The following is a 913182-nucleotide window of genomic DNA, read 5'->3' on the forward strand; positions in this document are numbered from 1 at the left end:
CTTGATGCCAACGCCGCGTTGCAAGGCTTCGCCATCAAAGTGCGGGCTACGCGGGCTCACAGCGAGGTGATCGGGCGGGAGGTCGCTTTTTGTCTCTTCAGTCATGTGCGCGCCTCTAATGTCGGATTGTCCCTACGACAACTCTGTTGATGGGGCGTGTTACGCTTGCCCTTTTGCGTGGACCGGGATACAGGCCCGCTCATACGCGCGGGAGCCACTCGGTTTCCCGCGCGGCTTCGTTCGGGCTAGCGGGCGTGGCGGAATTGGTAGACGCGCTGGTTTTAGGTACCAGTATCGAAAGATGTGGGGGTTCGAGTCCCTTCGCCCGCACCAATTCGCCGCGCTGGGGTTCGAACTCCTGATTACATTAGAAGGTTTCAATACAGTCCCCATGCAAACCAAGCAGACCAGCAACGAAGGGCTCAAGCGCGCCTACCTGATCACGATCACCGCCGCCGAGATCGCGGACAAGATCGACGCGGAGATCAAGAAGATCGCTCCGCAGGTGAAGATGCCCGGCTTCCGCCCCGGCAAGGTGCCCGCGAACCTCGTCAAGAAAATGCATGGAGAGCAGATTCACGGTCAGACCGTCAACGATGCGATTCGCGATTCGGTCGACGCTTTGATCAAGGACGAGGAACTGCGTCCCGCGATGCAGCCGAAGATCGAGCTTGGCGAAGGCTATGAAGAAGGCAAGGACGCCGAGATCACGGTTGAACTGGAAGTTCTGCCGGTCATTGAAGCGCCAAGCACCGATGGCCTGAAGCTCGAAAAGCTGGTCGTTCCGGTGACAGACGAGCAGATCGAAGAAGCGATCGGCAACATTGCAGGCCAGAACAAGAGCTACAAAGACGCCGCCAAGACCAAGAAGGCTGCCGAAGGCGATCAGCTGATCATCGATTTTGTCGGCAAACTGGACGGCGAAGAGTTCGAAGGTGGCAAGGCCGAAGACGCTCCACTGGTAATCGGGTCAGGCGCGTTCATTCCGGGCTTCGAAGAACAGCTGACCGGCGCGAAGACTGGCGATGAAAAAGTCATCACCGTCACCTTCCCAGAAGACTACCAGGCGGAAAACCTCGCCGGTAAGGAAGCGACTTTCGACATCACCGTAAAGCAGGTGAAGGTCGAAACTGACACCAAGATTGACGATGAGTTCGCCAAGAACCTCGGCCTCGATAGCCTCGAAAAACTGCAAGAGATCATGAAAGGTCAGCTGGAACAGCAGACCGCTGGTCTCACCCGCACACAGATGAAGCGCTCACTGCTTGATCAGTTGGCGGCAGGCCACGATTTTGAAGTGCCTGCGACGATGGTCGATGCCGAGTTCGAGCAGATCTGGGCCCAGTTGCAGCAAGAAGCGGCCAAGGAAGAAAATCCTGAAGACGCTCTCAAGCAGATTGAAGACGAAAAGGACGACTACAAGGCAATCGCGGAACGCCGCGTGCGGCTTGGCCTGCTCCTGTCCGAAATCGGTCAGGCGAACGGCGTCGAAGTGACGCAGCAGGAAATGCAGATGCTGGTGCAGCAAGCTGCGCAGCAATATCGCGAGGAAGATCGCGAGCGCTTCATGCAGTATATCCAGCAGGAGCCAATGGCCGCAGCTCAACTGCGCGCGCCTCTCTATGAAGACAAGGTCGTCGACTTCCTGTTCGACAAGGCCGAAGTCACCGAGCGCGAAGTGACACAGGACGAATTGCAAGCCGCAATCGAAGCTGATGAAGACGTCGAAGCGGAGAAGGCGAAAGCCAAGCCCGCTGCCAAGAAGAAGGCCCCGGCGAAAAAGCCAGCGGCTAAGAAGGCTCCAGCGAAAAAGGCTCCCGCTAAGAAGGACGAAGCCCCGGCTGAGAAGAAGGCACCAGCGAAGAAAGCTCCGGCCAAGAAACCAGCCGCCAAAAAGGCCCCGGCCAAAACCGCGGCAAAGCCAGCAGCCAAGAAAGCGCCAGCTAAAAAGGCTCCTGCCAAGAAGCCAGCGGCCAAGAAGGCGCCGGCCAAAAAGGCAGACTGATCAGTTACATCGGTTGGCGCCGTTGGGTGCTGACAGGATGAACACAGAAAAAGGCGCGGGCAGGATGACTGTCTGCGCCTTTTTCTGTGTGGCATCGGCGTCCGATGATGAGCGGTTGGGGTAGCTGCTCAATCCCAAAACTCCATGCCTCGAATTAGAAGTCCTTAACCACGAAGAGCTAAGTGTGTCTGACAACGTAAGACAGAATACCTAGGCCGGGATGGCCCGGGCGCTCAGGGGAATCTTCGAAAAATGGCAGGCTCGCGGATAGTTCAGCGGTTTGAGAATTGGCTGCAGCGCGGTTCGATCCAGTCGCAAACGGGGCGGATATTCAATCTGTTCGCGCTGCTTGTGCTGATACTCGGCGCTGTCGCCACCGTTGGCACTATTCGGATCGAGCAACGATCATCGGCGCTGTCGAATCTGACCGATGTCGCATTCCTGACCGCCCAAATGACGCGCCAGGTCACTCTGTCGAAAGACAATATGGGAGCATACCGTGCGCGCGGATACGATGCCGAAACCATCGCTTTGTCGATTGAGCAGGCTCGCAGTGCCGTCGAGATGAACAAGCAACTTCGCAAAAGCGCTGCCTCGCTTGATCCCGAATTCATTCAGCAAGTCGCTGAACTTGATGCTGGTCTGCGCAACATCGAAACGCTGCTGATCGAAGTACGCGACGCTCCACGCAGCATGGTAGAGCAGGAGTCTTTCCTCGGTCCGCGCTACGATGCGCTCGACACGACGATCGCGGACGTCGTGGCGGTGCGTGAGAAAGCGGCGACGCAAGTAGCGGAGCATTCCGGCGAGGGATTGACCCAAATCCACACGCTGATTGCTGCACTGCTTGTTGGTGTGATCGCAGCGCTCGGACTGGTGATGTTGGGTAAGAAGATCGTCTCGCGCCGAGTGGTTGAACCGATCGCTCGGATCAGCAGTGTCAGCGAACAGATCGCTGCAGGTGAAACCGATCACGACATTCCTGGCTCTACACGCGATGATGAAATTGGAACGCTCGCGAAGGCTTTGAACGTTCTCCGGCAAGTCCAGCACAAGGCGGCGGAAGAGGCTCAATTACAGCATGACCGAGAGTTGAGCCGTCAGCGTGACATTGAAGAAGAACGCGAGGAGCAGCGGCGCAAGCAGTCCGCTTTGCTCAAATCGCTGGCGGATCAGTTCGAGAAAACCGTCAGCGACGTGGCAACCGAAGTGGCGGCGACGTCGGACCAGATGCACTCGGCAGCAGTGGAATTGGCTGGCCATGTCGATGCATCATCGAGCACGGTTTCCGAAGCGAACGACAATCTCAAACAGGCGTCGGCCGGAATCACCGGGGCAGCGTCGGCGACCGACGAGTTTGCGATGTCGATCACTGAAGTCAGCCGTCAAGCCACGTCATCGTCGGAGCGTGCGCGAAAGGCCGCAGAAGCCGCGAGCAAGGCAGACGAAACAGTCGCCGGTTTGACGAATTCAGCCGACCGCATCAGCCAAATCATTGAGGTGATCGCCGGGATCGCACAGCGCACCAACCTACTTGCCCTTAACGCGTCCATCGAAGCGGCACGTGGCGGCGAAGCTGGCCGGGGGTTTGCGGTGGTCGCAAGTGAAGTGAAAGAGCTCGCGGTTCAGACCGCACGCGCGACCGAAGAGGTAGAAGTCCTGATCCGCGATATGCAGGCATCGACTGGCGAAAGCGCGACAGCTCTTGGTCAGATCGCAGAGGAAGTGGTCGCGCTCGAATCCACCGCGATAGCAATTGCGACCGCCGTCGATCAGCAGGCGGTGGCAGGCCAGGACCTTGCTCGCAGCATCGATCTGGCGGCACGCAACACTGCCACGGTTAGCGCCACCATCGATGATGTCAGTCAGGTGTCGATGACCTCGGGCACAACGGCTGCGCAGGTGCGGGAAAGCTCTGCCAATCTGTCGCAGCAATCGACCAAACTGCGCGAGCAGGTAAGTCAGTTCCTGCAGCAAGTTCGGGTCGCCTGAACGACGACGCGGCGGGGCTTAAGGCTGCGGGCTCCAAGGCTTGAATGAAGGAGTGGGCAGTTCTGCCGTCCGCGCTTTTTCATAGGCTGCGCCTGCTTTCAGAACCGCATGATCTTCCCACTTTGCGCCGAAGAAGCTGATCCCAACCGGTAGCCTTTCGATATGCCCCATCGGAACCGTCAGGTGCGGATAGCCTGCGATTGCAGCCGGACTCCCAAACCCGATTGAGCCGTTGAAGTTGTCGCCATTCACCAGATCGCTAACCCAGCTAGGACCGCGCGTCGGGGCAACAAGGAATTGGACATCGTTTTCGGCGAGCAGCTTGTCGAGCGTTTCCGGCCCAGCGATCCGCAGCGCATTGGCGAGGGCCTTTTCATAGGCTTCGCGGTCGGTGTTCGCCTCGGCAGCCTGAAAGATTCCCTGATCGAACCAGCGCATTTCGGTGTCGGCATTGGCTTTGTTGAAGGCGATCAGGTCAGCGAGGCTGCGCGGTGCAACATCCGCATCGGTCTCGTCCCCGGATCCTCCAATTGCCGGGATTGAACCGAGGTACTTGCCCATCTCCTCTCGCAGTTCGAACAGCAGAATGGTGAAGCTGTCCTCCCAAATCGCGTCGTCGATCTCAAACTCAATGTCGACCAACACGGCGCCTGCGCGTTCAAGGTCCTCTAGCGCCGTTCCGAACACAGCCTTGACATCGTCCCGATTGCCCACCTGATTGCGCATCACGCCAATGCGTACGCCTTCGAGTGAAAAGTCTGAGAGACCTTCGGTGTAGTCCGCAATGCGCGGCACTCCGATCGTGACCGGATCCGCCTCGTCTTCGCCGGCAATCGCGCTCAGCAGCAATGCCGCGTCGTATACCGTCTGCGTCATCGGCCCGGCGGTGTCCTGCGTGCTCGAAATCGGTACGACATGCGTCCGGCTGATCAAACCCACACTGGGTTTGAAACCGACAGCGCCGTTGATCGAGGCTGGACAGGTGATCGAACCGTTGGTCTCCGTTCCGATGGCGCCCCATGCCATTCCAGCTGCGACAGCCGCACCGCTGCCCGAGGACGAGCCGCAGGCGTTGCGGTCGGTTGCATGCGGGTTGCGCGTCAACCCTCCAACAGCGCTCCAACCGCTGGTCGAATCGTTCGAACGGATATTGGCCCATTCCGAAAGGTTGGCCTTGCCCAGTACCACTCCGCCGGATTTGCGCAGATTGGCAATCAGTGGCGCGTCGCGGCGGGTGAAGTTGTGCTTGAGCGCAAGGCTGCCGGCGGTGGTCGGCCATTCCTCGGTTTCGATATTATCTTTGACCAGAACGCTGCGGCCCTTGAGAATTCCGACATCGGCCATCTCCCGCGCCTTGAACCCCGCGGTGAAGGAATAAGCGATCACCGCATTGAGCCCGTTCGGCCCGCCATTGAGGGTTTCGATCGCTTCGACGCGTTTGGCCATATCCGCTTCGGCATCGAACTCGGCATGGCTTTCTGAGTGATCGGCTGACGCTGTCCCGGCGGCGAGTGCAACAGCAGCGACACTACTCAGCGAAATCATGGAAATGCGTTTCATCGCAGTGTGATCGCGGTTTTGCCCGGGCCTTGCAAGTCCGACCCCCTAAACGCTTTCGAGCTTGCACGTTTCAAACTCGGACAGGGCATCCAACAGCGATTGAATCGCTCTCCGATCTCGCGAACTGTGACAGGGTATCACGATCTGAAACCCCCTGTTGGATAGAGATGCAAGACACACATTCTGCGGCAGTCCCCGCTGCCCCCTCTCGCAAGCACTATCACGACATCGATGGCGCGCGTTCCGTTCTGATGTTCCTTTCGGTCGCGCTTCACGCCGGGACAGTTTATGCGCCCGCGCGCCCATCGATCACGAGCAATGTCGCCCGGCATGATTTCTTCGACTGGCTGATCTTCGGTCTGCACCTGTTCATCACGCCCACCTTCTTTTTCGTCGGCGGGTTCTTCGCGGTGCTACTGCTGACACGGCGCAATGCAGGCGACTTCCTGTGGAACCGTTTTCTGCGCACCGCGATTCCGCTGATTGCGATTGCGGTGACTTTCAACATGCTTGAGCACTTCCTGCGCTGGACGGACGAAGGCGGAGCAGGCGGTGTCATGACGTGGATCGCCAGTGCCGATTTTGCCGAGGTTTGGTCCTCGGGCCTGTGGCAACTGCATCTGTGGTTCTTGGTGAGCCTGATCCCGATGTTCCTGCTGGCGGCGCTGATCCACGTGATCTTGCCCGAAAACTCATTCCCGCGCCGCCTGTCGATTGCGCTTTCGGACTTCGTCGCGCGGCGGATCAGTGGCAGCGGCTGGTTTGCATTTGGCCTCATTGCCTTTGCTGCCGCGAGCACCGCCAACTACGCCGCTGCAAGCGCGGTGCCGGGTGCCTATGGACTGCTCTTCCCGGGCTTCCAGAGCTGGTACAAGCTTACAGCCGAGTTTCCGTTCTTCGTGATCGGCGTGATGGCGGCGCTTTCTCCGCGTCTGCTGTCAGCGCTGACGGAGTGGCGCTGGTGGATGCCATATGCTGCCGCCGCAGCAATCCTGTTCCAACCTTACGCATTTCCACATCAAGGCTTCGCGCTGGGCATGGTGATGTTGTTCCTCAATCAGCTCGCAATCTGGACGCTGGTTTTGTTCATACTGCAATTCTTCCATCGATACTTCAGCGAAGGCGGCCCGCGCACAGCGTGGCTCGCCGATTGCGCGCTCTCGATGTACCTATTCCACCACTGCTTCGTCTACATCTACGGCCAGATGCTGGTGAGCATCGACTGGCCGATCTGGATCGAGTTCATTTTGTTGACGCTCGCATCGGCGGCGACAGTGATTGCGATCCACGAATTGCTGGTGCGCCGCTTCGCGCTCGTGCGCCTGCTGTTCAACGGCAAGACAGACGTTGAGACGATCCGCTGCAAGCCGGGATTGCTTGGCTCGTTCTTCCCGGATCGCCGCCGAAAAGCTGCTTGATCGCGATCCATATCCCCAAGGCGAAAGGTTAAGGCCCTTGAAGATTCGTAAGGCGCGTCCGACATAGCGATACCAGACGCAAAAGGACCCCATTCATGATCGATCTGCTCGGCAATTCCGGCGACACATTCGGCTCTCAGGGCCAATTCACGACCGACCCAGAAACCGGCGCTTTGGTGCCAGTGGTGGTCGAGCAGACCAGCCGGGGTGAACGCAGCTTCGATATTTTCAGCCGCCTGCTGCGCGAACGCATTGTGTTCGTCACCGGCCAGGTCGAAGACGGCATGGCGTCGCTGATCACGGCGCAGCTGCTGTTCCTCGAGAGTGAGAACCCGTCCAAGCCGATCAGCATGTATATCAACTCGCCCGGCGGCGTGGTCACTGCCGGCATGGCGATCCACGATACGATGCAGTACATCAAGCCGCGCGTTTCGACCGTGTGCATGGGACAGGCAGCCTCGATGGGCAGCTTTCTGCTCGCCGCTGGTGAGCCGGGGATGCGCGTGGCGTTGCCCAATGCCCGCATCATGGTCCACCAGCCTTCGGGCGGCGCGCGCGGCATGGCCTCGGACATCGAGATTCAGGCCCGCGAAATCCTGCGCATCAAATCGCGGATGAACGACCTTTACGTGAAATATACCGGCCAGAGCCTTGAAGAGATTGAAAAGGCGATGGACCGCGACACCTTCCTCGAAGCGGAAGAAGCCAAAAAGTTTGGCCTCGTCGACAAAGTCTTTGAGACTCGTCCCGAAAATGAAGAATCGGACGACAAGGAAGGCTCGGGCGGCGCCCCTGAGTAAGAGTTCGAAAGCTTTGGGTGCTAAGCGGCCCAAGGCGGGACAGCGCAGCAAAGCACTGTGCTTTATCGGCCATACAGCCACGCCTTCGCAGGCGGGCTGGCCCCAAAAACGTGCGCCATGTGTTGATTCATATGGCGCGCAGGATAGAGTCACCGAATCTGGCGGGCCGGAATGCCATTCGCCCGGCTGGATTCGAGGATAGTAGGAATGACGAAATTGAGCGGATCTGACAGCAAGAGCACTCTGTATTGCAGCTTCTGCGGTAAATCGCAGCACGAAGTGCGCAAGCTGATTGCCGGACCGACCGTGTTTATTTGCGATGAGTGTGTCGAACTTTGCAACGACATCATCCGCGAAGAAACCAAAGCGGGTATTGCCGGGAAGAAAGAAGGCGAAGTTCCAACTCCGTCGGAAATCTTCGGTACGCTCAATGACTATGTGATCGGCCAGGACAGCGCCAAGCGCAATCTCTCGGTCGCGGTGCACAACCACTACAAGCGCCTAAAGCACAGCGGCAAGGCTGGCGAGGTTGAACTCGCCAAGTCGAACATCCTGCTGGTCGGTCCGACCGGTACGGGTAAGACGCTGCTCGCACAGACGCTTGCTCGCACGTTCGACGTGCCGTTCACGATGGCTGACGCGACCACGCTGACCGAAGCCGGATATGTCGGTGAAGACGTCGAAAACATCATTCTCAAGCTGCTGCAATCGTCCGACTACAATGTCGAAAAGGCGCAGCACGGCATCGTCTATATCGACGAGATCGACAAGATCACGCGCAAGGCCGAAAACCCCTCGATCACGCGCGATGTGTCGGGTGAGGGCGTGCAGCAGGCCCTGCTGAAGCTGATGGAAGGCACCACCGCCTCCGTGCCGCCGCAGGGCGGGCGCAAGCATCCGCAGCAGGAATTCCTGCAGGTCGATACGACGAACATCCTGTTCATCTGCGGCGGGGCCTTTGCCGGTCTCGACAAGATCATCGCCGACCGCCTTCAGAAACGCTCAATCGGCTTCGGCGCGCATGTCGCGGACCCAGACAAGCGCAAGGTTGGCGAACTGCTCGAAAAGAGTGAGCCGGAAGATCTGCTGAAATTCGGCCTGATCCCGGAATTCGTCGGCCGTCTGCCGGTGATCGCGACCCTGCATGACCTCGATGTCGATGCGCTGGTCACGATCCTGCAAGAGCCGAAGAACGCGCTGGTGAAGCAATATCGCCGCCTGTTCGAGCTTGAAGACGTGGAACTGAGCTTTACCGACGATGCGTTGAAAGCCATCGCCGAACGCGCAATCAAGCGCAAAACCGGCGCGCGCGGCCTGCGTTCGATCGTCGAAGGCCTGCTGCTTGATACGATGTTCGACCTTCCCGATATGGAGAATGTCAGCGAAATCGTGATCGACGGCGAAGTGGTCGAAGGCAAGAAAGACCCGATCCGCGTTGTCTCGAACGATGACGATGGCGAGAAGGAAGAGGCGGCTTAAGTGCCGCCAGGCTGATTGGTAGACCGCAACTACCTTTTTGTTTGCAGCCAGAACAGGCTTCGCAGCCCGACGGCAGAGCACATCTTTGCCGATACTCAGGGTATCAACACGCTGTCCGCGGGAACGAACCGCGATGCAGAAAATCCTCTGAGCGACGAATTGGTCGAATGGGCAGACTTTATCTTCGTGATGGAGCGACCCCACCGAAACAAGCTACAAGCGAAGTTTCGTAGAACGCTCAAGGATCAGCGCGTTATCGTTCTCGACATACCTGATGAATACGAGTTCATGGACGCACACTTGGTTCGACTACTTGAGGCCAAGATGCGGCGATGGCTGCCTATGGAGCGCTCATGAAAACAATCGGCCTTATCGGCGGTATGAGCTGGGAAAGCTCGGCGCAGTACTATGCGCTGATCAACCGCGCAGTGCGCGATCGGCTCGGTGCGCCGCATTCGGCCAAGATCGTGATGCATAGCCTCAACTTTGGCGAGATTGCTCGGTTACAGCATGATGGCGACTGGGACGCACTGGCCGACATTCTGATCGACAGCGCCGAAAGCCTCGAAGCGGCTGGCGCGGAGTGCATCGTCCTCTGCACTAACACCATGCACAAGCTCGCTGACGAGATCGAAGAAGCGAGCGCTTTGCCGTTCATCCACATCGCCGACGTCGCTGCCGACGCAATCACGCAGCAGGGCATGACCAAGGTCGCGTTGCTGGGCACAGTGTTCACGATGGAAGAGGGATTCTACCGGGAGCGTTTGACCGAGTATCACGGTCTTGATGTGATCATCCCCGAAGAGGGCGACCGGGCCGAAATCCACCGAGTGATCTACGAAGAACTGGTGGCGGGCCAGATTATCGAAGGCTCACGCGATGCCTATCGCGAAATCATCGAGCGATTGGCCGAACAGGGCGCGCAAGGGATAATCCTCGGCTGCACCGAAATCGCTCTGCTCATTAGCCAGAACGACAGTCAAGTGCCGCTGTTCGACACGACCGAAATCCACGCCGCAGCGGCAGTCGACTTCGCGCTTAGCTAAACAGTCCGTGCCAACTCAAAACCCCGCCCGGCATGGAGGAATGCCGAACGGGGTCCTGGGTAGCGCTGCCCCTAGGTGGGAGGGGGAACGGCGGGGCAGCGCAAACTGGAGAGGGGTGTAAGATCAGGCCGGCAGGAACACTCCGTCGGTCACATGGATTACGCCATTCGAGGTCTGCACGTCGGCTTGGGTGACGGCTGTGGCGCGGCCCTTGGCGTCCGTAATGATGATCTTGTCACCGGCGAGCCGTGCGGTCAGGGTGCCGCCTGCGACGGTCTTGATGGTGGCTTCGCCGCCATGCTTGTTGATCAGTTTGACGAGGTCGCCGCTGCTCACGTTACCAGCGACCGCATGGTACGTCAGGATGCCTTGCAGCGTGCCTTTGTTCTCAGGCTTCACAAGCGTTGCAACGGTTCCGTCCGGAAGCTTGGCAAAGGCGGTGTCGGTAGGAGCGAAAACTGTTAAAGGGCCAGGGCTCGACAGCGTGTCGACCAGGCCAGCGGCCTGAACGGCGGCGACTAGAGTCGTGTGGACGCCGGTGCTCACAGCGGTCTGGACAATATCGGGGCTTTGCGTTTGGGCCGCACGCTTGTGCGCGATGGCCGGAGCGGTAGCGACAGCGGCAAGACCGGTGGTCGCGGCAACAGCAGCAAAGATGGCGGCTTTAAACTTCTTGGGGGGTACAGGCATTGGTATCTCCTTATGTCTGCAAGCCCTCCCGGTCTTGCGCTGGAGCTACGCACATGCCTCCAATGCGGATGCGCAATAATTGCAAATTGTTCGAAAATTGCCTGCGCTACCCTCGGGAAAAGCGCTTGCGCCGGTCTTTAGTAAACCTGCGATCAAACCTGGCTGAATGCGCCTTCGGCTACGACCGGTCCGGCGTCTTCGCCTTCCGGTTTCCCGCCGAGCGGTTCGCGCGTGAGCACGACCTGTGAGCCATCCAGAATATTGCGCGCGACGTCTTCTGGCAGGTCCATGCTCACGACTTCGCCGGGCGCGACCACTCCGAGCGATTGCAGGTCACCTTCTGCCGGGACCAACCACAGCTCGTGGTCGTGAACGCCGTCGGGTGTCAGGCCAATCGCCGTCACGAGCATGCGCTCGCCTTCGGGCATGTAAGTCACGTCCAGCCGCAAACCGGTGTCGCCTATTGGCACCGTTGCCATCAAAGGATCAGCAGAGGCGACATTCGTGGGCGTCTCGGAAGGCGGAGCGCTACCGGGCGCAAACGTCATGACGGCCAGCGCAATTGCGGCCGCAGCCGAAGTAAACCCGGCGGTCCATTTCCACCGGCGGAGGCTGCTCTGCAATTCCACGACATTGTCGTTCGAGGCGATTGAGGCGGCGCTCGGTGCCGCGATCACATCCGCGCTGTCTTGAGCCGCAAGACGCGCTTCGATCCGCTTCCATACCTCCGCACTGGGTTCGGCACCGCCGACTTCGTCGGAAAGCGGCACAAACCAATTGTCCCACCATTCCTTGCGCCAGGCAAAGTCTTCGTCAGTCGCCAATCGCCCACGCGCGTCGAGCAATTCCTCGCCTTCGAGCAAGCCCAGCGAAAACTCCGCCGCAAGGGTCTTGTCGTCGCGGTTTTCCATCGGGTCCATGTCGTCTGTACCGCTCATTCACTCGCCTCCAGGCAAGCCCGCAGCTTCATCAGCGCGCGGCGGATCCAGCTTTTCATGGTGCCCAGCGGCACATCGGCAGCTTCGGCCAGCTGACCGTAGGTTTTGCCATCAAAAAACGCGCCGCGGATATGCTGCTGAACATTGTCATCCAGTTTGCCGAGGCAGATGTGAATTTGCGCCGAGCGCTCGGCATCGATTAGCAGAGCATCAGCAAGGGGGGCTTCGTCAGGCAAAGGCGCGGCCTCTTCGACAGGGACAGCCCCGCCGCGAACCTTGCCAGTACGCAGACGGTCGATCGCGCGGTTGCGCGCAAACGTCGCCAGCCACGAAATCGGGCTCGCGCGCTCCGGATCATACCGGTCGGCTCTCTGCCAAAGGTTTACGTACACGTCCTGCAAGGCGTCTTCTGCTTCTTTCCTGTCACCCAAGATACGAAGGCAAATGCCGAACAGTTTCACCCGAGTTGACGCATAAATCTCCTCGAGCGCTGATTTGTCGCCATCGGCCAGCCTCGCCATGGCGGCACGCAGAGCTTCGCGCGCTTCGGCGGTTGCAGGGGTCGGATGCGCAGCCATCAACAGTCGGTCCCGCACGGATCATCGTCGGTGCCGCGTTCTACCTGCAACGTCGAATGCCCGATGCCGAATTTCGCTTCGAGTGAACGGCTGATTTCGCGCAGGAATCCGTCAGAGCACGGTGCGCCCGGCATCACCAGATGCGCGGTCAGTGCCGTCTCCGTCGTCGACATTGGCCAGATATGCAAATCGTGCACCGCCTCAACCCCTTCAAGCCCTGCCAAATGACGGCGCACGTCCTCCACGTCAATGCTTGCAGGGACTGCAAGTAAGCCCATTTTCAGGCTGTCTTTGGCCAGGCCCCACGTGCCCCAGGCTATCATCGCGACAATGGCGAGGCTGACGAGCGGGTCGATCCACCACAACCCGGTGAACAGGATTACCAGTCCTGCAACGACCACACCGGCCGACACCAAAGCGTCGGCGGCCATATGCAGGTAAGCGCCTCTGATATTGAGATCTTCCTGACCGCGCATGAAGAGGAAGGCGGTGAAGGCGTTGATCGCGATGCCGATCCCAGCGACGATCACCATGACCATGCCTTGCGGCTCTTGCGGTTCGAACAGGCGGTGGAATGTTTCGAACAGGATCGCCCCGATTGCGACCGCTAGCAGCAGGGCGTTGGCCAGCGCGGCGAGGATCGTGGAGCTCTTGAAGCCGTAAGTGTAGCGGGCCGAAGGCGGTTTCTTGGCGGCAATGCTCGCCCCCCATGCGAGCAGCAGCGCCAGCACGTCGGACAGATTGTGTCCAGCATCCGCGACCAGCGCCATCGACCCGTAGAGAAATCCAAAGGTCGCCTCGACCACCACAAATGCCGTATTGAGCGCCACGCCGATGGCAAAAGCACGCCCGAAATCGGCAGGCGCATGGCTGTGACCGTGGCCATGAGCATGGTCATGACCATGATCGTGCCCGTGATGGTGTGAATGTGCGTGCCCCATTGAGGTTATTGATAAACGCAGGAATCGAGGCCGTCACGTTTCACGACGCCGATCCGCGCTTCAATCGTGTTACCGTGGCGCGCAAGCCACCCTGACGGATTCTTGACCGAGCGTTCCTTTGGCAAAGGCAGAGCGGCGGCCATGCGGCTGGCTTCGTCAGCGGAAAGGCGCGCGGCGGACTTGCCGAAGTAACGCTGCGCTCCGGCCTCTGCGCCATAAGTGCCGATCCCGGTTTCGGCGATGTTGAGATACACCTCCATGATCCGCCGTTTGCCCCAGACATTCTCGATCCAAAAGGTGAAATAGGCTTCCAGCCCTTTGCGGAAATAGCCGCCGCCCTGCCAAAGGAACACGTTCTTCGCCGTCTGCTGAGTGATGGTGGAGGCTCCGCGGATGCGTCCTCCGTTCCGATTGTTTTCGATGGCTTTTTCGATGGCTTCGGTGTCGAAACCACTATGCGAGCAGAACTTGCTGTCTTCCGCAGCGATGACCGCTGCGACGAGGTTGGGATCTATATTATCGAGGCTTTCCCAATCCTTAGTGATGCCATTCCCGTCCATCAGCATCGTCGCTGTGACGGGCACCGGCAGCCACTTAAACGCGATTACCAGCGCAAGGCTCAGCCCGATGAACCACAGGATAGCTTTGGCGAAGAGGCGTGCGGCGGTGCGGATCATGGTCAGCGAAGCATTTAGGTGCGCTTCGCGTGCTGTGCAATCATGCCCGTCTTGCAGCGCGCGCTTAGCCGTGCTTGGACGGTCACCAGACTTTTCAGGGAGTTTTTCATGCGTCTTTTCCCCACTGCCGCCGCCGTCCTCGCTCTTTCCGTAACCTCGCTAGGCGCTCCAGCATTCGCCGATGACCATGATGTCGCGCAGGCTGTCGCCGCCGATTACGACGCTTACCTTGAGCCGCTTTTCGTCCATTTCCATCAAAACCCCGAGCTGTCTTTCCTCGAAACGGCGACTGCCAAGCGCATGGCGGATGAGCTTCGCGCGGCGGGTGTCGAGGTGACTGAGAATGTCGGCGGCACGGGTGTCGTTGGCATGGTGCGCAACGGTGAAGGGCCGCTGATCCTGCTGCGCGCGGATATGGACGGCTTACCGGTGATCGAGAAATCAGGCCTCGAATACGCCTCTACCGCAATGCAAGTTGGTCAGGACGGACAGGAATATCCGGTCATGCACGCCTGCGGCCATGACGTGCATATCACGTCGATGGTTGGCACGGCGCGACGCCTGATGGCAATGAAGGATCAGTGGAGCGGCACGCTGATGTTCGTCGTCCAGCCAGCCGAAGAGCGCGTGGGCGGGGCCAAGGCGATGATCGCGGACGGTCTGTATGACCGTTTCGGCAAACCCGACTATGCGCTCGCCTTCCATGTCAACTCGGGGATGGCGACGGGCAAACTGTCGGCCTCTGAAGGGATCCAATATTCGAGCGCGGATTCGGTCGATATCACCGTTCCTGGCGTCGGCGCGCACGGCGCGAGCCCGCATCGCGGCAAGGACCCGGTCTATATCGCATCGCAGATCGTCACGGCGCTGCAATCGATCGTCAGCCGCGAGATTCAGCCACTTAGACCCGCTGTGATCACGGTAGGCTCGTTCCATGCAGGTTCGAAGCACAATATCATCTCCGACCAGGCCGCATTGCAGTTGACCGTGCGAGCAAATGACGAGGATACCCGCGCGCAGTTGCTAGCGTCGATTGAGCGGATCGCGGTCAATATCGGTAAAGCACATGGCCTGCCCGATGATCTGCCGGTGCAGGTGAGTGTGAGTGAAGGCACTCCCGTGACCAACAACGATCCCGAACTGGCGCGCCGCCTCAATGCGGTTATGAAGCGCGAACTTGGTGAGGAAACGTTCGTGCCATGGGAGCAAAAGGGCATGGGCGCGGAGGACTTTGCGTACTTCGTGACCGAGGAACTGGACGTGCCGGGTTATTACTTCTCTGTCGGGGGGACGCCGCAGGCAGCCTTTGACGCTGAAGAAGCGGGCGGTCCAGCAGTGCCTTCGCACCATTCGCCACTGTTTAAGGTGTCCCCGCGTGAGAGCGTGACGCTCGGCACGCAGGCGATGATCGCTGCGGTGCTCGATCTGGCTCCGGGGCAGTAGTGCAAGATCAGCGGCGCTGATCTCAAGCATCCGGGAGTTAGCATGATCATTGTGGCTGAAGGCATCAGCGCTGCGGGCAAGACTACATTTGCCCGGCAGTTCGGTGATGGGCGCTGGGTGCCTGAAATTCCCGTGAAGGGTGACCGACCTGGCGCCGACGCCAGCCTTGACGCCCATGCTCACTTTTGGGCGGAGCACAACGTCAGGAAGTTCCAGATGGCGCTCGCAATCGAGCGTGAGCATGGGTTCGCGATCTGCGACACTGATCCGATGAAGATCCACTATTCGTGGTGCATGGAACGGGCGGGCTTTGCGTGGCTCGACAAGTTTGCTCACGCGCGCTTGTTCGTGCGCAAGGCGATAGAAGAGCGGAGGTTGGGCTTTGCCGACCTTTATTTGGTGAAGCGGATCGATCCTATTCTCGCGCGCGCTCAGAAAGAAGGTGACGCAACCCGCCGACGCGGCAATTTCGAACAGCATCTGGCTTTACAGCCGCATCTGATCGAGTGGTTTTCAGCAGTGTCGGACGTGCTTTCGGACTGCGTAAGGTGGGAGTTTCCGGACCGCGATAATCTCTTGGCTGAAATCAAAAGCAAAGCGCCGGAGGAGAACCCCCGGCGCTTCGATGTTTCAGTATTCGACGCTCTGATCGAGCGCTTGCCAAGTTAGGTTTACGCCATTCCCGGCATCAACCGGTCTCCCGCGATCCGCTGCATCGCTTTCTGCAGCTTTTCAAACGCACGTACTTCGATCTGACGGATACGCTCGCGCGAGACGTCATAGACCTGCGACAGTTCTTCGAGCGTCTGCGGCTTTTCCGTCAGGCGACGTTCGGTCAGGATGTGCTGCTCGCGCTCATTGAGCGAGTCCATCGCCTCGACCAGCATTTCGTGCCGGACAGTCGCCTCTTCAGCGTCAGCGACCGTTTCGTCCTGCAAAGGACGATCATCGGTCAGCCAATCCTGCCATTCGCCCGACCCGTCTTCGCCATTGCGCATCGGCGTGTTGAGCGAGCCGTCGCCGCCCATCATCATCCGGCGGTTCATGTTGATCACTTCCTGCTCGGGCACGCCGAGGTCGGTTGCGATCTTCGTCACATCTTCGGGCGACAGGTCAGTGTCTTCGTAGGCCTCGAGCTGCTTCTTCATCCGGCGAAGGTTGAAGAACAGCTTTTTCTGAGCGGCGGTGGTGCCCATTTTCACGAGCGACCAGCTGCGCAGGATAAATTCCTGCATCGAGGCTTTGATCCACCACATCGCGTAAGTCGCGAGGCGGAAACCACGATCGGGCTCGAACTTCTTCACACCCTGCATCAGTCCAACATTCCCTTCGGAAATGAGGTCGCTGACGGGCAGGCCGTATCCGCGATAGCCCATCGCAATCTTGGCCACGAGCCGCAGATGGCTCGAAACCAGCTGCGCAGCGGCTTCGGGATCTTCATGTTCGGCATAACGCTTGGCGAGCATGTATTCCTGCTCGGCGGTCAGCACAGGGTATTTTTTGATTTCCGACAGATAGCGGTTGAGGCTTTGCTCGCCGCTCAGGGCCGGTACAGACGGTGACTTGCTCACTTTTTTCCTAACCTTTCTAGTGTCGACCACTCGTGCCGGACCCCTGATGGGCATCCGTCAAATCGGGCCACTTGGTTACATATACGCGAGATAGGCGCATTTGGGTGCGCTATTCATCGATTACAACGTATAAGTTCGTCGATTAGTTCCCGCATATCGGGCGGCAATGCGGCTTCGAACTTGACGGTTTCTTGTGTCAAAGGGTGAATAAATCCCAACTCCGCCGCGTGCAGCGCCTGCCTCCTAAATTGAAGCGATTTCAGCACCGATTTGAGGGGTTTGGGCGTGTTGCCGTAGACTTGATCTCCTATTAGCGCATGGCCGATTGACGCGCAGTGAACGCGCACTTGGTGGGTTCGCCCGGTTTCGAGCCTGCATTCGATCAGCGCACTCGATTCGAGCCGTTCAATCAGCTTGTAATGGGTAACCGCATGTTTGCCGCGTGAGGAATTCTTGTCGAGCACAGCCATTTTCTTGCGATTGGCGTCTGACCGACCGATTCGACCCGAGATTGTGCCTTCGGTTGGAGTAGGGTGGCCACCGCACACGGCGAGATAGCGCCGGTGGACGCTGTGCTCGGCAAATTGCGCGGCAAGCCCTTCATGCGCCGCATCGGATTTGGCGACCACCAGAAGGCCTGACGTGTCCTTGTCGATCCGGTGGACGATCCCAGGGCGGGCGACCCCGCCGATACCCGAGAGTTGGCCTCGGCAGTGATAGAGGACAGCGTTGACCAATGTGCCATCGGGATTGCCGGCCGCCGGGTGCACAACCATTCCCGCAGGCTTGTTGACCACGATCAGGTGCTCATCCTCGAAAGTGATGTCGAGGGGGATGTCCTGCGGTCTGGCTTCTGGCTCGATGGTCGCCGGGACAGTGATCGCGAAAAGCGCGCCTTCGCGGGCTTTGGCTGAGGGGGATTGGACTGGCGTCCCGTCCAGCTGCACCAGCCCCTCGGCGATCAGCGCCTGCACCCGGGCCCGCGAAAGCTCGGTCACCTCGGCCAGCGCCTTGTCGAGGCGGGCAGGGGTGGAGATCGTGCCGGTGATGATTTCCTCAGCGGACATGCTAGGGCCATGCGCGATGCTTATCGAGGTGACAAGTGGGGCAATGACCGCGATGCAGCAGGCCGCAGCATCTGCGCTTCCCAACGAGGCCTGCGGCATCCTGCTGGGCAAAAACAATCGCATCACTGGTGCAATCGAAACCCGCAACGTCCACCCAAGCCCTGCAACCCATTTCGAGATCGACCCGCAAGCGTTGATCGACGCGTACCGCGTCGAACGTGGCGGTGGCCCGGAGGTACTCGGCTACTTCCATTCACACCCTAATGGCAGGGCGGAACCATCGGACATCGATCAGGCATCGGCTGCAGGTGATGGAAAGCTCTGGGCGATCATCGCGGCAGACCGGGTGAATTTCTGGCTGGATGAACCCGAGGGATTCCGCCTGCTTTCCTACGCCATTGCAAGCGAGTAGGAGTTTGCGCATACGGTTGGCGCAACACGGTTGAAGAACGCTGAATTGGCAGCATGACGTCCGAAGGGTTTTCGGGCCTCTCAAAAAGGCCAATGTGTCAACTTCACCCTCGGAGGACGAGGAATTTTCGAGTTATGACAAGCACTTCGTCTCCACACTCAAAGTTGACACACCTGTCAACTTTGTCACGCTCAATCCAACGCGCCAATCACGGACATTCTGAATGACTTCGCAAACCGATCTCGCCGCCCTTCTTTGCTCGCGGCTCTGCCACGACATGCTCAGCCCGGTGGGCGCTCTATCCAACGGACTTGAGCTGCTCGCCGACGAACAAGACCCTGAAATGCGTGCGAAATGCGTTGAGCTGATGGAGCAAAGCGCGAAGACCAGCACCGACAAACTCAAGTTCTTCCGGCTCGCATTCGGTGCGGCTGGGGGCTTTGGCGAAGTGGTGCCGATCGAAGAAGCGCAAGATGTGATCACCGCCTTGGCTAGTGATGCCAAGGGCGTGGAGCTCAACTGGGCACTCACCGAAAACAGCCTGCCCAAACCGGCGGTGAAGGTGATGCTCAACCTCGCCCAGATCGCGCTCGATGCGCTGGTGCGCGGCGGCACGCTCGATATCGGTGCGGAAATGCGCGAGGGCAATGCCGAGATCGTCGCGCGCGCCAATGGCGAGCGGATCGCGTTCGATGAAACTATTGGTCAGGCGCTTCAGGGCGAATTGCCACCCGGTGATCTTTCCAGCCGGACCGCTGCCGCGCATATGATTGCACTGGTCGCTGAAGAGCTGGGCGGGGGGCTGCAATACAAGGTCGCCGACAACACGCTGGTGCTCGGCGCGGTCCTGCCACAGCCCGAAGGAATGATCGGATAAGTATGGATTTCAAGCCAGAGGATATCGGGCGCGGCGACCCGGATGAGCTGATCCACGCGACCCGGCTCTCCCCCAATTGCAACGAGCGCGCGCTGCCGATCACGATGGCTGTGATCCACTACACTGAAATGAAGCCGATCGAGACTGCGCTCGACAGGCTGACCGATCCCGAGGCACAGGTTAGTGCGCATTACCTCATCAGCGAGGACGGCATCGTCACCCGGCTGGTTCCAGAGGAACAGCGCGCATGGCATGCTGGTGCTTCATTCTGGCGCGGGATCAAGGATGTGAACTCGGCTTCGATCGGGATTGAGCTTGACCATCCCGGCCATGCGGGCGGCTATCGCGATTTTGCCAAGCCGCAGATCGATGCGTTGGTTCCGTTGCTGGCACGCATTGTGAAAAACTATGACATCCCTCGGGCAAACGTAGTGGCGCATTCGGACGTTGCGCCTGCGCGCAAGATCGATCCGGGTGAGTTGTTTCCGTGGGGCCGCCTGGCGGATTATGGGCTGTGCCTGCCGAAGCCCGAGAAGCTGGAACTGGGCGACCCATTCCAGAATGATGGCGCATTCATGCTGGCGCTGGAACGCTATGGCTACGACATAACCGACCCGGCGAAAGCGGTGGAAGCCTTCCAACGGCGTTGGCGGCCCGAGCTGATCGATGGACAGGTCGACCAGCAGATCGGAGCCATCCTGTTCCAGCTCTTGCTAGACCGGGACCGCGGCGTTTCACGCTGATTTTGCGTGCGCAGCGCGCCTCAGTTAACAAATGCTTACGTCACCCGGCTCGCATCTATGCTCTAAGCTTGGCGGCACAAGCGCGTTTTGCGCGATCATCCTGGGGAGGGATCTACGATGATGAACAAACTTGCGGCCGAATTTGTCGGCACATTCTGGCTGGTGTTCGGGGGATGCGGCTCAGCAGTTCTCGCCGCAGCTTTTCCGGAATTGGGAATCGGCTTTGTCGGCGTCTCGTTGGCATTCGGTCTGACCGTTCTGACTATGGCCTATGCCGTTGGCGGGATTTCGGGCGGCCACTTCAACCCGGCAGTGTCGCTGGGCTTGGCGCTCGGCAATCGGTTCAGCTGGGGCGAGCTCGTCCCTTACTGGGTTGCGCAATTGCTCGGATCGTTCACGGCTGCGGGCGTTCTGTTCGTCATTGCCAGTGGGGCACCAGATTTCGCAGCGGGCGGCTTTGCTTCGAACGGCTACGGCGAACTTTCGCCGGGCGGATTCTCGATGACGTCCGCGTTGGTCATCGAAATCGTTTTGACGGCTGGGTTCCTCATCGTGATCCTGGGGGCGACCTCTTCGAAGGCTCCCGCAGGCTTTGCGCCGATTGCGATTGGATTGGCGCTAACACTGATCCACCTGATCTCGATTCCGGTGACCAACACTTCGGTCAATCCGGCGCGGTCGACCAGTGTGGCCTTCTACGCCGAAACCGGCGCTGTGCCGCAGCTTTGGCTGTTCTGGGTCGCGCCTCTCATCGGCGCGGCGATTGGTGCCTTGGTGTGGAAACTGCTTCTCGCACCGGACGACTCGCTCGAGAACCTTGGCGGAGACGCCGAATAACTGAATTGCTGAGCCGGGGGACGCGGATATCGCGTGACCCCGGTTCAACATATAGATCACATTTCCATGTCCATCCCTTCGGCGACAACGATATCGCCGCCTAGGTTTAGGTGAGGACATGAGCTGGCCATCGCGCCGGCCTCTTCGCAGGTTTCGGCTTCGACGATGCTGATACCGTTGAAGGACGCTTCGTCTCCATGGCGCGCGACGCCATCCTTACTCGCGGTCACAGCCTGGCTGAAGGGCATGCCGGGTTCGACCAAAGCATCGCCCAATCTTGACGACCAAGCACGCCACGCTTCCATGTGTTGCTGACCTTCTTCCGGCGTCGTGGGTGGCTGCGCATTGCGGTAGATGAAGGCAAATCTTGGCATTTCAAACTCCTGCTTCGTTGGGGAGCGGCGAACTTTGCAGCGATCTAAATATGTTCAAGAACATAATTTGCGCCGTGTTAGACAGGCGGCGACTTGAACGTGGAGTGGTCGGAATGCCCTATTCGAAAGAGCACAAGCAGCAGGTCCGCGCACGGATCGTCGAAGCGGCGAGGCGCCTGTTCAACCGCCACGGCTTCGACAATGTCTCGATCGATCAGTTGATGGCGGAGGCTGGGCTGACACGCGGCGGGTTTTATTCGCATTTCGACAGCAAGGAGGCGGTGTTTGCTGCGGCCACGGCGAGTTTCCTGAACGGGCGGGGGGCTATCTGGCGCGAAGATGCAGGCGTCGATCCCACCGCCGGCCAGACCGAAATGGCGAAGCGCATGGTCGCTTCGTACCTGTCGCGTGAACATCTCGACCAAGTGGAAGATCAGTGCCCGTTGATCGCCTACGCCACGGACGTCGCGCGCGCCGGACCGCAAGTGCAGGAGAGCTATCGCGAACTGCTGGAAGGCATGGTCAGTCTGTTCGAGCACAATTTGCCGGGCGATCCGCAGGAGCGAGGCAAAAGAGCCCGCGCGCTTGCGGCGATGTGCGTCGGCGGAATGGTGATTGCGCGCGCACTGCCGGGGACTGAGACGGCGGAAGAGATCCGGCGCTCGGCGCTAGACGAAGCGATGTTGCTCTGGATGGAGCCGGCCGAGCAAGCCGCCGCCTAGCCGATGTCTTCACAAGGTCGCTGTGAGATCGTATGTGCCAAGTGTCAGGGGGCTGAGGCAGCCGCGCCCTTCGACAAGCTCAGGATGAGCGGGTTCGAAGGTCGAGGAAAGTCCGGGCTCCACGAAGCAAAGGTGGCGGGTAACGCCCGCCGGGCGCAGGCTTTCGGGTCTGTGTTCAGGGAAAGTGCCACAGAGAGTATACCGCCGATGGCGCCTAAAGCGCACAGGCAAGGGTGAAAGGGTGCGGTAAAAGCGCACCGGGGCTCTGGTAACAGCGCCCGCATGGCAAACCCCACCTGGAGCAAGACCAAATAGGGGTCCCGCGCTCGCTTAGGCGAGCAGGAGCGCTTTGCTCCGAGGAGGCCCGGGTTGGTTGCTTGAGCGGCTTGGCAACAGGTCGCCTAGATGAATGGCTGCCACCGCGCGGCTGGTCCTTTCGAGGATACCGCGCGCGGACACAGAACCCGGCTTATGACGCCCCCTGATATTTTCAAAGTATTGACCACTCAACCCCAATCTGCGTTTGTGCTTTATTCGATTGTTGATGTAGAACTTGGGGGGTGGGCATGAGCAAGTTTTTGATTGCAGCAACCGTTTTTATTTGCGTTTTTGTATCCGGTGAAGCCAACGCGGAGGACACGAATTCGAAGAGTTTAAATCAATGGATGGAAGGTGAGTTTCTAAAGTTTGCAAGAACCTGCGCTGGAAATGAGGCTGATAAAGTCAAGGTTGGTGAAGGCGAAACGGCAATTCCTCTTCAAATCGCAGAATCTAATCTACTCATTGCAAATAGAGATAAGAGTGTATCAATTGAACCAATAGACAGTGAAATAGTCCTTTTTTCTGAGGTTTTCGAGGACGCGGAGCTGACGAAAAAAGTCCAATCTCAACTCGTGACGCCTTGGATCGCAGAGGGACGGCCAATAATCTTTGACCGGTCTTCTAGCGCTGTTTTTCTAGAAGACTGTGTGTCGGTTTTTAGGACCGAAGGCCGTTTTAAATTCAATTTCGGTGCTCTAAAAAGCGCTGTCAGGGGGGCCTTTGAAAAGGATTTGGCTCAGACACAATTACTATTCGGAGGCCGGTTACAATCTCCAGTACTGGCTGGCCTCAGAGAATTGCCGACTACGCAGAGCGCTGAGAGTTCCGAGATACCGGGTCTCTTCCCAACAGCCATTTCGATATGGGATTGGTATAGACGCAACGAAGAACAGATCGGCAAGAAATTATGGGTGCGGCGAGAATTATCCGGATTTTCCCGTCGCCAAATCAGCAATCTGACCTATCAATCTTTACTCGACGCAGCTGCGCGTGTTGGAATTTCAATCCCGCTGATAAGCACCAGCGCCAAGGGCAAGGTCAAAGTAAACCGCGAGATTGATGCGGAAATCAGAAATTACACAGTGGTCTATTGGGATGAGGTTGGGGCCAGACTTCCTGACCCATCGGACTTGGTCGAATTGATTGAGGGAGATGTTTCGAAGTATACTAGTAAGATATCTGGACTACCCGAGGCGATAGCTGACGGAGAGCTGCTACAAGGCTTGTCTTTCACGGTTAGGGATGTCGGCTCGGCATGCAATGGAAGTATCTGGCAATTGGTGCCCCCATCTTCAGTGAGCAAAAACGCAGCGATTGTTTCCGGGTTAGGTGTCAGGCCAGAGGGAAACGACTGTACCTTTAGTTTCGATGCGACCCCATCGGCAGAAGCATCCTCCACTTCGGTCGTTCGTTTGGCAATCGAATCTTCAATCGGCGAAGGGGCAAATGCAGTTGCGGTAGTGATTGCGCCTCCAGTTGCAGAAGTCGCCGATTATCGAGCGGCGCTAAGCCTTTCGCGCAAAGCAAGCCCGGGGCGTCCGATAGAGGTCGCAACAGATCAAACCAGTTTCAACGCGAAATTCGCCTTTTTTGTCAATGATCGGAAGGATTGGGGGATCAAGTCTTCAGGGCACCTACCCGACCTACAGGTCCAATGCTCTGATTTAGCCGATGAACCGATTACCAACGGAACGGGCGCAACGGTAAGGGAAGTTAGTGGATTTACTCAGTTGGAGTTCGAAATGAACTCAACATTCACGGTGCCGGACATAGCGCCTGGAGGTAACGACAAAACGTTCAGTTGCGTGATGAGCGGGAGTGTCGGGCTAAGTACGTTTTCTGAAGGAGTAAGGGCTGTTCGCTTCAAGCCAATTCCTTTCGACGTAGTCAAAAAGGCGTCAGCTGCTCCAATCCAGGCCAATCCATCGGATGCGGCAGCCAATGGGGGAACATAGATCGTTCATTGAAGCGGTGTGAGGCGGTCCTCAGATGTGGGAGAATCCGCCACCGTGTCTCCTTCCGCACCCTCCGTCGGATACAACTCATCCAGCGGCCTCGACCGCCCATCAGGGCACACCAGCCGCACATGATACCGCTTCAGCCGCCGCGGTTCCGGCACGCCGCAGCTATGCGCGATGACGCCGACTTCCTTGCGCATCTGCTCCACAAAGTTCTGCACCCGCACTGCCTTATTGGTCGGATCGAGACCGCGTTGTAGTGCCGGGTCGTGGGTGGTGATGCCGGTAGGGCAGGTGTTTTTGTTGCACTTCATCGCCTGGATACAGCCGAGCGCGAACATGAAACCGCGCGCCGAGATCACAAAGTCTGCGCCTGCACATAGCGCCCAAGCGACTTCGCTGGGGGTGACGAGCTTGCCGCTAGCGACGATGCGGATGCGATCTTTCAGGCCTGCTTCGTCGCGCAGGTCGACCATCATAGGCAGCGACTCTCGCAAAGTGAGGCCAACATTGTCGATCAGCGGCATTGGTGCAGCGCCTGTCCCACCATCGCCGCTGTCGACTGTGATGAAATCAGGTGCGCTTCCCGCACCGCGCTTCTGTATTTCGGCGAACAGCTCCTGCAGCCAGCCATAGGCTCCGACAACAGTCTTGAAGCCGACCGGCTTGCCAGTGACCTCGCGAATGCGCGCAATCATGTCGAGCAGCTCGCCGATGCTGCCGATATCGGTGTGGCGGTTGGGTGAGATCGAAGCTTCGCCGACCGGGATGCCGCGGATGGCCGCGATCTCTTCATTGACCTTGGCTGCGGGCAAGATGCCGCCTTTGCCGGGCTTCGCGCCTTGTGACAGTTTAAGCTCGAACATGCGGACCTGCTCGTGCGCGGCCAATTCGCGCAACTTGTCGTCCGAAAGGTTTCCTTCCTCATCGCGCACGCCGTATTTTGCGGTGCCGATCTGGAAGACGATGTCGCAGCCCCCTTCGAGATGGTAGGGCGACAGCCCACCTTCGCCGGTGTTCATCCAGCATCCGGCCTTGGCCGCGCCGTTTGACAGCGCGCGCACCGCCGGGGTCGAAAGCGCGCCATAGCTCATGCCGGAAATGTTGAAGATCGAAGGTGCTTCATACGGCACGCGCGCCGCGCCTTCACCGATCATCATCGCGGGCGCTTTGACGGCGTCTTCCTCCAAAGTCGGCCATGGGCAGTTTACGAAAATCGGCGTACCAACTGGATCGAGATTTCGGGTCGACCCGAAGGCGACATTGGTGGACTGGTTGCGTGAGGCCTCGTTGACCCAGTCGCGCTGGGCACGATTGAAAGGCATCTCTTCGCGGTCCATGGCAAAGAAATACTGGCGGAAGAACTCACCTAGCTCGGTGAAGACGTATCGCAGCCGCCCGATCACCGGATAGTTTCGGCGCACCGTATCCGTGGTCTGGTATCGGTCGATCACGAACAGCACCACAAGCGACAGGGCCGCCAAGCCGATTACGAAAACAAATAGTGTGGTGAGCCCGCTGAAAAAGGCGGTCATGGCGTGTCCTCCCGAATTGCCTGTCGCTTGAAGATACGCGGCAGACCCCAACGGCGTTACACTGGTGCAGGCGCGCCTGCCTGTCCAGTTTCCCTCTCAAAACAAAGCCCCCGCACCGAACATTGTCGGCGCGGGGGCTTGTTTTCAAAGGTTCGCCGGGCGGGCAAACCTCGGATCAGGTGATCAGAACTTCCAGCTCATGGTGACCCGGCCCTGATTGTTGGTCAGCACGCCGCGTCCCATATCCGACGTTCCGCTGGCGCTGAGGCTGAAGCGGTTGCCAAGTGACAATTCCACTCCGGCATTGACCGAGACCCAGTCACCATCAAGCTCGTTAACGATGGAGAATGGTACGTCTGGCGCTCCGAAGAAGCTCGCGGTTACAACATCCTGCGTATCGGCAAGCTCGCGGGCATAGGCGACCGACCCGAAGGCGCTGAGCGCGCTGGTGCGACCCAGTCTGGTATCGAGCGATCCCATCAGGCCGACTTTCGAGCCAACTGATGTGAAGTCGCGTCCATGGATCGAGAGGCCGAACGCGCCAGCGCCGAACTCGTCATACCCGCCGATATCGCTGCGGACATAATCGATGCTGGCAACCGGTCCGAATTCGAAGCCCGGAACAACGTCGATCGCATAGCCGACTCGCATGCCGCCAAAGGTCTGGCGACCCTCGGCTGCACCTTGCGCGCTGCTATAGGCTAGAGCGAAGTCTCCCGAGGCGGCTCTCTCCGCGCCGTAATTCTGGCGCGAGAACCCGACATACATGTCGGCAAAACCCTGCCCGAATTGTGCCGCAGCATAAGCGGCCCCGGCGACACTGGTATCATCCGGACGGAACGCGGCCCCGGCATTTGCGCCGCTGTTGCGGATACTCGTCATCGCAAAGCCGACAGCGAAATTGTCCGAAACACGCAAGTCACTGCCGAGCGTAAGCTCGCCTGCCTGAGTGAATGCCGCCTCCTCGAATGCATTCGCGCCGGTGTTGCGCTCCTCCGCACTGGCTAGGAATGAACCGCTGACGGTGCTGAAGAAGCCAAGCTTGCCAGCATCCTGCGGGTTGGTTCCGGCAATCGCGAAGGCGGCGTTGCCTGCCGAGGAGAACCCGGCTGCCGCCTTGTTCGCGCCGCGCAGCGACAATGTCCGCTGACCCAACTGTCCGGTGAACCGCTGCGAGAAGTTGGTCGCAATGGTCGACTGGCTGAACGCGCCGACCGGTGTCAGCGATGACAGCGTCGGGACGAGGGTATCAACCCCGGCTCCGTCGATGACATCGAACAGCCCGGTGAACTCGGTGAACCGCCCTCCGAAGCGCAGGGTGTCCAGAGCCTGACCGAGAGAGCGAAGGTTCCCGAAATTCGAGAACAGATCGCTGAGCCGCACTGCATCGACAGAGACGATCACATCGCCGCCTTCAACCCGCGATTCTGCGAACAGCAGAGGCGAACGCGAGATCAGAAGCGTGTCTTCAAAGTTGCCGATGATTGAATTGGCGCTGAGCACGGTGACTTCGTCGCCGAAGCGCGGACGCCCTGTGGCACCGACGATCAAGTTGCCAGCGAGATTGGCATCGCCGGTGATCGACAGCAGATCCGAGGTGTTGCGGCGTCGTGTGAAGCGAGCATTGGCTAATAATGTGCCTTCGCTTGCCTGCACATAAGCGCCATCGACCGTGAGCGTGCCCGTGCGGAACAGACCCGCCGGAGCGACCGCACCGCCGAGGTTGAAGAACGCGTCGGTTGTGACCGTTCCTGTCCCTTCAAAGATACCGCCAAACGTCGCCACAATTCCGGCGTTCAGCGTTCCGTCGATTTTGGAAATGCCATTGAGCTGCTCGTAGCCGATGACCGTGGTGAAGTCGTACTGTCGGGGCAGCACGAAGCTGGCAAATGCATTATCAATTGTGAGTTTGTCGATCTCGACATCCATATCGACCCGGGTGCGCCCAAAGCGGTTGAGGAAGACGTCGAAATACTGCGCTGGATTTTCAAACGCCGTTCCCGGTGTACCGTCGGTGTTGTTAGGCACGAAACCGGTTGAACCCGGGCCAAGCAGCACCGAGCTTTCCGGAAGTTCGCTGCCGAAATTCGGGTCACCCGGCTGCGGACCAAACGGCGAGACGATTTCGGGGAAGTCCGAAATGTCGGTACCTGCGATAATCCCAACATTGGGCCCGGTGTCGAAGATGCCATCTTCTTCACCTTCTGGAATCGCGTTTACGAGCGTGCCAGTGCCGTCATCGATGAAGAAACCGGGATCAAGTTCCTGCGTCCAGCGATTGGGATCGGACCAACGACCCGAACCGCGCTTTGCCGAGACATATTTGTACGAGGTGTTCTGCGTGATGAACTCGAAAAAGGGATAGATCGGATTGTAGAAACTGATGTCGCCATAGGTGTTGTCGAAGCCCAACTGCTCGATCAGGAAAGAGCGGAAAAAGTTTCTGCCGCCGCTAAGAACAGCCGTGGCGACCGGGAACTCATACAGCTCATCGACGATCAGCGGTGAGCCGCTGTCACCCGGAGCGGTTGCCACTTCACGTGGCAGCGCATCGCCTTCAAACCAGTCCGTTGCGAGGATGTTGCCAAGCGAGCACGGCTCGATCCCGGCTGGTGTGATGGTGCAGCCTTCAAAGCCAAATGCGTCACGATCAGGCCAATCGAAATCGGTCCAATAATAGGTCTGAGTGATCGCGCCCAGCTCGGCTGTTGGAGCAAAGTTGGCGAAAACCGCATCGTCGAAATCTGCAAAGGATGCGACCGCGCCGAGCATGTTTTCACCCACGCGGCGAAGCAGATTGCTGCCTGCGCCCGGTCCGCCAAGGCCGGTACCGAATGAGCCGTAGCCGACCTGAACAACGTGCGTGAGCTGCGTCAGCGGCGACAGAAGAATTGGCATTGCAGGCACATCTGTGATGGGCGCATCAACCGCGATCAGCGCGATGTCGGCAAACGGGAATGGCAGTGCGCCGTTCTCGAGGTTTGCCGACGGATGAATCACAACGTCAGTGCTGGCGGCGGCACCGCCTTCTGCATAGCCGACGCCGTCAATGATCGTTGCGAAAATGCGGCTCGAAGTGTCCGGGCCGGTGCCGACAAGGATTGAGGATGGCGCTCCGGTCTCGGGCAGGCCGTAGGATTCAGAACCCCGCGAGTTGAGGCAGTGCGCTGCGGTCAGGATCGTGCGCGGATTGATGACCGTTCCGGTGCAATTCAGAGAGACACCTTGGGTCGCGTTGTCCCGAAAGAACAGCTGCACCACGGATGGCTGCGTATCTTCGGCATCAAACGAGGCTTCCAGTCCCACGTCGTCGCGGACAAAAATCTCTTGCTCAATATCATCCGTAGTAGACCCTTCGGTGATGTAGGTGTTGAGCAGCACATCGAAGTCGATATTCGGACCGAGTGCCGAACGCGGCTCTATCTGAAAGCCTGCGAAACTGTCGATCGGCGCCGCTGTCGCTGTATTGAGCTGGACCTCGGTTCTTCGTGCCCGAACAGAGGCCATATCCGGCATCGTGATCGCCGGGGCGCTCGGCTCCAGCCTGAACCCTTCAAAGCTTCCTTGCGCTTCAAGCGAAATCGACTCGCTGTCTTCTTCCGCCTCCGAAGCAAAAGCGGGCGAAGCCATCAGCCCGCCCGCAAGTCCAATTACACCAACGCTAGAGAGAATTTGCCGTTTGATCATCTGCAGCCCCTTTTCCTGACAGGATCCCAACGAGTCGGGAAGCTACAGTAAACTTAACAAAAGTCGAATCGAAATGTCTCAGAATTGGTTAATGGTTTTGAATGGCCACGGGTTAAGCTAGTTATCTTTGGTAACTAAACTCTGACAAAGTGAATGCTGTTTATTTTGAGGCGCAGGCGCAGCACTTGACGAAAACGCAATCGTTGCGTTTCGAAGCGCTTAAGAAACTGTCCTCGTCAGAGCGAGGAGCGACCTTTTGTTATTTTCTCCCGACACTTGTGTAAGAGAAGCCAGCTGCTCTCACATCGTCGGGGTTATAGATATTCCGTAGATCGACCAGCACAGGTGCTTTTGCGAGTTCTTTGACTCGTTTCAGGTCGAGCGCGCGAAATGCGTCCCATTCGGTGACGATAGCGACAACATCCGCGTTTTCAATAGCTTCATACGGATCATCGCACATCTCGACTTCGGGCATGAGTGGCTGGGCCAATTCCATGCCTTCGGGATCGTACGCAGCGATGGATACGCCCGCATCGGCCAGCGTCTGCGAGATCGCAATCGAAGGAGAATCGCGCATGTCATCGGTGTTGGGTTTGAAGGTGAGGCCCAGCAGGGCTGCCTTCTTTCCTCGTGCACCTTCAGCCCCGCCAAGTGCTTCGAGTACTTTGCGCCCCATTGCGCGCTTGCGGCTGTCGTTGGTCTTCACAACCGCTTCGACGATCCGGGTTGGGCTGTCGTAATCCTCAGCCGTCTTCAGCAGAGCAAGTGTATCCTTCGGGAAGCATGATCCACCATAGCCGGGGCCAGCATTCAGGAACTTTGAACCGATCCGGTTGTCCATCCCAATGCCGCGCGCGACGTCCTGAACATTTGCGCCAACCTTCTCGCAAAGATCAGCCATTTCGTTGATGAAAGTGATCTTTGTCGCAAGAAATGCGTTGGCGGCGTATTTGATGAGTTCGCTGGTGCGGCGCTCAGTGAACAGGATGGGCGACTCATTGAGGAACAGCGGACGATAAACCTCGCGCATGATCTCGCGGCCGAATTCGTCTTCGGCTCCGATTACGATCCGGTCGGGGCGCTTGAAATCGCCGATTGCCGCGCCTTCGCGCAGGAATTCAGGGTTCGATACGACCGTGAATTGATGGGTTGTGCCAGTGTCGCGGATGATGCGTTCCACCTCGTCGCCCGTGCCCACCGGAACGGTCGACTTGGTGACTACAACAGCTTCATTGGCCAGGCTTTCACCGACTTCGCGTGCGACTTCGTGAACAAAGGTCAGATCGGCATGGCCATCGCCGCGGCGGCTTGGCGTTCCAACCGCAATGAAAATCGCACGTGCGCCCTCGATCCCTTCGGCGAGACTTGTCGTGAACGAAAGGCGGCCCGCCTTCACATTGCTTTCGACCAGCGCATCCAGGCCCGGCTCGTAGATAGGCATGACGCCGTCCTTGAGACGATCAATCTTGCTCGCATCTTTGTCGATGCAGACCACGTCATGGCCAAAATCGGCGAAACAGGCTCCCGAAACGAGCCCGACATACCCCGAACCCACCATTGCAATCTTCATGGCGCTTTGCCCTTATTCGAACCTTAGTGTGAAACCGCGCTCTTGCGGCCTAGCGACCTCGATCGCCGTGAAATATCTCTATCTGGCCTTCATTATCACAGGCCTGCAATATCCGTTTCTGATCAGCTTCGAGAACGAGAGCGGTAAGCACACCTGACCGGAAAGCGCCAGTGTCTATGCCGATCCGGTTTCCACAATCCATCACTCGGTCGAAGATCGTGTGGCCGTGGACGACAACCTTTTCCAGAGGGCCTTCGTGGCTGAGGAAACGGTCTCGAATCCACAGCATGTCACCGCGCTTTTGCGCTTCGATCGGCACTGCGGGGTCAATGCCAGCATGCACGAACAGATAGTCGCCCGCGATGATCATCTCTTCAAAGTCGGCGATGTAGTCGCGCTCGGATTGCGGGACGATCTGCGGGAGCATCGCGAACAGTTCATCCAGCGTCATCGCGTTGAACTGCTTTTTCGAGATGCCATAGCTCATGATGGTCTCGCGGCCGCCATGTTTCAGGAAGTGACGCAGCACATCTGGCTTTTCGAATGCTTCGAGAAACATTTCTTCGTGGTTGCCAGCAAGGACCCGCACAGTCCGCTTCTCTTGCCATTCGCGGGTCCGCGCAATCACGCCCGCGCTTTCAGGACCGCGATCGACCAGATCGCCGAGCAATATCACTTCGGTTTGATGCTGCCCGCGCTGCGCATCGTCTTCTTCAATCGCAGCGAGCAGCGCGTCGTAGAGATCCAGCCGCCCATGAATATCGCCGATCACATAATAGCGCATGCCCTCAGGCACGGCGGGAAGCCGTCCTTGGGTCTTTGAGCGAAAGAGATTGCGTAATGCGTCGAGCATGGGTGTTTCTGATCAATCAATAAGGCCAAGCGCCATAGTCATGCAGCTACTGAACGGCAACTGAGCTACTTTGTGCCACACTATATGGTGCAAAAACTCCACACTGTTGATGGTTTGAAGCGGGTTGCGCAATTTCTCTTGTGCAGTGCGGCATTCTTGTGCACGATTGTTTCGCATTCGGACGAGATTGCTCACAAAGAAGCAACCGAGCGGATGTGCAGGTGGGACGAAGCAACAACACAACAAAGGAAGTTGTCATGCTAACGTCCATCCGCGGCCTCACGGCTGCAAGTCTTTCGGCTGGTCTGCTCCTCTCTGCAGCTCCCGCCTTCGCAACTGAGACCGCTTCGGAAGAATCGGCCAGTGATGCAACGATCAGCAATGATCTTTTGGTGGCTGATGCCGCCATCTCGGAATCGACCGAGAAACAGAACGAAGTCGTTCTTTCATCTTCGGCCGCTCGAACGATCGAGCCGGTCGAAGAAAGCGTTGCCAACAGCGTCGGCGGCGAAAGCGGCATTACGTTCTCCGGCAACATTGCCTTTACAACAGAATACCGGTTCCGCGGTGTTGACCTGTCGGGCGGCGATTTCGCCGTTCAAGGCGGCTTTGACCTGGGTCATTCGTCTGGACTGTATGTCGGCACTTGGGCCTCCAACCTTGATGAAGACACCGTCGGCTTCGGTTCGACCGAACTCGACATCTATGGCGGCTGGAGCGGCGATCTGACCGATGGCCTTTCGGGCGATGTCGGCGTGATCTATTACATCTACCCCAATGCGCCGACGGCTGCAGGTCCGACCGACTACATCGAATTCTATGCCTCGGTCAGCGCAAGCATTGGTCCGGTGTCTGTAACGCCGGGTATTGCCTACGCACCCGATCAGGATTCGCTCGGTAGCACCGACAACGTGTATCTCTACACTGATGTCAGCGTCGGCATTCCCGAAACTCCGCTGACGATCAACGGGCACGTGGGTTACACTGACGGCTTCCTGACCTTCACCAATGACAGCAAGGCTTTCGACTGGTCGATCAGTGCCGATGTCGCTGTTGGGCCTGCTACCCTGAGTGCAGCCTATGTCGGCGTCGAAGGTGATGCTTTGATCGATCCGGGCGGCGTATTCACTGACGATGCATTCGTCCTGACACTGAGCGCGAGCTTCTAAGCAAGCCGCAGCTGATCCATTTTTGCAGGTGGAACGAAGGCGCGGGACTGGAAGGTCTCGCGCCTTTTCGTTGTTTGGGCTTCCCAACCGCAGCATTCAATTCAGGCTGAAGTTCACTGTCGTGACCACGCGCACCTTCTTGTACGGGCTGTCCGACACGCCCCAGCCGCCACCATCACCGTCGCGCGCTTCTATTGAGAAGTAGCCCTGCGTTGCATCCTTGATCGCGCCTACACCTGCGCCCGAATCTTCGGCGAATTGCTGGGCGGAGGCGCGTGCATCGCGGGTTGCCTCGGCCACCATCTCAGGCTTGATCCCGTTGAGGCCGGTGAAGGTGTAGCTCATCCCCGATCCCTCTTCGAGAAAGACCCCGCGACCGACCAGATCGAATTGCCGTGCAACCGCCTTTTGTGCCCGCTCGATATCGTCAGAGCGCAAGGCCAGACGCTGACGCACGGTGTAAGAGGTGATCCCCCGATTGGTGCGACTCGAGACGTTGGCACCAGTGGGCTGAAGCGCGTCTTCGGGGAACCCAAGATCCTTGAAAAAGGCCTCAATCGCCTCAGTGTCGCGGCGAACCTTGGCTTGCGCTTCGCTGAGGTTCTCCGAGCTTGCCGAGTAGGAGATCGTCCAGGTTGCAAGATCGGCTGTGACATTGCGCTCAGCCAGTCCGCGAACCGTCACCGATCGCTCTGCCTCCTTGGCCCGAAGCAGTCCATCGCCAAGCAAATACCCGCCCAGTGTCATGCCGATTGCGGCAATTGCCGCCGTTCCAAACCATCGTGCCGTAGTGCTTCCGAGTGCCCGGTTGCCTGTTGCTCGTTTGATTTCGTCTTGTGTCGCTGCCTCGTTCATCGCATCCTCCAACTGATCTCAACCCTACGATGAGTTGTGCTTCAACGTCGATGAACCGTTTTTGAATTGCTGCGAGATGAACATGGTCAAATACCTCCACTCAATGATCCGGGTCACTGATCCGGACGCCACGATCGATTTCTTCAAGCTGATCGGGCTGGAGGAGGTTCGCCGCTTCGATGTTGAGGCAGGGCGGTTCACCCTGATCTTTCTTGCGGCGCCGGGTCAGGAAGGGCTGGCCGAGGTCGAGCTGACTTACAATTGGCCACCCGAAGATGGCAGCCAACCCGAAGACTATGACGGCGGGCGCAATTTCGGCCATCTCGCTTACCGGGTCGAGAATATTTACCAGACGTGTCAGCGGCTTGCCGACGCAGGCCATACGATCCACCGCCCACCGCGCGATGGTCATATGGCGTTCGTCAAATCACCCGACGGGATTTCGGTCGAGCTGCTTCAAGAGGGCAATCTCGAACCGAAGGAGCCTTGGGCCAGCATGGAAAACACCGGTAGCTGGTGATACTGCTGGTCGGATAAGCGGCGATCAGGCCTTGCTTGGCTGATTGCCCTGGTCGTCGCATTCCTCGGGTGTGTGGGTCGTCGTCAGGCGCAGGACAACAAACCCGAGGACCGCAGAAATCGCCGAGCCGGTCAGGATGCCGATTTTCGCTTCTTCGATCAGGATCGGTGTGTTCGGGAAGGCAAGGCCGCCGATGAACAGACTCATCGTGAAGCCGATCCCGCACAGGATCGATATGCCCCAGATCTCTGGCCAACTCGCACCGGCAGGCCGCGCCGCAAAGCCGATCTTGTCGACGATGTAGACGGTGGAGAAAATGCCCACCTGCTTGCCCACAACCAGGCCAGCAGCGATCGCATAGGGCAGCGGATCAAGCAACGCTTCGATACCCATGCCAGCGAACGACACGCCAGCATTGGCAAAGCCGAATACTGGCACGACGAGATACGCGCTCCAAGGGGCCAAGCCATGCTCAAGCCGTTCAAGCATCGAGTTTCCGTCGGGGCGCTGCAACGGGATCGTCAGAGCGGCCACGACGCCGGCAATTGTCGCGTGGACGCCGCTGTTGAGCACGCAGTACCATAGCACTAGCGCGAGCAGGATGTAGGGCCAGAACACGCCCACTTTCATCCGGTTCAGACCCATCATCAGCGCGACGACCACGATTGAGGCGACGAGCCACACCAACTTGATTGTCGGGGTGTAGAACACCGCAATCACCAAGACCGCACCGATATCGTCAACGATCGCCACAGTGAGCAGGAACAGCCGCAATGATGCCGGGACGCGGTTGCCGAGCAGGCCAAGAACACCCATTGCGAATGCAATGTCTGTCGCGGCGGGAATCGCCCACCCATTGGTGTACTCACCGCCGCCCGAAACCAGCATGAAGACAGCCGCTGGCGCCAGCATTCCCGCCAGTGCTGCGACCATTGGCAGGCGTCGTGCGGCAGGGTCGGCCAGCGATCCGCACACAACCTCTCGTTTAACTTCAAGTCCGACGACGAAGAAGAAGATCGCCATCAACCCGTCATTGATCCAGAGGTGCAGATCCTTGAGCTTTGGGATCGGCGTCCACGATAGCTCGCCATAAAACAGCTCGCGGTACTCGCCGGCGAGCGGGGAGTTGGCCGCCAGCATCGCTGCTGCCGCAACGATGATCAGCAGTATACCAGCGGAAGCGTCGCCTACGAACAGAGCCTTTACTGGCGCAAAGATCGAACGAACAGGCGGTGGGAGGTTAGAATTGGGATCGGACATATTGCGCGCTTCCATTTAGAAAAGTTTCCCCCGTTGCAAGCGCAATCCGGGCGCGTTAGTCTCTTTTTCGCAGGGAAGAGGGGCGCCTTGGCATTGTGGAATTTTGACGTTTGGCAGTGGCTGGTGCTGTTCCAGCATGAATTGCTCTTGTTTGCTGGGGTGTTCTTCCTGATCGGTGCGGCTGACGATCTGGCGATTGATTTCGCGTGGATATGGCTGAAGCTTCGAGGAAAGTTGTCCACGCCGATGCTGAACCGCCGCGAGTTCACCGAAAAACCGCTTTCAGGCCCTGCCGCGATTTTCATACCAGCTTGGCAAGAAGCCGATGTGATAGGCGACACGGTTGCTCATGCGCTTGATGCCTGGCCGCAACAAGGATTACGTCTCTATGTTGGCTGTTATCGCAATGACCCCAAAACCGTCGCAGCGGTAATGCGGGCCGCGCATGGTGATGCACGGCTCAGGATTGTGATCCACAACCGCAACGGGCCGAGCACCAAGGCGGATTGCCTCAACCGCCTTTACACCGCGATGCGAGATGACGAGCGGCGCATGGGCGTGTTGTTTTCATGCGTGGTCTTTCAGGACGCAGAGGACCTTGTCGATCCCGCCGCGCTTGGATTACTCGACCGTGCAATCGCCGATGGAATTGATTTTGCGCAGCTGCCGGTCGAACCGTTGGTTCAAGCCGACCGTTCGTGGTTCGGCCGGCATTTGGGCAGCCATTATTGTGAGGAATTCGCCGAAGCGCATGGCAAGGTGATGGTGGTTCGCGATGCGCTCGGCGCTGCTTTGCCCGGTGCCGGCGTAGGCTGCGCAATATCGCGCGATGCGCTGCAAAAGCTGTGTCGCCGCCGGTACGATCTGCGCCCTTTCTCCGAAGAATCGCTTACCGAAGATTACGAACTCGGGCTTGCCGTTGGTGAAAATGGCGGGACGTGCCGCTTCGTCAGAGCACGCGGCGATGATGGCCGTCTGATCGCGACTCGTGCCTATTTCCCCGCTCGGCTCGACCATGTAATCCGCCAGAAGACGCGCTGGGTGCACGGCATTGCCTTGCAGGGCTGGGACCGCGTCGGTTGGGCAACGGGGATGGTCGAGTATTGGATGCGCGCGCGTGATCGGCGAGGTCCGCTGACAGCATTGGTGCTACTGGTCGGGTACAGCTTGCTAGCGCTCACGTTGATCAGTTGGTTCGCTATCGAGCTCGGGTTCGCTGAGCCAACACCGATCTCGCCCTTGCTGACGGCTTTGCTCATAGCCAACCTGGTTGCGTTTCTCTGGCGCGCATTGTGGCGATTTGTCTGGACGTCGAGCGTCTATGGTCCGCTGGAAGGCCTCCGCGCTGTAATCCGCATACCGCTGACCAATGTCATCTCCATCATCGCAGGTCGGCGCGCAGTGTTTGCCTATGTGCGGGTGTTGATGGGGCGCGGCATCGAGTGGGATAAGACCCCGCATGTCGGGCACCCGGCGCGGACAAGTTTGAGCGGAACGGAACTGGCGTGATCGAGGAAGAAAAGCACAAACGCCGCGGTAGCCCGCTTACCATGCTCGGCCTGCTGGCCGTTGCATGGATTGGCGGCAGGGCGATGCTTTGGGAGAGCCCATTTGCACAAGTGCCTTTGGACCTTCCCGCAGCGTCCACATTCCTTGCAAAGTCGGCTGATAGCTCTGCACCGTCCCCGCTGAGGCCCGCGGCAGACAGGCTCGACTTCCCAGATCCGCTTCAGCAGATCTCGAAAAACACCTCCTTTGCGAACGCTCTGCAATATGGCGTGGAATCCTGGTCGGCGTCGCGCCGAGCTGAGCACACGCGGAATGAAAACGACAACCCGTTTCCCGTTCAGCCTCAGGTGGCCGCAGGTCATCAACTTCTGTGGCTTGCTGCGCTAGGCCATTTGCCGATGCCTCGCGCAGTCGAGGAAGCCGCGCTGTCCGGGCGTGGACAGTTTGCAACTGGTGCTTCGAGTGGGTCAGGCGACTTGCGCGCACCATTTTTTGCACGGCCTGACGGGCCAGCAGAAAAAGGCAATCTCGATCACTGGTCGCTGGACGGTTGGGCGTTCTGGCGCCAAGGATCAAACGCAACAGCAATCTCACAGGGGCGTGTTCCCATTTATGGTGCGAGCCAGGTGGGGGCGAGTTTGCGCTATCGCATTGCTCCCCAATCCAAGCGCGACCCCTTGCTCTACACTCGCGCTTACCGCGCGCTGGTGCAAAACGGAGAGAGCGAGGTCGCTGCTGGAGTCGCCGCAAAGCCCATTGGTTCGATCCCGCTGCGTGGATTTGCGGAGTTGCGCTACATCGACAATGCCTTTGGTAGCGAAGTGCGCCCGGCCGCATTTGTTGTGACCGAATTGCCGCCACAAAGCTTGCCGGGTCGATTGACGGCCGAAGCCTACGGTCAAGCAGGCTATGTCGGCGGCGATGCCTCCACTCCATTTGCTGATGGACAATTGGTGATGAGCCGAGAAGTCGCTAGCTTCGACCTCGCCTCCACCACGCCGGCTCGTCTGAGTGTCGGAGCAGGTGCATGGGGCGGGGCACAAAAAGACGCGACGCGGCTCGATATCGGCCCGACTGTGCGGATTGATCTGACCATCGGTCAGGTTCCTGCGCGGGTTTCGGTCGATTGGCGAGAGCAGGTCGCTGGCGATGCAGCGCCTGCGTCAGGCGTGGCTGCGACGCTTTCGACACGATTCTGATCCGGAACTCACAAACTGAGACCGACTGACCAGATTGCCTTTAATCGCTGAGCTTGCTGGGGTAACTGCACCGCAATGGACGTCTACCTCCCCATAGCGAATCTCTCGGTGAACGGCCTGTTCATCGTCCTGCTGGGCGGGTTGACGGGTATCCTTTCCGGTCTGTTCGGCGTGGGCGGAGGATTTCTGACCACGCCGCTGCTGATATTCTACGGCATCCCGCCAACCGTGGCCGCTGCGTCCGCTGCGACGCAGGTGACTGGGGCTAGCGTCTCCGGTGTGATTGCGCACGGCAAGCGCGGCGGGGTCGACTACCGGATGGGCATGGTGATGGTCGGCGGAGGCGTTGTTGGCGCGCTGATCGGAGCATTGTTGTTTCGCGTGCTGCAGGCGCTTGGTCAGATCGATGTCGTCATCAACATTCTTTACGTCGTCATGCTCGGCGCGATCGGGTCGTTGATGGCTCGCGAAGCACTGGACGCGCTCAGACCGAAGGAAGGCGAAGCCGCACAGCCCCGCAAACGCCGCCATCACCCTTTGATCGCGGGCCTGCCATTCCGATGGCGCTTTTATCGCTCCGGCCTCTACATCTCGCCGCTGGCGCCGCTGATCCTGGGGGTCATCGTTGGCATCCTGACGATGTTGATGGGCGTGGGCGGAGGGTTCATCCTTGTTCCGGCAATGCTCTATCTTCTCGGGATGAGCGGCAACGTTGTGGTTGGAACCTCGCTCTATCAAATCCTGTTTGTGACCATGGTCACCACTATGACTCATGCGCTTACTACCAAGGCCGTCGACATCGTGCTCGCTGGCTTGCTGCTACTCGGATCGGTGATGGGTGCACAGTTTGGTACCCAGATCGCGCTCAAAGCGCGGCCGGAAGTCTTGCGGCTGGTTCTGGCTGCCATCGTGATCGCAGTTGCGATAAGGATGCTTTGGGGCCTCGGCATCCAGCCCGACGAAATCTACACGGTCAGCCCGTTGTGATTGCCCATATGCGCCTCGCCTTCGTCTTGATTGCCGCTATTGTCCTGATGGGACAGCGTGAGCCGATCCTCGTGCCCGAAGTCAGCCAGTCGCGCATTGAGGTTCGCCAGGGTTTCACCGGCGCAAACTTGCTTCTTTACGGTGCGATCGTCGATCCGCGCGGCCCGGCTGCGGAAACCGATTACGACATCGTCGTGGTGCTCAAAGGTCCGACCGAGCCGATCCGTCTTCGCGAGAAAGAGCGTATCGCCGGGATATGGATGAATGCCGGAGCGACGGATTTTCGCTCCGCACCTTCCTTCTTTGCGGTCGCGTCCTCCCGCCCGATCGAAGAGGTCGTCGACCCGCGAACTGCTGCAATCTACGAACTTGGCACGGAATTCATCCAGCTTTCTCCAAGCGGAGTGATCGAGCCGGAAATCCAGTCGCGATTTGCGCGCGGGCTTGTCGACATGCGCCAGCGGCTTGGTCTGTATAAGCAAGATCCCGAAGGCGTTCGGATCAAGGAACGCGTCCTTTATCAAGCGCGCATCGAACTTCCCTCGAACGTTACCACCGGTCCTTACACGGCAGAAACCTTTGCGATTGCCGACGGGCGCGTGCTTGCCAGTGCGACGGCAGAGATTGAAGTCGAGAAGGTCGGGCTTGAGGGCCGCGTGGTGGAAGCGGCTGAACGATCTTCGTTCATCTACGGAGCCGTGGCGATCCTCCTGTCGCTCGGAATGGGATGGCTCGCCGGAAGGTTCTTCGCGCGGCTCTGAGCCCGCGTCAAACGGGGCCCATGCGCCTTTCGTTGACGCGATCTTAACCCCGTTATCGCTATGGCTTTTTCCGTGGGTAAGTCCCGGGCGCAAGTGTCCGGCGATGCTGCACGAGAGGGAACTAGGAACAGCACATGGGCGATCTGGGCAGTGAGAATTTCGAACGGTTTACCGGGCCGGATAAGCCTGAACGTGCCGTCGAGCTCGAAGGGCAGGAGCAGTCTAGCGAGGACCGCACTGCCGAAAACGCGCGCACGCCAATCGGTGTCGTGCTCGAGATTTCCGGTTCCGGTTCGCAAGTCGCCTTCGACCTGCCGCGCCTCAATGAGTGTATGGAGGACGACGATCCTTCAATCACCCTCGCTGGCCAGGTCGGCAGCCAGATCAAGATCCGCGTCGGCAATTCCTGGCTGCTCGCCAACGTCCGCGATCAGCGCAAGGATCGCCGCACGACCGAAGGCATCATCGCCAATATCGACTTCCTCGGTGAAGGCAGCGAAGAAAAACTGACCGGTCGCATCCACGGCTTCAAACGTGGTGTGACCCGCTATCCGACGCCGGGCGCCATGGTCTATCCCGCGACGACCAAGGACCTCGAACAGATTTACGCTAGTGATGGCCGCGCCAACATCACGATCGGCAAGGTTTTTCCGACCAAGGACATTCGCGCCGGTCTGTATGTCGACGCGATGCTGGGTAAGCACTTTGCGCTGCTGGGCTCTACTGGTACCGGTAAATCGACCAGCGCCGCGCTGATCTTGCACCGCATCTGCGAAGCCGCGCCGCAGGGTCACATCGTGATGATCGACCCGCACGGCGAGTATTCCGCAGCATTCCGCCAGACCGGCCAGATCCTCGACGTGTCGAACCTTCAGATGCCATACTGGCTGATGAACTTCGAAGAACACTGCGAAGTTCTGCTCACCAGCGACGGCAACGAACGCCAGGTCGACATGGACATTCTCGCCAAGTGTCTGCTGCACGCCCGGTCCAAGAACCGGCTGGCGGAGACGATGGGCAAGATCACCGTTGATTCGCCTATTCCGTATCTCCTGTCGGACCTCAGCAACATCATCCAGGACGAGATGGGTAAGCTCGACAAGGCGACCTCATCCGCGCCGTATATGCGGATCAAGGGCAAGCTCGAAGAGATCAAGACTGACCCGCGTTACCAGTTCATGTTCTCCGGCATGCTCGTCGGTGACACGATGGCTGACTTCATCTCCAAGGTCTTCCGCATGCCCGGTGACGGCAAGCCGATCTCAATCATCGATGTCTCCGGCGTTCCATCCGACATCACTTCGACCGTTGTCGCGGTTCTAAGCCGCCTCGTGTTCGACTTCGCCATCTGGGGCCGCGAGGAGAAGCAGCGTCCGGTACTGCTGGTCTGCGAAGAGGCGCACCGCTACGTTCCGAACGAGAAGAACTCCGATGGTTCCTCGGTTGGCCGTATTCTCAGCCGGATCGCCAAGGAAGGCCGTAAATACGGTATCTCGCTTGGCCTGATCACGCAGCGTCCGTCCGACCTTGCCGAAGGCGTGCTGTCGCAGTGCGGCACAATCATTTCCATGCGTCTCAACAACGACCGAGACCAGGCTTTCGTGAAGTCGGCCATGCCCGAAGGCTCGCGCGGCTTCCTCGACTCGATCCCGGCGCTACGCAACCGCGAATGCATCATCTGCGGCGAGGGTGTTGCCATCCCGATCCGTGTCAATTTCGACAATCTCGAAGAGCACAAACGCCCGGCATCGGAAGATCCGAGCTTCGTCGACCTGTGGAACCGCAGCGGCGGTGAAGACGAGATCGTCGAGCGGGTTGTGCTAAGGTGGCGTTCGCAGGGGTAGTGGGGATTTCCCCGAGGGCGGGCTGCGAATGGCAGCCTGCTGCGCTTCCGGTGCTCACGGACTTGTTGTCCGCTGCGCGCCGGTTCTCGCAGTCCACCATTCTCGCTCCACCCTCGCAAAAATCGTCTTTCAAAGAGCCACATTCCATGGCCTGGAATGGATCGGCCCCTGAAAAAAGGGGCCGCAAGGGCGACCGCCCGTCCGCAGCGACGCGACCTTCAGGTCGCATGAGCGAGGAGATCGCGCGCCCGGATGGGCGTGCGGAAAACAAATTACGTCCCTCGTTCATCCCCATACAGATGAATATGCAGCCGATCACTCATTCGGAAGCCGTGCTGCAAACATAGCTCGGTTAGCCATTCCTGCCGCGCACGCAGCGCTTCGCTGGTCGTGCCTTCCGGCATCAGGAACACGTGACCGGGTTTGAAGCTGTACTCACGCTGCAACGCCACCACCTCGTCCACATCCTCTGGCTCAGCGATCACGAACTTGAAGTACGCCCGCGGGTCGTTGGCGTAAAAGTCCAGCCGCTCGGGGATGAGCGCGAGTTCCGCCGCATTGCCCGAATGCGCCAGCTTGGGGCTGACATTGTATTGGTCGACCCGGACATCGACATGCGCGTTCGCCTTGGTCGTGCCGTTGGTTTCGATCTCGACTTCGATGTCGGGCAAGTGCTCCAGCATATCGGCGAGTGCACCGCTCTGCATCAAGGGTTCGCCGCCTGTGATGACCAAGCGCTTCTGCCCCAGCGCCTCAATCCGCGCCGCCACGTCTTTCGGGGCCAGCGACACCTGATTGGCCTTACGGTCATATGCGACGCCATCGCGGTGCGGGCGCCTATCCAAATCGACACCGCCTTCGAAACGCCATGTATAGGCGGTATCGCACCAGGTGCAGGCGAGGTTGCAGCGTGACAGCCGCACGAATGCGACTGGTGTGCCAGCGCTTGGCCCTTCGCCTTGCAGGCTGGCGAATATCTCCGGTCCGCCGGTGTCATCGGTGGCGAGGACTAGCGCCATATCGCACCTGCACGCGAAGTTGACACAATTGACAGACTGTCAGGCGGGTTGTTGGAGGCGCAAACCCGCAGAATTCCTCGGCAAACCCCGCAAAAAACGAAGTTGACACTTCTCCAACTTGAAACAGGGGCTGCCGCAACAATCATGCGAGCGCCATGCCACGAACGGCGCGCGTAGGAAACTCCGCCGCTAATTCGTTTCAGGCCCACTGTGCCGGGTCGAGCGCCAACAGCTCGGCCATCTGAGCATAGAGCGCTGGTTCTTCGCTTTGCATCGCCCGAGGTCGTTCGAAGAAGGTGACGATCGCTTCAGCAAAAAACTCTTCATGGTTGGTCGCACCATAGGGATCAATCAGGGTCTGCACCCCGCGTTCGACCCGTTCCACGTGGTCATTGTATGCGCTCAGCATCGCCTCTTCCCAACCAGCATAGGCCTGTCCCTTGCGCAAGATGGGGATGCCGTTCGTGTGGCCGGTCAGGGCGTCCAACTGGTGCGCGAATTCATGGATCACGACGTTGTGCCCGTCTTCCGCGTCCAGACCGCCTTGCAGTGCATGGTCCCACGACAGGATGACCGGTCCCCGCGCCCAGCTTTCGCCAAGCGTGACGTGTCTGTCTTCGTGAACGATATAGCCTTCATGGGAGTCCCGGTGCGTCAGGAAGGCAGAGGGGTAGACCAGCACGTTTCTGAGCGTGTCGTACCAGACCGGGCTGTTGACGATCAAAAGGCAGGCCTGCGCAGCGATGGAGAGCTTCATCGCCTCGCTGACCTCCAGCCCATTCTGCCCGCGGAAAGTGATCTGGTCGAGGAACAGGTTGATCTTGCCATCGAGCTTGGTCCGCAAGGGCTGGGGCAAGCGGCGCACGAGCGGCACCAGCCTCTCAATCACCGCGCGCTGTTCGGGATTGAGCGGGGTGGCCAACAGTCGCTCACGTTTCTGTCGCCGCGAATACCAGCGGTACAGCAGAAACGCGGCGATAAGCAGCGGAACAGCAAGGGCGAGCCAGGGCGACATCCCACAGACGTAAGATCACGCTCGCGGTTTTGGTAGAGGGTAGGGCCAACGGCTCCTTGCAGTTACCCCAACCGCGTCAACGCCGCCTTCAATCGCTCTACCTCGCCCGAGTGATGCGCGAAGTCGGCTTTGGCCTTCTCCACCGCTTCGGGCTTGGCCCGCTCGACAAAGTTCGCATTGCCGAGACGTCCTTCAAGCGACTTCGCTTCCTTCTCAGAGGCGGTCAGCGCCTTTTCGAGACGCGCTTTCTCCTCGGCTACATCGATGACGTCACTAACCGGGATTAGGAAGATGTCTTCTTTGGCCATGACTTGCATACAAGGCCCCAAGGCTAACGAACTTGCTGTCCCCTCGATAACGGCCTCGACGTACTCGAAACGCGCCATTCTTTGGATCGCAGCTTTGCTCCGCTTGATAGTCGATTGAGCTAAGGCACTCGCATCAATGCAAAACGCGTTCAACTTCGCGCCCGGCTGGATGCCGAGTTCGTTCTTGGCGCTGCGGACATTGGTGGTGAGGTCGATCACCCAGTCGATCGCGTCGGTCGCGTCCTTGCTGACCTCGGCGCGCGGGTTCGGCCAACTTGCCGTGATCAGGTCGTATTTGCGCTCGCCCTGCGCGTGCCACAGCTCTTCGGTAATGAAGGGCATGAACGGATGGAGCATGACCAAAATCTGGTCGAGCGCCCATCCGGCGACTTCAACAGTTTCTGAAAGTGGAGTCCAAGGCTCTCCTTCCGCTCGTGCTGAGCTTGTCGAAGTGCGAGTGGAACCGGCGCCGTTCTCGCCATCTCGCCCTTCGACAGGCTCAGGACGAACGTTGTCCTGTGAGAATACCGGCTTGATCAGCTCGAGATACCAGTCGCAGAACTTGCTCCAGGTGAATTGGTAAATCGCATTGGCCGCCGCGTCGAAGCGCAGATCGGTCATCGCTTGTTCGATCTCTTCGCAGACCTGCTGGACTTCGCCGATGATCCACTGGTTCGCAGCGAGGCGCGCTGTTGGAGCTTTGATCGTGGTGCTCTTGCCGATACCGTTGGACTGGCAGAACCGCGTCGCATTCCATAGCTTGGTGGCGAAGTTGCGGTATCCCTCGACCCGCTTTTCATCCATCTTGATGTCGCGGCCCTGGCTTTCCATCGCCGCCATGAAGAACCGCAGCGCATCTGCGCCGTACTGGTCGATCAGGCCGAGCGGATCGACGACATTGCCCTTGGACTTGGACATCTTCGCGCCATCGGCGGCGCGGACGAGGCCGTGCAGATACAGCTTCGGCCAAGGGGCCTGCCCCATATTGTACTGCCCCATCATCATCATCCGCGCATCCCAGAAGAACAGGATGTCGAAGCCTGAGATGAGCAGGTTGTTGGGGAAGTGTTTTGAGAGCAGGTCAGTGTTCTCCGCCCACTCTCCCGTTCGTGCTGAGCTTGTCGAAGCACGTGCGTCTGCGCTCGGGGCACGCCCTTCGACAGGCTCAGGACGAACGGGGCTATATTTCGCTTCCGGCCAGCCGAGTGTCGCAAACGGCCACAAGGCGGAGGAGAACCATGTGTCGAGGACGTCATTGTCCTGCGTCAGCGTGACGCCTTCGCCTGCCTGTGCCTGAGCGCCGGCTTCGTCTTCAGCGACATAGACGTTGCCGTCCGCGTCGAACCAAGCCGGAATCCGGTGCCCCCACCAAAGCTGACGGCTAACACACCATGGCTGGATGTTTTCCATCCAGTTGAAGAAGGTTTTTTCCCAGCTCTTCGGGACGATCTCGATGGTGCCGTCGCGCACGTCCTGAATCGGCTTTTGCGCGAGCTTTTCCGCATCGACATACCACTGGTCGGTCAGCCACGGCTCGATCACCACACCGCCGCGATCGCCAAACGGTGTTGCGATCTGGCGCGGTTCGGCGTCGTGCTCGACTTCCTCGCCTTTCTTGGTCTTGGCGACGTGCGGGATCAGGTAGCCCTGCTCCTTGAGCCGCTGGACCACGAGCTCGCGCGCGCCATCTTTGCCGTCTCGCTTGAAACGATGCAGGCCGATGAATTCCTCGGGCACCAGGCCATCCGCCGTCTGGCAAACGTCAGCATTGCCATCGAGCATGTTGAGCATTGCACCCGCGCTGAAACCGGCACGCTTGCCGACTTCAAAGTCGTTGAAATCATGCCCCGGCGTGATCTTCACCGCGCCTGAACCCAACTCAGGGTCAGCGTGTTCGTCGGCGACGATTTTGATGCGGCGTCCCGTGATCGGCAGCACAACTTCCTTGCCGACGACGCTCTTGTAGCGCTCATCCGACGGATGCACCGCGACCGCCATATCGGCGAGCATCGTTTCGGGACGAGTGGTGGCGACTTCGATGAAGTCACGGCCATCATCGAGAGTAACACCATCGGCCAGCGGATACTTGAAGTGCCAGAAACTGCCTGGAATGGTCTGCTGCTCGACCTCGAGATCGCTGATCGCGGTTTTCAGCTTGGGATCCCAGTTTACCAGCCGTTTGTCGCGATAGATCAGCCCGTCATTGTAGAGGTCCACGAACACCTTGAGCACCGCCTTGGTGAAGTGCTCATCCATCGTGAACTGCTCACGCGACCAGTCCATCGAACAGCCGAGCCGGCGCAGTTGGTTGGTGATGGTCCCGCCGCTTTCGGCTTTCCATTCCCACACCTTGTCGACGAATTCCTCGCGCGAATAATTGGTGCGCTTGTCCTGCTTCTCTTCAAGCTGCCGCTCGACCACCATCTGGGTCGCGATGCCCGCATGATCGGTGCCGACCACCCACAGTGCATCCTTGCCGCGCAGCCGTTCATACCGGATCACGATATCCTGCAACGTGTTGTCGAGCGCGTGGCCGATATGCAGCGAGCCCGTCACGTTCGGCGGCGGATTGACAATGGTGTACGGTTCCGCATCCGGGCGCTCGGGCCGGAAACCGCCGCTTTCCTCCCAGTGCTTGTACCATCGCGCCTCGATTTCGGCGGGGTTGAAGGTCGTGGATAGACTCATCTCTTTGCTCGCTACGCTCGCAGGCCGCGCCATCCGCTCCCTGCAAAAACCAAAAAAACCCATACAACCCCGTTTGTGCGACGCAACAACTCGTTCGGGATACTTGTGATGCGCCGAATTTCCCCGCATAGCCAAGGTGATGGATGGGTTGGCGCAATATTCGCTGGAGGAAGGCGATTCCGGGGGCTCGCGCCTGGCGCTTTCCGGCCAGATGCTCGTCTCTACGATTGGCGAGATCGATCAGGATCTGTTTGCAATCGAAGAGCGGGTTGAGGCCATTGATGTATCCGGAATCGAAGAGATCGACACGGTTGGTGCGTATATCGCCTGCCGCCTTGCCAATAGGCACGAGGCTGAGATTGTTGGCTGCACCTCGGCGGTAAGGCGCATTATCGATGCGGTCGAAGGGGCCGGGAACAAGGCCGACATGGTCCCGCCGCGCGTTCCGGTTTGGAAACGAGTACCGGTTGAAGTTGGCGAACAGATTTCGCAGCTGTTCATCGGATTTCTCGGCGTCATTGGCTTTTTCGGTCAAATCCTTCTCGGCTTTGCCAGTCTGATCCGCCACCCATCGCGCTTCCCGATGAAGGCCTTGGTGCGGCAGATGGAGCTAGTGGGAGTCTCGGCCTTACCCATCATCGGACTTATGAGTTTCCTGATCGGGGTCGTGATCGCGCAGCAGGGCGCGGTGCAGCTCGAACAGTTCGGCGCGGAAGCGCTTACGGTGAACCTCGTCGGCCGCATCACCTTGCGCGAACTCGGCGTATTGATGACCGCGATCATGGTTGCCGGCCGTTCGGGCAGCGCCTTTGCCGCGCAGATCGGTACGATGAAGCTGACCGAAGAAGTCGACGCCATGCGCACCATTGGCATCTCGCCGATTGAAGTGTTGGTGATCCCGCGCATCCTCGCTTGCACCTTCATGATGGTGCTGCTCGGCTTCTATTCCTCAGTCATCGGCATTGTCGGCGGTGCAGTCGTGGGACAATTCGCGCTTGGCATCCCGTTCTTCACGTTCCTTGAGCGGATACAGGATGTTGTCCCGGCGCATGACCTTTGGGTCGGGTTGGTCAAGGCGCCAGTATTCGGCCTGATCGTGGCGCTCGCGGGCTGCTATCACGGCATGCAGGTGCAGGGGAATTCCGAGGAAGTCGGTCGCCGCACGACGCAGGCCGTTGTCTCGGCGATCTTTGCGGTCATCGTGCTCGACGCGTTTTTCGCGGTGTTCTTCACCGAAGTGGGTTGGGGCTGAGCGATGGCGAACATCAAGAACCAGGAAGGCGAAGTCCCGCCGATTGTCGTCCAGGGGCTGGAGAACAAGTTCGGCGATTTCGCGGTTCATCAGGATCTCGACCTGACGGTCCGGACGGGCGAGATTATCGGCGTGGTTGGCGGGTCGGGCACCGGCAAATCGGTGCTGATGCGCTCCATCATCGGCCTGCAGATCCCGAGCGCCGGGCGCATTCAGGTGCTCGGACGAGACATTACCGGGATCGACCCGGACCAGAATATCGGCGTGCGCTGCCAATGGGGTGTCCTGTTTCAGGGCGGCGCGCTGTTTTCGACGCTGACTGTCGGCGAGAATGTCGAAGTCCCGCTCAAACAGTTCTATCCCGATATCGAGCCTGAATTGCGCCGCGATATCGCCCGCTACAAGGTGCTGCTTTCCGGGCTGCCCGAGGAAGCGATCGCGAAATACCCGTCCGAGCTATCGGGCGGGATGAAGAAGCGTGCCGGTCTGGCCCGCGCGCTTTCACTCGATCCCAAACTCCTTTTTCTTGACGAGCCAACCGCTGGGCTCGACCCGGTCGGAGCTGCCAAGTTTGATCGTTTGACCAAGGAGTTGCAGGAAACGCTTGGCCTGACCGTATTCCTGATCACCCACGACCTCGATACGCTTTATGAGATTTGCGACCGGGTCGCGGTGCTGGCTGACAAGCGCGTGATTGCCGTCGGCACGATCCCTGAATTGCTCGAAACCGAGCATCCGTGGATTGACGATTATTTCAATGGGCCGCGTGGACGCGCCGCACTGGGTTCGCATATGCGCGGCGAGGCCCAATAAGATGGGCGTTCGAATGGCTTACTCCATAGACAAGCGCGCCAAAGGGCGTTCATAGGAAACGGCGATGGAAACGAGAGCAAACCACCTCTGGGTCGGCTTGATCACGCTGGTGCTGCTGGCGGCGCTCGCTGCTTTTATCATCTGGATCGCCCGACTGGGGCAGGGCCAACAGAACGAATACGACATCTTCTATAAGCAATCGGTCAGCGGTCTTGCCAATGGCAGCCAGGTCTCGTTCGCCGGTGTGCCGGTCGGTCAGGTCAGCGAAATCACTTTGTCTGAAGACGATCCCGAATTCGTACGGGTGCGGGTGAAGGTGAAAGAGGACGTGCCCATCCTGGTCGGCACGACCGCTACGATCCAGGCGAGTTTCACAGGCGTTTCGACCATTCTGCTCGACGGAGCGCGCAAGGACGCGCCGCCGATCACCTGCGAGACCACTGCATGCCCCGAAGGCGCGCCTGTGATCCCGCCCAAGGATGGCGGCATCAACGCGCTGCTCAACAACGCACCGCTGCTGTTGGAGCGGCTGGCGACGCTGACCGAGAACCTCAACACACTGCTTGGCCCCGAAAACCAGGACCAGATCAGCGGCATTCTCGCCAACACCAATCGCTTGACGGACGAGTTGGCGCAGGCTGCACCGCGGCTTGAAGGGACGTTTACGGAACTCGAAGGCGCTCTGAAAGAAGCCGGCGAGGCGCTTGACGCGTTTGAGCAGGCGACGAAGACAACCGATCAATTGCTCAATCAAGAAGGGCCTGCGCTGGCAGCTGAGCTGCGCGGAACATTGGCTTCGGCCAATCAGGCCGCCGCATCGCTTGCTTCGACACTTGAGGACACACGTCCGGCAGCGCGCGCACTGCGAGAGACGACTTTGCCCGCAGCAGAGGCAACTTTGCAGGACCTGCGGACAACCAGCCGGTCGCTGCGCGCGATCACGGAAAGGCTGGAGAATGAAGGCGTGGGTGCTTTGATCGGCGGGCAGCAATTGCCCGAGTACGAGCCGGAATAGGGGCGCGAGGCAATGGATCGGTTTTTGAACACGATGAAGGCGGGCGCTCTGGGATTGGGCGCACTCACTCTAAGCGGCTGTGTGAGCCTGGGCGGCGGGGCGGAGCCGCCTGCAAGCCTGCTGACGCTCAGTTCGACTGCTGTTGCGCCTGCTGGATCGAGCGCCAGCACCGGCATCACAGAAACGGACGGCGCGATCGCTGTGCTGACACCGGAAACCCCGGCTAAGCTCAACGTTTTGCGCGTTCCAGTGACGGTCAGCGCAACCGAAATCGCCTATCTGCAAGAGGCAGTCTGGGTGGAGAAGCCCGCGCGTCTGTTTCGACGATTGCTGGGAGAAACGCTGCGAGCGCGCGGATCAACCCTGATCCTGGATAGCGACGATACGCCCAAGCTTGCGGGTCAGACGCTGCGCGGGACACTGTTCGACCTGGGTTATGATGCGGCGAGCTCTTCGGTGGTCGTCCGCTTCGATGCGATCCGCACCAGCGCCGCCGGAGTGGTTGAGACCCGGCGCTTCGAAGCGAGCGAATCTGGCGTTCTGGCCGAAGCTGCATTTGTCGGCCCTGCGCTTAACCGGACTGCCAACAAGGTGGCGGGCGAAGTGGCCGAATGGATGGCGAGGGCGCCGGCTGCACCGGCTGAACCGATTGCACCGTCAGCACCGCCGATCATGGACGAAGCTAGCTCGGAAGCCGCGCCAGCCGGGTAAACTCGCAGGCTTTCAGGAAATCGCCCTCGCGCTTGGCGCGGCGCGTCTCGGCTTCCGCATCGCGGCCCCACAAGTCGGCCTGCCATTCTTCTTCCAGGCTCGCCGCTTCCCACAAAGTCAGCGGTTCGATATCAGGCTCGAGCGCCGACAAGCCGACCACCAGCGATGCTGACAGCGACGTCATGGCTTCGATCCCGGCGAGGGTGAAGGGATCGCTCGTTTCCAGCTTCGCCCGCAACGACGTCAGCGTATCTGCGCTTTGAGGTCGGTGCATGATCCCACTGACCGGAGTGAGCCTGACACCCTCGCGCTGCTCGAACTCGGCGACAATCGGCTCCCACACCTCTTGCTGGCGAGCATAGAGCGGTTCATCGGGATCGGCGCGATATAGCAAGGTGTCGGTGTCGCCAAAGGCGGTGAGCGTCTCGGCAATAGCGGCAACATCGGGCGCGACGATATCAAGCGCATAGTCGGCCATATCGCGCATCGGCAGAGTGGTAGGGTCAAGCTTTTCACCCTGCGCGTCCCATTCCTGCGCCATGGCCTCAGCCAATGCCCGCGTCGGCAAAATTTGCTGAGCGCCCTTCACGGTCTTGATTCCGCGCTTGTCGAGCGTGACTTGCCAGCCGCCATCGACCTGGTGCGTGGCAACGTCTTTGTAAAAGCGCTTCATCACGGCTGGCCTTGTTCGCGGTCCTTTGCCTTCCAGTTCTTGGCCAGCAGTGGCGGGCCGAAGAAGAAGGCGAGCATCCCGGCGACTGCCAGCACAACGCCGAGCGCGTAGGGTGCTTCGATCAGAGCGCGGGCAATCGCGATGCCGAGGATGACGGCGGCGATCGAGCCAACCCGCACCGCGCCAAGGATGTAGTATCTTTTGGCCGCGAGGGTTTCGGCGGCATCGGGATCGAGCGGCGCGTTCACAGCAACTGCTCCAATTCTGCGACCTCATTGGCTATGGCAGTGGCCCCGGCCTGCGTTAGTTCGTGCGTCTCATGATAGCCCCATGCAACCCCGATGGACCGAACATTGGCCGCCCGTGCCATGTCGATATCGAAGGTCGTGTCGCCGATCATCACCGCTTGATCCGGCGTCGCCCCGGCTTCGAACAAGGCCGCTTCCAGCATGGCGGGGTGCGGTTTCGATGGGTGGCGGTCGGCGGTCTGGAGCGAGATGAACAGGTCGGTGAGGCCGTGTGCGGCGAGCACCGAATTCAGCCCGCGATCTGACTTCCCAGTGGCGACAGCGAGCTGCCATCCGTCCTTGTGAAGGGCGGCGAGCAGGTCGCCGATCCCGTCATATAGCGGTTCGCGAAGCAGCCCTTCCTCGCGGCGGGCAAAGTATCCGCTCTTGTAGAACTCGACGACGTTCTTTGCGTCGTTTTCACCGATGCCGGGCGAAAGCTCGCGAATCGCGACCTGCAGGCTCAGTCCGACAATCCGGCGCACATCGTTGCGGTTCGGTGCGGGCAGTTCCGCGCGTTCGAATGCCTGCACCATCGTGTCGCAGATGTCGGCTTGGCCATCGACCAGTGTGCCGTCACAATCAAAGACTGCGAGGCGGGTCACTTGTGGCCGCCTTTCGGCTTGCCGCCGCGTCCTTTGGGTCCGCCTTTCTTGGGTGGGCCCTTCTTATCCGGTCCCTTTGTGCGCGAACGCCGTTCGCCGCGCCTTTCCTTGCGGTACTGCTTCGCGTGTTGGCGTGCAGCCTGCTTCTTTTGCGCAGGCGTGCGCTCGGGCGCCTCGTCGCGCATCGGGGAGGCGTCGCTCAGGCTGAGGTCGAAACCCAGCTGCTCCATGCTCGCCGCGAAATGTTCCGGCAGCTCGGCAGTTACGTCCAGCTTGCCGCCGCCGGTCTTGGCGCCGGTCGTGTTTCGTCCCGGTTCGGAGATGATCAGGCGCCGCGCATGCAGGTGCATCTTGCGGCTGACACTGCCGGTCAGGAACGCGTCCTGTCCGCCATATTTGCCGTCGCCAACGATAGGGTGCCCAATGGCCGCCAAATGGACGCGCAATTGGTGGGTTCGCCCGGTGAGCGGTTCCAGCTCGACCCATGCGGCGCTGTTCCCGGCGCGCTCGACCACGCGGTAACGCGTCTTGGCAGGCGCGCCGTCTTCCTCGTCGACATGCATCTTCTCGCCGCCGGTGCCCGGCTGCTTGGCGAGGGGGGCGTCAATCGTGCCTTCACGCGTTTCGGGTATGCCGACCACCAGCGCCCAATAGACCTTGCGCGCGGTGCGCCCGGCGAAGCGCTTTGAGTAGGCGGCGGCGCTGCCCGGGGTGCGTGCGACCAGCAAGACACCCGACGTGTCCTTATCGAGCCGGTGCACCAGGCGCGGGCGCGGCGTGTCTTCGTCCTTGACAAAGGCATCGAGCAGCCCGTCGATATGTTTGTTGGTCTTGCTACCGCCCTGCGTCGCGAGGCCCGGAGGCTTGTTGAGGACGATCGCGGTTGGCGTCTCGCGGATCACCATGGCCTTGGCCTCGGCGATCTCGTCGGCACTCAGTTCGCGCCGCTCGCGCGGTTTCTTGCCAGTGACGTCGCCGCCCGGAGGCACACGCAGGGTCTGACCAGCAGTCAGGCGATCTTCAGGCTTCGCGCGCTTACCATCGACCCGAACTTGCCCTGTGCGAGCCCAGCGCGAGATCGTCGCAAAGCCGATCTGCGGCAGGTTACGCTTGAACCAGCGGTCGAGCCGGATGCCGTCATCGTCCTGATCGACGGTGAATTGGCGGACCTTGTCGGAAGTGGAGCGGTTCATGCAGCGGCCCTCACAATCACGAGCCCGCCATAGAGCGCGCCAAGTCCGGCCATCACCGATCCGGCCGCATAGAGAAATGCGAGCCCCATCGCGCCGCGTTGAGCCAGCAACATCAGTTCAAGGCTGAAGGCGCTGAATGTGGTGAACCCCCCAAGCAATCCGACGCCGAGCAGCAGGCGCAGCGATTCGCTGGCTCCGCCGTGCCGAGCCAGCCAACCGAACAGCAGGCCCATGGCAAGGCACCCGATCACATTTGCAGCGAAGGTCGGCCAGGGAAAGCCGTCGCTCGCTCCCGTCCAGTGCGTTACAACACGGCCCAGCTGATAGCGGCCAAGCGCGCCGGCAGCACCGCCAGCGGCGACATAAGCGGATGCGGCAAGAGGAGAGAGGGTGGTAGACATTGCGCCCCGCTCTTAGCGATGCCTTTGCGTGCTGCATAGCGCGGACAGCACTGTGCTGACCTGTCTGGTGTGGCCCAGATACAACGCGGACCGGACGCTGCAACGCACACATAACCTTGCCAATTTTACCCGTCACCGCTATACGGCACCCAGTTCGAGCGCGATCCAACAGGATTCGCGCCGATTCCAGCGTCAAATTTGCGTGCAACCCCGCACACTTAGGCGGGCTCTGTGCGTTTTGAAATGAGGTAGTGTCCGTTTATGCAAATCATGGTTCGCGATAACAACGTCGATCAAGCTCTCCGCGCGCTCAAAAAGAAGCTGCAGCGTGAGGGCGTCTATCGCGAAATGAAGCTGCGTCGCCACTACGAAAAGCCAAGCGAGAAGCGCGCCCGTGAAAAGGCTGCTGCCGTGCGCCGCGCACGTAAGCTCGAGCGCAAGCGTATGGAACGCGACGGCGTTAAGTAAGACGCCCGCGATTCAGGTGATATTCGCTTGAACGCACCCTTACGATAAGCCATCAGGGCGCGGTTCAATTCCGCGCCCTTTTGCTTGTGTGGCGCACACACCGATCAGGATAACATAATGACCGAAGTCACCCGCGTACCGATCCAGCCGATCGCCAAGGGATCGCTTACCAAGCTCTGGCTGGGCGTGATCATTGCGATACTGCTCGGCGGCAGTCTCGCCTGGGCCGCGCTGCCCAAAAGTTTTTCGATCGAAACGCTGACCGCTGGCGAAGGTGCCAATCCGCAGGTCGGCGACATGGCGTTCGTCAAATATACCGGCAAGCTGGCGGTAACTGGTGAGGTGTTCGATGAATATCAGGACATCGATCTGCCGATCCCCGATATCTTTCCGGAAGGCTCGCCCTTCCCGGTCGAAGATGGCGCGACGATCCCCGGCTTTTTCAAAGGCCTGCAGCAGATGCAGAAGGGCGGTAAGTACAACCTCTACATCCCGGCAGAGGACGCCTATGGCGAAGAGGAGCGCAACGATCCGCAGACCGGAGAAGTGCGCATTCCAGCGGGTTCCGATCTGATCTTTGAAGTCGAACTGGTCGATTTCATGACTCGGGAGGAATTCGATCGCAATCTGTCGATCCTGCAGCAGGCAATGCAGCAAATGGGACCTCCGGGCGGTCCCGGTGGACCCGGCGCTGGACCCGGTGGACCGGGCGGGCCGGGCGGACCACCTCCGGGAGGCGCTCCAACCCAGCCGCCGGGCACTCAGCCCGGACCCGCAGAGTAATCTCACAAGAAAGGGCATCCTCTCATGTCCGTAGACAAGGAAACCGTCGCCAAAATCTCAAAGCTGGCGCGGATCAAGATGACCGATGAAGAGCTTGAGCGGATGGCGCCCGAGCTCAACAACATCCTCGAATGGGTCGAGCAGCTCGGCGAGGTCGACGTTGAAGGTGTCGAGCCGATGAGTGCGGTGATCTCCAATACGCTGCGCCTTCGCGCTGACGAGGTAGATGCTGATCCCAAGACAGGCGGCGGACGGCGCGATGATGTGCTCGCGAATGCTCCTGCTGCCGAGCACGGATTTTTCGGTGTGCCGAAGGTGATCGAATAATATGACTGATCTGACCAAACTTGGCGTCAAAGCCATCCGTGACGGTGTCGCTGGCGGCGATTTCACCGCGCGTGAAGTCGCGGAAAGCTTCAACGCTGCCGTGGCTGAAGCTGCCAGTCTTAACGCCTTTATTGTAACCACGCCCGAACACGCGCTCGCCGCTGCAGACGCAGCTGACAAGGCCCGCGCCGAAGGTAAGGACCTTGGCGCGATGGGTGGTGTGCCAATCGGCATGAAGGACCTGTTCGCGACTCACGGCGTGCAGACGACCGCCGCTTCGCACATCCTCGAAGGGTTCAAGCCGCAATACGAAAGCACCGTCTCGCAGAACCTGTGGGATGCGGGTGCAGGCATGCTCGGCAAGCTCAACCTCGATCAGTTCGCGATGGGTTCGTCCAACGAGACCTCGTATTTTGGCAACGTTTCCTCGCCTTGGCAGAAAGCCGGAACGAACGCGCCGATGTCGCCCGGTGGCTCTTCGGGTGGCTCGTCCACGGCAGTGGCCGCGCGCATCGCACCGGCTGCGACCGGAACCGACACTGGCGGCTCGATCCGTCAGCCTGCGGCTTTCACCGGCATTTGCGGGATCAAGCCTACCTATGGTCGCTGCTCGCGCTGGGGCGTGGTGGCATTTGCCAGTTCGCTCGATCAGGCCGGGCCGATGGCGCGCTCTGTCGAGGATTGCGCAATCATGCTTGGCGCGATGGCGGGTTTCGATCCGAAAGATGCGACCTCGCTTCAGATAGACGTGCCCGATTGGGAAGCCGCTTTGTCGGCAGACCTCACCGGCAAGAAGGTCGGCATTCCGCGCGAATACCGTATGGAGGGCACCGATCAGGCGATCCTCGATAGCTGGGAACAGGGCAAGGCATGGCTCAAGGATGCGGGTGCGGAGATCGTCGATATCTCGCTGCCGCACACCAAATATGCGTTGCCCGCTTACTACATCATCGCGCCCGCCGAAGCGTCGTCCAACCTCGCGCGCTATGACGGCGTGCGCTACGGGCTTCGCCATCTACCCGATGGCGCGGGCTTGCAGGACATGTACGCCGAAACGCGTGAGGCAGGCTTTGGTGATGAAGTGAAGCGGCGCGTGCTGATCGGTACCTATGTGCTCTCGGCTGGCTTCTACGACGCCTATTACAATCAGGCGCAAAAGGTGCGGGCGCTTGTCGCGCGTGACTTTGAGAATGCTTGGGCGGAGTGCGACCTGATTCTCGCACCGACGACGCCGACTGCGAGCTTCCCGCTGGGCAGCCTCGATGCCGATCCGCTAACGATGTATCTGAATGACGTGTTCGCGGTCCCGGCTTCGCTGGCAGGGCTGCCCGCGATGAGCGTGCCGGCGACGCTGAACCCGGATGGCTTGCCGCTTGGCTTGCAGCTCGTCGGCAAGGCGTTTGACGAGCAGACCGTGCTCGATGCGGGCCTCGCGATCCAGCAACGCGCTGGATTCGACCACGCTCCGGAGAAGTGGTGGTAGGATGGGACAGCTCGGCCTTCATTTGCGTCTGACAGATCAAGAGTTGGCACATATTGAAGCGTTGCCAAACTCTCGGGCGATAGATGAGTACATCACCGAAGAGCTAGAAGAGGCCAAATTTAACAGCGGTGATGTCGCTGAAACCGACCGCAGTTGGGCCTATATTCACGCGGCGATGATGGGAGCTGATCCCGATGGGCCGTTGGAACGAGAGTCGAGTATTATCTCCCAGCCAGCCAAGGGATTTTTTGGCAAGCTGTTTGCAATGGGAAAGCAGGCGTCTGAGTCTTGGCGTGATACCGGTCGTGCAAAATATGTGATTATCGGCAATGAGACTTTAGTTGCCAATGATGACCACTTTTTTGGTCTGACCAGAAAAACTGATGTAGGAGCCGTGGCTTCTGCGCTCGATGATATCTCTTCTGAGGAATTGCAGCGATTGGTCGTTCAAGCGCATGAGCGATTTGAAGCAATGGGAGATGCGCAAGAATGTGCTGAGTATGCAGATTCTTGGTTTTCTGGATTGGTTGAATTCTACCGAAAGACGGCGGAGCGGAACGAGCACATACTTTTTACGGTGAGTTTTTGATGATCTTCACGGTCATCTTCGCGACCATTTTCCTCGCCGCCTTCGTCATTATCGGTGGGGTGGTGATGTATCTGTCCAAGACCATCGACCATGGCGAAGCGCGGTTCGATAGCGAGACGGGCAAGCCGCTGCGCGGGTCCGAAGACAAGCCGCCGCATGAAGGGCCGGCACGACCTGCTTCGCGGATCGAGGATGAGGGTGAGGCACCTTAGCCTTCATTCCAGCGCAAACTGGAATCCAGGGCGACTAGGTCGTACGGAAGTGGCCTGAGATCCCAGCTTGCGCTGGGATGACGATTGAAAGAAGTCACCGGATCACTCAGCCAGCCACTCCGCACCGCTTCATAGCGCTCGATTCCCTCCGTGGCATCGCCGCGCTCGCTATCGCCTATTTCCATTTGCAGGGCGACGGTTTGCTGCTCGGCAGCACATTCCATTCGCGCCTCGCCATCGCGGTCGACTTCTTCTTCGTCCTCTCGGGATTCGTCATCTTTGCCAGCTATCACGAGCGGCTCGCGCAAGGATTTTCGGCTGGGCGCTTCATGTTCCTCAGGATCGCGCGCTTGTGGCCTCTGCATGTAACAATCGTGCTCGCCTTTGTAGGGTTGGAACTCGTGCCACTGATCTTCGGCGATGGCTCGGGCGCGTTCTCCGGCAGGCGCTCGCTCGAGACGCTCCCGGCTAACCTGTTGCTGCTCCAAACCTATGTGCATCCCGAGGGAATGACATGGAACGGACCAAGCTGGTCAATCTCCGTCGAACTGGGGCTCTATGTGCTCGCCGCGATCCTGCTGAGCCGCATCCCCCGAGCCGCGCCGTTCGTATTCGCGATCCTGGCAGTGGCGGCGGGCATCACGCTCATGAGCGTCGACTGGAAGGCATATCCTGACTTCGCATTTGGAGCGACGGCGGTGCTGCGCGGGATCGGCGGGTTCGGGTTCGGAGTGCTGGCCGCCTACCTTTGGCTGCGGTTGCCGAGCGCCGCTCTGTGGCAGCGCCGAGCAGGCTGGTTGGAGCTTGCCACCGCCGCAATCGCGCTCGCGGTGATCGCCTGGCCGATGGGGATGCTCACCAACCACATCGTTTTCGCACTGATGGTGTTCGTCTTTGCCTTCGACGTCGGACCGCTTAGCCGAGGCCTCGCAATGCGCGGTTTTGTGTGGATCGGGTTGGTGTCCTATTCGATCTACTTGGTGCATCCGCTTGTCTATCGCTTCGTGTTTCCCGCGCTCGCCCTCATTGAGCGCCAAACCGGGATTGCATTGGTCGCGAGCCAAGCGAACGGACAGCTCGCCATCGCCCCGCAAGGAATAGCAGCCGAAGCCACCGCGTTGCTCTGTCTGGCTGCCGTGTTGGTTGCCGCTGGCATCGCCTATGCCTTTATCGAACGCCCCACTCGCGAGTGGTCGCGCCGCATCGCAGCAAAGCATAGCGCAGCGCGCGCAGAAGCGATTGCGCCGACCATCTGACCGAGGCTAAAGGAGCCGCATGAGCACATATACGATTCAGGGCGCGACGGGCGATTGGGAGGTTGTGATCGGCCTCGAAGTTCACGCGCAGGTCACCAGCCATTCCAAGCTGTTCAGCGGCGCTTCGACCACATTCGGCGCGGAGCCGAATTCGCAGGTCAGCCTCGTCGATGCGGCGATGCCGGGGATGCTCCCAGTGCCGAACCGCGAGTGCATCCGTCAGGCGGTGCGCACCGGTATGGCAATCGAAGCGCAAATCAATGCGTGGAGCCGGTTCGACCGCAAGAACTACTTCTACGCCGATTTGCCGCAGGGCTATCAGATCAGCCAGCTGTACCACCCGATTGTCGGCGAGGGGCAGCTGACCATAGACGCTGATGAGAAGGCCGGAATCCCCGAAGACAAGGTGATCGGGATCGAGCGCATCCATGTTGAGCAGGACGCGGGCAAGCTGATGCACGATCAGCATCCGACCATGTCCTATGTCGACCTCAACCGCAGCGGTGTCGCGCTGATGGAAATCGTCTCGCGCCCGCATATGCGCTCGCCTGCAGAGGCCGGAGCCTATGTCCGCAAGCTGCGCAGCATCCTGCGCTATGTCGGATCGTGCGACGGCAACATGGAAGAAGGCTCGATGCGCGCCGACGTCAACGTGTCTGTGCGCCGCAAGGGCACGGAAGAGCTTGGCACGCGGACCGAGACCAAGAACGTCAACTCGGTGCGCTTCGTCATGCAGGTGATCGAGTTTGAAGCCAATCGCCAGGTCGATGTGCTCGAAGGGGGCGGGACAGTCGATCAGGAAACCCGCCTGTTCGACGTTGCGACCGGCACCACCAGGACGATGCGGAGCAAGGAAGACGCGCACGATTACCGCTACTTCCCTGACCCCGATCTGCTGCCGGTGGTTCTCGAAGACGACTTCCTCGAAGAATGCCGCGCCAGCCTGCCCGAACTGCCCGATGCAAAGCGCGCGCGGTATGAGAATGAGTTGGGCCTCACGCCCTACAACGCTCGCGAATTGACCGCCGAGGTCGAGACGTTCGCGCGGTTCGAGACATTGCTGTCCGTAGCAGCGACCGTCATCGGCAAGCCCGAAGCCAAGGTCGCGACGCAGGTCGCCAACTGGGCGCTTTCGGTCGCTCCAGGTGTCGTGAAGGGGCTGGGCGACGAAGCCGACCTCACCAATTCCACACCGGAAGCGCAGGCCAAAATCCTCGCGATGCAGGACAAGGGCGAGATTTCGGGCGGTCAGGCCAAGGAAATCTACGAGATCGTCCTGAAAGAAGGCGGTGACCCTGAGACAATCGCCGATGAGAAGGGCCTCAAACAGGTCAGCGACACCGGCGCGATCGAAGCCGCCATCGACGAAATCCTCGCCAATAACGAGGACAAGGTTGAGCAGTACAAGGGCGGCAAGGACAAGCTGTTCGGCTTCTTCGTCGGTCAGACGATGAAGGCGATGCAGGGCAAGGCCAACCCGGCAGTGGTCAACCAGATTTTGAAGGACAAGCTGGGCTGACATGGCGCACGGCGTCTTTGGGGCGCGAACCACCCGCGCCACGCTGATTGCCTTGACATTGATGGCGGCGGGCTTGCTTCTGGCCGCGTGGCTGATCGTGCATCGACCCTACGCGGTGGATCCCGACGAACTGGTGCTGGTCCCGCTGTCCGAAGAGGATTCCTCCCTCGAACAGGTCGGTGACCTGCGTTACCTCGGCGGGATCGATATACCACGCCTTGGCCAGAATATCGGCGGACTCTCGGGGCTTCGCTGGGATGCCGAGAGCGGGCGTTTGCTCGCGCTGACCGACGATGCGCGTTGGGTGTGGATCGCAGTGCGCGAGCGTGATGGTCGGTTGGTCGGTATCGGCGAAGTCACGTCAGGCCCTTTGGTTGGCCTCGATGGAGAAATCCTGAGCGGCAAAGAAGCGGGCGATTCTGAAGCGCTCACTCGCAGCGCTCAGGGCGGATGGCTGGTGGCTTTCGAACGCGATCATCGGGTTTGGCGATATCCGACGTTGAGCGGGCGACCCGTTGCCACCGAGATCGATCCGATCGCGCTACTCGGAGGGTTCGAAGAGAACCGGGGTGTCGAGACATTGGCTGGGGACGAGACCGAATTCTTCCTTTGCGCCGAGCGCTGGTCGGGCCCTGACGATTCAGGTAACTGCATCCGTCAGCTGGCGGGTGCCGACCCCGAGCAGGTGATGGTTTCACCGCAAGGGGCTTTGTTCGAATTCGGGGCGACGCCTACCGATGCCGACTATGGGAGCGATGGGTCGCTCTACCTGTTGTTCCGCAGCTATTCGCCGGGCGATGGCGCTGGTGCAGAGATCGTGTTGGACAACCCAGAAGAAGGGCGGCGTGCGTTGATAACTCTGCGTCCGCCGCTCACCGTAGACAATTTCGAAGGGCTCGCGGTGCGTGAAGAAGATGAGCGCACATTTCTCTACATCGTGTCCGACGATAACTTTTCATCGAACCAGCGTACACTGCTGATGAAATTCGAGGTCATGCCCCAAAGCGAGTAGCCGTCAGCCCGCCCGCGAGTACGCCTCCTTCATCCAGCCTTTAACCTCGTCATCGAAGTCGTCCGCGCTCTCCAGCCGCACGCGGTGGCTGCACATCGCGTTATAGTTTTCGAGCCGACCCGCTGGTTCATCGCCTTTGAGCGCCAGACCGAGATCGATCCGCGTCTTGGTCGCCGGAGTGATCAGAGCGAACTGCTTCTTGCGGCGCAGGCTTACACTGGCCTTCTTGGGCGCGAGTTCCACGTCGGAGCCGAGCGATTCCGCGAACTTTACAATCTCTTCGTAAAGCGGGAGCAGGCCTGACTTCGCGCCTGAATATTGCGCCGCGACCAGATCGACCTCCTCACCGGTCTCTTTCGATTTCGACACGATCAGGTTTGCGAAACCATGCGTGACGCCATGTTCGGATTTCAGCAACTTCATGATCTCGCCGTGCTTTTCCAGCCCGCTGGCGCGGATCAGCGCCAGCCATTCGTCGAGAGTCTTGCCGGTCTTCTCCGGAATATTCGCGAGCATGGTCGCCAGCTGGTCTTCGGGTGATGCAGCCATTGGAATTCTCTCCCCTAGAGTTTCTCGATACGGTCGAATGGCCAGTTTTCGGAGCGGCTCTCTTTCGGAACGAACGGAGTGGCCAAGCCCATCAGGCCAAGCAGGAAGCGTGTGCCAAGCGAAGCCTTGCCGGTTTCGGCCACCGATTTGAGCGTGTTGACGATAAACGTTCCGCCGCGCGCCATATCGTTTTCGGTCTTGGTGCCTTTGGGCACGTTGGTCGTCACGAGCGAGAAATTGGTGCCACCGTCAACCGCCTCCAACTCATAGGTGACAGTGCAAGGTGGGTCGTCATAGCCGGTGAATTTGAACGTGTGTGAGTAGCGATGCGGCGGGTCGAATTCGAGCACTTTGCCCACCACGCTGCGGAACTTCCCGTTGGGCGTTTCCATCGCCATCACCGCACCCGGCGTCAGCTCGCCCGGTGTCCGGCACACTGACCCGAAGAAGAATGGCAGCACGGAATCGGTTTTGACCAGCTCGTTCCACACTGTCTCGATCGGCGCGGCGATGAACACCTTGTAGATCGCCCTTTCGGCAAAACTGTCTGTGGTCGTTGCGCTATCGTTCATGAATTCCCCTCCTGTTTGGCCGCTTCTTCGGCGGCGTATTTGATAGATGTCAGGCACGAGGCGAAGCTCCCGCTATAGGCGTCGAGCCAACGGTCGTAGATCCGCTGGATCGGGACCGCATTGAGATACAGTCTGCGCGACCGGCCATCCTTTTCGCTCACGATCAGGTCGGCGTCTTCGAGAACACGTAGATGCGCAATGATCGCGATCCGGCTGACATCGTATTTGCCGGCAAGCGCGCCGACCGTCAGGCCGGGCTCCTCTCGCAGGTGATCGAGAATGGACCGGCGTGTGCTGTGCGACAGCGCGCCAAAAACCTGATCCATGTCCGATTCGGTAATCATGTAATTACATAATTACATATTGAAATGTGAGTCAAGCCACATGGGTTGGGGCGCGTTTTCGGGGTGGCTATTCTTGTCCGCGTCGCCAGCCGTGACGGGTCATGCCGATGAACTTGTCGCCCACACCGCTCGCATTGCGCTCGAGGATGTCCTGCAGGCTATGCGTGTCGCCGATTGCTTCCAATCCTTCATAGGTGAAGGTCGCGCGCTGGACCTTGGGATCGCCCCAGACATGCTGAGACAGCAGCGGATTGGTGAGCGCCTGCGAGAAGGCATCGACCGCGACCATCGTTTGCAGCAGCGGGGGCAGGGGGCTGTCCTCCGCGCGGGGCTGCGCAAACAGGCCGGTGTAAAATTCCAGCCGGTCGACATCGCCGTAGAGCGCCTGCAGCTCGCTCTGAATCTTGCGGTCGGGGTTGATGTCGGACCAGTCGCGTGCGCGTTTGTGGCCGAACGCGCTTTGATATTTTACGAACGGGGCGATGCGGTTTTCGCGCGCCTGATCGACTGCGGCCTGCTCGACATCAATCAGCCAGTTCACTGTGTTGTGCAGCCCCAGCTCTGTTGCCCGGTTGGCGCTTATGTCGACAAAGGCCTGCGCCAATCCGCCATCGAGCAGCACTTGATTGTTGAGCCGCAAAGCCCCGCCAGGCTGCGCCGCCCCGGCCCACACCATCCGGTCCGGGATCAGTGAATGCCAGCGATAGAGCAGGCTGAACTCGGCGGTGATCCAGTTCGGCTTGTTCCACTTTGCCTTCCATGCGGCGGAGGGATCGGCGATCAGGCTGAGCGGCGTCGAGTTGATGTGGTTGATATACTCCTCGACCACCAGCTTGATGAACATGACCACAGTGCAGGCGCGTGCGGCGTCGAACACGCGCTCATCGTTCCAGCCGGGATTGCTGCCGGCAATTATTCCTGCAAGCCGGTTGTGCTCGCGCAGGAACAACGTGTTGAGCATACTCACCTGAGGCGCAGCATTGGCGCGGTCGCCGCCGACGGCAAACAGGGTTTCGCGCATTGTGGAAGTCGATTTGCTGATGCCCAATGGCGTATCAAGCAACGGCTGGCCGTCAGCGTCGGTGAATTCGGGATTGAAGGCGTTGCCGCCAGCCTGAAACAGCTTCAGCGGCCATTCTTCACCATCGATGATCTCAGACTTGAGCTTGCCGCGTTCTTCGGGATGTTCGGACAGGGTGCGCAGTGCGCGGACCTGTTCCACGGTTCGGCCGTAGAGCGGACACAGGTCAATCTCGTGATTGGAGGTGTTGCGTCGGCGGTCCTCAATCGTCTCGCCTGTTGCGAAATCGTTGGAGATCATCGTGCGGATGAAGCCGTCCGTCAGGTACTGCGCGAAGGCCGGAAACAGGCAGGTCGATTTGGGGCAGAGAAACTGCTCCTCACCATCGGGCACGCGGAACAGATCGGCCACGCGCTCCGAAGGCGGCAGATCGGGGATGTCTTCAGCGGGAAGGTGCCGCGCGCTGTAGCTGCGATCCGTCATACCGCGCCAACTCACGTGGTCGCTGTAGCTGCTCCAGGGGTGGGGCCGTTCGCGGGTGGCTTTGACCAGGCGTCCAATGGCGAGCCGGTTGATCCGGGTGCGCAGACCCGGAGAGAGCTTCGAAAGTCCGGCCGCAACCCGGAATGCGAATTTCTTAAAACTACTCACGATGACACTCCTTGGCCTGCGACCCGGATGTCATTTTGGCGGTAGTTTAACAGGTGCATTGCCTTGCGACAATGAAGCTGCCGAATGGGCAGAGTATCTGCGGTTAGTTTACTTGGCCTGCTTAACGAAAAGGGGCCACCAGATCACTCCGGCAGCCCCTGATTGTCTCTAAGAGAGAGTGGCTTAAGCGCGTGTGCCCGAAACAGGCATCGCACCGAAAGCGCCGGCATTGACGTTGCCGGTCAGCGTGTCGCCGTCGATGGTCGCTTCGCATTCGAGCGTCATCGGCATCGGCACGGTCATGTTCATTTTCCAGGTCAGCGTGTTGCCGTCGACCTTGCCTTCTTCAACATCCATCGAACCCATGCCGCCGGCCATGTTGCCGGAGAACGTGCCGTCGCCGTTGTCTTCAACGGTGAAAGTGCCGGCCTGATCGCCCATCGGGCTTTTGACGGTGGTGTTGTAGGTACCTGCTACAGACATTCTCTATCTCCTAATTATTCGTTCGGACCGCGGGAACGGCCCGGTGGATTGTTCGAGCCCGGTCGGTATTCCCGGCCCGCAAAACTCGCCCCGGTTGTTTACACGTGTGTCAGTGTGCATCAACCGAAATTGGCGGGTTTCACGGGTGCCGTAACGTCACTCTTCGGTAGGCAGTTCGCGGACTTCGATCGGCATGCCGAGCGCATCAAGCTGTTCTTTCACGACGCTGGCATCGCCAACCACGATCCAGACAAATTCGTCTGCGCTGATCGCTTCGCGAGCGGCCGCGTCCAAACTCTCGCGGGTTTGGCTGCTGTAACGACCGACGAGCGTTTCGTAGTAGTCGTCGGGACGGTTGTACTGGGCGTTGCTCTGCAGCGCGCGGAGCACGGCGCCCGAGGTTTCGAACCGGCCTGGCAGTTCGCCGATTTCGGCGGCGACGTTGCGGGCCAGTTCTTCTTCGGTGACACCGCTCGTGGTGAGGAATTCGCTGGTTTCGCGGATCATCTCCGCCACGGAATCCCCAGTACGGTCGGCCTGAACGCCGCCCGAAATGGCGTAAACCACCGCATTTTCACGCGCCTGCGGTCCGCCGCGCACGCCGTAGCTCCAACCCTTGGTCTCGCGCAGGTTCATGTTGAGCCGCGCGAGGAAGTTGCCGCCCAGCGAATTGTTGGCGTTGGTGAAGTCGACATAGGCTGGATCGCTTGCATCCAGACCCGTCAATTGCGCGCCGAGGATAAAGCTTTGCGGCGAGTTCGGGCGGTTGATCAGGATGATCCGGTTGCCGTTGTTCTCCGCAAGTTCGCCGAAATTCTTCTCGGCCTTGGCAGCCTCAGGGGCACTCCAGTCGCCGAACACGACATTCAGCGAATCGACGATCTCGGCCAGTGGGCGGTCGGAGATGACGAAAACATCGCCGTTGTCCGGACGGATCCAGCTGTCCTTGAACGACACCAGATCGTCGCGGCTGATCGAGCTTACGCTCTCAACAGTGCTGGTGTTGCCATAGGGGCTGTCGGCACCGAACACCTCGGGTCCAACGGCGCGGAAAGCAACGCCCTGCGGCGAGTTCATCTGCTGCTTGATCCCCGTGATCGTCTGGGTGCGCACGCGCTCAAGATCGTTCTCATTGAACGCCGGCGCGCGCACGATTTTGGACATCAGATCGAGCGACGGGGTGAGATTGTTCGAGAGGGCAGATAGCGTGAAGGTCGAGCGGTCCGCGCTGTTCCCGGTCGAAATCGATACGCCGAGCCGCTCGCGCTCTTCGGCGATTTCCTGCGAAGACATGCCTTCGACGCCTTCGTCGAACAGGTTGAGCGTGAGGCCTGCAAGACCATCCTTGCCATCCGGATCAGCGGCGTTGCCCGCATCGAAGGAAAGGGTGACATATGTCGCCGGAACCGCGTCACGCTTTGCGTAAGTGACCTTCATGCCATTGGCGAGCGTGGCGCGTTCGACATCGGGGAAGTCGAGCGTGGCCATGCTGTCAATCGCAGGCGCTGGGCGGGCCTTCGAGACAGAGATTTCTTCTGCTTCGCGATCCCGCTCGGATGCGTTCTCTTCGGTCGCTGCAACCGAGGCCGCTTCCTCGTATTGTTCCTCGCGTTCACCGGGTTCGAGCACCAGCGTAAAGTTCGGACGGGTCAGCCAGCGCTGCATGGCGGCTTTGACGTCGGCGGGGGTCAGCGTGGCGAGCACGTTGAAGTTCTTCGCATATTGCGCCGGGTTATCGGCAAGCACCTCACCGCGCGCCAGCGTTACGGCCTTACCGCCGAAGCCGCCGACCTGCTCGAGCCCGCGGATCGTTCCGGCCAGCTGGCTGGTCGCTGCGCGGCGCACTTCGTCTTCGTTCGGACCTTCCTCGATATATTCGGCGATCAGTTCATCAAGCCGCGCTTCGAGCGTTTCCAGCTCGACACCCGGTTTGAGAACCGCATTGACCAGCATAATGCCAGTGCGCTGGAAGTCGAAATTGCCGGCGGAAACGCCGACGGCGAGTTGCTCGTCGCGAACCAAAATTTCGTCGAGGCGGCTGGATGCGAGCCCGCCGAACACGCTCATGCCGATATTGAGCGCGGTCAGCTCTTCGCTGGTAATGCCCGGTGCGTGCCAGTATTTTGTGAGGCTGGTCGCCGCGACCTTGTCCGTCATTGTCGAACGCACGTCTTCGGTCAGGGTCGGGATTTCCGCCTGCGCCGGGTTGTTGACCGGACCGCGCGCGATCTCACCGAAATACTTCTCCATCATCGGACGCGCTTCGGCAGCGGAAATGTCGCCCGCGAGCACCACGGTGGCGTTGTTTGGGCCGTATTTGTCGCGGAACCAATTGCGCACGTCGTCCATCGATGCCGCATCAAGGTCCGCCATCGAACCGATCACCGAGTGGCCATAGGGGTGGCCGTCGGGGAACATCTTGTCGAGGATCTCATAAAACACGAGACCGCCCGGCTGGTTGTCGCCCTGGCGCTTCTCATTCTGGACAACGCCGCGCTGGTTATCGAGCTTCTCCTGCGTGACTGCGCCGAGCAAATAGCCCATGCGGTCGCTTTCCAGCCACAGAGCGCGTTCGAGCGCGGGGCGGGGCACTGTCTGGAAATAGTTGGTGCGGTCGAAATTGGTGGTGCCGTTGTAATCGGTCGCACCCATTTCCTGCAGGTATTGGAAATAGTCGTTCGGCGCGTTCTCCGACCCGTTGAACATCAGGTGTTCGAACAGGTGGGCGAACCCGGTCTGGCCTTCGGGCTCATCCTTCGAGCCGACATTGTACCACACGGCGACGCCAACGATTGGAGCCTTGCGGTCCTCATGGACAATCACGGTCAGACCGTTTTCAAGCTCGAATTCCTCATAGGGGATCGAAACCTGTGAGACGAGATCAGCCAGATCACCCGACGCCGATGCCTCCGCAGTGGTATGGTCATCGGCAAAGGCCGGGGCGGCTGGCACTGCCACAGCGAGGCTGAGCGCAGCGCAGATGGCAATGGGGCTGGTGGTGGCTAGGCGTAGCGACATAGGAATACTCCAGGATTTGCGACCAAGAATGGTAATTATCGTGCGCGTCCGAGCACAATGAATCAAGCTTCAATTAGCGAGCGTTGCTGACCATGTAGCGACGTTTGGCGTTGGCGAGCACATCATCGCGCCAGAAATAGGCCGGCTTCAACTGGTGGTCGACGAAGAGCTGCATCTGATCGGTGTGATGCGGACTCTCTGGCCGGGTGATGGCTGCACCGAAAGGTTGGATCGAACGCGAAAACACGCGCCCACCATCGGTCGGCCACTCGACCCACTGAATAAAGCTGTCCCCATGAACCAGGCTTAAACGCCCATCGTCGTCGACCCTCCATGTGGTTGCTGCGCGGAGTGTGTCTGATCCGCCGTCCAGCGGGAGGTCGACATCGCCGTGCCTCAGGCGGATCAGTTCGGACATGGGCGGGTCCAGCCTGCCGAAGTGCTTCATGAGGTGTTCGGCAGCCTCATCCAGTTTCACGCGTATATCGGGCCATGCGCCGTTTTGGTATTCAGCCGACATGAAATCGCGGATCAGAAGATAGGCCAGCGCATCGGCGCGGCCATTGCTGTCTGCCGTGAAATCCCATTCGAGCATTAGATCGCGCGCTTCCCCGGTCCGGCCACCCGTCGGCCCGCCATCTTTCATGCGTGGGGGGAAAGTCATCGCTTCGAGGTCCGCCATCATCCGCGCGATGTAGCCTTCGCGTTCATAGGCGGTGTCATACTTGATCCGCTCCAACGTCGCCCGATCCAGCGGACCTTCAACCTCGCTCAGCAGCTTGTAGGCACGGCGCGAACGGTTGGTCTGCTTGCGCTCGACTCCCAGCACGGGCGAGAAGTCCTCCGGCGACAGATCGCTGCCTTCGCCCGCTGCGGTGTAAGGTTCGTTATTGGCGTTGTAGATCCAGCCTGATGCTGGGTTGATCAGCTTGGGAACCTCTTCGTAAGTGACGGGGCCATCCCAGATCAGATCGCTGCGATCACCGGGCAGGATGCCGCGCCAGTTGGCTTCGACATCCTCAGGCCGGTCGGGAATTGCGGCATTGTACAGATAGACGATGTTTCCGGCCTCATCGGCATAGATGAAGTTGGTGCTGGGGATTGCCATGCGCGCCATTTGCGCCTGCCATTCCTCCAGATTGGTCGCCTTGTTGATACGGTAATAGGCATCGAGCTGGTCGATGGTGTCGATCCCGCCGTAACGGATCGCGAAATAGCCATCGTCGTTCTGGATCACCGGGCCATGCACGCTGCGCAGCACCTCGCGGCGGATCGGCAGGGTGATCGGGCCGAGCTTGACGGGCAGCGTCACAGTCTTGCGCTCAAGGTCCTTCCACTCGCCATCCAGCCGATACTGCGTCGCCGCGTCGTTCATTTCGAGTTTGTAGACATCGGCCATGTCAGGGCGGTTGACCGTGTTGGTCCAGCCGAGATGGCGATTGTGACCGAGGAAGGGGAAGGGTGATCCGGGGAAGTTGGCGCCGGTGAAGTGCCAGCCTTCCTCGCTCTCAACGCTGAATTCGTACCACGCAACCCCGCCGCGCAATGGCTGGTGCGAGTTCGAAATTAGCGTGGTCGGCCCGCCCGCGCGCTCAGGCGTCACGGCCCACGCATTCGATCCGAGCAGACCCGCTTCTTCGCCCCAAGGAAGTGGGTGTGTCCCTGTCATGGCGACTTGCTCGGCAGCATCGGTGGCAGGGTTTTCGCGCGGGAAACCGGGAATGTCCGGCCCGAACTCGCGTCGCAACGGCTCGCCTGCTACGAGCGGCTGGATCACATTGCCAAGCCCGTAAAAGAACGGCTGGCGCAGCACGAAGCCGGCAGCGACGTCCTCTCCGTTGACCGGGAACATATTGCCGAGCTTCACCTCGTCGGCATGATCTTTGGCATATTGATTGAGACCGGCGGCATAGGCCTCAAACAACGCGCGGGTGTCTTCGGGCAGGGTCGGATACTTGCGTTCTGCGGTGCCGCGCGCGTCGAGCAAATGGTAGACATAGTCGAAGGTCGCGCCTTCCTCGCCTGCAATCGCGCCATAGCGCCCGCGCGACATGGCGATCACGTCTTGCAGGGTAAAAAAGTCATCCTCGGCATGAGCAATGGCGACGCCGAACGCGACGTCCGGATCGGTCTTGCCGTAAATGTGCGGGACGCCGAATTCGTCGCGAACGATTTCGGCTTCGTAGCTGCCCCAGCTTTCCGGAGAATACTCGGCCTGCTTGGCAAAGAACGGCTCCCAAGTCGCCAATCCCACGAATACCGCGATAAGCAGCACAACCAGCGCAAATGCGCCGCGCCCCAACCATTTCAGCAATTGTCTCTCCAAACTCTCTCGGCATGGTTCATGCCGCTGCACGGGGGGCTTGGCAAGCGGATGCTCTTCAATCGTCTGGGCAGAGGTCGGCGGCGCGCTCATCAGCTACCAGCTCTGCGAGAAACTCGCGGTTGCGCTGCGTGAGTTCTGCGTTTTGATAAATATCGCTCGGGAGTTGGTACGGTGTGTTTGGCAGAACGCGGTAAAGGAAAGCTCGCAGTCTCAACCACCAAGCTCGCCCGCGAGAGGAATGCGCCGCGCCAGAAGTTTTGGAATGTGACAGCAGCTTCGTGCCCAGGCCAGGGCTGGTTGTCTGCTTGCCTGTGAGTTTCACATAGAGAGAATGCGCCTTGATATCCCAGGCGGCTGGCCGCGAGTTGAGCCTTGGTGCAGAGGCCAGTTGCTTGGGAACTGCGCGCCGCTGGTCTTCGCTGAGATTGAAAACGCGGGCGAGGGTGCGGAGATCGAACTGGGTTTGCAGCGGCAGAACAACCACGCGGTCGAACCGTTCTTGGTATATCTCGACCAGCCGCCGCAGATCGAACTGGTCGACGTTAAATACATCATCAAGCCAATGGACTTCGTGCGGCGCGGCGCGACCGTATTGCTCGTTTGAAAGGAAGAAGTCCTGCGGGCGCACATAGGCTCCGGCGCGGCAGCTGCCAGCATACAGGCTGGCTTGGAAATCGACTGGATCGCGCAGGGAAATAAGGATCGTCGTGTGCGGTCCCCAAAGCGAAAGCAGGTCGTCGGCGGCGGCTTCAAAGTGTTGGGGAAGCCAGGTGGCCAGCGCTTCATCGCTCACAAACACGCGAGCGTGCTTGACCCTGAGTTCTTCGATCTTGCGACGATCCGCAGGATCGCGGAACAGCAGGAACCGGCTCAGCCCCTCAAGCAGTTCGGGGGGATTATATTCATAGCCAGCAAGCTGCGAGACCTGCGGGAAGACGTGTCTTTGAAGCGTTGTAGTACCGGTTTTGGCCAAGCCGACATGCAGGATTTGTCGTGCTGGATCGGTCAAAGGTCGCAAGCTCCTCAAATGCGGTAGCCATTGGAATTGAAAAGGAGCTGGATGTTGCAAGTGCCTATCGGCCGCTCCAAAACTTGGCAAGTTGCCCCCTTGGCAAGCAGCCTTGCTCAACCCACCTAGTCGAGTAATACACCTACGCACGAAATTTTCGCGGCCAAGCCTTGTGTTGCTGAAATGCAACACTACTTTGAACGGGCAATTCCAATGAGGGGTCACTCATGAATCTCGAAAAGTTCACCGATCGCGCCAAGGGCTTCCTGCAGAGCGCGCAGACTGTCGCGATCCGCATGAACCATCAGCGGATTACGCCGCTGCACTTGCTCAAGGCTCTCCTCGAGGATGAAGAGGGCATGGCGGCTGGGCTGATCCAGCGCGCGGGCGGCGAAGCGACTTTGGCAGTCAGTGCGGTCGATGTGGCGCTGGGCAAGATCCCGGTCGTGACCGGTGGCGGGGCCCAGCAGACACCCGGCCTCGATAACGATGCCGTGCGCGTGCTCGATCAGGCTGAAACCATCGCCGAGAAAGCGGGCGATTCCTACGTGACGGTCGAAATGCTGCTAGTCGCTCTGGCGCTTGCTCCAGGCACGACTGGCGAAGCGATGAAGGCTGCAAGCGTGACCCCGCAAAGCCTGAACTCGGCTATCGACGATCTGCGCGGTGGGCGCAAGGCAGACAGCGCGAGCGCCGAAAGTTCGTATGATGCGATGGAGAAGTTCGCCCGCGATCTGACGCAGGCGGCGCGCGACGGTAAACTCGATCCGGTAATTGGCCGCGACGAGGAAATCCGCCGTGCGATCCAGATCCTCGCTCGCCGGACAAAGAACAACCCAGCGATGATTGGCGAACCCGGCACGGGTAAGACTGCCATTGCCGAAGGGCTGGCGCTCCGCATCGCCAATGGGGACGTGCCGGACAGCCTCAAAGGTCGCACGCTGATGAGCCTCGACATGGGTTCCCTGATTGCCGGTGCGAAATATCGCGGCGAGTTCGAAGAACGGCTGAAATCGGTGCTGGACGAGGTCAAGAATGCCGACGGCCAGATCATCCTGTTCATCGATGAGATGCACACGCTGATCGGAGCGGGCGCGAGCGAAGGCTCGATGGATGCCTCGAACTTGCTCAAGCCTGCTCTTTCGCGCGGTGAGCTGCACTGCATCGGCGCGACCACGCTCGACGAATACCAGAAGTACGTCGAGAAAGACCCGGCGCTGCAGCGGCGTTTCCAGCCGGTCTACATCGAAGAGCCTAGCGTTGAGGACACGATCAGCATCCTGCGCGGGATCAAGGACAAGTACGAGCTGCACCACGGCGTGCGGATCACCGACGGTTCGATTGTCGCGGCGGCGAAGCTGTCCGACCGTTATATTCAGAACCGGTTTCTACCCGACAAGGCCATCGACCTTATGGACGAGGCCGCATCGCGCATCCGTATGGAGGTCGAGAGCAAGCCTGAAGAGATCGACGAGCTCGACCGCCGGATCATCCAGCTCAAGATCGAGGAGTCGGCGCTCGAAAAGGAGGATGACCGTGCTTCGCGCGACCGCCTGACGTCTTTGCGCGAGGAATTGGCCAATCTCGAACAGGAAAGCGCCGAGCTTACCACGCGCTGGCAGAACGAGCGCGACAAGATCGAAGCCGAAGGCAAGATCAAGGAAGAGCTCGACCATGCGCGGCTTGAGCTTGAACAAGCCCAGCGCGAAGGCGATCTCGCCAAGGCTGGTGAGCTTTCCTACGGCACCATTCCTGATCTCGAAAAGCGCCTCGAAGCGGCAGAAGAGCTGAGCGAAGACGCCTTGCTGCGCGAAGAGGTGACCGAAGAGGATATCGCCGGCGTCGTCGCCCGCTGGACTGGTATCCCGATGGAGCGGATGCTCGAAGGCGAGCGCGAGAAGCTGCTCGACATGGAGCAAATCCTCGGCAAGCGCGTGATCGGGCAGAGCGACGCCATTGAAGCGGTGTCAAAAGCCGTGCGGCGTGCGCGCGCGGGCCTCCAAGACCCCGGCCGTCCGCTGGGAAGTTTCCTGTTCCTCGGTCCGACCGGCGTCGGCAAGACCGAGCTTACCAAGGCTCTGGCCGAATTCCTGTTTGACGACGACCAAGCGATGGTCCGCATCGATATGTCCGAATTCATGGAGAAGCACTCGGTCGCCCGGCTGATCGGCGCGCCTCCGGGCTATGTTGGTTATGACGAAGGCGGGGTTCTGACCGAAAGCGTTCGCCGTCGCCCGTATCAGGTCGTGCTGTTCGACGAGGTCGAGAAAGCGCATAGCGACGTCTTCAATGTGCTGTTGCAGGTGCTCGACGATGGGCGGCTGACTGACGGTCAGGGCCGGGTGGTCGATTTCTCGAACACACTGATCATCCTGACGTCGAACCTCGGCAGCCAGTTCCTCTCCAACCTGGGCGATGACGGCAAGGTTGCCGATGTCGAGGATCAGGTAATGGATGTGGTGCGCGGACATTTCCGGCCCGAATTCCTCAACCGGTTGGACGAGATCATCCTATTCCACCGCCTAGCGATGGAGCACATGGCACCAATCGTCGCGATCCAAGTCAAGCGCGTGCAGAAGCTGCTCGACGACCGGAAGATAACGCTCGACTTGACCGAGGCGGCGCTGCGCTGGCTCGGGCGCGTAGGCTACGATCCAGTCTACGGCGCGCGGCCGCTCAAGAGGGCAGTGCAACGCTATTTGCAGGACCCGCTGGCCGAGATGCTGCTCGAAGGAACGGTGGCAGATGGGGTCACCGTCAAAGTGGAGGAAGGTGACGGCGAATTGAGCATGAAAGTCGAATCCCCAGCGCCATAACTGACGCAGATTCGCCTTGCGCGGCAGTGAAACAATCTGAGGCCGGTGTAACCGAAGTGGCATGTGCGGCGAATTGTTGCGCCTGAAGTGCGTGTCTTATATTTTTCGCAAAGTCCGGCGTGACGCTTGTTTCGGACGTTAACGGCACCCTGTGTGAATCCCGCAACACCGGGCCGAAAAGTGCCGCGTAACTGAACGCCGCATTTACATGAAACTCTCCTCGTTGCACTAAACCTGCACCGCAGGGGCTTTGTCGCGTAACCATGAGGGATGTTTTCCGACGCAAGGGGTAATTTGCGTTTCAGGGAACAGGGTTTGGTAGCGATTAAGGCTCCGGTTGTCGCAACTGGAGTGATCATGAAAAAGTTTCACAGCAATTCGATGAAGGCGCTCGCCTTCTCGGCATCGGCGATTGCATTCGTCGTCGCCGGTCCTGTTTACGCGCAGGACGAAGGCGAAGAAGGTCAGGAACAGGCCGAAGAGGAAGAAGAGCAGGTCGAAGTGACGACCGGCGCCACCGGTCAACAGCAGTCGCAAGGCGGCATTACCGTTACCGGTTCGCGTATTGTCCGCGATACCTACAGCTCGATCTCGCCGCTTCAGGTTCTCAGCACCGAGAACCAGCAGGCAGTTGGTGCATTCGACCCGGCACAGATTCTGCAGCGCTCGGAAAGCGCCGCCGGTCAGCAGATCGACGCGACCTTCCAGGGCTTCGTTCTCGACAACGGCCCGGGTTCGCAGACGCTGAACCTTCGCGGTCTTGGTGCTGACCGTACGCTGCTCCTGCTTAACGGACGCCGACTGGCACCGTCGGGTGTGGAAGGCGCGCCGGTTAACCCCTCGCTCAACCTTATTCCTTCGACCCTGATCGATCGCTACGACCTGCTGCTTGACGGCGCGTCGTCGGTCTACGGTTCGGACGCTGTTGCTGGCGTGGGTAACCTCATCCTGCGTAAAGACTTCGACGGTCTTGAGCTTCAGGCGAACGGTAACATCAATCCAGGCGGCGCCGGCGAAGACTATGTCGTCAGTGCAGCTTGGGGCTTCAACACCGACCGTGCCTTCTTCGGCATCGGCGCTGAGTACGCCTTCCGCGACGAAGTCACTCTGGGTGATCGCGACTTCCTGTCGGGTTGTAACACCCACTACGAAATCGATCAGAATGGTAACATTCTGACCACCGGTCTACGAGACAATGCAATCGTCCGTAACCGGACGCCGGGTGTCACGGTTTCGGAGAGCGAGTGTAAAATCTCCGGCATTTCTGGCCGTACATTCATTCCGTTCACTCGTGTCGGTTCGGTCTACTTCCCGGCCAATGGCAACATTGCCAACATTCCTGGTCTGAACTTTGGTGAGTCGACCAGCTTTAGCGGCATTGATGTGGATTCGAACGGTGACGGCGTTCGCGACGTTGACTTCCAGAATGTGAACACCAACGCGGCGAACCTCGATCAGACCTTCATTTCTGAGCAGGAACTGATCAACGTCTTCGCATACGGTGAATACACTTTCCCCGGTGAAGCGAACATTACGCCCTATTTTGAAGCCAACTACAGCCGTGCGGAAATCCGACTGCCGAACACTGGCATTCCTCAGTTTTTCCCGTCGGTACCTGACCTTAACCAGTTCAACCCATGTAACTTTGTTACGGGCACCGGCGTAGACTGCCGGGCGGCGGATAACGCTCTTCAAGAGAGTGTCGATCCGGAGATCTTCACTCGCGATGTGATTATCAATGCGACTGGTGCGCCAGGTTCGGACGGCCTGCCAGATGTCAATCCGCTTTCGACTGGCTTCCCGCTGCCCATTTCGCCAATCGGCGCCATCGCGGGTGACCGGAACAATGTCGACGTGCTGCAAGAGCAGTATCGCGGCGTGTTCGGTGTACGCGGCGACCTGCCCTTCATCGGCTCAAGCTGGACCTTCGATTTCTCGGGCGTGTACTCGCGCTCGGAAGGGCGTTCGCGGCGCTTCGGTATCCGTGAAGATCGCCTCGCTCTCTCGCTTGGCCTTGACCCGACAGCCGATTTCGATGGCGACGGTATTGTCGACAACAACGGCGACGGAATTGCCGACGATTATGATCAGAACGAAGATTTCTTCGGCTTCTTCGGTGATCCGCAGTTCATCGGTGAATGTAACGCCGCTGGCCTTGCAAACCCAGACCTGGCCGATCCAGGTCTAAATGCTGGTCAGTGTGTGCCGGTTAACCTGTTCGCTCCAAGCGTTCTGACCGGTGCGATTGGCGATCTCGCTTCGCAAGCCGAGCGTGACTACATCTTCGGTGAGCGCGCGTTTGATACAACCTATGAGCAGATCATTCTGTCAGGCTTTGTCACCGGCGATCTTTTCGAACTTCCGGCTGGCCCGGTGGGCGTCGTGCTCGGTGCCGAGTGGCGCGAAGACACTATCAATTCCACGCCGAATACTGTGGCGTCGAACGGGTTGTTCTTTGCGTTCTTTAACGACAGCGGTGCATCGGGCTCTCGTACCGTGCGTGAGCTCTTCGGCGAAGTCGACATTCCGCTTCAGGCAGGCAAGCCTTGGGTTGAAGAACTGACCGTCAACGTCTCCGGTCGTCTGACCGATGACGAGTTCTACGGAACCAACGGTACGTTCTCGATCAAGGGCGGCTGGCGCCCGATCCCGTCGTTGCTGCTCAAGCTCAGCTACGGCACATCGTTCCGCGCACCGAACCTGCGTGAATTGTTCCTCGATAGCCAGTCGGGCTTCCTTACGCTGTTCGATCCATGCGCAGTTCCGGACGATGCATTTGTCGGCGGCGTCTACAATGCGGCGACCGATGATCGTGATCAATTCGTTCTCGATAACTGCATCCGCGAAGGACGCGATCCGACCCGAGCTGGTATCGATGACGAAGGTCTTGCTACTGATCAATTCTCAAGCGCAGAGATTACATCGGGCGGTGTCCTTGCCAATGGAGCAAACCTCGACCCGGAAACTTCACGCTCAATCACTACGGGCTTCGCGTTTGAGGAAACATTCGGAGACGGCTTCGATGTCGCGTTGAACTTCAACTATTACGACATCAAACTGAAGCAATCGATTATCGAGCCGGCGGCTCAGTTCATCGTCAACGACTGCTATGCCCGCGAAGAGAATGTGCGCAGCCAGTTCTGTGATCGGATCACGGTCGGAACCACTGGTCGTCTTCTGGTGTCAGATATCTTCCAGGGCTTTCTGAACCTCGATCAGGAATCGGTCCGCGGTATCGATATCAACGCCAGCTTTGGCCGCGACATCACGATTGGCAACGACGTCTTTGGCCTTGGGCTGAACCTTCGCGCCAACCACCTGATTGAACGTTCGAGCCTGTTCACGAACGATGATGGTTCGCTCCAATTCGATGATGACGCTGGCGAATTCGGCTTCCCGAGCTGGACCGGTCGTGCGACCTTCACCGTCGACTATGACGATTTCCGGTTCACCTGGCAGACTCGCTATATCGGCGAAGTCGAGCAGCAAGCCGACGGCATCGACCCGCTCGATGACGCTTTCGGTAACGAAGGAACCGGGTTCTTCGGCGATACCTGCCTCGGTGCTGGTACTGCCAATGTTGCCGGTGACGGTATTATCTGCCGTGACGTAGGTTTCGCTGAAGAATGGTTCGAGCACACCGCGTCGATCCGTTGGGACAATGGCGATTTCCGCATCATCGCAGGTGTCACCAACATCTTCGACACCGATCCGCCACTGATCGATACCAACGAAGTGTTCGGTATCTCGAACATTGCGATCGGCAACGGCTACAACCTTGATGGCCGCGAATTCTTCGCTCAGTTGCTTTACCGCTTCTGATCGGGAAACCGCGCAATTAAGCCAAAAAAGGCGGCCTCTCGCACTTGCCGAGGGGCCGCTTTTTTGTTTTATTGCGCATCAGGGGGAGACGCCGAGGAGGACGCGCGGCTCGCCACTTCATCCAATCTCATCACTCATTTCATGAGAGTCGCAATTATGAAATTACTCAAAGCACCACTGATGGCCGCAATGGTCGGCGTCAGTATCCTCGGCCTTAGCGTCGCAGCACCGTCTGAAGCGCAGGCGCAATCCAGCATACCCGTCGATGTTTGGTCGCTTCGCAATGTTGTGAATGCGGTGCAGGTGTCTCCTGATGGCAAGCACGTCCTCGTTCACATCAACCCCACAAAAGACGGCGAATATCTGCTGCAAATCTTTAGGACTGACGACCTATCTGAACCGGTACGCACGCTTGCAGCGGACCCTATGGAAATCATCTCAGCGAGATGGGTCAGCGACAACCATATTTTCGGATCGGCATGGCAAGAGGTTCGTAAACGAGTAACGCGGCCCGAAGAAAATCACCGAAGCTTCAAGGCCTATTTCTACAATCTAGAAGAAAACAAGTTCAGCACGGTTGACGGAAATTTCGGGATCGAAGGTCTGCTGCCCAATGAGCCTAACCATATTCTCATCGGGACAGGAAACGCGATTCCCGATAGCTCTGGCGTCGATCCATTCGCGGCATTTCGACCTGTTTCGTACTATAAGTTCGATTTGCGCTCAGGGTCGCGCAAGCTCGTCATCAAAGGGAACGAAAAGTATTCGAATCTGGCCTTCGATATCGATGGCAACCCTCGCTATGCCGAGGGCTATGACAACGAAACGAAGAAGCTCAGCTATTATTTCAGGCGACCAGGCGAGGGATCTTGGACGCAGTTCGGAGACGAATTTGATCTCGATGACCATGAAAACCTCTACCGCGTCCTCGGTGGCTTTCAGGGTCTAGTGGGCTTCGACGATAAGGATACGAATATCGGATACATCATCGACAACCGTGATGGTGAGGATAAGGCCGCTCTCTACAAGTTCGACTTCACATCAGGTGACTTCGGCGAAAAAATGTTCCAGGCCGAAGACTCCGACGTCATGGGAGTCCAAACGCACTCAATTCCCGGGAACAACAAGCTTGTCGCTGCAATGTACCCCGGAGCCAAGCGTGAGCGGCATTGGTTTGATGAAGAGGAAAAGGCGCTTTATGAAGCGCTAGAACAGCAAATTCCTTACGCTCACCAGATCTCGATCACCAGCCGGTCGAGGGATGGAAACACGATGATCGTTCAGAACTCCGGTCCACGTGATCCGGGCTCGTTCTGGATGGTGAAAGATGGTCAAATGGCCAAGCTGGGCAGCCGAAACCCTCTTATCAATCCCGATCAGCTTTCGGATGTTAAGTACATTCGTTACGAGGCGCGTGATGGGCGAATGATACCTGCCTATGTCACTGTTCCTAAAGGGGAAGGCCCGTTCCCGTTGGTCGTTCAGCACCACGGCGGGCCGCACGTCAACGCGGTTCAGGGTTACAATGAAATCGGGCAGATGCTGGCCAGCGCTGGTTACATGGTTCTCTACCCGCAAAACCGCATTTCAACCGGTTGGGGCAAGTCACACTTCGATGCTGGTTACGGCGAGCATGGTTTGGCGATGCAGGATGACAAGGATGACGGTGCCCTGTACCTGATTGAGCAGGGGCTTGTGGATCCTGACCGTGTGGCGTTCTATGGTTGGTCTTACGGCGGTTATGCCGCGCTTGTTGCTTCGCAGCGAGAAGACAATATCTACCAGTGCGCAATCGCAATGGCAGGGGTTTCTGATCCCGCTAAATCCTATCGCAACCGACGTGGGACAAACTCTCCCAAGGCGTTGGATGATTGGGGTAAGCGCAGAGGTATGATCGGCGTCAACCCGATTGAGGACGTGGCGAAGGCCAATATTCCGCTGCTAATGGCGCACGGTGACGTAGATTCACGGGTCCGCTACTACCACTTGAAAGACTATAAATCGGCGTTGGAAAAGGCTGGAAAAGGTTCGCTTGGCCAGTTCTTGACGCTGAAAGGTGTCGATCACAACAACCTCATGTTCGATCACCAACAGCAGCTCTACACGAAGATGCTGGACTTTCTTGCCAACGATTGCGGTCCGGGCGGCCTGTAAGCCGACCGCTCTACATCAAGTCTGTCGCATTCAGATTGCGACACAAAAGAGGGCTCGCCTGATTGGCGGGCCCTTTTCTTTGGGCGTTGGCTTTCCCGTGTAGCGGTTTGGTCCTTCGTGACCACTGGCCTGCTGAAAGGCGCATAACCGGGCGATGGCAGCCGCGCTCTGCGGATCCGATGCATGGCAATAGGATCGCTTGGTTTCCCCTCGTAAGCTAGCGTGTCGCTGCTTGCGAAGCAGTGGAAGCGTCGCATCAAACCTTTGATGCTAGTCCGGCGGGAGCGGCCGTGTTCACGCTCGGGATGGCCGTCTTTCAGGCACCGACGAAAGTCGGAGCGCCCGCGAGCTCTTGGCGTCATAGCCGAGCGATCTTCCGGGAGCGGCGAGAGATCCCGCGTGCCGACGTCATCGACGAGGATCGGTAGACCGCAGCCTCGAGTTGGGGACTGCAGTGGCCGCCGCAGGTAGACACGCTCTTTGCCCGCTCACCGAAGACACAAAAAAAGCCGCGGACCGAAGTCCGCGGCTCCTTTGTTTGGTTCGCTTACGCTTCGATTAGAAGCGGAAGTTGATCCCAGCAAACACCGTACGAGCTGTGTCGTAGATGGTCGGGAAGGTGTTACCGTTACCGAGCGGCGGACCCGAAGAGGTCGAAACCGGCGGCTGATCGTTGGTCAGGTTCAGAACACCACCACGCAGCGAAATCGTGTCGTTCAGTTCAGCGAAGAACGAGAAGTCGAGATAGTTCACTGCTGGCAGGTTGTCATCGATCTGAGGGTTGTCAGCAACGGTTTCGTTCTTGGTCCCTGAGAAATGACGCCATGCGAGCGACGCGTCGACGCCTTCAGCGCCGAGCGGTCCTTCCCATGTCACCTGAGCACGGTGGCGATATTCCGGGTTCACCGGAGCAACACAACCGTTGTTGAGGAAGCCAGCGCATTCAATCGGCGTATCACCTGGGAACGACGCGAAGTCGAACTTGTCCAGATAGGTTGCCGCATAGTCGAAACGCAGACCGCCGAGCGATCCGATATCAGTCCGGTAGTTGATCTGAACATCGATACCAGCGGTTTCGAGTTCAGCGATGTTGAGGTTGGTTTGTTGGAAACCAACACCCGGGATACCGGCGATAAGCGAGCCATTCGATGCACGCGTGATCAGATCACAGAACGTTGCATTGCCCGTCGCAAGACACTGATCAAGAGTGGTCTGAGCAGCGATACCGGCAGCGATGAAGCCATCAACAGTGATGTTGAAGTAGTCCACCGAGACCGTCAGACCCGGAATGAAGCTCGGCTCAAGCACAGCACCAAAGGTGTATGTGTCCGATTCTTCCGGGTTCAGGTTCGGGTTACCACCAGTCAGCGACTGGGTCTGGCCCGAGATAACATCAGGGACGTTACCGAACTGAGCTGCGGTCACACCAGTGTTCGCACAAGCCGCCTGCGATGCAGTCGGGAATGCCGTCGAGCATGGATCAAAGATCTGATCGCCGTTCGAGTTCACCGCCGAGTTGAGGTTTGGCAGACCAGTGTTCTGGCCCGTGTAAAGCTCAATCACGTTTGGTGCACGGACAGCGCGTTGGAACTGACCACGTAGCGTGATGTCTGACACAGGAGCCCAGGTCAGCTGCACACCGAATGCATTGGTGCTGAAGCTGTTGGTCGTGTTGTTACCCTCAGCGCTGTAATCCGAGAAACGATACTGGCCCGAAAGGGTCAGTTCCTCGAAGAACGGCTTGTCGGTGATCAACGGGATCTGAAGCTCGGTGTAGATCTCGTAGACGTTGACCGAACCAGCAACCGGAAGCGTAGCGCCGCCGACGCCGGTGAAGCCGCCGCCTGGAACCTGGCTGATCTCATCAGGGATCGATTCCAGAGTGTCTTCACGATACTCAACACCCACGAGGAAAGCGATGCCTTCGTCGGAGAGTGGTGAGCTGAAGCCATACTCGCCAAGGTCAGCCTGAACGTTGGCACCAGCGACGAGCTGCGAAGTCGAACCGATCACGATGCCGACGCCCTGGATGAAGTCCAGAGCTTCTTGCGTCACGAGGCTTTCACCATTCGGACCACGCTGGAAGATGTTGTAAGGAACACAACCACCAGATGGATCTGCACAAACAGCGTTACCGTTGCCGTCGTCAACAACATTGAATGCCTGCTGGAGGTTCGCAATGATGAAGTCGTTGGTCGAAAGCGAGCTGTCCGATGTTTCGGCATACTGACCGAACACTTCGTAAGCCCAAACGCCGTCACCGAAGTCACCACGCAGGCCGCCGACAATACGGAAGGCACTGTTTTCGAGGCGCGAGTTACGTGGACCGCCTTCGATGTTACGGTGAGAAGCGAACGCGTTCGGGATGATGACATCATTGGCGATATCGTCAGCCGAGCAGTTGAACACTTCAGTTGCCAGGTCGATGCCCGGAGTGTTCTGGATCAGTGGGTTGCCACAGTTGATCGGGTGAACACCGAACGATGCCGATTCAGCGATCTGGGCGTCGGAGAAGACGTCCGTGTAGCTGATGTCGAGGAACGCTTCCATGTTGTCGGTGATGTCATAGTGCGCACGACCGTAGAGCGTGAAACGCTCGGATGGACGCTGGAAGAAGTTCAGCGCACCAAAGTTATAGGTCTGTGCAGGTCCACCAACGAATGGAACAAGCGTGCCGTCTTCCTGCTGGAATACGTCATCGTTTACGCCGTCGCCGTTGAAGAAGTCTGCGAAGCGGCGGAAGTTGGACGAACCAACGCAGCCGGCACCGCCGAAGCTAGTTGCAGAGCCCGATTCACCAATCGTACAAGCTGAGAACGAACGGTTGTTCTGGGTAACCTGTTCACGCTTTTCGTAGTTTGCGTAGATGGTGACGTTACCACGGCCATCAGCCGTGTTGGTGCCGATCATCGCGGTGGCAGAGAACTCAACGCCGTCGATGATTGGTTCAGCAAGCGGTTGCTGTGCAGCAGCGGTTACGTTGTTGAAGAACGTATTGCCGTTGCCGGTCTGCTGGAAGTTCCCTTGGAAATCCAGCTCGATGCCTTCAAAGTCGCGCTTGAGGATGAAGTTGGCAACACCGCCAACAGCGTCCGAACCATACACAGCCGAAGCACCGCCGGTCAGAACGTCAACACGCTCGATCAGCTGGGTCGGGATAAGGTCAAGGTTTGCCGACGAAATGCTCGACGAACCGTAAGGAAGACGGCGACCGTCGATCAGTACGAGCGTACGGACTGAGCCGACACCGCGAAGGTTCAGCGTAGCGGTACCTGATGCACCGTTCGAAACTTCACCGGCCTGACCGGCAAAAACCTGCGGCAGCTGGTTGACGAGGTCTTCTACACGAACTGTACCCTGCGAACGGATCTGTTCTTGCGAAACAGACAGAACCGGGCTTGCGCCCTCAAGGTTCGGGTTCACGTTCAGACGCGAACCGGTGACCAGGATCTGGTTTTCGACGGATTCTGCTTCATCACCATCGGTGGTGACATCAGCATCCTGCGCATATGCAGGAGCCGAAGCGAGAACCAAGCCGACTGCCAACGATCCAGCGCTCAGTCGAAGCTGGTTGGAAATCTTCATATGGTTTTTTACCCTCATGACTAATGTCTTTCACCTAAACGAAAGACACGTGGCGGATGAGATTTTGCAGCTAGCGCGGGGCAAGCGGCTCAACTTCATCCAGTGCATTGGGCTAAGTCGAGGCCGAACACGCGCAGCATAGCGCGCGGATTCCGCCCAATTAGTCCCTATTTGTCGGGTTAGGCGTCTTGCCGTGCACAAGGGAAGCAATCCTAGCGCTCTTCGCGAAATTGAAATCGCGGTGTAGCAGTCGTGCAACACTGCTTAACATGTGCAATTTACCATTTGAATCCGCACAATTCGGGCATTCCTGAAAGTCGCACAGTGTTGTCTGGCAACACTTTTGGCTAACGTGTACCAACACAATTGTCGCACCTTCGATTGGAGAGAAATTGCTATGCGCACGATCAAACTGGCAGTTTGCCTTGCTGTTTGTGTCAGTCTGGTAACGGGTCCTGCAGCCGCACAGAGCGATCCGGCTGACGCGATTGGGACGCCAGAAGTGGTGGGCAAACTGTTCAAGTGCCGGGAGATCGCAGACCCGGATGAACGGCTCGCCTGTTTCGACCGCGAGGTAGCTGTCGTTTATGCTGCGCAGGAATCGCGTGAGCTTGTGATTGCCGACCGTGAACAGGTGGCCGAAGCCAAGCGCGGGCTTTTCGGGCTGAAGCTGCCCAATATCAAGCTGTTCGGTGGCGGGGATGACGACGATGACAAGGTGAACGAACTGACCGCAACGCTTACATCGGCAAGGCGTCTCGACAATGGGCGTTTTATCTTTGAGTTGGAAGATGGAGCGCGCTGGATTCAGACCGAGGACTCACCTGGGCGCAAACGCTTCAAGGCAGGTGACACGATTGTCATCAAGCGAGCCGCGCTGGGCAGTTTCAAGGCGCGGGTGAATGACAAGAGCGCAGGCAGGGTGCGCCGCCTGAATTGAGACGTTACCTGCTGAGTACAACGTCGAATACGGCTGTCATTCGCTCGCTCGTTTCGGACGCACCAAATGGTGAAGTGCCGTGGTAAAGAGTCGAAGGGAACAGCGCCAAATGCCCATGTTTGGGCTCGATCCGTGTAAGGGATGGCAGATCAAGCGATAGATCGACCGGCGGGCTGCCGAGCTCCAACCACCCCTCCTTCGCGGATTCATCCTGCGCCTCTTCGGGGACCACCAGATAGAGTGCGCTCGAGATAATGCCGTTGGGGTGGATATGCGAGGCATGGTGCGATCCGCCGCCCGTCAGCCGCACGGACCACGATCCCTGCAATTGCCAAGGCGCATCCCGGTGAGCGAGCAGGGGGTGCGCCGGATCGGCAGGTGGCAATTCCTTGCGATAGGCGTCGAGCGTGCGCCAGATTGCGCGGCGCAGGTCGGTAAAAACCTTCTCGGTCCGGTCCAGCAGCCGTCCGCGCGTCTGCGTGCCGCCGCGCACGCTCTGTCCCAAGGGCTGACCTGCTCCATCGTGCAGGCCGCGCAGCTCCGACACCGCCTGATCGATCAGGCGGTCGTTGCATTCCAGCTCGCGCATCTGGATGAGGCCATCCTGACCGTGCAGCCATTGCGCGCGCGGATTGTCCGTAAGCCTCCAAAGCATATCCAGCAGCGCCCAAGCTCCGATATCACCGGGCGTGCGCTCCAAAGCTTGATTGAGCAGGCTTTCTGCCGTTTCGAATTCGGCGCGTCTGATGCGGTGCCGCGCTTCATGCGTCAGGCGATTCAGGCTGTTGTCATCGAGGCTTGCAAAGATAGCTTCGGCACGGTCGTGATCGCCAGCTGCCCCGGCATAGACCGCTTCCAGCATGGCAAAGTGGGATTCCGCCTTGCTGGTCATGCGTGCATTGGCCGCGACCTCTGCCGCCTGTGAATCGCACCCGAACCCGGCGAGCGTCTTTGCCCACATGTCCGGAATATTGGGGTCTTGCGGGGCTTTCTTGGCGGCGCTGGCAAAATGAGATGCGAAGTCCGCATCGCCCCTAGTGTGCCGCAGTTGGGCCAGCCAGCGATGCGCTTCGGTAAAGCCGGGAGCCTGCTCTATCACCTGCTCCATGATCGTGATCGCGCCATCATGGTCGCCCAAATGGTCAAGGGCTTGAGCCTTGCCCAGCCATAGCGCGGGATTACCCTGATCGAGTTCCAGCGCCCGTTCGAAGCGTTCCAACGCTTTTGGCTCGCCGCGCTCCATCGCGACATCGGCGCGTCCAACCAGTGCCTTGGGTCGCCCCGGTTCGATCCGCAGCGCCCGATCGTACCACTTTGCCGCGTCTGCGAGGTTCGACAGCGCCCGTTCGGCATTCGCGCGGGTGGAACAATAATGCGCGTATTTGCTACCCTTCTTCTCGATCTTTCGAAGCACAGCATGCGCTTCGCGGTTGTGGCCCGCCGCGTTGAGGGCAATCGCCTGATCTACAGCGTGATCGAACTGTTTGGGTTCGAGTTTAAATGCCTTGCCGAAATGCTCGGCCGCCTCGACCGGTCGGCCCTGCATTAGTAGCACGCTGCCCCCTGCATGCCACAAGAACGCCTCTTTCGGATAAGCCTTCAGGCCGCTGCGAATGGCAGAGAGGGCGCCCACAAGATCGCCCGTCTGTGACGCGGTCGACGCCTTGCTATACCAGTCCTGCGCTGAAAGGCCGATCATGCTCGCCTGATAGCGACCGCCAATCAGCAAGGGCAAGCGCGGATGCATCGATAGTTTCGCAGACTGGTATTTTGCGAGCTTGATTTGGCTCGCGCGCTCCCATAGTCGAGTGGCAAATAGCAACGTTTACGTAAACGAGAGGATCACCCCCATGGCTACAGCTTATATTGTCGACGCCGTTCGGACTGCAGGGGGGCGCCGCGGTGGTCGTCTTGCTGGCGTCCACCCAGTTGATTTGCTCGCAAAGAGCCTCGATGCAGTCGTCGGGCGCAGCGGGATCGATCCCGAGGCCGTCGATGACGTAGTGACAGGCTGCGTAAGCCAGGCGGGCGAGCAGGCGGGCCAAGTGGGCCGCATGGGCGTTTTGGCTTCCAAGCTGTTGCCGCAATCCACTCCAGCTGTTTCGATCGACCGCCAGTGCGGTTCCTCCCAGCAAGCGATTCAGTTCGCCGCGCAGGCCGTGATGAGCGGCACTCAGGACGTTGTGATTGCCAGCGGTGTCGAAAGCATGACGCGCGTCCCGATGGGCTCGAACATGACGCTGCACATGAAGGAAGGGCTGGGCAATTACATGTCCCCCGGCGTGATGGAGAAGTACCCGAACGTCCAGTTCAGCCAGTTCATGGGCGCGCAGATGATCGCCGATAAGCATGACTTTTCGAAGGAGCAGCTCGACGAGTTTGCACTTGAGAGCCACAAGCGCGCGATCGCCGCGACTGAGGCCGGCGCGTTCGCAAACGAGATCGTTCCGGTCGAGATCGAGACGCCCGAAGGCACCGAAATGCACACGGTCGATGAAGGCATTCGCTTCGATGCGACATTGGAAGGGATCGCAGGTGTCAAGCTGCTCGCGCCCGATGGCAAGATCACTGCGGCGTCAGCCAGCCAGATCTGCGACGGTTCGAGCGCGGTGATGGTTGTCAGCGAAGAGGCACTCAAGCGTCACAACCTCACGCCGATGGCGCGCATCCATAACCTGACCGTGACGGCGGGCGACCCGGTGATCATGCTCGAAGAGCCGCTGTTCGCGACCGACCGCGCGCTTGAACGCGCTGGTATGACGATGGCTGATATCGATCTGTATGAAGTCAACGAAGCGTTCGCGCCTGTGCCTATGGCGTGGCTCAAGCATACCGGTGCTGACCCGGAGAAGCTCAATGTCCATGGCGGCGCAATCGCGCTCGGCCACCCGCTCGGCGCGTCGGGCACTAAACTGATGGCGACGCTCGTCCACGCGCTTAAGCGTCATGACAAGAAATACGGCCTGCAAACGATGTGCGAAGGCGGCGGCGTCGCCAATGTCACCATCGTTGAATCGGTCTGAACCCAATCCAAATCTGAGAGGAAAGTCTAAATGGAAGTATCTGCCAACACCCCCGCCGTCGTTACCGGCGGAGCCTCGGGCCTCGGCGCAGCAACGGCTCGCGCGCTGGCCGCCAAGGGCGCAAAAGTCGCGATCTTCGACATGAACGAAGAAAAGGGCGAGGCCATGGCTGCCGAAATCGGCGGCATCTTCTGCAAGGTCAACGTGACCAGCGATGACGATGTCGACGCAGGTTTTGCGAAGGCCCGCGAAGCACACGGTCAGGAACGGATCCTCGTCAACTGTGCAGGCATCGGCAATGCGATCAAGACCGCCAGCCGCGACAAGCAGACCGGCGAGATCAAGCACTTTCCCGTGTCTGCATTCGACTTCGTCATCCAGGTCAATCTGATCGGCACCTTCCGCTGCATCGCCAAGTCGGCAGCCGGTATGATGACGCTCGACCCAATCAATGAAGACGGCGCGCGCGGCGCGATGGTCAACACCGCTTCGGTCGCTGCCGAAGATGGTCAGATGGGCCAAGCGGCCTACTCCGCATCGAAGGGCGGCGTCGTCGGCATGACCTTGCCGATCGCGCGCGACTTGATGCGCGAAGGCATCCGCGTAAACACAATCCTGCCGGGTATCTTCGAAACCCCGCTGATGAACGCGGCCCCGCCGCAGGTGAAGGAAGCGCTCGCCGCATCCGTCCCGTTCCCCAAGCGTCTGGGCATGCCGGAAGAGTACGCCAAGCTGGCCATGACGATGATCGAGACCGGCTACTTCAACGGCGAAGACGTGCGTTTGGATGGCGCGATCCGGATGGCGCCGCGTTGATTTTTCCGCACCCCATCCGGGGTGCGATATCCTCGCTCATGCGATCAGAGATCGCATCGCGGAGTTTATCCTGAGCGGCAGGCTTGCCAGCCAGCCGAAGGGGGCGGGCGGTCGCCGTTGCGGCCCTTGGGGCCGAAGTCTCCGCTATAGTCTCAGAATTCGAAAACCCTCGCTTTTGCGGGGGTTTTCTTTTGCCGGAAGCGTGGCAACGTGGATTGCGAAGGAGAGAGACCAAGATGACCGACTACACCCAAATCCTCGTCGACAAGGCCGATGGTGTTGCCACCATCACGCTCAACCGTCCGGAGAAGATGAACGCCTACACCCGAACGATGGGGGCGGAGATCATGGCGGCGATGGATGATATCGATGCCGATGACAGCGTGCGGGCGGTGATCTTTACCGGCTCTGGCGATCGCGCATTTTGCGCTGGCGCCGATCTGACGCCCGAAGGGGGAGGGCAGGTGTTCTCCAGCGCCGATCAGGTCGAGGATCTGTCAGACGAGCGCGTACGCGATGGCGGGGGCCTGCTGACTTTGCGCCTGTTCGAGAGCAAGAAACCGTTGATCTCGGCCTGTAATGGTGTCGCTGTTGGTGTGGGCGCGACGATGCAGCTTGCCATGGACATCCGCCTCGCGAGTGACACTGCGCGCTACGGGTTTGTGTTCGCGCGGCGCGGGATTGTACCGGAGGCGGCATCGAGCTGGTTCCTCCCTCGCATCGTCGGGATCAGCCAGGCGCTCGAATGGTGTTATTCGGGTCGGGTATTCGATGCCGAAGAAGCCAAGGCGGGAGGATTGGTCCGCTCTGTCCATGCACCGGGTGATCTGATGCGTGCTGCGCAGGACCTTGCATCCGAGATCGCGCAGAATACTTCGGCCATTTCGGTAGCGATGACGCGGGCGATGATGTGGCGTCTGATGAGCGCGGATCATCCGATGGAAGCGCACAAGATCGACAGCCGCGCGATCTACACGCTGTCGCGCGGGGCCGATGCCAAGGAGGGGATCGCCAGCTTCCTCGACAAACGCAAGCCGGTCTATCCCGGCAAGGTCAGCGAAGACATGCCCGATTTCTATCCTTGGTGGGAAGCGCGCGGCTACGAGTAATCCGGGTCGGTCTTGCATTGCGGGATGGTTTCATGGGAAACCAGTTCCATGACAAGCGCCACCAATGACAATCCGGCCGCCAGCGCGGGGCAATTGGCGGGTTTTTTGCCCTACCAATTGTCCGTCGCTTCGAACGCGGTCAGCGAGCTGATTTCCGAACGATACCGCAAGCGTTTCGCGCTCAAGATCCCCGAATGGCGGGTGATGGCCGTGCTTGGCGACGCCGGGGCGGCAACTCAGCGCGACCTGACCGAAGCGACGCTGATGGACAAGGTCGCGGTGAACCGCGCTTGCAAAGTCCTGGAAGAACGCGGGCTTGTGGCGCGGGCACCCAATGCGCGCGATGGCCGCTCGCACCTGCTCGAACTGACGGGCGAGGGCAGGGCGATCCATCAGGAAGTGATGCCGCTTGCATTGCAGACGGAACGCGACCTGTTCGAGGGATTCGATGCTGCAGAGCGGGCGCAGTTCCGCGCACTGCTGGAACGGATGCGGGCCCGCGCCGCAGACCTCACCGAAGGCTAAGCACCAAGAAGCGAAACGCGCGGCTGGCGGGGATTTCCCGACCAACCGCGCGTTCCATTACCCGTCCAGGGTTAGTCGAACAGCTTAGTCGCTGAGCAGTGCGTCGTTGATCGAGCAGGCCGCTGGGCCAAGGATCACGATGAACAGCACCGGCAGAATGAACAGGATCAGCGGCACCGTCATGATCGCCGGCAGACGCGCGGCTTTTTCTTCGGCGCGCATCATGCGCTCGTTACGGAATTCCGCCGAAAGCACACGCAGTGCGCTGGCTAGCGGAGTACCGTAGCGTTCGGTCTGGACCATCGTGGTCACCACGCCTTTGACCGCTTCGAGATTGACGCGGTAGGCGAGGTTGTTGAACGCTTGTCGGCGCTCATTGAGGAACGACAGTTCAATAGCCGTGAGCGCGAACTCATCACCCAGCTCTGGATAGGCCCGGCCCAGCTCCTTGGCGACGCGGTTGAATGCGGCGTCGACGGTCAGACCAGCTTCGGCACAAATCACCAGCAGATCGAGTGCGTCCGGCAGACCCTTCTGGATCTCCAAGGTGCGCTTTGACGCCTTGTTGCTCAGGAACAGCTCTGGGCCTTTGTAACCCAGGCCGATCAGAGCAGCCATTGCCCCAAGCCGGTACATCGGGCCCCATTCCGGGAAGAAGTTGATCACATAAACGACCACAAAGCCCAGAATACCGAGGATGACCGGCAAGACCGCGCGCAGACCGATGATAAGGACTGCAAGCTCTTTGTTCCGGTAACCAGCATATGCGAGCTTTTGCTGCACGGCTTCGACCTGGCTCTGCTGCAAGACTTTCATCTTGCCGAGCTGATCTTTCACCTTGTCGGTGGTGTCGGATTTGCGCACCAGGCTCGCACGCTTTTTCGTGCCGCCGGTTATGATACCGGCTTTGAGCTGCTCGCGGCGTTCGTTAAGCGCTTCGACACGCTTGGCCATCGGGTCTTTGATCGTGACCGCGGCATAGATTGCCATGATCACTGCAAAGGCTGCCATCCCGGCCAGCACGGTGCCGACCATGACGACGTCGAAGCCGAGAAGCGTAGGGCCTGCGGGTTGTTCAAGAATCATGTCGTGTCCCCGCTTAGATTTCGAAGCTGACCATTTTGGCCATGATGCCGACGCCAATGCCCATCCAGACGAGCCCACCTAGGCCGGTCACGATCAGGCGATCGTCAGTGAAGAACCCGCCAATATAGCCCGGGTTGATCCACCAGATCATGGCGAAGACGATGAACGGCAGCGCGCCAACGATGTAGGCGGATGCTTTCGATTCCGAACTCATGGCCTTGATCTTGAGCTTCATCTGGCCGCGCTTGCGCAGCACGTCGGCAAGGTTTGAGAGCGTCTCAGCAAGGTTACCACCGGTTTCACGCTGAATGGCGAGTGTGATGCAGAAGAAGTTAAATTCTGGGATGCCGAGCCGGTCGGCAGTTTCCTGCAATGAATCTTCCATCGACTTACCGATCTTGATCCGCTCCACGATGCCTTTGAATTCAAGGCCGACCGGGCCGGGAACTTCCTGTGCGACAACAGCGAGCGTTTCCGTGACAGGCAGACCCGAACGCAAACCACGTACGAGCAATTCAATACCGTCGGGAAACTTCGAGTTGAAATCGTTGGTCCGCTTCTTGATGAAAAAGCCGACGACGAGGTGCGGAATGCCTGCACCCACCAAAACGCCTACGCCAAGCGCGAGCAAAGCGGCACCGCTCTGGATGAAGATGATCACGGCAAGAAAGAGTGCAAGGCCGAGCGATGCGTAGATATATTGCGAAACCGTCCACGGTTTGCCGGTCCGGTCCAGCCGGTTTTCCAGCGCTTCGAGACGCGAGCCTGAGCCTGCGACCTTGTGCGTTTTTGGCTTGCGCGCGGCAATCGCCTTCTTGAATTGCGATTCAACCTTGGCATCCATGCTTTCCGAATGGCGATGGACGAGGCTTTCAAGCCGGCGCTTCTGCGCCTTGCCTGCACCACTGCTGTCGAAAATCAGGTACAGAACGACGATCACGGCAAAGATCGCAATCGAAATGATCAGGGTCTGGAACATATCCATAAGGGTCGGTCCTGGTTAATCGTCGTTCAACGGGGCTGTTTATTGCGGTCTGAATGGGAAGCGGAGCGAATGCTCTGCCTCCCACGCAGCGCCTTATTCAGCCGGTTCCGCTTCGGTTTTGTCTTTCTTCGCGAGCAGCGATTTCAGATCGAACCCGCCTAGCAGCGACTTCTTCTCTTCCGTCACCGAAGACATATCGTCTTCCTCGCTGGCACCCATGATGCGCTCGCCGATCTGCTTGATTGCGGCCGTGGCCTTGCTCGAAGCATTGGCATCGACGAACACCTGGCCCAGCTTGGCCGCATTCGATGCTGCCTTGACGTCGTAAGGCACGACGAAGTCGACCTTGCGCTCGATCGAGGCTTCGAAATCGGACTTGCTGATCTCGGCCACATTAAGCTGTGCCTTGTTGGCCACGATCATCGGATGCGCGTGCGCCGCATTGGCTTTGAGCCAAGACAGGATGCGGATAGTGTCGCGGGCAGAAGCCAGCGTGAACTCGCAAGCCAGAACGACGAGGTTCACGTCGGTCAGCAGATGCGGGAAGTTGATCAGCATGTTGCGCGGCAGATCGATCACGGTCATTTCGAACGCCTGGCGGAACTCTTCCTCCAGTTGCACGAAAGCCGAACCATCGGTCATCAGCGGCTGGTTGATCGGAGCCTCTGCCGACAGGATCGACAGATTATCATTGGCGCGGATCATGGCGCGTTCGATGAACAGGCCGTCAATACGGCTTGGGTTATCGATTGCGTCGGTCAGGCCGCGGCCCGGCTCAAGGTCCAGTGCCAGCGCGCCGGTTCCAAAGTGCACGTCGAGATCGAGCAGCGCAGTCGGAGCCTGATGCTGGTCGCTGAACAGCCATGCGAGCGAGGTTGCGAGCGTCGAAGCGCCGACACCACCACGCGTCCCGACCACAGCGGTCGAAATGTGCCGCTTGACCGTTTCGCCTTCACCAGCCTTCGGCGCAGTGAAGATGGCCAGAGCCTGGTTCAGAGCATCGTGCACTTGCTGGGCCGAAAGTGGCTTCAGCAGGTAGTCGTGGATGCCGCTGGCAAGCAGATCGCGATACAGGCGCACGTCGTTGACCTGGCCCATGGCGATAACCACGGTGCCCGGCTCGCAGACTTCTGCCAGCGCGTTGATATCGTTCAGCGGATCGCCGCTTTCCGAAAGGTCGACCACGAGGATTGCCGGGCTGGCGCTGACGCTGAGCGATTGGATCGCATTGCGCAGGCCGCCTTTGTTGCACTTCTCCGGCTGCCAGCCCATTTCGATGATGACGGGACGCAGAACGTCCAGCGCGTTGTCATCGCAGATATAGGCTGCAAACGGATCGCGATTGCCGGGAAGACCGGATTTCCAGGGAGCGTTCATGGATTAGTTTCCTCCGCCTTCACTTTGTGCATCTTGCAGACCGGCAGCGCCGGTTGGTGCTGTTTCACGATAGGTCGTGATTGCCTTGTTCGAAGTTGCAACGACGTTTTCACCGCTGCCTTTCTTGCCTTCGAGCAGGTCCTGTGGATCGGCGACCATCGCAGCGAGGTTGCCGTTTACCGCGCAACCGTAGCCGGGGCTGGTCGCGTTCATGTAGTTGCTGTCGGCCTTGGCAGACCAGTCGGGGCAGCCCGGAACCGAAGCGGTCGAACGAGTGATCACCACGCGGGCTTGACCCGGCTCGATAAAACCAGCGGTCGTCGGAGCGGTTTCGCCAACGATCAAACCGTAACGACCGGCAAGGTCATTGACTGCGCTGGTCACTGCGGGATTGCCCGATGGGTTATCGACAGTAACGCGGTCGCCATAGGCAAGGCCCATCGTGTCGAACCAGCCTTTCAACCGTTGCTGTTCCGAAATCGGCAGACCGCCGCCATTGGTTTGCACATCGAACGTGTAGTTCGTGCGTTCGACCACTGCCTGCTTGTCACTGTAAAGGCTCGTATTGGTCGGCATTCCTGCACAACCCGCGACCGCGAGGCCAAGCGAGAGGGCGAGTGCGCCAGACAGCTTGCTGTATTTTGCAAAGGTCATCGTATTCACCTTTCTCACGTTAGAGGCTGAAGCCAGGAGCCGCGGCGTCTGCCGAGCGGTTCTTTTTGCGTTTCTTGCGATCGGTCCGGCGCTCGGTCGGAGCGTTATTCGGAGTGATCGCGGAAGGATCGGCATTGCTGACATCCGGTGTCGGCGCATTGCCGTCTTCACCAGCTGCTCTCGGGCCAGGGCGTTGCTCACCCGAAACGCCGGCATTGTCCTGATAGGTGATCAGCTGTTCGAACTCGTTGGCTGAGTGGTAGCCATCGGTTGGCAGCTTGATGTCCTTGGCATCGACCGGTTTCACCAGATACGGCGTCACCACGATGACCAGCTCGGTTTCGCCCTTACGGAACGAGCGCGAACGGAACAGGTTGCCCAGGATTGGAACGTCCCCAAGGCCAGGAGCCTTGTCGAGCGCATTCTGTGAGCTGTTGCTCATCAGGCCAGCGATCATGAAGCTCTGTCCTGAACCAAGTTCGACAGTCGTCTCGGTGCGGCGCACCGTCAGTGCCGGAACCTGGAAACCGTTGAGCGTGACTGCCCCCTGGGTTGTCAGTTCCGAAACTTCCGGACGTACGCGAAGCGAGATCCGACCGTTCGCGAGAACCGTCGGCGTGTAAGCGAGGCTCACACCGAACTTGCGATACTCGATCGAGACGTTGCCAAGACCTTCACTGATCGGGATCGGGAATTCACCACCCGCAAGGAACGTGGCGGTTTCGCCCGAAAGCGCTGTCAGGTTAGGCTGTGAAAGAGTGGTGACCAGACCGATGCTTTCGGACAGGTCAAGCGCGCCGAGGACGTTGACGCCAAAAAGGCGGCCAAGACCGGCGAGCGAAGTTCCACCCTGCGAGTCGATCCCCGGACCAGTGATGGTCTGCGTGAGGAAGGTGCCGTCGTCGTTTAGGACGGGAAGGCCATTGGCGCCGAGTACGAGGCGTTGCTGAGCCACGCCGGCAACACCTGAACCTGAAGAGAGCGGGCCGCCATAATTGAAGCCGTCGGCTTGACCGAGTGCACGGCCTGTGCCGATGCCTCCGCGGAAACCATTGGTTCCGTCAGCGGTGGTCAGGTTGCCGCCAATCTCGCGAAGCAGATTGCGGTTCACTTCGGCGAACTTCACCTGCAGGTTCACCTGCAGCGGAGTTGCCGTCTTCAGGCGGGTGATGACATTGGCGTCTTCGCCCAGGAATGCCTGAACCAAACGTTCTGCCTCGGCAGCATCTTCAGGAGCGCCAACCGTACCGGTCAACAGCACTGTATTGGTGCCCATAGTGGCAACGCCGATCTTGGCGTCTGGCATGGCCAGAGACATCATCTGTTCGATGCTGTCGATGTTCGACCCGACGCGGACGTTGGCCGACCAGATAACCGTACCGGCAGAGTTGCTGGCGTAGATCGTGGTCTCACCGCCGGCCCGTCCGAAGACATAGAGCTGGCGCTGCGATTTGACCTGGACATCGGCAACGTTTTCGTTGGCTACGAACACATCGGCCATAGCGCCAGGCACCGTGATCAATTGTCCGCGTCCGATCGACAGGACAACATCCTGCGATGGGCTAACGGCTTGCTGTGCGGTGGCTGTCGTAGCCGGAACCGCGGCGAGCGGTGCGGCTGCGATGCTCGCCAGCAGCAATTTGGCAGTAAGGCGTTTCATAGTCTGGCCCCCCATGGGTTTCCCATTTTCCGCTTTCACGGCGTCAAAACGTTTCGTTAGGATCGACATTTGTTGGTCCTCAGCGGATCAGTGGTCCGGTGGGTGCGCCCTGCGGCAGACCCTGGGCACCGGATGGTGCATTCACTGGAACTTGCGTCGTCGCTTTGCCGCGAGTCACCCGGACACTGGGTCCGCGGTTGACCGGAGCGGTGCTCCTTGTGGATGTCGTTGTTGATCTCCGCGAAGAGGCGCGACTTTGCTGAAGCCTCTCACGTTCCTGGATCTTAGCGTTAACTTGCGCCTTGATTTTGGCATCTTCGATGGTGCGGAACCGCGAGACATTGTATGCCGTCTGGAAGGACTTGCTTCCTTCAGTCGGACGGCTTTTCGCTGCCTCGAGAATACGCTCTTCTTCTTCAGGAGAAGCGCCATCTGGAATGACAACGTCGCCTTTAGCAATTGCGCGCTCGAGCTCTGCTTGGTTGTCGGCGAGCGAGCGCAGAACGAGACTAAGCGTTCCCATCGACTGCGCTGCCGAGACTTTTTCCGCGTACTTTGGTGTGACTTCGAGGGTCACCGTACGGAAAGCCCGAACGATCGTTTTACCGGTTTGCGGATCAGTTGCCTGCTCGGTCGACTGGTCAGTTGCGAGCACGCGAAGGTTGTTCAAGATCGTTTCGGAACCTTGAAAGTCCTTACCGAGCTCTGCGGCTTTGATGGTCTGTGTAAGAACCAGATCGACACGGTCGCCCGGAAAAATGAAGCCTCCGACACCCGTACGTGCCGACACCGGAACGGTAACAGCGCGCATGCCAGGTGAGAGAGCAGCGGCAAGGAAGCCGCGATCGCCAGGGCTCACCAGCGAACCTTGCGTAACCGGCTCACCTGCAGTGATCGGATGACGCACGACGGTGCCGAGCAGCTGATTGATGTCAGATTCGCCGTCAATGAAGTACGCGTCCTGGACAAGCTCTTCAGGCCATTGCTGATAGCCCATGGCATCAGCAGTGATGATTGTGCCGGCAGGCAGCGCACGCTGCGCAACGAGCACTTTCGGGCCAACGGGTGCAGCTTCTGCTTCAGGAGCAGCGCTTCCAGCGAACATCGTCCGTGCGGCAAAGGCAGTGCCGACCGCGATGATCAGCGCTCCAATGAGCAGAACCAGCTTCTTCCTATCCATGGCTAATCTAGCCCCCTTAAATGTGCCCTACTGTGGTTATCGGGCCGGTATGGTTGCGATGCGTACGTCCGAACTGGTTAAAATCAGGTTCATCCGACATTGCCCGAAAGCAATTCTTCCGGGATGTAGTTGGCCGCGAGGACCCACAATCCGCCGAAAGCGATCGCGACGCCGTACGGAATCGCGAGCCGTTCTTTTTGATTGAGCAGGAAATGCCAGGCGCCCATCACGATGGTCAGAACGCCGCCGGCAATCGCCATGATAATAAGCAGCTGCAAAAACGCGCCGGGTTCGATCCACAGCGCGAGTGCGGTCAACAGTTTGACGTCACCGCCGCCCATCATTCTCAAGGCAAACAGAATGGAAAGCAGTGCAAAGGCGCCAATGGCCACAGCGAACTGAAGCGCGACATCGGGCCACAGGGCCAGACCGCTGGTCCACCAGAACACTGGCGCGCCCAGGGCGATGGCAGCGTTAAGCCAGTTGTCGATCTGACGCCGCTTGATATCGGTGCAAGCCGCAAAGACCAGCGCAATTGCCAAGGCAATCAGCAGCCCGTAGTGAAGATACGTCGTAAGCATCTGGCCCCCAGAAGGTTGCCGTCCGGACGGTCCGGTCGGTCCTTGTTGAGGATCTTGCTACAGGGCAGTGCTTACCAAATAGTAACCAACACCAGCGGTCGGATATTAGGCACGTGAGCGAGAATGATATGGGCGATAACGCAGTAATGGACCGCCCGATCAACCGTCGGGCTATTCCGGAAGCAGCCACCGAAACGATCTGGCAGGCGGCCGACGGGCACACTTTGCGCCGGATCGACTGGACGGGAGCCACCGACGCTCCGCGTGGTTCAATCCTGTACCTGCCCGGGCGCGGCGACAATTACGAAAAATATCTCGAAAGCCTTGAAGAATGGCACCGTGCGGGCTGGCGCGTAACGGCGGCCGATTGGCGCGGACAGGCGGGCAGTGGCCGGCTCGGCAATGACAAGGTCACCGGCCATATCGACGATTTTTCGACGTGGATCGATGATCTGGCGCATCTGTGGGAGGCTTGGATCGCTGAGACGCCCGGACCGCATGTGCTCGCCGCGCATTCCATGGGCGGGCACCTTGTCATGCGAGCTTTGGTCGAGAAGCGCGTTGATCCCGATGCCGTATTCCTGAGCGCACCTATGCTTGGCATGAACGGCCCACCACTGCCGCTTTCGATCCTGCACGGCGTAGCGGGGATGATGACCAAGGTGGGCGATCCTTTGCGTCAGGCGTGGAAGTGGAGCGAGAAGCCAGGTGAGATGCCGGTCGATCGGATCAACCTGCTGACCCATGATCCCGACCGCTATCAGGATGAGCTGTGGTGGCGCGAGCATCGGCCTGAGCTGGTGATGGGCCCGGCAAGCTGGCGCTGGGTCGAGCGCGCCTATGCATCCTGGAGAATGCTTGAGGAGCCTGGGGCGCTGGAGGAGGTCGATGTACCTGTGCTGATTGTCTCCACCAGCTCCGACAAACTCGTGAGCCACGCTGCCAATGTGCGTGGAGCCGAGCGCCTTCCCAAAGGCGAACTCGCGGAGTTTGGCGAAGAAGCGCATCACGAGATTCTCCGTGAAGTCGATGCCGTGCGCGACCGGGCGATGGCCGCTGTGGCAGAATTCCTCGATCGCGTCGCTCCTCCCGCACCAAAGTAATGGCTGAGACGATCTACGATTTTGCTGTGATCGGTGCGGGGATGGCCGGCGCGAGCATCGCTGCCGAACTTGCTCCGCATGCTACCGTGCTCGTTCTCGAGGCCGAAGACGTGCCGGGGTATCATTCGACTGGTCGCTCAGCAGCATTCTGGGAGGAATGTTACGGAGGGCCGGGCGTGGTCCCGCTGACGCTGGCGTCTGGCGTTTTCCTGAGAGAGAACGGTTTCCTGCGACCGCGCGGCGCGCTGTATGTCGGGCGCGGCGATGACAAGGCGCAGATGGACGGTTTTGTCGAAACCTTCGCTGGAACCGGTGTGACAATCGAACGGCTGGGCCGTGAAGGTCTGGTGGAACGTGTCCCGCATATTCGCGAGGATTGGTGCGACGCGATCTGGGAGCCGGCATGTGCAGACATCGACGTGGCGGGCCTGCACCAGCACTACCTCAAAGGGCTGAAGCAAGGCGGTGCCGATTTGATTTGTCGCTCGCGCGTCGCTGGCCTCAGGCGTCATGACGGCATTTGGCAGATCGAAGCCGAAGGCGGCGCGACTCACCTTGCTGCGGCGGTCGTCAACGCTGCTGGAGCGTGGGCCGATACGCTCGCTCAGATGGCCGGAGCGCAGCCTTTGGGAATCGATCCCAAGCGGCGCACCGTCGCGCAATTGCGGGTCGAACCCGCTGCGCCTGATAATTTGCCACTAGTGCTCGACATCAACGGCGGCTTCTATTTCAAGTCCGACAATGGCCGATTGTGGCTCAGTCCGCATGACGAAATCCCGACCACACCTTGCGATGCAGCCCCCGAAGAACTCGACGTCGCGCTTGCGATCGACCGGTTCCAGAGAGTTACTGACTGGCACATAGAAGCGGTTGAGCGCCGCTGGGCGGGGCTCAGAAGCTTCGCGCCGGACCGGCTGCCTGTTTATGGACCAGACCCGGACATCGAAGGCTTCTTCTGGTTCGCGGGGCAAGGCGGATTCGGCATCCAGACCGCTCCCGCCGCTGCACGGCTTGCTTCACAGATCGCACTTGGCAATGATCCTGACGCAATGACCCGCGCGATCGATCGCCAAGCCTATGCGCCGAATCGATTTTTTACATCGCCGCAGGCGCTGACCGGCTAGCTATTGGCGGCTTGATCTGTAAGGTGCTGCACGAGTTCAGAAACTCAAATATGAGGGAGTGATACCATGGCTCACAAGTTTGAAATCTATAAAGACAAAGCCGACGAGTTCCGCGTCCGCTTCAGCTACAATTCCGAAGTGATGTTCTCGACTCAGGGCTATTCGAGCAAGTCGAGCGCGCAGAACGCCATCGATTCGATCAAGAAGAACGGTCCTGGCGCGCCGGTCGAAGACAACAGCTAAGCGGCTGCTGCCAATTCGATTTCAAGCGGGCGTGCTCTGATGAGCGCGCCCGTTTCTGTTTTGGGTTAGCCGTCTTCTTCTTCGTCGACGCGTGCCGCACTTTCCGCTGCAGCGCTGGCAAGTTGATCGACTCTCTCGTTCTCTGGGTGGCCAGAATGGCCTTTGACCCAATGCCATTCCACCTCGTGCTTGGCGACGACTTCGATCAGTTCGTGCCACAGATCGGCGTTGCGAACCGGCTTCTTGCTGGCGTTGATCCAGCCGCGACGCTGCCAACCTTCGACCCACTTTGTGATCCCGTCGATCACATATTTGCTGTCTGAATACAGGTCGACCTGGCACGGCTCGATCAGTGCGGACAGGCCGTTGATAACGGCCATCATTTCCATGCGATTATTGGTCGTGTCCGCTTCGCCGCCGGAAAGCTCTTTCTCGTGTTTGCCCATGCGCAGCAACACGCCCCAGCCACCCGGGCCGGGATTTCCTTTGCAGGCTCCATCGGTATAGATTTCGACGCGTTTCATTAACCACGCCTTTTGCGCAGAATCACTTAGGACGCAAACAGCTTGGCACCTGCTTTATCGTAAAAGTGCCATCGTGAGACGAATTGCATTGGGTCCTTGCGTGTGACCAATGCGTCATCCGGGGTGTCGAGCCAGTCTTCGGCGCGGCTGGCGACGAATCGCAGGCAGGCACCCTTGGCGATTTCCGGCAAAAGGGCGCGCTCCTCTGAAGAGAGCGTTCGCAATTCTTCGTAACCTTCCAGCAATGCCGTGCCGACTGCCGCATCATACGCATTGTTCGAATCGAAGCTCCACGCCGCATGGGTGGTGGCCAGATCGAGCGCCATCGCCCCGGTGCAGGCGAAGTAGAAATCGATCATCCCGGTCACCTGGTCGCCAAGCATCAGCACATTGTCAGGAAACAGGTCGGCATGGATTTGCGCCTGAGGCAGCGCGCTCAGCTCGAGCGCGGCGGCGGCGCGTGCGGCGTCCACCGTAGCGGGCAGTTCGGGGTTGATCGAAGCGAGCCCGGCTTTCCCGCACGCTTCCAACACCGCCAGATTCTCTCCGAATCCCATCGTGTTGGCCCGGCCCATGCCAAAATCGCCGCTCGCCAGATGCATCTGCGCTAGCGTCCAACCGACTGCGCGAGCCTGTTCAGGCGTCGGCTGGGTCGGTGACACACCCGGCAGAAACTCGATCAAGGCCACGGCTTTGCCATCCAGCATGCGGAATGCTGCGCCGTTGCGGTCGTGAATTGTGCGCGGAACAGGGCAGCCTTTGGCAGATAGATGATCGAGCAGGCCCAAGAAATAGGGCAGGTCGGTCAGTTCGATGCGCCGCTCATACATGGTGAGGATGAAGCGATCCCCGCTCGAAGCAGAACCCGTGGTCTCGATCAGCCAATTGGAATTGGAAACGCCCTCGGCAATGCCTTTGGCTGAGACCAATTCGCCCACATCATAGTGGGCGATCAGCGCCGCCAACTCTTCAGCCCCAAGATGAGTGTAAACAGCCAACGCCCCGGCCCCGTAGGTCTATTCGGTCAGCTGGCGGGGCAGCTTGAAGACCATCTTTTCCTCGGCGGCGGTGATCGTGGTCTCATGGACCTCTCGCATGCTACGTAGAGCATCCACCACTTCGCGGACCAGCACCTCAGGTGCTGATGCGCCAGCGGTCAGACCGAGTGTGTCGATACCCTCAAGCCACGCCGGATCGATATCGGAGGCGCGTTGGATCAGCTTGCCCGACGTACCCAATCGCTCGGAAACCTCGACCAGTCGCAGGGAATTGGACGAGTTTGGCGCACCGATCACTAGAACCAGGTCGCATGCCGGAGCGAGGTCTTTCACCGCCGTTTGCCGGTTCGAAGTCGCGTAACAGATGTCCTCTGCTTTCGGGCCGTGGATGCTGGGATATCGCCATTCGAGCGCAGCGATAACCTCGCGGGTGTCATCGACCGAAAGAGTAGTCTGCGTAAGATAGGCGAGCGGCTCGTCGCGATCAAAGGGAAGCTTGTCGACGTCCTCGATATGCTCAACCAGTGTCATTTGCCCCGGTTCAACCTGACCCATCGTGCCGATCACTTCAGGGTGACCTTCGTGGCCGACGAAGATGATGTGCCGACCCTTTTCGATCTGACGTTCCGCTTGACGGTGGACTTTGGAAACAAGCGGACAGGTGGCGTCGAGATAGATCATCTTGCGCCGCTCTGCCTCAGCCGGGACAGCTTTCGGCACTCCGTGTGCACTGAAAACAACCGGCGCGTCGGTGGGCACTTCGTTTAGTTCCTTGACGAAAATCGCGCCCTTCGCCTTCAGCCCTTCGACGACATATTTGTTGTGGACGATTTCGTGGCGGACATAGACCGGTGCGCCGTACCGCTCGAGCGACTTTTCGACGATCTCGATCGCCCGGTCGACCCCGGCACAAAAGCCGCGCGGTGCAGCGATCAAGAGGTTGAGCGGTGCTTTCTGGTCGGCGGTCTCGCCATCAGCGGGCTTGGAATTGGGAAAGGGCGCGTTCATATCGCACCCCCTAGCGCTTTGTTGCGCGCCTCGCTAGGGCGGGGACGCGCTGAAAACAGCGCTGGATCGATATTCGAGGACGGTTTTTTGATGATGTTTCGCACTCGTGTTCTGCCTGTAATTGCACTGGCGGCTGGCTTGGCTGGTTGCGCCAGCGAGGGTGAACTGGTGGTTGACCAGGGTGTCGGGATCACTTCGGTCCTGACCTCATGCCCGGCGGTCGGCATTCCCGACTACACCGGCGATGTCACCGTTTTCCGCGCCGCGAATGCGCCGACATTCGGCAATCTCGACATGACCGCATCGATCACCAACCTGCGTTCCACCTGCGACGATGGCGCGGTGAAGGTTTACAGCGAGGCATCGTTTGATGTGCACGCCCGGCGCACCGATGTGCGCGGTGCTCGCAGTGTGACGCTGCCCTATTTCGTTACCGTGATCCAAGGCGGCAGCGCCGTCGTGACCAAGCGAGTGGGCCAGGTCACGCTTAACTTCGCCGATGGTCAGGAACGCGCGAGCGCCAGTGCCAAGGCCGGATCCTTCGTTGACCGCGCCGCAGCATCGCTCCCCGAAGATATCCGCGAACGTATCACGCGCAAGCGACGACCGGGAGATCCCGAAGCCGCGCTGGACCCACTGGCAGCTCCCGAAGTGAAAGCCGCAATTGCGCGCACTCGCTTTGAAATGCTGATCGGGTTTCAGCTGACCGAGGATCAGCTGGCGTACAACGCGACGAGGTAGTTTTTGCGCACGCCCATCCGGGCGCGCGATTTCCTCGCTCATGCGACCTGAAGGCCGCATCGCTGCGGACGGACGGTCGCCCTTGCGAGCCTGCGGCTCGAACGGCTCAACGTCGTCCCGGGCTTGACCCGGGACCCCGCTTCCTTCTTTGCAACCGCAAACCAATGCGGAAACGCAAGAGAGTCTGATGACAAATACCAAAACACTCTACGCCGCCTATGCGGCCACCGTTGAAACCGCGCTCACTCAGCTGGTTGCCGAGGGCGAGCTGCCTGAGGGCACCAGTTTCGCCAACGTTACCGTGGAGCCGCCACGCGATGTGTCGCATGGCGATCTGGCGACCAACGCCGCGATGGTGCTCGCCAAGCCTGCCAAAACCAATCCGCGAGCGCTCGCTGAACTGATTGTCGCGAAGCTCGAGGCGGAACCGAGCATCGTCAGTGCGGAGATCGCCGGGCCGGGTTTCATCAACTTGCGACTCGATCTTGCCGCTTGGCTGGACGAATTGCAGTCGATCAATGCGCTTGGCGATGATTATGGCCGCTCGGCGATGGGGACGGGCACACGCGTCAATGTCGAATATGTCTCTGCCAACCCAACCGGACCGATGCATATGGGCCATTGCCGCGGTGCGGTGGTGGGCGATGCGCTGTCGAACCTGCTCGAATATGCAGGGCACGATGTCACGCGCGAATACTACATCAACGACGCCGGCGGGCAGGTCGATACGCTCGCCCGCTCCGCGCACCTGCGGTATCGCGAGGCGCTGGGCGAAGACATCGGCGAGATCCCCGAAGGCTACTACCCTGGCGACTATCTGAAGCCGATCGGCGAGTATCTGGCGAAGGAGCTTGGCGACAAGCACAAGGATACGCCGGAAGAGGAGTGGCTTCCGTATTTTCGCGCCGAATCGGTCGAAAAGATGATGGACCTCATCAAGTCCGATCTGGCCATGCTGGGCATTCATCACGACGTGTTCTCGTCGGAAGCCGCTTTGCACCTTGCAGGCAAGCCCGACGAGGCCGAAGCGTGGTTGCGCGAGCACGATCTCGTCTATGATGGCGTGCTCGAAGCGCCCAAGGGCAAGGCTCCGCCGGAAGACTGGGAGCCGGTCGAGCTGCCGCTGTTCCGCTCGACCAAATTCGGCGACGATCAGGATCGCCCGATTAAGAAATCCGACGGCAAATGGACCTATTTCGGGGCCGACCTCGCCTATCATATGCAAAAGGCCGAAGGCGCCGATGCGTTGATCGATATCTGGGGCGCGGATCACGCCGGCACGGTCAAGCGGATCAAGGCGGCCGTTGCGGCGCTTTCCGAAGGGAAGGGCAAACCGACACCGTTCGACGTCAAATTGGTGCAAATGGTCCAGCTGATGCGCGGCGGTGAGCCGGTAAAGATGTCCAAACGCTCCGGCAACTTCATCACTATCGCCGACATGGTCGAGGAAGTGGGCAAGGACGTTGTGCGCTTCACGATGCTGACCCGCAAACCCGAAGCGCAGATGGAATTCGACTTCGCCAAAGTGGTCGAAGCATCGAAGGATAATCCGGTCTTCTACGTCCAATATGCGCACGCGCGAATCAGGTCGACTCTGCGCAAAGCAGGTGATCTGGGTATGTCGCCGTCAACTAACATGCTTAACGATCTGGGCGATGAAGAATTGGCGCTGATCAAGCGAGCCGCGCAGTTCCCGCGCGAGATTGAAGCGGCTGCAAAGGCCCGCGAAGCGCACCGGATTGCCTTCTATCTCTACGATTTAGCCGCAGAACTCCACGCTTTCTGGAACCTCGGCAACGATTCGCCGCAAAAGCGGTTCATCGTGGAACAGGATAAGGGTTTATCCGGAGCTAGACTTTTCCTCGCCGACTCAATCGGGCAAGTTCTGCGAAATGGGCTTCGCGTGTTAGGCGTAGAGGCTGTCGAATCGATGTGATGACCGGCAGGGGGCTGGGATATTGCCACAGCCGGATAAGAAAGGACTTGGGTCAGTGATGATCGAAGCCGAGTTCGAAGAGATTGAGGATACTGGAGAAGGCGAACTCGACCTTTCCAGTGAAGACAGCCTGCCGTGGCTTGAATCCGATGAGGATGAGCATGCCGGAGGCTATGACTTCACGCAGTTCCTTGGCTTTGGAGTGATCCTGCTAGCCTTGCTAGCCGCGATGGTCGGCGGCATCTGGTTCCTGACCAATCGCGGCGGCGATGCGGCGATGGTTGCCGATGGTAGTACGATCGAAGCGCCTGAAGGCCCCTATAAAGAACGTCCTGAGGATCCGGGCGGCAAGGAATTTGCCGGAACCGGCAATGTTGCTCCCGTGGTCGGCGAAGGTCAGACGCGCGAAGGTGTGATGGCGGATTCGAATGCCGAGGGGGCTGAGTCTGGTTCGGCGACCTCGGGCACCGCGACAGCAGCCAACGGCAGCGGCTCCAACTCGGCGTCCTCAGCCTCGGCTGGCAGCGGAAACAGCGGCGCCGGTGCTTCTGCGGGCAGTAATGCTTCGTCAAGCTCGGTCGTCGGAGTGCAAGTGGGTGCCTATGGCAGCCGCGCACGTGCTGAAACCGGGTGGCAGACACTGGTCGGCAGCAGCGACGCGCTGTCCGGCGTGCGCTATCGGATCGTGAAGGGTGAGGCCGACATCGGCACCGTTTACCGGCTCCAGGCGCTCGCCAGCAATCGTGCTGCGGCAGACCAGCTTTGCAACGCGCTGAAGGCGGACGGACTGCCCTGTCAGGTAAAACCCTGATCCAGTCGGCATTCGGGGCGCTCAATCGCCCCTTTTTCCCCATAACGGAGCGTTAGCACGCTTGCTTGACCGCGCGCCCGCTGCAAGGCTCCGTACATGATTCCGGCGATTTTCGGATGTTCCGGCCCCACTCTGACGGCTGATGAGCGCGCATTCTTCCGCGAGGCGGATCCTGCGGGCTACATCCTGTTTGGCCGGAACTGCGAAAACCCTGAGCAATTGCGCGCTTTGACCGACGAGCTGCGCGCGATCCATGGCCGCGAACGCTTGCTCGTATCCATCGATCAGGAAGGCGGAAGGGTTGCGCGACTGCGCCCGCCGCATTGGTCACCCTATCCTGCGGGTGAGGCGTTCGATCTGCTCTATGCGCTGGCACCAGCCAGTGCGATTGAGGCTGCACGCGCCAATGCGACAGCCATGGCGCTCGAACTATCGGCGATGGGGATCACGGTGACATACCACCCGCCGCTCGATGTGCGCCAGCCGGGAACTACAGATGCGATCGGGGACCGCTCGTTTGGCAGCGATCCAATGCAGGTTGCTGCCATTGGACGGGCTACGCTTGACGGACTGACCGCTGGCGGCGTCACGGGTTGCATCAAACATATGCCCGGACATGGCCGCGCGACGGTCGACTCGCACAAGACCATGCCTCGGGTCGATGCGAGCGCAGACGAACTCGAAACCGATCTTGCTCCGTTCCGCACCCTCAATTCCGCGCTGATCGGAATGACCGGCCATTTGCTCTTCCCAGTCTGGGATACGGAGAACCCTGCGACGCTCTCCGAAACCATCATCCGCGACGTGATCCGGCGCGACATCGGCTTCGATGGCCTGCTCCTTACCGACGATATCGATATGGAAGCGCTGGACGGCACCGTTCCCGAACGATCAGCCCGCGCCCATGCCGCAGGCTGCGATATTGTCCTGAACTGCTGGGCCAAGATGGATCACATGCAGGGCATCTGCGACGTGCTGCCGGAAATGTCGGATGCGACCGCCGAGCGGCTTGACCGGGCGCTGGAGGGAACGCGTATCGCGCCCGCGATTGCGGGCGAACAGGCGGAATTGCTGGCCAAGCGCGACGCGCTGCTCGCTCTGACGGGAGAAGCGGCGTGAGCATGACCTCCCAAGACGACGGCTTCATGCTATCGGGAGGTGCAATGGGCGCAGGAGAACCGACAGCAGAGATGCCAGAAACCTGGCCAGCCGACGAAGTGGCGAAACCCGGTGCTAAGGCGGGCGATGAAGCGCTTTACCTCGAGCTTGATGGGTGGGAGGGGCCGCTCGATCTGCTGCTCGACCTCGCGCGGCGGCAGAAGGTCGATCTGCGCCAGATCTCGATTCTTGCGCTGGTCGATCAATACCTGACCTATATCGAGGAAGCGAAGGCACTGCGGCTTGAACTGGCCGCCGATTACCTCGTGATGGCGGCATGGCTGGCATATCTTAAATCGGCGATGCTTCTGCCAAAGGAAGAGCAGGAAGACCCGAGCCCCGAAGAATTGGCCCTCCGCCTCCAGCTGCGACTGCAACGCCTTGGCGCCATGCGCGAGGCAGCGGCGCGGCTGATGGGGCGTGATCGAACCGGGCGCGATATCTTCTTGCGCGGCAGACCGGAAGGGCTGCGGATCGACCGCAAGACGCTGTGGAAGTCGGATGCCTATTCGCTGATCCAGGCCTATGGCCAGGTGAAAGCCCGCACAGCGCCGCGTATCTATCATGTCGCAGACCGGCCGGTAATGACGCTCGACAGTGCGCTTGATCGTGTGTCGGCGATGCTCGGCGTGACGCTCGACTGGATGGATATTCGCGACTTCCTGCCGACCAATGCCGAACCGGAACTGCGCAAGTCGGCGCTCGCTTCCAGCTTTGTCGCAGCGTTGGAACTCGCGCGTTTGGGCAAGGCGGAGATTGCGCAGGAGAAGGCCTATTCGCCGCTGCGCATTCGCCGGCTCAAGCAGAGGGCGACCGCATGACCGAAAAGGTCGAAGAACCACTGGCGCCAGAGCAATCGGCCCCAGATCAATCCGCCCCAGATCAATCCGCTGACGCTATCGAGCGCGCGCTTGAGGCAACCTTGTTTGCTTCGGAAGAGCCGCTGACGGTTGATGCGCTTGCGACTCACCTCGGCGATCTCGAGAAATCGGTTGTGCGAGACGGGCTCAAGGCGCTCGAAGAACAGTACCGCCCGCGCGGGGTGCATCTGGTCGAGCGGGGCAAGCGCTGGCATTTTGAAACCGCACCCGATCTTGCGCATCTGTTGCGGCGTGAACGCGAGCAGGTTCGTCGCCTCAGCCGTGCAGCCACTGAAGTGCTGGCCATTATTGCCTACCACGAACCCGTGAGCCGAGCAGAAATCGAATCGATCCGCGGCGTGCAAACCAGCGGCGGAACACTCGACGTGCTGATGGAGGCTGGCTGGATCAAGCTCGCCGGCCGGCGCGAAGTGCCGGGACGCCCGGTGATCTACGCAACCACGCCCGAGTTCCTCGACCATTTCGGCCTTGAATCGCGCCGCGACTTGCCTGGCATCGACGAATTGCGCGCCACCGGTCTGCTCGATCCCGTCGATGATGCTCTGGAGGAGGCGATGGGCGGCGATATGGACCCCGACAATCCGCCGGATTGCGAGGCGGAATCGGACGAAAACATCGAACCTGACGCCTGATACGTACGCTGATACGAATGGGCGACTGGCGCTCGGCGCAGATCGCACCTATATTCACCACAGGTAATTGAGAGAGACTTCGCAATGGGCGGTATCGGAATTTGGCAAATCCTCATCGTGGCGCTGGTCATCCTCGTCCTGTTTGGGCGCGGGAAGATCTCCGAAATGATGGGTGATTTCGGCAAAGGCATTTCGAGCTTCAAGAAAGGCATGACCGAGGAAGAGGAAGAAGCCTCGGCTTCAACTGCTCAGATCGAAGCCCCTGCCAAAGATGTAAAACCCGCGGAGAGCACCACCAGCGAACGGAGCGATTCCGCCAACTGATCCTCTCAGGCGTAGCTGCGCGGGACCTCTCGCGCGTTCCCAACAAGGGCCCCCATGTTCGATATCGGCGCCGCTGAATTATTGGTCATCGTGATCGTCGCGGTCCTCGTGATCGGGCCGAAGGACATGCCGCTCGCCATGCGCACGGCTGGTCGGTGGATCGGCAAGGTTCGCAAGGTTTCTTCGCATTTCCGCTCGGGTATCGACACCATGGTGCGGGAGGCCGAACTTGAGGACATGGAGAAGAAGTGGAAGGCGCAGAACGAGGCGATCATGAAGAAGACCGCCATCCCTGCTGATACCAAATCGAGCGAACCGGCGATGACCGGGCCTCCTCCGATTGCCGAAAGCGTCGCGCCTGATGCCGGCCCTGACGATGCACAGGCGCCCGATCCGATGGCGGACGATCCACCACAGGCTGCTCCTACACCGACACCGAGCGAACCGACGCAATCACCCGAATTGCCGCTGCCATCACGCGGCGATGCGACGAAGCCGAGCGAATAGGCGGCGGCGATGGTGCTTGAGATCAAGGAAATCGACGAAACGCGGGCTCCTCTGCTTGATCACCTGATCGAGCTGCGCGCGCGTCTGATGCGTTCGGTTTTGGCTCTGGCGATCGGTTTCGGCGTGTGCCTCTATTTTGCCGATACGATCCTAGGCTTTCTGATCCAACCGCTGAAGGATGCTTTTCCCGAAGGGGAAGGGCAGTTGATCTTCACCAAGCTGCCCGAGCTGTTCTTCGTCGACCTGAAGGTGGCGCTGTTTGCCGGGTTCATGGTCAGCTTCCCCATCATCGCCAATCAGCTTTGGGCGTTCGTCGCGCCGGGCCTGTACGCCAAGGAGAAGAAGGCGTTCTTGCCATTCTTGATCGCGACGCCTGTTCTGTTCCTTGGCGGCGCGTCGCTGGCCTATTTTGTGGTGATGCCGACTGCGTTCCGCTTCTTCCTTGGCTTTGGCGGCATCGCTGGCGGCCTTAACGTGGAAGCGCTCCCGGCGGCTGGCGAATATCTCAATCTGGTGATGCAGTTCATCCTCGCATTCGGGATGACATTCCTTCTGCCGGTGTTGCTGATGCTGCTCCACCGGGCGGGCATCGTATCCCGTGCCCAGCTTGCCGGCGCGCGGCGCTATGTGATCGTCGGCGTGGTTGCGTTGGCTGCTATCGTTACACCGCCGGACCCCGGATCGCAGCTCATCCTGGCTGTCCCGCTGCTCCTCCTGTTCGAAGGCTCACTGCTGCTGATGCGGTTCCAGGAGGGCAAGCTCGACAAGGTCGAGGGCGAGGGCGAAGCATCGGACGAAGAATCCGACCTGACTGGAAGTGTTGAGCCCGGCGAGTAGGCTCACAATTCTCAAAGCAACAAAAAAGGGGCCCCGAACCGGAGCCCCTTTCCAATTCCAATTCGGATCAGTCTTATGGGCTGACCGCGTCGTCATCATCATCGGAGATGATGATAATGGCTGCAACCACAGCTGCGACCCCCAAGATGGTGAGAAGGATGCCACTGGTGCCTTCAAGGTTTTCGCCTTCGATCGGTGCAGATGACCGATCCAGCGAGGCTTCGGCCACGACTGGAGCTGCGGTAAGAGAAAGGGCGGCTGCCCCGAGCGCAAATGAGCGCAGTTTCATAAGTATTGCCTCCTGTTGGGGGTTTATGGTCGCTCCGAATCGGAGAATAAACCGCTCAACAAGAACAGACAACGGTTCGAAACGACTGTGAACCCCCTTTTGCCGTCAAAGTGGAGGTACATTACTAGAGCCCATGACCAGAACTCACTGGACGGGTGTCGTGCAGCGGAAGCCCGCCAAAAGAAAAGGGCCCCAAAAGAGGCCCTTTTCGAATTCAGTTTTGGTCTGACTTAGGGGCTGACTGGCTCGTCTTCATCGTCGTCGTCATCGGCAATGATGATGATACCAGCGATCACGGCTGCTGCCGCGAGGATCGCGATCAAGATGCCGTTACCTTCGAGGCTTTCACCCTCGATAGGCGCGGATGAACGGTCGAGGGTTGCCTGTGCAACGACCGGAGCCGTAACGAGAGAGATGGCTGCCGTTGCCAAGGCAGCGCTACGCAGTTTCATAGTGAGTCTCCATGTTTGAGATCTTCTTATGGTCGCTCTGCGCAGAATAAGTCGGATGAGACGTTGTGACAACCGATAGGCCAAGCGGCAGGCGGGGCCCAGCTTTGCCTCAAACCGCTTCGTCTCAATACTCTAAATTGTAACAGAATTTCGAGGCTGCCGAATCGGTGCAAAACGAATCGCCATAAAAAAAGGGGCCCCGCTAGGAGCCCCTTTGGAATTCTATGTCTGTCGGCCTTATGGGCTGACTGCGTCGTCATCGTCGCCGTCTGCAGCGATGATGATGCCGGCGATGATGGCAGCAGCTGCCAGGATCGCGATGATGATGCCCGAACCACCTTCGAGGCTTTCACCTTCGACAGGTGCCGAAGAGCGATCGAATGAGGCTTCTGCGACAGCAGGAGCAGCAGCAAGCGAGAGGGCTGCGGTTGCCAGGGCAACGTTACGCAATTTCATTTTAGTCTCCTAATTGAGCTCTTTTTTAACCGTGTTGCCGTGATGAATAGGGCACAGAGGTTGTTCTGACAACCCCAAACTTTGCATACCAATCGATCAAAGCGCGATATCGAACCGTTTCAAATCAATACTTTACGAGAACTGTGTCCATTATGCATCGATTTGGAGACACCTCGATCCTGCCAAAAATGTGCACATGCACAATATCAAGCATGGTGATTCACAAACGACTCAGTGGAAGCAACCCTTCGTTCTTTTCTTGCCTCTGACGTAATTCCATGACTGAATTATGAAAATTTCTGTCACGGATAGCGACCGAGCAACACTACGTAGCCAGCCTTAACCGCCGAGTAACGGGTTTCACTTCGCCTGCGGGACGCTCAGTTGGCGAGAACCCGCTCGCCTCCCACCCACACTTCGTGGATGCGCGTTTCGCGAATATCGCTCGGTGACGCGAGCATTGGATCGCGGTCCACGAGAAGGAAGTCCGCTCGCTCGCCCGGAACCAGACGTCCGAATCGACCATCAGCAAAGCCTGCGAAGGCGGCATCGGCAGTGAATGCCTTGAGTGCCTGCTCGCGGCTCACGGTCTCTTGTGCGCGCCAGCCCCCGAATGGCTGACCGTTCTCGTCTGTCCGGCTGATCGCGACCGCAATCCCGGCAAACACATCGGCGGGCTCGACCGGAGCGTCAGAACCAAATGCCAGCATGCCGCCGGCTTCGAGCACACTGCGCCACGCATAGGCCCCACCAAGCCTATCCGGCCCTAGCCGCGCCTCCGCCATCGTCCGGTCAGAGGTCTGGTGCAGAGGCTGCATCGAGGCGATGACGCCATGCTTGCCGAACCGCTCCAGCTCAGTGGGGTCGACGATCTGCGCGTGTTCGATCCGCCAACGCCGATCGCCTGTATAGGTGTCCGACAATTCCTCAATTGCCATGAGCACATCGGAGTTGGCCGCGTCACCGATCGCGTGAATCGCCGTCTGGAAATTCTCGAGCGCGGCGCGGCTCATCAGGTTGCGCAATTGCGCGGGCCTGAGCAGCGGAAGACCGCTCGTGCTGGGTTCATCCTCATAGGGTTGCTTGAGCGTCGCCCCGCGTGAACCCAACGCGCCGTCGAGATACAGTTTGATCCCATTGAGCCGTAGCTTGTCGTCATACAGCCACGGCGTCGGTCCGGAGCCGCCGATCAGTTCCATCGCCTCCGGACTGGTCGCGTAGGACATGATGCGGACCTTTAGCTGGCCCAGATCACCGGCGCGGCGGAAGGTCTGCCAGTTTTCGATAGAGGTGCCCATATCGGCAACAGCGGTGATGCCGTTTTCAAGCAGGATGCGCTGCGACATTGCCAGGGCGGCGTCACGATCCTTGGGACGCGGTGCCGGAACCACCGCATTGATGTAATTCTCGGCGGCATCGACAAACACGCCGGTCGCTTCACCATCGGCAGAACGGATAATACGGCCCCCTTCGGGATCGGGTGTGTCGGCATCGACGCCCGCGAGGGTGATCGCAGCGGAGTTTGCCCATCCAGCGTGGCCATCGACCCGGTTCAGCCAGACGGGGCGGTCCGAAACGACCGAGTCCAACTCGGCAGCGGTTGGGAACCGGCCCAGTCCCCATTTTTCCTGATTCCAGCCACGGCCCAGAATCCAAGGTCGGCCAGGATTCTCTTCCGCAAATTGCTTCACCTTGGCGAGCGCGTCCTCGAGCGATGACGTGTCGGACAGGTCAAGCGTCAGCGCGCCGAAACCGATCTGCAAGACGTGTACGTGCGCGTCGATCAGGCCGGGAAGCATGACCTTGCCTTCGCCGTCCATCGCAAAATCGATATCGGTCGGGCGTGCGTCGCCGCGTTCGAGAACCTGCGTGATGCGACCTTCATCGTCGAACACGATGCCGGTGAAACGCTGAACTGCGCCGTCTTCACCGATAGTGACGCCATCGACATTGTCGACGAGCGTGTCGGCGGAGGCGGGAAGGGCCGTCAGAGCGGCAAGCGCCGCCAGTGCGGAAGTGAACGTCCGGATCATGGGTTTCCTTGTCATTTCTTGATCTGAGGCAAGCGCGTGATGAGCGCGCTCGTGTCGCGGCGCCCGCCACCTTGCGCCTGCACATCGGCATAGAATTGGTCGACCAGTGCACTGATCGGTGATGACAGGCCGAGCCGTTTGGCTTCATCGAGCGCGTAGCCCAAATCCTTGCGCATCCAGTCGATGGCGAAGCCGAAATCGAACTCGCCTGCGGTCATGGTCGCCCAGCGATTGTCCATCTGCCAGCTCTGCGCCGCGCCTCCGGATATCGCTTCATAGGTCTTGTCGAGATCGAGCCCAGCCGCTTCGGCCAGCCGGATTGCTTCGGACAGGCCGCCAAGCACGCCTGCAATACACATCTGGTTTGCCATCTTGGCAGTCTGGCCTGCGCCGGTCGGTCCGACATGGACGATGGATTTGGCGTAGCATTGCATCACCGGTTCAGCGCGCGCCATGGCCTCGGCAGTTCCGCCGCACATGATCGCAAGCTGCCCGTTCTCCGCGCCAGCTTGTCCGCCGGACACAGGGGCATCGACTGCCGCAATCCCCAGCGCGCCGCACTTGGCCGCGAGCTGGCGCGCCATATCGGCGGAGACCGTTGTGTGATCGACCAACAGCGATCCCTTACGCATGGTCGTCAGCACGCCGTCGTCGCCAAGCGTCACCGCTTCCAGGTCTTCGTCGTTCCCGACGCAGGTGAAGACAATCTCAGCGTCTCTGGCCGCCGCTGCCGGGGTTGCTGCAAAAGCAACCTCCAATCCTTCGCCCGACCACCGTTCGTGCCAGCGTTCGGCGCGTTCGGGAGACCGGTTATAGGCCGTTACCATATGGCCGGCACGGGCGAGGTGGCCGGTCATCGGACCGCCCATCACGCCCAGGCCGATAAAGGCTACTCGCTTGCTTTCGCTCATGCTTGCCGCCCTAGTCATTAAAGCCCGCCTTGCCAACGCGTGTACAATCTCTTGGCAATTGCTTCGAGCCGTTGCCCTGGCGTCGCGGAGCGCCTAATCCGGCGCCCCTATGAGCACCAAACCAGCCTCAGCCGTAATGGCCAGCGAATCGACCGCGACCGTGGCCGACCTAACCATCGATGATGTGCGCGCAGCCGCTGCGCGCATCGACGGCGCGGTGGTCAAGACACCGATGATGCACTCGATTACGCTATCCGAGATCACTGGTGCAGAGGTTTGGCTCAAGTTCGAAAACCTACAATTCACCGCAGCCTATAAAGAGCGCGGGGCGCTCAATGCGCTGTTGCATCTGACCGAAGAGCAGAAACAGCGCGGTGTCATCGCGGCTTCGGCGGGCAATCACAGTCAGGGGCTTTCCTATCACGGCACCCGGCTTGGTGTGCCGGTGACCATCGTTATGCCGAAGACAACGCCCACGGTTAAGGTCATGCAGACCGAGAGCGTAGGCGGGAATGTTGTGCTTCACGGTGAGACATTCGACGAAGCCCACGCTCATGCGCGCGAACTCGAAGCCGAACGCGGGCTGACTTTCATCCACCCGTTCGACGATCCGCATGTTGCAGCTGGGCAGGGCACAACCGCGCTCGAAATGTTAGATGTTAAGCCCGACCTTGATTGCCTGGTCACCCCGATCGGTGGCGGCGGACTCATTTCCGGCATGGCAACTGTTGCGAGGGCGACCAACCCGGACATCGAAGTGGTCGGTGTGCAGGCTGGCCTGTTTCCGAGCATGTTCGCGAAGATCAAGGGTGAAGAGCGTGATTGCGGCGGCGACACTCTGGCCGAAGGGATTGCTGTCAAAAAGCCGGGCACCTTCACCAGCAAGGTAATCGCTGAAAAGGTCGATGACATCTTGCTGGTCGATGAGCCTGCGCTGGAAAAGGCGGTCGCTCTTCTGCTTCAGATCGAGAAGACCGTTGTCGAAGGCGCTGGTGCGGCGGGACTGGCGGCCGTGCTCAGCAACCCTGAGCGATTCAAAGGCAAGACCATCGGCTTGGTGCTGTGCGGCGGCAACATTGACACTCGGCTGCTCGCCAACGTTTTACTACGCGATCTCGCCCGTCAGGGTCGCCTGGCTCGCCTCCGCGTAACGCTGCAGGATCGCCCCGGTGCGCTGTTCAAGGTCATGCGCCTGTTCGACGCGCACAACGTCAATATCATCGAGATATACCACCAACGGATTTTCACGACGCTGCCGGCGAAGGGCCTGATCACCGACATCGAATGTGAGGCGCGCGATGCCGAGCAGGTCGAGCGTCTCGTCGAGGCGCTGCGAGAGAATGGTTACGCGGTGCAGATGGTTGAACTCAACTAACTCTATCCGAATCGAGATTGGTGCGGCGAAGGCTCGATTGACTAAATATCGGGTTTTTCTGCAAAAAGGGTCCAAATCGGCTCCAATCGCTGCGCCAGTTTGTGCAAACTAAGCCATTATTCACCCTGTTTTGTGGTTAAGGGTCTTTTACCGCGCAACCCGAGCAGGCATAAGAATGCCTTAACAAAAACACCCCGATTCCCCCGCGAGAGGACTCAGCCAGACCCGTGACGGCACCGATCCGCTTCCCCCGTTTCTTTGTGACCAGCCCTGCGCCGTGCCCCTATTTGCCGGGCCGCAGTGAGCGTAAGGTGTTCACCGAGCTTAAGGGTGCGCACGCGGATCAGTTGAACGAGGCATTGGGGCGTATCGGCTTTCGCCGGAGCCAAACCGTCGCCTATCGCCCGAGCTGCCTCGATTGTCAGGCCTGTGTTTCGGTCCGCGTCGTGGCGCGTGAATTCAAAGCGTCCAACACGCAGAAGCGCGATATCAAACGCAATTCCGATCTGGTCGTAACCGAATGCCGCCCTTGGGCGACCGATGAGCAGTTCGAGCTGCTGACCAAGTATCTCGGCGTGCGTCATCCCGATGGCGGAATGTCGGCGATGGATGAACTCGACTATGCTGACATGGTCGAACACACGCCTGTCACCAGCACATTGGTTGAGTATCGCGAGCCGACTGCGGATGGTTCACCGGGCAAGTTGGTAGGGGCCTGCCTGACCGATCGCCAGGGCGATGGCCTGTCGATGATCTATTCGTTTTACGACCCAACACATGAAGGGCGCGCCGGTCTGGGCAACTACATCATCCTTGATCACATTCAGCGCGCTGCTGCCGACAGTCTGCCCTATGTCTATCTCGGCTATTGGGTCGAAGGCAGCCCGCGCATGCAGTACAAGGTGCGCTATCGCCCGCTCGAAAGGCTGACTCGAGAGGGCTGGCAGCGGATGGATTGCGATGAACAGAGCCGTTTGATCGCCGCAGCGACTGCTCCGCGACAAAAACTCGATGGTACAATTGGTGGAAGCAGGGGTAAGGACGGGCAACCCGTCAAATTTTCAGCGAGCTAACCACTTTTTTGCGTAAATTCGGTTTCGTATTCGCGGCTTGTTACGCCGCGCACAGCGCGTTGCTTGCAGCGCAGGAACCTCCGCGCTCGCTTGATGAACTGATCCCCGACAGTGCAGTTGAAGACCCGGAAAGCTGGGCAGCCGATGGTGTTGACGATGTTCCGGGCGAGCCTGAGCAATCCGTTCCTGCGGAGACCGCTACCGACACAGTCGAAGCCGATGTGGAAGAAGCTCTCCGGGAAACCATCGATCCGCTTTCAAACGCTTTGGCGCTTCCAGAAACGATCCCGCTGCCCGATCCGCTTGAACCTGACCCCGAGGTCACGGCACTTACGGCAATCGACGCACCAAACCTCGTCGAATTCCCTGACCTTGCCGAAGAAGAGATCAGCAACGAGCTGGTGCTTGCATTTCCGCTGGATCAGTCGCTTTTCCCGGAACGGCGCGAATTTGTCACTCGTTTCACCGCGCTATCGAACATTGAAGCGCTCGAAACGGACGGCGATACATTGCCGCAGCTTGGTGCGCGTGCGCGCGCCGATGAGGACCTGCTGCTCGAGACCCTGCGCACCTATGGCTATTACGACGCCGAGGTAGTGCGGCAATTGTCGGGCGGCCGGCGCAATGGAGACGGCGCCGAAGCCGCGACGGATCCGCGCGTACGTTTCGATGTGATACCGGGCCAGCGCTATGTGTTCGGTGATATCGATCTTGGGTTGTTGGACGAGCTGCCCAGCCCGGACGGCGAAGAGTTTCGGAGTGTCTTCGCCATCCAGCCTGGTGACCCACTCTATGCCGACAGAATTGTCGAGCGCCGTGTCGATCTCGATTTGGCACTCGGCGAAGGCGGCTATCCGTTCGCATCGCTCGACGATCCGCAATTGGTGATCGACCACGCGCGTGTTGCAGGCGATTTGACCATGGAGGTCGATCCCGGCGGCAAATATGTCTTCGGCGCGGTCGTCAGCGACAAGCCCGAGTTCCTATCCGGCAAACACCTTGCGCGGATCGCTCGATTTGAGCCAGGCGAAACCTATCGCCGCAGCCTCGAAACCGACCTTCGCCGCGCTGTGCAGGCAACCGGTCTTGTCTCCAGCATCGCCATCGAACCACGAGAGATCACCCCGCCGCAAGGCGATGAACCAGGCCAGGTCGCGCTCGACGTTTCGCTCGAAAAGGCACCGCTTCGCACGATTTCCGGAGCCATCGGCTTCGGCACAGAGGAAGGGGTGCGGCTCGAAGCGGCGTGGGAGCATCGCAACCTGTTCCCGCCCGAAGGCGCGCTCAGGCTGCGCGGGATATTGGGCACGCGTGAGCAGCTCGGCAGCATCACGTTCCGCAAGAACAACTTCCTTGCGCGCGATCAGGTTCTGACGGTCGATGCCTATGCCAGCGATCTCGACACTGAAGCGATTGAAGCCCGCACGGTCGCGCTGCGCGGAACGTTCGAGCGCCTGTCCAATCTGCTGTTCCAGAAGGAATTGAGCTGGGCGGTCGGCGCCGAGGTACTGTGGAGCGATGAGCGCAACGCGACCTTCGTCACAGCCCAAGCGCCGCGCGAGCAATACCTCATCGCCGGTCTGTTCGGGCGCGCCACGATCGATACCAGCGATGACCTTCTCGACCCGAGCAGCGGCTTCCGGGTGACCGGCTCTTTGGCGCCCGACGTGTCGCGATCCAATGATGTGACCAGTTTCTACGTCCGTAACGGGGTCGATGCGCGGTACTATCAGTCGGTCGGCAGCACGGTGGTCGCTGCCCGTGCCAATGTGGCGAGCATCGTCGGTGCCGATACCTTCGATATCGCGCCCTCACGCCGTCTCTATGCGGGTGGTGGCAGCTCGGTGCGGGGATATGCATTCCAGGCCATCGGCCCGCGCGACGCCAATGGTGAACCTATCGGTGGACGTTCGCTGGTCGAATTCTCACTCGAAGCGCGGATCGAAACCGGCTTTCTCGACGGGGCGCTCGAAGTCGTGCCATTTGTCGATGCAGGTTCAGTATCGACAAGATCGACTCCCGACTTCGGTGTGATCCGCGTCGGCGCCGGGGTTGGGGTGCGTTACAAGACAAATTTCGGGCCGATCCGGGTCGATGTGGGCGTTCCGCTCAACCCCGATGAGTTTGACAGCCCTATCGCGGTCTATGTCAGTCTTGGTCAGGCATTCTGATGACGGAGGAAGTCGAAGCCGTCTCCGCACCTGAAGAGCAACCAGAGCGCAAGCGTAAACGGCGCTGGGCCAAACGGCTGGGCTGGGTGATCGTCATTCTCGCATTGCCATTTGTGCTGGCTGCGGCATTTCTTAGCACCCCGATTGGCAAGCGTCTCATTGCCGATCAGATCGCGCAGGTCGCGCCAGCATCGGGCTTGCGATTCGAGGTCGGACGGATTGAAGGCGACGTGTACAACACGGCGGTGCTACACGATGTCGTGGTGCTCGATCCCAAGGGTGAGTTCCTGACCATCCCCGAAGTCGCGCTGGATTGGCGTCCCCTGTCATGGCTGTGGAGCGGACTCGATATCCGTGAAGTCAGCGCGCGGCGCGGGAGGCTGTCGCGCCTGCCCGAATTGTTACCGGGAGATCCAGATGCGCCGCTGCTGCCCGATTTCGATATTCGGGTCGACAAGCTGGCCGTGGAGAACCTCGTGATTGCCGAGGGCATCGCGACAGAAGAAGCGCAGCGTGTCGATCTTTCCGCAAAGGTCGATATTCGATCGGGCAGAGCGTTTATCGAGGCCGATGGCAAGCTTGGCGCCGAAGATCGCATTGCGCTATTGCTCGACGCTGAGCCGGACGGCGACAGGTTCGATCTGGAAGTCGACTACGTTGCGCCCGCCGGGGGTGTGATTGCGGGGCTGACCGGGCTGGATGCCGGCTATGATGCAAAGATCGTGGGCGACGGCACGTGGAGCGATTGGCTCGGCCACGCGTTGGTAACCCGTTACCCGCCGACAATCGAGGCAAGCGGCGGTGAGCGCGTTGCAGCATTCCAGCTGACCAACCGCGCAGGCAACTACGGGCTGCTCGGGCAGGTCACACCTGCGCTCGACGATGGTGGATTGGTGGACCGAGCGTTTGGCGATGCGCTGTCGCTCGCTCTGACCGGGACGCTGGAAGAAAGCATGTTCGACGGCCGGATCGCAGCGGTGAGCGACGCGCTTGATGCGCGGGGTTCGGGAGCGGTGGACCTCGCGGGGAACAGCTTTGACGGGTTCTCTGTGACCGCGCTGATGCGCGATCCCGACTTGCTTGGTGGAGGCGTCACGCTGGCAAATGCGCGGCTTGAAGGCACTCTTGATGGCGCGTTCCGCGACCTCACAATTCCTCACCGACTGACCGCGTCCGAGCTCGCAATTGGTGGGGCGCTTGCGATTGAAGGTCTCGCACAGAGCAGCACTGCTCGACTGCAGGATGGAGTCTTCACCATGCCATTGCAGGTCGGCGCAGCGCGGGTGACGAGCGGGGTTGAATTGGTCGATGCGCAATTGATTGGCGGCGCACTGACGGGGACGCTTCGTTATGCCGATGGAAAGCTGACATCCGACGATGCGCGCGTCACTTTCCCCGGTCTCGCGGCAAATCTGGCATTGCGCGGCGACACCATTACCGGGGCCTATGCGGTGGCTGGGCCGGTAACTGCGAGCGGACTTGATCTCGAAGGCATCGGCAAGGCGAATGGCAATGCCAAGCTGATTGCCAAATTCGGCACGCGCATCCCGTGGAGCGTACGCGCCAATGTCGCTGGCGTGTTGACCGACGTGCGCAACGAAAGCGTCGCCACGGTCGCAGGCGAGCAACTGCGCTTCCGCGGAGCGTTCGGCATGGGCGGCAATCAGCCAATCGTCCTGCGCGATGTCGAACTGGAGAGCGATACGCTAACCGCACAGCTCGATAGCCAGATCCGCGGCGGTACGACCACGCTGGCTGGCGGCGGTCGGCATGCTGAATACGGCCCATTCACAGTCGATGCGGCATTCAATGTAGATGGCCCGCGCGCGACCTTGGTGTTCGCGGACCCGCTGCCTGCCGCTGGACTGACCGACGTGCGGGTTGCGCTTGCACCAAGCGGCAACGGGTTTGCGCTCGACGTAACGGGCGGATCGCTGCTCGGTCCGTTCGAAGGGGCGCTGGGACTGGTGCTCCCCGCCGATGCACCGACGCGGATAGATATCGACCGTCTCAGTGTTTTCCGCACCGCTGTGAGCGGCGCATTGACCCTGCGCGATGGCGGGGTTGCCGGCGGTCTCGCTTTGTCCGGAGGCGGACTCGATGGAACGCTTGCGCTGGCTCCTAACGCTGCGGGGGCGCAAGGCTTTGAACTTTCCGCAACCGCAACCCGCGCGCGCTTTGATGGACCGACAGCGCTGAGCATCGCCGATGGCGATATTTTCGCGCGCGGCACGTTTGGCGGTGAAACCAATGAGATATTTGCGGACGTCAATGGCACCGGTCTCGAGTATGGCGGGCTGAGCATCGCTTACTTCGCCGCCAAGGCAGCCATCGAAGACGGTGCGGGCAGCGTGCTGGGATCGATCGCCGGTCGCCGTACGGACCGCTTCGCACTCAAATTCGACGGAGACATCGCGCCGGAACGGATCGCGCTGTTGGCGCGCGGGGAATATGCAGGGCGCCGCATCACCATGCCCCGTCGTGCCGTGCTGACTGCGCTCGATGATGGTGGCTACAGGCTAGCGCCGAGCCAGATTGGGTTCGCCGACGGTTTCGCAATTCTCGAAGGGACGGTGGGCGGACCGCAAACTGCGATCGAGGCCAAGTTGGCCGAGATGCCGCTGCGACTGGCCGACCTCGCAGCGGGCGACTTGGGGCTTGGTGGCAAGCTGTCTGGTGTCGCAACCTACCGCCAAGGAGCAACCGGACCGCCAACTGGCAATGCCCGGCTTCGGATCGACGGGTTTAGCCGAGCTGGCCTGATCCTGTCGTCCAAGCCGATCAATGTGCTGAGCGTGATTGAGCTTGACAGCGACCGCCTAACCGCTGCCGCGCGCCTGTCTGAAGATGGGCAGCGGCTCGGGCGGCTTGATGCACGCATCACCGGGCATGGCGGCGGTAGCGACCTTGTCGGGCGGATCATGCGCGGGCGGCTTGATGCCAAGCTTGCCTATGATGGTGCAGCGGAGGCGCTGTGGCGGCTGGCAGCGATCGAGACATTCGACCTCACCGGCCCGCTGGCCGTGACCGCTCAGGCCACAGGATCGCTCAACAATCCGCGCCTGTCCGGTTCGCTCGCCAGCGATGCATTGCGGTTGCAGAGTGCCATCACGGGTACCGACGTTGCAGACATCACCGCACGTGGACGATTTGCCGGATCACGGCTGGTCCTGTCCCGCTTCGCCGGTACCCCGCGCGGCGGCGGTTCGGTTAGCGGCAGCGGGACGATTGATCTTTCCGGCATGAGCGCGACCCGCGGTCCCCAGATTGACCTGCGTGCGGCTGTCAACCGCGCGCGCATCCTCGACACTGCGGGCCTCAATGCCACGATCACGGGGCCGCTGCGGATCGTCTCCAGCGGCAGCGGCGGAACCATCGCAGGCAAGGTGCGGGTCAATCGCGCGTTCTGGCAGCTTGGCACGGCAGCCGAGGACATGAGCCTGCCGCGCATCGCGACGCGTGAGATAAACCGAGCAGAGGGCGGCGCCACTGCGCGAGGCGGCAACTCCTCATCCTGGCGCTACCTTGTAAACGCCAACGCGCCCGGCAGGATCGAAGTCGACGGCCTGGGTCTCGACAGCGAATGGGCCGCCGATATCGCTTTGCGCGGGACGGTCGACGACCCAAGGATCGGCGGCGAAGCCAGATTGGTGCGCGGCGATTATTCCTTCGCCGGTGCCCGGTTCGAACTGACGCGCGGGCGCATCAATTTCAACGAGAACGAGCCGATCGATCCGCGGCTGGACATCGCCGCCGAAACTGCGCGCAATGGCACCGATGTTACTGTGACGATTACGGGACGATCTCAGGCACCGCGTGTCGCTTTGTCTTCCGAACCCGATCTGCCGGATGAAGAGATCCTAGCGCAATTGCTGTTCGGTGGCTCGGTGACCACACTCTCGGCTACCGACGCGGTGCAATTGGCGGCGGCGCTGGCAGCGCTGCAGGGGGGCAGCGGTTTGGACCCGATTGGCAGCCTGCGGCGATCAATCGGGCTCGATCAGCTGCGTATCGTCGCCGCTGACCCGGCCATTGGGCAGAACACGGGAGTGGCGCTGGGCAAGTATCTGGGACGCCGCGTCTATGTCGAACTGGTCACGGACGGGCAGGGCTATAGCGCCACCCAGTTGGAGTACCGCGTCACGAGTTGGCTTGCGCTGCTCGGCACTGTTTCGACCATCGGAAGAGACAGCGTTCTCGCGGAGATATCGCGCGACTATTAGCGCTGGTACAATTCCGCCTCGGCCTCCCGCCGCCTGACCAAGCCTTTCATCACCCGTCCACCGGCCTTGTTCCAGCGCGCGAATTCTCGCGCAGCGCCGGAGTAGTCGAGCGCATTGTGCTTCTTAGTCAGGGTAGCGCGCGCAATCGCGCCGGTGTTGTAGTGAAAGCTGACCAGCGCATCGAATTGCGCTTGCGTCGTCGGGGTATCGCCAATCGCACGGGCCACATCGGCAGCGTAGCGCTTCAGATCGTCTGCAAGCCGTTCGTCGCATTGCGCCTGAGTCCAGACGGTGCCGGGTCCGATGCTTAAGTCTGGCTCTAATCCCTTACCAGTCGCGCCCCAGCCAATGGTCCAGGGTTCGCCTCCGGTTCCGGGGTCAGGATAGGCTTCGATCAAGCCATCGCGGCGCTTGCGGGAGCAGCCTTCAAAGGCCTTGATCAGCGCTGTTCCCGCATCGCCAATTCGCCGCGAATTGCGCGTCCTACGCGTTACCTTGGGGACCGAGACGATTGGGGCGCTGGATGCACTCGTGGTGTCCTGTGCAGGCGGGGCTGACCCTTCGAGTAGCTTGTCGATGGTGTCGTCAAGCGTTCTCACTTCAGCCTGCGTAAATCTGCGCCCGAGGATCCGTCTAATCGCGTCGAAAAGAGGGGAGCGTTCTGGTTTCGGGGAGTTGATCGGGGCATTCATTGGGGACCTCGCAAGCGGGGGAAGCGAAATTCGAGGTCGGGCAAGTAGACACAATCATGGCGAGTAGGAAAATGGTTTGGCGTGGTCCGGTCAAATCGAGCTAAAAAAACAGACCTAGCGATGCGCAGTCGATCTGATACGTTGCGCCCCATAACAGCCGGTCGCGACTGGTTTGTTTCCAATGTGATGGAGGTGTGTGGACCATGTCACGTTTTGACTTGCTTTGGGATGCCCATCCCGGGCGGGATTTTGTCTGCGATGCGACGCTGTTCGGCAATCAATGCGCGATGCGCATCGGTGTCGCTTTGCGATCGATCGGCGCGCAGCTGACCGGGCTGAAGACCTGCGTCACTTATGATCGCCGCAAATTTGCCAGCCACCAGCCGGGGCACACACGCTCGGCGCAGGAAGTCGCCAATCACTTCTACCGCGTGACCAAGGGCAAGGGGTTGGATGCCAAATCGTTCCGCATCTACACTGGCAGTATGACCGACAATATGGACACGCTGAAGGATAAGAGCGGGATGCTCTTCATCATGAATGGCTGGGGCAGCACCGACCATATCGACGTGTGGAAGGGCAATGGAACGACCGGCGAGTTGAAGGGCGGGCAGTCCGACTATTTTGGAAGGGGCTCTCAGGTATGGCTTTGGGAATTCGACTAGGCCTTCTTCTATCCTTGCCTCTGGCCGCCTGTGCTCCAGACGGGCAGGCGCAGAACGAGCAGCCAAGTGATGATGGCGCGGTGAGCGAGCCCGCAGAAGCAGCCGGGATCCAGAGTGTCGCCATCGCAGGAGTGGAGATCGAGCTGGTCGAGTTGGGCCGGACCTGCGGCGTGCTTGTCGAAGGCGAGCAGATCGAATTGAGCCTTCCGCCGCCCTGCCGTTTGCTGGCCCGGGGCAATACGGGGTCGGCGACGGTTGAGGATTATGGTGAGGCGGGCGCGGTGGTGCTGATTGCCGGGCCATTGGCGGCGCAAGGCGACTATGCGCTATCCGAAGATCGCAATCCCCAGGACCAATGCTCCCACATCGCGCAATCCTTGCTGGTCAAGGACGGTGCGGTCGTCGTGGGTGAGCCAATGGTCGAATCGTTGGGGTTCTGCAGCAATGCAGCACCCGATGAGAAATTCTATTACGGGATCGCACATCCGGAGGGTTGAGGTCGGCGCGGTGCGTTCGCCGCCTCCTATCCTCCTGACACAACATTGTCTCTTATGCCTCTGTTTCGATCGAAGCCGCCGATAGACCAAGACGAATTCGAATGGCTGCTGGCGTGCTTCGCCTGGCTGCGCACCGTCTTGAGCGATGCGGAAATCCGGCCTGAGTTCGTTTTGCCTGACAATCCCAAACTGCTGTCAGCACGCACCGGACCGGAATTGTTCGGCGCAGTGCGCGAACTTGCAGGCATGGAAGAATGGCCGTGCCGGCTAGAAAAGGTCGAAGCTGATGCTGTCGATCCGTATCAGCAGGTCGTGCGCGAAGGCAGTGCTACTTGCGGCACTTTTTCAGTCGAGAATGGTGAAGCGGTGATCCGCTATTCCTCCGCGATGCTGCGCGATCCCGATGCTCTGGCAGCGACCTTCGCGCATGAGCTCTGTCACTTCCTTTTGGTCGAAGCAGGCGATCCGCCAGGCGGCCCGGATCTGCTCGAGCATGCGACTGACTGCGCGGCAGCCTATATCGGTTTCGGGGTCTTGCTCGCCAATTCGGCGCGCACATTTGAACAATGGAGCGATGGTCAGATGTTCGGCTGGCGCTCCTCGGCGAACGGATATCTGTCGGAGCAGAGCCTTGTGACCGCCACCGCGCTTTTCTCAGCCTTGCACGGCTATGACGCGAAAGAGGCGCTGCCAGCGTTGAAGCCGTATCTGCGCGGCGACATGAAGAAAGCTTCCAAAGCCATCGCTCAAACGCACCCAGATCTGGCGGCGTCGCTTGGGGCCATAGACCTGCTTGAATGGAGCTATGGTTAGGCTCGCAACGGGATGTTCCTTGTAAAGACCTCTTGACTGACAAGAGTTCTTTACAGTAAAGACCTCTTTACAGGCACGGCGCTTGTGGAGGCGATTCGTTGGAAAACCGCTTGAAACATCACCGCGAAGGGCGCGGCTGGAGTCAGGGCGAACTTGCCCGCCGGCTCGGCGTTTCGCGGCAGACGATCAATGCGGTCGAAACCGACAAATACGATCCTTCGCTGCCACTGGCGCTGCGCATGTCGAAGCTGTTTGGCGTGAGCGTGCCCGACCTGTTTATCGATCACTGGGAACCGGAATAATGATGGCAATCGAAACGAAACGAGACCAATCGAACCTTTTGGTGCGAGCCGCAAAAGCGCTGTTGCCAGCGGTGGTCATCGGCTTTGTGGCTGGTGTAGGAATAGCGCTGGCATCCAACGCGATGGACTGGGATCTGCCCAGCCTGTTCGAACTGATACCCGACCCGCTCACCGATTGGTCGGTGATCGTGGCTGCACTTTTGGCGATCATATACATTCTGAGTGGATTGCTGGCGGCGCTGGCCACTATAATGCCTGATCGGCTGCACGAGGCGCTCGAAGTTGAGCCTGAAGATATCGAGGACCAACCCGATCTGTATCGCTGGCAGGCGGTAAGTGCGATCGGGTTGGGTCTCGCCATCGGGGTGCTTGTTCTGGCGCAGCCGCTCAACTTGCTCGCACCAATTCCTACCTTCGTGATGTTCGCCCTGTTCGTGGGGCTGGGCATCTGGGGTTATGTTCGCAGCTGGCAGGAAATGGACGAGCTGCTGAAGGCGGTTTCGGCGGAAGCCATCACGCTGGGATATTACCTGATCGTCATTTTCGGTGGCGGCTGGGCGGTGCTCGGGCACCTCGGATTGGCCGGCGGCCCCGAGTTTCTCGATTGGATATCCATTCTTTGGTCGATGATCATCGTCTCGTCGATCTGGACAATGAGCAAACGCGGAATGCTCGATAGTTCGACGACCTGAAGCGCCCCAATCACGTCAAGCAAAAGGCATTCGCGAAATGATGACCCAAGCCAACGAAAAGAACCAAATCCCGTTTATGCGCAAGCTGGTGATCCCGATGATCGCGGGTGGGCTGACGGGGTTCATTTCATCCTTCGCGATTACTTACAATATGGACGGGTGGTTCGGAGAAACGGCCAGTCTGTCCCGTCAGATCGCTGCGGTGGTTGGCGGTCTCTATATGGTGATCGCCATCGGTGTGGGCGTGGGGGCAGCATCCCCTGCGCTGGGGGAGAAGTACCTCAACACCGAAGACGCGGACGAAATCCTCGAAATGCGCAACGTGCTGCTCAATTCGGGAGCAGCCATGGCGCTGTGGGGAGCGGCTCTGATCCTGCTCGCATTCGCAGCGCCGGATGGACCGATACCAACTATGGTCGCTCTGCTTGGAGCGGTAGCAATGTTCGCCGTGGGCAGTTGGCTCGGTTGGCGCTCGCATAAAGCTTCGGACGAATTGTTTGTTGCGGTCAATATGGAGGCCACAGTCTGGGCCTATGTCAGTACGGTGATCATCGGCGGTGGCTGCATGGTCGGCGCGCATCTTGGATTGATGCCCGCGCTCGCACCGCTCGACTGGCTGACGCTCATCTATGTCGTCGGATTGGCGTCTTCATTTATTTCGACAGGACGGCGCGGGATGCTGAAGATCAAGTGACCTCACATCGCCTGGAACGCCGACGATCGCTCAATCTCTCCCGCCTGCCTTGCGGTATTCGCTCGGCGTCTTGCCGGTTTCGCGCTTGAACGCCTTGTAGAAGGAGGAGCGCGCGTTGAAGCCTGCTTCCAGCGCGATTTCCAGCACGGTCTTGTCGCTCTGCAATATCTCGGATTCAGCGGATCGTATCCGCCAGCCGTTGACGTAGTCGAAGAAGCAGGCCCCAAGCGTTTCGTTGAGTGTTTGCGAAATGTGGTTGGGCGAAACCAGCGTGTGCCGGGCTAGCTTGTTGAGCGACAGGCTGGGATCAAGATACAGCTGGTCGCGCTCCATTGCGTGTTTGATCTTGGCAGCGATGCGCTGGGCCTGGTCCTCTCCAAGAGCTGAGCGTTGATACTTTTCACCTTCAGTTTCTGGACTGGCTGGGTCAGGATCGCACAAGTCTTCATCCTCGACATAGTCGCCTTCGAAACCGGGGCGCTGCGACAGGCCGAGCAGGCCGAGCGACCAAACCAACAGCAGGAACAAGGCCGCGCCGACCTCGCGAGGCATGATTTTTACCTGACCCACATTCTGCGCCAGCAAGGTGACCAGCGCTGCGATCCATACGACTATGAAGACCGCAAGAAAGCCGAATAGCCAACCAAGCCCGCGACCTTCGTGACTGGCGAAATGCGTTTTGATCTTCGCGCGATAGTCGATCAGCCGCCGAACAATTAGAAAAAGATAGACGACCGATTGCGGCATCCAGAACAGGAACAACGCGAAGTGGAACATTCCGATCAGCGCAAATGGGACCGATAGATACCATGGCAGATTGGCGATCTCGTCGAAATACCACTTGCCTCCCGGGCTCACTGCAAACTCGAAAAGGATAACGATCAGCGCGAGAAACCCCGGCAGCAACTGCCACCAGTACCGCCGCTCCATCTGCCATGGCCGCTCGGCCGTCAGCCAGCTGATATAGAACCACAGCAGCGGCGGCATCAGCAGGTAAGCCGGCAGAGTCAGGATGTAGAAGTGGTGGAGCACGGCGGGAGCGAAAGTCTCGACCACCGGACCACCAGACGCAAAGCAGAAGATCACAAACAATCCAGCCAGCAGTAAGTGATTTGGTGAGGCAATTGCCTTTATCGACAAGACACTGATGCAGAAAATCGCCTGCGCAAGTGTCGCGACGACCAGGGCAAGCACGGTCACATCGATCAAGGCTGGTTTCCTCCCGGCTTGGTCAAGTCAGATATAGGCATGACGCCGTTCCGCCAGAAGGCGGCACTGTCCGATCCGTCAGGCGGAGACACGGATTTGTGTCCTCGCCTGCCTCAAGAGACGATCACCTCGCCTGTTTGCGCAAACCTCTTTGCATTCAAACGCAAGGAGTAAACCCATGAGAATTCCTACTATCATTGCTGCGGCGATGCTCACCGTTTCGCCGCTGTCGTTTCAAGCGGCGGCCCGGGCCCAACCTGCCAGCGTGTTATCGGCAGATGCCGAAGCATTCGAATTCCGTCTGAACACGTTCGCGGGCACATCCAAAGAACATCAGGTTCAGCGCCTGAAAGAAGGTGCTGCTGCACACTGCAGCAATATGGCTGATCGCGGTATCCAGGGATATTCGTCGCGGCGCGCATTTGTGAACGCTTGTGCCCGCATGATCGAGGGCGAGTTCATGGCTGAGGTGAAAGCGAGGGCCAGGGCAAAAGAAAAGGGCGCCCGGTTTGCCAGGCGCCCTTCTTCAAATTGATGCCCACCGTCCTCGTGCAGCGAGGCGGTAGTACGATAATAACGCCTACGCGCTGTAGTACATGTCGAATTCGACCGGAGCAGGCGTGGTTTCGAGGCGGATGACCTCTTCCCACTTCAGTTCGGCATAGGCTTCGATCTGGTCCATGGAGAACACGTCGCCCTTGAGCAGGAATTCGTTGTCTTCCTCAAGGCTTTCGAGCGCTTCACGCAAGCTGCCGCAGACGGTTGGAACTTCGGCGAGTTCTGCCGGTGGCAGGTCGTAGAGGTTCTTGTCCATGGCTTCGCCAGGGTGGATCTTGTTCTCGATCCCGTCGAGGCCAGCCATCAGCAGCGCCGAGAAGGCGAGATACGGGTTGGCGAGAGCATCCGGGAAGCGGAACTCGACGCGCTTGGCCTTTTCGCCCGCGCCATACGGAATACGGCACGATGCCGAGCGGTTGCGCGCCGAATAGGCGAGCAGCACTGGCGCTTCGAAGCCCGGAACCAGACGCTTGTAGCTGTTGGTGGTGGCGTTGGTGAAGGCGTTCACTGCCTTGGCGTGCTTGATGACACCGCCAATGTAATACAGGCAGTTTTCCGACAGACCGGCATATTCATTGCCTGCGAAAGTTGGCTTGCCGTCTTTCCAGATCGACATGTGGCTGTGCATGCCGCTGCCGTTATCTTCCTTGATCGGCTTGGGCATGAAGGTCGCGGTCTTGCCGTATGCGTGCGCGACCTGCTGCACGACATATTTGTAGACCTGCACCTGGTCGGCGGCGCGGGTCAGTGACGAATAGGTTATGCCAAGTTCATGCTGGGCAGCGGCCACCTCGTGGTGGTGCTTGTCCATGTTGAGGCCCATTTCCATCATCGTCGAGACCATCTCGCCGCGAATGTCCATCGCGCTGTCGACCGGAGCGACGGGGAAGTATCCACCCTTGGCGCGGGGACGGTGGGCCATGTTGCCCATCTCGTATTCCTTGCCGCTGTTGGTCGGCAGTTCAATATCGTCGATCGCGTAGCCTGACCCTGCATAGCCATCTTCGAAACGCACATCGTCGAACATGAAGAATTCAGGTTCCGGTCCGACATAGACGGTGTCGCCGATGCCGGTCGATGCGAGATAGGCTTCGGCGCGGGTCGCGGTCGAGCGCGGATCGCGGCCGTAAAGCTGGCCGTCCGATGGCTCCACAATGTTGCAGAACAGCGAGAGCATCGGCGTTGCGCTGAACGGGTCGATGTAAGCAGCGTCCATGTCCGGCTTCAGGATCATGTCGGATTCGTTGATGGTCTTCCAGCCTTCGATCGAAGAGCCGTCGAACATCAAACCGTCTTCCAAGGCGTCTTCGTCCATGACGCTGGCGGCCATGGTCAGGTGCTGCCATTTGCCCTTGGGATCGGTGAAGCGCAGGTCGACCCACTCGATTTCCTCGTCCTTGATCTGTTTCAGGACGTCATTCACGGTTGCCATGCTGGAGTGCCTTTTCTTTGAGTTGTGCGCGCCTGTTCGGCGAGCGGGAGAGGTTGGATGTTAGAATTCAGACAGCGTCCGCGTCGGTTTCTCCGGTGCGGATGCGCAGCGCGCTTTCGATGGCGGTGACGAAGATCTTGCCGTCGCCAATGCGCCCAGTTTGGGCGGCTGAGGCCACTGCCTCGACGACGCGGTCAGCCTGATCGTCATCGACGACGACTTCGAGTTTCACCTTTGGCAGGAAATCGACGACGTATTCAGCGCCGCGATAAAGCTCTGTATGGCCCTTTTGCCGGCCAAATCCGCGCGCTTCGGTCACGGTGATACCGGAGACACCGATTTCATGGAGCGCTTCCTTCACCTCATCGAGTTTGAAGGGTTTGATGATCGCTTCGATCTTCTTCACGTATCGTTTTTCCTGCCCCATCGACCGTTTCCGGCCGCGCGTCGCCAATTTATTGACAAAACCCTACCAAGAATCGTGCCAACGCTGGTGTTACACCGGGTTAGCCAAACCTCGCGCGGGCGCAAGGAATCGCTTGGTGTGCCTAAGGAACTAGCAACATTGTGACGCGCCGCGCAACAGTGCTCATTCAGCGAACGCGAAGTGCCTAAATTTTAGGCAGGAGAGTCGTCAGAGACGCAGTCCCGTGGTCTCGGGTAGCCCACACATAATGTTGAGATTCTGGATCGCCGCGCCCGATGCGCCTTTGCCGAGATTGTCGAGCCGCGCGATGAGGCGCGCGTTCCACCCGCCTTCATTTCCACACACGAACAACTCCATCCCATCCCAAGGATCGGGCATGCTGTTTAGTGTCAGTTCGCTTGGCGTTGCGCGGTGGAAGACTGAAACGACAGCCGAATCGGCAAAATGACCAAACAACGCGTCGCGCAGGCTCTCCGAGTGCGGGTCGGTGGACATAGCGCCTAGGTGAAGGGGAACCTCAACAAGCATCCCCCGATAGGCTGGAATGACCGAGGGCGAGAAAAGCACTCCATGGTCGAGCCCTGCGTGCCGCTGCATCTCCGGACGGTGCTTGTGAGCAAGGTCGAGGCCGTAGGTCCGATAAGCGAGATCGAATTCTTCGTTGAAACGCTCGATCAAAGCGTTCCCGCCCCCTGAAAACCCACTGACGGCGTTGCAAGTGAACGGCCAGTCGGCTGGGAGTAAATCAGCGCGGACGAGCGGCGCGACCAGCGCGAGAAACCCGGTCGGATAACACCCTGGATTGGACACAAACTGCGCCTCCGCAACTCTGTCGTGTCCGATCAATTCGGGGAACCCGTAGGTCCATCCATCAGCTACCCGGTGCGCGCTTGACGCGTCGATGATCCGTGTGTTCGAACCTTCAGCCATTTTCACCGCTTCGCGCGCTGCATCATCCGGCAGGCACAGGATCGCGATATCTGCCTCGTGCAGCGCTTCTTTACGTGCGGCCACATCCTTGCGCTGCGCGTCGCCCAGCACCAGCAGCTCGAACTCGGCTCGATCGGCGAGCCGTTCGCGGATTTCGAGGCCAGTGGTGCCTGCTGCACCGTCGATGAAAATGCGTGTTGCCATGGCGCGGGGCCTTAGCGCGGGGTTTTGAGCTAGGCCAGTTCGGTTAGCAGCAAATATCCGCTAGGCCCGTCGGGACCAAGACAGCCCCATGCCCAGTCACCAGCAATATCGAGCACTTCGAAGCGGGAGTTCGCGGCGAGTTGATGCGTCACATCACTATCATCGCGCGGCATCAAGTGGAGCGCTGCGCCATTCGAACCGATCTCGCGAACTTCGGGGATGACATAGTGCGCGGCCAGATGAGTATCGGCGAGCGCCATATGCGCGAGGTCGCCGCGCAGCGGCAACGTGCCGGGCGCAGGTTTTTCGACCGGACCTTTCAGGCCCAGTATGCCCTCCGGCATTGCATATTCAGCTGCGAGATGTGCAGCGCCGCTCATTCAAAACAATTCCTCAACCCCTGTGGTGCGGGCCGCTTATACACTGTGATGGTTTCGAGCAAGTTAGCCACGTCATGCGGGTCCCAACGCGCGAACGGTTCAGGCGTTTCCGTAACGAGCCTTTAGCATGTGCCAGCTCGCTCGCAGGCCGTAGGCCGTGCCGCCTTTGGAACGTCCTGGCTTGGGGAATGGGCGCCACGCAAAAGTGTCGAAGTGCACCCAATCGATGCCTTCACCGACAAATCGATCGAGGAACAATCCGGCGACGCTTGCGCCTGCATAGGGGTTGGAATGCGCGTTGACGATGTCGGCGATGTCAGACTTGAGATACTCGCGGTAGGCATCGGGCAATGGCAAGCGCCACGGTTCGTCATCTGCCGATTTGCCCGCGTCGATGAGTTCCTGTGCGGTTTCATCACGGCGGGTCATCATCGCCGCATAGTCCGGGCCTAGTGCGACGCGCGCCGCTCCGGTCAGCGTGGCAAAGTCGATGATCAGTTCGGGCTCTTCCTCGCTCGCCCGCGTCAGCGCATCGCCAAGGATCAACCGACCTTCTGCATCGGTGTTGTGAATCTCGACGCTCAGGCCCTGACGACTATCGAGCACATCGCCCGGGCGAAATGCCGGGCCGGAGATAGCGTTTTCGACCGCCGGGATCAGCAGGTGGAGCCGAACCTTGAGACCTGCACTCATCACCAGCCCTGCCAGCGCGATGGCATGGGCCGCACCGCCCATGTCCTTTTTCATCAACCGCATGCCGGACGCAGGCTTGATATCAAGACCGCCGGAATCGAAGCAGACGCCTTTGCCGATGATCGCCAGCACCGGAGCGTCCTTGTCGCCCCATTCGAGGTGCATGATCCGGGGAGCATGGTGCCGCGCCGCCGCGCGTCCGACCGCATGGACCATCGGATAGCCCTGCTCGAGCGCATCGCCCTTGGTCACTTTCAACTCCGCACCGTGCGCCTTGACGAGTTTTTCTACTTCGCCTTCCAGCGCGGTCGGGCCCATGTCTTCGGCGGGCGTATTTACGAGGTCGCGCACCAGCATTTCAGCCTCGGCCTCAGCGATATAACCGGGAAGACGCCCAACTTGCTCGGTCAGAAGAACTCGCGGGCCGGTCGCATTGTCATCATCGCGGTAGCGGGTGAAGCGGTAATGCGCTGTCAGCCAGCCGAATGCCGCTGCGCCGGGCTGGTGATCCACCAATCGGTAGGTGCCTTCGGGCAGTTGTTCGGACAGTGCCGCAAGGCACCAACTCGTCATATTCTTCGGGTTCGCAACGCCGCCCATCGCGAACCATTTGTCGCCATCGGGCACGATCCCGACCTGCCCGGCGTTCCCTTCGAACTTCTGCGCCGCGAGACTTGAGCGCTGGCCAGCGGAAAGTGTCTTGGCGAATTCTTCATACGCACCAGCGGTGGTGAGATGGATCGCGGTTGCGTCTTGCCCGTGATCGGGCTGGATCAGGTCGTTGATATCGGTCATCCTGCGTCCATAATCGCGCGCGTAAACTTGTCACGTCTCAATTGCAGGGGAGAGGGTGCGATGCTCGTGAGGATTCTGGCAGGGCTGGGCCTTGCGGCGATGGCGGCGTGCTCGTCGGCAAGCGAAATTGGCAACGAACTTGGTGTCGACGACAGCCAAATCGTTGTTGGTGAAGAGACAGCAGAAGAGAAACTGGAACGCAGGCTGGCGGGCGGGGCGAAAGCGCGCGAGATCGCTGTTGAAAACGACTTGATGAAGTTCAGCTACAGTTGGCCAGCCGAAGCGGTCGCCATTGCTCCGCTTGATGCAGCGATGGAGATACGCGCCAAGACCGAGCAGGAAAAGTTCGAAGCAATGACGGTTGAGGCCAAGGCCGATGCTGAGCAGTATGACTATCCGTATCGCCCCTATGACTTCTCCAAGAACTGGGCGGTTGCCGCCGATACGCCCGGCTTTCTGAGTCTAGCAGCCGCGAACTACACCTATACCGGCGGTGCGCACGGCAACTCGGTGTTCGATTCGATGATCTGGGACCGCAAGACAGAGGCTGTGATGGTGCAGACCGACATGTTCGTGTCGCCTCAAGAGCTCGGAACGGCCGTACGCGAGGATTACTGCACCGGCCTTCGAGCGAAGCAGATGGAGCGGTTGGGTTCGAGCGTTGCCAATGAAACCGGAGCTTTCGACAATTGCCCGACGCTGGACGAGTTGGTTGTGGTGGTGGGATCGTCGAATGGCGAGGCATTCGATCAGGTCGACTTGCTTGCCGCACCCTATGTGGCTGGTTCGTATGTCGAAGGTTCTTATCAGGTAACCGTTCCCGTGACTCAGGCCGTAATGCAGGCAGTGAAGCCTGAATATCGAGCGGCGTTTGCGCTCGGAAGCTGAGCCAACACCCTCTCGCATTCTTGCGAGCCATTCGCTATATGGCGCTGATGCACGAATATCAGCTCATCGACGGCGACCAGACCGTCTATCGCGACGGCACGATCAAGCTTCACACCGAGGAAGGCTTTGACGGGATGCGCAAGGCCGGACGGCTGGCCGCGACCATCCTTGATGAAGTTGCAAACCTCGTCCAGCCCGGCGTCACCACCGAAAGCATCGACACCGCGATCCGCGATATGATGCTGGATGGAGGCGCAGTGCCCGCGACGCTCGGCTATCGCGGCTACACCCATTCAAGCTGTATCTCGATCAACCACGTGATCTGCCACGGCATTCCTTCGGACAAGGTGCTGAAGGAAGGCGACATCCTCAATGTCGACGTCACGCCGTTGCTCGACGGCTGGCACGGCGACACGTCGCGGATGTTCTTTGCTGGTGAACCGCCGCTCAAGGCGAAACGGTTGGTCGATGTGACCTACGAATGCCTGATGCTTGGCATCGAAGCGGCCAAACCCGGCGCGCGCCTCGGCGATATCGGTGCGGCGATCGAAGCCCATGCCAAACAGTTCCGCTATGGCGTGGTGCGCGAGTTTTGCGGCCACGGTTTGGGCCGCCTGTTCCACGACGCCCCCGAAGTGGTCCACGCGGCCAAGGCAGGGACGGGGCCGGAGCTGAAACCCGGCATGTTCTTCACCATCGAACCGATGATCAACCTGGGTAAGCCTTGGGCGAAGGTGCTGGGCGACGGCTGGACTGCGGTGACGCGCGACAAGTCGCTGAGTGCGCAGTTTGAGCACAGCCTCGCGATTACCGAGACCGGGACCGAGATCTTTACGAAGAGCCCGACCGGACGAGACAAGCCGCCTTATTGATTTTCGCACGCCCATCCGGGCGCGCGATCCTCGCTCGATGTGCAGCAAAGCTGCACCCGCTGCGGGCGGGCAGTCACCCTTGCGGCGCTCCGCGCCGAACACTCCCTTTCATCATCCCGGACTTGATCCGGGATCGGGCCTCTTTCGCGTAGGATGAGACCATGCAACTACGAGACTTGCTTGAGAGAGCGAGCAGGGAACTTCTAATCGAGTTCGTACTCGCCGCGATCCATGGCTACACGATCATGGCGCGCGATCCTGACCTCACCGAAGACGATCGAACGATGATCAACAACCGGATACATTATTTGGTTGGGCATGCCCTATCGCTGTCGCGGCGCGAAGAATTGGACGCATGGCGTTTCGATGGAATTGTGGAGAATTTCGGTCCACTTGCCCCTTCGCTGCAAAAGCACCCCTGGGAAGTCTTGAAGAAGCTGGATCCCGGATCAAGTCCGGGATGACTTGAGAGCTAGAGAAACCAAACCGCCAAGACCGTAACCATCACGGCGATAACAACCACCGAAAACCCCAACATAGCCAAAACCGGCTTCGTCACGCTGCCCTGCGTCATCCAGTCATACCCAACCGCGATAGCCACCGTAATCGGCACCTGTACCGCAATTGCGACCGGGTCGGGCAGGTCCAACACTTGCACTACGCGGGCATAGGCGGGGGTCATCAGCGCTAGCGTGCCAATCAGCATCGCCTGCCGGTGTGCGTGGATTTCGCGCCGCCGGGCAAAGTGCAGCGATGCGAAGTAGAGCGGCAGGAACGTCACAAGCGCGGCGAGGTTCACGATGGTCACTTCGGGGCGACCAAGTTCCTCGCCGATATTGATGGAGATGATCGCGCCCGACACCGCCATCGCTGCGACAAGGGCAATCGAGGCACGGCCCAAGGCGCGGTGCATGTCCAGCCGCTGACCAGCCGCCAGCCACGCCTGGCTCGCCAGCAGTCCCAGCCACGCTGTCATCGTCACTGCATGGAACACTACCAGCAGCGTATAGCGTGCCTGCACCTCGGTATGCACCAGTGCCTTAGCCGCAAATGCGAGCAGGGTGAACGCCAGAAGCCCCTGCGCAATGCGGCTGAGCAGGAGGTTTTCCCGTCGGTGGTTTTCCGGTGCGCGCACTATTCCGTGTCTTCGCCGGGTCCCGTCTGACCGCCTGCGATCTTCCAGCCATCCTCGCGTTTGACCATGCCAACGGTCATCCAGCCGTCGAAGGCGAATTGCTCTGCGCCCGATGCATCAAACATGGCGAGGTCGAAATGGGCCGAGACCAGCGCGCTGCGCTCGCCCAGGATCGATACCTGCATGGTGTCGGTCGTCATCCGCGGTTCCATGCCCGATGCGACCAGCTCCTCGAATGATGCTGCTGCCTCATCGCCAGAGGTGTACTGCACGCCGCCACGCTCAACCCAGTGAAAGCCGGGATTGTCGTCATACATGGCTGCGACCGCGCTACTCTGACCGCTGTTGACCGCCTCGACATACTGATCAAATGCCGCTTCGGCCTCGGCTTCTGTCGCAGGAATGCTCTGCTGCGGGGCGCAATTGACCAGTAGCAGGGCTGACGCAGCGGTTGCGAGAATTCTCATAGTCAAACCTCTCTGGCGGCTCTGATGGCGGCTCCTGCCGCAAAGGGCGCGATGGCGACCAGCAGCAGGCTTATCGCACCAACGAAGCCAAGGCTTGCTTGATCCTGACGCGCGAGCGCGCCTGCGCCGAATATCAGGATCGGCAGCGCGAGCGGAATCAGCATCAGGCCCGACAGTGCCGCGCCTGCGCGTAGGCTCGCGGTGAGTGCGGCGATCATCAGACCGATTGCGGCAAGGCCGGGCGTGCCAGCGAGCAAGCCGATGAGGAGCAGATGCAAAGTGGGATTGTCGAGCGCGAGCAAAGCGGCTGCGGGGAAAGCGGCGAGAATCAGCGGCGGGCCGAAGCTGAGCCAATGCGCCAGCAGCCGTACCGCCATCATCATCTCTTCGGTCAGTCCGCGCAGCTTCAACTGGTCGAACGTGCCGAGCTCGATATCCTGCGCGACAAGCTTTTCCAGCGGCAGGATCGCCGCAAGCAGAGCCGCGATCCATACAACACCGCCACCAGTCCGTGTGAGCATCACCGGATCAGGCCCGACCGCGAACGGATACAGCATCGCGACCGCGACGAAGAACACGACAGGCAGCGCTGCACCGCCACCGGCGAAGGGGAAGAACTTGGCGAGATCGCGTTTCAGGAGCGTGCCGATCATTCCGCGTCCTCATGTGCGGGGGCAAAGTCCTCGATTGCGAGTGTCTGAAGCCCTTCGATTGCCAATGGCTGGTGCGAGGCGATCAGGGCTATTCCGCCGCCGCCGATATGCAATTGGATCAGCGCCGTGACCTGCGCAATGGCGCCTTTGTCCAGCCCGCTCAGCGGTTCGTCCAGCAGCCAGACGGGAACCCCGCGATTGAGCAAGGCGGCAAATCCTGCACGTTTGCGCTGACCTGTCGAGAGGTAGCGCACCGGCACGTCCAGCAGCGGCTCCAGTCCCAACACAGTGATCGCACCGCTCGGATCGTTGCAACCATCGACGCGCTCCCAAAAGGCGAGGGCCTTTCGAAGCGGCACATCCAGATCGAGCGCAGGCCTCTCGTCCAGCAGGCCGATAGCTCCGTCGCTGCTGCCCTTTCCCGCATAGGGGGATGTCAGCCCCGCCAGCGCACGGATTAGGGTCGTCTTGCCTGTCCCGTTCGCTCCGGTGACATGCAGCGCCTCGCCGCTCGCCAGCACAAATGAAAGTCCGCGAAACAGCAGCCGGTCGCCCCGACGGCACGCGAGGTCGGTTGAAGAAAGAGAAGGGCTTGCAGAACCTTGCATCGGCTGGTGCGTTAGGGAAAAGCGTCTCCGCTCACAACAACGCCTTACAAGGATCGATCTCCATGGTTGCTGTCCCCGAACTCACCGAAGCCGAACGCGAGCGTTTGCTGGCCGACCGTCCCGATTGGGAACTTGCTCGCGAAGGCAAGGCGATCACGCGCACGTTCCAGTTCAAGGATTTCAGTGAAGCATGGGGCTTTATGAGCCGCGTCGCGCTGATCGCCGACAGCCAGGATCACCATCCCGAATGGTTCAACGTCTACGCCAAGGTGGAGATCACCCTGACCACGCATGACGCAGGCGGATTGTCGCAGCGCGATGCAGTGATGGCCAAGGCGATTGATAGTTTGGTTTAGTTTTTTGCTGCGCCCTCAAGCGCCGGGCGCGGGCCATCCGGCCCGCTTGGCTACGCGGCATAAGCCGCGTCGGGCAGTCGCCCTCTGACTGCCGTGGCCAGGAAACAAACGGCGACGAAGTCGCCGCAAGCCCGACCGGGCGCCCGCAGCGATGCGACCTTCAGGTCGCGTGAGCGAGGAAATCGCGGCGCGGATGCGCTGCGAAAAAACAGGAATCCTACTTCCCTAACAACGCAGCTCCAGCGCGTTGTTGCTTTCGCACGCGGCCGGGCATCCAGCGTTTGGCGAAGTTGAGCTGCCTGGCGGTCTTGCCGACGAGATAGTGCAGTTCGTCACCGTGAACTGCGTCCCACACGGTTTGCGCGACCTCCTCCACGGGAGTGATTTCAAGCCCGGCGGCTTTCACACGATCGCGAACAGCCTCGTTTGACCGGCGGTTGCCGGTTCCGTCGAGCAACGGCGTTTCGATGAAGCTGGGGCAGATGGAGCAGCACTTGATCCCGTCGTCGGCCCATTCCGCATCAAGGCTTTCGGCGATCCCACGCACCGCGAACTTGGTCGCGCTGTAAACACTCATCCCACTGCCGCCCGTTATTCCGGCGGCGCTCGCGATGTTGACGAGGCTGGAATCCGGGGCGCTCTTTTGAAGGTAGGGGTAGACCGCCTGAGCGCCGTAAAGAACGCCGCGCAGATTGATATCGAGGCAGCGGTCGATCTCTTCCTTGTCTAGTTCATGCAACGGGCCGCCAGTGCCGATTCCGGCATTGTTGACCATCACATCGATCCGGCCGCCGGCTGCAGTAGCGAACGCCTCGAGCGCTACGTCCCAGGCGTCCCGGTCGCGCACGTCCAGCTTGTGCAAGTATTTGAAGCCGCCGCCGATCAGCCCGAGCGTGTCCTGCATCCCGTCCGCGTTGACGTCGGCAACACCCACGAACCAGCCGCGATCGCCGAAATGGGTCGCGACCGCTCGGCCGATACCGGATGCTCCGCCGGTTATGAATATGGAACGGCGTGTATCGTTGGCGGTCATGTGATCCCTCTCCCCGACTGCGATTGATTGGCTCGTCTAAAGAGGTGAAGCGGGCTTGTCATTCCTCTCGTTCTCAATGATTGATCCGCGAACTATGCGGCAAGCCCCTGAACATGGCTCGCACCTTCGACAATTTCGGCCGTCGACGGTTCGAGCACGTCACCCAGCGGTTCGGCCCGGCCGCCGATACATTCGGCGAGGAAGTTCTCTGCGATGGCGAAGAAAGCGATGTTGTTCGACGGCTTGGCAAAGCCGTGGCCTTCGTCAGGGTAGAGCACATAGGTCACCGGGATGCCCGCTTCCTTCATCGCGCCGACGATCTGATCGCTTTCCGCCTGCTTCACGCGCGGATCGTTCGCTCCTTGCGCGATCAGCAGCGGCTTGACGATCTTGTCCGCCTTGTAGAGCGGGCTGGCGGCTTTGAGCAACGCGAGGCCTTCTTCGGTGTCGGGATTGCCCATGCGCTCGTGGAAGATTTTCACCATCGGTGCCCAATAAGGCGGAATGGTCGAGAGCAGCGTTTCGAGGTTGGACGGGCCGACAATGTCGACGCCGCATGCGAAGGTATCTGGCGTGAATGTAAGGCCCGCGAGCGTGGCATACCCGCCATAGGACCCGCCCATGATCGCAACCTTGTCCTTGTCGGCGATGCCTTCAGCGATGGCCCACTCGACGGCATCGATCAGATCGTCGTGCATTGCGAGGCCCCACTGCTTGTTGGCAGCGTTCAGGAAGTCTTTCCCAAACCCGGTCGAGCCGCGGAAGTTCACACTCAGAACCGCATAGCCGCGATTGGCAAGCATCTGGTGGATCGAACTGAAGCCATAAGAGTCGCGCGCCCAAGGTCCGCCATGGACCATCAGAACCATTGGCACTGGCGCATCGGAGCGACCGGATGCCTCTCGGTCGCTCCCAGCCGGCAGCGTAAGGTAAGAGGGCAGGGTAAGCCCGTCACGGCTCTCGATTTCGACCGGGTGCATCGGTTGTAGCGGCGCGCCCTCAAGCTCTGGCCGGGTCTTGTAGAAAGGCGTGAGCGTTTCCGCCTTGCGATCGTAGATATAGGTCGCGGTCGAGGCGGTGAGCGGGTCGTTCCAGACAATCCAGGTCTGGTTGTCGTCGGTCCGCGAAGAGATGCCATATTCGCCCTCAAGCTGCTCGCCCAGCCAATCGAGCGAAGCTTTCAGATCGGGCTCCAGCGCGGTCCATTCGCTCTTGAGGTAATTGACCGAATAGGCCTCGACCACACCGGTTTGGCGATTGCGGATCGTGCCGCCGATATCGGCTTTGTCGTCCTCGGCGATCAGAGTTCGCTCGCCGGTTTGGGTGTCCTGCGCGAACAATGCTGCCGTGTTGCGGTCACGGCTGTCGAGCCAGTAGAGCACCGACCCGTCCGTCGTGTATCCTGCCGGGCTTGTGGTCAGCGCATCTTCCATCGCTGTAGTTTCGAAGGGCTCGTCCTCGACCACATTGTCGGTGATGCGGAAATAGTCCGTACCTCCCGCTTCGTTCTGCCGCATCGCCATGCGCAAGGTCAGCGTGTCGTCGGCCATGAACCCGGCATAACTGTCGTTTTCAAGAACCAGCGTGAGATCGCCAGTGTTGAGGTCCAGCAAATGGACGTCATGGAATTGTGGGTCGCGGTTGTTCAGGCCAATCAGGATCTTGTCCTTGATCGCGACCGAGCTGCCGACCACGTCCACCCGTGTGTTCTCGAACGGCGTCAGCGTCGTTTCCGCCAGCGTTTCGATGTCGACCCGGTAGAGTAGGTAATTCTCATCACCGCCTTTGTCCTGAATATACAGGATGCTCTTGCCATCGGGTGCCCAGAGGTATTGCGGGATCGGGCGGTCTTCGGAATGGGTGATGACCTTGGCCGCCGACTGATCATCGCGCGGGGCGAGCCAGACATTCATTACGCCACCCTCTGGTGCGAGCCAGCTTAGCCATTTGCCATCGGGGCTGATCTTCCCCTGCGAGCGTGTCGGGTTGCCGAACAGGTGGTCGCGCGGAATGAGCGGAAATGCGTCGATGGCGGTCATGATCTCTCCCTTGGGGTAGGCATGACAGCTAGTAATGAGACTGGGAATTGCAATCAGCGGCGCGGCGTCATTCCGGACTGGCGAGGAATTCCCGGACCAGATCGACAAAATGCGCCGATGCTGGCTCTCGGCCCAACAGCAAATGATTGTTGCTGTGCAGCCCCGCCAAGCGGGCATTGGGAATCCGCGCGGCAATCGAGCGGCCGGTGGCGAACGGGATCCGCAGATCGCCGCGACTGTGAACCACCAGCGTTGGGCATTGCACCTGTGCGAGCCGGTCGCGCACGTCGATGGTTGAGAACGCTTTCAAGAACCGCACCGCGTTGACCGCATTGGTCGTCTGGCGCTGGAATTCGTCGAACCAATCGAGTTCTTCCGGCAGGGCGTCGGGCATGAATGTTTGGGAGAACAGATGGCGATAGGCTGGGTTGTCGCTGCCCCAACCGGTCTCGGTCAGGACCATTACCGCCTCGCGCTCACGCACTTCGTCGGGAGTCGCAGTATGCACCCAACCGCAATCATAGGCCCCGAACAGGATTAGCTTGGAAACACGGTCGGGATGACGCGCGGCATATTCGATGGAAACCGCTGCGCCCTGACTGATCCCTAGAAGCGGAAAGCGATCAAGCCCGCTTGCATCGACGACACGTTCCAGATCCTCGACAAATTCGTCAAAGCCGATTTCACACCCATCCCAGTCTGAAAGGCCGCAGCCGCGCTCGTCATAGCGGATCACTTGGTGTGTGCGCGACAGGTCGCGGAACAGCGGGCTCCAGATCGGTGCGCCCCAATCAAGCTCCAGGTGATTGAGCCAATTCGCGGCCTTGATGAGGGGCGGGTTGGCTGGGTCGCCGATGCTTGCCCACGCAATGCCAACGCCGTCTCTCGTTTCGAGAAAGCGTATTTCCTGTTCGGGCAGGAGTTCGGCGGTATTTCCGGCTGCATCGCTATCTTCGATCTTGAATTCCGGCGGATCGATACCGGCTTCAAGAAATCTGGCTTTGAGTTCGCTGGCGAGCGCCTGCGCATCCTGCGCGCCAGTTGCGCAGTGGCGGTTTCGGAACGCACACAATGCCGCTTCGGGCGAAAACGGTGCAATCTCAATCCAGCGTTTCGACCAATAGTCCCGAATGTCCGCAGCAATCGCCAGCTCGGTTGCGAAGCGGCGGGCTAGGCGAACCTTTGCGCGTTCCAGATTGCTGCGGGCGCTTTCCAGCCAGATTGAATATTTGTGCTGGTTGGGCATCTCGCAGTCTTCAAGCAGCACACCGCTGCACGCCTGCCAAACTGCATAGGCCTCTGCCTCGCTGCAATCCGGATCGTTGGCTGCACGCGATAGGCGATCATGGTCGCTTGCCGCGTCGTCGGCCTCAAACCAGACCCCTGTGCGATCCGATCCGAGCCGTTCGGTTTCATCTTGATTCACGACTGGGCGCAGCTTGGAAAGCGACCAGCGCAGGGCAGCGAGAGGATCGTCAGGAGTGTCCCACAACAAGTCGCACAAGGACTGGCGCGAATGCGTGCCGGGCGAAAGGATCAGAAAGGCAAGCAGCGCGCGGGTTTTGCGCGAGGTCGGCATAGCGACCTCATTGCCGTCGGCGATGACGCCCAAACTGCCAATGGTGCGTATTTCAAGTGTCACTTTCACTCCGCATCACCGCCGGACGCCCAATCGTCGAGTTTCAGCCGCGGCGCGTTGTCGAGGATAGGGCGATTTGCTGCATCGCAGCAACGAAATTCAACCAATCTAACCGCAATTTCAACGCTTTTTGAGCGAAATTCCAACGCTGGTTCAAACGCTCGCTCCAACGCTTGGCACTTATCGATGGTCGGGCAGGGATGGTGTCTTGCCGGTAGGGTTGGGCCTGATCGCATCCAGCCTTCAGGCCCCGCCTTACTGACTCGGCACCCCTCGTGAAGGCAAGAAACCATCCCTGCAATCGAGACACCAATCACCTCGTCAGGGAAACCATCACATGAACAGACTCATCCTGCTTTCGAGCGCAGCTACTCTCGCCGTTTTCGCGTTTCAGCCAACCGAAGCAACAGCCACCGAATGCGCCAATGACGGAGTGGCGCCCGTCACTCCGCCAGACGACGGCGGAGTCGATCCTGAAAACACCGCGTGCGGTAGCGGCGCGGATGCATCAGGGAACAACTCGGCCAACACAGCCTTTGGCGCTGATTCGAACGCCAGCGGCAGTGGCGATGCCAACACGGCCATCGGATTTGAAGCCGATGCAAGCGAGTCGTTGGGCGGTACAGCCGTTGGCAGCCGCTCCAATGCAACCGGCCAAGATGCAGCCGCATTCGGCAGGGATAGCCTGGCTACCGGCATCGACGCGACGGCTCTCGGCCCGTTTGCAGAGGCTACTGGAGCCACTGCCATCGCAATTGGCGGCGACAGCACAGACGCTGGAGGAGCTGGCGCACAGGCCTCCGGCGACCGCGCCATCGCGATCGGCGCGGATGCTGCTGCGAGCGGAGAAGAATCGACCAGCCTGGGCGCACGGGCAGACGCTTCGAACGTGGACACTGTCGCAGTCGGCTCCGATGCTCGCGCAAGCGGGATCAATGGAGCAGCCTTCGGTGCACAGGCCAACGCGACCGGCATCAACTCGCTCGCGCTGGGATTTGACACCACCGCCAGCCAAGGCGACTCCACTGCGGTAGGCCGCGGTGCAGAGGCAACCGCCGAAGACGCAACCGCTGTCGGCGCCTTGAGCGACGCGACCGGAGTTAAAGCTATCGCTGTCGGTCTTGGTGCGCAGGCACTGGCCGATAACTCCATTGCTATCGGTACAGACGGCAATGACGCCGATGCCACTCCGGCTATCGCGGACAGTCTCAACGCTATCGCTATCGGCAGCGATACTCTGGCTTCGGGCGAATCCGCCGTCGCGCTGGGCCGCGCTGCTACGGCCACGGCCTTGAATTCTGTCGCAACCGGAGCCGGTGCGAACGCCAGCGGTGCACGGTCGGTTGCGGTTGGGAGAAGCGCAGCAGCTTCCGAAGCAGACGCGCTCGCCCTTGGCACCGAAACGGCCGCCAGCGGTGTCTCGTCGGTCGCAATCGGCAACAGAGCAAGTTCCGCGTCCGGTTTCACCATCGTTATTGGCGGAGACCAGGACGGCAATGGAACCGGAGCCAATGCAGACGGCACTGCCGGCGGCTCGGTCGTCATCGGTGCTGACGCTTCGGCAAGAAGCCTCAACGCCGTGATCATCGGTCGCCGTGCGAGCCACACTTCGGATAATGCTGTGGTCGTTGGCAACAACGCCTTTGCTCGCGGCGGTGCAGCGGTTGCGCTTGGCAGCGGAGCGAACACCAATGGCGCTTCGGCCTTGGCTGTCGGGACAAATTCCAACGCCGTTGGAGCACGAAGCATCGCCATCGGAGACGCTGATACGGATGGACAATTCGCCGTCGCGGTCGGTAACGCGGCGGAAGCCAGCGATGCACAGGCAGCCGCGTTTGGGTCGAACGCACGGGCGACGGGTGAAAACACGCTCGCACTCGGTTCCGATGTGCTCGCGTCGGGGACATCGACAATTGCTATCGGCAATGATGCGCAGGCAACGCGGCAGGGGTCGATTGCTATCGGATCGACCAACCCGAACTTGCGCGACGATCTGGAACAGGGCGCGCGGGCGACTGGTGCGCTTTCGATTGCACTCGGTACGCAGACCGTTGCGTCTGAGACCACCGCCATCGCCATCGGTTTTTCAGCGGACGGGCTTGAGGACGGCGCCACTGCGCTCGGCGCTAATGCACGAGCCGAGGCGCGCGAATCGGTGGCCATTGGTGACATTGCGCGCGCCACCGCTGAAAGATCTATCGCGCTGGGCCAGCGGACACGATCGGAGGGGGTGTCTTCAATCGCTATCGGCAGTGACGGTGACGATGACGATACCGATGGTCAACTGGGTGCGCTGGCACTTGGCACCCAAACGACTTCGCTGGGAGCCGATGCATTTTCGGCTGGAGTGAACACCACGGCTTTGGGCGCAGGCACTCAAGCGATTGGCGTTCAGTCGACTGCAGTTGGAGCAGGCGCTGGTGCTAGCGGTGTCGGGGCCCTCGCGTTTGGTGCATTCAGCCAGGCCCGCGGCAATTTCTCTACCTCGCTGGGCTTTGCGAGCTTCGCTCCGGCGCTGCAATCGACAGCCGTCGGCAGTGCGTCGCAGGCAACCGGCGAAAACGCCACAGCAATCGGTCGCCAGGCCCTGGCTCGCGCCAACCAGGCCACAGCTATCGGCAACGGCGCAACGGCAGACTTCGCTGCTTCGACTGCTGTCGGCACCGGCGCGGCGACCAATGCTGCCAATCAGGTGACGCTGGGCGGGACTGGCAGCTCGGTGAGGATCGGTGATCTCGAAGCCTCGACACTTGCCCAGCAAGGTCCGGTAGACGTGGTTACGGTCGATCAGAACGGCACGCTCGGCCGCCAGCAGGTCGCAACCGCCGCCTCGGTCCAGAACGTTCGCACCTCGCTGAATGCTCTGTCGCAGGTGTCGGACGCGCAGTTCGGCCAGCTCGAAACCAGCGTTCTCGCGCTTGATGGTCGTGTCTCCGGCCTCGAATTCCAGCTGCAGGACGTCGATCAGCGCCTGACCGGCGGCATAGCAGCCTCGATGGCGCTCGGCGGTCAGATGGTGGTTCCAGACAGCAATGTCAGCTTCAGCCTCAACGCCTCGACCTATCAGGGCGAACAGGGTTTTGCCGGATCGGTTTCGCTGCGCGCAGCCGAACGCATCTACATCTCCGCTGGCGTTGCCGGATCAACCGCTCCCGACAGCACAGGTGGACGTGTCGGCGTGGCCTTCGGGTTCTAAGCTGGAGAACGTGAGAAGCGGGCGCGCTCAGTCTTTGAGCGCGCCTGCTTTCAGAGCGCCGGATTGGCGTAGAAATGCCAAGTAAAGATCGCGATCGGGCCGCGATGCGGTCTCCAGCGTTCACCGATTTCTCTTAGCTCTTTTTCCTTCGGGCGTTCTTCGAGTTCCAGTAAGCGCTTCACGCCTTCCTGCACCGCCAGATCGCCTGCGGGCCACATATCGGCCCGGCCTTCGGCGAACAGCAGGTAAATTTCCGCTGACCAACGTCCGATGCCTTTGATCCGCGTCAGCTCTTCGATCGCTTCTTCGTCGTCTGCGGGCAGGGCCTCGAAGTCCAAATCGCCTGCATCGATAAGTTCGCAAAGCGACCGAGCGTAACCCTGTTTCTGGCGAGACAGCCCGCATGCGCGGAGTGTGTCGAAATCGCGTTTGAGCAAGCAGCCGGGTGTGAAATCCTCGCCCAATTCGGCTTCCAGCTTGTTCCACATCGAAGCCGCAGCCGCGACCGAGACTTGCTGGCCGACGATAGTGCGCAGCAACGTCTTATAGCCGCGATCCCGCAGGCGCGGTTCGGGGTAGCCAATTCGTTCAAGCTCCGCCGCAACCTTTGCGTCCTCGCTCGCAACTGCGTCCATCCCATCCTTGATCTGCTGCGCGGTAAGCCCCACGTCGTCTCCTCTTGGCAATTCTGTTAGCCCGCCCAAGCCTTGTCAGGCACTTTGGAACGTCCTAGCAGCGCCCGCGTCTTATCCCTAGCGCGCGTTCTTGCGCTCAATCATCCAAGAGGAATGAAACTCATGCCAAAGCTGGTCGTCACCAATCGCGAAGGCGAGACGAGCGAAATCGAAGTCGAAGATGGCCTGACCGTGATGGAAGCCATCCGCGACAACGGCTTTGACGAACTGCTCGCGCTGTGCGGCGGATGCTGCTCGTGTGCGACGTGCCACATCCATGTCGATGGCGGCGCAACTGACAAGCTTCCGGCGGTCAGCGAAGATGAAGACGATCTGCTCGAAAGCAGCGATCACCGCACCGAAACCTCGCGCCTGTCGTGCCAGATTCCGTTCACCGCTGAGCTTGACGGATTGAAGGTAACTATCGCGGCGGAAGATTAAAGACGCCTTTGGTGCGAGTGCTCGCATCCGCGAGCACTCCTCGGCGCTATTCCTTCACTCCGCTACGGAGCACCTGCGGAGGCGCTTGCAGGTGTGCTTCGCACGTCTGCGTCTTCGCCTTCGACTCCGCGCTTGCGGCTGCTGCGCAACCGATTGGACAAGCCTCCTTATCTGTCTGGGTAGCTGTTCTACGTTGCTGAGCGAGCCATGGCAGCCTAAATCCCGCCCATGAACATCACTCAACCTATCGGCGATACGCTCGCCCTGATTGGCAACACTCCGATTGTCCGGCTCGCCGGTCCGAGCGAGGCGGCGGGCTGTGACATTTGGGGCAAGTGCGAATTTGCCAATCCCGGTTCCAGCGTGAAGGACCGCGCGGCGCTTTTCATGATCCGCGATGCGGAAGAGCGCGGCGAGTTAAAGCCCGGGGGGACTGTGATCGAAGGCACTGCGGGGAACACCGGGATCGGTATCGCGCTGGTCGCCAACGCGCTCGGCTACAGGACGATCATCGTCATGCCGGACAATCAGTCCAAGGAAAAGATGGACACGCTTCGCGCTTTGGGCGCGGAACTGGTCCTTGTTCCGCCGACCAAATATGCCGATCCGTGCCACTTCCAGCACACTTCGCGCCGCATGGCCGACGAGACCGAAGGCGCGATCTGGGCGGGGCAATTCGACAACACCGCCAATCGCCGCGCGCATATCGATGGCACTGCAAAAGAGCTGTGGGAGCAGCTGGGCGGCAAGATCGATGGTTTCACATGCGCGGCAGGGACTGGCGGCACGATTGCCGGGGTTGGCATGGGCCTGAAAGAAAAAAACCCCGATGTCCGCATAGCTTTGACCGATCCGCACGGCGCGGCGCTCTACAATTACTACGCACATGGCGAACTGAAAGGCGAAGGCTCCTCGGTCGCCGAAGGCATTGGGCAGGGGCGAATAACCGCAAACCTCGAAGGCGCTCCGATCGACACCCAGTTCCGCATTTCCGATGAGGAAGGGCTGGAGTGGGTAGAGAAGCTGCTGCGCGATGAAGGCCTGTGCCTTGGCCTTTCCAGCGGCATTAACGTCGCGGGGGCGATTGCGCTGGGCAAGCAATTGGTCGCGGACGGCCGTGAAAACCCCCAGGTCGCGACGATCTTGTGCGACACCGGCTTTCGTTATCTTTCGACGCTCTTCAACGCTGAATGGCTCGCGTCGAAGAACCTGCCGGTCTTCGACTGGCTGGCGCAGGCGTAATCGTCCTGTTAGGTAGCCGGCATGGCCACCATCAACCCGTCTGACCGCTCCGACGAGCAGCAGCGCGAAGCCGAGCGCGACGGCGCGCCGCTCGGCGGAACCCGAGCCGAAGCCATGCAGCGCCTGCAAGTCGGCCTGTTCGGTCTGTTCAGTATGGTTCTGGTCGTGGGTGTCGCGAACATCGTCTACAACCGCGCGCAGCAGACCGAAGACAGCGCCGTACCCGAGGCTGCACCGACCACCGAGCCAACCGAAGCACCGCCGCAGCGTGATCCACTGGTCGACGCCGGTATCCTGCCCGATGTGACGACAGAGCCCGAGGCTGAAGAAGAGGCGACGACCGTTCCGGATGTCCCGGCGACCGAGGACACCGATCTGGAAGCCTCCAACGATGATCCGAAAGATCCGTAAGGTAACACTTGCCGCGCTGGCCGTATTGACGCTTTCTGCGTGTGACGAGACGCGCGATTGCGGTGGCGCGCCGGCTCAGAAAACCGAGATAGAAGGCGATTTGCCTAAGTTGGGGTTGATGACCAGCTTGCCGATCTACTGGTCGCTGGATGCAGACATTGCGAACCTGGCGCAGGGCAATGGCGAGAAGCCGTGGCAGCGCCAATTGCTCGAAAAGCAGTTCAAACTCGTTCCACTCGATACGCTGACGCCAATTCCAGGATTTTCCCCGGACGAACCCGAAACCGATCCGCTCGCCGGACTCGACCGGCTCGCAGTGATACAGCCGCGCGGCCTTTCCCCAGCGGACAATGTTGCACTGGATGAGTGGGTTCGTGCTGGCGGGCATTTGCTGATCGCGCTCGATCCGATGCTGACAGGAGATTACGACCTACCCTTGGGTGACCCGCGCCGACCGGTCGATATGGCGATGGTTCCGCCGGTTGTGTCGCGCTGGGGACTGGCGGGGGGAGTGAATCTAGGTCAGCCCAGAAAGGTGTCCTATGCGCAGTTGCCAAGCGGCTCGGTACCGCTCCTGATGTGGGGTGAGAGCCGTGTTGTTGTCGTGGATGGAGGCCTGAATGGCTGCCGGACGCACGAGAGCCTTGCTTTGGCACACTGCGACAATGTCGGAGAGGGGACCGTCACCTACCTTCATGATGCGGCAGTGTTCGAGCACGAAGAGCTTGTTGGAGAAAACGGAGAAGGGGTGAAGGCCCTTCTGAATTTTGCCTTCCAATGAGTCGCTCATCGGGGAAATCACGGGAAAACGCCGCGCGACTCCGGGGAAAATACGGGCCGCAAAGGGATTCGCACGCAAAAACAGGCAATTGGCGGGGCAAGTTCACTCCCGGCTTGGCATCAGCCTGCCGAATTCCGGGGAATCGACTGAGAGTGAAATCGCTATAAAACAACATTTTACCGCTTAATCCCTAGATTTCCCGCAAAAACCCTTGCCATCCCGCTCTCATCCCGGATATGTCCGGCTTCCATCAGACATGCCTGTTTGTGTCGCGTCGCCCATCTGGGTTGGCGCGCTGCTCCCGCTCGCGCGGGCGCAGATGGGGAAGGCGTGTCCGGTGTGGGATGTCGGCGGGATATTTCGCCGAGACGGGACTGAAGGGGATGAAAGCGCGTGTCAGCGTTTGGAGGATATAGTGGACAAGCCTATTCGCCCGCCGGCGATAAGGGCCGCTTTGTCCTGCCTCCTGCCTTCCGCAAGGCGGTGAAAGACAGCTCCGCCAACAACAAGATTCTTTGCCTCGCTGCGCATGACCGGTTCGATTGCCTCGTCGGCTTTGGCCTGTCGCGCACCGAGAAACTGCACCAGCAGCTCGACCGCGAAGAAGAGCGCGCGATTCGCCTTCAGCAGGACGATTTCGACCGCGAAGTGCGTGCACAGCAGCTGTTCGGCTTCGAGCAATTGCCGTTCGATGACAGCGGGCGGTTTGTGATGCCTGACCATTTGCGCGATCTCGGCAAGATCGATGCTGGCCTGTATTTTCAAGGCGCAGGCGATTTCTTCTTTGTTTGGAACCCTGAAGAGCTCGGCCGGATGGACGCCGCCTGGAAAGGCGCTCAGGCGACCTGCGCCAAGCTTGTTGCCGAGGCGAACGTCAAAGCCGCCCAAAAGGGATCAGGCAAAAAAGGGGGGGCGAAATGAACGCTCCCCACGTTCCTGTCCTGCTTGATGAAGTGGTTGCGGCAATGGCTCCGCAGCCCGGAATGGGCATCGTCGATGCGACCTTCGGAGCTGGCGGTTATTCGACCGCGCTGCTCGAAGCGGGCGCGCGCGTCTATGCCTTCGACCGCGATCCCACAGCGATCCGCGATGGTGCCGCTTTGGCTGCGCGCTTCGAAGGACAGCTAACGCTGCATCAAGTGCGTTTTGCTGCCATGGCCGACGAGTTGAATGCGCTCGGCGTCCAGAGTGTCGATGCTGTTGTCATGGATATCGGTGTCTCGTCGATGCAGCTCGATCAGGGTGAGCGCGGATTTGCGTTCTCGCATGACGGCCCGCTCGACATGCGCATGAGCCAGGACGGCGAGAGCGCGGCGGACTTTCTCAATTCCGCCGACGAAGCCGCGATTGCCGATGTGCTCTACGAATACGGCGAAGAGCGTCAGTCGCGCCGCGTTGCAAGGGCGATTGTGGCTGCGCGCCCGCTTGAGACGACCAGCGAACTCGCTCGGATCGTGCGCAAGGCGCTCGGCCACAAACCGCACGACAAAAAAGATCCTGCGACCCGCACATTCCAGGCGGTGCGCATCCACGTGAACGATGAGCTGGGCGAACTGCGTGCGGGTCTTGCTGCTGCCGAAGCTCTGCTGCGCGAAGGTGGTGTTCTGGCGGTGGTCAGCTTTCACAGCCTCGAGGACCGGATCGTGAAGCGCTTCCTGAAAGAAGCCTCGGGCGCCGGTCGGGCTGTTTCGCGGCATCTGCCCGGTGAAATTGCCGGTCCGCCACCAACGTTTGCCAAGGTCTCAAAGGCCATTCGTCCGAGCGACGAAGAAGTCGCGCGTAACCCGCGCGCGCGGTCATCGATCCTGCGTCACGCAGTTCGCACCGCCGCTCCAGCAGGAAAGGGTGCAGCATGATTGTCAACGGTTCACGCATGCGCCAGATCGGCTGGCTCGCGTCCCTCGGCCTGTGCCTCGGCATCTTTATGGTGCTGAGCTTCAATGTGCACGCGGTGAAGAGCGAAGTGCTGCTCGCCGAGCGCAAAATTGTGTCACTCGAGCGTGAAACGCTGCTGCTCGAAACCGAATTCCAGACCCGCGCCAGCCAGCGCCAGCTTGCGAACTGGAATGCGGTCGAATTCGGCTATGAGGCGCCGCGCGCCGATCAATACATCGATGGCCAGCGCCAGCTCGCCAGCCTCGGACAGCCGCAGGCGCCTGGAGCGCCAGCGCCGATCCGCGTGGCGCGCGCCGACACGGGTGATGACAGCGTGCCGATGCCTGCCATTGACATGGTTTCGCCCCTGACCGGAGAGCCGATCACGCTTGCCTCCGCCAATATCGAAGTCGATGCGGCAGAGACTTTCACCGACGCGTTTGGCGATTTTCTCGTCGAAGCATCACCCATTCGTGCGGCTCAGGCGCAGACATTGATCCCCGACGCTACAGCGCTGACCGACGAGGCGAGTGAATGACGGCCTATGCCGCGCAGGCGGCTGTGCCGCTCGGGCGCGTCCAGCTGGTTCATCTGCGCTACCAATCATTGCTGACCGCGCGCTGGCGCGTTCTGTGGATCGCCATCATCTTCGCTGCTGTGGCGGCGGCTGCGGTGCTGCGCATCGCGGTGCTCGGCTTTGTTGGCGGCACGCCTGATCGCGGCAGCCTTGCCGAGCAATTGCTGCCTCCGCGCGGGGAGATCACCGACCGCAATGGCGCGCCGCTAGCGCGTGCGTTTCCGGCCTATGCGATGTGGTTCGATCCCGAAGCGATGGGCGATAACGGTTCGCCGCTCGTGCGTTCTCCGCAGGATGTCGCGGCTCAGCTTAATGCGATTTTTCCCGATATGGAAACGGCGAAGACGGCGCAGCGCCTGGCCTCGGGCCGCGCTGGCTATCTGCGTCGCCGCGTCCTTCCTGAAGAAGCCAACAAGGTCTTTGAACTGGGCGAGATTGCGCTGCAATTCCCGCGCGAAAATGATCGCCACTATCCGCAAGGCTCCCTCGCCGCGCACGTGCTTGGCTATGTCGTCGAAGGCGAAGGCGGACGGCTCGGCATGGAAGAAGTGCTGAACGATCAGCTCCGCGATCCCGAACTGCGTGCGGACTCCGTCGCGCTGTCCATCGACGTTCGGGTGCAGGGCGCGCTGGAAGAAGAGTTGCGGCGCGGCATGCTGGCGACCGACGCAATCGGGGCGGCGGGCATCGTGCTGGATGTCGATACTGGTGAAGTGATGGCGCTTGCCTCGCTACCCGAATTCGATCCCAACGTGGTCGGCGCGCAGGGTGCCCCAAACGAATTCAACCGCGCCACAAACGGGGTCTACGAGCTCGGATCGACGTTCAAGCCGCTAACAGTTGCAGCGGCGATTGACGCGGGCGTGGTGCGCAACCTTTCGAAGCAATGGGACGCGAGCACAGTCGAGGTCGGCAATCGGAAGATCCGCGATCTGCATCCCAAGGGCAACACGCTCAATGTGCCTCAGGCGCTGGTCTATTCGTCCAACACCGTGACCGCGCGCGTGGCCGATCAGCTCGGCTCGGAACGATTGCAGCAGATGCTGCTCGACCTAGGCATGGACAAGCGTCCGTTCATCGAGCTGCCAGCGCGCGGCAAACCGCTATGGCCGCAGGATGCGGACAATCGCCACACCAATATGGTGATCGGCTATGGCCACAGTCTCTCGGTTACGCCTTTACATCTCGCCAGCGCCTACGCGGCAATGGTCAACGGAGGAATCTGGCGTCCGACAACCTTGCGTAAACTCGATGCCGAAGATGTTCCGCGTGGTAAGCGTGTTTTCAAAGCGTCGACGTCGGCGCGGATGCGGCAGATGCTGCGGATGATCTCGCTCTACGGGACGGGGCGCAGCGCCGATGCCAAGGGCTTCCGCGTCGGCGGCAAAACCGGTTCGGCGGAGAAACCGCGCAGAGGCGGCTATTCCAAAACCGCTCTGATCACGACCTTCGCAGCTGCGTTCCCGATGGATCGCCCACGCTATGTCGTGGTCGCGATGCTCGATGAACCGCGCGGGACGCTCGCAAGTTCCTTCCAGCGCACGGCGGCGTTCAACGCCGGTCCGGTAGTCGGACGGCTGGTGCCACGGATCGGGCCTATGCTTGGCGTGCGGCCTGACAATCGCCGCGATGTCGATATCAGCGATCTCAGATATTTGGTTGAGGGACGCAAATGAAGCTCGCGGGGCTGGCCGAGCGCGCGGGGGTGGCCTGTCCGGATGCAGAGGATGCGACCGTAACGGGCTTCGCTATCGATCATCGCAAGGTCGCGCCTGGCACAGTGTTCGGTGCGTTTCGCGGCGCGAAGTTCAATGCCGAGGATTTTATCCCGGCTGCCATCGAGTCCGGTGCGGTAGCGGTCGTGACTAGGCCGGACGTGCCCGTCAAAGGCGCAGTGCGTATTGCGAGCGAAGAGCCGCGCCGGACCTTCGCTATGCTTGCCGCGCAGTTCTTCACGCCTGTGCCGGAAATGCTGGTTGCGGTCACTGGAACCAACGGCAAGACTTCGACCGCCGAGATGACGCGCCAGATCTGGCGCATGTGCGGGGAACGGGCTGCCAGCATCGGAACGCTCGGGGTAACCACGCCTGACGGCAGTATCTCAACCGGCCTGACCACGCCCGATATCGTAACGTTCCTTAGTAATATGAGTGGCTTGGCGCGCGAGGGCGTGACCCATGTCGCCTATGAGGCGTCGAGTCACGGTCTCTCGCAATACCGCAACGAAGGGCTGCGCGTATCCGCCTGCGCCTTCACCAATTTCAGCCGCGACCATCTCGATTACCACGGTACGATGGACGAGTATTTCGCGGCCAAGATGCGCCTGTTCGACGAAGTCGTCGAGCGAGGCGCGCCAGCCATCATCTGGGACGGCGGGGAAATATGCGAGTGGACCCGCCGCGCCATCGAGCACGCAATTTCCCAAGACTTGCGTGTTCGGACAGTGGGCGAGCGAGGCGAGTTCCTCCGCCTCGCCGCCCGCGAGGCGACCCCGCTGGGGCAGACGATCAAGATCGAACATGAGGGTTGGGAACGAACCATCAAGCTGCCGCTCATCGGTGCCTATCAGGCGGCGAATGCACTGTGCGCGGCGGCCTTGGCAATATCGACAGGATCGGAACCGGCGCAGGTTTTCGACGCGGTGTCCCGGCTTCAACCGGTGCTCGGGCGCCTTGAACGCGCGGCCATCACTCCCGTCGGTGCTCCGATCTATATCGACTATGCGCATACCCCTGATGCCCTCGAAGCGGCCATCGCAGCCCTGCGTCCGCACGTGGATGAGGCGAAAGGCGGTAAGCTGATCGTGGTGTTCGGAGCAGGCGGTGATCGCGACAAAGGCAAGCGTGGGCCGATGGGAACTGCTGCAGCCTATGGCGCAGAAGTAGTGATTGTGACCGATGACAATCCACGCGGAGAGAAACCGAAGAATATCCGTGAGGCGATCTTGCGCGGCCTGGGAGAGATCGATGCGGGTGCTCGGATGGATTCCGGATTCGACATTGGAGACCGGCGAGAAGCGATCGCCAAGGCGATCGAACTCGCGGGCGAAAGCGACATCATTCTCGTGGCGGGCAAAGGCCACGAACAGGGACAGATAGTGGGATCTGGAGAGAATATGCGAGTATTGCCGTTCGACGACGTGCAGGTGGCACGCGAATGCGCTGCTGAATCTGCCAAAGGAGCGAATGCATGAACGCTCGGGCATTGTTGCAGGGGGCATTGAAAGCATGGCCGGTCGATCCACGCGATCGACTGCCGTTATCTCTTTGGTACTCCCGCGATATCGAGATCGCCACGGGTGGAACTTCCACGCATCACTTTCAGGCCGCCGGGGTCGAGATGGACTCCCGCGATGTGCGTCCGGGCGATCTGTTCGTCGCGCTGAAGGGCGAGGCGATGGATGGTCACAAATTCCTGCCGCAGGCTTTTGCCGCAGGGGCTGTCGCGGCGATCACGGATCGCCCGGTCGATTTCCCGCATGTGCTGGTCAAAGATACGACCAAGGCGCTGCACGATCTGGCCCACGCCGCGCGCGATCGCGGCGATGCCGTGCGGATCGCTGTTACCGGCTCAGTCGGAAAGACGGGGGTCAAGGAAGCGATCTTCAACGCGCTTGACCGTGCAAGCCGGGGTGGGGCGCATCGCTCGGTTCGCAGCTACAACAACCATGTCGGCGTTCCGCTCAGCCTCGCACGCCTTCCGGCCCGCGCACGCTACGGTGTGTTCGAGATGGGTATGAACCATGCGGGCGAGATCGCGCCGCTTGCGGATCACGTCCGGCCCGATGTCGCGCTGATCACAACAATTGCGCCTGCCCATATCGAGAACCTCGGCAGCATGGAGGCGATTGCCGACGAGAAATCGCAGATCTTCACCGGACTGGTCGATGGCGGCACCGCAATCATTCCAGCGGACAGCGAATACACTGCGCGAATGATCGACCATGCCCGCAAGCTGGGCGTGAAGACCGTAACATTCGGACGCAATGAAGGCGCGGATGTGCGTCTGCTTGACGCGATCCCCCGCGAGAATGGTGGGTCGTTGGTCACCGCCGATCTGGGCGATCAAAGGCTCTGCTACACCATCGCTGAACCCGGCGAGCACTGGATCACCAATTCGCTTGGCGTCATGGCGGCAGTTCGCGCGGCTGGCGGAGACTTGGCCGCAGCCGGATTAGCTTTGGCCGAAATGGGCGGGCTGAAAGGACGCGGCGCGCGGTTCGATATCGAAGTCACTGGCGGCAAGGCGCTGATGGTTGATGAAAGCTACAACGCCAACCCGGCTTCAATGCGCGCGACACTGCGGCAATTGGGTCAAACCCCCGCACATCGCAGGATCGCAGTGCTGGGCAGTATGAAGGAGCTCGGCGACTTCTCGGCGAAGTTCCACCGTCAGCTTGCCGAACCGATTGCCGAAGCGAAAATCGACCACGCGATACTAGTCGGGGACGAAATGCGAGACCTTGCGGCAGAATTGGGGAAAGACACTGGCGATTCGCTTGGCATTCCGGGCAGCTTCGCGCATTGCGAAGGGCCTGCCGAGGCGATCGCGGCGCTCGAGCAATTCGAACTCACCCATGGCGATGCGATACTTGTAAAGGGCTCCAATTCGGTTGGCCTGGGCAGGCTGGTGTCACATTTTACAAGCGCCCCAGGGTAAGCGGGGGGCAAGGGATCTGAATGCTCTACCTACTCGCCGAATGGCTGGGCTTTGAAGGCATTTTCAATCTGGTGCGTTACCAGACCTTTAGGGCTGGAGCGACGCTGGTCACGGCTTTGTTCATTGGCCTGATCATCGGGCCAAAGTTCATCAACCTGCTGCGCGTTCGGCAGGGCAAGGGGCAGCCGATCCGTGAGGATGGGCCGCAAACGCATCTGGCCAAGCGCGGCACGCCGACGATGGGCGGGCTGATGGTGATCATCGCCCTCATCCTGTCGCTGTTCATCTGGATGGACCCGCGCAATCCGCTGGTCTGGGCCTGCATCGCGGTGACGCTCGGCTTTGGCATCATTGGCTTCATGGACGACTACGACAAGGTTGCGAAGAACAGCCATGCCGGCGTGTCAGGCAAAGTGCGGCTCGCGCTCGAATTCATCGTCGCGGGCGTGGCATCCTACATCATTGTCAGCCAGATCAGCACCGATCTGTATGTCCCGTTCTTCTCCGATGTGCAGATCCCGCTCGGGCCGTTCTATTACATCTTTGCCGCGACGATCATCGTCGGGTTCGGCAACGCGGTAAACCTGACCGACGGGCTTGATGGTCTTGCGATCATGCCGGTGATTATCGCTGCTGGTACATTTGCGATCATCGCGTATCTCGTCGGGCGCTCCGACTTCAGCGAATATCTCGGCATCCCGCATGTGGTCGGCGCAGGTGAATTGGCGATCTTCTGCGCGGCGATCATGGGCGGGGGCCTCGCGTTTCTCTGGTTCAACGCACCGCCTGCTGCGGTCTTCATGGGCGACACCGGCTCGCTTGCATTGGGCGGAGCGCTGGGAGCTATCGCCGTCGCGAGCCATCACGAGATCGTGCTGCTGATCGTCGGCGGATTGTTCGTGGTCGAAACGGCCAGCGTCATCATTCAGGTTTTCTGGTTCAAGCGGACGGGCAAGCGCGTGTTCCGCATGGCCCCGATCCATCACCATTTCGAGCAGCTTGGTTGGAGCGAAAGCAAGGTTGTGATCCGGTTCTGGATCATCGCCATTGTGCTGGCGCTGGCCGGGCTGGCCACGTTGAAAGTGAGGTAATGCGCACCCGATGATCACCTCGCCCGCCTTTGCCGGAAAACGCTATGCCGTACTCGGCCTGGCGCGATCCGGCGCGGCTGCGGCAGAGGCGCTGCTGGCAAGCGGTGCCGAAGTGACCGTTTGGGATCGCCAGGACGTCGCACGTGCACCGTTTGAAGGTCGATGCAAATTGGCCGATCCGCTCGAGCTGAACCTCACGGGCTATGCGGGTGTGGTCGTTTCGCCCGGCGTGCCGCTCAACACCCATCCAATTGTCGGCCATGCTGCGCAATACGGCGTGCCTGTAATCGGCGATATCGAGCTGTTCGCACTCGCACGGCCTGACCTGCTGCCGCACAAGGTCGTCGGTATAACCGGCACCAATGGCAAGACGACGACGACCGCGCTGGTCCACCACATCCTGGAGATGGCAGGCATCCCCGCAGTGCTCGGCGGAAATATCGGTGTACCGATCATGGCGCAGGAGGCGCTTGCCCCAAATGACCAAGGCGTTGGTGTGTATGTGTTGGAGCTGTCGAGCTATCAGGTCGACCTGACCTTCAGTCTGGATTGCGATGCCGCAGCGCTGACCAATATTACTCCAGATCACCTCGATCGGTATGACGGGTTCGAAGGCTATGCTGCGTCAAAAGCGCGGCTGTTTGAAATGCAGTCGGGCGGACACTTTGCGGTCTTTGGCTTGCTGGCTGAGCCAGCCGGTGCGATCTTCCAACGTGAGCAATCCCGCCGCCTCGAAGGGCGCGCAGTGCCCGCCAACCTTGGGCGCTTCGCCGCCCAGCAATCCGAATGGCCAAGCCTGCAAGGCCCGCACAATCTCGAGAACATTGCAGTAGCAATCGCGCTGGTCGAAGAACTTGGCGTGAAGCCCGCGCAATGGGAGCACGCGCTCCCCCGTTTCCGCAACTTGCCGCACCGAATGGAGCGGGTGTGCGAGGAAAATGGTGTGCTGTTCATCAATGACAGCAAAGCCACCAACCCGGCATCGACCGCGCCTGCGCTCGCGGCTTTTCCGCCCGATCCTGCGATCAATGACGGCGCGCCGCGTGTCCACTGGATTGTCGGCGGACTGGCGAAAGAGGACGGGCTCGGCGAATGCGCTGCCCATCTCGATAAGCTTGCCGCCGCTTACACAGTTGGTGAGGCCGGGCCACGCTTTGCCGAACTGATTGAACCTCACGCCAAAGCCGAGCGCTGTGAAATGGTTAGCGAAGCGGTGAGCCGCGCCCGCGAAGCCGCGCGGCCCGGTGAAGTCGTGCTTTTCTCACCTGCTTGCGCCAGCTTTGACCAGTTCCGCGACTATGAGAAGCGCGGTGAACACTTCCGCCAACTGGTTGGAGTGATTGCTGATTGCTGTCCATTCGACGATGATGATCCGCATTTCAAGGATATCGCGGCATGAGCTTGGCAGGATCGATCACTCAGCCGCGCGCAGATGCGACATTTCATGCGCCTGTCCCTACGCGGCAAGGTTGGCGTGAGCGCACTCGCATCTGGTGGCGCGAAATCGACAAAGTTTTGCTTGGCTTCATCGTCTTGATCATGGCGATGGGTACGGCTGCGGTGCTCGCTGCGTCGCCTGCCAGCGCAGATCAGCTTTCGACTTCCGAGGTGCAACTCGACGAATTCCTGTTCCTGAAACGGCATCTGGTGTTTCAGGTGCTTGGTCTTGCACTGATGATCGGGATTTCGTTCCTGAGCCGCGAAGATGCGCGCAGGCTCGGGATCGTCATTGGGGCGGGAATGCTGTTGTTGCTGTTCCTCGTGCCCTTGATCGGGGTCGAAAAGAACGGCTCGCGACGCTGGCTCGACGTGGGGATGTCGCTGCAGCCGAGCGAATTCCTGAAACCCGGTTTTGCGATCATGGTTGCTTGGGTGCTCAGCTGGCGTTTGCGCGACCCGACATTGCCGGTGCTGACCTTTGCGACCGGCTTGATGGTGGCCATCGCCGGGTTGCTGATGCTTCAGCCTAACCTTGGCGAGACGATCCTGTTTGCCGGCATCTGGTTTGTAATGGTCCTGCTGGCCGGTGTTTCGATCCAGCGCATCAGTGTGCTGGTCGGCGGCGGATTGGTCGGGCTGACTGCGGCATATTTCCTTTATGATAATGCTCGACACCGGATCGATGGTTTCCTTGGCGGCGGCACCGCGTTCGACCAGGTCGATCTTGCCTATCGCACGCTTCTGGCAGGCGGCTGGAACGGCACAGGATTGTGGCTAGGCATTCGCAAGATGAACCTGCCGGAAGCGCACACCGATTACATTTTCTCGGTCATTGGAGAGGAGTTCGGGCTGTTGATCTGTGCTGTCGTGGTTCTGCTCTACCTCGTAACAGTCGCACGCGTGCTCATCCGGCTGGTCGATGAAGACAATCTGTTCGTGCTGCTCGCCGCGACGGGGCTGATCACGCAGTTCGGTGGGCAAGCGTTCATCAACATTCTCGTAAACCTCAAAATGTTCCCTTCGACGGGAATGACGCTGCCACTGATCAGCTATGGCGGATCGTCGACGCTGGCAGTGTGTTTCACGATCGGGCTATTGCTTGCGGTCACCCGGCGCAATCCGTTCCTGGAGCGCGAGACCCCCGGGCTGAAGGCGATTTTCGAACGTCCGAAAAGCGAGCAGAGGGAGGAGCGCGCATGAGCAGTGAGACACAGCACGTGCCAAGCGGGGCGAGCCGTCACTTCGTGCTCGCCGCTGGCGGCACTGGCGGCCATTTGATCCCGGCATTTGCGCTCGCGGTGGAGCTAGAAGCGCGAGGGCACCATGTTGCACTGATCACCGATGATCGCGGCGCGAACATTCCTGGCAAACCCGATTTTCTGACGGCGCACGTTCTGCCCGCAGGCCGGTTCGGAAAGAACCCGTTGCGCTGGATTTCGGGGGCGCGGGCAGTGCTTGAAGGGCGCAATATGGCGCTGCGTGTGTTCGATGCGTTCGAACCGAGCGCGGTTATCGGCTTTGGTGGCTATCCTGCTTTGCCAGCTCTGCTGGCTGCGACATCTGCGAATATTCCAAGCCTCGTCCATGAGCAAAACGCCGTGCTGGGCCGGGTCAACCGCCTGCTCGCGGGCCGGGTCGATGCGATCGCAACCTCGTATGACAAGGTCGACCGGCTCAAGCCCAAACACGCGGACAAGGTTCACCTCGTCGGCAATCCCGTGCGCGAAGAAGTGCTCGCCCTACGGGACGAAGATTTCCCGGCCTTCACAGAAGAAGGCCTGCTGCGCGTACTCGTGACCGGTGGCAGTCAGGGCGCTAGTATCCTGTCGGATGTCGTGCCAGATGGCCTTGCGATGCTTCCCCCGATGCTGCGCCAGCGTTTGCAGGTGACGCAGCAGTGCCGGAGCGAAGATGTCGACAAGGTGCGCGAGCGGTATTCGCAGCACGATATTCCCGCAGAACTTGGCACCTATTTCGAGGATATGCATGAGCGTCTGGCTGACACGCATCTGTTCATTGGCCGGGCGGGTGCGTCTACTATTGCCGAGCTTACCGCTGTGGGCCGTCCGGCGATCCTGATCCCGCTGCCGATTGCGACCGACGATCACCAGGCGGTCAACACTCGCGAAGTCGCCAAAGCTGGCGGCGCGCGCATGATCCGGCAAGACAATTTCACGCCCAAGGAACTCGCCAAGCAGATTCAGGCGATGGCGCAGAATCCGACCAGCCTGTCGAACGCGGCGCATGGATCGTGGAATTGCGGACGGCCCAAGGCGGCTAAGGACCTCGCTGATCTCGTCGAGAGCATGGCCGGGATCGATCTGATGGACGTGATCACCGTCGGGGAGGCCAATCCCAAAGCGGCGGAAGCGGCAACCAAGCCTCAGACGGCAGGGCGCGACGCAGCAGAGGATGCTGCTTCGTGAAGGCCCTTCGGAGTCAAAGACGGCGCATTGCGCCACCAGCTCAGGATGAACGGACACCTTTCATCGGAGAAGCCCGATGAAAGGCGTTGGCACCGATATTGGGACGATCCATTTCGTCGGCATTGGCGGGATTGGCATGTCCGGCATTGCCGAGGTGATGCACAATCTCGGCTATTCGGTGCAGGGCAGCGACCTCGCCGATGGGCCGAGTGTCGAGCGCCTGCGTGGGCGTGGGATCGAAGTGCATATCGGCCAAGCGCGTGAAAACGTCGAAGGCGTGGCCGTCGTCGTGACCTCCACGGCAGTGCGCCGGACAAATCCCGAAGTTGTCGCCGCGCTTGAAAATCGTATTCCGGTCGTGCGCCGAGCGGAGATGCTCGCCGAGCTGATGCGGCTCAAATCAACGGTCGCGGTGGCGGGCACCCACGGCAAAACCACCACGACCAGCATGATCGCGAGCTTGCTGGACAAGGGCGACGTCGATCCGACCGTCATCAATGGCGGGATTATCGAGCAATATGGCTCGAACGCGCGGCTTGGCGACAGCGACTGGATGGTGGTCGAAGCCGACGAAAGCGACGGCAGCTTTCTGCGATTGGATGGGACCATCGCGGTGGTCACGAATATCGATCCCGAACATCTCGACCATTACGGCGATTTCGACGGGGTTAAGCGCGCCTTTGTCGAGTTCATTCACAACGTGCCCTTCTATGGCGCGGCGATCCTGTGCGTCGATCATCCGGAAGTGCAGGCGGTGATTGGGCAGGTGCGTGACCGTAAGGTCGTGACCTATGGCTTCTCGCTGCAAGCCGACATTTGCGGAGTGAACATCCGCGCAATCGATGGCGGCAACACATTCGACGTGATCGTGCGCCAGCGCGGCGAGGAGGATCGCCGGATCGAAGGTGTGCACCTGCCGATGCCGGGCCGCCACAACGTCCAGAATGCACTCGCTGCGATTGCTGTGGCGATTGAAATGGGCTGCTCCGACACCGTCATCTGCGATGGGTTCGAAAGCTTCAGCGGGGTGCGCCGCCGGTTCACGAAGGTTGGCTCCGTCGATGTGGGCGGCGCAAAGGTTCAGGTGATCGACGATTATGCGCATCACCCGGTCGAGATTCAGGCCGTGCTCAGCGCAGCGCGTGAGGCAGTCGGAGGCGAGAAAGGCCGCGTGATCGCGATTGCCCAGCCGCACCGCTACACCCGGCTGAACGACCTGATGGAAGAATTCCAGACCTGCTTCAACGAAGCGGACATTGTCTACATCACTCCCGTCTACGAGGCGGGCGAAGACCCAATCGAGGGCGTTGACGCAGCAGCTCTTGTCGCTGGCCTGAAGTCGCGCGGACACCGTTCGGCGCAAACCATTGCGGGACAGGCTGAGCTAGCGCAGGCTTTGGCCAGCGAAATTCAGGCGGGCGATATCGTCGTTTGCCTCGGCGCGGGGGATATCACCCGCTGGGCCGCTGGTCTGGCGCCTGCGATTGACTCAATACGGGCGGCATGACCGACATGATGCAACCCGACGACAGCAACAATCTCGATAACGGCATGGCACCGAACTGCGCTGTTGAGGGCGAGGTCAGTGCTCCGATCCCGCTCGACGGCATTCGCGGTAAGCTGACCTGCAAGGCACCGCTCGCCAAATACGTCTGGTTCAAGAGCGGGGGCGAGGCCGATTGGCTGTTTGAGCCTGCGGACGTCGATGACCTCAGGGAATTCTGCGAGCGGCTTGGCGGCAAGTTGCCGATCATGGCTCTGGGCGTCGGGTCCAACATGATCATCCGTGATGGCGGCGTGCCCGGCGTCGTGATCAAGTTGGGCAAGCCCTTTGCCGAAGTCGAAGTGACGGGTGAGACCACGCTCAAGGCAGGAGCGGCAGCGCCTGTGAGCATCGTCTCACGCCGGGCGGCCAAGGCGGGGATCGACGGCTTGTCGTTCTTCACTGGCATTCCCGGCTCGGTCGGCGGCGTCACCAAGATGAACGGCGGGTGCTACGGACGCGAGACCTGCAATGTGCTCGTCGACTGCGATGTCATTCTGCCGGATGGGCAGTTCGTGACGCTCAGCAATGCCGATCTGCAATATTCCTATCGCCACTCGGCTTTGCCCGAAGGCGCGACTGTTGTCGAAGCCCGTTTTGAAGGCTTTCCGGGCGATCCCGACACGATCCGCGCTGAAATGGACCGCATCTCCAGCGAGCGGAAGGAATCGCAGCCGATTGGCAGTATGACTGGCGGATCGACTTTCAAGAATCCTCCGGGCCACAGTTCGTGGAAGCTGGTCGATGCCGCAGGTCTGCGCGGGTTCAAGCATGGCGGCGCACAGGTGAGCGAGAAACACGCCAACTTCCTAATCAACACCGGCAACGCCACCAGCACCGATATCGAAGGGCTAGGTGAGATCGTCCGCGAGAAGGTGTACGCGCATTCGGGCGTTCAGCTTGAATGGGAAATCAAGCGGGTGGGGCGACCGTGAGTAGCGCGAAGACCTATCACGTCGCAGTCCTGATGGGCGGCTGGGCGAATGAGCGTGAAGTCTCACTGATGAGCGGGGCTGGCATTGCCGATGCGCTTCAGATGAAGGGCCACCGCGTCACGCAAATCGATATGGGTCGCGATGTCGCGCAGCGCCTTGCCGAGGCTGCGCCCGATGTCGTGTTCAACGCGCTGCACGGCGTGCCGGGTGAAGATGGCAGCGTTCAGGGCATGCTTGATCTGATGGGGATTCCCTACACGCATTCGGGCCTCGCCACCTCTGTCATCGCGATCGACAAGCAGCTGACCAAGCAGGCGCTTGTCCCGCATGGCATTCCAATGCCCGGCGGTCGGATTGTGTCGTGCGGTGAGCTATACGAGCGCGATCCGCTGCCGCGCCCCTATGTGCTGAAGCCAGTGAACGAAGGCTCATCGGTCGGCGTTGCGATCATCACCGAGGAAAGCAATGTCGGCAATCCGATCGCGCGATCCGCCGAGGGACCATGGCAGGAATTTGATGAGCTGCTTGCCGAGCCTTTTATCAAGGGCCGCGAACTCACCACTGCCGTGATCGACGGACCCGATGGCCCGCGCGCGCTTGGAGTGACCGAGCTGATCATCGAGCACGGCTTCTACGATTACGAACACAAATACACCGAAGGCCGCACCCAGCATGTCTGCCCGGCGCAGGTCCCTTCCGAAATTGCCGCATTGTGTGAACAGTACGCAGTGAAAGCGCATGAGGTGCTCGGCTGTCACGGGACAAGCCGGACCGACTATCGCTGGGATGACGAACAGGGCGAAAACGGCCTGTTTGTGCTCGAAACCAACACGCAGCCGGGCATGACGCCGCTGAGCCTGGTGCCAGAGCAGGCCAAGCATGCCGGCATCGACTACGCCGAGCTGGTCGACATGCTCGTGCGAGAAGCATTGCGAGTGCATGGCAGTAAACCGGCAGGAGGCGCCGATGGCTAAGATCAAACGCGGCGGCAAAGGCGTAAGGCGCGCCGCCAAGGCATCGAACCGGGCCGCAGGCGCACGCCGGGCCAAGGCGAAGACCACCGGATTTGTCGACACCGTGATGGGCGTGCTGCCCTTTACCGAAGAGCAATGGAGCCGCATCTGGCTTGCGGTGATCATTGGCGGCGCGGTGGCTCTCGCCTGGGTGATCGCCAATCTCGCTGGCGTACCGGCAATGGCGCAGGCCGAGGTCGGGCGGATTGCTTCCGACGCTGGGTTTGAGGTGCGGCATGTCCGCGTAACCGGCACGACCCGGATGGATGAACGACAGGTCTATGCCCGCGCATTGGCGCAGCGCGATCGCCCGATGCCACAAGTGGAAATCGAAGCCCTTCGCGAAGAGCTGCTCGAACTGCCATGGGTCAAAGATGCACGTGTCTCAGTCCAGCTGCCGCAGACGCTCGCCATCGATATCGTCGAGCGCGAGCCGCACGCCGTTCTCGAAAAACCCGACCGTCTGATGCTAATCGATGCGAGCGGTGTCGAGCTTGAGCCGATTGCTCGCGACAAGGCTGCGGACAGGTTGCGCATTTCCGGGCCGGGTGCTGCCAAGCAGGTCGCTCCGCTCGAAACGCTGCTCGCCGCCGCACCAGCGCTTCGTCCGCAGATCGAAGCAGCCGAGTGGGTCGGCAATCGCCGCTGGAATGTCACGTTCAAGACCGGACAGGTTCTTGCCCTACCTGAAGGACGAGAAGATTCCGCCAGCGCACTGGTCAAGTTTGCCCGGATGGACGGCCAGAATCGCTTGATTGGCGGCAAGGTCGCAACCTTCGACATGCGCGCGCCGCCGCGCATCTACATGCGTGTGCCGGGTCGCGGTGACCGGATCGAATTGGCGGAGGCTGGAAGCTGATGGCAAGCAAAGCAGCTACTCGCGCCAACAAGGCCGCCGCCACGAAGGCGCGGCTTGCCAAGATTTTCGGCGCGGTCAACATTGGGTCATTTCGCATCTCGGCGATGATCATGGGCGAGACCGAAACCGGCGAATTGCTGGTGCTCGGCTCCGGCCACCGTGCAAGCCAGGGCATTAAACGCGGCTATGTCACCGACATGCGCGCCGCAACCTATGCGATCCGCGATGCGGTTGAGCGCGCGGAAAAGAACGCGGGAACCAGCGTGCAAAGCGTCTGGGTCGCGTGTTCAGGCGCGGGACTGAAAAGCAATGTTTCCAAGGTCGAAATCGACATTGGCGGTCGCCGGATCGAAGAGGAAGATGTCGAGCACCTGCTTATCGCAGCCCGCGACACGATCCAGCCCGATGGGCGCAGCGTGCTCCACGCGCAGCCTGCTTGCTACACGCTCGACGGTGCGCATGGTGTTGCCAATCCGCGCGGGCTTCATGCTGAACGCCTCGGGGTCGATGTGCACGTAATGCTCGCCGATGGCGCGCCTGTGCGCAACCTGATGGAAGCCGTGCAGAGCGCGCATCTCGAAGTTGAAGCCGTGGTCGCCGCACCGCTCGCCTCGGGCTATTCCTGCCTCAGCGAAGAAGAACGCGAACTTGGCGTCGCGCTGGTCGAAATCGGCAGTGACGTAACCAATGTCTCGGTCTTCGCGGGCGGCATGCTGCTGGGCCTGCGCGCCGTGCCAATGGGCTCGGGCGACATTACCGATGCGATCGCCAGTGCGTTCGGGATTAGACGCTACCAGGCGGAACGGCTCAAATGCGTATCAGGCTCGGCCATCGCCAGCCCCAGCGATCACCGCGAGATGATCCCGGTCAACGGCCCCAATGAAGGGTTTGGCGAGGACGGCAACAGCCCGGTCGCCCGCGGTGCCGATGATAAGAACAGGATCGCGCGCGCCGAACTGGTCTCGGTCATCACGCAGCATCTTGCGCAGCTGACCGGAGAGGTTGGCAAGGCGCTCAAGGAAATGGGTTTTTCTGGAACCCGCGCGGGTCAGGTCGTGCTCACTGGCGGGGGTGCGGAACTGGCTGGATTGGCCGAGTTTACTCAAAGCGCCTTAGGCATGCCGGTGCGCGTTGGTCGTGCGCCTTCGCTGAAGGGCCTGCCGGAGGCGCATTCGACACCGGGCTTTTCGACGCTTGCGGGACTGTGCCTCTACGCTGCCGAAGACCCCGTCGATATCCGCTCGGTCGGCGCACACTACTCAACATCGCGCGAACTAAGCGGCCCGATGGGGGCTCCATTGGCAATTGGCGGTTTGCTGAGGGCGCTGCGTCAGTATTTTTGACCCTCGGGACGTAAATTATAGTAAATAGGCCACTGTGGATAAGGAATTACGCGGGATAACCGGTCCATCGCGATTGTGTCACAAACAAGAAGACGCGAACGGTGCGGCAAACCGCGTCTGGAGGAATAGCTGATGAGCATCAATATTGGACCCGCGGCGAGCGACGAAATGCGCCCCCGGATCACAGTCGTCGGTATCGGCGGAGCAGGCGGCAACGCGATTGCCAACATGATTGCAGCCGAGATCGAAGGCGTCGACTTCGTTGTCGCGAACACGGATGCGCAGGCGCTGAGCACCAGCCCTGCTGACAAGCGGATTCAACTTGGCCCGGATATCACCGGCGGATTGGGCGCTGGCGCTCGTCCCGAAGTGGGCAAGGCGGCAGCAGAAGAAACGGTCAAGGAAATCGAAGACGCGCTGGAAGGCGTGAACATGGTCTTCATCGCCGCCGGTATGGGTGGCGGAACCGGCACAGGTGCGGCTCCTGTCATTGCCGAAGCTGCGCGGCGCAAGGGTGTGCTGACCGTCGGCGTCGTGACCAAGCCATTCCTCTTCGAAGGCACGCGCCGCATGCGCGCCGCCGAAGCCGGGATCGATGAGCTTCAGGACCACGTCGACACGCTGATCGTCATCCCCAATCAGAACCTGTTCCTCGTCGCCAAGGCGGAAACGACCTTCAAGGAAGCGTTCCAGCTCGCCGATGAAGTGCTGCAGCAGGGTGTCCGCTCGATCACCGATCTGATGGTGATGCCGGGCCTGATCAACCTCGACTTTGCCGATGTCCGCTCCGTCATGAGCGAGATGGGCAAAGCGATGATGGGCACGGGCGAAGGCGAAGGCGAGAACCGCGCGCTTGATGCCGCAGAACAGGCGATTGCCAATCCGCTGCTCGATGGTGTTTCGATGCAGGGCGCGAAGGGCGTGATCATCTCGATCATTGGCGGCGAAGATATGAAGCTGCTCGAAGTCGATGAGGCTGCGAACCATATTCGCGAGCTGGTCGATGAAGACGCGAACATCATCTGGGGTAGCGCATTCAATCCCGATCTCGATGGCAAGATCCGTGTGTCCGTGGTCGCCACTGGCATTGAGCAGAGCGCCAGCGGTGCTGTCGACACATCGACCCCGGTTTCCTTGTCCAGCGCACGTCCACCCAAGCGCCCGATCCTTGAACTCGGTGGCGAAGAACAAGCAGGCGATCCGGTCGAAGAGGAAGAAGATACTTCTCCGGCGATCCCGCCGCTGACGCCGCCAATGGCTGATGAGCCTGTTGTCGAAGAGGCCCCTGAGCCGGAACCCGAGCCTGAGGAAGAGCCAGAACCGGAGACCGCCAAGGAAGCGGAACCGTTCGATCTATCCGGCATGCAAGCGGGCGACGACATGGGCGATCACGGCGATGACGTCGACGAGATTGTCGATCCACTCGCCGGGTTGCGCGGTATCGAAGAAGACGAATCCGACGGCGAACTGCCCGAACCGGCGGATGACAGACAGTTCGGTGAGCCAGTTGGTGCGAGCGACGGATCTGAGGAAGATACTCTTGATCTCGACCCTGACTATGCTGAAGTCGATGATGCAGAAGACGACGATCTGCTCGCCAGCGCGGATCAGCTGGCCGCCGATGACCAGCAGGTCGAAGCACGCGCCGATGGTCCGCGCAAACGTCCAGTCTTGGGCGGCGGCGACGGCGATGCCGGTGCTGCAACTGGCGCGGCGGCAGGAGGAAGCACTCTTTTCGAGCGCATGGCCAATCTCTCGCGTGGCTCCGGATCAGAAGATGAAGAGGACGATGATGATGCGCCGGCACTTTCGATTCCGCGCTTCCTCGGGCGTCAGAACAACCAGTAAAGCGAAGGGCGGGGCCTCAGTTCAACCGGAGTGAGGCCCCATTCGCCCCATGTTCATCGCTGAACGGCTAGCGAGCATGCGGATTTGATCTAGCTCTGAGAGCTGCATGATACATTATCGCATTCCCGTTTTCGGTATCGCTTTGGCTTCGCTGGGCATTGTTGCGCTGCCAACCTCTGCGCTCGCGCAAAACTCCACTTCGCGCCCTGTAGTCCAACCCCTCCCGTCGCCGGAAGTCGAGCGTCTGAACACCGCGCTGAAGAAACTGGCGCGACGTCCCCGTGATCTCGATGCCTTGATCGAGGCAGGCAATGCTTCACTGCGGCTGGATGACCTTGATGCGGCGATTGGGTTCTTTGGCCGCGCGGAAGAGCTGTCGTCAGAAAATCCGCGCGTGAAGATGGGGCAGGCGGCGGTTTACCTTCGCTCGGGCCGTCCGATCGAGGCGCTCAGACTGTTTGCTGAAGCAGAAGCAGCAGGTGCGTCCTCACGCGATGTCTTGGCGGATCGCGGGCTGGCCTATGATCTCGTGGGCGATCAGACACGGGCACAGGCGACCTATCGACAAGCGCTCCGCGAAGATTCCGGCAACAGCTTGGCCACCAGGCGCTTGGCACTCAGTCAGGCGATCATGGGGGAACAGCGGGCATTCGAAGAGACGCTGCGCCCCTTGATCGACAGGCGCGAATTTGCGGCGTTTCGCGCGCGCGCATTCGGCCTCGCGATCCTCGGTGAACAGGACCGTGCTGCCGCGATCACCGATGCGGTCATGCCGCGCGACCTTGCGGCTCGCATCACGCCCTATCTCGAATTCATGCCGCGACTGACCAAGGCGCAGCAGGCTGCGGCGGCCAATCTCGGGATATTCCCGCGCGCAGCCGATATCGGGCGTGACGATCCTCGGATTGCGAATTTCGCGGCAGCGAGCACTGGAGCGACATCCGCTTCCGCAAACTTGGAAGCGGGCAATCGGTTGGAGCCTGCGGGCCAGCCGCTTGGGGAGCCGACAGCAATTCTGGGCAGCACCGCTCCTGAAACATTGACGCAGGAAGAGGCTGCGGCGGAGCTCGCTGCAGCACCCCCGACGCAGACGATTTCGGAAACCCCGTCTGTTTCTGCTCAGCCACCCAGCACGACGACTGTCGCAGTTGCCGATACCTCGCCGCAACCCGGGTTTGACCTTGCCCGGGTGGCAGGCACTGGAAGCCCGAGCTCGACCGAATCCGCCGCGGTGGTGCGAACGGGGCCGGTTCAGACCACAACGGCTTCCGCACCGCCAGCCGCGCAACCCAACTTCGCCGACGCGTTTGGCGATCTTGGCACAGGCGATCTCCCGGATGCCAAGACAGGCAGCGACGCGGTGAACATCGCTTCGATCGAAGTTCCGCGCGAAGCCCAGGTCGCTCCGGAACCGGCAGAGCCCGTGCATCCACGCCGAATCTGGGTGCAAGTGGCGACCGGCCGTGATCGCAGCGCATTGCGCTTCGATTGGCGGCGGATCACGCGCAAGGCATCGCGCCTGCTGCGCGACTACGACCCGCATGTGGTGGCTTGGGGGCAGTCCAACCGTTTGTTGGCCGGACCGGTGGAAAGCACGGGAGAGGCGCGCCGCCTGGTCAATGCGCTGGGAGAGATGGGCATCGACACTTTCTCTTACACCAGCCCTGAAGGCACAGAAATTCAGGAACTTAAGTAAGTAATTCGGTCCATCCCCGGGTTTCTTTGCACAAGCTTTGAACAAGCGAACTGGGTTCTCCCCAAGAGCCATCAGTCTTCACATTGCCAAGTATCACTCGGCCAAGGCATTTGGGCCGCGATGACTTATGTGAAAGCCCCCGCATGACCCCCCGCGAAGCAGACTTCAGCGCCAATGATGATGCCGCACCAGTCGAGATGCTCGCCGCCTTGTTCGAAGCGCGCGGATGGGCGTGCGAAGTTGTCGCCGATGACGAGATGACCGGCGAAGTCCAGGGCAGCTGGGCCAAGTACCAACTGCGCGCAATCTGGCGCAGCACCGACAATGTGCTGCAGTTCCTGTGCTTGCCCGACATCCGCGTGTCGGACGACAAGCGACAGCGGGCGTACGAGCTGCTCAGCCTTGTGAATGAGCAAATGTGGCTTGGCCATTTCGATATCTGGTCGAATGGCGACGTCCTGCTTTACCGCCATGGGGTATTGCTGGGCGATGATGGCATGCTGAGCCTCGCGCAGGCACAGGCGCTGGTCGAAACGGCGATCGATGAGTGCGACCGGTTCTACCCGGCGTTTCAATTCGTGCTGTGGGGTGACAAAAGCCCACGCGCTGCGCTCGACAGCGCGCTTGTGGATGCCGCTGGCGAGGCTTAGCACATCGCTCTGATCTGCCCGTCACGGGCATAATGAGGCGAGTATGACAGACATTCGGAAGCTTTTGATCGTTGGTCTCGGCAATATGTCGGGCGCGATGCTCGATGGGTGGCTGGCAGCCGGGCAAGACTCCATGCGGTTTGCCGCTTTGGGGCCGCGCGAGAAAACCACTCCGCAAGGCGTTGCATTCCACACCGATCCAGGTGAGGCGCAGGGTCACGACGCTGTGATGCTCGGGTTCAAGCCGTATCATCTCGGCGATGTTGCCCCGACGCTGCAAGGCGTCATCACAGGTGATGGGGTGACAATCTATTCACTGCTCGCAGGCATCACTCTGGACCAGCTCAAAACTGCATTCCCGAGCGCCAAAGCGCATGTCCGGGTGATGCCAAATTTGGCCTCCCGCATCGGGAAGTCACCGATAATCCTGGCGGAAGCGGGCTTGGAAGCAGGGGAGCGCGAAGCCGCGACAGCATTGTTCGACGATCTGGGCCAATCGGTCTGGTTGGACGACGAGACGCACTACGACCTCTGTACGGCGCTTGCCGGGTCGGGGCCGGGCTTCGTCTACCGTTTCATCGATGCGCTCGCGACGGCAGCGATTGAACTCGGCCTCGACCCGGAAAGCGCCAACAGTCTTTCGCTCGCTATGGTCGAGGGCGGGGCGTCACTCGCCGCATCGTCGGACCTGTCTCCCGCTGAATTGGCCGACCGGGTGGCCAGCCCGGGCGGTATGACCCGCGAGGGCCTAAACGTGCTCGATCATGACCAAGCCTTGCACAGATTGCTCGTCGAAACCCTGCGCGCGACGCGCGATCGCGGAGCCGCCTTGTCTGCTGGAAGCAATTGAAAGCACTTGTTAATCATAATCACTACGAAAATGAACAATTCACACCGAATTGCTGCCGGTTTCGCTTGAAAACCGCTCGAAAAACACCGATATTGCTACGCAACAGGCGCGTATTGTCGTGCCGCAATTGGAGACAAGGGATCCATCATGTCTGATTGGAAAGATTCTCAGCGCACCCAATCGAACTTCGGTTCGGTGCCGCGCGCTGGCGGAGAGGTGAGCTACGACGAAGGTCTGCGCTCCTTCATGCTCTCGATCTACAACTACATGGGCTCGGGCGTACTGCTGACCGGCATCGTCGCCCTGCTGTTCGTCAACTCGCCGCTGTTCGGCATGGCGTTCGAAGTGGTGCAGACCCCGTATGGCCGCGCGCTAGAAGCAAATATGCTGGGCTGGGCGATCAAGCTTTCGCCGCTCGTATTCATGCTGTTCTGGTGGTTCGGCGCGCAGCGTGCCAGCCAGCCGGTGTTGCAAATCGCCTTCTGGTCGTTCTGCACCGTCTTCGGCCTGTCGCTGTCGACGATCTTCGCGATCTATACCGGTGAATCGATTGCCATGGCGTTCTTCGCAGCGGCTGCTGGCTTTGCCGGTCTCAGCCTCTGGGGATACACCACCAAGAAAGACATCAGCGGTTGGGGAAGCTTCCTGATCATCGGTGCATTCGGCCTTCTGGCCGCATTCCTGATGAACGCCTTCATCTTCCAGTCGGGCATGTTCCATTTCGCGCTGAGCGCTGCGGGCGTGCTGATCTTCGCTGGTCTGACCGCCTACGACACGCAGATGCTGAAGAACCAGTACCAGTTCGTGCGCGGCACGGATCAGATGGGCCGGGCGATCATCTTCGGCGCATTCAACCTCTATCTGGACTTCATCAACCTGTTCATCATGTTGCTGCAGTTCTTCGGAAACCGCGAATAAGCGGCGTTTCCAAGCGCGGTTTGCCGCATTGGCAGGCCGGGTGACCGAAACATTCGGTGAAATCTCTTGTGCCCGGGGCGTTTCGTGCGCCTCGGGCATTTGCTTTGTCCGTGCGGCGCATTATCGCGGGAACCCTTCAGGCAAGAGCAAGCATATGCGATGCATCTTGTTCTTGGGGGGGTTAAGCGAGAGGCGGACTGGAATGAGCGCGACCAAGCACAGCACACTAAACGTGGGCACCACAATCTCGGGTAAGATGGTGAAGCGACCACCGGCGGGGCTTCGGATCCTGACTGTGGCAGTGGTCTCGGCCAGCCTTGCCGCGTGCGCCACAGTGCCGCCGCCACCTCCGCCGCCTCCCCCGCCGCCTCCGCCGCCTCCGCCGGTTGAGGTCATCCCATTCCGTCCGCTTCCACCGGGAGGCGCATCCTATGTTATGAACATCCCTGGACTTGGGGTGGACGGCAAACGCGTTACCGTGAACCGCGGGCTGAGCGATGACGAAACGGTATGGCATTTCCGCTCAGGCTGGAACGTCGCCGCGCTCAATTGCACGGCGCCACAATACGCACCGATTGCCGATGGCTACCGCGCTTACATCACCGACCACGCGCGGGCTCTCAAAGCGGTCAACGACCGGATCGACCGCGTCTATCGGAGCCGTATGGGTGCTCGCCGCGCGGGGATTATCGAGCGCGAAGGCCAGATGACGATGGTCTACAATTTCTTCGCTTTGCCACCGGCCCGTTCGGGTTTCTGCAACACTATGCTCGACCTTGCGAACCGCTGGATGACCCCGCCGGAGGCGGATCCGATCGCGTTTGCATTGAGCAACTTCCCGCTGGTTGAGGCGCCGTTCGATACCTTCTTCACCGATTATGAGCGCTATGAACGGCTCTCGGCGCAATGGGACATGAAATACGGTGCGGAATACGGTCCGTCGCAGCCGGGCTGGGTTGCGGTGCAGCAAGCCCGCGCCAATGGGAATCCCAATGTGCCGACTGTCGGAGTGAGCGATCCAGCGTCGACATTGGCGGCGCCGACTGCCGCCTCCGGCGCGGTCGCCGATCCGGAAACCGGCGTCGATGTGCCGGTCATTCCCGTGCAAGACGGTTTCGTCTCGCAGCCGGTGGTCGAGCCGATCCCAGAGAACGCGCCCGGTGATGGTACGGTTGCGGTGCCGCCGGGTGATACGGGCCCTCAGGACGAACCACCGGGCTGAGGAGGCGTTTTGTTTTTAGCTGCGCATCCGCGCCGCGATATCCTCGCTCACGCGACCTGACGGTCGGTTTGCGCTCCGCGCCGTCTTCGACTCCGCTGCGGTCGGGCAGTCGCCCTATGACTGCCGTGACCAAGCACCAAACGGCTGCGCAGCAGCCGCAAGCGCGGCCGCGCGTCGCGCCTTATGGCGCGGTAGCCAAGGGGCCGGCTGACCCCGCTGGCGCTTGAAGCCGACTAAGCAAGCTTGCGTAAGCAAGCTGGTGCGCTTAGTCGGAAAAAACGCATCGGTAACGGGAATGCGGTGAGCGCTTATGCGCAATTCCGCAGCTGTCCCTGCAACTGTAAGCGGTGAGTGTCTGTTTCGTGCGGTCCGAAAGGATCGCAGCCACTGGAGCGCCAGCTCTGGGAAGGTGAGATGCAAACGCGCTGATCCGTGAGCCAGGAGACCGACCGGAGCGTGTCGCTTGTTGCCTGGTTCAGGGATTGATCCGGCGCGAAAGGACTTTCGTTTCGAGCGACGACCATTGGCCCGTGTGGATGATCCCATGCGGGCTTGTTGTTGCTCATTCGGAAGGGATCCGAGGAATGAATTCGAAGATATTGTTATGCGGTGCGGCTGTGGTTGCGCTGAGTTTTGGTACGCCTGCGATTGCTCAGGAAGATGCGGAAGCGGCGGAGGAGCGCGTCCAGGATTACACGCCCATCATCACTAGTCCTACGCGCAGGCAAGACATAGTGGTCAGCGCGAGCCGCGCAGAAGACTTGCTCTACCCTGAAAACTACACCGGTTCGGTCACTGTAATAACCGAAGATCAAGTCGATCAGCGCCAGACCCGCGATATCGCCGATGTGCTGCGCGATGTGCCGAGCGTGGCAGTAAGCTCGGTCGCAGGCCAGACACAAATCCGTCTTCGCGGAACGGAGGCCAACCATGTTCTGGTCCTGGTCGATGGGATCGAAGTCTCCGACCCAAACAGCGGCGAGTTCGACATTGGCACTTTGCAAGCCGAGATTGGCAGCCGGTTGGAAGTCCTTCGCGGCCCGCAATCGGCGCTCTACGGCAATGACGCGATCGCGGGTGTGGTCGCTTACAATAGCGCTAGCGGGCGCAATGTGCGGGGTTTCTCGGCTCTGATCGAAGGCGGCACCAACTCGACATTCAACGGCGCTGCGCGATATGGCGCGAGCGGCGCGAACTGGGATGCTGCATTGAATGCTACAGTCGTCAGCACTGACGGCGAACCCAATGCGCGCGGCGGCACACGCGATATCGGCCGCGACAGCTATACGATCTCGGGCAAGGGCTCGGTCGAAGTTGCTGACGGTTTCGAGTTGCGGGCGGTCGCCCGCTATGTCGAGACCGAGGGTGAATTCAACGATCAGGACTTTGGCTTCGGCAGCCCTACAGTTGGGCTCGTGATCGACAGTCCTGGCAACGAGTTTGAGAACAAGGCGTTCTACGCGCTTGTTGGCGCGCGTTTCGAAGCGCTCGATGGGGCGTGGACACACGACCTCTCCGCGCAAATCGCAGATATCAACCGCAGCACCGTCGCTCCCGCCGGGTTCCCAAGCGATACCGAAAGCGACCGTTTCAAGGCCTCGTACGTGTCAGCATTCGATTTTGGCGGGAGCGATCACACGCTAACGTTCGCCGCTGACTATGAGATCGAGGGCTTCAACAACATCCTAACCTTCGATGATCGGCGCGAGATTGAGAATGTCGGGTTCGTCGGTGAGTATAGTTACTCAGGCGAGCGCTTCGATTTCGCGGCGGCTCTGCGCCACGATATCAACGACCGCTTTCAGGATGCGACGACATTTCGAGTAGGTGCGGGATTTGACGTCAGCGACACAACGCGGCTGCGCGCAGCTATCGGAACTGGGGTCAAGAATCCGACTTTTAGTGAGCTTTTCGGCTTTTTCGACGGTGTGTTCGTGGGCAATCCCGACCTGCAGCCGGAAGAATCGACCAGTTGGGAAATCGGCGTGGATCAGCGCTTCGCCGATGGCGCTGTCACGGTGTCGCTGACCTATTTCGATGCTGAGCTCGAGAACGAGATTTTCACCGCCTTCCCGGCCCCCACTTTCATCCAGACACCGGGCAATCGCACGACGGACAGCACGCAGCGCGGTGTCGAAGTTGCCGTTGCAGCCCAGCTAGGCGGCGGGTTTTCTTTCAACGGTGCCTACAGCTTCGTCGATGCCGAAGAGGATGGTGTCGAAGAAGTTCGCCGTCCAGATCACCTCGCAAGCGCAGTGTTGAACTGGGAAGCGCCGAATGATGCGTTCTCGGCCAATCTGGCGGTCCGCTACAACGGAGAGGCGATCGACTCCGATTTCACAACGGGGGCATTCCCGGCTCCGGTAACAACGCTCGACGATTACGTACTCGTCAATTTCAACGCGCGCGTGAAATTGACCGAAGGCATCAACGCGTTTGGGCGGGTCGAAAACCTGCTTGATGAGGAATACGAGCCGGTCCTCACATTTGTGGCCCCCGGTCGAACCGCACTCATCGGGATCGAAGCACGTTTCTAAACTCTCGCTTTCTGGCGGGGAAATGCATAGGTGCGTCCCATGCATTTCCTCGATCAGGCCAAAATCTATCTCAAATCGGGCGCGGGTGGGCCGGGAGCGGTCAGTTTCCGGCGCGAGAAGTATGTCGAATATGGCGGTCCCGACGGCGGCAATGGCGGCAAGGGCGGCGACATAATTTTCGAAGCGGTTCAGGGCCTCAACACGCTGATCGACTTTCGTTACGCGCAGCATTTCAAAGCCAAGCGCGGCGATCATGGTCGAGGCCGAGACCAAACCGGGGCTGGAGCTGACGATCTTGTGGTCAAGGTTCCGGTCGGCACGCAGGTACTTTCCGAGGACAAGGAAGAGGTGCTCGCCGACTTTACGGAGGTCGGCCAGCAGGTTGTGTTCCTTGAAGGCGGCTTCGGCGGGCGCGGTAATGCGTCTTACAAAAGCGCCACCAATCGCGCGCCGCGCCAGCATCAACCCGGTGAACCAGGCGAAGAAATGTGGGTCTGGTTGCGGCTCAAATTGCTCGCCGATGTCGGTTTGCTCGGTCTGCCCAATGCGGGCAAATCGACCTTCATCAACGCTGTTTCCAACGCGCAGGCCAAGGTCGGGCACTATGCCTTCACCACGCTGGTCCCGAAACTCGGCGTGGTGCGTCACAAGGCGCGCGAATTCGTGCTCGCCGACATTCCCGGTCTGATCGAAGGCGCTGCCGACGGCGCTGGAATTGGCGACAGGTTCCTCGGCCATATCGAGCGTTGCCGGGTGCTGATCCACCTCGTCGACATTGCAGGCGATGACCCGGTCGAAGCGATGCGGATAGTAGAGGATGAACTCGCTGCCTACGGCGCGGGTCTCGACGACAAGCCGCGCCTTGTCGCGCTCAACAAGCTCGATCTTGCCGATGAAGAGCTGGGCGCGGCTTTCGCTGAAGAGATGATCGCTGCCGGTGCGGAAAAGGTGTTCAACGTGTCCGGTGCGACCGGCGAGGGCATCGAACAACTGCTCGACGCTGTGCTCGGCTATCTGCCCGATCGCACTTCGACCGAGACCAAGGATGTCGAGGTCGAAAACGAAGATGAGGACGGAGGCGAATGGTCGCCGATCTGAATTCGTTAATCGATCCGGCTCAGTGCAAGCGGCTGGTTATCAAGATTGGCTCGGCACTGCTGGTGCAGGATGGCGAACCAGCTCGCGGTTGGCTCGACGCGTTGGCCCTCGACCTACGCGACCTGCGCGAACAGGGCGGGGAGGTCATCATTGTCAGTTCCGGTGCGATCGCGCTGGGTGCTGCGCGTCTTGGGCTGCCCAAAGGCGGCCGGGCGAGCCTGGCCGATGCGCAGGCAGCTGCATCCGTAGGTCAGGTAGCGCTGGCCCAGCTATGGGCGACCTCGCTTGATCGGCACGGACTGACCGCGGCGCAAATGCTGGTGACACTTGGCGACCTTGAAGACCGGCGGCGTTACCTCAACGCGGCGGCAACGATCGAGAGGTTAATCGAAACGGGCGCAGTCCCGGTCATCAATGAGAATGACAGCGTCGCAACCGAGGAAATTCGCTTCGGTGATAATGACAGGCTGGCGGCGCGCGTGGCGCAGGCGGCCAATGCCGACGCCGTGCTGCTTTTGTCCGATGTCGATGGCCTTTATGATCGCCCGCCAAGCGAGCCCGGAGCTCAGCTGATCGAGCGGGTTGAAGGGGTGACGCCTGAAATTATCGCCATGGCAGGCGAAGGATCTTCGTCGGGTTTGGGTTCAGGCGGAATGCTGGCCAAGCTGCAAGCCGCGCGGATCGCAGAGCGGGCGGGCATTGCTCTGGGATTGGTGAATGGCACGTCGGAGCGGCCAATAGCCAAGGCGCAAACGACGGGTGTCGGCACGATCTTCTTGCCCGTCAGAGCCGACAACGCGCGCAAAGCCTGGCTTGGAGGGCGTCTCGCTCCCGAAGGTGTGCTCAGCGTCGATGCCGGATGCGTAGAAGCATTGAACAATGGGGCAAGCCTGCTCGCCGCTGGGCTGACCGATATCGAGGGGGAATTTCAGCGCGGCGCGTTGGTCAGCCTCCATGGCCCGAAGGGTGAGCGGCTGGGGCAGGGGCTCGTCGAATACAGTGCCGAAGAATGCCGCGCGATCCTGGGTCTGAGGGACAGCGAGCAAGAGGCCAAGCTCGGCTATGCGCCGCGCGCAGCGGTCGTCCACCGTGATCACATGGTGCAAGGATGAGAATAGCAATCACCGGAGCGACCGGCTTTGTCGGGCAGGCAACGCTTGATGCGGCCCTCGCCAAAGGACTGACGATTAAGGCGCTGACCCGTCGCAACCAGCACGACCGCGAACGTGTCGACTGGGTGCTGGGTACGCTGGAGAACGAAGACGCATTGGCTAAGCTGGTCGATGGTGCCGACGCTGTGATCCATGTCGCTGGTTTGACCAACACGCCGGACACGAGCGAATTCGACCGCGCCAATGTGGGGGGCACGGAGCGAGTGATGGCTGCCACGCAGGCCGCCAGTGTGAAGCGCTTTGTTTTCGTCTCGTCACTCTCCGCACGCGAACCGCATCTATCCGCCTATGGCGCATCGAAAGCGCGCGCTGAGGAGCTTGTGAAGGCTAGCGATCTCGATTGGACAATCATTCGTCCGCCCGCGGTATACGGCCCGCACGACAAGGACATGTTCGAGCTGTTCCGCGCGGCGAAGTTCGGTATCGTTCCGATGCCGCCCAAGGGAAAGACTTCGATCATCCATGTCGAGGATCTGGCCCGTTTGTTGGTGGCCTTGGCGATCCCGAGCGAGGCTTCGCGCCTGACATCCGGGCAGACCTACGAGCCTTGGGACGACAATGCCTATGGTTACGAACACACCGAACTGGCCAAGATGATTGGCGAGGCTGTCGGGCGTCCTCAGATATTCGCGCCCAATGTGCCCGAACCGCTGTTGCAGTTGGGCGCGCAGATCGACCGCGCGCTGCGCGGACACAAGGCCAAGCTGACCGAAGACCGGGTTGGCTACATGGTCCACCCGGATTGGGTGTGCGACCTCAAAAAGGCTCCGCCGATATCTCTGTGGCAGGCGCATTGGTCGGGCGAGGCGGGTCTCAAGATGACGGCGGAGTGGTATAAGTCTGAGGGTTGGCTTTAGCCCCGTTCGGCGGCCGCAGGGGGCGTGCACTCCTCCGACCCATAGGCATCTGCATAGGATCGGCCCCAGCAAAAATCGAAGCGGCGGAGCACGTTGATATTTGGCGGCCAGCTCATGGTAACTACAGTGCCGTCGGGCTGGGTAAAGCTGTTGTTCTCTGGCTCTGGTACGGTTGAAAGACGCTCCATCGCGCGAGCCAGACCTTCGCGGTTCTGTCGCAGAAAGGCGATGGTTCCGTCGACGTAGTGGTTCCAGCCGAAATCTGCATCTTCATCCTGCGAAGACCGTGTGAGCTCGAAAAGCGCAATCGCTTCATTGGTTTGGCCCGCAAAGGCGCGCATCTGCCCTTCATGCCAATAGAGGATGGAGACGTGATCGCGCTTTTCGTGCCGCCATTCTCGGATCAACTCGGCCGCCTCCTCGTGGCAATCGGCCTTTGAAAGCGCGCGCCAACCACCGTCCGGTATGTCCTGGTCGAAGGCCTGACGATTGAGCGCAAGCATGGCGTCGAGATCGTAAGAGCAATCGGGAGCGGGGGCGGTGGTTTCCGCTGGCTGTGCAGCAGCAAGAAAGAGTGCAATCAGCATAATCAAGGCCTAGCGCGCAGGATATTTCTCGCAATCGATTTCGTGAAGAGGAAAAGATTCGAGACCAAAGCCTCACAGTGGTAAGTGGTTGAACGCAAGAAAGAGAGGGGGGCGGAGTGCAGGTAATAAATCAAGAATATTTTCAACGGCCGCAGGCTTTGAAGAAGGCGCGGGGCGAAAAGGTAGTCGAGATATCCGACGTCGCTACTGCAAGAGCAGAGGCGAACTCAGGCATCAAAGCGCAGCTCCTATTTAAGTTAGCGAGCAATGGTGGAATTGCGAATCCCAAGCCGGACGTCTTGTCTGCGGGGACGACTATTATCCGTTTCTCTCGCGGTCCATTCATCGACAAACTGGCAGGTGGTGAATGGTGGCTCGACATGGCGGGCAACAAATTGGTTGAATCCTATGCTGATCGGCATGGATATTCGATTCAGGAAGCGCTGAGCCGATTGTGCGCAGTTCCGCCCGAATGGAACGACATGACGCTGAAGGTCCAGTTCAAGACGCTCGCGCCGCTTTCTGTCTACAGGGGCTTTGGAAAGGACGCTTTTTACGAAGAGAGGAAAACGGGTCACGTGAAGCGTGGCAAAGTCGACTCGTTAGATGGAAGGAAAGTGGAGCAGCTTTACATCCCTGGCCTAAACCATCCCGATTTGCGACGCAGGGCGCTCATCGATCGAGGCTCCGTGCACATGCCGGCTTTCAAAAGATAGTTCGCGCCTAAAGGAACGGTTCCTCGCCTGGTTTGTGGATGCCGCATTCGGTCTTGTCCCAACCCTTCCATCGGCCTGAGCGAGGGTCTTCACCGTCGGCAACCCTGTTCGTGCAGGGTTCGCAGCCAATCGAGGGGAATCCCTGCGCGACCAGTGGGTGGCGCGGCAGTTCGTGCTCTTCGAAATAGGCCTGGATATCTTCCGCCGACCAGTCGATCAGCGGATTGATCTTCAGCCGTCCCTGCGCATCAGACGTATCGATTTCGAAGCGAGGGAGATTGGCGCGGGTTGAGGATTGAAACGCCTTCCGCCCGGTGAAACTCGCGTCATAGTTCGCTAGCGCTTTGGCAAGCGGCTTCACCTTTCGGATTTCGCAGCAGCCATCGGGATCGTACGACCAGCGCAGGCCGCTTTCATCCTTGGCGACCAGCTCTGCTTCATCGGGAGTCAGCACAACCAGATTGGTAAGACCGATCTTTTCTACCAGCTCGTCGCGGTAGGCGAGGGTCTCGGCAAAGTGCTTGCCCGTTTCAAGGAACAACACCGGAATCTTCGGGTCGATCTGCGCGATCAGATGCAACTGCACCGCGCTCTCCGCGCCAAAGCTGGAGACAACCGCGATGTCTCCCGCAAGATTGCCCTTGATCACGCCCTCAAGCATTTCGAGCGTGCTTGATCCGCGAAACATGCGGTTGAGACGCACGGCATCATGCTCGGAGAAGCGGGGGCCGGTGTCGAGCCGGTCCACGGCTCGGATATCGGAGGTGGGCTTATTCATGGCGCAATTCCTGAATTGTTTTCCGCCCGTCCGCAGCGCTCTGGTAGACATTTTCCCAGGTCGCAAAGGCGCGCTTGGCGTCTTCTTCGTCGAGTGGCTTGTCCGGGGCAAAAGCATCGAACCCGCAGCGGCGCATGTGGCTGAGCTGGTCGATCAGCACATCACCCACTGCGCGCAATTCGCCGGTGAACCCGGCTTCGCGCAGGATCCGTGCCGCTGAATAGCCGCGGCCATCGGCGAAACTGGGAAAGTTGACTTCAATCAACGCCAGACGGTCGAGGAAAGGAAGAAGCACGCGCGCATCGTCGCCCGGTTCGATCCGAACGGCGGTCGCGTTGGTCTGATCGCAGCATGAATCAACGGTGACAGCGGCGTGATCGACCACTTCATCATCGCGAAAGCGAAACTGCACTTCGTCGGGGCTGCGTCCGAGATCAGTCATACAGTGCCTCCTTGAAAGGGGCCATGCCGATGCGGCGGTACGTATCGAGGAAGCGCTCCCCGTCTTCGCGCCGTGCGAGATAGACGTCGGTGACGGTCTCGACCGCATCCACGACGCCATCTTCGTCGAAACCGGGGCCGGTAATCTTGGCGAGGCTAACATCTTCGGCTTCGCTGCCGCCGAGCGAGAGCTGGTAGTTTTCCTTGCCCTTTTTATCGACGCCGAGGATGCCGATGTGGCCCGCATGGTGGTGTCCGCAGGCGTTGATGCAGCCGGAGATTTTGAGCTTCAATTCGCCCAGTTCTTCTGTGCGTCCCTTCGCGGCGAAGTTCTCCGAAATGCGCTGCGCGACCGTGATCGAGCGTGCATTGGCAAGCGCGCAGTAATCGAGGCCGGGGCAGGCGATGATGTCTTCCACGGTATCGAGATTTGGCGCACCGAGATCGGCAGCGTCCAGTTCGGTCCAAAGCGCGTGGAGATCGGCGATCTTCACATGCGGCAGGACGATGTTCTGCGTGTGCATGACGCGCAGTTCGTCAAAGCTGTACTGCTTGGCGAGGCGAGCCATGATGCGGATTTGTTCGCCGGTCGCATCGCCGGGGATACCGCCGACGGGCTTCAGCGAAATCACCGCCGAGACATAACTGTCGTGCTTGTGGCGGACTGTGTTGCGATCGACCCATAGCGCGAAATCCGGGTCTGACAGGTCGACGGTCTTGGCGCCGTTCTCGAAGGCCGGATCGACAAAGAACGGCTTAATCCGCTCCAGCTCCTCGCGCGGTGGTTCGACGCCCTGTTCGAGCAGATGCGCAAACTCTTCTTCGACCTGACGCGTATATTCCTCTGCGCCCATTTCGTGGACGAGGATCTTGATGCGCGCCTTGTACTTGTTGTCGCGGCGGCCGTAGCGGTTGTAGACCCGCAGGCAGGCCTCGGCATAGGTAACCAGCTGTTCGAGCGGCACGAAATCGCGGATCATCGGTGCAATCATCGGGGTGCGGCCCATGCCGCCGCCGACATAGAAACGCGCACCGATCTCACCATTCTGCTCGACGATCTGAATGCCAATATCGTGCAGCCGCATCGCCGCGCGGTCTTTTTCCGCCGCGATCACAGCAATCTTGAACTTGCGGGGCAGGTAGGTGAATTCAGGATGGAAGCTCGACCATTGACGTAGCAACTCGGCGTAGGGGCGCGGATCGACCAGCTCGTCATGCGCGGCGCCAGCGAAGTGATCGGAAGAGATATTCCGGATGCAATTCCCGCTGGTCTGGATCGCGTGCATTTCGACCTTGGACAGGTCTTCAAGGATGTCGGCGGCGTCTTCCAGCTTGATCCAGTTGTACTGGATGTTCTGGCGCGTCGTGAAGTGGCCATAGCCACGGTCATACTTGTCGGCGATATCGCCCAGCGCCGTCATCTGCTCGCTGTTGAGCGTGCCATAGGGGATCGCGACGCGCAGCATGTAGGCGTGGAGCTGGAGATAGAGCCCGTTCATCAGCCGCAGCGGCTTGAACTGGTCTTCGGTCAGCTTGCCTTCGAGGCGGCGATTGGCCTGGTCGCGGAATTCCGCGACGCGGGCGTCGACCATCTTCTGGTCGTAAGTGTCATACTTGTACATGTCAGATTACCCAGTCGATGGCTTCGGGGTCTTTGGGTTTCAGCGTCAGGTCGGGCCGCACAGTCGGCCCCAGCGCGCGGACGCGGTCTTTGATATGGGCGGGGCGGACGCCGTCTTCGGTCCGGTCAGCCTCGAGCGAGTAAGGGACGTTGATGCGGCGAGCGGCTTCCTCGCGAGCGAGGATTTCCTCGGCATCGTCGCCGACATCGACTGCGTCGTTGACGTGGATCGACCATCCCTGGCCGTCCCACCATGTCACTTCGCCTGTCTTAAGGTCGTTTCCTGTCAGGATTTTCATTGAGCGGCCTCCACTGCCACTTGCGCAATTTCGACATTCTCACGCGCAGTCACGTCGCCAATGACGATCAGCGCCGGGCTTTTGATGGTATTCTCTGTGACGAGTTCGGGCAGCCCGGCGAGCAGGCCGCGCACCACGCGCATTTCAGCGCGCGCAGCGTTTTCGATCACAGCCACGGGAACGTCCGGCGCAAGGCCATCAGCCATCAGCTTTTCTGCTATTTGCGGGGCGGTTTTGACACCCATGTAAATCACAAGCGTGCGACCTTTCCCAGCGAGGCCAGACCAGTCCTGATCCGAAAGCCCTTTGCATTGGCCTGCGACAAAGCTGACGATGCTGGAAGCGTCGCGGTGGGTGAGGGCGATCTGTGAGGCGGCAGCGGCACCATTGGCGGCGCTGATACCGGGCACGATCTCAACCGAAACACCGTGCGCACGGGCCAGTTCGGCTTCTTCGCCGCCACGCCCAAAGATCAGCGGATCGCCGCCCTTGAGCCGCACCACATCGCGGCCTTTCAACGCCTCTCGCACCAACAACAGATTGATTTCATCCTGCGGCAGCGTGTGCCGCGCGCGCTGTTTGGCCACAGAGATGAACTCGGCCGATTGCGGGGCGAGATTGAGGATTTCCTGCGAAACCAGCCCGTCATGCACGACCAACTCGGCGTTCTCGAGCAGCCGCGCAGCGCGCAGGGTGAGCAAGTCGGGATCACCCGGGCCTGCGCCAACCAAATATATTGTGCCGGTATTTTCCATGGGTGCGAAATGAGCCGTGCAGGCCCGCCGCGCCAGTGAGAATGGATTTGCGGTGGCTTAGGAAAGCTTTCGTGCTGCGATCGGAACTTGCGGCAGCAGGATCACGCGCCGCAGTAATTGTCCCGGAAACGTTCGAGTTCGCCAATGATCTCGTCCATGTCCGCGCCAATGTTCCAGCTGGAGATCAGAACCATTGGCATCGACGATTTCCGCTTCTCTTCAGGCAAAAGGCTCAGAGGCCAAGGCGCAAGCGTGATGACCTCATGTTCTCTATCGAAGAACACGCTCGTCCATCGTATCCAGTTGCCATAGGATGGTTCGATCCGGCCGATCTTTGACCAAGGGATCGGGTCCTTATACTGGTAGGGCATGTAAAGCCCTTCCGCATCCAAGGTAATTGTTGGCTTTCTGCCAGGACGGCTCCGCCAAAACTGCATGAGCAATGACGCGATGATGAACATAGCGGCGATCGCAATGGCGAACCACAAAGCGTCGAGTGGCCCCTGATCGGACGTTATCACAATCGCAGCCCACATCGGGACCAGAAAGATCAGATTGGCCCAATTTATCGGGCGTTCGCGGAAAGATACCGGAACGAGGTCTTTCGGCCCTCCGGGCACAGGGTTTTGCGCATCGCGCACGTCCCCGGCTCCGAAATCGGAGTTAAGCCCGGTCCAAGTGGATGCGTCGATCTTTTGAGCCATAGCGCTGGAACACTATCACCCTACCGCTACGGCCCGGTTAACGTTGCTTGTCTAGGCTTTGCCTGCCGACATCAGCTCCACCAACTGATCGAGCTGCTTGCTGGAGCGTAAGTGCAGATCACGCTGCGGGAACGGGATTTCGATGTTGTTGTCTTTGAACAGCTGCCAGATGCGCATGTAAACGTCGGATCGGATGTTCGCGAGACCGCCCTCGGGATCGGTGATCCAGAAGCGCAGCTCGAAATTGACCGAATTGTCGCCGAATTCCATCAGATTCACGCGCGGTGCAGGGCGCTCCAGAATACGCGGAGTGTCGTCCGCCGCTTGATAAAGCAGCTTTGTCACCAGGTCCAAATCGCTGTCATAGGATACGCCAACAGGAGCCTTAACCCGCACATCCTTTGAGCTGTAGGACCAGTTGACCACCTGATTGATCATCAGGTTTTCGTTCGGGATCAGGTGCTCGGTCTGGTCACGTGTGATCACCGAAATCGCACGGATGCCGATTTTGCGGATCTGGCCCACTGCTTCGTTGCCGGCCGCATCGGTTACGGAAATGACATCGCCAGGCTTGATCGACTTGTCGAGCAACAACAGAATGCCCGAGATCAGGTTACCAAAGGTCTTCTGAAGGCCGAAACCGATGGCGAGACCGAAGGCACCGCCGAAGAAGGCGAGCGCGGTCAGGTCGATCCCGAGCAGATCTATCCCGACAAAAAAGGCGAGCGCCCAGATCGCGATTGTACTGAGCTTTTCCGCGAGCAATTTCTGTGTGCTGTCGAAACGCGAAATCCGTTTGATCAGATTGCGACTGACGCGGGTGAGCATCCAGGCTGCAGTGATGACCAGCAGGATAACACCGATGATCAGCAAGACATCGAGCGTCGATATTCGCAGATTGCCGATCTCGACCGCCCAGGTGTCGAGCGATTCCAGTAGGCCTCCAACGGTCTCACTCTGCTCAGAAACCGCGTCCTTTAGGCCCTGAGTACCTTCGACGACTTCGATTGGTTCTTCGGGCGTAGGTTCGGGTTCTGGCGGAGTTATCTCTGCCGTTTCGCCGCCTTCACTTTCCGCCGCAGTTTCTCCCTCAGCTCCTGCCCCGGCGTTCTCCGTTTCTGCTGCCGGATCGGTCGTCTCGGTTGTGCTTGCAGGCAGAGTTGCGGTCATCAATCATCCAATTTTGCGAGCGCCTGCGCCAAGTCGGCGATCAGGTCATCCGGGTCTTCAAGACCAATCGATAGGCGAATGGCGGCGCGCGCGCCAGTCTCGCTGACATTGGTTGGCGGCATAACCCCGCGATGTTGCTGCGGAAAGATCGGCAGAGCGAGGCTTTCGAACCCACCCCAGCTGTAGCCGATACCGAACAGATCGAGCGCATCGACAACGCGTCCACACGCGCCAGCATCGGTTGTATCGAGCACAAAGCTGAACAGCCCGCAGGCGCCTGTGAAGTCGCGGGCCCAGAGTGCGTGGCTCGGATCGTCGGGAAGCAGCGGGCACATCACCTGCGCGATCTGCGGCTGATCTTTCAGCCAGCTCGCGATCCGACGCGCACTTTCGGTGCCGCGTTCGAGACGGACCGCCATCGTCCTCAATCCGCGCGCGGCCAGCGCTGCATCGTCGGGCGAGACCACATGGCCAAGTTGCTGCGATGTGCGGCGCAAAGCGCGGTACCAGCGTTCCCCCGCGCTGGCTGAGCCCATCATCAGGTCCGAATGCCCGCCGATATGTTTCGACAGGCTCATCATCACGATGTCGCAGCCATGCTGAAGCCCGGCAAAGCCGAGCGAACTGGCCCAGGTGTTGTCGAGCAGGCTGACGGCACCGTGCTCCTTCGCGATGGTCGCAAGGGCAGGAATGTCACAGACTTCCATCGTCAGGCTGCCAGGACTTTCGAGCCAGACCGCGCGTACGGGCTGATCGAAAAGAGCGCGGTAGGCGTCGAGATCGAGCGGGTCGAAGAATGCGCTTTCGATCCCGAAACGCTTGAGCAGGCCCGTCGCCATCGATCGCGATGGATCGTAGGCGTTGTCGGTCATCAGCAGTCGGTCGCCGGGCTTGAGCACGGCCAGCAAGGCTCCGGCAATGGCAGCGACACCGCTCGGATAAAGCACAGTGCCATGAGCGCCCGGTTCGATCTCTGTTAGAGCGTCGGCCAGCGCCCACTGCGTTGGAGCACCGCGCCTGCCGTAGAAGAAACCGCCATCCGCGTTGCTCTTGTTGGCGTCTTTGCGCGCGGCTTCGTTCTCGTAAAGATGCGTCGAAGCGCGCCAGACCGGTGGGTTGACCACCGGGCCGGTCCATTCCTCGCGGCGACCAGCATGTGTGACGCGGGTGCCGGGTTTCAGCTTCTTTTCTTCTCCGCTCATTCCGGCCGCACCTCTTCAAGACCTTGGGCCTTGCGGGTGTCAGGATCCGCGCTCCATTCCATCCAGCTGCCATCGTACAAAGCGGTGTCGTGCTTGCCGATCAGATGCAGTGCGAAGAGCAGCACGCTGGCGGTGACGCCGCTGCCGCAGGTTGTGACGACCGGTTGATCCAGATCGACACCTGCTGCTTCGAACGCGGCACGCAATTCTGCAGTTGGTTTGAAGGTTCCGTCGGCGTTGTAGACCTGACCAAACGGCAGGTTGAGCGAGCCGGGAATGCGTCCGTTCTCACCGCCATGCACGGGGTCGATACCGGTTCCAAACACCCGGTCCGCGCCGCGCGCGTCGAGAACCTGTTCGGCCTGCGTGTCGATATTGGCGACCAGGTTGGCCTTGGTTCGGACTCGAGTGGCGGTGTTGAGCGACACGGGCGCGGCGCCTCCAAACTCCGGGAGCGTGCTTTCCATCTGGCGATCCTCGCCGCGCCACTTCGCCAATCCGCCATCGAGGATCGCGACATTTTCGAACCCATGCGCGACCAGGGTGAACCATGCGCGCGCGGAGGTTTTCACGGCGCTATCGTCATAGATCACCACCCGGTCGCTGTCGCCTACGCCTAGACCGGCGAGTGTGTCCGCCAATTGCCTCGGGGTCGGCAGGGCCTGCGGGACACTTGATGTAGTATCCACCAGTGCCGCCAGATCAAGGAAACGCGCGCCCGGAATATGTGCCGTATCGTACTCGGCCCGCGGATCGCGGCCTGCTGCGGGTAGGTGCCGTGAGGCATCGAGGATCACGAGATTAGGAGCGCCGAGATTTTCGGCGAGCCACCGGGTAGAAACCAGACTGTCCATGACAGGCGGGGTAGCGCGGCGCAGCGGACCCGCCAAGTGGTCAGGCGGTTTCGAGGCTCACTTCGCGCGCTTTCAGGCCGGGGATGCCGCCGGGAGGTGTGTCGAGCGCAATCGGATGCACCCGTGCCTGGCTTGCTGCGCTGGGTGCGCCAACGACAAAGCTGCGCTTCAGAACATGATCGCCAGCACTGACGATGCTGACATGCAGCAGCGGGATGAATAGCGGCTTTTGCCCCTGCCTGATCGCTTGCACTTCGGTAAGCGGGATCTGGAGCTGGCCGGAAATACTGCGGCTCTGATGCGGACCGATACGCTCGATTTCGCCAACCGGCTGGCCGCCAGCGATGGGCGGGGCGTTGGTCCCGCCGCGCTGCGCGCAGGTTAGCTGGGCCGAAATTTCGATATCTCGCGCTGCGCTGTCCGAACGGTTCGCGATGTCGAGCCGGTAGTCGAGCATGAACATCATCACGCTGCGGCTCGCGCTGACAATCTCCAGGGTCAGGTCAACCTCAAGCGGCGCCGCTTGAGGCGGAGCGGGCGGTTCTGCATTGTCGGTAACTGGACGGGTCGCAGCGATCGATCTGCGCACTCCGGCAGCGAGCGCCGGTGCCGGCAATGCCAGCGGTTCCTGCGCGGCGCGGCGTCTGCGCCACAGCCAAAAGGCCCCGCCGAGCAGCAGGATAAGCATCACGCCAGCAAAAGCGAGATTTCGGGTTTGGGTGAAAAAACCGTCCGTCTCGATCCACGATCCCGCGCCAGCATCGGGAAGAATATCGGTTTCGATCTGCGGACCGGCGGCCGAAGCGCCGCTTTCCGTTCCCAGCTGATCGACATCGTACCAATCGTCGGGACCGATGCTTGGTTCAGCATCGCCTTCGATCTGTGGCAGCGACGTCTCTGCGGGTGGCGCTGCGCCGGGTTGCGGTACTGACCGCTGCGATGGCGGTGCCGTTTGATCGCGCGCAGGTGCTTGACCTGCTGGTTCGCTGGATGACGTCGGCGGTGTAGGAGAAGCGACGGTGCGCGGTGTTTCCGACGTGCTCGTCTCCGGTGCCGTCGTCTCTGGCAGCGTCAGTGCCGGTGTTGGCGTGGGAGTCGGTGTCGGCGTCGGGACGGTGCGCTGTTCGGGAATGACGCGCGGTGCAATCGGAACCCCGGCGCGCTCGTCCACCGGCCCCTGCGGAGCGGGAGTTGGCGTGGGTGAGGGATCGGGCAATTGGAACCCGCCCGGCGAGCTTTGCGCATTGGCCGTTCCAGTCACCAAGGAGGCGCAGGCGAGCGCGAGCGCAAGTGCGGGGCGAGAAGGACGGGGCAGGGCGAATTCCATAGGCACGCGAGTGGATCTGGCTTTGTCAGTGTTCGGGGTCCGGATAGCACATAGATATAAGAAGCCGCGCGTCCAGTTCCTCGCTTGCAACCGTGCTTCTTTCGCGGCAACAGCGCGGCATGGAAAGCACACCTGAAAACGACCTGAATCCGGCCTTTCTCGGCAAAGACAGCCCGTTACCCGCGTCTCCGGAGGAAGCGCAGCTCGACTATGTGCCCAATCCGCGCAAGGGCTCGCTTTATCTCGTGCGATTTGTTTCGCCCGAGTTTACGTCGTTATGTCCAGTGACCAATCAGCCCGACTTTGCCCATATCGTGATCGACTATGCTCCGGGTGAGACGATAGTCGAATCCAAAAGTCTCAAGTTGTTTCTAGGTAGTTTCCGCAATCACAACGGCTTTCACGAAGATGTGACTGTAGGAATTGGGCAACGGCTTGAAGAAGAAATGCAGCCGCGTTGGCTGCGGATCGGCGGCTATTGGTATCCGCGTGGAGGCATTCCGATCGATGTATTCTGGCAGTCCGGGCCTCCGCCAGAGGGGCTGTGGCTGCCGGATCAGGGTGTGGCACCCTATCGCGGGCGTGGCTGATAGGTCACGCTGACACTAAATCAGCTGGTTAGCAGGTGATATTTAATCTCCTTTCGCCGCAAAATACTTTTCATTTCGTCGCGATAATGTATCGGTACGCCTCTGAGCGACCGGGGGGATTTCGCGCGGCAACGCGCACAACTAACTCTCCCTCAAAAAGAATTGTTTTTCATTGCCACTAAGGGGCTCTTCATGACCATCTCCTCTTCCACCAAGTTCCGCGCCGTAGGCGGCGCATCAGTGCTCGCACTTGCGGCTGGATTTTCCGGAACCGCAGCAGCGCAGGTAGCGCCTCCGACGCCGGTTGCGGCTGTGCCAAACCCGGCAACGCCCGCTGCACCTGCCAACATCGAAGAGTGCGCGCTCGTCACGACTGTCCCAGAAGTTGTATGTGCTCCGGGTACTGACCCCGATGGTTTCCAGGCGGCGTTCAACTCGATCGATCTTACGGTCGAAACGGGTTCGCAAGTTCAGGGGCAGATCAGTTTGCTAGTCGGAGTGGATGTTACTGTCGACGGTGACATCGTGGCGCCGACTTTGGGCGTTGGCCAATCCGCTATTGATGTTGGTGATGCTTCGACCGTCACCAATAACGGCTTTATCACATCGGGCACATCGTTTGATGGTATGATCGCAGCTGGTCGTGCCTCAACAGTTGTCAATAACGGCACCCTGCTGGGCGGATCGAGCGCTTCTGCTGGTATCATCGTCGACCAAGACAGCACGGTGATCAATAATGGCCTGATTGCCAATTCGCTCGGCAACTTCTTCGGTATTCTTGGAGGGCAATCGTTTGCCGAAACCGGGGTTACTGTCACCAACACGATCAATGGTCGGATCATCCTCGATTCGCAGGGCATTTTGTCTGCAGGCATCCTTCTCGGTGCGGATGCGACCATCCAGAATGATGGCCTGATTCAGACCTTTGGGGACGTCGCCAACGGGGTTCAGGTTGGCGACAATCTGAACCTTACGAATGCTGGTGTCATCTTCACGACGGGCGACAGTTCCTCCGGCGTCAACGCCGGAAACGACTCAACCGTAGTCAACACCGGTTCGGGCGACATCTTCACCTTCGGCGATAACCTCGCTTCAGTCCTGGTCGGCACCAATTCGCTGGTTCAGAACAACGGCGAAATCCTGACGCGCGGTGACAGCGCAGTCGCTGTCGTTGCAGGCGACGGCTCGACGGTCACCAACAACCCGACCGGCCAGATCGCGACCACGGGTGTGAATTCTCACGCCATCGTCGTCACTGGCAACGCGACGCTCCTAAATATCGGCGGTTTGATCCAGGCCAGCGGCACTGGCGCGAACGGTGCGATCATCACTGGCGACGCAACTGTAACCAACTCCGGCACGATCTCGACCCAAGACGGTCGCGGTCTCGACATTGCTGGCACAGCCACCATCGATAACCTCGCGGGCGGCGTCATCGGCGCTGCTGGCGGCGATGCAGTTCGGGTTAGTGGTGCTACGGCCACCATCGACAATGCCGGGCAGATTTCGGCCAATGGCGACGGAGCCTTCGGTGTCAACGCGCTGAACGTTGCGACCATCGACAACAGCGGCACCATCTCGACCACCGGCATGAACGCCGCTTCGGTTTTCACCGGCGTGACCTCGACTGTCGACAACAGCGGCACCATTTCTGCTAGCGGCAACAACTCGGTTGCTCTGGTCGTGAATGACGGTTCGACCGTGACCAACAGCGGTACGATTTCGACCATCGGTACCAATGCTGGCGCAATTGTCGGTGTGGGCGGCGTGACCATCACCAACGATGGCACGATCTCGACCCTGCTGGCTGACTCTACCGGCGTTACTGTTACTGGCGACGCGACGCTGACCAATACCGGCTCGATCGAAGCGACCACCGGTCGCGGCGTCGACATTGCCGGTGCGTCGGCGATCACCAACAGCGGCACGATCTCGGGCGGCACCGACGGCATCCGCATGAATGCCGGCACGCTGACCAACACCGGCACCATTTCCGGCGACACCGCCGTCAATGCACCGGGCGGCGTGCAGACTGTCTTCAACTTCGGCACGATCAACGGCACGACCAACGCGGTCGCGCTTGGCGCCGAAGATGACACCTTCATCAAGACCAACGACGCGGTTGAAACCGGCAACGTCGATGGCGGTGCAGGTACCGACGTGTACGCACACATCATCACCGATACGACGGACCGGACACTCGACATCACGGCGTTCGGCAACACTGTCACCAATTTCGAAGACATTCGGATTGGCTCGCAGTCGTTTGACTTCACCACATTCGCGGTGACGAACCCAATGTCAGTCGGTGTGTTCACTCTGACCGGCACTTCGGCTCAGGGCTTCACGGTTGTGAACACCGCTATCCTTGATGGCACTGTGAACGGGGGCGTTACCCTCATCACCGGTGCTGCCAATAGCATCACCACCGGCTTCACGATCACCGGCAACGGCGCGATCGTGACTACCGCCGATGGCGAGATCGGCTTTACCGGCGGAGACGACACAGTCCTCGACAATGCCGGTTCGATCACCACCAGCGGCATGAACACCGCAGGCGTTCTGGTCGGTGCCAACAGCACGGTCACCAATAGCGGCGACATCCGCTCGTCCGGCATGAATGGCGTTGCCATCGCGGCTGGCGACGGAAGCACCATTACCAATGCGGCTGGTTCGAACATCATCACCACCGGCGATGGTGGCTTCAACACTGTGATCGCGGGCAATGGCACGCTCATCAATGACGGTATCCTGTCGGCTGCTGGCGCTGGTGCGGCTGCGGTGACCATCTCTGGCGATGGCACCATCACCAACAGCGGCATCCTTGCCGCTGCCGATGGCCGCGCAATCGACATTGGCGGCGTTGGTACGGTTGCCAATACCGGCACGATCGGAGCGCGGGCTGCCAATGCAATCCGTTTCAACAGCGCAGGTTCGACGCTGACCAACGACGGCACGCTCATCACCGAAGGCGATGGCGCGACCATCGTACAGGGCACCGCGGGCACGACCGTGACCAACACCGGCACGATCACGGCCAGCGGCAACACGCTCGCAGGCCTGCTGCTTGGCACCGGTTCGACCGTGACGAACAGCGGCACGATCTCGACCACCGGCATGAGCGCCGTTGGCGTAGCGGTTGCCGACGGATCGACCATCACCAACGAAGCAGGCGGCACGGTTTCGACCACCGGAGACAATTCCGGCGCTGTCATCTTCACCGGTGGCGGCACGTTCACCAATGATGGCACGGTCAGCACCGCTGGTGCAGACGCAACCGCGCTGTTGTTCTTCGGTGAAGCCACCATCAACAACACAGGTACGATCTCAGCCGACACTGCTCGCGCAATCGACCTCGCTGCAGCCTCAACCGTCAACAATGACGGGACGATCACTGCGGCTACCGATGGCATCCGCTTCAACGCCGGATCGACGCTCAACAACCAGGCTGGAGCCACGGTTTCAGGCGACACGGGCGTAACGGGCAGCACGGGTGACGACACGGTCGTCAACTTCGGCACGATCACCGGAACTACCGCTGCGGCGGCTCTGGGTGACGGCGCGGATACGTTCCAGCAATGGACCGGCGCAGCCGTAACCGGCAATGTCGATCTTGGCGGCGGCGATGACACCTTCGTCCTCGAAGGCGCAAACTCGACCGTAGCCGGGATGATCCTTGGCGGTGCCGGCACCGATACCGCTGTTCTTGGCGGTACTCTCGACGCCGACAACCTGATGGGCTTCGAAACCAACACGCTTGGCACGCTGTTCGACCTTACCGTCAGCGGTGACCGCACGCTTAGCGGCGATGTTGTGATCGACGGTGTTGTGAACCTCGGCCTGGGTGTCGATACGCTGACCAATGATGGCACGATGACGCTGGCAACTACCGGTGTGGTCAACATTGCAACGCCGCTCGACGCAGCGCTGCTGGGTCAGACGGTCTCCGTCCTTGAAGATGGCGCTGGCTTCACCGACAATGGCGGTACGATCAACATCATCGATGATGACCTGTTGATCGATTATACCCCAATCGTCGGCTCGCTGCGCGTTCAGGTGACTGGCGTGAACCCACTCGCAGGCGTTGGCGATGCCAACTTCGCCAACTTTGGCGGTGTCATTGCTGGCGGTGTCCGCAACGGCACGATCAGCGCGGCGAACTTCGCTGCTCTGAACGCTCTGGGTAGCGCTGCCGAGTTCCAGACTGCTGCAGCCGATGCTCTGCCATCGCTCAGCGGCGGTGTCTCACGCGAGATCTTCGAAACCAGCAACGTCGCCAGCCAGGCACTGGATCGTCACCTTTCGGGTGAAGGTTCGGGCATCTGGGGTCAGATCGCCATTCGCGGTTCTGAGCAAGACGAGTTCTCGGCTTCGCAGGACGGATACGAATCCGACCAGACGATCATCACGATCGGCGGCGATTTCGCTTTGGGTGACACTGCCCGCGTTGGCCTGCTGGCAAGCTACGCCGACATCGAGGTTGAAGACTTCCAGGGCAATGTGACGCAGGAAGACACCGACGTCGAAAGCATCAAGCTGGGCGCCTACGCCGCGTGGACGCCGGTTGAGCGCGCTTTCCTCAACATGGAAATCGCCTATCTCACCGGTGAAGCTGAAAGCGCACGCACCGGGTTCTTCGGTCCGATCACTTCGGGCTACGACTTCGATGGCTTCGCAGCGCGGGTCACCGTTGGTTACGACCTGCTGCCGGATGAGAACGTGTCGCTCACGCCGAGCCTCGGCATCAACGCCGCCGACATCGGCTTCGACGATGCAAGTGAAGCAGGCGGCTTTGGCTTCCTGATTGAGCGCGGTGACGAGGTCTTCATCGAAGGTCGCGCCGGTATCGAACTGGGTGCTCAGGTCTCCGACAAGGTCGACGGCTTCATCCAGGGTACGATCATCCATGACTTCGCCGATACACCGCGGAGCTTCCGTCTGAGCTCGGCCCAACTGCCGACCTTCACTGTTGGCGCGCCAACACCGGATCAGGATCGTTTCGAACTGGCCGCCGGTGCAGATGTCCAGGTCAGCGATCAGTTCACGATCGGCCTTGGTTACCTTGGTGACTTCGGCGGTGGCTACGATGCGCACTCTGCACGGGCGACCGTGAAGATCGGCTTCTAAGCCAACTGATCAACCGAACAAAAAAGGGGCCGGCCACGCGAGTGGTCGGCCCCTTTTGTTTGCGCGCCTAGCCACCCGCTCCCTCCACCCTTCCACCCGGAGCCTACCGGGATACAATCCGGGTGGAAGGGTGGAGGGAGCGGGTGGCTAGGCCCAGGCCTATGAAGCTCTCGCCTTCATGATCGATTTGTTGCGTGCGTCCACGATGCGGAATGCCTTGAAGACCGGAAACTGATCGTCAGTCCGTCCTTCGTGACCAAGCATCCAGATCTGCTGATAGAACCAGTAGATACCGGCAAAGCCGTTGATCGCCTTCATCATCTGCAGGCTCTTCAGGAACCCCAACCAATTGGGGATCAGATCGAGGTCGTCTTCGTAGCGGGGCAGCGTTTCAAGCCCTTCCAGTAATTGCTTGGGGGCATCGGTCATGACGCATAGAGGCCTGCCAAGACCAACCACGTCTGCAGCTCCAATCTCTACCGCCTGCTCCATCGCTGCACGGGTGCGAAAGCCGCCCGTAACCATCAGCGGAACATCGACCTCCGCCTGCATCGCCTTGGCAAAGTCCACAAAATACGCCTCTCTCGCGGCTGTAGAGGGTGCGACATTCTGGGCCTCTTCGGCTTCCATGCCTTCAACACCCATCAACTTCGGCTGCTCGTATGTGCCGCCCGAAATTTCGATGAGATCGACCGAGGCTTCTTCAAGCCATTTGACCACGCTTAGGCTGTCTTCGAAATCGAAGCCGCCTTTCTGGAAGTCGGCGCTGTTGAGCTTGACCGAGATCGGGAAGCTCGGTCCAACGGCAGCCCGGACCGCACTCACCACTTCGAGCAGGATGCGTGCGCGGTTCTTGAGGCTGCCACCATACTCGTCGGTCCGCAGGTTCACGCGCGGGCTGAGGAATTGCGAGATCAAATAGCCATGTGCGGCGTGGACCTGCACGCCAGTGAAACCAGCGCCCTGACAGGCTTTCGCGGCAATTGCCCAGCGCTGCACGAGCTCCGCGATCTCGTCTATGGTCAGCGGTGTAGGCTTGCCAAATTGCCCGCCTGGCAAGGCGAGCGCGACATCTGACGAGGATTTGGGGTTGGGATTGACCAGCTTCTGGGTTTGCCGCCCCCCATGACTGATCTGCGCCCAAAGATGATTGCCATTGCGCGTCCCGGCCTCGGCCCAGCCTTTCAGCCGAGCGGCCATGTCGGCGTCCGGCTCGCGATCAATCACGACATTGCCGGGCCGTTCCAGATGATCCTTATCGATGATGACATTGCCGGTGAGCAGCATCCCCGCGCCGCCATCGGACCAGATGCCATAGAGCCGCTCAAGCTCGGGCGTCGGACGGCCATCGGGCGTTGCCAGCCCTTCGGTCATCGCCGCCTTGGAGATGCGGTTGGGTAGCACAGCACCGCAGGGGAGGGTCAGTGGTTGATGGAGGCTCACAGTTTTTCCTCAAGTAGATTGCTATTTGCAACTGATGTAGCGAACGAAATGTCGTCTGACCAGTCTCTCACCCAATTGACAGGGGAGCACGGGCCTCACCATACCTGCAAGAACATCGGGGAGCCTGTACGCCTATGAGTATTGTCGCGTTTTTCGCTGCCGCATTGGCGCTGTCAGCGCCGGCGATGAAAGCCGAGGATCCAGGACCACTGATCCTTCCGATGACCGACACAGAGCAGGCCGCGCCGGACATGCCGCCGATCCTGCCAATGCGCGATCGGGCAGACGTCATTGATCGCATCCTGGCAGAACGGCTCGAGACGATCATCCCCGCTATCATGCATGAGCAGGGCGTCGATCTGTGGCTGCTGATGTCGCGCGAATACTTTGAGGAGCCTGTGGTCGAATCCATGCTCGACGCGCGCAGCATGAGCGCGCGGCGGCGCACGATCCTGATTTTCCATGACCCAGGCGAAGGCCAGCCGGTCGAACGGCTGACGGTCAGTCGCTATGGCCTTGCCGGGCTATTCGAGCCCTCTTGGGACCCGGACGATCAACCCGACCAATGGCAGGCTGTGGCGGACATCATTGCCGCGCGTGATCCGGCGACAATCGCGGTCAACTTCTCGGACATCACGGCGTTCGGCGACGGCATGACGCTGAGCCAGTACCGGGCCATGTCAGCCAATCTGCCTGAGCAATACCGCGACCGTATCGTCTCGGGAGAGACACTGGCTGTACGTTGGCTCGAAAGCCGGACACCCTCAGAACTGGAGATATACCCCGGCATCGTTCGGATTGCGCATGCGTTGATCGGACGCGCCTTCTCGCGCGAGGTCATTACGCCCGGCGTGACTACCGCAGCTGACGTGCAGTGGTGGTATCGCGAGGAATTGGCGCGGCTCGGGCTCACCCCGTGGTTCCATCCTTCAATCGGCATTCAGCGCGAGGGCAGCGACGGTATGCTGCGCGGGGATACGGTGATCATGCCGGGCGATTTGCTGTGGACCGATTTCGGGATCACCTATCTGCGCCTGAGCACCGACACACAGCATCTCGCCTATGTCCTGAAGCCCGGCGAAACCCAGGCGCCCGAAGGCTTGAGGCGCGGGCTCGCGGCTACCAATAGGGTTCAGGATATTCTGATCGATTCGTTCAAGACGGACGTCAGCGGCAACGAAGTGCTCGCCGATGCGCGCGCGAAGGCGCTGGCAGAAGGACTCGACCCGTCGATCTATTCACATCCCATCGGTACGCATGGCCATGGTGCGGGATCGGCGATCGGGTTCTGGGACAACCAAGGCAACGATCCGCGCGCAGAATACCTGATAAGATCAGGCACGACCTGGTCGATCGAGCTGACTTCATACAGTGCAGTGCCGGAATGGGGTGGGCAGAGGGTCGACTTCCGTTCCGAGGAAGACGCCTGGTTCGATGGGCAGACGGTGCGGTTTCTCGACGGGCGGCAAACCGAGCTGACTTTGATCCCATCTGGCCAATAGGAGCATCTGAAGAAATCGGCTGCAAAGCAGCCGCTAGGTCGGAGCCGAAGTCGAAGACGCAGGCGTGCAAAGCACACCTGTAGACCGCCCGCAGCGATGCGGCCTTCAGGTCGCATGAGCGAGGAGATCGCACTCGCGGATGCGAGTGCGGAAAACAAAAAACCAAATCGAAGATTTGGTGCCGGCTGCAGGAGTCGAACCCGCGGCCTGATGATTACAAATCAACTGCTCTACCAACTGAGCTAAGCCGGCCCATTGAGCGCCAAAAGCGCTGCGCAGCGCCCGCTAGCCGCAAAACGTATCCATTGTCCAGACTTCGTCGAGCTTTCTTTGCGATCTGTCGAGCATCGACGGGGGTCTGCTTGCGATAGAAGTGCATTTGAACAAGGATGAGGCAGATCAAGGGACGGAACATGGACGAAAGCACACATCAGCAAATGCTGTTCGAGGCGAACCGGAAATCGGTGGCCGCGACATATCTCCTGTGGTTCTTCGTTGGCGTATTTGGTGCTCACCGTTTCTACGCTGGCAGCAAGAAGACCGGATTGATCCAGCTGGCGTTGCTGTTCTCGGTGATTGGTTGGCTCGTCCTGATCCCCTGGCTGCTCGCCGACCTGTTTCTGATTCCCGGTATGGTGCGCGACCGGAATATGGAGCTGATCGAAGAGATCACTTACGACCCTGCGCGGGAGGCCGAAGAACGGTTGAGCAATCCGAAAACACTTGAGGATCGCAAACGCGCGGAGATGCTTGAGGACCTGCGCCGGACCGGATTTAGCCGCAACCGTCTGGACGTATCGCGCCTGGAGCGTTGAAATCCTGACTTCTGCCGCAGGCGGGGACTACAGCGCCCCGAACGTCCACCCTTCCGTGTAAGCAATCTGTGCGGTCAGACAGCGCGGCTCCCATCGTTCAGGCTCTGGCGCGACTTTTCGCAGCCATGCAGCCGTAAGCAGCGCATCGGAGGAATGGTCGTCGACCTCGCCGATCCGGTCTACGGGTGGGCAATCGAGCACCGACAGCGCTGAATTCAAGTCCTCGAAAGTCAGCAGCTTGGTCCGGCCACCCAGCGCCGCCGTCTCCTTTGAAGCGAGCCCGGTGTAGATTTCGACGATCATCGATCCACCTTGGGTGATCCGTTTCTCGGGGATCGGGTCCATTGGCCAGACCGGCACGTGGCCCCGCAATTGGTGGAGCATCCGCATGCCGGTGAGCGAGCTTTTGCCGACCTGAGCCGCTCCAACGAGGTTGAAATTGCTCACCGGACGACATTTCTGCGCGCGCTGCGCAGTCTCGGCTTCGCGGAACCGTCCTTCTCGGCTGATCGCGCCCGGCAGGTGAAAGTGGTCGCCGACATTGTCGCGGCTATGGCGGAAATACCGCGTTGCCTGCGGGTGGCTGAGGAACCTGTTTGCGCCAAGATGCGGCTCGTCACCGCAGATATCATCGATCAACGCCCAAAGCTGTTTGGCGTTCTTCGGGCTGGCCTCCCAACCAGGGAAATAGGCACCGCAATCCTCGAACGGCAGACTGATGCCGAGATCCATGCCGACCAGCGAGTTGGCAGGCAGTTCGTCGCGCAAGATGTCGCGCACTTCGGTCCGCGAGAAGCCGCGGTCTGGCGGCTCTACCAGCACGGGCGGCCCGCCTTTGGCCTCGGCGATGGCGATGGCAATCCCCTTATGCCGTTCGCCTTTGGCACCCGACCAATCGATCGCAACGAAATGGTCGAATTCTCGCATCAATAGGTCGGGCAGGTGTTGCCGCTCGTCACGACCCAGCCGGTAGCCGAGCCAGAGACGAAGGTGTCGCGCTCATATTGCGAAAGGTCCTCCCAATCCTCGATCCGATCAAACGGAATTCCGGAAATGTGCAGGCAATCATCGCCTTCCCAGCGGTCGATCCGCCAGTCGGCCATCATCGGCATCGTCGAAGTCAAGTAAATCGGCTTGAGACCGTTTGCGTAGACGTACCAGACGCCAAAGCCTTCCAGCCCACCATATCCCGATTCCGACGATTGTAGTGCAGCCATCCTGAAACCTTCGGGAGAGAATGAAGGACGTGTGCCAGTGTCCAGAACCGTACCCGTTCCCGCCCGGTCGATCAGAGTGTAGCCGAACGCCTCATAGCCAATCCAGTTGAAGCCGATGAAGCGGTCTTTGAGGATATCGAAATCCTTGCCTTCGAACTTCCAGCTGAGATTGACGCACTCGGTCGTCCCGGCGTTGGTCGCGACAGCCATCCAATTATCCGAAGCGGCGGCGAATTCGTTCCATTCTTTTGGGAGATCGAACGACTTCTCGCTATCCCATTCGAAATCGAGCTCCTCCTGCGGAATCGCGTCGCAATAGGCCATCGAAGGCGCAGGATCGGGATGGGCCAGCGCGGGGGCGGCAATGCCAAGCACTGCCGAAGCCGCTACGACTTTCCACGCAGCTCGGATCGTCTCTTGTCCCACCATTGCATTCGCTCCCTGACCTTACGCTCGAACCCGCGTTCTACCGGCTCGTAGTAGCTCTGCGGCTCCATCCCCTCGGGCCAGTAATTGTCGCCCGAAAAACCGTCTTCGGCATTGTGATCGTAGGCATAGCCTTCGCCATAGCCAATATCTTTCATCAACTTGGTGGGGGCGTTGAGGATGTTGGCAGGCGGCATCAGGCTGCCGGTTTCGCGCGCCGATTTGAAGGCAGACTTTTGCGCGGCATAGGCAGCGTTCGATTTGGGTGCAGTGGCCAGATAAAGGCAGGCTTGCACAATAGCGAGCTCGCCTTCGGGGCTGCCGAGGAACTCATAGGCGTCTTTGGCGGCGAGGCATTGGGTGAGCGCCTGCGGATCGGCTAGTCCAATATCCTCGCTGGCGAAGCGGACGAGGCGGCGCAGCACGTAGAGTGGTTCCTCTCCGGCGGTCAGCATGCGAGCCATGTAATAGAGCGCCGCTTGCGGATCGCTCCCGCGCAGCGACTTATGCAGCGCGCTGATCAGGTTGTAGTGTCCGTCGCGATCCTTGTCATAGACGGCGACACGGCGTTGCAGGAACTGGCCGAGGCCAGCGGGATCGAGCGGCTCGGTGAGTTTGGCGTTGTAGAGCGTCTCGGCCTGACCAAGCAGGAATCTGCCGTCGCCATCCGCAGATGCGATCAGGGCAGCGCGGGCATCTTCGTCGAGGGGCAGGGGGCCTTCTAACTCCTCTCCGCGAGCAAGCAGCGCTTCCAACGCAGCATGATCGAGCCGTTCGAGGATTAGAACCTGCGCGCGGCTAAGCAGAGCAGCATTCAGCGCGAAGCTGGGGTTCTCGGTGGTGGCACCAACCAAGGTCACCGTGCCGCGCTCCACGAATGGCAGAAACCCATCCTGTTGCGCCCGGTTGAAGCGGTGGATCTCATCCACGAATAGCAGCGTTCGCTGGCCTGCCTGCGCCATCTTGTCCGCTTCGGCAAAAGCCTTCTTGAGATCAGCCACGCCAGAAAATACTGCGCTAATGGAAGTGAAGCGCATGCCAACGCTGTCGGCGAGCAGGCGCGCAATACTGGTCTTGCCGGTGCCTGGTGGTCCCCACAGGATCATGCTCGATAGCTTGCCCGCCGCCACCATTCTGCCAATCGCACCTTCGGGGCCGGTCAGATGTTCCTGGCCGATCACCTCGGACAGATCGCGCGGGCGCAGGCGATCCGCCAAGGGCGCATCCTCTAGTGCTGCATCCCTGCGCGAGGGCGCAGGGGCGTCTTCTCCAAACAGGTCTGCCATTCGTCGGATCAAATAGGCGACTGGTCAGAAATTTCCATCGCCCTCCCAAATTCGGGGTTGTATCGAAACATCTGCGATATATCTTAGTGCTATCGAAGATGCATAGATGCGTTTCTAAAGGAGAGACAGATGACCTGGAACAAAGGCCGTAAATATCGCCGCGGCAATGCGGCGTGGCAAATGTACGGACCGCTGATGGCGGCAATGGCCGCTTCCGGCGGAAAGTGGGGATCCGATTGGGGCTCTGGCTGGGGCGACGACATGCGCGATACCATGGGCGGAGGCTCTGGTGGTCGCCGGCGTCGTCGCGGACGGATGTTCGGCTCCGGAGAGCTGCGACTGGCAATGCTGGCACTGATCGCGGAGGAGCCGCGCCACGGATATGAGCTGATCAAAGCGATCGAAGACCTTACCGGCGGTGGCTACGCGCCAAGCCCGGGTGCAGTCTATCCAACACTCCAACTGCTTGAAGACGAGGGCAAGATCAAACCCGCGAAGGCCAAAGGCAAAGCCAAGGATGCCGACGCCGGAAGCAAGAAGCCGTTTGAAGCGACGAAGGATGGCAAGGCCGAACTCGAAGAACGCAAGGATGAGGTCGAAACCCTCATGGGCCGCCTCAACGAACACGGCGAACGCGCTGAGAAGGTCCGCTCACCCGACCTCTTCCGCGCCATGGGCAACCTTGCCAATGTGCTCAAGAACCGCGCCCGGGCGGGTAAACTCGATCAGGATGTGATGAACGAGATCGTCGACATTATCGACGAGGTCGCCAAGCGGATCGAGCGTATTTAGTTCGCTACTGCGCCGGGATCACCCGCTCCCTCCGCCCTCCCACCCGGATTGTATCCCGGTAGGCATTGGGTGGAAGGCCAACCACGGGAAACAGTCTCCCGGACTGTTTCCACTAATGGTCGCAGGGAGCGGGTGACCCGGTCTTCACGAACAAGAACATCGGATCGTTAATCGATTTGCCGCCGACAACTATCAGGCTTAGTCTCTCCGCATGGATCGGGTCGCACCGATGGATGGGGAGGGAAACCCATGAATAGCGCAACAAAAACGCCGAGGCACGTGTGGGTGGTAGGCGTGCTGACATTGCTTTGGAATTCAGTTGGCGGCTTCAGCTACACAATGACGCGGCTGGGCAAGCTCGCGGATCTGGGCATGAGTGAAACCGAGATCGCGTTCTTTGAGAGCAGTCCCGTCTGGTCCAACGCATTCTGGGCCCTAGGGGTGTGGGGTGCGATCGCAGGGTCGGTGCTGATCCTTCTCCGTTCACGCTTCGCGGTGCACGCAGTTGTGATCGCGATTGTCGGCCTTCTCGGATCGAATACTTATCAATACGCTATCGCAGATATTCCCGAGAGCCTGCAAAGCCCGGCGCTCACGCTCATGATCTGGGCAACGACCTTGTTCATGTTGTTCTATGCGTCTCGTATGACGCGCGCGGGCGTGCTGAGATAAATGGTTTTCCGGTAGAGCCGTAAACGAGCGGTTATGCTGCCAGTTCGGCAGCTTCTGCCGCTTGGAGCGCGTGCCGATCCTCGACCAGGCGGACATAGGTGTCCGCAACCACCTGATTGATCGCGTCCCAGCTGTATTCGCAGGCTCGTGCAGCCCCCGCTTCGCCGTGCTCCGCGCGTAGGGCGTGGTCGGTGCAATAGGGCGCGATCGCTTCGGCGTAGGCCGCCGCATCACCCGGCGGAACAAGTCTGCCGGTCTCGCCGTCATGGACGAGGCTCGATGCTCCGGTTGCGCCTGCGGCTACCACCGGCAGGCCGCAGGCCATGGCTTCCAGCGTTACATTGCCGAACGTCTCCGTGATCGACGGGTTGAAGAACACATCGCCGCTTGCGAGCGCTTGCCCCAATTCCCCGCCGGTTTTGAACCCGGCAAAGATGCCTCCGGGTAGCGCCTCTTCAAACCATCCGCGCGCTGGGCCATCCCCAATCACCAGCACCTTATGCGGCACCTGCCGCTTGCGCATTTGCACGATGGTCTCGGCAAAGACGTCGAGGCCCTTTTCCATGACCAACCGGCCGAGAAAGACGATCGCCACGTCATCATCGGCGAGGCCAAGCGAGCGGCGCCATTCGAGATCGCGCTTCTCCGGCGCAAAGATCGTGCGGTCGACACCGCGCGACCACAGGCCGATATCGTCGTGCATCTTCTGCGCGAGCAGCTCGTCGATCATGCTCTGCGACGGGGCGACCAGCGCGTCGCAGCGATTATAGAACCGCCGAAGCATCTTCACGACTAGCGGTTCCAGAAAACCTAGCTTGTAATAGCGCGGGTAGGTCTCGAACCGCGTGTGGACCGAGGCAAGCACTGGGACATCATGATCCTGCGCCCAGCGCAGCGCCGCGTGGCCCGATGGATCGGGCGACGACACATGCACGATATTGGGTTTGAACCGCGCAAGGTCCCGCTTGGCTCTCGAACCCAGTCCGGTCGGAATCCGATATTCACCGCGTCCGAACGGCATTCCAATCGACGGCGTGCCAATCAACTCACCGGTCGGCTCGAAAGCGGGTTTTTCTACCGTTGGCGAGTAGACGCGCACCTTCGCGCCTTTCTCCAGCAGCGAACCCACGAGACGATTGAGCGCCTGATTGGCCCCATCGCGGGTGTAGTTGTAATTGCCACTGAACAGCGCAATGCGGAGGTCGGAGATTTCCATTGGTCGCCCGTCTAGGCGAAACGTCGCGGAGATTCCACACTCCACCATTCTCAATTCGATCTTCATTGACTTGTTACCGTCTGGCTCTAAAGCCGCCGACGGGCCACGCGGTCCCAACGCCGCGCGTGCTCTCTGTAAGGAGAGAATACATGACTGAACGTACCCGTGGGCTCTTGCATGAGCCCCCGCTCAAGCCTGAGCGTCCGCAATTTTCCTCCGGTCCTACGGTTAAATTCCCAGGCTGGTCCCTCGACAAGCTGAAAACCGATTCGCTCGGTCGCTCGCACCGTTCGGCGCTGGCGAAAGGTCGTTTGAAATACGCGATAGACCTGACGCGCGAGCTTTTGGGCGTGCCTGACGACTATCTCGTCGGTATCATGCCCGCATCGGACACCGGCGCTCTCGAAGCGGCGATGTGGACCATGCTTGATCCCGCGCGCCCGGCCACGGTTGCGGCGTGGGAGAGCTTTGGCAATGTCTGGATTCAGGACGCGGTGAAGCAGCTCAAGCTGCCCAACTTGCAAACGCTCAGCGCCGATTATGGGGAGATCCCCGATCTCACCACAATTCCGCAGCGCAACGATGTCGTCTTCACCTGGAATGGCACAACATCGGGCGCGATGATCCCGAACACCGACTGGCTGGAGCCGGGCCGCGAGGGGATCACGATCAACGACGCCACCAGCGCCATTTTCGCGATGGAAATGGACTGGCCGAAACTCGATGCCACCACTTTCAGCTGGCAAAAGGTGATGGGCAGCGAAGCTCAGCACGGCATGCTGATCCTGTCGCCCAAAGCGGTTGAGCGGATCGAAAGCTATGATCCCGCATGGCCGCTGCCAAAGCTCTTCCGCATCAAGAAGGGCGACACAATCAACAAGGGCATCTTTGAAGGCGCAACCATCAACACGCCTTCGCTGCTGGCGACCGAAGATTATATCGCGGCGCTTGAATGGGCGAAGTCGATTGGCGGACGCAAGGCGATGTTCGAACGCGCCAACGCCAACGCCAAGATCGTGAAAGACTGGATCGAAGCAAAGCCTTGGCTGCGCAATATGGCCTCCGATCCGGCACTGCGCACGAATACTGGCGTCTGCATGATGTTCCAGGGCGACTGGTACGAAAGCCTCTCGGCTGAAGATCAGGCGGCTGTCCCGAAGAAAATCGTCAAGCTGCTCGAAGAGCGCAATGTTGGCTACGATTTCAACGGCTATCGCGACGCCCCGCCGAGTCTGCGCATCTGGTGCGGTGGCACTCTCGAGCAAGAGGACATTCAGCGCCTCCTGCCGTGGATCGAGTGGGCCTACGAGTCCGTCAAGAACGGCTGATTTTCCGGCGGCCCGCGCGCCGGGCCGCCGCTTCCTCCCCAATTTCCAGCCGACGCGCTTCTGCGATTGCGAGCTGATGCAAGGAATTCCCCATGACAAAACCCAAAGTACTCATCTCTGACAAGATGGACCCGAACGCCGCGCGCATTTTTGAAGAGCGCGGCTGCGATGTTGATGTGATCACCGGCGAAAGCCCCGAGGAATTGAAGGCCCGCATTGGTGAATATCACGGCCTCGCGATCCGCAGCTCGACCAAGGTGACGCCAGAGATTCTCGATGCAGCGACCAATCTGAGGGTCATCGGCCGGGCTGGCATCGGCGTCGACAATGTCGATATCCCTTATGCCAGCGGCAAGGGCGTTGTGGTCATGAACACCCCGTTCGGAAACTCGATCACCACTGCCGAACACGCCATTGCGATGACAATGGCGCTGGCGCGGATGATCCCGGCGGCCAACACCCGCACTCAGCAAGGCGAGTGGCCCAAGAAAGACTTCATGGGTGTCGAAGTGACCGGCAAGACCGTCGGCCTGATCGGCGCGGGCAATATCGGTTCGATCTTCGCCAGCCGCGCGCAGGGCCTGAAGATGAAGGTCATCGCTTACGATCCGTTCCTGACCGAGGACCGCGCCGTCGAAATGGGCGTCGAAAAAGTCGATCTCGACACGCTGCTGTCGCGCGCTGACTTTGTGACCCTGCACACCCCATTGACCGACGAAACCCGCAACATCCTGAGTCGTGAGCGGCTCGAAAATGCCAAGCCGGGCATTCGCATCGTGAACTGCGCGCGCGGCGGCCTGATTGACGAAGCGGCTTTGCGTGATTGCCTCGAAAGCGGGCAGGTCGCAGGCGCGGCTTTGGACGTGTTCGCTCAGGAGCCTGCGAAGGAGAACCCACTGTTCGGCGCGCCGAATTTCATCTGTACGCCCCACCTCGGTGCTTCGACGACCGAAGCGCAGGTCAATGTTGCATTGCAGGTCGCCGAGCAGATGGCCGACTATCTGGTCAATGGCGGTGTCACCAACGCACTCAACATGCCGTCGCTGTCCGCTGAAGAAGCACCTAAGCTGAAGCCTTACATGGCGCTCGCAGAAAAGCTCGGCAGCCTTGTCGGCCAGCTTGCCCACGGCAACCTGACCAAGATCAGCATCGAGCGCGAAGGCGCGGCGGCTGAGTTGAATGGCAAGCCGATCACCGGCGCTGTACTGTCCGGCTTTATGCGCCGCTATTCCGACACGGTGAATATGGTCAACGCGCCATATCTCGCCAAGGAACGCGGGCTGGAAGTCAGCGAGATCCGTCACGAGCGTGACGGTGCATTCAACACGCTGATCCGTGTCTCTGTGGAAACAGACCAAGGGACGCGTTCGGTCGCTGGCACCTTATTCGGCAATGAAGCCCCACGCTTGGTCGAGATTTTCGGCATCGGGATCGAAGCTGATCTCGCTGGCGACATGCTCTATGTGGTGAACGACGATAAGCCCGGCTTTATTGGCCGGATCGGGACGCTGCTGGGCAATCACGGCATCAATATCGGCACATTCAACCTCGGCCGCCGTGATGCTGGCGGGGAAGCGGTGCTGCTGCTGAGTCTTGATGAAGCGCTGAAGGCCGAGACCATTGCCGAGGTCGAACAGGTCGAAGGCGTCAACATGGCGAAGTCGCTCGCTTTTTGATGAATGCGTCGCCCCGGGCCCTTCGGCGCGCTCATGAGACCCTTGACCCGGGGCCGCTATCCGCACAGTCGGACGACAACTGACAGAGATCCCGGATCAGGTCCGGGATGACGGATAGATGTGATGACCCAATCAACCGACCTCCTGCCTGAAGGCCTCGAAGACCGTCTGACGCAATCGGCAGCGCGCATCACCAGCGCCATGCGTGCCTGCCTCGATGTGCTGGACGCGCATGGTTATGACCGCGTGCGCCCGCCGCTGCTCGAGTTCGAACGTTCGCTGTCGAGCCGGATGAAGGGCATTCACAGCCGCAAAATGTTCCGCTTTGTCGATCCGGCGAGCTTGCGCACGCTTGCTCTGCGTAGCGACATCACCCCGCAGATTGGGCGCATCGCAGCAACCAGCATGAAGGACGCCCCGCGTCCGCTGCGAATGGCCTATTGCGGCGACACCGCGCTGATTCAGGCAAGCCAGCTCGATCCGGCGCGTGAGCGCCTACAACTGGGCGGCGAGTTGATCGGGGCCGACACGGTGGCTGCTGCGAGTGAAATCGTGATGGTCGCGATCGAAGCGATGAAAGCGGCGGGCATGACCGGTGTATCGGTCGATTTCACGCTCCCCGATCTGGTCGACACACTGACGGCGCAGGATATGTCCATGTCTGCCGATACGGTCGAAGCAATCCGGCGAGAGCTGGATACAAAAGACGCCGGGGGCCTGAAGGCTGTCGGCGGCGAAGCCTATCTTCCACTGCTGTACGCGACCGGGCCGTTTTCAGACGCGATGGCGAAACTGCGCGAGCTCGATGCCGGCGGTGAACTCGCCACCCGGCTCGACGGGCTTGAGGCTATCGCGGGACGGATCGGTGATGCAGCGCGTATCACGCTTGATCCAACCGAGCGCTATGGCTTCGAGTACCAAAGCTGGTTCGGCTTCACGCTTTACGCCGAAGGGCTACGCGGCGCGGCTGGGCGCGGGGGAACCTACGCGATCGGCGGAAGCGAAGAGGCCGCGACGGGTTTCACTTTGTATGTGAACCGACTCGCGGAAGTGGCGCAGGATGTTGAGGCCGCCAAGACGCTATTCCTGCCGCTTGGGCATGACATAGACGCAGCGGCGCGGCTTCGCAGCGAGGGATGGCGTACCATCGCTCAATTGGCCGTAGGCGACGATCCAGCCGGGCTTGGCTGCACACACCGGCTGGAAGGTACGTCGGCCACACCGATCTAGCCAAAGAGGCTGACAAATGAGCGACAAGGCAACAACGGTTTCAATCGATCCTGATCCGCTCGCGCCCTATGCGATCGCGCCGGCCTGGCGGGTAGGCGATCTCGTATTTCTCTCCGGTCAGGCGGCCATTGCCGAAGACGGTTCGATCGTCGATGAAGCCGACTTCGATGCGCAATTGAGCCAGACCTTCGCCAACATCGAGCGCGTTCTGGAAGCGGCTGGTGCGACCATGTCAGACATCGTCAAAGTCACGATTTACCTCACGGACATGGCCAATTTTCCAAAGATCGTCGAGGCGCGAAAGCGCTACTTCACGGCGCCTTATCCCGCTGACACGACTGTCGAAGTGTCATCGCTCGCTTTGCCGGAATTGATGGTGGAAATCGACGTAATCGCGGCCGCTTAGGTCGCTGAATTAGCTAAATATTCTTGTCAGAAACGTGTCCACGGCCTGCGTCTGCACTGCGCCCGCCTCGGTGCCCAATTCACGGTTCAAGCGCCCGTGATCGGTGTTTGAGATCGCAACCGCCTCTGCCGTGGCGCCCGCGCCATCCAGAGCACCAGCAAGCATCTCGGCTTGCGCCTGTGTTTTCGCGCGTTCTTCGACGTAGAGCGCCAGCCAATTCGGTGCGTCTGCGCCGCCGACATGCGTTACGGGCGACAGAGCTGACTGCCGCGCCGGGTCTTCGCCAAAGACATCGAGATAGAGGTTGCGCGAACGTGGCTCAGCCGACGCGATGCTGCTGGCGATTTCGTATGCGCCGCTGTCCAGCAGTACGACGCCCTTGATCGCAGCGAAGGCCTCGCCAGCATATTGCGGGTCGGTTGAGACCAAGGCCGCGAGATGCGCGCCCGCGCTGTGCCCCATCAAGACGATGCGATTTGGGTCGAAGCCGATTGCGGATGCCTGTCCGCGCAGGGCCTGAATTGCCGCGCCGATATCCTTCGCTTGATCCTCGACCGGGGCGCCAGGCAGCACACGGTATCCGGTCGATGCAAAGTAGTACCCGGCGTCATTGAAATGCTTCGGTTTGGATTGGACCGCAATCTTGTGGTTGCCGAACGACCAACCGCCGCCGTGAATGAACAGGATCAGCGGCAATTCATCGACCGCATCGGCAGGCTCGTACACGTCGATCTGCTGACGCTGGTGCTGGCCATAGATGACTGTCCGACTCACCTTGGCGCTGGGCTGGAATTGTACCTGACCGCCTTCACGATTGCCGCGCCTTTCCTGCGCGCGTTTTCTGACTTCCGCCGCGCAGCTCTCCGAGAGCTGGCTGGCCTTTTCTTGCAGGCACGCGCGAATCTGAGACCGGTCGCGTCCGCACAATTCGACGATCTCACGCACGCATTCTCGCGTGGGACGATCCCCACCGCGCTGGGCAAGGATGGGGGTAGCAATCAGTGCGGTGGCGAGGCACGCAGCGAGCGTTTTGGCAAATTGGTTCATGGCGTCTCTCCATTGTCTCACTGGTCTGAACGCAGCCCGTACGCAAACCCTTTGCGCTGCCAATCGCAAAGCTGTCGCGATTTGTATCGTAAAGGCCGCCGATCCGCCTTGCCCTCGCACTCGCAACAGCCTACGCCCGCGCGGTTTGTGCGCACAGGCACTGCTTCAATCAAAGGTAGGACATGGCCAACGTCACCGTGATCGGCGCCCAGTGGGGCGATGAGGGCAAAGGCAAGATCGTCGATTGGCTTGCGAGCCGCGCCGATGCCGTGGTGCGGTTTCAGGGCGGGCACAATGCCGGCCACACGCTGGTGATCGATGGCAATGTGTTCAAGCTCTCCCTGCTGCCATCGGGCATCGTCTCGGGCACGACGAGCATGATTGGCAATGGCGTGGTGCTCGATCCATGGGCTTTGCGCGATGAAGTGCAAAAGCTCGAAGGTCAGGGCGTGCGCGTCAATGACGACAACCTTGCTGTGGCCGACAATTGTCCTCTGATCCTGCCGCTGCACCGCGATCTCGATGGTCTGCGCGAAACGGCTGCGGGCAAGGGCAAGATCGGGACTACCGGACGCGGGATTGGCCCAGCCTATGAAGACAAAGTCGGACGCCGCGCCATACGTGTGTGCGATCTGGCGCATCTCGATGATCTGGATCCGCAGCTCGACCGGCTTTGTGCGCACCATGACGCTCTGCGAGCCGGGTTCGACCAGCTACCCGTGGATCGCGAAGCATTGCTGGCCGAACTGCGCGAAATCGCTCCGTTCGTGCTTCGTTTTGCCCAGCCGGTGTGGAAGCGGTTGAAGAAGCTTCGCAAGGCGGGTGCCAAGATCCTGTTCGAAGGCGCGCAGGGCGTGCTGCTCGATGTCGATCATGGCACCTACCCCTTCGTCACCAGCTCCAACACGGTGAGCGGCACAGCGGCCGCAGGCAGCGGCCTTGGCCCGAATTCCAGCGGCTTCGTGCTCGGCATCGTGAAGGCCTACACCACCCGCGTCGGCAGCGGGCCTTTTCCGACCGAACTCGACGACGATATCGGCCAAGGAATCGGTGAGCGTGGCCATGAGTTCGGCACTGTCACGGGGCGTCAACGCCGGGTCGGCTGGTTCGATGCAGTTCTGGTGCGTCAGACCTGCTCGATCAGCGGCGTGACCGGCATCGCGCTGACCAAGATCGACGTGCTCGACGGGCTTGAGACGGTGAAGATCTGCACCGGCTACCGCCTCCACGGCAATGTCTATGACTATCTGCCGAGCCATGCCGCAGAGCAGGCCCAGGTCGAACCGATTTATGAGGAAATGGAAGGCTGGAACGAAAGCACTGTGGGTGCGCGATCCTATGCCGACCTGCCTGCCAATGCGATCAAGTATATCCAGCGCGTTCAGGAGCTGATCGAATGCCCGGTCGCGCTGGTTTCGACCAGTCCGGAGCGCGACGACACGATCCTGATGCGCGATCCGTTCGTCGACTGATCAGCCGCGAGTTTGTCAGCGAGTCCTTGCATGGGACATAGGGTCACAGGCGGAATTGTCTGAACGCGGGGAGGGCGATACAAACCTTTCTCAATGAAACGCTTGGTCGCCTCGATTGCTTTGCTTGCGGTTGCCGCTTGCGCCGGTCCGCCAAGCCAGCCTGCGAGCGAGCCAATTGTCTACCGCGCGCCCGCGGTGCGCACCCTTCCTGCCCCGGTCTCGCAGATCGCCGATTACCTGATCGTCGACAAATCGGACCGGATGCTGGTCGCCTATTCGCGGGGCCAGCCAATCCGGGTCTATTACGGGCTGCAATTCGGCGACGCGCCAATGGGCCACAAGCGCTTTGAAGGCGATGAGCGCACGCCCGAGGGTGTCTACACCATCGACACGCGTAACCCTCGCAGCAGCTTTCACCTGAGCCTGCGTATCTCCTACCCCAACCGCAACGACCGCGCCTTTGCCGCGCAATATGGTCGATCTCCGGGCGGAGACATCTTCATCCACGGTCAACCGACCGGCTATCGCGGGCCGACGCTGGGGGGTGACTGGACCGATGGCTGCATCGCGTTGACCAATGCAGAGATCGAGGAGCTGTGGAGCATCGTGCCCGACGGCACTCCGATCGAAATTCGGCAATAGGTCACTTTTCGCTTAGCCTCCCTTCGCTCAATACGGCCACCTGCACTTGCAGGCGCTTAACTTCGCTCAGCACAGTCAGCATGTTCATCCGCGCGAACATCCATTCCTTCAGGAAACCCTGCATGATCAGCAGGCCGATAGTGGTGAGCCCCCATCCGACCATGGCATCGGTGTTGGCGGCGGTGACAGCGCGAAAGAAGCAGTAGGCGAGGCCAATGCCGATTACGATGGCGATAGCAAAGCTGAACTTCGCCCAGCCGCCCAGCGGCCCTTTCCAGCTGTCTCCGATCTGCTGGAACATGCCGCGATCACTATCGAGGCTGGCCAGAAAGGCGTGATCGTCGGCATCAAGCGCAGCGGCGATCCGTTCGTCTTGAGTGTTCATACGGGTTCTCCTTCGGTGAGTTCGGTTGGTGTGTCGCTCAGTGCCGCTTTCAACTTGCGGCGGGCGTGGAACAGGCGGCTTTTGGCGGTGCCTTCGGCGATGTCCTGCACAGCGGCAATCTCGCGCAGGGTGAGACCTTCGACGAAGTGCAGGTGCGCTGCGAGGCGCTGATCCGGCGGTAGCGCCGCAAAGGCTAGTTGTAGGGCCAGACCCTCAGTCTGGGTTTCTGGCTGAACGTCTTCTGGCGAAGCACTATCATCTTCCGGCGTAGCAAACTGTGCCCTGTCCCGGATCGCACCGCGCAAATGGTCCGCACCGCGCCGATGCAGGATCGCAAAAGCGTAGGACCGGAATCGGGCAGGGTCGCGCATTCGCTTGATCCCCTTCCAGATGCCGATCCAGCATTCCTGCACCAGATCGCGCGCAATCTCCGGATCGCCGGTGTAGCGAAAAGCTGCCCGTGCCAGCCGCGCATTCCAGCGGCCATGCAGCCGTTCAAGCGCGCGCTTGTCGCCCTGCTGGATAAGCGTGACGAGCAGCTCATCGAACAGTGCTCCGGAAAGCTGAGCCGGTTCAGGGCGGGGAGAGTGCGTCATTGTGATGGTAGTCTGGCCCAATGTCCGAATGGTTCAATTCACACGGTGGAAAAGTGGGTTTAGAACTCGAATTCTTGACTTGAACTTGTTTTGTTCTACTCTCGTTCCATTCAAATTGGAGCGATTCGATGAGCGTTGCCGAAAGCGGACAAGCGGACTTTTCTTACGATGTGGCGCAGGATTCGGCTGGCTTGCCCGCCCGCGTGGCCATTTTCGCCGACCGAGCGAGCACGCGCAGCCTGATTGCCGAGGACCTTGCCGGGGCGGGGTTTCGCACGCTTGATGGCGGGGCAATCACTGTCTTGCTCGACGGGCCAATTGCGATGCTTGGCGATGTGGTGATGGTCGATTGCCCGGTGATTGACGGAGCGACGCTCGCAGCGCTGACGCGGCTTGATATGCGCGCGGCGCGTTCAGGGGCGCAGTTGATCGTCTCGACGTCGCTTGAGGCGCTCGACGATGTGTTCGCGGCGCTTGATCAGTCGAACCCGCAAATTCTGGTTCAACCGAGCCGTGCTGAGCGTGTTGTCGCGGTTGGCCGCGTGCTAGGCCATGTATCGCATGCACGTGTGCGAGAGATGACCGAGGATGACCGGCTGAAACTGCTCAGATTGTCGCAGCAGGTTGAAGCGATTGCGCAGGAGCTTGACCGGATTTCGGGCGATGAGGAGGCCGAGCACAAACGCCTCAGCGATTTCAAACAGGAGTGGCGCGGGCCGCAGGACACCGCAGCACCTTTGGGCAAACAAATCGGCCGGGCGGCCAGCCATCCACTGCCAGACCCGCGATTGGTGCGTCAGATCATTGCCAACCGTCAGGCGCGTGCGCGGTTCTTCGATGCCGAGCTATTCGCCGACCCTGCTTGGGATATGCTGCTCGACTTGACGGCAGCCCATGCCGAGCACAGCCGTGTGTCGGTGACGTCGCTCTGCATTGCGGCGGGAGTCCCGGCGACCACGGCGCTGCGCTGGGTCAAGCAAATGGTCGAAAGCGGCATCTTTGAACGGATCGCCGATTCCTCGGATAAGCGCCGCGCCTTCATCGCGCTCAGCGATCAGACGGTCGAAGCAATGGCGCGCTATTTTGCCGAGATCGAAACGCCGCTGGCGGCGGCGGCCTGAAGGATCAGTCTTCCGCTTGCCAGTCGAGGATGACGGTCAGACGGTTATGCTGAGCCGAGTCTTTCGATGCCGCGCAGTCTGGAATTGCGTTTGCATCTTTCGAACCGTTAGCCCTTGGGCATAGTTGAATGTTGCACGTGGTCCGCTCCGCATCTGCGCGGGCTCGGGCGAGGATATCTTTGGGCACTTCGCCCCGAGTGCAGACGGTATCGGCAACACCCAAGAGTCGCGATTGTTTGATCGTGAGATCGTCCGGGTCTGCGCTGGTGATCACGAATGCGTGCCATTCGGAGGATTGTTCGACCGGCGATCCAGAGGCCCAATCTTCGACCCGCTCATGTGACGCAGCGTCGAGAGGATCGAGTGCGCCGCCTTCGTGCAAAGCCTCATCAATCGCGCGGCGACGATCAGAACCATCGGGATAGGTATCGCGCAGCTTTGGTCGCGAGGTGAACAGCGCTCGCGCCAGTTTGCCGAGCGTGGGCGGTAGTATCCGCTCAAGCCGCAGCCGAACGTGCTTGGCCAACCCAGCCGATGCTCCGCCTGTCCCGACTGCGATCAACAACGGGTTGCGATCAAGAATGCTAGGTGTGGTGAAGTCGCACAGTTCGGGCCGATCGACGACGTTCACCAGCATCCCGGCGCAGCGCAGGTTGATCGCGGCCACTTCGCAAGCCTTGGCGTCGTCGTAGGCGACAAACGCGATCCGCACCCCTTCGTCGATGGCCTGCGCGGAATCGTCGATGATGATCCCGCCAGCGCGTTCGACCAATCGCCGCTTGGGCTGCGCAGCCTCGCCTTCACCCAGAACGAGCACTTTCTGCCCGTCGATCTGGTGGAACAGCGGAAGGCTTTGTAGTTCAGCCATCTGGCTGGTTCACGCAAGCCATTCAGGCACGCGTTCGGCATCCATGATCGCGCCTGCTTCGATCCGGTCGGCAACGACCGCGTATTTGTCGCCATCAACCAGCACTTCGGCGACGAAGCCGCGCGAATTATAGCTGGACGCCATGGTCGCGCCGTAAGCTCCGGCAGTGCGGAAGACGGCTAGATCACCGCTCTCAAGTTTGTCGCAGTCGCGCCCCATCGCGAAGGTATCGCCCGTCTCACAGATCGGGCCGACGATATTGGCCGTCATCTGCGCGCCGCTTGGCTCGACTGCCACGAAATCGTGATAGGCACCGTAAAGCGCTGGCCGCGCAAGGTCGTTCATCGCCGCATCGACGATAACGAACGGGTTGTTCAGCCCGCGCTTCACCCGCACCACACGGGTTAGCAAAACGCCAGCATTGCCTGCGATCACGCGGCCCGGTTCAAAGATCAGTTTGACGCCCCAGTCCTTCGTCACGCGCGCGACCATTGCGCCGTATTCCGCAGGGCTGGGGGGCTTTTCGCCGGCTTTGTACGGCACGCCAAGCCCGCCGCCGAGATCAACATGCGTGATCGTGTGGCCAGCCCCGCGCAATGCGCTGACCAGTTCACCAAGCTTTGCGAAGGCGTTTTCGAGCGGGGCAAGATCGCCCAACTGGCTGCCGATATGGACTGCTACGCCGCGCAGGTTCACGCTTGGTTTGCTCGCTAGCACCCCGAATATCTGGCCTGCCTGATCGATAGGCACGCCGAACTTGTTATCGGCCTTGCCGGTCGAAATTTTGTCATGCGTCCCGGCATCGACATCGGGGTTGATCCGAAGCGTGCACTCGGCGGTCATGCCCATTTCGGCTGCGAGTTCAGCGAGTTCGAGACCCTCTTCCTCGCTTTCGATATTGAACTGCCCGATCCCCGCTTCGAGCGCGGCCATGATCTCGGTGCGCGTCTTGCCCACGCCAGAGAACACGATCATTTCCGGTGCAATGCCTGCCGCCAGCGCGCGCCGCATCTCGCCTGCTGAAACCACGTCAGCACCATAGCCCTGCCGCTGCAGCACTTTGAGCACGGCGAGGTTAGGGTTCGACTTCACCGCAAAGGCGATCAGTTTGTCAGTCACATCAGCCAGACCGTCGCGGAATACCTGAGCATGCCGCTCCAGCGTCGCGCGCGAATAGACATAGACCGGCGTGCCAACATCTTCGGCGATGCGCGGCAGCGGTACATCCTCGGCGTGCATCACGCCGTCCTTCAGGGCAAAATGGTCCATGCTTGTGTCAGTCTATTCAGGGGGCAGGTCGAACGGATCGTCTTCACGCTCTTCAGAGCGACGACGCAATTCCACACTACGCTCGGGCGCGGCAAGGGTTTCCAGCTCAAGCAATTGCTCAGAGCTGGGTTTCTCATTGGTTCCATAGGGAGCTACCGGGAGGCTGGCGCCCTCCAGCGGGGTCAAATCCGCGCGTGAACCGCAAGCCGACAGCGCGAGGGCGCATCCTAGAAGAATAACTGTCCGCATCATCCATCCATTCCCAGCTCACCGCGAGCTTTCTCCACTTGCAGTCTTACCTGTTCCGGCGCGGTACCGCCATAGGAAGCGCGTGCGGCGACTGACGCATCGATTGACAGCGCCTTGAAAACGCGCTCATCTATCCGACCGTCGATCACCTTGAGATCACCCAAAGGCAATTCGTCGAGCGCCACACCGCGTTCTTCCGCCAGCTTCACAGCAGCCCCGGTAATGTGATGCGCCTCGCGGAATGGGATGTCGGCTTCGGTCACCAGCCAATCGGCAAGGTCGGTCGCGGTGGCATAGCCCAGTTCGGCAGCCTCGCGCATTCGCTCCGTCTTGAACGTGGCGTCGGCGATCATGCCGGTCATTGCCGCGATGCTGAGTTCCATCAGTCCTGCCGCCTCGAAAACAGGAGGTTTGTCGTCCTGCATATCCTTTGAATAGGCGAGCGGCAGGCCCTTCATCGTGATCATCAGCGACGTCGCGCAGCCGATCACTCTTCCCGCATGACCGCGCACCAGTTCGGCGGCGTCAGGATTTTTCTTCTGCGGCATGATCGAACTGCCGGTTGAGAGCGTATCAGGCATCCGGACAAAGCCGAAAGGCTGGCTAGCCCACAGGATCAGCTCCTCAGCCAGTCGCGACAGGTGCAGCGCGCATTGACTGGCAGCGAAAAGGTAATCCATCGCAAAGTCGCGGTCGGACACGGCGTCGAGCGAGTTGGCGGTCGGGCGATCGAAGCCGAGCGCTTCCGCAGTCATATCGCGATCAATCGGAAAGCCGGTCCCAGCCAATGCTGCCGAACCGAGCGGGCTTTCATTGAGGCGCACGCGCGCATCCGCTAGCCGCGAGCGATCACGCCGGATCATCTCGTAATAGGCCATCAGATGGTGTCCCAGCGTCACCGGCTGTGCGGTTTGCAAATGGGTGAAGCCAGGCATGATGCTGTCCGCGTGCTCGCCAGCGCGGTTCACCAAAGCGCGCTGTAAATCGGCGAGACCCGTATCCATCGCATCGAGCGCCTCGCGTACCCACAGCTTGAAATCGGTCGCGACCTGATCGTTGCGGCTGCGTGCGGTATGAAGGCGACCCGCCGCCGGACCTACCAACTCGGCCAGCCGCGCCTCGGTTGTCATGTGGATGTCCTCAAGGTCCCAATCCTCGGGAACGCCATCCTTCTCGTATTCGGAAGCAATGGCCGCCAGCCCATCGGAAATCGTGCGCGCGTCTCCCTCGCTGACGATTCCTTGCTTGGCGAGCATCGCCACATGCGCCTGGCTTGCAGCAATATCCTGCCGCCACAGCGCCTTGTCGAACGGGATCGAGGCATTGATTTCGCGCATGATCGCGCTAGGTCCGTCGGCGAACCTGCCGCCCCACATCTGGTTGGAGGCGCCATTATCGGAGTCTGGCATGTCCCGCTCGTTACTCATCGCTTTCGCACCGGTCCTTCTGTTGGCGGGGTGCGATACGGCCCCCGAAGAGACTTCGCAACGGGATAGCGCCACCTCGGCAGCCGATGCACCCGCACCGCCGCCCTTGCCGGGCCGTATCGTGCGCGCGCAGGCGGGAACCGAAATGCCTGAACTCAGCTTCGAAGATGCTGCTGGGAACACGCTCGCGCTCGCCGATCTCAAGGGGAAGCCGGTGCTGCTAAACCTCTGGGCGACATGGTGCGCGCCCTGCGTGGTGGAAATGCCATTGCTTGACGATCTCGCCACCGAATTGGGCGACGAGGTCAAGGTTCTCACGATTAGTCAGGACATCCGCGGCGCCGAAGTCGTCACCCCGTTCTTCGCTGAGCGCAATTTTCAGAACCTCGAACCGTGGCTCGACCCCGAGGCCGACCTCGCGGTGCAATTTACTCAGGGCGGATTGATGCCCACGACGATCCTGTTCGATGCCGAAGGCAAAGAGTTGTTTCGCGTCGCAGGCGACTACGAATGGAACAGCGAAGACGCCATTGCGGAGATCAGGGAAGCGATTTCGGGATAAGGCACGTGGTGGGCGATGACAGGCTCGAACTGCCGACCCTCTCGGTGTAAACGAGATGCTCTACCAACTGAGCTAATCGCCCCACGGCCAAGACTTCGCCGAAGCGAAGCGGTGTGCGGCATTTAGCGTGCGTTTCTTGAAAATCAATTGCTGTCTGGCCTGAAATGTCGCGTGAGGCTATCGGCGCCCTCATGAACACGCCCAATCTTACCGTCTTCGCGACCGGCGGCACCATCGCTGGCAAGGCCGATTCAGCCACGCGACACGATTATCGTCCTGGCCAGATCGGGATCGCGGAATTCCTAGGGCTGGTCGAGGAATTGGGCATCGCGGCGAATCTGACCGGCGAGCAGATCGCCAATATCGGTTCGGAGGATATGGGGCCGGAGATCTGGCAGCGGCTGCATTTGGCCATTTCCAAATCGATTGCCGATCCCGATTGCGATGGTGTGATCGTCACGCATGGTACGGATACGGTCGAAGAGACCGCGTTTCTGCTCGACCTGACGTTGCCGACAAGCAAACCTGTGGTGCTGGTTGGCGCAATGCGTCCGGCAACGGCCGTGGGCTACGATGGTTTGCGCAATTTCGCCAATGCGATGCGCGTGGCGAGCGATCCGGATGCAGCGGGGCGCGGCGTACTGGTGGTAATGGGTGACCGTGTGTTTGCGGCGCGGGACATCCGCAAGAGCCGCACGCGCGGCACCGATGCGTTTCAGGGCTTTCCGCGTGCGTCGGTGGGGTTGGTGACGCCAAGTTCGCTCGACTGGTTTGGCGCGCCGTGGCGTGTGGGTGAGGAAGCGCGGTTTCCCTTCCGAGCGGACTTGCCCGATGTGCCGATCCTGTTCGTTCACGCCGGGATGACACCGGATTATGTCGCGCGCCTCGTCACGGATGAAACGTGCGGTGTGGTTGTGTCAGGTTTGGGCGAAGGGAATATGCCAGACCCAGTGCGTCAGGCCTTGGCCGCAATGGCTGCCGAGGGAATGCCGTTGGTGCGCGCGAGCCGTCTCGATGAGGGCCTCGTCGACCGCGAACCGGAAGACGACGAAAACCGATTTGTCGCGGCGCGCGCGCTCAATCCGCAAAAAGCGCGAATTCTACTGCAAATGCTGATCGCGGCGGGAGTTTCCGATCCCGCCGCGATCCAGCGTGCTTTTGATAATCCTTAGGAGAAGAGCCCCCTCCTTTTCAAAGGAGGGGGTTGGGGGTGGTTTTGCGACCGCATGGTCGCAACCGGCCTCGGCACCACCCCACTGCGACTAGCGAGCAAGCTCGCAAGTCTCGTTGCCCCTCCTCTGAAGAGGAGGGGCGAGTCCAGCCTACCCCTGCGGCGTCACCAGGTACTTCTCGCCGGTCTTCATCTGCCGGTAATCGGTTATCGCTTCCTTGGTCAGCATCTCTTCAAGATTGACCTTCGCCTTGTAGTGCGAGGCGAATGTCGTGGTCAGATTCTGCTGCACACGTGTGCGCATCTTGATCACCGTCTCCATGCCAGCTTTCGCGAGGAACGGGGTCAGCAGCCAGCCCGAAACCGTCCATTGCAGGCCATAAGATGGCGTCAGGATAGTCGGGTTCTGCAGGTCGAGCCGTCCGTACTGATACATCTTCTTGTCCTGGTTGGACCCGTAACGCGAATACTCGTCCATCTGGGAAACAGCGACCTGCTCCATGGCTTTCAGCACATGGTCGGTGTTCTGACCGCCGCCGATCGGATCAAAGCCAAGGAACGCGCCGGTTTCGCTGATCGCCGCACGCAATTGCTTCATGTAATCGTCGTCTGACGAGTTCACGACGTACTTCGCGCCAAGGCCCTTGAGCAGGTCGACATGCTCTTGCCTGCGCACAATGTTGACCAGCTTCATCCCGTCTTCGAGGCAGATCTTGTTTAGCATCTGGCCGAGGTTGGAGGCCGCGGCGAGGTGGATGATCGCGTCGTGGCCTTCCATCTTCGCGGTTTCGACAAAGCCGAGTGCGGTCATCGGGTTCACGAAGCTGGATGCGCCAACCTCGCTCGAGTGATCGCCGAGCGGCAGGCACATCATCGCATCGGCGATGGCGTATTGGCTGAAGGCGTTGCCCGGGACGCATGCGACGCGCTGGCCCATCAGAGCCTTGGCCATATCGCCGTCACCGGTGGCGACTACGGTGCCTGCGCCTTCGTTACCCGCTGGCAGGCGCTGGCCGTGGCGAGCGCGCTGACCGGACAGGAATGGTTCGGGCATGTCGGCGACGACCTTGCCGGGAGAATACTCCGCATTGTCGAAGTCAGCGGCGCTGGTCAGGATTGCGAGGTCCGACGGGTTGATCGGCGCGCCTTCCATTTGCACCAGCACCTGATTGCCGGTCGGCGCCGGGAAAGTCTCTTCGCTGATTTCCAGAGTGAGTTTGCCGTCTGCTGAAAGCGTGGTGAAAAGCTGTTTGCCGGTTGTCATGTATCGTTCTCCAAAGAAGTTTCGTTGTTCTCTTTTTCGCGGGGTATTAGCTCGACGGCGAGGACCATGAGAGCCCAGATGGCGAGGGTTGGTTGAAGTTTGGGGACTTCGGTGATGTCGAACAGATCAACCGCAATATACGGCAGGAACGCGATGCTGACCCCGGCCATGATCGCGTTGAACAGCTTGTATTCGCTCGATCCCAGATAGAGGATCATGATGACGATCGCAGAGCTGAGGACAAGCAGCCCGATAAAGTCTCGGACCTCGACATTCTCCGCGCCAACCAGCACGAAGCCCAGCACCGCGCCAAACACGATGTTCATGCCTTCGATATTGGCCCGATACTCGCGCTGCGTGATGCGAAAGCTCGGCGGGATTTTGTACCACTTCGCCATTAGTCCCCCTCATTGCCAGAATCGGTTTCTGGATAAAACGCTTTTACGAAGTAGAGACCATGGGGCGGGGCGTTAAGACCTAATTGTTGGCGGTCGCGTGCGGCGAGGGCTTCGGCGACCCGATCGACCTCCCATGTTCCGGATCCAACGAATTTGAGGCAGCCCACCATCGAGCGGACCTGATGGTGGAGGAAGCTGCGTGCGGCGGCGTGGATGTGGATTTCCGGGCCGAATGGTCCTTCGGCCTCAACAACATCGAGCTGATCGAGCGTTTTTACTGGATCTTTCGCCTGGCATTTGACCGAGCGGAAGGTGGTGAAATCGTGGCGACCGACCAGCAATTGGGAGGCGCGTTGCATGGCCTCGACATCCAATTGCTGCGCGACCTGCCAAACCCGGTTCTTTGCCAGTGCCAGCGGCGCGCGGCGGTTGGCGATGCGGTACAGATAGCGCCGCCCGATGCAGGAAAAGCGGGCGTGCCATTCGTCCGGCACAATTGCGCAATGAGTGATCGCAATCGGATCGGGCCGGAGCTGCGCGTTCAATGCTTCGGAGAGGCGGAACGGTGTCAGGTCTTTTTCGATATCGACATGGCTGCGCATCGCCAGCGCGTGCACGCCGGTGTCGGTCCGACCGGCGCTGTTGAGCGCGATTTCCTCACCTGTGATGCGGTAGAGCGCTTCCTCGACCGTCTGCTGGACGCTCGGCCCATGCTTCTGGCGCTGCAGGCCCTGATACGGGGTGCCGTCGAATTCGAGAGTGAGCGCGAAGCGGGTCAAGCGAGAATGGTTCCCGCTTCAACCGAGCGCCCGCGCAGGAAGTCCGCAAGGTCCATCGCCGGTTTGCCAGCGCGCTGCAGACGGAGCGGACGGATCGAGCCAGACCCGCAAGCGATTGTCAGGTTGTCGTCCAGCACCGTTCCCGGCTCGTCATTTCCCTCAAACACCACCGCACGCAGCACTTTCACGCGTTCCCCGTCCAGCTCGAACCAGGCGCCGGGAAAGGGGGCCAAACCGTGCACATGTCGCACCAACTCTGCGGCAGGCTGCGACCAGTCGATCCGCGCCTCCGCCTTGTCGATCTTCGGCGCATAGGTCGCCAGCCCGTCATCCTGCGGCTGCGGCGCGTAGCCGGGAAGGTTCGCCAGCACCTCGACCATTGCGCCCGCACCAAGCTCGGCCAGTTCGGCGGTCAGTTCACCAGTGGTTTTGGTGTCTATTGGCGTGCGCACGATATGCAGCATCGGTCCGGTGTCGAGCCCCGCTTCCATTTGCATGATCGTAACCCCGGTTTCCTTATCACCCGCCATCACCGATCGGTGAATTGGCGCAGCCCCGCGCCAGCGCGGCAGGATCGAGGCGTGGATATTGAGGCAGCCGTGGGTCGGCGCATCTAGAATCGGTTGCGGAAGGATAAGGCCGTAAGCGGCCACCACCGCCACATGGGCATTCAACGCCGCGAACTCCGCCTGCGCCTCTTCATTCCGAAGCGATTTCGGGGTTCGCACCTCCACCCCAAGCTCCTCCGCCTTGGCGTGAACCGGAGATGGGCGCAGCTTCTTTCCGCGCCCGGATCGGCTAGGTGGTTGGCTGTATACGCAGGCGATCTCATGCCCCGCTTCATGCAAAGCGACCAGCGCTGGCACCGCGAAATCGGGCGTTCCCATAAAGATGATGCGCATAAGGTGAGCCAGTGAGCTTTGTGAACGGAGCGCCAGCCCCTATCTCTCCCCCCATGGCATCGCAAGAGATCGAAGCGCTTTCCGGCGCGCTGGCCCGGCTTCCGGGGCTTGGCCCGCGTTCTGCTCGGCGCGCGGTGCTGTGGCTCGTGAAGAACCGCGAACAGGCTTTGCCCGCTTTGCTCGAGGCATTGGATGCCGTGTCTGAGACGCTGGTGGAGTGCCAGACCTGCGGCAATGTCGACACTACCGACCCATGCGGCATCTGCGCCGATCCGCGCCGCGATACCAAGTCGCTGTGCGTGGTCGAGGACGTCGCCGATGTCTGGGCGCTCGACCGCGCGCGGCTGTTCCGTGGGCGGTATCACGTTTTGGGCGGGAAGCTCTCGGCGCTCGACGGGGTTGGGCCTGAGGACCTCAACATCGCCGCCCTGCTGTCGCGAGTCGAGGACGGCACGGTGGACGAGGTAGTTCTGGCCATGAACGCTACACTCGAAGGACAAACGACCGCGCACTACCTCGCCGAACGGCTGGAGCCGCATTCGGTGCGGATCACCCAACTCGCGCACGGCCTGCCCGTTGGCGGGGAACTGGACTATCTCGACGAAGGCACACTGGCGCAGGCGCTCAGAGCAAGGCGGCCGGTCGAGTAGCCAATTTCAGTAATCGAAAACGCTGGCTTGCACCGCTCGCACCGCGCCACTATTTTCGCCCCATGGCTATTCGCGAAATCCTTGAAGTGCCGGACCCCCGGCTCAAAACTGTGTCCGTTCCCGTCGAACCGTCGGAGTTCAACGCCGAGCTCAAGACGCTCGTCGATGACATGTTTGAAACCATGTACGACGCGCCGGGCATTGGCCTTGCCGCGATCCAGATCGGCGTTCCCAAGCGTGTGTTGGTGATCGACCTGCAGGAACGCGATATGGAGGCCGATCCGGTCAAGGATGAAGATGGCAATGAAAGCCAGCCGGTAATCAACGACCCGCGCGTCTTCATCAATCCGGTGATTGTCGATCCGGCCGAAGAATTGTCCACCTACGAAGAGGGCTGCCTGTCAGTCCCAGAAATCTTCGCCGACGTCGATCGCCCTGCGACCTGCACCGTCAAGTATAAGGATCTCGAGGGCATAGAGCACGAAGAAGCGCTCGAAGGTCTGCTCGCAACCTGCCTCCAGCACGAGATGGACCACCTCGAAGGCATCCTGTTCATCGATCACCTGTCGCGATTGAAGCGGCAGATGGCGCTGAAGAAGCTGAAGAAGCTGAGGGCTGCTGCTTAGGATTTTCGTTCATGATCGAATTGGACGACTTGGCTGGCGGCTTTGCGTTTCTGATCATTCTCTCGCTGTTGTTTCTGGCGATTGGTTTCCTATCGGACTCTGTGGCTAGCGACCCAAGACGCGAGGAAGTGCCACCCACAAGAGGCTCCCTTTTCCTGGGAGCATTTGGCTGGCTCTGCCTAGCTGCTGGATGGATGTATTGGGCAGTCTCTGAGTGGCGTGAAGCGACCCGCGACTGGGTTATGATTTCGCTAGCACTGGGGTGGGCACTCGTTGCGGTTTTGAACTGCGCTCGAAACGCTCGGAATGCACGAAAAATTGCCTAATTTGGGGATATCCAACAAAGTACTGGTGTTCCGCTTTTGTTCCATGCTATAAGCAACAGATGGAACAACCGATTCTCTTAATTGTGTCGCTGATCGTCGGCCTTGCACTGGGCAGCGGCGTTGTCTGGTTTGTCATGTCGAAGTCAGCGACCGATCTGCGCGAGCGGCTGGATACTCGCGAAGGCGAGTTCAAGACTGCGATTGCCGAATTGGGCGAGGCGAAGATCGAACTTTCGGCGACGTCCGAACGTGCGGCTAGGGCTGATGCGCTTGCGGGTGAATTGGACCGCGTGTGTGAAGAAAACGCTGCGTTCAAAGCCGAACGGGCCGGGTTCGCCGAACAGAAAAAGCTGCTCGAAGAATCCCGCGACAAGCTGCTCAAGGAATTTGAGAACACCGGCGCGCAGGTGCTGAGTAAGGCGCAAGAGGCGTTCCTTCGCCGCGCAGATGAGCGCTTCAAACAGTCAGAAGAAGCAGGCGAGCAGAAGATCAAGGCGCTGCTCAATCCGGTCGGCGAACGGCTCGAGAAATACGAAAAGCAGGTCGAAACGCTGGAGAAGCAGCGCGTGGATGCGTTCGGGCAATTGAACGGGCTGATCCAGTCAATGCGTGAAGGGCAGGAAGAGGTCCGGCGCGAAGCGCAGCGGCTCGGCAATTCGCTCACCAACGCTCCAAAGGCGAGGGGGCGCTGGGGCGAACGGGCATTGCAGAACGTGCTCGAACAATGCGGACTGGCAGAACACACCGATTTCCACCTTGAACAATCGATGGAAACCGATGCTGGGCGGCAACGTCCTGACGCGATCGTGAATGTGCCCGGTCAAAAACGGTTGGTTATCGACGCCAAAGTCTCGCTCAATGCCTATCAGGCCGCGTTTGAAGCCGACAATGACGAGGAACGTTCGCGTCATCTCGATCTGCACACCAAGAGCATGCGTAACCACGTCCAGACGCTCGGCTCGAAGAGCTACCAAAGTCAGTTCGACGACGCGCCTGACTACGTCGTGATGTTCGTGCCTGGCGAGCATTTTGTTGCCGCTGCGCTAGAGCACGATCCTGAACTGTGGGATTTCGCGTTCCGCAACAAGGTGCTGCTGGCTACGCCAACCAACCTCGTCGCTATTGCGCGCACCGTTGCACAGGTCTGGCGACAGGACAAAATGGCAGCTGAAGCACAAGAAATCGGTCGGATGGGCGCGGAGCTTTACGACCGTCTGCGGGTCGCTGCCGACCACATGAAGCGCGTAGGCGGCGGGCTGGAGAACGCGGTGAAGCACTACAACAGCTTCGTTGGCAGCTTTGAACGCAACGTGCTCACGTCAGGTCGCCGAATGGCGGAAAAGGGCATCGAGGTCGCCAAGGATATCGAGGAAGTACCGCTGGTCGAAGGCGCTCCGCGTTATAGTGCAAAGGATGCGGCAGAAGTCGACGCGATCGAGGATGGGCGCGAGGCGGCTGAATGAGGCTTTCGCATTTGTTGGTCGTTTCGGCGCTTTCGGTCGCTGCCTGCTCAGCCCATGCTCAACCCCCTGATCTGGTTCGCGCAGCGGCGGATGCGATTGTTGCGCAGGATGCCGCAGCGCTGGAGGCCATGCGCTTCAGCGCCTACGATCTGGATCGAAAGCCACTCACGGTGGAGGGGTTGCTTGGCCGCATTGCCCAATGCCAGAGAGTGGAGCGGCGTGGCCTAGGCCGTGAGGCCTATCCAAAAGAAATCCACTTTCAGTGCAGCGACACGCTGGAGAAACGCGGGGCGTGCGATGACGATGTTCTGATCGTCGCTCTGGACCGCGCCACCTCTCCCGACGTGTTTGCGCAATTGCGGTTCAAACGACTTGAAACGGCCGAATGTGCGTTGCCGAAACCACCGACGCCATTGATGGCTAGTTTAACTCGGGCGGAAGACTTTCCTACTTCGCCGCGCGCTGTCACCATGCGGTTCGCTCTTTCACATCGTCAGACGCCACTCGAAAGCAAGTTGGACAAGTGTCAACTTCGCTCTTTCACATCAACATTCTGAAAATACGTAGTTAATCAGGAGAATTGGAGGGTGACACGCTGTCAATTGTGTCAACTTTGCCCGTCCAACCCAGCCAGCACTTCATAGGCTAGCACCGCCCCTGCCACCGCTGCGTTTAGACTGTCCGCCCGCCCACGCATCGGCATCGTGACCCGCAGATCGCACTCAGCCTCGTAGGTCTCAGGAAGCCCTTGCGACTCGTTGCCCACCAGAATGAAACACGGGGCTTCATAGGCCGCACCGCGATAGGGCACCGCGTCACGCAGACTCGCTGCCACCAGCTGCCCCGCACCACCGCGTAGCCAAGGCAGGAAGTCCTCCCACCGCGCCTGCGCCAGCGCTTGCGTGAAAACCGCGCCCATACTCGCGCGCACCGCTTCGGCGCTGAATGGGTCGGCGCAATCGTCGATCAGGATCAGCCCGCCTGCGCCGACCGCATCGCCGGTCCGCAGCATGGTCCCAAGATTGCCCGGGTCGCGTAGCGCCTGAGCGACCAGCCAGATCGGCGCGGCTTCGCGGTCGATCTGATCCAGCGCTGTGTCCCATTCATCGAACACCCCCACGACGCTTTGCGCATTCGATTTGCCTGTGATCTTTGACAGAATATCGGGAGAAGTCTCGATCACCTCACCGCCGCCTGCGACCACCTCTGTTTCCAGACGGGTAAGCAAGTCATGCGGCTCTCGACTTTCCGACATGACCAATTGACGCAGAAGCCGCCCGCTGGTTCGTGCATCCTCGAGCAGTCGCAGTCCCTCGACCAGGAATTGCCCCGCACGCTTGCGATGCTTCTTGTCCCGCAAGCTCCGCAGATACTTGACGGTTGGATTGGAAAAGCCGGTGATGTGCTTGCGCATAGTCAGGCTCTTAGAGCGCGGGTCACTCTTCGCCAAACCCGTCTTCGATCATCGCGCCCAGTTGATCGAACGCGGCTTGGGCATCCGCGCCGCTTACGATCAATTCGATCGTGTCGCCCTTTGCTGCACCCAGCATCATGAGTCCGAGGATGGAGCCGCCCGCCGCTTCGTTGCCGTCTTTGGCAACACTCACTTTGGTGTCCCCGGACAGACTGGCGACCGCGCCGACGAACTTGGCGCTGGCTCGTGCATGAAGCCCGCGTTGATTGACGATTGTGATATGCCGGCGAAGCTCGCTCATCCGGGCGCTCAGCCTTTGCCGCCGGTGGACTTCGCCCCGGAGCTTTCTTTCGGACCACTGTCATTGCCGAGCAATTCGCTTGCGACCGTGATGTAATTGCGACCAGCCGTCTGCGCCGCCTCGACCGCTTCGACAACGCTCATCGATTTGCGCGCTCCGGCAAGGCGGATCAGCATTGGCAGGTTGATCCCCGCAATCACTTCAACGCGGCCCGTTTCGAGCAGCGAAATGGCGAGGTTGGAAGGCGTGCCGCCGAACAAATCGGTGAGCACAATCACACCGCTGCCAGCTTCGACGTCCTCGATCGCCTTTGCGATTTCGGCGCGTCGCAGCTCCATATCGTCATTCGGACCGATGCAGACAGTCGCAACACCAGCCTGAGGGCCGACGACATGCTCCATCGCTTGCACGAACTGTTCGGCCAAGCGGCCATGAGTCACCAGGATCAATCCAATCATGTGTGAAATCAGGCCCGTTAGCTCAGTTAGCGCGACGAATTGCGAGGCGATCTGGGGTCGGTGACGGTGTCAGCGTCGTTCGCGTTCGAGTTCATCGGCCGCGCGCGATCCCAGATTGCGGTGCCGGACAGTGGGCGAAAATCCGGCCTCGCGCAAGCCTTGGGCCATGCGCTCGGCGGTGAAGACCGAGCGGTGTCTCCCTCCGGTACATCCGAAAGCGACGTGGACGTATGATTTTCCCTGCGCTTGATACAGCGGCAGGAGCGCTAGCAGCAGATCGTGAATCTTCGAAAATGACGGGGCAAAGCCGGGGTCGCGCGTTATGTGTTCGCCGACTGGAGCGTCCTGGCCGGTAAGCTCACGTAAGCCATCGACCCAATGCGGGTTGTCGAGAAAGCGCATGTCGAAAACAAGGTCTGCGAGCGGCGGCATGCCTCTGGCAAAACCGAAGCTGGAGATGGTCAGCGACAAGGCTGGTGAACTGGATTCCCCAAACAGGTCGCGGACATGGCCTTGCAAGTCATTGGCGGACATGTCGCTGGTGTCGACCACTATATCGGCCCAGCGCCGCAGCGGTTCCAGCAACTCGCGTTCGGCGGAGATTCCTTCTCGCAGGGGTCGGTCTAGCGCCATTGGATGCCTGCGACGCGTCTCATTATAGCGCCGCTCGACTTCGCCTCCCGCGCAATCGAGGAACATGAACGTCACCTCGATATCTTGCCGGGTCGCCAAATCCTTCACGAGATCGATCATCTTGCCCGGAACAAAGCCCCGCGTCCGCGAATCGAATCCGATGGCGAGACGGCTTTGCTGCCCGTCGCTTTGAACCAGCAGCCGCTTGAGCAGGCGGACGGGGAAGTTGTCGATGGTCTCCCAGCCAAGGTCTTCCAAAACGTCGAGCGCGGTCGATTTTCCAGCGCCCGAAAGCCCGGTGACGAGCAGCACGCTTTGAGAGGCAGCAGAAGTTGGGACCGATTCCATGGAACGCGTTCTCGCGCTGCTAGGGTCCGAAGGGAAGGGCAATCTATGCAGTATGCACTGGTCGGTGGACGGTTAGTCGAAATTCAGTCCGTGTGTGCGGAGCGCGGCCTCCGCCCGAAGCGCGGGCGCGATTGTTCCCAGTGTGAAGCCAAGTGCTGGAATGGAAACGCCAAAAACCTCCCGCTGCATAGGTCTTTCAGGCAGCCGCTCGGCATTCTCTTCCAGGTTTATAGTCAAAGCGATGGGTGTAGGCGGCGCCACATTCATTTCGAGCAGCCCCACATTTCGGACCTCAATCAACCCGCTCGTGTTGGGAGGAGGGGCCGCAAAGACGCGATTATTGCCGCGCTCAAGACTTACCCCGTCATCACCGATTAAGTCTGCGCCCCGATCAATCAATGCGAGAGCGAGGCTGGACTTGCCGCTTCCGGGAGGACCTTCGATTATCAGAGCGCGACCCTTTATCGCGACCACGCTTACACCGAGGAGCAGTTTCTTCGCGTCGCTCACGCTGCGGGCAGTCGGAATCGCAAGCAAGCGCCGGGTTCTCCGTCTGGCCGGGCCTCTGCCGTGAGAGAGCCATCATGCGCTTCGGCAATGGCGCGGGCGATGGCCAGACCGAGGCCAGAGTGATTGCCGAAATCCTCGGCATCGGGGCGCACCGAATGGAAACGATGGAACACTTTTTCGCGCGAATCCTCTGGAATCCCCGGTCCAGAATCGCACACAAGCAAAGTCACGCATTCGCCATCATTGTCGACGATCACTTCGATCGGCGCTTCGGGTGGTGAGAACGACACAGCATTGTCGAGCAGGTTCTCGACTACCCGCTCAAGCCGTGCGCCGACCCCCATTACATTGGCCGCAAACCCGCGTGCCTTGAGCTCGATCCGGTGGTCCTGGTTTTCAGCGCGATTTTCGCGGCTGCCGACGATTGCGTTCACTAGGTCCGACAGGTCGATACGCTCGAGGGTCGCGCGCGACATTTCAGAATCAATCCGGCTCGCGTCCGATATCTCGCTGACCAACCGATCGATCCGGCGGACATCGTGGGTGGCGATCTGTTCGAGTTCGCGGCGAGTGTCGGCGTCTTTGACCTTGGGCAGCGATTCAACCGCGCTGCGCAGACTGGCAAGCGGGTTCTTGATCTCGTGCGCGACATCGGCGGCGAAGCTATCGACCGCGTCGATCCGCTGGCGCAGGGCTGTGGTCATATCCGACACAGCTCGGGCAAGCAGTCCAATCTCATCTCCGCGCGCCGGTAAGCGGGGCACCTCAACTTCACGTTCCCGGCCCTGACGAACCTTGACGGCTGCCGTTGCGAGCTGTCGCAGCGGGGTGACGATCGTGCGCGCGAGGAATAGCGAGAGCATTGCCGAGGCAAATAGAACAAGCATCACCCCGAGCCCGAGCGTGGAACGCGCGGACCGGACGCTTTCAGTGATATCCACGGCGTTGCGCACGGTGAGCAATGTCGCGCCGTTTAGGCCGACTGGCGCTGCAGCGGTGATCACCGGTGTCCCATCTTGCCAATCATACAAGGTGATCTGGCTGACTTCTTCATCGCGTGCGCGCACCAATTCCGGCCAGGCATCGGCTTGTGTTGCTTCCGGCTCGACATAGTCCGGCACGGCCTCGGCGCTGACAATCGTATCAACCGTACGATCGAGCCAACGCGCGAATTGCTGGTCCCAAGTGTCATCGCTGATGTCGTCGAATTCGAAGGCGGGTTCATCGAGCGCGAAGCTGTCGGCCCACAGTAAACCTTCAGAGTCGAACATCCGCAACCGCATGCGCTGCTCTTTGCCGATTTGCACCAGCAAGGCTTCCTGACGTTCGCGTGAGGCGCCGGCGAGTGCTTCGGCTGTAATTTGCGCTTCGATCCGCGCCATCTTGAAGCGTTCATTGATGAGCTGCGTGCGGTAGCCGTCGAGGTAGAACAATCCGCCACCCAGCAATGCGAGCGGGAGGATATTCACGATCAGAATGCGAGCGGTAAGCGAAAAGCGTCCCACGGGGCTCAGCTGCTCGCCGCCGCGCGCGACGATCGGTGCGTCGTCATCGGCGTTCGCTAGGTGCGAATTCTCAGACATCGTTGAAGCTGTAGCCCGCCCCGTAAAGCGTATCGATCGCACCGAATTCGGGATCGACCACGCGGAACTTGCGTCGCATCCGCTTGATGTGACTGTCGACCGTGCGATCATCGACGAACACATCGTCTGGGTAAGCAGCGTCCATTAGCTGGTTGCGGCTTTTGATCACGCCAGGACGGGCGGCGAGTGCTTCGAGGATCAGGAACTCAGTCACGGTCAAGCTGACTGGCCTGTCATTCCAAGTCACGTGATGGCGTGCAGGGTCCATATATAGGCGTCCGCGATCAATGCTCGGATGGACGGGCTCAATCTCTCCCGGCTCTGCACCAAAGTCTCGTCCCGGATCAGCGCGTCGCAGGATGGCCCGAATGCGCGCCAACAACAGGCGTAGACTGAACGGCTTCGCAATGTAGTCGTCTGCGCCCAGTTCAAGTCCCGCCTCTTCGTCGGCCTCGTCATCCTTGCTGGTCAGAAAGATCACCGGCAGCGGAGAGTGATCGCGAACCCGGCGGAGCAGCTCCATTCCGTCCATCTTGGGCATCTTGATGTCGAATACTGCGAGGTCCGGTGGGTTCTCGAGTAGCGCCTTCAAAGCCGTCTCCCCGTCGGAATAGAGGCGTGTGACAAACCCCTCCGCCTGAAGCGCAATGGACACGGTTGTCAGGATGTTGCGATCATCATCGACCAACGCGATCACGACCGCATCATTCCGGTCTTTCGTGTCTGACTGTGTATCCGCCATTGCGGCACTTTCCTCCCGGGATTGAACCTTCGATACGACTAGCGGCATGATCGCGCAGAAACAACGCATCGCAGGAACGCCGCGGCGCAAGGTAGCCAGCTTTCCCGATGATTCCTGCCGGGTAGGTTTGACGGAATCGGGACGTGTGGATATGCGGGCACGGCTTGGGATCAAGTGTGATTTGAGCCGCGATTTGCCCATATGTGCATACGTATGCGTATTCCGGTATTAAGCGCGCCAAATCCCTCATTTACTGATTCGCCAATCGGCTCAGGAGATCCAAATTTGACCCCCCTTGCTCATCCATTGCCCGCTCAGGGAATCGAAACCCGGGCCACTATTCACGCCAATCTGGGAACGCCCGCGCTGGTTGAGGCATCGCTCGCCGCGGATGAAGGTGCGCTGTCTAGGCATGGCGCTCTAGTAGTGGAAACGGGTGCGCATACGGGGCGCAGTGCGAAGGACAAGTTCATCGTCCGCGATGAGACGACCGAAGACACGGTGTGGTGGGGCAAGGTCAATGTTCCGATGACGCCCGATCACTTCGCCAACCTCAAGGAAGATTTTCTGAAGGCAGTCGGCGACAAGGAAACGCTGTACGTTGCCGACCTGTTTGGTGGTTCGCAGCCGGAGCACCGCGTGAATGTGCGCGTGATCAACGAGCTGGCTTGGCACAACCTGTTCATCCGCACGCTGCTCGTGCGCCCGACCACCGACGAGCTGGCAGGTTTTGCGCCGGAATACACCATCATCGACCTGCCAAGCTTCCGCGCCGATCCGGAGCGACACGGCACGCGCAGCGAGACGGTGATCGCAGTCAACTTCTCCGAGAAACTGATCCTGATCGGCGGCACCAAGTATGCCGGTGAAATGAAAAAGAGCGTCTTCGGCATCCTCAATTACCTGCTGCCGACCAAAGGCGTGATGCCGATGCACTGCTCGGCGAATATCGGCGCGGACAACAAGACGGCCGTGTTCTTCGGCCTTTCGGGCACTGGTAAGACCACGCTCAGCGCCGATGCCTCGCGCACGCTGATTGGTGATGACGAGCACGGATGGTCGGACACGGCAGTCTTCAACTTCGAAGGCGGCTGCTACGCCAAGATGATCCGCCTCAGTGAAGAGGCTGAGCCCGAGATTTACGCCACCACGCGCCGTTTCGGCACGGTGCTCGAGAATGTCGTGATGGACCCGGCCACCCGCGAACTCGATTTCGACGACAACTCGCTCGCCGAGAATACGCGCGGGGCCTATCCGATCGACTACATTCCCAACACCAGCGAGGACAATCTCGGCCCGGTCCCGGCTAATGTCGTAATGCTCACCGCCGATGCGTTTGGCGTGTTACCTCCGATTGCGCGGTTGACGCCGGAGCAGGCGATGTATCACTTCCTGTCGGGTTACACCGCCAAGGTCGCTGGCACCGAGATCGGCGTGACCGAGCCGGAAGCGACCTTCAGCACCTGTTTCGGCGCGCCGTTCATGCCGCGCCACCCAAGCGTCTATGGCAACCTCCTCAAAGAGCGCATCGCCAAGGGACAGGTGCAGTGCTGGCTGCTCAACACTGGCTGGACCGGCGGCAAATACGGTGTCGGCAACCGCATGCCGATCAAGGCGACCCGCGCGCTGCTTAACGCTGCGCTCGATGGCAATCTTGAGAATGTCGAATACCGCAAGGACGACAATTTTGGTTTCGACGTTCCTGTCCATGTGCCGGTGCTCGCCGAGCAAGGCATCGACCAGACCATCCTCGACCCGCGCCGCACTTGGGCTGACAAGGCTGGCTACGATGAAACCGCGAGCAAGCTTGTGCAGCTGTTCATCGACAACTTCGCCGAATTCGAAGCGCATGTCGATGAAGGCGTCCGGCAGGCAGCCCCGGCCAATGTTGTGGCTGCCTGACACACAATTTTACAGTTGGAGAGGAGGGCCCCGCCCGGTCAGCGAGCCGGAGCGGGGCCTTTTCTTTTTCGGCCTTTGCGACCACACTCTGCGCAATAGATTCGCGTAGAATTGAAACAACAGAAGGGACGCACTCAATGAGCATGCTCGACGGAATTCTGAAGCAGGTTGCCGGTTCACCGGACACAGTCGCAAGTCTGGCTGAAAAGGTCGGTATCGATCCTTCGATGGTCGAAAAGGGCCTGGCCGCCTTGGGTCAGTCGCAACCGGAAGATGGCGACACTGTAGAACTCGCCGCGCAGAAGACGGGCATGGACGCAGGCGCGCTCGGTTCGATCATGGAACAGATGGGCGGCGAAGGCGCGCTCGGCAGCTTTGCAGGCATGGCCGACGCTGGCGAAGGCGGCCTTGGCGGTATCATGTCGATGCTCGACCGCGATGGCGACGGCAATGCGATGGACGATATTGCCGGTATGGCATCGGGCCTGTTCGGCAAGAAATAAGCCGCGCCAACACACTTGATATCGGGGAGGGATAGGCGATGAGCCTTGCACGGATGTTGCAGCAGTCTGGCGCGATCGGCGCCATGGCCAAGGAACTTGGGATTGACGAGCAAACGGCTGGCACAGCCGCTGGCGCGCTCCTCCCCGCTATCGTCGCCGGCTTCGGTCGCAGTGCAACGGGCGGCAGCGCCACGCCTGATCCGATGGGCGGGCTCGGCGGACTTGCCGGTGCAATCCTCGGCGGCGGCGGAGGAGGCGGCGGTCTTGGCGGCGGCCTGCTCGATGCGGTGCTCGGAACCAGCCCGACCCCGACTCAGCCTGGCAACGATATTCTCGGCAATATCTTTGGCAGCAAGGATGTGAGCCGCTCGGTTGCAGGCGAAGTCTCTGCGCTGACTGGCCTCGATGAAGGTCTGCTCAAGAAGATGCTGCCTATCCTGGCCATGGCGGTCGCCGGATATATGGCCAAGCAGGCGACCGGCGGCGGTGCTTCGAGCGGCGGTCAAGGCGGGGGCGGTGCTCTCGGCGGTATCCTCGGTTCAATCGTCTCCGGAATGATGTCGCGCTGAACATCAGTGCTGCGGTCGCAGGCTGGTTGAAGTTGACACAAATGACACTGTGTCAACCGCTCCTTTCGAAGGCAAGATACTGTTATTAAATGGAAATTGATAGATTGGTGAAGTTGACACTTCTCCAACTCGGTTCCGTATTCCAGTTCACAGATTGAAAGAGCCGAGAAGAACCTAACCGGCACTCGCCGTGTAGGAAAATCTCGCGCAGATTTTCGTCATTCGGTCAGGAAGTATCCTGAGATCGCGCTTTGCAACTCGATCGGCTGACCTTCCGGCTTGTCCGACAAGAAAGCGAGCAGTCCGCGCACCTGTTCGGCCTTTTCCCCGCCATGAGGATTGCTCGCGAGTGGCTGAAGGGCTGCGCGTGCATCGGCAATCCTTCCATCATTCATATGGATCATGCCGGTGATCAGCCAGAGTTCCTGATCGAATGGCGCGAGTTCGGCGGCGCGAAAGAATGCGGCTTTGGCCTCGGCGCTCGGCACGGCACCGCGCTCTGCATAAGCTCGGTAGGTGTAGATCAATGGCGTGATATGGTCGCCTTCGATTGCCTCGAGCGCCGTCAATGGCTCCATTGCCCGCGCATAGGCCGCGTCCTTTTCAGCTTGGTCCGACGGCGCGCGAGCCTGCCGAAATCTGGCTAGTCCTGCATAAACGTAGGCGTCGCGTTGGGCCGGATCGAGGGCAATAGCTTCGTCGGCTGCAGCGATGGCGGCTTCGTCTCTGCGTGCACCATATTCAGCTTTGGCCAGAATCGTCAGTATGCCCGCTCGACCGGGATGACTTGCAGCGACGCTTCGCGCTTCCTTTGCCAGTTTCTCGGCCTGATCTGCGTCTACGCCGCGGTCCAGCGGTATGCGGACCCCCATCATCTCTTGCTCGGCAGGTTCGAGGCGACGTAGTTCCACCGGACTGATGGTGATTTCGTCCGGCTTCACGTGGAAACTCCTGCGATTTCGATCACGAAAATGCCGATTAAGCTGTCGTTCGAGCACGCCCAGATCGCCAAACGCGTCTTGTGCCGCATCGAGCGAGGATTTCCCTTTCAGCACCTGAAGCCAATACTCGCGCAATTGACCACTGCGTTCTTCGGACGTCGACAGGTAGTGGTAGAGGAGCCAGCTACGCCCGTAGAATGACGCCTTCGACTTAACAGCACGGCTGTTCAGTCTGGGCCAATCCAGATCGAGCAGCTCCCGTACGGACGTCATCTCGTCCTCTTTCCAGAAGATCGTAAAGTCCCGGCGGGATGAGGGGAGACCCAGATAGACCGAACCATCGTCGCGAAAGAATGCGGCGGAGAAGAACTCTGCTGCGCCTTCATTCATCCATAGCGGCATGGCGAACCTGTCGGTCGAACTTAGAAAGTGATGGGCGTATTCGTGCAGCAAAACGACGGTCGAAAGGTCGGGATAGCCATCCTTGTTCTTGATATCCTGCACAAACGCCACACTGCCTTCGGCGCGCGGAATGTAGAAGCCTTCAATCCCGCTTGCACCGGCCAGTCTTCGCACGTCCGCACCGGATCCGACCGCATAGACCGTGACGCGGTTTGATGGGCTGGGTGTGGCAAGATCGCGCCCGGTAAACCGCTCGAGAGCGCTGTGATAACGCTCCAGATTCTCAGCGTATAGGCGAACCTCGGCCTCGCTGCTGTCAGCGTAGATCACGAAATGATCGAAGGATGCCTCATACCATTCTGCGCGCGCGGGAGAATGGACCAGCAACATGGCGACCGCCAGAAACAAGACGGATTGGATCCGTGGAATCATGATGTGCGCGTCCCCAACGTGATGCCTGCGACCGCATCACCAAGGGTAAGTTATATTCGAAATCAGCGGCTTGGCTAGACCGTGATTGTCAAACGGCGGTTCAATCCGAACTTACCAGCGCGAAGCAGACGGCAGGCAGCTTTGTGATGAATTCAGCCATTCAGACCAAACCATTATGCCTCTTCATCTTCACCGCTATCCGCATCGTCCAACTGCTTCATCACCGTTCCGAAGTTCACACGCTGCCCATCGGGTATATCGGTCAAATAATCGATCATGGCCTGCGCCAGACTGCCCTGTTTTCCGCCATGCGGATCGGCTGCGATCGGTGCCAACAAATAGCGTGCAATGACAGTCTCGCCATCATTCGCTTTCATGCTGGCGACCTCCATCGCCAACTCTTTGTCGAACGGCGCCAGCTGCGTCGCGCGCTCAAGCGCGAACTTCGCTCCGTCCGGTGCGGCCTCGCCCCGACGAACAAAGCTGCGATAATAGTAAATGAGCGGCTGCGTGTGGTCGGATTCGAGGGCATTGAGAGCCTCGAACGGCTTCATTGCGTTTGCATAGGCTGCCGACTTGTCGCCAGCATCGGCGGCCTTGCGAAACAAAGCATAGCCTTTCTGGACATAGGCGTTCTTGACACCTTGATCAGCGGAGATGGCTTTGTCGGCGGCGGCAATTGCAGCGTCATCGTTGCCAGCATCGTATTCCGCCTCTGCCAGTGCCGCGAGCGCATGGGCATCATCCGGATATCGCGCTGCGATCTTTCGAGCTTCTTGCACAATCTCGGCGGCATCTTCATCACCGACCCCGCGCTTGGAGCGAATGATCACATCCATCATCGCGGCATGGCCGTCGCTCAGCTTGCTAGCCTGAACGGCGCCCACTGAAATGTCTTGCGAACCAAAGCGCATTCCAGACATCGAACGCTGCCGACCATAGTTCAGAAGCTCACGTTCAAGCTTGTCGAGGTCGCCGAAGATCTTTTTGCCAGCCTCAAGGCTGTCAGCGCCCGACGCGACCGCCTGCCAATAGCTCACCAATTGCCCTCTGCGCTGAGGGTTGAAGCGCAGATAATGATAGAGCAGCCAGGCCCTGCCATAAAAAGCGGTGTAGCGATTGCCGCGCTTCTCCCGGTAGAGGCCGTAATCGAGCAGTTCGCGGACCGAGACCGGAGCGGCCTGGCTGATTTCCCAAGCGCGCTCATTGTTGGGCAATCCGATATCGACCGAGCCATCATCGTTGAAGCGCGCCGAAGAGAAATACTCGGCGGACCCTTCGCTGAGCCAGCGCGGCATCGCGTGGCGTGCTGAAGAGATCAGGAAGTGGTGGGCATATTCGTGCAGAAGAATTGACCATGAACGGTCGCCTTCGAAGCCGCTAGCGCCACTGCTGCGCGAGAACCGCGTTCCAATCTGACCGCGACCGGCGTCTCTCGTCCCGAACTTGATATTAGGGACGAAGGTGACAGATCCGTTGGCGCGGGGGATGTAGAACCCGGCGACCGCCGATCGGCTCGACGCGCCATAGATGTCGCGCAGATTGTCGCGGCTGCCGACCATGTAGACAGTGAGCCGGTTTGACGGGCTGGGCACGGGCACCTTGCGTCCGCTCTCCAGCTCCATTGCGACATGGTATTTCTCGAGCATCTCCGCGAACTTCTCGAGGTCTTCGCCGCGAGAATCCGAGTAGATCACAAAGCGGTCACTTTCGGCCTTGTGCCAGGCGGCGTGCGCGGGTGAGCTGGCCAGCAGCATGGCTGCTGCAAGAACAAGTACGGAGAAAATCCGTGTAATCATGATGGTAACGTCCCCTGTGCGGTGCCTGCGACTGCATCGCTCGGGGCAAAGTATATTCAAAAAGTTGCGCTTGGCTAGATGGCCTTCTTGCTCTTCAGATCGTCGAGATATTGCCAGATTTGCGAGACGACGACTGAGCCTTCTCCAACAGCGCTCGCGACCCGTTTGACCGAACCGGCACGAACATCTCCGACGGCGAAGATTCCATCAGTGCCGGTCTCGAATGGGCTGTCCCGGCCGACTTCCTTGCCGCTTAGGACAAATCCCTTTTCGTCGGTCTCGACCAGTCCGGACAGCCAATCGGTGTTGGGGGCAGCACCGATCATGATGAACACCGCGCGCGTATCTTGCCGCCTTTCGCCGTCGGGGCCCTTGAGCGTGACCGCATCGAGCGTTGTCTCGCCATGCAGTTCAGTCATCGATGTGTTGTAGTGGATCGTGATCCGTGGGTCGGCTTCCAGTCTGCTTGAGAGGTAACTCGACATCGAGGCCGCGAGGCTGCCTGACCGAACCAGCAGATGTACATGTGCTGCGGTTCGCGACAGGTACATCGCGGCCTGTCCTGCCGAGTTGCCGCCGCCGATTACGACAACTTCGGTGTTCTTGCAGAACCGCGCTTCCATTTCTGTTGCGGCGTAATAGATGCCGTGGCCTTCAAACTCGCGCAGGCGGTCGATCGGCAGGCGCCGATACTGCACTCCGGTACTGACCAGGACAGCGCGGGCGCAGACTTCATCGGCGTCCTCGCCTTCGCCATCGAGGGTTGCGCAGAATGTGCCATCCTCACGCTTTTCGAGCCGTTCGACCCGGCGCGGCATCGCAAACTGTGTGCCAAATTTGAGCGCCTGTATCTGCCCGCGATAGGTCAGGTCGGTGCCGCTGATCCCGGTCGGGAAACCCATGTAGTTTTCGATCCGGCTGGACGTGCCCGCTTGTCCGCCGATCGCCATGTCTTCGATGACCAGCGCATCAAGCCCCTCGGAACCGGCATAGACGGCCGCCGCGACGCCAGCTGGCCCGCCGCCTACGATCAGCAGATCGAACGTGCGCTGCGAGCAGATGTCGAGATCGAGGTTGAGATATTGCGCCACTTTTCGCGGCGTCGGATTCTCCAAATTCTGTGTCTGGCCGAGAATGACGGAGGGCTGATGTCCTGTCAGGTCGCACACCGCAGCGGTCTCGCGGTCGGCGGCGTCCATATCGTAGCTTTGGAACGGGATGCGATTGCGGGATAGGAAGCGCTCCACCTCTTGCACCGCCGGGTCCCGGTCGGCGCCGATCACTTTGACCGCGCCGTTGCTGTCTTCGAATTGCTTTTTACGGCGAGCGGCGAAGACGGTGATGATGTGATCGCTGAGTTCGGGCACGCGGCTCATCAGGTCGAGCATAGCCTTGCGCGGCGCTTCGATTACGCGGGTCGGCATCGCCGCGCGCATCCTCAGATACGCGGTGGCTCCCGTTAGAAAGCCGATCTCACCCATGAACTGCGTCGGGCCGAGGGCATGTTCGAACATCCGTTCGTCGGTATACGGATCGACGACTTCGATCTCACCTTCGAGCACATAGACGAAAGTATCCATCGCTTCGCCGATTTGCGTGACGACTTCGCCGGTCTCGTAAGTGCGCTCACCGCCAATCTCGCAGATCGCATCGACATGCGCCTGCGCCAGCGGCACGCGGCGCATTGTTTCGAGATCCTGACCCAAGCCTTCCATACGCGCCTCCTGACAACCATCTTAGCGCTAGATGGGGTTAAGTTCTGGCACCTGCAATGTAGCGGCCGACCGTTTTCTCCACGACGTCTAGCGGCGCGTTTCCGCCAAGGATTACTGCGGTGTTGAACGCCTTGAAGTCATAGGCGCTGCCAAGCTCGACTTCGGCCCGCGCGCGTTGCCGCACGATTTCGCTGTGTCCGATCTTGTACGAGCACGCCTGACCCGGCCAGCTGCAATAGCGATCGACTTCGCCGGCGACTTCTTCAGGCTTCGAACCGTTGCGCTCGATGAAGAAATTGCGTGCCTGCTGACGTGACCACCGCTTGTGGTGGAGGCCGGTGTCGACAACCAGGCGGCAGGCGCGGAATGCGAGACTTTGCAGGTAACCAAGCCGTCCGACTTTAAAGTCGTCATAGGCGCCGAGCTCATCGGCCAGCTGCTCACCGTAAAGCGCCCAGCCTTCGCTGAACGCGCCAAACGCCAGGATTGAGCGGATCAGTGGCAAGCGGTTCGAATATTCGCCCTCCCACACATGTCCGGGAATGGCTTCGTGGAAGGTGAGGTCGGGGAGATCGTATTTGCGGTGCAGATCGGTGCTGCGCAGGTTGATCCAGAACCGGCCTGGAATTTGACCGTCCTTGCTGCCCGCGCCGCCATAGGCACCGGGCGCGCCTGCTTCCTCGTTGATCGGGATTCGACGCACTTCCATATTGGGATCGACCAGCTGATTGAAGGCGCGCGGCATTTCGCCTTTGATCCATTCGATGCGCTCATCGATGAATTCAAAGATTTCCGCGCGCCCCGGATCGCCTTCGGCAAACTTGTAGCGCGGGTCTTCGGATAGCGCCTGCATGCGTTCACCGACGGTCCCTGTCGTATATCCGATTTCCTTGAGGATCGGGTCCATCCGGCCATGCAGTTCGGCTAATTCTTCGAGGCCCTGATCGTGGATTTCGTCCGGGCTGAGCGAAGTGGTTGTTGAGGCGCTGGTGGACCACGCATACCATTCATCGCCGCGCGGCTGCGCCCACATTCCCGGATCGGACTTGGCGATAGCGCGCTGAGCCTTGAGTTCTGCAAGCTGACGTTGGAGCGCGGGAACCACGCGATCATTGACCATGCCGACTGCTTGCCGAGAGGAAGTGGTCGCGGCTTCCAGTTCAGACGTCAGCAATGGCGCGGCATAGGCACCGCCATTGTTTTGCGCATCCGAGATGTTCGCTTCCATCTGTGCGATGGTCTTGTCGAGAAGGAAGTCGGGCGGGACGAGGCCCATTCCTCGCGCCTCCTGAACGCGTTCGGTTTCGCCATCGAGTACGGCGCTGACTTCGTTCAGACGACCGAGATAATATTCGATGTCCTGAGTATCGCGCAGCGGCTGCGTCGCGCCAAAGAAACGCGGAAAATCGATATAGCCGCCGACATTCTGGATAATCAGATAGGGAGCGTTGCGCCAGCTGCCGACCGCGACATCGCCGTAGGGAAGTGCCATGCCTTCGACGGCCTTTGAAAACGCGCTTTCAACCACGTCGAAGCCGACCTGTTGATCGGCAGTCAGGCCGTCCTTGGGATAGGCCCGCGCTTCGGCGAGCAGCCGTGTCAGCGTGGCTTTGTAATCCGCGCGGCCTTCGGCACCCGAGGTGCCAAATGTGCCGCGCCACTGCGCATATTGGCCCGTATCGACACCAAGGCCGGTTGCGCGGCCCGGCTCATGCTTGAGCATGGCGTAGGCGAATTCATCGAGTTTGGCGTCGGCTCCGGTCAGCGCGGTCGCTGATTGTCCTGGTTCGCCCGGCGCACCATCTGCGGCATATCCAGATACGCAGCCTGGAAGCAGAGCCAATGCGGAAACGCCGCCAAGCCCGGTGAGGGCCTGACGGCGTGTAAAGTTATTCGTTGTGTCGCTCATGGTCGCGGGTGTTACCGCGCCCAAAACCCAAGTCAATCAGCCTTTGAGGTGATCCGGCACGATGCCGCCCGACTGTGCGATCTGTGCCAATACTTCCTTGTGAAGCGCAATGTTATCTTCGGCGGTGCCCGAATAGTCGGTGTTGCCCATTTCGACCGCCAATGACTTGCGGTTTTCGTAGCTCGGATCGACCTGAACGAGCGTCAGCAGGTCAGAAATCGACGTCTGCCAATTGAGCTTGTCAGCGCCCGGGATCGAACCGATGCGTGCCATCACGTCATCTTCGCTGATCCCAGCGCGCGCAGGTGCGGCGTCCGCTGCCGGTGCTGCTTCAGCAGGTGCTTCGGTGGTTGCTTCTTCGTCTTCGCCGAAGATTGCGTTGCTGATAGAGCTGAAAATTCCCATGTCGTCCCTCCATTGTGGTTATCGTTCGGATATTCGCGGGATGTTTCAATCCCATGGCGAATCCGTCAAGAGGTTCTAGCACACGGAATTGGGACTGCGCATGGATATTGTTCTTTCGATTGTGATGCTGGTGGCCTTCGCCTTGATTGCCGGGGCGTTCGCCTATTGGCGGCGGACGGGTGAGACGAAGCAGCCTGCCTTGATGGTGGTTCTGGCGCTTGTTGCGATCATCAATGTGCTGATCTGGACGCTGCCCGATGCAAGTGGGGTCTCGCCGGTAGAGCAGGTCGAATCGGCCGAGGAGGGAGGATCCCCGACCGATCCGTAGGGGCTTACTGCGGTATCTGCCAGTTCACCGAGCTGCTGAATGAGCCGGGGACCGAATTGCCGGAACTGTCCTTCGCCGGTTTGAATCGGGCGCGCTTTGTGATGAGCTGGCAAGTCGCGAGATCGAGCACATTGTGTCCGGTCGAGCCGACGACGGAGCAATTGCTAACCCGGCCAGACGCGCTGACTTCCAGATTGAACCGGGCAACACCTTCGCGGCCTTCGCGAATCCAGCGCGATTTGTAGTCCCGATCCGTGATCCAACCGCCCGGCGCGTTGCGCGGGGATGCTGCAATCGGGTCGGGCAGAGGCGGCGCGGGCGGCGCGATGCCCAGACCTGACCCTCCCACTTCAACCGGGCCCACGATCAGTTCTTGCCCAAGCGGAGGGAGCTCGCTGATTTCAATCGGCGGTCCCGGCCTAAGCTCGAACGGCGAGTCCGGAACCGTCACGACCTGCGGCGCTTGTGTGGTCGGCGTGGTTGTTGATCTCGGTGCGGGATCGGTGCGTTTGGGCGGAGGAGGTGGATCGACCGGCTTCGGCGTCACAAATATGGTGTCGGGGTTCGGCACTGCGGTTTTTGGCACGATCGTGACCGCCAGCCCCACAACGAGCAGCGCGCCGACGGCTCCTGGGATGCCAAGCGCGCCGACCATGGCGGCGGGGTTCGGGCGCCGGGATGCTGCGACATAATTCATAGCGGTGGTTCCTCTCTCTTTTTCGTCACGAGAGCGGTAGCCAGCATGAGTGTTCCAACTGGCTCCACTCTGAGGCAATGTTACAACGTCACATATGCAATGCAAGAAGTTTCGAGTTGCGGTTTGAGACCCGTTTGCGAATGCAACCGATTGAGGTTTTGGAATTTTGTTGTGAGGAGGGGGAGGGGTGTTTGCTTTTACGCAGCGCATCCGCGCTGCTTGGCTTCGCCGCATAAGCGGCGGCGGCCGGTCGGCCTTGCGATGCCGATGGCGTCGAGCCAGTACAGTCTAGCAACTGTGTCGCGGAGCACGGTTGCGCAGCAGCCGCAAGCCCAACCGGGCGCCCGCAGGCCCTTTAGGGCCGAGGAAGTCGCGCGCCCGGATGGGCGTGCGGAAAAAGAAAACAATCAAGTGATCATCAGATCACTTGATTGGACAATCCGGCGACAGGCGGAAATCGAGGTAATTGTCGACCGACGCCATCATGTCTTCCATTTCGTTTTCGAAGAAATGGTTGGCGCGCGGGATTTCGTCGTGGTGGATAGTGATGTGCTTTTGCGTACGCAGCTTGTCGACCAGCTTTTGCACCGCGCTCGGCTGCACCACCGTGTCCGCCGCACCTTGCACAAAAATGCCGCTAGCGGGGCAGGGCGCTAGGAAACTGAAATCGTACATATTCGCCGGAGGCGCAACTGAGATAAAGCCCCGTACTTCAGGGCGGCGCATCAGCAATTGCATGCCGATCAGCGCGCCGAAGGAATAGCCTGCGACCCACGTGGTCTGCGCTTCGGGGTGGATCGACTGAACCCAATCGAGCGCGCTCGCCGCATCGGAGAGTTCACCGATCCCGCTGTCGAAGCTGCCCTGGCTGCGTCCGACGCCGCGAAAGTTGAAACGCAGAACCGCGAATCCGCGATCGACGAAGGTCTTGTAGAGCCTCTGGACGATCCGATCATTCATCGTGCCACCGCCTTCGGGGTGGGGATGAAGGATCATAGCAACCGGAGCGCGCGGGCGCGGCGGCGGAGAGAAACGACCTTCGAGACGGCCTTCGGGGCCGGGAAAGATGACTGAGGGCATCGGAGTCCTTATTGATCTGGAGTGCGCAAAGTGCCTGCTGGCACCTGCGAAAGCGCGCTCTATATACGAGTCGCATTGCATTCCGCAATTTTTTAAGAATCGTTCTCATTAAGGCGCTTTTGTTCAAGCCCAAATGGCAAAACCCAAATGGCAAGACAACGCATCTATCTCGACCACGCCGCCACTTCCCCGCTGCGCCCAGAAGCGCAAGCGGCGATGGAGGAGGGCTTTCGGTTATGGGCGAACCCGTCCTCGCCCCACGCCGAAGGCCGCAAGGCAAAGGCTGCGCTGGAAGATGCCCGCGAGCGGATCAAGGCGAGCTTGGGTTGGGATGGAGAGCTGACCTTTACCTCCGGGGCGAGCGAGGCGCTTTGGATTGCGTTGAACCGTGCGAAGGTGGATCGGCGGATTGTCAGTGCGGTTGAGCATGATGCAGTGTTCCGAGCGGCACCTGATGCGGAAGTTTTCGACGAAGACGACGCGCTGAATGATCAAAGCATCCTGGCCGTTCAGCACGTGAACTCCGAAACGGGTGTGACCAATCCCGTGACGCAGATGGTTGAGACGATCAAAGCGACTGGCGCAATCACCTTATCGGACTGTGCGCAATCGGCAGACAAGCTGGACTTGCCCACTGCCGATATGCTGGTCGTCTCCGCACACAAGTTCGGCGGGCCGATTGGAATAGGCGCACTTTTGGTCAGGGACTTCAATCTGCTTGAGCCGATGGGCGGGCATGAACGCGGGTACAGGCAAGGGACCGAAAACCTGCCGGCGGCGATGGGAATGGCAGCTGCGCTAGAGGCCGGGGATTGGCAGACTTCCCGCTCGGACCGCGCAGAATTCGCGGCGCAGATCGCTGATCAGCGTCTCTCGATTGGCGAGCAGGTCGACTATATCATCGCACTCACTCACCCTTCGATAAGCGCCCAAGCCCTGCTGATCCGCCTCGATGCGATGGGCTTCGCGGTCTCCGCAGGTAGCGCGTGTTCCTCAGGCACACTGAAGAAAAGCCGGGTGCTGGATGCATTCGGTGTGCCGGACGATGTCGCATCGCGCACGATCCGGGTGAGCATCGGGTGGAACACCACGCCAGAGGATCTGGAGCGGTTCGCCGAGGCATGGAAATCGCTCACATGATCTACCTCGACTACCAAGCAACCACTCCGCTCGCACCGGAAGCCCGCGATGCCATGTTGCGTTGGCTCGATGGGCCGGAGGGGACCGGCTTCGGCAATCCGCACAGCCCGCACCGGATGGGGCGGATGGCGGCGGCGGCGGTCGAGTTGGCGCGTGACAGGGTCGCGGCGCTGTTTCCGCCCGGCGGCAAAGTGATTTTCACTGGCGGCGCGACCGAAGCGCTCAATCTGGCGATCCGCGGAACCGGCAGTGAGGGCTCCGTCTCGGTTTCGGCGATCGAGCATTCGGCGGTTCTGGATACGGCGCAGGCGCTGGGACAGGCTCATGTGCTGAACGTATCGCAAGACGGTCAGTGCAACACCAGGCAGGACGTGCCCGACGATGTGCGCCTGATCGCCGTTATGCAGGTCAACAATGAGATCGGCACCGTCCAACCGACCATCGACTGGCATCGCAAGGCAAAGGAAGCGGGCGCTCTTTTCTTGATCGATGCCGTGCAGGCCTATGGCAAGATGCCGGTGACCGAGGCCGACATGATCGCGGTTTCGGCGCACAAGTTCCACGGCCCCAAAGGCATCGGCGCGCTGTGGGTGCGTGATGGGGTGGAGTTGAACGAAGTTCAGACCGGGGGTGGACAGGAATCGGGCCTGCGCTCCGGTACGCTGTCTCCCGCGCTGATCGCCGGTTTCGGCGTCGCGGCGCAGGTCGCGGCAGAGCGCATGATGCACGATGCCGAACATGTCGAAGCGCTATGGATGCGCGCGCGCGAACTGTTTGCAGATTGGACGCTCAACGGCAGCAGCGATGCGCGCTGGCACGGCAATCTCAACATCCGCCGCGATGGCTTGGATGTGGCCCGGCTAATGAGCGAATGCCGCAACGTGATGTTTTCGGCGGGCAGCGCCTGCGCCAGCGGCTCAGGCCGCACCAGCCATGTGCTCAAGGCCATTGGGCTGACCGACCAGCAAGCCAAGAGCTCGATCCGGCTGGGGTTTGGCCGATACACGACCATGGAAGAACTTGAAAAGGCCGCTGAAACCATCAATGCTGCAGTGCAAGATCAAGGCCTGTGAGCAACGGAATGCCAGTCAAAGTCATCTTCATCGATCCGCGCGGAAACCCTGTTGAGGCGACCGGCGCACCGGGCGACAATTTGCTTCGCGTGGGACAAAGCGCCGGCCTTCCGCTCGAGGGGACCTGCGAAGGCCAAATGGCATGCTCGACATGCCATGTGATTGTCGCCGCCGAGTGGTTCGACAAATTGGCAGAGGCGAGCGAGGAAGAGGAAGACATGCTCGATTTCGCAGCGGGAGCACGGCGGACAAGCCGCCTTTCGTGCCAGATTGACCTTACCGAAGAGCTTGATGGACTTACCGTCAGTGTCCCCGCCGAAAGCGCCGACGCACGGCGGATGTAGTCCTTTGAAAAAAGGGGCTGGCTGACCGCTCGACCCCCGAAGAGCGGCCAGCCAGTGGTGGCGGGCGTTGGGGCCCAAGCGCCCACGCCCGCGAATGAGTCAGGCTTCTGCGACCTCTGCCGGGCGCGTGAACCTGCGAACCAGCCAGACGGCTCCACCAATGGGGATGGCGACTGAGCCAAGCAGGATCATGATCGCGACGAAGTAGCCGAAGATCGAACCGAGCGATCCGACAGCGCTTTGGACGGGACCCAGGAAATCGCTGCTCACAGGAATGCCGGTGTCGTAGCGCACGGTGACGCGTGAGTAGGCGACGCGGCCTTCCATTTCTTTCAGCCAGCTGCGGGCCTGATCGATCTCTTCATTGACGCGTGCAACGCTGCGTTCGGCTTCGACCAGTTCCTGAACCGTGCCTTTGCGGGTCTTGAGAACGTCGAGCAGTCGGTCGCGCAGTTCGGTGCGGGCACGCAGGCGCGCTTCGGTGTCGACCATTTGCTTCGACAGCTCATCGGATGTGATTTCGGCGGAGATCTGCTCGGCCCCTGCATCTTCCGCGTCGTCTTCAAGCAGCGCGCCGAACGCGCGGGCCTGGCGGCTGGCGACGGCCATTTTCAGGACGCCGATGACTTCGTTGGCTTCCTCGCCCGATTTATTCATGGCGAGGATCTGGCAGCTACCCGGGCCTTGCTGTTCGCACAGGCTTGCATGGCGGCGTTGCAGCGGACCAATCTCGGCTGCGGGCATCCGCCAGCGGTAATCGTAGGTGTAGGCGAGTTTGGGCATGGAGATGGGTATCTCGCCGAGTGCAGGGACGGCGGAGCCATCGGCGCTGCGGTCCATCGACGCCTCAGCAGCGGCGTCTGCGCTCGCTTCTACCGAATCTGCTGGATAGCTCTCCTCCGCGTAGTCGCCGGATTCGCTACAGGCGGCGAGGGCAAGGCATGACGCCGAAACTCCCACCAGAACCACGCTTCGCATCGAACTCTTCAAAGTCATTTGCCGCATTCTGGCCTCCTTTTTGCCATGATGTTGCCATAATTACGCCATAATTTGCCTTATTTGGCAAGTCGGACATGAAAATATCTATAAATCAGCAGGATATGACCAATCTGCCGCTTGGCCGAGGGCTGTGATTGGGGCTCAAAAGCACGAAATGTGGCAGGAATTGCGACTCGGGTGATTGATCCGCTGGCAGTGCGCCCCATTTGGTTTGGCATGATCTCCGCGCAAGACAGCCTCACCCCGCCAGCGAGCGGCCTGCGTGACCGTGTGCGCGGGTGGTTGGAATCCGCCCTGTTCGAGCGGTTCATCATCGCCGTGATCGTCATCAATGCGATCGGGCTGGGGCTCGAAACTTCGCCTGATGTCATGGCGGCAATCGGCCCCGTGGTAGAGCAGCTGGATCGGATCGCGATCACCATCTTCGTGATCGAGATCGCACTGAAACTGTTCGTCTACCGCCTCGGTTTCTTCCGCAACGGCTGGAATGTGTTCGACCTCGCCATTGTCAGCGCGGCGCTGATCCCGGCGGGCGAGCAATTCTCGGTCTTGCGTGCCCTGCGCATCTTGCGCGCCCTGCGATTGGTTTCGGTAGTCCCAAGCATGCGCAAGGTGATCGCGGGCTTGTTTCGCGCGATACCCAGCATCGGCACGGTGATCATCATGCTGCTTTTGCTGTTCTATATCAGCGCGGTGATGGCGACGAAGCTGTTCGGGGCTGCGTTCCCGGAATGGTTCGGCAGCCTTGGTGCCTCGCTCTATTCCCTGTTCCAGATCATGACGCTGGAAAGCTGGTCGATGGGCATCGTCCGGCCGGTTATGGAAGAGTACCCCTATGCCTGGGTGTTCTTCGTGCCGTTCATTCTGCTCACCAGCTTTATAGTGCTGAACCTGTTTATCGGTGTGATCGTCAACGCCATGTCTGAGGCGACCGAAGGTGAAGCCCATGACGAGCGCGAGATGATCCTGATCGAATTGCGGGGCCTGCGCGACGAGGTGAAGGCACTTCGCGAGCAAGGCGAACAACGCGCTGGTCCGTAAGCGGCAGACGAAAGCGCTTCAATCGCCCTCGGTGAAGGCCGCGCGAGTTAGGCCGTTGTTCACCAAAGGATTTGAGCGCTGATTAACCCACTGGTTTAATCGGGTTTCCAGCCCTCTCGGCTAATTCAAGCGCCAGAAAATACGGAAAAATCCGGGGGCGAGAATGAACACTTGGTCAAGAAACATCTGCGTTGCAGTGGCGCTGTGCTCAAGCAGTGCCGCGCTGGCATCCGATTCCGGCTGGACGATCTCCGAGGCTGACGGCCAGGTATCGATCATGCGCGATGACAAGGCCGTTTACGGAGCCAAGGGTACGCGCCTTCAGGTTGGCGATGTTATTCGCACCAAAAAGGCAGCGCGCGCCGTTCTGGTGCGCGGTGATGATTTCTACATCGTCGCGCCAAACAAGCAGGTGCGCATCATCAAGGTCGAAGAAGACAGCACCGCCACGAAAGTCATGAACTTCGTCGGGAATATGCTATCTTCGAACACGCAGCATTCCAGCCTGAAACGGCCCATGGAAGCTGCCGTGGTCAAGGGAATGGGCGGAGGTCTCGAAAATGGCCTCGTGCAAAATGAGGGCAAAGCGGAAGACAGCGCGGGCACCGACGACTGAGCGAGCTGGTAAATTCGCACTCGGCAGTCAGGCTCGGTGCTGTCCCAGCCAATACTCCGCATTATCTCAATTCCTGTTTGCGCGGGTTCGGGCATCGTGTGAGAACTTAACTCCCGCAGACCGAGGCCCGAGCGAGACCATTGGCTAGCCCAAACAAGCTTCTTTATCTGAACGCCGTCCGCGCCTTTGCGCTCGCCCGGTGGCGCGCATGGCGATTGCGCGACAGGGCTGCGATTGACCGTCACCACCGCCGCCAATTAGCGAAGCTTCAGCGACATGCGCTGGAGAGCTTCCCCTACTATTCCGACTGCGGCGGCCTTCGCTTTCAGGATTGGCCGGTCATCGACAAGGGCGAAATGGTTGCCAATTTTGCCGACCTCAATGTCGCGGGCGCGATGGCTGAGGAACTAAGGGACATTCTTGCGGGTGGCGGTGAACGGTTTCGCGGATACCCCATCGGCCATAGCACCGGCACCAGCGGCAATCGCGGCTACTACGTGATCAGCGATGCCGAACGGTTCCAGTGGCTCGGCACGATACTCGCCAAGACTTTGCCGGATGCGCTTTGGCGCAAACACAAGGTCGCGCTGGCTTTGCCGGGGTTGTCAACGCTGTATCGCTCCGCGTCGAGCGGCAGCCGCATCGAACTGGTGTTTTTCGACCTCGCCGACGGAGTGGAAAGCTGGGCCGATGAATTGAATGCCGCCGCACCCGATACGATTGTCGCACCGCCAAAGGTCCTGCGCTTGCTGGCTGAGCGCGGCCAATTGCCATCGCACAACATCTTCAGCGGCGCAGAGGTGCTCGACCCGATTGACCGTGCGGTGATCGAAGAGGCGACAGGGCGGATCGTCCGGCAGATTTATATGGCCACAGAGGGACTGTTCGCCGTCAGTTGCCCGCACGGCGCGCTGCATCTGGCGGAGGATGTGGTGCATTTCGAGTGGGAACAGCCGGTGCCGGGCAGCGTCTTGCAGACACCTATCGTGACCGACTTCACCCGCCGCAGCCAAGCGATGATCCGCTACCGCATGAATGATCTGGTGGAGCTTGATACTTCTCCCTGCACCTGCGGTTCGGCCTTCGCGAAGCTGCGGCGGATCGAAGGCAGGGCGGACGACATCTTTCTGCTTGAGACGAGCAATGGAGAGGTCGCGACGGTGACGCCTGACGTGGTGCGCAATGCAATCGTCGACGCCCATGCGGCTGTCCGCGATTTCCGCGCCAGGCAGGTGGCACCGTCGCGCATCGAATTGACGCTGGAGGCGCATTTGCCTCCCGATATTGACGAGATGGTTCGGGCCAAATTGATGGAGCGACTCAGCCCGTTTGGCGCGCAGCCGGATATCGTCATCGCCCGCGGTCTAGATGTTCCCTTCGACCGGAAACTCAGGCGCGTGACACGCGAGATTGAAGGATAGCGGTCCGGTCAGCACGCTTCGAGCGCGCCCAGCTAAAGATCCATCTCGGTCCGGCGCGTCTGCCCCGGTGGTGGCGGTTTGCCGCGCAGGAATGCGTCGATGAATGGCCTGACCACATCGAGCGGACCAATGCGCTTGCGGCGAGAATTGAACGCCGCGTCATTGTCCGCGACTGCTTCGAGGATCGACTTGTCCTGCGCATGCACCAGCTTGATCCAGGGATAGAGAACCCAGAACTTGATCCACGCCCACCATCGCGGACCCGGTAGGCCGACAAGGCCGTACCCTTCGACCTGGCCATTGCGCGTCGGAGTCATGTAACCCGTCATGACGAAGTTGACGCTCTTCGGGCCGTGGAATTCGACCTCTGCGACGTTTGGCGTGACAAAACGGCCGATGGATAGCGCCCTGTCCTTCTCATTCATGATCTTCGAGACGACCCCGCCCGCCTGACCTTCGCCGAAATAGCTCGCGACTAGGCCGTGTTCGTTGGTGGTCACCTCCACCGTCGTGCGATTGTTGTTCTTGACCGATCTGACGAGCTGACGGTGGACGAAAATGGTATGGGTCGGATCGAGAAAGTTTTCGAGCGCGTCAGGTAAGGGAGCGGTCACACGGCCTTTCACCGCGCGCCAGAAGGAGACCTCGGAAAAGCCCTCGTTGAGATACGGTCTCTCGCTAGTCTCGCCAATGCCGACGAAGACCAGGCCCCGCTTGACTGAGACTTTCAGCGTTTTCGCCGAGACCCTGGGAGGTGCATCGGTCAGGCACGGCATCGCGCAAAGCTCTCCCGCCCCGTTGAATTGCCAGCCGTGATAGGGGCACTCGATCCTGCCATCACGAATGCGCCCTTGAGACAGGGGCGCGCCGCGATGCGGGCAGCGGTCAACCAACGCGCGCACCTCGCCTTGCTCCAGATAGAGCGCGATCGGCATACCGTTGACCCAGCGCCGTTTGGGCTTCTTGGCCGAAAGCTCGTGCGCGCGCGCGACGACGTACCAGCCATCCAGCGCGTCCGCCTCCGACCATTCGACAACGTCAGTCTGATGCATGGTCATAGCTGGTATCTCCTCATGATCGGGACAGCGATGCGATTCAGAATCAGGGCGACACCTTTGAGTATCCAGCGGCGATATGCCGGAAGGTGATCGATGAAATAGGCCGAGTATTCGGTCACCGGCCTCGCGCCGCGCAGCCGCTTGAAATGCGATGCGCCCGCCGAGCCATTGAGGCGCAGGCCCGCTTGCAGCGCCGCATCGCAGAACAGCCATGAGGCGATGCGGTACAGCCCGTTCGATTGGGGCTGCGCGGTGTCATAACCGACAACCGGGGGAGTAAGAATGCCGCCTCGCTCCAGCGACCCTGCGACCGCTTGAATTGTCCCATCCGCGTCGCGCGCGCAGCGATACCGGATCAGCTTGTTTTCGCAGCTGAGCTGTATCCACCTCGCCGAGAATACCGGGTTCAGTTCGGAATATTTGCCGACATAGAGCATGTAATACAGCTCAGCGATCCGGGCCGCATCGGCATCGCTCATCGTGTCGATGTCTTCCACACTCAGCCCGCTGCGTTTGAGCTTTCGCAAGTCCTCTGTCGCGTTGTTGCGAGGCAACCATTGGCTTTGAAGATCATCCGTTACCCAGATTTGCCGGCTCGGGAACAGGGTCCAACCGTCACCGCGCGCTTGGTTCAATAGCTGCGGGCACGACCAGTGATCCAGAGACCTGACGGCGATGATGTGATCGGGGTAATTCGCAAGCAGCAGGGCGCGAATGGCTGGGATATCATCCCCGTTCCAGTCGCCGTGCAGGTTGGTCGAAAGCAACCAATTGTCGACATGCACAATCCGGTTGATCCGGGCGATCCGCAGCAGCCCGGCAGCAAGCCAGATCAATGGCAGCATCGCCCATTTTACGAGCCGTAGGCCGATGATCTCCAACTCCTGTCGCGCGTACAGAATGTATGCACTGTATGGCTCGCAGACATAGCTTTTGCCTTGCACACCATCGTTCACCGTAACGGGAAACACACGGCCACCAGACTGCAGCACCAGCAGTTTGGTCTCCACGTTGGGAATGAGGTCGGCAACGTTGCTGCTGGCGAGCATCCGCAGATAGGCCGCCGCCTTGGGCGAACCAGGACCTAGTTCCGAAAGCTTGTGCGGTTCTTCTGCGGGATCGAACAATTCAGGGGTCATCCAATCGGTCCCCCGTTCCATTCGATGTCGGAGGTGGTGGCCGCTGCCGGGCTCAGCGAATTGCGCAGCGCCAACAGAGTGAATCCCGCCGCATCGGCCAGACATGCCAGCGTGACGAGGGGATTGCCTTCGCGGTCGATCACATCCCGCGACGCGCGCCAGCCTGATCGCAACTGCTTCAGCTGGCCGTTCTTGATCGCCATCGGCACCCCAATCAGGGCCATGGCGGGTCCCATGTGCCTCAGCGTACCAAGCGGTGGGGCGTCGCACGCTCGCTCGCCCAAAATGGCGCTCGCCATCGACGCATCGCCATCGAAAAGATGCAGTCCGCTAACGGCGCGCGGATTGCATTCGATCAGATAGGTCTCACCCGAATGATCGCAGATCGCATCGAATGAGAGATGCCCCGACAAGCCGGTCGCAGCCGCGATCTTTGTGCTCGCGTCATAGAGTGCAGGGCTCTCCACACTCTCCAGTTGGAATGCGGCGCTGTTGCCCGAACGCCATCGCGGGCGATAGGCAGCGAAGGCCGTGACCTTGCCCCCATGCACGGCGCTCCAGGAGCAAAGTTCATCGCCTTCAATGCGTTGCTGCGCGACCCAGCGACAATCTTCGTCCGGCTGGATTTTGAGAACCTGCTTGGCGGTTGGGCCGATTAAGGTGTGCGTTGCGAAACGGGAATACTCCGGTTTGAAAACCAGTTCTTCCGGCGCAGCAAATTCAGTGGCGGATATGGGCCGGTCGAGCACCTGCGTTTCCGGCACCAAGAGTCCGGCTTCCTGCGCCAGCTGCACGAATTCCGCCTTTGAATGCAGTTGCCGCAAAGTCTCTGGCGGCGGCGCGAACACCGCATTCTCAAACCCATCCCGCTTGGCAGCTTCGGCCAGCCAGAAAACCTCTTCGCAGGTGGGAATGATCCGCGTCGCGCTGGTCTTGTCGAGCAGCCGCAAAAGCTCGCGGCGGAACTCGCCGAATGCTGTGCGGGGCGGCGGCAAGCGGTGCACGGGGAATTCCGGGCGCAGCGCGCGGGCGACCCAGGCGTGCGCGCAGTCGGCGAAATGCACCTCGCACCCGTACGCCCGCAGGCTTCGCGCAATGTCGTGGGCGACAGGTGCCCTCGCGCCGGTGACGATGACTGTCTCGCCCAACGCTCAGTCCTCGGTCGCTTCCGCAGCTCGAATTTGGCAATGGCTGGGGCTCAACCGGATTTCGGGATTGCGTAGATGCAGCTGGTGCAGTTTTTCCAGCGTGCTCCGCGTCGCGCCGACTTTGCCCAGCATGGCGCTTGAGATAGCGGGTGGCGGCATATTGCGCTCGATCGCGTCGAGCGACCACGCAGCGTCGGCCACCATGAAGTGATATCCATACGCTGCGTCGCGAATGAGCAAGCCCCAATGGCCCGGACAATGGCCGGGCAAATCAATTGCCAATAGGGAGCCATCGCCAAGGATGTCCGCGCCGTCCTCGAACGGAGCGAGGTCCGATGGCAATGAAACTAGCGGTTTCTCTTCAAAAAACTGCGCCCGGCTCGCGAAATCGGCGGGCAGCAGGGCTGGGAGAATGCCTCTGCGGGTGCTTTGCAGCCTTCCGCTGCGCTGCGCATCGGCCAGACCGGCTTTGGCGCAATGGATGACCGCGTTGGGGAAGGCATGCGTCCCGGCCATATGGTCGGCATGAAAGTGCGAAAGGACGAGATGCTGAATGTCGGCGGGATCGATTCCCCTTGCGCGGCACTGGCTTGCGGCGTCTCTCCCGTCCTCCAGTTCGACCGGGGTGGCCCAGCGATAGAACCGCTCGGGAAATGGCTCGGTCGCGGTCATGAACGCCGGGTCATATCCGGTGTCGAACAGGATCGCTCCCTCGCTGGGATGTTGCAGCAGAAAGGCGAGGGCGGGGTAGTCGACCGGTCGCCAGGTGCCACCCTTTATGGTCATGGCCTGCGGGTGCCGGCATTGCCCGGTGTGCAATATGTCGAGCTTCACGTCAGGCACTGCGCATCTCCGCCAAAGCCCAATCCACTGCCTCCAACGGGGAGAACCGGGCACGCCAATTGAGCTTTTCATGGGCCGCGGTCAGATCGAATGTCTGGCTCCACCCGAGCACCATGGCGCTGTAGCGCGTCAATCGCGGCTCCTTGCGAGAAGGTGTCAGGCGCGCCGCCCATTCCATCATGCGAGCAGCGCCGATGGCGAACATGCCGGGTATCGCGACCACTTTGAGCGGTTTGTCCAAACGGGCGAACACATGCCGCGCCAGATCGGCGAGAGGGATGGGCGTTCCGCCCGATATGTTGAACGCCTGCCCGCTGACGTTTTCGGCCTGCGCTTCGGCAGCCATAAACGCCTCTGCTGTGTCTCTCGCATCGGTCGGCTCGATCAGCGCCTTGCCTCCTCGCGGCAGAGGTAGAACCCCTTTGTTACCGGCCTGCAAGAGGCGCGGCAGCAGGGCCGTGTCATACGGGCTGATGATCGCTCGCGGGCGCAAGGCGACCGTTGCGAAACCGTCCTCTGCCGCAGCCAAAACCATTTGTTCGGCCTGATACTTGGTCGCTGCATAGCTGTTTGCAAAACTGCTTGGGAGAGGCGACTTTTCAGTCAGCCCAAACTGATCGACAGCCCGTGTGTAGATCGATGGCGTGGAGGCAAAGATGAAGCGCTGACACCCAGCGTCCTTTGCTGCTTTGAGCAATCGCTCGGTTGCGACGACATTGGCGTCGACAAAGTCCTGATGGCGGCCCCACGGGCTCGACAGTGCGGCGAGGTGAAACACCGTTTCTACGCCTCCGCACAACCCAGTCAGATCGGCGCGCGCAAGGTCGGCAGGCTCGAAAGACAAACCCGCATTGGTGAGCTCTTGCCCGATCGCTGCATTGCGGCCGGTCGCGACTACATCGCGCCCTTGCGCGTGCAGCATTGGAGCAAGGATCCGTCCCAGCCCGCCGGTCGCGCCGGTCACCAGGACACGCCGCTTCACCATCGGATAACCGACCCGCCCAGCGAGACACCCGCCGAAGTGCCGATCAGGAGCGTCTGCTCACCCGGCGTCAGCCGCTCATCCATGCGGGCGCGGTGCAATGCAAACGGCATGCTGGTGGCAATCTGGTTGCCGATATTGGCGAATATATCGACCGTTTTGCGATGCCCGTCTGCGAGGCATCTCTTGAGATGCTCCAGCGCCGCTGCGCTCGCCTGGTGAGGGACGACCAAAGACAGGCCTTCGACACTGGTACCCGCCTTGCCCAGCAATTCCTGAAGGAAGGTGGGGAAGCGGCGGCTGGTCGCGCGGAACACTTCCGGACCGTCCATCTGAAACTTTGCGCGGGCAAGGAAATCCTCGAGATCGTCGCTGGGGCGTAGCCGGGTTCCCCCGACTTCGAGCTTGCAGGCCTCCGACGCGTCGCCATAGCTGCGAAAGCTGTGGGCGATCCGGTGATGCGGGCCTTCCGCCTCAAGCGCAAACGCGGCAGCGCCATCGCCGAACAGCACCGATGCCTCCGGTTCGGAAAAGTCGAGCGCCGCAGACGCGATGTCTGCGCTGACGACAAGCGCTCGGCGCCATTCGCCGAGTGCGAACCCGGCCAATGCGCGATCGAACGCCTGCAGGAATGACAGACAGGTTGCGTTGACGTCGAAACAGGTGATCCCGCTATCGCCCAGTCCAAGCCGCCGCTGAATGAGCAGTGATGTGCCGGGAATAGGCTGCTCCATTACTCCGCAGGCTCCGATGATTACATCGATGGACGAAGGGTCCCAACCTGCTTCGTCCAGCGCCTGCTGTGCGGCCACCGCGCCCATGTAGGAACTGGTCTCGTCCTGATCAGCCCAGTGCCGCTTGACGACGCCAAAGCGTTCGGCGGTTGCGCCAGCTGCCTGACCCGTCAATTCATCGAGTTCGGATGCCGAGACTTCGCGGCGCGGCAAATATGTGCCGCTGCCCGCTATACTGAAACTTCGCGTTTCATCCATGTTCGCCACTCCCAAAACTGGAAATGCACAATATCCGAATCGGGATTGCGCATCGTGTGTCAAGGCGATAATGAACAGTGTTCAATTAAAAGTAAACACTGTTCAATTTAGGTGTATTCGAGCATGGGACGTAGATCAGACCACAGCAGCGCCGAATTGCGCGAAATTATCATCTCCGAAGCGCACCGCCAAATCAGCGAGGTCGGATTTGCCCGCTTTTCAGCCCGCGAAGTGGCGCGCCGGATCGGCTATTCGATTGGAACGATCTACAATGTCTTCGGCTCTTACGACCACCTGATGCTGGCCATAAATGGCCGCACGCTCGACATGTGGAGGAGCGCGCTCGAGACCCGCCTGGCCAATGCGGAAGAGGACAGGTTGCAGGCCGCCGTTGAAGCCTATTTCGATTTCGCGCTGCAGAACCGCCACGCCTGGACCGCAATCTACGATTTTCGCTTGCCCGATGATGCTGAAGTGCCGGACGAATACAGCGACAGGGTCCGTTCGATCATGGATGTGGTCGCGCAGCTGCTGACCGAGATCCTGCCGCAGGAGCGAGCATCCGAAGCCCAGCAGCTATCCGGCTCGCTTTTGGCAATTGTTCACGGGCATTGCTTCTTCATGCTGAGCGGGACGTTCCGGGTCTTGGGTGAGGCAGATCCGCTAAACACCTGCATGCAGCGCGTCCGGACACTGATTTAGGCCGCGTCAATTGGCGCCAAACGGCCGCGTCATGGCCAGCTTCGGTGTTGGACAAACGGTCCATATTGCCCGACCGAGGTGCTTTACCCCCATACCACACCTTGCTATCCCGCCGGAAACGGAGGGACACCAATGCTCGAGCTACAGAACGTCACCCATGTCTATGGCAACGGCACACGTGCCTTGAACGACGTCACTCTGACGATCCCCAAGGGGATGTTCGGCCTGCTCGGCCCGAATGGTGCAGGCAAGAGCACTTTGATGCGCACCGTTGCAACGCTGCAGACGCCGACTGAAGGTTCGATCAAGTTCGGCGATATCGACATTCTCGCAGAGCCTGAGAAGCTGCGCGAAACGCTCGGCTATCTGCCGCAGGACTTTGGCGTTTATCCGCGTGTTTCTGCCTATGACATGCTCGATCACATGGCGGTTCTGAAGGGCGTCGCGTCCTCTTCCGAACGCAAGGATACGGTCGAGACCTTGCTCGCCCAGACCAACCTGTGGGACGTGCGCAAGAAGGCGATTGCAGGTTTTTCCGGCGGCATGCGGCAACGCTTTGGCATAGCGCAGGCGTTGATAGGCAATCCGCAGCTCATCATCGTCGATGAACCGACCGCAGGCCTGGATCCCGAAGAACGCAACCGTTTCCTCAACCTCCTTGCTGAAATCGGTGAGAACGTTGTGGTCATTCTCTCCACCCACATCGTGGAAGACGTGTCAGACCTGTGTCCGAAAATGGCGGTCATCGTGCAAGGGGAGATCAAGCTGGAAGGCGCGCCAAAATCCTTGATAGAACTGGCCCGCGATACCGTCTGGGCGAAGACCATCGAGCGGGCCGATCTCGACCGCGTTCGCGAGACGCATGAGGTTATCTCGACGCGCCTTTTCGCAGGGCAAACCATCGTGCACGTCCTGTCGGACACCGACCCGGGAGACGGTTTTGAAAGCGTCGATGGCGGGCTTGAGGATGTCTATTTCTCAACCCTCGCGCAGTCGCGCCGCCAGACGCCCTCCGCTGCCGCAGCGGCGTAAGGAGAGCGATCATGTTCGGTAAGATCACCGCATTCGAACTGCGCTACCAGCTGCGCAATCCCGTTTTCTGGGTCGCGGCCGTCATCTTCTTCCTGCTGACCTTCGGGGCGGCAACCAGCGACGATATTCAGATCGGCAGCGGCGGCAATATAAACGCTAACAGCCCGGTTGCGATCATCCAGACTCATCTGGTGCTTACGCTGTTCTTCATGTTTGTGTCGACCGCCTTTGTAGCGAATGTGATCGTGCGTGATGATGAAAGCGGCTTCGGGCCAATGGTCCGATCGACTCAGGTCCGAAAATTCGACTATCTGATAGGCCGCTTCACCGGCGCATTTCTGGCAGCAGCGCTGGCCTTTGCGACCGTACCGCTCGCAATCTGGCTCGGTTCGCTGATGCCATGGGTCGATCCTGAGACGATCGGTCCGAACAAGCTATCATACTACGCCAGCGCATATTTCCTGTTCGCGATGCCCGGCATGTTCATGGTCTCGGCGCTGTTCTTTGCGGTCGCGACCATGACCCGTTCGATGATGTACACCTATGTGGCCGTGGTGGTTTTCCTCGTGCTGTGGACGGTGCTGATCGCGACTGTCCAAAGCCGGCCCGATCTTCAGGACACTGCCGCATTGTTCGAGCCTTTCGGGCTTGGTGCGCTGGCCAATGCCACGCAGTATTGGACCGCCGCGGAATCCAACACGCAATTGCCCGCGTTCGAAGGCGGCATTCTTGCCAACCGGATAATCTGGACCGGTTTTGCGCTTGCCATGCTTGGCGTCGCCTATTGGCGTTTCAGCTTCGCGGAAAAGGGGCTGTCCAAGCGCAAGCTACGCAAACAGGCCAAGAAACAAGAAAAGCTTGCCAAGGTCGCGCCGCGCACGGTTGAGACCCTACCCGCACTGCAACCGGACAAGAGCGCCATGGCGCGCCTGATCACCCGGACCCGGTTCGAAGTCGCTCAGGTTGTGAAGCACCCCGCGTTTTTCGTGCTGATCCTGATTGGCCTGTTCAACACCACGGGCGCGCTGTTCCTCGGCAATGATCTTTACGGCACGCCCAGCCGTCCGCTGACCTTTACCGTGATTCCCATCTTGCAGGGTGGTTTCAGTATCATCCCGGTCATCATCGCGATCTATTACGCAGGCGAACTGGTCTGGCGCGACCGGGATCGCAAGATGCACGAATTGATCGATTCCACCTCGGTTCCGGGTTGGAGTTATATGGTGCCGAAGACGATCGCCGTGGCGGTTGTGCTGTTCACCGCGATCCTCGCCAGCGTCGTCTCGGCCATGTTCGTTCAAGCGATCCGCGGTGTGACACCGGAGTTCGGTAAGTTCTTCGAATGGTATCTGCTGCCGCTGTCGGTCGACATGCTGATCCTCGCGATCTTGGCTGTCTTTGTTCAGGCGCTCAGCCCGAACAAGTTTATCGGCTGGGGCATCATGGTGATCTACATCGTGGCCACTATTGTACTGTCCAATCTCGGCTTCCAGCATCCGCTCTATCTTTACGGATCTACCGGAGGGAATCCGGTTTCCGACATCAATGGCAATGACGTTGGTAACGCGCTGGGCTGGGGACTCCGGCTCTATTGGGGTGCCGTCGCGCTTGTGCTTGCGGTTCTTGCGCATCTGCTCTGGCGGCGCGGAGCCGATGCAGCGCTGATGCCGCGTCTCAAGCGTATGCCTGCAGGATTGAAATCGTCCTCCGGCCTAGTGTTAGGCGTTGGCCTGCTGACCGCAGTCGCCAGCGGAGGGTATCTGTTCAATCAGATGAATAGGGTCGAGCAATATCGTACCTCCGATGATGGGAATGCTCAGCTCGCCGAGTACGAGAAGAAATACCTTCAATACGAAACGCTCGTCCAACCAACTGTTACTGAGGTCGACCTCACAGTCGATCTGTATCCGCAGGAGACTCGGATGGAGGCGAGGGGCCGCTATGCGATCCTCAACGACACGGACGAAGCGATCGAGGTGCTACATGTGCGCCTGCCCGATCCGAATGCCGAAATTCTCGACATCCAGGTGGGCGGGGCGGCGCTCGAAACCAATGATGATGAGTTCAAATACCGCATCTACCGGTTCGATGAACCGCTCGCGGCTGGCGCATCGACTGAACTGACATTCGAGACGCGGCGCTGGCAGCGCGGTATCCGGGCGCGGAACAATGACACGCGCCTCGTGAAGAATGGCACCTTCCTCAACAATTCGGAGTTCGCGCCGCAGATCGGAATGAACCGGTCAGGCCTGTTGCAGGACCGCTCAACCCGCCGGGAATACGACTTGCCAGCCGAGCTGCGTCCTGCGGCCCTGGGAGACGAAGCGTCACGGCAGCGCAACTATGTCGGGGCCGATTGGGTGACCGCCGATATCACGATCACGACCGATGCCGGGCAGACGCCAATCGCGCCGGGTGTTCGTGTGTCCGACGAGGTTGAAGGAGACCGGCGAACCGCGCGGTTCGTGTCGGAAAACCCGATCCTCTCGTTTTTCTCGATCCAGTCCGCTGACTATGAAATCGCCACTCGCGATGTCGATGGCGTCGAGCTGCAAGTGTATTACCACGCTGCGCATGACACCAACGTCGACCGGATGCTGGAAGGGCTGGAAAAGTCGCTCGCTTATTACCGCGCGAATTTTGGCCCGTACCAGTTCCCGCACGCACGTATCATCGAATTCCCTGGCTATGATAGTTTTGCGCAGGCCTTTGCCGGGACCATGCCCTATTCGGAGAGCATCGGCTTCGTCGCTGACTATGCCGATGAAGGCGATATCGATGCGGTGACCTATGTCGTGGCGCACGAAGTCGCGCACCAATATTGGGCGCACCAACTGATCAGCGCCGATCAACAGGGCGGCACGATCATGGTTGAGACCATGGCCCAATATTCCGCGATGATGGTGATGAAGGAGATTTATGGGGAAGACCAAATGCGGCGCTTCCTCAAATATGAGCTCGACAATTACCTCTCGGCTCGCGGCGGTGAAGTCATCGAAGAACTGCCGCTCGTGAAGGTCGAAAACCAGGGCTACATCCACTACCGCAAAGGCGCAGTGGTGATGTACCTGCTGCAGGATCGGCTGGGTGAGGAGCGCGTCAATGTGATGCTGTCTGAACTGCTCGACCGTTACCGTTTCAAGGGCCCTCCTTACGCGATCTCGACAGATCTGGTGGAAGGGTTCGAAAGCCTCGCTCGTAATGATGAAGAGCGGCAGTTGGTTGAAGATCTGCTGCGCAAGATCACACTCTACGACCTCAAAGTGGACGAGGCGGAAACCAGCGAATTGCCCGACGGGACATGGGAAACCGTGATGACGATCGAGGCGACCAAGTTCTATGCCGATGGCGAGGGCGCCGAGACCGAAGCACCGTTTTCGAACCAGATCGAAGTGGGGGCCTTCACGGCCCGTCCAGGGCTGGGAGCCTTCGACAATGCCAACGTGCTGATGATGGAGCGCCGGGCAATCGAAAGCGGCAAGCAGGAAGTCCGGATCGTGACCGAAGAGCAGCCGAGCTATGTGGGGGTCGATCCATATAACAAATACGTTGATCGCAATTCGGACGATAACGTCTTTGAGCTTGGGTGAGGTTGCTTAGAGGCACCTGGAATGGCGGTTCCAGGTGCTTCAGCCTCAAGCTTGCTGCTCCGCCAAGTCGCTTATCTGTGCTCGGTGCTTGTCAATTTCGGTGGCCTCCAGAAATGAGCCTTCGAACGAGTTGGCGGCGAGCGTCGCAATGTCTTCAATTGTCAGATCCAGCGCGTCTGCAATGGCGTGATAGTTGTCGTTGATATACCCGCCGAAATACGATGGATCGTCGGAATTGACAGTCGCCTTGATGCCCTGATCAAGCATCACTTTGACCGGGCTCTCGACGATCTCGTCGATCACGCACAGCTTCAGATTGGACAGCGGACAGACGGTGAGCGTGTAGCCATCATTCACGATCCGCTTGATCAGAGTTTCATCCTCCAGCGCGCGATTTCCATGGTCGATCCGGTCAATCTTGAGCGTGTCGAGCGCCTGCCAGACATAGTCCGGCGGCCCCTCTTCGCCAGCATGCGCAACCAGCTTGAGGCCCAATTCGCGGCATTTGGCGAACACGCGGGTGAACTTTTCTGGGGGATGCCCGACTTCGGAGGAATCCAGGCCCACTCCTGCAATTCGGTCCAGCCAAGGCTCGGCTTCAGCTAGCGTTTCAAATGCGTCCTCTTCGCTGAGATGCCGAAGGAAGCACATGATCAGTTTGTAAGTGATCCCCAGCCGCGCTTCGCCGTCGTCCAGCGCGCGAAGGATACCGCCAATCACCCGCTCGAACGGAATCCCGCGTTCGGTGTGGCCCTGAGGATCGAAGAATATCTCGACATGCTGGACATTGTCGCGGTGAACCCGCTCCAGATAGGCCATCGTCAGATCATAGAAGTCCTGCTCTTCGACCAGCACCTGCATGCCGAGGTAGTAAAGGTCGAGAAACTCCTGCAGGTTCGAAAACTGGTAGGCGGCAGAGACTTCCTCAACGCTATTGTAGGGCAGCTTCACGCCGTTGCGGCCCGCCAGCGCGAACATCATGTCGGGCTCGAGCGAACCCTCGATATGCAGATGCAGCTCTGCCTTGGGGACGGCAGCAATGAAGGCGTCTCGTTTATCGCGGTAAGCCTGATTCATTGGTTCATTCCATTTGTGTTTCGTAGCTTGAGGATTTCGTTCGCACACGGCTTGTGCTGCGCGATCTCCTCCTCGGTTAGTCCATCAATCTCGTGGGGGAAGATCAACCAGTCCTCGGTCGACCGCATATGGTAATCCGGGGTGAGCGATGTCTGGTTCTTGGACGGCTTGTAGAACACAGTCGCGATCTTGATCGTCGCGGGCGTGTTGCGCCGGCAGCGCTTTTTCAGCTCGTTGATGAACGCCTCTACCGACTTACCGGTGTCGAACACATCGTCGACGATGAGCAGCGCGTCTTCGGCGTTTAGGGTGTCTATCAGATAGCCCAGCGCATAGACCTTCACCAGACGGGCCTGCTGGCCGATGCCGGTGTAGGACGACGTCCGTATGGCGATGTGGTCGCATTCGATGCCGCGAAACTCGAGTAGCTCCTGAACCGCTATCCCGATCGGTGCTCCGCCGCGCCAGATGCCGACGATGTGAGTTGGCACAAAGCCTGACTCGACGATCTGGTTCGCCAGAGCAAAGGATAGTTCGAGCAACTCGTTGGCATCAAGGAAGGTCTTTTGTTGGTCCACGTTTCCTCCAGCGCTGTCGATCTCGCAGCTGAGCTTTCATACGCACGGTCTGCACAGAAACGTAGGTCTAATCGCCGCTCTGCCAATTCCTGTGGAAACGCCTCTCCCCCGGCGCCCGCGCGGTTGCTAAGCGCGAAGCATGTCCGATCCGACCGAAGACACCGAATCCGATCCGTTTGATGCCATCGTCGATGCGCCGTTCGATGCTGCGTTGGAAGAGCGTTATCTCGTCTATGCGCTCTCGACGATCACCGCGCGCTCGCTGCCCGATCTGCGCGATGGGTTGAAACCAGTCCACCGCCGCCTGCTGTGGACCATGCGGCAGCTGAAGCTCGATCCGTCAAATACGTTCAAGAAAAGCGCCCGCGTTGTCGGCGAGGTGATCGGCAAATATCACCCGCATGGCGACACCGCAGCTTACGATGCGATGGTGCGGCTCGCGCAGGATTTCTCGCTACGGTACCCGCTGGTCGAGGGCCAAGGGAACTTTGGCAATATCGACGGCGATAACGCCGCCGCCTATCGCTACACCGAAGCGCGCCTGACCAAGACCGCGATGCAGCTGATGGAAGGACTGGACGCAGGCACGGTCGATTTCATACCCACCTACAACGGCGAGGAAGAAGAACCCGAGCTGATGCCGGGCCTGTTCCCGAACCTGCTGGCCAATGGCGCAAGCGGGATCGCGGTGGGCATGGCGACCAACATTCCCAGCCATAACGTCGCCGAAGTGATCGATGCGACGCTGGAACTGATCGATAATCCTCATGTCGAGCACGCTCGGTTGATGGAGCTGATGCAGGGGCCGGACTTTGCGACCGGCGGACAGCTGGTCGACAGCGCCGAAGTCATTTCACACGCCTACGAGACCGGTCGGGGCAGCTTCCGTCTGCGCGGCGTGTTCCACGCTCCCGAGGCCGAAAAGGCTGAGGATCAGGCACTCGGCATCGAACGGCTCGGCGGCGGACAATGGCAGCTGGTCATATCCGAAATTCCGTATCAGGTGCAGAAGGGAAAACTGATCGAGCAGATCGCGCAGGCGATCTCGGACAAGAAGCTGCCGATCCTTGAAGACGTGCGCGATGAAAGCGACGAGACGATCCGCATCGTGCTGGTCCCGCGCAGCCGGAATGTCGATCCGGAACTGCTCAAGGAGAGCATCTTTAAGCTGACCGACATGGAGACCCGCTTCGGGCTCAACATGAACGTGCTCGACGCCAATCGCACGCCGATGGTGATGGGGCTGAAAGAGCTGCTGCAGAACTGGACGGCGGCGCAGATCGAGATCCTGCAACGCCGCACGCAGCACCGGCTCGATCAGATTGCGCGGCGGCTTGAGCTGGTTGAAGGCTACATCATCGCTTTCCTCAATCTCGACCGGATTATCGAGATTATCCGAACCGAGGACGAGCCTAAGAAGGTGATGATCAAGGAGTTCGAGCTTTCTGATCGTCAGGCCGAAGCCATCCTCGATACGCGGCTCCGGTCCCTACGCAAATTGGAAGAAATGAAGCTGCGCGATGAGAAGACCGCGCTGCTTGAAGAACAGGACGAGCTTGAGAAATTGCTCGGCAGCCCGGCTCGCCAGCGTACGCGGCTGAAGAAGGACCTGCGCACTTTGCGCAAGGACTATGCCGAGGACACCAAGCTGGGCGCGCGGCGGACGCGGATCGAGGAAGCGGCCGCGACGGTCGAGTTTTCGATGGATGCGATGATCGAAAAAGAGCCGGTGACGGTGATCCTCAGCCAGAAAGGCTGGATCCGCGCAGCCAAGGGCCACGTCGATCTGGCTCAGGAGTTCAAATACAAGGAAGGCGATGAACTCGCTTTCATCCTCCACGCGCAGACGACGGACAAGCTGCTGATCGCGGCAGGCAATGGCCGGTTCTACACGCTGGGCTGCGACAAGCTCCCCGGCGCGCGCGGCTTTGGCGAGCCGGTGCGGACCATGATCGATCTGGAGTCCGACACATCGATTGCGAAAATGCTGGTCCACAAGTCCAAAGGCAGATTGTTGCTGGCTGCCAGCAACGGCAAAGGCTTCGTTGCCGAGACCGAAGAATTGCTCGCCGAAACCCGCAAGGGCCGTCAGGTCGTCAATCTGAAAGGCGATGCGAAACTGGCGGTCATCCGCGAGATTGGCGAAGGGCATGATCACGTTGCCTGTGTGGGTGACAACCGCAAGCTGATTGTCTTCAACCTTGAGGAAATGCCAGTGATGGCGCGGGGGCAGGGCGTGATGCTCCAGCGCTACCGCGATGGAGGTCTGTCCGATGCGACGACCTTCGTTCTTGGTGAAGGGCTGAGCTGGCAGATGGGTGGATCGGGCGAGCGCACTCGCACCGAAACCGACATTCACCTTTGGAAAGTCGCACGCAGCGCTGCCGGACGCCTGCCACCGCAGGGCTTCCCCAAAAACAACCGCTTCGATTGAAGAATGGAACAAAAGAAAAGGCCGCAGACGCTATGAGCATCTGCGGCCTTTCTTAGCCGGTGAGGGCGGTTCCGATTACTCGGACGCGCCGGTCGCCGCTTGCGCGCTGGCAGCAGCAGTGGCGAGCTGTTCAACGGTGAACAAGGCTACCAGAGTGCCGCTTGCATCGACTGCGAAGTGCTCTTTCTTAAGCGCGACGGGGCCGTTTGCGCTCTCAAGCACAATTGCATCGCCGGCGAGATCTACTTCGGTGAGCGATCCAGCAGCCGAGCCGTCAGCCGAATTGACGGCTGCGCCGACCACAAGTGCGGCGTCACGCTTGGCATTCGCTTCGGCAACCTGGGCTGCCATCATTCCGTCAATCTGAGCCTTGGTGGCGTTGACGGTCCAGCCGATTTCGCGCTCTGCCAGGAGGTTGGCAGGCAGCGGTGCCTTGTGGGTTCCGGTGTCGACGGTGACGATACCATCGGCGTTGCTCTCAACGGTGCCAATCGGCGCATCGTCATTTCCGTAAACAGTCGTTCCCGCGTCTTGGGCATTTGCTGCGATCGGGGTCGCCGCGATTGCGGTGGCCAGGACAGCCAGCTTCACAAATTTCATGGGGTATTCTCTCCGATATTCAATTCAACACACCGGTGCCGCCGCAAGTGAGAGGTGCAGCACGGGATGACACGCAACCGCCCGATTAGGCAGTCTGAATGGAGTTGGCCGAGGGCGATTATCCGAAGGGCTCGGGCCAACATTTGAGCTACGCGCTGTTACCCTAATGACCGAGCAGCGCGAGAGGTTCCCTAATCAGGGGCAATTTGCATGACAACCCGGAGACCGTAGTCTGTCCCATCTGAAGACCCGCTTAACGTAAACGTCATGTGGTGCGGGAGGATTGTCGAGCAATTTCAGGGTAGTTCTTCGCTCAAAATTTGTTCAATTCTTGCTTTATCGGGAAAACCTTCGGCCACCCACCGACGCTCAACAGTTTGAAGAATTCTCGCAACTTCCGGTCCAGCGGCCACTCCGCGAGCAACGATCACACCGCCTTTGAGCGGGAAGACTGGTGGCTCCCAAGCGGCGATTTGCTGCGCGTCTGCTCCAAGAAGCAGCAAGCGGTCCGCAGCGAAAGTCGGTGTTACGGAATAGGCAAGCTCCTTCGGCTTGCTGGTGTCTTCGTCTCGCCTCTCTGCAGCGCTGATCAAACGCGCTCGCTGCGCTTTCGACAGCCGCAGCCGTGCCGCGACGATTTCGGCGATCTCGGGCGAGGGGGGCAAGAGCGCAGCCAGCCGTCTTAGCGGATCGGGCGCGAACTGCTGTGCCGCTTCGCGTTCGATCAATTCACGCATCTGCTCGACATGGCGCAGACTGGTTTCGGGCAGGACCACCCTCAAGACCGCGCGATCATGCATGCGCTCAACCGTTTCGCCCGGATCAGGCAGGGCGAGTAGCTTGAGCAGTTCATCGGCAATCCGTTCGCGGCTCAGTCCTTTGAGGGTATCGGCCATCGCAGCGCAGGCTTCTTCGGCCTCCGCATCCAGTTCCGAGCCAAACCGGGCCTGGAACCGGTAATAGCGCAGGATACGCAAGTGATCCTCCGCGATACGTTCGCGCGCATCGCCAATGAAGCGGACACGGCGGGTCTCCAGGTCTTTGGTGCCGCCGAAGTAATCCGAGATTTCGAGCGTTTCTGGGTGGGCATAGAGTGCGTTGATGGTGAAGTCGCGGCGGGCCGCGTCCTCCTGCCATTCTGTCGCAAACGCCACGGTGGCGCGGCGGCCGTCGGTGGAAACGTCGCGGCGCAGAGTGGTGACTTCTACGGTTCCTTCTTCAAGGATCGCGGTCACGGTTCCATGGTCGATCCCGGTCGGGACGGTACGAATGCCGGCATCGCGGCAAAGGTCGATTACGGTGTCGGGCGTATGCGTCGTAGCGCAGTCGATATCGTGAACTGGCAGTCCCAACAAAGTGTCTCGGACCGCGCCGCCAACCCATCGCATGTGATCCGCGCCGAGCGCCTGTTTCAGCGCCGCTAGGTCGGTACGTTTTGGCCAAGCTGCATCCTTGAGATCAGGCGACATCGCGCAACCTTTCCGGCGCAATCCGCAGCGACAGGTTGGCGATGATTGCCGCAGTCACACCCCAGATGCGGAACCCCTCATAGTCCATCTCGAGATAGTGCCGCATCGCGCCGCGCCAGAACACTTCGTTAGTCGTCCAATTGGATTTCGTCAGCAGCATTTCGAGCGGCGCTTCAAACCAAGCTTCGACTTCACTCGGGCTGGGTGTGAGGTCCAGATCGGCGGGCACAACGCCCAGTACGGGCGTAACGCAAAACCCGGTGCCGGTCTGGTATTCGTCGCTCGCGCCGATCACCCGCACGGCCTCACGGGGTAGGGCAAGCTCTTCGTCGGCCTCGCGCAAGGCGGCGGTGATGGCATCTTCGCCCGGATCGATCTTGCCGCCGGGAAAGGCGACTTGCCCCGGGTGATCGCGCATATCGCGCGGTCGCTGGGTCAGGATCACGCCGGGTTCGGGGCGATCTGTTACGGCAATCAGCACGGCGGCGGGCGTGTTGCGCCCATTCTCGGCGAAACGGGCATCGCTCATAAGCCCGTCGACGTCGCGTGCATGCCCTTCCGCATAGGCTGACGAGAGTTGCTCAAACAGGTCGCTCATGCCCCCGGTCCGCTTACCCAGACGAGATCAAGGAGAAAATCGCGCCCTGACTGGTGACCATCCAGTCATCGCCGCTTGTCTCCAGCGCGATCTCGGCCAATTGACCATAAGTCGAACGGTTGAGCCGTGCCTCACAGCCGCGCCGAACATGCAGGTAGATCGCCGGAGTTTCCGGATCACCAGCCGCGCGCAGACCGTGGTCTGGTCCAGCCACAACCAGATCATCCGTATTCAGTCGGAACGCGATCTCGCCATCGCGCATCACGCAATCGGTGGCGATGAACGCGGCATCGTCGACCTCGATGCTGAGCTTCTCGAACGGAGTGACGAGCCAATGCTGCCCGGCATCGTCGCGCGTCAGCAGGCCGGAAAAGGCGCGCACCATGGCATCGCGGCGGATCGCATCGCCTTCGTGATACCAGGTGCCATCGGCGGCAATGCGCATATGGCTTTCGCCAATCTTATCGGGTGCCCAGCCTTCGACGGGCGGCAATTTTCGCTGTGCAACCTGCTCCGCAATCTGGGCGAGTGTAAGTTCGGCGAGATAGGGTGGCGGTTCGTAAGGCATGTCTGACGAATGCGATGCCAGAACCAAACGTTCCCGCCAAGTACGTGGAAAAGATCAGTTCTCTTTATCCGCCCCAAGGCCCGAGAATGCCTTCCGCTGGCATGGCAGCAAGCGCATCGCCGCGCGCCAGCAGCCGGTGCTGCTCATAAGGTCCTGGACAACGCCATCCGCCGGTGGAAGCTGCGGAAAAGCCCCAGCGACCGTAATATTCAACATCGCCAATCAGGACTTGTGCTAGCCGCGGCTGCCCTTCGCTCACAAGCCGCGCTTCGGCGTCCAGCATCGCCGCCATCAAGCCCACGCCGAAGCCCTCACCCTGCCGCTCGGGGACAACCGCAACCGGACCAACCATGACCAGCGGAACCGGGCGCTCTTCGTGATCGATCAGCGCAATAGGCCAGCACTGGATCGTGCCGACCAGCATCTCGTTTTCGTCAAGCGCCGCGAAGCTGAGTGCGTCGAGCCAATCCATCCCGGCGCGGATGCGATAGGCGGTGCGCGCGTGACGGTCTTGACCGAACGCGCGATCAAGCAATTGCTCGATCATCGCCTGATCGACCGCCGATAGCGGGATGAGGGTTGCGGTTTCGCTCATCAGGCGGCGGTTAGGGGTGGGTTAGCGCGATGCCAACCCACTTTCTCGTCGCCGTGAAGGTTAAATACTCAACTTGAGCACACGCCCGCCGTCGCCGTCTTCAGCCACCCAGATGCTGCCGTCAGGCCCTTGCTCTACGGAGCGCAGGCGTCCGCCCACTTCGTAACGGGCGGCTTCGGTTGCGATTTCGCCGTCGATGTCGACCCGCACGAGTGCTTCGCTTGAGAGGCCGGCAATCAAGGCATCGCCTTTCCATGGGCCGAACATGTCGCCGGAATAGATGATCATGTCGCCGGGCGCGATTACCGGGGTCCAGTGCGCGGCTGGTTTCACGAAGCCATCGTCTTCGCTGTGATCCTCGATCGGGTCGCCATTGTAGTGGTTGCCATAGGAGCGTGTGGGCCAGCCATAATTGGCACCGCTCTGAACGAGGTTCAGCTCGTCGCCGCCCGCCGGGCCATGCTCGATATCCCAAAGCCGCCCGTCTGCATCCCAGTCCATCCCCAGTATGTTGCGGTGGCCATAGGACCAGATCTGCGACTCTACGTCGCCCTGATCGGCCATCGGATTGCCCTCGGCGGGGGTGCCATCCAGATTGAGGCGCACGATCGTGCCGAGGTTGTTGGTGTTGTCCTGCGCTGGATCAAGCTCCTGCCGGTCGCCGCTGGCAATGAACATGTGCTGCTCATCAGGTGAGAAAAGGATGCGGTGCGAATAGTGGCCGCGCTTTCCGGTTTTGATAGACTGGCGCCAGACGACACCAAGATCGGTGATTGCGCAGTCTTCACCAGCTTCATCGCAGGATAGTTTACCGCGACCGACGGCCGCTCCGTAATTGCCACCATCGCCGCCTTCGGCCCAGCTGAGATAGATTGTGCGGCCATCCATTGGCATTTCAGCCTCAGATTCGAGGAAGGCGACATCGCCCAATCCGCCTTGACCGCCATAGGCAACCGTCGGAGCGCCTGAGACTTCGGTGACGCTGCCGCTTGCCGTGTTCATCAATTTGAGCGTGCCCGACTTCTCGGTGACGAACAGCATCCCGGTGCCCGGCGCAAATTCGATTGCCCATGGTTCGTTGAATTCGCCCATCTCGGAGACGGTGTAATCGGGTTCACCCGCTTCGGCGCTCGCCGCGCTGTCCCCAGCATCGGCATTGGCGCAGCTTGCGAGCGCGACGGCGGAGATGGATAGGGTGATGGATGCTTTGGAGAAGTTCTTCATGTCAGGGGTAACTCCCAATCTTCAATTCGGTGCCGGGGAACTTGTCATAGGCGTGGACGAGGCCGGGCGTGGTCCGCTTGCCGGGCCGGTGGTGGCCGCTGCGGTTGTGCTGGGCAGCGACGTACCCGCAGGTCTCAACGATTCCAAGAAGCTTTCCGCCAAACGCCGCGCTGTACTCGACGAAGAAATCCGCAGGTCATGCGGTTGGGCCGTGGCGGTGGTCGAGCCGCAAGAGATCGACAGGCTCAACATCTTCTTGGCGACGATGACAGCGATGACCCGTTGCGTGGGCGAATTGGCGCAGCTCGTAGGCACGGCTCCGAATGAGGTCTTGATCGATGGAAATATGACGCCCGATGGCCGCTGCGCCGATTGGTGCTGGCCTGCGCGGGCGATTGTGGGCGGGGACGGGATCGAGCCAGCGATCAGCGCTGCCTCGATCATCGCCAAGGAGCACCGCGACCGGATTATGATCGCTGCGGCAGAGGATTACCCGCATTACGGCTGGGAGCGGAACAAAGGTTATCCCAGCGCAGAACACAAAGAGGCGCTGCGCATCCATGGGCCCACACCGCTGCACCGGCACAGCTTTGCGCCGGTGGCGCAAGCAAACCTTTTGTGAAGCGCGCTGGCTTGCCCTAAGCGCCCGCAGCAATGACCGAAGCGATTCTCCTTAGTATTGCCGGACTTGTCGGCCTCGCCATCGGTGGTGAACTGCTGGTGCGCGGTGCTGTTGGCATTGCGCAGAAGCTTGGCGTCTCGACCTTGTTCACCGGTCTGGTGATCGTCGGTTTCGCGACATCGATGCCGGAAATGGTCGCGAGCGTGCAAGCCTCGCTGGCTGGATCGCCCGAGATTGCCTGGGGCAATATCGTTGGGTCGAACCTCGCAAATACACTGCTGATCCTGGGAGTGTCGGCGCTGGTGATGCCAATCGCGCTGACCGGAACCGGACGCCGCGATGCTGTTGTGGCGCTTGGCCTGACCTTGCTCCTCTGGGCGCTCGCTGCGTCGCAATTGGGCGCGCGCTGGATCGGTTTTGTGTTTTTGGCCGGGATTATCGTCTACATTGTCTGGCGCTATCGCCATCCGGGCGGAGCTGCTGTCGACGATGATGACGATGACGAGGCGCCTGCGAACGGATTGATCGCCGGGCTACTATTTGTGGTCGGCCTCGGAATTCTAGTGGCGGGCGGCAACGCGCTCGTAACCGGTGCGATTGAGCTTGCGACCATTTTTGGAGTCAGCGAGACCGTGATCGGTCTTACGGTCGTCGCAGTCGGCACGTCGCTCCCCGAATTGGCAGCATCGATCGCAGCGGCATTGCGCAGCAAATCGGGGCTGGCGCTGGGAAATGTCGTTGGCTCGAATATCTACAACATCCTGCTCATCGGCGGGGCAACCATGAGCATCGCACCATTCGCGCTGCCACTCAGCCTCGCCGGATTGCAGATGGCGCTGCTCACCGGAAGCGCCGTGTTGCTGTTGTTGCTGCTGTGGTTTGCGAAGAGCATCGGACGGTTGATTGGGACCGCGCTGCTGGTGGCGTTTGTCGGCAACGTGGTTTTTGTGTTGGCGTAAGCCGTTGCGCCCGTAAGCGGCCGATGGCGTGCAGAAAAACAAGAACGAGTCTTTTGCGCCACACCACCCTATCTGGAGTCTCTCGGCGCGAAGCGGACTCAACATCTGGTGGAGTCACCTTTCGTTCTGCACCACGCCTCCGTTCGTTTACCATTCGCTAACCATAACCGGCGAGAATTCAGTTCTTGACGCGGAGTCCCTTTGGACTCACCCTGTGGATAACTCTGCGTGAGATTTGGTTCGGGGAATTGCTGTGAGCGTGATGGAAACTGCGAAGGTGCGGGCAAAAGGTGTTGTTAAAGCACCGGAAAAGTCGCGTGCACCGCTGCCGGTCGGGCAAATTCTCACAGGCGACTGCATCGAAGCCATGCGCTCGCTGCCCGATAATTCGGTCGACTGCGTGTTCGCCGATCCGCCTTACAATTTGCAGCTCGGCGGCGACCTGAACCGCCCCGATGGCAGTTCTGTCGACGCCGTGACTGACGAGTGGGACAAATTCTCCAGCTTCCGCGCCTATGATGAATTCACCCGCAGCTGGCTTTCCGAAGCGCGCCGCGTGCTCAAGCCTGACGGCGCCTTGTGGGTCATCGGTAGCTATCACAATATCTACCGTGTCGGCGCAATTCTGCAGGATCTCGGCTTCTGGATCCTCAACGATATCGTCTGGCGCAAGACCAATCCGATGCCGAACTTCAAAGGCACCCGCTTCACTAATGCACATGAAACGCTGATCTGGGCGAGCATGGGTGAGAAGGCGCGGTATCAATTTAACTACCGTGCAATGAAGACCTTAAATGATGAACTTCAGATGCGTTCTGATTGGGTTCTACCAATCTGCTCCGGAAATGAGCGGCTGAAAGAGAACGGCAAGAAAGCACATCCGACGCAGAAACCCGAAAGCTTGCTGTACCGCGTGCTGCTCGCCACCACCGAGCAAGGCGATGTGGTGCTCGACCCATTCTTCGGCACTGGCACGACCGGGGCTGTTGCAAAACGTCTGGGCCGCCAATGGATCGGCTGTGAGCGTGAGAGCTTTTACCGAGGCGTCGCTGAAAAGCGGATCGAGAAAGAGCTTCCGCTTGATGAAAGCGCGCTCAAGACCATGCAGAGCAAGAAGGCCGCGCCTCGCGTCGCCTTTGGTGCGCTGGTTGAAAACGGGCTGATCCCGCCAGGGACGCAGGTGTTCGACAAGAAGCGTCGCTGGGTTGCGACCGTGCGCGCCGACGGATCGCTGGAATTGGACGGCAAGACCGGATCAATCCACGGGCTTGGCAAGGACCTGCAAGAGGCACCCAGTTGCAATGGCTGGACCTTCTGGCACTATGAAAAGGGCGGGGAAGTGCTCGCGGTTGACGCCGCCCGGCAGCTCTACCTGCTCGCCAGCGAAGACTAGATTTCCCAAGCTGCTCCGACGTTTAGCCGTCAGACTAACGGCGTTGGCACAAAATTAACGCAGGCCCGGTAATTTCGGCAGCCGTCGCTCGATTGCACACCTTGCACCGAGCGCGGATGACAGGAGTATCGGACTATGTACGGCAAAATCCTTCTCGCACTTGCGACCGCACCATTGGCTGTAGCTGCAACGGCTCAGGATGTTTCGGACCAGCCCGATCGCTTTACCGTGGAAATGACGATCAGCGACAATGGTAAGGTTGTCGCCGAACAGCGCATGGTTGCTGTCGAAGGCGAACCGACTTTCATTGAAGTCGAGCCTGCCGAAGGACAATCCTACCGCGCGCAATTGTTCGTGTCTTCGGAAGCCAACGGTTTGCTCAAGACCCGATCGCACTGGAAGGCGACTTCGCCGACACTCGGCACGATCTCATTCAGCCCTATCCTGAAAGTGCAGCCGGGCGAAGCAGCGCGGATCGAACGCGGTTATGAAAGCCGTCACGTCAAGCCGCTGCGCGTGACTTACACGGTTCATCCTGTCGCTGGCTAAGCCAAGTCGCTTTTTGCGACTGATTATCGATTCAGCGGCACGTCTCGGCCCGATTGCGCCGATTTCTGCAGCGTAGGTTCATGTGCTTGACGCGAATCCGCCTGGGTTCGCCACGTCTGGGGGCATAACCTAACGTGAGGAAATCATGCAGAAACTCCGCATTACGACTCTATCCTGCGGCGCTGCCTTAGGGCTCGCCGCATTGCCGACCGCCGCTCTGGCCGATGGCCCCTATATCGGTCTCAGCGGCGGCGTAGCCCTGCCCGAAGACAGCGAAAACTCCGGGCAGATCGACGAAGCGATCCCGGCAACCGATGACTTCGGAGCGATCGCAGCAGACACGCCGCTGGCGTGGGAGACCGAGTTTGACACTGGCTTCGCGATCAGCGGGCAGGTCGGATATGCTTTCGACAATGGCCTTCGGGTCGAGCTGGAAGGTGCCTATTCCGAATACGGTGTCGACACCCATAGCGGCCTGACCGTGGGCGGCACAGATATCGACACGGTCGATTCCGCCATTCTGACACGTGGCGCTGCAGACGCGGCGAACCCCACAGTCGGCGCAGTAATCGCCGACGGGCAAGGACAGGTCTCCAATTTCGGTCTGTTCGGCAATGTATTTTACGACATCCAGACCGGCAGCGGGTTCAAGCCCTATGTCGGTGCCGGGCTCGGCTATCAGTGGGTCGATGTCGAATACTCTCCGTCCGACGTGTCCGTTGCTGACGATGATGACGGCTCGTTTGCCTATCAGTTGATGGCAGGTGCCAGCTACGAGCTATCGTCAAGCACCGAGCTCTTTGGTCAATACACTTACCGCGCCACGACCGAGGACGCCGATATCCCGCTGACGCTGCTCCCGGCAACGCTCGGGGTCGAATCTTCGCAATCGATCGTCTCGGCCGGCGTTCGGGTGAAATTCGGCGGCGATTGAATAGGCCATGCTACACTAAGGGGCCGCACAATCATGCGCGGCCCCTTTTTCGTGGAGTTTTCTCACCTCGTCATTGCGGGCGGCGCAGCGACACGGCAATCCGGCAGCTCTCGATCCCCTTTGAGGCTGTGCCCATGACCGCATCCGTTTACGTCCATCCGATTGCCTTCGCTTCCGGACCACAAGCCGAAGACGGGGCTGCTATCCGGCTCGGCGGGTCAATGGTCTACGCAAGTCGCTTTGCGCTGGTAGTGCGTGACAATGGTGAGGCGACGCAGCGCCTGCTGTTCGGCGCGCGCGGTTTCGAGGCAGCGCTTACGAGCCTCGATGCGGCGCTGGCCGAAGAGGCCCAGCAGCAATGGGCCAACCTGCAAAAGGTGCACGCGCCGCTGCAATTGGGTGAGCGGACAATCCGCTTCGATCAGCCGCAGGTGATGGGTATTCTCAACGTCACGCCCGACAGCTTTTCCGATGGCGGTGAGTTCCTCGACAAGCCTGAAGCCGGGCGCGAACACGCCGCCGCAATGCTCGAAGTGGGCGCGGCAATCATCGATATCGGCGGCGAGAGCACGCGTCCGGGCGCAGCAGCCACTTGGGAAGGCGACGAAAAAGATCGCGTGCTACCGGCGGTAGAATATTGTGCCAGCATGGGCGCTGCGATCAGCGTCGACAGCCGCCGCGCAGGCGTGCTCGAAGCGGCACTGCAAGCTGGCGCACATGTCGCCAATGACGTGTCGGCGATGCGCTATGATGATCGCACCACAGAGCTGGTCGCGAACACTGGATGCCCCGTCATTCTGATGCACGCGCCGGGGAGCGGCGATGATCTGCACGAAGGCGGCGAGTATGAAGATGTCGTCAGTGAGGTGTTCGACTTCCTAAAAGACGCGCGAGCCAAGGCCATTGCGGCGGGCATTTCTGAAGAGAAAATTGTGCTCGATCCCGGTATCGGCTTCGGCAAATCGCTGGCGGATAACCTGACGCTCATGAACTCGCTGGCGCTGTTCCATGCGCTTGGTTCGCCCTTGCTTCTTGGTGTCAGTCGCAAGCGGATGATTGGGGCTCTGTCCAATGAGGAGCCTACCGATAAACGGCTCGGTGGATCGATAGCGTTGGCGATGAAAGGCATGGAAGCGGGCATGCACATCCTGCGGGCACATGACGTCGCCGAGACGGTTCAGGCGCGCAATGTCTGGCGCGGCATGCGCGATGCGGCGTTGACAGATTTCGCGCAATTGCCGCCGCTATGACAAAAAAATTCCGGCGGCTGTAACCGGTCGCGGCAAGGGTGCGAAACAGAGTGTGACTCGCGCCTGCCCCTGACCCCCTCCAAGGCGCGAGTCTCCCTATTTCCGGGTCAAGATGGAGATTCTCCGCATGATTTCGCACGTCCGCATTCCGTCCGCACTGTTCATCACCGGTCTCGCAGCCGCGCTGCCAGGCACTGCCTTTGCCGAAGACGGCAAGACCGGCGAAGAAGGATTTTATGTCGCGGTCAAAGGCGGTGTTACATCGCCGAGTGATGAAGACTTTGACGGGATTCAGGCTCCCCAAGGCGCATCACCCGGCGTCCCGGGCGCACCTGCGGTTGTCGATCTAGAATTTGATGAAGACTTCACCTTCGCCGGTACGGTCGGTTATCGGTTCGATAAACGCGTATTCGGGATATTCCAGCCCTCGATCGAGGCAGAATACTCCTATGCTAGTCCCGACATTTCGGGTGGTTCCTTCAATGGCGGTGATCAGTCATTCAGCGGCGACCTCGACATCAACACTTTCACGATCAACTATCGTTCGGACATTCGCTGGTCGGAAACACAGCGCGTAATCCCGTACACGAGCGGCGGAATTGGTGTTGCAGACGTCGATGCACAGGTTGCCTATTTCCCGAATAACGGCGTGGCGAACGCTCCGACCTTTGCGCTATCTGGAGGGGACACTGGTTTCGTGCTGCACAACACAATCGGACTTAGCTTTCGCCTGACCGATCAGATCGATCTGGAAACTAGCGCCCGTTACCAGAGGATATCGGGAATTGATCTTGAGCGTCGTTTTATCGGCGACGGCGGAAATGATTTCAGCGCGGACGTTGGCGGTCGGTATGAAACAGTCTCAGGCTTTGCGGGCATTCGCTTCCGCTTCTGATCTTTAGACCGCCCGTCAAACGGCGAAAAATATACAGGCCCCTCCTCTGCATTAGCGGAAGAGGGGCCTTGGCGTTTGTGCGTCCGTCGCAAATTCGTCATGGAGAGCGCGCACAAGAATTGAACACGCTGATTTACGGAGTCGTCCATGCGCCGCCTTTCCCTGCTCGCCGCCACTGCCGTTATGGTCGCCGCCCCGCTGGGCGCCGAACACGAAGTCGAATTGTCGTCAGAAGACTTGCTCGCGCCGTATTACGCGAAACTCCAGTCCGAGATCGAACTGCCGGTCGCGCCTGCCAATGTCTCGATTGCGTCCGATACGGTCATCACCCGGCTAGCCTTCGGCAGCTGTAACCATCAATCGCGCTCGCAGCATATGTGGGCGCAGATCGCCGCAACCGATCCCGAGTTGTTCCTCTTCATCGGCGACAACAATTACGGCGATCAGATGTGGGCAGGCGATGCCGGCCTTGCGACGCTCCGCGCGGCCTATGCCAAGCAGGCCGAGACGCCGGAGTTGACCGATTTTCGCAGCAAAGTCCCGATGATGATCACCTGGGACGATCACGATTATGGTTTCAACGATGGCGGTGCGAGTTTCGCCTATCGCAAATGGTCTGAAACGATCTTCGAGACCTTCTGGGGGTCATCTCACGAAGTGAAGTCGCGCCCCGGTATCTATGAAAGCCGCATGTTCGGCGAAGAGGGCAAGCGCACGCAGGTCATCACGCTCGACACCCGTTTCTTCCGCTCCGACTTCGACCGGATGGCCTACACGCCAGAGCGCCCGCCGCTGGGGCCGTATGTGCCGAGCGATGATCCTTCAAAAACGATGCTGGGCGAGGCGCAATGGGAATGGCTGGCACAGGAACTCGCAAAGCCAGCCGATTTCCGCATCATCGCGTCCTCGATCCAGGTGATCACCGACGCGCATGATTACGAGAGCTGGGAAGCGCTGCCGCTGGAGCGCGCGAAGCTGTATGAGCTGCTCGCCGGGCGCGAGGAAAGCGGCATGGTGCTGCTGTCAGGCGATCGCCATGCTGGCGGGATTTATTCCGACACACCGGAAGCGGCTGGAGGCGAGCAGATTTGGGAGCTGACCAGCTCTTCGCTCAACTATTCGTTTAGCTCCACCGAGCGCAACACTGCGCGCGAACCCGATCCAAAGCGCCTGACCGATTTCATCTCGGAGGAGAACTTCGGCTTGGTCGAGATCGACTGGGACGCGCGCAGTTTCACGATGAGCATGCGCGGCAGCGAGGGTGAGACCCGCGTGACCCGCACGGTCAGCTGGTAGGCGAGCTACCCGGGCGAGGCGGCGGAGCCTGCGAGCAGGCCGCCGTCCAGCGTAAGTTCGGTTCCGGTCATATAGGCGCTGTCCTCACTCGCGAGGAACACGCAGGTCGCCGCGACTTCTTCGACGCTGCCAAACCGCTTGAGCGGCGTGTCGGCGACGAGTGCGGCCATGCGTTCTTCGCGGTCCGGCCCGTCGCCGAGCATTGGTTCCCACATCGGGGTGAGGATCGCCGCGGGGTGGACGGAATTGCAGCGAATTTTCCAACCCTGCTGCGCGGCATATAGCGCGACCGATTTGCTGTGGTTGCGGATCGCCGCCTTCGATGCTGCATAGGCTGAGGCGCCGGGAATGCCGACAAGGCCAGAGCGCGACGAGATGTTGATGATCGACCCGCTCCCCGCCTCCTTCATTGCGCGCAAAGCATAGCGACAGCCAAGGAACGTGCCATCGGTGTTGACGGCATGGACCGCGCGCCAGTCTTCGAGCGACGCGTTTTCGGGGTCGTGCGGGCTGACGCCCGCTTCGAACCCGGTAACGCCGGCATTGTTCACCATCACATCGATTTGCGGCCAGAGCTGCTGGATTGCATCCCAATCCGCCTCTTCGCGCACGTCGAGATGCGCATAGTCGCAGCCGATTTTGTCTGCCGCCGCTTGGCCTGGCGCATCGTCGATGTCGGTGAGCAGGACGGTGGCGCCTTCGGCCTGGAAAGCTTCGCAGATCGCGCGGCCAATACCGCGCGCACCGCCGGTGACCACGCAGCGCGTGTTGTTCAATTTTTGCATAAGATACCTCAAGGGTCAGATAGGAAAGGGCATCGGACAATGTGGGTCCGAAACAAGTTCCGCGACTGTGTCGCGTTTCAGCGGTTACGCTGGCCCATCTAACTAACTCCTCGAATTTCAGTATTCAGCTAGCTGTAGAGCAGCCGCCGCGTCAAGCTGCGTTGTCGATCCCAAGATCGCTGAGCTTGCGGTAGAGCGTCGAACGTCCAATCCCGAGCCTTCGCGCAACCTCGGTCATGCGGCCGCGATAATGGCCGATGGCGAGGCGGATCACGTCGGCTTCGATTTCTTCGAGCGGACGCAGATTGCCGTCTTCGGTGTAGAGCATGATGCCGACCCCGTCGTGCGAACTGGTCGATGTCATTCCGTCGGTTTCGCCGATCAGCTCCGACAATTGGGGGAAGCTGTCTGCGGTCAGGGTGTTGCCTTCGCAATAGACCGCTGAGCGGAAGAGAACGGACTGCAACTGGCGGACATTGCCCGGCCAATCATAGGCGGAGAGCAGGCTCAGCGCACTGTCCGACACCGAAAGGTGCTTGAGGCCCGGCTGTTCGCCGATGCGGCCCAGAAAATGACGGGCTAGGGCGGGAATATCGCCCGGTCGCTCGCGCAACGGAGGTAGCACGATCCGCGTGGCGGAGAGCTTGTCAGCAAGTCCGGTGTCGAAATGTCCGCCGCTCACCAATTGCTTGAGCGGGATGTTGCTTGCCGAAAGGAGCCTCACATCGACGCGAAAGCCGTGCGCAGCACCAACCGGGCGGACAATCCCGCTTTCGAGCGATTCTGCAAGGCGCTCCTGCTGTTCCTTGCCAAGTCGGTCGATCTCATCGAGCACAAGCGTGCCGCCATCGCAGTGTTGCATCGCGCCGATCTGGCGATCGAATGCTCCCGGAAAGGCATTTGGCTCGTGCCCGAACAGAACCGATTCGATTGAGTTGGGCGGAACGCTGGCGAGATTGATGATCCGCAAAGCGGTTTTGCTGCGCGGGCTCGCGGCGTGCATCGCGCGCATCAGCATTTCCTTGCCGGTGCCGCTTTCGCCTTCGATCAGAGTGTGTCCATGTCCGCGTGCGGCCTTGGCAGCCTGTGCCAGAGCGGTGCGGAATTTCGGCGCGGTGCCGATCATCGCATCAAAATCGAGGCTCGCCGACATCTTCTCGGTCAGCGGGGCGAGTTCGTTGCGCGGCGCTTCGCGGGTGGTGACAGTGCGCAGCGCCTCCATCAGGCGTTCGGGCGAGATTGGTTTGACAAGATAGTCGCTCGCACCTGCGCGCATCGCTTCGACTGCGAGAAGCGGAGAGGCGCTGGTGGTCAGCATAAGGATCGGGAGCGCCGGACGGCGTTCTTTAAGCTCTGCGATCAGAGTGCAGGCGTCGTCGCCCGGAACCCATTGATCGAGCAGGATCGCGGAAAGCTGCATGCCTTCGCGGGTTCCAAGGATCGCAATCGCGGTTTCAGCGTCGCTGGCTACAATTGTGCGCCAGCCTTCGCGCGCGGCGATGGCCGAGATCAACCGGCTTTGCGCCGGCTCATCGTCGATCAGCATAACCAGCCGCGTATCTTCGCGCGATTCCAGCTCGGACATGATCGTCGCAGCATCCTCAAACCGCCCTGGCCAATCCGTCCCAGGGTGAAACGTCGTTTTCGTTTAAGGGCTACGAGTAAAGACGGTGTTAAGGCTGTTGCGCGTGTTCGGGGGAGTTTGGGAAAACTGGCAATAGTGGAGGCTTGAAGCGCGCCTGCGCCTTCGATACGGGCATGCGCACTAGTTTTCTGGCAACCTTTTGCCGGGTCCACCGTTTGACATTCCAAAGGGGGAGATCGCGTCATGGCGACTCACGACATCGAAAAAGCTGAAAAGACGTATGGCGGTTTCATCGCCACGCTCAAATGGTCCGTGCCTTTGATCGCACTGATTACGCTTTTCGTCGTTATGCTGATTGCAGAATAAGGCAGCCAAAACACAGTGAAAATCGCCATCCTCAAGGAGCGCGCCGAGGGCGAAACGCGGGTTGCCGCGACGCCCGAAACGGCCAAGAAATTCATCGGTCTGGGCAATGAGGTTGCGGTTGAGGCGGGAGCTGGCCTCGCCGCCTCCATCACCGATGATGCGTTTTCCGATGCAGGCGCGGTGATTGGCGATGCGGCTTCGACTGTGAAGGATGCCGATATTATCCTCGGCGTTCAGGCCCCCAATGTGGCGCATCTCAAAGGTGCGAAGGCCGGGGCATGGGTCGCGGCGCTGTTCGATCCCTTCGGAGATAAGGCCCGCGTTGAGGCATATGCGAAGGCGGGTCTTGAGGCGTTGTCGATGGAGTTCATGCCGCGCATCACCCGTGCGCAGAGCATGGATGTGCTTTCCAGCCAGTCGAACCTGTCTGGCTACAAGGCCGTGCTCGCAGCGGCCGATACCTATGGCCGTGCTTTCCCGATGATGATGACGGCCGCTGGCACTGTTCAGGCGGCCAAAGCGTTCATCATGGGCGTCGGCGTCGCCGGGCTTCAGGCGATTGCGACCGCGCGGCGTCTGGGGGCTCAGGTCTCTGCCACGGATGTGAGGTCGGCCACCAAGGAGCAGATCGAAAGCCTTGGCGCAAAAGCGATTTTTGTCGAGGATGTGGCTGGCATCGAAGGTGAGGGCTCGGGCGGCTACGCGACCGAAATGAGCGACGAGTACAAGGCCGCGCAGGCCAAGCTCGTCAGCGAACACATTGCCAAGCAGGACATCGTCATCACCACCGCGCTAATCCCGGGACGCGCGGCTCCGGTGCTGATCACCGATGCACAGATCGCGACGATGAAGCCGGGCAGCGTGATCTTCGATCTCGCGGTTGCACAAGGCGGCAATGTCGAAGGCTCCAAGCCAGACGAACTGGTCGAGAAGCACGGCGTGAAGATCATCGGCTATTCGAACACGCCTGCGCATTTGCCAGCCGACAGCTCAGCGCTGTTCGCACGCAACCACTTCAACTTCCTCTCCGCCTTCTGGGACAAGGAGGCGGGCAAGCCGGAACTCGACGAAGAGATCGGCGACGCGATCCGCCTGACGAAGGGCGGGGAAGTGGTGAATGAGAGGCTGACTTCGTGAGATCGATTTTGGGGGCAATGGCGCTTGCGGTTGGGCTGGTAGGACCCGCTCACGCCGAAAAACTGTATTCAGTCTGGACGCTTGAACCGACAACTGAAATCGGGTCGGTCACTTATCAGTCTGGCGAACCCATTCTGGTCCAGAGGTTGCTACCTTATGAAGCCGTGCGATTGAAAGAACCAGCTCGCATCAAAAAGAAGAAACAACTCAACGCCAACGTGATCCTTTTCAAGGTCTATCAAGCTGATGGGCAAGCTGCCTATTGTACGTTGAAGGATCAATCGACTGGTCACACTTCGAAATCGCTGTTTATCCCTGTGCTCGATAAGCGTCCCTGCCTTGTGGACGAGGATGGTGACGGTGTCTTTGACAAACGTTTTTCTGTTTTCGACAAGTATGGCAGTGCGCTTACCCCAAGCGGCAACCTTTCTAAGGCAAAAGATCTTTACGCTCCAGCCGCTTACGAAAAGGTAGCTCCGTCGGAATTCCCAGTTTTTCGCGGTTTTTCCTTCTACCTTAAAAATCCCGAGAGCCAACGCAAACGCGAGATTGGCATCGAATACGACAATGGCCGTGGATATAATGGGTGGATGAATCGCAGCCCAGATTCTACACCAGAAATGCCAACCGCGCTGAATGTGCGCGTATCGGAAGTAACAATCCGAAACGGCTTAGGAACACTAAATGTTCAGGTCGATCCCACGGTATTCATTGTTGGAACCAGTGGTGGCACATTCTATGTGAGCGATTTGCCAGCATTCGTCGAAACAGCGAGCTAATCCATGGACTTCATCTCAATCCTCTCGATTTTCGTGCTGGCGTGTTTCGTTGGCTATTACGTGGTCTGGTCGGTTACTCCGGCACTGCACACGCCCTTGATGGCGGTGACCAATGCGATTTCCTCCGTGATTATCGTCGGTGCCCTGATTGCGGCGGCTGAGGCGGGTAGCCCGGCGGCGAAATATCTCGGCCTGTTCGGAGTGGTGCTCGCGAGCATCAATATCTTCGGCGGGTTTGCTGTGACGGAGCGAATGCTCGCAATGTACAAGAAGAAGGAGAAGTGAGGATGGGCACTTCAGCTCCTTTTTCGTCATTGCGAAGCGACGCAGTCGCTGCGGCAATCCATCATCTGCCCTCACGGCTTTTCGGTCGGTCGATGGATCGCTTCGTCGCTTCGCTTCTCGCGATGACGATGTTCTTTTCCGCCACCCCCGCTCACGCGGCAACCGGCGATACCGGCACCCCGGCATGGGCGATGCTCGCCTACCTCGCGTCAGGCGTCTTTTTCATCCTCGCACTGCGCGGGCTTTCCAGCCCCGCCACCAGCCGTGCAGGCAATCGTTATGGTATGCTCGGCATGCTGATCGCCGTGGTAACCACGCTGGTCACGCACAGCGTTGCCACCCTGCCAGAGATCGGCATCGCGATGTTCCTCGGCGGGATCATCGGTATCACGGTGGCGCGCAAGATCGCGATGACGGCGATGCCGGAACTGGTCGCAGGCTTTCACTCGCTGGTTGGCTTGGCCGCAGTTGTGGTCGGGCTTGCTGCATGGCTTGACCCGGCGTCCTTCGGTATCACCGATGCCGATGGGCAGATCCTGGTTGTCAGCCGGATTGAGCTGGGCCTTGGGATTGCCATCGGCGCGATTACATTCTCAGGCTCGGTCATCGCCTTCCTGAAACTGTCGGGCCGGATGAGCGGATCGCCGATCATGCTGCCCGGGCGGCACTTCATCAATCTGGGTACGCTTGCGGCGATCCTCGGGCTGATCGCGGCCTATGCGATGTCCGGCGCGGCAGGAGCGGGTGAGGGTCAGTTGATTATCGCCGTCACCATTCTCGCTTTCATCATCGGCTTCCTGCTCATCATCCCTATTGGCGGAGCCGATATGCCGGTCGTGGTGTCGATGCTGAACTCCTATTCCGGCTGGGCGGCGGCGGCGATGGGCTTCACGCTTGGCAACACGGCGATGATCATCACCGGCGCGCTGGTCGGTTCGTCGGGCGCGATCCTAAGCTACATCATGTGCCGCGCGATGAACCGCAGCTTCATCAGCGTGATCGCTGGCGGGTTTGGCGCGGATGATAGCGGCGGTGGCAGCGGCGAAGCCCGCGAGCAGCGCCCTTACAAGCAGGGCAGCGCGGACGATGCTGCCTTCATGCTGGAACAGGCCGAGAAGGTCATCATCATTCCCGGCTACGGCATGGCGGTGGCGCAGGCGCAGCATATCCTGCGCGAAATGGCCGACGCTCTGAAGGAAAAGGGTGTGGACGTGAAATACGCGATCCACCCCGTCGCGGGCCGCATGCCGGGCCACATGAACGTGCTCCTGGCTGAAGCCAATGTGCCATATGACGAAGTGTTCGAGCTTGAGGATATCAACTCCGAATTCGCGCAGGCTGATGTGGCCTTCATCATCGGCGCGAACGACGTGGTGAACCCGGCAGCGAAGACCGACAAATCTTCGCCGATCTATGGTATGCCGGTGTTTGACGTCGACAAGGCGAAGCAGGTGTTCTTCATCAAGCGTTCGATGGGCGGCGTCGGTTATGCAGGCGTGGATAACGACGTATTCTATATGGACCAGACAATGATGCTGCTGTCCGATGCGAAGAAGATGGTTGAGGAAATCGTCAAGGCTTTGGACTGAGCTTGTCTCTCGACTGGACTGGTGAGGGGTCGCCAGGAGGAATTACATGGCTGTCAGTGCAAACGCACGTCCGTTTCGGTTCACGGGGATTCTTGTGGCGATAGCGCTGCTCGCCGTCGGTGGATGGCTGGTGTTTCGCGACGGTGGTCTGATGAATCAGGTGACCGAGGAGCGGGTCGAGGATGCGTTGCTGGCGAAGGGGGTTCCGGTGCCCATGGCCGCGTGTATGGCGCCCAAACTCGTCGACAGGCTCAGCATTTCGCAATTGCGTAAGCTTGAAAAGCTCGGCCCAGAAGAGGGTGAGAGCCGTTTGCCGACATCACCCGGCGATGCTCTGTCTCGCCTCCGCCGGGTTGATGACGAGGCCGCAGTTGAAGCGCTGGCAGTGGTCGGCGCGCGCTGCGGTGTTGATAGCCTGATCGGGACCCTCGGGCTTTAGCCTTTCCAGCGACAAGTGCTTGCAAACCTCCCCGTGAATGCCGCACTGTGTGCGGCGAAAACGGAGGCACCTATGATCATGCGAATAGTTCCGGCTCTGCTGCTTGGTTGCGCGGTTTTGGCTCAGCCTGCCGGGGCCCAAACCGCCAAAGCCAACGCCGAGCAAGTTGGCACCGAGTTCATGGTCTTCGACGTGAGCGCCACCGAGGCAGCGAAGGCTGAGTTCCTGCGCGGCCTCGCGCTGCTGCACAACTTTGAATACGCCCGCGCCGCTGCTGCCTTTCAGGCGGCACAGGCCGCCGATCCGGACTTCGCCATGGCCTATTGGGGCGAGGCGATGACTCACAACCACCCACTCTGGGAGGAGCAGGATCGCGATGCCGCGCGGGCTATCCTTGCAAGACTTGGGGCGACGCGCGAGGCGCGCATGGACAAGGTACGTGACCCGCGCGAGGTAATGTGGTTCGACGCGGTCGAAACTCTCTATGGGGAAGGCACGAAGGAAGAGCGGGATCACCTCTACCTCGCCAAGATGCGGGTTCTGCACGAAGCCTATCCATCCGATGTGGATGCGCGCGCTTTCACAGGGCTGGCGATCCTCGGCACGTCGCACGGAGGGCGCCAGATCCCGATTTATATGGAGGCCGCTGGACTGCTCGAACCGGGTTTCATGACCCACCCGATGCACCCCGGCATCCTGCATTATCTGATCCATTCCTATGACGACCCGGTGCATGCCCCCTTGGGCGAGCGTATGGCCGAGCGTTACGCGACTGTCGCGCCAGACGCAGGGCATGCGCAGCACATGGTGAGCCACATCTTCCATGCGCTGGCGGATTGGGAGGCGTCGGAACTTGCCAATATCAATGCCGATGCGGTGGTCGATGGCCAGTTAGCCCAGCGCGGACTCGGTCCGACGTATTGCGGGCACTACAATGAATGGCTCGCCTATGCGCTGGTGCAACAGGGCAAGGATGCGAGCGCTATTGTCGATGGTTGCCGCGCCCAGGCGATCAGGCAATTGGCCGGGGATCAATCCACCGGGAAGATAGGCGCATACCGTTCGGCGACCAGCAGCTTCAGCACGATTGCGCTCTACACCGGTGTGACGAGCGGGGACTGGCCCGAAGGGTTCGATTTGCCGGAGGGGCGCTACCTTAAGACGCGGTTCGATATGGCCTATGCCGCGCTGCTTCAGTCGCGGGGCGACCACGCTGCCTCGTCGTCAGCGCTGTCTGAGATGAAGGAACTCCACGCTGCAATCCTCGCGGCGCTGCCCGAGGAAATGCCCGATGAGACCGGTCTGCAAGCCTGGAACGAGCGCATCGTCGAACAGGGTGACGCGCTGGTGCTGCTCGCATCCGGGGATACGGAGACCGGACTGGCTGCGCTGCGCACTAACGCCGAACAAGAGGTCGCGATGCCGGTGGTTTTCGGTCCGCCAGCGATCGAAAAGCCGAGTTATGAACTGTTGGGTGAGGAGCTTCTCAAGCTGGGCCGAAAGGCCGAAGCAGCCGATGCTTTCCGCGCGTCTTTGGCCTTTTCGCCCGGGCGGCTCCTGTCACTCAATGGGCTGCGCGAGGCAACGGCTCCCTAACGCCTATTGATCATACGCCCTGTCTTGCGCCACTATGCGTTTGGGAGAGGGAGACATTAATGATCCGACTGATACTTGCGGCGCTGGCGCTGATCACCGCTGCGCCCGCGCTAGCCGAGACGCATACGATTGCCGCCGGCGAAGGCGCGCAGGAACGTTTGCAGGAGGCGCTGATCCTCGCCGAGCCGGGTGACACGATCCTGCTCGAAGCGGGCCGGTTCGAGATGACCGATGGGCTCAGCCTCGATGTCGACAATGTCACGCTCAAAGGCGCGGGCATGAACGCCAGCGTGCTAGACTTCACCAATCAGGCGGGAGCGGGCGAGGGGCTGCTCGTCACATCCGACGGCGTGACCTTGCGGAATTTCGGGATCGAGAATGCCAAGGGCGACGGGATCAAATCCAAGGGTGCTGATCAGATCGTCTATCATGCGGTCCGGGTCGAATGGACCAATGGACCGGATGCTACCAACGGTGCCTACGGGATCTACCCGGTCGAGGCGCGCGATATTCTGGTGCAAGACAGTTATGTGCGCGGTGCTTCGGATGCCGGTATCTATGTCGGTCAGTCCGAGAACATCATCGTCCGGCGCAACCGCGTGGTCGAGAATGTTGCCGGGATCGAAATCGAGAACAGCAATTTTGCCGAGGTCACCGAGAACCTGACGACCAAGAATACCGGCGGCATTCTGGTGTTCGATTTGCCAGGGCTGCCCAAGGTCGGCGGCGGCTCGGTGCTCGTCGCGCGCAATGCGATCATCGACAACAACACCGATAACTTCGCACCCGAAGGCAACATCGTTGCCAGCGTTCCTGCGGGTACAGGGGTGATGGTGATGGCCAACAAAGGCGTGCAAGTGCTCGACAACGCGCTGGTCAACAATTCCACCAGCCACGTGATGCTGATCGCCTACACGCAGGACTACAATGATGATCGCTACCAGCCTCGCCCGGTCGACGTTGTGGTGCGCGGCAATATCTATGGCACAGGGGGCAACGCGCCGGACTTCCCCGGCGGCGAGCAACTGGCCGCGATGACGGGCGGCACTCTGCCGCACATCATGACCGATGGTTTGCACGAAGAACTGGCGGTTGAAGATCCGACACCAATTCTCTCGCTCGGCCTGACCCGCGTAGGCCAGCCTCTGACGGAGGTGAATCCATCGGTTATCAACCCGGTGATCGCAGGCGAAACGGAAGAGCTTCCCAAGGTTGTGCTTCCTGAAGACATGGTCGCGTCGCTCGAATGAAGGGTCCGCTGCTTACCTTTGCTGCGGCACTGACGGTGCTCGCCGGGGCGGTTTCGCACACCTCGGCGCGCTCACCCGCGTCAGTGAACGATGCCGCAATTTTTGACGGGATGCCGCGTGCGCTGTCGGAATTCCGGTTCTTCACTGTGCCGAGCAAGCAGGTTTCGACCACTGCAGTGCCGTATGAACTCAACACGCCGCTCTATTCGGACGGGGCCGAAAAGCTGCGTTTTATCTATGTGCCGAACGGAGAAGTGCTGAAGGCGGACGGAGACGGTCTGCTCGAATTCCCCGTGGGTAGCGCGATCATAAAGACGTTCGCATTCGGCGAGGGGGCGGAGCGTCAATTGATCGAGACCCGCGTGCTGCTCCACCGCGCCGATGGGTGGCTGGCGCTGCCCTATCGCTGGAATGCGGAGCAAACTGACGCGACGCTGGCTTTGGCCGGTGCGCGGCTGCCGATCACGCGCCCCGATGGCAGCGAGATCAGTTACCGCATCCCAAACAAGAATCAGTGCAAGACCTGCCACAGCAAGGACGGTGAGGTCATTCCCATCGGCCCGAAAGCGCGGAACCTCTCGCGAGAATTCCTGACGCAGCTTGTCGATGCAGAACGCATGGTCACAATCACTGAGAACGTAGACACGCTGCCCGATTGGAATGACCGCGCGCATGCCGATACAGCTAATCTTGCCCGCGCTTATCTCGACGTGAACTGCGCGCATTGCCATCAGCCGGGCGGCAGCGCGTCCAACTCCGGCCTCGACCTGCGGTGGGAGCAGGATGATCCACATGCGATCGGTATCCGGAAGCCGCCTGTTGCTGCAGGCCGTGGGTCAGGAGGACATCTCGTCTCCATCGCGCCGGGTAATCCCGATGCGTCGATCCTAATCCACCGAATGAGTTCGACTGAACCGGGTGTTGCTATGCCGGAATTGGGCAAGGGCACCGTTGACGAGGACGGCGTGGCAATGCTGCGCAAATGGATCGAAGGGATGCCTACATCGTGAAGTGGCTCATACGCATCGTACTTACGTTGGCGGCCGTACTGGTCATCGCGTTCCTCGTGTTCCGTACACCTGATACCGACGCCTCAGAGATGCGGGCCAAGTATGGCGATGAGCCTTCGCAGTTTGTAAAGCTTGCAACTGGACTTACCGTACATTTACGCGATGAGGGGCCGCGCGATGCACCTGCCATCATCCTGCTGCATGGCGCGAACAGTAGCCTTCATACTTGGGACGAATGGACCCAGAGCCTTAGTGAGGAATATCGCGTCATCCGATACGATCAGGTTGGTCATGGCCTCACAGGACCGGCACCCGATGGCGACTATTCGAAGGAGCGCTTCGTCGCGGATGTCGACGCGATAGCAAATCATTTCGGGCTCGCTAGGTTTGTTCTCGCCGGCAATTCGATGGGCGGATGGGTGTCGACTGCCTATGCTATCGAACACTCAGACCGTGTGACTGGATTGGCGCTGCTCAACGCTAGCGGCGCACCACGCAACAAGGAGGAAGAGCGGCTTTACCTCGGTGCGAAGATTGCTCAGACCCCGGTGCTGAATTCGTTGATGACGACTGTCACACCGCGCAGTCTCGTGCGGTCCAGTCTGGAAGATGCGGTCGCTGATCCTGCATCCATTTCCGACGTAGAGGTCGAACGCTACTGGGAGCTTTTGCGCTATCCCGGCAATCGCCAGGCAGTGGTTGATCGCGCAAACACCGCCCGAGGTGGTCCGTTCGATCCAGTTGATATCGCAGCTTTGCCGATGCCAGCGCTGATTATCTGGGGTGAAGAAGATCGGGTTACACCTGTAAGCGGCGCCGAATGGTATGCCGAGCATCTGGCAAACGACACCACGGTGATATATCCCGATGTGGCCCATCTTCCGATGGAAGAAGCCGCCGATGCATCAGTTGCCGACTTCAAATCGTGGCTCGCTAACCTCGAATTAACCAACCAAGACACTCAATCCGAACAATAGTCTGCCGCCTATGGACGGCGGTTCGGGTTGGTCGCTAAACCGGCGCTCTTCCCCCTTTTGGATTCGAGGAAATTCCGTGCGCAAATTGGGCCTGATCGGCGGCATGAGCTGGGTGTCGACCGGCATGTATTACGACCGCATCAACCGTATCGTGCAGAAACGCGCTGCCCCGATGGCGAGCGCGCCGATGCTGATCGAGAGCCTCGATTTCTGCCAGCTCTACGGGCTTCGCGACGACAAGGACTGGAAACGCGCGGCCGACGTCTTGTGTGAAAGCGCAAAGCGTCTGGAAGGGGCGGGGGCCGAAGCGCTCATCATCGGTGCCAACTCCATGCACAAACTCTATGATGACGTTGCTGCGGCGGTCGATATCCCGATCCTGCACATCGCCGACTATGTCGGAAAGGCGCTGAAACAGGCGGGCCACAAGAGCGCTGCGCTAATTGGTACGCGCAATGTCATGACCGAGAGTTTCTATCGTAAACGGCTGGTCGCGCACGGCATCGACCTGTTGCCCCCCAACATGGCGAACGTCGAGATGCTCGATAAGATCATCTATGAAGAGCTCATGGTCGGTAAGGTCACGCGCGATGCAGAACGCGCGATGAAGACGATCATCACCAACAAGTCTCAGGAAGGCGCCGAAGCGATTGTCCTGGCTTCGACCGAGCTGGCGCTGGTCGTCGATGTCGATGCCAATGTCCTGCCGGTGTTCGATTCCACCCGCATCCATTGCCGCGCGGCGGCGGACTGGGTGCTCGAAGAAGAAGCGGTGAATTAGTCTGCGGCCCGTCCACGCTGAAACACGTTTTGCCGAAACCTGGCATTTGTCCGGGTGTGTCCGGTCCGAGCCACGCGTAGCTGCGATGTCGGAATTTGTCATCGAAATGTAACGAGCAAGTTCCGGGTCTTCGGGTCGCACCGTTGGCCCTTGGGGCCGCTCTCACCCCACACACCCGGGAGCGGTCCCAATCAACCCTCACGATCTCAACCTGTGCAAGTTCACGTGCCAACGGCCGTGTCTGTCCACGGCTATTGGCGATTTTTGAGGTAGGTTGCCGATCTGTTCCCGTTGAGGGTGGCCAAGCGCTGACCTAACTCAAGCTGCATGACCCGCGCCCCCTACGCCGCCGATCCCGCCCAGCATGGCGGACGCGAATTTGGCGTGCAGCGCAGCAATGCAGGCGCAGAACAGCGCGGGCCGCGAAGCGATTTTCAGCGCGACCGGGACCGCATCATTCATTCGATGAGCTTCCGGCGGCTGAAATCGAAGACGCAGGTCTTCATCGCCCCCGATGGTGACCACTATCGCACCAGACTGACGCACAGCCTTGAAGTCGCGCAGATCGGGCGGGTGTTGGCACGCGCGCTTGGATTGGACGAAGATCTGACCGAAGCACTGTGCCTCGCGCATGATCTGGGCCATCCGCCGTTCGGTCATGCGGGCGAGGATGCATTGTCTGACGCGATGACGGCGCATGGCGGCTTCTGCCACAATGCTCAGGCGTTACGCACCGTGATGCGGCTTGAATCGCCCTATCCCGAACATGACGGGCTGAACCTGACATGGGACCTGCTGGAAGGCTTGGCGAAGCACAACGGACCGATCACAGAGCCGGGCTGGGCGCTGGCCGAACTCGACGCGGCCTTCCCGCTCCAATTCAGTGCCTGGCCATCTCTGGAAGCGCAGATTGCAGCGGTGTCGGACGACATTGCCTATGACAATCACGACATAGACGATGGCCTTCGTGCGGGCTTTCTGGACCTCGACGACCTGCTCGAACTGGATTTCCTCGCACAGCAGTGGCGGGCGGTCGAAAAACGCTTTCCCAATGCCCCACGAGAGCGCCAATTGCGCGAGCTTGTGCGCGATCAAATTGGCCTGATGGTCAATGATGTGCTTGAGTACACGAATGCCCAGGTCGCAGGGTACATGTCGGTCGCCGAAATTCGCGCGGCTGGCCAGCAATTGGCGGGCTTTTCGCCTGCGATGACAGAACACGAACGGGCGCTCAAGAAGTTCATGTACGACAAGCTCTATTACCATCCCGAACAGGTATCGGCAGCGACCCGGGCCCGAGATGTGGTGGCGAAGCTGTTCGCGGCCTATTCGCAGGATGCGACGCTTATGCCGAATGAGTGGCGGCAGCGCTTGCCCGCTGAACAGCCGGACCGAGCCCGTATGATCGCCGACTTCATCGCCGGCATGAGTGACCGATTTGCCATGCAGTCCTGCGCGGCAATTTATGGCGAGCAACCAAGCGGGCTCACCAATGTCTGACCGGCGGAAAGCGCTCGAATTTGGCAAGAACAAGCCGGATTTCCGGCGGAAGAATGAACGCTATTCGCCTAACGAGCAGCCTGAACCGAGCACGGTTGCGGTCAAGTTAGGCCCGACGCGAATTGGGCTGGTTGGCGCCACCGGGCTGATTGGCACGCGCGTGATCGAGATCGCCAGCGCCAGCGATGAAGCGCGGATCGTCGGCATCGCGCGGCGTGAGGCCAAACTGCCCGATGGCGCCCGGATGGAAATGTTCGTCGCGGAATCGGAAAAATGGGGTGAAGTTCTCGAAGCAGTGCAGCCGCGATCTCTGATCTGCGCTCTCGGCACGACAATGAGCAAGGTCGGCGGAGACGAAGATGCTTTCCGAGCTGTCGATCAGGACCTGATTATTGCCACCGCCGAGGCCGCCGTGGCGGCTGGAGTGCCCAACATGGTGCTGGTTAGCTCTGCGGGCGCGGACCCGATGTCGAAGAACTTCTATCTTCGCGTGAAGGGCGAAACCGAGAAACTGATCTCCAAGGTTGGGCTCAAGCGGCTGGACATTCTGCGGCCCGGTCTGCTGCGAGGCGTTCGGGAGGACGATTTCCGGCTGGTCGAAAAGCTGGCCATGGTGGCCAGCCCGATCACCGATCCGCTGCTGCCGCAAAAGTGGGCGATGTACCGATCAATCGACGCCGACCTCGTCGCAGAAGCTGCCCTGGGTCTCGGGATGCGCAAGGCTGCGGGCCGGTTCACACATGACAACGAAGGCATGAAACGCGCCGCCCGTGAATGGCGCAACGCGGTAGAGCGTCACGCTCCGAAAGAGGACTGACCGTTGGATTGGAACTTCGTTTTCAGCGCGGTCAATGTGCTGGCGCTGATTGCGTGGGTGGCGCTTATCGCTCTGCCGCGTTGGCCTGCTCTGCTTTCCGCATTGACCTATCTTGGAGTTGGTCTGCTCTGCCTGATCTATGCGATCTGTCTGATCGGCGTGCTGAGCGGGTTCATCCCGGCGGGCGAGGGCGGGGCAGACTTTACCACCATCGAAGGTGTACGCTCGATTTTCTCCAGCGATGTCGGCGTGACGATCGGCTGGACGCATTACCTCGCATTCGACCTGTTTGTTGGCTTGTGGATCGCACGCGATGCGGATGCGAAGTTCTTCTCGCGCATCGTGCAGGCACCGATATTGCTGGCGACCTTCCTCGCCGGACCGCTTGGCTTACTGATCTGGCTGATAGTGCGCGAGCCCTATGCGCGCTCCAGCGGACGACTTCGTTAAGGGGCAGGTGCACGGCCTAGCGCAAAAGAGCTTTGAGCGTGCGTGCCTCTTGGCCTAAGCCTTTGCCAACGAACCTCTTGTGGGAGAGAGCACGGCCATGGCGAACAACGCCCATCACGACTTTTTTACCTTCGACGAAATCCTGAACTTCTGGGCTGAAAAGCGCCCCGACGGCCCGGCATTTGAGCAGGAAGGCCGGATCACCTCTTATGGTGATCTTGATACGCTGACCCGTCGATTGATCGGAGTCTTCCAGTCAAAGGGGATCACCAAGGGTGACCGGATCGCTTGGCTCGGTAAGAATGAAGATAGCTACTGCATCTTCTATCTCGCTGCGGCGCGGATGGGCGCGGTGATGGTGCCAGTCGGTTGGAGGCTCGCTCCGCCGGAGATTGCGTACATCCTCAACGATACCGGCGCAAAGCTGGTGTTTGCAGGTGAGGAATTCGTCGAAACGGCGAGCGGTGTGGCTGCGGACCTTCCCGCCAAACCCGAAGTGATCAGCGTCAGCGCCGCACATTCGCTGGCTGCCTCTCAAGAGCCTACCGTCTATTCCCCGCCGACTGCGGATGAGCCAATCCTGCAGCTCTACACCTCCGGAACGACCGGCAATCCCAAAGGCGCGGTTTTATCCAACGCCAACCTGCTCGGCCTTCGCAACCCGGGCAACGAAGCGGGGTTGGAGTGGAACTTCTTTGAAGCCGATGATTGCATGCTGATCGCCATGCCCTGCGCGCATATTGGTGGCACGGGCTTGATCAACATCGGCATCGCCAACGGCATTCGGAACCTCATCCAGGCCGAGTTTACGCCCGTCGGCGTGCTGGAAGCGATTGAGAACGGTGCGACCCATCTGTTCATCGTTCCGGCTGCCTTGCAGATGGTGGTGCAGCATCCGCGTGCGGCGGAGACCGATTTCAGCCATCTCAAATACCTGATGTACGGGGCTGCGCCGATGCCGCTTGAGTTGCTCAAGCAAGCGGTGAAGACCATGCCCAATGCGGGCTTTCTGCAAGCCTACGGTATGACTGAGACCAGCGGCACGATCTCGATCCTTCCGCCGTCTGATCACGTCCTCGAAGGTAATGAGCGAATGCGCTCGGCAGGCAAAGCCGTGCCGGGGGCAGAGATAGAAGTGCGCGGACCGGATAACGCAGAAGTGCCGCGCGGCGAGATCGGCGAGGTCTGCATTAAGTCACCGTCGAACACGGCAGGCTATTGGAAGCTGCCCGAAGCCACCGCCAGCACCATCGATGACGACGGCTGGCTCCACACCGGTGATGCGGGCGTGATGGATGAGGACGGCTACGTCTACATTCAGGACCGCATTAAGGACATGATCATCTCGGGCGGCGAAAACGTCTATCCGGCGGAAGTCGAGAATGCGATCTTTGGGCACCCGGCAATTGCCGAAGTGGCGGTGATCGGTGTGCCGTCCGAGAAATGGGGCGAAGAAGTAAAAGCCTGCGTGGTCTGCAAACCGGGCTCCGAGATCGATGAAGGCGAAGTGATCGCCTATACGCGTGAACGGATTGCCGCTTTCAAGGCTCCCAAAAGCGTCGATGTGATCCCCGAAATGCCGCGCAACCCGTCAGGCAAGATCCTGCGCCGACAGCTGCGCGAACCCTACTGGGAAGGGCAGGAACGGCAGGTCAGCTAGGTGTGAAGAAGCATTCGCCAGCCACACTGCGCAATCGCGAGGCGATCCTTTCGGTCCTGCGGCACGAATTGCCTGAGTGGGGGACGGTTCTGGAGGTCGCGAGCGGGTCGGGCGAGCATGCGGTTTACTTCGCCGAGCATATGCCCGCTCTTGCCTGGCAGCCGAGCGATCCGGATTTGGAGGCTCTGGCGTCGATCAAGGCCTATCGCGCGGACTATGAAGGGGTGAACCTGCGCGAACCGGTCGCGCTTGATGCGCGCGAGGGGGAATGGCCTATAGGGCGCGCCGACGCCATCCTGTGCATCAACATGGTGCATATCAGCACGTGGCGCTCGACAATCGGGCTGTTTTACGCCGCGTCACACGTACTGAACGGTAGCGACGCGCCTTTGATCCTCTACGGTCCGTTTATTGAACAAGGAGTCAAGACGGCGCAATCGAACGTGGATTTCGACGCAGGGCTGAGGGCGCGCAACCCTGAATGGGGCATTCGCGAGGTCGAGACGCTGGAAAAGCACGCGACCTTTCGCGGTTTCAGCCGCACTGCGCGCTATGAAATGCCCGCCAACAACCTGATGCTGGTATATCGGCAGACTGGAGAGGCCGAGCCGGTGGACGACATCTTTGCTCACTTCAAGGAGTAAGGGCCGACCTCGGTCTACCGCGCATCCTGAACGTCCGCACCTTCGGTCGGAGCCTCGCTGATCACTTCTTCGCCGGTTTCTCCAACCGATTTGATGTCCTCACCGAGGCCTTTCACGGTGTTGCAGGCGGCGCTGGTCAGCGTCAGTGCGGCGAGCGCTGTGGCCATGAGTGTCTTCTTACGGATCATGGTGGTGGTATTCCTTTCAAGTAGCTGGCGCTAGCTGTCAGTAACTGAACCTGTCTTTTCGCGTGCGAGCAAACGTTCGCGATATGCGATGAGCAGCCCCGCACCAATGATGAGCGGTGCGCCGAGCCACAATGTGCTGGGCGGTGCGCGGTCAAATACGCTGTACCCATACCATGTCGCCCAGAGCAGCGATGTGTAGTCAATCAGCAGGATCACCCCCGCCGATCCAAACCGCAGCGAGCTGGTGAGCAAGATCTGGGCAAGCGCACCGCATAGCGCCATTGCAATAATGATGAGCCACGTTTCGGCCGCGTGCGCGCTCGCGAAAAAAGGCATCAAGATCAGGAATACAGGCGTCGACAACGCGGTAAACCAGAAGATGATGCTCCAGGGGCTTTCGGTTTTGTTGAGATCCTGAATCTGAAAACTGATTACCGCCACCATGGCTGCAGCGGCCAAAGCCACGAAAACGCCGAATAGGGTGATCTCTTCCCCCATACTGGTCGGCTGCATTATGACCATGACCCCGGAGAAACCGATCAGGACCGCTGCCGAACGATAAAGGCCGACGCGTTCGCCAAACATCGTCACGGCAATGACCACGGCGAAGAAAGGTGCTGTGTATGACAGCGTGGTTGCCTCAGCCAGCGGCAGCAACAGCACAGCGCCATAGACGAAGAACATGCAAAAGCCGCCAAGTGCGGCACGACCAGCATGGCTCTTGATACGATTGGTACGCAAGGTGGCCAGCTTTCCGAACAGGACCAACCCTGCTGTAATCAGAGCAAATGTAATGATCTGACGCCAGAAAAGCATCTCGACCAGGTGAACGCCGCGCTCTCCGCCCAGCTTCACCAACATTCCCATCGTCGCGAAGACCACCGCAGTGATTAATCGCAATCCAATGGCTAGCATGGGGCGAGGATTGGCGATCGAACCGTCCATTCGCGGCGCTTGAAGCAGGGGAGGGGATTGCGCAACCGGAATGGCGCTCTAAATCGCTCGCACCATGGACTTGCTGAACCAGATTGCGCTTTCAAGCGATGCTTCGATCCTTGCGATGGCAGGCGCAGCGTTTTGGGTGTTGGCCGCATTCTGCGCGCTTATGGAGCGGCGGCGCAATAAGAGCCGGTCGCTCGAGCGGCTTGAGCAAGTCGGCTGGGTCCCGTGGACCCCACTTTTCGTCGGCTGCATGATTATTGGCGGGGGGATGCTGGCAATGAGCCTGCCGGTGGTGCTTGGAAACCTATAGTAACCCTGCTCTACAAATAATCGCTTTTACGCGACAATTGCAGGCACCGCCTTTATTCAGACAGAAATATGAAATACTTCTTCTCTCGGGATAATTTCGGGGGGAATTGAAATGGCGGGCGATAGATCCAGCGAATCTGCGGCTCATGGCGAAGTAGATCCACGGCTCGAAAAGTTCGATCATGTGGTTGTTCTGATGATGGAAAATCGCTCGCTCGATAACTTGTTGGGCTTTCTGTATCCGGATGGTGTCACAGGAAATCCGATGGCGGGCAAAACGTTCGAAGGCGTTCCCGAAGATTGGTCAAACCCGGTTCCTGCGCATGCCAAGGACCAACCGCCAGACGGGAGTGGCCGGGTCTTCGTTTCCAAGACGACCGATTACAAACAGCCGTTTCCCGATCCGGGTGAGGAATACTATCACGTCAATGTTCAGCTGTTCAATCAGCCGAACACTAACGGGAAGCCGACGAATTCGCCGCCTTACAACCTGCCGCCTGAAAGGCCGCTTCCCACACCTTCAATGGATGGCTTTGTTACCGACTATATCGAAAAGCTTGGCGAGGCCGTGTCGAAGCCCAAGGACAACCCGCAAAGCTTCAAGAACTACAGCCAGATCATGCACTGCTTCGATCCCGATGCCCTGCCGGTCCTCGCCACTTTGGCCCGCGATTTTGCTGTGTTCGATCACTGGCATTGTTCGGTGCCAAGTCAGACCTGGTGCAACCGCGCATTCTGGCATGCGGGCACATCGTTCGGACGGGTCAATAACTCCCCGTTTGGCGAGTGGTTCAAGCACAATGGTGCGCCCACGATCTTCAATCAGATCAGCGATTCAAACAGCCATTTGAGCTGGAAGGTCTATCACGACACTCCCGTCGTCTCGCTGACCAACCTGATCCATTTCCACGCGCTCGACCGGCACGAGTTTCACTTTCACTCGCTCGACAAGTTCTTCCACGATTGCAAGCATGGCGAATTGCCCAGCTATTCCTTCCTGGAGCCCGACTTCATTTTCGATCACAACGATTACCATCCGTCGTCTGCGGGCTGGGATTTGATCGATGGCAAGGAAGATGTCGGCGCGGTCTTGCTCGGAGAAAGGCTGGTCGCAAAGGTCTACAACGCGGTCAAGGATTCCATGGGCAAGCCCGGTTCGAACGGGAAAGAGGGCAATACCTCCCAGAACACGCTGCTGATCATCACATTTGACGAGCATGGTGGCTGCGCTGATCATGTGCACCCGCTCACAGATATCAAGCCGCCCGATCTTGGCGACCTTGAGCATCAGGAAGGTTTCGATTTCACACGCTCTGGGATGCGTGTGCCAATGATCATGATCTCGGCCCATATCGCACCCAACACAGTCATCAACGAACCGATGATGCACACGTCGTTTCTGAATACGGTGCAGGCCAAGTGGGGCGCAGAGACTTCGCCGGATAAGTTCCCCCCGATCAGCGACCGACAACAATCGGATGGAATGTTCACCGATGTGTTTACGGCACCCGAACCGCGCCCGGCCTCAGAATGGACGCCGGTTGTGGCTCCTCCATTGCCGGAGGATGCTGTGATCGAGCGTCCTGAGGAGCCGCTTCACGATCTGCAAGTGTCGATCATCGGCGGGTCGGCGGAAATGCTCAAGGCCAAGGGTATCGAGCCGCCAGAATTCGAGGCGACTAACAAGGAAGAGGCACGAAAATACCTCGCCGAGGTCGAGCGGCGTCTTAACGAAGCCGATTAAGGCAACTGGACTTTAGAGGCAGGCTTCCAAAAACGCCTGATCGAAGCCGTACTGGCGAGCTTTCTCCAGCGTATAGGGGCGCAGGCCAGCGGCGCGGAATTCGCCGATGATCTTGCCGTCTTCGCTTTCGTCGAGATACTCGAACTTGAACAGGTTCTGGGTGACGATGACGTCGCCTTCCATCCCGATCACTTCGGTGATGTCGGTGGTCCGGCGCGAACCATCGCGGAGACGCTTCACCTGTACAATCAGGTCGACCGATTCCGCGATCTGGCGCGAAATGGCTTCCTTCGGGATCTTGATGTCGCCCATCAGGATCATGTTTTCCATACGACCCAGACACTCACGCGGTGAGTTGGCGTGGAGCGTACACATCGAACCATCGTGGCCCGTGTTCATGGCGGCGAGAAGGTCGAAACATTCCGCGCCACGAATCTCACCCAGGATGATCCGGTCAGGACGCATACGCAGGGCGTTCTTCACGAGGTCACCAATGGTAATCGCGCCTTGCCCTTCAAGGTTAGGCGGACGCGTTTCCAGCGGGAGCCAGTGCGGCTGTTGCAGACGAAGTTCGGCGGCGTCCTCGATTGTCAGCACGCGCTCACCCGGGTCGATCATTTTCGACAAGGCGTTGAGCATCGTAGTCTTACCCGAACCCGTACCGCCCGAGATCACGATGTTGAAACGACACGCACCGGCAATTTTCAGCGCGGTACACATCTTGTCGCTCATCGAGCCGAATTCCTTGAGCATGTCCAAGGTGATCGGTTTCTCGGAAAACTTACGAATCGAGATTGCGGTGCCGCGCAATGACAGCGGCGGAACGATGACGTTCACACGCGAACCGTCTTTCAAACGGGCATCGGCAAGCGGCGTGGTCTGGTCGACGCGGCGGCCGACCTGGTTCACGATGCGCTGGGCGATCTGGAATAGGTGCTGTTCGTCGCGGAACCGGATCGGCGCGATGGTCAGCTTACCCTTTTTCTCAATGTAGGTCTGATCCGGGCCGTTGACCATGATATCGGACACGTCCGGGTCGTTCAGCAGTTCTTCGAGCGGACCGAAGCCGAGCAGCTCGTCGATCAGGACCTTTTCAAGCGCGAATTGTTCGCGGCGGTTCAGCGTGACCTTCAGCTCCGCCAGCACTTCCATGATGATCGGGCGGAATTCTTCCGACAGCTCTTCTTTGGAAAGTGTCGCAGCCGCTTCGGGATCAACACGTTCGAGCAGGCGCGGAAGCACCTGTTCCTTGATCTTGTGGACGCTGGCTTCGAAACCGCCGGTTTCGGAATTGGCTTCGCTGATCGCGTTGGCGCGTTCGGCCAGACGATCCATTGCATCGGCGGTCGCATTGCCGCTCGACTGCTTGGCAGCGGGTTTTGGTGCTGCTGGCTTGGGAGCCTCTTCTTCATCCGGAAGCGGCGGAAATTGTTCACCACCCTGCGCATCGTCCGATCCGCGCGCACCCTTCATGGGTCGTGCAACACCGAAAGCGGGCCGGCCACCCTTTACGCCGCCTGCTCCGCCTTTTTTGCCAAATGCGCTCATTACCAAGCCCCCACGGCCTCAAAATATCCAAACGGACATGTCCGCCATACAGCGAACATCGCCTCTCGAGATTTGGTGAATATTCGGGAAACCTTATTTTTTCCCTAAGGTCTGGTGGTCCGGTTAGCCCTGATTGCATTACCTAACAGGTTGGTCGCTGCCATGCGCCTCGAACCCCGCGTTTGCTTGGTAGTTTTTGGTTAAGGCTTCCTTGATAGAGCCTTCGCGAACGGCATCCGCCAAGGGGATATTCAATGCACATTATAAAGCGTCGCTACGTTGATACCATGCAAGGACTTGGTGGGCTCGGTCCGTTTGCAGATGACGTAGATGCGCCGCGCGAAAGCGATCCGTACGGCTGGTCGCGCTGGTTCGCTTCGCTGTTCGCGATTTACGAAACCGACCGCATGATCACGCTTGATCTGCCGTGGTGGAATGTTGCCGCGACCCGCGAGATCGCTGACTTTCTCGGGGCACGCGGCAATGCGCGGGTGTTCGAATATGGCTCAGGCGCAAGCACCGTTTGGCTTGCGCAGCGTTGCGGTGAGATCGTGACAGTCGAGCACGACAAACCATGGCTCGACAAGTTCCAGCGTCAGACAAAGGGCCACGACAATGTGTCGCTGCTCTATCGCCCAATCGACAACGGACCCGATGCCTATGTCAAAGCGATCGACGAGTTTGACGGTGAGTTCGACATGATCGTGATCGACGGGCGCCATCGCTCGTCGTGCCTGAAGCAGGCTGAAAGCCGTTTGAAGCGCGGCGGCATTGTCGTGTTCGACGATTCCGGTCGTTCGCGCTACCGCGGTGCGATTGAAGGCAGCGCTCTGAAAGAGACGCGTCATTTTGGCCGCTCTTACTGCGTGCCGTATCCCGATTACACCAGCTTGCTGCGTCATGGAGAGCGGTAAGACGCCGCTTCCCGGCTCAGCCATGAAGGCGATACGCTGGGGCGGCTATGTCTTGCTGGCGGCAGCGCTGGTCTATTGCGGGCTCGCCTTGCGCGAGCTTGGAACCGACGCGGTGGTCGACCGGCTTTCGCAAACGGCGTGGATGGCGACGCTTGCGATTGGCCTGGCCTATGGAGCGGCTCTGGCGCTTTTGGCTGTCGGCTGGATCGCGATGGCTGCGCGGCAGGGTTCGCTCAACCTCACGGCGGTGATCGCGATTTACGGCCCTGCGGTCGTCGCGAAGTACATTCCGGGTTCAATCTTTCAATATGGATCGCGTCAGCTAAACGGCGCAGAGTTCGGCCTTGAGCAAAAGCCGATGGCAAAAGCGAGCCTTGCCGAGGCGGCGCTGCATAATCCGGCTGCTCTGATCTGCGGCATGATGTTGCTTGTCGGCGGCGGCATGATTGGCCTTGGAGCACTGGCGGTCGCTGGTTTTGGCGTCGCTATCATCGCTGGATCGCCGATTATTCGTGCGGGCGGGTTCCAGATCGCATTCTTCGCGTTGTTTGCTGTGTTGATCACATTGCTCGCCGCGCTGGCATTGCCTGCCGCCGATCCCGAGCGCTTGACCGCCATGTTTATGTTCGCATGGGTTGCGGGCTTCCTTGTGCCGGTTGCGCCCGGAGGCATCGGCGTGCGCGAATCTGCCCTGCTGGCCCTTGCTGTACCAGCCGAGAGCGCGGCAGTTGTCGCCGCCTTCGCCCTGCTGACGCGGCTGGCGACTACGGTTGGCGACGGAGCGATTGGCCTCGCGGGTTACTGGCTGCTGCTTTCGCGCCGCTGGAACAAACAGGCGTCGGCGTAGCAAGACGCCATCTTCCATTCCGGCGCGCCTACCAGCCGCATTTTGGTGACCTCATACCCGTCTGGCGCAAGAATTCGCGACAGGTATATCCATTCAACCTGCTCGGGGATCGGCACGTCCTCACCTTCAAAGAAGCGCTTCGACTGGTCGATGAACTTTGCCGCAATGGTGAAATCGGTCGCCCGCTCACTATTCGGCACCGCGCGCCCAGCAATCGTCGCGCTCCAGCTGTCGTGTCCACGTTCGCGCGCCAGGATGGGTGGTTCGGGGAACTGCCAGACCTGGTCTTGGGGATCGGAAAGCCGCCTGAGATCAGCCAATGCACCGCGATCATTGGCTGGAATTCTCGTAGTCCAGTCGTCGGTTAAATCGGTCATCCACGCCATGCGGACATAGATGCCCGGCGCGGCGATGATTGTCATCGCTGCAATGGCGGCCATCGCGCCATAGTGATATTTTGCTTCAGACCTCATGGCAGCTGCGAAAGCCCATGCACCGATCACCGACGTTCCTATGGCCGCGGGAATGACTGCGCGGATCAGGGTTTCTGCCGCAAGGCGCTCCGGCGCGAGTGCTTGTGTGCCGACCACGGCCACGAACGACGCAAGGATCAGGCAGAATGCCACCGCCCTCGCATAAATTCCGGTGGGTTCAGTGGGCTTCCAGCGGACAAGTGCGACCACCGCAGCAAACAGAGGAACGCCGCAATATCCGAACAGTAGCATCCCGCCGTTCGAGGCCCGCTCGAACCAAGGGCGGATATCTTCGGGGTTGTTGAGCAGCGGGCTTTCCAGTGCGGAGTCCGGATTACCGAGCTGCACCACATTGAGCAGCGCCGCCAGCACGCCAACCGCGACAACCATGATCGCCAGCTCTGGCACTGCTGCGAGACGCCGACGGTAGAGCTCGATAAAGCCATATCCGATCAGCAGCGTCGCACCCAACAGGGTCGAGACCGGCAGAAGCGCGGCCAGGGCAGCGAGAGCAAGGTGATGCGGCGTATTGGAGCCACGCTCCGGCCGGTCGTATGCAAGCACGGCCCATCCAACCAGCACGGTCGCGGCGAGTGAATGCTGCGGGATGAACTGCGCGATTGTCATCAGGGCTGGCCCCTTGGGTGCCTGCGGCACGTCCAGCAGTGCCTGCAACCCATCGCCGAACAGGGCGATAAAGAATCCCAGCGGTGCGATGATAAACAGTCCGAGCGATGCGATCAGCAAAGCTGATCGGCGCGGCGCGACGAAGCGCAGCAAACCGTAAAAGACAAAGCAAAACAGAGCGGTGATGATGGCATTTGCTGTAGCCAGCGCCGCCCAAGTGTCACCGCCCAGCGCTGCGCCTGCACCGGGCAACGTGTAGCTTAGCCAGTAGTAATAGAGCGGTTCATTCCCGCCAAAAATGTCGCGCGCTGGCAGGCCCGAATTGGCGATCGCATGGACATGGCCAATATGTTTGAACCAGTCGGCATTGTACCAGCTGTGGATGAGCAGATCGCCGTCCGGCGTAGTGGCAATTGCGAGAGCCATTGAAAGAAATCCGAACGCGACGAAGCCTGCTGCCAGCGCGAAGGCTTCCCACTCGATCACCAATGGAGGGGAGGGGGACTGGTACGCCGCGCCCCTACGGATGAACGCACCGACGATGACTATTCCAAGCACCGAAACGCCAGCCATGCTGGCTGCCGGTATCTGACCCCCGGTCGCGGCATGCCAGACGGTGCCAATCAGCGCGGTAACCAGCATCACAACCGTCAGCGACGCGGCCATGGCCGCACCGAATTGCCCGGATCGATCCGCTTTGCTGTGCATCAACAGCCAGCCGGGGGCCATCGCCAAAAGCGCCAACAGCACTGTTGCTGCAATCGAAATGATCATTCAGCCCAACCCTTACCAAACAGCATTAACCGTTTCTTTCCATTCGCCCCCTAGGCCCGGAATGCAATTTCCAGGGGGTAGCAATTCACATGTCTTTCGCAGGCAATATCGATCCGGCCCAAACGAACGTCGTCGAATGCAGCTTTATCATTCCGTTTTTCAATGAGTGCGAAAGCCTTGAAATCCTCTACGGCGAAATCGTTGAAGAGTGCGAAACGCTGGGTAAAAGCATCGAGATGATCTTCATCGACGATGGCAGCACCGATGGCGGCGAGAAGATTGTCCGCCAGCTGGCTGCCAACGATCCGCGCATTTCGATGATCCGCTTCCGCCGCAATTTCGGCAAGTCGGCTGCTTTGTCTGCGGGTTTCCGCGAAGCGTCAGGCGATGTCGTGTTCACCATGGACGCCGACCTTCAGGACAACCCAAGCGAGATCGGCAATTTCCTGAAAGCAATCGACGAAGGCCATGACTGCGTCACCGGCTGGAAGCAGATTCGCAACGATCCGCTCGACAAGACACTGCCGTCGAAACTGTTCAATGGCGCGGTGAACAAGGCGTTTGGCCTTGAGATCAACGACCACAATTGCGGCTTCAAAGCCTATCGCCGCGAAATTCTCGCCGAGCTTGAGATGTATGGCGAGCTGCACCGCTTCGTGCCTGCTTTGCTCCACGCACGCGGCTACAGCGTTGGCCAGATCCCGGTTCAGCACCGCGCGCGCCGTTTTGGCGTGTCGAAATTCGGGGCCAAGCGCCTGATCAAGGGCGCATTGGATCTGCTGACTGTGTGGCTGACCACGCGCTATGCCGCGCGTCCGCTCCATCTGTTTGGCGGCGGCGGATTGGCGCTCTCCGCACTCGGTGTTGCGATCCTCGGCTATCTCAGCGTGCTGTGGGTCATGGGGCTCGGCCCGATCGGCAATCGTCCGCTGCTGATGCTCGGCATGTTGCTGGTGCTGTTTGGCGGTCAGATGATCTCTGTCGGTCTGGTTGCCGAAATCGTGCTCAAGCGCTCAATTACCGAAGGCGACAAATACTCGATTTCCGAGCGCTCTGGCGCGATTGTGGAACGCGAACTCAACGAACGCGTGACGCGGGAAATCGCAGCGCAGTTGTAAGCTCAGGCGGATAAGGTTCCGCTGGGGGGTTCCCTAAACTATAAGCGGGCCATACGGGCCGTTCATGACTCGTGACGAGCGATCTGGACTGGCAATTGCGGTGCTTGGCTTTGCCATGCTGTCGGTTGGCGATGCCGTCATCAAATCAATGGCTGGCCAATGGCCCGCACACGCAGTCGCGGCGCTGCGGTTCTGCATGGGCGCGCTAAGTCTGTCGCTTCTTCTATTGTGGAGCGAGGGTCCACGAGCATTTGTTCCGACCAAACCGTGGCTGCAAGTCGCGCGTGGAACGTGCCTGGCTTTGGCATCCGTCTGTTTTTTCTCGGCAATTTATATCATGCCCCTCGCCGAAGCGATGGCGATAGCGTTCCTCTCACCTGTGCTAACACAATTGTTCGCTGGCCTGTTACTCGGCGAAAAAGTGCGCCCGGCAGTCTGGTTGGTTTCAGTGGTCGCGTTGGCTGGGGTTGCAATCATACTGCGCCCAAATCTAGCTTTGCTGGGTTGGGCAGCCCTCTTGCCGCTCATTTCGGCGGTCTTCTTCGCTTTGCTGATGGTCACGAACCGCGCGAGTGCAGGGATGGGCAGCGCTCTTTCGATGCAGGTCTTCGTCGCCGGGGTCGCGGCACCGATCCTGGTCGTCGTGGCGAGCATAGCGAATTTCTCGAACGTCCCGGCGCTTGAGTTCGGCTGGCCGGCCTGGGACGTGGTTGCGCGCTGCGCTGTGGTTGCTGTTACAGCCAGCACAGCGCATTGGCTGGCCTATCTCGGCACCTCGAAAGCGGGCGCGGCGCAGGTTGCTCCGGCGATCTATGTGCAGATGATTGTCGCGATCGCACTGGGGTGGTGGTTTTTTGAAGATCGACCTGATCTGTACACTCTGGCGGGTGCGGCCATGATCATCGCTGCCGGACTTTACCTATGGCGCGACGGGTTGCAGCACACATCATAACGGTTAGAGCCGCAATTCAATATTCACCTCCAATGCTCTAAGCGCCTCGCGAACGGGCAAAACAGGGACATTCCAGAGATATGTGCGGCATTATCGGGATCGTGGGTAAGGAAGAGGTTGCCGACCGGTTGGTCGATGGCCTCAAGCGCATGGAATATCGCGGCTATGACAGTGCAGGGATCTGCACGCTGCATGATGGCGCGATGGTGCGTCGCCGGGCAGAAGGAAAACTCGGCAATCTCGTGAGTGTGCTCGCCGACGAACCCGCCCCCGGTATGGTCGGCATCGCTCACACCCGCTGGGCAACGCACGGCGCACCGACGACAACCAACGCGCATCCGCACGCCACCGGCGAAGTCGCGATTGTGCACAACGGCATTATCGAAAATTTCAAGGAACTGCGCGCCGAACTCGCCGCTGAAAACCGCACTTTTGAAAGTGAGACAGACAGCGAAGTCGTCGCGCATCTCATCTCAAGCCGCATCGAAAGCGGCATGGGCCCAGAAGAAGCCGTGCGTGAAGTTCTGCCGCGATTGCGCGGAGCTTTCGGCCTCGCGATTGCCTTTCGTGCATATCCAGATCTGTTGATCGGCGCGCGGCTTGGGTCGCCGCTGGTCGTAGGGCACGGCGATGGCGAGATGTATCTTGGGTCCGACGCGCTTGCACTGGCGCCGCTGACCCAGCGTATTACCTATCTTGAAGAGGGTGATTGGGCAGTCATCCGTCACGACCGCGCTCAGATATTCGATTCCGAAGGGCGCGAGACTTTTCGCCCGGTACAGCCATCTGGTGCATCGGCGGCGGCTGTCGAGAAAGGCAATTATCGCCACTTCATGCAGAAAGAGATCTGGGACCAGCCGACTGTGGTGGCGCAGACTCTTGCATCCTATCTGCGCCGCGATGACAACTCGGTTGCGCTTCCGCAGTTCGATTTCGACTTGTCCGCGATCCGCCGCCTGACCATCGTCGCATGCGGCACGTCCTATTACGCTGGAATGGTTGCCAAATACTGGTTTGAGCAATTTGCCCGCGTGCCGGTCGATATCGATGTGGCAAGCGAGTTCCGTTACCGCGAGCCAGTGCTCGAAGAAGGCGGATTGGCGCTGTTCATTTCGCAGAGCGGCGAGACCGCCGATACGCTCGCGGCTCTGCGCCATTGCAAGGCCGAAGGGCAGACCATCGGCGTTGTCGTAAACGTGCCGACCAGCACGATGGCGCGCGAAGCCGACTTGTTGCTGCCGACCCATGCCGGGCCTGAAATTGGTGTTGCCTCAACCAAAGCCTTCACGTGCCAGCTGGCGGTCCTTGCAGCGCTCGCGGCCCATATGGCGGTGAAGAAAGGTCTGATGACCCGCGAGGAAGAGATGGAGGTGGTCAAACACCTGCTCGAAGCCCCTGCCGCGCTGAACGCTGCGCTGGATCACGATGACGATATTGCCGCCATGGCGCCGCTGATCGCACCAGCGCGCGACGTGCTCTATCTCGGGCGTGGACAGGATTATCCGCTCGCCCTCGAAGGGGCGCTTAAGCTCAAGGAAATCAGCTATATCCACGCCGAAGGCTACGCCTCTGGCGAGATGAAGCACGGACCGATCGCACTGATCGATGACGATGTTCCGGTTGTGGTGATCGCACCCTCTGGCACGCTGTTTGAAAAGACCGTGTCCAACATGGAAGAGGTCCGTGCACGCGGCGGGAAAGTGGTGCTGATCTCCGATGCGAAAGGTCTGGAGGAAGCTGGCGAGGGCTGCCTCGCGACAATCGAAATGCCGGTGGTGCACCCGCTCATCGCTCCGCTGGTTTACGCAATCCCGGTACAGTTGCTCGCCTATCACGTGGCGGTCGTGAAAGGGACCGACGTCGATCAACCCCGCAATCTGGCGAAATCGGTGACGGTGGAGTGAGCGCACGCGTACCCGTCGAGGGCGGCTGCCATTGCGGTGCGGTGCGGTTTCGCGCCGAGGCGGATGCCGCGCCGAAGATGCTGCATTGCAATTGTTCGATCTGCTCGGCGTCGGGCTATTTGCACCTCTTCATCCCGCACGAACGCTTTGAGTTGTTGAGCGGCGACGAGGCGCTGACGTCGTACCGGTTCGGTAGTGGCCAGGCGGTGCACCTTTTCTGCAGAATTTGCGGTGTCAAAAGCTTCTACCAACCAAAGTCGCATCCCGATTGCTGGAGCGTGCACCTCGCCTGCCTCGACGATGCGTCAAATCTGACGCCAGAAATCACTGAATTTGATGGCAAAAACTGGGAGCAGGCTGCGGACGACGTTCTTCGCTAGGCCAATGAAATTATACCGAAATTTACCATCGGAATGAGCGCGTTTTACCCCCCCATTAACCTTTGAAGGGTAGCGCGGGTGGGTGAGCGAAGCGGCAACTCCAAAGCAGGTATCGACATCCGGCCTGCCCATTTCTGGCATCCTCGGTCTGACGGACCGGGGTGATGCCGATTGGACGCGTCTGCGCGGTCTGCAATATTCCGCTCTCGCCAAAGTTTCCCACTACCGCGCGATGGCCAACATGGCTTTCGCCCTGTTCGTGGTTCGTGTGTTACAGGACAGTGTCGCATTTCAATGGCTGGCGCTTTGGCTTCTTGCCCAATTGGCGCTGCATGTCCGCGGTGTCATGATTGATCGATCATTGTTTGACGTCGATCACCGCAGAATTACCCGTAAAGAGGTTTTGAAGCAGGCTACGACGCCTCTGCTCAGCGGCTTGCTATGGTCGTCGGCGGTGTTTCTGTTTGCTCCTTACGCAGGCCCCGGAGAATTGATCGCGCTGCTCTTGGTCATCGTGATTACAATTGCGGGATCGATTTTCTTCAACACCGCGCCACCGCTCGGGGTTGTGGTGTATGCAGTCGCGCTCGGAATCCCGATCACCGCGTATCTTTCGCTTAATGGGCTTTCGGTTGCCGCGATCGCCTGGGCCATGGCGGCGCTTCTGGGAGTGTTCGGGGCGATTCAGGTCGCCCGTGCGCATCTCTCTGCACGCATCGCCGAATCCGGGGTCGCTGAGAAAGACGAGGTAGTCTCGCTGCTGCTTCGCGAGTTTGAAGAGAACGAAGCCGACTGGCTCTGGGAAATCGACACTCTCCGGCGCGCTCGCAATGTCAGCCCGCGCTTCGCCTTTGCGCTCGCGACGAGTCAGGCGGAGGCCGAAGGTACCCCGATCATCGAACTGGTCGCGGGCAAGAACTGGGAAGACGGAACATTCCCGCCCAGCCTGCACGATCTGGCCGAGCGGCTGAAAAACCGTGAAAACTTCTCCAACCTCTTGGTGCAGGTCACCATCCGGGGTGAAGAGCGCTGGTGGGAGCTATCGGGCACACCGATCCGAGATGAGAACGGCAAGTTCACCGGCTTCCGCGGCGTTGGATCGGACGTCACTGAACAACGCGAATCGTCGGAGAAGATCGCCTACCTCGCCCGCTACGACACGCTCACGTCGCTGCCAAACCGCTTGCAGCTGACTGAAACGCTCGGCGAGGCACTGCGATTTGCTCAGCAATGGAGGACCCGCTGCGCTTTGCTGATGGTCGATCTGGACCGTTTCAAAGCGGTAAACGATTCGCTTGGACACATGACGGGTGACAAGCTGCTGGCGCAGGTCTCTGCACGTTTGCAAAGCCTGATGGATGACAATCTGCTGTGCGGCAGGCTGGGCGGCGACGAGTTCGCGATTGTGATCCGCGATGCCAGCACTGCCGGGCTGGTGAAACGCGTGGCTCATGACGTGATCGAGGCGTTGAGTGAGCCTTATCAGGTTGACCAGCATACGCTCTATGTCGGAGCCAGCGTGGGTTCGGCAATCGGCCCGCGCGATGGCAATTCCGTTGAGGAACTGATGCGGAATGCCGACCTTGCACTCTACCAGTCAAAGGATCTCGGCGGCGGAGAGCATTGCCGCTTCGAGCAGGCATTGCACGCGTCTGCCGAAGAACGGCGCCAGCTTGAGGTGTCTCTACGCAAGGCGCTACCGCGCGACGAATTGATCCTCCACTATCAGCCCGTTGTCGATGCGCGCAGCGAGAGCATTGTCAGCTTCGAGGCACTGGTGCGCTGGGACAGCGCCGATCACGGCTTTGTCAGTCCGGGCAAGTTCATCCCGCTGGCCGAAGACACCCGCCTAATCGTTCCAATCGGTAAATGGGTTTTGCGCAAGGCTTGCATGGAAGCGCGCAATTGGCCTGAGCACATCAAGGTCAACGTCAACGTCTCGCCCGAGCAGCTGCTTGAGCCCGATTTCTGCGCCGAAGTTGTTGCCGCCCTGTCCGATAGCGGCTTGCGGCCCGAACGGCTGGAAGTCGAAGTGACGGAAAGCATCTTCGTCCGCGACGCCAATATCGCTCGAAAGGCACTGGAAGATGTGATGGCGCTGGGTTGTTCGGTGGCACTGGACGATTTCGGGACAGGCTATTCCTCGCTCGGCTATCTGCGGACCCTGAGCTTTTCGACCATCAAGGTGGACAGGATGTTCGTTCAGGGCGCGGCGCAGCAATCGCAGGAAAGCCTCGCAATCATCAACGCAGTGGTCGCGATGGCCAAGGCGATGCGGATGTCGACCACGGCCGAAGGCGTCGAAAACAGTGAAGAGGCGGAGCTGATCCGAAGTCTCGGTTGCGACAAGATCCAAGGATACTATTTTGGCCGGCCAATGCCGTGCGAAGAGGCACGGCGATTGTTCAACGAGCCCAGACAGATCAGAGCCTGACGAGGTTTCGCCTTAAGCGTCGATCAGCGCGTTTACTGCGCTTTCGAACAGCACCCGACCATCCGATCCGCCAAGCGAGCTGTGTGCAGCAGGCTCAATCGCGCGCTCCGGATGGGGCATCATGCCGAGCACATTGCCGCGCTCGTTGAGCAATCCGGCAATGTTGCGGCGCGACCCGTTGCAGTCTTCGGCATAGCGAAAGGCCACACGTCCTTCGCCTTCGATCAGGTCAAGCGTTGCCTCGTCGGCGAAATAGTTACCGTCATGATGCGCGACCGGGATGCGGATGTGCTGGCCATCGGTGTAGTCGCGCGTGAAGACCGACGACGTGTTGTTGACCTCCAGTTCCACCGTGCGACAAACAAAGGTCTGTTGGGCATTGCGCATCAGCACACCGGGCAGCAGGCCGCTTTCGGTAAGGACCTGAAAACCGTTGCAAACGCCAAGAACGGGCACGCCGCGCTCAGCCGCTGCGACCACTGCTTTCAGGATCGGGCTCTTGGCCGCCATTGCGCCAGAGCGCAGGTAGTCGCCATAGGAAAAACCGCCGGGCAGGGCGATGAAATCGAGCTTTTCGGGAAGATCGGCATCGCCGTGCCAAATCCGGATTGCTGGCTCACCGGACACAGCCTCCAGCGCGACTGCCATATCCCGGTCGCAGTTCGAACCTGGGAAGGTGATGACGCCAGCGCGAAAATTGTTCGACGGGAAACCCATCAGGCTGGCTCGGATACGTTGTCGAGTTTCTCGACCGCGAAGTCTTCGATCACCATGTTCGCAAGCAATTGTTCGCACATATTGCGAAGCGTTTCGTCGCTCGTGCCGTCGGCAACATCCATCTCGATCATCCGGCCGATGCGGACATCTTCGACCCCCTCAAACCCAAGTCCCTCCAGCGCGTGATGCACGGCGCGGCCCTGCGGATCGAGCACACCGGGTTTGAGGCGAACGAGAATACGGACTTTCATGGGCGAGTTTCCTGCTCGGGAGTGATCTGTGGCCGCGGCTATAGCGAGGGATTTTGGACAGCGCACCCCACCCGGCATGCGATATCCTCGAACAGATTTGCTGAAATCTTCGCCGATGTCGGTCGTGTCACGGTCATATTGTGTAACCCGCCTGCAACAACCCGCAGCGGAGTGGCTGCAATTTGACACCTTGTCGCTGCACTTCGCAGATGTGAACTCGCCAGAATCGGCCAATTCTGTCAGCAGAGCAGGGCACCTTTACCCCCAAAGATCTCACTAAAGGGCCATCTATGTCACACCCCAACCTCTCCACTCGCGCTTTCTGGGCGAGTTCGACCATCTTCACCGCCGCTGCGCTTGGCGTTGCGGCCCCCGCCGCCGCACAAGACGCAGAGACCGAAGGCGAAGCGCAAGCAGGTGAGTTGCCGACGATCATCGTCACTGCGAACCGCCGCGAGGAGAACCTTCAGGACGTGCCGGTCTCCGCAGCGATACTGAATGAAGCGCGCGTCGATGCGCTTTTCAGCGCTGCCGGTGACACCACGGCTCTTGCAGGCACCGCACCGGGTTTGAACGTCGAAAGTTCGAATGGCCGCGTGGCACCGCGTTTCTACATTCGCGGGCTCGGCAACACCGATTTCGACCTCGCCGCGTCGCAGCCCGTCTCCCTGATCATGGACGAAATCGTCCTTGAGAACGTGACGCTCAAGAGCTTCCCGATCTTCGACGTCGAGCGCGTTGAAGTGCTGCGCGGACCGCAAGGCACGCTGTTCGGTCGCAACACGCCCGCTGGCATCGTCAAGGTCGACACCAAGAAGCCAACCCAGGAAACGGATATTCAGGCGTCGCTCTCGTACGGCTCGCTCGACACTGTGTCGTTCAATGGCGCCGTAGGCGGAGCAATCGTCGATGATGTTCTCGCCTTCCGCGTCGCGACCCAATTCCAGCGACGCAGCGACTGGATCAGCAATGGCTTTACCGGGGAAGAAGACGTGCTGGGCGGCTTCAGCGATTTCGCAGTTCGGGGGCAGCTCTTGCTTACGCCTGACGACCGCACCGACATTCTGGCCTCGGTACAGTTCCGCGATCTGAAGGGCAGTTCGACCTTCTTCCGCGCGAACGTGCTGACTGCGGGGAGCAACCAGCTCAACGAAAACTATGACCGCGATGTGGTTTTCTATGACGCTGGCGGGGGCAATCCGGCGGAATACAACCAGTTCAGCGCGACGCTTAATTTCAGCCACGAATTCGACGCGCTAACGCTGACCTCGATCACCAACTACAGCGCCAGCGAAGGCTTCAGTCGCGGCGATATCGATGGCGGTTTCGGCGCAGCGTTCCTGCCCGAATCCGGTCCTGGCTTCATCCCGTTCCCTTCGGATACGCAGGATTCGATCGATCTCGAGCAGTTCACACAGGAAACGCGGCTGGCGTCGAACACCGAAGGTCCGTTCAGCTGGCAGGTTGGCGGATACATCTTCGTCAGCAATTTCAATGTCACCACCGAAGGCTTCACCTTCCCGCCGCCAACAACGGTGAATCACAAGAACGTGGCCTGGGCGGTGTTCGGGCAGGGCACGTACGAGTTGACCGACAGCGTGCGCGTGACAGCCGGTCTCCGCTATACCGATGACGAGAAAGACTTCGTCCGCCTCGGCGGTCCGCCGCAACCTGTGAGTGTGCAGGACGATCAACTGAGCTGGGATGTCAGTATATTCGCCGATCTGTCCGACGACACCAGTGTTTACGCGAAGGTCGCCAATGCATTCCGCGGTCCAACCATTCAGGGCCGCGACGTGGCGTTTTTCGGAGCGCCGTCTGTCGCTCAGTCGGAAACGATCAATTCCTATGAGGTCGGCTTCAAGAGCGAGTTTGCCGATCGCCGCGTGCGCGTGAACGGGGCGGTGTTCTACTACACGGTCGACGATCCGCAGTTCACCGCAGTTGGCGGCGGAGGCAACCTTGTGCAGCTGATCAATGCCAATCAAGGCGAGGCCTACGGCTTCGAACTCGACACGGCGTTTCAGATCACCCCGGAGTTCCTTGTCACGCTCGGTGTCGCCTACAACGACACACAGATCAACGACAACACGCTTGCAGTTGGAACCTGCGCGCAGTGCACCGTTACCGATCCGTTCAACGCGAACGGCTTTGCACTGGTCGACGGCAATCCATTCCCCAATGCGCCGGAATGGAGCGGCGATTTCACCGCGCGTTATGGTCTGCCGGTCGGCGACAGCGGCGAATTCTTCGTCTTCACCGATTGGGTGTTCCTCGGTGAGACCAATTTCTTCCTCTACGAAAGCCTAGAGTACAATGCGGGCAGCCGTTTTGAAGGCGGATTGAGGGTCGGCTATGCGGGCAATGACGGGCAGTGGGAAATCGCAGCCTTCGCCCGGAACATCACCGATGAAGACAACATCCTTGGCGGGATCGACTTCAACAACAACACAGCATTTGTGAACGAGCCGCGCGTGATCGGCGTCTCGTTCGCGGTCGATTACTGAGCAAGCCGGCAGGGAGGGGGCGCCGGAAACGGCGCTTCGGCTGATCGGCACGCATCAGGGAGGGGCTGACAGGAGGCGACCTGTCGGCCCCTTTTTTGTGGAGGCCTTTTGTTCCGCACGCCATCCGGCGCGCGAGTTGTCCTCCCTTCGGTCGTTCAGCTTCGCTTCCCTCGCTCACGCGACCGATTGGCTCTATTCTGCGGGAGGAATGTCAGGGGTCGGCGGCTTCGCATTCTCGCCGGGCAATACTTGGATTTCCACCGCTGCTTCCGGAGCGAGATATTGCTGGGCCATCGCTTGGACGTCGTCGGGCGTGAAGCTCTTCAGCAAATCCGGCGCTTCAAAATAGCGGTCGATCCGGCGCGGTTTGGCCTGTGCCAGCGCGGTCAGGCTCATCCACCCGCCGAGACCTTTGAGCAAATTGTCGTAGCTTTCCAGTATGGGTTTTCGAGCGCGCTCGATCAGGTCCGGATCAATCGGCTTGCTACGCAGGTCTTCGATCAGACCAAAGATCGCTTCACGGGTCGGTTCGACCTGAGTGACATCGACAGACGCCTGCACCCGCAAGGTACCATAGTCGGGATAGACCGAAGAACTGCTGCTTCCCGCAGACGGCGAATAGGCCTGCCCCAATTCCTCGCGCAGGCGATCGGTCAGCTCCAGCCGAACGATGCGCGCCAGCAGCGTGAGCTTCATCTCTTCGGTGAAGTCGTCGTCGTCATTTGTCAGCCATGTGAGCCTGACCAACGCTTGATCGGCCTCTCCGCTATGCTCCAGCGTTGTCAGACCGCGATTTGATGTGAAGCTCCGAATGCGAGCGTCATCGCGCGGCAGGAACTCTGCTTCGCGAGCAGGCAGAGCGCCAATCGTCGAAGCAACCGCTGCGATGGCAGCGTCCTCATCAAGATCGCCAACCAGCGCCACTTCGATCGCTCCGGATGCCAGTCGGTCGCCAATATCGGCTTGCAACTTTCCGTAGTTCAGCGCGAGAAACGCCTCTTTGGATTGCAGGCTGAAGCGCGGGTCGTTGTCCGACAGTATCCCGCCCAGCGCATTGCTGAGCGCGCGGCCCGGCGTCGCATCGAGATTGGCGAAGAAATTGTCGATGCTGCGGCGATAGCGCTCCTCGCCTTCGCGGCGGTAACCCGGGTCGGTCAACGAAGCAGCGAGCAGTTGCATTTGCAGCTCAAGATCGCGCGGCGTTGTGCCGCCTCTGAACGAGAAGGATTCGGCATTGGTGTTCATGCGCACACCAACGCTGCGACCGGCGAGAACAGTCTGCAATTCGTCCTGACTGTGCTTGCCAAGTCCTCCGCCGCTAAGCCCGCTAACCAGCGCAGTTTTGAGTGGATCGTCCCGCGTGTTGAGCAAGCTGCCGCCATCGACAGACATGCGCCAACTGATCCGATCTTCGCGGATGTCGGTCGATTTGATATTCAGTCGCACGCCGTTGGCAAAACGCAGCTTGCGAATGCCAAGCCGTTCATCGACCGCATCGGAAACCACTTCGCCAGGTTCGCCGAAATCGGTGTAGCCAAATTCAAGTGGTCCGCTGTCGACCGGTGCTACGATCGGAAGGCTCATGGCTTCGGCAAAAGCGGCGCGCAGGGCATCTTCACCGCCTTCAGGTGCGGTTCGTCCCTGAAACCGGATTAGGGGGTTTTCCAGAGCTGCAATGTCAGCCAGCAAAGCCTGGTGCACGCTTTCGGGAGATACCAGTTTTTCAAACCGCTCGTAATTGGCGAGGCGGTATTGCGGCGTAGTTGGAATGCGCTCGTTACTCACGAGGCTTAGGGCCTGCCCGACATAGGCTCCGTTCGCCCGAGTATCGGCTGCTTTGACGGCGTTTTCGAGCGCGGTGCGGAAATTGGCGAGCTGCTCATCGATTTCGGCCTGCGTGAAGCCATATGTTACTGCCTGGCGGACTTCACGCACCGCGGCGAGCACGCCTTTGCGCCATTCTCCATCGGCGCTCGACACGGAAATCGCGGTTACTCTCGCATCTTCGAAGGCATTGCCGCTGCCATAGCTCGCTCCGCGAAAGGGAGCGTCTTCGCCGCGCGCCAATCGAGCGAGACGGCGACCGATGATCGAATAGCCAATTCCCCGTAATCCTTGCTGGTCGCGATTGGCGAGCGTGTCCGGCTCGTCGCGCCATTCGGCAAAGCGCGAGATGGTGACGCTCTCGGACAAAGCTGGATCGAGATAGATGTCTGTCAGCCCCTGCCGGTCGACATCGATTGGGCCAGTAACGGGATCAGCTGGGGCAGCGCCGCCTTGCCAATCGGCAAAGCGTTCGTGGATCTTGGCTTCCATTAGGTCGGTCGGATAGTCGCCGACGATCACAAGCACTGTATTGGATGGCGTGTATGTCCGCTCGTAAAGTGCGCGCAGTTGCTCGGCGGTGGCGTTTTCGAGCACATCCAGCGTGCCGATCGGCAGCCGGTCTGGATAGCGGGCATCGGGGGAGGTGAACTCAAAGCTATCCTCGCGTGCGCGCTGTCCGAAATTGCGCCGGTCGCGCCGTTCGGCGAGTATCACCCCGCGTTCGCGCCCCACCGCATCTTCGGCAATGGTGATCTCGCTTGCGGTCTCGCGCATCAGCATCAGTGCCGTATCCAGCAAATCCTCATCATTGCGCGGCAGGTTGAGCATGTAGGTGATCGCTTCGAACCCGGTCGAGGCGTTGGTGTCCGCACCAAACGCCAGCCCTTCGCGCTCAAGCAGCTTGATCATCTCGCCTTCAGGAATGTTGGTCGATCCGTTGAAAGCCATGTGTTCGAGGTAATGCGAGAGACCACGCTCGGTGTCGGTCTCGTCGAGCGATCCGGAATCGATCCGCATCCGCACCATCGCTGTGCCTTCCGGCGTGCCGTTCTGGCGCAGGATGTAGCGCATGCCATTGTCGAGCTGACCGAATACATAGTTCGGATCGACTTCGATGTCGCTCGCTTCGAACGCCCAGACGGGCTTGTCTTCGATGACCTGTTCGGTCGGTTCCTGCGCAACAAGCGCCTGTGTGAGTGCAAGATTGGGTAGGGCAAGCAGCAACCCCGCTGTGAATACGCGTGCAGTCGATTTCATATGGTTTGACAGTGCCTTCTCATCCCCAGTGCTGTGCAGCTTAGAGGATGAACGGCGCGTGTCAGGTCTTTTTTGCGGCGCAAAGGAGGCCGTGCCCAATTCATGAGCACCGGCGCGGCAAGGAATTGCCGCTGCCTATGCTTTGATCACTTCTTGGGCGGAGGGGTGCCGCGCAGCCTTGAACGGTGGCTCGACAAGTCGAGTACCTCGCCGGGGCCGGTATCTTCCGCTTGAAGCAGACCAAGGCGGCGTGCGACTTCGCGGTAAGCCTCTTCTTCACCGCCGAGGTCACGGCGGAAGCGATCCTTGTCGAGCTTTTCGCCCGATTTCATGTCCCAAAGACGGCAACCATCCGGGCTGATCTCGTCTGCGAGGATCACACGGCTGTAATCGCCATCATAGAGGCGTCCAAACTCGAGCTTGAAGTCGACCAATCGGATATCGATCCCGGCGAACATCCCGCACAGGAAATCGTTGATACGGATTGCCATGGACGAAATGTCATGCATTTCTTCCTGGCTGGCCCATTGGAAACAAGCGATGTGTTCCTCGGCGATCAGCGGATCGCCCAGTGCATCGTCCTTGTAATAGTACTCAATCAGCGTGTGCGGCAGCGGTTCGCCTTCCTCGAGGCCAAGCCGTTTGCAGATCGAGCCAGCCGCGACATTGCGGAGGACCACTTCGATTGGAATGATCTCGACCTGGCGCACCAATTGCTCACGCATGTTGAGGCGGCGGATGAAGTGAGTCGGGATGCCGATATGCGCGAGGCGCGTAAAGACATGTTCGCTGATGCGATTGTTGATCACGCCTTTGCCGTTGATCGTGCCTTTTTTCTCGGCGTTGAAGGCGGTGGCGTCATCCTTGAAATACTGGATGATCGTGCCCGGCTCAGGGCCCTCATAGAGGATCTTGGCCTTGCCTTCATAAATCTGGCGACGACGGGACATGTGAGCAGCCTCCCAGCTCGGCGGTTTACCGCCAGCGAGTGGTGCCCGGGGGCGGATTTGAACCACCGACACGCGGATTTTCAATCCGCTGCTCTACCCCTGAGCTACCCGGGCATTCGCTGCGGCGACGGTCGTGACGAAAACGCGATACAACCGGCGAGCAAATGAGAGCGGGCGTATGGCGAAGGTCGCGCAGCTTGGCAAGAGGGAATCAGTCTTGTTTATCCCAATCGGCTGTGGCGATTTCCTCGGGGCTCGCGGGACGGCCCGGAACGGCATAGCCATCGCCGAACCAACGCGCGAGATCGCGGTCTTTACAACGCTGAGAACAGAAGGGTGTGAACTCTTCGGTCCGAGCCTTTTTGCAGATCGGGCAGGGTTTGGATGTGGTCATATCGTTGGTTCCGGAGCCACCCGCGCCCTCCACCCTTCCACCCGGAGCCTACCGGGATACAATCCGGGTGGAAGGGTGGAGGGGGGTGGCCCAGGCCGTGACTAGTTGCTCGCAATTTGAGCATGAGGCGCTTCGAGTGCAAGGCCGGGATTGGTTTCAATCCGCACTTGTTTGCCGGTTCGCTGGGCCAGTTCCTCAAGCCATTCGGTTTTGAGCTTTGCTTTAAGGGCGGGGTGGACCGTCAAAAGCAGGATCGCTCCGGCTCCTTCGGCTCGCTCCGCAATCCGCAGCGCCGCTCGCGCGCACATTCCGACGCGCGAAGTGGCGAAGCGATGCAGCAAGGAGGGCCCTTCGAGGCGCGCGACCAACTGCACAAACCCGAATCCATTCATGGCGGTGCGTTCGTGGGGCCATTCGTCGAGCGCCCCGGCGAGGGCTTCGTCAACCGCGCGGCGATCTGCTTTTGAAGGAAGGGTCGGAAAGTCGATCCCGATCGACCCGCCAAGGTTGAAGGTGCTCAATGCTTGGGCAATGACCGGGACCGAGTTCAACGCCAGTTCGCGCGGCGGGGCGTCGCCGTCGATATCGATCAGCGTCATGGCAGGTGTGACACTGCACAGAATTTCACCTCCGGGAAAATCTAGACTGCCTGATGACGCTGCCGACCAAACGTCTTCCCACAGACCGGCAGGAAATTGCCGCACGACCTTGTCAGTGGTGAAGGGAGTATCGCCGAGTGACGTAGATGCCTCATTTTCGGGCACAAACCGCCCTTGCGCGCGCTTGAACCGCCCGCGTTCGGCAATCGGTGCCCGGGAAATGCGCAAGGTGAAGGCACTGCCTTCGGTCAATTCGGAGGGGAGGTGATCGATAAGAACTTCGGTGCCGCTTTCTATGGCAGCGACCCCGCGGCGCGATCCCGATGTCTTTGAGACAAGCTTGGCGGGATGTTCGAGCCCGGCAACGAGTTCGCCCGGCCAATGCAGCTTCGCCGCGAGAACTTCGCCGTTCTCGACAAGCAGAGCGCGGGTCTCACCGATCCCGTGTTCGACCAACCACTCAGCCAATGACAAACCCTGCCGCTTTCAGCAGCGCGCGCGTTTCATAAAGCGGCAGGCCCATGATCCCGGAATGGCTGCCCTTGATCCACTGGATCAACCCCTCGGCACTGCCTTGGATCGCATAGCCCCCTGCTTTGCCGCGCCATTCATCGCCCGCAATGTAAGCGTTCACTTCCTCGCGTGAGAGGACCTTGAAACGGACAGTGCTTTCCTGAAGCCCTGACCGCGTCGTCCCATCGGGCGAGCGGAGCACCACGCTCGAAAGCACTGTGTGCCTTCTGCCGGACAGCAATTCGAGGCAATTTCGCGCCTCGCCTTCGGTCTCGGTCTTGGGCAGGATACGCCGGCCTGCGGCGACGACAGTGTCGCCCGCCAGAACAAACCCGCTCGCTTCGATTGCCGCCGCTTTCTCCAGCCCCATGCGCAGCGCATAATCTCGCGGGCGCTCGGCCTTGAGCGGTGTTTCATCGATATCGGCGGGTTGAACCGCGTCCGGCTCGATACCAAGCCGCGCGAGCAAATCGCGCCGCCGGGGCGATGCCGATGCCAATGTCAGGTGAAGCGCGCTCATCGGCGCTTAGATTACCGCTCTTACGAGCCGGGAGGGCCGCCGCGGCCCGGCATAAAGCGATAGGTGATGCGCGCCTTGGTCAAATCGTAGGGTGTCAGTTCGCACTGCACCTCGTCACCAACCAGCACGCGGATGCGGTTCTTGCGCATTTTGCCAGCGGTGTGACCGAGCACTTCATGGCCGTTTTCAAGCTCTACCCGGAACATCGCATTGGGCAGCAGCTCGACGACGCGCCCGCGCATTTCGAGAAGTTCTTCTTTGGCCATTTAGTTTCAAAATCCCTGTTGCGGCGCACAATGCGCCGGTCGATGGTCGGGCGGCATTTAGCGATGGTGAGAACAAAATGGAAGCCTCGTGCGTTAGCTCGGCATCCATCCTCTTATCTGCGCTGTTCATCCCATGGGTAGCGCGTCCCGTATAGATCGGTGCAAGCCGATACAATTCAAGTGTTTGTTCCACTCTCGCATTTGCTCAAAAGGGCTTCATGACACCGACCTCTCCTTTTCGCGCGCCATTGCTGGCCGGGGTTTGCGCGGCCGGCCTGACCGCACAGGCGGCCATGGCTCAGGACGAGCCGCGCGATGCGCCGCCGCCCAGGCAGGCACCAGTCACCGAGGAAACCGAGCCAGAAATCGGTGTCGGAAGCGGTGAGATTGTCGTCAACGCTCAGCGGCTGCGTGGGCAATTGGATGTCGAACAGGAACCGCTGCTTGAGCTGGGCGAAGATGACATCGCGGCGGAGGGCGTCACCTCGATTGCCGATCTTATCACCCAGATCACCAACCAGACCGGCTCTGCGCGAGGGCGCGGTGGTGGTGGACGTCCGGTGATCCTGATCAATGGCATCCGCATCGGGTCTTTCCGGGAGTTCAGGAACTATCCCCCTGAGGCGCTCGCACGGGTTGAAGTGTTCCCGGAAGAAGTGGCGCAGCGTTTTGGGTTTCCGCCCGACCGCCGGGTCATCAACCTGATCCTGAAGGAAAACTACCGCAACGCGGAGGTTGAGTTCGAATTCGAAGGGCCGTCGCGCGGCGGCTATCATCAGCGCGAGCAAGAGCTGGGCTTCCTCCAGATCGCCGATGGCGGGCGCATCAACTTCAATTTCGAAGCCAGCGACAGATCGCTGCTGACTGAAGATGAGCGCGACATCATCCAGACCCCTGGATCGATATCGGATGTCGCAGGTGATCCAGATCAGGCATCATTCCGCAGTCTCGTGTCAGACAGCCGGTCGCTCGACGGAAATATCAGCTGGGCGAAGGCGATCATCGACAGCGGTATCTCGCTCAGTGCGAACCTCAATTACGCCCGCTCAGACTTCCTTACATTGCAAGGGCTCAATACCGTTAATCTGACTGACCCCGACGGCAACACGGTGCTGCGTACGTTCGGTGAAGACACTCCACTGGAACAGCGCATTTCAACCGACACGATCTCAAGCTCGGGATCGCTGACCAAGCCGGTTAACGCGTTTCGCCTCACAAGCACTTTCAACGCTAGCCTGTCGGAATCGACGCAGGAATTCGATCAACGCTTCGACACAGAAGTGCTTGAAGCCGACGCAACCGCCGGACTCCTGGCGCTCGATGCGGAGCTACCAAGTCGCGTACCGGTTGGGTTTGATACAGCGCTTACTCGCAACATTTCGGGCAGCACGCTTTCTACATTGCGCGGGCCCTTAGCCAACCTCCCGGGTGGTGAACTGCTTGCCACTTTCGATGTCGGCTACAACTGGACCCGGCTCGAAAGTTCGGACACGCGCAATGTCGGCGAAGTCCAGCTTACGCGAGGCGATCTGTCGACCGGCGTCAATCTCGTTGTGCCGCTGACAAGCCGCCGAAATGGCTTCGCCGACGCGCTTGGCAGCTTCACACTCAATGGCCAGATTGGGCTCAACCGCCTATCTGACTTCGGCACGCTTGGTGACTACACGATTGGCCTTAATTGGGGCGTGACCGACAAGCTTACCTTGTCCGCCAACTATATCGTTCGCGAAGTCGCGCCCGGCCTCACCTCGCTCGGCAATCCGGAAGTCCAGTTCTTCAACGTACCGGTGTTCGACTTTACCAATGGCGAAACCGTACTCGCGACCGTGACTACGGGCGGAAACCCCGACTTGCTCGCGGAGACCCAGCGCGATTGGAAATTCGCGCTCAACTGGGAATTGCCGTTCATCGACAACACCCGCTTCACGGCCGAGTATATCCGCAACCGATCCGACGATGTGACGCGCGGGTTTCCGATCATTTCCCCAGAGATCGAAGCGGCTTTCCCCGACCGGATCACGCGCGATGCGGGTGGCACTCTGATCGCGGTCGATCGCCGCCCTGTGACCTTCGCCGAGACACGGGCAAACCGCTTGCAATTCGGCCTGTTTACCCGCGGCAGCTTTGGTGCAGGTGACCAAGGTCGTCGCGGTGGACGCCCTAGTGCTGGAAGGCCGCCGGGCACAGGTGGGCGCGGTGGACCTCCCGCTAGTTCTGACACGCCGCCTGAAGCTGGTGCGGCTGGCCCCCCTGCGCCGGGCGGAGCGCGCGGTCCGCGAGGCCGTGGTGGGCCACCTAGCCCGGAGCAGCGCCAGCAATTCATGGCATTCCGGGAGCGGCTTTGTGCCGACGATGGGCTCGCTTTCGTCACTAGATTGGTGCGTGCGGTTGAGAATGGCGAAGACCTGTCGGCTGAGATGCCTGGGTTCGACCCCCAACGCTTTGAGCGCATTCTCTCCCGCGTGCGCGACGAAAACGGCGAGATCAGCGATGAGCGTCTCGCGCAGTTTCGCGAGCGTTTGTGCAGTATGGACCCGGGCATGTTCCGCGGCGGCCGCGGAGGTCGTGGCGGCGAGGGCGGTCCTCCTGGGCGCAGCTCTGACGGTCCTCCGCCCGGTGTCGCTGGAGGGCCTGCCGGTGGAGGCCGACCGGGTGGTCCAGCAGGCGGCGCATCGGCGGAGTTTCGCGCGCGCGCCTGCGGCGAAGATGGCGTTGCGGCCATCCGTGAGCTGGTCGGCAAAATCGAGCGCGGAGAAGATGTTTCGGCAGAGCTGCCCGGCGTCGATCCGCAGTTCATCAAGCTGGGCCTCGATCAATCGCGCGACGAGGATGGTAACATTCCTGATGCTGCGTTGGAACGGTTTCGGGAGCAATTCTGCGCCAACCAACCAGATCAGCAAGCAGGCGGCGAAGGCGGGCCGCCAAGCGGCGCGCGCCAAGGCGGTGGCCCAGCCTTCAACCCGCTCGCACGGCGAAATTTCAGGGGTTTCCGCTACTTTGCATCGCTCAATCACACGATCGAACTCGACAATGAGATTCTGATCGCGCCGGGCATTCCGGTGCTTGACCAGCTTGATGGTGATGCCACCGGAACATTCGGATTGTCGCGGCATTCGACGCGGTTCGACGCCGGTATCTTTGGCTCTGGAATCGGCATGCGCCTCTCCGCTCGCTACACGGGCGAGGCCACGTTGAACGGTTCAGGACTGCCGGGCAGCAGCGACATTTTCTTCGACGATCTGGCGACCTTCGACATCCGCGTTTTCAGCGAAATCGGTCAGCTGGTGGGCAAGAACGAAGGAATTCTGAAGAACTTCCGCATTTCCCTGCGCGCCGACAATGTCTTCGACGCGCGGCGGAGCGTGCGCGATGAGGATGGCGAAACGCCGCTGAACTACCAGCCGTTTCTAATCGACCCGGTCGGAAGGTTTATCGGCGTGGATATTCGGAAGTTGTTTTAGGGATTTGAGCCCCCTCTTCTTCAGAGGAGGGGGTTTGGGGGTGGTGGCGAGGCCGGGACGGACGCTTGCGCGTCCGTAACCACCCCTCGATCCCCTCCTTTGAAAAGGAAGGGAGGATTATTCGTCAATACTCAACTTCGGAAACATCCAACTGTAGCTGGGTGACGCTTCAAAAGGCATCCATTCGCCCTCTTCCTGCGCCAAGCGGTCGGCCATGGCGATCATCACGCTCGGGTTTACGCCGAGGCCGCAATGGCTGGCATAGACCTGAATATTCTCGGTGGGATGATCGCTGCTCGTCTTCTTCGGGCATTGAACGCTGCCGCGCCAATGAACCACGCCGTCGGTCTTCGTAAGAATCGACGTCGTCGGCACGGGCGGTGCGATGTCGAGACCTTGGAACTGACCACCGCGTAGACGGTCAGGCTCATCACCGTTGAAGAAGTGGAACAGCCGTGCAGCATTGGTGTGGTTGCGATCATCGGTGATCGGGCTGCCCAGACTGATGACCAGCCGTGTCTTGTCCGGGTGCATTTTCGCCATTTCGCGCGCGAGCACACCGCCTAGGCTCCAGCCAATCAGCGAAACTGGACGACCGCTATCCCGGAACACGCGGCTGATCTGCGTTTCAAGCCGATCGATCAGCTCTTCGTTGATGCGAACATTGCGGCCGGAATCCCAGCCATGCGCGTCGTATCCCAGATCGCTCAGCAGGTTGCGCATTGGGACGGTAGAGCTGTTGGAGGCCATGAAGCCGGGCATCACCAGCACCGAATGTCCATCGCCTTTCGGCAGGGTGGAGAGCATCGGGCGGCTTGCATAGAACGCACCCAGTTCGAACATCGCGCGGCCCTCGGCAAAGGTCCAGAAGCGGTTCGGCGGCTTGGCCGCTGGTGTATCGGTGGATGTGCTGAAGTCCATTGCTGCGCTGGCCATCAGGTGCTCTCCTTTTTGCCTCTTGGGCTTTGTTTGCGACTTGTTGTTTTCGCCGTCTTTGCGGCTGTTTTTATGGTCTTGCTTGTCGTTTTGGCGCGGCGTTTGGCCGGAGCTTTGACAGGAGCCTTGGCCGATCTTGCTGCCGGCTTCTTCGCCGGTTTGCCATCGACTGCCTTCGCTGCCGCCAGCATCTCGTCGAAGCTGTCTTGCAGGCACTGCGAATAAAATTCGGGATCGGGCATGATGTCGCGGCAAGCGGTGAAGCTGATATAGGCTTCGTCGACATAGCTTTGAACGACATGTGCGAGGCCGAGCCCGTCGGTCAGGCAGATAAGCGACAGCGCCATGCTCTCCATCCGAGCGCCGGATGAATAAATGTGCACCGGCGGCCCTGGTACATTGGTCACCACAGTGTTGAACGGCATCGCGAGCCGGTGCGCTATGCTGATCCGGTTAAACAGCTGGGCGCCGAGTGCCATGTAGAGTGCAGGATTGACCTTGCTGACCTCTGTCATGGTGCGCGCGCCAAGCGCATTGGTCATCGCCTTGGAATTGCTGGTCTGGCCGAAGACATATTCGAGGCGCTCTTTCGGATCGGCGATATGCGTGCCCAGAGGCGCGATCATGGCGGCGACCTGATTGCCCATGTCGCCTTTCTCATTGTCGGAGCGGACCGAAATCGGAGCCATCGCCGTCATGGTCCCTTTGGGCAGGTCGCCTTTCGACGTCAGATATTTGTGCAGCGCGCCGCCGATAATCGACAGCGCGACATCGTTAACCTTGGCATCGGGCAGGAGCGCGCGGATCGACTTGATATCGCTCAGCTTGAAGCTTCGCCCTTCGATTACGCGGTGCGGTGAGATGCTGCGATTGAAGCGCGTGCGCGGAGGCACAAGATCGCTGGAGACCTTGAAGTCTTTGCTGAGCAGGCCCTTGATCGCGCTCGCAACGCCGGGAACCGCCTGCGCTGCAACCTGCGCCTGCTTCAGCGGATTCAGCAGCGCGTTGATGTAAGATTTGCCGAGCAGTTCCACCGGCCCCGGCACTTTCTCGGGTTTCCACGTGTCTGGCTTCTTTGGAGGTTCCGCATCCGGCGTCACAGTATGCAGCGCTTCCATCAGGTCGATCCCGCTCATTCCGTCGATGGCGGCGTGGTGGACCTTGGTCACAAATGCGAAGCAACCGGGCGGGTAATCTCTCACATTGTCGAGCCCCTCGACCACGGTGAATTCCCAGGGTGGCCGGTTCAGGTCGAGCGGGCGCGCATGGACGCGGGCCGCCTGAATGCACAATTGGCGCCAGTCGCCGGGCTTGGGCAAAGCAACGTGACGAACGTGGTATTCCAGGTCGAAATCAGGATCTTCGATCCAGTAGGGATAATCCAGATCGAAGGGAACGCGCACCAATCGCTGGCGCATCGTCTTCGACAATTGCATCCGCGATTCAATGAACTGCAAAATGTCTTTGAAACGAACGAAACCGCCGGGCGCCGTCGCCGGGTTGTAGATCAATACGCTGCCGATATGCATCGGCGAATTCGGCGATTCCATCGCTACGAACGAGGAATCCATGCCCTGCAATTGCCGCAAGGGTTTCTCCCGCAGACCGCCTCAAACAGAGGTGGTTTCGGCCCGTGTTTCGGACTCTGCCCAAGGGCGTAGGCACAATTCATTGACAAAACAACCTCACGCGAGCGGTAGGAGTTGCCGCCGCGTAAGGGTTTTACGCAATTTTCTTACGCGCCTAGAGCGTCACCGGCAGCCACACCGCTGGCCCAGGCCCATTGGAAGTTATATCCGCCAAGCCAGCCTGTGACATCGACCGCTTCGCCGATGGCATAGAGGCCAGGCATATTCACGGCTTCCATTGTGCGCGACGAGAGTTCGGAGGTGGCAATCCCCCCGATTGTCACCTCGGCCTTGGCGAAGCCCTCCGTTCCGTTGGGTGAGAAACGCCAATCGGCCAGCTTTTCGGCAGTCTTACGCAAGTCCTTGTCCGACACATTGCCCAGCTCGCGTTCAACACCGAGTCGCTCGGAAAGCGCGTCAGCTAGACGATCGGGCAAGTGTTCGCGCAACACCGATTTCAGGCTGGCGCGCGGTTTGTCGCGCTTCAGGCCGAGGAGCCAGTCTGCTTCGGCTTCGGGCAGGAAGGTGACGCCGATATCTTCGCCGTGCCGCCAATAAGATGAGACTTGCAGGATGGCGGGGCCGGACAGACCCTTGTGCGTGAAGAGGGCTGCTTCGGCGAATTCGGTGCGCGCCTTGCCTTGGCCTGCACGGGCGCGAACAGGCGCCGAGACGCCGGAGAGTTCGCGAAACAGCACGTCTTCGCCGCCTAACGTCAGAGGAACAAGAGCTGGGCGCGGCTCGACAACTTTCAGTCCGAACTGGCGCGCAAGATCATAGGCGTACCCTGTCGCTCCCATCTTCGGGATCGAGGGGCCGCCGGTTGCGATTACTAGAGCCGGGGCGGAGTAACTTTGGCCGCGGGCGAGTAGCCCGAACAGGTCGCTATCGTGGACCACTTCGGTCACTTCAGCGCCGCAGATCACATCAACTTTGTCGTCCGGGCACTCATCCAGGAGCATCTGCACGATTTGCTTGGCCGAACCGTCGCAAAACAGCTGCCCCAAGGTCTTTTCGTGCCACGCGATGCCGTGCTTATCGACCAGATCGATGAAGTCCTGCGGCGAGTAACGTGCGAGTGCAGACTTGGCGAAATGCGGATTGGCCGACAGGAAATTTCCCGGGCCGGCATTCACATTGGTGAAGTTGCAGCGTCCACCGCCTGAGATCAAAATCTTCTTGCCGGGCTTCTCGGCCTTTTCCAGCACAGCGACTTTTAGACCGCGCTGTCCGGCCCGTGCCGCACACATCAACCCAGCGGCGCCAGCGCCCAGTACAATGACATCGTAGCTCTTCACGCCTCAGCCGATAGGCCGCTGAGCGAGCAATTCCAACGCAGTGGCGAAAAGAAAAACGGAGCAGGGCCAAGCGGGGGCGCTGCCGGCCCTGCTCCGAATGTCACCGACGCCTTAGGGGAGCGCCGGTTGAGCCACGGTAAGCAGCTTGCCGAGCGTGTTCCAATCCTCGCGCGGCACCCAATTGCGGTTGGAGCCAAGGAAGGAATGCTCGTCCAGCTCAAGCAGCCCGATCATCACTTCGGCAACGATTGTCGCTCCGACAGGTCCAAGACCCTCGCCGGGAGTGTTGGTCCCGTCGGTTTCTGCGCGGCCGATCACTTCGGCTTCGGCAAGGAGGTACAGCCACAGCGGGATCCCTTCGGCGCCGAAATCGGGATTGAGAGCGGCGATCTTGGTCAGGACCTGATCGATCTCGGCCTGATCGCGGCCGATCGCCTCTGCGACTTTCTCACCTGCTGGCAGCAGGAAGGCATTGCCGCGCATCAGGTTGCGAGTGGCAAGCGACTTTTCCTCTGGTGGTCCATCCACGAAGGGCAGCGCAAGCAGCGCCCGCGACATCAGCGTGTCGAGCTTTTGCGTGCGCTGGACCGACCGGTTCTCCGGCGTGAAGAACAGCTCGTGCATATCGACTACCGCTTGAGTGCCGGGCACCGGAGTGAAGCCGCCGCCCAGGCCGGTGTTGTCGCTGAACAGCGGGAACTGACGTTGACCCATCTGAACTTGCAACTCGAACGGGACCATCGAGTGCCCGAAACGGTACGCCGCGACTGAGAATTCCACCGGAATGAACGGACTTGTTCCGCAGTAGTGCTTGCGCCCGCATCCAAGGATGCGTTCGACTACCGGTTTGCCGCACATATCGCCCAGGAAGTCGTTCACGACCGCCCATTGATAGTGCCACGTGGTTTGCTCGCGAGCAGCCTCGTACAGGTCGTGGCCTTCCAGACCCTCTTCCGCGTTCAGAGTGTCCGCAACATGATTGTGGAAACGGATGATCGCCAGTTGAATCTGGCTGACGATGCGGTTCTCGTCATTACGAGGGTCGCCGATGATCGCACGGTCGTTAGGCGAGCGCAGCAGGTCATGAGCGCTCTCGCCGTTCTGGCCGGGATTGTCGGCACCTGTCAGCAATTTGACGCCGCCGAATGCTCCGCCTTGCTCGTAGAGATAGGGCTGCGCTTCCGGGCCGAGGCCGTAAATGCAGTCCAGATCCAATGTCGGAGTGCGGACGTTGGAAATCTCGCCCGGATTGTCGATTACGCTGTCGAACGTGGTCGAAGCATCCAGGGTGATGTCATGATCGACGAACTGGCCGAAAAACACCATTCCAACTGGCACGTTGGCTGTGCGCTCCTGATCGTCCGGCGCCTCCATATTGCCGCCGGCTTCGCCAACGGTGATCAGGATGCTGGGATCGGTGTAATTCGGCATCAGCTGCGGGAACATCCGTCCGAAGCGGTCGTCTCGCTGCTGTTCTTTGCCGTATTCGCTGCGCACACAATAGGGCGAAAGCCCCTCGAGTGTTTTCATTCCATGATGATCGGGGTTAGTCACGTTATTGTCTCCGTTAGTTAAAACCGAAAACAACCCGCATGTTCTATTTATGATTCGATAGCTACAGCAATAGAAGAAGAAAGCAAAGGGAAGAGTTTGTTTTATATAGATTTTTGTATAAACGCGACATTTACTTGAAGGGCAAGATTCTGTGCGGAGCGCGCCCGCGTCTCTTCCCCCGCTGGCGAAGGCGTCCTATTTCAAGCACATGTCTGGAACCAAGGCTGGCAGCCCACATGACCCACGCGGGGCCGAGCGCTTCAACGAAGAGCGCGCGGCCTACACCGTTTCGCGTGCGCAGCCTAACCTTGAAGCTGGCGTCACCGCGATCCGCGAGACGGTAAAGACGCTAAAACCGATTCCCGGCGTCTACCGGATGCTCGATGCGCGAGGCGACGTTTTGTATGTGGGTAAGGCGCGCTCGCTCAAGGCGCGGGTGGCGAACTACACGCAGGTCAACGGGCTGAGCGGGCGGTTGCAACGGATGGTCAGCCAGTGCCGCAGCATGGAGATCGTCACAACCAATTCCGAAGCCGAAGCGCTGCTGCTCGAAGCGCAGCTGATCAAGCGCTATCGCCCGCCGTTCAACGTGCTGCTGCGCGATGACAAGAGCTTCCCCTTCATCCTGCTGCGCGCCGATCATGAGTTCCCGCGCATTCACAAACATCGCGGAGCGCGCCGGGCAAAGGGCAATTACTACGGTCCGTTCGCAAGCGCAGGCAACGTCAACACGACACTCAACGCGCTGCAAAAGTTGTTCCTGCTACGAAGCTGCACTGACAGTTTCTTCAACAATCGCGACCGGCCTTGCCTGCTTTACCAGATCAAGCGCTGCTCGGCCCCGTGCGTCGATCGCATCTCGACCGAGGATTACGATGATCTCGTCCGGCAAGCGAAGGACTTCCTTGCGGGCAAATCGGGCAAGGTGCAGGCGGATCTTGAAAAGCAGATGGCGAAGGCCGCGGAGGAGCTCGATTTTGAGACAGCGGCGATCCTGCGCGACCGGCTGCGCGCGGCTACCTTTATCCAGGGGTCTCAGGCGATCAATGCCAGCGGGGTAGGGGATGCTGACGTCTTCGCGCTCGCGAGCAAAGGCGGGCATGTCGGCGTGCAGGCCTTCTTCATTCGCGGCGGCCAGAATTGGGGGCACCGCGCCTTCTTCCCTTCGCACACCAAGGAAGTCGAGGAAGCGCAGGTGCTCGCCAACGTGATGCTGCAATTCTACGAAGAGGTGCCGCCTCCGCCGACCATTCTGGTCGACCGCGACCTGCCCGAAAGCGAGTTGATCGAAGCGGCGCTCTCCGAAGTGGCCGAGCGCAAGGTCGTGCTCTCGATCCCGCAGCGTGGCGACCGGCGCAAGCTGCTCGCGCAGGCGCAGCGCAACGCTGTAGAAGCGTTGGAGCGGCGGCTGGCGGAGACCGGCACCAAAGCGAAGGTCAATCGTGAGCTGGCCGAGTTCCTCGAACTCGACGCGCCGCCCGAGCGGATCGAAGTCTACGACAACTCGCACATTCAGGGCGCGAAAGCGGTCGGGGCGATGGTGGTCGCCAGTCCCGAAGGCTTCGAGAAATCGCAATACCGCAAATTCAACATCAAGGAAGCGCAGACCAACGATGACTTCGCGATGATGCGCGAAGTCATGCAGCGGCGGTTCACCCGGGCGATGAAGGACGATCCCGACCGCGAGCGAGCGGGCGTATGGCCTGATCTGGTGCTGGTCGACGGCGGCAAGGGGCAGCTATCGAGCGTGATGGAAGTGCTGGGCGAACTCGGCATCGACGATGTCCCGGTGATCGGCATCGCCAAAGGCCCGCATCATGGCCGCGAGGGGCGCGAGGTGTTTCACTTCCCCGATGGCCGGGAAAAGATGCTGCCGACCAATTCGCAAGTGCTGTTCTACGCCCAGCGCCTGCGCGATGAAGTCCACCGCTACGTCATCGGCGCACACCGCGCGAAACGCTCGAAAGCGATCACCGCGTCACCCTTGGACGAAATCCCGGGCATCGGCCCCGCGAGAAAACGCGCGCTGCTGCTGCATTTCGGCACAGCGAGCAAGGTGAGAGCGGCCGCACTGGAAGACCTGCAACGCGCGCCGGGCGTAAGCGAGAACGTGGCGCGGCAGGTGTACGACTTTTACCATGCGGGGGGGTGAGGGGAGTAAGGTTCCGCTTCGCCGAATGCTATCAGCGGAGCAGTATTTCTAAATGCTCCTCACAAATTGTCATTGCGCCTTATCAACATCAATGCTCCAACAATAGAATGGAGAAGAGAGATAAGGCACCGCCAGACGTTAAAGCTTCGAAATCTGCCGCGCCTCCATCTATCGATCCCTCTGTTTCGCCATTCGCACTTCAAGAGATGTTTCCGGATGCTGTAGGCTTCTTTGCGGTTCAGTATTCTAGTCTGGAGGAGTCGAAGGATGACTGTATTGTGCTTCTCGACGCGAGTGCGCTCTTGCTTCCCTACACCATGGGTCAGGTTACACTGACTAAGGTCCTCGACGTCTATCGACCTCTATCTGAGCAAAAGCGGCTAATTGTGCCTGCGCAAGCAGTAAGGGAGTTTGCGCGAAATCGATCAAAGAAGATTGGTGACATTGTCCGACAGATGACGAATCAAGCAAGTCGGCTTGGTCCGCCACTTAAGGCCCATATCGGCCTGCTGGTCGAAGACCCAGACTTTCAGAATTTACAGAAGCTATCTGAACAAATCGGCGAGTTGGCTACAGAATATCAGAAGGGCGTCAACACAGTGGTAGCCAAACTCAGTGGCGACCTAGGAACGGACCCGGTTTCGTGCGGATATCGAGAGATACTTCATGGCTGTGTCTCTAGTGCAGTGGAACCGAAAGACGAGAATCAATTCAATGAGGAGATGGAAGAGAGATACTCGATGCGTCGACCACCGGGATACAAAGATCGGGACAAGGCAGATGGGGGCGCGGGAGACTTATTGATTTGGCAGACCGTTCTAGCGGTCGGGGAGACGGAGAAACGAGATTGCGTCTTCGTAACTGCTGATACCAAATCCGATTGGTACACGCAGTCAGAAGGCGCTTTTCAACCACGCCTAGAACTTATCGAGGAGTTTCGTCTTCGTTCGGGAGGAAAGACAGTTCATATCATTCCGCTTTCCCGTTTGCTCGAAGCGTTCGATGCCGGTGTTGACGCTGTGCTGGATGCGCGCGATGCTGAAAGGCTGGCAAACAAAACGAATTCAAATTCGCAGAATGAAATTGTTCGCGATCAAAATGATCCCGAGTGGGAGGCCTTGGTTGAAGAAAAGGAGCGAATTCAAGAGCGAATCCAAAAAGTACAGAACGAAATAACGAGGCTTACAGGTGATGACATAAACACCAGCTTGTCACTTCCGTGGAACAAAGCGGCGCATGGGCTACGATTCGAGTTATCGAGGATGATCAATCGGGTACAAGAAATCGATGATGAACTGCTGAACAAAGGCTTAGAAAGTTGGCGCTAACCAATGCGTACGGAGACGCGGCTTACCTGAGACTGACCAGCGATCCTTACTATGCGTATGGGTGGGCGGACTCACCGCACCCGCGAAGGCGCCACCAGCACGGCGTTCGCGATCAGCAGGTCCAGCCCATCCAGATATGCCCGCGTCGCCGGGTCATGCGCAAAGCCTATCGTCAGGCCATCACCCGTGCGTTGCGCCATCAGGTACGGCTTGAACGCCAATTGCCTGCGGTTTTCGTCCCACACATAGCCGCTCGCGATCAGCGCTTCGGATGCGGCGAAGCGCAGGACGTTGGTGCCGTCGGCTCGGTCCAGCGGGGTGAAGATCTGCGAGCCGCTTGCCAGCACGACTGCGCCATCGTCGTATCCTGCCGAGAGGAAGTGCTCGCGGTCGGGCACGGTGTTGAGCAGCGCGCCGGGGAGGGTGTCGGGGAGGGCTTCCTGATCCTGGATCGCAGCGCGATACTCGTCCTCGCTTGTGATCTCCTGGCCCTCTGCCAGACCGGGGGTATCCTCGCCCTCTTCGCCGCCATCGGGCACGCGGCCCAAAGCGGCCTCACGTTTGACCGAAAGCAGCGGTTGCTCGCCCTTGGAGAAGGTGGTCAGGCTGTCCCCCACCGCGACCAGCACACCGCCGCGCGCCACGAATTCGCGCAAGGTCGCGAGGCCGCTTTCGCCCATCTCGCGGCTCGGATCGCCCTGCGGGACCAGCACGACATCGTAATCGCTCAGATCAGCGCGTCCGAAGCGGCCCGTACGGATCGGCACGACCGGTAGGCCCAGCCGCCGCTCAAGCACATAGCGCATCGCGCCTGCGCTTAGCTGCGAGATGCCATCGTCCCACGCCATCGCCACCTTCGGCAGGGTCAGGCGCACAAAGGCTTCACTGCCAAGGTTGGGGCCGTCCTCGACCCAGCTGGACGGCAAAGCGACGGTATGTGCGCCGACTTCGCGGGACAGCTCGGCCAGTCTGGCCATGGCCTCCGGCTCGTTGGCGCCGGTCGGGAAGATCACGGTGCCGCGCGGATATTCGGTGCCGTCCTTGGTGAAGGCTTCGTCGGTGACGCGCGCTTCAAGTCCAGCGCGCAAGGCGAGCGTCACCAGCCGCGCCTGCCCGCTATCGGTCCACGGCACGGCGATGGCGAATGTTCCGCTGCCCTCGGCAAGCGGCGTGATCGGTGCCTCGGCTCCCAGTGCATCTCCGCTGACAGCACTGCCGCACAGCGATACGTCCACGCCCGCCATCAGGCCGACCGACCATGCGGTCACGTCATAGAGTTCATGCGGAAGGTCCTGCGCGCGTCGGCGTTCCTGTTCGCGCACAAAGTCCGGCGGCAGCGGCGTGTCGGTGTCGAGCAGGCTGCGCACCAGCCGCGCGGCGGGCTGCGCCTGCGGGACCGCGAGATAGCCCTTGGGATAGGATCGTCCGCACGCACTCGCCTCGCCGTCGCGGCGCAGCACGGCGATGCCTTGCGCCGCCAATCGCCGACCAAGAGCCTCGGCATTCCAGCGCCGTTCGGCGAGGTCGATCACATAGCTTCCGCGCCCCGCCGCTCCATTGGCGGCAGAGGCGCGGAAATCGGCAAAGTCGCTCAGGAAACGATCAGCATTGTTCGCGACCGCTTCGGCAGTCGAGAGGCTGGCGATGAAGTGATTGCGCACCCCATCAGCATAGGTGAGCGTGGTTCCGTCGCGCCGCTCGAACACTAGCCCGCGCGCGGAGCCTTGTTCATAGGTGCTGCCGATCGATCCGTGATGCGTGTTCCAGGTGTCGCCGTAGCCGGGATAGAACAGGTCGTAGACTTCGCGGGTGAAGTAGGGCTCGCCCATCCGGTCGAACCATGCCGCATTGTTGCGACCGATCAGCTCGTAGGCGCGGCGCTGAGCGGCCGTGATATTGGGATTGAGCGGCTGCGCGGCGGGGCTGAAGAAGTACGTCTCGTCGCCGCCCATTTCATGCACATCGACGACCACGACCGGGTTCCACGCGCGGATCGCAGCGATCTTGCCGCGTGTCTCGGGCTGGCTCAGCGTGAACCAGTCGCGATTGAGATCGAACATGTAGTGATTCACGCGCCCGCTGGGCCATGGCTCGTCATGCTCGGCGGCCTGACGGTCGGATGCAGGCTCAATCCCGAGCGAGGCGCGAAAGCGGCTGACAAAACGCGCGCGGCCATCGGGGTTCTGCATCGGATCGAGCACGACGATAGTTTCGCGCATGATTTGCTGAACCCGCTCATCACCTTGAGCAGCAAGCAGGTGATACGCCATCATCAACGAAGCGTCGGTCGACGAGATCTCGTTGCCGTGCACGCCGTAGGTCAGCCAGGTCACCGGCAGCGCGTCGCCATTGCTCGGGCGACCGGCGGCGATGTTGGCAAGGTCGGCCTGAATTCCATCGAGCCGCGCCATGTTTTCGGGCGCAGTAAGAATGACATAGTTCAGCGAGCGACTTTCCCAGCTCTTGGCATATTCGATCATCCGCGCGCGGTCTGGCGCGGCCTCGATCAGTGCGCGCAGATAAGTCAGCGTTTCATCGGGAGAGGTGATCCGAGTGCCGGGCGCGTGACCGACCGTCTCTTCCAGCGTCGGAACATCGGGATCGAACTGCGCGTCGAGAAACGACTGGGCTTGGGCGGGAATGGCCATCCACCACGCCGCCGCCAGCATTGCGAACCACCGACCGATGAACTTACCCAGCATTCAAGAACCCCGCTTTGCACTGCCAACAGGCAATCAACGGATGACACTTGGTTAAGTGCCGTTGGCGGTCAAGCGGATATATTTAAGAGCGGAGATTGGAAGCGGAGGCCTTAAGCGGCGGAGGATACGTCGTCGGGATTTGAGCTGCTTGTCTGTACGAGCTTGAGCAGGTCAGTCGCACTCATGGGTTCGCCGAAATAGTATCCCTGAACCGATTCAGCGCCCACGCGCTTGGCCATCAGCAATTCGATCTCGTCTTCGACGCCTTCCAGCAGACAATGCACGCCGAGAATGCGTGCCATCCCGGCCAGCGAGGACAGGATCTTCTCGGTCATCGGGTCGCTCGGGTCCTGGATGAACGACCGGTCGACCTTGAGCTTTTCGATCGGCAGCGCGCGCAGATAGCTGAAGTTCGAATAGCCGGTGCCGAAGTCGTCGAGCGCAATCGAGAAACCAAGGTCGGCGAGCCGGTTCAGGTTGGCTGTCGCCTTGTCAAAGTCTCCCATCATCGCTGTTTCGGTGACTTCAAATTCGATCAGTTTGGGATCGGTCCCGTAGTTTTTGACGAGGTCGATGATCTGATCGATCGTCGGGTCTGAAATCAGATCGTATCCTGAAAGGTTGATCGAAAGCGCGATGGGCTCCGGCCACTCGCGCAACTGGCTTAGGGCCTTCTCAACCACCACCAGAGTGATCCCTGTGATCAAGCCACTTTCCTCGGCAATCTTGATAAATTGCAGCGGCTCGATCTTGCCAACATTAGGGCTGGTCCATCGGGCGAGCGCTTCCGCGCGCACCATCGCATTCGACCCGAGATTGATCTGCGGCTGGAACACGAGGTCGATCTCTTTGGGGAGGTCTGCGCAGCGCAGCGCCTGCTCGATCTCGTAGCGGGCCTGCGCTTGCTTGGCATGGACATCGTCGAACAGGACGGCGCAATTCCTGCCCTGCCTCTTCGCGACCATCAGCGCGTAATCAGCCTGGCTGATCTGCGAGCGCATACTCTCCGACAGGTCCATCTGTTTGCAACCGACCGAGCATGAGATGCGGATATGCCGCCCGTCGATGATGTAGGTCTCGGCGAGCAGCTTTAGCAGAACGTCGCACCGCGATCTGATCTCGTCTTCGCCCACTTGCCCGGCGAAGATCATGTTAAACTCGTCGCCGCCCATGCGGCTGACGTGGATGTCCTCTCCGGCAAACAGTTCCAATCTGCCAGCAACCTGTTTGAGCAGCAGATCGCCCGTTAGGTGCCCGTGAATGTCGTTTACAGTCTTGAAGCCGTCCAGATCGACCAGCATCAACCAGATGCTATCACTTGGATGTGTGCTGTTCTGCTCTCGCATGGTTTTGCGCAGGGTGGCGAAGAACGCCCGGCGGTTGGGCAGCATCGTGAGGCTGTCGGAAAGCGATTTCTCGCGCATGTCCTCGCTAACGATGCGGGCCTTTTCGAGCTCTTCCTCAGTTTCGATCTTTGCGTCGGCGATCTTGGTCACGGCCTTGCGCAGGAAGAACGCAATGGCGAGTGACGCCATCGCAGCGCCGAACGTCAGGAAAGCGTAGGCTGATAGCGTCGCGCTATCGAGGCGCGGGAAAAAGCTGATCAGTGCGAGGCTGGAGAAACCGATCGACAGCGCTGACTGCCGAAAGTTCACACTGGCGAGTGCAAACAGCATCGCCATGATCACGAAATAGGTGAGTTTCTCCGGCGCGAACTCGATATTCAGGCCAATCAGGACGTTGCCGACCGCTGCAAGGTTCATTGCAATCAGCAGCAATTCGACGCGGTGTGCTGGCGCGGGTTTGCGCATGTACCAGCACCCGAAGCCGCCTACGACTGCCGCTATCACAGAAGCCGAGACGAGCAGGATCAGTTCGATCCCGGCAAGATACCAATAATTGAAGGGAGTCAGGATGGTGTAGTAGAGCGCGAAGATCGTGAAATAGCCGCGCAGGATCGGGCGATAAATCTCGCGTACTGCAGCCGCAGCCTTCGAACTCAGCCTTGCGGATGAGCTCTGCTCAAGTTGACCCCCTGTCATAGTGCGTAAGCATTTAGTTTGAATGCGTTAACGAGGGGTAAGGGGAGGGAGGATGTGAAAAAGCCCGACCTGCAGGTTGCAGGCCGGGCTTTCGTGAACGTCTCAGGCGTGCCGAGAGTTAGTTCGGGTAAGTCCAGGTCGTGCCGCGCGCGAGGTTTTCGCTGGCGAAGGCCCAGTTGAGCTTCGAACCGACCACGGCGTTGAGGTAGGCCGGACGCGCATTCTGATGATCGAGGTAATAGGCGTGCTCCCACACGTCGACAGTGAGCAGCGGATTGAAATCGCTGTCTGCCAACGTGTCGCCGTCATGCGTTTCTTCGATGGAGAGCTTGCCATCCTTTTCCGCAAGCCAGACCCAGCCGCTGGCGAAGTGGCCAGCGCCGCGTGCCTTGAGCTGTTCCTTGAGCTCATCGACCGAACCAAAAGCATCGTCAATCTTAGCTTTGAGTTCGTCCGACGGTGCGGTTTCTTCAGCCGCCATTGAATGCCAGTAGAACGCATGGTTCCAGCTTTGGGCGGCATTGTTGAACAGTCCGGCATTGCTGCCGCGCGCGGCGGAGACGATGCTTTCCATCGGCGCGTTCGCGTGGTCGGTGCCGTCGATCGCCGCGTTCATTTTGTCGATATACGCCTGATGGTGCTTGCCGTAGTGGAACGACAGCGTGTTCGCTGAAACGGCCGGTTCGAGCGCGGTGTCGGCATAGGGCAGGTCGATGAGTTTGAAAGCCATGGAGATTCCCTCTCTTGTTGGGGTGTTAGTCCGTTGTGGATTGAATGCTTGGGCGGGATATAAGTTGCAATGCGCGGCGGAAAAAGCCGCTAATCGGAAATAGTCATGCCGCGGCGAGTAGGCCGCGCCTGAAATCGGCATCCGCATTCAGCTGAGAATGCTCCACCCAGGTTGAATGGACGCCGCTTGAAATCTTGTGTGGAAGTGCGAGGCGGCAGATTGGTCCCTTGGCGATATCTGAGGCATCCAGGATGGCGCATTCCGAGGTGCCTCGGTTTTCGTCGATCAGGAAGGTGATGAGGTAGCCATCATCTTCGGCTGCCGCTCCTTTGCGCGGAACCATCGGACTTTCGCTGGCATAGACCCCTTCTGGGAGCTGGTAGGTCACCTCTGAACCGGTTTCTGTATCGTGGCGGATATAGCCATTGAACAGGAACCATCCGGGGCGCGTGGTGGTCGACCAGACATAGCGGCTCTTGCGCATCAGGTAGTCTGGATTGATCATCCCGAACTCGACGATGCTGTCGCTCAGGCGCTCTTCGGTGGTCTCGCCAGTCTTGAGATTGAAGCGCCAGCGGTGGAGGCGCGGCAGGAACGAGTGTTCGTCGACAAACGCCATCATGTGGCTGTATTCGCCCGCTTCTTCGATCGGATCGGGCATCGGCTTGTCTTGGTAGTAACCTTCAAGGACAACCTCGTCGTCTTCCTCCCAGGCATTGGTCCAGTGAAGCACATAGGTCGGTGAAGCTTCGAACCAATGGATGTCTTCAGGCTTGCCGTACCGCGGGATCAACGCGAAACGGGTCGGAATGCCTTCGTGAATGCGCGCAGCATGGATGTCTCGCTTCAGCAAATCTTCGTCCCAAAACAGCGGCATATCGTTGAGGATCGACCAGTTCTTGGTGATCGCCATGTCGTGCGGCAGACGCGGGCCGGGCAAGGGGATCGGCACATAATGCACCAGCTTGCCTGCGCGGTCGACGACGCCATAATGCATGAACGGCGCGTGCTTTGAGTAATTGAAAAACATCAGCTCGCCGGTCGCTTCATCGACCTTGGGATGCGCAGAAATACCGTCGAGCGGTCCCCACGACGCCTTGCCGAGATTGTCCAGCGTCACCGGATCGAGCTGCCACGCTTCGCCGCACTGATAGAGAGTCGCCAGCGCCACCCCCGAATGCACAATAATGTCGGTCGAGCCCGTGTCTTTAAGTGAGCCATGCGCGCCGAAACCCGGGCGTTTTGAAAGTGCAGGCGGATCCATCAATCCGCCCCACAGCGACCCACCAGCAATCTGCTCTTCGGTAAAGCACTGCGTACGCACAAACCGGTTTCGATAGCTCGCTTTGCCGCCCGTAATGCTGACTTGATGGATCATCGCATCGCCATCGAAAGGGTGATGGCGGCCAAGCGGTTGGTGTACCGGGTTTTCGGTATTGCGCAGATAGATGCCATCGATATCCGCCGGGATTTCCCCCTCGATCACCTCGAGTTCGTCCACATCCACTTCTTCGTGAAGCGGTGTCCATGGGCCGTTCAAATACGGATGGTTCGATGGTTCGAGCGATGTCTTGACCGGCGGATGGCGCGTGACCTGCATTGCAATGTCTCTCCCTTGCCCCGGAACCCTAGCCGAGCGATCCCGCATAAGAAACCACCCGAGTTCGACCACAAATTTGATCTAGATCAATGAAACTTCCCTGAGTTGGCTCACATTGGGTGCATCACAAGGAGAAAACCGATGAAATCCCTGCTGCTCCATATCGATGGCGATTCTTGCATGGAGGCGCGCATGCAAGTTGCACTCGATATTGCCCGTGCGACCGGTGCGCATATCACTTGCCTGCAAGCGGTCAGTTTCGAGGTCTTTGCGCCCGGCGACTTCTATGGCTCCGCAATGGCTGCCGCGATGCCCAAGATAAAGGAGGCAGCTGAGGATCTGCGCAAGCGGATTGAGGACGATCTGTCCAATGAGGACGTGTCGTGGGAATGGCAGTTTCTTTATGGGATGGCGGAGCACCGGTTGCTTGAACAATCTGCGCTGCACGACGTGATCATCGTCGGCCCCAATGACATTGGCGAGAAGGGCAAGGGCGCGTCACGCATGGTGGGTGAGTTGGTCTTGAAAGCCCCTGTGCCCGTTCTGGTCGTGCCGAAATCAACCAAACGGCTCGACGTTACCGCGCCTATGATGGTGGCTTGGAATGGATCGTCGGAAGCATGCGTCGCGCTTCGTACAGCAACGCCGTTGCTTGCCTGCGCAAGCAAGGTCTTTCTCGTGAGCGTTGCCGAGGAAACGGACAAGCAACGGTTTGATTTTCCTGCGGTTGAAGGGGCGCAATATCTCAGTCGCTATGGCATCGATCCTGAAATCGTCGAAGTCCTCCGCGGCGATGCCAAGATCTCCGATACGCTGTTTTCAGCAGCACAAATGCGCGATTGCAGCATGATGGTGATGGGCGCTTACGGCCACTCGCGGCTGTCTGAGATGCTATTGGGCGGCGTAACCCGGCGTTCGCTCAGCGACCCGCAATTGCCGATGTTCCTGGCGCATTGATTTTTTGCGCAAGCGCATCCGCGCTCGCGATTTCCTCGCTCATGCGACCAGAAGGCCGCGTCGCTGCGGACGGCCGGTCGGCCTTGCGGTCGCTTATGCGACCGTTGGCGGCCTCGCCTAATCCAGTATAATGTTTGGGACGAAGCGCGCGAGGTCGCGGGTAATTGGGCTTGCATCCTCGCGCACCGACATGGCGACTGCATCGTCCCCCACGACCCAGCTGCCGATGACCGCGTGATTGTCGCCTGAGCGGGCGATGGGAGCATAGGCTTGAATTATGGCGCCTTCTTCCCCGTAACCTTCCGCTGGTCCGCTATGCGTTGCGGATCCATCAAACAGCGAAATGTCGGCTCCTTCGCGGCTGAAGAAAGGCTTGGCCACGTGAGGTTGGCTCGATAGTTCCGCTGCCTCGTCGCTCCCCGCAAAGAATGCCGGCAGCAGGTTCCGATGACCCCTATGACGCTGCCATAGCAGCGGCAGAGCTGCCTTGTTCGAAAGGATCGCCTTCCATGCAGGTTCGACAAAGGTTGTACCTGAGTTGGCGGCGTGCTGGCCGAATTCCTCGCGCAGCATGTCTTCCCATGGATACAGCTTGAACATGGCGCCGATCTGGTAGCCTTCGTGGTCTAGGAACCGGCCTTCCTCATCCAATCCGATCTTTTCGACCGACACGAATTTGGGTTCAATTCCAGCCTGACCTGCGAGATCCTCCAGATACTTCACTGTCGCGCGGTCTTCGATATGTTCCTCAACAGCCGAGAAGTGCATCAGGCTGCCGGGGGTCAGGATCTGGCCAAACCGTTCGATCAGCGCCTCGTGCAGCCGATTGAATTGGTCCGTCCCCTCGGGCAGCTCGCCTTCAGAGATCATGTCTTCGAGCCAACCCCACTGAAAGAATGCCGTTTCGTAAATGCTGGTCGGCGTGTCTGCGTTAAATTCCAGCATCTTGGCGGGGCCGCTGCCGTCATAGGCGAAATCGAACCGGCCATAGAGCGACATATCGCCGCCGCGCCATGAATTGGCGATCATGTCCCACGCATATTCGGGGATCGCCAGTTGCTCCATGATCTGCTGCGATGCGCACGCATCGTCGACCAGCGAAAGGCACATGGCGTAAAGCTCAGTCGTCGGATCTTCGATCTCGTCTTCGACCTCGCGCAGGGTGAACTGCCAGCATGCGCTTTCGTCCCAATAGATATCGCCGTCGACATGGTGGAACAGGAAGCCGTTTTGTTCAGCAATCGCCTGCCAGTCTTCGCGCGGCTTCACCGTTCTGCGTTGCATTTCAATCCCCAAGTCAACGAATCCGGGCCGCGCAAACTTTGCGCTAACCTTTGTAGGTTAAAGCCGTCTCATACATTCTGGGGAAGGGTCAGGATAATGAAACAAGACGGTTTTGCTCAACGGAAACGCTCATCGCGGGTCGCATTGACGACTATGGCTGCTTTGACAGGCGGCGCGATGCTGTCCGCATGTGGCAGCGATGCCCCGGAAACGGGCGGCGACGTTGCCGATGCAAATGCCGAAGAGGTGCAGGTATTCGAGAACGTTTTTGCCTGTGCCAAGGTGACCGGAAAGACCACCCAGGAATGCAGCGAGATGCGCGAAGAAGCGATCGCTGTCGCAGCCAAGGAAGCGCCGCGATTCGCTGCGCTTCAGGATTGCGAAGCCGAATATGGCGCCGGGCAATGTGTCGAGGCCGACAAGGCTGGCGATCAGCCAGTTGAGGAACAAGCGCGCTCGGGACGGAGCCATTTCTCTCCGTTCGTGGTGGCATGGTTCTCTCGCGGGGATAAAGCGGGCAACTCACCGCTGTTCAAATCGAAAGCGGGCGGGTTCCAGTCGGCCAATGGGGCGCGGCTGGGCTATGCTGGCGCACCGGGCAAGTATTTCGCTTCGAACCGCGCGATGGAGCGCGCGAAATCCGTGCCGAAGGTCAAGCCAGCTTCGAAAATGGCAAAGGCTGCCGGGTTCGGTTCGCGCAATAAATCGTGGAACCTCGCGGATCGCAACAGTGCCAAGAGCAGCGCTTCGGCTCGCAGCCGCGGCGGCTAAAAAAGACGGTGGCGTAGCCGCCGCAAGCCCGGATGAGCGTGCGCAATTAAGGAGCTTTCCGCTTTCGCATCATGCCTTCCTGAGCCACGCTGGCGACAAGCTCGCCGGCCTGGTTGAAGATGCGACCGCGATTGAATCCACGTCCTGCGCCTGACCATGGAGCGTCGGTGGCGTAGAGCAGCCACTCGTCTGCCCGTGCTTCGCGGTGAAACCAGATCGCATGGTCGAGGCTCGCACCGACCAACTCACCGCGCATCCATGAAAGCCCATGGGGCAGGGCGCTCGTGCCGAGCAACGTGTAGTCGCTCGCATAGGTCATGATCGCGCGGTGCAGTGCCGGATCATCTGGCAAAGACGCTGCGGTACGGAACCACGTATGCGCGCGTGGCTCTCTCGGTTCGCTGTTCATCCAGTGCAACCGGTCAATCGTGCGCATTTCGATCGGGCGTGGACGCAGCATCAGCGCACGCTGCGCATCCCCGAGCTTGTCGCCGAGTTTCTCTGCAATTTCACGGCGCATTTGCATGTCTGATTTGAGATCGTCGGGGCCTGTGACATCGGGCATCTGCGCATCGACGTGCTCGAGCCCTTTTTCAGGCACTTGGAAACTCGCTGTGAGGTTCAGGATCGGCGTGCATGAACCGTCCTCGTTCTCTTGCGCTGCGACAACCCGCCGATTGGCAAAGCTACGTCCGTCGAAGTCGCGCTGAATGCGGTATTCGATCTCTCGTCCTTCTTTGCCGCCGCGCAGGAAATAGGCGTGCATCGAATGCGCGATCTTGCCTTTTGGCACGCTGGATTGAGCCGCCTGAAGTGCCTGCGCGAGCACCTGACCACCGAACACCCGGCCAACGCCGCCTTTTTGCGGGCGACCGGCATGCACATCGGCGGCGCGTTTTTCGACTGTCAGGAGTTTGACAAGCCCGGCGACCAATTGCTCATTTGTGGGAGTATCCGTCATCGCGCGGTTCCATGCGGGCCGCGCTATTTCAGGTCAACCCGGCAGTCAGCGCTGCCACACCCTGCGCAGCAGCGCAGCAGGGATTGCCCCACGTACGAAGAGCAGGTCGGACACGGTCGAACATTCCTCCGCGCCCATCTGACGTTTGTACCCGCCATCGCCCAGACCCCAGTCGATCCGCGCAAGCCCGCGTGCAGCGGCGCTGGTGAAGTCATCGTAGAGCAAGATTCTGCCAGGGCTGAATTTGTGGAATTGCTGATCGAAATTGTTGGCGACGCAATAGCGCGTGTCGCCGCAATCGAGACCGAACGTGAAGGCGGCAGGTGTGTCACCAACATGCAGCAAACTGCCACGGATCATTGCCGCGATCGCGGGGTCCTTAGCGACGCCTTCCCAGAAGGTGCGCAGACTCGGATCAAGAAACTTGGTGTCGCCGCCCTCATCAAGCTTACCAACCCACGAATTTGCTTCGATCTCTGCAATCGCGTCACGGGTCTGGCTGGTCCAGTCGTCACCCGTGAAGTGAGTGATGTTGACCGGACCGGTCTTTTCGAGCTGACGCACACGCCAGCGGTCTTTTTGTTGGCCTTTGGATGACGGCCAATTGCCGGATGCCGTGAGTGCAACAAGATCGAGCACGAAAAGCGAGCCGACCGGGCGCGACAGAATGTGCCACCCTGCTGACTTGGCTGCTTCTTTGAGCAGATCGAGCGCGGGATCGTCATCCACGACCGGCCCCATGCGCCAGACATTGCCTAGCTGGGACCGGGTGGTCTTGCCTTCCAAAGCCTCCGCCAGAGCTTCGGCAGAAGCCGCCCTGTCTACGGGACAGCCACGAAACGGCCAGTAGGCTCCGGCTATCTGATTGATCGAGACTGGCCCGATCGCCTTTGCTCGCAAGGGAAATGCCGCGCGCGCACTGCCATTCTTGTCGCGAGCCGTGACGACCGAGGTCGCTGGCTCTTCTCCGGCTTGAAACCAACTTGCTCGAAGGAAGGATCGACATGGATCGTCGGCGTCTGCGAGCACATCGATTTCCGATTGTCGGGATGTGATCTCGTCATGCGAAAACGGTGCGTTCATTGCAGCCCCCAGCGTCCAAAAACCTTGCGCCAAGCGCGAAATGCGAGCGATTTTTTGAGGTTGGTGGCAGGCCAGCGCTTGGTTGCGCGCGGCGTGAGTCCGACACGGCGCATCAGGGCATTGGTGCAGCGCGCGTCGCTTTCGTCATAGCTCCACTTTGATCGCCAAGTGATCGACAGCGAAATCGAGCTGTCGGGGCCGTTGCGGACGAAGTGAGGAGCCATCACTGGCACGTACACCGCCTCACCCTGTCCAAGGTGAAACTCCCAGCCGCTCTTCAGGAAGTCATCTTCCCACCTCAATTCTCGCGGCCCGCCCGAATGGTAGCTTTCGTGCATTTCATCGGACGCAAATTTAGGATTGCCTGCCTGGAACTGAGTCATCGTTTTCGAGCCTGCAACCTGAAGCAGGATGTTGTGCTCCGGGTCGAAGTGGTACGGCGTGACTGCGTTGGGACTGGAAATAAAGATGAAGCCCTGGGGGGTCAGCATGGGGCCCGTCTTCGCTTCGATTTCCTCTTTCAACTCACCCAAAAGGTCCGACAGCAACGCCTCGTATGATGGCACTTGCTCGACGTTCTTCAGCACGGCCCAGCTGTTCGCTTCGTGCACGTGCCGGATCGTATCTGCAATGCTCAGCCCGTTTGCGTCCGGTTTGCCATCGACTCCGATCGGCAAGTCGCCGCGATTGTATTCAACGCTGGTTTCCGGAAGGCGTTCGGCAAGATCAGCCAGCGCGTCGATTTCAAGCAGCGGATGCCTATCGAGCGCATGGCGCAGCTGGTGCGGTCCTTCGGGATAGTGAGCCCCGAATTTGGCGCGTGCTTCCTTGTTGAAGATCGTTGGAGCCGAAGAACGGGCCGGTTTCCAGTGGGTGCTGGGGGCGTTCATGGTCTGCTCCTGTCGCGGGTTTCGTAGGCCATCAATCGCTTGAAGGCGGCGCGGCGGAGGGGGCCTCCGAGTGCGATGTTGTGGCTCTTGAGAGTGCGCTTTTCGCGCCACAGCCGTTCGATCATCGAATGGCCTTCAGCGGCACAGCTGTCTGCCCATTGGATGTCCCTGTGATCCAGAAGTGAGAGGTTCTCCAACTGGATCAGCAGGCCGGGAGAAAAGCGCGCATAGCTCTCGTCGAATGTGGTCTTGAAACTATAGACGCCCGGCGCGGTAACGAAGTTTGCCAACATCGCTATCGGGCGGCCATCGAGCCGCATGGTCAGTCGTTCGAGTCTTCCCGCCTGAGCAGCGCCGGTCAGCGTGTCGGCGAAGAAGCTACGGGTAGCATCGGCATCTGCAAGAGCAGAACCGGCTTCGCCTTTCCAGCCTTTGGCTTCAAGCGCGAGGAAATCGCTGATCCACTGCGCAATACTGTCGGCGTTTTCGCAGCGCTCAAAGGTCAGCGTGCCCTCTTCGGACAGGCGCTTGTGCTGGCGGCGCAATTCCTTTCGCTTCTTCGTGCTCATCGATCCGGCGAGGTAGTCCTCGGCCGAGAGGTCCGAAGCGAGCATCGCGCGGTTTTGCTGGAGCGCGATGTAAGACGCGCGAGATTGCTGGGTCAGCACATCGTTGAGCGCGCCGCTCAAGGGCCCGTCAGCCGGAAGGTGCGGCACATGCAAGAATAGTGAAATGCGCGGATTGCGATCGAGTTCAGCCAGCAAAGCGCGCCAGAAGGAGTGCTCTGCCCCGCGCGCAACCAAAGGCGCGCCGCAAAAGACGTTGTCGTGGAGCCAACTCGCCGCATGTGGGACCGGATAGCCGTAATAATCTGCTGAGCGTCCGATAGGCAGAACACCTGTGAGCGCGCCGTCGGTGTAGTGAGCGAACAGGGATGTGTGTGCTTCCGCTCCAAAGGCATCAAGCGAGGGGAGCACGAACCATGGCTCGAAAAATGGATTGGGCTCGCATGCTTGTTCAGCCAGCGCTTCCCAGGCCGCCAGAAACAAAGGGTCACGCGCTTCCGCCGCCGAGGCCATGCGAGCGCTGTCGCGCTGATCCTGTGCAGGGTCAGCGGACGAAGTCGTTCTGAGCAGGGTTGGCGAACTCGCCATATCCATTGCGTTAACCTTGCGGCGGCGCGCAACATCACGCGCCAGCATTCCACATGGCACAGCCGCGTTAACAAAGGTTTGGAGCTGCAATCTGTGTCCGCAGACGGGACTCCGGCTTGCCAAAAGTTAACCCCGCCCGGATCACTCCGAGCGGGGTCAATTCAAACCAACGTTTTGGCGAGGGGGTTTAGTGCCCGGCCAGCGCGGCGAGCAGTAGCAGCGCCACGATGTTGGTGATCTTGATCATCGGGTTCACCGCAGGGCCTGCGGTGTCCTTGTATGGGTCGCCCACAGTGTCGCCGGTCACCGCAGCCTTGTGAGCTTCGGAGCCTTTGCCGCCGTGATTGCCGTCCTCGATGTACTTCTTGGCGTTATCCCAAGCACCGCCACCGGCAGTCATGGAAAGCGCGACGAACAGGCCGCCGACGATCACGCCGAGCAGCAGAGCACCCAGAGCGGCGAACGCCTCGTTCTGGCCGGCCAGGAAGTAGATCACATAGTAGGTCACAATCGGTGCGAGCACCGGCAGCAGTGACGGAATGATCATTTCCTTGATCGCAGCCTTGGTCACGAGATCGACCGTGCGGGCATAGTCCGGACGGCTGGTGCCTGCCATGATTCCCGGATCGTTCGCGAACTGGTCGCGCACGTCGACAACCACGTCGCCAGCTGCCCGGCCGACAGCGGTCATGCCCATCGCCCCGAACAGATAGGGCAGCAACGCGCCGAGTAGCAGACCAACGATCACATACGGGTTCTCAAGGCTGAAATTGACTTCAGCGCTCGGGAAATATGCCCGAAGGTCAGCCGTGTAAGCCGCGAACAGAACCAGAGCCGCAAGACCTGCCGAACCGATGGCATAGCCTTTGGTCACGGCCTTGGTGGTGTTACCCACGGCATCAAGCAGGTCGGTCTTTTCACGAACGCTTTCGTCCAGACCCGCCATTTCGGCGATGCCGCCAGCATTATCGGTAACCGGACCGTACGCATCGAGCGCAACGACCATACCGGCTAGCGCCAGCATCGCGGTCGCGCCGAATGCGAGCCCGATCAGGCCGGCCAGCTGATATGCGCCGATGATCGCCGCAATGATCACGATGGTCGGCAGTGCCGTCGATTCAAGGCTGATCGCCAGACCCTGGATCACGTTGGTGCCATGGCCCGTTTCCGAAGCCTTGGCGATCGAGCGAACCGGACGGAAATTCGTGCCGGTGTAGTACTCGGTGATCCAGATGATGATACCGGTCAGTGCGAGGCCGATCAGCGAGCAATAGAACAGGTCCATACCGTTGAATTCAACCGTATCGCCTGCGTTCAGCACGGCGTTCATGTCACCCAGTGCGAATTGCGTGGCACCATAGATCAACGGGATCGCCAGAACGGCGGTGACGATGAAGCCCTTGTACATCGCGCCCATAACATTGCTGCCATTGCCGAGACGGACAAAATAGGTGCCGATGATCGAAGTGACGATACAAGCACCGCCGATCAGCAGCGGAAGCGCCATCATCGGCAACAGCAGATCGCCGAGGACATCAGCGAACAGCAGAGCTGTCAAAACCATCGTCGCGCCAACGGTCACGACATAGGTCTCGAACAGGTCGGCTGCCATACCAGCGCAGTCACCAACATTGTCGCCCACGTTATCGGCGATGGTTGCCGGGTTGCGTGGATCGTCTTCCGGAATGCTGGCTTCGACCTTCCCGACAAGGTCAGCGCCAACATCAGCAGCCTTGGTGAAGATACCGCCGCCGAGACGCGCGAAAATCGAGATCAGCGACGCACCGAAAGCGAGACCTACGAGGCCATCGATGACGGTGCGGTCATTTGGCGCGAGCGCCATCGGACCCACGAGCACATAGAAGAATACGGCGATCGCGAGAAGCGCGAGACCTGCCACGAGCATGCCGGTGATGGCACCTGCGCGGAAGGCGATGGTGAGGCCCTGTTGCAGGCCTTGTTCGGCGGCAGCTGCGGTCCGTACGTTAGAACGCACCGAGATGTTCATCCCGATATAGCCGGCAACGCCAGACAGAACCGCGCCGATCACAAAACCGACCGCAGGGACGTAACCCAGCGCGACGCCGACGATCACTGCAGCAACCACACCGACGATGCCGATGGTGGTGTATTGGCGGTTCAGATAGGCCTGTGCGCCTTCCTGAATTGCGCCTGCAATTTCTTGCATTTTTTCATTGCCAGCGCTCGCGCCGAGCACTTGGCGGCTGGTGACGAAGCCATACACGATGGCAAGCACACCCAACCCGATTGATATGAGAATAAGGTCCACGAAGTAATCCCCTCTAGTGCGTGGAAATGCGCTTGGATCGATCGTCCATTCGCGCAAGGCGCACAGTCATAGGGGCTAAGGTGCCTGTGACAAGCCCGGAATCGGCGGAAATCCGCCAATTTCACCAGTTTCGCTAGCGCCCAAGCGCCTGATGCGATCAACCGTGGCTGTAACCGAGTGAATCCGGGCTGTTGAGAGGCGTCTGACCGAGGATCAACGGAGCATTCCCCTTGGGCTCGAATTCGCCAATCCGAACGGCTTCGACCGGCACATCAACCTTGGGCGGGACAGCAAAGAGCAATTCGTAATCGTCGCCCCAACGAATGCATTCATCGAACCGTTTGGGTTCGGCGACCGGGATTGCTTCGGTATCGAGTCTCAACGTCACTTCGTTGATGCTTGCCATGCGCCAGGCATCAAGCAGCAAGCCGTCCGAGATATCCATCATGGCGCTCACAATCGGGGCGAGGGCGCGGCCCTCGGCCAGTCTTGGCTGGGGCCGGTTGAATGCATCGCGGTGCGCTTCCTTGCCTTCGAAGCCGAGCATCGCCCTGCCAATCGGGCCAGTCACATACAAGGAGTCACCCACTTTGGCGCCCCTGCGCGATGGGACGGGCAAATGGGTCGCACGACCGATTGCGGTCAATCCAAACGTGCTTGCGCCGGTCGATGAGATCGTATCGCCGCCAAGGAGCGGAACGTCATAGACAGCGAGAACTTCATTCAGGCCAGACAGAAAACTGGAATCGTCTCCGCCAAGCGTGTGGCCTAGCAAGACGCCAAGCGGTTCCGCGCCTTTGGCAGCCAGATCGGACAGATTGAGCGCAACAAGTTTCCACGCGACGTCGGACATGTCGGCGTGAGGAAGGAAATGCGTATCCTCCGCCATCATGTCGTGATTGATGATCAGCGCTTCATTGCCGAATTGGAGCACGGCACAGTCGTCTTCCAGACCACGCGCCCCCGGATGCAACGGCAATTCCCGCAGACCTGCGAGAAAATCCATCTCATTCATCGAGTTGTTGATGTCCCAAACTTTATCCCGGGACCTTTTTACCTACGAATTCGCGCAGGTAAATTGCGTATATTGCAACCGTTCGAGATGCCCAGCTTAGCCGCGCACATCTTTTGCAACAGAATCAAGGATTCCGTTGACGAACTTGGCCTCGCGATCATCGAAGAAAGCTTTGGCGACGTCGACATATTCGGAGATCGCGGCGGCCTGAGGGACATCTGCGCGTGCCATCAACTCGTAAGTGCCTGCGCGAAGCACCTGGAGCATGGTCTTATCGAGACGGAGCAGCGTCCAACCTTGCGACAGTTTGGAAGTCAGCGCCGCGTCGATCTCGTCGCGTCTGGCATCGACCCCGCGCACCAGATCGTCGAAGAATTCGACCTCGGCATCGGCGAAGACTTCGCCTTCGTGGTCTTCGTCATCGACTTCGCGGCCAAGCCGGTGCTGGTGAAACTCATCCAGCAGCTTGTTGAGCGCAGTGCCTTCCATCTGCTGTTGATACAGCGCCTGGACGGCGGCGAGGCGGGCGGTTGAGCGAGCTTGAGAGCGGGCTGGTGAGTTCATTTGATCCGAAGCTCCACGGACTTGGCATGGGCAGGCAACCCTTCGGCATGGGCGAGCGTTGCTGCCGCTGGGCCGATGGCTGAAAAGGCATCGTCGTCGAGTGCGATAAAGCTGGTGCGCTTCATGAAATCGAGCACCGACAACCCACTGGAAAAACGCGCGCGGCGCCCGGTCGGCAAGACATGGTTCGGCCCAGCTACGTAGTCACCTAGCGCCTCCGGCGTCATCCGCCCGAGGAAGATGCTGCCAGCATGCCGAATTTCAGGAAGCATCGCTTCGGGATCGTCGATCGCGAGTTCGAGGTGCTCTGCGGCAAGGCGGTTGGCGAGTGCAGGGGCTTCTGACAGGTCGTTGACCACAATGATTGCGCCGTGCGCATCCCAGCTTGCCCGCGCGGTCTTGCCCGTCGCCAACTGACCAAGCTGCACTTCGATGCTGTCACGTACCAGAGCGGCAAAGCCCGCATCGTCGGTGATCAGGATCGATTGAGAGGTCGGGTCGTGCTCAGCCTGGCTCAACAGGTCGGCTGCGATCCAATCAGGATCGTTCTTACCATCCGCGATAACCAGGATCTCGCTCGGCCCGGCGACCATGTCGATGCCGACCACGCCGTAGAGTTGGCGTTTGGCCTCGGCGACATAGGCATTGCCCGGGCCAGTGATGACGTCGACCGGAGCGATTTTGTCTGTGCCGTATGCGAGTGCACCAACAGCTTGCGCTCCACCGACGCGCCAGATTTCATCGATCCCGGCGATATGCGCCGCGGCCAGAACCATCGGGTTCGATTGTCCTTTGGGAGTAGGTGTGGCGACAACAATACGCTCGACGCCTGCGACCCGCGCCGGGATGGCGTTCATCAGTAAGGAAGACGGATACGCTGCGCGACCGCCGGGCACATACAATCCGGCAGCATCGACCGGACGCCAGATTGCGCCGAGCCTCACGCCCGCATCGTCGGTGTAGTCGCGGTTCTCCGGAAGCTGCGCCTCATGATAGGCGCGGATGCGGGTCGCTGCGAGTTCGAGAGCGTCTCGAAGCTCGGGATCAAGCGCGTCGTACGCTTCCTTGCAGCGTTCGGCGGTGATGACCCAATCGTCGCTCTCGACGAGCGAATATCCATCGAAACGCTGGGTGTATTCGACAACCGCTTTGTCACCGGTAGATTTGACCGAGGCAAGGATGCTGGTGACGGCGCCTGCGACGTCTTTGTCGGCCTCTCGGCGCGAATTGACGATCCGGTCGAAACGCTTGGTGAAATCGGGATCGAGGCTGGAGAGAATTGTCTTCACGCCGCGTCCTTCGATCGCTCGCGTGCTTCGGCGTCCTCGCGGAACGCGCTGACCAATGCGGCAACGCGCGGATCGGTCTTGAGCGCTGCGCGATTGACGATCAGTCGCGCGGAAATGTCGAGAATGCGGCTGGTTTCAACCAAACCGTTTTGCTTCAGCGTGGTCCCCGTCGAAACAAGATCGACGATTTGGCGCGCCAGACCGAGCGAAGGGGCGAGCTCCATTGCACCATTGAGCTTGACGCATTCAGCCTGAATGCCGCGCTGTTCGAAGTGACGGCGCGTCAGGCTTGGGTACTTGGTGGCGACGCGGACGTGGCTCGCCGTAGTATCCTCGGATGTGTCGTCGGCGCGCCGTGCGACCGACAGACGGCAGTGCCCGATGTCGAGGTCGACCGGAGCATAGAGATCGGCGTAATCGAATTCCTCGATCACATCGGACCCGACGATGCCGACCTGTGCCGCACCGTGCGCCACGAAGGTCGCGACATCGAATGCGCGCACGCGGATTAGTCGCATATCCTCTCGGGTAGTCCCGAAGGAAAGCGAGCGGTTGGACTTGTCGTGAAAGCCGTCCTCGGGCACCACGCCCGCACGCGCCATCACCGGCAGCGCTTCATCGAGAATGCGCCCCTTAGGCACCGCGAATGTCAGCGGCCCGAAAGCGTCTTGGGATCGGTCGGTTGTCATGGTCGCGCGGCACTTAGGCATTGCGCCTGAAAAGGGCAATCCCGGTGCTGGTCGAACAGAGCAATCAAGGAGACTATATGAACGAGCGCGGCGTCATGCAGATCGAAGAGTTCGAGGCGGCTATCAAATGGCAAGCCGATCACGCTTTTGAGAACGGTGCCGAGTGCACCGCGCGCGTGATCCGATCGCTGCCAAAGGTGCGCGAGACCGACACCGAACTGGGACGGCGCATGGCTGCATGGGAAGGGCTGACGCTTAAGGACGCGATGCCGCTACGCGTGACAGGAGGGCTGCATCACCTCGCGCTGACGGGCAAGGATGAGCGCCTGCTGCCCGTGTATGCGAGCGAAGTCACCGATCAGGATGCCGTTGACGCGATCGTGCTCGATATGGTGGCGCAGCACGATGCCGAGCTTGCGCCTTGGCTCAATGGACCTCCGCAGACCAACGAGGCCGGTCGTTCGGCCAGCATCATGGCGGGTCTTTTGTGGCTGGCGCAGCGCGTGGTGCCGCGCTTCGAACTGTTCGAGCTCGGCGCAAGTGCGGGTGTCAACACTATGCTGGACCGGTATCACTACCGGTTGGGCGAGACGGACGTCGGACCATCAGATTCGCCGATGCAGATTGTGCCGGAATGGCGAGGCGAGGGCTGTCCGCCGCCTGCTCCAAGGGAATTTGAGATCGCCGACGTGCGTGGGTGTGATGTCGCGACTTTCAATCTTGCCGATCCGGATAGCGCCTTGAGGCTCAAGGCCTACGTCTGGCCCGACGCGCCAGAGCGGATGGAGCGGATTGATGCCGCGATTGCGCTTGCGAGCGCCGACCCGCCCAATCTGGTTCAAATGGGCGCCGGGGAATTCGTACGAGAGATACTCGGTTGGCCCCGCCAACCCGGAGCGACCCGTGCAATGTTCCACTCTATCATGTGGCAATACATGCCCGCCGAAACGCAAGACGCGATCACGTCCGCATTCGAGGAAGCTGGCGCGAAGGCCACCGCTGATTCGCCGCTCGCATGGGTTTCGCTCGAAACGGACCCGGCCACTTTCCGTCACGAACTCAAGGTGCGGTACTGGGATGGAAGCGCACAAGATGGCGCAACGACATTGCTCGCCCATGCGCATCCGCACGGGGCGTGGGTCGAGTGGGAAGGTCTCACTTAGAGTTGCAAAGTGAAACCTAATTTGCTACGCCAATGAGGTGACCAGGCAACTTCCATATTCCGACCTCACTTTAGAGGAAGCGCTCGATGCGTTTCGCAAGGAAAACAACCTCGAAGCAAAGTATCGCGACATGCGCGAAGAAGCGCAGACCCACTTTGAACGGCACGATATCATCCATGTCCTGTTCGGGCTCGATACGAGCATCCGCCAGGAAGCGCAGGCCGATGGGTGGACCCTTTTCGGCACGGATATTTCACTTCGCCATATCAGAGAATTCTTCGACCTTCCTGAAGAAAAGGAACTGATCGAAGACATCGGCTGGTGGGAAATCACAAAGGCGTATTTTCGCGGGATCCCCGACTATTTCCGGATTGCATGGCAATCGCGCAAACTGCGCAAGAAATGGAGATGGTCCGACCACGCCGCTTACCGCTCGCGGCGAGTCGGAGAGATCCGTCAGGAATTCGGCATCAAGCGGGCGCTTGCCGGCTAGATCGATCTAGCCGTCTTCACGCCAACGGAACTGAAACTCCAGCTCGTGCATCGGGCCTTCCTGTTCGTGCTCGATCGAAAACTCGGTCCCAGCCGGGATATATAGCCGCTGATTGTCGACCTGAATCTCAAACGCCTTGCCTTCGCGCAGCGCCTCGACCAGTCGTTCAAGCTTCTGGATGTTCTGCTCGTTGGAATAGGTCTTCGTAACGTCGCGGCCGCGCACTGTGTCTTTGTCGCTCATTTGGCGATCTCCGTAGATGATTCCCAAACGTGATAGCGGATCAAGATTGCAGAAAAGCTTCCATCGCCGCATTTACTTGGTCGGGCGCTTCCCACGGAACAAAATGACCGCAGTCGGGCACTTGCACGATGGTTAGCGGATCGATGATTTCATCCAGCCCCTCAAGATTTTCGGGCGGTAGGGCGAGGTCGTCCATCGCCCAGATCACAAGAGTTGGAATCGTCAGCTTGGGCAGCCGCGGCGGCGAATAATCTGCGGGCAGTTCGAATGGCTCGTCCATGGTCGGAACAACCATCGGGCTGGCGCGGTAATAATTGATCATGCCGAAAGTCGCATCGCGGTTTTGCCAATCCCTGAGCAAGGCCTCGCGCTCTTCGGGTTCCATCGCCTCGGGCCGGTCCCACTTGACCTCTTTCAGCAGCAGTCCCGTTAGTCCCTGGTCCTTCATCAGCGCGTCATTGGCAGTGTCGCGGAAGCCGCGAATGTACTGGCTCGCCTCGCGCTGGCCGGGGTGCGTGTAGAGCAGCTTGCCGAAGATCGCCGGATGCGGCGCGTTGGCGATTACCGCACGCTCAACCCGCATGTGCTGCCCGCCTAGCGCCACGCCCCAGGCAATTGCACCGCCCCAATCATGGCCGACAATGGTGAACTTCGCCACGTTCAGCGCGTCGGCGAGCAAGAAGATATCGCCGATCAATTTGTCGGGCGTGTAGGCCTCGACCTCTTGCGGCTTGGACGATCCGCGATAGCCGCGCTGGTCTGGCGCGATGCAGCGATAGCGGTCGGAGAAGTGCGCAATCTGATGTCGCCACGTGCGGTGGCTCTCGGGAAAGCCGTGAAGGAAAATCAGGACCGGCGCATCGAGTGGTCCTTCATCGACCACATCCAGATGCATCCCATTGGCGAGCTCAACGCGTTTCTGTTCCATGGCCGCTTTGTGCCGCGACGAGTTGCAAAGCGCCAGTCCATAAGGAGACTTGTTTAAGAACGATCGTTCTGATATTCACTCGCTATGCCCAGACCACGCTCATCATCTCGTGACCAAATGCTCGATCGAGCGATGCAGGCGTTCTGGTCGAACGGGTTTGAAGCGACCTCTATGTCAGACTTGGTCGCAGCAACGGGATCAACCCGGCAATCGATCTACGGCGATTTCGGAAGCAAGCACGGGCTCTATCGCGCTTGTTTCGAACTCTATCGCAGACAAGTGGTCGAACCGGCGCTCGTACCATTTGGCACTAGCGAAGCGCGGCTGTCTGCAGTCAGCGCCTATTTCGAAACTCAGATTTCGCTTGCCGAGCAGGCGGGCCTGCCTGGTCCGGGCTGCCTAGTTGGCAACGCCATGACTGAAATAGCGCCCGGCGATCCGCAGATCATGAAACTAGTGGAAGAGCACAACGTTCGGCTCGAAACCGCGTTTTCAAGGGCGCTGCCTGTCTCATTGTCCAATGAACGAAAGCAAGAACTCGCGCAGTTCCTTGTCGTGGCTGCGCAAGGGATGTGGGCGGTTTCGCGCGTGACCAACTCGGCTGGCGCATTGCGATCGAGGGCGGCAACGATTGTTGGCCTGTTGGAAAGGGAACTGAGCCATGACGCGTGACACGTATCTGCCGGGCGCACTCAAGACTGCGTTCCTGGTGAACTTCATCTGGATCAACCTGTCAGAGGTCGCTCGATATTTTCTGGTTGTCCGGCCCATGCTGCACGAGGCTTTGGCGGCTCAGCAAGGGGTCGCTCCGATGAGCGTTGGGATCTTTGCACTTTGGGGTATCTGGGACTTGGTGCTGATTGTGTCTGCGACCGGGTTCTACTGGCTTTGGCTAGACCGCTTCGGAGATAGTCTACGGCAAATTGTGCTCGCTTCTGCCGTTTTCACCGTCACGATCTTCGGACTTATTTGGCTCGGCATCGCCAATATGGGTCTTGCGCCGTATTCGCTGATCGTCGCCGCACTGCCGCTGGCGTGGATTGAGCAAGCGATTGCGTGTTGGCTCGTCGTGTGGGCGCGATCCCGCGCTCAGCCCGCTTCTTCCATGCGTTCCATGTAACCGTTCGCGACCATCTGCGCGACCTGATCGAACAATGCATCCGGCGTCCGGCGCATCTCGCCCATGCCCGCTTCCATCCCTTGCGCGACAATGATCTCGCGCTCGCCATTGGCCATGCCGTCGAGTATGGCTTTGGCGGCATCGGGGGCGGGAATGCCTTCATCGATGACCTTATCCGAGCGCCCGCGCTTGCTGCCATCGGCGACCATCGCGTTTCGGGCGACATCGGTTGCAACCGAACCGGGATAAATCACATGGACGCTTACGCCCGTCTGCGAGAGTTCCCCGCGCAACGCGTCGCCATAACCGGCAAGCCCGAACTTCACCGCGCTGTAGGCGGTGCGCATAGGAACGCCAACTTTGCCGGCGATTGAGGAAATGAAGGCGAGCGCTCCGGAGCCGCGCTCAACCATGTCTCCGATCAATCCCTGCGAGAACGCGATTTGAGCGGTGAGATCGATATCGATAATGTCGCGGTAGACCTGCATGTTGGTTTTGAGAGCACGGCTGCGCTGCGACACGCCGGCATTGGCAAAGGCAACATCGACGCCGCCCTTCCAAGCGATTGCCTTCGCCGTCGCATTGGCGAGCGCGGCATCGTCTCGCACATCGAAGGGCAGGATCAGCGTTTCGCCGCAATCCGAAGCAACTTCAGCCAGCCGCGCTTCATCACGGCCCGATAGCACCACATTTGCTCCGCGCGATGCCACATCGCGAGCCAGCGCGGCGCCAATTCCCGACGAAGCCCCGGTGATCCAAACCACCTTCCCCGTGTAATCCATGTTTCTCTCCCTTACCGTTCGGATAGCGGCGAGGATCGGTAGGGGCAATCAGCTTGCCAGATAGTCTTCGATCATCGCGGCGATGTTTTCTGGAAAGATCGCTTCGGGCCAATTGTGTAGCTCGGCGTGAGTGAACCAGCGGTGTTGTGTCATGACTTGTTGCTCAAGCTCGGTGTGGTTTGCCGTGTCGATCCGGGCCTCGTCAACGCGCACGATGTAGTAGCGCTCATCCGCCTGCACCGGTTCGCCTTCAACAGTGATGAACTCAGGCGTCGTTTGCGCGATTTGCGGGCCGGGATCGGCGGTAATGCCGGTTTCCTCAAACAACTCGCGCCGTGCGGCTTCGTCAAAATTCTCATGCGGTTCGCATTCGCCCCCGGCAGTCACCCAGAAAGGTGGTCGGTCAGCGACGTCAAAGCGGAACATCAATGCGCGATTGTCCGGATCGAGTACGATTATCCGCGCAGCGCGGCGCAGGCGTTTCTCGAATGGCGCGTCCATCAGGCCGCCGCAACACCCGCTTTGATCGCAACGGCATGCACCCGCTCACCGACAATATCGCCCAAAGCCGCGATCACTGCTCGCTGGCGCGCAAGGCGGTTCATGCTCGCAAATGCGTCTGCCTCGATGACGATGGTGAAGTGCGATTCGCCTGAGCCATCGTCGCCTGCATGTCCTGAATGCTGCGCGCTGTCATTGATGATCTCAAGCTTTGTCGGCGCAAAGGCTTCGGTCAGCAGCCCCTTCATTTCCTCGGCAATCGTTCCGCTCATCGTCTGTTTCCCATTTTGCATTCTTGGCATTTGGCGCTCCAGTCACCATTCTCAACCCTTTATGTCTTCTGCCAAACTCCACGGACGCCACGAAGGCGCGGATCGGACCTGTGAGCGCCCGGGTTGCCGCGAAGTCGGTGAATTCCGCGCGCCTGGCTATCGCCCGAGCGGATTCGATGGGCCGGGCGAATGGCGCTGGTTTTGCCTTGAACATGTGCGCGAATTCAACGCCGGGTATGACTGGTTCGAAGGAATGAGCGCGGAAGAAGTTATCGCTGCGCAGTCTCCCGTGTCCGGCTGGAAGACCGAAAGCGCGGCATTCTCTCCGCGCGCTGCCGTCGATGGAATGCCGCGTTGGGCCGATTTCGACGACCCGCTCGATGCGATCTCTGCGCGGGCAAACGGCATCAAGAGCAAAGCCCAACGCGAAGCCGCGATGGCGATGGACGGGCGGTTTTCGAAAGACGAGGCCCAGGCACTGGAGACGATGGGGCTCGGCTCAAACACCGATAGAAGGCGCTTGCGACGGCGTTATTCCGAGCTGGTCAGGCGCTACCACCCCGACCGCAATGGAGGCGACCGCCAATTCGAAGCGCGACTAGGAAAAGTGGTCGAGGCGTACCAACTGCTCCGAAAAAGCACCGCGATCGCCTAACCTGCCTGAGCGTCTGCTTCGATCAGCTTCTGGTCGACAGCCACCGCCTCGATGCATTTGGGACGGGAGGTGCAGCGTTCGACATAGGCCTTGAAGGATGGCCGCTCCGGGATCGAGCCGAAGCGCAGGCCCCAAATGAACTGACTGCCGACATAGGTGTCGGCCATTGTGAAACGGTTTCCAGCGGCGAAATCGTTGACTTTGAGCCAGCCATCAAGCGCATCCAGCGCCAGGTCCAGCGATCCAAACCCTGCGGTAGCCGACTTGCCCTCGGGCACTTTCCAGCCCAATGCTTTGCTCATCACTGCCTGTTCCAGAGGGCCTGCAGCAAAGAACAGCCAGCGAAAATAGGCTGCTTTTTCATGTGTATCGGGCAGCAAGCCGGCATCCGGATGCGTCTCGGCAAGGTAGTGATTGATCGCCGCCGCTTCGGTGATGACGTGGTCATGGCCTTCGTGGTGATGCACCAGCGTGGGCACCTTTTCCATCGGATTGATATCGGCAAAATTAGCTGGTTTGCTGGCCCAATCGAACACGACGTGTTCATAGTCCGCGCTTGCTTCGTGCAGCGCCCAGCGCGAAATCTGACCGCGGCTCATCGCGACGGTGTAGAATGTGAATTCAGCCATTGCCGCGCTCATTTCTGCCTTTGGTAAGCAACGGTTCGAACCCGCCATAGATCAGGCGCGAACCGTCAAAAGGCGGGTTTCCCATCGAGTAATCTTCGAAACCCTCGCCCTTCATCATCGCTTCATTGGCCTTGTCAAACGTCTCTTTGTCCGGCCAAATCACCCAACCCGTGACGATCTTCTCTCCCTCGGGCGCGGCGACGGCTTTGCGAAAGTCGGTGGTCTTGCCATCCGGAACTTCGAATTCCCAAGCTTCCATCACCTCTAGTGCGCCATGATCCATCGACCAATTGGCCATGAACTCAGCCGCCTCGATGTATTTGTCCTTGTTCGCTTCCGGCACCGAAAGCGCCGCCACTGCAACATACATGCGAGTTCTCCCTCTCGTTTCCGAAAGGCAATGTAGCAGGATTATGGCGGCATGGCGTCAGTTTTGCTTGAAGGCCCAGCGCAGCGTCCGGCCCACGCCCCAAGTCGCGGCGCGGGCTGGGAGGGCGGTCAGCAACGGGCGTTGAAGTCGCAGCATCGAGCGCGCCCAATCGGGGAGCATCGCGACCGCTTCCGCTCCGATCATCGCCTGAACGCCGGGCGGGGTCCCTTTGGGTTTCTGCGTCAGAACCAATTGCGCCACTTCGCGCGCTTCGGGGGATGGGCGAAGGTCGCCGCGCAATTCCCGGAAGATCGACTCAGCCTCATTGCGTGTTTCAGGCACCGGGTCCGCGCCCAGCGCACGGGCAATGACCGCGAATTGGCGGTAATATTCGTCCTGATCTGCTGAGGGCATATCAGGTCGGACATGGCGGAGATATCCTGCGAGAAAGCTCTGCGCTTCAACGACATGGACCCAGGCAAGCGTGCGCGGATTGTTGGCAACATAGGGTGTGCCATCGGGCAGGGTACCGCCAACCTTGGCGTGAATACGGTTCACGCGGTCGATAGCTTTCATTGCATCGTCTTCGTGCCCGAACGTCGTCACCGCAATAAAGCGTGCCGTGCGTTGCAGCCGCCCATGCATGTCCTCTCGGAAATTCGAGTGGTCGAGCACCCCTTGCAGTGCATGCGGATGGAGCATTTGCAGCAGCAATCCGCGAATGCCGCCGGTCATCATCCCGACCAGATCGGCATGGACATTGCGGATCGGCGTGTCCTTCGCAAACAGCGCGTGTTCGGATGGCGGCACCGGTTTCTGCCCGCGCGCCGTGTCGTTGAAGACACCGCGCACCTGCTCGACAACTCTGAGACGCAGCGATTCGATTAGATCGGCCATTGCGGTAAATGTAGTCACAGCCATCGGAAATTTCGAGCCGCTGCGATCTTTATTGTGAGACGGTAGTCCCCATTTTGCTTGCATGGAAATCAACGCCGACTTCAGTGCGCCCGCGCTCGTTCACACCGACGCGCTCGATTGGCTTGCCTCGCCGATGGCGGGAGTGGACCGACGAATGCTCGATCGGGTCGGTGATGAAGTCGCCCGCGCAACCAGCATCGTTCGGTATGCAGAGGGCAGCTCCTTTTCAGAGCACACCCATTCGGGCGGTGAGGAGTTTATCGTGCTCGAAGGCGTGTTTCAGGATGAGCACGGCGATTATCCCGCTGGCACATATGTCCGCAATCCGGTCGGCACGCACCACATTCCGCGCTCCGATCCGGGGTGCACGATCTTTGTGAAGCTATGGCAGTTCGACCCGGCGGATCAGGAGCAATTCTCAGTTGATCTCAACGCAGTCGAATTGAAGCCCGATTCCCAGCGGAAAGGCGTGCGTGAGGCGGTCCTCGCAGCGCGCGACTACGAACATGTTGCCTTGGAAAGCTGGGATGCGAACACCTCCCACAATGTCGATTCCGAGGGTGGTTTTGAAATTCTTGTGCTCGACGGCGAACTGAGTCACGAAGGCGAGAGTTTTGCCAAGCATGACTGGCTTCGCTTCCCCGCCAATCATTCTGCCAGAATGTCCTCAGGGCCCAACGGCGTACGCTTCTGGATCAAGCGTGGGCATCTCGGCCACATCAATGTTCCCGGATAAAAATCTGCCAACTTGCAAATTTAGCAGGTCTCACCCGCTTGCAGCGGCGCGCAACGCGCTCTAACCGGACTTCGCAATGAATTCTCCCGCATCACCAGATCTCGCCGGCGCCAGCGCCATTCCGTCCGAGCCCGACACGACCGTCGATGTCCGCGATACGTTCGGCATCGATATCGATTGGCAAATTCCCGCCTTCAGCGCGCCGACCGAGCATGTGCCCGAATTCGACGACAGCTATGTGTTCGATCCGGACACGACGCTCGCGATCCTTGCGGGCTTTGCGCACAATCGCCGGGTGATGATCCAGGGTTATCACGGCACGGGTAAGTCGACGCATATCGAACAGGTTGCCGCGCGGCTCAACTGGCCCAGCATTCGTGTAAACTTGGACGCGCATATCAGCCGGATCGACTTGGTCGGGCGCGACGCGATCGTTCTGAAAGACGGGTTGCAGGTCACCGAGTTCAAGGAAGGCATTCTTCCGTGGGCCCTGCAACACCCGGTCGCTCTGACCTTTGACGAATATGATGCGGGCCGCCCGGACGTGATGTTCGTGATCCAGCGCGTGCTTGAATTCGATGGCCGCCTGACGCTGCTCGATCAGAACCGCGTGATCACGCCGAACCCGCATTTCCGCCTTTTCGCGACCACCAACACGGTCGGTCTTGGCGACACCAGCGGGCTGTATCACGGCACGCAGGCGATCAATCAGGCGCAGATGGACCGCTGGAACATCGTTGTCGCGCTCAACTATCTACCGGCCGAAACCGAGCAGCAGATCGTCAAGTCGAAGATGCCGGATGCCGATGACAAGCTGATCGCCGATATGGTCAAGGTCGCATCGCTGACTCGCGAAGGTTTTATGTCGGGCGAGATTTCGACCGTGATGAGCCCGCGTACGGTCATCACCTGGGCGCAGAATGCGGCGATCTTCAATTCGGTCGGCTTCTCGTTCCGTCTGAGCTTCCTCAACAAATGCGACGAATCCGAGCGAGGCGTTGTGAGCGAGTATTACCAGCGCGTCTTCAATGAAGACCTGCCGGAAAGTGCGGCGCAGGGCAGTTGATCGGCGGGTGACTTGCAGGCTAGTGTCATAGCCTGCTAATACAGTGAGCGATGGGCCTGTTCGAACGATTCCGTAGACGCTCAAGCGATGACGACGCGCGCGGCGGTGCGGACTATTTTCCGCTATACGAATCGCAGCGGGCCTATGATCCGGACGATGATTTCGGCGGCGGCACCACGTCGCGTGCTGCGCCCAAGTTCAGCAAATGGGACGCCAAACTCTCTCAGCTTGATCGTTCGGTTGAGCTTGAAGAGCGCCGCCGCTTGCCGTGGTGGAGACCCGATCATTATCGTGGACGGCGCAAGCGGTGGTGGGCCGTGCGAGCTTTCGCGCTCGCCATTCTGTTGTTCTTCGCGCTCGTGGCGTGGCTGGCGATTACGGCTCCGCTTTCGAAGAGCCTCGAACCGATTGCTGCCCCTCAAGTCACGCTGCTCGCCAGCGATGGCACGCCGATCGCGCGAAGCGGGGCGATGGTCGATGAGCCGGTCGAGGTCGCCGATCTTCCGCCCCATGTGATCGAGGCCTTCCTCGCGATTGAGGACCGGCGGTTCTATTCACATTGGGGCGTCGATCCGCGCGGGATCGCGCGCGCCGTCTGGACCCGTAGGGGTGGCGGCAGCACAATCACCCAGCAGCTGGCGAAGTTCACCTTCTTGACACCCGAGCAGACGCTGACCCGCAAGGCACGGGAAGCGCTCATCGCGTTCTGGCTCGAATCATGGCTGACCAAGGACGAGATCCTTGGGCGATATCTCTCGAATGCCTATTTCGGTGACAACCAATACGGACTGCGTGCCGCGAGCCTGCACTACTTCTACCGCAAGCCCGAAAACCTGAAGCCGGAACAGGCGGCGATGCTCGCGGGATTGTTGCAGGCACCCTCGCGCTACGCTCCGACGAAGAATTGGGACAAGGCCACCGCGCGCATGAAGCAGGTGACCGGTGCTATGGTCGATGCGGGGTATTTGACCGAAGCGGAACGTGCAGCGCTGCCGACGCCAAAGCTTGACGTACGTACTCGCGATGACCTTCCCACCGGCACTTATTTCGCCGACTGGGCACTGCCGATTGCGCGCAAGGACATGGAAACCAGCTACGCGCGGCAGGTCATCACGACCACGCTCGATGCCCGCTTGCAGGCGCTGGCGAGCCGGGTCACGAGCCGCGCATCATTGGGGGACGCGCAGGTCGCGCTGGTGGCCATGCGTCCGACCGGTGAAGTGGTCGCCATGGTCGGGGGCAAGGACTACGCAACATCGCCATTCAACCGCGCGACGCAAGCCAAGCGTCAACCCGGATCAACCTTCAAATTGTTCGTCTATCTCGCCGCGCTTGAGGCTGGGTGGTCGCCTGACGACACGATTCCCAACACCCCGATTGAAACGGGCAGCTACCGACCCAAGAACTCGCGCGAGAATTATTCGGATGAGATCACGCTGGAACAGGCGCTATCAACCTCAAGCAACGTCGCGGCGGTCCGCCTGTTCAATGAGGTCGGCAGCGAAAATGTGATCCGCATGGCCCGTTCGCTCGGCGTCACATCGCCACTACCGAAAGGCGATCCGAGCCTCGCTTTAGGCACATCGTCGATGACCTTGCTGGAATTGACAGCCGCCTATGCCGGAGTGGCTGCCAATGAGTTTCCGGTCCGTCCGCACGCTTTCGAGCAGGATGACGAGGGGTGGTGGGCATGGCTGACCACGCAAGAAGACAGCGTTTCGGACCGGGCGCACGACGATCTCGAGCAGATGCTACGCACGGCGATCAATCGCGGCACTGGACGCGCGGCGACCCTGCCAATTGCGAATTACGGTAAGACTGGCACGACCCAGAATTATCGCGACGCGCTGTTCGTGGGATATGCGGGCGATCTGGTGGTGGGCATTTGGGTTGGCAACGACGACAACTCCCCGCTGGACAAGGTCACCGGCGGCGGCTTGCCAGCGCGCATCTGGAAGCAATTCATGCGCGGCGCATTATCGCTGAAACCCGCACCGCGCCCCAGCGCTTCGCCTGATCCGCAAGGTCCGGTGCAGCCGCTCGATGTCGAAGAAGGCGCCGAAATTCCACTCGATGAAAATGGATCGCGGATCCGGTTCGAACAGGACGGTGTGGCTATTGAAACCGAAATTGAGGGCATGCCGATCGAGTTTCGGCTGAGCGAGGACGGGATAGCGGTTGAGCCGATCGGACCCGACGAATAGCGACGCAGGCAGCTAAGCCATCAGAATATTCATCACGGCCGACGCGATCGGACGGCTGCGATCATCCTGCCATGCTTCCACCGAAAGGTTGGCATTGCGCCGCCCCAGCCGGGTGATGCGAGCGAGCGCGTAGGTCTGCTTTTGCTTACCCGCCGACAGATACTGGACCGTGATATTGATTGGCTTCAGCTGGTGGTCACGCCCTTCGCGAACCAGCACCGCACGCAGCGCCGCATAGCCGGCATTCTCCAGCAGACCCGCCGTCGCGCCGCCATGAAAGTGTCCTGGACGGCCTTCGACATTGGGCCCGAAATCGACCGTCAGGACTGGCAGACTGTCTTCAATCGCATGCAGCTCTATCCCGAGCGCGCGGGCATAGGCAGGCAGAACCAGGTCGAGCGCGGGGTCAGTCATCGGTGTCACCTTCTGACTTGGCCGTTTCCTTCTTCTGCCTCGGATCGGAGGCGATCGTCATGAAAACTCCGGCGACATGCGCTACGGGATCATCCGGATCGCCATCATGCGCAATTCCGCGCACAAACGCTGCCGAGCGTGTCATGCGGTAGCATTCGACCCGACCATATACCGCCGCACGCTCACTCGCGGCGCGCTGATAATCGACCCTTAGATCCAGCGTCGCGACGGGTGTGAAAGTGCCGCTGGTCTGCCAGATCGACATGCCGCTCGCCATGTCCATCAGGCTGACGATCGGACCGGATGCCAGCACTGGGCGGTCCGGTTCGCCAAGCAGGTCTTCGCGCCAGGGCAATTCCAGCTCAACCCAATTTTCACCGTGGTCGCGATATTTCAGTCCAAGCCACCCTGTGTGGCCGTGGCGGAAGAAGAATTTCGAAGCCTCTTTCGGGTCAAATTTGGCCAGCTGCGCGCTCATCCGCTGTGCTCTGCGATGAGAACCAATTCATTACAATGTTTTAATTTTTGCAACAGTCACTTGTGCGTCAGTTTGCATGTGCGCCGCGGCTATGGAGCCGGGCGGACAGCAAAAGGACGACACATGCCAAAGATTGATCTTTCATCCATTCCAGGACTGGAAAAGGCCCAGGCCCTGTTCGGTTCGCTGACTTCGGAAGAGGGCGGTTCAGCGGATCCGATCGTCGATATCATGGTGTTCATTTACGACACCACGCCTCCTCCTCCGCCCCCTCCCGGAATGTTCTTCTGAGGCGGTGGCAGGACGATGCACGTGCATCCTGCCATTGCGGTGCTGCGGGGCGATCGCGCCTCGCAGCACCGCGCGCAAATGCCGCTCCTCAAAGCGGAGCAGGATTGGCGCGCCAGCGGGCGAACCCGCTTGTTGGCCGCCGACCTCTATAGTTATGCAAATGACGCACCCTTGGCGGAATGCGATGCTCTGTCTGCACTGTTTGGCGATCAACATGCTGCGCTTGAGTGGGTGCGAGGACTGAGCGCGCAGCTCATTCAGGCGCTTCGCAGCGAGCCATTGGGCGATGTTCCATTCCGCACCCATTGCTCAGACAGCTATTCCACGCTCCAGCTGATGAGCTCGGGCCGCGCAACGTTGAGCCTGACAACGCATGCTCCCCGGAGCAACTCCGCAGCACCTGAGACGGTCATGCTCGTCGACCGTGAGAGCATTGAACTTGTTCTCGCCGGAAAGGCACGCGGGCTGATGCACAAGTTCGACGAGCACCTGGAAGGCCGCTTCGAGACGAAGGAGCAGGACTGGCAAGTCGGAGACACGATCGCGCTCACGCCCGACAATGCCCGTCACTTGCTGACCATCGAACAACCCGTTCTGATGCTGCATCTCACACGAGCCGCGTTAGTGCCGGGCGCCACCCGCAAGTATCGTCTGGCTGACGGTCAACTGATGCAAAGCGCGAACGGTGACAAGCAGACCAGCCGCAATCAGTTGGCGCTGGCAGTGTTGGGCGCGATGCAATGCCAAAAGGCTGTCCCGGTTCTGAAGCGTTTGTCCGAAGACACTTCGAACGAAGCAGATTTACGCTGGGAAGCCGTGCGGCAGAACTTGGCGATCAACCCGGCCAAGGGCTTTGCCATGATCGATAGACTGGCAGAGCAAGCCGATGATCCGCTTGCGCGGCCAGCCTCCAGCCTGAAAGCCCAGCTCATTTCAGCCCACCCTCAGCTTGCCGATCTCCTGCCGGAGGCTGCGTGATGCCCCAAATAATCGACCTTGAAGATACCGGTGTATGCGAGTTGGACGAATCGATCGATGCGCTAGCCGCGCTCGATTTCGATCCGACTTGCGAAGAACGCACTCAGGAGGCGGCGCTCTGCCTTCGGCGACTGACCAATAACCGGTTCTTTCTGGCAAATATCCTGATCGATGAACTTGCCGGGCGCGATAGTGCGATCTCGGCGGTCGACAATGGCTACAGCCCCCAAGCGATCATGCTTAGCCCGCACCGATCCGGGCCGACCGGCGGCATGTTCCTGCGCGCCAATATCTGGCCGTCGGAGCAGGATCTATGTTTCCAGACCAGCGGCGCGCGCAGCTTCGTCTACGGTGTGCCGCACGACCACGATTTCTCGTTTCTCACCAGCGGCTATTTCGGCCCCGGCTATCGCAGCGACTATTTCGAATACGACTATGAAAGCGTCGCAGGCTACGCGGGCGAGCCGGTTGATCTGAAGTTCATTGAGCGCAGCGCGCTGCACGAAGGCAAGCTGATGCTGTACCGCCGCCATCTCGACATCCACAGCCAACTGCCACCGGAAAGCCTCTCGGTGTCGCTCAACGTGATGCATATTGACCCGGCGCAAGGCTGGTTCGATCAATACGGTTTCGATCTGAAAGAGCAGCAGCTCGGTAAGGTGCTGAGCCCCAATTCGACCGAAGCGTTTCTGCGCGTCGCAGTGGCGACCGGCGCTCAAGAGGCGCTTGATTTCGCCGACTGGGTTGGCCGCAGACACCCAAGCGACCGGCTGCGATTGGCCAGTTTTGAGGCGAGAGCGGATCAGTCCGGGAATCCGGCTGACATGGATGCGTTATGGAGAAAGGGTGAGGCGAGTGGGAGCAGAATGGTCAGCGCGATCGCGAAAGAGCGACGCGCCCAGTTGGTCTGACCCCTAGATCACTCCGCCAGCCAGCCGATCAATCGCGCCTTGCAGGATCACTGCCGCCGCGTGGCTGTCTATCGCTTCTGCGCGCTTGGCGCGGCTCATGTCTTGCCCGATCATCGCGGCTTCGGCGCTTTGGGTTGACCAGCGCTCGTCCCATAGCAGCACCGGCAGTTCGAAAGCTTCGGCGCAATTGCGGGCGAAGGCGCGGCTGGCCTGTGCGCGCGGCCCTTCGGTGCCATCCATGTTGCGCGGCAGACCCAGCACCAGCCCCTTGATTGAGCGGGTCTTGATCAATTCAGCGAGGACCGAGCGGTCGCGGCCCCATTTGCCGCGCCCCAGCGTCTTGCCATTGGTGGCAAAGCGCCAGCCAGCGTCGCAGGTCGCGGTGCCGATAGTCTTGGTGCCAAGGTCAAGGCCGAGCAGTGCGCCGCCATCGGGCAGCGCTTCGGCGAAGTCCAATGCCGCTTCGGTAATCAGGATGCGCCGTCCGCTTGCCCGGCAAAGGCGTTCACGCGCCGGGCCACATCCGCCTTGGTGTTCGCCCAGAACAGGGGGATGTCATAGACATGGTAGTTGTTGCCCGGCAGCACATAGGAACCCAATTCTGGCGGGTCGCCGATCAGCAAAAGCCCGCGGTCATCGCATCGGGCGGGAACTGCGCTTGGCACAAGCTCGCCATTGGAGATGCTATCATCGGGCACCAATGTTCCAAGGTTTGCGCTGGCAGGAGAAGAGCCGCCAAACATGCCGGTCAGCGGATTGGTGCAGAGGATCTGGCTGTCACCGCGTGGATTGCCATCGAAGCCGGTCGACTTGGCATAGGTTTCGATCACGCTGGAGGGATCGGCTGGCTCGGCATAGCTCGACCATGACAGGATGCACCCGGTCTGCGCCGGAGTCGCGCATGCGGCGATGCCCATAGATGGCAGATCGTGCTCGACCGAGATCGGCCAGCCGATCGTGTAGGCAGCGACCAGCCGATCTGCGACGGGCGATCCCTGAACTTCCTCGCGCAGCAATCGCAGCAAATGCAGCGAGCCCTGGCTGTGGCCGGCGAGCACGATCGGCGTGTCGGCATCGAGTGAGGAGAGGAAGTATTTGTAGGCTTCCTTCACGTCTTCGTAGGCCGCGTCGATGGCCTGTTGGCCCTCGGGAGCGTCGGTCAGGAATGCGCCCATCGTCGCTTGGCGATAGCGCGGTGCCCAGATTTCGCTGGCCGCGTTGAACGGGCTGGCCATGCCGCGCACATAGATGCGGGCGATGCGCTCTGCCTCTTCATCGGCATTCTCGCCAATCGGCGCGTTCCAGTTGTCCCGGCTCAGATAGCTGGTGGGATGCACGAAGAAGACCGCGAAGTCCGCGACCTCTCCGCCTTCCTGCGGATCGACGGCGCGCGATGTGGTGGTTTGCAACTGGTCCGGGCGGCCCAAGGTTTGTTCTGCCGCTGGGCTGTCCGGTGACGGTGTTTGCGTGGTCGGATCGGGTGCGGGTTCCGCCAGCGCGGGTTGCCAGCGGGCAGGGTCGTTCACTCCGATGCCCGGTCGTGAATACCACAGGGCAGGGTCCTGATACGCGTTGACTTCGAGCGGCTCCTGCTCGGTGAATTCAGTGGTCGGGACCAAGGCCATTGCGGCAAGTTCGTCCTTGAACATCTGGAAGCCGATCGCAGCCAGCAGAACGGCAACGATGCAGAACGCTACGAAATAGAGGAATTTTTTGGCCATGATCGCGTGGTTCTTTGCCTATTCGGACGCGGCAGGTTGCTCTGCAATCGGCGGGCGCAGTGTGGACCACGCCCGGTCGCCGCGCATGCTCGAGAACCAACTGAGCGGGTTCCAGGTGGTCGACCCGTCCAGCGAGAAGGTGATGAACTCGGCCCGACCGCCAATATTCTCCAAAGGGATCGCTCCACCAAGGCCGCGCGCCTCAGCCTCGGCGCGACTGTCCGCCGAATGATCGCGATTGTCGCCCATCGCAAATACATGGTCTTCGGGAACGATGACCGGCCCGACATTGTCGAGCCGTTGTTCCATGTGATCGATTACCAGATAGGTCGCGCCATTGGGCAGAGTCTCACGATATGTGGGAGGTTCATAATATTGCGCGCCGTTGGCTTCGCGGACCTTGTAAGCGTCAAAGTCCGATAGGCACGGACCGCTATCGCAGAGCAACTCCGGTTCGAATGGTATGCGCACGGCTGGTACTACTTCGCGTTTCACCGGCTCACCATTCAGGATGATGCGACCTTCGCGCACTTCGATCGTGTCACCAGGCAGGGCGACGACGCGCTTGATGTAATCCTCGTCGCGCTGCGGATGCACCGGGATCACGATATCGCCGTATTCGGGCGTCGCCGGGAAAACCCGCCATTCGCCGCGCGGCAGCATGTGAAAACTCGCCGAAGCCCATGACCAGCCATAGGGATATTTGCTCACAACCAATCGGTCACCCACATACAGGGTCGGCATCATCGATGTGGACGGGATGTAAAACGGTTTGGCGACCAGGCTGTGAAATGCCAGCACCGCGAGAAGCATCAGGGCAAGACCGCGCAATTCCGCGATCCAGTTGATCTTCTGGTCGGCCTCTTCTGGCTCTTTCGCGCCATTTTTCAGCGAAGCAAGGGCCGGATCCGCAGCTACGCTCGCGTCTGTCGTTTCCGCCTTGGGGGTTTCGGGCTGTGTCACAATAGGGGTTTCAATATCGCCGTAGGTTGAACCGGATCAGAGTGCGCGTGCTTCGATGATCACGAATGCCTGCGCCCATGGATGGTCGTCGGTTAGGGTAAGATGAATGTGGGCCTCATGGCCCGGCGGGATCATTTCTTCAAGCCGATTTGCCGCTCCGCCCGCCAATGCGAGGGTCGGAGCGCCAGACGGTGCGTTCACTACGCCGATGTCTTTCATGAACACGCCGCGCCGAAAGCCCGTGCCGACCGCTTTGCTGAACGCTTCTTTGGCAGCGAAGCGCTTCGCGTAGGTCCCTGCAATTGTGAAGGGCCGCTTGCGAGCTTTCGCACGCTCTATCTCGGTGAAAACGCGGTTTTCGAACCGTTCGCCATATCGATCGAGCGAGTTGGCTATCCGCTCGATATTGCAGAGGTCAGAGCCGAGGCCGATGATCATATTCCAAGTGCTCCTGCGCCTAACAGCAATATTGGCGCTGCAATCAGCGTGAGCCCGCATAGTGCATAGGCGATTGTGCGTCGCCCAGTGTTCCAGAGGAAGATCGTTCCTAGCAGCAATGCAAGACTGACCACGAATGGTCCGAGAATTATTGCCCATTCCACGAAGGGCATCGGGCGGCCGCGATACACTTCTGATCCGAACATCAGACCCATCAGCAGCACAAGCGCCGATCCAGCGAGCAATAGTCCGTACCACAGGAGCATCAGCACGAGAGGCCAGCTGGAACGCTTTTCCTGCTCCATTAGGCCGGCCCCCTAAACACGAGCGCGCCGAGCAGCATAACTGCAATGACGTGCAGCATCACCTGGCTCTTGAACAGCGGACTGGCGAAATCGCCCTTGGCGAATTTGAGCGAGCCGACATAGCCGAAAATCTGCAAGGCGATCCAACCAACCGCGAAGACCTGCATCACGCCCGATTGCAAAGCATAGCCCAGAAAGCCGATTGCCAGCAGGAACAGGGCCGCCGCGCCAAATGCCCAGCGTTTTTGTTCGCTGGTCAGTTCGGGCAGCTCCTCGTCCGTCAATTCAGCGTGCCTCATCCATCAACTCGCGCATGCGCCGGATTGCTGGTTCCAAGCCGGTGAACACCGCTTCGCCGATCAGATAGTGACCGATATTGAGTTCGGCGATCTGCGGTATCGCCGCAATCGGCTGGACATTCTCGAAGGTCAGGCCGTGGCCCGCATGCGGTTCGATCCCGTTCTTGGCCGCCAATGCCGCCATGTCCGAAATTTTGCGCACCTCGCGTTCGAGCCTTTCGCTGTCATCGTCGAGAAAGGCGTGGGCATATTCTCCGGTGTGGAATTCGACCACCGGCGCACCGAGACGCAGGGCGGCGTCGAGCTGACGTTCATGCGCTTCGATGAAGAGCGAAACACGAATGCCTGCGCCGCGCAGTTCATCCACAATCGGCGCCAAAGTGTTGTGCAGACCTGCTGCGTCCAATCCGCCTTCGGTGGTGCGTTCTTCGCGTTTCTCTGGCACGATGCAGGCAGCATGCGGTTTGTGCCGAAGTGCGATTTCCAGCATTTCGCCGGTGGCTGCCATCTCTAGATTGAGCGGCAGATTGGTCGCTTCCTGTATCCGCGCGAGATCTTCGTCACGGATATGCCTGCGATCTTCGCGCAGGTGCGCGGTAATTCCGTCGCCGCCAACCGCCGCCACAATCTCCGCCGCGCGGACCGGATCCGGATGGTCGCCGCCGCGCGCATTGCGGATTGTCGCGACGTGATCGATGTTCACGCCCAGACGCAAGGGATTGGTCATGCGCGGCTATTCCTTTCGGCTGCCCGGCTTGGTCACAGCTACGCGGGCAAGCTCTTCGGGGATGCTGTCTTCATCATAGGTCGGGAAATCGATCGCGACGAGCGGATAGAACGGCACGCCGAGATCGACCGAACCGGCTGAGCGGTCGACCAGCGAGCATTCGGCCAGCACTTCGCCGCCTTCGCGCGCCACTGCGGCAATCGCTTCGCGGCTGGAAAGGCCGGTGGTCACAACATCCTCGACCATCAGCACTTTCGCGCCCGGTTCCAGTGCGAATCCCCGCCGCAAATGAAACGTGCCTTCAGGGCGTTCCAGGAACAGCGCATCCTTGCCGAGCGCGCGGCCAACCTCATGGCCCATGATGATTCCTCCCATCGCGGGAGAGACCACCACATCTATCGATTCGAGCAGGTCTGATGGGATTTTTGCACAGGTTGCTTCGGCAAGGCGTGAAGCCCGGGCCGGATTCATCAGTACTCGCGCGCATTGTAGGTAGTGTCCGCTATGCTTACCCGAAGAGAGCTTGAAATGCCCTTCGAGAAGCGCGTCGCAGCTACGGAATTCATCAAGCACGGCTTCTGTGGTAAGACTGGCGGACATTGTCAGTGAAATCCCTGCAATTTGCGTATGGTTGCATAAACTTGCGCGTGCCACATGGCCGCTTGCATATTTTTCTCCCTAGAAGCGCTTGAGGCACTCGGCAAGCGCGGCTAAGGGGGCCGGGAAGCTGGCAGAAATGTCGGCGAAAACGCTGCGAGCGCTTCGACCGTGATCGGATGAAAGTGGCCGCAGTATGGGATCAAATCGAAAGCGATTTAGGCACATTATGATGGGTCAAATGCACACCCGTATGAAATTTGGGGCAATGGCGCTGATTGCAGCGTTGGGCATGGTGTTTGCCGGACTGGCGACACCGCAAGCGGCAATTGCGCAAGAGGTGGCTGAGGAAGCTGCACCTGCGGCTGAAGCCGCTCCGGCCGGGGCAGCAGGCGCCTACACTCCGATGGCTCCGACCGAAGGCAAGGGCATGCCTACTGCTTTCGAAGACGACGCGCTCAAGTCGATGAGCTTCCAGGATCAGTATACCGAAGATGGCGCCTATGCGCTGTGGATGCACGACATCATTCTGTTGCCGATCGTCTTCGTGATCAGCATTTTCGTTCTCGGCCTGCTTTTCTACGTGGTGCTGCGTTACAATCGCCGCGCGAACCCTGAACCATCGCGTACCACGCACAATACGGCGATTGAGGTGATCTGGACGGTTGTTCCAGTGCTGATCCTCGTGGTGATCGCGGTGCCATCGATTTCGCTCTTGGCCGCGCAATACGAGACTCCGCCTGAAGATGCTGTGACCATCAAGGCAACTGGTTATCAGTGGTATTGGGGCTACACCTATCCCGACCACGGCGATGTCGAGATCATCTCGAACATGCTTTCGGATGCGGACGCAATTTCGAATGGCGAACCGGCTCAACTCGCCGTCGACAACCGCATGGTTGTGCCGGCCGGCGTTCCGCTGCGTATCCAGACCACTGCTGCCGACGTGATCCACGCTTTCGCCGTGCCGTCGCTGTGGTTCAAGATGGACGCCGTGCCGGGCCGCTTGAATGAGAAGCTGCTGACTATCGAAGAGCCGGGCGTTTATTATGGCCAGTGCTCCGAGCTGTGCGGCACGCGTCACGCTTACATGCCGATCGCTGTCGAGGCTCTGCCGCCCGCCGAATTCGAGGCTTGGGTGCTTGAGCAGGGCGGCAGCATGCCGGGTGCCGAAGAAGCGGCCCCCGCAGAAGAAGCCGCTGAGGGCGCTGAAGGTGAAGAAGCAGCTGAGCCTGCTGAAGAACCCGCCGCCTGATCGCCGATACGAACTTTTGAATACGAACCGAACCTGAGAGAATCCGAACGATGGCTACCACCGCAGAAGGTTTCGACGCCCACCACGATGATCACGCGCATGACGCGGATCACAAGCCAGGCTTTTTCGCCCGCTGGTTCATGTCGACCAACCACAAGGATATCGGCACGCTGTATCTGATCTTTGCGATTTTCGCCGGGATTATCGGCGGGGCGATCTCGGGCATCATGCGCGCCGAGCTGGCCGAGCCTGGCATCCAGTATCTGCAATTCTGGGCTGACTTCATGGGCAACACGCCCGGCGACACGAACGCTGCGCTGCACATGTGGAACGTGTTCATCACCGCACACGGCCTGATCATGGTCTTTTTCATGGTCATGCCGGCAATGATTGGCGGCTTCGGCAACTGGTTCGTGCCGCTGATGATCGGCGCGCCGGACATGGCGTTTCCGCGCATGAACAACATTTCGTTCTGGCTGACCGTGGCCGGCTTTATGAGCCTGCTATTCTCGCTGTTCGTGCCGGGTGGCGCTGCCACCGGCGCAGGCGTAGGCTGGACAGTCTATGCACCGCTATCGACAACGGGCGCTCCGGGGCCTGCGGTCGACTTTGCGATCTTCTCCTTGCACTTGGCGGGCGCTGGTTCGATCCTGGGTGCAACCAACTTCATCACCACCATTTTCAACATGCGCGCGCCGGGTATGACGCTGCACAAAATGCCGCTGTTTGTGTGGTCGGTGCTGGTCACGGCATTCCTGCTGCTGCTCGCGCTTCCGGTGCTTGCCGCGGCTATCACGATGCTGCTGACCGATCGTAACTTCGGCACGACCTTCTTCGATCCCGCCGGTGGCGGTGACCCGGTTCTGTACCAGCACCTGTTCTGGTTCTTCGGCCACCCTGAGGTCTACATCATGATCCTGCCGGGCTTCGGCATGATTTCGCAGATCGTCGCAACCTTCAGCCGCAAGCCAGTGTTTGGCTATCTCGGCATGGCCTACGCCATGGTCGCGATTGGTGTCGTCGGTTTCATCGTGTGGGCGCACCACATGTATACCGTCGGTCTCGACGTAAACACGAAGATGTATTTCACCGCTGCGACGATGGTCATCGCCGTGCCTACGGGCGTGAAGATCTTCAGCTGGATCGCCACGATGTGGGGCGGTTCAATGGAGTTCAAGTCACCGATGGTCTGGGCGATGGGCTTCATCTTCCTGTTCACCGTTGGCGGTGTCACCGGCGTGATCCTCGCCAATGGCGGCATCGACGATAACCTCCACGACACATACTATGTGGTCGCTCACTTCCACTACGTGCTGTCGATGGGTGCGGTGTTCTCACTGTTCGCGGGCTTCTACTACTGGTTCCCGAAAATCAGCGGCAAGATGCACTCCGAACTCTTGAGCCACATTCATTTCTGGGGCTTCTTCATCGGTGTGAACATCATCTTCTTCCCGCAGCACTTCCTCGGCCTCCAAGGCATGCCACGACGCTATCCGGACTACACCGAAGCCTACACATACTGGAACGAAATCAGCACCTACGGCTACGTGGTGATGGCGGCGTCTATGCTCGTGTTCTTCGTGAACATCGGCTACGCGCTGATGGCTGGCCGCAAGCCGGGCAACAACCCATGGGGCGAAGGTGCAACCACGCTCGAATGGACGCTGCCAAGCCCGCCGCCATATCACCAGTTCGAAACGCTTCCGGTGATCGAAGATCATCACGATTACCACGATCACCGCCCGGCGGCTCAGCCCGCTGAGTGATGTCGGCGAGGGAAATCCTCGCTGACCAACAAGCAGATAATCGAGGGAGCGCGCCGCCACGGTGCGCTCTCTCCAGATAAAAGCACTGACACAGAATTATGGACGCAACCGCAGACACGAAGGCATCGGCAACAGAGGGCGCGACTGCGCTCCCGGCCGAATGGCGTGATTTTTTCACGCTAACCAAGCCGCGCGTGATGACGCTGGTGATCTTCACCGGTATCTGCGGTTTGCTGGCTGCACCGGGCAGCATTCACCCCGTTATCGGTTTCACGGCGATCCTCGCGATCGCAATGGGTGCGGGCGGCTCGGCTGCCCTCAACCATTGGTGGGAAGCCGATCTTGATGCGGGCATGAAGCGCACCGCCAATCGCCCGCTTCCCACGGGCCGGATGCGGCGCGAGGATGCGCGCGATTTCGGAATTTTCCTGTCCGCTGTGTCTGTTGGGATGATGGGCGTTGCGGTGCATTGGCTCGCCGCCATCAGCCTGCTCGTCGCGATCATTTACTACGCCGTGGTCTATACGATGTGGCTTAAACCGCGCACCCCGCAGAACATCGTTATCGGCGGCGGGGCGGGCGCGTTCCCTCCCTTCATCGGTTGGGTCGCTGTCACTGGCGAGATTACGATGATGCCGGTGCTGCTGTTTGCGATCATCTTTTTCTGGACGCCGCCGCATTTCTGGGCGCTCGCGCTGTTTATGAAGTCGGACTACGCCAAGGTCGGCATTCCGATGCTGCCGGTTGTCGCGGGCGAGCGTGTCACGCGCAATCAGATCCTCGGCTACACCGTGCTGCTCGCGCCCATTGCAATTGCACCGTGGGCCATCGGTGCGACCTCGTGGGTCTATGGCAGCGTTGCCGTAGTCCTCTCGGCGCTGTTTCTGGCGCTCGCCATTCCGGTGTTCACACGTGAGCGCGCTGCGGAAGACGCGATGGTGGAAGAGAAACGGCTGTTCAAATTCAGCATCTACTATCTCTTCATCCTGTTCGCGGCTCTGGTTGCAGATCGCGTGCTCGCCGCTCAGGGGTTGCTCGCATGACCCCGGAAGAAGAAACCGAAGTCAAACGGCGCCAGAAAAGCCGCAACCTTGTGGTTGGCGGAACGCTGCTATTCTTCGCCGTGCTGTTCTACGCGATCACGATTGCGAGGCTCGGCGAGTGATATGAACACCGTGACCGCCAGTTCGAACCTCGAGCGCGCAAACCTGCGCACCGGCATGCTCGCGCTGCTCGGTGCTGCGGCGATGGTCGGGCTCGGATTTGCCTCAGTCCCGCTCTACCGCTTGTTCTGCCAGGTCACCGGCTTCGGTGGGACGACACAGGTCGCGAGCGAAGTGGACGCAAGCCTTGCCGCGTCGGCTGCGACGGGCGAGATGATGTCGATCCGCTTCGATGCTTCAACCGCGCTCGACGTGCCGTGGACTTTCCGTCCGGCACAATCGACCGATACCGTCCAGATCGGCCAGCGCGACATCGCGACCTATGTCGCCAAGAACCACGACGACAAGCCAATCACCGGCACCGCAACGTTCAACGTCGAGCCTTCGCAGGCGGGCAAATACTTCCACAAGATCCAGTGCTTCTGCTTCACCGAGCAGACCTTGCAGCCGGGTCAGGAAGTCAACATGCCGGTTCTGTACTACGTCGATCCGGCGATCCGCGAAGACGAGTTCATGGCGGACGTCGAGCAGATTACACTCAGTTACACTTTTCACCGCGCGAAAGAGCCCGTATCCTCGGCGCTCGATCGTTCGAATTGATCACACGCACCTAGGGACGGGAACACCATCATGGGCGGCAAAGTAAACCACGACTTTCACATCCTCGAACCCGATATCTGGCCCCTGATTGGCTCGATGTCGGCGCTGGCTTTCACCAGCGGTATGGTGCTGAATTTCTATCCGGATGTGTTCGGCGCGGCCGGGTCGATTGTGATGTGGGCTGGCCTTGCTGGCCTGATCGCCACCTTCTTCATGTGGTTCAAGAACGTCACGATGGAGGCCCAGCGCGGCGATCACACGCCAGTGGTGCAGCTCCACATGCGCTATGGCATGATCCTGTTCATCGCATCGGAAGTGATGTTCTTCGTCGGGTGGTTCTGGAGCTTCTTCGACTTCGCGCTGTTCCCCGCGCCGCTGCAATATGATGCGGCGGCCGATGCGACGAGCAACCTGTTCATCACAGAGGGCGTCACCAGTCTGGGCACTCTCGTGCCCGATGGCATGGAAGTGCTCGATCCGTTCAGCCTGCCGCTGCTCAACACGCTGATCCTGCTCTGCTCGGGCACGACCGTAACCTGGGCGCATCACGCGCTGATTCACGGTGATCGCGATGGACTGAAGCAAGGTCTGTGGGCGACTGTGGCACTGGGCATCCTGTTCAGCGCCATCCAGGCCTACGAGTACAGCGTTGCTCCGTTCGGCTTTGGCGGCAACACCTACAGCTCGGCGTTTTATATGGCGACCGGCTTCCACGGCTTCCACGTTCTGATCGGAACCATCTTCCTCGCCGTGTGCCTCTATCGCGCTTACATCGGCCACTTCACTTCGCGCCAGCACTTCGGCTTCGAAGCGGCTGCGTGGTACTGGCACTTTGTCGATGTCGTATGGCTGTTCCTGTTCATCGCCATCTACATCTGGGGCGGCGCGGGCGCTGAATACCACTGATGCCGCTGGACTCTGCCTGATGGTTGAGGGTCCGAACACAGACAAAGGGCAGCCGGGATTGGTCTCGGCTGCCCTTTCTGGTTTGTGCCCCAAGTGCGGGGCTGCGACTTTGTTCGAGGCTCCCGCGCGGATCGCGCTGTCCTGCGACAAATGCGGATTGGCTCTCACCGAATTGGAGCGCGGCGGACGGCTTGCTGGGCTGGTGACCATCATGGTCGCGGCGCTGCTGATCGGGTTGGCGATGGCGGCTGACATTTACCTGCGTCCGCCCTTCTGGCTGCAAGTGGTGGTCTGGGCGCCTGTGACGATGGCTGTCGTGATTGGAACCTTGCGGCTTTACAAGACTGTGCTGCTTTACCGTCAATATGAGATTCGCGCTGAGAAGGGCGCTATCGAGCCATGACCCGCGCGATCCCTATCATCCCGACTGTCCTTGTCGTCGCAGCTGCAGGTGTGATGGTGTGGCTTGGGTTCTGGCAGTTGGGCCGCTCGGAAGAGAAATTCGAGATGATCGAACGGTTTGCGGCAATTCCGTCTGAGGTCGAAGCGGCTCCTCTGCGTACGGACAGTGCGTGGCAGGACGAGCAGATGTTCACTCGCGTCACACTTGATTGCACCGCTGTAAACTCGATGCGCAGCACGGCGGGTACGAGCGCGCGCGGGGCAAAGGGCTTCGCCCATATTGCCGAGTGCGACGCCGGAGCAGGGGTCGAAGTGGCATTGGGCTGGGCACGTGATCCTGCTGCGCCTGAATTCCAGGGTGGCACAGTCACGGGCATTGTGGACGCGGCCGGGAAGATAGTTGCGGATCCCCCACTCGCCGACCTCGAACCGCTAGCCAAACCCGACCCCAACGACCTGCCAAACAACCACCTCGCCTATGCCGGGCAGTGGTTCTTCTTCGCGCTCACTGCGCTGGTGATTTACGGATTTGCACTTCGGAGCAGAGCCACAAAGCGCACCTAGCTGTACAAGTCCTTGCCGATGTCGATGCCATGCTCGAGCCATGATTTCATCGCCAGCAGCATGATCGTCCAGCCTTCGCAATTGCCATAGGAACCGCGCAGCGCCTCGGGTCTCTGCGGCCAGCCTTCTTCGACGATCTGGACGAGCGTTCGGCCGTCGTCGGTCGCAGTGAAAAGCATGGTGACGGTGGTTGGATAATCTGCCTCGACCATCTCGGCGCCTATCTTGCCGTGCTTCCCCTCATATCCCTGCCATTCGAAAACTATCTTCTTGCTGGGCACCACTTCGATGACTTTCACCGGAAATTCGCCCGGATGTTCGGCAAAGCTCCACAGCACTGTGACGCCGGTTTCAAGCCGTCCTTTCGCGCCCCCAGTCGTGAAGAATTGCGAGAGTGTGTCTGGGTTAGCCACCGCCTCGAACACTTCCTCCACGGGCTTCGCGATCCGGCCCGCTACCCTGAAATTGATATCCATCACGCTTCTCCCTTGAGTCGCGATCCATTATGTTATAAAAATATAACATGTCAAACGATCACGATCTCGACCTTGTTTTCAAAGCACTCGCCAATCCGGTGCGCCGGGAGATTTGCGACCAACTGAAATTGCGCCCGCTCACCACCAAGCAATTGTGCGCCTGCTTCCCTGAGCTCGACCGATGCACCGTGATGCAGCACCTGCGCGTCCTCGAGCGCGGCGATCTGATCGTTTCGGTTCGCAAGGGACGCGAACGGTTCAATTATCTCGATGCGATGCCGATTCAGGCGATCCACGAACGCTGGATTGGGCCGCATGCTGCGCGCGCAGCCAAGAACCTCTCCAGCTTGAAAGCAGCGCTGGAGCAGGGCGAGCATACGGAAACTGCCGCCTGAGCATTGCCCACACGTGCGCACCCCGCTAACCGCACCGCAACATGGAATACGTCTCCACACGGGGCAGCGCGCCCACACTCGATTTCGAAGGGGTAACCCTCGCTGGTCTGGCCAACGACGGCGGATTGTACCTGCCGCGCGAATGGCCGCGCCTGACGGAAGCCCAAATCCGCGACCTGCGCGGCTTGCCTTACCCGGCGCTAGCCGCCGAGATCATGCGTCCATTTGTCGCAGGTAGTTTGACCGATGATGAGCTCGATGGGCTGTGCAACACGGTATATGGCGACTTTGGCCACGCCGCCGTCACCCCGCTGGTGCAGATGGACGAGAGCCAATGGCTGCTCGAACTGTTCCACGGCCCGACGCTGGCGTTCAAGGACGTGGCGCTCCAGATGCTTGGCCACCTGTTTGAGACGTTTCTTGCGCGCCGCGATGCGCGTCTGACGATTGTTGGGGCGACCAGCGGCGACACCGGCTCGGCTGCCATCAACGCAGTGGCGGGGCGCGACCGGACAGAGATATTCATGCTGCACCCAAAGGGGCGGGTGAGCGAAGTGCAGCGCCGCCAAATGACCACAGTGCGCGCGCCCAATGTGCACAACATCGCAATCGAAGGCAGCTTTGACGATGCGCAGCGCCATGTGAAGGCGATGTTCTCCGACCCTGAGGTGAATGGTCCACTGAACCTAGGCGCGGTGAACTCCATCAACTGGGCGCGGCTGATGGCGCAGGTGGTCTATTACTTCTACTCCGCACTGCAACTTGGCGCGCCGGATCGTACGGTGGCCTACTCGGTGCCGACGGGCAATTTCGGCGACGTATTCGCGGGCTATGTCGCGGCGCAAATGGGCCTGCCGATCGAGCGCTTGATTGTCGCGACCAACGTCAACGACATCCTGCACCGCGCGCTTTCTGATGGTGACTACTCAGCCGGCACAACCACGCCGACAATCACGCCGTCGATGGACATTCAGGTCAGCTCCAATTTCGAGCGGCTGCTATTCGACCTTACCGACTCCGGGGAAGGCCGCGATGGCGCTGCGATGGCGGAGCAGATGCGCGGCTTCGAAGCGTCGAAAGCCATGCAGCTCACCAACAGCCAGCGCGAAGGAGCGGCCAAGCTGTTCACCAGCATGCGCGCCGATCAAACCGAAACCGCCCGCGCGCTGCAATGGGCGCAGCGCAACGCCAATCAGGTGATCGACCCGCACACAGGCGTCGGCCTGCATGCCAGTCTTGCCGCGGCAGAAACCGGATTGATTGCCAAGGGTGTTCCCATTGTAACGCTCGCCACCGCGCATCCTGCCAAATTCAGCGATGCAGTGGAGCGCGCGATCGGAGTGCGTCCTCCGCTGCCTTCGCGCGTTGGCGATTTGTTTGGGCGCGAGGAGCATTTCGTCGAATTGGCCGGTGACTATGAAACGTCGCGCAGCTTCGTCCTCGAAAACGCGGCCAGCCCTGCCGCCTGATGGCTGAAATCGCCGCTCAACCGTTGGTGATGGAGTGCGAGGGTTGGGACGCCTATCGCCTGATCGATAGCGGGGCAGGGCGCAAATGGGAGGCGTTCGGCCCATACTCCTTCATCCGCCCCGAGCCACAGGCGATGTGGCAACCGCGCCTTTCCGAATGGCCTGCCGATGGCGAGTTTGTTCCCGGATCAGACGAAGATGGCGGCGGGCGCTGGGTGTTCGATCGCGAGCCGCCCGAAGAAGGCTGGGAATTGGCGTGGAACGAAGTGCGCTTCACCGCGCAGCCTACGCCTTTTCGGCACCTGCAGTTCTTTCCCGATATGGCTCCGGTCTGGGACTGGATGCGGGAGCGCCTTGCTGGTCGCGGCGACGCCGAGACAATGAACATGTTTGGCTATACCGGTCTGGGTTCGTTGGCGCTTAGCCAGCATGGCCGGGTGACCCATGTCGATGCGTCGAAAAAATCGGTCGCTCAGGCTCGCGAGAACGCCGCTCTCTCAGGTATGGAGGATCGCCCGATCCGCTGGCTTGTCGACGACGCGGCCAAATTCGCCGCACGCGAGGTTCGCCGCGAACGCCGGTATGACGGTATTATCCTCGACCCGCCGAAATTCGGACGCGGGCCCAAAAACGAAACATGGCGTTTGGAAGAGGGATTGCCGGACCTTATTGGCGACTGCGCCCAATTGCTCGATGCCGAAAGCCGCTTCCTGTTCCTCACCGTCTATGCAGTGCGGATGAGCAGTCTCGCTCTAGCCGGTCTGCTCAAGGAAAAGCTCAGCCACTTGCCCGGCACTATCGAATATGGCGACCTCGCGGTGCGGGAGGACGGCGAAGGTGGACGCTTGCTCCCCACCGCAATTTTTGCGCGCTGGAGCAATCCGTGATCCTGCCGCTGTTTCCGTTTCTGATGGTCTATGTGCCCGACATGTCAGCGACGGATTCGCCGCCTGCGATCTTTCGCATGGTTGGCGACGAGGGTTCCGGTGCGAGTCAAGAGATCGAGCTTTGCACGGATACGGTCGTCACAGCCAGGATTGAGGCAAATTATCTGGGCTACCCGACCATCAATCTGACCCTGACGGAATCGGCGGGCGCGCGAATGGCCGCGCTGACTTCGGCAAGCGTTGGCGAGCAGGCAGAGATATCCGTGGAGGGATCAATCCTTGTCCGCCCGCGCATCCAAACGCCCATGTTGGAACAGTCTTTTTCGATCTCGGGCCTCGATACATTTGCGGATGCCGAGCGTTTGATGCAGGCGGTTCGCGGACGCTGCGTTGCCATGAAAGCCGATACCGAATGAACGATTCGCTGATCCTCGAAGTTGCCGATCTCGAAGTCGATGTCCTCACCGGCATCTATTCCGAGGAGACGGGGAAACCGCAGCCGCTGCGGATTACGATTCAGGTGCGCTATGATGTCGCGGTTCACTATGAACCTGATACGCCGCTTGATGCGTCCAAGAACTACATGGATCTGAAATTCGCCGCCGAACATCTGCCTGAAGGTGTGCATTTCAAACTGATCGAAGCGGTCGGCGATCACATTTGCGAGACGCTGTTCGTGCAGGACAAGCGCGTTCAGGCGGTAACCGTGAAGATCGTGAAGCTCGCCATTGCTGAGGCGAATGAGAAGATTGGTATCACGCTCCACCGCGAGCGTTCGGCGCAGGATCACGGTTGATGGCGGAGCAGGTGGTCCAGACGATTGGCGACCTGCATGAAAGCTCGCTCGCCGCTGCTAAAGCCTTCTTTGATGATCACTACGACAGGACTCTGGAATTGCTAGGCGGTGAGAATGTGAAGTCGCTGGTGATCGCCTTGCCCGCGGCTGGGCCGGATCACGACGATTGGCGCCGGACGCTGGCGCGCGATCTGGCGCGGGCGCAAACGCCGAAACGTGTCAATGTCATGGGCGCGAGCAATCCGGACGCGGCACAGGAAATGCTCACATATTTGAGGAATGCGCCGGGCGTCACGGGGCAGTACCTTGCTGCCCATGAGTGACGTTTCCATCCGCAAACCCGATCTGATCGCCGTCGACGGCACGCCAGCCCCGCTGGTGGATTCGTTCAAGCGGCGGATCACCTATCTGCGGCTCTCGGTGACGGATCGCTGCGATCTGCGTTGTTCTTATTGTATGCCAGAGCGGATGACCTTCCTCCCCAAGAAGGAAGTGCTGACGCTGGAGGAATTGTTCGAGCTTGCCACGGGTTTCATCGATCGCGGGGTCGACAAAATCCGGATAACCGGAGGTGAGCCGCTCGTCCGGCGGGATATCATCGATCTGTTCGAAGCGCTTGGACGGAGATTGGGACACGGCCTCAGAGAGCTGACACTCACAACCAATGCGACGCAATTGGCAGATCATGCCGATGCGCTGGCCAAGGCGGGCGTGCGGCGTGTAAACATCTCGCTCGACACGCTGGACCGCGACAAGTTCGCCGAACTGACCCGGCGCGATGCATTGCCGCAGGTTCTCGATGGGATACGGGCGGCGAGTGAGGCGGGGCTTAAGGTGAAACTCAACGCTGTCGCGCTGAAAGATATCAACGAGCACGAACTGCCCGATCTGATCGCCTGGGCACACGGGCAGGGGCACGAGGTCACGCTGATCGAAGTCATGCCGCTGGGCGAGGTCGAAGAGGACCGGCTAGACCACTTCCTGCCGCTCAGCGAGGTTCGCCAGCGGTTGGAGAAGAGCTGGACACTGACAGACAACGACGCGAACACCGGCGGCCCGGCGCGTTACACCGATATTGCCGAAACTGGCGGTCGGCTCGGGATGATCACACCGCTGACCAACAATTTCTGCGCCGGGTGCAATCGCTTGCGGGTGACAGCGACAGGACAACTCTATCCCTGCCTCGGCGGCAGCGAGCGGGTCGATCTGCGCGGTGCGCTGCGCTCCGACCAACCACAGGTGAACCTCGCCAAAGCGCTGGACGAGGCCATGACGATCAAGCCCGAACGCCATCATTTCCGCATGGATGAACGCGGCGCAGAGCCGGCGCAGCCGCGCCATATGTCGATGACAGGCGGCTGACATGGCGGTGACGATCATATTTCTCGGGCCGCTTCGCGATATGGCTGGTGAAGACAGCCGAGAGGTCGCCGCTCCTCTGGATTGGGCTGGATTGCTCGCAGCAGTAGGCCCGGAAATCGCCGAGCAATTGCAGTCGGATCGGGTCAACATCGCCTGCGGCGGCAAGGTGCTCACGGACAAAAGGGCGCTCGCCGCCAAGGATGGTGACGAGGTCGCGTTGCTTCCGCCCGTCAGCGGCGGTTGAGAACGCGGTGCGAGATGTTCGCCTGCTCTCTGAGGCTTTCGACCCTAACCCAGCAATCGACGCGTTAACCGCGCAGACCCCCGATGCAGGCGGTATCGCCACGTTCGTGGGCAAGGTGCGGAGCGGAGGTGTCGAAGCGCTTGAACTGTCGCATTATGAGCCGCTTACGCTGCCTTCCATGGAAGAACTGGCTGAGCGCGCTGCAGTGCGGTTTGATCTGATGGGTCTGGTGATGCTTCATCGCACCGGCCAACTGCAGCCCGGCGAACCGATTGTCTGCGTTTCTGCCGCTGCGCGCCACCGTCGGAGCGCCATCGAGGCAGTCGATTTCTGCATGGACCACCTGAAGAGCGCGGCCTGGTTCTGGAAACGAGAACTGCGTGACGGTGAGTGGCACTGGATCGAACCGCGCGCCGAAGATCACGGCGATCTGGCGCGCTGGGCGGAATAATTCGCCAAATTTGATCTGGATCAAGGTGCGCTCTCGCGCGCTGCGGCAATCCCTTCATCAACGAAGGAGATAGCTGATGAGCAAACAGGTCAACGACATTATCGCCCGCGGTGAGGCCCGTATCGTGGAGGCACCGGTGGCAAAGGCCACGGCGCCGCGCCATCAGGTCGAAGTCGATCGCAATTTCGAGCTGCCCACCGGCCTCTTTGTCGCGACCGCTGGTTGCTATCTCGCTTTTCTGGCGATCACGGGCGCTGCTTTTGCAAACCCAGTCCTCATAATCCCGATGGCGATTTTTGCGCTCTTCATCGTCGCGGCGTTCGGTGTTCCGGCGATCTGGACCCGGCTCAAGAAGAATGGACTTGAGGCGAACGATACCGATCCGCTGACCATGGGCCAATTCGGCGCCACGGGAATTATGACCAACACCGGACGCCTTGCTCCGCGCGATGCGACCATTCAGGTCCTGATCCTTCCGGTGCTGATTGTGCTGTGGGGACTGGCTGCGGTTACGATTGCCGCGCTGGTCTGACTAACTGAGATTTGCAGTTGGGGGGAGCAGGCCTCCGGACGATCAGTCCCCGATTCTTCCGGAGATGGCTTGCAATTGCGCGGGGTCGACCAGTTCGATCCCGCGCTTTCCTTTGCGTCTGATCGCTCCGAGTTCCTCAAGCTCGCCGAGCTTGCGGCTGACCGTCTCGATCGTCAGGCCGAGCATATTGGCGATTTCGCCGCGTGTCAGCGGCAGCTCGAATTCCTCTGCGAGGTGGCAGGACGAGGTGCTGGCGGCGGCAGCAAAATCGTGCAGCAGCGCCGCGAGCCGGGCTTCGGCACTGGCATTGGCTGTCAGTTCGAGCAGGCAGCGTGTCGCAAGCAGATCTTCCTGACTGCGGCGCAGCAATGCACGGGCGAGGGCAGGGTATTCATCAAGCGCGCGCTCGATGTCCCGGCGGCCAAAGGTGCACAGCTTGCTCTCGGTCAGCGCGACCACATCGTGATGGGCGAAAGGCGCAAACAGCTCTCCGACAAATCCCGAAGGATGGACGAGCGAGAGGATTTGTTCGTTTCCGTCGGCATCGATCGCCGAGACTTTGAGTGCTCCGGTGACCAGAGTCGCACAGGCGGCATCTTCATCGCCAGCGGCGAACAACATCTCCCCGCGCTTCAACATGCGAGTCCGGCCCGCAGCCGCCAGCGCGTCGCGCTCCTGCTCTGACAATACCGAGCAGGCGGCGGTTTCTTTTACCGGACATGTGGCGCAGGCGAGGTTCATCGCTCCAATTGCCCCCACAATGCCGCAAGCGCGCGGTCCTGCTGATCAACAATATCTGCGACCAGCGTCTGCGCAGCCTCAAGATCTCCGGATGTTGAAAACTCCGTCTTCCCTTGGGCCGCAAGCAGATCGATATCGCCAAGCGCAATCGCAGTGTCGCTACGCTTCGAGGTCAGGTCCGCTAGAGCGACCAAAGCCCGCGCCCGGGCGTCACTTTCTGCGCTTGTACCACGTGCGCCCGAAACCAGGCGACCGGCTGATGACTGCGCCGAGAGAAACGCCTTATGCGATTCGGAAGCTTGCTCAACTAATTGCGCGATGTCCTGCGCAGAAGCCGGAGCGCGAGTCGGCGGTGCTTCGTCATTCGCCTGCGTAGGAGTGAATTGCCCAACGGCCCGTTCAGTATCGCGGATCGCGAGCGAAGGGTATTGATCGCTGCTACCCGCGCAGCCCGAAAGCAGCGCAAAAGCGAGCGCCACTGCGGAAAATTGATGGAATTTGTGTCTCATGATCCGAAATTCATCTAACATGACGCGCTGGTCCGGCAAAGGCACCATGCAAGGCGTCATATATCAATTTGTCGCCATCTTCCCGTTGACTTGGCAGACCCATTCCCTTAACGGCACCCATCTTTCCGGCGCTGCATATTGGCGGCGCCGCATTGCTGTTCGGCAGGTGTGGGATTATCTCATGCATTCGAACACAGCCAAGATTGAGAGTATAAAGCCATGTTCGCTGTAGTGCGCACGGGCGGCAAGCAATATCGGGTTGCCGCCGGAGACAAGATTGCCGTTGAGAAACTCGCTGGTGAAGCGGGCGATACCGTCACCCTGGGTGATGTCCTTTTGGCTGGCGAGGGCGACAGTGTCGCCGACGCTTCCAAGGTCACCGTTTCGGCTGAGATTATCGCTCAGGCGAAGAGTGAGAAGGTTGTCGTTTTCAAGAAGCGTCGCCGTCACAACTATCGCCGCAAGGCCGGTCACCGTCAGCAGATGACGCTGCTGCGCATCACCGATGTTGGCACCGGCGCTGCCAAGAAAGCTCCGGCCAAGAAGGCAGCTGCTCCGAAGAAGGACGACGCCGCAGAGGCCAAGGCTGCACCGGCCAAGAAGCCTGCAGCGAAAAAGGCTCCTGCCAAGAAGGCGACCGAATCCAAAGCAGCTCCCAAGGCTGCTGCCGCAAAAAAGGCTCCGGCTAAGAAGCCCGCAGCCAAGAAAGCTCCGGCCAAGAAGCCGGCAGCCAAAGACGAAACCAAGTAAGAGGCAACTGAACCATGGCACATAAAAAAGCAGGCGGTTCATCGCGTAACGGTCGCGACTCAGCAGGTCGCCGCCTTGGTGTGAAGAAGTTCGGCGGTCAGGACGTGATCGGCGGCAATATTCTCGTGCGACAGCGTGGCACCAAATTCTACCCAGGCACCAATGTTGGCATGGGCAAGGACCACACCTTGTTCGCGCTCGGCAATGGCGTGGTGCGATTCCACAAAGGCAAGCTTGGCCGCAAATTCGTGTCAGTAGACATTATGGCGGAAGCAGCCGAATAACCGGACGGTTCAAAAAGGATCGTCCATCAGGACGGTCCTAGCCGGAAATAACCGGCACTCGAGAGGGAGATAGGGCTTTCCTGGTAACAGGGGGCCAGTCTCCCTTTTTCGTTTTCCCTCTCCGATTGTCGAATTCAGGTTCGTCAATTGAATTCGTCACATACGGGCTCTATCGAACCCGTGTGGGGCGGAGCACTTCGATGAGGAGAGGCAACGATGTTCCATCGCAGCATAAGATTGCTCTTGCGGCCGATCTGGCCCGAGGATTGGCAGGGCATATTCGGCGGCATCGCCGATGAAGGCGTGGTGCGGAATCTTGCCCGCGCCCCCTGGCCTTACAACGAAGAAGACGCTCGCGCCTTCGCAGCGCGCGCTATCGCTCCAACGGAGCCGCGCTTCCTGATCACAAGAGCGGCAGATGGCGTCGTCGTTGGCTGCATTGGGCTCGACATCGATGATGAAGAGTACGCCGATGCGATCGAGCTAGGATACTGGATCGCTCGTCCGTTTTGGGGTCAGGGCTTTGCGACCGAGGCCGGGCATGCGGTTCTCGAAATCGCACAATCGCTGGGCCACCAACGCGTCGTCGCGTCGCATTTCCTCGACAATCCTGCCTCGGGCAAGGTGCTGCGCAAGCTTGGTTTTGAGCCGACCGGCAGAATTGTGTCGCGGCACAGCTGCGGGCGCGGCGAAGAGGCACCGACCGCTGAATATGAGCGCACTTTGGAAAGCGATATGTTGACCGAAAGGCGCGCGGCCTAAAGCGCAACGAGCATCGGAATAGAGCAACAGTCGGGGAGGGGCGTCTTGCTCCTCTCCGCAACTTTGCCTAATCGAATGCGGATATGAGTGATCGCAAGAGGTTAAGTCCCGAAGAATCGCGTGCAGTCGCTTTGCAAGCGGCGCGTGCGTTGCTGATCGAAACAGGCCCGCAATCGGTTACGCTGAAAGCAGTTGCTGGGCGGATCGGTCGTACGCATGCCAATCTGCTGCACCATTTCGGCTCGGCTTCCGGCTTGCAGAAGGCGTTGGCGGAGCACCTTGCCAAGACCGTGTGCGAGACGATCATCGAAGCGGTGCACGCGAGCCGCGCTGGGCTGGGGTCGGCGCGTGAAGTGGTCGATCTGGCTTTCGATGCTTTTGATCGCGAGGGGGCAGGCGCGCTAACGAGCTGGATGCTGCTCACCGGAAATGAGGATGCGCTCGCGCCGATCATCGCGACAATCCATGAGTTGGTCGATGAGATCGCCCCCGAAGAGGCCGATCATTGCGATGACGAAATGCGCGTCCATCGCGACACTTTGAACCTGGTGCTGCTGGCATTGGGTGATGCCTTGATCGGCGGAGCCCTGGCGAAGTCGCTTGGACTTCCGCGCGATGCAGCTCGCGAGAGGGCGGAAAAAATGCTCGAAGCCTCGATGGAGGAATTCCAGCAGGGTTAGGTCAATCCGCGATCCCGGCGCGCTGCCATTCGGGCAGGGTGGCTGGATCGAGATCGGCGACGCGCAAGTGATCTACTGCAAACCCCAATTCGGGGTATGCGACCTTCTGGCGCTTGTCTTGCGAGGCCTCCAGCGGGACCACGACCAGCCGCCGATTGACCTTTTGCCGCCAGTTCATCCGCGCGGTGTTTTCCTGTCCGATGTAGCAGCCCTTTTCGAAGCTCACGCCATTGAGTTCGACCGCATTGGTTTCGAGCCAAAGGATATCGCCCAATTCGGCTCGGCCTTCAGGAATTCCCAGTGAAAGGCGGTGAGCGAGATAGGCATCATCGGCGTAAACCACGTCGTCCGTTGCCTCAACGATCAATCGATAGCCTAAGTCTCGCAATCTCGGATCTGCTGCGAAAAGCGTGTGTTGGTCTGTAGCGGCTCCACTCGGCGATGAATCGATCAGGCCGCTCTGGTGTTGAGGGAGTTCCCACCGAACCTGAACTCTTGGATCGACAACAATTTCGATCTTCCGGCGCAAACGATACAGCGATAGCCGCTTGGCCAAATCGTCGGCAGTGTCTGCCTCGCAATCGAGCAGCAGAGCGCCATCACCACCATCCCAGACGAAGAAGTCGAACATTGCCTTACCCTGCGCCGACAAGAGCGCAGCGTAGACCGGCAGATTGCATGATACATCGTTGGTCACGAGGCCTTGCAGGAATTCGCGCACATTCTCAGCCTCCTCGAGCGGAGCGAGGCGAACGATTGCACGATTTTTCAGACGTGTGGCGGTCACTTCGATTACACTCTCTCAGCTATGGCGCGCGCCAGACGTTCGCCCAGCTCCGGCCCTTGTTCGGGATAGAGATAGGGCTCGATCATCTCGGCTTCCATAACCAGCAGCGTTCCGTCCGTATCGCGCAGCATGTCGATCCGGGCATAGAGCGGCGTTTCGAATGGAATGCTGGCCAGGATTGTCGACGCAGCGGCGGCTTCCTCTGGTGAGGGCTGATGCACGCTCTCGCGCCCGCCATAGAGCGATTGGATGCGGTAATCACCGTCGGCTGGCCGCTTAAGCAATGCATGCGACAGTTCGCCCCCGATGAAAATGAAGGACAGCTCGCCTTCCTCAGCAATCGCGGGGAGAAAAGGTTGCAGCATCGCGGGATGGCCGAATGTCCAATCGCGATCGGGCAGTGAACCGCGCGACAGCAATTCTTGTCCCAAAGCCCCCGCTCCGACCTGACGCTTCACGACGATACGATCGCAATCGAACGTCTCCATTGCCTCTAACGCGCCCTTGGCGGTCACTTCCTCACGCCACAAGGTCGGGATTGTTTGAGCGCCGGCTTCGGCAAGATCGCGCAGATAGGTCTTGGTCGCGTTCCAGCGGACGATTTCGGGACAATTGCAGACGGCGATGCCGCGCTCCGCCAGCGCATCAAGCTTAGTCAAAAAGGCGTCGTGCTTATCCTGATAGTTCCACGCCGTGCCGAGCATCACCAGATCGACACCATCGAACGCCGCCAGTTCCGCTTCCCAGTCGATGATACGTAAATCCAGATCAGCGGCGACGAAGGCTGGCTCGATCGCGCGGATCATCAGGTCGTGTTCAAACGCGTCGCCGCGTCGCTCGCCAGCGCCAGGAAGGGTGGTCTCGCAGGCCAGAAATCCGATGGTGGTCATGGCCCAATCCCCTAGTCGGCTGCGCGCGCACTGGAAAGTGAAACCGCACCTGCCTATGGCTCGCGCCATGACCGACAGACTGACGATCCGCCGCCCCGATGATTGGCACCTGCATTTCCGCGATGGCGACATCATGCGCGGCGTGGTGCCTTACACCGCGCGCCAGTTTGCCCGGGCGATCGTGATGCCGAACCTATCGCCGCCGGTTACGACGGCGGCTCTGGCGGCGGCATATCGTGAGCGGATATTGGCTGCCGTACCCGAGGGCACGAATTTCACGCCGCTGATGACCTGCTATCTCACCGACACAACCGACGCAGATGATCTTGCGCGCGGCCACGCGGAGGGCGTGTTCACTGCGGCCAAGCTCTATCCCGCAAATGCGACCACCAACTCCGCCGATGGTGTGAGCGATGTGGAGAAAATCTATCCGGTCCTTGAGCGCATGGAGGCCGAAGGAATCGTGCTGTGCGTGCACGGCGAGGTCACCGATGCCGATATCGACGTCTTCGACCGCGAAGCGGAGTTTATCGAGCGGCACCTGCAAGCCATCGTCCAGAGATTCCCGAGGCTGAAAGTGGTGTTCGAACACATCACCACACTGGATGCGGTTGCCTTCGTCCAGAGCGCGGGGGAAAACGTCGCGGCGACAATCACGCCGCAGCATCTGCACATCAACCGCAACGCGATGCTGGTGGGCGGAATTCAGCCGCACAATTACTGCCTGCCGGTCGCCAAGCGCGAGACCCATCGCTTAGCGTTGCGCAAAGCCGCCACATCAGGCTCGCCCAAATTCTTCCTCGGCACCGACAGCGCACCGCATCTGCGCAGTGCCAAGGAAACTTCGTGCGGCTGTGCAGGTATCTTCAACGCGCCGAATGCGCTCGAAAGCTATCTGACTGTGTTCGATCAGGAAGGTACGCTGGAGCATTTCGAAGGCTTCGCCTCCCTACACGGGCCGGCTTTTTACGGACTGCCCGTTAATGAAGATCAGGTGACGCTGGAGCGGGTTGAGATCGCCGTGCCCGAAACGCTTGAGTTGGTGGGTGAGGAAATCGTGCCCTGGCATGGAGGCAAGACGCTGAGTTGGCTCTTCGTCGGCTAAGCAGTGGCAGAAGCTTTCGCGCGCCGCGTGCGCGCCCAAAGATCTGCAGCAAAGATCGCCACTGCAATCCATATCAGTACGAAACTGCCGAGTTGAGCGAGCTTCAGCTCCTCTTCGAACACGGTCAGTCCCACCAAGAACACAATCGTCGGAGCAAGGTATTGGATGAAGCCGAGCGTGGAGTAATTCATGCGCCGCGCCGCCAAAGCAAACAGGAGCAGCGGAACTGCCGTCACCACGCCCGAAAATACAATCACGGCGCTAAGGAATGCGTCATTTCCGAAGGCCGAGCCTGCTGCGCTTTGCGCGTACCACCACACGATCCCCGCAGCGGGAAGCAACAGAATTGCGCTCTCAATTGTCAGTCCGGGAAGCGATCCCACCGAGACTTGTTTGCGAACAACGCCATAGAGGCCAAAGCTGAGAGCTAGGCTGAGGCTAATCCACAAAGTCGTCAACGCTCCTGCTGCGAGCAGCGCCACGGCCAATGCCGCGATTGCAACAGCCAGCCACTGCAACTTCGACAGTTTCTCTCCGAGTAGCAGAGTGCCGAGCAGCACATTGAGCAGCGGGTTGAGGTAATAGCCGAGACTGGCGGCATAGACCTGTTCCTGCATAATCGCCCAAACGTAGACGAACCAGTTTGCCGCGATGAGCAGCGCGCTGAACAGCAGCATCACCATCGTCCGTGCGTCCGAGAAAGCCTTGCGCAGCTCCCCAAACTGTTTGCGGAAGGCGACGATCAGCAGACAGAACGGCAGCGTCCAGATGATCCGCCAGCCGACAAATTCGAACGGCGGCACGCTGACTACAAGCAGCAGGAAGACCGGCAGAAAGCCCCAGATGATGTAGGCGCCGAGCGCAGCCGGCAGGCCCGAAGGCTGGCTGTCCGCTGTGGCGGGGGAGGGGGCTGCGGAGTTTGCCATGGATAGCGGCCCGTAGGCCTGGCCTGCACGCGGTGCAAGGATACATCACGCAACCATACTGAACGCTGGCTTTCACCTTCGCTGTCAGGTCATTCAGGTTGAGACTTCTATAAATGAATGACCGAATCGAGAGGGCCGAACTCTCCCCAATCTGCGGCTCTCTCCTCCCATCTTGGGCCATTCCCACCAATGGTCTGGGCGCGGCATCCACCAGCCGCGGAAAGCGCTCCCATGCCCAACGCGGTATGGGGGCGTTTTCGTCTTTCGGGTTCGCACACGCGGCGAGCGTACTGCGGGCAAGGCGAAAATTAACCAAGTGTCGGCATAGCGGGGAGCATGAAATTTCGCCCGATCATCCTGGCCGTTCTACCACCGCTGATGCTTGCCGCCTGCGGAGATGAGGCAGCGTCCGACGGCACCAGTTCTGCAGTCAGCAGTGATCCTCTGCTCGCGCGCGCGCTCAATGATCCGCTGATGGTCGATCCTGACCTGGCCTATCGTAATGAGGCCAATGCGGCGATCACAATACGCCACGACCATGCACTGCCTCTGTTTGAAGGCAGTGACGAAGCAGCCCAGCGTGCCCGCGAAGAAGCACGCCTTCAATTGCTGGAAGCGGGATCGGTTCTTGACCTGCCGAACGCAGCGATCGGGGAAGGGGTCGGATCGCTTGCCGGCGAGACAACAGCCCCGGGCATGATCAATGCGATTGGCGGACCTGCGGCCTGCACAGAGAGTTTGAGCGAGGGGTTCGAATGGGCGGCGCGGCTGCCCGACGCAGCGCAGGTCATGCCGCATGGCATGGTGCAGCAGGCTGCTGGCGGCAGCGCGAGTGGATGTTCGGTGCGGGTGGTCCGGTATTTGACGCCCGCAACGATCGAGGACGCGTTGGAGTATCATTACAATCGAGCGCACCGGGCACAGCTGCGGGTCGAACGTTTCAGCAAGCCCGAGCAGATCGTGCGAGCCTCACGGGGCAGCACTCAGTTTATCGTCCACGCACGTCCCGCTCCCAACAATATGAGCGCGGTCGACCTGATCTACTGGCAGCGCTGATCTATTCCTTGAGGCCGACACTGATATTGGCGCGCGGTTGCTCCAATTCGGTACTGGCGACTGGATAAGCGCAATAATCGGCGGCGTAGAATGCGGCGGGGCGATGGTTCCCCGAAAGACCGATACCGCCGAAGGGCGCGGCTGAAGAGGCTCCGTTTGTCGGGCGGTTCCAGTTGATGATACCCGCACGGATATTGGCCCAGAACCGGGCGTAATCGTCAGGCGATCCGCCTATCAGCGACGCGGAGAGGCCAAAGCGCGTATTGTTGGCTTCCGCAATCGCGGCATCGAGATCTGGCACTCTGATCACCTGCAGGATCGGGCCGAACAGCTCGATATCCGGGCGATCTGCGATGTCGGTTGTATCGATGATGCCGGGTGTGAGGAATGGCTTGTCCGGCTCAGTGCGGCGCATATGTGTGAGCGCTTTCCCGCCCGCCGCAACCAATTCAATGAAGCTAGCGCCCAACCGCTCGGCCGTATCGTTGTCGATCACCGGGCCCATGAACGGCTGAGGCTCATCCATCGGACCACCGACAAGCAGGCTCTTCGTCAGGGGCAGAAGCTCGGCCATCAGCGGTTTGACCATGCTTTCGATGACGATCAAGCGGCGCGCGGCAGTGCAGCGCTGCCCAGCCGTGGTGAAGGCACTTTGCACGATCAGCGCGGCAGCGTCGGTAACCTTGGGCGTGTTGGCGACGACAATCGGATTGTTGCCGCCCATTTCCAGCGCTACAATCTTGCCTGGATTGGCCGCGAGCTTGCGGTTGATCGCAATCCCCGCCTGTGCAGAACCTGTAAACAGGACCCCGTCTACGCCGGGATGTGCGACCAGGGCTTTGCCTTCGTTAGGACCGCCGATCACGAGTTGCACGACGTCAGCCGGAACCCCGCAGCGGTGGAAACACTCGACCAGCTTCGCGCCGACAGCCGGGGTCTTTTCCGAAGGTTTGAACAGGATCGTGTTCCCCGCGATCAGCGCGGGAACGATGTGACCGTTGGGCAGGTGTGCGGGGAAGTTATATGGACCGAGCACCGCCATGACCCCATGCGGTTTGTGCCTTACAGCTGCGCTACCATTTAGAGCGCTGTCGAGCTTCTTTTTCCCGGTCCGTTCGGCATAGGCCTGAACCGAGAATTCGACCTTGTTGATCACCGCATCGACTTCGGTCTTCGCTTCCCACAGCGGTTTGCCGGTCTCGTTGGCGATCAATTCGGAAAGCTGGTCGGCATCCTTGCGCACCTGGTTCGCAAAGCGGCGCATCATCTCGATGCGATTGGCGAGCGGGCGGGCGGCCCATTCAGGCCACGCTCGGCGCGCGCGACTAACGGCCTCAGCCACGTCGCCATGCTCGCCGCGCCACAGTTCCTCACCGGTGGCAGGCGCGTAAGAAATCAGTGTGTTGTCAGGTGCAGTTTCGGTCATCGCCTCAGTCGTTCTTTTTCCGGCGGGTTTATCGCGCTTTTCCAGAAAAGATAGAGCTAAGACGCGCCTTTGGTATTCGCCCCTGAGTCAGTCGGGCTGGACGTGTCCTCTTGGTTCGGGTGGTTCTCCATGAGCCTGCCCCATGAGACGTAGCGCTTCGACTTTAGTATGGAGCGGCTCCCAATTGTCGTAACGGTCGATATGCGACCAGAGGCCCTCGACCTCGTCGATCAACATGGATTGGGGTGTCGGATCGGACCAATATTCGTGAGCGATCCCTATCGGTTCGTAGCCGCCGAGAATCTCGCCCAGTTCGCCAGTCGCGTTTCGCCCGCCGCGATGGGTGAAGAAGTACACGTCAGGCCCTTGGCCACCTTCGCGCATGGCCTTTTCACAGGCCGACACCAGAGTGCTGTCTTGCTCAACGCCGCGCGGTTCCACGCCCAATCGCCAGCACCAACGCCGTGCGATGGCCTCCATATAGAGCGGACCAAAGCGGTTCATCGCCGCGATCAGCGGCTCGCTGTCTGCCAACAGCCGCAGCGCCACCGCCAATTGCCCGCAATTCCAATGCAGCGCTTCGGGTTGACGCCCGAACGCATAAAGCCCGCCATGGTCGAAATAGGCGGCGGTAAAGCTCGGATCCCATGTCGGCAGCCAGCGCCACGGGCCGTAATCGAAACTCTCTCCGGTGATGTTCATATTGTCGGTGTTCAGCACGCCGTGGACGAAGCCTGCGACCATATAGCTCGCGGCAAGATCGGCCATCCGTTCGACCACTTGGTGCATCAGCATCACTGCCGGTGCTTCGCGACCGGGAGCGTCTTCGGGCGGCATGGGGCCCGGGAAATGCTCAAGGCAATATCCGACCAACGCCTCCATTTGCTCGGTCTCTTCAAAGGCGAGCAGTCGTTGAAACGTGCCGATGCGGATATGCGAATGGCTGAGCCGCACCATCACCGCGGAGCGTGTGGGTGATGGTTCGTCGTCGCGCATCAATTGCTCGCCGGTCTCGACCACTGAAAAAGTCTTCGACGTGTTCACCCCGAGCGCTTCGAGCATTTCGGTCGCCAGTATTTCGCGCACGGCACCTTTCAGCGTCAGCCGGCCGTCGCCCGCGCGGCTGAACGGCGTTTGGCCAGAACCCTTGGTGCCGAGGTCTATCAAACGGCCGCTCGCATCGCGCATTTGCGCATAAAGAAACCCGCGGCCGTCGCCGATATCCGGATTGTACACGCGAAATTGATGCCCGTGATATTTGAGCGCGAGCGGGCGAGGCATGTTGCCTTCGAGCGGCACGAACCGGCCAAAGTTCTGCGCCCAATCCTCGTCACTCAAATCGGCGAGTCCGACATTCGCGGCCCAGCGATCGCTGCGAAAGCGGACCCGCGTTTCGGGAAAGTCAGCGGGAGCCACCGGAGCGCCGAGCCATTCGGCTAGCGCGTCGATTGCGGTGTCGGGCTGATAATCAGCAGGTTGCGGTTCGGCGCGCATCCCGCGATATTGGGCGCAAGCGGCCACCGACACAAGCGCGGGGGCAAAGCAATGCCAAGGGAATTTCGCCGTTTATGGCCACATCGTACCAAGACCGCAGCTGGACCAGCAGCGACGGCCTCAATCTCCACTACCGCGACTATCCCGGACCGGAAGGTTATGATGGACCGCCGGTCCTGTGCATGCACGGCCTGACGCGCAATGCACGCGACTTTGCCGATCTGGCCGAGCATCTGGCGCAAACCCGCCGTGTGATCGTGCCCGAGATGCGCGGTCGCGGGATGAGCGACTACGCACCGGATTCCGACACTTACAATCCGCTGGTCTACGTGGCCGATGTCGAGAAGTTGCTGGCCGAAGAGGGGATTGAGAGCTTCATTTCCATCGGAACATCGATGGGCGGGCTGATGACAATGATGCTCGCTCAAGCGAAGCCGGGCAGGATCCTCGCCTGTCTGCTCAACGATATCGGCCCCGAGATTGAGACCGCCGGGGTCGAGCGGATCTCAGGCTATGTCGGGCAAGGGCGCAGTTACCCGACCTGGCTCCATGCCGCGCGCAGTCTGTGCGAAGTGCACGGAGCGGCGTTCCCCGATTACGATCTCGATCGGTGGCTGGAGATGGCTAAGCGTACATTGGTGGTCAGCCAGAATGGCCGGATCAGCTATGACTACGACATGGCCATCGCTGAGCCGTTCTCGAAACCGGGCAACGCCGCACCGCCCAACCTTTGGCTAGCATTCGAGGCTTTGCGCGATGTGCCGATGGTGTTGGTGCGCGGCGAGCTGTCCGATTTGCTGACCCCTGAAACGGTCAAGCAGATGGGCGCGCGCAATCCGGCGATGCGGACCGTGACTGTCCCACGCGTAGGCCATGCACCGACTCTCGACGAGCCTGAAGCGCGCGAGGCAATCGACAGCTTGCTGGCTGATCTGAAATGACCGCTCCGCCACGGATATTGCATTGCCACTCGACATTTTCGGCTGGCGGGAAAGAGCTGCGCGCGGTGCAGCTGATGAACGCTTTCGGCAAGGCGCTGCAGCACACGATTGTGTCGGGCGAGCCGGATCAGATGGGCGCCCGCGAGCACATCGACCGCGCGGTGGAGGTCGATTTCCCGAGCGACTTTCCATCGCTGACCGGTTTCCCTTCGCCCGGCAGGCTGGTGAATATCGCTCAGGCGCTCAAGCCCTATGATTTGATCCTGACTTACAATTGGGGCGCGATGGATGTCGTCATGGCGCACACCGTGTTCGCCAAGCAGTTCGATCTGCCGCCGCTCATCCACCACGAGGATGGCTTCAACGAAGACGAGGCGGAGCAACTCAAATCGCGCCGCAACTGGTATCGCCGCGCTGCGCTTAGCCGGGTTTCATCTCTGGTAGTGCCGAGCCGGGTGCTGGAGCAAATAGCGCTCAATACCTGGCAACAGCCCCGTGACCGTGTGCTCCGCATCCCCAATGGGATCGACACGAAGAGATTTGCGAAGAAGCCCAAGCCCAGCGCGCTTCGCGTCGTCAAACGCGAAGGCGAGTTCTGGATTGGGACGCTCGCCGGTTTGCGCCCGGTCAAGCAGTTACCTGCTCTGGTGGAGGCGTGTGTCGGCTTGCCGGAGAATTGGCACCTTGTGATCTTGGGTGAGGGGCCTGACAAGGACGCAATCCGGCAGGCCGCCGTCGATGCCGAGAATGCCCACCGCGTACATCTGCCCGGAGCCATTGCCGATCCAGCCAGCGTGATCGGCCTGTTCGATATCTTTGCCTTGTCTTCGAAATCCGAGCAGTTCCCGCTTTCCGTGGTCGAAGCAATGGCAGCAGGGCTGCCCGTCGTTGCCCCCGATGTCGGCGATATCCGGACCATGCTGTCCGAAGACAATCGCCACTATATTGCCGCGTCCAGCGATCCCATTCCGCTGGGCGTGATGCTGGAGGAGCTGGCTGCAGACGCCGATCTGCGCGATCTGATCGGCACTGTGAACCAAAAGAAAGCGCGCGAAGAATTCGATGAAGCGACTATGATCAAGCGCTACCGAGACCTCTATTCCGGCGCGATGGAGCGACAATTCTGATGCCATGGCGTCACCCACGCTTCATTTCCCATTCAACTTGGTCGCGGCATTTGCACGGGGGAGAGGGTCGCAAGCAGTGCGTACGCGGCATTGCGGAAGGCAGCGCTCCTGCCTAAAGCACGCGCGAAACGAAATTGGACGAGGATCAGAGCTCCGTGGCGCTCAACCCAACCGACCCTAACAATACCGACCAAGACAAGAAGCCAAAGCCCGAGACATCGGCTGAGGACGAAGTCCTCATGCGCGAAATCGATGAGGCGGTGCGCAAGGACGATGTCGAGCAGTTCGCGCAAAAATATGGCGTGTTGCTCGGCGGGGGTCTGGCGATCGCCTTGGTCGCTTTCGGTGGCTATTTGTTCTGGGACAACCAGACCGAAGCGGCGCTTGAGGCCGAGTCCGAAGCTCTGGTGAGCGCGCTTGATTCCACGCAGGCGCAGGACTTTGCTGCTGCGACGGAGAAAGTCTCTCCGCTGATCGATAGCGATACGCCCGGCGCGCGCACCTCTGCGCGGTTGCTTCAGGCGGGTGCTGCGCTTGAAGAAGAAAAGTTCGATGAGGCGGTCGCGCTGTTCAAGCAAGTCGCCGACGATGCCGAAGCACCGCCAGCTTTGCGCGATCTGGCCCGCATTCGCGAAGTTGCGACAAATTTCGATGACCGCGAACCGGCGGAAATTATCGAGCGGCTCAAGGATCTGGCCGTGCCGGGCAACGCCTTCTTTGGCAGCGCAGGCGAGTTGACCGCTATCGCGCATCTCGAAGCGGGCAATCGCGATCAGGCCGGGACACTGTTCGCGGAAATCGCGAAAGACGAAAGCGTGCCTGAAACGCTGCGTTCTCGTGCGCGGCAAATGGCTGGATTGCTCGGGGTCGACGCAATCGAAGATGTTGAACAATTGCTGGAAGATGAGGGAGTGGCTTCGCCTAGCGGGGAAAGCGCGGGCGCCGCAGTCGGGACCGTAGGCGCCCAATAAAGCGCAGCGGTTTGAAGCTCGGCGACATTCCAATAACCTGGACGGACAGATGAAAATGCAAATGAATGCCATGAAAACCGCGCTTTTGGCGGGTGCTTTCGCCGCGACGCTGACGGGCTGCGAAGGCGGGCTGTTCGGCGGTGAGAAGAAGACCACGCCAACAGTGGGTGAGCGCGTTGCCATCCTTACGCGTATCCAGAACACGACCAGCGTCGATCCAGCACTTGCTGGCGTCAGCGTGGTGCTTCCACCCGCATTGGCGAACGGCGAGTGGGCGCAGGTCGGCGGCTCGGCCAGCAAGTCTTACGGACACCTCGCGCTGAGTGAGAACCCGGTAAAGGCATGGACTGCCCGCGTTGAAGGCTCAACCGATCGCGTGCGTCTTGCCGCTGCCCCGGTGATCGGAAGTGATAAGCTGTTTGCTGTCGGGTCCGACGGCGCAATTCTAGCCTTGGACAAAAAGACCGGGGCGCGCGCATGGAGCGTCAATCCCGCCATGGACGACGACATGCGTCCTTCGGCCTTTGGCGGCGGGGTGAGCTTCAACGACGGCAAGCTCTATGCGACCAACGGCGCGGGCGAAGTCAAAGCACTGGACGCGAATACCGGCGAAATCCTCTGGAAGGTGAAGCCGGCTGGGCCGCTGCGCGGTTCACCGACGATCGCCTTCGGTCAGATTTTCGTGATGACGCAGGATAACCAGGTCATTGCGCTCAACATCGCGGATGGCACGCTGGCTTGGGACGAATCCGGTTCTGCCACGCAATCGGGCGTGTTCGGCGTAGCTGCTCCAGCTGCTGGGCAAGGTACCGTGATCGCTGGTTATTCCAGCGGCGAGTTGACAGCCTATCGTTATGAGAACGGACGGACGCTCTGGTCGGACGCCTTGGCGCGGACGAACATTTCTACCCGAGTTAGCTCGCTGACCGATATCGATGCCGATCCGATTATTGATTCCGGGCGCGTCTATGCGCTCGGGCAGGGCGGCCGCATGGCGGCCTATGAATTGGTCACCGGCCAGCGCATCTGGGAACTGAACCTTGCGGGTATTTCCACCCCAGCTATTGCGGGCGAGTGGATATTCACACTGACCGATGATGCGCGGATGCTGGCCATTGCGCGTTCAAGCGGACGCGTTCGCTGGATCACTCAGCTGCAGCAATGGCGCAAGGAAAAGAAGAAAGAAGATCCGATCTTCTGGACTGGCCCTGTGCTCGCGGGCAATCACCTGTGGGTTGCAAGCTCGCGCGGAGAGGTTTGGAAACTGAGCGCTGGCGAAGGTTCGGCGCAGATGTTTGCCGATATCGATCAGCCGGTCAGCCTGCCCCCGGTGGTTGCCGACGGACATCTTTACGTGCTGGACGATAGCGGCACGATCCACGCCTGGCGCTGATTTCAGCGTTAATCTTTGTCCGGGTGCTGTGCCCGGTCGGGACCGGCATGAGCTTCTAACCACGTCATTAACCCTTTGGCGCTAAGGCCTTGGGGCAATGAGCGCGAAGAATCACACCGCGAGCGGCGCCAAACCGGCGCCTCCACCCAGCGACGTTTCGGCAGGCGTAGGCCTTGCCGGATTGCTGGGCCTGTTCGCATGGATATTGTTCTGCCGCGCCTATCCGACAATCGCCGATGGATTGGGTCTGACGGGGGCGCTTTCGTCAGAACGCGGGGTACTTTCCGGTCCCTATGCCGCGCTGGCTGCGATGCTTTTCACTGCAGGCCCTATGACGATCTGGTCGGTGCTGGTCGACAGGGTGCACCTGCGTCCATCGACCGGGCTCGACTGGAGTTTGAAACGCTCGGTGGCCGATGTGATGCCGGTTTCGATCGTCAAGATCGCCGGGCTGTGGGCGACATGGGCGATTCTCGCTGCGCTGTATGCTCTGTGCCGCTGGTACTGGGACGGCCAGTATCTGTTCGCAATGGAAGTGCTGATGGCCGCCATTGTGCCAATGGTTGTGCTGTCGGTTCCCTACGTTGTCTGGCTGGATCGCGTCATGATCGATCAGCGCGACGCGACGTGGCACTTCGGCGCGATGCTTATCGGGCGCGAGGAATGGAATTCCGAGCCGATCAAGAAGCACTGGCGTGCATGGATCATCAAGGCGTTTTTCGGCGCATTCATGATCTCGATCCTGCCGCCGGGTTTTGCGACCATTGTCGAGGCAAGTCCTGCACAGATCCTAGCCAATCCGATCGAGATCGGCGTGCTGTTGATCACGCTGCTTTTCCTGATCGATGTGCAAATTGGGACGGTCGGATACCTGTTCACGCTGCGTCCGCTTGATGCACATATCCGCAGCGGCAACCCGTTCCTCGGTGGCTGGCTGGCGGCGCTGTTGTGCTACCCGCCTTTCGTCTGGGGCATCATCGGCGGCAACAACCAGATCCTCAGCTATGAAGGAAACACCGCCGGGTGGGGCCATTGGTTCGCGGGCACTGAGGTGATGCTCTGGGCATGGGCAGTCTGGCTGGTATTCCTCACCGCCATCTACGCCTGGGCGACTGTCGCATTCGGCATTCGCTTCTCAAACCTGACCTATCGCGGGGTGCTGACTAACGGCCCGTATCGCTACACCCGTCACCCGGCTTACCTGTCGAAGAACCTCTATTGGTGGTGTTCGGTCATGCCATTTCTGGTGATGAGCGGTTCGCCTGCCGATGCCATCCGCAATTGCTTCTTCCTGTTGATGGTCAACGCGATCTATTATTGGCGCGCGCGGACCGAGGAAGCGCATCTGCTCGCCGAGGACCCGAAGTACCGCGAATATTATGACTGGATGGAACAGTACGGTGTGATCACCGCCCCGCTCGCGCGGCTGAAGCGCCGGATCATGCGGCGCGGCAGCGGGGAAGGGCGAGGGACAGTGGCAGAGCCAGCTGAGTAGCTAACCGCTAAACTGGCGAAGTCGCATCAATCTCGAACGAGACAAGGCTGCGATCCGTGATCCCCAATTCGTCAAATTGCGCACGCCAGGCTGCCAGATGCGGGGACGCAAAATGTGCCTCCAACGCTGTGCGATCGGTCCAGACCTCATGCACGTGGACCAACCCATCATCGAGCACGTCGAGCGCATACGAGTAGGCAAGGCAACCATCTTCGGCCCGTGAAGCAGTGATCATTTCGCGCATTGCCGGCTGGACATGCGCGAGCTGCCCGGATGGGATTCGGATTGTTCCGGTGATGATCAGCATGTTCGCGAGCAGCCTTGCGCCTACATCAACGGCGAGCCTTCATCTGACTGATACTTGGATACCTCGGTGACCGAGACATCGAGACTCGCCAGCGCCTGCTGGAACGCTGCCATGTGCGGGGTCTGGAAGTGCGCGACGAGTGCGGCGTCATCGACCCATTTTTCGACGATGTGCATTGTGCTGGAATCGAGAATGTCCTGCGTGAAGGCGTAGTCGATGCAGCCTTCTTCGGCATTCGATGCTTCGACCATGGTCGCGATTGCTTCACGAGCGCTTTCGATTGCACCGTCACCGACTTTGGCTTTCGCGAGAACTATCAGCATGTTGAATTCCTCTTCTCAGAACGAGTATTTGTAAACCTTGCTCACATCGCCGGCCCATTCGCCGTGATAGGCGTCGAGCAAACGCTGCGCCGGAACTTTCCCCGTGGCTACGATCTCATCGAGAGTTTCGAGATAGCCGGTTTCATTATCGCCGCTCGCATTGAGCTTGCCGCGAGCAGAGAGCCCGCCATGCGCGATCGCGAGCACTTCCTTGCCGAGGTCCTGCAGGGTGCCTCCACCGGGAATTTTTGCATCGAGGCCGAGTTTCGGGGCATCGTTGCGCAGCGCCTCGCGCTCTTCCATCGACCAGTCCTTGACCAGATCCCAAGCCGCATCAAGCGCGCCTTGTTCGTAGAGCAGGCCGACCCAGAGTGCAGGAAGCGCACAAATCCGGCTCCATGCGCCGCCATCGGCGCCGCGCATTTCGAGGAAGCTCTTGAGCCGCACTTCGGGGAAAGCGGTTGAGAGGTGATCCCACCAATCGCTCGCGGTTGGACGTTCGCCAGGAAGCACAGACAGTTTGCCGTCCATGAAGTCGCGGAAGGAAAGCCCCGCAGCATCGATATATTTGCCGTCGCGGAAGACGAAATACATCGGCACGTCGAGCATGTAGTCGGCCCAGCGTTCGTATCCGAAGCCTTCTTCAAACACGAATGGCAGCATGCCGGTGCGATACGGATCGGTGTCGGACCAGATGTGGGATCGGTAGGAAAGAAACCCGTTCGGCTTGCCCTCGGTGAAAGGTGAGTTGGCAAACAGGGCGGTAGCAAGCGGCTGAAGAGCCAGCCCGACGCGAAATTTTTGCGCCATGTCGGCTTCGGATGAATAGTCGAGATTGACCTGGATCGTGCAGGTTCGCAGCATCATGTCGAGGCCAAGACTGCCGACCTTGGGCATATGACGCATCATGATTTCGTAGCGCCCCTTGGGCATCACCGGCAGCTCTTCGCGGGTCTTGTCGGGCCACATGCCGAGGCCCAGATAGCTCACGCCGCAGCGCTCCCCGATTTCCTTGACCTGTGCCAAATGGCGCCCGGTTTCGGCGCAAGTCTGGTGCAGATTTTCGAGCGGAGCGCCAGAGAGTTCCAGTTGTCCTGCCGGTTCGAGACTTACGGCGCCATCGTCGCCCTTCAATGCGATGACATTACCGTTTTCCTCGACCGGTTCCCACCCGAACTCGGTGAGTTCGCTCAGCAGATCGCGGATACCGCCAGGCTCGTCATAGGACGGGGCACGGCGATCCTCGCGTTTGTAGACCAGCTTTTCATGCTCGGTGCCGATCCGCCATTCGGATTTCGGCTTTTCACCGGAAGCCATCGGCGCAATCAACTGCTCGATGCCTTCGATGATAGGTTCGTCCGACCCCGATGCTTCGCGTGTACTCATAAGGGCAAGCCCCCTTCCTCTCGTGCCAGTTGCCCTACGAAACCGATTCCGGCGTGGGAAGCGCAATTTAGATTTTGTCGACTCAAGTCATTCTTGGGTCGACCAATCGCCGACTGTTGCCATCCAGACCGATAGAGCGGCAATCGCGGCCGTTTCGCCGCGCAGGATACGTGGGCCGAGGCCTATCGGCCGAGCTTGCGGATGGCTGCGGATGGCGTCGCGCTCGGCATCATCGAATCCGCCTTCGGGACCCAGAATTATGGCTGCGGGCCCGCGGTGCTTTGAGAAAGTTTCGGCAGCGGGCGCACCGCCCAACTCATCGGCGAAAAACAGGGCACGATCTTGTGGCCATTCGCGCAAGACAGCTTCCAGTTTCAGCGGTTCGGAAACCTCTGGCAATGCAGTGCGTGCGCATTGTTCCGCCGCTTCGGTCGTGATGGTGCGGGCGCGATCGAGATTGAGCTTATCCGCGACACATCGTCGCATAATAACCGGCTGTATTCTGGCGGCACCCAGCTCAGTCGCTTTTTCGAGCACCAGATCGAAGCGATCTTTCTTCAGCAAAGCGGGACAGAGCCATAGGTCGGGAACAGTCTCGCGCGCGCGCAACTGCTCGATTACTTTTGCATCAATCCGGCGCTTGTCGACCTGCTCCACCGTGGCTGCCCACTCCCCGGTGATATTGTCGCACAGAATGATCGTATCGCCTTCGCGCACGCGCATAACCTTGCCGAGGTAATGCGCATGATTGCCTTGCAGGGCGAGTATACGTCCGCCGCCCATTTCGTCTTCGACAAACAGGCGCGGTGCGCTTTTCGGAGGCCAGGCAGGGGTCGCGGGCATGGCTTTGCACTAGGCGCGCACGCCGCTAGGGAGCAAGCCATGAGCGCACGATTGGCACAATTCGGTATCGCTGGCGTATTTTTGGCCCTTGGCGGCTGGGCGCTGTTCGCGCCGGGCAGCGTAATCGAGCTGGCTATCACGCCTGAATATCAGGATAATACCTTCATGATGCGCTTCGTGATGGCGTGTTTCGGCGCGCAAGCGGTGCTGTTTGGAGTGATGGCGCTGGTGCTCGATTGGTCCGCACGCGCGTTTCTGGTTTTTGGCTTGCTGCTGCTGCCATTCTTCGTATTCAATTGGTATTTCCATTACGAAGTGCCGGTGCTTACCTCTGTCGGAATGCTCGACTTCGCCGGAAATGTAACGATGCTGGTTCTGGCAGTGATTGGCTGGCGGGCGGCGCGGGCTCAAGAGCGCACATTATGACCGAGCAGATCGTTCCCGATAGCGAACATCGCGGGATCGTTGAGCGCTTACCGCAATTGCCGCGCGACCTTGCCCAACTGGCAAGGTTTGACCGTCCAATAGGATGGTGGCTGCTGTTCTGGCCTTGTGTGTTTGGCGTGTGGTTGAGCGGGGCGGGGTTTCAGTGGGCCTTGCTCGGTTGGTTTCTGCTCGGCTCAATAGCGATGCGCGGCGCAGGGTGTGTCTACAACGACATCGTTGATGCCGATCTGGACGCCAAAGTCGCACGCACGGCTGCGCGTCCAGTCGCGAGCGGACGAGTGTCAAAGAAGGTCGCCTGGGCGTGGCTGGTCTTTCTGTGCCTGATTGGCTTGATCGTGCTGCTGCAATTGCGCTGGGAGGCGCAATTGGTGGCACTCGGAAGTTTGGCTCTGGTAGCCGGCTATCCCTTCATGAAGCGGATCACGTGGTGGCCGCAGGCTTGGCTGGGCATGGTGTTCACGTGGGGGCTACTGGTCGGCTGGACGCAGCTGAGATTCGACAATTGGGACGCGCTTGCGTGCCTCTACGCAGGGTGCATCGCCTGGGTGATTGGGTTCGATACGATCTATGCACTGCAGGACAGGGAGGATGACGCGATGGTTGGCATCCGGTCATCCGCCTTGCGAATGGGCAGCAAAGTGCAGGCAGGAATTGCCGGGTTCTACGCCGCTACCATAGGCCTGTGGGCGCTGGGTTTTTGGCTATACAGACCAGACTGGGTGGCCCTGCTTACGCTTTTGCCGGTGGCGCTGCATCTGCTGTGGCAGGTGGCTACGCTCAATGCGGATGACCCGGAAAACCCGCTTGAGCGTTTCCGCTCGAATCGATGGGCAGGGGCTTTGATGGCGCTGGCGTGCTTCACGGTCGGGAACGCCTGATGTGCAACCTCTACAACATGACCAAGAACAAGGACGAGGTTGCCCGGTGGTTCGATGCAATTGACGCATTGGGCGGCGCGAACTTCGCTGGCGAACTGTTCCCCGGATCGCCGGGATTGGTTGTCGCAGGTGGCTCGCTGCATCAAATGAGCTGGGGCTTCCCACTGGTGATGAAAGGCAAAAACGGCCAGCCGCTCAAACCAAAGCCCGTCAACAATGCGCGAACAGACAAGCTCGACAGCTTTTTCTGGCGGTCCTCTTTTGAAAAGCGCCGGTGCCTGATCCCAGTCAGTGCGTGGGCTGAGGCTCAGGGGCCAAAAGGCAGCATGACCCGTACATGGATGTCGCTCCCCGATGCCGAGCTGTTCGCCTGCGCAGGCGTTTGGCGAGAGAGCGATGAGTGGGGTAAATGCTACTCGATGGTGATGACCGACAGCGCCGGATCGGCAGCCGCCGATATTCACAGCCGCATGCCTGTCCTGCTCAGTTCTGCGGATTACGAAGGATGGATCGACGGATCGCCTGATGAAGCACGCGCTTTGTGCAAGGCGTGGGACAGCGATCTCACGATCGACCGAACCGACCAGCCATGGGCTGGCGGCGTCGCGAGCCAAAAGAGCCTTTTCTGACCGGGCGCACGCGCAGGGGGCTTCGGTATGGTAGGAGGGAACATGGGTTCGCGGAGGATCGGTTCGTTCATGCCTGCTCTCCTGCGTAGCTGACGACTTCGAACTCAATCCCGTCCCAGTCGAAGAAATAGAACCGCTCGCCCGGCTCGTAGTCGTCGTGCCCGAAGGGCTTCAGGCCAGCGCCAGCCACGGCTTTTTCGGCTTCGGCGAGGTCATCCACCAGCAATCCGACATGATTGAGCGGCTGGCCCTTGGAGTAGCCGCCTTTGACATGGTCACCGGTGTAAAGCGCCAGATAGGTCGCGCCATTGCCCGGATCACCGACATGGATGGTCCATCCGTATTTCTGGCTCGGCCCGCGCCACCGCTCTTCCCAGCCGAGTAGCTGCTTGAAAAGTTTCGCGCTGCGTTCGGGGTCTGTCACGCTGAGATTGGCATGTTCGATCTGACCTTTGGGCATGGTAATTCTCCTGAATTCTGATGCTAGTTTAACGATCCGCGAATCGTCTATTTGCCAATCATGCAACCTCAACCTAACTTGAGATCAAGCTAATTCTTCAGGAGTCGATTCATGCCAACTGTGCCGCGCAAGACTGACCTCATCCCTATCGGAGAAATGGCTCGCCGCACTGGGCTGTCCGTCTCAGCAATCCGGTTTTACGAAGACAAGCGCTTGATCGAACCTGTGCGAACAAGCGGCAATCAGCGGCGCTTCCTTCGATCCGACATTCGCCGGGTCAGCTTCATTCTAATCGCGCAGCAGCTCGGCCTGTCACTGGGCGCGATCAAGGATGAGCTTGCCAAGCTGCCGCATGGGCGCACGCCCAACGCACGCGACTGGCGCATGATTAGCCGGTCGATCCGCGGGCATATCGATGAACGGATCGCGCAGCTTGAGCGCACGCGCGACCGGCTCGATGGCTGTATCGGTTGCGGGTGTCTGAGCCTGAAGAAATGCGCGATCTACAATCCGGACGACCGGCTGGCTGATCAAGGTCCCGGCCCACGCCAGATCATCTCCAGCAGAGCGGCTTAGCCTTCTGGGCCAAGTTCCGGATCGAGATCGCGGGGTCGCGCGAAGTGCACCAGCTTGGCGACGTATTTCCGCAGCTCGGTCCAGTCGCTGATATTGCATTCGAGCACCGCGAATGTCGCAGTCGGAAACTTGACCGTTGCTTCGCGGAAGAGATCGTTTTCATGACTGGGTGAGACGAGATCGAGCAGCAAATCCTGCAGGCCCGGATTATGCCCCGCGACCAGAACAGTGTCGTTATCGCCGCCATGGCTTTCGACGGCTTCGATGATCGTGTCCGAACTCGCGAGATAAAGCCGTTTGTCGAGGATCGGTTCGATATCGGGCAAAGCAACCTCAAGGGTCGATTGCACGCGCACCGCAGGGCTGGCGATCAGTGCGCCCCATTTTGTCCCATGATCCGCGATATGTTTGCCGATCAGAGCGGCGCCCCTGCGCCCGCGATCATTCAGTCCGCGATCGAAATCACGCTGGGCGGTGTCGTCCCAGTCGGACTTGGCATGTCGCAACAGTCCGAGGATCTTCATGACCCGACAATTCTCCCATTGAATCCCACCGTGGCTGGTGCCGCCACGCAAATTCTCTCAGCACGATACAGTCCCTCCTGTAAAGCAAATGCGGCAGCCTCGTGACGCGGTATGGGGACCGCGCCGGAGACTGCCGCTTGGCTGGAGCGAGGAGTGCTCCGGCCACTGGGGACTGATTTCGTCAGAGGATTCCTGTTTCGATCCCGGCAAAGGGGCCGCCAAGCGCTATCGACGCAGCGAACAAGGCCATGACCGTGACCGACAAACGCTCGGCCAGCGATCCGGGAAGGCGGCCCGCAGCAAAGATCGGCTTGGCGTTCTTGCGGAACTCTTCCTTGTAACGCGGATGCTCGGTGCCCATCCACTTGTCCCACCAGGTGAAATAGAACCCGTAATTGTGGCCGGAACTGTGGTGGAGATCATGATGCGTGGTGGTGCTGATCCAACTCGTAAGACGATTGTCGACCCATCCTGCGGGGAACAGTTCAGAACCGGCATGGGCCATCACGTTGCGGATGATCATGTGCCAGAGGAAAAACAGGATCGCGAAGCCTGCATAAGCAAAGCCAAGCTGGCTGGTGGCCAGCAGGAATAGCGGCATGAAGGCAGCTTCGAAGAACGCTTCCGCGCTGGAGAAACTGTATGCTGTCCACGGCGTAGGCGTGCGTGATTTGTGGTGATGCAGATGCGTTGCCTTGAACAGCCGCTTTGAATGCATCGCGCGGTGAATCCAGTAGAAATAGGCATCATGGACCACCACAATCAGCGCGAACTGCCATGTGATTGTGAGCAGTGCGGCATTTTCCAGTTTCAGATTGATAATGCCCATTTCGCGGCCAATGAGCGTCGCCAGAGTGGTGACTGCGAAGACCAGGATTGTGCGCCCGGACGACAGGATTTCACGACGATAGTCGGCTGCACTCGCTTTGCGTTTGCGCTGGATGCGGCGATTGTCTGCCCACGTTTTGCAGATAAATAGAAACAGGGTCAGCACGCCCGCAGCGATCACATACCGCCCGCCATCGAAATAGATGACATCGATAAAGTGAGCGCCGACGCGATCAAAGGCGCTGGCAAAACTGGTCTCGGTTGCTGCTTGTGTCGTCACGGCGGGCTCCTGTGGTGTTCGAGCCAAGATGTGCCCGAACGCCGCGTATCAGGCTCCGCAGCGGCGAAAAATGCCGGTCAATTTTAGAATTGCACAGCGTTTTTCAGTTTTGAACAGCCGGTGTGGCGGGAATTGGTGCGCCGCTTTCGACGCCAATTGCCTCGCGGCGGAACTCGCTGGGCGTAGTCCCTGTCTCGGTGCGAAAGGCCCGGTTGAATGTCGGCAGGGAATTGTAGCCAAGATCCATGGCGATGGTCAGGACCGGCAAATCCACGCTTTCGCGATCCGCCAGTTTCTCGCGCGCCTCCGCAATCCGGTAGCGATTGAGGAAGGCCGAGAAGTTTCGATGGCCGAGTTTTTGATTGATAAGCGCGCGGAGCCGGTGTTCCGGCGTGTCGAGATTGGCTGCCAGTCCGGCAATCGTAAGGCCCGGTTCGCGGTACGCTCCTTCGTCCATGGCGCTCGTCAGCTTTTCGTGCAGCACGGTTTCGGACGGCGAGAGATCGAGCGGTTCGGCTAGCTCGTCAGGCGTGGCGCTTTGTTCTTCGCCGCGTGCGGGCAGCAGATCGCGGTCGGTTCGGAAAAGAGTGATCGCCGCGAACAGCATGATCAGCAGGATGATGGTCGAATTGAGCAGCGACATTGGCGGATAGCGGCTGTCCAGGTCGAAGAACACTTCGAGCATCTCGACCAGCAGGATTTGCCCTGCCTGGACGGCGACCAGCAATGGCAGCCATAGACGAACGATCCGGCGTTGTTCGACGAGGTCATCATCGCGCTCGAAGATGCCGACGCGCACAAGGTCTGCGACAAGGGCGAGAGAGACGACGTGCAATATGAAGAAACCGGCAAGGTCTGTTGCAGGGACGAAGCTGGACAGGAACCAACCAACCAGCATGGTGGCCGCAGTCCCCAGCATGATCCGCTGCTCGGGTTCCCGCTCAAACAGCCTGCGCCCGAACAGCCAGATCCAGAACGGGGTCGATAAGGAAACCAGATCGATCCATGGATCCATCGGGCCGTCGACGGTCATCAATGGGGTTGAATTGAGCAAGTAACCGATAACGCCGATGGTCATCCCCAGAAGCGGAACCCGGACGGAAAGGCGAACCTCGCTGGCGACGACCATCGCAATTAGCGTCAGCCCGCTGCCGATGCCCATTATCCGAACCAAAAAGACCCAGTCTTCGATCATGCTGGACTTTCTGGCGGTTTGTCGTCCGCAATTCCAGCCGTTTCAACGGCTTCGCTGTGCTCTTCGCCGATCAATCCTCCTTTGATGCGCTCAAGCGCTTCGTCCAGTGTGACTCGGCGGATCGCTGTACCCTCTGGAAAGGCGCTGAGCAGGCGGCTGGGGAAAGCGGCGGATAGGACGACGAAATGGCCGTGATCGTCCTTGTTTCGGATCAGGCGGCCGAACGCCTGTGCCAGCCGTGCGCGAATGATCCGGTCGTCGTATTGGCCACCCGCTCCGGATGCCGCGCGGCGGGCCTTGTGCAGGATATCGGGGCGCGGCCACGGGACAGCTTCGAGCACCACGCATCGCAGAGATCGCCCGGGCACATCGACGCCGTCGCGCAGCGCATCGGTGCCGAGCAGGCTGGCGCGCGGATCGTCGCGGAAGATATCGACCAGCGTTCCGGTGTCGATCGGGTCGACATGCTGCGCGTAGATCGGCAGGCCTTCGCGCGCGAGCCGATCGGCGATCCGGCCATGCACAGCGCGCATTCGCCGTATGGCGGTGAACAGGCCCAGCACGCCGCCTTCGCTGGCCTCGATCAGGCGAGCATAGGCTCCGGCGAGACCGGGCAGGTCACCTTTCTTGATGTCAGTGACGATCAGCACTTCGGCGCGGCTGGCATAGTCGAATGGACTGTCGGAAGCGGATAGCAGCGGCTGGGTTTCGACATGCGCCGCGCCCGAGCGCTGGATCGCGCTTTCCCACGGGTCGCCCGCTTGAGCGCCGATCCGGTCGGTCAGGGTTGCGCTGGTCAGCATCACGCCGTGGGCGGGTTCCAGCACCACCTTCGCAAACGGTTTCATCGGGTCGAGCCAGCGACGGTGGATCGCAACGTCGAATTCGCGCGCATCAGAGCGGTCGACCGCGAGCCAATCGACGAATTCCGGATCTGCGGGGCCGCCGAGCCGCTCGAGCAGGGCTTCCCATGCAGCGAGCAGATCGACCCGCCAGCTGAGCGAATGCCGTGCGCCTTCGATCCGGGCGCGGCCTTGCCCGTCGAGCCAGTCGGGCGGTTCGGCCATTATGGCCTCCAGCCTGCCGCCAAGCTTGATCAGCGGGGTGCGGATGGCTGCAAGAGCTTGCGAGGCAGCACCGGCGGATTCGATCACTTCACCAGGCAGGCCGGATGCTTCGGTTTCGATCCCGTATCCCGCTTCCTGACCGCCGCTTTCATCGCGCGCATAGGTCGCGGCGCGCACGGCGAAGAGCAGTTGTTCGATTGGGCCGGAGGGTTCGCTTTCATTCAGCCGTTGCAACCAGCCTTCGCCGGGCAGCGCCGCGCCCGCTTCGCAGGCCGCTTCGATTGCTTCGCCGCCCTCATCATCATAGCTGGCAATATCTGCGAGCCGGGCAGAGAGGCCGCGCCGCCGACCGCGATTCTTTCGCTCCGGACCCATGATCCAGCGGCGCAATTCGATTGCCTCCTGGCCCGAAAGCGTTGCTGCGAATGTGGAATCTGCGGCTTCGAATACATGGTGCCCCTCGTCAAAGATCACCCGTGTCGGGCTCTGCGCATGGTCGCGTCCGCGCGCCGCGTTGACCATCACGAGCGCATGGTTGGCGATGACAAGGTCAGCTTGCGCGCTGTCGCGTCCAGCGCGTTCGATGAAGCATTTCCGGTAATGCGGGCACCCGGCATAGATGCATTCTCCGCGCTGATCGGTAAGCGCCGCGATGCCGCGTTTGCGGAACAAAGTCCCGAGCCAGCCGGGCAGGTCGCCGCCGATCATGTCACCGTCACGGGTAAAGGCGGCCCAACGCGCCACCAGTTGCGCAAGGATCGCAGGGCGCCCCGCGAAGCCGCCTTGCAATGCGTCTTCGAGGTTGAGCAGGCAGAGGTAATTCTCACGCCCCTTTCGCACCACGACTGGCGGTGTCCCGTCGGGACGTTTGGGCGGCCATGCGCGGCGGCTTTCGGCGCGGAGCTGACGTTGCAGGTTCTTGGTGAAGGTCGAGACCCAGACGGTTCCACCCGATGCGCCCGCCCATAGTGAGGACGGAGCGAGATAGCCCAAGGTCTTCCCGATTCCGGTCCCGGCCTGTGCCAGTGCGATATGGGGCAGGTCGCGCTTGTCACGCGGCGCGAAAATGCGTGCAGCGTCCGAAGCGTAGGAGCGTTGGCCGTCGCGTTTTTCTGAGCCTTCGCCGGTCAGGTTGTCAAGTTGGTCAAGTACTTGATCGTCCGGCAACTCAACTTGCTGCGGCGCACCGCGCTCGGGCGCTTCCTCCCATTCGGGCAGGGTTGCGAACAGCCAGCGCTCGGCACGCTCCGGGCGTTTCACATGCGGTTTTAGCACCTGCGCCCACGGCCAGCGCATGCGCTCGAGCGATTGCAACGCGCTCCACGCACCTTCGCGCTCAAACCATTCGCGGTCTTCGCAGGCCGCGACCAGCGCTCCGGCAGAGCGCTGCAGGAAGGCAGGGACATCCTCATCGCCTTCTGGCTCGTCGAGTTCCAACGCCTGCGCCAATCCTCGCGGCGTCGGCACGCAGAAGCGCGCGGGGTGCACAAAGGCGAACAGTTCGAGCAGATCGAGACCAGACAGGTCGGGATAGCCCAACCGGTTCGCCACCAGCGGCGCGTTGAGCAGCAGGATCGGCGTATCGGCCGCCGCCATGATCGCGTCGCCCTTAGACACAGCACCAGTCTCACCTGTGGGCGAGCGCAACCAATTGCCGCCATGGCTGGCGTGCAAGGCAGGAAGGGGAACCGGCGCAGGCGTGATCGCTGGGGTGCTCACCGCCCTGAAATGCGGGAGGCAGCGCGACAAGTAAACGGTGACCTTGGCCACGCCCCACAATTGCGAGCGCCAAGCGATTTTTAACCTCCGGGAGCTACCGCGACATTCAGACAAGAGCTTGGAACAATTGAGCATGAGCTTCGGAAAGAAAGGTGTCAGCCAATCTCAGCTGCGGCAGGGGCAACGCCCCGCGGCTGGATTTGGTGCAGCTTCCGCGCCTGCAGAGCCGCGCGATCCCTATGCCGAACAGCGCGAGGCATTCCTTGCTGAAGAACGCGCTCGCCGTGATGCCAGCGGATCGCCATCGACGCTTGGCTACTCACCTCCTAGCCACACGTCGCAGCCCGCTCACTTTGTCTCTGGCTATGTCGCCGAGAGATCGGACCTCAAATCAAAGGCTGAGGACTGGACCGACGATCGATTCGGCTTGCCGCATCAGCGCAGGACGATGATGGCATATTTCCTGCTGTTTATGCTCGCGCCCGTCTCGATGCACCGCTTCTATTGCGGTGAGTTCACCAAGGGCATGGCGCAGGTCGGGCTGTTTGCCGGCGGTCTGCTATTCATGGTCATTTTCCCACCGCTCGGCCTGGCAATGCTCGCTTTTCGCGGGTTCTGGGTGTTTTTCGACTTCCTGATGATCCCCGGGATGATGCAGCGTCTCAAGGACCGCAGCGGCACCGGCCGTTCGGTGATGGTCTGACGGCCTCTGAGCCTTTGAAACTCCCCCGCCTAAGCCAACAACGCCTGTGAACTCAAAATAAAGACTTGGGCAGCATAATCGTGAGACCAAGTTCCAGCCATGGAGGTATTCATGCGTCTACCGATCCTGATCACCGCGATCGCTTCAATGGCGGTCGCACCCGCTGCCTTCGCGCAGGCCAGCCCGCAGACAGTGGTGCAGCGGAATGTCGATTCCTACCGCGACGGCAATCTTGAGCGCTTCGTAGCAACCTTCGCGCATGACGCCACTGTGGTAGCCAATGGAGTCGAAGTTACGGGACAGTCGCGTATCCATGCGCTCTACCGCAAGAATTTCGAAGAAGGCGCTCCGACTATCCGGATCGAGGATAGCGGCATGGTCGATGGTCGCATCTATCTGACCATCGCATATGTTTTCGAAGACGGCAGCGAAGAATGCTGTTCTTACTCGGAATACGAGATCGTCGACGGGAAAATCGTGTACCTTCACACGGAGGGCCAATTCGGAACGTGGTCGGACGACGCGGAACAGACTGAAGAGCCTGCCCGCGCCGCCCGCCTGCGCGGCTCCTGACAAAGGCAGACAATTGTCCGCCCCTGCTTATGGAGAGGGTGGAACCGCGACTTATCGCTCAGAAGCTTTTTTGGACGCCTACAGTCAGCGAATAATCGGTCGGCATTTGCGGGCCGTTGAGGTTCTGCAGCAGCGGCAATCCCCCTTCGATCCCTAGCCGCCAGCCTTTCAGAGCGCCGCCGGTCGCAGCGAAGTTCATTCCGGCAAAAGCCGTCACCGTTTCACCGCCTTGAAAATCGGGATTGGCTGTCTGCACCGGCCCGGTGATTTGCGGGTCTATTCCGTCGATCCGGCCCAGCGTTTCTGCCTGCAACCGACCTGAGACCGCCACGCCGGGCGTCAACGCAGCCTGACCCCAAAGAGTCGCCATTCCGCGATTGCCGAACGAATAGCCCTGATCATTGTCGCCCAGCCGGATCGTGCCCCTGATCTGAGCGCCCCAGGCGAATTGGTCCGTCTGATCGCGGTAGGTGATGCCGGGCTGAAGATCCCAAGTGCCGCTGCCGATTTGCATCGGATAGGGAGTGCGAACAGTAGGTGTTCCGCCCATCGGCGTGAGGATTTGCGCCTCTTCGGTGATGGTCCCAGTCGGGATCGAGATGCCCGCATTGATGTGGACTGTGTCCGTCAAGCCGATGAGCGCCGCAACCTTGGTGTCTCCGAGGTCCGCCGTGCGAGTGCGGAAGGTGCCTAGCTGCGTCGTCCCCATGCCGCCCTGAAAAGTGATGTGATCCATTTCCTTGGTGATGTAATTGCCCATCGCCATCAGCGTCACCTGGTCGGACAAGCCATACATGATCCCCGCCATATGCATGTCCATCCGCATGCTGGTCGGGACAATGCGAAGCGTTGGCGGCTGGCCCGGCGCGCCGAAGAAGCGATTGGGGACGCTTGTGGCGACCTGTTCCGGCGTCACATCGTTGTTGCCAATCTGGATGCCTGCCATGTCCATATGCATGAAGCGGTAGCTGACCATCCATTCGCCCTCGGCGTGGCGGTGGTCGCCCATCACGCCGATAGGGGCGTGGTCGAGCGCGTTGACGCCGCCGGGTGCGGCGTCATGGCCTTCGTCGGCAAAAGCTGGAGAGGCGCCGAGCACGGCACCGGTGACGGCAAGCATGCTGCCCGCCTTGGAAAGCGATTTCATTATGTACTCCTGATGATCTGAAATTGGGGGATTCAGATCCGGAGTGGTGGTCCTGTTGCGTCGTAAGCGGGGAAGGGCGGACGCGTTGCGAGCGAGCGAACCGGTGCTGGCTCGGGCAATATCTTCGGTGCGGTGAGCACGGCGAATTGAACTGGATCAGAGGGCAAGGTCGGTCCGCAGGCCGAGCAACACGGATTGGCGGTCGGCCCATCGCCGTGTTCGGAGTGATCGGCGCTTGATGGAGAGGCCTCGCCGGAGCCGTGCCCTGCGTGTACGATATGTTCAGCAGCAACCACCTGTCCGCTTACGCTCGCATGACCCGAACCATCCATACAACAAGGCGCGCCCAGCACCGTCCGCAGGCCAATGGCCAGCAGCAGAGCGAACATCAGAAAGGGGCGTGATGCGGGATACATTGTCTCTTGCCTTAGCGCCGTAAATGCTCGCCGCAAGCAATGGTTCCTCGGCGAAGCGCTGTCCTCCACCGCTCAAGCGCTTTAAATGGCAGATGATTTTGAAAACGAAGCCAGCGTGTTTGAGTTGGAGAAGTGTCAACTTCGCCTTTCGGAGCGCAAACATCTATTTTTCATGAGGAAAGTGACCCCGAACCGTGGGTGACACACTGTCAGCATTGTCAACTTCGCTCCGTCTTCGCGCTTGCAACAATCCTATCCTTCCATAAAAGCCGCCACACTATGACCGATACCGCACTGATCGAAGCCGCCCGCACATCCAAAGCATGGCCATTCCAGGAGGCTCAGCGCCTCGCCAAGCGGCTGCGCGACGGAAAACGTGGTTCCGACGGCGAGCTGCTGCCGGTGTTGTTCGAAACCGGCTATGGTCCGTCGGGTCTGCCGCATATCGGTACGTTTCAGGAAGTGCTTCGCACCACACTCGTCCGCCGCGCCTATGAAGCGCTGAGCGGCGGTGCACCGACCCGGCTGGTTGCATTCTCGGATGATATGGACGGACTGCGCAAGGTGCCTGACAATGTTCCGCAGCAGGACATGCTGGCCGAGCATTTGGGCAAGCCGCTCTCGCGTATCCCGAATCCGTTCAATTCGCCTTACGATAGCTTCGCCGCGCACAACAACGCGATGCTGCGCGAGTTTCTGGATCGGTTCGGGTTCGATTATGAGTTCGTGAGTTCCTCCGACCGCTACAATTCGGGGGCATTCGACGATGCGCTGCGCGGTGTGCTGCGCAATTTCGACGCGATCCTCGACATCATGTTGCCGACATTGCGCGAAGAGCGTCGCAAGACCTATTCGCCCGTGATGCCTGTCAGCCCGACCACGGGTGCCGTGCTGCAAGTACCAATTGAAGTGGTAGACGCTGAAGCGGGCACGATTCGCTTTACCGATGAAGACGGTAGCACTGTTGAGCAGTCGGCTCTGGGCGGCATGTCCAAGTGCCAATGGAAGGTCGATTGGGCGATGCGCTGGGTCGCGCTCGGCGTTGACTACGAGATGTATGGCAAGGATCTGACCGATAGCGGCGTACAGTCGGGCAAGATTGCGCGCGTGCTTGGCGGGAACAAGCCCGAAGGGTTGATCTACGAGCTGTTCCTCGACGAGAATGGTGAGAAGATCTCCAAATCGAAGGGCAACGGCCTGACGATTGAGGAATGGCTCGATTATGGCTCCGAAGAGAGCCTGGGTTTCTACATCTTCCCCAACCCCAAGAGCGCAAAGCAGCTGCATGTGGGTGTGATCCCGCGCGCGGTCGACGACTACTGGCAGTTCCGCGAACGTTTGGCCGAGCAGCCGCTCGACAAACAGCTCGGCAACCCTGCCTGGAACCTGTTGCGGCTGAATGAGCGGCACGAAGGGACAGAGGCTCCGGGGGCTGGCGATGCCTTGCCGGTCCCTTTCAGCCTGCTGCTCAACCTGATCGGGGTGCTGGGTGCGGAAGCAAGCAAGGACGCGGTTTGGTCGTATCTCGACAATTATATCGAGAACGCCGATCCGGCAGCGCATCCGGAGCTCGATCTGCTGATCGACAAGGCGATCAATTACAACCGCGTGTTTATCGCGCCGACGCTGAAAAAGCGCGCTCCCGAAGACGGCGAAGCTGCGGCGTTGAAGGCGCTCGATGCAGAACTGGCAGAGGTCGCAGAGGACATCTCAGCCGAGGATCTGCAAACCATCGTCTACGAGATCGGCAAGCGCGAGGAGTTCGGGTTCGAGAATCTGCGCGACTGGTTTAAGGCGCTTTACCAGACGCTGCTTGGCAGCGATCAGGGGCCGCGCATGGGCAGCTTCATCACATTGTATGGGATCGAGCCAAGCCGGAAGTTGATTGCCGAGGCGTTGGCGAAGGCGTGAGGCGTCTTTTCACCGCCACTTGCGGGTGCGGTACCACTTCGTAATCACGTATTTGCTGCCTTTGATCACCGGCGTGCCTGCGTGCATCGTCTCAAGATTCGGACTGCCATCTGGTTTTGCATTGTTCCAGACGAGCAGCACGCCGGCCTTTGGTTCTATATTGATGCCGATTTCGGTGAAATGCGTGCCGCCGCCTTCCTCGACGTCGTTGAGATAGGCCATCGCGGTCCAGCTGCGTTGCCCGCCGCGCTTGCGCTCAAGCTCCCAATATTTTTCGGTGGTGTAGAACCAGTCATTGTGCGGCTTGAATTGCTGGCCCGGCAGATAGCGTTGACCCTGGATCGCCTCGCCGATGATCGGGTTCACGCCGAGCAGATCATCAATCCGGCGGGAGATGCCCATGACAAAGCTGTCTTCGGGATCGAGATCGCCTGAATAGGAGGTGCGAAACCCGCTCTCATAGCCGATCTCGTGCAGGGCAGACGGGCGCGCGACCTCGTCTATCATCAGGCACAGGCGCTCGCATTCCGCGCCGCTCAGGAATTCTCCGACCGCGAACAATTCGGCCTTGTCGGTGTCGACCTTGTACACGCCCGGATCGCCGGCAAGCCTTTTTCGCACGCTTTCGCCGATGCGTATCAGTCCGTCCTGATCGGGTATCATCTCGATCTTTGCCATTGCTGCCGCTCTACCAATTGCCGCGTGCCATGCAACTGCCGCGCGCTTGATTGGTGCCCATCAAGAGGCGCATCAAAAACCCCCACCGGATCGCTCCAGCGGGGGTCCGGGCCGGATACTTGCCAGTCGCCTACGTCAGGATTGTTCGACAAGGCTCGGTGCCGAGGAGCGGCGCGCAGGCCGGGCCGGTGGTCCCGGACAAGCGGCGCGACGCTGGCAGCGGGCCTTGTCGGAAAACCGCGAAGCGGCGGGCCGAATTGCGCACGATGCAGCGTTGCACGTCGATCACGATGCTCTGGCATCGCTCACTCCTCGCGCCTTGCCTCGTGAGCAATTCGGCTCCGTCCTGACGCAGGCGACTGGCAAGTATCCGGCCCTGCACTTCTGGTCGGAGTACCGCTTTACCAGAAGAAGTCGTGGATCACGTCGACCACTTCGCCGGTGTAAATATCGACCAGCACAACGTCGTCGTAATAACGCACCCAACGATATGGCCCGTACACAGCCGGCAGGCGGTACGAATACGGATCGTTGATGAAGAAGCGCGGCTGGAAGAACAGGCTATCGAGATAGAACCCGATGCTCAGTCGGCTGTAGCGGTGCGAACGGTAAGGCGCGTAGTAACGGCCTAGCCGGAAAATGTTCCGGTGCGACCGGCGATAGCTGCGCCAGCCGTAGCGGCGGTTGTCGCGCCAGCCACGGTTCCACCGGCGGTGGTCACGGCGCGCCTGACGATAGCCATTGCGGTATGCGTTCCGGTTGTTCCGGTAGCGGCGATTGTCCCGGCGCGCATCACGCCGACGCTCGGCTCTCACACCGTCGCGGAAACCGTCCCTGCGGACGCGGTCAACCCGGCGATCGCTGCGGCGGTTCTGGGCGCGGTCAACACGGCGGTTGATCTGCCGTGCGCGCTGATCGAACCGATCCCCGCGCCGGTTTGCCCGGCGCTCACCGCGCCGTTCGCTGCGATTTTCTAACCGGTTGCCGCGGCGGTCGACGCGGTTCTCAACGCGGTTGCCCCGACGTTCCACGCGCCGATCGAGACCGTTGTTTCTCCGCTCGACCCGGCGTTCTGTGCGGCGTTCAACATTCCGGTTACCAGCCCTCTCGCGGCTCTGCTCGAAACGCATGTCGCGGCGGTTGGTGCGGTTTACCTGGCGCGTATCGCGCCTATTGGCTCGGTTTGCACGCTGGGCATCGCCGCGATTTGCGCGATTGACCTGGCGAAGATCCCGGCGATCGACCTGACGTGCAGGCCGCGCCTGTTCGCGGTTTGCACGGGCTGGGCGCCGTGCTTCCTGTCGATTGTCGCGGTTGCCTCGTCGTGCCTCCTGCCGGTTCTGGCGATTGGCACGGCGGGCCTGCTGCTGATTGCCGCGATTGTTTTGACGGGCGCGCTGGCGGTTCTGACGTCGCTCACCGCGGCGCTCGGCCCGGCGATCCTGACGGTCCTGTTGTGCGCTTGCTGTCGCTGTCTCAGCAGCTTCAGCGCTCGATTCTCCGATTTCGGTGGGAGCGACCAAGGCAAGGGCAAGCGCAATAGCGGATAAAGCGCTGCCTTTCAGCCAGAGGTTGATATTCATGAGTGCCTCCAAGTGTTACCGCCCCACCACTCGCGGCTGATTGATACATCCTGTTACGTTTGCCGTGTTACAGTCGATTCGCTGTCGCCAGACTTAACCGGATGTTTAGGTGTTGGTTCATCTTTAGGGCTTTTAAGATGAACGATTGCTGGATGGGGTATATTGCTGCGCTTGATCGCCGGTCGCCAAGCCCTCACATGCTTATTCATGTTCGAAACGCTTGAAGATGTGCAGCGCGACTGCACAAACCGACTGATCCGCGCCGCCAAGGATCGCAAGTCGCCGATGCACGCTCCAGCGGTCATCACCAGCGATGTCGATGCACGGGTGATGGTACTGCGCGAATTTGACGCCTCGGCGCGGACATTGCGCTTTCACACCGACACCCGCGCGCCAAAGGTCGCGACAATCGAAGACGATCCGCGCATGGCGGTGCTGTTCTATGACAAGGCTGCCAAGATCCAGATCCGCGCGCGCGGCACCGGTACTGTCTTGCGCGATGCAGAGGTTACCCAGCAGGCCTGGGCAAACGGCACGAACTTCGCGCGCCGTTGCTATCTTGGGGAAGGGCCGGGCACACTAGCGGAGGCTCCAACTTCGGGATTGCCCGCTGAGTTCGAAGGCGTCGAGCCGAGCGATGAGCAGCTCGAGCCGGCTTGGGAAAATTTCTCTGTGCTTCTGGTCGAGGTCAATGAGCTGGATTGGCTCTATCTTGCGCATACCGGGCATATCCGGGCGCAATTCTCCAGAAGCGATTGCGAGTGGGAAGGGCGCTGGGTCTCGCCCTAAGGCGACTAAGCCGCTTTGGCCGGTGAGGGTGGCGGGAGGAGCTTCACTTCCTCGAAATCGCCGATCGGAATGATCTCGCCCGTGTCATCAGGTGTGATGGCGGCAGCGCGGCTTTCGATGATGACGAAGCCTTCGCCCGCTAGGTAGTGCGCGGTTTCACGGACGACTTCCGCATCCCGCTCACTCCCACGCATCACCGCAGCGATCTGATGAAGCATGTGTTCGCGCGTTTCCGTGTTTTCCTGTGATCGATCCCGAGCCGTGCGGCGCGGGGGCCGCGCATGAGACGATAACAACGCGGCTTCACGGAGCTGGCTTTCGAAGTCCTCGCGCTGGAACAGCCCGGCAAGCGCGTCATTCTCACTCGGTGACGGTCGGTAGGCGTGCACCGCGTAAGCAGCGCAAGCGACGGCTCCGGCAAGCATTACGCTGACGGGGCTCATCACAATAGCAAATTCGCTTAGCATCGTCGCCCGTGCCCCCTCTGGCTGCACCTTCGCAGACACGATCAATGACCCAGAGGTGGTTAAAGGCGCGTAAAGTATGGTCAGAAATGCCGGGGGAATTAGCCGCCGGGTTGCAGTCCAGATCAGGCGGCGTGTTGAGTGCCGGTTGGGGCGGGCGATGCATCTTGATGCGCCTCAACGGCACTCGCACTGCTCGCGACCCGATCGCGGCCGCCCGACTTGGCCTCATAGAGCGCTTTGTCTGCGCGCGCGAATAGGCTGCGATAGGACTCATCGCCGTCGCGCAGCGCCACTCCAAAGCTGGCGGTCAGGCGCACATCCAGACTTCCCCCTTCGATCTCCAACAGGTTCGCGTTTTTGCGGAGGCGTTCTGCCAGTCCCATACTGTTGCCTTCGTCCACATCCCAGACCAGCACGCAGAATTCTTCTCCACCCACGCGCCCGGCAATGTCGCAGGCGCGGATTGTTCGCCCAATCATGGCGCCAAACCCGGCAATCGCGTGATCGCCGACCTGGTGTCCCCAAATATCGTTGATCTTCTTGAAGTGATCGATGTCGCCAATGATCAGCGATACCGAAACCCCTTTGGACGTCGCGCGCGACAACGCTTCCGCAACTTGAACCTCGAACTCGCCGCGAGCCAGCAGACCGGAGAGGTCGTCGGTCGCGTTGCGGCGGTGCAGCGCGTTGATCTGGTCCTTCACGCTTGCGGCAAGCTGAGCGAGACCGAACAGCACCGATCCAAACCCAAACAGCCAGGCGAGCGTCATATAGTAAGCGGATTCGCGATACTGCTCTGCCGCGATCGTATCGTCGAACATGAAAGCCAGAACCGGCCGGATGAAAAACTGCGCTGTCACCAGGATCAGCGTGACCAGCATGAACCGCTCGATCCCGTCACGCTTGCCGGTCTGCGCAAAGGACTGGGTGGTCATGACCATCATCACGCCGCTGGTGATGTTGGTGATCAGCAGGTCGGCCTTGATGCTCTCGCCAATCGACTGCGTCAGCATCATCGTAAGCAGACCGGCGACACCGATGCCAAGGAAAGCGCGGATCGGCGGGGTCACACCCACGCGCAGCAAGATGCCCGAACACAGCCCCACAGCCGCCAGCGTGTATGGCACATGCGTGATTGCCACCAGCACACGGCCCAGATGCGCGGGACTAAGCTGCGAAATGAGCATCGCGCAGGACAGCATGAGCCATCCCAAACCGAGGGCGAGATTGGATGTACGCGTGCGATCCCGCTGCCAGATGACGCAGAACGTCACAGCAAAGATCAGCGCCACGAGCGGCGTTGAAAGCAAGAGCAGAACTTCGCGCAAATCGGCCCCCAAAAGAGAGAGGCGCCGTCCTAGGCGGAGAGGGTTAATTGCCAGTTAGGGGAACGCGAAATGCGTGGCGGACGTCGCTCAGCCCCAGTCGAACATGGGCGCGACCTTGGCGTGCGCGGCGAGGAATTCTTGCCTGTCCGGTGTCTCGCTGTCGTCGCCGAGGCCGAAATAATCGTTCCCGCCGGTTTCCTGGATCAGCAATCCATCGCGCCGGGATAGCGCCGTCACATTGCGATGATAGATCCCGTAGAGGCGGTCGGTTTGCGCGGCCATCCAAGCGATCTGTCCTCTGACGCCGAGCATCGAGGTGTCACTCACTAGCGTCTTGGCTCCATACCCGGTGCAGTTCACGACGACATCTCCCGGCAGGCGCGCAAGCTCAGCCACCGATCCAATGTCCGCGCGTTCGATCCGCCCGCCCATCGCGTGGAAATCCTCGGTCAGTTGGCGGGTGTATTCGGCGATGTTGAAGACCATCCCAAGACCACCGCGTACGCCCGCATCGGTTGGGAAGGGATGCGTGCCACGTTCGGACCACGGCGGCGTTAATCCCCGCAGGTTTCGACCAAGATGGAGGAACTCGTTACCACCGCTATGATCGCTCGCAAGCGGTGCCTCACGCGGTTCGTGCCGGACATAGAATTGCGGCGTGAACTCAACCGGGTGGCCCGCCCGTCCGATATACGAGAGATGCCGCGCATAGGATCGCCGTGCCAGCGCTTCCCACCGCGCGGGGAAGTCGTCTCCGGTCGCCGAACGATATCCGATGCGGCTGGAAGGTGACCATACACCGGTTGCGCGGGTCGAGCGCGTCTCCATCGGCAGGTCGCGCGCAAGGATGGTCACCTTTGCGCCCGTCTCTGCAAGCGCAATGGCTGTCGTCAGCCCAATCGCTCCCGCGCCAACGACGGTGACGGAAGTTGGTCGGCTAGCGGCAGCAAGATCGCGTGCAGCCTCGGCATAACCCCAGGCGAGGGACCAGCCGGAGCCACCGTGTCCGTAATTGTGAACGATGGTTTTGTCGCCAATCACCTCCGCCTCAAGCCGAGGTCCGGCCGGACGTAGCGGACGGGTGCAGACAGTAATCTTGATGAGGTTCTCGGGTCGCAGATCGAGAGGTTTAAGTGCGCCGAAGTTGTTTGCTGGAGCGGGGGGAGGGCTGTCGAACAGCCTAGGGTTCGTACACCCGGCAAGCGCGGTGCCAAGCCCGGTCGCGATAATGCTCCGCCGTGTGAGTGTATGCCCTGTCATTTGCCCCTCCTTGACCGGTGTTTCAGAGGAGGTGACGGGGATGGCTAGAGCCGAGCGCTGAGCGGTTTCGGAGAACGGCTGGGGCGTTGGTGCTGCAAATTATGGCAATTGGTGACGGAGGCAACTCACTCCCGTCAAGACATCGCTACGAAACCCAAGTCCTCAGCGAGATCGCGCCATGCGGGATTGCTTTCTTCGATCAGCCGCAGTTTCCACGCCCGGTTCCACTTCTTGAGCTGCTTTTCGCGAATGATGGCATTCTCCATCGTCGCGTGCTGTTCATGCCAGACGAGGAGCTTGGTGTTGTACCGTTTCGAGAAGCCTTCGAGTGCGCCTGTGCGATGCTGATGAATGCGGACCAGCAGGTGGGACGTGACGCCGATATACAGCGTGCCATTGCGCCTCGATGCGAGGATATAGACGCAAGGCTGGAAGTCCTGAGGCATCGCCAGACCCTAACACCACGCGCCCCTCTCGTCATTCCCGCGAAGGCGGGAATCCAGGACGCAGACTAGCACCAAAGCCAATCTGGATCCCCGCCTTCGCGGGGATGACGAAGTGGGAAGCGGGACCCCGGATCAAGTCCGGGGTGACGTCTCAGAAGAGACGTTGCTCCAGTCGTGGATCTTGAACCCTTTTGCACACCGCATCGGTTCGAGAAACTAACTTTCGAGAGATCACTGAACGCCAATCCTGCGACTTTACATGCTCAACATTTTGCCACATCAGACCTGTATATCGTTCAACGCTCAGTCGAAGGTTCGAATGGGTAAACTCGGATTTATCTGGGTATTCCCATGAATACGACACAGAAATCTCGTTCTCTTCGAAGGTTACGAAGCAAGGGTCGTTGGAACCACAAAAGTCTGAGAATTCTCTGACGTATGGCCAATACTTATAGAACTTTTTGTCCTCTTCCGAAAAAGCAAATATCTGGTCGAAGGGCTGCTTACGAGTTCTATCTTCGCCCATCGCAAGCTCGCCAGTACAACGAATAAAGATCGCGCTGTCAGAAGGGAGAGACTGAGCGGTCGCCGCGCTGGCAATGGAAATCGCTAAGAATGCGATAGTGAAATTGCGACTTGACCTCATACCATTGCTGACTCTCACCGTCTCGTTCGCGTAAGGATACCTAGCGAGTAAGATTCTTATAAGCCAACCGCGTAGGCCAACGGTACATCACTCACCCTTCACCTTCACTCCACTCAACCAACTTAAGCCCCGCCAGCTTCCCGCGCGCTTCCCCCGCATCGCGCGTCTCAAGAAATTCGACCGAGCCTTGCAGCGCGCCCATATTGATCTTTGCGTCCAGCAGTACGCATTCACCTGCCGCTAATGAGACGCTGTGCGAGGTGGCCGTGCCTTTGGTCTGGCTGGCCATTTGCGCTTCGACCGAGTGCTCGCCCGGAGCAACTTCCGCTTTGACGAACCGCCCGGTGCGGAACTGTGACGTCATGCCGCCATCGATTGTGATATTCAAGCCTTGTTGACCCGCAACGAAGCCTTTGCGCATCACATAGATCGCAGCCATCCCTTCGGATGCGGTGAATTGGCGAGCCTGAGCGGCGGTGGCTTCGTCGGCCTCCGTACCACCCTTGTTGCGCATCAAAACAAAGACCACGAAGCCGATCACTGGGATCAGCATGAGAAGGCCAAACATCGGGTACTGAAAACCGAGGATCAGGCCGACGATGATTGCGCCGATTAGCAGCGCGATATTGCGCGGACTGTTCTTCATGGTCGTTCCCCTCGTAATGTGTTCTGGTGAAGCCTAACGCGTCAGCTTCTTATAAGCCAATCGCGTAGGCCGATCCGCAGCGTCACCGAGCCTGCGTCGCTTGTCTTCCTCGTATGCCTCGAAGTTGCCCTCGAACCATTCGACGTGGCTGTTGCCTTCGAACGCCAGAATGTGCGTCGCGAGGCGGTCAAGGAAGAAGCGGTCGTGCGAGATGACCACGGCGCAGCCGGCGAAGTTTTCGATGGCGTCCTCGAGCGCGCCCAGAGTCTCGACGTCGAGATCGTTGGTCGGTTCGTCCAGCAGCAGCACGTTGCCGCCCTGCTTCAGCATTTTGGCCATGTGCACGCGGTTGCGTTCGCCGCCAGACAGCTTGCCGACATTCTTCTGCTGGTCGCTGCCCTTGAAGTTGAACGCGCCGACATAGGCGCGGGTCGATGTGTCGTGGCCGTTGACTTGCATGTAATCGTGCCCGTCGGAGATTTCCTCCCAGACATTGTTGGTCGGTGTCAGATCGTCGCGCGACTGGTCGACATAGCCGAGGTGGACGGTGTCGCCGATTTCGATGCTGCCGGTGTCGGGTGTTTCCTGACCGGTGATCATCTTGAACAGTGTCGACTTGCCCGCGCCGTTGGGGCCGATCACGCCGACAATGCCGCCGGGAGGCAGCATGAAGGAGAGGTTTTCGAACAGCAGCTTGTCGCCATAGGCTTTGCTGATGTTCTTGGCCTCGATCACTTTGCCGCCGAGGCGCTCGGGCACCTGGATGACGATCTGCGCCTTGCCCGGCTTGCGGTCGCCCTGTGCGTCCTGAAGCTGTTCGAATTTGCGGACGCGGGCCTTCGATTTGGTCTGGCGTGCGGCGGGGGTCTGCTTGATCCATTCCAGTTCGCGGGAAAGCTGTTTCTGCCGCCCGGATTCCTCGCGGCTTTCCTGTTCGAGACGCTTGGCTTTCTTCTCAAGATAGGTCGAGTAGTTGCCTTCGTATGGGTAGTACGAGCCGCGATCGAGCTCGAGGATCCACTCCACCACATTGTCGAGGAAGTAGCGATCGTGAGTGATCATCAGCACGGCGCCGGCATATTCCTTTAGGTGGTTCTCCAGCCACTCGACCGATTCAGCGTCGAGGTGGTTGGTCGGCTCGTCCAGCAGCAGGATCGAAGGCTTCTGGATCAGCAGCCGTGTGAGCGCGACGCGGCGCTTTTCACCGCCGGAAAGATTAGTGACCGCGGCATCGGAGGGCGGGCAGCGCAACGCTTCCATCGCGATTTCGAGCTGGTTGTCGAGCGTCCACCCGTCGACCGCGTCGATCTTTTCCTGCAGCACGCCCATCTCTTCCATCAGCGCGTCGAAATCGGTGTCGTCGCCCGGATCGCCCATTTCGGCAGAGATCGCATTGAAGCGTTCAACCATGGTCGCCGTTTCACCAGCGCCTTCGCGCACGTTTTCGAGCACGGTTTTGTTTTCATCGAGCTGTGGTTCCTGCGGCAGGTAACCGACCGTGATATTCTCCCCCGGCCATGCTTCACCGGTGATGTCGGTATCGATCCCGGCCATGATCTTGATCAGGGTCGATTTGCCCGCGCCGTTTGGCCCGACGATGCCGATTTTCGCGCCCTGGTAAAACTGGAGATTGATGTTGCTCAGCACCGGTTTCGGGGCACCGGGGAAAGTCTTGGTCATATTCTTCATGACATAGGCATATTGCGCGGCCATCGGATGGGTCCTTCGGATCTGAAATAGTCTGGAGAAATGTGTTGCCGAGCAGATAGGGCGCAGAGGGGGTGAGGGCAAGCGGCTCGCTCTGCAACTTTCCTGTACCCCCGCAGGTCATCATTTACCTGCTCCTAACTTCCTGTGGTCTAAGGATTGCGAAATGCGCAATTGAACGAGCCATGCAAGCCCACGTACTCACCTTCATTATACCTGCGATTGCGCTGATATTTTCGGCGATCTTCGCGGCGTTGTGGTGGCAAAATCGCGAACGGCTCTACATCCTGGCCTATTCCTACAGTTTCGGCTCCATGGCGATGGGTGTTGCGCTGAATATCTGGATTTTGGGCGGTTATGGACCGGTAGGCCTGGTAGCCTATCACGTCCTGTCGATGTCGGGACTGATTGCGTTGATGTGGGGGACAAGTCACCGCGTCAGGCAGAGAATTCCCATTCTCGCCTATTCTGTCACAGTCGCGATAGCGTGCGTCATCTGCTGGTATGCGCTGGAACAAGGAGAGACGCTGGCGGGCAAGCTTGCGCAGAACACGAATGCGGCGCTGCTCTTCGCGCTTGGAGCGCAGAACCTGTATCATGCACCGTCGCGAAACACAGGCGATCGCGCGCTGGTCTGGGTTCTCGCGATTTTTGCTGCCTTTGGCTTCATCCGTCCGCTGCTCAGTTACCTCGCCGCAGCTCTGTTCGGGCCAGGACCAGAAGGTGTTGCGCTGCTTTCATCCCTTCATGCCGTGCTGCTGGCACTGTTGCTGACGCTCATGGCGATGTGTCTGGTTTCATCGATTATTGCGGACAATCTCAGGCGGCAGACTGAGGAATCCACCTATGATCCATTGTCTGGCCTCCGGATGCGCGGAGCATTCGAAAGCGCCGTGGCAGAGCTTCAATCGAAGGCTGAAAAGCAAGGCATTCCGATGAGTCTGATCGTGGCCGATCTGGATCATTTCAAGCAGGTCAACGACACGTTGGGCCATTCGACCGGGGATCAGCTGATCAAGACCTTTGGGGAAATGCTGGCGGCCAAGATTCGCCCGAGCGATGTTGCAGGCCGCATTGGCGGAGAAGAGTTCGGCGTCTTGGCGTGGAACTGCGATACCGGCCAAGCTGCCGCGCTGGCCGAGCGTATGCGTGAAGCGACGGAGCGCCTGCAGACACGAGAGGGCGAAGACAACATCTCGGTTTCTGCCAGTTTTGGCGTTGCAACCTTTGATCGCGACGATTCTTATGTCGATGTGTTCAACCGCGCCGATGCTGCGCTGTACAAGGCCAAGCGTGCCGGGCGAAACTGTGTCTTTGGCGATCGTGACGACGCCTCGAAGGATCTGACCGCTGCACCGATTGCCGAAAATTCCGGTCCGGAGAACGGGGCTCCCAATCACCGGACGGGCGCTGAGGTGGTTCCGCTGACGCGCCGGCAAACAGGTTGATAGGGTCAAGACCGCCTAACAACGCCGCTAGGTAACAATCCTTTGCGCGCCGGTCTCGTGGTCATAACCACCGATGCGGCATAGACCGCGCTGCGAAAGGCAACAGGCGCGCAATGCAGGCTCAGATACTCACCCTTATCATCCCGGCGATGACGCTGATCTTCTCAGCCGTCTTCATCGCCTTGTGGTGGCAGGATCGCAGCCGCTTCTACATCCTGTCGTATGCGTATTGGTTCGCTGCGGTCGCGACCGGCATTGCGCTGCAAGCATGGATCATCAAAGACTTTGGACCGCCCGAAATCTTGCTGTTTCACCTGTTATCATCTTCGGGATTGATTGCGCTGCTTTGGGGCGTCGCGAAACGCGACAAGCGCCGCGTTCCATTATTGGCATTCATCCTGGTAACGCTCGCTACGGGCGTGGTTTGCTGGTTTGCGCGCGCTTGGGAAGTGCAGCCGGTTTTGCTTCTCGCACAAAACTTCAACGCCGGATTGCTGTTTGCGATGGGCGCCTACGGCAAATGGTCGACCCCGCACCGGCATATCGCGGATCGTGTGCTTTTGGCGGCGTTTGTGCTGCTCGCGGCCTATTCGATATTCCGGCCTTCGGTGACCGTTCTTTTGCAAAGTCAGATGACGATGGTCGAATATCAGACGTCGGTGATGCTGGCCGTCAATATGGCGATGACAGCGCTGCTGTGTCTGCTTCTGTCGTTTGCGTTGGTCGCAACGATCATCGCGGACAACATGGAGAAGGAGCGGGTGGAGGCGTCCATTGATCCGCTTTCGGGCTTGCCCACGCGCCGAGCATTCGAGCAGGATGCCAAAGCCCTGCATGCAAGGGCGAGCGAGGAACGGCGACCTGTCAGCATGATCGTCGCCGACATCGATCACTTCAAACGCGTCAACGACACGTGGGGTCATTCGACTGGCGATCGCGTTATCGGAAACTTTTCCAATCTACTATCTGCCCAGATTCGCACAACCGACGTCGCCGGGCGGATCGGCGGCGAGGAATTCTGCGTTGTCGTTTGGAACTGCAATGTCCAGCAGGCAGAGGCGCTGGCGAACCGGATCCGCAAGGACACACTCGAGCTGAGCGCGCGTCAGGATGATGAGGACGTGAGAGTGTCCGCCAGCTTCGGCGTGGCGGCTTTCAGGCCGGCAGACAGCTATACCGATGCATTCAAGCGAGCCGACGATGCGCTTTATGCAGCCAAGAATTCCGGACGAAACCGGGTTTGTGTCTCGGTGGCGGATGATGAGAAGCTCGAGACGACCACTCTCGACAGGAACGCCAAAATATCCGCCGGAAATGTAGTTTCGCTGATGCGCTAATTCCGCTTCTCTAAAGTCGGCGTTAACCTTATTGACCTAACCCGCTTGCAAGGGAGCGCGGCGGGGCGATGCAGACGCAGATTCTTGGACTACTGACACCCCTGATGGCGCTGCTCTTCGCGGCGACATTCGCGGTGTTCTGGCGGGCGGGGCGCATGAAGCGTCACGTGCTCGGATTTGCGCTTGGTTACCTCTCTTTCAGCATCGGCTTTCTGGTCACCCACTTCCTTCCCGGCGACGGATTCTACACGTTCCACACCACGCAGGCGTTCTACACGCTGGGTGTGACCTTCTTCCTCGGCTCGGTTTGTGAGAGGGTCGGTCAGCGGCTGCATCTACCAACCATTGCCACTATCTACGCGATCAGCGCCCTTGTACTGGCGCTTGCGATCAGCTTCACAAATGACGCTGGTCCCGCATTGATACTTGTCAACATCGGCTACGGCGCGATGTATATGGTCGGGCTTACGACGCTGATCGGCGCGCAGCGCCGCGACTGGAGCGATATTGCGATCATCTTCTTGATTGCTTTTTCGGCTTGCGACTTCTTCATCCGGCCATCGCTCACCGTAATGTTCGAGCAGACGATCCCTGCAGGCGAGTATCAGCAATCAGTCTATTATTCGCTCATCGGGCTGGTGCTGGGCGTCAAATCGATCATGGGCGCAATGATCCTGATTGGCGCAACGATTGTCGAATGGACCAACACTCTGCGCGAAAGCAGCGAGAAGGACCCGCTCACCGGTTTGAACAACCGCGCCGCCTTCGAAGATTCAATGCGCAGCGTTATCCCGCGTGCCCAGAATGAAGGCCGCCCGTTCAGCCTTGTCGTTGCCGATATCGACCTGTTCAAGCAGGTCAACGATATCTGGGGACACCAGGCGGGCGACCAAGCGATTTCGGGCTTTGGCGGGCTGATAAAGAACATGATCCGCGGTTGCGACACGGCAGGCCGGATCGGCGGTGAAGAATTCTGCATCGCTGTGTGGAACTGCGAGAACGAACCGGCCGAGCGATTGGCTGAGCGGATCAGGCAGGCCTTCGCCCGCTATGAACACGAAGGCCTCAGCAACGATATTCGCCTGACCGCCAGCTTTGGCGTGGCCACCGCGCGCGATGGGGAAACCTATGAGCACCTGTTCGCGCGGGCCGACGAGGCACTCTACCGGGCCAAGTCGAGCGGCCGGAACCGTGTCGAAAATGCTGATCAGCTGCGGCTGAACGAAGTGACGCCTGCGCTGACCGATGAACTCGTGGAAATGAAGCGAGCTGCGACAGAGGGATAGTCCGCTGGACTTGGGCAGCGTGCGCGGATAGCAGCAGGGCCCATGAACAAGACGATCCTGACGCTCGCCGCTCTTTCGATTTCAACCGCCGCTACCGCACAGAATTGGGATGGGCCGCTGGCCCATTTGTCGCGAGGGCAGAACCCCGATGGCACCCCGATGCAGATCACCGGAAGCCTGGAAGCAATTGCCGATGCGGCGCTCGAACGCGACGAGATTGCCTGGGATTTCGTCGAAGGCGTGACCACGGAAGTCGGTCCGCGTCAGGCCGGCACCGAAGCCGAAACGCGTGGCCGTGTCTGGGCAGTAGAATGGCTGACCAAACACGGATTTCAGAATGTCGCCGACGAGCCGTTTGAAATGGACACTTGGGTGCCGGGCGATATTGCCAAAGCGCATGTGACAGGTCCGTTTCCGCAAGAATTGGTGGTGCAACCGCTCGGCAACAGCGCTGCAACACCAGACGGCGGACTTGAGGCTGAAGTCGTCTTCTTCCGTACGGTCGCGGAGCTGCGCGCGGCACCAGCTGGCAGCCTCAAGGGCAAGATCGCCTATATCAGTCACGAGATGCGCCGGGCCCAGGATGGGTCGCATTATGGCTTCGCCGGGCCAGCACGCTGGGTCGCGCCGGGCTTTGCATCACAACGCGGAGCAGTCGCGGTCGTGATTAAATCGGTAGGAACCGACTATCACCGCAACCCGCACACAGGCGGCACATCATGGGGCGATGAATCCAGTCCCATTCCGGCAGGCGCATTGAGCGTGCCGGATGCCGAGAACCTCGAACGGATGTTTGAGCGTGCTGGCGACCGGCCCATCACGATGAAGCTTGAAATGAACCCGCGCCGCATCGGCAAGCAGACAAGCGGCAATGTCGTGGGTGAGATTGTCGGGCGCAATCCTGACTTGCCGCCCGTGCTGCTAGCCTGCCATTTAGACAGTTGGTGGAATGCTCCCGGCGCGTTCGACGACGGGGCTGGCTGCGGAATTATCGCTGCAGCAGCGCTGAATGTTGCCGCCTCGGGCCAGCCGCTGCGTACCATCCGCGTGCTGTTTGCAGGTGCGGAGGAAGTCGGTCTGTTTGGGTCGACCGCCTACAGCAAGGCTCATATCGATGAGCCGATCGCGGTCGGGCTCGAAAGCGATTTCGGAGCGGACCGCATCTGGCGCTTCGAAAGCAATTTTCGCGAGAGCAATCCCGACTTGCACGCCAAGCTCGCGAGCTCGGTGGCGCGCTTCGGCGTCGCCAATTCGCGGATCGTTGCCAGCGGCGGAGCGGATTTGAACATCGTGCGCGACCAGAAGGGCGCGATCATTGATCTACAGCAGGACGGAACGCGCTATTTCGACCTGCACCACACGCCCGACGATACGCTCGACAAGATCGATAAAGCGCAGCTGCGGCAGAATGTCGCGGTGTGGACGCAGGTTGCAGGAATCCTTGCGAATGAAGAACGCGCCATCAAAACGGGCAGGGCAATTCCGAGCGCGCCTGCAACAATGGGCGAATAGTTCTAGGCTCGGTTGATGCCTGTCAGGGCTGCTGCCTGACGGCCCGGAAACAAGCTTGGCATCAATACTGCCGGATCGAGGCCGAAATGCTCCGCCGCCGATCCGGCGAGCACACTTTCCAGCGCAATCGTCGGGCGAAGATCACGGCCTTGATACAGCTTGTCCTGCGACATCCCTGGCCAGTCGGAGAGCACTTGGCCGCCGCGCACTGCGCCGCCCATGACCAACGCCGCACTCGCGGTGCCGTGATCGGTGCCGCCGGTGCCATTGAACTGCACAGTCCGGCCAAACTCGGTCACCACCAGCACCATCGTGTTTGCCCAGGCCGCTCCCATCGCGCTGCGATAGGCACCCAGCGCTGTATCGAGCTGGCTCGCTTGCCGGGCAAAGACGCGTCGCTGATTGGCGTGGCTGTCCCACCCGCCGAATTCGATCATCCCGATGCGCGCGCCGTCTTCCTCGCGCATCAATGAAGCGGCCAGCTCGCCAGCCGCCTTGGCATCCCGCAGGTTTCTGAGGCCATCGTCGCCCGCCATTGCCTGCGTCTCAAGCGCCTGCATCCATAGCCCGCCCAATTGCGGGTCATCGGCGTAGAGCCGGGATACGCGGTCAAGGAAGTCGCTGCTTGCCGAGGGAAGCGCTGAAGGCGCGTAGCTCGATGCAGGCGAATTGCCGCGCAGCGCCAAGGGCATGGTTGGCGCGATGGCCAAACCCTTTGGAGGCTCTCCGTTGCCGGTTTTGGGCATCAAGCCGATCAGCCGGTTCAGCCAACCATCGCGCTCAGCATAAGGCGTTGCCGATCCCGTCTCGAGCATGTTCTGCCCGTCGAAATGCGAGCGCTCGCGGTAGGCGGTGGCAGCCGCATGCACGAACAGCGCGTCGCCTTCGGCATAGGCATTTCCGACCTGATCGAACGAAGGATGGATCGTGAAGAAGCTATCGGCTTCTCGCGCGCCTTCGTAATCGGCGAGCGCCAAGCTGCGCATCCGGGCGAAGTCGGGATCTCCCGTGGGTGCGACCATGGCGAGCCCGTCAGCCGCGCCTCTCAGCACAACCAACAGAAGGTTTTTTGAGCCGGTCGTTTGCGCGAATGCCATCCGCGGCGTGACCAGACCGGTCGCACCGAGCGCGAGCGAGCCAGCCAGGATTGAGCGTCGATCGAGAGCTTTCAGCATGGCGACTACCTCCGCATCATTTCTGGCGCGACGAGCAACAGGCCAAGCGCCTGCGCCCCGCTCTCCGCGCGGCTGAGCCAGGTGCGTGTGTTTGCGGAGAGAGTGCCGGGAAACGCCGCTTCGGCCCGCTCAATCACATCATCCGCTGGCACGTTGCGTGCGATCCTCTCGGCCAGCTCAACCCGGCGGTAGAGAGCGTCTGGTCCGGCCCAGCTGCCCGCAAGATCATCGTACCCGGCGGGTGAGGGCGCTCGCCACGGGACTTGCCCAATCTCGCTCAGCGCGCCGATCATCCGACGCTGGCTCAGGTTATCGACGCCATTGAACCGCAGAATCGAAACCAGCCATTCAAACGGCTGTCGGAACTTGACCGGTTCGGTGGTCCAGACTTCAGGTGCTTCGACCAAGGTCCGCGAAAGACTGGCGAGATTGCCTCCCGTCTTCACGAAATCCTGTTCGAGCTTGGAGACAAGAGAGGCTGGTGGCTCGTCGCCTGCGAAATGCCTCGCAAGCTTTGTGGCGATAAAGCGTGCAGTCTTTGGGTGCGCGGCCAGATCGTCGAGGATGTCGGCAGCCTGCCGTGCGCCATCTTCCTGATAGGTCTGGCCAAGCACTGTCCGCGCGCCAGGTTCGTGCGCGACATTGATAAAGACCGCACCGCCGGGCTGCGGATCGGCAAAGCGATCCGTCAGGGGCAGACCGGAAATGGTCCAGCCGGTTAGCGCGCGGGCGAGCTCGGTCACGTCATCTTGCGAATAGCCACCGTCGACGCCAAGCGTATGCAGTTCCAGAATTTCCCGCGCGAGGTTCTCGTTAAGGCCGCGGGGGCCTCTGCTGCTGCCGCGACGACGCCGGATGAAACGCGAATTTGGTCCAGTCGACTGGTATTGATCGAGATACAGCAGCATCGCCGGGTGCAGGGTCGCGGCTTTGAGCATATCGCTGAACTTGCCCAGCACATTCGGGCGGATCGCGCCGAATTCATGGTTGCCGACCTGATGCAGCGTGCCGGCCTTGCCGACCGAGACGCTGAAATGGTTCGACCAGAAATGCACCAACCGCTCGATGAAGGGTGCGTTGCTGCTCACGGCGACGTTCGTGCGCAGCGCCACGTCCTTGCGAAACACGCCGCGACCGGAAACCAGCGACTTGCGAAGCTCGGGAGGCAATGCATCGCGGCGCTGGCGATCTGCCATCATGGTTTCGCTCTCGCCCTGCGCATCGGCCATAAAGGCCTGCCGCTTGCGGCGCTGGCTACGGATCATCCGGATGAATTTACCCGCTTCTTCCGATGTGTCTTCGCGGTCGGCCAGAATGGAGGGGCTTGGATCGAAAGCGTCAAATTGATCGAGCAAGTAGCGCACCGGATCGTCCGGCAAGCGTTCGCCGCGCTGCAAGCCATAGCCGAACCGGTTCAGGGCGATGCTGGTTTTGCTCATCAATGGTTTGCCCCCATGATCTGCGTTCCAATTGGCCTGACAATGACCGATGGATGCGAGCAAGTCACGTCGCGGCACGTCGCGAAATGTCACAACCACACGCTAGACGCGGCAGCGGATCAAACCCTTCGCGGGTTGTTCAGTATCAGACTGGATGGAAACGAAGTGATGGTCGGGGAGAGAGGATTCGAACCTCCGACCCCCTGTACCCAAAACAGGTGCGCTACCTGGCTGCGCCACTCCCCGACATTCACTTCTCGTTCTCGCCCCACCAAAATGGTCTGGTGGGCCCGGCAGGATTCGAACCCGCGACCTAGCCGTTATGAGCGGCCAGCTCTAACCGCTGAGCTACAGGCCCCCGAAGCCCGGATTTCCTCCGGAAGCGAGACCGGCACAGCCCCTACAGCCGGTTTCTTAGAGAAACAAGCGAAGAAGCACCCTTTACCTGCCAATTATTGTGCAGCGCCGATTACCTCGGTCACAGTGGTCGGGCGAACGCCGCGCTGTTCGAGATAGGCGTAGACGCTGCGGAACCAGTCATACAGCGTTTCGACATCCGCTTCGGTCTCGGAATATGGAGTGAAGCCAGGGGCGAGTGAAGGGCTGTGAAGCGATAGCACCAGCAGCGGCAATTGATCATCGAGCGCAATGTCGATGCCGCGAATCGCCTCTTCCGCCGTCACGCCCTCTGGCGTCAGAGCGATCCGTTCAAGCAAATGAAGCTTTGAAAACGCCGCATACAGTGTTGGTGCGAAGCGTTGGAGCCGTTGCAGAGGGATGCCGAGCTGGCGCAGCACACCCCAATACGCGGTTGTAACTGGCAACTCGAGCAATTCGCGCTCGGCATCTGCCCAATAGGGTGCGAGCGGGTGATTGGCGTAGTTCGGCCCATGCTGAGCGCTGTAATCGAACAGGGAACGCACGGATGTGTCGACTGCGAGACCAGCTTCTTTGAGCAGCTCCGCGCTGTTCGGCCCCAAGCCATAGCGCCCGGCGCGGTAGATTTGCGGCGCGGTGCCAAACGCGCTTTCGATCTGATCGCGGAGTTTTAGGAACTTCGCCGCTTCAAGCTCCTTGGGCAAGCTGCCAGCATAGGAATTGGGGGCGTTCACTTCCTCATCGAAGGGGGGATTGACCCAAGGGTGCAATTGAACACCGACTTCGGCTTTGCCGCGTTTGACTGCGTCGCCGATTATGTCGGCCGCGCGCGGGTCGGTGGCGATTGGCCAGTCCACGAGGTAGACGGGAGTTGCACCGAGCCCTTCGCAAAATTCCTGGAAGCGCGGGATTTCGCCAACATGCTCCAGCCCGTATCCGTCGCGGCGGAACGGCTTGTTCCAGTCGAACTCTTCTTCGGTATCGACGGTCAGCAACGCTCTTTGCCCGAAATCGGGGGCGAACCGTGCTGCCGCATCTTTGCCAGGCGGCACAAGCATCGAACCAGTCGAAATCCCGTTTCCCCTTGGCGTTGATGCCCCGCACCGCATGCTGGTGAAAGCACAGCGTTTGCCGGGCAATGATCCCATCGAAAGCGGGCTAACGTTCTCTGCCGGCTCCGCTTCCGCCTGATTGGCTAGGCAGGGTGTCTTCTGCGGTCAAGAGCGGCAGGCTGAGCATCACCCGCTCGCCCGACTGCTGCAGATTGCCACCGGCACCGCGTGCCTCCGCGCGGGCCAGCCGCAATGTGAAACCTGCGCCGAATGGCCCGGCATTGATCGTGCCTGCGATCGGTTTGGCCTCGGCAGCAAAGATGTCATCTTCGCCAAGCAGTTGCTCCGGCAGGTCGCATGTCAACCGCGCCATTCCGCCCACATTTTCGAGCGCGCATGCCAGCATTTCACCCGATGCGCAGCCACCGCCAAGCGTTGCGAAAATTCTCCAGACCAGTGCTTCGGCTTCGTCTGGATCGATTCCGACGCGCAGTGGAGTCTGGTCGTCATGCACCAGCTCGATCCCGGCCATACGCGGCGTCAGCACCGGTGCGAGTTGGTTGATGGTTCGAATTACAAGGCCGGACAGGTTGGTTTCGCCAGCTTCGATGGTGGCGGCTCCGGTTTCGAGCTTTGCCAGCCGGTCGAGCTCCTCAAACCCTGCAAGGATATGCGCGGCGTCGGCGGCGATCGCCGCTGCAAGCGCGCGATATTCATGCGGCGCGGGGCCGAACAATTGCTGCTGAATAACCTCGGCATAGCCTTGCACTGCCGTAACTGGCGTGCGCAGCTCGTGCAGCAATTGGCGGATGCGGTCGGCTTCGCGTTCTGCGGGACTTTGTTCGTCGTCGCCGATTTCCGGCGGGCGGCGGAAGCGCCCGACATAACCTGCGAAATTGCCCGTTTCAGCAAAGCGGGGCTGCGCGTCGACGACCCATGATCCGGCGATTGCTGCTGAACCGGACAATTCGAACTCGCAGCGCTCAATCGGCTGCCGCCGCGCGAAGGCGCGCCCGAACGCAGTGTCATTGCGGGTTTCGCCCAGGATGCGCGGTGCAGCCAGCTTCGTCCCGATGACCATCGCAGCGATTTCGGTGTCTGCCCATTCGATCCTACCCGCTGCGTCGGCAGCGAACCCGAAGCTGGAAACGCGTCTATGAGGTGCAGAAGGGCCTTCATCGAGCGGCAAGCGCGGCGAAAGCTCGGCATCGGCGGCTTCGACGTCGCGTGTGCGGCGGAATTGAGCGATACGTTCGACGAGAGCCGAGATCTCGCTTCGACCGGACTCGGCCCGGTCGAACGAAGCAGGGACGAGTCCTGTGGTCGGATCGATAGGCCGCTCACCATTTGCCGGGTCGGCGTCAGGCTGGGTTTCGAAGCCTGCTCGCGGTTCAGGTGGCTCCACTGGCAGATCGCGATAGTTACGTGCGGCAGGTGCCGAACTGTCATCGAAGTCATCATTGGAGCCAGAAAGGGTCCCGGCGCTGGGCGAGGGGAGGCCTCTGTCATATACGCCCAATCGGCTCAGCAAAGCGTCGGTGTCCACCGGCAGATCGCGGCGCAGTCTCAAAAAGCCGCGCGCGCGGACGGGCAGCCGGGGGATCAGGGCAGACCAATCCTCGGCGGAGAGTTCCGCCCGAACGAGCGCTGCGGACGCCACTTCCGGTTCAAAGTCGGACAGATGCGCCGTCAGATCGGCGCTGCGCAGCCGCCAGCCGGGCTCGCGGATCATCGCTGCGCGCTCTTCCGCCGGGATGCGATCCGCCAATGCATCCATTCGCAGCCACGCCGCCGCGATCAAAGACTGGCTGCGATTGTCGCGCGGGCCGAACTTGCGATTGCCAAGAATATCAAGCAGCTGCCGGAATTGCGTGCGCACGCCCGCCTCGCTGTCGCCGCGCTGGCGCAGCACAGTTGCAAGGCGATCATCGAAGAACATTCCGGTCACTCTTCTCCGGGGCAAGCGGCATCATTCCGCACAATGCGGACCGATTCCGCGAAGCTGTACCAGCCCTACACATTTGTCACAGGGTAACACTTGGAGTGCGTTGCAAAGCGGGACAATTGCTGGCAGACATAATATTATTGTTCACGCACGCCTATCAGTGTGCATGTTCTTACGTTCTATTGTTGCAGCGTATTCGATTGCGCCGCACGAAAAACACGAATCTGGAGTTAGCGCCACATGGCCAACCTGGACGACATCGATAAACGCCTCCTGTCGGAATTGCAGTCAGAAGGCAGGGTCACCAACGTAGAATTGGCGCAAAGAGTGGGCCTGACTGCACCGCCTTGCCTGCGCAGAGTGCGCGGGCTGGAGGATGACGGTGTCATTCGCGGCTATCACGCCGATCTGGACCCGTCCAAGCTGGGTTTTGCCATCACCGTGTTTGCCATGGTCAGCCTGAAAAGCCAGGCCGAAAGCAGCCTTCGCGAATTTGAAGAAGCGATGCGCGAACTGCCCGAAGTGCGCGAAGTGCACATGCTCAATGGCGAGATCGACTTCATCCTGAAGATTGTGAGCCAAGACCTTCAGAGCTTTCAGGAATTTCTCACCAGCAAACTCACGCCGGCGCCGAACGTTGACAGCGTGAAGACGTCCTTGACGATCCGTACCGCGAAATACGAACCGGGCGTACCGCTTTAAGTCCAATCCAGCCGGAGCCAGCCGATGAGCGATGAACTGTTTGGAGTCGAAGCGGGCAGCGAGCCCGAAAAGCTGACCGAACCGCTCAACGGGCACTGCCTTTGCGGAGCGGTGACGATCACGCTCAATGGAACCCGTCCGCTGGTCGATATCTGTCACTGCGAAATGTGTGTGCGCTGGTCCGGGACTTTCCTGGGCGGATTGAGCGGCGACAGCGCCGATATTGCCGGACGTGACAATATTGGGGTCTACAAATCCAGCGAATGGGCCGAGCGCGCATTTTGCAAAACCTGCGGTTCGAACCTCTGGTACGAATTCACCCCTACGGGCCACACCAGCTATCTCGCCGGATTGTTCGACGTTCCCAAGGGGCTGGGCATTCTCCAGCAGATCTTTGTCGATGAAAAACCCGACTGGTATGATCTCGCACAAAGCAGCCCAATGAAAACCGGCGATGAAGTGATTGCGGAGGCGAAAGCGGCTGGTTTCGAATTCGACTGAGTCGGAGAAGATGGCGCCATAAAGGTCCAGCGCTTTGCACGTCACGCAGGCCCTGATAGGCCGGTCAAACCAAGCGGCGCATAGTTGCCAATCGCCAGTTGCTCGAATACGCCGAGGCCGTTTTCGCCGGAGGCACCCGTTACACGGCACAGCATTTGCACATGCAGATTGTCGGGCAGGGCAGGATCGATAGTGGCTAGGTCGATGTCTTCCCGCTCAATATCCAGTTCGCCGTGGTCGAGACCGTGCCCCCATTTCGGCGAAGTGTAACCCAGACCGCGCATCTGAAAACGGGCTAGCGGCTCAAGCACAAACCGTTCTGAGCCGACGCGCAATTCGCTTTGGGCGGGCCAGCGGGAACCCATTTGCAGCGTTGCCATAAGCGATGCGTCTTGCGTTTCCGCATGGTCGCTCGCGTGTGCTCCATCAGGAACCGTGACCGCTCGCGTATTCCACGGTGAGCCATCGGGATGCGCGTTGAGATGAAAGAACAGACTGCGATCGGGGAGGTTGATCGGCGTCCATTGCCAGAAAAATTGCGGCACCACTTTAGGCTGCTGCGGGTCGGGCATTCCCACCGGGCGAACTCCCCAGCTGCGATCACGAGTGCCCATCGTACCTGAGGTGAGTTCCAATCGCTCTCCGTCAACGCTGATCCAGCCTTCATAACGACCGTTCTGCGTCATCCGGGTGTAGTCCATGATCGTGCGCGGACCGCGCCGCCATGTGAAACGCGGTTCCTCGATAGGAAAAGCGCGGCCTGTGAAGGTAATCTCGGCAGCCAGTCCTTCGCCCTCGATTCGCAGCCGCAGTCGATTGAGCGGTTCCAGAACTTCAATTGAGATACCGCCGCAGTTCAGATCCATCCGCTCCATTCCCAATTTGCGGGACGTGTGCAGGCAATGCTGAATGCCATTTCTGACGATGCAGAAGTGCGCATCCGCGACATCCAGCACCGGATAAACCCCGAAGGCCAATGCGAAGAAAGTCTCGCCATCGGGCGAATAGCCATTGAAGAAATAGCGGTCGTAGAAATTGCGGTCGCTGCCCGGATACGCGATCGGTTCGGGCGTCTGGTGCACCGGATAATCGTCACCTTTACTCAGCAATCACGCCTCCTCTATCAGCGCCAGCGCGCCCGTATCCTGCACCAATTCCAGTGCACCCATCGCCATCGACAGGAAGTTTTCATCGCCGCGTTCTGTGCGCACAACATTGGCTGCGCTGAACACTGCGGTCGAAACACCATGGATTGCGCCGAGTCTGTAGCCGCGTTCGATTGCGCTGCGAGACACATCAACGCCGTGCCGCCCCATTTGCTCACAATAGAGATCAAGCAATTCGTCCTCGGCGCGGCGACGCAGGTCTGAGCCGATACCGGCCCCCATGAAGTATCCGATATCTTCGGCACCATCGCCGGGTCTCAAAGTCTGCCAATCGACAATTGCGAGCGGCTCCTTACCGCCGCAGATATCAAACAGCATATTGTCGAGCCGGAAGTCACCGTGAACCAGGCTTTTGCGCTGCTTCTTGAGATCAAAAAGTGGTTCGGCCAGCTCGCCAAGACGATGGACTATGGCCATCAGATGAGCGGGAATGTCGCCGGAATATCGCTCGACAAAGGTAGCGGTGGATTTTGGGTACAGCGCTGCTGCCATGGCGGAAATCTGCGGATCGGGCTGGATAAACGGGGCATCGATGATTGATCCTCGTCCCCAGCTGGGACCGTGCAGCGCCGCCGCCTGGCAGATCGCATGGCGTGCATCATCCAGGCTGCAACTGGTCAGTTGGTTGCCCTGCCTCGCGGTGCCAAGGTCCTCCATCAACAGAATGAAATCGCCATTGTCGTCGGCAATATCGGCGTAGATCGGGCGGGGAGTCCTGACCGGCAACTGATCCGCTAGCTCTCGGAAGAATCCGACCTCGTGCAGGTAGAGCTTCATCATCTGCGCGGTTGCGCGGCTGGTCGGATCACTGGCGGCGAATTTGCCAGCGATGCTGGGCGGACCGGCACCTTCGCGGCTGTAGGTCAGCGTGAAACGGATCGAGTCGCCGACTTGACCAGTGCCGATCGACTGATGGTCAATTGCAGTGACGTGGCCGTCGCTCAGCAGACCAGCGTCTTCCAGGCGATTGCTCAGCCATTCGCCCGTAACCTCTTCGGGTCGTTTCGGAAAATTCTCTCCCACAATCGGAAGCTAGAGCGTCACGCAATTGTCAGCAAGCCATTCGCCGCCTGCCTGCGCTGATGGACCTTGGAGCTACTTCTTGCGGTCCCAATAGTGTTCACCATTGATGAAAATGTAGTCGTATCCCGTGCCGCCGCTCTTCGAGCTTGCGGCAATGAAGCCATGAAAGATACGCCCATCATCGGCTTGAATCGTGATCGTATGACCGTTCAGATAATACCGACCTGAAACAGCGATTTTGCGGTTTCCACCGCCGGCTCCTGACCCAGCTGAGCTAACCGAGAATGCGTTAAACTCTCCGATCTGGATTCGACCATCCTTGGTCATCCGCAAAGTGCCTCCGGAAATGCTGGAGGAGGAACTGCCGAAGCTGCGTGATGAACCGGTTATACGGCCATAGGAGATATTGATCGTTTCGCCTGGACTGAACTTGCGCGCAGCCTTACCTTTGCTCGCGCCGCGCTTGAATTTGCAGCGCTTCAACATTCCGGCGGAGGTTGGCGTCGGCGTTTGCCGCAGCGGGTTCCACTTCGCGCAGGTCGTGGAGTAGCCATTGGCGAAGCTCATTTCAGGTGTTGCCGTGTTGACCATCACCGCCGGGAATCCGACCCACTTTTGCTCAAGAACAATCCGCGCCGAACGCGGTCTGCTGCCAGCCGGAATGCTGGCATTCGCCGCGGCGAGCGATTGCGCGGAATTCTGCTGTCCGGGGTTGCCGGGAGCACTGGAAGTTTTGCCAGACGCCGCAGCCGTTCGGCCTGAAGTCGGTGAGTTCGCCGCGTAGTTGGAATCGGCCCGGCAGACCGCTTCGCCAAATTTGGCCGCCCGCTGAATGTCGCTAGCTGTTTGCCGAGAAAGCACCGCGCGCAATTCCATCAGTTTGACCGTGCCGCCTTTACCCGGACAGGCATAAAGAACCGAAAGCTGATCGCGCCCATTCACTTTGACTGATCGAGCGAGGGAATAGCTGCCAGGCACGGCCGCCTCAGCCTGCATACTCTGCGTTGAGACGTAGGAGACGCCGGGGGCGCTCACCCGCTCTTGTGATTTGAGCCAGTCACCCGTCGATTTGCCGCTGCTGCTTTGCCACGGACCGATTTCGACAAGAACACCATTCTTGGTCAGGACGCGTTTGTCGCCCTGCTGGCTATCCGACCAACCTGCGGGAGCCCCGACCGTTTGGGCATTCGCCGCAAGGCCTATCAATGCGAACGCCAAAGACAATGCTGCGGAGCGACAGGTCATTCTGACTTTCTGCATAGGTCCTCCCCCGCATTCATGGTGATGGTGCCATGGACGCGCTTTGCAGATCAGGGAGTTAGAGGTGCCAGAATGAATGGCCGATTAGCTGGCGATCATTTGGCAGCGGACAAGCCGAGCGATCATGCCGGTCCTAAACTTCACGCTCCGCCAGCCATTCTTCCAGCCATTTGATCGAATAATCGCCGTGCAGCACATCGTCCTGACGCAGCAATTCCTGATGCAGCGGGATGTTGGTCTTCACCCCTTCGACCACCATTTCTTCGAGCGCGCGGCGTAGGCGCATGATGCAGCCTTCGCGGTTGCGTCCGTAGACGATCAGTTTGGCGATCATGCTGTCGTAGTAAGGCGGGATCGAATAGCCGGCATAGAGACCGGAATCGACGCGTACATGCATGCCGCCAGCCGGGTGGTAATAGGTCACCTTGCCGGGTGAAGGCGCGAAGGTGAATGGGTCCTCGGCGTTGATCCGGCACTCGATCGCGTGGCCGTTGAACTCGAGATCCTCCTGCGCGACCGATAGCGGCTTGCCTGCGGCGATGCGGATCTGCTCGCGCACAAGATCGACGCCGGTGATCGCTTCGGTCACCGGGTGTTCGACCTGAAGCCGGGTGTTCATTTCTATGAAATAGAACTCGCCGTCTTCCCACAGGAATTCGATCGTACCCGCGCCGCGATAGGCCATGTCGCGCATCGCTTTCGAGCAGACTTCGCCCATGCGCATGCGTTCTTCGTGACTGATGACGGGGGAAGGGGCCTCTTCGAGGACCTTTTGGTGGCGGCGTTGCAGCGAGCAATCGCGCTCACCCAGATGGATCGCCTTGCCATTGCCGTCGCCGAACACCTGGAATTCGATGTGGCGCGGATTGCCGAGATATTTCTCGATATAGACGGTGGCGTCGCCGAAAGCGGCCTTCGCTTCGCTGCCCGCCTGCTGCATCAGCGTTTCGAGTTTGTCTTCGCTTTCGCAGACCTTCATCCCGCGTCCACCACCGCCGCTGGCGGCCTTGATGATGACGGGATAGCCGATTTCGGCGGCGATCTTCTTGCCCTCTTCCGGGTCGGAAACTGCGCCGTCAGATCCGGGGACCAGCGGCAGGCCGAGCGCGCCTGCGGTCTTCTTCGCCTGCACCTTGTCACCCATCGTGACGATGTGTTCAGGCTTGGGGCCGATCCACTTGATGTCGTGCGCTTCTACGATCTCGGCGAACTTGGCGTTCTCGGAAAGGAAGCCGTAGCCCGGGTGGATCGCGTCGCAGCCTGCTACCTCGGCGGCCGAGATGATGTTGGCGTGATTGAGATAGCTGTCGGTCGCTGGCGGCGGGCCAATGCAGACCGCGTGATCGGCGAGCCGCACATGCATCGCGTCGGCATCGGCAGTGGAATGCACCGCGACCGTCTCAATGCCCATTTCATGCGCTGCACGGTGGATGCGCAGTGCGATTTCGCCGCGATTGGCGATCAGGATGCGGGTGATCGACATCGCTGGGTTAACCGATCACGACCAGTGGCTGGTCGAATTCGACCGGCTGGGCGTTTTCGACGAGGATCGATTTGACCGTACCGGATTTGTCGGCGGTGATCGGGTTCATCACCTTCATCGCTTCGACAATGACGAGCGTGTCGCCCTCTTTCACGCTGTCGCCCGGCTTTACGAAATTCGCCGCTCCCGGTTCAGGAGCGAGATAGACAGTGCCGACCATCGGTGATTTGAGCGCGTCAGCGTTGTCTGCCGCTGGTGCGGTTTCCGGAGCAGGCGCAGCGGCAGCGGGCGCAGCAGCCGGAGCCGACATGGCCGGAGCGGCCGCCATCTGCGCAGGCGCAGCTACGCCTTCACGAGCGACTCTGATTTTGCGGTCGTTATCTTCGACTTCGATTTCGGTGAGGCCGGTCTCGTTCAGAAGCTCTGCGAGTTCGCGGACGAGATCGGAGTCGATATTCATGCCGGATTTCCTTCCGGCACCTGGCTTATCGGTTGCCATGCATGCCCCTTGGTTATTTGGTTGCGGCGGTGACTATTGACGCAGAATGCGGCTGGCAAGTGGCAAAGCTTGCAAAAATCGCAAAAGCGCGTGTTTGTTCAGACTTCGCCTGACGCTACGGCTTCGAGAGCGAGGCGATAGCTGTCCGCGCCGTGCCCCTCAACAGTCTTTGCAGCGGCCATCGCGACATAGGAAAGGTGCCGAAACTCTTCGCGCGCTTTTGGATCACTTAGGTGCACCTCAATAACCGGAATGGTTATCGCCTTGATCGCATCAAGCAGCGCGATCGATGTGTGGGTGTAGGCGGCGGCGTTGAGCAGCACCGCCCGCGCGCCTTCCGCTTGTGCCTCATGCAGCCAATCGACCAGCATTCCTTCGTGATTGGTCTGCCGCATGTCGATGGTAAGACCTAGCTGTCGCGCGCGATCTTCCAGCATCCCCGCAATCTCATCGAGCGTGGTCGGGCCGTAGATTTCCGGCTCCCGCAGGCCGAGCAGGTTGAGATTGGGTCCGTTGAGGACATAGACTGTGTTGGACATCGGCTCTGACTAACCAACCATTGCCGTTGAGGAAAGCGCCATCAGCACCTGAAACGAAGCTGTTCAGCGATTGATGATGCAAGTCTGGCGACCCTTAATCGACTTACATCGGCAGGTTCCCCACGGTCCAACCCCTATCCGGAACTTGGAAAGGTAGAACTCGTGATGAAGATGCGTTGGACGATCTCTGTAGCTGCAACACTCTGTCTGATTTCGGCGTCTCCAAGCTTTGCGGAGGACGATCTGACAGCTCTATCCGGTCCTTACCTTGGCCAAGATCCGCCTGATGATATCCCTGAGCCGTTCGCTCCCGGAATCGTCACGAGTGACCTGTGGGAATACGGTGGGGGGTTCTCGCCGGATATGAACGAGCTCTATTTTCTCAAAGAGAATGAGAATGGAGAGATGTCATTTGTCGTCTTTGAACATGTCGGCGAACAATGGCGCAAATCGACCATCTCACGCAGGATAGGCCAGCCTTTCATTTCACCAGATGGCAAGACCATGCACCTTGGCAAGCGGTTCAAATTGCGCACTGATGATGGCTGGTCGGAACTCGAACGCTTGGGCGGCGAGTTTGAAGAACTTCGCATCATGCGACTCACCGCATCATCGTTAGGGACATACTATTTCGACGAGGTCGGAACTGACGGTGATGGCCGGATTCGATATTCCCGAATGGTCGATGGGAAGCGTGAAAAGCCGCGACTGGCGAGCGATGAAATCAACACCGGCACTTGGCTCGCGCATCCATTCATTGCACCCGATGAGTCATATATCTTGTGGGATGGACGCAAAGAGGACGGATTTGGCGATTCCGACATCTATGTCAGCTTTCGACAGAGTGACGGTTCATGGGGCTCGGCCATCAATCTGGGTGAGAAGATCAACACACAGGCTTGGGAGGCGTCAGCCAGCGTTACGCCTGATGGCAAATATCTGTTTTTCAATCGGAAGATGGGTGAACGGAATGTCGACGTCTTTTGGGTTTCCGCGCAGGTACTCGAAGACTTGAAGGCCGCTCAAGACAAGTAGTGTCCTTGACTACCTATCCACCCCCTTAACTTTCCCCCACTGGCGGGCAGCAGTGTAGCCGAGGTACCCCGTTCCAAACAGCGCGTAGAGTGGTTCTGGCAGCCCGTTGAGATAGGCGTTCATGCCGCTCGCGATTTCCTTCGCCGCTCCCGGATTGAATGCCGCCAGCACGCCCATCGGCAGCGCCCACAGGATCATCACGTACATCACATAAAGAAAGCTGGGACGGGCGCGGCTGGTCCAGGGGTCGGTGCTTTGCGCTTCGGCGACGATGGCTTGGAGGCGCGCTTCGATCAGCCGCATTTCCTGCGTGCCTTCGAGTTTGAGCAGCTCGAGCTTTGCCTTGGCCCGCGCTTCCTTGTCGGGGATGATCTTGTCGATGATTGAGGTGATCGGTCCGATCAGAGTGTCGAGAAGGCCCATATGATCCGCTCCTGCTATCGAGTCGGAACGGAAATATCCAAATAGGTTAGTGTAGGAAAATACTCTTACCTAAATGGAATCACCGGCTTCAGCGAGTAATCGCTGAGCCAGCGCTAGATGCGGCCGGTCGAGCATGTTCCCATCGATCGCAATGGTTCCCATGCCGGGATTGTCGGCGAAAGCCTGCACAACGGCGCGCGCGTGTTCGATTTCCTCAGCACTTGGCGTGAAGGCAGCATTGATCGGGGCGATTTGAGCAGGGTGGATCGCCAGCATGCCGCGAAAGCCCTGCGCCCGGACGCTGCGGGCGCGGCGCTCCAGCGCTTCGAGGTCGCGGAATTCGGGCTGGACGGTCTCGATGGGCGCGACACCGGCTTTCACCGCGCCAATCAGACACAGGCTGCGGGCCATCTCGTAGACGTGGGTGTATTCGCCGTCCGGCCCGCGCTGCTCGCTGGCGCCGAGTTCGCTTGAAAGGTCTTCCGCGCCCCAACTCATCGCCACCAGGCGGGGCGCGCCGTCATAGGTGCCGGTCGTGAACATCGCGGCGGCGGTCTCTGTGACAAGCGCGGCGACCTTGATTGAGCCAACCTCCAGCCCCGCCGCCCGTTCGCGCTCGGTCAGCATCGTATCGAGTGTTTCGACGTCATGCCCGCCTTCTGCCTTAGGTAAGAACACCCCGCCCGGTGCGGCTGGCACAACCGCATCCAGATCGGCCTCAGTCCAGTCGCCGGATAGCGGATTGATCCGAACCCAAACGCGCGATCGATCCTCCGCATCGCCCAGCGCCGCCGCAACCGCTTCACGCGCCGCCGCCTTGTTTTCTGGAGTCACCGAATCTTCGAGATCGAGCAGCGCGATATCGGCGTCGCTGGCAATTGCCTTGCCCATCTTCTTGGCGCTGTCACCCGGAGCGAACAGCCAGCTGCGCATGCGTAATGTCATGGTCAAATCCTCTCGCGCCAGCGGTTAAGCGGGCGCGCAGGGAGACGCAAGGATGCCCTAGAACGACCCTTCGATATCGACCGAGAAGATCGTGCCGAAATTGCGGTCTCGGTCCTCACGGAAGTCGACGATGTTGTTGACCCGGTCGACAAAAATTGTGCGGTCGAAGCGGTTCTTGCGGTCGAATATGTTGCCCACGCGGAACCGGGCCGTCATGCCGAACACGTCCTTATGCTCGACAAAAATGCGGGCAAATCCGGGGGTGTCTAGACGCTGAGCCACTTCGTCCAAGCGCACATTCGGTTGGCGCTCATCGTAGCGGAAGAAGCCGCCAATCGCCCAAGGTGTTCCGATAAAGTCCTGCCGTAACTCCAATTCGAAATCGACAAAAAGGTTGCCGGAAATCTCGCGCGGAGTGCCCAGAAGCGGGTCGAGCACTTCGCTTTCGGACAGAAATATCTCAGAGTCGAACCGCAGGCCCGGCAGGCCGAGCGGATCGAACAGCAAGGTCAACTCGCTCTCTACCCCGTAGAGCGTGGCAGAATCGATGTTGCCCGGTGCCTGACCGCCGCCGGCAATCGGAATCTGGTCGACGATGTCGCTGAAATCTTCGAAAAACCCACGCAGATTGAGCGATCCGAAATCGCCAAGGCTTTGCGTCGCTTCCAGTTCGAACAGCCAGCTTTGCGGTGGAACGAGGTCTGCATTGGTGACATTGACCCGGTCCTGATCGAGGTTGGTCGAAGCGATGAAGTCAAAGAAATCGAGCTGACCAACGACGCGTTCGACCCGGCCGGACACATTCAGCGTATCGCTTGCTTTCCAATCGAACGACGCGAAACCCTTTGGCCGATAGAACGTGCGAGTCTGCCCCGCCACGCCGGACTGGCTGATCTGTGAATACTCGGCCCCAGCCGAAATTTGAATGAGCAGATTATCGGTGAGTGGACGGCCATAAGTCACGCTGGCTTCGGCGCGGTCTTCCTCGACGCGCGCAGTAGCGCCGTCGAATTCGACAGGTTGCAGGACACCGCCCGCATCGCGTTCTTCGAAAGTCGAGGAGATATCGAGGAAGTTCTTCACCCCTTCGAGCGCGAACTGCAGATCGCCGCCGAGCCCGCCAAAACTGTATTCGGCCCGGGCGATGGTTTCCCCTTCATCGGCGTCGCGGGTGAAAACCGATCCGGTTGGCGCTGCGTCATTGACGAATTCGGTGAGTACGGAGGAACGCGTCGGGCTGTCTTCGTAGCGGTGGTAGCCGATCAGTTTGAGCGTGCCGCCGCCAAGGCCAAAGCTGTAATCGGCGCCGAGTTCGAAGTTGAATTCGTCTTCCTTCGAGCGGAATGTGCGCAAACGATCGATTGCTTCGATTATCCCGCTGCGCTCAGAGACTTCGCGCTGGCGAAAGATGTTGCCGCCCACTTGTCCGGTCAGGTTCAGGACATTGCCATTGGTGGCAGTGCGCGCGAACGAACCGGACAGGACCGGATTGTCGGAGGTGAAGCTGGATTGTTCGATCCGCGTATCGATCAGTAGATCGGCGGCATCGAACACCAGCTCAATGCCCTGGTCACCGCGCCGCCCGGCATCGTTTTCGAAACTGAGCGTCCATTCCGTCTTCGCTCCGCCGCCAGCAAGGGATATCTGGCCGTCGCTCCAGCGAAACGGAACGCCAAAGCTGCGCCATTCAGCCGAGTAACGAAACTGCCCTGTGATGCCGCCAGTGGAGCTGGTGACGACATTGAGAACCTGACCGGTCAGCCCGCCGATATCCAAGCTGGCACCGTCGACAATCTCGAGCCGCACGACTTCTTCTGAGGGGATGCGATTGAGCGCGGAAACGGGGCCGTTGGATTTGCCGGAAATTCTCTGACCATTGATGATGACATTGGTGTTGGCTTGGCCAAGGCCGCGCGCGCCATCATCAGAACGAATGGAAAAGCCGGGGATCTGACGTGCCATATCGAGCGCATTGCGCGGTGCGAATCGTTCGAAATCTGTTGGAGTGAAGGTGCGCCGGGTGCTGGCATCGTCGCTTTCTTGCCCTGCCGTTTCGTCATCCAGGGAACTGGAATTGGCCCGCTCGTCCGCCGGGGCCTCGTCCAGTCGAATATCGTCAGTCGTGATGTTCGCTTGCGGCTCATCGCGGCCATCGAGTTCGGAGTAATCGAGCGGTTCCGGATCCTGTGCGACCGCAGGCACCGTTGCCAGCGAGGCAATCGCGGCAGAAATCAGGAGGTGTGGACAATTCATGAGCCGTCCTAAACGCTTTCGCCCCGCGCAAGTTCCGTGCACGCCCTTGAACGATCCTTTCGCATTGGCAAGCCGAGAGAGTGAGCGGCGTCAGACTAATCGACGAACGTTCCACTGACGGGGACGACCGGATTCGACTTTCTGCTGATGCCGCCTGTTTGTCTCTCCCTCTCGCCAATTCCACACGGACAGGTTCGGCGGAGCGTCCGCACCATACATAACCGTCGGCGATTTCGAAAAGAACTCCACTGGTCGGGAAGACAGGATTCGAACCTGCGACCCCCACACCCCCAGTGTGATGCGCTACCAGGCTGCGCTACTTCCCGAGACCAGTGGAGGCGGGCCTATACGGCGCAGCTTGCAGCCATGCAAGCGCGATTGGGCGCGATTGGGCGGGGATTGCGGGCAAATAGCGGCCCTATGCCCGTGCAGGCGCGATTGCGGGGCACTTGCATTGCTGCTAACCGCGCCCACTTGAACGAAATGGGTAGGGGACGTGGAGGCTGATGCTGCCGCGCGCGCTGCTCCAACAATGCATAATCAACGCGAATTTTGACAGGCAAGACGACATATGTTTGAAATTCTCGCCGCTGCTGGAACCGGCGCTGCCGCCGCACCACCGGCCTGGCTCAACTGGCTGCCGATTGTCGGCATGGTGGTTATCTTCTGGTTCCTGATCATTCGCCCGCAGATGAAGCGGCAGAAAGAGCATCAGGAAAAGGTCTCAAGCCTGAAAAAGGGCGATCAGGTCGTCACGCAGGGCGGACTGGTTGGCAAGGTCGTGAAGGTCGAAGATGACTTCGTGCATATCGACCTCGCCAAGGACGTCCGCGTCAAAGCCGTCAAGCACACGATCGGCGATATCATTCCACCGGGCGGAACTCCGGCCAACGACTGATCGCTGCTTTGGCGGCGCAGTTGCATTCCATCAGGCAAGCGGACTGAGATAAAGCTTCATGCTCGAATTTCCCCTCTGGAAAAAGATTTGGCTGTGGGGGCTGGCGCTGCTTGCGGTAGCTGCGGCCCTTCCGTCGATCTTCAGCGCATCCGGCATCGATTGGCCAGAGGCGCTGCCTGCGCCGCAAGTTAATCTTGGCTTGGACTTGGCGGGCGGGTCACACTTGCTGCTGGAAGCCGACGCGGAAGACGTGCGCGTACAGCGGCTCGAGAACATGGAAGAGACTGTCCGAGCGATAATGCGCAACTCAGAGCCGCGCATTCGCATCGGAGATGTTTCAACCGCCGAAAATCGACTGTCATTCCTGCTGAACCAAGCCAGCGACGTGGACCGCGCGCGCGGATTGCTCGAGCCCCAACTGCAAGGTCAAAACCTGGTTCGCGAATGGGATCTGACCGTTGTCGATGGACAGCGCATGGTGTTGACGCCGACCGATAGCGGTGTCGGACAGGCGCTAAACGATGCGATGGAGAGCGCTACCGAAGTCGTCCGCCGCCGGATCGACGAGCTCGGAACTCGCGAGCCTACGATCATCAGGCAGGGTGACACGCGGATCGTGGTGCAGGTGCCTGGACTCGAAGATCCTGAAGCGCTGAAGGAATTGCTCGGTCAGACTGCACAGCTTGAGTTCAAGTTGGTCGACACCAACGCACTGCTGACCAATGTCGAAGCGGGCATTGCGCCTCCGGGTAGCCAGATTTTCCCCTATGCGGAGGACAGTCCCCGGGCCGGTCAGTTCGAAGCGGTCAAGCGACTGGGCGGTATTCGCGGCGACAGTCTGACGAATGCTCAAGCGGGTGTGAATCCCGAAACCAACGAAAACATCGTCAGCATTCAGTTCGACGGACCCGGCGGTCAGAAGTTTGCGAAGCTTAGCACCGAAAATGTCGGGCAGCGGTTCGCGATTATTCTCGACGGTGAAGTACTCTCGGCGCCAGTGTTCGAGGAGCCGATCCTAGGCGGTGCGGCGCAGATTTCGGGAAGCTTTACTCCCGACAGCGCGAATACGCTGGCGATCTCGCTTCGGTCGGGCGCGCTGCCTGTGCCGCTGACGGTGATTGAAGAGCGTACCGTCAGCGCGGAACTGGGCAAAGATTCCATCCAGCGCGGCATGATCGCCATGATGATCGGCAGCTTCGCCGTGATCGCGTTGATGATTGCCACCTATGGCCGCTTCGGCGTCTATGCGACGATTGCACTGGTCTTCAACGTTCTCATCCTGCTTGGCCTCATGGCCGGGCTAAACACCACGCTGACGCTGCCGGGGATCGCTGGCTTCGTGCTGACTGTCGGTGCAGCGGTCGATGCCAACGTGCTGATCAACGAACGCATACGCGAAGAGCGAAAACGCGGGCGGCGCGTCGTTGCCGCGATCGAGAATGGCTACAAAGAAGCCAGCCGCGCGATTTACGATGCCAACATCACCAACTTCATCGCCGGTGTGCTGTTGTTCCTGTTCGGCTCTGGTCCGGTTCGTGGCTTCGCGGTCGTGCTGATCATCGGTCTCGCCACCAGCGTCTTCACCGCGCTCACCCTGACCCGCATGTGGGCCGCCGGTTGGCTGCGCAAGACGCGCCCCAGCGACATCAATATTTGAGGACGGTGCCATGAAACTGCTCAAACTCGTCCCCGCTGACACCAATATCAAGTTCCTCAGGCTACGCCTGCCGTTCTTCGTGATCAGCATGCTGTTGATCGCCGCGAGCTGGGCGTTGGTTTTGACCCAGGGTCTGAATTACGGAGTCGATTTCGCCGGTGGTCAGGAGGTCCAGGTGACCTTCACCGAGATGGATCAGGCACCGATTGCCGATTTGCGACAATCGGTCGAGGCACTCGGCTTTGGCACGCCTGTGGTGCAGGAATTCGGTGCGCCCAACATCGTCTCTATCCGCGTTCCGTTGCCGGACGGAGTTGAAGACGAACCGGGCGCAGCGACCGAGATCGGCAATCAGGTCATTGCGATGATTGGTGGCAACTACGATGGTGTGCGAACCGACGGCAACAACACCGTATCGGGCAAGGTCGCGGGCGAATTCCGTCAGGACGCCGTGCTCGCGCTGCTCGCCGCGATGCTGATGGTCGCTATCTATATCTGGATCCGGTTCGAATGGCAGTTCGGCGTCGGAGCGCTGTTCGCTTTGTTCCACGACGTGTCGCTGACGCTGGGGATGTTCTCGCTGTTCCAGCTGGAATTCAGCCTGCAGATCATCGCCGCTATCCTCGCGATTATCGGGTATTCGCTTAACGACACGATCGTCGTGTTCGACCGCATCCGCGAAAACCTGAAGAAGTATCGCAAGATGCCGCTGCCTGAGCTGCTCGACCTGTCGATCAATGAGACGCTGGCGCGTACCGTCATGACGTCATTGACGCTGCTAGTCGCGCTGCTGCCACTGCTGCTGTTCGGTCCCGCCAGCCTGTTTGGACTGGTCGCAGCGATCACCGCCGGCCTGTTCATCGGGACGTATTCGAGCGTCTATCTCGCTTCGCCGATCCTGATCTGGCTGGGCGTAACATCGGACAGTTTCGTGCCGCAGGAAACCGCAGCGGATCGGCAAGAGCGGATCGCACGCGGCGAAGCTTAACTTTCGGCGCGCCTCAGCCACCCGCTCCCTGCGACCGGAAGAGGAAGGAGTCCGGGGGACTGCTTCCCCCGTTTGGCCTTCCACCCGGATTGTGTCCCGGTAGGCTCCGGGTGGAAGGGTGGAGGGAGCGGGTGGCTTGGAACTCTGGCGTCAGCCTGCGACGAGCCGTTCAAAATAGGCCGCCAGTTCGGCAGCATTGTTGTCCCAGCTAAAGCGCTCGGCTGAGGCTGCCACAGACTCCGGATTGGGTGGCGCGGCGAGGAGGCTCTCGACCGCCTCGACAACGGCTTCGGGTGTGCGCTCGATCAATCGGCCCGCAATATCGTTGTTGATCAGCTCCCGCGCGCCGCCGACATCGGTGGTGATCACTGGCGTTCCGCAGGCAATACTCTCAACCCAGGCATTCGCGAGCCCTTCGCTCACCGTAGGCAGCACCGTCGCGTCGGCAGCCGACAGGATCAGTGGCATTACATCGTGATCGAGTGACCCGGCAAAGTGAACCCGGTCTGACACGCCAAGATCGCGCGCCAGCCCTTCCAGCCGACCTTGGTCCTCTCCCTTGCCGACCAGTATGAGCCGAGCCTCTGGTAGAGAGGGTAGGGCGGAAATGGCAATGTCCTGACCCTTGCGTTCGATCAGTGCGCCGACGCACGCCAGCAGCGGCGCTCCCAAGGGCATTGCGAAGCCAAGCTGCTGACCGAGCTGAGAGCGAAGCTGCGTATGCCCAAGCGGGCGGAAGCGGTCCCGATCCAGACCGGTATAGTGAATCTCGATCTTCTCACCCGGCATGCCGAGGGCGATCATCTCACCCTTGAGCGCCTCGCTAACCGCCAAAAGTCCTTTCGCGTAGCGTGCGGCCTCAAGCATTTGATCACGGGCGAAGTCTTGCTCTCCCCAAAGAGATATGTCCGAGCCACGCGCCTTGATCGACAGTGGCAGTCCAAGCTGCTGCGCAACCATCGCGGCAGCCGGGCCATCGGGGAAAAAGAACTGCGCATCGATCACATCGATCGGCCGGTCGGCATGGATTTGCTCGGTCAGGGGCAGGATCGCCTTGGCAATCGCGCCGGCATTGCGCCGTCCTCCGATCTTGGGAATGAGCGTGAAGGGCGGGCGATAGATGGTCATGCCGCCTTCCTGAGCCACCGACTCCAGCTCGGAGAGGGCGCGGTATCGGCCAAAAGTTATCGGCGGCAAGCCGATGGGATTGACCACAGACACGCGCCATTCACCGGTTTTCGCGCCCAGCTTTGCCAGTCCTTCGAGCGAGCGCGCCACGAATGTCCCGAAGCGCGGATTGACCGCGTTGGGATAGAGCGTGCTCAAGGATAGGACATGTTTCAAAGGAAGCGCGTCTCCTGCGTTGCGCGAAAGCGTATGGACCGTTGGTTAAGACCCCCTAACCGGCAAAGGTTACGGCTACAGCGGCCTCACCAGCATCGCGGCGACCGCAATCCATGGCGGGTTGTAGACCACCTGCTGTTTCTGACCTGAACCGGGAGGCAGCAATCCGACCAAGGTGCCACGCCGGTCGATCAGTCGCCCGAATGCAAACCGCCCACCGGGGCGCGGGAGCAGGCAATCGCGATTTATCGCTTCGGCTGCGCGTTCCGGATGCAGTTGCCGAAGCCACAGAAGGTCGCCTGGTCGGAACTCCCCCACGCTTTCGCCCACGGACAATACCATAAGCGGTGCCGCGTCGTCCTGCATCGCGAGTTCGGTCGGCAAGAGCGCTTCTCGCGGGCTGGTCAGCGCCTCGGCCCCGATTGAGGCGAGCTCGGCCACGATCTGCGGCGTTTCGCCTCCTTCGGATCGGACAAGGGTCTCTGGATCAATCCCCAGCGCAGCACCGATCCGGTCCATCCATTTGGTCGAAAGGTTGCGCATGCCCGTTTCGAGCCTGCCGATGGTTTGAGCCGTTGTGGGCGGGTCGCATGCTTCGGCCAGTTGCGCGAGAGTGAGGCCCTTGGCCTTGCGGATATCGCGAATACGATTGATCAATTGTGTTCTCCCGGAACTCAATCTTGAACCAATTTGGTAATTCTCTCTTTCCTACATCACAGGTGCCAATGCAAGTGTCGCTCTTTACCAAATCGGCAAAAGGAGAGCGGTCATGGCGCGTAAATTGGTTGAACAGGAATTGACCAGCGAGGGTCCGCGGCGGGGTTCGGGCGCGAAGGGTAAACGCCGGACGGTGACGGTGAACCTGGGAGAGTCGCCAATCGCCTGGTTACATTCGCGTGGACATTTGGAAGATCGCCTGTTCGATGCGGGCGAGGCGCTGCGCGGGGACTATGAGCGCGCGCAGCTATCGCCCAATGTAACGATGCGATGGGACCCGGTTCGGGTGAAGACGACCGGTGACCAAGGGCTGAACCCGGCGGAAAAGCAGATCGCTGCGAAGGCGCGCTTCGACGGTGCATTGAAGGAAGCGGGCAAGGGGCTCGAAGACATTCTTTGGCGAGTTGTGTGCGCGGGCGAGGCGCTACCTGAAGCGGAGAAGGGCCTTGGCTGGCCCGCGCGCAGCGGCAAGCTGGTGCTGAAACTGGCGCTCGAACGGGTTGCCGAATTCTACCGCATCAGGTGAAACGAGTTGGAGACCTGTCAACTTCGCAAAATCGCCCTCAAACCCAGCGTTTCTGCGGGATTGAGGGCGAATTTGCAGGGTGACACGGTGTCAATTGTGTCAACTCTGCTGGGGTGCGTCGTACAATTCTCAGCTGCCGTAGAAGAACCGCTCTTCGACGATTTTGTCGTCCTTCACAGTGTAGACCCCGACTTCGGCCATCTGCGAGCGCTCGCCATCCATCGTGACGTCCATGGTGTATTTCACCGCGAACTGGTCGCCGAACACATACGGTCCTTCCGTGGTGGTATCGTGCATTTCGGCATTGGCTTCCCACCAGGCATGCTTTCCGAGCAGTGCTTCGCGGCCTTCCACGCGGGCCATTGGGCTGTCCTGCTGTGGTTCGAGGCTCACGATGTCGTTGGACCAATAGGATTGGTAAGCCTCGGCATTGTCCTCGGCGACGGCGGCGGTGAATTCCTTGGCTACTTGTTCAACCGACATGGCAGTTCTCCTTCTCAGATGGCGAAAGGATGTCGCGCCAATGTGGCATTATCGCGACCAACTGCTCGGAGTTCGGCATGCGTGTTCTGCATCTGGAACGACCCGGCGCAATCTGGCAGACAGTCAGACATGACTTCGACGACCCTGCGCTACGGCCTGCTTTATGGCGGTGCGATCGCTCTGATCGCGGCGCTGCTTCAATGGGTCGAATATCGCTATCAAGTGATGCAGATGCCGGGCGAGGTCTATGCAGCGATCATCGCAGTGATTTTCATCGGAATCGGCATCTGGGTTGGGCTGCGACTCACCCCCGGCGCCGCGCAAACCGAATTCGAGCCGAACGACAAGGCGATCGCATCACTGGGATTGACCCCGCGCGAACTCGAAATCCTTGGCTATCTCGCGAAAGGTGCAAGCAACAAGGAAATCGCCCGGTCACTTGGCGTCTCTCCCAACACGATCAAGACGCACATCGCCAATCTTTACATGAAGTTGGATGTAACTGGTCGAGGCAAGGCGGTTGAGGCGGCGCGCTCTCTCGCGGTCATTCCTTGAGGTCATCCATTGGGGCGAAATCGCCCAACTCACCCATCTGGGTGATAGGATTGCAGCTGGGTATGAGGAACGGATTGGGCGTCCAACAACAGGGAGACAACCAATGCTGCGTTATTCACTGATCTTCGGTTCGGTCATTGGCGTCGTCGTAATCGCTTTTATGATCGTTGTGATGCTGGCGATGGGAACGGATGACCCCGGCGTTTCTGAACTGATGGGCTACGCCGTCATGCTGGCGGTGCTGTCGCTGGTGTTTATCGGCATCAAACGGTTTCGCGACGTCGAACATGGCGGCGTGATCAAGTTCACGCAGGCTGCCGGGGTCGGCATCGGCATCGCGGTGGTCGCAGGGTTTTTCTACACAATCAGCTGGGAGGTTTACCTCCACCTCTCCGATTTCGCGTTCATCGATGCCTATGCCGAAGGTCTTAAGTCAGCGGTTATTGCTGAAGGCCTGAGCGCGGATGAACAGGCGGCAAAGCTGGCTGAGATCGACGCGAGCATGGCGAATTATGCGAATCCACTGGTCCGCGTCCCGATCACCTTTATCGAGATATTCCCTGTGGGGCTGTTGGTCGCGCTGATCTCGGCATTCGTCCTGAAGAACCCCAAGGTGCTGCCAGCGCGTGCGAGCGCCTGAAACCGGGAGCTATGCCTCCAACGCCGCCCGGACTGACGCGTGCAGTTCGGGCAGAACGTCGCTTTCGAACCAGGGGTTCTTTGCCGCCCAAAGCCGCACGCGCCAAGCAGGGTGAGGTAGCGGAAGAAACGGCGCGAACTCAGATCCCCGGCGGACTCGTTCGGTCATGGATAGCTTCTTGGTATCAGGCAGATAGGCGGTTTGGGCGTATGCACCTACAAGCAGCGTCAAGCAGTCGTCGGGCAGCATGTCCAGGATGCGTTGGTGCCATGCTGGTGCGCATTCCTTGCGGGGCGGGGCATCTCCGCCGCTGGCTTTGCCGGGATAGCAAAATCCCATCGGCATCAGAGCGACATTGTCGGGGTCGTAGAAAGCAGGTTTGTCGAGCCCCAGCCATTCGCGCAGCCGTTCGCCGCTGTCATCGTCCCACGGCACTCCGCTGGCATGGACCTTGGTACCCGGAGCCTGGCCGATGATCAGGATGCGCGACTTTGGCGAGAACTGGACGACGGGGCGAGGGCCGAGCGGAAGGTGCTCGGCGCAGATTGTGCAGGCCTGGATTTCGGCGTGCAGCTGTGCAGTCCGTTCGTTCATCCTTCAACCCTTTCTGCTAACTCGAGCCAGCGCTCTTCGGCTGCATCCTTTTCGGCGCGCGCGTTCTCGATCCCCTTGGATATGGTTGCGAAACGTTGCGGGTCCGAAACGAATAGATCGGGATCGCACAGAATGGTTTCACCCTTGGTGATCGCCGCCTCAAGCTCCTCGATCCGCGCCGGGAGGATCTCGTAATCCCGCTGGTCTTTGAAAGAGAGTTTGGTCGACGGCGGTGGAGGAGGGGGCGGAGCAGCCTGCTTTGGCGTGGCCGCTTGCTTCGACTTGCCAACCACCGGCTTGCGCCGTTTGGCTTCCCAGTCTTCATACCCGCCAGCAACGATGTCGACCTTGCCCGACCCATCGAGGCCCAGCGTCACCGTCACAGTTTTGTCGAGAAAATCACGGTCGTGGCTGACGATCAGAACAGTGCCATCGAAATCGGCAATCACTTCTTGCAGCAGGTCGAGTGTTTCGAGATCCAGATCATTGGTCGGCTCGTCGAGCACCAGCAGGTTCGCTGTTCGCGCAAATTCCCGGGCGAGCAACAACCGCGAGCGCTCTCCGCCCGACAGGATACCGACCTTGGTATCCACTATCTTGGGATCGAACAGGAATTCCTTGAGGTACGCCTGAACATGTTTGCGATTGCCGCGAACATCGATCCAGTCACCGCCTTCCGCGAGAATATCACGCACAGTAGCATTCGGCTCAAGCAGCTTGCGCTGTTGGTCGATCATCACACCCGACAGGGTTCGCGCATGCGTAATTGTGCCGCTATCGGGCTCCAGCTCACCAGTCAGCATTTTGAGCAAGGTCGTCTTACCCGCCCCATTCGCGCCGACGATCCCGATCCGGTCGCCGTTCTGGATGCGCAGGCTGAACGGCTTGATTACTGCCCGGCCATCATAGGTCTTGGTGATGTTTTCGGCTACGATGACGGACTTCGATTTGAACTCGTCGTCATTCGCAAGCTTGAGCTTCGCTGTCCCGCTGTCGGAGATCATCGCTGCTCGCGCTGCGCGCATCTGGAACAGCTTTTCGAGCCGGCCCTGATTGCGTTTGCGCCGCGCGGTTACGCCACGTTCCAGCCAGTGCGCTTCGATCTTCAGCTTGGCATCGAGTTTCTCTGCCGCACGCGCTTCCTCGGCATAGACCTGCTCTTCCCACGCTTCATAGCCGCCGAAGCCGACTTCCTTGCGTCGCAACGTTCCACGGTCGAGCCACAATGTCGCGCGGGTGAGGCGTTTCAGGAACGTCCGGTCGTGGCTGATTGTGATGAACGCGCCCTTGTAGCGGCTTAGCCAATCCTCCAGCCAATCGATTGCGGAAAGATCGAGGTGGTTGGTCGGCTCGTCGAGCAACAACAGGTCCGGGTCATGTGCCAGCGCGCGGGCAATCGCGGCGCGGCGTCTCTCTCCGCCGCTAGCGGTTTCGGCGTCGCGCTCCATATCGATACCGAGCTGCCCTGCGATTGCCTCAACTTCGTGCACGGCTGGCGCATCATCGCCTGCAAGCGCGAAATCCATAAGGGTTTCGAACGGCGAGAAGTCAGGTTCCTGTTCCAGGAAGACGATCCGCGTGTTCGGCTTCACCCGCCGCATGCCGAGATCCGCTTCGATCCGGTCATCGATCATTTTCAGCAATGTCGTCTTGCCCACCCCGTTGCGCCCGATCAGCGCCAGCCTGTCTCCGGGCAGAACATGCAGGTCGATAGGTTCGACATCCGGGCCGCCGAACAGCCAGCGGCCGCCTTGTTGCAGGCCGAGGCCTTCCCAGGAAAGAATTGGAGGTTGTGCCATTGCCAGCGCCAAGTAGGGTCTTGCGATACGCCGGGCAAGCCGGTTCAGTGCTGCGAAAGTCCACCCGCTGCATTGCGAACCAAAAGGGAGGTCAAAACCCATGATCCGTTACATCGCCACCGCCGCTGCCGCGAGCGCGCTCGCCATTCCCGCACATGCTGCGGTCGTCGAAATTGAATCCGAAGGTCCGGTGATCGAATTGTCGATCTTCGAAAGCGTCACCGCAGAACCCGACATGGCGACGATCAGTGCAGGTGTGAGTACATCTGCTCCGACAGCTGTCGAAGCGATGCGCCTAAACTCAGTGCAGATGCGGCAAGTGATCGATCAGATCAAAGCGCAAGGCGTCGATGAGAAAGACATTCAGACTACCGGCATCAATCTCAACGCGCGCTACGATTACAATCGCGGGACGCAGCAAAACGAGTTCCGCGGCTACCAGGTGTCCAACCGGGTGAGCGTCAAATTGCGCGAGATCGAGGCGACCGGGCAGGTTCTCGATGCGCTGGTGTCTGCGGGAGCCACTGACCTCAGCGGTCCGAGTTTCTCAATAGAAGACGATGAGACAGCAAAGGACCAAGCGCGTGGGCGCGCCGTTGAAAGAGCGCAGCAACGCGCCACCGCTTATGCCGAGATGCTCGGCTTTGATGAAGTGCGCGTGCTTGAAATCAGCGAAGCGATCCGCAGCAGCGGTCCGGTCATGCAGGTGGCGATGCGAAGTGCGGCGGAGTCCGACATGGCCGCAGCTCCCCCTGTCCAACCGGGCATGGTCAGCACCGGAGTATCGATAACGATTAAGTTCGAGCTGCTCGAAGACGAAGAAGAATGAAAAGTTCACAACACTGAACCGGCGGCAACGTCGCTATTCAGAACTTGTTCAATGCACGAACGCTAGGCATGACAGCATTATGAAACGTATCCGATCATTCTTCGCAGGCATTCTCGCGGCACTGTCGCTTGCAATGCTCGCTGGCGTTCCCGCCTCGGCAGCTGGTTTCGGTCAAGATCAGGGTCGCAGCGATCAGGGCGAAGCGCGCAAGGAAATGCGCGCAGGCAACCAGCTTTCGCTGCGCGAGATTGAGCGGCGCGTGCTCCCGAAAATGCGTGGGAGCGAGTATCTTGGCCCGGCGTACGATTCGACCGCACGCGCCTACCGTCTGAAGTTCATCAAGGACGGCCGCGTCACGTATGTCGATGTCGATGCGCGAACCGGGCGGATTATCAATCGCTCACGCTGATCCGAATTCACACTCAATCGTCAGAACACCGGGGAAATCAGTGAGCGTTCGCACTGCACCTTCCTTGACGCACGCTGCGCAAAAGCGCACGAGTTCTGCGGTTTATACGCCCAAATTTGGCACGCAGCAGATTGGTGGAATATGCGCATCCTGATCGTCGAAGACGAACCCACTCTTGGCCAACAATTGAAATCAACCCTCGAACAGACCGGCTATGCTGTCGATCTGTCGACCGATGGTGAGGATGGCCACTTCCTTGGCAGCACCGAGGAATACGATGCGGTTATCCTCGATCTGGGCCTGCCAGAGATTGACGGGCTGACCGTGCTAGGCATGTGGCGCAAAGAAGGCCGGGACTTTCCTGTGCTTGTACTTACTGCGCGGGACAGTTGGTCAGACAAGGTCGCCGGACTCGATGCCGGGGCTGACGATTACCTCGCCAAACCATTCCAGACCGAAGAGCTGATCGCTCGCCTTCGCGCACTTATTCGCCGTGCGTCGGGTAACACGTCGTCGGAACTGACAGCTGGCCAAGTCCGGCTTGATACCCGTTCGGGCCGCGTGACGCTGAGCGGGGAACCGGTCAAACTCACGGCGCAGGAATACAAGCTGCTCAGCTACCTAATGCACCACAAGGGCAAGGTGGTAAGCCGCACCGAGTTGATCGAGCACATCTACGATCAGGATTTTGATCGCGACTCCAACACGATTGAAGTGTTTGTGACGCGCATCCGCAAGAAACTCGGCGCAGAAGTGATAACGACTATCCGTGGCCTCGGTTACAGCCTCGACGACCCCGAAGACGCTCCAAGAGCCTCCTGACTCCAGAGCGACTTCCGACGCGGTCCCGGTTTCGCCAGCGAGCGAACCTGAAGACGCGCCTGAAGCAACCGACCAAGCGCAGAACGCCGCACCGCAGGCCAGGGGCAGCCTCGCGCGGCGCATGGGCGTTATCGCGGCAGGCTGGATTTTCGTGCTGCTGCTGGGCGGAGGGATCGCGCTCGACAGGGCGCTGTCCAATCAGGTCGAAAACAATTTCGACGAGCAATTACAATACATCCTGACTGCGATGATTGCGTCGGCGGAAATCATGCCGGGCGGCGAAGTGAGCTTTAACCGTGCATTGGGTGATCAGCGCTTTCTGGAGCCAAACAGCGGCCTTTATTACCAGATCAACGGGACGGATTACGAACCGTGGCCATCGCGCAGCCTGTGGGACCGGACGCTGGAACTGCATGCCGTCCAAGGCGACGAGGAGCATTTCGATAGTGAAGCGCACTTCTACAATTCGGACCAATTCGATGGCGAACCACTGCGTATAGTCGAGCGCACCGTAATCCTGCCGGGTAGCGAAACGCGTTGGACATTCGCAGTCGCGAGCGCGACCGAAGAGATCGACACGCAGCTGCAAACGGTCCGTTCGATTCTAGTCTGGAGCTTTGCGGTATTGGGCCTTGGCCTGCTCGTTATGGCGCTGCTGCAGATCCGATACGGACTTTCGCCGCTGCGCCGGGTGCGGGCAGCGATTTCGAAACTTCGCACGACAGGCGAGAACCGCATCACCGAACCACTGCCGACCGAAGTGCAACCTCTTGTCGAAGAACTGAACGGACTGCTCGAACATTCCGAGCGTCAGGCTGAAGAAGCGCGGATGCATGCTGGCAATCTCGCCCATGCGTTGAAGACGCCGCTAACGGTTTTGACCAACGCGGCGACGGCGCGCGATCCTGATCTCAATCAGGCTGTGTTCCGCGAGACACGGACGATGCAGCGCCACGTCGATCACCATTTGGCCCGTGCCCGAGCAGTTGGACGCAGGGCGATCGGTCACGCGCGCACCAATGTCCGTCAGAGCGCAGAAGCTGTGCGCCGGGCGGTTGAACGACTCTATCCCAATGGCCGGCTGGACATCGCGGGCAGCAAGGACGCGCTGGTTACAATCGAGCGGCAGGACCTGGATGAAATTCTCGGCAATCTGATCGAAAACGCCGCCAAATATGGTGGTGGCAGCGTGTTCGTTACCGTCGACAATGAACCCGATTCCGAGAAATGCCTGATCTGGGTCGAGGATGACGGCATGGGCATCCCGGAAGAAGAACGTGAGCGCATCTTCGATCGCGGAGCGCGGCTGGACACTGGCAAGCCCGGCACAGGACTTGGCCTCGCAATCGTGCGTGATGTGGCGGAGATTTACGGTGGAAGCGTCTCGATTGGCGAAAGCGAAGACCTTGGCGGATTGCTGATCGAACTGGCTCTGCCGCGCGCCGAAAGCAGTGGTGAAAAAGAAAAATAGCGCCCCGGCGAAGGGTCTGGGCATCGTCCCGCGTTAGAGGGGCAATCGAGCGATCGATCACCACACGCAAACGGGGCCATTTGCGCGGAAATAATGACTGGCAGCGGCGAGCTACAATCCGACCGCCCAAACGAAGAGGCACAGCTTGTCGCGCGGATCGCCGCGCGAGATGAGCACGCCTTTCGTACAGCAATCGAAGCACACGCCTCGCTGATGCACCGGATTGCCTACCGGATGATGGGCGACGCTCACGAAGCCGAGGATATTGCGCAGGAAGCCATGCTGAGACTGTGGGATCATGCACCGCGCCTCGACAAGCGCGCTGGCGTCAAGATCGCGCCGTGGCTGAAGCGTGTCACGATAAACCTAGCGATTGATCGCCTTCGAATTGCCAAACGTAATTCGGACAGCGAGGTCCCTGATCGTGCAGACGAAACACCGCTCGCCGATACGCAGATCGAGGAAAAACAGGAAGGCGCTGCTGCACGCGCTCTCATCGCAGCGCTGCCCGACCGACAGCGAGCAGCGATTGTGCTGACCTATTACGAAGAGCTGCCCAATATCGAAGCAGCGGCTGCGCTCGATATGAACATCAAGGCATTCGAATCTCTGCTGCACCGCGCCCGCGCGGCGTTGAAGAAGGCTTTTGCCAAGCAGGAATCGAACGGAGGAGCGGCATGACCGACGAAACGCCAATCACTCCCGATAGTCCGCTTGGCCGCTTGTTGACGGCTGACAAAGCGCCCTCGCTGCCAAGTGGCTTCGCCGACCGGGTGCTTGCAGGAACAAAGGACCGTCCGGACCCTTTGCCGGAAACCCGCTCAGGCGTCGGACGCACAAACCGCTGGCAGTCAGCGCGGCGCCTGGTGATTGGAGCGGTTGCTGCGGGCGCGCTTGCCACGACGGCAGCGGCGACAGGTGTGTTTGGTGATCTGCCGATCTCTCTCCCTTCAGCCGAAAGGGTATGGGCAACGATAACCGGGCAGGAGGAGGCCGAGGAGCCGTCCTCTCCAACGGGTGGAAATGAGAGTTCGACGATAGTCCCCGAAGCGAGCGCGCCCGTCTTGATCGAAGGACCGATAGACTCGCCTGAGGAACTGGAAGAGGCCTTTCGCCGGGTCGACGAAGTGCGGGCCAACCGCACAAACACCCGCCGCGACCGCGTCGACGACCGCATCGACCGGGCCATCGAAAACCGCCGCGAACAGGGAATGGGTCCCACTCCCGAGCGGGAAGAGCGACTACGCGGTCGCCTTGACCGCTTTCGCGAGCGCCGCGACGCAGAGGCCAAAGTGCGCTTAGAAAATCGGCGTGAAGAGCTGCGCGAGCGTGTCGAAAATGGCGAAGAATTGACCCGCGAGGATTTCATTCGGGAGCAGCGTGATGCCGTTCAATCGCCTCAGATGCGCGACCGGATCGAGCGCCTACGCCAGCTTCCCCCAGAGGAACGCCGCGAACGTATTCGACAATGGCGGGAACGCCGACAATTGCGGCGCCAACAGCGCTTTGAAGATAGTGGAGTTCCGCCGACCGATTCTGAGCAGTCTGAGACACCATCGGCGGAGCCTGCCGCAGAGGAGATGACGCCGCCTCCGATCAACGAAGACGAGAAATTCTGACCCAGCGCGAAGGGTCGGCGCTGCAACCTCGTTCTAGGAATGTCACCGCCCCGACATGGTGGGTTTGGGATCGGATCGGCCCCGCAAACGAACATTCGCTAGGATGAGGATAGAGATGATGAAATCGACCCTGACATTGGCCGCCATTGCTGCCTTCGCTGTCGCTCCTGCCGCCAACGCGCAGGAACAGACCCGCACCAAAACCTTTGAAGGACCGAACGCCACGGCGACGCAAACCACGACTGTTGACCGCGAGGCGGGCACCCTCAACCGCGACCGCCAGGTCACCAACACCAACACTGGCAAAACCGCTTCGAGCAATCTCAACCGTCAGCGGACCGAGACCGGCTCCACTGTCAGCCGCACGCAGACCGGACCGCAAGGCAATTCGCGCAGCTTCAACGGCGAGCGTGTGCGCACCGACAACGGATCGACCTTCAACGGCACCGCCACGGGTCGGCGCGGTAACACTTACGATGTTTCCGGAAGCCGCAGCCGTGATGGGATGGGCAATTCGAGCGCAAGCCAGCGTGTGACGAACTCACGAGGTGAGTCCCTCTACAGCCGCGACCGCACAACCACCCGCAGCAACGGGCAAGTCAATCGCACGGTCAACACGTCGCGCAAACAGGGCGCGAAAAAGCCACGCCGCGCCAACCGCCGGTCACCGCGGTAATCCTCTCTCATAACCGGCAGCCGAAAGGCCCCAAAAACCCTGCCGGCCAATTCCGCAGCCAACCCCTTTCAACTGGCTCGGATACTCGAGGGCACGGACGGCAGAATCTGCCAACGTGCCCTCATTCTTTATGCATCCGAATTCAGACGCCGTTCAAACCTTTTGAGGCTTCTGTTCGCCGTTTAGGAAACTGAAGGCTGGTCCGATGCACAAAGGATTTGGGGCAATTGTCGTCGCGGCATTGATGGTGACGGGATGTGCCAGAGTTCCGGCTGACGGGTTTGGGGGCGAACGCACTGTCTTCAACAATCCCTATGCGCCGCCTGAGATCGACCAGACTGGCATTGGCCCGGAATGCAGCGAAGAAGTCATTCGCAATGAGCGCTGCCGGTTGGACAGTTTGATCTACCCCGGACAAGGGCGTTTCGCACGCGATGCGAATGGTAATCTCGTTCGCCTGACCCGCAGCGAACGGCGGTTGTTGCGGGATCGGAGTGAAGCGATTCGGTCGCGGATCGATGTGCTTGAATCGCTGGAGAATGGGACGGCAATTCCCCCGGGTTCGCCCGCTCTCAAGGATTTGCCGCCTCCACCACCTCCGGCACCGAAGGTCGGCGACACTATACCGGCAAGAAACGCCCCCAAGCGTTAATTGCCGCGCGCTTTCTCATGGTGGCGGATCACTTCTTCGATGATGAAGCGCAGGAACTTCTCGCTGAATTCGGGATCAAGGTCGGCTTCCTCCGAGAGCGCACGCAGCCGGGTTATCTGCCTTTGTTCGCGATCAGGGTCAGCTGGAGGCAACGTCACCTTCGCCTTGTACTCGCCGACAGCCTGAGTGATGCGAAAGCGCTCCGCCAGCATATGGATGATCGCCGCATCGATATTGTCGATGCTTTTGCGAAAGGCGCCGAGCACCTGATCGGGCGTTTTCTCGCCATCGGGCGCAGGTTGCATAGAATCCGTCATAGGCCGCGAAGCTAGCAACAATTCAGCGCTTGCCAAGCGCGCTGGGCTCCCCCAAATGCGCAATCATCATGAGTGCCGACGTCGTACCCCTTCCGCGCAAGCGGCCGACACTCGATCCCATGTTGTCGCTGACAGCCAGCGGAATGAACTCGGTCAACTCCGTCATTCTAGAGCGTATGCAGAGCGAAATTCCGCTCATCCCTCGGCTTGCCGGACATCTGATTTCGGGCGGAGGTAAGCGATTGCGTCCAATGCTGACGCTCGCTGGTGCCGAATTGGTCGGATATCAGGGCGACCGTCACCACAAGCTCGCCGCTGCGGTTGAGTTCATCCACACCGCGACTTTGCTGCATGACGATGTTGTCGATGGCAGCGAACTCAGGCGCGGTAAGGCTGCGGCCAATATCATCTTCGGCAATCCGGCAACGGTACTGGTGGGCGATTTCCTGTTCAGCCGCGCATTCGAGCTGATGACCGAGGACGGTTCGCTCAAGGTGCTACGCATCCTCAGCCACGCCAGTGCGGTGATCGCAGAGGGCGAAGTCAATCAGCTGACAGCACAGCGCCAGATCGAGACAAGCGAAGAACGTTATCTCCACATCATCGGCGCGAAGACCGCCGCTCTGTTTGCGGCGGCGAGCCAGATCAGCGCGGTGGTGGCGGAATGCAGCGAAGAGCAAGAACGCGCGCTGGAAGACTACGGACGCAATCTTGGTGTGGCCTTCCAACTGGTTGACGATGCTATCGATTACGATTCCGACGCGGCGGAAATGGGCAAAGATCAGGGCGATGACTTCCGCGAAGGCAAAATGACCTTGCCGGTTATCCTGGCCTATGCGCGCGGAGACGAGGCAGAGCGCAAGTTCTGGAAAGATGCGATTGCGGGCCATCGGACCTCAGACGACGATCTGGCGGAGGCCATCCGCTACATCGAGCGCCATAACGCGGTCGAGGACACGCGCGAGCGTGCACGACACTTTGTTCAGCGAGCAATTGATGCAATTTCGATCTTCCCTGACGGCAAGGCACGTCAGGCCATGGCGGAAGCGGCCCAGTTCGCGGTCGCGCGCGGATATTAGCCGTTGTAAAAAATATTTGACATCGCCGGTTCGAGCTACCACACGTGTAAAAGATTTTTAACATGTGAGGTGACGCGATGTCGTTCAGAGAAAAATCCGCTTGGGGTATGGGCGCGTTGCTCGCGCTTGTTGGCGCCTTCTATTTCAAACTTGTCCTGATCGATGGCGTGCCACCGTCGTTCGCTGCGATCCCCTTTGTGCTTTTTGTCGTCCTCGGAGCCATCGCTGTGCAGCTCGGGTTGGTGGCGACATCTCTCAAGGATGCGAACCAGCCTGCCGACGAACGCGAGCAGTTGGTGCAGGACAGGGCAGCGCACTATTCTTCTTACATTCTCGGCTTTGGCGTGCTGGTGGGGATGGGACATTTCATCTTTGCGCAGGACGGGAATGTGATGTTCCATATCGTTCTGACGAGTTTGGTTTTGAGCCAGATCGCGGAGTATGGCTCGCAGATAGTCCTTTTGCGCCGGTCGGTCTGACCTTTGCCCAAAAGTCCTCCCATCACGAACAGGGTGCGCGAACTGCGCGAAGCCCATGGCCAAATGAGTCAAGCTGCACTGGGTGATGCTGTGGGCGTGACGCGGCAGACAATCATCGCGATTGAACAGGGGCGGTATTCTCCCAGCCTTGAAACCAGTTTTCGGATTTCGCGGCTTTTCGGAGTGGGCGTCGAGGATGTGTTCGGTTGGGAGGGAGAATGAAGGAACTTCCGATCAGCGCGGTCCTCCCGCAAATCCGATCAGCGTTGGCGGAGAATGGAGCGGGCGTTCTGATCGCACCGCCGGGAGCAGGAAAGACCACGGCGGTTGCGCCGGACCTGCTGGGTGAAGACTGGTGCACCGGTCAGATCATCATCACCAGCCCGCGCCGTGTTGCCGCCCGTGCAGCGGCAGAGCGGATGGCCGAGGTGCTCGGGGAACGTGCTGGCGACACTGTCGGCTACATGACTCGCCTCGACAGCAAGACCTCGGCGAAGACCCGCATACTGATCGTTACGGAGGCAATTCTCGTCAATCGGCTGGTCGATGATCCTGAATTGTCGGGCGTTTCTGCGGTTCTGTTCGATGAGGCGCATGAGCGGCATCTCGATAGCGATCTGGGACTGGCGCTTGCGTTGGAGACGCGTTCCGTATTGCGCGAGGATCTGCGTGTGCTCGTGATGTCGGCGACGATCGACGGCGCGAGATTCTCTCGGCTGCTTGGCGATGAGACACCAGTGATCGAGAGCGAGGGGCGCAGTTATCCCTTGGACATTCGGTGGCTCGGCAGCGACCCTTCGGCGCGGATAGAGGATCAGGTCGCAGCCGGGGGGATGACGGCGTGGCGCGAAAGCGAGGGCGATATTCTGGCGTTCCTGCCCGGAGTCGCAGAGATCGAACGAACGCGAGAGCGGTTGAAGGCAAAGCTTCCTGATACGCCGATCCTGCCCCTTCACGGCCAAGTCGAACCCGCGGCGCAGCGCTCTGCAATCCGGCGCGATCGGGATGGAAGGCGGCGTATTGTACTGGCGACGGCAATCGCTGAGACCTCTTTGACGCTCGACGGTGTCACAGCGGTCGTCGACAGCGGTTTGGCGCGAAATGCCCAGTTCGACCGCGCAGCCGGAACTACACATCTGGTCACTCACCGTGCCAGTCAAGCTGCGGCGGCGCAGAGGGCTGGGCGCGCGGCGCGGCAGGGGCCGGGTGTTGCGTACCGATTGTGGGAGGAAGGCGGACATCTTGGGAGGCCCGAATTCGCGCCACCGGAGATCGAAACTGCTGACCTCGCTCCGCTGCTGCTTAAGCTCGCCAAGTGGGGTTCGAGTGACCCGGCTGAACTTCGCTGGCTCGACGCGCCGCCCGACGCATCGATTGCGGCGGCGCGCGCTTCGCTTGAAAAGCTCGGAGCATTGGACGCCGATGGTCGAACCACGCCTTTGGGTGAGCAGATTGCGAGCATGCCAATGGCCCCGGACCACGCGGCAGCTGTGCTTCACGGTGCGCGCTCCGATGCTGGCGAGCGGGCAGCGCAATTGGTTATGCTGTTGCAAGAACGCGGGCTGGGCGGGCGCAGCGAGGATTTGTCTCAGCGGCTTGGCCGATGGCGCGATGACCGTTCCAAGCGCGCGACGAATGCGATGCGAATTGCGCAGAGTTGGGTGCGGTCTGCGCAGAAGTTAATTGGATCGAAAGACGGACTCGAATGCGACGAAGCCGAATGCCTAGCGCTTGCTCGCCCAGATTTTGTCGCTAAGCGGCGCGGCAAAAGCGGTGAGCAATGGATCAGCGCAGGTGGTCGGGGCTTTCAGCTTGATCCGGCATCACCGCTCGCCCGAGCGGACTGGATCGTGATCGGCGACGCACAGGGTCAGGCTAAGGGCGCGCGGGTCACCGCTGGAATCGAACTGACCGACAAACAGGTCGAGGCGCTCTTTGCAGATGAGCTGGAAGAACGTTCGATAGTGCGCTGGAACAGTTCGGAAAATCGTGTGGAGGCTCGGCGCGAGAGACGGCTTGGTTCGATCCTGTTATCGAGCGCCCCCGATCCCGATCCCGACCCTCAGGCCGTTGTGGACATCCTTGTGGGTAAAGCTCTGGATAGCCTTGTGGACATTCTACCGGCCGAACTCCTCGCGCGGGCCCAGTTTGCCGAACTTGATACTCTTTCGATCGACACCTTGCGAGAAACCTCGGAGCTCTGGCTGGCACCGCTGCTGCAAGGGCGACGAAAACTCGATGTTGCGCCAGGCAAGCTCGCTGAGGCAGTGCTCGGCCAATTGGATTGGAACGACCGACGCGCGCTCAATGAGAAGGCGCCGACACATTTCACGTCGCCCGCCCAGAGCCGGCATGCCATCGATTATTCCGATGATCTTGCACCGAGCGTCGAGGTCCGCGCTCAGGCACTGTTCGGCCTCGATCAGCATCCGAAGATTGGAACGCATGCGCTGAATCTGAAGCTCACAAACCCGGCTGGCCGTGTGATAGGCGTCACCGCTGATTTGCCAGGTTTCTGGCGCGCGGCTTGGTCAGATGTCGTGAAGGATATGAAGGGCAGATATCCCAAGCATCGTTGGCCTGATGAGCCTTGGGTGGAAAAGCCAAGCCTCAAAACGAAAAACGCCTTCAATAGAGGCTAAGTTTGGCTTATCGGGCCTGTGACTTAAGGACCAAGCACATGAGCGCACGTATCTACCAGCAGCCCAAGAGCGCAATGCAGTCGGGCAAAGCCAAGACCGACACTTGGGTTCTCGAATTCGAGCAATCCGAGGCGCGCAAGCCGGATCCGCTAATGGGGTGGACCGGTAGCGGAGACACGCAGGCGCAGGTGAAGCTCAACTTTCCGAGCAAGGATGCCGCCAAAGCTTATGCCGATAAGTACGGCATCACCGCGCGCGTGCACGCAACACCTCCGAAGTCGCTCAAGCTTCAGGCCTACGCCGATAATTTTAAGTAGGTCCGTGCCTGAAGCCAGCCGTTCCCTCCACCCTTCCACCCGGATTGTGTCCCGGTAGGCTCCGGGTGGAAGGGTGGAGGGAGCGGGTGGCCTGGAAGTCCGCCGAATACTCGGTGTTGAATTCTCAACCATTGGCCGCCATATGGCGCTCCGGGAGTCGGGTGGACGTTTGCGTTCGCTCACCGGGTCAGGTCCGGAAGGAAGCAGCCCAGGTGAATTGCGACGGGTCGCTCGGCTCCTTTTTTGATTCGGTACCAGCCCGTCTCCCCCTCCCAACCACCCGATTATTTGAACCATGTCGGGTGGTTGGGAGGGGGAGTGGGCCGGTACCGCTGGCGGAAGCGCTCGCTCGGCTCCTTTTCCATCAAATCCTGCGATGATCGCGATGACAAACGTTCGGCAAGCGCCTAGCTTGCACACGTGACTGATTCCGATCCAGACCTGCCAGAGCTCGAAGACGAGAGCGCACCTACCGCTGCCGAACTCGAGGCGGCTGGGCAGAACTCCATGTTCGGCGATCCTGCGCCTGAGGCAGCTGCTACATCGGAGGCTGTTTCAGAGTCAGATGCCGCGCCAGCGTCAGCTCCGGCTGCGTCTGCGCCGACTTCGCCAACGCCAACGGCAGAGACGAACCAGCCCTACCGTGTCCTGGCGCGCAAATACCGTCCGCAGACTTTTTCAGAGCTGATCGGGCAAGAGCCTATGGTGCGCACGCTCGCCAACGCTATCGAGCGTGACCGGCTGGCGCATGCTTTCCTGATGACCGGCGTGCGCGGGGTCGGGAAAACCTCCACCGCACGGTTGATAGCAAAAGCGCTCAATTGCGTCGGTCCAGATGGCGAGGGCGGCCCGACGATCGATCCATGCGGTCGATGCGAGCCGTGCACAGCGATTGCCGAGGGCCGCCATATCGATGTGATCGAGATGGACGCGGCCTCCCACACCGGTGTCGACGATGTCCGCGAGATCATCGAGCAGGTTCGCTACGCGGCGGTTTCTGCACGCTACAAGATCTACATCATCGACGAAGTTCACATGCTCTCACGCAACGCGTTCAACGCGTTGCTGAAGACACTCGAAGAGCCGCCCGCGCATGTGAAGTTCCTGTTCGCAACCACCGAAGTCGAGAAGCTGCCAGTGACCGTGCTCAGCCGCACGCAGCGTTTCGATCTGCGACGAATTCCCGCAGACTTGCTCGCGACCCATTTCGGGAACGTCTGCGAGAAGGAAGGCGTCGAAGCCGAGCAGGAAGCGCTAAATATCGTCGCTGCCGCTGCCGAAGGATCGGTTCGCGATGGGCTTTCAATCCTGGATCAGGCGATTGCGCATGCCGATCTGGATTCCGACAGCAAAGTCACCGCCGAGCGTGTTCGCGACATGCTGGGCCTTGCCGACAAGAGCGCTCAGCGAAGGTTGCTCGAGACACTCTTGAAGGCCGATGCAAAGGCGCTGCTCGCCGGGATCGACGAACAATATTCGTTGGGGGTTGAGCCGCTTGCCTTGATGCGGGCGCTGATGGATCTGGTGCACAAGATTACAGTCGCGCAAGTCTCTGGCGGAGAACCCGACGCACCAAGCGAAGAGGAGCGCGCGGCTCTGGGCGAATTTGCCCAGCGTCTTAGCGCCGCTCAACTCCATCGCCTGTGGCAATTGTTACTGAAGGGCCACGAGGAAGTGCGGCAGGCGCCAGACCCGCTGGTTTCGGCGCAAATGGCACTTCTGCGCGCGCTGCACGCTGCCGAAATGCCTGATCCCGGCAAGCTCGCGAAGCGGCTGGAAGAGATCGCCGCGCAAGGACCTGCGCCCACGACTGCGGACACCGCGGGGCAGGGTGGGGCACCGGCGCCAGCGGCTCATCTCGATTGGGCTGAGCTGGTCGAGCAAGTGGACCGGGCAGGGCACCTGCGCGTCGCTCAGATGATGCGCGACCGCGTACGGGTGATTGAACTTGGGCCTGAAAGGCTTGTTTACGAGCAGGCAGACAGCTTCACCGACGATCCCGCACCCGATATTCGCGATGCTCTGTTCAAACTGACCGGCAAACGCTGGATGGTCGAAAAGGGGACCGGAGACGCCGAGTCTTCCCTGCGCGAACAGGCGGAAGCCGAAGCAAAGGCAGCTGGCGACCGCATCCGCTCTGACCCGCTGGTCAAAGCCGCATTCGAAGCCTTTCCCGATGCCGAACTGATCGAGCCGCACGACAATGTTGCGCGCGTATCAGGCGGCAGATGAACTCAATGGAGAAACCCCGATGAAATCGATGGAAGAAATGATGCAGGCCGCTCAGCAAGCGGCCGAGACGATCCAGAACCAAATGAGCGACATGCAGGTGAAGCTCGACAGCATTGAAGTCGAAGGCGCAGCCGGAGGCGGATTGGTGAAGGTTCGCGCGACCGCAAAGGGTCGTATTCTCGGTGTTAACATCGACGACAGTCTGATGAAGGTTGAAGAAAAGCACATGGTCGAAGACCTCGTGACCGCTGCGTTCAATGACGCGCGCGATAAGGCGGACCGGGTTTCCGCTGAGGAGATGAAGAACATGCAGAGCGGTATGGGACTGCCGCCTGGCTTCAATCTGCCAGGCATGGGGTGATGTAGCCAATCACACTGAACACGCCCGCGCTTGGGGGAGCCGGATGACGAATTCGAAAAGTGGGGCGGGCGGTTCCGGGCTGGTATTCGGATCGAACGGTGGTGCAATTCCACGGCCAACAGTTCTGCCCGGCATGTCGGGCGGTCAACCGGGTGCAGTTCCGCTTGTCATTCCGGTCAAAAAGAAAGCACCAGCAAAGGTGCGCCATGCGCGCAGCTTAAATGGCAATCCGATCGGGCTGGTCCCCGAATTCATCTCTGAGAAAGAGCGCGCTCAGTTGGTCGCCTATACCAGTAGGAAAGACGCGGGCTGGGAAACCTATCTGCCGGAAAACGACATCTGGCACGGCCGCATGATCAACCCCCGGTCAATGCCGATCAAGATACTCAAGACGATGCAACGCATCCGCAAGCGGACGGCGCGGCATATCGTCGAGCACTATCGGATCGATCAGCCGATCTATGGTGACACTCTGCAACTCGTCCGCTGGCGGCCCGGCGACAAGCAGGCGGCGCATGCAGATTGCGAGCAGCCAGACGGGCGACCGAACCAGACACCGTGGCGGGCCTTTGCCTCGATCATCTATCTCAACGATGAGTATGAGGGCGGCGCGATCCACTTTCCCAAACATGGCTTCACGCCCGACGTGGGACCGCGCACGCTCGCCTATTTCCCCTCGACCGCTCAATACCTTCACGGCGTCAAAGAGGTGACAGCGGGCATCCGCTACACGATGAGTTGCTTCTACACATTCGATCCGGCCCGCCATGACGGGCACGCTGTCTAAGGCGAGGGCGCAATCGGTTCAGCTGCCGCGTCGCAGCGGTCGCGGAGCCGCTGGTCGTTTCACCATGCCGCGCTTTAGCGAGAAGTTAGGGTAGGGTATCGGCACGCCGGGCGGTGTCGCGGGAGGTCCGGCAGTTGGCTTCGTACCGGGCTTTGCTGTTTTGTTGGGATTGGCGCGCTGGCAGCGAGAGACGGAAACCTCTGAGCGCGGCGGGAGGTAAACCCCTTTGGGCGGCGCTGTCGTCGCTAACCTGGCATCCATAGCGGCCAACGTATTGGGTCCGCAGCGACCGTCCCATTCGCTCATTTTGCTCGGGAATGCCTTCTTTTGAAAGTCGCGCACCGCTTTCTCTGTCTCCGGACCATAGAGTCCATCGGGCTCTGCATTCGGTCCGGATTTGAACGATTTTGGCAGTTTGAAACCTAATTTGACCAAGGCCTTCTGAATGCGGCGTACGGCATCTGAGTCATCATCAGGCGGCCGCTTGCGGATTGAAGGCGGGCCGTTTGAGGCCGCTTCGAGCCGCTGATTGCCGGAAAGCAAGGTGGATTTGAGCATTATGGGTCTCCCGTCCCGGTGTCGCGGATAATCCGCCTCAGGTCTGTTTCGTGATCAGTCCGGCTGTTTCCAGCGAGGTTCGCAGCGGCTTGTTGCCCGTCTTGCAGGCCCGCACGGCGGTCGCCCACGCTTTCTGTTTCACGGGGAAATCGGTGGGCAGGCTGTGCGTGTCTTCGTCGTACTTGGTCTGGATATCCTGGACATCCAAAAGATCGAACGCCTCGTTGATTTCCGCGACCGCAGTTTCGGTATCGTCATAGTCGGTTTTCTTGATCTTCTTGAGCGCGTCGTGGCAGTCCCGCCCCGCAAGCGCGCTGATCAGATAGTGGATCTGCTCGTGGTCGAGCAGGTCGTCCTTGTGCTTCTTGTCCCACTTAAGCGCATACTTCATGACCCAGTTCGTTTTGACGAATGTGACATTGACCGTCGGGACTGACTTTAGCCGATAAATTAGTGGATCCGACTTTGCGACGGGGTCGACATTGGTTCCACCGGTCGTGCCGAGCGCAACGGCGGTTTCGGCGGCGTATGCAAACTCGCCTTCTCCGGGTGGGTCGCCATCCTTCTTCTTGAAGTCGTCCCATTTCAATTTCTTATCAAGAGCATTGGCGGGGTTGAGCGCCATGGTCGCATCCTCCGGCTTAGCCAAGGTTGGCGTTAAAGCGTGTGCGACCCATTCGTGATGGATGGCGACATACCAGATCAGCGAACGTGGAGGTAGGGAAATTGCCGATTGGGATCAGATTGTCGCGAATCTACTAGGACTGCTTGCGTCCGAAGCTGCGTTTATTGGACGCAGGGTCGGTGCCCGACACAGTCGGATCAGCGGTGCGCTTTGCCATGTAGCGAGAAAGCGCTGCATCGGCATCAAACTCATCAGACGTGTCTGGTATGACAATCCGACTGGCTGGCACCTTCTTCTCTTGGGTCTGCGGTTTCCGACCCTTGCCAAGTCCATCTTTGATGGCTGCAATCGCGCCGCGCCATCCTTTGAAGAAGCAGAACAGTCCGCCACCAAGCATGGCCAGTGCTGCGAAGTAGAATGGCAATCTTTCCGCTGGCGTGGCGCCAAGATCGCCGAAGGCTTCGACAGCCCTGGCGAAGTACAGAAGGGCAAAGCCGCCGATCACCCAGGCCATGTAGTTCACGCGATCTCTCCAGAAAAAGAAGCGAAGACGTTATCGCCCTTGGGTTAAGGCGAGGTTTTCCGCTTCCACAGCTTACTCGCCAAACCCATTGCGGGTGCTCTCACCACTTCCCATATTCTCCCTCAAAGGTGCGCCCCAACGGCGGCCGTGGAACACACAGAATGACACAGCACTTTCCTCTCCTTCCCCTGCGCGACATCGTCGTATTCCCCGGCATGGTCGTGCCGCTGTTCGTCGGGCGCGACAAATCTGTTGCGGCGCTCGAAGCGGCCATGGAGGCCAGCAAGGATATCTTCCTGCTCGCTCAGCTGGATCCGGGTTGCGACGATCCCGAAGGCGACGACTTGTATGATGTCGGCGTGGTCGCTCAGGTGCTCCAACTGTTGAAGCTGCCCGATGGCACTGTGCGGGTTCTGGTCGAAGGCACGCACCGTGCAAAGATCGCTTCGCTCCGCGCGCAAGACGATTACGTGCTCGCTGAGGTTGAACTGCAGGAACCAGAAACCGTTGCTGGAAGCGAAGTCACTGCGCTGATGCGGCAGGTGATCGAGCAGTTTGGCGAATACACCAAGCTCAACAAGAAACTCGGCGAAGACGCCAATATCGACCTCAGCGATGTTGATGATGCCGGTATGCTCGGAGACACGATTGCAGCAGCGTTGAATGCCAAGGTCTCCGACAAACAAGCATTGCTGACCGAAGCCAGCCCGTTGAAGCGACTCGAACTTGTCATGGCCTTTATGGAAGGCGAGCTTTCAGTGCTTCAGGTCGAGCGCAAGATCCGCGGCCGCGTAAAGCGCCAAATGGAGAAGACCCAGCGCGAATATTACCTCAACGAGCAGATGAAGGCGATCCAGAGCGAGTTGGGCGGCGGCGATGGAGAGGAAGGCGACGAACTCGCCGAACTGACCGAAAAGATCGAGAAGACCAAGCTTTCCAAGGAAGCAAACACCAAAGCCAAGGCCGAGCTTAAGAAGCTCAAAGGCATGCAGCCTATGAGCGCAGAGGCGACTGTAGTCCGCAACTATCTCGATGTGTTGCTGGGCCTGCCATGGGGCAAAAAGTCACGCGTCAAGAAAGACATTGCGAAGGCACAAGAAGTGCTGGACGCCGATCACTATGGCCTCGAAAAGGTCAAGGATCGGATCATCGAATACCTTGCGGTGCAGGCGCGGACCAACAAGCTGAAGGGGCCGATCCTGTGCCTCGTCGGCCCTCCCGGCGTGGGTAAGACTTCGCTTGGCAAGTCGATTGCCAAGGCGACAGGTCGCGAGTTTGTGCGCCAGTCGCTCGGCGGCGTTCGTGACGAAGCTGAAATTCGCGGGCACCGCCGGACCTATATTGGTTCGATGCCGGGCAAGATTGTCGCTAATCTCAAAAAGGCCGGGACCAGCAATCCGCTGTTCCTGCTCGATGAGATCGATAAGCTTGGTCAGGATTTCCGCGGCGATCCGGCCTCGGCGCTGCTCGAAGTGTTGGACCCGGAGCAGAACAACAAGTTCCAGGATCACTATCTCGAACTCGATCTGGACCTCAGTGACATCATGTTCGTGACCACCGCGAACAGCCTCGACCTGCCGCAACCGCTGCTTGATCGGATGGAGATCATCCGGCTGGAAGGCTACACCGAGGACGAGAAGGTCGAGATTGCACAACGTCACCTGCTCGCCAAACAGGTAGAGCAGCACGGGCTTAAGCCGGAAGAATTCGAGCTGACCGAGGAGGGTCTGCGCGACCTGATCCGCTACTACACTCGCGAAGCGGGCGTGCGGACACTGGAGCGCGAGATTGCTCGACTGTGCCGCAAGAGCCTGCGCAAGATCCTTGAGAAAGAGGCGACCAGTCTTACGATCACACCAGAGAACCTTGGCGAGTTCGCCGGGGTGCGCAAATTCAAGCACGGCATGTCCGAAGACGAAGCGCAGATTGGCACCGTGACCGGGCTCGCCTGGACTTCGGTCGGCGGTGAGTTGCTGACCATCGAAAGCGTCACCACCCCTGGCAAGGGCGAGATCAAGACCACCGGTAAGTTGGGTGAAGTGATGAACGAAAGCGTCGCTGCGGCGTTCAGCTTCGTCAAATCGCGCGCGCCTGCCTACGGGATCAAGCCGTCGCTGTTCCAACGCAAGAATGTCCATATCCACTTGCCCGAAGGCGCTGTGCCTAAAGACGGACCGAGCGCTGGTGTTGGCATGGTGACCTCGATCGTTTCAACCCTGTCGGGGACCACGGTGCGTCCCGACGTGGCGATGACCGGAGAGGTCACTTTGCGTGGGCGAGTGCTGGCGATCGGCGGTCTCAAAGAAAAGCTTCTCGCGGCGCTTCGCGGCGGGATCAAAACAGTTTTGATCCCTGAAGAGAACGTCAAAGACCTTGCTGAGATACCTGACAATGTGAAGGAAGGCCTCGAGATCAAGCCGGTCAGTCATGTCGATCAGGTGCTCGAATACGCTTTGACCGAACTGCCGGTTCCGATCGAGTGGTCGGAGGCCGACGATCTGGCAAGCCAGCCTGGCGCGCAGGCAGCCGCTTCGGGATCGGACGTGCCAACCGCGCACTGATCGGTTATGCCTCTTGTCCGTGCTGCGAATCGCGGCGCAATCCAACGATAATCCGGGCGGTTTTGTCTGGCAGATCGGACAGGCAGGCATCAACTCGTCGCAATTGCTCGCTGTTCGATCAAAAACGGCACTTTTCCGGGCTTTTTATCTTTGACAGCCCTTCGAAAAACGTCTCAATTTGCGTGCTTTCGGAGAGGCGATTCACCGTAACCGAGTTTTCAGAGAGAATTAGGGGGTTCCCACGATGAACAAAAATGATCTGATCGGCGAAGTAGCCGCTTCCACTGGCCTATCGAAGAATGACGCATCGAGCGCTGTCGAAGGAGTTTTCGACGCGATTACCAAGGCATTGTCGGGGGGCGATGAAGTACGCTTGGTTGGATTTGGAACTTTTTCGGTAGCAAAGCGCAAGGCGTCTACCGGACGCAACCCGCGTACGGGTGAGCCGATGACGATCAAGGCATCGAACCAGCCCAAGTTTAAAGCGGGCAAGGGTCTGAAAGACGCCGTCAACTAACACCGAAGGATTCCGGCGCACCGCCTCGCGCTGACCTTTTTCGACCCCGTCGAACCTCGGTTCGGCGGGGTCTTTCTATGGACAGAACGAAATCCGCCTCGCTGGTTAGCGAGACATGTCGATTAGAGCTGTGGGAGCCGCTTGCGTGCGCGGCGAGATTTCCCAGCTCAACGTCTCACCGGACGCGGTCGTCTGTGAGCCCTCATCGGTGTTGTTGGCGCGGATCGTTCCGCTCGTCGTGATGGTGAAGGTGCCTTCGATGGTCGGGATATTGGGCATCTCATCATTTCCGCCAGCTGCCGGATCGCCCATCCCGGCCAGTCCAGCCATACCCGGCATGCCGCCCATCATCGCTCCCATTGGACCGCCGTTCTGCGCCGCGAATCCCGGAGCGTTGACGCGCACGACATCGCCATCGCGCATGATCATTTGAACGAAGGGGTTGGTCGTCGGAAACCCTTCGATCAATGGGAACATGAAATCATGGGTGAGATTGCCGGTGATCGAGTAGCTGACATCGAACACCCCGTCGCCCTTGTCTTCGACCCGGTTCCAGCCTTTCTGCCTCTGGAGGAGTTCGATCAAATCTGCTGAAGCCTCAGGATCGGTCGGATTGATTCCACCCATGATGGCGGCCATCTGCTCGGCTTCTCGCTTTTGCTTTTCAGCGCGAGCCGCTTCACCGGCGTCCCAATCGGCCCGCTGTTGAGCCTGTTCTTCGGCGGTGCACTCGCGTTCCTCATACGTCTCGTCATCCCAACAATTGGCTTCGAATGTCGGGCTGGAAGCTCCCATCGCAGCGAGGTCTGCCATGGCCAGGAAGAAGATCTCCCCTTCATAGGTAAAGGTGAACTGGTTGCCTTCCGTCAGTTGCAGTTCGGATGTGAACTTTCCGGGGGTGATAAAGCAACCGGAGAGCAACAAAGAGAAGCTCGCCAATATTGCGGCGGCCTTCAGACGGATCGGTGAATGGGCGGTCATGTTTGTATGCTCCCAGTATGCGGTTAAGCAAATGCCTAATGCGGGCGGTTAACGCGTTGCCACGGCATATAGCGCGATCGCGGCGGCATTCGAAACGTTGAGGCTTTCGATAGCTGACGAAATCGGCAGTTTGGCAAGCGCATCGCAATGCGCGGCGATGTTGTGCCGCATGCCTTCCCCTTCGGCTCCAAGTACCAAGGCCACCGGACCAGCCGGCAGCCCTGCGGCGAGCGTCTCTTCCGCCTCGCCCGCCAGTCCGATCCGCCAATAGCCCGCTTCGGCAAGCTCATCGAGTGCGCGGGCCAGATTGACGACGCGAACCCATGGAACAGTCTCCAAGGCGCCGGAGGCTGATTTGGCAAGCACTCCGCCTTCAGGTGGGGCATGGCGGTCCTGCGTCAGGATACAGGCCGCACCGAATGCTGCCGCCGACCGCAGAATTGCCCCGACATTGTGCGGGTCCGTAACCTGATCGAGCACGACCACCGGGCGCGACGGATCGCCGGTTGCGACTTCATCCAGAAAAGTCCCATCGAGCGGCTCGCACTCAAGGACAAGCCCCTGATGTGGCGCATCCTTCGCCACCAATCGCGCAAGGTCGGTCACATCGGCATATTCCACCGGAAAGTCCGGCGGCAATTCGCCATCGAGAGTTTCGATTCCTTCGCGGGTCGCCCACAGCTTGCGATGCTGACGGTTGGGATTTTTCAGCGCCGCCTCGACCGGGTGACGGCCCCACAGACGCACATGGCCTGCGGTGCCTTTGCCCGAGCCGCGTCCGCCCTTCATCCGTCCCGCGCGGCCGCGAAGTGCGCGTTCTTTCTTGTTTTTGGCCATGCCCTGTTCCGATGCAGTTCCCGATTGAGCAAGTTGATACGGTCCCCTGCCAGCCGCCCCATTGACAGGCAAGCGCCGCTTCGCCAAAGGGGCGCGTCTCGGCAGCGGGATCGCATGCGGTCTTGCACCCATTTCTGGACTTTTCTCCAGCAAGCCCTGTGTGGACAGGTGGCCGAGTGGTTAAAGGCAGCAGACTGTAAATCTGCCCGCGCAAGCGTACGCTGGTTCGAATCCAGCCCTGTCCACCAACAACCTGATTTTTAACAAGAAACTAGGGTTTCAACGGAATGATCTTGCGGCTTTTTCCGGTGCCGGAGATGAGGTCTGTGTGTAATTCTGGTGTAAGCGTGTCCAGAAAACCGGTGTCGATTGCAGCTATCGAGTCGTCGATATGCTCGTCACTCAAATGAACGTATCGCATCACCATGGCGATAGTCTTATGCCCGCTGATTTTCTGGATCGTCGGAATGTCCACGCCAGCTTGAACCAGCCGAGTAATGCCAGTGTGACGCATAACGTGCGGAGTCACTTTGCGTGGGTCTAGCCCTGCTCGAATGACGGCCCTTTCGAATTGCCGCCCCATATCCCGACGATATGGCGTCTTGCCTCCTGATCTCGATGCAGGGAACAACCATTCGCTGCTGTGTTGGTTGTCGATACGTTTGAGCGCTTGCGCCAAGCTGGCGGTTATCGGTTGAACGCGCTGGCCTGCCTTCGCTCGCTCGATGTAAATACGGCGTTCGGGCAGGTCTATATCTTCGCGTTTGATGCGTAGAATCTCGCTGTGCCGCATGGCCGTATTGAGGCCGATAGCGACGAAAAGCCAAGTGCGCGGGTCTTGGTCGGCGACTGCGCCCTTATATAATGCCTCCGCTTGCTCGGGGCTAAGGATCACGATTTTCTTGCGCGGCTCCGCGTCCTTTTCGATTTCGGGGCGCTCGTCGTCCTTAATCCACTTCCATTTCACGATTTGGCTCATCATGTGGCTTAGCGTGGATAACTCGCGGTTGACCGTCGCCGGCTTCGCACCTTCGTCCAGGCGGTGGCGCTTATAGTGTTTCACAAGGAAGTCGCTCACCTTGTCGGCACGATGCTTTCCGAAGAACGGGACAAGGTATTGGTCGACATGGCGGCGCTTGTTGGGAAGATCTGCATATCCCTTTTGCCCCTCACCAATTGTGTCTTCAAGGCGGGACATGTAATCGTCGGCGGCTTCGCCGAATGTGCGGTGCACCTTGCGCCCGGACGGCAAGTCCAGGCGTCCTTCTCTGGCTTTGGTCCTGAAAGCCTCGATTGCACGCTCGGCTTGCTCGCGAGTGGTGCCCTCGCTCTCTCTGCCGATCACACGATGGATGCGCTGGCCGTCCACCATGATGTTTACGCTATAGCGAACGTCGCCCGATGCCAGCCGCTCGGCCCTGATGCCGTGCTCATTGATGTTGTCGCCCTTTGCCAGTGCCCGGATTGCGGGGCGGGTGAGGCGTTGGAATTTAAGCGGCATTCTTGGCCCCCTCATAGTAGCTGGCCAAAAGGCGCTTGGCTTCGTCTTCGGCCTGCTGTTCCGGCTTGCCAGTTTCACCAAACCGGTCGAACGCCTGCACATATTGTTCGTACAACGGGCTAAGGCTTTCGAAGACAGCTTTAGCCGCCTTCTTTTCATCGTTGGAAACGGGCACGCCGTCTCTTTCGAGTTCCCAAGTTTCTGGATCGGCATCGATTTCCAGAAAAGTTATGTAGTCGAGATTGGAAAGCATCATCGCCGTGCCGTGCCATCGTTCGCGCTCATCATCGGTACGAGGCCGGAAATTTCCTTGCCGATCAATGGGGGGGAGGCCGGGCCAAAATTCCTCATCAGGCTTTGCCTCGATTGCGCCGATGTCGAGCAAGTAACCCGCCTTTCGCTCGGCTGATGCTCTGATGTCCTCGATGTTTTTCATAGACGCTCGGTGTTCGTCATAATTGAGGGGGCGCGTGCAGGACCGAATCAGCCTTCTAGCGATTGCTGCCGCCGCAAGGCATGTGGCCCGGTCCTCGGTCCATCGCTTTCCAGATTTCAGCTCCAGGCGGGATAATTCGAAACCGAGTGCGAGAAGCGCTGGCTTCATGTGCGCAGTGATTTCATTGTCCTGATTTAGTGATCCTTCCAATCGGGATATTACCTCGGCATTCATAGAGCGTGCTTCACGATCTGCAGACTCACCTAGCTTTGAACGCAAGTCGCTCCTGATGCGCAACTTCAATTGCACAAGCTCAGCACCTTCGTTCGCTTCATCCTGTTTGTCAGTCATCTTATCGTCCTTCCGGGAATGTGCGGGAACACTAGGGGTGCAGATTTGATCCGTCAATCCATTTTGGCACCAAATATGGTCCTTGAAATATTGCAGTACCAAATATGGTTCGTTAGAGTGTGGGCATCATTAACAGGCCAAGGGATAAGGCATGCTTGATTCTACCCCCGATGGACGTGTGACCCGCAAGGAAGCCGCCCGGTATCTCGGTTTTCAACCCAAGACGCTGGCAAACTGGCACCGCCTCGGCATTGGGCCTCAGTCTGTGATGATTGGCGGCCGTCGCTTCTATCAAGTCGCTGAGTTGCACGCTTACGCCTCTGGCGAAAAGCAAGTGCGTTCGGAGGCAGCGTGAGCCGTGCTGCGTTACATCGGGGTTGGTTTCCGAAAACACCGAAGCCGCCGCTCTCCGGCTTTTGGAGAGCGGCCGCACCATGAATATCCAGTTGGCTGTGGGCGGGTCTTTTCTGACAAATACCATTGGAGATTGAACGCCCCCGCTGCTTCGGGTGTCCGACTCAACCAACATATGACGCTGCGGCCGTGGGTTATCACCATCGGTGCGGAGTATGTCATTGACGGCAAGCGTGCTCGCAGGGTGGCAGCAGTATGAACGCGGTCCTCACTCCTATCGCTGTCAGTCTGAACTTCACCCGTGTTGCATTCGCTCAATTGTCCTCTGGACGATGGGTCGCGGTGATTTGGTCAAAGGCGGATGGCTCGCCTCCGCTTGGCGGCGAGGGCGGCGAGGGCGGCGGGGCGATCATTGCCAGCTTTGGCTCGCACCAACGCGATGGAGCGATTGCCCACGCTCCTGGGCAACTTAGCCAGTTTTCACCCTGTCGATTGAGGAGGGTGGACCTATGAGCTTCATGGAATCCCGTACCCTCCCACGGCTCGATCTCGACGCTATCAGGCGCGACAATCCCCTGCCAGACGTTGCCGGGGCGGTTGTCGAGCTCAAGCCAGCCGGTCGCGAATGGAAAGCACGTTGTCCGTTTCATAGCGAGCGTACACCTAGCTTCACCATATTTTCGGGTGGGCAACGCTTCCACTGCTTCGGGTGCGGTGCTTCCGGCGACGTGCTCGATTTCGTCCAGGCGCTTCATGGTGTCGGCCTCCGCGATGCAGCTGCAATGCTTGGCGCGGACACCCTGCCTAGAGTCTCGCTGCCTTCTGCACCGCCCGCTCCCGACAAGTCGAAGATAATTGCCGAGGCTCGAGAGATTTGGGAGGCATCCGAACCCGCGCGCAGGACGCTTGCAGAAACCTATCTGCGCTCGCGTGCCATAACCTGCGCCATACCGGACTCGATACGCTATCGGGCGTTGCCATATCGAGCCGGTGGACGAGAGCATCCGTGCCTGATTGCCGCGATAACAGGCATTGATGGCAGGCTAGGCGGAATCCAACGGACATTTCTTGCACCGGATGGTGCAGGCAAAGCGGATGTGCCGAAGCCCAAGCTGTGCTTGGGGCAGGTGTCGGGCGGTGCGATCCGCCTAGGTACGGTCGCGCGCAACCTAATTGTCTGCGCCGGTGTCGAGGATGGCTTGTCGCTACAACAAGAGCTTTGTCAGCCCGTGTGGGCCGTTCCCGGCGATACCAACCTGCTACGGCTAGTCCTGCCACCCACGGTTCGGACTGTCGCCATTGGCGGAGACAATGACAGGTCTGGCCGCGACAACACCCTGAAAGCCGCCGAAGCGTTTTCCGCAACCGGAATAGCTGCGCGCCGGTTCTTCCCGGTGTCCGCCCATGACTTCAACGAAGAATTACAGGAGGTCTCAAGATGACGGCCTCGAACTTGCAAGAGGCATTCGACAATGCCGAACCCATCGCCGCGCCGGAACCTCAACCGCTTTATCGCGACTTGCCTAGAGCGCAAGAGTTCCCTTTGGACGCCCTGGGACCGATTCTCAAACCCGCCGCACAGGCCATTGAAAGTGTCGTGCAATGCCCGCTTGTCTGCGCCGCCAATTCCTTGCTGGCTGTCGCTTCGCTTGCAGCACAGGGCAGGGCAAACATCATACTGCCGATAGGGCAAGGAAAGCCCGTGCCGCTGTCGCTCTATCTGTTGACTGTGCTGGACAGTGGTGAGCGCAAATCAACCGCCGATGGCCTGGCACTAAAGCCGGTTCGGGACTTTGAGCAAGAACTGGATTCCAAGACGGCTGAGGAGCGTCAGGATCACGCGACCACTATGGCCGCGCGCGATGCCAAGCGGAAACAACTCACCAGTAAACACAAGGCCGATCCAGACGCGCTAAAAGCGGCTTTGGATGAGTTGGGTCCGGACCCGCTACCGCCCGTGATTTCGACAATCGCACCCTCTGGCGATCAGACAATGGAAGGACTGTTTCGGGTCTATCAGCAAGGGCGACCGGCCATAGGGATGTTGTGCGACGATGCCGCAACATTCCTTGGCGGTCACAGTCTGAAGGCAGAGCAAAAGGTGACGACAACCGCCAGCCTATGCCGGATTTGGGATGGCTCAAAACTGGAGAGGATACGGGGCGGCGATGGTGTAGTCATTCTTCGCGATAGGCGTCTGGCTGCGCATTTCATGGTGCAAAGCGGTGTTGCCGCCGAGTTCCTTGGTGATGAGCGTTTTGCGGACCAAGGCTTGCACCCCCGGTTTTTGGTGGCTGCACCAGAGGGCAGGGCCGGAACGCGCTTTCGCGACGATGCTGTCTATCAACAGGTAGCACGCGCAGCGGCTGAGAAGCTGGAGGCATACAACGCCGCAATCCTCTCATTGTTGCGACCTGAGGTTCGGTGGAAGAACAACTTTGACCGCAACTTTGGGGTCGAGATGGACAGACTGGAATTGACCCCACAGGCACGCGAATTGTTGGTGGAAGCGATGAACACCACAGAGCGAGAGCTAGGCCCGAACGGTGAACTGGTTTCGGTCAAGGCGTTTGCTTCCAAGTTGCCAGAGAACGCCGCCCGGATTGCCGGACTCCTGACCCTGCTGCAAAGCCCGGATGCGCGGGTGGTGAACGAACGCACGCTGGCCAATGCAATCGAGATTGCCCGGTTTTACCTGTCCGAGTTCCTGCGATTGAACGCGACCGGCTCGATTGACCCGGCATTGAAACAGGCGAAGTCTCTCCTTGACTGGCTACAAACGCGTGGTGCCGATCTCGTGCCAATCGCGACGATCTACCAACGCGGGCCGAACGGCATTCGCTCGGCAGGCAAGGCCCGCGCCTCAATGGCAATTCTGGAGCGTCATGGGTGGGTCGCCAAGATAGAGGGCGGGGCAGAGATTGGCGGCAAGTATTACAAGGAAGTCTGGAGGGTAATTCGATGCTGAATTTTGACCCGCACCGCTGGCTGGAGGAACATCAAGAGGTTCCAGAAATTAGCAGCTTAGCAACTTTAGCAGCCACTCACCCCAAAACCGGGAAACAAGGAAATGAGTGGAAGCTGTTTGATTCTAATAGCTTAGATGAAAATGGCGAAAAACGAGAATTGGAGGGCGACCCTGCTAAAGTTGCTAGACCTGCTAAAGTTGTGCTGCGCGAGTGGTCGGTGTCTCTAGCGGCGCTCGATGGTGGCAAGCCTAGTCCGGGCATTGACCGAAAGGTCTGGCGAGAGCTTATCGAGTGCTCGCTATGGTGGCTCGATGGATTCGGACAGCAAGCGGCCCGCGATGGCTGGCGGACCGGCGACGTCTTTGGATTCCGCCTGGATCATCCCCGCCAAGGTGGATTGATTGACCGCCTCGGCACGGCCCGAAATCTTCTGCTTGATGGCAAGCGCGCCCGGTGGCGTTCGCATGGCGACTTGGTGATGAAATTCAATGCGGGGGCTTACCCGGAGCTTCCTGCCTTTTGGGAGGCCGATTGATGGCGCGCCCCGCAACCGATCTAAAGCTCCGAAAGACCGATGCGGCTCCTAGCCGAAAGCGCTCACGTCGCGACCGTAAGAGGCCAGATCCACACCCGGCGCTCAAGGTCCAGGAACAGGAGGCGGCCGAATTTGTGAAAGAGCTCCCTGTCGCACCAGCAGTCGTTCAAGAGCGTCGCCGTGACACGTGGCTGACTATGTCCCCTCACAACGATCAACAGCTTTGGGAGTTGCAGTTGTGCCAAGCGTTCGGCACCCGCTCTTCGCCTTTACTGACAACGTTCATCAATCAGCTATCGGACTTGGTCCCGAGTGTTTGGGATGAGGATTATCGTGTCTGGAAGACCGACGAAACTGAATGGAATGCGCTTCTCGCGCTAGTCGCGGATCACCAACCAAAGAATGCCGCGCAAGCGGCTTTGGCCGCGCAAATGGCTGCGACTCACCTAATGACGATGCGAGCTTCGAAAGCTGCCCTGAACAATGGGGGATCGATCTTGTGTGCTGATGCCGCGCTCGCCTCTCGATTGGCTCGCACATATGCCTCACAATGCGGGACCATGCAGATGCTCAAGGGAGAGAGGCCTTCAGTGTCGCAATCGATCCACGTCACGAAAGAGGAACACATTCACTACCACAATGACCGGGGGGCATCCGAAAATGGAAACCAATGCCATGCAACGGGAGCCAGAACCGGAAGCACTGCGGCGAGCTCCTCGCTGTCAGGCCCGGACTAGACAAGGTAAGTCCTGCGGCTCCCCGGCAGTGCGCGGCAAGACTGTGTGTCGAATGCATGGGGCATTTGCAGGAGCGCCCAAGGGGCGGCGGAATGGGAGCTTCAAGCACGGCGGACATACGAAGGAAGCTAGAGCGCTACGGGACGATGCTCGACGACTTCTAAGGATCTTAAGCGACGCCGCTTAGCTGCGTTGCAACTCTCTAGTCGAAATGGAGCTAGAGGTGGCAGCATTTTGTCTGCTGATGCCAAATGCAGACTGACTGCTAACGACCCATTTGGCGACATTGATCTAAGCTACTTTCGCGTCCGTTCGAGTAGGTCTACGAGTTCCTCGAACTTCTCGCGCTGCTCGCCTTCGTCACCACTGGCAATAGCTTCAGCTACGCAGCAAGCCGCGTGATCCTTGAGAACCTGAGTTTCGACCTTCGCTAATGCCGATTTGATCGCAGCGATCTGGTGAAGAACGTCCATGCAGTAGCGGTCGTCTTCGACCATCTGCGCAACGCCGCGCACTTGTCCTTCAATTCTTTTGAGGCGGTTCAGCTTGGCATTGGAGTCTTTGCCCATTTGTCGATCCTGATTGAAATACCCTAGGGGGGTATATATAGGTGATGCCACTCGTTCAACAGAGATGACATTCTACATGCCCAAGCTCTCCCGTCGCAACCTGATTACCAGCACCGCCGCATTGGCCGCCGCGTCGTCACTTCCCATGCCAGCATGGGCAAGGGGCAAGTCCTTGGGCCAGTCGCTGCCACACGCGAGCAAGGGGTTTGGTGAGATGTCCGGCGAGGACATCGACCTCTCGATTGGCGATGCGCACTTCATGACCGAAGGCCGTGCTGGGCACGCCTTTGCCGTGAATGGAACCGTGCCCGGTCCCCTGATCCGCTTGCGCGAGGGGCAGGACGTTCGGCTGCACGTGACCAACAATCTGAGCGAAGACAGTTCGATCCACTGGCACGGCCTACTTTTGCCATTCCAATTCGACGGAGTTCCCGGTGTCAGCTTCCCCGGTATCAAGCCTGGAGAGACCTTCACCTACGAGTTCCCAATCCGTCAGACCGGAACCTACTGGTGGCACTCACATTCAGGGCTGCAAGAACAGGCAGGGCATTACGGTCCGATCATCATTGAGAGCGATAAGCCGGACCCGCGCTATGACTGCGATTATGTCGTGCTTCTATCAGAGTTTACGCCAATCCATCCGCACCAGATCATGCGTTTGTTGAAGGTTGGTGAGCATTACTTCCAGAGACAGATGCAGACCGCCAGCGAAGGCGAGATGTCGGGCGAAATGCGCCGTATGTGGGGGCAGATGCGCATGAACCCGCGAGACATCTCCGATGTTACCGGGACGACTTACACCTATCTCATCAACGGCCACGGACCGACGGACAACCTCCAGCTTGAGTTCAAACCGGGTGAGCGGGTCAGGCTGCGCGTCATCAACGGTTCGGCGATGACCTTTTTCAACGTGCGCATCCCCGGCGTGCCAATGACGATCATTCAAACCGACGGACAAGACGTTGATGAAGTTGAAGTGGATGAATTCCAGATTGGCGTTGCCGAGACGTATGATGTGATTGTCGCTCCTTCGGACGGCAGCCACGCTTTCGTTGCTGAGGCGATGGATCGCAGCGGGATGGGCGTTGCGAGCCTCACGAGCCACAAGGGTCATATCGCCACGCCGCCCGCGTTACGCGAGATACCGACGTTGACTATGACCGACATGGGCATGATGGACCACGCCGCGATGGGACATGGCGATATGGGTGGCATGGAGCACGACATGCGCGACACTTCGTTGTTGCCCGATGACGTAGAAGTCGGCCCCGGCATCGACATGGTTGCGCCCATGCCAACTGACCGCATGGGCTTCCCCGGACTTGGTCTAGACGACGTTCCGCACCGCGTGCTGCGCTACACCGACCTCAAGGCCAAGCGGATGAACCCGCACCGCGAAGTGGAACGGGAAATGGAGATACATCTCACCGGGAACATGGAACGCTACATGTGGTCCTTTGACGGCAAGAAGTTCACTGCCGTCACCGATGATCCGATCCGCTTCGGATATGATGAGCGTGTGCGTGTGAAGCTGGTCAATCAGACCATGATGGCTCACCCGATCCACCTGCACGGTCATTTCTTCGAGATGGTGAACGGCGCTGATCACATGCACCAGCCTTTGAAGCACACGATGGTGGTGCAACCGGGCGGCACGGCGACCTTTGATCTCACAGCCAATGAGCCGGGTGACTGGGCCTTCCACTGTCATCTGCTCTACCACATGCACGCAGGCATGATGCAGGTCGTAACTGTGCGCCCCTTCCCTGACGGGGCGCTAGGCTGATGCGCGTTCTCTTGCTTGTTAGTGCGGCGCTGATTGCCGTTCCATTGTGTTCGCCTTTGACAGCGCAGGACCATTCCTCTCATGGAAGCGATCCGCAACCGGAGATGGACCTCAAAGTCGATCACTGCGCGATGGGCCATCTACCGCCCGAACAGTGCCCGCCGAAAGATGAGTCCGACGGCGATCAGGCCGAGCATACTGACCATTCCGCCATGGATCATGGGGCAATGGATCATGGGGCAATGGATCACAGCCAGCACAGTGGAACTACGGACAAGTCTGTTCCCGGCGCTGCTGCTGAAGACGCGGTGCCAGCAAGAGCCCTTGAAGGCCCTCGGCATGCAGCCGACGCGATCTGGGGTGCCGACGCCATGGCACCAAGCCGTGACACCCTTGCCCGCGAGAATGGCGGGATGCGCACGGGCAGCGTTCTCATCGAAAGACTTGAGGCGCGCATCGCCAACGATGGCGGCGAGGATGGATATGTCTGGGATGCGCAAGCCTTCTACGGCGGCGACATCAACCGCTTTGTCCTGAAAACTGAGGGCGAAGGCGAGTTCGGCGGAGAATTGGAGGACGCCGAGGTACAGGCCCTTTACAGCCGCGCAATCGGCCCCTTCTTTGATCTGCAAGCGGGTGTGCGTCTTGATCCTGTGCCAGATACACGCGGCCACCTCGTAATCGGCGTGCAGGGTCTCGCGCCTTACATGTTCCATGTCGATGGCGCGCTATTCCTCTCGGATCGAGGCGACCTCACAGCGCGGCTGGAAGGCGAATACGATCAACGGATCACGCAACGGCTGATCGTGCAGCCTCGCTTAGAAGTCGAACTGGCCGCACAAGACATTCCCGAACGTGGGATCGGTGCCGGGATCACCAAGATCGAACCGGGGGTGCGGCTGCGCTACGAGATCAAACGCGAGTTCGCGCCCTATGTCGGCATCGAATACGAGGCCGCTTTGGGAGAGACCGCCAAAATAGCCCGAGCGGCTGGCGAAGCCCCGGATGGTTTCAAATTGCTGATCGGCGTAAGGGCTTGGTTTTAGTCAGGGGAGAAACGTCCGTTTCCACTCCCAAGACTCAGTCGCAAACTCGCGGCTTGATCCGGGCCGAAAGCGGACTGTCCGTATTCGGAGGGTTCCGAGGAAAGCTGTCATTCCGCTCACGACCCATTTGCGGACATTCGTGCGCCGTATATGAAGGCCTGAAACTAGTCGGGGGGAACGCATGACATGAGCTGGGAACAGGTCATGATCCTCTCAACGAAGTGATTGTTAGATACAGAGTTGCGGCTCAATATCTTAAAAATTGGAGAGGCAAGCTAGATGAGTGAGGCGATATGGGCCCTTGTGGGCGTTGTGGTCGGCGGTGTGTTAACAGGGTGCGTGGAGTTATTCTTGCAAAGGCGGCAATTTCAGCATGAGATAAGCCTTTTGAAGCAGCAAAGGCTTGGCGCTGAAGTCGCTAAGGAAATCATGACGGAGATGCTGAATCACCAGTCTTACGTTGATCGCTCGTTTCAAGCGTTGAGGCGACCGATTGGCGGGTTCTCTGACGACGAAGTTCGGCAGATGCTTCATGAAGTTGATGCTCGAAGGGTCGAACGCGTAGATGGGTCTGAGTGGTGGTATCTGCGCGCCCGACAAGAGGAACGTTCAGAGCGCTAAAGATTAAAAAAGCAGACCATCTCCCTCCACCCCCAGTTCTAGTCAAAGTGCGATGGCTCTAACTGGGCCGAAGCGGACTGGCAGCTTTTGGTGTGGCGCCAGCAGAAAGCTGCCATGCGGTTTCCGAACCTAGTCCAAGTCATTCTATGGTCGACGCTCGAATGTCCGCTCACGCCCAAAACCGGCCTTTCGCATGCAAGCCTGCGCCGGAATAGCTGAGCGCCAATATTAGCTAACTTCTTGATGCAATCAGTCCGTTGAAGTTGTGGACACGCTAAGGCGAGAAGCAGCATGCAAGGGCATGCGGTTGGAAATCCCGGCCCCTACTGACTGGAATCGACGAGCCGCTGAAACTGGAAAGCCGCCACGCCGGAATCGTGGTCGAGGCATTCGGTGCGCGGACCTCCGATCACTTTTTCGGCTATGTGAAGGGACGATAGGTTCTCGCGATCCACCACAGCTTCAAGATAGAGTTTCGGAATGCCGTTTCGGCTAAGGCCACAGCATATCTCTTCAATTGCCGCCATTACGATACGCTGCGCACGTCCGCAGCCACGACACGATTCCAAGACCGCATAGCCGAGTTGGAATGTCGGCAACCCATCGATCGGCTCAGTTAGCGCGAAGAGTGCGACCGCGGTGACCTCACCGCCTTCGACTAGCGCATAAGTATATCTTGGCGAACCAGCAGGCTGGTCAACATGCACTAAGATGTCCGCGTGGAAGTCTGCCGGCTGAACGCCAATTTCCCGCTGTGCAAGCGCTCGGCGGAAATCGATCAAAGCGTCCATCGGATCAGTCATCCTTGGCACAGACTTTCCTTCCATCTTCTCGACCACGAAGACCATCGTCTCATGAAGGAAGCTCGAACAAGATTCCAACGACTTCCATCAGCGCAGTTAGTTTAGGCAGGCCCTGTTTCCCATCGAAACTCAGCAACTCGGCCGGCGTCGTTCCATCCGGGTTGAGGCTCTCAAGAACGACAAGCTGATCGTGCGGTCGAAACCTCTTGAAATACCTGGCACCAGTGTCGTCCACCGCGATCACGAGCCGTCCTTCCAATTGCGCGATCACCTCGCTTGCTATCGTGACCGGATGAGTGACGATGTACTGACCGTCCAGTGCGATAGGTTCGGCGCTGCGCCCTGCAACCTGGAACAGTCTGGCATCTTTGAGCAGTGCATGAACTGGGTCAATATCGGTGAGGGCGACAAACTCCTCGTTGTCCGTCTTGGGCGGTACCGGCAGTCGATGTCGTGCGAAGAGCGTCCCAACTATTTTTCGCAGGTGGATCTGCTCTTTCGGAGCGATCAGGGGTTGCGGAAGCGATGTGGGATCGGTGGCCTGGCCAGTCAGGATGACGATGTGAGGATGCAGCTCGGTTTCATTGTACCGTCGCGCTAGCAGTTGATCCTGAAACGTGGCGACGACGAGGTTACGCTCATTCACTTTTGCATAGTTACTTACGATGATCACGTCGCCGACATCAGCCACCGGGTCGAGTGTTCCCGCTGTCAGCTGAAAGGCGGCATGGTTGTAGAGCGTGATTTGCTGCGCTTCTGACAAATCCACCAACGTGATTAGACCGTCGCCAGCGCGCCCGTCGGTCTTGGCTGCCGCGGCGATACCGGTATGGAGAAACGGAACAGCTTTGAGGTCGGCGGCATCGGTCGTTGGGAACTCAACCACATTCTCCATCCAGGCGAACAAGCGCGGCTCGCCTACGTGGGCTTCGAATTCAGCGAGAATCTTGAAGCAGGTGTGAAGTCGTGATTCTACCTTCCCCTCCCAGAACGTTCTGACGTCCATCGCCTGTGCGACACCAATCGTGCCGTCAAAATGATGATGCGCCTCGTTGATGTATTGCATGGCCTTACCGCCACCGCCGCCTGCGATATATTCGAGCAGTTTGCTGAAGGACGGGTTGGTGAACGGAGGTACGCTGGCGGTGCGCCGCGCCCTCATTATCGTAGCGAGCTCTTCCAAGGTCTTGTTTGCGACGTCCGGGTCTTCGGCGCGAAGCATGATTTTGAGCAAGTCTTCGAGATAGATGCGGACTTTCTGGACATAGGCGTGCCCTTTCTGGTCATCGTTTGTTGCTTGCGCGTCGGAAAAAGCACTCGAGAGAGAATCTCCGTATATGATCGTCGCCACCTTGGAAGCATCGCACATGCGCACAACTAGGCCCTGCTGGCCGGGCAACTTCTCTGAGTTGACCAGCATCTGAAAAAATTGACGCTCATGGGTTATCATAAGGATTTGCGCGCCCATGATGTCGGTCGGTTCCGCCTTACCCAGCCTAGCGATCTCCTCGGCCCATTTACGCTTGTTGCGCGGATCGAAGGTCGTCTGGGGGTCGTCCAGCACCATCAAAGGAAACGGATTGGCTCCAGCATCGATAATCGCCTGTTCGCGCACGGCGAGCACAAAGGCCCATAGGATCGCACGCAACCAAGAGCTGTTGGCGACCACCGACGCATCAACTCGTATGCCAGGATCGAAGCTGCCGGTAAGGTGGACTGCTTTCTTCGCCAAGGCGGCATCTTCGAACGACAATCGCTCTTTGAAATGTATCCGGGCAAGAATTTGCTTCATGCGATCTGCCAGCGCCGAGATTGATCCGGCAGTCTGGGCAGCAACGAGCAGACGTAGGTCCTTTAAAGGTATCAACGCCGCAGCTATCGCTTCCCGGACCCGTTGTTGCTCATTGATCGGAAGCCACAAATCCGCTTCCTTCGCAGCTGCCTCCAAGTCCGTAGCAATTTGATCGAGTGGGGCGGCGCGCTCCAAGGCAGCTTCCAGCGCCTGAACCTTGCCCTCCAGGCAGTCGGCCGGATACGCCCCGTCCTCTGTCGCGCGGCCCACCAACTCGCGCCAACTATCCACAAATTGAGGTCGATGCGTTTGCCACCAAGCAGCTAACGCCATCACGCGCTCCACCTTGTCAACGTAGCTTAGTAGCGCGGAAGCCGCCGGTGGGCAGGTCGGATCTGGCTGCGCCATGGTGTACGAGAAGACGGGCAGCTTCGGGGTTATGTTGTCAGAGGCATCCGAAGCGAATGCTCCTATGCCGGTCAGGACGGTCGAAAACGGCGCCCCTTGGACGAACACCTGCTTGGCAGCCTCGGAAAAGGCGTCGCGCGGCTGCATCGTCGATAAACTTTCGAAATACACGTCAACAGCCTGCGGCATGGAATCGCGTATCGATTTCTCGAGCTCGATACAAACATCGGCCAGTCTTCGCTCGGCGACGGCTGCCGCCTGCTTGAGGGAGGCGAGTTCATCGGCAAGTGCTGCACGCTCTTCACCAGTCAGCTTGGACTCGCATAACGGGCAATTGGCGTCCTCGTGAGAATGCGACGCCGGTTCGAAATAGCTGGATGCAAGCGCCTTCAGCCTCAGCTTCTTATCCTCGGCTTGTCGCTTGTCCCACGTGATCGCTTCGGCGAGTCTGACTCTTGAGCCGTCGATCAGGTCAGCCAGAGCCTGGAAATGCTTGTCTTCCGGAGCATTTGCGAGCGCCTTCCAAGCTGAGAACACTTCGACGCCTTTGGAACTGTCTCCGAGAATTGCACGTGCCGAATTGACGGCCGACTTGATTTTGACTCGATCATCCGCATTCGCTGTGTCGAGTGTCGAAGCGATCTCCGAAGTTAGTACGGCGAGATGTTCGGCAGCCTGATTCGAAGCCCCCTTCGCGATATCGCGGAGCTCTTGAGCGTAGCCATTATCTTCGCGTTTGCCCGCTACCTTTAGGTCGAAGCTTATCGTCACAGCTGTTTGGGACGCACGCTCAAGAGCAGCTTCGAGGCGGGCCGCGATTGTGTCGCCGCCCTTGTCCAGTGCATACTTGAGAAAGCGTTTAGACCGGTGGGCGAAATTGGCGGCACCCTCGGCAATGGCAGCCAGCTGATCGAGCCCGGTCAACAGCTTGACTGCATCATAGATTGACCGGCTACGTTCGCCAAATCCGATACGGGTAAGGCGAGCGGGCATAAGGAGCCCGACCTCTAACATTTCGGGGGCCATCATTAAGTCGGGAGAGATATCAACTTCGATCTGGGGCTGAGCACCGGGCGCGGCCAAGAGCTTGCGGTATGCATGTGCTGTGTTGCCCGCCGGATCATGGAAGGTTAGCCGCACCGAGGTCTCGGCAGTGCCGGCCAATTCCATCGGACTGGTTGGATAGGACGCGATGGCAGGCCAGTCGCCTATGATTGAGCCAGCATCATCCTCGACGGGAGTTCGGACCCCTGTTTCAATATATAGCCCGTCTTCGTCACGGCAACGATAGCCGGTCATCGCCCAGATGATCGCGCTGGCAAGCGACGTCTTGCCCGATCCGTTTTGACCCTCAAGACACCAGTTTGCCTCGTCGAATGGCACGACAAAAGGCGGCCCCCCGGCCTGGTTCAATCCGCCGAAGCCACTGGTTTCAATTCGAGCCAAGCGCCATGGGCCGGCATTCTCCGCCATCCCGCTCGATTGCGTCTCAGTCGCAGGGTCAAAGGTCTCAAGCTTCCAAGCCGCAACCAAGTCGTCAAAGAGGCTTTCGTGCGCGTCGACGACCTTGTCTTGCTCACATGAGAGCAGGAAGCGGAACAGACGCCGCGCGCCAGCCGAAGCGAGGTGCACCGAGCCTGCCTTGTGGTCGCCGAACTTCGCCCAAGTGAGCGGCGCACCGGAAAGAAGCCGCTGTTTTGCCTCGTAGAATGAAAGCGCCATTTCCCCTCCTGTTCAGGCAACATAGCGCCACGAAGTTCAAATACGCCAGAAAATTGGAGCTTTCAGAATAGGGTGATCTGGCAAGCCACCCCTTTCCCCCAGCTTCAATTACAGTGTTTTTCGCCCCTGATCACTTGCGGCGGCCAGACTTCACCAGGTTAGCAGCAGCATTCAGGGTGACCCGCGACCGGTATGAACGACTGGATTTAAGGCACCTCGTGGCCGCCGCGGCAGGGCTGAATGAATGGCTGCTTTCGGACGTTTCTCAGACCAGTGTGTACGACCCGAATGAGGGGGCAAATCCGACGCAGGCACTCTCTCGGCTCTAAGCGAGCGAGTGAAGACCAACACCGTCACAATTGACGCCATTCACCCGCGCGAGAAGTGAGGGTGGCACTAGCCGTTCGATGTCAGGTCTACTGTCAGCCAATCCCTAGCAGATTAGCAACTTGAGCAGCGTGTCGCTCCGATTTTGCATTATTGCCGGTCGACCAGACATCGAACCCAGCGAGTTTTCGGACGCCGTAAAAGGCGGTGCGGATCGGTGCTAGCCGTACACCGATTTTTCCTGAATGCAGGGAAAAGGCTCTGCGATTTTGAAAGACAATCAAGATTTATCAGACGGCACAGGGCCTGCACCTGTCCCGCTTGAATCTAATCAAAACAAATCAGGTCAGAAGAACCCAACGTCAAGGTTACGGTAAGGGTCCGGGCACGGGGAGTCGTAATTCGTGTGTAATCAGGCATGGCATTACACGGGCATTCCGGGAATGTTCTTTGCAGGGATTACGCGCTCTAACCCTAGGGTTTTCAAGGGCTAGGGCACGATAGGGAAGTTCGCGGAACCCTGCGCACCTAGACTGTAAATCTGCCCGCGCAAGCGTACGCTGGTTCGAATCCAGCCCTGTCCACCACCGCTTCCCACGGCAAGCCGCCGATCATCTGCGTTGGTTGATTAGACCAATGGGACGGGTGATTCGATCAGGCAAAGCGTTCGGCCCGTGACTAGGTCGGTGAGGATGACGCCGTTCAATAAGCCAGGGCTAAAAGACTCTAAAAATCAAATCCCCAACGCCGATACTTGCGAGCTATTCCAGGGCTGCGGGCGATCGCCGATGCGATGTCGGTCGCGCCTCTCGAATCACCCTGTTCGCGCAGGATCAGACCTCTGAGCAGCAGTGTTTCGGTCTGCTCCGGATTGAGTTCCAACGCAGCTTCTGCATCGGCCAGCGCTTCGGCGAGTTGGCCATTGCGCAGATAGGCGAGAGCCCGGCTGTCAAGCGCCATGGCCGTGTTGTCGCTGTTCTCGACGGCCTTGGTACAAATCGGGATCGCGTCTGAGACGCCGATTTCCCATGTGCCCATGAACCAGCATTTCGAATTGAGAACATCGGCATTGTTCGGTGCGTCGACCAGCAAATCCGCGAGTAGCGCCAATCCCGCTGGCCCATTGCCCTCGACCGCTTCGACATCGGCCATGGCGTATGCCATCGAACGGCGCACGTCCTCGTCGCCGTCCACTTCTTCCAGCAACTCGCGGGCACCGGCGAGATCACCAAGTTCGGTCAGCATGCGCGCGAGTGTGATTGCCCGGTCATGCGACGGGTCCAAGGCAAAGGCTTCCTCAAGATCGGCCTTTGCGCTTTCGAGATCGAGCAGTTGCTGGTGCACATATGACCGTTCTTCGTACATTCGCGCTGTGGCTTCGATTTCGATGGCACTGTTCATATCCTCAAGCGAGCCAGCGAAATCATAGGTCTGGAACCGGAAGCTTGAGCGGTTGAGGTAAGGCCCGGCTTCGTCCGGTTCCTCCTCGATCAGGCGTCCCAGAGCAGCGTCAATCGGTTCCAGCACGGATCGGTCCGCCCCTTCGGCAAACCGCCAGCGCCGCGGAAGATCTTCGGGTGCCATGATCTTCACTTCGGAACGCGCAAGCTGCGAGGATTTGCGGCGTTCGGCGCGGAACTCCGACGCCGGAATTTCTCCGCCGAGGCTCGTCTGCGCTTCGACGATGACAAGGTTTCGTCCGTCCAGATCAATGTCGCGTTGGAACCGTTGGCCCGCGACAGTGAGGTCAAGCTCCGTCGCGCCGCGAATGGCGAATTCACCGGCCGTCTCGGGCAGCGTGATGCGGTATTCGGCAGTCGACGTGCCGGGCGGGGGCACGCTTGCTGGCAGATCGCGCCACGCCTTGCGTGAGCGATCCGGCGAGAATTCGAACGAGCTTGACGGCAGCGGCGGTTCAAACTCACCGTTGGGACCATCGAATTTCAGCAATGCCGGGAAGATAGCATCGATGATCAGCGTCGCTTCGCTGTCGTCATCGCCTTCCTCAACCCTGACATCGAGTACGCTGACGCTGCCGCCCGTTACCCGGCGGAAGCCGCCTCCCATCCGCTGCTTGTTCTCATCAGTGATCTTGTCTGCATTGGCGTTCATCTGCGCAGCGTGCGGACCGACCATCTTCATCTTCATGGTGCCAAGCATGGGCAGATCGGCGCCAAGGCTTGCGTCCATTACCAGCTCAATTCCGGTATCGGCAAAGCGGGGCGTTTCCTGCTGGATCGGTTCGAGCTCGGCCCCGGCATCACGGATCGGCAGGCCATAGTAGAACGGCGGTACATTACCGACGACATTGATGTTGGCGCCGATGCTGGTGCCGTCGAGGTAATAGTGCTGTCCATCGACGGTCGCCCGCACGAGAACATGATTGAAAGCGCCGGGTAGGGGCAGAGACGTCGGGGCGACCTCGCCGCGATTGGTCGAGACCAAGACAGGCTCTGCTTCGATGCCCAGATCGGCCAAGACGGCCAGCAAGATCAAGGTTTTTGCCTTGCAGTCGCCGTAGCGTTTTTCCCATGTGGTTGCGACGTCCTGGGGCAGGTAGTTTCCGCCATCCAGGCCATTCAGCAGGTATCGAATGTCTTCCTGTACCAGCTCGAGCGCAGCGACGGCGCGCGCAAGTTCGCTGCCCGGCATCGAACGGATCGCGTCAATCTTTTTGTTAAGGTCATTGAGACCCTCGAGAGCGCCGTCGACCTTGTAATAGGGTGCCATCACACTGGAGACTTCGCCCCAATCCTCGAAAGTGCCGAGTTGCAGCAGTGTCGGCCTGTGGAAGCGCGCAGGAGCGTCATAAGGATACTCCTCACCTTCCGGCAGCGGCAGGGTGATGTTGATCCAGTTGTGCCCATCACGCAGTTCAGGAGCGCCCAGATCGAAATCGGGGCCAGCCTGCCAGCGGACATCGAGATCGTCCGACCACGAAGCAAGCACGCGCGTGAAGTCGGCGATCTTGCTCGGTTCGCGCCACAGCATCGCCTGGCTTTGCACTTCGCGGCCCAGCGCCTGATCGGAATTGGTAACCGAGTAGCGCATTCGCAGTTCATCGCCGACCTGCAGGCCGGGCACGGACATTGTCGCGGTTAGCGAGCCGTCGATAATTCGCATTTCGAGCAAACGCTCACGCCGGAGAATCTCCATCCGCTCGCCTTGCTCGATCACGTCGATGGTTTCACCGTCGCGCAGGATCGCGATTTCGTGAACGATCAAATCGCCCTTGTCCGGCAACCATTGGGCAGTCAGCGTTCCAACCTGACCGAGCTCTTGCAGCGAGGAAAGGCGGAAAACCGTATCGGTGTATTCCCACAACCGGCCATCTTCGATCCTAATCTGTTTGTCTTGAACAACCAGGCTGTTTGAAGGATCGCGCTCCACGGTCGAGAGGTCGACCGGTTGGACCCAGGTGGGTGCAGGTTCATAGACGACTTCATCACCAGCCACTGCTGGGACCGATGTGCTCGCGAGCAACAAGCCGATCGCACCGGCAAGAGAACGAACAAAGGCCTGCGAGCGTTTGCTCGGCGGATTTCGATCGAATGAAGTGAGGTTTGCCCGGTTAGTGCGCCCTGCTTCGAAATTTGATTGCATATTGTCCTGAATTTCTGATCGAACCGTCATCGGTCCGCAGCCCCACGTTAAGTTGTTCGCCCCAACAGGCTTTTGCCCCTGAATACCTTAGCGAAGGCGGCTACGCGCTCAAGCGGATTCACCTAGAATTGTGGGCATTCCCATAGCCAATGCGAATACGGAGCCTTGCAGGGCGTTTCGCTCGGCAGTATTGCGCTCGGCCCATGCAAGACGTGCAACTTACGCATCGCCCCGTGATCTCCACGACCGGCCTTTTCACCCCTGCGGAATCGATCTCAAACGAAGAACTGGTCGAAAGCTTCAATCGCTTCGTCGAGCTTCACAATGAACGCCATGCCGATGCGATTGCGGCTGGCGAAATGGAGGCACTGCAACCGTCTTCGGTGGAATTCATCGAGAAGGCGAGCGGGATCAAGGCACGCCATGTGATGAGCAAGGAGCCGATCCTCGATCCTGAAGTCATGGCTCCGCGCTGGGACGAACGGCCCGATGATGAATTGGCGATCATGGCCGAGATCGGCGTTATCGCCGCGAAACAGGCGCTGGAGCGGGCGGGGCGCAAGGCCGAAGATGTCGACGCGGTGCTGTGTGCGGCTTCCAACATGCAGCGCGCTTACCCAGCGATGGCGATCGAAATACAACAGGCGCTGGGCATCGATGGCTTCGGGTTCGACATGAATGTGGCGTGCTCATCGGCAACGTTCGGCATTCAGACCGCCGCCGATTATGTCCGCGCAGGCAATGCCAAGAGTGTGCTGGTGGTCAGCCCCGAGATCACTTCAGGCCACCTCAACTGGCGCGACCGCGATAGCCATTTCATTTTTGGCGATGTCGCGACCGCCGTGCTGGTCGAAGATGAAGCGATTGCGCCTAGGGAACATTGGGCGATCCTCGGGACCAAGCTTAAGACCGTGTTCTCAAACAACATCCGCAACAATTTCGGGTTCCTCAACCGCGCGCATCCCGAGACATCAGGTAGCGCAGACAAATTGTTCGTGCAGGAAGGTCGCAAGGTCTTCAAAGAGGTCGTGCCGATGGTCGCTCAGATGATCATCGATGAAGCGGAAAAGCTGCAACTCGATCCCGCAGCCATTCGCCGGCTGTGGCTACATCAGGCGAATGCCGGGATGAACCGCCTGATCTCGCAGCGCGTGCTGGGTCATGAGGCCAACGCCGATGAAAGCCCCACGGTGCTCGACACTTATGGGAACACTTCAAGCGCAGGCTCGATCATCGCGTTTCATAGACATAGCGAAGACCTGGTTCCGGGCGACACCGGCTTGATCTGCAGCTTTGGAGCGGGTTACTCAGCCGGAACGGTGTTCGTGCGCAAAGCAGCCTGATCGCGGCTGGCAAGAAAAGCATCCCACGCGGCAATGATCCGCTGCGATGCCCACCAGATTACCGCCACCGCGAGCAGCGAAACCAGGCCGTCGACCGCATAGTGGTAGGCGAGGTGGACGCTGCTGATCCAGGTGATGAAGAAGAACACGCCGAAGAACATGCCCCATTTCGGCGATATGCGGCGCACGGCGATCCAATAAAGAAACGCGATTGCGCAGTGCATGCTTGGCATTGCAGTAATCCCGCTGCCGAGGCCGTTGGCTGACTTCCCGTGCCACTCAAGCAGAAGCTCCTGCACGTTTAGCACCATGATCGGGACCTGCTCGTTAGCGGCGTAAAGATAATTCATCTGCGCGTCGAAGTGCGGATTGCCGAGAAGCGGGCCCAGGAAACATGGGCCAACTGAAGCAAGCCAGGTTGCCATGAGTCCCCCGATTAGCGCCCAGCTGAGCATATAGCTCAGGAAGAATTGACGCCGAACCTGGCTGTCCATCTTCGCAAATACGAAGAACATCACGCCCGGGTAAAGCAGCAGAAACCACAGGTGATACAGCAGCGCGAGAAACGCGGTGATGATCGGGTAGCCGAGCACGGGCTGGAGCACTTCCCATGCGTCATAGCCAAAGAAGATCGCGCGGTCCCATTCGATAAAGGCCGCGTCCCAAGTGTATTCGTTGAAGAGCGGGATGGCGGCTTTCATTTTTGAGAAGAATGGCAGCGCAATGATTGCCACAGCGAGCAAGGGAAGGCCGCCGAAAACGGTCTGCTTGAGCGGAGCTGCGGTGTAGCGCGCTTTCAGGAAAGCGGTCGGGCTGTCGGGACGGTTACGATTGAGCTGCCATGCAGCGTCAAATGCCACCAAAATGAGTGTGAAGAGACCGAACAAGCGAGCGTTTTCAATGACACCGCCCAGGCTTGGATTGACGCCGCGCGACATCAGCAATCCGACGCAAAGGGCGAGCAACACAAGCCCGATCCCGAAGATCGGCATTTCATCCAGCCAGCGGCGAGCCAGGCTGACCGTTGCGGAATCATCGGAATGACTGATCGTTACAGTGTTCATCACAGCGCCGGACCTATGGTAAACGCCTTACTAAAGAGTGAATGTTGAAAGCCCCAATCTGACTTGATTTTCTTGGGCCGTAAGCAGCTGTGTGGTCGCAGGAATCGGCGCTTTTGCACCGGCTAGTTCGATCGCGTCGCTTGCGAGGGCGCGCACGCGACCCTAGATGCCCCATCATGGCAGGTGAAATTCTCGACAATCAGGGACGCGGCGATGCAGGCTGGAACTGGCCCGCGATTCATCCCGAGGGGCGCAAATTCGGAGTGATCGCGATAGCGATTGCCTTGGTTCCTTTACTCGTACTCGACTGGGAAATCATCGGCTGGCCGCTGTTGCTATTGTCTGTTGGCGTGTTCGCATTCTTCCGCGATCCCGAGCGCGTGGTCCCGCAAGCTGACAACGCAATTGTTGCGCCTGCAGATGGCCTCATTTCGTTGATCACAACCGTCGAGCCTCCCGCTGAGATGCAGGTCGACGATGGCTCCGGCCATCCGGGCCTTTCCGCTGGGCCGGTGACGCGCGTTTCGATTTTCATGAGCGTGTTCGACGTTCACATCAATCGCACCCCGATTGCTGGCACTATCCGCCGGCTCGTCTACATTCCGGGCAAGTTTGTGAATGCGGACCTCGACAAAGCGAGCGAGGAAAACGAGCGGCAACATATTCTGGTTGAACGCGCTGATGGTCTGCAGATCGGTTTCACCCAGATCGCGGGTCTTGTTGCGCGCCGGATTATCCCGTTCGTGAAACCTGGAGACACAGTTGCCAAGGGGCAGCGCGTCGGCCTGATCCGGTTCGGCAGCCGCGTCGATGTCTACCTCCCAGCGGGCACCAGCCCAAAGGTTCTGATGGGTCAGCGCGTTATCGCCGGCGAGACCGTGTTGGCGGAAGTCGGCACGCAGGCATTGCTGGAAGGTATCGCGCAATAGTGGCCTGTTCTTCGACTTCGGATTTGGCGTGAGCAAGTGGCGCAAGGGTAGCAGGGGCTCTGACCTACCCGCTCGCGTTGGCCCGAAAGCTGCCGAAGACGAAGACAGCGCAGCACCGGCGGACGGCAGAGGGCTGACCCTCCGCGCAATGTTACCCAATGCTATTACGGCAGCGGCGTTGTGCGCTGGCCTGACCGGCATACGTTTCGCAATTGAAGGTCAGTGGCCTTACGCCATCCTCGCCATCATTCTGGCGGCCGTGCTCGACGGGGTTGATGGTCGAATTGCGCGGCTGCTCAATGCACAATCGCGTTTCGGTGCCGAGCTTGACAGTCTGGCGGACTCGCTCTCTTTCGGCATGGCACCTGCGATCATTCTGTATTTGTGGTCGCTGCAGGATCTCGAGCGTTTCGGATGGTTCGCTGCACTCGCTTTCGCGATCTGCTGCGCTCTTAGACTGGCGCGCTTCAATGCCCGGATCGACGTTGACGACCAACCGCATCAATCGGCTGGTTTCCTGACCGGTGTGCCTGCACCTGTCGGAGCTGGAATAGCATTCGCGCCCTTCTATCTATGGATGGCGACCGGGCGCGACGAGTTTCGCGATCCACTGGCACTGGCGATCTGGATCAGCCTTATCGCGGTGTTACTTATATCCAACATGGCGACCCTCAGCTGGGGGGCGATCCGTCCCCGGCGCGATGTGCGTCTTGGCGTGATTGCATTCGTGGCCTTGTTCTTCGCCGCGCTCATGCTTGAGCCATGGTGGTCGCTAACCGCGCTATGTGCGGGGTATCTGCTGCTGATGCCCTACGCGCTGTTCAAATATGGGCGGATCAAGCGGCGCCGAGCGCAGGAACGGGCGAGCGCGCTGGCAGACGGTGAGCAAACGGGCGCGTAGCTGCCGAAGCAAAACGGGCGGGCTGGCGCAGCCGAACTTCCTCGGCATCCACCATCGGTACAAATCCGGCCTTCACCAGAGCACGCTCGCGTTTCAAGGACTTGAACGCGAAGTGCCCGCGCATCCACAGATCGGCAAGCGACAGCAACGTGGCAAACGAGACGACCACGAAGAGAGCGGTGAGCGTGGCTGCAATCATCGGTTAAACTCCTTTAGTGGTCATTCGCAGGGGCACCGGGATCGGTTACATATCCATGCGTTCAGTCTTTGTTCCACCGCGTTGTTCTATATGTGTTCCGCTCAGTCAAGCAATTTTGTTCCACTTGTGTTCCAAAATGAGCGAATGCACTAGATTTTGTAGGAGAAGGGGGCTAATGGCGCGCCCTCGCACCTAATTTCTGCCCGAATCATCGGCCTGACTGAAACTGCGAAATTCACATGGAAGGCGCTTTACACCGGTGCTGCCAGCGGGACACTCCGCCAGCGGTTCCAGCCTTCCAGAGGACAAACCGGAAGGAATTACCTTATGGCGGCCACTACCGTCACAATGCAGCAATTGATCGAGGCCGGCGCACACTTCGGCCACCAGACCCACCGCTGGAACCCGCGGATGAAGCCGTACATTTTCGGCAACCGCAACGGTGTTCACATCATCGACCTGTCGCAGACCGTGCCGCTGTTCGCGCGCGCTCTCGATTTCGTTGAGTCGACTGTCCGCGCAGGCGGCAAGGTTCTGTTCGTCGGTACCAAGCGCCAGGCGCAAGAGCCGATCGCCGAGGCCGCTCGCGCTTCAGGCCAGCACTTTGTCAACCACCGTTGGCTCGGCGGCATGCTGACCAACTGGAAGACCATCAGCGGTTCGATCAAGCGTCTCAAGAACCTTGAAGAGCAGCTTTCGGGCGACACCAGCGGCCTCACCAAGAAAGAGGTCCTGCAGCTCACCCGTGAGCGTGACAAGCTTGAGCTGTCGCTCGGCGGCATCCGCGACATGGGCGGCATTCCGGACGTGATGTTCGTGATCGATGCCAACAAGGAAGACCTCGCCATCAAGGAAGCAGCTGTGCTCGGCATTCCGGTAATCGCGGTGCTCGATACCAATGTCGATCCTACGAATATCGCTTTCCCGGTTCCGGGTAACGACGACGCGAGCCGCGCTGTTCGCCTGTATTGTCAGGCGATTGGCGACGCAGCGACTGCTGGCAAGGGCGGCGCTGTCGCTGATTCTGGCGATGTCGGCACGATGGAAGAGCCACCTGCCGAAGCGGCAACCGCCTGATCGTTTGATCCAATTGGCGCGCGTCAACCGCGCGTCACAAACCCAGTTTAGCGCGCCGGGCATCCGTTCAACGGGCCCGGCGCCCCATACCTATTAGAAGGAAATCCCCATGGCCGATTTCTCCGTCGCCGATGTGAAGAAACTGCGCGAAAAAACCGGCGCAGGCATGATGGACGCCAAGAAAGCGCTGACCGAAGCCGGCGGCGACATCGAAGCTGCTGTTGACGCACTGCGTGCAAAGGGCCTCGCCACCGCTCAGAAAAAGTCCAGCCGTACGGCTGCCGAGGGTCTCGTCGGCGTTGCCGTTTCGGGCACGCGCGGCGTGGCTGTCGAGGTCAACTCCGAAACAGACTTCGTCGCCAAAAATGACAAGTTTCAAGATTTCGTGCGGAAGACCACCGAAGTGGCTCTGACGCTCGACGCCGACGATGTCGAAGCTCTCAAGACCGCGGCCTATCCCGATGGCGGCACCGTTGCCGATCAGCTGACTGACAATGTCGCGACCATTGGTGAGAACCAGCAGATCCGCCGCATGAAGACCATTTCGGTCGGCGCTGGCGCGGTTGTGTCCTACGTTCACAACGCTGCCGCTGAAGGCCTCGGCAAGATCGGCGTTCTCGTCGCGCTTGAAGGCGACGCCGCTGCTGACGTGCTTGCAACACTTGGCAAGGACATCGCGCAGCACGCGGCTGCCATGTTCCCGCAGGCGCTCAACGCTGAGGGCCTCGACCCGGCTGTGATCGAGCGCGAGCGCGCGATCGCACAGGAAAAGGCAGCCGAAAGCGGCAAGCCTGAGAACGTGCAGGAGAAAATGGTCGAAGGCGCCATCAAGAAATACGCCAAGGAAAACGCGCTGCTGAGCCAGATCTTTGTGAAAGACGGCAAAGCCACCGTCGAAGAATATGTCGCTCGCACCGCCAACGAAGCTGGCGCGTCGATCAAGCTGACCGACTATGTCCGCTACCAGCTCGGCGAAGGCATCGAAGTCGAAGAAAGCGACTTTGCGGCGGAGGTTGCAGCCGCTGTTGGCGGCTAAGCGCTATTCGCATTGAGAATTGACGGCCGTCGCAGCTCAGCGCTGCGGCGGCCGTATTTCTATCAGCCAGATTTCAGGCTGGGTGAACAGGCGGATCGGCAGCAGGCTGGTGCCCGGTCCGCCGCTTGTAATCAAAGTTTTGCCGTGCTGCTCGACCACGCCGCAGGCATACAGCTCCCCGAAGTCCGACATCGTCGCTGGTGACCCGCCCCATGGGTAGGCGATTTGTCCGCAGTGGGTATGGCCTGCCAGCACGAGCTCAATCTCCACCGGTACTGATGGGAACACATCCGGACTGTGCGTAAGCATAATTCTGACGCCCCCCAATCCCTGCATCTTCGCTACCGTCTTCTCCATATCGGCTCGGCCGGTGAAGTCGTCGTCGACCCCGCCAATCACCAGCGGACCGAATTGCGCGGCGTCGTTGGCAAGCACGGTAATCTGCTGATGCTGTGCGAGCTGCTGAGACAAGCCCGGCCAATCGAACCAGTGATCATGATTGCCGGGCACCATCGCCACGCCATAGGTCGCTGTCAGTTTACCGAGCGGAGCAACGATCTCCTCAGCTGAATAGGCTTTGGTGGCCGTGCGTTTCTCGCTTACCAAGTCACCTGCGATCGCGACCAGATCGGGTTCCAGCCTATTCACCTGTTCTACGATCCGAGCCAAACGGGATGGCGGCATATCCGGACCGGCAACATGGATGTCGGCCAGCAATGCAACAGTGACGGGACTTGTTCCGGGATCGAGAGCATCGCTGTTCAGGGTCAGTCGATGCACCACAGGATCGCGCATCGTATCGTACCAAGCTTTCCCAAGCAGCGCGAAGCCCAGGATCAACCCAATCAGGAGCAGTTTTTTGATCATTGTCTCTCGATTGCCAATGCACCTTTAGCGGGAACCGACCGCAAAGGTGCGCTATCCCCTTGGCAGCGCAGTGCCTGCCGGATAAGGGCGGCGCAACGATAAATCCTGCCAGCGAGCCTTGCCCTGATGACCCAAGATACAGCAATGCCCGAAATCAAGCGCGTCTTGCTCAAACTCTCCGGCGAAGTTCTTATGGGAGAACAGGATTACGGGATTGATCCGGCCTATGTCGCGCGGCTCGCCGAAGAGGTGAAGGCGGCGCAGGCGACCGGCCTTGAAGTCTGCCTCGTGATCGGCGGCGGTAACATCTTCCGCGGCGTGGCTGGCGCAGCGCGCGGGCTCGATCGCACCACTGGCGACTATATGGGCATGCTTGCGACCGTAATGAACGCTTTGGCGATGCAGAATGCGCTGGAGCAGCAAGGCGTGCCGACCCGCGTGCAATCGGCGATCCCGATGTCCTCGGTATGCGAGCCCTACATTCGTCGCCGGGCCGAACGGCACCTTGAAAAAGGGCGCATCGTGATCTTCGCGGCGGGCACCGGCAATCCCTTCTTCACCACCGATACCGGCGCTGCTTTGCGCGCGGCCGAAATGAATTGCGACGCGCTGCTCAAGGGCACCAGCGTCGACGGGGTCTATGACAAAGACCCCAAAGGCAACCCCGATGCTACGCGCTTCGAAACCGTAAGCTACGACCACGTTCTCTCGCAAAATCTCAAAGTGATGGATGCTACCGCAGTCGCGCTTTGCCGCGAGAACGACATTCCGATAGTGGTGTTTTCGATCCGCGAAAAAGGCAACGTTGCCCGCGTCCTGTCGGGCGAAGGCACTCAGACGATAGTAACGAAGGACAATTGATCGATGCCGCAATATGACAAGGCAGATATCGAGCGCCGGATGAACGGTGCTGTGGAAGCTCTGAAGAGCGATCTTGGGGGTCTTCGGACGGGCCGTGCTAACACGAGCTTGCTCGATCCGGTGCAATGCGAAGTGTATGGATCGATGATGCCGCTGAGCCAGGTTGCTACCGTTTCTGCGCCAGAGCCGCGCATGCTGAGCGTGCAGGTGTGGGACAAGTCGAACGTGTCGGCTGTCGAGAAGGGTATCACCAAGGCGAATCTCGGCCTCAATCCGATGACTGATGGTCAGACCGTTCGTCTGCCGATGCCCGATCTGACGGAAGAGCGCCGTAAGGAACTTGCAAAGCTTGCCGGGCAATATGCCGAAAAGGCCAAGATCGCCATCCGCAACGTCCGCCGCGACGGGATGGAAGACCTGAAGACCGACGAGAAGAAGAAAGAAATCTCCGAGGACGAGCGAAAGCGGATGGAAGATGACGTCCAGAAGCTGACCGACAAGTATGTTGCCGAAACCGACGAGGCGGCGACCAAGAAAGAACAAGAGATCCTGACGCAGTAGGTCTGGATCGCGCAGGGGAGGCCAGATGGGCGACCAGCCCGCGACGGAGAAAAGCGGTGCCAGCAATGGCGCACGTCACGTCGCGATCATCATGGATGGCAATGGGCGCTGGGCAAAGAAGCGGGCGCTTCCGCGTGCAATTGGTCATCAGCGCGGCGTGGAGGCTGTACGGCGATTGGTTCGTGCGCTCGAGCCGATGGGCCTGGATTGCCTGACGCTCTACGCATTCTCCTCAGAGAACTGGAAACGGTCCGACGACGAAGTCGATGATCTGATGAACCTGATGCGCAAGTTCATAAAATCGGACTTGCCCGAATTCGTCGCCAACGATGTGAAGCTGAAGATTATCGGCGATTGGCGCTCTCTTGCTCCTGATATCGTTGCGATGCTCGAAGATGCGCTCGCTCAGACTGCGAATGGCACGCAGACCCTCGCTGTCGCGCTCAATTATGGCGCTCAGCACGAGATTGCGCGCGCAGCGGCGAAAGCTGCTGAGCAGGGCGCAATAACGCTGGAATCGATCGAAGCGCAGCTCGATACCAACGACTTGCCGCCGCTCGACCTACTCATCCGAACGAGCGGTGAAATTCGCCTGTCGAACTTCCTATTGTGGCAGGCGGCCTATGCCGAGATGCTGTTCGTCGACACGCTATGGCCGGACTTCAAACCCGAGCATTTGCAGGAAGCTCTCAACGACTTTGCCCGGAGGGAGCGTCGCTATGGCGGACGTTGAAGACCGGCTCGAAGAGATAACGCGCAAGGCGCTTGAGACAGCTGAAAAAAAGAGCCCTGGCACTGTCGCAAGAGAAGCGGGCGGGATGAGCGACCTTACCGTCCGGCTGGTTTCGGCAATCGCGATGGCAGGCATCGCAGCGATTGCGCTGTGGCTGGGCAGTTGGTTCTGGATCGCGTTCGTCGTGTTGCTGGCGGGCGTTGTATTGTGGGAATGGAACAATTTGGTGAAAGGTTTCGATCTTTCGCCGACTGGGGAAATCCTATGGCTGTTCGGCGGAGCCGCCTATGTCTGCGCTGCGGCTCTGGCGATGGTGCAGGTGCGGATCAGTTATGGCGCGCTTGAAGTCGCGCTGGTCTTCATGCTTCCGATCATCGCGGTCGATGTAGGGGCCTATTTTGCGGGGCGATCCATCGGCGGGCCGAAGATTGCGCCGAGCATCAGCCCTTCGAAAACCTGGGCGGGACTGGGCGGCGGCGCATTGGCGGCCGGTGCTGTCGCGCTGACAATGGAGATTGCGGGCTTCGGCCCGGCTGCTTCACCCGAATTTAGCATCGTGGGAATCCTGCTGGCCATCATTGCTGGAGCGTTGATCGCCGTAATCGCGCAGGCCGGAGACTTCTTCGAAAGCTGGATGAAGCGCCGGGCTGGCGTGAAGGATTCGAGCCGTCTCATCCCTGGGCATGGCGGCTTTTTCGATCGCCTTGATGGATTTCTTGCCGTTTTCTTTGTTCTCTTTGTGGTTGCCGTAGCACCAAACCTGCTGGGATAATGCGCACTCAATGACCCGTTCGATTACCATTCTTGGCGCAACCGGTTCAATCGGAGCTTCAACGCTAGACCTGATCCGCCGCAATCGCGATCTTTGGCAGGTCGAAGCGCTGACTGCCAATTGCAGCGCGAAAGAACTCGCCAAGCTCGCGCGCGAATTCAATGCGAAGATCGCAGTGGTCGGCGATGAATCCTGTCTCGATGAACTGCGCGAAGCACTTGCAGGAAGCGATGTCGAAGCCGCTGGCGGGGAGGCTGCCTTGTGCGAGGCCGCGGCGCGTCCGGCCGACTTTACCGTTGCCGCGATTGTCGGCTGCGCCGGGTTGCGGCCAGTAATGTCGGCGATCGAGCGCGGCGGAATTCTGGCGCTCGCCAATAAAGAGGCGCTGGTTTCCGCAGGTGACGTCATGACGGCAGCTATACGCAAGCACGAGGTTTGCCTGCTGCCGACCGACAGTGAGCACAACGCGATCTTCCAGAGCCTGGGCGCGAACAATCTAACCGATGTGTCTCGCATCACTCTCACGGCGAGCGGCGGGCCGTTTCGAACATGGACACAGGAACAGCTCGAAGCCGCGACTCCTGAGCAGGCGGTGGCGCATCCCAACTGGGACATGGGCGCCAAGATCAGCGTCGATTCCGCGACGATGATGAACAAGGGTCTCGAACTGATCGAGGCACACTACATGTTTCCGGTCGGGCTCGACCGGATTCAGATCGTGGTCCATCCACAAAGCGTCGTTCACTCGATGGTCGAATTTCGCGACCGCTCGACGCTCGCGCAGCTTGGGCCATCGGATATGCGTGTGCCGATCGCTTCATGTCTTGCCTGGCCGCATCGAATGGACACGCCGCTTGAGCCTTTGAATTTGGCCGAGATCGGCGAGCTCTCTTTCTTCGAACCGGATGAGGAGCGCTTCCCTGCGACACGCCTCGCGCGCAACGCTCTCAATTCCGGCAACGGAGCGCCCGCGGTGCTGAACGCGGCCAACGAAGTCGCGGTTGCGGCATTCCTGGCTGGTCAGATTGGGTTCACACGCATTGCTGCAGTGGCGGAGGAGATGCTGCTCCGCTATAGCGCCCAGCAACCAAGCACCCTTGAAGATGTCCTCGCGATCGATGCCGATGTTCGCATCCGCACCGCTGAGGTTCTGGAGAATTACGCCGTTGTTTGAATCGCCCCCATTCTGGATGTACGCCGTCGGCTTCCTGCTTTTGCTGGGTCCGCTGGTCACTGTGCACGAACTCGGCCACTATCTCGTCGGCCGCTGGTTCGGCGTAAAGGCCGATGCGTTCTCGGTTGGGTTCGGCAAGGAACTGTTAGGTCGAACCGACAGGCATGGGACGCGTTGGAAACTCTCCGCTTTGCCCTTGGGCGGATACGTTCAGTTCAAAGGCGATATGAACCCCGCTTCGGTGCCTGACCCCGATGCCCCTGCCGAAGAGGGCAGCTTTCAGACCGCGGCGTTATGGAAGCGTGCGCTTATCGTTGCTGCGGGCCCTGTAACGAACATCATCGTCGCTCTGGCGATCTTTTTCTCTTTCAACATGGCATACGGAAAGCCGCTTCCGGTGGAACCCGAGCAGGTCGGAATCATCGCGAAATTCGCTGAGGATTCGCGGGCTGAGAAAGCCGGCTTCGAAATCGGTGACCGGATCACCAAGATCGACGGTCAGGAGATGGCCGGTTGGCGCGAAATCCAGCAGAGTATCCTGCTTTATCCCAATCGGGAATTTGTGGTGACGGTGGATCGCTCAGGCAAAACCATCGACCTTCCGGTGACAGCCGCAGCGGTCGAAATGGAGGACCGCTTCGGCAATATGTCCACGGTTGGTCTGATCGGGATCGAAGTCGAAGATATCGAAGAGCGTTTTGAGCCGGTTGGCGTCGGCGAGGCCGCGGTTCTTTCCGTCACGCAAAGCATGAAAGCTGCGGACATGATGGTCACGGGTATCGCCCAGATTATTCGCGGCGATCGCTCGATCCAGGAAATGGGCGGCCCGGTAAAGATCGCGAAGTTCTCTGGCGAGCAGCTCAGCCTCGGGCCTTCTGCCTTTGTTTTCTTTGTGGCGCTCATCTCGCTTAATTTGGCATTCATCAACCTGTTGCCAATTCCGATGCTCGATGGCGGCCATCTGGCATTTTACGCCGTCGAGGCGGTCCGCCGGAAACCGGTCGGACCGCAAGCGACCGAATGGGCCTATCGCACCGGAATTGCGATTGTGCTCATGCTGATGGTGGTCGTGACCGTGAACGACGTCGTCTCTCTGCCACTTTTTGGCAGTTAGCCGGGGAAAGCGAACGGGCGAGCGTGGGCAGGCGGGTAAGTCCGCTTGATTGCGTCACCTGCATGGGGCACAGGCAAATCGGGTCAGACGGCCCATCGGAGAAGCGCCCGCGGGGAGGCGTGCCCAAAGGCCGGGCGTAGTGAAGACGGGTTAGACGGGAACTATAACTTCATGAATCGATGCAGCGCGGCAGACGGTCAGTCTGTCACTCCCCATATCGCAACTTCGGCAACTGGCACGAACGCTCGGCGGTTAGCCGCCGCGTTGACCTGCGGGTCGATGCTTGCTGGCGTTCCTTTTGCAGCTTTCGCGCAAGACGAAGCCCAGCCAGAGGCGACGACCACCCAGCCAGCTCCTGCACCGGCGCCGGCTCCCGCGCCAGCTCCAGTCGACAACACCATCCGGACGATCAGTGTCGCCGGGGCCGAACGGCTCGAACCGACCACCATCCTGAGCTACATCCGTCTGCGGGTGGGCCAGGAATACACCTCGGTCGCTGCCGACCAGGCGCTCAAGGATCTTGGCGCGACAGAGCTGTTCTCGAACTTCTCGATCCGTAACGATGCCGGCAATGTCGTCATTACGGTGACTGAAAACCCGGTGATCAACCGCATCGTTCTCGAAGGCAACAAGCGGCTCGACAACGAAAAGATCGTCCCGGAAATCAAGCTCGCGCCGCGTCAGATATTCACGCGGTCGAAGGTCCGCGCGGACGTTGCCCGTATTATCGAGCTTTACAAGCGCCAGGGCCGGTTCGCCGCGTCGGTTGAACCGAAGATGGTGCAACTACCGCAGAACCGCGTCGACGTCGTGTTCGAGATCAGCGAAGGGCCGAAATCCAAAGTCCGGCAGATCAACATCATCGGCAACGAGAAATTCTCCGATGGCGAACTGCGCGGTGAAATGGTGACGAAGCAGGCCCGCTTCACCCGCTTCTTCAGCTCCAACACCAGTTATGACCCCGATCGTCTGGCATTCGACCAGCAGAAGCTGCGCCAGTTTTACCTGACCGAAGGCTATGCCGATTTCCGCGTCGTATCAGCGGTGGCTGAGCTTACGCCGGATCAGAAAGACTTCATCATCACCTATGTGGTGGAGGAAGGCGAGCGCTACAAATTCGGTGATGTCGAGGTCGACAGCCAATTGCGTGATTTTGACAGCGACTCTTTGGGTGCGAACCTGCCGATGGGGACCGGTGACTGGTACGACGCCAAATCGGTCGAAGACACTGTCGAGCAGCTTTCCGAGCTTGCCGGGCGCTTTGGTTACGCATTCGCCGACGTTCAACCGCGTTTCAGCCGCAACAAAGACGACCTCACGATGGACATCACGTTCATCCTGCGACAGGCGCCGCGCGTCTATGTCGAACGGGTTGATGTAAACGGCAACACGCTGACGCAGGATAAGGTGATCCGCCGGGAATTCCGCCTTTCCGAAGGTGATGCATTCAACTCACTTGGCGTCCAGCGGACCACTGCGCGCATCAACTCGCTGGGCTATTTCCAGGAGAATTTCGAGGTCAATCAGGTCGAAGGCAGCGCGCCAGACCGGATCGTGCTCGAAGCGAATGTCGAAGAGCAGCCGACGGGCGAGTTGCAATTCTCCGCCGGCTTTTCATCAATCGAGCAGTTCATCCTTGCGGGCAGCATCCGGCAGCGAAACTTCCGTGGACGCGGCCAGACCATCGGTCTGAGCCTAAACTATTCGCAGTTCTCGCGGCAGGCGCAGATCAGCTTCACTGAACCGTATGTGTTCGACCGCAATATCTCGGCCGGGATCGACATTTATCGCCGGGATTTCAACAGCTTCAACTTCACCAACAATGATCGCAACACGACGTTTGAGCAGGCCACGACCGGCTTTGGTATTCGCGTCGGAGTTCCGCTGACCGAATTCATGTCGCTGGTTGGCAGCTACACACTCAACTACGATGATGTGAGCCTCGACGAGAACCTGTTCTTCTCCGACTTGAACGGTGATGGCATCACGGAATGCGATCCGCTGCTTGCAGGCCGCTTCCTGTGCGATTCGCTAGGAGAGCGTTTGAGCTCGATTGTCGGTCTCAGCCTCAACTACAATTCACTCAACTCGCGCCTGCGTCCAACGCGTGGTCGGACTGTTTCGCTCAGCACCGAATTTGCCGGGCTCGGCGGCGATGTGCGCTACCTCCGTTTCCGTGGACGCGCGCAGCAGTTCTGGAATGTCGCGAATAGCGGTTTCATCTTCTCGCTGCTCGCAGAGGGCGGCACCATTCTCCCGCTTCAGGATCGCGGTGGTCCGGATGTTGAGGACATTCTCCTCACCGACCGGTTCTTCCTAGGTGAGCCACAATTCCGGGGCTTTGACATTCGCGGTGTCGGTCCGCGTATCCTGACTCAGCCTTATGTGCCGGATGAAAACGGGGTTCCCGTTCCGATCACCGATCGTCAGTCTGTGCGCGACGATGCGTTGGGTGGCCGCAATTACTATCTCGCACGCGCCGAGATTGAAATTCCGCTCGGCACCGGCGCGCGCGAGCTTGGCCTGCGCCCATCTATCTGGGTCGATGTCGGCGCCCTTTGGGGTATCGATCAACCCATTCTGCAGGATAACCCGACGGGAATTCAGCAGACTGATGGGAACGGCAATCCGATCTTCATCGAGATTGTCGACAATGGCGATGGTACAACCAGCCAAATCGCGACGATCAATCCGATTGCTGCTGATGGTGTGACGGCCAACGTGCCAAACATTCGCGCCAACAGCGCCATTCGCGAAGTCTTTCTCGGCAACTCGCCGTCCCCGCGTGTCACTGCTGGCATCGGGGTAAACTGGAACTCGCCATTCGGGCCGTTCCGCATCGATTTCGCCCAGACGATCCGCAAGGTCGCGGGTGATGACGATAAACGCTTCACGTTCAATGTAGGAACTCAGTTCTAATGAAACTTTTTGCCAAATCGCTCGCCATCGCGAGCCTTTCGCTTTGCGCGGCTGCCGCCGTGCCTGCCGCTGCTCAAGTTGAAGGTCGGTTCGCGACACTCGATATTGGTCGTGCTGTGATCGGCACAAGCGCACTCCAGACCGCTTACCAGCAGGTCCAGACGACCTATTCGGCGCAGATCGAAACCCGCCGGACCAAGAGCCAGGAGCGTCAGACGCTGCTTCAGGGCTTTGACACCAATGGCGACAACGAAGTGAATGACGCCGAGCTGCAGGCTGCGCAAGCAAGCCCGCAATTCGCGCAGCTTCAGACGCTTGAGGCTGAAATTCAGCAGCTCAGCAATCAGATCGACGCTGGCCGGATCTTCGCGATCGAGGAAATCCTCAAGCAATATCCCGCAGCATTGCAGGAAGTCGTGACGCAGCAGCAGGTCCAGATGGTTATGGCACCGAACACGGTTCTGTACGCCCCGCCTGCGGCAGACATCACTCAGCAGATCACCACATCGCTGAATGCTAAAGTCCCGCAGGTTGGCATTGTGCCGCCAGCCAATTGGCAGCCTTCACGTCAGGGCGTGCAACTGTTCCAGGAAATCCAGCAGACGCTCGTCACAGCGCAGGTTCTACAGCAACGTCAGCAGGCCGCTCAGCAGCAACAACAGCAGGGCAACGCACAGTCACCGCAGGGCCGGTAAGGTCTGGGGTTGGACAAACGGGGGCAGGGTAACATGAGCGATCAGGCGTCATCATCGGAGCCAATTGTGGACTATGACATCCACAAGATCCTGAAAGCCCTGCCGCACCGCTATCCGCTGCTACTCGTTGATCGGGTGAAAGAAATTCACCTGAATGAGCGCATCCATGCGGTGAAGGCCGTGAGCATGAACGAGGAGTTCTTTCAGGGGCATTTCCCCGGCGCTCCTATCATGCCGGGTGTGCTTCAGATCGAAGCGCTCGCGCAGGCAGCGGCCATTCTTGGGATTGAGACGCTTGGGTTGGCGGGAACCGGCAAACTCGTGATCTTCATGGGTATCGACGGAGCCAAGTTTCGCGCGCCGGTGACGCCAGGTTGTCTGCTCGACCTCGAAGTGGAGTTCCTCCAGCAGCGCCGCACGATCTACAAGTTCAAAGGCCGTGCGAGCGTCGAAGGCAAGACCACGTGCGAGACAGAGTTTACCGCAATGATTGCGGACCCGCCGGAGAGTTGATTTCCGCTCGCCATCCGGCGTGCGATCTCCTCGCTCACGCGACCTAAAGGTCGCATCGCTGCGGGCGCCCAGTCGGGCTTGCGAACCCTTTCGGGCTCGAACTCGTGCGGAATTGGTGAATTGTTGGCGGAGCACGGCTGCATAGCAGCCGCAAGGGCGACCGCCCGTCCGCAGCGCCGAAGGCGCGAGGATATCGCGCGCCGGAGGGCGTGCGGACCACAAAGACTCACTCGTTGGGGTTGCCATTTGTGGCAATCCCAACTAAGCGCGCCGCTTCCCAATTCAACAGCGCATCCGGTCGGAACCGGTGGAAGCTACGAAGGACAGTACGATGAAAGCCGAAGGGCATCCCGAATATCACATGATCACGGTCAAGATGACCGATGGCACCGAATTTCAAACACGCTCTACCTGGGGCAACGAAGGCGAGACCCTCGCTCTCGACATCGACCCGACCAGCCACCCGGCATGGACCGGTGGTAAGCAGCAGCTTCAAGAAGGTGGCCGTGTTGCCGCGTTCAACAAGCGCTTCGGCGGGCTGTCCCTGAAGAAGTAAGCGCGCTTTCAGAGCAATCCAAAAAGGGCGGTCCTGCGGGGCCGCCCTTTTTCGTTGCGCGACAAAGGTCGCCAGCTATCCTCCTTGTCATGAACGCATGGATTTTCCTCGGCATCGCCATCGTGCTCGAAGTGACGGGCACCTTCTTTCTCAAGCTCTCGAATGGGTTCGAGAAGTGGCAATGGGGCATGTTGTCGATGGCATGCTACGGCGCGTGTTTCTGGATGCTTGCCCCAGCGATGAAAGTTCTGCCTGTCGGGGTTGTCTACGCGATCTGGTCCGGTGTCGGGATTGTCGCAATCACCATCATCGGGCTGTTTGCATTCGACGAGCGCCTCAGCGCGTTGCAATTCGCTTTTATCGGGATGATCCTGATCGGTGCCGTGGGCCTCAATCTGACAGTTCAGCACGGTTGAGCGACCGTTACACTCGTTCAAGGGGTATGTGCAGCCCACTAAGGCTTTCCACTGTGATTGGGTCACCGGGTCGAACCATGCCGCTTGAGACGGCGACCGTCATGATCCCTGCTTTTCGCACGATGCCCTGATCGGTTTTGTTGACGACATGCTTGAGAAGCCCCGGAGCAAAATCATCGATCTGACCGCAAGGATTGCGAAGTCCCGTCACACGAAGCACGGCGTCGCCACCGATTTTTAGCAGCGTATCGCGGCCAAGCGACAGCAAGTCGATGCCGCGCGTGGTGATGTTCTCACCCAGGTCGCCGGGCTGAATTGAAAAACCGCTTTTTCCCAATTCGTCGAACAATTCGGAATGGATCAAATGGACTTGCCGCAGATTGGGTTGTGCCGGGTTCGCCCGGACGCGCGATAGGTGCTGCACTTTCTCACCGGCATGCACGTCTCCGGCAACACCGATTCCAGCGACGATCTCAATTGTCTCTGCGAGCGATTTGGAGAAACGGTGTTCGCCGTCGCGAGCGACTGCCTGCACGGACGGGGAATTCATTCCCATCCCCACGGTTTCTCGCGGTACCATTTGGTGATCACGTATTTCAGACCCTTACGGACCTTCATGCCGTGATGCAGCGTCGCGGGATTGACGCTGCCATCGGGGCTGCGGTTGTTCCAGCACAGCAGCTTGCCCGGCTCTGGCTTAAACGTCTTGTTGATCGCCTTGAACCGGGTCGCGCCGCCAGCTTCGACGTCATTGAGATAGATCATAAAGGTCCAGGTGCGCTGGCCTGCAACTGAACAGAACTTTTCGTAGTCGGGGCCTCCGGGCGTGAAATAGTCGGTATGCGCCTTGAATTCCTGTCCCATTTCGTATCGCTGACCCTGCACCGGTTCGCCATAGGTCGGGTCGATCTCATTCAGGTTCGCCAGCAATGTTTCAAGCTGCTCCACTGCGGGCTCGGCGGGGTCGAGATCGCAGGTTTCGCTGGTGCGGAAATAATCGTCGCCATTCGGATCAGCGACGGTCGAAGGACGGCGATCCTTGTCGATCAGGCGGATCAGTTCGGATTGAAGTTCTGCGTCGACGAAACGCTTGAACTGAAACAGTTCGATCTTGGGGCTGGGCACGCGCTGCATCCCGGCACGCGATGCCAGCAAATCGGAAGAAGAATCGCCCGGTGCCACCATGATCATCACGATACGGGTGGCGCAGCCTGACGCAACCCATCGGGTGAGCGCGAAATAATCTTGCGCGCGAACAGCGAACAAGCAGTTTTCGCTTCCCTTGAAAGGCGCTTTGTGCAACAGGCTCGCGCCGCTTGAGAGTGCCCTTGACCGGGGCGGGATCAAGCGTAAACCGCCCCCCTTGCGCGGACTTGGCAGTGACCATGTGGTTGTGTTGGGACGGGGCGTGTGGCGATCGTAGCTCAGTTGGTTAGAGCGCCGGTTTGTGGTACCGGAGGTCGGGGGTTCGAGACCCCTCGATCGCCCCATTTTCCCCAATCAATCCAAACGGTCGATCCGGCCACGCCGCAATTATTGTGAGGCGTTTGGCGTATGACCGCATTTTGGACCGAGCCTGATTTCGACGACCACGAAATGGTGCATTTCGTGCATGACCGTGCGAGCGGGCTGACGGCGATTATCGCGGTGCATTCTTCGCATCTTGGTCCGGGTGCTGGCGGCACGCGGTTTTGGCACTACCCCAATCCCAAGGATGGACTGCGCGATGCGCTGCGCCTGTCACGCGGGATGAGCTACAAGAACGCGATGGCCGGTCTGCCGATGGGCGGGGGCAAGGCAGTCATTATCGCCGATGAGGACAAGGCCAAGACACCCGCCATGCTCGCCGCCTTTGGTGATGCAGTGGAAGGGCTGGGCGGTCGCTATGTGACAGCTGAAGATGTCGGGATCAGCGAAGCGGATATGGTCGCTGTCGCTGAACGAACTTCCCATGTTTCCGGGCTGCCTGCTTCGGGCGAAGACGCTGCCGGCGGTGATCCGGGCCCATTCACGGCGATCGGCATCTACCACGGGATCAAAGCAGCGGTTCGCCACAAGCTCGGCAAAGACAGCCTCGAAGGCGTCCATGTGGCCGTTCAGGGCACGGGCAGTGTCGGCGGCGGAGTGGCAAAGCTGCTGGCGCAGGACGGCGCCAAACTGACACTGGCTGACATGCACGCCGACAGGGCAGCAGACCTTGCTCGTGAACTTGGCGGTCAAACTGCCAGCGCAGAGGCGATCATGAGCGTGCCCTGCGACGTGTTCAGCCCCAACGCGCTCGGCGCGATCCTCGACGATGAAGGTATTGCACGGCTTGATACCCCGATTGTTGCAGGCGGCGCGAACAATCAGCTTGCCCGCCCTGAGCATGGTCAGGCCCTGTTCGAGCGCGGCATCCTGTTCGCGCCAGACTATGTGATCAATGCTGGCGGGATCATCTCGGTTGCGACCGAATACCTCGCGCGACGCGACGGAACTCCGGGCGATATCAACGAGGTGCGCAAGCGGCTCGCGCAGATCCCCGGGCGGCTTGAGGAAATCTGGCAGGAAAGCGATTCTAGTAAGGTTTCGCCAGATGTCGTGGCGGATCGGATGGCGCAGAAGCTGATTGGGCGTTAGGCCCACTGCCAAATCCATGCTGCATTTGTGTCTGATGCAGCGACGCTTGCATGCTTTGCGCCCTTGCGGGGCGCGGCGGGGACACTAATAGACCTTAGCAAGGCCCCGACATGCATATCTACGCCAACCCCACCCGGTTCTTGTCACTCGCGAAGTGGCTCACACCGCTGTGTCTGTGGACCGGGCTGCTGCTGTCTTTGGGAGCGATTGGCTGGGGACTGACGATGGTCCCGGCCGACCGGCTGATGGGCGACAGTGTACGCATCCTGTTCATCCATGTGCCCAGCGCATGGCTCGGCATGGGCGGCTGGGCTGGGCTGGCCATTGCCAGCGCCGCGCTGCTCATTTGGAAGCATCCACTCGCCGGCATTGCCGCGCGGGCTATGGCGATGCCGGGTCTGGTGTTTACTGCTATTTGCCTCGCCACAGGATCAATATGGGGACGCCCGACCTGGGGTACCTGGTGGGTGTGGGACGGGCGGCTGACCAGCATGTTGGTGCTGCTGTTCCTCTATGCCGGATACATTGCGCTGGCGCAGGCAACAGCGCGCGAAGGCGGCTCGCCCAAAATTGCCGCGATCTTTGGATTGGTCGGCGCGATCAATATTCCGATCATCAACCGCTCTGTCGTGTGGTGGAACTCGCTTCATCAGCCGCCCAGCATTACAGTCGGTAAGAGCGCGATCGACCCGGTGTTCCTGTGGCCACTACTCGCTGCTGTAATCGGCTTCTCGCTGTTGTTTGGCGCGGTCGTGCTGATGCGGATGCGCGCGCTGATCGCGGAGGCACAGGTTGAGGCACGCCTGCGCCGCCGCGCGCTCGACGATGATGCGCCTGTGCAGACAGCCTCGGGCCAAATGGCGGGGACAGCGTAATGCGTGAGGCGCTCGATCATTGGGATTTCGTGCTGGCTGCCTACGCGATCGGCCTCGTCGGGCTGGGCGCGCTTGTCCTGTGGAGCTGGCGCAGCATGCGCAGCGCCGAGCAGCGCCGTGACGAGGTGAAACGCCGATGAGCGATGCGGCTCCGATCAAGGCCAAACATCAAAGGCTGATGCTCGTGGTTCTCGCGCTCGTTGCCATCGTTGCGGCGGGACTGATTGCGACTTGGGCGCTGCGCAATCAGGCGAACTATTTCTACCTGCCAGAGCAGATGACGGCGGAGCCGCCCGCTGTCGGTCAGGCGGTGCGATTGGGCGGGATGGTACAGCCCGGTTCGCTCGAAACGCAGGCCGACGGCGTGACGGTTGCCTTCGTGGTCACCGGCAACGGAGCCAGCACCGTGCCGGTGCGCTACAGCGGCATCCTGCCTGACCTGTTCGTCGAAGGATCTGGCGTCGTCGCCGAGGGCAGCCTGCAAGCCGACGGTACATTCCTCGCGACCAACCTGCTGGCAAAGCATGACGAGAACTACGTACCAAAGGAGCTTGAAGGGCTCGAAGGGCACAATGCGGCGGACACGGTTGCCGAAACCACTGTCGGCCTCGATTAAGGGCGCGCTGGCGGCATGATCGCAGAAATCGGCCTCGCTGCCCTGTGGCTTGCAACGGCGCTTGCTGTTTTGCAGCTCCTATCCGGTGCGCTGGCCTTGCGCACTGGAGAGGGCGAAAGCTCACCTATCGCGATCTATGCCCGGCCTGCAGCGGTGGTGCAGGCGGTGCTGGCGACGTTGGCCTTCGTCATGCTGCTTTACGCTTTCGCGATCACTGATCTGTCGATCAAGCTGGTCGCGACGAACTCGCATTCGATGAAGCCGTTCCTTTACAAGATCACCGGCACTTGGGGGAACCACGAGGGTTCGATGCTCCTGTGGGTGGCAGTGCTTGCGCTGTCAGGAGGATTGCTCGCAGGGGCTGAGAAGCGCCTGTCCGAGCGCACGATGAATGCAACGCTCGCAGTGCAAGGGTTTGTTGCGCTCGGTTTTTACGCCTTTCTGCTGCTGAGCTCGAACCCGTTCGAGCGGCTGCCGACTCCTGCACCAGAGGGTGTCGGGCTGAACCCGTTGTTGCAGGATATCGGCCTCGCGCTGCATCCGCCGACGCTTTACATCGGCTATGTCGGGCTTTCGGTGGCATTCAGCCTCGCCATGGGCGCGCTGATCACGCGGCAAGTCACGCCGGAATTTGCGCGCGTTATGAGGCCTTGGGCACTCGGCGCATGGGTGTTCCTGACGCTCGGGATCACCGCTGGCAGCTATTGGGCTTACTACGAGCTGGGTTGGGGCGGCTGGTGGTTCTGGGACCCGGTTGAGAACGCCTCGCTAATGCCGTGGCTGGCTGCGACCGCATTGCTGCACTCAGTGAGCGTGCTGGCAGCACGCGATGCGCTCAGGACCTGGACGATTATGCTCGGGGTGCTCGCATTCTCGATGAGCATGCTCGGTACGTTCCTCGTCCGCTCGGGGGTGTTGACCAGCGTCCACGCCTTTGCCGTCGATCCGGAGCGAGGGACCTTCATCCTCATTCTTCTAGCGCTCTATATTGGCGGGAGCCTTGCGATTTTCGCCGTGCGAGCAAGCTCGGTCGCCGAAGGCAAGCGATTCACCGCGACCAGCCGCGAAGGCGCACTGGTGTTCAACAATGTGATGCTGTCAGCGATCTTGGCGATCGTCCTGCTCGGCACGCTCTACCCACTGCTCACCGAGGCATTCGATGTGCGCGTGTCGGTTGGGCCGCCCTACTTCAATCCGGTTGGTGCCGTCTTCGCGATCCCGATGTTCATGGTGATGGCGGTCGGCCCACTGCTGCGCTGGAAGTCCGACAAGCCGGGCAGGCTCAAATTCGAACTCGCGGTAGTCGGCACCATCTTTGTGGCTGTCGCTGGTCTCGTGGCGGTGCTCGGCAATTACGGACTGCTGCCGCTCCTTGGCTTGGCATTGGCAGCGGCGCTTGCCATCGCGGCTTTCTTGCCATTGCGGGGGCGCAAGCTCTCGCGCGTTCCTACAGCGGTGTGGGGCATGGTTCTGGCGCATTTCGGTGTCGCTGTGGCTCTGTTCGGTATGGCCAGCGAAAGCGCGTTTACACAGGAGCGGCTCGCGGCTCTTACGGCTGGCGAGCAAACGACCGTCGGTGAGTGGACGGTCAGTCTTGATAGCGTCGACCCAGTTGCTGGCCCAAACTGGACTGCGCTCGAAGCGCGCCTTGCGGCCGAGCGCGGCGGAGAGCCGGTTACACTTACACCGCAATCGCGGAGTTTCTGGGCGCCATCGCAAGCCACTAGCGAGGCCGCTCTGCTGACTACATGGGATGGGCAGCTGTATGCAGTGATCGGCACCACTGCTGGCGAGACAGACGATGGCACACAGCGCTGGCAGATCCGGGTGTGGTGGAAACCGTTCGTGACCTTCATCTGGTACGGCGGGCTGTTGATCGGGCTCGGCGGGATACTGGCGATCTTTGGCCGTGTGAGCACCGACTTGCGGCGGCGCAAGGCCGTGCAACTCGGCGATGAGCGACGCGCCGAAATGGATGCCCTTGAAGCCGACAAGACTGCGGAGATGGTCTGATGCGCCTGACCTATTCGATCCCCTTGGCAATCTTCCTGTTCATCCTCGGTCTGGGCGGTTTCATGCTGACCCAGCCCAAAGACGATACAATTCCCTCGGCGATGATATCCAAGCCGCTGCCCGAGTTTGCGCTCGAGCCTGCGACCGGAGGCGTCGAAGGCGCATCGCGGGCCGATTTTGTCGGCGGCGAGCCGAAGCTGCTGAACATCTGGGCGAGTTGGTGTCTGCCTTGCATTGCCGAAGCGCCGCAGCTCGAAGCGCTGAAGGAAGAGGGCGCCGAAATCATTGGCATTGCGATCCGTGACAAGCCGGAGGACGTCGCCGAATTCCTCGGTCGCTGGGGCAACCCCTACACCCGCATCGGCGCCGACGACATCTCTTCCCTGATGATTGAGATCGGCGCATCGGGCGTGCCGGAGACCTATGTGATCGATGCGGCGGGCAATATTCGGTATCAGCATATCGGCGATATCCGCGAAGAACACGTGCCGCTGCTGCTCGAGAAACTTGAGGAAGCGCGGTGATGCGGACGTTGTGGTTTGCCATTCTCGCAGCTTTCGCGCTTGCTGTTCCGGCGGCAGCTCAGGACGATCTGCCGCCCGCCCCCTATGCTTACACCCAACTCGAAGACCCGGCGCAGGAAGCGCTCGCTCTCGAACTGATGGAGACGCTCCGCTGCCTGACTTGCCAATCGCAGAGCATTGCCGATAGCGACGCTCCGATGGCGGGCGATATGCGGCATCAGGTGCGCAGCCGCATCGCGGCCGGTGAAAGCCCCGAAGCGGTCCGTGCGTGGCTGATAGAGCGCTATGGCGACTATGTCAGCTACTCGCCCGAGGTTAGCGCGAGCACTTGGCCGCTCTTCGCCATACCAGTCATCCTGTTCCTGATCGCAATTTTCGTGCTTCTCCGCCGTCTAGGCAAGCGGCGCGGCGATAGCGAGGTCGCATGACCGGCTGGCTCATCGTGATCCTTTTGGCAGCGCTGGCCTTTGTTATCGGCGCAATTATACTTCGCTTGCCGCGAGAGGGATGGACACTATTTGCCGCAGCGCTGGTGTTCGGGCTGGCTGGATACGCCTGGCAAGGCTCGCCAGATCAGCCTTCCAGCCCCAAACCCGAACAGTCGCGCTCCACCCAATCGGGCGAGGAGATGGTCGAAGCACGGCTCCAACTGTTCGATGAAGTGGCTCCCAAACCAAATTATCTTGTCACCTCCGATGCCTTCGCCCGGCGCGGCCAGTTTGGCGATGCGGCGGGTCTGCTACGCCGCGGACTCACTGAGAACCCACAGCACCTCGAAGGCTGGCTCGCGCTAGGCATTGCATTGGTCGGTCATGCCGATGGCTCTGTCACACCCGCAGCGCGTGAAGCCTATGACCGGGCCAGCGCAGTCGATCCGAACAATCCTTCGCCGCAATTCTTCCTCGGCTTTGCCTATTTGCGCAGCGGTGAAGTGCGCGAGGCGCGGGCGGTTTGGGGCGAACTGCTGAATAATTCTCCCGAAGACGCACCGTGGCGGCCGGACATTGCCCGCCGGGTCGAAGCGCTCGATCAGATGATTGCCAACGCGCCGATGCTCCAAGGGCGTTGAGCAAGGCTGTTGAGCATGTTGTTGCAGGCGCGAACGCTCGGTGCTAGTGGCCGCGACCTTGCGGCGCATTACACGTTTGGCCGCATTCGGGGGCGCGAACTCAGCTTAACAAAAGCGGGCTCGTGAAGGGCAGTACCGGAGATCGGGAAATCCAATTGGCATGAGCGACACTTCAACAACACCGGCGCATCAGCCTCCCACCGGAGGCAAGAGCCACAGCGCGTCCAAAACCGCGCTGGCGGTGGGTGCGATCGGTATCGTCTTTGGCGATATCGGCACCAGCCCGCTTTATGCCTTCCGTGAGACATTCGTCGGCCCGCACCCGCTTGCTTTGGATCAGGCGCATGTGCTCGGGGTGATCAGCCTGATTTTCTGGTCAATGACGCTGGTTGTGGCGATCCAGTATGTCACCATCCTGATGCGCGCCGATAACAAGGGGCAGGGCGGTTCGCTCGCTCTCGTCGCGCTGATCTCCAGCCAGCTCAACAAGTCGAAATATGGCTGGGTGGCATTGCTGCTCGGGGTGTTCGCGACCTCGCTGTTCTACGGCGACAGTATGATCACGCCGGCGATTTCGGTTCTGTCCGCGGTCGAAGGTTTGACGGTGGTGGACGAAGGCCTCCAGCGATACGTCATACCCATCGCGCTCGGACTCCTCGTGTTCCTGTTCGTGCTGCAAAAGCGCGGGACGGCGAAGGTCGGGGCGCTCTTCGCCCCGGTGATGATCGTCTATTTCACAGTCATCGCGGCGCTGGGGACATGGCAGATCATCCAGACGCCGACGATCCTGTGGGCGCTCAATCCATATCACGCGGTCAATTTCTTCGTCCTCGATGGATGGCTTGCGTTCCTCGCGCTCGGCTCCGTGGTGCTCGCTGTGACGGGTTCTGAAGCGCTCTACTCCGACATGGGACACTTCGGCCGGGGACCAATGCGACTGAGCTGGTTCGGCTTTGTCATGCCTTGCCTGCTGCTCAATTATTTCGGTCAGGGCGCCATGGTGATCGGTCTTCCGCCCGAACAGGCCGTCGAGGCAATTCAGAGCCCGTTCTTCTTCCTTGCATCTGAGGAGTGGCGTCTGCCGCTCGTCCTGCTCGCCACTGTCGCCACCTTCATTGCCAGCCAGGCGGTGATCTCCGGCGCGTTCTCGATCACGCATCAGGCTATCCAGATGGGCTATATTCCGCGCCTCTCGATCCGCCACACCAGCGAGACCGAAGGCGGCCAGATCTACATTCCCGTGGTCAACTGGGCGCTGATGGTCGCGGTGATCATCCTTGTCCTGACTTTCCAGAACTCCTCCAACCTTGCCAGCGCCTACGGTATCGCGGTCACGGGCGCAGTCACCATCGACACGCTGTTGATGGCGGTGCTGCTGGTCGGCGTGTGGAAATGGAAGTGGTGGTATGCCGCGCCCGTCGTTCTGCTGTTCCTGATCGTCGACGGAGCCTATTTCGCCGCCAACCTCACCAAGGTGCCCGAGGGCGGCTGGTTCCCGCTGATGGTCGGCTTCATCGCCTTCCTGCTGCTCACCACCTGGGCGCGCGGCCGCAAGCTGATGCGCGAGCGGATGAGCGAGGTCGCGCTGCCGATGGAAATCTTCGCCAAGTCGGCCAAGAACTCCGCCCTGCGTGTGCCCGGCACGGCGATCTTCATGGCCAGCTCGACCGCAGGCGTGCCGTCCGCGCTGCTCCATAATATCAAGCACAACAAGGTGCTGCATGAGCGCGTCGTGATCTTGACTGTCGATATTCAGGACGTGCCCTATGTCGATCCGGCCGAGCGCTGCGAGTATACCGACATGGGCGATGGCTTCTACCGCGCGGTCCTCCACTACGGCTTCATGGAAGAGACCAACGTGGTTGAGGGCCTCAAGAACATGGACCGCTGCGGTGGCGAGTTCGAGATGATGCACACCAGCTTCTTCCTCTCACGCCAGACACTGCTCGCCAGTGACAAACCGGGAATGCCGATCTGGCGCGAGAAGATTTTTGCGTGGATGCTGAGGAACAGCGCGAGCGCGATGGACTTCTTCAAGCTGCCGACCAACAGGGTGGTGGAGCTTGGGAGCCAGGTGGAGATTTGAATTCTATCGTCATCCCAGCGGAGTTGTAGACGGCCAGTGGCCAATGCTGGGATCTCGGGTAACAACCGCTGAGGTGAGCGGCCCTAGACCCCGGCTTTCGCTGGGGTGACGAAGGAGCAAAGTTGACACAATTGACACCGTGTCAGCCGCCGATTTCGATCATTTCTATATACGTTTCAATAATTTGAGACGAAAAAGCGAAGTTGACACTTGTCCAACTCGAAACGTGTTTTGGGATGCGATTGTCAAAGAGCCGCGCGGAGTATGGCGCGGGTTGAGCGAGTAGGAAAATCTTTTGATCAGGTGTGGTTTTTACGTCCGCTCTCGGCGCAATTGCAAGCATAGGCGCTACCCGCAAACAAAGCGCCATACTGCGATTGTAATCTTCGCCTCCCATAGCCATCTAAGGTCTAGCTACCAGTCGCAATCGACGGTCACTGCTTCCACAATCGGAAGCCCTTTCCTTCAGTTCCGCCTCCTAGTCGCAGCCGGGTCAATTCTGGCGCGCTGCACACTCGTTCGAAGGAATGACGCATGACACATTTTGGCAAGATCAAGAGCTACGACAGCAGCGTGGGCAGTGGCTCAATCACCCCTGAAAAAGGTGGCGACGCACTTCGGTTCAAGAAGGCGGACCTCCAGCAGGAGGGACAGATGCCGAAGGTCGATCAACGTTTCAGTTACGAAACCAGCGAAGTCGACGGCGGTAAAAAGCATGCCGTGAACCTGCAGCACCAGCAGGGCGACGGACAAGACCAGAAGGAACAGGCCAGCCAACAGCAGGGCTGACGCCGAACAAGCAGGGCCGGGAGATTAACCACTCCCGGCTCACGCAATGCAGGGTGCATCTGCAACGACGCGACCCGAGGAGATATTGAGGCCAGTTGCCTTTCTGTCTCTGACTTTAGCCTCCGTCGCTAGTCGACGGGGGCTCTTTTTCGACCTGGGAACGCTGATTGCGCGCCTGAGCCAGAGCATCCCCAAGGTTTGTGTAGCGGTAAGCGCCTACCCGATAGCTTCCAACCAGCGTTAGAATAATGCCCATCCCACGAAGCTCGGCCATGTCTTTTGCCAATGCCTCACATTGAGAAACATCTACTCCCCCGTCTTCACCCAACATGTGGGGGTGGCAGCGCGGAAGGAAATTGTCAGAAATCATGATGTGTCCATCCTATGAAGGTTCAAAAGCTCGACATCCATCTCGATAAGGTAGGGCGCGACGAAGCCAGCGTAGTCATTCTTGCGTTGCTGAGGCAGATCTTTCCAGCCGGTGATCGAGCCGCGGCAGTTCGCTTGCCCGCAGGCGCATGGACCGGGGAAATGTTCGATCAGGTAGTTGCGCATTGCATAGTCATATGTGGCTTCATCTTCGGCGGCGATGTCGCCCATCGCGACAATGTTATGGCCGCCGGATTCATTGAGCACGATGCCGCAATTCGGATCGCACGAGTGATTGAACTTGGAGCTCAATCCCTTGTGGAATCCGAATTTGGTCTTGCTGATTTGTGAGGCATGCGAATGGTTGCTGATCGGTCCGCCATCGAGCACACCCACATAAAGAATGTCGCCTTTGATGAATGATCCCAGGGCAAAAACGCCTTGGCCGCGACCATGGGCCGTTCGCTCCTCGATAACAGTGGTCATGTGAAATTCTCAGTCGGCAATGGCGTGGTGAGACCAGGAGCGATTGGCTCTGATCTTTGCGACAGGGTACTGCGCGACGCCGAGCTTCTGGCGGGCTTCTTGAAGCGCGGCCTCATGATGATTGACGCAGCCGCGCTGCGGAGCCCGGGCTCCTGCCGTTGCGGCATTCATCAAAGCGACTTGGTGGTCGTAAAGAAGTCTGTTGAGGCTCAACTCGCGTTCTCCCTAATGCGGGAGCGCAATTGTCTCTCAGTCGAGGGGGCGCATTAAGACGTGCTCTCGATCTTTAACAGATGGTGATGACGATAATGCTTTTCAAGCAGTGAGCCATCAGAACGTGTCTGTGATCCCGGCGCGCTGGAACCTGCGCTCCCCACCCCAAAAAGTCACAGCAAACTCACCCTGTCGGCGGTTCGTCCTTCAGCACATCGTCCTCCTGTCCGACGTCGAGCCCATGCTTCAGCAGCATCGGGATCTGTGTGAAGGTGAACAGGAAGGTCAGGGGCAGGAACACCCAGAATTTGGCCCATAGCCAGCCTTCGAAGCTGAGATAGGCGCGCAGGCCTTCGTTCAGCCCCGCCAGGACAAGGAAGAAGAAACCCCAGTTGCGCGACAGTTTTAGCCAGCCTTCGTCGGTGAGGCCTTCGAACGCCGCCTCTAGCAGGATCTTGAGCAGCGGTTTGCCCATTCGCCATCCGACCAGCAGCGCGACGCCGAACACGGAATAGATGATCGTGGGCTTGAGCTGCACGAACACCGGATCGCCGAAGAAGATCGTCAGCGCGCCGAAGCCCACGATGAGTGCGGTCGAAAACCACAGCATCGGTGAGACTTTACCGAGCCGGAATTTTGAAATCAGCAGGGCGGCGACCGCGGCGACCATGAACGCGCCGGTGCCATTGATGATGGCGACCAATTCTCCTGCGGGGTTGGGCTCGTCAGGCGCAGTGAAGCGATAGACCGCGAGGAACACCAGCAGTGGTCCGTAGTCGACCGCCACGCTGAGCCAGGAAGAACCGGCCTTTTTCGCATCGGATGGTCGCTCTGTTTCAATTCGCCCTTCGACAGGCTCAGGACGAGCGTTGTCCTTAGTGGCTTTGTTCAACCCCGCTCGTGCTGAGCCAGTGGCGCTTTGCGCCGTCTTCGACTCCGAAGTGCGAGCGCTGGCCTGGTCTTTTTCGTAAGCCATCAGGCCACTCCTGCAATCACGCGCGCCACCAGATCGGGGTCGAACGGGCGCAGGTCTTCCATTTTCTCACCGACGCCGATCGCATGGATCGGCAGGCCGTATTGTTCGGCTGCTGCGACGAGTACGCCGCCGCGCGCGGTGCCATCCAGCTTGGTCATGATCAGCCCGGTTACGCCCGCCACTTCCTTGAACACGTCGATCTGTGACAGCGCGTTCTGGCCGTTCGTGGCGTCGAGCACCAGCACCACGTCATGCGGTGCCTCTTCGTTCAGACGCCCGAGAACGCGGCGGATCTTTTCGAGCTCGTCCATCAGCTCGCGCTTGTTCTGGAGGCGGCCAGCGGTGTCGACGATCAGCGCGTCGATCCCGGTATCGGTTGCCTGCTTGACCGCGTCATACACGATCGAGGCCGGGTCGCCGCCTTCGGGGCCGCGCACAAGGTCCACTCCCGCACGCTCGGCCCATGTCGCGAGCTGTCCAATGGCTGCGGCGCGGAACGTGTCGCCGGCGGCGAGCAGAACTCCGTAATCGTCTTCGGTAAAAAGATGCGCGAGCTTGGCGATGGTGGTGGTCTTGCCCGAGCCGTTGACGCCGATCACGAGTATCACTTGCGGGCGAGGGAAGGCGACCACTTCGAGCGGTTTGGCGACCGGTCGTAGGATCTCGGCGATCTCTTCGGCGACGGCCTCTTTCAGCTCCTGCTCGGTGATTTGCAGGCCAAAGCGTTTTTCCGACAGCTTGGCGCGAATGCGCGCCGCGGCGGACGGGCCAAGGTCGGAGATGATCAGCGCGTCTTCGACATCGTCGAGCGTTGCATCATCGAGTTTGGCAGTGCTTACGATACCCGAGAGGTTCGACGAGAGCCGGTCGGACGTCTTGCTGAACCCTCCGAAGAGGCGCTGGCTCCAGCTGTTCTCGCTCATCTAAGCAGGCCTTCCTCAACTGCGCGCACGGTCATCGCGACCAATTCGCCTGCTTGAGTGCCATCGGGCAGCTTCACGCGGGCATAGTTGGGCGCATAGCCGCTGCCATCGCGCTCGGCGAGGACGGGCAGGGTTTCGCCCACAAGGCTGTCGAGCCATGCGGTTCTGACCTCGGCGACCGCGGCGCGAAGTTCGGCCGCACGAGCCTTGATCACGGCGCGATCAAGCTGCGGCATCCGCGCGGCTGGAGTGCCGGGGCGGGGGGAGAAGGGGAAGATATGACCGTGCACGATATCAAGCGCGCGAATGATCGAGAGGTTTTCGGCGTGGTGCTCGGACGTTTCGGTCGGAAAGCCTGCCATCAGATCAGCTCCAACGGTAATCTCAGGCCGCTGCGCCTTGAGGCGTTGAACAAGGTCCACCGCATCGGCGCGCAGATGGCGGCGTTTCATGCGTTTGAGGATCAAGTCGGCCCCATGCTGAAGCGAGAGGTGCAAGTGCGGCATGATGCGAGGCTCGCTGGCGAACAGCTCGAACAGCCGATCATCGATCTCGATCCCGTCGAGCGAGGACAGCCGCAGCCGGGCGAGGGCGGGGAAGCGGTTCAGTATGGCTTCGACGAGTGTCCCAAGCGGCGGCGCATCGGGCAGATCGTGGCCCCATGACGTCAGATCGACTCCGGTCAGCACCACTTCCTTCGCGCCCAGATCGAGATGCTGTTCTATCTCACGCAGAGCATCGGCAATGGGCAGTGAGCGGCTCACACCGCGCCCCTGCGGGATTACGCAGAACGTGCAGGCATGATCGCAACCATTCTGCACCGCGATAAAGGCGCGGGTCTTTGTCGGCGCAATCGGTGCTTCGGTCGCAGGAATGTTCCAGACGCGCGGATCGAGTTTGCTCTGGTTGGCGATCAGTCCGTCAACCTCTGGCATTGCGCCGAGCTGTTCGCGCTCAATATCTGCGGCGCAGCCCGTCACCAGCAGGCGCGCGTCCGGGCGAGCGCGGCGGGCCTTGCGGATCGCTTGACGCGTCTGCCGCACGGCTTCGCTTGTGACGGCACAGCTGTTCACGACCACAACGTCGCCTTCATCGGCCAGCATGGCGCGCATGCGCTCGCTTTCGGCGATGTTGAGCCTGCATCCCAAGGAGATAACTTCGGGCGATATGACTTCGGGAGCGCTCACGAGTAATCGTCCCACTCGAACGTTCCTCGAAAGGCTTCGGTCGCGGGGCCGGTCATGCGGATCGACCCGCCTTGCGCCCATTCAATCGTCAGATCGCCGCCGGGTAGCGTGACGGTCACCGGGCTTTTCGCGATGCCCTTGCGGATCGCTGCCACCGCAGTGGCGCAGGCACCCGTGCCGCATGCGCGGGTCAAGCCAGCGCCCCGTTCCCACACGCGCAGCGAAAGATGATTGTCCGCAATCACATGCGCCACATTCACATTCACGCGTTCGGGGAAGAGCGGGTCTTCCTCGATCTCCGGGCCGATGTGCTGGAGATCTATGTCGGGCGCTTCAGGCGTAAAGAAGACTACGTGAGGATTGCCGACATTCACGGCCATGGGATTCTTAAGCGGTCCCCAAGAAACAGGCATGGAGGCGGTATCCATCGCATAGTCGAGCGGGATTTCTTGAAATTCGAACTTTGGCTCGCCCATGTCGACGCTTGCGCCGCCATCCGCCGGTTCCAGTTCGATAATACCGCCTGCGGTCTCAACTTTCGCTGGCTTCCCATGCAAAAGTGCCACCGCCCGGCTCGCATTGCCGCAGGCTTCCACCTCGCCGCCGTCGGAATTGAAAATGCGCATGCGGAAATCGGCCGCGCTGCTCGGCTCGAGGAGGATCAACTGGTCGCAACCAATCCCCTCACGCCGGTCGGCGATCCTGTACGCTACCTCTTCGGAAATGTCGGGCACGGCATTTTCGCGTGCGTCAAGCACCACGAAGTCATTGCCGAGGCCGTGCATCTTGATGAAGGGGACGCGCATTATGAGGCGCATCTATGCACGCGCCCGCCTCGCGTCTAGCCCCGGACTTGCGCGCTTACTGGCTGGCGCGGATGCGCGCGAGCGACGGTTCTGGAAAGATGTGGGTGGTTTCTTCGGGCTCGCGGTAGACGCGTCGCTCGACCAGTTTGCCCAGTGGGCGCAGGCGATTGCGAACTTCTTCGGCGGTTTCCGGACGCCCGTAGAGATACCCTTGGCCCTTCAATTGGCCCATTTCCTTGAGCGAGGCGAGGATCTTCTCGTCTTCGATACCCTCAGCAGTGATCGGCATGTTGAGGCCTTCACCCAGCGAGATGATCGCATCGACAATGGTAGAGCTGCCTTCGGGATTGCTGAGTTCGCCAACGAAACTGCGATCGATCTTGAGCCGGTCGAATGGCAGCGAACGCAGCTGCTCAAGGCTGGAATAGCCTGTGCCGAAATCGTCGAGGCTGATCCGGACGCCTTGATTGCGCAGGCTGGTGATCATCGACCGGACAAGGCCGACATTGTCGTGCAGGCAGCTTTCGGTGATCTCGATTTCGAGCCGCTGCGGCGGCAGCCCCTGTTGCACGAGCAGCTTGAGCAGCTTTTGTGCAAACCACGGATCACGCAATTGCACCGGCGAGATGTTGATCGACAGCGTGAGCGAGTCTTCCCATTCGCACGCATCGGTGAAGGCCTGGGCCATCAACTGATCGGAAATCTCGCAAATGACGCCGATTTCCTCGGCGATCGGAATGAAGATTTCGGGGCTGACCAGGCCCAGTTGCGGCGACTGCCAGCGAGCGAGCATCTCAAACCCGACCAGTTCGCCGGTGTGAAGATCAACCTGCTGCTCATAATAGGGGACGAATTCGGCTTCGGCGAGGCCGCGGCGAATGCCTGTTTCGAGCTGATTGCGGAAGCGCAGCTCGTTTTCCATGGTCGGTTCGAACCAGAAAAAGCGGTTTTTGCCCTGCTTTTTGGCGTGATACATCGCGATATCGGCGCGGTGCATCAGTTCGCTGGCATCAATGGCGAGCGGATTGGGGCTTTCGTCCTCCAGCTCGGTCGCGACCCCGATCGACATCGTGGCGTCGATGGTAATTTTCTCAAGCTCGAACGGGATTGCGGCCTGTTCGAAAAAGCGGATGATCAAGTCGTCAATGCGCTCAGGCGCAGATTTGTTGAATGGCACAACGATGCCGAATTCGTCGCCGCCCAGACGTGCGATGCGCGCCTGCTTCGGCAATTGACCTATCAGCCGCTCGGCCAATTGCACCAGCACGGCATCGCCAATGCCGTGGCCGTGCATATCGTTGATCTGCTTGAAATTATCGAGATCGACCATGATGAAGGCGACCGCATCGCCCTTCTTGGCGGCGGAAGCGCGGAGCTTTTCAGCGGCATCCGCCATGCTGCGACGGTTCAGGCAGCCGGTTAGCGGGTCGATTTCCGAAAGCTTGCGCGCATGTTCTTCGGCGCGTTTGCGTTCGGAGATTTCGTGAGTGAGCTGGCGGTAACGGCGCCAGCCGAAGATCACGAGAGCGATGTTCAGGAGCAGGGCGTTGACCAGCAAGTGGTTGGGTCCGGTGCCAATGCCAACCAATGATCGAAACACGCCTGGAAGCACTGCGCTACCTGTTGCAACAAACAACAGGATAGCCGCGGTGGCGATCCCGAGTGCGATCAGGTCACGCTCGGCACTGCCAAAGCGGTTTTTCGGTTTTGTTTCTGTCACCTTGATCGAAACTCGCCGCGAGCGGCCTGCCCCCCAATAGAAATCAATCGAGCACTGTCTGGGCTAGATGCCTAAAAATCGGGTTAATCCTTTGCTATTGCGTGCAAGAGGGGTGGATGCAGAGCACTCGCTTGCGCTAATCGAGCCCTAATTCGCAAACAAAGGAGCGTGCCCCGTGGCCAATTACTGGTTGGTGAAATCCGAACCGTTCAAATACAGCTGGGACGATCTCGTCGCCGAGGAAGAAGGCGTTTGGGACGGAGTTCGCAATCATTCGGCAAAACTCAATTTGCGCGCGATGGAAGTGGGCGATGAGTGTTTTTTCTATCACTCGCGCGAAGGATTGGAGATTGTTGGCGTTTGCGAAGTGACCGTCGCGGGCATTCTCGACCCGACCGATGAAACCGGCAAATGGGCCGCGGTGAAGGTCAAACCAAAGCGCAAGTTCGACAATCCTGTGACGCTGAAACAGATCAAGGCCGAACCCAAGCTCGCGGATTGCGAGCTGGTGCGGCTCTCCCGCCTATCGGTCGCGAAGATCAAGCCCGATGAGTGGAAGCTGATCTGCAAAATGGCGGAAGGTTAGGTCCTCGCTCTCAATCCGCTGATCGTCGCGCCGCTGGCGGCGAGCTGTTCGATATCGATCTTTAGATGAATCAGTCGCAGGCCTTTGCGGGATTGTGCTTCGGCAAGGGCAACGGTGAACTCATCGGTGGTTGAGACGGTCGCGGACCAACCGCCATACGCTGCGCCGAGCGCTGCGAAATCGGGGTTGGCGAGCTTGGTTGCCGATACCCGTCCCGGATATTCGCGCTCTTGATGCATTCGAATCGTGCCATAGGCGCTGTTATCGACGACGAGCACGAGCAGGTTTGCGCCGTACTGCGCTGCGGTCGCGAGCTCCTGTCCGTTCATGAGAAAATCGCCATCACCTGCGACGGCAACAACCTGTCGATCGGGATGGCGCAGAGCGGCTGCGACTGCGGCTGGAACACCGTATCCCATCGCCCCGGCTGTCGGTGCAAGCTGGGTCGGCAGTCCTTCGTAGCGCCAATAGCGATGCCACCATCCCGCGAAATTGCCCGCGCCGTTGCAGATGATGGTGTCGGCTGGAAGCGTCTTTCGCATCGCCGTGACGCAGGCGGCCATATCAAGCGCGGGCGGGTTGTCCGATGGCGCGTGCGTGGCCCAACTCTCCCACTCAGCATGCGCCTCAGCCCCGGCATCGAACGGGATAACGGTGTGATCCTCCCAAAGGGCCGCCGCTTCGGCGAATTCATCGACCGCGCAGCACAGGGACAGTTCGGTTAGGTAGACGCGGCCCAGCTCTTCCGGGTCAGGGTGGACGTGGACCAGCAATTGTTCAGGGTGGTCGGGGAGCGGGAAAGAATATCCATCCGTTGTCGCCTCCCCAAGCCGAGCACCCACCGCGAGCACGAGATCGGCGTTCTTCACTCGCTCGACGAGTTTGGGATTGGGACCGTAGCCGAGATTGCCCGCATGGACGGGCGAGGACGGGCTGATGGCATCCTGCCGCCGGAATGCAGTTGCAACTGGCAGGCCGATGTTCTCGGCAAAGCTCTGGAAATGCTCACGCGCTTTGGCGTTCCAGCCAGCGCCGCCAATAATCGCAATCGGGCTTGCGGCGTCGGCAACCAATGCGAACAGCGCCTGCATGGCGTCCGGGCAAACGGCCTGGGCAGGACGGGTGACCATAGGGCGTGGTTTGATTGCCGGATCGACCGGATCGCACAACATGTCTTCCGGAAGGGCAAGCACCACCGGGCCGGGGCGACCGCTGATCGCAACCGAATAGGCACGGGCGATGTATTCCGGGATGCGCGCAGCATCGTCGATCTTGGCTGCCCATTTGCATATCGGACCGAAGAATGCGGGGAAATCGACTTCCTGAAAGCCCTCGCGATCTCTCATCCCCCGATCCACGTCACCGACAAACAGGATCATCGGCTGCGAATCCTGATGTGCGACATGCACGCCGATGCTGGCATTTGTGGCGCCCGGTCCGCGCGTGACGAACGCGATGCCAGGCCGTCCCGAACCAGCAGCGTTTAGCGCTCCGTCTGCGCATGCCATGAAGGCAACGCCGCCTTCCTGACGGCAGGTAATTGTTTCGATGTCGGACCGTTCATGCAGCGCATCAAGCACCGCGAGGAAGCTCTCGCCGGGCACGGTGAAGATCCGGTCCGTCCCTTGCTCGGCAAGGCAATCGACCAGCAATTCTGCTGCGCTTCTCGTGGTTTCGGCCAAGACAATTCCCTCCGCTCAGGCCCTATAATCAGGCACAGCGCGCTTAGCGCCGCACGCCCTGGTAGGCAAACGCTGCGGCGCTACCCAAGCTGGTTAACCGGAGGGTGAATTGTCCCGCCTTGCGACAGTGGATGAGCGGAGGCTGTGCGCGGGTAAAGAAAGTGTTAACGCCTGCGGCTATGAAGTATCCAAAGCTCACCAGCGAACTGATCTCTGACGCGCAGCGCCGCCGCGAAGCGGGCGGGCCGTTCAAGCGCCGCGCTCTTGTCCTCACCGATGAAGAAGCGACGCATCCGTTCAGGGCGAACCTGCCGCCACATGTGAAGGATGATCTGCACGACATCCCGGCGGAAAGCCTTTGGGCGCTGACACAAGACGATGTGCGCGGCTTCGCCAGCACCTATTTCGCGGCGACCGCAGCGATCCTCGTCTTCATTATGTGATTTAGGCGCCGCACGCGCTTACTCGGCCAATTGCGCAGCCGCTTCTTTTTCAGCGCTGAACAGCAGCCAACCGAGCCACGCTGATACCACGGTCATTGCCGCCGCCAGCAGCAATTGCTCGGCCACCGGTATGCCCACCGCAGTCATGCCGATAGCGATCGCTGAACCCAGCACCATCGAGACCGAATTGACGATATTGTTCGCCGCAATCGTGCGTGAGGCCGCGTTGTGTTCGCAGCGCGTGGTGAGAAACGCGTAGAGCGGGACCACGAACATTCCTCCGGCCGTCGAAATGCCAAGCAGGATCAGCAGAAGCGGAACGGCAAGCGGTTCAAGGACCCATTGCTCGATCGGCAGCAATTCGCCCGCTTCGTTCGGTATCCATGCCCGCGACAGGATGTAGAACCCGAGCAGAAACCCGCCCATCACAACCACGCAGACGGGTGCAAAGCGGGCAGACACATCGCCTTTGAGCAGGGCGTTGATGGCGACCGATCCGACCGCAATACCGATAGAGAAGATCACGAGAAACAGGCTGGCAACTTCCGGTGTTGCGAGCAGTTGGTTCTTGGCGAGTGGCGGAAACTGGATGAAAAGCAGAGCGCCGATGGTCCAGAAAAAGCTGATGGCGATGATCGCGAACCAGATCTCGCGATTGTCCATAGTCTTCTTCACCAGCCGCCAGCTCATCACGACCTGGTCTGCCAGCGCGACAGGCACAAAACCCAGCCAACGCAGCAATGGGTTGCGCACCGTTTCCGCATACGGCTCGATCAAAGGGAAGTGCAGCTCATGATCGCCTTGCGGCGGGGCATCGGGAACGAAGCGGCTGACAAAGTAACCCACAATCGCCGTCACTACGACGAGCACAATGGCGAATTCGACGTCGATAAACCCTGCCAGGATCGTGCCGAGCAAGATCGCAATGTAGGTGCCCGCCTCGACCAGGCCGGTGCCGGGCAAGACTTCGTCTTTCTTCAGGTGCTGAGGCAGGATCGCGTATTTAATCGGGCCGAGAAACGAAGATTGCACGGCGGCGAGGAACACGACGAACAGCAAGAGCGGGATCGCCACCGTGTGCACCATGATGCCCTGCCACGCCATGTAGAGGCCCGCCGCGCCAAGCGACGCCCAGCCGATCTCGCATAATTTGACGATCCGGATGATCCGCGCCTTGTCTCGAGAATCCGCCAATTGTCCTGCAAGCGCGGAAAAAAGCACGAATGGGAGGATGAACAGGAGCGACGCGATTCCGCTGAAAAACGCCTCCTGCTTTTCATCACTATAGACCGAGTAGACGACGAACAGGACCAAAGCGGTCTTGTAGAGATTGTCGTTGAACGCGTTGAAGAACTGCGTGACCATCAACGGCAGAAAGCGCTTGCGGCGCATAAGGTGCGTCGATGTCGTCATTAAACCTAGTTAAGCAGCGTCCCCAGAAGCGCGAGACATAGCGATCACCCCAACATTCACAAGAGCGTTCACAAGCGCCCCAGATACTCTTTTACGCTGCGTCACACCGCGCTAGAGGCGACAGGTACATGTTGACGCTTCCTAATATCCTAACGCTGTCGCGAATTCTGGCGTTGCCTTTGCTCGGGTTCTTCCTGTGGTGGCCGGATTGGAAGCTTGGCTATGCGATTGGCTTTGTGCTGTATGGCCTCATCGGGATCACCGATTTTTTCGACGGCTACCTCGCGCGGGCGCAGGGAACGGTATCGAAACTCGGAATTTTCCTCGATCCGATCGCTGACAAGATCATGGTCGCAACTGTGATCCTAGTCCTGACGGCGCAAGGATATCTGCGCGGACCGTATGTGGGCGACATGCATGTGATCGCTGGGCTGATCATCCTGATCCGAGAGATCGCCGTTTCGGGTCTGCGCGAATTTCTCGGGGGGCTGCAAGTTTCGGTCCCGGTATCCAAGCTGGCGAAATGGAAGACGGCGTTCCAACTGATAGCGCTCGGCGCGCTGATTGGTGGCGGAGCGGTGCACGGCCAGCCGTGCCAAGTGCCCGGCGACGCCTGCGCTTCGGTGGCCGAGACTTGGATCCACCTGATCGGCCTATCGACGCTATGGGCGGCGGCGGTCCTGACCTGCATTACCGGCTGGGACTACCTGCGGGTTGGTCTTAAGCATATGGATTGAGGGATACGTTATGGCTGCATTTTTCAGAAAACTGTTCGGCGATAAACAGAACGCGCCAGCCACAAGCGAGATGCCTGAGAGCATCGAACAAGGCATGCAGTGGCAAGCGGAAGACTTTGTTCGCGCCTTTTCGCAACCAGATGCACCAATCGATGGAAGTTGTCTCGACTACAGTTCAGCCTCGTTGGATGAGGTTGATCGTTTGCTCGACAATGTTCACTGTCACGGTCAGGAATTGCCTGACGATCTTCACTTTCTGATTTCGGCCTACGTATTCGAGGTAGCTCGCCGCGAGTTCGGTGGACGTTATCTTCGTGGTGACGAGAAGGACCCATTCGTGCTTGTCATGGGCAAAGAAGACGCGAGCGTGGGCCTGTGCGTCATGTCAAAGGTTCGTGGACGAGCCATAAACGGTAACGAAGACAACATCCCGTTTTTCTATGCGGGCATTGCTCCAGCAATCGATCGAGGAGTGCCAGCCACTCTAATCTGAAGTTCAATCAATGGGCCAGCAGCCGTCGAGAAAGCCACCCAAATAAATGTACCTACGCGGCGCAGATCACCCAGCGCCTCTCAAATGCGCATAAGACAGATCGCCTGACCCGCGCACACCATAATCGCTTGGGTTTTCGGGATCATCGCGGTCCCAGCCATCGGTGCAGGGCTGGGTGCTGTTCCAATCATAGACGGCGTGGCGATGACTGATTTTCCAGACGCCGTCGCGCCGCTCGAAGCGATCCAGATAGCGACCAGCCGCGATCATCAGGACATCGCCATCTGGCGTCGCAATGGTGTGGTGGGCGACGAAATAGCTTTCTCCAGATGCGCGGTCGCCATCCAATTCTATGATCGACTGTCCGATGACGTGTTGAGTGCGCTTCATCGTGTCGAGCACAGGCATCACCCACTCGATGAAGTCGGCTGCGGTGCCCTTGAACAGTCCGTGATCATCGGTTGCGCCGGGATGAAAGCAATCCCGCACAATCTCGGCATCGCAGCGGTCGATCCCGCGCGCCATCCGCGCGACAACTTCTATACATTCAAGCTTGTCGGCGACATCTTCCAAACGGCTCATCGTTGAGACCTTTCGTGCGTTGGAACAGAGGGCTCTAGCGCGCCATCCATGTATCAAGCGTCTCATGGAAATATCGCATCCGGCTTTCCTGCGAGGCAAGGTAATCGCGCTTGTACCCACGCGAATGCAGGCCGCGTTGCTGCTGCGGCCATATCTCCAGATCCTCGTCGATCGCAGGGCCGGTTGTGACCTGATCAGCAGGCCCTTGCATGTGCGGCACTTCGGCCTCGGTCGAGATCGTCTCGCCCATCACATAGGAGTAATATTCGGTCTGACCTTTGGCGAAGAGCACCATGAACCACATGTCGAACAAACACTTCTCCGGGTCGCTCGGGTGCGGGCGGGCACGCAGCCAGATATTGCTTTCCGGCTTCAGGCTGAACGAGAGGTTGGGGAAGATCGTGTAGTGCCAGTTATCGGTCAGTTGCTCGTCGTGATAGGTTGAGAAGTCATACCCCTTTTCTGCGCCCAGCTTGCGCTTGGCCTTTTGCAGATCCTTGCGGATGTTGCAGGTTCTACCGCCGCGATAATCGTCTGGATTGAGCTCCCAGAACTCCATCTCACCCGCCATTTTCTCCAGCGTTTCTTTCTCACCGCCCTTGAGCGCCGCAGCCGGACCTCCGCCCGGCATCAACATGCGGCAATGGCCTTGCGGGTAGTGATCGAACTGGCACCCTTCGCGACCGTATTCGAGCGTGTGGACTGCGCCCGGATGGACGAACGGCACGTGGTAGGATTCGCTGAAATTGTCCTGCACCAACTTCCAGTTGAAATCGCCTTCGACCGTCACCCAATGGGTACGGCGAAAATCGGTCATGGGATATGTGTCAATCTGGTCGGCAATCGGGCCGAGATACTCGCGTAGCGGCACGCAATCATCGTCCATATTGTACCATACAAAGCCTGCCCAAACTTCGCACTGCATCTCGACCAGATTGAGTTTCCCGCAGGGGCTGCCCTGAACGAAATCGGCCTCGTCAGGGACGGACTTCAGCGTGCCTTTCAGGTCATAGGCCCAAGCGTGATAGGGGCATACCAGCCGTTTGGCGTTGCCGCTTTCGTCCTTCATCAGTTCCAGACCGCGATGCTGGCAGACATTGTAGAAGGCGCGGATCTGTCCGTCGTCACCGTGAACGCAGAGGATACGTTCCCGTCCTAGTGATGTTGTCGTGTAATCGCCTTTGTTTTGCAGCTCGCGTTCCAGACAGGCGATCTGCCAGGTCTTGGTCCAAACCTTGTCCCACTCTTCATCCATGAAGGTCTTGGAGAAATATCGATCGGGCGTGATTGGGCTACCGCGCAATTCCGGTTCTGGCTGCTTGGAAATGTCGGCCAGTTGTTTGTTCAAATCACGCGGATCGTAATCGGCCATCGCTGTGCTCCTCGCCTGGCGCCGCCAAATATTTTGATAGCCCGCAGGTCTTTTTCTGGACGGCTATTCCATGGCTTGAAGCGCGCTGATCTTGAGCACTTGCGATAGCAATTCTGGAGCGGCTTGGACCCTAGCTAATTTGACGCGGTAGGGTGGGGGCTTGCCGAAAACTGACGCGTTCAACCGGCGCGCAATTCCTCGGCCAGCAATCGGAAGTCTGCTTCGCGCGGTGAATTTTTCCGCCAAACCAGCACGATCTCACGCTTGGCCGTGTCGCTCTTGACCGGACGGGCGACGACTTCAGTTCCCGCCAATATCCCGGCATCGAGCGCCATTTCAGGCAACATCGTCAGGCCCAGATCATTATCGACCAATTGCACCAAAGTGTGCAGGCTGGTGCCGATCATCGCCGCGCTGGAACGCAATTCGGAACGATTGCAGGCGGCCAATGCGTGATCGCGCAGGCAGTGACCGTCTTCAAGCAGCAGCAAACGCCCCTGGTCGATCATGTCCGGCGGAATTTGCGCAGGCGGATCGCGCGGATCATCCTTCGGAAAGGCGACGAACAGGCGGTCGTCGGCGATGTGCTCAACCTCGACCTCGCCGGTATCGAAGGGAAGGGCAAGCAACACGCAATCGACTCGCCCGTGCTGGAGCGATTCAACCGCATCCTGACTGGTTTCCTCGCGCAACATCAATTGCAGATCGGGGCGCTCTTTCTTCAGGCGCGGCAGGATGCGCGGTAGCATGAAAGGTGCGATTGTCGGGATCACGCTCATCCGCAACATACCGGACAGCGGCGTGCCAGCAGCTTGGACAAGGTCCGACAGTTCCTCGGCCTCGCGCAGCAGCCGGTTGGCCTTCGCCACCACCTGATCGCCCAGCGATGTAAATCGAACCACGCGGCGGCTGCGTTCGACCAGCGTCACGCCGAGCAGCGATTCCAGTTCGCGAATGCCTGCCGACAGCGTCGATTGCGACACGAAGCTGGCATCGGCGGCTTTGCCAAAATGGCCATGTTCGTGCAGCGCGACGAGGTACTGCAGCTGCTTGATCGTAGGGAGGTAGGTGCTCACGCGCCTATTCCGCAGCCAGCGCTTCTTCCATGCTGGCTTGCATGTCGTCGATGTGGGTCATCTTGAGCTTGCCGTCCTGCACCGCAAAGGCGAGCTTGCCTTCGACCAGTTCCAGCGCGTCCTTGCCGAACACGTCATAGCGCCAGCCCTTAAGGACCTTGAGGTCGCGGACACCGGCGGCAAGCGCTTCCATTTCATCCGCACGCGTTAGAAGGCGCGCTGCCACGTCGATTTCGCGGGCGCGGATTTTCAGCAGCAGCTTGAGCAGGTCGGCAACCAACGCTCCCTCTTTGCCGAGCGGCGCGCCGCGCTTCATTTTCTCGGGCATTTCCGACTTCGACAGAGGTTCTGCCTCGGCCGCGACCCGCATCATCCGTTTTCCGATATCGTTGTCCCTCCACGCCGCCGAAAGGCCGCGGACCTTTGCGAGGTCGGCTTGCTTCTTGGGCGGATGGCTGGCGATGTCTGCCAGCGTTTCGTCGCGCATGATCCGTCCGCGCGGGATATTCTTGTGCTGCGCTTCGCCTTCGCGCCATGCAGCGAGCGCCTTGAGTCGTCCGAGAACCTGCGCATTCCGCCCGGGGGAGCGAATGCGTTTCCACGATGTATCGGGATCGATCAGATAGTTCGAAGCATCCGCGAGCTTCTCCATCTCGGCGTCGAGCCAAGCGCCACGGCCGGTCTTGATCAGCTTCTTGAGGATCTTGGGAAAGATCTTCGACAAATGCGTCACATCGCCAATCGCGTATTCGATCTGCCTATCAGTGAGCGGACGGCGGCTCCAATCGGTGAAGCGCGCGCCCTTGTCGATCTGGATGTTGAGCCATGTGTCGACGAGGTTTGCATAGCCGATTTGCTCTGACTGGCTGATCGCCATCATTGCAATTTGTGTGTCGAAGATCGGGAAGGGCGTCTTGCCGGTCAGGTTGACGATAATCTCAACATCCTGCCCGCCTGCATGGAAGACTTTGAGGACTTCCTCATTCTCACACATCAGATCGAGCAATGGCGTCAGGTCGATGCCTTCGGCCAGGGGATCGATGGCGGCGGCTTCTTCGGTGTTGGCGATCTGGACCAGGCACAGTTCAGGCCAGTATGTGTTCTCGCGCATGAATTCGGTGTCGACAGCGACGAATTCGGACTTCGCAAGACGCTCGCACAAATCGGCCAAAGCGTCGGTAGTGGTAATCAGATCATGTATTTTCATATCAACTTCGTTTGTTTGAGCGGAGTGCCGCTCTCGGGATGAATCCCATGGAATCGCAGCGCCAGTGCAGCGACCGCGCGCATAGCGTTGTACCCCTGAAAAGGGAAAGAGTTTAGGTGTTGGCGGGCGATGCCCACAGATGTCTAGATTTGCGTTCCGGGACGCTGGCCGAGTTATGCCGCATAGGTCTATTGTTCCACGTCTACCGAAACGTAGTCCTGATCGCACTGGTCTGTGATTTCCGCCAGGCCTTCGCCGACTTCCATAATGTCCTCGTTTGCTTCAATCGCTTCGATGTCGCTCGCAACCTTCTGGGAGATATTTTTCCGTGTTGCTTCGTCGAGAGGGCGGGCGGCGACCATTTGGTCGATCAGCACGCCGAACTCTTCGCTCGAGGACTGCGAGGCAGCAGCGAGAGCTTCTATTTCTGACTTCCTTCCAGGATCATCCTCGAATTCGGCAATCACTCCATACAGCGTCGCCAAACGCTCTTCCGCGGCCATACAACGGCTGGCATCAATGAAGCCGGCATCAGAAAGATCCATTTCAGGTTCGGCAAGATCTGTCGTTGTTTCCTGCGGTGTGGATTCTGTGCCATCAGCCGGAGCTGCCGGGTCGCGGGTATCACAACCGCTCAGTGCCAGTAACAGGAAACCGATCGAAAAGATTTTGCGCATGCCGCACCTCCGGGAAAAATGTCTGCCCCAATAAGAAGCGTGGAAACGGTCGAAACTGGATCATAGTTGTTCTTCGGAACACAAGTCGGTGCAAAAGGGGTGACGACAATGGGGTGAGCCGCTAGACGCCGCGCCGAACCAATCACCTCTTAATTTATGAAACCTACTCACATGACTATGCACCAATATCGCTCGCACACCTGCGCACAGCTTTCTGCTGAAAATGTCGGCGAAACCGTTCGCCTTTCGGGCTGGGTCCACCGGAAACGCGATCATGGCGGCGTGTTGTTCGTCGATTTGCGCGATCACTACGGCATCACCCAGATTGTAGCGGATGAGGATTCGCCCGCTTTGGCGGTGTTCGAAAGCCTGCGCGCCGAGTCAGTCGTGACTATCGATGGTGATGTGAAGGCACGCACGCCTGAGACCGTGAATGCAGACCTGCCGACCGGCGAGATCGAAGTGTTTGCGCGCTCCATCACGGTGCAAAGCGCGGCAGAAGAGTTGCCGATGCCGGTCGCTGGAGAGCAGGACTATCCCGATGAAATCCGCCTCAAATACCGCTTCCTGGATCTGCGCCGCGAGACGATGCATCGCAATATCATGCTGCGTAGCCAGGTGATCGCCTCGATCCGTAACCGCATGGTCGAGCAGGGCTTTACCGAGTTCCAGACCCCGATTCTGACCGCTTCCAGCCCGGAAGGCGCGCGTGACTTCCTCGTGCCAAGTCGGATGCATCCGGGCAATTTTTATGCGCTTCCGCAGGCGCCGCAGATGTTCAAGCAGATGCTGATGGTGTCGGGCTTTGACCGCTACTTCCAGATCGCGCCGTGTTTCCGCGACGAAGATCTGCGCGCCGATCGCAGCCTCGAATTTTACCAACTCGATTTCGAGATGAGTTTCGTCACACAGGAAGACGTTTTTCAGGCGCTGGAACCAGTGCTTGGCGGGCTTTTCGCTGAATTTGCGGGTGGCAAGCGCGTAACACCGGTCGGCGAGTTCCCGCGCATTCCGTATTCCGAAGCGATGCTCAAATACGGCACCGACAAACCGGACCTGCGCAACCCGCTTATTATCAGCGATGTCACAAGCCATTTCGAGAAATCGGGCTTCGGCCTGTTCGAAAAGATCGTTGGCGGCGGCGGCTGTGTCCGCGTGATCCCCGCACCCAAGACCAACGAGAAGAGTCGCAAGTTCTTCGACGATATGAACAATTGGGCGCGCAGTGAAGGTTTCGCCGGGCTCGGTTATGTCACCCGCAAGGGCGGTGAGTTCGGCGGCCCGATCGCCAAGAACCATGGCCCTGAACGGATGGAAGAGCTCTACAACGAGCTTGGTCTCGGCCCGGATGACGGCCTGTTCTTCGCCGCGGGCAAGGAAAAGGACGCGGCCAAGCTGGCCGGTGCCGCCCGCACGCAGATTGGCGAGCAACTGGAACTGATCGAGCAGGGCTGTTTCAAGTTCTGCTGGATCGTCGATTTCCCGATGTTCGAATATGACGAAGATGCCAAGAAGGTCGATTTCAGTCACAACCCGTTCTCCATGCCGCAGGGCGAGATGGAAGCGCTGGAGGCTATGGACCCGCTCGAAATCAAGGCGTGGCAGTACGACATCGTCTGCAACGGCTATGAACTGTCTTCAGGCGCGATCCGGAACCACCGCCCGGATATCATGTACAAGGCGTTCGAGATCGCAGGTTATGACAAGGCAACCGTGGACCGCGAATTTTCCGGCATGATCGAAGCGTTCAAATTGGGCGCGCCGCCGCATGGCGGGTCGGCGCCTGGGATTGACCGGATCGTCATGCTGCTCGCCGGTGAAGAAGCGATCCGCGAAGTCATCGCCTTCCCGATGAACCAGAAGGGCGAAGACCTGATGATGGGCGCGCCGTCCAAGGCCGAACTGCCGCAGCTGCGCGAATTGCAGATCCGTGTAATTGAGCCGCCAAAAACTGACTCTAAACCCACGACCGAAAGCTGATCCGCACAACAAAATGGGCGCCCGGAATAGTCCGAGCGCCCCAGTTGTGAGGAACTTTATTGTTATGTTGTGAAGCGCGGAGCGCGCGTCGCCTCACTCCCCAGTAGGGCGGGCACTCAACGCGCTGTCCATGTTACGCGTATTGCTCTTCCAGCATGTCCGCGAAACGTTCGCCTTCGCGCACATCGCGATAGGCCGTTTCGATCAGCGTGCGCGTATCCGGGTCGAGCTCGACATCCTCATCCGTGAGTGCGTCGCGGAACTTCTCGGCGAGGTATTCTTCGCCTTCTTCCACGCGCTCAATCGCGGCTTCGTTGCTGTCGGTCAGCGCGTTCGCGATCGAAAGGAAGGTCTGATGGGCCGAACCTTCGATGCTGACGGCGGTGATGGGTTGCTCGCCCTTCGCCTGCAGCGCGTCGTTCATTTTGTTGAGTATCTGCGCTCGATCGCCGCTGCGGCGGGAGAACGCTTGTTTGATGGTCGGGCTCTCGACCTTCTCGGCGGCCTTTCGATAGCCTTCGACAGAATCGTAAGTGGTTTGGGTAAGGTCTTTCAGCAGTTCAACAGTGTTAGTCATGGGTCTCCTTGATAGGGTTGCTATTGTGTGTAGCGGACGCTGATTGCGCCGCGCTTACAATAACTTAATGGGTGAGGCGCGGAAAAGGTCCGAGCGGTTCGCTAGGGCGTTCATCAGGTGCGATGGGCCGAAATCGCGCTTTAAGCCCGCCTGAGCGCACTTCGATCCGGTGGAACGTCGCGCAATTCAGCTGGCCTTCACGCGGACCTTCCGACATTATCAAACGGACGTCTTCGGGGGCAAAGATGATGAATTTTCGCAAATTTCTTGCTGGTGCAGTTGTGGGCAGCATGGGTTTGATCAGCACAAGCGCGACAGCAGAAGTGATCGCGGCCGATGGGTTTTCGCCTGCGAGCAGCGATGCAGGTCTGGGCATTGAGACCATCGCTGTTGAGAGGATGGACGGCACGGAGGGGTCGAAAGTCGCCTTTGAGCTGAAAGAGGCGATCGACGGCCTTCGTCTGGATGATGAGCAATGGTTCGAGATCGTCCCGACTTCTGCCGAATATGTCGATGCGACCTTTCGTGGCTCTGCCGATAGCAGCTCATCGATCACCGAGTTGGATGACAAAAAGGTCACAACATGCGCGGAGAAAGATGACGATGGCGACTGTATCCGCAACAAGGTCTCCTATTACAGTTGCAGCAGTTACGAGGTGTCGTTGCGCTACGATATCGAACTGATCGGTTCGGATGGGCTGGTGCTCTATTCCGTCCGCGACGAAGATTCGAGCTCGACAGATTACTGCACAGACGAGGAATCGAGGCCATCAGTCCAGCGCATGACCGATAGACTGGCTGGCGCTTTGGCAACGCGCACAAGGTGGGCGTTGGCTCCGCGGTACTTCCGCTCCGACTACAGGTTGCTGGAGCGTCGCAAGGGGCTTGAGAAGGCGGATCGCAAGCTCTTCAAGCAGGGCCTCAAATTGACGAAAAGCGATGCAGCAGCGGCGTGTGAGGTTTTTGAAGGGTTAGAGGCGAACAATCCGCAACAAGTCTCCGTCCTGTTTAACATTGGCCTGTGTCACGAAAGCCGGAGGGACTTCGCTCTAGCGAAGACATATTATCAGCGCGCTGAGAATATCGAACCTGGCAAATGGATGACGGCGGAATCGCTTGAGCGCGTTGCCAACCGGATCGAAGCAGAGGCTCAGTTCGCGCGGCGCAAGGATTTCTTGGAAAGTCGGTACGCCGAGGCACCGGCGTCGCCAGAAACTACCGATCTGACGAATGCTGAATGAAATGGCTTTGAAGCCACAAAGATCCTTGAAGGCGTAACCGGAGATGGGAGCAGGGCGAACAAGAGGCATGAGAACCACCCGCCGCTCTGCAATTTTCGGAGGCCTCGCCGCTGCTACAGGCGTTAGTGCAGCAGGCCAGACCCTTGCCGGCTGCGCGCCGTCCGAGACGCTCTCCGGTGACCAGCTTACGAAGGTGACCGTACTGGGCGTGATCCACCGCACCCATCGCACCAGCAGCGCCTATTCCCTGGATGTGCTGCGCGAAGCCGTGCGCCGCGCCGAACCCAATGTAATCCTGACCGAAATTCCGCCGGACCGGATCGGAGAGGCCAAGCGCGGCTTTGCCGAAACCGGCGAAGTGACCGAGCCGCGTGCCCGGGTATTCCCCGAATACACCGATGTCGTTTTCCCGCTTTCGCGCGAAATGGATTTCGAAATGCTCGGCACGGCTGGCTGGACGCAGAAGATTGCCGATGATCGCGGTGTTGCTCTCAAAGCTATCGAAAATGATCCGGCGCGCGCTTCACAATGGGAAGAGCACGAGGAAGCGCGGGCAGAATATTCGAACAAAGTGCGTGGTCGCGGCGATGATCCGGCATTTATCCACACGCCTGAATACGATGTTCAAGTGCAGCAGGCGCAGACCCCGTACCAGATATATTTCGACGGTGATCTCGGTTCCGGCGGCTGGACGAAAATCAACCGCGCGCACACCGATTTGATCAACACCGCGCTCGATTCGATCAGCGGACAGGGCCTGAACGCCCTTGTTATGTTCGGTGCATGGCATAAATACATGATCGAGCGTTCGTTGGCGTTTCGGGGCGATATTGAACTGCGCGATGCAACCGCGTTGTTCGACTGACCTGTTGCGGCAATTCGATCACCACTTGCGCTCAATCGCGCCCTTGATTAGGGCGAGAGCCAATTCTTAACCCCCAATTCAAGAGGGACACACATGAGCGATACTGCCGACCGCGTGCAGAAAATTGTCGTTGAGCACCTTGGCGTCGAAGCCGATAAGGTAGCTCAGGATGCGAGCTTCATCGATGATCTGGGCGCTGACAGCCTCGACATCGTCGAACTGGTGATGGCGTTCGAAGAGGAATTCGGTGTCGAAATCCCCGACGATGCGGCTGAGAAAATCACCACCGTCGGCGACGCGACGAAATATATCGAAGACAACAAGGGCTGATTGCCCATCGGATGCCCGCTTTTCCGCGGGCAACTGACCAACAGGCCCGAGCCCGAACAGGGTCGCGGGCCTGTAGCGTTTTTGCCGCGAACGCGCGGCGTAGGCGCAGGAGACGAAAGGGATTCGAATGCGGCGTGTGGTTGTAACCGGGCTTGGCCTCGTCACTCCTCTTGGCGGGGACGTCGAAACCAGCTGGAAAAACCTGATTGCAGGCGAAAGCGGTGCCGGACAGATCACCCGCTTCGATACCGAGGGGCAGAAATGCACCATTGCTTGCGAAGTGAAGGGCAAGGACCATCCCTGGGGCTTCGACGCTGACAAGCGCGTCGATCACAAGGTTCAGCGCCAAGTTGATCCATTCATCGTGTACGGCATCGATGCCGCCGGACAGGCGCTCGAGCACGCCGGTCTGACCGACATGACCGACGCGGAGAAAGAGCGCACCGGTTGCTCGATCGGCGCAGGTATCGGCGGTCTTCCTGGGATCGAGAGTGAAAGCATCGTGCTGCATGAGCGCGGGCCAACCCGCGTTTCGCCGCACTTTGTGCATGGCCGCCTGATCAACCTCGTCACCGGACAGGTGCAGATCAAATACGGATTCATGGGGCCGAACCACGCTGTCGTGACCGCGTGTTCCACCGGCGCGCACTCGATCGGCGATGCCGCACGTATGATCGCGATGGACGATGCCGACGTGATGTTGGCGGGCGGGGCGGAAAGCACCATCAATCCGCTCGGGATCGCAGGTTTCGCTCAGGCGCGCGCTCTCAACATGAGCATGAATGACCGCCCGATCGAGGCGAGCCGTCCCTATGACAGGGACCGTGACGGCTTTGTGATGGGCGAGGGCGCCGGTGTCGTCGTTTTGGAAGAGTATGAGCGGGCGAAGGCACGCGGAGCAACAATCTATGCTGAAGTGACCGGATATGGCCTTTCGGGCGATGCTTACCACGTCACAGCCCCGCACCCCGAAGGCAAGGGCGCTGAACTGGCAATGCGAATGGCGCTCAAGAAAGCGGGCCTCGGCCCCGGCGATATCGATTACGTCAACGCGCACGGTACCTCGACAATGGCCGATACGATTGAGCTTGCTGCGGTAAAGCGTGTGCTGGGCGATGATCTCGGCGGAGCGTCCATGAGCTCGACCAAGTCGGCAATCGGGCACTTGCTTGGCGGTGCTGGCGCGGTCGAGGCCGTGTTCTGCGTTCTCGCCATGCGCGACGGTGTTGTTCCGCCTACACTCAATCTTCGCAATCCCGACGAAGGCACTGAAGGTATTGACTTAGTCCCACTAAAGGCGAGGCAGCGTGACGTCCGCGCAGTCCTCAATAACAGCTTCGGTTTCGGGGGTACCAACGCCTCTGTAATCATGCAGAAGATCGATTGATCGGATGAAGAAGCTCGGTCTTGTCGCCGGGTTGGTGATCGCCGCGTTTGTCGCGGTGGGCGTCTATTTGGGCAGCACCATGCTGGGCGGCGCGACCGTAAAGGTCGAATCCAGCTTTGTGATCCCTGCCGGAGCTTCCGTAAGCGCAGTTGCGCAAAAGCTTGAAGACGAAGGGCATATCATTTCGGCAGACGGCTTTGTGCTGCGGGCCAAGCTGCTGGGCTCTTCCGACCCCATCCAGGCTGGCGAGTTCAAGCTTGCTCCCGGAATGTCGCAGGCGCAGATCCTGCAAGCTTTCCAATCGGGCGATGTGATCCGCCGCTTCATCACCATTCCTGAAGGCATGCCATCGATCATGGTTCAGGAAAGATTGATGGCAGAAGAGTTGCTTACGGGCGATATTGAAGCCCCTCTCGAGGGTTCGATCCTGCCCGATACCTATGCCTTCGAACGCGGGCAAAGCCGGGCTTCACTGATCGAGCAGATGCAACTGGCGATGGACAAATACCTCGCTGAAGCATGGGCTGAGCGCGGACCTGATATCGCCGTGGAGACCATGCGCGATGCGCTCATCCTGGCGTCGGTAGTAGAGAAAGAAACCGGCAAGCCGTCAGAGCGCCGGATGGTGGCCGGTCTCTATTCGAACCGCGTGAAGACGGGCATGCTACTTCAGGCCGATCCGACGATCATCTACCCTATCACAAAGGGCAAGCCACTCGGGCGCCGCATTCGCCAATCGGAGATAGCCGCGGTCAACGGTTACAACACCTACACCCGCGTCGGCTTGCCAGAGGGTCCGATCACCAATCCGGGGCGCGAGAGCATCGCCGCGGTGCTCAACCCCGAAACGACCAGCGCACTGTTCATGGTCGCCGATGGCACTGGCGGGCACATGTTCGCCGACACACTGGCCGAGCACAACGCCAACGTTGAAAAGTGGTACGCCATCCGCCGTGAGCGCGGTGAAATGTGAACAGGACAACTGGGAATGGAAATGTGCCAACGCGCTGACAATGCTCGACGGTCCTCGGCGAACTACAAACAAGGACGCCGTGAGCGCGGTGAAATGTAGGCCGACCGTAAGTGGCCAATCCCTTTATCGTGACGGCCAAGCTGCCCCCCGACATACAGGGCTGGGCAGAAGGCCTGCGCCGCGCGAATTACCCGGCAGAGCGCAACCACCTGCATGCGCATGTCACCATGTTCCATTCCTTCGCACCTTCTTTGCTTGAGGAACTCAAAGACTATCTTCCGCGCATAGCCGCCGAATTCGCCGCGCCTGAGGCGGATGTGACCGGATTGCTTGATCTCGGCAGCGGCACCGCAATCGCGCTCGCCAGCCCGCAGTTGCTGAGCCTGCGCGCAATGATTGCGGAGCACTTCCACGGCAGCCTGACGGCGCAGGACCTCTACGAGCCGCGTCCGCATATCACGATCCAGAACAAGGTTACCAAGCGTGAAGCGCGCGCGTTGCAAGCGGAACTGGCGCCAACGATCGAGGAACGACGCTTCATATTTCCCGCCCTGGAGCTGCACCTCTACAAGGGCGGGCCATGGGATTTGGTCAAGGCCTGTGCGTTCAGAGGCAAAGAACGGCTCTGACCGTTGCAACAATGGTTGACCGCCTGCGCATGCGGCCCTAAATGCGCCGCTCGCTTGAGGCCCATGTGCCTCGCGAATCCCTATTGGGGCGGAGTAGCTCAGGTGGTTAGAGCAGCGGAATCATAATCCGCGTGTCGGGGGTTCAAGTCCCTCCTCCGCTACCATTAAACCCTTTGAAAACTTGATATTTTTCAATTCCAACAGGGATTAGGGCGAAATTGCCTTGTTGCATGATGTTGCGCTGTTTTCCGGCGATATTCGCGGTTTCCCAATAGATTCCGGCTGGTCCGTGCAACATATCTGCGACATACTCCGCCGGGGTCTCGGAGGCATATTGCGAGGTTGAGAATGGTCGAAAGCCAACCCTACGTTGAGCGTGCCCTATTCATTGTGGGCGAGCCGGATTCTGGCAAGAGTTCGCAGTTGCGTAGCATGTTTCGCGATTGGCGATTTGGCACTGAGGGTAAGATACCAGGTGCTCGGAAAATCCAAGAGAGATACTGGCTCTCAGATACTAGGGCGGTTTATCTACGTATGACCTCGCCTCACGAATATTATGAGAGCCTTGACGAGTTCCTCGACAAGACAGCTGCAAAGTTCACGGCTGGCAACCGGTGGAATTTTGCCAGTCCTCTGCAACCATATGCGGCGCGAAAGATCGGCAACGCCGACGAGGTAATTGGAGCCTTTGTGAAACGCTTCCGCCCAGAGCGTGTCAGAATTGTTATTCTCGACCCTCGTTGGAGTGAAGGAAGCAGGAAGCGTTCAGAGCTGCAAAAGCTAGTGGATGGATTTCGCAAGATCGGCAAGAATGTCGAGGTTCTCATTTGCGATGCCAGAACAAAGACCGGCAATGGCCTGATCTATGCAGATTTCTTCGACTTCACCTGATTTCCTCAAGGAGGGAACAATCGAATTTCCCTATTGATTTAGGAAAATAATTGGCGGCTGGGCGGGGGCGCGCTAGCAGTCCGGCATGTTCGAAAACGCCTTCAACAACATCGACCGTGCCCTTCGCAATGATGAGGGGCTGGCTTCCGAATTGGACTATGCCGAGCAGACAAGCTGGCTGCTATTCCTGAAATACCTTGCCGATCTGGAGCAGGAGCGGGAGGACGAGGCCGCGCTTGAGGGTAAGGATTACCAGCCGATCCTCGATCCCCAACATCGTTGGGCAAGCTGGGCCGCGCCTAAGGATGAGCAAGGCGAGCCAGATCACAACGCTGCGCAGACCGGGCAAGACCTGATCGATTTCGTCAACGGCAAGCTGTTTCCGTATCTGAAGACCTTTCAGGCTGAGGGCACCGATGCCGATACGCTCGAATACAAGATCGGGCAGATATTCGCGGAGATCACCAACCGCTTCCGATCAGGCTATTCGCTCAGGGAAGTGATCGACATCGTCGATACGCTCGATTTCGGCAGCACACAGGCCAAGCACGAGCTTTCCGATCTCTATGAAGTCCGCATCAAGCGCATGGGCAATGCGGGGCGCAATGGCGGGGAGTATTACACGCCGCGCGCGCTGATCCGGGCGATGATCAAGGTGGTCGATCCCAAGATTGGCGAGAGCATCTATGATGGCGCTTGCGGGTCGGCTGGCTTCCTGTGCGAAGCGTGGGACATGATGCGGCGCGATGATCTGTCGTCTGCCGAATGGGACACGCTCCAGCGCAAGACGTTTTACGGGCAGGAGAAGAAGTCGCTCGCCTATGTGCTGGGCGTGATGAATATGATCCTGCACGGGATCGAAACGCCAGCCGTGCGGCACACCAATACGCTCGCGGAAAACGTGTTGGATATTCAGGAGGCTGACCGGCACGATATTGTTCTGGCCAATCCCCCCTTTGGCGGGGGCGAGCGCAAGGAAGTGCAGCAAAACTTCCCGATCAAATCGGGCGAGACCGCCTATCTGTTCCTGCAGCATTTCATCCGCAAGCTTAAAGCAGGCGGACGCGGGGCGGTGGTTATCAAGAACACCTTCCTGAGCAACACCGACAACGCCAGCGTCGAACTGCGCAAGGAATTGCTGGCGAGCTGTAATCTGCACACCGTGCTCGATTGTCCCGGCGGCACGTTTCAGGGTGCTGGGGTGAAGACGGTGGTGCTGTTTTTCGAGAAAGGCGCGCCCACGCGAAAGGTCTGGTATTACCAGCTCGATCCGGGGCGCTCGCTGGGCAAGACCAATCCGCTGAATGATGACGATCTGGCCGAGTTTGTCGCGCTCCAGCCGAACAAGGCGGATAGCGAGAAAAGCTGGAGCGTTGCAGTCGAGGCGCTGGATCAAGACACCTTCGACCTGTCGGTTCGCAATCCGAATGCGCCGGAGGAAGCGCCCTTGCGTGAACCGGCGGAGATTATCGAGGCGATGCTGGCGCGCGATGCCGAGACCGCGCAGATACTCGAAGATATTCGGGGGATGCTGTGAGGGGCGGCATTTTTGGCAACGTCAAGTTGGGACAGGTTGCTTCAGTCAATTATGGCTATACGGAAAGCGCATCCTCCGAAGCTATTGGTCCGAAGTTTCTACGCATCACCGACATTCAGGACGGCAATGTTGACTGGACAGCGGTGCCCTACTGCGAAATCGACCAACGAGATTTTGACAAGCACAAGCTTGAAGCTGGCGATATTGTTTTTGCTCGGACGGGAGCAACAACCGGCAAGAGCTTTTTGATTCAAGAACCCCCCGCGAGCGTTCCAGCGTCTTACCTTATAAGGCTTCGGATTACCGACAATGAGTTGTCGCCTGACTATTTGGCTCTGTTTTTTCAAACCTCTGCATACTGGGAAGCAATAAAGCAGGGTTCATCGGGAAGCGCGCAAGGCGGCTTCAATGCTTCAAAGCTGAAGGAACTCGAAGTTCCACTCCCGCCGCTGGAGGAGCAGAAGCGGATTGTTGCGGTGCTGGATCAGGCTTTCGCCGCCCTCGACCGCGCCCGCGCCAACGCCGAGGCCAATCTGGCAGATGCGGAGGAGTTGTTCGAGCGGGAGTTGTCTGCATCATTTGCCAAGGCGTCGAGTTCATCGAAGTTTCTGCCCTTTTCGAAGCTTTGTAAGCCATTGACACCAAAAACTAAGATCAAACGGAAAGACTATCTGGCAGAAGGCAATCATCCGATAGTCTCTCAAGAAGCAGACCTGATTTCCGGTTATTGGAATGATGGCAAAGCCCTTATGAGATTGAATGAACCGGTCGTCGTGTTTGGCGACCACACCCGGTGTTTGAAATATGTCGATTTCGATTTCGTCGTGGGAGCTGATGGAACGAAGGTCCTCAAGCCGGGTGAGGGAGTAGACGCATCGTATTTATACTACGGGCTGCGAAGCATCCCTATTGCGGAGAAGGGATACGCTCGACACTTTCGGTTCCTCAAGGAAGGCACATTGCCCGATTTGGAGGAAGATCAACAAAGAGAACTTGCCAATCATTTGCGAGATATAGAATCGCAAGCTCTTCAGCTGGCCGATCACTATGAAGCCAAGGTTCAAGACCTCGATGACCTCCGCCAATCCATACTGCAAAAGGCCTTTGCCGGGGAGCTGACCTGATCGATGAGCAGTCTTGACCACGAAACCGAAGCCGATACCCGCGCCAACCGCATCGATCCGGTGCCAGCATGAGCGTACCATTCCGTCATTCAGCAGCGTTCGGCAAGCGCATCGAATATTATGTAGTCGGCTTGATGCTGAAGGAAGGCCTCGACGTTTACATGCCGCTGGTGGACGACGATGCCATTGATGCGGTGGTAAAGCGGCCGGACGGAAGCTTTGTCGAAATCCAGATCAAGGCACGCTCGAAGGACGTCAAGTTCGGAAGCGCTGGGCTGTTTGCCGCCTTGACCCACGCGTATCGGCCCAATTACTGGTTCGTATTCTACTCAGAGCGGATGGACACGTTATGGATTATGTCATCGGCTGAATTTGTCCGTGAGGCTGCGCAGAACAAGTCAGGTAAAAATGAGGGCAAGCGTTCGATCTGGTTCAACGGGAAGAACACGAAGGCAAAGACCGAGCATACGAAGCCGCAATTCGAGAAATATGTCGTAAGCAGTTTCAGCCGCATCCTGAACGAAAGCCCCGATTAGATTTATCCCATGGCCAACCTCGACCACGAAACCGAAGCTGACACCCGCGCCAATCGTATCGATCCGGTGCTGCGCGAGGCGGGCTGGGGCGAGGTTGATGGCTCCCAGATCAATCGCGAGAAAATCGCGCCGGGGCGAATCCTTGCAGGCGGCGAGCGCGCCAATCCTATGTCCGCCGATTACGTGCTGTCCTACAAGGGCCGCAAGCTGGCGGTCATCGAGGCCAAGCGGGCTGGGCTGGGCCACACCGATGGCGTAGGGCAGGCCAAGGAATATTCGCGGAGGCTGGAAGCGCGCTTTGCCTACTCCACCAACGGGCTTGGCTGGTATGGCATAGATATGAATACGGGAAAGGAAGGCGATTTCGATCTGCCCTTTCCCGGTCCGCAAGATCTTTGGAATCGATGTTTTCCTGAGGGCAATGACTGGCGCGAACGCTTTGGCTCGGTGCCTTTCAGCACGGGCGGCGGCAAGTGGCAGCCGCGATACTACCAGCACAACGCCATTACAGCCGTTCTGGAGGCCATAGCGCAGGAAAAGCGGCGCATCCTGCTCACACTCGCCACAGGCACCGGAAAGACCTCTATCGCCTTCCAAATCGCTTGGAAGCTATTTCAGTCGAAGTGGAACCTCTCAGGCGAGCCGACACGCCGCCCACGCATCCTGTTTCTGGCGGACCGCAACATTCTCGCCGATCAGGCCTATAACAGCTTCAACGCCTTTCCAGCCGATGCCTTGATGCGGATTGATCCCGAAGAAGTTCGCAAACGCGGCGGGGTGCCGACGAACGCCAATATCTTCTTCACAATCTTCCAGACCTTTATGACAAGCGGGAAGGACGGGGAAACCGAGTTCACCTTTGAAGGCTATGCGCCCGATTTCTTCGATTTCATTGTGATCGATGAATGCCATCGTGGCGGCGCGCGGGATGAAAGCACGTGGCGTGAAATCCTGAATTACTTTGAGCCAGCCGTGCAGCTTGGCCTGACCGCTACGCCCAAGCGCGATGTTAATGCGGATACCTACGGCTATTTCGGAGAGCCGGTTTACACCTATGCACTGAAAGAAGGGATCGGCGATGGCTTCCTGACCCCGTTCAAGGTGCGCCAGATGGCGAGCACCTTGGACAGCTACACCTTCAGTGATGATGATGAGGTTCTGAGCGGGGAAATCGATCCTGATAAAGAATATAGGGAAGCGGATTTCAACACGCGGCTGGTGATCGACGAGCGCGAGAAAAGCCGTGTGCAGGAGTTCATGGATCAGATCGACCAGCGCCAGAAGACGCTCGTTTTCTGTGCGACACAGGATCACGCGGCCCGGGTGCGCAATTTCATCAATCAGCTGAAGGACAATCCCGATCCGCATTATTGCGAGCGGGTCACGGCGGATGATGGCAAGCTGGGCGAGCAACACCTTCGCGAGTTTCAGGATAACGAGAAGACGCTACCAACGATCCTGACGACCTCTCAGAAGCTCTCAACCGGGGTGGACGCACGCAACATCCGCAACATCGTGCTCTTGCGTCCGGTGAAGTCCATGATCGAGTTCAAGCAGATTATCGGGCGGGGAACCCGGACCTTCGACGGGAAGGACTTCTTCACCGTCTATGACTTCGTGAAGGCCTATGAGCACTTCAACGATCCGGAATGGGATGGCGAGCCGCTGCCGCCGGATGGACCGAGCGGACCGAAACCGCCAGTACCGCCAACGCCTGAGCCTCCGGATGATGCCGATGATCCAGCCGACCCGAAAGGGCCGACCGAAAAGATCGTCGTGAAACTGGCGGACGGGAAAGAGCGCAAGATCAGCTATGTCGGCAACACGCTCTACATGCTCAACGGCAGGCCGATCAGCGGTGCTGAGTTTATGGAGCACCTGTTCGGTGATCTGGCCGGTCTGGTTGCCGATGAGGACCAGTTACGGGCGATCTGGAGCGATCCTGAAAGCAGGAAAGGCTTCCTCCAGCGGCTTGATGAGATGGGCTACGATAGCGAGCGTATGGACGATATGTGCCGCCTGATCGATGCGCCGCGATCCGACATTTTTGACGTGCTGGCCTATATTCGCTTCACCTTAGCGCCTCTCGCCCGGTCAGAGAGGGTGGAGGCGGCTAAAACTGCTGGAATGGATGGCTATGAAGAGGAAATGCGCGAGTTCCTTAGCTACGTCCTCCAGTCTTATGAAATGCAGGGTATTCGCGAGTTGGACCCCGGCAAACTCGGTGACTTCCTCCGCATCCGATATGGCGGCATGAACGACGCGAAGCGCAAGCTCGGATCGGTCGAAGAGATACGCGGCGCGTTCTTCGATATTCAAAAGCACCTATTTCAACAGGACGCTTCACGGGGATAGCTCCGGTCGATTCACAAGCCTGTGTTGGAAGGCTATAGCACCGGTATGGGCGGATTTGGTTCAGGACGGCGCTTTGGCGATCCGGTCGCAGAGGAAGCGCTGCGCATCGATATCGCGTGGATGGTGCGGACAAAGCGTGCGGTACCTGGTTCGGAAGTTTGGGGCAGTCTTAGCTGGACGTGCGGCGGTGAGCCTTCCGGCAATATCAATTACACTTGCGACATGACCGATCTGGAGAATGCAATTCTGGAGCTGCGCTTCAAAGTGACCCGCCGTTCGACCGGGCAATCGACTGATCACGTTCAATGCATTCAACTGAGCTATACGGAGCCTAATTTCGGCGGAAAACGCTGGTGGATGCATTGCCCCAGAATGGGGGAGCGTGTCGGCAAGCTCTATTGCCCGGCTGGTGCTGAGTTGTTCGCCAGTCGCAAGGCCTACAGCATCGGATACCGCTCACAGCGCATCACTAGACGCGATGCGGTATTCGAGCGCCTGTTTCGTATCCAAAAGAAGCTAGGGTGTGAGGAGGGTTGGGGAAACTGGATCACCCGACCGAAGGGGATGCATCACCGGACCTTTGAGCGCTATCTTGATGAGTATGAGTATCTGGACGGGCTTTGTGCAGTTGAGATGATGCAGGTGATCGGTATCTTGCAAGCCATGGAGAAGCGGTGAGGCGACAGAAATCGTCAAAAATTTTTCGCGGCATTTGGCCCCATTTTTTATCTCAATTCATGGAGTTCTCGACCCCAACTCCACATCGTCGACCGTATGTAGCCTGTTGTAGCGCACTTCGCATGCCTCTGGCGCGTCTCACTCACTTGTAGACTAGTCCTATATGAACCTTGGTGAGACCAGAGCGAAAAGGGCATAGGACAACTACCCCTGCCTCTGGATGCGAATACGCGATCCGATAGCAAGGGCAGTCCGGCCACTTTGCGCTCTAATCGGAGAGGTATGAACCTCGGAGCCGACCGTCGCTTAAGGGCACTTCTGGTCGTTAGGTCGCCAGATGCTTGGCAGTTGCTTTCGGGGCTGTCCTAAACCCCGCCGGTCGCCCCTCTGCCTTTCGGACTGGGCTTCCCAATTTGACCGGACCCCTTCTGGTATTGGGATACTGCCTGGCCGCCAGAGTATTGAGCCAACTCAGCCAGACAGGAAACGGCTTAAGCGTTTGAGCAAAATGCCGCTTCGAGTTCGGAGCGCCGAAAATACATCGAGCGCCCTTTGCGGATGACAGGCAAGTGACCCTGCTCAACCAAGTGATAAACTTGGCGCTGCGTGATCATTCCACCCGTCTCTTGTTCGACGGCTTTTGCACCTTTGAGCAGGTCTTCAGCAAGCATCGTTCTTCCTTTGTGCACAGATAGATACAGGTATAACCAAAATGACCTTTACAGTTGCACTCTCTCCGCGCAAGAGGATAGGGCTACACCCGTATCCAAAGGTGGGGAAAACTGGGTGAAATTGAGTTATGGGCAACTGGAGGCGATATTGGCGGCCTATCTTGAGGTTCATCCCGATAAGCGTTCAACCTTCCGTTCGAGAATGAAGCAGCTTCAGAGGCTAGAATTTCCGAAGGGTGTGAATATCGGGCGAGGCGTCAGAATGACATATACAGCCGAACATCTTCTCCAGCTCGCCGTGGCATTCGAGATCATCGGGACGGGGCTGGCTGCGAAGGCTGCGACCGATCTTGTGGCGGAGTATTGGGAGCGATTCCAAGCAGCCTTTGGTCGGGCCTACTCTAGACTGGGCTACAACACAGACTTTGAGACTTTTGTCTGTGTCGCGGGGCAGCCGCCAGTGCCACCCCAAGCTCGGAGCGACTTTTTTGTTTCAGTGCACGACCTGACTTCGCTGACTGAGCAAGTTCTCTGCTTCCCTCGACCGGACGCGGTTTCGAGGGCCGGAATGCAGATAATTCGTGCAGACTACTTGCTGGAGCGGGTCAACCGGCTTGCTCGCGACGTTGGTCAGGTTGGTCGCCCCAAATGGGCTCCTGAGTATCGAACGTGGGCGAGGAAGCGCGACGAAGATCAAAAGCTATGGGACCACGCCGATGGTGGCCCGCCGATCCCGTTCTAGGAGACCCAAATGACAGCTATCCGTAAGCGTGAGTGGTTATCTCCCAAAGGCCAGAAGAAGACCGCTTGGTTGGTCGATTACAAAGACCAACACGGTAAGCGACGGGCGCGGCAATTCCCGACTAAGAAAGAGGCGGAAGCCTATTCTGATCGAGCGAGGGATGAGATCAGGCAGGGTAGGCATACCCATGATCGGGACAGCATCACGGTGGCTGTTGCCGCTGATCTGTGGATTGCGGCTAGTGACGCCGAGGGGCTGGAGCGGAGCACAATCAAGCGGTATCGCGAGTTGGCGAAGCTGCATATTGCTCCAAAATTTGGAGAACTGAAGCTGTCGCAGCTTTCAAAGGCCCAAGTGGTCGAATGGCGGCAGGAGTTGTTGATCGAGAAGTCCCGTTCGATGGCAAGCAAAATCATCCGGGCGCTGTCCGCAATCCTAAACAATGCGATGGAGATTGGCGCGATCAGCCAGAATGTCGCATCGGATGTGAAAGTCGGAAGGGCAAAGCGTGAAGCTGCGCGGGTCGAGCCGCCAGCGCGGACAGACCTGAAGAAGATGATCGAGGCGGCAACTGACAATGAGCGCCCGTTTTTACTGACCGCTATCACCATGGGACTTCGCTCATCTGAGCTGCGCGGGCTGTGCTGGCGCGATGTTGACCTGAAGGTGGGGACGCTGACTGTTCGCCAGCGGGCCGATGAATGGGGCGTTCTCGGCCCGCCAAAAAGCGAGGCAGGACGGCGGACAATTCCGATGCCACCTCAACTGGTTGCAGAGCTGACTAGGTGGAAACTGCGCTGCAGACCCAGCCATAAAGGGCTTGTCTTTCCCAGCGTTGTAGGAACTCCACTAAGGCACAATAACGTTCTGCGGCGGCTCTACTTCCCATTGCAGGTTAGGGCAGGGCTGGGAGTGCCCAAGCTGAACAAGAGTGGCCAGCCCATCATCGATAATGAGGGCAATCCGGTTCTCACCGGGAAATACCGGTTTCACGCTCTACGTCACGCGGCTGCGAGCGGCTGGATTGCGAGCAAGATTGATTTGAAGCGTCTACAGGTTTGGATTGGTCACGAGAGCATTCAGCTAACGCTCGACACCTATGGGCATTTGCTGGCTGATCAGGAACGCGACGCCGAGTTGGCTATGCTCGCCAGCCGAGATTTGTTCGCCTGAAAGGCGACTGACCGCTAACGACCCAGAAACGGACGTTCAGTAAGGACGCATTGGACACTGCCTTGTGAATTTGCTCCGAGTGCTCAACATCCCTGTGTCGTACCCCTCCATTCCAAGCAGCCATTCACGCAGCCTTTCCTGTCTTGTAAAAATGGCCACCAAATTCATATTTCACTTTTAAGAACTTGACTCCTTGGTCTCAGTATTGATGCTGGCTCTCGAAAACAGGGGTTTTCACTTATGAGTCGCAAGCATTTTGTGGCAGGCTTAGTGCTTGCCTCTCTTCCAATTACTCTAGCCCACGGGCAGGCGAGCACAAAGACGTATACTTACGACGAACTTGGTCGATTGATTAAGGTCGAGGTTGCCAATGGCTCGCAAAATGGCGAGCAGCGCGACTATGCATATGACAGGTCCGACAATCGAACGCAGGTGAATTCTACCGGAGCAGATGGCGGAACACCGTCATCGTCTTGCGCGCTGAGTTCAGTTGGATGGACTACTGTGCAGGGTTCTTACGGCATCGCGCGTGTTTTTCCGCCAACGCCCGCTGGCTGCGGATTTCCGGTAGAATTGAGCGCCACGATTACAGTCGAAAGTGGCCAGATATCAGGCCCAGAGCTCACTGCGATCCAAGACTCAGTCTTGTGGATCGGCGGCGATACTTTGCAGTCCACTGATTTCGCCAAGTCGATGGCCTTTGGGCCAGCTGCGACTGACGTGAGTACTCCAGATGACTACGTTCTGAAGGTAACTTGGAGCACAACAACCAGCAATGTGACCTTTGATACGCCGGGGCCGGCATTTGCGCTCGTCACCGTAACACCGGAACCGTAACGCCGAATTAGGGAGGCCGAAATGCCTGGAAATCTAACAACCTCGATCTCGGCTTCGGCATTGGTCTGCTCCGTCGTTCTTGGCGTCGGGTCCGCAACCGTTGCGAGCGCACAGGACGACGGCGCAAACGGTCAAGGTCAGAATTCATCATACGTCTGCATGGTCCGAGATGGGCCAGACGCAGACGGTGCGAGTGTGACCCGTATCAAGGTTCCTCTGGCTGAGGAGCAATGGCTTACAGGTAGGGGCTTTCGCCGCTCCAGCTGTGACAAAGCAGAGACTTGGCTGCGCACGATGCGGCCTTCGATGTGCGCGGTTTCAGAAGTTGGTGATCCAGCGTTCGAATCAGAAGTGAGGAATTGGCACGGCCTCTCGCCCGCTGAAATCTGCGATCTGGCCGCTAAGCTTCCAGGCGGTTGATAACCACTTCACGAGCCTCCGTTTCAGGTTGAACAATCACCGGGTATGCAAATGAACATCAGTGTTTCCAAGTCTGCTCTCGTCTCCGTCTCGACGGTTGCATTGCTCATGCATACCGCTGTGTCACTCGCTCAGGATGCACCACCGCCGCCCGAGCAAGATACCGAGTCATCGACCGGGGTGAGCCTAGTTTCCGGCGGCTATTCAACCAGCGCAACTGACGTATCGATTGGTCAAGGTGAGTTTCCGCAAGCGCTCACTTTGAGCCGGGAATACTCAAGCAGCATGCACAAGACGCATGGCACTAATGATGGGATTCTAAGCTGGGGATGGTCCACCAATCTTACGATGTACATCACAGTAGGCGAGCTCGGAGGGGGCGACTATCCACCTGATGAACCAGTAATCGATAACGAGCGCTACCCTTGGCGATACGGGATTGCCCAAGGCACCAGCACGCTGGCTTCGTTTGTCGAACTCGATCCCAACTCACCCATAGATCCACATGTGGGGCCAAATTACGAAGGGCCGTTCGGCGTCTGGGGCGATCCCTTTCCGGGCTCATTGGTGCGAACGGGTAACGAGCTGATCTTCACCGCCATCAATGGTACGAAGCACATCTTCGAAGAGGGAAGTCAGCAGATTTTGCGGGACAATAGTCCTGCTTTCAGAACGCGGCTCGAAGCAAAAGACGGTACGGTATTGACCTTTCACGGCAAGCGGGGTGCCGACGCCGTCTTCAGCAATCGAGGAATTGCCATTCTTTTTGAGTTCGACCCGAATGTCACGACACAGCTGGGTCCTACTGATCCCGCTTTTCCCATCCTTTGGACGAAGTCATGCGCCGTCAACCTGGTTGAACACTATGTAACCCCGACATCGAGTTGCCCTGCGGGCGTTCCGTCTGTTTCATACCAGCATAGTACGCTGCCGAACGGTTTCCGAGTCTTGGCCAGCGTGACCGATCAGCTGAATAACCAAACGACCTATGAATACACTGCAGACGAGCAGCTCGAATGCGTCAAGCTACCCGGCCAGTCATCCTGTCAAATCTTCAACCATTACTCGAATTGCATGCCGATACCGAACGAGCCGACCAATTTTTCAATGAACTCGTTTCAGCAGGTCTATCGCCAGGATCTGATCACCGGCGAATCTATCAACTATGATTTTGATACGTCGCGGTATTGCCCGCTCAAGCCGCCAGGTAGCGGCCCATATTCCGCACCTGAAAGTGCAGATGTCACGATGACCTATGCGGATGGTTCGACCAAGACCGTTCGTGCCTCTTACGAAGGTCTTCCGCGCAAGATCACCGACGCACTCGGTCGTGAGACGACCATGATTCACGGCATCGAGAACTTTGCCAATCGCGAAATTCATCTCACTGAGGTTATCGCTGAAGAGGGCAACAGTTGGAATTACGATTACCACGGCACTGGCCAGGTCACCAAAACAACCATTAAGCCCAAGTCAGGCTCTGGAAGCCAGGTTTGGGAAACGGTCTATGGCGGTGCGGATGTCTGCCACCAACCCACCGCACAGATCGATGCTGAAGGCAATCAGACCGACATCGTTTACGACACCACGCATTGCGGCATCCTCAAGCGGACACTTCCCGCTGCCGCTCTAGGTAGTCCAAGGCCCGAGACGCGTTACACTTGGGCTCCGAAATACGCTTGGATCAAGAACTCAAGCGGAGGATTTTCGCAGGCTGTTGGTGAGGTCCAGGTGCTGGTTTCTGAGGAATTCTGCCGAACAAGCACCTACACCAATGGTGCCTGCGAAGCTGGCGCGGGCGATCTGGTCGTCACCACCTACGAGTACCAGCAAGGCAACGCCACTAAAGGCAGCAACCTGTTTCGTGTTGGCATGGCAGTGAATGCCGACGGGCAAACGCTGCGGACCTGCTACGGGCTTGACTATTTCGGGCGACAAATTTCCGAGACACAGCCCAAGGCTGGACTGGCGAGCTGTCAGTGAGGGCGCGCGGCTTGAGAGGCATCGCTTCCGCGCTCACGCTTGCAGCGACCGGGTTAGCACTCTCGCTGCCTAGCATAGCCGTCGCACAGGCAACGGCATCGGACTATACCTCAGCTACGCGTTACGATGATCTTGGCCGGGTCGTCGGCACAATCGCACCCGATCCCGATGGAACAGGTCCGAGCAAACACCTCGCCACCCGAACAACCTATGATGTGCGCGGCAATGTCGTGAAAGTCGAGACAGGCGAGCTCGCGAATTGGCATAGCGAACACATTGACCCACATAGTGTCGCTTGGGATGGCGATTTCACGGTCCATACGACCATCGAAACGACCTATGACAACCTCAATCGCAAGCTGACCGACAAGGTCACCGGTTCGGACAATGTTGCGGTCGGCCTTACCCAATACAGCTATGATGATGTCGGACGGCTTGAATGCACAGCCGTCCGGATGGATCCGAACAACTATGCAACGCTGCCACTCAACGCATGCAGCCACCCAAGCTCAACGCCTCCCGGTGTTGCCAGGGACCGTATTTCCCAGACGATCTACGATGCCGCTGGTCAGGTACTGCAGATCAAGAGCGCAGTTGGCATTGACGGCGTTAAACGAACCGATGCGACCTACACCTATACCGGCAACGGTCAGATCGAGCATCTAATTGATGCTAATGGGAACAAGGCTAAGCTCGAGTATGACGGCTATGATCGTCAGGTCGCATGGATTTTCCCCGCCAAGACTGGGCACAATCCCGCAGACTTTGACGATACAACCCACGCCAGCGCGCTCGGTAGTGCGGGCAGTCTGAGCTCCACCGACAAAGAAGAATACACCTACGACAAAAATGGCAACCGTTTGACGCTGAAGAAGCGCGACGACACGATCATCAACTACGAGTACGATGATCTAAATCGGATGACCAAGAAGACGATCCCTGATCGCGGGGGATTGGGCTCCATCCACGAGCGCAATGTCGTCTACGAATACGATCTGCGCGGGTTGCAGACCGTCGCGAAGTTTGAAGGGTCTTCGGAAGAAATCGAAGTTCAGTATGACGGGTTTGGCCGTCCCACCTTCAGCCAAACGACAATGGGCGGCCCCACGCACGCCAAGTCGCTCACCTACGGCTACGATGCCAATGGCAACCGCACCAGCCTCACTTTTGGGTCAACAATCAATTCAACGTTCACGTACACTTATGATGCTGGCAACCGGCCTGATCAGATCACAGACCCTTACGGCATTGCGCTGGTCGATTTCGAATACAACGAACGGAGTGAGCTAACGCAGGCAGCCAAGTACTCATTGGCCCCCGATCAGTCTTGGACCTATGATCCTGTGGGCCGCATGGCCTCGGCCTCAATCGACGCGCCAGGAACAGCTATCGGCGTAACCTGGTCGTACACCCGCAACCCCGCGTCACAAATCCTGACCGAGGCACAATCCAACGATGTATATAGCTGGGACGGCGCGGCGAATGCGAACACGCCATACACGGTCAACGGGCTCAATCAGTACACTGCGGTGGGTGTTGCAAGCTTCGCTTACGATCCTAACGGCAACCTGACGGACGATGGCGAATACACCTATCTCTACGACGTCGAGAACCGCTTGGTTGAAATGCGGCACAAGGGCACAACAACGGGCTGCAGCGCGGGCAATCTGGCGGCTGAACTGTTCTACGATCCGCTGGGACGGCTATACAAAACGGCGAATTACTCCTGCAACACGCTGACCGAAAGCCGCCTCTATCACTACGATGGCGATGCTTTGGTAGAAGAGTACGACCTCGCCAACAACATCCTTGCTCGCCACATCCACGGCCCCGCCGCCGGGGTAGACGATCCGCTGGTGACCTATGAGCACCATAACCTCACAGTCGGCTTTGCGCTGTTCCTCCAGCGCGATGCGCGCGGATCAATCGTTTACCGCTCCAATCGCAACAACGGCCAGCTGACGATCAACACCTACGATGAATACGGCCAGCCGGGCGGCACCAATTACGGTCGGTTCCAGTACACAGGCCAAAGCTGGCTGCCCGAGCTGGGGATGTACTATTACAAGGCCCGCATTTACTCGCCACGCCTCGGTCGGTTTATGCAGACCGATCCAATCGGGTATGAGGACCAGTACAACCTCTACGGCTACGTTGGGAATGATCCGGTTAATGGGATCGATCCGACCGGTCTGTGTGGCACGAACTTTTGGGAGGGTATAGGAGGCGCAAATCCATTTTGTAGGAGTTCCTACCCAAACGGTCGAGACTCTGGAAGTCAGGACCAAAATACGGCAAATAAAGAGAGGGTAACCGTTCCTAGCGTTACTGAGGGAGCGCAAGCTGGACAAGGTGAGGGGAGAGCTGAAAGAGTTTTCACAGTGGCGACTACCGCAACCGGCGTTGCCACCGCCGGAGCTACTCTAGTAGCAGGGATTTGGTACTCGATCGGCACAGACGAAGGAATCGATAAATGGAAAGTTGGGTATCACTATACAGATGAAAAGGGGTATAATGCTATTAGTGAAAGCGGAACGATTACTCCGGACGGTAAAGGTCGTATTTATTATACGAGCCGCACGCTTTCACCCGAAGATGCTCGAACGTCTTTGTTCGCTGGTGGCGGTCGGCCAGGCGATGCCTCCAAGGGTGACTTCGTAGTCGCCTTCAGATATCGGGTAGGGGCGTTGGATGAAATTCCTGACGGGCCTAGCTTTCGCGCTTACATTCATCGCAGAGGAGCTATACGGTTGCGAAAAGCCGGATCTGGTGTCCATGCCCTTTATATAGGTTTGAACAGATTTTGATCGCTATGAACATTGAATTGAATCAGAAAGAAGTAGGTATTCTACTTTCATGCCTCCAAAAAGCGAAATTAGACGGTGATGTTCGTCCGGAATTTCTCATGAATGAAATCCTTATCGATTTGCATCGAAAGTTGTCTGATTTCGCTCGACAGCAATTCCCAGAGAGTCGTTCATTTGAGCCCTTTGAATCGCCTCTTTTTGAAGATTTTGGCAAGCAACTTGAGCAATGGCCTGACATGCGAGATGCAATTAGAGAACAAGCCGAAATTTCAGGCGTTTCCGAAGCGTTCCGTTTGGCAATTTACCCCTACAAAACGGCTCTTTCATCTACCGAAGTAGAAGAGTTCATGAGCGGCACCACCTAGCTAAACCCAGATCTCCTCGTGATAGCATCATCGCCCGAGCCGACAATCAGGGCGCGAGGGTCGCAGAGTATCCTTGCGAGGCCAAAGGAATCTTCGACACTGTGTCAGGCAACGACATCGACATCAAAAGGGGGCAATAAGCTGTCTGGGCGAGGCTGCCCAGAACGGACCAGATATCTATCGCAACGTGATCAAGGCATTTGACGACTTCTGGCGGCCTGAATGTGAGGAATACAAAAATGGAATACTTCTGGGCATCGAGGATATTCTTGAAAGGAAGGCATTCCTGTTAGCGCAATATGGTTACGGCCTTTTTGGCAAGTTTATAGGTGTCACCATCGACAGAGTCATGGCACAAATTTGAATTCGCACGTAACTCATGCCTGTTGCAGTCACTCTTGTCGCAACGAAGCTCCAGCATAGGGATCATACTCTGCAGGTTCTATGTCACCCCTCGGTGACTGGGTCGGTGCGGTCGGCACAGCAGCAACTGCCCAAGATCGGTCCTTAAACGCCCCCATAAAGCCAGCCGCGATCACCGGCGCTCCCAGCAGCACAAAGCACCCCAGCACCACGCGGATGCCGCCACGCAACGGCAATCGTCCTGACAGCATCAATGCCCCAACAAACGCCACCGCCAGCACGCACAACCCAATCGCGATCTGGCCAAACAAAACGCCATTGATCCACTCAATCGACGAGGCGACGGGCGACGTGGATGAGGGCTCAAAGAGGCTGGCCTGCAAATCTACGCTCATGATTCCACCGTCGAAAAATCAAGGTCGCGCGAGACAAACACTGAAACACTGGCCCCATGCTTAACCTTGAGCGTTGGCTGTATGCGCTCGGGCTCGCTGACCCGCACATTCTGCGTGCTACCCGGCAGCGCCACAATGACCCCATTGCTCGCCTCGTTCACAGCCAGCCCGACACCAATATCGAGCACGGATTGCAATAGCGCGGTGCCGAAGCGCTGGAAGAACTTGCTGTCGACCTTGCCGCGTACACCGGCGCGACCGAGCGGATCGGACGATGGTGAATCCAGTGCGATGGTCACGCCGTCTGGGCGGATCAACCGGGTCCACTGGACAAGCGCCCGGTTCTGGCCCGGATTGAGCTCCGCGTCATACTCGCCATAGAGGCGGCTGCCGCGCGGGATCAGCTTGCGCGTGCCGTCAAAGCCAAACATGTCACGTTGAACCAAGGCGCGCACCCCGCCGCCCCGTGTCGAATCCAGCGCGGTTTCCAGCACCGCCGGAATGACCGTTCCCTGGGGTATAGTATGCGCAGGATTGACTAGTCTACCCGCCTGCACACGCCCCGCATCGCCCTCTGACGAGGCGGGCAAAGCCTGTGGCGTTCGAGCTGACCTGCCATCGAAGACGACCCTGGATTGCTCAAGCTCTGGTCTTGGCAGAAACGGAGTTGGACTGATCACCGGCGAGGTTGGTTCGAGTGACCGAACCGGAATGGTAGGTGCAGGCGCGGAGGGAGGTAGTGATTGTGCACTTTCTTCCGACAGAGCCTCAGTCAAGGCGAGTGACGAGGGTGCAGGGAGTGACCTTTCAGAGAAGCGTTCGGGGACTCGAAGCGGAGATGGAGAAGCAATCCTGATGCCGCTGCCTTCGCTAGGCTGAATGACCGAAGACATCCGCGCTTGATCTCGGGAGGCATTGAGCGCGTTGAAGAGCGTCGCTCCACCAATCAGCAGCACGCCAAGGAAAATCCACAAACCCCAATTGCTGGGCGTTCCAGTCGCGACAACCGGCCTCACATCTTGCGGCTCGCGTGGTGGAGGTGGGACTTCGATATCCTCAGCTACGTCTACGCTTTCGCGTTCTTCTATACCGCCAGACTCTTCTGTAACGTCGGTCTCTTCCATTGAACCCTGTTGCCCCGCAGACCTCGTGCAATACTTCGATATGCAGAGTAGATCATTCAGCGCACAAAGAAAGAAGCGATTGGATCACTGTCTCGATTGAGTTCAGTCTTCCTGTAAACAGGCAACGGATCAATGGAGCCTAGTCTGAATGACGACTTCCGTCGAGGTCTGCTATCACCCCCAATTTCGGACCAAACGGGAGAGTTCCTTCTTGCCTAAAAGCAGACCTTAGAGAGGGTGAATGCAACACCAGTGCAACAAGGCCTATTAGTTACCCTTGAAAACCGTCAGTTATGAGCGGAATCATAATCCGCGTGTCGGGGGTTCAAGTCCCTCCTCCGCTACCAACATCAACCGAAATTTTTGCCCTAGATTAGCACGTCAGCATATATGACTTGGCAACCGTTTGTGGGCTATAAGTCGCGGACGCGTAGTTAGTTTGCGGGACGCATAAGTGGACTCGATTTACGAGTTAAAACAAAGAATGACGCTACTCGAGCGCGCGCATGCGTCTGCGGGGATGGGTCATTTCGTGCTTGATCCAATGCGCATGACCATCGAGTTTTCTTCATGGGTTCGAGACAATATCGGTCTGAACGATATGCCGATACCACTGGCCCGCTTGCCGGAAATCGTGGTCGAAGAAGAGCGCGAAGAATTCAATCGGACCGTTGCTGATCTCATTGAGCGCAAAGAAGACTTCAGCTTTGAAACGGTCATCATGACTGCCAAAGGCAAAGCTCGAACACAGCGGATCAGCGGGATTACAGCGTTTGAGAATGAGCGCACCCGGGAAGGCTTGATTGGCTATTTTGGCATTCTTCAAGAGATCACCCACGAGAAGCGCGCAAACGAGGAACTGCGGGCGGCGCGCGATGCAGCGCAAGCGGAGCTCGATGCGCGCGCCAATCTGCTGGCAGTCGTAAGCCATGAAATACGCACGCCCTTGGGCGGAATTCTCGGTATCATAGATCAGTTGAAACGCGAGCGTTCGGCGGAAGAGCGCGAGTGGGCGCTGACGCTTATCGAAGATTCCAGCGAAGTTTTGCTCGACACACTGGATGCCATTCTACAGCAGGCGCGGATCGGCGAAGACGCTGGTAATCTTGATTCTGAAAGATTCCGCCCTCTCTCCGTGGCGCAGCGCGTGGCGGAACTTTTCCGCCCGTTGGCTCGGCGGAAAGGGCTTCGCATAGAGGTCAGCGGTCCATCGGAGACATTCGCGCTTGGCGATCCTGCCCGATTGCAGCAGGTCATCGCGAACTTTGTGTCGAACGGAGTAAAGTTCACCCAATCCGGCACGGTTTCAATCGTAGTTACAGAACCGCAGAATGGCGACAATCGCTGGCGCTTCGATATCAGCGACACCGGTTCCGGCATGGACAAAAGCCGCGTGAGCAGCATTTTCCAACCCTTTGGTCAAAGCAGTACAGACTCGCTTGGTCGGGCAGTTGGCGCTGGATTGGGCCTGTCTATAACCAGCGATCTGGTCGAAGCCATGGCCGGAACAATTGAAGTGGAAAGCGAGCTTGGTCGCGGGTCAACCTTCAGCGTGACCATTCCGTTTGAGATCGCAGAGAGCGAAAGCCCAGGTCATACCGCTCAGTCGCACGGCATTGCTGCAATCGCCGTCGAGCGCGCGTCTGATAGGGTCCAGGTTGAAGCCACCGCGAGCATGTACGGCTTCGATCCCATTGAAGTTTCTGAAAACGACCTGGCGGCCTTCCGGGCAACTGAGCCGGCCGTCCTTATTGCAGATAAGGAGAGGATTGCGGAGCTTCCTCAAGGGGTGCTTGATCAGTTCCGCCGTGTTGTTGTGATTGTTTCCGATGCTTCTGCGCATTCTGATAGGACCAATTCTCATGAGCCGGCTGACGCGCCAGTGAGTGTCGTCCTGAATTCTCAAATTCCTCGCGCGCTGGGCAAGATTTTGGGTGAGACCATAAATGACACCCCTTGAGGACCTCCCGCTAGAGGAACAGGCGCGCATTCTCGCCCTCAGGCTTGGCCGCGCCGAGAGGGCGCTGATTGATGCCGAAACTGCCTTGGAATCGCGGATGCGTGAGCTGGATCGTGCCAACAAGGAACTGAGCCAGCGTGAAAGTGAACTGGTTGAAAGACTTGATATCGAAAGCCGCCAGCTCCTCGCGGCACTTTCAACGGCGAACATGGCGACGATCTACGGAGAGAAGGACAAGCCATTCAGTGCGTCCAGCGGCGCAGCGGCTTTGCTTGGATTGCCTGAAAGTGCTGAAGCCACTCCTGAAAGCCTGATTGCAGCGCTTCACCCGCTCGACCGGGATCGGATCATGCGTGCCGCCATCGAGTTCTTCACAAAGATGCAGCCCGGCGTCGATCATCGATTTGAACATCGGATCAAACGTTATGACAACGGCGCCACTCATTGGCTGAGCTGGGTGATCAGGCGCGATCCTGCTGATGCCGCGCGCCCTTCTGCGGTTTACGGCACGGTCCGCGATATCACATTGAGCCGAGCAAATGAGCGTACCGTTCGCTCGCTACAGCTGCGCGCCGAACGCCGTGTGAAAGAGCTCAACCGCCTGAGCGGCCAACTGACCGAAGAGCAAAAGAAGACGGCGAATGCTCTCGCTGCCAAGACGCGATTCCTGACCGACATGGCACATGAAATACGCACCCCGCTCAATTCTCTGAACGGCGGGCTTGAGCTGCTAGCGGACGCAGCTGGCGCGCAGTCCAGGGATTTTCAGGTCGTTCGTCAGGCGACCGACCAGTTGGTCGATATTGCATCAAAATTGATAAATCAGGCGGACGGCGACCCCGTGGAATTGGAAGTTGCTGCCAAGGGGCCAGATGTGCCCTCTCTTACCGAATCCATGCAGTCCATCGATGATGCGCCGCGTGTTTTGCTGGCGGAGGATACGGAGAGCAATCGCTACGTGATTGAGCGAATGCTGAGCAGCATTGGCTGCGAGACAGTGGCTGTGACCAATGGGGTTGAGGCGGTCGAGGCAATGCGCGGTCAAACATTCGATGTTGTTCTGATGGATGTGATGATGCCGATCATGGACGGCGAGCAGGCCACGCAGTCAATTCGTGCGCTTTCCGGTCCAGCCTCGCGCACCCCGATCATCGGTGTGACCGCGCACTCACTTCAGGCGGAGCGTGAACGACTTTTGTCGGCCGGGATGACAGCTTGCCTTGCCAAACCGGTGCGGCGCGATGCGTTAGAGACGGCGATCCGCACTGCTCTGATTGGCCGGGAAGCGGTGCAACCATTGAACGCACGCTTTGATCACGAGCTGTTTCAGCGTGCCTTTTTCGATTTGCCTGAAGCCTATCGGGACAAAATGCGTGAGGCTGCCAAAAAAGATATCAGCGATTACGGAGAGGAAGTGTTGAAAGCGGCGAAGGTCAAGGACGCCGAAACGCTTTCGCGCGCGGCGCACAGCTTGAAAGGTGTGTCCCTCAACGTTGGTGCTATCGGGATCGTTGAAGAGTTAAGCCGTTACCGGGAAACGTTGTCGAAGGATCCGAGCTTTTCGAGTGCCGGGTTGCGCGGAGAGATCGCCGCAAGCCTGCTGGCTTTCGACGATCTCTTCAACGCCTTGGTGAGGGAAGGTCAGTAAGCTCCCCGTCCACCAAGCACTGCGCCAGGAGTGCACAGCAGCAGTTTTAGATCGACCCAGAGGTTGGTGCGCTTGAGATAAGCGCGGTCCATGATTGCCTGGCGCTTGAACGGGATTTCCGCGCGGCCGCGCACTTGCCAGGTGCAGGTGATGCCCGGCTTGCCTCCAAGACGCTCCCATTGGGCCCCATGGTACTCGCACACTTCACTGGGGAGGGCGGGGCGAGGGCCAACAAGCGACATTGAGCCACCGAGCACGTTGAGCAGTTGCGGCAGTTCATCGATCGAGAAACGGCGAATGAAACGGCCGGTCTTCGTGATCCGTGGATCCTCGCGCATCTTGAAACACGTGCCCGACCGATCCGATTGAGCCAAAAGCGCTGCTCGGCGGGCCTCTGCATCGGTGAACATCGAGCGGAACTTGATCATAGAGAACGGAGTACCGTCGACGCCCACCCGAGTTTGACGAAAGAACACTGGGCCTTTGTCTTCGAGACGGATCGACAATGCCGTCGCGATGAATACCGGCAACAATGCAAGAATGGCGAGGCTGGCTCCGCAAATGTCTAGCGAGCGCTTAGCGACTTTGTTGATGCGGTCGGAAACGCCAAGGTGATGCATCGCCTGAACGCTGGCATTTGCGAGGAAGGTCGCATTGCCCCACAGATACCGCTTTGCCATCCGGCGCGGTTCCATCGCTAAACGCCAGATCCATTCGCTTTTGCAAGTACGGACCAATTTCGGCGCGCGCGGGATACGGCCTGAATAATAGTCGAAAAGACCGCCTACGCCGATCACAACAGGGGCATTGAGACGGTGACGGTTGCGCTGGATCCATTTTTCCTGAAGCGGAACGCCAAGACCAACCAACACAATTCCGGCTCTTGAACGATTGATGCGTTCAATCAGAGCCGCTTCTTCGCCTGCTGAATAGTAACCGGAATGGGTGCCAGCGATCCGCAATTCTGCGAAGTGAGTGGCTGCCCAGTCGGCTGCGCCGTCAGCGACGCCGGGATAACCTCCAAAGAAGAAGATTCCGGTGCCCTGATCTTCGGCTTCGCGGCAGATCTCTGGAAACAGGTCGGTGCCGTTGAGGTTCTCGCCCAGATCTTCGCCATGCATTTTGGCCGCGATTTCCATGCCGAAACCATCAGGAAGCAGAAGGTCGGAGCTGCGCAACGCGTGGCGGTACTCCGCATCATTTTGCTGCATGTTGATGCAGTGTGCGTTGACGAAATTGATCGTGCTCTTTTGCGCTGTGCCTACTCGGGCGAGGACGTTCTTGGCGATCTCGCGGCGGCTTGCGCGAACGAGCGGCAGTCCGAATAGATCGGTAGTCGGCCAGTGACGACCCGCTTCGATGCGGTCTTGAAGTTCAGCGTCAGGCACCAGGCGGAATTCAGATTGAGGCGTCAGTTTCATCGGACAAGCTCCAGTTTAGGTTCTGCCCCACTCCCGCAACCGGCGTGCCAAAGTCGCAAATATCTGAAATAGCGTGGTAAAAACCTCTTGATGGACTGAGAGGTGAGGGCGGACCGCCCGGACTTTGCAAAATGCGAGACTGAAAATTCTCGATATGCAAAATTGTGATCGAATTTGCGGTTCGATTGACTTCAGTTGCGCAAAAAACGCCTCAATTCCGCCGTTCTTACAATTGGCACGCTTGTTGAAACAACATTCCCAAACGCAATCGCGAGGGAAGTATGTTCAACACAGTCCGCACATGGATGACGCCAGATGCATGGCCGGCCTTCGCTCGCGGAATGTTGGCCTATGGATCGGCTGAAGCGGCCACACGTATTGTGCGGCTCGGTGCAATCCTCGTAGTTGCACGCCAGATTTCACCGGAGCTGCTCGGCACTGCTGCGTTGGCGTTGAGCCTGTTCGAGCTCGTACGGGTTCTAACCAGCGTCGGCATCGGTCAACGCATTATCGTCGCCACGGAAAACGAGCTGGCTTCGGTCTGCAACGCAGCGTTTCGACTATTCTGGGGCGTCTGCCTTTCTGTAATGGCGATCCAACTGATTGTCGCGGCATTCGCGTTGGCGATATTCCCTGATGGCGGCGTTGCCATGATGCTGGCGGTGCTATCCGCTGTTTATCTGTTCATGCCAGCCGGTCTCGTACAGATATTCCTGGCGATGCGGGCCCAGCGCATGGCAGCCACTGCCCGCGTAGCCGCCATGCAGAATATGGCTGATGCCGCGCTTACAGTGGTATTGGTGCTGGTCTGGCCCAGTGCATGGGCGATTGTATTGCCCAAACTGCTAACCGCGCCACTTTGGCTGGTGGCGGCGCGCAGGACCTATCGATGGGCACCGGACCGGTGTGTGCAGTCCGTCCACATTTCCGAGTTTGCTGAGTTCGGTCCCGCTGTGCTCGGCTCCGAACTGCTTGCCGCCGCGCGACTGCATGGAGACAAGTTGCTTGTAGGTGCATTGCTGGGAACAGACGCCCTCGGCCTTTACTATTTTGCATTCAACGCGGGACTGGGCATCACGCAGTCATTCGTCGCGGCGTGCAATATTGTTCTCTTTCCGCATCTCGCGAAGTCGAGCGTCGGCACGATTGGCCGCGAGTTTCGGCGGTCATTCACCCTTGGCTTCCTGGTCCTGTGTCCAGTGGTTCTTGCACAGGCGCTGCTTGCGCCGTGGTATGTGCCAGTGATTTTTGGAGCGAACTGGATCGAGGCAGCGCCGTATATCGCGCTTCTCGCCGGGGCTGCGCTTCCGCTTTACGCTGGAGCAATCCTTGGAGCACGCAGCCGCGCCGTTCAGAAACCTCTTGCCGAAACGAGCCTGATGGGTGCGGCGACATTTGCTGCCCTGGTCGGTTTGGCTGCCGGTGCACAGATCAGTCTCGCGTGGGCCTGCGCCGGCTTCAGCCTCGGCCTCTCAACCATCCTTCTTCCCGCCGCAGCGATCCAGCTGTTTGCTTCAACCAAGCCCGCTGCGGCTCTCGCCTGAGGAGACATACAATGTCCAACCCCACCTTTTCCGTAATTATTCCTGCCTACAACGCGGAGGCCACACTTTGCACGACAGTGGCGAGCGTTCTGAACCAGTCTGAGCGCAACATCGAAGTGATCATCATCGACGATGGATCCACCGATGGCACATTGCACGCCATGCTTGAATTGGGCTGTCGGGACATGCGGATTCGCGCCGTGTCTCAGCCGAACTCCGGCGTTTCTGCAGCACGCAATTACGGCGCCTCGCTTGCTCGCGGTCGATACCTGGCGTTTCTTGATGCTGACGATCAATGGCACCCGAACAAGCTTGAGACACATCTCAGACTTCATGAAACGAATGCCGCAACCGGAGCCAGCTTTGCAGAAGTCCAGTTCTGCTCGGCCTCTCGCGGTAGATTAGCAGCGGGGCGAAGCGTTTCGCGCGTTGCCAAAGGAATGGAGCTCGCAAAGCACAACATCGCCGATGTCGTGATCGAAAACCCGGTTTGTACGACATCAAATCTTGTCATTACGCGAGAGGCATTTGCCGCTTCGGGTGGCTTCAAGAACAGCTTGCGATACGCCGAAGATCAGGAACTGCTTGCCCGCCTTGTTAGCCGGGGAGTTTCTATCCGCGGGATTGATGTGCCCTTGGTCAAATACCGGATGAGCGAAGACGGCTTGTCATGCGACTTTGAAGAGATGCTCGCGGGGTGGCGTTCCTTCGCGAGCGAATGGCTCGAAGGCGAAGACCTGGCCCGGGCCGAGGCGACTTATTGCCGTTACCTTGCTCGTCGCGCGCTTCGAGCGGGAGCAGCCATGTCTACTGTCCGATCCTACGTACGCCGCGGATTGGCCACTGATCGCCCGGCCTTCATGGCAGCGCGCTTGCGCAGCATCCTTACCGTTTTCGGAGCGTTTGTTGGCGGCATGATGCCGGCACCAATTCGCCGCACTGTTTTCGCCTGATACTTCACCAAGGAGATCCACTATGACCAACCCAAGAATGTCTGTCGTTATGCCGATCTACAACGTTGAAGCGTTTGTCGGTGAAGCTATCCAATCGGTCCTCGATCAAAGCTTCAAGGACTTTGAACTGATCTGTGTCGATGATGGCGGACAAGATGGCTCGATGGAGATTGTACGCAGTTTCGTTGATCCGCGTATCCGCATCATTTGTCAGGAGAACAGCGGGCTCGCTGGCGCGCGCAACTCTGGCATCTATCATGCGCGGGGCGATTATATCGCTCTGCTGGATAGTGATGATGTTTGGCACCGCGACAAGTTGATGCTGCACTATGTACATCTCACCGCAAACTCGGACATCGGCGTGAGCTACGCCGGATCGCGGATGATTGATCGAGATGGGAAAGTGCTGGGCGTAGCGATGAGGCCAAAGCTGGGCCGAGTATCACCGCGTGACATCATCTGCCGCAACCCCGTCGGCAATGGCAGCGCACCTGTGCTGCGTCGCTCGGCGCTCGATTTGGCAGTCTTTTCACATCCTGAGTACGCGGGACGCGAATGTTGGTTCGATGAGAGCTTTCGGCAGTCGGAAGATATCGAGATGTGGATCAGGCTCGCTGTGAAGCACGGCGTGATCTTTGCTGGCATTGAAGGGCTGCTGACCGATTACCGCATAATTCCGGGCGCGCTTTCGGCCAACGTTGTGAAGCAGTATCTCAGCTGGACGAAGATGCTGCGCAAACTGAAGAGCTATGCACCCGAATTTGTTGAAGAGCATGGCGATGCCGCCAAGGCGTATCAGCTGCGCTATCTCGCGCGCCGTTCGATCCAACTCGGAAACTTTCAGCTTGCCCGTGATCTGCTGGCCAAAGCCATGGGCCTCAGGCCGCGTATTTTTATCGAGGAGCCTCGCAAGACTGCCATAACTGGAGCAGCAGTGATTCTTGGGACTTTGATTGGACGCGATCGGTTCACGGCTCTTTTGCGCCCATATCTGAAAAGCGCAGCATGATCAGCGTTGCACATCTGCTCGACGATTTCGGTATGGGCGGCGTAACGCGCGCTTTGACCTTGTTCGATGATCCGCGGCTATCAGCCATAGCGAATTCCAGGATTGTGCCTGTTGGACCAGAAGCAAAGTTTGCTCCATCGCTGGATGCAGACTTGATTGTCGACCATATGGCATTGTCCTGGAAGCGCCTCGCGTTCCTGGCCAGTCTGCGGCTGCGCAATCCTCGCGCGCGCATCGTGCATGTCGAGCATAGCTACACGCGGGCTTTTGAAGAGGACAATGTCGCATCGCCGCGCCGCTTTCGGAAGATGCTGCGATTAGCTTCTCTTTTGGTCGATCAATTCATTTGCGTTTCCAATGCTCAGCGAGACTGGTTGACCGAAGAGGTCGGCATTTCCGCTGCAAAGCTCCAAACGATTTACCCTTGGAGCGGGCGGTTCGAGTTGGGCGATGTACCGGCGCAAAAGCCGCGCGGGGACAGGCCACTTCGTCTGCTTGCTTACGGGCGGTTCTCGACCGTCAAAAACTTCGATGCGCTGGTGCGCGCCATGCGACCGTTTGCGGTCCAGGATGTTGAACTCACGCTGTTCGGTGACGGTCCCGATCGTGCGCTCCTTAGCCAATTGGCGGCGTCGCTAACTCACGTAAAAATTGAGGGGGCGACCAATGACATCTCAGCGCATCTGGAGGACTGTGATGCTGTGATCATTCCGTCCCGGAACGAAGCTTTCGGGCTGGTTGCAACCGAAGCGCGGCTTGCGGGGCGCGCCATAATCGTCGCTGACGTGGATGGTCTGCCCGAACAGGTTGGATCGGCTGGAATGACTACGCCGCTTAAGCATCCGGGCGATATTTCGGCCGCCATTCGTTGGGCATTGCGCGCCCCATTGGAGGTAATGGGAGAGGCGGGTCGCGGCGAAGTCGCATCGCAGCATGATGAGATAATCGAACGCTGGATCAGCGTTTTCCGGGAGGTCGAGGATCTGCGCGGCGGGGACATCTCGCCGCCTCAAACAATGGCAGCTTAAGTCTCCGAGTTGGTCCAACTCATAAGCTGCCATGGAGGCCGTCGATCCCCACAAGCGACCCGGGGGATCGGCGGCCTTTTGCTGTCCGAGCGATAGATCGGGATAGAGAGGATGTGGTGCAGATGTAGAAGGCAAGGCTCTACCGTACCTGCTGCGTAGTGTATTCTATGCGTGTTCTGCTGTCTTGGCCGCGTCAGCGATCGCCGAGTTTGCAAAGGCTGCGCCAATGATGACGAGGGCCGGCCAGTACAGATAGGCCAGGATCTCCAGATTTTCCCCGAACGAGTACAGTGACAAGACTAGCACCATCGCCAGCCCCGTCTGGGCGTCCTTGTCGTGCATTGCACGAGCTATCAGAGCGCCAAGGGTAACGATCAGAGGGATGGCGAGGGCAAAGACGCCAAGCAGGCCTTTCACAAACAACAATCCGTACCAGCTGTGATGACTGCCTATGGGCATGTATTCGACAAGGTGAGGGCCATTCTCCACGACGCCGTGGCCGAACCAGTAAGCTTCCGTTTGCCAGCGATCGACAGCGATCCTGCCAAGCGCCGCGCGTACACGGCTTGAATCGGCCCGGGCGGAGGAGAATTCGTTGATCGCCGTGTCGGCCAGATCAACCAGCATCGGCCCAAATATTCCGAGAGCAAGAACGATTGGCGCGGCGATCAACCATATCCACCAGCGATCCATCCGGGCAATTCCCCATACGAAGGGGGCAATTACAACTAGGGCGACCAGCGCCAATCGAGACTGCGAGAAGATTGCCAGTGCCAGACCGCCTGCAATTCCTGCGCTCTTCCAGCCAATGTGCGGCTCGCGCGCTGCCAGCAGCACACAGATGACCCCGATCATACCAGCGGCGGGCGACCACGGAGCGAAGAACTGCCATCGCGGTGTGCCAGCGCCGGGTTCAATTGTGTAGAGTTGGGCAGCGAAGTAATCTGGTCCGGCGCCGCCTAGGACCTTGAGCGGCGAAATCCACAGAAGCTCTGGCAGACCAATAAATGGGGCGACCAGAAAGACTGGCAGGGCAATCAAGGTGTACAGACCAAGCTTGCAGACCTCCCGGTAGATTACTTCCGGGCGCACCTTCAAAACGGCTCCCGCAAGAGGGAAGAGCGCGATGAGCGCCCAGCCTTTAGCCCAGCCTATCGTCGATTTAATCGTCTTGCCGGCTCCGAGGTCAAAGTTCGCGTGGCCCACCCACAAGATGACAAGCATGGCTGCCATTCCGCCCATCCAGACCTTGATCGCAAACGGAATCGCGGCTGGCTTTCCGGCATTGCCTGGCAAGCCATCCAGATACACGGCCAACGCAACCATCGCAGCGAGTGTCCATCCGAGTACGGGCCCTACAATGTAGAGCCCGCCGACCAGCCAAAGCGGCCAGGTCCACTCGATGCAGAGCGCAATCAGGCGTTCGGAAGGAGTTTGCGGATGATGGGCTGACGCAGCCATAGTAGCAAGAATCCGATGATGATTAGTATGGTCGCGGCAAACGCTCCGGCGATGATCAAGAGTGGTGACGGAGCTGATGTGCTGCGGGGCAGGGACGGTGCTTCCAGGGTTTGAACCAGCGGGTAAGAAGCAAACGGATCAGACTTGTTCGTATCGAGCTGAGCCAATGCAGAGCTGAACACGGCTTCGGCAACGCGAAGGTCGCGCATGAGATCGGCGAGGCGCGCGGCCTGTTCCACCTGTTCTTCGGTATCCGCGGATTGGGCGGCGATCTGCCTGCGAAGCTCTGACAATGCTGCGCCGTTCCCTGAGTGATTGCTGTCCCGCTCCGAAAGGCTTGCAAACAAGCGCTCTCGCGTGTCGGAAACTGCCAAATCTGCAAAGGCCAGAACACGTTTGCCTGAAAGGCCTGTCAGCGCGGCACCGCGCGCGGCGATATCGGCTTCGAGTGATGCGCGTTCTGCGGCGAGTTCTTCCATGGCCCCGTGTGCGTCGCCAAGTGTCCCGCTTCGCTCGCTTCGTTCGCCAGTCGCGGCGGCATACCGGCGCAGCAACTCCTGAAATTCAGGATCGGCCTTCATCTGCATCGCCCTGCGGGCCTGTGGCAGACTGATCGATAGCGTTTTGGACAGGCGTGATGCGGCCGCACCGCTTTCTGCCAAGAGAACACGCCGTTCGCGCTCATTCTGTTTCAGCTGGTCAAGCGCCGTAATACGTCCGGCGAACTGGTCGAGAGAAACAAGACCTGTTTCGCCCTGAAACGCCAGCAAAGCGGCTTGCGCGGTATCAACCTTGGCTTCGAGCTCGCCAATACGACCGGCATCGGCATCCTCGCGGGTGCGCGCTTCGTCGGTACGCAGGTTTGCCAAAGCAGCGTCGAACGCCGTCTTGAGCGCGTTCATGCGCGTCTGCGCGATCTGTGCTGTAGGCCCGCTCATTCGAACCTCGATCAGGTTCGTCTGATCGATCAGTTTGATCGAAGGCTGCGGAAAATCGCCTTCGTCTTCACCGGCAATCTGTGCGGCGTTTCGGAGCACAAGATCAGAGATAAGCAGCCGCTTGTAGTTCTCGGTCGGACTGAGCGATGGCGAGGAGAAGGCGGAAGACGTGTTGGACGACGCCTGACCGATCGATTCAAGGTTCATGCTGGCGCCGACGCCCGTTCCAGGAAGGATCAGGGTCATCCGGCTGTCGTAGCTGTCTGGCGCAAATGCGATGTAGCCGATCGCTATCATCCAGATCAGAGCCAGCGGCGCAGCCATGGCAGCAAAATACCGTTTGTAGCGGCCAACCGATGGCAGACCGTCGCGCACTGTGATCCAAAGGCGGATCAGCAAGCGCGGCGGGTTGTCGCCATGGGCTTCGGGACTGAGCGAGAAGTGCTTCACAGCACGCCGTCCAGCAGGATTGCTGGTGTCGCCGTGTTTACGGCTTGAGAGACCAGTCCGACGGCTTCGCGGAAGTTGGTCCAGCGGCTGTCGTAGCATGCGATGGCGTCACCCGGCATGAGATAGGGATTGAGCGAATCCCGGTTAGCATTGCGGACCAAGCGTTCGATATCGCGCTCGATCACGATGCTTTTGCCGTTGATCGGATTGCGCGAAATGAGGACAGCGCGCCGATCGGACTGCATGTAGCTGCCGCCAACACAGTTGGCCGCAACCAAGCCTTGGAGAAGGCGCGTTCCGTAAGGCAAGGAACCAGTCTTGTCGCCGATAGCCGCACCCGCATTGTTGTTCGCGCTACGGGTCAGGTTCGACATATAGACCCGAATTCCCGGGGCTGTGAGCGGGGTTGGGCGCACCAGATCGGCACTGAAGCAGGTTCTGCTGGGCACGATCACGCGATCACCTGTGGCGATCGCGACGTCGCGACTGGACCAGCCATGGATGAAACCGGACAAGTCGAATTCTGCAAAGGTGCCAGCGCGAACCAGATAGATGCGCTGGACATCGGCGTCGGGTCGAACACCGCCAGCCGCGCGAATTGCTCCGGCAATCGTGCGCGTCGTATTGTCGTCGCCGCTTACCGCACCTTCACGCAGGCCAATCCGACTCTCCGGCGTGCGCTCTCCGGCGCGGACTGCGCCGGGTTGGAAGACCGCACCGCTAACAGAAACCGATGCCCCGCTTGCTTCAATGAGAGCCACACGAACAGCATTCCGCAGCGGGCGGACGACGCCAGCGGCGACAAGCTGGGAACGGAGCTTGGTGGTAAGCTCGTCGAGTGACGCATTGTCTGTTTGAATTGGTGGGAGACCGCGCAAGGCAAGCGATCCGTCGCTGTCGATGACATAGGTCCCGGACAGGCGGTTGTCGTCGCCCAGAATGGAGATTTCCAATCGATCACCAGCGCCAAGCGGGGCAGTGCGGTCGAGAAAACTTGCAGGAGAGACGCGGCGGAGAGTGTCGAGTTCGCGAGGGACCTTCCAGTCGCATGTTGGTGCACCGCGACCCACGGGGGCATTGCCGATCCAGTCGCCTTGCGGTTGGCGGCTGCCTTCATATGCCACTTGGCTAGGTGCATAGACTGATGTCGCGCTGTTCGAGGGAGCAGGTCCAGCAACACAGCCTGTGGCTAATGTCGCAGAAAGCAATGCGGCCAGCTTGGCAGCTTTGTTGTACGTGGGCATCGGAGTCTCCGGTTGGTCAGGTTTGTCCCACTTGTTCCAAGGAATGTGCCAAACTGCCGAAACCGCGCAATTCTGGGGTTTGTGCAAAATGCGAGAGCCCGATTTCGCAAAAAGCATGAGTCAAATTTGCGATTTGCGAACAAATTTGCATTATGCGGCATTCAGCAGTCCATTTGAGCAACTGAAGAGCAGGAATTTCGGCACGTAGTTTGCATAGTGCGAGAGAGGGCAATTACCGGAGACGTGCGAAAATGAAGGGTATTATCTACGCGGAGCTGCTTGGCTTCCTGGATTCAAAGGGTGGACCGAGCTTTACGGAAGAGGTGCTGGCTGGCGCGGAACTGCCGCATGGCGGAGTCTTTTCGCGCGTGTCGCTGTATCCTTGGGAGCAAGCCGTGCAGGTTGTGACATCTGCGTCCCGCATCAGTGGGGCTGACGCAAACGCACTTTGCGAAGAGTTTGGCCGGTTTCTCTTCGATCGCTTCACGGTCTTGTACACCGAGATCGTCAACCGTTACCCAACTGCGGAAACGATGCTCGATCATGTTGAGGATCACATTCACGAAGAGGTGAAGGTTCTTTATCCCGACGCAGAGCCGCCAAGGGTTACGTCACGCAAAGACGGCGATGACTTCATCGTTGAATATCAATCACATCGCCCGTTCGCCTTCATCGCTTATGGTCTTGTGCAAGGATGCATGAGCCATTTTGGTGACACGCGAACGATGGAGTGGGTCAACCCTGACCCAACCGGCAAGACTGCCCATTTCAGGATACATTGATGACCAGCGCACGGGTTCTCATAATCGAAGACAGTGCTTCATTGGCACTGGGCTACGCAGCTCAGCTTGAGGATGCGGGACATGAAGTGAGCCTATGCGAAACGCTGGCAGAAGCGCGTCGCAGTCTGTTGGCAGACGCATACGACGTCGTATTGCTCGATCTTCAATTGCCGGATGGAGACGGCCTGACAATCTTTGACGCTCTTGGAGAGGCCGCTGGCAATCCGGGTGTCATCGTCGTGACGGCAGACGGATCGCTGAACCGAGCGATCTCGGCGATGCGATTGGGTGCGTATGATTTCCTTGTGAAACCGGTGTCGGGCACTCGCCTGATTACAACGGTTGCTGCTGCTGCTTTGCAAGGTGGAGGAACTACGGAGACCGTTGCCCGGGAAGAGCCGGCCAAGGAGAACACTGACACGTTCCATGGCTTCATCGGTAAATCGCCGCAAATGAAGGCGGTTTACCGCACCATTGAGAGTGTTGCAGATTCCAAGGCGACTGTCTTCGTCACAGGTGAGAGCGGAACCGGCAAGGAAGTGACGGCCGAAGCGATCCACTCTGAAAGCAAGCGCCGAACCGGACCATTCGTTGCGATCAACTGCGGGGCGATCCCGGAAAACCTGCTTGAATCGGAACTGTTCGGACACGTGAAAGGCGCGTTCACGGGCGCAGTTGAAAACCGCATTGGCGCGGCGAAGGCCGCCGATGGCGGGACGCTGTTCCTCGATGAAATCTGCGAAATGGATTTGAAGCTGCAAGTGAAGCTGCTGCGTTTCCTGCAGACTGGCATGATCCAGCGCGTAGGATCCTCGGCCGCAGAGCCCGTGAACGTTCGTATCGTTTGTGCGACAAACCGGGACCCCGAGCGTGAAGTGGCCGAAGGTCGTTTTCGCGAGGATCTCTATTACCGCCTCAACGTCATACCCATTTGGCTGCCTGCGCTCCGTGAGCGCGGAGAAGATATTGCGCTGATTGCAGGGAGCCTTTTGACGCGGATCGCAAATGAAGAAGGGCGCAAAATCGCTGGCTTCTCCAAGGCAAGCGAGACCTATTTGACCCAGCATTCCTGGCCGGGCAACGTGCGTGAATTGCAGAACGCGTTGCGCCGCGCAGTCATCACTGGAACGGGAAAGCAGGTCGACCTGATAGGGGCGCCTAGAGGAGCTCCGCGCGTTGCGATGGTGCAGGCTCCATCGGTTGCCCCGGTGCCGATCGAGAGCGGAATTACACCTGAGATCGCAACGAGTGTTCCCGCGAGTTTCGACTTCGCTGAAATGACTCTCGATCAAGTAGAGCGGTTGGCAATTGAACAAGCTATCTCGCGCACCAGCGGCAATATTGTGCAAGCGGCCAAATCGCTCGGCGTGAGCCCATCGACTATCTATCGCAAGCTTGAGCGTTGGTCAGACTAAGCGACGGGTCTACGCTACCCTATCCATTGAAATCATGACCTGCAGGTATGGCCGTCGGGCCCTGCAAGCATCGATGTAGGCGTCTTGCTTGCCAAGGTCTGCAAGGTCGCTTTTCGATCGCGCCTTCACTCATTCGCCACAGCGCGGCTCATCAGTGATGAATGAAGGCGTCTACAAACTCACCGTGTGTCGGCATGGCGCTAGTCATGCGCCCATGCTGCGATTTGATCGAGCTGAGCAGATCGCGAAGTTCTATCTCAGACATCTCATCGGCAAGCGGATGCCACGAATTCGGCACGATCCCTTGTCCCAGAAACACCTGCGACCAGCCGACTTGAGTGAAAAGCTCCTCGTCCTGGCGAGTAAAGTGCCCAGCCGCGCGAAACTGATCGATCTTCTCCGTGAGAGAGGCTGGTAGATCCATCGTGCGGCAAGCGTCCCAGAACTCCTCGCCGACACGGCCATTCGCCCAATAGTGCAGGATCAGAAAGTCCCTGATCCTTGCCCATTGCTGTGAAATCTCATGATTGAACGCATCGACAATGGCGGGATCGACATCGCGGCGCGGTAGCATCGCCATCAATCTTGCGACCGAATACTGGATCAGATGGATACTTGTGGACTCAAGTGGTTCGAGGAAACCTGCGGACAGACCGACGGCGAGGCAATTTCCGACCCAGTGCTTTCGGCGCGTGCCGGTAGTGAAGCGGATCTGCCGCGGCTCGGCATCCGGTGGACCGTCGATATTGGCCAGTAGTTGATCGCGCGCTTCTTCGTCGCTCATAAAAGCACGGCAATAGACGACGCCGTTGCCAACGCGGCTTTGCAAAGGGATGTGCCATTGCCAGCCCGCTTTGTGAGCGGTGGATGTTGTGAATGGAGAAAGCGGGCGATCCGATTGGCATGGCACCGCCTGCGCGCTGTCGCATGGAAGCCAGTGGCTCCAGTCCTGCATATCGGAGCCATCGAGCTGAGAGATGAGCAGGGCGCGAAAACCGCTGCAATCGACGAAGAAATCGCCTTCGATCGACTGCCCATCCTCTAGAGTGATGCTTCCAATCGATTGCCGCTCTCGATCCACCGCAACGTCTACAATCTTGCCTTCGATCCGCTGCACGCCCCGTTGCTCAGAGAGGCGCCGAAGGAAGGCCGCGTAGAGCGACGCGTCGAAGTGATAGGCCCAGGGCATGTTCGTGCCCTGTGCAGGCATTCCTCCGCCCGGCATCGCCATCTTACCCGCACGCGCTGCGACATCATTCAGAGCGTAATCACCGAAGGGTCCTGCCAAGCCGGCCGCTTGTGCCCGTAGCCACAGATGGTGGAACGGAATGACTCCGGTGCCTCGCCCGACCTGACCAAAAGCATGGATATAATCGCTTCCGTCTCCATTCCAGCCGACGAAACGAATGCCGAGTTTGAAAGAGCCGTTGGTCTCACGCACGAAATTGCGCTCATCGATACCCAGAGCGCGGTTGAAAGTGCGGATTTGCGGGATCGTGGCCTCGCCGACACCAACAGTTCCAATCGCATCGGATTCGATCAAGACGATCGGGATTCTCGTGACTTGCGACAGGGCCGCCGCAGCCATCCACCCGGCTGACCCACCGCCGACGATCACAATCCGGCGCAGGCGATTGCTGGAATCATCGCGGTTAAGCGCCTCAATCACTGGTGCTTCCTTCCAATCCGGCGGCTTTTGTTCCGCATCTCAGTGATGAACGAAAAAAGGGCGCCCCGAAAGACGCCCTTTCCCCTCCCGGTTGTTTGGATCAAAATCCAAGCTGGTCCGTGTTGAAGCGGAAGCCAGCAAAGAAGTACCGACCCAGCCAGCCCACAGGCGCGCTGTCGAGACCACGCGATGGAAGCTCATTGGTGAGGTTGTTCACACCGATGAAGAACCGGGCGCGTTCGTCGTCCGTCCTGAATTCGGCGCGCAGATCGTGAACGAACCGTGCGTCAAGCTCGAGGAACTCAGGGTCCGCGATATCCGGGTCGCCGGCGATCTCGTCGATTTCGAACCGCAATTGTTCGCCAACATACTGTAAACCATAGTTGATCGAGAAGTTGTCGATCGTCCACGTGATATCGGCATTGCCCACCCATTCTGGCGAGCCAATCTCACCGCGATCATCATCGACGATGCCTCCATTCGCTGGCAGGAACTCGAGCTTGTCGAGATAGCCCAGCGTACCGCGAAGATCGAACCGGCCAAGGCTGCCATCGCCGGGTTCAAAGCTGTAATTCACGGTGATGTCGGCACCGGCAGTTTCGAGGAACGCGACGTTTTGCGGTCCAAGCACAAAGCTCGATACAAACGCCGTTCCGGCGTCACGGGTGATCGCGTCGCAGAAAACGTTGTTCAGATCGGGCGAGTCGACACAGAATTCGGCAGTCTCGGTAAGTGTCGGTGTACGAACTGCATCGGTCAGCCGGATATCATACCAGTCGAACGTGATGATGAGCCCCGGTACAAATCGCGGTTGCAGGATCACACCGGCCGTCCAGGTTTCCGCAGCTTCTTCCGAGAGGTTCTGGTTGCCCGACACGATACCTTCGATGCTCGCGCTGGAGGCGATATCGCTGTCGAAATCGAAGGTCGCGAAGTCGGCTCCCAACCCGTTCACCAAAGCTTCGCAATTGGCCGTGCGGAACGACGTGCCGGCGTTGATGTTTGCCGGGCTGCAAGGATCGGTCAGGAACGAGAACGTTCCTGTACGGGGCGCAAACAGTTCGGTGATGTTCGGTGCACGAACCGATTCCGAGTAACCGCCACGGAAGCGAATATCCGGAATGGGCGCCCACTGGCCGTTGACCGACCAGGCCTCGGTGCTGCCGATCGTCGAATAGTCGGAATAGCGCGCGGCCACCGTCAATTCGAGCAGGTCGGCGAACGGCATGTCCGCAAGTATCGGGACGTTGATCTCCCCGAACACTTCCCAAACATCAAAACCGCCGGTCTCTGCGCCAAGCAGCGCCAAGTCGGCCAATACCCCGGAATTGGGATCGAAGGTCGAAACTTGGGTTGAGATCGCGTCGGGTTGGAAATCGCTGCTCTCGTCGCGATATTCAGCGCCGAATGCGTAGTTGATCGCCCCTCCCGGAAGCTCAAAAAAGTTCCCGAAATTGCCGGAAACGAAGGCGTTCACTACATGCTGTTCCAGCCTGAACACGTTGGACGTATCCGCCAGAACGAAGGCAAGCGCTTCCGGAGTGGCGACACCTTCACCAAAGATATTGAGCGGCACGCACTGGCCGGGGGTAAAAGTCTGAGGTGCCTGACCGTAGTTTCCGTTTCCGGCATCAGCGATCGCGCCGCCATCAAGGTTGACGCGGCAATCGATCACCCCGTTTGGCGTGCCTGTCAGGAACTCCCCGGCATCGACCGCATCCAGCGCAGCGAAGTAGCGATCCTCGATACGCTGGTTGGTCGATGTGAATTCCGTATCGTTGCGGCCGTAGACATAACTGACCTCGAAACGCGTATTGTCGTTTATGTCGCCTTCGAATCCGGCCACCGTGCGATACAGGTCACGCTCGAAGATCTCGTCGCGTGTCCCGAAATCGAAATTGTCGCGGTTGAACAGGATGCCGCCACGCTGATCCAGTCCTGCGTCACGGATCACCTGCGGGATGAATGGGCTGTCTTCGGAAACAAAAGTGAAGAAGTCGAAGGAAGGCTGGGCGACCGTGAAGTTGTCGGTCTTCACATACTTGCCTTCAGCGAAAAAACGAATGTCCGGCGTCAACTGATAGTTGAAGAACGCGTTGAACGAATGGTGCTCTGTCCCGGCCTGCAGATCGCCCTGATAGCTGTTTATCGGGGTGTTGCTTCCGCCCTGAGCCAAAAAGCCCGATTGCGGGAGGAACAGTCCTGGATCGTAAGGCTGGCCACCGCCGCGGAATGACGGTGAGAAACCGGAGGTGACGATTGCACCATCCGGTGAGCTGTCTGACCAACCGATCCGGTCGAGAAAAACGTTGTCCGGAATGTTGGGATCGTCCGGAATGTCATTCGGATTGCGCACCAGCGTATCTGCAGTGAATTGCCCATTCGGACGCGCCAGTGCGTCGACGCGGGCGTCTTTCCGAAATTCATAGGATAGCGCGATGTTTGCGCGGTCATCGGCGAAATTCTTACCGACGGTGGCCGAGATAAAGCTGCTTGAGGCATCGCCGAAGTCGGAAATGCCCTGCTGAGCGCGGAAGTCGACGCCTTCGAAATCGCGGCGCATGATGAAGTTGACAACGCCGGAGACGCCATCGGCACCGTAGACCGAGGACACACCACCGGTCAGAACGTCGATCCGCTCGATCAGCCCGACGGGTATGGTGTTGATGTCGACGCCGGCCTCACCGGACACGCCAGCAATGTGACGACGCCCATCGACCAGCACCAGTGTCCGTTCTGGGCCGAGGTTGCGCAAATCGAGCAGGTTGACGCCAGCTGCGCCCGTGCGCGCCTGCGAACCGGCCGCATCGAAATTGTCTTCTGAATTGAACAGGGCCGGTGTCTGAGTAAGCAGCTCGGTGACATTGGTCAGTCCGGACTGCTCAATATTCTCTGCGGTGACGGCGACAATCGGGGTAGCCGCTGCGGCTTCCGGACGCTGGATCCGAGTACCCGTTACAAGAATGACGTTACCTTGTTCGGCTTCGCCATCTTGGGTCGTTACGTCAGTTTCTTCGGTATCTTGTGCGGCTGCGCTGGTAGGCAAGGCCAAAGCCAATGCAGCGATACCGGCACTCGCAAAAAGAGCGCCTTTGTTGCGATAAAGGCGGGTAGCAGGGGTCATAGACACACTCCAAATGGATGCGCCTCCGCCGCATAAGCGGAAGGTCGCGTAGATGTATCAGTCCCTAAGTTGATCTATGCCTTCGGCGAGCCCGCTGGGCAACCAGTGTATTGGCGCTGTTGTAATATTTCGCGCCCATGTGTTGCTGTGGTGCAACATTATTACGAAGGTGGGGCGTGTCACAATCCAGTTATTTTTTTGTCATAAAATGGCCCGGTTCGCACCGTGGAAGGCTTCGCTGGCTTCAGTCCCGTTTGCTTTGGTGTGGTGGCTTGCCAGAATTCTTGTGATTGCCGGGTTTGCCGCGCTCTTTACCGCCGGGTTTTGAGCCGAATTTTCCACCCGACTTCTTCTTGAAGTTCTTGCCACCTTGCTTGCCTGATCGGTCACCTTTTGGCCCCCGTGCGGGATCGACTCTAGCACCACCAGAGCGTGCATTTTTGCTGCCAGAGTGTCCCTTTTTGCGATTGACGCGCGCCGCAACGCGCGGACCGTCTGCAGACACTTCGAAGCGAATTGCCTCTTCGTCGCTTTCAGTCCCTGCCGTTCGCTGCGTGGCGGCGGCAAACTTGTCGGCAATTGTGCGCGGGATCTGGAAGTGCGTTTCGTCAGGGCCAATGCGGATCGCGCCGATCTCGTTGCGGGTCACGTGACCACGGCGGCAAAGCAGCGGCAGGATCCAGCGCGGGTCGGCGTTCTGCTTGCGCCCGATATCCATTCGGAACCACACCGTGTCCTCGAAACCCGGGCGGTGGCGCTCTTTTTGTGCGGCACGTCGAGCCTCGGGCGTGTTGGGCATCAACTCTTCCGGTTCGGGCATCTTGGAGCGGTGTGCGTGGACCAGCATGGCGGCGAGATCAGCCGGACTGCGCTTGGCTAGCAATTGCCCGGCGACTTCGCGGTCGGCATCGCTCACTTCGACCGGCTCCATCAGCTTTTCAAGCAGGCGTTCGCGATCTTTGGACTTGATGGCCTCGCGGTCCGGCGCGTCGATCCACATTGGTTTGATCTTCGCATGACGGAGCATGGATTCGACCCGCTTGCGGCGCGGGAAGGGAACGATCAGCACGGCGGTGCCCTTTTTGCCCGCGCGCCCCGTTCGGCCAGACCGGTGCTGTAGCACCTCGGCGTCACGCGGAATTTCCACATGAATTACAAGGCTGAGCGAGGGGAGATCGATCCCGCGCGCGGCAACATCGGTGGCGACGCATACGCGGGCTCGGCGGTCGCGAAGCGCTTGCAGCGCCTGATTGCGTTCCTGCTGCGAATGCTCGCCCGACAGCGCCACGACGCTGAAGCCGCGTTCCTGTAACGTCGCATGAAGGCGGCGGACGCTTTCCCGCGTCGCGCAGAACAGGATCGCCGTCTCCGCTTCGTGAAAGCGAAGCAGGTTGACCACGGCGTTTTCCACTTCGGGCGGTGAGACCGTGACGGCCTGATAGGAAATGTCTTCGTGACTGCGACCTTTATCGACGGTGGCTATCCGCAATGCGTTGCGTTGATACCGCTGAGCCAAGGCTTCGATCGGGCGCGGCATGGTGGCGGAAAACAGCAATGTGCGGCGGTTCTCTGGCGCAGCGTCGAGGATGGCTTCGAGCTCGTCGCGAAAGCCCATATCGAGCATTTCGTCGGCCTCATCGAGCACCACGGCAGCGAGATCGGACAGGTCGAGTGCGCCGCGCTCAAGATGATCGCGCAGACGACCCGGCGTCCCGACAACGATAGTCGCGCCAGATTTTAGCACCTTTCGCTCATGCGAAGGGTTCATACCGCCAACACATGTCGCAACGCGGGCTCCGGCGAGACCGTACAGCCATTGTAGCTCGCGGCTGACCTGCAGTGCCAGTTCGCGTGTCGGGGCGATGATGAGGGCTTTGGGCTTGTAAGCATGAGCCACCAAGCCTTCTTCATTGAGCAGCTCGCTGGCCATTGCCAGTCCGAACGCGACGGTCTTGCCTGAGCCAGTCTGCGCTGAGACAACGAGGTCACGGCCCAGCGCTTCAGGTTCCAGCACAGCGGCCTGAACATCGGTAGGCTCGGAATAGTCGCGCGAGGCAAGGGCTTCCTGAAGCCGTGCGGGCAGATCGGTGAATGTCATTTTGAGCTTTCGTGGTGTGTCGCACTCGGCGACAAGGAACTGGGCGGCGCCTAAGGCCTGGGTCTCGCCAGAGAATAACCCGCAAATACCTGACTTAGAGGCAATTTCCGGATCGATCTAAAGAAGTCGTGAGACAGGGTGGGCTGGCCACAACGGCGCGGCACCGTGATTTGAGCATCGCAATAGCCCGATTGTGCAGTGCAGCGCAATTCTATTCGGTTGCTAGCGGGTCTTGCTCGGCGCTTTGCCATCAAATCGACCGGTTCTTGTTCGGCTAACAACGCCTACTTTTGGCTCCGTTTGTCGTGCGTAAGCGCATGTTTACCTTAGGCGGCGATGGGCGATTAACCGCGTTCGTCAAATGTAACATCGTGTAAAATTTGGCGGAATTCAGCTGTTTCCCCGTTCGTTCCTAACGGGTTGCTAACCATTACCGCGTATTCGCACTACGCATGAACACGCAAAATACAGTCAATCCGGCATTTGCCTTAACCGAACCGTATGGCGCCAGCCACTTCGGTAGCTCACACGCTATTTCGCAATTTGGGCTAGAAAGCTTTTGCAATTTGCGAGGCGATGAAGCGCTTTCGCAATCTCAGAACCACGGGAAGTCGAAAAACGCCGGAAATCCGGGGTTTTTGGGCTTGGCATGGGTCTTGAATGGCTTCGTTCGAACTTTCGACGAGGTCAAAATGCAAGCTCATTCAAGCTTTTTCCTGGCACCCGCGATCAGATCTGCACAGATCTCTGCAGAGGCCAAGCACGTACGCTCAAGAAGCACGTCTTGGAGCGTCTCACTGTTTGGCGCAGCGTTCGCATTGACCGCGCTCGGTGCAAACGCCGCGCATGCCGAGGGCGTGAGCGCAGGCACGCTGATCGAGAACACTGCAACCGCGACGTATGACGATGGCGGCGGTGAAAAAACGATCGATTCCAACACGGTAACGCTTCGTGTCGACGAACTTCTCGACGTAACCATCACATCGCTGGATTCCGGGCCACTGGCTGCTGTTCCTGGCGAAGCGGTGCTCACCTTTGAAATCACCAACCAGGGCAACGGCCCCGAAGCATACCAGTTGACTGCAAACCCGGTGGTCGCCGGAAACGACTTCGACACGACAGTCGATAGCATCGCGGTCGATACCAACGGCAACGGCACATATGATCCGGGCGTCGATGAAATCCTGACGGCACCGGAAACGACCGCTGTGCTGGCAGCGGATGAAACGCTGACCGTGTTCGTCATCGTCACCGTCCCCGATGGTGTGACAGATGGGCAGGAAAGCGACATTGAGCTGACCGCCGACGCCGTAACCGGTACCGGCGCGCCGGGCACGCTGTTTGCTGGCCAAGGTGTTGACGGCGGTGACGCGATTGTCGGCACAACTGGCGCTTCGGCCACGGCAACCGGCGAACTGCTGGTCGGCATTACCTCGGTCGATCTGACCAAGGCCGCCAGCATTGTCGATCCGTTCGGCGGCACCAGCGCGGTTCCGGGCGCGGTCGTTACCTTCACCATTACCGCCGATGTCGCAGGCAGTGGATCGGTCGACGATCTGATCGTCACCGACACCATTCCCGATGGCACCACTTACGCGGCCGGAACTCTCGCGCTGGACGGCAACCCGCTGACCGACGTCAGCGGCGATGACGCCGGTGAAGCATCCGATGCAAGCGGCATCAGTGTCGATCTCGGCACAGTCGCCGCCGGGTCCAGTCAAGCCATCACTTTCAACGTCACAATCGACTAAGAATTTACTCCGAGTTGAGGAATAAACCCATGAACACGCTTAAAAAAATGGTCGCAAGCCTGCTTGTTCTTTCACTTCCGATCGTTCCGGTCGCAGCGCAGGACACACCTGCCGCAAACCCGGTAACCCTGTCGGGTGATGTGAAAGCCGTGAAAACTGTCACGGATGAAGCAGGATCGGAGCGGACCGAACTGGTTGAGCCGAACAAGATCATTCCGGGTGACCGCCTGATCTTCGGCACCGACTATGCAAACAACAGCGCAGAAGCCGTGACTGACTTTGTCGTCACGAACCCGCTGCCGAGCGCCGTACGCCTCGCGCCAGACGCCGACCCGGATCTGACCGTGTCGGTTGATGGCGCTCAGAGCTGGGGCACACTCGGCGAGCTAACAATTACGGATGAAAACGGTGCCACGCGCACCGCGACCCATGCCGATGTCACCCATGTTCGCTGGACGCTCGCGTCCATCGCGCCGGGTGAGAGCGGACGGCTCGAATATCCAGCAATCATTCGCTGAACAGCGAAAGATAACCGCCAAGTCCTGTGGGCGGATTGTTTGACACGGGGCACACGCAGAGGACCACTATCATGAGACGTACCACCCAGTGGCTGGGTGCGGTAAGTGCTACGGCACTTGTCGCAATGACCAGCACACCGGCGATGGCTGTCGGCACCGATGCCGGCGATACCATCACCAACAACGTCACTGTCAGCTATGATGTTGGCGGTGTCGAACAAACCGACGTGACGGCCAGCGACACTTTCACGGTTGACCGCCGTGTGAATGTCGATGTCGAGTTCATTGGCGGCACCGTTTCGGTGTCTCCGGGACAAAACCAGGCGGAACTCGCCTTTGACGTCACCAACCTGTCGAACGACACGATCGACCTCGCCCTGACGACCGCACTGACCGGCGGCACCGCGGCCAACATCGACAATATCGAGATTTATCTCGATGCCGATGGTGACCGTACGTTGAGTGCAGCTGAACTTGCGGCAGGTCCGATCACATTCCTCGATGAAGTCGCCGAAGACGGCACTATCGAAGTGATTGTGGTGGGAGATATCGATCTTGCCGCCGTCAATGCCGACACGTTCGATGTCACGCTGACCGCAGATGCACATGCAGCTGGTGCAGTTGGCCTTGGTGCAGAACTCACCGCAACGACGGGTGCAAACACCGCCGGTGTGGACACTGTTCTGTTCGATGGCGCAGGTGACACTGATGCGGCCAACGCTGGCGACGATTCCGACACTGGTGACTTCGTTGTCGCCGGCGCTCAGGTTTCTGTCGTCAAATCGAGCGTTGTCATCAGCGATCCAGTGAACGGCACGACCAACCCGAAAGCAATTCCGGGCGCAACCGTGCAGTACTGCATTGCCGTGACCAACGCGCCTGGCGCTGCAACAGCCACCGACGTGGCTGTGGTCGATGACCTGCCATTCGACGTTACCTATCTGTCGGGCTTTGGCATCTTTGAAGATGGCACAGCAACGATCGATGATCAGGGTAACACCGATCCTACCGACGACGTCGCAACTTGCGCGCTTGACGGTACTGCTGGCGGCGCATTTGCTGCTGGCGCGGGTACTGGCGGTGAAGATCAGGTCTCTGGTGACCTGAGCGACATCCCGGCAAGCACGACACGCTCGCTCTATTTCCGCGTCACGATCAACTAAGATCTGACAAGGACTTAGGCTTTGCGTGTAGCCCCCTCTTTGAGCCGTCTGGCAGCAGCACTCTGTGTAGTGCTGCTGCCTTTCGGCGTGCTCGGAGAGGGGGTGCGTGCGCAGGATACGACTCCGGAAGAAACGCCGGAAGTCATTAGAACTATTACCAATATTGCCGAAGCCAATTGGCGCTTCGGTGGACGTGAGGCGAGCATTACTTCGAACACAGTTTCGATCGATGTGACCCTGCCGCCGCCTGAAATTCGTGCGTTGCGTCCCGCACCACAGGGCGGTTTTGAACTCAATTTCCGTGCGCCAATTTGCAGCGCAACCGGTCAAAGCATTCAATCTGTCGGCTCGCCCGGCTCTTCGCAGCCGACTGCCAATTCACAGCCACTGAACGCGATGGTCGAGCAGACATCGGTTTTGCGGGCGGGGCAGACATTGTTTTTCGAAGTCACCGCACTTCAAGGCAATCTCGATCCGAACGAAATCGACTCGCTTGATGTGGTGATCACCACATCGACAGGCGACCGCGAGACCGAGACGATCTTCGAAACCGGTCCAAACACCGGCATCTTTGTCGGTCAGATCGATACAGCACGCATTCCGCCTGCACCGGTTCAGGGCGATTGCCAACTTAGCATTACCGATGGCAGCCAGATCGAAATCGCTGCTTCGCTGCCGGGACAGACCGAGATCATCGTGCAAACCGATGTCGTAGTGCTCGCCGATCCATTCGGCGTCGTGTTCGACAGCGAAACCGGTGAGCCGGTTGACGGCGCAATTGTTACTCTGGTCGATGATGCGACCGGACTGCCAGCGACAGTGTTCGCCGAAGACGGCGTAACCGCTTGGCCTTCCACGGTGATTTCAGGACAGACGATAACCGATGGTGCAGGCCGCGTGATTGAAATGGGGCCGGGTGAGTTCTGGTTCCCGTTGACATTCCTGGGGCGCTATCGCCTCGTAATCGAGCCGCCAGAGCCTTACACAGCGCCGTCTGTGGTGTCGCGGGCCGAGCTCGCGCGCCTTGCGCGTCCCGATGGCCGCTCGTTCGTTATCGCCGATGGATCATTCGGCGGCGCGTTTGAACTGACCGATCCGACGCCGGTGCAGATCGATATTCCACTTGATCGACCAAGCCTTGAGATCGGCTTGACCAAGACGGCTTCGCGTCAGCGCGTTGTTCCCGGAGACGTGGTTTTCTACGCAATTACAGCGAGTAACGCCGATCCGAGCCGGGTGAAGCGCAATGTCGTTCTCACCGACGTGCCGTCGCGTGAATTGCGTTTGCGCCCCGATACAGTGCGCGTGAACGGCGCTGTAGCGCCTGATGCGGTGACAATCGCGTCCGATGGCAGCTCGCTGAGCATTGATTTGGGCGATCTAGCAGGTGGAGCGTCCGCTCGCGTCACCTATGCCATGACCGTTCGTCCTGATGCGTCTCCGGGACGCGCGGTGAACGATGCCGTTGTTACAGACTCGCTTGGCCGCACTGCACGCGCCAACGCCGTCATCGATATCGAGCGAGAATCGATCGCTGATCGCATGACCATCATTGGCCGTGTGACCGATGGCCGCTGCTCAGTTCGCGATGAAGAGCGCCGCGGTATTCCGGGCGTTCGTGTGATGCTCGAAGATGGCAGCTTTGCGATTACCGATGCCGATGGCCGCTATCACTTTGAAGGCGTCGTTCCCGGGACCCACGTGGTTCAGGCGTCTCGCATGACTTTGCCTGAAGGCGCTGAATTCATTGATTGTATCCGCTCAACCCGCAATGCTGGCAGCAACAATTCACGGTTTGTGATCGGACAGGGCGGAAGCCTTGTCGTGGTCGATTTCCACGCGACTGTGCCGGAAGGCTCGCTGGTCGATGTCGCGCCGCTTGCTGAGACCACGCCGGATGGCTCGATTGCCCGCGAAACCGCTGCTCTTGCGACCAGCACCAACGGAGCAACCGGGGCGGACATTCTGGTGGCAGGCGCTGCAGCGCAGGCTCCCGTGGAGCCAGCGACGCCGCTCGCTGCACCAACCACCGATTGGCTCGCTATGGGCGACGGCGAAGACGGCTTCCTCTCTCCTACGGTCGATGCCAACCCGCGCGCCCCGGCGATCAAGGTCGCTATTCGTCACCGCCGCGGCCAGAAGGTCGTGCTGCGGGTCGATGGCGAAGAGGTCGATCCGCTGGCATTCGATGGCACATTGCAGCCGCAAAAGGGTCGGTTCGGTGTCAGCACTTGGCGTGGTGTGCCGTTGATCAACGAGCGCACATTCCTCGAAGCCGATATCTACAACTCCTTCGGCGAAGTCAGCAAAACACTCTCGCGCGAAGTGTTCTTCACCAGCACGCCGACCAAGGTCGAATTGGTGCCCGAACTGTCAAACCTGGTCGCCGATGGCCGCACCAGTCCGGTCGTCGCTATCCGCGTGCTCGACCGCAACAACCGTCCGCTGCGTGAAGGTATCGCCGGTGAATTCTCGCTCAATGCGCCGTATGAGAGCGCTGAGCAGCTTGATCGCCAGCAACTCAACCAGCTTACCGGACTGGGCGCGAGTTCTGCGCGCTGGGTGGTCGAGGGTAACGAAGGCATCGCGTTCATTGAGCTTGCCCCGACAATGGTCAGCGGCTCGCTGCGGCTCGATTTCACCTTCGACGACGGCGAAATCGCGCGCCAGCAGGAACTGGAAGCGTGGATTGAACCAGGCGATATCGAATGGACGATAATTGGTCTTGCTGAAGGCACAATCGGCGCGCGCTCGGTCGCAGACAATATGGAACGCGCTGGCCGCTTCGACAGCGATCTGGGTGATGATGCTCGCGTCGCGCTGTATGCAAAGGGCCGGGTGCTCGGCAAATACCTGCTGACGCTGGCCTATGACAGCGCCAAGCAGCGCGAGGACCAACGCGTCCTAGGCACGCTCGATCCGCAGGCCTATTACACCGTGTTCGCCGATGGTTCGCTGCGCCGCTTCGACGCTGCCAGTCGCGAAAAACTGTATGTCCGCATCGAGACCGCGACCTTCTATGCGCTGTATGGCGACTTTGAGACTGCGTTCGATCAGACCCGCTTGGCTCGCTACAACCGCACCGCGACGGGCGTGAAGGCAGAGGCGCGCTTCGGCCAGATCAAGACGCAGGGCTTTGCAGCAGAAATTTCCAGCCGCTTGCAGCGCGAAGAGATCCAGGGGCAAGGCATCACCGGCCCGTACCGCCTCGACAGCCGTCAAATCCTGGCCAATTCCGAGCGGGTTGTACTTGAGGTTCGCGATCGCTTCCGTTCGGAACTTATCGTTAGTTCACGTGAGCTTACTCGCTTTATTGATTACAATATCGACCTTTTGTCGGGCACGATCACATTTGCGCGTCCAGTGTTGAGCCGTGATGAGAACTTAAATCCACAATTCATTGTAATTGAATATGAAACGGATGGATTGGGTGAGGCCGAGTTGAATGCTGGCGTACGTGCCGACTGGACCAGCGGCGATGGCCGTATCCGCATCGGTGCCAGCGCGATCACGGACAAGGGCGAGGGCGCGCGCACCGATATCGGCGCCGTCGATCTGCGCGCGCAGCTAGGCGATGCGACCGAAGTTCGCGCTGAATTCGGCGCAAGCCGCAGCGAGGGTGAAACCGCCACAGGTTGGTTGGTCGAAGCGCAGCATCAGACCGGCAAGCTTGATGTGCTCGCCTATGCCCGTCAGCTCGACGCGGATTACGGGATCGGTCAGCAGAACGGTGCGGAGTTGGGCCGACGCAAGTTCGGCGTCGATGGCCGCGTACTGCTCAACGAAAATCTCAGCGTGCTTGGCAGCGTGTGGCAGGATGACAGCCTGTCCGACGGTTCGCGTCGCCGCGCCGCGCAGGCACAGCTGCAACTAACGCGCCAGCGCACCGATGTCCGGATTGGCCTGTCGCACTTCAACGATCGCCTTGCCGATGGTTCGACCAACACATCGACCGTCGCAGAAGCGGGCGTTACGCAACGCCTGTTCGACAACAAGCTAGAATTGAGCGCGGCGACCGCCATCGCTCTCGACCAGGCCGAAAGCGTCGACCTTCCAGCGCGTCACCGTCTCGGCGTGCGTTATGCGATCACAGACGATGTGCGCTTGGTCGGTAGCTACGAAATCGCCGATGGCGACCAGATCGACGCGCGCAGCCTGCGCGGCGGTGTCGAAGTAACACCATGGCAGGGCGGCCAGATCGTCACCACGCTCGGCCAGGAAACGATCAATGAGTTTGGCAACCGCTCCTTCGCAGCGTTCGGCCTGTCGCAATCGTTGCAAGTCAGCCCGACTTTGACTGTCGACGCAACAATCGACGGCAGCCGCACGCTCGGCGGCGCGCCTGATGTGAGCGACGTTCTCAATCCGAACCAGCCGGTCGCCACCGGCGGTCAAATCACCGGCAGCAACCTGTTTGAAGACTTCACTGCCGTCACTCTAGGCGCTGCATGGCGCAAAGATCGCTGGAGCGTCACAGCGCGCGGTGAGTATCGCGATGGCGAAGAAGCGGACCGTCAGGGCTTTACCTTCGGGGCAATCCGTCAGCTTGGCGAGGGCAGCATCGTTGGCTCGGGTGCGACCTGGACCAAGGCCGAAACGCCGAACGGCGCTGTCACCGAGATTTTCGACGCCAGCCTCGCCTTCGCGCACCGCCCCGACACATCCGAAGTCGCCATGCTCGGCAAGCTCGAATATCGCAGCGACCGCATCACGGGTGCGGTGGCAGGTGAAGCAGGCGGGGCAGGTCGTACCGCGCTGATCGTCGATGGCGACGCGACGTCGCGCCGTCTGGTCGCCAGCTGGTCGACCAACTGGAGCCCGCGCGATTGGGACGAGGATGAATTCGGCGTCGAGCATCAGACTCGCCGCGATGAATATTCGCTGTTCCTCGGCGCACGGCACAATTTCGATCAGTTCGAAGGGACAGAATTCTCCGGCACCACTGTGCTAGCTGGTCTGGACGCCCGCATTGGCATTGGCGAAAAGTTCGAAATCGGCGCGAGCGGCACCGTTCGCACCAACCTGAACGACAACGTCACCAGCTTCTCCTACGGCCCGACGATCGGCTTCGTCCCGGTAGACGGCATGCTGCTGACTGTTGGCTACAATGTGGAAGGTTTCCGCGACGGGGATTTCGCCGAAGCGCGCAATACGCAACAGGGTGTGTTCGCCGCGGTTCGACTGAAGTTCGACACCGACACCTTTAGCTTCTTGGGGCTTGGCCGATGAACCGCGTTCTCGATCCAATGACGCGTATGGCGAGCGTGTGGGCTTTGCTGGTTGCGGCGGCGCTGCTGCTCGCGCCGCAGGCAGCACGGGCGCAGAGCGAGGATATCGACTGGGCTGACGCTGGTGCGCCAAGCCAGGGGACGCTGCCAAGCCCAACGACCGTAACAGGTTCCGACGGGACCACCGCGACGGTTTCGCGAACCATCACAACGTCCGGAGCAAGCACTTTCGCGTCTCCCTTCGCAAGCGATTTCCTGAGCTATTTCAGTGGTCAGATCGGTGGCGGAACCAATGGCCAGTCCCCGATCCTGATCAATCTCGACAACTCGGAATTCGACCCGTTGGATCGGGTGACGATCGACATTGTGCTCAGCAGGGCCGTGACCGATCTGAACTTCGAACTCAGCGACATCGACAATGGCGGGTTCGTCGATGCGGTCGAGGTTTTCTACGATGACGACCTGACGGGCGGATTCACGAATGCGGCGAACAACACTGCCTTGTGGAGCATTGGCTCCTCGGTTGCGCGCACCAATGATGGAACGCTCAACGGCTGGATCGGAGACGATCCGTCCGATCAGTTCACCACCGATGGCGATGTGGCGTTGGACTTTAATGGAACGCAGGTGCGCCGCATCAGGATTGTCTATTTCAGCTACACCGGAACAGGTAATCCGGGCGCGCAGTTCGCGAGTATTTCTGACCTCAGATATGCGGCAGATGGTGCTGATCTATCGCTCACAAAAACGCTGGTTGGATTGGCACCTTTTCCAGGCGGCAATGCGACGTGGAGATTGACGGTCATCAACGCGTCTAGCTCCGCGGATACTGCAAACGGGATCATCGTCGAGGACACGCTGCCTTCGCAATTCAGTTTCAGCAGTGCGAGCGGCACCGGTTCGTTCAATTCGAGCAACGGCCAGTGGAGCGTGGGCAGTCTTGCGCCCGGTGCCTCCGCCAGTATCGATATCACCGGCACGGTGTCCTCTGCGGCAGGAACCGTTGTGACCAATGTCGCCGAGATCATCGCCAGCAGCGAAAGCGATCCGGATTCCACGGTCAATAACGGTGCGACCACTGAGGACGATTATGCAACCTCCAGCTTCACCGTACAAAATGGCCGCCTCGCTGGAATTCCGCCGATCCTGGTCTGCCCTGCTGGACAATCGGTGTTCGATTGGGATGCGATTTCTAGTTGGACGGACGGTTCGACCGACAACACCTATGCCTTCGCCAGTTTTGGCAATGTTCGCTTCGAGCTCGACAATGACGGTGCATATATCGACAACGCCACTTTCGGCGGTCAGTCGCCAACTGTTTTCAACGCATTCACCGGCGGCCTCGATCCGGCCGAAAACAGTCTGACTGTCCTTGCGAACCAGGCAAATCAAACGGGCGAAGTCGAAGTGACAATCACGTTGCCGCGTTCCTTCACCGGATTGCAGTTCACGATTTTCGATGTCGATTTCAACTCTGGCCAGTTCTCGGACCGGGTCGAAGTCGTTGGCACGAGTGGCGGAACAACCGTGCTGCCGACTTTGACCAACGGCAACGTCAATTTCGTGGTCGGCAACGAAGCGTTCGGTGACGGCGGGTCGAACAACGATCAGGATTTCGGCAATGTCGTCGTGACCTTCGATCAGGCCGTGGACACAGTCGTGGTGCGCTATGGCAACCATTCGACCGCGCCCGACAATCCTGGGCAACAGGGTATCGGTATTCACGACATTACTGTGTGTGATCCATTTGCGCAGCTCAGCGTCACCAAGGTCAGTTCGGTCATCGCCGATCCGGTCAATGGGACCACCAATGCCAAGGCCATCCCTGGTGCAACGATCGAGTATCTGATCACAGTCACCAATATCGGCACCGACCCTGCCGATGCCGACACCGTAGTTATCTGGGATGACGGACCCGCTGACGCCAAAATGTGCCTGTTGGATCGAAGCGGTGGGCCTGTGATCTTCGCCAACTCCAGCGGCACGTCCGGCCTGACATACGATTATGGAGGAGCGGGTAGTCCGCCGCTGGATCTTGGCGTGACAACCGACGATCTCGAATTCTCCGAGGATGATGCGGTGACGTTCGATTACACACCGACCGCCGATGATGACAATTGCGACGATGCCATTACGGATTTTCGCGTGCGACCCGGCGGTGCCTTTGCTGGCGGCACAAGTGTGACCTTGCGGGTTCGCTACCAAGTCGAGTGACGCGACGCGCGCAGGCTTTTGCGCATATGTATTCTTGCGGGGCGAGGTTTGTTGACGGTTTTAGTCAAGCCTCTATGCATCGGATCTATGGATTCCAGCCTCGGCCTGCGCTCTCCGCCTGCGCTTTCTTCCATGCTCAAGGGCGGGGCAATCTCCCTTTTCCTCGATTTCGACGGCACTCTGGTTGATCTGGCTCCCGGACCTGACGCAATCAGGCCTCGACCGGACCTAGCCGAACGTTTGACAGAGCTTGATGCTCGGCTTGATGGGCGCTGCGCGCTGGTTAGCGGCAGGGCAATCAGCGACATCGAAAGTCACATCGGTCCGGTTCCGCTTGCGGCGGCGGGCTCGCACGGCCTCGAAATCCGCAGCGCTACCGGCAATCCGATTGGCGACACACCGCAAGGATTGCCGCCGGTGATTGAGCGTGAGCTGCGCGAATTCGCAACCGAGAATGACATTGATTACGAGGCAAAGCCGCATGGGGGAGCGTTGCATTATCGCTCCAACCCCGCGCGCGGGGACGAGGCTGACCGGTTCGCAGAGAGCCTCGCACTGTCGCATGGCTGGTCTGCGCAACGCGGCAAATGCGTTGTGGAACTGGTGGCTAAGGATGCCAACAAAGGATCCGCTGTCTTTAAACTTATGCAGACCGATGCGTTCGCTGGATCTCGGCCGTTTTTCATCGGCGACGATCTGACCGATGAAGCAGGCTTTGTAGCCTGTGCAGACCTAGGCGGTGCCGGAATCCTGGTTGGTGAGCGCGAGCCGACCCAAGCCCGATTCCAACTGCCGGATGTTTCCTCCGTTCATGAATGGCTCGAACTATGAGCGACAAGAATTCTCCTAGTCTTGAACTCTGGCCGATTGGTAATTGTCAGGTTTCCGGCCTGATCGACCACTCGGGCGCGCTGGTTTGGGGCTGTGTGCCGCGCGTCGATGGTGATCCCGTCTTCTCGGCGTTGCTCAACGGCGATCAGCGCGACGCCGGGATCTGGCGTTTTGAGCTGGAAGGGCAGGTTCGGAGCTCGCAGGAATACATCCGCAATACGCCGAACCTTGTCACGACACTGGAAGCCGAAGACGGCAGCGCAGTAGAAATCCTCGATTTCTGTCCCCGGTTCGAGCGCTCGGGCCGGATGTATCGCCCGGTCGCCTATGTTCGGATCGTCCGCCCGATTTCAGGCAATCCGCGCATCAAGGTCGTGCTCGCGCCGACCAAGAATTACGGTGCATCGCTCGCCGAAACGACCAATGGCACCAACCACATTCGATATCTCGTCGGACCGCAGGCGCTCAGGCTCTCAACCGACGCGCCGGTCGGCTACATCATGGAAGGGCGCACCTTCCGTATCGAAACCGACACGCATTTCTTCCTCGGCCCGGATGAGCCTTTCTCGGGCAATCTGCGCGAGCAGGTACGCTCGATGGAGCAGGGCACGCGCAAATACTGGCAGAACTGGGTTCGAATGCTGGCGATCCCGCTCGAATGGCAGGATGAGGTCATTCGCTGCGCGATTACGCTGAAACTGTGCCAGCACGACGAGACCGGAGCGATCGTCGCGGCTTTAACGACATCGATCCCGGAAGCCGCGCATTCGGAACGCAACTGGGACTACCGTTACTGCTGGATCCGCGATTCCTATTACACGATCCAGGCGCTCAATCGCCTCGGTGCGTTGGATGTGATGGAGAAGTATCTCGCCTATTTGCGCAACATCGTCGACGGCGCCCGTGGTGGGCAAATCCAGCCGCTCTATTCCGTGATGGGCGAAAGCGAGCTGGATGAGACAACGGCAAGCTATCTCGCGGGCTATCGCGGTATGGGACCTGTGCGACGCGGCAATGCGGCTTACAAACAGGTGCAGTATGACTGCTACGGTCAGATCGTTTTGCCGAGCGCGCAGGGCTTCTTCGATGGACGCCTGCTCCGCCCGGCGACCGAGCACGATTTCGAGAACCTCGAACAAGTCGGCAAAATGGCCTGGGCGATGCACGATCAGCCCGATGCTGGTTTGTGGGAGTTCCGTACGCGGCAGGAGGTGCACACCTATTCCGCCGTCATGTGCTGGGCGGCGTGTGATCGGTTGGCCAATGTCGCCGCGCATATCGGCAAGGATGACCGCGCCACTGTCTGGCGCGACCGTGCAGATGCGATCCGCGCCAAGATCGAAGCCGAGGCGTGGAAGGAAAACGGCGAAGAGGGCGGCCACTACGGGGCAAGCTTTGAAAGCGATTACCTCGACGCCAGCCTACTTCAGATGGTCGAGTTGCGTTTCCTCTCACCCGACAATGAGCGCTTTCAGCAAACCTTTGCAGCGGTCGAGAAGCACTTGCGGCGCGGCGAGCATATGCTGCGCTACGCCGCCGAAGACGATTTCGGCGCGCCCGAAACCGCGTTCAATGTCTGCACCTTCTGGCTGATCGAAGCGCTGCATCTGGCCGGGCGCGATGATGAAGCGCGCGCATTGTTCACGACCATGCTAAGTCATATGACGCAGTCGGGACTGCTCAGCGAAGATCTCGACTACGAAACCGGCGAGCTGTGGGGGAACTTCCCCCAAACCTACTCGCTGGTAGGGGTAATCAATTGCGCCGGATTGCTGTCCAAGCCGTGGAGTGAAGTCCGATAAGCCGTCTTGTTGTCATCTCGAACCGAGTGGCCGTGCCAAAGGCGCGCGGGGTTGCTGGTGCGCAGGGCGGGCTTGCCGGGGCGCTCAACGCCGCGTTGAAGGATCGCGGGGGCTTATGGTTCGGCTGGTCGGGGCAGGAAAGCGAAGACCGCACCGGCAATATGAACTTGCAGCGCAATGATGGTGTGACGACCGCAACCATCGATCTCTCGCATCGCGATATCGACGAATATTACAACGGTTACGCCAACTCGACCCTGTGGCCGCTGTTTCATTACCGCATTGACCTCACCGAATATGAGAATGAGACCGGGCGCGGCTATGAGCGGGTCAACGAACGCTTCGCTGAAAGCGTCATGCCGCTGATCGAGGAAGATGATGTCGTCTGGGTGCACGACTATCATCTCATCCCGCTCGGCGAACGGCTGCGTGCGCGCGGAGCAAAGAACCGCATCGGGTTCTTCTTGCACATCCCCTGGCCGCCGACGCGTCTGCTAACTTCGCTCCCGTTCCACGAACGCTTGGTCAAGACCATGCTCGACTACGATCTGATCGGCTTCCAGACCCAGGAATGGCTGTCGAGCTTCGTGCACTATTGCGAGAACGAGCTGGGCGCGAGCGTCGATCACGAAACCGGTCGGATCGACCACGAAGGGCGGACGGTGCTTGCGCGCGCTTACCCGATCGGGATCGATTGGGAGCATTTTCAGGGTCTTGGGGCTGGCGAAGAAGCCAAAGCAGCGGAAGAACGCCTCCTCGCGTCAACCCGCAACCGTACCGGGATGATCGGTGTGGACCGGCTCGACTATTCGAAGGGCCTGCCCGAGCGGATCGACGGGATCGGCCGTTTTTACGATCAGCATCCGGAGCGCACGCGCGATCTCATCTTCATTCAGATTGCTCCGCCAAGCCGCGAAGATGTTGAAAGCTATCAGCATATTCGAGAAGTGCTCGAACAGAAAACCGGGCAGATCAATGGCGCGCGAAGCGAGGTCGATATTGTCCCGATCCGCTATGTGAACCGTGGGTACAGTCATGCCGAGTTGTTCGGCTTTTTCCGCGCAGCCAAGATTGGTCTCGTCACGCCTTTGCGTGACGGGATGAACCTGGTGGCGAAGGAATATGTCGCCGCGCAAGACCCGGAAGACCCCGGTGTGCTGATCCTGTCGGAATTTGCCGGCGCCGCGCATCAATTGGGCGCCAATGGCGAAGGAGCCCTATTGGTCAATCCGCACAGTCCAGACCTGTTGGCCCGCGCGATCGCGCAGGCGCTCGACATGCCGCTTGCCGAGCGCAAAAGCCGCTATGAAGCGATGATCGGTACGGTGCGCGACGACAATGTGCGCTGGTGGACCACGGAGTTCTGCACTGACCTCGCCGAAGGGTAGATTGGCCTACATCAGCGGACGCGCACGCATTTGTGCGGCGCGGACGTAGTCGCTGCTTTCTGCCATTACCGTTTTCAGATCCTTGTGACGCGGGCCGGAGCCGCGCTTGGCGAGCAGGCGCTCGACCCGGCTGGTCAGGCTCTTGGGGTTGAAGGGTTTGCGGACGAAATCCTGCGCGCCGGCATACATTGCCTGCGCTTCGTCTTCGGCGCCGCTCATCGCGGTGAACATGATCACCGGGAGATCGTAATAGAGCGGCGATTGGCGCAGCTTGCGCAGCAGCGTCACACCGGAAACACCCGGCATATCCTGATCGAGCAGCAGAATATCTGGCCGCCTGCCTTTGTGGAGCAGTTCCCATGCTTCTTCGCCGCCGGTGACCCAGCCGCAGGCATGGCCGCTGTCGATCAGCGTTTCGGAAGCCAGCTCGGCGATCAGTTCATCATCGTCGGCGATAAGGATGTAGGCCATGAGGGGGCGGACCTTTTCAAGTTTGGTTGAGCCTCCCGCCTAGACCGGCGTTTACCAAGTTCATGCTGCCATCGCACTTCGGGTTGCTACCTAACTTAAGCCACCGGAATCGCGCCGCATCGGTTGCCGCGCATCGGAGCGGCTGCCACTGTTGCCCGCGATGATTCGATCCTCTCAATCCGATCCGTTCCTCTCGACCGAGGCTATCCACAACCTGCGCGATTACGGCGGCTATTCCGCTGCCGATGGCGGGCGAGTGACTACGGGCATGCTGTTCCGCTCGGGCCACCATGCTGAGGCCACCGAGACTGATCTTGGCACCGTTTCCGACCTTGGGCTTAGCCATGTGATCGACCTGCGCGGCGACAGTGAACGGGCGAGGCATTCCTGCCGCCGTCCCGAAGGCTTCGAAGCGGAAGTCTTGTTCTTCGAAGGCGAAACCGCTGGTCTTGCGCCGCATCTGGAGGCCGCCGAAGGAAGCGTGGACGCTGTGAGCGCCCACCGAGCGATGGTGGAGCTCTATGGGGCGTTGCCGGATCGCGCCGGGTTGAACTGGATACTGAAACAGTATTTTGCGGCGCTTGCCGAGGGGCAGGGCGCAAGCCTGGTCCATTGCGCCGCCGGGAAAGATCGCACCGGCATCGCAGTCGACCTGCTGCACCACATTCTCGGCGTGCATCCCGACGATGCGATGCACGACTACCTGCTCACCAACCACTCACCCCGCAATGAAGAGCGGATCGCTCACGGCATGCAGTTGATGGGCGGCAAGTATGGCGCGAAAGACGAAGCAAGCATGCGGGTGCTGATGGGCGTCGATTCCGAATTTTTGGATGCAGCACGGCGGTCGGTAAGAGAACGGTTCGGGTCGATCGATGCTTACCTTGCAGAAACATTAGGTGTGGACGAGGCAAGGAAAGCTCGCCTCAGAGAGCGGCTGGTGGCGTGACAAGCGTGCCATCCGCTCCCATATCTGCCTGCAACGAACACTAAGAACCAAGAGACTGACAATGGCTACCCATCACACAAAAATGCTCATCATCGGCTCCGGCCCGGCAGGCTACAGCGCCGCGATTTACGCTGCACGCGCCATGCTTGAACCGATTGTGGTGCAGGGCCTGCAGCCGGGTGGTCAGCTAACCATTACCACCGATGTCGAAAACTATCCGGGCTACCGCGAAGTGGTGCAGGGCCCGTGGCTGATGGAAGAGATGAAGGCGCAGGCCGAGCATGTCGGCACGCGGATGATGTGGGACACGATTGTCTCGGTCGATCTCGAAAGCGGCCCTCCCTACAAAGCGATCGGCGACAGCGGCGACGAATATATCGGCGAGACGCTGGTAATCTGCACCGGAGCGCAGGCAAAATGGCTGGGCGCGCCGGGCGAACAGGAACTGGGCGGTAAGGGTGTATCGGCCTGTGCGACCTGCGACGGCTTCTTCTATCGCGGCAAGAAGGTTGTTGTGATCGGCGGCGGCAACACTGCTGTGGAAGAAGCGCTGTACCTGACCAACCATTCCGACGACGTGACGCTGATTCACCGCCGCGATGAACTCCGCGCAGAGAAGATCCTTCAGGAGCGTTTGTTCAAGAGCCCGAAGATTTCGACTCTGTGGAACAAGACGGTGAAGAGCTTTGAGGCCGGCGAGGACGGGGCACTGCATCACCTCGTGCTAGAAGACACGCAGACCGGCGAATCCTCGACGATCGAGACCGACGGAGCGTTCGTCGCGATTGGTCACGCACCTGCGACCGAGCTGTTCAAAGGCCAGTTGGCCATGGACGCCAGCGGCTATCTCGATGTCGAACCGGGCACGCCCAAGACGGCGATCCCGGGCGTATTCGCAGCCGGTGACGTGACGGATCACGTCTATCGCCAGGCAGTCACCGCCGCAGGCATGGGCTGCATGGCCGCGCTCGACGGTGAGCGCTACCTTGCGACGTTGGAAGACGCACCCGCAGAGGCCGAAGTCGAAGCCGCCGAGTAGTGAGTTGTTCGGCTACTCGATGTAGCCGAACACTACCGTCGCCGCGTGGAAGATCATTGCGATTAGCACCACACTCGACAGCGCGAACAGCACGAACCGAACCATTACCCGGTTGGCAGTGACCTGCACGAGTGAGTGCGCCACGCGCAGGCCGACATAGATCCACGCCAGCAAGGCGTGCTGGCCATCGCCATGTCCAACCATCGCGAGCAGCAGCGCGACGGCGTAAAACAGCGTCGGCTGTTCGTGCAGGTGGTTGTAATTGTCGGCCTTCCAGTTGACCTTTTCGGGCAGTTTCTGGCGCAGTTCGGCCCCTGTAGTGCCGACCAGTTTCGCAGGCGCTTCGATATCCGGCGCTTTAGACATGGCGGGAATGCGGGTGACATACATCCACGCCCACATGATCATGGTCCACACCATCAGTGCGACTAGCGGCTGGAATATTTGTGCTTCGATAATGGTCATCCAACTACTCCCGGATCGGCAAAGACGGTCGCCATAACGGCGCGGATGGCGAGGGCAACGAGAACGATCGTGCTGAGCAGGAACAGAGCGAACCTGATTGGAAGCTTGTTGAACAAGATCTGCCAAAGCGAATGCACGATGCGCAGACCGACATAGCTCCAGGCGAGCAACACATCGGTCGCGCCCGGTCCGACAATCGCGAGGATCATCACGACCGCGTAAAACAGCGTCGGCTGTTCATGCAGGTGCGTATGGTTGTGCGCGGGCCAATTGGCCTTGTCCGGGATCTTGCCTTCAAGGTCCTGACCCCGTCCGCCTTGCTTGTCGGTGAAGACTGACTTGTCTTCGACCTTGGCGATGGCTCCGAAGCGGACCGGGACGATCCAGAACAGGATAATCAGCGTCCAGACCACCAGAACGGCAGCAGGAGCCAGAATTTGCGCTTGCATCGAGACGATCCCCTCTTCTCTCTTTTGCGCTACCTGCGAAAGCGGGGGACCATTGTCAAATGCAACCTATGCGGAGGTGGTGGGTGCCTTGAGGACGTGCAGCTGGAAATAGCCGAACCTGCCGCGTGTGCTCGTGAGGCAGAGGCCACGTTCGTCAGCGATCTGCTGCGCCACGCTGGGCAGCGCCGAGCGGGTCCGGACATGGAACTTCGCGAGCCAGGCATGAAGCATGCGTTCGAACGGACCGGGAAGGCCGCTCAAGTCGCCGAAATCCACCACATGCAATTGCCCGCCGGGCGCAAGCTGTGCTGCGGCATGGTCGAGCGCCGTTTCCCAGTCCGGGATCATCGATAGTGAATAGGACAGGACGATCCGTTCAAAGCCTTCTTCGTCGAACATCTGCTGGCTATCGAAAGAGCAGGCATCGCCAGCGCCCAGCTTCGCTCCATCGCCTACCGCCTTGCGCGCGTTCTTTAGCATCTCTTCCGAGATATCGAGGCCGAACAATCGAACGACGGGCCATTTCTTGCCGATTTTGGAGAGGTTACGCCCGGTGCCGCACGCCACTTCGAGCACCCGCATTCCGGGCCTTGCATCCAAGCCATCGATCAGCGTGTCCCGGCCGAACAGGTAGTATTTGCGGGTCAGATCATAGAAGTGTCGCTGCCCGCGATAGACCGAGTCCATCAGCGCGGCGTGATTGCCCGTGGCATTTGCCTTCGTGCTCATCAGGTCAGCTCATAAAGGTGCACGCCGCCATAGATCGACGAGCGGTCTCGCGCAGTCAGGTCTGCCGATTGTTCCTCAAGGTAGTTCCACCGGGATAGGATGGCATCATCGAGCCGCCCGGGGAGCAGGCTAGGCTCGGCAGCGGTCCGGAAGAGCACGCGTGCGCCCGGCTTCGCAGCGTAAGTGATGCGGCTCCAAAGCTCGTCGAGTTGGGCGTCGTTCATCCAGTCCTGCGCATCCAGCAGCACGAACCGATCAAGGCTCGCCTCATCCCTGTCTCCGATCCACTGCACCATATTGGCGCGGCGCACATCGAGCCGCTCGATCCGCTCGCGCATCGCCTCCCAATTCGCGCGCTGGAGATAGGGCGGCATCGCCGCGCTTTCCGACCGTTCATAGCCGCGCCCGAAGGCCTGCCATGCGAAGTAGTTGTCCTTGATCTCGAAATCGCAGGCGAGCTTTTCGAGACGGCGGCGCAGAACTTCTGCCATGCGTTCATCGCCTGCCAGCTCGTCGAACTGTGCAGGCGGGATGCCGAGGCCGAACAGCGAGGCCGGTTGATTGGTCAGCCAGCGGACGAACTTCTTGTCGAACACCGGGGCAAGCTCGGTCTCGAAAACCTCGCGCTGCTCTTCCATCGTCTCGGCTTCGAGCAGCTTGTGGAGGTCGATCTTGTAGAGCTTGGCGAAGATGTGCGCGAGGCCGATGAAGTTGCCGAGCAGCCCTTTGCGATACAGGCCCTTGGTGAAATAGCTGATCCGCCTGCGCCCGCGAATGTCGCGCTTTTCCCAATATTTGCGGCTTTCTGTGTCGAGATGCGGCGCGATCATCTCTTTGTAGACTGCCTTGTTCTCCTTGTGATCGGCATGGCCGAAGAACCGGTGGAAGCGCTCGTAATTTGGCAGGTGCTTGATCGCGGTGATTTTCAGGTGGCCAAGCGCGATATGCGCGCGATTGAGGTCGACTGCTGTAACGCTCGCAGGATTGGCGGTGAGATAGGAAAGCGCGTTGCAGCTGCCACTGGCGATGCACATCACATTGCTGTCGGGCTCGATCGCGAGACCCTCCATGTCGACCACCGGGTCTTCCCAGATCTGCGCATAGACCAACCCGTTGAATGCGAGCGCAAACGCCTTGTCGAGGATCTTGTCGCCGACCGACGAATCCTTTCGGACCACTGCATCGTGGATGATCCGCTTTGCCTGAGCTGCCATTTCGAAAATGCCTCCTGGGGGGTGCGTCTTACGACATCAGATGACCGTTATATGGGGAGTGCGTGTCAGAAGTGCGACGGTTTTCGTGCCTATTCCGTAGCGTCAGTTACCTTGTGCAATTGTAGCGGCGAAGGCGGCGGGATCGGCGTTGCCGCCAGTCAACAGGATCACGGTGCGGCTGTCGAGCGGCACTTTGCCTGCCAGTGCTGCGGCAAGAGCGGCGGCCCCGCCGGGTTCGATAACCATGCGCAGATTGGCAAAGGCCCAGCGCTGGGCGTGGCGCACTTCGTCGTCTGTGACTGTAACACCCGGTTCGGCGCGGCCATGCAGCAATTCGAGGTTGATCGGTTTGGTTGCGGTCGGTTGCAGCGCGTCGCAGATCGTCTTTGGCGCATCGGCAGCAGCGGACACGATTGCGCCCGCACTGAGCGCCTGCCCGACCATGTCCCAACCGAGCGGCTCGACAACGTGGATCGCCGTATCGGGACAAGCGAGACCAAGACCCGCTGCCAACCCTCCGCCGCCGCAGCAGGCAACCAGACGGCTTGGCTGCTCACCCAACTGCGCGGTGATTTCGATCCCGGCGCTGCCTTGCCCTTCGATGACCCAAGGGTCGCCGAACGCGTGGACCAACGTGCCGCCTTGTTCTGCGATCAACTTGGCTGCAACCTCATCACGGTCTTCGCCTGGGCGCTCGTAGAGAACAACTTCGGCTCCCAGTCCGCGGGTGTTGGCGAGCTTCACCTCAGGGGCATCTCGCGGCATCACGATAGTCGCCTTGATGCCTAGCCGACGTGCCGCCCACGCCACGCCCTGCGCATGGTTGCCGCTGGATACCGCGACCACGCCGCGAGCGCGCTCGTCTTCGGTCATTGCGCTGAGCCGGTGCCAGCCGCCCCTGATCTTGAACGCGCCAATTGGCTGGAGATTTTCCGCCTTCACCCAGCATTGAGTTCCGCCGATTTCGACTGGGAGCAATGGTGTCGGCGGCAGGATCGCTGCGATCTTCTCGGCGGCCTCGAGCACGCCTTTTTGGGTCGGAGTTCGGATCATTTGTCCGCCTTAACGCATTGCATTAGAGCGCGCGCAAGATTCGATTTTGAAAGGCCATATCTATGTCGACAGTTCTGGTGATCGGGGCAGGGGGCGTCAGCTCGGTCTGCGTCCATAAGATGGCGATGAATGCCGAGATTTTCAGCGATATCCATCTCGCCAGCCGGACCAAGTCCAAGTGTGATGCGATTGCTGCGAGCGTGAAGGATCGCACCGGTCAGGATGTCGCGACATACGAAATCGACGCCGAAGAAGTGCCCGCGATGGTCAATCTGATCCGCAAGGTTCAGCCGAGCCTCGTGGTCAACCTTGCGCTGCCGTATCAGGATTTGCCGATCATGGACGCGTGTCTCGAGGCGGGCGTGCATTATCTCGACACGGCGAACTACGAGCCGAAAGACGAGGCGAAGTTCGAGTATAAGTGGCAGTGGGCCTATCACGACCGCTTCAAGGAGGCCGGTCTGATGGCCTTGCTCGGCAGCGGTTTCGATCCGGGCGTCACCAGTGTGTTCACGATGTGGCTGAAGAAGCATAAGCTGAAGACGATCCGCCAGCTCGACATCCTCGACTGCAATGGCGGCGATCATGGCCAGGCGTTTGCGACCAACTTCAACCCGGAAATCAATATCCGAGAAGTGACCGCTCCTGCGCGCCATTGGCAAAACGGTGAATGGGTCGAGACGCCTGCGATGCAGGTTTCAACCGAGTTCGACTTCGAGGCTGTTGGAACGAAAAACGCCTACCTGATGTATCACGAGGAGTTGGAAAGCCTCTCCAAGTTCATCCCTGAACTGGAGCGGGGTCGGTTCTGGATGACGTTCGGCGATGAGTATATCAAGCACCTGACCGTGCTGCAAAATGTCGGCATGACCAGCATTGAACCAGTGCGGTATCAGGGCAAGGAAATCATCCCCCTGCAGTTCCTGGCCGCCGTGCTGCCCAAGCCTGAAAGCCTCGGTGAGACGACCAAGGGCAACACCAATATCGGCGTGATCGCTACTGGTGAGGCCTCGGACGGTTCAGGCGAGAAGACGTTCTACATCAATAACATCTGCTCACACGAAGCAGCCTATGAAGAGACCGGCAATCAGGCGGTGAGCTACACAACGGGCGTACCTGCGATGATTGGCTCGGCCATGATGGTAACCGGCAAATGGTCAGGTGAGGGCGTGTTCAATATGGAAGAAATGGACCCCGATCCGTTTATGGACATGCTCAACGAGCACGGCCTTGCATGGCAGGTGAAGGAGCTTGATGGGCCGGTTGGGTTTTGATTCTTGGCTCAGAGGGTCGATACCTCTACCGATTTGAGGCATAGGGGTTCTTGCGTTTACTGCGGCAACTCACTTCGAGGTGCCAAAAAGTCTCGAGACCATGTGCCTTCAAAATCAGTGCTTGATCGACCGCTGCCAAGAACGATGGCGACCATCCCGACTTGTATCGAATGCAACAATTCGTTTTCGACCGTTGAAGAGTACATGGGGCAGTTCGTTAGGTCTTTGGCGAAACGTACGCGGCAGACTGATTTTGACGCCCCGCCCGATTTTGACGCGATTCGAACCTTCGTCATCAAAAATGCGAAAGCGCATTTGTTTTACGAAAATGGAGAGCCAAGGTTTGAAGATCCGTCAACAGTAGGTTTCGCGCCACTCTATGAGATGACGAACGAGAGCCTTGCCTCATTTTTAGAGGGTAGCGGTCCATTTCAACCTTGGTGTGAGGTGGGTAGTCGATGGAATACACGTGTCGCTACGGGTGATGAGTTCGACAGTCACGGTTTTCTTGTTGTGCAAGAAGGTACCTACCGCTTTCGCATTGAGGCTGGAGGTCTCGGCGTTAGTAGCATTCTGAGAGATCGGTTCGTCTCTGAAGTTTACTGGTGAGAATAGTGAAGATCCAAACCGGTGATCGCGGCGACTAGGCCATTTTAGAACTCGATCAGGCTACCGGCCTTGTTTCCTGCTATACGCCAAAGAAAGCCTGAAAACCGCCCACACCACACCCAGCACGGCGCTTGCGATCATCGCTAGACCCACGTCTGGCTGGAAAAGCCGAATTGCCGACAGAGGGGCGCCAAACAGGCTTGGGACGAGGCTTAGCAAGGCCCAAGCTGCCGCACCCGTGCTCAGCAATGGGAACCACAGGCTGAACAGTCCAAACGCTCCCGACTTCGCGCGCAGGTCCGTGCGTTTGCGCCACGCCCAGATCATGCTGGCGAGATAGATCACCGGAAGCAACGCCAGAATGAGGAAACCCGCGATCATTCCCCATGATGTGCTTTCGCCGGAATAAGGCAAATCGAGATAGTGCGCGGTCACGCGGTTGCGCAGTTCGGTCGTCTGGCCAAATGCCATGCCGCTCCCGGCATTGGTCAAAACCACAACCGCCCTCCGATCGGACGGTCGCATCGTGGCCAAGGCTTCGAAACCGGGGTTCGCGCCTGAGTGAAACACCAAACCCTGCTCTGAGTCGAGGAACCAGCCGAAGCCGTAATTGGGCGAGGCCTCGCTGGCTGGTCGCATCATCATCGCCTTGCCCTCAGCGCTGAGGAAGTCATCTTCACCATTCATCATCAACGCAAGGTAAGTGGCCATGTCCTTCGCGGTCGCGACGATGCCGCCTTGCGGTCCGGAACCGCGCCCTGTCAGGCTCTCATCGTTGGCGATCTTACCGAAGAAGAATGGGCGGTGGCCGGTTGCAGCCTCAGGACGGCGCTCGCCATCGAAAACATAGCTGTCTGCCATGCCTGCCGGAACCAGCACTTCCTCTGTCATATAGATATCAAACGGTTTGCCGCTGACGATTTCGATCACGCGACCAAGGATTTGATAGTTGGCGTTGGAATAGGCCCAGACCTCGCCTGGTCTATTGGCAGGAGTGATTTCGGCGAGACCTCGCACGCGCCTTGCCAAGGCATCGGCATCTTGCGTCAAATCCGCTTGTGCTTCGTTGCCTTGCAACATGGAATAGCCGCTGGTGTGGCTCAGCAATTGCGCAATGGTCGCCTGGCCCGCCTGCTTTCCAGCGAAGCCTTCGAGATATGTTTCCAGCGGTGCTTCAAGGTCCAGCTTGCCGGCTTCGACGAGCTGCATGATCGCGAGGGCGGTAAAGCTCTTGGAAACCGAGCCGATGATGAAGGGAGTTTCGCTGGTCACGGGATCGTCGATTCCCTTGCGCTTCACCCCGAGTTCAAACCAGTCCAGTGGTTCTTCATGGACATAGCCATAGGCCATCCCCGGAACTCCCGAAGCCTCGAGATCGGACTGGGCATTCAAAGAGATCGCCACAGTCAGAGCTTGCACCGTCCCGATGCTGCCCAAAACCATGGCCAAGCTCAGCCAAATCGCGGCGATAATTCGTCCGAGCATCGCTATCCCCCAAATTCCACTGATTGCTCGCTACCATACCGGCTACCCCCTACAAACAGAGCGGGAGATTGCGAAACTGCTGCCGAGGGTACACATGGCCATGCGAAGCAGATCACTTAGTCACCATAGTTGAAGGTCAAGAAACTCCGCATGCAAACCCCAATGCCCACTATGGCTGGTGATCCGGGCGCGTTCGCCCAGTTTGATCTCGATCGTGTCGATAGCCCCGCATTCGTCGTCGATACCGCGAAGCTCCGCGCCAATTGCCAGATCCTTTCCGAAATCCGAGATGCGGCGGCAAGCGATGGTGGCAGCATCAAGGTGTTCGCAGCGCTCAAGGCTTTCAGCATGTGGTCGACCGCGCATATCCTTGGCGAGTATCTCGACGGGGTTTCGACCAGCGGCCTGTGGGAAGCGCGGCTCGCCAGTGAGTTCTACGACGGCGAGATCGCGACCTACTCCGCAGCTTACAAGCCAAACGAGCTTGAGGAGATCTGTCGCCTATCCGAGCACGTGATATTCAACTCGCCGGGACAAATGCAGCGCGCCGCGTTGATCCTCGATCATGCAGCGACCACCGGCGGGGACGTATCACCGGGTCTGCGGATCAACCCGATGGTCGCGACTGGCGAGGTGCCGAAATACGATCCGTCGGCGCCCGGATCGCGATTGGGCTTTCCCATCGATCAACTCACCGAAGAGCATATGGCAGGGGTGGAGGGCATCCACTTCCACAATCTGTGCGAGCAGACCTTCGAGCCGCTCCAACGCACATGGGATCGGGTGTTCGACGCAATCGAGCCGTGGTTCGGGCAGCTCAAATGGATCAATATGGGCGGCGGTCACCATATCACCCGCGCCGATTATGAGCGAGAGCAATTGGTTGAACTGCTCAAGGATGCAGCGGCCGACACCGGCGCGGAGATCATTATCGAACCGGGCGAAGCGATCGCGCTCGACGCTGGTATTCTTGTCGGCACCCTGCTCGATACCGGGTTCAACGAAGTGCCGATTGGCATCACCGATGTCTCGGCAACCTGCCACATGCCCGATGTGCTCGAAGCGCCGTATCGCCCGGCCATGCTTGGCGAGCTGTCAGGCGAAGATAATATCCCCATTCGGCTTGGCGGCCCATCCTGCCTCGCTGGCGATGTGATCGGAGAGTACCGCTTGCCTGTGCCAGCCGAGGCGGGTGCGCGTTTCGCATTCCTCGATCAGGCGCATTACTCGATGGTGAAGACCAACACTTTCAACGGGGTGCAACTGCCAAGTATCTGGCTGTGGGACAGCGAGACCGACGCGCTCGAATGCGTGAAGCGCTTCGAGTATGAGGATTTTCGCGATCGGCTCAGCTAGTTCTCTTCCTTGAAGCCCAACCGCTCCTGCACTTGTTTGGCGAGGTGCCCCATGGCTGCCAGCTGCCGCGCACAATTCTCCACCATATGGCGGTCAGCCTCGGGGTTGATCGAGCCGCTTTCGAACATGTTCCCACCGCGCACTGCGACGATAATGTCGCCTTCGACAAACAGCGAGCAGACGCCGCTACCTTGGAAGGCATCTTCCAGCGCCAGCAACCGTTCGACATAGAGCGGATCGACGAGATAGCGTGCTTCGACCTGATCGTCGCTCCACACGTCAAAGCGGTCTTCAAAATCCGGGTGGACCATGTTGACGGCTTCAAGCCGGTGACCGCTGAAATCGACGCTGTCCTTCTTCCCGCCGAACCCGAACCAGCTTTCGTGTTGGCCGGCGCGGTGGACGAGGGTGGTGCCGTGAAATGCTCGTCCCGATCCGATCCGGATGATCGCCCCGCGAAACACCGTGACCCAGCGGCGGTTCTTGCCCGATCCGCGCCGCTTACGAAGATGCGCTTCGTGGAGCATGAAGGTGTGCCCTTCTAACTCGCCGCTCCAGAAGTCTTCGAGATGCGCTCTGGAATGTGACGGGATGAGGCCGAAGCGCTTCGCTAATTTGAATTCCCGGCCCTGTTCACCATCGTGGCTGTAAGTCATGCCCAGTGCTGCGGCGATGCCTTCATTGATCCCGATCTTTACCTGTTTCTTGGCCTTGCCGATCGGCATCCGGGTCCAGCCAAAGATTGCGGTAGCAACAAATCCGCAGGCCCACAGTTTAGGGACGAAATCAAACGGGACGAAGATCAGGAACGCCAGCATCAGCGGGGCAGCCACGATTGCCGACATCCAGAGCCTGCGCCAGGCCTTAGCCTTGGCGTCGGCACGGGCGCTGCGCTGCTCTTCGAGAAACTGGCCCAGAGGCCCGGTCATCAAATGGTCCGTGTCGGGTATCGCCACCATTGCCGCTACTGCCCCTGCTTCCTGATGCCTCTCGTCCTTCTAGGGTCGGCTATGCGGCAAGAACAGGCAAGGGGGCGGAGCGGACTTTCGACCGCCGATCTGATTGCGACGAAGCGCTATAGCCCTTTGCGCCCGAAACCACCGCCGACGGCACGTTTAGGCGCGAGCACGCTTTCGCCGCCCAGATCGCGGGCATCGTCCGGCCCGGTTTGACCTACAACGCGTCCGCGCTCGGATTGGTTGATCGCCAAGGCAAGCTTCGCCAGCGCCGCGAATTGCTCGGCGGCCTCTTCCGCGCGTTCCTGATCGCCCGCCGCGTCGATGTGACCGCTTTCGAACAGATTGCCGCTTTCCACCGCGATAATCACTTCGCCGCGAAGGAAGAGCGCGCGCACGGCTTCGCCCTTGAAGGCGCGTTCGAGCCCGACGAGGTGCTCGATATAGGAGGGGTGGACCAACACGCGCGATTCCACCTGATCGTCGCTGTAAACGTCGAACACGTTTTCAAAGTCTGGGTGGACCTGATCGACCAGCCTTAGCTGGTGACCTTTGAAGTTCACGTTCTCTTTTCGACCGCCAAGGCCGAACCACTTCTTGTGCTTGCCCGCACGCTGAAGGAGCGTTGTCGAGCGAAACTCGCGGCCAAACTGCATATCGATGATCGCGCCGCGGAAAACCGTGACCCAGCGACGGTTCTTTCCGCTGCCACGGCGTTCTTCGAGATGCGTTTCATACAGACTGAAACCATGGCCTTCGAGCTCGCCATACCAATTGTCTTCGAAGCCTGAACGGTCGTAGCTCGGCACCAGACCGTAATTTCGCGCCGCTTCGAACTCGCCGCCGGGCTCGACGTCATGTTCGTAGGCAATGCCGAGGTTGTTCGCGATTGCCGAGTTGATCCCGACTTTGATCTCTTTCTTGGCCTCAGCGATGGGTAAGTAGCCCCACCATCCGGCCCCGGCTGCGGCCATCGAAAGCAGGATGAAATCGCCGGTGTCGAAATTCCCCATCAACCACGTGTAGAGCGCGAGCGGCATCAGGATCAGGGCGCCGTAAAACCAGCGGTCATGCGCGGTCTTCTTCGCCGTTTCGCGCATGCCCGATTGCTGGTCGAGCCAGCTGCCAAGCTCGCCTCCCATCAATCCCTGAACATCTGCACGCATTTCAACCCCTTCGCGCCCTTCGGCGCCGATTTCCCTTAACCAATTGATGCTATTATACTGGTGCCCGGTAAAGGAGGGGTGCACAAATGATCGAGATTTTTGGATGGTTCTGGACGTCGGCAATCGTGGTGATCACGGTCGGCCTCATTCTCCTGATCATCGGGATCTATAACAATCTGGTCGCTCAGCGTCAGAATGTGAACCAGGGCGTGGCCGATATCGATGCGCAGCTTAAACAGCGGCACGATTTGATCCCCAATCTGGTGGAGACCGTAAAGGGCTATGCCGGGCACGAATCCTCGACTTTGGAATCGGTCATTCAGGCGCGTAATGCTGCGGCAAAGGGCAATCCTTCGTCTGGCAATGAGCAGGGTCTCAAGCTGGCGCTCGACAACCTATTGGCGCTGGGTGAGGATTATCCTGACCTGAAAGCCGATACTAATTTCCGTGAGTTACAGAACGAGCTGTCGGATATCGAAGACAAGCTCGCTGCTGCTCGACGCGCGCTGAACGCTGCCGTGGCGCAGTTCAACACGGCGCGTGAATCCTTCCCGGCGGTGCTGTTTGCAGGTTTCCTTGGCTTCAAAGAGGCTGATTTCGATCGTCTCGACGACAGTGAAAAGGGCACAGTCGATCAGGTTCCACAAATCGCGTTCTGATCGTCAGGAACTAAACACGATTGAGTGATTTTTGATTGCGCGAGCGCGGATTACGATTATATCCGCGCTCTCGCTGCCCCAAGGGACATAACCGCAAGGCAGCCTCACACTGTTTGGTCTGACCGCTGAACCTTAGGAGGTCCCTTGAGTTGCACACCTACCCTGATGCCAAGGCTGTAGTCAGCGCTCTCGCGCCTGACGAACCAGTCATCCTCAACCGACCGCACGCCGCACGGCGCGCCGCCCGCTTCTTTACCGAGAAGTTTCCGGGCAAGGTGCTCTACGCGGTGAAGGCCAATCCCGCGTCCGACCTGATCGAGGTGCTGTGGGGAGCTGGCGTCACGCATTACGACGTCGCCTCGATTGCGGAGGTGCGTCTGGTGCGGGCGACTTTGCCTGAAGCAGATCTGTGCTTCATGCACCCTATCAAGACGCGCAAGACAATTGCCGAGGCGTACCACCAGCACGGCGTAAAGACCTTCAGCCTCGATACGCATGAAGAGCTCGCCAAGATCGTCGAGGCGTGCAACGACCCTGCAACTGGCGAACCTGCGCAGGATCTGCGCCTCTGCATCCGCCTGCGCGTGTCGAGCGAGTATTCGCAGCTCAGCCTTGCTGCAAAGTTTGGCTGTGATCTGACCGAGGCACCTGAACTGCTTCAGGAAGCCCGCCAGCATTGCGACTGGTTGGGCGTGTGCTTCCATGTCGGCAGCCAGGCAATGACCCCGTTCGCCTTCGTTCAGGCGCTGGACCGCACCCGCGCCGCTATTGCAGAGGCCAGCGTGGTAATCGACATGATCGATGTGGGCGGGGGCTTCCCCAGCGCTTACCCCGACATGCAGCCGCCTCCGCTCGAAGATTATTTCGCGATCATCGCCAAGCATTTCGAAGCGCTTCCGATCGCCTACAATGCCGAGCTATGGTGCGAGCCCGGCAGGGCGCTGTGTGCGGAATATTCCTCAATGATCGTACAGGTCACCAAGCGTCGCGGTGAAGAACTCTACATCAACGATGGGGCCTACGGCGCGCTGTACGATGCTGCGCATGTCGATTGGCGGTTCCCGGTCCGGGCGCTCGAAGACGATCTGCGCGATCCCGAGATGGATTTCGCCTTCTACGGTCCGACTTGTGACGACGCCGATTACATGCAGGGCCCGTTCCCGCTGCCTAGTGACATTCAGGCTGGCGACTACATCGAGGTCGGCATGCTCGGCGCATATGGCGCGGCGATGAAAACCGGCTTCAACGGATTTGGCGATGCCGAATGCGTGGTGGTGGCGGATGAGCCGATGATGAGCTGCTTCACTGGCGAACGCAAAGTGGTTCAGAACGACAATGTGGTGAGCTTGCGCTAGCTCTTGATCTGCGCTCACTTAGTGTATTACAGCAGTAATTCACCAAGGAGTGGCCTATGAATCCTCTCAAATTGCTCATCGTGGCTTCTGGATTGCTCGCGAGTCCGGTTCTTGCAGGCGAAGGCCAAGCCGAATCCCAACCGGTCGAGGTGATGGTTCTTGGGACGTACCACTTCGCCAACCCGGGTCTCGACGCGGTCAACATCGAAGTGGACGATGTGCTCGCGCCCAAGCGCCAGCGGGAAATCGAAGTGCTGGTCGACTCACTTGCGGAATGGGATCCGACCAAAATTGCTGTTGAGAACCAGGCCAAAGCACCAAGTTTTCTTCTCAGCGACTATGCGAACACAGACGAGCTTCTGTCCACCGATCGGAACGAGAGCATTCAGGTTGGGTATCGCCTCGGTAAGCAGTTGGGTCACGAAGTTGTTTATGGATATGATGAGCAGCCTAGCGAAGGTGAGCCAAATTATTTCCCGCTAGGTAAGGTTCAGGCATTTGCTGAGGCCAATGGCGGAACTGAGCTGCTCGGGAAACTGTTCGCTGAAGTGCAAGCGATGGCGACCGAGGAACAGGCCAAATTGGCTCAGCAATCCATCGCGGAATCTCTCATCATGCACAATGACACCGCGCGTGTGAGTACAATGCATGACCGGCTGTATTATTCGCTGCTGAAAATCGGCGACGGCGACGAACAGCCCGGCGCTGAACTCAATGCCTATTGGTACATGCGCAACGCCAAGATGTTCGCCAAGATCGACATGATCGCCGAGCCCGGTGACCGTGTGCTGGTGATTGCCGGAAGCGGGCATGCGACATGGCTGAAACACTTTGTCAGGCGGATGCCGGGCTATGAGCTTGTCGAAGCACTGCCCTATGTTGAGCAAGCTGTAGAGCGCTCACAATAGGGCGCACAAAAGCTTGGGGCGGACCATCAGGCCCGCCCCGCGCATCATTCAATTCAGTTCAACCTAGATCCCGTCGACGCTCTTGCTGACGAGGATGTTCACAGCGACCCGGCGGTTTTGAGCCTTGCCGTCAGCAGTGGAGTTGTCCGCTGCTGGATCGGATTCAGCCATGCCGGTCGGAGTCAGCATGCGCCATGGCTTCCAACCACACTGCTGCTGGAGGTAGTTGGTCACCCGAGCCGCGCGCTTTTCGCTCAGCGCTTGGTTGATCTCGTACGTGCCCGTTGAATCTGTATAGCCGACCACCAGCAGCAAGGCGTTGTCCATGGCCTCTGCTTGCGAAGCAGCTGCACAAAGTTCGCCGCGCGCTTCGGCCGACAGATTGAACTTGTTCGTATCGAAGTACACGTTCGTCGTGCCCTTGATATTGTACTTGTCGATATCTCCGACCCGTCCGCGCAGGGCTTCGGTTGCAGCTGCGTTCTGCTGAATCGCAGCGCCTTGCTCACCGAACTTCTGATCGGTTCCGTTGCGGATCATTTCCGCAGTCCGGAGATCGTTGTTCTTCAACCGAATACGGCTGGCGACGAGGCTGTCCGCCCACTGCACGGTACGCACCTTCACTGGAAGGCCGTTCAGCAGCGATTCGGCGCCAAGCGCATCGCGGTCGAGGCCGAGGAAGCCGCCGCTCGCCTTGATGTCGGTGCCGTCGCTGATGCGAACGTTGGTGCGGCCGCCATCGGGTGTGGCGACGGACAGCGTGTCGCCAGTGCGTGCTGCAATAATCCCTTCGACCTCAGGCCCTTCGGCCATGCCGGAAAGGTCAGCCGGCGGTGAGCCATAGACCGTCGTCAACACTTCGCCTTCGTTGTTGGCCGGAACAGGATAGGGATCCTGCTGCGCCGACAGGCTAACGGGTGCTGCCATGGCGAACATGGCGAGCAGAGCGACGGATTTCGGCCGATTGTAGATGGCACTCATTGTAATACTCCTTCAAACTTTACCAACCGGCGCTGCGTTTCAGCGGTCTTGCGACCGCTCCCCCCGCAATTGTTTGTCCGGTGGTCAAAGCCCCCTTCATCTCGCTGGACAAGATGCGCGACATGCATTGCCGGATTGTTAAGATTAACCTTGCTGGCAGATGAACGGAGTCGACAGGACCCATGTTTGGACGGTCCATCTGCACAGTGTGTGCGGCGAACCGTTTTGCGATGAGTTGCGTGAGTTAGCCGGAATCGGCGTTCTAGTCGAAGCCGACAAATCGCACGGCGTCATCCTTGCTCTTGCGGTTGGTATACACGCGGTTTGCCGGAAATTCGGGGTCTGGCCAGCCCATCGCGACCGCTTTCATGATCACCTGATCATCCGGAATCCCTGCGTGTTCACGCACGACGGGGCTTTGCATGATTCCCTGCGAGTTGATCACGCAGCCAAGCCCCTTTGACCACGCGGCGTTTACGAGCGCAGTTGTCGCTGCGCCGCAGTCGAAAGCCGTGTCATCACTGGTTCCCAATTCGCGATCATAGGTCACGATCACGCAAACCGGTGCGTCGAACTGGCGAAAGCCACGTAGGACCCAGTCCTGCCGAGCGTCCTTGTCTTCTCGCGCGATGCCCATCTCGGTGAAAAGCTGCTTTGCGACCTCAACCTGCCGTTCGCGGTGGACACCTGCGAAGGGCTCTCCCCGGCGAAACTCGCGGCTGTCGGGTTCGCCGGCAAGGATGCGTTCGGTGTTGCCTTTGCGAATCCGGTCGAGCGGTTCGCCGGTGATCACATGGAAATGCCACGGCTGCGTGTTCATCGATGTGGGGGAGCGCATGGCAAGGCCAAGCACCTCTACAATCAATTCGCGCGGTACAGGCTTTTCGAGATAACCGCGGATCGATTTCCGCTCGCGCACGACCTCTGCAAATGTCTGATCTTCGTTACCGCCCACAGGTGTCTCTCCAAATCTGTTTGAGAGGGGAGCTAGCGCACCAAGTGGCCTTTGGAAAATCCGCTACGGAACGTGGCGGTCAGGCTGCGGCTTCATGGCCGAAAGAAGGGCACGTCACCCGCAATTGTAACGCGCTCCATCACACGCCGCGCCGGGAAATAGTCGGAAACGGCTAGGTGCTGACAAACGCGGTTGTCCCAAAACGCGATCGAGCCGGGCCGCCAACGGAACCTGCACTGGATTTCGACGTCCATTGCAGTCTTGTAGAGATGGGCGAGCAGCCAGTTCGACTCTTCTTTCGACAGCCCTTCGATATGGCTGGTGAAGGCGGTGTTGACGTAGATCACCCGCTCGCCAGTCTCTGGATGCGTGCGGACCACCGGGTGGCGCATAAGAGGATACTGCTCCTGCAATTCCTCCGGCGATTTCTTGAGCCTCTTTGCGAACACGCGGCTGATATCGTGGACCGCCGTCAACCCTTCGCAGAACCGCTTCATCTGCTCACTCAGCCGCTCATAGGCGAGATGCATGTTGGCAAAGCAGGTGTCCCCGCCGCATTCGGGCACCTCGCGCGCAAGCAGGATCGAGCCCAGCGATGGCTTCTCGCGCCAGGTGACGTCGGAATGCCAGTTGTTCTCCTGTCCCCGGCTCTTGGGGCCGTGTGCGATGCGCAGGACTTCGGGGTTGGCTTGATCCTTGGGCGTTGCGGGATGCACTTCAAGCTCGCCGAAATGGCGCGCAAAGCCGATGTGCTGCTCCTGCGTCAGATCCTGATCACGGAAAAAGATCACGCCGTGTTTGAGCAGGGCGCTGCGGATCTCCGGGATGCGCTGCGCGATGTCGGAAGCACCGAGATCGATGCCGAGGATTTCCACCCCGATAGCTGGCGTCATCGGCCGGATATCGAGCGATCCCGTATCGAGCGTCGCGCGGTCGAATGTAGTTGCCACTATTCCCTCCCAAGACAGACTTGGACGAGTTAGTGCGCGATCAAGCCAGCGCGATCAAGCCGCCTGCGCCAGTTCCATTTCCAACCTGTCCCAAATCTCAACCAGAGCCTCGGTCAACTCGTTCATCATCTCTTCGGTGTGATGCGGGCCGGGGGTGAAGCGCAGGCGCTCTGTGCCGCGCGGGACGGTGGGGAAGTTGATCGGCTGCACATAGACGCCGTATTCGGCGAGCAGGATGTCGCTGATCTTCTTCGCGCGCACGGGATCACCGACCATTAGCGGGACGATGTGGGTAACGCTGTCCATCACCGGCAGACCGGCTTCGGCAAATTTGAGCTTGAGCACGGCAGCGGCGCGTTGTTGCGCATTGCGCTCGACACTGCTTTCCTTGAGGTGCCGAACTGAAGCCAGCACACCTGCGACCAGAACCGGGCTGATCGAGGTCGTGAAAATGAAGCCGGGTGCGTAGCTGCGTATGCAATCGATCACGCGGGTATCGGCGGCAATGTATCCGCCCATCACGCCGAATGCTTTGCCAAGTGTCCCTTCGATAATGTCGATCCGGTGCGCAGCATTGTCGCGCTCCGAAATCCCGCCGCCGCGCTCACCGTACATGCCGACCGCGTGGACCTCGTCGATATAGGTCAGCGCGTTGTATTTCTCGGCGAGGTCGCAGATCGCGTGGATTGGGGCGACGTCGCCGTCCATCGAATAGACGCTTTCGAAAGCGATGACCTTGGGCGTCTCGGGTGCTTCGGCGGAGAGCAATTGTTCGAGATGCGCCATGTCGTTGTGGCGGAACACGCGCTTTTCGCAGCCGGAATTGCGGATACCGGCAATCATGCTGGCGTGGTTCAGCTCATCGGAGAAGATCACGCAGCCGGGCAGCAATTTGCCGAGCGTCGAGAGTGTCGCGTCGTTCGAGACATAGCCGCTGGTGAACAGTAGCGCGCCTTCCTTTCCGTGGAGATCGGACAGCTCTTTCTCCAGCTCGATATGCAAGTGGGTGTTGCCGCCGATATTGCGTGTGCCGCCAGAGCCTGCACCGACATCGTGCAGCGCTTCTTCCATCGCGCCGATGACCTTGTCGTGCTGACCCATGCACAGGTAATCGTTCGAACACCACACGGTGATCGGCTTCGGCCCGTTATGCCCGTGGAAACAGCGGGCGTTGGGATACGCGCCCTTGTTGCGCATGATGTCGATGAAAACGCGGTAGCGACCTTCCTCGTGAAGACGGTCGATCGCCTGGTCGAAGATCTGGTCGTAATTCACGTGGTCGCGCTCTTGGTTGCTTTGTGAGGCGTATAACCCGCAGGCCGCCGGAATGTTTCGCGGTTATTTAGGTATCAGTGATCGATTTGGCCACAGTCATCTTGGGCGCGATCTTTGCGAGTGATTCGCAGGTTCTGGTTAGAACGTTTCAGGAGCGCCGAACCCGCGTTCGCTCAAGGTGTTTTCCAGTCCCTGTGCCCGCTCAACGGGGCCGGTGACAACAAAGCGATTGGGGCCGGACCGCTCAAATTCCTGACCATTGAGCAGATGGACGATCCGCCGCGCAATGCCTTCCGCTCCGTCGATCAGCGCAACGTCGCTTCCGAACAAAGCACCCAATTCTTCTCGCAACAACGGAAAGTGAGTGCATGCGAGGACGACCGCATCGATGGCATTTCCGCCTTCCATACCGCGAAGGCGCGTCACCGCTTCTTCGACCACGCCCAGATTGACCGGCTTGCCGCGCAACTTGGCTTCGGCTTCATCGACCAGATCTGGAGCAGCGATTCGCAGCAAGGTCTTGTCACTGGCAAAATCGCGTTCAAGATCATCGACATAGCGCTGGCGGATGGTTGCCTGCGTGCCGATCATTCCGAACGTGCCGGTCTGCGTGTGCAAAGCAGCGGGTTTGACGGCGGGCACAGTACCGACGACCGGGATTTCCAGAACATCGCGCACCATGCCGAGCGCAATTGTGCTTGCTGTGTTGCAGGCGATGCAGGCGAGGCGCGGGCGATAGCGCTCACTCATCCGGCCGAGCAAACCAGCGACCCGCGCCGCGACTTCCGCCTCGGTCTTCTTGCCATAGGGCATGCCGACGAAATCGGCGGCAAAGATCACAGGAGCCTCGGGCAGAACGCGGCGCAAGGCGTCGTAAACGGTCAGTCCGCCAACGCCGGTATCGAGCAAGAGGATGGGGGAGGATGCGTCGGTAATGGTTGTTTCTGTCCGTAGGTAACTTGTCGCGGCGCGGTCTATTACTTAGGCACGGGCAAAAGAAAAGCCGATCAAGGGGTTTGGACGAAAAGATGGAACCGATTTTCGCAATCCTGCTCGGATTCCTGGGCGGATCGATCCCATTTGGCCTGCTGCTGACCAAGGCGGCAGGGCTGGGTGATGTGCGCGAGATTGGCTCCGGCAGTATCGGCGCGACCAATGTCCTGCGGACGGGCAATAAGGGATTGGCCGCCGGGACGGTCCTGCTCGATGCGGCAAAGGGCGTCGTGCCGGTCTTGCTTGCGGCGCATTTCTGGCCGGGCAATGAAGGCCTTGCGGCAGTTGCTGCCGTGGCGGGGCACTGCTTCACGCCTTGGTTGAAGTTCAAAGGAGGCAAGGGCTTTGCAACTGCAGCCGGAGTGCTCGGCGCACTGGCGTGGCCCGCAATGCTTGCCTGCGCAGCGATCTGGGCGGTGACTGTCTTCCTGATACGCATCTCATCAGTGGCGTCACTTGCGACCGTGACTGCTGCCCCGCTTGTGGCATGGGCCATGGGCTACTCATACCTGGTTATGCCGCTCATTGCGGTTGCCGCGATCGTCATTGTTCAGCACCGCGCGAATATTGGTCGCCTGATGCGAGGCGAGGAGCCCAAGATCGGCGGGAGCAAGTGAGCGAGAGCCTTTCGCAGGCTGAAGCTTTCGCACGCATTCGCCTGCTTCGCTCGCCCAATATCGGTCCGGTCAGCTATCGACAGCTGCTCGCTCGGTTTGACACGGCAGAGGCGGCCATCGAAGCGCTTCCCGACCTCGGTTCGCGTGGGAAGACCGCCTACCGTCCCGCGCCGACCGACCGAGTTGAGCGCGAGATCAATGGCGTTCGTGCCGCTGGAGCGCGATATCTGTTCCACGATCAACCCGACTACCCGGCTTTGCTCGCAGAACTCGACAGCGCCCCGCCGATAATTACCTGCCGAGGCAATCTGTCACTCGCCTCAGAGCCATGCGTAGCCATGGTCGGCGCGCGTAATGCTTCGGCAGCCGCTGTGAAACTGGCGCGAGATTTTGCGACCGAGTTGGCCGAGCAGGGCTTCACCGTCGTCTCAGGGCTGGCGAGGGGGATCGACGGAGCCTGCCACGAGGGGGCCTTCCCACGAACCATTGGAGTCATCGCCAGCGGGATCGACATTGCCTATCCACCTCAGCACGCAGAGCTTCAGGAAAAGATCGCAACCGAAGGCTTGCTGATCGCCGAACAACCTCCAGGCACCGAGCCGCGCGGGAGGCATTTTCCAAGCCGCAACCGGATCATCGCCGGGCTAGCGAGTGGTACGCTGGTCGTGGAAGCCGCGCCTAAGTCCGGCTCGCTGATCACAGCGCGGCTGGCAGGTGAGGCGGGCAGGGAGGTGATGGCGATTCCTGGTTCGCCGCTCGACACAAGATCACTCGGCTGCAATCAACTGATCCGCGATGGCGCGGTGCTGGTCCAGACGCCCGAGGATGTCGCGGAGCTTCTCCAGAGCTTCACCGGCGCCCCGCGCTCGCGGTTTCAGGTCGAAGAAATGGGTTCGCCGTTCGACTATTCAGAACTGCGCCAGATGGAATGGGGCGAGGCGAAGGTGGAGCATGGCGGCGATGCAATTGCCGGATTACTGACCAAGGCCCCGGTCACCGTAGACGAGTTGATCCGCCAATCCGGCGCACCGTCTGCGGCGGTACATATGGCACTGCTCGAACTGGAACTCACTGGCGAGCTTGAACGGCACGCAGGCGGATTGGTCTCGCGCACCTAATCGGTGAGCTGTCCCATCTCACCATAGATCGACGCCTCGCGAATCCAGCGGCTGGCGAGGTATTTTTCCGCCACGATTACCGGCAATCCCGCGTGGACTGAGCTTTGATCGGGCTGCCCGTCATCAAGCACATTGCGAAACACAATCGCATCGCCAACCTCGCCTCGATAACTGATCCCTGCTGCGGGAAAGGCAGTGTGCCCGCCCTCGTAGCCCTGATTGAGATAGACCAACGCGGTTGTTACCCTTTGGTTGGCCAGCCCGGGAAGCGCGTCGAGGTGGTTAAGATAATGCTGTCCCGGGCGATAACGCAGGACCACCAATGGTTCGCCGCATGCCCATTCGCTGTCGGTGACTGTCGCCAGCCGCCGGTTGAGTGCATGGACCGCCGGATCCTCGATAAGATGATGGATGGTAGCGCTATCGGAGGTCCGGATCGGGTCGGGGATCTGCTCCAGATTTGGGCCGGTGACCACCGACGGCGCAAGAAACGGTTCGGCCAGCGAAACGAGGTGTTGGCATTCGGCGGCGGAAAACAGCCGGGCGAAGGAGCGGATGTCGGGTGAATGGCTGATCTGTTCGCCGGTTGGAGGAACCACGGGATCGCCTGTAACATCAAGCTTCATGGCTTCGATCAACCGCATCGCCGACGCGCGTTGTTCGTTGGCTTCGGCCTCGCGGGCAAGCCGCTCAATCGAGCCGCCCCAATCACGTTGACAGGCTAGACCGCTCGCCATCAGATTGGTGATGGCATAGCTCGCGCCTAGGTTGCCGACCTTTTCGGCGGCAGCGAAATAGCCCAATGCCCGACGCCAGTTGCAATCGACCAGCACACCGCGCCAGTACATATCGCCTAGAGTGTAGAGCGCGTCAGGATCGTGATCATCAGCAAGGCCTGCTACAATCGCCCGCGCAGCCTCGCCATCGCCAGCCTGGGCAAGTTCGACGGCTCGGCTGAGGTCCGGGTTCATGATCGGCCTATGTCAGCGGCTGCGCGCCGATGCTAGACATTCTTCACTTGATACGATTGTTTTCAAATCACACTTGACGCATCAGCGAAACCCACATCACCCTCGCGCGTACGTACACACGTAAGGAAATCAGACCTCTCTTATGCAGCTTGTCATCGTCGAATCGCCCGCCAAGGCGAAGACCATCGAAAAATATCTGGGCGCGGACTTCAAGGTTCTCGCCAGCTACGGCCATGTCCGCGATTTGCCGCCCAAGGACGGGAGCGTGCGTCCGGACGAGGATTTCGCGATGGATTGGGAACTGTATCGCGACAAGCAGAAGCGCTTCAAGGAAATCGCCGATGCGGCCAAGGACGCATCGCGGCTGGTGCTGGCGACCGACCCCGACAGGGAAGGTGAGGCAATCAGTTGGCACGTTCAGGAGCTGCTGAAGAAGCGCAAGGCGCTACCGACCAAGGTCGATCGGGTGACCTTCAACGCGATCACTAAGGCCGCGGTTACCGAGGCGATGAAGAGCCCGCGCGAGCTCGATCAGCCGCTGATCGACGCGTATCTGGCGCGCCGTGCGCTGGATTACCTGTTCGGTTTCACGCTCTCGCCGGTGCTATGGCGCAAGCTGCCAGGTGCGAAATCGGCTGGCCGGGTGCAATCAGTTGCGCTGAGACTGATCGTTGACCGCGAGCGTGAGATCGAGGCGTTCCGACCTGACGAATACTGGTCGGTGCTCGCGAAGCTCCAGCATGACGGCAGTGAGTTCGATGCGCGGCTGGTCAAGTACAAGGGTGAGAAGCTCGAGAAGCTCTCACTTGGTGCCGAAGGTATCGCGATGGAGGCTAAGGCTGCTGTCGAAGCGGGCCGCTTTACGGTCGAGGACATCGAGACCAAGCCGCTCAAGCGCAATCCCTCGCCGCCATTCACGACATCGACCATGCAGCAGGAGGCTGCGCGCAAGCTTGGCTTCTCTGCCAGTCACACGATGCGGTGTGCGCAGTCGCTCTACGAAGCGGGCGCGATCACCTATATGCGGACCGACGGCGTGCAGATGGATATGTCTGCCATCATGGCCGCACGCGATGCCATTTCGGAGCGATTCAGCGACGATTACCGACCCGAGAAACCGCGTTTTTACAGCACCAAAGCGAAGAATGCTCAGGAAGCGCATGAGGCAATCCGTCCGACTAACTTCGCGCGCGATAAGGCTGGAACCGGCGACGAGGCCAAGCTCTATTCGCTGATCTTCAAGCGTGCAATGGCGAGCCAGATGGCCGCAGCCCAGCTTGAACGCACTACCGTTACTTTGCGGGATGCCACTGGTCAGCATGAACTGCGCGCGACCGGTCAGGTGATCAAGTTCCCCGGCTTCTTCGCGGTCTATCAGGAAGGCTTCGACGACAGAAAGGACGAGGATGAAGAGGGCCTGCTGCCCGCGATGAAGGACGGCGACACGCCGGCCAAGACGGCGGTTGAAGCCAACCAGCACTTCACCCAGCCGCCGCCGCGTTTCTCGGAAGCCTCGCTCGTCAAAAGGCTCGAAGAACTCGGTATCGGGCGTCCGTCAACCTATGCCTCGACCATTCAGACATTGCGCGACCGCGACTATGTGCGGATGGAGAAGAACCGCTTCTTCGCCGAGGATAGCGGACGACTGTTGACGGCGTTCCTCGAACGCTTCTTCCCGACCTATGTCGCCTACGAATTCACCGCCGGTATGGAGGATGAACTCGATACGGTTTCCGACGGGCGCGAGGACTATAAGGAACTGCTCGCCAGCTTCTGGAAAGACTTCAAGCCTAAGACCGAAGAGGTGATGGAGAAGCTGCCTTCGGAAGTTACCGAGGTGCTCGACGAATACCTTTCCGACTACCTCTTCCCGCCGCGTGACGACGGTAAGGACGCGCGGTTCTGCCCACTTTGCGAAACCGAAGGGCGCGAAGGCGGTAAGCTGTCGCTGCGCGGCGGCCGGTTTGGCGCATTCATCGCCTGTGCGAACTATCCGGAATGCAAGTTCACCCGCCGGTTTGCCCAGCCAGGCGGCGATGGTGACGATGGCAGCCAGGATGGCGTGATGGGTCAGCACCCGGAAACAGGCGCGGACATTCACCGCAAATCCGGCCGGTTTGGCCCCTATGTCGAAATGGAAGTCGACGAGAAGAAAAAGCGCGCTTCGATCCCTAAAGACCTCGACGATTTCGATCTCGAATGGGCGGCGAAGTTGCTCGATCTTCCGCGCATCATTGGCGCACACCCCGAGACCGGCAATGAGATCGAAGCTGCGATCGGCCGCTATGGTCCATATCTGCGCCACGATGGCAAATACGCCAAACTGCAGAGCACGCGCGATGTGTTCGAAACCGGTATGAACGCGGCGGTGACTCTGCTGGCCGAAGCCGCCAATCGCAAGGGCGGCGGGCGCGGCAAGGCGGAGCCAATCAAGACACTTGGCGAACACCCGACCAGCGGCGGCGAGATCAAGGTCATGCCGGGACGCTACGGCCCCTATGTCACCGACGGCACGACCAATGCGACGATCCCGAAGGATGTGAAACCTGAGGATGTCGAAGCCGCGCAAGCGATTGAGCTGATCGATGCCCGCGCGGCCAAGGGACCGGCGAAAAAGAAGCGCAAGAAGGCCGCGCCGAAGAAGAAAGCGGCTGCGAAGAAGAAGGCTCCCGCCAAAAAGAAGGCGCCTGCAAAGAAAACTTCGACGCCCGCAGAATGATTTACGCGAATGCCGCGCCTCACCCGCGCGGCATTTGTAAATCGTCAAGCATTGTCGCTTATCCCTCGTTCAGAGAGACTAGGGGCGCCGCGACGTGATTGAAATCGAAGTCCAGAACGAGACTCACCAAACCCAGGACCGCATCCGCTTTGCAGCGGTGCCGCGCATTGGCGAAGGCATTCGCCTGCGCGCGCCAGACGGCATGTGGGCAAGTTATGATGTGCTCGACGTGTGGTATCAGAAAGCTGAATATGGCGACATCTGGATGCCCTATGTCCATGTCAAACTGACGCCAGGTGAAAGCGACACCGATCCCTCGCTGACGGATTTTGGTGTCGAGGAACCCGAAGACTCGAGCTTCGCCGATCTTGCTGGGGAGCTCGAACCATTCAAAATCTGATCAAACGCAATGTCGGCCCGCACCGCAACAAGCCCGATGAAGACGGCAAGACGCCGGCGCAAAAGCTGGCAGAAACGCCGCCAGGCGAGCGCGAAGTGTACGACAATGAAGATGCTTGGAACGCGCCTTCCGAAGACGAAGGCCCGGTCGCCGACACCGACGCAATCGTCCGCGCGGCAAAGGCGATGCGCGATGGCACGCCTGTCGACGAAGTCCGTCAGGCCAAAGCCAAAGTCTGTCTGATCGTCGATGACAGCCGCGTGATCCGCAAAGTCTCGAGCAAGATTGTGAAGAGCCTCGGCTATGTCCCGATCGAAGCGCAAGACGGGCAAGAGGCCCTTTCACGCTGCAACCAGGCTATGCCCGAACTTATCCTGACCGACTGGAACATGCCGGAAATGGACGGCATCGAATTCGTCAAGCAACTGCGCGCAATCCCGACTCCGAAGGCGCCGACCGTGGTGTTCTGCACTTCGAACGGAGAGGCGGCTGATATCCACGAAGGAATCGGCGCCGGGGCCGACGACTACATCGTCAAGCCGTTCGACGAGAGCGCTCTGAAGGCGAAGCTGGAAAAGCTCGGGCAGAGCTAATCGGGTTTGCGCTCGCTATTGCGCAGCGGGGCACGTAGACGCGCACCATGGGCAAAGAACACTTCGAACGTCACAAACAACCCTGGAACGCCGAAGAAGCGGGCCGCCTGCGCCTGCTCGCATCCAAAGGGCAGGGCCTGAAGCAGATCGCCAAGGCGCTGAACCGCAGCGAAGACTCGACCAAGAGTTTCGCCAAGCAGCAAAAGATCAAGATTGCTAAGAAGCGGTGATTCACGCAGCTACCCCCGGCAAGTTGATGCTGTCCTGCTACCAACTTGCATACTAAGACCCGCCGATGATGTTCACGACACTGGCCGCCTTGAGCGCGGCGCTGGCACTTCCTACTTTGCAGCGCGGCGACGCGAGAGACTTTATTCGCAGTCGAGAGATGGCGACTGAAGCCGATGACGTTCGCGCGGGGATCAGCTTGTTCGTTGCCCCAGACGGAGACGTTTTGTCGTGTACGCCGATACGTGTTGTAGGCAGCGTCGAAACTGCCAAATCGGCCTGCAAGTTTTTTGAACGCCGACGCGTTAGCCCTGCTCGGGATTCGAACGGGCAGGCAATTCACGGCGTACTCACGACGACAGTTGCGCTGATGACGGAACCCGGATCTGGTCAGTCCGCTTCAACAAATAGCCTGAGCTTGGGCGAGTTGCCGGATATCCAGTTGCCATTTGGGACCGCTGAAGAAGAGCGGATCGTGACGACGATCGTGCTCGTTGAACCTCACGGGAAAGTGTCCGAATGCGAAGTGCCTAGCCCGCACAAGCAGGAAGATGAGGACGTCAACCATGCGATTTGCGACTATCTTGCGACCGTGCCTCTTCACGTGCTGCTTGGCAAAGACCGTCAACCGGTTCGGTATGTGCGCCGAGTTCAGGTGCAGTTGACGGGGTGATCACTTCACCCAATCCAGCCCCATCTCCTCGAACACTTCCTTGTCGTCGGACCACCCCTCCGAGTGTTTCACATGCAGGAACAAGTGGACCTTCACGCCCAGGATCTCGCTCAGTTCTTTGCGGGCAGCTTCACCGATCGCCTTGATCTGACGACCGCCTTTGCCGAGCACGATGGGCTTCTGGCTGTCGCGGGTGACGACGATTTGCTGGTGGATTTCCAGGCTGCCGTCTGGGCGTGTCTTGTATTGTTCCGGACGTACCGCCGTGTCGTAGGGCAGTTCTTCGTGAAGCTGTTGGTATAGCTGTTCGCGCGTGATTTCTGCGGCCAACAACCGCTCCGAGGCGTCGGACACCTGATCTTCGGGATACATCCACGGACCTTCGGGCATCATATCGGCGAGCGCCTGTTTCATTTCCGGTACGCCGTCGCCGGTCAGCGCGGAGATGAAGTAGATTTCCTCGAAGTCGATTTTTTCACCGAGCTCCTGCGCCAGCGCGAGCAGCGGCTCTTTCTTTGCGCGGTCGACCTTGTTCAAAACGAGGATCTTCTTCTCGGGTCGCTTCTCCAGCGCCTCAATCAAAGGCTCCAATTCATGCCGCCGCTGCTTGATCGGATCGACGATCAGCAGAATAGCATCGGCGCTTTCGGCGCCCTCCCAAGCGGCGCTCACCATCGCGCGGTCGAGCCGCCGGCGGGGGGCGAAGATGCCAGGAGTGTCGACTAGTACCATCTGGACCGGACCGTGAAGCGCGACGCCCAACATCCGGGCGCGCGTGGTTTGAGCCTTTGCTGAGGTAATGGCGACCTTTTGCCCTACCAGCTGATTCACGAGCGTCGATTTTCCAGCATTGGGAGCGCCAATGACCGCCACCATGCCGCAATGTGTTTGGGCGTCAGGCTCGGTCATCCAAAATGCTCCAGAAACGTCTCTGCGGCGAGCCGCTCGGCTGCACCCTTGCTGTTAGCGATAGCTTCTGCCGCGCCGACATTGTGGATCGATACGCGCACCTTGAAGCGGGTGTCGTGATCCGGTCCGCTGCGATCTACCACTTCATAGACCGGCATCGCCCGGCGGTTGCCCGCACACCATTCCTGAAGCGCGCTTTTGGGATGCTTGGCCTTGCCGACATCGCCGGAAAGCTCAGTGGCCCAGAGACGGTAGACGACATCGCGTGTGGCTTCGTATCCGTGCTCGACAAAGCTGGCCCCTATGAGCGCTTCCATCACATCGCCCAGAATGTTGTCGCTGTTGGCGCCGCCATCTTCGCGCGCTTGCTTGCCCAGCCGGATGTGATCTTGCAGCCCGATCTCGCGAGCAATCTCCGCGCAGGTGGCACCGCTGACCAGCGCGTTCAGGCGCTGCGATAGCTTCCCTTCAGGCGAATTGCCCGCCTTGTAGAGCCAACTCGCGACCGAAAGGCCGAGTACCCGGTCGCCGAGGAATTCGAGCCGTTGATAGTCGCTGCCGCCCGTGCCGTTGGCGCCGTGGTGGAAGCTGCCATGGGTCAACGCTTCGACCCACGGTGCATCGTTGCTTACTTTGAACCCAAGTTTTCCAAGCCATTCCGCAGTGGCCGGATCAATCGTACTCACAGTGTTTCTCCCAAGCGATCCCAACGTGCTGCGGTGAACCACGTCCAGGGCTTTATCCATTCTGCGCTGCCATCGGTCGACCACATGATGATCGTGGCCTCTGCGACTAGAAGGTCTTGCGGAACAAGACCAACGCCGCCGCCTGATGCCGCGCGAAAGCGACTGTCCTTCGAATTGTCGCGATTGTCACCCATTACAAACATTCGGCCTTCGGGCACCATGACCGGAGCAAAGCCATCCGCGCGGGTCAGTCCGAAATCGAGCACGTTGTAACTGCGCCCGTTTGGCAGTGTTTCACGGAACTGCCGATATTTGCACACCGAATTGCCTTCGGCGTCCTCGGTTGCCTCAGCACCCCACGCGCAGGAGGTGTTGATCGACACCGGAATCTCGAAGTCGCCAATTTCCTCGCGCGGCACGATTTCCCCATTCAGGACGATCTCACCGCCGATCACGCCGACCGTGTCTCCGGGCAAAGCAATGACACGCTTGATGTAGTCGGTCTCGTCGATCGGGTGCTTGAAGATCACGACGTCGCCGCGTTCGGGCTGACCCGCGAGCAAGCGTCCAGGGATGAGCGGTGCGCTGAACGGCAGCGAATGCTTGGAAAAGCCGTAAGGCCACTTGGCGGCGAGCAGGTAGTCGCCGTTCCACAGCCGCGGCATCATGCTTTCCGACGGGATCGAGAAGGGCGAGAAAATAAAGCTGCGGAAGATCAGCACCGCCAGTAGAAGCTTGAGCAGAAACAGGCCAAAGCTGGTCCAGCTTTCTTCTTTTTCGGCGCTTTCGGTGGCTCCGCTTTGCTGCGTCTCCAACGTGTCAGATTCTGTTGTAACATTCATCGCGCGCACCCTTAGTCGCGCAGCCCGCACCAAGCAAAGGGGGTTTGAGCATGACCGAAGTGATATCCGCAGTCTGGCAGCGCCTAGCGGAGCTTCCTCAGGCAACATTGGCAGATCTTTTTGGTCGCAATCCCGATCGTTTTGAAGCGATGAGCCAGCGGATCGAATTCGATGTTCCAGGGCATGGCACCAACGGAATGCTGCTCGACTGGTCGAAGACGCACCTCGACGATGAAGTGCTCGACGCATTTGAGAAACTGGCCGATGCGGCGCAGTTTGATGCTGCCCGCGAGGCGCTCTTTTCCGGAGGGATCGTCAACCCAACCGAAGGCCGCGCTGCGACGCATGGAGCAATGCGCGGCAGCGGCACGGATGCCGATGTCGAAGAAGGCGAGGCGCTGCTGGCCCGTATGGGGATGCTGGTTGAAGCGATCCATCAAGGCGCATTGGGCGAGGTCAAGCATCTGATCCATATCGGGATTGGCGGCTCAGCGCTTGGACCTGATTTGGCAGTCGACGCGCTTACGCGGGACCTGAAGCTGGTGGATGTACACGTGGTGTCCAACATAGATGGGTTGGCTTTGGAACAGGCTTTTGAGGCATGTGATCCTGCGACGACGCTGATCGCGGTCGCCTCAAAGACCTTCACGACGATCGAGACCATGACCAATGCGGCGAGCGCATTGAAATGGCTCAAGGACAATGATGTCGATGATCCGAGCGGTCGGGTTGTTGCGCTGACTGCCAATCCGGAAGGCGCCGTCGAATGGGGCGTCGATGAGACGCGCATCCTGCCATTCCCCGAAAGCGTGGGCGGACGCTATTCGCTGTGGTCTTCGATCGGATTTCCGGTCGCGCTCGCAGTTGGGATGGATGATTTCAGCGCGATGCTGGCAGGGGCCAAAGCGATCGACGATCACTTTCGCACAGCCGAAGGCCGCGTCAACGGACCGCTGCTCGCCGCCTTTGCCGACCAATACTACACCCGCTTGCGGGGATGCCAGACCCGTGCGGTGTTCGCATATGACGAACGGCTAGCGCTACTTCCCGACTATCTTCAGCAACTTGAGATGGAGTCGAACGGTAAAAGCGTAACTGCCAGTGGGGAGCCTGTTTCGGGCTCAACCGCGCCGATTACATGGGGCGGCGTGGGGACCGATGCGCAGCATGCGGTTTTCCAACTGCTCCACCAGGGCACACATCTTGTTCCTGTCGATTTCATTGCCAGCATCGCCCCGGGTGACGAACTCGACCCATCGCATCACCGCCAGTTGCTAATGAACTGCTTTGCCCAAGGGGCGGCTTTGATGGCAGGTAAAGCCTCCGACGATCCGGCGCGTGCCTATGCCGGAGATCGGCCAAGCGCGATGATCCTAGTCGATGATCTGGACGCGGCGATGCTTGGCGCTCTGATTGCTTTCCATGAACATCGCACCTTTGCCAATGCAGTGCTGATGGGGATCAATCCATTCGACCAATTCGGGGTGGAACTCGGAAAATCCATCGCGAAACAGATTGATTCAGGCGACGGTCAGTTTGATTCCTCTACAAGCGCATTGATGGCACTCGCCGGGCTCACTTAAGCGCAAAACGCGGGCCATCGGAATGCAGTGATTCTCCGTCGCCAATCGTGCGGATTCATCATTGCTTTACCAATTTTGCGAGCGATTGAAATTTAATTTCTCACTCGTGTTATAAAACATACTGTCGTTTCGCTGCGGCGCAGCATTCTGGATCGATTTGCACTCGCTCCAGTTTTGGGTAACACATCTTGCGTCGCGTCTATCCTTAAGTTCTCGTTACAAGGCCTCTCTATGACCCGCATCTTGTCGCTGTCGGCAGCTTTGGCTGCACTCACACTCTCTTCTGCAGCGATGGCGGACAGCGGCCCGGAAAAGGACATGGAAGAGGCGACTGAAGAGCTGGCAAAGGCAGCAGCCAAGGTGGCCGAAGCAACCCTGGAAATGGTGAATACGGAAGAAGTCGTCGAAGCAGCGGTTGCATCTGCACTGGCGGCGGAGGGCTTCGCAGTCCCTGAAACTCCAGATGCTCCTGGCGTCCCGGCAACGCCGACGCCAGTGAAACTCGTGAGCTTCGATGGTGAACAGAAGTTCTTGAAGACATCGACCCGGCTGCGCGTCTGGCGTGCCAATGTCGGTTACACGCTTACAATCAACTCCGAGGGTGAGGTCACCGATTGTGAGCTCACAGAGAAGTTTCGCCGTACTTATGTGAACCAGAAGCTCTGCGAAGTGCTGACCGATCACCACGAATTCGAGCCGGCGCGCGACGAAACCAATATGCCGGTCGAAGGGCACTACACATCGCGACTCGTCTATCTAGACATGCGCGACAAACATTGATGCGCTGCCGCTTTTGAGCGGCACATCAACCGAGATTCATTGACATTCGGACGGTTCGCGCCCATTTGGCGCTCAACCGAAACGCGCTTGCCAGCGTGATGCGGCGGCTCTGATATATCCGCCCCGGCAGCGTTTTGAACCGATTTTCCTCTAGGACTTCCCTTTTCACGCGGGCGGTTTTTACCCCCGCGCCGCGCGACGATTCCGTCCGGAATCCGCCAAAGAGCAAGTCGCGCGCCGCACACATTGCGAGTAAGCATGACAATTACATTTGATACACTCGGGCTGTCTCAGCCCGTCCTTCAGGCGCTTGACCTCAAGGGCTATTCCACCCCCACACCGATCCAAGAGCAGGCGATCCCGCCGGTTCTCGAAGGTCGCGATTTGCTGGGCATTGCACAGACTGGCACCGGCAAAACCGCCGCATTCATGCTGCCCAGCATCGACCGTCTTCGCGAAAGCGACAATCGCATCCCGTTCAAGAGCTGCCGCATGCTGGTGCTTGCACCTACACGTGAGCTTGCGGTTCAAATTTCGACAAGCGCCAAAGACTATGGCGCTCTGGCGGGCTTGAAAGTCCAGGTCATCGTCGGCGGCACGTCCGTCAACAAGGACCGCAACAAGCTGCATCGCGGGACCGATATTCTGATCGCGACGCCAGGGCGCTTGCTCGATCTGATCGATCAGAAGGCGTTCAACCTCTCCGGCGTTGAAGTTCTCGTGCTCGACGAAGCGGACCAGATGCTCGATCTCGGGTTCATCCACGCGCTGCGCACGATCAACAAACTGGTGCCGAAAGACCGTCAAACACTTTTCTTCAGCGCGACGATGCCGAAGCAGATCAAGGAATTGGTTTCGGGCTATTGTCACAATCCGGTGCAGATTTCGGTGACGCCAGAAAGCAGTACGGCTGAGCGCGTCGGACAATTCCTGTTCATGGTGCAACAGAACGAGAAGCAATCGCTGCTCGAATTGATCCTGTCCGGCCAGCACAAGGTACCGGGTGATCTCGAACGCGTGCTAATCTTCACTCGAACGAAGCACGGTGCCGACCGGGTCGTAAAGAAGCTGGGTCAGCGCGGTATTCAAGCCAACGCAATCCACGGCAACAAATCGCAAGGGCAGCGCCAGCGTGCGCTTGACGAGTTTCGCCGCGGCAAGACTTCGATCCTGATCGCCACAGACGTTGCCGCGCGCGGAATCGACATTCCCGGTGTGAGCCACGTCATCAACTACGAACTGCCCAACGTACCCGAACAGTATGTTCACCGGATTGGCCGGACTGCGCGTGCTGGACGTGATGGCATTGCGATTGCATTCTGCGCCGAAGATGAGCGCGCATATCTAAAGGATATTCAGCGCACGACCGATGCCGAGATGGACCGATTGCCATTGCCCGATAATTTTCGTGCCGTTGTGGAAGGCGTTGGCCCGACCAAGCCTCCGCCGCGCGGACAAACGCGGGTTTCGACCAAACGCGTGAAGCCCAAACCGTTTGGCGGCAACAAGAAGCCCGCGCGACCTCAGGGGGGTGATCGTCCCGATGGCGGTGCTCCATCGCGGCCCAAGCAAAAGCATGGTGCGCGCAAGGGACGGCCAAATCGATCCGGTGGTCGCCCCGGAGGCGGCCGGCGCGGTGGTTCGGGCGGCGGCTCTGGCGGCGGCGGAGGCGGCGGGCGCCCTCGTTCAGCCAACGGGTAACAAATCCGGCGTTTCGTACGAATAGCGTTCCGTATCGCGGCGCGGTTGGCAAGCTTACCAAAGCAAGCCATATCGCGCCCACATTAAGGGAGCGCGCATATGTCCGCCGAATACGATTACGACCTTTTCACGATTGGTGCAGGCTCCGGCGGAGTGCGCGCCAGCCGTGTTGCTGCGGCGCATGGCGCTCGCGTGGCAGTCGCCGAGGAATATCGCGTCGGCGGCACCTGCGTCATCCGGGGCTGTGTGCCCAAAAAGATGCTCGTTTACGGCGCGCATTTTGCCGAGGATCTGGAAGACGCAAAACAATTTGGCTGGACCATTGAGGGCAAGAGCTTCGACTGGGTGAAGCTCCGCGATCATGTGCAGCAGGACATCGACCGGCTCGAAGGGTTGTATGGCGAAACGCTCGACAATCACGATGTGACAGTGATCCGAGAACGTGCCGAGATCACCGGGCCACATGAAATTACGTTGGCAAGCGGCAAGATGGTGACGGCCAAATATATTCTGGTCGCAACCGGCGCGCGGCCTCACGTCCCTGAATTTCCCGGCAGCGAGTACACGATCACCTCCAACGAGGCATTTCATCTCGATGCGGTTCCCGAACGCATTCTGATCGTAGGTGGCGGCTATATCGCCAATGAGTTCGCTGGCATCTTCAATGAATTTGGCAGCAAGGTGACGATCGCCAATCGCTCCGATGTAATCCTGCGCGGATATGACGCTTCGTTACGCGACAGATTGCTGCAAATCTCGCTCACCAAGGGAATCGAGTTCTGCTTCAACACCACTTTCGAGTGGATCGAAAAGCAGGAAGACGGCACGCTCAAGGTCAAGATGACCGGCGAAGATGAGCGCATCTACGATCAGGTGATGATCGCCACGGGCCGCAATCCGAACACTCAGGGGCTTGGTCTCGACTCGGTCGGGGTTGAACTCGGCGTCAAGGGCGAGATCAAAGTTGATGCGTTCTCCAAAACCAATGTCGACCATATTTACGCCGTCGGCGATGTGACCGACCGCGTGCAATTGACCCCGGTCGCGATTCGCGAAGGGCAGGCGTTTGCCGACAGCGTGTTCGGCGGCGTAGAACCCTATGCTGTCGACCATTCCTGCATTCCCAGCGCCGTGTTCAGTCATCCGCCGATTGCTTCGGTTGGCCTGACAGAAGGCGAGGCGCGCAACACGCTTGGCAGCATCCGGGTGTACCAGTCCGACTTCCGCCCGATGAAGAACGTGGTCGCTGGTCGCAACGAGCGCGGACTTTACAAGATGGTGGTCGATGCCGCGAATGATCGGATCGTTGGCGTGCATATGATCGGTCCGGAATCGCCGGAGATCATGCAGGCGGCAGCCGTGGCGGTGAAGGCTGGTCTGACGAAAGCGGACTTCGACGCTACCACGGCAATCCACCCGACGATGGCCGAAGAACTTGTGCTGCTCAAGTAATGGAACTGTCTGGCAAAACCGTCTTGCTAACTGGCGGCACCGCCGGGATCGGTCGCGAAATGGCGCGGCAGTTGAAGGAGAAGGGTGCCCAAGTCATCCTCACCGGACGCAGCCCTGATCGGCTGGCCGAGATGGAAGCAGAAGGTTTCGAGACGATCTTTGCTGACCTGTCCAATGCTGCGGGTGTGGACGCGCTTCTCAACGCATGGGGCGACCGTGCGCTCGATATCCTGATCAACAATGCCGGGCAGTTGGTTGATCACGATTTCCGCAAGGGGAGCGTCGATCCCGACGCCGCCGACGTGACGATCTACGCCAATCTCAACGCTCCGATCCGCCTGATCACCGGGCTGATGGAACAGCTCAAGGCTCGGCCCGCAGCCGCAATCGTCAACGTCACATCAGGCCTCGCCATCGCGCCTGCTGCACGCCAACCGGTCTATTGCGCAACCAAAGCAGGCTTGCGGTTCTACTCGCTGGCGATCCGCGAGCAGCTCAAGGATACGAATGTCCGCGTGATTGAGGCATTGCCCCCGGTCGTCGATACGCAGATGAACGACGGCAATCCGATGAAGAAAATGCCTGCCGAGGAATGCGCACGGCAGATCGTGGTCGCGATTGAACGGGACAAAGACGAGGCCAATATCGGCATGACCAAGGCGCTGCGGGTAACGGAGTCTATCTCTCCAGCGCTGGCTCGCACAGTGACCTTGCGTTTTTGATACGTTGACCCTGCCGCGACGCTGCGGCAACGACCTCTGACACCAATCATCAGGGGCCCCCAATGTCTGCCAATATTGCCGAAATGGAACGCCGCCGCGAAGCCGCCAAAATGGGCGGTGGGCAAAAGCGCATCGATGCTCAGCATGCCAAGGGCAAGCTGACCGCGCGTGAGCGGCTCGACATATTGCTCGACGAAGGCAGCTTTGAAGAGCTCGACACCTATGTCGAACATGATTGCGTCGATTTCGGCATGGAGAAGCAGAAGATACCGGGCGACGGCGTCGTCACCGGCAGCGGTACGATCAACGGGCGGCTGGTCTATGTTTTCAGTCAGGATTTCACTGTCTTCGGCGGCTCGCTGTCAAAACGCCATGCGGAGAAAATCTGCAAGGCGATGGACACCGCGATGAAGGTCGGCGCGCCGGTGATCGGCCTCAACGATTCTGGCGGCGCGCGCATTCAGGAAGGCGTGGCGTCATTGGGCGGTTATGCCGAGGTGTTCCAGAAAAACGTGCTTGCCAGCGGCGTCGTGCCGCAGATCAGCCTCATCATGGGGCCGTGCGCGGGCGGGGCGGTGTACTCGCCAGCGATGACCGACTTCATCTTCATGGTGAAGGACAGCTCCTATATGTTCGTCACCGGGCCGGACGTGGTGAAGACGGTCACCAACGAGGTCGTCACGCAGGAAGAACTGGGCGGGGCCATCACCCATTCGACCAAAACCAGCGTCGCCGATTGCGCGTTCGAGAATGATATCGAAACGTTGCTCGCGACGCGCGAGTTCTTCAACTACCTGCCGCTGTCGAACCGCGAGGAAGTACCCGAACAGCCCACCAACGATCCGTGGGACCGGCTGGAGCATTCGCTCGACACGCTGATCCCTGACAACGCCAACCAGCCTTATGACATGCACGAGGTGATCGCGAAGACGGTGGACGAAGGCACGTTCTTCGAAATCCAGCCGGGCCATGCCGCGAACATCATCTGCGGCTTTGGCCGGGTCGAAGGGCGCACCGTGGGCGTGGTCGCGAACCAGCCGATGGTGCTGGCGGGCGTGCTCGATATCAATTCGTCGAAGAAGGCGGCGCGCTTCGTGCGGTTCTGCGATGCGTTCGAGATTCCGATCGTCACCTTCGTCGACGTCCCCGGCTTCCTGCCCGGCACTGCGCAGGAACTGGGCGGGATCATCAAACACGGCGCTAAATTGCTGTTCGCCTATGCTGAGGCGACCGTACCCAAGATCACCGTGATCACCCGCAAGGCCTATGGCGGCGCCTATGACGTGATGGCGTCAAAGCACCTGCGGGGGGATCTGAATTACGCCTGGCCGACCGCCGAGATCGCCGTGATGGGCGCAAAGGGCGCGGTGGAGATCATCTTCCGCCAGGACCGCGACGATCCCGACAAGATCGCCGAGAAAACCAAAGAATACGAAGACCGCTTCGCTAACCCCTTCATCGCCGCGCAACGAGGCTATATCGACGAAGTGATCCACCCGCATTCAACGCGGCGGCGGATCGCGCTGGGGTTGAGGAAGCTGCGGACGAAGCAGTTGGAGAACCCTTGGAAGAAGCATGATAATATTCCGCTGTGACAACGGCTGAGGCAATCCTGACTGACTTGCTCGCTGATGGATCTGACTGGTGGGCTGGTGAACTGCAGACCGTGACCGGCTTCTATCGGGCCGAATTCGAAGAGTTATTCTCACGAGCAACTGAGGAAGGCTTCGTACCTCGCTCGAAAGACAAACAAATGCTTCATCAGGCAGCCAACACACTGCTGGGCCACCCTGACCCTTCAACCTCCGCAATTGAGAAGCATGTTGGGCCAGATTGGGAGGGGCTGCTTGAAGATTTTATGTGTTTGATGGGTCAATGAGCACGACCATCATCCGTCATTGCGAGCGTAGCGAAGCAATCCAGAGCGGCTCGCGAAACGCTCTGGATTGTCCGAGCACGTCTTCGACTCGCCGCGGCGACTGCGTCGCCTCGCAATGACGAAACTTCCTTGCGTCTACATCATGGCCAGCAAGAGGAACGGGACGCTTTATACTGGTGTGACGTCTGATCTTCCGCAGCGCGCATGGCAGCATCGCGAGGGGCAGGTCGAAGGGTTCTCGAAGAAGCACGGCTGCAAGCTGCTCGTTTGGTTCGAACGGCATGACACCATGGAAAGCGCTATTCTGCGTGAGAAGCAGATCAAGGCTGGTAGTCGCAAGGCAAAGCTCAAGGTGATCGAAGCCGAGAACCCGACTTGGCGCGACCTGTTCGAGGATATTGCGCAAGAATAGAAATACCGTCATTGCGAGCCGCGAAGCGGCGCGGCAATCCAGAGCGTTAGCGCGCTAGGCTCTGGATTGCTTCGCTACGCTCGCAATGACGAGTAAGGAACGTCCAACAATGAAACTAGGCCGTCTCAACCATATCGGCGTTGCAACGCCCTCCATCGCCGACTCCATCGCGCATTATCGCGACGTTATGGGTGCGGCTGATATCACCGAACCGTTCGACTTGCCCGAACAAGGCGTGAAGGTCTGCTTCGTCAACACGCCAACCCATTCGACAGGCTCAGGGCAGGCCGATTCGCGCATGAATGGCACGCAGATTGAGCTGATCGAGCCGTTTGACGAGTCTTCTCCGATCAACTCGTTTCTAGAAAAGAACCCGGCGGGTGGGCAGCATCATGTCTGTTTTGAAGTCCCCGATATCGCTACGGCACGCGAGGAATTCGAGGCTATGGGCAAGCGCATTCTCGGCCCCACACGCATCGGCGCGCATGGCACGCCTATCTTTTTCGTCCATCCCAAGGATATGCAGGGCATGCTTACCGAGATTATGGAAACGCCGAAGGAAGCGCATTGACCTTCCCGTCGCCCCGGACTTGATCCGGGGCCGCATGCTGCTTGAGATCCCGGATCAAGTCCGGGATGACGATTTTGGGAGAGAGGAAACCCATGACCTACGAGACCATCCGCGTCGAACGCGACGGCCCGCTGACCACCATCACCCTCAACCGCCCGGATCGCCTCAACGCGATGCCGCCTCAGATGGCGGACGAGATTGGGCAGGTGTTCTACGATCTGGGGGACAGCCGCGCGGTGCTGATCACGGGTGAGGGCAAGGGCTTCTGCTCGGGCGCGGACCTGTCTGCGCGCAGCGACGACAATCCGTTGATGGGCAAGGGCGGCAGCCACGAGGCGCTGAACAACCATTACAACCCTGCGGTCAGCCACTTGGTGCGCGCGAACGTGCCGGTGATCTGCGCGGTCAATGGCCCGGCGGCAGGTGTTGGGTGCTCGCTCGCGTTGGCGGCGGACTTCACCATTGCCGCGCGCAAGGCGTATTTCCTGCAGGCCTTCGTCAATATCGGCCTCGTGCCCGATGGCGGCTCCACTTGGCTGCTCGCCCGCGCAATCGGCCGTGCCCGCGCCACCCGCATGATGATGCTGGGTGAGAAGATCAGCGCCGAACAGGCCGAGGAATGGGGCCTGATCTACAAATGCGTCGATGACGAATTGCTGATGGACGAAGCCAAGGCGCTCGCGGCCAAGCTCGCCAATGGCCCGACGCTCGCCTACGCAGCAATGAAGCGCAACATCGCAACTGCGCTCGACGGATCGCTGCAACAGGTGCTGCTCGCCGAAGCCGAAGCGCAGCACATTGCGGGCCGCTCCGCCGATGCGAAAGAGGGCGGCAAAGCGTTCCTCGAAAAGCGCAAGGCAGAGTTCAAAGGGGCCTAGAGTTTCAATTAACCGCTTGGCGGATTTGTGAGGTGCGAGTCCCTTCCGATTGGCGCGCGCTTGTGACATGAGGCTGGCCATGACCCAGAAACCGGCCTTCCAGGACAGGAATGCTCTCGCTTTCATTGCCGCGCTGGCGGTGACCGCAACCCTTGCTGGTTGCGGCGAGCCTGCCTCCTCCGATGACACGGCGGATCAGAAAGTGGCGGTTGAATCCGAGCCCTCGCAACCTGCGCCAAGGGCCACGACTGCTCCCGCAATCACGCAAGTTGTTGAAAAAGAACGAACCATTACGGCCCCGTTTGGTTCGGTGCAAATTGCCCAAGTCAGCATAGAAAATGCGGCCCATGCCGAGGCCGGTCGACTGCACATCACCTATTTCGACAAGGATGGAGAGCAGAGCGCGGATTATCCCAAAGCAGTCGTTATGGGCAGTTGGGGGCGTATGGGTGAATGGTCCACCGAGCAGAAATATTCCGAATTTCCGGTCATCGTCGCCGAAGGTGGTGGCACCTGGCAGGGCTACACCTGCGGCTGGACTTCGTGGACGGAGTTGCAGCCTTCTGGCCCGGTGGAATTGCTCAGGTTGCAGACCTTTTATTCCAACGACGGGACCGGGCGTGAACCGGAAGAGTTTGAAGCCACTATCGGTTCGCCCGCACCCGATGGCAGCTTTGTGGTATCCTTTGCCGGGACCAAGGAACGTTCAACAAAATACCGCCGCGAAGGCGACGCTTACATAGCTGTGAGCGGTGAAGAACTGGATGCATGCTGATGGCCGATGTTTCAGATTGGAAAGCCCTCGCCGACAAAGAAAGCAAAGGCCGCGACCTGACATGGTCGACGCCCGAGGGCTTCGATATCAAGCCGCTTTATACCGGCGAGGATCACGCGGATTTCGATCCCGGCCTCCCCGGTTTTGCGCCGTTCACGCGCGGGGTGAAGGCCAGCATGTATGCCGGGCGTCCGTGGACGATCCGGCAATATGCGGGCTTCTCAACCGCCGAGGAATCGAACGCGTTTTACCGCCGTAACCTAGCGGCGGGGCAAAAGGGTCTGTCGGTCGCTTTCGACCTCGCCACGCACCGCGGTTACGACTCCGATCACCCTCGCGTGGTCGGCGATGTTGGCAAGGCCGGCGTGGCGATCGACACTGTTGCGGACATGCAGATCCTGTTCGACCAGATCCCGCTGGATACGATGTCGGTCAGCATGACGATGAACGGCGCGGTGATCCCGGTTATGGCATTCTATATCGTCGCGGGCGAGCGTTCAGGTGTGAGCGCGGAGAAGCTCTCGGGCACGATCCAGAACGACATTCTGAAAGAGTTCATGGTCCGCAACACCTATATCTACCCACCCGAACCGAGCATGCGGATCGTTTCGGACATTATCGCATATACCTCGGCTAACATGCCGAAATTCAACAGCATTTCGATCAGCGGCTATCATATGCATGAGGCCGGGGCGACGGCAGTGCAGGAGCTCGCCTTCACCATCGCAGACGGCAAGGAATACGTCACACGCGCGATGGCCGCAGGGCTGGATATCGATGCGTTCGCGGGGCGGCTCAGCTTCTTTTTCGGCATCGGCATGAACTTCTTCATGGAGATCGCCAAGCTGCGCGCCGCGCGGACGCTGTGGTATCGCACCATGGATGGGCTGGGCGCGAAAGCCGAGCGGTCGAAGATGCTGCGCACGCACTGCCAGACTTCTGGTGTTTCGCTGCAAGAACAAGATCCATACAACAACGTCATCCGCACGACAGTCGAGGCAATGGCGGCAACGCTTGGCGGGACGCAGAGCCTCCACACCAACGCGCTCGATGAAGCGATTGCGCTGCCCACCGACTTCTCTGCCCGCATCGCGCGCAACACGCAGCTGGTGCTGCAAGAAGAAAGCGGGATCACCAATGTCGTCGATCCGCTGGGCGGCTCGCACTACATCGAAGCACTCACTGCGACGCTCGTCGAGGAAGCCGAAGCACTGATCGCGCAGGTCGATGAAGCAGGCGGGATGACGGCCTATGTCGACACCGGCGCACCCAAGGCGGCGATCGAACGCGCGGCGGCGGAGAAGCAGACCGGTATCGACAAGGGCGAGACCGTGATCGTTGGCGTGAACAAATACCAGCTCGCCGAAGAGCAGCAGATCGACACGCTCGACATCGACAATGCAGCAGTGCGCAAAGGGCAGATCGCGAGATTGGCAGAGGTGCGCGCTGGCCGGGACGAGATCGCTTGTCGCGGCGCGCTCAAGGCTTTGACCCAAGGCTGCACCAGCGGCGGTAATGTGCTGGAACTGGCAGTCGAAGCGGCGCGCCACGATGCGACGCTCGGCGAAATCTCGGCGGCGATGGAAGAAGTGTTCGGCCGCCACGACGCGACGCCAAAGCCGGTTAGCGGGGTTTACGCCAGCGCCTACGAATTTGACCGCCGCTGGGAGCAGGTCACGAACGGCGTCGATGCGGTCGAGCGACGCTTGGGCCGCAAGCCGCGCATTCTGGTCGCTAAGATGGGCCAAGACGGCCACGATCGCGGCGCAAATGTGATCGCCAGCGCCTTTACCGACATGGGCTTTGAAGTGGTCTCTGGACCTCTTTTCCAAACACCTGAAGAGACGCGAGATACAGCGCTTGCGAAAGACGTGGATGTAATCGGCGCAAGCTCGTTAGCGGCAGGACACAAAACACTGATCCCCGAACTGATCCGGTTGCTCAAGGAAGCGGACCGGCCCGATATCAAGGTCACAGCAGGCGGCGTGATCCCGCCGCAGGACTACGACTTCCTGCGCGAGGCAGGGGTGCAAGGCATCTACGGCCCCGGTTCCAACGTCGTGGAATGCGCGGCGGATATTCTGACCCTGCTCGGCCACAACATGCCGCCGCTTGAGAGCATTATGGACGAGGCGGCGGAGTGAGCCTTTGGCGCGACTTCAAGCTCTGGCGCAATCGCAGACGGAAGCGAAGAGCCGCAAGCTTCGAGAAGCTAGATACAGATTACTCGTATTATGAGGAGCTTAAATCCTCGGGTAAGTCAGCAAGTGAAGCCGCAGACATAGCTAGGGATTCTGGAAAAGACTGGACATTTCAAGTTCGTATGTCCCGTAAAGTATATGGCCTGTCGCTTGTGGAAGCCCAGAAAATCATAATGCTAGATCGTGATCCACACCTACGAAACCAATAAGGCTGGAGCTCATTAGATGACAGATCTTCACCCCGAAACCCTCTCAGTCCATGCTGGCTGCGAGCCTGATCCGACTACCAACGCGCGGATCACGCCGATTTATCAGACTTCATCTTACGTCTTCGACAGCGCCGAGCATGCCGCAAACCTGTTTTTGCTCAGCGAGTTCGGCAACATCTATTCGCGCATTATGAACCCAACCAATGATGCGCTTTTGCTCTCGAAGATCGAAGCGAATGAACATATCGAATTCTTGTAGTCACTTAATGAGGGTGTCGCTTAAATGACCCAAATCCGCACCGACTGGACCCGCGAGGAAATCGCGGACCTCTTCGACCTTCCCTTTACTGAATTGCTCTTCCAAGCAGCCAGTGTCCATCGCAACAATCATCCGCCCGAGCAGGTCCAACTGTGCACCTTGCTCAGCATCAAGACCGGCGGTTGTCCTGAAGATTGTGGCTATTGCTCGCAAAGCGTGAAGGCTGACAGCGGTGTCGAGGCGACCAAGCTGATGGATGTGCAGGCGGTGCTGCAACGCGCAGCGCAGGCCAAGGACGCTGGGTCGCAGCGTTTCTGCATGGGCGCCGCCTGGCGCAATCCGAAGGACCGCGACATGCCCGCGATTGTCGAGATCGTGAAAGGTGTGAGCGACATGGGGCTGGAAACCTGCATGACGCTCGGCATGCTGGAGCCGCATCAGGCCGATATGCTCGCTGAGGCTGGGCTCGATTATTACAACCACAATATCGACAGCTCGCCCGAATATTATGAGCGCGTGATTTCGACGAGGGACTTTCAGTGCCGCTTAGACACGCTTGACCATGTGCGCAGTGCCGGGATTAATGTCTGTTCAGGCGGTATCGTCGGGATGGGTGAAACGCGCGAGGATCGCGTTGGCTTCGTCCACACGCTCGCGACACTGCCAGAACATCCCGAAAGCGTGCCTGTGAACGCACTCGTCCCGGTCAAGGGGACGGTGCTGGGCGATATGCTGGCGGACACTCCTCTCGGCAAGATCGACGATATCGAATTCGTGCGCACTGTTGCCGTCGCGCGGATAACGATGCCAATGAGCATGGTGCGGCTGTCGGCGGGCCGCGAAAGCATGAGCGAAGCGACACAGGCGCTTTGTTTCCTTGGCGGTGCGAATTCGATCTTCACCGGCGACAAGCTGTTGACCGCGCCCAATGCGGGCGATGACAGCGACGGAGCTCTGTTTGCAAAGCTGGGTCTGACTGCGCTTCAAGGCGAGGAACCAGCGCGTGCTTGCAAAGAGATGGAATCCGTCGAATAGCGCACCCTTCACGCAACAGAATTGCCAAGGACGCTGGTTATGACGAATCTTCACCCTGAAACGCTTTCCGTCCACGCTGGCTGCGAGCCTGATCCGACGACAAATGCGCGGGTGACTCCGATCTACCAAACCAGCTCATACGTCTTCGACAGCGCAGAGCATGCAGCGAACCTGTTTTCGCTCAGTGAATTCGGCAACATCTATTCGCGGATCATGAATCCGACCAACGATGCGTTGGAGAAGAAGATCGCGGCGCTTGAGGGCGGCGTGGGCGCTCTTGGGGTTGCCTCGGGCCACGCGGCGCAATTGCTGGCGTTCCACACACTAATGGAGCCGGGCTGCAATATCGTTGCGGCAAAGAAGCTTTATGGCGGGTCGCTCAACCAGCTCGGCGAGGCGTTCAAGAAATTCGGTTGGGAAACACGCTTTGTCGATGCGGATGATCCCGAGAATGTGCGTACGGCGATGGATGACAAAACGCGCGTCGTGTTCATCGAGAGCCTCGCCAATCCGGGCGGTGTGGTGAGCGATATCGCGGCCATTGCAGACATAGCGCATGCTGGCGGCGTGCCGTTGATGGTCGACAACACGATGGCCTCTCCAGCCCTGTGCCGCCCGTTTGAACATGGCGCGGATATTGTCGTGCATTCGACCACAAAGTTCCTGAACGGTCACGGCAATGCGATTGGCGGTGTGATCGTCGACAGCGGCAAGTTCGATTGGAAAGCGCAGGGGGATAAGTATCCGTCGCTGACGCAGCCCAATGGTTCGTATCACGGCGCAGTGCTCGTCGATGCGCTCGAGCCAGTCGGGCCGATCGCTTTCATCATCGCCTGCCGCGTTCTGGGCCTGCGCGATCTCGGCCCGGCGATGGCACCGATGAATGCATTTCTGGCGCTGACAGGCATGGAAACGCTGCATCTGCGGATGGACAAGCATTGCGCAAACGCTCTGGCACTGGCGACATGGCTGAAAGAACAGCCGCAAGTCGAATGGGTCAGCTATGCGGGCCTGAGCGACGACACATATCATTCGCTTGCTCAGAAATATCTCGGTGGCAAGGGCGGGGCAGTGTTCACCTTCGGATTGAAAGGCGGTTACGAAGCGGGCGTGAAACTGGTCGAGAGCGTCAAACTGTTCAGCCACCTCGCCAATATCGGCGACACGCGCTCGCTGATCATCCACCCCGCATCGACGACGCACAGCCAGCTATCCGAGGAAGAGCTTCTGAGCGCGGGCGCGGGACCGGACGTGGTACGCGTTTCAGTCGGGATCGAGCACATCGACGATATCAAGGCCGACTTGGCGCAGGGCCTTGGGTTGTTGGAGTGAGGCTGCGGCGTGAAACGGCTCATCTACTTATCGGTCGTCTACTGGACCATCGCTTTGATCCTGCTGGCGGTCTACAACTTCCAATGCGGTTTTAGTGCCGGTCACGATCCAGAGAGCGACGCACTGATCCGCGCCTGCATCGACGATATGCAAGCGGGTTTTCCATATGTCTTCGCCGCGACCATTGCGATGTATATTGCTGTTATGTGGTTCTCTCGAAAACGATGAGCCTCGGCTTTTCAGTCGACGAACTCCTACCCAAAGCCCGCGGGGGAGGGCAGCTCAAGATGGGGCTGGTCCGGCTGTCGGAGGAAGAATGGCTTCAGCCTGATCCTGATCTTGCGGCGCGCCTTGAGGGATTTTCGCACTGGCCAGAGGGCGTGCAGCTTACGGTGGAAGCAGACGTGCCGGCGCGCGAACTTGCCGAAATGCTGGGTGTGCCGGTCGAATTTGATCAGGCAGCGCTGCCCAAAGTTGCTCTCAATTCTCACGAGGACATGTGCCTCCTCACAAAACGGGAGGGTGACAATCAGTATCGCCTGATTGGCGCAGCGGTTGCATGGCCGACCGACTGGCATCCCAAGAACAAGATTGGTCTGCCACTGCGCGCGCTGCATGCTCCCATTGCTGGCTATGAAGAGCAGCTCGCTACCGGCGTCGATCGCTTCATGGACACACTCAAAGCCGGACCGATCTACGGTCGCTGCAATTGGTTTATCGCGCCGACTGGCGAACGCCGATGGATCGCCGATGCGCCGCCTGAACAGGCGTATTCGCATGTCACGGCGGACAATGCTGGCGAGACCCTGTTTGTGCGTTCCGAGCGCCAGACCCTGCGTCGCCTCCCCAAAACGGGCGCGATCCTGTTTACAATCGGCATCTATGTCGAACCCCTGGGCAAGCTCGGTCCCGACAACATCGCGATGCTATCCAAGGCGGTGCAGTCGCTTGTCAGCGGGGAGGGTGACCGGCGCGGCGCACCGGCCTATGCTAACAGTCTGATCGCTTTCGCCGCCCAACGGAGAACCGCCTCATGATCTCTGCCTTGTTGCTGTTGTTGGCCCAGTCCGATGGATTTCCTGAATGCAACCAGGAGGCTGCTGATCGAGGTATCCAGCAGGAAATGAACATCTGCGCCGCTGTGGAATTCCGCAAGGCCGATGCCGAACTGAATGCGCAGTGGAATGTGACGTCGCAAAAGATGAAAGAATTCGATGAAAGCTGGACGGCGGAATGGGATGATCGTCCTGGTTGGTTTGCCAGCCTGCTGGAAGCGCAGCGCGCGTGGATCGCTTTCCGTGACGCGCATTGCCGGGTCGATGGATACACCGCGCGCGGAGGCTCGCTGGAACCATTGCTTGTATCAACCTGCAAGACCGCGCTGACCGAGGCGAGGACAGAGCAACTGCGCGAGCTTGCCGAAAGTCCAAACTAAGCGCCATTTCCGATAGGTTGCTTGCCGCGCGGTGAGGCGGCATAGGCATACCCAATAGGGACCCCCACGGAGCGCCGATGTTTTCCAAAATCCTGATTGCCAATCGCGGCGAAATTGCCTGCCGCGTCATCCAGACCGCGCAGAAAATGGGTATCGCCACTGTTGCGGTCTATTCCGACGCTGATGCGCGTGCTCCGTTCGTGCGGATGGCGGATGAGGCCGTGCATATCGGTCCCGCTCCAGCATCGGAAAGCTATCTGATCCCGGAAAAGATCATCGCCGCCTGCAAAGAGACTGGTGCTGAAGCGGTCCATCCCGGCTATGGTTTCCTGTCCGAGCGCGCGAGTTTTGTCGAAGCGCTCGAGGCAGAGGGAATCGCGTTTATCGGCCCGCCTCCCGGAGCGATTGCGGCGATGGGCGACAAGATCGAATCCAAGAAGCTCGCTATGGAAGCGGGCGTCAACGTCGTCCCCGGATTTGTCGGCGAGATCGAAGACACCGAACACGCTGTCCGGATCTCCGACGAAATCGGCTATCCCGTGATGATGAAGGCCTCTGCCGGCGGCGGGGGTAAGGGAATGCGGCTTGCCTATTCAGAGCAAGACGTGCGCGAAGGGTTTGAAGCGACAAAGCGCGAAGGCCTCAATTCCTTCGGCGATGACCGCGTTTTTATCGAGAAATTCATCCTCAATCCCCGCCATATCGAGATTCAGATCCTTGGCGATAAACACGGCAATATCCTATACCTGAACGAGCGCGAATGCTCGATCCAGCGGCGGCACCAAAAGGTTGTCGAAGAGGCCCCATCGCCCTTCGTCACGCCCAAGATGCGCAAGGCGATGGGCGAGCAATGCGTCGCTCTGTCGCGCGCTGTCGAATACCATTCAGCTGGGACAGTCGAGCTGATCGTCAGCGGTGCCGATCCGACCGGCGAAAGCTTCTACTTCCTCGAAATGAATACACGGCTTCAGGTGGAGCACCCCGTTACCGAGGCGATCACGGGCGTCGATCTGGTCGAACAGATGATCCGCGTCGCAGCGGGTGAAAAGCTCGAAATGACGCAGGATGATATCGGCATCGAAGGCTGGTCGATCGAGAACCGCGTCTATGCCGAAGACCCATATCGCGGGTTCCTGCCTTCGACAGGTCGCCTGGTCGAATATGAGCCGCCGCTTGAGGGCTGGACCAACGATGGCAGCGCCAATGGCCGGCGCGGTGTTGCCATGGGAAATGGGGGCGTTCGGGTCGATGATGGCGTGTTCGAAGGCGGCGAAGTGTCGATGTTCTACGACCCGATGATCGCCAAGCTGATTACCTGGGCTCCGACCCGCGAAGAAGCCGCTGATCTTCAGATTACGGCGCTCGACAATTTCCGCATCAGGGGCCTCGGTCATAACGTCGATTTCCTCAGCGCGATCATGCAACATGACCGGTTTCGGTCAGGCGAACTCACGACCGGCTTCATTGCTGAGGAATATCCTGACGGATTCGAAGGTGCACCTGCCGACGACGCATGGCTGCGGCAGCTTGCGGCTCTCTTCGCCGGGGCCGAGTTCACTGAACAAGTCCGCGCGCGCAGGATATCCGGCCAGCTCAATGGCAACGACAATCCGCCTTCGCGCTGGATGGTCAAGATCGGGAGCCAGAGCTTCGACGTGTTGCTCGAAGAGGGCGGCGCGAATGTCGATGGTGAGACCATGCGCGGCACGTGGGACTGGGAAGTCGGCATGCCGATTGCTCAGGTCACCGGCGAAAATGAAATGGCGGTTCAAATCGAGCGGATCGGAGTGCGCTGGCGCATGACGACGCGCGGCGCTTCGCATGAAGCCTTGGTGCTGCCTGCCAATGTCGCGCCTTTGGCAAAACACATGATCGAAAAGATCCCGCCTGACCTCTCTAAAATGCTCATCTGCCCGATGCCGGGAATGCTGGTGAAGCTGCACGTTGCCGAGGGCGAAAAGGTGCAGCCTGGTCAGCCGCTGGCAACCGTCGAAGCGATGAAGATGGAGAACATCCTTCGGGCCGAGAAAGAGGGCAAAATCGCCTCGATCAATGCCTCCGAAGGTGAGAGCCTGGCGGTCGATGCAGTGATTCTAGAGCTGGAATAGCCTGATTCGCGAGAGCCACTAACAGTTCAATTTCGCTCGTCTGGAATCAGATTCGTAAAACTTCACGGTTCGAACTGTCCCTTTTGGGTGCAGTCGTGTTGCGCGGCTTTGTACCTTTGCGTCAACTTTATTCACTTTCGTTTGATTTAACATTAATCCACTGGTCAATCTTGGGAAAAGTGACGACAATTCTTTCTGTTGATTCGGCATGTCGCAACGAATCACATCGAAAGGGGTTAGTCATGGCGAGGAAAGGTACCGGTTATTTCGACCGCAAGGGTCATTTCTTCAAGACCCCGCGCGAAGCAACGGCCAGTGATATCGCAGCATTGCTTGGTCAGATTGGCGATGGTGAAAGCCTTGCGCCGGGCATCGCGCAAATGCTGATCGAGCGTCGTTCGGATATAGAGCGCCTGTTCAAAGAGCATGACGAGATGATGGCTGAGCACGAGGGCAACGTGACCGACATCACTGAAAAAGTCTCGAAATTGCCGGGCCGTCCGGCGAGCTAAGGGTAAGCAAGAGGCTATCAGTAAAGTTGCAACTTGCAACCTATCTCTCTAGGCGAGATCAAGCTTAGGGAGACCAACATGTCATTATCAATAACCGCGGTAACCGCTGCTGTATTGGCGTTATTGCTGCTCGTCACAGCAATCGAAACGGTCAGCAAACGTCTCAAGCTCAAGGCTGCATTTGGTGACGCTGACGATCCAGGTCTGATTGCGGCGATGCGAAGTCACGGGAATCTGTCGGAACACGCTCCAATCGTGCTTATAATGCTCGGCCTGCTCGAGTTCGGAGGAGCGAATTCAACTCTGCTGATTAGCATCGCAGGTGCCTTTATCGTTGGGAGATTTGCGCACGTGATCGGGCTGCATCAGCGCAGCGAACCCGGGAAAGCTCCACTTGCCCGTCAGATCGGCGTCATTCTCACTTGGCTGACCCTTCTGGCCCTTGCCATATTGCTGCTGGTCGGTGTTTTCGTGAACTAATCCGCGACCATTGCCACCGCGCGAATCCAGCCAGCGCTGGCGCGCTCTATCTTCACCGGGAAGCAGCTGAACATGAAGCCTTGCGATGGCAGGCTTTCGAGATTGGTGAGTTTTTCGATCTGGTAATAGGGTCGGATACGGCCCGCTTTGTGGCCCTCCCAGATGATCGCGGGGTCACGCTTTTCGGCCCAGCGTTTTGCGGTGTGGCTGAATGGAGCGTCCCAGCTCCAGGCATCAGTGCCGACCACCTGCACGCCGCGTTCGGTCAGCCACAAAGTTGCCTCGGCGCCTAGCCCGACGCCCTGATCGATGAAATTGTCAGTTCCGTAGACTGCGCCCGATTGTATCAGCACGATGTCGCGTGGCTGGAGATCGTAGTGAATTGCTTTGAAGGCCGCTTCGATTTCGGCGGCGCTCACCACATGGCCGTGGGGCAGGTGCGAGAAATCCAGTTTTACGCCCGGACGGAAGAACAGGTCGAGCGGGGCTTCGTCGATGCTCGGGGCAGGGTTGGCCCCGTCATCGGTTGTTGAATGATAGTGCCACGGCGCATCCATATGGGTGCCGTTATGCGTGGCCAGTTCGATCTTCTCGACCGCCCAGCCTTCGCCGTCCGGCAAGTCTTCTTTTTCCAGTCCCGGGAAGAACATCGCGATCTGCGCCCACGTCTGTTCGTGGGTCATATATTCGATCTTGGGCCGCATCACCTCGGGGTCGGAAACCACATCATTGGTGATCGGGATCGAGAGGTCGACGAACCTGGTCATGCGCTGATTTTCGCATCGACTTGCAGTTCTCCGTCGAGGAATGCGGCGACGTCGCTTAGGTCCACGTCGCGTGCCAGATATGCTGCTCCAATGCTCTTGAGCAGCAGAAAGGGCAGGGTGCCTCCCTCCATTTTCTTGTCATGCCGCATATGATCGACCAATCGTGCCCCATCACATTTCAGGCCGAGCTCGGTGATGTTGGTGGGCACTCCGGAAGCGCTAACCGCCTGAGCAACAAGCTGCGCATCAGCCAAAGGCAGATCGCCCCTGAGCGCCGAATATCGAGCCGCAAGAACCATTCCCATCGCCACCGCTTCGCCGTGTAATAGCGTGTTGGAGAAGCCAGTTTCCGCTTCGAGTGCATGCCCGAATGTATGCCCTAGATTGAGCAGAGCTCGAACGCCGCTGGTTTCGCGCTCGTCCTCTGCAACTATGCGGGCCTTTGCACGAATGCTGGTCGCGATCGCGTGGGTAAGGGCTGCGGGTTCGCGCGCGAGGACCTTGCTTCCGTTTGACTCCAGCCAAGCAAAGAATTCGGCGTCGCCCAAGAGACCGTATTTCAGGACTTCGGCATAGCCCGCGCGCATCTCGCGGTTGGGGAGCGTATCCAGAACCAGCGGGTCGATCAGAACGGCAGCGGGCTGGTGGAAGGCCCCGATCAGGTTCTTTCCCGCACCCGTATTGATAGCGGTCTTGCCGCCCACCGAGCTGTCCACCTGCGCAAGCAAAGTGGTTGGAATCTGCACAAAGCCGCAGCCGCGCTTGGTCACCGCGCAGGCGAAGCCCGTCAGGTCACCAACCACTCCTCCGCCTAGTGCGAAGACATGATCACTGCGGGTCACTCCCAAGTCGAGCAGCCAATCGGTCAACCGCTCAAGTATGCCCCAGCTCTTTGCGCCTTCGCCCGGCTCGACGACGAACCAATCGATGGTAAGTCCTGCGGTAGCGAGGCCTTGCTCAACTGTCTGGCCAAACTCGCGGTGCGTGTTGCTGTCTGCGACAAACGGAACTCGTCGTTCAGCGCCATAGGACGCGAGAAAACTGGCAGCGCATGTCGCGATACGATCGAGTAAACCTGGTTCAATCGTGACGCCATAGCCGCGGCCAGCGAGCGCGACCGGAATCACGATTTGGGTGTCGCTCAAGCCAGCCATTGGCCAATTCCTTCAATTATTGCCTTTGCGGTATCGGCGTGGGGGCCGTCTTCGCTCATCACCCGCACTTGCGCTTGGCGGTAGTGGGGCTCGCGTTCACTCGCCAAGCGGGTGAGTATCTCCCTGGGGTCTCCGTCACGCAGTAGAGGTCGTGTATCTCGGCGAGAGGTTCGCTCGACCAGTGTGTCAATGTCACAATCGATCCAGACCGCTATCGCATTGTCGAGGATCAGACCGCGCGTTTCCGGATCTATGAAGGCACCACCACCAGTTGCGATCACGCCCGCATGTTCCTCTATCAGGCGCGCAATCACCCGGCGTTCGCCGTTGCGAAAGTAGGCTTCACCGTGCTCTTCGAAAATCTCCGCAATACTGCGCTGAGCTGCTTCGGTTATCGCATCATCGGCATCGACGAAATCGCGCCCCATCATGGCAGCGAGCCGCCGGCCCACGGTTGATTTGCCGACTCCCATCAAGCCGACAAGCGCGATTGGTCGGTCGATGCGGCATGCAATCCGGGCGATTTCTATATCGTTCAAAGTGGCCTGCTCAGTCATTGCAGCATGGCCTATAGATGGGGTAGAGCGCGCGCAATATGTCTGAACTGCGTCGCTTCTCTCGTCCACTGGCGAATTCGGCCCCGTTGCAAACCGCGCCTTCGCGCTTTGCTGGCCTGCGTCAAAGGCTACCCTATTATGTCGCGGCTGTGGTTCTCGCGTTACTGGCATTGGCATGGATTGATGGCGGGGAAGAGCCAATCCGGCCGATCGTTCAACCGGTTGAAGCTACGGGGCAAAACTGATGCAGCGCTCGATGTGGATGGGAACGGTTGCCGCTGTCGGTTTGGTTGGTGCACTTGCGGGTGCGTTTTCCACCGGAGCACTGACGGCTCAAGACGCGCCGGAATCCATTCTTCCACCCGGATTTGACGATCCCGCTCCTGCACCGACGCCTGCACCTGCTCCGGCACCAACGTCTGCGCCGCCGCCAACGCCGGGGACGCCGGGACCGAGCGTTTCACCAGGCACAACGCTGCCGGGCACCGCGCCTATTCCGGGCGGGCTGCCGCCAGTGCCGCAGGTTTCTAGCGACGATCTTGCCCGATTGCCTTCGGTTGAAGAACTTGAGGCGATGACAGTCGACGAGCTCGACGATTTGCTCGGCCTCAAACCCCGCTTCGACATTCCGCCAGCCGCACGGCGCTCTTTGGCGCAAGTGGGCGTTTTGGCTCCGACCGAAGGAGGCTTGCCGACCGCTTCGCTTGCGAGGCAGCCTGCTGCATTGGTACGCGCGGCACTCACTGGAACAAAAGGTCCCGTTGTTTCGCGGTGGGGGCATATTTTGCTCCGCCGTGCTCTAGCGAGCCGATTGGCCGCTCCTGAGGGTATGAATCCGGTTGAGTTCGCCGCCCTTCGCGCGGGCGTTCTCAACAATATCGGTGAGTATTCGGTCGCGCGCAGCATCGCGCAGGACGTCGATACCGGGAATTGGAACGATGCGCTCACCAAAGAGGCGCTGACCGCATATATCGCTGCAGCGGATTTCGTCGGCGCGTGCCCGGCAGTTCGGCTGCAAGGTTCCGAGCGCGACGGTTCGCAATGGGTGATGATGCAGGCGATCTGCAATGCCTATGCAGGCGAAGGCGCGCTGGCCGGTTCACAGCTTAATCGAGCACTCAGCGACGAAATCGCGCCTGCCATCGATGTGCTTCTCGCGCAGCGTTACGCGGGTGCTGCCGGACGCGCGCGCAGAGCGGTCGAAATCGAGTGGGAAGGGGTGGAGGAGCTCAACCCTTGGCGGTTTGCACTGGCCAATGCAGTGGGCGAGCCAATCCCAGAAACGCTGCTTGAGGATTTACCAAGCTACTATGCACGCACTGCCGCAATTGGTGCGATGGTTCCGCTGGAACAGCGCGCGCTCTATGCCGATCGGGCCGCCAGCGAGGGCATTCTCTCTTCGCGGGCAATGGTCGACCTTTACAGCCAGATCTACGCCGACAGCTCGATCATGGGCGAGGTGTCGGGCCGCGCCGGAAGGTTGCGCAACGCCTATGTCGCACCGGATCCTGCGGCGCGCGTTGCTGCGATGCGAGGTCTTTGGGGAACGCAGGATGGCGACCTGGATCAGCCCGACTATGCAGCGAGCGTTTTGACTGCCTATGCCGCCGCGCGCGTGACGCCGAGTGCTGGCCTGTCGCGCTATGCCGATGGCTTGATCGCTTCCATGCTTTCCGCCGGACTGGACCGTGATGCGGCGACGTGGGCGAGTGTGGTCGAGGAAGGCAGTCTCGCTTGGGGGCTGATCGCGGCGGGCACCGGTGATGGCAGCAGTGTCACGGCGGACGGTGTCGACGCGTTCATTGGCAACGATGTCAGCGAGGAATATCGCAAGTCGGCATTTCTTGTCGCCGGATTGGTGGGGCTAGGGCGATTGGGGCAAAGTGACGCTGCTAGTCTGGCCAGTGATCTGGATATTGATCTCAATCGTCAGACCCGCTGGACACAGACGATTTCGCGCGCAGCCGATGTTGGGAACCCGACGCTGGTTGCGATGCTGGCAGGGCTGGGGATGCAGGGTGAGAGCTGGTCGCAAATGACTCCGCTGCACCTGTATCACATCACCTCTGCGCTACGCCGGGTGGGACTTGAAGCCGAGGCGCGGATGATCGCTGCGGAGGCGGTTGCGCGGGGCTGATGTCCGCCGCCACTCAAGCTTTTCTCGATATGCTCGCAGCAGAGCGGGGGGCGGCAGCAAACACGCTCGCGGCCTATCGGCGCGATTTGGAAGGCGCGGAGAAACTGGTTGGAGATCTCGCTAATGCATCGCGCGCTCAGATAGCAAAGCTGGCCGGAAATTGGGCAGAGCTCGCACCGTCGACCGTTGCGCGCAAAGCTTCTGCACTACGGCAATTCTTCGGCTTCGCGGTCGATGAAGGCTGGCGTGAGGACGATCCTTCAGGTGCGTTGCCCAAACCGCGCACGCGCAGACCGCTTCCCAAGGTGCTTAGCCACGCGCAGGTCGAAGCCTTGTTCGAGCGTGCCGAGATAGAAGCGGATAGCGGGAAACCAGCTTCAATCAGGCAACTCGCATTGCTCGAATTGCTCTACGGCTCAGGCCTGCGTGCGACCGAGCTTGTCGGCCTGCCAATAAGTGCGGTTCCGCGTGATGCGCCACTTCTGACGGTCATGGGCAAGGGCGGACAGGCGCGGATTGTGCCGGTCAGTGAACGGGCGCGGGAAGCGCTGGCACAGTGGCTTGCAGTGAGGCCAGGCGATCCACCCTCGAAGCATTTGTTTCCTTCGCGTGGAGGAAAGCACCTTTCGCGAGTGCGACTATTCCAACTGCTTAAAGAACTGGCCGCGCGTGCCGATCTTGATCCGACCGGGATAAGTCCGCACGTTCTGCGCCACGCATTCGCAACGCATCTGTTAGAGGGAGGGGCGGACCTACGCGTGCTCCAAACGCTGCTCGGTCACGCCGATATCGCTACCACCCAGATATATACCCATGTCGATGCCGCGCGGCTTGTCGCTCTGGTGAACGAAAAGCATCCGCTCGCTCGCCCCCTTGCTCCCCGGCGCGCATCGGACTAGCGCAGCGCCATGACCTCCTACCTCGAATTCGAGAAACCCGTTGCGCAGCTTGAAGAGCGGATCAAAGATCTGCGCGGTGTCGATGCCAACGATGACGTCGATGTGGCTAGCGAAATCGCGCGGCTCGAAACCAAGAGCGCTGAACTTCTGGCGAGCACCTATTCCTCGCTGACGCCGTGGCAGAAAACGCAAGTTGCCCGGCATCCATCGCGCCCACATTTCCGCGACTATGTTGAGCACGCATTTGAAGATTTCATGCCGCTTGGCGGCGATCGCTATTTTGGCGACGATCTCGCGATCATGGGCGGCTTTGCTCGCCTGAACGGTCGCCGGGTTATGCTGATTGGGCATGAAAAAGGCCATGATACCCAGACCCGGATCCAGCACAATTTCGGCATGGGTAAACCAGAGGGCTACCGAAAGGCGATCCGCCTGATGGAGCTGGCGGGGCGATTTGAACTCCCGGTTGTTACTCTGGTCGATACGTCTGGCGCTTTCCCGGGTATCGAGGCTGAAGAGCGCGGACAGGCTGAAGCGATTGCGCGCTCCACTGAAGCCTGTCTTGCACTGCCAGTGCCAATGGTTGCGGTCATCGTCGGTGAAGGCGGTTCGGGCGGGGCAGTTGCACTTGCCAGCGCTGAGCGCGTTTTGATGCTAGAACATGCGGTCTATTCGGTCATTTCGCCGGAAGGTTGCGCTTCGATTCTGTGGCGCACCTCTGACAAAGCGCCCGAAGCAGCACAGGCCATGAAGGTCACTGCGCAGCATCTGAAGCGCCTTAAAGTCATCGACCGGATCGTAAAGGAACCGGTCGGCGGCGCGCATCGCAACCCCACCATCACCGCGCAATCTTTAGGCAAAGCGCTTTCAGAAGAGTTGGATGCGCTGGCTGACTTGCCAAGCGAGACACTGATTCGCACTCGCGAAGAACGTTTCCTGCAACTCGGCGGTTAGCTGCATCCGCGCGATGCTGAGAGCGCCAAGGGGTTGCTCGTCATCGTTAATTTCCCGATACTCATGCCAGACCGAAGGGTCAGGTGCCGCGAAGGTGGAGCGTGGCAGAAACGAACCGGGAGAAAAAATAATGGGACTGGTACGCAACAAATTCTGGCTGGCGGGCGCGGCACCGCTGACCTTGGCACTGACGGGCTGCATGGGAGGGTCGATCCCCTCAGCCTCCACCCCGATCACCCAAACGGAAGCGCAGCAGGGCGCGCAATATCATCCGCAATTCCTCGCGGAGTTTGGCGGCGCGATGAGCGGACCGCAAGCGAACTACGTCGAACAAGTCGGCAAGAACATCGCGGTCCATTCGGGCCTTGGCAATGCGCGTGACAGCTTTACCGTCAGCCTGCTCAACAGCTCGGTCAACAACGCTTTCGCGATTCCGGGCGGCTATATTTACTCAACCCGCCAATTGGTTGGCCTGATGAACAACGAGGCTGAGCTTGCCGGTGTGCTGGGCCATGAAGTCGGTCATGTCGCTGCACGTCATTCCCAGCGCAGGCAGCAAGCGGCGCAGCGCAATTCCATTCTTGGGGGGCTTGGGGCAGTTCTTTCTGGTGTGCTGCTAGGAGACAGCCAGATCGGTAACACGGTCTCACGCGGCCTTTTGCAAGGATCACAGCTGCTTACCCTGCGTTTCTCACGTAAGCAGGAGCTTGAGGCCGATGATCTGGGGATCACTTATCTGACGCGTGCTGGCTATGATCCGAAGGCGATGAGCACGGTGCTTGCCAGCCTGGCTGCACAAAACAGCCTCGATGCCAGCTTGCAAGGACGTGGCAATGCAACCGTGCCTGAATGGGCTTCAACTCACCCAGATCCCGCCAGCCGGGTACAGACGGCGCTTTCAAAGACTCAAGGTCTCGCATCTGGAATGACGAATCGCGACACGTTCCTGACGCGGATCGATGGGATGCTTTATGGCGATGATCCGGAACAGGGTGTCATCGAAGGGAGCCAGTTCATCCATCCCGTCTTGCGGCTATCCTTCACTGCGCCGCAGGGGTTCTACATGGTCAACGGCACACGGGCTGTCAGTGTGAACGGACAGAGTGGCAAGGCGCAGCTGACATTGGCGCCTTACGCGGGCGACCTCGACAGCTATGTTCGCCAGCAATTTGCGGAACTGGGCGGTGAAAATAATCGACTAGCGCCGTCGAGCATTCAGCGCACCACTGTGAATGGCATCAGCGCAGCTTACGGATCGGCGCGCGTCAACAATGGCAACAGCCAAGTTGATGTTGTGGTGTTCGCTTATGAGTTTGCGAACGACCGAGCGTATCATTTCATCGCGATTACGCCTGCCGGAGGGGGAAACACCTTCTCGACAATGTTCCGCTCGATGCGGCGAATCAGTCAGTCGGAAGCCAGCAACGTTGTTCCCAAACGAATCGATGTGATCACTGTTCGGCGCGGCGATACAGTTAGCGGCCTAGCGCGGCGGATGGCGTTCAGCGACGCACAGGAGCAGCGTTTTCGAGTCCTCAATGGATTGGGTTCGAATGAGGGGCTGGTCGCGGGGCAAAAGGTAAAGATTGTCGTGCGAGGGCGCTAGGCTTTTCAAATCTAAGACGCACAAACAAAAAGCGGCGGGGAAACCCCGCCGCTTTCCGTTTTCGGTAAGTCTTTCGACTTAGCCAGCCATTTCGGTCGAAACTTCCGAGAAAGTCGCGCCCAGCTGGCTGCCGAGGCTCTGCATTGCAGTGATCGCAGCAACGGCGATCAGAGCAGCGATGAGGCCGTATTCGATGGCGGTTGCGCCCTGCTCGTCACGAGCCAGTTTGTTGAAGAATTTCATTTGTAGTCTCCTGGTTCAGTCTTCGGTACCCGTGCCCATTCTTGTAAATCGAACGGACGTTTGCAGAATTAGATGGTAGCTCTTGAAAAATTCCTAATTTGGAGCCTTTCCAAAACCTTAACCCATCGCGTTCTCAACTGCGTCCTTCACCGCGGTCCAGCCGGTGGAGTTTTCGCTTCCAACTGCTTGGAAGCCTCCAATTGCTGCGATCACGATCAACGACGCAATCAGTCCGTATTCAACTGCGGTGGCACCCGAATTGTCGTTTCCAATGTGCTTTAGGAATTTCGTCAAATTCATGGGAACACCCGTTTTCTACGCTCCTGATGAACACTCAAATCGGCTCAGGACGTTAAGAAATGGTTGATTGGGCGCACTCAAATGGAAAAAAATCCGACAATCAGCCGGGCCATACACTCGTAGTTGCGGGCGCTTTACGCCGTCAGGACGGGCGCTGGCTTATGCATTGCAGGCCTTTGGAAAAGCATCACGGCGGCCTATGGGAATTCCCTGGGGGTAAGGTAGAATCCGGCGAAGCTCCTGTAATTGCTTTGATTCGTGAGCTGCGCGAAGAGCTAGGGGTCGAAATCGACCCTAATCACATTTGCCCGATCGCCTTTTCTGAAGAACGACAGGATCAGGAACGCCTGCCGATTGTAATCCTGCTTTACACTGTGGCCGATTGGGTTGGGACCCCGACAGCGCTTGAAGGTGGACGAATCGATTGGTTTACGCCGGAAGACATCGAAGGATTGGACAAACCGCCGCTCGATCATGACTTGGTCAGGCAGATATTTGGCGATCAGCCGGTGGATAGGGCCTAGGGCCAAATCAGAGGTTGCCAAGCGAGGCGCCGAGTCCTAAATGACCGTCCTCACGCGCGCCAGTAGCTCAGCTGGATAGAGTACCTGACTACGAATCAGGCGGCCGGAGGTTCGAATCCTTCCTGGCGCGCCAAAAAAGCCCATCTCGTTAGAGGTGGGCTTTTTTGGTTCTGTCATGGGAAGGAGGCTGACTTCGAACGCGGAGCGCCGCAGGCGGGCAGAGGGCCAGAGCCGCGAAGCGGCGGCGGGCGATCCTGACTAACGCCTCAAATCCTGCACACTATTCTCATGCGCTCGACCAAGACCAATGCTCGCTAAGCGGGTTCACTTCATAAAGCCCAGTTGTGTTCCTGCGTTCCTCGATCCCGACGGAAGCCTGGTGTTCTGGCCGAGCGAAGTCGGCGGGCGCCCGGACGCCTTATGGTGAAATGCCTGAATTCATCCCTACGCTCGCAATATGGGACGGCCCTTAGCTGTCGCAATCGTCCACGCGGCTTCATGATGCATATTTTGCACGGAACTCATTGAAGCGTGAGGGATTTTTACACCGGGATCATGACAAATATGCGCGGCGCATTGCACCGGGCCTGACATCGAGTTGAAGAAAGTACGTAGCTATGAACTACATGAATGTGCATGATCACGACGAATTTGATCCGGAGAATCCCTTGAACAAGCCCGATGTGCCCGAAGATGTGCAGGACGCGATTCGCACATTGCTGAAATGGGCTGGTGACGATCCGACTCGCGAAGGACTGCTCGACACACCCAAACGGGTTGGCCGCGCGTGGTTGGAATACTGCAGCGGCAATCAGGAGGATCCTTCGATCCACCTCAGTCGGATTTTTGAGGAAGTCGGCGGCTACGACGAGATCGTCCTGCTGAAAGACATCCCGTTCCAGTCGCATTGCGAACACCACATGGCACCGATCACCGGCAAGGCGCACATTGCCTATCTGCCGGATCAAAAGGTGGTGGGTATTTCAAAGCTAGCGCGCGTGCTCCACGGCTTTGCTCATCGCCTGCAGGTCCAGGAGCGCCTGACCGCCGAGGTTGCTGAATGTATTTGGGACAATCTCGAACCGCGCGGTGTCGCGGTCGTGATTGAAGCCGAGCACGGCTGCATGACCGGCCGGGGTGTCAAGGTCCACGGCGTCGGCATGATGACCAGCCGGATGATGGGCTGTTTCCTGGAAGACCATCGCAGCCGCAAGGAAGTGATGAGCCTGATGGGGTATTGATCTCTTCCGGGTCTGGTTCGTTGAAAAGGAAAAGGGCGCCCGAAACGGGCGCCCTTTTCTTATTTCGGATATCGATCTGGCCTAAAGCTGACCGAGCATATGCTCCGCGCTCGATACCTTGAAGTCACCCGGCGCTTCGACGTTGAGTTGCTCGACCACGCCGTCGTTCACCACCATCGAGAATCGCTGGCCGCGCTTGCCCATGCCAAAGCCTGATCCGTCCATCGTCAGGCCAACGGCTTCAGCAAAGTCGCCATTGCCGTCCGCGAGCATGGTGATGTCATCGCTGCCAGCGGCCGAATTCCATGCGCCCATTACAAAAGCGTCGTTCACAGCGGTGCCGACGATCTCGTCGACCCCCTTGGCTTTCAGGTCTTCGGCCTTTTCTACGAAGCCTGGAAGGTGCTTGGCGGAGCAAGTCGGGGTGAACGCTCCGGGCACCGAAAACAGCGCGACCTTTTTGCCGGCGAAATACTCGCTCGATTGAACCTGCTGCGGCCCTTCTGCGGTGGCTTTCACCATGGTCACTTCGGGAAGTTTCTCACCCACTGAAATCGTCATCGCGTTCTCCTTTTTAGATACGCAGCACTCAGGATCTGCCCATGCAGGCGCGTGCCTTGAGGACGATATAGGGCCTCAATGCGACGCGGCAATGGCACAAAAAGCACGGGCGCGTGGTTAAGATCGCTTCACCGTCGTCGTTGAATAGGGAGTAAACACAGGCGGTGATCTTTCTCTTGCCGGTGGGGGCACTTTGACCAGGCAAGGAGACAGGGACCATGAAATTCGCGAAACCAATCGCAGCGGCATGCGCACTCGCCGCTGCACTTACTACGGGGGCTGCCAAGGCCGACGACACCACCAACAGCGCCTCCAACATTCGCAAACTCGATATCATGCTGATGGTGACGAGCCTACGCTGCCGGACTGGCGAGCATGACTTTCAGGCGGACTATCACCGTTTCGCCGCAAAACACCTCGGCAGCCTCAATGAAGCGAGCAGGCAGTTGCGGCGCTCGCTGGTCGCGCGTCACGGATCGAAGGGGAGTAAGCGAGCGCTCGATCGGATCGGGGTGAGTATGGCCAACACTTACGGTGATGGGCATCCATGGATGGGCTGCGCGGAATTGAAGCAGGTCGCGCGCGATCTGAGCGCTGCGCCTGACAGTTCACTGCTTTATGAAGCGGCGAAGCGTTTGCTAGCTCCCGCGCCGGATGCACCAGTTACCATCGCTGCCGCAGACACGAGACCGCAGGTGCCCCCGCGTGAGTCTCGCATTCCATATGATTGGCCAGGTCAAAGGTCCATGGTTGCCTCTCATGACGAGTGAAATTGCGGTGCCAGATTGTCGCATGGTTGGGTCAGCCTAAGCCAACATATAAAGATTGCTTTATATTCTATTTGCACCCGCGGGGTCGGGCCGCTATGGGCTGCGGCAATAACGGCGAGACCTCCTCTCGCTGGCCATTCCCATTCAGGAGACAACCTCGTGGCCACCGCAGCTCTGACGCACGAATATATCATCAAAGACATCTCGCTCGCCCAGTATGGCCGCGACGAGATCCATATCGCTGAAACCGAAATGCCCGGCCTCATGGCTCTGCGCGAAGAATATGGTGCATCGCAGCCGCTGAAGGGCGCGCGGATCACCGGCTCGCTGCACATGACGATCCAGACCGCTGTTCTGATCGAGACGCTCGTGGCGCTGGGTGCAGAAGTGCGTTGGGCTACCTGCAATATCTTCTCGACGCAGGATCACGCCGCAGCCGCTATCGCCGATCAGGGCATTCCGGTTTTCGCGATCAAGGGCGAAACGCTGGCAGATTACTGGAACTATGTTGGCCGTATTTTCGATTGGTCGACCGAAGAAAACCCTGATCTGACCTCCAACATCATCCTCGACGATGGCGGCGATGCGACCATGTTTGCGCTTTGGGGCGCGCGTCTTGAAGCTGGTGAGGAAATGCCTGCTCCGCAGAACGCCGAAGAGATCGAGATGCAAAAGGCGCTCAAGGCCTATGTCGCGGCGAAGCCCGGCTATCTCACCAAGACGGTCAAGAACATCAAGGGTGTGTCGGAAGAGACCACCACCGGCGTGATGCGCCTTTATCAGATCGCCAAGGCAGGCAAGCTGCCATTCCCGGCGATCAACGTGAATGACAGCGTGACCAAGTCGAAATTCGACAACCTTTATGGCTGTAAGGAATCGCTGGTCGACGCGATCCGCCGCGCCACCGACGTGATGCTGGCCGGTAAGGTCGCTTGTGTCGCTGGCTACGGCGATGTCGGTAAGGGTTCGGCTGCCTCGCTGCGTGATGGCGGTGCCCGCGTCATGGTCACGGAAATCGATCCGATCTGCGCTCTGCAGGCGGCCATGGACGGCTACGAAGTCGTCTCGATGGATGAAGCAGTGAAGCGTGCCGATATATTCGTGACCGCTACCGGTAATGAAGACGTGATCACCGGCGAGCACATGAAGAACATGAAGAACATGGCGATCGTCTCGAACATCGGCCACTTCGACAGCGAGATCCAGATTTCTGCGCTCGACAATTACGAGTGGAAGGAAATCAAGGACGGCACTGACATGGTGACGTTCCCGGATGGCAAATCGATCCTGGTGCTGGCCAAGGGTCGCCTTGTGAACCTCGGCTGCGCCACTGGCCACCCGAGCTTCGTGATGAGCGCGAGCTTCACCAACCAGACGCTGGCTCAGATCGAGCTGTTCACCAAGTCGGACGAGTACGAGAACGATGTCTACGTCCTGCCTAAGCACCTCGACGAAAAGGTCGCTGCGCTGCACCTCGAAAAGCTGGGAGTTGAACTCAGCAAGCTGAGCCAGAAGCAGGCCGACTATATCGGTGTTCCAGCGGAAGGCCCGTTCAAGCCGGATCACTATCGCTACTGATTGAGCTGCGGCTTATCGGACAAATGCAAAAGCCCTCGCTTCGGCGGGGGCTTTTTGTTTGTAGGCCGTTGCATCGCGCCCGCGCGCCGCATAGCTGGTACCCATGGAATTAACGCCCACTGCGCTGGCCTTGGTCGGTCTCCTGCTCGCCGCTTGGACGGTGGGTGCGGCGGTCGTGATGCTCCGCGCCAACGCCAAGGCACGGCGAATGAAGGCGCTCCAGACATCTTTGAAACGCATGCGGCACATGCTCGATGTCGCGCCGGCCATCCCGATGCTTGTGCGGGTCGATGGCAAGATCGAAGCGTCCGAGCGGCTGGCGCGCTGGCTTGGCTTCGAAACCATGCCGGAGTTTCTGAGTGAGCTTGATGGCGGTGACGACATTGGCCTGTCGAAAGCGCAGCTCGAAGACCTGTCGGAAAAGGTACGCTTGACCCAGAAGAGCGCCGCTCCGTTTGAGCTGGCGCTGACACCGCCTGGATCGGGTCGCAGTCTCGCGATGCAGGGCGCTCTTGCGGACCCAGCGGTTTCGCCCGGCGGCGCGGCGCTGGTCTGGGTGTTCGACTTTTCGGAAAGCGAAGATGAATTGTCCCGGCTGCGAACCGCTGCGATGCGGGCGGAAAGCGATTTTGCGGCACTGGTCGGACTGATCGAGGCCGCGCCCGTCCCGATGTGGTTTCGCGGACAGGATATGCAGTTGCGATTGGTAAATCAGGCCTATGTCGACGCTGTCGGTGCGAGCGGAGCCGACGAGGTAGTCCAGAATCAGATCGAGCTGCTTGAACCCGAAGATGGCAGTGCCCCCTCCGAAATCGCCCGCGCCAGTCTTGAAGCCCAAGAAAAGGCCGAACGCACTGTTGCAGCAACAATCCACGGCGCGCGGCGAAGCTTGCGGGTCAGCGACCTTCCCTTGGGCCGCGAAGGGGTGGCTGGCTATGCCATCGATATAGAGGAGCAGCAGCAGCAGGCCCGTGAATTCCGCGCCTATCGCGATGCCCAACGTGCGATGCTGGATCAGTTGTCTGTCGGGGTCGCACAGTTCGACAAGGACGAACAGCTGACCTTCGCCAATCGTCCGTTCCGCAGGACCTTTGAGGTATCGAACGAGACGATTGCAGAGCGCGTTCCGTTCGAACGCTTTCTCGCCGACGCACGCGAGAATGGGAAGACACCTGAGGTTCGTGACTTCCCCGAATGGCGGCGCGAGCACGTTGAATGGTTCGGGCAGCCGGACACGCAGGAAGAAGCGTGGCCGTTGCCGGGCGGAACGCATCTCCGCATCGTGGCACAGCCGATGCCCGATGGCGGTCTGGTGATGATCGCAGAAGATCGCACCGAGCAGCTTGCGCTCTCCGCGACACGCGACACGTTGCTGCGCACCCGTACCGCAACACTCGACAGCCTGTTCGAAGCGTTAGCGATCTTCGCGCCAGATGGTTCGGTGCAATTGTGGAACCGCAGTTTCGCCGGGACGTGGGGGCTGCCGCCGGAATTTCTCGATACCCATCCAAGCGCGGACGGCTTGCTCGAAGCGATCGGCAAGAACCTTAAAAAACCACGCGAGGCCTCTCAGATTGGTGCAACAGTCCGCGCTGCCACGCTTGATCGGCGCGAAAAAGTAGGACGGGTCGAACTCGCGGACGGACGCACGCTGGAATTTGCCGGGGTGCCGCTGCCCGATGGCAATGGCTTGCTGACCGTGCTCGACATTACAGATTCGCAAATGGCGGAGAAGGCGCTGCTCGACCGCGCCGCCGCGCTGGAAGAAGCCGACGGCGTCAAAGCGCGCTTCCTCGCCAATATGTCTTACGAATTCCGCACGCCTCTGACGACGATTGGCGGCTATGCCGAACTGCTCAAGAGCGGGGCCGCCGGCAATATCGGCGAGCAGGGAGACGAATATGTCGACGCGATCTTGTCATCGGTTGAGCGCCTGACCGAGCAGGTCGAGAACGTGCTCAACCTCTCGCAGAGCGAGGCGGGGCTACTACCGATTAACAAGGAAGAGATCGACCTTCTGTCCTTCCTGACCAAGCTGGTTCGCGAGCGTGAGCAAGCGATCATCGATGCGCGGCTCGGCCTCGATCTCAAAGGCAAACGCGGTCGGAAGGCTCAGGCTGATTCGAGGCAATTGAACCGCGCAGTGGGCGCGCTACTCGACAACGCAATTGCCGGGACGCCGGAAGACGGCAAAATCCTGATCGAGATATTGGCGCCCGAACAAACCGAGCATTGGGGGACGGCATTCGTCATTTCCGACAATGGGCGCGGCATGAGCGCCGAAGAGCTAGAGCGTGCGCTTGACGCGCAGCGCAAGGATGAGGACGGCTCGCTTGAGAAGCGCCAAGGACTGGGCATTCCGCTCGCGCGGCAATTGGTCGAGGCGCATGGCGGCAAGCTCGAACTGACCAGTCAGGAAGGCGTCGGCACTGCCGCGATTATCTATCTGCCGTGACCCGGATCGACTTGCCCGATCTTGAAGCCATGGATCGCTTTGGCGCGGCGATTGCCGAGAAACTCCGCGCAGGAGATGTTGTCGCGCTAACGGGCGGGCTGGGCGCTGGCAAAACGACATTGGCGCGGGCGATCATTGCGGCTCTGGGTTATGCGGGCGAGGTCCCATCGCCGACATTCACGATTATCGAGACATACGATGCGCCGCCGCTTTCTCTGCCCGTCGTCCATGCCGATTTTTATCGGTTGGAAGACCCTGCGGAGCTCCCGGAACTGGGCCTTGACGATTATCGGGACGGCGCGGTGCTGATCGCTGAGTGGCCCGATCATGCGGGCGGATTTGACCACGAGGCCGCTTGCCTCTCGATAACGCTCGAAACTGCGGATCAGGGGCGAGTTGCGATTGCGGAACCGGGCGCGGATTGGGTAGGGCGCGAACCATGAGCGAACTTCCCGATGGCCTGCATGAATTTCTCGCCGATTCCGGATGGAGCGATGCCGCGATTGACCCGATTCCGGGCGATGCCTCGTTCCGGCGATACTTCCGTTTGCACAGGCCGAATTGCGAAGGCGCGATGCTGATGCATGCACCTCCGCCAGAGGAAGATCCTAGACCGTTTCTCCATGTCGCCAAATGGCTCAGCGACCATGGGATGCGCGCGCCTGAAATCATCGCGGCGCGACCTGAGCAGGGTTGGGTCCTGCTGGAGGATTTCGGCAACGATCGGATGCGTGACTGGCTCGACCTTCATCCAGAAGGGGAGCAATCCGCATACGAAGGCGCGATCGACGCGCTTGTCGAGTTACACCGGCGACCTCCAGGTCCCTTCTCCAGTTACGATATGGCGACATATCAACGCGAAGCAGGGTTGCTCACTGAGTGGTATTGTCCAGCGCAGGGTCTGAACGTTGATGGCGATGGGTATGTCGCCTCGTGGGAAGCCGCGCTTGCGCCAATGCTGCCACGACAAGCGCGGGGCGTGACGGTTCTGCGCGACTATCATGCCGAAAACATCATGCTGCTTGGCGACCCAGCAACCCGTGCGCCGCAAGGGCTGATCGATTTTCAGGACGCTCTGGTGGGACACCCAGCCTACGATCTTGTTTCGCTGCTGCAGGATGCGCGCCGTGAAGTGCCCGAAGAACTCGAAGCGGCAATGCTCGCTCGCTATCTCGAACAAGCCGACGCGCATGATGATTTCGCCGCCGATTATGCGCGGCTCGGTGCGCAGCGTAACGCGAAGATCGTCGGCATTTTCACCCGCCTTTACAAGCGCGACGGCAAGCCTCGTTATCTCGACTATATCCCGCGGGTTTGGGCCGCGATGGAGCGCGATCTGAAACATCCAGCGCTTGGACCAGTCGCGGACTGGTTCACCGCTAACATTCCTGACGAACTGCGCCGCACTGGCGGAGGAACAATCACGTGAGCGATCTGGTCAGCGATACCGCGATGGTGATGGCTGCCGGGCTTGGTAAACGGATGCGTCCACTCACGGCCTCGCAGCCTAAGCCATTGGTGCGGGTCGCTGGCAAAGCGCTGGTGGATCATGCGTTAGATCGGCTTGCCGAAGCGGGCGTGGCGCGGGCGGTGGTCAACGTCCATTACCTCGCAGACGCGCTTGAAGCGCATGTGCTCGAACGCAAGCAGCCGAATATCGTGGTTTCGGACGAACGCGCGGAACTGCTCGAAACGGGCGGCGGGCTGATCAAGGCGCAGCCGCACCTGCCCGATCCGTTCTATTGCCTCAACGCCGACAACATTTGGCTCGATGGTCCGCGCAATGCCTTCGCAGACCTTTCCGCGCGCTGGAATGCGGATGAAATGGATGCGCTTCTGCTCGTCGTCCCGCATGTTCGCGCGGCGAACTTTGCGGGTCAGGGTGATTTCTACATGGACGCGCGCGGACTGCTGAGTCGCCGCAAGCCGGGGCGCATTGCGCCATTCATTTACACAGGCATCCAACTCGTCTCGCATCGCCTTCTGCGCGAAGCCCCAGAAGGAAAGTTTTCGACCAACATCCTCTGGAACCGGGCGATTGAGGAAGGCCGTCTCTACGGTCTGGCCTTTACCGGCCAATGGTTCGAAGTCGGGACCCCAGCGGCGATTGCGCCGACCGAAGACGCGCTGCAGCGTGGATAAGAATTCGGCGCCCAACATCTATTCCATCGCGGCGCATCGCGGTTTCGCCGATGCCTTGGTTGCCGGTTTGGTACCGCGCTACTCTGACGGTGACCTTGGGCTGGCGCGGCTGACGCTTTTGGTCCCAAGCAGCCGCGCTGCTCGGACGATTTCAGAGGCCTTCGTTCGCCATTCGGGCGACGCGGGCCTGCTGATGCCGCGTATGGTTACGGTCGGAGATCTCGATCTCGACGAGGCTTTGGGCGCGTTGCTCGATCCACTTGGAGCGGGGGATATTCCGCCCGCCGTCGAACCAACGCGGCGTTGGCTGGAACTGGCGGCGATCTTGGCCGAAGAAATGACAAGCGAAGGCAATCCAGCTCTGCCCGGTGCCGCACGCCTGCGGATGGCGCGCGACCTGGCGCGGACCATGGACAGGCTGTTGGTCGAGGAGAAATCGCCTACCGACTTATTGGACGACACGGTCCTTGATCTCGAACCAAGTCTTGCTGGTCATTGGCAGGACTCGATCAGACTGTTCTCCCGCATTCTGGTGCGTTGGAGCTTCTGGTTGGAGGAACGCGGTCAGGTTGACGCGGCCACCCGGCGCAACATGCTGTTCGATCGCGCGGCGAAAGAGTGGCGCGGCATTCCTCCCACCGATTCAATCGTCGCTGCTGGTGTGACCAGCGCGGCTCCCGCGCTTGCACGGATGCTGCGTGCAATTGCCAACCTGCCCAATGGTGCGGTGATCCTGCCTGATCTCGATCTGGCTATGGACAATGCCGCTTGGGACGAGCTGGGCAGGGCGGGCCTGGCTCCCGAACCGGGTGAAACCGGCTTTGCTCAAGGCGATGTGCAGACGCACCCGCAGTACCACCTGAAGTTGCTGCTCAACCGCATGGGGATTGCGCGGCAGGAAGTGCGCGCCTGGCATCGCAAGGGCATGACCGCTGCCGAGCCTGAGCGTACCCATGCAATCAGCTCGCTGTTTTTGCCGCCCGAAGCCAGCAAGAACTGGATCACGCTTGGCGCGGACAAGCGACGCCTGAGCGGGGTTCGGTTGCTGACCAGCGCCACAAGCGAAGAGGAGGCGCAAGCGATAGCCCTGCTCGTCCGCGAGGCTCTTGAAGTGCCGGAAAAGCGTGTCGCGGTCGTCGCTGCCGACCGCTCGCTGGCACGCCGCGTGGTCCAGCATCTTGAGCGGTGGAACATTGCGGCTGACGATTCTGCTGGCCGAACTTTGTCGCTGACTACTGCTGGTCGGTTGTTGGCGCTTCTTGCTGACCTAGCCTCAAACGGTCTCACACCTGCGGCGTTGATCGGCACTCTGGCGCACCCCTTGGTGCAATCGGAAGATCGCGAGGCTCGACGGAGGTGGCTGGCATCGTTGCGCATGTTCGAACGCGAGTTGCGCGGACCATCGCCTGCGCCCGGGATTGATCCGCTGCGCGCTGTGGCCGAGCTAGCCGGTGTCACGGAATGGTGGGAGACGGTCGAAGCCGTTCTTATGCCCCTCCTCGAAGAGGCACCGGAACTCGCGTTCGCGGACGCAATTGATCGGCTTGCAGAGGCAGCGGAAGCCCTCGCCGGAGACGCCGTGTGGGCGCGCGAGGATGGACGCGCTCTGTCAGGCTTGATCGAAGATTTGCGGCTGCATGCGCGCGATGTGGGCACTATGCTGGCCCCGCGCGATCTTGCAGGCGTGATGCGCGATGCGATGGACGAGGTTTCGGTGCGGCCACCCTATGGCGGGCACCCGCGCGTTGCAATCTATGGCCTGCTTGAATCTCGGATGGCGCGAGCAGATCTGGTGATCTGCGGCGGGCTAAATGAAGGTACCTGGCCGCAAGCTCCCGGTCCCGATCCGTTGCTCGCACCCGGCATTTTGCGCGCGCTAGGTGTGCCCGGAGCCGAGTTTCGGATCGGTCTTTCGGCGCATGATTTGGCCGGTGCGATGGGCGCACCTGAAGTGGTGCTCAGCAGAGCACAGCGCGACACTGACGGCCCGACCATTCCGTCGCGCTTTCTGCTTCGGGTCGAGGCCTTGCTCGGCGAACTAGCGAAGGATCATCGGGAGGAGACCATTCCAGCGATCCTGCCGCAAATCGACCGTGCACCGCCTCCAGCGCCGGCCTATCCGCGACCTGAGCCGCGTCCATCTGCCGAACAACGAAATGTCAATATCAGCGCCACCGCGCTCGACCGATTGCTGGGCGATCCGTACCAATTCTATGCGCGTGAGATACTTGGGCTCAAGACACTCGACCCGCTCGCAGCCGATCCGTTCAACGATCCGGCGCTGCGCGGCATTCTTGTGCACGATATCCTCGATAGCTGGCACCGCGCGCGAGCGGACCAACCTGACCTTGCGCTTGTACCCTTTGCCGAGACAGTTTTGCGCGAGAAGCAGGTGCACCCGTTGTTCTGGGGTCTGTGGCGACCCCGGATTGTTGCTGCGCTTGAGCGGTTCGAGCAGTGGATCGCGGAGGACAAGGCGGCGGGCCGTGAAGTAATCGCAACTGAGATCAAAGGCGCGATGAAGTTCAATGGGGTCAGGGTTTTCGGCATCGCCGACCGGATCGACCGACTGCCGGACGGAACGCTGGCAATCGTCGACTACAAGACGGGCGGCCCGCCCAGCGCTTCGCAAGTGGAGGCTGGATATGCACTGCAACTCGGCCTGCTTGGTTTGGTCGCCCGCGATGGCAGTTTTGAATACGATGGAAATCTCATTTCTGGCGAAACCGCGCAGTTCGAATATTGGTCGCTCGCGCGGGCCAAGGCAGATGGTGAATTCGGATATCGTGACGTACCCATGAAGGTAGGCAGCAAGAAATCCGGACTCACGCCTGAGGAATTCCTGCCCGCGCATGAAGACCGGCTCGCCGAGGCTATTGAGAAGTACATTGCAGGCACCGACCCCTTCCGTGCCAAGGAAAATCCGGACTATCCCGGGTTCACTGATTACGACCAATTGATGCGACTTGATGAGTGGATCACGCAGGCCACCGTCGTGTCCGCATCGGAGGAGCAGACGTGAGCGGCGCAGTCTTTCCTCTGATTGAAAACCAGCTGAGCGCGGTTGAGCCAAACGACAATGTCTGGCTTTCGGCTTCAGCGGGGACGGGCAAGACGCAAGTGCTTTCGGCGCGAGTGCTGAGGCTTTTACTGCGAAAGGATGTGTCGCCTTCGCAGATATTGTGCCTGACCTTCACCAAAGCGGGCACGGCGGAAATGGCCAACCGCATCAATGCGGTGCTGGCGCGCTGGGTGCGGTTGGAGCCGGGGCGACTGGGCAAGGAGCTTGGCGATCTCGGCGCGGATATCGATCCCGAGACACAGGCGCGGGCGCGGACGCTTTTCGCCAGCGTGCTCGATTGCCCCGGGGGCGGGCTTCGGATCGACACGATCCACGCATTCGCGCAGTGGCTGCTCGCCAATTTTCCGAGCGAAGCCGACCTGCCGCCGGGCGCGCGGCCGATGGAGGATCGCGAGCGCGAATTGTTGGCGCGCGAAGTGCTCGCGGAGATGTTGAGCGAGGCGGAGCGCACAAACGACACTGTGATCCTCGACGCGGTAGCCTTGATCACCACCCGCAAGGATCCTGGTGCGCTGCGAAACTGGCTGATGCGCTGCGCCAGCCGAGCCGACATGTGGGAGGGCACTACTGCTTGGCAGTCGCCGATGCGGGCGCGGGTGCTGCGTCTGCTTGATATGCAAAGCGATGCCGATGAAGATTGGGCCGCTAGCGCTCTGCATCCTGATACGTTCCCCGATCAGCACTTGGCTGCGATGCTGCCGCTAATGCGCGAATGGGACACCAAAACGGGGCGCGAGACTGCTGATTTCATTCCGATCTGGCTTGGATGTGGTGCGGATCATCGCGCTGACCACGTCGGAGGCTTTTTCCAGACGATCCTCACCCAAAAGGGCACTCCGCGCAAAATGGCGAACCCGGCCAAGGTGGAGCCGCTCGTTCCCGAATGGCAGGAAGAAATCGCCGAGGCCATCGGGTTCTATGAAGAGCGCAAGGCGCTGCTCGCGCTAGCCGATTTGCTCACCCCAGCGCTCGAACTGGGACGCGCATTCTGGCTGCGGTGGGATGAGGCCAAGCGCCGCGAAGGTTTGCTCGATTTCGACGATCTGATCCGGAAGGCTGCGGAACTGCTGAAGGGCAGCCTGTCTGCCGACTGGATCCGCTACAAATTGGATCGCCGGTTCGATCATATCCTGATCGACGAAGCGCAGGATACCAATCAGGCGCAGTGGGATATTGTCGATGCGCTGATCGACGATTTCTTCAGCGGGGAGGGCGCGGCGGGCGACAAGCTGCGCACCATCTTCACGGTTGGCGACTACAAGCAGGCGATCTTTGGGTTCCAAGGGACCAGCCCGGAAAACTTCGCCAAGGCGCGCGACAAGGTCTTCAAGCGGATCAACGATGCGCGCGAGAATGCCGCTGGAATGCGAGAGCGCAGGCTGGTGCCAACGTGGCGTCCGCTCGATCTTGGCCAATCCTTCCGGACGTCGGATGTCGTTCTTCAGTTCGTGAACCGTGCCATTGAGATACTGGGCCATGAGGCATTCGGACTCGATCGCCCGCCCGAACCGCATGTCGGAGCAAAACGTCCCGGCCTCGTCACGCTATGGAATCCGGTCACGGCACCGCTTGCAGAAGAGGGTGACGAAGGCGAAGGAGCGCGCGATTGGCTGCCTCCGCATGAGACCGTACTGGCCGACACAATTGCCGAACAAGTCCGCCGATGGGTGAAGGGCGACGAGCCATTCGTGCTCGCCAAGGAGCAAATACCGCGTCAGGCCGAGGCAGGCGACATTATGGTGCTGGTGCGCAAGCGCGGGCAACTCGCGGCGGAAATTGTAGCGCAGTTGCATGCCAAAGGTGTTCCGGTGGCTGGTGTGGATCGTCTGCGATTGGGAGCGCCACTGGCCGTGAAAGACCTGATGGCGGCGCTCCGCTTTGCAGCGCAGCCGCTTGATGATTTGTCGCTCGCTAACCTGCTGGGATCGCCCTTGATAGGCTGGAGCCAGGACGATCTGCTCGAATATGTGCCGCGTGCGCGCGACTTGCGGCTTTGGCAGCACCTGCGACAGCACGATACGCCGTTCGTTCAGGAGACGGTTGAGCGTTTGAAGCCATTGTTGGCGCGCGCCGATTTTGAAACTCCGCAGGCACTGCTGGCATGGTTGCTCACGGGATCATGGGGAGGTCGCGCAAGATTAGTGGCGCGTCTCGGGCGCGAGGCCAATGATCCGATCGACGAGCTGGTCAACGCCGCCTTTGCCTACGAAAGCGCACACACGCCTAGCCTTGTCGGGTTTATCGAGTGGTTCGACGCTGGCGAGGGAGAGTTGAAACGCGACCCGGATGATGCAGGTGGGCAAGTGCGCGTGATGACAGTCCATGGTTCGAAAGGTCTGCAAGCTCCGATGGTGATCCTTGCCGATGCGACCGGGCGTCCAGGTGAAAGTGGTTCGCTGGAGCTGGAAGACGCACCGCTTGGCGATATCGTGGAACGAGCAGTTCCGCTTCCTCCCTTATCCAAGAGCGAGCGGGTCGGCCCCGTCGGTGACGCGGAAGAGAAGGCGAAGATTGCCGCGATGCAGGAGCATTGGCGTCTGCTCTACGTGGCCATGACAAGGGCGGAGGAAGCGTTGTTTGTCGGCGGTTCGCTCGGTAAACGTGACCTCAAGAACGGGCCACACGAGGACAGCTGGTATGCGCGGCTCAAACCTGTGTTCGAAGAGGGCGAGTTGTCGGACCCACTGTGGTCCGCGCGTCAGGAATGGGGCTACCGCGCGGAGCCGTTGGTTGGCGAAGACACCCAAGAGGAACGTGCGGAGCAACCGCATCTGCCCGCTTGGGCAGCCACACCGATTGGTCCCGAGCCGCGTCCCCCGCGCCCGTTGGCACCGAGTGCTGCTGGCGAAGATCAGGGCTCCGATCCGCCATTGGCACCTGATCAGGCGAAGCAGGCCGCGCGGCGCGGGGTGTTGATCCACCGCCTGCTTGAACGGCTGCCCGATCTCGACCCGGCTGAGCGTGAGGCCAAAGGAGCCGATTGGTTGGCGCGACAAGGCGCTGATCTCGGGGACGCCGTTCGCGCGGAGATGCTCAAGAGTGCACTGACTGTGTTGGGGAATCCGGAATTTGCCGACATCTTTTCGCCAGATGCGCTCGCCGAAGTGCCTCTTGCTGCCACCATCAACGGCGTGGTCGTATCTGGCACGGTCGATCGCCTGCTCGTTGGCGAAGACGCGATTACTGTCGTCGATTTCAAGACCACTCGCCGTCCACCCCACAGTGCCGAAAACATCCCAAGCGCCGCGCTCAAACAGATGGCAGCCTATGTCGCGGTACTCGAGAAAATCTATCCAGACCGTCCCGTTCGCGCGGCCTTGCTCTACACGCAAACACCTGTGTTGCTCGAGATTTCCCCCGAATCGATTGCGTTACAAAAGGATCGTTTGGGCGAGACGCAGGAAACCTATGCACCGCTGGATATTGAGTGAACAGCAAACTCCCCTAAGTTGAAATCAACACAGAATAGGAGAAGCCGATATGGCCACCGTCAACGTAACCGATGCAAGTTTCCAAGCCGATGTGCTCGAAAGCGATAAGCCTGTGCTGGTCGATTTTTGGGCAGATTGGTGCGGACCATGTAAGATGATCGCCCCAGCGCTCGAAGAAATCAGCGATGAGCTGGGTGAACAGGTGACGATCGCCAAGATGGACATCATGGAGAACACGGGCGTGCCCGCCGATATGGGCGTGCAATCAATCCCGTTGATGGTGCTGTTCAAAAACGGCGAACCGATCGCACGCAAAGTTGGCGCCGCTCCCAAGGGTCAACTCAAAGAATGGCTCGAAGGCGAGCTTTGATCTGAAGTGAGCTCCCGCGCAGGCTGGAATCTCTTTGCTGCATGCATATCCACGCCTTGGCGGGGAATCGGTCTGACTTAGCTCAAGGCCCGTCCGACAAATTCATCCCAGATTGCCGGGCTGGATGCTCCAACGAGACCCGGCTTGCCGTGCTCGTCGACGCGGTATTCGCTGCCGTCGAGCCTTGCTGCTTTGCCGCCTGCTTCATTGAGCCACAGCACCCCTGCGGCATGGTCCCACGCGAAAGTACGCTTGAAACTCGATACATCGTTTTCGCCTAGCGCGAGACGCGGATATTGTTCGGCGGCGCAGCGGGGAATGTCGACCATAGAATAATGCGGCGCAAGCTTGGCATCGACTTGCGCGCGTTGTTCTTCGGTCAGGAAGATGCGGCTTATGGCGGCAACGGGTTGCTCGCTGGTTGTGGTTCTCGCGGCGATCCTCTCACCATTTACGAATGCGCCTTCGCCCAGCTTGGTGTGACATAGCCGGTCCTTGTTCGGGTCGTAGAGCCACCCCGCGACAGCTTTGCCTGCATCGGCGAGCGCGACGATAATCCCGAATGGCTCCTTGCCTTCCGTGAAGTTGGCCGTGCCGTCGAGCGGGTCGATGATCCAGCATTGGCCGGACAGGTGATCGAGCACGCTTTCGTCTTCTGCGACGGCTTCCTCGCCAACTACAGCGACGCCCGGTGCGAGTTTGGTCAGCGCATCGGTCAGGAAGCTCTCGATCTCTCGATCGACGATGGTGACCGGGTCGTCCTCGCCCTTCATCTCGATTTCGTCATCGGCGAGCGCGCGAAAGCGGGGCAGCATCGATCGTTCAGCGGCAAAACGCAGCAGATCGTGGATCTCATCGTCGAGAGCGCTCATGGCATCAATTCTCCGTCGCGGCGATTTTGCGCATAGCGCGGTGATCCATCTGAATGACGCGCCCAGCTGATCTCACTCGAACAGAAGATGTGGAACTCGGGGGGCAACGCTTCAGGATCATCAAGTGTAGCGACCGTCACATCGATTTCAGCCGGCTGATGGTCAAGCTTGGTTGCGATCGGCGAACCGCAGCGGCCACAAAATAGGCGTTCGGCGAATTCGGTCAGGTGGACACCGCAGAGGTGCTCTTCTCCCAGATCGAGATGGAACCCGCTGCGTGGGAGGGTTGCGTAGGGAACGGCGGGCGCGCCGGATGACTTGCGGCAGTGTCTGCAGTGGCACCAGCTTGTTTCGGTCGGCTTTACGGTGAGCCGATAGCGGATCGCACCGCATGCACATCCGCCTTCCATCTCAGCTCCTGTAGTCAGCATTTATCGAAATGTATCCGTGAGTGAGATCGCAGGTCCACACCGAAGCCCGTCCTTCGCCGATACCCAGTTCGACCGCGAGGTCGATCTCTTGCCCTTTTAGATGCTCTGCGACCGGGGCCTCGTCATAGTCTTCGACCGGGAGCCCGTTACGCGCAGCCCAGATGCCTCCAAATGCGATCGAGAGTTTGTCGCGGTCGGCTGGCTCGCCTGCTTTGCCCACTGCCATCACAACTCGGCCCCAATTGGCATCCTCTCCGGCAATGGCGGTTTTGACGAGCGGCGAATTCGCAATTGCCAGGGCCACTCGGCGCGCGCTTTCATCATTGGCGGCGCCCGAGATCCGGACCGTGATGAACTTCGATGCTCCTTCTCCGTCCCGCACAACCAGTTGCGCGAGTTGGCGGCACAAATCGGTCAATGCCGCTGCGAAAGCATCGGCTCCCGGACTGTCCCAATTCTCGATTGGCGGGTGATCCGCTTTGGCTGTCGCGAATGCGAGGACCGTGTCGCTGGTCGAGGTGTCGCCATCGACTGTGATGCAGCTGAATGTCTCAGCATTGGCTTGCGTCAGAAGTTCTTGCAGAAAGGCTGGTGCGACATCCGCATCCGTAAAGATGTAGCCGAGCATGGTCGCCATATCTGGAGCGATCATACCGGAGCCTTTGATCACGCCGACCAATTCAAGGCGCGCATCTCCCACCATCGCTGACGTCTGCGCGCCTTTGGCGAAAGTGTCGGTGGTCACAATGGCGCTGGCGACGTCTTCCCATCGGCATGGCTCTGCTGTGAGGGCCGCTGCCACACCGTCACGCGCCTTGTCCTTGGGTAAGGGCACGCCAATCACACCGGTAGAAGAGACAAACACCTGCTCCGACGGGCAATCCAAGGCATCGCCAACTTGCGCCATGATCGCTTCGACAGCTTCGCGCCCGCGATAGCCCGTGAAGGCGTTGGCATTGCCGGCGTTTACGACAAGCGCGCGGGCGGAGCCTGATTTCACTTGCTCGCGGCCAAGCTCGACCTCGCTCGACGCACAGGCGCTTTGCGTGAAAACACCTGCGACAGCGGTGCCTTCCGCAACTTCGATCAACGTGAGATCGGCACGGTCCCAATCCTTGTACCGAGCGCGAGCAACGCGTAGCGTCACACCGTCGATTGGCGGCATCTCTGGGAAGGGCAGAGCGAGCGGGGATTTCTCAAGATCCATGATTGGCTGGCTCTACTGTGCAACGCACTCCCCCGCAATCGGGGGGCTGGTTCTTTTGCGTTAAGGTTGATCGGGTTAGGAGACGACATGAACAACAGAATTCTGCTCATCCCGGCCATTGGCCTGTTCGCGGCCACCACAGCATTGGCGCAAGATTCCTCCGAAGCCGCCGCCGGTGCCGCAGAAGCGGTTGAGCAAGCTGCTGCGGAGGCGGCGGAGGCCGCGGCGGATGCCCGGCCGGTTGCTCCTACTCCTCCTGTTTTGAGAATCCCTCCGCCAGCACCGGCACCACCCGGCAATTATGCGAGCCCGGCGAGACCGGTCGACTGGCAGGCGATCTCCCCGCAGCAGGCGGACTATCCCAACTCATCTTGGGCGGCTGGTGAAGAGGATATTGTCAGGTATTCGGTCGAAATAGATGCTGAGGGCAATGCATCCAACTGCGAGGTGATCGAAAGCTCAGGATTCGGCGCACTCGATGCCAAGACCTGCGAAATTGTTCTTGCACGCGGAAAGTTCGAGCCTGCCCTTGATGAAGACGGCGTACCGATCGCTGGCATTTTCACAGAATCGCACAATTGGCGCAAACGTGAACCGGAATTTCCCGGCTCCATCACAGTGCGCGTGCGGTTCACAATCGACGAAACCGGCGAGACGACCGAATGCGAAGTCCTTGAGACGAGCGGCGTGATGTCTGAGAGTATGAAGCGTAGCTTCGAGCGAGAGCCTTGCCCTGGAACTGGGCGAAATCGCGGCCCCTATCGCGATGAGAACGGCGTCCCGGTTGCCAAACAGGTCACCGTGGCATTCGTGATCAATGTTGAAGACGCACCGGAGTAATTGTTGCCGGAGTGCCTCAACGCACAGGTAAACCGGGTTTGATTGTGGACGAGTCGCCTCAAAAAGCCTATCTAGTGAGCTCATGACGCGCCAATTGATCGCCTTTTTGGCCCTGCTTTCAGGCTTAGCCGCTCTCAGCGGCCCTGCGCACGCGTCAGTAATCAGCTCGGTCTCTTGCGATGTCGGCGTTTCTGCCGAAGCGAATGAAACCAAGGCCGGCACGCCTGCCGGAATTCGTGAAGCCGCGAAAAAGCGCCCGGTCCGCTGCCGCACAGTCAAGACGCCGAAGCGCATCCGACTGCCTGAGAGCCTGCGTGTACCTGTCGCGATGGGGATTGAGCGCGCCTACGAGTAGGCCCCTCTAAAGAATTCCTTTCGTAACGCGCGCCTATGGCGGCGCGAAAACCCCTACAGAGTTTCGGCCCGCAAAGGGCCTCATCCCATTCAGGACTCGCCTTATGTTCAATGCTCTTGTGAAATCCGTATTCGGTTCCTCGAACGACCGTTACATCAAGTCGCTCGGTAAAACCGTCAATCAAATCAATGATCTCGAAGCGCAAATGCAGGCGCTCTCGGATGACGAACTGAAGGCGCAAACCGACAAGTTCCGCGCTGCTCTCGATAGCGGCAGCACGCTTGACGATATCCTTCCCGAAGCGTTCGCCACTGTGCGCGAGGCATCGGTGCGCGTCTTCGGGATGCGCCATTTCGATGTGCAGATGATCGGCGGGATCGTGCTTCACCGCGGCGAAATCGCTGAGATGCGCACGGGCGAGGGTAAAACGCTGATGGCGACGCTTGCCGTCTATCTTAACGCGATTGAAGGCAAGGGCGTCCATGTCGTGACCGTAAACGATTACCTCGCCACGCGCGACGCCGAATGGATGGGGCAACTGTACAATTATCTCGGTCTCAATGTCGGGGTGATCATCCCGAACATGGACGAGTTCTCCAAGAAGGACGCCTACAACGCCGACATCACATACGGCACCAATAACGAGTTTGGCTTCGACTATCTGCGCGACAATATGAAACACGAGCGCGCGCAGATGGCGCAGCGCCCGTTCAACTTCGCAATCGTCGATGAGGTAGACTCGATCCTGATCGATGAAGCGCGGACGCCGCTCATCATCTCGGGTCCAACCGAGGACAAATCCGACCTCTACGTGAAGCTCGATGAGGTCGCGAAGGAAATCCCGGAAGACTGGTACGAGAAGGACGAGAAGACCAAGAACATCCAGCTCAACGAAGACGGGCTGGATCAGGTCGAAGCGCTGCTGATCGAGAAGGGGCTGCTCGAAACCGAGAACCTCTACGACGTCGAGAACACGCAGGTGGTCCATCACCTCGATCAGGCGCTCAAGGCCGTCCACATGTTCAAGCGCGACGATCACTACATCGTGAAAGACGACAAGGTCGTGATCATCGACGAGTTCACCGGGCGCATGATGGACGGGCGTCGCTGGTCGAACGGTCTGCACCAGGCGGTCGAGGCCAAGGAAGGCGTCAAGATCGAGCCTGAGAACCAGACGATGGCCTCGATCACCTTCCAGAACTATTTCCGCATGTATCCCAAGCTTGCCGGGATGACCGGTACGGCAGCAACCGAAGCAGCCGAATTCTGGGACGTCTACAAAGTCAATGTGGTCGAGATTCCGACCAACCTCCCGGTCCAGCGGATCGATGAGGAAGACGAATTCTATAAGAACACGATGGACAAGTTCCAAGCCATCGCAAAGGCGATCAAGGAAAAGTACGATATCGGCCAGCCGATCCTTGTCGGCACGGTCTCCATCGAGAAGTCCGAATTGCTCAGCAAGTTCCTCGACGAGGAAGGTGTGAAGCACGAAATTTTGAACGCGCGTCAGCACGAGCGCGAAGCGCATATTGTGGCGCAGGCAGGCCGACTTGGCGCGGTGACAATCGCTACCAATATGGCCGGTCGCGGCACCGACATTCAGCTCGGCGGTAATCTCGAATTCCGCATCGGTGACGAACTGGCCGATATGGAAGAAGGCCCGGCCAAGGACGCGGCTATCGAAAAGCTCAAGGAAGAAGTCGCCGAGGAAAAGCGCAAGGTGCTCGAAGCGGGCGGCCTGTTCGTGCTCGGAACCGAGCGGCATGAAAGCCGCCGGATCGACAACCAGCTGCGTGGTCGTTCGGGCCGTCAGGGTGACCCAGGACTGTCGCGCTTCTACCTATGCCTTGAAGACGATCTGCTGCGCATCTTTGGTCCGGACACCTTGTTCTCCAAGATGATGAATTCGAACCTCGAAGACGGCGAGGCGATTGGGTCCAAGTGGCTCTCCAAGGCGATTGAGACCGCCCAGAAGAAAGTCGAAGGGCGCAACTACGAGGCGCGCAAACAGGTCGTCCAATACGATGACGTGATGAACGACCAACGCACCGTGATTTACGAACAGCGCGGCGAGATCATGGAGTCTGAATCGGTTGACGATGTCGTGGTTGATATGCGGCATGATACGATCAATTCGCTGGTTGGAACCGCGTGCCCTCCCGGCTCCTATCCCGAGCAATGGGATATTGATGGCCTGAAAGAGAAGGTCTCCGAAGTGTTCGGCCTCGAACTGCCGATCGACGAATGGCTTGAGGAAGATCAGGTCGAACCGGAGCTACTCGAAGAACGCATTCGCAAGCAGACCGACGAAATGATGGACAGCAAGATGGCGACCAACGACCCGTCGATCTGGCGGATGGTTGAAAAGGACGTGCTGCTGCGTCAGCTTGATTTCCACTGGAAGGAGCACCTTGCGACGCTCGACGCGCTGCGTCAGGTAATCTGGATGCGCGGCATCGCGCAGAAGCAGCCGATCAACGAATACAAACAGGAAGCGTTCGGACTGTTCGAGACCATGCTCGACACTCTGCGCGAGGAAGTCACCAAGATCTTGTTCAAGGCCGAATTGCGCATCGCGCAGCCGGAAATGGAGGAACTGCCCGATCTGCCAGACTTCCTCACCGGCCATATCGATCCACTAACCGGTCTTGAGAATTCGGGTGACGGCGACGGATCGGAAGAGCGTCCGGAGCTTTTCGGCTCGCTTGCCGGCAGCCCGCGCGCGGCATCGGGGCCGGGCGGGGCGAACACCGAAGATCCCTATGCAAATCTTGGTGTCAGCCGGAATGCGCCGTGCCCATGCGGGAGCGGCAACAAGTACAAGCATTGCCATGGGGCTGCGAGCGCAAGGCAGACTGCCTGAGCAACGTGACATCGCGGCGAGGGGCGTAAAATGATCGGAGCGGTTCCGCTCGGATTGGCGCTCGCCTTCTTCGTCGCCGCGGTGCTGTACGCCAGCGTCGGCTTTGGCGGCGGCTCTACTTACGCCGCGCTTCTTGCGCTGTCGAATCTCGATTACCGCCTGCTGCCGATGGTCGCGCTCGCCTGCAATATCGTGGTTGTTGCCGGGGCGAGCGTCCGGTTCGCGCGGGCTGGGCTGACGCCCTGGCGCGGGGCGCTGTTGCTCACCGCGCTCGCAGCCCCTGCGGCCTTGCTTGGCGGGCTGACGCCGATTGATGAATCAACCTTCATGCTGCTTTTGGGCACAAGCCTCGTGCTGACCGGCATTTCGATGCTGATCCCGATCAACGAAGGGACGCTCGACGAGCCAACGAAGCTGGCGAAGGCGATGCCTATCGTTGCCGCACCGCTTGGCTTTCTCGCTGGACTGGTGGGCATCGGCGGCGGCATATTCCTGGCACCGCTCCTGCACCTGAGCAGATGGCACGACGCGCGCGCAATCGCAGCGACCGCTAGTTTCTTCATCCTCATCAATTCGCTGTTTGGCCTAACTGGGCAGTTGCTCAAACACGGGCCGGGCGCGTTCGGAGGCGCGGTTGGCGCGGCTCTCCCGCTGATCCTGGCTGTCGCGATAGGAGGACAGGTTGGCAGCCTCATGGCCGTCAAGGTCCTGCCAAAACGCTGGATCCGCTGGCTGACCGCTGCTCTGATATCGCTAGTTGGATTGCGGTTGTTATGGGCCGGTTGATGCATGGCGACGCATAATTGAACCTGCAGTGCAAATCGGAGGGACCAGTTAAATACAGTACGGTCCTTGGCTTGGTCATTGGTGCGGTCGTAAACGCCGCTCCTAAGAACAAAGCGCGGTGGATGCAGAGGATTACGAATTCTCCGTGGCACAGGGCTTGACCGGCAGGGTTGGTGTCGGAGTCCGCGTCGACACAAATTGGCGCGCACTAAGCTGCCGCGCATTTGAAGGCGGAAGAGGTCGCTACCATCGGGAGGCGGCATGCGAGGGGATGACACGCTATACGCGCTTCGAACCAGCCAGAGACGATGCTGGGAACCCTCAAGCGGGCACCTACCGCACGTTCATCGATTTCGGCGGCTAATCTCCTTCTGTGCTCAGCAAGAGCTATCACTTCAAGGGCGCAAACCGCATTCCTATAATCGTAGATCGAATGTGACCGATTCTCTTAGGTGTGATTGCGGATCGCATCATGAACCAGATCCTCGGCCCTTAATTTTTTCTATAGGCGTGTCTGAATTCGCCGCAGGAATCCTTGAGTTCGTGCAAAACCGATCTTTATTCCCATTCCATTCTTCTTGACCCGCGCTGCTTTCTTCGATCAATTTTCGGTACGGGAAATGAAGAGGGGTTAGGGGTATGCCAGTCTGTGGACGTCGTCGAAGTATTGGACAATCGGACAGCAGTAAACGGTTTAAGCGTTGCACCGCGCTGTTACTCACATGCGCTTTTGGTTGCATTTCTGTTCCCGCGCAGGCGCACAGCCTCGCATTGTTGGCCCCCGCGTTTGTCGGTAACCTCCTACTTTCAGTGCCAGCGACGAGCGGTTGTTTCCAGTACACCTACGATCAAAACGGCAATCGCATTTCCAGTTCCACCGCGAATGTAAGCACCGGCCCCGCATTCTGGGGCTCTGCAACCTATGGGTGCACCACCTGGGGGTCGTGAGGCCGGGTTGTTTTGATCAACGCAGAAATTCCTCGAGGGTCAGAATGCGCAGTATAAAACTCCTGTTCGTTTGTTTCGCGCTGCTTTTCGGATCTCAGGTGCACGCGCAGGAAGACACTGAGCCGATCGGCTGGATTTCGCCAGCTGGCCCTAGCGGAGTATTCGGGACCCCATCTGCGGCGTGCGTAGCGCAATGGGAAGATGAAGGGATGGACAATGGCTATTCCCGATTCATGGGGATCAAGCGGCGCTCGGATGATCTGCGTTTCGTCCACTGCGAATGGACACGCTGGCAATATCTATGCCCTGAAGAAACGGGTGGTGGCCCGAAGTGTGGTTACAGAATTCCCTCTTATGTGCAGATCGCCTGCCCGGAAGACTATCTGGCTACGGCTGATGGCTTCTGCAGGCGGGGATCTGCGTTTGAACGGCCTTGTGACGACCCCTGCGACAATGACAGTGGACGGGCCAACCCCAAGACTCGCAACCCAGTTGTTGTGGCAACCGGCGCCAAACGGCTGAGTTCTGTCGATTACGCGTCGGCGGATGGGCTATTCCGGATTGAGCGACAATACCGCAGTTTCCAAGTCGGTAGGCCAATTCAGCAGCGCGTCCTTCCACGTGCGCTGCCTCGGGGACTGGATGGATATTGGAATTTCGGTTTCAGCTACGAATTGCAATTTGGAATATTCACTGGATCACCATCCGAACCAAATGCAACGGTGGCGATCCTTATGCCGGATGGAACTGGTTATGGGTTCCAGCTTCAAGCGGACGGAAGTTGGGCTGAGTACCCCGGTGCTGGCAGTGGGACGGTTTCCAACAATCTGAAACTTGAGTTCGTCGGCGCATGGCCGAGCGATCTCAGCACAGTTCGCGACTTTCCAAGCACATGGAAACTGACTGACCGCAACGACACCGTATGGACAATTGAAACCCGGACAGGGGCGAAAGGGGGCAACTATCTGTTTGGCTGGCCGGTGATGATGAAGACCCGTAGCGGCTACGCGCAGTCCTTCGCTTTTGGTGAGGATAGCAGACTTGCTTCAATGACCGACAGCCTTGGCCGGACCGCGACATTTGAGTGGGACACGCACAAGGTCACAACCATAGATCCCGTTCCCGCGGGGAGTGAACCCACACCAGTCAGAGTCAGTTCAATCGACCTCCCTGACGGGACTTCGCTGGTCTACGATTATGAGAAGGTGACCCTAGAGGGCATCGGCGCGGTTTTCTCGTCGTCAAAATGGAACCGAACTTGGGGTGGTGGCAGCAAGCCGGTAAACGCATTCTCGGTTGTACCCGCATTACTCCCGGAACTCCGGCGCCTGAAAACAGTCGAGCGCCGCGCGGCGAATGATGATGTACTCGACTCGGTCACCTACCTCCACGAGCATGACCGGTTTACGAGGAATGTGACGGGTATTGTCGACCATCGCGGAGAGCGGGTCGGCACGTATGAATACGACACTGCGGGCAGAGTTATCTCCAGCGAAAGAGCTGATGGTGCAGAGCGCAATACCTTTGTCTACGATACTGCAGGGTCTGATCGAACGCGCGAAGTCACCAATGAGTACGACAAGCGGGAAACCTATCGGTTCTCGCAATTCTCAGCAAGCCAGCGGGACTATCGGCTTACAAATGTCGACAGTGACGCTACCGCCAATACGCAAGCAGCATCCGCAGCGATCTCTTACGGTTCCAACACCTACATCTCCAGCACCACCGACGCCGAAGGTCGCCTGATCACGACCACGCGCGATGCGCGTGGTCGTCCGATCAGCGTTACCGAGGCGAGCGGTACGCCGGATGCGCGCACGACAACGATCACGTGGCACGCCGACTTCAATGTGCCGGAGATTATTGTCACACCCGGCCTTACCGAGACACGCAGTTACGATACGCAAGGTCGCCTGACATCGGTAACGATGACGGACACAACGACTCATGCGCTTCCCTATGCGACGAACGGTCAGGCGCGCACCTACACCTATGCGTGGGATGCCAATGGCCGGTTGCTATCCGAGAACGGGCCGCTTGCTGCCAATGGCGCGCAAGATGACCTGAGCAATTACACCTACGATGCCAGCGGCAATCTGCTGACCGCAACCAACGCGTTGGGCCATGTGACCACTTATGGCAGCTATGACGCCAATGGCCGTCCGGGCACGATGACCGACCCCAACGGCATCGTCACAACCTTCGCCTACGATCCATTGGGCCGGGTCGAGACGATCACTATCGAGCATCCAAACAACGCGTCGCTGAATGCGACCACGGCGATGAGCTACGACGCGGTTGGCAATCTCACCCAATTGACGCTGCCCGGCACCGCTCCGCTGGTGATGGAGTACGACACGGTCAATCGGTTGACCGCCATGCTCGGCGCAGGCGGGGAACGCTGGGATTACACCTATGACGCGGCTGGCAATGTCGAGCGCGAGACCGTCACTCGCACCGATGGATCGACCGCGCGCATGGTTCGCCGCCAGTTCGACGAGCTTGGGCGGTTGATGCGCGAAACGCTCGGAACGCGTTCCCCCTCGCAGTGGGGATATGACAGGGTCAGCAATGTCGTCAGTGCCGCCGATCCCAATGGCTTTGCCGCAACAGCCTCATTCGATGCGCTCGACCGCGTGGTGTCTACTGTCGCACCCGATGGCGGCACCATCGCCTCAAGCTACGACGCGCAGGACAATCCGCTCACCTTCACCGATCCGATCTCAGTCACAACGCAGTTCGTCCACAATGGCTTTGGCGAGGTTGTCCAGGAAACTTCGCCCGATCGCGGCACCAGCACCTATGTCTATGATGCAGCAGGCCGGATGGTCCAATCGACCGACGGGCGCGGGCAGGTGGTGGACTATACCCGCGATATCCTGGGCCGGATCACACGCATGCAGCCCCTCGGTCGTCCCGCATCGGAAATGAGTGAATACCAGTGGGACAGCGGCGGGATGGGCGGTTCCTACACTATCGGCAGGTTGGGCCGGGTTACCGATAGCTCGGGCCGCACTCGCTTTGCCTATGATCATCGCGGCAATGTGACGATAAAGGAGCAGTCGATCGGCGGAGCGTTCAAACGCCTGAGCTACTCCTACGACACTGCCGACCGGATCACGCGGATCATCTACCCATCGGGCCGTTGGGTCCTTTACGATTACGACGCATGGGGCCGGGTCGAGCGAGTTCGCACCCGCGAGAACTCCAGCAGCCCCTATGTCACCGTCGCCAGCGGGCACCAGTACGAGGCGTTCGGGCCGACCAAAAGTATAGCGCTGGGTAACGGACTGACGGCGGTGAACGATTGGGGGACGGATGGTAGGCTGGCATCGCGCAGGCTCACCCCGACCAGCGGCGGTGCGGCTCTCTCGCACCTCGCCTATCGCCGCGATCCCGTCGGGCGCATCGGAGCCATCGCCGACTATGTGAACCCGGCGAGCTCGGTGATCTACGGCTATGACGAAATGGGCCGCCTGACGATGGCGGTGTCCGACACGCAGGCGCAATCCTCGGAAAGCTACAGCTACACGCCCGGCACCAGCCAGCTTGCGAGCTTCACCGACGACAGCGGCACGCGCACCATTGCTTATGACGGGCGCGGCAACACCGTGTCAGAGACACGCCCCGGCGGCGTGACGGTCGCCGCGACCTATGACGGGCACGGCCGGCTGGAGAGCTACGACCGCAGCAATATCGGTGCGCAGAACTACACCTATAACGGCCTCGGTGACCGGGTGCGGGTCGATAAGCCGACAGGCACGCGGCACTTCGTCTACGACGCATGGGGCAGGGTGGTGGCAGAGTACGGCACATCTGCAAGCGATGTCCGAGCCGAGTTCATCTGGACGGAGCCGCCTGCTGCAAACGACAACTCACCCTTCGGCGGCGGCGACCATATCGCCGGCTACGCCCCGCTGGCGCTGGTAGCACCCAACGCACAGGCTCAGCTGGAGCTCTACTGGGTCCACGGCAACCATTTGGGCGTACCGATTGTGACGACGGACGCACAGGGCTCTGTTGTAGACCCCGGGAACGACTTCCTGCGCCCCGGCTTCCCGGGCCAGAGCCAGGTGCTGAGCGACCTCTACTACAACCGCAACCGGGATTATGACCCAGTCACGGGCCGGTACATTCAGGCGGATCCTATCGGGCTCGCGGGCGACGTTAACCCGTATGTTTATGCGAATGCGGATCCGGTGAACGGGATCGATCCTGATGGGTTGCTTTGGCGACAGGCTGGTGGTGCTGCACTCGGTGCGGGCTCTAATCTTGCTTGGCAGCTATACAACAATGGTGGCAGATTCGATTGCGTCAATTGGTGGGAAGTTGGTGAGTGGGCGCTAGCAGGCAGTGGGTTGGCTGGATTGGTCCCGCGCATGGGAAGTCGTCGTGCGTTCCGCGAAATTTGGCGAGATAAATCCGGGTCGGTACCGGGGCCGATTCACAAGAATTCACTCAACTACATCGGAGAGACGCATGTCTATGCGATCCGTGGCCCCAACGGCATTCATAAGATCGGGCAGAGCTCAATGGGGAGGCGGCTTCGGGATGGTTTGTCGCGCCGTGCAGAGCAACAAGTTCGAAGGCTTGGACGCAAAACGAACCAAAGGTATCGCTCTCAGATCAGACGCACATTTCAAAATAAGAGAGACGCGCGCGAATATGAAACCAAATTGATTGAAAGGTACCGAAGAATGTACGGTGAAAAAACTCTGCCCGGCAATAAAACAAATCGATGAGCAAACCCGCAACGCCGCCGCATGATGGGAAGCTTGGACTTGGAGGCGTGTCTCTAACGATGGCAAGAGTCCCAAAATATGACTTGGATGCGATGCAATTGGTGACAGATCAGATTGAGCCAATAATGGAAGAATCTGGCTATCTTCTGGATGCGCCATTCTCATGGGTTACGCTCATGATACGCTATGGCCTCAAGAATGAGGAAAAGCCCCACTACATGGCGATCAACAGGAAGTTTGGCGACCTGCCTTTGGCTATCGAAGTCGATGTTCATGAAATGCTTGGTGCATCGCTGGAAGAGCTACACAACATATTCAAACGTGCGTCGCTCCTTGCACTGATACATGCTGGGCAGAGGTATGATCGACCCGTGGAGTCATTGAAGAAGATGCTCGAAGAGTAGATCTGGTTGCGGACCTATACCCATAACGGTCTCGGCGACCGGGCGAGGGTCGATAAACAGACAGGCACACGGCACTTCGTCTATGACGCCTGGGGCAGGGTGGTTGCGGAGTACGGCTCCTCTGCAAGAGACGTCCGAACCGAGTTCATCTGGGCCGAGCCGCCCGCTGCGAACGACAGCTCCTCATTCGGCGGCAGCGACCATATCCCCGGCTAAGCCCCGCTCGTGCTGACAACTCCATTCACGCGTGCGTAATTTGGCGTGAACTGAGTTTCTCCAAAATCACAAAGTAGAAAAATCGCCAATCGCCGCAAATTGCTGCTTGAGTTGGGTTTCTGATCAAGTAAAAATTCGAATCCTATCAATTCGAATTTCAGGGGTTTGCAATGCTCAAGTATAGTGGCGTGGCGGTTTTTCTTGGGGTTTTGATAGTCAGCAGCCCGACGGCGGCCCAGCAATGCACTGTCCCCAACACGATAGCCAATGGGCAGGTCGCCGATGCGACGGAAGTGATGGACAATTTCAACGCGGTCGCCGCATGCGTTGACGAAACGAAGGACAATGCCGTCACACATGAAGGCACGCCCACTGCCGGTGAGATCGCGGTTTTCGACAGCGCGACGGGGATCACCAGCGGCAATCTGACCGGAGATGTTACCACCTCGGGAAGCACCGCGACTGCACTAAGTGCGACCGGCGTTGTTCCCGGCACATACACCAATGCGACGATCACCGTGGACGACAAGGGCCGCGTGACTTTTGCTGATAGCGGGGCACTTGGAGGCGGCGGCGGGGGAGGCGGTGCTCTTGCGACCAAGTATACTGTCGTTACGCCGGGCGACAATTTCATCGATGTGAAGCTCGATTCTGATGACGGCTATGCCTATCGGGTGTTGGTCAAAGGTACCACCGACGCCAGCACGCGGATCAATTTTCGGCTATCCGACGAAAACGGCCAGACATTTTTTGATGCCGCCGGTTACTACAAATCCTACACGGCAGGCTCGGCCAGTGCGATCGACCTTACCACCGGACGAACGATGGCTGTTGATCGCAACACTATCGTGTCCTTCACCGTAGCGGGAATGAATGTTCCATCGACGGAACAAGTGGCGCTGACGGGCACACTGTTCGGTGTGGATACCGGTACGACGAACCGCCCGAGAGTTGTCGGGGGGCACATAAATGGGGTCGTCGAGGCGCGCGATTACAATGCTTTCCGCATCTATGCGACCGGCGGGACGATGGACGGCTTTGCCGTCTACATCGAACGGGTCTATTGATTTCGGCCTGAGCGAAGAGATTGTTCTGCAACGAACAATGAGGGGAGCAGATCAGTGACTTCGATTGCATCCTCTGTCGATTGGTTTGTTGGGGTGGTGACTGGTCCGCTTGTGACAGGCTTTCTCACGCTTGCTGTGGCTTTTGTTGGGTTCCGCTTGCTTTCCGGACGAAGCTCGATCCGCGAAGGAGCCTATGTGGTGATCGGCGGATTTGTCCTGATTGGTTCGACTTATGTCGCGCAGTCGCTGGTCGATCTTGTGCCGCGTTCAGCGCCGCCCGTCCACGTTTCTGCAGAGCAGGTGAGGGCGGAACGCGAATTGACAGAACCGCCGTCTCCTCCACCCAACCCACGCGGCAATCCGTTTGATCCCTATGCCGGGAATGAGCAGGTAAACTAGGCTGCGTGATGTGCGCTACTCCGCCACCAGAATTTGGCTCACGCGGCGTTTGCCTGCGCGGCGTTCTAGCTGCACGAACACGTCGACGCTTTCACGGACATAGTGCCGCACATCGTCGCGGCCCAGCTTCGACCCGGCCTGCAGCACCAGCAAGGCCAGTTGCTCGATCGCTCGCTGCGGTGTGTCGGCATGGACTGTCGTCATTGAACCTGGGTGGCCGGTGTTGACCGCGCGCAGAAAGGTGAAGGCCTCAACCCCGCGCAGCTCGCCTAGAATAATCCGGTCGGGCCGCATGCGAAGGGCAGCGATCAGCAAATCCTCGGCGGATACTTCCGCTTCGCTCAATTCTCCGCGTGCCGCGATCAGGCCGACGGCGTTCTCGTGTTGCAGTTGAAGTTCAGCCGTGTCCTCAATCAGGATCAGGCGTTCTTCTGCGGGTATCTCGGCAAGGAGCGAGTTGAGAAAGGTCGTCTTTCCGGTCGATGTGCCGCCGGATACGAGGATGTTGCGGCGCTCACGCACGGCCTTTCGCAGGAGCGCTGCGGCCTCGCGGCCCAGAACTGGGCGAAACTGGCGCTCCACAGTGAGGTCGGATGCGTCTGCCGCTACCTCGTCGAATGCGTCTGCATCTTCCCAATCAGACAGCGACAGGTCGGCTGAAACATGACGCCGGATTGAAAAGACATGGCCTCCGCGCGTCGCCGGGGGCGCGGCGATCTGAACGCGCGAGCCATCGGGGAGAGTTGCGGCGAGCAATGGCTGCACGCGGCTGACACCTTGCGAAGAATGCGCTGCGATCTGCCGTGCCAGCCTCCCGAGCAGCTTCTCATCGAGGCTCGGTTCATCGGCGCGTTCGATCCCGCCGCCAATACTCTCGATCCAGACTTCGCCCGGGCGGTTTATCCAGATGTCTGTGACGTCGTCACGTTCGAGCACCGGGGCAAGCGGCGCGAGAAAACTATCCAGGTAGTAGCCTGCATCGGTGACGCTCATTGTTCGACCGTCGAGAAATCGAGGTCACGCGAAACGAAAACCGATACGCTGGCGCCATGCTTTACTTTAAGCGTCGGCTGAATGCGCTGCTGGTCGGTGACCTGAACGTTTTGGGTGCTGCCGGGCAGAGCCACGATAACACCATTGCTCGCTTCGTTCACCGCAAGGCCAACCCCGATGTCGAGGATCGATTGCAGCAACGCGCCGCCAAAGCGCTGCAAAAACTTGCTGTCGACCTTGCCGCGAATACCGGCGCGGCCGAGGGGATCAGAAGAAGGCGAGTCGAGCGCAATTGTGACACCATCGGGCCGGATCAGCCGTGTCCATTGTACCAGCGCACGCTTCTGGCCGGGGCGAAGGTCAGCTTCGTACTCGCCGTATAGGCGACTTCCGCGCGGGATGAGAATGCGGGTTCCGTCGAAGCCCGCCACGTCCCGCTGCACGAGGGCTCGAACGCCGCCAGCACGGGTCGAATCCAAAGCGGTTTCCAGCACCGCCGGGATGACGGTGCCCTGAGGGATGGTGAGCGATGGGTTGCGTAGGCGGCCCGCTGTGACGCGGTTGGCACCTTGATTGCCAGCGTTCGCGAGGAGCGCCTCGATCTCGGGATTGGATGTATTGTCAAAAACCACGCGTGATGGCTCGGGGGTAGGCAGAGGTCGCGGTGGCTCTGGCAGGGGCGGCGGCGGAAGAGGTGGGAGAAAACGCGGTGCAACCGGCGGCGGGATGTCGCTTATTGTCGGAGCTGAGCGCGGCGCGGGCGGTTCGGTGGGCGCGGCTGGTTCAAGTGGACCGCGACCGGCAAAGCGATCGGGCACGCCAATCGGAACGGGGGATGCAATTCTGTTCCCCGGTTCGCTCGAAGGCTGCAGGATCGAGGGCGTCTGCGCAGCTTCGCGGGAGGCGCTTAGCGCGTTGAACAGGACAACCCCGCCTATCAGCAGAACCGCGATGAAGGCCCACATTCCCCAGTTGCTCGCAGATCCGGTCGCAATGACGGGTCTGACGTCTTCGGGGATCGGAGCTGAGGCGGCGCTTTCACTCATGTGTCACCATCCTGCCTGCTGTTTCGGCGTGCAGTCGCCTTTTCCTTGTCGATGCGAAACACCAAACGCTGATGCACGCGGTCGATCACGAACTGCCCGCCGCGCATATAGCCATCGACCACTTCTTCATCGCCAGTCGCGCCAATGGCGAAGACCGCTGGGAGCGATTGGTCTGGAGCGTATTCGATCACGGTCTTCTCGCCATTGTCGCGGATCGATAGCGGGCGCACCGATTTGTCACCGCGAAGCCGGTATGACCAGTTCAGGTCGGCAATTGTTTCGGTGGCAGCGGGAGTGGAAGGCGGTGAAGATTGCGAGCCTGCGAACTCAAGCCGAACCAGATAGGCCGCCATCAGGCTTTGCCCGGCCTCCAGAGAAAACTGGTATTGCCGAGTGGTGGTTTCGACATTCAGCGTGGCCGGGGCCGCATTGACCATCGGTTTGACCTGCAGGCTGTTGTCTTCCGGCGAAATCGTGATGTTCCAAAGCTGGTTGCCGTTCAGCACGGCTCGCTGGATCGTCTCGCTTGGTTCGAGCATCACGGTGAGTGCAGTTTCGGGCAGGGCGGTGAGCGCAATGGTTTCACCAGCCTTCCATACGACCGACTGGATCCGCGGACTTTCAGCGCTCGGCGTCGGCACAATCTGGGCTGCGGCGGGCGCTGCAAACGCCAGCAGCAATGCCGGGGTGAGGCGGATCATGGCTCGCGCTCCAGTCGGCGGGGTTGCTCCACGCCATTGACGATTCCGGCCTCAGGCAGCGTTTCGGCATCGCGCCGGTAGCTTGTGACCTGAAACCCTAGCGGATTGATGTAGCGATCGGCTTCGCTCATCTCGGCTCCGGTGAAGGCATAACCAATCACTGCGACCCAGTGCTGTGCCTGTTGTGCGCTCGCGCCGGCATCGGTGCGCGTGGTCGCAAACCGGACCATGGCGCGCCCTTCCGAAAGCGTGGAGACACTTTTGACCTCTGTTCTGATGGTTCCACCGCGCGGCAAGTATGCGAGCGGACTGGCGGGGTTTGTCGCCTCCATTGCGCGGGCATATTGCTGCTCAACGATATTGTCCGACCAGAGCGACACTCTGCGGTAATCATCCTGCAAGCCATCAGCCGTGAAGCTCTCACGGGCGATGACATATTGAACGAGGAACGAGCGGGTCAGCGCGGTGTCGGGCGCGACTGCCTGTGCGTCTAACGGAGCGAGAGCTTCGACATTTCCGGTATGCCGGTCGACCAGCAGGGTATAGGGTTCCACTTCCTTAAGCGGGATCAGGAAGACGAGCGCGACCGCCTCGAGCAATGCGATAATTGCAGCGATAATCGCCACGGTCCATGCGCGGCGGTTCGATCGTTCGAGATCGTCGGTAACGCTTGTCGCCCAACTGTCTGAAACAGGAAGGTCTGCGAGATCATATTCAGGTTGTGCGGTCATTATGTCGTGTCCCGCCTTTGTGCTGCCCGCGATGTGCGGGGGCTTGGTCGGCGATAAGAAGTTCCAAGCCGCTCGGGACCGCGCTCGACCACCACAGTCTCTCGCGTCTCATTGGTGCTCGTATTGGAGTTCGTGATCAAGCGCTCGCTGGAAGAGGTGGCTTCGCGCCGGATCGAGCGTTCGATTGTGTTGCTGACCTGCTCGGCACGGACGATCTGCGGCTGCGATGCGCCAGCCGGTGCCAATACCATCGGTTGCGGGTTTGTCTCGGTCCGATTCCACGCAGGAAAGTCGGGAATAGTGAGCCACCCGCGATGGAACACGACTTTGGCAAGGAACCAGATCATGGCAAAGTGCACGGCGGCGAAGGCGAGCATGATTGCGAACAGTTCGATTGGGGTCGAGGGCGCTGCATAGCCAAACGCCCGAACGCGCAGCGCATCCGCGAGCCAGGGTTCGATGATGGCAAGCTGCACCGACAGGACAATGGTTGCCCCGATTGACCCGGCGATTGTCAGCACCAGACCCTTCAGCCACCCGGCGAAAATTCCGCGCGATTGTTTGAAGAAATACAGCCCGGCAACAATCGGAGCGAGCGCGAGCAGCAAGCCTGCACCAATTCTGAGCAGCGCGAGAGTTCCGATGATGCTGGACAAGAACAGCAAACGCGCGGTGCCGAACGCGTTGTCGTCCTGCAGGGCGGTGCCGGCGAAAGTGTTGCTTGGCTCGTTGGGGTTGATGAACTGACCCGTCTGTCTGCCAGTGCCCGTCTCGATCAACCGAACGATCCGATTGTCCGCCGACTGCAAGCGGTCGACAAGGTCGCCTGATGCGCCGGACTGACTTGAGGTCTGAATCACGCTGGCAATCTCTGCGGGGCCCTTCAGCGTCACGTCATAAATGACTGTGCGAAAGGCAGGCCACGAAAAAGCGAGAGTCAGCACAATGCCGATCTTGAGCACATCGTAGACAACATCGCGCGCGCCCGGCGGCGGGCCAAACAGCATACGGATGCCGAACATCGCAATGAACAAGGTGAGCAATCCCATCACCATGGACGCGGCAACCGAGCCCGGCTGGCCGAGCGCGGCGTAGCCATAGCTGCCGATGAGCTCCGCCTGGCAATCGATATGCGCGAGCGTGCGCGTGAGAAACTGGTCACCAGTGATGATCTGCGGACAGGACATTAGGCAGCTTTCTCGATCAGCAGATGCAGCCAGTTCGCCGGGTCAGTTCCCGTCTTGTCGACGAGGCTGTCGAATAGCCGGACAGTGCTCTCGCGGCCTGACAGGATCGTGAGCAGCTCTTGCTCACCAGACAGGTCGAGCCGCGCGACAACACTGTCGCGGCCATGCTTGATCAGGAAACAATGCGAGGTATCCGGCAAGGTGCGGACGAGATCAAATTCGTGGCGGCTGAGGCCGAAGCCGTTGATGTAGTCCTCGGCGCGCGCCTTGGGATTGATCATGAATATCTGTGTCGCAGCCTGTTCGATAATGGCGCTGGCAATCTTGCTTTCGAGCGCGTCCTGCGCGCTTTGGGTGGCGAAGCCGACCACGCCGTTGCGCTTCCGGATCGTTTTCTCCCAATCCTTGATCCGGCGCACGAACACGTCGTCGTCCAGCGCTTTCCAGCCTTCGTCGATCATGATCACCGCCGGAGTGCCATCGAGCCGTTGTTCGACGCGGTGGAAGAAATAGAACATGGCCGGAGTGCGCGCAGTCGGATCGTCGAGGATAGCGGTCATATCGAACCCGACGGTTTCGGCGGAAAGATCCGTCAGGTCGCGCTCATTGTCGAATAACCACGCGCGCTCACCTTCGCCCCACCATGGCCGCAGTCGCGCCGATAGGTCGTCTGCGCGAGGGCGGTCGCCGCCGCGAAACAATTCCACCAGATACCGCAGCCGCCGTCGCTCAACGGGCTGCTTGAAGCTCGTGTCGATCGCATCGCGGATCTGGTCGGCTTCTGCGCTGGACGCACCTCCAGCTAGCAGAGTGAGCCACTCGATCAGGAATTGGCGGTTCTCAGCTGTGTCCTCGAGCTGCAGCGGATTGAGGCCCGAGGGAGTGCCTGGGCAAAGGCGATCATACTGCCCTCCAATCGCGCGGATAAACAGCTCCGCCCCGCGATCCTTGTCGAAGAAGATCGTGCGCGGGCGGAAACGGCGGGCTTGTGCGAGCAGGAAATTGAGGAGCACTGTCTTGCCCGAGCCGGACGGCCCGATGACGGTGAAATTGCCAAGGTCCTGTTGGTGGAAATTGAAGAAATACGGGCCAGCCGCTGTCGTCTCGAACAGCGTAACCGCATCGCCCCAATGATTGTTCTTCGCGCGCCCAACCGGGAAATTGTGCAAGCTGGCAAGGCCGGCAAAGTTGGTGGTCGAGACCATTCCGCGCCGTCCGATGTAGCGGAAATTGCCCGGAAACTGTGCCCAGTAAGTCGGCTCCAAAGCGATATCTTCGCGCACTGCGTTGATGCCCAGGTCAGCCAGCAAAGCGATGACTTCGGCCACATGGTCTTCAAGAGCGTCCAAATTCTCCGCATGCACTGCAATGGTCGAATGGTGCTCGCCAAAGCCTGCACGGCCAGCGGCTACCTCGTCTTTTGCCGCCGTAAGCTCTTCACGCAGTGACAATGCCTCGTCTTCGGCGGAACGCATACGACGCAGCGCGAGGTTCATCTGGCTCAGCGCTTGCGCCCGCTCGACCATCGCGAAACTCTGCGACACATGCAGCTCAAACGGCAGGCGATAAAGCTCGTCGAACATGCCTGGGAATGTGGTGCCCGGGTAATCCTTGATCGACAGCATCGCCACAAACCGCCGAGGGAGATCGCCAGTTGGTGCAAGCTCCACGCAGTCCTGCCCGAAGCTGATCCGGCGCGCCGGGATGAAATGACCGAGATCACCGTGTGGCAGAGCAACCGGGCGCATATCGGCGTTGAACAGGCAGGATAGAAACTCGAGTGGCTCGGATCGAGGACCGTCCTTGGTCTCATAGACGCTCAGAACGCGCGGGTCGTATGCCGAGAGCGCAGCCATCACCGCATCGCGGGCTCGATCAAGCGCGTGCTTCTCCGCCGCCATCAAAGTGGCGTTGCGGTTCGAACTGCGCAGAAACCAGCTGCGCATCCGATCGACAAATCCGATTTTGCCCTGCAATGGGCGGCGCACGATCGTGAGAAATAGCTCGTTGACGTAAAGCTGCTTGCCAGAGAGCTTAGCCTGCCATTGCTCATCGAGCCGCGCGGAAAAATCATCGGCAGTTACCGGTTGCAGCGAAGCCTCCGCACGCCGCCTGACGACATGGTGATAGACCGCAAATCGTGAACTGCCAAGCGTCCGCAACATCGCATCGCGCAGGCCGCTGCGGTAATTCAGCTCGTCACTGTCGGCAGTCTCGAACAGCAGGCCGCTCAGCCGAATGGTCTGCATCAGCAAACCATCACGGGTCTCGATTGTCACATCGTCGATGTGCCGCGCATAGGGCAAGTGCGCTCCCGCCGGAGCCTCCCGAGCGATCGCCTTCGGATCGCGGGTCAGGGGCGGTAAGAGTTGCATTTCCAGATCGCGAAGTTCTTGATCCTCGGGCAATTTCGCACCCGGGTCAGCCATAGATCGAAGATGCGCGGCTCGTGCAGGCAGGCCAGCATGCCAACGCCGTGCAGCGCAAGCGCGATAAGCAGCACCCACCAGGTGCGGAAAATCAGGAACAGCTCGACCGCAATGACCGCGTTGATAATAAAAAACGTGTAGGTGACACCGGCAAACATCTGCGGTCGCGTAAGCGCAACGAAAAGCGTGTCCCGGCGCAGATCATCCGACAAATCGATATCCCCATATCAAACGCCCGCCGCTCTGTTTTCTTATTGGCAGATCAGTCGCTCACAATTCAATCATTCTGAGCTTTTCAGCGCGATCAGGCAAGCCCGCTAACCATAGACAGAGTCGCAGTTCGTGCAAGAATGGATGGTCTGCTGCGGACCTTATCGTGCCCGCCATCGAACGGACAATTGCGCTGATCGATTCAACGCTAGATTGATCAGGGTTTCGTGGCACAGCTAATCCATGAGTGTCGAGCGGCAGCGGACGACTGAGAATTCCAAGCGAGGGTGTCACCTTGCTGTTTCTTGACGCGTTTGTGCGTTTCGGCGGAGTGGCTCTCTTGCTGATGATTGCGGTGACGAGTTGGAAGCACCGCAAGACTTGGCCAAGCGCGCCCTACCTTATCCTCAGTTGTGGGAGCGTTGGCGCGCTTTTCTTGGGATATGCGCCGCCCGCGCTCCAGCCGCCCGAACCGCTCCTCTCGCTCGCTCGTTTTGCAGACATTCCGCATCTTGTCTTTGTCTGGTTGTTCGCGCTCAGCCTGTATGAGAGCGAATTCAGGCTTCGCGCCTGGCATGTCGCTGTTGGCGTTTTGTACGCGGCGCCGATCTTCTGGCCGCGACTTGCTGGGGTAGGGCTGGTCGCTGATCCGCCCGCTTGGCTGCCGATCTATGGCGGCATTACCTCGATCCTGCTGATGGGACATCTCGCATGGGTCACCTTGCACGGCCGCAGCGATGACTTGCTGGAGCGCCGCCGCAATTCGCGGACCTACTTTGTCGTTCTGCTGTTCCTCGTGACTATCGCGGCGGCTGCTTCTGAGATGGTCCCTGACGGCGCGCCGATACACTTCCGCACAGCGAAAATAATGGCGATCATGCCAGCGCTCGTTTTCGGAGCAATCTGGATGCTGCGTTTCAACCTCCCAAGTGCAGCTCCAACTGGTCCATCAGGATTACCTGGCGACCTGCAACCCCAAGACAAAGCGCTGCTAGGGAAAATGCAGAAGCACTTACTTTCGGATGAGGGCTTCAGGAACCCCGCGCTTACAATTGTAAGCCTTTCGGCCGAACTTGGCGTGAGCCAGCACCGCTTGCGCGCCTTGATCAACCAAAGCCTGCGCCAGACCAACTTCAGCAGCTTCATCAACCGTATCAGGATCGATGCCGTCTGCGATGCGATGGAGCAGCCTGAGACCGCTGATCTCCCAATCCTCACACTCGCCTTCGACGCCGGCTTCACATCGCTTTCTTCGTTCAACAAGGCTTTCAAGTCGCAGCAGGGTATGACGCCAAGAGCCTATCGAGCCCGGCTTTTGGCGGGAGGTGCGAATGCGCGGAATCCGTCACCTTTTTCAACAAATCCGCAAGACGCCGCTACGGCGCGAACCTAGCCTTGATTGAGTCCGGCGGGCCTTGGCACGTCTATCTTCACGGAGGCTTTTTTGCGGTATTCTCTGATATTTGTGGTGCTGGCATTGCTGGGAGTTGCACCTGCGTCAGCACAGACCGACGATGCGCGGGTGGCCGAAATCATCGAGCGGCTGACCAATGCCTATGGCGGTGACGCGCTGACCGAGCTGCAAAGCGTTTCTATCGTCAGCTATCGGCGCCTTGCCTGGCCGGGGCAGGGCCAAACCGCAGGCTTCGTCGAGTATGAGCGCGACCGCTTGCGCAAGCACTTCGATCTTGTGAACGAGCACGGGAGCGTTGAGCGCTGGACCCATCAGAACGGCAATGCCTATCACAACCGTTTCGTCGTGAACGCGGACGGAGCGACCGCGCTCGACTATTTCGAAATGTCCGCGACGCCGAGCGAACGGGGTGGGTTCTGGCAGTGGTTCAATACCGATTTCCGCAGTACCGACACCTTGCTCGCCTATCGCATCGCCACAGGGTCGTTGGAGATCGAATATCTCGGTACGGAGGAGTATCGCGGTGTCGTTCACGACAAAATCGCTCTCGAAGTCAGCCCGGAAACCCAGCGCGCGATCGTCTATATCTCACGCGCGGACGGGCTTATCCACCGCCTCACAATGATGCGCGAGATTGGCGAAGTGAACTTGCTGTTCGCCGAACACCGAATGGTTGGCGGTGTCCGCCATGCGTCCGAGTTCTACATCTATCTGGGCGACACGCTTACCGAGTTCGACACAGCGATAACGTTCGTTCCGAACGTTGATGTTCAGGCGAGCCTAGTGGTCGGAGATGGGTTCTCTCAGCCCGCCGAAAACGTCGAACAATCGGAGATGACGGTCGAGCAAGTTGGCGAGGGTGTCTTCATGGTTGGCCGCGAGGATTATGGACTGTTTGTGCTGGATGGCGACGGTGTCATCTCCGTCAACGCCTATGCGGGCCTGAAGGATCGCTACGAGGCGTTCACCGAACATCTCGGGCGCGACGTACCGCTCAAAGGCTTGATCGTGACCCACCACCACAGCGATCACATGGATGCTGTTGGCGAGGCAATTGAACTGGGTGCGACCCTTCATCTGACCAACGAGTCGCATAAGACGCTTCAATCCACCCGCGACGACATGGATGAAATTTCACTCGATATCTTAACCGCAGACGACCGAGTAGGTCCGCTGTCGATCTATGTTCGCGGGACGTCGCATGCGAGTGAGAACGCCTTCGTCTATCATTCTGGCGCGAAGGCGTTGTTTCAAGACGACCATTATCATGGTCTGGTGGCTGACGGACCAAGCCGGGTTCAGCCCTCCGCACTTGAGATGTATCGGATCATTGTGGGACTAGGCTTGGATGTCGACTATGTCCTGTCCGGTCATGCGCGCAAGGCAGAACGCTGGGACGATTTTGCGGCAGCAGCCAATGGCCCTAACGCTGGCGACCCGTGTCCTTCCGAAAGGGAAATATGCCGCTTGTGAGATTGCGCTCTGAAGTGAAACGCTGGGTCTTCGGAGCAGCCTCATTGGTGTGCCTGGCACCGCTGGCCCATGCGGATTCGACGGGACCATCCCATGGAGAATGGGGCGTCCAGACCGAGCATCTAAGCGAGACCATCAAACCAGGCGACGATTTCTACACTTACGTCAACGAAGGCTGGATCAACGCCACGCCGATACCGCCCGACCGGAATTTCCTGTCCGAACCATGGGTCGCGCAGCTCAAGATCTACGATGATGTCGCAGCAATCATGGAAGGGATACTCACCCAACCCCGTGCCGCCGAGGGATCCGCCGAGCGGCGGCTGCAAGATCTGCATCGCAGCTATATCGACGCGGAAAGGATCGAGGCACTCGGTGTTGCGCCTATTCAGGGTGGGCTTGATCGGATCGCACGGATCGAAACCCATGATCAGGTCGCGCAGTTCATGGGCGATCCCATGGCGAGTTCGTTGTTCCACCTGATCGTAAAACCTCCGGTCGATATGCAAGGCGGCTACATCCTCTCGCTGGAGCAGTACCGCGTCACTGGGCTCGGTCTGCCGGGTCAGGTCTATTACAAGAGCGACGAAGAACCGTTCGGGGGCCATCGCGCCGCCTATCTCGATTACATCGCGGAAAGCTTTGCTCTGGCTGGGCTTTCCGATGGCCCTGCGCATGCCGAACGCGTTCTCGACCTGGAAACGCGCTTCGCAAATGTGATGTGGGATTTTGCGCGCCTCCGCGATGCGGGCGCAGCGTTCGACCTGATCTCGACGGCTCAATTGCGCGAGAAAGCACCTGGTTTCCCCTGGGACGCTTACTTCGAGGCGAAGGGCATCTGGGACCTCAATGCCGTCAATTTCGGGATCGGCGGCATCACCGAAAGCGCCGCGCTGTTTAACAAAATCCCGATTGAAAGCTGGAAGAGCTATCTGGCCTTCCATTGGGTCCGCAATCATGCCGACTACCTGCCAGATCGCTTTGGAGAGAGCCGTTTCCGATTCTACGATCAGCGCCTGTATGGCGTTGCTGAACGGACATCACGGGGTGATCGCGCGACAGAACTGATTCAGGGCGAGCTGGGCTGGGATGTGGGCTCGCTCTACGTCGCCAAACACTTTCCTGAATCCAGCAATCAAAAGGTGCTGGAAATCGGCGAATATGTCCGCCGGGCCTTTCGCGAGCAATTGCTCGAAACCGAGTGGATGGACGATGTCACGCGAGCCGAAGCATTGGCTAAGGCCGATGCCATTATCTTTGAGATAGCCGAGCCTAAGGAGCGCCCCGATCTCGCTGCCCTTGAGACGCGATCGGATGATCTGATTGGCAATATCCGCCGCCTGCGTGAGGAGCGTTGGAAGTTGGATCTCGACCGGCTTGGGCGGCCAATCTCGCGCTGGGGCGACTGGAACATGTACCCGCACCGCGTGGGCCTGGGCTTTCACCAGCAATACAACAAGATATTCATCACGGCGGGCGCATTGCTTCCGCCGTTCTTCGATCCGAAGGCCGATATGGCGGTAAACTTCGGGTCGATTGGATCGACCAGTGGGCACGAATTCGGCCACTCTCTCGACGACCAGGGTTCAAAGTTCGACAGCCGGGGCGCCTTGCGCGATTGGTGGACCCCGGCTGCTCGCGCGGCCTACGAACAGCGGACCAGGCGACTGATCGAGCAATTCGGTGACTACGAGGCTCTGCCGGACGTTTCGCTCAAGTCCGATCAGATGATCGGAGAGATTGTCGGCGACCTGACGGGAGCCTTGATCGGTCGGCGCGCCTATGAACTTTATCTTCAAGATCATCCTGAAGAAGCCGGGCTGGTCTTGGGAGGATTTACCGGGCCGCAGAGATACTGGCTGGCGCTGACGCAGAAAACTCGGATGGTGGCAAACGATGAGGCTCTGCGGAGCATGGCCCGTCAGGCTTCGCAACCGCCGCCGCCATTCAGCGTAAACGGTGTCCTTTCGAACCTGGAAGACTGGTATCGCGATTTCGAGGTGGAGCCGGGCGCGGCAATGTACCTGCCTGATGAACTCCAGACTCCGCTGTGGTGACGTTCTTTGCGCTTCAATTGATGCGGCAGCGGTGACGTCGAAAGCCTTGCAACTTCGCGGGACCAGGCTCAATTGAGTGTAACAGTTGCGCCGTGTTTGGGACTTGGCGCGATCCACGCAATGGAGCCTGACCCGATGAATATGCCCGCCGCAAGCCGCCGCCAATTTTTGGGTGCTACCGGCAGTGCCTTTGCCGCACTGCTCGCGAGCGGCTGCATGACGCGCGGAGTGGCCGCTCCTGCAACTGGGGGCTCGTTCTCGAATTATGGCCCGTTGCAGCCTGACCCAGCTGGTATGCTCGATTTGCCCAAGGGCTTTTCATACAGACTGCTCTCCAGCCTCGGCGATGCGATGAGCGATGGCGGAACCGTGCCAGACAAGGCCGACGGCATGGGGTGCCTCGATCTGGGCAATGGCGAGATCGTGCTGGTGCGCAATCATGAGCTTGTGCCGAGTGATGGAGCAGGCGGGCCGATTGCCAAGGGCTTCGGCACGCACAATGGTAACATTGTCCCCGGCGGCACCACCAACATCGTTCTCGATGCAAAGACTCTCGACGTGAAACGCCAGTTCCGCACGCTCGGCGGGACGATCCGCAATTGCTCGGGCGGGGTTACGCCTTGGGGTAGCTGGCTGACCTGCGAAGAAGCGCCCACCGGCCCCGGTCAGCGCTATGGTGAGGGCCTAGCAGTCAATCACGGCTGGGTGTTCGAAGTGCCCGGCTCGGCGACCGGACTGGTCGATCCGGTTCCCCTGCGCGGCATGGGGCGGTTCAATCACGAAGCTGCCTGTGTCGATCCGGCGACTGGCTATGTCTACCAGACCGAAGATCGCAATTCAGGCGTCGTCTACCGCTTCCTTCCCAAGACTCCTGGCAAACTGTCCGATGGCGGCAAGCTTCAGGCGATGGCGCTTGAGGGGTTGAGCGACACCCGCAATTGGGAAAACGCCGCGATGCCTGTCGGACAATCTTACACAGTGCGCTGGATCGACCTTGACGAGGTCGAAGCGCCAGAAGATGATCTGCGCAAGCGCGCCGCCGCGCAGGGCGCAGCCTTGGTCGCACGCGGCGAAGGCATTCATATGGGCCAGAATGACATGTTCATCTGCTCGACCAGTGGCGGTGCGAAAAACCTTGGCCAGATATTCAGATTGGTCCCCGGTCGCGGCGCTGGCCCCGATCGGTTCGAGCTGTTCTTCGAAAGCGAAAGCAAGGCGCAGTTTGATTACGGTGACAACCTATGTGTCGCGCCGAACGGCCACCTGATCGTCTGTGAGGATCAGTACACAGAAGTGGTCGACAACCACCTGCGCGGCATCACTCCGGACGGCCGTCCGTATGATTTCGGCCGCTTGCGGATGCAGACTGAGCTGGCAGGCGGATGCTTCTCACCCGATGGTAAGTGGTTCTTTGTAAACGCCTATGCGCCCACGCGCACGCTAGCCATTACGGGGCCTTGGGCGGCCTAAGGGTTGGTATTTCGAGCTGGGCTTTCCAAAAGCATCGCGCGAATTTTCGACTGTTTTGGAAAATCTGGCTCCGAGTTGGATTCGAACCAAATTGACATAAATATCTATAGTATAAACAGAATTGATGTCAATTTTTCTCACTATTAGAGGTGTTCCCCCATTTCGTCCCCCGTTGCATTTTTGGTGGAGGTCGTAAATGTCCGGTCTCGGCAATGTTGCGCTAACGAAGGAGCGACTGGGTTTGGGGGTGGAAGCGGACAATTCCAGCAATCCAAAAGCCTAAGGATGTCTTCCACCGCATAAGAACCGCTTTCTATCCCATCGAAAGATGATAGTCTTTCCTCAGATTCCAACAGAGGGGTAGCCAGTGCAGAAGTCACTCGTTTGCGGTTTGGTGACAGCAGCATTGCTCGCCGCTTCGGCCTCGGCTCAGGAGAAAGACCCGCAGTACCTTGAGTCCCGGTTCGACTATTGTCACGAACGCGCTCTCGCTTTCTCAGGCTATGAGGGCAAAGTGCCTGATCGATACCTGCCGGGGGGCGCACTCGAAGGCGCAGCCAAAGGATCAGGGCTTGGCGCTCTCGGCGCTCTTATTTCCGGCAAGAACAAGAAAGAGCGCAAGAAAGCGGAACGCCGTGGCGCGATTCTAGGAGCAATCGTTGGCGCGATAAAGCGCGGCGAAGCCAAGAAGGACCAGCAACGCAAAGCGCGAATTTATCGACTTGAATTGGACGCCTGCATGCGCGGCGCGCGATAGGAGCAACCATTATGAAGAAGTCACTCATTGCAGGATTTGCGCTAGCAGGCAGTCTCTTTGCAGCTAGTCACGCGTTCGCGAACGAATCTGCGCAGAAACAGGATCTCGGTGATTTTGGCCTGGAATCGACTGATGTCGTTGATTTGGGGGAATTGCGGTGCTGGGATATGGTCACCCTGAGCGAGGATGATCGCGCGTTCGCCATGGTCCTCTTATACGGTTTTGCGCGAGGTCAGGCTTCCGAGTCGAAAATGTCAGCTCGCGACGTTCAGACTGCGGTCGTGAACACCATGCTCGAATGCGTTGACAAGCCAAACGAGAAGGCTCTCGACGTACTGAAGACGCATATTGTTAAGTAGCTAGACCGCGCCTGACGTAGTGAGGAGCTGCGCAGCGAACAAAGCGGAAAAGGCAAATCCTGCGGCGGCCAACGCCGTGACAAAGCGTTTACGCTTGCTTTCTCTGAGTAATGAAATCTGCATCAACTCGTTTGCGATTTCATCGACGGGATCGCATTGCTCTGCGGCTTCGATCAGATGCTTCGCCGAACCATACCGGTCCGGATGAAGGTAGAAGATGTGGCTGCGGCCATCTTCTGTCTCCGCTTGAGTGGATTTGCGAACTGGATAGAGAACATACCCAAACAAGGCGATCGGCAGGACGACGAGGAACCAGGCAAGTGCAATTGTTACCACATTCGCGGCCCCTTGCTCGCTCCCAAGTTTGCCAATGTCACTGATGATATTCAGCGCAAAGATGTAGCCAACGCCGACGATTTGTGCCTTCGTATCGTATGCGCGAACCGAGACCTGCGCCTCATCAAGACTGTCCTTCAGAAGCGCGAAGGTCTCATTCCTCGTACTCATCTATGTTCACTTAACTTGGCGGAAACTTGGCAAGAATAAGAACGACATCGGCGGCAGCCGTGTTGGTCTCGCCGCGAAGCTCAGAACGAGTGAGGTTGCGCTCTCCTGCACCATGCCAAACCGGCGTTCGGCGAGAAACATCGAATACATCGACTGCCAAAGTGCCCTCAGTGTATTCTCGAACCTCAGTGCGCAACGGCGGCGTCATGCTCGGCAGACGAGGCCAATACGAATTGCCCCAAGTCCAACGGACTCGATCCTGCCAGAAATAGTCTGGGGTCTGCGTAATCCGGGTGCCATCGCGAGTGCCGATTGTGAAGGAGACCGCGAAATCTGCCTCCTGCAAGTTCTCTGTAAAGCGATATCCCTTGCCGATCAGATCAGCTTTGATCGCTTGAGCGACATCGGCCTGGACAGTCGGCGGAACCGATCGTGCGCCAAGAACAACCATCGGGCTTTCGCCCGCCCATGCGAATGACTGATATTCGCTGAAGTTCTGAGCCTCGTCAAAATCGGTCGAGATGCGCCCGGTTGTGGCGCAGGCCGACAGAGCCAATGCAGCTGCCGCAGCAACAATGCTCGTGTAGAGCTTCATACCCGGATCTCCCCTATCCAATCCTCAGAGCGTCAAGAAGAACTGTATCAGAAATGCGTTCGCGACGTCGACAAAGAACGCCCCGACCAAAGGCACAATGATAAAGGCCGTGGGCGCTGGGCCGTGCGTCTTTGTGACTGCGGACATATTTGCGATGGCCGTTGGGGTCGCGCCAAGCCCAAAACCTGCGAAGCCCGCTGACAGCACAGCCGCAAGGTAGTTTCGACCCATAACTGGGAACACGACGAACAGGATGAAAAGGACCGCGACAATGACCTGCGCGGCCAAGATCCCAAATAGTGGTCCGGCAAGGCCCGCCACTTCCCAGAGCTGCATGCCCATCAGCGACATGGCAATGAAGAGGCCGAGCGAAAACTCAGAGATCAGCGCGAGCGCTTTAGTACCGGTTGGCCATGGGGCCTTCTTCGCCACAAGCGGGAAGGTGTTGGTCATCAGGATTGCGACCATCATGCACGACACGAACAATGGTAACTTCAACCCAAACTCAGCGATGGCAATGTTCAATCCAAAACCAATTATCATGGCAATATGGATGACCAATATCGCGCCCATCAGGTTGAGGTGTGTGATTGTGGTGTCGTCTTGCTTCTCGCGCTCGATACCGACCATCAGGTTGCCTTCGGTTTCGGATTTGAGATTGTAGCGCGACAGGAGGAAGCTTGCGATTGGGCCGCCAAGCAAACTGGCGATGACCAGACCAATCGTGGCCGCTGCGACACCAATCTCTAATGCGTTGGTCACACCTTGTTGTTCTGCAATGGTCGGTGCCCACGCAATGGCCGTGCCATGTCCGCCTGCAAGCGATGCTGATCCGACAAGAACGCCTACTCCGCTAGGCTGCCCCATTGCTGCTGCGGCAGCGAAGCCGACTGTGTCCTGGAGAGTCAGATAAGCGAGCGTGAGACCGAGAAAAATCACCAAAGGCTTCCCACCGGCCAAGAGCTGGCCGAACCGAGCGTTGATCCCGATTGCTGTGAAGAAATAGATCAGGAAAACATCTCGGGCATAGAGGCTGTATTCGATCTCCAGCCCGAATGAGGCATACAGGATCAACCCAACCACCGACGCGATTATTCCACCCGTCACCGGCTCCGGAATGTTGTACTTCTGCAGAAAGTCAATCCGGTTGGTAATCGTAATCCCAACGAACAGGACGATGATACCGAGCGTAAGCGTGACGAAGTCATCGACCTGCAGAATGTTGCCGTTGATGATCTCCATTGCGCTTCAGTCTTCCGCGTCGGCTGCTGGAGTAGGAGTTTCTCGCCAGTCCCCGCCTAGTGCCAGGCTGAGTTCGATATACTGATTCAACTGGGCCCGTTTCAAAGCCAGCAAACTGCTCTCCGCGCCAAAGACACGCTGCTGCACGCCAAGCACATCGAACAAATCGATTTCACCCTGACCATATTGCAGATTTGAAAGGCGTAAAGCGTTGCGAGAGCGATCAGCTGCCACTTCAAGCGCATCACGGCGCGCGCGCAGGAACACTCCGCGATCAAGAGCAGTCTCTACGTCGGTAAAAGCATTGATCGCGGTATCAGCATAAATCGCAACCGTGGCATCGATGTCCGCCTGAGCAATGTCGACTTGCGCATCGAGCGCGCCACCTTGGAAAATCGGAGCGAGCAGGTTTCCTGCGATTGTCCAGGCCAAGTTGGCAGGGTCGAGGACGTTCTCGAGCTCCGAAGAAGCCCCGCCAAGGGAGGAGGAAAGCGACAAACTTGGCAGGCGCGCGGCGCGAGCAATCGAGAGTGAATTGAGCGCAGCTGCCACATCGCGTTCGGCAGCGATTACATCAGGACGACGTTCAAGCAGTTCGGACGGCAGTCCTGCGCCCGGTGCAGATGGCAATGCCGGAAGCCTCTCAGCCGTATCCAACAAACCCGCCGGATAGCGGCCTGCTAGCGCTTCTAGCGCTCTCAGCGCCTCGATTTCTCCATTCTGAGCTGCCGCGAGGCTGTCTCGTGCGGATTGCAAGTCAGCTTCGGCGAGCGATACATCAAATTCCGATGCAAAGCCGTACTGATACCGCAGCTCGACGATCCTGAATATTTCAGTCAGCGCATCGACAATGCCATTGGCAACCGCTGCTTGCTCTCGGGATTCGATAACAAGGAAGTATGTTCGCGCTACGGAGGCTGCGATGGAGTATTGGGCGAAGACGTAATCGGCTTCCGCAGCTTGGGCGCTGGCTATCGCCGCAGCTTCACCTGCTTCAATCCTGCCCCATAGATCCACTTCGTAGGAGACCTGCAAGCCAACGCTATAGCGAGAATTGCTTCCAGGCCCGTCGACAATCTCCGTTCGCGTTGCGTCTGCCGATGCACCAACGGCTGGCAGTTGTTGAGCGCCAGCTTGACGTACGAGCGCATTGGCTCGACGGACACTCGCAGCAGCGGCCTGAAGGTTGCGGTTGTTCTGCTGGGCTTCCTCGACGAGCGCAGTGAGAGTGGGGTCGTTGAACGCAGCGATCCAGCCGACCCGTACTTCGCCCACTCTCTCACGAGCCGATGTCCATTGATTAGGTGCGGTTGGGACACTTTCTGCGGTCATTTGACCGGCCAACGTGTCATTTGCTGGTCGAACTGAAGCGCAAGAGGACATCAGGGCGCCAAGCCCCACGATGAAAGCCGCTCTTTGAAGCTGCTTGCTCATGCGACCGCTCCTTCGGATGGATCAACGTCGTTATGCGCTGTTTCATCTGCGGTTATCCCGAACGCCTTGGCATAAAAGACAGGCAGGATGATGAGCGTCAGAAGCGTTGCGAATGTGAGGCCAAAGACCAGCACAACTGCCATCGATTTAAAGAACGCGTCTAGGAATAGCGGAATAACACCCAAGACCGTGGTTAGCGAACCCATCATGACTGGGCGAACGCGGCTCGCTGCCGAGTCCAGGACCGCATCAAATCGAGGTTTGCCTTCGCGGATCTCCAGATCCATCTGATCGACAAGGACAATCGCGTTTTTGATCAGCAAACCAGATAGCGAGAGCAATCCGAGGATCGCCATAAATTCCATCGCGGTGTCGGTAACAAGCAATCCGATCACAACACCGATCAAGGCGAGCGGGACAATCAGCCATATTACTAAAGGTTGCTTAAGCGCGTTGAAGAGCACGATTACGACAAGCACCATGGCCAGGAAGCCAAGCGGCAAGGTGCTAGCCAAACTATCATTTGCCTCGGCGCTGTCGCCAAACTCACCATTCCATTTCAGCTGGTATCCGTCCGGCAGCGGTATGTCCTCGATTTGTGGTCGCAGTTGTTCGAACAGGGTCGAGGCAAGCTCTCCGGGCAAGGGATCGGCTTGAGCGTTGATCGTCCAAACTCGGTCGACACGCCGCAACTTAGCATTCTGCCACACTGTCTCGAAGCCATCGACGACCTCGAGAATGGGCACGGCTTGTCCAGTCGACTGGCTTAGAATTTGGACGCCTTGCAGCGATGTCTCATCAAGCCGCTCTCGCGCAGGCGCGCGCGAGATGATCCTAATCAACTGGTCTTTCTCGCGATACACCCCGACATCGCGTCCAGAAAAATTGGTGCGAAGGGCATTTGCGAGGTCTTCGCGAGAGATGCCAAGGCGTCTCCCACTGTCCGCATCATAAATGACGTCGACAACGCTGACTGGCTGCCGCCAATCATCCTTTATCGAAATCGCTCCGCCATCAGCTGCCATTATGGCTTTGGCCTTGTCTGCTAGCTCTCGCAGAACTGTGATGTCTGGACCGGAAAATTCAGCTTCGATTTTTGAGCCACCGCCTGGGCCGAGCTGGAACTGCCAGACTTTCGCCTGAGCATCTGGGAAGTTTCCATCGATATGGCTTTGGATTTGCGGAAGCAGGCCCGCAATCGCATCGTAGTCGGTCGTCTTTATGAGGAACTGACCATATGCTGAGCTTGGCGATTCAGGCGCGTATACCAGCATGTATCTCAGCGTGCCCTGGCCGACGAGAGTTTGGATCCCTTCGATCCCATCGAGTGCGGTCAAAAACCCTTCCAGTTCCCGCATTTTGGCATCCGTAACCGAGATGTCAGTGCCTTCCGGCATTGAGAAATCGACTACGATTTGCGGGCTTGTGGATGGAGGAAAGAACCCGGACTTCACGAAGTTGAAGCCAAAAATCGCCAGCGCGAACATTCCTACGACCGCAATGATAGCTAGATTTGATCGGGCCAAAACCTGACGCATCAAAGCGCGGTAGCGAACGAAGAATTGGTGCTCGGGTTTCTCCTCAGCCGGGCCATCGCTCTCTTTGAAGAGCAAATCGGCAAACAGCGGCACAGCCGTGATTGCGAACACCCAGCTGAACAGCAGCGAGATCATTACAACCCAGAACAGGTCTCCGGTAAACTCTGCGGTTGAACCTGGCGCAAAACCTATTGGCGCGAATGCAATGATCCCCACTAGCGTCCCACCCAGCAACGGCCACTTTGTGCGCGAGACTATCTCTTTGGCGATTTCCAGTTTCTTGCGACCCTGCTGAGTGCCCACAAGGATGCCTTCAGTCACAACAATCGCATTATCGACCAGCATGCCTAGTGCGATAATTAAGGCGCCTAGCGAGATGCGGTGCATCGGGATGCCCCAGACAAACATGACCGCAAGTGTGGCAGCGATAGTCACGACCAAGGTTGCCCCGATTATCAAGGCCGAACGAAGGCCCATGAAAAAGAACAGCGTGACCAGCACAATGACCAACGCCGCAATCACATTGACCGCGAAATTGGAAACCGCCTCCGTTGTGATTTTGCCCTGATGATAGAATTCGTGGACTTCGATCCCGAGCGGGCGGAGTGCTTCGGTTTCCTCAAGTTTGGCATCGATGGCTTCACCCATCTTTGAAACATTGGCGCCGGACACGTTCGACACACCAATCGCAATCGCTGGCTTGCCATTCCAGCGAACGACATTTGACGGCGGATCGATGTAGTCGCGGGTTACTTCAGCCACATCGCGCAAGGTCACAATCCTGCCAGTAGTGGCAGTCGAAATCACTAGGTTCCGGATCGCATCGACTGATCCAATTTCACCTGTGATTTGGAGTCGGTTGCGTCGGTCACCAAATTGCACGTCGCCCGCCGAAACGACTGAATTTTGTTGCGAAAGATCTGCGTAGATTTGCTCGACTGACAGGCCAAGGGCGTTGGCGCGCTCGCGCGAAACCTCTACGTAAATCGCCTCCTGTTGCGCCCCAAAAACGCTTACTTTTGCGACGTCCTCAACTTCCAACAACTCAGTCCGCAGAGAGCGGACATACTCATAGACCTCTGCGGGTGCGAAGCCGTCACCAGTGATGAGGTAGGACAATCCATACACGTCACCAAAGTCATCGGCGACATACGGTGCGCTGGCACCGGGTGGCAGCTGCCCCGTGGCGTCATTCACCTTGTTACGCAGCTTCGTCCAGATCAGTTGCAAATCGCCTTTCGTGGGCGATGCGCTGTAGAGAATATCGACGCTGATTTCCGACCGACCGGCTGATGACACGGATCGCACCTCGTCGACCTCGCCGAGCTGCTGGATCGCGCTTTCAAGCGTCTCAGTGACTTCGTTCGCTACCTCCTCGGGCGTTGCACCAGGATACTGGGTGATCACCTGCGCAGTGCGAATTGTGAATTCAGGATCCTCAAACCGGGCAATGTTTTGGTAGCTGTACCAGCCGCCCACCATCACCAATGTGATGATGATGCCCATGATAAGCCGGTTCTTGATTGAAAACTCAGCTGCGTCCATCGGATCAGGCCTCAGTTTTCGTAGGGACGAATTTTCATCCCATCATGAAGGTAGGCGGCGCCTGCGCTGACAATCGTTTCACCGACCTTGAGCCCATCGGTAATTGCCACTTCTTCGCCGATACTTTTGGCAATCATGACGACACGTTTCGATACCGTCATGGTTTTGCGATCAACCACCCAGACGTAACGCGCTTTGCCATCCGACAAGACCGACCCGAGCGGCACTGATATCCCGCCGCCTTCGACTTCATCCGAAAGCAGTTCTCGCCCCACGTAAACGGTGCCGGTCATACCGGGCAGCACGGTTACGCTAGGTGGAGGATTGAAAGCGAATTTCACCCGGAACGTTTGTGACTGGGTGTCTGCCTGCGTGCGCGCGGATAGAAAGCGGCCTGGGATCTGAACATCCGGAGCCGACGATAGCACCACATATTCTGTCGTCGCGTCGCGGTCTGCAAAGCGACCAACAATGCTTGCTGGAACGCTGACAACCGCCTCTGCTGCTCCAGTCGATTGCAGCTTCACGATGTCCTGCTGGGCACTGACGTTTTCAAACCGGACGGCGAGTTTTTCCGCTACCACCCCGCTGAAAGGTGCGCGCAGCACCGTATCGCTCAGATCCTTTTTGGCGCTGTCGAGCGTTGCCGCTGCCACATCTCTCTGCGCTTCGCGTTGCCGAACGGTGATTGCGGCAATAGCGTTCTGCTCGAGCAGGGCAGCAGCGCTCTCAAAGTCCCTTTGCGCAGCATCATACTGCGCTTGGGCCGACGCGACCGCATTGGCGTAGCGCCGCCGGTCAAGCCGAGCGAGCACCTGACCTTTGCGCACGAACTGAGATTCAGAAACAGGAAAATCCTGAAGCAAGCCGCCTACTTGGAAGGTTAGCGTCGACGAGTTGCGTGCTTCGACGATTGCTGGAAAGCTGACATCAAGACGCTCGTTTGCAGCTTGAACGGTGAACAGCTTGGCTGGCCGAACAATCTCTGGCTCTTCAACTACTTCGCCCGAACAGGCAGCAAGGCCAAGCGCAAACGCAAAAACACCGCAAATGCGGCTCCTTGATATCATCGTGTTTCCTTCTCGGCGCAAAGAATCAAGCCGGGCGCGCAATTCTCGACAAGGTTGCTGCATCAATTTAACCACGCTCGCAAGGTTTGTGCTGTTGCTGAGCATTGGGAGAATTAAGAGTGCTGACTCAATTGGTCGTGGGATCAGCGCTCGTCTGCGTCACAATCGTCATCATTGTTGGATTCATGGCATTCGCTAGCGTCTCGCTCACAAGGCTGGGCGACTGGTTGATCTCTGGCCACCCGGTCACGCGTTTGATGATTTCTCTTACCGGGGTTGTGTTGTGGCTACTTGCAGCGCTTTCAATTGCGGTTTGGGTGTGGGCAGGTGCGTTCCTTTCGCTCGGCGTCTTCAACACACTCGAGGAATCGCTCTATTTCTCGGTGGTGTCGTTCACGACGCTGGGCTTTGGTGATGTCGTGATTGGCAAGGACTGGCGTCTTCTTTCCGGTGTTATCGCGGCCAATGGACTGATACTTTTCAGTCTGATCACGGCTTTCTTGATCGAATTTATTGCCCGCTTGGAACGCGCGCGAAACGGGACCGGCTGAAGCAAATCCGCGGCGCACGGATCATAAGCCACCAACAAACAGCTTGCTTAGTTCGCTGAGAGCCCTTGTAGTGCCTGTGTTCATGTTCAGGCGTTGGCCCTGCTTTGATCGACAAATTCGGTTGAAGACCAGCGTGGACCTGAGGGGAGACTGCCTGTGAGATCATTTCAGCTTTTCGCCGTGCTAGTCGGTGTGTTTGCGTTGCTAGGAATCGCCGCGCCAGCACCTGCCGATGCACAACGGGGCGACTATGAGTATTGCCGCGACCGCGCGGCAAACATTAGCGGTTATGACGGCCGCTATCCGAGGAATTACAGGCGAGGGAACGTCATCGGAGACGCCATCAAAGGCTCGATACGCGGCCGAGTGGTCAGCGGTGTATTTGGCGCCAACAAGAAAGAACGTGATCGCGCTGCTCGCCGGTCGGCTCGGGGTGCCGTACTGGGCGGCATAATCAAGCGCAGCATTCAAAAGGATCGCGAGAAGAAAGCTCGTCGTGAGTACCAGCGCGAACTTGACCGCTGCATGGATGGATATTGATCGCCACGTACAAGTGACGAACTGAAGGAATATGGACTATGAAACTTGTTATCAAGACAGCGATTGCATTGGGCCTGAGTGCCGCTCTTATTGGATGCAACCAGCAGCAGTCTGATGAGCCTGACTCGACCGAGGTAGAGGCTGAAGCCGATGCGGCAGACGCCGCTGACGCGGGAGAAGCATCTGACGCACCCACTGAACCCGTCGCGTTTGACATCGCGGAGATCACCTGTTGGGATTTCTCTACTACCGAAGATGAAGAGCAGGGCTATGCTGCGACGCTGCTTTATGGCTACGCCGCAGGCGCAGCTGGCACGAGCGCGCAAACTAGCGATGGGATCGAGCAGGCAATTGTCAGTGCCGTCGAATTCTGCGTGGAAAACCCCGATGCAATGGCGTTGGATGCATTCAAGTCCGACGCCGGATAAGAACCCAATCCTCGATGCATTCCGGAGCCGGGCGGATCGAAACCGATCTGCCCGGTTTTGTTTGTGATCATTGGGTTCACGGTCTAAATCGTGACCAATGGGGCGGAACTGCAAATCATCTAATCTGCCAAGGGAACGCTTTGGCGAATGACCACTGCCCGGAAAATTCTGATCGGGCTGCTCGCACTCGTCGTTTTGATCGCGTGCGCTGTAATCTATTTCATCTGGTTCTACGTCAGGATCGAGGAATATCCGGTCCCGGTACGAGCGGACATCGAAGTCTCCTACAAACAGCAGGATTCCATAGTCGTAAGCTCGGTTTCGTTGCCGATGAACGCCATCCGCAGAGGGTTGGAGAAGGATGTCCCCCGAAAGCTTGTTTCGATCAATGAGCGTGTGGATGATTGTGTGCCGCGCGAGACCGTGCGGATATTCAAGCAGAACCTCTTCAGAACCCCGCGATTTGGGTGTGATCTTGTCGGGGAAATAAGGCGCGGCTCGATCACGTTTGCGCAAGGTCGCGGCTCAACACTCAGTGCGCGAATGCCGATCAATGCGACGATTGAGATTCGCAATATCGGCGATGTGATCAAACGCGAGACAGCAACCGCCACCGCCATTGTCACGATGCGCGCGCGACTAGGGATCGGACGTCGTTGGCAACTCCAGCCCAATATCGACCTGTCTTATGAATGGTTTGAAGAGCCAGGTATCGATTTTATGGGGCAACGTATCCGGTTCACCAAACAGGCAGACCGGGAGCTTGCAAAAATCTTGCCCCAGATTGAGCGTCAACTGGCCGCGCAGATTGCATCGACCAATGTCCGACCAGAGGTTGAGAAACTATGGCGGCAGGCTTTCACCGTAGAATCGATTAACCGGGAAGATCCGCCTGTCTGGATGCGCCTGTCGCCAAATGGTGCAGGGGTGGGAACGCTACAAGTCGGGGGCAACCGATTGTCGCTCGACGTAATGCTACGAGCGAATGCGGAGCTCTTCGTCGGCGATGAACCGAACCGTCCGGAACCGACAGCGTTGCCAGCCAATATGGGCATCCCGCGAGGATCGGGCTATTCGCTAACGGTCCCGGTTCTCGCCGACTACGATCAGGTGGAGCCGGTGATCCTGCGCGCTCTGAAGAGGCTGGCGGAACGGGGGATCGAGCGAGGCAACCTGGGCCGTCTCGATGTGTCTTTTGAAAATGTTGAGGTTTACGCGACTGAACGGGGACGGATCGCAGTTGGGATAGACGCAGTGGTTGAACCCATTGGCAACATCACCGGACGCATCTGGGGCCGCTCACGCGGCACCATTTGGCTAACTGCAGAGCCGATTTCCAAGCCTGGGAGCGAAATCATTCGAGTGCGTGGACTCGAGGTCTATGGAGACATGGACCGCGACGTAGGCGACCTGTTGGTGCGCGTGATCGCAAGTGACGAGGTTCGCACGGAGATCGAGGATGCCTTGGTCGAGGATTTTCAAAAAGACTACCAGGAAATCCTTGATCGAGCTCGCAAAGGACTGCGTACGATCAAGGTCGGCAGCGTAACACTGAGTTTCGGCGTGGACAGTGTCGAGCACGGCACAATAACGCCAACGGGTCAGGGCCTGTTTATGCCTGTATCGGCGACCGGTTCCGCGCGTATCAGCATTCCAGTGAGATAGGCCTGTGAGCCTATTCCGTCTCTGGTTCATTCGTCACCAATTCGCCCCACAGCCAGCCGAGCGTTGCACCAAAAGCGACGAAGTACACCACCGTGACGAGCATTGCGCCGATAGTGGCCCGTTCCGTGAGGAGGGCATACCCTGTCACAGGGGAGCATGCGAGCCACACCATCAAGCCAAAAGCGATGCCCTTCACGGTGTTGGTCGAGCCGGGGAGAATCCCTTTGACCAATCCGAAAATCGGTCCAAGCAAGAGGCTGCCGATCAAGACATGCGTGGCAAATCCGATGGCCGGATTTATAGGGAACAGGCCTTGAAGAACGCGAACCAGATCAATCTGCGGTAACAATCCACTGATCCAGTTGGCCAGCATGATCGTGGTCAGCGCGCTCGTTGCGAGAAAACCGCAGAATATGGCGCGTCCAATCTGAAACGGCATCAAAACCCCCAATCAATGTCTAGCACCTCCTGTGGACGAGGCAGGCTATCAACATCCCACTTTGGCGCCTACAGTAAAGCCCGGCGATCCACCATGATCCGGGCGACCATGAGTGAGAGATTTCGCACAGGAGACGCAGCGTTGAGTAAGATAACAACAGTAGTTTGTATGTTCGGCGCGGCAACCTTGCTGAGCGCGTGCGGCACCACAACGAAATCGATTGAAGGTTACAATACGATCAGCAGCTTGAGCGGGCTTTCTCAGGATCGCCGCGAGCTTCCCACGTTGGTGTATGTACGACGCGGCGCGCCTGGTCTGGGTGCATATGGGCGATTCATCGTCGACCCGGTTCGTATCAGCTACAGCGACCCGAAAATGCGGGAGCTTGATGCTGATCAACTCAACGAGATGCAGCGTCGCTTGCAGGGAGCAGTTGCTGCGGAGCTTGTAGCCGGAGGTTACGAAGTCGGGACCCGTTCCGGCCCCGGCACTTTGCGGATAAGCATGACGATCACAAATCTGAAGGCGCCGACGGCCGCATTGAATGTCAGCAGGGCATTTGTGCCGTTCTCTTTGAGCGTAGGCGAAGTGACTGTCGAAGCCGCTTTTAGGAACACACAGAGCAATCGTATCGACGCGGTTGTCGTAAATCGGGCCGAAGGAAATCGTGTCCTTGCGTCAAAGCCTTGGAGCACCTGGTCCGATGCCGAGGCATCATTCAAGGAATGGGCGGTGGGCATCCGCAAGGCGGTCGACAAGGCTCACGGCAAATAGCTGTTGGCGCATTGCGCCAAGGCATGGTTCAAATGGGTTGGCGGTCTTTGATCCTGAGGATGCGAAGGCATACCTGACCTGTGTGCTTGATGCGGCCAAGACGACGTCAATCTCGCATTGTGTCTGCTCTGAAGGTCTAAGAAATCGGATGCTTGAGTCTGGAATGAGGGCGCAAACCGGGGGAGATGCTGCGAATTTCGGCAATTGGGTCGCTAACGGAATATCGGCTTTTGGAAAACCACTCAGAGTCGAACTTCACCTTCTAAGCATTCCGACAACGCGCATCATCTCGACCGCGCACAAATCATCCAGGTATTCGAACTCTCTGAGACGTTGCTCAAAGGTGCGGTGGTGCATGCCTTTGGGACGGGTAATCCAGTTTCCCCATCCTTGCTCGCATCCTAGCTTCTTTTGGATGCGGAACAGAGCCTCAAATGGCCTGTCTCGCGATGCGATGCGCTGCGACTGGTAGCCCAGCCGCCAAGCTTGCCTTGAGGCAAATCGATCACCGCCGGGCGGGAGATAGAGCTTTCCGACACGCACTCTTCGAAACGGGCAGATCATCCACCATCTCTTGCCGCCAAAGTTCGGTCGAGTATGGCAAAGTTGCACGGTTTGTTTGACATGCTCTTTGTCCTCGCCATCGCCTCGCGTGTAGGACAATCTGAGCTGTTCGTCGCCTTCCAGATGCATTGCCGCGACATAGCTTACAGCGCTCAAAGCCCGAGATTTTCCTAAATCATTAGGAAATCTTGCCCTCTCATGGGGTTTGCTTTGCTTCTTAGCATCTCCGTTCTGCGCGGATCGACGTTTGCCCTTAGCTGTTCGTGGACCTGTCGAATGCCCGCCATGCAGTTTGCATCGACCAGAGCGATACAAGTCACGGCGTTTGCAGCGTGTCCCAGCGCGCGTCTTTGCACCGCAGGTTAGGTCAGCAAGGATCAATGGAAAGTCGCCACCCTCATCGCACCACCGTCGCCAAAGCGCTCGCTTTTGCTCATCATCCAATAGGAGAGGCCTTGCTCGCGAATTTATATTGATGGGGGTCGCCTTTTCCACGCCCAGTGTGGACCCGCTTGATATACCCTTGGTCCATCAGCTCACCGATATAACGAGACATGTGCTGCTGCCTAATCCCCAGCATGGCTCCAACCTCACTCTGGGAAATCGCAAAAATTTTCTCGGGGTCGCGATGGCTCTGTTTGAGCAAGAGATAGAGCCTGAGCGTGTGGCTGCCTGGAAACGCCAAAATTTCTTCGCGTGCCATTGTTGCTCGTCCCTGACTGCCGACCCAGTTTTCTCCCCTTGCTTCGTATTCCCAAGCAGACGCGACGATGCGCAATACTTCTTCGGCAGGAAGAGGCTCGGGGAATGCTCTGTTCGTTTCCATCGTTTTTGCCATCAGCTGCTCAAGAGAATTGGACTGCCGCGCTAAGATCATTGCAGTGCGCCAAAGTTCATTGTTCCGTGTCCCAACTTTACCAGTCTCATTTCGCTCGGCTGGATTTTCAACCCGTCCCTTTGGAAGAGGAGAGAGGCAGAGAGAGGGTGTATCTCTATTGTAAACCAAACTGGTGTGCGGTCCGGTTGCTCGCCTTGGCAGATTGGCTATGTCGTCAAGACTGCCTTCTACAAACTCATAAGGCGCTTTGCTGCCTTCCGATGGGGGAGCGACAACAAAACCGTCACCGAGAATGTCGATCGGTTTGGTAGGGTCTGGGCGAACCTTGCGAGGCTCGCCGTTGTTCCGATACCACGCTTGCCAATTACCGGAACCGCTGCGGACGATAACAGGGGTCGGACCATTCTCGGCGAGAGCGTCCGCAAATACATTCTCATCATTGGTGTCGACATCTAAGATCGTGAGCCGATTGCGCTTACAAGCAAAACCAAACGCGTTGTCATTGGTGAATTTCAGCGCGAGTTGTTCGCTAGTTGCTGCGCCAAGTTTCAGATAGCCTTTGACAGCAGGTTTCTTCTTCCGAACTGGAAAGGTGCTGATCCCAATCTCGGCATAGCGTGGTTGCCACTCTGAAAAGAGACCTGACACTGTATGTCTTCAGATCATTGAGCTGTCTGGGCCGCACAGGCTGTCGACGCAGCTTCAGCAAGCCTGTTAATGCTCGCAACTTTGACCAAGCGGCGCGTGCCTATCGTGACGCACTCAAGTGTGTTGTCAGAAATTAGTTCGTAGGTTTTCGTCTTACCGATGCCTAAAGTGCGCGCCGCATCGGCAATACTGCAAAGCACGGGTTCCATTTCTAAAGTTCCTCAGCCTCGTCCCCGCTTGCGACCGCGCAAGCACGCCGGAACATGTGCGGAACTTTTATACTAGATCAGCGAATCGCTCGCCATATTAGAGGCTAGGATTTCTCAACGAAATCGTGGAAAACCTGTGCCTTAAAGGCATCCCTCTAATTCAATCGCAACTAAGGGCGGCGCGGATCGGAACGACGGTTGATTCGCCTCCATCAAGCGCGAATTTCGCCCACGCGTTCATCATTTCACGCCTCTTGTCGAAGAAGTCGGTGCGGCGATAGGCTGCCTCAACCGCTTTAGGCACTGTGTGCGCCAAGGCCGCCTCTGCGACTTCTCCGGGCTGACTTGTCTGCTCAGCCGCCCAATCTCGAAAAGTTGAGCGAAAACCGTGAACAGTGCAGGGGGCTTCCATATCTCTCAGCACCTTTGTGAGCGTCATGTTGCTGAGCTGTTTGCCCGCTCCAGATGGAAACACCAGATCGGTACCTGCTTGCTTCATTGTTGCCATTTGACCCAATAACTCAACTGCTTCTGGCGACAATGGAACGCGATGCAAACGGCGGGCTTTCATGCGCTCAGCTGGGACTGTCCAAACATTGGAATCGAGGTCGATTTCATTCCAAGTGGCACCTCGAACTTCGCCGCTTCTAGCAGCTGTCAGAATGGCCAGTCGAAGAGCAAGCGCACCCATTCCACGCTTGTTAGCAAGGCGGTCCATAAGGGCAGGAAGTTCAGCATATGGCAGGGCCTCGAAATTTCCTCGCTTGGGCTGTGCGGGTAGTCGATCAGCCACGGCTGGGCCTAAGGTTCCAATAAACAGCGCGCCATCTGGACGAGCAAAGCGCAGAGTTCGGATTATCAGACTGCGCACCTTCCGCGCGGTTTCGGGTTTGCTTGTCCATATGGGCCTAACGCATTGTGCAATTGCATCTGCATCGATGCTTTGGACCTGCAACTTCCCCAAGGCAGGGAAGGCGTAGGCCTTGAGTTGAGATAGGCTTTGTTTGCGCTTGGCATCGGAGATTTTCGCATCTGCGGCCTTAGCCTCTAGGAAACCAAGCGCTGCCTCACGGAATGTGCGAGTCATTTCCTTAGGCGGCCTGAGGGCCAAGTGTGGATCACGCCCGGCCACTAGCGCTGCCTTTACTAGCGCGGCTTTCTCGCGTGCTTCGCCTAGGGGCACAGCCCTTAAACTGCCGAGACCAAATTCTCGCCTTGTACCATCGTTCTGTATGCGAGCGATCCAGCTGGCTTTTCCAGATTCCCTAACAAAAAGGATCAATCCATCGCCATCATGGTGCTTTCCCGGCTTTTTCGCGGCTGCGCGAATGTGCGCCTGTGTGAGTCTGCCCAATTCGCCCTCGTAGTTAGGCTTTGTCAAATTCCCCCATTTAGTCCCCCATCAATAGCGCGAAACGGCACGGTAAACAACGAACGCGAGCGCGCAGTTGCGGATAAGTCTACCTAGGGAATTGGAGGGTTTTCCGGTCGCGAGTGAACATCAGCGAAGTGGAAAATGGCTCCCCGAGTTGGATTCGAACCAACGACCAAGTGATTAACAGTCACCTACTCTACCGCTGAGCTATCGGGGAGCAGCACTCGGTTGTCTCTCGAGCGCGAGCAGGCCCTATATGGCCGAGTGAGATGGAATGCAACCCGGCTTTGCGCGCTAAATTGCGAATTGTTCGGCAACAATCCGTTCGTCGAGCGAATGGCCGGGATCGAACAGCAGCGTAAGTTCCGTTACGCGCTCAATCGTCAGGGTCACTTCGGCGATATCGCGCAGTTCGCGTTGATCGGCCACGGCGGAAACGGGGCGCTTTCCGGCTTCGAGAATGCGGAACTTCACGGGCAGCCGGTCCGGCAGGATCGCCCCGTTCCAGCGGCGCGGGCGGAATGGGCTGATTGGCGTCAGCGCCAGCAACTCGGAATCGAGCGGCAGGATCGGGCCGTTTGCTGATAGGTTGTATGCGGTTGAGCCTGCGGGGGTGGAAAGCAGCACGCCGTCGCAGACCAATTGCTTGATCCGCACGCGGCCATTCACACTCACTTCGATCTTCGCCGTCTGCCGCATCTCACGCAGCAGCGAAACCTCATTGATCGCGAGGAAGGTGTGTTGCTCGCCGCTTTGCGTCACCGCCTCCATTCTGAGAGGAGCGATCTTGAAAGGGCGCGCACGGTTGGTTTGAGCCAGCACATTCCCGGTCTTGCGGTAGCGGTTCATCATGAAGCCGACCGTGCCCCGGTTCATACCGTAAGCCGGGATCAATCGGCCCGCATCGAGCATTGTGTGCAGCGTCTGCAGCATGAAGCCATCGCCGCCGAGTACCACTGCCACGTCCGCTTCCTCCACCGGAGCCCAATCGTGCGTGTCGATCAGTTCGGCATAGGCTGCCTGAGCTCGCTCGGAATCGGAGGCGAGCAAAGCCGGCCGGGCAAACGCGTTTTCAGTTGTCATTCGTTCCCCGACCTTCGTCTGTGCCTGTACGCAGCCCAGTTAGTGACTTATCCTGATGTTCCAAATTCGGTCGGATTGCAATTGATACACCAATAGCACCGATGCGGACGTAAGGAGCCGGGATGGATTCGGACACGACATCTTTGCGCAAACCCGCCCGGGGAATGATTCCTGGGGTGAAGAATGTCGCTCTAGAAGCGGACCTGCTCAGCGCGCTGGATCGGCGCGAGATTGAGGTGTTGTTCCAGCCGCAATTCTCATGCCGAAGCGGGGCAGTTGCAGGTGCGGAGGCACTCGCGCGCTGGCGGCACCCGACACTGGGAGAGATTGGCGCACGGGATCTGTTTGCGATTGCTGAGCGTGCCGCCTTGGTTGCACCGCTTTCCCGGCATGTCGTGGCGCGGGCGCTTGAGGAAGCGGCCAGCTGGCCGGAAGAGCTAAAACTCTCGCTCAACATTACGCCAGAGGAACTGGGCGATCCGCGCTTTGCCGCTGACTTTGCGGCTCTGATTGGTCAAAGCGATCTCGATCCAGCACGCTTGATGCTTGAGATTACCGAGGACGTTTTGCTGCGGAACCTTGAGCAGGCGTCCGCCGCTTTGGGTGCTCTTCGCAAGCTTGGTTTCAGCACAGCATTGGACGATTTCGGTGCAGGATTCTGCAACTTCCGCTATCTGCGCGAGCTGCCGCTCGACGCGCTGAAGCTGGACAAAGTCATGGTCGATGGGGTTCCAGGCGATCCCAAGGCGCTTGCCGTGTTGCGCGCGATCATGGCGCTTGGCAGGGCGCTTGAACTGGAAGTCTATGCCGAGGGTATCGAAAGCGAGATACAGCGTGCGGCGATTATCAGCGAAGGGTGCGACTACTGGCAGGGCTTCTTGCGTGCGGCGCCGATGAAGGGCGCCGACATGGTGGCTCTAGCTCGCACCGCGCGCGGGCGCGGTCACGGCTGACCGCGCACTTAAGCAGCCTGCTTCTCGCGCTTCTTCGCTTTTCGCACGATGCCTGACAAACCCTTCGTGAGCTGAAACAACCCGTTGAGGCGGCTTTGTGGGTCGCCCCATGCACGGTTGATCACCAGCTTCATATCAGGGCGAAGTTTGGCTGTGCCCGAAGCCCCCTGATTCAGCTTGTCGACATAGGCGATCAGGCCCGGGCCATCAGGGAAATCGTCATTGTGAAACGTCACCAGCGTGCCGCGCGCGCCGACATCGATCTTGGCGATGTTGGCCTCGATTGCCTGATGCTTGATCTCGATCAGGCGGATCAGGTTCTTGGTCGGATCGGGGAGCTCGCCAAACCGGTCAATCATTTCCGCAGCCATGCTTTCGATTTCGGCTTTGTCCTGAGCTTGGTTGAGCCGGCGATAGAGCGCCATCCGGACAGCGAGATCGGGCACGTAGTCTTCGGGTATCATGATCGGCGCATCGACAGTGATCTGCGGTGAGACTTTGTCCTTCGCCGCTTCGAGTCCCATTTCGCCCGCCTTGGCTGCAAGGATCGCGTCTTCGAGCATCGATTGGTAGAGTTCGAAACCAACCTCGCGGATATGGCCCGATTGCTCATCGCCAAGCAGGTTGCCCGCGCCGCGGATGTCGAGATCGTGGCTGGCCAGTTGAAAGCCTGCGCCGAGCGAGTCGAGATCGCCGAGCACCTTGAGACGTTTCTCTGCAACTTCCGAAAGCTGCACGTCTTTCTCGTAGGTCAGGTAAGCATAGGCCCGCAGTTTCGCGCGGCCCACGCGTCCGCGCAGCTGGTAGAGTTGAGCGAGGCCGAAGCGGTCGGCGCGGTGGATGATGATCGTGTTGGCGCTTGGCAGATCGAGCCCGCTTTCAACGATGGTTGTCGACAGCAGAACTTCGTATTTGCCTTCGTAGAATGCGCTCATCCGCTCCTCGATTTCGCCCGCGCCCATCTGGCCGTGCGCGGAGATCGCTTTCACCTCGGGCACGTTTTCGTGCAGCCATTCCTCGACTTCGGCCATGTCGGAAATGCGCGGCACAACGATAAAACTCTGTCCGCCGCGATGGTGTTCGCGCAGCAGGGCTTCGCGCATCACCATATCGTCCCACTCCATCACATACGTCCGGACCGCCAAGCGATCGACTGGCGGTGTCTGGATGGTCGAGAGTTCGCGCAGACCCGTCATCGCCATCTGCAGCGTGCGTGGGATCGGCGTGGCGGTCAGGGTCAACATATGCACGTCGGATCGCAGCTGTTTGAGCTTCTCCTTATGCGTCACGCCGAACCGCTGCTCCTCGTCCACAATCACCAGGCCGAGATTGCCGAACTCGGTCGATTTGGAGAGGATCGCGTGGGTGCCGACGACAATATCGATATCGCCGCTTGCAATGCCTTCGCGGGTTTCCGTCATCTCCTTCGAGGAAACAAGGCGTGAGAGACGGCCGACCTTAAGAGGGAATCCAGCAAAGCGCTCGGAGAAGTTCTGATAATGCTGGCGGGCGAGCAGGGTTGTGGGGGCGACCACAGCGACCTGCTGACCGCTCATCGCCGCCACGAACGCGGCGCGCAAAGCGACCTCGGTTTTGCCGAACCCGACATCGCCGCACACGAGGCGGTCCATCGGCTTACCACTTTCCAGATCGCGCAGGACATCGGCGATAGCCGCGTCCTGGTCGTCGGTTTCCTCCCATGGGAAGCGGTCGACGAACTGATTGAAACTGGCTTCTTCGGCTTCGAAGACGGGGGCTTTCTTGAGCGCGCGTTCGGCGGCGACCTTCATCAACTCGCCAGCGATTGCGGTAATGCGTTCTTTCAGCTTCGCGCGGCGCCGCTGCCAGCCTTCTCCGCCAAGGCGATCGAGCATGACCGCCTCTTCGGAAGAGCCGTAACGGCTGAGTACATCGATATTCTCGACGGGGATGAAAAGTTTGTCGCCGCCTTTGTATTCCAACTGCACGCAATCGTGCTGGCTCTTACCCACGGGGACGGGTTCGAGTCCGAGATACTTTCCGATGCCATGCTCAACATGGACGACCAGATCGCCGCGAGCGAGAGCCTGAAGTTCGGCTAGGAAGGCATCGGAATCCTTGCGCTTTTTCTTGCGGCGAACCAGTCGATCACCGAGCACATCCTGCTCGGTCAGGATCTCCAGATCGTCGTTGGCAAAGCCCGCTTCGAGCGGCAATACCATGAGCGCGAGTTCGCCCTTTGCCGACAGACCGAGTGCTTCCCGCCAGCTATCGGCGAGCTTGGTTGGCGTACCGGCTTCTTCCAGAATCGATGCGATCCGCGCCCGTGAGCCAGTTGAATAGGCGGCGAGCAGGGGCTTCTTCCCCGATTTCCCTATTGCAGCTGCATGTTTGGCAGCGGCCTCATAGACGTTGTCGCCCCGCGCGCGTTCGGGCGTGAAGTCGCGGCCGGCTTTGAAACCGAAATCGACGCTCGCGTCGCTTTCGGGAGCGGCGAAGATGACGCTGCGATGGGCGGGGGCGGCATCGAGTGCGGAGGTGAATTCAGCTTGCCCAACATACAGCGCATCGGTGGCGAGCGGACGATAGGAACCCGATTTGTCGCCAGCGACGCGGCTGCGCTGGTCGTGATAGTCCGAGATGTCAGAAATGCGCTCTTCCGCTGCTCCGATTGCGCCTTGGTCGATAATGACCAGATCCTCAGTGGCTAGGTGGTCGAACAACGTCGCCAGCTTGTCCTCGAAGAGCGGCAGCCAGTGCTCCATTCCTGCGAGCCGTCGTCCATCGCTCACCGCTTCATAGAGCGGGTCCTGCGTTGACGCGGCGCCAAATTGCTCGCGGTAGCGCGAGCGGAAACGCTTGATGCTGTCCTCGTCGAGCAATGCCTCGGACGCGGGCAGCAGCAGATGCGACTTGAGTGTTCCGGTCGAGCGCTGAGTGCTCGGGTCGAATAGGCGCAGGCTCTCCAGCTCGTCACCGAAAAAATCGAGCCGCAGGCCCTGATCAAGCGAGGAAGGGAAGATGTCGACAATCGAGCCGCGCACAGCAAATTCGCCGTGATCGACTACCGTATCAGTACGCGAGTAACCTTGCCGAGTAAGCAGGGCCGCGAGGCTATCGTGGCCGATATTCGTGCCGGGTCTGAACTCACGCACGCTCTCGCGGATGCGAAACGGCGTGAGCACGCGCTGGAGTGCAGCGTTGACAGTCGTGACCAGAAGCTGTGAACCGCCCGACGGATGCTGGAGCTTGAACAGCGCAGACAGCCGCGCTGCACTGACCGACAAGGCCGGACTTGCGCGGTCGTAGGGCAGGCAATCCCAGGCAGGCAATTCCAGCACTTCGATCTCTGGCGCGAAGTAGCGTGCAGCTTCGGCGACTGCGCGCATGGCTGCATCGTCCGGAGCGATGAAAACCGCACGCTGTTTTGCTGCCCGCGCAAAATCGCTCATCACCAGCGGCATCGCGCCGCGCGGCAGCGATGTGAGCGTTAGCGGCTTGGCGGCCGACAGAATGCGGGAGAGGTCGGGCATCGGTGATTACTCAAATAGGAATAGCCCCGCGCGTTCCCGCACGGGGCTGAAAGTCTGGTTCAGGCACCGCGCCTAGCGCGGGATGTCGACGTAGTCGAGCGCCTGCATCTTTTCGATCAGAGGCCCCCGAAACCGCTCGGGGACTTCCTGAGTTTGAAGCCCCCACGCCATTACATCGACGTCATCCTCGGCGAGCAGGTCTTCGAACCAGTTCATCTCCGCTTCGCCCCATGTCTCATGGTAGCGATCGAAAAACCCGCCGATCATGTAGTCGGCCTCACGCGTGCCGCGATGCCATGCACGGAACTTCGCGCGGGCTAGCCGTTGCTCGAATGTAGGCATGTCTGTCATGCGCCCCACCTAAGTGGGGCGGCACGGCAGCGCAACAGAGGGATTCGTTGAAAAGCAAACTCCGCTAAAGCGCAAGAACCGCTACACCCAGGTCTCCAATGCCGCCGCCCGGCGCATTGTACACGCGGAAGCCCGGGTTCGTGTTGTCGATATATTGGATGCCGTGCCAGGGATCGATGATCTTGAGCTGAGCGCTGTCCCTCGTCGGGCCAATGCACATAGTGGCGTGACCGCCACCTCCGCGCCAATACCACGCCACCAATCCGGGCTTTCGCGGGGTGAGCGCCTGGAGCAATCGGAGGGTTACGAGAGCACCTTCGACCTTATATGCCGAAGGGACCGGGAATGGCCGCCTTTTCAGAACCTTGACGGCGAGATCGGCATTCGTGCCGTTGGTCCCCCAATTGTGGTAGGTGTGTGCGAAGTTGCTGAGTGGTGAGATGCCTTGATTGAGCCTATTGGCTTCGATCAGCGACATCAGCCCGCGGACCTGTTCTTCACTGAGATCCGTCAAGCTGGCTCCACCCCAAGCTCGCTTCATCATGGTAACGGTGGCCGGAACACATGAGTTTCCCTTCTCCTGGCGAATGAAGTGGTGCCAGTTTCCGTCTACATCCTTTGATTGCTCCTTTTTCCCGGGCCGATAAACATTGGCCGGAGGAACGATCGGAGGCGCCGGTGGAGCGGGTAAAGGCGGGATCGGCCGTACAACCGGCGGCAATGGCGGAATGGGCCGAGCAACAGGTAGATGCGGAATAGGCCGGACAGTAGGCAAAGGAGGAATGGGGCGAGCCATCAATCCAGCGGCGACGAGCCTGGGTGCGAAATTCGGATCGTTCAAGAAGGTATCCAGCAACTGCTCGACGGTGCCTTTGCCGTGCGCATTCCTTTTGCTGTTGCGGATGCTATCTTGCCATCTGCCGCCTTTCGTGTTGATCCAAGCTATTAGCTTGTCGAGGAGTTCCGCTCGACGGAGGGAATGACCAACGGCGCTGTTACCGCATTTCGCAAAAGCTCTGTCCAATGTCTTCAGGGCTTTGCTGCGGGGTTTGAACATCCCGCGGTTGGTGTCTTTCATCCAGGTCTGATAATTCATGGTGTCTCTTCCTCAGTAAAACTGTGGAAGCACCTCTAGTGACGAGAGGAACCTCCACTCTCGCCTTACTGACTCATGACACCCGGCAATCTTTTACACCGAATCGGCCGGATGTTCCAAACGACAATTTGCGGAATCGCCGTATTTTCGGCACCTGACTGATCGCTATGCGCCCAGACGCTCTAAATCCCCTGTTTGCCGAGACCCAAACGCTTGAAGGCGTTGGGCCGAAGCTGATGAAACCGCTGGAAAAGCTGGGGCTCACCCGCGTGCGCGATCTGGCATATCACCTGCCTGAACGGTTCGTGACGCGGCGATCCATCGCCAATCTCGATGAGGGCGCGGAGGGCGAGCAAGTGATTGTCGCGCTCACACCGACCGAGCACCGTGCGCCTTACAATCCCGGACGAGGCCCGTACCGCGTGCTGGCGCAAGACGAGGCGGGCAATATCTGCGCGCTGACCTATTTTGGGCGCGCGTCCTACACCGCGAAAAAGCAGCTACCGGTGGGCGAGAAACGCTGGATCGCCGGACGGCTCGATCGCTACGGCGACATGCTGCAGATCGTCCATCCCGACCATGTCGAGAAAGAGTCCGCTGCCAATCTCGCGCGGTTGAATGAGCCGGTCTACGCGCTCTCCGAAGGTCTGACGCAGCCGCGCGTCATGGGGATGATTGGTCAAGCCTTGGAGCGCACACCTGAGCTACCCGAATGGATCGAGCCTGGGCAGTTCGAACAGGCTGGCTGGCCCAATTGGCGCGATGCCTTGCACCTTGCGCATAAGGGCGAGCACGAAAAGGCGCGCGACCGGCTGGCCTATGACGAATTGCTGGCCAACAGTCTCGCGCTGCTGCTGGTCAAAGCCGACAGCCGCCGCCGCAAGGGGCAGACGCTAGCTGGTAACGGGCGGTTGCGTGCGAAGCTGGAATTGCCGTTCGAGATGACCGGGGCGCAGACGCGCTCGATAGCCGAGATCGAAGGTGACCTTCAGCAAGAGGCTCCCATGCTTCGGCTGCTGCAAGGCGATGTCGGGGCGGGCAAGACGGTGGTGGCGCTCGCGGCGATGCTGATCGCGGTCGAGGCAGGCAAGCAGGCGGCAATGCTTGCTCCCACCGAAATCCTTGCGCGCCAACACTATGAGACATTGCGCAAGATGGCCGCGCCAACGGGCGCCGAGGTCGCGATCTTGACAGGCCGCGCCAAAGGCCGCGAGCGCGAAGGCATTTTGATGGGACTGCTTGATGGTTCGATCGACATTCTTGTCGGCACGCATTCGATCTTTCAGGACACCGTTGGCTACAAAGATCTGGGCTTGGTAGTCATCGACGAGCAGCACCGGTTCGGGGTCGCGCAGCGCCTGGCGCTGGCAGCCAAAGGAAAGCGCGCGCCGCACACATTGGCGATGACCGCCACACCGATCCCGCGCTCACTGACCCTCGCGCAATATGGTGAGATGGACGTCAGCCGCCTCGATGAACTGCCACCTGGCAGACAAGCCATCGACACCCGGGTGGTCGCGCAGGAACGGATCGAAGACATCGTGGCAGGCGTCGAACGCCACCTTGCCAGTGGACAGCAGGCCTATTGGGTATGCCCGATGGTTCGCGACAGCGAGATCGCCGACATCGCTGCGGCGGAGGCGCGGTATGCAGCGCTCAAGGAGCGCTTTGGCGACAACGTGACCTCGGTCCATGGGCAGCTCAAACCCGAGGTCAAAGACGCGAATATGGAGAGCTTTGTTCGGGGCGAGGCGAAGCTGCTGGTCGCTACTACCGTGATCGAAGTCGGCGTCGACGTGCCTTCTTCGACACTGATGGTGATCGAGCAGGCTGAGCGGTTCGGCCTTGCACAGCTGCACCAGTTGCGCGGGCGCGTGGGGCGGGGCAGCGACAAGTCCGTCTGCCTGTTGCTGCGCGGGAACGAACTGTCCGAAACGGGCCGTAAGCGGCTGGCTTTGATGCGTGAGACGCAGGACGGCTTTCGGATTGCGGAAGAAGATCTCGAACTGCGGGGCGGTGGCGAGTTGCTCGGTACGAGGCAATCGGGCGAAGCGGCTTTCCGGATTGCCAATCTCGAACAGGTGCAGAAGCTATTGCCGCTCGCCCACGCCGATGCGCGGCTCTTGATCGACCGCGATGGCGGCTTGACGTCAGATCGCGGCGAAGCGGCGCGCATTCTGCTCTATCTGTTTGAGCGAGACTGGGGCGTACAACTGCTGCGCGGGGGTTAGTCGCTTTCTGGCGCGACCACTTTCACTCGGTCTGGCAAGCTCTCAACAAACGCGCCGACACCATGCTTGGCGGGATCGAACGGCTCATCCCCTGCATGATGCCCGTTTTCCATCAGTCGCTTGCGTTTCGCGTCGATCGCTTCAAGCGAGTAGGTGAATTGCAGCGTGTAGGGTTTGCCCGCCCGCGCTTCTTCGATCCATTCAAGGCAATCGCGTTCCGGATTGCCGTGTCCGCCATTGCCTGAGAGCACGTATGTTGATGCAGGTATCGCTTCGAAGAAGCCGACCGTGACGTTGCGGTCGCTGCCGTGGTGCGGAACTTTGAGGAGGTCGACTGACAGGACCTTGTCACCCGAAGTGGCTGACGCAGCACCGATTGCGCGTCCATCATCGTCTAGCTCTGCGCCGCATTCGCCGCAGCGCTCTGCACCGTCCTCGCCGGCAGTCTCGCCAAGATCATCGCGGGCTCTGAAGGCTTCGATGATCTTGTCACCGCGCGCATCGCCGGTGAGCAGGTATTGCTTGTCGCCATCATCCGCGAGCAACACGATGCTGGAGAGATTGGCGACCGAAGTGTCGTCGAATGCTGCCAGCGTTGCCTCGCCGCTATCGCGCTTCTTTTGCTCTTTCCTCAGCCATTTGTCGTGCTTCTCTTCCAAGTCTTTCAGCTCGCGGGTCAGAGGGCCGAGAACTGTGAAAGTCACGCCATCCAGCTCGATCTGGTCGAGGAAATCATCGTCACTGTCAGGAGCCTGGATTAGATTTCCGCCAAAGTCGGGATTGGCAGGGATGCCAAGGCTTTCGGCGAGCTCCCTTATCTGGTGACCTTGCGAAATGCTGGCGAGTACCTGCCAGTCGCAATGGTCATCAAGCAGGTCCTCAGGAATATCCTGCGCCCCTGCGCTGGCAGTGCCGAATTGCTCGTTCAAAGCCGCGCGCGATTCCGTTTCCGAATTGCCGATAATATCGTCGAAGGAATTGTGCCACAGGCGGCGGATGCGAAAACGCGGAGGATCGCCATTGTCGGCATCCTTCTTCATATCGCGCAGGAGACGGATGACGCCGTTCACGTGGTCATCATCGATGTGGCTGATGATCAGCATTTCGATCACCAGCGGTTGATTTTCCGGAAGACCGCGCTCTTCGCGTAGTTCCTGCAGCCGAGGTAGCAACGTGTCGTTGTAAACCCCGGCGGGACCGCCATCGATCAGCGCAATCTTGGGCGCATCGTCGCTGCCGAAATGCAGCAACATGCAATCGCCGTGGCGTGCGGGAAGGACTTCGAGTTCCATGATTTTCCCCTCTCGATCAGATGCTTTGTAGCGCGCGCAGGACATCGATCAGGCCTGCACCCTGAAAGCTGCGCTCACGGCCAAGGTCGGTGCAGGTTTCGACCAGTATCTGCTTGATCTTCTCCGGTTTGCCTTCGAATTCCGGATTGCGGGCCATCAATAGCGCAGCTGCGCCAGCAGCGTGCGGTGCCGCCATGCTGGTTCCGTCGCGAGTGTCTTCGGCATTGCCGGGAACGAGGCTGACGATTTTCTCGCCCGGGGCGAGCAGATCGGGCTTGGCCCGGCCATCGCCTGTGGGCCCCCGGCTTGAAAAGAAGCTGACGCCGTATGTGTGCGGCGATCCGCGATGGGTGGCACCGACAGTCAGGATCGCCTCGGCGTTGCCGGGATCAGTGATCGAGGATGGTGCGTAGTTTTCGAACACGTCGCCGCCGCGTAGCTGAAAGCTCTGATAGCCGCGATTGCCCGCCGCTGCGGTTACGAAAACGCCTGAGCGGACGAGCCGCTCTGCTTCTTCGCAGACGGGTGTTGCGCCGCAGGCATAGTTGCGGACGCTATGGGCGATCGACAGGCTCATATTGGCGCCATGGATCACGCGGTAATTGTTGCGCTCGTTAAGCCAGCGGATGAACTGCATCGCGCCCATCACATTGAATTCGGTGTCTTCGACACCTGCGCCGACAACCCGGAAATCGTAGAGCTTGATCCCCGGACAGACCCCGGTCAGGCGCTGCGTCGTCCCATCATCTTCACGCCAATCCGCGCCCAGAATGCCTGCGACATGCGTTCCATGTGCATTCTGTGGTGTGTTCTTGGGATCGCTCGGGTTGGCGATCTCGACATATTTGCGCGCGACGCTCCAGTCGATCGGATGCCCAAGCTCGGCGTCTTCGGCGAGACGCTTCAGGTCCGCCTTGATCTCCGCTTGCGTTAAACCTTCCCGTGCAAACAGCTTTGCAGCCTCGGTCAGTCGGGCAGAGTTGAACTGATAGTCGGGACAGATCAGGTCACGAATTCTAGTGAAGTCATAGGCCGCCCTGACGCGCGATCTATCGCCTTTCGCGTGATCAAGAAATCCATCATGCCCGGCGTCAATGCCGGAATCGAGGATCGCCCAGGCTAGGCCCGAGCAGTCGGTCGAAAACAGCAACCGCGCGCTATCCGCCTTGATCGTATTGGCCGAAGTGCTGACGGCCAGTTCCACCGGCCGGTTAAGCGAAATGGCGAATACCATTGGCGTGGTGTTGCAAACGCTTGAGGGATCTTTTTCACAATGCTGTTTGAGCCGACGGAATATGTCGACACCGGCCTGAGCGAGCTGCGACGGCTTGAAGTACTCCGCCATCATCGCAACGTTTGACAGCTTGACTGTCTGACTGCCTTTGCTGGGACGTGTCACAACTTCGACAGCGCCCAGGAATGTCAGCAGCGCTGCGGCGCTGACCAGCTCGGCTGAGCGATCCATTGTTGAGCTTTCAAGCGTGGTGAGGATTTCGTCCTCAAGCGAAGCCTCTGCATACATCGCGTTCACACGGTCGAGGATCGCCTCGCGCACGGATTTCTGGGTCAGCTTGGAATCGCGTATCTTCTGCCACCAACGAGTCATCGTCAGCACGTTCATCAGCATTCCATCCAGCGTCAGCCGCGCTGCAACGACACCTTCCAGATAGGACACGCGCGATGGTGCATCGGTCTTGGCAGTAGAGTGCGCGAGCGCCGAGGCCACTTTGGCCGCACTCAGCGAGCGATAGGGTGTCAGCAGCAGTTCGCGCGGCTTTTTTGGTGCGAGCGCATAGGCGGCCAGCACATCACCTCGAATGGGCGAGTCCTGCACAATGCGCCCGCCGCTGACAGGACCAAGCAGCAGGCGATCGACGAGGTCGGCTTGTATGACGAAATGCATCGATCACAGGCTCCTGTTGGGGAAGGGAAGGGCAGCACCACGATCTGCTCCGACCCGGAAGTAGGACCGGATGGCGTTGTCGCACTGGATGTACCCAAAGTTGATCAGGCGCTCTTGCCGCTTGGCGCTCATGGATTTCAGCCGCGTCGCGATTTGTGCAATTTCGAGCGCAGCCTTGTCAGAGACTTCGAAATACGGCTCTACCTTGAAGCGACTTGGCGGGGTCGAGATACTCCAGAAAGCACCCTCACGTTCCTTGGCGAGGTACTTCTCGACAATAGTGCGGCTGCGCAGCGCGTGAACCTGAGAATGAATGACGGAGACTGTGCGCTGCAACTGCGTGATCCAGTTGCGACCAATGCGTGATTCCATGGTGAGCGCGCTGCCGCCATCCGAAACCAGCACAGTCTGGAACCGCTTCCAAACCGGCTCAAGACCGTAATTGTCGTAAACTCCGCCATCGGTAAGTGAGATGTCGCGCAGGAATCTGTCGTCGACACCATCTTCGCGCACGTCGAAGTCTTCTGGCTGTACGCGCAACCGGAACGGAGAAAGCACTGGAGGAAAAGCGGCAGATGCCGTCACGGCCTGCGCGATCTTCACCGTGGGTTTCATGATCCCGCCGACTTTCCAGTCGCGCATGAATGCCTTTTGAAATCGCCACAACCGGCCGCTTTCCATATTGGTCGCATTAATCGTGAAGAGCGGCCAGTTGGGCAAGTCCTGCAAGGTGGCTCCGCCGTACAGTTCGTTATCAAGCTTGCGCGCGACAACATCCGATATGGTACCGGGCAGTACCAAACCACGGAAGATGGCGCTTCGATCCAGAGTCTTGCCGGTCAGTCGCCGCAGCGGATCGACAAAGTGTGTGAACAGATCATCGCGTGACTTCAGTTTGTCCCAAACGATCGCCAATCGCCCGGCCGTTATCGATCCTCCAGAGACGCTTGAGATGCGAGAAATATCTTTCAGCAGGTCGAATTCATAGAGCCGGATGATCGCGCCGACATGGAACAATGTCGCGCGGTACCCGCCTCCGGACATCGCCAATCCGATCCCGGGTTCAAGCTCTCGCTGGGCGGGGCCTGTGTCTTCGTCTGTGCTGGTTTCGATGTCTGGAATTGCCATCGTTCACCCCCTCTTTCCTGCGCGACCAACGCCGGTCTTCCGGGCCATTCTTGAAACTGAAGCTAGACCGAGAATATCCGCCTTGCAATCACCGACTTCAGTAAATTGACGCGTTTCTACAAAGGAAATGAAATAAATATCGAATCACCAATCATTCGATTTCGAACAAGTGTGATTCGATCAGACTCGATTTGACGTAATTCTACAAATATATCGAATAGATTGACGACCTGTAGAATTCCAAAATCACTAGAATTGCGGCTCATGTTTCCAGAATCATGCCTCAAGAGTGCGTTTTTCGAAAATTTCTTCTCTCTCTCCCAAACCCCAATCAAAACCGGTTCAAGTCCTAGGGTTTGTGGGAAATATTGCCAAAAATCGCCCTTTGTAGAAACACGACGTTCTGTCGTATTCTTACAAAATATTTGAGTAAACTACTCAAACATATGAAAAAATAGCTTTGCGAATCTATTGGCTTCGAATACCTTTCAATCACGGGAAACGCAGAAAATACAAAATAACTAATAATCAGGGGGATTAGTATGCCTTATCTGAACGATGGCGCACGTGCATTGAAAAGTCATATCCGAAAAGAAGTTGAATTCGAGAAATCCGTAGCGCGCGGTAGTCGAGGTTCGATTGTCAAAAGAGTCCAGGAATGGAGCTGTTTGCATGGCCACAAACTGGTTGCAGATGGCATTTTCGGACCGGCGACAGAGGCCGGCGTCAAGGCATTCCAGTCCAAATCCGGCATCCGGGCGAGCGGCAAGGTAGATCGCACGACATACATGGCGTTTGTCTCACCAATGCTGCGAGTGTTGGAGCCGATTACTCACAACGGCACTCTGACCGACGCGGTTGCCAAGCTCGCCCGCAAGCATCTTGCCGAACATCCACGCGAAATTGGCGGTCAAAACCGAGGGCCTTGGGTCCGGCTCTACATGGACGGCAACGAAGGCAATGCCTGGCCGTGGTGTGCCGGTTTTGTGACGTTCATCCTGAAGCAGGCCTGCGAACTCACAGGTAAGCCGATGCCGATCGCAGGGAGCTTTTCCTGCGACGTGCTGGCGATGCAGGCCAAGCAGAAAGGCCGCTTCTGCCGCGAAAACGACATTGACGACCATGTCCGCAACACAGGCGGCGCACCGGCAATCTTCCTTGTCCGCCGCACATCCACCGATTGGACCCACACCGGCTTCGCAATGAGCTTCGGCCGGGAGGTGATGGATACCCTTGAAGGCAACACCAATGATGAAGGCAGCCGCGAGGGCTACGAGGTGTGTGAACGCATCCGCAGCTTCTCGAGCAAAGACCTGATCGTGCTGGGCTGAGGGCGTCATGGCGAAGAAACCGAAGAAAAAGAACAACCCCCTCAAGCTTTTGCTGCGCGGGCTGTCGCGTGAGAAGGGGCAGTTGAAGCCTGTAACGGTGAAGACAAATGGCAGGCGCAAGGTGCGTCCGGCGCCAAGGCCGACGCCTCGACCAGTAACTATTACCAAGCCAACAGTCGTTTCGAAGCCGAAGCCGATTGTAGCCACTGCAAAACCAATAGTGACGTCTGCTCCGGCCAGCGCGGCGATGCTGAAATCGATCAACACGATGCGCATGCCCAAGGTCGCGCTTGCTCCAAAACTGCTCAAGGGAAACATCAAGCTTCACAACGCAGTTCTCAGCAGAGCGATCTCCAGCATTGCGCTGACTCAGCTTAAGATCACCCCGCGCAAGAAGAGTGATATCGACGGCCCGGTTTCAGGAGCTCCCGAACCAACCGGCTCAACGATCTTCGAAAACGGCAAGGATACAAACCGCAAATACGTCTTGCCTGAATACGAGGTAGCCGAAGATGTCCTGTCCGATGCGAGCGGGACCACACGCAAGGCTGCAGTGGCCACGACGATCGCTCCCGATGGCCGCTTCATGCTCGAAGTCGGGCTCGATCCCCACAAGAGCGACGGGCACAAGCGCAGGGCTGCGGATGCAGAGTTCCTCGATCACAAAGTCCGTTGCAGCATCGAATTTCCCGACCCCAGGCTGGCCAACCGCACGACGAAAGTGACTGCGGAGGAGCTGCTCGAAGGAACCGATGGCCGCATCATCGCGCGCATCTATTTCGACTCCAGCACCGAATTTGGCCAGGCGATGAAGGCCATTCTCGACACGGAAAGCGCCAGCCTGATCATCGACCGTGTCGCGCAAGTGTGGCTGCCGGTGAAGAAGAATGCCTCGGCGCCCAAGCCTGCTCGGCCTCCTCAGCAGCCGCGTCGTCCTCGCGTTCGCCGCCGCCCACGCCGTGTTCGGCCGCAGACGATGGAAATGCGGGCCCTGCCAGTGGGAGGGATCCGTTTGGCCCGTCCGCAAGTCGCCGCGATCGCTGCAGCTAGTGCGGCGGCACAGGCATCGCAGGAATATCGCAAGACGAGCCGCACGATCAGCCAAAAACTGAATTTCTGGCTGCTGCGAGACTTGCATGCAGATCTGCTCGATGCGGTTGGCGGCGAAGTTCCGGCTGGCGGGAGCTTCCGGATCGAGCGGGTCGAATTCGAAGAGAGAGTCCACTCGTACTTTATCGATCCGAACGACCGCGACCGTGTGCATTTCCTTCCAGACTCGTTCCGATTGCAGCGCAAGAATGACGTGCCGCGCACGCCTTTGATGCTGGTGCGATCGGTACCGGCAACGGAAGAGGGCGGCGAAACGCAGTTCGAACTTGAGTTCATTGCCACGCCGCATATCGACGAAGATCGCCTGCTGGCGGCAAGCGATGAACTTGGTTTCACCGATACAGACGGCGAGCGACATGAATTCGAGTTTGTGCCGCTGTCGGTAAGCGGGGCCGAACTGCGGCTCGCTCTTCCCAGCAGCAGCGGCGGCGGGTTCGAAGTGATCGCCAACGCCCAGGTCGATTTGCAGTCGGGCGTATCGGTCAGGCTCCAACTGGCCGAAACCGACTTTCTCAGCATCTTCAACGCGCTGCGCGGCGAGGGCTCACACATCGTCATGAACGGCGAGGTCAAACTGGATCTGGGCGGTCCGGCACCCGAGACTATTCCCGTTGAGCTGCGACTGGATTCCATGAACGGTGAAGCTCTCGAGCTTGACCTTTTGCAGCCTCTCAATGCCCGTTCAGTGAACATCAGCCTTCTGAATGTGATCGAAAGCCCATTGAGGATCGAAGGTCTGAGGCCAGTCGCAGTGGTCGGTGAAGATACGATCCCGCTCAACATAACAAAGAAACAGCCTGATTTCGGTCAGGTCATCCAGCCAGGCAGCGACTTTCGGATGAGAGTCGAGGCGGCGGCGGATTTGCCGGAAGATGGCTCCTTCCACGTCCTGTATGAAGACATGGATATTGAGATCGACACCGATCACGAAGCGGTATTCGACGCGGTGTTCGATGAATCCAGCTCGGTTGCGCTGGAACAGGAAATCGAAGTTGCGACTTTCGCGCCGTTCTTCACCAATTCCGGCGATCATGAGAATGGCGCGCTCATCGCGTTCTTCATCGAGTTCCAGGATGGCGATGATGTCACTCTGGAAGCTACCCAGCTTAAGTCGGAGACGAGCATTGAATTGCCGCTGGCCGACATCGTTTTCCGCAAGGAATCCGAGGGAGAATACACCTACCGCATCAGCGAAATTCGCGAACGCGGCATGGTGGGCCCCACTGCCTGGAAGACGAGCACCAGCAGCACGCTGAATGTCCTTCCGATTCAGCCCGGCGACCTCGCATGAGCCGCGCGAGCACTCCCGATTGGGGCGCTCCCATTCACGGCGCGCATTCCGGCATCTACCGCCGAGCGAGCGGAGGCAATGGCAGCGTCGCAATCCCCACCGCTGTGGCGTTGGACGGGCGGGGCAAGCGGTCGCCGCTTTCCCTGACCTTGTTCCGTCGCAACGATGACGGCGATCTCGACACTGCCGGTCGGCTCGATCTGAATTGGCGGCTGGCGTTTCACGATCTTGGAGAGATCGAACGGGGCGCAGCACGGCGCATGCCGCGCCCAATCTCTAAGGCGCTGCCCGAAGGTGGCTCGTTTCGGATCTATTCGCTGTTGCAGGAAATCAGCCTTCCGAAATCTCTGAAGCACGAGATCACCCTATCCGCGACTGGCCGGGCCAGCGGCCCTGCGATCCACCGGATGGATGCTGACGATGCGGGCTTCATGGCCGGATTGCTTGAAAGCGAAACCATGCCGATTGGCATTATCGGCCAGGTCGGTGTGATGGGCATGAGTCCGCGCTTCCGGGCACGAGCGACGATTGATCGAAAACGCGCCGTCGCCGCCTTGCAAAAACTGGCTAGTCCAACAGGGGAAATTCCAGACCGAGATCTGGCTGAACTGCTGGCGACCAGACTTCCGGCTGCCATTGAAATCGAAGGCAAGGTCCCACGCGGGGCTGATCGCCGGATATTCGGCGAAACCCTGCGCGACCATATCGCGCGTGCGCTGCTGGTTCCAACGCCTCCTGTATCAATCGAAAGCGGTGCTTGCTGGCGTCTACGTGAGGGCGAGGAACGCGGCGGAACGCTAAACTTCGATCTTTCAAAAGAGACACTGTGTCTGCGGGTATTTGCGAGTCAGTTTGACCTCAACACCGCACTTGATGGCTTCGACAAAGACACTCTGGTCAAACGCAAGACAGTCGATGCGATTCCGCGCCACGGACGCACCATCACCGTTTTGACCAACCTGCCCGAGCGTCCAGATGGCGTGCTCGATTGGGGCGTGCACATCTCGGTTCCGCCCGCCGCGCCGCATCGTCCGCAGGCCATCAACCACACGCTTTCATCGCTTTCGAGCGACTCCGATCCTGTCGAATTGGAACTAAAGATCGGGCCCAGCGAGACGCTGAGCTACGAAGTGCGCGGATACGCGGTGACGATGCGCGGATCGGACTTCGCCCAGCCCGAAGGCGACCCGGTCGAGATTACCAAAGACATTCTGATTATCGGGCCTGACCTGATCCCGGTCTCAACACGCGGTTTTGAGGCGAGCGAACGCCTGGCAGCGGCGGGAACGCTCACGCTGACAGGTTGGGACAATGACAAGGTGGTCGAGACGATCACCTGGCCTAGAGAGGCTTCTCAATTGAGTGTCTGGAGCGACACTGCCGACGATGCGACGTTCCGGATCGAGCTGTCTGGAGAGGACCGTTCGGTCACTTCCGAAGCATTTGTCGCCGATGGAAGCGCGCTCGATTTCCATCTGTTTGCCGAGTTTGGCAGCCGGTCGGTTTCGCTTAGCGTTGATCTCGCTGATGGCGAGCACTGCGCAATCGACATCAAGGGTGAGGACGAAGCGGACCACTCCACGCTCGCATTCAGTTCGAGCCGCAAACAGCGTGACTACGAATGGTTCTGCGGCAATCCGTTACTCGGAGGCCTGCTGATCCGGCGCCATGGCGATGATGATTGGCAGTCATTTTCGTCTACGTCCGATCAGATTGATCTTGGACCGATCTGCAAAGCCGTGGAGCCGGTTCAATGACGCTCCAATCAATCATGATCGACGGCAACTGTGTCTGGTTTGCGGATGACAAGCCGGGGCTGGGCTGGTGGCACAGCGGTGCCATCCAGCCGCAGACTGACGCGAGTGATCAACCCAAAGCGAGTGTGATCGAAGCTGGCGGCGTGCTGATGGTCCAATGCGTGGCGCGACTGGCTCCAAAGCCGGAAAGCAACGTGTCGCTCGCGACCGAATTTGCGCGTCAGATGGGGCAGAGTCCCGATCAAGTCGTGCTGAACGAAGCGAACCTGACTGTTCGCGAGGCGCGGCTGGAGCTGCGTACCGGCGATGGCCAGATCGAGGTTCTCGGCCGATCGCAATCTTCGGGAATGTACCCCTTCGTGGCCGCAATCAGCGCGACTGTCATGGACAAGCAAGTCGATGTATTTCGCGCTGCACTGGCCGGTGAAGACGGCGCGGAATTGATCGCTGTCTACGATCTGACGGTCGATCTGCCTTTCGCTGTTGCTGCGATCGAGCACCACTCGATGGAGACGCCGGATACCGGCGGAGCTCCGCAAATTGCCTCGGCCTCCGCAAGTTTCGGCAGCACTACCGAAACCGCAGCCAACGCAGCCGGATCGGTGGCCAGTAGCTTTGCCGGAGACGCCATGGACGCGATGGCGGGCACACCCACACCCGGCACAGCATCGGCGAGCGCCGCCTACCTTGAAACCGGCACCAACGCCCATCCCATTCAAATCATCACAAATGCCGCGCGCTGGTTCCCGGCGCCCTGACACCTGACCAACGAACCAAGGAGAGAACACCATGCTTAAACTGTACGATCAGCGCCTGATTGAAGGGGTCACAGTCTTCGGAGACGACCGCAAGGACAACCTGTTCTACCCATTCCCAGAGCAACCAACATTCCGCGTCAACGAAAAGGGATCGCCGATCCTGAAGTTCGTAAAGTTCCGCTCGATCAAGACGGAGGCTGGTAAGAAGGTTGGCGGAATCCTGAATTTCGACACGGAATTTGTCGTTCCCGAAGCGAAGCTCAAAAAGATCAAGAAGGAGCTCCAGAAGGAAGTCGACAAGAAATATCAGAAGCGCAACAAACAGCCGCCCAAGGTCCAGATCGGCACGATCCCTTTCATCAAAGGCTCCGCAGAGCTCGGGATCAATGACGAAAACAGCACGCTGGTCGACAAGATCACTGGCGCCGGTGTTCCATCGCTGGTTGGTCGCAACATCGCGACCTTCTCAGTCGAATTATCGGAAATCGGTACGCCTGTCTTCGAAGCGGCGATGACCGGCAAAGGCGGCTTCGTAAACGTCATCTACAAATTGTACTTCTCGGCCCGCGTCGGCGACGTCCGTGCCACAGCGCGGTTTCATGCCAGCAAGTATTACGAGTTCATGCAATCGATCGACGTCGAGGAGCGCTGGTTCCGCGAAGACGACTACAATGAGAAGATCGAAGAGGACCTGCGTCAGCGCGAGATCAAGGTCGTAGAGGTCATACCCGGCGCGCAATCCGATCCCAAAGTGGTCGATTCCATTCGCGCGTCGATCCACCGATCACTTGATCAGGCGATCGCTCGCAACTTGTTGGGAGACGTCACAGCCGAGAAGCGCGATGCGGGTGAACTCTACACCAAGCACGATCTTGAGAACATCAAGCGCGATGTTTCGGTCAAGAAGATGACCAACATCCACATGAATATCAAAGAACAGCAGGTCATCGAGCATAACCTGAATCCGCAGGGCATTCTCGAAAACATCACCAACATGAAGCTGAAAGGCGGAGGGAAGGTGAAGTGGAAAGACCACATGATCGAGGTCGATGCTGACGACGAGTTCTTCCAGGAACTGAACGTCGCGATCCAGGTCAATGCCGATTTCGAAAACCTGCCGCTGCACTCTGTCGAGGTTCTGTGCAAGTACAAGGAAGGGCAGGTCAAAGCCGAAGAGGAGTTCCTGTTCAACACCGCCGACACGGTCGAGAACTTCATCACCTTCACGCACGATAACAAGCGCGAATACACCTACTCGTACCAGGTCAATTACAAGGGCGAGTCCAAGACTCTCGATGTGAAGCCGACCAAGATCAGCGGTGACAAGCTGGTGATCAATGTCAGCGATCTGGGCATCTGGAAGCTCGACATCGCGGTTGGCGATATCAACTTCGATCAGGTCAAGCAGGCCCAGCTGACAGTCCGCTATGAAGACAGCGGCGTCGATCCGGTTGAGCGGGTGTTCAACATCACTTCGGACAATCCCGAACACCAGGTTCGAGAGCTGATCTTCAAACCGCGCAACAAGCCTTTCCAGTACAAGGTCAAGTACTTCATGGAGAACGGCAAGGAGTTCGAGCGTCCGTGGGAGAACCACGAAGCCGATCAGCTCTATGTCAACGATCCCTTCAGCGAACAGAAAGTCATCAAGCTGCGCGCGCTGGGCGATCTCGAAGACAACATCAGCAAGATCTTCGTCGATGTTACCTACACCGATGCGGCGAACGATTATTCGCAGGCTGAAAGCTTCGTTCTGGATGATGACACGCCGTTCAACGACTGGGCGATCCCTGTCATCGATGCTGCATCGGGCAAGACCGAATATCAGGGCTCGATCGTCTTCCAGGACGGCACGACCAAGGACATCCCGCTCACTGTTGCTCAGACCGATGTGATTTCGGTCGGCGAAGCCGTGCGCGACTTCCTGGAGATCACCGTTCTGCCAGACGTGCTCGACTGGACCGAGCTCAAGATGGTCATCGTTCAAATCAACTACAACGATGGCGACTCTGACGAGCGCAAGACACTGGTGTTCCGCGATGGTGATTCGGAATCTCTGGTGCGCGAGCCGCTCGGCGACGGCGCCAGCCACAAATACACCGTCACTCAGACGCACGTGATGAGCGACGGATCGCGGCGAGCCACCGGTCCGACCGAGAGCGAAGACACCATGCTGATCCTCGAAACCCCGGTGATGGCCTAGCTTCAGGCCATCGCCTCCTAATCACGGAGACGGATCATGCTATATCTGGCACCGCCCTTTCGCATCATCGATGGGATCTCGGTCTTCCGAGATCACGCCGACCCAATGCAATGGTACTTCGGACCGCTCATGCCGCACTTCTCGACCGAGTTCGATGAAGAGGTGGAAGCCGACATCCCGCGCCTGTCGCTAATCAAATATCGCGGCGACACGGGCTCTGGCGGGTTCCTCAACTTCGACGTCGATCTCGGCGTGAAGCCGGAGAAGCTCGACGAGATTTCCACGCGACTGATGGCGCTCGAACAGCTCGACGACAAGCCGCGGCTGGCACCAATCCCTTATGTCGATGGCAGCGTTCGCCTGATGATGTTGGGTGCGGATTCAGCTGCGGAGGGGGACGGAGCGACCAGTGGTAACGATCAGGGTGCGAGCTTCGTCACCAAGATCAGTCACCCGAGCAAACCTGCGCTCTTTGGTGACAACAACGCGATCTTTTCGGTTCAGTTGGGGCCGGAAGGGGTGGAGGTGCTGGAGAAGTCGCTTGCGGGTGAGCTCGCGCCGATTGGCGTGGTCTATTCGCTCGACTTCCTGGCGCTCAGACCAGCATACGGTGTCAATCTGGAGATCGATTGGGACCGCGTGCAAAAGCACGTTAACACCAGCTACGGTGTGGATTCCATCTTCGCCAGTGTCGACATCGAAAACACCGTCGACGAACTGATCGAAGATCGAACGATCAAGCTCGAAGTGACCAGCGAATTCCTCGACAACGAAGACAATGCAGGCCTCGCCGGACGGCGCGACCGCGCACTCAACGATGTTCGCGGAATGGTGACCGACGCATTCTTCGAACCCAGCATCGTACCTGACCAGAAAGAAGAAGACGGTTGGGACAAGGCGGAGAAGCTAGCCCGGACCGCTGGCACGCTCGCTGCCACAGGCGGCTGGGGCGGCATCGCCAAGTTCAAGATGAAGCATGTCAATCAGCAGCGGACGGACAAGAAGCGGCTGAACGTGAATTACTCGGAGCGATCGACGGTTCTGCGTTCGATCTATCCGCAGCGCCATCTCGACGGGATGTTCCGCCTGACTCGCGATGCGGGCGTTCCGCTTGATCGCTTCATTACTTCGGTCACCACAGGCGGAGCATGGTTCCGTCGCCGTAAGCTACGGATCACATCGAACACGCAGTTTACCGAAGAAGGCGTGACGATGATCATCGCACATGTTCGATATGGCGATGACGAGAAATCCGTGCGGCTGAAGGACGGTGAGAACGACGCGACAATCGAGTTCACCTCAATCGTCGAAGACGGTGAGATGCGGCGCGAAGTGGAAGTTCGCTATGATGTGATCTTCAACGACGATGCCGCCGAAGAACGGCCTCCATCGCTCAGTTCGGAGCCGTTTGTTACGACCGTTGACGAGCTCGCCCTTTCGCCGAGCGAACTCTACACTCAGGTACCCATCGAACTCGATGCCAGCAGCGTTCCGTTCGAAGATTACCCGGTTGTCGAGGCGCACATCCACTTCAAGGATGAAGCCAACGGGCTGCGTCAGCGTGAATCGTTCAAGTTCGATACCGAGAACCAGACCAAGACGTTCAACCTGTTCTTCATCGACCCAGAGACGCGCAGTTTCGATGTGCGGGTCGTGTACCGGGCTGCCGATAACCAGGACATCGAACTGCCGGTCATGCGCCGTGTCGATGAACTGGTGACGATCGAGAATCCGTTCCCGGACAAGCGCAAGTTGCAAGTCGTACCGGCGGTCAACTGGAACGATGTGTCGATGGTGTTTGTCGACCTGACCTACGCCGATCCGGACAACGACATCAACGAAGTGGAATCGCTGACTTTCGATGCCGACAACAAGAAACCGGTCACCTTTGAGGCGAACCTTAAAGATCCGCGCAAACTTGCTGTCAGCTACAAGGTCACGATCCTGTTCAACGATGGCGGGATGACCGAAATCCCGACATCGGTGACGTTTGATTCCCGGATCATGATCCGGCCCGACATGAAGGGTCACAAGGTTGTGACCATCATGCCGCCGCAGGTGGATTTCAAAGACGAGAAGATCGCGAAACTCGAAATCGAGATCGAATATCAGGACCCAATCATGGGGCTGAGTTTCAGCGACAAGGTCGTGTTCGATGACCCCGATGATCGTGCGCTGTTCGAGTACGATTACGTCGACGCCCAGCGCGACAATTATCGGTACCGCGTCACCGAACGTCTCACCACGGGCGCCAAGCGTGGCGGTCGCGATTGGACCGAAGCCGACGACGAACTTCTCACCATCGAAATAGATTGAGGGAGAGCGCCATGCTGCTGCTCGATACCGATCAACAAATGATCGAAGGCGTGCAGGTCTTTGCCGACCACGCCGATCCGAACCAATTCTGGTTCTGCAATATGCAACCGCGACTGGTTGAAGCGACGCCAGGGAGAAAGGCATTCAGCCTGATCCGGTACCGCACCGAAGAGCGGACCAGCGGGGGATTCCTGAGCTTTGAATGCGACCTTTCGGTCGATCGCGGGGTGCTGGAACGCATCAAGTCCAGCCTGCGCCGGTTCTGCCCGGCACGGCCCAAGCTTTCGCCGATCCCCTTCACGGAGGGAACCGTCCAGTGCGTCGTGCTCGACTTGCAAGGTGGCGGCGGCACGGATGCTGCGCCAGCTACCGGTACCGGCGAGACACCTCCTGTGCGCGCGGTTGAGCGGATTCTCGGCTCAACCAAGCCGTCGCTGCTGGGAGACAACAACGCGGTGTTCGGCGTCACGCTTTCGGAAGAGGGCGCTGCGATCGTCGAAGCCGCGATCCGGGATGGCAACATGCCGATCGGCATCATCTACGACCTGACATTTTCGGGAATGCTTCGCGCACTCGGCGTCAAGATCACGGCTGAGCTGGAGCGGGTGCACACACACTTCTCAACCTCTGCCGAAGGGCAGGTTGCAATGCTGCGCGCCGATATCGACGCGGGCTTTGAGAAGTTGGTGCAGGACGGCGCGATCACAATCGAGATCACCGATGCCGACACCAGCGACGGCAGCAAGTCCGACGAGCGCGTCAAATGGGCGCTCGATTTCTTCAAGGACAATCTGCTGCAGGATTGGTTCAAACCGACCCTGACGCCAGGTACATTGGCAGGCACATCTGCTTCTTCTGCGTCGCTCGACAGCGTGCGGACGTTGGGTGCGCAACTTCGCCCGCCGCAACCTGAGCTTACACCTCCGATGGCGGAGGGTGAGGACGCGCCGGAGCAAGAGCCACGCGAGACCGGTCCGAACCCGGCTGAAGGGACGGGCAGCGAAGAAACCAGCACATCGGGTGACCCCGACGCCGCTGCTGCACAGGAAACCGGCAACCCAGCAGAAGGCACCGGCTTTCCGGCAGAATCCTCGACGAACGCAGCGCGCTCGGCTGGCAACGTCGCTGCGGGCCAATCGGCACTGCGAAACGCTTCCGAAGGGGAGGGAGACGTGGTCGCGGCTTTTGCGATGCGCGCGATCCGTCAGGAGGAACGCAAGAAGTTGGTGCTCGACTACAGCCGCTCGCAGGCGATCACTCGTACCTGCGCACCGCAGGGACAGTTGACTGATTTGCTGGGGCCGTTCGATCTCGACCGGCACATCACGCTGGTCGATACCGATGACGCGTTCCTCGCGCAGCTTTCGGTCGAGGTGGACGCGCCGTTCGATTTCACTCGAATTGGTCTCTCCCGCGCCGATGTCGCGCTTACCTATGGTGACCGCGACGATCCGGAAACGGTCAAGGAAGAGGATTTCGTCTTCAAGACCGGCGGTGACGACGTGAAAACCTTTACGACGTTTCTGGGCGAAAACCTGAACCGCACGTTCGAATTGCAGGTCCAATATCACTTCAGTCCGGACAATGAGTGGCAAGGGGAGACATTCTCTTACGACCTGCCTGCCGAACGGACTGAGGACGAGCGGCTTCACCTCAATCCGCACAACCATCTCAAATTTCTGGATATCGAGATTGCTCCGGATGAGCTGGATGGCGGCGCTGTGAAGAAGGTCGAGGTGTTCCTCGATTACGAGGCTTCCAGCGGCTGGCAGGCATCGCATCACGTTACCGTGAAAGCGGGCAGCGCTCCGCAGCATTGGAAGATCAGGCAATTCGCTGAAGAGCTTGAGCCATACAGCTACCGGCTGGTTTATCACATGGTCGATGGCGGCACGCGCGAAGTCGGGCCGATTTCGACCACCGCGACGCAGGTGCCGGTGCCGAATCCGTTCCCGGCCATGCTCGATTTGCTGTTTTTCCCAGCATACAATCCCAGCGATTTCCGCCGGGTGCTGCTGCAGGTGCAGTACGAAGACGCGGCCAACAATTACAGGCGGCAGGAACGGATCGTTGTCGAAGCCGACGCGCTCGACGTGCCGCTCAAGCTGAGCGTCCTCGATCCTACAATCAAATCATTCACTTACAGCGCGACCTTCGTTGGTCAGGACGGGCGCATTGCCCGCACTGAGCCCGTTACCACGGACGAAACGATGGTCAGCATCCTTGAACCAGAAGCGGAGGAAGTCTGATGGGCCGGAAAAGAGCAGTTGTCGTCGGCATCAACGATTACAGCGTACAGGGGGCGGGCAACCTCTCCTGGTGCGTGAACGATGCCAGGGCCATGGCACAAACCCTGCAACACAGTTTCGCATTCGATGACATCTATCTGTACACCGATGCGCGAGCGACCTCGTCCAATATCAGGCAGGCGCTACGCTACATCCTGAACGAAGGCGAAGCGGGCGATGTCGCGTGTTTCTATTACGCGGGGCATGGCGGTTATATCGCCGATCCGAACAATCCGGGCCGGGCTTATGAGACAATCATCCCCTATTCGGGCCGTTGGATCACCGATCACGATTTCTATGTCGAGGCTGAGCGGCTCGAAGAGAGTGCGGTCAACTTCAATGTCATTCTGGATTCTTGCCATTCGGGCGGGATGAACAATGCGACCGACGAGGCGATGAGCCTGCGGACGATCATCCGCACCGGAGCATGGTGGGAGGATTTCCTCGCCAACCTCAAAACGGTGGTTCCGATCGGAATCGTTGCTGGCCCGAGCGCGATCGACATTCTGACGGACAATGTCGTGAATGCGGGCATGGCTCCGGATGGGCAGATCGACCTCGATCTCGATCCCAATCGGTTCCTGGTCGAACACACCAAAGCCACGATGCTGGCGGCCTGCAATACGGTGGAACTGGCGCAAGAAGTCGGATCACTGCGGCACGGCATTTTCACGCAATCGATCCTCGATGTCTGCAATCAGTCGAACCAATCGATCAGCTACGATCTGCTGATGACGCAGATCCAGACAGCGATTGACGGACACATCCAAACCCACGGTCTCGACGCACAGAATCCGCAACTGCGCGGCCAGCAAAACCGCATGGAAGAAGACTTCCTGCTGGGCTGGATCGACTGCCGCTGAGGCTCACAATTTTGCTCTGAAGGGAGAGCGTAATGCTATTGCTGTCGAAACCGATGGGGGAATTCTCGGGCGTGGTGGTCTATGCCGACCATGCCGATCCAGACCTGTTCTGGGCAATGCCTGGTGAGGTCGATCTGCTGCGCCGCCGCAGCGATGGCCGGCCAGCGTTCAGCTTCATCAAATATAAGCCGGCGGTCGCCGGCGCGGGGATCAAAGGTGGCGGCTATGCTGCGTTCGATGTTGCCCTAGCGCTGGACGAAAGTGTCAAGCAGCAGATTGAATCGCGCTTGTCTTCGGTTTCGGACAATCCGCGCATCTCTCTCGTCCCTTACAAGTCGGGCACCGTGCAATGCATGTCGCTCAACCTGCAAGGGGCAGGGGGCACAAGCGCAGAGCCTGCGCCTCCTGGCGCGTTCAATGCAGTTGAAGAGATCCAGGGCGCGTCTGTACCCTCATTACAGGGCAACAATGTCGCGACATTCGGCCTCACCTTGAGTCAGGAAGGCTCGATTATTCTGGAGCAAGCGTTTGAGGATGGTCTCGCTCCGATTGGGGTGCTGTATGACCTCAAATTTGACGCCATGCGTCCCGCGCTCAATGTAAAGATTACCGCCGATCTCGACCGTTGTTACACGCAGTTCTCGGCTAGCCTCGAAGGCCAGTATTACTTCATCAAGGCTGGCATCGATGCAGGGTTCGAAAAGCTGGTCCAGTCCGGCGCGATCAAGATCGAAGTCACCGATTTCACCGGTGAAGACGACCAGAAAGAGCAGGAGAAATGGGCGCTTGATTTCTTCAAGGAGCAATTGCTTGAAGACTGGTTCGAGCCGACCCTAACGCCAGGCGATCTCCAAGGTGAAGAGGCACAAGCCGAAGGCCTGGACGCGGTGATCGCGCGCAGCCAGACACTGATCCAAAACGCTGCGAACAATGCTCGCGGTGGGCAGTCGAACGGCGACGACAATGAAGACGATGACAACAACAACAACGACAACCCCGCGCCCGCCGAACACCCACGCGCCGCATTCAATGTGACCGCAAGGCGACCCGATCCAACGCCAGATGGGAAAGGCATTACGCACACACCCTCGACCAGCGGGAACGACGAAATCCTGACCGTTGAAGGGGAGGGCGCGCAAGTCACTATCGATGGCGTTTCCCAGTCAGTCGGCAGCGATGGACGCGTTCGAGTATCTGTTCCGCCCGGCCAAAGCCGCGCCGTGGAAGTGGTCTATCCAGCCACAGAGACGACCGAGATCTTCGATCTGTTTTTCCTCAAAGCGAAGCCTGCGGAGCGCGGATTTTCCACGAGCCCGCCGAGCAGTTCATACCTCGCCTATGTCAACAATTCGACCAGCGACCCAAGATTCCGCAATGCCAGCGCTGTGCGCGATTCATCCGCGCAGCCAGCTGGCGATGGTGCAGTCCGCCTTGAAAACTGGGTGCGTAGCAACCTTTCCGGATCGCGCAGTGTCTCGATCCAGGCTTTCGCGAGCTTCGAAGGCGACGACACGGTCCAGAAACAAGAATACAACAAACGGCTTTCGCTGCGCCGCCTTGAAGTCGCCGAGGCAATCGTGCGCCGTGCAGGCGGGCGGGTAAGCAGCCGCGGTTGGTCTGGTCACACCGTCGCACGCAACGAAGGCCGGACCGATCAAGAGATCGACCGTCGCGCTTCGATCACTGGCACAACGAGCACGGGCAGTGAGGTTCGGATAACGGGCACGTTGTCGCGCCCACCGCGGCGTGAACCCCCGCCGCCACCTCCGCCTCCACCGCCGCCTCCGCCACCCCCACCACCGTCGGGAGGCCAGCCATCTGTGCTCGCGACAACACCGGCGGCGGTCTCACTGAAGCTCAAATTCGTGAGGCAAGAGGAGCGCAAGACCCTGACAGTGGTGTACAACCGTCAGGAAGCGGTCGAGCGGACCTTCGCACCGCAGGGCACTTTTGGTCTGCTGCTCGACGATATCGATAAGGATGAGCATTTCACCGAAGTCGATCTCGACGCAGCGTTTTTCCGGGAGTTCACGATTGAGGCTTCGGCGCCGCTAGACTTCGATGCGATCGGTCTCGCCAGCGCGCAGGTGGCGATCGACTATGGCAATACAGATCATCGCAGCGGGGTGAAGCATCGCGAGTTGGCGTTCCGGGCCGGTGACACCGACCCGAAGACAGCGGCGTTCTTCCTCAACGAAGACCTCGACCTCGATTACCAACTTGGCATCACCTACAATTTCAGGGGTGGTTCCGATTGGGAAGGTGAAGAGCTGGCATACGAAATCCCGTCCGTGCGATCCGAGGATCGTAGCTTGCATATCGATCCGCACCTCCATCTCGGTTTCAAGACGGTGCGCATCTATCCGCACCGGATCGACACCGATCTGATCGACCGCATTGAGTTGGCACTTCGCTATGAAGATCCGACCGGTTGGACGGCGACCAAACGCATGAATGTGCGGGCGGGCGATGCCGAGTTCCTTTGGAAGCTGCGCCAATCATCGCGCAACGCGCCGTTCCTCTACAGCTATCAGATGACGCATCATCTGCTGGATGGTGGGACTGTGGTCGGCGATCCGATGTCGACCGACCTGCCGGAACTCGGCGTGTCAGACCCATTCCCACACGCAATCGATCTGTTCCTGATCCCGGCCATGGACCCGGCGCGGACGCGGCTTGCGATTATCGAAGTCGAATATGATCCGGGCGGCGGCGCACCTTTGCGGCGCAAACGCATTCAGGTGCTCAGTTCGCAGACGAGCACTTTGACGGAGCGGATTAGCATCACCGATCCAGCGCATACGACGTTCCGAATGCGGCAGACCTATATCGGGGCAGATAGCTCTGTGCAGGTGCGCCCTTGGGAGGAGCGGACCGATACGCAGATCATCGTTGCGGGATGAGTGAATAGAGGCCGGTGTGCTTGTTAGCCGCCGGCCTTTATCTGCGTCGCGATCGCCTGCGCGGCGGCCCAGACGTCCTGCCACGTGAACTCAAAGTGCTCTTCGCCGTCATAATAAGGGTCGGCAATGGCGGCGCCTTCGCGCCCTTCCACAATGTCCATCAGGAGTGAGACGTGCGCTGTCGCATCCGCCGGGCGAACCGCTTCGATATTACGCAGGTTCTGGTGATCCATCGCGAAAATGTGGGTGAAGCGGGTGAAATCGGCCTTGATGAGTTGGCGACCGCGCAAATCCGAAATGTCACTACCCTTGGCGGCGGCTGTCGCGACTGAGCGCGGATCGGGCGGTTCGCCGACATGATACGCGGCTGTTCCGCAGCTATCGATCTCGATATCGAGGCCCGTTTCTGCCGCCGCTTTGCGCATTGCCCCTTCGGCTAGGGGTGAGCGGCAGATATTGCCGAGGCAGACGAACAGAAGCGCGGGTTTATCGGTCATCGCGCCGCTCTACTGGACCGTGTGCGCCAATCGCAATATGGATCGCGCAACAGGAGAGAATTTCCATGCGTCACATGCTCACTGGCCACCTATTCACTGGATTGCTGTTTTGCGTTGCGACCGTCGCGCCAGCCTGGGCCGGACCGGTCGAAGACTACGAAGAGCTACGCGAGGAGGTGTGGGAATGGCGTCTCGACAACAACCCGACTTTGGCGACCAGTGTCGGCGATCGGCGCGGTGACGGAAAACTGGGCGATTGGTCGGTTGAAGCGCACGTCCAAAGTATCGAAGATGCACGTGCCTTTGTGGAACGGCTTGATGGCATCGATACCAGGGCCCTGCCGCAAGACCTGATCGTCGATCACGGTGTCATCCGCAGCAGCCTTGCCGATATTGTCGCAGCGGGCGAGCATCAGCACGATTACTACATCTTGTTCACCAATCGCGGCGGATGGTTCTCTGGCTTTAACTCGCTGCCGTATCGCTCACCGCTGTTCACACTGGCCGATTACGAAAGCTATGTCGGGCGGCTTGAAGCCTATCCAGAGGCCAACGCAGACGGGATCGAGCGTAGCCGAAAAGCAGTGGAACTCGGCCTGACGCAGCCATGCGAACCGATGCAGGGCTTTGGCGAGCGGATCTATTCCTACATCGTCGAAGATCTCGAAGACTCGCCGCTTTGGCAGCCGTTTGCAGGTGAACGTCCGGCGTCGATTTCTGAGGCCGATTGGGAGCGACTGTCGGGCCGCGCGTCCAAGGCTATCGGCTTCGGCGTAAACGGAGCGCACCGTGATTTCCTCGCATTTTACCGCGACGAATACGAACCGAATTGTCGTAGCGGTACGCCGGGTATTCTCAAGACGCCGGGAGGCGATGCTTACTACGCCCACCGGGTGAAGAGTTTCACCACGACCGACATGACGCCGGACGAGATCCACAATCTTGGCCTGTCCGAAGTCGCCCGCATACGTGCCGAGATGGTCGAAGTTGCAGCCTCAGCCGGGTTCGAAACGCGTGAGGCGTTCATCGAGCATCTGCGCACCGATCCGCAGTATTTCATGACCGATGCGGATGAGTATCTCGAATACACGCAGGCGCTGGCCAAGCATATCGACGGCTTCATGCCCAAGCTGTTCGGCAAGCTGCCGCGTCAGCCTTACACTGTGCAGCCAATCCCCGCCGCCAACGCTCCGGGCAATACCACGGCGTACTACGAACCGGGTTCGCTGGAGACCGGCGCGGCGGGCATCTATCGGCTCAACACCACAGAATTGGATCAGCGCCCGCTGTGGGAGCTGCCTGCGCTCGGCGTGCATGAAGCGGTGCCAGGACATCACCACCAGATCGCGTTGCAGCAGGAACTCGACATTCATCCGCTGCGCGCAAACGGGACTTTCTTCACCGCGTTCGTTGAGGGCTGGGGGCTGTACTCCGAGCGGCTCGGGATCGAGATGGGACTGTACGATACGCCTGCGAAGGAGATGGGACGGCTTAGCTACGAGATGTGGCGCGCGACTAGGTTAGTGGTCGACACCGGTTTGCATTCAAAGGGGTGGTCTAAGCAGCAGGCTGTCGATTTCATGCTCGACAACACCGCGCTGACGGCGGCGAATGTCGATGCCGAGGTCAATCGGTATATGACGTGGCCGGGGCAGGCGCTGGCTTACAAGATTGGCGAATTGAAGATCCGTGAGCTACGGACTCGTGCGGAAGAAGCATTGGGTGCGCGCTTCGATCTTCGCGCTTTCCATGACACGGTTTTGGAAAACGGTGCGGTGCCGCTCAATGTGCTTGAGGATCATGTCGATCGCTGGATCGCCCTTCAAAAATCGGTCGGTCCAGCCTTCTCAAGCGTGGAAGAAATCATGGCAGGTGAAAGCTAAGCGGCTTTTGCAGGTAATGGCTCGGTGCTGCCAAGCACGTCTTCGCTGATCCGTCGGACGTTCACCTGAGCTTTGAGCCTCGCGCCGAGCAATGCGGTCCCGCTGACCTTGCGCTGTACGAACAGCGTCTCGACCGGCGGGAACGCCCAGGTGTCCTTGTCCTGCGCGATCTCCATACCTTCTTCGCGCAGCAGCGGCACGAAGGCACGGTCGCCGAAATCAAACGGCGCATCCTGACGCATCTCGCCAACCACGATGTCGATCATTTTGTCGACGCGGTCGCGGTATTTTTCCGCCACGATGGGGAGCATGAAACCGGCGGCGATGGTCTCTTCGCGAACTTTATCTCGGTCGCCCGCAAGACCCGCTTCGAGTAGGCGCCGATACGCGTTGCCGACGTCAGGATCGACATCGCGGCATGCGCCAAAATCGAGCACGACTATGTCGCCTGTTGCGGGGCGGAAGAGGTAGTTGGCGAAGTTGGGGTCGGTCTGCATCACCCCGAATTCGAACAGTTCACGCGCGACCAACCGCATCAGCCGAGTCATCACTTCGTCACGGCGGACAGCGGTTTCATTGCCGAGTTCTTCGATCGAGACGCCCTCCTCGAAACTCATCGCGAGGATGCGTTCGCGGGTCAGCCCTTCGTGCAGGGTTGGCACGACAAAGCCCGGCGTGTCGGCCAGCTTTTCCCGGTACAACGCCATCTGCCCGCCTTCGCGCTCGTAATCGGCTTCTTCGTGAAGCTGCTGTTTGGCGGCGGCGAGCAATTTGTCGATCTCAAGCTCGGGCGGAGCGAAGCCTGCGACTTTGAGCAGCGTCATCACATTATCGACATCGCTATCGATGCTTTGCGCAACGCCGGGATATTGCACCTTGATCGCGAGTTCCTGACCATCGCGGGTCAGCGCCTTGTGCACCTGCCCGATAGAGGCCGCTGCAATCGGGCGCGGATTGAACCAGCGGAATTGCTTGCGCCAATCGTTGCCCCACTGCTCTTTCAGCACGCCGTCGAGTTGACGTGCAGGCATGAAATTCGCCTGATCGCGCAGGGTGGCGAGGATGTCGGCGAGTTCCTTGGGCAGGAAATCACCCGAATCCATGCTGATCATCTGCCCCATCTTCATCGCCGCGCCGCGCAGATGTGAGAGGCGATCTGTGAGGCGTTGGACATTGCCGGGGGTTAGGATCAGGTCGCGGGTCGAGATCTTCTCGCCGCTGGTCAGTCGCCGCGCACCCTCAGCTGCCATCCCGCCAGCGACGCCGCCGACCAGCTTCCCGAATGTACCGATACGCGACAGGCGCGAAGAGGGGACCGCCTTCTGACGCTTGCGATCTTCCTTACGGTCCTGGAAATCGGAGAAATCGTCGTCGGCCAAGTTGCAGGTGATCCCTTTTGCTTCGTGCCTTCAGTCAACTGATGGAGAGATGGGGTGTTCCTCAGCTGATGCAAAGCCCGCCATCGACCGGCAGGCACTGGCCGGTGATGTAATCGCTGTGAGGCGAGGCCCAGAACACCGCCAACCCCTCCAGCCCGGCATGATCACCCGGGCGGCGCAATGGAATGCGTTGCTCCATCCACTTGGCAAATTTGGGATTGGCTGCGGCGGTGATGTCGGTCTCATAATAACCGAACAGCAGCGCGTTGGCGGTGATCTGATAGCGCGCCATTTCAAACGCAGCGCCGCGTGTCAGGCCATTTAGTGCGGCCTTCGAAGCCGCGTAGTCAGAGCTTTTGTTGACGCCCATGATCGATTGACCGGACGATGTCGCGATCAGCTTGCCGCCCGGATCGCCGTTCTTGGCGCGCTCGATCATGTGGCGGCTCACGTGTTTGTAGGTGAGGGCGGGGCCGCGTGCGTTGACTGCCATCACCGCGTCCCAGCCTTCTTCGGTCATATCAGCGACAGTTGCGCCCGAACCCGCGCGACCGGCATTGGCAAAGCATGCATCCACCCTCCCGAACTTCGCGAGAGTTGCTTCCATCGCGCCTTTTATCTGGTGCTCCTGCGCGACGTCGCAGGCGAGGGCGATCGCTTGTCCGCCGCCATATTCGGCCAGTTCAGCCAGCGCATCGCGGTTCTTCTCCGCATTGCGCGCCCAGATCGCGACATTGGCTCCGGCTTTGACCAGCCCGCGCGCCATGCCAAGCCCAAGGCCGCCATTGCCGCCGGTGATGACCGCAACGCGGCCCGATAGGTCGAACAGGTTCATCGTTTGGGGGGGTGGCGTATTTGCGGCGCGCTCGCAAGCGAATGGGAACTTGTATGCTGCAAAAGCGCTTGCCCAATCATGGACGGAGAAACCCCGATCGCCTCGCAAACGCTCACCCCCACTGCACGCTGGCTCGGCTATGCCGGGCTGCTTCCGCAGATCATCTGCGTCGCGCTCGCCGCAAGCGGGCACGAACTTGGGTACACGGCCATCGCGGGCGGTTTCGCTTATGCCGCCGCGATCTTCAGTTTCCTCGGCGGAGTATGGTGGGGACAGGCGCTGGCTAACGGCAAGGCGGGAGCGGGCGCTTATGTCCTCGCCGTCATTCCCAGCTTGCTCGCGGTGGCGCTATTCTTGCCATGGACTTTCGGATGGGACTGGCCCGGTTCGGCGCTGCTCTACTTGGGCGCGCTCATCCTGCTTTCGCCGCTGGTTGACCGCGCACTTGGCTTCGCCGCTCCGGATTTCTTCCGCCTACGAGTGCAGCTTTCCGCAGGACTTGGCGTGCTCACGATTGCGCTAGGCCTGTTGGCGGGTTCTCTCGTCTGACGATATCTCTTAAATGACCTAGCAAGGTTACGACTTGCTTAGACGGCTCCCCCCGTTAGGTTGACGGACAAGGCTGGCGTTCGGGGTGCCAGCTTGACTGGCGCTGGGGGGCGAATGGCGAGTCAGGTCGAGACGCGAAAGCTGATTGTCGGCTGGCGGGAAGGGGACACTTCTTCGCGCGACCGGTTAATCGCCCATGTCATGCCGCAGCTTGAGCAGATCGCGGCAGCCCGCCTGCGCAAAGAACAATCAAGTTCGCTCTCCACCCATGACCTCATCAACGAAGCGCTGATCAAGATTGTCGGCGAGTTTCCCCAAGTGGGGGACCGCGCGCATTTGATGGCGCTTGTTTCTCGCCTAATGCGCAATGTGCTGGTCGATCATGCGCGCGCCAAGCAGACCGATAAACGCAAGCACCAGAAGGTAGAGCTGCGCACCAACGTGTCAGGGGCGATCCCCGTGGTTGATCTGCTTTCGCTGGATTCCGCGCTAGTCCGATTGAAAGCAATTGACCCGGGCTACGCAGAGATCGTTGAGATGCGCTATTTTGGTGGAATGTCAGTACCCGATGTGGCCGAAGTCACTGGTTGGTCAGAGCCAACAGTGAAACGGCGCTGGCAATCTGCGCGCGCCTGGCTGGCCGATGCGATCCGGCAACCGATCGACGATGCCTGATCTTGAAACCGAACGGCGAGCTCTCGCTCTGTTCGAAGCGATGCTCGACATTGATGAGAGCGAACGCGAAGCGTGGCTGGAGAAGGAAACCTCGGGCGACTTTGCGCTAAAGCAGCGGGTGACCGCGATCATTGAGGCGGAGAGACTGCTCAGTCTCGGCACCGGCGCATACATCGAAGCGGTCGAAACCGAGCCTCCACCCGAGCGGATCGGAGCCTATCGCATTACAGATGTGATTGGCTCTGGCGGGATGGGGACGGTCTTTGCTGCTGAACGTGACGAGGGGGACTTCGATCATTCGGTCGCGATCAAGCTTATCAAGCCGGGCATCTTCACGGAGCAACTCGTTACTCGCTTCAACCGGGAACGGCAGATCCTTGCCGGGCTGAACCATCCGAATATCACTCGTTTGTTCGACGGCGGGACGACCGATAATGGTCAGCCCTACATCGTGATGGAGCGGATTGACGGAGTGCCCTTGGTCGATTGGCTCACCGGCACGAAGCCTGACCTTGAAACCCGGCTCAGACTGTTCCTTCAGGTTTGCTCGGCAGCTGGGCATGCGCATCGCAATCTTGTGGTTCACCGCGATCTGACACCCGCCAATGTGCTGGTCGATCAGGATGGAGACGCCAAGCTGATCGATTTCGGGATCGCCCGGCCTGAAGGCGAGGCGATGATGCCGATGGCGGGCGAGGGCGGAGAGAATGCACCGGTCAGAGCAGTGACCATGACGCCGGGCTATGCCGCGCCGGAACGGATTGCAGGCGATGCCGCAACCGTGCTCAGCGACATCTATTCCGCGGGCAAGATGCTCGAAGCGCTGCTGCCTGCGGGTGCCTCCGATGAGCTAAAGGCGATCGTTACCAAAGCAGCAGCTGACAATCCCGATGACCGCTATCTTTCGACCGACGCTCTGGCGGATGACATTCAGGCGATTCTGGATGAACGCCCGGTTGGTGCGGTGCCTGACACGGCGGGCTATCGGTTCAGGAAATGGACCCTGCGCAACCGCGCGTTGGCGGGTGTGGGTGCCGCGCTGGCAATGGCATTGGTTGTCGGCAGCGTTGCGACGGCATGGTGGTGGCGAGAAGCCGTGGTGGCGCGTGATGACGCAAATGCCCGGTTTGCCGAAGTGCGCGGCATTGCGACGTTCATGCTGTTCGATCTCTATGACGAATTGGAGCCGGTGTCCGGCAACACCAAAGCACTGTCGCAAATCGCCGATGAGGCGCGCGCCTATCTCGAACGACTAAGTGCTGCAGACGATATAGGCCCGGAACTGCGGCTAGAAATTGCGCAGGGCTATCATCGGCTGTCCACGGTGTCGGGCAATCCGGAAGGAGCGAATCTCGGTCGGCGAGAGGATGCAAAGCTGTTCCTCGACCGTGCTTTGACCGACCTTGAGACGCTGAACAAAGCCGAGCCCGACAACCCCGCTTACATTCAGGCGCTGGCAGAGGCGCTGTACTCGCAAGCGATCTTCAAGTTCATTGCCGAGGACGACAATGAAGGCGCGATCGCACCCGCTGATCGTTCGGCTGAACTGTACAAGCGGCTGGGTCAGATGCAGCCAGAGGAAACGTCTCACCGGATCGCGTGGTATCGTTCGCGAGTGCAGGCGGCGAAGCCCTATGTCTGGCTGGAACAGGGAGAGGAAGGGGCGGAACGGCTCGAAAAACTGATCGCCGAAGTTGAGCGCGATCCTGCGGTCGAGGCTGGCGAACCCAAGGCCATGATCGCTTTGGCTTCGGCCAATTCGGAGCTGGGCTATACGCGGTCGTGGTACATTCCGGCCGACGATCCGGAATATAGGAGCGCGCTGCCGCCCATGGACCGGGCTTACGACATTTACTTCGACCTGTTTGAAAACGGACCGGAAGAGCTGCGCGACGACCTGCGGCTCAATATGATTGCCGCGTTGTTCAAGCGGTCGCTGATTTATTACGACGCGATGCGGTTGGACGAGGCTCTCGAAGATCTTGAGCGTGCGGAAGGCTATGCGAATTTCATCATCGCGAGGGACCCTGATGATGATGGCGCAAAGACCCGGCTCGACACTGTTGAGTCGCAGAAAATCTACGTCTTCCTGGATCTCGGGCGGGCAGGCGAAGCGGTTGAGACCTCACAAAGACTGCTGAGCCAGCGCGTTGCACGTCTGCAGGATGATCCCGAAAACGTAGGCTACTTTCGTGATGTCGTGACGATGCGGCAAAGCCTGGCGGAAGCGCTGACTCGTGCGGGAAATCGTAGCGCCGGGTGCCGGGAATATCGGGCGGTGCGCCTTGAATGGGATGCGCTCGCAGAAAAGAGCGAGATCTCGTCGATCGACCAGTCGAACAGTATTGAGCCGCTGACGGCAGCGCTCGCTCGTTGCTGAGCGCCGCACAGAAGAGGCGCGATCCGAGTTGTGAAGGACCGCTCCTTATCGAGCGCGTCGGTAAGGCGCTTCAGCTGCTGAAAACTGGAAGTGTATTGGTCGGGGAGAGAGGATTCGAACCTCCGGCCCCTGCCTCCCGAAGACAGTGCTCTACCAGGCTGAGCTACTCCCCGACCGTGTCGGTCCTGCGGTCTGGCGTTCCAGTGCAGGTCGAGGCAAGGCGCGCCCTATAAGTGTGGATTGGCAGGGTGGCAAGCGGGCTTTTGACGCCTATAGTTTCGCGCATGGCAACGCTCGAAACCGCGCAAACGATTCCGTCTGAACTTAACGGTCCCGGTCATCCGGAGTGGCAATTTCTCGACCTGATGCGCCAGATTTGGGAGAGCGGCAACGAGCGCGCGGACCGCACCGGGATCGGTACACGCTCAATCGCCGGCGCGATGCTTCGCTATGATCTGGCTGAAGGCGCGATGCCGCTGCTCACAACCAAACGCGTTTATTGGAAGACCGCGACGCGCGAAATGTTGTGGTTCTTGACGGGCGAGACCAATATCCGCCCGCTTGTGCTGCAAGGCGTGAAGATTTGGAACGAATGGCCACATGCTCGCTACGTTAAAGAGACAGGCGAGGACATCACGCTCGAAGATTTCGTCCGGCGTATCGCCGATGACGAAGCCTTCGCTCAGAAATGGGGCGATCTCGGCCCGGTTTACGGCAAGCAATGGGTCGATTGGCCGACCTATCGTTACCGCCCCGACGGACTCTACGAGAAAGGCGAGGGGATCAATCAGGTCGCCGAGGTCGTCCATAGCCTGAAGACCAATCCCGGCAGCCGCCGCCACATCATCGAAGGTTGGAACGTCGCAGAGCTGGACCGGATGGCGCTGCCTCCGTGCCACAAGACCTACCAGTTCCATGTCGCTGGAAACCGGCTTAACTGCATGCTGTACCAGCGCAGCTGCGATGTTGCACTCGGACTACCGTTCAACCTCTGGTCGGCGGCTTTGCTCACACGGATGATAGCGCAGCAGACCGACCTTGAGCCGGGCGAGCTGGTGTGGATGGGCGGAGACGTTCACCTTTATCTAAACCATGCGCATCTGATTGAAGAACAGCTGACTCGCGAGCCGCAGGGCAATCCTACGCTCGAAATCAACCAGCGCCCGGAAACAATTTTCGACTACAAAATCGAGGATTTCGTGGTGCATGATTACGCGCCGCTGCCACCGATCAAGGCCCCTGTTGCGGTTTAGTTGCGCGGCGTTCGGAATCCTTGACCGACTCCCCGCGTTGAAATAAAAAAACTCAACCGCGCAATCATTGAAATTGCGCCGACCTGTCTTTGGGTTCCAACAGGGAGAGCGCCCATATGGCCGATCCGGCCGACACTCCGCAGCCGTCTGGAGACAATCGTCCCGCGCTCGCGCTGCACGTTCCCGAACCGAAATTTCGGCCCGGCGATACAGCTGATTTCAGCGATATCGACATTGGCGAAGCGGGCGGGCAGCCGCGTCCGGATGAAAGCACCAAGCCCGAGGATATGAAGGATCTGGCCTATGGGCTGGTTCGCGTGCTGGGCGAGGACAACAAGGCGCACGGCCCGTGGGACCCGAAGCTCGATCCCGAAACCCTGCGCACGATGCTCGGTCACATGGCGATGGTCCGTGCCTTCGATGAACGAATGTTTCGCGGTCAGCGCCAGGGCAAAACCAGCTTTTACATGAAATGCACGGGCGAAGAGGCGACCAGCGTTTCTGCTTCGATGGCGCTCGCCAGCGACGACATGGTGTTCCCGAGCTATCGCCAACAGGGCATCCTGCTCGCGCGCGGCTATCCGCTGATCGAGATGATCAACCAGATATACTCGAACAAGGGCGACAAGCTGAAAGGCCGCCAGCTACCGATCATGTATTCGAGCCGCGAACACAGCTTCTTCAGTATCTCCGGCAACCTCGCCACACAAACCCCGCAAGCGGTAGGCTGGGCGATGGCAAGTGCGATCAAGGGTGACAGCCGTATCGCCGCAACATGGGTGGGCGAAGGTTCGACAGCAGAAGGCGACTTTCACTCGGCCTGCACCTTTGCCACCGTCTACAACGCGCCGGTCATTCTGAACGTCATCAACAACCAATGGGCCATCAGCAGCTTCTCTGGATTTGCCGGTGCAGAGCGCACCACCTTCGCTGCGCGCGCGCTGGGTTATGGCCTCGCGGGCCTGCGCGTCGATGGCAATGATGCGCTCGCTTGCTACGCTGCTCAGCAATGGGCCGCGAACCGCGCACGCGCCAATCAGGGGCCAACCCTGATCGAGTACTTCACCTACCGGGCGGAGGGGCATTCCACTTCGGACGATCCATCCGGTTATCGCAGTGCTCAGGAACAGAAGGAATGGCCGCTCGGCGATCCTGTCATGCGGTTGAAAGAGCACCTGATCGCGATTGGTGAGTGGGACGAGGATCGCCAGGCCGAAATGGATCGCAAATGCGCGGAAGAGGTCAAGGCGACGACCAAGGAAGCCGAAAAGAACGGCATTCTTGGACACGGTCTTCATCACCCGTTCCACACGATGTTCGAAGACGTGTTCGAGGAGTTGCCCTGGCATCTTGAAGAACAGGCCGAGCAGGCAACCCGCGAACGCAAGATCAAGTGGCCGGACCACCATCCCAAAGATGGAGCGGGCAAATGAACGCGCAAACAGAAACTAAAGTGGGCGGCGAGGGTGACGTGAGCGAGCGCCGGATCAATATGATCGAGGCGATCAACGAAGCACTCGATGTGATGCTGGACCGTGACCCCGATGTGATCGTGATGGGCGAAGATGTCGGCTATTTCGGCGGCGTTTTCCGCTGCACCGCCGGCCTTCAGGAAAAACACGGCAAGACCCGTGTGTTCGACACGCCGATTTCGGAATGCGGCATCATCGGTGTCGCGGTGGGCATGGGAGCCTATGGCCTGCGTCCGGTCCCCGAAATCCAGTTCGCCGACTACATCTATCCAGGCCTTGATCAGTTGATTTCGGAAGCGGCGCGTCTGCGCTACCGCTCCGCTACCGACTACATCGCGCCGATGACCGTGCGCTCGCCGTTCGGCGGTGGGATATTTGGCGGGCAGACGCACTCGCAGAGCCCCGAGGCGATCTTTACCCATGTGTCCGGCCTCAAGACGGTGATTCCGGCAACGCCCTATGATGCGAAGGGGCTGCTGATCTCCTGCATCGAAGACAACGACCCCACGATCTTCTTCGAGCCTAAGCGGATCTATAACGGGCCGTTCTCGGGCTTTTACGACAAGCCGGTCGAACCGTGGAAGAAGCACAAGGACAGCGTCGTTCCAGAAGGGTACTACAAAATCCCGCTGGGCGAAGCGCGTCATGTGACGGAGGGTGAAGAGCTGACGGTTCTCGCCTACGGCACTATGGTTCATGTCGCCGAAGCGGTTTGCAAAGAGAAGGGCGTGGACGCCGATATTCTCGACCTGCGCACGCTCGTACCGCTCGACATCAAGGCGATTGAGGCTTCGGTGAAGAAGACCGGGCGGTGCCTGATCGTCCACGAAGCAACCCGCACCAGCGGCTTTGGCGCGGAGCTTTCTGCGCTTGTGACCGAGCGTTGCTTCTACCATCTCGAAGCGCCGGTTGAGCGCGTCACCGGTTTCGACACACCATATCCGCACAGCCTCGAATGGGCCTATTTCCCCGGTCCGGTTCGCATTGGCGAAGCGATTGACAAGATCTTGAAGGACTGACCCGATGGCCAAGTTCACTTTCAATATGCCCGATGTGGGCGAAGGCGTGGCCGAGGCGGAGATCGTCGAATGGCACGTGAAGGTCGGCGATATTGTTGCTGAGGATCAGCACCTGGTCGACGTCATGACGGACAAGGCGACGATCGACATTGAAAGCCCGGTCGATGGCAAAGTGCTCGAAGTCGCAGGCGAATTGGGCGACACGATTGCAGTTGGATCGATGCTGCTGGTGATCGAAGTCGAGGGCGAGGTTGAAGAGGCTGCGGCACAAGAGGAGCAGCCTTCCCAAGCTGCTCCCGAACCGACCCCGGAACCTGTTCCTGAGCCGACACCTGCATCCGCGCCGCAACCTGAGCCGGTGGTCGAGCAACCAGTGGCATCATCTGGCTCCTCTGGGACCGGTAAGACTCTGGCTGCGCAAATTCTCGCATCACCCGCTGTCCGCAAGCGCGCGAAAGAACTCGGCATCGACCTTGGCGAAGTGAAACCTGCCGCCGATGGCCGCGTACGCCATGCAGATCTCGATCAGTTCCTCGCCTACAATTCAGGCGGTGGCTTCACCCCGGCGGGTGCAACGCGGTCGGACGAACCGATCAAGGTCATCGGCCTGCGCAAACGGATCGCGCAGAACATGTCGGCGGCTAAGCGCAACATCCCGCACTTCACCTATGTCGAAGAGTGCGATGTCACCGAGTTGGAGCGGATGCGGGCGGATTTGAACTCGGCGCGTGGTCAGAAGCCCAAACTTACCATGCTGCCGCTGCTGATCACTGCGATTTGCAAGCTGATCCCGGACTATCCGATGATCAATGCCCGCTTCGATGATGAAGCTGGGGTGGTGACACGCCACGGCAGCGTGCATCTCGGCATGGCGACGCAAACCGATGGCGGTTTGATGGTCCCGGTGATCAAGGACGCGCAGAGCCGCAATGTGTGGCAGCTTGCGAGCGAGATTGGCCGGTTGGCTCAAGCAGCGCGCGACGGCTCGGCGAAGTCGGACGAGCTTTCCGGTTCAACCTTGACCGTAACCTCGCTCGGCCCACTCGGCGGAGTGGCGACCACTCCGGTGATCAACCGGCCTGAAGTCGCGATCATCGGTCCGAACCGGATTATCGAACGCCCGATGTTCGTCACCGGGCCGGATGGCAACGAGCGGATCGAGAAGCGCAAGCTGATGAATATCTCGATCTCTTGCGATCACCGTGTGGTCGACGGGTTCGATGCGGCAAGCTTCATTCAAGAGGTCAAAAAGTTGGTCGAAACGCCGGTTTTGCTGTTGTCGGACTAGCTGCCGAAAAAATTGCGCATTTAGCCGTGCGCAGGGCGTTGACAGCGCCAACGGCGGGGCCTAATGGCCTCGCTCCCAAGCGGTGCAAACCCACATTATGCGGGTGTAGCTCAGTTGGTTAGAGCGCCGGCCTGTCACGCCGGAGGTCGCGAGTTCAAGTCTCGTCACTCGCGCCACTTGGGACCTTCTTACAAAAATCGATCAACCGCGCTGACAACCTTCGTTGGCATCGTCGCGAGTCCGCACCCATTGAAGCGCGTTCAGCAGCAGTTTGCGGTAGATCGGATCGTCGTAGCTGGTGTGATTGTGACCGAGGCCGGAATAGAAGGTACGCCCCTTTCCGATGCAACGAGTCCAGGCGATGGGGTGACCGGCAGGTCCGCCACCCATCCGCAGATCTTCACGGTCGCCGTAGAGCAGGTTTTGCGGGCTGTAGCTGTCCTCATCCAGACCAAGCAGCGGCACCGCATCGCCGAGCGCTTCGGTACCGTCGAAGCTGTACCATTCGTCCGTGTGCATCCATTCGGCTGGAATGCCCCGCATGATCGGATGAGCGGTGGCGAGATTGACCAGCCGTGCCTCCTGAAACTGCGGACCTGCGGGGTGCCCCACAAATTCCGGGCCGATCACCTTGTCGTCGTACCAACTCCAGTCCGCGTGAGAATTGTCACCCGCGCTATGCAGACCGATCCATGCACCGCCGTTCTCGAGCCATTTCTGAAACGCTTCTTCCTGCTCCGGCGTCAAAGCATCGCCGGTCATATTGTTGAAAACGATCACCTCGAAACGCTTGAGCTGTTCCGGGTTGAAGACCGCGCCATTGGCGGTGGTGAATATTCCCATGCCGTTGTCAGAAGTAACTTCCGCAAAGAACCGATCAGCTCCGGCAATCCCTTCATTGTGGCGCCAGCCCAATGTCTTGGAAAAGACGAGGATCGCAGGCGAGGGCATGAACTCGGTGATCTCCGGCGGCGCGCTGTCGTGACGAGCGGAGACCTCTCCTGGGTCGGCAACCTGCGCCGAAGAAGAGGTGCAGATCGCGGCGAGCGCGGCGGAAAAGGCAATCAGGGTTCGCATACGGTCAGACTATCACGGGTGCGCCCGACAGCAAGCCACACTCAGCGGCTCATATCTTAAATTCTCCGCATATTGCGCCGCTTGCCTTGAATTGAGACGACTAAGTGTCGCAGCACGATATTGCGCCGTTCTTTGCAATTGCGCACAGGACGAATCCACCATGGAACGACCCGAAGCCCTCATCATGAATTGGCGCAGTGTTGCTTTGGCGCTGCTGGTGGTGAGCGCATTGATCCCGCAGATATACCTGTGGTCGAAAGGGCTGGAGCGCCGGGCGGTCGGGTGGCTTGCGCTGTTCGTTGCAGCCGTGGGTATCAACACGGTACCCATGATCATCGGCTTCGCCGGAGCCTATGACATCTGGCCCGGCCTGACTTTCCTGCCGGTGAACATGATCCTCTTCTTCGGACCGCTTCTTTACCTGCATGCGCGCCAATTGATGCTGGGGTTCACTCCGCCGGTCTATCTGGCGCTGTTGCTGCCCGGTGCACTGTACTGGCTGTATGAGCTTTGGGCTTTCACAATGCTTGGCGATTACCGTGCAAAGTGGGCCTACAACGACGCATTCCACGAGCCGTTCATTGTGCCTCTAGTGCAGTTCCTGGCATTGGCGCTCGGTGCCTGGGCGCTCTGGAGCATCTGGCGGATGCGTCGCCGCTATCTTGAGTGGCTAGATGCCAACCGCTCCGACAGCGACGAATTCGATCCCCGCTGGATCAGCCACATTCTAGTGATCGGGACGGCGACTGTCGCCATCTGGGGCACTGACCTGATCGTCTCGAACGCGTTCGGGCTCAACTATTTCGAGCAGTTCGGATGGGATTTGACAGTGCTGTTCTTCGTTATGTTGCTTTCGCTGGAGGCGCTCGCGCGGCTTGAGCAACCTTATCCCAAGATGCTGGCGCCCGATGCGATCTCTATCGAGGAGTTGATGGAGGAAGCCGCCGCAGAGCGCGATTGGGTGGTCGAAGGTGAGCGTCTGCGCACCATGGTGATCGACAATGGCTGGCACCTCGAATCTTCGCTCTCTTTGCAAACACTCTCGCGCCGGTTCGGGATGAATCAGGCCTATGTCTCGCGCGCGCTCAACCAAGGGCTCGATCTGAGCTTTAGCAGCTTCATCAATGGTCTCAGGGTGGAGCATGCGAAGGCGATGATCCTGCGGGAGGATGTGAACCTCCTCGATGTGGCGCTGTCATCTGGTTTCGGATCGAAGGCCAGCTTCAACCGAGCGTTCAAGCTGCATGCGGGCCACAATCCGACCGAATATCGGCGGCTCAATTCATAAAAAATCGCAGTTTGGCAGTGATTTGCGCCGACGGTTCCGATTGCTGGTTTTAGGTGATGCGCAGCCAAGGAGACCACCCGAATGAAATTCCTACTGACTGCCATTGCAGCCGCCCTGATATCGATGACCGGCTGCGAAGTCGCAGCGCAAGACACGCCTGCACCTTCAAGTCCCGTTGCCGCCGACGCGACACTTACGCCTGCGCAAGTGCGCTCCGATATCGAGTTGGCGAAGGAGGCGTTCTCGCGCGTCCATCCGGGCTACACACGCTATGCAAGCGAGCAGGAGATGGATGCCGCATGGCAGGCGGTGATCGATCGGGCGGAACAGCAAGGCGGCATGACGCTGCCCGAATTCTATCTCGCATCAGAGCTCGTGCTGGTGAAAATCCGCTGCGATCATACCAAAGCGGAATTGCCTCGGTCGCTTCGCAAGGCGCGCAAAGGTCAGCCGCTCTATTTGCCGTTCAAGTGGGTTGTGATTGAGGGGCGCGGTCTGATCGAAAGTCCTGCGGCAGGCTTGGACCTGGTGCGCGGCGATGAGATCCTCGCCATCGATGGCAAACCTCTTAGCGAAGTTTTGGATTCGGTCGCAGGCTATATTCCGGTTGATGGCTACACCGAATGGTCGCGAAACGGAGGTCTGGCGGCGTCCCTCGAATTTATGGGAGGGGCGGTCGATCACTTCGGTGCACTGATGGGCGAGGTTCCTGCCACAGCGACAGTCCGAGTCCGCTCGGATGATGGGACGGAACGCGACACCCAAATTGGCCGCATCTCATTCAGCGAATGGTCCGAACTCGGCGAAGCCAGCATTCGCAATTTCAAGGATGCCGTGACCTACAAGCAAATCGGCGGAACGGCCGGATATCTAAGCGTCGATACATTTGTGAACTACCGTGAACCGGTGAAGCCCAAGACGATCTACGAGCCCGTCTTCAAGGCGATCAGAGATCAAGGAATCGAAACCCTGATTCTCGATCTGCGGAGCAATGGCGGGGGATCGTCGGATGCCAATTACGGTTTGCTCGCGAACCTGCTCACCGAGCCGTTCAAGCCTCGCAAGGAAATGGTCGCCAAGACGCTCGATCTGGATGGGATCCGTCCATATCTCTGGACGTGGGACAAGCGTGCCTTGAAGCCCAACTCTATGGGATTCTCGAAGAAAGATGACGGAACCTACGCCCTTCGCCGGTTTGTCAGCAGCGACCTGAAAACGGTAAAGCCCGCGAAATACGCATTCGAAGGCAAGCTGATCGTCCTCACCAGCAACGACAATTCATCGGGCAGCACCAATTTCATCACCTGGATGAAGGAAATTGGCCGTGCGGTGACGGTCGGTGAAAAGACCGGAGGGAGTTCCGAAGGACCAACCGCTGGCTTGCAGTTCACGCTGACCCTTCCTGCGAGCGGTGTGCGAATGCGGCTGCCTTTCTTCCATGTGAAGAACAACGTCGCGTCTTTCGAGCGCGGCTATGGCGTCACGCCCGATGTCTCCGCTCCGATGACGGTTGATGCGTTTCGGGCGCAGCGCGATCCAGCCTTGGAGATGGCCGAGGCGATCGCCAAAGGCAGCGTGTCCGCTGACACTGCTGCGTCTCAAGCGACCAATGGCGCGGCAATTGCGAGCGTCTCAGATTTTGCGATGCTCGAAGGCGACAACTGGAGCGGTGAGCTGGATTACCTCAACTATGGGCGTGATGATCGATCCAGCATTCCCGTTCGGATGGTCGCACGCGCTCCTGAAGGTGGATCAATGGCCTACGGCTTCATCTATCCCGGTGAAGAGGACAAGAACGCGAATGACCGTCTGCAAGTCTCGCCCGACGGCAAGCAAATCAACGGCATGGACGTGATCGATCGGTACGTGGATGAAGCCGGTGCGCTCGTTCTGGTCACGCGGGCCGAAGGCAGCGATGATGGGGAACCCGCCGTGATCAGGCTGACTTACATCATTTCGTCTGATCAATTTGTGACGCGCAAGGACGTCAAATTCGATGGCGGCGAGTTCTTCAATCGCAACGAATACCGGCTCACTCGCTAGGGGGTGTTTCGGCTGGCGTTGGGGGAGGGCTCCAACTGCCCGTCTCCATCCAGATCAGGAATCGCTTGAGCGGTAACAACCAGATTAAGCCGAGGATCACGTAGACCACAGTTTGCGCGCCCCCTGACCATGTGCCGATGATGCCGGGCGCATAGCGGGCGATCACAATGGCGTAGATCATCAGCGCGATAAACAGCCCGATTATGCCAACGGGAATTCGCCAGGTCGGGGTCTCACGCATCAATCGATTCCATACATCCGGGTCGGGGTCACAATCGCATCAAGAGCCACATCATGCGGCTCGGTCGGGAGGGCATCGCAAAGTTGCACATCCCATGCGAGGCCAATGGTCATGCGCCCCGGATGTTCCGCAAGCCAGCGATCATAGTGCCCGCCGCCCTGGCCAAGCCGATCGCCGTCTGCGGTGAAGCCGATCAGTGGGACGAACAAGACGTCGGGCTTGATCTGAGGCGCGTCAGTACTGGGTTGTTGAAGCCCAAATAGGCCTTGTTCCAGGTCACTCCCGGCAAACGGATCGGTGTGTCGTCGAAACGCCATCGGCGATTGCTCATCGACAAAGTGTGGGAGCGCGATGATGTGACCAGCCTCGTGGAAGAACTTTGCGTAGCCGCCAGTCGGCGCCTCGTGGTCCGTGGCGTGATAGAGCCCGATAGTCGCACTCGCCCCGATCTTCGCCAGAAGCGGAGCGGGCGGACGATGGAACAGCAAGGCGCGGATGCTGTCCGGTTGCGCAGCCACATGCTCGCGGCGGGCTTTACGCAGGCTCTTTCGGAGTTCGGCTTTCGATGTCACAGCTGGCAGCGGCCCCCTATTGGTGTTGATCGGCCCTCGGGGCCGCAAGGGCGACTGCCCGCCCGCAGCGATGCGATCTTCGATCGCAATGAGCGAGGAAATCGCATCCCGGATGGGATGCGCAGAAAAGATGACGGGACCACCATGGGTCGTTGCCAGAGAAATCCTCTGACGCGAAAACGTCAGGTGGGCGCCGTATGCCCGGGCTCCACGGCCGAACCGGTGAACTCGGGCAGGGACAGCTCCCATGGATTGCTTATAGCCTCAGGGATATTCAATCGGCTCGTGCCGGGCAGCCCCGCCATCATGCAATTTAGTCTGCCGTGGCAGTACCTTCAAGCAGCGCTTTCCATTGCAGCGGCGGTTTGTTCCGCGCGGGCTGCCAGTGCCTCGAGCTTTTTGGCCAATACCTCTTCCTGTTTCTCGTCACCGAACAGGTCGTGCTGATGGCGAGCGGCCTCGCGCATTTCGGCCAGTTCTGCCTTGAGCGCAGTCGCTTCTTCGCGGGCGCGCTCTTCGGCCTTGCGCAAAGTATCGATCTGAGCCTGCAATTCGGAGCCTTTATCACCGAACTTGGCCTGCGCGTTCTCCGTTGCGTCTGCCGCCCGTTTGTTCGCCTCGGTTGCGGTCTTCTGAGCCTCTTCGACGGCCTTCTCTGCGCCAGCAGCGGTCCTACGCGCTTCGTCTAGCTCGTCGGCCATAAACAAGGCGGCGAAGACGAGGTTGTGCGTTTCCTGCACCGCGCGCGAATTGCCAAGCTGCGCATATTTCTCGTCGATCAGCTTGCCCAGCGCCGCGATCTTCTCTTCTTCGCCTTCGCCGCAAACGATGGTGTAGGGCTTTGGCCCGACTTTGATGGTGACTTCGCTCATCGCGGTCGCTCTTATCCTTCGAGTTCTTCGATCAAGGCGTCGAGTTCGCCAAGCGTGTCAGCCACTTCCTCGCGCAGTTTCTCGTGACTGTTCACCAGCGCCATAACCCGCGCAGAGGCTGCCGGGTCGGCAGGTTTGTTCGCCTGCTTAGTGCTCGCGTCGGCAATCCGCGCCATGGCGCTGTCCAGCCTAGCGACGGCTTGTTCAATTCGGCTCCCGTCCATGCAAGACGATTTACCAAGATAGACGTGCGTGCGCAAAGCCTTGGTGCGGCCTGTTGATAAGTGCTCTCGACCAACCGAAGCGCCGAGTTTCGGGGAGCGCGGCCCAGCGCAGCTTGACCTCACTTGGTCGCTCGGCAATGGCATGCCGCACGGATCGAATCGCCCGTGCGTGAGGGATTGCGGCGGGCCTTGCACAGCAACATGCTGTCAGCAGGAGCTAGCCTTCGCCCATGACGACTGACGCCGCCCGCCTGCAACCAATGGCCAACGCCATTCGCGCACTATCGATGGACGCGGTGCAAGCCGCCAATTCGGGCCATCCCGGCATGCCAATGGGCATGGCCGATGTGGCCACCGTGCTGTTCAACAATCATCTCAAATTCGACCCAGCGCGCCCGGATTGGGCAGATCGCGACAGGTTCGTGCTGAGCGCCGGGCATGGCTCGATGCTGATCTACAGCCTGCTGCACCTCACTGGTTATGCGCGCCCGACAATGGATGACATCCGCAACTTTCGGCAGATCGGCAGCCCCTGCGCCGGCCACCCGGAGAACTTCCTTCTTGAAGGCGTGGAATGCACCACCGGACCTTTGGGTCAGGGTCTTGCGATGGGCGTTGGCATGGCGATGGCCGAGCGGCATCTCAACGCGACGTTTGGCGACGATCTGGTTGATCACCGAACCTGGGTGATCGCGGGTGACGGGTGTTTGATGGAGGGCATCAACCACGAAGCAATCGGACTCGCAGGACATCTCAAGCTCGGCCGGATGATCGTGCTGTGGGACGATAACAACATCACGATCGATGGGTCGGCTGACCTGTCCACCAGCGAAGACGTAAAGGCTCGCTATGAAGCGACCGGCTGGCACGTTGTCAGCTGTGACGGGCACGATTTCGATGATATCGAGCGGGCGATTGAAGAAGCGAAGGCCGATGGCCGTCCGTCCCTGATCGCGTGCAAAACTGTGATCGGGAAGGGGGCTCCAACCAAACAGGGCACCAGCGCAACGCATGGCGCTCCTCTCGGAGTCGACGAGATTGCCGGTGCACGCGAAGCTTTGGGTTGGACCGCTGAACCGTTCGAAGTACCTGCAGAAATCCTCGCTAATTGGCGCGCAACCGGTGAGCGCGGAAGCGATGCCCATGGCGAATGGGCGGGCCGCATGGCCAATTCTCCGCACAAGGCCGAACTTGACCGCCGGATGGCAGGCGATTTGCCCGATCTGGGCGCGCTCGATGAACATATCGCGGGCCTAGTCGCCGATCCTCAGGGAGTGGCGAGCCGTAAGGCAAGCGAGATGGCGCTCGCCGCGATCAATCCAGCGGTCCCTGAAACCATCGGTGGCAGTGCCGATCTTACCGGTTCGAACAACACCAAAGCTGGTGGGATCGAGGCTTTCACAGCAGACGACTATGCCGGACGCTATGTCTACTACGGCATTCGCGAATTCGGCATGGCCGCCGCCATGAATGGAATGGCGCTGCATGGCGGTGTGATCCCGTACGGCGGGACCTTCCTCGTATTTACCGACTACGCGCGCGGTGCGATCCGTCTTTCAGCCTTGCAGCAGACACGTGCTATCTACGTGATGACGCATGACAGTATCGGGCTCGGCGAGGACGGGCCGACCCACCAACCGATCGAGCACCTTGCTTCGCTTCGCGCGATGCCGAACCTGTTGGTCATGCGCCCAGCAGACGCGGTTGAAACTGCCGAGTGCTGGAAGGTCGCGCTGGAGCAAAAAGATCGCCCAACAATCCTCGCACTTTCGCGCCAGGGCCTGCCACAAGTGCGGCTCGATGCGGCGAGTGAGAACATGTCTGCTCGCGGCGCCTACCGGGTCAAAAGCGCCGGATCAGATCGCAAGGTTGTGATCCTCGTCACCGGATCGGAGATGAGCATAGCTATTCAGTCCGCTGAAGCACTTGAAGCCGAGGGTGTTGGTGTTGATGTCGTATCCATGCCGTGTACCGAACTCTTCGACGAACAAGACGACGCATATCGCGCGGACATTTTGCCGAGCGACGCGCTGATCGTTTCAATCGAAGCGGCAAGCACATTCGGCTGGCAGCGTTATACCGGCACTGATGGTCTCAATATCGGGATCGATACATTCGGCGGGTCCGCCCCGGCGAAAGACCTGTTCCCCCATTTCGGTTTCTCTGCGGAGGCAATCGTCCCGCAAATTCAGAACAAATTGAACAACTAAGCAGGAGTTATTCTTATGGCCACCAAGGTTGCCATCAACGGTTTCGGCCGTATCGGACGGCTTGTCGCTCGCGCTATCCTTGAGCGCAGCGATCACGATCTGGAACTGGTATCGATCAACGATCTGGCCGACACCAAGTCGAACGCGCTGCTGTTCCAGTACGATTCAACCCATGGCCGTTTCCCCGGCACGGTCGAAGTGGCCGACGGTGCGATTGTTGTGAATGGCAAGTCGATTGCGGTCACCAGCGAGCGCGATCCCGGCAACCTGCCGCACGCCGCGCAGGGCGTCGATATTGTCCTTGAATGCACCGGCTTCTTCCAGAGCCACGAGGCTGCTGAGCCGCACCTCAAGGCTGGCGCGAAGCGGGTGCTGATCTCTGCCCCTGCCAAGAATGTCTCCGCGACCGTCGTTTACGGCGTGAACCACGACGTCCTGACCGCTGATGACGTGATCGTCTCTAATGCAAGCTGCACCACCAACTGCCTGTCGCCAGTCGCGAAGGTGCTGAACGACACAGTGGGGATCGAGCGCGGTTTCATGACCACGATCCATTCCTACACCAACGATCAGCGCATGCTCGACCAGATGCATGGCGACATGCGCCGTGCGCGCGGCGGTGCACAGAACATGATCCCGACCACGACTGGTGCAGCCCGTGCGGTTGGCCTGGTGCTACCTGAGCTGGCAGGCAAGCTCGACGGTTCATCGGTCCGCGTGCCGACGCCGAATGTGTCGCTGGTGGATCTGGTGTTCACGCCGGGCCGTGATACGTCCGCTGAAGAGCTGAACGCCGCGCTGAAAGCCGCTGCCGATGGCGCGATGAAGGGTGTGCTTGACTACACCGATCAGCCGCTGGTTTCTTCGGACTTCAACCACCATCCAGCAAGCTCGACCGTCGACAGTCTCGAAACCTCGGTGATGGAAGGCAAGCTGGCGCGCGTCGTCAGCTGGTATGACAATGAATGGGGCTTCTCCAACCGGATGATCGACACCGCCGGAGTGATGGCGAAGTTTTTGTAATTGTGTCTCCCCTCCCGCTTGCGGGAGGGGGTGGGGGTGGGCATGGACCCGGATGGGCCCACCCCGCTGCGACTAGCGAGCAAGCTCGCAAGTCTCACTGCCCCTCCCGCCAACGGGAGGGGAACTGGAGAGCAGAATGACCAAATTCAAAACGCTCGATGATCTAGGTGACGTGACCGGCAAGGTCGCGCTTGTCCGGGTCGATCTGAACCTGCCGATGAAGGATGGATCAGCAACCGATGTGACGCGGGTTGAGGCGGTCAAGCCAACCATCCTCGAACTGTCGGAGAAGGGCGCGAAAGTGCTGATGCTTGCGCATTTCGGGCGTCCGGGCGGTAAGCGTTCCTCGGTACTTTCGACCAGCATGGTTGTGGGCGACGTCGAAGGTGTTCTCGGCAAGGAGCTGATGTTCGTGCCGGAAATCGCCGGACCCGTGGTGGAGCAATCCATCGGCATCCTGCGGAACGGCGATATCGGCCTGCTCGACAACACCCGCTTTTGGCCGGGTGAGGAAGCCAACGATCCGAACCTTGCGCAGGCTATCGCGGCGCATGGCGATTTCTTCGTCAACGACGCGTTCAGTGCCGCGCACCGTGCCCATGCAACGACCGAAGGCTTGGCGCATCACCTACCAGCCTATGCAGGCCGGGCGATGGAAGCGGAATTGAAGGCGCTGGATGCTGCGCTTGGTACACCCGAACCGCCGGTCGCGGCTGTGGTCGGCGGGGCAAAGGTTTCTACAAAGCTTGCGGTGCTCGAAAACCTCGTCGGCAAGGTCCAGCACCTGATCATCGGCGGCGGTATGGCCAACACCTTCCTCGCCGCGCGCGGTGTGAATGTTGGAAAGTCATTGTGCGAACATGACCTGACCGACATTGCATCGAAGATCATGGACGAAGCCGATCATGCCGGATGCACCGTGCACCTGCCGTATGACGTTGTCGTCGCGAAGGAATTTGCCGCCAACCCGGCATCCCTGCGCACCTGTAATGTCCACGAAGTCACCGAAGACGAGATGATCCTCGATATCGGTCCGCAGGCCACAGAAGCGCTTGCCGATGTGCTCAAGACCTGCCGGACTTTGGTCTGGAACGGACCGCTCGGTGCCTTCGAAACCGAGCCATTCGATACCGCGACCATGGCGCTCGCCCGCCATGTCGCGGCTTTGACGCAAGAAGGCTCGCTCATATCGGTTGCTGGCGGTGGCGATACGGTTGCCGCGCTCGCTCAGGCTGGCGTGACCGAAGACGTCACATACATTTCAACCGCTGGCGGCGCCTTCCTCGAATGGATGGAAGGCAAGCAACTGCCCGGCGTCGCAGCACTTTCAAGCTGACGATGAGCGATATTTCCGCTGAGATCGAAACGCTCGAACACCGCTTCATGCGGGCATGGATGCGCGCGGACAGAGGCGAAATGCGCAAGCTGATGCTGCGCGACTTCATGATGATTGTCGGCGCGGAAAGACCGCAACTACTCGACCGTCCGAGCTTTCTGGACGCTTCCGACCGGAATTTTGCCTGCACAGGCTACCGGTTGCGCGAGGTTGTCGCGCGTCGGCACGGCAAGTGTGCATGGTTCACCGCCGGGATCGACCTTGAAATGAAGCTGGGCGGACGTGAATGGAAAGGCCAGTTCTGGCTCACCGATCTGTGGCGCAAGGCCGCATTCAAACGCACTTGGAAACTGGCCGAACGCAGTCTTTCTCGCTGTGAGCCGGATGAGGAATATTCGCACGCGATCCACCGGTTGCAGCTATGGACCTGATCCGGGGATTTCTAGCGTTTGCAAGCCTTATGCTGGCCGCGCCTCTGGCCGCCGAAGAACGAGATTTCGAGAGCTTTGCCGAGTTCCTTGAGCAGTTCCGCAAAGACAGCGGCACACCTGCGCTGAGCGCTGTCATCGTCAAGGACGGCGACATCTTGTGGGAGGGATATTTCGGCACTTACGATGACGAAGGCGACCTGCCGACGCAGGCCGAGACAACCTACAAGATCGCGTCAGTGACCAAGCCGATTGCCTCGACTGCGATCCTGGCCGAGATGGCAGCAGAAGACCTGCCGCTCGATACGCCGATGAGCGCAGATGGCGGGTGGAAAGAGCTTTGCGAGTATTTCATCACAACGCCAATCCCCTTCATGTCGGGGGGTGAAGACAAACATGGCAATTCAATCGCACCGATGGATTGTGAGCGCCCAACGACGGTGATCGACATGCTCCGCATGCGCGCCAACGGCGCCGATTTTGTCTATAATCCGATCGCCTTTGCGAGGATCGACCGCGCGATCACCGGCGCCGGTGGGCGTGATCTTCGCACCATTGTCCGCGAGCGGGTGGCGACCCCCTCAGGCATGCAAGACACCGCTCTGGGCTGGCGCGATCCCGACGGTGGAGCGGCCTTGCGCTATCTCGCAGAACCGTTCCATGTGATCGACGGGCGCGCCGTCAAACAGCCTCTGCCGGACGATGATTTTCGTGCCGCTGCCGGGATTATCGCGAGTCCGCGCTCTATTGCCGCTTTCGATATCGCATTCGACACCGGTGGGCTGCTGTTTGGACCCGATGAACCCGAGGTTGGACCCGGTGGAATCCTCGACAAGTTCATAGCCGATCCGATCGGTCCGCTGGGTGACTATCGTTTTGGCTGGTTCCTTGAAGACTGGGAAGGCCAGCGGTTGATGTGGCATTCAGGCTGGAACGAGAAACAGTACTCCGCCCTGTATCTCAAAGTACCGGCCAAACGCCTCACCCTGATCGTGATGGCCAACACCGAAGCGGTTTGGTGGGGCAACTCGGTGGTGAAAGCAGAAGTCGTCGAAAGTCCCATTGCGCGGCGTTTCCTGGAGAGTTTTGCGCAATGAGCGAGACAGAATACGGATATGGCAGCGCGGTCCGCTGTGACGAGGGCGAGTTTGCCGGCTGGTATCACTGGAACCACGATCCATACGAAACCCGATCAGGTCCGTTCTTCATGCTGCGCCAAGACGATGGCAGTTACCTCTCCGCTTTCCGTGCCGAAGCGCGGCACATGAATGGCGCGGGGTTTATGCATGGTGGCTGCCTGTTGACCTTCGCCGATTTCGCCCTGTTCGGGATCGCCACCGATGAACTGAACGGCGACAACGCTGTGACCATGAACCTTTCCGGAGATTTCCTCGGCGCAGTGCAGCAAGGCGCTTTGGTCGAGGCGCGCGGTGAGGTCACACGTGGCGGCGGCAAGACGATCTTCGTGCGCGGCCTGATCACCGGGGATGGTGAGCCCGCGCTGAGCTTCACCGGGATCATCCGGCGGTTCAGGAAACGCGACTGAGCCAAAAACCGCTTTACATCTCAGAAACGCGCGCTTAACCGCGCCGACCTTCGCTGCGCGGTTTGAACGCCGCAGGTCACGAGTGGCTCTGCCATATCGGGTTCCCAGGTGAAGGCTGCCCTGAAAAGGCACTTGGTTTAGGACCAAGCGGCGACTCCAAATCGTCCACCACGGTAATGGCGTAAGCCTTGCTGGTTCGAGTCCAGCGCTTTGGATAGCTCATCGGTAGAGCAGTAGACTGTTAATCTACTGGTAGCGGGTTCGAATCCCGCTCCAAAACAGCCCTTACACGGCTTCTCAAAACGGGAAGGTCGGGCGGGCAAATCCAGCCGCGGAGTGCGGCGAGCCAACCTCTTCTGGGCGAGGCGAGCCAAACTCCAAGGCACCGGTATCGGGCCTTCGCGCCTTTGGGGATACCGGCAGACATGGCACCCAATGACGCGGTGTCCACCGGGGGGAGGCGCAAGCTTTCCGGACGCGGGTACAGCGAGACTTGGGGCCTGATCTGCCTGAACCAGAGGCCCGGCGCGGTAACGGGGAATTGCTTCCCGGCCGACCCACTTTCCACCTCTTCTCAAGAATGACGCTACGGCTTCCTACACGTTTTCTATCGAATTTAGTTGCGTTTGAAACGAATCGCGCCTACCCGCGCCGACCGCTTCGGGGATAGGCCCCGCAAGTGTGAGTACAGGAGACGCAAGATGAAGTGGTTCATCATTGCAGAAAACCAGCGCGGTCTCCTGGTCAAGGATGGCCGCCTCGTTCAGGTCTTGGGACCGGGACGCCACTTTTACTGGCTGTGGAACAGCCGCCGGATGCAAGTCGAGATCGACTTTGCACACGGCGCCTGCAATTCGCCGTTGGTAGATGGTATCGAGAAGCGCCATGCCGAACTCGCAGAGGCGAATTTCGAGATCGTCGCGCCCCAGCAGGGCGAGGTCGCGATCGTGCGGACCGATGGCCGGGCAACGCTGATCGTACGCGGCGGCGACGTCGCGCGGATATGGAAGGTGCTTGATGAGATCACCGTCGAAGTGATCGATGTCGAGGTCGAGCCTAAGCTGCCCAAGCGTTTGCTCAACGAAGTTGGCAACGCTTCGGTCGCGGGCCGTTTGGTTCCGAACCCGGTCGAAGTGGTCGCTGTCGGTGAAGCACAGACCGCTATCGTATTGTTCGATGGTGAACTGTTCGAAACCGCAGGCTCGGGCCGTCATGGCTACTGGCAGGTTGGCCGCAAGGTCACCAGCAAGGCGCTGGACACCCGGCCGGTCCCGATGGAAGTGACTGCGCAGGAAATCCTGACGAAGGATCGTGTTTCCGTTCGGATCACGCTGACGTCGTTCCTGCAGGTCACCGACGTCGAAAAGGCCGCTTTGTCGACCCCGGATTACGAAGGGCACGTCTACAAGCTGGTCCAGTTCGCAGTCCGTGAGGCTGTTGCTGGCCGGACGCTGGACGACTTGCTCAACGACCGGGCCAAGGTCGATGGCGAAATCGTCGCACACGTTCGTAAGGAAGTGGGCGACATCGGGGTTCGGGTCACCGAACTCGGCATCAAGGACGTGATCCTTCCGGGTGAAATGCGTGAGCTGATCAACCGGGTGGTCGAAGCGGAAAAGGTGGCGCAAGCAAACCTGATCCGCCGGCGTGAAGAAACGGCTGCGACCCGCAGCCTGCTCAACACCGCGAAGCTGATGGCCGATAACCCGGTGCTGATGCGGTTGAAGGAGCTGGAAGCGCTCGAACGTGTGACCGAAAAGATTGGGAACATCGACGTTCGCACCGGTTCCGGGGAAGGGCTCGAAGTCCTGACCAACCGCTTGGTGAAGATCGCAGACCGCGATTGAGCCGCTCGATCATCAAATCCAACCGGGGCGGGGCATCACATGATGCTCCGCCCCTTTTTGTTGGTAGCTCTGCGGCGGCGGTTGCGGGTAGTGCAAGTGCTGGCTAAGGCCCGCAGCCATCAGGAATGCATAGGTATGCATGCCTCTTATCCCAGACACATTGCACAGCTAAGGGCACTTGCATGAACACCGAACAGATGACCGCCAAGATCGCCGGCGGACAAGGCTTTATCGCGGCACTCGATCAGTCGGGTGGCTCCACTCCCAAAGCGCTTCGAGGCTACGGTGTCGAGGACAGCGAATGGTCGGGCGATGACGAGATGTTCGGGCAGATCCACGCGATGCGTTCGCGCGTGATCACATCGCCGTGCTTTGGCAGCGGTAAGGTGATCGGCGCGATCCTGTTTGAAAAGACGATGGACGGCGAAGTCGATGGGCAGTCGACCGCTGACGCATTGAAAGCGCGCGGCATCGTTCCTTTCATCAAAGTGGATCAGGGGCTCGCCGACGAAGCGGATGGCGTCCAACTGATGAAGCCGCTCGACAAGCTTCCTGCGCTGCTGGAAAAATCGGTATCGAACGGCATGTTCGGGACCAAAATGCGTTCGGTGATCAAGTCCGCCAACCCAAGCGGCATCGCTGCCATCGTAGAGCAGCAATTCGCGGTTGGTAACCAGATTGCCGATGCGGGCCTGATGCCGATGCTTGAGCCTGAATATGACATCATGGCGCTCGACCGTGAGGCTGGCGAAGACATCTTGCTGGCTGAGATCATGAAGGGGCTCGACGCGCTTCCCGAAGGCCGCAAAGTCATGCTGAAACTGTCGATTCCGGTGAATCCGGGACACTACACTCCGGCGATCAATCACCCCAACGTGCTTCGCGTAGTTGCTCTGTCGGGAGGCTATTCAACCGACGATGCATGCGGGCACCTCGCAAGCAACCCCGGGATGATTGCCAGCTTCAGCCGCGGTCTGTTGCAAGACCTACGTAAGGGTCAGTCGGACGAGGAATTCGACGGCACCCTCGGCAAGGCGATTGATCAGATCGCCAGCGCGAGCGTGGCGGGCTAGGACTACTCTATGAGCGATCCGGGAACGCAGCTGTATTTGATCTCACCACTCGAGGTGGGTGGCGATTTCCCGAAGCGGCTCGAGCGCGCGCTTGTTGCTGGGCATGGTCTGGCAACCGCGTTTCAGTTTCGCGTAAAGGGCATCGATGACCAACACGATTTGGCTGCGCTGGCGGAACCGCTGCAGGCGATCTGCGCGGCGCACGATGTCGGCTTCATCGTCAATGACAGCGTACCGCTCGCCAAGCGCATGAAAGCCGATGGGGTGCATCTGGGGCAGGGCGACGGCGATCTGCGTGAAGCTCGTGAGGAATTGGGCCGAGAGGCGCAGATTGGTGTGACCTGCCATGCCTCCAGGCATTTCGCGATGGAAGCTGGTGAAGCCGGCGCCGATTATGTCGCATTCGGCGCGTTTTTCCCCTCGACCACCAAAGACAATGGCGATGCAGAGCGTCCTGATATGGAAACGCTCGAATGGTGGACGAAGCTGTTCGAAATCCCCTGTGTTGCGATTGGCGGGATAACCCCTGAAAACTGCGCTCCGATCGTCGAAGCGGGCGCCGATTTCCTCGCTGTTTCCGGGGCGGTCTGGAACGGCGATGAAGTGGCAGCAATCGAAGCCTTCGCAAAAGTGATCGGTAAGGGTTAAAGTAACTCCATGAACATCGTCGATCGCCTGCTCACAATCGTTATCACCGCCACGATCACCTCGGCAGTTTGGATCGTTGCCGGGGGTAGTCTGATGGAACTGGCCAGTCAGCGTCAGGGCGAAGAATCGCTAAGACCGGCAGAGGCAGCGCCGTCGCCTGAAACGAGCGAGACCGCCGCAGCGCCGGGCGAGGTAGCGTCAACTACGGCTGCGCCGCTCGATCCGGCACCTACTCCAACGCCAACTGAAGAACCTGCAGGCCTGCGTATTCCGGTCATGAATGTGCGCGCGTCCGACCTCTCGGACACTTTCATGGAAGCTCGCGAAGAAGAGGGCGGCCGTCCGCATGAGGCGCTCGATATCATGGCTCCGCAAGGAACCAGCGTTGTTGCCGCAGCGCCTGGCACGGTCGCGAAACTGCACCGTTCAGCGGCGGGCGGAAATTCGATCTATGTCCGCTCTCAGGACAAGGAAACGATCCATTTCTACGCGCATCTCGACGAATATGCCGAGGGCCTGCGCGAAGGCCAGCGTGTACGTCGTGGTCAGCGTTTGGGAACAGTGGGAAGCACGGGCAATGCCTCGCCCGAAACGCCGCATCTGCACTTTGCGATCCTCAGGACTACTGCCGATGCTGAGTGGTGGGAGCCCGCCAACGCGGTCAATCCCTATCCCCTCCTGGCCGGAGAATAGCGCCTAGCGCGTACCGCCGAGGCGCGTGCAGAGTAGCTTGGTCGCAGCGCCCTTATCAAGCTTTCGCAACTGGTTCGTCCCGACACGGCGGAACTGTTGCCCTTTCTTTGGGCCGCGCGTGAAAGTCAGCATATCGCCGCGCATAATGTAGGTACCGCTGCCATTGTCATCGCGATAGCTGGAGGCGGTGCGAATGCGAAAGCCTTCACCTTGAACGACTTCGAAAGCCTTACCTGTGGCGTCACCGGGCAGAGCGCACTGATATATCCCGTGCGGCATTGTCCGCAGCATTCCATCCGAGGGAGGTGATGCGGGATCCTGCGCGCGAACCATCATGGGAGACGCCGCCGCAAGAGCCGCTGCAAACCCTGTCAATAGAAGCACGTAGCGTGTTTTCATCGAAACAATCCCATACAAATGCGACATATCATTGTGCGGCTGCGAAATCCAACGCGTTAACGTTAAAAGCTGTTGCGCTTCGCTGCGCTTGCTGTCCCCCACGCCCTCGGCTATTGGCGCGCATCATTTGAACGGCGCTTGAAGCACACTTGCGCCGCCACCTCCGAAACGAAGGCACGTAGGCCCATGAAAATCAGCGGCGTCGATATTCGCCCCGGCAATATCATCGAATATGAAAAAGGGATCTGGAAGGTTGCCAAGATCCAGCACACCCAGCCGGGCAAGGGCGGGGCCTACATGCAGGTCGAAATGAAGAACCTGCAAGACGGCCGCAAAACCAACGTCCGTTTCCGCAGCGCCGACACGGTCGAGAAGGTGCGTCTAGATACGTCCGACTATCAGTTCCTCTATGAAGACGGCGACATGCTCGTTTTCATGGATCAGAACACCTACGAGCAGATCAACCTGCCATCCGACTTGCTCGGCGACGCCCGCCCGTTCCTGCAAGACGGGATGCAGGTGATGCTCGAGCTGTGGGAAGAAAAGCCAATCAGCGTCCAGCTGCCGCAGCAGATCGAAGCGGAAATTGTCGAGGCCGATGCGGTGGTGAAGGGGCAGACTGCCTCGTCCAGCTACAAGCCCGCAGTGCTCGACAATGGTGTACGCATCATGGTCCCGCCGCATATCGAAAGCGGCACGCGGATTGTCGTCGATGTCTACGAGCAGACCTATGTCGGGAAGGCTGGCTGACACTCCATGTCGATGTTTTCAGGCCTAATCCGCGTGATGGAACGCGCCGCTCGCAAAGCGGGCAATCGCTTGCGGCGTGATTTCGGTGAAGTCGAGCATTTGCAGGTAAGCCGCAAGGGCCCTGCGGATTTCGTCAGCAAAGCCGATATGCGCGCAGAACGCACGTTGTATGACGAACTGCAAATCGCTCGCCCCGGTTGGGGTTTCGTGCTCGAAGAAGCTGGCATCATCGAAGGCGATCCGGACAAGCCGCGCTGGATTATCGATCCGCTCGATGGGACGTCGAACTTCCTCCACGGTATCCCGCATTTCGCGATCTCTATTGCGGCGCAGGAACCACGCCCTGATGGCAAGGGCTGGGGCGATGTCACGGCTGCAGTGATCTACCACCCGATCAATGACGAAACGTACTGGGCCGAAAAGACACGCGGCGCATGGCTGATGGATGCGCGGCTGCGTGTATCCGCCCGCTCGCGTCCAAGCGATGCATTGATCGCGACGGGTATCCCGTTCCAAGGCCACGGTGACTTTGCCGAATGGAGCCGCATCTACGGCGCAATCGGCCCTGAAGTCGCAGGCATTCGCCGCTTCGGCGCAGCCTCGCTCGACATGGCCTATGTGGCGCAAGGGCGCTTCGATGGTTTCTGGGAAAGCGGCCTAAACGATTGGGACACGGCTGCAGGTTGCCTGCTGATCCGTGAAGCGGGCGGTTTTGTCAGCGATTTCCGCGGCCGCTCAAACCCGATCCACTCGGCGCAGGTGCTTGCAGCCAACGACACGCTGCATTCCAGGCTGCACAAGATGCTGGTTGGCGCCCTCAAGTGACTAAGCGCTAGCGCGCACAAGCACCTTGAAGTCAGCGGAGCACGGCGCTAACAGCCGCGCTCCGCATGCAGTGCCCCTGTGGTGGAATTGGTAGACGCGCTCGACTCAAAATCGAGTTCCTAACGGAGTGCCCGTTCGAGTCGGGCCAGGGGCACCAAACTCTCCGCAGATTTACAAAGATCGCAGTCCGTTTGAAGCTAGTTGCCTAGCGCGTTGCCCAGCCTATCCACAGCTACCGCGGTGCTTTCATTGATATCCAGTCCGTTGCCACCGCGCATAACGAGAGTGCAATCGTCATTCCGTTGAATAATGGCAACTACCATCCGAGGAACGACAAGAACCTTTTGGTTGGCGTTTCCTGTGAACTCTACGAGTCTTGACATCCGTGTTCTCCTCTTTTGCAAGAAGAACCTCTTGCCAAAACTCAGTCGACGCTGATCGTGACCTTTGTCACGCCATCCTCCCGGCTGTCGAAAAGTCGGTAGGCTTCTGCACCTTCGGACAGGTCGAAATGGTGGCTGAAGAGCCCCTCCGCCTTGATCCGGCCCGACTGAACCAAAGGCACGAGGTGCGGCCACATATTCTGCACGTCGCAGATGCCGCCGCGCACGGTCACGTTCTTGAACATGATAAGTGGAAGCGAAAGCGCATCGTCTGGCTCGGGAATGCCGATGAAGCTTGCCGTGCCCTGCCGCGCAACCAGTGGGAGGACGGAATTGATCGCGCCTTTTGCACCGGACGCCTCGAACACAGATTGCACACCCGAACCGCCGGTTGCTTGCATGATCTGTCCGCCGAGGTCCGGTCCGGGGGCAAAGACAGTCGCGCCCAACTTCGCAGCCATCTCACGGCGTGAAGCGACCGGGTCGATAGCGAAAACCTTCGATGCGCCGAGCAAGAAGGCCAGTTCGACCGCGATGATTCCGATCGGTCCGAGCCCAACCACCGCCACAGTCCCGCCGGGCTGCGGGTCGGCTCGGGTCAGCCCGAAATAGGCAGTCGCCATCCCGTCCGTCAGCAGCAGCGATTGTTCGGTTGTCAGACCATCGGTTGAATAGAGCGTCCTATCCGCATTGGGCACGTTGACATATTCTGCCTGTCCGCCTTGCAATTCCGTCCCAAGCCCGAAGGCCGTAGACTTGCGGCACGACCATACGTTACCCGTCAGGCATTGTTGGCATGTCCCGCATCCTGTTCCGCCAGCAGCCAGCACCTTGTCACCAACCTTGAACCCATGGACGTCGCTGCCCGCTTCCACCACTTCGCCGATAAATTCATGACCAACGCAAAAATTCGGGGTGTCCTCGCCATATTGCGTCTTCCCGATATGCGCGCCGTGATACATGTGGAGGTCGCTGCCGCAGATCGAGCAGCTTTCGACCTTCAGTATCGCGCTGTTGGCAGAGCGCAATTCGGGATCGGGATAGCTCTCATAGCGAATGTCGCGCGGCCCATTGAACACCAGTGCCTGCATGTTTTCGATCCCTCTCGTTGTCTTAATTTCGGGCCTCATCGCCCGGCAGGATCGCGCTAGCAAGCGATTGATTGATCAAAATCCCTTGCCAATCCGGCTTAGCTTTGAAAGATCGCGGTGAACGCAAACATGCTATCACTTCCATCCTATCACGCTATCGCCGCAATGGCGGTCACTATCGCGATGTTCGTGGCCTTTGCGCGCGGGCGGTTGTCGGTCGAGATTGTGTCGCTTCTGACCATCGCGGTGATCGCGGTGGGTCTGTATTTCTTCCCACTGGAAGGCGGGAAGCCTACCGATGGCCTCGCGCTCGCATTCGGCGGTTTCGGGCACTACGCGCTCATCACGATCTGCGCGCTGATGATCATGGGGCGAGGGCTTGTTGTAACCGGCGCGCTGGATCCTGCGGCGCGCTTGTTGGAAGCGGTGTTCAAGTTTAGTCTTCAGCTGGGCTTGCTGGTTTCGCTGCTGATTGCCTTTTTCCTGTCCATGGCGGTGAATGACACACCAGTTCTGGTTCTGCTGCTACCGATCTTTGTTGCGCTTGCCGCCAAAGGAGCAATGCCCGCTTCGAAGACGCTGATCCCGCTCAACGCTGCGGTTCTGATTGGCGGCATGGCGACGACTATCGGCACGTCGACCAATATCCTGGTGACGTCGATCGCGGTTGATCTCGGAATGCCTCAAATGGGCGTGTTCCATTACACCCCAATCGTCCTGATCGCAGCGATGATTGCCTTGCCATATCTCTGGCTGGTGATGCCGCGCCTTCTGAGCGACAACAGCGTCGCGGACGATTTCGCACCGCGCATGTTTCACACGCGGTTGAGGGTGGGGCAGGACAGTCTTCTGAACGGTGCTGAACTGGCGACGATTCAGGACAAGTTGCCCAAGAACATCACCTTTCACAATCCTCCGTCGGGCGCGATGCAACCGCAGCAGCGCATTCATATCTCGGGAACACACGAAGCGTTGGAAGATGCCACGCGGGTTCTCAAAGGCGAGCTTGCACCAAGCTGGGTGATCGACCGGATCAGGCGGACCGGATCTTCGAAGAGCGAAGACATTATGGTCGTCGAAATGACCGTCACCGGGGATTCGCGACTTCTCACCCGCACGCTGCCCACTTCCGGAATCGCCGACCTTTATGGTGTTGCGGTACTCGGCATCCATCGTCCGGAGCGCATGCTGGGCGAGAAAGACCAGTATTCCGAAGGTGGTGACCTGCGCATCGCGGAAGGCGATGTGCTGCTGGTGATGGGCCTCAACGAAGACCTTCAAGCCTTTGCCCGTAGCGATAGCTTGCTGATGCTCGAAGGCGCGCGGGAACTCCCGCGTCGCTCCAAGGCGTTTCTTTCCGGTGCAATTATGCTCGGCGCGGTCGCTACCGCCTCGGTCGGCATTCCGTTTATCGGTGCCGACGGCTTCTATCTGCTCAAAATGCCGATTGCGATCTCTGCGCTGATCGGGGCGATCCTGATGTTCGTCACCGGCTGCGTGAAGTTCGACCGGGTCGGGCGTGCGCTTTCGGCCAAGGTCATCGTGCTCGTTGCAGCCAGCATCGCGATTGGCCGGATTGTGCTCGAAAGCGGCGCGGCAGCTTGGCTGGGCGAGGCTATGTCGATCGGCCTCGCATTCCTGCCGCCCGCGCTCGTACTGGCGGCGATCATGGCGTTTGTGACCTTGCTCACCAATTTCGCTTCTAACGCGACGGCGGCGACGGTCGGCACGCCAATCGCTTTCAACATCGCGACCCAGCTTGGGTTGCCGCCAGAGCCGCTGATCCTGGCCGTCCTGTTCGGTTGCAACCTCTGTTACGCGACGCCGATCGCCTATCAGACCAACATGCTGATCATGAGCGAAGGCAATTACGAGTTCAAAGACTACATCCGCACCGGCGTGCCTCTGGTGGCAATAATGGTCACGGCGCTCTCGGTGCTGCTGGTGCTCTGGTACGGATTGTGACGGGCTTGCCCCGTCATCGAGAATGAGGGGAAGAATATGCTCAAGTCGATATTGGGCGCAGGCGCCGCGCTTGCGATGATTTTGGCCGCTCCGGCGCAGGCCGATGAACTGCGCGATGAAGTGATGGCCGACATGCCCGGCCTGATGGAAGTCTACAAAGACCTTCACGCCAATCCCGAGCTGTCGTTCCAGGAATTCGAGACCGCCAAGAAGCTTGCCGCCCGCGCTCGCGAATTGGGCTTCGAAGTTACCGAAGGCGTCGGGCAGACTGGTGTTGTCGCTGTGATGGAGAATGGCGAAGGGCCGACCGTCATGCTGCGTGCTGACATGGACGGCCTTCCGGTGGTCGAGCAGACCGGGCTGCCCTACGCCTCCAAACGCACCGGTGTTCCTGCCAGCGGCGTCGAAACCGGCATCATGCACGCCTGCGGTCACGATACGCACATGGCGGCGTGGGTCGGCGCGGCGCAGATATTGTCCGACCGCAAGGATGAATGGAGCGGGACCCTCGTCATGATCCTGCAACCCGCCGAGGAAACCGGCGAAGGCGCATTGGCGATGCTCGAAGATGGATTGTTCGAGCGCTTTCCAAAGCCTGATTACGTACTCGGCTTTCACGATGCAGCGGGCGCTCCAGCGGGCTTCATCGGCTACGCAAAAGGCTTCGCGCTCGCAAATGTCGACAGCGTCGATATCAGCGTTCCGGGCATTGGTGGGCATGGTGCCTATCCGCACACGACCAAAGATCCGATTGTCATTGCATCAAGCATTGTCATGCGCCTGCAGACGCTCGTCAGCCGCGAAAAGAACCCGTTGGAACCCGCTGTGGTCACGGTCGGGAGCTTTCTCGCCGGAGCGAAGCACAACATCATTCCCGATGAGGCCAAGCTGCAGCTGACTGTGCGGTCCTACGGCGAAGAATCGCGCCAGCAATTGCTCGAAGGCATCAAAAGGATCGCGCGGGCCGAGGCAATGGCTGCCGGAATGCCCGATGACAAACTGCCCAAGGTGACGGTACAGGACCCGTATTTGCCTTCGACTTTCAACACGCCTGAATTCACCGAGCAGGTTATGGCGGGGCTGCGTGAGCGCTTTCCGGATCGCGTGTTCGAAACTCCGCCAGTTATGGGCGGCGAGGATTTCGGGCAGTTTTATCTGGCTGATCCGGAGAACATCGAATCCCTGATCTTCTGGGTCGGCGGCGCACCGATGGAGGATTGGCAGAAATCGCAGGCGGGCGAGTTGGACCTACCTTCGCTGCATTCGCCATTCTGGGCGCCTGATGCGGAAGCGGTGATCTCAACGGCCACCGAAGCAATGACGGCGGCGACGCTTGATTTGATGCCCAGGAACGGCGGATAGACTAGCGCCTGGCCAGTTCCGCTCATCCTGAGCCTGTCGAAGGGTGAGCGTGGTACTTCGATAATTCGCCCTTCGACAAGCTCAGGACGAGCGTAGCTCATTCACACAAAGTAACGGCCGCCAAGACGCTGCGAGCAGCGTTCTGACGGCCGTATTCTCCTCCCCAGGAGAACTCTGAATTTAAGCGCTACCTAATCCGCGGATGGCACGTAGGTGCCGAGCCGGTGGTGCAGTGCGTTGATCTTGGCGAGCTCGTCGCGATCTTCGGTGTTGCGGGCGTGGCTTTCCAGCGCACGGCGCAGCAGCTTCATATCGGCCGTCGAAAGCAGCGCGCGGGCGCGTGACGGCTCGGTTTTTGGCGTATCTGTATCGCTCATCTTATCTCTCTCAGTGGCAGGATGATGATGAAGCTAATGGAAGGAATGGTTGGTTCCCGCAAGACCGCTTATTCGCGCCCTCGCGGGAACCTCCCTCTCCACCTCGTTCGGCCTGCGCTTACGCAGCCTCGAATTGATTCATCGTGTTGTCCTTGCCGCCTGCTTTCAGCGCGGCTTCACCGGCAAAGTACTCCTTGTGATCATCGCCGATATCGCTGCCGGCCATGTTCTGGTGCTTCACGCAGGCGATACCCTGACGGATCTCTTCACGCTGGACGTTCTTGACGTAGCCGAGCATGGCCTGGTCACCGAAATACTCCTTGGCGAGGTTGTCGGTGCTGAGCGCAGCGGTGTGATAGGTCGGCAGCGTGATTAGGTGATGGAAGATGCCTGCGCGCTTCGCAGCATCGCTCTGGAAGGTGCGGATCTTCTCGTCAGCTTCCGCCGCCAGTTCGGTCGCATCGTAGTCGACACTCATCAGCCTGTCGCGATCGAATGCGGACACGTCTTTGCCTGCTTCCTCCCATGCATCATAGACTTGCTGGCGGAAGTTCAGTGTCCAGTTGAAGCTCGGCGAATTGTTGTAGACGAGCTTCGCGTTCGGCACCGTCTCGCGGATCTTGTCGACCATGCTGGCGATCTGTTCGACATGCGGCTTCTCGGTTTCAATCCACAGCAGATCTGCGCCATTCTGCAGCGATGTGATGCAGTCGAGCACGACGCGGTCAACGCCGGTTCCAGGGCGGAACTGGTAGAGGTTCGACGGGAGACGCTTAGGGGTCAGCAGTTTGCCATCGCGGCTGATGAAGACCTGACCATTGGTGATGTTGGCCGGATCGACTTCGTCTGCGTCGATGAAGCTGTTGTACTGATCGCCCAGATCGCCGGGCTCCTCGGACACAGCAATCTGCTTCGTCAAGCCGGCGCCGAGCGAGTCGGTGCGGGCGACGATCACGCCATCTTCGATTCCCATTTCGAGGAAGGCATGGCGGCACGCGCGGATCTTCTGGATAAAGTCCTCATGCGGCACGGTGACTTTGCCGTCCTGGTGGCCGCACTGCTTTTCGTCCGAAACCTGGTTTTCGATCTGAAGCGCGCAAGCGCCCGCTTCGATCATCTTTTTGGCAAGCAGGTAAGTTGCTTCGGCATTACCGAAACCTGCATCGATATCGGCGATAATCGGAACAACATGCGTTTCGTAATTGTCGATGGCGTTTTCGAGGCGCTTCGCCTCGATATCATCGCCTGCCTCTCGGGCATCATCGAGAGCGCGGAACATTCCGCCGAGCTCGCGTGCATCGGCCTGTTTGAGGAAGGTATAGAGTTCCTCGATCAGCGCCGGAACGCTGGTTTTCTCGTGCATCGATTGATCGGGGAGGGGGCCGAACTCGCTGCGCAGCGCGGCAACCATCCAGCCGGACAGGTAAAGGTAGCGCTGCTTGGTTGTGCCGAAGTGCTTCTTGATGCTGATCATCTTCTGCTGAGCGACAAATCCGTGCCAGCAGCCGAGCGATTGGGTGTAGTTCGCAGGATCGGCATCATAGGCGTCCATATCGGCGCGCATGATCTTCGCCGTGTATTTGGCGATATCGAGGCCGGTCTTGAAGCGGTTCTGGATTGCCATGCGGGCGGCGCTTTCAGCATCGATTGCGCCCCAGCTAGGGCCGTTGCCGTTGATGAGTTCGCGCATTTGCGCGATTTGGGTTTGGTAAGTCATGAGAGGTCTCCGGATCTTCTTATGGGGAGGTTGTGCACTCTCAATGCCATGGTGCAGCGCAACACAACAGGAAAAGTTACAGACTTTCTTGTATGTATCGCCGGGTTTTCGGCGTATCTTGTGTCACTCTGTAAATTAATTTACAGAGCTCAATATGGCTGAAAACGCACTTCTCGCCGGCCCCGCATTGCGCCGCTTGCGCAAGCGGGAAGGGCTCACACAGGCCGCGATGGCGGCGTCGCTTGGTATATCGCCGAGCTATCTGAACCTGATCGAACGCAACCAACGCCCATTGTCCGCACGCGTCCTCGTACAGGTGATCGAGCGGTTCGATTTTGATCCGAGGTCTTTGCGTGAAGATGAAGCTATCGGAGGGATCGATGGTCTTATCAGGCGGATGAGCGACAAGCGCTTTGCCGATCTGGGTATCGACCGCGAAGAGGTGCAGGAATTCCTCGCCGCAGCCCCGCAAGCCGCCGCGGCATTCGCGCGGCTCTACGACAATGCCGGATCGGATGCGGCGAGGCTGGAAGACCCGGCGGCAGATGCGAGACAGGCGGTAGAACGCTGGCAAAACCATTTTGCCGATCTCGACGAGGCCGCCGAACAACTGTCCGATGAGCTTCGCCTGTCGAGCGGAGATATCAGCGCGGCCCTGCGTGCTCGGCTCAGAGAAAAGCACCAGATCACAGTGCGTATTCTGCCCGCCGAAGTGATGCCGGGACTGATCCATCGTCTCGACCTCCACGCACGGCAATTGCAGCTTTCCGAGATGCTCCCCGGCGCTGCGCGGCGCTTTCAGATCGCTCGGCAGATCGGTGCACTGGAGCAGCGCGAGCATATCGAATTACTCGTGGCGGGCGCCAATCTGCCGTCCAATGAAGCACGGGCGCTCTTCCGCGAGCATGTGACAGACTACGTCGCTGGGGCGCTTCTGATGCCTTATCGGCGTTTCCTCCGCGCTTGCGAGCAGACGGGGTATGATTTGGCAGTGCTCCAAAGGCGTTTCGCCTCCAGCTTCGATCAGGTGGCGCAGCGGCTCACGACACTTCAACGCGTTGGGGAACGCGGTCTCCCATTCTTCAGCGCCCGCTTCGGACGGACGGGGCGTATGGTTGGGTTCACCGCAGGGGCAAGCGGCGCGATGTATCCGCTCGATGGCGCTCGGTGGCCCGCATGGGCGCCCTATGCGGCGTTCGAAAGCCGGGGGACGATGCTGACCCAGGCGGTGACATTCGGGGAAGGCGAGGCGGCCCCCAAACACTGGTTCACCATTGCACGGACGATCGAGGTCGATGGTGTCGCATGCTCCGCTCGCCGGGCCATTGTTTTGGGCCTGGAAGCTCGGTTTGCCGGGGATTTGGCGCAGGCCCGCGGCATATCGTTGGACCCCGCCGATGCGGTGCCTCTGGGAGTAGGTTGCCCACGCTGCGGCCGCGCCGATTGCCTCACGCCAGCGCCATCTCGATTGGCGCGTTCGCTGGAGCTGTGAACAGATCCATGCATTTTACGGCTCGTTAACCGCGCAAAGCCGCCAAATCTGCGGGACAGAAAGATGGTTGTAAGGTTTACCGACACTTAATTTCTCGCGGCTAATGCATCGTCACTGTCCCTGTTGCGAGCAAAGCGCCAAGCGATGATCCGTCTGTTCAAGCATTACATCCCGCACGCCGTGCTTCTGCTCGGCCTGCTCGATTTCGGCTTGCTTGTGCTGGCGAGTGAGCTGGCCTGGCAAGTTCGCGCCGCGCAGATCGATATGGACCCGGGCCTGTTCGTTGATCGCTGGATTCCGCTTGTGGGATCGGCGGGCGTTGTGTGGCTCGCGATGATCGGAGTGGGTGTTTACGGACCCTATGCCCTGCGATCTCTCCGCTTCGCCGGGGCGCGCCTTTTGGTAGCGATCAGCCTTGGCATAATTGCCCTGGCCTTTATCGACTTCCTGCTGGCAGGTGAGAATTTCTGGCGTTCGACGCTGCTGTACACGATGGGTTTTGCGATCCTAGTGCTGGTTGCAGACCGACTTTTGCTCAACAGTTTCCTGGGGTCTTCGGCATTCCGTCGCCGTGTCATGGTCCTCGGCGCAGGTGACCGCGCGCAGCGGCTCCGCGAACTTGGCGACAAACCAGAAAGCGGTTTTGCGATAGTTTCCTATATCGCGATGAGCGAACCGGAACGCGTGGTCGAAGAGGCCATCGCGCGCGAGGCAATTCACGACCTTGGCCGCTTTGTCGAAAACCTCGGCGTCAGCGAAGTGGTGCTTGCGCTGCAGGAACGCCGCAATTCCCTGCCGCTCAACGATTTGCTGCGGATCAAGACCAAAGGCGTGCACGTCAATGATTTTTCCAGCTTTCTGGAGCGAGAGACGGGGCGCGTCGATCTCGACACGGTCAATCCCAGCTGGCTGATTTTTTCGGACGGCTTCTCTTCAGGCCGGATGTTCTCAAGCGCGGTCAAACGCGTGTTTGACATCACCGCCAGTCTCATCCTGCTGCTGTTGACCTTTCCCATCATCGCGATCTTCGCGCTGCTGGTGAAGCTCGACAGCAAAGGGCCAGCTTTCTTCAAGCAAGAGCGCGTGGGCCTGTATGGCGAGACGTTCAACGTCATCAAACTGCGCTCCATGCGTACGGATGCCGAGAAGGACGGCGCGAAGTGGGCTGAGAAAAACGATCCCCGCGTCACCCGGCTCGGACGCTTCATTCGCAAGGTCCGGATCGATGAATTGCCGCAGACGTGGAGTGTGCTCAAAGGTCAGATGAGCTTTGTCGGGCCGCGTCCGGAAGTGCCGAAATTCGTCGACGATCTGCAGGAAGAGATCCCGTTCTATCAGGAACGTCACATGGTCAAACCGGGCATCACCGGCTGGGCGCAGATCAACTATCCCTATGGCGCGTCGACCGAGGATAGTCGCAAGAAGCTCGAATACGATCTCTATTACGCGAAGAATTACACGCCGTTTCTGGACTTTGTGATCCTGCTGCAGACCGTCCGCGTCATTCTCTGGCCGGAGGGCGCACGCTGATGCCGGGGATGGACACGTTCATCCAGTATGTCGGACTCGCGAGCTATCTTGCTGGCGCGGTTCTGAGCGCCGGAGCTGGACTTTGGATCGCGCGCTATGGCGATCGCAGCCGGCCTGATCGGCTGGCGGTGCTGGTAGCCTGCGGATTAACCGCACTTTGGTGCAGTCTCTCAGCTTCGTTTGGCGATGGGGAAACGGCTGTTGCGCTGACCGAGACCGCGCGTAATCTGGCACTGATCGTTGCGATCTTCTGCCTGTTCTCCGCAGATGGCCGCGATGAAAGCCTGAAACCAATCCGTCCAGTGATCCTGACCTTGGTTTTGGTCGAGTTGTTCCATCCGATCCTGTTGATGTTCGATGCCCGTTTCGGGGCGTATCCGGAGCTTGCGCAGCTGACATTTGAAGTGACCGCCGTCCTGCACATGCTGGTCGCCATTGGTGCGCTAGTGTTGTTGCATAACCTGTATGCAGGGGCGGCAGCGTCTTCGCGCCGGATCTTGCGCTGGAGCGGAATCGCGCTCGCCGGAATCTTCGCTTATGATCTGAACTTCTTCACCATCGCCTATTTGAGCGGGGCAGAGCCCGGTGCCTTTGGGATGCTGCGCGGCCTGTTCGCTGGCGCAATGGTGGTGCTTCTCGCCTTTGGTTCGAACGAGACCAGCGCGGGCCTGCACTTCCGTCCATCTCGGGCGGTTACGTTCCAGACACTCTCCTTGATGGTCATCGGCAGCTATCTGCTCGTGATGTTCCTGGTGACGCGCTCGCTCGCGGTGCTGGGCGGGGACGTCGCTCGAGTAAGTCAGGTGGCGTTTCTGGTGGTCGGTATAATCGCCGCCTTTGCGTTCCTGCCATCTCAGCGTGTGCGCGGTTGGTTCCGCGTGATGGCGTCCAAACACCTGTTTCAGCACCGCTATGACTACCGTGAGGAATGGCTGCGTTTCACGCAGACAATTGGGCGCGGATCAAGCACAAGCCCGAGTTTTCATCAGCGCGCGGTGCAGGCAGTTGCCGACATTACGGACAGCCCGGCGGGGTTGCTGCTGGTTCCGAATGAAGAAGCGCAGCTGGAGCTTTCGGCGCGCTGGAAATGGCCAACAATCGAAGTGCCCGGCGTGGCCGCCGAATATGCGCTGTCAGGTCTGCTGGAACAGCACCACCATATCATCGATCTCGATCAGGTGCGGTCGGGACAGGACTTGCACGGGGAGATCGCGCATGTCCCTGCGTGGCTGGCCGAGGCCGAAGACGCTTGGGCGATCGTACCCCTGATCCACTTCGACCGCCTTGTTGGAACAATCGTCCTTGCCCGTCCGCGCATCGAACGCCGGCTCGATTGGGAGGATTTCGACCTGCTCCGCGTCGTCGGCCAACAACTCGCCAGCTACCTTGCCGAGCAATCGGGCCAGCAGGCACTGATGGACGCGAGCCGCTTTGATGAATTCAACCGCCGCATGGCGTTCGTGATGCACGACATCAAGAACCTCGCGAGCCAATTGTCGCTGCTTTCGACCAATGCACAGAAACACGCTGAAAACCCGGACTTTCGGGCGGATATGCTGGTGACCCTGAAAAAGTCGTCGGAGAAGCTGAACGGGCTGCTTGATCGTCTTGGTCGCTATGGATCGGGGCAGGCTCAAACTGTGCGTGACGTTGAACTTGGCGGACTTGCGAGCGGGCTTTCCGAGCGTTTCAAACGCGTGCATCCGGTTTCCATCACGCGCACCGATCCCGTGACGGTGCTTGCCGATGTCGATGCGCTCGAACAGGCGTTGATGCATTTGATCCAGAACGCGATCGACGCCAGCGACGATGAGCTCCCTATCTACCTCAACATCACCAGCGACGGCCTACACGGCCAGATTGACGTGATTGACGCAGGCTCAGGCATGTCGCCTGAATTCGTGCGCAGCGGTCTGTTCAAACCGTTTGTCTCCTCCAAGGACGGAGGCTTCGGCATCGGAGCGTTCGAAGCGCGTGAGATGATCAAGGCGATGGGCGGCCGCGTTGAAGTGGAATCGCGCGAAGGCTTGGGAACCCGCTTCAGCGTGATCCTGCCGCTGCCCGAAGCGGTTCGTCTGCTCGAAGAAACCGCGCAGTCCAACTCACAAACCAACTCAAAAACGAATGAGGCCGCGTGATGGCTGACAAGAAACCAACTTTGCTCGTGGTCGAAGACGACGAAGGCCTGCAAGCACAGCTCAAATGGGCGTACGAAGACTTTGACGTCGTCATTGCGGGAGATCGCGACAGCGCCATTGCAGCGCTGCGTAGCGAGGCACCGGCGGTGGTCACTCTGGATCTCGGCTTGCCGCCTGATCCGGATGGCACGACCGAGGGTTTTGCGGTGCTCGACGCGATCATGGAGCTGAAACCGGACACCAAGGTCATCGTGGCCAGCGGCCATGGCGCGCGCGAGAGCGCTTTGCAGGCGATTGAGCGCGGGGCCTACGATTTTTACCAGAAGCCAGTCGATATCGACGCGCTCGGGCTGATCGTCCGCCGCGCATTCGACCTTCACGCAATCGAAGACGAGAACCGCCGCCTTGTTGCGAACAGCAGCGAGGACAAAACCGTTCTTGGTCGGTTGATCACCGGCGCTCCCGAGATGGTGAAGGTCGCGCGCACAATCGAGCGTGTGGCAAGCACCAATGTTTCGGTCATGCTGCTCGGCGCGAGCGGAACTGGCAAGGAATTGCTGGCGCAAGGCCTCCACGATGCCAGTGACCGCGCGGACGGCCCGTTTGTTGCGATCAACTGCGCGGCAATCCCGGAAAACCTGCTCGAAAGTGAGCTATTCGGGCATGAAAAGGGCGCATTTACAGGTGCCGTCAAGACCACCGAGGGCAAGATCGAAAGCGCCAATGGCGGCACACTGTTCCTGGATGAGGTCGGCGATATTCCTTTGCCGCTTCAGGTTAAACTTCTGCGCTTCCTGCAAGAACGCACAATCGAGCGGATTGGTGGGCGCAAGGCGATTTCAGTCAACACGCGGATCGTTTGCGCGACGCACCAGGATCTCGAAAAGATGATCGGCGAGAACACATTCCGTGAAGACCTGTTCTATCGCCTCGCTGAAATTGTAGTCCGCATCCCGACACTGGCCGAACGGCACGGAGATGCCATCCTTTTGGCGAAGGCTTTCCTCAAGCGGTTTGCGGCGGAAATGAATCCGACAGTCACCGGCTTCGCACCTGATGCGCTCACAGTGATCGATGCGCATGATTGGCCCGGCAATGTCCGCGAGCTGGAGAACCGCGTGAAGCGTGCGGTGATCATGGCGGATGGCAAGTTGGTCAGCGCGGACGATCTGGATCTCGGAGATAGCGAGGAAGAGGCGACCGAAGTTCTCAACCTGAAATCGGCTCGCGAGCAATCCGACCGGCGAGTGATCCGCCATGCCCTGGCCCGCAGCGAGGGCAATATTTCGAGCACGGCCAAGCTGCTCGGGATCAGCCGCCCGACGCTCTATGACCTGCTGAAGCAGTATGATCTGCATGCGTAAGACTACGCGTCTTTGCTTCGCGGTAACCGCCGCGGTCGCGCTTGCCAGTTGCTCGGGCGATGGCGAGGGTAATGGCGGCTCGGCGCTCTATGGCAATGCCGAGTTCGTGCGCCTTGTCGAAGATGCGCGGTTTGCCATGAATGACGGCAATCTGGCGGAAGCCGGAAGATTGCTTGATCAGGCGCGCGAAGTGGACGCCGAAAACCCCGGTCTATGGGTGGATGTTGCGAGGCTGCGCTTTCGCGGGGGGGAACATCTGCCAGCCTTGGAAGCAGCCGACTATGCGCTCGAGCTGGGTCCGGAATATGCCCCGGCGCTTTTGATGCGAGCCCAATTGGTCCGCGATGCTCATGGGCTAGCTGATGCGATGCCGTGGTTCGAAGCGGCGGTGCAGGCGGACCCTGAAAACCTTGAATTGCTGGCTGACTACGCCGCGACGCTGGGCGATTTGGGGCGCTACACCGATATGCTCACGGTCGTTCGCGAAATTGCTGAGATCGACCCGAATTACCCGCAGGTCTTCTATCTGCAGGCAGTGCTAGCCGCGCGTGCGGGCGAGGCAGTTCTCGCCCGCAGTTTGCTCTCCAGAAGCGGTATGATCGAACGCGGTGTTCCCGCTGCAATGTTGCTCAATGCTCTGATCGACATGCAGCAAGCGACGCCGGACAATGCCATTCTGACGCTCGAGCGCCTTGCCGAGCGCCAGCCGGGCAATGTGCGGGTGCTGGAGCTTCTCGCGACCGCGCTTTGGCGGAGTGAACGCGACGACGAAATCGTCGAGCGCTTCGCTGTGCTCGCAAGTTCGGACAGTGGCTCACCGTATCTCGCCATGCTTGTTGGAAGAGCGCATGAGCGGCTTGGCGATTACGCTGCAGCGGCTCCTTACCTTGAACGCGCGCAGACCATTCGCGCTGTGCAGTGGGCGGTTCTCGGAGGAGGCCGTGCAGGCTTGCCAGCACCGACTGCGCAGATACGTAGACTGATTGCTGAGCAAGATGTGGGTGGAGCGGGACGCTCGGCAGCGGAGCTGATGGAGCGCTTTCCCGGCTCTTCCGATATTCATGCATTAGCCGGTGACGCTTCATTTGCTGGCGGCAATGCCGAAGGTGCGCTTGAGCGCTACGGGATCGCGGCGACGATCCGCCGGCCATGGCCGCTGACGCGAAAGATTATCAGTGCATATCGTGACTATGGAGACAACACAGCTGCGGACACTTTGTTGGTGCGCCACCTCAAAGGTGAACCCAGCAACACTGAAGCGCTGCTGATGCTTGCCGAGCGCCGTGCGCTGGCCGAAGACTGGCTGAGAGTCGCTGTTCTGTTGGACCATGCAATCGCACTCGGTTCGGGCAACGATGCGAAGCTGCTCGAACTGCGAACGCAGGCAGCGGAAGCGCTGGGCCGCGACGATGAGGCCGAGCAGTTCGCCAAGCGAGCCGCAGCTCTCAATCCCAGTGGATTTGTTGCGGGCTGATAGCCTGAACTCGACAATCGGGCGCAAGGCAGGCAGGGGCGCTCGCCATGTTGTCTCGCCTTTCCATTCTTGCCGATCCGATGATCGCCGTGTTGCTGATCGCGACCGCGCTGGCGCTGTTCGTGCCTTCGGTGGGGGAAGCGCGCGGGATTGCGCAGACTGTTTCCAGTGTTGGAATATTCCTGCTGTTTCTAGTCAACGGAATGCGGATCGCGCGCGGTGAGATTGCGCGGGGGCTCGCCAATTGGAGGTTCTTCGCGCCATTGTTCCTGTGGGTGTTTGGGGCGATGTCGCTTGCGGGACTAGGCTTCGCACAGCTTGCTAGTACGATCTTGCCACCGATGGTGGCGCTGGGCTTTCTGTATCTCGGGACATTGCCATCAACCATTCAGTCGGCGACGTCCTACACCAGCCTGGCGGGCGGCAATATTGCGCTCTCAGTGGTTGGGGCCGCTCTGATCAATATCGCAGGCGTATTCGTGACCGCGCCGCTTTTCGCTCTGCTTGGCGGAGGCAGCGCGGCGGAGATCGGTAACGAGACGATTCTGCGGATCGGATTAATCCTGATCCTGCCCTTCGTGATCGGGCAGCTGCTGCAAGACTGGACGATCGACACTCTTAGGGAGCGCAAATCCCAGGTGGTGTGGCTCGACCGGCTGGTTATCGGAATTGCCGTCTATGTCGCGTTTTCCGGAGCGGTGGAGCAGGGCCTTGCGACGATGTTCTCGGCCACGGATTGGGCAGTGCTGCTGGCACTAATCGTTGCCTTTCTGATCGTTGGCACTGGAGGCGCATGGGGGCTGGGTGGTTTGCTGCGCTACCCGCGCGAAGACCGCATCGCATTTCTGTTTGCCGGCGCGCAAAAGAGCGTTGCTATTGGCGCCCCTCTAGCCGCGATCCTGTTTCCACCGGACATTGCCGGCTTCGTGATCGCGCCGCTGCTGCTTTACCACCTGCTCCAACTGGTATGGGCCGCGCCGCTCGCTACGTACCTGGCTCGGCAGCAGCCGGATTAGCCGCGCGTTCCGCCCGGTTGTGGCGGATAGACCACCACAGCGACAGGCCGATCAGCACCGCTCCGATCAATCCGGTGATCGTTTCGGGAATGTGATAGCGCGCGGACACCAGCATGATGATGCCGAGCACGATGATTGCCCAGAAGGCGCCGTGCTCAAGATAGCGATACTGCGCCAGCGTTCCGGTGCGTACGAGGTGGATTGTCATGGACCGTACGAACATCGCGCCGACCGACAGGCCGATGGCGATCACGATCATGTTGTTCGACAACGCGAACGCACCGATCACCCCGTCAAAACTGAAGCTCGCATCGAGAACTTCGAGATAGAGGAACCCGCCAAGGCCGGAACGCACGATCTCGCCAGCGGCTTTCTTGCGCGCCTCGCGTTGTTCGATAATCGCGCCCAGCGCATGAACGCCGATAAAGGTGATCAGGCCCAGCAGTCCTGCGGTGAGGAAAGTGAGCGCATCGTCCGGCGTCAGCAGGGTCGAAACGCCATAAACCAGCGCGAGAACCAATCCGATCTCCACGGCGGGAACGCTCGAGAACTTATTGATCGTCTGCTCCAGCGAATGGATCCAGTGCACCTCTTTCTCCTCATCGAAGAAGAAGGTTAGGCCAACCATCACCAGGAACGCGCCGCCAAACCCGGCAATTCCAATATGCGCGCCCGATACGATCCGCTCATATTCCTCCGGATCGCCGAGCGAAAGCTGGATCGCATCCCATGGCCCGATCTGGGCGGCGATGGAGACAATCGCGATGGGAAAGACAATGCGCATCCCGAACACCGCGATCAGGATACCGATGGTGAGGAAGCGCTGCTGCCAGACCGGGTCCATCTCTCGCAGCACGGTCGCATTGACTACAGCGTTGTCGAAGCTGAGCGACACTTCGAGGATCGACAATACGATGACGATCCACAGGACCGACAGCATCCCGCCAATCGTGCCCGTGCTTACCCAGCCATAATAGGCGGCCAGTGCAAAGCACACGGCAGTGAAAGCGAGCGAGAATGTGTAGTAACGCAGCAGCGTTTGCATGGCCTGGGAATGCCTTGGTCTAGATGGGATCAGCTCTTGGGCTGATAGGTCTGTTCTTCGCCGGGGAAACTGCGCGCGCGCACCTCTTTGGCGTAGGTGGCCACGGTTTTGTCGATGACGCTGGCAATGTCTTCATAGCGTTTCACAAAGCGGGGGACGCGTTCGAACATGCCGAGCATGTCCTCGGTCACCAGCACCTGACCGTCGCACTGCGCCGAGGCTCCGATACCGATCACTGGAATTTCGAGCGTCTGCGTGAGCGAGATGGCGATGGGTTCAAGCACGCCTTCGGCTACTACCGCGAATGCTCCAGCATCCTGCACCGCCTGCCCGTCACGCAGGATCTTTTCATGTTCCTGCTGACTGCGGCCACGCGCGGCATAGCCGCCGAGCACATTCACTGCCTGCGGTGTCAGACCGACATGTGCCATCACGGGAATTCCGCGATTGGTGAGAAATGCGATCGTTTCGGCCATCGCTTCTCCGCCTTCTAGCTTCACTGCGGCCGCGCCTGTTTCAGCCATGATGCGGGCCGCAGTTTCAAATGCGTGTTCCCTGGACGCTTCATACGATCCGAACGGCATGTCGACCACGACAAGGCTGTGATAGCTGCCCCGAACAACGGCCGCGCCATGGGCGATCATCATTTCGGGAGTGACGGGTAGGGTCGAGTCCAGCCCATAGATAACCTGCCCCAGTGAATCCCCCACCAGCAGCATATCGCAATGCGCGTCGAGCAATTGGGCCTGCCGCGCGGTGTAAGCGGTCAGCATCACCAGCGGCTCTTTGGTCTGGCCGTCTTTTTTATGATCGCGGATGCGCGGGACCGTCAGCCGCTTGCGTGGTTTGGGCGTGGGGGTGGCGCGGCTGGTGCTCGTATCGAGCTGAAAGGTCGTGGACATGGGGCGCATTTAGCGCTGGCGCGGAAAGAACGCAAAGTGCCTCAATTTCTTTCGCCCCTTGGCGTGGGCGCAATTTCATTGCAGAGTGGCGACATATTGGACGGTGTGCTGGGGAGCACGCCACAAGAGGGATATTTCACTTCATGGCAGCAACAGGTTCGGGCCACGAAAACTGGTCGTCGCGTACTGCGTTTATTCTCGCAGCCGTGGGGTCGGCCGTTGGCCTCGGCAATATGTGGCGCTTTCCGGCAGAGGCCGGTGAGAATGGCGGCGGCGCGTTTGTGCTGTTCTACATTTTCTGCGTCCTGCTGATTGGCCTGCCGGTCCTGCTGTCCGAAGTGCTGATTGGTCGCCATGGACAGGCCAATGCACCGGAAAGCGTGAAGCGTGTGGCACGCGATTCGAACGCGCCGGAAGGCTGGAGCATTCTGGCGTCGATGGGCGTGTTTGCCGCGTTCCTGATCCTCAGTTTTTACTGCGTCGTTGGCGGCTGGGTGGTCTATTACATCGGAGTCTTCATCAACGATCTGATCCAGACAGGTCTTTCGGGCGGCGCTTTTGCCGGACGTCCGACTGAAGACATTGAGGGGCTTTTGCCCGGATTGTTCGGCAATGGCGGTCTGATGGTCGGTCTCAATCTGGGTTTTCTGGCGGTGACGATCTTCTTCGTTGCGCGCGGGGTTTCGAGCGGGATCGAGTGGGTTGCGGTGTATCTGATGCCGCTGTTCTTCGTGCTGTTTCTTTGCATCACGATCTACGGCGCGTTCACCGGTAACTTCGCCGATGCGGTGGCTTATCTGTTCACCTTCGATTTCTCGAAACTGACGGGCGAGGTGATGCTGGCCGCAGTGGGGCAGGCGTTCTTCTCTCTGTCGCTGGGTGTGGCGGGGATGATGACCTACGGTGCCTACGCCAATCGAGACACCAATCTGGGTGAAACCTCCGGGATCATTGCCGGGGCGGATACTGGGGTAGCTTTGCTCGCCGGTCTGGCAATCTTCCCGATCGTGTTCGCTGCGGGGCTTGCTTCGAATGCGGGGCCGGGCCTGATGTTCCAGTCGCTGCCGATCGCTTTCCAGGCGATGCCGTTTGGTTCGCTGATCGGTCTTGCCTTCTTCACCATGGTGTTCTTCGCCGCGCTAACCAGCTCGGTCTCACTGCTCGAAGCGCCGACGGCCTATGTGTTCGAGAAATTCAAGCTCTCGCGCCCGGTTGCGACTTTGATTGTGGGGGCAGGGGCTGCGGTACTTGGCGTTCTGTCGTCGCTGTCGTTCAACGATCTGGCCGAATTCTATCCGCTCGGTTTCATCCCGCTGTTTGCCGAGACGAATTTCTTCGACACCCTTGATGGAGTGACGGCGAAGCTGTTCATGCCGATTGGCGCGATCCTGACCTGCCTGTTTGTCGGCTGGGTCGCTGATGCGCGGTTGATCGACGATGAGAACGGACTTGACGGTTTGTTGCATCAGACGTGGCGTGCGCTCGTGCGGTTTGTTTGTCCGGTCGCGCTTACGGTTATTCTGCTGTTCGGATTGTTCGCCTGATCGAATTGAGATCAGCGGTTTGGGGAATCCTTGCCTGAATTCCGGGCGTTGCAATCGTTCCGAGAATATGGAACATAATGGGAACAAGTGGGGCTCACGCGAGTCTCTCAGAGTGTTCCTATGTCGAAATCTGTTTCCTCCTCCTGCGCGAAAGCGTTGCAAAGCCTTCCTGTCCCTTCGCGCCCCAAAGCAAGCGATGGTGCCATGCGCTTGTCCGCCAACGACATTGCGGCGCTGTCCAAGGCGCGTGAGGCGCGCTGGCGTCCGGCGCTGACTGATCAGCCGCTGCACAGTGAGGTGTTTGCCAGCGCAGGCGATGCCAGCGGGGCCGGGGTGGCTCTTGCTCTGGCGCGCGATGCCTTGAGAACGCAGGCGCGCACCGCGAGGGAGGCAGAGGATCCGCTCACCGAGGCGGATGATCGCCGGCAGGTGCTGTGGGTGCAGGATACCCGCGCGGTTCAGCGCAGCGGTCGTCCCTATCGCCATGGCCTGCCGCAAGAACTGCGTGACCGATTGATCCATGTCGAAGCTAAGACGCCTGAGGATGCGTTGTTCGCATTGGAAGAGGGGCTGCGCTGCCGCGACCTTGCTTGCGTGATCGGGGAGATCGTCGGCAATCCGCGCGCGCTCGATTTCACAGCTTCACGCCGACTCAGCCTCGCGGCGGAAAAGCATGGTGTGCCGTTGTGGCTGGTACGGCTTGAGGCGGAAGCAGACCTGTCCTCGGCGCGAATGCGCTGGCGGGTCGAAGCTTCACCTTCCGCGCACCCACGCTGGAATGGCGATGCGCCCGGCGCACCCGCCTGGAAAGCCGAGCTGTTCCGCGCGCGCAGCCACGCCCCCGGAGAATGGATATTGAGCAATGACGATGGACGCCTCCGCGCCCAACGATCTGTCGCCAACATTGGCGGCGACACCGCCGCGCCGAATCCTCGCGATCTGGTGCGCGCGACTGTCGGTCGATCGCTGGCGGCTTACGCACGCGCTTGAAGCGGGCGAGGGTGCAGACGCGGAACCGACTGCGCTGATCACCGAAACCGCGCATGGTCCGCGCATTGATGCGGTCAACGATGCCGCGCGCGCGGCGGGGGCGCAGTCGGGCACGATGCTGGCCGATGCGCGCGCGCTGTGCCCGCAGATCAAGGTCGCACCGTCCGATCCTGCTGGCGATCTCGAATTCCTCGAAAAGCTCAGCATCTGGGCGCAGCGCTGGGGACCGTGGAGCGCGCTCGATCCACCCGATGGCGTGCTGGTCGATATCACCGCTGCCGCGCATCTGTTTGGCGGAGAAGTGCGATTGCTCGCCGATGTCGAAGCGGCATTTGCGCGGCGGAAACTGGCCGTACGCACCGCGATTGCTCCGACCGCCGGAGCCGCATGGGCGCTGGCGCATTTTGGGCCGCCGCGCAGCATCATTGATTGCTCCTCATCTTCGTCATCGCGAGGGGCGAAGCACCGCGGCGATCCATGGCCTGATGATGCCTCACGCTCAGGTCCATGGATTGCTTCGTCGCCTGCGGCTCCTCGCAATGACGAAAATCATATGATGCGCCAACTTTCCGATCTTCCCGTTGCATCGCTCAGGCTGGACCAAGACGTCCTAACAGTGCTCCGCCGTCTTGGGCTCAAGCGCCTCGGAGAGCTTGCAGAAATCGCGACAGGCCCGGTGGACCGCAAGGAAGCCGATGCGCGGGATTCGCTTCGCCGCCGTTTTCGCAGCAAATCGCCTTCGGCCAATCCGCTGATCCGGCTTGATCAGCTGCTTGGTAAAGTGCCCGAGCCATTGCTCCCGGTCGTCCCGCAGCAGATGCCCTTGATACAGCGGCGTTTGATGGAGCCGATCCGGCACCGTGACTTGTTTGACCGCGTGCTCGCCGATCTCGCCACCGATATGGCGCGTGAGCTGGAGGGACGCGGGGAAGGCGCGCGGCGGCTCGAACTCGGCCTGTGGCGGGTTGATGGCGAAGTGCTGGTGCGGCGGCTAGAGCTGGCTGCGGCCACACGCGAATCGGAACATATTACCAGGCTGTTCACCACTAAACTTGACGATATCGATGCAGGGTTTGGTATCGAAACCGTGCGGCTGCGCGCCAGTTGGACCGAGCCGTTGGCGCTTGGGCAGGGCGATATAGACGAAGCGGCGGAGCGGCATGGTACCTCGCTTGCCGCCTGTGTCGACCGGTTGACTGTCAGGCTGGGTCAGGGGGCGGTGAGCCGTCCGGTGCCGTTCGCCAGCCACCTGCCCGAACGCGCGCAGCGCTGGCAGCCAGCGCTCGATCCCGAGCCGAACTCGCAAGGGAGCTTCGAATTTCAGAAAAGGCCGCTCAAACTGCTTGATAAGCCTGAGAAAATCGCGGTTCTCTATGCTTCGCCCGATGGTTTTCCGCAGCGCTTTCGCTGGCGCGGCGATGTGCGCGAAGTCGTTCGCGTCGAGGGACCAGAACGCATTGCGCCCGAATGGTGGCGATCAAAATCAACCGTGCGACTGCGCGATTACTACCGGATCGAGGATGCGGAAGGGCGCCGTTACTGGATCTATCGCCACGGAATTGTCGGTGATGGACGAGGCGGAATTCCCGACTGGTATTTGCAGGGGCTGTGCGCCTGACCCGTTCGATCAACCAAACTTTTCGGCATTGGTCAGCATTCGTTTACGATTTTCCGTTAGGCAAACAATGCGATGAACATGCACTCGATACCTCGCTCCGACAATCGTCGCCCGCTTGGCCTGATGGTCAAAAGCCGGGTGCAGTCCCGCGTCGTCTTTGTCGATCTGATCGACCTTTCCGAAGGCGGCTGCAAGATCAAGGCGCGCCCTGGCTTTGCCACGGTTGGCGACCGGGTTGTGATGAAGGTTGGCGGCATCAATGCCCCGCTCGGCATCATTGCCTGGGTCAATGGTGAATTCGCCGGTGTCGCATTCGAAGGTGAGATGCACCCAGCGGTGATCGATCACCTGTGTGAGCAGAACGGAAGCAAGCTAACCGCTGCCCGTCGCCGCGCTTACGAAGCCCGCCGCACAGTCTGAAAACAACCCAGTCTGACAAAAAAGGGTCGATGCCGTCGGCACCGACCCCAATTTTGCGAATGATCGACGCTTAGCTTGCGCTGAAAGGCAGCGAGCTGTGGTGCAGAACGATCTTGAGGTCGCCATTCTCATCCTTTTCATAAGCGAATGAGTATTCGACCTTGGTCTCGTTACCGTCGGTGCCGGTGAAGAAGTAGTTGCCCATGGCAACCGCCATGTCACCGCTGTCGGCAATCACAGTGCCATTGTTTTCCCAGCGTACCGCTGTGTACGGAGCGATCGCAAAACCACCATCTTCGCTGCCTTCGGTCCCGACGAAATAGCTCAATGCTTCTTCGGTGGTTTCACGGAACTGGTCTTCGGCGGCCAGTGTCGGCTTGAACAGGATGGTTGCATCTTCACCGTACGCATAATGCGTTGCGATGTGCTCGGACGCGCGTGCGCTGAAGTCGCCTTCTTCGGTGAAGGTCTGGCCGATAGCGACAATGCCTTCGCCCCATGCCTGCTGTGCAGCCGTGACTTCTTCAGCAGTGATCGGGTTGGCGTTTGCCGCTTCGCCCGATGCCGCTTCATCACCGCCGCAAGCAGCAAGTGCCAGCGCGCTCACACCAAGAACAGAAACACTAACGAACTTATTCATTTCATACTCCCTTGCGGGGAGCATCGTGCCCCCCGTCGAAAACAATGCGGCTTATCGCCGCGTGCTACGTCCGACATCACGAGCAGGATTGCTCGCCAGAGGGGCCCGGTCCGTGGCGATATTACGTACCATTCGCGTGAGGGTTCCCAGAATCTTGCAACTTTTGCACTGGTGAATTTGCAGGTGGAACATATAAGGAACATAAAGGTGTTCCAAAGTGCAGAAAATCGCTTCCCAGACGCTTCAGAAAAAACTCGAAATCCTCGCCGATGCGGCGAAGTATGATGCGTCCTGCGCGTCATCGGGGACGGCCAAGAAGAATTCGATCGGAGGGAAGGGCATTGGCTCGACCGAGGGGATGGGCATCTGCCACGCCTATGCGCCTGATGGCCGGTGCATCTCGCTGCTCAAGGTACTGCTGACCAATCACTGCATTTTCGATTGCCATTACTGTATCAACCGCAAGAGCTCGAATGTGCGACGCGCGCGCTTTACCCCGCAGGAAGTCGCCGATCTCACGCTCAATTTCTATCGCCGCAATTATATCGAGGGGCTGTTCCTGTCCTCGGGCATCATCAAAAGCTCGAACCACACGATGGAGCAGATGGTCGAATGCGCGCGGATCCTGCGCGAAGAGTACGACTTTCGCGGCTACATCCACCTCAAGACCATTCCCGAGGCCGACCCGGAACTGATCCATCAGGCGGGGCTCTATGCCGACCGGGTTTCGATCAATGTCGAACTGCCGACACGCCAGGGATTAACCCGGCTCGCTCCCGACAAGGACGAACGCCAGATCGAAGGGGCGCTTGCCAGGACCAAGTCGCGGATCATTGAGGCGAAGGATGAGCGCAAGCGCTTCAAGCACGCCCCGCGCTTTGCTCCGGCGGGGCAGTCGACGCAGATGATTGTCGGGGCCGACGATGCGAATGATGCCGATATCGTTGGCAAGGCAAGCCGACTGTATGGATCGTTCGGATTGCGCCGGGTGTATTACAGCGCGTTCTCTCCGATCCCCGATGCGTCTGCCGTCTTGCCGTTGAAGCGTCCGCCGCTGATGCGCGAACACCGATTATATCAGTCAGATTGGCTGATGCGGTTCTATGGTTATGCGCCGGGCGAAGTGGCGCAGGCGACTGGTGCGGATGGCAATCTGCCGCTCGATATCGACCCGAAGCTCGCCTGGGCGCTGAAGTTTCGCGGGCAATTTCCGGTCGATGTGAACCGCGCGCCCAAGGAGCAATTGTTGCGAGTGCCGGGATTGGGAACAGTGGCGGTCGGGCGGATATTGCGTGCACGGCGGCACCGAACCTTGCGGCTCGAAGATGTGGCGAAACTGACTCAGTCGATCACCAAGGTGCGTCCGTTTCTGGTGGCGCTCGATTGGCGTCCGACGATGCTGACCGACCGCGCGGATCTGCGCGCGCTGCTGGCTCCGAAGTCCGAGCAGCTGGAGTTGTTTTGATGGGGAAACGTCTTCTTGCTCCCCTCCCGTTTACGGGAGGGGTTGGGGGTGGGCGCGCGACGCGCTGGGCCGCGAGGCCCACCCCGCTGCGACTAGCGAGCAAGCTCGCAAGTCTCGCTGCCCCTCCCGCAGGCGGGAGGGGTTGGCGATGACCGCCATAAAGAACGCTTCGCCCGGTGCGCATTACGTGGTGCATCTGCCCGAGCCGGATGACTTTGCCTTCTGGCGCGAACGGGCGCGCCAACTGATCCAGTGCGACGTGCCGCCCGACCGGGTGAACTGGGTGGAACCGGGCGGGACAGGTGATCTGTTCGCGCAAGCGGAGCCTTCCCCGGAAGAGAGTGGCTTGCCGCGGCCTGCAAATGATGTGGGGCCTGTGCGAGTGGCGAAGCGCTTCATGAGCCTTGCGCGCGGCGCCGCGCTCCATTCGGATACAGAACGATTTAGTCTGCTCTACCGGATGCTGTGGCGGCTGCAATCGAACCCGCGTGCGATGGAGGACAAGGCCGATCCCGACGTGCGCCGGATCGAGGATCTCGACAAATCCGTGCGCCGTGACAGCCACAAGATGCACGCCTTCGTGCGGTTTCGTCTGGTCGAGGGGGAGAGGGGCGAACACTATGTCGCCTGGTTTGAGCCGGATCACCACATTGTGCGCGCCAATGCCGGGTTCTTTATGCGGCGCTTTGCGAACATGAACTGGACGATCCTGACCCCGCGCGGATGCCTTCACTGGGACGGCACGACGATGCGCGAAAGCGGCCCGGCACAGCGCAGTGATGCACCGCAGGGCGATCCGATTGAGGAGCTGTGGAAGTCGTACTATTCTTCGATATTCAACCCGGCACGGCTGAAGGTTGGGGCGATGCTGGCCGAGATGCCCAAGAAATACTGGAAAAACATGCCCGAGGCGGAATTGATTCCGGACCTGATTGCCGGGGCGCAGGCACGCGAAGCGGGGATGGTTGCGGCAGGGGAGCGTGAGGAGCGCAAACGGCCTGAAAGCCTCGCAGCGATTGCTGAGGACATCAGTGCGTGCCGCGATTGCCCAATCGCCGAATGCGGAACCCGCGCGGTCATGGGCGAGGGCACTCCGGGTGCTCCGCTGATGATCGTTGGCGAACAGCCCGGCGATCAGGAGGATCAGCAGGGGCGGCCATTTGTCGGTCCAGCGGGCCAGTTGTTTGATGAATATCTGGTGCAGGCCGGGATCGACCGAAGTGCCGCCTATGTCACCAACGCGGTCAAACATTTCAAATTCAGTTGGCGTGGAAAGCGCCGTCTTCACCAATCTCCTGCGGCCAAGGAGGTCGATACCTGCCGCTGGTGGCTGGAATCCGAACGCGCCATCGTAAAACCGCGCGTGGTGCTGGCCCTTGGGGCGAGCGCGGCGCGTGGGCTGCTGGGTAAGACGGTAAGCATCGCCAGGGCCCGGGGCGAGGCGATCGCGCTGGATGATGGCAGCGAGCTGTGGGTGACTGCGCATCCTTCCTATTTGTTGCGTCTCGATGGTGCGGCTCGCGAGGAACAGGCCGCGCTGTTTGCGCGCGATCTTGCTACGGTGAAGGCGCGGCTTAGGGAATTGGAGGGTGCTCCATGACCGCTCATCCTGAGCCTGCCGAAGGGTGAGCGCGCGCCATGCTCGTACTTCGACAAGCTCAGCACGAGCGGGTTGTACAATCTCGCTATGCCCGACGCACCGCTCACCCCTGACAAACGCACGCTCGAGCTTGATCCCGACCTGATCGAAGCTCCCGAACGCGCGCCGTTCGTTGAGCTTGGACTGGTTAGCTGTTTCAGCTTTCTGCGCGGGGCCTCCGACGCGGTCGACCTTGTGATGACCGCACGCACTCTCGGCTATGATGCAATCGGGATTGCTGATGCGAACTCGATGGCGGGCGTGGTTCGCATCCACACGGAGGCGGCGACGCTCAAGCTGCGCCCGGTGATCGGCACGCGGATCGAAACGGTCGAGGGATTGCACTTCCTTGCCTATCCGAAAGACCGTGCTGCCTATGGTCACCTATGCCGGCTGATCAGCTCCGGACGGATGCAGACGCTTTCTGGTGAGTGGCAGGAGAAGGGTGTGTGCGAGATTAATCTCGCCATGCTCGCGGAGCATGCTGAAGATGTGCAACTGATCCTGCTCCCGCCGGAGGATTTGGCGGCGCGGTTTACGATCTGGGTGCCGAGCAATGTGGTGCCGTTTCCAATTCCTTCGTCATCCCCGCGAAAGCGGGGACCCAGTGATACTAAGGACCAAGCCAGCCTGGGTTCCCGCTTTCGCGGGAATGACGAGATAGAAGCGTCCTTCCCAGATATCCTGCCGCATCTCATCCGCCAACTTCCTACGTTGCACCACCTTGCCGCCAGCCACCTTTATCGCGGCGACGACATAGCTCGGATCGACCAGCTAGATGCACTCGCCTGCGACAACGGCCTGACACTGCTTGCGACCAACGATGTCCACTATCACACGCCTGAGCGTCGTCCGTTGCAGGATGTGATGACGGCGATTGCCAACAAGACCACCGTCGCCGAAGCCGGGCATCTGCTGCACGCCAATGCCGAGCGGCACCTCAAATCCCCGCAGCAAATGCAGCGCCTGTTCGCGCGTTGGCCGCATGCGATCAAGGCTGCGCGTGAGGTCGCCGATGCCTGCCAGTTCAGCCTCGACGAGCTGCGCTACGAATACCCGGAGGAGATTTACCCCGACGGGATGGGGCCGCAGGAGTATCTCGAAAGCGAGACCTGGAAAGGCGCCGACTGGCGCTATCCATCAGGCGTGCCGGATTATGTTCGCGCAACCTTGAAGAAGGAACTGGTGCTCATCGGCAAGATGGATCTTGCGCGCTATTTCCTGACCATCAAGGATATCGTCGATTACGCCCGCAACGAGGTCGAGCCGCCGATCCTGTGCCAGGGGCGGGGCAGTGCGGCCAATTCGGCGGTCTGTTTCTGCCTTGGCATCACTTCGGTCGATCCGGCCAAACACTCGCTGCTATTCGACCGCTTCATATCGGAGGATCGCAAAGAGCCGCCCGATATCGACGTCGATTTCGAGCATGAGCGGCGCGAGGAGGTGATCCAGTACATCTATGCCAAATATGGCCGCCATCGCGCCGGTCTGACCGCGACCGTCATCCACTACCGCCCACGCATGGCGATCCGCGAAGTGGGGAAGGTGATGGGTCTCAGCGAAGATGTGACCTCGGCATTGGCGCGCACTGTATGGGGCGGTCATGGCCGTGAAATCGGTGAGACGCATGTGGCCGAAACCGGCCTCGACATCAGCGACCCGCACCTCAGGCGGGTGCTCGCACTGACCGAGCAGATGATCGGCATGCCGCGCCATCTCAGCCAGCATGTCGGCGGGTTCATCCTCACCGAAGGCGCGCTGACCGAGACTGTGCCGATTGGCAATGGCGCGATGCCCGAGCGCAGCTTTATCGAGTGGGACAAGGATGACATCGAAGCGCTTGGCATTCTGAAAGTCGATGTGCTGGCGCTGGGGATGCTCACCTGCATCAAGAAGTGCCTCGATCTGCTGGAAGATCATCACGACCGGGCCCTGACTTTGGCGACAGTCCCGCGCGAGGATCCCGAGACCTACGCGATGCTGCGCAAGGGGGATTCGCTCGGCGTGTTCCAGGTCGAAAGCCGTGCGCAGATGAACATGCTCCCGCGACTGCGCCCGCGCGAATTCTACGATCTCGTGATTCAGGTCGCGATTGTGCGGCCTGGGCCGATCCAGGGTGATATGGTGCATCCCTATCTCAAGCGCCGCCGGGGCGCAGAGCCAGTGCGCATTCCTGCGCCATCGCCGCAGCACGGTCCTCCGGATGAACTTTCCAGTATTCTTGAGCGGACACTCGGCGTTCCCATCTTTCAGGAACAGGCGATGAAGATTGCGCTTGATGCCGCCAAGTTCAGCTCGGTTGAGGCGAACCGATTGCGCAAGGCGATGGCGACGTTTCGCAGCCGTGGCATGGTCCACGAACTCGAAGACATGATGGTCGGACGGATGGTGGAGCGCGGCTATGATGCCGACTTCGCGCAAAGATGCTTCAACCAGATCAAGGGGTTTGGCGAATACGGCTTTCCGGAAAGCCACGCAGCTTCGTTTGCCCATCTGGTCTATGTATCGAGCTGGCTGAAATGCCATTTTCCTGCGGCGTTTGCGGCGGCGCTGCTCAATTCACAGCCGATGGGGTTCTATGCGCCGGCGCAGATCGTGCGCGATGCACGTGAGCACGGGGTGGAGATATTGCCCGCCGATGTGAACCAGTCGCAGTGGGACTGTACGTTGGAGGATATTTGTTCGGCAGAAGCTCACCCCACTGCGACTAGCGAGCAAGCTCGCAAGTCTCGTAAACCCCTCCCGCATGCGGGAGGGGCAGTGGAGCTTGGCGAACCGCAGGTGAGCCTTAGCGGAGCGGGGTGGGCAGAAGACGAAAAGGGGAGGTTGGACAAACATATCGCCCTGCGCCTCGGCCTACGCCAAGTCGATGGCTTCCCCGAACACGTCGCGGCGCAGTTGATCTCTGAGCGTGAAGAACGCGGCCTCTATCGAGACGTGGCTGAACTTCGCGAGCGTGCGGGGCTTTCGCCAGCGCATGTCGAGCGGCTTGCCAGTGCGGATTGCTTCACATCCCTGAATCTCTCGCGCAGGCAGGCGCTGTGGGATGCGCGCAGTCTGATTGCTGCGCCCGATTTGCCATTGTTCAAGGCGGCTGCCGAGCGTGACGAGGGGGCGGAGCGCGCCGCCATTCACCTGCCGCAAATGCCGCTCTCCGAAGAAGTGGTTGCCGATTATCAGACCACGCGATTGAGCCTCAAAGCGCATCCCATGTCGTTCCTTCGTCCGCAGCTGGGCGAGCGCGGGTTCGTGCGCGCCTGTGATCTGCGGACCCGCAAGTTTCGCTCCATGGTCAAGGTCGCGGGCGTGGTGCTGATCCGTCAGCGTCCGGGCAGCGCGAAGGGGGTGTGTTTCATCACGCTCGAAGATGAGACCGGAGTGATCAACCTCGTTGTCTGGCCCGACCTCAAGGAGAAGCAGCGCAAGGTCGTGATGGGAGCGCGGTTGATGGAGGTGCGCGGGCGGGTCGAATATGATGACGAGGTGATCCACGTCATCGCGCACCATATGACCGACGCGACTGATCAGCTTTACTCACTGTCGGATGATATGCTGAACGCACCAGTGGCGCGGGCTGATCATGTGACGTCGCCGCTGACGGGGCGCAAGACGCCGCCTGAAAAGCAGGGGATCACGCCGCGCGACATGATCGACGAACTGCCCAACGTGACCGGACACCCGCGCAATCATCGCATCATTCCGAAATCGCGCGACTTCCATTAGGGATGCCAGATGGGTCGAAAATCAAAGGCATGGCGGATCAATCGCAAGGTCGGAAAGTTCCGTGCCGAGCGGCGGATACTGCTCATACTCATTTTGGCAGCGGTCGCTTTCGCCGGTTGGGTTTGGCTGAAGGATCACCCCGAACACAATCCCTACGCGCCGCTTGATCTGCGGCATCCCGTCGGTTGGGCGACCGCGCAGAAATTGACAGCGCTGCGAGACGATTTGCCAACCTGCCGCGCTGTATTGGAGCGGAGCAATGTTGCCTTCGCAGCGCTGCCAGCAACCGGAGAAGGGCCGTGCGCGCGCCCTGACCGTACGCAGCTGAGCGCCTACCCGCTTGCCCCTGATACACCTGCCGTCACATGCACCGTTGCCGCTGCGCTTGAAATGTGGCGTTCAAAGACGGTGACGCCAGCAGCTCAAGAGATCCTTGGAAGTGACATCGCGAGGATCGAACATCTTGGAGCGTTCAATTGCCGCCGAATGCGTGGGAACAACTCCAGCGCGTGGAGTCAGCATGCCACAGCCAATGCAATCGACATCGCCGCCTTCGTGCTCGAAGACGGGCGGCGGATCAGTGTGCTTGGCGATTGGGAAGGCGATGACGATGAAGCGCGCTTCCTGCGCCGGGTTCGTGACGGCAGCTGCGGCGTGTTCTCGACGGTGCTTTCACCTGACTACAACGCCGCCCATGCCGACCATTTCCATTTCGATCAGACCGCTCGCTGGTCGAGCGTCTGCCGCTAAGGCCTAGGTGGCTTCGAGCGCGTAACCTGCCGAGCGAACCGTGCGGATCGGATCCTTAGCGCCGTCGATCCCGATTGCTTTGCGCAAGCGGCGGATATGGACGTCAACAGTGCGCAGTTCGATGTCCGACCCGGTGCCCCACACGCCATCGAGCAATTGCCCCCGGCTGAACACCCGGCCTGGGCTCTCCATGAAGAACTTAAGCAACCGGTATTCGGTCGGGCCGAGCTGTAGAGAACGGCCGCGCCGCTGAACCTTGTGTGCCACAGGGTCGAGCTTGATATCGCCAACTTCGATGGTCTCACCGGCAAGGGCAGGGCGGATGCGGCGCATCACGGCGGCGACACGGGCCAGCAATTCGCGCGGGCTAAAGGGCTTGGTCAGGTAGTCATCGGCGCCCGTCTCAAGGCCCCGAACCCGGTCATCCTCGGCCTCACGCGCGGTGAGCATGATAATCGGGACGTGCGCGGTTTCCTTGTCGCGGCGCAGGCGGCGGCAAACCTCGATCCCACTGGTGCCTTCGATCATCCAGTCGAGAATGATGAGATCGGGCACATCCTCGCTCGCAAGGATCAGAGCATCGTCGCCATCGCCGGTGCAACGGACCTGATAGCCTTCGTTCTGGAAGCGATACTCCAGCAATTCCGACAGCGCGGGATCGTCTTCGACAAGCAGCAATTTGGCAGCGGACATGGCTTTCAAAGCCTCCCTAACCCGCGAGAAGATGCGGCAACGTATGTTTCAATTCAGCTACAGTTTGATGAAATCGGGCGAGCTACTTTTCCACAATCGGTCCACAGATGCCCCACAGGCTTGTCAGCTTGCACTTAGCGATCCTCCTCCGGAGGGTAAGTTCCGGTTGCCGCGAAGTGGACCATCTCGGCGACGTTTGTTGCGTGATCGCCGATCCGCTCGAGGTTGCGGGCAACGAACAAGAGCTGTGCAGCACTCGAAATCGTCGCAGGGTTTTCGACCATATGACTGACGAGGTTGCGGAATATGCTGTTATAGAAAGCATCAACTTTTGCATCGGTGCTGATGACTTCGCGTGCCAGATCGGGGTCGCGCGCCGCGTATGCCGTCAGCACGTCATGCACCATTTCACTCGCGAGTTCGCCCATCGCGGGCAGCAGAGTGAGCGGTTCGAACCGGTCACGCCCTTCGATCATCCCCACGCGCTTGGCGATATTCTTGGAATAGTCGCCAATTCTCTCAACCACGCCCGCGATTTTGAGCGCAGCGATCACTTCGCGCAGATCGTCGGCCATCGGCGCACGCAGGGCGATGATCCGCACGGCAAGTTTGTCGACTTCGGTTTCCAGCGCATCGATCTTCTTGTCGCGAGCGACGACGCTGTCCCCGAGCTCCTCATCGCCGCGAACCATCGCTTCCAGCGCTTCCTGGATCGCGACTTCCGCGAGACCGCCCATCTCCGCGATCAGGCCGCGAAGTCGGGTGATGTCTTCGTCGAAAGCTTTGACTGTATGGTCAGGCATCAGCCGTACCGCCCGGTGATGTAGTCTTTGGTTCGCTCTTCGATCGGGTTGGTGAAGATGTCGGATGTCCTTCCGTATTCCACGATCTTGCCGAGGTGGAAAAAGGCAGTGCGCTGGCTGACACGGGCAGCCTGCTGCATGGAGTGGGTGACGATGACGATCGCATAGCGGCCGGAAAGCTCGTCGATCAGTTCTTCGATCTTGGCAGTTGCAATCGGATCAAGCGCCGAGGCTGGCTCGTCCATCAGGATGACTTCGGGATCGACCGCGATGGCGCGGGCGATGCAGAGGCGCTGTTGCTGACCGCCGGACAGGGCCGTTCCCGAATCTTCAAGCCGATCTTTCACTTCGTCCCAGAGGCCCGCGCGGCTGAGCGACTTTTCGACAATCGCATCCAGATCGGGTTTCTTCTCTGCGAGCCCGTGAATTTTGGGTCCGTAGGCGACGTTTTCGTAGATCGATTTCGGAAACGGGTTCGGCTTTTGAAACACCATGCCGACCCGGGCGCGCAACTGGACAACGTCCATCGCGCTGCCGTGAATGTCTTCGCCTTCCAATTCGATCAGGCCGGTCACATTGGCTGACGGGATCGTGTCGTTCATGCGGTTGAAACAGCGCAGGAAGGTCGACTTGCCACAGCCAGACGGGCCGATGAAGGCCGTCACATAGTCTGACGAAATGTCGATGGACACATCATCGATGGCTTTCTTGTCACCATAATAGACCGAAACATCGCGCGCCCTCATCTTGGCGTCGGTTTCTTCCAGGTTTTCGTGGATTACAGTCACCAGGTCTTCTCGAATTTGTTTCGGAGGTAAATTGCGAGGCCGTTCATCAGGAGCAGGAACAGCAATAGCACGATAATCGCGGCGCTGGTGCGCTCAACGAAGCCGCGGTCGATTTCGTCCGACCAAAGGAAGATTTGGACCGGAAGGACCGTTGCGGGCGAGGTGAATCCATCAGGCGGTGTCGCTACGAATGCGCGCATCCCGATCATCAGCAGAGGAGCGGTTTCGCCCAAGGCGCGGGCCATCCCGATGATCGTGCCAGTCAGCATGCCGGGCATGGCCAGCGGAAGAACATGGTGGAACACGACCTGCACTGGCGAAGCACCGACAGCGAGGGCTCCATCGCGGATAGATGGCGGAACCGCTTTGATCGCGTTGCGACCGGAGATGACGATTACCGGCATCGTCATAAGCGCCAGCGTGAGGCCGCCGATAAGCGGAGCAGAGCGGTAGTTTGGAAAGATCGCGAGGAAGACCGATAGGCCAAGCAGACCGAAGATGATCGATGGAACCGCGGCGAGATTGTTGATCGAAACCTCGATCAGGTCGGTCCACCGGTTCTTCGGCGCGTATTCTTCCAGATAAAGGGCTGCCAGAACGCCGACAGGAAAGGCGAGGGCGAGCGTGACTAGCATGGTCAGGATCGAGCCCTTGAGCGCGCCCCAAATGCCGACCTGCTGCGGGCTGGTCGCGTCCGAACGCGACATGAATCCCATATCCCAATTCTCTGCCAGCTTACCTTCGCTCTCCAGGCGCTTTGCCAGCGCCTGAATCTCGGGAGACCCTTCGCCCGCGAGCCCAGCTGCCAAGTCGGAGGATGCAGGGAGGTAAAGGGTTTCGGATCGGTACAGCAAAGAGGGGTCTGAAGTGAGCGCCGCGGCAACATCGCGCCAGGCATCGTCGCTCAATTCCGCTGCCCCCTCTTCGCCGAGCGCTTCCTCGGCGAAGGATGCAACGATTTGCGGCATGCCTTGCAATTCGAGCGTCTGGATCGCGCTGGGTGCGGTCAGAGAGATTTCATCGCCCGTGATGCCGCTCTCGGGGAAATCGATCGGCACTGTTAATTCGGCGCGCTGAAATCCGCCGATGCCGTTGATCGTCATGTTACCAAGCAGGAAGATCAGCACCGCGACCGAGAATACGATCGCAGCCTGACCCATCAGCTTGAAATTGCGCTCGGCGCGGTAGCGCTTCTTGAGACGCTTCGCGAACTCATCAGTACGCGTCGGACGCACGGTCTTGGATGCCTCGGTGGACGGGGTGCCGGCGTTGGGGGCTACGATATCAGTCATATGCCTCTCTGAACCGTTTGACGACGCGCAGCGCGACGAAGTTGAGCGCAAGGGTGACGAGGAACAGCACAAACCCAAGCGCGAACGCGCTGAGCGTGGCGGGGTGATCGAAGCTGCCTTCGCCGGTGAGCATCTTCACGATTTGCACTGTCACGGTGGTCATCCGTTCGAGCGGATTGGCGCTGAGATTGGCGGCCGTGGAGGCGGCCATGACGACGATCATGGTCTCGCCAATAGCGCGGCTCACGGCGAGCATGATGCCAGCGACGATGCCGGGAAGGGCGGCCGGAAACAGCACGCGCCGGATCGTTTCGGATTTGGTTGCCCCCATCGCCAGACTGCCGTCGCGCATGGCGCTGGGCACTGCAGCAATGGAATCGTCGGCCATCGAAGATACAAACGGGATGATCATCACCCCCATCACGATACCCGCTGCCAGAGCGCTCTCCGTCGAAGCATTGGTCAACCCAATAGCGACGGCAGCATCTCGAATGGCCGGGGCCACAGTCAGCGCCGCGAAATAGCCGTAGACGACCGTCGGCACACCAGCGAGAATTTCCAGCGCCGGTTTGATCCAGGCGCGCAGCTTTGGATCGGCGTATTGCGTCAGGTAGATCGCGCTCATCAACCCCAGGGGAATGGCCACAATCATGGCAATGATCGCGCCGATAAAGATCGTACCCCAGAAGAGCGGGATCGCGCCGTAGCGTGAACCGTCGGGATTATCCGCGCTGCTCATTGGGTCGGGGCCCCAGAACGTTCCAAACAGGAAATCTACCGGCGAGACCATTCCGAAGAACCGGATGGTCTCGAACACGAGGCTGGCGAAAATGCCGAACGTAGTCAGGATCGCGACGAGCGAAGCCAGCAGCAGCACCACCATGACGGTGCGCTCAACCTTAGTGCGCGCGCGGAAGTCTGGACGAACGCGCAGGAAAGCAAAGGCGCCCCCGCCAAATGCGATCAGCAGCGTCAAGACCAATCCGATCATGCTGTAACGGCTGAGGGCCTCGCGATAGGGCTCAATCAGCGGCTCCGCCCCTTCGTTGAACACGCCCGGCGCATTACCGCTCGCCACCGCGCGGGCTTCGGAAAGCCATGCGTCGCGTTCGAAGCCGAACGTTGGCAAACCCTCTGCGCCCGGTGAGGCCAGAACGCTCTGCGTGACCAATTGCGGGGCGATGAAGGACCAGACCGTCAGGAATGCGAGAACCGGAAGGACAACCCAGAACGCGACATACCATGCATGATACGTCGGGCGCGCAACCGGGCGCACTTCGGGATTGCCCTTTTGGAAACTCCAGGCTTTTGCTCGTCCGGCCAGCCAACCAGCAAGGCCAAGCCCGATAGCAATCAGGATAAGCGTAATCGGCGACATGGATTAAGAGTTGTTCCCCTGAAAAGCTTGCACGCTGTCAAATCGAGATAGATTCGCCATCGGCGTTGCCTTTGTATTCTGTTTTATCGATTTGGCGGATGTCACGAAAGCGCCACAGGCAGAGTTTGCCACTTTTGCCCCCAAATCGAATCCGATCCAACGATGTGGACTCGAAAGCCCAATGAGCGGGCCATGTTGAAAAAATAAGACACCGTTAAGACAAAGCTTGAGGTTCGGCTTCCTGATCGTCTTTGCCAAGCACGCGCTCTCGGGAATTTTCGACTTCCGCCTGGGGAATTCGGACGATCACTTCGGTGCCTTTGCCAAGCTCGCTGGTGATGTCCAAACGCCCGCGGTGACGCTCCACAATGTGCTTTACGATGGCAAGTCCCAAACCCGTTCCTCCGGAGGCACGGCTGCGTCCGGGGTCGGTGCGATAGAACCGCCGCGTGAGGTGAGGAATATTCTCTGGTGCGATTCCTTCGCCCTGATCGATCACGGAAATTCGCGCCTGTGCGTCGCGGGAATGATCGATCGTTACTTTCACCGTGCCGTCTGTCGCCCCGTATTTCATCGCATTGTCGACAAGATTGCGTACGACCTGCTCCAATTGCTGGAGGTCGCCTTGCACCTGCGATGGCTTGATCAGTTCAAATTGAAGCCGGTCCATCCGGTTCGATCCGGCAGCATCGCGCGCTGCGCGTTCTGCAAGCGCACCGAGATCGTGGACGTCGCTGGGTAGATCATGCTTTTCGGCCTCAACTCGCGACAGGCTCATCAGATCGCTGATCAGGCTCTGCAGTCGATTGGCCTCACGCTCGATTATCCCGAGGAATTTCTGCGAGGTCGGCGAATCGAGACTGTCTCCGCTTTCGCTCAGAGTTTCGACATAGCCGATGATTGCGGCGAGGGGCGTGCGCAGTTCGTGACTGGCATTGGCAACAAAGTCGGTATGCGCGCGGCTCAAGTCTGCTTCCGCCGTTTGATTGATCAGCTCGATGACAGCGATGTTTTCGTCGACTGTCTGCCGGTTGATTTGCCAGATGTCCTGCCGCCGCACGAGGCCGCGCACGATGGCCCTTCCGTTGCGGCCTTCATTGATCAAAGTGATCGCTTCGGGCTGGCGGAAGGCCACGCGCGCGTCCTGACCGATCACATGCTGGCCCAGCATTCTGCGCGCTGCATTGTTTGCGATCGCGATCTTGTTGCGCTCGGTCACCAGAAGCGGGGTCGAGGAGTTCTCGATCAACCGCCGCATGGATTCGACCCCGATGGGCTGAGGAACAACCACACTCTCGGGTTCGGGAGGCCGACCTGCAGCAAGAAGCAAAGACCCGACCCAGACGATCAGGACAGACAGGGAAATGATTGGATCAAGGCCGAGCAAAAGCAGCGCGACGAAGGTCACCAAGGCCAGCAATATGCCGACAAGTGGGATCGTCTGCCTCATGGCGTCGCCCCTTACCGCCAAGTTGGTCGACAGGGAAGGGCGCGCAAGGAACCGATCAGCACCTTGGCGCTTTGCACTTTCTCCGAAAAATGGGAAGAGGTGGTGACCCCTACGGGAATCGAACCCGTGTTTCAGCCGTGAAAGGGCCGCGTCCTAACCGCTAGACGAAGGGGCCACGCTCGCAAGCGAGAGGGCGCATCTAGGGATGCTCGCATGGGCGGTCAAGCCTAGACTTTGCCTTCCTTTGCTAATTTTTGAGGTCGGTCCGATTCAGTCGGCAAAGGCTGCATCTTCAAGGTGCAGTTCTGCCGCAGGCCTGCTGCCCCAATCGTCGAGTTTGACCCGGCCTGCGAGATGGAATTTTCGGCCCGCACTGCGATGCATCAGGGTTTGGGCCATTTCGGTTTCGGCTGCACGGAACGCTATGCCTTTGAAAGATCGCCCGTCATTTCCGCTTGCGATAATGCGCAGGTGATCTTTTCCGACAATGTCTGCCTTCACGATCCTGACCGGACCCACTGCAACGCGCGGTGCCGGCCAGCCTACGCCGTATGGACCAGCGGCATCCAACGACGTGACCAGATCCGGGGTGAGGCCGCCGGGCGCAAGCGCGAGGTCCAGCTTCATTGATTGGCCGAGCCGCGCACGCTCTATGTCGCGTGCCAAGCGCTCGTTCAGGAAATCGGTGAATGCTGCGATCTGGTCATTCGAAATCGTCAGACCCGCCGCCATGGCGTGCCCACCGCCTGCGACAAGCAATCCAGCCTCGCGCGCAGCAATGATCGCAGCACCCAGATCAACACCAGAGATCGAACGCCCGCTGCCTTTTCCCGTGCCGTCGCTTTCATCTTGAGCGATGACGATCGAAGGCTTCCCGGTCTTTTCCTTAATCCGCCCGGCAACGATGCCGATCACACCTGGATGCCAGCTGGTTCCTGAAACCACATGCACTGCCGAATTATGCTGCGCCGCGAGTTGCTCTTCTGCTTCGGTCTGTACCTCAGCTTCGATTGCCCGCCGTTCCTCGTTCAACACCGAAAGTTGCTCCGCAATTTCGCGAGCCTCATCCGGATCGTGCGTGGTCAGCAAACGCACGCCAAGCGTCGATTCTCCGATTCTCCCGCCTGCATTGATGCGGGGGCCGAGCGCAAAGCCGAGATCACTCGCCTGCGGTGCTCGCTTCAACCTGCTGGCATCGATCAGCGCTGCCATCCCGATCCGTTCGCGCCGCGCGAGCACTTTGAGGCCCTGCGCAACAAAGGCACGGTTCAGCCCGTGAAGCGCAGCGACGTCTGCAACGGTACCGAGCGCCACCAGGTCGAGCAGGCTCTTGAGATCGGGTTCGGTCCGACCTTCGAAAAAGCCGCGTTGCCGCAGATGGCGAACCAATGCGATGGCCAGTAGAAATGCAACGCCGACCGCCGCCAAATGCCCGTGGCTCGCCGCAAGATCGCTTTCATCTAGCCGGTTGGGATTTACCAGCGCGGCAGTCGGCGGCAGTTCCGCGGCGCATTTGTGGTGGTCGACGACGATCACGTCGACGCCAGCGTCACGTGCCATTGAAAGAGCCTCGTAGGCCATAGCCCCACAATCAACCGTCACGATGAGGCTTGAGCCTGTCTCGGAGAGTTTGACCAACGCTTCGCCGCTTGGCCCGTACCCTTCTAGCAGGCGATCTGGAATATAGTAGTCGGCGTCAGCTCCAAGCATCCGCAAAACATCGACCATCAACGCCGCGCTTGTCGCGCCGTCGACATCGTAATCGCCGTAGATGGTGATCTGCTCTTTCGACAGCACCGCCTGCGCAATTCGCTTCGCAGCGCGCTCCATGTCCTGGAATTCAGCCGGGTCAGGCAGGAATTCGCGCAAGGTCGGTTTTGCGTGCCGCTGGATGTCGTCTTGCTGCACGCCCCGCGTCAGCAGCAATTGAGCCACGATATCGTGATCCAACGAGACTGCAGAATTCGCCGGATCGTCCCCCAAATGCATATTGCCGCCGCGCCAATGCCATGCGCGGCCGGAAAGAGAGCTCGAAACTCCCAGAACATTGGAAAGCGATTGAGTAGCCATCGCGCTGTGCGTACCGTAATCTCCGACTTCGCGACAGGCGTGTTCCTTTGACAATCTACAGGCGGCTATCTTTGCATTCTAGATATGACTGATCGCCGAAACACGAAAACCCTTTTGGTAATCTGGCACAGCAGAACCGGCGCGAGCCAGGCAATGGCCGAGGCCGCAGCCGAAGCCGACGATGCCGTATTGATGCCGGCTGAGGATGTTTCTTCTGAGGATTTACGGCGGGCTGCAGCGTACCTTTTCGTGTGCCCTGAGAACCTCGCGAGCATGAGCGGGACGATGAAGGAAATGTTCGATCGGAACTACTATCCCGTGCTCGGTCAGATCGAAGGGCGACCGTATGCAACGATCATCGCAGCGGGTTCCGATGGAGAAGGTGCTCAGCGCCAACTTGATCGAATTGCCACGGGTTGGCGGCTCAAACGGGTCGCAGATCCGCTAATCGTCAGCTTTGACGCGCAGACGCCAGAGGCGATCCTCGCACCCAAAAAAGCCCCTGCTAACGCTTTGAAAGCATGCCGAGAAATGGGACTAGCTATGGCGGAGGGCCTGACGATCGGTGTTTTTTGACCCTTACCGAATGTTTAAGGGCAAAGCTCACAATTGAGGACTCGACGCTGACCGCAAATGGAGTCAATGTTATAAACTTGGGGTCGTGACTGGGAACAGCGGGGCAAAGAGAGGTCTCTTGACCATCGATCAATCGCAGCACGCCGATGCCAAAGGACTGCATCTGCTGTTCGCAGCAGGGAAACGGCCGACGCGTGCCGCCCTGAAAGAGTTTGTCGCTAGTCAACGATCGGTGTCGATTGCACACGATCCGTTTGAAGATTCTCCACTGCAACTTGTCGGGGCTGACGATGATGGCTTTCGGCCGACAGCCGAGTTGCGGCCCGATTCAAGCAATGAGATTTGGATTGAGATGCTGCTGGAAGGATTGTCGTTCGATCTCCGCGGCATTGCTCCAGGTCAGTTTTGCGAGTTTCCCGAGATAGAGCATCAGTTCGATCTTGAGAAAAGCCCGGGCGCGTTTCGACTGGAAGCCATGCTGCTCGAACCGGGGCAGCATTTGGCGGGCGCAGAAGCGAGTTTGCCGGTCGCGCAAGGCTTGATCACGCTCGCGCGCGATTTGGTCCATCACTTCGCGGATCTCGTCGCTATTGTGTGGCCACCTTCCAAGAGTGCGATTGGGCGTCGGTATTTCGAATCCGTCTCCACGGCTTGGCTCGAAGGTGGACCATTCCCGGCATTGGGCCTGACGGCGTTTCGTGAAACCATCGATGGAGCGTTGCAAAGCGTTGGCTTGGACTTCTGGATTGGTCAGGAACTGCGCGTAGAGCCGCCTTTGTCAGTGGACAAAATCAATGCGACGCGCCTGGCGATTCGCATAGTCAATCAATTGATCATCGTCGGCGGACTTGAGGAAAGCGAACGAATGGTTGGGCCGGATGGCACCCAATTGGTGATGCGCCCCTCTCGCAATCGAAAATTCATAAGGGTGTGGCGCGAGTAGTTGATGACAAACAGGGGGTTCATTGGCGGCGGCAGTTCAGTTCAGGCTCACGGAAAGCCAAAGCGTCCACGCATCTCCTTTCGCAACGTTAATCGCAAAGGAGAGCCGGACCATGATCCAAGCCTCCAGCGGCACCACCTGTTGCCCCGACAACTCCTCAGCCGACGGTGTTTCGGATCAATGTTCGCCCAGATCGGGCGCGATACAATTGGCTTTGATGACTTCCGAGCGAACGGGCTGCTTCTTCCTGCGACTGAAGAGGCTTCACTGCGAACCGGCATGCCGCTGCATCGCGGCCCGCACCGCGAGTACAACGAACTTGTAATCGAACGCGTCGGCAATGTTGAAGCGCGCTGGCAGGCATTGCGCCGCGAAGATCCGCAAGCAGCTCTTTCCGAAGCGCTATTACGGCTTTGTCTGCTTCAATCGGCATTGCGGCGCCGATTGCTGCAAGAGCGGCGGCGTCTCGTCCTCAACCGCAAAGATCCCTTGGGAACGGGCTACGACTTTACGGAACTCGATGCCATGGCTGAGCAGCTCTGGGATTCGACTTGAGCGGTTACTCCGCAGCTTCGGCCAGCGCCGACCATGATGTATAGTTTGAATTCGCCAACAGCAGGGCTTTTGCCTCGTGATATTCCTGTTCCATGCGAGCGACGAGGTCTTCGACAGTGCCGACGGATTTGATTGCGCCCACGCCCTGGCCAGAACCCCAGATATCCTTCCAGGCTTTGGCTTTGGTGTTGCCGCCGCTTCCGAAATTCATCTTGGAAGGGTCGCTTTCGGGAAGGTTGTCTGGATCCAGCCCTGCGTTTTCGATGGAGCTGCGCAGGTAGTTGCCGTGCACGCCGGTGAACAAGTTGGTGTAAACGATGCCTTCCGCTGAGCCATCAACAATACCTTGCTTATAGCTCTGGTCTGCGTTGGCTTCTTCGGTGGCGATGAAGGCGCTGCCGGAATAACCGAAGTCGGCGCGCATGCCCTGTGCGGCAAGGATCGATGACCCATGAGCGATCGAACCGGACAGCGCGACAAGACCATCAAACCATTCGCGGATTTCCTGCATCAGGGCGAAGGGCGAGAGCGATCCGGCATGGCCGCCAGCGCCAGCTGCGACCGGAATGAGACCGTCGGCGCCTTTGGAAATAGCCTTTTGCGCGAAGCGGTTGTTGATCACGTCATGCATCGTGATCCCGCCCCAGTTGGTTACGGCCTGGAAAATCTCTTCACGCGCGCCGAGCGATGTAATGATCATCGGCACCTGCCACTTCTCGCAAGTAGCCATATCCGCCATCACGCGGTCGTTCGACTTGTGGACGATCTGGTTGACGGCAAACGGAGCCGCCGGGCGATCGGGGTTCTCGCGATTGTGCTTGGCGAGTTCCTCCGTGATCTGGTGCAGCCATTCGTCAAGCAGAGTCTGCGGCCGCGCGTTCAATGCCGGGAAGCTGCCGATAATTCCGGCCTTGCACTGTGCGATCACCAATTCGGGGCCGGAAACGATGAAAAGCGGCGATCCGATCAGTGGCAAACGAAGGCGATCGAACGGGGCGGGAAGCGGCATCAAGGTCTCCTGAATTGGGTAAGCGCGCGGGTTAGGTTGCAGAATGCAACTACGCAAGCACCTCTTCAATGCGATAGAACCGCGCTGCGTTCCCGGAATAAAGCGCGGCCTTCTCATCGGGACTGGCGCCCTGGGTCAGCCGTTTGAAGGTATTCCACAGCACCGGATAGGTCGCACCCCAGCGATCGACCGGGTAATTGCTTTCGAACATAGCGCGATTTGGTCCGAACGCTTCGATGCAGGTTTCGATGTAGGGTCGCCATAGGGCAGCCAGATGTTCGGAACTTGCGCCTGCCGCCGGGCCTTCTTCCGGCATGGCGCAATTGTGCATCGCGAGCCCGCCGAGTTTCACGACCACATTCTCGCACTGCGCAAGCTCTTTGATGTTATGCCGCCACGTGTCGAAACGCTCATGCAGCTTGCCCGTGTAGCTCGCCATGCCGAGCGGGGTGCCGCAATGATCCAGGCAGATCGGTGTGTCGGGGAAGACGCGCGCGAGATCGATCACGTCCGGGATTTGCGGCTCCAGAATCCAAGCATCGAAGCTCAGCCCGCGCTTGCCGATTTCGGCAAAGCCTTCGCGGAACATCGCGTCTAGATAAAGCTCAGGCGGTGCGTGGAAGGGAGGGCCGAGCACCTCGGGGTCGGCATCCCAGGCGCCTTGATGGCGAATGCCTTTGAAACGATTGGGCGCGGCTGCGAGCAAGGCATCGAGCACGTCTCCCGCCGCTGAGCCTTGCAGCAAATCAGCATGGCCCACGATCCCGGCGCAGGCGCGCAGATCACCATAGAGCCCGCTGGCCGATTGCGCCGCGACGCCGTTCACATATTCGACTTCACCAACCGGCTTTTTCGCGTCGCCATAGGCACCGTTGTAGAATGCACCGCACTCCATAAAGACGGTCGCGACAATGTTATGTCCGCTTGTAACGTCGGCATGGAGATGGTCGAAGCCGTAATAGGCTGCATCGACCAGCGTTTCGATGAAGCGATGCCGCGGCTCCGGGAACATCGGCAGCATGGGTCTCAGGTCCCACAGATGATGATGCGGGTCGATAATCGGTAGCTCAGGTTCAAGGATCGCTTCGGTCATAAACTCGCTTTCTGAGGGGCAATGCGTCTAAGCAACTGCGCGGCGATAGAGGTGCCAGGTCGAATGGCCAAGGACCGGCAGCGCCACCAGCAATCCAAGAAACGCTGGGATCATGGCAATGAACAGCAGCGCGGCAATCACCAGCGCCCAGATCAGCATCACGGCAGTGTTGGCCCGGATAACCGCAAAGCTGGCGATGATCGCAGTTGGAAAGCTGACCTTGCGGTCGACCAGCATCGGCAGGCTGATCACGGTCATCGAATAGAACGCGAATGCCATCACAGCGCCCACTGCACTGCCAACAACCAGCATCATGATGCCTGCATTGGTCTGGAACATTGCAATCGATTCCCCGCCAAGCCCGGATTCGGCCATGAAGATGGCGAAGATTGCGTGTGCGACGATCATCCAGAATGAAAAGGCGACGAAGACAATCACGCCCATGCTCAAAATCTGATCGTCACCGTGTCCCTTGAGTGCGCCGAGGACATTGCCCCAGCCAAGCGGCTCCCCAGCCTCTCGGCGTCGGCTGGCTTCGTACAGACCCACAGCCACGAAGGGTGCGATCAAGGGGAAGCCTGCGGTCGCCGGGATCAGCAGGCTGGTATAGCCGCCCACAAGCGCGAGATACCCAAGGATTAGGCCTGTCGCGACATAGATCCCGCCGAAGAACAACCCATATTGCGGAATGCTGCGGAAGTCGGCCCACCCGTCAGCCAGCGCACCGCGAAGATCGGTCATCGTCAGACCGTCGGCGATCTGCGGACGCGGTGCCGCAACTTCGGGCGATCGTTCAATCGCGCTCATAGACGGTTCTCCCCTCTCCAAAGGATGCGTCAGTATGCGCGATCACTGTGCGCCCGTCTTTGCGGTGCATCAAGTTCTGGCGCGCAAGCGATCAGGAAAACGGGTTGCCCTGATGATCAATGAAAGCTCGTTCATCCGGAGTGGACTCGCGCCCGAGCATCGGATTGCGGTAGGGAAACCGTCCGTAGCGCTCCACGATATCGCGATGTTTGCGCGCAAAACCGGCGACGTGGACTGCACGATCAACCAGCGCTTCGAATTTCTTGACACAGATTGCCTGCAGATGTCGGTCCTCTGCATGCATCAGGGGCATGTAGAGAAACTGGCGCTCGTCGATACTGAGCCGTTCGTCCTCACCGTTTTCGATGGCATCTAAAGACAGTTCCTGCGCCTTCCGATCCTGCTCGAATGCAGCTCCCGTATCCCGGTGAATGTTGCGGGAGAATTGATCGAGCACGATCACCAGAGCGAGCCGCCCTCGTGGTGTTTCCGCCCAATGGTCGATTTCACCGGAGCCAGCCTGAACAAGCAGGTGCCCAAAACGCCTTGCAATCTGTTGATCAAGCTCCTGCGACGAGGAGAACCAATTTTCTGGCATCAACTCAAGAAACCAGAACTGCAGCACTGATAAAGCGTCTTCCGGCAATATTCGCGCAGGCCCTGTCTCGTTCACCCCGCCACCGCACTGTTAGCCGCGCTCAGCACTGCCCGGACACTGGCTGTCGCGACGTCTTCATCGATCCCGCAGCCCCAGATTACGCGTCCGCCGCTCTCGCATTCAAGATAGGCGGCGGCGCGCGCATCGCGGCCTGAACCGAGCGCGTGTTCGGTGTAGTCGCGGACTTTGAGGTCGATATCGAAGGCGTCTTCAAGCGTGGAAACGACGCTTGAGATAAGCCCGTTGCCGCGTCCCGACACGCTCTGTTGGCCGCCATCGACTGCGATCTTTCCCACGAAGATACGCGTGCCATCGCTGCCGCGACTTTCCTCGTAATCGACCAGTTGGAAATGTTTGTCCGGTGTTTGCACATGATACGAGCGCTTGAACTCGTCCCAGATGTCAGCAGCGTTGAGTTCCCGGCCCAACTCGTCGGCAAGGCGCTGGACAGACTTGGAGAAATCGGCCTGCATCTTCTTGGGCAGTTTGAGGCCCTGATCTTGTTCTAGCACCCACGCGAATCCGCCTTTGCCGCTCTGCGAATTGACGCGGATGACAGCTTCGTAATCGCGGCCCAGATCCGCCGGGTCGATCGGCAGATAGGGCACCCGCCAATCCTCGTTGTTCTGCGTGGAGCGCGCTTCGAAACCCTTCTTGATCGCGTCCTGATGCGAGCCAGAGAAGGCGGTGAAGACCAGCTCACCTCCATAGGGATGGCGTTGATGCACGGGCAGATCGTTGCAGTATTCTACCGTCTCGATCACGCGATCGATGTCTGAAAAGTCGAGACCGGGATCGACGCCTTGCGTGTACATGTTGAGCGCCATTGTCACGAGGCAGCAATTGCCGGTGCGCTCGCCGTTCCCGAACAGACACCCTTCTACGCGGTCTGCCCCCGCCATAATGCCCAGCTCCGCCGCTGCAACGCCGGTGCCGCGATCATTGTGTGTGTGAAGCGAGATGACCGCTGCATCTCGGTTCGGCAGATTGCGGCAGAAATACTCGATCTGATCCGCGTAGATATTGGGTGTTGCTGCCTCGACCGTGGCGGGCAGGTTGAGAATGATTGGTTTCTCAGGGGTCGGCGCCAGCACCTCCATCACCGCCGCGCACACTTCGATGCTGAAATCGATCTCTGCGGTCGAGAACGTCTCGGGCGAATATTGGAAGTGCCAATCGGTATCGGGACGCTGGGCAGCTTCGTCGCGCATCACCTTTGCACCGGCCATCGCAATTTCGCGCACTTCGTCTTTCGACATGCGGAACACGATGTCGCGCCATGCGGGCGAGACTGCGTTGTAGAGATGGACGATTGCCGTGCGCGCACCTTCAAGGCTTTCGAAGGAGGTCCGGATCAGGTCCTCGCGCGACTGAGTGAGCACCTGCACGGTCACGTCATCGGGGATCGCGCCCGATTTGACCAAGCCTGAGATGAAGTCGAATTCGGTCGCGCCAGCACTTGGGAAGCCGACCTCGATTTCCTTCACGCCTACTTCGACCAGCAGGTCGAAAAAGCGTCGCTTTTTCACTCCGTCCATCGGATCGATGATCGACTGGTTGCCATCGCGCAGGTCGGTAGAAAGCCAGCGCGGCGGAGCCGTGATGGTTTTCGACGGCCATTGGCGATCAGGCAAGTTGATCTGAGGAAAGGCGCGGTATTTGCGAGAAGGCTCTGAGAGCATGGACATGAGAGAAAGCTCGTTGCGAATTGTGTGATGGTAGTTTGGCGGCTGATCCCTTGGGAGTTAGGCCGCGTCCACTCGCACGCCGCCGTTCACGCCCAAGGGCGAGTAAGTCGTAGCAGGAGTGCAGCGTTCTCAATCATTGCGAAAGACATTGCCCAATTTGGACGTGTTGGCAAGGAGGTGAAATCATGTTCGATCTGAACAATTTCGCAGATTTATAAAAAATTGTGTAACTAGCAGCCGCTTTCCAGCGAACCGGCCATCGTTGCCCCGCAACAATGTTTTTCCAGGAGGAAATTATGAAGAAGTCACTATTTGCAATTGCCCTACTCGCTACCGTCGCTGCGTGCAGCGCCCCCGCCGAAACCGCCCCCGAAGGCGACGCCATGGCGTCAACTGAAGCGCCTGCTGAAACCGGTCTCTATGCCGATCTTGGCGGTGAGAATGCCGGCCCGGTATACACCCAGTCGAAAGGCGACACTCTGGCCGTTCGCGGGTTTGACGTGGTCAGCTACTTCACGGGCGACGGCGTTCCTGTCGAAGGCGCAGAGGATTTCACAGTCCGCTATGAAGGCTTCGATTATCGGTTTGCCAACGAAGACAACGCTAAGGCATTCATCGAAGAGCCTGGCAAATATGCTCCGGCCTACGGCGGCTATTGCGCCTGGGCGATCGGCGCCAAAGACGCCTTGGCACCGGGCGATCCCGAAGTGTACGAGATTGTCGACGGCAAGCTGTACCTGAACTTCAGCGAAGACGTGAAGAAGGAATGGGTCGTCGACATCCCCGGATACATCGCTTCGGGTGACGTGAACTACCCGACCCACTCGCCGGATGAGCACTTTCAGGACTAAGTCCTAGAAACGATCAGGCTTAAAAAGCCCCCGTCGCGAACCCCGAAAGAGGGCCAGCGGCGGGGGTTTTCTATCATTTGTAGTCCGCACCCTATCCGGGGTGCGGCTTCCACGCTCAAGCGACCGAAGGCTCACGTTGCTGCTGGCGGCCTTGCAGGTGTGTTTTGCACGCCTGCGTTTTGGACTTCGGCTCCGCCCTTGCTGCCCTGCGGGCCGTTTACCCGCAGCGTGCGTCGCGGATCACGCCGGTGGCATCCAGCATCAAGTTGAGTCTCGGATGCGTCGGATCAGGCCGAATGAAGTCGCCGCCTGGCGAGATGAAGCGCACTTCGTTCGTGCCTGCGATAACGCCCATGATCTCGCTCCGAGTTGCCTCATCGGCAACCTGACCGATGTATGGCCCCATCACATTCGCGCCGCAGGTAACGTTGGGATCGGTCTGAGTGCCGGGTGTATAAGGGCCGGGAGCGGCACCTTGCTTTGGTTGGACGATTGTGGGCTCGACCGTGCCTTGCGCCGATTGCTGACCGCCATTGATACGCGCAGCAAAGTCTTCGGCTGTGTTGCTGGAAGGCTGCTCGGCAGTGTTTCCGCATGCAGTCAGCACGAGCAGCGCAGCCGCAGCACAAGTCGCTTTTAGCTTGGTCATGGTTCGCCCCCTGCGTTGGTCTTCCTACAGGTGCTAAGGCGACATGCGCGTTGCAGCATTATGACAATTTGTATTTCGCACATCCATCTGGTTGCGCGATTTCCTCGCTCACGCGACCTAGAGGCCGGGTGGCCTTTGGCCGTCTACGACTCGCTGTGGGCGGCCTTGCAGGTGTGCTTTGCACGCCTGCGTCTTCGGCTACGGCTCCGCCCTTGCGGCTGCTTTCAAGCCGTACATACCTCACCGCCAACGCAGTCGATCCGACGTAAGCTGGTCAACACTGGTTACTCCCATCAACCGCATTCCGCGCTCAATCTCGTCCTTGAGAATGCCGAGCGCGCGTTCGACGCCTTCCTGTCCGGCGGCAGCAAGCGCATAGAGATAGAGACGGCCTCCCGAAGCCGCTGTCGCACCCGTGCAGAGCGCTTTCAGAGCATGCGTACCCCGGCGTACCCCGCCATCGCAGATGATTTCGATCTCGCCGCCAACCGCGTCGACGATCTCGGGAAGCTGGTCGAACGGGCTGCGTGAGCCATCCAATTGCCGTCCGCCATGGTTGGAAATCATGATCGCATCGGCACCGATCTCGATCGCTCGGCGCGCATCATTGACGCTCATCACGCCTTTGAGCACAAATGTTCCGCCCCACTGCTCCCGGATCGCAGCGGCGGTGGACCAATCCATCGACGTGTCGAGCATCGTGTTGAAATAGTCCGCAATGCTCACCGCCTTTTTTGAGCCCTCGCTGACATGCGTATCGAGATTGGGCAGGGTGAACTTCTCGCGAAAGAGGTAATCGAGCGTCCAGCGCGGGCGGGTCGCATAGCTCCAAATGCTTGCCGGGGTGAAGCGGGGTGGAGTGGTGAAACCCGAACGCAGGCATCTTTCGCGCTTGCCCGACACGATAGTATCGACCGTCAACGCCAGCGCATCGAAGCCCGATTGCTGGCAGCGCTCGATCATATGCGTGTTCAGGCCCTTGTCCTTATGGACATAGAGCTGGAACAGCTTCGGACCACTGGTGAGCGCTGCGATCTCTTCGATTGATCGGGTCGCGAGGCTCGATATTCCGAACCACAGACCGAAATTCTCGGCGGCTTTGGCCACTGCCGTTTCACCCTGCCAGTGAAAGGCGCGTTGGACGGCGGTTGGCGACAGGATCAAAGGCAAGGCACTTTCGCGGCCCAAAATCGTGCAACTCGTGTCTATCTCTTCCACGCCGGCGAGCACGTCCGGCACGAGGTCGACGTTTTCATATGCGGCAGTGTTGCGCGCCTTGGTCAGTTCGTCGTCCGCTGCTCCGTCGATGTAGTCGAACACGGGGAAGGGCAGCCGTGCTTTCGCCAGCATTCGGAAGTCATCGATGTTGTGGCAATCGGTGAGACGCATCGTGCCACAGCCTGTGGCCGATTGCGCAAAACCTGTCGAGAGCGCGCTGTTTCAAGCGCGCCAAAACAGAAATGTGAAATTTTTTGACCTCAACTGTCACCAATCCGGCGAACGCTGCGAACCTCATGATGTGCGCGGCCACTTGGCGGCTCTCAGGAAATCCCAAGCCAGTTCCCCTGCTGGCAAACCCCTGATGAACCCCTGCCTGAAAGCCAATCGAGTGGTCGCCGCACGAACACAGTTACTCAGGAGAACCTCGCAATGAAACTCAAATATCTCATGATCGCAGCTGCCGCGCTTGCCGCGCCGCTCGCGATGACTGCTCCGGCGCAAGCCGATGGCGGCATCTTCGTAGGCGTCAACCAAGGCAACATCGCCGTGGGCGGCTATGACACTGTCAGCTACTTCCAAGGTAGCGGCGTCCCGGTAAAGGGCGATGCCCGCTACACCGTCAAATACATGGACGCCGAATGGCGTTTCTCGAGCCAGGCGAACGCCGACAAGTTCAAGGAAAACCCGGCAGCCTACGCCCCTCAATATGGCGGCCACTGCGCCTGGGCCATGAGCCGCAGCTCGCTCGCACCGGGTGACCCGACTGTCTACAAACTGGTCGATGGCAAGCTGTACCTGAACGTCAACAAGCAGGTTCAAAGCATGTGGCTGAAGGACATTCCCGGCTTCATCGCAAAAGCCAACTCGGCCTGGACAAAAATTCCCGATGGCAAGCGCTTCGGCGACTGACTTCGGATCCGTTAGGCGCCCCGGCTCTACCCCTGACCCCTTACCCTTGCGTCGGGGCGCCGCCCAAAACCAAAACGCATGTCTCTCAATACCCCTAAATACAGATGCTTGAAAGGATTACCCAATGACTCAGAACAACATGAAATCACGTAGCCTCGCGAAAATGCTCATGGTTGCAGGCGGTCTCGCCCTCGCTTCCACCGGAGCGCCTGCTCTCGCTGACGCCCCTTGCGGTCCAAGCGGTTTTTCCAGCAGCAGCTCGAGCAACTTCTCGGCTCAAGATCGTGCGCAGAAGCGTGCTGAGCGTAAGGCTCGCAAGGCTGCGAAGAAGCAAGCCAAGGCATGTGCCGCAGCGGCATGCGCTGCAAACGCTTGCGCCGCCAGCGCATGTGCAGCTTCCGCTTGTGCGGCAAGCGCCTGTGCAGCGAGTGCCTGTGCAGCATCAGCCTGCGCAGCTGCCTGTGATGCCAGCGCATGTGCCGCAAGCGCATGCGAAGCCGGAGCTTGCGCGCCGAAAGCCTGATGGCGCGCTGCTTAGGTGTGGCCGGAGGCACTGTCCTCCTGGTGTTTTCGGTCACACCTTTTTTCGCTCAAGTCGATCTGTGACGTCCCCTTAGTCGTTGCAGGTCGCCCGAGCCCCGAGGGTCGCAATGGAGGGCTCGAAGAAGCCGTTCGTGGATTGAATTTCCGCGGGCGGCTTTCTTGTATTTGAAGCCAAGCGGGCCTGTCTTCTGTATCCGCTCAGCAGCTTGCGGCGTCGACGGTGATGCGTGTTTTGAGGGCTGCGAGTGTGTATTGAGGCGCTGGCCGATCGGCCGGGCAGGGACGATACTTCGGATCCTGTGTCAGGCATCCTTCGCCGCACACTTCGATCGCGCGTTCTTCTTGCCAATCAATCCGCCACAACCGACCGCCGGGCGTCGAGACATATCCATCGATCCGAAACTCGATGTCCTGCTCCATATCGACGACTGATGGTGCTTCGTCGTCGTAGGCCGGATTGTAACTGCCATGGGTGTGATACCCGGCAACCGGGCGCACATCGAGCGGCCAGCGATATTCGTAGCTGCAACTGGCAGTCTCCCCGACATAGACTTCCGTCGTTTCGAGGTTTCCAGCTTCGTCTTCATAGACGAATCCGCATAGCTCAATGCCCTCGGAGAAAGACCGAGATTGCAACGAATCCAACTGCGATTTGACGAATTTTGTGATGGCCTGTTGCGATGCGGTAGGCGGAATGTATTCTCGCTCGGTCGTGGCAGCATTGATCATGAAGCGCAGCACTATGACGACCCATAGCACTGCGCACACGATTAGGATGAACCCGTTGGAGCGGTAATCGATCATGCCGATGCTTATGCCAGCATCTGGTTAAGCGATCCTCAGTTCTTCGACTTGTCGACCAGCTTGTTGGCTCCAATCCACGGCATCATCGCGCGTAGTTCGGAACCTGTCTTCTCGATCGGATGCGCTTCGGCAGCTTTGCGGGACGCCTTGAGCTCCGGCTGACCGGCACGGTTGTCGAGCACGAAGTCTTTTACGAACCGGCCTGACTGGATGTCTGCGAGGACCCGCTTCATCTCAGCCTTGGTCTCGTCAGTGATGATGCGCGGGCCGGTTTTGATGTCGCCATATTCGGCGGTGTTGCTGATCGAATAGCGCATATTGGCAATGCCGCCTTCATACAGCAGATCGACGATCAGTTTGGTTTCATGGAGGCACTCAAAATACGCCATTTCCGGCGCATAACCGGCTTCGGTCAGCGTCTCGAACCCGGCTTGGATGAGATGAGTGATTCCGCCGCACAGGACAGCCTGCTCTCCGAACAGATCGGTCTCGCACTCTTCCTTGAAATTGGTTTCAATGATGCCCGAACGTCCGCCTCCGACGCCGCTGGCATAGGCGAGAGCGACATCGTGCGCGCTGCCGCTGGCATCCTGATGGATGGCGATCAGGCAGGGGACGCCGCCGCCGCGCTGATACTCGGAGCGGACGGTGTGGCCCGGACCTTTGGGCGCGATCATGATGACGTCGATCTCGGCCGGTGGTTCGATCAGTCCGAAATGAACGTTGAGCCCGTGGGCGAAAGCGAGGGCGCTGCCCGGCTTCATGTGCCCATCAAGATCGTTTTCCCAGATTGCGGCCTGATGCTCGTCGGGCGCAAGGATCATCAGGATGTCGGCCCATTCCGCAGCCGCAGTGTTCGACAGTACCTTAAAGCCCGCATCTTCGGCCTTCTTCGCGCTTGCGGAACCTTCGCGCAGGGCAATCGCCACTTCGCCGACACCGCTATCGCGCAGGTTCTGAGCGTGGGCGTGGCCTTGTGAGCCATAGCCAAGCACGGCGATTTTCTTGGATTTGATCAGGCCGAGATCGGCGTCGGCATCGTAATAGACTTTCATTTTCGTTCCCTTTTTCAGGCGCTGTCCGCGCCTCTAATCATTCCCACAACCCCGGACCGGCCGACTTCGACCAGGCCAAGTTCGCGCATCAGCGCGATGAAACTGTCGATCTTCTCAGGCGTGCCCGTCAGCTCGAACACAAAGCTGCTGGTCGTCGTATCGACCACGTTCGCGCGGAATATCTCTGCGACACGCAAGGCTTCGACGCGTGTCTCGCCAAGCCCAGCAACCTTGATCAGCGCCAGTTCGCGCTCAACATGCGGTCCGGCGGTGGTGAGATCGGTCACGCCATGGACCGGCACAAGCCGTTCCAGTTGAGCCTCGATCTGGTCGATCACTTCGGGCGGGCCATTGGTTACCACGGTGATGCGGCTGACCGCGTGATCGTCCGAGATATCGGCCACTGTCAGTGAATCGATATTGTACCCTCGGGCCGTGAACAGGCCCGTTATCTTGGCGAGGATGCCCGGTTCGTTGTCGACCGTGACGGTGAGGACGTGGCGCTCGGCTTCGGCGCTTTTGATTTTCATTGGTAAGTGTCCCTTCGCGATCGGCGCTTAAACCAGCGCCTTCGCTTCGTCATCCATCGTGCCGTCGACCCGGTCGCCATATAGCAGCATTTCGGTGTGCGCTGCGCCGCTTGGGATCATGGGCAGGCAATTGGCGTCTTGCGCGACGAGGCAATCGACCATCACCGGACCATCGTGATCCAGCATCTGAACAATTCCGGCCTCAAGCTCGGTTTCGTCGTGGATGCGAATGCCTTTCCAGCCATACGCCTCGGCGAGCTTTACGAAGTCGGGCAGGCTGTCGGAATAGCTGTTCGAATAGCGGCTTTCATAGGTCAGTTCCTGCCACTGGCGGACCATGCCCATATATTCGTTGTTGAGGATGAACACCTTTACCGGAAGGCGGTATTGCGACGCGGTGCCAAGTTCCTGAATGTTCATCTGGATCGAAGCTTCGCCGGCAATGTCGATCACCAGCGCATCTGGATCCCCGAGCTGAGCGCCAATGGCGGCAGGCATGCCGTAGCCCATCGTTCCAAGGCCGCCCGAGGTCAGCCATTTGTTGGGTTGCTCAAATCCGAAATACTGCGCCGCCCACATCTGGTGTTGGCCGACTTCGGTCGAGATGATCGGCTCACGCTTGTGGGTGAGGGCATGCAACCGCTCGATCGCGTGCTGCGGCATGATCATGCCGGGATTTTTCTTGGAGCGTTCTGGATAGGACAGGCATTCACGCGCACGCCATCCGGCGATCCGTGCTTTCCATTCGCCGAGATTGCGGGCTTGGCGATCCCCCCATGCCTCGATCAGCTGCCCGAGTACGGTTGCGCAGTCACCGACAATGCCGAGATCGACGGGCACGTTCTTGTTGATCGAAGAGCGGTCGATATCGATGTGGATCTTCTTGCTGTCCGGTGAAAACGCGTCAAGCCGTCCGGTAACCCGGTCATCGAAGCGGGCGCCGATGCAGACCATCACATCGGCTCGGTTCATCGCCATATTCGCTTCGTAGGTGCCGTGCATTCCGAGCATGCCGAGCCAATCGGGATGCGTGCTGGGAAACGAGCCAAGGCCCATCAGCGTAGAGGTCAGGGGCGCGCCGGTCAGGTCCTGAAATTTGCGGAGGAAGGTGCTCGCTTCGGGACCGGAATTGATCACTCCGCCGCCGGTGTAGAAGATGGGGCGTTCGGCATTCGCGATCATTTCGACCGCTTCGACAATCTGCTCGGCAGAGGCCGCCATTTGCGGCGCGTAGCGATGCGAGGCGGTGAGTTTGGACGCGCGGCTCATCGACGGCACAGCGATCTGAACGTCCTTCGGGATGTCGATCAAAACCGGTCCGGGGCGGCCCGTGGTGGCGATGCGGAACGCCTCTTCGATCGTCGCCTGCAGGTCCGCCGGGTCATTCACGAGGTAATTGTGCTTGGTGCAGTGGCGCGTGATGCCGATTGTGTCGGCTTCCTGAAATGCATCTGTTCCGATCAGCGCCGTTGGAACCTGTCCGGTGATGACCACCATTGGGATCGAGTCCATGAACGCGTCGGCAATCCCAGTGACCGCATTGGTTGCACCAGGGCCGGAAGTGACGAGCACAACGCCGGGCTTGCCGGTCGCGCGGGCGTAGCCTTCGGCGGCATGCGCTGCACCGGCTTCTGCGCGGACGAGAATATGGCGAATGCGCTCATCGCCGAAGAGTTCGTCATAAATTGGCAGAACCGCGCCGCCGGGATAGCCGAACACGAATTCAACGTCCTGATCGACCAAGCACTGGGTCAGGATCGCCGCGCCTGAGCGCTTGTCCGAGCTAGGCTTGCCGGGTTGGGGACTGGCCGACACGATGACTTCCTTCATTCCGCGGACCGACGCCACCACGGCGAGGTCATTTGCGCTTTTACCAATAAACGAGGCCCGACAAACCCCGAGAATTGCGGGGATTGGGCCGGGCCTTCGAATGGCTCGCTATTGGACACTATTTATCGTGTCAACGGTTAATTGCGCAATAATGATGCAAAATATGTTTTCAAATCGGAATTTATGGACTCGGGCGTTTCGTTGATCTTGGACCAACTGGCCGGAGGTTGCCGGCGGAACCAGGTATATTGCCGCTTCGCATAGTTGCGGGTCGCCTGCGTCCCGGCTTCGATCATCTCCTCGCGCTTAAGCTCTTTGGCGAGGTAGGCGGTGATTTCGGGCACACCGATGGCGCGCATCACCGGCAAATCAGCGTCAAGCTTGCGGGCCAGCAAATTCTCAACCTCGGCAATCGCGCCGTCGTGCAGCATCTTTTCAAACCGCCGGTCGCAGCGTTCATACAACCATTCGCGATCGGGTTGCAGAACAAAGGCGTGCAAATCGACCTCGCCGTCGATCCCGCCCACTTTGGCGAGTTGCCAATCGGCGAGCTTCGTTCCAGTCGAGCGTTTGACTTCCAGCGCCCGTGCGATCCGCTGGCTGTCGCCCGGATCAAGCTCGATAGCGCGCTCAGGGTCTTCGATCATCAGCGCGTCCAGCGCAGCTTCTGTCGGTAGCGCGCGCACAGCAGCCCGGATTTCTGGGTCGATTTCGGGAATCGGAGCAATCCCTTCGAGCAGCACTTTCATATACATGCCGGTGCCGCCGACGAGGATTGGCACGATCCCTTCGGCGTGCAACTCCTCTATTTCGGCTTTGGCGCGTTTGGCCCAATCCGCCGCCGAGCATGCCTCCGCTCCGTCCCATTCGCCGAACAGCCGATGCTCGATCCCGCCCATCTCGGCCTCTGTGGGGCGCGCGGATATCACCGCCAGATCGGCGTAGACCTGCGCGCTGTCGGCGTTGATGATCACCGCGCGCTGTTTTTTGGATTCAAGCGCTTGTGCAAGCTTAACCGCAACAGCGGTCTTGCCGCTGGCGGTCGGCCCTGCAATGAGCGCGACTCTGTTCTCGATTGGAGTTTTCCCCTTGCTCATAGCCCGGCTGATAGCAGACTCAGCGACCTTGGAAACACGTCTTGATACGATGAGCGAGGCGCTGGCTGGAGAGGGTATCCGCATCGGGTCGGCCGCAATGCTCGATTTCGGCGCGGACGTGCTGCAATTGAGCTTCGCTGAAGCCAATCCTGCGCGCGTATTGGCGGCAATCGACAAACATTTCTCGCCCGCCGATATGCTTGTTAGCAGAGGCGAAATTGCCATTCCGCAGCTATTCGTCTCCGACATGGATTCGACCATGATCGGACAGGAATGCATCGACGAGCTCGCGGACTATGCCGGGATCAAATCGCAAATCGCCGAGATCACCGAACGCGCCATGCAAGGCGAACTCGATTTCGAAAGCGCGCTGCGGGAGCGAGTGGGACTGCTCGAAGGGCTCGAGGAAGAAGCAATAAGCCGCTGTTTGGATGAGCGGATCGAAGCCAGTCCCGGCGCCAAGGTGCTGACCGAAACACTCCGTAAGCATGGTGCGCGCACTGTATTGGTCACTGGCGGATTTCATCATTTTGCTGACGCGGTCGGCAAGCAGCTTGGGTTCGACCGCGTGGTCGGCAACCGGCTCGATGTGGCCGCGGGCAAGCTGACCGGGAAGCTGGCCGGTCCGATAACCGATTCTGCAACGAAAGCATCCGTGCTGGCAGAAGAGCTGGAGCAGCTCGGATCGTCAGCGCACAGCCTCGCCACCGGTGACGGCGCGAACGACATTTCGATGATCGAGGCAGCGACCTACGGCTTCGCCTACCGCGCCAAGCCAAAGGCGCGCGATGCCGCGAACGGGCGCGTGGATCGCGGCGATCTCACATCGATCCTGTCGCTGCTTGGTGTTCCGAAGACAGATTGGGTAACGTGACGCGGTAGGTATTGCTGCGGGGAGGGGGCTTTCGCCCGCTTCAACCATACGCGCCTAGCTCTGATCGCATCATTTGGTGCCCGAGAGGAGAACGGCCCGTGCCAGGATGCTTTATCGAACCGGATTCGTCGCTTGCGGGATTGGAGTCGCCGCATCTGAAGCTCGGTGTACCGATCCACTCTGGATACCAGGCCCTGTCCGAAGTCGCTCCGTTTCGCGGGCCCAGCCGGATTTTCGATGCGATTGCAGACCGGCTTGCGACCATCGACATGCCGTATGAGGACCAGTGCTCGATCGACTATTATTTCGATCTCGTCCGGGTCCTTCGCGACCTTAACGGAGAGTATGACCGCGTTGTCGAAGTCGGCGTCTATATGGGCGGAGCGTCGGGAATGATTGCAGGCTGCGCCGAGCGGTTCGATTTCGACATCGATCTGGTCGATATCCGCGCCAATAATCTGCAATTCTCGCACGAACGTATTCGCCGCGCTTTCCCCGAAGTTGCCGAGCGTGTGCGGCTGTTTCATGGCGATGTGCCGAGCTATGTTCGCGAGGTCATGCTCAAAGAGCGGGCGGGGCGCAGCATCGTTCACCACGACGGCGCGCATGCCTTCAACCCCGTGGTTTCCGATCTCACCGCATTGTCTTTTGTACGCCAGCATATCCATACGATCATCGCGCAGGACACGCATTTGCGCGGAACGCTGGACAACATGAACTTTGTCGATCTGGCTTTGAATGCCGTGTTTGGCCCTGACTTCAATTACATGCCGATTGGCAAAGTCTATGACGCCAACGACAACCGTACCGCCCCAAATCCTTATCAAGGCAATTACTTTTTGCCCGGCGTGGCGGAAGGAATGGTGCTGCCCATGGCGGTAAACAGCTTCCACTATCCGCACCCGAGTATGATATTCGAAGGACTGTTTGGACCGGGGGATGCGCCCAAAGAGGACGTGCGGGTCGCGGCCTAAAGAAAAAGAGTTTTGATTCGGGACCTGACTGTGCTATTTACACTTGTGTAAGTAAGCACTGCTATTCGAAAGCAGACCTCGGAATTGCAAGGCCCGCAAATGACAACCACGACCGACTACAGCCAGCTATTCGCCGAAGACGGCACCATTCTGCGCCATCCCGACAGACCTAAGCCGCGCTATTCCCCTACACGCGCGATCAAGAATTTCCGTCTGCTTATGAAGGACAAGGAAGACACCAGTCTGGTCTTCAAGATCTTCGAATCGCTCCCGTCGAAGGATTTTTTGCCGCGTGTCCGTGATCTCACATTGTCGGAACGCGGCCAGGCCTTGCGCTTGAGCGAACCATCGCTGCCCGAAATCCTCGACGATCATGCCGCTTTGCGCAAAACGCCTAAGGGCAGCCTTGGGCACGCATATTGTGACTTCATGGAGAGTGAAGGGCTAACTGCTGCGGGCCTCGTTGCCGAAGCGGAAAGCCTTGACCGTCCGAAATATGATGATCTGTTGCAATGGTTTATGGATCGCACCCGCGACACGCATGATCTCTTTCATGTGCTGACCGGCTACGGCCGGGACGCGCTGGGCGAACAATGCGTGTTGCTGTTCACTCACGGCCAGTCGCCCAGCCAAGGTCACCTGCTGATCGGATATGCGGGGGCGGCCAACATCAAGAAGATGGCTTGGGGCAGCAAGGCCCCGGTTATCGGTGCCGCCAATCAGGCCAAGCGCACAGGGAAAGGCGCGCCGCGCATGATCGAGCAGTCGATCCGCGAACTGCTGACAATGCCGATCGATGATGTCCGCGCAAAGCTGCGCATTCCCGAGCCAACGCAGTACCGCGAATGCCACCGCATTTGGCGTGAAGAGGGGATTGATCCCTACGATCTGCTCTCCAGCGAAGCGAATAACGGCGAAGCTGTTCCTGCATAATCTGAAGCTTCGTCGGCTGCGGCGAGGGCTTTCCTACTGATGCAAGTGGGTGGCATGGCGAGGCTATGTCCGCTGCCTTGCCCCCAATCGAAGTTGGAGAAGTGTCAACTTCGCAACCGTCCTGCAAACCTCTAAAGAAATTGAGGAAAGTGCGAGAACGGGCGCCTGACACACTGTCTATTGTGTCAGTTTCGTTCGCCAGTGCAGCACAGCCGCTTTGGGTCCAGGCTTCAGAGCCAGCTAGCAATCTGGCTCAGAGGTTTCTTCTTCAGCGCGTGTGCCGGAACCGTCGCGTCAGCGCTCGGATGTCCGACCACCACGATCATCAATGGCTTCTCCCATTCGGGCCGCTCGCACGCCTCGCGCAGGAAACCCATGGGGGAGGGCGTGTGCGTCAGTGTCGCGAGTCCCGCTTCGTGCAAGGTTGCAATCAGCATTCCGCACGCGATCCCCACACTTTCATTGACGTAGTAATTCTGCGTCTTTCCGTCCTCCTCGATGCCGCCTTTGCGCTGAGCAAACACGACGATCAGATAAGGCGCGGTTTCGAGAAAGGGTTTGTCGGCGTCGGTGCCCAGATCCTTGAGCGCGCCAAGCCATTCTTCGCTCGCCTTCGGATCGTCGCCATCCTCGCCGTAAAATCGCCGCTCTTCCGCCTCGGCGGCTGCACGGATGGCGCGCTTCTTTTCGGCCGATTCCACCACTGCAAAGTGCCATGGTTGATGATTTGCCCCGTTGGGCGCAGTTCCGGCAGCTTCGATCGCGGCCTCGATTACGGCGCGCGGCACAGGTTCGTCTATGAAGTATCGGCAGGTCCGCCTCTGCTTCAATCGATCGCGCAGCGACTGTGCGCGGGCGATGCTCTCATGTTCGGAAAGAGCCTCAAGCGAATAGGGGGTCGTTTCATGATCTCGCATGGGCACTCCTATCTGCTTTTGCCGCGCGGAAGTGAAGCCCCCGGCGACGGGACCTTGTGCAGGCGGTACTCTTCTGGACATGCTACTGACATGGGTGTAAATAGTGCCTGAAGAATCGAACTCTCGATGCTCATACTGGGACGCATGATGGCCGTACTTGATCTCCCTTTGGTCGCTGACGATCGTGACGTCACGGGTTTCAGGCCGCTCAAGGCTTTGCATCACTTTCGCAATCTCATCGCTGATAAGGAAGATACCAAGGAGGTGTTCTTCATTATCGAGGCGCTGAAGGGCCGGAAGGTCAGGCGGCAGGCCGAAGCATTCCTCCGCACTGATCGTGCGCGCGATTTCATGCAGCGCGAGGAACAGCTCGCGATTGCCGATATGCTCGACGATCATAATCGCTGGGCAGATTGCGGGCCGAACACGGTGGCGCAGAATTACATCCGCTTCATGAAGCGCGAGGGCCTGACCGCGAACGGTCTGGTCGACGAGAGTTATGCATGGCGTCCGCGTGAGGAACGTCCGGTCGATCAGGTCGAATGGTATCTCAATCGCCTGCGCGATACGCACGATCTGTTTCATGTGCTGACGACCTATGGGCGCGACGCTCTGGGTGAGGCGGCGTTGTTGGGCTTCTCCTACGAGCAAAACCACAATCTCGGCGTGAAGTTCATCGCCTATGCCGGCGCGCGGCAGATCAAGAAGGTGACCGGGACTTCCGCGCCGCTTTACGCTGTGATCAAGGAAGGTCGTAAGCTAGGCAAAGCAGCGAAGAAGCTGGCGCATATGGATGTAGAGGCGGTGATGCGCGAAGACATTAATGTCGTGCGCGAACGGCTCCGGATCGGCGTCCCCGTCGTCTATCGCCAGTGCCTGGCTCAGCTTGATGCCGAAGGATTTGCCGAGAAGGATCTGGGTATCGACGACGCTCAGACTGCGTAGGTTTTCAAGTCCTCACTGGCTTGGATTTGGGACCCATGCGGCGAATGTTCCTTGCTGCGATCAGCAGTCCGATCAGCGAAATCATTGCCGCCAACAGATAGGGCGCGCCCGGGAAGAACAGACCTGTGTCATCGGCATAGGCACCGAATGTTGCGGTCATGATGAGCGGGCCAATGATGCTCGTGATGCTCATCGCGCTCGCAATAGCGCCCTGCAACTCCCCCTGCGCATCTTCAGCGACCCGTTCGCTCATCATCTGCTGGAGAGCCGGGAAAGTAAGCCCGCCAAGGCCGCCGAACACGATACCCACGATCATGAACCAGCCAGACTGAGCAAAGGCGAAAAGATAGTAAGCCGGCATCGCCAGCAAGAATCCGAGAATGGCGGTGCGTTCAGGTCCGATTGCCGCAATCACACGGCCGGTCAGCCCGCCCTGCACAAAGGCCACGATAATGCCAAACAGCGTCACGCTCAGGCCGATATCCAGCTCGCTCCAATTGAACACCAATTGCGTGTGGTAAGACCACACCGACATTTGCGACTGCCCCGCCAGTTGCATAAAAAAGATCACGATAATGAAGCCGAGCACAATCGGATTGCGGCTCATCTGGATCAGCGTGCCGAGCGGATTGGCGCGTGCCATGGTGAATGTGCGGCGGCGCTCCACCGGGAGTGTTTCCCGCAGAAAGAAGTAGCCCAGGATCGCGCCGCCAATTCCAAGCACAGCGGCAGCGATAAACGGCAACCGCACGCCGAATTCTCCCAGGACACCGCCGATCGCCGGACCGATCACAAACCCGCTGGCCCCGGCTGCGCCAAGGATGCCAAAGAGTTTGCCCCGCTCATCAGGACTGGCGACATCGGCGATGCAGGAGTTTGCCGCAGCCCAACTCGCCCCCATGATGCCCGACAAGATCCTGCCTATAAAGAGCCAGAACAGGGTCGGTGCCCACGCCATGATCGCATAGTCGATGCCGAGCATGAACAGCGTGACAAGCAGAACGGGTCTGCGTCCGAAACGATCGGAAAGTCCGCCAATGACCGGCGCGAAAGTGAACTGCATGAGCGCATAGGCGAACAGCAACCAGCCGCCGATCTCTGCAGTCCGATCAAGGCTTTCGCCCGTGATCTCTTCGAGCAGACCCGGCAGCACCGGCACGATCAATCCGATGCCGACCATGTCGATAAACACGATCAGGGCCACGAAGATCAGTGTTGATGTTCGGCGAGGCGCGGTCAACGATCAGCCTTTGGGACTACGAATTTGAGGCCCGACCAGACTTCGTCGATGGCGCATTTTTTCGTGTCGACAAAACCAGCAGCAAGACCGACGCGCTGGACGGCGGCTTGATCGAGTTCTGTTTCCTGCCCTGAGCCTTTCTTGGGCCAGCTTACCCATACCTGCCCATCCTTGGCGATCTGCTGGCGAAGGTGGGCGAGCTTCTCGACCAGGTCGCTCTCTTCGGTAACGAAGATATGCGCTGCGTCGATACCCTCTGCCGGATCGGCAACGAAGCGCAATTCCAACGCATATTCGTCAATCTCGTCGATGATGCTCTCCGGCATGGAATCGAACCAACACACCTGTCCATCACGCAGGTTGAGCTTTTTGGCGAGCGGGGTTCCGGAATAGCCAGCGGTCATGTCACAGACCTTGCATGACACAGTCGCCATAGTCGACCGCGAGATGCCACAGCGCCCCGAGGCCAAATGCGCGAGCCCACCAGCGCGGTATCGCGAGCATTGCGATGTAGGCGAGGGCGGCTTCCCAACCATGCAGCAGGTGAAAACCGATGCTGCAACGGTTCGGATCGAAGATCGGATCAGCGAGCAGGTGGTCGAGGTCGATCAAGTTCGCAGCGGCGATCACGAGCCCGGCGCGTAGCCAGTTATGACGCCAAATCAGCCACCCAAATGCAAAAGGTACGAGCCAATGGCTACCGTAGTGCATGATCGGTTGGACTGAACCGAGCGCCTCGATCAAGAGGGCATCTCCGTCTCAACCGGCATCCAGTTTCTTGTCCGACGCGCGAGCCTATCGCCGGTTCCTTCACCGTCAAAATCGCTGAGCGCATCAGGTTCTGGCCAGTCCGTCCGTCCATCCAGACAGTTAAGATTGACTATGCCGTAGGCGGCTCCGTCGATTGTACATGTCGCGGCTACCAACACGCCGCAATCGGGGCAGAGCACAAAGTCAGCGGTCTTGGTGCCAAAGCGATAGCGGAGCGGTGTGGTGGCTGAAGTAAGCCGCAGTGTTCCTTTCGGATCGGCAAACCAGTTTGCTGGATGCTTGAGGCAAAAGTCACAGCCGCATTGGCGCGGCGAAATCTCGGTCAGCTCAAGCTGCGTCGCGAACGCCAGTTGGATCGTTCCACAATGACAAGAGCCAAGGTGAGTATGGCTCACCCCTCCATCCATTCCTTGAAAAAGCTCTCATGCGCGTGGCGCAAATCATCGAGCGACGCGCCCAGCACGCTCTCGCCGCCGACGGTCCCGATCCGGTGGAAACCGACCATTTCGGCTTCGGGAATTTCTGGTCCTTCGGCGACGATGCGGTTGAAGGCTTCGGCATGATCGGGCGAAACCGTGATAACATAGCGAGCCTGATCTTCGCCGAACCACCACTGGGCGGTCGTGTAAGCGTCATTTGCGGAAACTTCCGCTCCGACGCCGCCCGACATGGCCATCTCGGCCAGAGCGACTGCGAGCCCGCCGTCTGACAGGTCGTGCACCGCGCTCAGCAGACCTTCGGAGATCAGCTTGCGCACAATCTGACCTGCACCTCGTTCGGCCTCCAGATTAACCGGCGGTGCGCGGCCTTCGTCGCGACCATGCACTTCCTTGAGCCATAGGGATTTGCCGAGATGCGAGCGGGTTGGATCAGGCTTGGCCCAGAATTCCGGCGCGATGAGGTAGATGGCGTCGCCTGCGGCTTTGAATGCGGGCGTGACCATGGTTGCAGCGTCATCAATGATCCCGACGCCGCCAATAGCGGGGGTCGGGAGGATGGCGCTGCCGCCTCCGGTTGCCTTGCTTTCGTTGTAGAGCGAGACGTTACCGCTCACGATAGGGAAGTCGAGCGCGCGGCATGCATCGCCCATTCCTTCGAGCGCGTGGACGAACTGGCTCATGATTTCAGGGCGCTGCGGGTTGGCGAAGTTGAGGCAGTTGGTCACCGCCAGCGGTCGCGCGCCAACCGCGCAAAGGTTGCGATACGCCTCAGCAATCGCCTGTTTGCCGCCTTCATACGGGTCGGCATAGACGTAGCGCGGCGTGCAATCTGTGCTGATCGCCAGCGCTTTGTCTGTTCCATGCACACGAACCACTGCGGCATCACCGCCGGTCTGGAGCGTGTCGGCCATCACCTGGCTATCATATTGCTCGGCAATCCAACGGCGAGAGGCGAGGTTGGGGGAGGCTAGCAATTCCAGCAGGTCCGCACCCGGATTTTCGCTGTCAGGAACGTCCTGCATTGGCGTGATGTTCGCCCACTCGGCATATTCCGCCGTTGACAGGTAAGGCCGATCATATTCTGGCGCATCGGCGGCCAGCGGGCCGAGCGGGATATCGCACACGACCTCGCCATCGAATTCGAGCACCATGTGGCGGGTTTCGGTGACTTCACCGATGATTGCGAAATCGAGTTCCCACTTTTCGAAGATCGCCTGAGCCATCGCTTCTTTGCCGGGCTTGAGCACCATCAGCATCCGCTCCTGGCTCTCGCTCAGCATCATTTCGTACGGCGTCATGCCCTCTTCGCGGCACGGCACCTTGTTCATGTCGAGCCGGATGCCTGCCTTACCGTTGGTAGCCATTTCGACGCTGGAGGAGGTGAGACCCGCAGCGCCCATATCCTGAATCGCGACAATCGCATCGGTTGCCATCAGTTCCAGGCAGGCTTCGATCAGCAGCTTTTCGGTGAACGGATCGCCGACCTGAACCGTGGGTCGCTTGGCTTCAGCATCTTCCTCAAAGTCGGCGCTCGCCATGGTTGCGCCGTGGATTCCATCGCGCCCAGTTTTGGAACCGACATAAACAATCGGATTACCCACGCCAGTCGCGGCCGAGTAGAAAATCTTGTCAGTGTCAGCGACGCCAACGGTCATCGCATTGACGAGGATGTTGCCATCATAGGCTTCGTGGAAATTGGTCTCGCCGCCAACGGTCGGCACGCCGACGCAATTTCCGTATCCCCCGATGCCCGCAACCACGCCTTGGACAAGGTGCTTCATCTTAGGGTGATCGGGTCGGCCAAAGCGAAGCGCATTCATGTTCGCCACTGGGCGAGCGCCCATGGTGAAGACATCGCGCAGGATACCGCCAACGCCTGTCGCCGCGCCTTGATAGGGTTCGATGTAAGACGGGTGGTTATGGCTCTCCATCTTGAAGATGGCGGCTTGGCCGTCGCCGATATCGATAATTCCAGCATTCTCACCGGGGCCGCAAATCACCCAGGGCGCTTCGGTCGGTAGTTTCTTCAGATGCAAGCGAGAGCTTTTGTAGCTGCAATGCTCCGACCACATGACCGAGAAGATACCGAGCTCGACAAGGTTCGGCTCGCGGCCAAGGCCTCTGAGAACACGTTCGTATTCCTCCGGCGAAAGGCCGTGCTGCTCAACGATGTCCGGGGTGATTTCGGGCGTGTCTTGGGTCATGGCGAAACCCTCTAATTCACTCGCTTGGAGCCGCCAACCCGCCTCGGCGCACGAAGTAGCGGTTCTCCCCGACCCACACAGCAAATCCGGTCGCGACGGCGAACGCAAAGAGCGCCTGCACGTAGAGCATCATTCCCGCTTCCTTAGGCTCAGGACCAAACCAGTTGACCGCTTGAAATGCCAGCAACACTCCGATCAAGATCAACGGAGGACCAATCGGACCGCGAGAGCGGCGGATATAGAACACGAACGCGCCAAGCGTGATCAGCAACTCGAGCGGCATTGCGATGTAAGGGAAGTTCCAGAGGCCAAGCCCATAGGTCTCAGGTCCGCCTGCCAGTGTGAGGTCCGGCCTGTGTGTCAGCCAATCAAGCGCCCAGTGCGACAGCACTACGAGCCCAGCCAGCAAGCCGCCAAGCGCGTTACGCTGCCACAGCATCACCAGAAGCGCAAAGCCCAGTGCCCAAACCCCGCTTCCAGCAAGGCTGTGCGTGTAGGGCATGTGGTGAAAGTCGAGAGGAACCATAGCGGTCGCATCAGGATCGACCCGCATATTCTCGATCCCGAACATGGCGAGCGCAAAGAAACCCCAATCGACGAGCTGCGCTGCGACGAACATCGTCCCAAGTTTGGGCGCGTTAGGTCCAGCAGCGGCCGCGACAAATGCCGGTGCGAAATGTCCGATAAACATGGTGTGCCCCCGATACCCCTATTTTGCGATGCGCAACGTCACGAACGTCGCCGCCGCTGAAGTCGTGCCTGTCGCAAACATTCCCCATATGATGTCTGCGACTGTGATGTGCGTTGCCCAGACTTTGAAAACCGCCTCGCTGGTGAGATCAAAGGTCGCGTAGCACAGTCCGCCAAGCAGAACTCCATTGAGCAGGGCGGTGGAAACTTTTCCGTTTTCAAGACCCGGCTTGATCGCAAACCAAACCATCCCGGCGAGATATAAGAAATAGAACACCCCTGCTGCTGCGAGATTGATATCGGTCGCCATGATTTCGCCGATCGTTGGCTGGTACAGGTTTGGCCCGGCCCAGTTAAGCCACATGGCATCGAGCAGGCCGAACACCACTGCCGCCGAAAAGTAGGCGATGATCCACTTCATTTGCGATTCCCCGTTCGCGCTCAGCCTTGACCGGGCCGCGCGGCACGGTCAATGCTCCGAAGCATGGACGAGGGCAATGGTTCCGCTCAGCAAGCGGACAACATCGAACAGATGAGCTTCGAACAGGCGCTGCGTGCGCTCGAAGAGATCGTGACACAATTGGAACGCGGCGACGTGCCGCTCGACGATTCGATTACGCTGTATGAGCGCGGGGAGAAACTGCGCGCGGCGTGTCAGAAACGGCTTGATGCGGCGCAGGCGCGGATCGAAAAGATCGTGACCGGCGCGGACGGCAAACCGAGCGGTACCACGCCGCTCGATGCGGATCGCTGACGTGAGCGTTGCAGAGATCGAAGGCGATTTACTTTCCGAGGGCCTCAAGCGGGTCCAGCGCGAGGTGGACTCGACCTTCGACGCTTTCCTTACCGTGCCGGATGACACTCGTGCCCGGCTGGTTGAAGCGATGCGCTATGCGACTATCGGCGGCGGGAAGCGGGTGCGGCCTTTGTTACTGGTCAGCACCGCCGAGCTGTTCGGCGTGGACCGCACAGCGGCTCTTCGGGCGGGCACTGCGGTTGAAGCGATCCATGTCTATTCGCTGATCCACGATGATCTTCCTTGCATGGATGACGATGATCTGCGCCATGGCAAGCCAACCCTGCACAAGGCTTTCGATGAGGCCACAGCCGTATTGGCAGGCGATGCGCTGCATGCTCTCGCGTTCGAGATCCTGGCAGATCAGGGCACCAGCGCTGATCCCTTCACCCGCAGCGAGTTGATCGGAACACTCGGTCAGGCGAGCGGAATGAATGGCATGGCGGGCGGTCAGATGATGGACATGGTCGCGGATGAAGAGGGCGTCGATTACGACCTTCACACGATCACTCGTCTCCAGCAGTTGAAGACAGGCGCGTTGCTGGCCGCAAGCGTCGAGATGGGCGCAATTCTCGGCAAGGTGCCTCCTGAAGGCCGCGCCCACCTGCGCGCCTATTCTCGCGACATCGGTCTTGCCTTTCAGATCGCTGATGATCTGCTCGATGTGACTGGCGACCAAGAGAAAGCTGGAAAAGCGCTGCGCAAGGATGAGGCGCAGGGCAAGCAGACCTTTGTGACGCTGATGGGAGTCGATCAGGCACGCGACCAAGCCCGTGCGCTCGTCGATCAGGCAGTCGCGCACCTCGGCGGTTACGGCGAAGAGGCGGGCATGCTACGCGCGCTCGCCCGTTTTATCGTTGAGCGCGACCGGTGAGAACCGCGATCGGCGCGGTTTTGGTGCTGGCATTGGGCGCCTGCGACAACGCACCTTCTCAACCTGAGGCTCAGCCAAAACAGCCAGCTGCCGTGGGCAAGCCAGTTGCGTCGCCCCTCACGGGTGATGCAACCTCAGAGACCGAAACCTGCGAGCGTGATGCTGCGGGACAAGTCGCCTGCCTCAACGAGAAATTCGCGCTTGAACTCTGCGGTGGTGCGCAAGTGCTAGGATCGATGTTTCGCGAGAACGAAGCCGACGGCACATACTCGTTTCGGACCGCTTACGGCCTCAATGCAGACTGTCTCAGCGAGCTGAAAGACGCCGCCAGAAAGAACAGCTTTCGCGAAGGTGACAAAGGAGAACTGGTCGCCAAACCGCGAACCGGCTATCGCGAGACAATCATCATCGGCCTTCAGATTTCCCAGGACGGAACTGTGGTCGAGTGGGAGAGGACAAAGGAATGAGCGACCGTTGAATGTCTCGCAAACCCTCATTGTAGCTTGGGCTCTACTGGCCACCGCTTGTAGCGATTCTTCGGACGTTCCGTACGTCGAACAACTCGTCGATCGGTTCGATGTGCCGGCTTGCGACGGTGTAAGCTTCGTGAAAGCAGGCAAAGAGGCGAGTGTCGAGAATGGGCCGGTCTCGCGGGTTTATAGCGCCGATGGCCCGTGTATTGAGAATTTGAAGGATGCCTTCGCTATTATCGGTTTCGAAGAGATCGAACCTTCAGTCTACAAGTATCAGAGCGACCAAGGGTACCACGACGTCGTGAAGCTAGAACGCTCCGATGCCCATAAAGAGATGGTCATCAAGTGGGAGACATACGAGCAATGAGCACCCGCATCGGGATTTACCCTGGGACCTTCGATCCGATCACCCTAGGCCACGCCGACATTATCCGGCGCGGGGCCAAGCTGGTCGATAAGTTGATCATCGGAGTCACCACCAACCCATCGAAGAATCCGATGTTTTCGACCGAAGAGCGCTTCGCCATGGTCGAGCGCGAAGTTGCCAATCTCGGCCTCGACAATGTCGAAGTGGTCGGGTTTAACGCGCTGCTCGTCAAATTCGCGCAGAAACAAGGCGCCAGCGTGATCATCCGCGGCCTGCGCGCGGTGGCGGACTTTGAGTACGAGTATCAGATGGCAGGCATGAACCAGCAGCTCGACGAGACGATCGAGACCGTGTTCCTGATGGCCGACGTTTCATTGCAGCCAATCGCATCGAAGCTGGTGAAAGAAATCGCGCTATATGGCGGCGATATCACTCCCTTCGTCAGTCCTGAGGTGCGAGGCGAGGTGGTCGACCGGGTTGAGACTATTGGTCGTAAGGGCGACTATTGATCTGTTCGCCGTGCCGTGCACAGCTGTCGATGGCTTCCAGATCATTCATTGAAGTGTCAGCCTTGCGCCGTTACACCGCGCGCTAACTTGGACAACACCGTGAACCTCAACATGATCAAGACATTCTTCGGCGCTTTCGCCGCTCTTTCGCTGACTGCCATGCCGATGACGGTTTCTGCACAGCCTCTGCAAGACGAGGACGACGAAGAAGTCGTCTCCGAAACTCGGCAGACCTTTGTTCCCATCAATTACAATGCTGCCGAGGACCCCGAGAATATCTGGGTGCTCGATCTGTCGAACGGTGAGCGTGTTCAGATCCGGCTGATGCCGCAATGGGCGCCCGATCATGTCGAGCGGGTCAAGACGCTGACCCGGCAGGGTTTTTATGACGGCATCATCTTCCACCGCGTGATCGATGGTTTCATGGCGCAAGGTGGCGATCCGACCGGTACCGGGCAGGGCGGTTCAGAGCTTCCTGACCTTGAAGCGGAATTCAATCCGATGCCGCATGTGCGCGGCACCGTGTCGATGGCCCGTGCAACCGAAGAGAACAGCGCCAACAGCCAGTTTTTCATCGTCTTCTACCCGCGTTTCAGCCTTGACAAGCGTTACACGAATTTTGGTCGGGTCATCTCGAACATGCCTGGGGTCGACACGATCAATCGCGGTGAACCACCGCAGGAACCGACACGGATATTGCAAGCCTCGATGGCGAGCGACAATCGCCCGGTCCCACCACCACCCGCGCCGCCGCAGCCAGAGCCGACGATTACTGCCGACTTGCTCAGCGCGCCGCTGGAACAGCAATAGGGCTTCCCCGATTGCGGTGCGCAGGTTAGGCGCGCCGCATGAAAGTCGACCTCTTCGATTTCGAGCTTCCGCAAGACCGGATTGCCCTTCGTCCAGTTCGCCCACGCGACGCGGCGAAGATGCTTGTTGTCCGCGGTAAAGGACCGTTTGAGGATCGCGGCGTTCGCGATCTACCGGACTTACTGGAGCCCGGCGATGTGCTGGTGTTCAACGATACGCGTGTCATCCCTGCGCAGCTGGAAGGGCGTCGAGCAGGGGGAGAGGCCAAGATCGGCGCAACCCTCCACAAGCGGATCGATTTGCGCCGGTGGCAGGCCTTCGTCCGCAACGCCAAGCGGGTGAAGGACGGCGACACGCTGGTCTTCGGTGGCGGCGTAACAGCGGTTGCTGAAGCACGGCTCAGCGATGGCAGCATCACTTTGGCGTTCGGCGGCGAGGAACCGGTCGAAGTTTTGCTGGAACGCGCCGGACGCATGCCACTTCCGCCCTATATCGCTGGCAAACGCGAGGTCGATGAACGCGATCTCGAGGATTATCAAACGATGTTCGCCAAGGAGGATGGCGCGGTCGCTGCACCTACAGCCTCGCTCCATTTCACCGATGCTTTGGTCGAAGCGCTAGAAGCGCGCGGTATCCAGCGAGAGATGCTCACTTTGCATGTTGGGGCTGGGACGTTCTTACCGGTCAAGGCGGACGATACCGACGATCACGACATGCATTCCGAATTTGGGCGGATTTCAGCCGAGGCTGCTGACAGATTGAATGCAGCGCGAGCGGGGGGAGGGCGGATCATTGCGGTCGGCACCACGTCCTTGCGACTGCTCGAAAGCGCCGCAAAGCCCGATCGGACCATCGCGCCATTCGAAGGCGACACCGACATCTTCATCACTCCAGGCTATGCATTCAAAGGCGTCGATGGGCTGATGACCAACTTTCATTTGCCCAAGTCGACATTGGTGATGCTCGTCAGCGCGTTGATGGGGCGCGAACGAATGCTTGCGGCTTACGAATATGCCATCGCCAACAAATATCGCTTCTACTCCTATGGAGATTCTTCGCTCCTGCTCCCTTAGGCGGCGCTTGCAATCGTGTGGGCCTGTGCCAAATGACGAGAGTGAGCGAACCGATCCTTGAAATATCCGGCCTCTCGAAGGTCTATTCCGGCGGCGTCAGGGCGCTAGACGAGGTTGATCTTGAGATTCGCAAGGGTGAGATATTCGCTCTGCTCGGGCCAAACGGGGCGGGTAAGACCACGCTGATCGGCGCGGTTTGCGGATTGGTGCGGCCGAGTGGCGGTACGATCACGGCCTTTGGGCATGATCTGGCACGCGATTGGCGTTCGGCCCGCGCACGGATTGGTCTGGTGCCGCAAGAACTCAGCACTGACATGTTCGAAACGGTTCATCGTGCGGTGTCCTATTCGCGCGGGCTGTTTGGGCATCCACCTGATAAGGCTCGTATTGAGGAAATCCTGCGATCGCTTACCCTCTGGGAAAAGCGCGACAGTCAGATCCGCGAGCTTTCTGGCGGCATGAAGCGCAGGGTGTTGATTGCGAAGGCGCTCGCGCATGACCCGGAACTGCTGTTCCTCGACGAGCCCACCGCCGGTGTCGATGTCGAGCTTCGCAAGGATATGTGGGAACAGATCAGCGCGCTGCGCGAACGCGGGACCACTATCATTCTGACCACGCACTATATCGAAGAGGCCGAAGAGATGGCTGATCGTGTCGGTATCATTCGCGGGGGCAAAATCCTGATGGTCGACGAAAAGTCGGCGATGATGCAGCGACTGGGACGGACCGAAGCTGTGATCCAGTTGACGGAGCCCCTCACCGAACTGCCGCCTGAGATTGCAGCGTTCTCGGTCGAACTTCGCGAGGATGGCACCGAGCTTTGCTATCGCGGCGGTGATGGCAGCGGGAAGGGGCGCGAAGAGGTCGCCGACCTCACAAAGGCGCTCATCAATGCTGGCATAGACTACCGCGGCATCGACATTCACGACAGTTCGCTCGAAGATATTTTCGTCGGGCTCGTCTCCAAACAGGATGCTGCGTGATGAGCTTCAATGCCAGAGGCGCGTGGTCGATCTATCAACGCGAGCTGATGCGCGCACTGCGCACGGCTTTCCAATCGATCCTGTCGCCGGTTTTGACGACTTCGCTCTATTTCATCGTATTCGGTACGGTCATTGGAGCGAGGATGGAGCCGATCGGCGGCGTGCCATATGGCGCGTTCATCATCCCGGGCCTGCTGATGCTCACGCTGCTGGGTGAGACGACCAGTAATTCTAGTTTCGGCATCTATATGCCGCGCTTCACCGGGACCATCTACGAGCTTTTGTCGGCGCCCGTGGGTGTTGCCGAGACGCTTATCGGGTTTGTTGGTGCAGCGGCGACAAAGGGACTGATCCTCGCTGCGATCATTCTCGGTACGGCGACATTTTTCGTCGACTACGAGATCAAGTATCCGCTGCTGGCCATGGGCTACATCATGCTTGTCGCAGCCAGTTTCTCGCTGTTTGGTTTCATCCTCGGCATCTGGGCTGACAGTTTTGAGAAGCTTGGGATCATCCCGCTCTTGATTCTGACACCGCTTACTTTTCTGGGAGGCACATTCTATTCGATCGACGACCTTCCTGAGCCTTGGAATGCGGTAGCTTTGGCGAACCCGATTGCGTTTCTTGTCAGCGGCTTGCGCTGGACATTTTACGGAACCTCCGATGTGTCGATTGGCGTCTCGCTAGGCCTGACTCTGGGCTTCCTTGCGCTGTGCACGGCGACCATTGCCTATATCTTCAAGACCGGCTGGCGATTGCGCGATTAAAACGACTGATAGTGCTGAATTACAACACTTTTCCCGCTGGTCGAGCTGAGTGAGCAATTGGTGGAATCATTCACTTGGCTGAAAGATTCTTACTCCTATTTCCCTGCCGTTGCTCGCCCCCAGAGCATCAAACTAAGGGAATACACAATGAAGAAAATCACACTCAGTACGCTTGCTGCAGTCGCCGCATTGACCGCCCCCGGCGCGGCCTTTGCACAAGACGCTGGTCAGGCAGAAGTCACCGTTGGCGCGAATGCCGGCTACCACGATCTCGGCATTGGCGACGATCTCGAAGATATTGCAGGCCCCGACGCCAGCGATGGCGGCGCCATCTTCGGCGGGTTTATCGCGGTCGATTTCCCGGTTTCGTCCAACTTCTTCGTTGGTGTCGAAGGGAACGCCAATATCGGTACCGACGCGATCGACGCCGATTACGGCGCATCGGGCCGTCTCGGCTATCGCGCCGAGAATGGCACCAAGGTCTACTTGCGCGGTGGCTATCAGTGGGTCGACGTCGACGCAGCGGCACTCGCAGGTGTGGACGGCGATCTGTTCGACGAAGACGATCTAGGCATCGACACGACTGTTGGCGATTACCTCGTCGGCGCCGGTGTCGAAGTGCCGGTTGGTCAGGTTTCGATCCGGGGCAATGTCGACACGATTTCGTTCGAAACCCTGCGTCTGACCGCAGGCGTCGGCTTCCGCTTCTAAGCAAGCTGAATTTGCACAAGAGGCCGTCCGCTCACCAAGCGGGCGGCCTTTTCAATTTGCGCGTGCGGCACGTTGGATCTGTTCGACCTCGTCATCGCTGAGCGGCGCAAACGTTACCCTAACGAGCGGACGACTTGGTGCAGCCTCGGGCGCGATATTCGCGATATCCACTGGCGTTTCATCTCCATCATCCGGCTGCTGGCCGACAGGGGGATTCACATCGGTTTCCAAACCAATGCCCGTCCCAGGATCACGAATTGAGCCGATTGTGTTCTCGTTCAAACGTGCCCCCGTCACAGAGATGGACGCCGGCATAATCTTCGCCATGATCGCGAATTTGGGCATGACCGCTGCATCGGAAAGTTCATACGCGCCGGTGCTATCGTACTTGAAGCGTAGCTGTCCGCTTTCTTCCTCGACCACGCGCAAGTCGATGCCTCCCGCAAATCCCTTGGCCGATTTCAGCGTTTCGCGCCCGTAGATGATGCCGCGCACGAACACGACCGGCTCGCTCAGCGTGCTGAGATACTCGCCGCAATCGCCTCGCCTTACGAACGTATCCATCTCGTCGCGGGCGAGGAAACGCTGACCAATATCTTCGATCTGATAGATGCTTGCGGACTGGAAATTCAGATCCGCATCGACAGAGGTCTTTGCCTTCTGGAATACGCCCTGGAACGGGGCGGGGATGCCCAAATCGGTGCTTAGCGTCGAGTTCGAAGTCCAGCGCGGCATGCTGGCCCATTGTTCGACCGGCACCATATCATTGGGCAGAGTGCATTTGCGAGTGATCAAATCGAGCTTGTTGTTGACGGCCAGAACCGAGCCAAGCTCGTAAGCAGGACCGTTGATAGCGACGAGTCGGTAGCTGTAATACTCATTGCGCGGACTGCTGGCGGTGGGGCCACCCAACTGCATCTGCAGTGTATCGGCCAGCTCCTGTTTGGCCTCGAAATAACTGATCAGCTTGTCAGTCGACTTGCTCATCACTGGACCGGGATTTGCCGCACACGCGCTGAGCGAGAACGCGGCAATTGCCATCGCAGCAACTCCAAATAGCCTCTGAGATTTCGCCACAGTCCCCTCCATTGCCCGAAAAACATCCAAGCTGGTGCCCCTTGTGGATTTCACCGGCACCCTGCGACTTTGCTTCAACAGTGACACTCGCATCCTTGATCGAACCTGTCTAGGCGAGGCAGCTATGGTTCAGAGATTTGAATTTGCAGTGGAAGCCACCGACGGGCGCGCTCGGACCGGCCGCATTCGGATGATGCGCGGGGACATTGCCACGCCCGCCTTTATGCCGGTGGGAACGGTGGCGACGGTCAAGGCGATGAAGCCTGAGGCCGTGCGAGCGATCGGTGCTGATATTATCCTGGGTAACACGTACCATTTGATGCTGCGTCCGGGCGCTGAGCGCATGGCAAAGCTGGGCGGGCTGCATAAGTTCATGAACTGGCAGCGCCCGATCTTGACGGATAGCGGCGGTTACCAAGTGATGAGCCTCTCGGACCTGCGCAAGCTTAGCGAAGAAGGCGTTGAGTTTCGCAGTCACCTTGACGGTTCCAAGCATATGCTGACGCCGGAGCGCTCGATGGAGATCCAGCGGTTGCTCGGCTCAGACATCGTCATGGCGTTCGATGAATGCCCGCGTGCCGACCGACCGCGCGAAGAAATCGCCGAGAGCATGGAGCTATCAATGCGATGGGCGAGGCGCAGTCGGGACGGGTTCGACAGCGGAGAGGAACATGCTTCGCGATCTGCTTTGTTCGGCATCCAGCAAGGCGCGCTCGATCAGGAATTGCGCCAGATCAGCGCCGAAAAGCTGATCGACATCGGTTTCGATGGCTACGCGGTAGGCGGTCTCGCGGTGGGAGAAGGGCAAGAAGCAATGTTCGGTGTGCTCGATTACGCGCCCGAGATGCTGCCCAAAGACCGTCCGCGTTATCTGATGGGGGTGGGCAAGCCAGACGATCTGGTCGGTGCAGTCGAACGCGGTATCGACATGTTCGATTGCGTTCTCCCAACGCGTTCAGGGCGCAACGGCCAAGCCTTTACCTGGAATGGGCCGATCAACCTGCGCAACGCTCGCTTTGCTGAAGACACCGATCCGCTGGATGATCGCTGCGAGTGCGACACCTGCGCCCACTATTCCCGCGCCTATTTGCACCATCTGCAGAAATCGGGCGAGATACTCGGGGCGATGCTGGTGACCGAGCACAATCTCGCATTTTATCAGCAGTTGATGCGGAAAATGCGCGGCGCAATCTCAGCAGGTCAGTTTGCACAATTCGCCTTGGACTTTCGTCAGGACTACCTGCGACCAAGTCGCGGATAGCGCTTTGCAAATAGCTCGACAAATGCGGCTTGAAAGGCCACATGCGCGCCCATGTCAGAGACGATAAAAGCCCCTGAAGATTGCCGAGATATGCTCGATGTGCGTGCCGGCGTCGATGCGACCGACCGCGAGCTTATCGAGCTGTTGGAGCGGCGCTTCGGCTATATGCGGGCCGCCGCTCGCATCAAGCAAAGCCGCGAGACGGTGCGCGATGAAGAGCGAAAGGCTAGCGTGATTAATGCCGCCGTCGCCGAAGCCGAAAGGCGCGGCATCCCTGGAGATGTTATTGCGGACGTATGGGAGCGACTTGTCGAAGGATCGATCGCTTACGAATTCGTCGAATGGGACCGGGTCAGGGACTGATTTGGCTACCTGTTGAGAAACCGCTCCAGCCGCGGCTCTTTAGTCTCAGGAGCTTTGGGTCGGATCGAACGTGCCATTTTTTCGATCTTTCCCTTCCACTTCGAGTTATTCTTCTCTGCCCCGCCATTCTTGATTGGTCCGCAGGTAAGCACACGAACTGGCTTGAACCCGACGAAGCCAAGGACCTGACCTTTCCAGCGCTTGATCAGTGCGTTTCCGTACACCAGCCATAAGAACAAGGCCGGAGTGTCCATGGTCGCGATGACGTCTGCTGAACGCCCTTGCATATGCCCGTCCCACAACGAACTGTCTTTGCGATAGGAAAACATGAAACCGGGCAGGAACAGTCGGTCCAAAAGTCCCTTCAGCATCGCCGGTTCGCTTCCCCACCACATCGGGAACGCAACCACGAGATGATCGCAGTCGTCAAATTGTGCAGCCAGTCGCTGGATGTCAGGCTCCCACTCGGTACGTTTTTTGTAACCGTGTTTGAGGTTGGGGTCGAAGGCAAGCTCTCGCAATGCAACATATTCAACCTGCGCTGTACTCGGTAACGACCGTTTGTAGTGGTCGAGCAGACTTGAGGAATAGCGCCCTTCGTCTGGGTGTCCGTCGAGTAACAGCACTCTCATCAATCAGTCTCCGTTCCTGAGAATGGTGTGGGCTTCATCGCTGCAAATGAAAAGGGCGGCCCCTAAGGACCGCCCCAATCTTGAGTATGGGTATTCGGGATCAACGCGAGTAGAATTCAACCACCAGGTTCGGTTCCATCGTCACCGGATACGGCACTTCGTCGAGCTTCGGTACGCGGGTGAAAGCGACCTTGTCGTTGCCTTCTGGAACAACATAGTCGGGAATTTCACGCTCAGGCAGGCTCTGTGCTTCGATCACAAGCGCCATTTCCTTGGCCTTGCTGCCGAGGCTGATGACTGCGCCCACATCGCAGCGACGTGACGGAATGTTGCACTTCACGCCGTCCACATAGATGTGACCGTGGTTCACGATCTGACGCGCAGCAAAGATCGTCGGAGCGAACTTGGCGCGGTACACGATCATGTCGAGACGGCGCTCAAGCAGGCCGATCAAGTTCTGGCCGGTGTCACCCTTCATCCGGGTGGCGTCTTTATAGGTCGAGCGGAACTGCTTCTCGGTCACGTCGCCATAATAGCCTTTGAGCTTCTGCTTGGCGCGCAGCTGCAGGCCGAAGTCGCTCATCTTGCTCTTGCGGCGCTGACCGTGCTGGCCGGGGCCGTAGGAACGCTTGTTGACTGGAGAATTTGGACGACCCCAGATGTTTTCACCCATCCGGCGGTCGAGCTTGTACTTGGCGCTCTTGCGCTTCGACATAAGTCTTTCCTTCAAATTTGCTGAGCCGCCCCAGTGGCGACCATCTAACCCGGCATCGCTCCACCCAGCCTATATGCTGGATGCGGCCACCGCTTCACCGGGGTGCGGAGCCAATTTGCGAAGCGCGCCCATTAACAGGAATGGGTGCCCAGTCAAGCATGCCGTCAAGGTACAGACGAAACTGATGCGATCAGTTGCTGCGGCGACGCTGCTCGGAATTGAAGGCTTTCCATTCATCACGCGTAAGGCAAACTTTCACCTTCTTTCGGCTGCCCATGCCTTCTGTGATGCGTCGACATATCTTCTTTTCTTCCTTTGCCTCTTCGACCTTTTCAGTCTTTTCTTTGTCTGGCTCACCGGCGAGGATGGGAGCGGAAGCAAACAGCGCAGCGGAAGAGGCCACAACAGCGGCAAGAGCAAATTTCATCAATGATCTCACATGGATTGGAAAGAGGGGTGCTAAGGAGCTAGCGGCGAGCTTGGCGGATGTCCACTGGATGCCGACGTTTGTCATAGTTGGGCACCGGATTGGTCTTACAATCGCACAAATAACCTAGGCTGAATGTGTTTAGCTTTCTTCTCGGGGGCCACGTCCCAGCGTGGTCATCACACCGCGGAGTGTTCGCACTTCTAAGTGGTTCCATCCGGGTTTGGTCAGGACACTTCGCAACGTTCTGCGTGTTGCATCAGCACGAGGCTCAGGCAAAAAGTATCCACGCGGTGCGAGCAGTTTTTCGAAATGGGCGATCAGACCGTCGAGCTCTTCCTGCGAGGCAGGGGGAAGTAACCCCTCTTCGGCCGTGGGTTGCACCAGCTCAGCCTGCTTCGACCATTCATAGGCGCAGAGGATCACCGCCTGTGCGAGGTTGAGCGAACCGAACTCCGGGTTGATCGGAACCGTCAGGATATGGCGGGCGAGCGCAACATCTTCTGTTTCGAGACCCGAAGCCTCCCGCCCGAACAGGATCGCGTGTCGCCCTGCCTGACTGTGCATTAGTTTTCCGGCTTCATCCGGTCCCACCACTGGTTTCGTGACGCCGCGCTTGCGGACGGTGGTCGCGTAGATGTGCTCGCAATCCGCGACGGCTTCAGCGGTGGTATCAAAGACCTGCGCCTGATCCAGAACGATGTCTGCACCGGCCGCCGACGGCCCGGCAGACGGGTTGGGCCAGCCATCGCGCGGGTTCACGATGCGCATTTCCGTGAGTCCGAAATTAAGCATCGCGCGCGCGGCCTTGCCGATGTTTTCGCCCAATTGCGGGCGAACAAGCACGATGATCGGTTTGTTGGGCGCAGACATGCGGGCTTCAGTCCTTCGCCGCTTCCTGCACGGTGCTGGCAAATTCCTCGAAATCGCGCGCCTCGGAGAAATCGCGATAAACGCTGGCGAAGCGAATATAGGCGACGCTGTCGATCTGCTTCAGCCCATCCATCACCAGCTCGCCAATCTTGGTCGAAGGAACCTCGCCTTCGCCAGCGGTTTCGACCTGTCGCTGAATGCCGGAGACCAGTCGGTCGATCTGATCCTGTGTTACACCGCGCTTTCTGCAGGCGAGCGTCACCGAATGTTCAAGCTTTGAGCGATCGAATGCTTCCCGCCGATCGCCCGACTTTACGATCACGACCTCTCGTAACTGCACTCGCTCGAAGGTCGTGAAGCGAGCGCCGCACGAGGCACATTGCCGCCGACGGCGAATGGCCGTGGCGTCTTCGGTCGGACGACTGTCTTTGACTTGACTGTCGTCATTTGCACAAAAGGGACAGCGCATTCAGTAAGTTACTTCTTAATTCTCATATACAGAGCGATAGCCGCGCCAACGATCAGACCTAGAAACCATGCTCCATCGAATGCAATAACACCGACGAGTGCACCGATCACCGCTCCAATAACGACCGGCTTGGTTGACGGATGATCCGGGCCATCCTTCGCCATTTCCGATATCTCGGTCTTCGCGTCTTCAACCCAGTCTTTTTCTTCGTCTGGCTTAAGGTCGTTCATTGGGGCGCGGCTCCTCGTTTGCTCATAAGCCCGGATAGACCGGGAACGCGCTGCAAAGTGCGGCGACGCGCGAGCGCACGCTTTCTTCGACTTGCCCGTCACCATCCGGGCCGTTCTTCGAAAGGCCATCGACCACCTCAGCGATGAGTGCACCGATCTGGCGGAATTCGACCGGGCCGAAACCGCGTGTCGTGCCCGCTGGTGTACCGAGGCGTATGCCGCTGGTGACGAAGGGCGAACGCGTGTCAAACGGGATGCCATTCTTGTTGCAGGTTAGCCATGCGCGGTCGAGCCCTGCTTCGGCTGCTTTCCCGGTCACATCTTTCGCCGTCAGATCGACCAGCATCGAGTGATTGTCCGTTCCGCCAGAAACGATCCGAAGGCCGTTTTCTTCGAGACTGGTGGCAAGTGCGCGGGCGTTTTCGACGATGCGGTGTGCGTAAGTCTTGAATTCCGGCTGCAAAGCCTCGCGGAAGGCTACGGCCTTGGCCGCGACGATGTGCATAAGCGGCCCGCCTTGCAGACCAGGGAACACCGCCATGTTCAGCGGTTTGGTGAGCGCCTCATCATTCCAGAGGATGATACCAGAACGGGGGCCGCGCAGACTTTTGTGCGTCGTCGAGGTCACGATGTCGCAATGCGGGAAGGGCGAGGGGTGCGCGCCGCCAGCGACGAGGCCTGAAATGTGGCTCATATCGCACAGCAAATAGGCGCCAACTTCGTCGGCTATCGCGCGGAAAGCCGCGAAATCCCATGTGCGGGAATAGGCGGTTCCGCCGCAGATAATCAGCTTGGGCTTATGTTCACGCGCAGTCGCAGCGACCGCGTCCATGTCGATCAGCTCGTCGCCCTCGGTCACGCCGTAGCTGACCGGGTTGAACCACTTGCCCGACATATTGACCGGTGAACCGTGTGTGAGGTGTCCGCCTGAATTCAGATCGAGCCCCATGAACGTGTCACCCGGCTGAAGGAGCGCAAGGAACACTGCCTGGTTCATCTGGCTACCGCTGTTCGGCTGCACGTTGGCAAAGTTGCACCCGAACAATTGCTTGGCTCGTTCAATTGCCAGCATTTCGACAACGTCGGCATAGTCGCAGCCGCCATAATAGCGCTTGCCCGGATAACCTTCGGCATATTTGTTGGTGAAAACGCTTCCAGCGGCTTCGAGCACGGCGCGGCTCGCGATGTTTTCGCTGGCGATCAGTTCGATCTTGTCGCGCTGGCGGGCGAGTTCGCTGTCGATCGCGGCGGCAATTTCCGGATCGGCTGCGGCAAGATCGTCATTCCAGAACCCGTCCATAGGGTTCACAACGTCGGAGGGCTGAGTGCTCATTGATGGGTCTCGATATGATCGGGCAGAACGGGCGGTTTGCCGAGTTTTGCAACGCGGCGCTGATGGCGGCCACTCGGATCACCGGCATCGGCGAATTCGGTGTCCAGGAATGTAGCTACGCAAGACTTGGCCATTTCGATGCCAATCAGCCGAGCACCCATGGCGATTGCGTTCGCATCATTGTGCTCGCGCGCGAGGGCGGCGGACAGCGGCTCTGACACAAGAGCGCAGCGTACGTCGGGGTGGCGATTCACGCTGATCGATATCCCGATGCCCGATCCGCACAGGGCAATTCCAAATTCGGCGGTTCCATCGGCAATGACTTCGGCCAGTTTATAGCCGTAATCGGGATAGTCGACGCTCTCGCCCTCATCGGGGCCCAGGTCGGCAACTTCGTGGCCAATATCCATCAACCATTCGGCGAGTTGCGCTTTAAGGTTGGTCGCGGCGTGATCGGAAGCAATAGCAATGCGCATGTGGGGCTACATAGTGATGTGAAGCGATTCTCTCCACCCCGCGATGGCCGCTTTTCTACGGTGGGGTCGCGTCGTCAGGCGAGCTTTTTGCCCAGCCACTTCCAGAGCTTTTCGATCTCTTTGGCCGCCTTGCCTTCCGGATCGATTTCGGCAGCGGTTTCTCCCTTGGCGCTGGAGCGATGGAATGCGGCGCGGTCACCCAGTTCGACCGAACAGATTTTCAGGCCCATGGCCTTGGCGGCTTTGCGCGCATCCTTGGTCAACACGGTTGCGCCTGCCGGCACTCCATTGAGGACGACGTAAGCGGGCTTCTTCGCGAATTCGACGAGATCGGCAATCGGTTCAAGCGCGTGCAGATCGAAAGCGCGCGGTTTAGTAGGGATGAGCACCAAGTCGGCAAGTTTGATCGCTTCGCGAGCGGCCGCGTCCGCATGTGGCGGCGTGTCGATTACAGTGAAGTCGACCCCGTTCTTTTGCGCGCTCTCGATCGTGCGACCAAGCCGGGCAGGGGGGCTTGTGACGACCACTGGCAGATAATCTCCGCGCCAGTCCGACCAAGCGGCAGCGGTCGCCTGCGGATCGGTGTCGATCACGCAGCTCTCATGCCCAGCCTGCGCAGCGCGGGTGGCGAGATTGACCGCGAGGGTCGTCTTTCCGGAGCCGCCCTTTTGACTGACGATGGCTATGGTTGTTGGACTATTTACCGAAGGCATCGCTGCGCCCCTCGCCAGACTTTAGTTGCTGTTCCGAAGGCTACTCTTCGTTCACGCCTTCTTCGGTTGAACCGCTGCGATACTCAACGATCCGAGTCATTAGATCAGGCATCCGGTCCATTACGAGTGCCAGAGTTTTGTCTATGTGCCGCTGATTGGCGGCAGCGAAATCAGGGTGCGAAAGAACCTCCGCGCTCTTGAGCATGAAGCTCTTACCGCTGTCGGTCGACACAAAGGCCAAAATGTCGCGAAGTTCCTGCTCAGAGTAGATCTTCGAGAATGATTTTGCCCAGCTGTCCATCAGGTCAGGGATCGACTCCTTCAGGATGACATTCGTTTCCGCGAGTGTTTCCTTCTGCCAGTCCTCTATGATCGCCACGGCACCGTCATCATTGATCTGGTCGCGGAGCGATTGCAGCACCTGCGCTTCCATTTGCTCGGCTACGGCTCGGAACATCGGTTCGCGGGTTTCTTCGGGATAGGAGATCGCGAGTATCTCGTTCGCTAGGTCAAGGCGTATCTGTTCCGACGATGCAGCTGCCGATACAGCAGTTTCTTCGGCGAAGGCAGGACCGGCGAATCCTGAAGCCAAAGCGACCGAGGCGAGCAAGTTGCGCAGAACTGTCACTGATCCAGGAACGACCGCATCTTCCGCGACCGCGATGGATGCTTCAGCTTGCGCAGCGCTTTCGCTTCGATCTGACGGATACGCTCACGCGTCACCGAGAATTGCTGGCCGACCTCTTCCAGAGTGTGGTCGGTGTTCATCCCGATGCCGAAGCGCATGCGTAGCACGCGTTCTTCACGCGGAGTGAGCGAGGCGAGCACCCGGGTGACGGTTTCCTTGAGGTTTGCCTGAATTGCGGCATCCACGGGGATGATCGCGTTCTTGTCTTCGATGAAATCACCGAGATGCGAATCTTCCTCGTCGCCAATTGGAGTTTCGAGGCTGATCGGTTCTTTGGCGATCTTCATCACCTTGCGAACTTTTTCGAGCGGCATCGAAAGCCGCGCTGCCATTTCCTCAGGTGTCGGCTCGCGGCCTTCCTCGTGCAGGAACTGACGGCTCGTGCGAACCAGCTTGTTGATCGTCTCGATCATATGGACCGGAATACGGATCGTGCGCGCCTGATCGGCGATCGAGCGGGTGATCGCCTGACGGATCCACCAAGTTGCGTAAGTGCTGAATTTATAGCCGCGGCGGTATTCGAATTTGTCGACCGCCTTCATCAGACCGATATTGCCTTCCTGAATAAGATCAAGGAATTGCAGGCCGCGATTGGTGTATTTCTTGGCGATGGAAATCACGAGACGCAAGTTCGCCTCGACCATTTCCTTTTTCGCGATACGCGCTTCGCGCTCACCCTTTTGCACCATATTCACGATGCGGCGGAATTCGGGCAGTGCCATGCCGGTGTTGGCGGCAATGTCGGTGATTTCGGTGCGGATGCGCTCGATTGCGGCGGCCTCTTTGTCTGCGAAAGAGGCCCACTTCTTGTCCTTCTTCGCATTGGCCTTGATCCAGCTGTCGTCCAGCTCGTTGCCAACATAGCTCTTCAGGAAGTCGATCCGCTTCACCTTGTGGCGTTCGGCAAGGCGCAGCATCTGGCCGCCAAGTGCAGTGAGGCGGCGATTGAAGGCGTAGAGGTTGTCGACCAGGAATTCGATCTTGGTCGCGTGGAACTGCATGCTCTCAACCTCGGCGGTGAGTTCATCGCCGAGCGTTTCGTATTTCTTCTCTTTCGCCTTCGGAAATTCGCCGCCCGCAGCAAGGGTGTCGACCCGCTCGGCCTGCAGCTTCTCAAAGGTCTTGAACAGCTTGGTGATGCGCGCAAACCGCTCGATCGCGTCAGGCTTCAATGCGGCTTCCATCTGCGCGAGCGAAAGAGTGTTGTCCTCTTCCTCTTCTTCATCCTTCTTGGATTCGCCTTCTTCGCCGTCTTCGCTTTCTGCGTTCTCGTCGTCGCTGTCGTCATCCTCGTCATCGTCGCGGATGGTCGGACCAGCGGTTTCTTCAGAGATCTCGCCGTCGTCGTCCTCGTTTTCCTCCTCCATCTTGTCAGGTGGAGGCTCCTTGGAAAGCATTGCGTCGAGATCGAGGATTTCGCGCAGCTGCATGTCTTCGGCGTTGAGCGCTTCGGACCACTGGATAATGGCGTGGAAGGTGATCGGGCTCTGACACAGACCCATAATCATCATGTCGCGGCCGGATTCGATCCGCTTGGCAATCGCGATTTCGCCTTCGCGGCTGAGCAGCTCAACCGCGCCCATTTCGCGTAGATACATGCGAACCGGATCATCGGTTCGCTCACCGGTGCCGGTCTTTTTGGCGGCGGGAGCCTTGGTGTCTTTCTTTGTGTCTTTCTTGGCCGCTTCGCCGACCTGCATTTCCTCGACTTCGGCTTCCTGCTCCGCTTCGGCCTCGGCTTCTTCGTCGTTTTCGACGATTTGCACGCCCATTTCGGAAAGCGCGGTCTGAATGTCCTCGATCTGATCGGGGCTCATCTCGCCCGATGGCAAGGCTTCGTTGAGCTCATCATATGTGATGTAGCCCTTCTTTTTCGCCTTGGTCATCAGCTTCTTCACTGCAGCCTCATTGAGGTCGATCAGTGGAGCGTCTTCTTTATCTTGGGTTTTTGCGGTCGAGGCCATGTAAACTCGTCAATCCGTTTCCGGGTCGCCTTCGGATGTATCCGCCGACGCCGATGTTAATTCTGTCTCAGCCGCTGCAGCGGCCTTGTCCTGGTCGGTCGCCGAAGCGGCCTTTCTGCGCCCAAAAGCTTTCAAGCGCTCGTCAACTGTCGTGAGCTGTCCACGTAGTCTGGTCTGTTCCGCGAAAGATCCTTCAGGGTCCTCGTCAAACCTGGCAATCGTCGCCGCCATAGCGGCTTCGAGCGCCGGTTTCTCAACCAGCAGCGATACAGCTTCGGCCAGTTCCTCGCGCGCTTCACCGGTTGGTGTGCCTTCTCTGAGGAAGGCGTAACGAATATCGTCCGGTGGGGCAGGATAGCCTTGCTCGCCAGATATGGCGGTTTCGCCGCGCGAATCAAGCCTCTCCGACAGCTCTATCAGCGATTCGATTGCAGGTGCGGCTTCTCGGTCGAGTTTTGCGAGCCTGATCAGGGCCTCTGCGTGGCGTTCAATCTGGTCTGGATGTCGGACCAAACCGGCCAATACAGCCCCTTTGAAATCCGAACGCTGGCCGCCCGACATGGCGCGTTGAAGAACTTCCCGAGCACCGCTGGAAAGGCCGCGTTGAGTAGTTGCGCCGGGGCGCCACGGGCCGCGCTTTGTCTGGTCGCGCGGAGGGCGGGGCGGGTAGGCAAATGCCGAGAAGCGATCGAGCAACTCGCGGCGGTAGAGCGCCTGAATATCGCGGTCCTGGATCGTAGCGACATGTTCCATCAGCCTCGCCTTGAGGCCAGCCTTTGCCTCAGGGCTATCGAGCGATTGTGCGTCGCGCTCGAAGGTCCACAGCATATCCAGCAGCGAAGTTGGCTCGGCGAGGAGTTTCTCCATCGCAGTGACGCCCCGCTTGTTGATCAGGTCGTCGGGATCAAGTCCGGCGGGCAGTTGCACAATCGCGAGCGAGCGCATGGGGGCGAGCATCGGCAGCGCGCGGCTGATGGCGCGCATGGCGGCACGTTGCCCTGCGGCGTCGCCATCGAAACAGAGAACCGGCCGTTCGACCATGCGCCACAGCATTTCCAGCTGCATTTCGGTGAGTGCGGTTCCGAGGGGAGCGACCGCATCCTCGAACCCAGCCTGGGCGAGAGCGACCACGTCCATGTAGCCTTCGACCACGATCACACGGCCAGACTGGCGCGACGCGGGTGCGGCGCGGTGGAGGTTGTAAAGCGTGCGGCCCTTGTCGAACAAAGGTGTGTCGGGAGAGTTCAGATATTTGGCAATGCCTTCGCGCTTGCCGAGAATGCGTCCGCCGAATGCGATCACCCTACCGCGCGCATCCTGGATCGGCAGCATGACACGGCCACGGAAGCGGTCATATTTCGTGCCATCGTCGGTTGCGATCCGCATGCCGCTTTCAACCAGCATGGCTTCGTCGAAACTAGGAATAGCGGTAGGGAGAGCCTGTTTGCTCTCAGGAGCATAGCCAAAGCCGAACTCGCGCAGGGTCTCCGACTTCAGATCGCGGTTCTTCAGATAATCGAGCGCTTCGCGTCCAACATCGGAGCGCAGATTGTGGACGAACCATTGCTGTGCTGCTTCGGTGACATCGACCAGCTCGGCACGCTTTTCTGCACGCTTGGCTGCAACCGGATCGGGCGCCGGGACTTCCATACCGGCTTCGCTCGCCAATTCCTTGATCGCGTCGATGAAAGACAAACCGCGCTGTTCGGTCATCCAACTGATCACATCGCCATGCGCTCCGCAGCCGAAGCAATGATAAAAGCCCTTCTGATCGTTGACCGTGAAGCTTGGCGTCTTCTCGTCATGGAACGGGCAACACGCTTTCCACTCACGCCCCGCTTTGGTGAGCTTGTCGGTGCGCATAATCACACTCGACAGCGTGATCCGCGCGCGAAGCTCGTCCTTCCATTGCGGGGTGATTGTCATGTTCGGAAGGTGCGCCCGATTGACCGACGGTTCAAGCGAGTTTGTGGAGCAATCTGTGCGTGACTTTGGCTTAGCTCAAAGCCGCCTTCACCAGACCGCTCGCCAGCTTGCCATCCAGCACCGCGCCGTGGCGCTTTTTCAGCTCACCCATCACCTGGCCCATGTCTTTCATGGATGAGGCGCCAGTCTCCGCCTTGATCGCGTCGATTGCGGCTTTGGTTTCGTCCTCCGACATCATTTGAGGAAGGAACTCGTCTATGACCGCCAGTTCGGCCTTTTCCTTGGCCGCCAGCTCGTCACGTCCGCCCGTTTCGTACATTTCGATCGATTCGCGGCGTTGCTTGGCCATTTTCTGCAAAACAGACGTCACTAGCGCATCGTCATCATTGTCTTTGCCGCTTGTCCGTTCCTCGATGTCGCGGTCTTTGATCTTGGCAGAGATCTGGCGGAGCGTTGCTGTGCGGGCCTTTTCGCCCGCTTTCATCGCAGTGATGGTTGCGGCTTTGATATCGTCACGGATCATGGCTTTGAAAATCTTTGTTGTGGATGGATGGGTGTTGCAGCGCGCTCTAACGCATCCTTTGCTCTCCGCCTAGGTTGACGCGACCCCGGCAGACCCTTAGCCGGTGAGACTTAGCGACATTGCTGGAAATCCTCTGACTCGGAGAGCCCCGAATGGCTTCTGCTGCCTCTCGTCCTGCGCAACCCAAGGGTGCGACAGGTTGTCTCGTTCTGGCCGATGGGACGGCCGTTTGGGGGAAGGGCTTTGGCGCTAGCGGCAGCGCGGTGGGCGAAGTGTGCTTCAACACTGCGATGACCGGCTATCAAGAAGTCATGACTGATCCTAGCTACGCGGCGCAGATCGTCACGTTCACCTTCCCGCATATCGGCAATGTCGGGACAAATGGCGAAGATATCGAAAGTCTGGTCGAAAGTGCCGTCGGCTGCGTTGTTCGTGAGGATGTGACTGAACCGTCAAACTTCCGCTCTCTAGAGCGCTTCACCGACTGGATGGAGCGCAATGGCAAGATCGGCCTGTCAGGTATCGATACACGTGCGCTAACCCGTCGCATTCGATTGAGCGGAGCGCCCAATGCGGTGATTGCGCATGAGCCTTCGGGTCAGTTCGATCTCGATGCATTGCTTGCTCGCGCTCAGGAATGGGCGGGGCTGGAAGGAATGGACCTCGCCAAGCGCGTGACCCGAGAGACACGGGAAAGCTGGGAAGGCGGATACTGGCGGTTAGGTCACGGCTATGGCCGCGCGGCGCGTGACGCGACGCCGCACGTAGTCGCGGTGGACTACGGCGCGAAGGACAACATCTTCCGCAATCTCGTCCGAGCCGGGGCGAAGGTGACTGTGGTTCCGGCCAAGACCAGCTACGACGATATCGTGGCGCTGAAGCCTAATGGCGTGTTTCTCTCCAATGGGCCGGGCGATCCGGCAGCGACGGGTGAATATGCGGTGCCGGTGATCAAGGCGCTGCTTGATGCCGATGTGCCACTGTTCGGCATTTGCCTGGGCCATCAGATGCTCGCGCTGGCAGCGGGGGCGAAGACAGTGAAGATGCATCAGGGCCACCGCGGCGCGAACCACCCGGTCCAGCGTGTGGGTGAGGGCTGGGGCGAGACCACAGGCCTCGTCGAGATCACCAGCATGAACCACGGCTTTGCCGTCGACGCGGACACATTGCCTGAGAGCGTGGAGCAGACCCATGTGAGCCTGTTCGACGGCTCTAACTGCGGGATCGCGGTGAAGGGCAAAGCGGCATTCGGAGTGCAGTATCACCCAGAGGCGTCGCCAGGGCCGCAAGACAGCTTTTACTTGTTCGAGAAGTTTGTTGACGGGCTTGGATGAAGCGCGACACGCGGGCGCACATAGAGTTTCGCCAATAATTCAATAATCCGCTTCAAGAATTTGCATCAATACTATAAGAATATTCCGCTAACAAGACCAAGAGGGGCCGCGGAATATGACTGCTGTTGGCGATCAAGTGATCAAATTGCTCGAACTCGGCGATACATTCACTTGGGTGACACGCAAGGATCGATCGGATGCGCTTGCGTTGCTCAAGAACGATCGTCAGTTCGATGCGACGATAAGGCAGCTTGGCATGCGGAAATTCTTGCGAGAATTTCTTCAGCGCTATTTCATGGATCAGGGGACGCCGACTTTGTACGACGCGGTCATGGTTTTTGCGGCGCGAGCGAATGGTAGCTCTGCCGCAATGATCGAGAAGGCCCTATCGGGTATGCGCTATGTCGACAGAGATGCCGTGCTTCTCCAACTGCGCTTTGGTAATTCTACGCAAACCTTCGGTCTTGCCCATGATCTCGCCGTCAGTATGCGGGCGAACCGCGTGCTGACAATGAGTGCAGGCAGCCCATCGACAACCGCGACCATTCCAACAAGTCCGACAAAGTCATTCTCCGGGAGCGGAGCAACCGGGCGGGATGTGTTCGGTCGTACTGTCCCTACAGTTGATCAGGCGCGCGTGTACTATGAGCAAAAGACCAACCCCAAGCCCAATCCTGCGGATTCTGGTCCGGTCTCAAAGCGATATTCTAATCCGTTGGTCAATCTCACAGTACCAAGTTCAAACGCGGAGCGGCTTGCTCAAGCGGTGCGTGTAACCAGTCTTCCTATTTCGACGATATTTGCGCCAATTTATCTCAACGGTCCCCCGTCGCGTGCGGCCGTCATGAATGCGGCTGCAAAGCTCTACAGCCTGACACCGGAGGTGATCGGTGCGATTATTCTGGCCGAGCAACGCGATCAGTCGCGAAATGAAGACATGATGGACTACACCGCCGCTACGCATTCAATTTCTCGGCGCACAACATCTATCGGTCTGGGGCAGGTCCGCGACGATACCGCGAAACGGACCGATTTGTTTTCTGCGTTATTGACCAAAAAGCGGCGGCAAAATCTAACTCAGACCCAGATTGCAACGTTGTTGGCCTGCGATGAATTTAACATTTTCGCCGTCGCCAAATACATTCGCTATGTGGCCAAGCTCGGCAGCAGTCAGACCGCGACAAATCTGCCGGACACCGTTCGAGATTTCCCGGGAGTGGATTTCGCCGCCTATGCCAAGCACGCTTCGCAATGGCCGGCCGCCAACGTTGCTGCGTTGGGGGCGGAATACACATCGACCCCGTGGGATGACATCACTACATTCTGGGGCGACTTTGTTGGCTTCGCCCACGACGACATGTCGGGCGCGAGCATCACATGGTAAGATTGTTGGAAATCGCGGCAATCCTGGCGCTGACGACCTCTGCGTCGTGTGCCGAGCCGCAGGAGAAAGTGGTTGAAATGCGCACTGAGAGTTTTGACGGATTGCGGTTTGGCGTACCCGAGGGGCGCGTGGCGGTCGCGCAGGATGGGCGCATCAAGATTCAGCCAGAGCAGGCACTGCGCACGGTCGACCAGATCACCGTCTGGACGTCCAATCCCAAGCCGCTGCCCGAAGGCACGGTGACCACAGGCGACGATCCTGCACCGCACACTTTGGTGACAATCGAAGGCGGCATGGGTGGTCCCGAATATGCGCTGTCGATACCGAAAACGGTGGGTGAGCGCGAGGTGACGGTGCGGGCGTATATCCAGGCGGAAGAGGGTCAGCCCGACTTCGCTGATGCGTGGGCCGTATGGGAGAGCCTTGGGGTTGATCAGTAGCGGGGTAGTTTAGCCTGAGCCGCCAGTCACCTTTGTTCTGACCTCTCAACTCGGTACCCGCAGGCTAGGTCTGAGCATCGAGTCTATCAGTACATTCGGCGCAACTTAGAGGTGGCGCTTTGGGCTCTGGCTGAAAAAGAGACAAACTTTACGGCGAACAGATTCAGTTCCGATGGCACCAACCGACTTCATTCTGCATGGTAAACCTGTTGGAGAGTTGGAATGATGCTCGCATTTCTGTCCGCGCTTACCCTTGTGGCGGCGCCTCCGCCGCCGCGAATAGCGGATACCGAGCCGACAGTTAGATTGGCTCGTTTCAGTCATACTGCAGGTGTATCCAAGGTTCTTGAGGCGGCAAAGGGATGCGGCTTTGAAACAGCTGAATTGACGGAGAATCCAACGTATCGCGATCTCTATGTCGAGAAGCCCAACTTTGCTGATGAGAAGTCCGATTGTCTGATGGCTTGGATCGCGGCGCAACCGGACGTAGAGATGGTCGAGCCACCTCCGCCAGCCGGAGAAGCGGTTGATCAACTGAAAGAGGACGCGCGTAAGCAACTTTCAGAAAACGGTCTGCTAGAAGGTGCGCCAACACTCGAGAGCACCGGCAGCGTCGAAGCACTCGCCCCAGCGATGGAGCAGCATTGCGGCGTCGAGGTTGGTAGCGTGATCAAGGTCCATGGAGACACGCTGTCATTCGACCCCGACGATCCGAATTCTTTCAGTGACTATGAGAAGAACATCTGCCTGCTGCAGGTGTTGGTTCTTTCAGGGGCCACCAAGTATGGTTTTGTGGGAAACGAGAAGGTCGAGGCGAAGAGTGAGTAAATTTGCCTTCTTTGGACTAGTCTCGGTTGCAGCCACACTCACCGCCTGCGCCAGCAATGCCAGCGTCGAAACCACCCCAATCACCGTCGCGCAAACCGCGGACGAAGCCGAAGACACCATGCATGCGCGTTGGAGCATCGAGGTTCATTCTGGCGCCGGCATCCCCGGCTCGCCGGGAGCGGATCAGTACATCGCCAACTATCTCCAAGTGCTGCAGGAGATCGTCGATCGCTGTAGGCTCGGCAAAACCGTACTCGTGCAGGCGACCGATGGTGTGTCTTTGCTCGCAATCATGAACGACAAATTGAAGGGCGGGCAGATCGAATGCATCCGCCAATCGGAGCGCCCCGGGCTTCGCCTCGTCGATTGGGGGACCGACGGTTGATAGAAGCGGCAGCGACCCGCTTTCAGCAGCTGCCTTACGTCCATTGCCACTTCCAGCTATCCTGCTTTTTCAAGGGGTATGCAGGAGAGCGACAATGACAAGCCGGACAATTGCACTTTACGTGGTGATGGCGAGCTTTGCGCTCTTGCCAGCCTGCTCCCTGTTCGACGATAGCGACTGGCGCGAGGGGGATGAAGCCGCCGAGGAATGTGCGAAGCGAATGTCGGGCAAGCTCGAGTTCAAACAGGCTTTGATGCAATCGGAAGGGCGGTTCGTCCCCACTTACACGTTCGATATTACGAAGATGGAGCTGGAAGCGATGCAGGAACTCATTGTGCCCGGTAGTGATGAAACTGCCGGTTCGCGGGGCATGGCCGCGACCAATGAGAATTCGACCGCGATTGAAGCTTTCATGGCCAGCCCCGTTGATGAAAAAGGCGCATTTTTCCTTGGCCACAATCCCGCACTCTACCGCGTGCGTGGGCAGCCAAAGCCACTCGAAGACGTGATTGCCTCCGGATGCGCGCGCCAGACGGCCGGCATGCGGCTGACCAACATTACCCTGCAACGCGCCCGATCGGGCGCTGCCGAGACACAAGAGGACTAAAGGCTCCCGATGCCCAAACGCACCGACATTTCTTCCATCCTCGTCATCGGCGCAGGCCCGATCATCATCGGTCAGGCGTGCGAGTTCGACTATTCGGGCACGCAGGCGATCAAGGCGCTGAAGGAAGAGGGCTACCGCGTCATTCTGGTCAACAGCAACCCAGCGACGATCATGACCGATCCGGAGTTTGCCGACGCGACCTATATCGAGCCGATCACACCGGAGATCGTTGCCAAGATCATCGCCAAGGAAAAGCCCGACGCGCTGCTGCCGACGATGGGCGGGCAGACGGCGCTGAACTGCGCGCTGAAGCTCGATGAGATGGGCGTGCTGGCAGAGCACGGGGTCGAGATGATCGGCGCCAAGGCCGATGCGATCGACAAGGCAGAGAACCGTCAGCGCTTCCGTGAGGCGATGGACTCGATTGGCCTGGAAAGCGCGCGTAGCGGGGTGGCGAACACCCTCGAAGAAGCGCGCGCACTTATCGACCGCACGGGACTGCCCGCGATTATCCGTCCGAGTTTCACGCTTGGCGGGACAGGCGGCGGAATCGCTTACAACAAGGCGGAATTCGACAAGATCGTCGCAGAGGGCCTCGACGCCTCGCCTACGACCGAAGTTTTGATCGAGGAATCGCTTCTCGGTTGGAAGGAATACGAGATGGAGGTCGTCCGCGACAAAGCGGACAATTGCATCATCATCTGCTCGATCGAAAACGTTGATCCGATGGGCGTGCATACCGGAGACTCGATCACGGTCGCCCCGGCGCTGACGCTGACCGATAAAGAATACCAGATCATGCGGACCGCCAGCCTGAATGTGCTGCGCGAGATTGGTGTCGAGACTGGCGGCTCGAACGTGCAATTTGCGGTCAATCCGAAAGACGGCCGTCTGATCGTGATCGAGATGAACCCGCGGGTGTCGCGCTCTTCAGCTCTGGCTTCGAAGGCTACGGGCTTCCCAATCGCGCGCGTCGCTGCAAAGCTGGCGGTTGGGTACACACTCGACGAGATCACGAACGAGATTACCGGTGCGACCCCGGCAAGTTTCGAGCCGACGATCGACTATGTCGTCACCAAGATCCCGCGCTTCGCGTTCGAGAAGTTCAAGGGTGCTGAGGCCACTTTGTCGACGGCGATGAAGTCGGTGGGTGAAGTCATGGCGATTGGCCGGAACTTTCAGGAATCGATGCAGAAGGCACTGCGCGGGCTGGAAACCGGCCTCGACGGGTTCAACCGCGTGACCGAACTTGAAGGTGTCTCGCGCGAGGTAATCACCGCCGCCATTTCCCGCCGCACGCCGGACCGGCTTTTGAAGGTCGCGCAGGCCTTCCGCGAGGGCTTCAGCGTCGAGGATATCCAGAACGTTACGGGTTATGACCCGTGGTTCCTGCGTCAGATTGAGGCGATTATAGCCGCGGAGGCCGAGATTGCATCAGAGGGTCTACCCAACGATGCCGCAGGATTGCGCCGACTTAAGGCTATGGGCTTTTCGGACAAGCGGTTGGCGACGCTCGCCGTGCGTTCTGTCGGTGTTGCGGGAGGAATGGCGGAAACGCAGGCCAAGCGCTCGGGTCTGCTGCATGATGCGCTGCAAGCGATGGCCGGGGCGACCAGCGAAGAGGAAGTGCGCGCATTGCGCCGCAAGCTTGGCGTGTTGCCGGTGTTCAAGCGGATCGATAGCTGCGCCGCCGAATTCGAAGCAATCACGCCATACATGTATTCGACTTACGAAGCCCCGAGCTTTGGCGAGCCCGAATGCGAGGCTGACCCGAGCGACCGCAAGAAAGTCGTCATCCTAGGCGGCGGGCCCAACCGGATCGGTCAGGGTATCGAGTTCGACTATTGCTGCGTCCACGCCTGTTTCGCGCTTGCCGAGCAGGGCTTTGAAACGATTATGGTCAACTGTAACCCCGAAACCGTTTCGACCGACTACGACACATCCGACCGGCTCTATTTCGAGCCGCTTACCGGGGAAGATGTGCTCGAAATCCTGCGTGTGGAGATGTCTCGAGGCACCTTGGCGGGTGTGATCGTGCAGTTTGGCGGGCAAACGCCGCTGAAGCTCGCACAGGCCCTGGAAGATGAAGGCATTCCAATCCTTGGAACCTCGCCAGATGCAATCGACCTCGCTGAAGACCGCGAGCGGTTTGCCAAGCTGGTCGACAAGCTAAAGCTGAAGCAGCCGGACAATGGCATCGCCTATAGCCGCGACGAAGCCGCTGCCGTCGCCGCGCGGATCGGTTATCCCGTTCTGCTGCGTCCATCCTACGTGCTTGGGGGGAGGGCGATGGAAATCGTCGATTCCGAAGCGCAGCTGGATGACTACATCAAGACCGCCGTGAATGTCTCTGGTGACAGCCCTGTGCTGGTCGATCAGTACCTGCGTGACGCAATCGAGTGTGATGTCGATGCGCTATGCGACGGCGATGAAGTGCGGATCGCGGGCGTCATGCAGCATATCGAGGAGGCCGGCGTGCATTCCGGCGATAGTGCCTGCACCTTGCCGCCCTATTCCCTGCCGGCTGAAATTGTTCAAGAAATGGAGCGTCAGGCAGATGCGCTGGCCACGGCGCTGGGTGTGCGCGGTCTTATGAATGTTCAATTCGCGGTCAAAAATGGCGAAGTCTATCTGATCGAAGTCAATCCGCGGGCAAGCCGTACCGTCCCGTTTGTCGCGAAGGCCATTGGCCAACCGGTCGCCAAAATCGCCTCACGCGTAATGGCGGGTGAAAAGCTCGCCGACTTTGAGCCGTTCAAGCGAGATCTGCCTTACATCGCGATCAAGGAAGCGGTCTTCCCGTTCAGCCGTTTCCCTGGCGCTGATCCGATCCTTACCCCCGAGATGAAATCGACCGGCGAAGTGATGGGCATCGATATGACGTTCGATGCGGCCTTCCTGAAATCTCAGTTAGGTGCAGGGATGACGCCGCCCGAAGGTGGCACGGTGTTCGTTTCGGTCAAGAACACCGACAAGCCGGTGATCGTTCCTGCTGTTAAGAGCCTGATCGAGCAAGGTTTTCAGGTGATCGCGACGGGCGGCACACAAAGCTATCTCGCCGAGCAGGGCCTCGCGGTGGAACACATCAACAAAGTGGCCGAGGGGCAGCCGCACATCGTCGACAAGATCATCGACGGTGAGGTGGCGTTGATCTTCAACACGACCGAGGGTTGGCAGTCGCTTCTCGACAGCAAATCGATCCGCGCGACCGCGCTTGAGAAGAAGGTTCCGTACTACACTACGGCTACGGCTTCTAATGCGGTGGCGGCCGCAATTGCGGCGATAAAACCGGATCAGCTTGAAGTCCGGTCATTGCAAGACTATTATAGCTGAGCAAACACGCCGTCCTTCCCGACATTTTGGTGCATTCGGGCCGCCTCTCACGGAGCGGTCGCACTCTAAATGTCGCATGATTTGGGTGGGGCGCAGAAGGAAAGAAACGGATGGCGACGATGGAAAAAGTTCCGATGCTGGCCGAGGGGTACGAGCGTTTGACGACCGACCTCAAAGCGCTGCGCGAGGAACGCCCGAAGATTGTCGATGCAATCGAGGAAGCTCGTGCGCATGGCGATTTGTCTGAGAACGCTGAGTATCACGCGGCCAAGGAACGTCAGGGCCAGGTTGAAGCGATGATCGGCGATATCGAAGGCAAGATCAGCCGCGCTCAGATCATCGACCCGACGACCCTGTCCGGTGACAAGATCGTGTTTGGCTCTACCGTTACGCTGCTCGATGACGATGATAAGCCGATCAAATATCAAATCGTCGGTGAAACCGAAGCGGACGCCGCTGCGGGCCGCATCTCATTCAGCTCGCCACTGGCGCGCGCTTTGATAGGTAAGCAGGTCGATGATGAGATCGAAGTGACGGTCCCATCGGGCGACAAGTTCTATCTCGTCAGCAAGATCGAATTCATCTGAGAATGATTTGGGGAGCGCTTCAGGTGAGGCGCTTTTCCATCGCATAGTTGTGGATCGCCACACCTTCGATTTCGAAATCGCGGCGTTGCGTTACCTCATACCCTGCTCGTTCAAATGCGGGTCGGGCCAGTTCGCTCGCCTCGGTGTAAAGGCTTTCCGTTTTCAAAGTGATCGCAGTCTGTTCGGCCACGGCCAGCAGCTGGTCTGCCAAACCGCGCCTTGTATGCTTGGGGTGGCAATACAGCATGTCTAAGTGGCCGTCGGGTTCGAGCAGCGAATAGGCTACCGGAATGTCGCTGTCGTCCGCCGCTACGAAGATGTGCGAGCCACCCCCGGCGCGTTCGATGAAGCGCTCTGGACCGGGATGCCGCGCTGCCCAGGCATCCACCTGTTCACTCGAATAGGATTGCGACCCAACAGTCCGAATTGCGGCCAGGGTAAGGTCCGCCAAAGAGGCGGCGTCTTCCGTACGAAATGGGCGGATGGCGTAAGCCACCTTTGAGGCTACTCTTCAGGCGTCAGCAGGCGGTGGATATGGACCACCACATACTTCATCTCGGCATCATCGACCGTACGCTGCGCCTGAGCGCGCCATGCATCGACTGCCGCGTCGTAGCTGCTGAACACGCCAACCACGTGAAGGCTTTCCGGGTCTTGAAATTCCAGTCCGCGCGGATCGGTAACGCGGCCGCCCATCACAAGATGGAGCCGCTGTTCGGTAGTTGTTTCTTCCATTGCCATTACCCCTGGGGAGAAAAGATGCCGCGCCTTTAGCGCATCGCGATTTCGGAGCAACCCTGTGGGGAAGCCATACCAATCAGTTTGTCACGCGATCCTTGATATCCCGCACTGCGCGACCGGCTGTCCGGCGTGTGCGGCGGGCTATGGTGCGTGTTTTGTCGGCTGCGGTGCCGGCGACATACTCCGCATCGCGCTTCAGCTCACGGGACTTTGCACTGGCGCTGTCGCCAATGTCTTCGAGAGTATCCTGGCCGGTTCTCGCCGTGTCGAGAACGTCGTCGATCAGCTTGATACCGTAGGCGACCAATGCATCGGCGAGCAATGTACCAAATGCCGATCCGCGCGCCTTCGCCGCATCGCCGACCGTCTTCGCCGCGCCGGAAGCTGCACCGCTGACGGCACCTGCCGCTCCGCTAGCCGCGCTTCCCACTGCTCGGCGACCGGGCTTAGTTAGCACGCCAACGACGAGCCCCAGCGCAATCGCTCCGCCCAGAACCTTGAACGGGTTCTCCTTTACATAAGTGGTAGCTGCCCCAGCAGCGTCCTTCGCCTGATCGGCGACGGTGCGGTCGGCAATTCGACGTTCGCTCGCTTCGATCTTGGCGCGCAGTTCGTCGCGCTTGTCGGTTGGATTATTGCTCATCGTCATCTCCGGATGCCGGGACTGGCTCGCCAGCATCGCTTTCAGGTTCCGGCAAATCTTCGGCTTCGTCTTGGACGGTTTCGTCCTCGATATCCAGCGCATCTTCGTCGCTGTCGGTCGGTGTGATCCCAAACACTTCGAGGATTGGTTCGCGCGCGAAGAACAGCAATATCGCCCCGATCAAAGCGGCCAGCACGCCGCGATTGTCATCGGCATGGACCCTGGCGACCTCGAACACGTCCTTGGCGCCGTCGCCGACACGGCTGCCCACGCGCTTTGCGATGCCTTTGCCGGAAATGCTGGTACGAGCATGCTCTACATCGGCCATGAACACTTCGCGCGCCGCATCGCGCAAGGCCCGGTCTTCAAGGAACTGTTGCGGAAGCTTGGTCATTTCGCTTTGTCTTCAGAGGGGCTTGAGAACAAAGCGCCGAGCAGCTTCCCCTTCGAATAGGCGCCGAAGCCAAGCAATCCGACAAGCAGCAGTATTCCGCCGACAACGATAGCGATCGCGCCCCAGATCGTGACCAATGGCGCGAGCGCAATCACCAATCCCACTGCGAGCGCCAAGAAGGCGATGTGCAGCAGGATGATCGCGACGATAACAAGCCCGAGTGCAACGCCGATACTTTTGCCGGCGAGGGCGGCGCGGCCTTTCTGGAATGCAAGTTCGGCCTCGGCATAGGTTTTGCCGTCGTCGTAAAGTGCAGCGAGTTCCTCGACGAGGGATTCGTCGAAAGTCGGACTGGTATCGGCGGAATCGTCCTGCTTTTCAGGCGGAATCGGGGCGAGGGGGTCCGCAGTTTCGTCCTGCGACCCTTCCGGCCCTTTTCCCTCAAGCATGCACTAACCCCTTGGAGCGAACGTGGCGCGTTTAGCCGCGCGGGCCGCGGAACATCCGGGCCAGCAGAAAGCCTGCAACCGCAGCGATGCCGACAGCAACGCCGGGGCTTTTACGCACGAATTCGCGTGCATCCTCGCCCAGTTCTTCGACGCTCTTCGATTCGAGCGAGGCGGAAGTTTCGGCCAAGCTGCGCGAAGCCTTGCGGGCGTAATCGCCATATTGCTCGCCAAAGCGATCATCGATCTGCTCAGCTGTGTCACCGACCACCTTGCCGAGCGAAGAGATCGCGTCGCTGGCTGCGGATTTGCCATCGGTTGCTAGCTCACCTGCACGGACTTTGGCCTTCTCGCCATAGACCTTTGCTTCGGAAACCAGATCTTCGCCCCTCGATTTGGCTTGCTCGCGGTAGTCGCCGACCTTGTCGCCCGCGCCAGTGCGCAGAGCGGCCGCGCCAGCTTTTGCCTCTTCAAGCGCCGAGTTGAAGCGGCTCTTCGCCTCAACAACTGGCTCGTCAGCGGCCTTGGCCGTGGCAGCCGTTTTCTTGGGCGCAGCCTTTTTGGCTGTGGTCGATTTGCTCGTGCTGCGTTTCGCAGGGGCTTTGGTGCTTTTGGTCTCTGCCATGATTCTTGCTTTAGTCCTCCGAATGAGTGGTTTTCCAGTCAGAAATCGTATTCACGCTGCGAACTGCCCTTAGGCGTGCTTGCGTGGCAAACTTGCTACGCATAGAGCGCGAAGACCGTTCCCTATCTTATGCGATATGGGGGTGTCTTAGCGATATACAACACATTGCCGACGGAGCCAAATATGACCGCGATCATCGATCTGCACGGACGCGAAATTCTCGATAGCCGGGGTAACCCAACCGTGGAAGTCGATGTGCTTCTGGATGATGGGAGTTTTGGGCGTGCTGCGGTTCCGTCTGGTGCCTCGACCGGAGCGCATGAAGCGGTCGAATTGCGCGATGGCGATGCGGCGCGGTACAAGGGTAAAGGTGTCCTGCAAGCAGTCGAAGCGGTGAATACCGAGATCCGCGATTTCCTGATCGGAGCCTTCGACGCCGAGGATCAGCGCGAAATCGATCTCGGCATGATTGCGCTGGATGACACCCCAAACAAGGGGCGGCTCGGGGCTAACGCGATCCTTGGCACTAGCCTGGCGGTGGCCAAGGCAGCCGCGAATGCGCGCGGTCTGCCGCTCTATTCCTATCTTGGCGGCGTGTCGGCTCACATGCTCCCCGTACCGATGATGAATATCATCAATGGCGGTGAGCATGCCGACAACCCGATCGACATTCAGGAATTCATGATCATGCCGGTCGGCGCTGATACGTTGGCTGAGGCGGTGCGCTGGGGTTCCGAGGTGTTCCACACGCTCAAGAAGGGATTGTCGGACAAGGGATTGGCAACCGCCGTGGGAGACGAAGGCGGCTTTGCGCCCGATCTGGCCAGCACTCGCGCCGCGCTCGATTTCATCATGGCGTCGGTCGAACAGGCTGGATTCAAGCCAGGCGAAGACATCGTGCTCGCGCTCGATTGCGCCGCGACAGAATTCTACCGCGATGGCAAATACGAAATCTCTGGCGAAGGCCTGAGCCTCGATGGGGCAGGCATGGCCGACTATCTCGCCAAACTGTGCGACGATTACCCGATCCGCTCGATTGAAGACGGCATGAGCGAAGATGATTTTGAGGGTTGGAAAGCGGTTACCGACGCGATTGGTGATACAGTCCAACTTGTCGGAGACGATCTGTTTGTGACCAATCCAGAACGTCTGTCCGATGGTATCGATCAAGGCCTCGCCAATTCGCTGTTGGTCAAGGTCAACCAGATCGGCACGCTCACCGAAACTCTCGCCGCCGTCGATATGGCGCACCGCGCGAGCTACACCTCAGTCATGAGCCACCGTTCGGGCGAAACCGAGGATGCGACCATTGCCGACCTCGCTGTCGCAACCAATTGCGGCCAGATCAAAACCGGCTCGCTCGCGCGCTCGGACCGTCTTGCGAAGTACAACCAGCTGATCCGGATTGAAGAAGAGCTCGGCGTCAGCGCTTCCTATGCGGGGCGCAGTTGCTTTGGCGCGCTTGCATCTAGAGGCTGAATAAGTGCGCCTGAGCACGCTCTCCGATCAGGGGGCGAGCGAGAGGGGCTCAGGCGCTGTCAGCGCGCAGTCATTTTGAGCTGCTGACGCTGGCAAAGTATCTGTCCATCGCTTCTATCCCGCGCTCGGTGAGGCGGACCATGACGCGTCGCTGATCGTCGGGGTCGGGTTCGCGGACTACCAGTTCATTTTCTGCAAGTACCCCGAGCCAGCGCAGCCCGGTTGTCGGCGGGGCTGCTGAACCGATGCACGCGCTCGATACGGACACGGATTTTCCGTCGACGAAGGCGATGTAAAGGTCGAGCAGGATGTCCCAGGCTGGCTCGCCAAACAGTTCCGCATTGCCGAATATTGCTCCGCGCTGGCGCCGCGTATTGTAAACGGCTCGGGCGTGCCTGGCGTAGGTTTCGCGCGGGTCTCCTCTGTCGCGAGAATGGCTGTTTTCGGGAGGTGCATCAGTATCGAGCGCTGAAGCAGAATCGGGTGGGGCTGGGACTGTGTGAAATTCCCCTTCGCGCAGCTGCTGTGCGATTGCCATCAACTGATCGGCAAAGGGTTTGAGGTCCTGCATTGCACCCAAATCGGTATCTGGCCGAGCTTCTGCGGCTCCATCAGCGCCACGTTGTGGAATGCCGGGCCGGCCGGTCTCGTCCATATTCATGATCGGAGACCTGCTAGGAGCGTTGGGCTCGCGCATAAGGCACGATTCCTTGCTTTGTCCTCGAACGGCAAAATGCGCACCGGTGTCGCGGCCTCCTGTTGCGCGGCCCGAGCTTCTCTGCGCCGGTAGCGCAGTGCCCTTTGCTCGACCCGCAACTGAGTATTAGCGCTAAGGGTTCAGTTTGGCTTTACGTGGAAATACGGATGACAGAATTTTGATCGGTGTAGAGCTTAGGTGGCGAGTAGAAAAAATACCTATCAAACAATATGTTGCTACTTCAGATCCTTGAAATCTTGCGCTTGGTCCAACCGAAGTTGCTGGATGGCTGCGTCGAGATGCGCGGCGGCTATTCCAGCCCCCAAGCGATCGAGTTCACCCAGTTGCTCTTCGAGTATAGCCAGAATGGGCGCAATCTCAGTCGCGCCGAACCTGCGAGCGTTTCCCTCGTCCAAAATGTATTCCCCAACTCATCTTGCGGGCGCACGCTATTCTTGACGAGCGTTTCTCGCGACCGCTGATTGTCCGTGCATATCACCCTAACACCTTATGCAAATCTACAGAGGGAAACTACGTAGTTCAGGGCGTGAATCCGGGCGACTTTGTCTCGTTTTGAGAATATCAGCTATTGAAACGATTGGAGAGGTCGAACAGCACGAGCGCGGCCTTCGCAGCTTCCCCGCCCTTGTCCTTCTGACCAGGGTCCGCACGAACAAGTGCTTGCTCTTCGTTTTCGGTAGTCAGAATGCCGTTACCGATCGGGATCCCGTCCATGGTCAGCGCCATCATTGCGCGCGCACTTTCCCCGGCGACGATTTCGAAATGATAAGTCTCGCCGCGAATAACCACGCCGATGCCGACGAAGCCATTATACTCGCCGCTTTCGGCCGCCATCGCGATGGCACCAGGCACTTCGAGCGCGCCGGGCACCGTTAACACTTCGGCTTCATGCCCGGCGGCTTCGATTGCTGCCTTTGCGCCTGCGACGAGCATGTCGTTGAGGTGCGCGTAGAACCGCGCTTCGACAATCAGAAAACGGGCCATGTTTGGGTTACTCCGGGATAGGTTGGTGATCGGTGATGGTCAGGCCAAAGCCTTCGATGGCGACCAAGTCGGGACGAGAATTGGATAACAGGATCATATCGTGGACGCCCAGGTCGGCTAGGATTTGCGATCCGATGCCGATGTTGCGGATTTCCTCGTCCTGGGTCCACCCGCCGCTTGATCCAACACGACCGGTGAGAATTACGATCACGCCGGAGCCATGTTCGCCGATAGCGCTCATCGCACGTTGAAGAGTGCGCTTGCGCGGGCCTGGCTGGCCCAGCACATCGTCGAAGACCGAGATGGGATGGACGCGGGCGAGGGTGGGCTCACCGGGGGTGACGTGTCCCTTTTGCAGGACGTAAGCCTCGTTGTCGGAGATCTTGTTTTTGTAGGTGATCATCCGCCATTGGCCGCCATAATCGCTTTCGAAGGCGCGCTCATCAATGCGTTCGACCAGATGATCGTTGCGCATGCGGTAGGCGATGAGGTCGCGGATCGTGCCGATCTTGAGGTCGTGCTTGCGGGCGAAGGCAACCAGATCATCGAGCCGCGCCATAGAGCCGTCTTCGTTCATGATCTCGCAGATCACGCCGCTAGGGTTGAGACCGGCGAGCCGCGAGATATCGACCGCCGCTTCGGTATGGCCAGCGCGGACGAGTGTTCCACCACTTCGCGCTGTGAGTGGGAAGACATGGCCGGGTGTGACGATATCATCCGCACCCTTGGTGCTGTCGATCGCAACCGAGACGGTGCGGGCACGGTCAGCAGCCGAGATGCCGGTCGTTACGCCTTCTTTCGCCTCAATCGAGATCGTGAAAGCGGTTTGCATGCTTTCTTTGTTATTGCGGCTCATCGGTTCAAGCCCGAGTTGGTCGACGCGCTCTTTGTCGAGCGCGAGGCAGATCAGCCCGCGACCATGCGTCGCCATGAAGTTGATCGCCGCCGGCGTCGCCATCTGTGCCGGAATGATGAGATCGCCTTCATTCTCGCGGTCCTCGTCATCGACAAGAATGTACATCCGGCCGTTGCGCGCTTCGTCGATGATCTCTTCCGCGCCAACGAGGACCGGGCGATCATCATTGGCATCAAGGAAGGCTTCAAGCTTGGCGAGTGTTTCGGAGGTGGGGTTCCAGTCGTCCTCGGCGGCATCGCGCAGAGTGTTGGCATGGAGGCCGGCAGCGCGGGCGAGGCCCGCCTTGGTCATTTCACCCGATGTGACGAGATTGCGAACGCGTGTGATTATCGATGTGCTCATTTGAGATTTGTATCACATCATAATGTGATTGCAAGTGAGTGGTGGGTCTGGCTGTCCAAATTCATAGGCCAACTACGTACGTCCCAATGAAGATCGTGACATCACTTCAATTGCTTGGCACACATGAATTTCAAACCGGGGGGTGAGATGGATCCAAGACTGATTAAGCAGGCAGGCACGCAAACCTGCAGCGCCGACAACATAACAATCATGCGCGGTCAGATGATACGTTTGAACGGTCTGCGCGCGATGATCACCGCCAACATCAGGCAGGCCGAGCGCGAAAAGACCAAGGCCAGCCTTCTGAACAATCTCGTTTTTGGCTTGCAAGTGGTGAAAGCCAGTTGCGACGTCATTATCGGGGTAGCCGGTGAACTCGTCCCGGGCGCTTCCAAAGTGAGCAACGTCTATTTTGGCATCCAACCGTCGGCAGAACTGCTCGGGACTGCCATAGCTGGTCAGCCGGTTACATTTCAGGATGGCGCCAAGGCCTTAACAGCCGGCGGAGCGGCGGTCGCCGAGCGGCGCTTTGGCACAAACACGCATTACAGTCACTTCATCGATCACACGAAAGTGCATGCCGACATAATGATCGATGCTGCTGCTTTGGACGTCGATGAGGTGTTCGCTGATGTGCGCGACTACGGCGTTGTGATGTCGTCCTGGATTGCCCACGCGACGCGCAATCCTGCTGTCGGGAGGTTGATCAAATCGGGCGACGCCATGATCAAGGCGGGCTCGGCTTACCACGAAGCGTACGATCAATGGCAAAAACACGATCTGGACGCGACTTTCGATAGCGGAATTGCCGTGTCGAGGCGGCAACTGACAACCATTTCGGCGCAAGTGTCGGAGCTGGAGCGGACCTTGATTGGATGCGGCGCTGAGATGCCAACATACCTTTCCCCGAGCACTCGGTTGCTGACCGGAAATTATAGCGGCGCGACAATTGGAGCGGCGCGCTAGGTAGGGGCTTTGTGAAGATATGGTGGACGCACTAGGGTTCGAACCTAGGACCCGCTGATTAAGAGTCAGCTGCTCTACCAACTGAGCTATGCGTCCTTACCGATCTTGGCATCGGTTCACTTGGGTCGGTGCGTCTGTGACAGCGTCCCGAATCAAGTGAGGCGCTGCATATAGCGCGCAAATTTTGGATTGAAAGACTTTATGCTGCGTTGCAGCGAATGCCGCGCTCGATATTGCGGCGCATCTTCTCCGTCAGCGTCACCTGAGAATCCAGCGCGTCATAAAGGTTGTGCTCAATCTCGATCATGCCGTGCTTTTCCAGTTCGGTGACAGCTTTGAGTGCCTCGGACTGAGCCAGCGGCGCGATTGTGTGCAATTGACGTAGCGATGTGGTTTGTCCCTGGCTTTCGCGCACAGAAATGGCGTCGGCCAGCATTGCGGCCCGCACGAGCTGCGAGCGGTCGGATTCCGACTGTACGGTCGAACGCGCATTCAGCATTTTGAACAGCCAGTGCCTGATCGCCGAAAAGCGAGCCATAGGGGCCTCCATTGTGAATATCGGTGCCTGACGACAGGCCAGCGTCTTGGTGCCAACTGCCGTCAGGACTTACGCGTTCAACTTATCCTGCGGCTATTGCCTGGTAGGATACGACCCGAACGCGCGCGCTCTTTCGAACGACTGTTATCGTTGTCGCAGAAGCTTACGTTTACGGAAAGTCGCCCACTTGGGTGACGTGTGGTAAACACATGTAAAATGCAGCGCCACTTCGCCCATTTCGAAACGCTTTATGACGTTGGGAAAGTACTCTGGTACAATGTCGGAGTGTGCGAAGAGCAGGGTGTCATCCGCCAAAGCTATCATTTTACTCCCGTATTCGACGCCCCAAATTCAGCACGTACGGTCGTTCAGGCTCGCGGTTTCGACAAAGAGTGGATGGAACTCTACGACAAAGCAGACTTTCGCACCAAGGATCCGGTGCCAGAGCGAACGATGCGTCATGGGCAGTTATTGACATGGCAAGACGCGCGCTGGCTCGAACCGAACACGCCTGAAAACGAGGAATATTTTGCGGCCATGGAGGCGCATGGCTTGATCCATGGGTTTGGTGTGCCGCTTTACGGCCCCAGGGGCAGGAACGCCTATGCGTCGTTCGACTTTGGCTGCCCGTTGGAGGAGATTTCCGATGAACGCCTGGGCGTCATACGCAGCGTATCTCAGGCCGGGCATCAGCGGATTTGCGTTCTTCTCGACAAGGCCCGGACATTGCCCGACTTATCGGAACGCGAGGCTGAAGTTCTGCAGTGGATCGTGCGAGGAAAGTCGCTTTCCGTGATTGCCGACATCCTGGATCTGTCGCCCGATACGGTCAAAACCTACTCGAAGCGCATCTACGCCAAACTTGAAGCAAACGACCGCGTTGGCGCAGTGATCAAGGCTTTGAAACTGGGCGTCGTAACGGCCTGACTTTTTGAGGCTAGTGCGCCAGTCCGCCGCGCGGGGCGTTGCGGTTCCAGCGATTGACCATCATCAATGCACCAATGCAGATCATGTTGGTCAGCATCGACGACCCACCATGGCTCATGAATGGGAGAGGGATGCCGACCACTGGTGCCATGCCCATCACCATCAGCAGGTTGACGGCAATGTAGAAGAAGATGGTGGCGACCATGCCCGCCGCCAGCAGGCTGGAGAACCGGTCACGAGAATCGCGTGCGACCTTGAGCCCCCAACGCAGGATGATGCTGAACACCGCAATCACGAACAGGCCGCCTACGAGACCCCATTCTTCCGCCATCGTCGCGAAGACGAAGTCTGTATGCGGTTCGGGCAGATATTGCAGATGACTTTGCGATCCGTTGTTGAAGCCTTTGCCAAACAGGCCCCCCGATCCGATGGCGATCTTGGACTGAGTGATGTGATAGCCAGCTCCAAGGGCGTCCGCTTCCGGATCGAACATCGTCAGTACGCGGCGTTGTTGGTATTCCTTCAGGCCAAAGAAGAATGCCAGTGGAGCAGCAACAACTGCCGCAGCGCCTCCGGCAATGAACCACTTCAATGGTAGTCCAGCGAGGAGCATGACGACCGCCCCGCCGAATGCAATTGCCAGCGAGGTGCCAAGGTCCGGCTGCATCAAGACCATGCCCATCGGGAGGGCAATCAAAGTTGCCGGGACAAGGAGCGCGCGCCAACTGGTGATCAACCCAACCGGGAGCGTCGAGTAGAACTGCGCCAAAGTCACCACGATAACCGGCTTCATCAACTCCGATGGCTGCAGCACCATGAAGCCTAAATCGAGCCACCGCTGGCTGCCTCCACGCAGCGCGCCCATTGCCTCAACCGCCACCAGCATGCCGAGCACAGCAATGTAGGCGGGATAGGTGAGTAGGCGGACGAAATCGCGCGGCAGCGATGTGATCACCGCTGCCATCACCAGGAAAACGCCGAACCGAATGAGGTGTGACGAAGCGAAGGGCTGCATTGAACCGCCCGCTGCCGAGTAGAGGACAGCGGCTCCAAAGCAGACCAGCAGGAACAAGGGGATCAACATCCCCCACGGTTGCCGCGCTATCGGAGCAGGGACGACGCTGTTCATTCGCCTGCCTCGGTTTCAGTCGCTGGGATGCCAGCATCGGGTGGAGGCGTGCCAACGCCTGTCGGATCGGAGCGCGGGGCCACGAACTCATCCGCGATTTCCTGCGATTGCTCGGCGGCGAGGCGCGCTTCAGCCTCTACCCGGTCGAATATATCTTCATCGCGGCGGGGAGGGGCGATCACTGTCTCGCCGCGCTCGGCAGCGTAAGCAGCATATCGTGCTTCAAGCCGCTGCTGAGCGGTTCCACCCCACTGCCTCTCAAGCGCGTTGAGCGCCTCAAGCCCTTTGGCCGGGTCGAACATGAAGGTCATGACATCGCGGGCAATCGGATAGGCCGCGCCTGAACCGCCGCCATGCTCGATGACGACCGCTCCAGCGTAGCGCGGCTTGTCGACTGGCGCGAAGAAAGTGAAAAGACCGTGATCGCGATATTTCCATGGGCCGGACCGGCCATCGGAGACGCTGAGCGACACGACCTGCGCGGTCCCCGTTTTTCCGGCCATCTTGATGTCGGGGAAGGGGAGGCGTCCGCGCCCCGCGGTGCCGGGGCCGTTCACCACATCGCTCATCGCTGCGCGAACATAGGCGACGTGATCGGACGGGAAATCGACCTGATCGAAGCCCTTGGGCGGGGTGTTCATCGTCAGCCTTGGCATCACATGCTTGCCGGTGGCGAGGCGTGCAGAAGTCACCGCCAGCTGCAGCGGGCTGGCGAGGTAATAGCCCTGGCCGATCGATGCGTTGACGGTGTCGAACGGCTCCCAATCGCGCCCGAACTTGTTCAGCTTCCAATCGGGTGTGGGGACAGTTCCATAAAACTGGCTGATCACGGGGAGGGGGAACTCCTCGCCCATGCCGGTGGTCTTGGCCATATCGGCGACTGCGTCGAAGCCGATCTGCTGCGCGAAATGATAGAAATAACTGTCGCAGCTCTGGTAAATGGCTTTCGCCATGTCGACCGTGCCGTGATTGCTCCAGCAATTGAAGAACCGGTTGCCGATCCGCCTGCCGCCCGCGCAGCTGATCGTTTCGTTCGGGCTGATCCCGGCCTTCAGAAATGCCATGCAATGCATTGGCTTGACGGTTGAACCCGGCGGATAAAGCCCTTTGAGAACTTTGTTGCGGAGCGGAACGCGCTGATCGTCGCGCAGCATCGCATATTCGACGCTGCCGATGCCGTCGGAGAAACTGTTCGGGTCGAAGCTGGGCATGGAGGCCATGCACAGAATGTCGCCGCTTTCGCAGTCCATCACGACGACCGAACCGCTTTCGAGTCCGATGCGGCGAGCAGCGTAGTCTTGTAGCGGTCCATCGATTGTCAGGCGGACGGGATCGCCCTGTATGTCCTCGCGGGTTTCGAGGTCGCGAATGATCCGGCCTGACGCGGTGACTTCAACCCGGCGAGCACCGGGCACGCCGCGTAGTTCTTCTTCGAACTGCTTTTCAAGACCGTCCTTTCCGATCTTGTAGCCCGGTGTGACAAGCAGCGGGTTGCGTTCAGACTCGTCGTATTCCTCGGCATTGGCCGGGCCGACATAGCCGATCAGGTGACCGACGCTGGATGCGGTCGGGTAGAAGCGGGAAAAGCCGCGCTGCGGGACCACGCCTTGCATGTCGGGCAGGCGCACACTGAGCGCTGCAAACTCTTCGTAGTCGAGCCCGCTGGCCACCTCGACCGGTTGGTATCCGCTGGTGGCCGCGATCTTGGTCTTGAGATCGGCGATGCGCGCGGGATTGAGGCTCAGCAAGGAGCCGATCTGATCGATGGTTGCGTCGGCATCGTTCAACCGGCCGGGAATTACATCGACACGGAAGTCTGCGCGGTTGGAAGCGAGCGGCGCCTCATTGCGATCGAGGATCCACCCCCGGCGCGGCGGGATGAGCGAGAGATTGACCCGGTTGCTTTCGGATTCGAGCCGGTACTTCTCATTCTCGGCAATCGCGAGATAGCCCATTCGCGCGGCCAGCAAGACGCCGATGCCGCCCTGCACAGTGCCGATCATGACACTGCGGCGATCAAACGTGTTTTTCAGAGTCGAAGCGTTGACGATGGGGCCTTTGCGCTTCGTGCCGTTCTTGCGGCCAAGCCACTTCGTCACCCAATCCTCCGCGAACGAGCGAGGCGGAACCGGTCAAGCCGGGCAACGATACGCGCAAATATCGGATACAGCAGCACCGACAGCGCGATCTGTGGAACCGCTGCGAGCAATTGATAAGGTGTCATCGTTGCGCCGGAAACCACCATGGCTGCAAGGATATACAGGATGATGGCTAGACTGGCGGTGAACCAGTCTTGCCAAAATCCGCGCCACGGAAAGCGGGTTTCGATGAGTTCAAGCGCGATCATGCTGAGCGACCATAGCATCACTGCGCTGCCGAATGGCTGCCCGCTGAAAAGATCGTCAAATGCGCCGAGGGGAATCCCCACCCAAAGCGGTAAGAGGCCCGGTCGCATGATCCGCCACCCGATGAGGAACAAGTAGGCGATTGGTGGCACAACCGGCATAACATCGGCGAGAAACAGGACCGGCAGGAGCGAGCCGATCATGATTGTCGCGTAGGGCACCAAGAGTGCCCGCCATGGCGACTGCACGCGGTTGATCCGGCTGCCATATCGGTCGGTGCGCGAGGTGGGGTTAAGCCGCTCCATCAATCGCTCAGCGGCTGCTCTATGGGAATTTCTGCCGCTTCGACGGCGGCCGGTTCGAAAATTGGTTCGACCGAGACGAAATCGGTGGCGGAGGGTTCTGCGATCAGTCTCGCCACAGCGCCATCTGATGTCACTTCGCTGACAATCGCGACCGCCATGCCAGGCCGGTAATATCCCCCGGCACCGCTCGTGACAAACAGGTCGCCTTCTTCCAGTGGGTTGGTGCCGAGATTGATCAGCCGGATGCGTAGCAGCCCGTCACCGCGTCCCTCGGCAAAGGCCACAACCTCATCCTTCGCGCGTCGAACGGGAAGTACGCTTTCGCTATCGGTCAGAAGCAGAACCCGCGATGAGCCGCGTGCAACTTCGAGGATACGCCCGACAACCCCGCGAGCGGAATGGACCGGCATCCCGACTTCAACACCGTGAATGCGTCCGACGCCAATTGCGGCGAAACGCCTGGAGCTGGCGGCGCTGGACCCGACTAGCCGCGCAACCGCTACAGGCTCCGCTTCGCCTTCGGCAAGGTTGAGCAGTGCCTTGAGGCGCTCGTTCTCCTGCTCGACCGATTGGGCTTCTTCCAGGCGGATTCGGGCGAGTTCGACTTCCTCACGTAAGGCGGCATTTTGACTGCCTGCGCTCAGATAGCCTGAGATCGTGTCGTAGAGGCTCTGGGATTCGCTGCGCACGATGGCGGTGCCCTCACCTGCGGGTGCAACTGCATCGTTTGCGGCACCGCGCAAAGGCGCGAAGGAGGAGGGCTGCCATAGCGAAAGCGCCAGCAAGCCCGCACCAAGAAGCGCGCCGAGCCCGGCCAGCAAATATCCTGTGAAGACCGAGTATTGGGCCTTCTTGGAATAGCTCGAATGACGCGATGATGGCGGCGCCATGGCCGGGTATTTCCTTCTCTTTGCTCTCCGCTAGCGTTTCGTTACGCGGTCATCAAAACGCCGCGATAGATCGGATCTTCCATCGCCCGGCCTGTGCCGATC

General features: G+C 59.4%; 859 protein-coding genes, 18 tRNA genes, 3 other RNA genes, 3 pseudogenes and 1 riboswitch (2 of these 884 only partly in view). Of the genes and pseudogenes, 490 read left to right on the forward strand and 393 right to left on the reverse strand.

The features are described 5' to 3' along the window. A protein-coding gene (locus tag Q0837_RS01390) for a DUF3297 family protein (RefSeq protein ID WP_298464275.1) crosses the window boundary here: on the reverse strand, window positions 1-105 show its start. It extends 180 nt beyond the left edge of the window; the window shows 105 of its 285 coding nt (coding positions 1-105); it begins with the start codon at window positions 103-105; the stop codon falls past the left edge of the window. 143 nt (window positions 106-248) lie between these two features. On the opposite strand from Q0837_RS01390, the gene Q0837_RS01395 reads away from it, so the two are divergent. From Q0837_RS01395 to Q0837_RS01405, 3 genes are all read left to right on the forward strand, one after another. Then, a tRNA-Leu gene (locus Q0837_RS01395) sits at window positions 249-333 on the forward strand. A gap of 58 nt (window positions 334-391) precedes the next feature. Beyond that, window positions 392-2005, forward strand: coding sequence for a trigger factor (gene tig, locus Q0837_RS01400; protein WP_298464278.1), 1614 nt, complete (start codon window positions 392-394; stop codon window positions 2003-2005). 252 nt (window positions 2006-2257) lie between these two features. Beyond that, complete coding sequence (locus Q0837_RS01405) at window positions 2258-3997, forward strand: methyl-accepting chemotaxis protein (RefSeq protein WP_298464280.1); 1740 nt, start codon at window positions 2258-2260, stop codon at window positions 3995-3997. 18 nt (window positions 3998-4015) lie between these two features. On the opposite strand, the gene Q0837_RS01410 is transcribed toward Q0837_RS01405, so the two are convergent. Continuing rightward, on the reverse strand, window positions 4016-5557 hold the full coding sequence (locus Q0837_RS01410; RefSeq protein WP_298464283.1) for an amidase: 1542 nt from the start codon (window positions 5555-5557) through the stop codon (window positions 4016-4018). A gap of 167 nt (window positions 5558-5724) precedes the next feature. On the opposite strand from Q0837_RS01410, the gene Q0837_RS01415 reads away from it, so the two are divergent. The 5 genes from Q0837_RS01415 (at window position 5725) to Q0837_RS01435 (ending at window position 10300) form a co-directional block, all read left to right on the forward strand. Next, window positions 5725-6975: an acyltransferase family protein gene (locus Q0837_RS01415; RefSeq protein ID WP_298464286.1), complete on the forward strand. Its 1251-nt coding sequence runs from the start codon at window positions 5725-5727 to the stop codon at window positions 6973-6975. A 95-nt stretch (window positions 6976-7070) separates the two neighbouring features. Further along, on the forward strand, window positions 7071-7775 hold the full coding sequence (locus tag Q0837_RS01420; protein WP_298464289.1) for an ATP-dependent Clp protease proteolytic subunit: 705 nt from the start codon (window positions 7071-7073) through the stop codon (window positions 7773-7775). A 207-nt stretch (window positions 7776-7982) separates the two neighbouring features. Further along, window positions 7983-9254, forward strand: coding sequence for an ATP-dependent Clp protease ATP-binding subunit ClpX (clpX, locus tag Q0837_RS01425; RefSeq protein ID WP_298464291.1), 1272 nt, complete (start codon window positions 7983-7985; stop codon window positions 9252-9254). A gap of 15 nt (window positions 9255-9269) precedes the next feature. Next, window positions 9270-9611 (forward strand): phosphotyrosine protein phosphatase, encoded by a 342-nt coding sequence (locus Q0837_RS01430; protein WP_298464293.1) that lies wholly within the window; start codon window positions 9270-9272, stop codon window positions 9609-9611. Beyond that, window positions 9608-10300, forward strand: coding sequence for an aspartate/glutamate racemase family protein (locus Q0837_RS01435; protein ID WP_298464296.1), 693 nt, complete (start codon window positions 9608-9610; stop codon window positions 10298-10300). Before Q0837_RS01430 ends, Q0837_RS01435 begins: the two co-directional genes overlap by 4 nt. A gap of 123 nt (window positions 10301-10423) precedes the next feature. Here the strand turns inward: Q0837_RS01435 and Q0837_RS01440 are convergent, their stop codons facing one another. The 5 genes from Q0837_RS01440 to mtgA form a co-directional block, all read right to left on the reverse strand. After that, window positions 10424-10990, reverse strand: coding sequence for a fasciclin domain-containing protein (locus tag Q0837_RS01440; protein ID WP_298464298.1), 567 nt, complete (start codon window positions 10988-10990; stop codon window positions 10424-10426). Between the two features lie 152 nt (window positions 10991-11142). Next, entirely contained in the window at window positions 11143-11928 is a 786-nt protein-coding gene (locus Q0837_RS01445) for an anti-sigma factor (protein ID WP_298464300.1), read from the reverse strand. Then, entirely contained in the window at window positions 11925-12506 is a 582-nt protein-coding gene (locus Q0837_RS01450; RefSeq protein WP_298464304.1) for a sigma-70 family RNA polymerase sigma factor, read from the reverse strand. Before Q0837_RS01450 ends, Q0837_RS01445 begins: the two co-directional genes overlap by 4 nt. Beyond that, entirely contained in the window at window positions 12506-13447 is a 942-nt protein-coding gene (locus tag Q0837_RS01455) for a cation diffusion facilitator family transporter (RefSeq protein ID WP_298464307.1), read from the reverse strand. The genes Q0837_RS01450 and Q0837_RS01455 overlap by 1 nt, the downstream gene beginning before the upstream one ends. 5 nt (window positions 13448-13452) lie before the next feature. Then, window positions 13453-14124, reverse strand: coding sequence for a monofunctional biosynthetic peptidoglycan transglycosylase (gene mtgA / locus Q0837_RS01460; RefSeq protein WP_298464310.1), 672 nt, complete (start codon window positions 14122-14124; stop codon window positions 13453-13455). 108 nt (window positions 14125-14232) lie between these two features. Between mtgA and Q0837_RS01465 the strand changes: the two genes are divergently transcribed. Together Q0837_RS01465 and Q0837_RS01470 are read left to right on the forward strand one after the other, a co-directional pair. Next, on the forward strand, window positions 14233-15567 hold the full coding sequence (locus Q0837_RS01465; protein WP_298464313.1) for a M20 family metallopeptidase: 1335 nt from the start codon (window positions 14233-14235) through the stop codon (window positions 15565-15567). Window positions 15568-15609: 42 nt separating this feature from the next. Next, entirely contained in the window at window positions 15610-16236 is a 627-nt protein-coding gene (locus tag Q0837_RS01470; RefSeq protein WP_298464315.1) for a hypothetical protein, read from the forward strand. Window positions 16237-16238: 2 nt separating this feature from the next. Here the strand turns inward: Q0837_RS01470 and rpoH are convergent, their stop codons facing one another. Beyond that, window positions 16239-17192 (reverse strand): RNA polymerase sigma factor RpoH, encoded by a 954-nt coding sequence (gene rpoH, locus Q0837_RS01475; RefSeq protein WP_298464318.1) that lies wholly within the window; start codon window positions 17190-17192, stop codon window positions 16239-16241. A 59-nt stretch (window positions 17193-17251) separates the two neighbouring features. Beyond that, complete coding sequence (locus Q0837_RS01480; RefSeq protein ID WP_298464321.1) at window positions 17252-18205, reverse strand: RluA family pseudouridine synthase; 954 nt, start codon at window positions 18203-18205, stop codon at window positions 17252-17254. On the opposite strand from Q0837_RS01480, the gene Q0837_RS01485 reads away from it, so the two are divergent. The 4 genes from Q0837_RS01485 (at window position 18204) to aqpZ (ending at window position 21074) form a co-directional block, all read left to right on the forward strand. Then, a complete protein-coding gene (locus Q0837_RS01485; RefSeq protein WP_298464324.1) occupies window positions 18204-18617 on the forward strand; it encodes a M67 family metallopeptidase in 414 nt (137 codons plus the stop codon). The genes Q0837_RS01480 and Q0837_RS01485 overlap by 2 nt on opposite strands. Before the next feature lie 223 nt (window positions 18618-18840). Then, the gene (locus Q0837_RS01490) at window positions 18841-19494 is read left to right on the forward strand and encodes a histidine phosphotransferase family protein (protein WP_298464327.1); all 654 of its coding nucleotides are present in this window, start codon (window positions 18841-18843) and stop codon (window positions 19492-19494) included. A 2-nt stretch (window positions 19495-19496) separates the two neighbouring features. After that, window positions 19497-20237, forward strand: coding sequence for an N-acetylmuramoyl-L-alanine amidase (locus Q0837_RS01495; RefSeq protein WP_298464330.1), 741 nt, complete (start codon window positions 19497-19499; stop codon window positions 20235-20237). Window positions 20238-20354: 117 nt separating this feature from the next. Beyond that, window positions 20355-21074, forward strand: coding sequence for an aquaporin Z (gene aqpZ, locus Q0837_RS01500; RefSeq protein ID WP_298464332.1), 720 nt, complete (start codon window positions 20355-20357; stop codon window positions 21072-21074). 56 nt (window positions 21075-21130) lie between these two features. Here aqpZ and Q0837_RS01505 read toward each other — a convergent pair whose 3' ends face one another. Beyond that, a complete protein-coding gene (locus Q0837_RS01505) occupies window positions 21131-21448 on the reverse strand; it encodes a hypothetical protein (RefSeq protein ID WP_298464334.1) in 318 nt (105 codons plus the stop codon). A gap of 113 nt (window positions 21449-21561) precedes the next feature. On the opposite strand from Q0837_RS01505, the gene Q0837_RS01510 reads away from it, so the two are divergent. The 3 genes from Q0837_RS01510 (at window position 21562) to Q0837_RS01520 (ending at window position 24446) form a co-directional block, all read left to right on the forward strand. Further along, complete coding sequence (locus tag Q0837_RS01510; protein WP_298464336.1) at window positions 21562-22170, forward strand: TetR/AcrR family transcriptional regulator; 609 nt, start codon at window positions 21562-21564, stop codon at window positions 22168-22170. 45 nt (window positions 22171-22215) lie between these two features. After that, an RNA gene (gene rnpB / locus Q0837_RS01515) (RNase P RNA component class A) lies at window positions 22216-22658 on the forward strand. Window positions 22659-22736: 78 nt separating this feature from the next. Continuing rightward, entirely contained in the window at window positions 22737-24446 is a 1710-nt protein-coding gene (locus tag Q0837_RS01520) for a hypothetical protein (protein WP_298464338.1), read from the forward strand. A gap of 5 nt (window positions 24447-24451) precedes the next feature. Here the strand turns inward: Q0837_RS01520 and Q0837_RS01525 are convergent, their stop codons facing one another. From Q0837_RS01525 to Q0837_RS01540, 4 genes are all read right to left on the reverse strand, one after another. Next, window positions 24452-25984, reverse strand: coding sequence for an FMN-binding glutamate synthase family protein (locus Q0837_RS01525; protein ID WP_298464341.1), 1533 nt, complete (start codon window positions 25982-25984; stop codon window positions 24452-24454). A 183-nt stretch (window positions 25985-26167) separates the two neighbouring features. Then, window positions 26168-29671, reverse strand: coding sequence for an autotransporter domain-containing protein (locus tag Q0837_RS01530; RefSeq protein ID WP_298464343.1), 3504 nt, complete (start codon window positions 29669-29671; stop codon window positions 26168-26170). A 259-nt stretch (window positions 29672-29930) separates the two neighbouring features. Further along, window positions 29931-31241: a UDP-glucose/GDP-mannose dehydrogenase family protein gene (locus Q0837_RS01535; protein WP_298464346.1), complete on the reverse strand. Its 1311-nt coding sequence runs from the start codon at window positions 31239-31241 to the stop codon at window positions 29931-29933. Window positions 31242-31290: 49 nt separating this feature from the next. After that, window positions 31291-32094, reverse strand: coding sequence for a metallophosphoesterase family protein (locus Q0837_RS01540; protein WP_298464348.1), 804 nt, complete (start codon window positions 32092-32094; stop codon window positions 31291-31293). A gap of 257 nt (window positions 32095-32351) precedes the next feature. Here Q0837_RS01540 and Q0837_RS01545 point away from each other — a divergent pair, with 257 nt between their 5' ends. Beyond that, window positions 32352-33263 (forward strand): TorF family putative porin, encoded by a 912-nt coding sequence (locus Q0837_RS01545; protein ID WP_298464351.1) that lies wholly within the window; start codon window positions 32352-32354, stop codon window positions 33261-33263. Between the two features lie 96 nt (window positions 33264-33359). Here the strand turns inward: Q0837_RS01545 and Q0837_RS01550 are convergent, their stop codons facing one another. Beyond that, on the reverse strand, window positions 33360-34118 hold the full coding sequence (locus Q0837_RS01550; RefSeq protein WP_298464354.1) for an SIMPL domain-containing protein: 759 nt from the start codon (window positions 34116-34118) through the stop codon (window positions 33360-33362). 82 nt (window positions 34119-34200) lie between these two features. On the opposite strand from Q0837_RS01550, the gene Q0837_RS01555 reads away from it, so the two are divergent. Continuing rightward, window positions 34201-34638, forward strand: coding sequence for a VOC family protein (locus Q0837_RS01555; protein ID WP_298464357.1), 438 nt, complete (start codon window positions 34201-34203; stop codon window positions 34636-34638). Between the two features lie 24 nt (window positions 34639-34662). Here Q0837_RS01555 and nhaA read toward each other — a convergent pair whose 3' ends face one another. After that, window positions 34663-35898, reverse strand: a complete 1236-nt coding sequence (nhaA, locus tag Q0837_RS01560; protein WP_298464360.1) for a Na+/H+ antiporter NhaA — start codon at window positions 35896-35898, stop codon at window positions 34663-34665. A gap of 87 nt (window positions 35899-35985) precedes the next feature. Here nhaA and Q0837_RS01565 point away from each other — a divergent pair, with 87 nt between their 5' ends. From Q0837_RS01565 to Q0837_RS01585, 5 genes are all read left to right on the forward strand, one after another. Beyond that, window positions 35986-37407: a glycosyl transferase family protein gene (locus Q0837_RS01565; RefSeq protein ID WP_298464363.1), complete on the forward strand. Its 1422-nt coding sequence runs from the start codon at window positions 35986-35988 to the stop codon at window positions 37405-37407. Continuing rightward, window positions 37404-38606, forward strand: coding sequence for a hypothetical protein (locus tag Q0837_RS01570; protein ID WP_298464366.1), 1203 nt, complete (start codon window positions 37404-37406; stop codon window positions 38604-38606). The genes Q0837_RS01565 and Q0837_RS01570 overlap by 4 nt, the downstream gene beginning before the upstream one ends. Before the next feature lie 75 nt (window positions 38607-38681). Further along, window positions 38682-39593: a sulfite exporter TauE/SafE family protein gene (locus Q0837_RS01575; RefSeq protein WP_298464369.1), complete on the forward strand. Its 912-nt coding sequence runs from the start codon at window positions 38682-38684 to the stop codon at window positions 39591-39593. 8 nt (window positions 39594-39601) lie between these two features. After that, window positions 39602-40354 carry a TIGR02186 family protein gene (locus Q0837_RS01580; RefSeq protein ID WP_298464372.1) on the forward strand — a complete coding sequence of 251 codons (753 nt, stop codon included), beginning with the start codon at window positions 39602-39604 and terminating at the stop codon, window positions 40352-40354. A 134-nt stretch (window positions 40355-40488) separates the two neighbouring features. Beyond that, a complete protein-coding gene (locus tag Q0837_RS01585) occupies window positions 40489-42198 on the forward strand; it encodes a DUF87 domain-containing protein (RefSeq protein WP_298464374.1) in 1710 nt (569 codons plus the stop codon). Between the two features lie 272 nt (window positions 42199-42470). On the opposite strand, the gene Q0837_RS01590 is transcribed toward Q0837_RS01585, so the two are convergent. The 3 genes from Q0837_RS01590 to Q0837_RS01600 all read right to left on the reverse strand — a co-directional run bounded on the left by Q0837_RS01590 (window position 42471) and on the right by Q0837_RS01600 (window position 47228). Then, on the reverse strand, window positions 42471-43217 hold the full coding sequence (locus tag Q0837_RS01590; protein ID WP_298464375.1) for a 7-carboxy-7-deazaguanine synthase QueE: 747 nt from the start codon (window positions 43215-43217) through the stop codon (window positions 42471-42473). Between the two features lie 199 nt (window positions 43218-43416). Continuing rightward, on the reverse strand, window positions 43417-44232 hold the full coding sequence (locus tag Q0837_RS01595; protein WP_298464378.1) for a zinc-dependent peptidase: 816 nt from the start codon (window positions 44230-44232) through the stop codon (window positions 43417-43419). Between the two features lie 62 nt (window positions 44233-44294). After that, the gene (locus Q0837_RS01600; RefSeq protein WP_298464382.1) at window positions 44295-47228 is read right to left on the reverse strand and encodes a valine--tRNA ligase; all 2934 of its coding nucleotides are present in this window, start codon (window positions 47226-47228) and stop codon (window positions 44295-44297) included. Between the two features lie 139 nt (window positions 47229-47367). Here Q0837_RS01600 and Q0837_RS01605 point away from each other — a divergent pair, with 139 nt between their 5' ends. From Q0837_RS01605 to Q0837_RS01620, 4 genes are all read left to right on the forward strand, one after another. Next, entirely contained in the window at window positions 47368-48480 is a 1113-nt protein-coding gene (locus Q0837_RS01605; RefSeq protein ID WP_298464385.1) for an ABC transporter permease, read from the forward strand. Between the two features lie 3 nt (window positions 48481-48483). Next, the gene (locus tag Q0837_RS01610) at window positions 48484-49293 is read left to right on the forward strand and encodes an ABC transporter ATP-binding protein (RefSeq protein WP_298464387.1); all 810 of its coding nucleotides are present in this window, start codon (window positions 48484-48486) and stop codon (window positions 49291-49293) included. A gap of 64 nt (window positions 49294-49357) precedes the next feature. Then, the gene (locus Q0837_RS01615; RefSeq protein ID WP_298464389.1) at window positions 49358-50308 is read left to right on the forward strand and encodes an MlaD family protein; all 951 of its coding nucleotides are present in this window, start codon (window positions 49358-49360) and stop codon (window positions 50306-50308) included. Between the two features lie 12 nt (window positions 50309-50320). After that, window positions 50321-51019 carry an ABC-type transport auxiliary lipoprotein family protein gene (locus Q0837_RS01620; RefSeq protein WP_298464391.1) on the forward strand — a complete coding sequence of 233 codons (699 nt, stop codon included), beginning with the start codon at window positions 50321-50323 and terminating at the stop codon, window positions 51017-51019. Here Q0837_RS01620 and Q0837_RS01625 read toward each other — a convergent pair. The 5 genes from Q0837_RS01625 to crcB are packed head-to-tail and all read right to left on the reverse strand — an operon-like array spanning window position 50991 to window position 54178. Continuing rightward, a complete protein-coding gene (locus Q0837_RS01625) occupies window positions 50991-51692 on the reverse strand; it encodes an ATP12 family chaperone protein (RefSeq protein ID WP_298464393.1) in 702 nt (233 codons plus the stop codon). The genes Q0837_RS01620 and Q0837_RS01625 overlap by 29 nt on opposite strands. Then, window positions 51692-51940, reverse strand: coding sequence for a hypothetical protein (locus Q0837_RS01630; RefSeq protein WP_298464396.1), 249 nt, complete (start codon window positions 51938-51940; stop codon window positions 51692-51694). The genes Q0837_RS01625 and Q0837_RS01630 overlap by 1 nt, the downstream gene beginning before the upstream one ends. Continuing rightward, window positions 51937-52584: an HAD-IA family hydrolase gene (locus Q0837_RS01635; protein WP_298464399.1), complete on the reverse strand. Its 648-nt coding sequence runs from the start codon at window positions 52582-52584 to the stop codon at window positions 51937-51939. Before Q0837_RS01635 ends, Q0837_RS01630 begins: the two co-directional genes overlap by 4 nt. Then, on the reverse strand, window positions 52581-53777 hold the full coding sequence (locus Q0837_RS01640; protein ID WP_298464402.1) for an RluA family pseudouridine synthase: 1197 nt from the start codon (window positions 53775-53777) through the stop codon (window positions 52581-52583). Before Q0837_RS01640 ends, Q0837_RS01635 begins: the two co-directional genes overlap by 4 nt. Then, window positions 53774-54178 carry a fluoride efflux transporter CrcB gene (gene crcB, locus Q0837_RS01645; RefSeq protein ID WP_298464406.1) on the reverse strand — a complete coding sequence of 135 codons (405 nt, stop codon included), beginning with the start codon at window positions 54176-54178 and terminating at the stop codon, window positions 53774-53776. Before crcB ends, Q0837_RS01640 begins: the two co-directional genes overlap by 4 nt. 261 nt (window positions 54179-54439) lie before the next feature. Here crcB and rpsU point away from each other — a divergent pair, with 261 nt between their 5' ends. The 9 genes from rpsU (at window position 54440) to Q0837_RS01690 (ending at window position 61827) form a co-directional block, all read left to right on the forward strand. After that, the gene (rpsU, locus tag Q0837_RS01650) at window positions 54440-54646 is read left to right on the forward strand and encodes a 30S ribosomal protein S21 (RefSeq protein ID WP_007011585.1); all 207 of its coding nucleotides are present in this window, start codon (window positions 54440-54442) and stop codon (window positions 54644-54646) included. A gap of 117 nt (window positions 54647-54763) precedes the next feature. Next, window positions 54764-55429, forward strand: coding sequence for an FKBP-type peptidyl-prolyl cis-trans isomerase (locus Q0837_RS01655; RefSeq protein ID WP_298464418.1), 666 nt, complete (start codon window positions 54764-54766; stop codon window positions 55427-55429). 24 nt (window positions 55430-55453) lie between these two features. Next, entirely contained in the window at window positions 55454-55756 is a 303-nt protein-coding gene (gene gatC / locus Q0837_RS01660) for an Asp-tRNA(Asn)/Glu-tRNA(Gln) amidotransferase subunit GatC (RefSeq protein ID WP_298464421.1), read from the forward strand. A 1-nt stretch (window position 55757) separates the two neighbouring features. After that, window positions 55758-57239, forward strand: coding sequence for an Asp-tRNA(Asn)/Glu-tRNA(Gln) amidotransferase subunit GatA (gatA, locus tag Q0837_RS01665; RefSeq protein ID WP_298464424.1), 1482 nt, complete (start codon window positions 55758-55760; stop codon window positions 57237-57239). A gap of 1 nt (window position 57240) precedes the next feature. Then, a complete protein-coding gene (locus tag Q0837_RS01670) occupies window positions 57241-57828 on the forward strand; it encodes a DUF1877 family protein (RefSeq protein WP_298464426.1) in 588 nt (195 codons plus the stop codon). Beyond that, on the forward strand, window positions 57828-58040 hold the full coding sequence (locus tag Q0837_RS01675) for a hypothetical protein (RefSeq protein WP_298464429.1): 213 nt from the start codon (window positions 57828-57830) through the stop codon (window positions 58038-58040). Before Q0837_RS01670 ends, Q0837_RS01675 begins: the two co-directional genes overlap by 1 nt. A 77-nt stretch (window positions 58041-58117) precedes the next feature. After that, entirely contained in the window at window positions 58118-59296 is a 1179-nt protein-coding gene (locus Q0837_RS01680) for an acyltransferase (RefSeq protein ID WP_298464432.1), read from the forward strand. A 19-nt stretch (window positions 59297-59315) separates the two neighbouring features. Further along, window positions 59316-60815, forward strand: coding sequence for an Asp-tRNA(Asn)/Glu-tRNA(Gln) amidotransferase subunit GatB (gene gatB / locus Q0837_RS01685; protein ID WP_298464433.1), 1500 nt, complete (start codon window positions 59316-59318; stop codon window positions 60813-60815). Window position 60816: 1 nt separating this feature from the next. Then, the gene (locus tag Q0837_RS01690) at window positions 60817-61827 is read left to right on the forward strand and encodes an esterase-like activity of phytase family protein (RefSeq protein ID WP_298464435.1); all 1011 of its coding nucleotides are present in this window, start codon (window positions 60817-60819) and stop codon (window positions 61825-61827) included. A gap of 3 nt (window positions 61828-61830) precedes the next feature. On the opposite strand, the gene Q0837_RS01695 is transcribed toward Q0837_RS01690, so the two are convergent. The 8 genes from Q0837_RS01695 to Q0837_RS01730 form a co-directional block, all read right to left on the reverse strand. After that, on the reverse strand, window positions 61831-62376 hold the full coding sequence (locus tag Q0837_RS01695) for a DUF4287 domain-containing protein (RefSeq protein ID WP_298464437.1): 546 nt from the start codon (window positions 62374-62376) through the stop codon (window positions 61831-61833). Window positions 62377-62390: 14 nt separating this feature from the next. After that, complete coding sequence (locus tag Q0837_RS01700) at window positions 62391-62948, reverse strand: SRPBCC domain-containing protein (protein WP_298464440.1); 558 nt, start codon at window positions 62946-62948, stop codon at window positions 62391-62393. Beyond that, a complete protein-coding gene (locus tag Q0837_RS01705; RefSeq protein ID WP_298464444.1) occupies window positions 62945-63292 on the reverse strand; it encodes a helix-turn-helix transcriptional regulator in 348 nt (115 codons plus the stop codon). The genes Q0837_RS01700 and Q0837_RS01705 overlap by 4 nt, the downstream gene beginning before the upstream one ends. A gap of 67 nt (window positions 63293-63359) precedes the next feature. After that, complete coding sequence (locus Q0837_RS01710) at window positions 63360-64964, reverse strand: peroxidase family protein (protein WP_298464447.1); 1605 nt, start codon at window positions 64962-64964, stop codon at window positions 63360-63362. A gap of 183 nt (window positions 64965-65147) precedes the next feature. Next, complete coding sequence (locus Q0837_RS01715; protein ID WP_298464450.1) at window positions 65148-65447, reverse strand: hypothetical protein; 300 nt, start codon at window positions 65445-65447, stop codon at window positions 65148-65150. A gap of 156 nt (window positions 65448-65603) precedes the next feature. Beyond that, a complete protein-coding gene (locus Q0837_RS01720; RefSeq protein WP_298464453.1) occupies window positions 65604-68465 on the reverse strand; it encodes a pitrilysin family protein in 2862 nt (953 codons plus the stop codon). A gap of 73 nt (window positions 68466-68538) precedes the next feature. Next, on the reverse strand, window positions 68539-70881 hold the full coding sequence (locus tag Q0837_RS01725; RefSeq protein WP_298464455.1) for an acylase: 2343 nt from the start codon (window positions 70879-70881) through the stop codon (window positions 68539-68541). Beyond that, window positions 70847-71800: a hypothetical protein gene (locus tag Q0837_RS01730; protein ID WP_298464457.1), complete on the reverse strand. Its 954-nt coding sequence runs from the start codon at window positions 71798-71800 to the stop codon at window positions 70847-70849. Before Q0837_RS01730 ends, Q0837_RS01725 begins: the two co-directional genes overlap by 35 nt. Window positions 71801-72027: 227 nt before the next feature. Here Q0837_RS01730 and clpB point away from each other — a divergent pair, with 227 nt between their 5' ends. From clpB to Q0837_RS01745, 3 genes are all read left to right on the forward strand, one after another. Beyond that, window positions 72028-74616, forward strand: coding sequence for an ATP-dependent chaperone ClpB (gene clpB, locus Q0837_RS01735; protein ID WP_298464460.1), 2589 nt, complete (start codon window positions 72028-72030; stop codon window positions 74614-74616). 357 nt (window positions 74617-74973) lie between these two features. After that, on the forward strand, window positions 74974-78438 hold the full coding sequence (locus Q0837_RS01740) for a TonB-dependent receptor (protein ID WP_298464462.1): 3465 nt from the start codon (window positions 74974-74976) through the stop codon (window positions 78436-78438). 156 nt (window positions 78439-78594) lie between these two features. Further along, window positions 78595-80592: a prolyl oligopeptidase family serine peptidase gene (locus Q0837_RS01745; RefSeq protein WP_298464464.1), complete on the forward strand. Its 1998-nt coding sequence runs from the start codon at window positions 78595-78597 to the stop codon at window positions 80590-80592. Window positions 80593-81150: 558 nt separating this feature from the next. Here the strand turns inward: Q0837_RS01745 and Q0837_RS01750 are convergent. Further along, the gene (locus Q0837_RS01750; protein ID WP_298464466.1) at window positions 81151-84177 is read right to left on the reverse strand and encodes a TonB-dependent receptor; all 3027 of its coding nucleotides are present in this window, start codon (window positions 84175-84177) and stop codon (window positions 81151-81153) included. A gap of 397 nt (window positions 84178-84574) precedes the next feature. On the opposite strand from Q0837_RS01750, the gene Q0837_RS01755 reads away from it, so the two are divergent. Next, entirely contained in the window at window positions 84575-85117 is a 543-nt protein-coding gene (locus Q0837_RS01755; RefSeq protein WP_298464469.1) for a hypothetical protein, read from the forward strand. Between the two features lie 4 nt (window positions 85118-85121). On the opposite strand, the gene Q0837_RS01760 is transcribed toward Q0837_RS01755, so the two are convergent. Beyond that, on the reverse strand, window positions 85122-86816 hold the full coding sequence (locus Q0837_RS01760; RefSeq protein WP_298464473.1) for a tetratricopeptide repeat protein: 1695 nt from the start codon (window positions 86814-86816) through the stop codon (window positions 85122-85124). A gap of 151 nt (window positions 86817-86967) precedes the next feature. Here Q0837_RS01760 and Q0837_RS01765 point away from each other — a divergent pair, with 151 nt between their 5' ends. The 4 genes from Q0837_RS01765 to Q0837_RS01780 all read left to right on the forward strand — a co-directional run bounded on the left by Q0837_RS01765 (window position 86968) and on the right by Q0837_RS01780 (window position 90590). Continuing rightward, complete coding sequence (locus Q0837_RS01765; RefSeq protein WP_298464476.1) at window positions 86968-88140, forward strand: acetyl-CoA C-acetyltransferase; 1173 nt, start codon at window positions 86968-86970, stop codon at window positions 88138-88140. A gap of 30 nt (window positions 88141-88170) precedes the next feature. Beyond that, window positions 88171-88956, forward strand: coding sequence for an SDR family NAD(P)-dependent oxidoreductase (locus Q0837_RS01770; RefSeq protein ID WP_298464479.1), 786 nt, complete (start codon window positions 88171-88173; stop codon window positions 88954-88956). A 236-nt stretch (window positions 88957-89192) separates the two neighbouring features. Continuing rightward, window positions 89193-90065, forward strand: a complete 873-nt coding sequence (locus Q0837_RS01775) for a crotonase/enoyl-CoA hydratase family protein (protein WP_298464481.1) — start codon at window positions 89193-89195, stop codon at window positions 90063-90065. 48 nt (window positions 90066-90113) lie between these two features. Continuing rightward, entirely contained in the window at window positions 90114-90590 is a 477-nt protein-coding gene (locus tag Q0837_RS01780; RefSeq protein ID WP_298464485.1) for a MarR family winged helix-turn-helix transcriptional regulator, read from the forward strand. Between the two features lie 84 nt (window positions 90591-90674). Here Q0837_RS01780 and Q0837_RS01785 read toward each other — a convergent pair whose 3' ends face one another. From Q0837_RS01785 to Q0837_RS01815, 7 genes are all read right to left on the reverse strand, one after another. Then, a complete protein-coding gene (locus Q0837_RS01785; RefSeq protein ID WP_298469715.1) occupies window positions 90675-91673 on the reverse strand; it encodes a type II secretion system F family protein in 999 nt (332 codons plus the stop codon). Window positions 91674-91689: 16 nt separating this feature from the next. After that, window positions 91690-92661: a type II secretion system F family protein gene (locus tag Q0837_RS01790; protein WP_298464487.1), complete on the reverse strand. Its 972-nt coding sequence runs from the start codon at window positions 92659-92661 to the stop codon at window positions 91690-91692. Between the two features lie 93 nt (window positions 92662-92754). Next, the gene (locus Q0837_RS01795; protein WP_298464490.1) at window positions 92755-94038 is read right to left on the reverse strand and encodes a pilus assembly protein CpaE; all 1284 of its coding nucleotides are present in this window, start codon (window positions 94036-94038) and stop codon (window positions 92755-92757) included. Between the two features lie 3 nt (window positions 94039-94041). Beyond that, window positions 94042-94692, reverse strand: a complete 651-nt coding sequence (locus tag Q0837_RS01800; protein WP_298464493.1) for a CpaD family pilus assembly protein — start codon at window positions 94690-94692, stop codon at window positions 94042-94044. Between the two features lie 19 nt (window positions 94693-94711). Beyond that, window positions 94712-96352, reverse strand: coding sequence for a type II and III secretion system protein family protein (locus Q0837_RS01805; protein WP_298464496.1), 1641 nt, complete (start codon window positions 96350-96352; stop codon window positions 94712-94714). A gap of 79 nt (window positions 96353-96431) precedes the next feature. Next, window positions 96432-97532 (reverse strand): Flp pilus assembly protein CpaB, encoded by a 1101-nt coding sequence (gene cpaB / locus Q0837_RS01810; RefSeq protein ID WP_298464499.1) that lies wholly within the window; start codon window positions 97530-97532, stop codon window positions 96432-96434. A gap of 89 nt (window positions 97533-97621) precedes the next feature. Next, complete coding sequence (locus Q0837_RS01815) at window positions 97622-98113, reverse strand: prepilin peptidase (protein WP_298464503.1); 492 nt, start codon at window positions 98111-98113, stop codon at window positions 97622-97624. 128 nt (window positions 98114-98241) lie between these two features. On the opposite strand from Q0837_RS01815, the gene Q0837_RS01820 reads away from it, so the two are divergent. The 3 genes from Q0837_RS01820 to Q0837_RS01830 all read left to right on the forward strand — a co-directional run bounded on the left by Q0837_RS01820 (window position 98242) and on the right by Q0837_RS01830 (window position 100583). Beyond that, window positions 98242-99216 (forward strand): alpha/beta hydrolase, encoded by a 975-nt coding sequence (locus Q0837_RS01820; protein WP_298464506.1) that lies wholly within the window; start codon window positions 98242-98244, stop codon window positions 99214-99216. Next, complete coding sequence (locus tag Q0837_RS01825) at window positions 99216-100340, forward strand: FAD-binding oxidoreductase (RefSeq protein WP_298464509.1); 1125 nt, start codon at window positions 99216-99218, stop codon at window positions 100338-100340. The genes Q0837_RS01820 and Q0837_RS01825 overlap by 1 nt, the downstream gene beginning before the upstream one ends. Before the next feature lie 66 nt (window positions 100341-100406). Then, window positions 100407-100583, forward strand: coding sequence for a YegP family protein (locus tag Q0837_RS01830; protein ID WP_298464512.1), 177 nt, complete (start codon window positions 100407-100409; stop codon window positions 100581-100583). 65 nt (window positions 100584-100648) lie between these two features. Here Q0837_RS01830 and rnhA read toward each other — a convergent pair whose 3' ends face one another. The 3 genes from rnhA to ispH are packed head-to-tail and all read right to left on the reverse strand — an operon-like array spanning window position 100649 to window position 103113. Continuing rightward, window positions 100649-101107 (reverse strand): ribonuclease HI, encoded by a 459-nt coding sequence (gene rnhA, locus Q0837_RS01835; protein WP_298464515.1) that lies wholly within the window; start codon window positions 101105-101107, stop codon window positions 100649-100651. Between the two features lie 26 nt (window positions 101108-101133). After that, complete coding sequence (gene thrB, locus Q0837_RS01840; RefSeq protein ID WP_298464518.1) at window positions 101134-102105, reverse strand: homoserine kinase; 972 nt, start codon at window positions 102103-102105, stop codon at window positions 101134-101136. 18 nt (window positions 102106-102123) lie between these two features. Next, window positions 102124-103113, reverse strand: coding sequence for a 4-hydroxy-3-methylbut-2-enyl diphosphate reductase (gene ispH, locus Q0837_RS01845; RefSeq protein WP_298464521.1), 990 nt, complete (start codon window positions 103111-103113; stop codon window positions 102124-102126). A 90-nt stretch (window positions 103114-103203) separates the two neighbouring features. Between ispH and Q0837_RS01850 the strand changes: the two genes are divergently transcribed. The 9 genes from Q0837_RS01850 to tatC all read left to right on the forward strand — a co-directional run bounded on the left by Q0837_RS01850 (window position 103204) and on the right by tatC (window position 110940). Continuing rightward, window positions 103204-103854, forward strand: coding sequence for a hypothetical protein (locus Q0837_RS01850; RefSeq protein ID WP_298464524.1), 651 nt, complete (start codon window positions 103204-103206; stop codon window positions 103852-103854). Between the two features lie 187 nt (window positions 103855-104041). Further along, a complete protein-coding gene (gene argS / locus Q0837_RS01855) occupies window positions 104042-105790 on the forward strand; it encodes an arginine--tRNA ligase (RefSeq protein ID WP_298464526.1) in 1749 nt (582 codons plus the stop codon). A 58-nt stretch (window positions 105791-105848) separates the two neighbouring features. Further along, window positions 105849-106601, forward strand: a complete 753-nt coding sequence (locus tag Q0837_RS01860; RefSeq protein ID WP_298464528.1) for an SPOR domain-containing protein — start codon at window positions 105849-105851, stop codon at window positions 106599-106601. A 96-nt stretch (window positions 106602-106697) separates the two neighbouring features. Beyond that, window positions 106698-107720 (forward strand): beta-N-acetylhexosaminidase, encoded by a 1023-nt coding sequence (nagZ, locus tag Q0837_RS01865; RefSeq protein ID WP_298464530.1) that lies wholly within the window; start codon window positions 106698-106700, stop codon window positions 107718-107720. A 71-nt stretch (window positions 107721-107791) separates the two neighbouring features. Further along, on the forward strand, window positions 107792-108580 hold the full coding sequence (locus tag Q0837_RS01870) for a ScpA family protein (protein WP_298469718.1): 789 nt from the start codon (window positions 107792-107794) through the stop codon (window positions 108578-108580). Beyond that, window positions 108577-109272, forward strand: a complete 696-nt coding sequence (gene scpB, locus Q0837_RS01875; protein ID WP_298464533.1) for an SMC-Scp complex subunit ScpB — start codon at window positions 108577-108579, stop codon at window positions 109270-109272. The genes Q0837_RS01870 and scpB overlap by 4 nt, the downstream gene beginning before the upstream one ends. Window positions 109273-109356: 84 nt before the next feature. Then, the gene (locus Q0837_RS01880) at window positions 109357-109596 is read left to right on the forward strand and encodes a twin-arginine translocase TatA/TatE family subunit (RefSeq protein WP_298464536.1); all 240 of its coding nucleotides are present in this window, start codon (window positions 109357-109359) and stop codon (window positions 109594-109596) included. A gap of 54 nt (window positions 109597-109650) precedes the next feature. Next, entirely contained in the window at window positions 109651-110103 is a 453-nt protein-coding gene (gene tatB / locus Q0837_RS01885; protein WP_298464539.1) for a Sec-independent protein translocase protein TatB, read from the forward strand. A 9-nt stretch (window positions 110104-110112) separates the two neighbouring features. Further along, window positions 110113-110940, forward strand: a complete 828-nt coding sequence (gene tatC, locus Q0837_RS01890) for a twin-arginine translocase subunit TatC (protein WP_298464542.1) — start codon at window positions 110113-110115, stop codon at window positions 110938-110940. Window positions 110941-111013: 73 nt separating this feature from the next. On the opposite strand, the gene Q0837_RS01895 is transcribed toward tatC, so the two are convergent. From Q0837_RS01895 to Q0837_RS01915, 5 genes are all read right to left on the reverse strand, one after another. Next, window positions 111014-111229, reverse strand: coding sequence for a hypothetical protein (locus Q0837_RS01895; RefSeq protein WP_298464544.1), 216 nt, complete (start codon window positions 111227-111229; stop codon window positions 111014-111016). Between the two features lie 230 nt (window positions 111230-111459). Then, window positions 111460-111681, reverse strand: coding sequence for a hypothetical protein (locus tag Q0837_RS01900; RefSeq protein WP_298464547.1), 222 nt, complete (start codon window positions 111679-111681; stop codon window positions 111460-111462). A 237-nt stretch (window positions 111682-111918) separates the two neighbouring features. After that, window positions 111919-112137, reverse strand: a complete 219-nt coding sequence (locus tag Q0837_RS01905; protein ID WP_298464550.1) for a hypothetical protein — start codon at window positions 112135-112137, stop codon at window positions 111919-111921. A gap of 380 nt (window positions 112138-112517) precedes the next feature. After that, on the reverse strand, window positions 112518-114170 hold the full coding sequence (locus Q0837_RS01910) for an amidohydrolase (RefSeq protein WP_298464553.1): 1653 nt from the start codon (window positions 114168-114170) through the stop codon (window positions 112518-112520). 11 nt (window positions 114171-114181) lie between these two features. Next, window positions 114182-115081: an NAD(P)-dependent oxidoreductase gene (locus Q0837_RS01915; RefSeq protein WP_298464555.1), complete on the reverse strand. Its 900-nt coding sequence runs from the start codon at window positions 115079-115081 to the stop codon at window positions 114182-114184. Between the two features lie 136 nt (window positions 115082-115217). Between Q0837_RS01915 and Q0837_RS01920 the strand changes: the two genes are divergently transcribed. The 4 genes from Q0837_RS01920 to Q0837_RS01935 all read left to right on the forward strand — a co-directional run bounded on the left by Q0837_RS01920 (window position 115218) and on the right by Q0837_RS01935 (window position 123923). Next, window positions 115218-116456 carry a threonine ammonia-lyase gene (locus Q0837_RS01920; protein WP_298469721.1) on the forward strand — a complete coding sequence of 413 codons (1239 nt, stop codon included), beginning with the start codon at window positions 115218-115220 and terminating at the stop codon, window positions 116454-116456. A 227-nt stretch (window positions 116457-116683) separates the two neighbouring features. Next, window positions 116684-117529, forward strand: a complete 846-nt coding sequence (locus tag Q0837_RS01925) for an arginyltransferase (protein ID WP_298464558.1) — start codon at window positions 116684-116686, stop codon at window positions 117527-117529. Between the two features lie 8 nt (window positions 117530-117537). Next, window positions 117538-119700 carry an autotransporter assembly complex family protein gene (locus tag Q0837_RS01930; protein ID WP_298464560.1) on the forward strand — a complete coding sequence of 721 codons (2163 nt, stop codon included), beginning with the start codon at window positions 117538-117540 and terminating at the stop codon, window positions 119698-119700. Next, window positions 119700-123923 (forward strand): translocation/assembly module TamB domain-containing protein, encoded by a 4224-nt coding sequence (locus tag Q0837_RS01935; RefSeq protein ID WP_298464562.1) that lies wholly within the window; start codon window positions 119700-119702, stop codon window positions 123921-123923. The genes Q0837_RS01930 and Q0837_RS01935 overlap by 1 nt, the downstream gene beginning before the upstream one ends. Here Q0837_RS01935 and Q0837_RS01940 read toward each other — a convergent pair. After that, a complete protein-coding gene (locus tag Q0837_RS01940) occupies window positions 123920-124522 on the reverse strand; it encodes a lysozyme (protein ID WP_298464564.1) in 603 nt (200 codons plus the stop codon). The two genes, Q0837_RS01935 and Q0837_RS01940, sit on opposite strands and share 4 nt — an antisense overlap. A 296-nt stretch (window positions 124523-124818) precedes the next feature. On the opposite strand from Q0837_RS01940, the gene Q0837_RS01945 reads away from it, so the two are divergent. The 6 genes from Q0837_RS01945 to Q0837_RS01970 all read left to right on the forward strand — a co-directional run bounded on the left by Q0837_RS01945 (window position 124819) and on the right by Q0837_RS01970 (window position 128278). Further along, window positions 124819-125280, forward strand: coding sequence for a T6SS effector amidase Tae4 family protein (locus tag Q0837_RS01945; protein ID WP_298464565.1), 462 nt, complete (start codon window positions 124819-124821; stop codon window positions 125278-125280). Then, a complete protein-coding gene (locus tag Q0837_RS01950) occupies window positions 125259-125777 on the forward strand; it encodes a hypothetical protein (RefSeq protein ID WP_298464566.1) in 519 nt (172 codons plus the stop codon). Before Q0837_RS01945 ends, Q0837_RS01950 begins: the two co-directional genes overlap by 22 nt. A gap of 54 nt (window positions 125778-125831) precedes the next feature. Then, a complete protein-coding gene (locus Q0837_RS01955) occupies window positions 125832-126590 on the forward strand; it encodes a hypothetical protein (RefSeq protein WP_298464568.1) in 759 nt (252 codons plus the stop codon). Window positions 126591-126688: 98 nt separating this feature from the next. Further along, window positions 126689-126892: a helix-turn-helix transcriptional regulator gene (locus tag Q0837_RS01960; RefSeq protein ID WP_298464569.1), complete on the forward strand. Its 204-nt coding sequence runs from the start codon at window positions 126689-126691 to the stop codon at window positions 126890-126892. Continuing rightward, a complete protein-coding gene (locus Q0837_RS01965) occupies window positions 126892-127584 on the forward strand; it encodes a hypothetical protein (RefSeq protein ID WP_298464572.1) in 693 nt (230 codons plus the stop codon). The genes Q0837_RS01960 and Q0837_RS01965 overlap by 1 nt, the downstream gene beginning before the upstream one ends. 37 nt (window positions 127585-127621) lie before the next feature. Further along, window positions 127622-128278 (forward strand): hypothetical protein, encoded by a 657-nt coding sequence (locus Q0837_RS01970; RefSeq protein ID WP_298464575.1) that lies wholly within the window; start codon window positions 127622-127624, stop codon window positions 128276-128278. Between the two features lie 30 nt (window positions 128279-128308). Here Q0837_RS01970 and Q0837_RS01975 read toward each other — a convergent pair whose 3' ends face one another. Continuing rightward, window positions 128309-129478, reverse strand: a complete 1170-nt coding sequence (locus Q0837_RS01975) for a helix-turn-helix transcriptional regulator (RefSeq protein WP_298464578.1) — start codon at window positions 129476-129478, stop codon at window positions 128309-128311. Between the two features lie 217 nt (window positions 129479-129695). On the opposite strand from Q0837_RS01975, the gene Q0837_RS01980 reads away from it, so the two are divergent. Next, window positions 129696-130022, forward strand: a complete 327-nt coding sequence (locus Q0837_RS01980) for a hypothetical protein (RefSeq protein ID WP_298464581.1) — start codon at window positions 129696-129698, stop codon at window positions 130020-130022. Window positions 130023-130067: 45 nt separating this feature from the next. On the opposite strand, the gene glnA is transcribed toward Q0837_RS01980, so the two are convergent. From glnA to Q0837_RS02005, 5 genes are all read right to left on the reverse strand, one after another. Then, complete coding sequence (gene glnA, locus Q0837_RS01985) at window positions 130068-131477, reverse strand: type I glutamate--ammonia ligase (RefSeq protein WP_298464583.1); 1410 nt, start codon at window positions 131475-131477, stop codon at window positions 130068-130070. A gap of 67 nt (window positions 131478-131544) precedes the next feature. After that, window positions 131545-131883: a P-II family nitrogen regulator gene (locus Q0837_RS01990; protein ID WP_298469723.1), complete on the reverse strand. Its 339-nt coding sequence runs from the start codon at window positions 131881-131883 to the stop codon at window positions 131545-131547. A gap of 228 nt (window positions 131884-132111) precedes the next feature. After that, a complete protein-coding gene (gene argC / locus Q0837_RS01995; RefSeq protein ID WP_298464586.1) occupies window positions 132112-133038 on the reverse strand; it encodes an N-acetyl-gamma-glutamyl-phosphate reductase in 927 nt (308 codons plus the stop codon). 29 nt (window positions 133039-133067) lie between these two features. Beyond that, window positions 133068-133418, reverse strand: a complete 351-nt coding sequence (locus Q0837_RS02000; protein ID WP_298464588.1) for a hypothetical protein — start codon at window positions 133416-133418, stop codon at window positions 133068-133070. A 99-nt stretch (window positions 133419-133517) separates the two neighbouring features. Beyond that, window positions 133518-134906: a M17 family metallopeptidase gene (locus Q0837_RS02005; protein WP_298464591.1), complete on the reverse strand. Its 1389-nt coding sequence runs from the start codon at window positions 134904-134906 to the stop codon at window positions 133518-133520. Between the two features lie 60 nt (window positions 134907-134966). Between Q0837_RS02005 and Q0837_RS02010 the strand changes: the two genes are divergently transcribed. From Q0837_RS02010 to Q0837_RS02020, 3 genes are all read left to right on the forward strand, one after another. Further along, complete coding sequence (locus Q0837_RS02010; RefSeq protein WP_298464593.1) at window positions 134967-135794, forward strand: DUF4163 domain-containing protein; 828 nt, start codon at window positions 134967-134969, stop codon at window positions 135792-135794. Window positions 135795-135841: 47 nt separating this feature from the next. Further along, entirely contained in the window at window positions 135842-136666 is an 825-nt protein-coding gene (gene map / locus Q0837_RS02015) for a type I methionyl aminopeptidase (RefSeq protein ID WP_298469725.1), read from the forward strand. 161 nt (window positions 136667-136827) lie between these two features. Continuing rightward, entirely contained in the window at window positions 136828-137130 is a 303-nt protein-coding gene (locus Q0837_RS02020) for a hypothetical protein (RefSeq protein WP_298464596.1), read from the forward strand. Between the two features lie 8 nt (window positions 137131-137138). Here the strand turns inward: Q0837_RS02020 and Q0837_RS02025 are convergent, their stop codons facing one another. From Q0837_RS02025 to ccmA, 4 genes are read right to left on the reverse strand one after another with little or no spacing between them, the layout of a single operon-like run. After that, window positions 137139-137801, reverse strand: a complete 663-nt coding sequence (locus Q0837_RS02025; RefSeq protein WP_298464599.1) for a hypothetical protein — start codon at window positions 137799-137801, stop codon at window positions 137139-137141. Further along, window positions 137801-138268, reverse strand: coding sequence for a DUF4440 domain-containing protein (locus tag Q0837_RS02030; RefSeq protein WP_298464602.1), 468 nt, complete (start codon window positions 138266-138268; stop codon window positions 137801-137803). The genes Q0837_RS02025 and Q0837_RS02030 overlap by 1 nt, the downstream gene beginning before the upstream one ends. Before the next feature lie 2 nt (window positions 138269-138270). After that, a complete protein-coding gene (locus Q0837_RS02035) occupies window positions 138271-138921 on the reverse strand; it encodes a heme exporter protein CcmB (RefSeq protein WP_298464605.1) in 651 nt (216 codons plus the stop codon). Beyond that, window positions 138918-139529, reverse strand: coding sequence for a heme ABC exporter ATP-binding protein CcmA (gene ccmA / locus Q0837_RS02040; protein ID WP_298464608.1), 612 nt, complete (start codon window positions 139527-139529; stop codon window positions 138918-138920). The genes Q0837_RS02035 and ccmA overlap by 4 nt, the downstream gene beginning before the upstream one ends. A 62-nt stretch (window positions 139530-139591) precedes the next feature. On the opposite strand from ccmA, the gene Q0837_RS02045 reads away from it, so the two are divergent. Next, window positions 139592-139885, forward strand: a complete 294-nt coding sequence (locus tag Q0837_RS02045) for a 4a-hydroxytetrahydrobiopterin dehydratase (RefSeq protein ID WP_298464609.1) — start codon at window positions 139592-139594, stop codon at window positions 139883-139885. A 217-nt stretch (window positions 139886-140102) separates the two neighbouring features. Here the strand turns inward: Q0837_RS02045 and Q0837_RS02050 are convergent, their stop codons facing one another. The 3 genes from Q0837_RS02050 to Q0837_RS02060 all read right to left on the reverse strand — a co-directional run bounded on the left by Q0837_RS02050 (window position 140103) and on the right by Q0837_RS02060 (window position 144599). Continuing rightward, a complete protein-coding gene (locus tag Q0837_RS02050; protein ID WP_298464610.1) occupies window positions 140103-140918 on the reverse strand; it encodes an SDR family oxidoreductase in 816 nt (271 codons plus the stop codon). A gap of 92 nt (window positions 140919-141010) precedes the next feature. Continuing rightward, window positions 141011-142957 carry a S9 family peptidase gene (locus Q0837_RS02055; RefSeq protein WP_298464613.1) on the reverse strand — a complete coding sequence of 649 codons (1947 nt, stop codon included), beginning with the start codon at window positions 142955-142957 and terminating at the stop codon, window positions 141011-141013. Between the two features lie 67 nt (window positions 142958-143024). Beyond that, window positions 143025-144599, reverse strand: a complete 1575-nt coding sequence (locus tag Q0837_RS02060; RefSeq protein WP_298464615.1) for an alpha/beta hydrolase — start codon at window positions 144597-144599, stop codon at window positions 143025-143027. Window positions 144600-144933: 334 nt separating this feature from the next. Here Q0837_RS02060 and Q0837_RS02065 point away from each other — a divergent pair, with 334 nt between their 5' ends. Then, entirely contained in the window at window positions 144934-147792 is a 2859-nt protein-coding gene (locus Q0837_RS02065) for a YadA-like family protein (RefSeq protein ID WP_298464619.1), read from the forward strand. Between the two features lie 50 nt (window positions 147793-147842). Here the strand turns inward: Q0837_RS02065 and Q0837_RS02070 are convergent, their stop codons facing one another. Then, a complete protein-coding gene (locus tag Q0837_RS02070; protein WP_298464622.1) occupies window positions 147843-148460 on the reverse strand; it encodes a DNA-3-methyladenine glycosylase 2 family protein in 618 nt (205 codons plus the stop codon). A gap of 129 nt (window positions 148461-148589) precedes the next feature. Between Q0837_RS02070 and Q0837_RS02075 the strand changes: the two genes are divergently transcribed. From Q0837_RS02075 to Q0837_RS02215, 29 genes are all read left to right on the forward strand, one after another. Beyond that, a complete protein-coding gene (locus Q0837_RS02075; protein ID WP_298469727.1) occupies window positions 148590-148907 on the forward strand; it encodes a 2Fe-2S iron-sulfur cluster-binding protein in 318 nt (105 codons plus the stop codon). 228 nt (window positions 148908-149135) lie between these two features. After that, window positions 149136-150149, forward strand: a complete 1014-nt coding sequence (locus Q0837_RS02080) for a cysteine synthase A (RefSeq protein ID WP_298464626.1) — start codon at window positions 149136-149138, stop codon at window positions 150147-150149. Window positions 150150-150170: 21 nt separating this feature from the next. Beyond that, entirely contained in the window at window positions 150171-150560 is a 390-nt protein-coding gene (locus Q0837_RS02085; RefSeq protein WP_298464628.1) for a hypothetical protein, read from the forward strand. After that, on the forward strand, window positions 150541-151341 hold the full coding sequence (locus Q0837_RS02090; protein ID WP_298464631.1) for a hypothetical protein: 801 nt from the start codon (window positions 150541-150543) through the stop codon (window positions 151339-151341). Before Q0837_RS02085 ends, Q0837_RS02090 begins: the two co-directional genes overlap by 20 nt. 393 nt (window positions 151342-151734) lie before the next feature. Next, window positions 151735-152262, forward strand: coding sequence for a division/cell wall cluster transcriptional repressor MraZ (locus tag Q0837_RS02095; protein ID WP_298464634.1), 528 nt, complete (start codon window positions 151735-151737; stop codon window positions 152260-152262). Next, window positions 152259-153197 (forward strand): 16S rRNA (cytosine(1402)-N(4))-methyltransferase RsmH, encoded by a 939-nt coding sequence (gene rsmH / locus Q0837_RS02100; RefSeq protein ID WP_298464636.1) that lies wholly within the window; start codon window positions 152259-152261, stop codon window positions 153195-153197. The genes Q0837_RS02095 and rsmH overlap by 4 nt, the downstream gene beginning before the upstream one ends. Then, window positions 153194-153754, forward strand: a complete 561-nt coding sequence (locus tag Q0837_RS02105; protein WP_298464639.1) for a hypothetical protein — start codon at window positions 153194-153196, stop codon at window positions 153752-153754. Before rsmH ends, Q0837_RS02105 begins: the two co-directional genes overlap by 4 nt. Next, entirely contained in the window at window positions 153751-155469 is a 1719-nt protein-coding gene (locus tag Q0837_RS02110) for a penicillin-binding protein 2 (protein ID WP_298464642.1), read from the forward strand. Before Q0837_RS02105 ends, Q0837_RS02110 begins: the two co-directional genes overlap by 4 nt. After that, a complete protein-coding gene (locus Q0837_RS02115) occupies window positions 155466-156986 on the forward strand; it encodes a UDP-N-acetylmuramoyl-L-alanyl-D-glutamate--2,6-diaminopimelate ligase (RefSeq protein ID WP_298464645.1) in 1521 nt (506 codons plus the stop codon). The genes Q0837_RS02110 and Q0837_RS02115 overlap by 4 nt, the downstream gene beginning before the upstream one ends. Then, window positions 156983-158452, forward strand: a complete 1470-nt coding sequence (gene murF / locus Q0837_RS02120) for a UDP-N-acetylmuramoyl-tripeptide--D-alanyl-D-alanine ligase (RefSeq protein WP_298464648.1) — start codon at window positions 156983-156985, stop codon at window positions 158450-158452. Before Q0837_RS02115 ends, murF begins: the two co-directional genes overlap by 4 nt. Before the next feature lie 20 nt (window positions 158453-158472). After that, window positions 158473-159543 carry a phospho-N-acetylmuramoyl-pentapeptide-transferase gene (gene mraY, locus Q0837_RS02125; protein ID WP_298464651.1) on the forward strand — a complete coding sequence of 357 codons (1071 nt, stop codon included), beginning with the start codon at window positions 158473-158475 and terminating at the stop codon, window positions 159541-159543. Between the two features lie 10 nt (window positions 159544-159553). Beyond that, window positions 159554-160942, forward strand: a complete 1389-nt coding sequence (gene murD, locus Q0837_RS02130; RefSeq protein ID WP_298464654.1) for a UDP-N-acetylmuramoyl-L-alanine--D-glutamate ligase — start codon at window positions 159554-159556, stop codon at window positions 160940-160942. Beyond that, entirely contained in the window at window positions 160939-162183 is a 1245-nt protein-coding gene (locus tag Q0837_RS02135) for an FtsW/RodA/SpoVE family cell cycle protein (protein WP_298464658.1), read from the forward strand. The genes murD and Q0837_RS02135 overlap by 4 nt, the downstream gene beginning before the upstream one ends. After that, window positions 162180-163409, forward strand: coding sequence for an undecaprenyldiphospho-muramoylpentapeptide beta-N-acetylglucosaminyltransferase (gene murG / locus Q0837_RS02140; protein ID WP_298464660.1), 1230 nt, complete (start codon window positions 162180-162182; stop codon window positions 163407-163409). Before Q0837_RS02135 ends, murG begins: the two co-directional genes overlap by 4 nt. A gap of 76 nt (window positions 163410-163485) precedes the next feature. Continuing rightward, window positions 163486-164916 (forward strand): UDP-N-acetylmuramate--L-alanine ligase, encoded by a 1431-nt coding sequence (gene murC / locus Q0837_RS02145; RefSeq protein WP_298464663.1) that lies wholly within the window; start codon window positions 163486-163488, stop codon window positions 164914-164916. After that, entirely contained in the window at window positions 164913-165887 is a 975-nt protein-coding gene (murB, locus tag Q0837_RS02150; protein WP_298464666.1) for a UDP-N-acetylmuramate dehydrogenase, read from the forward strand. The genes murC and murB overlap by 4 nt, the downstream gene beginning before the upstream one ends. Beyond that, complete coding sequence (locus Q0837_RS02155) at window positions 165857-166861, forward strand: D-alanine--D-alanine ligase (RefSeq protein ID WP_298464669.1); 1005 nt, start codon at window positions 165857-165859, stop codon at window positions 166859-166861. Before murB ends, Q0837_RS02155 begins: the two co-directional genes overlap by 31 nt. Further along, window positions 166854-167759, forward strand: a complete 906-nt coding sequence (locus Q0837_RS02160) for an FtsQ-type POTRA domain-containing protein (protein WP_298464671.1) — start codon at window positions 166854-166856, stop codon at window positions 167757-167759. Before Q0837_RS02155 ends, Q0837_RS02160 begins: the two co-directional genes overlap by 8 nt. Continuing rightward, window positions 167759-169102, forward strand: a complete 1344-nt coding sequence (gene ftsA, locus Q0837_RS02165) for a cell division protein FtsA (protein ID WP_298464673.1) — start codon at window positions 167759-167761, stop codon at window positions 169100-169102. Before Q0837_RS02160 ends, ftsA begins: the two co-directional genes overlap by 1 nt. A 132-nt stretch (window positions 169103-169234) precedes the next feature. Beyond that, window positions 169235-170950: a cell division protein FtsZ gene (gene ftsZ / locus Q0837_RS02170; RefSeq protein ID WP_298464675.1), complete on the forward strand. Its 1716-nt coding sequence runs from the start codon at window positions 169235-169237 to the stop codon at window positions 170948-170950. A gap of 106 nt (window positions 170951-171056) precedes the next feature. Next, the gene (locus Q0837_RS02175) at window positions 171057-172646 is read left to right on the forward strand and encodes a tetratricopeptide repeat protein (protein WP_298464678.1); all 1590 of its coding nucleotides are present in this window, start codon (window positions 171057-171059) and stop codon (window positions 172644-172646) included. A 143-nt stretch (window positions 172647-172789) separates the two neighbouring features. Beyond that, entirely contained in the window at window positions 172790-173296 is a 507-nt protein-coding gene (locus Q0837_RS02180; protein WP_298464681.1) for a YbjN domain-containing protein, read from the forward strand. Window positions 173297-173339: 43 nt separating this feature from the next. Then, window positions 173340-174146, forward strand: a complete 807-nt coding sequence (locus Q0837_RS02185; RefSeq protein WP_298464684.1) for a pyrroline-5-carboxylate reductase dimerization domain-containing protein — start codon at window positions 173340-173342, stop codon at window positions 174144-174146. Window positions 174147-174293: 147 nt separating this feature from the next. Then, complete coding sequence (locus Q0837_RS02190) at window positions 174294-175064, forward strand: Bax inhibitor-1/YccA family protein (RefSeq protein ID WP_298464686.1); 771 nt, start codon at window positions 174294-174296, stop codon at window positions 175062-175064. A 202-nt stretch (window positions 175065-175266) separates the two neighbouring features. After that, complete coding sequence (locus Q0837_RS02195; protein WP_298464689.1) at window positions 175267-176286, forward strand: hypothetical protein; 1020 nt, start codon at window positions 175267-175269, stop codon at window positions 176284-176286. Between the two features lie 240 nt (window positions 176287-176526). Then, window positions 176527-176755: riboswitch (cobalamin riboswitch) on the forward strand. A 115-nt stretch (window positions 176756-176870) separates the two neighbouring features. Next, a complete protein-coding gene (locus tag Q0837_RS02200) occupies window positions 176871-178823 on the forward strand; it encodes a TonB-dependent siderophore receptor (RefSeq protein WP_298464691.1) in 1953 nt (650 codons plus the stop codon). A 39-nt stretch (window positions 178824-178862) separates the two neighbouring features. Next, window positions 178863-179921 (forward strand): GTPase ObgE, encoded by a 1059-nt coding sequence (gene obgE, locus Q0837_RS02205; RefSeq protein WP_298464695.1) that lies wholly within the window; start codon window positions 178863-178865, stop codon window positions 179919-179921. Next, window positions 179906-181033, forward strand: a complete 1128-nt coding sequence (proB, locus tag Q0837_RS02210) for a glutamate 5-kinase (protein ID WP_298464697.1) — start codon at window positions 179906-179908, stop codon at window positions 181031-181033. Before obgE ends, proB begins: the two co-directional genes overlap by 16 nt. Beyond that, entirely contained in the window at window positions 181030-181950 is a 921-nt protein-coding gene (locus tag Q0837_RS02215; RefSeq protein WP_298464700.1) for an NAD(P)-dependent oxidoreductase, read from the forward strand. The genes proB and Q0837_RS02215 overlap by 4 nt, the downstream gene beginning before the upstream one ends. Here Q0837_RS02215 and Q0837_RS02220 read toward each other — a convergent pair. After that, entirely contained in the window at window positions 181947-182537 is a 591-nt protein-coding gene (locus tag Q0837_RS02220) for a hypothetical protein (RefSeq protein WP_298464701.1), read from the reverse strand. The two genes, Q0837_RS02215 and Q0837_RS02220, sit on opposite strands and share 4 nt — an antisense overlap. A 116-nt stretch (window positions 182538-182653) precedes the next feature. On the opposite strand from Q0837_RS02220, the gene Q0837_RS02225 reads away from it, so the two are divergent. Beyond that, entirely contained in the window at window positions 182654-183253 is a 600-nt protein-coding gene (locus tag Q0837_RS02225) for a hypothetical protein (RefSeq protein WP_298464703.1), read from the forward strand. A gap of 7 nt (window positions 183254-183260) precedes the next feature. On the opposite strand, the gene Q0837_RS02230 is transcribed toward Q0837_RS02225, so the two are convergent. The 10 genes from Q0837_RS02230 to Q0837_RS02275 all read right to left on the reverse strand — a co-directional run bounded on the left by Q0837_RS02230 (window position 183261) and on the right by Q0837_RS02275 (window position 192341). Then, the gene (locus Q0837_RS02230) at window positions 183261-184031 is read right to left on the reverse strand and encodes a phosphoadenylyl-sulfate reductase (RefSeq protein ID WP_298464706.1); all 771 of its coding nucleotides are present in this window, start codon (window positions 184029-184031) and stop codon (window positions 183261-183263) included. Then, complete coding sequence (locus Q0837_RS02235; protein WP_298464709.1) at window positions 184024-184473, reverse strand: DUF934 domain-containing protein; 450 nt, start codon at window positions 184471-184473, stop codon at window positions 184024-184026. Before Q0837_RS02235 ends, Q0837_RS02230 begins: the two co-directional genes overlap by 8 nt. Beyond that, a complete protein-coding gene (locus tag Q0837_RS02240; RefSeq protein WP_298464712.1) occupies window positions 184466-186094 on the reverse strand; it encodes a nitrite/sulfite reductase in 1629 nt (542 codons plus the stop codon). Before Q0837_RS02240 ends, Q0837_RS02235 begins: the two co-directional genes overlap by 8 nt. Window position 186095: 1 nt before the next feature. Further along, window positions 186096-186392: a DUF2849 domain-containing protein gene (locus Q0837_RS02245; RefSeq protein ID WP_298464715.1), complete on the reverse strand. Its 297-nt coding sequence runs from the start codon at window positions 186390-186392 to the stop codon at window positions 186096-186098. Continuing rightward, entirely contained in the window at window positions 186389-187147 is a 759-nt protein-coding gene (gene cobA / locus Q0837_RS02250; RefSeq protein ID WP_298464718.1) for a uroporphyrinogen-III C-methyltransferase, read from the reverse strand. The genes Q0837_RS02245 and cobA overlap by 4 nt, the downstream gene beginning before the upstream one ends. Before the next feature lie 101 nt (window positions 187148-187248). Beyond that, window positions 187249-187851 carry a hypothetical protein gene (locus Q0837_RS02255; protein ID WP_298464721.1) on the reverse strand — a complete coding sequence of 201 codons (603 nt, stop codon included), beginning with the start codon at window positions 187849-187851 and terminating at the stop codon, window positions 187249-187251. 51 nt (window positions 187852-187902) lie between these two features. After that, window positions 187903-189021, reverse strand: a complete 1119-nt coding sequence (locus Q0837_RS02260; RefSeq protein ID WP_298464723.1) for a mechanosensitive ion channel domain-containing protein — start codon at window positions 189019-189021, stop codon at window positions 187903-187905. Continuing rightward, window positions 189021-190223: a cystathionine beta-lyase gene (metC, locus tag Q0837_RS02265; protein ID WP_298464728.1), complete on the reverse strand. Its 1203-nt coding sequence runs from the start codon at window positions 190221-190223 to the stop codon at window positions 189021-189023. The genes Q0837_RS02260 and metC overlap by 1 nt, the downstream gene beginning before the upstream one ends. Beyond that, window positions 190220-191077, reverse strand: a complete 858-nt coding sequence (locus Q0837_RS02270) for a sulfurtransferase (protein WP_298464731.1) — start codon at window positions 191075-191077, stop codon at window positions 190220-190222. Before Q0837_RS02270 ends, metC begins: the two co-directional genes overlap by 4 nt. 40 nt (window positions 191078-191117) lie before the next feature. After that, window positions 191118-192341 (reverse strand): hypothetical protein, encoded by a 1224-nt coding sequence (locus Q0837_RS02275; RefSeq protein WP_298464733.1) that lies wholly within the window; start codon window positions 192339-192341, stop codon window positions 191118-191120. 182 nt (window positions 192342-192523) lie between these two features. On the opposite strand from Q0837_RS02275, the gene queF reads away from it, so the two are divergent. Both queF and Q0837_RS02285 read left to right on the forward strand, forming a co-directional pair. Further along, entirely contained in the window at window positions 192524-192994 is a 471-nt protein-coding gene (queF, locus tag Q0837_RS02280; protein ID WP_298464735.1) for a preQ(1) synthase, read from the forward strand. A gap of 192 nt (window positions 192995-193186) precedes the next feature. Continuing rightward, the gene (locus Q0837_RS02285; protein ID WP_298464737.1) at window positions 193187-198121 is read left to right on the forward strand and encodes an autotransporter domain-containing protein; all 4935 of its coding nucleotides are present in this window, start codon (window positions 193187-193189) and stop codon (window positions 198119-198121) included. A gap of 159 nt (window positions 198122-198280) precedes the next feature. On the opposite strand, the gene Q0837_RS02290 is transcribed toward Q0837_RS02285, so the two are convergent. Further along, entirely contained in the window at window positions 198281-199564 is a 1284-nt protein-coding gene (locus Q0837_RS02290; RefSeq protein ID WP_298464740.1) for an NADH:flavin oxidoreductase/NADH oxidase family protein, read from the reverse strand. Window positions 199565-199698: 134 nt separating this feature from the next. On the opposite strand from Q0837_RS02290, the gene Q0837_RS02295 reads away from it, so the two are divergent. Continuing rightward, window positions 199699-201066, forward strand: coding sequence for a M24 family metallopeptidase (locus Q0837_RS02295; protein ID WP_298464743.1), 1368 nt, complete (start codon window positions 199699-199701; stop codon window positions 201064-201066). 176 nt (window positions 201067-201242) lie between these two features. Here Q0837_RS02295 and Q0837_RS02300 read toward each other — a convergent pair. Further along, window positions 201243-201318 (reverse strand) — tRNA-Thr (locus Q0837_RS02300). A 161-nt stretch (window positions 201319-201479) separates the two neighbouring features. Between Q0837_RS02300 and Q0837_RS02305 the strand changes: the two genes are divergently transcribed. Then, window positions 201480-201881: a TM2 domain-containing protein gene (locus Q0837_RS02305; RefSeq protein ID WP_298464745.1), complete on the forward strand. Its 402-nt coding sequence runs from the start codon at window positions 201480-201482 to the stop codon at window positions 201879-201881. 27 nt (window positions 201882-201908) lie between these two features. On the opposite strand, the gene Q0837_RS02310 is transcribed toward Q0837_RS02305, so the two are convergent. Genes Q0837_RS02310 through Q0837_RS02320 form a run of 3 tightly spaced genes read right to left on the reverse strand, consistent with a single transcriptional unit; the run spans window position 201909 to window position 204810 of the window. Next, window positions 201909-202808 (reverse strand): hypothetical protein, encoded by a 900-nt coding sequence (locus Q0837_RS02310; RefSeq protein ID WP_298464748.1) that lies wholly within the window; start codon window positions 202806-202808, stop codon window positions 201909-201911. Further along, a complete protein-coding gene (locus Q0837_RS02315; RefSeq protein ID WP_298464750.1) occupies window positions 202808-203527 on the reverse strand; it encodes a hypothetical protein in 720 nt (239 codons plus the stop codon). Before Q0837_RS02315 ends, Q0837_RS02310 begins: the two co-directional genes overlap by 1 nt. After that, on the reverse strand, window positions 203485-204810 hold the full coding sequence (locus Q0837_RS02320) for a replication-associated recombination protein A (RefSeq protein WP_298464752.1): 1326 nt from the start codon (window positions 204808-204810) through the stop codon (window positions 203485-203487). The genes Q0837_RS02315 and Q0837_RS02320 overlap by 43 nt, the downstream gene beginning before the upstream one ends. 129 nt (window positions 204811-204939) lie before the next feature. Between Q0837_RS02320 and Q0837_RS02325 the strand changes: the two genes are divergently transcribed. Next, window positions 204940-205602: a PadR family transcriptional regulator gene (locus Q0837_RS02325; protein ID WP_298464754.1), complete on the forward strand. Its 663-nt coding sequence runs from the start codon at window positions 204940-204942 to the stop codon at window positions 205600-205602. 249 nt (window positions 205603-205851) lie between these two features. After that, on the forward strand, window positions 205852-206274 hold the full coding sequence (locus Q0837_RS02330) for a hypothetical protein (protein ID WP_298464757.1): 423 nt from the start codon (window positions 205852-205854) through the stop codon (window positions 206272-206274). A gap of 31 nt (window positions 206275-206305) precedes the next feature. Here the strand turns inward: Q0837_RS02330 and Q0837_RS02335 are convergent, their stop codons facing one another. Beyond that, the gene (locus tag Q0837_RS02335) at window positions 206306-207490 is read right to left on the reverse strand and encodes a glycosyltransferase family 1 protein (RefSeq protein WP_298464760.1); all 1185 of its coding nucleotides are present in this window, start codon (window positions 207488-207490) and stop codon (window positions 206306-206308) included. 149 nt (window positions 207491-207639) lie between these two features. On the opposite strand from Q0837_RS02335, the gene Q0837_RS02340 reads away from it, so the two are divergent. The 4 genes from Q0837_RS02340 (at window position 207640) to Q0837_RS02355 (ending at window position 212130) form a co-directional block, all read left to right on the forward strand. After that, entirely contained in the window at window positions 207640-208818 is a 1179-nt protein-coding gene (locus Q0837_RS02340) for a phosphoserine transaminase (RefSeq protein WP_298464764.1), read from the forward strand. Between the two features lie 92 nt (window positions 208819-208910). Further along, window positions 208911-210494 (forward strand): phosphoglycerate dehydrogenase, encoded by a 1584-nt coding sequence (gene serA, locus Q0837_RS02345; RefSeq protein WP_298464767.1) that lies wholly within the window; start codon window positions 208911-208913, stop codon window positions 210492-210494. Window positions 210495-210617: 123 nt separating this feature from the next. Continuing rightward, complete coding sequence (locus tag Q0837_RS02350; protein WP_298464770.1) at window positions 210618-211724, forward strand: ATP phosphoribosyltransferase regulatory subunit; 1107 nt, start codon at window positions 210618-210620, stop codon at window positions 211722-211724. 16 nt (window positions 211725-211740) lie between these two features. Then, window positions 211741-212130: a RidA family protein gene (locus tag Q0837_RS02355; protein WP_298464773.1), complete on the forward strand. Its 390-nt coding sequence runs from the start codon at window positions 211741-211743 to the stop codon at window positions 212128-212130. Window positions 212131-212139: 9 nt separating this feature from the next. On the opposite strand, the gene Q0837_RS02360 is transcribed toward Q0837_RS02355, so the two are convergent. Beyond that, window positions 212140-213177, reverse strand: a complete 1038-nt coding sequence (locus Q0837_RS02360; RefSeq protein WP_298464776.1) for an alpha/beta hydrolase — start codon at window positions 213175-213177, stop codon at window positions 212140-212142. A 182-nt stretch (window positions 213178-213359) separates the two neighbouring features. Between Q0837_RS02360 and Q0837_RS02365 the strand changes: the two genes are divergently transcribed. After that, entirely contained in the window at window positions 213360-214649 is a 1290-nt protein-coding gene (locus tag Q0837_RS02365) for an adenylosuccinate synthase (RefSeq protein ID WP_298464778.1), read from the forward strand. Window positions 214650-214742: 93 nt separating this feature from the next. Continuing rightward, a complete protein-coding gene (locus Q0837_RS02370) occupies window positions 214743-215291 on the forward strand; it encodes a L,D-transpeptidase family protein (protein WP_298464781.1) in 549 nt (182 codons plus the stop codon). A 1-nt stretch (window position 215292) separates the two neighbouring features. On the opposite strand, the gene Q0837_RS02375 is transcribed toward Q0837_RS02370, so the two are convergent. Further along, window positions 215293-215676 (reverse strand): DUF6768 family protein, encoded by a 384-nt coding sequence (locus Q0837_RS02375; protein WP_298464784.1) that lies wholly within the window; start codon window positions 215674-215676, stop codon window positions 215293-215295. After that, on the reverse strand, window positions 215673-216272 hold the full coding sequence (locus tag Q0837_RS02380) for an RNA polymerase sigma factor (RefSeq protein ID WP_298464786.1): 600 nt from the start codon (window positions 216270-216272) through the stop codon (window positions 215673-215675). Before Q0837_RS02380 ends, Q0837_RS02375 begins: the two co-directional genes overlap by 4 nt. Before the next feature lie 128 nt (window positions 216273-216400). Between Q0837_RS02380 and Q0837_RS02385 the strand changes: the two genes are divergently transcribed. Continuing rightward, window positions 216401-217393, forward strand: coding sequence for a MarR family transcriptional regulator (locus Q0837_RS02385; RefSeq protein WP_298464789.1), 993 nt, complete (start codon window positions 216401-216403; stop codon window positions 217391-217393). A gap of 4 nt (window positions 217394-217397) precedes the next feature. On the opposite strand, the gene Q0837_RS02390 is transcribed toward Q0837_RS02385, so the two are convergent. The 4 genes from Q0837_RS02390 to argH form a co-directional block, all read right to left on the reverse strand. Next, entirely contained in the window at window positions 217398-218261 is an 864-nt protein-coding gene (locus Q0837_RS02390) for a bifunctional precorrin-2 dehydrogenase/sirohydrochlorin ferrochelatase (protein WP_298464792.1), read from the reverse strand. Between the two features lie 9 nt (window positions 218262-218270). Then, complete coding sequence (lysA, locus tag Q0837_RS02395) at window positions 218271-219530, reverse strand: diaminopimelate decarboxylase (RefSeq protein ID WP_298464795.1); 1260 nt, start codon at window positions 219528-219530, stop codon at window positions 218271-218273. A gap of 12 nt (window positions 219531-219542) precedes the next feature. After that, the gene (locus tag Q0837_RS02400; RefSeq protein ID WP_366519691.1) at window positions 219543-219716 is read right to left on the reverse strand and encodes a hypothetical protein; all 174 of its coding nucleotides are present in this window, start codon (window positions 219714-219716) and stop codon (window positions 219543-219545) included. Between the two features lie 62 nt (window positions 219717-219778). Then, on the reverse strand, window positions 219779-221155 hold the full coding sequence (gene argH / locus Q0837_RS02405; RefSeq protein ID WP_298469729.1) for an argininosuccinate lyase: 1377 nt from the start codon (window positions 221153-221155) through the stop codon (window positions 219779-219781). A gap of 31 nt (window positions 221156-221186) precedes the next feature. On the opposite strand from argH, the gene Q0837_RS02410 reads away from it, so the two are divergent. Beyond that, window positions 221187-221768, forward strand: coding sequence for a TlpA disulfide reductase family protein (locus Q0837_RS02410; protein WP_298464801.1), 582 nt, complete (start codon window positions 221187-221189; stop codon window positions 221766-221768). Window positions 221769-221774: 6 nt separating this feature from the next. Here Q0837_RS02410 and Q0837_RS02415 read toward each other — a convergent pair. After that, a tRNA-Val gene (locus Q0837_RS02415) sits at window positions 221775-221850 on the reverse strand. A gap of 109 nt (window positions 221851-221959) precedes the next feature. On the opposite strand from Q0837_RS02415, the gene Q0837_RS02420 reads away from it, so the two are divergent. Next, complete coding sequence (locus Q0837_RS02420; protein ID WP_298464804.1) at window positions 221960-222940, forward strand: asparaginase; 981 nt, start codon at window positions 221960-221962, stop codon at window positions 222938-222940. Window positions 222941-223090: 150 nt separating this feature from the next. Here Q0837_RS02420 and Q0837_RS02425 read toward each other — a convergent pair whose 3' ends face one another. The 4 genes from Q0837_RS02425 to fmt are packed head-to-tail and all read right to left on the reverse strand — an operon-like array spanning window position 223091 to window position 226282. Then, on the reverse strand, window positions 223091-224203 hold the full coding sequence (locus Q0837_RS02425) for a zinc-binding dehydrogenase (protein WP_298464807.1): 1113 nt from the start codon (window positions 224201-224203) through the stop codon (window positions 223091-223093). Next, window positions 224200-224601, reverse strand: a complete 402-nt coding sequence (locus Q0837_RS02430) for a hypothetical protein (RefSeq protein WP_298464809.1) — start codon at window positions 224599-224601, stop codon at window positions 224200-224202. The genes Q0837_RS02425 and Q0837_RS02430 overlap by 4 nt, the downstream gene beginning before the upstream one ends. Next, window positions 224601-225380, reverse strand: coding sequence for a tRNA pseudouridine(38-40) synthase TruA (gene truA, locus Q0837_RS02435; protein ID WP_298464813.1), 780 nt, complete (start codon window positions 225378-225380; stop codon window positions 224601-224603). The genes Q0837_RS02430 and truA overlap by 1 nt, the downstream gene beginning before the upstream one ends. Next, the gene (gene fmt, locus Q0837_RS02440; protein WP_298464816.1) at window positions 225377-226282 is read right to left on the reverse strand and encodes a methionyl-tRNA formyltransferase; all 906 of its coding nucleotides are present in this window, start codon (window positions 226280-226282) and stop codon (window positions 225377-225379) included. Before fmt ends, truA begins: the two co-directional genes overlap by 4 nt. Window positions 226283-226335: 53 nt before the next feature. On the opposite strand from fmt, the gene recR reads away from it, so the two are divergent. The 4 genes from recR (at window position 226336) to Q0837_RS02460 (ending at window position 229904) form a co-directional block, all read left to right on the forward strand. Then, complete coding sequence (gene recR, locus Q0837_RS02445) at window positions 226336-226932, forward strand: recombination mediator RecR (protein ID WP_298464819.1); 597 nt, start codon at window positions 226336-226338, stop codon at window positions 226930-226932. A 62-nt stretch (window positions 226933-226994) separates the two neighbouring features. Next, window positions 226995-227558 carry a peptide deformylase gene (def, locus tag Q0837_RS02450; RefSeq protein WP_298464821.1) on the forward strand — a complete coding sequence of 188 codons (564 nt, stop codon included), beginning with the start codon at window positions 226995-226997 and terminating at the stop codon, window positions 227556-227558. Between the two features lie 385 nt (window positions 227559-227943). Continuing rightward, on the forward strand, window positions 227944-229347 hold the full coding sequence (gene rmuC / locus Q0837_RS02455) for a DNA recombination protein RmuC (RefSeq protein ID WP_298464826.1): 1404 nt from the start codon (window positions 227944-227946) through the stop codon (window positions 229345-229347). Next, window positions 229344-229904: a hypothetical protein gene (locus Q0837_RS02460; protein WP_298464829.1), complete on the forward strand. Its 561-nt coding sequence runs from the start codon at window positions 229344-229346 to the stop codon at window positions 229902-229904. Before rmuC ends, Q0837_RS02460 begins: the two co-directional genes overlap by 4 nt. 50 nt (window positions 229905-229954) lie before the next feature. On the opposite strand, the gene Q0837_RS02465 is transcribed toward Q0837_RS02460, so the two are convergent. The 7 genes from Q0837_RS02465 to Q0837_RS02495 all read right to left on the reverse strand — a co-directional run bounded on the left by Q0837_RS02465 (window position 229955) and on the right by Q0837_RS02495 (window position 235336). Continuing rightward, on the reverse strand, window positions 229955-230761 hold the full coding sequence (locus tag Q0837_RS02465) for an RNA methyltransferase (protein WP_298464832.1): 807 nt from the start codon (window positions 230759-230761) through the stop codon (window positions 229955-229957). A 22-nt stretch (window positions 230762-230783) separates the two neighbouring features. Continuing rightward, a complete protein-coding gene (locus tag Q0837_RS02470) occupies window positions 230784-231062 on the reverse strand; it encodes an HPr family phosphocarrier protein (protein WP_298464834.1) in 279 nt (92 codons plus the stop codon). Between the two features lie 8 nt (window positions 231063-231070). Next, entirely contained in the window at window positions 231071-231520 is a 450-nt protein-coding gene (locus Q0837_RS02475) for a PTS sugar transporter subunit IIA (protein ID WP_298464836.1), read from the reverse strand. Between the two features lie 69 nt (window positions 231521-231589). After that, window positions 231590-232501, reverse strand: a complete 912-nt coding sequence (rapZ, locus tag Q0837_RS02480) for an RNase adapter RapZ (protein ID WP_298464838.1) — start codon at window positions 232499-232501, stop codon at window positions 231590-231592. A gap of 72 nt (window positions 232502-232573) precedes the next feature. After that, the gene (locus tag Q0837_RS02485) at window positions 232574-233011 is read right to left on the reverse strand and encodes an HPr kinase/phosphorylase (RefSeq protein ID WP_298464841.1); all 438 of its coding nucleotides are present in this window, start codon (window positions 233009-233011) and stop codon (window positions 232574-232576) included. Continuing rightward, a complete protein-coding gene (locus Q0837_RS02490) occupies window positions 233008-234594 on the reverse strand; it encodes an ATP-binding protein (protein ID WP_298464845.1) in 1587 nt (528 codons plus the stop codon). The genes Q0837_RS02485 and Q0837_RS02490 overlap by 4 nt, the downstream gene beginning before the upstream one ends. Next, on the reverse strand, window positions 234587-235336 hold the full coding sequence (locus Q0837_RS02495) for a response regulator transcription factor (protein WP_298464847.1): 750 nt from the start codon (window positions 235334-235336) through the stop codon (window positions 234587-234589). The genes Q0837_RS02490 and Q0837_RS02495 overlap by 8 nt, the downstream gene beginning before the upstream one ends. Window positions 235337-235621: 285 nt before the next feature. Between Q0837_RS02495 and Q0837_RS02500 the strand changes: the two genes are divergently transcribed. The 3 genes from Q0837_RS02500 to Q0837_RS02510 all read left to right on the forward strand — a co-directional run bounded on the left by Q0837_RS02500 (window position 235622) and on the right by Q0837_RS02510 (window position 238310). Next, the gene (locus tag Q0837_RS02500; protein WP_298464849.1) at window positions 235622-237238 is read left to right on the forward strand and encodes a phosphoenolpyruvate carboxykinase; all 1617 of its coding nucleotides are present in this window, start codon (window positions 235622-235624) and stop codon (window positions 237236-237238) included. Window positions 237239-237375: 137 nt separating this feature from the next. Continuing rightward, window positions 237376-237741 (forward strand): hypothetical protein, encoded by a 366-nt coding sequence (locus Q0837_RS02505; RefSeq protein ID WP_298464852.1) that lies wholly within the window; start codon window positions 237376-237378, stop codon window positions 237739-237741. A 38-nt stretch (window positions 237742-237779) separates the two neighbouring features. Further along, window positions 237780-238310 (forward strand): DUF937 domain-containing protein, encoded by a 531-nt coding sequence (locus tag Q0837_RS02510; RefSeq protein WP_298464854.1) that lies wholly within the window; start codon window positions 237780-237782, stop codon window positions 238308-238310. Window positions 238311-238528: 218 nt separating this feature from the next. Here Q0837_RS02510 and Q0837_RS02515 read toward each other — a convergent pair whose 3' ends face one another. From Q0837_RS02515 to Q0837_RS02535, 5 genes are all read right to left on the reverse strand, one after another. Then, window positions 238529-240085, reverse strand: a complete 1557-nt coding sequence (locus tag Q0837_RS02515; protein ID WP_298464856.1) for a hypothetical protein — start codon at window positions 240083-240085, stop codon at window positions 238529-238531. Between the two features lie 173 nt (window positions 240086-240258). Further along, on the reverse strand, window positions 240259-241884 hold the full coding sequence (locus Q0837_RS02520; protein WP_298464858.1) for a hypothetical protein: 1626 nt from the start codon (window positions 241882-241884) through the stop codon (window positions 240259-240261). A 74-nt stretch (window positions 241885-241958) separates the two neighbouring features. Beyond that, on the reverse strand, window positions 241959-243599 hold the full coding sequence (locus tag Q0837_RS02525; RefSeq protein WP_298464861.1) for a cyclic nucleotide-binding domain-containing thioredoxin-disulfide reductase: 1641 nt from the start codon (window positions 243597-243599) through the stop codon (window positions 241959-241961). A 37-nt stretch (window positions 243600-243636) separates the two neighbouring features. Then, a complete protein-coding gene (locus tag Q0837_RS02530; RefSeq protein WP_298464864.1) occupies window positions 243637-245508 on the reverse strand; it encodes a DUF885 family protein in 1872 nt (623 codons plus the stop codon). Window positions 245509-245544: 36 nt separating this feature from the next. After that, window positions 245545-245913 carry a DUF3597 family protein gene (locus tag Q0837_RS02535; protein ID WP_298464867.1) on the reverse strand — a complete coding sequence of 123 codons (369 nt, stop codon included), beginning with the start codon at window positions 245911-245913 and terminating at the stop codon, window positions 245545-245547. Between the two features lie 100 nt (window positions 245914-246013). On the opposite strand from Q0837_RS02535, the gene Q0837_RS02540 reads away from it, so the two are divergent. Further along, window positions 246014-246241: a hypothetical protein gene (locus Q0837_RS02540; RefSeq protein WP_298464870.1), complete on the forward strand. Its 228-nt coding sequence runs from the start codon at window positions 246014-246016 to the stop codon at window positions 246239-246241. A 4-nt stretch (window positions 246242-246245) separates the two neighbouring features. On the opposite strand, the gene Q0837_RS02545 is transcribed toward Q0837_RS02540, so the two are convergent. Together Q0837_RS02545 and Q0837_RS02550 are read right to left on the reverse strand one after the other, a co-directional pair. After that, complete coding sequence (locus Q0837_RS02545; protein WP_298464873.1) at window positions 246246-246938, reverse strand: TonB family protein; 693 nt, start codon at window positions 246936-246938, stop codon at window positions 246246-246248. A gap of 423 nt (window positions 246939-247361) precedes the next feature. Then, a complete protein-coding gene (locus Q0837_RS02550; RefSeq protein WP_298464875.1) occupies window positions 247362-248018 on the reverse strand; it encodes an alpha/beta hydrolase in 657 nt (218 codons plus the stop codon). A 147-nt stretch (window positions 248019-248165) separates the two neighbouring features. On the opposite strand from Q0837_RS02550, the gene Q0837_RS02555 reads away from it, so the two are divergent. Genes Q0837_RS02555 through Q0837_RS02565 form a run of 3 tightly spaced genes read left to right on the forward strand, consistent with a single transcriptional unit; the run spans window position 248166 to window position 250575 of the window. Beyond that, window positions 248166-249158, forward strand: coding sequence for an aminotransferase class V-fold PLP-dependent enzyme (locus Q0837_RS02555; RefSeq protein ID WP_298464878.1), 993 nt, complete (start codon window positions 248166-248168; stop codon window positions 249156-249158). Further along, entirely contained in the window at window positions 249155-250231 is a 1077-nt protein-coding gene (locus Q0837_RS02560) for a cysteine desulfurase family protein (RefSeq protein ID WP_298469732.1), read from the forward strand. Before Q0837_RS02555 ends, Q0837_RS02560 begins: the two co-directional genes overlap by 4 nt. A gap of 8 nt (window positions 250232-250239) precedes the next feature. Further along, complete coding sequence (locus Q0837_RS02565) at window positions 250240-250575, forward strand: 2Fe-2S iron-sulfur cluster-binding protein (RefSeq protein WP_298464880.1); 336 nt, start codon at window positions 250240-250242, stop codon at window positions 250573-250575. A gap of 99 nt (window positions 250576-250674) precedes the next feature. Here Q0837_RS02565 and Q0837_RS02570 read toward each other — a convergent pair whose 3' ends face one another. Further along, window positions 250675-251580, reverse strand: coding sequence for a DUF4349 domain-containing protein (locus Q0837_RS02570; protein ID WP_298464883.1), 906 nt, complete (start codon window positions 251578-251580; stop codon window positions 250675-250677). Window positions 251581-251790: 210 nt separating this feature from the next. On the opposite strand from Q0837_RS02570, the gene Q0837_RS02575 reads away from it, so the two are divergent. From Q0837_RS02575 to Q0837_RS02585, 3 genes are all read left to right on the forward strand, one after another. Further along, window positions 251791-252615 carry an ion transporter gene (locus Q0837_RS02575; protein ID WP_298464886.1) on the forward strand — a complete coding sequence of 275 codons (825 nt, stop codon included), beginning with the start codon at window positions 251791-251793 and terminating at the stop codon, window positions 252613-252615. Window positions 252616-252778: 163 nt separating this feature from the next. Beyond that, window positions 252779-253231: a hypothetical protein gene (locus Q0837_RS02580; RefSeq protein WP_298464889.1), complete on the forward strand. Its 453-nt coding sequence runs from the start codon at window positions 252779-252781 to the stop codon at window positions 253229-253231. A gap of 140 nt (window positions 253232-253371) precedes the next feature. Continuing rightward, window positions 253372-254652 carry a F390 synthetase-related protein gene (locus Q0837_RS02585; protein ID WP_298464892.1) on the forward strand — a complete coding sequence of 427 codons (1281 nt, stop codon included), beginning with the start codon at window positions 253372-253374 and terminating at the stop codon, window positions 254650-254652. 32 nt (window positions 254653-254684) lie between these two features. Here Q0837_RS02585 and Q0837_RS02590 read toward each other — a convergent pair whose 3' ends face one another. Genes Q0837_RS02590 through Q0837_RS02615 form a run of 6 tightly spaced genes read right to left on the reverse strand, consistent with a single transcriptional unit; the run spans window position 254685 to window position 260814 of the window. Further along, window positions 254685-255710 carry an aromatic ring-hydroxylating dioxygenase subunit alpha gene (locus tag Q0837_RS02590; RefSeq protein ID WP_298464895.1) on the reverse strand — a complete coding sequence of 342 codons (1026 nt, stop codon included), beginning with the start codon at window positions 255708-255710 and terminating at the stop codon, window positions 254685-254687. Beyond that, complete coding sequence (locus tag Q0837_RS02595) at window positions 255707-256870, reverse strand: hypothetical protein (protein ID WP_298464898.1); 1164 nt, start codon at window positions 256868-256870, stop codon at window positions 255707-255709. The genes Q0837_RS02590 and Q0837_RS02595 overlap by 4 nt, the downstream gene beginning before the upstream one ends. Beyond that, entirely contained in the window at window positions 256846-257997 is a 1152-nt protein-coding gene (locus Q0837_RS02600) for an ATP-grasp domain-containing protein (protein ID WP_298464900.1), read from the reverse strand. The genes Q0837_RS02595 and Q0837_RS02600 overlap by 25 nt, the downstream gene beginning before the upstream one ends. 3 nt (window positions 257998-258000) lie before the next feature. Then, window positions 258001-258783 (reverse strand): MBL fold metallo-hydrolase, encoded by a 783-nt coding sequence (locus Q0837_RS02605; protein ID WP_298464904.1) that lies wholly within the window; start codon window positions 258781-258783, stop codon window positions 258001-258003. A 49-nt stretch (window positions 258784-258832) separates the two neighbouring features. Beyond that, window positions 258833-259825, reverse strand: coding sequence for an NAD(P)-dependent oxidoreductase (locus tag Q0837_RS02610; RefSeq protein WP_298464907.1), 993 nt, complete (start codon window positions 259823-259825; stop codon window positions 258833-258835). Beyond that, window positions 259819-260814 carry a 3-oxoacyl-[acyl-carrier-protein] synthase III C-terminal domain-containing protein gene (locus Q0837_RS02615; protein WP_298464911.1) on the reverse strand — a complete coding sequence of 332 codons (996 nt, stop codon included), beginning with the start codon at window positions 260812-260814 and terminating at the stop codon, window positions 259819-259821. Before Q0837_RS02615 ends, Q0837_RS02610 begins: the two co-directional genes overlap by 7 nt. A 123-nt stretch (window positions 260815-260937) precedes the next feature. Between Q0837_RS02615 and Q0837_RS02620 the strand changes: the two genes are divergently transcribed. The 3 genes from Q0837_RS02620 (at window position 260938) to Q0837_RS02630 (ending at window position 266138) form a co-directional block, all read left to right on the forward strand. Beyond that, the gene (locus Q0837_RS02620) at window positions 260938-261516 is read left to right on the forward strand and encodes a TetR/AcrR family transcriptional regulator (protein WP_298464914.1); all 579 of its coding nucleotides are present in this window, start codon (window positions 260938-260940) and stop codon (window positions 261514-261516) included. A gap of 132 nt (window positions 261517-261648) precedes the next feature. Next, window positions 261649-262548 carry an ABC transporter ATP-binding protein gene (locus tag Q0837_RS02625; protein WP_298464918.1) on the forward strand — a complete coding sequence of 300 codons (900 nt, stop codon included), beginning with the start codon at window positions 261649-261651 and terminating at the stop codon, window positions 262546-262548. A gap of 11 nt (window positions 262549-262559) precedes the next feature. Next, window positions 262560-266138, forward strand: coding sequence for a M1 family aminopeptidase (locus Q0837_RS02630; protein WP_298464921.1), 3579 nt, complete (start codon window positions 262560-262562; stop codon window positions 266136-266138). A gap of 45 nt (window positions 266139-266183) precedes the next feature. Here the strand turns inward: Q0837_RS02630 and Q0837_RS02635 are convergent, their stop codons facing one another. Both Q0837_RS02635 and Q0837_RS02640 read right to left on the reverse strand, forming a co-directional pair. After that, complete coding sequence (locus Q0837_RS02635) at window positions 266184-267215, reverse strand: adenosine deaminase (protein ID WP_298464923.1); 1032 nt, start codon at window positions 267213-267215, stop codon at window positions 266184-266186. Then, window positions 267212-267793 carry a phosphoribosyltransferase gene (locus Q0837_RS02640; RefSeq protein WP_298464925.1) on the reverse strand — a complete coding sequence of 194 codons (582 nt, stop codon included), beginning with the start codon at window positions 267791-267793 and terminating at the stop codon, window positions 267212-267214. Before Q0837_RS02640 ends, Q0837_RS02635 begins: the two co-directional genes overlap by 4 nt. Before the next feature lie 139 nt (window positions 267794-267932). On the opposite strand from Q0837_RS02640, the gene parC reads away from it, so the two are divergent. Beyond that, a complete protein-coding gene (gene parC, locus Q0837_RS02645; protein ID WP_298464927.1) occupies window positions 267933-270227 on the forward strand; it encodes a DNA topoisomerase IV subunit A in 2295 nt (764 codons plus the stop codon). A 75-nt stretch (window positions 270228-270302) separates the two neighbouring features. Here parC and Q0837_RS02650 read toward each other — a convergent pair whose 3' ends face one another. From Q0837_RS02650 to Q0837_RS02675, 6 genes are all read right to left on the reverse strand, one after another. Then, window positions 270303-270827 carry a hypothetical protein gene (locus tag Q0837_RS02650; RefSeq protein ID WP_298464930.1) on the reverse strand — a complete coding sequence of 175 codons (525 nt, stop codon included), beginning with the start codon at window positions 270825-270827 and terminating at the stop codon, window positions 270303-270305. Between the two features lie 296 nt (window positions 270828-271123). Next, a complete protein-coding gene (locus Q0837_RS02655) occupies window positions 271124-272296 on the reverse strand; it encodes a CCA tRNA nucleotidyltransferase (protein WP_298464932.1) in 1173 nt (390 codons plus the stop codon). Next, on the reverse strand, window positions 272286-272894 hold the full coding sequence (locus tag Q0837_RS02660; protein ID WP_298464933.1) for a CoA pyrophosphatase: 609 nt from the start codon (window positions 272892-272894) through the stop codon (window positions 272286-272288). The genes Q0837_RS02655 and Q0837_RS02660 overlap by 11 nt, the downstream gene beginning before the upstream one ends. A gap of 13 nt (window positions 272895-272907) precedes the next feature. Beyond that, window positions 272908-273462, reverse strand: coding sequence for a DUF1285 domain-containing protein (locus Q0837_RS02665; protein ID WP_298464936.1), 555 nt, complete (start codon window positions 273460-273462; stop codon window positions 272908-272910). Between the two features lie 64 nt (window positions 273463-273526). Beyond that, on the reverse strand, window positions 273527-274057 hold the full coding sequence (locus Q0837_RS02670; RefSeq protein WP_298464938.1) for a GNAT family N-acetyltransferase: 531 nt from the start codon (window positions 274055-274057) through the stop codon (window positions 273527-273529). A 60-nt stretch (window positions 274058-274117) separates the two neighbouring features. Further along, window positions 274118-275281, reverse strand: a complete 1164-nt coding sequence (locus tag Q0837_RS02675; protein ID WP_298464940.1) for a PQQ-dependent sugar dehydrogenase — start codon at window positions 275279-275281, stop codon at window positions 274118-274120. Here Q0837_RS02675 and Q0837_RS02680 point away from each other — a divergent pair. From Q0837_RS02680 to Q0837_RS02715, 8 genes are all read left to right on the forward strand, one after another. Further along, complete coding sequence (locus Q0837_RS02680) at window positions 275280-275903, forward strand: ribonuclease HII (protein WP_298464943.1); 624 nt, start codon at window positions 275280-275282, stop codon at window positions 275901-275903. The two genes, Q0837_RS02675 and Q0837_RS02680, sit on opposite strands and share 2 nt — an antisense overlap. 32 nt (window positions 275904-275935) lie before the next feature. Further along, the gene (locus Q0837_RS02685; RefSeq protein ID WP_298464946.1) at window positions 275936-276862 is read left to right on the forward strand and encodes a calcium/sodium antiporter; all 927 of its coding nucleotides are present in this window, start codon (window positions 275936-275938) and stop codon (window positions 276860-276862) included. Between the two features lie 253 nt (window positions 276863-277115). Further along, the gene (locus tag Q0837_RS02690) at window positions 277116-278255 is read left to right on the forward strand and encodes a site-specific DNA-methyltransferase (protein ID WP_298464949.1); all 1140 of its coding nucleotides are present in this window, start codon (window positions 277116-277118) and stop codon (window positions 278253-278255) included. Between the two features lie 135 nt (window positions 278256-278390). Then, on the forward strand, window positions 278391-278804 hold the full coding sequence (locus Q0837_RS02695; protein ID WP_298464951.1) for a hypothetical protein: 414 nt from the start codon (window positions 278391-278393) through the stop codon (window positions 278802-278804). Between the two features lie 145 nt (window positions 278805-278949). Beyond that, on the forward strand, window positions 278950-279738 hold the full coding sequence (locus Q0837_RS02700; RefSeq protein ID WP_298464954.1) for a P44/Msp2 family outer membrane protein: 789 nt from the start codon (window positions 278950-278952) through the stop codon (window positions 279736-279738). A gap of 134 nt (window positions 279739-279872) precedes the next feature. Further along, the gene (gene folP / locus Q0837_RS02705) at window positions 279873-280988 is read left to right on the forward strand and encodes a dihydropteroate synthase (RefSeq protein WP_298464957.1); all 1116 of its coding nucleotides are present in this window, start codon (window positions 279873-279875) and stop codon (window positions 280986-280988) included. A gap of 127 nt (window positions 280989-281115) precedes the next feature. Beyond that, a complete protein-coding gene (locus Q0837_RS02710) occupies window positions 281116-281883 on the forward strand; it encodes an outer membrane beta-barrel protein (protein WP_298464958.1) in 768 nt (255 codons plus the stop codon). A 147-nt stretch (window positions 281884-282030) separates the two neighbouring features. Continuing rightward, window positions 282031-283179 carry an alkaline phosphatase D family protein gene (locus Q0837_RS02715; RefSeq protein WP_298464959.1) on the forward strand — a complete coding sequence of 383 codons (1149 nt, stop codon included), beginning with the start codon at window positions 282031-282033 and terminating at the stop codon, window positions 283177-283179. Between the two features lie 5 nt (window positions 283180-283184). Here the strand turns inward: Q0837_RS02715 and Q0837_RS02720 are convergent, their stop codons facing one another. Continuing rightward, entirely contained in the window at window positions 283185-283964 is a 780-nt protein-coding gene (locus Q0837_RS02720) for an SDR family oxidoreductase (RefSeq protein WP_298464961.1), read from the reverse strand. A gap of 151 nt (window positions 283965-284115) precedes the next feature. Further along, on the reverse strand, window positions 284116-285549 hold the full coding sequence (locus Q0837_RS02725; protein WP_298464964.1) for a sigma-54 dependent transcriptional regulator: 1434 nt from the start codon (window positions 285547-285549) through the stop codon (window positions 284116-284118). Between the two features lie 243 nt (window positions 285550-285792). Here Q0837_RS02725 and Q0837_RS02730 point away from each other — a divergent pair, with 243 nt between their 5' ends. From Q0837_RS02730 to Q0837_RS02805, 16 genes are all read left to right on the forward strand, one after another. After that, a complete protein-coding gene (locus Q0837_RS02730; protein ID WP_298464966.1) occupies window positions 285793-285915 on the forward strand; it encodes an aa3-type cytochrome c oxidase subunit IV in 123 nt (40 codons plus the stop codon). Between the two features lie 15 nt (window positions 285916-285930). Beyond that, window positions 285931-287052 carry an NAD(P) transhydrogenase subunit alpha gene (locus Q0837_RS02735; RefSeq protein ID WP_298464968.1) on the forward strand — a complete coding sequence of 374 codons (1122 nt, stop codon included), beginning with the start codon at window positions 285931-285933 and terminating at the stop codon, window positions 287050-287052. Between the two features lie 17 nt (window positions 287053-287069). After that, entirely contained in the window at window positions 287070-287831 is a 762-nt protein-coding gene (locus Q0837_RS02740; protein ID WP_298464969.1) for a hypothetical protein, read from the forward strand. Between the two features lie 3 nt (window positions 287832-287834). After that, the gene (locus Q0837_RS02745) at window positions 287835-288116 is read left to right on the forward strand and encodes a proton-translocating transhydrogenase family protein (protein WP_298464971.1); all 282 of its coding nucleotides are present in this window, start codon (window positions 287835-287837) and stop codon (window positions 288114-288116) included. Window positions 288117-288307: 191 nt separating this feature from the next. Beyond that, window positions 288308-289705: an NAD(P)(+) transhydrogenase (Re/Si-specific) subunit beta gene (locus Q0837_RS02750; RefSeq protein ID WP_298469734.1), complete on the forward strand. Its 1398-nt coding sequence runs from the start codon at window positions 288308-288310 to the stop codon at window positions 289703-289705. 46 nt (window positions 289706-289751) lie between these two features. Next, complete coding sequence (locus tag Q0837_RS02755) at window positions 289752-290144, forward strand: hypothetical protein (protein WP_298464973.1); 393 nt, start codon at window positions 289752-289754, stop codon at window positions 290142-290144. A 72-nt stretch (window positions 290145-290216) separates the two neighbouring features. Then, window positions 290217-291740 (forward strand): hypothetical protein, encoded by a 1524-nt coding sequence (locus Q0837_RS02760; protein ID WP_298464976.1) that lies wholly within the window; start codon window positions 290217-290219, stop codon window positions 291738-291740. Window positions 291741-291799: 59 nt separating this feature from the next. Beyond that, window positions 291800-292990, forward strand: coding sequence for a parallel beta-helix domain-containing protein (locus tag Q0837_RS02765; RefSeq protein WP_298464979.1), 1191 nt, complete (start codon window positions 291800-291802; stop codon window positions 292988-292990). Then, window positions 292987-294000, forward strand: coding sequence for an SO2930 family diheme c-type cytochrome (locus tag Q0837_RS02770; protein ID WP_298464982.1), 1014 nt, complete (start codon window positions 292987-292989; stop codon window positions 293998-294000). Before Q0837_RS02765 ends, Q0837_RS02770 begins: the two co-directional genes overlap by 4 nt. After that, complete coding sequence (locus tag Q0837_RS02775; protein ID WP_298464984.1) at window positions 293997-294977, forward strand: alpha/beta hydrolase; 981 nt, start codon at window positions 293997-293999, stop codon at window positions 294975-294977. The genes Q0837_RS02770 and Q0837_RS02775 overlap by 4 nt, the downstream gene beginning before the upstream one ends. A gap of 76 nt (window positions 294978-295053) precedes the next feature. After that, window positions 295054-295758 (forward strand): aspartate/glutamate racemase family protein, encoded by a 705-nt coding sequence (locus tag Q0837_RS02780; RefSeq protein ID WP_298464987.1) that lies wholly within the window; start codon window positions 295054-295056, stop codon window positions 295756-295758. 327 nt (window positions 295759-296085) lie between these two features. Beyond that, window positions 296086-297258 carry a deoxyguanosinetriphosphate triphosphohydrolase gene (locus tag Q0837_RS02785; RefSeq protein WP_298464990.1) on the forward strand — a complete coding sequence of 391 codons (1173 nt, stop codon included), beginning with the start codon at window positions 296086-296088 and terminating at the stop codon, window positions 297256-297258. Next, window positions 297251-298075 carry an NAD(P)H-binding protein gene (locus Q0837_RS02790; protein ID WP_298464993.1) on the forward strand — a complete coding sequence of 275 codons (825 nt, stop codon included), beginning with the start codon at window positions 297251-297253 and terminating at the stop codon, window positions 298073-298075. Before Q0837_RS02785 ends, Q0837_RS02790 begins: the two co-directional genes overlap by 8 nt. 3 nt (window positions 298076-298078) lie before the next feature. After that, window positions 298079-298525 (forward strand): ABA4-like family protein, encoded by a 447-nt coding sequence (locus Q0837_RS02795; RefSeq protein ID WP_298464995.1) that lies wholly within the window; start codon window positions 298079-298081, stop codon window positions 298523-298525. 97 nt (window positions 298526-298622) lie between these two features. Then, a complete protein-coding gene (locus Q0837_RS02800) occupies window positions 298623-300185 on the forward strand; it encodes a fatty acid--CoA ligase (protein ID WP_298464998.1) in 1563 nt (520 codons plus the stop codon). Between the two features lie 2 nt (window positions 300186-300187). Beyond that, entirely contained in the window at window positions 300188-300829 is a 642-nt protein-coding gene (locus tag Q0837_RS02805; RefSeq protein WP_298465001.1) for a DUF938 domain-containing protein, read from the forward strand. A gap of 14 nt (window positions 300830-300843) precedes the next feature. Here the strand turns inward: Q0837_RS02805 and Q0837_RS02810 are convergent, their stop codons facing one another. Both Q0837_RS02810 and Q0837_RS02815 read right to left on the reverse strand, forming a co-directional pair. Beyond that, on the reverse strand, window positions 300844-301017 hold the full coding sequence (locus tag Q0837_RS02810) for an Entericidin EcnA/B family protein (RefSeq protein ID WP_366519670.1): 174 nt from the start codon (window positions 301015-301017) through the stop codon (window positions 300844-300846). Window positions 301018-301047: 30 nt separating this feature from the next. Continuing rightward, the gene (locus tag Q0837_RS02815) at window positions 301048-301962 is read right to left on the reverse strand and encodes a DMT family transporter (protein ID WP_298465004.1); all 915 of its coding nucleotides are present in this window, start codon (window positions 301960-301962) and stop codon (window positions 301048-301050) included. Window positions 301963-302026: 64 nt separating this feature from the next. Between Q0837_RS02815 and Q0837_RS02820 the strand changes: the two genes are divergently transcribed. Together Q0837_RS02820 and Q0837_RS02825 are read left to right on the forward strand one after the other, a co-directional pair. Further along, window positions 302027-302269, forward strand: a complete 243-nt coding sequence (locus tag Q0837_RS02820; RefSeq protein ID WP_298465007.1) for a hypothetical protein — start codon at window positions 302027-302029, stop codon at window positions 302267-302269. Between the two features lie 111 nt (window positions 302270-302380). After that, window positions 302381-304012, forward strand: a complete 1632-nt coding sequence (locus Q0837_RS02825; RefSeq protein ID WP_298465009.1) for an alkaline phosphatase family protein — start codon at window positions 302381-302383, stop codon at window positions 304010-304012. 12 nt (window positions 304013-304024) lie between these two features. Here the strand turns inward: Q0837_RS02825 and Q0837_RS02830 are convergent, their stop codons facing one another. Beyond that, window positions 304025-305560, reverse strand: a complete 1536-nt coding sequence (locus Q0837_RS02830; RefSeq protein WP_298465010.1) for a CpaF family protein — start codon at window positions 305558-305560, stop codon at window positions 304025-304027. A 254-nt stretch (window positions 305561-305814) separates the two neighbouring features. Between Q0837_RS02830 and Q0837_RS02835 the strand changes: the two genes are divergently transcribed. Beyond that, window positions 305815-306474 carry a class I SAM-dependent methyltransferase gene (locus tag Q0837_RS02835; RefSeq protein ID WP_298465011.1) on the forward strand — a complete coding sequence of 220 codons (660 nt, stop codon included), beginning with the start codon at window positions 305815-305817 and terminating at the stop codon, window positions 306472-306474. Window positions 306475-306496: 22 nt separating this feature from the next. Further along, window positions 306497-307321, forward strand: coding sequence for a hypothetical protein (locus tag Q0837_RS02840; protein ID WP_298465012.1), 825 nt, complete (start codon window positions 306497-306499; stop codon window positions 307319-307321). Here the strand turns inward: Q0837_RS02840 and Q0837_RS02845 are convergent. Then, window positions 307273-309195 carry a hypothetical protein gene (locus tag Q0837_RS02845; RefSeq protein ID WP_298465014.1) on the reverse strand — a complete coding sequence of 641 codons (1923 nt, stop codon included), beginning with the start codon at window positions 309193-309195 and terminating at the stop codon, window positions 307273-307275. The genes Q0837_RS02840 and Q0837_RS02845 overlap by 49 nt on opposite strands. 89 nt (window positions 309196-309284) lie before the next feature. Here Q0837_RS02845 and Q0837_RS02850 point away from each other — a divergent pair, with 89 nt between their 5' ends. The 5 genes from Q0837_RS02850 to Q0837_RS02870 all read left to right on the forward strand — a co-directional run bounded on the left by Q0837_RS02850 (window position 309285) and on the right by Q0837_RS02870 (window position 315983). Continuing rightward, entirely contained in the window at window positions 309285-310313 is a 1029-nt protein-coding gene (locus Q0837_RS02850) for a glycosyltransferase family 2 protein (protein WP_298465017.1), read from the forward strand. A 64-nt stretch (window positions 310314-310377) separates the two neighbouring features. After that, entirely contained in the window at window positions 310378-311265 is an 888-nt protein-coding gene (locus tag Q0837_RS02855) for a DMT family transporter (RefSeq protein WP_298465021.1), read from the forward strand. Window positions 311266-311345: 80 nt separating this feature from the next. Continuing rightward, window positions 311346-313169, forward strand: coding sequence for a glutamine--fructose-6-phosphate transaminase (isomerizing) (gene glmS / locus Q0837_RS02860; protein WP_298465024.1), 1824 nt, complete (start codon window positions 311346-311348; stop codon window positions 313167-313169). Continuing rightward, window positions 313166-313549, forward strand: a complete 384-nt coding sequence (locus Q0837_RS02865; RefSeq protein ID WP_298465026.1) for a GFA family protein — start codon at window positions 313166-313168, stop codon at window positions 313547-313549. Before glmS ends, Q0837_RS02865 begins: the two co-directional genes overlap by 4 nt. Window positions 313550-313631: 82 nt before the next feature. After that, window positions 313632-315983, forward strand: a complete 2352-nt coding sequence (locus Q0837_RS02870) for an EAL domain-containing protein (protein WP_298465029.1) — start codon at window positions 313632-313634, stop codon at window positions 315981-315983. Between the two features lie 12 nt (window positions 315984-315995). Here the strand turns inward: Q0837_RS02870 and purQ are convergent, their stop codons facing one another. Both purQ and purS read right to left on the reverse strand, forming a co-directional pair. Next, window positions 315996-316700 (reverse strand): phosphoribosylformylglycinamidine synthase subunit PurQ, encoded by a 705-nt coding sequence (gene purQ, locus Q0837_RS02875; RefSeq protein ID WP_298465031.1) that lies wholly within the window; start codon window positions 316698-316700, stop codon window positions 315996-315998. Then, complete coding sequence (gene purS, locus Q0837_RS02880; RefSeq protein ID WP_298465034.1) at window positions 316700-316951, reverse strand: phosphoribosylformylglycinamidine synthase subunit PurS; 252 nt, start codon at window positions 316949-316951, stop codon at window positions 316700-316702. The genes purQ and purS overlap by 1 nt, the downstream gene beginning before the upstream one ends. 290 nt (window positions 316952-317241) lie before the next feature. Here purS and Q0837_RS02885 point away from each other — a divergent pair, with 290 nt between their 5' ends. Continuing rightward, window positions 317242-319458, forward strand: a complete 2217-nt coding sequence (locus Q0837_RS02885) for a TonB-dependent receptor (protein WP_298465037.1) — start codon at window positions 317242-317244, stop codon at window positions 319456-319458. 192 nt (window positions 319459-319650) lie between these two features. On the opposite strand, the gene Q0837_RS02890 is transcribed toward Q0837_RS02885, so the two are convergent. The 7 genes from Q0837_RS02890 to infA form a co-directional block, all read right to left on the reverse strand. Beyond that, on the reverse strand, window positions 319651-322542 hold the full coding sequence (locus Q0837_RS02890) for a pitrilysin family protein (RefSeq protein WP_298465038.1): 2892 nt from the start codon (window positions 322540-322542) through the stop codon (window positions 319651-319653). A gap of 146 nt (window positions 322543-322688) precedes the next feature. After that, window positions 322689-323492 carry a phosphoribosylaminoimidazolesuccinocarboxamide synthase gene (gene purC, locus Q0837_RS02895; RefSeq protein ID WP_298465039.1) on the reverse strand — a complete coding sequence of 268 codons (804 nt, stop codon included), beginning with the start codon at window positions 323490-323492 and terminating at the stop codon, window positions 322689-322691. Window positions 323493-323531: 39 nt separating this feature from the next. Then, window positions 323532-323606, reverse strand: a tRNA-Phe gene (locus Q0837_RS02900). Window positions 323607-323703: 97 nt separating this feature from the next. Next, entirely contained in the window at window positions 323704-323886 is a 183-nt protein-coding gene (locus Q0837_RS02905) for a DNA gyrase inhibitor YacG (RefSeq protein WP_298465040.1), read from the reverse strand. A 101-nt stretch (window positions 323887-323987) separates the two neighbouring features. Then, window positions 323988-324953: a ribonuclease gene (locus Q0837_RS02910; protein WP_298465044.1), complete on the reverse strand. Its 966-nt coding sequence runs from the start codon at window positions 324951-324953 to the stop codon at window positions 323988-323990. Then, on the reverse strand, window positions 324946-325518 hold the full coding sequence (locus Q0837_RS02915; protein WP_298465047.1) for a nucleoside triphosphate pyrophosphatase: 573 nt from the start codon (window positions 325516-325518) through the stop codon (window positions 324946-324948). Before Q0837_RS02915 ends, Q0837_RS02910 begins: the two co-directional genes overlap by 8 nt. A 20-nt stretch (window positions 325519-325538) precedes the next feature. After that, on the reverse strand, window positions 325539-325784 hold the full coding sequence (infA, locus tag Q0837_RS02920) for a translation initiation factor IF-1 (protein ID WP_298465050.1): 246 nt from the start codon (window positions 325782-325784) through the stop codon (window positions 325539-325541). 218 nt (window positions 325785-326002) lie between these two features. On the opposite strand from infA, the gene Q0837_RS02925 reads away from it, so the two are divergent. After that, window positions 326003-329245, forward strand: a complete 3243-nt coding sequence (locus tag Q0837_RS02925) for a hypothetical protein (protein WP_298465052.1) — start codon at window positions 326003-326005, stop codon at window positions 329243-329245. Between the two features lie 117 nt (window positions 329246-329362). Here the strand turns inward: Q0837_RS02925 and Q0837_RS02930 are convergent, their stop codons facing one another. The 4 genes from Q0837_RS02930 to Q0837_RS02945 all read right to left on the reverse strand — a co-directional run bounded on the left by Q0837_RS02930 (window position 329363) and on the right by Q0837_RS02945 (window position 334661). Then, window positions 329363-330181 (reverse strand): triacylglycerol lipase, encoded by an 819-nt coding sequence (locus Q0837_RS02930; protein ID WP_298465055.1) that lies wholly within the window; start codon window positions 330179-330181, stop codon window positions 329363-329365. Next, a complete protein-coding gene (locus Q0837_RS02935) occupies window positions 330181-331752 on the reverse strand; it encodes a wax ester/triacylglycerol synthase family O-acyltransferase (protein ID WP_298465057.1) in 1572 nt (523 codons plus the stop codon). The genes Q0837_RS02930 and Q0837_RS02935 overlap by 1 nt, the downstream gene beginning before the upstream one ends. A 164-nt stretch (window positions 331753-331916) precedes the next feature. Further along, on the reverse strand, window positions 331917-333107 hold the full coding sequence (locus Q0837_RS02940) for an NAD(P)/FAD-dependent oxidoreductase (RefSeq protein ID WP_298465060.1): 1191 nt from the start codon (window positions 333105-333107) through the stop codon (window positions 331917-331919). A gap of 111 nt (window positions 333108-333218) precedes the next feature. After that, complete coding sequence (locus Q0837_RS02945; RefSeq protein WP_298465063.1) at window positions 333219-334661, reverse strand: heme peroxidase family protein; 1443 nt, start codon at window positions 334659-334661, stop codon at window positions 333219-333221. A gap of 208 nt (window positions 334662-334869) precedes the next feature. Between Q0837_RS02945 and uvrC the strand changes: the two genes are divergently transcribed. After that, window positions 334870-336813 (forward strand): excinuclease ABC subunit UvrC, encoded by a 1944-nt coding sequence (gene uvrC, locus Q0837_RS02950; RefSeq protein WP_298465065.1) that lies wholly within the window; start codon window positions 334870-334872, stop codon window positions 336811-336813. A gap of 107 nt (window positions 336814-336920) precedes the next feature. Further along, window positions 336921-338141 carry a PIN domain-containing protein gene (locus tag Q0837_RS02955; RefSeq protein WP_298465068.1) on the forward strand — a complete coding sequence of 407 codons (1221 nt, stop codon included), beginning with the start codon at window positions 336921-336923 and terminating at the stop codon, window positions 338139-338141. Between the two features lie 71 nt (window positions 338142-338212). Here Q0837_RS02955 and Q0837_RS02960 read toward each other — a convergent pair whose 3' ends face one another. The 4 genes from Q0837_RS02960 to Q0837_RS02975 all read right to left on the reverse strand — a co-directional run bounded on the left by Q0837_RS02960 (window position 338213) and on the right by Q0837_RS02975 (window position 345215). Next, window positions 338213-340843: a M14 family metallopeptidase gene (locus tag Q0837_RS02960; protein ID WP_298465072.1), complete on the reverse strand. Its 2631-nt coding sequence runs from the start codon at window positions 340841-340843 to the stop codon at window positions 338213-338215. Window positions 340844-340953: 110 nt separating this feature from the next. After that, window positions 340954-342885, reverse strand: a complete 1932-nt coding sequence (locus Q0837_RS02965; protein ID WP_298465075.1) for an EAL domain-containing protein — start codon at window positions 342883-342885, stop codon at window positions 340954-340956. 118 nt (window positions 342886-343003) lie between these two features. Then, window positions 343004-343615, reverse strand: a complete 612-nt coding sequence (locus Q0837_RS02970) for a superoxide dismutase (RefSeq protein ID WP_298465078.1) — start codon at window positions 343613-343615, stop codon at window positions 343004-343006. 103 nt (window positions 343616-343718) lie between these two features. Continuing rightward, entirely contained in the window at window positions 343719-345215 is a 1497-nt protein-coding gene (locus Q0837_RS02975; protein ID WP_298465081.1) for a carotenoid oxygenase family protein, read from the reverse strand. Between the two features lie 141 nt (window positions 345216-345356). On the opposite strand from Q0837_RS02975, the gene Q0837_RS02980 reads away from it, so the two are divergent. Continuing rightward, complete coding sequence (locus Q0837_RS02980; protein ID WP_298465084.1) at window positions 345357-346172, forward strand: universal stress protein; 816 nt, start codon at window positions 345357-345359, stop codon at window positions 346170-346172. 117 nt (window positions 346173-346289) lie between these two features. On the opposite strand, the gene Q0837_RS02985 is transcribed toward Q0837_RS02980, so the two are convergent. Next, on the reverse strand, window positions 346290-347456 hold the full coding sequence (locus Q0837_RS02985) for a glutathionylspermidine synthase family protein (protein WP_298465088.1): 1167 nt from the start codon (window positions 347454-347456) through the stop codon (window positions 346290-346292). Between the two features lie 96 nt (window positions 347457-347552). Between Q0837_RS02985 and Q0837_RS02990 the strand changes: the two genes are divergently transcribed. Beyond that, complete coding sequence (locus Q0837_RS02990; protein WP_298465090.1) at window positions 347553-348227, forward strand: DUF1190 domain-containing protein; 675 nt, start codon at window positions 347553-347555, stop codon at window positions 348225-348227. Between the two features lie 46 nt (window positions 348228-348273). Here Q0837_RS02990 and Q0837_RS02995 read toward each other — a convergent pair whose 3' ends face one another. From Q0837_RS02995 to hisG, 9 genes are all read right to left on the reverse strand, one after another. Further along, the gene (locus Q0837_RS02995) at window positions 348274-349188 is read right to left on the reverse strand and encodes an acyl-CoA thioesterase II (protein WP_298465093.1); all 915 of its coding nucleotides are present in this window, start codon (window positions 349186-349188) and stop codon (window positions 348274-348276) included. A gap of 45 nt (window positions 349189-349233) precedes the next feature. Further along, a complete protein-coding gene (locus Q0837_RS03000) occupies window positions 349234-350271 on the reverse strand; it encodes a GNAT family N-acetyltransferase (protein ID WP_298465098.1) in 1038 nt (345 codons plus the stop codon). Beyond that, a complete protein-coding gene (locus Q0837_RS03005; RefSeq protein ID WP_298465100.1) occupies window positions 350268-351161 on the reverse strand; it encodes a transcriptional regulator in 894 nt (297 codons plus the stop codon). The genes Q0837_RS03000 and Q0837_RS03005 overlap by 4 nt, the downstream gene beginning before the upstream one ends. Continuing rightward, window positions 351158-352315 (reverse strand): GNAT family N-acetyltransferase, encoded by a 1158-nt coding sequence (locus Q0837_RS03010; protein ID WP_298465103.1) that lies wholly within the window; start codon window positions 352313-352315, stop codon window positions 351158-351160. The genes Q0837_RS03005 and Q0837_RS03010 overlap by 4 nt, the downstream gene beginning before the upstream one ends. A gap of 187 nt (window positions 352316-352502) precedes the next feature. Then, a complete protein-coding gene (locus Q0837_RS03015) occupies window positions 352503-354605 on the reverse strand; it encodes a sodium-translocating pyrophosphatase (protein WP_298465106.1) in 2103 nt (700 codons plus the stop codon). Window positions 354606-354762: 157 nt separating this feature from the next. Further along, complete coding sequence (thiL, locus tag Q0837_RS03020) at window positions 354763-355620, reverse strand: thiamine-phosphate kinase (RefSeq protein WP_298465109.1); 858 nt, start codon at window positions 355618-355620, stop codon at window positions 354763-354765. A gap of 96 nt (window positions 355621-355716) precedes the next feature. Further along, window positions 355717-356184, reverse strand: a complete 468-nt coding sequence (gene nusB / locus Q0837_RS03025; protein WP_298465112.1) for a transcription antitermination factor NusB — start codon at window positions 356182-356184, stop codon at window positions 355717-355719. After that, on the reverse strand, window positions 356181-357473 hold the full coding sequence (gene hisD, locus Q0837_RS03030) for a histidinol dehydrogenase (protein ID WP_298465115.1): 1293 nt from the start codon (window positions 357471-357473) through the stop codon (window positions 356181-356183). The genes nusB and hisD overlap by 4 nt, the downstream gene beginning before the upstream one ends. Further along, complete coding sequence (gene hisG, locus Q0837_RS03035; protein ID WP_298465118.1) at window positions 357470-358162, reverse strand: ATP phosphoribosyltransferase; 693 nt, start codon at window positions 358160-358162, stop codon at window positions 357470-357472. The genes hisD and hisG overlap by 4 nt, the downstream gene beginning before the upstream one ends. A 77-nt stretch (window positions 358163-358239) precedes the next feature. Between hisG and Q0837_RS03040 the strand changes: the two genes are divergently transcribed. Continuing rightward, the gene (locus Q0837_RS03040; RefSeq protein ID WP_298465123.1) at window positions 358240-359325 is read left to right on the forward strand and encodes a DUF2332 domain-containing protein; all 1086 of its coding nucleotides are present in this window, start codon (window positions 358240-358242) and stop codon (window positions 359323-359325) included. A gap of 37 nt (window positions 359326-359362) precedes the next feature. Then, window positions 359363-359818, forward strand: coding sequence for a hypothetical protein (locus Q0837_RS03045; RefSeq protein ID WP_298465125.1), 456 nt, complete (start codon window positions 359363-359365; stop codon window positions 359816-359818). Between the two features lie 6 nt (window positions 359819-359824). Here the strand turns inward: Q0837_RS03045 and Q0837_RS03050 are convergent, their stop codons facing one another. Together Q0837_RS03050 and Q0837_RS03055 are read right to left on the reverse strand one after the other, a co-directional pair. Next, a complete protein-coding gene (locus tag Q0837_RS03050; RefSeq protein WP_298465127.1) occupies window positions 359825-360061 on the reverse strand; it encodes an amphi-Trp domain-containing protein in 237 nt (78 codons plus the stop codon). 40 nt (window positions 360062-360101) lie between these two features. Further along, entirely contained in the window at window positions 360102-360989 is an 888-nt protein-coding gene (locus Q0837_RS03055; protein WP_298465131.1) for an alpha/beta hydrolase, read from the reverse strand. Window positions 360990-361106: 117 nt separating this feature from the next. Between Q0837_RS03055 and Q0837_RS03060 the strand changes: the two genes are divergently transcribed. Continuing rightward, complete coding sequence (locus Q0837_RS03060) at window positions 361107-361661, forward strand: TetR/AcrR family transcriptional regulator (RefSeq protein WP_298465133.1); 555 nt, start codon at window positions 361107-361109, stop codon at window positions 361659-361661. Then, window positions 361651-362109, forward strand: a complete 459-nt coding sequence (locus tag Q0837_RS03065; RefSeq protein ID WP_298465136.1) for a hypothetical protein — start codon at window positions 361651-361653, stop codon at window positions 362107-362109. Before Q0837_RS03060 ends, Q0837_RS03065 begins: the two co-directional genes overlap by 11 nt. Here Q0837_RS03065 and Q0837_RS03070 read toward each other — a convergent pair. From Q0837_RS03070 to Q0837_RS03080, 3 genes are read right to left on the reverse strand one after another with little or no spacing between them, the layout of a single operon-like run. After that, a complete protein-coding gene (locus tag Q0837_RS03070) occupies window positions 362079-362891 on the reverse strand; it encodes an SDR family NAD(P)-dependent oxidoreductase (protein WP_298465138.1) in 813 nt (270 codons plus the stop codon). The genes Q0837_RS03065 and Q0837_RS03070 overlap by 31 nt on opposite strands. A gap of 48 nt (window positions 362892-362939) precedes the next feature. Beyond that, complete coding sequence (locus Q0837_RS03075; protein ID WP_298465141.1) at window positions 362940-363392, reverse strand: NUDIX domain-containing protein; 453 nt, start codon at window positions 363390-363392, stop codon at window positions 362940-362942. Further along, window positions 363392-363664, reverse strand: a complete 273-nt coding sequence (locus Q0837_RS03080) for a BolA family transcriptional regulator (protein WP_298465144.1) — start codon at window positions 363662-363664, stop codon at window positions 363392-363394. Before Q0837_RS03080 ends, Q0837_RS03075 begins: the two co-directional genes overlap by 1 nt. Window positions 363665-363725: 61 nt before the next feature. On the opposite strand from Q0837_RS03080, the gene Q0837_RS03085 reads away from it, so the two are divergent. Then, window positions 363726-364319, forward strand: coding sequence for a DnaJ domain-containing protein (locus tag Q0837_RS03085; RefSeq protein WP_298465147.1), 594 nt, complete (start codon window positions 363726-363728; stop codon window positions 364317-364319). On the opposite strand, the gene Q0837_RS03090 is transcribed toward Q0837_RS03085, so the two are convergent. The 3 genes from Q0837_RS03090 to Q0837_RS03100 are packed head-to-tail and all read right to left on the reverse strand — an operon-like array spanning window position 364316 to window position 366215. Beyond that, window positions 364316-364948: a glutathione S-transferase family protein gene (locus tag Q0837_RS03090; RefSeq protein WP_298465150.1), complete on the reverse strand. Its 633-nt coding sequence runs from the start codon at window positions 364946-364948 to the stop codon at window positions 364316-364318. The two genes, Q0837_RS03085 and Q0837_RS03090, sit on opposite strands and share 4 nt — an antisense overlap. Beyond that, the gene (locus Q0837_RS03095) at window positions 364941-365318 is read right to left on the reverse strand and encodes a DUF1428 domain-containing protein (protein ID WP_298465152.1); all 378 of its coding nucleotides are present in this window, start codon (window positions 365316-365318) and stop codon (window positions 364941-364943) included. Before Q0837_RS03095 ends, Q0837_RS03090 begins: the two co-directional genes overlap by 8 nt. A 57-nt stretch (window positions 365319-365375) precedes the next feature. Next, window positions 365376-366215: an oxygenase MpaB family protein gene (locus Q0837_RS03100; RefSeq protein ID WP_298465154.1), complete on the reverse strand. Its 840-nt coding sequence runs from the start codon at window positions 366213-366215 to the stop codon at window positions 365376-365378. 82 nt (window positions 366216-366297) lie between these two features. On the opposite strand from Q0837_RS03100, the gene Q0837_RS03105 reads away from it, so the two are divergent. The 3 genes from Q0837_RS03105 (at window position 366298) to Q0837_RS03115 (ending at window position 370242) form a co-directional block, all read left to right on the forward strand. Further along, entirely contained in the window at window positions 366298-366972 is a 675-nt protein-coding gene (locus Q0837_RS03105; protein WP_298465156.1) for a cupin domain-containing protein, read from the forward strand. 76 nt (window positions 366973-367048) lie between these two features. Then, window positions 367049-368038 carry an AAA family ATPase gene (locus Q0837_RS03110; RefSeq protein ID WP_298465159.1) on the forward strand — a complete coding sequence of 330 codons (990 nt, stop codon included), beginning with the start codon at window positions 367049-367051 and terminating at the stop codon, window positions 368036-368038. A gap of 50 nt (window positions 368039-368088) precedes the next feature. After that, window positions 368089-370242 (forward strand): transglycosylase domain-containing protein, encoded by a 2154-nt coding sequence (locus tag Q0837_RS03115; protein WP_298465162.1) that lies wholly within the window; start codon window positions 368089-368091, stop codon window positions 370240-370242. 12 nt (window positions 370243-370254) lie between these two features. Here the strand turns inward: Q0837_RS03115 and Q0837_RS03120 are convergent, their stop codons facing one another. Then, on the reverse strand, window positions 370255-370656 hold the full coding sequence (locus Q0837_RS03120) for a PaaI family thioesterase (RefSeq protein ID WP_298465164.1): 402 nt from the start codon (window positions 370654-370656) through the stop codon (window positions 370255-370257). Beyond that, a complete protein-coding gene (locus tag Q0837_RS03125) occupies window positions 370649-371134 on the reverse strand; it encodes a PaaI family thioesterase (RefSeq protein ID WP_298465165.1) in 486 nt (161 codons plus the stop codon). Before Q0837_RS03125 ends, Q0837_RS03120 begins: the two co-directional genes overlap by 8 nt. Window positions 371135-371257: 123 nt before the next feature. Here Q0837_RS03125 and Q0837_RS03130 point away from each other — a divergent pair, with 123 nt between their 5' ends. The 3 genes from Q0837_RS03130 to Q0837_RS03140 are packed head-to-tail and all read left to right on the forward strand — an operon-like array spanning window position 371258 to window position 373314. Continuing rightward, entirely contained in the window at window positions 371258-371425 is a 168-nt protein-coding gene (locus Q0837_RS03130; protein ID WP_298465166.1) for a hypothetical protein, read from the forward strand. A gap of 15 nt (window positions 371426-371440) precedes the next feature. Next, on the forward strand, window positions 371441-372403 hold the full coding sequence (locus Q0837_RS03135) for a hypothetical protein (RefSeq protein ID WP_298465168.1): 963 nt from the start codon (window positions 371441-371443) through the stop codon (window positions 372401-372403). Beyond that, window positions 372403-373314, forward strand: coding sequence for a transposase (locus Q0837_RS03140; protein WP_298465171.1), 912 nt, complete (start codon window positions 372403-372405; stop codon window positions 373312-373314). Before Q0837_RS03135 ends, Q0837_RS03140 begins: the two co-directional genes overlap by 1 nt. A 3-nt stretch (window positions 373315-373317) precedes the next feature. On the opposite strand, the gene ruvX is transcribed toward Q0837_RS03140, so the two are convergent. From ruvX to pyrE, 8 genes are all read right to left on the reverse strand, one after another. Beyond that, window positions 373318-373770 (reverse strand): Holliday junction resolvase RuvX, encoded by a 453-nt coding sequence (gene ruvX, locus Q0837_RS03145; protein WP_298465174.1) that lies wholly within the window; start codon window positions 373768-373770, stop codon window positions 373318-373320. A gap of 14 nt (window positions 373771-373784) precedes the next feature. Beyond that, entirely contained in the window at window positions 373785-375035 is a 1251-nt protein-coding gene (locus tag Q0837_RS03150) for a DUF3089 domain-containing protein (RefSeq protein WP_298465177.1), read from the reverse strand. An 18-nt stretch (window positions 375036-375053) separates the two neighbouring features. Next, window positions 375054-375926: a signal peptidase I gene (gene lepB, locus Q0837_RS03155; RefSeq protein WP_298469736.1), complete on the reverse strand. Its 873-nt coding sequence runs from the start codon at window positions 375924-375926 to the stop codon at window positions 375054-375056. Window positions 375927-376034: 108 nt separating this feature from the next. Continuing rightward, on the reverse strand, window positions 376035-376436 hold the full coding sequence (acpS, locus tag Q0837_RS03160) for a holo-ACP synthase (protein WP_298465180.1): 402 nt from the start codon (window positions 376434-376436) through the stop codon (window positions 376035-376037). Further along, window positions 376433-376741: a hypothetical protein gene (locus Q0837_RS03165; RefSeq protein ID WP_298465183.1), complete on the reverse strand. Its 309-nt coding sequence runs from the start codon at window positions 376739-376741 to the stop codon at window positions 376433-376435. Before Q0837_RS03165 ends, acpS begins: the two co-directional genes overlap by 4 nt. After that, on the reverse strand, window positions 376741-377040 hold the full coding sequence (locus Q0837_RS03170) for a pyridoxal phosphate biosynthetic protein (protein WP_298465185.1): 300 nt from the start codon (window positions 377038-377040) through the stop codon (window positions 376741-376743). The genes Q0837_RS03165 and Q0837_RS03170 overlap by 1 nt, the downstream gene beginning before the upstream one ends. Further along, entirely contained in the window at window positions 377027-377767 is a 741-nt protein-coding gene (locus Q0837_RS03175) for a pyridoxine 5'-phosphate synthase (protein ID WP_298465187.1), read from the reverse strand. Before Q0837_RS03175 ends, Q0837_RS03170 begins: the two co-directional genes overlap by 14 nt. Window positions 377768-377773: 6 nt before the next feature. Further along, entirely contained in the window at window positions 377774-378367 is a 594-nt protein-coding gene (pyrE, locus tag Q0837_RS03180; protein WP_298465190.1) for an orotate phosphoribosyltransferase, read from the reverse strand. Window positions 378368-378617: 250 nt separating this feature from the next. Between pyrE and coxB the strand changes: the two genes are divergently transcribed. From coxB to Q0837_RS03220, 8 genes are all read left to right on the forward strand, one after another. Next, the gene (gene coxB, locus Q0837_RS03185) at window positions 378618-379619 is read left to right on the forward strand and encodes a cytochrome c oxidase subunit II (RefSeq protein WP_298465192.1); all 1002 of its coding nucleotides are present in this window, start codon (window positions 378618-378620) and stop codon (window positions 379617-379619) included. 50 nt (window positions 379620-379669) lie between these two features. Further along, entirely contained in the window at window positions 379670-381385 is a 1716-nt protein-coding gene (ctaD, locus tag Q0837_RS03190) for a cytochrome c oxidase subunit I (protein WP_298465194.1), read from the forward strand. 98 nt (window positions 381386-381483) lie between these two features. Then, window positions 381484-382428 (forward strand): heme o synthase, encoded by a 945-nt coding sequence (locus Q0837_RS03195; protein WP_298465196.1) that lies wholly within the window; start codon window positions 381484-381486, stop codon window positions 382426-382428. Further along, window positions 382425-382550 carry a hypothetical protein gene (locus Q0837_RS03200; protein ID WP_298465198.1) on the forward strand — a complete coding sequence of 42 codons (126 nt, stop codon included), beginning with the start codon at window positions 382425-382427 and terminating at the stop codon, window positions 382548-382550. Before Q0837_RS03195 ends, Q0837_RS03200 begins: the two co-directional genes overlap by 4 nt. Before the next feature lies 1 nt (window position 382551). Beyond that, window positions 382552-383148: a cytochrome c oxidase assembly protein gene (locus tag Q0837_RS03205; RefSeq protein ID WP_298465200.1), complete on the forward strand. Its 597-nt coding sequence runs from the start codon at window positions 382552-382554 to the stop codon at window positions 383146-383148. Between the two features lie 30 nt (window positions 383149-383178). Then, on the forward strand, window positions 383179-384054 hold the full coding sequence (locus Q0837_RS03210; RefSeq protein WP_298465202.1) for a cytochrome c oxidase subunit 3: 876 nt from the start codon (window positions 383179-383181) through the stop codon (window positions 384052-384054). A gap of 19 nt (window positions 384055-384073) precedes the next feature. After that, on the forward strand, window positions 384074-384457 hold the full coding sequence (locus Q0837_RS03215) for a DUF983 domain-containing protein (RefSeq protein ID WP_298465204.1): 384 nt from the start codon (window positions 384074-384076) through the stop codon (window positions 384455-384457). Then, window positions 384454-385020, forward strand: coding sequence for an SURF1 family protein (locus tag Q0837_RS03220; RefSeq protein ID WP_298465206.1), 567 nt, complete (start codon window positions 384454-384456; stop codon window positions 385018-385020). Before Q0837_RS03215 ends, Q0837_RS03220 begins: the two co-directional genes overlap by 4 nt. Here the strand turns inward: Q0837_RS03220 and Q0837_RS03225 are convergent. Then, a complete protein-coding gene (locus Q0837_RS03225) occupies window positions 385017-385496 on the reverse strand; it encodes an SRPBCC domain-containing protein (RefSeq protein WP_298465207.1) in 480 nt (159 codons plus the stop codon). The genes Q0837_RS03220 and Q0837_RS03225 overlap by 4 nt on opposite strands. 47 nt (window positions 385497-385543) lie before the next feature. Here Q0837_RS03225 and Q0837_RS03230 point away from each other — a divergent pair, with 47 nt between their 5' ends. The 10 genes from Q0837_RS03230 (at window position 385544) to Q0837_RS03275 (ending at window position 391632) form a co-directional block, all read left to right on the forward strand. After that, window positions 385544-385891: a helix-turn-helix domain-containing protein gene (locus Q0837_RS03230; protein ID WP_298465209.1), complete on the forward strand. Its 348-nt coding sequence runs from the start codon at window positions 385544-385546 to the stop codon at window positions 385889-385891. Between the two features lie 41 nt (window positions 385892-385932). Next, window positions 385933-387360, forward strand: a complete 1428-nt coding sequence (gene thrC, locus Q0837_RS03235; protein WP_298465211.1) for a threonine synthase — start codon at window positions 385933-385935, stop codon at window positions 387358-387360. Beyond that, entirely contained in the window at window positions 387360-388247 is an 888-nt protein-coding gene (locus tag Q0837_RS03240; RefSeq protein WP_298465212.1) for a class I SAM-dependent methyltransferase, read from the forward strand. Before thrC ends, Q0837_RS03240 begins: the two co-directional genes overlap by 1 nt. Beyond that, a complete protein-coding gene (locus Q0837_RS03245; protein ID WP_298465213.1) occupies window positions 388244-388663 on the forward strand; it encodes a hypothetical protein in 420 nt (139 codons plus the stop codon). Before Q0837_RS03240 ends, Q0837_RS03245 begins: the two co-directional genes overlap by 4 nt. Beyond that, window positions 388660-389043 (forward strand): dihydroneopterin aldolase, encoded by a 384-nt coding sequence (locus Q0837_RS03250; protein ID WP_298465215.1) that lies wholly within the window; start codon window positions 388660-388662, stop codon window positions 389041-389043. Before Q0837_RS03245 ends, Q0837_RS03250 begins: the two co-directional genes overlap by 4 nt. Next, window positions 389043-389366: a Rossmann fold domain-containing protein gene (locus Q0837_RS03255; protein WP_298465217.1), complete on the forward strand. Its 324-nt coding sequence runs from the start codon at window positions 389043-389045 to the stop codon at window positions 389364-389366. Before Q0837_RS03250 ends, Q0837_RS03255 begins: the two co-directional genes overlap by 1 nt. Further along, window positions 389359-390405, forward strand: a complete 1047-nt coding sequence (gene moaA, locus Q0837_RS03260; RefSeq protein ID WP_298465219.1) for a GTP 3',8-cyclase MoaA — start codon at window positions 389359-389361, stop codon at window positions 390403-390405. Before Q0837_RS03255 ends, moaA begins: the two co-directional genes overlap by 8 nt. Window position 390406: 1 nt before the next feature. Beyond that, window positions 390407-390649: a MoaD/ThiS family protein gene (locus Q0837_RS03265; protein WP_298465222.1), complete on the forward strand. Its 243-nt coding sequence runs from the start codon at window positions 390407-390409 to the stop codon at window positions 390647-390649. A gap of 7 nt (window positions 390650-390656) precedes the next feature. Then, entirely contained in the window at window positions 390657-391100 is a 444-nt protein-coding gene (locus Q0837_RS03270; RefSeq protein ID WP_298465224.1) for a molybdenum cofactor biosynthesis protein MoaE, read from the forward strand. Between the two features lie 76 nt (window positions 391101-391176). Then, window positions 391177-391632 (forward strand): hypothetical protein, encoded by a 456-nt coding sequence (locus Q0837_RS03275; protein ID WP_298465226.1) that lies wholly within the window; start codon window positions 391177-391179, stop codon window positions 391630-391632. A gap of 42 nt (window positions 391633-391674) precedes the next feature. Here the strand turns inward: Q0837_RS03275 and Q0837_RS03280 are convergent, their stop codons facing one another. Then, window positions 391675-392373, reverse strand: a complete 699-nt coding sequence (locus Q0837_RS03280) for a Crp/Fnr family transcriptional regulator (protein ID WP_298465228.1) — start codon at window positions 392371-392373, stop codon at window positions 391675-391677. Continuing rightward, window positions 392370-392882: a hypothetical protein gene (locus Q0837_RS03285; RefSeq protein ID WP_298465230.1), complete on the reverse strand. Its 513-nt coding sequence runs from the start codon at window positions 392880-392882 to the stop codon at window positions 392370-392372. The genes Q0837_RS03280 and Q0837_RS03285 overlap by 4 nt, the downstream gene beginning before the upstream one ends. A gap of 219 nt (window positions 392883-393101) precedes the next feature. Here Q0837_RS03285 and rplU point away from each other — a divergent pair, with 219 nt between their 5' ends. The 4 genes from rplU to Q0837_RS03305 all read left to right on the forward strand — a co-directional run bounded on the left by rplU (window position 393102) and on the right by Q0837_RS03305 (window position 395358). Next, window positions 393102-393632 carry a 50S ribosomal protein L21 gene (rplU, locus tag Q0837_RS03290; RefSeq protein WP_298465232.1) on the forward strand — a complete coding sequence of 177 codons (531 nt, stop codon included), beginning with the start codon at window positions 393102-393104 and terminating at the stop codon, window positions 393630-393632. A 14-nt stretch (window positions 393633-393646) separates the two neighbouring features. After that, entirely contained in the window at window positions 393647-393916 is a 270-nt protein-coding gene (gene rpmA, locus Q0837_RS03295) for a 50S ribosomal protein L27 (protein ID WP_298465235.1), read from the forward strand. A 216-nt stretch (window positions 393917-394132) separates the two neighbouring features. Further along, entirely contained in the window at window positions 394133-394678 is a 546-nt protein-coding gene (locus Q0837_RS03300) for a GNAT family N-acetyltransferase (protein WP_298465238.1), read from the forward strand. A gap of 83 nt (window positions 394679-394761) precedes the next feature. Then, window positions 394762-395358 (forward strand): TetR/AcrR family transcriptional regulator, encoded by a 597-nt coding sequence (locus tag Q0837_RS03305; protein WP_298465240.1) that lies wholly within the window; start codon window positions 394762-394764, stop codon window positions 395356-395358. 1 nt (window position 395359) lies between these two features. Here Q0837_RS03305 and Q0837_RS03310 read toward each other — a convergent pair whose 3' ends face one another. Continuing rightward, entirely contained in the window at window positions 395360-396145 is a 786-nt protein-coding gene (locus tag Q0837_RS03310) for a folate-binding protein (RefSeq protein WP_298465243.1), read from the reverse strand. 5 nt (window positions 396146-396150) lie between these two features. Further along, complete coding sequence (locus Q0837_RS03315) at window positions 396151-397035, reverse strand: hypothetical protein (RefSeq protein ID WP_298465246.1); 885 nt, start codon at window positions 397033-397035, stop codon at window positions 396151-396153. A 67-nt stretch (window positions 397036-397102) separates the two neighbouring features. Here Q0837_RS03315 and pyrC point away from each other — a divergent pair, with 67 nt between their 5' ends. After that, complete coding sequence (gene pyrC / locus Q0837_RS03320) at window positions 397103-398140, forward strand: dihydroorotase (RefSeq protein WP_298465249.1); 1038 nt, start codon at window positions 397103-397105, stop codon at window positions 398138-398140. Here pyrC and rarD read toward each other — a convergent pair. Beyond that, complete coding sequence (gene rarD, locus Q0837_RS03325; RefSeq protein ID WP_298465252.1) at window positions 398137-399066, reverse strand: EamA family transporter RarD; 930 nt, start codon at window positions 399064-399066, stop codon at window positions 398137-398139. The genes pyrC and rarD overlap by 4 nt on opposite strands. A gap of 336 nt (window positions 399067-399402) precedes the next feature. On the opposite strand from rarD, the gene Q0837_RS03330 reads away from it, so the two are divergent. Continuing rightward, window positions 399403-400122: a hypothetical protein gene (locus tag Q0837_RS03330; RefSeq protein WP_298465256.1), complete on the forward strand. Its 720-nt coding sequence runs from the start codon at window positions 399403-399405 to the stop codon at window positions 400120-400122. Between the two features lies 1 nt (window position 400123). Here Q0837_RS03330 and astD read toward each other — a convergent pair whose 3' ends face one another. Further along, window positions 400124-401548, reverse strand: a complete 1425-nt coding sequence (gene astD / locus Q0837_RS03335; protein ID WP_298465259.1) for a succinylglutamate-semialdehyde dehydrogenase — start codon at window positions 401546-401548, stop codon at window positions 400124-400126. Between the two features lie 87 nt (window positions 401549-401635). Then, complete coding sequence (locus Q0837_RS03340; protein ID WP_298465262.1) at window positions 401636-403042, reverse strand: protein adenylyltransferase SelO family protein; 1407 nt, start codon at window positions 403040-403042, stop codon at window positions 401636-401638. 74 nt (window positions 403043-403116) lie between these two features. Here Q0837_RS03340 and Q0837_RS03345 point away from each other — a divergent pair, with 74 nt between their 5' ends. The 5 genes from Q0837_RS03345 to Q0837_RS03365 all read left to right on the forward strand — a co-directional run bounded on the left by Q0837_RS03345 (window position 403117) and on the right by Q0837_RS03365 (window position 408969). Then, window positions 403117-403983, forward strand: a complete 867-nt coding sequence (locus Q0837_RS03345; RefSeq protein WP_298465265.1) for an alpha/beta hydrolase — start codon at window positions 403117-403119, stop codon at window positions 403981-403983. After that, on the forward strand, window positions 403980-405110 hold the full coding sequence (locus Q0837_RS03350) for a glycosyltransferase family 4 protein (RefSeq protein ID WP_298465268.1): 1131 nt from the start codon (window positions 403980-403982) through the stop codon (window positions 405108-405110). Before Q0837_RS03345 ends, Q0837_RS03350 begins: the two co-directional genes overlap by 4 nt. 155 nt (window positions 405111-405265) lie before the next feature. After that, window positions 405266-406081, forward strand: a complete 816-nt coding sequence (locus Q0837_RS03355) for a tetratricopeptide repeat protein (RefSeq protein WP_298465270.1) — start codon at window positions 405266-405268, stop codon at window positions 406079-406081. 55 nt (window positions 406082-406136) lie between these two features. After that, window positions 406137-407474, forward strand: coding sequence for a PQQ-binding-like beta-propeller repeat protein (locus Q0837_RS03360; protein ID WP_298469739.1), 1338 nt, complete (start codon window positions 406137-406139; stop codon window positions 407472-407474). 97 nt (window positions 407475-407571) lie between these two features. Continuing rightward, entirely contained in the window at window positions 407572-408969 is a 1398-nt protein-coding gene (locus tag Q0837_RS03365) for a DUF1295 domain-containing protein (protein ID WP_298465272.1), read from the forward strand. A gap of 7 nt (window positions 408970-408976) precedes the next feature. Here the strand turns inward: Q0837_RS03365 and Q0837_RS03370 are convergent, their stop codons facing one another. From Q0837_RS03370 to Q0837_RS03385, 4 genes are all read right to left on the reverse strand, one after another. Next, complete coding sequence (locus tag Q0837_RS03370; RefSeq protein ID WP_298465275.1) at window positions 408977-409276, reverse strand: putative quinol monooxygenase; 300 nt, start codon at window positions 409274-409276, stop codon at window positions 408977-408979. 20 nt (window positions 409277-409296) lie between these two features. After that, entirely contained in the window at window positions 409297-409599 is a 303-nt protein-coding gene (locus Q0837_RS03375; protein WP_298465277.1) for a putative quinol monooxygenase, read from the reverse strand. Window positions 409600-409614: 15 nt separating this feature from the next. Next, on the reverse strand, window positions 409615-410985 hold the full coding sequence (locus Q0837_RS03380) for a glutamate--cysteine ligase (RefSeq protein ID WP_298465280.1): 1371 nt from the start codon (window positions 410983-410985) through the stop codon (window positions 409615-409617). Window positions 410986-411072: 87 nt separating this feature from the next. Next, entirely contained in the window at window positions 411073-411828 is a 756-nt protein-coding gene (locus Q0837_RS03385; protein ID WP_298465283.1) for a 16S rRNA (uracil(1498)-N(3))-methyltransferase, read from the reverse strand. Window positions 411829-411867: 39 nt separating this feature from the next. Between Q0837_RS03385 and Q0837_RS03390 the strand changes: the two genes are divergently transcribed. From Q0837_RS03390 to Q0837_RS03400, 3 genes are read left to right on the forward strand one after another with little or no spacing between them, the layout of a single operon-like run. After that, window positions 411868-412254 carry a hypothetical protein gene (locus Q0837_RS03390; RefSeq protein WP_298465285.1) on the forward strand — a complete coding sequence of 129 codons (387 nt, stop codon included), beginning with the start codon at window positions 411868-411870 and terminating at the stop codon, window positions 412252-412254. Continuing rightward, window positions 412251-413153: a 4-hydroxybenzoate octaprenyltransferase gene (ubiA, locus tag Q0837_RS03395; protein WP_298465287.1), complete on the forward strand. Its 903-nt coding sequence runs from the start codon at window positions 412251-412253 to the stop codon at window positions 413151-413153. The genes Q0837_RS03390 and ubiA overlap by 4 nt, the downstream gene beginning before the upstream one ends. Beyond that, on the forward strand, window positions 413153-413782 hold the full coding sequence (locus tag Q0837_RS03400) for an SOS response-associated peptidase (protein WP_298465289.1): 630 nt from the start codon (window positions 413153-413155) through the stop codon (window positions 413780-413782). Before ubiA ends, Q0837_RS03400 begins: the two co-directional genes overlap by 1 nt. 67 nt (window positions 413783-413849) lie before the next feature. On the opposite strand, the gene Q0837_RS03405 is transcribed toward Q0837_RS03400, so the two are convergent. Beyond that, on the reverse strand, window positions 413850-414242 hold the full coding sequence (locus tag Q0837_RS03405) for a VOC family protein (RefSeq protein ID WP_298465292.1): 393 nt from the start codon (window positions 414240-414242) through the stop codon (window positions 413850-413852). 111 nt (window positions 414243-414353) lie between these two features. On the opposite strand from Q0837_RS03405, the gene soxR reads away from it, so the two are divergent. Continuing rightward, window positions 414354-414818 carry a redox-sensitive transcriptional activator SoxR gene (gene soxR, locus Q0837_RS03410; protein ID WP_298465294.1) on the forward strand — a complete coding sequence of 155 codons (465 nt, stop codon included), beginning with the start codon at window positions 414354-414356 and terminating at the stop codon, window positions 414816-414818. Here soxR and Q0837_RS03415 read toward each other — a convergent pair. The 4 genes from Q0837_RS03415 to Q0837_RS03430 all read right to left on the reverse strand — a co-directional run bounded on the left by Q0837_RS03415 (window position 414815) and on the right by Q0837_RS03430 (window position 420308). After that, window positions 414815-415342 (reverse strand): histidine phosphatase family protein, encoded by a 528-nt coding sequence (locus Q0837_RS03415; RefSeq protein ID WP_298465297.1) that lies wholly within the window; start codon window positions 415340-415342, stop codon window positions 414815-414817. The two genes, soxR and Q0837_RS03415, sit on opposite strands and share 4 nt — an antisense overlap. Before the next feature lie 181 nt (window positions 415343-415523). Continuing rightward, complete coding sequence (locus tag Q0837_RS03420) at window positions 415524-416450, reverse strand: sterol desaturase family protein (protein ID WP_298465299.1); 927 nt, start codon at window positions 416448-416450, stop codon at window positions 415524-415526. A 103-nt stretch (window positions 416451-416553) separates the two neighbouring features. Next, complete coding sequence (locus tag Q0837_RS03425; RefSeq protein ID WP_298465300.1) at window positions 416554-417645, reverse strand: AraC family transcriptional regulator; 1092 nt, start codon at window positions 417643-417645, stop codon at window positions 416554-416556. Further along, window positions 417642-420308: an ATP-dependent DNA helicase gene (locus tag Q0837_RS03430; protein WP_298469742.1), complete on the reverse strand. Its 2667-nt coding sequence runs from the start codon at window positions 420306-420308 to the stop codon at window positions 417642-417644. The genes Q0837_RS03425 and Q0837_RS03430 overlap by 4 nt, the downstream gene beginning before the upstream one ends. Window positions 420309-420564: 256 nt before the next feature. Between Q0837_RS03430 and Q0837_RS03435 the strand changes: the two genes are divergently transcribed. Both Q0837_RS03435 and Q0837_RS03440 read left to right on the forward strand, forming a co-directional pair. Then, window positions 420565-421134 carry a hypothetical protein gene (locus Q0837_RS03435; protein ID WP_298465303.1) on the forward strand — a complete coding sequence of 190 codons (570 nt, stop codon included), beginning with the start codon at window positions 420565-420567 and terminating at the stop codon, window positions 421132-421134. Between the two features lie 111 nt (window positions 421135-421245). Next, window positions 421246-421707 (forward strand): hypothetical protein, encoded by a 462-nt coding sequence (locus Q0837_RS03440; RefSeq protein ID WP_298465305.1) that lies wholly within the window; start codon window positions 421246-421248, stop codon window positions 421705-421707. 58 nt (window positions 421708-421765) lie between these two features. On the opposite strand, the gene Q0837_RS03445 is transcribed toward Q0837_RS03440, so the two are convergent. After that, window positions 421766-422854, reverse strand: a complete 1089-nt coding sequence (locus tag Q0837_RS03445) for a transporter (RefSeq protein ID WP_298465308.1) — start codon at window positions 422852-422854, stop codon at window positions 421766-421768. A gap of 32 nt (window positions 422855-422886) precedes the next feature. Then, window positions 422887-423270: a hypothetical protein gene (locus Q0837_RS03450; RefSeq protein WP_298465310.1), complete on the reverse strand. Its 384-nt coding sequence runs from the start codon at window positions 423268-423270 to the stop codon at window positions 422887-422889. A gap of 279 nt (window positions 423271-423549) precedes the next feature. Here Q0837_RS03450 and Q0837_RS03455 point away from each other — a divergent pair, with 279 nt between their 5' ends. Further along, window positions 423550-425181, forward strand: a complete 1632-nt coding sequence (locus Q0837_RS03455; protein WP_298465314.1) for a lysine--tRNA ligase — start codon at window positions 423550-423552, stop codon at window positions 425179-425181. 9 nt (window positions 425182-425190) lie between these two features. Here Q0837_RS03455 and Q0837_RS03460 read toward each other — a convergent pair whose 3' ends face one another. Together Q0837_RS03460 and Q0837_RS03465 are read right to left on the reverse strand one after the other, a co-directional pair. Next, window positions 425191-425859 carry a 2OG-Fe(II) oxygenase gene (locus Q0837_RS03460; RefSeq protein ID WP_298465316.1) on the reverse strand — a complete coding sequence of 223 codons (669 nt, stop codon included), beginning with the start codon at window positions 425857-425859 and terminating at the stop codon, window positions 425191-425193. A gap of 401 nt (window positions 425860-426260) precedes the next feature. Next, window positions 426261-427442, reverse strand: coding sequence for an RcnB family protein (locus tag Q0837_RS03465; protein ID WP_298465319.1), 1182 nt, complete (start codon window positions 427440-427442; stop codon window positions 426261-426263). Window positions 427443-427649: 207 nt separating this feature from the next. On the opposite strand from Q0837_RS03465, the gene Q0837_RS03470 reads away from it, so the two are divergent. Further along, window positions 427650-428231, forward strand: a complete 582-nt coding sequence (locus Q0837_RS03470; RefSeq protein ID WP_298465323.1) for a pyridoxamine 5'-phosphate oxidase family protein — start codon at window positions 427650-427652, stop codon at window positions 428229-428231. Between the two features lie 5 nt (window positions 428232-428236). On the opposite strand, the gene Q0837_RS03475 is transcribed toward Q0837_RS03470, so the two are convergent. The 6 genes from Q0837_RS03475 to ettA all read right to left on the reverse strand — a co-directional run bounded on the left by Q0837_RS03475 (window position 428237) and on the right by ettA (window position 434737). Beyond that, window positions 428237-428698 carry a hypothetical protein gene (locus Q0837_RS03475; protein WP_298465326.1) on the reverse strand — a complete coding sequence of 154 codons (462 nt, stop codon included), beginning with the start codon at window positions 428696-428698 and terminating at the stop codon, window positions 428237-428239. Between the two features lie 122 nt (window positions 428699-428820). Next, on the reverse strand, window positions 428821-429990 hold the full coding sequence (locus tag Q0837_RS03480) for a diguanylate cyclase (RefSeq protein ID WP_298465329.1): 1170 nt from the start codon (window positions 429988-429990) through the stop codon (window positions 428821-428823). Between the two features lie 123 nt (window positions 429991-430113). After that, window positions 430114-431286, reverse strand: coding sequence for an FAD-binding oxidoreductase (locus tag Q0837_RS03485; RefSeq protein WP_298465332.1), 1173 nt, complete (start codon window positions 431284-431286; stop codon window positions 430114-430116). A 134-nt stretch (window positions 431287-431420) separates the two neighbouring features. Beyond that, window positions 431421-431732, reverse strand: a complete 312-nt coding sequence (locus Q0837_RS03490) for a GIY-YIG nuclease family protein (protein WP_298465336.1) — start codon at window positions 431730-431732, stop codon at window positions 431421-431423. Between the two features lie 737 nt (window positions 431733-432469). After that, window positions 432470-433024: a hypothetical protein gene (locus Q0837_RS03495; RefSeq protein WP_298465339.1), complete on the reverse strand. Its 555-nt coding sequence runs from the start codon at window positions 433022-433024 to the stop codon at window positions 432470-432472. A gap of 33 nt (window positions 433025-433057) precedes the next feature. Beyond that, complete coding sequence (gene ettA / locus Q0837_RS03500; protein WP_298465341.1) at window positions 433058-434737, reverse strand: energy-dependent translational throttle protein EttA; 1680 nt, start codon at window positions 434735-434737, stop codon at window positions 433058-433060. Between the two features lie 179 nt (window positions 434738-434916). On the opposite strand from ettA, the gene Q0837_RS03505 reads away from it, so the two are divergent. The 4 genes from Q0837_RS03505 (at window position 434917) to Q0837_RS03520 (ending at window position 440314) form a co-directional block, all read left to right on the forward strand. Beyond that, window positions 434917-436179, forward strand: a complete 1263-nt coding sequence (locus Q0837_RS03505) for a GGDEF domain-containing protein (RefSeq protein ID WP_298465343.1) — start codon at window positions 434917-434919, stop codon at window positions 436177-436179. Between the two features lie 113 nt (window positions 436180-436292). Next, window positions 436293-437516 (forward strand): diguanylate cyclase, encoded by a 1224-nt coding sequence (locus Q0837_RS03510; protein WP_298465345.1) that lies wholly within the window; start codon window positions 436293-436295, stop codon window positions 437514-437516. A gap of 68 nt (window positions 437517-437584) precedes the next feature. After that, window positions 437585-438802, forward strand: coding sequence for a GGDEF domain-containing protein (locus Q0837_RS03515; RefSeq protein ID WP_298465347.1), 1218 nt, complete (start codon window positions 437585-437587; stop codon window positions 438800-438802). Window positions 438803-438961: 159 nt separating this feature from the next. After that, entirely contained in the window at window positions 438962-440314 is a 1353-nt protein-coding gene (locus tag Q0837_RS03520; RefSeq protein ID WP_298469744.1) for a M20/M25/M40 family metallo-hydrolase, read from the forward strand. A gap of 2 nt (window positions 440315-440316) precedes the next feature. Here the strand turns inward: Q0837_RS03520 and Q0837_RS03525 are convergent, their stop codons facing one another. The 6 genes from Q0837_RS03525 to Q0837_RS03550 all read right to left on the reverse strand — a co-directional run bounded on the left by Q0837_RS03525 (window position 440317) and on the right by Q0837_RS03550 (window position 446297). Next, a complete protein-coding gene (locus tag Q0837_RS03525; RefSeq protein WP_298465350.1) occupies window positions 440317-441489 on the reverse strand; it encodes a DUF1501 domain-containing protein in 1173 nt (390 codons plus the stop codon). A 5-nt stretch (window positions 441490-441494) separates the two neighbouring features. Then, on the reverse strand, window positions 441495-442928 hold the full coding sequence (locus tag Q0837_RS03530; RefSeq protein WP_298465353.1) for a DUF1800 domain-containing protein: 1434 nt from the start codon (window positions 442926-442928) through the stop codon (window positions 441495-441497). A 169-nt stretch (window positions 442929-443097) separates the two neighbouring features. Next, a tRNA-Pro gene (locus Q0837_RS03535) sits at window positions 443098-443174 on the reverse strand. A 36-nt stretch (window positions 443175-443210) separates the two neighbouring features. After that, window positions 443211-443286, reverse strand: a tRNA-Ile gene (locus tag Q0837_RS03540). A gap of 94 nt (window positions 443287-443380) precedes the next feature. Then, window positions 443381-444364, reverse strand: a complete 984-nt coding sequence (locus Q0837_RS03545) for a polysaccharide deacetylase family protein (protein ID WP_298465354.1) — start codon at window positions 444362-444364, stop codon at window positions 443381-443383. A gap of 100 nt (window positions 444365-444464) precedes the next feature. Next, the gene (locus tag Q0837_RS03550; protein ID WP_298469746.1) at window positions 444465-446297 is read right to left on the reverse strand and encodes a histidine kinase dimerization/phospho-acceptor domain-containing protein; all 1833 of its coding nucleotides are present in this window, start codon (window positions 446295-446297) and stop codon (window positions 444465-444467) included. Between the two features lie 246 nt (window positions 446298-446543). On the opposite strand from Q0837_RS03550, the gene Q0837_RS03555 reads away from it, so the two are divergent. Together Q0837_RS03555 and Q0837_RS03560 are read left to right on the forward strand one after the other, a co-directional pair. Next, a complete protein-coding gene (locus tag Q0837_RS03555) occupies window positions 446544-447005 on the forward strand; it encodes an Lrp/AsnC family transcriptional regulator (protein WP_298465357.1) in 462 nt (153 codons plus the stop codon). A gap of 24 nt (window positions 447006-447029) precedes the next feature. Next, complete coding sequence (locus tag Q0837_RS03560; RefSeq protein WP_298465362.1) at window positions 447030-447506, forward strand: GFA family protein; 477 nt, start codon at window positions 447030-447032, stop codon at window positions 447504-447506. A gap of 41 nt (window positions 447507-447547) precedes the next feature. Here Q0837_RS03560 and Q0837_RS03565 read toward each other — a convergent pair whose 3' ends face one another. The 6 genes from Q0837_RS03565 to aroQ form a co-directional block, all read right to left on the reverse strand. Then, complete coding sequence (locus Q0837_RS03565; RefSeq protein WP_298465364.1) at window positions 447548-448615, reverse strand: hypothetical protein; 1068 nt, start codon at window positions 448613-448615, stop codon at window positions 447548-447550. Then, entirely contained in the window at window positions 448616-449695 is a 1080-nt protein-coding gene (locus Q0837_RS03570; RefSeq protein WP_298465367.1) for a phosphotransferase family protein, read from the reverse strand. A 72-nt stretch (window positions 449696-449767) separates the two neighbouring features. Next, the gene (locus Q0837_RS03575; RefSeq protein WP_298465372.1) at window positions 449768-450940 is read right to left on the reverse strand and encodes a hypothetical protein; all 1173 of its coding nucleotides are present in this window, start codon (window positions 450938-450940) and stop codon (window positions 449768-449770) included. A gap of 148 nt (window positions 450941-451088) precedes the next feature. Beyond that, window positions 451089-452438 carry an acetyl-CoA carboxylase biotin carboxylase subunit gene (gene accC / locus Q0837_RS03580; protein WP_298465375.1) on the reverse strand — a complete coding sequence of 450 codons (1350 nt, stop codon included), beginning with the start codon at window positions 452436-452438 and terminating at the stop codon, window positions 451089-451091. A 7-nt stretch (window positions 452439-452445) separates the two neighbouring features. Continuing rightward, window positions 452446-452898: an acetyl-CoA carboxylase biotin carboxyl carrier protein gene (gene accB, locus Q0837_RS03585; RefSeq protein ID WP_298465378.1), complete on the reverse strand. Its 453-nt coding sequence runs from the start codon at window positions 452896-452898 to the stop codon at window positions 452446-452448. Window positions 452899-453035: 137 nt separating this feature from the next. Continuing rightward, on the reverse strand, window positions 453036-453476 hold the full coding sequence (gene aroQ / locus Q0837_RS03590) for a type II 3-dehydroquinate dehydratase (RefSeq protein ID WP_298465381.1): 441 nt from the start codon (window positions 453474-453476) through the stop codon (window positions 453036-453038). A 165-nt stretch (window positions 453477-453641) separates the two neighbouring features. Between aroQ and Q0837_RS03595 the strand changes: the two genes are divergently transcribed. Continuing rightward, window positions 453642-454511 carry a hypothetical protein gene (locus Q0837_RS03595; RefSeq protein WP_298465384.1) on the forward strand — a complete coding sequence of 290 codons (870 nt, stop codon included), beginning with the start codon at window positions 453642-453644 and terminating at the stop codon, window positions 454509-454511. 9 nt (window positions 454512-454520) lie between these two features. On the opposite strand, the gene Q0837_RS03600 is transcribed toward Q0837_RS03595, so the two are convergent. From Q0837_RS03600 to Q0837_RS03615, 4 genes are all read right to left on the reverse strand, one after another. Beyond that, complete coding sequence (locus Q0837_RS03600) at window positions 454521-454934, reverse strand: holin family protein (protein WP_298465386.1); 414 nt, start codon at window positions 454932-454934, stop codon at window positions 454521-454523. A 69-nt stretch (window positions 454935-455003) separates the two neighbouring features. After that, window positions 455004-455879 (reverse strand): CoA ester lyase, encoded by an 876-nt coding sequence (locus tag Q0837_RS03605; protein WP_298465389.1) that lies wholly within the window; start codon window positions 455877-455879, stop codon window positions 455004-455006. A gap of 57 nt (window positions 455880-455936) precedes the next feature. Further along, entirely contained in the window at window positions 455937-458132 is a 2196-nt protein-coding gene (locus Q0837_RS03610) for a TonB-dependent siderophore receptor (protein ID WP_298465391.1), read from the reverse strand. A 249-nt stretch (window positions 458133-458381) separates the two neighbouring features. After that, a tRNA-Pro gene (locus Q0837_RS03615) sits at window positions 458382-458458 on the reverse strand. Window positions 458459-458703: 245 nt separating this feature from the next. On the opposite strand from Q0837_RS03615, the gene yajC reads away from it, so the two are divergent. The 3 genes from yajC to secF are packed head-to-tail and all read left to right on the forward strand — an operon-like array spanning window position 458704 to window position 461675. After that, window positions 458704-459030, forward strand: a complete 327-nt coding sequence (gene yajC / locus Q0837_RS03620) for a preprotein translocase subunit YajC (RefSeq protein ID WP_298465394.1) — start codon at window positions 458704-458706, stop codon at window positions 459028-459030. A 58-nt stretch (window positions 459031-459088) separates the two neighbouring features. Next, the gene (gene secD, locus Q0837_RS03625; RefSeq protein ID WP_298465397.1) at window positions 459089-460687 is read left to right on the forward strand and encodes a protein translocase subunit SecD; all 1599 of its coding nucleotides are present in this window, start codon (window positions 459089-459091) and stop codon (window positions 460685-460687) included. A gap of 10 nt (window positions 460688-460697) precedes the next feature. Further along, entirely contained in the window at window positions 460698-461675 is a 978-nt protein-coding gene (secF, locus tag Q0837_RS03630; RefSeq protein WP_298465399.1) for a protein translocase subunit SecF, read from the forward strand. A gap of 150 nt (window positions 461676-461825) precedes the next feature. On the opposite strand, the gene Q0837_RS03635 is transcribed toward secF, so the two are convergent. Next, window positions 461826-463001: a glycosyltransferase gene (locus Q0837_RS03635; protein WP_298465401.1), complete on the reverse strand. Its 1176-nt coding sequence runs from the start codon at window positions 462999-463001 to the stop codon at window positions 461826-461828. Between the two features lie 93 nt (window positions 463002-463094). After that, a complete protein-coding gene (locus tag Q0837_RS03640; RefSeq protein ID WP_298465403.1) occupies window positions 463095-463676 on the reverse strand; it encodes a helix-turn-helix transcriptional regulator in 582 nt (193 codons plus the stop codon). A gap of 112 nt (window positions 463677-463788) precedes the next feature. Here Q0837_RS03640 and Q0837_RS03645 point away from each other — a divergent pair, with 112 nt between their 5' ends. After that, window positions 463789-464262, forward strand: a complete 474-nt coding sequence (locus Q0837_RS03645) for a DUF6456 domain-containing protein (protein WP_298465406.1) — start codon at window positions 463789-463791, stop codon at window positions 464260-464262. A gap of 129 nt (window positions 464263-464391) precedes the next feature. Here the strand turns inward: Q0837_RS03645 and Q0837_RS03650 are convergent, their stop codons facing one another. After that, window positions 464392-464745, reverse strand: a complete 354-nt coding sequence (locus Q0837_RS03650) for a nuclear transport factor 2 family protein (RefSeq protein WP_298465411.1) — start codon at window positions 464743-464745, stop codon at window positions 464392-464394. A gap of 129 nt (window positions 464746-464874) precedes the next feature. On the opposite strand from Q0837_RS03650, the gene Q0837_RS03655 reads away from it, so the two are divergent. Further along, on the forward strand, window positions 464875-465300 hold the full coding sequence (locus tag Q0837_RS03655; protein WP_298465414.1) for a helix-turn-helix transcriptional regulator: 426 nt from the start codon (window positions 464875-464877) through the stop codon (window positions 465298-465300). A gap of 103 nt (window positions 465301-465403) precedes the next feature. Further along, a complete protein-coding gene (locus Q0837_RS03660; RefSeq protein WP_298465417.1) occupies window positions 465404-465940 on the forward strand; it encodes a DUF4199 domain-containing protein in 537 nt (178 codons plus the stop codon). A 9-nt stretch (window positions 465941-465949) separates the two neighbouring features. On the opposite strand, the gene Q0837_RS03665 is transcribed toward Q0837_RS03660, so the two are convergent. After that, window positions 465950-466534: a uracil-DNA glycosylase family protein gene (locus Q0837_RS03665; RefSeq protein WP_298465420.1), complete on the reverse strand. Its 585-nt coding sequence runs from the start codon at window positions 466532-466534 to the stop codon at window positions 465950-465952. Further along, on the reverse strand, window positions 466531-468333 hold the full coding sequence (locus Q0837_RS03670) for an ABC-F family ATP-binding cassette domain-containing protein (protein ID WP_298465423.1): 1803 nt from the start codon (window positions 468331-468333) through the stop codon (window positions 466531-466533). The genes Q0837_RS03665 and Q0837_RS03670 overlap by 4 nt, the downstream gene beginning before the upstream one ends. A gap of 100 nt (window positions 468334-468433) precedes the next feature. Here Q0837_RS03670 and Q0837_RS03675 point away from each other — a divergent pair, with 100 nt between their 5' ends. From Q0837_RS03675 to Q0837_RS03710, 8 genes are all read left to right on the forward strand, one after another. Further along, the gene (locus Q0837_RS03675; RefSeq protein ID WP_298465426.1) at window positions 468434-469162 is read left to right on the forward strand and encodes an SIMPL domain-containing protein; all 729 of its coding nucleotides are present in this window, start codon (window positions 468434-468436) and stop codon (window positions 469160-469162) included. A 79-nt stretch (window positions 469163-469241) separates the two neighbouring features. Further along, window positions 469242-469571, forward strand: coding sequence for a PepSY domain-containing protein (locus Q0837_RS03680; RefSeq protein ID WP_298465429.1), 330 nt, complete (start codon window positions 469242-469244; stop codon window positions 469569-469571). Window positions 469572-469712: 141 nt separating this feature from the next. Next, window positions 469713-470393, forward strand: coding sequence for a response regulator transcription factor (locus Q0837_RS03685; protein WP_298465432.1), 681 nt, complete (start codon window positions 469713-469715; stop codon window positions 470391-470393). 121 nt (window positions 470394-470514) lie between these two features. Further along, window positions 470515-471864: a HAMP domain-containing sensor histidine kinase gene (locus Q0837_RS03690; RefSeq protein ID WP_298469749.1), complete on the forward strand. Its 1350-nt coding sequence runs from the start codon at window positions 470515-470517 to the stop codon at window positions 471862-471864. A gap of 93 nt (window positions 471865-471957) precedes the next feature. Further along, on the forward strand, window positions 471958-472545 hold the full coding sequence (locus tag Q0837_RS03695) for a sigma-70 family RNA polymerase sigma factor (protein ID WP_298465435.1): 588 nt from the start codon (window positions 471958-471960) through the stop codon (window positions 472543-472545). Further along, window positions 472542-473483 carry a hypothetical protein gene (locus Q0837_RS03700; protein WP_298465438.1) on the forward strand — a complete coding sequence of 314 codons (942 nt, stop codon included), beginning with the start codon at window positions 472542-472544 and terminating at the stop codon, window positions 473481-473483. The genes Q0837_RS03695 and Q0837_RS03700 overlap by 4 nt, the downstream gene beginning before the upstream one ends. A gap of 115 nt (window positions 473484-473598) precedes the next feature. After that, window positions 473599-474159 carry a hypothetical protein gene (locus tag Q0837_RS03705; protein WP_298465440.1) on the forward strand — a complete coding sequence of 187 codons (561 nt, stop codon included), beginning with the start codon at window positions 473599-473601 and terminating at the stop codon, window positions 474157-474159. A gap of 205 nt (window positions 474160-474364) precedes the next feature. Then, window positions 474365-474811: a hypothetical protein gene (locus tag Q0837_RS03710; RefSeq protein ID WP_298465445.1), complete on the forward strand. Its 447-nt coding sequence runs from the start codon at window positions 474365-474367 to the stop codon at window positions 474809-474811. Here the strand turns inward: Q0837_RS03710 and Q0837_RS03715 are convergent. Next, window positions 474808-475116 (reverse strand): chorismate mutase, encoded by a 309-nt coding sequence (locus tag Q0837_RS03715; protein ID WP_298469753.1) that lies wholly within the window; start codon window positions 475114-475116, stop codon window positions 474808-474810. The two genes, Q0837_RS03710 and Q0837_RS03715, sit on opposite strands and share 4 nt — an antisense overlap. 80 nt (window positions 475117-475196) lie before the next feature. Here Q0837_RS03715 and Q0837_RS03720 point away from each other — a divergent pair, with 80 nt between their 5' ends. From Q0837_RS03720 to Q0837_RS03760, 9 genes are all read left to right on the forward strand, one after another. Next, entirely contained in the window at window positions 475197-476207 is a 1011-nt protein-coding gene (locus Q0837_RS03720) for a polyprenyl synthetase family protein (protein WP_298465448.1), read from the forward strand. A 77-nt stretch (window positions 476208-476284) separates the two neighbouring features. Beyond that, window positions 476285-476686, forward strand: coding sequence for a hypothetical protein (locus Q0837_RS03725; RefSeq protein WP_298465453.1), 402 nt, complete (start codon window positions 476285-476287; stop codon window positions 476684-476686). Window positions 476687-476689: 3 nt separating this feature from the next. Further along, window positions 476690-476908 (forward strand): helix-turn-helix transcriptional regulator, encoded by a 219-nt coding sequence (locus Q0837_RS03730; RefSeq protein WP_298465456.1) that lies wholly within the window; start codon window positions 476690-476692, stop codon window positions 476906-476908. After that, the gene (gene hrpB / locus Q0837_RS03735; RefSeq protein WP_298465458.1) at window positions 476905-479328 is read left to right on the forward strand and encodes an ATP-dependent helicase HrpB; all 2424 of its coding nucleotides are present in this window, start codon (window positions 476905-476907) and stop codon (window positions 479326-479328) included. Before Q0837_RS03730 ends, hrpB begins: the two co-directional genes overlap by 4 nt. Before the next feature lie 38 nt (window positions 479329-479366). After that, entirely contained in the window at window positions 479367-479645 is a 279-nt protein-coding gene (locus Q0837_RS03740; protein ID WP_298465460.1) for an ETC complex I subunit, read from the forward strand. A 150-nt stretch (window positions 479646-479795) separates the two neighbouring features. Then, an RNA gene (gene ffs, locus Q0837_RS03745) (signal recognition particle sRNA small type) lies at window positions 479796-479890 on the forward strand. 175 nt (window positions 479891-480065) lie between these two features. Beyond that, on the forward strand, window positions 480066-481877 hold the full coding sequence (locus Q0837_RS03750) for a DNA polymerase III subunit gamma/tau (RefSeq protein WP_298465462.1): 1812 nt from the start codon (window positions 480066-480068) through the stop codon (window positions 481875-481877). A 19-nt stretch (window positions 481878-481896) separates the two neighbouring features. Continuing rightward, window positions 481897-482238: a YbaB/EbfC family nucleoid-associated protein gene (locus tag Q0837_RS03755; protein ID WP_298465464.1), complete on the forward strand. Its 342-nt coding sequence runs from the start codon at window positions 481897-481899 to the stop codon at window positions 482236-482238. A 43-nt stretch (window positions 482239-482281) separates the two neighbouring features. Further along, window positions 482282-483025 (forward strand): 2OG-Fe(II) oxygenase, encoded by a 744-nt coding sequence (locus Q0837_RS03760; RefSeq protein WP_298465467.1) that lies wholly within the window; start codon window positions 482282-482284, stop codon window positions 483023-483025. An 18-nt stretch (window positions 483026-483043) separates the two neighbouring features. Here Q0837_RS03760 and Q0837_RS03765 read toward each other — a convergent pair whose 3' ends face one another. The 3 genes from Q0837_RS03765 to Q0837_RS03775 form a co-directional block, all read right to left on the reverse strand. Next, window positions 483044-483583: a peptidoglycan-binding domain-containing protein gene (locus Q0837_RS03765; protein ID WP_298465469.1), complete on the reverse strand. Its 540-nt coding sequence runs from the start codon at window positions 483581-483583 to the stop codon at window positions 483044-483046. A 37-nt stretch (window positions 483584-483620) separates the two neighbouring features. Further along, window positions 483621-484208, reverse strand: a complete 588-nt coding sequence (locus Q0837_RS03770) for a hypothetical protein (protein WP_298465472.1) — start codon at window positions 484206-484208, stop codon at window positions 483621-483623. Window positions 484209-484341: 133 nt separating this feature from the next. Continuing rightward, a complete protein-coding gene (locus Q0837_RS03775) occupies window positions 484342-484731 on the reverse strand; it encodes a hypothetical protein (RefSeq protein WP_298465475.1) in 390 nt (129 codons plus the stop codon). A gap of 161 nt (window positions 484732-484892) precedes the next feature. Here Q0837_RS03775 and lon point away from each other — a divergent pair, with 161 nt between their 5' ends. Together lon and Q0837_RS03785 are read left to right on the forward strand one after the other, a co-directional pair. After that, the gene (gene lon, locus Q0837_RS03780) at window positions 484893-487292 is read left to right on the forward strand and encodes an endopeptidase La (RefSeq protein ID WP_298465478.1); all 2400 of its coding nucleotides are present in this window, start codon (window positions 484893-484895) and stop codon (window positions 487290-487292) included. A gap of 244 nt (window positions 487293-487536) precedes the next feature. Further along, window positions 487537-487809, forward strand: a complete 273-nt coding sequence (locus Q0837_RS03785) for an HU family DNA-binding protein (protein WP_298465481.1) — start codon at window positions 487537-487539, stop codon at window positions 487807-487809. A 105-nt stretch (window positions 487810-487914) separates the two neighbouring features. Here the strand turns inward: Q0837_RS03785 and Q0837_RS03790 are convergent, their stop codons facing one another. Beyond that, window positions 487915-488790 carry a hypothetical protein gene (locus tag Q0837_RS03790; protein WP_298465484.1) on the reverse strand — a complete coding sequence of 292 codons (876 nt, stop codon included), beginning with the start codon at window positions 488788-488790 and terminating at the stop codon, window positions 487915-487917. Window positions 488791-488838: 48 nt separating this feature from the next. Next, on the reverse strand, window positions 488839-489627 hold the full coding sequence (rlmB, locus tag Q0837_RS03795) for a 23S rRNA (guanosine(2251)-2'-O)-methyltransferase RlmB (protein WP_298465487.1): 789 nt from the start codon (window positions 489625-489627) through the stop codon (window positions 488839-488841). Window positions 489628-489789: 162 nt separating this feature from the next. On the opposite strand from rlmB, the gene Q0837_RS03800 reads away from it, so the two are divergent. Further along, window positions 489790-489875 (forward strand) — tRNA-Tyr (locus tag Q0837_RS03800). 23 nt (window positions 489876-489898) lie between these two features. Here Q0837_RS03800 and Q0837_RS03805 read toward each other — a convergent pair. Together Q0837_RS03805 and Q0837_RS03810 are read right to left on the reverse strand one after the other, a co-directional pair. Beyond that, entirely contained in the window at window positions 489899-491128 is a 1230-nt protein-coding gene (locus Q0837_RS03805; RefSeq protein ID WP_298465490.1) for a site-specific integrase, read from the reverse strand. Further along, window positions 491118-491915, reverse strand: a complete 798-nt coding sequence (locus tag Q0837_RS03810) for an Arc family DNA-binding protein (protein ID WP_298465493.1) — start codon at window positions 491913-491915, stop codon at window positions 491118-491120. Before Q0837_RS03810 ends, Q0837_RS03805 begins: the two co-directional genes overlap by 11 nt. A 151-nt stretch (window positions 491916-492066) precedes the next feature. Here Q0837_RS03810 and Q0837_RS03815 point away from each other — a divergent pair, with 151 nt between their 5' ends. From Q0837_RS03815 to Q0837_RS17565, 5 genes are all read left to right on the forward strand, one after another. Beyond that, entirely contained in the window at window positions 492067-492270 is a 204-nt protein-coding gene (locus tag Q0837_RS03815) for a DNA-binding protein (RefSeq protein ID WP_298465496.1), read from the forward strand. Between the two features lie 508 nt (window positions 492271-492778). Beyond that, entirely contained in the window at window positions 492779-493711 is a 933-nt protein-coding gene (locus Q0837_RS03820; protein ID WP_298465498.1) for a CHC2 zinc finger domain-containing protein, read from the forward strand. Further along, entirely contained in the window at window positions 493708-495237 is a 1530-nt protein-coding gene (locus Q0837_RS03825; RefSeq protein WP_298465501.1) for a YfjI family protein, read from the forward strand. Before Q0837_RS03820 ends, Q0837_RS03825 begins: the two co-directional genes overlap by 4 nt. After that, window positions 495231-495773 (forward strand): hypothetical protein, encoded by a 543-nt coding sequence (locus Q0837_RS03830; protein ID WP_298465504.1) that lies wholly within the window; start codon window positions 495231-495233, stop codon window positions 495771-495773. The genes Q0837_RS03825 and Q0837_RS03830 overlap by 7 nt, the downstream gene beginning before the upstream one ends. A gap of 675 nt (window positions 495774-496448) precedes the next feature. Beyond that, window positions 496449-496697, forward strand: a complete 249-nt coding sequence (locus Q0837_RS17565; RefSeq protein WP_367275162.1) for an HGGxSTG domain-containing protein — start codon at window positions 496449-496451, stop codon at window positions 496695-496697. 109 nt (window positions 496698-496806) lie between these two features. Here Q0837_RS17565 and Q0837_RS03835 read toward each other — a convergent pair whose 3' ends face one another. Further along, window positions 496807-497079 (reverse strand): metal-sensitive transcriptional regulator, encoded by a 273-nt coding sequence (locus tag Q0837_RS03835; RefSeq protein WP_298465506.1) that lies wholly within the window; start codon window positions 497077-497079, stop codon window positions 496807-496809. A gap of 76 nt (window positions 497080-497155) precedes the next feature. Here Q0837_RS03835 and Q0837_RS03840 point away from each other — a divergent pair, with 76 nt between their 5' ends. The 3 genes from Q0837_RS03840 to Q0837_RS03850 all read left to right on the forward strand — a co-directional run bounded on the left by Q0837_RS03840 (window position 497156) and on the right by Q0837_RS03850 (window position 500532). Then, window positions 497156-498865, forward strand: coding sequence for a copper resistance system multicopper oxidase (locus Q0837_RS03840; protein WP_298465509.1), 1710 nt, complete (start codon window positions 497156-497158; stop codon window positions 498863-498865). Continuing rightward, window positions 498865-499911 (forward strand): copper resistance protein B, encoded by a 1047-nt coding sequence (locus Q0837_RS03845; protein WP_298465512.1) that lies wholly within the window; start codon window positions 498865-498867, stop codon window positions 499909-499911. Before Q0837_RS03840 ends, Q0837_RS03845 begins: the two co-directional genes overlap by 1 nt. 279 nt (window positions 499912-500190) lie before the next feature. Then, entirely contained in the window at window positions 500191-500532 is a 342-nt protein-coding gene (locus Q0837_RS03850; RefSeq protein ID WP_298465514.1) for a hypothetical protein, read from the forward strand. 323 nt (window positions 500533-500855) lie between these two features. On the opposite strand, the gene Q0837_RS03855 is transcribed toward Q0837_RS03850, so the two are convergent. The 3 genes from Q0837_RS03855 to Q0837_RS03865 all read right to left on the reverse strand — a co-directional run bounded on the left by Q0837_RS03855 (window position 500856) and on the right by Q0837_RS03865 (window position 509217). Further along, complete coding sequence (locus tag Q0837_RS03855; protein WP_298465516.1) at window positions 500856-501335, reverse strand: hypothetical protein; 480 nt, start codon at window positions 501333-501335, stop codon at window positions 500856-500858. 49 nt (window positions 501336-501384) lie between these two features. After that, the gene (locus tag Q0837_RS03860; RefSeq protein ID WP_298465517.1) at window positions 501385-504699 is read right to left on the reverse strand and encodes a hypothetical protein; all 3315 of its coding nucleotides are present in this window, start codon (window positions 504697-504699) and stop codon (window positions 501385-501387) included. Between the two features lie 1611 nt (window positions 504700-506310). Then, window positions 506311-509217 carry a DUF3857 domain-containing protein gene (locus Q0837_RS03865; RefSeq protein ID WP_298465520.1) on the reverse strand — a complete coding sequence of 969 codons (2907 nt, stop codon included), beginning with the start codon at window positions 509215-509217 and terminating at the stop codon, window positions 506311-506313. 173 nt (window positions 509218-509390) lie between these two features. Here Q0837_RS03865 and Q0837_RS03870 point away from each other — a divergent pair, with 173 nt between their 5' ends. Then, window positions 509391-510530 carry a beta-ketoacyl-ACP synthase III gene (locus Q0837_RS03870; protein WP_298465523.1) on the forward strand — a complete coding sequence of 380 codons (1140 nt, stop codon included), beginning with the start codon at window positions 509391-509393 and terminating at the stop codon, window positions 510528-510530. Here Q0837_RS03870 and Q0837_RS03875 read toward each other — a convergent pair. Then, complete coding sequence (locus Q0837_RS03875; protein ID WP_298465525.1) at window positions 510491-511594, reverse strand: phosphatase PAP2 family protein; 1104 nt, start codon at window positions 511592-511594, stop codon at window positions 510491-510493. The two genes, Q0837_RS03870 and Q0837_RS03875, sit on opposite strands and share 40 nt — an antisense overlap. Before the next feature lie 176 nt (window positions 511595-511770). Here Q0837_RS03875 and Q0837_RS03880 point away from each other — a divergent pair, with 176 nt between their 5' ends. Continuing rightward, a complete protein-coding gene (locus Q0837_RS03880; RefSeq protein WP_298465527.1) occupies window positions 511771-512523 on the forward strand; it encodes a phosphatidylserine decarboxylase in 753 nt (250 codons plus the stop codon). Window positions 512524-512551: 28 nt separating this feature from the next. Beyond that, a complete protein-coding gene (locus tag Q0837_RS03885; protein ID WP_298465529.1) occupies window positions 512552-513424 on the forward strand; it encodes a phosphatidylcholine/phosphatidylserine synthase in 873 nt (290 codons plus the stop codon). On the opposite strand, the gene Q0837_RS03890 is transcribed toward Q0837_RS03885, so the two are convergent. Beyond that, a complete protein-coding gene (locus Q0837_RS03890) occupies window positions 513360-513623 on the reverse strand; it encodes a hypothetical protein (protein ID WP_298465531.1) in 264 nt (87 codons plus the stop codon). The genes Q0837_RS03885 and Q0837_RS03890 overlap by 65 nt on opposite strands. A 327-nt stretch (window positions 513624-513950) precedes the next feature. Here Q0837_RS03890 and rpsB point away from each other — a divergent pair, with 327 nt between their 5' ends. Then, window positions 513951-514700, forward strand: a complete 750-nt coding sequence (gene rpsB / locus Q0837_RS03895) for a 30S ribosomal protein S2 (RefSeq protein ID WP_298465532.1) — start codon at window positions 513951-513953, stop codon at window positions 514698-514700. A gap of 109 nt (window positions 514701-514809) precedes the next feature. After that, on the forward strand, window positions 514810-515736 hold the full coding sequence (gene tsf, locus Q0837_RS03900; protein WP_298465534.1) for a translation elongation factor Ts: 927 nt from the start codon (window positions 514810-514812) through the stop codon (window positions 515734-515736). A gap of 36 nt (window positions 515737-515772) precedes the next feature. Here the strand turns inward: tsf and Q0837_RS03905 are convergent, their stop codons facing one another. Then, window positions 515773-516603, reverse strand: a complete 831-nt coding sequence (locus tag Q0837_RS03905; protein WP_298465536.1) for a metallophosphoesterase — start codon at window positions 516601-516603, stop codon at window positions 515773-515775. A 126-nt stretch (window positions 516604-516729) separates the two neighbouring features. On the opposite strand from Q0837_RS03905, the gene pyrH reads away from it, so the two are divergent. From pyrH to Q0837_RS03960, 11 genes are all read left to right on the forward strand, one after another. Then, the gene (gene pyrH / locus Q0837_RS03910; protein ID WP_298465538.1) at window positions 516730-517464 is read left to right on the forward strand and encodes a UMP kinase; all 735 of its coding nucleotides are present in this window, start codon (window positions 516730-516732) and stop codon (window positions 517462-517464) included. Between the two features lie 3 nt (window positions 517465-517467). Further along, window positions 517468-518025 (forward strand): ribosome recycling factor, encoded by a 558-nt coding sequence (gene frr / locus Q0837_RS03915; RefSeq protein ID WP_298465540.1) that lies wholly within the window; start codon window positions 517468-517470, stop codon window positions 518023-518025. A gap of 25 nt (window positions 518026-518050) precedes the next feature. Next, window positions 518051-518758 (forward strand): polyprenyl diphosphate synthase, encoded by a 708-nt coding sequence (gene uppS / locus Q0837_RS03920; protein ID WP_298465543.1) that lies wholly within the window; start codon window positions 518051-518053, stop codon window positions 518756-518758. Beyond that, the gene (locus tag Q0837_RS03925; protein ID WP_366519689.1) at window positions 518745-519530 is read left to right on the forward strand and encodes a phosphatidate cytidylyltransferase; all 786 of its coding nucleotides are present in this window, start codon (window positions 518745-518747) and stop codon (window positions 519528-519530) included. Before uppS ends, Q0837_RS03925 begins: the two co-directional genes overlap by 14 nt. A 10-nt stretch (window positions 519531-519540) precedes the next feature. Continuing rightward, window positions 519541-520704, forward strand: coding sequence for a 1-deoxy-D-xylulose-5-phosphate reductoisomerase (gene dxr, locus Q0837_RS03930; RefSeq protein WP_298465546.1), 1164 nt, complete (start codon window positions 519541-519543; stop codon window positions 520702-520704). 16 nt (window positions 520705-520720) lie between these two features. Next, window positions 520721-521818: an RIP metalloprotease RseP gene (rseP, locus tag Q0837_RS03935; RefSeq protein WP_298465548.1), complete on the forward strand. Its 1098-nt coding sequence runs from the start codon at window positions 520721-520723 to the stop codon at window positions 521816-521818. A gap of 171 nt (window positions 521819-521989) precedes the next feature. Next, on the forward strand, window positions 521990-524737 hold the full coding sequence (bamA, locus tag Q0837_RS03940; RefSeq protein WP_298465551.1) for an outer membrane protein assembly factor BamA: 2748 nt from the start codon (window positions 521990-521992) through the stop codon (window positions 524735-524737). Then, the gene (locus tag Q0837_RS03945; RefSeq protein WP_298465553.1) at window positions 524737-525432 is read left to right on the forward strand and encodes an OmpH family outer membrane protein; all 696 of its coding nucleotides are present in this window, start codon (window positions 524737-524739) and stop codon (window positions 525430-525432) included. Before bamA ends, Q0837_RS03945 begins: the two co-directional genes overlap by 1 nt. A gap of 33 nt (window positions 525433-525465) precedes the next feature. Further along, window positions 525466-525945, forward strand: coding sequence for a 3-hydroxyacyl-ACP dehydratase FabZ (fabZ, locus tag Q0837_RS03950; protein WP_298465555.1), 480 nt, complete (start codon window positions 525466-525468; stop codon window positions 525943-525945). Between the two features lie 331 nt (window positions 525946-526276). Further along, window positions 526277-526501, forward strand: a complete 225-nt coding sequence (gene rpmE / locus Q0837_RS03955) for a 50S ribosomal protein L31 (protein ID WP_298465556.1) — start codon at window positions 526277-526279, stop codon at window positions 526499-526501. A gap of 89 nt (window positions 526502-526590) precedes the next feature. Further along, window positions 526591-526917 (forward strand): multidrug efflux SMR transporter, encoded by a 327-nt coding sequence (locus tag Q0837_RS03960; RefSeq protein ID WP_298465558.1) that lies wholly within the window; start codon window positions 526591-526593, stop codon window positions 526915-526917. A gap of 7 nt (window positions 526918-526924) precedes the next feature. Here Q0837_RS03960 and Q0837_RS03965 read toward each other — a convergent pair whose 3' ends face one another. Next, window positions 526925-527467, reverse strand: a complete 543-nt coding sequence (locus Q0837_RS03965; RefSeq protein ID WP_298465560.1) for an MOSC domain-containing protein — start codon at window positions 527465-527467, stop codon at window positions 526925-526927. Next, window positions 527464-528102: a 2OG-Fe(II) oxygenase gene (locus Q0837_RS03970; protein ID WP_298469758.1), complete on the reverse strand. Its 639-nt coding sequence runs from the start codon at window positions 528100-528102 to the stop codon at window positions 527464-527466. Before Q0837_RS03970 ends, Q0837_RS03965 begins: the two co-directional genes overlap by 4 nt. A gap of 228 nt (window positions 528103-528330) precedes the next feature. Between Q0837_RS03970 and Q0837_RS03975 the strand changes: the two genes are divergently transcribed. The 11 genes from Q0837_RS03975 (at window position 528331) to Q0837_RS04025 (ending at window position 537508) form a co-directional block, all read left to right on the forward strand. Continuing rightward, a tRNA-His gene (locus tag Q0837_RS03975) sits at window positions 528331-528407 on the forward strand. A 64-nt stretch (window positions 528408-528471) separates the two neighbouring features. Then, the gene (locus tag Q0837_RS03980) at window positions 528472-529536 is read left to right on the forward strand and encodes a Glu/Leu/Phe/Val dehydrogenase dimerization domain-containing protein (protein WP_298465562.1); all 1065 of its coding nucleotides are present in this window, start codon (window positions 528472-528474) and stop codon (window positions 529534-529536) included. Window positions 529537-529646: 110 nt separating this feature from the next. Further along, window positions 529647-530411, forward strand: a complete 765-nt coding sequence (ccmC, locus tag Q0837_RS03985; RefSeq protein ID WP_298465564.1) for a heme ABC transporter permease CcmC — start codon at window positions 529647-529649, stop codon at window positions 530409-530411. Next, the gene (gene ccmD / locus Q0837_RS03990; protein ID WP_298465565.1) at window positions 530411-530551 is read left to right on the forward strand and encodes a heme exporter protein CcmD; all 141 of its coding nucleotides are present in this window, start codon (window positions 530411-530413) and stop codon (window positions 530549-530551) included. Before ccmC ends, ccmD begins: the two co-directional genes overlap by 1 nt. Continuing rightward, window positions 530548-531027 (forward strand): cytochrome c maturation protein CcmE, encoded by a 480-nt coding sequence (gene ccmE, locus Q0837_RS03995; protein WP_298465567.1) that lies wholly within the window; start codon window positions 530548-530550, stop codon window positions 531025-531027. Before ccmD ends, ccmE begins: the two co-directional genes overlap by 4 nt. A 15-nt stretch (window positions 531028-531042) precedes the next feature. Further along, window positions 531043-533040, forward strand: a complete 1998-nt coding sequence (locus Q0837_RS04000; RefSeq protein ID WP_298465570.1) for a heme lyase CcmF/NrfE family subunit — start codon at window positions 531043-531045, stop codon at window positions 533038-533040. Then, the gene (locus tag Q0837_RS04005; protein ID WP_298465573.1) at window positions 533040-533564 is read left to right on the forward strand and encodes a DsbE family thiol:disulfide interchange protein; all 525 of its coding nucleotides are present in this window, start codon (window positions 533040-533042) and stop codon (window positions 533562-533564) included. Before Q0837_RS04000 ends, Q0837_RS04005 begins: the two co-directional genes overlap by 1 nt. Beyond that, window positions 533564-533992: a cytochrome c-type biogenesis protein gene (locus Q0837_RS04010; protein ID WP_298465576.1), complete on the forward strand. Its 429-nt coding sequence runs from the start codon at window positions 533564-533566 to the stop codon at window positions 533990-533992. The genes Q0837_RS04005 and Q0837_RS04010 overlap by 1 nt, the downstream gene beginning before the upstream one ends. Then, window positions 533989-534633, forward strand: coding sequence for a tetratricopeptide repeat protein (locus tag Q0837_RS04015; RefSeq protein WP_298465579.1), 645 nt, complete (start codon window positions 533989-533991; stop codon window positions 534631-534633). The genes Q0837_RS04010 and Q0837_RS04015 overlap by 4 nt, the downstream gene beginning before the upstream one ends. A gap of 160 nt (window positions 534634-534793) precedes the next feature. Continuing rightward, on the forward strand, window positions 534794-536719 hold the full coding sequence (locus Q0837_RS04020; RefSeq protein WP_298465581.1) for a potassium transporter Kup: 1926 nt from the start codon (window positions 534794-534796) through the stop codon (window positions 536717-536719). A 534-nt stretch (window positions 536720-537253) separates the two neighbouring features. Further along, the gene (locus tag Q0837_RS04025; RefSeq protein WP_298465583.1) at window positions 537254-537508 is read left to right on the forward strand and encodes a cold-shock protein; all 255 of its coding nucleotides are present in this window, start codon (window positions 537254-537256) and stop codon (window positions 537506-537508) included. A 366-nt stretch (window positions 537509-537874) separates the two neighbouring features. Here the strand turns inward: Q0837_RS04025 and Q0837_RS04030 are convergent, their stop codons facing one another. The 6 genes from Q0837_RS04030 to Q0837_RS04055 form a co-directional block, all read right to left on the reverse strand. Next, window positions 537875-538363, reverse strand: a complete 489-nt coding sequence (locus tag Q0837_RS04030; protein ID WP_298465585.1) for an SET domain-containing protein-lysine N-methyltransferase — start codon at window positions 538361-538363, stop codon at window positions 537875-537877. Between the two features lie 397 nt (window positions 538364-538760). Then, on the reverse strand, window positions 538761-539552 hold the full coding sequence (locus tag Q0837_RS04035; protein ID WP_298465587.1) for an inner membrane-spanning protein YciB: 792 nt from the start codon (window positions 539550-539552) through the stop codon (window positions 538761-538763). Next, entirely contained in the window at window positions 539552-540475 is a 924-nt protein-coding gene (gene ftsY / locus Q0837_RS04040; RefSeq protein ID WP_298465591.1) for a signal recognition particle-docking protein FtsY, read from the reverse strand. Before ftsY ends, Q0837_RS04035 begins: the two co-directional genes overlap by 1 nt. Further along, window positions 540472-541644: a MiaB/RimO family radical SAM methylthiotransferase gene (locus tag Q0837_RS04045; RefSeq protein ID WP_298469760.1), complete on the reverse strand. Its 1173-nt coding sequence runs from the start codon at window positions 541642-541644 to the stop codon at window positions 540472-540474. The genes ftsY and Q0837_RS04045 overlap by 4 nt, the downstream gene beginning before the upstream one ends. A 14-nt stretch (window positions 541645-541658) precedes the next feature. Beyond that, window positions 541659-542468 carry a diaminopimelate epimerase gene (gene dapF / locus Q0837_RS04050; RefSeq protein WP_298469763.1) on the reverse strand — a complete coding sequence of 270 codons (810 nt, stop codon included), beginning with the start codon at window positions 542466-542468 and terminating at the stop codon, window positions 541659-541661. Window positions 542469-542523: 55 nt separating this feature from the next. Next, entirely contained in the window at window positions 542524-544188 is a 1665-nt protein-coding gene (locus Q0837_RS04055) for an EAL domain-containing protein (protein ID WP_298465594.1), read from the reverse strand. Window positions 544189-544363: 175 nt separating this feature from the next. On the opposite strand from Q0837_RS04055, the gene Q0837_RS04060 reads away from it, so the two are divergent. After that, entirely contained in the window at window positions 544364-544774 is a 411-nt protein-coding gene (locus Q0837_RS04060) for an EVE domain-containing protein (protein ID WP_298465599.1), read from the forward strand. On the opposite strand, the gene Q0837_RS04065 is transcribed toward Q0837_RS04060, so the two are convergent. After that, complete coding sequence (locus Q0837_RS04065; protein WP_298465602.1) at window positions 544771-546456, reverse strand: thiamine pyrophosphate-binding protein; 1686 nt, start codon at window positions 546454-546456, stop codon at window positions 544771-544773. The two genes, Q0837_RS04060 and Q0837_RS04065, sit on opposite strands and share 4 nt — an antisense overlap. A 179-nt stretch (window positions 546457-546635) precedes the next feature. On the opposite strand from Q0837_RS04065, the gene Q0837_RS04070 reads away from it, so the two are divergent. Continuing rightward, entirely contained in the window at window positions 546636-546899 is a 264-nt protein-coding gene (locus Q0837_RS04070; RefSeq protein WP_298465605.1) for a hypothetical protein, read from the forward strand. Window positions 546900-546917: 18 nt separating this feature from the next. On the opposite strand, the gene Q0837_RS04075 is transcribed toward Q0837_RS04070, so the two are convergent. Then, window positions 546918-548312, reverse strand: coding sequence for an MFS transporter (locus Q0837_RS04075; RefSeq protein WP_298465608.1), 1395 nt, complete (start codon window positions 548310-548312; stop codon window positions 546918-546920). 128 nt (window positions 548313-548440) lie between these two features. On the opposite strand from Q0837_RS04075, the gene pgsA reads away from it, so the two are divergent. Next, on the forward strand, window positions 548441-549049 hold the full coding sequence (gene pgsA, locus Q0837_RS04080; protein ID WP_298465610.1) for a CDP-diacylglycerol--glycerol-3-phosphate 3-phosphatidyltransferase: 609 nt from the start codon (window positions 548441-548443) through the stop codon (window positions 549047-549049). Window positions 549050-549059: 10 nt separating this feature from the next. Then, on the forward strand, window positions 549060-549542 hold the full coding sequence (locus Q0837_RS04085) for a hypothetical protein (RefSeq protein ID WP_298465613.1): 483 nt from the start codon (window positions 549060-549062) through the stop codon (window positions 549540-549542). Window positions 549543-549608: 66 nt separating this feature from the next. On the opposite strand, the gene Q0837_RS04090 is transcribed toward Q0837_RS04085, so the two are convergent. From Q0837_RS04090 to Q0837_RS04110, 5 genes are all read right to left on the reverse strand, one after another. Further along, on the reverse strand, window positions 549609-550124 hold the full coding sequence (locus Q0837_RS04090) for a nuclear transport factor 2 family protein (RefSeq protein ID WP_298465616.1): 516 nt from the start codon (window positions 550122-550124) through the stop codon (window positions 549609-549611). A gap of 34 nt (window positions 550125-550158) precedes the next feature. Next, a complete protein-coding gene (locus tag Q0837_RS04095; RefSeq protein WP_298465619.1) occupies window positions 550159-551496 on the reverse strand; it encodes an aromatic ring-hydroxylating dioxygenase subunit alpha in 1338 nt (445 codons plus the stop codon). A gap of 179 nt (window positions 551497-551675) precedes the next feature. Continuing rightward, the gene (locus tag Q0837_RS04100) at window positions 551676-552572 is read right to left on the reverse strand and encodes a hydrogen peroxide-inducible genes activator (protein ID WP_298465621.1); all 897 of its coding nucleotides are present in this window, start codon (window positions 552570-552572) and stop codon (window positions 551676-551678) included. A gap of 4 nt (window positions 552573-552576) precedes the next feature. Next, window positions 552577-553779 carry a ribonuclease D gene (gene rnd / locus Q0837_RS04105; protein ID WP_298465624.1) on the reverse strand — a complete coding sequence of 401 codons (1203 nt, stop codon included), beginning with the start codon at window positions 553777-553779 and terminating at the stop codon, window positions 552577-552579. A 188-nt stretch (window positions 553780-553967) separates the two neighbouring features. Next, window positions 553968-554456, reverse strand: a complete 489-nt coding sequence (locus Q0837_RS04110; RefSeq protein WP_298465627.1) for a hypothetical protein — start codon at window positions 554454-554456, stop codon at window positions 553968-553970. Window positions 554457-554633: 177 nt separating this feature from the next. Here Q0837_RS04110 and aspS point away from each other — a divergent pair, with 177 nt between their 5' ends. Then, entirely contained in the window at window positions 554634-556436 is a 1803-nt protein-coding gene (gene aspS / locus Q0837_RS04115) for an aspartate--tRNA ligase (protein WP_298469766.1), read from the forward strand. A 133-nt stretch (window positions 556437-556569) separates the two neighbouring features. On the opposite strand, the gene Q0837_RS04120 is transcribed toward aspS, so the two are convergent. Then, a complete protein-coding gene (locus Q0837_RS04120) occupies window positions 556570-557013 on the reverse strand; it encodes a PA2169 family four-helix-bundle protein (protein WP_298465629.1) in 444 nt (147 codons plus the stop codon). A 245-nt stretch (window positions 557014-557258) separates the two neighbouring features. Between Q0837_RS04120 and Q0837_RS04125 the strand changes: the two genes are divergently transcribed. From Q0837_RS04125 to Q0837_RS04185, 13 genes are all read left to right on the forward strand, one after another. Next, the gene (locus Q0837_RS04125) at window positions 557259-558254 is read left to right on the forward strand and encodes a hypothetical protein (protein WP_298465632.1); all 996 of its coding nucleotides are present in this window, start codon (window positions 557259-557261) and stop codon (window positions 558252-558254) included. 67 nt (window positions 558255-558321) lie between these two features. After that, window positions 558322-559119 (forward strand): hypothetical protein, encoded by a 798-nt coding sequence (locus Q0837_RS04130; RefSeq protein WP_298465634.1) that lies wholly within the window; start codon window positions 558322-558324, stop codon window positions 559117-559119. Window positions 559120-559212: 93 nt separating this feature from the next. Then, window positions 559213-559449: an acyl carrier protein gene (locus Q0837_RS04135; RefSeq protein WP_298465636.1), complete on the forward strand. Its 237-nt coding sequence runs from the start codon at window positions 559213-559215 to the stop codon at window positions 559447-559449. 127 nt (window positions 559450-559576) lie between these two features. After that, on the forward strand, window positions 559577-560836 hold the full coding sequence (gene fabF / locus Q0837_RS04140) for a beta-ketoacyl-ACP synthase II (protein ID WP_298465638.1): 1260 nt from the start codon (window positions 559577-559579) through the stop codon (window positions 560834-560836). Between the two features lie 4 nt (window positions 560837-560840). Further along, window positions 560841-561809: an endolytic transglycosylase MltG gene (gene mltG, locus Q0837_RS04145; protein WP_298465640.1), complete on the forward strand. Its 969-nt coding sequence runs from the start codon at window positions 560841-560843 to the stop codon at window positions 561807-561809. Window positions 561810-561919: 110 nt separating this feature from the next. Continuing rightward, entirely contained in the window at window positions 561920-562438 is a 519-nt protein-coding gene (locus Q0837_RS04150; protein WP_298465642.1) for a 2'-5' RNA ligase family protein, read from the forward strand. 87 nt (window positions 562439-562525) lie between these two features. Continuing rightward, window positions 562526-562602 (forward strand) — tRNA-Met (locus Q0837_RS04155). Window positions 562603-562786: 184 nt separating this feature from the next. Further along, on the forward strand, window positions 562787-563329 hold the full coding sequence (locus Q0837_RS04160) for a hypothetical protein (protein WP_298465643.1): 543 nt from the start codon (window positions 562787-562789) through the stop codon (window positions 563327-563329). An 85-nt stretch (window positions 563330-563414) separates the two neighbouring features. Then, window positions 563415-564866 (forward strand): N-6 DNA methylase, encoded by a 1452-nt coding sequence (locus Q0837_RS04165; protein ID WP_298465644.1) that lies wholly within the window; start codon window positions 563415-563417, stop codon window positions 564864-564866. Next, window positions 564863-565990, forward strand: a complete 1128-nt coding sequence (locus tag Q0837_RS04170; RefSeq protein WP_298465645.1) for a restriction endonuclease subunit S — start codon at window positions 564863-564865, stop codon at window positions 565988-565990. Before Q0837_RS04165 ends, Q0837_RS04170 begins: the two co-directional genes overlap by 4 nt. 68 nt (window positions 565991-566058) lie before the next feature. After that, window positions 566059-566526 carry a hypothetical protein gene (locus tag Q0837_RS04175; RefSeq protein ID WP_298465647.1) on the forward strand — a complete coding sequence of 156 codons (468 nt, stop codon included), beginning with the start codon at window positions 566059-566061 and terminating at the stop codon, window positions 566524-566526. 9 nt (window positions 566527-566535) lie between these two features. Beyond that, the gene (gene hsdR, locus Q0837_RS04180; protein WP_298465649.1) at window positions 566536-568881 is read left to right on the forward strand and encodes an EcoAI/FtnUII family type I restriction enzme subunit R; all 2346 of its coding nucleotides are present in this window, start codon (window positions 566536-566538) and stop codon (window positions 568879-568881) included. Window positions 568882-568926: 45 nt separating this feature from the next. Next, the gene (locus Q0837_RS04185) at window positions 568927-569559 is read left to right on the forward strand and encodes a hypothetical protein (protein ID WP_298465651.1); all 633 of its coding nucleotides are present in this window, start codon (window positions 568927-568929) and stop codon (window positions 569557-569559) included. A 491-nt stretch (window positions 569560-570050) separates the two neighbouring features. Here the strand turns inward: Q0837_RS04185 and Q0837_RS04190 are convergent, their stop codons facing one another. Continuing rightward, complete coding sequence (locus Q0837_RS04190) at window positions 570051-570230, reverse strand: helix-turn-helix domain-containing protein (protein WP_298465653.1); 180 nt, start codon at window positions 570228-570230, stop codon at window positions 570051-570053. A 262-nt stretch (window positions 570231-570492) separates the two neighbouring features. Between Q0837_RS04190 and Q0837_RS04195 the strand changes: the two genes are divergently transcribed. The 8 genes from Q0837_RS04195 to Q0837_RS04230 all read left to right on the forward strand — a co-directional run bounded on the left by Q0837_RS04195 (window position 570493) and on the right by Q0837_RS04230 (window position 578921). Further along, the gene (locus Q0837_RS04195; RefSeq protein WP_298465655.1) at window positions 570493-570972 is read left to right on the forward strand and encodes a hypothetical protein; all 480 of its coding nucleotides are present in this window, start codon (window positions 570493-570495) and stop codon (window positions 570970-570972) included. Between the two features lie 9 nt (window positions 570973-570981). Further along, window positions 570982-572145, forward strand: a complete 1164-nt coding sequence (locus Q0837_RS04200) for a tyrosine-type recombinase/integrase (protein ID WP_298465656.1) — start codon at window positions 570982-570984, stop codon at window positions 572143-572145. Window positions 572146-572385: 240 nt separating this feature from the next. Continuing rightward, a complete protein-coding gene (locus Q0837_RS04205; RefSeq protein ID WP_298465658.1) occupies window positions 572386-572982 on the forward strand; it encodes a hypothetical protein in 597 nt (198 codons plus the stop codon). 21 nt (window positions 572983-573003) lie between these two features. Next, window positions 573004-573402: a hypothetical protein gene (locus Q0837_RS04210; protein WP_298465660.1), complete on the forward strand. Its 399-nt coding sequence runs from the start codon at window positions 573004-573006 to the stop codon at window positions 573400-573402. Window positions 573403-573447: 45 nt separating this feature from the next. Next, window positions 573448-575385 (forward strand): hypothetical protein, encoded by a 1938-nt coding sequence (locus Q0837_RS04215; RefSeq protein ID WP_298465661.1) that lies wholly within the window; start codon window positions 573448-573450, stop codon window positions 575383-575385. 11 nt (window positions 575386-575396) lie between these two features. Beyond that, window positions 575397-578192: an RHS repeat-associated core domain-containing protein gene (locus Q0837_RS04220; RefSeq protein WP_298465662.1), complete on the forward strand. Its 2796-nt coding sequence runs from the start codon at window positions 575397-575399 to the stop codon at window positions 578190-578192. A 5-nt stretch (window positions 578193-578197) separates the two neighbouring features. Next, window positions 578198-578557, forward strand: coding sequence for a hypothetical protein (locus Q0837_RS04225; protein ID WP_298465664.1), 360 nt, complete (start codon window positions 578198-578200; stop codon window positions 578555-578557). Window positions 578558-578744: 187 nt separating this feature from the next. After that, entirely contained in the window at window positions 578745-578921 is a 177-nt protein-coding gene (locus Q0837_RS04230; protein ID WP_298465666.1) for a hypothetical protein, read from the forward strand. A gap of 28 nt (window positions 578922-578949) precedes the next feature. Here Q0837_RS04230 and Q0837_RS04235 read toward each other — a convergent pair whose 3' ends face one another. Both Q0837_RS04235 and Q0837_RS04240 read right to left on the reverse strand, forming a co-directional pair. Next, on the reverse strand, window positions 578950-579315 hold the full coding sequence (locus Q0837_RS04235) for a TrbC/VirB2 family protein (protein WP_298465668.1): 366 nt from the start codon (window positions 579313-579315) through the stop codon (window positions 578950-578952). After that, a complete protein-coding gene (locus Q0837_RS04240) occupies window positions 579312-580439 on the reverse strand; it encodes a TrbI/VirB10 family protein (RefSeq protein ID WP_298465669.1) in 1128 nt (375 codons plus the stop codon). The genes Q0837_RS04235 and Q0837_RS04240 overlap by 4 nt, the downstream gene beginning before the upstream one ends. Before the next feature lie 484 nt (window positions 580440-580923). Here Q0837_RS04240 and Q0837_RS04245 point away from each other — a divergent pair, with 484 nt between their 5' ends. Then, a complete protein-coding gene (locus tag Q0837_RS04245; protein ID WP_298465671.1) occupies window positions 580924-582399 on the forward strand; it encodes an ATP-binding protein in 1476 nt (491 codons plus the stop codon). Beyond that, complete coding sequence (locus Q0837_RS04250) at window positions 582386-584047, forward strand: response regulator (RefSeq protein WP_298465673.1); 1662 nt, start codon at window positions 582386-582388, stop codon at window positions 584045-584047. Before Q0837_RS04245 ends, Q0837_RS04250 begins: the two co-directional genes overlap by 14 nt. On the opposite strand, the gene Q0837_RS04255 is transcribed toward Q0837_RS04250, so the two are convergent. Continuing rightward, window positions 584041-585468, reverse strand: a complete 1428-nt coding sequence (locus tag Q0837_RS04255) for a WecB/TagA/CpsF family glycosyltransferase (RefSeq protein ID WP_298465676.1) — start codon at window positions 585466-585468, stop codon at window positions 584041-584043. The genes Q0837_RS04250 and Q0837_RS04255 overlap by 7 nt on opposite strands. A gap of 281 nt (window positions 585469-585749) precedes the next feature. Here Q0837_RS04255 and Q0837_RS04260 point away from each other — a divergent pair, with 281 nt between their 5' ends. From Q0837_RS04260 to Q0837_RS04275, 4 genes are read left to right on the forward strand one after another with little or no spacing between them, the layout of a single operon-like run. After that, on the forward strand, window positions 585750-587012 hold the full coding sequence (locus Q0837_RS04260; RefSeq protein ID WP_298465679.1) for an oligosaccharide flippase family protein: 1263 nt from the start codon (window positions 585750-585752) through the stop codon (window positions 587010-587012). 11 nt (window positions 587013-587023) lie between these two features. Continuing rightward, complete coding sequence (locus Q0837_RS04265; RefSeq protein WP_298465682.1) at window positions 587024-587965, forward strand: glycosyltransferase; 942 nt, start codon at window positions 587024-587026, stop codon at window positions 587963-587965. A gap of 22 nt (window positions 587966-587987) precedes the next feature. After that, complete coding sequence (locus tag Q0837_RS04270; RefSeq protein WP_298465685.1) at window positions 587988-588974, forward strand: glycosyltransferase family 2 protein; 987 nt, start codon at window positions 587988-587990, stop codon at window positions 588972-588974. Continuing rightward, on the forward strand, window positions 588971-590002 hold the full coding sequence (locus Q0837_RS04275; RefSeq protein ID WP_298465687.1) for a glycosyltransferase family 4 protein: 1032 nt from the start codon (window positions 588971-588973) through the stop codon (window positions 590000-590002). Before Q0837_RS04270 ends, Q0837_RS04275 begins: the two co-directional genes overlap by 4 nt. A gap of 165 nt (window positions 590003-590167) precedes the next feature. On the opposite strand, the gene Q0837_RS04280 is transcribed toward Q0837_RS04275, so the two are convergent. Genes Q0837_RS04280 through Q0837_RS04290 form a run of 3 tightly spaced genes read right to left on the reverse strand, consistent with a single transcriptional unit; the run spans window position 590168 to window position 594095 of the window. Then, entirely contained in the window at window positions 590168-591463 is a 1296-nt protein-coding gene (locus tag Q0837_RS04280) for an O-antigen ligase domain-containing protein (RefSeq protein ID WP_298465689.1), read from the reverse strand. Further along, window positions 591418-592851 carry a hypothetical protein gene (locus Q0837_RS04285; RefSeq protein WP_298465692.1) on the reverse strand — a complete coding sequence of 478 codons (1434 nt, stop codon included), beginning with the start codon at window positions 592849-592851 and terminating at the stop codon, window positions 591418-591420. Before Q0837_RS04285 ends, Q0837_RS04280 begins: the two co-directional genes overlap by 46 nt. Beyond that, window positions 592848-594095 carry a polysaccharide biosynthesis/export family protein gene (locus tag Q0837_RS04290; protein ID WP_298465696.1) on the reverse strand — a complete coding sequence of 416 codons (1248 nt, stop codon included), beginning with the start codon at window positions 594093-594095 and terminating at the stop codon, window positions 592848-592850. Before Q0837_RS04290 ends, Q0837_RS04285 begins: the two co-directional genes overlap by 4 nt. A 251-nt stretch (window positions 594096-594346) precedes the next feature. Here Q0837_RS04290 and Q0837_RS04295 point away from each other — a divergent pair, with 251 nt between their 5' ends. Both Q0837_RS04295 and Q0837_RS04300 read left to right on the forward strand, forming a co-directional pair. After that, window positions 594347-594877 carry a heme NO-binding domain-containing protein gene (locus tag Q0837_RS04295; protein WP_298465699.1) on the forward strand — a complete coding sequence of 177 codons (531 nt, stop codon included), beginning with the start codon at window positions 594347-594349 and terminating at the stop codon, window positions 594875-594877. After that, window positions 594877-596292 (forward strand): sigma-54 dependent transcriptional regulator, encoded by a 1416-nt coding sequence (locus tag Q0837_RS04300; protein WP_298465703.1) that lies wholly within the window; start codon window positions 594877-594879, stop codon window positions 596290-596292. Before Q0837_RS04295 ends, Q0837_RS04300 begins: the two co-directional genes overlap by 1 nt. Before the next feature lie 151 nt (window positions 596293-596443). Here Q0837_RS04300 and Q0837_RS04305 read toward each other — a convergent pair whose 3' ends face one another. From Q0837_RS04305 to Q0837_RS04315, 3 genes are all read right to left on the reverse strand, one after another. Further along, complete coding sequence (locus tag Q0837_RS04305; protein WP_298465706.1) at window positions 596444-597961, reverse strand: tryptophan halogenase family protein; 1518 nt, start codon at window positions 597959-597961, stop codon at window positions 596444-596446. Window positions 597962-598061: 100 nt separating this feature from the next. Next, the gene (locus tag Q0837_RS04310; RefSeq protein ID WP_298465709.1) at window positions 598062-601085 is read right to left on the reverse strand and encodes a TonB-dependent receptor; all 3024 of its coding nucleotides are present in this window, start codon (window positions 601083-601085) and stop codon (window positions 598062-598064) included. 244 nt (window positions 601086-601329) lie between these two features. Beyond that, window positions 601330-603183: a DEAD/DEAH box helicase gene (locus Q0837_RS04315; RefSeq protein WP_298465713.1), complete on the reverse strand. Its 1854-nt coding sequence runs from the start codon at window positions 603181-603183 to the stop codon at window positions 601330-601332. Between the two features lie 692 nt (window positions 603184-603875). On the opposite strand from Q0837_RS04315, the gene Q0837_RS04320 reads away from it, so the two are divergent. The 8 genes from Q0837_RS04320 to Q0837_RS04355 all read left to right on the forward strand — a co-directional run bounded on the left by Q0837_RS04320 (window position 603876) and on the right by Q0837_RS04355 (window position 618078). Further along, window positions 603876-604934, forward strand: a complete 1059-nt coding sequence (locus Q0837_RS04320) for a hypothetical protein (RefSeq protein WP_298465716.1) — start codon at window positions 603876-603878, stop codon at window positions 604932-604934. 29 nt (window positions 604935-604963) lie between these two features. Beyond that, window positions 604964-605452, forward strand: coding sequence for a hypothetical protein (locus Q0837_RS04325; protein WP_298465719.1), 489 nt, complete (start codon window positions 604964-604966; stop codon window positions 605450-605452). Between the two features lie 71 nt (window positions 605453-605523). Beyond that, window positions 605524-606615, forward strand: coding sequence for a hypothetical protein (locus tag Q0837_RS04330; protein WP_298465722.1), 1092 nt, complete (start codon window positions 605524-605526; stop codon window positions 606613-606615). A gap of 39 nt (window positions 606616-606654) precedes the next feature. Further along, the gene (locus Q0837_RS04335) at window positions 606655-611844 is read left to right on the forward strand and encodes a hypothetical protein (protein WP_298465725.1); all 5190 of its coding nucleotides are present in this window, start codon (window positions 606655-606657) and stop codon (window positions 611842-611844) included. Next, window positions 611841-614057, forward strand: coding sequence for a DUF11 domain-containing protein (locus Q0837_RS04340; protein WP_298465727.1), 2217 nt, complete (start codon window positions 611841-611843; stop codon window positions 614055-614057). The genes Q0837_RS04335 and Q0837_RS04340 overlap by 4 nt, the downstream gene beginning before the upstream one ends. 87 nt (window positions 614058-614144) lie before the next feature. Then, window positions 614145-614888 (forward strand): trehalose-phosphatase, encoded by a 744-nt coding sequence (gene otsB / locus Q0837_RS04345; RefSeq protein WP_298465730.1) that lies wholly within the window; start codon window positions 614145-614147, stop codon window positions 614886-614888. After that, a complete protein-coding gene (locus Q0837_RS04350) occupies window positions 614885-616690 on the forward strand; it encodes a glycoside hydrolase family 15 protein (protein ID WP_298465733.1) in 1806 nt (601 codons plus the stop codon). The genes otsB and Q0837_RS04350 overlap by 4 nt, the downstream gene beginning before the upstream one ends. Continuing rightward, window positions 616687-618078 (forward strand): trehalose-6-phosphate synthase, encoded by a 1392-nt coding sequence (locus tag Q0837_RS04355; RefSeq protein WP_298469769.1) that lies wholly within the window; start codon window positions 616687-616689, stop codon window positions 618076-618078. The genes Q0837_RS04350 and Q0837_RS04355 overlap by 4 nt, the downstream gene beginning before the upstream one ends. Window positions 618079-618084: 6 nt before the next feature. Here Q0837_RS04355 and Q0837_RS04360 read toward each other — a convergent pair whose 3' ends face one another. After that, on the reverse strand, window positions 618085-618549 hold the full coding sequence (locus tag Q0837_RS04360; protein WP_298465736.1) for a response regulator: 465 nt from the start codon (window positions 618547-618549) through the stop codon (window positions 618085-618087). A gap of 160 nt (window positions 618550-618709) precedes the next feature. On the opposite strand from Q0837_RS04360, the gene Q0837_RS04365 reads away from it, so the two are divergent. Both Q0837_RS04365 and trxB read left to right on the forward strand, forming a co-directional pair. Continuing rightward, a complete protein-coding gene (locus Q0837_RS04365) occupies window positions 618710-619498 on the forward strand; it encodes a tyrosine-protein phosphatase (protein ID WP_298465739.1) in 789 nt (262 codons plus the stop codon). A 61-nt stretch (window positions 619499-619559) separates the two neighbouring features. Then, entirely contained in the window at window positions 619560-620537 is a 978-nt protein-coding gene (gene trxB, locus Q0837_RS04370) for a thioredoxin-disulfide reductase (protein WP_298465741.1), read from the forward strand. Window positions 620538-620549: 12 nt separating this feature from the next. Here trxB and Q0837_RS04375 read toward each other — a convergent pair whose 3' ends face one another. The 5 genes from Q0837_RS04375 to Q0837_RS04395 form a co-directional block, all read right to left on the reverse strand. Continuing rightward, on the reverse strand, window positions 620550-620996 hold the full coding sequence (locus Q0837_RS04375) for an MAPEG family protein (protein ID WP_298469772.1): 447 nt from the start codon (window positions 620994-620996) through the stop codon (window positions 620550-620552). Window positions 620997-620998: 2 nt separating this feature from the next. Further along, on the reverse strand, window positions 620999-621451 hold the full coding sequence (locus Q0837_RS04380; RefSeq protein WP_298465742.1) for an MAPEG family protein: 453 nt from the start codon (window positions 621449-621451) through the stop codon (window positions 620999-621001). 66 nt (window positions 621452-621517) lie between these two features. Then, the gene (locus tag Q0837_RS04385; RefSeq protein WP_298465744.1) at window positions 621518-622180 is read right to left on the reverse strand and encodes a methyltransferase domain-containing protein; all 663 of its coding nucleotides are present in this window, start codon (window positions 622178-622180) and stop codon (window positions 621518-621520) included. After that, window positions 622180-623394, reverse strand: a complete 1215-nt coding sequence (locus Q0837_RS04390) for a DUF3419 family protein (RefSeq protein ID WP_298465746.1) — start codon at window positions 623392-623394, stop codon at window positions 622180-622182. The genes Q0837_RS04385 and Q0837_RS04390 overlap by 1 nt, the downstream gene beginning before the upstream one ends. Before the next feature lie 102 nt (window positions 623395-623496). Next, entirely contained in the window at window positions 623497-624447 is a 951-nt protein-coding gene (locus Q0837_RS04395) for a threonine/serine dehydratase (protein ID WP_298465750.1), read from the reverse strand. A 62-nt stretch (window positions 624448-624509) separates the two neighbouring features. On the opposite strand from Q0837_RS04395, the gene Q0837_RS04400 reads away from it, so the two are divergent. Together Q0837_RS04400 and Q0837_RS04405 are read left to right on the forward strand one after the other, a co-directional pair. Beyond that, the gene (locus tag Q0837_RS04400) at window positions 624510-625721 is read left to right on the forward strand and encodes a saccharopine dehydrogenase family protein (RefSeq protein ID WP_298465756.1); all 1212 of its coding nucleotides are present in this window, start codon (window positions 624510-624512) and stop codon (window positions 625719-625721) included. Between the two features lie 144 nt (window positions 625722-625865). Then, window positions 625866-626330 (forward strand): hypothetical protein, encoded by a 465-nt coding sequence (locus tag Q0837_RS04405; RefSeq protein WP_298465759.1) that lies wholly within the window; start codon window positions 625866-625868, stop codon window positions 626328-626330. Window positions 626331-626390: 60 nt separating this feature from the next. Here the strand turns inward: Q0837_RS04405 and Q0837_RS04410 are convergent, their stop codons facing one another. Continuing rightward, on the reverse strand, window positions 626391-627815 hold the full coding sequence (locus tag Q0837_RS04410) for a serine hydrolase (RefSeq protein ID WP_298465762.1): 1425 nt from the start codon (window positions 627813-627815) through the stop codon (window positions 626391-626393). Window positions 627816-627977: 162 nt separating this feature from the next. Between Q0837_RS04410 and Q0837_RS04415 the strand changes: the two genes are divergently transcribed. Further along, complete coding sequence (locus Q0837_RS04415; RefSeq protein ID WP_298469775.1) at window positions 627978-629171, forward strand: carboxynorspermidine decarboxylase; 1194 nt, start codon at window positions 627978-627980, stop codon at window positions 629169-629171. Here Q0837_RS04415 and Q0837_RS04420 read toward each other — a convergent pair. Next, window positions 629168-630100 carry a DUF3137 domain-containing protein gene (locus tag Q0837_RS04420; protein WP_298465765.1) on the reverse strand — a complete coding sequence of 311 codons (933 nt, stop codon included), beginning with the start codon at window positions 630098-630100 and terminating at the stop codon, window positions 629168-629170. The two genes, Q0837_RS04415 and Q0837_RS04420, sit on opposite strands and share 4 nt — an antisense overlap. A 146-nt stretch (window positions 630101-630246) precedes the next feature. Then, window positions 630247-631293 (reverse strand): DUF3137 domain-containing protein, encoded by a 1047-nt coding sequence (locus Q0837_RS04425; protein ID WP_298465768.1) that lies wholly within the window; start codon window positions 631291-631293, stop codon window positions 630247-630249. An 86-nt stretch (window positions 631294-631379) separates the two neighbouring features. On the opposite strand from Q0837_RS04425, the gene Q0837_RS04430 reads away from it, so the two are divergent. The 3 genes from Q0837_RS04430 to Q0837_RS04440 all read left to right on the forward strand — a co-directional run bounded on the left by Q0837_RS04430 (window position 631380) and on the right by Q0837_RS04440 (window position 634215). Next, the gene (locus tag Q0837_RS04430) at window positions 631380-631952 is read left to right on the forward strand and encodes a LemA family protein (RefSeq protein ID WP_298465771.1); all 573 of its coding nucleotides are present in this window, start codon (window positions 631380-631382) and stop codon (window positions 631950-631952) included. Between the two features lie 149 nt (window positions 631953-632101). Next, window positions 632102-633307: a type III PLP-dependent enzyme gene (locus tag Q0837_RS04435; protein WP_298465772.1), complete on the forward strand. Its 1206-nt coding sequence runs from the start codon at window positions 632102-632104 to the stop codon at window positions 633305-633307. Window positions 633308-633363: 56 nt separating this feature from the next. Next, complete coding sequence (locus Q0837_RS04440; protein ID WP_298465775.1) at window positions 633364-634215, forward strand: DUF5694 domain-containing protein; 852 nt, start codon at window positions 633364-633366, stop codon at window positions 634213-634215. Window positions 634216-634278: 63 nt separating this feature from the next. On the opposite strand, the gene Q0837_RS04445 is transcribed toward Q0837_RS04440, so the two are convergent. From Q0837_RS04445 to murI, 5 genes are all read right to left on the reverse strand, one after another. Next, the gene (locus Q0837_RS04445) at window positions 634279-635196 is read right to left on the reverse strand and encodes an OmpA family protein (RefSeq protein ID WP_298465778.1); all 918 of its coding nucleotides are present in this window, start codon (window positions 635194-635196) and stop codon (window positions 634279-634281) included. A 262-nt stretch (window positions 635197-635458) separates the two neighbouring features. Further along, window positions 635459-636151 carry a nitroreductase gene (locus Q0837_RS04450; RefSeq protein WP_298465781.1) on the reverse strand — a complete coding sequence of 231 codons (693 nt, stop codon included), beginning with the start codon at window positions 636149-636151 and terminating at the stop codon, window positions 635459-635461. A gap of 92 nt (window positions 636152-636243) precedes the next feature. Beyond that, on the reverse strand, window positions 636244-637101 hold the full coding sequence (locus Q0837_RS04455; RefSeq protein WP_298465784.1) for a TauD/TfdA family dioxygenase: 858 nt from the start codon (window positions 637099-637101) through the stop codon (window positions 636244-636246). Window positions 637102-637155: 54 nt separating this feature from the next. Further along, window positions 637156-638376 carry a 5-aminolevulinate synthase gene (hemA, locus tag Q0837_RS04460; protein WP_298465787.1) on the reverse strand — a complete coding sequence of 407 codons (1221 nt, stop codon included), beginning with the start codon at window positions 638374-638376 and terminating at the stop codon, window positions 637156-637158. A 138-nt stretch (window positions 638377-638514) separates the two neighbouring features. Further along, window positions 638515-639285 carry a glutamate racemase gene (gene murI / locus Q0837_RS04465; protein ID WP_298465789.1) on the reverse strand — a complete coding sequence of 257 codons (771 nt, stop codon included), beginning with the start codon at window positions 639283-639285 and terminating at the stop codon, window positions 638515-638517. A 119-nt stretch (window positions 639286-639404) separates the two neighbouring features. Between murI and plsY the strand changes: the two genes are divergently transcribed. Together plsY and dprA are read left to right on the forward strand one after the other, a co-directional pair. Beyond that, window positions 639405-639986 (forward strand): glycerol-3-phosphate 1-O-acyltransferase PlsY, encoded by a 582-nt coding sequence (gene plsY / locus Q0837_RS04470; RefSeq protein WP_298465792.1) that lies wholly within the window; start codon window positions 639405-639407, stop codon window positions 639984-639986. After that, the gene (dprA, locus tag Q0837_RS04475; protein ID WP_298465795.1) at window positions 639983-641104 is read left to right on the forward strand and encodes a DNA-processing protein DprA; all 1122 of its coding nucleotides are present in this window, start codon (window positions 639983-639985) and stop codon (window positions 641102-641104) included. The genes plsY and dprA overlap by 4 nt, the downstream gene beginning before the upstream one ends. Here dprA and Q0837_RS04480 read toward each other — a convergent pair. Continuing rightward, a complete protein-coding gene (locus Q0837_RS04480) occupies window positions 641101-642075 on the reverse strand; it encodes a 2OG-Fe(II) oxygenase (protein ID WP_298465798.1) in 975 nt (324 codons plus the stop codon). The genes dprA and Q0837_RS04480 overlap by 4 nt on opposite strands. A gap of 142 nt (window positions 642076-642217) precedes the next feature. On the opposite strand from Q0837_RS04480, the gene topA reads away from it, so the two are divergent. The 5 genes from topA (at window position 642218) to Q0837_RS04505 (ending at window position 646688) form a co-directional block, all read left to right on the forward strand. Next, entirely contained in the window at window positions 642218-644794 is a 2577-nt protein-coding gene (gene topA, locus Q0837_RS04485) for a type I DNA topoisomerase (protein ID WP_298465801.1), read from the forward strand. A 94-nt stretch (window positions 644795-644888) separates the two neighbouring features. Then, on the forward strand, window positions 644889-645194 hold the full coding sequence (locus Q0837_RS04490) for a hypothetical protein (RefSeq protein WP_298465804.1): 306 nt from the start codon (window positions 644889-644891) through the stop codon (window positions 645192-645194). Between the two features lie 95 nt (window positions 645195-645289). Next, a complete protein-coding gene (locus Q0837_RS04495; RefSeq protein WP_298465807.1) occupies window positions 645290-645787 on the forward strand; it encodes a response regulator in 498 nt (165 codons plus the stop codon). Between the two features lie 47 nt (window positions 645788-645834). Beyond that, the gene (locus Q0837_RS04500) at window positions 645835-646017 is read left to right on the forward strand and encodes a hypothetical protein (RefSeq protein WP_298465810.1); all 183 of its coding nucleotides are present in this window, start codon (window positions 645835-645837) and stop codon (window positions 646015-646017) included. A 65-nt stretch (window positions 646018-646082) separates the two neighbouring features. Further along, window positions 646083-646688: a hypothetical protein gene (locus Q0837_RS04505; protein WP_298465813.1), complete on the forward strand. Its 606-nt coding sequence runs from the start codon at window positions 646083-646085 to the stop codon at window positions 646686-646688. Here the strand turns inward: Q0837_RS04505 and era are convergent, their stop codons facing one another. The 3 genes from era to lepB (Q0837_RS04520) are packed head-to-tail and all read right to left on the reverse strand — an operon-like array spanning window position 646689 to window position 649125. Next, a complete protein-coding gene (era, locus tag Q0837_RS04510; protein ID WP_298465815.1) occupies window positions 646689-647597 on the reverse strand; it encodes a GTPase Era in 909 nt (302 codons plus the stop codon). Further along, window positions 647594-648283 carry a ribonuclease III gene (gene rnc, locus Q0837_RS04515; RefSeq protein WP_298465818.1) on the reverse strand — a complete coding sequence of 230 codons (690 nt, stop codon included), beginning with the start codon at window positions 648281-648283 and terminating at the stop codon, window positions 647594-647596. Before rnc ends, era begins: the two co-directional genes overlap by 4 nt. Next, complete coding sequence (gene lepB, locus Q0837_RS04520) at window positions 648280-649125, reverse strand: signal peptidase I (RefSeq protein ID WP_298465822.1); 846 nt, start codon at window positions 649123-649125, stop codon at window positions 648280-648282. Before lepB (Q0837_RS04520) ends, rnc begins: the two co-directional genes overlap by 4 nt. Before the next feature lie 50 nt (window positions 649126-649175). Between lepB (Q0837_RS04520) and pgi the strand changes: the two genes are divergently transcribed. The 21 genes and pseudogenes from pgi to Q0837_RS04625 all read left to right on the forward strand — a co-directional run bounded on the left by pgi (window position 649176) and on the right by Q0837_RS04625 (window position 669449). Continuing rightward, window positions 649176-650708, forward strand: a complete 1533-nt coding sequence (gene pgi, locus Q0837_RS04525) for a glucose-6-phosphate isomerase (RefSeq protein ID WP_298465824.1) — start codon at window positions 649176-649178, stop codon at window positions 650706-650708. 231 nt (window positions 650709-650939) lie between these two features. Next, the gene (locus tag Q0837_RS04530; protein ID WP_298465827.1) at window positions 650940-651488 is read left to right on the forward strand and encodes a hypothetical protein; all 549 of its coding nucleotides are present in this window, start codon (window positions 650940-650942) and stop codon (window positions 651486-651488) included. 258 nt (window positions 651489-651746) lie between these two features. Then, entirely contained in the window at window positions 651747-653189 is a 1443-nt protein-coding gene (locus tag Q0837_RS04535; protein WP_298465830.1) for a DEAD/DEAH box helicase, read from the forward strand. Between the two features lie 99 nt (window positions 653190-653288). Next, window positions 653289-654641 carry a glutathione-disulfide reductase gene (gorA, locus tag Q0837_RS04540; protein ID WP_298465833.1) on the forward strand — a complete coding sequence of 451 codons (1353 nt, stop codon included), beginning with the start codon at window positions 653289-653291 and terminating at the stop codon, window positions 654639-654641. Beyond that, the gene (locus Q0837_RS04545; RefSeq protein WP_298465836.1) at window positions 654641-655363 is read left to right on the forward strand and encodes an SDR family oxidoreductase; all 723 of its coding nucleotides are present in this window, start codon (window positions 654641-654643) and stop codon (window positions 655361-655363) included. The genes gorA and Q0837_RS04545 overlap by 1 nt, the downstream gene beginning before the upstream one ends. 62 nt (window positions 655364-655425) lie before the next feature. Next, window positions 655426-656958: an acyl-CoA carboxylase subunit beta gene (locus Q0837_RS04550; protein ID WP_298465838.1), complete on the forward strand. Its 1533-nt coding sequence runs from the start codon at window positions 655426-655428 to the stop codon at window positions 656956-656958. Beyond that, window positions 656955-657242, forward strand: coding sequence for a hypothetical protein (locus tag Q0837_RS04555; protein WP_298465840.1), 288 nt, complete (start codon window positions 656955-656957; stop codon window positions 657240-657242). The genes Q0837_RS04550 and Q0837_RS04555 overlap by 4 nt, the downstream gene beginning before the upstream one ends. Window positions 657243-657357: 115 nt before the next feature. Beyond that, entirely contained in the window at window positions 657358-657654 is a 297-nt protein-coding gene (locus Q0837_RS04560) for a GIY-YIG nuclease family protein (protein WP_298465843.1), read from the forward strand. A 109-nt stretch (window positions 657655-657763) separates the two neighbouring features. After that, the gene (gene mce / locus Q0837_RS04565) at window positions 657764-658225 is read left to right on the forward strand and encodes a methylmalonyl-CoA epimerase (RefSeq protein ID WP_298465846.1); all 462 of its coding nucleotides are present in this window, start codon (window positions 657764-657766) and stop codon (window positions 658223-658225) included. Window positions 658226-658317: 92 nt separating this feature from the next. Then, window positions 658318-659103: an enoyl-CoA hydratase-related protein gene (locus tag Q0837_RS04570; RefSeq protein ID WP_298465849.1), complete on the forward strand. Its 786-nt coding sequence runs from the start codon at window positions 658318-658320 to the stop codon at window positions 659101-659103. 79 nt (window positions 659104-659182) lie between these two features. Then, a complete protein-coding gene (locus Q0837_RS04575; RefSeq protein ID WP_298465851.1) occupies window positions 659183-659878 on the forward strand; it encodes a hypothetical protein in 696 nt (231 codons plus the stop codon). After that, window positions 659878-662022, forward strand: a complete 2145-nt coding sequence (gene scpA / locus Q0837_RS04580; protein ID WP_298465854.1) for a methylmalonyl-CoA mutase — start codon at window positions 659878-659880, stop codon at window positions 662020-662022. Before Q0837_RS04575 ends, scpA begins: the two co-directional genes overlap by 1 nt. 282 nt (window positions 662023-662304) lie before the next feature. Beyond that, window positions 662305-662499 (forward strand): annotated as a pseudogene (locus Q0837_RS04585) (PLP-dependent transferase); the annotation flags it as partial. A 72-nt stretch (window positions 662500-662571) separates the two neighbouring features. Next, window positions 662572-663582 (forward strand): biotin synthase BioB, encoded by a 1011-nt coding sequence (bioB, locus tag Q0837_RS04590; protein WP_298465857.1) that lies wholly within the window; start codon window positions 662572-662574, stop codon window positions 663580-663582. Between the two features lie 39 nt (window positions 663583-663621). Continuing rightward, complete coding sequence (locus Q0837_RS04595; RefSeq protein ID WP_298465860.1) at window positions 663622-664914, forward strand: O-acetylhomoserine aminocarboxypropyltransferase; 1293 nt, start codon at window positions 663622-663624, stop codon at window positions 664912-664914. A gap of 9 nt (window positions 664915-664923) precedes the next feature. Then, window positions 664924-665142 carry a hypothetical protein gene (locus Q0837_RS04600; protein WP_298465863.1) on the forward strand — a complete coding sequence of 73 codons (219 nt, stop codon included), beginning with the start codon at window positions 664924-664926 and terminating at the stop codon, window positions 665140-665142. After that, the gene (locus tag Q0837_RS04605) at window positions 665139-665951 is read left to right on the forward strand and encodes a DUF3445 domain-containing protein (protein ID WP_298465866.1); all 813 of its coding nucleotides are present in this window, start codon (window positions 665139-665141) and stop codon (window positions 665949-665951) included. The genes Q0837_RS04600 and Q0837_RS04605 overlap by 4 nt, the downstream gene beginning before the upstream one ends. Then, window positions 665948-666349 (forward strand): lysozyme inhibitor LprI family protein, encoded by a 402-nt coding sequence (locus tag Q0837_RS04610; protein ID WP_298465869.1) that lies wholly within the window; start codon window positions 665948-665950, stop codon window positions 666347-666349. The genes Q0837_RS04605 and Q0837_RS04610 overlap by 4 nt, the downstream gene beginning before the upstream one ends. Before the next feature lie 77 nt (window positions 666350-666426). Next, window positions 666427-668457: an acetyl/propionyl/methylcrotonyl-CoA carboxylase subunit alpha gene (locus tag Q0837_RS04615; RefSeq protein ID WP_298465872.1), complete on the forward strand. Its 2031-nt coding sequence runs from the start codon at window positions 666427-666429 to the stop codon at window positions 668455-668457. Between the two features lie 242 nt (window positions 668458-668699). Further along, window positions 668700-668969: a hypothetical protein gene (locus Q0837_RS04620; protein ID WP_298465876.1), complete on the forward strand. Its 270-nt coding sequence runs from the start codon at window positions 668700-668702 to the stop codon at window positions 668967-668969. A 78-nt stretch (window positions 668970-669047) separates the two neighbouring features. Then, window positions 669048-669449 (forward strand): MAPEG family protein, encoded by a 402-nt coding sequence (locus Q0837_RS04625; protein WP_298465879.1) that lies wholly within the window; start codon window positions 669048-669050, stop codon window positions 669447-669449. Here Q0837_RS04625 and Q0837_RS04630 read toward each other — a convergent pair. Genes Q0837_RS04630 through Q0837_RS04640 form a run of 3 tightly spaced genes read right to left on the reverse strand, consistent with a single transcriptional unit; the run spans window position 669446 to window position 671927 of the window. Next, window positions 669446-670216, reverse strand: coding sequence for a cyclase family protein (locus Q0837_RS04630; protein ID WP_298465881.1), 771 nt, complete (start codon window positions 670214-670216; stop codon window positions 669446-669448). The genes Q0837_RS04625 and Q0837_RS04630 overlap by 4 nt on opposite strands. After that, complete coding sequence (gene aroB / locus Q0837_RS04635; RefSeq protein WP_298465882.1) at window positions 670213-671370, reverse strand: 3-dehydroquinate synthase; 1158 nt, start codon at window positions 671368-671370, stop codon at window positions 670213-670215. The genes Q0837_RS04630 and aroB overlap by 4 nt, the downstream gene beginning before the upstream one ends. Further along, window positions 671358-671927, reverse strand: coding sequence for a shikimate kinase (locus tag Q0837_RS04640; RefSeq protein WP_298465884.1), 570 nt, complete (start codon window positions 671925-671927; stop codon window positions 671358-671360). Before Q0837_RS04640 ends, aroB begins: the two co-directional genes overlap by 13 nt. Window positions 671928-671965: 38 nt before the next feature. Between Q0837_RS04640 and Q0837_RS04645 the strand changes: the two genes are divergently transcribed. The 5 genes from Q0837_RS04645 (at window position 671966) to Q0837_RS04665 (ending at window position 677523) form a co-directional block, all read left to right on the forward strand. After that, a complete protein-coding gene (locus tag Q0837_RS04645; protein ID WP_298465886.1) occupies window positions 671966-672172 on the forward strand; it encodes a hypothetical protein in 207 nt (68 codons plus the stop codon). Beyond that, window positions 672172-674064, forward strand: coding sequence for a hypothetical protein (locus Q0837_RS04650; RefSeq protein ID WP_298465889.1), 1893 nt, complete (start codon window positions 672172-672174; stop codon window positions 674062-674064). The genes Q0837_RS04645 and Q0837_RS04650 overlap by 1 nt, the downstream gene beginning before the upstream one ends. Then, window positions 674064-674963 (forward strand): tyrosine recombinase, encoded by a 900-nt coding sequence (locus tag Q0837_RS04655; protein ID WP_298465892.1) that lies wholly within the window; start codon window positions 674064-674066, stop codon window positions 674961-674963. Before Q0837_RS04650 ends, Q0837_RS04655 begins: the two co-directional genes overlap by 1 nt. Before the next feature lie 9 nt (window positions 674964-674972). Continuing rightward, the gene (locus Q0837_RS04660) at window positions 674973-675917 is read left to right on the forward strand and encodes an acetyl-CoA carboxylase carboxyltransferase subunit alpha (protein WP_298465895.1); all 945 of its coding nucleotides are present in this window, start codon (window positions 674973-674975) and stop codon (window positions 675915-675917) included. A 130-nt stretch (window positions 675918-676047) separates the two neighbouring features. Next, window positions 676048-677523, forward strand: coding sequence for a M48 family metalloprotease (locus tag Q0837_RS04665; RefSeq protein ID WP_298465898.1), 1476 nt, complete (start codon window positions 676048-676050; stop codon window positions 677521-677523). Between the two features lie 78 nt (window positions 677524-677601). Here the strand turns inward: Q0837_RS04665 and Q0837_RS04670 are convergent, their stop codons facing one another. Both Q0837_RS04670 and Q0837_RS04675 read right to left on the reverse strand, forming a co-directional pair. Further along, entirely contained in the window at window positions 677602-677766 is a 165-nt protein-coding gene (locus Q0837_RS04670) for a Flp family type IVb pilin (protein WP_298465901.1), read from the reverse strand. A gap of 117 nt (window positions 677767-677883) precedes the next feature. Continuing rightward, complete coding sequence (locus tag Q0837_RS04675; protein ID WP_298465904.1) at window positions 677884-678066, reverse strand: Flp family type IVb pilin; 183 nt, start codon at window positions 678064-678066, stop codon at window positions 677884-677886. A gap of 59 nt (window positions 678067-678125) precedes the next feature. On the opposite strand from Q0837_RS04675, the gene Q0837_RS04680 reads away from it, so the two are divergent. The 3 genes from Q0837_RS04680 (at window position 678126) to folE (ending at window position 679831) form a co-directional block, all read left to right on the forward strand. Beyond that, complete coding sequence (locus tag Q0837_RS04680) at window positions 678126-678590, forward strand: (deoxy)nucleoside triphosphate pyrophosphohydrolase (protein ID WP_298465906.1); 465 nt, start codon at window positions 678126-678128, stop codon at window positions 678588-678590. 56 nt (window positions 678591-678646) lie between these two features. Beyond that, window positions 678647-678723: transfer RNA gene (locus tag Q0837_RS04685), tRNA-Arg, on the forward strand. A gap of 493 nt (window positions 678724-679216) precedes the next feature. Continuing rightward, window positions 679217-679831 carry a GTP cyclohydrolase I FolE gene (gene folE / locus Q0837_RS04690; RefSeq protein WP_298469778.1) on the forward strand — a complete coding sequence of 205 codons (615 nt, stop codon included), beginning with the start codon at window positions 679217-679219 and terminating at the stop codon, window positions 679829-679831. 81 nt (window positions 679832-679912) lie between these two features. Here the strand turns inward: folE and Q0837_RS04695 are convergent, their stop codons facing one another. After that, complete coding sequence (locus tag Q0837_RS04695) at window positions 679913-680392, reverse strand: peroxiredoxin (RefSeq protein ID WP_298465909.1); 480 nt, start codon at window positions 680390-680392, stop codon at window positions 679913-679915. A 218-nt stretch (window positions 680393-680610) separates the two neighbouring features. On the opposite strand from Q0837_RS04695, the gene Q0837_RS04700 reads away from it, so the two are divergent. The 9 genes from Q0837_RS04700 (at window position 680611) to trxA (ending at window position 694220) form a co-directional block, all read left to right on the forward strand. Further along, entirely contained in the window at window positions 680611-681162 is a 552-nt protein-coding gene (locus Q0837_RS04700; RefSeq protein WP_298465912.1) for an S-adenosyl-L-homocysteine hydrolase, read from the forward strand. Window positions 681163-681321: 159 nt separating this feature from the next. After that, window positions 681322-682740 carry an adenosylhomocysteinase gene (gene ahcY, locus Q0837_RS04705; protein WP_298465915.1) on the forward strand — a complete coding sequence of 473 codons (1419 nt, stop codon included), beginning with the start codon at window positions 681322-681324 and terminating at the stop codon, window positions 682738-682740. Between the two features lie 103 nt (window positions 682741-682843). After that, window positions 682844-685195, forward strand: coding sequence for a PAS domain-containing sensor histidine kinase (locus tag Q0837_RS04710; protein ID WP_298465918.1), 2352 nt, complete (start codon window positions 682844-682846; stop codon window positions 685193-685195). Next, entirely contained in the window at window positions 685192-685638 is a 447-nt protein-coding gene (gene tsaE / locus Q0837_RS04715) for a tRNA (adenosine(37)-N6)-threonylcarbamoyltransferase complex ATPase subunit type 1 TsaE (protein ID WP_298465921.1), read from the forward strand. The genes Q0837_RS04710 and tsaE overlap by 4 nt, the downstream gene beginning before the upstream one ends. Then, window positions 685635-686624, forward strand: coding sequence for a phosphotransferase (locus Q0837_RS04720; RefSeq protein ID WP_298465924.1), 990 nt, complete (start codon window positions 685635-685637; stop codon window positions 686622-686624). The genes tsaE and Q0837_RS04720 overlap by 4 nt, the downstream gene beginning before the upstream one ends. Beyond that, window positions 686621-687337, forward strand: coding sequence for a nucleotidyltransferase family protein (locus Q0837_RS04725; protein WP_298465927.1), 717 nt, complete (start codon window positions 686621-686623; stop codon window positions 687335-687337). Before Q0837_RS04720 ends, Q0837_RS04725 begins: the two co-directional genes overlap by 4 nt. Then, on the forward strand, window positions 687330-690359 hold the full coding sequence (addB, locus tag Q0837_RS04730) for a double-strand break repair protein AddB (RefSeq protein ID WP_298465929.1): 3030 nt from the start codon (window positions 687330-687332) through the stop codon (window positions 690357-690359). Before Q0837_RS04725 ends, addB begins: the two co-directional genes overlap by 8 nt. Further along, window positions 690356-693850 carry a double-strand break repair helicase AddA gene (gene addA / locus Q0837_RS04735; RefSeq protein WP_298465932.1) on the forward strand — a complete coding sequence of 1165 codons (3495 nt, stop codon included), beginning with the start codon at window positions 690356-690358 and terminating at the stop codon, window positions 693848-693850. Before addB ends, addA begins: the two co-directional genes overlap by 4 nt. A 49-nt stretch (window positions 693851-693899) precedes the next feature. Beyond that, window positions 693900-694220: a thioredoxin gene (gene trxA / locus Q0837_RS04740; RefSeq protein WP_298465935.1), complete on the forward strand. Its 321-nt coding sequence runs from the start codon at window positions 693900-693902 to the stop codon at window positions 694218-694220. A 77-nt stretch (window positions 694221-694297) separates the two neighbouring features. On the opposite strand, the gene Q0837_RS04745 is transcribed toward trxA, so the two are convergent. The 3 genes from Q0837_RS04745 to argJ are packed head-to-tail and all read right to left on the reverse strand — an operon-like array spanning window position 694298 to window position 696730. Then, window positions 694298-695092 (reverse strand): inositol monophosphatase, encoded by a 795-nt coding sequence (locus tag Q0837_RS04745; RefSeq protein WP_298465938.1) that lies wholly within the window; start codon window positions 695090-695092, stop codon window positions 694298-694300. Continuing rightward, window positions 695089-695523, reverse strand: a complete 435-nt coding sequence (locus tag Q0837_RS04750; RefSeq protein WP_298465941.1) for a GFA family protein — start codon at window positions 695521-695523, stop codon at window positions 695089-695091. Before Q0837_RS04750 ends, Q0837_RS04745 begins: the two co-directional genes overlap by 4 nt. Then, window positions 695504-696730 carry a bifunctional glutamate N-acetyltransferase/amino-acid acetyltransferase ArgJ gene (argJ, locus tag Q0837_RS04755; RefSeq protein WP_298465944.1) on the reverse strand — a complete coding sequence of 409 codons (1227 nt, stop codon included), beginning with the start codon at window positions 696728-696730 and terminating at the stop codon, window positions 695504-695506. Before argJ ends, Q0837_RS04750 begins: the two co-directional genes overlap by 20 nt. An 87-nt stretch (window positions 696731-696817) precedes the next feature. Between argJ and Q0837_RS04760 the strand changes: the two genes are divergently transcribed. The 9 genes from Q0837_RS04760 (at window position 696818) to Q0837_RS04800 (ending at window position 709353) form a co-directional block, all read left to right on the forward strand. Continuing rightward, window positions 696818-697570: a TonB family protein gene (locus Q0837_RS04760; RefSeq protein ID WP_298465948.1), complete on the forward strand. Its 753-nt coding sequence runs from the start codon at window positions 696818-696820 to the stop codon at window positions 697568-697570. Window positions 697571-697652: 82 nt separating this feature from the next. Further along, window positions 697653-697925 (forward strand): hypothetical protein, encoded by a 273-nt coding sequence (locus tag Q0837_RS04765; RefSeq protein WP_298465951.1) that lies wholly within the window; start codon window positions 697653-697655, stop codon window positions 697923-697925. Between the two features lie 103 nt (window positions 697926-698028). Further along, on the forward strand, window positions 698029-700791 hold the full coding sequence (gene secA / locus Q0837_RS04770; RefSeq protein ID WP_298465954.1) for a preprotein translocase subunit SecA: 2763 nt from the start codon (window positions 698029-698031) through the stop codon (window positions 700789-700791). A 30-nt stretch (window positions 700792-700821) separates the two neighbouring features. Continuing rightward, entirely contained in the window at window positions 700822-701577 is a 756-nt protein-coding gene (locus Q0837_RS04775) for a sulfite exporter TauE/SafE family protein (RefSeq protein WP_298465957.1), read from the forward strand. Between the two features lie 992 nt (window positions 701578-702569). Next, on the forward strand, window positions 702570-707267 hold the full coding sequence (locus tag Q0837_RS04780) for an RHS repeat-associated core domain-containing protein (protein ID WP_298465960.1): 4698 nt from the start codon (window positions 702570-702572) through the stop codon (window positions 707265-707267). Continuing rightward, window positions 707264-707671 (forward strand): Imm39 family immunity protein, encoded by a 408-nt coding sequence (locus Q0837_RS04785; protein ID WP_298465963.1) that lies wholly within the window; start codon window positions 707264-707266, stop codon window positions 707669-707671. The genes Q0837_RS04780 and Q0837_RS04785 overlap by 4 nt, the downstream gene beginning before the upstream one ends. A 6-nt stretch (window positions 707672-707677) precedes the next feature. Beyond that, window positions 707678-707887 (forward strand): hypothetical protein, encoded by a 210-nt coding sequence (locus tag Q0837_RS04790; protein WP_298465966.1) that lies wholly within the window; start codon window positions 707678-707680, stop codon window positions 707885-707887. Between the two features lie 170 nt (window positions 707888-708057). After that, a complete protein-coding gene (locus Q0837_RS04795; protein WP_298465969.1) occupies window positions 708058-708954 on the forward strand; it encodes a hypothetical protein in 897 nt (298 codons plus the stop codon). Between the two features lie 54 nt (window positions 708955-709008). Further along, window positions 709009-709353 (forward strand): TrbC/VirB2 family protein, encoded by a 345-nt coding sequence (locus Q0837_RS04800; RefSeq protein ID WP_298465972.1) that lies wholly within the window; start codon window positions 709009-709011, stop codon window positions 709351-709353. A 15-nt stretch (window positions 709354-709368) separates the two neighbouring features. On the opposite strand, the gene virB11 is transcribed toward Q0837_RS04800, so the two are convergent. From virB11 to Q0837_RS04835, 7 genes are read right to left on the reverse strand one after another with little or no spacing between them, the layout of a single operon-like run. Beyond that, entirely contained in the window at window positions 709369-710346 is a 978-nt protein-coding gene (gene virB11, locus Q0837_RS04805; RefSeq protein WP_298465975.1) for a P-type DNA transfer ATPase VirB11, read from the reverse strand. Further along, the gene (locus Q0837_RS04810; protein WP_298465978.1) at window positions 710343-711392 is read right to left on the reverse strand and encodes a TrbI/VirB10 family protein; all 1050 of its coding nucleotides are present in this window, start codon (window positions 711390-711392) and stop codon (window positions 710343-710345) included. The genes virB11 and Q0837_RS04810 overlap by 4 nt, the downstream gene beginning before the upstream one ends. Further along, window positions 711389-712093: a TrbG/VirB9 family P-type conjugative transfer protein gene (locus tag Q0837_RS04815; RefSeq protein WP_298465980.1), complete on the reverse strand. Its 705-nt coding sequence runs from the start codon at window positions 712091-712093 to the stop codon at window positions 711389-711391. The genes Q0837_RS04810 and Q0837_RS04815 overlap by 4 nt, the downstream gene beginning before the upstream one ends. Beyond that, window positions 712090-712824 (reverse strand): VirB8/TrbF family protein, encoded by a 735-nt coding sequence (locus tag Q0837_RS04820; RefSeq protein WP_298465982.1) that lies wholly within the window; start codon window positions 712822-712824, stop codon window positions 712090-712092. Before Q0837_RS04820 ends, Q0837_RS04815 begins: the two co-directional genes overlap by 4 nt. Next, on the reverse strand, window positions 712824-714011 hold the full coding sequence (locus Q0837_RS04825; RefSeq protein WP_298465984.1) for a type IV secretion system protein: 1188 nt from the start codon (window positions 714009-714011) through the stop codon (window positions 712824-712826). Before Q0837_RS04825 ends, Q0837_RS04820 begins: the two co-directional genes overlap by 1 nt. Continuing rightward, window positions 714011-716386 carry a VirB4 family type IV secretion/conjugal transfer ATPase gene (locus Q0837_RS04830; RefSeq protein WP_298465986.1) on the reverse strand — a complete coding sequence of 792 codons (2376 nt, stop codon included), beginning with the start codon at window positions 716384-716386 and terminating at the stop codon, window positions 714011-714013. The genes Q0837_RS04825 and Q0837_RS04830 overlap by 1 nt, the downstream gene beginning before the upstream one ends. Then, the gene (locus Q0837_RS04835; protein ID WP_298469781.1) at window positions 716365-716598 is read right to left on the reverse strand and encodes a VirB3 family type IV secretion system protein; all 234 of its coding nucleotides are present in this window, start codon (window positions 716596-716598) and stop codon (window positions 716365-716367) included. The genes Q0837_RS04830 and Q0837_RS04835 overlap by 22 nt, the downstream gene beginning before the upstream one ends. 347 nt (window positions 716599-716945) lie before the next feature. Here Q0837_RS04835 and Q0837_RS04840 point away from each other — a divergent pair, with 347 nt between their 5' ends. From Q0837_RS04840 to Q0837_RS04865, 6 genes are all read left to right on the forward strand, one after another. Beyond that, a complete protein-coding gene (locus tag Q0837_RS04840) occupies window positions 716946-718043 on the forward strand; it encodes an AraC family transcriptional regulator (RefSeq protein WP_298465988.1) in 1098 nt (365 codons plus the stop codon). Window positions 718044-718094: 51 nt separating this feature from the next. Further along, window positions 718095-719537, forward strand: a complete 1443-nt coding sequence (locus Q0837_RS04845; RefSeq protein WP_298465990.1) for an MBL fold metallo-hydrolase — start codon at window positions 718095-718097, stop codon at window positions 719535-719537. A gap of 14 nt (window positions 719538-719551) precedes the next feature. Further along, entirely contained in the window at window positions 719552-721594 is a 2043-nt protein-coding gene (locus Q0837_RS04850; protein ID WP_298465991.1) for a M13 family metallopeptidase, read from the forward strand. A 135-nt stretch (window positions 721595-721729) separates the two neighbouring features. Further along, window positions 721730-723064 carry an alkaline phosphatase PhoX gene (locus tag Q0837_RS04855; RefSeq protein WP_298465994.1) on the forward strand — a complete coding sequence of 445 codons (1335 nt, stop codon included), beginning with the start codon at window positions 721730-721732 and terminating at the stop codon, window positions 723062-723064. Between the two features lie 367 nt (window positions 723065-723431). After that, window positions 723432-723821 carry a hypothetical protein gene (locus Q0837_RS04860; protein ID WP_298465996.1) on the forward strand — a complete coding sequence of 130 codons (390 nt, stop codon included), beginning with the start codon at window positions 723432-723434 and terminating at the stop codon, window positions 723819-723821. Window positions 723822-723832: 11 nt separating this feature from the next. Next, the gene (locus Q0837_RS04865; RefSeq protein WP_298465998.1) at window positions 723833-724180 is read left to right on the forward strand and encodes an HdeA/HdeB family chaperone; all 348 of its coding nucleotides are present in this window, start codon (window positions 723833-723835) and stop codon (window positions 724178-724180) included. Here Q0837_RS04865 and Q0837_RS04870 read toward each other — a convergent pair whose 3' ends face one another. Genes Q0837_RS04870 through Q0837_RS04895 form a run of 6 tightly spaced genes read right to left on the reverse strand, consistent with a single transcriptional unit; the run spans window position 724181 to window position 732111 of the window. Then, the gene (locus Q0837_RS04870; protein ID WP_298465999.1) at window positions 724181-724687 is read right to left on the reverse strand and encodes a hypothetical protein; all 507 of its coding nucleotides are present in this window, start codon (window positions 724685-724687) and stop codon (window positions 724181-724183) included. Window positions 724688-724697: 10 nt separating this feature from the next. Beyond that, window positions 724698-725282 (reverse strand): DUF4136 domain-containing protein, encoded by a 585-nt coding sequence (locus tag Q0837_RS04875; RefSeq protein WP_298466001.1) that lies wholly within the window; start codon window positions 725280-725282, stop codon window positions 724698-724700. 24 nt (window positions 725283-725306) lie between these two features. Next, on the reverse strand, window positions 725307-726524 hold the full coding sequence (gene gltS, locus Q0837_RS04880; RefSeq protein ID WP_298466003.1) for a sodium/glutamate symporter: 1218 nt from the start codon (window positions 726522-726524) through the stop codon (window positions 725307-725309). A 6-nt stretch (window positions 726525-726530) separates the two neighbouring features. Further along, entirely contained in the window at window positions 726531-727958 is a 1428-nt protein-coding gene (locus tag Q0837_RS04885; protein WP_367275164.1) for an efflux transporter outer membrane subunit, read from the reverse strand. Next, window positions 727955-731041, reverse strand: a complete 3087-nt coding sequence (locus Q0837_RS04890; protein WP_298466005.1) for an efflux RND transporter permease subunit — start codon at window positions 731039-731041, stop codon at window positions 727955-727957. The genes Q0837_RS04885 and Q0837_RS04890 overlap by 4 nt, the downstream gene beginning before the upstream one ends. An 11-nt stretch (window positions 731042-731052) precedes the next feature. Further along, window positions 731053-732111 (reverse strand): efflux RND transporter periplasmic adaptor subunit, encoded by a 1059-nt coding sequence (locus tag Q0837_RS04895; RefSeq protein WP_298466007.1) that lies wholly within the window; start codon window positions 732109-732111, stop codon window positions 731053-731055. A gap of 119 nt (window positions 732112-732230) precedes the next feature. On the opposite strand from Q0837_RS04895, the gene Q0837_RS04900 reads away from it, so the two are divergent. The 4 genes from Q0837_RS04900 (at window position 732231) to Q0837_RS04915 (ending at window position 735295) form a co-directional block, all read left to right on the forward strand. After that, entirely contained in the window at window positions 732231-732662 is a 432-nt protein-coding gene (locus Q0837_RS04900) for an ion channel (RefSeq protein ID WP_298466009.1), read from the forward strand. A gap of 156 nt (window positions 732663-732818) precedes the next feature. After that, on the forward strand, window positions 732819-733202 hold the full coding sequence (locus Q0837_RS04905) for a hypothetical protein (RefSeq protein ID WP_298466011.1): 384 nt from the start codon (window positions 732819-732821) through the stop codon (window positions 733200-733202). Between the two features lie 38 nt (window positions 733203-733240). Next, on the forward strand, window positions 733241-733630 hold the full coding sequence (locus Q0837_RS04910; protein ID WP_298466013.1) for an HdeA/HdeB family chaperone: 390 nt from the start codon (window positions 733241-733243) through the stop codon (window positions 733628-733630). 147 nt (window positions 733631-733777) lie between these two features. After that, the gene (locus Q0837_RS04915; RefSeq protein WP_298466015.1) at window positions 733778-735295 is read left to right on the forward strand and encodes a DUF4403 family protein; all 1518 of its coding nucleotides are present in this window, start codon (window positions 733778-733780) and stop codon (window positions 735293-735295) included. Between the two features lie 10 nt (window positions 735296-735305). On the opposite strand, the gene Q0837_RS04920 is transcribed toward Q0837_RS04915, so the two are convergent. Then, complete coding sequence (locus tag Q0837_RS04920) at window positions 735306-735734, reverse strand: DUF6789 family protein (RefSeq protein ID WP_298466017.1); 429 nt, start codon at window positions 735732-735734, stop codon at window positions 735306-735308. A gap of 93 nt (window positions 735735-735827) precedes the next feature. On the opposite strand from Q0837_RS04920, the gene Q0837_RS04925 reads away from it, so the two are divergent. Further along, window positions 735828-736508 carry a DUF3313 domain-containing protein gene (locus tag Q0837_RS04925; protein WP_298466019.1) on the forward strand — a complete coding sequence of 227 codons (681 nt, stop codon included), beginning with the start codon at window positions 735828-735830 and terminating at the stop codon, window positions 736506-736508. Window positions 736509-736763: 255 nt separating this feature from the next. Here Q0837_RS04925 and Q0837_RS04930 read toward each other — a convergent pair whose 3' ends face one another. The 8 genes and pseudogenes from Q0837_RS04930 to Q0837_RS04960 form a co-directional block, all read right to left on the reverse strand. Then, window positions 736764-737228, reverse strand: coding sequence for a hypothetical protein (locus Q0837_RS04930; protein ID WP_298466021.1), 465 nt, complete (start codon window positions 737226-737228; stop codon window positions 736764-736766). A 102-nt stretch (window positions 737229-737330) separates the two neighbouring features. Continuing rightward, a pseudogene (locus tag Q0837_RS17570) lies at window positions 737331-737567 on the reverse strand (HGGxSTG domain-containing protein); the annotation flags it as partial. Then, window positions 737509-738558: a bifunctional DNA primase/polymerase gene (locus tag Q0837_RS04935; RefSeq protein ID WP_298466023.1), complete on the reverse strand. Its 1050-nt coding sequence runs from the start codon at window positions 738556-738558 to the stop codon at window positions 737509-737511. The gene Q0837_RS04935 and the pseudogene Q0837_RS17570, both read right to left, overlap by 59 nt. 14 nt (window positions 738559-738572) lie before the next feature. Beyond that, on the reverse strand, window positions 738573-738767 hold the full coding sequence (locus tag Q0837_RS04940; RefSeq protein ID WP_298466024.1) for a helix-turn-helix domain-containing protein: 195 nt from the start codon (window positions 738765-738767) through the stop codon (window positions 738573-738575). A gap of 160 nt (window positions 738768-738927) precedes the next feature. Continuing rightward, window positions 738928-739854: a site-specific integrase gene (locus Q0837_RS04945; RefSeq protein WP_298469786.1), complete on the reverse strand. Its 927-nt coding sequence runs from the start codon at window positions 739852-739854 to the stop codon at window positions 738928-738930. A 33-nt stretch (window positions 739855-739887) separates the two neighbouring features. Next, window positions 739888-740148: pseudogene (locus Q0837_RS04950) on the reverse strand (Arm DNA-binding domain-containing protein); the annotation flags it as partial. 136 nt (window positions 740149-740284) lie between these two features. Further along, window positions 740285-740359: transfer RNA gene (locus Q0837_RS04955), tRNA-Asn, on the reverse strand. A gap of 77 nt (window positions 740360-740436) precedes the next feature. Further along, window positions 740437-741225 carry an NAD kinase gene (locus Q0837_RS04960; RefSeq protein ID WP_298466026.1) on the reverse strand — a complete coding sequence of 263 codons (789 nt, stop codon included), beginning with the start codon at window positions 741223-741225 and terminating at the stop codon, window positions 740437-740439. Window positions 741226-741347: 122 nt separating this feature from the next. Between Q0837_RS04960 and Q0837_RS04965 the strand changes: the two genes are divergently transcribed. Next, a complete protein-coding gene (locus Q0837_RS04965; RefSeq protein WP_298466028.1) occupies window positions 741348-742178 on the forward strand; it encodes an EAL domain-containing protein in 831 nt (276 codons plus the stop codon). Between the two features lie 8 nt (window positions 742179-742186). On the opposite strand, the gene mfd is transcribed toward Q0837_RS04965, so the two are convergent. The 3 genes from mfd to Q0837_RS04980 all read right to left on the reverse strand — a co-directional run bounded on the left by mfd (window position 742187) and on the right by Q0837_RS04980 (window position 747137). Next, on the reverse strand, window positions 742187-745690 hold the full coding sequence (gene mfd, locus Q0837_RS04970) for a transcription-repair coupling factor (RefSeq protein ID WP_298466030.1): 3504 nt from the start codon (window positions 745688-745690) through the stop codon (window positions 742187-742189). A gap of 72 nt (window positions 745691-745762) precedes the next feature. Next, entirely contained in the window at window positions 745763-746041 is a 279-nt protein-coding gene (locus tag Q0837_RS04975; RefSeq protein ID WP_298466032.1) for a succinate dehydrogenase assembly factor 2, read from the reverse strand. A 64-nt stretch (window positions 746042-746105) separates the two neighbouring features. After that, complete coding sequence (locus Q0837_RS04980; RefSeq protein ID WP_298466034.1) at window positions 746106-747137, reverse strand: papain-like cysteine protease family protein; 1032 nt, start codon at window positions 747135-747137, stop codon at window positions 746106-746108. Window positions 747138-747304: 167 nt separating this feature from the next. On the opposite strand from Q0837_RS04980, the gene recG reads away from it, so the two are divergent. Next, window positions 747305-749368 carry an ATP-dependent DNA helicase RecG gene (gene recG / locus Q0837_RS04985; RefSeq protein ID WP_298466036.1) on the forward strand — a complete coding sequence of 688 codons (2064 nt, stop codon included), beginning with the start codon at window positions 747305-747307 and terminating at the stop codon, window positions 749366-749368. Here the strand turns inward: recG and Q0837_RS04990 are convergent. Genes Q0837_RS04990 through Q0837_RS05000 form a run of 3 tightly spaced genes read right to left on the reverse strand, consistent with a single transcriptional unit; the run spans window position 749365 to window position 753691 of the window. Continuing rightward, entirely contained in the window at window positions 749365-750660 is a 1296-nt protein-coding gene (locus Q0837_RS04990; protein ID WP_298466038.1) for a hypothetical protein, read from the reverse strand. The two genes, recG and Q0837_RS04990, sit on opposite strands and share 4 nt — an antisense overlap. Window positions 750661-750676: 16 nt before the next feature. Then, window positions 750677-752563, reverse strand: coding sequence for a S8 family serine peptidase (locus tag Q0837_RS04995; protein WP_298466041.1), 1887 nt, complete (start codon window positions 752561-752563; stop codon window positions 750677-750679). 3 nt (window positions 752564-752566) lie between these two features. Further along, window positions 752567-753691, reverse strand: a complete 1125-nt coding sequence (locus Q0837_RS05000) for a patatin-like phospholipase family protein (protein WP_298466042.1) — start codon at window positions 753689-753691, stop codon at window positions 752567-752569. A gap of 668 nt (window positions 753692-754359) precedes the next feature. Here Q0837_RS05000 and Q0837_RS05005 point away from each other — a divergent pair. Genes Q0837_RS05005 through Q0837_RS05045 form a run of 9 tightly spaced genes read left to right on the forward strand, consistent with a single transcriptional unit; the run spans window position 754360 to window position 770511 of the window. Beyond that, a complete protein-coding gene (locus Q0837_RS05005; protein ID WP_298466044.1) occupies window positions 754360-755022 on the forward strand; it encodes a peptidoglycan-binding domain-containing protein in 663 nt (220 codons plus the stop codon). A 7-nt stretch (window positions 755023-755029) separates the two neighbouring features. Continuing rightward, complete coding sequence (locus tag Q0837_RS05010; RefSeq protein ID WP_298466045.1) at window positions 755030-757423, forward strand: hypothetical protein; 2394 nt, start codon at window positions 755030-755032, stop codon at window positions 757421-757423. Further along, window positions 757420-759180, forward strand: coding sequence for a hypothetical protein (locus Q0837_RS05015; protein WP_298466046.1), 1761 nt, complete (start codon window positions 757420-757422; stop codon window positions 759178-759180). The genes Q0837_RS05010 and Q0837_RS05015 overlap by 4 nt, the downstream gene beginning before the upstream one ends. Continuing rightward, window positions 759177-759938, forward strand: a complete 762-nt coding sequence (locus Q0837_RS05020) for a hypothetical protein (RefSeq protein WP_298466048.1) — start codon at window positions 759177-759179, stop codon at window positions 759936-759938. The genes Q0837_RS05015 and Q0837_RS05020 overlap by 4 nt, the downstream gene beginning before the upstream one ends. Before the next feature lie 31 nt (window positions 759939-759969). Further along, window positions 759970-762141, forward strand: a complete 2172-nt coding sequence (locus Q0837_RS05025) for a hypothetical protein (protein ID WP_298466050.1) — start codon at window positions 759970-759972, stop codon at window positions 762139-762141. Between the two features lie 36 nt (window positions 762142-762177). After that, complete coding sequence (locus tag Q0837_RS05030; RefSeq protein ID WP_298466052.1) at window positions 762178-764457, forward strand: hypothetical protein; 2280 nt, start codon at window positions 762178-762180, stop codon at window positions 764455-764457. Between the two features lie 11 nt (window positions 764458-764468). Next, window positions 764469-766706 carry a hypothetical protein gene (locus Q0837_RS05035; RefSeq protein ID WP_298466054.1) on the forward strand — a complete coding sequence of 746 codons (2238 nt, stop codon included), beginning with the start codon at window positions 764469-764471 and terminating at the stop codon, window positions 766704-766706. Then, a complete protein-coding gene (locus Q0837_RS05040; protein ID WP_298466056.1) occupies window positions 766706-767608 on the forward strand; it encodes a caspase family protein in 903 nt (300 codons plus the stop codon). The genes Q0837_RS05035 and Q0837_RS05040 overlap by 1 nt, the downstream gene beginning before the upstream one ends. 32 nt (window positions 767609-767640) lie before the next feature. Beyond that, window positions 767641-770511: a hypothetical protein gene (locus Q0837_RS05045; protein WP_298466058.1), complete on the forward strand. Its 2871-nt coding sequence runs from the start codon at window positions 767641-767643 to the stop codon at window positions 770509-770511. A gap of 23 nt (window positions 770512-770534) precedes the next feature. On the opposite strand, the gene Q0837_RS05050 is transcribed toward Q0837_RS05045, so the two are convergent. Next, window positions 770535-771008, reverse strand: a complete 474-nt coding sequence (locus Q0837_RS05050) for a low molecular weight protein-tyrosine-phosphatase (protein WP_298466060.1) — start codon at window positions 771006-771008, stop codon at window positions 770535-770537. 65 nt (window positions 771009-771073) lie between these two features. Between Q0837_RS05050 and Q0837_RS05055 the strand changes: the two genes are divergently transcribed. Beyond that, window positions 771074-772891, forward strand: a complete 1818-nt coding sequence (locus Q0837_RS05055; protein WP_298466062.1) for a DUF885 family protein — start codon at window positions 771074-771076, stop codon at window positions 772889-772891. On the opposite strand, the gene Q0837_RS05060 is transcribed toward Q0837_RS05055, so the two are convergent. Both Q0837_RS05060 and Q0837_RS05065 read right to left on the reverse strand, forming a co-directional pair. Then, a complete protein-coding gene (locus tag Q0837_RS05060; RefSeq protein WP_298466064.1) occupies window positions 772888-774270 on the reverse strand; it encodes an AarF/ABC1/UbiB kinase family protein in 1383 nt (460 codons plus the stop codon). The two genes, Q0837_RS05055 and Q0837_RS05060, sit on opposite strands and share 4 nt — an antisense overlap. A gap of 61 nt (window positions 774271-774331) precedes the next feature. After that, window positions 774332-775105: an SDR family oxidoreductase gene (locus tag Q0837_RS05065; protein WP_298466065.1), complete on the reverse strand. Its 774-nt coding sequence runs from the start codon at window positions 775103-775105 to the stop codon at window positions 774332-774334. Between the two features lie 78 nt (window positions 775106-775183). Between Q0837_RS05065 and Q0837_RS05070 the strand changes: the two genes are divergently transcribed. The 3 genes from Q0837_RS05070 (at window position 775184) to Q0837_RS05080 (ending at window position 778709) form a co-directional block, all read left to right on the forward strand. Next, entirely contained in the window at window positions 775184-775654 is a 471-nt protein-coding gene (locus Q0837_RS05070; RefSeq protein ID WP_298466067.1) for a DUF3429 domain-containing protein, read from the forward strand. Window positions 775655-775768: 114 nt separating this feature from the next. Next, window positions 775769-776329, forward strand: a complete 561-nt coding sequence (locus Q0837_RS05075; RefSeq protein ID WP_298466069.1) for an ECF-type sigma factor — start codon at window positions 775769-775771, stop codon at window positions 776327-776329. Next, complete coding sequence (locus tag Q0837_RS05080; RefSeq protein ID WP_298466071.1) at window positions 776322-778709, forward strand: serine/threonine-protein kinase; 2388 nt, start codon at window positions 776322-776324, stop codon at window positions 778707-778709. Before Q0837_RS05075 ends, Q0837_RS05080 begins: the two co-directional genes overlap by 8 nt. Window positions 778710-778805: 96 nt before the next feature. Here the strand turns inward: Q0837_RS05080 and Q0837_RS05085 are convergent. After that, window positions 778806-778882 (reverse strand) — tRNA-Pro (locus tag Q0837_RS05085). A gap of 111 nt (window positions 778883-778993) precedes the next feature. Here Q0837_RS05085 and thyA point away from each other — a divergent pair. From thyA to Q0837_RS05110, 5 genes are all read left to right on the forward strand, one after another. Next, window positions 778994-779962 (forward strand): thymidylate synthase, encoded by a 969-nt coding sequence (gene thyA, locus Q0837_RS05090; protein ID WP_298466073.1) that lies wholly within the window; start codon window positions 778994-778996, stop codon window positions 779960-779962. A gap of 116 nt (window positions 779963-780078) precedes the next feature. Next, a complete protein-coding gene (locus Q0837_RS05095) occupies window positions 780079-781395 on the forward strand; it encodes a 3-methyl-2-oxobutanoate dehydrogenase (2-methylpropanoyl-transferring) subunit alpha (protein WP_298466075.1) in 1317 nt (438 codons plus the stop codon). After that, window positions 781392-782453, forward strand: coding sequence for an alpha-ketoacid dehydrogenase subunit beta (locus Q0837_RS05100; protein ID WP_298466077.1), 1062 nt, complete (start codon window positions 781392-781394; stop codon window positions 782451-782453). The genes Q0837_RS05095 and Q0837_RS05100 overlap by 4 nt, the downstream gene beginning before the upstream one ends. A gap of 4 nt (window positions 782454-782457) precedes the next feature. Continuing rightward, window positions 782458-783741 carry a dihydrolipoamide acetyltransferase family protein gene (locus Q0837_RS05105; RefSeq protein ID WP_298466079.1) on the forward strand — a complete coding sequence of 428 codons (1284 nt, stop codon included), beginning with the start codon at window positions 782458-782460 and terminating at the stop codon, window positions 783739-783741. Between the two features lie 99 nt (window positions 783742-783840). Beyond that, window positions 783841-783917 (forward strand) — tRNA-Asp (locus Q0837_RS05110). A gap of 25 nt (window positions 783918-783942) precedes the next feature. Here Q0837_RS05110 and Q0837_RS05115 read toward each other — a convergent pair. After that, on the reverse strand, window positions 783943-784818 hold the full coding sequence (locus tag Q0837_RS05115; RefSeq protein WP_298466081.1) for a ThuA domain-containing protein: 876 nt from the start codon (window positions 784816-784818) through the stop codon (window positions 783943-783945). A gap of 160 nt (window positions 784819-784978) precedes the next feature. Here Q0837_RS05115 and Q0837_RS05120 point away from each other — a divergent pair, with 160 nt between their 5' ends. Further along, a complete protein-coding gene (locus Q0837_RS05120) occupies window positions 784979-786106 on the forward strand; it encodes an AraC family transcriptional regulator (protein WP_298466083.1) in 1128 nt (375 codons plus the stop codon). Between the two features lie 81 nt (window positions 786107-786187). Then, entirely contained in the window at window positions 786188-788149 is a 1962-nt protein-coding gene (locus tag Q0837_RS05125) for a S41 family peptidase (protein WP_298466085.1), read from the forward strand. On the opposite strand, the gene Q0837_RS05130 is transcribed toward Q0837_RS05125, so the two are convergent. From Q0837_RS05130 to Q0837_RS05150, 5 genes are all read right to left on the reverse strand, one after another. Further along, window positions 788139-788390 carry a DUF2842 domain-containing protein gene (locus Q0837_RS05130; RefSeq protein ID WP_298466087.1) on the reverse strand — a complete coding sequence of 84 codons (252 nt, stop codon included), beginning with the start codon at window positions 788388-788390 and terminating at the stop codon, window positions 788139-788141. The genes Q0837_RS05125 and Q0837_RS05130 overlap by 11 nt on opposite strands. Then, window positions 788390-788962 carry a 5-formyltetrahydrofolate cyclo-ligase gene (locus Q0837_RS05135; RefSeq protein WP_298466089.1) on the reverse strand — a complete coding sequence of 191 codons (573 nt, stop codon included), beginning with the start codon at window positions 788960-788962 and terminating at the stop codon, window positions 788390-788392. The genes Q0837_RS05130 and Q0837_RS05135 overlap by 1 nt, the downstream gene beginning before the upstream one ends. A gap of 132 nt (window positions 788963-789094) precedes the next feature. Beyond that, window positions 789095-789264, reverse strand: a non-coding RNA gene (gene ssrS / locus Q0837_RS05140) — 6S RNA. A 33-nt stretch (window positions 789265-789297) separates the two neighbouring features. Beyond that, complete coding sequence (gene zapA / locus Q0837_RS05145; RefSeq protein WP_298466091.1) at window positions 789298-789834, reverse strand: cell division protein ZapA; 537 nt, start codon at window positions 789832-789834, stop codon at window positions 789298-789300. Between the two features lie 11 nt (window positions 789835-789845). Further along, a complete protein-coding gene (locus tag Q0837_RS05150) occupies window positions 789846-790058 on the reverse strand; it encodes a hypothetical protein (protein ID WP_298466093.1) in 213 nt (70 codons plus the stop codon). Window positions 790059-790288: 230 nt separating this feature from the next. Here Q0837_RS05150 and tkt point away from each other — a divergent pair, with 230 nt between their 5' ends. From tkt to Q0837_RS05205, 11 genes are all read left to right on the forward strand, one after another. After that, window positions 790289-792268, forward strand: a complete 1980-nt coding sequence (gene tkt, locus Q0837_RS05155; protein WP_298466094.1) for a transketolase — start codon at window positions 790289-790291, stop codon at window positions 792266-792268. 15 nt (window positions 792269-792283) lie between these two features. Next, complete coding sequence (gap, locus tag Q0837_RS05160) at window positions 792284-793291, forward strand: type I glyceraldehyde-3-phosphate dehydrogenase (RefSeq protein WP_298466096.1); 1008 nt, start codon at window positions 792284-792286, stop codon at window positions 793289-793291. Between the two features lie 136 nt (window positions 793292-793427). Continuing rightward, window positions 793428-794627 carry a phosphoglycerate kinase gene (gene pgk / locus Q0837_RS05165; RefSeq protein ID WP_298466098.1) on the forward strand — a complete coding sequence of 400 codons (1200 nt, stop codon included), beginning with the start codon at window positions 793428-793430 and terminating at the stop codon, window positions 794625-794627. A gap of 2 nt (window positions 794628-794629) precedes the next feature. After that, window positions 794630-795058, forward strand: a complete 429-nt coding sequence (locus Q0837_RS05170; protein ID WP_298466100.1) for a nuclear transport factor 2 family protein — start codon at window positions 794630-794632, stop codon at window positions 795056-795058. A gap of 29 nt (window positions 795059-795087) precedes the next feature. Continuing rightward, window positions 795088-796152 (forward strand): serine hydrolase, encoded by a 1065-nt coding sequence (locus Q0837_RS05175; protein ID WP_298466101.1) that lies wholly within the window; start codon window positions 795088-795090, stop codon window positions 796150-796152. Beyond that, complete coding sequence (locus Q0837_RS05180; RefSeq protein ID WP_298466103.1) at window positions 796149-796601, forward strand: PaaI family thioesterase; 453 nt, start codon at window positions 796149-796151, stop codon at window positions 796599-796601. Before Q0837_RS05175 ends, Q0837_RS05180 begins: the two co-directional genes overlap by 4 nt. A 208-nt stretch (window positions 796602-796809) precedes the next feature. Then, window positions 796810-796881, forward strand: a tRNA-Asn gene (locus tag Q0837_RS05185). A gap of 421 nt (window positions 796882-797302) precedes the next feature. Beyond that, window positions 797303-798448: an SPFH domain-containing protein gene (locus tag Q0837_RS05190; RefSeq protein WP_298466105.1), complete on the forward strand. Its 1146-nt coding sequence runs from the start codon at window positions 797303-797305 to the stop codon at window positions 798446-798448. Window positions 798449-798630: 182 nt separating this feature from the next. Next, complete coding sequence (locus Q0837_RS05195; protein WP_298466107.1) at window positions 798631-799521, forward strand: fructose bisphosphate aldolase; 891 nt, start codon at window positions 798631-798633, stop codon at window positions 799519-799521. 9 nt (window positions 799522-799530) lie between these two features. Further along, the gene (gene thiE / locus Q0837_RS05200; RefSeq protein ID WP_298466109.1) at window positions 799531-800169 is read left to right on the forward strand and encodes a thiamine phosphate synthase; all 639 of its coding nucleotides are present in this window, start codon (window positions 799531-799533) and stop codon (window positions 800167-800169) included. A gap of 9 nt (window positions 800170-800178) precedes the next feature. After that, on the forward strand, window positions 800179-800862 hold the full coding sequence (locus Q0837_RS05205) for a M23 family metallopeptidase (RefSeq protein WP_298466111.1): 684 nt from the start codon (window positions 800179-800181) through the stop codon (window positions 800860-800862). A gap of 3 nt (window positions 800863-800865) precedes the next feature. Here Q0837_RS05205 and Q0837_RS05210 read toward each other — a convergent pair whose 3' ends face one another. Beyond that, window positions 800866-801261 (reverse strand): elongation factor P, encoded by a 396-nt coding sequence (locus Q0837_RS05210; protein WP_298466113.1) that lies wholly within the window; start codon window positions 801259-801261, stop codon window positions 800866-800868. A gap of 186 nt (window positions 801262-801447) precedes the next feature. Here Q0837_RS05210 and efp point away from each other — a divergent pair, with 186 nt between their 5' ends. The 3 genes from efp to Q0837_RS05225 all read left to right on the forward strand — a co-directional run bounded on the left by efp (window position 801448) and on the right by Q0837_RS05225 (window position 802993). After that, window positions 801448-802011: an elongation factor P gene (efp, locus tag Q0837_RS05215; protein ID WP_298466116.1), complete on the forward strand. Its 564-nt coding sequence runs from the start codon at window positions 801448-801450 to the stop codon at window positions 802009-802011. Between the two features lie 6 nt (window positions 802012-802017). Next, window positions 802018-802836, forward strand: coding sequence for an inositol monophosphatase family protein (locus tag Q0837_RS05220; RefSeq protein ID WP_298466118.1), 819 nt, complete (start codon window positions 802018-802020; stop codon window positions 802834-802836). Window positions 802837-802908: 72 nt separating this feature from the next. Continuing rightward, window positions 802909-802993, forward strand: a tRNA-Leu gene (locus Q0837_RS05225). A gap of 267 nt (window positions 802994-803260) precedes the next feature. Here the strand turns inward: Q0837_RS05225 and Q0837_RS05230 are convergent. Beyond that, entirely contained in the window at window positions 803261-804310 is a 1050-nt protein-coding gene (locus Q0837_RS05230) for an alcohol dehydrogenase catalytic domain-containing protein (protein WP_298466119.1), read from the reverse strand. Between the two features lie 129 nt (window positions 804311-804439). On the opposite strand from Q0837_RS05230, the gene Q0837_RS05235 reads away from it, so the two are divergent. Both Q0837_RS05235 and Q0837_RS05240 read left to right on the forward strand, forming a co-directional pair. After that, window positions 804440-806275 carry an SLC13 family permease gene (locus Q0837_RS05235; protein ID WP_298466120.1) on the forward strand — a complete coding sequence of 612 codons (1836 nt, stop codon included), beginning with the start codon at window positions 804440-804442 and terminating at the stop codon, window positions 806273-806275. A gap of 36 nt (window positions 806276-806311) precedes the next feature. Then, the gene (locus Q0837_RS05240) at window positions 806312-807637 is read left to right on the forward strand and encodes an amidohydrolase (protein WP_298466121.1); all 1326 of its coding nucleotides are present in this window, start codon (window positions 806312-806314) and stop codon (window positions 807635-807637) included. 191 nt (window positions 807638-807828) lie between these two features. Here the strand turns inward: Q0837_RS05240 and Q0837_RS05245 are convergent, their stop codons facing one another. Further along, entirely contained in the window at window positions 807829-808014 is a 186-nt protein-coding gene (locus Q0837_RS05245) for a hypothetical protein (RefSeq protein WP_298466123.1), read from the reverse strand. 118 nt (window positions 808015-808132) lie between these two features. After that, window positions 808133-809731: an isocitrate lyase gene (locus tag Q0837_RS05250; RefSeq protein WP_298466125.1), complete on the reverse strand. Its 1599-nt coding sequence runs from the start codon at window positions 809729-809731 to the stop codon at window positions 808133-808135. Between the two features lie 154 nt (window positions 809732-809885). Between Q0837_RS05250 and Q0837_RS05255 the strand changes: the two genes are divergently transcribed. From Q0837_RS05255 to Q0837_RS05280, 6 genes are all read left to right on the forward strand, one after another. Then, window positions 809886-811223: a short-chain fatty acyl-CoA regulator family protein gene (locus tag Q0837_RS05255; RefSeq protein WP_298466127.1), complete on the forward strand. Its 1338-nt coding sequence runs from the start codon at window positions 809886-809888 to the stop codon at window positions 811221-811223. A gap of 144 nt (window positions 811224-811367) precedes the next feature. Beyond that, window positions 811368-812753 (forward strand): TIGR03013 family XrtA/PEP-CTERM system glycosyltransferase, encoded by a 1386-nt coding sequence (locus Q0837_RS05260; RefSeq protein WP_298466129.1) that lies wholly within the window; start codon window positions 811368-811370, stop codon window positions 812751-812753. Further along, entirely contained in the window at window positions 812753-814891 is a 2139-nt protein-coding gene (gene prsK / locus Q0837_RS05265; RefSeq protein WP_298466131.1) for an XrtA/PEP-CTERM system histidine kinase PrsK, read from the forward strand. The genes Q0837_RS05260 and prsK overlap by 1 nt, the downstream gene beginning before the upstream one ends. Then, the gene (prsR, locus tag Q0837_RS05270; RefSeq protein WP_298466133.1) at window positions 814891-816255 is read left to right on the forward strand and encodes a PEP-CTERM-box response regulator transcription factor; all 1365 of its coding nucleotides are present in this window, start codon (window positions 814891-814893) and stop codon (window positions 816253-816255) included. The genes prsK and prsR overlap by 1 nt, the downstream gene beginning before the upstream one ends. Then, on the forward strand, window positions 816248-817729 hold the full coding sequence (locus tag Q0837_RS05275; protein ID WP_298466135.1) for a tetratricopeptide repeat protein: 1482 nt from the start codon (window positions 816248-816250) through the stop codon (window positions 817727-817729). Before prsR ends, Q0837_RS05275 begins: the two co-directional genes overlap by 8 nt. 47 nt (window positions 817730-817776) lie before the next feature. After that, window positions 817777-818745, forward strand: a complete 969-nt coding sequence (locus Q0837_RS05280) for a bile acid:sodium symporter family protein (RefSeq protein WP_298466137.1) — start codon at window positions 817777-817779, stop codon at window positions 818743-818745. On the opposite strand, the gene Q0837_RS05285 is transcribed toward Q0837_RS05280, so the two are convergent. Both Q0837_RS05285 and panB read right to left on the reverse strand, forming a co-directional pair. Next, a complete protein-coding gene (locus Q0837_RS05285; protein ID WP_298466139.1) occupies window positions 818714-819790 on the reverse strand; it encodes a DUF475 domain-containing protein in 1077 nt (358 codons plus the stop codon). The genes Q0837_RS05280 and Q0837_RS05285 overlap by 32 nt on opposite strands. A gap of 29 nt (window positions 819791-819819) precedes the next feature. Beyond that, entirely contained in the window at window positions 819820-820692 is an 873-nt protein-coding gene (gene panB / locus Q0837_RS05290; RefSeq protein ID WP_298466141.1) for a 3-methyl-2-oxobutanoate hydroxymethyltransferase, read from the reverse strand. Window positions 820693-820835: 143 nt separating this feature from the next. On the opposite strand from panB, the gene Q0837_RS05295 reads away from it, so the two are divergent. The 4 genes from Q0837_RS05295 to Q0837_RS05310 all read left to right on the forward strand — a co-directional run bounded on the left by Q0837_RS05295 (window position 820836) and on the right by Q0837_RS05310 (window position 825264). Next, a complete protein-coding gene (locus tag Q0837_RS05295) occupies window positions 820836-822236 on the forward strand; it encodes a sodium-dependent transporter (RefSeq protein ID WP_298466144.1) in 1401 nt (466 codons plus the stop codon). Between the two features lie 204 nt (window positions 822237-822440). Next, entirely contained in the window at window positions 822441-823226 is a 786-nt protein-coding gene (locus tag Q0837_RS05300) for a recA-like protein (protein WP_298466146.1), read from the forward strand. Continuing rightward, on the forward strand, window positions 823141-824844 hold the full coding sequence (locus tag Q0837_RS05305; protein WP_298469789.1) for a DNA polymerase Y family protein: 1704 nt from the start codon (window positions 823141-823143) through the stop codon (window positions 824842-824844). Before Q0837_RS05300 ends, Q0837_RS05305 begins: the two co-directional genes overlap by 86 nt. Before the next feature lie 78 nt (window positions 824845-824922). Further along, a complete protein-coding gene (locus Q0837_RS05310) occupies window positions 824923-825264 on the forward strand; it encodes a PilZ domain-containing protein (RefSeq protein WP_298466148.1) in 342 nt (113 codons plus the stop codon). A 70-nt stretch (window positions 825265-825334) separates the two neighbouring features. Here Q0837_RS05310 and Q0837_RS05315 read toward each other — a convergent pair whose 3' ends face one another. Further along, window positions 825335-825904, reverse strand: a complete 570-nt coding sequence (locus Q0837_RS05315) for a phosphoribosyl-AMP cyclohydrolase (protein WP_298466150.1) — start codon at window positions 825902-825904, stop codon at window positions 825335-825337. Between the two features lie 226 nt (window positions 825905-826130). On the opposite strand from Q0837_RS05315, the gene Q0837_RS05320 reads away from it, so the two are divergent. The 4 genes from Q0837_RS05320 to Q0837_RS05335 all read left to right on the forward strand — a co-directional run bounded on the left by Q0837_RS05320 (window position 826131) and on the right by Q0837_RS05335 (window position 833481). Beyond that, on the forward strand, window positions 826131-827369 hold the full coding sequence (locus Q0837_RS05320; RefSeq protein WP_298469792.1) for a putative DNA modification/repair radical SAM protein: 1239 nt from the start codon (window positions 826131-826133) through the stop codon (window positions 827367-827369). A gap of 148 nt (window positions 827370-827517) precedes the next feature. Beyond that, window positions 827518-828969, forward strand: a complete 1452-nt coding sequence (locus Q0837_RS05325) for a UdgX family uracil-DNA binding protein (protein ID WP_298466152.1) — start codon at window positions 827518-827520, stop codon at window positions 828967-828969. A gap of 87 nt (window positions 828970-829056) precedes the next feature. After that, entirely contained in the window at window positions 829057-832731 is a 3675-nt protein-coding gene (locus tag Q0837_RS05330; protein WP_298466154.1) for an error-prone DNA polymerase, read from the forward strand. Window positions 832732-832740: 9 nt separating this feature from the next. After that, on the forward strand, window positions 832741-833481 hold the full coding sequence (locus Q0837_RS05335; RefSeq protein WP_298466156.1) for an extensin family protein: 741 nt from the start codon (window positions 832741-832743) through the stop codon (window positions 833479-833481). A 3-nt stretch (window positions 833482-833484) separates the two neighbouring features. Here Q0837_RS05335 and phoB read toward each other — a convergent pair whose 3' ends face one another. From phoB to recJ, 8 genes are all read right to left on the reverse strand, one after another. Next, complete coding sequence (phoB, locus tag Q0837_RS05340; protein ID WP_298466159.1) at window positions 833485-834174, reverse strand: phosphate regulon transcriptional regulator PhoB; 690 nt, start codon at window positions 834172-834174, stop codon at window positions 833485-833487. Between the two features lie 134 nt (window positions 834175-834308). After that, a complete protein-coding gene (phoU, locus tag Q0837_RS05345; RefSeq protein ID WP_298466161.1) occupies window positions 834309-834977 on the reverse strand; it encodes a phosphate signaling complex protein PhoU in 669 nt (222 codons plus the stop codon). Further along, window positions 834977-835723, reverse strand: coding sequence for a phosphate ABC transporter ATP-binding protein PstB (pstB, locus tag Q0837_RS05350; RefSeq protein WP_298469794.1), 747 nt, complete (start codon window positions 835721-835723; stop codon window positions 834977-834979). Before pstB ends, phoU begins: the two co-directional genes overlap by 1 nt. A gap of 38 nt (window positions 835724-835761) precedes the next feature. Further along, window positions 835762-837057 (reverse strand): phosphate ABC transporter permease PstA, encoded by a 1296-nt coding sequence (gene pstA / locus Q0837_RS05355; RefSeq protein ID WP_298466163.1) that lies wholly within the window; start codon window positions 837055-837057, stop codon window positions 835762-835764. Beyond that, window positions 837050-838435: a phosphate ABC transporter permease subunit PstC gene (gene pstC / locus Q0837_RS05360; protein ID WP_298466164.1), complete on the reverse strand. Its 1386-nt coding sequence runs from the start codon at window positions 838433-838435 to the stop codon at window positions 837050-837052. Before pstC ends, pstA begins: the two co-directional genes overlap by 8 nt. Before the next feature lie 214 nt (window positions 838436-838649). Continuing rightward, complete coding sequence (locus Q0837_RS05365) at window positions 838650-839885, reverse strand: ATP-binding protein (protein ID WP_298466166.1); 1236 nt, start codon at window positions 839883-839885, stop codon at window positions 838650-838652. A gap of 100 nt (window positions 839886-839985) precedes the next feature. Further along, window positions 839986-840060, reverse strand: a tRNA-Glu gene (locus tag Q0837_RS05370). Window positions 840061-840155: 95 nt separating this feature from the next. Next, on the reverse strand, window positions 840156-841955 hold the full coding sequence (gene recJ / locus Q0837_RS05375) for a single-stranded-DNA-specific exonuclease RecJ (protein WP_298466168.1): 1800 nt from the start codon (window positions 841953-841955) through the stop codon (window positions 840156-840158). 84 nt (window positions 841956-842039) lie between these two features. Between recJ and Q0837_RS05380 the strand changes: the two genes are divergently transcribed. The 3 genes from Q0837_RS05380 (at window position 842040) to Q0837_RS05390 (ending at window position 844029) form a co-directional block, all read left to right on the forward strand. After that, window positions 842040-842531: a flavodoxin family protein gene (locus tag Q0837_RS05380; protein ID WP_298466170.1), complete on the forward strand. Its 492-nt coding sequence runs from the start codon at window positions 842040-842042 to the stop codon at window positions 842529-842531. Window positions 842532-842649: 118 nt separating this feature from the next. Continuing rightward, window positions 842650-843474, forward strand: coding sequence for a hypothetical protein (locus Q0837_RS05385; RefSeq protein WP_298466189.1), 825 nt, complete (start codon window positions 842650-842652; stop codon window positions 843472-843474). A gap of 3 nt (window positions 843475-843477) precedes the next feature. Continuing rightward, the gene (locus Q0837_RS05390; protein WP_298466191.1) at window positions 843478-844029 is read left to right on the forward strand and encodes an AHH domain-containing protein; all 552 of its coding nucleotides are present in this window, start codon (window positions 843478-843480) and stop codon (window positions 844027-844029) included. A gap of 4 nt (window positions 844030-844033) precedes the next feature. Here Q0837_RS05390 and Q0837_RS05395 read toward each other — a convergent pair whose 3' ends face one another. The 5 genes from Q0837_RS05395 to leuA all read right to left on the reverse strand — a co-directional run bounded on the left by Q0837_RS05395 (window position 844034) and on the right by leuA (window position 849284). Further along, complete coding sequence (locus tag Q0837_RS05395; protein ID WP_298466193.1) at window positions 844034-845038, reverse strand: nitronate monooxygenase family protein; 1005 nt, start codon at window positions 845036-845038, stop codon at window positions 844034-844036. 49 nt (window positions 845039-845087) lie between these two features. Beyond that, a complete protein-coding gene (locus tag Q0837_RS05400) occupies window positions 845088-846131 on the reverse strand; it encodes an amidohydrolase (RefSeq protein ID WP_298466195.1) in 1044 nt (347 codons plus the stop codon). A 27-nt stretch (window positions 846132-846158) separates the two neighbouring features. After that, entirely contained in the window at window positions 846159-846938 is a 780-nt protein-coding gene (locus tag Q0837_RS05405) for a DUF2189 domain-containing protein (protein WP_298466197.1), read from the reverse strand. Between the two features lie 91 nt (window positions 846939-847029). Further along, window positions 847030-847584 (reverse strand): DUF924 family protein, encoded by a 555-nt coding sequence (locus Q0837_RS05410; protein WP_298466199.1) that lies wholly within the window; start codon window positions 847582-847584, stop codon window positions 847030-847032. A gap of 23 nt (window positions 847585-847607) precedes the next feature. Next, entirely contained in the window at window positions 847608-849284 is a 1677-nt protein-coding gene (gene leuA, locus Q0837_RS05415) for a 2-isopropylmalate synthase (protein ID WP_298466201.1), read from the reverse strand. Between the two features lie 296 nt (window positions 849285-849580). Between leuA and Q0837_RS05420 the strand changes: the two genes are divergently transcribed. Next, on the forward strand, window positions 849581-850135 hold the full coding sequence (locus Q0837_RS05420) for a YHS domain-containing (seleno)protein (RefSeq protein ID WP_298466203.1): 555 nt from the start codon (window positions 849581-849583) through the stop codon (window positions 850133-850135). 217 nt (window positions 850136-850352) lie between these two features. Here Q0837_RS05420 and Q0837_RS05425 read toward each other — a convergent pair whose 3' ends face one another. Together Q0837_RS05425 and Q0837_RS05430 are read right to left on the reverse strand one after the other, a co-directional pair. Continuing rightward, window positions 850353-850784 (reverse strand): hypothetical protein, encoded by a 432-nt coding sequence (locus Q0837_RS05425; RefSeq protein WP_298466205.1) that lies wholly within the window; start codon window positions 850782-850784, stop codon window positions 850353-850355. Window positions 850785-851024: 240 nt separating this feature from the next. Then, window positions 851025-852173, reverse strand: coding sequence for an alpha-hydroxy acid oxidase (locus tag Q0837_RS05430; protein ID WP_298466207.1), 1149 nt, complete (start codon window positions 852171-852173; stop codon window positions 851025-851027). A 261-nt stretch (window positions 852174-852434) separates the two neighbouring features. On the opposite strand from Q0837_RS05430, the gene Q0837_RS05435 reads away from it, so the two are divergent. Then, window positions 852435-852914 (forward strand): YHS domain-containing (seleno)protein, encoded by a 480-nt coding sequence (locus Q0837_RS05435; protein WP_298466209.1) that lies wholly within the window; start codon window positions 852435-852437, stop codon window positions 852912-852914. 741 nt (window positions 852915-853655) lie between these two features. On the opposite strand, the gene Q0837_RS05440 is transcribed toward Q0837_RS05435, so the two are convergent. From Q0837_RS05440 to miaA, 5 genes are all read right to left on the reverse strand, one after another. Continuing rightward, window positions 853656-854261 carry a DUF4329 domain-containing protein gene (locus Q0837_RS05440; RefSeq protein ID WP_298466211.1) on the reverse strand — a complete coding sequence of 202 codons (606 nt, stop codon included), beginning with the start codon at window positions 854259-854261 and terminating at the stop codon, window positions 853656-853658. A 35-nt stretch (window positions 854262-854296) separates the two neighbouring features. Next, on the reverse strand, window positions 854297-855316 hold the full coding sequence (gene ilvC / locus Q0837_RS05445) for a ketol-acid reductoisomerase (protein ID WP_298466213.1): 1020 nt from the start codon (window positions 855314-855316) through the stop codon (window positions 854297-854299). 14 nt (window positions 855317-855330) lie between these two features. Beyond that, window positions 855331-855846, reverse strand: a complete 516-nt coding sequence (ilvN, locus tag Q0837_RS05450) for an acetolactate synthase small subunit (protein ID WP_298466215.1) — start codon at window positions 855844-855846, stop codon at window positions 855331-855333. A 27-nt stretch (window positions 855847-855873) separates the two neighbouring features. After that, on the reverse strand, window positions 855874-857661 hold the full coding sequence (gene ilvB / locus Q0837_RS05455; protein ID WP_298466217.1) for a biosynthetic-type acetolactate synthase large subunit: 1788 nt from the start codon (window positions 857659-857661) through the stop codon (window positions 855874-855876). A 152-nt stretch (window positions 857662-857813) separates the two neighbouring features. Beyond that, entirely contained in the window at window positions 857814-858773 is a 960-nt protein-coding gene (miaA, locus tag Q0837_RS05460; protein WP_298466219.1) for a tRNA (adenosine(37)-N6)-dimethylallyltransferase MiaA, read from the reverse strand. 49 nt (window positions 858774-858822) lie between these two features. Here miaA and serB point away from each other — a divergent pair, with 49 nt between their 5' ends. From serB to Q0837_RS05475, 3 genes are all read left to right on the forward strand, one after another. Next, window positions 858823-859647: a phosphoserine phosphatase SerB gene (gene serB / locus Q0837_RS05465; protein WP_298469796.1), complete on the forward strand. Its 825-nt coding sequence runs from the start codon at window positions 858823-858825 to the stop codon at window positions 859645-859647. 98 nt (window positions 859648-859745) lie between these two features. After that, a complete protein-coding gene (locus Q0837_RS05470; RefSeq protein WP_298466221.1) occupies window positions 859746-860621 on the forward strand; it encodes a hypothetical protein in 876 nt (291 codons plus the stop codon). Between the two features lie 99 nt (window positions 860622-860720). After that, window positions 860721-861554, forward strand: coding sequence for a Coq4 family protein (locus Q0837_RS05475; protein WP_298466223.1), 834 nt, complete (start codon window positions 860721-860723; stop codon window positions 861552-861554). Window positions 861555-861784: 230 nt separating this feature from the next. On the opposite strand, the gene Q0837_RS05480 is transcribed toward Q0837_RS05475, so the two are convergent. After that, entirely contained in the window at window positions 861785-862471 is a 687-nt protein-coding gene (locus Q0837_RS05480) for a nitroreductase family protein (protein ID WP_298466225.1), read from the reverse strand. A gap of 126 nt (window positions 862472-862597) precedes the next feature. On the opposite strand from Q0837_RS05480, the gene Q0837_RS05485 reads away from it, so the two are divergent. After that, entirely contained in the window at window positions 862598-863416 is an 819-nt protein-coding gene (locus tag Q0837_RS05485) for a Coq4 family protein (RefSeq protein ID WP_298466227.1), read from the forward strand. A 4-nt stretch (window positions 863417-863420) separates the two neighbouring features. Here the strand turns inward: Q0837_RS05485 and Q0837_RS05490 are convergent, their stop codons facing one another. From Q0837_RS05490 to Q0837_RS05520, 7 genes are read right to left on the reverse strand one after another with little or no spacing between them, the layout of a single operon-like run. Then, window positions 863421-864620 carry a TCR/Tet family MFS transporter gene (locus Q0837_RS05490; RefSeq protein WP_298466229.1) on the reverse strand — a complete coding sequence of 400 codons (1200 nt, stop codon included), beginning with the start codon at window positions 864618-864620 and terminating at the stop codon, window positions 863421-863423. A 32-nt stretch (window positions 864621-864652) separates the two neighbouring features. After that, window positions 864653-865090, reverse strand: a complete 438-nt coding sequence (locus Q0837_RS05495) for a DUF3052 family protein (protein WP_298466231.1) — start codon at window positions 865088-865090, stop codon at window positions 864653-864655. Next, window positions 865062-865400: a DUF6122 family protein gene (locus Q0837_RS05500; protein WP_298466232.1), complete on the reverse strand. Its 339-nt coding sequence runs from the start codon at window positions 865398-865400 to the stop codon at window positions 865062-865064. The genes Q0837_RS05495 and Q0837_RS05500 overlap by 29 nt, the downstream gene beginning before the upstream one ends. Further along, the gene (locus tag Q0837_RS05505) at window positions 865397-865822 is read right to left on the reverse strand and encodes a hypothetical protein (protein ID WP_298466234.1); all 426 of its coding nucleotides are present in this window, start codon (window positions 865820-865822) and stop codon (window positions 865397-865399) included. The genes Q0837_RS05500 and Q0837_RS05505 overlap by 4 nt, the downstream gene beginning before the upstream one ends. Beyond that, window positions 865819-868071 (reverse strand): phosphoribosylformylglycinamidine synthase subunit PurL, encoded by a 2253-nt coding sequence (gene purL / locus Q0837_RS05510; protein WP_298466236.1) that lies wholly within the window; start codon window positions 868069-868071, stop codon window positions 865819-865821. Before purL ends, Q0837_RS05505 begins: the two co-directional genes overlap by 4 nt. A gap of 16 nt (window positions 868072-868087) precedes the next feature. Beyond that, window positions 868088-868762, reverse strand: a complete 675-nt coding sequence (locus Q0837_RS05515) for a hypothetical protein (RefSeq protein ID WP_298466238.1) — start codon at window positions 868760-868762, stop codon at window positions 868088-868090. 18 nt (window positions 868763-868780) lie between these two features. Next, window positions 868781-869182 (reverse strand): DUF2177 family protein, encoded by a 402-nt coding sequence (locus Q0837_RS05520; RefSeq protein ID WP_298466240.1) that lies wholly within the window; start codon window positions 869180-869182, stop codon window positions 868781-868783. A gap of 63 nt (window positions 869183-869245) precedes the next feature. Here Q0837_RS05520 and Q0837_RS05525 point away from each other — a divergent pair, with 63 nt between their 5' ends. The 10 genes from Q0837_RS05525 to Q0837_RS05570 all read left to right on the forward strand — a co-directional run bounded on the left by Q0837_RS05525 (window position 869246) and on the right by Q0837_RS05570 (window position 876124). After that, window positions 869246-869515, forward strand: a complete 270-nt coding sequence (locus Q0837_RS05525; protein WP_298466242.1) for an exodeoxyribonuclease VII small subunit — start codon at window positions 869246-869248, stop codon at window positions 869513-869515. Further along, window positions 869502-870431 (forward strand): polyprenyl synthetase family protein, encoded by a 930-nt coding sequence (locus Q0837_RS05530; RefSeq protein ID WP_298466244.1) that lies wholly within the window; start codon window positions 869502-869504, stop codon window positions 870429-870431. The genes Q0837_RS05525 and Q0837_RS05530 overlap by 14 nt, the downstream gene beginning before the upstream one ends. After that, window positions 870428-870898: a hypothetical protein gene (locus Q0837_RS05535; RefSeq protein ID WP_298466245.1), complete on the forward strand. Its 471-nt coding sequence runs from the start codon at window positions 870428-870430 to the stop codon at window positions 870896-870898. The genes Q0837_RS05530 and Q0837_RS05535 overlap by 4 nt, the downstream gene beginning before the upstream one ends. Before the next feature lie 112 nt (window positions 870899-871010). Next, a complete protein-coding gene (locus tag Q0837_RS05540) occupies window positions 871011-871271 on the forward strand; it encodes a hypothetical protein (RefSeq protein ID WP_298466247.1) in 261 nt (86 codons plus the stop codon). Beyond that, on the forward strand, window positions 871268-871780 hold the full coding sequence (coaD, locus tag Q0837_RS05545) for a pantetheine-phosphate adenylyltransferase (RefSeq protein WP_298466250.1): 513 nt from the start codon (window positions 871268-871270) through the stop codon (window positions 871778-871780). Before Q0837_RS05540 ends, coaD begins: the two co-directional genes overlap by 4 nt. A gap of 111 nt (window positions 871781-871891) precedes the next feature. Then, complete coding sequence (locus Q0837_RS05550; protein ID WP_298469799.1) at window positions 871892-872590, forward strand: peptidylprolyl isomerase; 699 nt, start codon at window positions 871892-871894, stop codon at window positions 872588-872590. 38 nt (window positions 872591-872628) lie between these two features. Then, window positions 872629-873663, forward strand: coding sequence for a tRNA preQ1(34) S-adenosylmethionine ribosyltransferase-isomerase QueA (gene queA / locus Q0837_RS05555; RefSeq protein WP_298466252.1), 1035 nt, complete (start codon window positions 872629-872631; stop codon window positions 873661-873663). Window positions 873664-873704: 41 nt separating this feature from the next. Further along, window positions 873705-874646 carry an ABC transporter ATP-binding protein gene (locus Q0837_RS05560; RefSeq protein ID WP_298466254.1) on the forward strand — a complete coding sequence of 314 codons (942 nt, stop codon included), beginning with the start codon at window positions 873705-873707 and terminating at the stop codon, window positions 874644-874646. Continuing rightward, window positions 874646-875413, forward strand: coding sequence for an ABC transporter permease (locus Q0837_RS05565; protein WP_298466256.1), 768 nt, complete (start codon window positions 874646-874648; stop codon window positions 875411-875413). Before Q0837_RS05560 ends, Q0837_RS05565 begins: the two co-directional genes overlap by 1 nt. A 147-nt stretch (window positions 875414-875560) precedes the next feature. After that, window positions 875561-876124: an outer membrane beta-barrel protein gene (locus tag Q0837_RS05570; RefSeq protein WP_298466258.1), complete on the forward strand. Its 564-nt coding sequence runs from the start codon at window positions 875561-875563 to the stop codon at window positions 876122-876124. 51 nt (window positions 876125-876175) lie between these two features. Here Q0837_RS05570 and Q0837_RS05575 read toward each other — a convergent pair whose 3' ends face one another. Then, window positions 876176-877165 carry a hypothetical protein gene (locus Q0837_RS05575; RefSeq protein ID WP_298466260.1) on the reverse strand — a complete coding sequence of 330 codons (990 nt, stop codon included), beginning with the start codon at window positions 877163-877165 and terminating at the stop codon, window positions 876176-876178. 160 nt (window positions 877166-877325) lie between these two features. Here Q0837_RS05575 and tgt point away from each other — a divergent pair, with 160 nt between their 5' ends. Together tgt and Q0837_RS05585 are read left to right on the forward strand one after the other, a co-directional pair. Then, window positions 877326-878462 carry a tRNA guanosine(34) transglycosylase Tgt gene (tgt, locus tag Q0837_RS05580; protein ID WP_298466262.1) on the forward strand — a complete coding sequence of 379 codons (1137 nt, stop codon included), beginning with the start codon at window positions 877326-877328 and terminating at the stop codon, window positions 878460-878462. Between the two features lie 51 nt (window positions 878463-878513). After that, entirely contained in the window at window positions 878514-878825 is a 312-nt protein-coding gene (locus tag Q0837_RS05585; protein WP_298466264.1) for a chorismate mutase, read from the forward strand. A gap of 5 nt (window positions 878826-878830) precedes the next feature. Here Q0837_RS05585 and Q0837_RS05590 read toward each other — a convergent pair whose 3' ends face one another. The 13 genes from Q0837_RS05590 to Q0837_RS05650 form a co-directional block, all read right to left on the reverse strand. After that, the gene (locus tag Q0837_RS05590) at window positions 878831-879457 is read right to left on the reverse strand and encodes an NAD(P)H-dependent oxidoreductase (protein WP_298466266.1); all 627 of its coding nucleotides are present in this window, start codon (window positions 879455-879457) and stop codon (window positions 878831-878833) included. A gap of 100 nt (window positions 879458-879557) precedes the next feature. Beyond that, the gene (gene rpsD / locus Q0837_RS05595) at window positions 879558-880172 is read right to left on the reverse strand and encodes a 30S ribosomal protein S4 (RefSeq protein WP_298466268.1); all 615 of its coding nucleotides are present in this window, start codon (window positions 880170-880172) and stop codon (window positions 879558-879560) included. 190 nt (window positions 880173-880362) lie between these two features. Next, window positions 880363-880599 carry a hypothetical protein gene (locus tag Q0837_RS05600; RefSeq protein WP_298466271.1) on the reverse strand — a complete coding sequence of 79 codons (237 nt, stop codon included), beginning with the start codon at window positions 880597-880599 and terminating at the stop codon, window positions 880363-880365. A gap of 141 nt (window positions 880600-880740) precedes the next feature. Further along, complete coding sequence (locus Q0837_RS05605) at window positions 880741-881472, reverse strand: RNA methyltransferase (protein WP_298466273.1); 732 nt, start codon at window positions 881470-881472, stop codon at window positions 880741-880743. A gap of 7 nt (window positions 881473-881479) precedes the next feature. After that, window positions 881480-881941 carry a transcriptional regulator NrdR gene (gene nrdR / locus Q0837_RS05610; RefSeq protein ID WP_298466275.1) on the reverse strand — a complete coding sequence of 154 codons (462 nt, stop codon included), beginning with the start codon at window positions 881939-881941 and terminating at the stop codon, window positions 881480-881482. An 8-nt stretch (window positions 881942-881949) separates the two neighbouring features. Further along, the gene (locus Q0837_RS05615) at window positions 881950-882171 is read right to left on the reverse strand and encodes a hypothetical protein (protein ID WP_298466277.1); all 222 of its coding nucleotides are present in this window, start codon (window positions 882169-882171) and stop codon (window positions 881950-881952) included. Window positions 882172-882193: 22 nt separating this feature from the next. Next, window positions 882194-883504 (reverse strand): serine hydroxymethyltransferase, encoded by a 1311-nt coding sequence (gene glyA, locus Q0837_RS05620; RefSeq protein ID WP_298466279.1) that lies wholly within the window; start codon window positions 883502-883504, stop codon window positions 882194-882196. Beyond that, window positions 883501-883980 carry an RpiB/LacA/LacB family sugar-phosphate isomerase gene (locus tag Q0837_RS05625; protein WP_298466281.1) on the reverse strand — a complete coding sequence of 160 codons (480 nt, stop codon included), beginning with the start codon at window positions 883978-883980 and terminating at the stop codon, window positions 883501-883503. Before Q0837_RS05625 ends, glyA begins: the two co-directional genes overlap by 4 nt. Before the next feature lie 74 nt (window positions 883981-884054). Beyond that, window positions 884055-884693: a ParA family partition ATPase gene (parA, locus tag Q0837_RS05630; RefSeq protein WP_298466283.1), complete on the reverse strand. Its 639-nt coding sequence runs from the start codon at window positions 884691-884693 to the stop codon at window positions 884055-884057. A 40-nt stretch (window positions 884694-884733) separates the two neighbouring features. Next, window positions 884734-885321, reverse strand: coding sequence for a hypothetical protein (locus Q0837_RS05635; RefSeq protein ID WP_298466285.1), 588 nt, complete (start codon window positions 885319-885321; stop codon window positions 884734-884736). Further along, entirely contained in the window at window positions 885318-887345 is a 2028-nt protein-coding gene (rpoD, locus tag Q0837_RS05640; protein WP_298466287.1) for an RNA polymerase sigma factor RpoD, read from the reverse strand. Before rpoD ends, Q0837_RS05635 begins: the two co-directional genes overlap by 4 nt. A 9-nt stretch (window positions 887346-887354) precedes the next feature. Then, entirely contained in the window at window positions 887355-889271 is a 1917-nt protein-coding gene (dnaG, locus tag Q0837_RS05645; protein WP_298466289.1) for a DNA primase, read from the reverse strand. Window positions 889272-889341: 70 nt separating this feature from the next. Continuing rightward, window positions 889342-889794, reverse strand: coding sequence for a GatB/YqeY domain-containing protein (locus Q0837_RS05650; protein ID WP_298466291.1), 453 nt, complete (start codon window positions 889792-889794; stop codon window positions 889342-889344). A gap of 152 nt (window positions 889795-889946) precedes the next feature. Here Q0837_RS05650 and carA point away from each other — a divergent pair, with 152 nt between their 5' ends. From carA to greA, 8 genes are all read left to right on the forward strand, one after another. Further along, on the forward strand, window positions 889947-891128 hold the full coding sequence (gene carA / locus Q0837_RS05655; RefSeq protein WP_298466293.1) for a glutamine-hydrolyzing carbamoyl-phosphate synthase small subunit: 1182 nt from the start codon (window positions 889947-889949) through the stop codon (window positions 891126-891128). A 370-nt stretch (window positions 891129-891498) separates the two neighbouring features. Next, on the forward strand, window positions 891499-892512 hold the full coding sequence (locus Q0837_RS05660) for a hypothetical protein (RefSeq protein WP_298466295.1): 1014 nt from the start codon (window positions 891499-891501) through the stop codon (window positions 892510-892512). Then, window positions 892506-892952, forward strand: a complete 447-nt coding sequence (locus Q0837_RS05665; protein ID WP_298466297.1) for a Tsi3 family protein — start codon at window positions 892506-892508, stop codon at window positions 892950-892952. Before Q0837_RS05660 ends, Q0837_RS05665 begins: the two co-directional genes overlap by 7 nt. Before the next feature lie 384 nt (window positions 892953-893336). Beyond that, a complete protein-coding gene (locus tag Q0837_RS05670) occupies window positions 893337-893780 on the forward strand; it encodes a hypothetical protein (RefSeq protein WP_298466300.1) in 444 nt (147 codons plus the stop codon). Beyond that, on the forward strand, window positions 893773-894165 hold the full coding sequence (locus Q0837_RS05675; protein WP_298466302.1) for a hypothetical protein: 393 nt from the start codon (window positions 893773-893775) through the stop codon (window positions 894163-894165). Before Q0837_RS05670 ends, Q0837_RS05675 begins: the two co-directional genes overlap by 8 nt. A gap of 94 nt (window positions 894166-894259) precedes the next feature. Continuing rightward, on the forward strand, window positions 894260-894772 hold the full coding sequence (locus tag Q0837_RS05680; protein WP_298466304.1) for a hypothetical protein: 513 nt from the start codon (window positions 894260-894262) through the stop codon (window positions 894770-894772). Between the two features lie 9 nt (window positions 894773-894781). Continuing rightward, window positions 894782-898105 carry a carbamoyl-phosphate synthase large subunit gene (gene carB / locus Q0837_RS05685; protein ID WP_298466306.1) on the forward strand — a complete coding sequence of 1108 codons (3324 nt, stop codon included), beginning with the start codon at window positions 894782-894784 and terminating at the stop codon, window positions 898103-898105. Window positions 898106-898215: 110 nt separating this feature from the next. Next, window positions 898216-898692 carry a transcription elongation factor GreA gene (greA, locus tag Q0837_RS05690; RefSeq protein ID WP_298466308.1) on the forward strand — a complete coding sequence of 159 codons (477 nt, stop codon included), beginning with the start codon at window positions 898216-898218 and terminating at the stop codon, window positions 898690-898692. A gap of 19 nt (window positions 898693-898711) precedes the next feature. Here greA and Q0837_RS05695 read toward each other — a convergent pair whose 3' ends face one another. The 6 genes from Q0837_RS05695 to Q0837_RS05720 form a co-directional block, all read right to left on the reverse strand. Next, window positions 898712-899188, reverse strand: coding sequence for a GNAT family N-acetyltransferase (locus Q0837_RS05695; protein WP_298466310.1), 477 nt, complete (start codon window positions 899186-899188; stop codon window positions 898712-898714). An 8-nt stretch (window positions 899189-899196) separates the two neighbouring features. Then, entirely contained in the window at window positions 899197-899427 is a 231-nt protein-coding gene (locus Q0837_RS05700; RefSeq protein WP_298466312.1) for a DUF4170 domain-containing protein, read from the reverse strand. Window positions 899428-899509: 82 nt separating this feature from the next. Continuing rightward, window positions 899510-900076, reverse strand: coding sequence for a hypothetical protein (locus tag Q0837_RS05705; protein WP_298466314.1), 567 nt, complete (start codon window positions 900074-900076; stop codon window positions 899510-899512). Then, window positions 900066-900470 (reverse strand): hypothetical protein, encoded by a 405-nt coding sequence (locus Q0837_RS05710; RefSeq protein WP_298466316.1) that lies wholly within the window; start codon window positions 900468-900470, stop codon window positions 900066-900068. Before Q0837_RS05710 ends, Q0837_RS05705 begins: the two co-directional genes overlap by 11 nt. After that, complete coding sequence (locus Q0837_RS05715) at window positions 900467-900919, reverse strand: phage holin family protein (protein WP_298466318.1); 453 nt, start codon at window positions 900917-900919, stop codon at window positions 900467-900469. Before Q0837_RS05715 ends, Q0837_RS05710 begins: the two co-directional genes overlap by 4 nt. Before the next feature lie 31 nt (window positions 900920-900950). Next, window positions 900951-901541 carry a hypothetical protein gene (locus Q0837_RS05720; protein WP_298466320.1) on the reverse strand — a complete coding sequence of 197 codons (591 nt, stop codon included), beginning with the start codon at window positions 901539-901541 and terminating at the stop codon, window positions 900951-900953. A 183-nt stretch (window positions 901542-901724) separates the two neighbouring features. On the opposite strand from Q0837_RS05720, the gene eno reads away from it, so the two are divergent. Then, window positions 901725-903020: a phosphopyruvate hydratase gene (gene eno / locus Q0837_RS05725; protein WP_298466322.1), complete on the forward strand. Its 1296-nt coding sequence runs from the start codon at window positions 901725-901727 to the stop codon at window positions 903018-903020. Between the two features lie 70 nt (window positions 903021-903090). Here eno and Q0837_RS05730 read toward each other — a convergent pair whose 3' ends face one another. The 4 genes from Q0837_RS05730 to ribB form a co-directional block, all read right to left on the reverse strand. Further along, window positions 903091-903717, reverse strand: a complete 627-nt coding sequence (locus tag Q0837_RS05730) for a winged helix DNA-binding protein (protein WP_298466324.1) — start codon at window positions 903715-903717, stop codon at window positions 903091-903093. Window positions 903718-903953: 236 nt separating this feature from the next. After that, on the reverse strand, window positions 903954-904133 hold the full coding sequence (locus Q0837_RS05735; RefSeq protein ID WP_298466326.1) for a hypothetical protein: 180 nt from the start codon (window positions 904131-904133) through the stop codon (window positions 903954-903956). Window positions 904134-904299: 166 nt separating this feature from the next. Continuing rightward, on the reverse strand, window positions 904300-904722 hold the full coding sequence (ribH, locus tag Q0837_RS05740; RefSeq protein ID WP_298466328.1) for a 6,7-dimethyl-8-ribityllumazine synthase: 423 nt from the start codon (window positions 904720-904722) through the stop codon (window positions 904300-904302). A gap of 7 nt (window positions 904723-904729) precedes the next feature. Further along, window positions 904730-905980, reverse strand: a complete 1251-nt coding sequence (ribB, locus tag Q0837_RS05745; RefSeq protein WP_298466330.1) for a 3,4-dihydroxy-2-butanone-4-phosphate synthase — start codon at window positions 905978-905980, stop codon at window positions 904730-904732. Window positions 905981-906103: 123 nt separating this feature from the next. Here ribB and Q0837_RS05750 point away from each other — a divergent pair, with 123 nt between their 5' ends. Then, window positions 906104-906946, forward strand: coding sequence for a hypothetical protein (locus tag Q0837_RS05750; protein ID WP_298466332.1), 843 nt, complete (start codon window positions 906104-906106; stop codon window positions 906944-906946). Between the two features lie 20 nt (window positions 906947-906966). Here the strand turns inward: Q0837_RS05750 and Q0837_RS05755 are convergent. Together Q0837_RS05755 and Q0837_RS05760 are read right to left on the reverse strand one after the other, a co-directional pair. Next, a tRNA-Lys gene (locus Q0837_RS05755) sits at window positions 906967-907042 on the reverse strand. 103 nt (window positions 907043-907145) lie between these two features. Then, window positions 907146-907484: a hypothetical protein gene (locus tag Q0837_RS05760; RefSeq protein WP_298466334.1), complete on the reverse strand. Its 339-nt coding sequence runs from the start codon at window positions 907482-907484 to the stop codon at window positions 907146-907148. A gap of 216 nt (window positions 907485-907700) precedes the next feature. Here Q0837_RS05760 and Q0837_RS05765 point away from each other — a divergent pair, with 216 nt between their 5' ends. Then, window positions 907701-908411, forward strand: a complete 711-nt coding sequence (locus Q0837_RS05765) for a LuxR family transcriptional regulator (protein WP_298466336.1) — start codon at window positions 907701-907703, stop codon at window positions 908409-908411. Window positions 908412-908421: 10 nt separating this feature from the next. Here the strand turns inward: Q0837_RS05765 and rodA are convergent, their stop codons facing one another. The 5 genes from rodA to Q0837_RS05790 form a co-directional block, all read right to left on the reverse strand. Beyond that, entirely contained in the window at window positions 908422-909540 is a 1119-nt protein-coding gene (gene rodA, locus Q0837_RS05770; protein WP_298466338.1) for a rod shape-determining protein RodA, read from the reverse strand. Then, on the reverse strand, window positions 909537-911543 hold the full coding sequence (mrdA, locus tag Q0837_RS05775; RefSeq protein WP_298469802.1) for a penicillin-binding protein 2: 2007 nt from the start codon (window positions 911541-911543) through the stop codon (window positions 909537-909539). The genes rodA and mrdA overlap by 4 nt, the downstream gene beginning before the upstream one ends. Before the next feature lie 92 nt (window positions 911544-911635). Then, window positions 911636-912190, reverse strand: coding sequence for a rod shape-determining protein MreD (locus Q0837_RS05780; protein ID WP_298466340.1), 555 nt, complete (start codon window positions 912188-912190; stop codon window positions 911636-911638). Then, window positions 912190-913080 (reverse strand): rod shape-determining protein MreC, encoded by an 891-nt coding sequence (mreC, locus tag Q0837_RS05785; protein WP_298466342.1) that lies wholly within the window; start codon window positions 913078-913080, stop codon window positions 912190-912192. The genes Q0837_RS05780 and mreC overlap by 1 nt, the downstream gene beginning before the upstream one ends. Window positions 913081-913121: 41 nt before the next feature. Beyond that, on the reverse strand, window positions 913122-913182 hold the 3' portion of the coding sequence (locus Q0837_RS05790) for a rod shape-determining protein (protein ID WP_298466344.1). 983 nt of this gene lie beyond the right edge of the window; the window shows 61 of its 1044 coding nt (coding positions 984-1044); its start codon lies beyond the right edge, outside the window; its stop codon occupies window positions 913122-913124.

Source organism: uncultured Erythrobacter sp. (genome assembly GCF_947499705.1).
GTDB lineage: Bacteria > Pseudomonadota > Alphaproteobacteria > Sphingomonadales > Sphingomonadaceae > Erythrobacter.

What these genes read in the sequence shown, in the direction of transcription:
- tig (WP_298464278.1), top strand. Translation starts at nt 392, where the DNA reads ATGCAAACCAAGCAGACCAGCAACGAAGGGCTCAAGCGCGCCTACCTG.
- Q0837_RS01405 (WP_298464280.1), top strand. Translation starts at nt 2,258, where the DNA reads ATGGCAGGCTCGCGGATAGTTCAGCGGTTTGAGAATTGGCTGCAGCGC.
- Q0837_RS01410 (WP_298464283.1), bottom strand. Translation starts at nt 5,557, where the DNA reads ATGAAACGCATTTCCATGATTTCGCTGAGTAGTGTCGCTGCTGTTGCA.
- Q0837_RS01415 (WP_298464286.1), top strand. Translation starts at nt 5,725, where the DNA reads ATGCAAGACACACATTCTGCGGCAGTCCCCGCTGCCCCCTCTCGCAAG.
- Q0837_RS01420 (WP_298464289.1), top strand. Translation starts at nt 7,071, where the DNA reads ATGATCGATCTGCTCGGCAATTCCGGCGACACATTCGGCTCTCAGGGC.
- clpX (WP_298464291.1), top strand. Translation starts at nt 7,983, where the DNA reads ATGACGAAATTGAGCGGATCTGACAGCAAGAGCACTCTGTATTGCAGC.
- Q0837_RS01435 (WP_298464296.1), top strand. Translation starts at nt 9,608, where the DNA reads ATGAAAACAATCGGCCTTATCGGCGGTATGAGCTGGGAAAGCTCGGCG.
- Q0837_RS01440 (WP_298464298.1), bottom strand. Translation starts at nt 10,990, where the DNA reads ATGCCTGTACCCCCCAAGAAGTTTAAAGCCGCCATCTTTGCTGCTGTT.
- Q0837_RS01445 (WP_298464300.1), bottom strand. Translation starts at nt 11,928, where the DNA reads ATGAGCGGTACAGACGACATGGACCCGATGGAAAACCGCGACGACAAG.
- Q0837_RS01450 (WP_298464304.1), bottom strand. Translation starts at nt 12,506, where the DNA reads ATGGCTGCGCATCCGACCCCTGCAACCGCCGAAGCGCGCGAAGCTCTG.
- Q0837_RS01455 (WP_298464307.1), bottom strand. Translation starts at nt 13,447, where the DNA reads ATGGGGCACGCACATTCACACCATCACGGGCACGATCATGGTCATGAC.
- mtgA (WP_298464310.1), bottom strand. Translation starts at nt 14,124, where the DNA reads ATGATCCGCACCGCCGCACGCCTCTTCGCCAAAGCTATCCTGTGGTTC.
- Q0837_RS01465 (WP_298464313.1), top strand. Translation starts at nt 14,233, where the DNA reads ATGCGTCTTTTCCCCACTGCCGCCGCCGTCCTCGCTCTTTCCGTAACC.
- Q0837_RS01470 (WP_298464315.1), top strand. Translation starts at nt 15,610, where the DNA reads ATGATCATTGTGGCTGAAGGCATCAGCGCTGCGGGCAAGACTACATTT.
- rpoH (WP_298464318.1), bottom strand. Translation starts at nt 17,192, where the DNA reads ATGCCCATCAGGGGTCCGGCACGAGTGGTCGACACTAGAAAGGTTAGG.
- Q0837_RS01485 (WP_298464324.1), top strand. Translation starts at nt 18,204, where the DNA reads ATGCTAGGGCCATGCGCGATGCTTATCGAGGTGACAAGTGGGGCAATG.
- Q0837_RS01480 (WP_298464321.1), bottom strand. Translation starts at nt 18,205, where the DNA reads ATGTCCGCTGAGGAAATCATCACCGGCACGATCTCCACCCCTGCCCGC.
- Q0837_RS01490 (WP_298464327.1), top strand. Translation starts at nt 18,841, where the DNA reads ATGACTTCGCAAACCGATCTCGCCGCCCTTCTTTGCTCGCGGCTCTGC.
- Q0837_RS01495 (WP_298464330.1), top strand. Translation starts at nt 19,497, where the DNA reads ATGGATTTCAAGCCAGAGGATATCGGGCGCGGCGACCCGGATGAGCTG.
- aqpZ (WP_298464332.1), top strand. Translation starts at nt 20,355, where the DNA reads ATGATGAACAAACTTGCGGCCGAATTTGTCGGCACATTCTGGCTGGTG.
- Q0837_RS01505 (WP_298464334.1), bottom strand. Translation starts at nt 21,448, where the DNA reads ATGCCAAGATTTGCCTTCATCTACCGCAATGCGCAGCCACCCACGACG.
- Q0837_RS01510 (WP_298464336.1), top strand. Translation starts at nt 21,562, where the DNA reads ATGCCCTATTCGAAAGAGCACAAGCAGCAGGTCCGCGCACGGATCGTC.
- Q0837_RS01520 (WP_298464338.1), top strand. Translation starts at nt 22,737, where the DNA reads ATGAGCAAGTTTTTGATTGCAGCAACCGTTTTTATTTGCGTTTTTGTA.
- Q0837_RS01525 (WP_298464341.1), bottom strand. Translation starts at nt 25,984, where the DNA reads ATGACCGCCTTTTTCAGCGGGCTCACCACACTATTTGTTTTCGTAATC.
- Q0837_RS01530 (WP_298464343.1), bottom strand. Translation starts at nt 29,671, where the DNA reads ATGATCAAACGGCAAATTCTCTCTAGCGTTGGTGTAATTGGACTTGCG.
- Q0837_RS01535 (WP_298464346.1), bottom strand. Translation starts at nt 31,241, where the DNA reads ATGAAGATTGCAATGGTGGGTTCGGGGTATGTCGGGCTCGTTTCGGGA.
- Q0837_RS01540 (WP_298464348.1), bottom strand. Translation starts at nt 32,094, where the DNA reads ATGCTCGACGCATTACGCAATCTCTTTCGCTCAAAGACCCAAGGACGG.
- Q0837_RS01545 (WP_298464351.1), top strand. Translation starts at nt 32,352, where the DNA reads ATGCTAACGTCCATCCGCGGCCTCACGGCTGCAAGTCTTTCGGCTGGT.
- Q0837_RS01550 (WP_298464354.1), bottom strand. Translation starts at nt 34,118, where the DNA reads ATGAACGAGGCAGCGACACAAGACGAAATCAAACGAGCAACAGGCAAC.
- Q0837_RS01555 (WP_298464357.1), top strand. Translation starts at nt 34,201, where the DNA reads ATGGTCAAATACCTCCACTCAATGATCCGGGTCACTGATCCGGACGCC.
- nhaA (WP_298464360.1), bottom strand. Translation starts at nt 35,898, where the DNA reads ATGTCCGATCCCAATTCTAACCTCCCACCGCCTGTTCGTTCGATCTTT.
- Q0837_RS01575 (WP_298464369.1), top strand. Translation starts at nt 38,682, where the DNA reads ATGGACGTCTACCTCCCCATAGCGAATCTCTCGGTGAACGGCCTGTTC.
- Q0837_RS01580 (WP_298464372.1), top strand. Translation starts at nt 39,602, where the DNA reads ATGCGCCTCGCCTTCGTCTTGATTGCCGCTATTGTCCTGATGGGACAG.
- Q0837_RS01585 (WP_298464374.1), top strand. Translation starts at nt 40,489, where the DNA reads ATGGGCGATCTGGGCAGTGAGAATTTCGAACGGTTTACCGGGCCGGAT.
- Q0837_RS01590 (WP_298464375.1), bottom strand. Translation starts at nt 43,217, where the DNA reads ATGGCGCTAGTCCTCGCCACCGATGACACCGGCGGACCGGAGATATTC.
- Q0837_RS01595 (WP_298464378.1), bottom strand. Translation starts at nt 44,232, where the DNA reads ATGTCGCCCTGGCTCGCCCTTGCTGTTCCGCTGCTTATCGCCGCGTTT.
- Q0837_RS01600 (WP_298464382.1), bottom strand. Translation starts at nt 47,228, where the DNA reads ATGAGTCTATCCACGACCTTCAACCCCGCCGAAATCGAGGCGCGATGG.
- Q0837_RS01605 (WP_298464385.1), top strand. Translation starts at nt 47,368, where the DNA reads ATGGATGGGTTGGCGCAATATTCGCTGGAGGAAGGCGATTCCGGGGGC.
- Q0837_RS01610 (WP_298464387.1), top strand. Translation starts at nt 48,484, where the DNA reads ATGGCGAACATCAAGAACCAGGAAGGCGAAGTCCCGCCGATTGTCGTC.
- Q0837_RS01615 (WP_298464389.1), top strand. Translation starts at nt 49,358, where the DNA reads ATGGAAACGAGAGCAAACCACCTCTGGGTCGGCTTGATCACGCTGGTG.
- Q0837_RS01620 (WP_298464391.1), top strand. Translation starts at nt 50,321, where the DNA reads ATGGATCGGTTTTTGAACACGATGAAGGCGGGCGCTCTGGGATTGGGC.
- Q0837_RS01625 (WP_298464393.1), bottom strand. Translation starts at nt 51,692, where the DNA reads ATGAAGCGCTTTTACAAAGACGTTGCCACGCACCAGGTCGATGGCGGC.
- Q0837_RS01640 (WP_298464402.1), bottom strand. Translation starts at nt 53,777, where the DNA reads ATGAACCGCTCCACTTCCGACAAGGTCCGCCAATTCACCGTCGATCAG.
- crcB (WP_298464406.1), bottom strand. Translation starts at nt 54,178, where the DNA reads ATGTCTACCACCCTCTCTCCTCTTGCCGCATCCGCTTATGTCGCCGCT.
- rpsU (WP_007011585.1), top strand. Translation starts at nt 54,440, where the DNA reads ATGCAAATCATGGTTCGCGATAACAACGTCGATCAAGCTCTCCGCGCG.
- Q0837_RS01655 (WP_298464418.1), top strand. Translation starts at nt 54,764, where the DNA reads ATGACCGAAGTCACCCGCGTACCGATCCAGCCGATCGCCAAGGGATCG.
- gatC (WP_298464421.1), top strand. Translation starts at nt 55,454, where the DNA reads ATGTCCGTAGACAAGGAAACCGTCGCCAAAATCTCAAAGCTGGCGCGG.
- gatA (WP_298464424.1), top strand. Translation starts at nt 55,758, where the DNA reads ATGACTGATCTGACCAAACTTGGCGTCAAAGCCATCCGTGACGGTGTC.
- Q0837_RS01670 (WP_298464426.1), top strand. Translation starts at nt 57,241, where the DNA reads ATGGGACAGCTCGGCCTTCATTTGCGTCTGACAGATCAAGAGTTGGCA.
- Q0837_RS01675 (WP_298464429.1), top strand. Translation starts at nt 57,828, where the DNA reads ATGATCTTCACGGTCATCTTCGCGACCATTTTCCTCGCCGCCTTCGTC.
- Q0837_RS01680 (WP_298464432.1), top strand. Translation starts at nt 58,118, where the DNA reads ATGACGATTGAAAGAAGTCACCGGATCACTCAGCCAGCCACTCCGCAC.
- gatB (WP_298464433.1), top strand. Translation starts at nt 59,316, where the DNA reads ATGAGCACATATACGATTCAGGGCGCGACGGGCGATTGGGAGGTTGTG.
- Q0837_RS01690 (WP_298464435.1), top strand. Translation starts at nt 60,817, where the DNA reads ATGGCGCACGGCGTCTTTGGGGCGCGAACCACCCGCGCCACGCTGATT.
- Q0837_RS01695 (WP_298464437.1), bottom strand. Translation starts at nt 62,376, where the DNA reads ATGGCTGCATCACCCGAAGACCAGCTGGCGACCATGCTCGCGAATATT.
- Q0837_RS01700 (WP_298464440.1), bottom strand. Translation starts at nt 62,948, where the DNA reads ATGAACGATAGCGCAACGACCACAGACAGTTTTGCCGAAAGGGCGATC.
- Q0837_RS01705 (WP_298464444.1), bottom strand. Translation starts at nt 63,292, where the DNA reads ATGATTACCGAATCGGACATGGATCAGGTTTTTGGCGCGCTGTCGCAC.
- Q0837_RS01715 (WP_298464450.1), bottom strand. Translation starts at nt 65,447, where the DNA reads ATGTCTGTAGCAGGTACCTACAACACCACCGTCAAAAGCCCGATGGGC.
- Q0837_RS01720 (WP_298464453.1), bottom strand. Translation starts at nt 68,465, where the DNA reads ATGTCGCTACGCCTAGCCACCACCAGCCCCATTGCCATCTGCGCTGCG.
- Q0837_RS01725 (WP_298464455.1), bottom strand. Translation starts at nt 70,881, where the DNA reads ATGAGCGCGCCGCCGACCTCTGCCCAGACGATTGAAGAGCATCCGCTT.
- clpB (WP_298464460.1), top strand. Translation starts at nt 72,028, where the DNA reads ATGAATCTCGAAAAGTTCACCGATCGCGCCAAGGGCTTCCTGCAGAGC.
- Q0837_RS01740 (WP_298464462.1), top strand. Translation starts at nt 74,974, where the DNA reads ATGAAAAAGTTTCACAGCAATTCGATGAAGGCGCTCGCCTTCTCGGCA.
- Q0837_RS01745 (WP_298464464.1), top strand. Translation starts at nt 78,595, where the DNA reads ATGAAATTACTCAAAGCACCACTGATGGCCGCAATGGTCGGCGTCAGT.
- Q0837_RS01750 (WP_298464466.1), bottom strand. Translation starts at nt 84,177, where the DNA reads ATGAAGATTTCCAACCAGCTTCGACTGAGCGCTGGATCGTTGGCAGTC.
- Q0837_RS01755 (WP_298464469.1), top strand. Translation starts at nt 84,575, where the DNA reads ATGCGCACGATCAAACTGGCAGTTTGCCTTGCTGTTTGTGTCAGTCTG.
- Q0837_RS01760 (WP_298464473.1), bottom strand. Translation starts at nt 86,816, where the DNA reads ATGATCGGCCTTTCAGCGCAGGACTGGTATAGCAAGGCGTCGACCGCG.
- Q0837_RS01765 (WP_298464476.1), top strand. Translation starts at nt 86,968, where the DNA reads ATGGCTACAGCTTATATTGTCGACGCCGTTCGGACTGCAGGGGGGCGC.
- Q0837_RS01770 (WP_298464479.1), top strand. Translation starts at nt 88,171, where the DNA reads ATGGAAGTATCTGCCAACACCCCCGCCGTCGTTACCGGCGGAGCCTCG.
- Q0837_RS01775 (WP_298464481.1), top strand. Translation starts at nt 89,193, where the DNA reads ATGACCGACTACACCCAAATCCTCGTCGACAAGGCCGATGGTGTTGCC.
- Q0837_RS01780 (WP_298464485.1), top strand. Translation starts at nt 90,114, where the DNA reads ATGACAAGCGCCACCAATGACAATCCGGCCGCCAGCGCGGGGCAATTG.
- Q0837_RS01790 (WP_298464487.1), bottom strand. Translation starts at nt 92,661, where the DNA reads ATGGATATGTTCCAGACCCTGATCATTTCGATTGCGATCTTTGCCGTG.
- Q0837_RS01795 (WP_298464490.1), bottom strand. Translation starts at nt 94,038, where the DNA reads ATGAACGCTCCCTGGAAATCCGGTCTTCCCGGCAATCGCGATCCGTTT.
- Q0837_RS01800 (WP_298464493.1), bottom strand. Translation starts at nt 94,692, where the DNA reads ATGACCTTTGCAAAATACAGCAAGCTGTCTGGCGCACTCGCCCTCTCG.
- Q0837_RS01805 (WP_298464496.1), bottom strand. Translation starts at nt 96,352, where the DNA reads ATGAAACGCCTTACTGCCAAATTGCTGCTGGCGAGCATCGCAGCCGCA.
- cpaB (WP_298464499.1), bottom strand. Translation starts at nt 97,532, where the DNA reads ATGGATAGGAAGAAGCTGGTTCTGCTCATTGGAGCGCTGATCATCGCG.
- Q0837_RS01815 (WP_298464503.1), bottom strand. Translation starts at nt 98,113, where the DNA reads ATGCTTACGACGTATCTTCACTACGGGCTGCTGATTGCCTTGGCAATT.
- Q0837_RS01820 (WP_298464506.1), top strand. Translation starts at nt 98,242, where the DNA reads ATGGGCGATAACGCAGTAATGGACCGCCCGATCAACCGTCGGGCTATT.
- Q0837_RS01825 (WP_298464509.1), top strand. Translation starts at nt 99,216, where the DNA reads ATGGCTGAGACGATCTACGATTTTGCTGTGATCGGTGCGGGGATGGCC.
- Q0837_RS01830 (WP_298464512.1), top strand. Translation starts at nt 100,407, where the DNA reads ATGGCTCACAAGTTTGAAATCTATAAAGACAAAGCCGACGAGTTCCGC.
- rnhA (WP_298464515.1), bottom strand. Translation starts at nt 101,107, where the DNA reads ATGAAACGCGTCGAAATCTATACCGATGGAGCCTGCAAAGGAAATCCC.
- ispH (WP_298464521.1), bottom strand. Translation starts at nt 103,113, where the DNA reads ATGAACGCGCCCTTTCCCAATTCCAAGCCCGCTGATGGCGAGACCGCC.
- Q0837_RS01850 (WP_298464524.1), top strand. Translation starts at nt 103,204, where the DNA reads ATGATGTTTCGCACTCGTGTTCTGCCTGTAATTGCACTGGCGGCTGGC.
- argS (WP_298464526.1), top strand. Translation starts at nt 104,042, where the DNA reads ATGACAAATACCAAAACACTCTACGCCGCCTATGCGGCCACCGTTGAA.
- Q0837_RS01860 (WP_298464528.1), top strand. Translation starts at nt 105,849, where the DNA reads ATGATCGAAGCCGAGTTCGAAGAGATTGAGGATACTGGAGAAGGCGAA.
- nagZ (WP_298464530.1), top strand. Translation starts at nt 106,698, where the DNA reads ATGATTCCGGCGATTTTCGGATGTTCCGGCCCCACTCTGACGGCTGAT.
- Q0837_RS01870 (WP_298469718.1), top strand. Translation starts at nt 107,792, where the DNA reads ATGCCAGAAACCTGGCCAGCCGACGAAGTGGCGAAACCCGGTGCTAAG.
- scpB (WP_298464533.1), top strand. Translation starts at nt 108,577, where the DNA reads ATGACCGAAAAGGTCGAAGAACCACTGGCGCCAGAGCAATCGGCCCCA.
- Q0837_RS01880 (WP_298464536.1), top strand. Translation starts at nt 109,357, where the DNA reads ATGGGCGGTATCGGAATTTGGCAAATCCTCATCGTGGCGCTGGTCATC.
- tatB (WP_298464539.1), top strand. Translation starts at nt 109,651, where the DNA reads ATGTTCGATATCGGCGCCGCTGAATTATTGGTCATCGTGATCGTCGCG.
- tatC (WP_298464542.1), top strand. Translation starts at nt 110,113, where the DNA reads ATGGTGCTTGAGATCAAGGAAATCGACGAAACGCGGGCTCCTCTGCTT.
- Q0837_RS01895 (WP_298464544.1), bottom strand. Translation starts at nt 111,229, where the DNA reads ATGAAACTGCGCTCATTTGCGCTCGGGGCAGCCGCCCTTTCTCTTACC.
- Q0837_RS01900 (WP_298464547.1), bottom strand. Translation starts at nt 111,681, where the DNA reads ATGAAACTGCGTAGCGCTGCCTTGGCAACGGCAGCCATCTCTCTCGTT.
- Q0837_RS01905 (WP_298464550.1), bottom strand. Translation starts at nt 112,137, where the DNA reads ATGAAATTGCGTAACGTTGCCCTGGCAACCGCAGCCCTCTCGCTTGCT.
- Q0837_RS01910 (WP_298464553.1), bottom strand. Translation starts at nt 114,170, where the DNA reads ATGATCCGGACGTTCACTTCCGCACTGGCGGCGCTTGCCGCTCTGACG.
- Q0837_RS01915 (WP_298464555.1), bottom strand. Translation starts at nt 115,081, where the DNA reads ATGAGCGAAAGCAAGCGAGTAGCCTTTATCGGCCTGGGCGTGATGGGC.
- Q0837_RS01920 (WP_298469721.1), top strand. Translation starts at nt 115,218, where the DNA reads ATGGCCAGCGAATCGACCGCGACCGTGGCCGACCTAACCATCGATGAT.
- Q0837_RS01935 (WP_298464562.1), top strand. Translation starts at nt 119,700, where the DNA reads ATGACGGAGGAAGTCGAAGCCGTCTCCGCACCTGAAGAGCAACCAGAG.
- Q0837_RS01945 (WP_298464565.1), top strand. Translation starts at nt 124,819, where the DNA reads ATGTCACGTTTTGACTTGCTTTGGGATGCCCATCCCGGGCGGGATTTT.
- Q0837_RS01950 (WP_298464566.1), top strand. Translation starts at nt 125,259, where the DNA reads ATGGCTTTGGGAATTCGACTAGGCCTTCTTCTATCCTTGCCTCTGGCC.
- Q0837_RS01955 (WP_298464568.1), top strand. Translation starts at nt 125,832, where the DNA reads ATGCCTCTGTTTCGATCGAAGCCGCCGATAGACCAAGACGAATTCGAA.
- Q0837_RS01965 (WP_298464572.1), top strand. Translation starts at nt 126,892, where the DNA reads ATGATGGCAATCGAAACGAAACGAGACCAATCGAACCTTTTGGTGCGA.
- Q0837_RS01970 (WP_298464575.1), top strand. Translation starts at nt 127,622, where the DNA reads ATGATGACCCAAGCCAACGAAAAGAACCAAATCCCGTTTATGCGCAAG.
- Q0837_RS01980 (WP_298464581.1), top strand. Translation starts at nt 129,696, where the DNA reads ATGCTCACCGTTTCGCCGCTGTCGTTTCAAGCGGCGGCCCGGGCCCAA.
- glnA (WP_298464583.1), bottom strand. Translation starts at nt 131,477, where the DNA reads ATGGCAACCGTGAATGACGTCCTGAAACAGATCAAGGACGAGGAAATC.
- argC (WP_298464586.1), bottom strand. Translation starts at nt 133,038, where the DNA reads ATGGCAACACGCATTTTCATCGACGGTGCAGCAGGCACCACTGGCCTC.
- Q0837_RS02000 (WP_298464588.1), bottom strand. Translation starts at nt 133,418, where the DNA reads ATGAGCGGCGCTGCACATCTCGCAGCTGAATATGCAATGCCGGAGGGC.
- Q0837_RS02005 (WP_298464591.1), bottom strand. Translation starts at nt 134,906, where the DNA reads ATGACCGATATCAACGACCTGATCCAGCCCGATCACGGGCAAGACGCA.
- Q0837_RS02010 (WP_298464593.1), top strand. Translation starts at nt 134,967, where the DNA reads ATGCTCGTGAGGATTCTGGCAGGGCTGGGCCTTGCGGCGATGGCGGCG.
- map (WP_298469725.1), top strand. Translation starts at nt 135,842, where the DNA reads ATGCACGAATATCAGCTCATCGACGGCGACCAGACCGTCTATCGCGAC.
- Q0837_RS02020 (WP_298464596.1), top strand. Translation starts at nt 136,828, where the DNA reads ATGCAACTACGAGACTTGCTTGAGAGAGCGAGCAGGGAACTTCTAATC.
- Q0837_RS02030 (WP_298464602.1), bottom strand. Translation starts at nt 138,268, where the DNA reads ATGAGAATTCTCGCAACCGCTGCGTCAGCCCTGCTACTGGTCAATTGC.
- Q0837_RS02035 (WP_298464605.1), bottom strand. Translation starts at nt 138,921, where the DNA reads ATGATCGGCACGCTCCTGAAACGCGATCTCGCCAAGTTCTTCCCCTTC.
- ccmA (WP_298464608.1), bottom strand. Translation starts at nt 139,529, where the DNA reads ATGCAAGGTTCTGCAAGCCCTTCTCTTTCTTCAACCGACCTCGCGTGC.
- Q0837_RS02045 (WP_298464609.1), top strand. Translation starts at nt 139,592, where the DNA reads ATGGTTGCTGTCCCCGAACTCACCGAAGCCGAACGCGAGCGTTTGCTG.
- Q0837_RS02050 (WP_298464610.1), bottom strand. Translation starts at nt 140,918, where the DNA reads ATGACCGCCAACGATACACGCCGTTCCATATTCATAACCGGCGGAGCA.
- Q0837_RS02055 (WP_298464613.1), bottom strand. Translation starts at nt 142,957, where the DNA reads ATGACCGCCATCGACGCATTTCCGCTCATTCCGCGCGACCACCTGTTC.
- Q0837_RS02065 (WP_298464619.1), top strand. Translation starts at nt 144,934, where the DNA reads ATGAACAGACTCATCCTGCTTTCGAGCGCAGCTACTCTCGCCGTTTTC.
- Q0837_RS02075 (WP_298469727.1), top strand. Translation starts at nt 148,590, where the DNA reads ATGCCAAAGCTGGTCGTCACCAATCGCGAAGGCGAGACGAGCGAAATC.
- Q0837_RS02080 (WP_298464626.1), top strand. Translation starts at nt 149,136, where the DNA reads ATGAACATCACTCAACCTATCGGCGATACGCTCGCCCTGATTGGCAAC.
- Q0837_RS02085 (WP_298464628.1), top strand. Translation starts at nt 150,171, where the DNA reads ATGGCCACCATCAACCCGTCTGACCGCTCCGACGAGCAGCAGCGCGAA.
- Q0837_RS02090 (WP_298464631.1), top strand. Translation starts at nt 150,541, where the DNA reads ATGATCCGAAAGATCCGTAAGGTAACACTTGCCGCGCTGGCCGTATTG.
- rsmH (WP_298464636.1), top strand. Translation starts at nt 152,259, where the DNA reads ATGAACGCTCCCCACGTTCCTGTCCTGCTTGATGAAGTGGTTGCGGCA.
- Q0837_RS02105 (WP_298464639.1), top strand. Translation starts at nt 153,194, where the DNA reads ATGATTGTCAACGGTTCACGCATGCGCCAGATCGGCTGGCTCGCGTCC.
- Q0837_RS02110 (WP_298464642.1), top strand. Translation starts at nt 153,751, where the DNA reads ATGACGGCCTATGCCGCGCAGGCGGCTGTGCCGCTCGGGCGCGTCCAG.
- Q0837_RS02115 (WP_298464645.1), top strand. Translation starts at nt 155,466, where the DNA reads ATGAAGCTCGCGGGGCTGGCCGAGCGCGCGGGGGTGGCCTGTCCGGAT.
- murF (WP_298464648.1), top strand. Translation starts at nt 156,983, where the DNA reads ATGAACGCTCGGGCATTGTTGCAGGGGGCATTGAAAGCATGGCCGGTC.
- mraY (WP_298464651.1), top strand. Translation starts at nt 158,473, where the DNA reads ATGCTCTACCTACTCGCCGAATGGCTGGGCTTTGAAGGCATTTTCAAT.
- murD (WP_298464654.1), top strand. Translation starts at nt 159,554, where the DNA reads ATGATCACCTCGCCCGCCTTTGCCGGAAAACGCTATGCCGTACTCGGC.
- Q0837_RS02135 (WP_298464658.1), top strand. Translation starts at nt 160,939, where the DNA reads ATGAGCTTGGCAGGATCGATCACTCAGCCGCGCGCAGATGCGACATTT.
- murG (WP_298464660.1), top strand. Translation starts at nt 162,180, where the DNA reads ATGAGCAGTGAGACACAGCACGTGCCAAGCGGGGCGAGCCGTCACTTC.
- murC (WP_298464663.1), top strand. Translation starts at nt 163,486, where the DNA reads ATGAAAGGCGTTGGCACCGATATTGGGACGATCCATTTCGTCGGCATT.
- murB (WP_298464666.1), top strand. Translation starts at nt 164,913, where the DNA reads ATGACCGACATGATGCAACCCGACGACAGCAACAATCTCGATAACGGC.
- Q0837_RS02155 (WP_298464669.1), top strand. Translation starts at nt 165,857, where the DNA reads ATGGGAAATCAAGCGGGTGGGGCGACCGTGAGTAGCGCGAAGACCTAT.
- Q0837_RS02160 (WP_298464671.1), top strand. Translation starts at nt 166,854, where the DNA reads ATGGCTAAGATCAAACGCGGCGGCAAAGGCGTAAGGCGCGCCGCCAAG.
- ftsA (WP_298464673.1), top strand. Translation starts at nt 167,759, where the DNA reads ATGGCAAGCAAAGCAGCTACTCGCGCCAACAAGGCCGCCGCCACGAAG.
- ftsZ (WP_298464675.1), top strand. Translation starts at nt 169,235, where the DNA reads ATGAGCATCAATATTGGACCCGCGGCGAGCGACGAAATGCGCCCCCGG.
- Q0837_RS02175 (WP_298464678.1), top strand. Translation starts at nt 171,057, where the DNA reads ATGATACATTATCGCATTCCCGTTTTCGGTATCGCTTTGGCTTCGCTG.
- Q0837_RS02180 (WP_298464681.1), top strand. Translation starts at nt 172,790, where the DNA reads ATGACCCCCCGCGAAGCAGACTTCAGCGCCAATGATGATGCCGCACCA.
- Q0837_RS02185 (WP_298464684.1), top strand. Translation starts at nt 173,340, where the DNA reads ATGACAGACATTCGGAAGCTTTTGATCGTTGGTCTCGGCAATATGTCG.
- Q0837_RS02190 (WP_298464686.1), top strand. Translation starts at nt 174,294, where the DNA reads ATGTCTGATTGGAAAGATTCTCAGCGCACCCAATCGAACTTCGGTTCG.
- Q0837_RS02195 (WP_298464689.1), top strand. Translation starts at nt 175,267, where the DNA reads ATGAGCGCGACCAAGCACAGCACACTAAACGTGGGCACCACAATCTCG.
- Q0837_RS02200 (WP_298464691.1), top strand. Translation starts at nt 176,871, where the DNA reads ATGAATTCGAAGATATTGTTATGCGGTGCGGCTGTGGTTGCGCTGAGT.
- obgE (WP_298464695.1), top strand. Translation starts at nt 178,863, where the DNA reads ATGCATTTCCTCGATCAGGCCAAAATCTATCTCAAATCGGGCGCGGGT.
- proB (WP_298464697.1), top strand. Translation starts at nt 179,906, where the DNA reads ATGGTCGCCGATCTGAATTCGTTAATCGATCCGGCTCAGTGCAAGCGG.
- Q0837_RS02215 (WP_298464700.1), top strand. Translation starts at nt 181,030, where the DNA reads ATGAGAATAGCAATCACCGGAGCGACCGGCTTTGTCGGGCAGGCAACG.
- Q0837_RS02220 (WP_298464701.1), bottom strand. Translation starts at nt 182,537, where the DNA reads ATGCTGATTGCACTCTTTCTTGCTGCTGCACAGCCAGCGGAAACCACC.
- Q0837_RS02230 (WP_298464706.1), bottom strand. Translation starts at nt 184,031, where the DNA reads ATGAATAAGCCCACCTCCGATATCCGAGCCGTGGACCGGCTCGACACC.
- Q0837_RS02235 (WP_298464709.1), bottom strand. Translation starts at nt 184,473, where the DNA reads ATGACTGATCTCGGACGCAGCCCCGACGAAGTGCAGTTTCGCTTTCGC.
- Q0837_RS02240 (WP_298464712.1), bottom strand. Translation starts at nt 186,094, where the DNA reads ATGTACAAGTATGACACTTACGACCAGAAGATGGTCGACGCCCGCGTC.
- Q0837_RS02245 (WP_298464715.1), bottom strand. Translation starts at nt 186,392, where the DNA reads ATGAAAATCCTGACAGGAAACGACCTTAAGACAGGCGAAGTGACATGG.
- cobA (WP_298464718.1), bottom strand. Translation starts at nt 187,147, where the DNA reads ATGGAAAATACCGGCACAATATATTTGGTTGGCGCAGGCCCGGGTGAT.
- Q0837_RS02255 (WP_298464721.1), bottom strand. Translation starts at nt 187,851, where the DNA reads ATGGCTCAAAAGATCGACGCATCCACTTGGACCGGGCTTAACTCCGAT.
- Q0837_RS02260 (WP_298464723.1), bottom strand. Translation starts at nt 189,021, where the DNA reads ATGACCGCAACTCTGCCTGCAAGCACAACCGAGACGACCGATCCGGCA.
- metC (WP_298464728.1), bottom strand. Translation starts at nt 190,223, where the DNA reads ATGAGCGGAGAAGAAAAGAAGCTGAAACCCGGCACCCGCGTCACACAT.
- Q0837_RS02270 (WP_298464731.1), bottom strand. Translation starts at nt 191,077, where the DNA reads ATGGACAGTCTGGTTTCTACCCGGTGGCTCGCCGAAAATCTCGGCGCT.
- queF (WP_298464735.1), top strand. Translation starts at nt 192,524, where the DNA reads ATGGAAAGCACACCTGAAAACGACCTGAATCCGGCCTTTCTCGGCAAA.
- Q0837_RS02285 (WP_298464737.1), top strand. Translation starts at nt 193,187, where the DNA reads ATGACCATCTCCTCTTCCACCAAGTTCCGCGCCGTAGGCGGCGCATCA.
- Q0837_RS02295 (WP_298464743.1), top strand. Translation starts at nt 199,699, where the DNA reads ATGAGTATTGTCGCGTTTTTCGCTGCCGCATTGGCGCTGTCAGCGCCG.
- Q0837_RS02305 (WP_298464745.1), top strand. Translation starts at nt 201,480, where the DNA reads ATGGACGAAAGCACACATCAGCAAATGCTGTTCGAGGCGAACCGGAAA.
- Q0837_RS02310 (WP_298464748.1), bottom strand. Translation starts at nt 202,808, where the DNA reads ATGCGAGAATTCGACCATTTCGTTGCGATCGATTGGTCGGGTGCCAAA.
- Q0837_RS02315 (WP_298464750.1), bottom strand. Translation starts at nt 203,527, where the DNA reads ATGGTGGGACAAGAGACGATCCGAGCTGCGTGGAAAGTCGTAGCGGCT.
- Q0837_RS02320 (WP_298464752.1), bottom strand. Translation starts at nt 204,810, where the DNA reads ATGGCAGACCTGTTTGGAGAAGACGCCCCTGCGCCCTCGCGCAGGGAT.
- Q0837_RS02325 (WP_298464754.1), top strand. Translation starts at nt 204,940, where the DNA reads ATGACCTGGAACAAAGGCCGTAAATATCGCCGCGGCAATGCGGCGTGG.
- Q0837_RS02330 (WP_298464757.1), top strand. Translation starts at nt 205,852, where the DNA reads ATGAATAGCGCAACAAAAACGCCGAGGCACGTGTGGGTGGTAGGCGTG.
- Q0837_RS02335 (WP_298464760.1), bottom strand. Translation starts at nt 207,490, where the DNA reads ATGGAAATCTCCGACCTCCGCATTGCGCTGTTCAGTGGCAATTACAAC.
- Q0837_RS02340 (WP_298464764.1), top strand. Translation starts at nt 207,640, where the DNA reads ATGACTGAACGTACCCGTGGGCTCTTGCATGAGCCCCCGCTCAAGCCT.
- serA (WP_298464767.1), top strand. Translation starts at nt 208,911, where the DNA reads ATGACAAAACCCAAAGTACTCATCTCTGACAAGATGGACCCGAACGCC.
- Q0837_RS02350 (WP_298464770.1), top strand. Translation starts at nt 210,618, where the DNA reads ATGACCCAATCAACCGACCTCCTGCCTGAAGGCCTCGAAGACCGTCTG.
- Q0837_RS02355 (WP_298464773.1), top strand. Translation starts at nt 211,741, where the DNA reads ATGAGCGACAAGGCAACAACGGTTTCAATCGATCCTGATCCGCTCGCG.
- Q0837_RS02360 (WP_298464776.1), bottom strand. Translation starts at nt 213,177, where the DNA reads ATGAACCAATTTGCCAAAACGCTCGCTGCGTGCCTCGCCACCGCACTG.
- Q0837_RS02365 (WP_298464778.1), top strand. Translation starts at nt 213,360, where the DNA reads ATGGCCAACGTCACCGTGATCGGCGCCCAGTGGGGCGATGAGGGCAAA.
- Q0837_RS02370 (WP_298464781.1), top strand. Translation starts at nt 214,743, where the DNA reads ATGAAACGCTTGGTCGCCTCGATTGCTTTGCTTGCGGTTGCCGCTTGC.
- Q0837_RS02375 (WP_298464784.1), bottom strand. Translation starts at nt 215,676, where the DNA reads ATGAACACTCAAGACGAACGGATCGCCGCTGCGCTTGATGCCGACGAT.
- Q0837_RS02380 (WP_298464786.1), bottom strand. Translation starts at nt 216,272, where the DNA reads ATGACGCACTCTCCCCGCCCTGAACCGGCTCAGCTTTCCGGAGCACTG.
- Q0837_RS02385 (WP_298464789.1), top strand. Translation starts at nt 216,401, where the DNA reads ATGAGCGTTGCCGAAAGCGGACAAGCGGACTTTTCTTACGATGTGGCG.
- Q0837_RS02390 (WP_298464792.1), bottom strand. Translation starts at nt 218,261, where the DNA reads ATGGCTGAACTACAAAGCCTTCCGCTGTTCCACCAGATCGACGGGCAG.
- lysA (WP_298464795.1), bottom strand. Translation starts at nt 219,530, where the DNA reads ATGGACCATTTTGCCCTGAAGGACGGCGTGATGCACGCCGAGGATGTA.
- argH (WP_298469729.1), bottom strand. Translation starts at nt 221,155, where the DNA reads ATGTGGGGCGGCAGGTTCGCCGACGGACCTAGCGCGATCATGCGCGAA.
- Q0837_RS02410 (WP_298464801.1), top strand. Translation starts at nt 221,187, where the DNA reads ATGTCCCGCTCGTTACTCATCGCTTTCGCACCGGTCCTTCTGTTGGCG.
- Q0837_RS02420 (WP_298464804.1), top strand. Translation starts at nt 221,960, where the DNA reads ATGAACACGCCCAATCTTACCGTCTTCGCGACCGGCGGCACCATCGCT.
- Q0837_RS02425 (WP_298464807.1), bottom strand. Translation starts at nt 224,203, where the DNA reads ATGACAACCGGCAAACAGCTTTTCACCACGCTTTCAGCAGACGGCAAA.
- Q0837_RS02430 (WP_298464809.1), bottom strand. Translation starts at nt 224,601, where the DNA reads ATGGCGAAGTGGTACAAAATCCCGCCGAGCTTTCGCATCACGCAGCGC.
- fmt (WP_298464816.1), bottom strand. Translation starts at nt 226,282, where the DNA reads ATGCGCATCATCTTTATGGGAACGCCCGATTTCGCGGTGCCAGCGCTG.
- recR (WP_298464819.1), top strand. Translation starts at nt 226,336, where the DNA reads ATGGCATCGCAAGAGATCGAAGCGCTTTCCGGCGCGCTGGCCCGGCTT.
- def (WP_298464821.1), top strand. Translation starts at nt 226,995, where the DNA reads ATGGCTATTCGCGAAATCCTTGAAGTGCCGGACCCCCGGCTCAAAACT.
- rmuC (WP_298464826.1), top strand. Translation starts at nt 227,944, where the DNA reads ATGGAACAACCGATTCTCTTAATTGTGTCGCTGATCGTCGGCCTTGCA.
- Q0837_RS02460 (WP_298464829.1), top strand. Translation starts at nt 229,344, where the DNA reads ATGAGGCTTTCGCATTTGTTGGTCGTTTCGGCGCTTTCGGTCGCTGCC.
- Q0837_RS02465 (WP_298464832.1), bottom strand. Translation starts at nt 230,761, where the DNA reads ATGCGCAAGCACATCACCGGCTTTTCCAATCCAACCGTCAAGTATCTG.
- Q0837_RS02470 (WP_298464834.1), bottom strand. Translation starts at nt 231,062, where the DNA reads ATGAGCGAGCTTCGCCGGCATATCACAATCGTCAATCAACGCGGGCTT.
- Q0837_RS02475 (WP_298464836.1), bottom strand. Translation starts at nt 231,520, where the DNA reads ATGATTGGATTGATCCTGGTGACTCATGGCCGCTTGGCCGAACAGTTC.
- rapZ (WP_298464838.1), bottom strand. Translation starts at nt 232,501, where the DNA reads ATGGAATCGGTCCCAACTTCTGCTGCCTCTCAAAGCGTGCTGCTCGTC.
- Q0837_RS02490 (WP_298464845.1), bottom strand. Translation starts at nt 234,594, where the DNA reads ATGTCTGAGAATTCGCACCTAGCGAACGCCGATGACGACGCACCGATC.
- Q0837_RS02495 (WP_298464847.1), bottom strand. Translation starts at nt 235,336, where the DNA reads ATGGCGGATACACAGTCAGACACGAAAGACCGGAATGATGCGGTCGTG.
- Q0837_RS02505 (WP_298464852.1), top strand. Translation starts at nt 237,376, where the DNA reads ATGAGCATGCTCGACGGAATTCTGAAGCAGGTTGCCGGTTCACCGGAC.
- Q0837_RS02510 (WP_298464854.1), top strand. Translation starts at nt 237,780, where the DNA reads ATGAGCCTTGCACGGATGTTGCAGCAGTCTGGCGCGATCGGCGCCATG.
- Q0837_RS02515 (WP_298464856.1), bottom strand. Translation starts at nt 240,085, where the DNA reads ATGATTCCACGGATCCAATCCGTCTTGTTTCTGGCGGTCGCCATGTTG.
- Q0837_RS02520 (WP_298464858.1), bottom strand. Translation starts at nt 241,884, where the DNA reads ATGATTACACGGATTTTCTCCGTACTTGTTCTTGCAGCAGCCATGCTG.
- Q0837_RS02525 (WP_298464861.1), bottom strand. Translation starts at nt 243,599, where the DNA reads ATGGAAGGCTTGGGTCAGGATCTCGAAACAATGCGCCGCGTGCCGCTG.
- Q0837_RS02530 (WP_298464864.1), bottom strand. Translation starts at nt 245,508, where the DNA reads ATGAGCGACACAACGAATAACTTTACACGCCGTCAGGCCCTCACCGGG.
- Q0837_RS02535 (WP_298464867.1), bottom strand. Translation starts at nt 245,913, where the DNA reads ATGGGAATTTTCAGCTCTATCAGCAACGCAATCTTCGGCGAAGACGAA.
- Q0837_RS02540 (WP_298464870.1), top strand. Translation starts at nt 246,014, where the DNA reads ATGGATATTGTTCTTTCGATTGTGATGCTGGTGGCCTTCGCCTTGATT.
- Q0837_RS02545 (WP_298464873.1), bottom strand. Translation starts at nt 246,938, where the DNA reads ATGAATTATGTCGCAGCATCCCGGCGCCCGAACCCCGCCGCCATGGTC.
- Q0837_RS02550 (WP_298464875.1), bottom strand. Translation starts at nt 248,018, where the DNA reads ATGCCCTCAGTCATCTTTCCCGGCCCCGAAGGCCGTCTCGAAGGTCGT.
- Q0837_RS02555 (WP_298464878.1), top strand. Translation starts at nt 248,166, where the DNA reads ATGGCAAGACAACGCATCTATCTCGACCACGCCGCCACTTCCCCGCTG.
- Q0837_RS02560 (WP_298469732.1), top strand. Translation starts at nt 249,155, where the DNA reads ATGATCTACCTCGACTACCAAGCAACCACTCCGCTCGCACCGGAAGCC.
- Q0837_RS02565 (WP_298464880.1), top strand. Translation starts at nt 250,240, where the DNA reads ATGCCAGTCAAAGTCATCTTCATCGATCCGCGCGGAAACCCTGTTGAG.
- Q0837_RS02570 (WP_298464883.1), bottom strand. Translation starts at nt 251,580, where the DNA reads ATGCGGCAAATGACTTTGAAGAGTTCGATGCGAAGCGTGGTTCTGGTG.
- Q0837_RS02575 (WP_298464886.1), top strand. Translation starts at nt 251,791, where the DNA reads ATGATCTCCGCGCAAGACAGCCTCACCCCGCCAGCGAGCGGCCTGCGT.
- Q0837_RS02580 (WP_298464889.1), top strand. Translation starts at nt 252,779, where the DNA reads ATGAACACTTGGTCAAGAAACATCTGCGTTGCAGTGGCGCTGTGCTCA.
- Q0837_RS02590 (WP_298464895.1), bottom strand. Translation starts at nt 255,710, where the DNA reads ATGACCATGCATCAGACTGACGTTGTCGAATGGTCGGAGGCGGACGCG.
- Q0837_RS02595 (WP_298464898.1), bottom strand. Translation starts at nt 256,870, where the DNA reads ATGGAACGGGGGACCGATTGGATGACCCCTGAATTGTTCGATCCCGCA.
- Q0837_RS02605 (WP_298464904.1), bottom strand. Translation starts at nt 258,783, where the DNA reads ATGACCATAAAGGGTGGCACCTGGCGACCGGTCGACTACCCCGCCCTC.
- Q0837_RS02610 (WP_298464907.1), bottom strand. Translation starts at nt 259,825, where the DNA reads ATGGTGAAGCGGCGTGTCCTGGTGACCGGCGCGACCGGCGGGCTGGGA.
- Q0837_RS02615 (WP_298464911.1), bottom strand. Translation starts at nt 260,814, where the DNA reads ATGGATGAAACGCGAAGTTTCAGTATAGCGGGCAGCGGCACATATTTG.
- Q0837_RS02620 (WP_298464914.1), top strand. Translation starts at nt 260,938, where the DNA reads ATGGGACGTAGATCAGACCACAGCAGCGCCGAATTGCGCGAAATTATC.
- Q0837_RS02625 (WP_298464918.1), top strand. Translation starts at nt 261,649, where the DNA reads ATGCTCGAGCTACAGAACGTCACCCATGTCTATGGCAACGGCACACGT.
- Q0837_RS02630 (WP_298464921.1), top strand. Translation starts at nt 262,560, where the DNA reads ATGTTCGGTAAGATCACCGCATTCGAACTGCGCTACCAGCTGCGCAAT.
- Q0837_RS02635 (WP_298464923.1), bottom strand. Translation starts at nt 267,215, where the DNA reads ATGAATCAGGCTTACCGCGATAAACGAGACGCCTTCATTGCTGCCGTC.
- parC (WP_298464927.1), top strand. Translation starts at nt 267,933, where the DNA reads ATGTCCGATCCGACCGAAGACACCGAATCCGATCCGTTTGATGCCATC.
- Q0837_RS02650 (WP_298464930.1), bottom strand. Translation starts at nt 270,827, where the DNA reads ATGAAATTTGTGAAGCTGGCTGTCCTGGCCACCGCAATCGCGGCGACC.
- Q0837_RS02655 (WP_298464932.1), bottom strand. Translation starts at nt 272,296, where the DNA reads ATGTCGCCTGATCTCAAGGATGCAGCTTGGCCAAAACGTACCGACCTA.
- Q0837_RS02660 (WP_298464933.1), bottom strand. Translation starts at nt 272,894, where the DNA reads ATGAGCGACCTGTTTGAGCAACTCTCGTCAGCCTATGCGGAAGGGCAT.
- Q0837_RS02665 (WP_298464936.1), bottom strand. Translation starts at nt 273,462, where the DNA reads ATGCCTTACGAACCGCCACCCTATCTCGCCGAACTTACACTCGCCCAG.
- Q0837_RS02670 (WP_298464938.1), bottom strand. Translation starts at nt 274,057, where the DNA reads ATGAGCGAAACCGCAACCCTCATCCCGCTATCGGCGGTCGATCAGGCG.
- Q0837_RS02680 (WP_298464943.1), top strand. Translation starts at nt 275,280, where the DNA reads ATGTCAGGGGTAACTCCCAATCTTCAATTCGGTGCCGGGGAACTTGTC.
- Q0837_RS02675 (WP_298464940.1), bottom strand. Translation starts at nt 275,281, where the DNA reads ATGAAGAACTTCTCCAAAGCATCCATCACCCTATCCATCTCCGCCGTC.
- Q0837_RS02685 (WP_298464946.1), top strand. Translation starts at nt 275,936, where the DNA reads ATGACCGAAGCGATTCTCCTTAGTATTGCCGGACTTGTCGGCCTCGCC.
- Q0837_RS02695 (WP_298464951.1), top strand. Translation starts at nt 278,391, where the DNA reads ATGTACGGCAAAATCCTTCTCGCACTTGCGACCGCACCATTGGCTGTA.
- Q0837_RS02700 (WP_298464954.1), top strand. Translation starts at nt 278,950, where the DNA reads ATGCAGAAACTCCGCATTACGACTCTATCCTGCGGCGCTGCCTTAGGG.
- folP (WP_298464957.1), top strand. Translation starts at nt 279,873, where the DNA reads ATGACCGCATCCGTTTACGTCCATCCGATTGCCTTCGCTTCCGGACCA.
- Q0837_RS02710 (WP_298464958.1), top strand. Translation starts at nt 281,116, where the DNA reads ATGATTTCGCACGTCCGCATTCCGTCCGCACTGTTCATCACCGGTCTC.
- Q0837_RS02715 (WP_298464959.1), top strand. Translation starts at nt 282,031, where the DNA reads ATGCGCCGCCTTTCCCTGCTCGCCGCCACTGCCGTTATGGTCGCCGCC.
- Q0837_RS02720 (WP_298464961.1), bottom strand. Translation starts at nt 283,964, where the DNA reads ATGCAAAAATTGAACAACACGCGCTGCGTGGTCACCGGCGGTGCGCGC.
- Q0837_RS02725 (WP_298464964.1), bottom strand. Translation starts at nt 285,549, where the DNA reads ATGTCCGAGCTGGAATCGCGCGAAGATACGCGGCTGGTTATGCTGATC.
- Q0837_RS02730 (WP_298464966.1), top strand. Translation starts at nt 285,793, where the DNA reads ATGGCGACTCACGACATCGAAAAAGCTGAAAAGACGTATGGCGGTTTC.
- Q0837_RS02740 (WP_298464969.1), top strand. Translation starts at nt 287,070, where the DNA reads ATGGCGCTTGCGGTTGGGCTGGTAGGACCCGCTCACGCCGAAAAACTG.
- Q0837_RS02745 (WP_298464971.1), top strand. Translation starts at nt 287,835, where the DNA reads ATGGACTTCATCTCAATCCTCTCGATTTTCGTGCTGGCGTGTTTCGTT.
- Q0837_RS02750 (WP_298469734.1), top strand. Translation starts at nt 288,308, where the DNA reads ATGCTCGCCTACCTCGCGTCAGGCGTCTTTTTCATCCTCGCACTGCGC.
- Q0837_RS02755 (WP_298464973.1), top strand. Translation starts at nt 289,752, where the DNA reads ATGGCTGTCAGTGCAAACGCACGTCCGTTTCGGTTCACGGGGATTCTT.
- Q0837_RS02760 (WP_298464976.1), top strand. Translation starts at nt 290,217, where the DNA reads ATGATCATGCGAATAGTTCCGGCTCTGCTGCTTGGTTGCGCGGTTTTG.
- Q0837_RS02765 (WP_298464979.1), top strand. Translation starts at nt 291,800, where the DNA reads ATGATCCGACTGATACTTGCGGCGCTGGCGCTGATCACCGCTGCGCCC.
- Q0837_RS02770 (WP_298464982.1), top strand. Translation starts at nt 292,987, where the DNA reads ATGAAGGGTCCGCTGCTTACCTTTGCTGCGGCACTGACGGTGCTCGCC.
- Q0837_RS02785 (WP_298464990.1), top strand. Translation starts at nt 296,086, where the DNA reads ATGACCCGCGCCCCCTACGCCGCCGATCCCGCCCAGCATGGCGGACGC.
- Q0837_RS02790 (WP_298464993.1), top strand. Translation starts at nt 297,251, where the DNA reads ATGTCTGACCGGCGGAAAGCGCTCGAATTTGGCAAGAACAAGCCGGAT.
- Q0837_RS02800 (WP_298464998.1), top strand. Translation starts at nt 298,623, where the DNA reads ATGGCGAACAACGCCCATCACGACTTTTTTACCTTCGACGAAATCCTG.
- Q0837_RS02810 (WP_366519670.1), bottom strand. Translation starts at nt 301,017, where the DNA reads ATGATCCGTAAGAAGACACTCATGGCCACAGCGCTCGCCGCACTGACG.
- Q0837_RS02815 (WP_298465004.1), bottom strand. Translation starts at nt 301,962, where the DNA reads ATGGACGGTTCGATCGCCAATCCTCGCCCCATGCTAGCCATTGGATTG.
- Q0837_RS02820 (WP_298465007.1), top strand. Translation starts at nt 302,027, where the DNA reads ATGGACTTGCTGAACCAGATTGCGCTTTCAAGCGATGCTTCGATCCTT.
- Q0837_RS02825 (WP_298465009.1), top strand. Translation starts at nt 302,381, where the DNA reads ATGGCGGGCGATAGATCCAGCGAATCTGCGGCTCATGGCGAAGTAGAT.
- Q0837_RS02830 (WP_298465010.1), bottom strand. Translation starts at nt 305,560, where the DNA reads ATGAGCGCATTTGGCAAAAAAGGCGGAGCAGGCGGCGTAAAGGGTGGC.
- Q0837_RS02835 (WP_298465011.1), top strand. Translation starts at nt 305,815, where the DNA reads ATGCACATTATAAAGCGTCGCTACGTTGATACCATGCAAGGACTTGGT.
- Q0837_RS02840 (WP_298465012.1), top strand. Translation starts at nt 306,497, where the DNA reads ATGAAGGCGATACGCTGGGGCGGCTATGTCTTGCTGGCGGCAGCGCTG.
- Q0837_RS02845 (WP_298465014.1), bottom strand. Translation starts at nt 309,195, where the DNA reads ATGATCATTTCGATTGCAGCAACAGTGCTGTTGGCGCTTTTGGCGATG.
- Q0837_RS02850 (WP_298465017.1), top strand. Translation starts at nt 309,285, where the DNA reads ATGTCTTTCGCAGGCAATATCGATCCGGCCCAAACGAACGTCGTCGAA.
- Q0837_RS02855 (WP_298465021.1), top strand. Translation starts at nt 310,378, where the DNA reads ATGACTCGTGACGAGCGATCTGGACTGGCAATTGCGGTGCTTGGCTTT.
- glmS (WP_298465024.1), top strand. Translation starts at nt 311,346, where the DNA reads ATGTGCGGCATTATCGGGATCGTGGGTAAGGAAGAGGTTGCCGACCGG.
- purQ (WP_298465031.1), bottom strand. Translation starts at nt 316,700, where the DNA reads ATGGGTTTCCCGTCGAACAATTTTCGCGCTGGCGTCATCACCTTCCCA.
- purS (WP_298465034.1), bottom strand. Translation starts at nt 316,951, where the DNA reads ATGAAAGTCCGTATTCTCGTTCGCCTCAAACCCGGTGTGCTCGATCCG.
- Q0837_RS02885 (WP_298465037.1), top strand. Translation starts at nt 317,242, where the DNA reads ATGTCACACCCCAACCTCTCCACTCGCGCTTTCTGGGCGAGTTCGACC.
- Q0837_RS02890 (WP_298465038.1), bottom strand. Translation starts at nt 322,542, where the DNA reads ATGAAATCGACTGCACGCGTATTCACAGCGGGGTTGCTGCTTGCCCTA.
- purC (WP_298465039.1), bottom strand. Translation starts at nt 323,492, where the DNA reads ATGTCCCGTCGTCGCCAGATTTATGAAGGCAAGGCCAAGATCCTCTAT.
- Q0837_RS02905 (WP_298465040.1), bottom strand. Translation starts at nt 323,886, where the DNA reads ATGACCACATCCAAACCCTGCCCGATCTGCAAAAAGGCTCGGACCGAA.
- Q0837_RS02915 (WP_298465047.1), bottom strand. Translation starts at nt 325,518, where the DNA reads ATGAGCGCGCTTCACCTGACATTGGCATCGGCATCGCCCCGGCGGCGC.
- infA (WP_298465050.1), bottom strand. Translation starts at nt 325,784, where the DNA reads ATGGCCAAAGAAGAACTTCTCGAAATGCGCGGGCGCGTCGTCGAGCTG.
- Q0837_RS02925 (WP_298465052.1), top strand. Translation starts at nt 326,003, where the DNA reads ATGACACCGACCTCTCCTTTTCGCGCGCCATTGCTGGCCGGGGTTTGC.
- Q0837_RS02930 (WP_298465055.1), bottom strand. Translation starts at nt 330,181, where the DNA reads ATGGCCAGCGCAGCAATGGACTTCAGCACATCCACCGATACACCAGCG.
- Q0837_RS02935 (WP_298465057.1), bottom strand. Translation starts at nt 331,752, where the DNA reads ATGGATTCCTCGTTCGTAGCGATGGAATCGCCGAATTCGCCGATGCAT.
- uvrC (WP_298465065.1), top strand. Translation starts at nt 334,870, where the DNA reads ATGTCTGGAACCAAGGCTGGCAGCCCACATGACCCACGCGGGGCCGAG.
- Q0837_RS02955 (WP_298465068.1), top strand. Translation starts at nt 336,921, where the DNA reads ATGGAGAAGAGAGATAAGGCACCGCCAGACGTTAAAGCTTCGAAATCT.
- Q0837_RS02960 (WP_298465072.1), bottom strand. Translation starts at nt 340,843, where the DNA reads ATGCTGGGTAAGTTCATCGGTCGGTGGTTCGCAATGCTGGCGGCGGCG.
- Q0837_RS02965 (WP_298465075.1), bottom strand. Translation starts at nt 342,885, where the DNA reads ATGACAGGGGGTCAACTTGAGCAGAGCTCATCCGCAAGGCTGAGTTCG.
- Q0837_RS02970 (WP_298465078.1), bottom strand. Translation starts at nt 343,615, where the DNA reads ATGGCTTTCAAACTCATCGACCTGCCCTATGCCGACACCGCGCTCGAA.
- Q0837_RS02975 (WP_298465081.1), bottom strand. Translation starts at nt 345,215, where the DNA reads ATGCAGGTCACGCGCCATCCGCCGGTCAAGACATCGCTCGAACCATCG.
- Q0837_RS02980 (WP_298465084.1), top strand. Translation starts at nt 345,357, where the DNA reads ATGAAATCCCTGCTGCTCCATATCGATGGCGATTCTTGCATGGAGGCG.
- Q0837_RS02985 (WP_298465088.1), bottom strand. Translation starts at nt 347,456, where the DNA reads ATGCAACGCAGAACGGTGAAGCCGCGCGAAGACTGGCAGGCGATTGCT.
- Q0837_RS02990 (WP_298465090.1), top strand. Translation starts at nt 347,553, where the DNA reads ATGAAACAAGACGGTTTTGCTCAACGGAAACGCTCATCGCGGGTCGCA.
- Q0837_RS02995 (WP_298465093.1), bottom strand. Translation starts at nt 349,188, where the DNA reads ATGACGGATACTCCCACAAATGAGCAATTGGTCGCCGGGCTTGTCAAA.
- Q0837_RS03000 (WP_298465098.1), bottom strand. Translation starts at nt 350,271, where the DNA reads ATGAACGCACCGTTTTCGCATGACGAGATCACATCCCGACAATCGGAA.
- Q0837_RS03005 (WP_298465100.1), bottom strand. Translation starts at nt 351,161, where the DNA reads ATGAACGCCCCCAGCACCCACTGGAAACCGGCCCGTTCTTCGGCTCCA.
- Q0837_RS03010 (WP_298465103.1), bottom strand. Translation starts at nt 352,315, where the DNA reads ATGGCGAGTTCGCCAACCCTGCTCAGAACGACTTCGTCCGCTGACCCT.
- thiL (WP_298465109.1), bottom strand. Translation starts at nt 355,620, where the DNA reads ATGAATGAGATGGATTTTCTCGCAGGTCTGCGGGAATTGCCGTTGCAT.
- nusB (WP_298465112.1), bottom strand. Translation starts at nt 356,184, where the DNA reads ATGAACTCACCAGCCCGCTCTCAAGCTCGCTCAACCGCCCGCCTCGCC.
- hisG (WP_298465118.1), bottom strand. Translation starts at nt 358,162, where the DNA reads ATGACAACCGACCGATCCCAAGACGCTTTCGGGCCGCTGACATTCGCG.
- Q0837_RS03040 (WP_298465123.1), top strand. Translation starts at nt 358,240, where the DNA reads ATGAACGAGCGCGGCGTCATGCAGATCGAAGAGTTCGAGGCGGCTATC.
- Q0837_RS03050 (WP_298465127.1), bottom strand. Translation starts at nt 360,061, where the DNA reads ATGAGCGACAAAGACACAGTGCGCGGCCGCGACGTTACGAAGACCTAT.
- Q0837_RS03055 (WP_298465131.1), bottom strand. Translation starts at nt 360,989, where the DNA reads ATGGAACAGAAACGCGTTGAGCTCGCCAATGGGATGCATCTGGATGTG.
- Q0837_RS03060 (WP_298465133.1), top strand. Translation starts at nt 361,107, where the DNA reads ATGCTCGATCGAGCGATGCAGGCGTTCTGGTCGAACGGGTTTGAAGCG.
- Q0837_RS03065 (WP_298465136.1), top strand. Translation starts at nt 361,651, where the DNA reads ATGACGCGTGACACGTATCTGCCGGGCGCACTCAAGACTGCGTTCCTG.
- Q0837_RS03070 (WP_298465138.1), bottom strand. Translation starts at nt 362,891, where the DNA reads ATGGATTACACGGGGAAGGTGGTTTGGATCACCGGGGCTTCGTCGGGA.
- Q0837_RS03075 (WP_298465141.1), bottom strand. Translation starts at nt 363,392, where the DNA reads ATGGACGCGCCATTCGAGAAACGCCTGCGCCGCGCTGCGCGGATAATC.
- Q0837_RS03080 (WP_298465144.1), bottom strand. Translation starts at nt 363,664, where the DNA reads ATGAGCGGAACGATTGCCGAGGAAATGAAGGGGCTGCTGACCGAAGCC.
- Q0837_RS03085 (WP_298465147.1), top strand. Translation starts at nt 363,726, where the DNA reads ATGTCTTCTGCCAAACTCCACGGACGCCACGAAGGCGCGGATCGGACC.
- Q0837_RS03090 (WP_298465150.1), bottom strand. Translation starts at nt 364,948, where the DNA reads ATGGCTGAATTCACATTCTACACCGTCGCGATGAGCCGCGGTCAGATT.
- Q0837_RS03095 (WP_298465152.1), bottom strand. Translation starts at nt 365,318, where the DNA reads ATGTATGTTGCAGTGGCGGCGCTTTCGGTGCCGGAAGCGAACAAGGAC.
- Q0837_RS03100 (WP_298465154.1), bottom strand. Translation starts at nt 366,215, where the DNA reads ATGGCCGATCTAATCGAATCGCTGCGTCTCAGAGTTGTCGAGCAGGTG.
- Q0837_RS03105 (WP_298465156.1), top strand. Translation starts at nt 366,298, where the DNA reads ATGGAAATCAACGCCGACTTCAGTGCGCCCGCGCTCGTTCACACCGAC.
- Q0837_RS03110 (WP_298465159.1), top strand. Translation starts at nt 367,049, where the DNA reads ATGAATTCTCCCGCATCACCAGATCTCGCCGGCGCCAGCGCCATTCCG.
- Q0837_RS03115 (WP_298465162.1), top strand. Translation starts at nt 368,089, where the DNA reads ATGGGCCTGTTCGAACGATTCCGTAGACGCTCAAGCGATGACGACGCG.
- Q0837_RS03120 (WP_298465164.1), bottom strand. Translation starts at nt 370,656, where the DNA reads ATGACTGACCCCGCGCTCGACCTGGTTCTGCCTGCCTATGCCCGCGCG.
- Q0837_RS03125 (WP_298465165.1), bottom strand. Translation starts at nt 371,134, where the DNA reads ATGAGCGCGCAGCTGGCCAAATTTGACCCGAAAGAGGCTTCGAAATTC.
- Q0837_RS03130 (WP_298465166.1), top strand. Translation starts at nt 371,258, where the DNA reads ATGCCAAAGATTGATCTTTCATCCATTCCAGGACTGGAAAAGGCCCAG.
- Q0837_RS03135 (WP_298465168.1), top strand. Translation starts at nt 371,441, where the DNA reads ATGCACGTGCATCCTGCCATTGCGGTGCTGCGGGGCGATCGCGCCTCG.
- Q0837_RS03140 (WP_298465171.1), top strand. Translation starts at nt 372,403, where the DNA reads ATGCCCCAAATAATCGACCTTGAAGATACCGGTGTATGCGAGTTGGAC.
- Q0837_RS03150 (WP_298465177.1), bottom strand. Translation starts at nt 375,035, where the DNA reads ATGGCCAAAAAATTCCTCTATTTCGTAGCGTTCTGCATCGTTGCCGTT.
- acpS (WP_298465180.1), bottom strand. Translation starts at nt 376,436, where the DNA reads ATGATCATCGGCCTCGGCTCTGACCTCTGCAATATCGAGCGGATAGCC.
- Q0837_RS03165 (WP_298465183.1), bottom strand. Translation starts at nt 376,741, where the DNA reads ATGGAGCAGGAAAAGCGTTCCAGCTGGCCTCTCGTGCTGATGCTCCTG.
- Q0837_RS03170 (WP_298465185.1), bottom strand. Translation starts at nt 377,040, where the DNA reads ATGAGGCACGCTGAATTGACGGACGAGGAGCTGCCCGAACTGACCAGC.
- Q0837_RS03175 (WP_298465187.1), bottom strand. Translation starts at nt 377,767, where the DNA reads ATGACCAATCCCTTGCGTCTGGGCGTGAACATCGATCACGTCGCGACA.
- pyrE (WP_298465190.1), bottom strand. Translation starts at nt 378,367, where the DNA reads ATGTCCGCCAGTCTTACCACAGAAGCCGTGCTTGATGAATTCCGTAGC.
- coxB (WP_298465192.1), top strand. Translation starts at nt 378,618, where the DNA reads ATGAAATTTGGGGCAATGGCGCTGATTGCAGCGTTGGGCATGGTGTTT.
- ctaD (WP_298465194.1), top strand. Translation starts at nt 379,670, where the DNA reads ATGGCTACCACCGCAGAAGGTTTCGACGCCCACCACGATGATCACGCG.
- Q0837_RS03195 (WP_298465196.1), top strand. Translation starts at nt 381,484, where the DNA reads ATGGACGCAACCGCAGACACGAAGGCATCGGCAACAGAGGGCGCGACT.
- Q0837_RS03200 (WP_298465198.1), top strand. Translation starts at nt 382,425, where the DNA reads ATGACCCCGGAAGAAGAAACCGAAGTCAAACGGCGCCAGAAAAGCCGC.
- Q0837_RS03205 (WP_298465200.1), top strand. Translation starts at nt 382,552, where the DNA reads ATGAACACCGTGACCGCCAGTTCGAACCTCGAGCGCGCAAACCTGCGC.
- Q0837_RS03210 (WP_298465202.1), top strand. Translation starts at nt 383,179, where the DNA reads ATGGGCGGCAAAGTAAACCACGACTTTCACATCCTCGAACCCGATATC.
- Q0837_RS03215 (WP_298465204.1), top strand. Translation starts at nt 384,074, where the DNA reads ATGGTTGAGGGTCCGAACACAGACAAAGGGCAGCCGGGATTGGTCTCG.
- Q0837_RS03220 (WP_298465206.1), top strand. Translation starts at nt 384,454, where the DNA reads ATGACCCGCGCGATCCCTATCATCCCGACTGTCCTTGTCGTCGCAGCT.
- Q0837_RS03225 (WP_298465207.1), bottom strand. Translation starts at nt 385,496, where the DNA reads ATGGATATCAATTTCAGGGTAGCGGGCCGGATCGCGAAGCCCGTGGAG.
- Q0837_RS03230 (WP_298465209.1), top strand. Translation starts at nt 385,544, where the DNA reads ATGTCAAACGATCACGATCTCGACCTTGTTTTCAAAGCACTCGCCAAT.
- thrC (WP_298465211.1), top strand. Translation starts at nt 385,933, where the DNA reads ATGGAATACGTCTCCACACGGGGCAGCGCGCCCACACTCGATTTCGAA.
- Q0837_RS03240 (WP_298465212.1), top strand. Translation starts at nt 387,360, where the DNA reads ATGGCTGAAATCGCCGCTCAACCGTTGGTGATGGAGTGCGAGGGTTGG.
- Q0837_RS03250 (WP_298465215.1), top strand. Translation starts at nt 388,660, where the DNA reads ATGAACGATTCGCTGATCCTCGAAGTTGCCGATCTCGAAGTCGATGTC.
- Q0837_RS03255 (WP_298465217.1), top strand. Translation starts at nt 389,043, where the DNA reads ATGGCGGAGCAGGTGGTCCAGACGATTGGCGACCTGCATGAAAGCTCG.
- moaA (WP_298465219.1), top strand. Translation starts at nt 389,359, where the DNA reads ATGAGTGACGTTTCCATCCGCAAACCCGATCTGATCGCCGTCGACGGC.
- Q0837_RS03265 (WP_298465222.1), top strand. Translation starts at nt 390,407, where the DNA reads ATGGCGGTGACGATCATATTTCTCGGGCCGCTTCGCGATATGGCTGGT.
- Q0837_RS03275 (WP_298465226.1), top strand. Translation starts at nt 391,177, where the DNA reads ATGAGCAAACAGGTCAACGACATTATCGCCCGCGGTGAGGCCCGTATC.
- Q0837_RS03280 (WP_298465228.1), bottom strand. Translation starts at nt 392,373, where the DNA reads ATGAACCTCGCCTGCGCCACATGTCCGGTAAAAGAAACCGCCGCCTGC.
- Q0837_RS03285 (WP_298465230.1), bottom strand. Translation starts at nt 392,882, where the DNA reads ATGAGACACAAATTCCATCAATTTTCCGCAGTGGCGCTCGCTTTTGCG.
- rplU (WP_298465232.1), top strand. Translation starts at nt 393,102, where the DNA reads ATGTTCGCTGTAGTGCGCACGGGCGGCAAGCAATATCGGGTTGCCGCC.
- rpmA (WP_298465235.1), top strand. Translation starts at nt 393,647, where the DNA reads ATGGCACATAAAAAAGCAGGCGGTTCATCGCGTAACGGTCGCGACTCA.
- Q0837_RS03300 (WP_298465238.1), top strand. Translation starts at nt 394,133, where the DNA reads ATGTTCCATCGCAGCATAAGATTGCTCTTGCGGCCGATCTGGCCCGAG.
- Q0837_RS03305 (WP_298465240.1), top strand. Translation starts at nt 394,762, where the DNA reads ATGAGTGATCGCAAGAGGTTAAGTCCCGAAGAATCGCGTGCAGTCGCT.
- Q0837_RS03315 (WP_298465246.1), bottom strand. Translation starts at nt 397,035, where the DNA reads ATGACCACCATCGGATTTCTGGCCTGCGAGACCACCCTTCCTGGCGCT.
- pyrC (WP_298465249.1), top strand. Translation starts at nt 397,103, where the DNA reads ATGACCGACAGACTGACGATCCGCCGCCCCGATGATTGGCACCTGCAT.
- rarD (WP_298465252.1), bottom strand. Translation starts at nt 399,066, where the DNA reads ATGGCAAACTCCGCAGCCCCCTCCCCCGCCACAGCGGACAGCCAGCCT.
- Q0837_RS03330 (WP_298465256.1), top strand. Translation starts at nt 399,403, where the DNA reads ATGAAATTTCGCCCGATCATCCTGGCCGTTCTACCACCGCTGATGCTT.
- astD (WP_298465259.1), bottom strand. Translation starts at nt 401,548, where the DNA reads ATGACCGAAACTGCACCTGACAACACACTGATTTCTTACGCGCCTGCC.
- Q0837_RS03340 (WP_298465262.1), bottom strand. Translation starts at nt 403,042, where the DNA reads ATGCGCGCCGAACCGCAACCTGCTGATTATCAGCCCGACACCGCAATC.
- Q0837_RS03345 (WP_298465265.1), top strand. Translation starts at nt 403,117, where the DNA reads ATGGCCACATCGTACCAAGACCGCAGCTGGACCAGCAGCGACGGCCTC.
- Q0837_RS03350 (WP_298465268.1), top strand. Translation starts at nt 403,980, where the DNA reads ATGACCGCTCCGCCACGGATATTGCATTGCCACTCGACATTTTCGGCT.
- Q0837_RS03360 (WP_298469739.1), top strand. Translation starts at nt 406,137, where the DNA reads ATGCAAATGAATGCCATGAAAACCGCGCTTTTGGCGGGTGCTTTCGCC.
- Q0837_RS03365 (WP_298465272.1), top strand. Translation starts at nt 407,572, where the DNA reads ATGAGCGCGAAGAATCACACCGCGAGCGGCGCCAAACCGGCGCCTCCA.
- Q0837_RS03370 (WP_298465275.1), bottom strand. Translation starts at nt 409,276, where the DNA reads ATGCTGATCATCACCGGAACAATCCGAATCCCATCCGGGCAGCTCGCG.
- Q0837_RS03375 (WP_298465277.1), bottom strand. Translation starts at nt 409,599, where the DNA reads ATGCTGATAGTTCTCGCGAAAGCCAAAGTCGGTGACGGTGCAATCGAA.
- Q0837_RS03380 (WP_298465280.1), bottom strand. Translation starts at nt 410,985, where the DNA reads ATGAGTACACGCGAAGCATCGGGGTCGGACGAACCTATCATCGAAGGC.
- Q0837_RS03385 (WP_298465283.1), bottom strand. Translation starts at nt 411,828, where the DNA reads ATGCCCGCGACCCCTGCCTGGCCTCCGAAAAGCGCACCGCGCCTGTTT.
- Q0837_RS03390 (WP_298465285.1), top strand. Translation starts at nt 411,868, where the DNA reads ATGAGCGCACGATTGGCACAATTCGGTATCGCTGGCGTATTTTTGGCC.
- ubiA (WP_298465287.1), top strand. Translation starts at nt 412,251, where the DNA reads ATGACCGAGCAGATCGTTCCCGATAGCGAACATCGCGGGATCGTTGAG.
- Q0837_RS03400 (WP_298465289.1), top strand. Translation starts at nt 413,153, where the DNA reads ATGTGCAACCTCTACAACATGACCAAGAACAAGGACGAGGTTGCCCGG.
- Q0837_RS03405 (WP_298465292.1), bottom strand. Translation starts at nt 414,242, where the DNA reads ATGCCCAAAGGTCAGATCGAACATGCCAATCTCAGCGTGACAGACCCC.
- soxR (WP_298465294.1), top strand. Translation starts at nt 414,354, where the DNA reads ATGCCAACTGTGCCGCGCAAGACTGACCTCATCCCTATCGGAGAAATG.
- Q0837_RS03415 (WP_298465297.1), bottom strand. Translation starts at nt 415,342, where the DNA reads ATGAAGATCCTCGGACTGTTGCGACATGCCAAGTCCGACTGGGACGAC.
- Q0837_RS03425 (WP_298465300.1), bottom strand. Translation starts at nt 417,645, where the DNA reads ATGATCGAAGACTGGGTCTTTTTGGTTCGGATAATGGGCATCGGCAGC.
- Q0837_RS03430 (WP_298469742.1), bottom strand. Translation starts at nt 420,308, where the DNA reads ATGGCGGCGGCCGATACGCCGATCCTGCTGCTCAACGCGCCGCTGGTG.
- Q0837_RS03435 (WP_298465303.1), top strand. Translation starts at nt 420,565, where the DNA reads ATGAGCTTCGGAAAGAAAGGTGTCAGCCAATCTCAGCTGCGGCAGGGG.
- Q0837_RS03440 (WP_298465305.1), top strand. Translation starts at nt 421,246, where the DNA reads ATGCGTCTACCGATCCTGATCACCGCGATCGCTTCAATGGCGGTCGCA.
- Q0837_RS03445 (WP_298465308.1), bottom strand. Translation starts at nt 422,854, where the DNA reads ATGAAATCGCTTTCCAAGGCGGGCAGCATGCTTGCCGTCACCGGTGCC.
- Q0837_RS03450 (WP_298465310.1), bottom strand. Translation starts at nt 423,270, where the DNA reads ATGTATCCCGCATCACGCCCCTTTCTGATGTTCGCTCTGCTGCTGGCC.
- Q0837_RS03455 (WP_298465314.1), top strand. Translation starts at nt 423,550, where the DNA reads ATGACCGATACCGCACTGATCGAAGCCGCCCGCACATCCAAAGCATGG.
- Q0837_RS03460 (WP_298465316.1), bottom strand. Translation starts at nt 425,859, where the DNA reads ATGGCAAAGATCGAGATGATACCCGATCAGGACGGACTGATACGCATC.
- Q0837_RS03465 (WP_298465319.1), bottom strand. Translation starts at nt 427,442, where the DNA reads ATGAATATCAACCTCTGGCTGAAAGGCAGCGCTTTATCCGCTATTGCG.
- Q0837_RS03470 (WP_298465323.1), top strand. Translation starts at nt 427,650, where the DNA reads ATGTTCGAAACGCTTGAAGATGTGCAGCGCGACTGCACAAACCGACTG.
- Q0837_RS03475 (WP_298465326.1), bottom strand. Translation starts at nt 428,698, where the DNA reads ATGCTAAGCGAATTTGCTATTGTGATGAGCCCCGTCAGCGTAATGCTT.
- Q0837_RS03485 (WP_298465332.1), bottom strand. Translation starts at nt 431,286, where the DNA reads ATGACAGGGCATACACTCACACGGCGGAGCATTATCGCGACCGGGCTT.
- Q0837_RS03490 (WP_298465336.1), bottom strand. Translation starts at nt 431,732, where the DNA reads ATGCCTCAGGACTTCCAGCCTTGCGTCTATATCCTCGCATCGAGGCGC.
- Q0837_RS03495 (WP_298465339.1), bottom strand. Translation starts at nt 433,024, where the DNA reads ATGAAGAACAGTCCGCGCAATATCGCGCTGCTAATCGGCGCAATCATC.
- ettA (WP_298465341.1), bottom strand. Translation starts at nt 434,737, where the DNA reads ATGGCCGCGCAATATGCCTATGTCATGAAGAATATGACCAAGACTTTC.
- Q0837_RS03505 (WP_298465343.1), top strand. Translation starts at nt 434,917, where the DNA reads ATGCAAGCCCACGTACTCACCTTCATTATACCTGCGATTGCGCTGATA.
- Q0837_RS03510 (WP_298465345.1), top strand. Translation starts at nt 436,293, where the DNA reads ATGCAGGCTCAGATACTCACCCTTATCATCCCGGCGATGACGCTGATC.
- Q0837_RS03515 (WP_298465347.1), top strand. Translation starts at nt 437,585, where the DNA reads ATGCAGACGCAGATTCTTGGACTACTGACACCCCTGATGGCGCTGCTC.
- Q0837_RS03520 (WP_298469744.1), top strand. Translation starts at nt 438,962, where the DNA reads ATGCAGATCACCGGAAGCCTGGAAGCAATTGCCGATGCGGCGCTCGAA.
- Q0837_RS03525 (WP_298465350.1), bottom strand. Translation starts at nt 441,489, where the DNA reads ATGCTGAAAGCTCTCGATCGACGCTCAATCCTGGCTGGCTCGCTCGCG.
- Q0837_RS03530 (WP_298465353.1), bottom strand. Translation starts at nt 442,928, where the DNA reads ATGAGCAAAACCAGCATCGCCCTGAACCGGTTCGGCTATGGCTTGCAG.
- Q0837_RS03545 (WP_298465354.1), bottom strand. Translation starts at nt 444,364, where the DNA reads ATGCTTGTGCCGCCTGGCAAAGATGCGGCAGCACGGTTCGCCCCCGAT.
- Q0837_RS03550 (WP_298469746.1), bottom strand. Translation starts at nt 446,297, where the DNA reads ATGTTCTTCGATGATCGCCTTGCAACTGTGCTGCGCCAGCGCGGCGAC.
- Q0837_RS03555 (WP_298465357.1), top strand. Translation starts at nt 446,544, where the DNA reads ATGGCCAACCTGGACGACATCGATAAACGCCTCCTGTCGGAATTGCAG.
- Q0837_RS03560 (WP_298465362.1), top strand. Translation starts at nt 447,030, where the DNA reads ATGAGCGATGAACTGTTTGGAGTCGAAGCGGGCAGCGAGCCCGAAAAG.
- Q0837_RS03575 (WP_298465372.1), bottom strand. Translation starts at nt 450,940, where the DNA reads ATGACCTGTCGCTCCGCAGCATTGTCTTTGGCGTTCGCATTGATAGGC.
- accC (WP_298465375.1), bottom strand. Translation starts at nt 452,438, where the DNA reads ATGTCGATCACCCGCATCCTGATCGCCAATCGCGGCGAAATCGCACTG.
- accB (WP_298465378.1), bottom strand. Translation starts at nt 452,898, where the DNA reads ATGAATATCGACTCCGATCTCGTCCGCGAACTCGCAGAGCTTCTGAAC.
- aroQ (WP_298465381.1), bottom strand. Translation starts at nt 453,476, where the DNA reads ATGTCCAACACAGTCTATGTCCTCAACGGACCCAATCTCAACCTGCTC.
- Q0837_RS03595 (WP_298465384.1), top strand. Translation starts at nt 453,642, where the DNA reads ATGAAGATGCGTTGGACGATCTCTGTAGCTGCAACACTCTGTCTGATT.
- Q0837_RS03600 (WP_298465386.1), bottom strand. Translation starts at nt 454,934, where the DNA reads ATGGGCCTTCTCGACACTCTGATCGGACCGATCACCTCAATCATCGAC.
- Q0837_RS03605 (WP_298465389.1), bottom strand. Translation starts at nt 455,879, where the DNA reads ATGACATTACGCATGCGCAGCTGGCTGTTCGCTCCGGGTGACAGCGCC.
- Q0837_RS03610 (WP_298465391.1), bottom strand. Translation starts at nt 458,132, where the DNA reads ATGAATTGTCCACACCTCCTGATTTCTGCCGCGATTGCCTCGCTGGCA.
- yajC (WP_298465394.1), top strand. Translation starts at nt 458,704, where the DNA reads ATGTTTGAAATTCTCGCCGCTGCTGGAACCGGCGCTGCCGCCGCACCA.
- secD (WP_298465397.1), top strand. Translation starts at nt 459,089, where the DNA reads ATGCTCGAATTTCCCCTCTGGAAAAAGATTTGGCTGTGGGGGCTGGCG.
- secF (WP_298465399.1), top strand. Translation starts at nt 460,698, where the DNA reads ATGAAACTGCTCAAACTCGTCCCCGCTGACACCAATATCAAGTTCCTC.
- Q0837_RS03645 (WP_298465406.1), top strand. Translation starts at nt 463,789, where the DNA reads ATGGCGCGTAAATTGGTTGAACAGGAATTGACCAGCGAGGGTCCGCGG.
- Q0837_RS03650 (WP_298465411.1), bottom strand. Translation starts at nt 464,745, where the DNA reads ATGTCGGTTGAACAAGTAGCCAAGGAATTCACCGCCGCCGTCGCCGAG.
- Q0837_RS03655 (WP_298465414.1), top strand. Translation starts at nt 464,875, where the DNA reads ATGACTTCGACGACCCTGCGCTACGGCCTGCTTTATGGCGGTGCGATC.
- Q0837_RS03660 (WP_298465417.1), top strand. Translation starts at nt 465,404, where the DNA reads ATGCTGCGTTATTCACTGATCTTCGGTTCGGTCATTGGCGTCGTCGTA.
- Q0837_RS03665 (WP_298465420.1), bottom strand. Translation starts at nt 466,534, where the DNA reads ATGAACGAACGGACTGCACAGCTGCACGCCGAAATCCAGGCCTGCACA.
- Q0837_RS03670 (WP_298465423.1), bottom strand. Translation starts at nt 468,333, where the DNA reads ATGGCACAACCTCCAATTCTTTCCTGGGAAGGCCTCGGCCTGCAACAA.
- Q0837_RS03675 (WP_298465426.1), top strand. Translation starts at nt 468,434, where the DNA reads ATGATCCGTTACATCGCCACCGCCGCTGCCGCGAGCGCGCTCGCCATT.
- Q0837_RS03680 (WP_298465429.1), top strand. Translation starts at nt 469,242, where the DNA reads ATGAAACGTATCCGATCATTCTTCGCAGGCATTCTCGCGGCACTGTCG.
- Q0837_RS03685 (WP_298465432.1), top strand. Translation starts at nt 469,713, where the DNA reads ATGCGCATCCTGATCGTCGAAGACGAACCCACTCTTGGCCAACAATTG.
- Q0837_RS03690 (WP_298469749.1), top strand. Translation starts at nt 470,515, where the DNA reads ATGGGCGTTATCGCGGCAGGCTGGATTTTCGTGCTGCTGCTGGGCGGA.
- Q0837_RS03695 (WP_298465435.1), top strand. Translation starts at nt 471,958, where the DNA reads ATGACTGGCAGCGGCGAGCTACAATCCGACCGCCCAAACGAAGAGGCA.
- Q0837_RS03700 (WP_298465438.1), top strand. Translation starts at nt 472,542, where the DNA reads ATGACCGACGAAACGCCAATCACTCCCGATAGTCCGCTTGGCCGCTTG.
- Q0837_RS03705 (WP_298465440.1), top strand. Translation starts at nt 473,599, where the DNA reads ATGATGAAATCGACCCTGACATTGGCCGCCATTGCTGCCTTCGCTGTC.
- Q0837_RS03710 (WP_298465445.1), top strand. Translation starts at nt 474,365, where the DNA reads ATGCACAAAGGATTTGGGGCAATTGTCGTCGCGGCATTGATGGTGACG.
- Q0837_RS03715 (WP_298469753.1), bottom strand. Translation starts at nt 475,116, where the DNA reads ATGCAACCTGCGCCCGATGGCGAGAAAACGCCCGATCAGGTGCTCGGC.
- Q0837_RS03720 (WP_298465448.1), top strand. Translation starts at nt 475,197, where the DNA reads ATGAGTGCCGACGTCGTACCCCTTCCGCGCAAGCGGCCGACACTCGAT.
- Q0837_RS03725 (WP_298465453.1), top strand. Translation starts at nt 476,285, where the DNA reads ATGTCGTTCAGAGAAAAATCCGCTTGGGGTATGGGCGCGTTGCTCGCG.
- hrpB (WP_298465458.1), top strand. Translation starts at nt 476,905, where the DNA reads ATGAAGGAACTTCCGATCAGCGCGGTCCTCCCGCAAATCCGATCAGCG.
- Q0837_RS03740 (WP_298465460.1), top strand. Translation starts at nt 479,367, where the DNA reads ATGAGCGCACGTATCTACCAGCAGCCCAAGAGCGCAATGCAGTCGGGC.
- Q0837_RS03755 (WP_298465464.1), top strand. Translation starts at nt 481,897, where the DNA reads ATGAAATCGATGGAAGAAATGATGCAGGCCGCTCAGCAAGCGGCCGAG.
- Q0837_RS03760 (WP_298465467.1), top strand. Translation starts at nt 482,282, where the DNA reads ATGACGAATTCGAAAAGTGGGGCGGGCGGTTCCGGGCTGGTATTCGGA.
- Q0837_RS03765 (WP_298465469.1), bottom strand. Translation starts at nt 483,583, where the DNA reads ATGCTCAAATCCACCTTGCTTTCCGGCAATCAGCGGCTCGAAGCGGCC.
- Q0837_RS03770 (WP_298465472.1), bottom strand. Translation starts at nt 484,208, where the DNA reads ATGGCGCTCAACCCCGCCAATGCTCTTGATAAGAAATTGAAATGGGAC.
- lon (WP_298465478.1), top strand. Translation starts at nt 484,893, where the DNA reads ATGACACAGCACTTTCCTCTCCTTCCCCTGCGCGACATCGTCGTATTC.
- Q0837_RS03785 (WP_298465481.1), top strand. Translation starts at nt 487,537, where the DNA reads ATGAACAAAAATGATCTGATCGGCGAAGTAGCCGCTTCCACTGGCCTA.
- Q0837_RS03790 (WP_298465484.1), bottom strand. Translation starts at nt 488,790, where the DNA reads ATGACCGCCCATTCACCGATCCGTCTGAAGGCCGCCGCAATATTGGCG.
- rlmB (WP_298465487.1), bottom strand. Translation starts at nt 489,627, where the DNA reads ATGGCCAAAAACAAGAAAGAACGCGCACTTCGCGGCCGCGCGGGACGG.
- Q0837_RS03805 (WP_298465490.1), bottom strand. Translation starts at nt 491,128, where the DNA reads ATGCCGCTTAAATTCCAACGCCTCACCCGCCCCGCAATCCGGGCACTG.
- Q0837_RS03810 (WP_298465493.1), bottom strand. Translation starts at nt 491,915, where the DNA reads ATGACTGACAAACAGGATGAAGCGAACGAAGGTGCTGAGCTTGTGCAA.
- Q0837_RS03815 (WP_298465496.1), top strand. Translation starts at nt 492,067, where the DNA reads ATGCTTGATTCTACCCCCGATGGACGTGTGACCCGCAAGGAAGCCGCC.
- Q0837_RS03820 (WP_298465498.1), top strand. Translation starts at nt 492,779, where the DNA reads ATGAGCTTCATGGAATCCCGTACCCTCCCACGGCTCGATCTCGACGCT.
- Q0837_RS03825 (WP_298465501.1), top strand. Translation starts at nt 493,708, where the DNA reads ATGACGGCCTCGAACTTGCAAGAGGCATTCGACAATGCCGAACCCATC.
- Q0837_RS03830 (WP_298465504.1), top strand. Translation starts at nt 495,231, where the DNA reads ATGCTGAATTTTGACCCGCACCGCTGGCTGGAGGAACATCAAGAGGTT.
- Q0837_RS17565 (WP_367275162.1), top strand. Translation starts at nt 496,449, where the DNA reads ATGCAACGGGAGCCAGAACCGGAAGCACTGCGGCGAGCTCCTCGCTGT.
- Q0837_RS03835 (WP_298465506.1), bottom strand. Translation starts at nt 497,079, where the DNA reads ATGGGCAAAGACTCCAATGCCAAGCTGAACCGCCTCAAAAGAATTGAA.
- Q0837_RS03840 (WP_298465509.1), top strand. Translation starts at nt 497,156, where the DNA reads ATGCCCAAGCTCTCCCGTCGCAACCTGATTACCAGCACCGCCGCATTG.
- Q0837_RS03845 (WP_298465512.1), top strand. Translation starts at nt 498,865, where the DNA reads ATGCGCGTTCTCTTGCTTGTTAGTGCGGCGCTGATTGCCGTTCCATTG.
- Q0837_RS03850 (WP_298465514.1), top strand. Translation starts at nt 500,191, where the DNA reads ATGAGTGAGGCGATATGGGCCCTTGTGGGCGTTGTGGTCGGCGGTGTG.
- Q0837_RS03855 (WP_298465516.1), bottom strand. Translation starts at nt 501,335, where the DNA reads ATGACTGATCCGATGGACGCTTTGATCGATTTCCGCCGAGCGCTTGCA.
- Q0837_RS03865 (WP_298465520.1), bottom strand. Translation starts at nt 509,217, where the DNA reads ATGACGGTTCGATCAGAAATTCAGGACAATATGCAATCAAATTTCGAA.
- Q0837_RS03870 (WP_298465523.1), top strand. Translation starts at nt 509,391, where the DNA reads ATGCAAGACGTGCAACTTACGCATCGCCCCGTGATCTCCACGACCGGC.
- Q0837_RS03875 (WP_298465525.1), bottom strand. Translation starts at nt 511,594, where the DNA reads ATGAACACTGTAACGATCAGTCATTCCGATGATTCCGCAACGGTCAGC.
- Q0837_RS03880 (WP_298465527.1), top strand. Translation starts at nt 511,771, where the DNA reads ATGGCAGGTGAAATTCTCGACAATCAGGGACGCGGCGATGCAGGCTGG.
- Q0837_RS03890 (WP_298465531.1), bottom strand. Translation starts at nt 513,623, where the DNA reads ATGATTGCAGCCACGCTCACCGCTCTCTTCGTGGTCGTCTCGTTTGCC.
- rpsB (WP_298465532.1), top strand. Translation starts at nt 513,951, where the DNA reads ATGGCGGCCACTACCGTCACAATGCAGCAATTGATCGAGGCCGGCGCA.
- tsf (WP_298465534.1), top strand. Translation starts at nt 514,810, where the DNA reads ATGGCCGATTTCTCCGTCGCCGATGTGAAGAAACTGCGCGAAAAAACC.
- Q0837_RS03905 (WP_298465536.1), bottom strand. Translation starts at nt 516,603, where the DNA reads ATGATCAAAAAACTGCTCCTGATTGGGTTGATCCTGGGCTTCGCGCTG.
- pyrH (WP_298465538.1), top strand. Translation starts at nt 516,730, where the DNA reads ATGACCCAAGATACAGCAATGCCCGAAATCAAGCGCGTCTTGCTCAAA.
- frr (WP_298465540.1), top strand. Translation starts at nt 517,468, where the DNA reads ATGCCGCAATATGACAAGGCAGATATCGAGCGCCGGATGAACGGTGCT.
- uppS (WP_298465543.1), top strand. Translation starts at nt 518,051, where the DNA reads ATGGGCGACCAGCCCGCGACGGAGAAAAGCGGTGCCAGCAATGGCGCA.
- Q0837_RS03925 (WP_366519689.1), top strand. Translation starts at nt 518,745, where the DNA reads ATGGCGGACGTTGAAGACCGGCTCGAAGAGATAACGCGCAAGGCGCTT.
- dxr (WP_298465546.1), top strand. Translation starts at nt 519,541, where the DNA reads ATGACCCGTTCGATTACCATTCTTGGCGCAACCGGTTCAATCGGAGCT.
- rseP (WP_298465548.1), top strand. Translation starts at nt 520,721, where the DNA reads ATGTACGCCGTCGGCTTCCTGCTTTTGCTGGGTCCGCTGGTCACTGTG.
- bamA (WP_298465551.1), top strand. Translation starts at nt 521,990, where the DNA reads ATGAATCGATGCAGCGCGGCAGACGGTCAGTCTGTCACTCCCCATATC.
- Q0837_RS03945 (WP_298465553.1), top strand. Translation starts at nt 524,737, where the DNA reads ATGAAACTTTTTGCCAAATCGCTCGCCATCGCGAGCCTTTCGCTTTGC.
- fabZ (WP_298465555.1), top strand. Translation starts at nt 525,466, where the DNA reads ATGAGCGATCAGGCGTCATCATCGGAGCCAATTGTGGACTATGACATC.
- rpmE (WP_298465556.1), top strand. Translation starts at nt 526,277, where the DNA reads ATGAAAGCCGAAGGGCATCCCGAATATCACATGATCACGGTCAAGATG.
- Q0837_RS03960 (WP_298465558.1), top strand. Translation starts at nt 526,591, where the DNA reads ATGAACGCATGGATTTTCCTCGGCATCGCCATCGTGCTCGAAGTGACG.
- Q0837_RS03965 (WP_298465560.1), bottom strand. Translation starts at nt 527,467, where the DNA reads ATGAATTCCCCGTCCGTGCAGGCAGTCGCTCGCGACGGCGAACACCGT.
- Q0837_RS03970 (WP_298469758.1), bottom strand. Translation starts at nt 528,102, where the DNA reads ATGGTGGCACCGGGCGATTCTTCTTCCGATTTGCTGGCATCGCGTGCC.
- Q0837_RS03980 (WP_298465562.1), top strand. Translation starts at nt 528,472, where the DNA reads ATGACCGCATTTTGGACCGAGCCTGATTTCGACGACCACGAAATGGTG.
- ccmC (WP_298465564.1), top strand. Translation starts at nt 529,647, where the DNA reads ATGCATATCTACGCCAACCCCACCCGGTTCTTGTCACTCGCGAAGTGG.
- ccmD (WP_298465565.1), top strand. Translation starts at nt 530,411, where the DNA reads ATGCGTGAGGCGCTCGATCATTGGGATTTCGTGCTGGCTGCCTACGCG.
- ccmE (WP_298465567.1), top strand. Translation starts at nt 530,548, where the DNA reads ATGAGCGATGCGGCTCCGATCAAGGCCAAACATCAAAGGCTGATGCTC.
- Q0837_RS04000 (WP_298465570.1), top strand. Translation starts at nt 531,043, where the DNA reads ATGATCGCAGAAATCGGCCTCGCTGCCCTGTGGCTTGCAACGGCGCTT.
- Q0837_RS04005 (WP_298465573.1), top strand. Translation starts at nt 533,040, where the DNA reads ATGCGCCTGACCTATTCGATCCCCTTGGCAATCTTCCTGTTCATCCTC.
- Q0837_RS04010 (WP_298465576.1), top strand. Translation starts at nt 533,564, where the DNA reads ATGCGGACGTTGTGGTTTGCCATTCTCGCAGCTTTCGCGCTTGCTGTT.
- Q0837_RS04015 (WP_298465579.1), top strand. Translation starts at nt 533,989, where the DNA reads ATGACCGGCTGGCTCATCGTGATCCTTTTGGCAGCGCTGGCCTTTGTT.
- Q0837_RS04020 (WP_298465581.1), top strand. Translation starts at nt 534,794, where the DNA reads ATGAGCGACACTTCAACAACACCGGCGCATCAGCCTCCCACCGGAGGC.
- Q0837_RS04025 (WP_298465583.1), top strand. Translation starts at nt 537,254, where the DNA reads ATGACACATTTTGGCAAGATCAAGAGCTACGACAGCAGCGTGGGCAGT.
- Q0837_RS04030 (WP_298465585.1), bottom strand. Translation starts at nt 538,363, where the DNA reads ATGACCACTGTTATCGAGGAGCGAACGGCCCATGGTCGCGGCCAAGGC.
- Q0837_RS04035 (WP_298465587.1), bottom strand. Translation starts at nt 539,552, where the DNA reads ATGGCTTACGAAAAAGACCAGGCCAGCGCTCGCACTTCGGAGTCGAAG.
- ftsY (WP_298465591.1), bottom strand. Translation starts at nt 540,475, where the DNA reads ATGAGCGAGAACAGCTGGAGCCAGCGCCTCTTCGGAGGGTTCAGCAAG.
- dapF (WP_298469763.1), bottom strand. Translation starts at nt 542,468, where the DNA reads ATGCGCGTCCCCTTCATCAAGATGCACGGCCTCGGCAATGACTTCGTG.
- Q0837_RS04070 (WP_298465605.1), top strand. Translation starts at nt 546,636, where the DNA reads ATGAAGTATCCAAAGCTCACCAGCGAACTGATCTCTGACGCGCAGCGC.
- Q0837_RS04075 (WP_298465608.1), bottom strand. Translation starts at nt 548,312, where the DNA reads ATGACGACATCGACGCACCTTATGCGCCGCAAGCGCTTTCTGCCGTTG.
- pgsA (WP_298465610.1), top strand. Translation starts at nt 548,441, where the DNA reads ATGTTGACGCTTCCTAATATCCTAACGCTGTCGCGAATTCTGGCGTTG.
- Q0837_RS04085 (WP_298465613.1), top strand. Translation starts at nt 549,060, where the DNA reads ATGGCTGCATTTTTCAGAAAACTGTTCGGCGATAAACAGAACGCGCCA.
- Q0837_RS04090 (WP_298465616.1), bottom strand. Translation starts at nt 550,124, where the DNA reads ATGAGCCGTTTGGAAGATGTCGCCGACAAGCTTGAATGTATAGAAGTT.
- Q0837_RS04095 (WP_298465619.1), bottom strand. Translation starts at nt 551,496, where the DNA reads ATGGCCGATTACGATCCGCGTGATTTGAACAAACAACTGGCCGACATT.
- rnd (WP_298465624.1), bottom strand. Translation starts at nt 553,779, where the DNA reads ATGAAAATACATGATCTGATTACCACTACCGACGCTTTGGCCGATTTG.
- Q0837_RS04110 (WP_298465627.1), bottom strand. Translation starts at nt 554,456, where the DNA reads ATGCGCAAAATCTTTTCGATCGGTTTCCTGTTACTGGCACTGAGCGGT.
- aspS (WP_298469766.1), top strand. Translation starts at nt 554,634, where the DNA reads ATGCACCAATATCGCTCGCACACCTGCGCACAGCTTTCTGCTGAAAAT.
- Q0837_RS04120 (WP_298465629.1), bottom strand. Translation starts at nt 557,013, where the DNA reads ATGACTAACACTGTTGAACTGCTGAAAGACCTTACCCAAACCACTTAC.
- Q0837_RS04125 (WP_298465632.1), top strand. Translation starts at nt 557,259, where the DNA reads ATGATGAATTTTCGCAAATTTCTTGCTGGTGCAGTTGTGGGCAGCATG.
- Q0837_RS04130 (WP_298465634.1), top strand. Translation starts at nt 558,322, where the DNA reads ATGAGAACCACCCGCCGCTCTGCAATTTTCGGAGGCCTCGCCGCTGCT.
- Q0837_RS04135 (WP_298465636.1), top strand. Translation starts at nt 559,213, where the DNA reads ATGAGCGATACTGCCGACCGCGTGCAGAAAATTGTCGTTGAGCACCTT.
- fabF (WP_298465638.1), top strand. Translation starts at nt 559,577, where the DNA reads ATGCGGCGTGTGGTTGTAACCGGGCTTGGCCTCGTCACTCCTCTTGGC.
- mltG (WP_298465640.1), top strand. Translation starts at nt 560,841, where the DNA reads ATGAAGAAGCTCGGTCTTGTCGCCGGGTTGGTGATCGCCGCGTTTGTC.
- Q0837_RS04160 (WP_298465643.1), top strand. Translation starts at nt 562,787, where the DNA reads ATGGTCGAAAGCCAACCCTACGTTGAGCGTGCCCTATTCATTGTGGGC.
- Q0837_RS04165 (WP_298465644.1), top strand. Translation starts at nt 563,415, where the DNA reads ATGTTCGAAAACGCCTTCAACAACATCGACCGTGCCCTTCGCAATGAT.
- Q0837_RS04175 (WP_298465647.1), top strand. Translation starts at nt 566,059, where the DNA reads ATGAGCGTACCATTCCGTCATTCAGCAGCGTTCGGCAAGCGCATCGAA.
- hsdR (WP_298465649.1), top strand. Translation starts at nt 566,536, where the DNA reads ATGGCCAACCTCGACCACGAAACCGAAGCTGACACCCGCGCCAATCGT.
- Q0837_RS04185 (WP_298465651.1), top strand. Translation starts at nt 568,927, where the DNA reads ATGGGCGGATTTGGTTCAGGACGGCGCTTTGGCGATCCGGTCGCAGAG.
- Q0837_RS04190 (WP_298465653.1), bottom strand. Translation starts at nt 570,230, where the DNA reads ATGCTTGCTGAAGACCTGCTCAAAGGTGCAAAAGCCGTCGAACAAGAG.
- Q0837_RS04195 (WP_298465655.1), top strand. Translation starts at nt 570,493, where the DNA reads ATGACATATACAGCCGAACATCTTCTCCAGCTCGCCGTGGCATTCGAG.
- Q0837_RS04200 (WP_298465656.1), top strand. Translation starts at nt 570,982, where the DNA reads ATGACAGCTATCCGTAAGCGTGAGTGGTTATCTCCCAAAGGCCAGAAG.
- Q0837_RS04205 (WP_298465658.1), top strand. Translation starts at nt 572,386, where the DNA reads ATGAGTCGCAAGCATTTTGTGGCAGGCTTAGTGCTTGCCTCTCTTCCA.
- Q0837_RS04210 (WP_298465660.1), top strand. Translation starts at nt 573,004, where the DNA reads ATGCCTGGAAATCTAACAACCTCGATCTCGGCTTCGGCATTGGTCTGC.
- Q0837_RS04215 (WP_298465661.1), top strand. Translation starts at nt 573,448, where the DNA reads ATGCAAATGAACATCAGTGTTTCCAAGTCTGCTCTCGTCTCCGTCTCG.
- Q0837_RS04225 (WP_298465664.1), top strand. Translation starts at nt 578,198, where the DNA reads ATGAACATTGAATTGAATCAGAAAGAAGTAGGTATTCTACTTTCATGC.
- Q0837_RS04235 (WP_298465668.1), bottom strand. Translation starts at nt 579,315, where the DNA reads ATGAGCGTAGATTTGCAGGCCAGCCTCTTTGAGCCCTCATCCACGTCG.
- Q0837_RS04240 (WP_298465669.1), bottom strand. Translation starts at nt 580,439, where the DNA reads ATGGAAGAGACCGACGTTACAGAAGAGTCTGGCGGTATAGAAGAACGC.
- Q0837_RS04245 (WP_298465671.1), top strand. Translation starts at nt 580,924, where the DNA reads ATGACGCTACTCGAGCGCGCGCATGCGTCTGCGGGGATGGGTCATTTC.
- Q0837_RS04250 (WP_298465673.1), top strand. Translation starts at nt 582,386, where the DNA reads ATGACACCCCTTGAGGACCTCCCGCTAGAGGAACAGGCGCGCATTCTC.
- Q0837_RS04255 (WP_298465676.1), bottom strand. Translation starts at nt 585,468, where the DNA reads ATGAAACTGACGCCTCAATCTGAATTCCGCCTGGTGCCTGACGCTGAA.
- Q0837_RS04260 (WP_298465679.1), top strand. Translation starts at nt 585,750, where the DNA reads ATGTTCAACACAGTCCGCACATGGATGACGCCAGATGCATGGCCGGCC.
- Q0837_RS04265 (WP_298465682.1), top strand. Translation starts at nt 587,024, where the DNA reads ATGTCCAACCCCACCTTTTCCGTAATTATTCCTGCCTACAACGCGGAG.
- Q0837_RS04270 (WP_298465685.1), top strand. Translation starts at nt 587,988, where the DNA reads ATGACCAACCCAAGAATGTCTGTCGTTATGCCGATCTACAACGTTGAA.
- Q0837_RS04275 (WP_298465687.1), top strand. Translation starts at nt 588,971, where the DNA reads ATGATCAGCGTTGCACATCTGCTCGACGATTTCGGTATGGGCGGCGTA.
- Q0837_RS04280 (WP_298465689.1), bottom strand. Translation starts at nt 591,463, where the DNA reads ATGGCTGCGTCAGCCCATCATCCGCAAACTCCTTCCGAACGCCTGATT.
- Q0837_RS04290 (WP_298465696.1), bottom strand. Translation starts at nt 594,095, where the DNA reads ATGCCCACGTACAACAAAGCTGCCAAGCTGGCCGCATTGCTTTCTGCG.
- Q0837_RS04295 (WP_298465699.1), top strand. Translation starts at nt 594,347, where the DNA reads ATGAAGGGTATTATCTACGCGGAGCTGCTTGGCTTCCTGGATTCAAAG.
- Q0837_RS04300 (WP_298465703.1), top strand. Translation starts at nt 594,877, where the DNA reads ATGACCAGCGCACGGGTTCTCATAATCGAAGACAGTGCTTCATTGGCA.
- Q0837_RS04310 (WP_298465709.1), bottom strand. Translation starts at nt 601,085, where the DNA reads ATGACCCCTGCTACCCGCCTTTATCGCAACAAAGGCGCTCTTTTTGCG.
- Q0837_RS04315 (WP_298465713.1), bottom strand. Translation starts at nt 603,183, where the DNA reads ATGACATTCACCGATCTGCCCGCACGGCTTCAGGAAGCCCTTGCCTCG.
- Q0837_RS04320 (WP_298465716.1), top strand. Translation starts at nt 603,876, where the DNA reads ATGCAAGCTCATTCAAGCTTTTTCCTGGCACCCGCGATCAGATCTGCA.
- Q0837_RS04325 (WP_298465719.1), top strand. Translation starts at nt 604,964, where the DNA reads ATGAACACGCTTAAAAAAATGGTCGCAAGCCTGCTTGTTCTTTCACTT.
- Q0837_RS04330 (WP_298465722.1), top strand. Translation starts at nt 605,524, where the DNA reads ATGAGACGTACCACCCAGTGGCTGGGTGCGGTAAGTGCTACGGCACTT.
- Q0837_RS04340 (WP_298465727.1), top strand. Translation starts at nt 611,841, where the DNA reads ATGAACCGCGTTCTCGATCCAATGACGCGTATGGCGAGCGTGTGGGCT.
- otsB (WP_298465730.1), top strand. Translation starts at nt 614,145, where the DNA reads ATGGATTCCAGCCTCGGCCTGCGCTCTCCGCCTGCGCTTTCTTCCATG.
- Q0837_RS04350 (WP_298465733.1), top strand. Translation starts at nt 614,885, where the DNA reads ATGAGCGACAAGAATTCTCCTAGTCTTGAACTCTGGCCGATTGGTAAT.
- Q0837_RS04360 (WP_298465736.1), bottom strand. Translation starts at nt 618,549, where the DNA reads ATGGCCTACATCCTTATCGCCGACGATGATGAACTGATCGCCGAGCTG.
- Q0837_RS04365 (WP_298465739.1), top strand. Translation starts at nt 618,710, where the DNA reads ATGATTCGATCCTCTCAATCCGATCCGTTCCTCTCGACCGAGGCTATC.
- trxB (WP_298465741.1), top strand. Translation starts at nt 619,560, where the DNA reads ATGGCTACCCATCACACAAAAATGCTCATCATCGGCTCCGGCCCGGCA.
- Q0837_RS04380 (WP_298465742.1), bottom strand. Translation starts at nt 621,451, where the DNA reads ATGCAAGCGCAAATTCTGGCTCCTGCTGCCGTTCTGGTGGTCTGGACG.
- Q0837_RS04385 (WP_298465744.1), bottom strand. Translation starts at nt 622,180, where the DNA reads ATGAGCACGAAGGCAAATGCCACGGGCAATCACGCCGCGCTGATGGAC.
- Q0837_RS04390 (WP_298465746.1), bottom strand. Translation starts at nt 623,394, where the DNA reads ATGGCAGCTCAGGCAAAGCGGATCATCCACGATGCAGTGGTCCGAAAG.
- Q0837_RS04395 (WP_298465750.1), bottom strand. Translation starts at nt 624,447, where the DNA reads ATGATCCGAACTCCGACCCAAAAAGGCGTGCTCGAGGCCGCCGAGAAG.
- Q0837_RS04400 (WP_298465756.1), top strand. Translation starts at nt 624,510, where the DNA reads ATGTCGACAGTTCTGGTGATCGGGGCAGGGGGCGTCAGCTCGGTCTGC.
- Q0837_RS04405 (WP_298465759.1), top strand. Translation starts at nt 625,866, where the DNA reads ATGGCGACCATCCCGACTTGTATCGAATGCAACAATTCGTTTTCGACC.
- Q0837_RS04410 (WP_298465762.1), bottom strand. Translation starts at nt 627,815, where the DNA reads ATGCTCGGACGAATTATCGCCGCGATTTGGCTGAGCTTGGCCATGGTT.
- Q0837_RS04415 (WP_298469775.1), top strand. Translation starts at nt 627,978, where the DNA reads ATGCCCACTATGGCTGGTGATCCGGGCGCGTTCGCCCAGTTTGATCTC.
- Q0837_RS04420 (WP_298465765.1), bottom strand. Translation starts at nt 630,100, where the DNA reads ATGACCGGGCCTCTGGGCCAGTTTCTCGAAGAGCAGCGCAGCGCCCGT.
- Q0837_RS04425 (WP_298465768.1), bottom strand. Translation starts at nt 631,293, where the DNA reads ATGCGTGCAGATGTTCAGGGATTGATGGGAGGCGAGCTTGGCAGCTGG.
- Q0837_RS04430 (WP_298465771.1), top strand. Translation starts at nt 631,380, where the DNA reads ATGATCGAGATTTTTGGATGGTTCTGGACGTCGGCAATCGTGGTGATC.
- Q0837_RS04440 (WP_298465775.1), top strand. Translation starts at nt 633,364, where the DNA reads ATGAATCCTCTCAAATTGCTCATCGTGGCTTCTGGATTGCTCGCGAGT.
- Q0837_RS04445 (WP_298465778.1), bottom strand. Translation starts at nt 635,196, where the DNA reads ATGAGTGCCATCTACAATCGGCCGAAATCCGTCGCTCTGCTCGCCATG.
- plsY (WP_298465792.1), top strand. Translation starts at nt 639,405, where the DNA reads ATGGAACCGATTTTCGCAATCCTGCTCGGATTCCTGGGCGGATCGATC.
- Q0837_RS04480 (WP_298465798.1), bottom strand. Translation starts at nt 642,075, where the DNA reads ATGAACCCGGACCTCAGCCGAGCCGTCGAACTTGCCCAGGCTGGCGAT.
- topA (WP_298465801.1), top strand. Translation starts at nt 642,218, where the DNA reads ATGCAGCTTGTCATCGTCGAATCGCCCGCCAAGGCGAAGACCATCGAA.
- Q0837_RS04500 (WP_298465810.1), top strand. Translation starts at nt 645,835, where the DNA reads ATGGGCAAAGAACACTTCGAACGTCACAAACAACCCTGGAACGCCGAA.
- Q0837_RS04505 (WP_298465813.1), top strand. Translation starts at nt 646,083, where the DNA reads ATGATGTTCACGACACTGGCCGCCTTGAGCGCGGCGCTGGCACTTCCT.
- era (WP_298465815.1), bottom strand. Translation starts at nt 647,597, where the DNA reads ATGACCGAGCCTGACGCCCAAACACATTGCGGCATGGTGGCGGTCATT.
- lepB (WP_298465822.1), bottom strand. Translation starts at nt 649,125, where the DNA reads ATGAATGTTACAACAGAATCTGACACGTTGGAGACGCAGCAAAGCGGA.
- pgi (WP_298465824.1), top strand. Translation starts at nt 649,176, where the DNA reads ATGACCGAAGTGATATCCGCAGTCTGGCAGCGCCTAGCGGAGCTTCCT.
- Q0837_RS04530 (WP_298465827.1), top strand. Translation starts at nt 650,940, where the DNA reads ATGACCCGCATCTTGTCGCTGTCGGCAGCTTTGGCTGCACTCACACTC.
- Q0837_RS04535 (WP_298465830.1), top strand. Translation starts at nt 651,747, where the DNA reads ATGACAATTACATTTGATACACTCGGGCTGTCTCAGCCCGTCCTTCAG.
- gorA (WP_298465833.1), top strand. Translation starts at nt 653,289, where the DNA reads ATGTCCGCCGAATACGATTACGACCTTTTCACGATTGGTGCAGGCTCC.
- Q0837_RS04545 (WP_298465836.1), top strand. Translation starts at nt 654,641, where the DNA reads ATGGAACTGTCTGGCAAAACCGTCTTGCTAACTGGCGGCACCGCCGGG.
- Q0837_RS04550 (WP_298465838.1), top strand. Translation starts at nt 655,426, where the DNA reads ATGTCTGCCAATATTGCCGAAATGGAACGCCGCCGCGAAGCCGCCAAA.
- Q0837_RS04560 (WP_298465843.1), top strand. Translation starts at nt 657,358, where the DNA reads ATGACGAAACTTCCTTGCGTCTACATCATGGCCAGCAAGAGGAACGGG.
- mce (WP_298465846.1), top strand. Translation starts at nt 657,764, where the DNA reads ATGAAACTAGGCCGTCTCAACCATATCGGCGTTGCAACGCCCTCCATC.
- Q0837_RS04570 (WP_298465849.1), top strand. Translation starts at nt 658,318, where the DNA reads ATGACCTACGAGACCATCCGCGTCGAACGCGACGGCCCGCTGACCACC.
- Q0837_RS04575 (WP_298465851.1), top strand. Translation starts at nt 659,183, where the DNA reads ATGACCCAGAAACCGGCCTTCCAGGACAGGAATGCTCTCGCTTTCATT.
- scpA (WP_298465854.1), top strand. Translation starts at nt 659,878, where the DNA reads ATGGCCGATGTTTCAGATTGGAAAGCCCTCGCCGACAAAGAAAGCAAA.
- bioB (WP_298465857.1), top strand. Translation starts at nt 662,572, where the DNA reads ATGACCCAAATCCGCACCGACTGGACCCGCGAGGAAATCGCGGACCTC.
- Q0837_RS04595 (WP_298465860.1), top strand. Translation starts at nt 663,622, where the DNA reads ATGACGAATCTTCACCCTGAAACGCTTTCCGTCCACGCTGGCTGCGAG.
- Q0837_RS04605 (WP_298465866.1), top strand. Translation starts at nt 665,139, where the DNA reads ATGAGCCTCGGCTTTTCAGTCGACGAACTCCTACCCAAAGCCCGCGGG.
- Q0837_RS04610 (WP_298465869.1), top strand. Translation starts at nt 665,948, where the DNA reads ATGATCTCTGCCTTGTTGCTGTTGTTGGCCCAGTCCGATGGATTTCCT.
- Q0837_RS04615 (WP_298465872.1), top strand. Translation starts at nt 666,427, where the DNA reads ATGTTTTCCAAAATCCTGATTGCCAATCGCGGCGAAATTGCCTGCCGC.
- Q0837_RS04620 (WP_298465876.1), top strand. Translation starts at nt 668,700, where the DNA reads ATGGCGAGGAAAGGTACCGGTTATTTCGACCGCAAGGGTCATTTCTTC.
- Q0837_RS04625 (WP_298465879.1), top strand. Translation starts at nt 669,048, where the DNA reads ATGTCATTATCAATAACCGCGGTAACCGCTGCTGTATTGGCGTTATTG.
- Q0837_RS04630 (WP_298465881.1), bottom strand. Translation starts at nt 670,216, where the DNA reads ATGACCAGGTTCGTCGACCTCTCGATCCCGATCACCAATGATGTGGTT.
- aroB (WP_298465882.1), bottom strand. Translation starts at nt 671,370, where the DNA reads ATGGCTGGCTTGAGCGACACCCAAATCGTGATTCCGGTCGCGCTCGCT.
- Q0837_RS04640 (WP_298465884.1), bottom strand. Translation starts at nt 671,927, where the DNA reads ATGACTGAGCAGGCCACTTTGAACGATATAGAAATCGCCCGGATTGCA.
- Q0837_RS04645 (WP_298465886.1), top strand. Translation starts at nt 671,966, where the DNA reads ATGTCTGAACTGCGTCGCTTCTCTCGTCCACTGGCGAATTCGGCCCCG.
- Q0837_RS04650 (WP_298465889.1), top strand. Translation starts at nt 672,172, where the DNA reads ATGCAGCGCTCGATGTGGATGGGAACGGTTGCCGCTGTCGGTTTGGTT.
- Q0837_RS04655 (WP_298465892.1), top strand. Translation starts at nt 674,064, where the DNA reads ATGTCCGCCGCCACTCAAGCTTTTCTCGATATGCTCGCAGCAGAGCGG.
- Q0837_RS04660 (WP_298465895.1), top strand. Translation starts at nt 674,973, where the DNA reads ATGACCTCCTACCTCGAATTCGAGAAACCCGTTGCGCAGCTTGAAGAG.
- Q0837_RS04665 (WP_298465898.1), top strand. Translation starts at nt 676,048, where the DNA reads ATGGGACTGGTACGCAACAAATTCTGGCTGGCGGGCGCGGCACCGCTG.
- Q0837_RS04670 (WP_298465901.1), bottom strand. Translation starts at nt 677,766, where the DNA reads ATGAAATTCTTCAACAAACTGGCTCGTGACGAGCAGGGCGCAACCGCC.
- Q0837_RS04675 (WP_298465904.1), bottom strand. Translation starts at nt 678,066, where the DNA reads ATGAATTTGACGAAATTCCTAAAGCACATTGGAAACGACAATTCGGGT.
- Q0837_RS04680 (WP_298465906.1), top strand. Translation starts at nt 678,126, where the DNA reads ATGGTTGATTGGGCGCACTCAAATGGAAAAAAATCCGACAATCAGCCG.
- folE (WP_298469778.1), top strand. Translation starts at nt 679,217, where the DNA reads ATGAATGTGCATGATCACGACGAATTTGATCCGGAGAATCCCTTGAAC.
- Q0837_RS04695 (WP_298465909.1), bottom strand. Translation starts at nt 680,392, where the DNA reads ATGACGATTTCAGTGGGTGAGAAACTTCCCGAAGTGACCATGGTGAAA.
- Q0837_RS04700 (WP_298465912.1), top strand. Translation starts at nt 680,611, where the DNA reads ATGAAATTCGCGAAACCAATCGCAGCGGCATGCGCACTCGCCGCTGCA.
- Q0837_RS04710 (WP_298465918.1), top strand. Translation starts at nt 682,844, where the DNA reads ATGGAATTAACGCCCACTGCGCTGGCCTTGGTCGGTCTCCTGCTCGCC.
- Q0837_RS04720 (WP_298465924.1), top strand. Translation starts at nt 685,635, where the DNA reads ATGAGCGAACTTCCCGATGGCCTGCATGAATTTCTCGCCGATTCCGGA.
- trxA (WP_298465935.1), top strand. Translation starts at nt 693,900, where the DNA reads ATGGCCACCGTCAACGTAACCGATGCAAGTTTCCAAGCCGATGTGCTC.
- Q0837_RS04745 (WP_298465938.1), bottom strand. Translation starts at nt 695,092, where the DNA reads ATGAGCGCTCTCGACGATGAGATCCACGATCTGCTGCGTTTTGCCGCT.
- Q0837_RS04750 (WP_298465941.1), bottom strand. Translation starts at nt 695,523, where the DNA reads ATGCTGACTACAGGAGCTGAGATGGAAGGCGGATGTGCATGCGGTGCG.
- argJ (WP_298465944.1), bottom strand. Translation starts at nt 696,730, where the DNA reads ATGGATCTTGAGAAATCCCCGCTCGCTCTGCCCTTCCCAGAGATGCCG.
- Q0837_RS04760 (WP_298465948.1), top strand. Translation starts at nt 696,818, where the DNA reads ATGAACAACAGAATTCTGCTCATCCCGGCCATTGGCCTGTTCGCGGCC.
- Q0837_RS04765 (WP_298465951.1), top strand. Translation starts at nt 697,653, where the DNA reads ATGACGCGCCAATTGATCGCCTTTTTGGCCCTGCTTTCAGGCTTAGCC.
- secA (WP_298465954.1), top strand. Translation starts at nt 698,029, where the DNA reads ATGTTCAATGCTCTTGTGAAATCCGTATTCGGTTCCTCGAACGACCGT.
- Q0837_RS04775 (WP_298465957.1), top strand. Translation starts at nt 700,822, where the DNA reads ATGATCGGAGCGGTTCCGCTCGGATTGGCGCTCGCCTTCTTCGTCGCC.
- Q0837_RS04780 (WP_298465960.1), top strand. Translation starts at nt 702,570, where the DNA reads ATGCGCAGTATAAAACTCCTGTTCGTTTGTTTCGCGCTGCTTTTCGGA.
- Q0837_RS04785 (WP_298465963.1), top strand. Translation starts at nt 707,264, where the DNA reads ATGAGCAAACCCGCAACGCCGCCGCATGATGGGAAGCTTGGACTTGGA.
- Q0837_RS04795 (WP_298465969.1), top strand. Translation starts at nt 708,058, where the DNA reads ATGCTCAAGTATAGTGGCGTGGCGGTTTTTCTTGGGGTTTTGATAGTC.
- virB11 (WP_298465975.1), bottom strand. Translation starts at nt 710,346, where the DNA reads ATGAGCGTCACCGATGCAGGCTACTACCTGGATAGTTTTCTCGCGCCG.
- Q0837_RS04810 (WP_298465978.1), bottom strand. Translation starts at nt 711,392, where the DNA reads ATGAGTGAAAGCGCCGCCTCAGCTCCGATCCCCGAAGACGTCAGACCC.
- Q0837_RS04815 (WP_298465980.1), bottom strand. Translation starts at nt 712,093, where the DNA reads ATGATCCGCCTCACCCCGGCATTGCTGCTGGCGTTTGCAGCGCCCGCC.
- Q0837_RS04820 (WP_298465982.1), bottom strand. Translation starts at nt 712,824, where the DNA reads ATGACCGCACAACCTGAATATGATCTCGCAGACCTTCCTGTTTCAGAC.
- Q0837_RS04825 (WP_298465984.1), bottom strand. Translation starts at nt 714,011, where the DNA reads ATGTCCTGTCCGCAGATCATCACTGGTGACCAGTTTCTCACGCGCACG.
- Q0837_RS04830 (WP_298465986.1), bottom strand. Translation starts at nt 716,386, where the DNA reads ATGCAACTCTTACCGCCCCTGACCCGCGATCCGAAGGCGATCGCTCGG.
- Q0837_RS04835 (WP_298469781.1), bottom strand. Translation starts at nt 716,598, where the DNA reads ATGTTTGCCGGTGTCACCTACACGTTTTTTATTATCAACGCGGTCATT.
- Q0837_RS04855 (WP_298465994.1), top strand. Translation starts at nt 721,730, where the DNA reads ATGAATATGCCCGCCGCAAGCCGCCGCCAATTTTTGGGTGCTACCGGC.
- Q0837_RS04865 (WP_298465998.1), top strand. Translation starts at nt 723,833, where the DNA reads ATGAAGAAGTCACTCATTGCAGGATTTGCGCTAGCAGGCAGTCTCTTT.
- Q0837_RS04870 (WP_298465999.1), bottom strand. Translation starts at nt 724,687, where the DNA reads ATGAGTACGAGGAATGAGACCTTCGCGCTTCTGAAGGACAGTCTTGAT.
- Q0837_RS04875 (WP_298466001.1), bottom strand. Translation starts at nt 725,282, where the DNA reads ATGAAGCTCTACACGAGCATTGTTGCTGCGGCAGCTGCATTGGCTCTG.
- gltS (WP_298466003.1), bottom strand. Translation starts at nt 726,524, where the DNA reads ATGGAGATCATCAACGGCAACATTCTGCAGGTCGATGACTTCGTCACG.
- Q0837_RS04885 (WP_367275164.1), bottom strand. Translation starts at nt 727,958, where the DNA reads ATGAGCAAGCAGCTTCAAAGAGCGGCTTTCATCGTGGGGCTTGGCGCC.
- Q0837_RS04890 (WP_298466005.1), bottom strand. Translation starts at nt 731,041, where the DNA reads ATGGACGCAGCTGAGTTTTCAATCAAGAACCGGCTTATCATGGGCATC.
- Q0837_RS04895 (WP_298466007.1), bottom strand. Translation starts at nt 732,111, where the DNA reads ATGATATCAAGGAGCCGCATTTGCGGTGTTTTTGCGTTTGCGCTTGGC.
- Q0837_RS04910 (WP_298466013.1), top strand. Translation starts at nt 733,241, where the DNA reads ATGAAACTTGTTATCAAGACAGCGATTGCATTGGGCCTGAGTGCCGCT.
- Q0837_RS04915 (WP_298466015.1), top strand. Translation starts at nt 733,778, where the DNA reads ATGACCACTGCCCGGAAAATTCTGATCGGGCTGCTCGCACTCGTCGTT.
- Q0837_RS04920 (WP_298466017.1), bottom strand. Translation starts at nt 735,734, where the DNA reads ATGCCGTTTCAGATTGGACGCGCCATATTCTGCGGTTTTCTCGCAACG.
- Q0837_RS04925 (WP_298466019.1), top strand. Translation starts at nt 735,828, where the DNA reads ATGATCCGGGCGACCATGAGTGAGAGATTTCGCACAGGAGACGCAGCG.
- Q0837_RS04940 (WP_298466024.1), bottom strand. Translation starts at nt 738,767, where the DNA reads ATGGAACCCGTGCTTTGCAGTATTGCCGATGCGGCGCGCACTTTAGGC.
- Q0837_RS04945 (WP_298469786.1), bottom strand. Translation starts at nt 739,854, where the DNA reads ATGACTCGCACATTCCGTGAGGCAGCGCTTGGTTTCCTAGAGGCTAAG.
- Q0837_RS04960 (WP_298466026.1), bottom strand. Translation starts at nt 741,225, where the DNA reads ATGACAACTGAAAACGCGTTTGCCCGGCCGGCTTTGCTCGCCTCCGAT.
- Q0837_RS04965 (WP_298466028.1), top strand. Translation starts at nt 741,348, where the DNA reads ATGGATTCGGACACGACATCTTTGCGCAAACCCGCCCGGGGAATGATT.
- mfd (WP_298466030.1), bottom strand. Translation starts at nt 745,690, where the DNA reads ATGCCCGACCTCTCCCGCATTCTGTCGGCCGCCAAGCCGCTAACGCTC.
- Q0837_RS04975 (WP_298466032.1), bottom strand. Translation starts at nt 746,041, where the DNA reads ATGACAGACATGCCTACATTCGAGCAACGGCTAGCCCGCGCGAAGTTC.
- Q0837_RS04980 (WP_298466034.1), bottom strand. Translation starts at nt 747,137, where the DNA reads ATGAATTATCAGACCTGGATGAAAGACACCAACCGCGGGATGTTCAAA.
- recG (WP_298466036.1), top strand. Translation starts at nt 747,305, where the DNA reads ATGCGCCCAGACGCTCTAAATCCCCTGTTTGCCGAGACCCAAACGCTT.
- Q0837_RS04990 (WP_298466038.1), bottom strand. Translation starts at nt 750,660, where the DNA reads ATGGAACTCGAAGTCCTTCCCGCACGCCACGGCGATTGCATGTTGCTG.
- Q0837_RS04995 (WP_298466041.1), bottom strand. Translation starts at nt 752,563, where the DNA reads ATGCATTTCGTCATACAAGCCGACCTCGTCGATCGCCTGCTGCTTGGT.
- Q0837_RS05000 (WP_298466042.1), bottom strand. Translation starts at nt 753,691, where the DNA reads ATGGCAATTCCAGACATCGAAACCAGCACAGACGAAGACACAGGCCCC.
- Q0837_RS05010 (WP_298466045.1), top strand. Translation starts at nt 755,030, where the DNA reads ATGGCGAAGAAACCGAAGAAAAAGAACAACCCCCTCAAGCTTTTGCTG.
- Q0837_RS05015 (WP_298466046.1), top strand. Translation starts at nt 757,420, where the DNA reads ATGAGCCGCGCGAGCACTCCCGATTGGGGCGCTCCCATTCACGGCGCG.
- Q0837_RS05020 (WP_298466048.1), top strand. Translation starts at nt 759,177, where the DNA reads ATGACGCTCCAATCAATCATGATCGACGGCAACTGTGTCTGGTTTGCG.
- Q0837_RS05025 (WP_298466050.1), top strand. Translation starts at nt 759,970, where the DNA reads ATGCTTAAACTGTACGATCAGCGCCTGATTGAAGGGGTCACAGTCTTC.
- Q0837_RS05030 (WP_298466052.1), top strand. Translation starts at nt 762,178, where the DNA reads ATGCTATATCTGGCACCGCCCTTTCGCATCATCGATGGGATCTCGGTC.
- Q0837_RS05035 (WP_298466054.1), top strand. Translation starts at nt 764,469, where the DNA reads ATGCTGCTGCTCGATACCGATCAACAAATGATCGAAGGCGTGCAGGTC.
- Q0837_RS05040 (WP_298466056.1), top strand. Translation starts at nt 766,706, where the DNA reads ATGGGCCGGAAAAGAGCAGTTGTCGTCGGCATCAACGATTACAGCGTA.
- Q0837_RS05045 (WP_298466058.1), top strand. Translation starts at nt 767,641, where the DNA reads ATGCTATTGCTGTCGAAACCGATGGGGGAATTCTCGGGCGTGGTGGTC.
- Q0837_RS05050 (WP_298466060.1), bottom strand. Translation starts at nt 771,008, where the DNA reads ATGACCGATAAACCCGCGCTTCTGTTCGTCTGCCTCGGCAATATCTGC.
- Q0837_RS05055 (WP_298466062.1), top strand. Translation starts at nt 771,074, where the DNA reads ATGCGTCACATGCTCACTGGCCACCTATTCACTGGATTGCTGTTTTGC.
- Q0837_RS05065 (WP_298466065.1), bottom strand. Translation starts at nt 775,105, where the DNA reads ATGAACCTGTTCGACCTATCGGGCCGCGTTGCGGTCATCACCGGCGGC.
- Q0837_RS05070 (WP_298466067.1), top strand. Translation starts at nt 775,184, where the DNA reads ATGGACGGAGAAACCCCGATCGCCTCGCAAACGCTCACCCCCACTGCA.
- Q0837_RS05075 (WP_298466069.1), top strand. Translation starts at nt 775,769, where the DNA reads ATGGCGAGTCAGGTCGAGACGCGAAAGCTGATTGTCGGCTGGCGGGAA.
- Q0837_RS05080 (WP_298466071.1), top strand. Translation starts at nt 776,322, where the DNA reads ATGCCTGATCTTGAAACCGAACGGCGAGCTCTCGCTCTGTTCGAAGCG.
- thyA (WP_298466073.1), top strand. Translation starts at nt 778,994, where the DNA reads ATGGCAACGCTCGAAACCGCGCAAACGATTCCGTCTGAACTTAACGGT.
- Q0837_RS05095 (WP_298466075.1), top strand. Translation starts at nt 780,079, where the DNA reads ATGGCCGATCCGGCCGACACTCCGCAGCCGTCTGGAGACAATCGTCCC.
- Q0837_RS05100 (WP_298466077.1), top strand. Translation starts at nt 781,392, where the DNA reads ATGAACGCGCAAACAGAAACTAAAGTGGGCGGCGAGGGTGACGTGAGC.
- Q0837_RS05105 (WP_298466079.1), top strand. Translation starts at nt 782,458, where the DNA reads ATGGCCAAGTTCACTTTCAATATGCCCGATGTGGGCGAAGGCGTGGCC.
- Q0837_RS05115 (WP_298466081.1), bottom strand. Translation starts at nt 784,818, where the DNA reads ATGCGAACCCTGATTGCCTTTTCCGCCGCGCTCGCCGCGATCTGCACC.
- Q0837_RS05120 (WP_298466083.1), top strand. Translation starts at nt 784,979, where the DNA reads ATGGAACGACCCGAAGCCCTCATCATGAATTGGCGCAGTGTTGCTTTG.
- Q0837_RS05125 (WP_298466085.1), top strand. Translation starts at nt 786,188, where the DNA reads ATGAAATTCCTACTGACTGCCATTGCAGCCGCCCTGATATCGATGACC.
- Q0837_RS05130 (WP_298466087.1), bottom strand. Translation starts at nt 788,390, where the DNA reads ATGCGTGAGACCCCGACCTGGCGAATTCCCGTTGGCATAATCGGGCTG.
- zapA (WP_298466091.1), bottom strand. Translation starts at nt 789,834, where the DNA reads ATGAGCGAAGTCACCATCAAAGTCGGGCCAAAGCCCTACACCATCGTT.
- Q0837_RS05150 (WP_298466093.1), bottom strand. Translation starts at nt 790,058, where the DNA reads ATGGACGGGAGCCGAATTGAACAAGCCGTCGCTAGGCTGGACAGCGCC.
- tkt (WP_298466094.1), top strand. Translation starts at nt 790,289, where the DNA reads ATGACGACTGACGCCGCCCGCCTGCAACCAATGGCCAACGCCATTCGC.
- gap (WP_298466096.1), top strand. Translation starts at nt 792,284, where the DNA reads ATGGCCACCAAGGTTGCCATCAACGGTTTCGGCCGTATCGGACGGCTT.
- pgk (WP_298466098.1), top strand. Translation starts at nt 793,428, where the DNA reads ATGACCAAATTCAAAACGCTCGATGATCTAGGTGACGTGACCGGCAAG.
- Q0837_RS05170 (WP_298466100.1), top strand. Translation starts at nt 794,630, where the DNA reads ATGAGCGATATTTCCGCTGAGATCGAAACGCTCGAACACCGCTTCATG.
- Q0837_RS05175 (WP_298466101.1), top strand. Translation starts at nt 795,088, where the DNA reads ATGCTGGCCGCGCCTCTGGCCGCCGAAGAACGAGATTTCGAGAGCTTT.
- Q0837_RS05180 (WP_298466103.1), top strand. Translation starts at nt 796,149, where the DNA reads ATGAGCGAGACAGAATACGGATATGGCAGCGCGGTCCGCTGTGACGAG.
- Q0837_RS05190 (WP_298466105.1), top strand. Translation starts at nt 797,303, where the DNA reads ATGAAGTGGTTCATCATTGCAGAAAACCAGCGCGGTCTCCTGGTCAAG.
- Q0837_RS05195 (WP_298466107.1), top strand. Translation starts at nt 798,631, where the DNA reads ATGAACACCGAACAGATGACCGCCAAGATCGCCGGCGGACAAGGCTTT.
- thiE (WP_298466109.1), top strand. Translation starts at nt 799,531, where the DNA reads ATGAGCGATCCGGGAACGCAGCTGTATTTGATCTCACCACTCGAGGTG.
- Q0837_RS05205 (WP_298466111.1), top strand. Translation starts at nt 800,179, where the DNA reads ATGAACATCGTCGATCGCCTGCTCACAATCGTTATCACCGCCACGATC.
- Q0837_RS05210 (WP_298466113.1), bottom strand. Translation starts at nt 801,261, where the DNA reads ATGAAAACACGCTACGTGCTTCTATTGACAGGGTTTGCAGCGGCTCTT.
- efp (WP_298466116.1), top strand. Translation starts at nt 801,448, where the DNA reads ATGAAAATCAGCGGCGTCGATATTCGCCCCGGCAATATCATCGAATAT.
- Q0837_RS05220 (WP_298466118.1), top strand. Translation starts at nt 802,018, where the DNA reads ATGTCGATGTTTTCAGGCCTAATCCGCGTGATGGAACGCGCCGCTCGC.
- Q0837_RS05230 (WP_298466119.1), bottom strand. Translation starts at nt 804,310, where the DNA reads ATGCAGGCACTGGTGTTCAATGGGCCGCGCGACATTCGCTATGAGAGC.
- Q0837_RS05235 (WP_298466120.1), top strand. Translation starts at nt 804,440, where the DNA reads ATGCTATCACTTCCATCCTATCACGCTATCGCCGCAATGGCGGTCACT.
- Q0837_RS05240 (WP_298466121.1), top strand. Translation starts at nt 806,312, where the DNA reads ATGCTCAAGTCGATATTGGGCGCAGGCGCCGCGCTTGCGATGATTTTG.
- Q0837_RS05245 (WP_298466123.1), bottom strand. Translation starts at nt 808,014, where the DNA reads ATGAGCGATACAGATACGCCAAAAACCGAGCCGTCACGCGCCCGCGCG.
- Q0837_RS05250 (WP_298466125.1), bottom strand. Translation starts at nt 809,731, where the DNA reads ATGACTTACCAAACCCAAATCGCGCAAATGCGCGAACTCATCAACGGC.
- Q0837_RS05255 (WP_298466127.1), top strand. Translation starts at nt 809,886, where the DNA reads ATGGCTGAAAACGCACTTCTCGCCGGCCCCGCATTGCGCCGCTTGCGC.
- Q0837_RS05260 (WP_298466129.1), top strand. Translation starts at nt 811,368, where the DNA reads ATGATCCGTCTGTTCAAGCATTACATCCCGCACGCCGTGCTTCTGCTC.
- prsK (WP_298466131.1), top strand. Translation starts at nt 812,753, where the DNA reads ATGCCGGGGATGGACACGTTCATCCAGTATGTCGGACTCGCGAGCTAT.
- prsR (WP_298466133.1), top strand. Translation starts at nt 814,891, where the DNA reads ATGGCTGACAAGAAACCAACTTTGCTCGTGGTCGAAGACGACGAAGGC.
- Q0837_RS05275 (WP_298466135.1), top strand. Translation starts at nt 816,248, where the DNA reads ATGCGTAAGACTACGCGTCTTTGCTTCGCGGTAACCGCCGCGGTCGCG.
- Q0837_RS05280 (WP_298466137.1), top strand. Translation starts at nt 817,777, where the DNA reads ATGTTGTCTCGCCTTTCCATTCTTGCCGATCCGATGATCGCCGTGTTG.
- Q0837_RS05285 (WP_298466139.1), bottom strand. Translation starts at nt 819,790, where the DNA reads ATGCAAACGCTGCTGCGTTACTACACATTCTCGCTCGCTTTCACTGCC.
- panB (WP_298466141.1), bottom strand. Translation starts at nt 820,692, where the DNA reads ATGTCCACGACCTTTCAGCTCGATACGAGCACCAGCCGCGCCACCCCC.
- Q0837_RS05295 (WP_298466144.1), top strand. Translation starts at nt 820,836, where the DNA reads ATGGCAGCAACAGGTTCGGGCCACGAAAACTGGTCGTCGCGTACTGCG.
- Q0837_RS05300 (WP_298466146.1), top strand. Translation starts at nt 822,441, where the DNA reads ATGCGCTTGTCCGCCAACGACATTGCGGCGCTGTCCAAGGCGCGTGAG.
- Q0837_RS05310 (WP_298466148.1), top strand. Translation starts at nt 824,923, where the DNA reads ATGCACTCGATACCTCGCTCCGACAATCGTCGCCCGCTTGGCCTGATG.
- Q0837_RS05315 (WP_298466150.1), bottom strand. Translation starts at nt 825,904, where the DNA reads ATGAATAAGTTCGTTAGTGTTTCTGTTCTTGGTGTGAGCGCGCTGGCA.
- Q0837_RS05325 (WP_298466152.1), top strand. Translation starts at nt 827,518, where the DNA reads ATGACCGCCATAAAGAACGCTTCGCCCGGTGCGCATTACGTGGTGCAT.
- Q0837_RS05330 (WP_298466154.1), top strand. Translation starts at nt 829,057, where the DNA reads ATGCCCGACGCACCGCTCACCCCTGACAAACGCACGCTCGAGCTTGAT.
- Q0837_RS05335 (WP_298466156.1), top strand. Translation starts at nt 832,741, where the DNA reads ATGGGTCGAAAATCAAAGGCATGGCGGATCAATCGCAAGGTCGGAAAG.
- phoB (WP_298466159.1), bottom strand. Translation starts at nt 834,174, where the DNA reads ATGTCCGCTGCCAAATTGCTGCTTGTCGAAGACGATCCCGCGCTGTCG.
- phoU (WP_298466161.1), bottom strand. Translation starts at nt 834,977, where the DNA reads ATGCCTGACCATACAGTCAAAGCTTTCGACGAAGACATCACCCGACTT.
- pstB (WP_298469794.1), bottom strand. Translation starts at nt 835,723, where the DNA reads ATGAGGGCGCGCGATGTTTCGGTCTATTATGGTGACAAGAAAGCCATC.
- pstA (WP_298466163.1), bottom strand. Translation starts at nt 837,057, where the DNA reads ATGACTGATATCGTAGCCCCCAACGCCGGCACCCCGTCCACCGAGGCA.
- pstC (WP_298466164.1), bottom strand. Translation starts at nt 838,435, where the DNA reads ATGTCGCCGATTACGCTTATCCTGATTGCTATCGGGCTTGGCCTTGCT.
- Q0837_RS05365 (WP_298466166.1), bottom strand. Translation starts at nt 839,885, where the DNA reads ATGAGGCAGACGATCCCACTTGTCGGCATATTGCTGGCCTTGGTGACC.
- recJ (WP_298466168.1), bottom strand. Translation starts at nt 841,955, where the DNA reads ATGGCTACTCAATCGCTTTCCAATGTTCTGGGAGTTTCGAGCTCTCTT.
- Q0837_RS05380 (WP_298466170.1), top strand. Translation starts at nt 842,040, where the DNA reads ATGACTGATCGCCGAAACACGAAAACCCTTTTGGTAATCTGGCACAGC.
- Q0837_RS05390 (WP_298466191.1), top strand. Translation starts at nt 843,478, where the DNA reads ATGACAAACAGGGGGTTCATTGGCGGCGGCAGTTCAGTTCAGGCTCAC.
- Q0837_RS05395 (WP_298466193.1), bottom strand. Translation starts at nt 845,038, where the DNA reads ATGCCGCTTCCCGCCCCGTTCGATCGCCTTCGTTTGCCACTGATCGGA.
- Q0837_RS05400 (WP_298466195.1), bottom strand. Translation starts at nt 846,131, where the DNA reads ATGACCGAAGCGATCCTTGAACCTGAGCTACCGATTATCGACCCGCAT.
- Q0837_RS05405 (WP_298466197.1), bottom strand. Translation starts at nt 846,938, where the DNA reads ATGAGCGCGATTGAACGATCGCCCGAAGTTGCGGCACCGCGTCCGCAG.
- leuA (WP_298466201.1), bottom strand. Translation starts at nt 849,284, where the DNA reads ATGTCCATGCTCTCAGAGCCTTCTCGCAAATACCGCGCCTTTCCTCAG.
- Q0837_RS05420 (WP_298466203.1), top strand. Translation starts at nt 849,581, where the DNA reads ATGAAGAAGTCACTATTTGCAATTGCCCTACTCGCTACCGTCGCTGCG.
- Q0837_RS05425 (WP_298466205.1), bottom strand. Translation starts at nt 850,784, where the DNA reads ATGACCAAGCTAAAAGCGACTTGTGCTGCGGCTGCGCTGCTCGTGCTG.
- Q0837_RS05430 (WP_298466207.1), bottom strand. Translation starts at nt 852,173, where the DNA reads ATGCGTCTCACCGATTGCCACAACATCGATGACTTCCGAATGCTGGCG.
- Q0837_RS05435 (WP_298466209.1), top strand. Translation starts at nt 852,435, where the DNA reads ATGAAACTCAAATATCTCATGATCGCAGCTGCCGCGCTTGCCGCGCCG.
- Q0837_RS05440 (WP_298466211.1), bottom strand. Translation starts at nt 854,261, where the DNA reads ATGATCGATTACCGCTCCAACGGGTTCATCCTAATCGTGTGCGCAGTG.
- ilvC (WP_298466213.1), bottom strand. Translation starts at nt 855,316, where the DNA reads ATGAAAGTCTATTACGATGCCGACGCCGATCTCGGCCTGATCAAATCC.
- ilvN (WP_298466215.1), bottom strand. Translation starts at nt 855,846, where the DNA reads ATGAAAATCAAAAGCGCCGAAGCCGAGCGCCACGTCCTCACCGTCACG.
- miaA (WP_298466219.1), bottom strand. Translation starts at nt 858,773, where the DNA reads ATGAGCAAGGGGAAAACTCCAATCGAGAACAGAGTCGCGCTCATTGCA.
- serB (WP_298469796.1), top strand. Translation starts at nt 858,823, where the DNA reads ATGAGCGAGGCGCTGGCTGGAGAGGGTATCCGCATCGGGTCGGCCGCA.
- Q0837_RS05475 (WP_298466223.1), top strand. Translation starts at nt 860,721, where the DNA reads ATGACAACCACGACCGACTACAGCCAGCTATTCGCCGAAGACGGCACC.
- Q0837_RS05480 (WP_298466225.1), bottom strand. Translation starts at nt 862,471, where the DNA reads ATGCGAGATCATGAAACGACCCCCTATTCGCTTGAGGCTCTTTCCGAA.
- Q0837_RS05485 (WP_298466227.1), top strand. Translation starts at nt 862,598, where the DNA reads ATGCTCATACTGGGACGCATGATGGCCGTACTTGATCTCCCTTTGGTC.
- Q0837_RS05495 (WP_298466231.1), bottom strand. Translation starts at nt 865,090, where the DNA reads ATGGCGACTGTGTCATGCAAGGTCTGTGACATGACCGCTGGCTATTCC.
- purL (WP_298466236.1), bottom strand. Translation starts at nt 868,071, where the DNA reads ATGACCCAAGACACGCCCGAAATCACCCCGGACATCGTTGAGCAGCAC.
- Q0837_RS05515 (WP_298466238.1), bottom strand. Translation starts at nt 868,762, where the DNA reads ATGTTTATCGGACATTTCGCACCGGCATTTGTCGCGGCCGCTGCTGGA.
- Q0837_RS05520 (WP_298466240.1), bottom strand. Translation starts at nt 869,182, where the DNA reads ATGAAGTGGATCATCGCCTACTTTTCGGCGGCAGTGGTGTTCGGCCTG.
- Q0837_RS05525 (WP_298466242.1), top strand. Translation starts at nt 869,246, where the DNA reads ATGGACGAGGGCAATGGTTCCGCTCAGCAAGCGGACAACATCGAACAG.
- Q0837_RS05530 (WP_298466244.1), top strand. Translation starts at nt 869,502, where the DNA reads ATGCGGATCGCTGACGTGAGCGTTGCAGAGATCGAAGGCGATTTACTT.
- coaD (WP_298466250.1), top strand. Translation starts at nt 871,268, where the DNA reads ATGAGCACCCGCATCGGGATTTACCCTGGGACCTTCGATCCGATCACC.
- Q0837_RS05550 (WP_298469799.1), top strand. Translation starts at nt 871,892, where the DNA reads ATGATCAAGACATTCTTCGGCGCTTTCGCCGCTCTTTCGCTGACTGCC.
- queA (WP_298466252.1), top strand. Translation starts at nt 872,629, where the DNA reads ATGAAAGTCGACCTCTTCGATTTCGAGCTTCCGCAAGACCGGATTGCC.
- Q0837_RS05565 (WP_298466256.1), top strand. Translation starts at nt 874,646, where the DNA reads ATGAGCTTCAATGCCAGAGGCGCGTGGTCGATCTATCAACGCGAGCTG.
- Q0837_RS05570 (WP_298466258.1), top strand. Translation starts at nt 875,561, where the DNA reads ATGAAGAAAATCACACTCAGTACGCTTGCTGCAGTCGCCGCATTGACC.
- Q0837_RS05575 (WP_298466260.1), bottom strand. Translation starts at nt 877,165, where the DNA reads ATGGCAATTGCCGCGTTCTCGCTCAGCGCGTGTGCGGCAAATCCCGGT.
- tgt (WP_298466262.1), top strand. Translation starts at nt 877,326, where the DNA reads ATGGTTCAGAGATTTGAATTTGCAGTGGAAGCCACCGACGGGCGCGCT.
- Q0837_RS05585 (WP_298466264.1), top strand. Translation starts at nt 878,514, where the DNA reads ATGTCAGAGACGATAAAAGCCCCTGAAGATTGCCGAGATATGCTCGAT.
- Q0837_RS05590 (WP_298466266.1), bottom strand. Translation starts at nt 879,457, where the DNA reads ATGAGAGTGCTGTTACTCGACGGACACCCAGACGAAGGGCGCTATTCC.
- rpsD (WP_298466268.1), bottom strand. Translation starts at nt 880,172, where the DNA reads ATGTCGAAGCGCAAGAGCGCCAAGTACAAGCTCGACCGCCGGATGGGT.
- Q0837_RS05600 (WP_298466271.1), bottom strand. Translation starts at nt 880,599, where the DNA reads ATGAAATTTGCTCTTGCCGCTGTTGTGGCCTCTTCCGCTGCGCTGTTT.
- Q0837_RS05605 (WP_298466273.1), bottom strand. Translation starts at nt 881,472, where the DNA reads ATGTCTGCGCCCAACAAACCGATCATCGTGCTTGTTCGCCCGCAATTG.
- nrdR (WP_298466275.1), bottom strand. Translation starts at nt 881,941, where the DNA reads ATGCGCTGTCCCTTTTGTGCAAATGACGACAGTCAAGTCAAAGACAGT.
- Q0837_RS05615 (WP_298466277.1), bottom strand. Translation starts at nt 882,171, where the DNA reads ATGAACGACCTTAAGCCAGACGAAGAAAAAGACTGGGTTGAAGACGCG.
- glyA (WP_298466279.1), bottom strand. Translation starts at nt 883,504, where the DNA reads ATGAGCACTCAGCCCTCCGACGTTGTGAACCCTATGGACGGGTTCTGG.
- Q0837_RS05625 (WP_298466281.1), bottom strand. Translation starts at nt 883,980, where the DNA reads ATGCGCATTGCTATTGCTTCCGATCACGCCGCGACCAACCTTAAAGCG.
- parA (WP_298466283.1), bottom strand. Translation starts at nt 884,693, where the DNA reads ATGCCTTCGGTAAATAGTCCAACAACCATAGCCATCGTCAGTCAAAAG.
- rpoD (WP_298466287.1), bottom strand. Translation starts at nt 887,345, where the DNA reads ATGGCCTCGACCGCAAAAACCCAAGATAAAGAAGACGCTCCACTGATC.
- dnaG (WP_298466289.1), bottom strand. Translation starts at nt 889,271, where the DNA reads ATGACAATCACCCCGCAATGGAAGGACGAGCTTCGCGCGCGGATCACG.
- Q0837_RS05650 (WP_298466291.1), bottom strand. Translation starts at nt 889,794, where the DNA reads ATGATCCGTGACGATATCAAAGCCGCAACCATCACTGCGATGAAAGCG.
- carA (WP_298466293.1), top strand. Translation starts at nt 889,947, where the DNA reads ATGGCTTCTGCTGCCTCTCGTCCTGCGCAACCCAAGGGTGCGACAGGT.
- Q0837_RS05660 (WP_298466295.1), top strand. Translation starts at nt 891,499, where the DNA reads ATGATCGAGAAGGCCCTATCGGGTATGCGCTATGTCGACAGAGATGCC.
- Q0837_RS05665 (WP_298466297.1), top strand. Translation starts at nt 892,506, where the DNA reads ATGGTAAGATTGTTGGAAATCGCGGCAATCCTGGCGCTGACGACCTCT.
- Q0837_RS05680 (WP_298466304.1), top strand. Translation starts at nt 894,260, where the DNA reads ATGACAAGCCGGACAATTGCACTTTACGTGGTGATGGCGAGCTTTGCG.
- carB (WP_298466306.1), top strand. Translation starts at nt 894,782, where the DNA reads ATGCCCAAACGCACCGACATTTCTTCCATCCTCGTCATCGGCGCAGGC.
- greA (WP_298466308.1), top strand. Translation starts at nt 898,216, where the DNA reads ATGGCGACGATGGAAAAAGTTCCGATGCTGGCCGAGGGGTACGAGCGT.
- Q0837_RS05700 (WP_298466312.1), bottom strand. Translation starts at nt 899,427, where the DNA reads ATGGAAGAAACAACTACCGAACAGCGGCTCCATCTTGTGATGGGCGGC.
- Q0837_RS05705 (WP_298466314.1), bottom strand. Translation starts at nt 900,076, where the DNA reads ATGAGCAATAATCCAACCGACAAGCGCGACGAACTGCGCGCCAAGATC.
- Q0837_RS05710 (WP_298466316.1), bottom strand. Translation starts at nt 900,470, where the DNA reads ATGACCAAGCTTCCGCAACAGTTCCTTGAAGACCGGGCCTTGCGCGAT.
- Q0837_RS05715 (WP_298466318.1), bottom strand. Translation starts at nt 900,919, where the DNA reads ATGCTTGAGGGAAAAGGGCCGGAAGGGTCGCAGGACGAAACTGCGGAC.
- Q0837_RS05720 (WP_298466320.1), bottom strand. Translation starts at nt 901,541, where the DNA reads ATGGCAGAGACCAAAAGCACCAAAGCCCCTGCGAAACGCAGCACGAGC.
- eno (WP_298466322.1), top strand. Translation starts at nt 901,725, where the DNA reads ATGACCGCGATCATCGATCTGCACGGACGCGAAATTCTCGATAGCCGG.
- Q0837_RS05730 (WP_298466324.1), bottom strand. Translation starts at nt 903,717, where the DNA reads ATGCGCGAGCCCAACGCTCCTAGCAGGTCTCCGATCATGAATATGGAC.
- ribH (WP_298466328.1), bottom strand. Translation starts at nt 904,722, where the DNA reads ATGGCCCGTTTTCTGATTGTCGAAGCGCGGTTCTACGCGCACCTCAAC.
- ribB (WP_298466330.1), bottom strand. Translation starts at nt 905,980, where the DNA reads ATGAGCACATCGATAATCACACGCGTTCGCAATCTCGTCACATCGGGT.
- Q0837_RS05750 (WP_298466332.1), top strand. Translation starts at nt 906,104, where the DNA reads ATGAATTTCAAACCGGGGGGTGAGATGGATCCAAGACTGATTAAGCAG.
- Q0837_RS05760 (WP_298466334.1), bottom strand. Translation starts at nt 907,484, where the DNA reads ATGGCTCGCTTTTCGGCGATCAGGCACTGGCTGTTCAAAATGCTGAAT.
- Q0837_RS05765 (WP_298466336.1), top strand. Translation starts at nt 907,701, where the DNA reads ATGCAGCGCCACTTCGCCCATTTCGAAACGCTTTATGACGTTGGGAAA.
- rodA (WP_298466338.1), bottom strand. Translation starts at nt 909,540, where the DNA reads ATGAACAGCGTCGTCCCTGCTCCGATAGCGCGGCAACCGTGGGGGATG.
- mrdA (WP_298469802.1), bottom strand. Translation starts at nt 911,543, where the DNA reads ATGATCGGCACTGTGCAGGGCGGCATCGGCGTCTTGCTGGCCGCGCGA.
- Q0837_RS05780 (WP_298466340.1), bottom strand. Translation starts at nt 912,190, where the DNA reads ATGGAGCGGCTTAACCCCACCTCGCGCACCGACCGATATGGCAGCCGG.
- mreC (WP_298466342.1), bottom strand. Translation starts at nt 913,080, where the DNA reads ATGGCGCCGCCATCATCGCGTCATTCGAGCTATTCCAAGAAGGCCCAA.